General features: G+C 69.6%; 813 protein-coding genes, 20 tRNA genes, 3 rRNA genes, 1 other RNA gene, 33 pseudogenes and 2 riboswitches (1 of these 872 cut by a window edge). Of the genes and pseudogenes, 444 read left to right on the top strand and 426 right to left on the bottom strand.

Annotation, left to right across the window (positions count from 1 at the left end):
- Positions 1 to 82 precede the first annotated feature (82 nt).
- Positions 83 to 988: a D-alanyl-D-alanine carboxypeptidase family protein gene (locus tag ACYUED_RS22405; protein ID WP_491294041.1), complete on the top strand. Its 906-nt coding sequence runs from the start codon at positions 83 to 85 to the stop codon at positions 986 to 988.
- 132 nt (positions 989 to 1,120) lie between these two features.
- On the opposite strand, the gene ACYUED_RS22400 is transcribed toward ACYUED_RS22405, so the two are convergent.
- Genes ACYUED_RS22400 through pdhA (ACYUED_RS22390) form a run of 3 tightly spaced genes read right to left on the bottom strand, consistent with a single transcriptional unit; the run spans position 1,121 to position 4,716 of the window.
- A complete protein-coding gene (locus ACYUED_RS22400) occupies positions 1,121 to 2,524 on the bottom strand; it encodes a dihydrolipoamide acetyltransferase family protein (RefSeq protein WP_491294038.1) in 1,404 nt (467 codons plus the stop codon).
- Positions 2,525 to 2,534: 10 nt separating this feature from the next.
- Positions 2,535 to 3,527, bottom strand: coding sequence for an alpha-ketoacid dehydrogenase subunit beta (locus ACYUED_RS22395; RefSeq protein ID WP_491294034.1), 993 nt, complete (start codon positions 3,525 to 3,527; stop codon positions 2,535 to 2,537).
- 1 nt (position 3,528) lies between these two features.
- The gene (pdhA, locus tag ACYUED_RS22390; protein WP_491294033.1) at positions 3,529 to 4,716 is read right to left on the bottom strand and encodes a pyruvate dehydrogenase (acetyl-transferring) E1 component subunit alpha; all 1,188 of its coding nucleotides are present in this window, start codon (positions 4,714 to 4,716) and stop codon (positions 3,529 to 3,531) included.
- A gap of 615 nt (positions 4,717 to 5,331) precedes the next feature.
- Here pdhA (ACYUED_RS22390) and ACYUED_RS22385 point away from each other — a divergent pair.
- On the top strand, positions 5,332 to 6,333 hold the full coding sequence (locus ACYUED_RS22385; protein ID WP_491294369.1) for a phosphotransferase: 1,002 nt from the start codon (positions 5,332 to 5,334) through the stop codon (positions 6,331 to 6,333).
- Positions 6,334 to 6,414: 81 nt separating this feature from the next.
- On the opposite strand, the gene ACYUED_RS22380 is transcribed toward ACYUED_RS22385, so the two are convergent.
- Positions 6,415 to 7,989, bottom strand: a complete 1,575-nt coding sequence (locus ACYUED_RS22380) for a protein kinase domain-containing protein (RefSeq protein WP_491294031.1) — start codon at positions 7,987 to 7,989, stop codon at positions 6,415 to 6,417.
- Positions 7,990 to 8,323: 334 nt separating this feature from the next.
- Here ACYUED_RS22380 and ACYUED_RS22375 point away from each other — a divergent pair, with 334 nt between their 5' ends.
- Entirely contained in the window at positions 8,324 to 9,949 is a 1,626-nt protein-coding gene (locus tag ACYUED_RS22375; RefSeq protein WP_491294029.1) for a protein kinase domain-containing protein, read from the top strand.
- Between the two features lie 97 nt (positions 9,950 to 10,046).
- On the opposite strand, the gene ACYUED_RS22370 is transcribed toward ACYUED_RS22375, so the two are convergent.
- Positions 10,047 to 10,586: a bacterial proteasome activator family protein gene (locus ACYUED_RS22370; protein WP_491294028.1), complete on the bottom strand. Its 540-nt coding sequence runs from the start codon at positions 10,584 to 10,586 to the stop codon at positions 10,047 to 10,049.
- A gap of 66 nt (positions 10,587 to 10,652) precedes the next feature.
- On the bottom strand, positions 10,653 to 11,204 hold the full coding sequence (locus ACYUED_RS22365; RefSeq protein ID WP_491294027.1) for a PadR family transcriptional regulator: 552 nt from the start codon (positions 11,202 to 11,204) through the stop codon (positions 10,653 to 10,655).
- A 312-nt stretch (positions 11,205 to 11,516) separates the two neighbouring features.
- Between ACYUED_RS22365 and ACYUED_RS22360 the strand changes: the two genes are divergently transcribed.
- Complete coding sequence (locus ACYUED_RS22360; protein ID WP_491294026.1) at positions 11,517 to 11,993, top strand: hypothetical protein; 477 nt, start codon at positions 11,517 to 11,519, stop codon at positions 11,991 to 11,993.
- Between the two features lie 242 nt (positions 11,994 to 12,235).
- Here the strand turns inward: ACYUED_RS22360 and ACYUED_RS22355 are convergent, their stop codons facing one another.
- The 7 genes from ACYUED_RS22355 to pdhA (ACYUED_RS22325) all read right to left on the bottom strand — a co-directional run bounded on the left by ACYUED_RS22355 (position 12,236) and on the right by pdhA (ACYUED_RS22325) (position 20,599).
- Positions 12,236 to 13,216, bottom strand: coding sequence for an NAD(P)H-quinone oxidoreductase (locus tag ACYUED_RS22355; protein WP_491294025.1), 981 nt, complete (start codon positions 13,214 to 13,216; stop codon positions 12,236 to 12,238).
- 71 nt (positions 13,217 to 13,287) lie between these two features.
- On the bottom strand, positions 13,288 to 14,385 hold the full coding sequence (locus ACYUED_RS22350; RefSeq protein WP_491294024.1) for a potassium channel family protein: 1,098 nt from the start codon (positions 14,383 to 14,385) through the stop codon (positions 13,288 to 13,290).
- On the bottom strand, positions 14,382 to 15,749 hold the full coding sequence (locus tag ACYUED_RS22345; protein WP_491294023.1) for a molybdopterin molybdotransferase MoeA: 1,368 nt from the start codon (positions 15,747 to 15,749) through the stop codon (positions 14,382 to 14,384). Before ACYUED_RS22345 ends, ACYUED_RS22350 begins: the two co-directional genes overlap by 4 nt.
- Positions 15,746 to 16,702 (bottom strand): NTP transferase domain-containing protein, encoded by a 957-nt coding sequence (locus ACYUED_RS22340; protein ID WP_491294022.1) that lies wholly within the window; start codon positions 16,700 to 16,702, stop codon positions 15,746 to 15,748. Before ACYUED_RS22340 ends, ACYUED_RS22345 begins: the two co-directional genes overlap by 4 nt.
- A 413-nt stretch (positions 16,703 to 17,115) precedes the next feature.
- The gene (locus tag ACYUED_RS22335) at positions 17,116 to 18,462 is read right to left on the bottom strand and encodes a dihydrolipoamide acetyltransferase family protein (RefSeq protein WP_491294021.1); all 1,347 of its coding nucleotides are present in this window, start codon (positions 18,460 to 18,462) and stop codon (positions 17,116 to 17,118) included.
- On the bottom strand, positions 18,462 to 19,466 hold the full coding sequence (locus tag ACYUED_RS22330) for an alpha-ketoacid dehydrogenase subunit beta (protein ID WP_491294020.1): 1,005 nt from the start codon (positions 19,464 to 19,466) through the stop codon (positions 18,462 to 18,464). The genes ACYUED_RS22335 and ACYUED_RS22330 overlap by 1 nt, the downstream gene beginning before the upstream one ends.
- Complete coding sequence (gene pdhA / locus ACYUED_RS22325) at positions 19,466 to 20,599, bottom strand: pyruvate dehydrogenase (acetyl-transferring) E1 component subunit alpha (protein ID WP_491294019.1); 1,134 nt, start codon at positions 20,597 to 20,599, stop codon at positions 19,466 to 19,468. Before pdhA (ACYUED_RS22325) ends, ACYUED_RS22330 begins: the two co-directional genes overlap by 1 nt.
- 174 nt (positions 20,600 to 20,773) lie before the next feature.
- Here pdhA (ACYUED_RS22325) and ACYUED_RS22320 point away from each other — a divergent pair, with 174 nt between their 5' ends.
- Positions 20,774 to 21,274 (top strand): Lrp/AsnC family transcriptional regulator, encoded by a 501-nt coding sequence (locus tag ACYUED_RS22320; protein WP_491294018.1) that lies wholly within the window; start codon positions 20,774 to 20,776, stop codon positions 21,272 to 21,274.
- A 15-nt stretch (positions 21,275 to 21,289) separates the two neighbouring features.
- Here the strand turns inward: ACYUED_RS22320 and ACYUED_RS22315 are convergent, their stop codons facing one another.
- Both ACYUED_RS22315 and ACYUED_RS22310 read right to left on the bottom strand, forming a co-directional pair.
- On the bottom strand, positions 21,290 to 21,889 hold the full coding sequence (locus tag ACYUED_RS22315) for a TetR/AcrR family transcriptional regulator (protein WP_491294017.1): 600 nt from the start codon (positions 21,887 to 21,889) through the stop codon (positions 21,290 to 21,292).
- The gene (locus ACYUED_RS22310; protein WP_491294016.1) at positions 21,886 to 23,403 is read right to left on the bottom strand and encodes a 3-hydroxyacyl-CoA dehydrogenase; all 1,518 of its coding nucleotides are present in this window, start codon (positions 23,401 to 23,403) and stop codon (positions 21,886 to 21,888) included. The genes ACYUED_RS22315 and ACYUED_RS22310 overlap by 4 nt, the downstream gene beginning before the upstream one ends.
- Positions 23,404 to 23,563: 160 nt before the next feature.
- Between ACYUED_RS22310 and paaN the strand changes: the two genes are divergently transcribed.
- Entirely contained in the window at positions 23,564 to 25,270 is a 1,707-nt protein-coding gene (paaN, locus tag ACYUED_RS22305) for a phenylacetic acid degradation protein PaaN (RefSeq protein ID WP_491294015.1), read from the top strand.
- Here paaN and ACYUED_RS22300 read toward each other — a convergent pair.
- The 3 genes from ACYUED_RS22300 to ACYUED_RS22290 all read right to left on the bottom strand — a co-directional run bounded on the left by ACYUED_RS22300 (position 25,267) and on the right by ACYUED_RS22290 (position 28,211).
- Positions 25,267 to 26,031: a TrmH family RNA methyltransferase gene (locus ACYUED_RS22300; protein WP_491294014.1), complete on the bottom strand. Its 765-nt coding sequence runs from the start codon at positions 26,029 to 26,031 to the stop codon at positions 25,267 to 25,269. The genes paaN and ACYUED_RS22300 overlap by 4 nt on opposite strands.
- Positions 26,032 to 26,169: 138 nt before the next feature.
- A complete protein-coding gene (locus ACYUED_RS22295) occupies positions 26,170 to 27,414 on the bottom strand; it encodes an HTTM domain-containing protein (protein ID WP_491294013.1) in 1,245 nt (414 codons plus the stop codon).
- Positions 27,411 to 28,211 (bottom strand): DUF5819 family protein, encoded by an 801-nt coding sequence (locus ACYUED_RS22290; protein ID WP_491294012.1) that lies wholly within the window; start codon positions 28,209 to 28,211, stop codon positions 27,411 to 27,413. The genes ACYUED_RS22295 and ACYUED_RS22290 overlap by 4 nt, the downstream gene beginning before the upstream one ends.
- 591 nt (positions 28,212 to 28,802) lie before the next feature.
- Between ACYUED_RS22290 and paaA the strand changes: the two genes are divergently transcribed.
- The 6 genes from paaA (at position 28,803) to ACYUED_RS22260 (ending at position 33,794) form a co-directional block, all read left to right on the top strand.
- Positions 28,803 to 29,798 carry a 1,2-phenylacetyl-CoA epoxidase subunit PaaA gene (gene paaA / locus ACYUED_RS22285; protein ID WP_491294011.1) on the top strand — a complete coding sequence of 332 codons (996 nt, stop codon included), beginning with the start codon at positions 28,803 to 28,805 and terminating at the stop codon, positions 29,796 to 29,798.
- Positions 29,795 to 30,082, top strand: coding sequence for a 1,2-phenylacetyl-CoA epoxidase subunit PaaB (paaB, locus tag ACYUED_RS22280; protein ID WP_491294010.1), 288 nt, complete (start codon positions 29,795 to 29,797; stop codon positions 30,080 to 30,082). Before paaA ends, paaB begins: the two co-directional genes overlap by 4 nt.
- A 53-nt stretch (positions 30,083 to 30,135) precedes the next feature.
- Positions 30,136 to 30,858 (top strand): 1,2-phenylacetyl-CoA epoxidase subunit PaaC, encoded by a 723-nt coding sequence (gene paaC / locus ACYUED_RS22275; protein ID WP_491294368.1) that lies wholly within the window; start codon positions 30,136 to 30,138, stop codon positions 30,856 to 30,858.
- Entirely contained in the window at positions 30,852 to 31,379 is a 528-nt protein-coding gene (paaD, locus tag ACYUED_RS22270; protein WP_491294009.1) for a 1,2-phenylacetyl-CoA epoxidase subunit PaaD, read from the top strand. The genes paaC and paaD overlap by 7 nt, the downstream gene beginning before the upstream one ends.
- Positions 31,379 to 32,440, top strand: coding sequence for a 2Fe-2S iron-sulfur cluster-binding protein (locus ACYUED_RS22265; protein WP_491294008.1), 1,062 nt, complete (start codon positions 31,379 to 31,381; stop codon positions 32,438 to 32,440). Before paaD ends, ACYUED_RS22265 begins: the two co-directional genes overlap by 1 nt.
- 220 nt (positions 32,441 to 32,660) lie before the next feature.
- Positions 32,661 to 33,794 (top strand): acyl-CoA dehydrogenase family protein, encoded by a 1,134-nt coding sequence (locus ACYUED_RS22260; RefSeq protein ID WP_491294007.1) that lies wholly within the window; start codon positions 32,661 to 32,663, stop codon positions 33,792 to 33,794.
- A 103-nt stretch (positions 33,795 to 33,897) separates the two neighbouring features.
- Here the strand turns inward: ACYUED_RS22260 and ACYUED_RS22255 are convergent, their stop codons facing one another.
- The 5 genes from ACYUED_RS22255 to ACYUED_RS22235 all read right to left on the bottom strand — a co-directional run bounded on the left by ACYUED_RS22255 (position 33,898) and on the right by ACYUED_RS22235 (position 38,955).
- Complete coding sequence (locus ACYUED_RS22255; RefSeq protein WP_266520462.1) at positions 33,898 to 34,227, bottom strand: rhodanese-like domain-containing protein; 330 nt, start codon at positions 34,225 to 34,227, stop codon at positions 33,898 to 33,900.
- Between the two features lie 263 nt (positions 34,228 to 34,490).
- Positions 34,491 to 35,333, bottom strand: a complete 843-nt coding sequence (locus ACYUED_RS22250; RefSeq protein ID WP_491294006.1) for a J domain-containing protein — start codon at positions 35,331 to 35,333, stop codon at positions 34,491 to 34,493.
- Positions 35,334 to 35,630: 297 nt separating this feature from the next.
- Positions 35,631 to 36,110: a hypothetical protein gene (locus ACYUED_RS22245; RefSeq protein WP_491294005.1), complete on the bottom strand. Its 480-nt coding sequence runs from the start codon at positions 36,108 to 36,110 to the stop codon at positions 35,631 to 35,633.
- 39 nt (positions 36,111 to 36,149) lie between these two features.
- The gene (locus ACYUED_RS22240; RefSeq protein ID WP_491294366.1) at positions 36,150 to 37,580 is read right to left on the bottom strand and encodes a DUF2252 domain-containing protein; all 1,431 of its coding nucleotides are present in this window, start codon (positions 37,578 to 37,580) and stop codon (positions 36,150 to 36,152) included.
- 739 nt (positions 37,581 to 38,319) lie between these two features.
- The gene (locus ACYUED_RS22235) at positions 38,320 to 38,955 is read right to left on the bottom strand and encodes a LysE family translocator (RefSeq protein ID WP_491294004.1); all 636 of its coding nucleotides are present in this window, start codon (positions 38,953 to 38,955) and stop codon (positions 38,320 to 38,322) included.
- Between the two features lie 314 nt (positions 38,956 to 39,269).
- Here ACYUED_RS22235 and gntD point away from each other — a divergent pair, with 314 nt between their 5' ends.
- Positions 39,270 to 40,301, top strand: coding sequence for a guanitoxin biosynthesis L-enduracididine beta-hydroxylase GntD (gene gntD / locus ACYUED_RS22230; RefSeq protein WP_491294003.1), 1,032 nt, complete (start codon positions 39,270 to 39,272; stop codon positions 40,299 to 40,301).
- Between the two features lie 50 nt (positions 40,302 to 40,351).
- On the opposite strand, the gene ACYUED_RS22225 is transcribed toward gntD, so the two are convergent.
- A complete protein-coding gene (locus ACYUED_RS22225) occupies positions 40,352 to 41,380 on the bottom strand; it encodes a pyridoxal phosphate-dependent aminotransferase (protein ID WP_491294002.1) in 1,029 nt (342 codons plus the stop codon).
- 674 nt (positions 41,381 to 42,054) lie between these two features.
- Here ACYUED_RS22225 and ACYUED_RS22220 point away from each other — a divergent pair.
- The 9 genes from ACYUED_RS22220 (at position 42,055) to ACYUED_RS22180 (ending at position 51,985) form a co-directional block, all read left to right on the top strand.
- Positions 42,055 to 43,482, top strand: coding sequence for an amidase (locus ACYUED_RS22220; protein ID WP_491294001.1), 1,428 nt, complete (start codon positions 42,055 to 42,057; stop codon positions 43,480 to 43,482).
- A complete protein-coding gene (locus ACYUED_RS22215) occupies positions 43,472 to 44,983 on the top strand; it encodes a type I glutamate--ammonia ligase (protein ID WP_491294000.1) in 1,512 nt (503 codons plus the stop codon). Before ACYUED_RS22220 ends, ACYUED_RS22215 begins: the two co-directional genes overlap by 11 nt.
- Positions 44,983 to 46,176, top strand: coding sequence for a saccharopine dehydrogenase family protein (locus ACYUED_RS22210; RefSeq protein ID WP_491293999.1), 1,194 nt, complete (start codon positions 44,983 to 44,985; stop codon positions 46,174 to 46,176). The genes ACYUED_RS22215 and ACYUED_RS22210 overlap by 1 nt, the downstream gene beginning before the upstream one ends.
- Entirely contained in the window at positions 46,173 to 47,525 is a 1,353-nt protein-coding gene (locus ACYUED_RS22205) for a lysine N(6)-hydroxylase/L-ornithine N(5)-oxygenase family protein (RefSeq protein WP_491293998.1), read from the top strand. The genes ACYUED_RS22210 and ACYUED_RS22205 overlap by 4 nt, the downstream gene beginning before the upstream one ends.
- Positions 47,522 to 47,923 carry a cupin domain-containing protein gene (locus ACYUED_RS22200; RefSeq protein ID WP_491293997.1) on the top strand — a complete coding sequence of 134 codons (402 nt, stop codon included), beginning with the start codon at positions 47,522 to 47,524 and terminating at the stop codon, positions 47,921 to 47,923. The genes ACYUED_RS22205 and ACYUED_RS22200 overlap by 4 nt, the downstream gene beginning before the upstream one ends.
- Positions 47,916 to 49,544, top strand: a complete 1,629-nt coding sequence (locus ACYUED_RS22195) for a class I tRNA ligase family protein (protein ID WP_491293996.1) — start codon at positions 47,916 to 47,918, stop codon at positions 49,542 to 49,544. The genes ACYUED_RS22200 and ACYUED_RS22195 overlap by 8 nt, the downstream gene beginning before the upstream one ends.
- A gap of 91 nt (positions 49,545 to 49,635) precedes the next feature.
- The gene (locus ACYUED_RS22190) at positions 49,636 to 50,427 is read left to right on the top strand and encodes a hypothetical protein (protein WP_491293995.1); all 792 of its coding nucleotides are present in this window, start codon (positions 49,636 to 49,638) and stop codon (positions 50,425 to 50,427) included.
- Between the two features lie 5 nt (positions 50,428 to 50,432).
- Entirely contained in the window at positions 50,433 to 50,729 is a 297-nt protein-coding gene (locus ACYUED_RS22185; protein WP_491293994.1) for a PqqD family protein, read from the top strand.
- An 8-nt stretch (positions 50,730 to 50,737) separates the two neighbouring features.
- Positions 50,738 to 51,985, top strand: a complete 1,248-nt coding sequence (locus ACYUED_RS22180; RefSeq protein WP_491293993.1) for an MFS transporter — start codon at positions 50,738 to 50,740, stop codon at positions 51,983 to 51,985.
- 38 nt (positions 51,986 to 52,023) lie between these two features.
- Here ACYUED_RS22180 and purB read toward each other — a convergent pair whose 3' ends face one another.
- The 5 genes from purB to ACYUED_RS22155 all read right to left on the bottom strand — a co-directional run bounded on the left by purB (position 52,024) and on the right by ACYUED_RS22155 (position 58,150).
- Entirely contained in the window at positions 52,024 to 53,331 is a 1,308-nt protein-coding gene (gene purB, locus ACYUED_RS22175) for an adenylosuccinate lyase (protein ID WP_491293992.1), read from the bottom strand.
- Between the two features lie 16 nt (positions 53,332 to 53,347).
- Positions 53,348 to 55,186, bottom strand: coding sequence for an AfsR/SARP family transcriptional regulator (locus tag ACYUED_RS22170; RefSeq protein ID WP_491293991.1), 1,839 nt, complete (start codon positions 55,184 to 55,186; stop codon positions 53,348 to 53,350).
- A 43-nt stretch (positions 55,187 to 55,229) separates the two neighbouring features.
- Complete coding sequence (locus tag ACYUED_RS22165; RefSeq protein WP_491293990.1) at positions 55,230 to 55,697, bottom strand: NUDIX domain-containing protein; 468 nt, start codon at positions 55,695 to 55,697, stop codon at positions 55,230 to 55,232.
- A 450-nt stretch (positions 55,698 to 56,147) separates the two neighbouring features.
- On the bottom strand, positions 56,148 to 57,380 hold the full coding sequence (locus tag ACYUED_RS22160; RefSeq protein ID WP_491293989.1) for a GNAT family N-acetyltransferase: 1,233 nt from the start codon (positions 57,378 to 57,380) through the stop codon (positions 56,148 to 56,150).
- Positions 57,377 to 58,150: a methyltransferase gene (locus tag ACYUED_RS22155; RefSeq protein WP_491293988.1), complete on the bottom strand. Its 774-nt coding sequence runs from the start codon at positions 58,148 to 58,150 to the stop codon at positions 57,377 to 57,379. Before ACYUED_RS22155 ends, ACYUED_RS22160 begins: the two co-directional genes overlap by 4 nt.
- A 462-nt stretch (positions 58,151 to 58,612) precedes the next feature.
- On the opposite strand from ACYUED_RS22155, the gene ACYUED_RS22150 reads away from it, so the two are divergent.
- Positions 58,613 to 59,605, top strand: a complete 993-nt coding sequence (locus tag ACYUED_RS22150; RefSeq protein ID WP_491293987.1) for a nucleoside hydrolase — start codon at positions 58,613 to 58,615, stop codon at positions 59,603 to 59,605.
- A gap of 35 nt (positions 59,606 to 59,640) precedes the next feature.
- Here the strand turns inward: ACYUED_RS22150 and ACYUED_RS22145 are convergent, their stop codons facing one another.
- Complete coding sequence (locus ACYUED_RS22145; RefSeq protein WP_491293986.1) at positions 59,641 to 60,081, bottom strand: hypothetical protein; 441 nt, start codon at positions 60,079 to 60,081, stop codon at positions 59,641 to 59,643.
- A gap of 228 nt (positions 60,082 to 60,309) precedes the next feature.
- On the opposite strand from ACYUED_RS22145, the gene ACYUED_RS22140 reads away from it, so the two are divergent.
- From ACYUED_RS22140 to prs, 4 genes are all read left to right on the top strand, one after another.
- Complete coding sequence (locus ACYUED_RS22140) at positions 60,310 to 61,272, top strand: nucleoside-diphosphate kinase (RefSeq protein WP_491293985.1); 963 nt, start codon at positions 60,310 to 60,312, stop codon at positions 61,270 to 61,272.
- Positions 61,273 to 61,449: 177 nt separating this feature from the next.
- Complete coding sequence (locus tag ACYUED_RS22135; RefSeq protein ID WP_491293984.1) at positions 61,450 to 62,064, top strand: ribose-5-phosphate isomerase A; 615 nt, start codon at positions 61,450 to 61,452, stop codon at positions 62,062 to 62,064.
- Positions 62,013 to 62,735, top strand: a complete 723-nt coding sequence (locus tag ACYUED_RS22130) for an orotidine 5'-phosphate decarboxylase / HUMPS family protein (protein WP_491293983.1) — start codon at positions 62,013 to 62,015, stop codon at positions 62,733 to 62,735. The genes ACYUED_RS22135 and ACYUED_RS22130 overlap by 52 nt, the downstream gene beginning before the upstream one ends.
- Positions 62,732 to 63,676 carry a ribose-phosphate diphosphokinase gene (gene prs, locus ACYUED_RS22125; RefSeq protein ID WP_491293982.1) on the top strand — a complete coding sequence of 315 codons (945 nt, stop codon included), beginning with the start codon at positions 62,732 to 62,734 and terminating at the stop codon, positions 63,674 to 63,676. Before ACYUED_RS22130 ends, prs begins: the two co-directional genes overlap by 4 nt.
- Before the next feature lie 61 nt (positions 63,677 to 63,737).
- Here prs and ACYUED_RS22120 read toward each other — a convergent pair whose 3' ends face one another.
- From ACYUED_RS22120 to asnB, 3 genes are all read right to left on the bottom strand, one after another.
- Positions 63,738 to 64,358 (bottom strand): histidine phosphatase family protein, encoded by a 621-nt coding sequence (locus tag ACYUED_RS22120; RefSeq protein ID WP_491293981.1) that lies wholly within the window; start codon positions 64,356 to 64,358, stop codon positions 63,738 to 63,740.
- A 2-nt stretch (positions 64,359 to 64,360) separates the two neighbouring features.
- Positions 64,361 to 65,245, bottom strand: coding sequence for a metallophosphoesterase family protein (locus tag ACYUED_RS22115; protein ID WP_491293980.1), 885 nt, complete (start codon positions 65,243 to 65,245; stop codon positions 64,361 to 64,363).
- Positions 65,246 to 65,391: 146 nt separating this feature from the next.
- Positions 65,392 to 67,587 carry an asparagine synthase (glutamine-hydrolyzing) gene (gene asnB, locus ACYUED_RS22110; protein ID WP_491293979.1) on the bottom strand — a complete coding sequence of 732 codons (2,196 nt, stop codon included), beginning with the start codon at positions 67,585 to 67,587 and terminating at the stop codon, positions 65,392 to 65,394.
- A 423-nt stretch (positions 67,588 to 68,010) separates the two neighbouring features.
- Between asnB and ACYUED_RS22105 the strand changes: the two genes are divergently transcribed.
- The gene (locus tag ACYUED_RS22105; protein ID WP_491293978.1) at positions 68,011 to 68,439 is read left to right on the top strand and encodes a GNAT family N-acetyltransferase; all 429 of its coding nucleotides are present in this window, start codon (positions 68,011 to 68,013) and stop codon (positions 68,437 to 68,439) included.
- A gap of 255 nt (positions 68,440 to 68,694) precedes the next feature.
- On the opposite strand, the gene ACYUED_RS22100 is transcribed toward ACYUED_RS22105, so the two are convergent.
- Positions 68,695 to 69,090 carry a hypothetical protein gene (locus tag ACYUED_RS22100; RefSeq protein WP_491293977.1) on the bottom strand — a complete coding sequence of 132 codons (396 nt, stop codon included), beginning with the start codon at positions 69,088 to 69,090 and terminating at the stop codon, positions 68,695 to 68,697.
- A gap of 554 nt (positions 69,091 to 69,644) precedes the next feature.
- Positions 69,645 to 69,731 (bottom strand) — tRNA-Leu (locus ACYUED_RS22095).
- Positions 69,732 to 70,334: 603 nt separating this feature from the next.
- Between ACYUED_RS22095 and ACYUED_RS22090 the strand changes: the two genes are divergently transcribed.
- The 6 genes from ACYUED_RS22090 to pknB all read left to right on the top strand — a co-directional run bounded on the left by ACYUED_RS22090 (position 70,335) and on the right by pknB (position 79,005).
- Entirely contained in the window at positions 70,335 to 71,192 is an 858-nt protein-coding gene (locus ACYUED_RS22090; protein WP_491293976.1) for an FHA domain-containing protein, read from the top strand.
- Positions 71,193 to 71,202: 10 nt separating this feature from the next.
- On the top strand, positions 71,203 to 71,721 hold the full coding sequence (locus ACYUED_RS22085) for an FHA domain-containing protein FhaB/FipA (RefSeq protein ID WP_491293975.1): 519 nt from the start codon (positions 71,203 to 71,205) through the stop codon (positions 71,719 to 71,721).
- Between the two features lie 98 nt (positions 71,722 to 71,819).
- Complete coding sequence (locus tag ACYUED_RS22080) at positions 71,820 to 73,373, top strand: Stp1/IreP family PP2C-type Ser/Thr phosphatase (protein ID WP_491294365.1); 1,554 nt, start codon at positions 71,820 to 71,822, stop codon at positions 73,371 to 73,373.
- Between the two features lie 27 nt (positions 73,374 to 73,400).
- The gene (locus tag ACYUED_RS22075) at positions 73,401 to 74,864 is read left to right on the top strand and encodes an FtsW/RodA/SpoVE family cell cycle protein (RefSeq protein ID WP_491293974.1); all 1,464 of its coding nucleotides are present in this window, start codon (positions 73,401 to 73,403) and stop codon (positions 74,862 to 74,864) included.
- A gap of 489 nt (positions 74,865 to 75,353) precedes the next feature.
- Complete coding sequence (locus ACYUED_RS22070; RefSeq protein ID WP_491293973.1) at positions 75,354 to 76,829, top strand: peptidoglycan D,D-transpeptidase FtsI family protein; 1,476 nt, start codon at positions 75,354 to 75,356, stop codon at positions 76,827 to 76,829.
- A 169-nt stretch (positions 76,830 to 76,998) separates the two neighbouring features.
- Positions 76,999 to 79,005 (top strand): Stk1 family PASTA domain-containing Ser/Thr kinase, encoded by a 2,007-nt coding sequence (pknB, locus tag ACYUED_RS22065; protein WP_491293972.1) that lies wholly within the window; start codon positions 76,999 to 77,001, stop codon positions 79,003 to 79,005.
- Positions 79,006 to 79,097: 92 nt separating this feature from the next.
- Here pknB and ACYUED_RS22060 read toward each other — a convergent pair whose 3' ends face one another.
- The 6 genes from ACYUED_RS22060 to ACYUED_RS22035 are packed head-to-tail and all read right to left on the bottom strand — an operon-like array spanning position 79,098 to position 83,360.
- Positions 79,098 to 79,850 (bottom strand): class E sortase, encoded by a 753-nt coding sequence (locus ACYUED_RS22060; protein WP_491293971.1) that lies wholly within the window; start codon positions 79,848 to 79,850, stop codon positions 79,098 to 79,100.
- Between the two features lie 6 nt (positions 79,851 to 79,856).
- Positions 79,857 to 81,017, bottom strand: coding sequence for a class E sortase (locus ACYUED_RS22055; protein WP_491293970.1), 1,161 nt, complete (start codon positions 81,015 to 81,017; stop codon positions 79,857 to 79,859).
- Positions 81,014 to 81,652: an aminodeoxychorismate/anthranilate synthase component II gene (locus tag ACYUED_RS22050; protein WP_266517873.1), complete on the bottom strand. Its 639-nt coding sequence runs from the start codon at positions 81,650 to 81,652 to the stop codon at positions 81,014 to 81,016. Before ACYUED_RS22050 ends, ACYUED_RS22055 begins: the two co-directional genes overlap by 4 nt.
- Positions 81,649 to 81,810, bottom strand: coding sequence for a hypothetical protein (locus ACYUED_RS22045; protein WP_266517871.1), 162 nt, complete (start codon positions 81,808 to 81,810; stop codon positions 81,649 to 81,651). The genes ACYUED_RS22050 and ACYUED_RS22045 overlap by 4 nt, the downstream gene beginning before the upstream one ends.
- 53 nt (positions 81,811 to 81,863) lie before the next feature.
- On the bottom strand, positions 81,864 to 82,556 hold the full coding sequence (locus ACYUED_RS22040; RefSeq protein ID WP_491293969.1) for a class E sortase: 693 nt from the start codon (positions 82,554 to 82,556) through the stop codon (positions 81,864 to 81,866).
- 24 nt (positions 82,557 to 82,580) lie between these two features.
- A complete protein-coding gene (locus ACYUED_RS22035; RefSeq protein WP_491293968.1) occupies positions 82,581 to 83,360 on the bottom strand; it encodes a DUF881 domain-containing protein in 780 nt (259 codons plus the stop codon).
- A gap of 142 nt (positions 83,361 to 83,502) precedes the next feature.
- Here ACYUED_RS22035 and crgA point away from each other — a divergent pair, with 142 nt between their 5' ends.
- Entirely contained in the window at positions 83,503 to 83,757 is a 255-nt protein-coding gene (crgA, locus tag ACYUED_RS22030; protein ID WP_266682434.1) for a cell division protein CrgA, read from the top strand.
- Positions 83,758 to 84,038: 281 nt separating this feature from the next.
- Here the strand turns inward: crgA and ACYUED_RS22025 are convergent, their stop codons facing one another.
- A complete protein-coding gene (locus ACYUED_RS22025) occupies positions 84,039 to 84,947 on the bottom strand; it encodes a rhomboid family intramembrane serine protease (protein WP_491293967.1) in 909 nt (302 codons plus the stop codon).
- A 98-nt stretch (positions 84,948 to 85,045) separates the two neighbouring features.
- On the bottom strand, positions 85,046 to 85,579 hold the full coding sequence (locus ACYUED_RS22020; protein ID WP_491293966.1) for a peptidylprolyl isomerase: 534 nt from the start codon (positions 85,577 to 85,579) through the stop codon (positions 85,046 to 85,048).
- Positions 85,580 to 85,942: 363 nt separating this feature from the next.
- Between ACYUED_RS22020 and ACYUED_RS22015 the strand changes: the two genes are divergently transcribed.
- Entirely contained in the window at positions 85,943 to 86,644 is a 702-nt protein-coding gene (locus tag ACYUED_RS22015) for a DUF5324 family protein (RefSeq protein WP_491293965.1), read from the top strand.
- A gap of 324 nt (positions 86,645 to 86,968) precedes the next feature.
- The gene (locus ACYUED_RS22010) at positions 86,969 to 87,634 is read left to right on the top strand and encodes a ScbR family autoregulator-binding transcription factor (protein ID WP_491293964.1); all 666 of its coding nucleotides are present in this window, start codon (positions 86,969 to 86,971) and stop codon (positions 87,632 to 87,634) included.
- A 219-nt stretch (positions 87,635 to 87,853) separates the two neighbouring features.
- Here ACYUED_RS22010 and ACYUED_RS22005 read toward each other — a convergent pair.
- Positions 87,854 to 87,926: transfer RNA gene (locus ACYUED_RS22005), tRNA-Ala, on the bottom strand.
- A gap of 181 nt (positions 87,927 to 88,107) precedes the next feature.
- Here ACYUED_RS22005 and ACYUED_RS22000 point away from each other — a divergent pair.
- Positions 88,108 to 88,656, top strand: coding sequence for a helix-turn-helix domain-containing protein (locus ACYUED_RS22000; protein WP_266517853.1), 549 nt, complete (start codon positions 88,108 to 88,110; stop codon positions 88,654 to 88,656).
- Positions 88,657 to 88,828: 172 nt separating this feature from the next.
- Positions 88,829 to 90,361, top strand: a complete 1,533-nt coding sequence (locus ACYUED_RS21995) for a serine/threonine-protein kinase (RefSeq protein ID WP_491293963.1) — start codon at positions 88,829 to 88,831, stop codon at positions 90,359 to 90,361.
- A gap of 70 nt (positions 90,362 to 90,431) precedes the next feature.
- Here the strand turns inward: ACYUED_RS21995 and ACYUED_RS21990 are convergent, their stop codons facing one another.
- Together ACYUED_RS21990 and ACYUED_RS21985 are read right to left on the bottom strand one after the other, a co-directional pair.
- On the bottom strand, positions 90,432 to 91,784 hold the full coding sequence (locus ACYUED_RS21990; protein WP_491293962.1) for a hypothetical protein: 1,353 nt from the start codon (positions 91,782 to 91,784) through the stop codon (positions 90,432 to 90,434).
- A 135-nt stretch (positions 91,785 to 91,919) separates the two neighbouring features.
- Complete coding sequence (locus tag ACYUED_RS21985) at positions 91,920 to 92,048, bottom strand: DLW-39 family protein (RefSeq protein ID WP_003999697.1); 129 nt, start codon at positions 92,046 to 92,048, stop codon at positions 91,920 to 91,922.
- A 326-nt stretch (positions 92,049 to 92,374) separates the two neighbouring features.
- Here ACYUED_RS21985 and ACYUED_RS21980 point away from each other — a divergent pair, with 326 nt between their 5' ends.
- The gene (locus ACYUED_RS21980; RefSeq protein ID WP_491293961.1) at positions 92,375 to 92,725 is read left to right on the top strand and encodes a DUF6344 domain-containing protein; all 351 of its coding nucleotides are present in this window, start codon (positions 92,375 to 92,377) and stop codon (positions 92,723 to 92,725) included.
- Between the two features lie 367 nt (positions 92,726 to 93,092).
- On the opposite strand, the gene ACYUED_RS21975 is transcribed toward ACYUED_RS21980, so the two are convergent.
- The 9 genes from ACYUED_RS21975 to dnaA form a co-directional block, all read right to left on the bottom strand.
- Positions 93,093 to 93,169: transfer RNA gene (locus tag ACYUED_RS21975), tRNA-Ile, on the bottom strand.
- Between the two features lie 123 nt (positions 93,170 to 93,292).
- Complete coding sequence (locus ACYUED_RS21970; protein WP_491293960.1) at positions 93,293 to 94,057, bottom strand: DUF3566 domain-containing protein; 765 nt, start codon at positions 94,055 to 94,057, stop codon at positions 93,293 to 93,295.
- An 18-nt stretch (positions 94,058 to 94,075) separates the two neighbouring features.
- Positions 94,076 to 96,670 (bottom strand): DNA gyrase subunit A, encoded by a 2,595-nt coding sequence (gyrA, locus tag ACYUED_RS21965; RefSeq protein ID WP_491293959.1) that lies wholly within the window; start codon positions 96,668 to 96,670, stop codon positions 94,076 to 94,078.
- 42 nt (positions 96,671 to 96,712) lie between these two features.
- Complete coding sequence (gene gyrB / locus ACYUED_RS21960; protein WP_491293958.1) at positions 96,713 to 98,797, bottom strand: DNA topoisomerase (ATP-hydrolyzing) subunit B; 2,085 nt, start codon at positions 98,795 to 98,797, stop codon at positions 96,713 to 96,715.
- Positions 98,798 to 99,171: 374 nt separating this feature from the next.
- Entirely contained in the window at positions 99,172 to 99,723 is a 552-nt protein-coding gene (locus ACYUED_RS21955; protein WP_491293957.1) for a DciA family protein, read from the bottom strand.
- Positions 99,720 to 100,841, bottom strand: a complete 1,122-nt coding sequence (recF, locus tag ACYUED_RS21950; protein WP_491293956.1) for a DNA replication/repair protein RecF — start codon at positions 100,839 to 100,841, stop codon at positions 99,720 to 99,722. Before recF ends, ACYUED_RS21955 begins: the two co-directional genes overlap by 4 nt.
- A gap of 82 nt (positions 100,842 to 100,923) precedes the next feature.
- On the bottom strand, positions 100,924 to 101,799 hold the full coding sequence (gene gnd / locus ACYUED_RS21945) for a phosphogluconate dehydrogenase (NAD(+)-dependent, decarboxylating) (protein WP_491293955.1): 876 nt from the start codon (positions 101,797 to 101,799) through the stop codon (positions 100,924 to 100,926).
- 176 nt (positions 101,800 to 101,975) lie between these two features.
- A complete protein-coding gene (dnaN, locus tag ACYUED_RS21940; protein ID WP_491294363.1) occupies positions 101,976 to 103,106 on the bottom strand; it encodes a DNA polymerase III subunit beta in 1,131 nt (376 codons plus the stop codon).
- An 892-nt stretch (positions 103,107 to 103,998) separates the two neighbouring features.
- On the bottom strand, positions 103,999 to 105,951 hold the full coding sequence (gene dnaA / locus ACYUED_RS21935; protein WP_491293954.1) for a chromosomal replication initiator protein DnaA: 1,953 nt from the start codon (positions 105,949 to 105,951) through the stop codon (positions 103,999 to 104,001).
- Positions 105,952 to 106,335: 384 nt separating this feature from the next.
- Between dnaA and rpmH the strand changes: the two genes are divergently transcribed.
- The 9 genes from rpmH (at position 106,336) to ACYUED_RS21890 (ending at position 113,282) form a co-directional block, all read left to right on the top strand.
- Complete coding sequence (gene rpmH, locus ACYUED_RS21930; RefSeq protein WP_005482975.1) at positions 106,336 to 106,473, top strand: 50S ribosomal protein L34; 138 nt, start codon at positions 106,336 to 106,338, stop codon at positions 106,471 to 106,473.
- 21 nt (positions 106,474 to 106,494) lie between these two features.
- A complete protein-coding gene (gene rnpA, locus ACYUED_RS21925; RefSeq protein WP_266583108.1) occupies positions 106,495 to 106,866 on the top strand; it encodes a ribonuclease P protein component in 372 nt (123 codons plus the stop codon).
- Entirely contained in the window at positions 106,863 to 107,216 is a 354-nt protein-coding gene (gene yidD / locus ACYUED_RS21920) for a membrane protein insertion efficiency factor YidD (protein ID WP_266517796.1), read from the top strand. The genes rnpA and yidD overlap by 4 nt, the downstream gene beginning before the upstream one ends.
- Before the next feature lie 3 nt (positions 107,217 to 107,219).
- On the top strand, positions 107,220 to 108,500 hold the full coding sequence (gene yidC / locus ACYUED_RS21915; protein WP_491293953.1) for a membrane protein insertase YidC: 1,281 nt from the start codon (positions 107,220 to 107,222) through the stop codon (positions 108,498 to 108,500).
- Positions 108,501 to 108,515: 15 nt separating this feature from the next.
- On the top strand, positions 108,516 to 109,028 hold the full coding sequence (locus ACYUED_RS21910) for a Jag family protein (RefSeq protein WP_491293952.1): 513 nt from the start codon (positions 108,516 to 108,518) through the stop codon (positions 109,026 to 109,028).
- A gap of 118 nt (positions 109,029 to 109,146) precedes the next feature.
- On the top strand, positions 109,147 to 109,863 hold the full coding sequence (gene rsmG, locus ACYUED_RS21905; RefSeq protein ID WP_491293951.1) for a 16S rRNA (guanine(527)-N(7))-methyltransferase RsmG: 717 nt from the start codon (positions 109,147 to 109,149) through the stop codon (positions 109,861 to 109,863).
- A 301-nt stretch (positions 109,864 to 110,164) separates the two neighbouring features.
- Positions 110,165 to 111,238 (top strand): ParA family protein, encoded by a 1,074-nt coding sequence (locus tag ACYUED_RS21900; RefSeq protein WP_323178437.1) that lies wholly within the window; start codon positions 110,165 to 110,167, stop codon positions 111,236 to 111,238.
- Positions 111,235 to 112,335, top strand: a complete 1,101-nt coding sequence (locus ACYUED_RS21895; RefSeq protein WP_491293950.1) for a ParB/RepB/Spo0J family partition protein — start codon at positions 111,235 to 111,237, stop codon at positions 112,333 to 112,335. The genes ACYUED_RS21900 and ACYUED_RS21895 overlap by 4 nt, the downstream gene beginning before the upstream one ends.
- 329 nt (positions 112,336 to 112,664) lie before the next feature.
- A complete protein-coding gene (locus tag ACYUED_RS21890) occupies positions 112,665 to 113,282 on the top strand; it encodes a GNAT family N-acetyltransferase (RefSeq protein ID WP_266682418.1) in 618 nt (205 codons plus the stop codon).
- A 95-nt stretch (positions 113,283 to 113,377) separates the two neighbouring features.
- Here the strand turns inward: ACYUED_RS21890 and trxA are convergent, their stop codons facing one another.
- The 9 genes from trxA to ACYUED_RS21845 all read right to left on the bottom strand — a co-directional run bounded on the left by trxA (position 113,378) and on the right by ACYUED_RS21845 (position 124,606).
- Entirely contained in the window at positions 113,378 to 113,710 is a 333-nt protein-coding gene (gene trxA / locus ACYUED_RS21885; RefSeq protein WP_103545205.1) for a thioredoxin, read from the bottom strand.
- A 41-nt stretch (positions 113,711 to 113,751) separates the two neighbouring features.
- Complete coding sequence (gene trxB / locus ACYUED_RS21880; RefSeq protein ID WP_491293949.1) at positions 113,752 to 114,720, bottom strand: thioredoxin-disulfide reductase; 969 nt, start codon at positions 114,718 to 114,720, stop codon at positions 113,752 to 113,754.
- A 168-nt stretch (positions 114,721 to 114,888) separates the two neighbouring features.
- The gene (locus ACYUED_RS21875) at positions 114,889 to 115,815 is read right to left on the bottom strand and encodes an anti-sigma factor family protein (RefSeq protein ID WP_491293948.1); all 927 of its coding nucleotides are present in this window, start codon (positions 115,813 to 115,815) and stop codon (positions 114,889 to 114,891) included.
- A complete protein-coding gene (gene sigM, locus ACYUED_RS21870; RefSeq protein WP_491293947.1) occupies positions 115,812 to 116,534 on the bottom strand; it encodes an RNA polymerase sigma factor SigM in 723 nt (240 codons plus the stop codon). The genes ACYUED_RS21875 and sigM overlap by 4 nt, the downstream gene beginning before the upstream one ends.
- A gap of 68 nt (positions 116,535 to 116,602) precedes the next feature.
- Positions 116,603 to 116,935, bottom strand: coding sequence for a hypothetical protein (locus tag ACYUED_RS21865; protein WP_491293946.1), 333 nt, complete (start codon positions 116,933 to 116,935; stop codon positions 116,603 to 116,605).
- A gap of 598 nt (positions 116,936 to 117,533) precedes the next feature.
- A complete protein-coding gene (locus ACYUED_RS21860; protein ID WP_491293945.1) occupies positions 117,534 to 117,692 on the bottom strand; it encodes a hypothetical protein in 159 nt (52 codons plus the stop codon).
- Between the two features lie 342 nt (positions 117,693 to 118,034).
- The gene (locus tag ACYUED_RS21855; protein WP_491293944.1) at positions 118,035 to 119,756 is read right to left on the bottom strand and encodes a protein kinase family protein; all 1,722 of its coding nucleotides are present in this window, start codon (positions 119,754 to 119,756) and stop codon (positions 118,035 to 118,037) included.
- Positions 119,757 to 119,893: 137 nt separating this feature from the next.
- A complete protein-coding gene (murJ, locus tag ACYUED_RS21850; protein ID WP_491293943.1) occupies positions 119,894 to 122,167 on the bottom strand; it encodes a murein biosynthesis integral membrane protein MurJ in 2,274 nt (757 codons plus the stop codon).
- A 45-nt stretch (positions 122,168 to 122,212) separates the two neighbouring features.
- Positions 122,213 to 124,606 (bottom strand): DUF6049 family protein, encoded by a 2,394-nt coding sequence (locus ACYUED_RS21845; RefSeq protein ID WP_491293942.1) that lies wholly within the window; start codon positions 124,604 to 124,606, stop codon positions 122,213 to 122,215.
- 258 nt (positions 124,607 to 124,864) lie between these two features.
- Between ACYUED_RS21845 and ACYUED_RS21840 the strand changes: the two genes are divergently transcribed.
- Positions 124,865 to 126,307 carry a CCA tRNA nucleotidyltransferase gene (locus ACYUED_RS21840; RefSeq protein WP_491293941.1) on the top strand — a complete coding sequence of 481 codons (1,443 nt, stop codon included), beginning with the start codon at positions 124,865 to 124,867 and terminating at the stop codon, positions 126,305 to 126,307.
- 95 nt (positions 126,308 to 126,402) lie between these two features.
- Here the strand turns inward: ACYUED_RS21840 and ACYUED_RS21835 are convergent, their stop codons facing one another.
- The 4 genes from ACYUED_RS21835 to ACYUED_RS21820 form a co-directional block, all read right to left on the bottom strand.
- The gene (locus ACYUED_RS21835; protein ID WP_491293940.1) at positions 126,403 to 126,924 is read right to left on the bottom strand and encodes an LppU/SCO3897 family protein; all 522 of its coding nucleotides are present in this window, start codon (positions 126,922 to 126,924) and stop codon (positions 126,403 to 126,405) included.
- A 128-nt stretch (positions 126,925 to 127,052) separates the two neighbouring features.
- The gene (locus tag ACYUED_RS21830) at positions 127,053 to 128,315 is read right to left on the bottom strand and encodes an MFS transporter (RefSeq protein WP_491293939.1); all 1,263 of its coding nucleotides are present in this window, start codon (positions 128,313 to 128,315) and stop codon (positions 127,053 to 127,055) included.
- An 87-nt stretch (positions 128,316 to 128,402) separates the two neighbouring features.
- The gene (locus ACYUED_RS21825; protein ID WP_491293938.1) at positions 128,403 to 129,485 is read right to left on the bottom strand and encodes an inositol-3-phosphate synthase; all 1,083 of its coding nucleotides are present in this window, start codon (positions 129,483 to 129,485) and stop codon (positions 128,403 to 128,405) included.
- Between the two features lie 44 nt (positions 129,486 to 129,529).
- The gene (locus tag ACYUED_RS21820) at positions 129,530 to 130,213 is read right to left on the bottom strand and encodes a PadR family transcriptional regulator (protein ID WP_491293937.1); all 684 of its coding nucleotides are present in this window, start codon (positions 130,211 to 130,213) and stop codon (positions 129,530 to 129,532) included.
- Positions 130,214 to 130,566: 353 nt separating this feature from the next.
- Here ACYUED_RS21820 and ACYUED_RS21815 point away from each other — a divergent pair, with 353 nt between their 5' ends.
- Positions 130,567 to 133,224, top strand: a complete 2,658-nt coding sequence (locus tag ACYUED_RS21815; RefSeq protein WP_491293936.1) for a transglycosylase domain-containing protein — start codon at positions 130,567 to 130,569, stop codon at positions 133,222 to 133,224.
- A 131-nt stretch (positions 133,225 to 133,355) separates the two neighbouring features.
- The gene (locus ACYUED_RS21810) at positions 133,356 to 134,864 is read left to right on the top strand and encodes a glycosyltransferase family 87 protein (protein ID WP_491293935.1); all 1,509 of its coding nucleotides are present in this window, start codon (positions 133,356 to 133,358) and stop codon (positions 134,862 to 134,864) included.
- Positions 134,865 to 134,979: 115 nt separating this feature from the next.
- On the opposite strand, the gene ACYUED_RS21805 is transcribed toward ACYUED_RS21810, so the two are convergent.
- From ACYUED_RS21805 to ACYUED_RS21795, 3 genes are all read right to left on the bottom strand, one after another.
- Complete coding sequence (locus ACYUED_RS21805) at positions 134,980 to 136,011, bottom strand: alanine racemase (protein ID WP_491293934.1); 1,032 nt, start codon at positions 136,009 to 136,011, stop codon at positions 134,980 to 134,982.
- Between the two features lie 101 nt (positions 136,012 to 136,112).
- Positions 136,113 to 137,234, bottom strand: coding sequence for a peptidoglycan bridge formation glycyltransferase FemX (femX, locus tag ACYUED_RS21800; protein WP_266517741.1), 1,122 nt, complete (start codon positions 137,232 to 137,234; stop codon positions 136,113 to 136,115).
- A 179-nt stretch (positions 137,235 to 137,413) separates the two neighbouring features.
- Positions 137,414 to 137,728, bottom strand: coding sequence for a hypothetical protein (locus tag ACYUED_RS21795; RefSeq protein WP_491293933.1), 315 nt, complete (start codon positions 137,726 to 137,728; stop codon positions 137,414 to 137,416).
- 286 nt (positions 137,729 to 138,014) lie between these two features.
- Between ACYUED_RS21795 and rpsF the strand changes: the two genes are divergently transcribed.
- The 4 genes from rpsF to rplI all read left to right on the top strand — a co-directional run bounded on the left by rpsF (position 138,015) and on the right by rplI (position 139,726).
- Positions 138,015 to 138,305 (top strand): 30S ribosomal protein S6, encoded by a 291-nt coding sequence (gene rpsF, locus ACYUED_RS21790; RefSeq protein WP_073787253.1) that lies wholly within the window; start codon positions 138,015 to 138,017, stop codon positions 138,303 to 138,305.
- Between the two features lie 78 nt (positions 138,306 to 138,383).
- On the top strand, positions 138,384 to 138,980 hold the full coding sequence (locus tag ACYUED_RS21785; protein ID WP_491293932.1) for a single-stranded DNA-binding protein: 597 nt from the start codon (positions 138,384 to 138,386) through the stop codon (positions 138,978 to 138,980).
- Positions 138,981 to 139,024: 44 nt separating this feature from the next.
- Positions 139,025 to 139,261 (top strand): 30S ribosomal protein S18, encoded by a 237-nt coding sequence (rpsR, locus tag ACYUED_RS21780; protein WP_003949403.1) that lies wholly within the window; start codon positions 139,025 to 139,027, stop codon positions 139,259 to 139,261.
- Positions 139,262 to 139,279: 18 nt separating this feature from the next.
- A complete protein-coding gene (rplI, locus tag ACYUED_RS21775) occupies positions 139,280 to 139,726 on the top strand; it encodes a 50S ribosomal protein L9 (RefSeq protein ID WP_030938854.1) in 447 nt (148 codons plus the stop codon).
- A gap of 128 nt (positions 139,727 to 139,854) precedes the next feature.
- On the opposite strand, the gene ACYUED_RS21770 is transcribed toward rplI, so the two are convergent.
- The gene (locus ACYUED_RS21770) at positions 139,855 to 141,201 is read right to left on the bottom strand and encodes an MATE family efflux transporter (RefSeq protein ID WP_491293931.1); all 1,347 of its coding nucleotides are present in this window, start codon (positions 141,199 to 141,201) and stop codon (positions 139,855 to 139,857) included.
- 452 nt (positions 141,202 to 141,653) lie between these two features.
- Between ACYUED_RS21770 and dnaB the strand changes: the two genes are divergently transcribed.
- From dnaB to ACYUED_RS21755, 3 genes are all read left to right on the top strand, one after another.
- Positions 141,654 to 143,132: a replicative DNA helicase gene (gene dnaB, locus ACYUED_RS21765; protein WP_491293930.1), complete on the top strand. Its 1,479-nt coding sequence runs from the start codon at positions 141,654 to 141,656 to the stop codon at positions 143,130 to 143,132.
- A 321-nt stretch (positions 143,133 to 143,453) separates the two neighbouring features.
- The gene (locus tag ACYUED_RS21760; RefSeq protein WP_491293929.1) at positions 143,454 to 144,287 is read left to right on the top strand and encodes a PIG-L family deacetylase; all 834 of its coding nucleotides are present in this window, start codon (positions 143,454 to 143,456) and stop codon (positions 144,285 to 144,287) included.
- A gap of 202 nt (positions 144,288 to 144,489) precedes the next feature.
- The gene (locus ACYUED_RS21755) at positions 144,490 to 145,875 is read left to right on the top strand and encodes a serine hydrolase domain-containing protein (RefSeq protein ID WP_491293928.1); all 1,386 of its coding nucleotides are present in this window, start codon (positions 144,490 to 144,492) and stop codon (positions 145,873 to 145,875) included.
- Between the two features lie 59 nt (positions 145,876 to 145,934).
- Here the strand turns inward: ACYUED_RS21755 and ACYUED_RS21750 are convergent, their stop codons facing one another.
- On the bottom strand, positions 145,935 to 146,387 hold the full coding sequence (locus tag ACYUED_RS21750; RefSeq protein WP_491293927.1) for a GNAT family N-acetyltransferase: 453 nt from the start codon (positions 146,385 to 146,387) through the stop codon (positions 145,935 to 145,937).
- Positions 146,388 to 146,425: 38 nt separating this feature from the next.
- Positions 146,426 to 147,292, bottom strand: a complete 867-nt coding sequence (locus ACYUED_RS21745; protein ID WP_491293926.1) for a GNAT family N-acetyltransferase — start codon at positions 147,290 to 147,292, stop codon at positions 146,426 to 146,428.
- Positions 147,293 to 147,487: 195 nt separating this feature from the next.
- Here ACYUED_RS21745 and ACYUED_RS21740 point away from each other — a divergent pair.
- Together ACYUED_RS21740 and ACYUED_RS21735 are read left to right on the top strand one after the other, a co-directional pair.
- Positions 147,488 to 148,120: pseudogene (locus ACYUED_RS21740) on the top strand (HAD family hydrolase).
- Positions 148,121 to 148,406: 286 nt separating this feature from the next.
- Positions 148,407 to 149,858, top strand: a complete 1,452-nt coding sequence (locus ACYUED_RS21735) for a globin domain-containing protein (RefSeq protein WP_491293925.1) — start codon at positions 148,407 to 148,409, stop codon at positions 149,856 to 149,858.
- Between the two features lie 14 nt (positions 149,859 to 149,872).
- Here the strand turns inward: ACYUED_RS21735 and ACYUED_RS21730 are convergent, their stop codons facing one another.
- The 5 genes from ACYUED_RS21730 to ACYUED_RS21710 all read right to left on the bottom strand — a co-directional run bounded on the left by ACYUED_RS21730 (position 149,873) and on the right by ACYUED_RS21710 (position 153,607).
- On the bottom strand, positions 149,873 to 150,355 hold the full coding sequence (locus ACYUED_RS21730) for an NUDIX domain-containing protein (RefSeq protein WP_491293924.1): 483 nt from the start codon (positions 150,353 to 150,355) through the stop codon (positions 149,873 to 149,875).
- An 88-nt stretch (positions 150,356 to 150,443) separates the two neighbouring features.
- Positions 150,444 to 151,349, bottom strand: a complete 906-nt coding sequence (locus ACYUED_RS21725) for a LysR family transcriptional regulator (protein WP_491293923.1) — start codon at positions 151,347 to 151,349, stop codon at positions 150,444 to 150,446.
- Between the two features lie 233 nt (positions 151,350 to 151,582).
- Positions 151,583 to 152,734 carry a cystathionine gamma-lyase gene (locus tag ACYUED_RS21720; protein WP_491293922.1) on the bottom strand — a complete coding sequence of 384 codons (1,152 nt, stop codon included), beginning with the start codon at positions 152,732 to 152,734 and terminating at the stop codon, positions 151,583 to 151,585.
- Positions 152,731 to 153,222 (bottom strand): low molecular weight protein-tyrosine-phosphatase, encoded by a 492-nt coding sequence (locus tag ACYUED_RS21715; protein ID WP_491293921.1) that lies wholly within the window; start codon positions 153,220 to 153,222, stop codon positions 152,731 to 152,733. Before ACYUED_RS21715 ends, ACYUED_RS21720 begins: the two co-directional genes overlap by 4 nt.
- A 7-nt stretch (positions 153,223 to 153,229) precedes the next feature.
- Entirely contained in the window at positions 153,230 to 153,607 is a 378-nt protein-coding gene (locus ACYUED_RS21710) for a phage holin family protein (RefSeq protein WP_266517687.1), read from the bottom strand.
- A 59-nt stretch (positions 153,608 to 153,666) separates the two neighbouring features.
- Here ACYUED_RS21710 and ACYUED_RS21705 point away from each other — a divergent pair, with 59 nt between their 5' ends.
- The 4 genes from ACYUED_RS21705 to ACYUED_RS21690 all read left to right on the top strand — a co-directional run bounded on the left by ACYUED_RS21705 (position 153,667) and on the right by ACYUED_RS21690 (position 156,016).
- Positions 153,667 to 153,984: a cupin domain-containing protein gene (locus ACYUED_RS21705; RefSeq protein WP_099930040.1), complete on the top strand. Its 318-nt coding sequence runs from the start codon at positions 153,667 to 153,669 to the stop codon at positions 153,982 to 153,984.
- A gap of 148 nt (positions 153,985 to 154,132) precedes the next feature.
- Positions 154,133 to 154,345 carry a DUF5326 family protein gene (locus ACYUED_RS21700; protein ID WP_491293920.1) on the top strand — a complete coding sequence of 71 codons (213 nt, stop codon included), beginning with the start codon at positions 154,133 to 154,135 and terminating at the stop codon, positions 154,343 to 154,345.
- Between the two features lie 263 nt (positions 154,346 to 154,608).
- Positions 154,609 to 155,478: an IclR family transcriptional regulator gene (locus ACYUED_RS21695; RefSeq protein ID WP_491293919.1), complete on the top strand. Its 870-nt coding sequence runs from the start codon at positions 154,609 to 154,611 to the stop codon at positions 155,476 to 155,478.
- A gap of 100 nt (positions 155,479 to 155,578) precedes the next feature.
- Complete coding sequence (locus tag ACYUED_RS21690) at positions 155,579 to 156,016, top strand: SsgA family sporulation/cell division regulator (RefSeq protein ID WP_491293918.1); 438 nt, start codon at positions 155,579 to 155,581, stop codon at positions 156,014 to 156,016.
- A 149-nt stretch (positions 156,017 to 156,165) separates the two neighbouring features.
- Here ACYUED_RS21690 and ACYUED_RS21685 read toward each other — a convergent pair whose 3' ends face one another.
- Positions 156,166 to 157,677, bottom strand: coding sequence for a YibE/F family protein (locus tag ACYUED_RS21685; RefSeq protein ID WP_491293917.1), 1,512 nt, complete (start codon positions 157,675 to 157,677; stop codon positions 156,166 to 156,168).
- 253 nt (positions 157,678 to 157,930) lie between these two features.
- On the opposite strand from ACYUED_RS21685, the gene thiC reads away from it, so the two are divergent.
- Positions 157,931 to 159,733, top strand: a complete 1,803-nt coding sequence (thiC, locus tag ACYUED_RS21680; RefSeq protein ID WP_491293916.1) for a phosphomethylpyrimidine synthase ThiC — start codon at positions 157,931 to 157,933, stop codon at positions 159,731 to 159,733.
- A gap of 159 nt (positions 159,734 to 159,892) precedes the next feature.
- On the opposite strand, the gene ACYUED_RS21675 is transcribed toward thiC, so the two are convergent.
- The 3 genes from ACYUED_RS21675 to ACYUED_RS21665 form a co-directional block, all read right to left on the bottom strand.
- Positions 159,893 to 160,768: a hypothetical protein gene (locus ACYUED_RS21675; RefSeq protein ID WP_491293915.1), complete on the bottom strand. Its 876-nt coding sequence runs from the start codon at positions 160,766 to 160,768 to the stop codon at positions 159,893 to 159,895.
- Between the two features lie 192 nt (positions 160,769 to 160,960).
- Entirely contained in the window at positions 160,961 to 162,037 is a 1,077-nt protein-coding gene (locus ACYUED_RS21670; RefSeq protein WP_491293914.1) for a metallophosphoesterase, read from the bottom strand.
- A gap of 201 nt (positions 162,038 to 162,238) precedes the next feature.
- Positions 162,239 to 163,351, bottom strand: coding sequence for a LacI family DNA-binding transcriptional regulator (locus tag ACYUED_RS21665; protein ID WP_491293913.1), 1,113 nt, complete (start codon positions 163,349 to 163,351; stop codon positions 162,239 to 162,241).
- 401 nt (positions 163,352 to 163,752) lie between these two features.
- Here ACYUED_RS21665 and hisC point away from each other — a divergent pair, with 401 nt between their 5' ends.
- Positions 163,753 to 164,847, top strand: coding sequence for a histidinol-phosphate transaminase (hisC, locus tag ACYUED_RS21660; protein ID WP_491293912.1), 1,095 nt, complete (start codon positions 163,753 to 163,755; stop codon positions 164,845 to 164,847).
- Positions 164,848 to 164,863: 16 nt separating this feature from the next.
- Here hisC and ACYUED_RS21655 read toward each other — a convergent pair.
- Positions 164,864 to 165,272 (bottom strand): annotated as a pseudogene (locus ACYUED_RS21655) (cyclophilin-like fold protein); the annotation flags it as partial.
- 166 nt (positions 165,273 to 165,438) lie between these two features.
- Between ACYUED_RS21655 and ACYUED_RS21650 the strand changes: the two are divergent.
- The 4 genes from ACYUED_RS21650 to ACYUED_RS21635 all read left to right on the top strand — a co-directional run bounded on the left by ACYUED_RS21650 (position 165,439) and on the right by ACYUED_RS21635 (position 172,786).
- Positions 165,439 to 166,947, top strand: coding sequence for a cytochrome ubiquinol oxidase subunit I (locus ACYUED_RS21650; RefSeq protein WP_491293911.1), 1,509 nt, complete (start codon positions 165,439 to 165,441; stop codon positions 166,945 to 166,947).
- An 18-nt stretch (positions 166,948 to 166,965) separates the two neighbouring features.
- Complete coding sequence (gene cydB / locus ACYUED_RS21645) at positions 166,966 to 167,970, top strand: cytochrome d ubiquinol oxidase subunit II (protein WP_491293910.1); 1,005 nt, start codon at positions 166,966 to 166,968, stop codon at positions 167,968 to 167,970.
- Positions 167,971 to 168,029: 59 nt separating this feature from the next.
- Positions 168,030 to 171,533, top strand: coding sequence for a thiol reductant ABC exporter subunit CydD (gene cydD / locus ACYUED_RS21640; RefSeq protein ID WP_491293909.1), 3,504 nt, complete (start codon positions 168,030 to 168,032; stop codon positions 171,531 to 171,533).
- A gap of 188 nt (positions 171,534 to 171,721) precedes the next feature.
- Positions 171,722 to 172,786: a M23 family metallopeptidase gene (locus ACYUED_RS21635; protein ID WP_491293908.1), complete on the top strand. Its 1,065-nt coding sequence runs from the start codon at positions 171,722 to 171,724 to the stop codon at positions 172,784 to 172,786.
- A gap of 58 nt (positions 172,787 to 172,844) precedes the next feature.
- On the opposite strand, the gene ACYUED_RS21630 is transcribed toward ACYUED_RS21635, so the two are convergent.
- Both ACYUED_RS21630 and ACYUED_RS21625 read right to left on the bottom strand, forming a co-directional pair.
- Complete coding sequence (locus tag ACYUED_RS21630) at positions 172,845 to 173,732, bottom strand: Cof-type HAD-IIB family hydrolase (protein ID WP_491293907.1); 888 nt, start codon at positions 173,730 to 173,732, stop codon at positions 172,845 to 172,847.
- A gap of 88 nt (positions 173,733 to 173,820) precedes the next feature.
- Positions 173,821 to 174,723 (bottom strand): LLM class flavin-dependent oxidoreductase, encoded by a 903-nt coding sequence (locus ACYUED_RS21625; RefSeq protein ID WP_491293906.1) that lies wholly within the window; start codon positions 174,721 to 174,723, stop codon positions 173,821 to 173,823.
- A 1,526-nt stretch (positions 174,724 to 176,249) separates the two neighbouring features.
- Between ACYUED_RS21625 and ACYUED_RS21620 the strand changes: the two genes are divergently transcribed.
- The 8 genes from ACYUED_RS21620 (at position 176,250) to ACYUED_RS21585 (ending at position 185,357) form a co-directional block, all read left to right on the top strand.
- Positions 176,250 to 177,581: a cytochrome P450 gene (locus tag ACYUED_RS21620; protein WP_491293905.1), complete on the top strand. Its 1,332-nt coding sequence runs from the start codon at positions 176,250 to 176,252 to the stop codon at positions 177,579 to 177,581.
- Positions 177,578 to 178,783: a cytochrome P450 gene (locus ACYUED_RS21615; protein WP_491293904.1), complete on the top strand. Its 1,206-nt coding sequence runs from the start codon at positions 177,578 to 177,580 to the stop codon at positions 178,781 to 178,783. The genes ACYUED_RS21620 and ACYUED_RS21615 overlap by 4 nt, the downstream gene beginning before the upstream one ends.
- Positions 178,780 to 180,033 carry a cytochrome P450 gene (locus tag ACYUED_RS21610; protein ID WP_491293903.1) on the top strand — a complete coding sequence of 418 codons (1,254 nt, stop codon included), beginning with the start codon at positions 178,780 to 178,782 and terminating at the stop codon, positions 180,031 to 180,033. The genes ACYUED_RS21615 and ACYUED_RS21610 overlap by 4 nt, the downstream gene beginning before the upstream one ends.
- A 29-nt stretch (positions 180,034 to 180,062) precedes the next feature.
- Positions 180,063 to 180,269 (top strand): ferredoxin, encoded by a 207-nt coding sequence (locus ACYUED_RS21605; RefSeq protein ID WP_491293902.1) that lies wholly within the window; start codon positions 180,063 to 180,065, stop codon positions 180,267 to 180,269.
- 149 nt (positions 180,270 to 180,418) lie between these two features.
- The gene (locus ACYUED_RS21600) at positions 180,419 to 181,483 is read left to right on the top strand and encodes a polyprenyl synthetase family protein (RefSeq protein WP_491293901.1); all 1,065 of its coding nucleotides are present in this window, start codon (positions 180,419 to 180,421) and stop codon (positions 181,481 to 181,483) included.
- Between the two features lie 28 nt (positions 181,484 to 181,511).
- Positions 181,512 to 183,143, top strand: coding sequence for a prenyltransferase (locus ACYUED_RS21595; RefSeq protein ID WP_491293900.1), 1,632 nt, complete (start codon positions 181,512 to 181,514; stop codon positions 183,141 to 183,143).
- Between the two features lie 25 nt (positions 183,144 to 183,168).
- Positions 183,169 to 184,437 carry a cytochrome P450 gene (locus ACYUED_RS21590; protein WP_491293899.1) on the top strand — a complete coding sequence of 423 codons (1,269 nt, stop codon included), beginning with the start codon at positions 183,169 to 183,171 and terminating at the stop codon, positions 184,435 to 184,437.
- On the top strand, positions 184,428 to 185,357 hold the full coding sequence (locus ACYUED_RS21585; protein ID WP_491293898.1) for a UbiA family prenyltransferase: 930 nt from the start codon (positions 184,428 to 184,430) through the stop codon (positions 185,355 to 185,357). Before ACYUED_RS21590 ends, ACYUED_RS21585 begins: the two co-directional genes overlap by 10 nt.
- Before the next feature lie 115 nt (positions 185,358 to 185,472).
- On the opposite strand, the gene ACYUED_RS21580 is transcribed toward ACYUED_RS21585, so the two are convergent.
- The 3 genes from ACYUED_RS21580 to ACYUED_RS21570 form a co-directional block, all read right to left on the bottom strand.
- Positions 185,473 to 186,021: an RNA 2'-phosphotransferase gene (locus tag ACYUED_RS21580; RefSeq protein ID WP_491293897.1), complete on the bottom strand. Its 549-nt coding sequence runs from the start codon at positions 186,019 to 186,021 to the stop codon at positions 185,473 to 185,475.
- 121 nt (positions 186,022 to 186,142) lie between these two features.
- Entirely contained in the window at positions 186,143 to 187,075 is a 933-nt protein-coding gene (locus ACYUED_RS21575) for a MerR family transcriptional regulator (protein WP_491293896.1), read from the bottom strand.
- Positions 187,076 to 187,359: 284 nt separating this feature from the next.
- Positions 187,360 to 189,111 carry an SDR family oxidoreductase gene (locus ACYUED_RS21570; RefSeq protein ID WP_491294362.1) on the bottom strand — a complete coding sequence of 584 codons (1,752 nt, stop codon included), beginning with the start codon at positions 189,109 to 189,111 and terminating at the stop codon, positions 187,360 to 187,362.
- 313 nt (positions 189,112 to 189,424) lie between these two features.
- Here ACYUED_RS21570 and ACYUED_RS21565 point away from each other — a divergent pair, with 313 nt between their 5' ends.
- The 5 genes from ACYUED_RS21565 (at position 189,425) to ACYUED_RS21545 (ending at position 193,223) form a co-directional block, all read left to right on the top strand.
- The gene (locus ACYUED_RS21565; protein WP_491294360.1) at positions 189,425 to 190,399 is read left to right on the top strand and encodes an ABC transporter ATP-binding protein; all 975 of its coding nucleotides are present in this window, start codon (positions 189,425 to 189,427) and stop codon (positions 190,397 to 190,399) included.
- The gene (locus ACYUED_RS21560; RefSeq protein ID WP_491293895.1) at positions 190,389 to 191,306 is read left to right on the top strand and encodes an ABC transporter permease; all 918 of its coding nucleotides are present in this window, start codon (positions 190,389 to 190,391) and stop codon (positions 191,304 to 191,306) included. Before ACYUED_RS21565 ends, ACYUED_RS21560 begins: the two co-directional genes overlap by 11 nt.
- The gene (locus tag ACYUED_RS21555) at positions 191,303 to 192,214 is read left to right on the top strand and encodes an ABC transporter ATP-binding protein (RefSeq protein WP_266682369.1); all 912 of its coding nucleotides are present in this window, start codon (positions 191,303 to 191,305) and stop codon (positions 192,212 to 192,214) included. Before ACYUED_RS21560 ends, ACYUED_RS21555 begins: the two co-directional genes overlap by 4 nt.
- A 10-nt stretch (positions 192,215 to 192,224) precedes the next feature.
- On the top strand, positions 192,225 to 192,944 hold the full coding sequence (locus ACYUED_RS21550; RefSeq protein WP_491293894.1) for an ABC transporter permease subunit: 720 nt from the start codon (positions 192,225 to 192,227) through the stop codon (positions 192,942 to 192,944).
- A 78-nt stretch (positions 192,945 to 193,022) separates the two neighbouring features.
- Positions 193,023 to 193,223 carry an SGM_3592 family protein gene (locus ACYUED_RS21545; RefSeq protein ID WP_491293893.1) on the top strand — a complete coding sequence of 67 codons (201 nt, stop codon included), beginning with the start codon at positions 193,023 to 193,025 and terminating at the stop codon, positions 193,221 to 193,223.
- A gap of 561 nt (positions 193,224 to 193,784) precedes the next feature.
- Here the strand turns inward: ACYUED_RS21545 and ACYUED_RS21540 are convergent.
- From ACYUED_RS21540 to ACYUED_RS21500, 9 genes are all read right to left on the bottom strand, one after another.
- The gene (locus ACYUED_RS21540) at positions 193,785 to 194,603 is read right to left on the bottom strand and encodes an HAD family hydrolase (protein ID WP_491293892.1); all 819 of its coding nucleotides are present in this window, start codon (positions 194,601 to 194,603) and stop codon (positions 193,785 to 193,787) included.
- Positions 194,600 to 195,877: a serine--tRNA ligase gene (serS, locus tag ACYUED_RS21535; protein ID WP_491293891.1), complete on the bottom strand. Its 1,278-nt coding sequence runs from the start codon at positions 195,875 to 195,877 to the stop codon at positions 194,600 to 194,602. The genes ACYUED_RS21540 and serS overlap by 4 nt, the downstream gene beginning before the upstream one ends.
- Before the next feature lie 563 nt (positions 195,878 to 196,440).
- Positions 196,441 to 197,373, bottom strand: a complete 933-nt coding sequence (gene pheA, locus ACYUED_RS21530) for a prephenate dehydratase (RefSeq protein WP_491293890.1) — start codon at positions 197,371 to 197,373, stop codon at positions 196,441 to 196,443.
- 80 nt (positions 197,374 to 197,453) lie between these two features.
- A complete protein-coding gene (gene efeB / locus ACYUED_RS21525) occupies positions 197,454 to 198,752 on the bottom strand; it encodes an iron uptake transporter deferrochelatase/peroxidase subunit (protein WP_491293889.1) in 1,299 nt (432 codons plus the stop codon).
- A gap of 8 nt (positions 198,753 to 198,760) precedes the next feature.
- On the bottom strand, positions 198,761 to 200,812 hold the full coding sequence (locus ACYUED_RS21520) for a copper resistance CopC/CopD family protein (protein ID WP_491293888.1): 2,052 nt from the start codon (positions 200,810 to 200,812) through the stop codon (positions 198,761 to 198,763).
- 13 nt (positions 200,813 to 200,825) lie between these two features.
- A complete protein-coding gene (locus ACYUED_RS21515) occupies positions 200,826 to 201,281 on the bottom strand; it encodes a copper chaperone PCu(A)C (RefSeq protein WP_491293887.1) in 456 nt (151 codons plus the stop codon).
- Positions 201,278 to 201,931 carry an SCO family protein gene (locus ACYUED_RS21510; protein ID WP_491293886.1) on the bottom strand — a complete coding sequence of 218 codons (654 nt, stop codon included), beginning with the start codon at positions 201,929 to 201,931 and terminating at the stop codon, positions 201,278 to 201,280. The genes ACYUED_RS21515 and ACYUED_RS21510 overlap by 4 nt, the downstream gene beginning before the upstream one ends.
- 89 nt (positions 201,932 to 202,020) lie before the next feature.
- Entirely contained in the window at positions 202,021 to 202,776 is a 756-nt protein-coding gene (locus ACYUED_RS21505) for a YcnI family copper-binding membrane protein (RefSeq protein WP_491293885.1), read from the bottom strand.
- A 159-nt stretch (positions 202,777 to 202,935) separates the two neighbouring features.
- A complete protein-coding gene (locus tag ACYUED_RS21500) occupies positions 202,936 to 203,826 on the bottom strand; it encodes a hypothetical protein (RefSeq protein WP_491293884.1) in 891 nt (296 codons plus the stop codon).
- 223 nt (positions 203,827 to 204,049) lie between these two features.
- On the opposite strand from ACYUED_RS21500, the gene ACYUED_RS21495 reads away from it, so the two are divergent.
- Positions 204,050 to 204,496 carry an ATP-binding protein gene (locus ACYUED_RS21495; RefSeq protein ID WP_491293883.1) on the top strand — a complete coding sequence of 149 codons (447 nt, stop codon included), beginning with the start codon at positions 204,050 to 204,052 and terminating at the stop codon, positions 204,494 to 204,496.
- 441 nt (positions 204,497 to 204,937) lie between these two features.
- Here ACYUED_RS21495 and ACYUED_RS21490 read toward each other — a convergent pair whose 3' ends face one another.
- From ACYUED_RS21490 to ACYUED_RS21475, 4 genes are all read right to left on the bottom strand, one after another.
- The gene (locus ACYUED_RS21490; RefSeq protein ID WP_491293882.1) at positions 204,938 to 206,176 is read right to left on the bottom strand and encodes an MFS transporter; all 1,239 of its coding nucleotides are present in this window, start codon (positions 206,174 to 206,176) and stop codon (positions 204,938 to 204,940) included.
- 68 nt (positions 206,177 to 206,244) lie between these two features.
- On the bottom strand, positions 206,245 to 207,612 hold the full coding sequence (gene pdxR, locus ACYUED_RS21485; RefSeq protein ID WP_491293881.1) for a MocR-like pyridoxine biosynthesis transcription factor PdxR: 1,368 nt from the start codon (positions 207,610 to 207,612) through the stop codon (positions 206,245 to 206,247).
- Positions 207,613 to 207,764: 152 nt separating this feature from the next.
- Positions 207,765 to 209,249, bottom strand: coding sequence for an aminopeptidase P family protein (locus ACYUED_RS21480; protein ID WP_491293880.1), 1,485 nt, complete (start codon positions 209,247 to 209,249; stop codon positions 207,765 to 207,767).
- Between the two features lie 97 nt (positions 209,250 to 209,346).
- Positions 209,347 to 210,858, bottom strand: a complete 1,512-nt coding sequence (locus ACYUED_RS21475) for a PP2C family protein-serine/threonine phosphatase (protein WP_491294359.1) — start codon at positions 210,856 to 210,858, stop codon at positions 209,347 to 209,349.
- 493 nt (positions 210,859 to 211,351) lie between these two features.
- Here ACYUED_RS21475 and ACYUED_RS21470 point away from each other — a divergent pair, with 493 nt between their 5' ends.
- Complete coding sequence (locus ACYUED_RS21470) at positions 211,352 to 212,017, top strand: bifunctional DNA primase/polymerase (RefSeq protein ID WP_266583180.1); 666 nt, start codon at positions 211,352 to 211,354, stop codon at positions 212,015 to 212,017.
- A gap of 56 nt (positions 212,018 to 212,073) precedes the next feature.
- Positions 212,074 to 212,670: a hypothetical protein gene (locus tag ACYUED_RS21465; protein WP_491293879.1), complete on the top strand. Its 597-nt coding sequence runs from the start codon at positions 212,074 to 212,076 to the stop codon at positions 212,668 to 212,670.
- Positions 212,671 to 212,913: 243 nt separating this feature from the next.
- Here ACYUED_RS21465 and ACYUED_RS21460 read toward each other — a convergent pair whose 3' ends face one another.
- The 3 genes from ACYUED_RS21460 to ACYUED_RS21450 form a co-directional block, all read right to left on the bottom strand.
- Positions 212,914 to 213,903 carry a DUF5926 family protein gene (locus ACYUED_RS21460; protein WP_491293878.1) on the bottom strand — a complete coding sequence of 330 codons (990 nt, stop codon included), beginning with the start codon at positions 213,901 to 213,903 and terminating at the stop codon, positions 212,914 to 212,916.
- 84 nt (positions 213,904 to 213,987) lie between these two features.
- On the bottom strand, positions 213,988 to 214,548 hold the full coding sequence (locus tag ACYUED_RS21455) for an ATP-binding protein (RefSeq protein ID WP_491293877.1): 561 nt from the start codon (positions 214,546 to 214,548) through the stop codon (positions 213,988 to 213,990).
- A 236-nt stretch (positions 214,549 to 214,784) separates the two neighbouring features.
- On the bottom strand, positions 214,785 to 215,612 hold the full coding sequence (locus ACYUED_RS21450) for a glycerophosphodiester phosphodiesterase (RefSeq protein ID WP_491293876.1): 828 nt from the start codon (positions 215,610 to 215,612) through the stop codon (positions 214,785 to 214,787).
- Between the two features lie 256 nt (positions 215,613 to 215,868).
- Between ACYUED_RS21450 and ACYUED_RS21445 the strand changes: the two genes are divergently transcribed.
- Together ACYUED_RS21445 and ACYUED_RS21440 are read left to right on the top strand one after the other, a co-directional pair.
- Entirely contained in the window at positions 215,869 to 217,350 is a 1,482-nt protein-coding gene (locus ACYUED_RS21445) for a S1C family serine protease (RefSeq protein ID WP_491293875.1), read from the top strand.
- A 112-nt stretch (positions 217,351 to 217,462) separates the two neighbouring features.
- Positions 217,463 to 217,549 (top strand) — tRNA-Ser (locus ACYUED_RS21440).
- 244 nt (positions 217,550 to 217,793) lie between these two features.
- Here the strand turns inward: ACYUED_RS21440 and ACYUED_RS21435 are convergent.
- From ACYUED_RS21435 to ACYUED_RS21425, 3 genes are all read right to left on the bottom strand, one after another.
- Positions 217,794 to 218,222 carry a DUF4267 domain-containing protein gene (locus tag ACYUED_RS21435; protein ID WP_491293874.1) on the bottom strand — a complete coding sequence of 143 codons (429 nt, stop codon included), beginning with the start codon at positions 218,220 to 218,222 and terminating at the stop codon, positions 217,794 to 217,796.
- A gap of 194 nt (positions 218,223 to 218,416) precedes the next feature.
- On the bottom strand, positions 218,417 to 218,803 hold the full coding sequence (locus ACYUED_RS21430) for a VOC family protein (protein ID WP_491293873.1): 387 nt from the start codon (positions 218,801 to 218,803) through the stop codon (positions 218,417 to 218,419).
- 138 nt (positions 218,804 to 218,941) lie between these two features.
- Entirely contained in the window at positions 218,942 to 219,292 is a 351-nt protein-coding gene (locus ACYUED_RS21425) for an antibiotic biosynthesis monooxygenase family protein (protein ID WP_491293872.1), read from the bottom strand.
- Between the two features lie 161 nt (positions 219,293 to 219,453).
- On the opposite strand from ACYUED_RS21425, the gene ACYUED_RS21420 reads away from it, so the two are divergent.
- Positions 219,454 to 220,035, top strand: a complete 582-nt coding sequence (locus ACYUED_RS21420; protein WP_491293871.1) for a TetR/AcrR family transcriptional regulator — start codon at positions 219,454 to 219,456, stop codon at positions 220,033 to 220,035.
- Positions 220,036 to 220,318: 283 nt separating this feature from the next.
- Here ACYUED_RS21420 and ACYUED_RS21415 read toward each other — a convergent pair whose 3' ends face one another.
- Entirely contained in the window at positions 220,319 to 220,777 is a 459-nt protein-coding gene (locus ACYUED_RS21415) for a hypothetical protein (protein ID WP_491293870.1), read from the bottom strand.
- Between the two features lie 176 nt (positions 220,778 to 220,953).
- Between ACYUED_RS21415 and ACYUED_RS21410 the strand changes: the two genes are divergently transcribed.
- The 3 genes from ACYUED_RS21410 to ACYUED_RS21400 all read left to right on the top strand — a co-directional run bounded on the left by ACYUED_RS21410 (position 220,954) and on the right by ACYUED_RS21400 (position 223,372).
- Positions 220,954 to 222,165, top strand: coding sequence for a sensor histidine kinase (locus ACYUED_RS21410; protein WP_491293869.1), 1,212 nt, complete (start codon positions 220,954 to 220,956; stop codon positions 222,163 to 222,165).
- The gene (locus ACYUED_RS21405; RefSeq protein WP_491293868.1) at positions 222,165 to 222,833 is read left to right on the top strand and encodes a LuxR C-terminal-related transcriptional regulator; all 669 of its coding nucleotides are present in this window, start codon (positions 222,165 to 222,167) and stop codon (positions 222,831 to 222,833) included. The genes ACYUED_RS21410 and ACYUED_RS21405 overlap by 1 nt, the downstream gene beginning before the upstream one ends.
- Positions 222,834 to 222,934: 101 nt before the next feature.
- Entirely contained in the window at positions 222,935 to 223,372 is a 438-nt protein-coding gene (locus ACYUED_RS21400) for a DUF6023 family protein (protein WP_491293867.1), read from the top strand.
- A 53-nt stretch (positions 223,373 to 223,425) separates the two neighbouring features.
- On the opposite strand, the gene ACYUED_RS21395 is transcribed toward ACYUED_RS21400, so the two are convergent.
- The gene (locus ACYUED_RS21395; protein ID WP_491293866.1) at positions 223,426 to 223,884 is read right to left on the bottom strand and encodes a hypothetical protein; all 459 of its coding nucleotides are present in this window, start codon (positions 223,882 to 223,884) and stop codon (positions 223,426 to 223,428) included.
- 45 nt (positions 223,885 to 223,929) lie between these two features.
- Positions 223,930 to 224,802, bottom strand: coding sequence for a bifunctional DNA primase/polymerase (locus ACYUED_RS21390; RefSeq protein WP_491293865.1), 873 nt, complete (start codon positions 224,800 to 224,802; stop codon positions 223,930 to 223,932).
- A 333-nt stretch (positions 224,803 to 225,135) separates the two neighbouring features.
- Here ACYUED_RS21390 and ACYUED_RS21385 point away from each other — a divergent pair, with 333 nt between their 5' ends.
- The 9 genes from ACYUED_RS21385 (at position 225,136) to ACYUED_RS21345 (ending at position 232,288) form a co-directional block, all read left to right on the top strand.
- Positions 225,136 to 225,447, top strand: a complete 312-nt coding sequence (locus tag ACYUED_RS21385) for a hypothetical protein (protein ID WP_266517507.1) — start codon at positions 225,136 to 225,138, stop codon at positions 225,445 to 225,447.
- 238 nt (positions 225,448 to 225,685) lie between these two features.
- Entirely contained in the window at positions 225,686 to 226,669 is a 984-nt protein-coding gene (locus ACYUED_RS21380) for a bifunctional MaoC family dehydratase N-terminal/OB-fold nucleic acid binding domain-containing protein (protein ID WP_491294357.1), read from the top strand.
- A gap of 8 nt (positions 226,670 to 226,677) precedes the next feature.
- On the top strand, positions 226,678 to 227,085 hold the full coding sequence (locus tag ACYUED_RS21375) for a MaoC family dehydratase (protein ID WP_491294355.1): 408 nt from the start codon (positions 226,678 to 226,680) through the stop codon (positions 227,083 to 227,085).
- Positions 227,082 to 228,248, top strand: a complete 1,167-nt coding sequence (locus ACYUED_RS21370; protein ID WP_491293864.1) for a lipid-transfer protein — start codon at positions 227,082 to 227,084, stop codon at positions 228,246 to 228,248. Before ACYUED_RS21375 ends, ACYUED_RS21370 begins: the two co-directional genes overlap by 4 nt.
- A gap of 159 nt (positions 228,249 to 228,407) precedes the next feature.
- Complete coding sequence (locus ACYUED_RS21365) at positions 228,408 to 228,965, top strand: SigE family RNA polymerase sigma factor (protein ID WP_491293863.1); 558 nt, start codon at positions 228,408 to 228,410, stop codon at positions 228,963 to 228,965.
- Positions 228,966 to 229,102: 137 nt separating this feature from the next.
- A complete protein-coding gene (locus ACYUED_RS21360) occupies positions 229,103 to 230,785 on the top strand; it encodes a long-chain fatty acid--CoA ligase (protein WP_491293862.1) in 1,683 nt (560 codons plus the stop codon).
- Between the two features lie 259 nt (positions 230,786 to 231,044).
- Positions 231,045 to 231,257 carry a hypothetical protein gene (locus ACYUED_RS21355; RefSeq protein WP_491293861.1) on the top strand — a complete coding sequence of 71 codons (213 nt, stop codon included), beginning with the start codon at positions 231,045 to 231,047 and terminating at the stop codon, positions 231,255 to 231,257.
- Positions 231,241 to 231,681 (top strand): DUF6879 family protein, encoded by a 441-nt coding sequence (locus ACYUED_RS21350; protein ID WP_491293860.1) that lies wholly within the window; start codon positions 231,241 to 231,243, stop codon positions 231,679 to 231,681. The genes ACYUED_RS21355 and ACYUED_RS21350 overlap by 17 nt, the downstream gene beginning before the upstream one ends.
- A 22-nt stretch (positions 231,682 to 231,703) precedes the next feature.
- Entirely contained in the window at positions 231,704 to 232,288 is a 585-nt protein-coding gene (locus ACYUED_RS21345) for a hypothetical protein (protein WP_491293859.1), read from the top strand.
- Between the two features lie 256 nt (positions 232,289 to 232,544).
- Here ACYUED_RS21345 and ACYUED_RS21340 read toward each other — a convergent pair whose 3' ends face one another.
- The 3 genes from ACYUED_RS21340 to ACYUED_RS21330 form a co-directional block, all read right to left on the bottom strand.
- Positions 232,545 to 232,982, bottom strand: coding sequence for a hypothetical protein (locus ACYUED_RS21340; RefSeq protein WP_491293858.1), 438 nt, complete (start codon positions 232,980 to 232,982; stop codon positions 232,545 to 232,547).
- A gap of 466 nt (positions 232,983 to 233,448) precedes the next feature.
- The gene (locus tag ACYUED_RS21335) at positions 233,449 to 234,879 is read right to left on the bottom strand and encodes a recombinase family protein (RefSeq protein WP_491293857.1); all 1,431 of its coding nucleotides are present in this window, start codon (positions 234,877 to 234,879) and stop codon (positions 233,449 to 233,451) included.
- A gap of 551 nt (positions 234,880 to 235,430) precedes the next feature.
- Positions 235,431 to 236,627, bottom strand: a complete 1,197-nt coding sequence (locus ACYUED_RS21330; RefSeq protein WP_491293856.1) for an MFS transporter — start codon at positions 236,625 to 236,627, stop codon at positions 235,431 to 235,433.
- 131 nt (positions 236,628 to 236,758) lie between these two features.
- Here ACYUED_RS21330 and ACYUED_RS21325 point away from each other — a divergent pair, with 131 nt between their 5' ends.
- Positions 236,759 to 237,337 carry a TetR/AcrR family transcriptional regulator gene (locus tag ACYUED_RS21325; RefSeq protein ID WP_491293855.1) on the top strand — a complete coding sequence of 193 codons (579 nt, stop codon included), beginning with the start codon at positions 236,759 to 236,761 and terminating at the stop codon, positions 237,335 to 237,337.
- 45 nt (positions 237,338 to 237,382) lie between these two features.
- Here the strand turns inward: ACYUED_RS21325 and ACYUED_RS21320 are convergent, their stop codons facing one another.
- On the bottom strand, positions 237,383 to 241,603 hold the full coding sequence (locus tag ACYUED_RS21320; RefSeq protein ID WP_491293854.1) for a hybrid sensor histidine kinase/response regulator: 4,221 nt from the start codon (positions 241,601 to 241,603) through the stop codon (positions 237,383 to 237,385).
- Between the two features lie 246 nt (positions 241,604 to 241,849).
- Complete coding sequence (locus ACYUED_RS21315; RefSeq protein ID WP_491293853.1) at positions 241,850 to 242,314, bottom strand: SSI family serine proteinase inhibitor; 465 nt, start codon at positions 242,312 to 242,314, stop codon at positions 241,850 to 241,852.
- A gap of 190 nt (positions 242,315 to 242,504) precedes the next feature.
- Here ACYUED_RS21315 and ACYUED_RS21310 point away from each other — a divergent pair.
- From ACYUED_RS21310 to ACYUED_RS21295, 4 genes and pseudogenes are all read left to right on the top strand, one after another.
- A tRNA-Ser gene (locus ACYUED_RS21310) sits at positions 242,505 to 242,595 on the top strand.
- Between the two features lie 189 nt (positions 242,596 to 242,784).
- Positions 242,785 to 242,857, top strand: a tRNA-Arg gene (locus tag ACYUED_RS21305).
- Between the two features lie 18 nt (positions 242,858 to 242,875).
- Positions 242,876 to 243,716: pseudogene (locus ACYUED_RS21300) on the top strand (NsdA family TPR-like regulatory protein); the annotation flags it as partial.
- Between the two features lie 618 nt (positions 243,717 to 244,334).
- Positions 244,335 to 245,348, top strand: a complete 1,014-nt coding sequence (locus tag ACYUED_RS21295) for a ribosome-inactivating family protein (RefSeq protein ID WP_491293852.1) — start codon at positions 244,335 to 244,337, stop codon at positions 245,346 to 245,348.
- Between the two features lie 340 nt (positions 245,349 to 245,688).
- Here ACYUED_RS21295 and ACYUED_RS21290 read toward each other — a convergent pair whose 3' ends face one another.
- The 10 genes from ACYUED_RS21290 to ACYUED_RS21245 all read right to left on the bottom strand — a co-directional run bounded on the left by ACYUED_RS21290 (position 245,689) and on the right by ACYUED_RS21245 (position 253,062).
- The gene (locus ACYUED_RS21290) at positions 245,689 to 246,063 is read right to left on the bottom strand and encodes a winged helix-turn-helix domain-containing protein (RefSeq protein WP_491293851.1); all 375 of its coding nucleotides are present in this window, start codon (positions 246,061 to 246,063) and stop codon (positions 245,689 to 245,691) included.
- Positions 246,060 to 246,890, bottom strand: coding sequence for a hypothetical protein (locus tag ACYUED_RS21285; protein ID WP_491293850.1), 831 nt, complete (start codon positions 246,888 to 246,890; stop codon positions 246,060 to 246,062). Before ACYUED_RS21285 ends, ACYUED_RS21290 begins: the two co-directional genes overlap by 4 nt.
- A 747-nt stretch (positions 246,891 to 247,637) precedes the next feature.
- Positions 247,638 to 249,146 (bottom strand): DUF4246 domain-containing protein, encoded by a 1,509-nt coding sequence (locus tag ACYUED_RS21280; RefSeq protein WP_491293849.1) that lies wholly within the window; start codon positions 249,144 to 249,146, stop codon positions 247,638 to 247,640.
- A 146-nt stretch (positions 249,147 to 249,292) separates the two neighbouring features.
- Positions 249,293 to 249,517 carry a hypothetical protein gene (locus ACYUED_RS21275; RefSeq protein WP_491293848.1) on the bottom strand — a complete coding sequence of 75 codons (225 nt, stop codon included), beginning with the start codon at positions 249,515 to 249,517 and terminating at the stop codon, positions 249,293 to 249,295.
- Positions 249,518 to 249,614: 97 nt separating this feature from the next.
- Positions 249,615 to 249,833: a DUF8825 domain-containing protein gene (locus ACYUED_RS21270; RefSeq protein WP_491293847.1), complete on the bottom strand. Its 219-nt coding sequence runs from the start codon at positions 249,831 to 249,833 to the stop codon at positions 249,615 to 249,617.
- Between the two features lie 25 nt (positions 249,834 to 249,858).
- Positions 249,859 to 250,851, bottom strand: a complete 993-nt coding sequence (locus tag ACYUED_RS21265; RefSeq protein WP_491293846.1) for a threonine ammonia-lyase — start codon at positions 250,849 to 250,851, stop codon at positions 249,859 to 249,861.
- A gap of 410 nt (positions 250,852 to 251,261) precedes the next feature.
- Positions 251,262 to 251,513: a hypothetical protein gene (locus tag ACYUED_RS21260; protein ID WP_266517416.1), complete on the bottom strand. Its 252-nt coding sequence runs from the start codon at positions 251,511 to 251,513 to the stop codon at positions 251,262 to 251,264.
- A 159-nt stretch (positions 251,514 to 251,672) separates the two neighbouring features.
- Positions 251,673 to 252,194, bottom strand: coding sequence for a hypothetical protein (locus ACYUED_RS21255; protein ID WP_491293845.1), 522 nt, complete (start codon positions 252,192 to 252,194; stop codon positions 251,673 to 251,675).
- A 240-nt stretch (positions 252,195 to 252,434) separates the two neighbouring features.
- Positions 252,435 to 252,653, bottom strand: coding sequence for a hypothetical protein (locus ACYUED_RS21250; RefSeq protein ID WP_491293844.1), 219 nt, complete (start codon positions 252,651 to 252,653; stop codon positions 252,435 to 252,437).
- Positions 252,654 to 252,834: 181 nt separating this feature from the next.
- Positions 252,835 to 253,062 carry a hypothetical protein gene (locus ACYUED_RS21245; RefSeq protein ID WP_491293843.1) on the bottom strand — a complete coding sequence of 76 codons (228 nt, stop codon included), beginning with the start codon at positions 253,060 to 253,062 and terminating at the stop codon, positions 252,835 to 252,837.
- Positions 253,063 to 253,480: 418 nt separating this feature from the next.
- Between ACYUED_RS21245 and ACYUED_RS21240 the strand changes: the two genes are divergently transcribed.
- The 10 genes from ACYUED_RS21240 (at position 253,481) to ACYUED_RS21195 (ending at position 265,789) form a co-directional block, all read left to right on the top strand.
- The gene (locus tag ACYUED_RS21240) at positions 253,481 to 254,074 is read left to right on the top strand and encodes an RNA polymerase sigma factor (RefSeq protein ID WP_491293842.1); all 594 of its coding nucleotides are present in this window, start codon (positions 253,481 to 253,483) and stop codon (positions 254,072 to 254,074) included.
- Positions 254,071 to 254,679: a hypothetical protein gene (locus ACYUED_RS21235; RefSeq protein ID WP_491293841.1), complete on the top strand. Its 609-nt coding sequence runs from the start codon at positions 254,071 to 254,073 to the stop codon at positions 254,677 to 254,679. The genes ACYUED_RS21240 and ACYUED_RS21235 overlap by 4 nt, the downstream gene beginning before the upstream one ends.
- Positions 254,680 to 255,004: 325 nt before the next feature.
- Complete coding sequence (locus ACYUED_RS21230) at positions 255,005 to 255,880, top strand: DUF2797 domain-containing protein (protein ID WP_491293840.1); 876 nt, start codon at positions 255,005 to 255,007, stop codon at positions 255,878 to 255,880.
- A 39-nt stretch (positions 255,881 to 255,919) separates the two neighbouring features.
- Entirely contained in the window at positions 255,920 to 256,795 is an 876-nt protein-coding gene (locus ACYUED_RS21225; protein ID WP_491293839.1) for an amidohydrolase family protein, read from the top strand.
- A 375-nt stretch (positions 256,796 to 257,170) separates the two neighbouring features.
- The gene (locus ACYUED_RS21220) at positions 257,171 to 257,911 is read left to right on the top strand and encodes a response regulator transcription factor (protein WP_491293838.1); all 741 of its coding nucleotides are present in this window, start codon (positions 257,171 to 257,173) and stop codon (positions 257,909 to 257,911) included.
- A complete protein-coding gene (locus ACYUED_RS21215) occupies positions 257,908 to 259,590 on the top strand; it encodes a sensor histidine kinase (RefSeq protein ID WP_491293837.1) in 1,683 nt (560 codons plus the stop codon). The genes ACYUED_RS21220 and ACYUED_RS21215 overlap by 4 nt, the downstream gene beginning before the upstream one ends.
- Before the next feature lie 14 nt (positions 259,591 to 259,604).
- Positions 259,605 to 261,149: a bifunctional glycosyltransferase family 2/GtrA family protein gene (locus tag ACYUED_RS21210; protein ID WP_491293836.1), complete on the top strand. Its 1,545-nt coding sequence runs from the start codon at positions 259,605 to 259,607 to the stop codon at positions 261,147 to 261,149.
- The gene (locus ACYUED_RS21205) at positions 261,146 to 263,386 is read left to right on the top strand and encodes an ArnT family glycosyltransferase (protein ID WP_491293835.1); all 2,241 of its coding nucleotides are present in this window, start codon (positions 261,146 to 261,148) and stop codon (positions 263,384 to 263,386) included. Before ACYUED_RS21210 ends, ACYUED_RS21205 begins: the two co-directional genes overlap by 4 nt.
- A gap of 56 nt (positions 263,387 to 263,442) precedes the next feature.
- Positions 263,443 to 264,969, top strand: a complete 1,527-nt coding sequence (locus tag ACYUED_RS21200; protein WP_491293834.1) for an MFS transporter — start codon at positions 263,443 to 263,445, stop codon at positions 264,967 to 264,969.
- 64 nt (positions 264,970 to 265,033) lie between these two features.
- Positions 265,034 to 265,789, top strand: coding sequence for a TetR/AcrR family transcriptional regulator (locus tag ACYUED_RS21195; protein ID WP_491293833.1), 756 nt, complete (start codon positions 265,034 to 265,036; stop codon positions 265,787 to 265,789).
- A gap of 132 nt (positions 265,790 to 265,921) precedes the next feature.
- Here the strand turns inward: ACYUED_RS21195 and ACYUED_RS21190 are convergent, their stop codons facing one another.
- The 4 genes from ACYUED_RS21190 to ACYUED_RS21175 form a co-directional block, all read right to left on the bottom strand.
- The gene (locus ACYUED_RS21190; protein ID WP_491293832.1) at positions 265,922 to 266,392 is read right to left on the bottom strand and encodes a PPOX class F420-dependent oxidoreductase; all 471 of its coding nucleotides are present in this window, start codon (positions 266,390 to 266,392) and stop codon (positions 265,922 to 265,924) included.
- A 49-nt stretch (positions 266,393 to 266,441) separates the two neighbouring features.
- A complete protein-coding gene (locus ACYUED_RS21185) occupies positions 266,442 to 267,263 on the bottom strand; it encodes a YceI family protein (protein WP_491293831.1) in 822 nt (273 codons plus the stop codon).
- A gap of 107 nt (positions 267,264 to 267,370) precedes the next feature.
- Entirely contained in the window at positions 267,371 to 269,836 is a 2,466-nt protein-coding gene (locus tag ACYUED_RS21180; RefSeq protein WP_491294352.1) for an MFS transporter, read from the bottom strand.
- Between the two features lie 85 nt (positions 269,837 to 269,921).
- Positions 269,922 to 270,422: a MarR family winged helix-turn-helix transcriptional regulator gene (locus ACYUED_RS21175; RefSeq protein ID WP_491293830.1), complete on the bottom strand. Its 501-nt coding sequence runs from the start codon at positions 270,420 to 270,422 to the stop codon at positions 269,922 to 269,924.
- 206 nt (positions 270,423 to 270,628) lie between these two features.
- Here ACYUED_RS21175 and ACYUED_RS21170 point away from each other — a divergent pair, with 206 nt between their 5' ends.
- Positions 270,629 to 270,829 (top strand): hypothetical protein, encoded by a 201-nt coding sequence (locus tag ACYUED_RS21170; RefSeq protein WP_491293829.1) that lies wholly within the window; start codon positions 270,629 to 270,631, stop codon positions 270,827 to 270,829.
- A 17-nt stretch (positions 270,830 to 270,846) separates the two neighbouring features.
- Here ACYUED_RS21170 and ACYUED_RS21165 read toward each other — a convergent pair whose 3' ends face one another.
- From ACYUED_RS21165 to ACYUED_RS21125, 9 genes are all read right to left on the bottom strand, one after another.
- A complete protein-coding gene (locus tag ACYUED_RS21165) occupies positions 270,847 to 271,605 on the bottom strand; it encodes a hypothetical protein (protein WP_491293828.1) in 759 nt (252 codons plus the stop codon).
- 54 nt (positions 271,606 to 271,659) lie between these two features.
- Positions 271,660 to 272,550, bottom strand: a complete 891-nt coding sequence (locus tag ACYUED_RS21160; protein WP_491293827.1) for an RNA polymerase sigma factor SigF — start codon at positions 272,548 to 272,550, stop codon at positions 271,660 to 271,662.
- Positions 272,551 to 272,852: 302 nt separating this feature from the next.
- Complete coding sequence (locus ACYUED_RS21155) at positions 272,853 to 273,692, bottom strand: RNA polymerase sigma factor SigF (RefSeq protein ID WP_266517373.1); 840 nt, start codon at positions 273,690 to 273,692, stop codon at positions 272,853 to 272,855.
- Between the two features lie 169 nt (positions 273,693 to 273,861).
- Positions 273,862 to 274,155: a Dabb family protein gene (locus ACYUED_RS21150; RefSeq protein WP_491293826.1), complete on the bottom strand. Its 294-nt coding sequence runs from the start codon at positions 274,153 to 274,155 to the stop codon at positions 273,862 to 273,864.
- A gap of 13 nt (positions 274,156 to 274,168) precedes the next feature.
- Positions 274,169 to 274,345: a hypothetical protein gene (locus tag ACYUED_RS21145; protein WP_266517368.1), complete on the bottom strand. Its 177-nt coding sequence runs from the start codon at positions 274,343 to 274,345 to the stop codon at positions 274,169 to 274,171.
- Between the two features lie 157 nt (positions 274,346 to 274,502).
- Positions 274,503 to 274,587 (bottom strand) — tRNA-Ser (locus ACYUED_RS21140).
- A gap of 61 nt (positions 274,588 to 274,648) precedes the next feature.
- Positions 274,649 to 275,074, bottom strand: a complete 426-nt coding sequence (gene tadA, locus ACYUED_RS21135) for a tRNA adenosine(34) deaminase TadA (protein WP_491293825.1) — start codon at positions 275,072 to 275,074, stop codon at positions 274,649 to 274,651.
- A gap of 59 nt (positions 275,075 to 275,133) precedes the next feature.
- Positions 275,134 to 275,682, bottom strand: coding sequence for a tRNA adenosine deaminase-associated protein (locus tag ACYUED_RS21130; protein WP_491294351.1), 549 nt, complete (start codon positions 275,680 to 275,682; stop codon positions 275,134 to 275,136).
- Positions 275,683 to 275,914: 232 nt separating this feature from the next.
- Positions 275,915 to 276,109, bottom strand: coding sequence for a hypothetical protein (locus ACYUED_RS21125; RefSeq protein WP_491293824.1), 195 nt, complete (start codon positions 276,107 to 276,109; stop codon positions 275,915 to 275,917).
- A gap of 96 nt (positions 276,110 to 276,205) precedes the next feature.
- Between ACYUED_RS21125 and upp the strand changes: the two genes are divergently transcribed.
- The gene (upp, locus tag ACYUED_RS21120) at positions 276,206 to 276,841 is read left to right on the top strand and encodes a uracil phosphoribosyltransferase (protein ID WP_491293823.1); all 636 of its coding nucleotides are present in this window, start codon (positions 276,206 to 276,208) and stop codon (positions 276,839 to 276,841) included.
- Positions 276,842 to 276,943: 102 nt separating this feature from the next.
- On the opposite strand, the gene ACYUED_RS21115 is transcribed toward upp, so the two are convergent.
- Both ACYUED_RS21115 and ACYUED_RS21110 read right to left on the bottom strand, forming a co-directional pair.
- Positions 276,944 to 277,585, bottom strand: a complete 642-nt coding sequence (locus ACYUED_RS21115; RefSeq protein WP_491293822.1) for a LytR C-terminal domain-containing protein — start codon at positions 277,583 to 277,585, stop codon at positions 276,944 to 276,946.
- A gap of 112 nt (positions 277,586 to 277,697) precedes the next feature.
- Positions 277,698 to 277,994, bottom strand: coding sequence for a type II toxin-antitoxin system VapB family antitoxin (locus tag ACYUED_RS21110; RefSeq protein WP_003999914.1), 297 nt, complete (start codon positions 277,992 to 277,994; stop codon positions 277,698 to 277,700).
- Positions 277,995 to 278,098: 104 nt separating this feature from the next.
- Between ACYUED_RS21110 and ACYUED_RS21105 the strand changes: the two are divergent.
- Positions 278,099 to 278,470, top strand: a pseudogene (locus ACYUED_RS21105) (helicase HerA-like domain-containing protein); the annotation flags it as partial.
- A 34-nt stretch (positions 278,471 to 278,504) separates the two neighbouring features.
- On the opposite strand, the gene ACYUED_RS21100 reads toward ACYUED_RS21105, so the two are convergent.
- From ACYUED_RS21100 to ACYUED_RS21080, 5 genes are read right to left on the bottom strand one after another with little or no spacing between them, the layout of a single operon-like run.
- Positions 278,505 to 278,627 carry a hypothetical protein gene (locus tag ACYUED_RS21100; RefSeq protein WP_491293821.1) on the bottom strand — a complete coding sequence of 41 codons (123 nt, stop codon included), beginning with the start codon at positions 278,625 to 278,627 and terminating at the stop codon, positions 278,505 to 278,507.
- A gap of 51 nt (positions 278,628 to 278,678) precedes the next feature.
- On the bottom strand, positions 278,679 to 278,999 hold the full coding sequence (locus ACYUED_RS21095; RefSeq protein WP_491293820.1) for a hypothetical protein: 321 nt from the start codon (positions 278,997 to 278,999) through the stop codon (positions 278,679 to 278,681).
- Positions 279,000 to 279,031: 32 nt separating this feature from the next.
- The gene (locus ACYUED_RS21090; RefSeq protein WP_491293819.1) at positions 279,032 to 279,214 is read right to left on the bottom strand and encodes a hypothetical protein; all 183 of its coding nucleotides are present in this window, start codon (positions 279,212 to 279,214) and stop codon (positions 279,032 to 279,034) included.
- 60 nt (positions 279,215 to 279,274) lie between these two features.
- A complete protein-coding gene (locus ACYUED_RS21085; RefSeq protein WP_491293818.1) occupies positions 279,275 to 279,868 on the bottom strand; it encodes an HhH-GPD-type base excision DNA repair protein in 594 nt (197 codons plus the stop codon).
- A gap of 25 nt (positions 279,869 to 279,893) precedes the next feature.
- Positions 279,894 to 281,384, bottom strand: coding sequence for a hypothetical protein (locus ACYUED_RS21080; RefSeq protein WP_491293817.1), 1,491 nt, complete (start codon positions 281,382 to 281,384; stop codon positions 279,894 to 279,896).
- Positions 281,385 to 281,501: 117 nt separating this feature from the next.
- On the opposite strand from ACYUED_RS21080, the pseudogene ACYUED_RS21075 reads away from it, so the two are divergent.
- From ACYUED_RS21075 to ACYUED_RS21030, 10 genes and pseudogenes are all read left to right on the top strand, one after another.
- Positions 281,502 to 281,720 (top strand): annotated as a pseudogene (locus ACYUED_RS21075) (penicillin acylase family protein); the annotation flags it as partial.
- A gap of 74 nt (positions 281,721 to 281,794) precedes the next feature.
- A pseudogene (locus tag ACYUED_RS21070) lies at positions 281,795 to 282,095 on the top strand (GNAT family N-acetyltransferase); the annotation flags it as partial.
- Positions 282,092 to 282,565 carry a cupin domain-containing protein gene (locus ACYUED_RS21065; protein WP_491293816.1) on the top strand — a complete coding sequence of 158 codons (474 nt, stop codon included), beginning with the start codon at positions 282,092 to 282,094 and terminating at the stop codon, positions 282,563 to 282,565. The pseudogene ACYUED_RS21070 and the gene ACYUED_RS21065, both read left to right, overlap by 4 nt.
- Entirely contained in the window at positions 282,562 to 283,323 is a 762-nt protein-coding gene (locus ACYUED_RS21060; protein ID WP_491293815.1) for an SDR family NAD(P)-dependent oxidoreductase, read from the top strand. Before ACYUED_RS21065 ends, ACYUED_RS21060 begins: the two co-directional genes overlap by 4 nt.
- A gap of 156 nt (positions 283,324 to 283,479) precedes the next feature.
- The gene (locus ACYUED_RS21055; protein ID WP_491294349.1) at positions 283,480 to 285,222 is read left to right on the top strand and encodes a copper resistance CopC/CopD family protein; all 1,743 of its coding nucleotides are present in this window, start codon (positions 283,480 to 283,482) and stop codon (positions 285,220 to 285,222) included.
- A gap of 239 nt (positions 285,223 to 285,461) precedes the next feature.
- The gene (locus ACYUED_RS21050) at positions 285,462 to 286,775 is read left to right on the top strand and encodes an ABC transporter substrate-binding protein (protein WP_491293814.1); all 1,314 of its coding nucleotides are present in this window, start codon (positions 285,462 to 285,464) and stop codon (positions 286,773 to 286,775) included.
- Positions 286,772 to 287,752 (top strand): carbohydrate ABC transporter permease, encoded by a 981-nt coding sequence (locus ACYUED_RS21045; RefSeq protein ID WP_491293813.1) that lies wholly within the window; start codon positions 286,772 to 286,774, stop codon positions 287,750 to 287,752. Before ACYUED_RS21050 ends, ACYUED_RS21045 begins: the two co-directional genes overlap by 4 nt.
- Positions 287,749 to 288,639: a carbohydrate ABC transporter permease gene (locus ACYUED_RS21040; protein WP_491293812.1), complete on the top strand. Its 891-nt coding sequence runs from the start codon at positions 287,749 to 287,751 to the stop codon at positions 288,637 to 288,639. Before ACYUED_RS21045 ends, ACYUED_RS21040 begins: the two co-directional genes overlap by 4 nt.
- A gap of 26 nt (positions 288,640 to 288,665) precedes the next feature.
- Positions 288,666 to 289,979 (top strand): glycoside hydrolase family 36 protein, encoded by a 1,314-nt coding sequence (locus tag ACYUED_RS21035; RefSeq protein ID WP_491293811.1) that lies wholly within the window; start codon positions 288,666 to 288,668, stop codon positions 289,977 to 289,979.
- A complete protein-coding gene (locus tag ACYUED_RS21030) occupies positions 289,976 to 291,988 on the top strand; it encodes a beta-galactosidase (protein WP_491293810.1) in 2,013 nt (670 codons plus the stop codon). The genes ACYUED_RS21035 and ACYUED_RS21030 overlap by 4 nt, the downstream gene beginning before the upstream one ends.
- 36 nt (positions 291,989 to 292,024) lie before the next feature.
- Here the strand turns inward: ACYUED_RS21030 and ACYUED_RS21025 are convergent, their stop codons facing one another.
- Positions 292,025 to 292,450, bottom strand: a complete 426-nt coding sequence (locus tag ACYUED_RS21025) for a VOC family protein (protein WP_491293809.1) — start codon at positions 292,448 to 292,450, stop codon at positions 292,025 to 292,027.
- 174 nt (positions 292,451 to 292,624) lie between these two features.
- Here ACYUED_RS21025 and ACYUED_RS21020 point away from each other — a divergent pair, with 174 nt between their 5' ends.
- Entirely contained in the window at positions 292,625 to 293,935 is a 1,311-nt protein-coding gene (locus ACYUED_RS21020) for a phospholipase D-like domain-containing protein (protein WP_491293808.1), read from the top strand.
- 27 nt (positions 293,936 to 293,962) lie between these two features.
- Here ACYUED_RS21020 and ACYUED_RS21015 read toward each other — a convergent pair.
- Positions 293,963 to 294,532, bottom strand: a pseudogene (locus tag ACYUED_RS21015) (WYL domain-containing protein); the annotation flags it as partial.
- A gap of 162 nt (positions 294,533 to 294,694) precedes the next feature.
- Between ACYUED_RS21015 and ACYUED_RS21010 the strand changes: the two are divergent.
- Together ACYUED_RS21010 and ACYUED_RS21005 are read left to right on the top strand one after the other, a co-directional pair.
- The gene (locus tag ACYUED_RS21010) at positions 294,695 to 296,608 is read left to right on the top strand and encodes a glycoside hydrolase family 15 protein (protein WP_491293807.1); all 1,914 of its coding nucleotides are present in this window, start codon (positions 294,695 to 294,697) and stop codon (positions 296,606 to 296,608) included.
- Positions 296,601 to 298,025, top strand: a complete 1,425-nt coding sequence (locus ACYUED_RS21005) for an MFS transporter (protein WP_491293806.1) — start codon at positions 296,601 to 296,603, stop codon at positions 298,023 to 298,025. The genes ACYUED_RS21010 and ACYUED_RS21005 overlap by 8 nt, the downstream gene beginning before the upstream one ends.
- Positions 298,026 to 298,623: 598 nt before the next feature.
- Here the strand turns inward: ACYUED_RS21005 and ACYUED_RS21000 are convergent.
- From ACYUED_RS21000 to ACYUED_RS20980, 5 genes are all read right to left on the bottom strand, one after another.
- Positions 298,624 to 299,286, bottom strand: a complete 663-nt coding sequence (locus ACYUED_RS21000) for a hypothetical protein (protein ID WP_491293805.1) — start codon at positions 299,284 to 299,286, stop codon at positions 298,624 to 298,626.
- Positions 299,283 to 299,765 (bottom strand): hypothetical protein, encoded by a 483-nt coding sequence (locus ACYUED_RS20995; RefSeq protein ID WP_491293804.1) that lies wholly within the window; start codon positions 299,763 to 299,765, stop codon positions 299,283 to 299,285. Before ACYUED_RS20995 ends, ACYUED_RS21000 begins: the two co-directional genes overlap by 4 nt.
- Before the next feature lie 340 nt (positions 299,766 to 300,105).
- Entirely contained in the window at positions 300,106 to 301,002 is an 897-nt protein-coding gene (locus tag ACYUED_RS20990; protein ID WP_491293803.1) for a hypothetical protein, read from the bottom strand.
- Between the two features lie 235 nt (positions 301,003 to 301,237).
- Positions 301,238 to 301,468 carry a DUF397 domain-containing protein gene (locus tag ACYUED_RS20985; RefSeq protein ID WP_416222749.1) on the bottom strand — a complete coding sequence of 77 codons (231 nt, stop codon included), beginning with the start codon at positions 301,466 to 301,468 and terminating at the stop codon, positions 301,238 to 301,240.
- Positions 301,465 to 302,346, bottom strand: a complete 882-nt coding sequence (locus ACYUED_RS20980) for a helix-turn-helix domain-containing protein (protein WP_491293802.1) — start codon at positions 302,344 to 302,346, stop codon at positions 301,465 to 301,467. The genes ACYUED_RS20985 and ACYUED_RS20980 overlap by 4 nt, the downstream gene beginning before the upstream one ends.
- Positions 302,347 to 302,569: 223 nt before the next feature.
- Here ACYUED_RS20980 and ACYUED_RS20975 point away from each other — a divergent pair, with 223 nt between their 5' ends.
- Complete coding sequence (locus ACYUED_RS20975; protein WP_491293801.1) at positions 302,570 to 303,910, top strand: tetratricopeptide repeat protein; 1,341 nt, start codon at positions 302,570 to 302,572, stop codon at positions 303,908 to 303,910.
- A 55-nt stretch (positions 303,911 to 303,965) separates the two neighbouring features.
- Positions 303,966 to 304,670 carry a 2'-5' RNA ligase family protein gene (locus ACYUED_RS20970; RefSeq protein ID WP_491293800.1) on the top strand — a complete coding sequence of 235 codons (705 nt, stop codon included), beginning with the start codon at positions 303,966 to 303,968 and terminating at the stop codon, positions 304,668 to 304,670.
- On the opposite strand, the gene ACYUED_RS20965 is transcribed toward ACYUED_RS20970, so the two are convergent.
- Positions 304,566 to 305,111: an ATP-binding protein gene (locus ACYUED_RS20965; RefSeq protein WP_491293799.1), complete on the bottom strand. Its 546-nt coding sequence runs from the start codon at positions 305,109 to 305,111 to the stop codon at positions 304,566 to 304,568. The genes ACYUED_RS20970 and ACYUED_RS20965 overlap by 105 nt on opposite strands.
- A gap of 212 nt (positions 305,112 to 305,323) precedes the next feature.
- On the opposite strand from ACYUED_RS20965, the gene ACYUED_RS20960 reads away from it, so the two are divergent.
- From ACYUED_RS20960 to fxlM, 6 genes are all read left to right on the top strand, one after another.
- Complete coding sequence (locus ACYUED_RS20960) at positions 305,324 to 305,731, top strand: hypothetical protein (protein WP_491293798.1); 408 nt, start codon at positions 305,324 to 305,326, stop codon at positions 305,729 to 305,731.
- Positions 305,728 to 305,907 carry a hypothetical protein gene (locus ACYUED_RS20955; RefSeq protein WP_334457557.1) on the top strand — a complete coding sequence of 60 codons (180 nt, stop codon included), beginning with the start codon at positions 305,728 to 305,730 and terminating at the stop codon, positions 305,905 to 305,907. Before ACYUED_RS20960 ends, ACYUED_RS20955 begins: the two co-directional genes overlap by 4 nt.
- A 185-nt stretch (positions 305,908 to 306,092) precedes the next feature.
- Complete coding sequence (gene fxlA / locus ACYUED_RS20950) at positions 306,093 to 306,296, top strand: FxLD family lanthipeptide (RefSeq protein WP_218514031.1); 204 nt, start codon at positions 306,093 to 306,095, stop codon at positions 306,294 to 306,296.
- A 78-nt stretch (positions 306,297 to 306,374) separates the two neighbouring features.
- On the top strand, positions 306,375 to 309,422 hold the full coding sequence (locus tag ACYUED_RS20945; protein ID WP_491293797.1) for a lantibiotic dehydratase: 3,048 nt from the start codon (positions 306,375 to 306,377) through the stop codon (positions 309,420 to 309,422).
- On the top strand, positions 309,422 to 310,597 hold the full coding sequence (locus ACYUED_RS20940) for a lanthionine synthetase C family protein (protein WP_491293796.1): 1,176 nt from the start codon (positions 309,422 to 309,424) through the stop codon (positions 310,595 to 310,597). Before ACYUED_RS20945 ends, ACYUED_RS20940 begins: the two co-directional genes overlap by 1 nt.
- 86 nt (positions 310,598 to 310,683) lie before the next feature.
- Positions 310,684 to 311,907 (top strand): methyltransferase, FxLD system, encoded by a 1,224-nt coding sequence (gene fxlM / locus ACYUED_RS20935; protein WP_491293795.1) that lies wholly within the window; start codon positions 310,684 to 310,686, stop codon positions 311,905 to 311,907.
- Positions 311,908 to 312,373: 466 nt separating this feature from the next.
- Here the strand turns inward: fxlM and haaN are convergent, their stop codons facing one another.
- The 4 genes from haaN to haaT all read right to left on the bottom strand — a co-directional run bounded on the left by haaN (position 312,374) and on the right by haaT (position 317,219).
- Positions 312,374 to 312,853: a cyclophane-containing RiPP N-acetyltransferase HaaN gene (haaN, locus tag ACYUED_RS20930; RefSeq protein ID WP_319299619.1), complete on the bottom strand. Its 480-nt coding sequence runs from the start codon at positions 312,851 to 312,853 to the stop codon at positions 312,374 to 312,376.
- A gap of 92 nt (positions 312,854 to 312,945) precedes the next feature.
- Positions 312,946 to 314,106, bottom strand: a complete 1,161-nt coding sequence (locus tag ACYUED_RS20925) for an FxsB family cyclophane-forming radical SAM/SPASM peptide maturase (protein ID WP_491293794.1) — start codon at positions 314,104 to 314,106, stop codon at positions 312,946 to 312,948.
- Positions 314,107 to 314,119: 13 nt separating this feature from the next.
- A complete protein-coding gene (gene haaA, locus ACYUED_RS20920) occupies positions 314,120 to 314,323 on the bottom strand; it encodes a HaaA family cyclophane-containing RiPP peptide (protein WP_491293793.1) in 204 nt (67 codons plus the stop codon).
- Positions 314,324 to 314,462: 139 nt separating this feature from the next.
- A complete protein-coding gene (haaT, locus tag ACYUED_RS20915) occupies positions 314,463 to 317,219 on the bottom strand; it encodes a cyclophane-containing RiPP biosynthesis TPR protein HaaT (protein WP_491293792.1) in 2,757 nt (918 codons plus the stop codon).
- Between the two features lie 408 nt (positions 317,220 to 317,627).
- On the opposite strand from haaT, the gene ACYUED_RS20910 reads away from it, so the two are divergent.
- The 4 genes from ACYUED_RS20910 to ACYUED_RS20895 all read left to right on the top strand — a co-directional run bounded on the left by ACYUED_RS20910 (position 317,628) and on the right by ACYUED_RS20895 (position 323,979).
- The gene (locus ACYUED_RS20910; protein WP_491293791.1) at positions 317,628 to 318,377 is read left to right on the top strand and encodes an SPDY domain-containing protein; all 750 of its coding nucleotides are present in this window, start codon (positions 317,628 to 317,630) and stop codon (positions 318,375 to 318,377) included.
- 899 nt (positions 318,378 to 319,276) lie between these two features.
- Positions 319,277 to 321,205 (top strand): ATP-dependent nuclease, encoded by a 1,929-nt coding sequence (locus tag ACYUED_RS20905; protein WP_491293790.1) that lies wholly within the window; start codon positions 319,277 to 319,279, stop codon positions 321,203 to 321,205.
- A 108-nt stretch (positions 321,206 to 321,313) separates the two neighbouring features.
- On the top strand, positions 321,314 to 322,816 hold the full coding sequence (locus ACYUED_RS20900) for a serine/threonine-protein kinase (protein WP_491293789.1): 1,503 nt from the start codon (positions 321,314 to 321,316) through the stop codon (positions 322,814 to 322,816).
- Positions 322,817 to 322,894: 78 nt separating this feature from the next.
- A protein-coding gene (locus ACYUED_RS20895) for an IS630 family transposase (protein ID WP_491293788.1) occupies positions 322,895 to 323,979 on the top strand; the annotation gives its coding sequence in 2 pieces (ribosomal slippage) (positions 322,895 to 323,405 and positions 323,405 to 323,979; 1,086 coding nt in all).
- A gap of 167 nt (positions 323,980 to 324,146) precedes the next feature.
- Here ACYUED_RS20895 and ACYUED_RS20890 read toward each other — a convergent pair.
- The 5 genes from ACYUED_RS20890 to ACYUED_RS20870 form a co-directional block, all read right to left on the bottom strand.
- A complete protein-coding gene (locus ACYUED_RS20890) occupies positions 324,147 to 325,871 on the bottom strand; it encodes a relaxase/mobilization nuclease domain-containing protein (protein ID WP_491293787.1) in 1,725 nt (574 codons plus the stop codon).
- On the bottom strand, positions 325,868 to 326,497 hold the full coding sequence (locus ACYUED_RS20885; protein ID WP_491293786.1) for a plasmid mobilization protein: 630 nt from the start codon (positions 326,495 to 326,497) through the stop codon (positions 325,868 to 325,870). Before ACYUED_RS20885 ends, ACYUED_RS20890 begins: the two co-directional genes overlap by 4 nt.
- Before the next feature lie 125 nt (positions 326,498 to 326,622).
- Complete coding sequence (locus tag ACYUED_RS20880) at positions 326,623 to 327,612, bottom strand: DUF2637 domain-containing protein (protein ID WP_491293785.1); 990 nt, start codon at positions 327,610 to 327,612, stop codon at positions 326,623 to 326,625.
- Positions 327,609 to 327,734, bottom strand: a complete 126-nt coding sequence (locus tag ACYUED_RS20875) for a hypothetical protein (RefSeq protein WP_491293784.1) — start codon at positions 327,732 to 327,734, stop codon at positions 327,609 to 327,611. The genes ACYUED_RS20880 and ACYUED_RS20875 overlap by 4 nt, the downstream gene beginning before the upstream one ends.
- A 263-nt stretch (positions 327,735 to 327,997) precedes the next feature.
- The gene (locus ACYUED_RS20870; RefSeq protein WP_228126320.1) at positions 327,998 to 329,503 is read right to left on the bottom strand and encodes a DnaB-like helicase N-terminal domain-containing protein; all 1,506 of its coding nucleotides are present in this window, start codon (positions 329,501 to 329,503) and stop codon (positions 327,998 to 328,000) included.
- Between the two features lie 300 nt (positions 329,504 to 329,803).
- On the opposite strand from ACYUED_RS20870, the gene ACYUED_RS20865 reads away from it, so the two are divergent.
- The 3 genes from ACYUED_RS20865 (at position 329,804) to ACYUED_RS20855 (ending at position 332,611) form a co-directional block, all read left to right on the top strand.
- The gene (locus tag ACYUED_RS20865) at positions 329,804 to 330,367 is read left to right on the top strand and encodes a helix-turn-helix domain-containing protein (protein WP_491293783.1); all 564 of its coding nucleotides are present in this window, start codon (positions 329,804 to 329,806) and stop codon (positions 330,365 to 330,367) included.
- A gap of 154 nt (positions 330,368 to 330,521) precedes the next feature.
- Positions 330,522 to 330,821 carry a helix-turn-helix domain-containing protein gene (locus ACYUED_RS20860; RefSeq protein WP_153179044.1) on the top strand — a complete coding sequence of 100 codons (300 nt, stop codon included), beginning with the start codon at positions 330,522 to 330,524 and terminating at the stop codon, positions 330,819 to 330,821.
- Between the two features lie 11 nt (positions 330,822 to 330,832).
- The gene (locus ACYUED_RS20855) at positions 330,833 to 332,611 is read left to right on the top strand and encodes a tyrosine-type recombinase/integrase (RefSeq protein WP_491293782.1); all 1,779 of its coding nucleotides are present in this window, start codon (positions 330,833 to 330,835) and stop codon (positions 332,609 to 332,611) included.
- A 205-nt stretch (positions 332,612 to 332,816) separates the two neighbouring features.
- On the opposite strand, the gene ACYUED_RS20850 is transcribed toward ACYUED_RS20855, so the two are convergent.
- The 6 genes from ACYUED_RS20850 to ACYUED_RS20825 all read right to left on the bottom strand — a co-directional run bounded on the left by ACYUED_RS20850 (position 332,817) and on the right by ACYUED_RS20825 (position 340,451).
- Complete coding sequence (locus tag ACYUED_RS20850; protein ID WP_491293781.1) at positions 332,817 to 335,963, bottom strand: type I restriction endonuclease subunit R; 3,147 nt, start codon at positions 335,961 to 335,963, stop codon at positions 332,817 to 332,819.
- Position 335,964: 1 nt separating this feature from the next.
- Positions 335,965 to 336,222, bottom strand: coding sequence for a hypothetical protein (locus ACYUED_RS20845; RefSeq protein WP_491293780.1), 258 nt, complete (start codon positions 336,220 to 336,222; stop codon positions 335,965 to 335,967).
- Positions 336,219 to 338,903 carry an N-6 DNA methylase gene (locus ACYUED_RS20840; protein ID WP_491293779.1) on the bottom strand — a complete coding sequence of 895 codons (2,685 nt, stop codon included), beginning with the start codon at positions 338,901 to 338,903 and terminating at the stop codon, positions 336,219 to 336,221. Before ACYUED_RS20840 ends, ACYUED_RS20845 begins: the two co-directional genes overlap by 4 nt.
- A gap of 194 nt (positions 338,904 to 339,097) precedes the next feature.
- Complete coding sequence (locus ACYUED_RS20835; protein ID WP_491293778.1) at positions 339,098 to 339,715, bottom strand: hypothetical protein; 618 nt, start codon at positions 339,713 to 339,715, stop codon at positions 339,098 to 339,100.
- Positions 339,712 to 340,149: a hypothetical protein gene (locus ACYUED_RS20830; RefSeq protein WP_491293777.1), complete on the bottom strand. Its 438-nt coding sequence runs from the start codon at positions 340,147 to 340,149 to the stop codon at positions 339,712 to 339,714. Before ACYUED_RS20830 ends, ACYUED_RS20835 begins: the two co-directional genes overlap by 4 nt.
- Positions 340,146 to 340,451, bottom strand: coding sequence for a hypothetical protein (locus ACYUED_RS20825; protein WP_491293776.1), 306 nt, complete (start codon positions 340,449 to 340,451; stop codon positions 340,146 to 340,148). Before ACYUED_RS20825 ends, ACYUED_RS20830 begins: the two co-directional genes overlap by 4 nt.
- Before the next feature lie 746 nt (positions 340,452 to 341,197).
- Between ACYUED_RS20825 and ACYUED_RS20820 the strand changes: the two genes are divergently transcribed.
- From ACYUED_RS20820 to ACYUED_RS20810, 3 genes are read left to right on the top strand one after another with little or no spacing between them, the layout of a single operon-like run.
- On the top strand, positions 341,198 to 341,452 hold the full coding sequence (locus ACYUED_RS20820; RefSeq protein ID WP_491293775.1) for a hypothetical protein: 255 nt from the start codon (positions 341,198 to 341,200) through the stop codon (positions 341,450 to 341,452).
- A gap of 30 nt (positions 341,453 to 341,482) precedes the next feature.
- Positions 341,483 to 341,920 (top strand): hypothetical protein, encoded by a 438-nt coding sequence (locus ACYUED_RS20815; RefSeq protein ID WP_491293774.1) that lies wholly within the window; start codon positions 341,483 to 341,485, stop codon positions 341,918 to 341,920.
- A 40-nt stretch (positions 341,921 to 341,960) separates the two neighbouring features.
- Entirely contained in the window at positions 341,961 to 343,172 is a 1,212-nt protein-coding gene (locus ACYUED_RS20810) for a hypothetical protein (protein ID WP_491293773.1), read from the top strand.
- A 102-nt stretch (positions 343,173 to 343,274) separates the two neighbouring features.
- On the opposite strand, the gene ACYUED_RS20805 is transcribed toward ACYUED_RS20810, so the two are convergent.
- Positions 343,275 to 343,628, bottom strand: a complete 354-nt coding sequence (locus ACYUED_RS20805) for a signal peptidase I (protein WP_491293772.1) — start codon at positions 343,626 to 343,628, stop codon at positions 343,275 to 343,277.
- An 869-nt stretch (positions 343,629 to 344,497) separates the two neighbouring features.
- Here ACYUED_RS20805 and ACYUED_RS20800 point away from each other — a divergent pair.
- From ACYUED_RS20800 to hemC, 9 genes and pseudogenes are all read left to right on the top strand, one after another.
- Positions 344,498 to 345,592: pseudogene (locus ACYUED_RS20800) on the top strand (tyrosine-type recombinase/integrase); the annotation flags it as partial.
- 424 nt (positions 345,593 to 346,016) lie between these two features.
- Positions 346,017 to 346,430 (top strand): hypothetical protein, encoded by a 414-nt coding sequence (locus tag ACYUED_RS20795; RefSeq protein ID WP_491293771.1) that lies wholly within the window; start codon positions 346,017 to 346,019, stop codon positions 346,428 to 346,430.
- On the top strand, positions 346,417 to 347,052 hold the full coding sequence (locus tag ACYUED_RS20790) for a hypothetical protein (RefSeq protein ID WP_491293770.1): 636 nt from the start codon (positions 346,417 to 346,419) through the stop codon (positions 347,050 to 347,052). Before ACYUED_RS20795 ends, ACYUED_RS20790 begins: the two co-directional genes overlap by 14 nt.
- Before the next feature lie 285 nt (positions 347,053 to 347,337).
- Positions 347,338 to 348,144, top strand: a complete 807-nt coding sequence (locus tag ACYUED_RS20785; protein WP_491293769.1) for a hypothetical protein — start codon at positions 347,338 to 347,340, stop codon at positions 348,142 to 348,144.
- A gap of 7 nt (positions 348,145 to 348,151) precedes the next feature.
- The gene (locus tag ACYUED_RS20780) at positions 348,152 to 349,315 is read left to right on the top strand and encodes an XRE family transcriptional regulator (RefSeq protein WP_491293768.1); all 1,164 of its coding nucleotides are present in this window, start codon (positions 348,152 to 348,154) and stop codon (positions 349,313 to 349,315) included.
- 382 nt (positions 349,316 to 349,697) lie between these two features.
- Positions 349,698 to 351,563, top strand: a complete 1,866-nt coding sequence (locus tag ACYUED_RS20775) for an ATP-dependent nuclease (protein ID WP_491293767.1) — start codon at positions 349,698 to 349,700, stop codon at positions 351,561 to 351,563.
- Positions 351,564 to 351,705: 142 nt separating this feature from the next.
- Positions 351,706 to 352,290, top strand: coding sequence for a competence protein CoiA family protein (locus tag ACYUED_RS20770; protein ID WP_491293766.1), 585 nt, complete (start codon positions 351,706 to 351,708; stop codon positions 352,288 to 352,290).
- A gap of 24 nt (positions 352,291 to 352,314) precedes the next feature.
- Positions 352,315 to 352,968 carry a hypothetical protein gene (locus ACYUED_RS20765; RefSeq protein ID WP_491293765.1) on the top strand — a complete coding sequence of 218 codons (654 nt, stop codon included), beginning with the start codon at positions 352,315 to 352,317 and terminating at the stop codon, positions 352,966 to 352,968.
- Between the two features lie 195 nt (positions 352,969 to 353,163).
- Positions 353,164 to 354,105 (top strand): hydroxymethylbilane synthase, encoded by a 942-nt coding sequence (gene hemC / locus ACYUED_RS20760; protein WP_491293764.1) that lies wholly within the window; start codon positions 353,164 to 353,166, stop codon positions 354,103 to 354,105.
- Here the strand turns inward: hemC and ACYUED_RS20755 are convergent.
- The 3 genes from ACYUED_RS20755 to ACYUED_RS20745 form a co-directional block, all read right to left on the bottom strand.
- Positions 354,095 to 355,066, bottom strand: a complete 972-nt coding sequence (locus tag ACYUED_RS20755) for a hypothetical protein (RefSeq protein WP_491293763.1) — start codon at positions 355,064 to 355,066, stop codon at positions 354,095 to 354,097. The two genes, hemC and ACYUED_RS20755, sit on opposite strands and share 11 nt — an antisense overlap.
- 408 nt (positions 355,067 to 355,474) lie before the next feature.
- A complete protein-coding gene (locus tag ACYUED_RS20750) occupies positions 355,475 to 355,774 on the bottom strand; it encodes a hypothetical protein (protein WP_491293762.1) in 300 nt (99 codons plus the stop codon).
- Positions 355,765 to 356,490, bottom strand: a complete 726-nt coding sequence (locus ACYUED_RS20745; protein ID WP_491293761.1) for an ATP-binding protein — start codon at positions 356,488 to 356,490, stop codon at positions 355,765 to 355,767. Before ACYUED_RS20745 ends, ACYUED_RS20750 begins: the two co-directional genes overlap by 10 nt.
- Before the next feature lie 363 nt (positions 356,491 to 356,853).
- Here ACYUED_RS20745 and ACYUED_RS20740 point away from each other — a divergent pair, with 363 nt between their 5' ends.
- The 6 genes from ACYUED_RS20740 (at position 356,854) to ACYUED_RS20715 (ending at position 359,680) form a co-directional block, all read left to right on the top strand.
- Complete coding sequence (locus tag ACYUED_RS20740; protein WP_491293760.1) at positions 356,854 to 357,261, top strand: hypothetical protein; 408 nt, start codon at positions 356,854 to 356,856, stop codon at positions 357,259 to 357,261.
- On the top strand, positions 357,233 to 357,757 hold the full coding sequence (locus ACYUED_RS20735) for a DUF6879 family protein (RefSeq protein ID WP_491293759.1): 525 nt from the start codon (positions 357,233 to 357,235) through the stop codon (positions 357,755 to 357,757). The genes ACYUED_RS20740 and ACYUED_RS20735 overlap by 29 nt, the downstream gene beginning before the upstream one ends.
- Before the next feature lie 7 nt (positions 357,758 to 357,764).
- Positions 357,765 to 358,619: a helix-turn-helix domain-containing protein gene (locus ACYUED_RS20730; RefSeq protein ID WP_491293758.1), complete on the top strand. Its 855-nt coding sequence runs from the start codon at positions 357,765 to 357,767 to the stop codon at positions 358,617 to 358,619.
- A gap of 9 nt (positions 358,620 to 358,628) precedes the next feature.
- Positions 358,629 to 358,811, top strand: a complete 183-nt coding sequence (locus ACYUED_RS20725) for a DUF397 domain-containing protein (protein WP_491293757.1) — start codon at positions 358,629 to 358,631, stop codon at positions 358,809 to 358,811.
- 229 nt (positions 358,812 to 359,040) lie between these two features.
- Entirely contained in the window at positions 359,041 to 359,469 is a 429-nt protein-coding gene (locus tag ACYUED_RS20720) for a pyridoxamine 5'-phosphate oxidase family protein (RefSeq protein ID WP_491293756.1), read from the top strand.
- Between the two features lie 4 nt (positions 359,470 to 359,473).
- Entirely contained in the window at positions 359,474 to 359,680 is a 207-nt protein-coding gene (locus tag ACYUED_RS20715; RefSeq protein WP_491293755.1) for a hypothetical protein, read from the top strand.
- A gap of 187 nt (positions 359,681 to 359,867) precedes the next feature.
- Here ACYUED_RS20715 and ACYUED_RS20710 read toward each other — a convergent pair whose 3' ends face one another.
- The 4 genes from ACYUED_RS20710 to ACYUED_RS20695 form a co-directional block, all read right to left on the bottom strand.
- On the bottom strand, positions 359,868 to 361,580 hold the full coding sequence (locus tag ACYUED_RS20710) for a relaxase/mobilization nuclease domain-containing protein (RefSeq protein ID WP_491293754.1): 1,713 nt from the start codon (positions 361,578 to 361,580) through the stop codon (positions 359,868 to 359,870).
- Entirely contained in the window at positions 361,577 to 361,918 is a 342-nt protein-coding gene (locus ACYUED_RS20705; protein ID WP_491294348.1) for a plasmid mobilization relaxosome protein MobC, read from the bottom strand. The genes ACYUED_RS20710 and ACYUED_RS20705 overlap by 4 nt, the downstream gene beginning before the upstream one ends.
- A 311-nt stretch (positions 361,919 to 362,229) precedes the next feature.
- Positions 362,230 to 363,519: a hypothetical protein gene (locus tag ACYUED_RS20700; RefSeq protein ID WP_491294346.1), complete on the bottom strand. Its 1,290-nt coding sequence runs from the start codon at positions 363,517 to 363,519 to the stop codon at positions 362,230 to 362,232.
- A 296-nt stretch (positions 363,520 to 363,815) separates the two neighbouring features.
- A complete protein-coding gene (locus ACYUED_RS20695; protein WP_491293753.1) occupies positions 363,816 to 365,321 on the bottom strand; it encodes a DnaB-like helicase N-terminal domain-containing protein in 1,506 nt (501 codons plus the stop codon).
- Between the two features lie 262 nt (positions 365,322 to 365,583).
- On the opposite strand from ACYUED_RS20695, the gene ACYUED_RS20690 reads away from it, so the two are divergent.
- The 3 genes from ACYUED_RS20690 to ACYUED_RS20680 all read left to right on the top strand — a co-directional run bounded on the left by ACYUED_RS20690 (position 365,584) and on the right by ACYUED_RS20680 (position 368,407).
- A complete protein-coding gene (locus ACYUED_RS20690; protein WP_491293752.1) occupies positions 365,584 to 366,195 on the top strand; it encodes a helix-turn-helix domain-containing protein in 612 nt (203 codons plus the stop codon).
- A 158-nt stretch (positions 366,196 to 366,353) separates the two neighbouring features.
- On the top strand, positions 366,354 to 366,653 hold the full coding sequence (locus ACYUED_RS20685) for a helix-turn-helix domain-containing protein (RefSeq protein ID WP_491293751.1): 300 nt from the start codon (positions 366,354 to 366,356) through the stop codon (positions 366,651 to 366,653).
- 11 nt (positions 366,654 to 366,664) lie between these two features.
- The gene (locus ACYUED_RS20680; protein WP_491293750.1) at positions 366,665 to 368,407 is read left to right on the top strand and encodes a tyrosine-type recombinase/integrase; all 1,743 of its coding nucleotides are present in this window, start codon (positions 366,665 to 366,667) and stop codon (positions 368,405 to 368,407) included.
- A gap of 50 nt (positions 368,408 to 368,457) precedes the next feature.
- Here ACYUED_RS20680 and ACYUED_RS20675 read toward each other — a convergent pair.
- Positions 368,458 to 369,684 (bottom strand): annotated as a pseudogene (locus tag ACYUED_RS20675) (MFS transporter).
- Positions 369,685 to 369,724: 40 nt separating this feature from the next.
- Positions 369,725 to 369,872 (bottom strand): annotated as a pseudogene (locus tag ACYUED_RS20670) (HAD family hydrolase); the annotation flags it as partial.
- 437 nt (positions 369,873 to 370,309) lie between these two features.
- On the opposite strand from ACYUED_RS20670, the gene ACYUED_RS20665 reads away from it, so the two are divergent.
- The 3 genes from ACYUED_RS20665 (at position 370,310) to ACYUED_RS20655 (ending at position 373,139) form a co-directional block, all read left to right on the top strand.
- Entirely contained in the window at positions 370,310 to 371,266 is a 957-nt protein-coding gene (locus ACYUED_RS20665; protein WP_491293749.1) for an STAS domain-containing protein, read from the top strand.
- 134 nt (positions 371,267 to 371,400) lie between these two features.
- Positions 371,401 to 371,871 carry a DUF5994 family protein gene (locus ACYUED_RS20660; protein WP_491293748.1) on the top strand — a complete coding sequence of 157 codons (471 nt, stop codon included), beginning with the start codon at positions 371,401 to 371,403 and terminating at the stop codon, positions 371,869 to 371,871.
- Between the two features lie 74 nt (positions 371,872 to 371,945).
- Positions 371,946 to 373,139: a PP2C family protein-serine/threonine phosphatase gene (locus tag ACYUED_RS20655; protein ID WP_491293747.1), complete on the top strand. Its 1,194-nt coding sequence runs from the start codon at positions 371,946 to 371,948 to the stop codon at positions 373,137 to 373,139.
- A gap of 203 nt (positions 373,140 to 373,342) precedes the next feature.
- Here ACYUED_RS20655 and ACYUED_RS20650 read toward each other — a convergent pair.
- A pseudogene (locus ACYUED_RS20650) lies at positions 373,343 to 373,540 on the bottom strand (DUF5994 family protein); the annotation flags it as partial.
- A 576-nt stretch (positions 373,541 to 374,116) separates the two neighbouring features.
- On the opposite strand from ACYUED_RS20650, the gene ACYUED_RS20645 reads away from it, so the two are divergent.
- Complete coding sequence (locus ACYUED_RS20645; RefSeq protein WP_491293746.1) at positions 374,117 to 374,701, top strand: hypothetical protein; 585 nt, start codon at positions 374,117 to 374,119, stop codon at positions 374,699 to 374,701.
- Complete coding sequence (locus ACYUED_RS20640) at positions 374,698 to 375,096, top strand: DUF5994 family protein (RefSeq protein WP_491293745.1); 399 nt, start codon at positions 374,698 to 374,700, stop codon at positions 375,094 to 375,096. The genes ACYUED_RS20645 and ACYUED_RS20640 overlap by 4 nt, the downstream gene beginning before the upstream one ends.
- Before the next feature lie 136 nt (positions 375,097 to 375,232).
- On the opposite strand, the gene ACYUED_RS20635 is transcribed toward ACYUED_RS20640, so the two are convergent.
- Positions 375,233 to 375,769, bottom strand: coding sequence for a DUF5994 family protein (locus tag ACYUED_RS20635; protein WP_491293744.1), 537 nt, complete (start codon positions 375,767 to 375,769; stop codon positions 375,233 to 375,235).
- A 156-nt stretch (positions 375,770 to 375,925) separates the two neighbouring features.
- Positions 375,926 to 376,177: a hypothetical protein gene (locus tag ACYUED_RS20630; RefSeq protein WP_491293743.1), complete on the bottom strand. Its 252-nt coding sequence runs from the start codon at positions 376,175 to 376,177 to the stop codon at positions 375,926 to 375,928.
- A gap of 163 nt (positions 376,178 to 376,340) precedes the next feature.
- On the opposite strand from ACYUED_RS20630, the gene ACYUED_RS20625 reads away from it, so the two are divergent.
- Positions 376,341 to 376,826, top strand: a complete 486-nt coding sequence (locus ACYUED_RS20625) for a DUF5994 family protein (protein ID WP_491294345.1) — start codon at positions 376,341 to 376,343, stop codon at positions 376,824 to 376,826.
- A gap of 6 nt (positions 376,827 to 376,832) precedes the next feature.
- Here the strand turns inward: ACYUED_RS20625 and ACYUED_RS20620 are convergent, their stop codons facing one another.
- From ACYUED_RS20620 to ACYUED_RS20610, 3 genes are all read right to left on the bottom strand, one after another.
- Entirely contained in the window at positions 376,833 to 377,600 is a 768-nt protein-coding gene (locus tag ACYUED_RS20620; protein ID WP_491293742.1) for an ANTAR domain-containing protein, read from the bottom strand.
- On the bottom strand, positions 377,597 to 378,349 hold the full coding sequence (locus ACYUED_RS20615; protein WP_491293741.1) for a GAF and ANTAR domain-containing protein: 753 nt from the start codon (positions 378,347 to 378,349) through the stop codon (positions 377,597 to 377,599). The genes ACYUED_RS20620 and ACYUED_RS20615 overlap by 4 nt, the downstream gene beginning before the upstream one ends.
- Before the next feature lie 64 nt (positions 378,350 to 378,413).
- A complete protein-coding gene (locus ACYUED_RS20610) occupies positions 378,414 to 378,782 on the bottom strand; it encodes an STAS domain-containing protein (protein WP_491293740.1) in 369 nt (122 codons plus the stop codon).
- Positions 378,783 to 379,733: 951 nt separating this feature from the next.
- Here ACYUED_RS20610 and ACYUED_RS20605 point away from each other — a divergent pair.
- The gene (locus ACYUED_RS20605) at positions 379,734 to 380,024 is read left to right on the top strand and encodes an STAS domain-containing protein (protein ID WP_491293739.1); all 291 of its coding nucleotides are present in this window, start codon (positions 379,734 to 379,736) and stop codon (positions 380,022 to 380,024) included.
- Between the two features lie 822 nt (positions 380,025 to 380,846).
- Positions 380,847 to 381,260, top strand: coding sequence for an arsenate reductase ArsC (locus ACYUED_RS20600; protein WP_491293738.1), 414 nt, complete (start codon positions 380,847 to 380,849; stop codon positions 381,258 to 381,260).
- A gap of 142 nt (positions 381,261 to 381,402) precedes the next feature.
- Here ACYUED_RS20600 and ACYUED_RS20595 read toward each other — a convergent pair.
- Positions 381,403 to 381,487: transfer RNA gene (locus ACYUED_RS20595), tRNA-Ser, on the bottom strand.
- 73 nt (positions 381,488 to 381,560) lie between these two features.
- Between ACYUED_RS20595 and ffs the strand changes: the two genes are divergently transcribed.
- From ffs to ACYUED_RS20580, 3 genes are all read left to right on the top strand, one after another.
- Positions 381,561 to 381,657: signal recognition particle sRNA small type (ffs, locus tag ACYUED_RS20590), an RNA gene on the top strand.
- Positions 381,658 to 381,710: 53 nt separating this feature from the next.
- On the top strand, positions 381,711 to 382,286 hold the full coding sequence (locus tag ACYUED_RS20585; protein ID WP_491293737.1) for a hypothetical protein: 576 nt from the start codon (positions 381,711 to 381,713) through the stop codon (positions 382,284 to 382,286).
- Positions 382,287 to 382,506: 220 nt separating this feature from the next.
- Complete coding sequence (locus ACYUED_RS20580; RefSeq protein WP_491293736.1) at positions 382,507 to 382,884, top strand: hypothetical protein; 378 nt, start codon at positions 382,507 to 382,509, stop codon at positions 382,882 to 382,884.
- Here the strand turns inward: ACYUED_RS20580 and ACYUED_RS20575 are convergent.
- Positions 382,803 to 383,300, bottom strand: a pseudogene (locus ACYUED_RS20575) (histidine phosphatase family protein); the annotation flags it as partial. The gene ACYUED_RS20580 and the pseudogene ACYUED_RS20575 overlap by 82 nt on opposite strands.
- Before the next feature lie 264 nt (positions 383,301 to 383,564).
- Here ACYUED_RS20575 and ACYUED_RS20570 point away from each other — a divergent pair.
- The 5 genes from ACYUED_RS20570 to ACYUED_RS20550 all read left to right on the top strand — a co-directional run bounded on the left by ACYUED_RS20570 (position 383,565) and on the right by ACYUED_RS20550 (position 392,544).
- A complete protein-coding gene (locus ACYUED_RS20570) occupies positions 383,565 to 385,838 on the top strand; it encodes a DNA polymerase III subunit gamma and tau (RefSeq protein WP_491293735.1) in 2,274 nt (757 codons plus the stop codon).
- A gap of 345 nt (positions 385,839 to 386,183) precedes the next feature.
- Complete coding sequence (gene purD, locus ACYUED_RS20565) at positions 386,184 to 387,434, top strand: phosphoribosylamine--glycine ligase (RefSeq protein ID WP_491293734.1); 1,251 nt, start codon at positions 386,184 to 386,186, stop codon at positions 387,432 to 387,434.
- 428 nt (positions 387,435 to 387,862) lie between these two features.
- Positions 387,863 to 389,803 carry a M48 family metalloprotease gene (locus ACYUED_RS20560; protein ID WP_491294343.1) on the top strand — a complete coding sequence of 647 codons (1,941 nt, stop codon included), beginning with the start codon at positions 387,863 to 387,865 and terminating at the stop codon, positions 389,801 to 389,803.
- A 177-nt stretch (positions 389,804 to 389,980) separates the two neighbouring features.
- Positions 389,981 to 391,483: a N,N-dimethylformamidase beta subunit family domain-containing protein gene (locus ACYUED_RS20555; protein WP_491293733.1), complete on the top strand. Its 1,503-nt coding sequence runs from the start codon at positions 389,981 to 389,983 to the stop codon at positions 391,481 to 391,483.
- Between the two features lie 161 nt (positions 391,484 to 391,644).
- A complete protein-coding gene (locus ACYUED_RS20550) occupies positions 391,645 to 392,544 on the top strand; it encodes a phosphoribosylaminoimidazolesuccinocarboxamide synthase (protein WP_491293732.1) in 900 nt (299 codons plus the stop codon).
- A 68-nt stretch (positions 392,545 to 392,612) separates the two neighbouring features.
- Here ACYUED_RS20550 and ACYUED_RS20545 read toward each other — a convergent pair.
- The 8 genes from ACYUED_RS20545 to ACYUED_RS20510 form a co-directional block, all read right to left on the bottom strand.
- Positions 392,613 to 392,685 (bottom strand) — tRNA-Gly (locus ACYUED_RS20545).
- A gap of 23 nt (positions 392,686 to 392,708) precedes the next feature.
- Positions 392,709 to 393,323 (bottom strand): response regulator, encoded by a 615-nt coding sequence (locus ACYUED_RS20540; protein WP_491293731.1) that lies wholly within the window; start codon positions 393,321 to 393,323, stop codon positions 392,709 to 392,711.
- Positions 393,320 to 394,534: a sensor histidine kinase gene (locus tag ACYUED_RS20535; RefSeq protein ID WP_491293730.1), complete on the bottom strand. Its 1,215-nt coding sequence runs from the start codon at positions 394,532 to 394,534 to the stop codon at positions 393,320 to 393,322. Before ACYUED_RS20535 ends, ACYUED_RS20540 begins: the two co-directional genes overlap by 4 nt.
- A 20-nt stretch (positions 394,535 to 394,554) precedes the next feature.
- Positions 394,555 to 395,340, bottom strand: coding sequence for an ABC transporter permease (locus ACYUED_RS20530; protein ID WP_491293729.1), 786 nt, complete (start codon positions 395,338 to 395,340; stop codon positions 394,555 to 394,557).
- Complete coding sequence (locus tag ACYUED_RS20525; protein WP_491293728.1) at positions 395,337 to 396,311, bottom strand: ABC transporter ATP-binding protein; 975 nt, start codon at positions 396,309 to 396,311, stop codon at positions 395,337 to 395,339. The genes ACYUED_RS20530 and ACYUED_RS20525 overlap by 4 nt, the downstream gene beginning before the upstream one ends.
- Positions 396,312 to 396,438: 127 nt before the next feature.
- Positions 396,439 to 396,511: transfer RNA gene (locus ACYUED_RS20520), tRNA-Gly, on the bottom strand.
- Positions 396,512 to 396,592: 81 nt separating this feature from the next.
- A tRNA-Gly gene (locus ACYUED_RS20515) sits at positions 396,593 to 396,664 on the bottom strand.
- Between the two features lie 124 nt (positions 396,665 to 396,788).
- A complete protein-coding gene (locus ACYUED_RS20510; protein WP_099929933.1) occupies positions 396,789 to 397,106 on the bottom strand; it encodes a histone-like nucleoid-structuring protein Lsr2 in 318 nt (105 codons plus the stop codon).
- A gap of 377 nt (positions 397,107 to 397,483) precedes the next feature.
- Here ACYUED_RS20510 and purS point away from each other — a divergent pair, with 377 nt between their 5' ends.
- From purS to purM, 7 genes are all read left to right on the top strand, one after another.
- Positions 397,484 to 397,747: a phosphoribosylformylglycinamidine synthase subunit PurS gene (purS, locus tag ACYUED_RS20505; RefSeq protein ID WP_015659417.1), complete on the top strand. Its 264-nt coding sequence runs from the start codon at positions 397,484 to 397,486 to the stop codon at positions 397,745 to 397,747.
- Positions 397,744 to 398,448, top strand: coding sequence for a phosphoribosylformylglycinamidine synthase subunit PurQ (gene purQ / locus ACYUED_RS20500; RefSeq protein ID WP_491293727.1), 705 nt, complete (start codon positions 397,744 to 397,746; stop codon positions 398,446 to 398,448). The genes purS and purQ overlap by 4 nt, the downstream gene beginning before the upstream one ends.
- Positions 398,445 to 400,703: a phosphoribosylformylglycinamidine synthase subunit PurL gene (gene purL, locus ACYUED_RS20495; RefSeq protein ID WP_491293726.1), complete on the top strand. Its 2,259-nt coding sequence runs from the start codon at positions 398,445 to 398,447 to the stop codon at positions 400,701 to 400,703. The genes purQ and purL overlap by 4 nt, the downstream gene beginning before the upstream one ends.
- Before the next feature lie 149 nt (positions 400,704 to 400,852).
- On the top strand, positions 400,853 to 401,650 hold the full coding sequence (locus ACYUED_RS20490; RefSeq protein WP_491293725.1) for a maleylpyruvate isomerase family mycothiol-dependent enzyme: 798 nt from the start codon (positions 400,853 to 400,855) through the stop codon (positions 401,648 to 401,650).
- A 50-nt stretch (positions 401,651 to 401,700) separates the two neighbouring features.
- Positions 401,701 to 402,504 (top strand): META domain-containing protein, encoded by an 804-nt coding sequence (locus ACYUED_RS20485; protein ID WP_491293724.1) that lies wholly within the window; start codon positions 401,701 to 401,703, stop codon positions 402,502 to 402,504.
- A 61-nt stretch (positions 402,505 to 402,565) separates the two neighbouring features.
- Positions 402,566 to 404,095, top strand: a complete 1,530-nt coding sequence (purF, locus tag ACYUED_RS20480) for an amidophosphoribosyltransferase (protein WP_491293723.1) — start codon at positions 402,566 to 402,568, stop codon at positions 404,093 to 404,095.
- Between the two features lie 42 nt (positions 404,096 to 404,137).
- Positions 404,138 to 405,205, top strand: a complete 1,068-nt coding sequence (gene purM, locus ACYUED_RS20475; RefSeq protein ID WP_491293722.1) for a phosphoribosylformylglycinamidine cyclo-ligase — start codon at positions 404,138 to 404,140, stop codon at positions 405,203 to 405,205.
- Positions 405,206 to 405,310: 105 nt separating this feature from the next.
- On the opposite strand, the gene ACYUED_RS20470 is transcribed toward purM, so the two are convergent.
- Together ACYUED_RS20470 and ACYUED_RS20465 are read right to left on the bottom strand one after the other, a co-directional pair.
- Entirely contained in the window at positions 405,311 to 405,571 is a 261-nt protein-coding gene (locus ACYUED_RS20470; protein WP_491293721.1) for a DUF3073 domain-containing protein, read from the bottom strand.
- A 290-nt stretch (positions 405,572 to 405,861) separates the two neighbouring features.
- Positions 405,862 to 406,965, bottom strand: coding sequence for a Leu/Phe/Val dehydrogenase (locus ACYUED_RS20465; protein WP_491293720.1), 1,104 nt, complete (start codon positions 406,963 to 406,965; stop codon positions 405,862 to 405,864).
- A 223-nt stretch (positions 406,966 to 407,188) separates the two neighbouring features.
- Here ACYUED_RS20465 and ACYUED_RS20460 point away from each other — a divergent pair, with 223 nt between their 5' ends.
- Both ACYUED_RS20460 and bldC read left to right on the top strand, forming a co-directional pair.
- Positions 407,189 to 408,031: a DUF8083 family protein gene (locus ACYUED_RS20460; RefSeq protein WP_491293719.1), complete on the top strand. Its 843-nt coding sequence runs from the start codon at positions 407,189 to 407,191 to the stop codon at positions 408,029 to 408,031.
- Positions 408,032 to 408,547: 516 nt separating this feature from the next.
- On the top strand, positions 408,548 to 408,754 hold the full coding sequence (gene bldC / locus ACYUED_RS20455) for a developmental transcriptional regulator BldC (RefSeq protein ID WP_003949541.1): 207 nt from the start codon (positions 408,548 to 408,550) through the stop codon (positions 408,752 to 408,754).
- Positions 408,755 to 409,235: 481 nt separating this feature from the next.
- On the opposite strand, the gene ACYUED_RS20450 is transcribed toward bldC, so the two are convergent.
- From ACYUED_RS20450 to ACYUED_RS20410, 9 genes are all read right to left on the bottom strand, one after another.
- Entirely contained in the window at positions 409,236 to 409,424 is a 189-nt protein-coding gene (locus ACYUED_RS20450) for a DUF6274 family protein (protein ID WP_491293718.1), read from the bottom strand.
- 712 nt (positions 409,425 to 410,136) lie between these two features.
- Positions 410,137 to 410,211: transfer RNA gene (locus ACYUED_RS20445), tRNA-Asp, on the bottom strand.
- Between the two features lie 94 nt (positions 410,212 to 410,305).
- On the bottom strand, positions 410,306 to 414,286 hold the full coding sequence (hrpA, locus tag ACYUED_RS20440) for an ATP-dependent RNA helicase HrpA (protein ID WP_491293717.1): 3,981 nt from the start codon (positions 414,284 to 414,286) through the stop codon (positions 410,306 to 410,308).
- A 179-nt stretch (positions 414,287 to 414,465) separates the two neighbouring features.
- Complete coding sequence (locus ACYUED_RS20435; RefSeq protein ID WP_491293716.1) at positions 414,466 to 416,088, bottom strand: hypothetical protein; 1,623 nt, start codon at positions 416,086 to 416,088, stop codon at positions 414,466 to 414,468.
- A gap of 169 nt (positions 416,089 to 416,257) precedes the next feature.
- Positions 416,258 to 416,331, bottom strand: a tRNA-Phe gene (locus ACYUED_RS20430).
- Positions 416,332 to 416,355: 24 nt separating this feature from the next.
- Positions 416,356 to 416,430 (bottom strand) — tRNA-Asp (locus ACYUED_RS20425).
- 38 nt (positions 416,431 to 416,468) lie between these two features.
- Positions 416,469 to 416,541: transfer RNA gene (locus ACYUED_RS20420), tRNA-Glu, on the bottom strand.
- 80 nt (positions 416,542 to 416,621) lie between these two features.
- Positions 416,622 to 418,223, bottom strand: a complete 1,602-nt coding sequence (locus tag ACYUED_RS20415) for a metallophosphoesterase family protein (RefSeq protein ID WP_491293715.1) — start codon at positions 418,221 to 418,223, stop codon at positions 416,622 to 416,624.
- A 103-nt stretch (positions 418,224 to 418,326) separates the two neighbouring features.
- On the bottom strand, positions 418,327 to 418,677 hold the full coding sequence (locus ACYUED_RS20410) for a metallopeptidase family protein (protein ID WP_491293714.1): 351 nt from the start codon (positions 418,675 to 418,677) through the stop codon (positions 418,327 to 418,329).
- 217 nt (positions 418,678 to 418,894) lie between these two features.
- Between ACYUED_RS20410 and ACYUED_RS20405 the strand changes: the two genes are divergently transcribed.
- The 9 genes from ACYUED_RS20405 (at position 418,895) to ACYUED_RS20365 (ending at position 427,124) form a co-directional block, all read left to right on the top strand.
- The gene (locus ACYUED_RS20405; RefSeq protein ID WP_491293713.1) at positions 418,895 to 419,407 is read left to right on the top strand and encodes a hypothetical protein; all 513 of its coding nucleotides are present in this window, start codon (positions 418,895 to 418,897) and stop codon (positions 419,405 to 419,407) included.
- Between the two features lie 267 nt (positions 419,408 to 419,674).
- Positions 419,675 to 421,789: a DEAD/DEAH box helicase gene (locus tag ACYUED_RS20400; RefSeq protein ID WP_491293712.1), complete on the top strand. Its 2,115-nt coding sequence runs from the start codon at positions 419,675 to 419,677 to the stop codon at positions 421,787 to 421,789.
- Between the two features lie 137 nt (positions 421,790 to 421,926).
- Positions 421,927 to 423,483: an amino acid permease gene (locus ACYUED_RS20395; RefSeq protein WP_491293711.1), complete on the top strand. Its 1,557-nt coding sequence runs from the start codon at positions 421,927 to 421,929 to the stop codon at positions 423,481 to 423,483.
- Positions 423,484 to 423,582: 99 nt separating this feature from the next.
- Positions 423,583 to 423,655 (top strand) — tRNA-Lys (locus ACYUED_RS20390).
- 858 nt (positions 423,656 to 424,513) lie between these two features.
- Positions 424,514 to 424,687, top strand: coding sequence for a hypothetical protein (locus tag ACYUED_RS20385; RefSeq protein ID WP_491293710.1), 174 nt, complete (start codon positions 424,514 to 424,516; stop codon positions 424,685 to 424,687).
- 40 nt (positions 424,688 to 424,727) lie between these two features.
- Positions 424,728 to 425,165, top strand: a complete 438-nt coding sequence (locus ACYUED_RS20380; RefSeq protein ID WP_491293709.1) for a hypothetical protein — start codon at positions 424,728 to 424,730, stop codon at positions 425,163 to 425,165.
- Positions 425,166 to 425,283: 118 nt separating this feature from the next.
- Positions 425,284 to 425,700 carry a hypothetical protein gene (locus ACYUED_RS20375; protein WP_491293708.1) on the top strand — a complete coding sequence of 139 codons (417 nt, stop codon included), beginning with the start codon at positions 425,284 to 425,286 and terminating at the stop codon, positions 425,698 to 425,700.
- Between the two features lie 356 nt (positions 425,701 to 426,056).
- Entirely contained in the window at positions 426,057 to 426,485 is a 429-nt protein-coding gene (locus ACYUED_RS20370; RefSeq protein WP_491293707.1) for a hypothetical protein, read from the top strand.
- Positions 426,486 to 426,521: 36 nt separating this feature from the next.
- Complete coding sequence (locus ACYUED_RS20365) at positions 426,522 to 427,124, top strand: NADPH-dependent FMN reductase (protein WP_491293706.1); 603 nt, start codon at positions 426,522 to 426,524, stop codon at positions 427,122 to 427,124.
- 405 nt (positions 427,125 to 427,529) lie between these two features.
- On the opposite strand, the gene ACYUED_RS20360 is transcribed toward ACYUED_RS20365, so the two are convergent.
- The gene (locus ACYUED_RS20360; RefSeq protein WP_491293705.1) at positions 427,530 to 428,171 is read right to left on the bottom strand and encodes a GTP cyclohydrolase II; all 642 of its coding nucleotides are present in this window, start codon (positions 428,169 to 428,171) and stop codon (positions 427,530 to 427,532) included.
- 165 nt (positions 428,172 to 428,336) lie between these two features.
- Positions 428,337 to 428,852: a MarR family winged helix-turn-helix transcriptional regulator gene (locus tag ACYUED_RS20355; RefSeq protein ID WP_491293704.1), complete on the bottom strand. Its 516-nt coding sequence runs from the start codon at positions 428,850 to 428,852 to the stop codon at positions 428,337 to 428,339.
- Positions 428,853 to 428,957: 105 nt separating this feature from the next.
- Here ACYUED_RS20355 and ACYUED_RS20350 point away from each other — a divergent pair, with 105 nt between their 5' ends.
- The 4 genes from ACYUED_RS20350 (at position 428,958) to ACYUED_RS20335 (ending at position 432,914) form a co-directional block, all read left to right on the top strand.
- The gene (locus ACYUED_RS20350; protein ID WP_491293703.1) at positions 428,958 to 430,091 is read left to right on the top strand and encodes a dihydrofolate reductase family protein; all 1,134 of its coding nucleotides are present in this window, start codon (positions 428,958 to 428,960) and stop codon (positions 430,089 to 430,091) included.
- A 61-nt stretch (positions 430,092 to 430,152) separates the two neighbouring features.
- A tRNA-Met gene (locus ACYUED_RS20345) sits at positions 430,153 to 430,226 on the top strand.
- A gap of 337 nt (positions 430,227 to 430,563) precedes the next feature.
- Positions 430,564 to 430,721, top strand: a riboswitch (cyclic di-AMP (ydaO/yuaA leader).
- Positions 430,722 to 430,731: 10 nt separating this feature from the next.
- Positions 430,732 to 431,757 carry a M23 family metallopeptidase gene (locus ACYUED_RS20340; RefSeq protein ID WP_491293702.1) on the top strand — a complete coding sequence of 342 codons (1,026 nt, stop codon included), beginning with the start codon at positions 430,732 to 430,734 and terminating at the stop codon, positions 431,755 to 431,757.
- 215 nt (positions 431,758 to 431,972) lie between these two features.
- A complete protein-coding gene (locus tag ACYUED_RS20335) occupies positions 431,973 to 432,914 on the top strand; it encodes an aldo/keto reductase (protein ID WP_491293701.1) in 942 nt (313 codons plus the stop codon).
- 45 nt (positions 432,915 to 432,959) lie between these two features.
- Here ACYUED_RS20335 and ACYUED_RS20330 read toward each other — a convergent pair whose 3' ends face one another.
- The 4 genes from ACYUED_RS20330 to ACYUED_RS20315 all read right to left on the bottom strand — a co-directional run bounded on the left by ACYUED_RS20330 (position 432,960) and on the right by ACYUED_RS20315 (position 438,133).
- Entirely contained in the window at positions 432,960 to 434,279 is a 1,320-nt protein-coding gene (locus ACYUED_RS20330; RefSeq protein ID WP_491293700.1) for a PrsW family intramembrane metalloprotease, read from the bottom strand.
- A 71-nt stretch (positions 434,280 to 434,350) separates the two neighbouring features.
- Positions 434,351 to 435,250 (bottom strand): tRNA (guanosine(46)-N7)-methyltransferase TrmB, encoded by a 900-nt coding sequence (gene trmB, locus ACYUED_RS20325; protein WP_491293699.1) that lies wholly within the window; start codon positions 435,248 to 435,250, stop codon positions 434,351 to 434,353.
- 65 nt (positions 435,251 to 435,315) lie between these two features.
- The gene (gene lhgO, locus ACYUED_RS20320; RefSeq protein ID WP_491293698.1) at positions 435,316 to 436,536 is read right to left on the bottom strand and encodes an L-2-hydroxyglutarate oxidase; all 1,221 of its coding nucleotides are present in this window, start codon (positions 436,534 to 436,536) and stop codon (positions 435,316 to 435,318) included.
- Positions 436,537 to 436,708: 172 nt separating this feature from the next.
- On the bottom strand, positions 436,709 to 438,133 hold the full coding sequence (locus tag ACYUED_RS20315) for an NsdA family TPR-like regulatory protein (RefSeq protein WP_491293697.1): 1,425 nt from the start codon (positions 438,131 to 438,133) through the stop codon (positions 436,709 to 436,711).
- A gap of 683 nt (positions 438,134 to 438,816) precedes the next feature.
- Between ACYUED_RS20315 and ACYUED_RS20310 the strand changes: the two genes are divergently transcribed.
- Positions 438,817 to 440,901: an asparagine synthase-related protein gene (locus ACYUED_RS20310; RefSeq protein ID WP_491293696.1), complete on the top strand. Its 2,085-nt coding sequence runs from the start codon at positions 438,817 to 438,819 to the stop codon at positions 440,899 to 440,901.
- 220 nt (positions 440,902 to 441,121) lie between these two features.
- On the opposite strand, the gene ACYUED_RS20305 is transcribed toward ACYUED_RS20310, so the two are convergent.
- Together ACYUED_RS20305 and ACYUED_RS20300 are read right to left on the bottom strand one after the other, a co-directional pair.
- The gene (locus tag ACYUED_RS20305) at positions 441,122 to 443,101 is read right to left on the bottom strand and encodes a sigma-70 family RNA polymerase sigma factor (RefSeq protein WP_491293695.1); all 1,980 of its coding nucleotides are present in this window, start codon (positions 443,099 to 443,101) and stop codon (positions 441,122 to 441,124) included.
- Between the two features lie 327 nt (positions 443,102 to 443,428).
- Positions 443,429 to 444,196 (bottom strand): TetR/AcrR family transcriptional regulator, encoded by a 768-nt coding sequence (locus ACYUED_RS20300; protein WP_491293694.1) that lies wholly within the window; start codon positions 444,194 to 444,196, stop codon positions 443,429 to 443,431.
- 385 nt (positions 444,197 to 444,581) lie between these two features.
- Here ACYUED_RS20300 and ACYUED_RS20295 point away from each other — a divergent pair, with 385 nt between their 5' ends.
- On the top strand, positions 444,582 to 445,949 hold the full coding sequence (locus tag ACYUED_RS20295) for an NAD(P)/FAD-dependent oxidoreductase (RefSeq protein WP_491294342.1): 1,368 nt from the start codon (positions 444,582 to 444,584) through the stop codon (positions 445,947 to 445,949).
- A gap of 224 nt (positions 445,950 to 446,173) precedes the next feature.
- On the top strand, positions 446,174 to 447,820 hold the full coding sequence (locus ACYUED_RS20290) for an ATP-binding SpoIIE family protein phosphatase (RefSeq protein WP_491293693.1): 1,647 nt from the start codon (positions 446,174 to 446,176) through the stop codon (positions 447,818 to 447,820).
- A gap of 6 nt (positions 447,821 to 447,826) precedes the next feature.
- Here ACYUED_RS20290 and ACYUED_RS20285 read toward each other — a convergent pair whose 3' ends face one another.
- Positions 447,827 to 449,089 (bottom strand): MFS transporter, encoded by a 1,263-nt coding sequence (locus ACYUED_RS20285; RefSeq protein ID WP_491294340.1) that lies wholly within the window; start codon positions 449,087 to 449,089, stop codon positions 447,827 to 447,829.
- Positions 449,090 to 449,241: 152 nt separating this feature from the next.
- Here ACYUED_RS20285 and ACYUED_RS20280 point away from each other — a divergent pair, with 152 nt between their 5' ends.
- The 5 genes from ACYUED_RS20280 (at position 449,242) to ACYUED_RS20260 (ending at position 456,230) form a co-directional block, all read left to right on the top strand.
- Positions 449,242 to 449,790 carry a MarR family winged helix-turn-helix transcriptional regulator gene (locus ACYUED_RS20280; protein ID WP_491293692.1) on the top strand — a complete coding sequence of 183 codons (549 nt, stop codon included), beginning with the start codon at positions 449,242 to 449,244 and terminating at the stop codon, positions 449,788 to 449,790.
- 644 nt (positions 449,791 to 450,434) lie between these two features.
- Positions 450,435 to 451,960 (top strand): 16S ribosomal RNA (locus ACYUED_RS20275).
- A gap of 316 nt (positions 451,961 to 452,276) precedes the next feature.
- Positions 452,277 to 455,394: ribosomal RNA gene (locus tag ACYUED_RS20270) — 23S ribosomal RNA — on the top strand.
- A 91-nt stretch (positions 455,395 to 455,485) separates the two neighbouring features.
- Positions 455,486 to 455,602, top strand: a 5S ribosomal RNA gene (rrf, locus tag ACYUED_RS20265).
- Together the 16S, 23S and 5S rRNA genes form the textbook arrangement of a ribosomal RNA operon.
- Positions 455,603 to 455,672: 70 nt before the next feature.
- The gene (locus tag ACYUED_RS20260) at positions 455,673 to 456,230 is read left to right on the top strand and encodes a GNAT family N-acetyltransferase (protein WP_491293691.1); all 558 of its coding nucleotides are present in this window, start codon (positions 455,673 to 455,675) and stop codon (positions 456,228 to 456,230) included.
- Positions 456,231 to 456,234: 4 nt separating this feature from the next.
- Here the strand turns inward: ACYUED_RS20260 and ACYUED_RS20255 are convergent, their stop codons facing one another.
- From ACYUED_RS20255 to ACYUED_RS20225, 7 genes are all read right to left on the bottom strand, one after another.
- The gene (locus tag ACYUED_RS20255) at positions 456,235 to 457,740 is read right to left on the bottom strand and encodes a type IV secretory system conjugative DNA transfer family protein (RefSeq protein ID WP_491294339.1); all 1,506 of its coding nucleotides are present in this window, start codon (positions 457,738 to 457,740) and stop codon (positions 456,235 to 456,237) included.
- 16 nt (positions 457,741 to 457,756) lie between these two features.
- A complete protein-coding gene (locus ACYUED_RS20250; protein WP_491293690.1) occupies positions 457,757 to 459,184 on the bottom strand; it encodes an ATP-binding protein in 1,428 nt (475 codons plus the stop codon).
- Positions 459,185 to 459,197: 13 nt separating this feature from the next.
- Complete coding sequence (locus ACYUED_RS20245) at positions 459,198 to 460,757, bottom strand: SCO6880 family protein (RefSeq protein WP_491293689.1); 1,560 nt, start codon at positions 460,755 to 460,757, stop codon at positions 459,198 to 459,200.
- The gene (locus ACYUED_RS20240) at positions 460,754 to 462,085 is read right to left on the bottom strand and encodes a hypothetical protein (RefSeq protein ID WP_491293688.1); all 1,332 of its coding nucleotides are present in this window, start codon (positions 462,083 to 462,085) and stop codon (positions 460,754 to 460,756) included. The genes ACYUED_RS20245 and ACYUED_RS20240 overlap by 4 nt, the downstream gene beginning before the upstream one ends.
- The gene (locus tag ACYUED_RS20235) at positions 462,075 to 462,908 is read right to left on the bottom strand and encodes a DUF8175 domain-containg protein (RefSeq protein ID WP_491293687.1); all 834 of its coding nucleotides are present in this window, start codon (positions 462,906 to 462,908) and stop codon (positions 462,075 to 462,077) included. Before ACYUED_RS20235 ends, ACYUED_RS20240 begins: the two co-directional genes overlap by 11 nt.
- A 185-nt stretch (positions 462,909 to 463,093) precedes the next feature.
- Positions 463,094 to 463,402 (bottom strand): DUF8827 family protein, encoded by a 309-nt coding sequence (locus ACYUED_RS20230; RefSeq protein ID WP_016436843.1) that lies wholly within the window; start codon positions 463,400 to 463,402, stop codon positions 463,094 to 463,096.
- 518 nt (positions 463,403 to 463,920) lie between these two features.
- Positions 463,921 to 465,294, bottom strand: coding sequence for a S53 family peptidase (locus tag ACYUED_RS20225; RefSeq protein ID WP_491293686.1), 1,374 nt, complete (start codon positions 465,292 to 465,294; stop codon positions 463,921 to 463,923).
- A 353-nt stretch (positions 465,295 to 465,647) separates the two neighbouring features.
- Here ACYUED_RS20225 and ACYUED_RS20220 point away from each other — a divergent pair, with 353 nt between their 5' ends.
- Complete coding sequence (locus tag ACYUED_RS20220) at positions 465,648 to 466,163, top strand: putative immunity protein (protein ID WP_491293685.1); 516 nt, start codon at positions 465,648 to 465,650, stop codon at positions 466,161 to 466,163.
- A 15-nt stretch (positions 466,164 to 466,178) separates the two neighbouring features.
- Here the strand turns inward: ACYUED_RS20220 and ACYUED_RS20215 are convergent, their stop codons facing one another.
- Together ACYUED_RS20215 and ACYUED_RS20210 are read right to left on the bottom strand one after the other, a co-directional pair.
- A complete protein-coding gene (locus tag ACYUED_RS20215) occupies positions 466,179 to 466,538 on the bottom strand; it encodes a DUF397 domain-containing protein (protein WP_491293684.1) in 360 nt (119 codons plus the stop codon).
- Between the two features lie 10 nt (positions 466,539 to 466,548).
- A complete protein-coding gene (locus ACYUED_RS20210; protein WP_491294338.1) occupies positions 466,549 to 467,343 on the bottom strand; it encodes a helix-turn-helix domain-containing protein in 795 nt (264 codons plus the stop codon).
- 230 nt (positions 467,344 to 467,573) lie between these two features.
- On the opposite strand from ACYUED_RS20210, the gene ACYUED_RS20205 reads away from it, so the two are divergent.
- The 3 genes from ACYUED_RS20205 to ACYUED_RS20195 all read left to right on the top strand — a co-directional run bounded on the left by ACYUED_RS20205 (position 467,574) and on the right by ACYUED_RS20195 (position 469,369).
- Positions 467,574 to 468,017 carry an ATP-binding protein gene (locus tag ACYUED_RS20205; RefSeq protein WP_491293683.1) on the top strand — a complete coding sequence of 148 codons (444 nt, stop codon included), beginning with the start codon at positions 467,574 to 467,576 and terminating at the stop codon, positions 468,015 to 468,017.
- A gap of 222 nt (positions 468,018 to 468,239) precedes the next feature.
- Positions 468,240 to 468,545, top strand: coding sequence for a hypothetical protein (locus ACYUED_RS20200; protein WP_491293682.1), 306 nt, complete (start codon positions 468,240 to 468,242; stop codon positions 468,543 to 468,545).
- Between the two features lie 44 nt (positions 468,546 to 468,589).
- Positions 468,590 to 469,369 (top strand): trypsin-like serine peptidase, encoded by a 780-nt coding sequence (locus tag ACYUED_RS20195; RefSeq protein ID WP_491293681.1) that lies wholly within the window; start codon positions 468,590 to 468,592, stop codon positions 469,367 to 469,369.
- 16 nt (positions 469,370 to 469,385) lie between these two features.
- On the opposite strand, the gene ACYUED_RS20190 is transcribed toward ACYUED_RS20195, so the two are convergent.
- A complete protein-coding gene (locus ACYUED_RS20190; RefSeq protein WP_491293680.1) occupies positions 469,386 to 470,072 on the bottom strand; it encodes a hypothetical protein in 687 nt (228 codons plus the stop codon).
- Between the two features lie 92 nt (positions 470,073 to 470,164).
- Between ACYUED_RS20190 and ACYUED_RS20185 the strand changes: the two genes are divergently transcribed.
- Both ACYUED_RS20185 and ACYUED_RS20180 read left to right on the top strand, forming a co-directional pair.
- Positions 470,165 to 471,172, top strand: coding sequence for a C40 family peptidase (locus ACYUED_RS20185; RefSeq protein ID WP_491293679.1), 1,008 nt, complete (start codon positions 470,165 to 470,167; stop codon positions 471,170 to 471,172).
- A gap of 220 nt (positions 471,173 to 471,392) precedes the next feature.
- Positions 471,393 to 472,100 (top strand): phosphatase PAP2 family protein, encoded by a 708-nt coding sequence (locus ACYUED_RS20180; RefSeq protein WP_491293678.1) that lies wholly within the window; start codon positions 471,393 to 471,395, stop codon positions 472,098 to 472,100.
- A 246-nt stretch (positions 472,101 to 472,346) separates the two neighbouring features.
- Here ACYUED_RS20180 and ACYUED_RS20175 read toward each other — a convergent pair whose 3' ends face one another.
- Positions 472,347 to 473,897, bottom strand: coding sequence for an FAD-binding oxidoreductase (locus ACYUED_RS20175; protein ID WP_491293677.1), 1,551 nt, complete (start codon positions 473,895 to 473,897; stop codon positions 472,347 to 472,349).
- Positions 473,898 to 474,216: 319 nt separating this feature from the next.
- Between ACYUED_RS20175 and pstS the strand changes: the two genes are divergently transcribed.
- The 4 genes from pstS to pstB all read left to right on the top strand — a co-directional run bounded on the left by pstS (position 474,217) and on the right by pstB (position 478,370).
- On the top strand, positions 474,217 to 475,344 hold the full coding sequence (pstS, locus tag ACYUED_RS20170; protein ID WP_491293676.1) for a phosphate ABC transporter substrate-binding protein PstS: 1,128 nt from the start codon (positions 474,217 to 474,219) through the stop codon (positions 475,342 to 475,344).
- Positions 475,345 to 475,481: 137 nt separating this feature from the next.
- Positions 475,482 to 476,486, top strand: coding sequence for a phosphate ABC transporter permease subunit PstC (gene pstC, locus ACYUED_RS20165; protein WP_491293675.1), 1,005 nt, complete (start codon positions 475,482 to 475,484; stop codon positions 476,484 to 476,486).
- Positions 476,483 to 477,544, top strand: coding sequence for a phosphate ABC transporter permease PstA (pstA, locus tag ACYUED_RS20160; RefSeq protein WP_491293674.1), 1,062 nt, complete (start codon positions 476,483 to 476,485; stop codon positions 477,542 to 477,544). Before pstC ends, pstA begins: the two co-directional genes overlap by 4 nt.
- A gap of 49 nt (positions 477,545 to 477,593) precedes the next feature.
- A complete protein-coding gene (pstB, locus tag ACYUED_RS20155) occupies positions 477,594 to 478,370 on the top strand; it encodes a phosphate ABC transporter ATP-binding protein PstB (protein ID WP_491293673.1) in 777 nt (258 codons plus the stop codon).
- 545 nt (positions 478,371 to 478,915) lie between these two features.
- Here pstB and ACYUED_RS20150 read toward each other — a convergent pair.
- Complete coding sequence (locus ACYUED_RS20150; protein WP_491293672.1) at positions 478,916 to 479,914, bottom strand: inorganic phosphate transporter; 999 nt, start codon at positions 479,912 to 479,914, stop codon at positions 478,916 to 478,918.
- Between the two features lie 7 nt (positions 479,915 to 479,921).
- The gene (locus ACYUED_RS20145) at positions 479,922 to 480,542 is read right to left on the bottom strand and encodes a DUF47 domain-containing protein (protein ID WP_491293671.1); all 621 of its coding nucleotides are present in this window, start codon (positions 480,540 to 480,542) and stop codon (positions 479,922 to 479,924) included.
- Between the two features lie 224 nt (positions 480,543 to 480,766).
- Here ACYUED_RS20145 and ACYUED_RS20140 point away from each other — a divergent pair, with 224 nt between their 5' ends.
- Positions 480,767 to 481,123, top strand: a complete 357-nt coding sequence (locus ACYUED_RS20140; protein WP_491293670.1) for a metal-sensitive transcriptional regulator — start codon at positions 480,767 to 480,769, stop codon at positions 481,121 to 481,123.
- Positions 481,124 to 481,160: 37 nt separating this feature from the next.
- Here the strand turns inward: ACYUED_RS20140 and ACYUED_RS20135 are convergent, their stop codons facing one another.
- From ACYUED_RS20135 to ACYUED_RS20095, 9 genes are all read right to left on the bottom strand, one after another.
- Complete coding sequence (locus tag ACYUED_RS20135; protein ID WP_491293669.1) at positions 481,161 to 481,334, bottom strand: hypothetical protein; 174 nt, start codon at positions 481,332 to 481,334, stop codon at positions 481,161 to 481,163.
- A 110-nt stretch (positions 481,335 to 481,444) separates the two neighbouring features.
- A complete protein-coding gene (locus ACYUED_RS20130; RefSeq protein WP_491293668.1) occupies positions 481,445 to 482,275 on the bottom strand; it encodes an SCO4651 family lipoprotein in 831 nt (276 codons plus the stop codon).
- A gap of 304 nt (positions 482,276 to 482,579) precedes the next feature.
- The gene (locus ACYUED_RS20125; RefSeq protein WP_491293667.1) at positions 482,580 to 483,020 is read right to left on the bottom strand and encodes an NUDIX hydrolase; all 441 of its coding nucleotides are present in this window, start codon (positions 483,018 to 483,020) and stop codon (positions 482,580 to 482,582) included.
- A gap of 52 nt (positions 483,021 to 483,072) precedes the next feature.
- A complete protein-coding gene (locus ACYUED_RS20120; protein ID WP_491293666.1) occupies positions 483,073 to 484,191 on the bottom strand; it encodes a CHAD domain-containing protein in 1,119 nt (372 codons plus the stop codon).
- Positions 484,172 to 486,406, bottom strand: coding sequence for an RNA degradosome polyphosphate kinase (locus ACYUED_RS20115; RefSeq protein WP_491293665.1), 2,235 nt, complete (start codon positions 486,404 to 486,406; stop codon positions 484,172 to 484,174). The genes ACYUED_RS20120 and ACYUED_RS20115 overlap by 20 nt, the downstream gene beginning before the upstream one ends.
- 329 nt (positions 486,407 to 486,735) lie before the next feature.
- Positions 486,736 to 487,518 carry an ABC-2 membrane transporter-related protein gene (locus tag ACYUED_RS20110; RefSeq protein WP_491293664.1) on the bottom strand — a complete coding sequence of 261 codons (783 nt, stop codon included), beginning with the start codon at positions 487,516 to 487,518 and terminating at the stop codon, positions 486,736 to 486,738.
- Positions 487,515 to 488,483 (bottom strand): ABC-2 membrane transporter-related protein, encoded by a 969-nt coding sequence (locus tag ACYUED_RS20105; protein WP_491293663.1) that lies wholly within the window; start codon positions 488,481 to 488,483, stop codon positions 487,515 to 487,517. Before ACYUED_RS20105 ends, ACYUED_RS20110 begins: the two co-directional genes overlap by 4 nt.
- Positions 488,480 to 489,400, bottom strand: a complete 921-nt coding sequence (locus ACYUED_RS20100) for an ABC transporter ATP-binding protein (protein ID WP_491293662.1) — start codon at positions 489,398 to 489,400, stop codon at positions 488,480 to 488,482. The genes ACYUED_RS20105 and ACYUED_RS20100 overlap by 4 nt, the downstream gene beginning before the upstream one ends.
- Positions 489,397 to 489,810, bottom strand: a complete 414-nt coding sequence (locus ACYUED_RS20095) for a GntR family transcriptional regulator (RefSeq protein WP_491293661.1) — start codon at positions 489,808 to 489,810, stop codon at positions 489,397 to 489,399. Before ACYUED_RS20095 ends, ACYUED_RS20100 begins: the two co-directional genes overlap by 4 nt.
- Before the next feature lie 111 nt (positions 489,811 to 489,921).
- On the opposite strand from ACYUED_RS20095, the gene ACYUED_RS20090 reads away from it, so the two are divergent.
- From ACYUED_RS20090 to ACYUED_RS20070, 5 genes are all read left to right on the top strand, one after another.
- Positions 489,922 to 490,464, top strand: coding sequence for an RNA polymerase sigma factor (locus ACYUED_RS20090; RefSeq protein WP_491293660.1), 543 nt, complete (start codon positions 489,922 to 489,924; stop codon positions 490,462 to 490,464).
- A gap of 238 nt (positions 490,465 to 490,702) precedes the next feature.
- A complete protein-coding gene (locus tag ACYUED_RS20085; protein ID WP_491293659.1) occupies positions 490,703 to 491,530 on the top strand; it encodes a cupin domain-containing protein in 828 nt (275 codons plus the stop codon).
- Entirely contained in the window at positions 491,527 to 492,399 is an 873-nt protein-coding gene (locus ACYUED_RS20080; protein WP_491293658.1) for an ABC transporter ATP-binding protein, read from the top strand. The genes ACYUED_RS20085 and ACYUED_RS20080 overlap by 4 nt, the downstream gene beginning before the upstream one ends.
- Positions 492,396 to 493,919 carry an ABC transporter permease gene (locus ACYUED_RS20075; protein ID WP_491293657.1) on the top strand — a complete coding sequence of 508 codons (1,524 nt, stop codon included), beginning with the start codon at positions 492,396 to 492,398 and terminating at the stop codon, positions 493,917 to 493,919. The genes ACYUED_RS20080 and ACYUED_RS20075 overlap by 4 nt, the downstream gene beginning before the upstream one ends.
- Before the next feature lie 267 nt (positions 493,920 to 494,186).
- Entirely contained in the window at positions 494,187 to 494,801 is a 615-nt protein-coding gene (locus ACYUED_RS20070) for an ABC transporter (RefSeq protein ID WP_491294337.1), read from the top strand.
- A 267-nt stretch (positions 494,802 to 495,068) separates the two neighbouring features.
- Here ACYUED_RS20070 and mshD read toward each other — a convergent pair whose 3' ends face one another.
- The gene (mshD, locus tag ACYUED_RS20065) at positions 495,069 to 495,995 is read right to left on the bottom strand and encodes a mycothiol synthase (RefSeq protein ID WP_491293656.1); all 927 of its coding nucleotides are present in this window, start codon (positions 495,993 to 495,995) and stop codon (positions 495,069 to 495,071) included.
- 157 nt (positions 495,996 to 496,152) lie between these two features.
- Here mshD and ACYUED_RS20060 point away from each other — a divergent pair, with 157 nt between their 5' ends.
- Both ACYUED_RS20060 and ACYUED_RS20055 read left to right on the top strand, forming a co-directional pair.
- A complete protein-coding gene (locus ACYUED_RS20060) occupies positions 496,153 to 497,955 on the top strand; it encodes a bifunctional metallophosphatase/5'-nucleotidase (protein WP_491293655.1) in 1,803 nt (600 codons plus the stop codon).
- 57 nt (positions 497,956 to 498,012) lie between these two features.
- Complete coding sequence (locus tag ACYUED_RS20055; RefSeq protein ID WP_491293654.1) at positions 498,013 to 499,308, top strand: LmeA family phospholipid-binding protein; 1,296 nt, start codon at positions 498,013 to 498,015, stop codon at positions 499,306 to 499,308.
- Positions 499,309 to 499,436: 128 nt separating this feature from the next.
- Here ACYUED_RS20055 and ACYUED_RS20050 read toward each other — a convergent pair whose 3' ends face one another.
- Together ACYUED_RS20050 and ACYUED_RS20045 are read right to left on the bottom strand one after the other, a co-directional pair.
- Positions 499,437 to 499,748, bottom strand: a complete 312-nt coding sequence (locus ACYUED_RS20050) for a hypothetical protein (RefSeq protein ID WP_491293653.1) — start codon at positions 499,746 to 499,748, stop codon at positions 499,437 to 499,439.
- A complete protein-coding gene (locus tag ACYUED_RS20045) occupies positions 499,745 to 500,080 on the bottom strand; it encodes a hypothetical protein (protein ID WP_491293652.1) in 336 nt (111 codons plus the stop codon). The genes ACYUED_RS20050 and ACYUED_RS20045 overlap by 4 nt, the downstream gene beginning before the upstream one ends.
- A gap of 225 nt (positions 500,081 to 500,305) precedes the next feature.
- Between ACYUED_RS20045 and ACYUED_RS20040 the strand changes: the two genes are divergently transcribed.
- Both ACYUED_RS20040 and ACYUED_RS20035 read left to right on the top strand, forming a co-directional pair.
- Entirely contained in the window at positions 500,306 to 501,088 is a 783-nt protein-coding gene (locus ACYUED_RS20040) for a helix-turn-helix domain-containing protein (protein ID WP_405673825.1), read from the top strand.
- The gene (locus ACYUED_RS20035; protein ID WP_491293651.1) at positions 501,085 to 501,306 is read left to right on the top strand and encodes a DUF397 domain-containing protein; all 222 of its coding nucleotides are present in this window, start codon (positions 501,085 to 501,087) and stop codon (positions 501,304 to 501,306) included. The genes ACYUED_RS20040 and ACYUED_RS20035 overlap by 4 nt, the downstream gene beginning before the upstream one ends.
- Here ACYUED_RS20035 and ACYUED_RS20030 read toward each other — a convergent pair.
- The 6 genes from ACYUED_RS20030 to ACYUED_RS20005 form a co-directional block, all read right to left on the bottom strand.
- On the bottom strand, positions 501,303 to 502,757 hold the full coding sequence (locus tag ACYUED_RS20030) for a HAMP domain-containing sensor histidine kinase (protein ID WP_491293650.1): 1,455 nt from the start codon (positions 502,755 to 502,757) through the stop codon (positions 501,303 to 501,305). The genes ACYUED_RS20035 and ACYUED_RS20030 overlap by 4 nt on opposite strands.
- On the bottom strand, positions 502,754 to 503,491 hold the full coding sequence (locus ACYUED_RS20025; protein WP_491293649.1) for a response regulator transcription factor: 738 nt from the start codon (positions 503,489 to 503,491) through the stop codon (positions 502,754 to 502,756). Before ACYUED_RS20025 ends, ACYUED_RS20030 begins: the two co-directional genes overlap by 4 nt.
- Before the next feature lie 154 nt (positions 503,492 to 503,645).
- On the bottom strand, positions 503,646 to 503,903 hold the full coding sequence (locus ACYUED_RS20020; RefSeq protein WP_491293648.1) for a hypothetical protein: 258 nt from the start codon (positions 503,901 to 503,903) through the stop codon (positions 503,646 to 503,648).
- 41 nt (positions 503,904 to 503,944) lie between these two features.
- Complete coding sequence (locus ACYUED_RS20015) at positions 503,945 to 505,132, bottom strand: S1C family serine protease (protein ID WP_491293647.1); 1,188 nt, start codon at positions 505,130 to 505,132, stop codon at positions 503,945 to 503,947.
- Positions 505,133 to 505,284: 152 nt separating this feature from the next.
- On the bottom strand, positions 505,285 to 506,307 hold the full coding sequence (locus ACYUED_RS20010; RefSeq protein WP_491293646.1) for a LacI family DNA-binding transcriptional regulator: 1,023 nt from the start codon (positions 506,305 to 506,307) through the stop codon (positions 505,285 to 505,287).
- 95 nt (positions 506,308 to 506,402) lie between these two features.
- Complete coding sequence (locus ACYUED_RS20005) at positions 506,403 to 507,182, bottom strand: winged helix-turn-helix transcriptional regulator (protein ID WP_491293645.1); 780 nt, start codon at positions 507,180 to 507,182, stop codon at positions 506,403 to 506,405.
- Between the two features lie 172 nt (positions 507,183 to 507,354).
- Between ACYUED_RS20005 and ACYUED_RS20000 the strand changes: the two genes are divergently transcribed.
- From ACYUED_RS20000 to ACYUED_RS19970, 7 genes are all read left to right on the top strand, one after another.
- Positions 507,355 to 508,218, top strand: coding sequence for an alpha/beta hydrolase (locus ACYUED_RS20000; protein ID WP_491293644.1), 864 nt, complete (start codon positions 507,355 to 507,357; stop codon positions 508,216 to 508,218).
- A gap of 55 nt (positions 508,219 to 508,273) precedes the next feature.
- A complete protein-coding gene (locus ACYUED_RS19995) occupies positions 508,274 to 508,528 on the top strand; it encodes a MoaD/ThiS family protein (protein ID WP_266516953.1) in 255 nt (84 codons plus the stop codon).
- Between the two features lie 2 nt (positions 508,529 to 508,530).
- Positions 508,531 to 509,796, top strand: coding sequence for a hypothetical protein (locus tag ACYUED_RS19990; protein ID WP_491293643.1), 1,266 nt, complete (start codon positions 508,531 to 508,533; stop codon positions 509,794 to 509,796).
- 138 nt (positions 509,797 to 509,934) lie between these two features.
- Positions 509,935 to 510,684: an LmeA family phospholipid-binding protein gene (locus ACYUED_RS19985; RefSeq protein WP_491293642.1), complete on the top strand. Its 750-nt coding sequence runs from the start codon at positions 509,935 to 509,937 to the stop codon at positions 510,682 to 510,684.
- Positions 510,685 to 511,082: 398 nt separating this feature from the next.
- Positions 511,083 to 511,922, top strand: a complete 840-nt coding sequence (locus ACYUED_RS19980) for a sulfurtransferase (RefSeq protein WP_491293641.1) — start codon at positions 511,083 to 511,085, stop codon at positions 511,920 to 511,922.
- A gap of 86 nt (positions 511,923 to 512,008) precedes the next feature.
- Positions 512,009 to 512,296 carry a DUF1416 domain-containing protein gene (locus ACYUED_RS19975; RefSeq protein ID WP_031121416.1) on the top strand — a complete coding sequence of 96 codons (288 nt, stop codon included), beginning with the start codon at positions 512,009 to 512,011 and terminating at the stop codon, positions 512,294 to 512,296.
- 73 nt (positions 512,297 to 512,369) lie between these two features.
- Entirely contained in the window at positions 512,370 to 512,630 is a 261-nt protein-coding gene (locus ACYUED_RS19970; protein WP_491293640.1) for a DUF3099 domain-containing protein, read from the top strand.
- On the opposite strand, the gene ACYUED_RS19965 is transcribed toward ACYUED_RS19970, so the two are convergent.
- Entirely contained in the window at positions 512,624 to 512,986 is a 363-nt protein-coding gene (locus tag ACYUED_RS19965; RefSeq protein ID WP_266516933.1) for a DsrE family protein, read from the bottom strand. The genes ACYUED_RS19970 and ACYUED_RS19965 overlap by 7 nt on opposite strands.
- Positions 512,987 to 513,229: 243 nt before the next feature.
- On the opposite strand from ACYUED_RS19965, the gene ACYUED_RS19960 reads away from it, so the two are divergent.
- From ACYUED_RS19960 to ygfZ, 3 genes are read left to right on the top strand one after another with little or no spacing between them, the layout of a single operon-like run.
- Positions 513,230 to 513,805, top strand: a complete 576-nt coding sequence (locus ACYUED_RS19960) for a heme-binding beta-barrel domain-containing protein (protein WP_491293639.1) — start codon at positions 513,230 to 513,232, stop codon at positions 513,803 to 513,805.
- A gap of 16 nt (positions 513,806 to 513,821) precedes the next feature.
- On the top strand, positions 513,822 to 514,283 hold the full coding sequence (locus tag ACYUED_RS19955) for a Fur family transcriptional regulator (protein WP_491293638.1): 462 nt from the start codon (positions 513,822 to 513,824) through the stop codon (positions 514,281 to 514,283).
- A 10-nt stretch (positions 514,284 to 514,293) separates the two neighbouring features.
- Positions 514,294 to 515,259 carry a CAF17-like 4Fe-4S cluster assembly/insertion protein YgfZ gene (gene ygfZ, locus ACYUED_RS19950; protein ID WP_491293637.1) on the top strand — a complete coding sequence of 322 codons (966 nt, stop codon included), beginning with the start codon at positions 514,294 to 514,296 and terminating at the stop codon, positions 515,257 to 515,259.
- Positions 515,260 to 515,277: 18 nt separating this feature from the next.
- On the opposite strand, the gene dtd is transcribed toward ygfZ, so the two are convergent.
- Positions 515,278 to 515,757, bottom strand: a complete 480-nt coding sequence (gene dtd, locus ACYUED_RS19945; RefSeq protein ID WP_491293636.1) for a D-aminoacyl-tRNA deacylase — start codon at positions 515,755 to 515,757, stop codon at positions 515,278 to 515,280.
- Positions 515,758 to 515,916: 159 nt separating this feature from the next.
- Between dtd and ACYUED_RS19940 the strand changes: the two genes are divergently transcribed.
- The 3 genes from ACYUED_RS19940 (at position 515,917) to ACYUED_RS19930 (ending at position 518,920) form a co-directional block, all read left to right on the top strand.
- Entirely contained in the window at positions 515,917 to 516,519 is a 603-nt protein-coding gene (locus tag ACYUED_RS19940; protein WP_491293635.1) for an RsiG family protein, read from the top strand.
- Positions 516,520 to 516,541: 22 nt separating this feature from the next.
- On the top strand, positions 516,542 to 517,495 hold the full coding sequence (locus ACYUED_RS19935; RefSeq protein ID WP_491293634.1) for an asparaginase: 954 nt from the start codon (positions 516,542 to 516,544) through the stop codon (positions 517,493 to 517,495).
- Between the two features lie 171 nt (positions 517,496 to 517,666).
- Entirely contained in the window at positions 517,667 to 518,920 is a 1,254-nt protein-coding gene (locus ACYUED_RS19930) for a GNAT family N-acetyltransferase (protein ID WP_491293633.1), read from the top strand.
- Between the two features lie 210 nt (positions 518,921 to 519,130).
- On the opposite strand, the gene ACYUED_RS19925 is transcribed toward ACYUED_RS19930, so the two are convergent.
- Positions 519,131 to 519,316: a hypothetical protein gene (locus tag ACYUED_RS19925; protein ID WP_491293632.1), complete on the bottom strand. Its 186-nt coding sequence runs from the start codon at positions 519,314 to 519,316 to the stop codon at positions 519,131 to 519,133.
- A 172-nt stretch (positions 519,317 to 519,488) separates the two neighbouring features.
- Here ACYUED_RS19925 and ACYUED_RS19920 point away from each other — a divergent pair, with 172 nt between their 5' ends.
- Positions 519,489 to 520,412 carry a GntR family transcriptional regulator gene (locus ACYUED_RS19920; RefSeq protein ID WP_491293631.1) on the top strand — a complete coding sequence of 308 codons (924 nt, stop codon included), beginning with the start codon at positions 519,489 to 519,491 and terminating at the stop codon, positions 520,410 to 520,412.
- A 45-nt stretch (positions 520,413 to 520,457) separates the two neighbouring features.
- Here ACYUED_RS19920 and ACYUED_RS19915 read toward each other — a convergent pair whose 3' ends face one another.
- A complete protein-coding gene (locus tag ACYUED_RS19915; RefSeq protein ID WP_491293630.1) occupies positions 520,458 to 520,646 on the bottom strand; it encodes a hypothetical protein in 189 nt (62 codons plus the stop codon).
- 208 nt (positions 520,647 to 520,854) lie between these two features.
- Between ACYUED_RS19915 and ACYUED_RS19910 the strand changes: the two genes are divergently transcribed.
- The 6 genes from ACYUED_RS19910 to ACYUED_RS19885 all read left to right on the top strand — a co-directional run bounded on the left by ACYUED_RS19910 (position 520,855) and on the right by ACYUED_RS19885 (position 527,482).
- Positions 520,855 to 521,736, top strand: a complete 882-nt coding sequence (locus ACYUED_RS19910) for a GntR family transcriptional regulator (RefSeq protein ID WP_491293629.1) — start codon at positions 520,855 to 520,857, stop codon at positions 521,734 to 521,736.
- Entirely contained in the window at positions 521,685 to 522,479 is a 795-nt protein-coding gene (locus ACYUED_RS19905; protein WP_491293628.1) for an HAD family hydrolase, read from the top strand. The genes ACYUED_RS19910 and ACYUED_RS19905 overlap by 52 nt, the downstream gene beginning before the upstream one ends.
- A gap of 320 nt (positions 522,480 to 522,799) precedes the next feature.
- Positions 522,800 to 523,666, top strand: coding sequence for a GntR family transcriptional regulator (locus tag ACYUED_RS19900; RefSeq protein WP_491293627.1), 867 nt, complete (start codon positions 522,800 to 522,802; stop codon positions 523,664 to 523,666).
- Positions 523,667 to 524,005: 339 nt separating this feature from the next.
- Complete coding sequence (locus tag ACYUED_RS19895) at positions 524,006 to 526,117, top strand: phosphotransferase family protein (RefSeq protein ID WP_491293626.1); 2,112 nt, start codon at positions 524,006 to 524,008, stop codon at positions 526,115 to 526,117.
- A gap of 191 nt (positions 526,118 to 526,308) precedes the next feature.
- Positions 526,309 to 526,932, top strand: coding sequence for an RraA family protein (locus tag ACYUED_RS19890; RefSeq protein ID WP_491293625.1), 624 nt, complete (start codon positions 526,309 to 526,311; stop codon positions 526,930 to 526,932).
- A gap of 49 nt (positions 526,933 to 526,981) precedes the next feature.
- Positions 526,982 to 527,482 carry an HAD domain-containing protein gene (locus ACYUED_RS19885; protein WP_491293624.1) on the top strand — a complete coding sequence of 167 codons (501 nt, stop codon included), beginning with the start codon at positions 526,982 to 526,984 and terminating at the stop codon, positions 527,480 to 527,482.
- Here ACYUED_RS19885 and ACYUED_RS19880 read toward each other — a convergent pair.
- Positions 527,415 to 528,785: an MFS transporter gene (locus tag ACYUED_RS19880; protein ID WP_491293623.1), complete on the bottom strand. Its 1,371-nt coding sequence runs from the start codon at positions 528,783 to 528,785 to the stop codon at positions 527,415 to 527,417. The two genes, ACYUED_RS19885 and ACYUED_RS19880, sit on opposite strands and share 68 nt — an antisense overlap.
- Positions 528,786 to 528,833: 48 nt before the next feature.
- Here ACYUED_RS19880 and ACYUED_RS19875 point away from each other — a divergent pair, with 48 nt between their 5' ends.
- Positions 528,834 to 529,454: an aldehyde dehydrogenase family protein gene (locus ACYUED_RS19875; protein WP_491293622.1), complete on the top strand. Its 621-nt coding sequence runs from the start codon at positions 528,834 to 528,836 to the stop codon at positions 529,452 to 529,454.
- Between the two features lie 219 nt (positions 529,455 to 529,673).
- On the opposite strand, the gene ACYUED_RS19870 is transcribed toward ACYUED_RS19875, so the two are convergent.
- Positions 529,674 to 530,948 carry an ArgE/DapE family deacylase gene (locus ACYUED_RS19870; RefSeq protein ID WP_491293620.1) on the bottom strand — a complete coding sequence of 425 codons (1,275 nt, stop codon included), beginning with the start codon at positions 530,946 to 530,948 and terminating at the stop codon, positions 529,674 to 529,676.
- 169 nt (positions 530,949 to 531,117) lie between these two features.
- On the opposite strand from ACYUED_RS19870, the gene ACYUED_RS19865 reads away from it, so the two are divergent.
- Positions 531,118 to 531,555, top strand: a complete 438-nt coding sequence (locus ACYUED_RS19865; protein WP_491293619.1) for an Lrp/AsnC family transcriptional regulator — start codon at positions 531,118 to 531,120, stop codon at positions 531,553 to 531,555.
- A gap of 436 nt (positions 531,556 to 531,991) precedes the next feature.
- Here the strand turns inward: ACYUED_RS19865 and ACYUED_RS19860 are convergent, their stop codons facing one another.
- From ACYUED_RS19860 to ACYUED_RS19845, 4 genes and pseudogenes are all read right to left on the bottom strand, one after another.
- Positions 531,992 to 532,897, bottom strand: coding sequence for an NADP-dependent oxidoreductase (locus tag ACYUED_RS19860; RefSeq protein ID WP_491293618.1), 906 nt, complete (start codon positions 532,895 to 532,897; stop codon positions 531,992 to 531,994).
- Positions 532,898 to 533,231: 334 nt separating this feature from the next.
- A complete protein-coding gene (locus ACYUED_RS19855; RefSeq protein ID WP_491293617.1) occupies positions 533,232 to 533,681 on the bottom strand; it encodes a nitroreductase family deazaflavin-dependent oxidoreductase in 450 nt (149 codons plus the stop codon).
- Positions 533,671 to 534,054 (bottom strand): annotated as a pseudogene (locus ACYUED_RS19850) (hypothetical protein); the annotation flags it as partial. The pseudogene ACYUED_RS19850 and the gene ACYUED_RS19855, both read right to left, overlap by 11 nt.
- A 250-nt stretch (positions 534,055 to 534,304) precedes the next feature.
- Positions 534,305 to 535,234 carry an NADP-dependent oxidoreductase gene (locus ACYUED_RS19845; protein ID WP_491293616.1) on the bottom strand — a complete coding sequence of 310 codons (930 nt, stop codon included), beginning with the start codon at positions 535,232 to 535,234 and terminating at the stop codon, positions 534,305 to 534,307.
- A gap of 50 nt (positions 535,235 to 535,284) precedes the next feature.
- Here ACYUED_RS19845 and ACYUED_RS19840 point away from each other — a divergent pair, with 50 nt between their 5' ends.
- Complete coding sequence (locus ACYUED_RS19840; RefSeq protein ID WP_491293615.1) at positions 535,285 to 535,914, top strand: TetR/AcrR family transcriptional regulator; 630 nt, start codon at positions 535,285 to 535,287, stop codon at positions 535,912 to 535,914.
- A 30-nt stretch (positions 535,915 to 535,944) separates the two neighbouring features.
- On the opposite strand, the gene ACYUED_RS19835 is transcribed toward ACYUED_RS19840, so the two are convergent.
- Entirely contained in the window at positions 535,945 to 536,265 is a 321-nt protein-coding gene (locus ACYUED_RS19835) for a hypothetical protein (protein WP_491294867.1), read from the bottom strand.
- Positions 536,266 to 536,342: 77 nt separating this feature from the next.
- Positions 536,343 to 537,095, bottom strand: a pseudogene (locus tag ACYUED_RS19830) (TnsA-like heteromeric transposase endonuclease subunit); the annotation flags it as partial.
- 78 nt (positions 537,096 to 537,173) lie between these two features.
- Between ACYUED_RS19830 and ACYUED_RS19825 the strand changes: the two are divergent.
- From ACYUED_RS19825 to ACYUED_RS19815, 3 genes are all read left to right on the top strand, one after another.
- Positions 537,174 to 537,881, top strand: coding sequence for a helix-turn-helix domain-containing protein (locus ACYUED_RS19825; RefSeq protein WP_491293614.1), 708 nt, complete (start codon positions 537,174 to 537,176; stop codon positions 537,879 to 537,881).
- A gap of 85 nt (positions 537,882 to 537,966) precedes the next feature.
- A complete protein-coding gene (locus tag ACYUED_RS19820) occupies positions 537,967 to 538,641 on the top strand; it encodes a hypothetical protein (protein WP_491293613.1) in 675 nt (224 codons plus the stop codon).
- Between the two features lie 131 nt (positions 538,642 to 538,772).
- Entirely contained in the window at positions 538,773 to 539,105 is a 333-nt protein-coding gene (locus ACYUED_RS19815; protein WP_491293612.1) for a DUF2516 family protein, read from the top strand.
- A 106-nt stretch (positions 539,106 to 539,211) separates the two neighbouring features.
- Here ACYUED_RS19815 and ACYUED_RS19810 read toward each other — a convergent pair whose 3' ends face one another.
- The 3 genes from ACYUED_RS19810 to ACYUED_RS19800 all read right to left on the bottom strand — a co-directional run bounded on the left by ACYUED_RS19810 (position 539,212) and on the right by ACYUED_RS19800 (position 542,869).
- Entirely contained in the window at positions 539,212 to 540,531 is a 1,320-nt protein-coding gene (locus tag ACYUED_RS19810) for a PP2C family protein-serine/threonine phosphatase (protein ID WP_491293611.1), read from the bottom strand.
- A 278-nt stretch (positions 540,532 to 540,809) separates the two neighbouring features.
- Positions 540,810 to 541,877 carry a C40 family peptidase gene (locus tag ACYUED_RS19805; RefSeq protein WP_491293610.1) on the bottom strand — a complete coding sequence of 356 codons (1,068 nt, stop codon included), beginning with the start codon at positions 541,875 to 541,877 and terminating at the stop codon, positions 540,810 to 540,812.
- A 197-nt stretch (positions 541,878 to 542,074) separates the two neighbouring features.
- Positions 542,075 to 542,869 carry a class I SAM-dependent methyltransferase gene (locus ACYUED_RS19800; protein ID WP_491293609.1) on the bottom strand — a complete coding sequence of 265 codons (795 nt, stop codon included), beginning with the start codon at positions 542,867 to 542,869 and terminating at the stop codon, positions 542,075 to 542,077.
- Between the two features lie 449 nt (positions 542,870 to 543,318).
- On the opposite strand from ACYUED_RS19800, the gene mshA reads away from it, so the two are divergent.
- Both mshA and ACYUED_RS19790 read left to right on the top strand, forming a co-directional pair.
- Positions 543,319 to 544,656 (top strand): D-inositol-3-phosphate glycosyltransferase, encoded by a 1,338-nt coding sequence (gene mshA / locus ACYUED_RS19795; protein WP_491293608.1) that lies wholly within the window; start codon positions 543,319 to 543,321, stop codon positions 544,654 to 544,656.
- Positions 544,649 to 545,149: a type III secretion system chaperone family protein gene (locus tag ACYUED_RS19790; protein ID WP_491293607.1), complete on the top strand. Its 501-nt coding sequence runs from the start codon at positions 544,649 to 544,651 to the stop codon at positions 545,147 to 545,149. The genes mshA and ACYUED_RS19790 overlap by 8 nt, the downstream gene beginning before the upstream one ends.
- A 276-nt stretch (positions 545,150 to 545,425) precedes the next feature.
- Here ACYUED_RS19790 and ACYUED_RS19785 read toward each other — a convergent pair whose 3' ends face one another.
- The gene (locus ACYUED_RS19785; protein WP_491293606.1) at positions 545,426 to 546,223 is read right to left on the bottom strand and encodes a helix-turn-helix transcriptional regulator; all 798 of its coding nucleotides are present in this window, start codon (positions 546,221 to 546,223) and stop codon (positions 545,426 to 545,428) included.
- A gap of 49 nt (positions 546,224 to 546,272) precedes the next feature.
- On the opposite strand from ACYUED_RS19785, the gene ACYUED_RS19780 reads away from it, so the two are divergent.
- A complete protein-coding gene (locus ACYUED_RS19780) occupies positions 546,273 to 546,698 on the top strand; it encodes a DUF2000 family protein (RefSeq protein ID WP_491293605.1) in 426 nt (141 codons plus the stop codon).
- 34 nt (positions 546,699 to 546,732) lie between these two features.
- Here ACYUED_RS19780 and ACYUED_RS19775 read toward each other — a convergent pair whose 3' ends face one another.
- From ACYUED_RS19775 to ACYUED_RS19765, 3 genes are all read right to left on the bottom strand, one after another.
- Positions 546,733 to 547,326, bottom strand: a complete 594-nt coding sequence (locus tag ACYUED_RS19775; protein WP_491293604.1) for a Uma2 family endonuclease — start codon at positions 547,324 to 547,326, stop codon at positions 546,733 to 546,735.
- A 52-nt stretch (positions 547,327 to 547,378) separates the two neighbouring features.
- Entirely contained in the window at positions 547,379 to 548,251 is an 873-nt protein-coding gene (locus tag ACYUED_RS19770; RefSeq protein WP_491293603.1) for a helix-turn-helix domain-containing protein, read from the bottom strand.
- 219 nt (positions 548,252 to 548,470) lie between these two features.
- Positions 548,471 to 548,971, bottom strand: a complete 501-nt coding sequence (locus ACYUED_RS19765; RefSeq protein ID WP_491293601.1) for an ATP-binding protein — start codon at positions 548,969 to 548,971, stop codon at positions 548,471 to 548,473.
- 154 nt (positions 548,972 to 549,125) lie between these two features.
- Here ACYUED_RS19765 and ACYUED_RS19760 point away from each other — a divergent pair, with 154 nt between their 5' ends.
- A complete protein-coding gene (locus ACYUED_RS19760) occupies positions 549,126 to 550,001 on the top strand; it encodes a helix-turn-helix domain-containing protein (RefSeq protein WP_491293600.1) in 876 nt (291 codons plus the stop codon).
- Positions 549,998 to 550,276 (top strand): DUF397 domain-containing protein, encoded by a 279-nt coding sequence (locus tag ACYUED_RS19755; protein WP_491293598.1) that lies wholly within the window; start codon positions 549,998 to 550,000, stop codon positions 550,274 to 550,276. Before ACYUED_RS19760 ends, ACYUED_RS19755 begins: the two co-directional genes overlap by 4 nt.
- A 28-nt stretch (positions 550,277 to 550,304) precedes the next feature.
- Here the strand turns inward: ACYUED_RS19755 and ACYUED_RS19750 are convergent, their stop codons facing one another.
- Positions 550,305 to 551,558 (bottom strand): MDR family MFS transporter, encoded by a 1,254-nt coding sequence (locus tag ACYUED_RS19750; protein WP_491293597.1) that lies wholly within the window; start codon positions 551,556 to 551,558, stop codon positions 550,305 to 550,307.
- Between the two features lie 201 nt (positions 551,559 to 551,759).
- On the opposite strand from ACYUED_RS19750, the gene ACYUED_RS19745 reads away from it, so the two are divergent.
- Positions 551,760 to 552,521: a phosphoglyceromutase gene (locus tag ACYUED_RS19745; RefSeq protein ID WP_491293596.1), complete on the top strand. Its 762-nt coding sequence runs from the start codon at positions 551,760 to 551,762 to the stop codon at positions 552,519 to 552,521.
- 359 nt (positions 552,522 to 552,880) lie between these two features.
- Here the strand turns inward: ACYUED_RS19745 and ACYUED_RS19740 are convergent, their stop codons facing one another.
- A complete protein-coding gene (locus ACYUED_RS19740) occupies positions 552,881 to 553,264 on the bottom strand; it encodes a tautomerase family protein (RefSeq protein WP_491293595.1) in 384 nt (127 codons plus the stop codon).
- Positions 553,265 to 553,311: 47 nt separating this feature from the next.
- Positions 553,312 to 553,629 carry a cupin domain-containing protein gene (locus tag ACYUED_RS19735; protein WP_491293594.1) on the bottom strand — a complete coding sequence of 106 codons (318 nt, stop codon included), beginning with the start codon at positions 553,627 to 553,629 and terminating at the stop codon, positions 553,312 to 553,314.
- A gap of 646 nt (positions 553,630 to 554,275) precedes the next feature.
- Between ACYUED_RS19735 and ACYUED_RS19730 the strand changes: the two genes are divergently transcribed.
- Complete coding sequence (locus ACYUED_RS19730; RefSeq protein WP_491293593.1) at positions 554,276 to 555,505, top strand: LPXTG cell wall anchor domain-containing protein; 1,230 nt, start codon at positions 554,276 to 554,278, stop codon at positions 555,503 to 555,505.
- A 145-nt stretch (positions 555,506 to 555,650) separates the two neighbouring features.
- Here ACYUED_RS19730 and ACYUED_RS19725 read toward each other — a convergent pair whose 3' ends face one another.
- From ACYUED_RS19725 to phoU, 3 genes are all read right to left on the bottom strand, one after another.
- Positions 555,651 to 556,391 carry an SDR family oxidoreductase gene (locus ACYUED_RS19725; RefSeq protein ID WP_491293592.1) on the bottom strand — a complete coding sequence of 247 codons (741 nt, stop codon included), beginning with the start codon at positions 556,389 to 556,391 and terminating at the stop codon, positions 555,651 to 555,653.
- A 486-nt stretch (positions 556,392 to 556,877) separates the two neighbouring features.
- On the bottom strand, positions 556,878 to 557,030 hold the full coding sequence (locus ACYUED_RS19720) for a hypothetical protein (RefSeq protein WP_491293591.1): 153 nt from the start codon (positions 557,028 to 557,030) through the stop codon (positions 556,878 to 556,880).
- Between the two features lie 133 nt (positions 557,031 to 557,163).
- Positions 557,164 to 557,865: a phosphate signaling complex protein PhoU gene (gene phoU, locus ACYUED_RS19715; protein ID WP_491293590.1), complete on the bottom strand. Its 702-nt coding sequence runs from the start codon at positions 557,863 to 557,865 to the stop codon at positions 557,164 to 557,166.
- A gap of 245 nt (positions 557,866 to 558,110) precedes the next feature.
- Between phoU and phoR the strand changes: the two genes are divergently transcribed.
- The gene (gene phoR, locus ACYUED_RS19710) at positions 558,111 to 559,376 is read left to right on the top strand and encodes a two-component system sensor histidine kinase PhoR (protein ID WP_491293589.1); all 1,266 of its coding nucleotides are present in this window, start codon (positions 558,111 to 558,113) and stop codon (positions 559,374 to 559,376) included.
- 5 nt (positions 559,377 to 559,381) lie between these two features.
- A complete protein-coding gene (phoP, locus tag ACYUED_RS19705; RefSeq protein ID WP_004000192.1) occupies positions 559,382 to 560,053 on the top strand; it encodes a two-component system response regulator PhoP in 672 nt (223 codons plus the stop codon).
- 151 nt (positions 560,054 to 560,204) lie between these two features.
- Here the strand turns inward: phoP and ACYUED_RS19700 are convergent, their stop codons facing one another.
- Positions 560,205 to 560,876 (bottom strand): copper chaperone PCu(A)C domain-containing protein, encoded by a 672-nt coding sequence (locus ACYUED_RS19700; RefSeq protein ID WP_491293588.1) that lies wholly within the window; start codon positions 560,874 to 560,876, stop codon positions 560,205 to 560,207.
- A gap of 590 nt (positions 560,877 to 561,466) precedes the next feature.
- On the opposite strand from ACYUED_RS19700, the gene ACYUED_RS19695 reads away from it, so the two are divergent.
- From ACYUED_RS19695 to ACYUED_RS19670, 6 genes are all read left to right on the top strand, one after another.
- Complete coding sequence (locus ACYUED_RS19695; RefSeq protein WP_003953493.1) at positions 561,467 to 561,949, top strand: CarD family transcriptional regulator; 483 nt, start codon at positions 561,467 to 561,469, stop codon at positions 561,947 to 561,949.
- 290 nt (positions 561,950 to 562,239) lie between these two features.
- The gene (gene ispD, locus ACYUED_RS19690; protein WP_491293586.1) at positions 562,240 to 563,004 is read left to right on the top strand and encodes a 2-C-methyl-D-erythritol 4-phosphate cytidylyltransferase; all 765 of its coding nucleotides are present in this window, start codon (positions 562,240 to 562,242) and stop codon (positions 563,002 to 563,004) included.
- The gene (gene ispF / locus ACYUED_RS19685) at positions 562,994 to 563,491 is read left to right on the top strand and encodes a 2-C-methyl-D-erythritol 2,4-cyclodiphosphate synthase (RefSeq protein WP_491293585.1); all 498 of its coding nucleotides are present in this window, start codon (positions 562,994 to 562,996) and stop codon (positions 563,489 to 563,491) included. Before ispD ends, ispF begins: the two co-directional genes overlap by 11 nt.
- Before the next feature lie 76 nt (positions 563,492 to 563,567).
- Positions 563,568 to 564,965 (top strand): cysteine--tRNA ligase, encoded by a 1,398-nt coding sequence (cysS, locus tag ACYUED_RS19680; protein WP_491293584.1) that lies wholly within the window; start codon positions 563,568 to 563,570, stop codon positions 564,963 to 564,965.
- A 108-nt stretch (positions 564,966 to 565,073) separates the two neighbouring features.
- A complete protein-coding gene (rlmB, locus tag ACYUED_RS19675) occupies positions 565,074 to 566,015 on the top strand; it encodes a 23S rRNA (guanosine(2251)-2'-O)-methyltransferase RlmB (RefSeq protein WP_491293583.1) in 942 nt (313 codons plus the stop codon).
- A gap of 117 nt (positions 566,016 to 566,132) precedes the next feature.
- Positions 566,133 to 567,776 carry a DoxX family membrane protein gene (locus tag ACYUED_RS19670; RefSeq protein WP_491293582.1) on the top strand — a complete coding sequence of 548 codons (1,644 nt, stop codon included), beginning with the start codon at positions 566,133 to 566,135 and terminating at the stop codon, positions 567,774 to 567,776.
- A gap of 317 nt (positions 567,777 to 568,093) precedes the next feature.
- Here the strand turns inward: ACYUED_RS19670 and ACYUED_RS19665 are convergent, their stop codons facing one another.
- The 3 genes from ACYUED_RS19665 to ACYUED_RS19655 form a co-directional block, all read right to left on the bottom strand.
- A complete protein-coding gene (locus tag ACYUED_RS19665; RefSeq protein WP_491293581.1) occupies positions 568,094 to 568,825 on the bottom strand; it encodes a nucleotidyltransferase family protein in 732 nt (243 codons plus the stop codon).
- A 103-nt stretch (positions 568,826 to 568,928) separates the two neighbouring features.
- Positions 568,929 to 569,375 (bottom strand): hypothetical protein, encoded by a 447-nt coding sequence (locus tag ACYUED_RS19660; protein WP_491293580.1) that lies wholly within the window; start codon positions 569,373 to 569,375, stop codon positions 568,929 to 568,931.
- A 235-nt stretch (positions 569,376 to 569,610) separates the two neighbouring features.
- Positions 569,611 to 570,750 carry an ABC transporter ATP-binding protein gene (locus ACYUED_RS19655; RefSeq protein ID WP_491293579.1) on the bottom strand — a complete coding sequence of 380 codons (1,140 nt, stop codon included), beginning with the start codon at positions 570,748 to 570,750 and terminating at the stop codon, positions 569,611 to 569,613.
- A 213-nt stretch (positions 570,751 to 570,963) separates the two neighbouring features.
- On the opposite strand from ACYUED_RS19655, the gene ACYUED_RS19650 reads away from it, so the two are divergent.
- Positions 570,964 to 571,037: transfer RNA gene (locus ACYUED_RS19650), tRNA-Thr, on the top strand.
- 57 nt (positions 571,038 to 571,094) lie between these two features.
- Here the strand turns inward: ACYUED_RS19650 and ACYUED_RS19645 are convergent.
- Positions 571,095 to 572,519: a condensation domain-containing protein gene (locus ACYUED_RS19645; RefSeq protein ID WP_491293578.1), complete on the bottom strand. Its 1,425-nt coding sequence runs from the start codon at positions 572,517 to 572,519 to the stop codon at positions 571,095 to 571,097.
- Between the two features lie 348 nt (positions 572,520 to 572,867).
- Between ACYUED_RS19645 and ACYUED_RS19640 the strand changes: the two genes are divergently transcribed.
- The 4 genes from ACYUED_RS19640 to ACYUED_RS19625 all read left to right on the top strand — a co-directional run bounded on the left by ACYUED_RS19640 (position 572,868) and on the right by ACYUED_RS19625 (position 574,995).
- Complete coding sequence (locus tag ACYUED_RS19640) at positions 572,868 to 573,125, top strand: hypothetical protein (protein WP_266516811.1); 258 nt, start codon at positions 572,868 to 572,870, stop codon at positions 573,123 to 573,125.
- Between the two features lie 203 nt (positions 573,126 to 573,328).
- Entirely contained in the window at positions 573,329 to 573,703 is a 375-nt protein-coding gene (locus ACYUED_RS19635) for a hypothetical protein (RefSeq protein WP_491293577.1), read from the top strand.
- A gap of 333 nt (positions 573,704 to 574,036) precedes the next feature.
- A complete protein-coding gene (locus tag ACYUED_RS19630; protein WP_491293576.1) occupies positions 574,037 to 574,387 on the top strand; it encodes a hypothetical protein in 351 nt (116 codons plus the stop codon).
- Positions 574,388 to 574,629: 242 nt separating this feature from the next.
- Positions 574,630 to 574,995: a hypothetical protein gene (locus ACYUED_RS19625; protein ID WP_491293575.1), complete on the top strand. Its 366-nt coding sequence runs from the start codon at positions 574,630 to 574,632 to the stop codon at positions 574,993 to 574,995.
- A gap of 128 nt (positions 574,996 to 575,123) precedes the next feature.
- Here ACYUED_RS19625 and ACYUED_RS19620 read toward each other — a convergent pair whose 3' ends face one another.
- A complete protein-coding gene (locus ACYUED_RS19620) occupies positions 575,124 to 575,441 on the bottom strand; it encodes a hypothetical protein (RefSeq protein ID WP_266682025.1) in 318 nt (105 codons plus the stop codon).
- 221 nt (positions 575,442 to 575,662) lie between these two features.
- Entirely contained in the window at positions 575,663 to 576,130 is a 468-nt protein-coding gene (locus tag ACYUED_RS19615) for a hypothetical protein (RefSeq protein WP_491293574.1), read from the bottom strand.
- Between the two features lie 426 nt (positions 576,131 to 576,556).
- Between ACYUED_RS19615 and ACYUED_RS19610 the strand changes: the two genes are divergently transcribed.
- Positions 576,557 to 577,297, top strand: a complete 741-nt coding sequence (locus ACYUED_RS19610; protein WP_491293573.1) for a hypothetical protein — start codon at positions 576,557 to 576,559, stop codon at positions 577,295 to 577,297.
- A gap of 74 nt (positions 577,298 to 577,371) precedes the next feature.
- Positions 577,372 to 577,656 carry a hypothetical protein gene (locus ACYUED_RS19605; RefSeq protein ID WP_491293572.1) on the top strand — a complete coding sequence of 95 codons (285 nt, stop codon included), beginning with the start codon at positions 577,372 to 577,374 and terminating at the stop codon, positions 577,654 to 577,656.
- Positions 577,657 to 577,795: 139 nt separating this feature from the next.
- Here ACYUED_RS19605 and ACYUED_RS19600 read toward each other — a convergent pair whose 3' ends face one another.
- Positions 577,796 to 578,278, bottom strand: coding sequence for a GNAT family N-acetyltransferase (locus ACYUED_RS19600; RefSeq protein WP_491293571.1), 483 nt, complete (start codon positions 578,276 to 578,278; stop codon positions 577,796 to 577,798).
- 230 nt (positions 578,279 to 578,508) lie between these two features.
- Positions 578,509 to 579,432, bottom strand: a complete 924-nt coding sequence (locus ACYUED_RS19595) for an aminoglycoside phosphotransferase family protein (RefSeq protein ID WP_491293570.1) — start codon at positions 579,430 to 579,432, stop codon at positions 578,509 to 578,511.
- Between ACYUED_RS19595 and ACYUED_RS19590 the strand changes: the two genes are divergently transcribed.
- On the top strand, positions 579,431 to 580,087 hold the full coding sequence (locus tag ACYUED_RS19590; RefSeq protein WP_491293569.1) for a rhomboid-like protein: 657 nt from the start codon (positions 579,431 to 579,433) through the stop codon (positions 580,085 to 580,087). The two genes, ACYUED_RS19595 and ACYUED_RS19590, sit on opposite strands and share 2 nt — an antisense overlap.
- 10 nt (positions 580,088 to 580,097) lie before the next feature.
- A pseudogene (locus ACYUED_RS19585) lies at positions 580,098 to 580,335 on the top strand (FAD-dependent oxidoreductase); the annotation flags it as partial.
- Positions 580,336 to 580,537: 202 nt separating this feature from the next.
- Here the strand turns inward: ACYUED_RS19585 and ACYUED_RS19580 are convergent.
- From ACYUED_RS19580 to ACYUED_RS19570, 3 genes are all read right to left on the bottom strand, one after another.
- Positions 580,538 to 581,971 (bottom strand): MFS transporter, encoded by a 1,434-nt coding sequence (locus tag ACYUED_RS19580; protein ID WP_491294335.1) that lies wholly within the window; start codon positions 581,969 to 581,971, stop codon positions 580,538 to 580,540.
- Positions 581,972 to 582,195: 224 nt separating this feature from the next.
- Complete coding sequence (locus tag ACYUED_RS19575) at positions 582,196 to 583,176, bottom strand: zinc-binding dehydrogenase (RefSeq protein ID WP_491294333.1); 981 nt, start codon at positions 583,174 to 583,176, stop codon at positions 582,196 to 582,198.
- A 107-nt stretch (positions 583,177 to 583,283) separates the two neighbouring features.
- On the bottom strand, positions 583,284 to 584,456 hold the full coding sequence (locus ACYUED_RS19570) for an FAD-dependent oxidoreductase (RefSeq protein WP_491293568.1): 1,173 nt from the start codon (positions 584,454 to 584,456) through the stop codon (positions 583,284 to 583,286).
- Positions 584,457 to 584,709: 253 nt separating this feature from the next.
- On the opposite strand from ACYUED_RS19570, the gene ACYUED_RS19565 reads away from it, so the two are divergent.
- Positions 584,710 to 585,354: a pentapeptide repeat-containing protein gene (locus ACYUED_RS19565; protein ID WP_491294331.1), complete on the top strand. Its 645-nt coding sequence runs from the start codon at positions 584,710 to 584,712 to the stop codon at positions 585,352 to 585,354.
- A gap of 180 nt (positions 585,355 to 585,534) precedes the next feature.
- Here ACYUED_RS19565 and ACYUED_RS19560 read toward each other — a convergent pair whose 3' ends face one another.
- Entirely contained in the window at positions 585,535 to 586,035 is a 501-nt protein-coding gene (locus ACYUED_RS19560) for a hypothetical protein (protein ID WP_266516771.1), read from the bottom strand.
- A gap of 7 nt (positions 586,036 to 586,042) precedes the next feature.
- Between ACYUED_RS19560 and ACYUED_RS19555 the strand changes: the two genes are divergently transcribed.
- Positions 586,043 to 587,467: a M1 family metallopeptidase gene (locus tag ACYUED_RS19555; RefSeq protein ID WP_491294330.1), complete on the top strand. Its 1,425-nt coding sequence runs from the start codon at positions 586,043 to 586,045 to the stop codon at positions 587,465 to 587,467.
- 76 nt (positions 587,468 to 587,543) lie between these two features.
- Here ACYUED_RS19555 and ACYUED_RS19550 read toward each other — a convergent pair whose 3' ends face one another.
- Positions 587,544 to 588,071 carry a GNAT family N-acetyltransferase gene (locus ACYUED_RS19550; RefSeq protein WP_491293567.1) on the bottom strand — a complete coding sequence of 176 codons (528 nt, stop codon included), beginning with the start codon at positions 588,069 to 588,071 and terminating at the stop codon, positions 587,544 to 587,546.
- Between the two features lie 131 nt (positions 588,072 to 588,202).
- Entirely contained in the window at positions 588,203 to 588,778 is a 576-nt protein-coding gene (locus ACYUED_RS19545) for a TerD family protein (protein ID WP_266516766.1), read from the bottom strand.
- A gap of 168 nt (positions 588,779 to 588,946) precedes the next feature.
- On the opposite strand from ACYUED_RS19545, the gene arfB reads away from it, so the two are divergent.
- Both arfB and ACYUED_RS19535 read left to right on the top strand, forming a co-directional pair.
- Positions 588,947 to 589,384: an alternative ribosome rescue aminoacyl-tRNA hydrolase ArfB gene (gene arfB / locus ACYUED_RS19540; protein WP_491293566.1), complete on the top strand. Its 438-nt coding sequence runs from the start codon at positions 588,947 to 588,949 to the stop codon at positions 589,382 to 589,384.
- Between the two features lie 216 nt (positions 589,385 to 589,600).
- Entirely contained in the window at positions 589,601 to 590,521 is a 921-nt protein-coding gene (locus ACYUED_RS19535; RefSeq protein WP_491293565.1) for a sigma-70 family RNA polymerase sigma factor, read from the top strand.
- A 7-nt stretch (positions 590,522 to 590,528) separates the two neighbouring features.
- Here the strand turns inward: ACYUED_RS19535 and ACYUED_RS19530 are convergent, their stop codons facing one another.
- Together ACYUED_RS19530 and ACYUED_RS19525 are read right to left on the bottom strand one after the other, a co-directional pair.
- Positions 590,529 to 590,999, bottom strand: coding sequence for a GNAT family N-acetyltransferase (locus ACYUED_RS19530; protein WP_491293564.1), 471 nt, complete (start codon positions 590,997 to 590,999; stop codon positions 590,529 to 590,531).
- 49 nt (positions 591,000 to 591,048) lie between these two features.
- Positions 591,049 to 591,633: a flavin reductase family protein gene (locus ACYUED_RS19525; RefSeq protein ID WP_491293563.1), complete on the bottom strand. Its 585-nt coding sequence runs from the start codon at positions 591,631 to 591,633 to the stop codon at positions 591,049 to 591,051.
- 362 nt (positions 591,634 to 591,995) lie between these two features.
- Between ACYUED_RS19525 and cdgB the strand changes: the two genes are divergently transcribed.
- Positions 591,996 to 593,654, top strand: a complete 1,659-nt coding sequence (gene cdgB / locus ACYUED_RS19520; protein WP_491293562.1) for a diguanylate cyclase CdgB — start codon at positions 591,996 to 591,998, stop codon at positions 593,652 to 593,654.
- A gap of 127 nt (positions 593,655 to 593,781) precedes the next feature.
- Positions 593,782 to 594,723: a carbohydrate-binding protein gene (locus ACYUED_RS19515; protein WP_491293561.1), complete on the top strand. Its 942-nt coding sequence runs from the start codon at positions 593,782 to 593,784 to the stop codon at positions 594,721 to 594,723.
- Here the strand turns inward: ACYUED_RS19515 and ACYUED_RS19510 are convergent.
- The 3 genes from ACYUED_RS19510 to ACYUED_RS19500 form a co-directional block, all read right to left on the bottom strand.
- On the bottom strand, positions 594,713 to 595,663 hold the full coding sequence (locus tag ACYUED_RS19510; RefSeq protein ID WP_491293560.1) for a 1-phosphofructokinase family hexose kinase: 951 nt from the start codon (positions 595,661 to 595,663) through the stop codon (positions 594,713 to 594,715). The two genes, ACYUED_RS19515 and ACYUED_RS19510, sit on opposite strands and share 11 nt — an antisense overlap.
- A gap of 127 nt (positions 595,664 to 595,790) precedes the next feature.
- The gene (nagA, locus tag ACYUED_RS19505) at positions 595,791 to 596,918 is read right to left on the bottom strand and encodes an N-acetylglucosamine-6-phosphate deacetylase (RefSeq protein WP_491294328.1); all 1,128 of its coding nucleotides are present in this window, start codon (positions 596,916 to 596,918) and stop codon (positions 595,791 to 595,793) included.
- A gap of 80 nt (positions 596,919 to 596,998) precedes the next feature.
- On the bottom strand, positions 596,999 to 597,955 hold the full coding sequence (locus ACYUED_RS19500; RefSeq protein ID WP_491293559.1) for an ROK family protein: 957 nt from the start codon (positions 597,953 to 597,955) through the stop codon (positions 596,999 to 597,001).
- Positions 597,956 to 598,066: 111 nt separating this feature from the next.
- On the opposite strand from ACYUED_RS19500, the gene ACYUED_RS19495 reads away from it, so the two are divergent.
- The 3 genes from ACYUED_RS19495 to otsB all read left to right on the top strand — a co-directional run bounded on the left by ACYUED_RS19495 (position 598,067) and on the right by otsB (position 600,573).
- The gene (locus tag ACYUED_RS19495; protein ID WP_491293558.1) at positions 598,067 to 599,332 is read left to right on the top strand and encodes an extracellular solute-binding protein; all 1,266 of its coding nucleotides are present in this window, start codon (positions 598,067 to 598,069) and stop codon (positions 599,330 to 599,332) included.
- Between the two features lie 77 nt (positions 599,333 to 599,409).
- On the top strand, positions 599,410 to 599,643 hold the full coding sequence (locus ACYUED_RS19490; RefSeq protein WP_491293557.1) for a DUF3263 domain-containing protein: 234 nt from the start codon (positions 599,410 to 599,412) through the stop codon (positions 599,641 to 599,643).
- A 60-nt stretch (positions 599,644 to 599,703) separates the two neighbouring features.
- Entirely contained in the window at positions 599,704 to 600,573 is an 870-nt protein-coding gene (otsB, locus tag ACYUED_RS19485) for a trehalose-phosphatase (RefSeq protein WP_491293556.1), read from the top strand.
- Here the strand turns inward: otsB and ACYUED_RS19480 are convergent.
- The gene (locus tag ACYUED_RS19480; protein ID WP_491293555.1) at positions 600,561 to 601,967 is read right to left on the bottom strand and encodes an alpha,alpha-trehalose-phosphate synthase (UDP-forming); all 1,407 of its coding nucleotides are present in this window, start codon (positions 601,965 to 601,967) and stop codon (positions 600,561 to 600,563) included. The two genes, otsB and ACYUED_RS19480, sit on opposite strands and share 13 nt — an antisense overlap.
- A 99-nt stretch (positions 601,968 to 602,066) precedes the next feature.
- The gene (locus ACYUED_RS19475) at positions 602,067 to 603,011 is read right to left on the bottom strand and encodes a glucosyl-3-phosphoglycerate synthase (RefSeq protein ID WP_491293554.1); all 945 of its coding nucleotides are present in this window, start codon (positions 603,009 to 603,011) and stop codon (positions 602,067 to 602,069) included.
- Positions 603,012 to 603,182: 171 nt separating this feature from the next.
- Positions 603,183 to 603,338, top strand: a riboswitch (SAM riboswitch).
- 18 nt (positions 603,339 to 603,356) lie between these two features.
- Between ACYUED_RS19475 and thrC the strand changes: the two genes are divergently transcribed.
- From thrC to ACYUED_RS19445, 6 genes are all read left to right on the top strand, one after another.
- Positions 603,357 to 604,640: a threonine synthase gene (gene thrC, locus ACYUED_RS19470; protein ID WP_491293553.1), complete on the top strand. Its 1,284-nt coding sequence runs from the start codon at positions 603,357 to 603,359 to the stop codon at positions 604,638 to 604,640.
- 110 nt (positions 604,641 to 604,750) lie between these two features.
- Entirely contained in the window at positions 604,751 to 605,026 is a 276-nt protein-coding gene (locus ACYUED_RS19465; RefSeq protein ID WP_491293552.1) for a MoaD/ThiS family protein, read from the top strand.
- A 453-nt stretch (positions 605,027 to 605,479) separates the two neighbouring features.
- Entirely contained in the window at positions 605,480 to 605,686 is a 207-nt protein-coding gene (locus tag ACYUED_RS19460) for a cold-shock protein (RefSeq protein ID WP_016436693.1), read from the top strand.
- Positions 605,687 to 606,010: 324 nt separating this feature from the next.
- Positions 606,011 to 607,633, top strand: a complete 1,623-nt coding sequence (groL, locus tag ACYUED_RS19455) for a chaperonin GroEL (RefSeq protein ID WP_399348762.1) — start codon at positions 606,011 to 606,013, stop codon at positions 607,631 to 607,633.
- Between the two features lie 205 nt (positions 607,634 to 607,838).
- Complete coding sequence (locus tag ACYUED_RS19450) at positions 607,839 to 608,954, top strand: NADH:flavin oxidoreductase (protein WP_491293551.1); 1,116 nt, start codon at positions 607,839 to 607,841, stop codon at positions 608,952 to 608,954.
- A 246-nt stretch (positions 608,955 to 609,200) separates the two neighbouring features.
- Entirely contained in the window at positions 609,201 to 610,727 is a 1,527-nt protein-coding gene (locus ACYUED_RS19445; RefSeq protein WP_491293550.1) for a carboxylesterase/lipase family protein, read from the top strand.
- A gap of 6 nt (positions 610,728 to 610,733) precedes the next feature.
- Here the strand turns inward: ACYUED_RS19445 and ACYUED_RS19440 are convergent, their stop codons facing one another.
- The 3 genes from ACYUED_RS19440 to ACYUED_RS19430 all read right to left on the bottom strand — a co-directional run bounded on the left by ACYUED_RS19440 (position 610,734) and on the right by ACYUED_RS19430 (position 613,017).
- Positions 610,734 to 611,303, bottom strand: a complete 570-nt coding sequence (locus tag ACYUED_RS19440) for a hypothetical protein (RefSeq protein WP_491293549.1) — start codon at positions 611,301 to 611,303, stop codon at positions 610,734 to 610,736.
- 20 nt (positions 611,304 to 611,323) lie between these two features.
- Complete coding sequence (locus ACYUED_RS19435; protein WP_491293548.1) at positions 611,324 to 611,581, bottom strand: Uma2 family endonuclease; 258 nt, start codon at positions 611,579 to 611,581, stop codon at positions 611,324 to 611,326.
- 371 nt (positions 611,582 to 611,952) lie between these two features.
- Positions 611,953 to 613,017, bottom strand: coding sequence for a sugar ABC transporter substrate-binding protein (locus tag ACYUED_RS19430; protein WP_491293546.1), 1,065 nt, complete (start codon positions 613,015 to 613,017; stop codon positions 611,953 to 611,955).
- Positions 613,018 to 613,660: 643 nt separating this feature from the next.
- Between ACYUED_RS19430 and ACYUED_RS19425 the strand changes: the two genes are divergently transcribed.
- Positions 613,661 to 614,164, top strand: coding sequence for a DUF1269 domain-containing protein (locus ACYUED_RS19425; protein ID WP_491293545.1), 504 nt, complete (start codon positions 613,661 to 613,663; stop codon positions 614,162 to 614,164).
- Here ACYUED_RS19425 and ACYUED_RS19420 read toward each other — a convergent pair.
- The 3 genes and pseudogenes from ACYUED_RS19420 to ACYUED_RS19410 all read right to left on the bottom strand — a co-directional run bounded on the left by ACYUED_RS19420 (position 614,161) and on the right by ACYUED_RS19410 (position 615,173).
- Positions 614,161 to 614,423 (bottom strand): annotated as a pseudogene (locus tag ACYUED_RS19420) (DUF397 domain-containing protein). The gene ACYUED_RS19425 and the pseudogene ACYUED_RS19420 sit on opposite strands and share 4 nt — an antisense overlap.
- Positions 614,407 to 614,665: pseudogene (locus tag ACYUED_RS19415) on the bottom strand (Scr1 family TA system antitoxin-like transcriptional regulator); the annotation flags it as partial. The pseudogenes ACYUED_RS19415 and ACYUED_RS19420, both read right to left, overlap by 17 nt.
- Positions 614,666 to 614,756: 91 nt before the next feature.
- Positions 614,757 to 615,173, bottom strand: coding sequence for a DUF3592 domain-containing protein (locus ACYUED_RS19410; protein ID WP_491293544.1), 417 nt, complete (start codon positions 615,171 to 615,173; stop codon positions 614,757 to 614,759).
- An 85-nt stretch (positions 615,174 to 615,258) separates the two neighbouring features.
- Between ACYUED_RS19410 and ACYUED_RS19405 the strand changes: the two genes are divergently transcribed.
- Positions 615,259 to 615,921 (top strand): class I SAM-dependent methyltransferase, encoded by a 663-nt coding sequence (locus ACYUED_RS19405; protein ID WP_491293543.1) that lies wholly within the window; start codon positions 615,259 to 615,261, stop codon positions 615,919 to 615,921.
- 5 nt (positions 615,922 to 615,926) lie between these two features.
- On the opposite strand, the gene murQ is transcribed toward ACYUED_RS19405, so the two are convergent.
- A complete protein-coding gene (gene murQ / locus ACYUED_RS19400) occupies positions 615,927 to 616,862 on the bottom strand; it encodes an N-acetylmuramic acid 6-phosphate etherase (RefSeq protein ID WP_491293542.1) in 936 nt (311 codons plus the stop codon).
- Positions 616,863 to 616,932: 70 nt separating this feature from the next.
- Entirely contained in the window at positions 616,933 to 617,868 is a 936-nt protein-coding gene (locus ACYUED_RS19395) for a MurR/RpiR family transcriptional regulator (RefSeq protein WP_491293541.1), read from the bottom strand.
- A 54-nt stretch (positions 617,869 to 617,922) separates the two neighbouring features.
- Between ACYUED_RS19395 and ACYUED_RS19390 the strand changes: the two genes are divergently transcribed.
- A complete protein-coding gene (locus ACYUED_RS19390) occupies positions 617,923 to 618,303 on the top strand; it encodes a DUF8819 family protein (RefSeq protein ID WP_491293540.1) in 381 nt (126 codons plus the stop codon).
- Positions 618,300 to 618,578: a DUF4031 domain-containing protein gene (locus ACYUED_RS19385; RefSeq protein ID WP_491293539.1), complete on the top strand. Its 279-nt coding sequence runs from the start codon at positions 618,300 to 618,302 to the stop codon at positions 618,576 to 618,578. The genes ACYUED_RS19390 and ACYUED_RS19385 overlap by 4 nt, the downstream gene beginning before the upstream one ends.
- Here the strand turns inward: ACYUED_RS19385 and ACYUED_RS19380 are convergent.
- Positions 618,560 to 619,618, bottom strand: coding sequence for a GNAT family N-acetyltransferase (locus ACYUED_RS19380; RefSeq protein WP_491294327.1), 1,059 nt, complete (start codon positions 619,616 to 619,618; stop codon positions 618,560 to 618,562). The two genes, ACYUED_RS19385 and ACYUED_RS19380, sit on opposite strands and share 19 nt — an antisense overlap.
- A 19-nt stretch (positions 619,619 to 619,637) precedes the next feature.
- The gene (locus ACYUED_RS19375) at positions 619,638 to 620,300 is read right to left on the bottom strand and encodes an HD domain-containing protein (protein WP_491293538.1); all 663 of its coding nucleotides are present in this window, start codon (positions 620,298 to 620,300) and stop codon (positions 619,638 to 619,640) included.
- A gap of 46 nt (positions 620,301 to 620,346) precedes the next feature.
- Here ACYUED_RS19375 and ACYUED_RS19370 point away from each other — a divergent pair, with 46 nt between their 5' ends.
- Both ACYUED_RS19370 and ACYUED_RS19365 read left to right on the top strand, forming a co-directional pair.
- On the top strand, positions 620,347 to 621,024 hold the full coding sequence (locus tag ACYUED_RS19370; protein WP_491293537.1) for a maleylpyruvate isomerase family mycothiol-dependent enzyme: 678 nt from the start codon (positions 620,347 to 620,349) through the stop codon (positions 621,022 to 621,024).
- A gap of 95 nt (positions 621,025 to 621,119) precedes the next feature.
- Positions 621,120 to 621,821, top strand: a complete 702-nt coding sequence (locus ACYUED_RS19365) for a copper homeostasis protein CutC (RefSeq protein ID WP_491293536.1) — start codon at positions 621,120 to 621,122, stop codon at positions 621,819 to 621,821.
- A gap of 273 nt (positions 621,822 to 622,094) precedes the next feature.
- Here ACYUED_RS19365 and ACYUED_RS19360 read toward each other — a convergent pair whose 3' ends face one another.
- Complete coding sequence (locus ACYUED_RS19360; protein ID WP_491293535.1) at positions 622,095 to 624,215, bottom strand: HelD family protein; 2,121 nt, start codon at positions 624,213 to 624,215, stop codon at positions 622,095 to 622,097.
- Between the two features lie 323 nt (positions 624,216 to 624,538).
- Between ACYUED_RS19360 and ACYUED_RS19355 the strand changes: the two genes are divergently transcribed.
- Positions 624,539 to 624,724: a hypothetical protein gene (locus tag ACYUED_RS19355; RefSeq protein ID WP_491293534.1), complete on the top strand. Its 186-nt coding sequence runs from the start codon at positions 624,539 to 624,541 to the stop codon at positions 624,722 to 624,724.
- A 32-nt stretch (positions 624,725 to 624,756) separates the two neighbouring features.
- Here the strand turns inward: ACYUED_RS19355 and ACYUED_RS19350 are convergent, their stop codons facing one another.
- Complete coding sequence (locus ACYUED_RS19350; RefSeq protein WP_491293533.1) at positions 624,757 to 626,400, bottom strand: DNA repair helicase XPB; 1,644 nt, start codon at positions 626,398 to 626,400, stop codon at positions 624,757 to 624,759.
- A 27-nt stretch (positions 626,401 to 626,427) separates the two neighbouring features.
- Between ACYUED_RS19350 and ACYUED_RS19345 the strand changes: the two genes are divergently transcribed.
- Positions 626,428 to 628,068: a recombinase family protein gene (locus tag ACYUED_RS19345; RefSeq protein WP_491293532.1), complete on the top strand. Its 1,641-nt coding sequence runs from the start codon at positions 626,428 to 626,430 to the stop codon at positions 628,066 to 628,068.
- 332 nt (positions 628,069 to 628,400) lie between these two features.
- Here the strand turns inward: ACYUED_RS19345 and ACYUED_RS19340 are convergent.
- Both ACYUED_RS19340 and ACYUED_RS19335 read right to left on the bottom strand, forming a co-directional pair.
- Positions 628,401 to 628,909, bottom strand: a pseudogene (locus tag ACYUED_RS19340) (replication initiator); the annotation flags it as partial.
- A gap of 246 nt (positions 628,910 to 629,155) precedes the next feature.
- Complete coding sequence (locus tag ACYUED_RS19335) at positions 629,156 to 631,639, bottom strand: SpoIIE family protein phosphatase (protein ID WP_491293531.1); 2,484 nt, start codon at positions 631,637 to 631,639, stop codon at positions 629,156 to 629,158.
- Positions 631,640 to 631,879: 240 nt separating this feature from the next.
- Between ACYUED_RS19335 and ACYUED_RS19330 the strand changes: the two are divergent.
- Positions 631,880 to 632,142, top strand: a pseudogene (locus ACYUED_RS19330) (IS5/IS1182 family transposase); the annotation flags it as partial.
- A 216-nt stretch (positions 632,143 to 632,358) separates the two neighbouring features.
- Here the strand turns inward: ACYUED_RS19330 and ACYUED_RS19325 are convergent.
- Positions 632,359 to 633,255, bottom strand: a complete 897-nt coding sequence (locus tag ACYUED_RS19325) for a UTP--glucose-1-phosphate uridylyltransferase (protein WP_491293530.1) — start codon at positions 633,253 to 633,255, stop codon at positions 632,359 to 632,361.
- Between the two features lie 153 nt (positions 633,256 to 633,408).
- Positions 633,409 to 635,937 (bottom strand): helicase-associated domain-containing protein, encoded by a 2,529-nt coding sequence (locus ACYUED_RS19320; RefSeq protein WP_491293529.1) that lies wholly within the window; start codon positions 635,935 to 635,937, stop codon positions 633,409 to 633,411.
- Between the two features lie 406 nt (positions 635,938 to 636,343).
- On the opposite strand from ACYUED_RS19320, the gene ACYUED_RS19315 reads away from it, so the two are divergent.
- Both ACYUED_RS19315 and ACYUED_RS19310 read left to right on the top strand, forming a co-directional pair.
- Positions 636,344 to 637,339 (top strand): hypothetical protein, encoded by a 996-nt coding sequence (locus tag ACYUED_RS19315; RefSeq protein WP_491293528.1) that lies wholly within the window; start codon positions 636,344 to 636,346, stop codon positions 637,337 to 637,339.
- A 63-nt stretch (positions 637,340 to 637,402) separates the two neighbouring features.
- On the top strand, positions 637,403 to 638,068 hold the full coding sequence (locus tag ACYUED_RS19310) for an HAD family hydrolase (RefSeq protein ID WP_491293527.1): 666 nt from the start codon (positions 637,403 to 637,405) through the stop codon (positions 638,066 to 638,068).
- Here the strand turns inward: ACYUED_RS19310 and ACYUED_RS19305 are convergent.
- Complete coding sequence (locus tag ACYUED_RS19305; protein ID WP_491293526.1) at positions 638,047 to 638,295, bottom strand: hypothetical protein; 249 nt, start codon at positions 638,293 to 638,295, stop codon at positions 638,047 to 638,049. The two genes, ACYUED_RS19310 and ACYUED_RS19305, sit on opposite strands and share 22 nt — an antisense overlap.
- A gap of 156 nt (positions 638,296 to 638,451) precedes the next feature.
- Here ACYUED_RS19305 and ACYUED_RS19300 point away from each other — a divergent pair, with 156 nt between their 5' ends.
- Complete coding sequence (locus tag ACYUED_RS19300; protein WP_323178404.1) at positions 638,452 to 638,835, top strand: cold-shock protein; 384 nt, start codon at positions 638,452 to 638,454, stop codon at positions 638,833 to 638,835.
- A gap of 27 nt (positions 638,836 to 638,862) precedes the next feature.
- On the opposite strand, the gene ACYUED_RS19295 is transcribed toward ACYUED_RS19300, so the two are convergent.
- The 4 genes from ACYUED_RS19295 to ACYUED_RS19280 form a co-directional block, all read right to left on the bottom strand.
- Entirely contained in the window at positions 638,863 to 639,714 is an 852-nt protein-coding gene (locus tag ACYUED_RS19295) for a 1,4-dihydroxy-6-naphtoate synthase (RefSeq protein ID WP_491293525.1), read from the bottom strand.
- Positions 639,704 to 640,381 (bottom strand): futalosine hydrolase, encoded by a 678-nt coding sequence (locus tag ACYUED_RS19290; protein WP_491293524.1) that lies wholly within the window; start codon positions 640,379 to 640,381, stop codon positions 639,704 to 639,706. Before ACYUED_RS19290 ends, ACYUED_RS19295 begins: the two co-directional genes overlap by 11 nt.
- Positions 640,382 to 640,410: 29 nt before the next feature.
- Positions 640,411 to 640,923, bottom strand: coding sequence for a DUF2771 domain-containing protein (locus ACYUED_RS19285; protein ID WP_491293523.1), 513 nt, complete (start codon positions 640,921 to 640,923; stop codon positions 640,411 to 640,413).
- A 61-nt stretch (positions 640,924 to 640,984) separates the two neighbouring features.
- A complete protein-coding gene (locus ACYUED_RS19280) occupies positions 640,985 to 642,409 on the bottom strand; it encodes an MFS transporter (protein ID WP_491293522.1) in 1,425 nt (474 codons plus the stop codon).
- A 333-nt stretch (positions 642,410 to 642,742) separates the two neighbouring features.
- On the opposite strand from ACYUED_RS19280, the gene ACYUED_RS19275 reads away from it, so the two are divergent.
- The 5 genes from ACYUED_RS19275 to ACYUED_RS19255 all read left to right on the top strand — a co-directional run bounded on the left by ACYUED_RS19275 (position 642,743) and on the right by ACYUED_RS19255 (position 650,239).
- Positions 642,743 to 643,669, top strand: coding sequence for a DUF3027 domain-containing protein (locus tag ACYUED_RS19275; protein WP_491293521.1), 927 nt, complete (start codon positions 642,743 to 642,745; stop codon positions 643,667 to 643,669).
- A gap of 270 nt (positions 643,670 to 643,939) precedes the next feature.
- Positions 643,940 to 647,155, top strand: a complete 3,216-nt coding sequence (locus tag ACYUED_RS19270; protein ID WP_491293520.1) for a sacsin N-terminal ATP-binding-like domain-containing protein — start codon at positions 643,940 to 643,942, stop codon at positions 647,153 to 647,155.
- 204 nt (positions 647,156 to 647,359) lie between these two features.
- Positions 647,360 to 648,139 carry a DUF5707 domain-containing protein gene (locus tag ACYUED_RS19265; RefSeq protein WP_491293519.1) on the top strand — a complete coding sequence of 260 codons (780 nt, stop codon included), beginning with the start codon at positions 647,360 to 647,362 and terminating at the stop codon, positions 648,137 to 648,139.
- A 57-nt stretch (positions 648,140 to 648,196) separates the two neighbouring features.
- Complete coding sequence (locus tag ACYUED_RS19260) at positions 648,197 to 649,117, top strand: hypothetical protein (RefSeq protein WP_491293518.1); 921 nt, start codon at positions 648,197 to 648,199, stop codon at positions 649,115 to 649,117.
- 249 nt (positions 649,118 to 649,366) lie between these two features.
- Positions 649,367 to 650,239, top strand: coding sequence for a hypothetical protein (locus ACYUED_RS19255; protein ID WP_491293517.1), 873 nt, complete (start codon positions 649,367 to 649,369; stop codon positions 650,237 to 650,239).
- A 95-nt stretch (positions 650,240 to 650,334) separates the two neighbouring features.
- Here ACYUED_RS19255 and ACYUED_RS19250 read toward each other — a convergent pair whose 3' ends face one another.
- Positions 650,335 to 652,728, bottom strand: coding sequence for an HAD-IC family P-type ATPase (locus ACYUED_RS19250; RefSeq protein WP_491293516.1), 2,394 nt, complete (start codon positions 652,726 to 652,728; stop codon positions 650,335 to 650,337).
- A gap of 110 nt (positions 652,729 to 652,838) precedes the next feature.
- Positions 652,839 to 653,129: a DUF2530 domain-containing protein gene (locus tag ACYUED_RS19245; RefSeq protein ID WP_491293515.1), complete on the bottom strand. Its 291-nt coding sequence runs from the start codon at positions 653,127 to 653,129 to the stop codon at positions 652,839 to 652,841.
- A gap of 112 nt (positions 653,130 to 653,241) precedes the next feature.
- On the opposite strand from ACYUED_RS19245, the gene ACYUED_RS19240 reads away from it, so the two are divergent.
- Positions 653,242 to 654,693 carry an NCS2 family permease gene (locus ACYUED_RS19240; RefSeq protein WP_491293514.1) on the top strand — a complete coding sequence of 484 codons (1,452 nt, stop codon included), beginning with the start codon at positions 653,242 to 653,244 and terminating at the stop codon, positions 654,691 to 654,693.
- 42 nt (positions 654,694 to 654,735) lie between these two features.
- Here the strand turns inward: ACYUED_RS19240 and ACYUED_RS19235 are convergent, their stop codons facing one another.
- Entirely contained in the window at positions 654,736 to 654,918 is a 183-nt protein-coding gene (locus ACYUED_RS19235; RefSeq protein ID WP_491293513.1) for a ribbon-helix-helix protein, CopG family, read from the bottom strand.
- 152 nt (positions 654,919 to 655,070) lie between these two features.
- On the opposite strand from ACYUED_RS19235, the gene ACYUED_RS19230 reads away from it, so the two are divergent.
- Both ACYUED_RS19230 and ACYUED_RS19225 read left to right on the top strand, forming a co-directional pair.
- The gene (locus ACYUED_RS19230) at positions 655,071 to 655,508 is read left to right on the top strand and encodes a MarR family winged helix-turn-helix transcriptional regulator (protein WP_266583590.1); all 438 of its coding nucleotides are present in this window, start codon (positions 655,071 to 655,073) and stop codon (positions 655,506 to 655,508) included.
- 103 nt (positions 655,509 to 655,611) lie between these two features.
- Positions 655,612 to 656,886: an MFS transporter gene (locus tag ACYUED_RS19225; protein ID WP_491293512.1), complete on the top strand. Its 1,275-nt coding sequence runs from the start codon at positions 655,612 to 655,614 to the stop codon at positions 656,884 to 656,886.
- 28 nt (positions 656,887 to 656,914) lie between these two features.
- Here the strand turns inward: ACYUED_RS19225 and ACYUED_RS19220 are convergent, their stop codons facing one another.
- Entirely contained in the window at positions 656,915 to 657,433 is a 519-nt protein-coding gene (locus ACYUED_RS19220; protein WP_491293511.1) for a GNAT family N-acetyltransferase, read from the bottom strand.
- A gap of 26 nt (positions 657,434 to 657,459) precedes the next feature.
- Between ACYUED_RS19220 and thpR the strand changes: the two genes are divergently transcribed.
- A complete protein-coding gene (thpR, locus tag ACYUED_RS19215) occupies positions 657,460 to 658,032 on the top strand; it encodes an RNA 2',3'-cyclic phosphodiesterase (RefSeq protein WP_491293510.1) in 573 nt (190 codons plus the stop codon).
- A 202-nt stretch (positions 658,033 to 658,234) separates the two neighbouring features.
- Here thpR and ACYUED_RS19210 read toward each other — a convergent pair whose 3' ends face one another.
- From ACYUED_RS19210 to ACYUED_RS19200, 3 genes and pseudogenes are all read right to left on the bottom strand, one after another.
- Entirely contained in the window at positions 658,235 to 659,227 is a 993-nt protein-coding gene (locus tag ACYUED_RS19210; protein ID WP_491293509.1) for an aldo/keto reductase, read from the bottom strand.
- Between the two features lie 30 nt (positions 659,228 to 659,257).
- Positions 659,258 to 659,452: a DUF397 domain-containing protein gene (locus ACYUED_RS19205; RefSeq protein ID WP_491293508.1), complete on the bottom strand. Its 195-nt coding sequence runs from the start codon at positions 659,450 to 659,452 to the stop codon at positions 659,258 to 659,260.
- A pseudogene (locus ACYUED_RS19200) lies at positions 659,449 to 660,258 on the bottom strand (helix-turn-helix domain-containing protein). Before ACYUED_RS19200 ends, ACYUED_RS19205 begins: the two are co-directional and overlap by 4 nt.
- 83 nt (positions 660,259 to 660,341) lie before the next feature.
- On the opposite strand from ACYUED_RS19200, the gene ACYUED_RS19195 reads away from it, so the two are divergent.
- Complete coding sequence (locus tag ACYUED_RS19195; RefSeq protein WP_491293507.1) at positions 660,342 to 660,779, top strand: hypothetical protein; 438 nt, start codon at positions 660,342 to 660,344, stop codon at positions 660,777 to 660,779.
- Between the two features lie 309 nt (positions 660,780 to 661,088).
- Here the strand turns inward: ACYUED_RS19195 and ACYUED_RS19190 are convergent, their stop codons facing one another.
- The gene (locus tag ACYUED_RS19190; protein ID WP_491293506.1) at positions 661,089 to 661,664 is read right to left on the bottom strand and encodes a CGNR zinc finger domain-containing protein; all 576 of its coding nucleotides are present in this window, start codon (positions 661,662 to 661,664) and stop codon (positions 661,089 to 661,091) included.
- A 104-nt stretch (positions 661,665 to 661,768) separates the two neighbouring features.
- Here ACYUED_RS19190 and ACYUED_RS19185 point away from each other — a divergent pair, with 104 nt between their 5' ends.
- Together ACYUED_RS19185 and ACYUED_RS19180 are read left to right on the top strand one after the other, a co-directional pair.
- Positions 661,769 to 662,941: an epoxide hydrolase family protein gene (locus ACYUED_RS19185; RefSeq protein WP_491293505.1), complete on the top strand. Its 1,173-nt coding sequence runs from the start codon at positions 661,769 to 661,771 to the stop codon at positions 662,939 to 662,941.
- Between the two features lie 104 nt (positions 662,942 to 663,045).
- Positions 663,046 to 663,855, top strand: coding sequence for a class I SAM-dependent methyltransferase (locus ACYUED_RS19180; protein ID WP_491293504.1), 810 nt, complete (start codon positions 663,046 to 663,048; stop codon positions 663,853 to 663,855).
- Between the two features lie 180 nt (positions 663,856 to 664,035).
- On the opposite strand, the gene ACYUED_RS19175 is transcribed toward ACYUED_RS19180, so the two are convergent.
- Positions 664,036 to 664,398, bottom strand: a complete 363-nt coding sequence (locus ACYUED_RS19175; protein WP_491293503.1) for a hypothetical protein — start codon at positions 664,396 to 664,398, stop codon at positions 664,036 to 664,038.
- 312 nt (positions 664,399 to 664,710) lie between these two features.
- Positions 664,711 to 665,364 carry a maltokinase N-terminal cap-like domain-containing protein gene (locus ACYUED_RS19170; protein ID WP_491293502.1) on the bottom strand — a complete coding sequence of 218 codons (654 nt, stop codon included), beginning with the start codon at positions 665,362 to 665,364 and terminating at the stop codon, positions 664,711 to 664,713.
- 152 nt (positions 665,365 to 665,516) lie between these two features.
- Here ACYUED_RS19170 and ACYUED_RS19165 point away from each other — a divergent pair, with 152 nt between their 5' ends.
- Positions 665,517 to 667,157: an amidase gene (locus ACYUED_RS19165; RefSeq protein WP_491293501.1), complete on the top strand. Its 1,641-nt coding sequence runs from the start codon at positions 665,517 to 665,519 to the stop codon at positions 667,155 to 667,157.
- Between the two features lie 10 nt (positions 667,158 to 667,167).
- Here ACYUED_RS19165 and ACYUED_RS19160 read toward each other — a convergent pair whose 3' ends face one another.
- The gene (locus tag ACYUED_RS19160; RefSeq protein ID WP_491293500.1) at positions 667,168 to 667,761 is read right to left on the bottom strand and encodes a Uma2 family endonuclease; all 594 of its coding nucleotides are present in this window, start codon (positions 667,759 to 667,761) and stop codon (positions 667,168 to 667,170) included.
- Positions 667,762 to 667,850: 89 nt separating this feature from the next.
- Here ACYUED_RS19160 and ACYUED_RS19155 point away from each other — a divergent pair, with 89 nt between their 5' ends.
- A complete protein-coding gene (locus ACYUED_RS19155; protein ID WP_491293499.1) occupies positions 667,851 to 668,603 on the top strand; it encodes an aminoglycoside adenylyltransferase family protein in 753 nt (250 codons plus the stop codon).
- Here the strand turns inward: ACYUED_RS19155 and ACYUED_RS19150 are convergent.
- Positions 668,591 to 669,265 carry an SGNH/GDSL hydrolase family protein gene (locus ACYUED_RS19150; RefSeq protein WP_491293497.1) on the bottom strand — a complete coding sequence of 225 codons (675 nt, stop codon included), beginning with the start codon at positions 669,263 to 669,265 and terminating at the stop codon, positions 668,591 to 668,593. The two genes, ACYUED_RS19155 and ACYUED_RS19150, sit on opposite strands and share 13 nt — an antisense overlap.
- A gap of 118 nt (positions 669,266 to 669,383) precedes the next feature.
- On the opposite strand from ACYUED_RS19150, the gene ACYUED_RS19145 reads away from it, so the two are divergent.
- Positions 669,384 to 670,391, top strand: coding sequence for a WD40 repeat domain-containing protein (locus ACYUED_RS19145; RefSeq protein ID WP_491293496.1), 1,008 nt, complete (start codon positions 669,384 to 669,386; stop codon positions 670,389 to 670,391).
- Between the two features lie 231 nt (positions 670,392 to 670,622).
- Positions 670,623 to 672,137 (top strand): cellulase family glycosylhydrolase, encoded by a 1,515-nt coding sequence (locus ACYUED_RS19140; RefSeq protein WP_491293495.1) that lies wholly within the window; start codon positions 670,623 to 670,625, stop codon positions 672,135 to 672,137.
- A 71-nt stretch (positions 672,138 to 672,208) separates the two neighbouring features.
- Here the strand turns inward: ACYUED_RS19140 and ACYUED_RS19135 are convergent, their stop codons facing one another.
- Positions 672,209 to 672,691: a hypothetical protein gene (locus ACYUED_RS19135; protein WP_491293494.1), complete on the bottom strand. Its 483-nt coding sequence runs from the start codon at positions 672,689 to 672,691 to the stop codon at positions 672,209 to 672,211.
- A 92-nt stretch (positions 672,692 to 672,783) separates the two neighbouring features.
- On the bottom strand, positions 672,784 to 673,902 hold the full coding sequence (gene serC, locus ACYUED_RS19130; protein WP_491293493.1) for a phosphoserine transaminase: 1,119 nt from the start codon (positions 673,900 to 673,902) through the stop codon (positions 672,784 to 672,786).
- Between the two features lie 246 nt (positions 673,903 to 674,148).
- Here serC and ACYUED_RS19125 point away from each other — a divergent pair, with 246 nt between their 5' ends.
- A complete protein-coding gene (locus ACYUED_RS19125; RefSeq protein WP_491293492.1) occupies positions 674,149 to 677,079 on the top strand; it encodes an FAD-binding and (Fe-S)-binding domain-containing protein in 2,931 nt (976 codons plus the stop codon).
- A gap of 171 nt (positions 677,080 to 677,250) precedes the next feature.
- Positions 677,251 to 678,216: an EamA family transporter gene (locus tag ACYUED_RS19120; protein WP_491294326.1), complete on the top strand. Its 966-nt coding sequence runs from the start codon at positions 677,251 to 677,253 to the stop codon at positions 678,214 to 678,216.
- Positions 678,217 to 678,222: 6 nt separating this feature from the next.
- On the opposite strand, the gene ACYUED_RS19115 is transcribed toward ACYUED_RS19120, so the two are convergent.
- Positions 678,223 to 678,963 carry a class I SAM-dependent DNA methyltransferase gene (locus ACYUED_RS19115; protein WP_491293491.1) on the bottom strand — a complete coding sequence of 247 codons (741 nt, stop codon included), beginning with the start codon at positions 678,961 to 678,963 and terminating at the stop codon, positions 678,223 to 678,225.
- A 163-nt stretch (positions 678,964 to 679,126) separates the two neighbouring features.
- Between ACYUED_RS19115 and ACYUED_RS19110 the strand changes: the two genes are divergently transcribed.
- The 8 genes from ACYUED_RS19110 (at position 679,127) to ACYUED_RS19075 (ending at position 689,217) form a co-directional block, all read left to right on the top strand.
- Positions 679,127 to 679,921 carry a TIGR03084 family metal-binding protein gene (locus ACYUED_RS19110; protein ID WP_491293490.1) on the top strand — a complete coding sequence of 265 codons (795 nt, stop codon included), beginning with the start codon at positions 679,127 to 679,129 and terminating at the stop codon, positions 679,919 to 679,921.
- Entirely contained in the window at positions 679,918 to 681,612 is a 1,695-nt protein-coding gene (locus ACYUED_RS19105) for an acyclic terpene utilization AtuA family protein (protein WP_491293489.1), read from the top strand. Before ACYUED_RS19110 ends, ACYUED_RS19105 begins: the two co-directional genes overlap by 4 nt.
- On the top strand, positions 681,609 to 683,207 hold the full coding sequence (locus tag ACYUED_RS19100) for an acyl-CoA carboxylase subunit beta (RefSeq protein WP_491293488.1): 1,599 nt from the start codon (positions 681,609 to 681,611) through the stop codon (positions 683,205 to 683,207). The genes ACYUED_RS19105 and ACYUED_RS19100 overlap by 4 nt, the downstream gene beginning before the upstream one ends.
- 11 nt (positions 683,208 to 683,218) lie before the next feature.
- Positions 683,219 to 685,063: an acetyl/propionyl/methylcrotonyl-CoA carboxylase subunit alpha gene (locus ACYUED_RS19095; RefSeq protein ID WP_491293487.1), complete on the top strand. Its 1,845-nt coding sequence runs from the start codon at positions 683,219 to 683,221 to the stop codon at positions 685,061 to 685,063.
- Between the two features lie 76 nt (positions 685,064 to 685,139).
- The gene (locus ACYUED_RS19090; protein ID WP_491293486.1) at positions 685,140 to 686,276 is read left to right on the top strand and encodes an acyl-CoA dehydrogenase family protein; all 1,137 of its coding nucleotides are present in this window, start codon (positions 685,140 to 685,142) and stop codon (positions 686,274 to 686,276) included.
- A gap of 24 nt (positions 686,277 to 686,300) precedes the next feature.
- Positions 686,301 to 687,878: a 4-coumarate--CoA ligase family protein gene (locus ACYUED_RS19085; RefSeq protein ID WP_491293485.1), complete on the top strand. Its 1,578-nt coding sequence runs from the start codon at positions 686,301 to 686,303 to the stop codon at positions 687,876 to 687,878.
- Positions 687,875 to 688,609, top strand: a complete 735-nt coding sequence (locus ACYUED_RS19080) for an enoyl-CoA hydratase family protein (RefSeq protein WP_491293484.1) — start codon at positions 687,875 to 687,877, stop codon at positions 688,607 to 688,609. The genes ACYUED_RS19085 and ACYUED_RS19080 overlap by 4 nt, the downstream gene beginning before the upstream one ends.
- Complete coding sequence (locus ACYUED_RS19075) at positions 688,597 to 689,217, top strand: TetR/AcrR family transcriptional regulator (protein WP_491293483.1); 621 nt, start codon at positions 688,597 to 688,599, stop codon at positions 689,215 to 689,217. Before ACYUED_RS19080 ends, ACYUED_RS19075 begins: the two co-directional genes overlap by 13 nt.
- 466 nt (positions 689,218 to 689,683) lie before the next feature.
- Here ACYUED_RS19075 and ACYUED_RS19070 read toward each other — a convergent pair whose 3' ends face one another.
- Positions 689,684 to 690,784, bottom strand: a complete 1,101-nt coding sequence (locus ACYUED_RS19070) for a citrate synthase 2 (RefSeq protein ID WP_491293482.1) — start codon at positions 690,782 to 690,784, stop codon at positions 689,684 to 689,686.
- Positions 690,785 to 691,054: 270 nt separating this feature from the next.
- On the opposite strand from ACYUED_RS19070, the gene pdxH reads away from it, so the two are divergent.
- The 3 genes from pdxH (at position 691,055) to ACYUED_RS19055 (ending at position 694,446) form a co-directional block, all read left to right on the top strand.
- Positions 691,055 to 691,723, top strand: coding sequence for a pyridoxamine 5'-phosphate oxidase (pdxH, locus tag ACYUED_RS19065; RefSeq protein WP_491293481.1), 669 nt, complete (start codon positions 691,055 to 691,057; stop codon positions 691,721 to 691,723).
- Between the two features lie 341 nt (positions 691,724 to 692,064).
- Positions 692,065 to 692,898: a GNAT family N-acetyltransferase gene (locus ACYUED_RS19060; protein WP_491293480.1), complete on the top strand. Its 834-nt coding sequence runs from the start codon at positions 692,065 to 692,067 to the stop codon at positions 692,896 to 692,898.
- 141 nt (positions 692,899 to 693,039) lie between these two features.
- Positions 693,040 to 694,446, top strand: coding sequence for a PAS domain-containing protein (locus ACYUED_RS19055; RefSeq protein ID WP_491293479.1), 1,407 nt, complete (start codon positions 693,040 to 693,042; stop codon positions 694,444 to 694,446).
- A 25-nt stretch (positions 694,447 to 694,471) separates the two neighbouring features.
- Here ACYUED_RS19055 and ACYUED_RS19050 read toward each other — a convergent pair whose 3' ends face one another.
- Positions 694,472 to 695,227, bottom strand: a complete 756-nt coding sequence (locus ACYUED_RS19050) for an SIS domain-containing protein (protein WP_491293478.1) — start codon at positions 695,225 to 695,227, stop codon at positions 694,472 to 694,474.
- Positions 695,228 to 695,452: 225 nt separating this feature from the next.
- Between ACYUED_RS19050 and ACYUED_RS19045 the strand changes: the two genes are divergently transcribed.
- Together ACYUED_RS19045 and ACYUED_RS19040 are read left to right on the top strand one after the other, a co-directional pair.
- A complete protein-coding gene (locus tag ACYUED_RS19045) occupies positions 695,453 to 696,145 on the top strand; it encodes an iron-dependent transcriptional repressor DtxR (protein ID WP_266681788.1) in 693 nt (230 codons plus the stop codon).
- A gap of 585 nt (positions 696,146 to 696,730) precedes the next feature.
- Positions 696,731 to 697,621, top strand: a complete 891-nt coding sequence (locus ACYUED_RS19040; RefSeq protein WP_491293477.1) for an alpha/beta fold hydrolase — start codon at positions 696,731 to 696,733, stop codon at positions 697,619 to 697,621.
- 154 nt (positions 697,622 to 697,775) lie between these two features.
- Here ACYUED_RS19040 and ACYUED_RS19035 read toward each other — a convergent pair whose 3' ends face one another.
- From ACYUED_RS19035 to ACYUED_RS19025, 3 genes are read right to left on the bottom strand one after another with little or no spacing between them, the layout of a single operon-like run.
- Entirely contained in the window at positions 697,776 to 699,371 is a 1,596-nt protein-coding gene (locus tag ACYUED_RS19035; RefSeq protein ID WP_491293476.1) for a transporter, read from the bottom strand.
- The gene (locus tag ACYUED_RS19030; RefSeq protein ID WP_266516518.1) at positions 699,368 to 700,159 is read right to left on the bottom strand and encodes an ABC transporter ATP-binding protein; all 792 of its coding nucleotides are present in this window, start codon (positions 700,157 to 700,159) and stop codon (positions 699,368 to 699,370) included. The genes ACYUED_RS19035 and ACYUED_RS19030 overlap by 4 nt, the downstream gene beginning before the upstream one ends.
- Before the next feature lie 38 nt (positions 700,160 to 700,197).
- A complete protein-coding gene (locus tag ACYUED_RS19025; protein WP_491293475.1) occupies positions 700,198 to 700,851 on the bottom strand; it encodes a bifunctional DNA primase/polymerase in 654 nt (217 codons plus the stop codon).
- A 265-nt stretch (positions 700,852 to 701,116) separates the two neighbouring features.
- On the opposite strand from ACYUED_RS19025, the gene ACYUED_RS19020 reads away from it, so the two are divergent.
- Both ACYUED_RS19020 and ACYUED_RS19015 read left to right on the top strand, forming a co-directional pair.
- The gene (locus ACYUED_RS19020) at positions 701,117 to 702,502 is read left to right on the top strand and encodes an NsdA family TPR-like regulatory protein (RefSeq protein ID WP_491293474.1); all 1,386 of its coding nucleotides are present in this window, start codon (positions 701,117 to 701,119) and stop codon (positions 702,500 to 702,502) included.
- Between the two features lie 214 nt (positions 702,503 to 702,716).
- Complete coding sequence (locus ACYUED_RS19015; RefSeq protein WP_491293473.1) at positions 702,717 to 704,519, top strand: hypothetical protein; 1,803 nt, start codon at positions 702,717 to 702,719, stop codon at positions 704,517 to 704,519.
- An 18-nt stretch (positions 704,520 to 704,537) separates the two neighbouring features.
- On the opposite strand, the gene ACYUED_RS19010 is transcribed toward ACYUED_RS19015, so the two are convergent.
- Positions 704,538 to 705,848 (bottom strand): ABC transporter substrate-binding protein, encoded by a 1,311-nt coding sequence (locus ACYUED_RS19010; RefSeq protein ID WP_491293472.1) that lies wholly within the window; start codon positions 705,846 to 705,848, stop codon positions 704,538 to 704,540.
- Between the two features lie 117 nt (positions 705,849 to 705,965).
- Between ACYUED_RS19010 and ACYUED_RS19005 the strand changes: the two genes are divergently transcribed.
- Together ACYUED_RS19005 and purU are read left to right on the top strand one after the other, a co-directional pair.
- Complete coding sequence (locus ACYUED_RS19005) at positions 705,966 to 706,466, top strand: SCO4402 family protein (RefSeq protein WP_266516508.1); 501 nt, start codon at positions 705,966 to 705,968, stop codon at positions 706,464 to 706,466.
- A 46-nt stretch (positions 706,467 to 706,512) separates the two neighbouring features.
- Positions 706,513 to 707,397 carry a formyltetrahydrofolate deformylase gene (purU, locus tag ACYUED_RS19000; RefSeq protein WP_491293471.1) on the top strand — a complete coding sequence of 295 codons (885 nt, stop codon included), beginning with the start codon at positions 706,513 to 706,515 and terminating at the stop codon, positions 707,395 to 707,397.
- Positions 707,398 to 707,583: 186 nt separating this feature from the next.
- Here the strand turns inward: purU and ACYUED_RS18995 are convergent, their stop codons facing one another.
- Together ACYUED_RS18995 and ACYUED_RS18990 are read right to left on the bottom strand one after the other, a co-directional pair.
- Complete coding sequence (locus ACYUED_RS18995; RefSeq protein WP_491294325.1) at positions 707,584 to 708,792, bottom strand: zf-HC2 domain-containing protein; 1,209 nt, start codon at positions 708,790 to 708,792, stop codon at positions 707,584 to 707,586.
- 233 nt (positions 708,793 to 709,025) lie between these two features.
- On the bottom strand, positions 709,026 to 709,607 hold the full coding sequence (locus ACYUED_RS18990) for a sigma-70 family RNA polymerase sigma factor (protein WP_491293470.1): 582 nt from the start codon (positions 709,605 to 709,607) through the stop codon (positions 709,026 to 709,028).
- A gap of 309 nt (positions 709,608 to 709,916) precedes the next feature.
- On the opposite strand from ACYUED_RS18990, the gene ACYUED_RS18985 reads away from it, so the two are divergent.
- Together ACYUED_RS18985 and ACYUED_RS18980 are read left to right on the top strand one after the other, a co-directional pair.
- Entirely contained in the window at positions 709,917 to 710,297 is a 381-nt protein-coding gene (locus ACYUED_RS18985) for an STAS domain-containing protein (RefSeq protein WP_491293469.1), read from the top strand.
- A gap of 214 nt (positions 710,298 to 710,511) precedes the next feature.
- A complete protein-coding gene (locus tag ACYUED_RS18980) occupies positions 710,512 to 711,024 on the top strand; it encodes an EF-hand domain-containing protein (RefSeq protein ID WP_491293468.1) in 513 nt (170 codons plus the stop codon).
- A 9-nt stretch (positions 711,025 to 711,033) separates the two neighbouring features.
- Here ACYUED_RS18980 and ACYUED_RS18975 read toward each other — a convergent pair whose 3' ends face one another.
- Entirely contained in the window at positions 711,034 to 712,569 is a 1,536-nt protein-coding gene (locus ACYUED_RS18975; RefSeq protein WP_491293467.1) for a class I adenylate-forming enzyme family protein, read from the bottom strand.
- Positions 712,570 to 712,754: 185 nt separating this feature from the next.
- Between ACYUED_RS18975 and ACYUED_RS18970 the strand changes: the two genes are divergently transcribed.
- The 4 genes from ACYUED_RS18970 (at position 712,755) to ACYUED_RS18955 (ending at position 716,971) form a co-directional block, all read left to right on the top strand.
- Entirely contained in the window at positions 712,755 to 713,948 is a 1,194-nt protein-coding gene (locus ACYUED_RS18970; RefSeq protein WP_491293466.1) for an amidohydrolase family protein, read from the top strand.
- Between the two features lie 8 nt (positions 713,949 to 713,956).
- Positions 713,957 to 715,090 carry an acyl-CoA dehydrogenase family protein gene (locus ACYUED_RS18965; protein WP_491293465.1) on the top strand — a complete coding sequence of 378 codons (1,134 nt, stop codon included), beginning with the start codon at positions 713,957 to 713,959 and terminating at the stop codon, positions 715,088 to 715,090.
- A 2-nt stretch (positions 715,091 to 715,092) separates the two neighbouring features.
- The gene (locus ACYUED_RS18960) at positions 715,093 to 716,022 is read left to right on the top strand and encodes an acyl-CoA dehydrogenase family protein (protein ID WP_491293464.1); all 930 of its coding nucleotides are present in this window, start codon (positions 715,093 to 715,095) and stop codon (positions 716,020 to 716,022) included.
- A 487-nt stretch (positions 716,023 to 716,509) separates the two neighbouring features.
- On the top strand, positions 716,510 to 716,971 hold the full coding sequence (locus ACYUED_RS18955; RefSeq protein ID WP_491294323.1) for an ATP-binding protein: 462 nt from the start codon (positions 716,510 to 716,512) through the stop codon (positions 716,969 to 716,971).
- Between the two features lie 406 nt (positions 716,972 to 717,377).
- On the opposite strand, the gene ACYUED_RS18950 is transcribed toward ACYUED_RS18955, so the two are convergent.
- Positions 717,378 to 718,337 carry a cyclase family protein gene (locus tag ACYUED_RS18950; RefSeq protein WP_491293463.1) on the bottom strand — a complete coding sequence of 320 codons (960 nt, stop codon included), beginning with the start codon at positions 718,335 to 718,337 and terminating at the stop codon, positions 717,378 to 717,380.
- 84 nt (positions 718,338 to 718,421) lie between these two features.
- Between ACYUED_RS18950 and ACYUED_RS18945 the strand changes: the two genes are divergently transcribed.
- The 3 genes from ACYUED_RS18945 (at position 718,422) to ACYUED_RS18935 (ending at position 721,642) form a co-directional block, all read left to right on the top strand.
- Positions 718,422 to 719,336: an SDR family NAD(P)-dependent oxidoreductase gene (locus tag ACYUED_RS18945; protein WP_491293462.1), complete on the top strand. Its 915-nt coding sequence runs from the start codon at positions 718,422 to 718,424 to the stop codon at positions 719,334 to 719,336.
- Between the two features lie 108 nt (positions 719,337 to 719,444).
- Positions 719,445 to 720,593, top strand: coding sequence for an acyl-CoA dehydrogenase family protein (locus tag ACYUED_RS18940; RefSeq protein ID WP_491293461.1), 1,149 nt, complete (start codon positions 719,445 to 719,447; stop codon positions 720,591 to 720,593).
- Positions 720,593 to 721,642: a Zn-dependent alcohol dehydrogenase gene (locus ACYUED_RS18935; RefSeq protein WP_491293460.1), complete on the top strand. Its 1,050-nt coding sequence runs from the start codon at positions 720,593 to 720,595 to the stop codon at positions 721,640 to 721,642. The genes ACYUED_RS18940 and ACYUED_RS18935 overlap by 1 nt, the downstream gene beginning before the upstream one ends.
- On the opposite strand, the gene ACYUED_RS18930 is transcribed toward ACYUED_RS18935, so the two are convergent.
- Entirely contained in the window at positions 721,564 to 722,529 is a 966-nt protein-coding gene (locus ACYUED_RS18930) for a GlxA family transcriptional regulator (RefSeq protein ID WP_491293459.1), read from the bottom strand. The genes ACYUED_RS18935 and ACYUED_RS18930 overlap by 79 nt on opposite strands.
- Between ACYUED_RS18930 and ACYUED_RS18925 the strand changes: the two are divergent.
- A pseudogene (locus ACYUED_RS18925) lies at positions 722,522 to 722,815 on the top strand (MFS transporter); the annotation flags it as partial. The gene ACYUED_RS18930 and the pseudogene ACYUED_RS18925 overlap by 8 nt on opposite strands.
- 132 nt (positions 722,816 to 722,947) lie before the next feature.
- On the opposite strand, the gene ACYUED_RS18920 reads toward ACYUED_RS18925, so the two are convergent.
- The 7 genes from ACYUED_RS18920 to ACYUED_RS18890 form a co-directional block, all read right to left on the bottom strand.
- Entirely contained in the window at positions 722,948 to 723,361 is a 414-nt protein-coding gene (locus ACYUED_RS18920; protein WP_491293458.1) for a VOC family protein, read from the bottom strand.
- Entirely contained in the window at positions 723,358 to 723,942 is a 585-nt protein-coding gene (locus tag ACYUED_RS18915; protein WP_491293457.1) for a dihydrofolate reductase family protein, read from the bottom strand. The genes ACYUED_RS18920 and ACYUED_RS18915 overlap by 4 nt, the downstream gene beginning before the upstream one ends.
- Before the next feature lie 118 nt (positions 723,943 to 724,060).
- Positions 724,061 to 724,573, bottom strand: coding sequence for a DinB family protein (locus ACYUED_RS18910; RefSeq protein ID WP_491293456.1), 513 nt, complete (start codon positions 724,571 to 724,573; stop codon positions 724,061 to 724,063).
- Positions 724,574 to 724,701: 128 nt separating this feature from the next.
- Positions 724,702 to 725,106, bottom strand: coding sequence for a transposase (locus ACYUED_RS18905; RefSeq protein WP_491293455.1), 405 nt, complete (start codon positions 725,104 to 725,106; stop codon positions 724,702 to 724,704).
- Entirely contained in the window at positions 725,091 to 725,594 is a 504-nt protein-coding gene (locus ACYUED_RS18900) for a hypothetical protein (RefSeq protein WP_491293454.1), read from the bottom strand. The genes ACYUED_RS18905 and ACYUED_RS18900 overlap by 16 nt, the downstream gene beginning before the upstream one ends.
- Positions 725,595 to 725,934: 340 nt before the next feature.
- On the bottom strand, positions 725,935 to 726,192 hold the full coding sequence (locus ACYUED_RS18895; protein ID WP_491293453.1) for a hypothetical protein: 258 nt from the start codon (positions 726,190 to 726,192) through the stop codon (positions 725,935 to 725,937).
- Positions 726,189 to 726,482, bottom strand: coding sequence for a hypothetical protein (locus tag ACYUED_RS18890; RefSeq protein WP_491293452.1), 294 nt, complete (start codon positions 726,480 to 726,482; stop codon positions 726,189 to 726,191). The genes ACYUED_RS18895 and ACYUED_RS18890 overlap by 4 nt, the downstream gene beginning before the upstream one ends.
- 156 nt (positions 726,483 to 726,638) lie before the next feature.
- On the opposite strand from ACYUED_RS18890, the gene ACYUED_RS18885 reads away from it, so the two are divergent.
- Positions 726,639 to 726,920: a GntR family transcriptional regulator gene (locus ACYUED_RS18885; RefSeq protein ID WP_491293451.1), complete on the top strand. Its 282-nt coding sequence runs from the start codon at positions 726,639 to 726,641 to the stop codon at positions 726,918 to 726,920.
- A gap of 14 nt (positions 726,921 to 726,934) precedes the next feature.
- Here ACYUED_RS18885 and ACYUED_RS18880 read toward each other — a convergent pair whose 3' ends face one another.
- From ACYUED_RS18880 to ACYUED_RS18870, 3 genes are read right to left on the bottom strand one after another with little or no spacing between them, the layout of a single operon-like run.
- Entirely contained in the window at positions 726,935 to 727,546 is a 612-nt protein-coding gene (locus tag ACYUED_RS18880) for a flavin reductase family protein (RefSeq protein WP_491293450.1), read from the bottom strand.
- Positions 727,547 to 727,586: 40 nt separating this feature from the next.
- Positions 727,587 to 728,402, bottom strand: a complete 816-nt coding sequence (locus ACYUED_RS18875) for an enoyl-CoA hydratase/isomerase family protein (RefSeq protein WP_491293449.1) — start codon at positions 728,400 to 728,402, stop codon at positions 727,587 to 727,589.
- The gene (locus tag ACYUED_RS18870) at positions 728,402 to 730,627 is read right to left on the bottom strand and encodes an acetate--CoA ligase family protein (protein ID WP_491293448.1); all 2,226 of its coding nucleotides are present in this window, start codon (positions 730,625 to 730,627) and stop codon (positions 728,402 to 728,404) included. The genes ACYUED_RS18875 and ACYUED_RS18870 overlap by 1 nt, the downstream gene beginning before the upstream one ends.
- A gap of 202 nt (positions 730,628 to 730,829) precedes the next feature.
- On the opposite strand from ACYUED_RS18870, the gene ACYUED_RS18865 reads away from it, so the two are divergent.
- Positions 730,830 to 731,270 carry a hypothetical protein gene (locus tag ACYUED_RS18865; protein ID WP_491293447.1) on the top strand — a complete coding sequence of 147 codons (441 nt, stop codon included), beginning with the start codon at positions 730,830 to 730,832 and terminating at the stop codon, positions 731,268 to 731,270.
- Positions 731,267 to 731,542, top strand: a complete 276-nt coding sequence (locus ACYUED_RS18860) for a hypothetical protein (RefSeq protein WP_491293446.1) — start codon at positions 731,267 to 731,269, stop codon at positions 731,540 to 731,542. The genes ACYUED_RS18865 and ACYUED_RS18860 overlap by 4 nt, the downstream gene beginning before the upstream one ends.
- A gap of 117 nt (positions 731,543 to 731,659) precedes the next feature.
- Here ACYUED_RS18860 and ACYUED_RS18855 read toward each other — a convergent pair whose 3' ends face one another.
- Positions 731,660 to 733,171 (bottom strand): flavin monoamine oxidase family protein, encoded by a 1,512-nt coding sequence (locus ACYUED_RS18855; RefSeq protein WP_491293445.1) that lies wholly within the window; start codon positions 733,169 to 733,171, stop codon positions 731,660 to 731,662.
- 148 nt (positions 733,172 to 733,319) lie between these two features.
- Positions 733,320 to 734,522, bottom strand: a complete 1,203-nt coding sequence (locus tag ACYUED_RS18850; RefSeq protein ID WP_491293444.1) for a flavin-containing monooxygenase — start codon at positions 734,520 to 734,522, stop codon at positions 733,320 to 733,322.
- 244 nt (positions 734,523 to 734,766) lie between these two features.
- On the opposite strand from ACYUED_RS18850, the gene ACYUED_RS18845 reads away from it, so the two are divergent.
- Positions 734,767 to 735,219: a DoxX family protein gene (locus ACYUED_RS18845; protein WP_491293443.1), complete on the top strand. Its 453-nt coding sequence runs from the start codon at positions 734,767 to 734,769 to the stop codon at positions 735,217 to 735,219.
- Positions 735,216 to 735,626, top strand: a complete 411-nt coding sequence (locus ACYUED_RS18840) for a Zn-ribbon domain-containing OB-fold protein (RefSeq protein WP_491293442.1) — start codon at positions 735,216 to 735,218, stop codon at positions 735,624 to 735,626. Before ACYUED_RS18845 ends, ACYUED_RS18840 begins: the two co-directional genes overlap by 4 nt.
- A 277-nt stretch (positions 735,627 to 735,903) precedes the next feature.
- Here ACYUED_RS18840 and ACYUED_RS18835 read toward each other — a convergent pair whose 3' ends face one another.
- Together ACYUED_RS18835 and ACYUED_RS18830 are read right to left on the bottom strand one after the other, a co-directional pair.
- Entirely contained in the window at positions 735,904 to 736,254 is a 351-nt protein-coding gene (locus tag ACYUED_RS18835; protein WP_491293441.1) for a LuxR C-terminal-related transcriptional regulator, read from the bottom strand.
- 215 nt (positions 736,255 to 736,469) lie between these two features.
- Positions 736,470 to 737,654, bottom strand: a complete 1,185-nt coding sequence (locus tag ACYUED_RS18830; RefSeq protein ID WP_491293440.1) for a hypothetical protein — start codon at positions 737,652 to 737,654, stop codon at positions 736,470 to 736,472.
- 177 nt (positions 737,655 to 737,831) lie between these two features.
- Between ACYUED_RS18830 and ACYUED_RS18825 the strand changes: the two genes are divergently transcribed.
- Positions 737,832 to 738,083: a hypothetical protein gene (locus ACYUED_RS18825; protein ID WP_491293439.1), complete on the top strand. Its 252-nt coding sequence runs from the start codon at positions 737,832 to 737,834 to the stop codon at positions 738,081 to 738,083.
- 406 nt (positions 738,084 to 738,489) lie between these two features.
- Positions 738,490 to 739,347, top strand: a complete 858-nt coding sequence (locus tag ACYUED_RS18820) for a GNAT family N-acetyltransferase (RefSeq protein ID WP_491293438.1) — start codon at positions 738,490 to 738,492, stop codon at positions 739,345 to 739,347.
- Between the two features lie 4 nt (positions 739,348 to 739,351).
- On the opposite strand, the gene ACYUED_RS18815 is transcribed toward ACYUED_RS18820, so the two are convergent.
- The 3 genes from ACYUED_RS18815 to ACYUED_RS18805 all read right to left on the bottom strand — a co-directional run bounded on the left by ACYUED_RS18815 (position 739,352) and on the right by ACYUED_RS18805 (position 744,832).
- Positions 739,352 to 740,017, bottom strand: coding sequence for a pyridoxine/pyridoxamine 5'-phosphate oxidase (locus ACYUED_RS18815; RefSeq protein ID WP_491293437.1), 666 nt, complete (start codon positions 740,015 to 740,017; stop codon positions 739,352 to 739,354).
- A gap of 184 nt (positions 740,018 to 740,201) precedes the next feature.
- Positions 740,202 to 743,099: a glycosyl hydrolase family 95 catalytic domain-containing protein gene (locus ACYUED_RS18810; protein WP_491293436.1), complete on the bottom strand. Its 2,898-nt coding sequence runs from the start codon at positions 743,097 to 743,099 to the stop codon at positions 740,202 to 740,204.
- A gap of 563 nt (positions 743,100 to 743,662) precedes the next feature.
- Positions 743,663 to 744,832 (bottom strand): thiolase C-terminal domain-containing protein, encoded by a 1,170-nt coding sequence (locus ACYUED_RS18805; RefSeq protein WP_491293435.1) that lies wholly within the window; start codon positions 744,830 to 744,832, stop codon positions 743,663 to 743,665.
- A gap of 104 nt (positions 744,833 to 744,936) precedes the next feature.
- On the opposite strand from ACYUED_RS18805, the gene ACYUED_RS18800 reads away from it, so the two are divergent.
- From ACYUED_RS18800 to ACYUED_RS18790, 3 genes and pseudogenes are all read left to right on the top strand, one after another.
- A complete protein-coding gene (locus ACYUED_RS18800) occupies positions 744,937 to 746,121 on the top strand; it encodes an acyl-CoA dehydrogenase family protein (protein ID WP_491293434.1) in 1,185 nt (394 codons plus the stop codon).
- 321 nt (positions 746,122 to 746,442) lie between these two features.
- Positions 746,443 to 746,961, top strand: a pseudogene (locus ACYUED_RS18795) (transposase family protein); the annotation flags it as partial.
- Positions 746,962 to 746,976: 15 nt separating this feature from the next.
- Positions 746,977 to 747,390, top strand: coding sequence for a nitroreductase family deazaflavin-dependent oxidoreductase (locus ACYUED_RS18790; protein ID WP_491293433.1), 414 nt, complete (start codon positions 746,977 to 746,979; stop codon positions 747,388 to 747,390).
- A gap of 6 nt (positions 747,391 to 747,396) precedes the next feature.
- Here the strand turns inward: ACYUED_RS18790 and ACYUED_RS18785 are convergent, their stop codons facing one another.
- The gene (locus tag ACYUED_RS18785) at positions 747,397 to 747,666 is read right to left on the bottom strand and encodes a hypothetical protein (protein WP_491293432.1); all 270 of its coding nucleotides are present in this window, start codon (positions 747,664 to 747,666) and stop codon (positions 747,397 to 747,399) included.
- A gap of 67 nt (positions 747,667 to 747,733) precedes the next feature.
- The gene (locus ACYUED_RS18780; RefSeq protein WP_491293431.1) at positions 747,734 to 748,354 is read right to left on the bottom strand and encodes a LysE family translocator; all 621 of its coding nucleotides are present in this window, start codon (positions 748,352 to 748,354) and stop codon (positions 747,734 to 747,736) included.
- A gap of 82 nt (positions 748,355 to 748,436) precedes the next feature.
- Between ACYUED_RS18780 and ACYUED_RS18775 the strand changes: the two genes are divergently transcribed.
- Positions 748,437 to 748,904: an Lrp/AsnC family transcriptional regulator gene (locus ACYUED_RS18775; protein WP_491293430.1), complete on the top strand. Its 468-nt coding sequence runs from the start codon at positions 748,437 to 748,439 to the stop codon at positions 748,902 to 748,904.
- A gap of 69 nt (positions 748,905 to 748,973) precedes the next feature.
- Here the strand turns inward: ACYUED_RS18775 and ACYUED_RS18770 are convergent, their stop codons facing one another.
- Positions 748,974 to 749,609, bottom strand: a complete 636-nt coding sequence (locus ACYUED_RS18770; protein ID WP_491294322.1) for a TetR family transcriptional regulator — start codon at positions 749,607 to 749,609, stop codon at positions 748,974 to 748,976.
- Between the two features lie 135 nt (positions 749,610 to 749,744).
- Here ACYUED_RS18770 and kbpA point away from each other — a divergent pair, with 135 nt between their 5' ends.
- The 3 genes from kbpA to ACYUED_RS18755 all read left to right on the top strand — a co-directional run bounded on the left by kbpA (position 749,745) and on the right by ACYUED_RS18755 (position 753,722).
- Positions 749,745 to 750,494: an AfsK-binding protein KbpA gene (gene kbpA, locus ACYUED_RS18765; protein WP_491293429.1), complete on the top strand. Its 750-nt coding sequence runs from the start codon at positions 749,745 to 749,747 to the stop codon at positions 750,492 to 750,494.
- 169 nt (positions 750,495 to 750,663) lie between these two features.
- The gene (gene afsK, locus ACYUED_RS18760) at positions 750,664 to 753,012 is read left to right on the top strand and encodes a protein serine/threonine kinase AfsK (protein ID WP_491293428.1); all 2,349 of its coding nucleotides are present in this window, start codon (positions 750,664 to 750,666) and stop codon (positions 753,010 to 753,012) included.
- A 140-nt stretch (positions 753,013 to 753,152) separates the two neighbouring features.
- On the top strand, positions 753,153 to 753,722 hold the full coding sequence (locus ACYUED_RS18755; protein ID WP_491293427.1) for a hypothetical protein: 570 nt from the start codon (positions 753,153 to 753,155) through the stop codon (positions 753,720 to 753,722).
- Between the two features lie 6 nt (positions 753,723 to 753,728).
- On the opposite strand, the gene ACYUED_RS18750 is transcribed toward ACYUED_RS18755, so the two are convergent.
- From ACYUED_RS18750 to ACYUED_RS18740, 3 genes are read right to left on the bottom strand one after another with little or no spacing between them, the layout of a single operon-like run.
- Positions 753,729 to 754,502 (bottom strand): enoyl-CoA hydratase/isomerase family protein, encoded by a 774-nt coding sequence (locus ACYUED_RS18750; RefSeq protein WP_491293426.1) that lies wholly within the window; start codon positions 754,500 to 754,502, stop codon positions 753,729 to 753,731.
- Positions 754,499 to 754,915, bottom strand: a complete 417-nt coding sequence (locus tag ACYUED_RS18745; RefSeq protein WP_491293425.1) for a Zn-ribbon domain-containing OB-fold protein — start codon at positions 754,913 to 754,915, stop codon at positions 754,499 to 754,501. The genes ACYUED_RS18750 and ACYUED_RS18745 overlap by 4 nt, the downstream gene beginning before the upstream one ends.
- 7 nt (positions 754,916 to 754,922) lie before the next feature.
- Positions 754,923 to 756,077, bottom strand: coding sequence for a lipid-transfer protein (locus ACYUED_RS18740; RefSeq protein ID WP_491293424.1), 1,155 nt, complete (start codon positions 756,075 to 756,077; stop codon positions 754,923 to 754,925).
- A gap of 130 nt (positions 756,078 to 756,207) precedes the next feature.
- Between ACYUED_RS18740 and ACYUED_RS18735 the strand changes: the two genes are divergently transcribed.
- A complete protein-coding gene (locus tag ACYUED_RS18735; protein WP_491294321.1) occupies positions 756,208 to 757,776 on the top strand; it encodes a FadD3 family acyl-CoA ligase in 1,569 nt (522 codons plus the stop codon).
- Between the two features lie 68 nt (positions 757,777 to 757,844).
- Here ACYUED_RS18735 and ACYUED_RS18730 read toward each other — a convergent pair whose 3' ends face one another.
- Positions 757,845 to 758,030, bottom strand: a complete 186-nt coding sequence (locus ACYUED_RS18730; RefSeq protein WP_491293423.1) for a hypothetical protein — start codon at positions 758,028 to 758,030, stop codon at positions 757,845 to 757,847.
- A gap of 216 nt (positions 758,031 to 758,246) precedes the next feature.
- Complete coding sequence (gene afsR / locus ACYUED_RS18725) at positions 758,247 to 761,201, bottom strand: SARP-family global regulator AfsR (RefSeq protein ID WP_491293422.1); 2,955 nt, start codon at positions 761,199 to 761,201, stop codon at positions 758,247 to 758,249.
- A 220-nt stretch (positions 761,202 to 761,421) separates the two neighbouring features.
- Here afsR and ACYUED_RS18720 point away from each other — a divergent pair, with 220 nt between their 5' ends.
- The 3 genes and pseudogenes from ACYUED_RS18720 to galE all read left to right on the top strand — a co-directional run.
- Complete coding sequence (locus tag ACYUED_RS18720) at positions 761,422 to 762,663, top strand: amidohydrolase family protein (protein WP_491293421.1); 1,242 nt, start codon at positions 761,422 to 761,424, stop codon at positions 762,661 to 762,663.
- A gap of 97 nt (positions 762,664 to 762,760) precedes the next feature.
- Positions 762,761 to 763,585: pseudogene (locus ACYUED_RS18715) on the top strand (transferase); the annotation flags it as partial.
- A gap of 59 nt (positions 763,586 to 763,644) precedes the next feature.
- Positions 763,645 to 764,619: pseudogene (gene galE / locus ACYUED_RS18710) on the top strand (UDP-glucose 4-epimerase GalE); the annotation flags it as partial.
- Positions 764,620 to 764,627: 8 nt separating this feature from the next.
- Here the strand turns inward: galE and ACYUED_RS18705 are convergent.
- Positions 764,628 to 765,716 carry a glycosyltransferase gene (locus ACYUED_RS18705; RefSeq protein ID WP_491294319.1) on the bottom strand — a complete coding sequence of 363 codons (1,089 nt, stop codon included), beginning with the start codon at positions 765,714 to 765,716 and terminating at the stop codon, positions 764,628 to 764,630.
- A 29-nt stretch (positions 765,717 to 765,745) separates the two neighbouring features.
- Positions 765,746 to 768,574: a bifunctional glycosyltransferase/CDP-glycerol:glycerophosphate glycerophosphotransferase gene (locus tag ACYUED_RS18700; RefSeq protein WP_491293420.1), complete on the bottom strand. Its 2,829-nt coding sequence runs from the start codon at positions 768,572 to 768,574 to the stop codon at positions 765,746 to 765,748.
- Between the two features lie 254 nt (positions 768,575 to 768,828).
- Here ACYUED_RS18700 and ACYUED_RS18695 point away from each other — a divergent pair, with 254 nt between their 5' ends.
- The 5 genes from ACYUED_RS18695 to ACYUED_RS18675 all read left to right on the top strand — a co-directional run bounded on the left by ACYUED_RS18695 (position 768,829) and on the right by ACYUED_RS18675 (position 775,292).
- Positions 768,829 to 769,797, top strand: a complete 969-nt coding sequence (locus ACYUED_RS18695) for a TIGR03619 family F420-dependent LLM class oxidoreductase (RefSeq protein WP_491293419.1) — start codon at positions 768,829 to 768,831, stop codon at positions 769,795 to 769,797.
- Between the two features lie 180 nt (positions 769,798 to 769,977).
- Entirely contained in the window at positions 769,978 to 770,748 is a 771-nt protein-coding gene (locus tag ACYUED_RS18690; RefSeq protein WP_491293418.1) for an SDR family NAD(P)-dependent oxidoreductase, read from the top strand.
- A gap of 120 nt (positions 770,749 to 770,868) precedes the next feature.
- Positions 770,869 to 771,987, top strand: a complete 1,119-nt coding sequence (locus ACYUED_RS18685; RefSeq protein WP_491293417.1) for an LLM class flavin-dependent oxidoreductase — start codon at positions 770,869 to 770,871, stop codon at positions 771,985 to 771,987.
- Between the two features lie 13 nt (positions 771,988 to 772,000).
- Positions 772,001 to 773,839, top strand: coding sequence for an N-acyl-D-amino-acid deacylase family protein (locus tag ACYUED_RS18680; RefSeq protein ID WP_491293415.1), 1,839 nt, complete (start codon positions 772,001 to 772,003; stop codon positions 773,837 to 773,839).
- A 1-nt stretch (position 773,840) separates the two neighbouring features.
- Entirely contained in the window at positions 773,841 to 775,292 is a 1,452-nt protein-coding gene (locus ACYUED_RS18675) for an aldehyde dehydrogenase family protein (protein WP_491294318.1), read from the top strand.
- Between the two features lie 232 nt (positions 775,293 to 775,524).
- Here ACYUED_RS18675 and ACYUED_RS18670 read toward each other — a convergent pair whose 3' ends face one another.
- Positions 775,525 to 775,920: a nitroreductase/quinone reductase family protein gene (locus ACYUED_RS18670; RefSeq protein ID WP_491293414.1), complete on the bottom strand. Its 396-nt coding sequence runs from the start codon at positions 775,918 to 775,920 to the stop codon at positions 775,525 to 775,527.
- Between the two features lie 686 nt (positions 775,921 to 776,606).
- Here ACYUED_RS18670 and ACYUED_RS18665 point away from each other — a divergent pair.
- Positions 776,607 to 776,963, top strand: a complete 357-nt coding sequence (locus tag ACYUED_RS18665) for a hypothetical protein (protein WP_491293413.1) — start codon at positions 776,607 to 776,609, stop codon at positions 776,961 to 776,963.
- Positions 776,964 to 777,214: 251 nt separating this feature from the next.
- On the opposite strand, the gene ACYUED_RS18660 is transcribed toward ACYUED_RS18665, so the two are convergent.
- Positions 777,215 to 778,150: a helix-turn-helix domain-containing protein gene (locus tag ACYUED_RS18660; protein WP_491293412.1), complete on the bottom strand. Its 936-nt coding sequence runs from the start codon at positions 778,148 to 778,150 to the stop codon at positions 777,215 to 777,217.
- A 130-nt stretch (positions 778,151 to 778,280) separates the two neighbouring features.
- On the opposite strand from ACYUED_RS18660, the gene ACYUED_RS18655 reads away from it, so the two are divergent.
- A complete protein-coding gene (locus tag ACYUED_RS18655; protein WP_491293411.1) occupies positions 778,281 to 779,324 on the top strand; it encodes a saccharopine dehydrogenase family protein in 1,044 nt (347 codons plus the stop codon).
- A 52-nt stretch (positions 779,325 to 779,376) separates the two neighbouring features.
- Here ACYUED_RS18655 and ACYUED_RS18650 read toward each other — a convergent pair whose 3' ends face one another.
- The gene (locus ACYUED_RS18650) at positions 779,377 to 780,930 is read right to left on the bottom strand and encodes a CehA/McbA family metallohydrolase (protein ID WP_491293410.1); all 1,554 of its coding nucleotides are present in this window, start codon (positions 780,928 to 780,930) and stop codon (positions 779,377 to 779,379) included.
- Between the two features lie 156 nt (positions 780,931 to 781,086).
- Here ACYUED_RS18650 and ACYUED_RS18645 point away from each other — a divergent pair, with 156 nt between their 5' ends.
- The 3 genes from ACYUED_RS18645 (at position 781,087) to ACYUED_RS18635 (ending at position 785,334) form a co-directional block, all read left to right on the top strand.
- Positions 781,087 to 781,935, top strand: coding sequence for an LLM class F420-dependent oxidoreductase (locus tag ACYUED_RS18645; protein WP_491293409.1), 849 nt, complete (start codon positions 781,087 to 781,089; stop codon positions 781,933 to 781,935).
- A 174-nt stretch (positions 781,936 to 782,109) separates the two neighbouring features.
- On the top strand, positions 782,110 to 784,695 hold the full coding sequence (locus ACYUED_RS18640) for a bifunctional FO biosynthesis protein CofGH (protein WP_491293408.1): 2,586 nt from the start codon (positions 782,110 to 782,112) through the stop codon (positions 784,693 to 784,695).
- A 75-nt stretch (positions 784,696 to 784,770) separates the two neighbouring features.
- Positions 784,771 to 785,334, top strand: coding sequence for a hypothetical protein (locus ACYUED_RS18635; protein ID WP_491293407.1), 564 nt, complete (start codon positions 784,771 to 784,773; stop codon positions 785,332 to 785,334).
- Between the two features lie 22 nt (positions 785,335 to 785,356).
- Here ACYUED_RS18635 and ACYUED_RS18630 read toward each other — a convergent pair whose 3' ends face one another.
- The 5 genes from ACYUED_RS18630 to ACYUED_RS18610 all read right to left on the bottom strand — a co-directional run bounded on the left by ACYUED_RS18630 (position 785,357) and on the right by ACYUED_RS18610 (position 791,844).
- Positions 785,357 to 786,145, bottom strand: a complete 789-nt coding sequence (locus ACYUED_RS18630; RefSeq protein WP_491293406.1) for a pentapeptide repeat-containing protein — start codon at positions 786,143 to 786,145, stop codon at positions 785,357 to 785,359.
- Between the two features lie 325 nt (positions 786,146 to 786,470).
- Positions 786,471 to 786,983 (bottom strand): DUF2165 domain-containing protein, encoded by a 513-nt coding sequence (locus tag ACYUED_RS18625; protein ID WP_491293405.1) that lies wholly within the window; start codon positions 786,981 to 786,983, stop codon positions 786,471 to 786,473.
- Between the two features lie 71 nt (positions 786,984 to 787,054).
- Positions 787,055 to 787,507 (bottom strand): DUF4913 domain-containing protein, encoded by a 453-nt coding sequence (locus ACYUED_RS18620; protein ID WP_491293404.1) that lies wholly within the window; start codon positions 787,505 to 787,507, stop codon positions 787,055 to 787,057.
- Positions 787,508 to 787,511: 4 nt separating this feature from the next.
- Positions 787,512 to 791,510, bottom strand: a complete 3,999-nt coding sequence (locus ACYUED_RS18615; protein ID WP_491293403.1) for a tetratricopeptide repeat protein — start codon at positions 791,508 to 791,510, stop codon at positions 787,512 to 787,514.
- A gap of 25 nt (positions 791,511 to 791,535) precedes the next feature.
- Positions 791,536 to 791,844 (bottom strand): trypco2 family protein, encoded by a 309-nt coding sequence (locus ACYUED_RS18610; protein WP_491293402.1) that lies wholly within the window; start codon positions 791,842 to 791,844, stop codon positions 791,536 to 791,538.
- 152 nt (positions 791,845 to 791,996) lie between these two features.
- Between ACYUED_RS18610 and ACYUED_RS18605 the strand changes: the two genes are divergently transcribed.
- Positions 791,997 to 794,396: a tetratricopeptide repeat protein gene (locus tag ACYUED_RS18605; RefSeq protein WP_491293401.1), complete on the top strand. Its 2,400-nt coding sequence runs from the start codon at positions 791,997 to 791,999 to the stop codon at positions 794,394 to 794,396.
- Positions 794,397 to 794,569: 173 nt separating this feature from the next.
- Complete coding sequence (locus ACYUED_RS18600; RefSeq protein ID WP_491293400.1) at positions 794,570 to 795,688, top strand: ADP-ribosylglycohydrolase family protein; 1,119 nt, start codon at positions 794,570 to 794,572, stop codon at positions 795,686 to 795,688.
- Between the two features lie 235 nt (positions 795,689 to 795,923).
- Here ACYUED_RS18600 and ACYUED_RS18595 read toward each other — a convergent pair whose 3' ends face one another.
- The 3 genes from ACYUED_RS18595 to ACYUED_RS18585 form a co-directional block, all read right to left on the bottom strand.
- The gene (locus ACYUED_RS18595; protein ID WP_491293399.1) at positions 795,924 to 796,514 is read right to left on the bottom strand and encodes a DinB family protein; all 591 of its coding nucleotides are present in this window, start codon (positions 796,512 to 796,514) and stop codon (positions 795,924 to 795,926) included.
- A gap of 100 nt (positions 796,515 to 796,614) precedes the next feature.
- A complete protein-coding gene (locus ACYUED_RS18590) occupies positions 796,615 to 798,189 on the bottom strand; it encodes a sodium:solute symporter family protein (RefSeq protein WP_491293398.1) in 1,575 nt (524 codons plus the stop codon).
- Between the two features lie 227 nt (positions 798,190 to 798,416).
- Positions 798,417 to 799,202 (bottom strand): SDR family oxidoreductase, encoded by a 786-nt coding sequence (locus ACYUED_RS18585; RefSeq protein ID WP_491293397.1) that lies wholly within the window; start codon positions 799,200 to 799,202, stop codon positions 798,417 to 798,419.
- Between the two features lie 85 nt (positions 799,203 to 799,287).
- Between ACYUED_RS18585 and ACYUED_RS18580 the strand changes: the two genes are divergently transcribed.
- Entirely contained in the window at positions 799,288 to 800,127 is an 840-nt protein-coding gene (locus ACYUED_RS18580) for a hypothetical protein (RefSeq protein WP_491293396.1), read from the top strand.
- Between the two features lie 176 nt (positions 800,128 to 800,303).
- Here ACYUED_RS18580 and ACYUED_RS18575 read toward each other — a convergent pair whose 3' ends face one another.
- The 3 genes from ACYUED_RS18575 to ACYUED_RS18565 form a co-directional block, all read right to left on the bottom strand.
- Positions 800,304 to 800,495 (bottom strand): DUF397 domain-containing protein, encoded by a 192-nt coding sequence (locus tag ACYUED_RS18575; protein WP_266516300.1) that lies wholly within the window; start codon positions 800,493 to 800,495, stop codon positions 800,304 to 800,306.
- A 214-nt stretch (positions 800,496 to 800,709) separates the two neighbouring features.
- Positions 800,710 to 801,567: a helix-turn-helix domain-containing protein gene (locus tag ACYUED_RS18570; protein ID WP_266516297.1), complete on the bottom strand. Its 858-nt coding sequence runs from the start codon at positions 801,565 to 801,567 to the stop codon at positions 800,710 to 800,712.
- A 418-nt stretch (positions 801,568 to 801,985) separates the two neighbouring features.
- Positions 801,986 to 802,747: a GOLPH3/VPS74 family protein gene (locus tag ACYUED_RS18565; RefSeq protein ID WP_491293395.1), complete on the bottom strand. Its 762-nt coding sequence runs from the start codon at positions 802,745 to 802,747 to the stop codon at positions 801,986 to 801,988.
- A gap of 232 nt (positions 802,748 to 802,979) precedes the next feature.
- On the opposite strand from ACYUED_RS18565, the gene ACYUED_RS18560 reads away from it, so the two are divergent.
- Positions 802,980 to 805,526: a D-alanyl-D-alanine carboxypeptidase gene (locus ACYUED_RS18560; protein WP_491293394.1), complete on the top strand. Its 2,547-nt coding sequence runs from the start codon at positions 802,980 to 802,982 to the stop codon at positions 805,524 to 805,526.
- A gap of 215 nt (positions 805,527 to 805,741) precedes the next feature.
- On the top strand, positions 805,742 to 807,592 hold the full coding sequence (locus ACYUED_RS18555; protein ID WP_491293393.1) for a DUF8823 domain-containing protein: 1,851 nt from the start codon (positions 805,742 to 805,744) through the stop codon (positions 807,590 to 807,592).
- 4 nt (positions 807,593 to 807,596) lie between these two features.
- Here the strand turns inward: ACYUED_RS18555 and ACYUED_RS18550 are convergent, their stop codons facing one another.
- From ACYUED_RS18550 to ACYUED_RS18540, 3 genes are all read right to left on the bottom strand, one after another.
- Positions 807,597 to 808,463 (bottom strand): MerR family transcriptional regulator, encoded by an 867-nt coding sequence (locus ACYUED_RS18550; RefSeq protein WP_491293392.1) that lies wholly within the window; start codon positions 808,461 to 808,463, stop codon positions 807,597 to 807,599.
- Positions 808,464 to 808,530: 67 nt separating this feature from the next.
- Positions 808,531 to 809,040 (bottom strand): glutathione peroxidase, encoded by a 510-nt coding sequence (locus tag ACYUED_RS18545; RefSeq protein ID WP_491293391.1) that lies wholly within the window; start codon positions 809,038 to 809,040, stop codon positions 808,531 to 808,533.
- A 9-nt stretch (positions 809,041 to 809,049) separates the two neighbouring features.
- On the bottom strand, positions 809,050 to 810,036 hold the full coding sequence (locus ACYUED_RS18540) for an ArsR/SmtB family transcription factor (protein WP_491293390.1): 987 nt from the start codon (positions 810,034 to 810,036) through the stop codon (positions 809,050 to 809,052).
- Between the two features lie 78 nt (positions 810,037 to 810,114).
- Here ACYUED_RS18540 and ACYUED_RS18535 point away from each other — a divergent pair, with 78 nt between their 5' ends.
- Both ACYUED_RS18535 and ACYUED_RS18530 read left to right on the top strand, forming a co-directional pair.
- Entirely contained in the window at positions 810,115 to 811,332 is a 1,218-nt protein-coding gene (locus ACYUED_RS18535; RefSeq protein ID WP_491293389.1) for an MFS transporter, read from the top strand.
- Positions 811,333 to 811,535: 203 nt separating this feature from the next.
- A complete protein-coding gene (locus ACYUED_RS18530) occupies positions 811,536 to 814,727 on the top strand; it encodes an amidohydrolase family protein (RefSeq protein ID WP_491293388.1) in 3,192 nt (1,063 codons plus the stop codon).
- Between the two features lie 68 nt (positions 814,728 to 814,795).
- Here ACYUED_RS18530 and ACYUED_RS18525 read toward each other — a convergent pair whose 3' ends face one another.
- From ACYUED_RS18525 to ACYUED_RS18515, 3 genes are read right to left on the bottom strand one after another with little or no spacing between them, the layout of a single operon-like run.
- Positions 814,796 to 815,020 (bottom strand): cold-shock protein, encoded by a 225-nt coding sequence (locus ACYUED_RS18525; protein ID WP_491293387.1) that lies wholly within the window; start codon positions 815,018 to 815,020, stop codon positions 814,796 to 814,798.
- Positions 815,021 to 815,040: 20 nt separating this feature from the next.
- Positions 815,041 to 815,853 (bottom strand): type 1 periplasmic-binding domain-containing protein, encoded by an 813-nt coding sequence (locus ACYUED_RS18520; RefSeq protein WP_491293386.1) that lies wholly within the window; start codon positions 815,851 to 815,853, stop codon positions 815,041 to 815,043.
- A 4-nt stretch (positions 815,854 to 815,857) separates the two neighbouring features.
- On the bottom strand, positions 815,858 to 815,989 hold the full coding sequence (locus tag ACYUED_RS18515) for a hypothetical protein (RefSeq protein WP_491293385.1): 132 nt from the start codon (positions 815,987 to 815,989) through the stop codon (positions 815,858 to 815,860).
- Positions 815,990 to 816,360: 371 nt separating this feature from the next.
- On the opposite strand from ACYUED_RS18515, the gene ACYUED_RS18510 reads away from it, so the two are divergent.
- Entirely contained in the window at positions 816,361 to 817,353 is a 993-nt protein-coding gene (locus ACYUED_RS18510; RefSeq protein WP_491293384.1) for a helix-turn-helix transcriptional regulator, read from the top strand.
- Here ACYUED_RS18510 and ACYUED_RS18505 read toward each other — a convergent pair.
- The 3 genes from ACYUED_RS18505 to ACYUED_RS18495 form a co-directional block, all read right to left on the bottom strand.
- The gene (locus tag ACYUED_RS18505; protein WP_491293383.1) at positions 817,288 to 818,316 is read right to left on the bottom strand and encodes a DMT family transporter; all 1,029 of its coding nucleotides are present in this window, start codon (positions 818,314 to 818,316) and stop codon (positions 817,288 to 817,290) included. The two genes, ACYUED_RS18510 and ACYUED_RS18505, sit on opposite strands and share 66 nt — an antisense overlap.
- Before the next feature lie 62 nt (positions 818,317 to 818,378).
- Positions 818,379 to 819,110, bottom strand: a complete 732-nt coding sequence (locus ACYUED_RS18500; RefSeq protein WP_491293382.1) for a 2OG-Fe dioxygenase family protein — start codon at positions 819,108 to 819,110, stop codon at positions 818,379 to 818,381.
- Between the two features lie 81 nt (positions 819,111 to 819,191).
- Complete coding sequence (locus tag ACYUED_RS18495; protein ID WP_491293381.1) at positions 819,192 to 820,439, bottom strand: argininosuccinate synthase-related protein; 1,248 nt, start codon at positions 820,437 to 820,439, stop codon at positions 819,192 to 819,194.
- Between the two features lie 297 nt (positions 820,440 to 820,736).
- Here ACYUED_RS18495 and ACYUED_RS18490 point away from each other — a divergent pair, with 297 nt between their 5' ends.
- Entirely contained in the window at positions 820,737 to 821,510 is a 774-nt protein-coding gene (locus ACYUED_RS18490; protein WP_491293380.1) for an alpha/beta hydrolase, read from the top strand.
- Positions 821,511 to 821,630: 120 nt separating this feature from the next.
- Here the strand turns inward: ACYUED_RS18490 and ACYUED_RS18485 are convergent, their stop codons facing one another.
- Positions 821,631 to 822,047, bottom strand: coding sequence for a hypothetical protein (locus tag ACYUED_RS18485; protein WP_491293379.1), 417 nt, complete (start codon positions 822,045 to 822,047; stop codon positions 821,631 to 821,633).
- Between the two features lie 640 nt (positions 822,048 to 822,687).
- On the opposite strand from ACYUED_RS18485, the gene ACYUED_RS18480 reads away from it, so the two are divergent.
- A complete protein-coding gene (locus ACYUED_RS18480; protein WP_491293378.1) occupies positions 822,688 to 823,056 on the top strand; it encodes an amphi-Trp domain-containing protein in 369 nt (122 codons plus the stop codon).
- Positions 823,057 to 823,414: 358 nt separating this feature from the next.
- Positions 823,415 to 824,761, top strand: a complete 1,347-nt coding sequence (locus tag ACYUED_RS18475) for a chloride channel protein (RefSeq protein ID WP_491293377.1) — start codon at positions 823,415 to 823,417, stop codon at positions 824,759 to 824,761.
- Between the two features lie 266 nt (positions 824,762 to 825,027).
- On the opposite strand, the gene ACYUED_RS18470 is transcribed toward ACYUED_RS18475, so the two are convergent.
- From ACYUED_RS18470 to ACYUED_RS18460, 3 genes are all read right to left on the bottom strand, one after another.
- Positions 825,028 to 825,447, bottom strand: a complete 420-nt coding sequence (locus ACYUED_RS18470) for an SHOCT domain-containing protein (protein WP_491293376.1) — start codon at positions 825,445 to 825,447, stop codon at positions 825,028 to 825,030.
- Positions 825,448 to 825,560: 113 nt separating this feature from the next.
- A complete protein-coding gene (locus ACYUED_RS18465; protein WP_491293375.1) occupies positions 825,561 to 825,908 on the bottom strand; it encodes a carboxymuconolactone decarboxylase family protein in 348 nt (115 codons plus the stop codon).
- A 45-nt stretch (positions 825,909 to 825,953) separates the two neighbouring features.
- On the bottom strand, positions 825,954 to 826,244 hold the full coding sequence (locus tag ACYUED_RS18460) for a hypothetical protein (protein ID WP_491293374.1): 291 nt from the start codon (positions 826,242 to 826,244) through the stop codon (positions 825,954 to 825,956).
- Positions 826,245 to 826,483: 239 nt separating this feature from the next.
- On the opposite strand from ACYUED_RS18460, the gene ACYUED_RS18455 reads away from it, so the two are divergent.
- Both ACYUED_RS18455 and ACYUED_RS18450 read left to right on the top strand, forming a co-directional pair.
- Positions 826,484 to 826,945 (top strand): DUF6325 family protein, encoded by a 462-nt coding sequence (locus ACYUED_RS18455; RefSeq protein ID WP_491293373.1) that lies wholly within the window; start codon positions 826,484 to 826,486, stop codon positions 826,943 to 826,945.
- A gap of 34 nt (positions 826,946 to 826,979) precedes the next feature.
- Entirely contained in the window at positions 826,980 to 827,243 is a 264-nt protein-coding gene (locus ACYUED_RS18450) for an SHOCT domain-containing protein (RefSeq protein WP_491293372.1), read from the top strand.
- Here ACYUED_RS18450 and ACYUED_RS18445 read toward each other — a convergent pair.
- The 4 genes from ACYUED_RS18445 to ACYUED_RS18430 form a co-directional block, all read right to left on the bottom strand.
- Entirely contained in the window at positions 827,225 to 827,566 is a 342-nt protein-coding gene (locus ACYUED_RS18445) for a class I SAM-dependent methyltransferase (RefSeq protein ID WP_491293371.1), read from the bottom strand. The genes ACYUED_RS18450 and ACYUED_RS18445 overlap by 19 nt on opposite strands.
- Before the next feature lie 45 nt (positions 827,567 to 827,611).
- A complete protein-coding gene (locus ACYUED_RS18440; RefSeq protein ID WP_491293370.1) occupies positions 827,612 to 829,918 on the bottom strand; it encodes an ABC transporter permease in 2,307 nt (768 codons plus the stop codon).
- Positions 829,919 to 829,983: 65 nt separating this feature from the next.
- A complete protein-coding gene (locus ACYUED_RS18435; protein WP_491293369.1) occupies positions 829,984 to 830,679 on the bottom strand; it encodes an ABC transporter ATP-binding protein in 696 nt (231 codons plus the stop codon).
- Entirely contained in the window at positions 830,676 to 831,200 is a 525-nt protein-coding gene (locus ACYUED_RS18430; RefSeq protein ID WP_491293368.1) for a PadR family transcriptional regulator, read from the bottom strand. Before ACYUED_RS18430 ends, ACYUED_RS18435 begins: the two co-directional genes overlap by 4 nt.
- A gap of 316 nt (positions 831,201 to 831,516) precedes the next feature.
- Between ACYUED_RS18430 and ACYUED_RS18425 the strand changes: the two are divergent.
- Positions 831,517 to 831,606, top strand: a pseudogene (locus ACYUED_RS18425) (PadR family transcriptional regulator); the annotation flags it as partial.
- Between the two features lie 200 nt (positions 831,607 to 831,806).
- Here ACYUED_RS18425 and ACYUED_RS18420 read toward each other — a convergent pair.
- The 3 genes from ACYUED_RS18420 to ACYUED_RS18410 form a co-directional block, all read right to left on the bottom strand.
- Positions 831,807 to 832,289, bottom strand: a complete 483-nt coding sequence (locus ACYUED_RS18420) for a PIN domain-containing protein (RefSeq protein WP_491293367.1) — start codon at positions 832,287 to 832,289, stop codon at positions 831,807 to 831,809.
- Positions 832,290 to 832,514: 225 nt separating this feature from the next.
- Positions 832,515 to 832,934 carry a roadblock/LC7 domain-containing protein gene (locus ACYUED_RS18415; protein WP_491293366.1) on the bottom strand — a complete coding sequence of 140 codons (420 nt, stop codon included), beginning with the start codon at positions 832,932 to 832,934 and terminating at the stop codon, positions 832,515 to 832,517.
- Complete coding sequence (locus ACYUED_RS18410) at positions 832,931 to 835,072, bottom strand: sensor histidine kinase (RefSeq protein WP_491293365.1); 2,142 nt, start codon at positions 835,070 to 835,072, stop codon at positions 832,931 to 832,933. Before ACYUED_RS18410 ends, ACYUED_RS18415 begins: the two co-directional genes overlap by 4 nt.
- A gap of 277 nt (positions 835,073 to 835,349) precedes the next feature.
- On the opposite strand from ACYUED_RS18410, the pseudogene ACYUED_RS18405 reads away from it, so the two are divergent.
- The 3 genes and pseudogenes from ACYUED_RS18405 to ACYUED_RS18395 form a co-directional block, all read left to right on the top strand.
- Positions 835,350 to 835,593: pseudogene (locus ACYUED_RS18405) on the top strand (SpoIIE family protein phosphatase); the annotation flags it as partial.
- Between the two features lie 690 nt (positions 835,594 to 836,283).
- Entirely contained in the window at positions 836,284 to 837,369 is a 1,086-nt protein-coding gene (chvE, locus tag ACYUED_RS18400) for a multiple monosaccharide ABC transporter substrate-binding protein (protein ID WP_491293364.1), read from the top strand.
- An 87-nt stretch (positions 837,370 to 837,456) separates the two neighbouring features.
- Positions 837,457 to 837,606: pseudogene (locus tag ACYUED_RS18395) on the top strand (hypothetical protein); the annotation flags it as partial.
- Positions 837,607 to 837,719: 113 nt separating this feature from the next.
- On the opposite strand, the pseudogene ACYUED_RS18390 reads toward ACYUED_RS18395, so the two are convergent.
- Both ACYUED_RS18390 and ACYUED_RS18385 read right to left on the bottom strand, forming a co-directional pair.
- Positions 837,720 to 838,019: pseudogene (locus ACYUED_RS18390) on the bottom strand (TetR family transcriptional regulator C-terminal domain-containing protein); the annotation flags it as partial.
- Positions 838,020 to 838,060: 41 nt separating this feature from the next.
- Positions 838,061 to 839,176, bottom strand: coding sequence for an FUSC family protein (locus ACYUED_RS18385; protein WP_491293363.1), 1,116 nt, complete (start codon positions 839,174 to 839,176; stop codon positions 838,061 to 838,063).
- A gap of 165 nt (positions 839,177 to 839,341) precedes the next feature.
- Here ACYUED_RS18385 and ACYUED_RS18380 point away from each other — a divergent pair.
- From ACYUED_RS18380 to ACYUED_RS18370, 3 genes and pseudogenes are all read left to right on the top strand, one after another.
- Positions 839,342 to 839,632, top strand: a pseudogene (locus ACYUED_RS18380) (hypothetical protein); the annotation flags it as partial.
- A 545-nt stretch (positions 839,633 to 840,177) separates the two neighbouring features.
- Positions 840,178 to 841,014, top strand: a complete 837-nt coding sequence (locus ACYUED_RS18375) for a zinc-binding dehydrogenase (protein WP_491293362.1) — start codon at positions 840,178 to 840,180, stop codon at positions 841,012 to 841,014.
- Positions 841,015 to 841,071: 57 nt separating this feature from the next.
- Complete coding sequence (locus ACYUED_RS18370) at positions 841,072 to 842,946, top strand: glycoside hydrolase family 15 protein (RefSeq protein ID WP_491293361.1); 1,875 nt, start codon at positions 841,072 to 841,074, stop codon at positions 842,944 to 842,946.
- Between the two features lie 770 nt (positions 842,947 to 843,716).
- Here ACYUED_RS18370 and ACYUED_RS18365 read toward each other — a convergent pair.
- From ACYUED_RS18365 to ACYUED_RS18355, 3 genes are all read right to left on the bottom strand, one after another.
- Positions 843,717 to 843,926: a hypothetical protein gene (locus ACYUED_RS18365; RefSeq protein ID WP_491293360.1), complete on the bottom strand. Its 210-nt coding sequence runs from the start codon at positions 843,924 to 843,926 to the stop codon at positions 843,717 to 843,719.
- Between the two features lie 29 nt (positions 843,927 to 843,955).
- Positions 843,956 to 844,948 carry a hypothetical protein gene (locus ACYUED_RS18360; protein WP_491293359.1) on the bottom strand — a complete coding sequence of 331 codons (993 nt, stop codon included), beginning with the start codon at positions 844,946 to 844,948 and terminating at the stop codon, positions 843,956 to 843,958.
- A gap of 517 nt (positions 844,949 to 845,465) precedes the next feature.
- On the bottom strand, positions 845,466 to 846,008 hold the full coding sequence (locus ACYUED_RS18355; protein WP_491293358.1) for a DUF4231 domain-containing protein: 543 nt from the start codon (positions 846,006 to 846,008) through the stop codon (positions 845,466 to 845,468).
- A 254-nt stretch (positions 846,009 to 846,262) separates the two neighbouring features.
- On the opposite strand from ACYUED_RS18355, the gene ACYUED_RS18350 reads away from it, so the two are divergent.
- The 4 genes and pseudogenes from ACYUED_RS18350 to ACYUED_RS18335 all read left to right on the top strand — a co-directional run bounded on the left by ACYUED_RS18350 (position 846,263) and on the right by ACYUED_RS18335 (position 848,521).
- Positions 846,263 to 846,691 (top strand): hypothetical protein, encoded by a 429-nt coding sequence (locus ACYUED_RS18350; RefSeq protein WP_491293357.1) that lies wholly within the window; start codon positions 846,263 to 846,265, stop codon positions 846,689 to 846,691.
- A 20-nt stretch (positions 846,692 to 846,711) separates the two neighbouring features.
- Positions 846,712 to 847,170, top strand: coding sequence for a hypothetical protein (locus ACYUED_RS18345; RefSeq protein ID WP_491293356.1), 459 nt, complete (start codon positions 846,712 to 846,714; stop codon positions 847,168 to 847,170).
- Between the two features lie 160 nt (positions 847,171 to 847,330).
- Positions 847,331 to 847,981 (top strand): annotated as a pseudogene (locus ACYUED_RS18340) (IS256 family transposase); the annotation flags it as partial.
- Between the two features lie 21 nt (positions 847,982 to 848,002).
- A complete protein-coding gene (locus tag ACYUED_RS18335; protein ID WP_491293355.1) occupies positions 848,003 to 848,521 on the top strand; it encodes an NUDIX domain-containing protein in 519 nt (172 codons plus the stop codon).
- Between the two features lie 108 nt (positions 848,522 to 848,629).
- On the opposite strand, the gene ACYUED_RS18330 is transcribed toward ACYUED_RS18335, so the two are convergent.
- A complete protein-coding gene (locus ACYUED_RS18330) occupies positions 848,630 to 848,836 on the bottom strand; it encodes an Imm32 family immunity protein (RefSeq protein ID WP_491293354.1) in 207 nt (68 codons plus the stop codon).
- A gap of 288 nt (positions 848,837 to 849,124) precedes the next feature.
- Between ACYUED_RS18330 and ACYUED_RS18325 the strand changes: the two genes are divergently transcribed.
- Together ACYUED_RS18325 and ACYUED_RS18320 are read left to right on the top strand one after the other, a co-directional pair.
- Complete coding sequence (locus ACYUED_RS18325) at positions 849,125 to 849,586, top strand: hypothetical protein (protein WP_491293353.1); 462 nt, start codon at positions 849,125 to 849,127, stop codon at positions 849,584 to 849,586.
- 1,479 nt (positions 849,587 to 851,065) lie between these two features.
- Positions 851,066 to 853,495 (top strand): SpoIIE family protein phosphatase, encoded by a 2,430-nt coding sequence (locus tag ACYUED_RS18320; RefSeq protein ID WP_491293352.1) that lies wholly within the window; start codon positions 851,066 to 851,068, stop codon positions 853,493 to 853,495.
- Between the two features lie 484 nt (positions 853,496 to 853,979).
- Here ACYUED_RS18320 and ACYUED_RS18315 read toward each other — a convergent pair.
- The 3 genes from ACYUED_RS18315 to ACYUED_RS18305 form a co-directional block, all read right to left on the bottom strand.
- Positions 853,980 to 854,054 (bottom strand) — tRNA-OTHER (locus ACYUED_RS18315).
- A 279-nt stretch (positions 854,055 to 854,333) separates the two neighbouring features.
- Positions 854,334 to 856,349, bottom strand: coding sequence for a glycosyl hydrolase (locus ACYUED_RS18310; protein WP_491293351.1), 2,016 nt, complete (start codon positions 856,347 to 856,349; stop codon positions 854,334 to 854,336).
- Positions 856,350 to 856,878: 529 nt separating this feature from the next.
- The gene (locus tag ACYUED_RS18305) at positions 856,879 to 857,001 is read right to left on the bottom strand and encodes a hypothetical protein (RefSeq protein ID WP_491293350.1); all 123 of its coding nucleotides are present in this window, start codon (positions 856,999 to 857,001) and stop codon (positions 856,879 to 856,881) included.
- A gap of 997 nt (positions 857,002 to 857,998) precedes the next feature.
- Here ACYUED_RS18305 and ACYUED_RS18300 point away from each other — a divergent pair.
- From ACYUED_RS18300 to ACYUED_RS18290, 3 genes are all read left to right on the top strand, one after another.
- Positions 857,999 to 859,417: an ATP-binding protein gene (locus tag ACYUED_RS18300; RefSeq protein ID WP_491293349.1), complete on the top strand. Its 1,419-nt coding sequence runs from the start codon at positions 857,999 to 858,001 to the stop codon at positions 859,415 to 859,417.
- 185 nt (positions 859,418 to 859,602) lie between these two features.
- The gene (locus tag ACYUED_RS18295; RefSeq protein ID WP_491293348.1) at positions 859,603 to 859,800 is read left to right on the top strand and encodes a hypothetical protein; all 198 of its coding nucleotides are present in this window, start codon (positions 859,603 to 859,605) and stop codon (positions 859,798 to 859,800) included.
- Positions 859,801 to 859,851: 51 nt separating this feature from the next.
- Positions 859,852 to 860,040, top strand: a complete 189-nt coding sequence (locus tag ACYUED_RS18290; protein ID WP_491293347.1) for a hypothetical protein — start codon at positions 859,852 to 859,854, stop codon at positions 860,038 to 860,040.
- Between the two features lie 304 nt (positions 860,041 to 860,344).
- On the opposite strand, the gene ACYUED_RS18285 is transcribed toward ACYUED_RS18290, so the two are convergent.
- From ACYUED_RS18285 to ACYUED_RS18270, 4 genes are all read right to left on the bottom strand, one after another.
- Positions 860,345 to 860,575 (bottom strand): tautomerase family protein, encoded by a 231-nt coding sequence (locus ACYUED_RS18285; protein WP_491293346.1) that lies wholly within the window; start codon positions 860,573 to 860,575, stop codon positions 860,345 to 860,347.
- A gap of 29 nt (positions 860,576 to 860,604) precedes the next feature.
- Complete coding sequence (locus ACYUED_RS18280) at positions 860,605 to 860,754, bottom strand: short-chain dehydrogenase/reductase (RefSeq protein ID WP_491293345.1); 150 nt, start codon at positions 860,752 to 860,754, stop codon at positions 860,605 to 860,607.
- 127 nt (positions 860,755 to 860,881) lie between these two features.
- Positions 860,882 to 861,364 carry an SDR family NAD(P)-dependent oxidoreductase gene (locus ACYUED_RS18275; protein WP_491293344.1) on the bottom strand — a complete coding sequence of 161 codons (483 nt, stop codon included), beginning with the start codon at positions 861,362 to 861,364 and terminating at the stop codon, positions 860,882 to 860,884.
- Positions 861,365 to 861,553: 189 nt separating this feature from the next.
- Positions 861,554 to 862,336, bottom strand: a complete 783-nt coding sequence (locus tag ACYUED_RS18270) for an SDR family oxidoreductase (protein WP_491293343.1) — start codon at positions 862,334 to 862,336, stop codon at positions 861,554 to 861,556.
- A gap of 158 nt (positions 862,337 to 862,494) precedes the next feature.
- Between ACYUED_RS18270 and ACYUED_RS18265 the strand changes: the two genes are divergently transcribed.
- Complete coding sequence (locus ACYUED_RS18265) at positions 862,495 to 863,400, top strand: MmyB family transcriptional regulator (protein WP_491293342.1); 906 nt, start codon at positions 862,495 to 862,497, stop codon at positions 863,398 to 863,400.
- Between the two features lie 336 nt (positions 863,401 to 863,736).
- On the opposite strand, the gene ACYUED_RS18260 is transcribed toward ACYUED_RS18265, so the two are convergent.
- Together ACYUED_RS18260 and ACYUED_RS18255 are read right to left on the bottom strand one after the other, a co-directional pair.
- Entirely contained in the window at positions 863,737 to 864,219 is a 483-nt protein-coding gene (locus ACYUED_RS18260; RefSeq protein WP_491293341.1) for a hypothetical protein, read from the bottom strand.
- A 113-nt stretch (positions 864,220 to 864,332) separates the two neighbouring features.
- A tRNA-Arg gene (locus tag ACYUED_RS18255) sits at positions 864,333 to 864,405 on the bottom strand.
- 918 nt (positions 864,406 to 865,323) lie between these two features.
- Here ACYUED_RS18255 and ACYUED_RS18250 point away from each other — a divergent pair.
- Positions 865,324 to 865,587: pseudogene (locus ACYUED_RS18250) on the top strand (GNAT family N-acetyltransferase); the annotation flags it as partial.
- Between the two features lie 254 nt (positions 865,588 to 865,841).
- On the opposite strand, the gene ACYUED_RS18245 reads toward ACYUED_RS18250, so the two are convergent.
- Entirely contained in the window at positions 865,842 to 866,786 is a 945-nt protein-coding gene (locus ACYUED_RS18245; RefSeq protein ID WP_491293340.1) for an NmrA/HSCARG family protein, read from the bottom strand.
- Positions 866,787 to 866,975: 189 nt separating this feature from the next.
- Here ACYUED_RS18245 and ACYUED_RS18240 point away from each other — a divergent pair, with 189 nt between their 5' ends.
- The 5 genes from ACYUED_RS18240 to ACYUED_RS18220 are packed head-to-tail and all read left to right on the top strand — an operon-like array spanning position 866,976 to position 869,999.
- On the top strand, positions 866,976 to 867,347 hold the full coding sequence (locus ACYUED_RS18240; protein ID WP_491293339.1) for a DoxX family protein: 372 nt from the start codon (positions 866,976 to 866,978) through the stop codon (positions 867,345 to 867,347).
- A 35-nt stretch (positions 867,348 to 867,382) separates the two neighbouring features.
- Positions 867,383 to 868,396 carry a CE1758 family FMN-dependent luciferase-like monooxygenase gene (locus tag ACYUED_RS18235; RefSeq protein ID WP_491293338.1) on the top strand — a complete coding sequence of 338 codons (1,014 nt, stop codon included), beginning with the start codon at positions 867,383 to 867,385 and terminating at the stop codon, positions 868,394 to 868,396.
- A gap of 49 nt (positions 868,397 to 868,445) precedes the next feature.
- Positions 868,446 to 869,105: an NADPH-dependent FMN reductase gene (gene ssuE / locus ACYUED_RS18230; RefSeq protein WP_491293337.1), complete on the top strand. Its 660-nt coding sequence runs from the start codon at positions 868,446 to 868,448 to the stop codon at positions 869,103 to 869,105.
- 4 nt (positions 869,106 to 869,109) lie between these two features.
- The gene (locus tag ACYUED_RS18225) at positions 869,110 to 869,595 is read left to right on the top strand and encodes a MarR family winged helix-turn-helix transcriptional regulator (protein WP_491293336.1); all 486 of its coding nucleotides are present in this window, start codon (positions 869,110 to 869,112) and stop codon (positions 869,593 to 869,595) included.
- Positions 869,481 to 869,999, top strand: a complete 519-nt coding sequence (locus ACYUED_RS18220; protein ID WP_491294316.1) for a peptide deformylase — start codon at positions 869,481 to 869,483, stop codon at positions 869,997 to 869,999. Before ACYUED_RS18225 ends, ACYUED_RS18220 begins: the two co-directional genes overlap by 115 nt.
- A gap of 504 nt (positions 870,000 to 870,503) precedes the next feature.
- Here ACYUED_RS18220 and ACYUED_RS18215 read toward each other — a convergent pair.
- Positions 870,504 to 872,729 carry an MMPL family transporter gene (locus tag ACYUED_RS18215; RefSeq protein WP_491293335.1) on the bottom strand — a complete coding sequence of 742 codons (2,226 nt, stop codon included), beginning with the start codon at positions 872,727 to 872,729 and terminating at the stop codon, positions 870,504 to 870,506.
- Between the two features lie 106 nt (positions 872,730 to 872,835).
- Between ACYUED_RS18215 and ACYUED_RS18210 the strand changes: the two genes are divergently transcribed.
- The 6 genes from ACYUED_RS18210 (at position 872,836) to ACYUED_RS18185 (ending at position 877,678) form a co-directional block, all read left to right on the top strand.
- Positions 872,836 to 873,426 (top strand): TetR/AcrR family transcriptional regulator, encoded by a 591-nt coding sequence (locus tag ACYUED_RS18210; protein ID WP_491293334.1) that lies wholly within the window; start codon positions 872,836 to 872,838, stop codon positions 873,424 to 873,426.
- A gap of 29 nt (positions 873,427 to 873,455) precedes the next feature.
- Complete coding sequence (locus tag ACYUED_RS18205) at positions 873,456 to 873,707, top strand: transposase (protein ID WP_491294314.1); 252 nt, start codon at positions 873,456 to 873,458, stop codon at positions 873,705 to 873,707.
- Between the two features lie 165 nt (positions 873,708 to 873,872).
- On the top strand, positions 873,873 to 874,481 hold the full coding sequence (locus ACYUED_RS18200; protein ID WP_491293333.1) for a hypothetical protein: 609 nt from the start codon (positions 873,873 to 873,875) through the stop codon (positions 874,479 to 874,481).
- Positions 874,482 to 874,494: 13 nt separating this feature from the next.
- A complete protein-coding gene (locus ACYUED_RS18195; protein ID WP_491293332.1) occupies positions 874,495 to 875,835 on the top strand; it encodes a Dyp-type peroxidase in 1,341 nt (446 codons plus the stop codon).
- A gap of 25 nt (positions 875,836 to 875,860) precedes the next feature.
- Positions 875,861 to 876,949 carry a catalase family protein gene (locus ACYUED_RS18190; RefSeq protein WP_491293331.1) on the top strand — a complete coding sequence of 363 codons (1,089 nt, stop codon included), beginning with the start codon at positions 875,861 to 875,863 and terminating at the stop codon, positions 876,947 to 876,949.
- Between the two features lie 102 nt (positions 876,950 to 877,051).
- The gene (locus ACYUED_RS18185) at positions 877,052 to 877,678 is read left to right on the top strand and encodes a TetR family transcriptional regulator (RefSeq protein WP_491293330.1); all 627 of its coding nucleotides are present in this window, start codon (positions 877,052 to 877,054) and stop codon (positions 877,676 to 877,678) included.
- Positions 877,679 to 877,827: 149 nt separating this feature from the next.
- On the opposite strand, the gene ACYUED_RS18180 is transcribed toward ACYUED_RS18185, so the two are convergent.
- Both ACYUED_RS18180 and ACYUED_RS18175 read right to left on the bottom strand, forming a co-directional pair.
- Positions 877,828 to 878,244, bottom strand: coding sequence for a hypothetical protein (locus tag ACYUED_RS18180; protein WP_491293328.1), 417 nt, complete (start codon positions 878,242 to 878,244; stop codon positions 877,828 to 877,830).
- Between the two features lie 379 nt (positions 878,245 to 878,623).
- On the bottom strand, positions 878,624 to 880,237 hold the full coding sequence (locus tag ACYUED_RS18175) for an MFS transporter (protein ID WP_491293327.1): 1,614 nt from the start codon (positions 880,235 to 880,237) through the stop codon (positions 878,624 to 878,626).
- 189 nt (positions 880,238 to 880,426) lie between these two features.
- Here ACYUED_RS18175 and ACYUED_RS18170 point away from each other — a divergent pair, with 189 nt between their 5' ends.
- Together ACYUED_RS18170 and ACYUED_RS18165 are read left to right on the top strand one after the other, a co-directional pair.
- Positions 880,427 to 881,065, top strand: a complete 639-nt coding sequence (locus ACYUED_RS18170; protein WP_491293326.1) for a TetR/AcrR family transcriptional regulator — start codon at positions 880,427 to 880,429, stop codon at positions 881,063 to 881,065.
- A gap of 35 nt (positions 881,066 to 881,100) precedes the next feature.
- Positions 881,101 to 881,871, top strand: a complete 771-nt coding sequence (locus tag ACYUED_RS18165; protein WP_491293325.1) for an LmeA family phospholipid-binding protein — start codon at positions 881,101 to 881,103, stop codon at positions 881,869 to 881,871.
- A 14-nt stretch (positions 881,872 to 881,885) separates the two neighbouring features.
- Here the strand turns inward: ACYUED_RS18165 and ACYUED_RS18160 are convergent, their stop codons facing one another.
- Complete coding sequence (locus ACYUED_RS18160; protein ID WP_491293324.1) at positions 881,886 to 882,521, bottom strand: TetR/AcrR family transcriptional regulator; 636 nt, start codon at positions 882,519 to 882,521, stop codon at positions 881,886 to 881,888.
- A 134-nt stretch (positions 882,522 to 882,655) separates the two neighbouring features.
- Here ACYUED_RS18160 and ACYUED_RS18155 point away from each other — a divergent pair, with 134 nt between their 5' ends.
- From ACYUED_RS18155 to ACYUED_RS18140, 4 genes are read left to right on the top strand one after another with little or no spacing between them, the layout of a single operon-like run.
- Entirely contained in the window at positions 882,656 to 883,798 is a 1,143-nt protein-coding gene (locus tag ACYUED_RS18155) for a VOC family protein (protein WP_491293322.1), read from the top strand.
- A 26-nt stretch (positions 883,799 to 883,824) separates the two neighbouring features.
- On the top strand, positions 883,825 to 884,763 hold the full coding sequence (locus ACYUED_RS18150) for a fumarylacetoacetate hydrolase family protein (protein ID WP_491293321.1): 939 nt from the start codon (positions 883,825 to 883,827) through the stop codon (positions 884,761 to 884,763).
- A 19-nt stretch (positions 884,764 to 884,782) separates the two neighbouring features.
- Positions 884,783 to 886,363, top strand: a complete 1,581-nt coding sequence (gene mhpA, locus ACYUED_RS18145) for a bifunctional 3-(3-hydroxy-phenyl)propionate/3-hydroxycinnamic acid hydroxylase MhpA (protein WP_491293320.1) — start codon at positions 884,783 to 884,785, stop codon at positions 886,361 to 886,363.
- Positions 886,360 to 888,327: an acetoacetate--CoA ligase gene (locus ACYUED_RS18140; RefSeq protein WP_491293319.1), complete on the top strand. Its 1,968-nt coding sequence runs from the start codon at positions 886,360 to 886,362 to the stop codon at positions 888,325 to 888,327. The genes mhpA and ACYUED_RS18140 overlap by 4 nt, the downstream gene beginning before the upstream one ends.
- Here the strand turns inward: ACYUED_RS18140 and ACYUED_RS18135 are convergent.
- A complete protein-coding gene (locus ACYUED_RS18135) occupies positions 888,269 to 888,703 on the bottom strand; it encodes a FadR/GntR family transcriptional regulator (protein ID WP_491293318.1) in 435 nt (144 codons plus the stop codon). The two genes, ACYUED_RS18140 and ACYUED_RS18135, sit on opposite strands and share 59 nt — an antisense overlap.
- A gap of 128 nt (positions 888,704 to 888,831) precedes the next feature.
- Here ACYUED_RS18135 and ACYUED_RS18130 point away from each other — a divergent pair, with 128 nt between their 5' ends.
- The 8 genes and pseudogenes from ACYUED_RS18130 to ACYUED_RS18095 all read left to right on the top strand — a co-directional run bounded on the left by ACYUED_RS18130 (position 888,832) and on the right by ACYUED_RS18095 (position 895,202).
- Positions 888,832 to 890,196, top strand: coding sequence for an ABC transporter substrate-binding protein (locus ACYUED_RS18130; protein WP_491293317.1), 1,365 nt, complete (start codon positions 888,832 to 888,834; stop codon positions 890,194 to 890,196).
- Entirely contained in the window at positions 890,193 to 891,107 is a 915-nt protein-coding gene (locus tag ACYUED_RS18125) for a carbohydrate ABC transporter permease (RefSeq protein WP_491293316.1), read from the top strand. The genes ACYUED_RS18130 and ACYUED_RS18125 overlap by 4 nt, the downstream gene beginning before the upstream one ends.
- 55 nt (positions 891,108 to 891,162) lie before the next feature.
- A complete protein-coding gene (locus tag ACYUED_RS18120) occupies positions 891,163 to 892,071 on the top strand; it encodes a carbohydrate ABC transporter permease (protein ID WP_491293315.1) in 909 nt (302 codons plus the stop codon).
- 65 nt (positions 892,072 to 892,136) lie between these two features.
- A pseudogene (locus ACYUED_RS18115) lies at positions 892,137 to 892,699 on the top strand (amidohydrolase family protein).
- 115 nt (positions 892,700 to 892,814) lie between these two features.
- Complete coding sequence (locus tag ACYUED_RS18110) at positions 892,815 to 893,858, top strand: zinc-dependent alcohol dehydrogenase (protein ID WP_491293314.1); 1,044 nt, start codon at positions 892,815 to 892,817, stop codon at positions 893,856 to 893,858.
- The gene (locus ACYUED_RS18105) at positions 893,855 to 894,616 is read left to right on the top strand and encodes an SDR family NAD(P)-dependent oxidoreductase (RefSeq protein WP_491293313.1); all 762 of its coding nucleotides are present in this window, start codon (positions 893,855 to 893,857) and stop codon (positions 894,614 to 894,616) included. Before ACYUED_RS18110 ends, ACYUED_RS18105 begins: the two co-directional genes overlap by 4 nt.
- A pseudogene (locus ACYUED_RS18100) lies at positions 894,601 to 894,708 on the top strand (hypothetical protein); the annotation flags it as partial. The gene ACYUED_RS18105 and the pseudogene ACYUED_RS18100, both read left to right, overlap by 16 nt.
- Positions 894,709 to 894,731: 23 nt before the next feature.
- A complete protein-coding gene (locus tag ACYUED_RS18095; protein ID WP_491294865.1) occupies positions 894,732 to 895,202 on the top strand; it encodes a hypothetical protein in 471 nt (156 codons plus the stop codon).
- Between the two features lie 338 nt (positions 895,203 to 895,540).
- On the opposite strand, the gene ACYUED_RS18090 is transcribed toward ACYUED_RS18095, so the two are convergent.
- From ACYUED_RS18090 to ACYUED_RS18075, 4 genes are all read right to left on the bottom strand, one after another.
- Positions 895,541 to 897,592 carry a family 43 glycosylhydrolase gene (locus ACYUED_RS18090; protein WP_491293312.1) on the bottom strand — a complete coding sequence of 684 codons (2,052 nt, stop codon included), beginning with the start codon at positions 897,590 to 897,592 and terminating at the stop codon, positions 895,541 to 895,543.
- Positions 897,593 to 897,613: 21 nt separating this feature from the next.
- Complete coding sequence (locus tag ACYUED_RS18085) at positions 897,614 to 900,724, bottom strand: RICIN domain-containing protein (RefSeq protein ID WP_491293311.1); 3,111 nt, start codon at positions 900,722 to 900,724, stop codon at positions 897,614 to 897,616.
- Between the two features lie 342 nt (positions 900,725 to 901,066).
- Positions 901,067 to 904,225 (bottom strand): DUF1349 domain-containing protein, encoded by a 3,159-nt coding sequence (locus ACYUED_RS18080; protein WP_491293310.1) that lies wholly within the window; start codon positions 904,223 to 904,225, stop codon positions 901,067 to 901,069.
- A gap of 223 nt (positions 904,226 to 904,448) precedes the next feature.
- Positions 904,449 to 905,213, bottom strand: a complete 765-nt coding sequence (locus ACYUED_RS18075; RefSeq protein WP_491293309.1) for a FadR/GntR family transcriptional regulator — start codon at positions 905,211 to 905,213, stop codon at positions 904,449 to 904,451.
- Between the two features lie 128 nt (positions 905,214 to 905,341).
- Here ACYUED_RS18075 and ACYUED_RS18070 point away from each other — a divergent pair, with 128 nt between their 5' ends.
- From ACYUED_RS18070 to ACYUED_RS18060, 3 genes are all read left to right on the top strand, one after another.
- Complete coding sequence (locus ACYUED_RS18070) at positions 905,342 to 906,457, top strand: enolase C-terminal domain-like protein (RefSeq protein ID WP_491293308.1); 1,116 nt, start codon at positions 905,342 to 905,344, stop codon at positions 906,455 to 906,457.
- 462 nt (positions 906,458 to 906,919) lie between these two features.
- A complete protein-coding gene (locus ACYUED_RS18065; RefSeq protein WP_491293307.1) occupies positions 906,920 to 907,771 on the top strand; it encodes a fumarylacetoacetate hydrolase family protein in 852 nt (283 codons plus the stop codon).
- Between the two features lie 29 nt (positions 907,772 to 907,800).
- Positions 907,801 to 907,983 carry the start of an SDR family NAD(P)-dependent oxidoreductase gene (locus tag ACYUED_RS18060; protein ID WP_491293306.1) on the top strand. 576 nt of this gene lie beyond the right edge of the window, so only the first 183 of its 759 coding nucleotides appear in the window; it begins with the start codon at positions 907,801 to 907,803; its stop codon lies off the right edge, out of view.

Below are 907,983 nucleotides of genomic sequence, written 5' to 3'. Positions count from 1 at the left end.
TGTCACACACCTGCGGCCCTATTTTCTCCCCCTCCAACTCGGCCGCATATCAGGGGCATTCGACGTAATCGGGGTATTTCAGTTGATTACTGCCATCACCGGCACCAAGGGCAGCCGCCGCCGAGCCGCCGCGGTCACCGTCACCGCAGGAGCCGTGCTCGCGACCGGCGCCCTCGCGGCAGCGCCCGCGCAGGCCGTCGCGACGCCCTCGATCGTGGCCAAGGGCGGCTACGTGATGAACAATTCCAACGCCAAGACGCTGTACACGAAGGCCGCGGACACCAAGCGCTCCACCGGCTCGACCACCAAGATCATGACGGCGAAGGTCGTGCTCGCGTCGTCGAACCTGAACCTCGACGCCAAGGTCACGATCCAGAAGGCGTACAGCGACTACGTCGTCGCCAACAACGCCTCTCAGGCCCACCTGATCGTCGGCGACAAGGTGACGGTCCGTCAGCTGCTGTACGGGCTGATGCTCCCGTCGGGCTGTGACGCCGCCTATGCCCTCGCCGACAAGTTCGGCTCGGGCTCGACGCGCGCCGCGCGCGTGAAGTCGTTCATCGGCAAGATGAACACCGCCGCGAGGAACCTGCACCTGACGAACACCAAGTTCGACTCGTTCGACGGCATAGGGAATGGTTCCAACTACTCGACCCCGCGCGACCTGACGAAGATCGCCAGCAGCGCCATGAAGAACTCCACGTTCCGTACGGTCGTGAAGACGAAGTCCTACACGGCGAGGACCATCACCAAGACGGGCAGCACCCGCACGATGGCCGCCTGGACCAACACGAACGGCCTGCTGAGCAGCTACAGCGGCACGATCGGCGTGAAGACGGGCTCCGGCCCCGAGGCCAAGTACTGCCTCGTCTTCGCCGCCACCCGGGGCGGCAAGACGGTCATCGGCACCGTCCTCGCCTCCACCTCCATCGCCCAGCGCGAGTCGGACGCGAAGAAGCTCCTGAGCTACGGATTCTCCACGATCTGAGTCGGGCCCGGCAGTCATGCCGGGCCGAAGGGCCCCGTCGCTGTCGGCGACGGGGCCCTTCGGCGATCTGCCCCCGGCTGCATCCAGCCGGACCTGGCTTGCCAAGCTGACCAAGCGGTGCCGGGCCGGCCGTCAGGCCCAGGTGATGAGCCTCTTCGGCTGCTCCAGGATCGCCGCCACGTCCGCCAGGACCTTCGAGCCCAACTCGCCGTCCACCAGCCGGTGATCGAAGCTCAGCGCCAGGGTCGTCACCTGGCGCGGCTTCACCTTGCCCTTGTGGACCCACGGCTGGAGCTTGATCGAGCCGACCGCGAGGATCGCGGACTCGCCGGGGTTGAGGATCGGCGTGCCCGTGTCGATGCCGAAGACGCCGACGTTGGTGATGGTCACCGTGCCGGCCTGCATCGCCGCCGGGGACGTCTTGCCCTCGCGGGCCGTGGACACCAATTCGCCCAGGGACTCGGCCAGTTGCGGGAGGGTCTTGGCGTGCGCGTCCTTGATGTTCGGGACGATCAGGCCGCGCGGTGTGGCCGCCGCGATGCCCAGGTTGACGTAGTGCTTGAGCACGATCTCCTGGGCCGTCTCGTCCCAGGACGCGTTGATGTCCGGGTTGCGCCTGATGGCGGCCAGGAGGGCCTTGGCGATCAGCAGCAGCGGGTTCACGCGCAGTCCCGCGAACTCCTTGTCCTGCTTGAGCTCCTCGACCAGCTTCATCGTGCGGGTCACGTCCACCGTCACGAACTCCGTGACGTGCGGCGCCGTGAACGCCGAGCCGATCATCGCCTGTGCGGTCGCCTTGCGGACCCCCTTGATGGGGATACGGGTCTCACGGGCCCCGTCGTACGCCGGCACGGGCGCCGGGGGCACGGAGACCGCCGGGGCCGTCACCGGCTCCGGGGCCGGCGGTGCCACCGCCGCATGCACGTCCTCGCGCGTGATGACGCCGTCGGGGCCCGACGGGGTGACCGTGGTCAGGTCGACGCCCAGGTCCTTCGCCAGCTTGCGCACCGGCGGCTTGGCGAGGGGGCGGGGAGTGTCGGCGGCGACCGGCGCATGGCCGTTCAGCTCCGTCCGGAGCGCCGTCGAGGCCCGGGCGACCGCGACCTCCGGGCCCTTGCGCGGGCGGCGCTTGGTGGAGGACGTGGCGACCCCGTAGCCGACGAGCACCGGCTGGCGGCCCGAGCCCACGGACTTCTTCTCCTCGGCGGGCGCGGCGGCCGCGGGAGCCACGGCGGGCGCCTCCACGGCGGCCTCGGTCCCGGCGGCCGCGGTTCCGCCCGACACGTCCACCGCGATGATCGACGTGCCCACGTCCACCGTGGTGCCCTCGGGGAAGTGCAGGTCGCGGACCACCCCGTCGTACGGGATGGGCAGTTCCACCGCCGCCTTCGCGGTCTCGACCTCGCACACCACCTGGCCGTCGGTGACCGTGTCGCCGGGCTTGACGTACCACTTGAGGATCTCGGCCTCGGTGAGGCCCTCGCCCACGTCCGGCATCTTGAACTCGCGTACGGACGCTTCCGTCATCGTCGTCACGACCCTCTCCTCAGTACGCCAGGGCGCGGTCGACGGCGTCGAGCACCCGGTCCAGGCCCGGCAGGTACTCCTCCTCCAGGCGGGCCGGCGGGTACGGGGCGTGGTAGCCGCCGACCCTGAGGACCGGTGCCTCCAGGTGGTAGAAGCAGCGCTCCGTGATGCGGGCGGCGATCTCCGCGCCCGAGCCGAGGAACACCGGCGCCTCGTGGACCACGACCAGGCGGCGCGTCTTCTCCACCGACGTCTGGATCGAGTCGAAGTCCAGCGGGGAGACCGAGCGCAGGTCCAGCACCTCCAGGGACTTGCCCTCCTCGGCGGCCGCGTCGGCCACCTCCTGGCAGAGCTTCACCATCGGGCCGTACGCGACGAGGGTCAGGTCGGTGCCCTCACGGACGACCTGCGCCCTGTGCAGCGGACCGGGGATGGCCTCGGTGTTGACCTCGGCCTTGTCCCAGTAGCGTCGCTTCGGTTCGAAGAAGATCACCGGGTCGTCGCTCTGGATGGCCTGCTGCATCATCCAGTACGCGTCCGACGCGTTGGAGGGGCTGACCACCTTCAGGCCCGCCACGTGCGCGAAGAGCGCCTCGGGGGACTCGGAGTGGTGCTCCACCGCGCCGATGCCGCCGCCGTAGGGGATGCGGACGACGACCGGGAGCTTGACCTTGCCCAGCGAGCGGGCGTGCATCTTCGCGAGCTGCGTGACGATCTGGTCGTACGCCGGGAAGACGAAGCCGTCGAACTGGATCTCCACGACCGGGCGGTAGCCACGCAGGGCCAGGCCGATGGCGGTGCCCACGATGCCCGACTCGGCCAGCGGGGTGTCGATCACCCTGCTCTCGCCGAAGTCCTTCTGCAGGCCGTCCGTCACCCGGAAGACGCCGCCGAGCTTGCCGACGTCCTCGCCCATGATCAGGACCTTGGGGTCGGCATCCAGGGCGCGGCGCAGCGACTCGTTGATCGCCTTGGCGAGAGCCATGTTTTTGAACGTCACAGCCTCGGCCATCTCAGTGACCCCCCTCGTCTGCGAACGACGCCTGGTAGGCGGCGAACTGGGCTCGCTCCTCGTCGACGAGCGCATGCCCGTCCGCGTACACGTTCTCGAAGATGGCGAAGCGGTCCGGGTCCGGCATGGCGCGGACCGCCTCACGCACTCGTTTGCCCAACGCCTCGCTCTCGGCCTCGAGTTCCGCGAAGAATCCCTCGTCCGCGTGGTTTGAAGCCTCCAGGTACCGGCGAAGCCGCAGAATCGGGTCCTTCGCCTCCCAGGACTCGCGCTCCTCGTCGGCGCGGTACTTCGTCGGGTCGTCGGAGGTCGTGTGGGCGCCCATGCGATAGGTGTACGCCTCGACGAGCGTCGGCCCCTCGCCGTTGCGGGCGCGCTCCAGGGCCCACTTCGTCACCGCGAGACAGGCCAGCACGTCGTTGCCGTCCACCCGGACGCCCGGGAAGCCGTAGCCCTGCGCGCGCTGGTAGAGCGGCACGCGGGTCTGCTTCTCGGTCGGCTCGGAGATCGCCCACTGGTTGTTCTGGCAGAAGAACACCACCGGGGCGTTGTAGACCGCGGAGAAGGTGAAGGACTCGGCGACGTCACCCTGGCTGCTCGCGCCGTCGCCGAAGTAGGCGATCACGGCGCTGTCCGCGCCGTCCTTGGCGACGCCCATCGCGTAGCCCGTGGCGTGCAGCGTCTGGGAGCCGATGACGATCGTGTACAGGTGGAAGTTGTTGCCGTTGGGGTCCCAGCCGCCGTTGTTCACGCCGCGGAACATCCCGAGCAGGTTGGCCGGGTCGACCCCGCGGCACCAGGCGACGCCGTGCTCGCGGTAGGTCGGGAAGACGTAGTCGTCCTCGCGGGTGGCCCGGCCGGAGCCGATCTGGGCGGCCTCCTGGCCGAGCAGCGAGGCCCACAGGCCCAGCTCGCCCTGGCGCTGCAGGGAGGTGGCCTCGGCGTCGAAGCGTCGGGTGAGCACCATGTCGCGGTAGAGGCCGCGGAGCTCGTCGGGGGTGATGTCGGCGACGTACTTGTCGTACGCGGCGTTCTCTGGGTTCTTGAGCCGCTCGCCCTCTGGCGTCAGCAGCTGTACGAGCTCGGGGTCGGTGCCCGGCGCGTTTTTTGCGGTCGTGCGCTTGCCGGCCGTGCTCTTGGTTCCGGCGCTGCGTCGCGGTTTGCGCGCGGCAGTGCTCTCCACGGTCACGTGTGCTCCTCCGTCGGTCCGGCTACCCCGGGTTCGCCGGGTGCCAGTGCGGCTCACCTGCGGCCCTGCGGGCGCACAGGGTGGGTGCGGCCCGGTCGGGAACAGGCGTGACAGGTGCCCCGGCGAGCGCCCGCAAATAGCACGTTACCCAGTGCTCCACATTTCTGTGAAACCCCTCCTGACCTGCGATTTTGCTTGGATTTCCAAGTAAATCGCGAAAGTCCGGAACATCTCCTGGTCACAGCCTTGCAGGGGGCCGGAACAACGGCACGTTATCCCGGTGACCCAGGTCACCGGAAGAGCTTCTCTCAAGCGGGACTCGCACCCGTGTGTGAGACCGCGTACGTGCGCGAAGCGTGACATGTCCGGGTATTCCTGGTGGACGACCACGAGGTGTCCGGCGTGGCGTCCACGGCCTGCCGCCAGGCGAGGGCGGCATCGAGGCGGTGGCGGGAACAGTACGGCGAGGACGGTGCGCCCGACCGTCGACGGCCTGGAAAGCCACTTCGAGCACATGCCGTGACCGAATGCGACTGCCTGTGACAACGCCCAGCTCACAGGCCCGGCTCGTGCTCTAGCATCTGGCGCGTGTCGCGCTCCTCCGTACCACCCCAGGTGCCTCACGCGCCCCCTCTGGGCGCTCTGCTGCGCCAGTATTCCGCAGGCTGTGCCGTCGCCTGCGAGCCCGTGGACCAGGGCCTGCTCAACCGGGGCTTCCGCCTGTGCACCACGCGCGGCCGCTACTTCCTCAAGCACCACTTCGACCCCGAGACCGCCGACCCGGCCGCGATCGCCCGCCAGCACCGGGCCACCCAGCGCCTGGCCGACCTGGGCGTCCCGGTGGCCCCGCCGCTGGCCGGCCGGGACGGGCGTACGGTCGCCGTCGTCGGCGGGCACGCCTACGCGCTGCACCCGTGGATCGACGGACGCCACCGGCACGGCGGGCAGCTCAGCACCGGGCAGTGCGCGCGGCTCGGGGCACTGCTGGGGGTAGTGCACGCGAGCCTGGAGCGCGTGATGCCGGTGCACGCGCGCGCGTGCACGGAGCCCGACGCGGCCGACCCCGCCGACACGTTCACGCTCATCGACGATCTGCTCGGCCGCGTACGCCGCCACCGCCCTGCCGACTCCTTCGACGACCTCGCCCGCCACCGCCTCCTGGAACGGCGCGCACTCCTGGAGCAGCACGCCGACAGGCGCCCCACACGCGGGAGTTCGGTCGGCTGGGTGCACGGGGACTTCCACCCGTTCAACCTGCTCTACCGGGGAGACGCGCCCGCCGCCATCGTCGACTGGGACCGGCTGGGGCTCAGGCCCCGAGCGGAGGAGGCCGTACGCGCCGCCGCGATCTTCTTCGTACGCCCGGTGGGCACCCTCGACCTGCCGAAGGTGCGGGCGTACGCACGCGCGTACCGGCGCACGGCCGGCGCCACGCCCGCCGAGCTGACGGCGGCGGTGCACCGGGTGTGGTGGGAGCGCCTCAACGACTTCTGGATGCTGCGCTGGCACTACGAACGCGGCGACACCCGCGCCGACCCCCAGTTCCCGGCGGCCTCCGCACTGGCGGTGTGGTGGACGCGTGCGTACGACACGGTGTGCGAGGCGTTCGTGGAGTGAGGCGGGTGGTCCTGCGCGGACAGCAGCGCGCGTGGGACCTGTTGCGGTCCCACGCGCGCGTGGAGGTGATTCAGCTCCGGGTCAGCCGAGGCCGCTGACGCCGGTCGTGCCGCCGGCGTCCCCGCCGCCGCCCGAGGGGTCCGGGCTGGCCGGGTCATCGGTCTGCGACGGTGTCGGTTTGTCCGACGGCTCCGGGGACGTCGCCGGCTTCGACGGCTCGTTGCTCGGCTCGCTGCTCGGGGTCGACGACGGCGTGTACGACGGGGTGTACGAGGGCGTGTAGTCCCCGGACCCGGAGCTCGAGTTGCTGTCGTCCGAGGACGTATCCGTCGAGTCGTCGCTCGTCTCTTCGCTCGGGGACGCGGAGGACGTGTCCTGCTTGGTGCTCTGCGACGTGGTCGGCGAGTGGGTGGTGCCCTTGCCGCCGCCGCTTCCGCCGGTTTTGTGCATCGCCAGGGCGACGCCCGCCGCGATGGCGATCACCGCGAGGACGGCGAGGATCCACAGCTTGCCGCGGCCCCCTCCTCTGTTGCCGTGTCCCTCGAAGCCGCCGTCGTCCCCGCCGCCGTAGCCGGCAGGGAGGATCGGCTGCGGGATCTGCGTCGTACCGGAGGAGTCACCGGGGTGCGGCATCACCTGGGTGCCGGCGAAGCCCGCCGCCGGGGTGTACCGGCCGTCGTGCATGGTGACCGGGCCGGTGTTCCAGGTGCCGGTGTGGCCGCCCTGGTCGTACAGCATCTGCAGCCCGTACTGGATGAGCCCGCGCATCTCCTCGGCGGTCTGGAAGCGGTCGTCGGGCTCCTTGGCCAGCGAGCGCATGACAAGGCCGTCGAGTTCCGGCGGGGACACTCCGTCCGAGGTCTGGGACGGCGGCACCGGCGTGTCCTGGACGTGCTGGTAGACCACCGACAGCGGGGTCTCGCCGGTGAACGGGGGTCTGAGCGCGAGGAGTTCGTAGAGCAGGCAGCCCGTCGCGTACAGGTCGGAGCGGTGGTCGACGGCCTTGCCGAGCGCCTGCTCCGGGGAGAGGTACTGCGGCGTGCCCATGACCATGCCGGTCTGCGTCATCGTCGACTGGGCGCCGTGCAGGGCACGCGCGATACCGAAGTCCATCACCTTCACCGCGCCGGTGTGCGTGATGATCACGTTCGCCGGCTTGATGTCGCGGTGCACGATGCCGTGCTGGTGCGAGTAGGCGAGCGCCTCCAGAACACCGGAGACGATGATCAGGGCCTGCTCGGGACCCGGTGCCTCGGCATTGATGAGGAGGTCGCGGATGGTCCGCCCCTCGACGATCTCCATCACGATGTACGGCACGCTCTGGCCGCCCACGTAGTCCTCGCCGGAGTCGTACACGGCGACGATCGCGTGGTGGTTGAGGCCGGCCACCGACTGGGCCTCGCGCGTGAAGCGGGCCTTGGAGACCGGGTCCTCGGCAAGGTCGGCGCGCAGCAGCTTGACCGCGACGGTGCGCCCGAGGCGCACGTCCTCGGCGGCGAACACCTCGGCCATGCCGCCCCGGCCGAGTCTGCGGGTCAGCCGGTACCGGCCGTCCCCGACAAGCCCGCCGTTACCCCACATCTCCGGCGCATCCGACATTCCGCCGCCAGTCGCCTCGGGGTCGGACGGGCCCTGAGCGCGCTGCTGCTGCTCCATCAGTCCTCGCCGTCGTTTCTGCCCGCGGTGCGCGCGGTGTTGTTACGGTCTCCGTCGGCCACGCTACAGCCTCGGCGCAAGCCGCCGGACCGAGAAGGGGGCCGGAACCGGCACAGGACGGACCGGCCATCAAAGCGTCATTCCATCGTGTCGTGCAAGTTCTGTGTACCGCTGGTACATCCTCTGTAACGCTCGCGCGACGCTTCTATCGCGTACGGTCACGGATCGGGCACCGAGCTTGACGTGTCAGTGCCCTCGGGCAGACTTGGCCCGGAATAGCACTTTGGATCAACGACAGTCAATGGCGCCTGAAGGCCCACGGGGGAAGCGGAACATGAGCCAGGACGGCGCACAGGGCCGGTACGCGGGGCGGGCCTTGGCCGGGGGCCGCTATCAGCTGCGCGACTTGCTCGGCGAGGGCGGCATGGCCTCGGTGCATCTCGCCTACGACTCCGTGCTCGACCGTCAGGTCGCGGTCAAGACGCTCCACACCGAACTGGGGCGGGAACAGGCCTTCCGCGAGCGCTTCCGCCGCGAGGCCCAGGCCGTGGCGAAGCTCACGCACACCAACATCGTCTCGGTCTTCGACACCGGCGAGGACTCGCTCGACGGCATGACGACCCCGTACATCGTCATGGAGTACGTCGAGGGGCGCCCGCTGGGCTCGGTGCTCGACGAGGACGTACGGCAGTTCGGCGCGATGCCCGCCGACAGGGCGCTGAAGATCACCGCGGACGTGCTCGCGGCGCTGGAGATCAGCCACGAGATGGGCCTGGTCCACCGGGACATCAAGCCGGGCAACGTGATGATGACCAAGCGCGGCGTCGTCAAGGTGATGGACTTCGGCATCGCGCGCGCCATGCAGTCCGGCGTGACGTCGATGACACAGACCGGCATGGTCGTGGGCACCCCGCAGTACCTGTCCCCGGAGCAGGCGCTGGGCCGGGGCGTGGACGCCCGGTCCGACCTCTACTCGGTCGGCATCATGCTGTTCCAACTGGTCACCGGGCGGCTGCCGTTCGAGGCGGACTCGCCGCTGGCGATCGCGTACGCGCATGTGCAGGAGGAGCCGGTCGCGCCCTCCTCCATCAACCGGGCGCTGCCACCCGCGGTGGACGCGCTGGTCGCCCGCGCGCTGAAGAAGAACCCGAACGAGCGTTTCCCCAGCTCGGAGTCCATGCGCGACGAGTGCCTGCGCGTGGCCGCCTCCTTCCGGGCCGCCCCGCCGAGCATCGTGCCGGGTGCGCCCTCCCAGAGCGGCGCCGGCGTCGGCTCCGCGGTGTTCCCGCCGGTCGACCAGTCGGCCCCGGTGCCGACCGGCCCCGTCCAGACGCCGTACCAGCCGACTCCGCCCCCGAACCCGTACGGCACTCCGGCACCCACGCCGTCTCCGGCCTACGGCTACCCGCAGCAGGGCGGCTACCAGACGCCGTCGCCGTACGCGCAGCCGTCGACCCCGCCGCCGTACAACATCACGCCGCAGCCGGCGGGCGCCCCCGCGGGCGGCGGCCGGAACAACAAGCCGGTGATCGTCGGCTCGATCGTCGTCTCGCTCATCGCCGTCGGCGGCCTGATCGCGGCCCTGATGCTGAACGGCGGCGGCTCGGGCGGCGAGGGCAAGGGCGGCGGCGGCAGCGCGAGCGCGTCGCCGACGAAGGCGGCGGGCTACCGCGGGCCGGACACGTCGAAGAAGATCGACGTGAGCGACTGCAAGGAGCCGCAGGAGTCGTACAACGACCCCAACAAGATCAAGCTGCCCGACTTCCGGTTCAAGTACATCCAGTCGGTCAAGGAGTGCCTCCAGGCCGCGGGCTGGCATCTGAAGGTCAACGACGTCGCCGAGAACACCTACGGCCAGGGCGCGGTCCTCAACCAGTTCCCGGCGGCCGATTCCGACGTCGACCCGAAGAACATGCCGCAGATCCAGCTCGACGTGTCGACGGGCAACCCGCCCTCCTGACCGGGCCGTTCCAGGCATGTGAAGGGCCCGGCAGCTTCGGCTGCCGGGCCCTTTCGTCCATGTGTCCGTCGTGTTCGGGTCATACGGTCCTACGGTCCTACAGGTACGGTCCGCCCGAGCGGCCGGCCGTGGGGCCGTCCTCGCCCATCTCGTGGCCGACGCCCGGCGGAAGCGCGCGCCGCATCTGCTCCAACTGGGCCCGCGCGGCCATCTGCTGGGCGAACAGCGTGGTCTGGATCCCGTGGAAGAGGCCTTCCAGCCAGCCCACCAACTGGGCCTGCGCGATGCGCAGTTCGGCGTCGCTGGGGATGCCCTCGTTCGTGAAGGGCAGGGAGAGCCGCTCCAGCTCCTCCACCAGCTCCGGTGCCAGCCCGTCCTCCAGCTCCTTCACCGAACTGCGGTGGATCTCCTTGAGCCGCGCCCGGCTCGCCTCGTCCAGGGGAGCCGCGCGCACTTCCTCCAGGAGCTGTTTGATCATGCTGCCGATCCGCATCACCTTGGCCGGCTGCTCGACCTGCTCCGTCACCGGGACCTCGCGGGAGTCCTCGCCTGTGCCGCCGCCAATCGCCATACCGTCCTGGCCCACGACCAGGATCTGGGGATTCTCCGGCGACCTGTCGTTCCTCGGCATCTCCATGCCGCCATTCTCTCGCACCCGTGCATCTCATCACCGTGGTGCCCCCTGTGGAGGGTGATCCACCGTTTACGGTGCGGAAGTTTCCTTCCCGCGCCGCAGCAGCCGGGCCTCGCAGTGCTCCAGCCAGCGGATCTCGGCCTCCGTGTGACAGACGAGCTGCTCCAGGACCAGCAGCCGCGCCATCTCGTCCGGATGCTCCGGCGCCCGCACCAGCGCCTGCGCCCGCTGACGCACGTACTCGTGCAGCGCGTCCGTCACGTGCCGGCGCTGCGCCTCGACGACCTTGCGCACGTCGACGCCGGGTGCGCCGACCGCCAGCACCAGTTTGATCGCCAGCTCGTCCCGCGGCGGACCGCCGGCCCGCTCCACGGGACGCGCGAACCAGGCACCCAGCTCGGCCCGGCCCGCCGGTGTCAGGGCGTACAGGACCCGGCCCGCCTCGTCCTCGCCGTCCTGGACGACCAGCCCGTCGCGCTCCAGGCGGCCGAGGGTTGTGTAGACCTGCCCGATGTTCAGCGGCCAGGTGCCGGCCGTGCGCGCCTCGAACTCGGTGCGCAGCCGTGAGCCGTAGCGGGGGCCGTGTTCGAGGAGCGCCAGCAGTCCGTGACGTATCGACATACCCGGATTGTGCAGCGGGTTCGGATTTTTGGCGGAATCAGAAATGCCGGAAGTGCGGGGCGATGTGACGCTTGGGTCGTGACTCCATGGCTGCGTGCTTTGCAGGGGGCCGGACTGGTGGTGGGGGTGGGGGCGGGCGTCCTCGTGTGTCCGTTCGGGGGTGGATCCTCGTACGGGGCTGTCGCGTCGTACGGGAGCGGTTCGGCATACAGGGCTGTCGCGTCGTACGAAATCGGCTCGACGTACGGGAGCGGTTCGTCTCACGGCAGCGGTTCGTCTCACACGTCCCGCTCGTCGCACGAGAACGGTTCGATGTACGGAGCCGTATCGACGGCGCACGGCTCCTGGCGCACGCCCGCTGCCGGGCCCTCGGGCTCGGAGTCCCCGTCCGCCTCTCCGGCCGGGTCCTCCAAGCCTTCGCGCGCCGGGAGTGTGGCGGGTGAGGGGCGGGAGCGGCCCGGGCGGCGGGAGACGACGCCGGCGGACGAGCCCACGGGCCGTCCCTCCCAGGAGGCCGACGACGAGGGCGACGAGGCCGGGGACGCCGGGTATCCCGACGGCGAGCAGGACACGGGGGACGAGGCGGGCGGGGACGCCACCGCGTCGCCGCCCGCGGAAGCCGGCCTGGTGCCGTCCGGGGCATCGCAGCGTCCCGTGCAGCACGCCGCCTCGCAGGCCGAGGGGCCCGCCGAACCCGTACTGCGGATACTGCCGCTGGGCAGCGGACTGGTCCTGATCGGGCTCGGCCTGGGACTCGCCTTCATCGGCCTGCGGCTGCGACGGTCCTAGCCAGGCCCTGTCGTCAGACTCCCGTCGTCCGGCCTCAGGCCGGGCCTTGCGGCGTCAGATGCGTGCTCTGGGTGTCCCCCGGCCGGAGACTGCGGGAGCGCCGGGCGTAGGCCCTCGTACGGGCTGTACTTGGGTCTGCGCCCGGTGCGGCGAGAGTGGGTGCATGGCGTCGCGAGGCAGACGGGAATTCGACGACAGGGCCTGGGGAACGCGGCGACACTCCGGCGGCACCCCTGCGGAACTCAGGGCACGACCAGGAGCACCTTGCCCACGTGTCCGCTCTCCTCCACGACCCGGTGAGCCGCGGCCGCGTCACTCATCGGGAGTTCCCGGTCGACGACCGGGCGGACGTGACCGCCCTCAAGCAGGGGCCACACATGCTCGCGTACGGCCGCCACGATCGCGGCCTTCTCGCCGAGCGGGCGGGCGCGCAGCGAGGTCGCGCTGACCGCGGCCCGCTTGCTCAGGAGCGCGCCGAGGTTCAGCTCGCCCTTGATGCCGCCCTGCAGGCCGATGACCGCGAGGCGGCCGTTGACGGCGAGGGTCTGCACGTTTCGGTCGAGGTACTTGGCGCCCATGTTGTCGAGGATGACGTCGGCACCCGCACCGTCCGTGGCTTCCCTGACCTCCGCGACGAAGTCCTGCTCCCGGTAGTTGATCAGGATGTCGGCGCCGAGTTCAGCGCAGCGCTCCAGCTTCTCCTTGGTGCCGGCGGTGACCGCGACCTTGGCGCCGACGGCCTTGGCCAGCTGGATCGCCATGGTGCCGATGCCGCTGGAACCGCCGTGCACGAGCAGCGTCTCGCCGGGGCGCAGATGGGCGACCATGAAGACGTTCGACCAGACCGTGCAGACCACCTCGGGCAGCGCGGCGGCCACCTTGAGGTCGACGCCCTGGGGGACGGGCAGCAGCTGGCCGGCCGGGATCGCGGCCTTCTCGGCATAGCCGCCGCCCGCGAGCAGCGCGCACACCTCGTCGCCGACGGACCAGCCGGAGACGCCGGGGCCGATCTCGACGATCCGGCCGGAGCACTCGAGGCCGGGGTAGGGGGACGCGCCGGGTGGCGGGTCGTAGAAGCCCTGACGCTGCATGATGTCGGCGCGGTTGACGGCGCCGGCCACCACCTCGACCAGCACCTCGCCCTCGCCGGCCACCGGATCCGGGACCTCGTCCCACACCAGCACCTCGGGCCCACCAGGTTCGGGAATCGTGATCGCATGCATGGGCAGGACGCTACTCCTCGTCGCCGCTCCCCCCGCGGCGGCGGGCGGTGCGGCTCCACCACCCCAGCTGGTCAGTCCCGCCGCAACGGCCGGACGTCGGGCGCCACCTGCGCGCCCGGTGTCGCCCGTACGATCGTGATCAGACGGTCCGTCAACTGCAGTGTGCCGAGGGACGGATCGTCGTATCCGAGCACCCGGTGCCCGCGTACGACGCTCACCACCAGGTCCTCCGTCTCCCGCGGCTTCTTTCCCACCTCGGCCTTTATGACCGGTCGTTCGACCATGTCGAGCCCGCTGCCCTGCTGGATGAGGTCCTCCATCACCATGCCGGCCGCGGGGCTGAGCACGGACAGGCCGAGCAGACGGCCTGCCGCGCTGGCGCTGGTGATGACCGCGTCGGCGCCGGACTGCTGGAGCAGCGGCGCGTTCTCCTCCTCGCGCACCGCGGCCACGATCTTCGCCCCGCGGTTGAGCTGCCGGGCCGTCAGCGTGACCAGCACGGCCGTGTCGTCGCGCTGGGTGGCGATGATGATCTGCCGCGCCCGGTGCACCTCGGCCCGTCTGAGCACATCGCTGCGCGTCGCGTCCCCGAGGACGCCGGCGTAGCCCTCGGCCGTCGCGGCTTCGATCACCTTGGAGCTGGGGTCGACCACGACGACCTGCTCCTTCTTCAGCCCCGTCGCACAGACGGTCTGGATCGCCGAGCGCCCCTTCGTCCCGAAGCCGACTACGACGGTGTGATCGCGCAAGGCGGACCTCCAGCGGTTCAGTCGCCATTCCTCACGGGTGCGTTCGGTGAGGACCTCGAGCGTGGTCCCGACCAGGATGATCAGGAAGAGCACGCGCAGCGGCGTGATGACGAAGATGTTGGTGAGCCGGGCGGCATCGCTGACCGGGGTGATGTCGCCGTAGCCGGTGGTGGAGAGGGTGACGGTCGCGTAGTAGAAGGCGTCGAGCAGGTCGACCGCTCCGTCGGAGTTGTCGTTGTAGCCCTCGTGGTCGACGTAGACGATGAAGGCGGTCGCGACCAGCACCAGCAGCGCGAGCAGTACGCGTTTGGTCACCTGGCGGATCGGGCGATCCACCACATTTTTCGGGAGTTCCACCCTGTGGGTCACGAGATGTTCGTCCGCCTGGCGGGCGATCACGTCATGGCCCGGAAGTTTCACGTGAAACACACCCCGATTCCGGCGGAGGCCCAGGGCAGATCGAGGAGTTCGAGCTCCTGACCGGGGCGGGCGCCGCCCGGTGGTACGACGGCGAGGGCGTCGGCCGCCGCGATGCCGCGCAGCATGGCCGGTCCGTTGTAGTGCAGCGGCACGGCGCTGTCGCCGCGGAGCACCACGGGGATGAGCCGGGTGTCGTACGGATGCCCGTGTGCGGCGTCCTGGAGCGGCAGGGTGTACGGCTCCGGGGCGGGGCGTGCGGCAAGGGTGCGCAGCAGGGGTTCGGCGAGGGTGAGCAGGCCGGAGACGGCGGCGAGGGGGTTGCCGGGCAGGCCGACCAGGTGCTGGTTCTCCTTGGTGCGGGCCAGCAGCATGGGATGGCCGGGGCGTACCTTGACGCCGTCCACGAGAAGCTCGGCGCCGATACGGCGCAGCGTGGGGTGGACGTGGTCGACGGGGCCGGAGGCGGTGCCGCCGGTGGTGACGATCAGGTCGGCGTCGGAGCCGGTGACGGCCTTGCGTAGGGCCTTCGCGTCGTCGCCGAGCCGTCGCACGGAGGTGACCTCGGCGCCCAGCGCCCGCAGCCAGGGCGGCAGCATGGGGCCGAGGGCGTCCCTGATGAGGCCGTCGTGCGGCCGACCCTCGGTGAGCAGCTCGTCGCCCAGGACGAACACATGGACGCGGGGGCGGGGGACGGCCGTGAGGGTGTCGTAGCCGGCGGCCGCGGCGAGGCCGAGTACGGCCGGGGTCACCAGGGCGCCGACGGGCAGGAGTTGGTCGCCGGAGCGGCACTCCTGGCCGCGGGGGCGGATGTCCTGCCCGTGCTGAATATCTCGGGAGGCGTGCAGGCGCCCCTTTTCATCGATGCGGCCGTGTTCGGTGCGGAGCACGGCGGTCGTGTCCTGGGGAATGCGGGCGCCCGTGGCGATGCGGACGGCCTCGCCGTCGGTGAGGGCCTCCGGCTCGGCGTGTCCGGCCAGGAGGCCCTCGTCCCGTACGTCCCAGGGGCCGGGTCCCGCGACCGCCCAGCCGTCCATCGCCGAGGTGTCGAAGGAGGGCAGGTCGGTCAGGGCCGTGAGCGGGGCGGCGAGGGTGAGGCCGAGGGAGGCGCCGAGCGGGACCGAGACCAGGGCGCGTCGGGTGCCGGAACGGCCGGCGCGTGCGGCGATCGCCCGTGCCTCGGGCCAGCGGGTGGCCCGGTGGTGGGCGTCGGACGTGTGCGGCGCGGCGTGGTGTGCGCCGTGCGAGGCGGGCGCGGGGACGCCGTCGCCGGGGGCGCGGCTGTCAGGGTCGTTCACCAGGGCGAGCACCTCCTCGACGTCGAGGTCCTCGGCGTCCTCGCCGGTCGGGGCGGGGCGGGCGGTCATCCGGCGTCCGGGCGGGTATCGGGGCCGGCGCCGGGCGCTGCGTCAGGCCCTGCGCCCCCGGCCTTGTCGGCCTCGTCTGCCTCGTCTGCCCAGCGCAGGGCGAGGGCCGCGGCCTTGCGGGCGGCTTCGGCGACGGCTTCGGGGCCTCCTCCGGCCTGCGCGGCCGCGTAGCCGACGAGGAAGGTGGTCAGCGGTGCCGCGGGCCTGGCCACCGAGTGCGCGGCGTCGCGGGCGAGGTCGAGCAGGACGCCGGTGTCGACGTCGAGGTCGATCCCCAGCTCGTCCTTGGCTGTGGAAATCCATTCATCCAACACGTGCCCATGCTCCCTGATACGTGCCCTGGCGGCGGCGATGTCGTCCCAGGTGTCGCAGTCGAAGGACGCGACGGGGTCCGGGACACGGGTGAGGTCGAGGGCGGCGGTCAGCCGGCGCAGCGGTAGTCCGGTGAGCTCGCCGTGCTCGCTGGCGAGCGCGGCCAGTCCGCGACGCAGCGGGTGCGTGCGGTAGGCCGCCACGAGGGGCTGGTCACGGCCGTCGGCGTCGGTGAGCAGGACACCGTCGCTCTGGCTCGAGCCGAGTGCGGTCAGCAGCCGCCGTACCGTGGCCGCCCCGAGGAAGGGCAGGTCGGCGGAGAGGACGACGAGTTGTTCGGCCGTGGTGTGGTGCAGCCCGGCGCCGAGCGCTGCAAGGGGTCCCCCGCCGGGCGGGTCCTCACGGGCCCACAGCACGGGCCGCGCGGTGGGCCGGGACTCGGCGACGACGACGGTCCTGCGGGCGTCGGCGCAGGCGGCCAGCACCCGGTCCAGCAGCGCCCGGCCGCCGACGCGCACACCGGGCTTGTCGGCACCGCCGAGCCGCCGGGCGGCGCCCCCGGCGAGCACAAGCGCGTCGTACGCCGGAGCGGCGCCACGGTCGCCGGAGGGCTCGTACCCGGAGGGCTCGTACGAGGTCATCCCCCGAGTATGCGTGCCGTGGCGATCACAAGGAATGTGCGGGTGTCTCCGGGGGCACGGGGCCCCCGGGAGCACGGCGTGCCCAGGGGTGCCCAGGGGCACGGTCCCGGCTCACGCAGTCACCGGCGCCACCGGGCCACCGGGCCACCGGCGCCACCGGGCCACCGGGCCACCGGGCCACCGGGCCACCGGGCCACCGGGCCACCGGGCCACCGGGCCACCGGGCCACCGGGCCACCGGGCCACCGGGCCACCGGGCCACCGGGCCACCGGGCCACCGGGCCACCGGGCCACCGGGCCACCGAGGGAACGTGCGGGTGTCCCCGGGGACACGGGTCACAGGGTGACGCGGTCACGCGGTGCGCGGTGCGCGGTGCGCGGTCACAGGTGCGCACGCTCACGCAGCGCGCACGCTCACAGAGTGCGCAGCAGGACCGCCGGCTGTTCGACGCAGTCCGCCACGTACCGCAGGAAGCCGCCCGCCGTGCCGCCGTCGCACACCCGGTGGTCGAAGGTGAGCGAGAGCTGGACGACCTGTCGCACCGCGAGCTCGCCCTCGTGCACCCAGGGCTTGGGGACGATGCGTCCGACACCGAGCATGGCGGCCTCGGGGTGGTTGATGATCGGCGTGGAGCCGTCGACGCCGAACACTCCGTAGTTGTTCAACGTGAAGGTCCCGCCGGTGAGTTCCCCGGGCGTCAGCCTTCCCGCGTGGGCCGCCTCGGTCAGCCGGGCGAACTCCGCGGTCAGCGCCTCGGCGTCCCGCGCATGCGCGTCCCGTACGACCGGGACGACAAGACCGCGCTCGGTCTGCGCGGCGAATCCGAGGTGCACGTGGTCGAACTGGACGACCTCCCTCGCCTCCATGTCGACGGCGGAGTTGAGCTCGGGGAAGCGCGCGAGAGCAGCCGTGCAGATCCTTGCCAGCAGGGCGAGCAGGGAGATCCGGGTAACCCCGGCCGGCGCGTTCATCGCGGTCCGCGCGCGCATGAGTTCGGTCGCGTCGGCGTCCACCCAGCAGGTCGCGTCCGGTATCTCGCGGCGGCTGCGGGAGAGCTTGTCGGCGACGGCGCCTCGGACGCCCTTGAGCGGGACGCGGATTTCCGTGCCGTGGGCTGCGGGCGGGGTCGAGGTCGGCGCGGGCCTCACGCGCGCGTCGAGGTCGGCCGGCTGCTCCGCCGTCAGCTCGGTCCGCCCCTGGGCCTCGGCGGCACGCAGGGCGTACTCCACGTCCGCCCGCAGGATCAGTCCGTCGGGGCCGGAGCCCGTCATCTCCTTCAGGTCCAGGCCGTTCTGCCGGGCGAGCCTGCGTACCAGCGGCGAGATCACGGGAACGGGTCCCTCCGCCGCCACGGGGGCACCGACCTGTCCGTTCGCCTCCCCGGACGCAGCGGGCGCAGCCTGTCCCGGCCGCACCCTCCGCCGCCGCGCGGGCGCCTCCGACGTGCCGTATCCCACCAGTACGTTGCCCGAGCCCTCCATCTCGCGGCCGGTGGCAGGTGCGCCGACCGCCACCGTGATCAACGGGGCCCCGACAGGCAGCTCCGCGCCCTCCTCGCCGAAGCGGGCGGTGACCACACCGCCGTAGGGGCAGGGCACCTCGACCATCGCCTTGGCCGTCTCGACCTCGACGACCGGCTGGTCGATCGTGACGAGGTCTCCGACCTCGACGAGCCAACGGACGATTTCCGCTTCGGTGAGCCCCTCCCCGAGGTCGGGGAGCCTGAACTCCAGGCTGTGCATGTCAGAAGCGTGTGCCATCAGCCCTCGGCCTCCCATTGCAGGCGCCCCACGGCGTCCAGGATCCGGTCCACGCCGGGCAGGTGGTGTCGCTCCAGCATCGGCGGCGGATAGGGGATGTCGAACCCGGCCACGCGCAGCACCGGCGCTTCCAGGTGGTGGAAGCAGCGCTCGGTGACACGGGCCGCGATCTCCCCGCCCGGGCCGCCGAACCCGCCCGACTCGTGCACGACGACCGCGCGCCCGGTCCGTCGTACCGAAGCGCCGACCGTCTCGTCGTCGAACGGCACCAGGGAGCGCAGGTCGACGACTTCGAGGTCCCAGCCCTCGGCCTGTGCGGCCTCGGCGGCTTGGAGGCAGACGGGCACCGACGGTCCGTACGTGATGAGCGTGGCGCTCCGGCCCGAGCGCCGCACCACCGCGCGGCCTATCGGTTCAACGTCCGTCGGGTGCTCGGGGTTCCAGGAGTCCTTCGACCAGTACAGGCGCTTGGGTTCGAGGAAGACGACCGGGTCGTCGGAGGCGATGGCGGCGCGCAGCAGGCCGTAGGCGTCGGCGACCGTGGCGGGCATGACGACATGGAGCCCGGGAGTCGCCATGTAGTACGCCTCGGAGGAGTCGCTGTGGTGCTCGACGCCGCCGATGCCACCGCCGTAGGGGACGCGGATGGTGAGGGGGAGCGGCATCGCGCCGCGCGTGCGGTTGCGCATGCGGGACACGTGCGAGATCAGTTGCTCGAACGCCGGGTAGGCGAACGCGTCGAACTGCATCTCGACGACGGGCCGCAGTCCGTACATCGCCATGCCCACGGCCGTCCCGAGGATGCCCGCCTCGGCCAGCGGCGTGTCCGTGCAGCGGTCCTCGCCGAACTCCTTGGCGAGCCCGTCGGTGACCCGGAAGACACCGCCCAGGGTGCCGACGTCCTCGCCCATGACGTGCACGGTGGGATCGGCGGCCATGGCGTCGCGCAGCGCGCGCGTGAGGGCCTGCGCCATGGTGGCCGGCTTGAGGGCGACGGTGGTCATCAGTGCCCGCCTTCCTGCTCCGCGTGCAGCTCGGCCTGCAACTGGGCCTGCTGCTCACGCAGTTGGCCGGTGGGCTCGGCATAGACGTGGGCGAACAGGTCCATGGGGTCGAGCACCGGGTCCTGGTTCATGCGTTCACGCAGGTCGGCGGCCATGGTCTCGGCGGCGTCGCGGGCGGCCTGCATGCCGTCCTCGTCGATCAGACCACGTTCGGTCAGCTCGCGCTCAAGGAGCGCGATCGGGTCGTGCGCACGCCAGGTCTCGACCTCGGTGTCGCCGCGGTAGCGGGTCGCGTCGTCGGCGTTGGTGTGGGCGTCGATGCGGTACGTGATCGCCTCGACCAGCGTGGGCCCGCCGCCCTCGCGCGCGTGCCGCACGGCGTCGCTGAGGACCTCGTGTACGGCGGCCGCGTCGTTGCCGTCGACCAGGCGGCCGGGCATGCCGTAGCCGACGGCCTTGTGGGCCAGCGACGGGGCCGCGGTCTGCTTGGCCAGCGGGACGGAGATCGCGAAGCCGTTGTTCTGGACCAGGAAGACGACCGGGGCCTGCCAGACGGCGGCGAAGTTCAGCGCCTCGTGGAAGTCGCCCTCGCTGGTGCCGCCGTCGCCGACCATGGCGAGCGCGACCACGTCGTCGCCCTTGAGGCGGGCGGCGTGCGCGAGGCCGACGGCGTGCGGGAGCTGGGTGGCCAGGGGGGTGCACAGGGGGGCCACGCGGTGCTCGCGCGGGTCGTAGCCGGTGTGCCAGTCGCCGCGCAGGAGGGTGAGCGCCTGGACGGGGTCCAGGCCGCGTGCGACGGCGGCGAGCGTGTCGCGGTAGCTCGGGAAGAGCCAGTCGCGCTCCTGAAGGGCCAGCGCGGCGGCGACCTCGCAGGCCTCCTGGCCGGTGGTGGAGGGGTAGACGGCGAGGCGGCCCTGCTTGGTGAGGGCGGTCGCCTGCGCGTTGTACCTGCGGCCGCGTACCAGCTCGGCGTACAGGCGGCGCAGCAGCGCCGGGTCGGCCTTCGCCGCGGCCTCGGTGCCGAGGACGCGGTAGGGCTCCGCGTCGGGCAGCAGCGGCGCGGGGTCCGTGCGCGGCTGCCAGGCGGGCGGCGGGGACGGCCTATACGCGCCCCGCTGCTCCATGACCGTCATGACGGCACCTCCTCGTGGGAGCGGCTTCAGGCGCGTCACGGGTGTGATGCGCCTCACCTACCGATTGTTCGGTCGTCGGCACATTTTGGCTACAGGCACCTTCAGGCTGTGGACAAACGGTTCTCCACAACCTCAAATGAACGCAGTACGTCCATGGTAGGGAAGCGGGGGGACATGGCACCTGAACAAATGGCCGAAGGGGCGGAGGGCGGCGGCCAGCCGCCGATGCCCCGTCCCCTCGACGCGATCGATCTGGACATCCTGCAGATGCTCCAGGCGGACGGCCGCGCGTCGATACGGTCGGTCGCGGAACGGGTGCACGTCTCGCGCGCCAACGCCTACGCGCGTATCAACCGCCTCATCGAGGACGGCGTCATCCGCGGCTTCGGCGCCCGCGTCAACCACGAGCGCGCAGGTCAGGGCACCTCGGCGTACATCACGCTGAAGATCGTCCAGAACTCCTGGCGCACGGTGCGCGAGCAGCTCAGACAGCTGCCGGGTGCCTCCCACATCGCTCTCGTGGGCGGTGACTTCGACGTGCTGCTGCTGGTGCACACCTCGGACAACAGGGCGCTGCGTGAAGTGGTGCTCACCAAGCTGCAGGCGATGCCGGAAGTGCTCAGTACGCGCACGCTGCTGGTGTTCGAGGAGGAGGACCTGGAGCCGCAGGGCTGAGCCTGCGAGGGCCTGTCAGGTCTCCCTGGTCTCCTTGCGGAGACCTCCGAAGACCAACTGCACGACCGCGTCGGCGACTTCGCGCTCGCTCGTGCCGCGTCCGTCCGGCCGGTACCACTCGACGATCGAGTTGATCATCCCGAAGACGAGCCGCGTGGCGAGCCGCACCTCGACGTCCTCGCGCACGTCCCCGTCGGCGGACGCCGCCTTCAGCAGCTCGGCCACCTGGTGGTCGAAGTCCCGGCGCCGGTCCAGGGCCCACCGCTCGGTGGCCGTGTTGCCGCGCACGCGCAGCAGCAGCGTCACGTACGGCAGGTCGCCGATCAGCACCTCGACCATGCGCCGGACGACGTACTCGAAGCGCTCGTCGGCGCGTCCCACGCGCGCGTGCTCCTCGTCGAGGATCCCGAAGAGTCCGTCGAGCGCCCGGCTGACGGCACGGCGCAGCAACTCCTCCTTGCCGGCCACATGGTGGTAGATCGACGACTTGGAGATGCCGGCCGCCTTGGAGAGGTGCTCCATGGAGGTGCCGTCGTAGCCGCGCTCGTTGAAGACCTGGACGGCGACGGACAGCAGCGTCTCCGGGGTGTACGTGTCGCGCTTGGCGGTGGTCATGACGTGCTGCCCTCCCGCTTGTCGGTGGCGTACGCATGGCGGTACAGCGCCAGGGACGGCGCATAACGCCCGGAGGGGTCGCGCAGGTGCAGGTCGTCGAGGAGGGCGTACGCCCAGTTGCGGCCCAGCTTGCGGCTCCACTCGAAGGGTCCGAGCGGGTAGTTGACGCCCAGGCGCATCGCGGTGTCGATGTCCTCCTTGGTGGCCACGCCCTTGGCGACGGCGTCGTGCGCCAGGTCGATGATCCGGGCGACCGTGCGGGCGACGATCATGCCGGGTACGTCGCCGATGACGCTGACGTCCTTGCCGAGCGCCTGGAAGAGGCCGGTGGCCTCCGCGAGGGTCTTCGGCGCGGTGTCCTGGGAGGCGGACAGGGCGATGCGGGTGGCCCTGCGGTAGTCGAGGGCGAGGTCGAAGTAGACGACGTCGCGGAACTCCACGGAGGTCTGGCCGTCGGCGAGCGCCAGCTGGCCGCCGCCCGGCAGGACCAGCCGGGTGCCGTGGTCCTCGTCCTCCTCGCGTACGGCGATGCCCGCCTCGCGGATCAGCCCGAGCAGCTCGGACGCGGGGCCCAGGTCGCCCTCGACGACGACGTACGCGGGCGGCTGTGCGGGCTCCGCGGTGTGCGGCTCGGCGCTGTCGGCGTCGTCGCCGTAGTCGTACCAGCCGTGACCGCTCTTGCGGCCGAGCCGGCCCGACTCGACCAGACGCCGCTGGGCGAGCGACGGCGTGAAGCGCACGTCCTGGAAGAAGGACTGCCACACGGAGTGCGTGACCGACTCGTTGACGTCCTGCCCGATGAGGTCGGTCAGCTCGAAGGCGCCCATCCTGAAGCCGCCGGACTCGCGCAGCACCGCGTCGATGGTGGCGGGTTCCGCGCCCTGGGCCTCGTAGACCGCGAAGGCCTCGGCGTAGAAGGGCCGGGCGATGCGGTTGACGATCAACCCGGGGGTGTCGGCGCAGGCGACGGGTGTCTTGCCCCACGCGCGTGCCATCTCGTACGCGCGCGTGGCCGACGAGACGTCGGTGGCGAACCCGGAGACGACCTCGACGAGGGGCAGCAGCGGCGCGGGGTTGAAGAAGTGCAGGCCGAGGAAGCGGCCGGGGTTGCGCAGCGCGCCGCCGATGGCGGTGACGGACAGGGACGAGGTGTTCGTGGCGAGCAGACAGTCCTCGCCGACGATGCCCTCCAGTTCGCGCAGCAGCTCCTGCTTGGCGTCCAGCCGCTCCAGGACCGCCTCGACGACCAGGGAGCAGTCGGCGAGTTCGGAGAGGCTCTGGGCGGGCAGCAGACGGTCGCGTGCCGCGTCCCGGTCGGCGGCCGCGAGCCGGTCCTTCTCGACGAGCCGGTCGAGGCGGGCGCCGATGGCCTCGGCGGCTTCCCGGGCGCGCCCGGAAGCGGCGTCGTACAGCCGTACGCGATGGCCTGCGACCAGCGCGACCTGGGCGATGCCCTGGCCCATGGTGCCGGTGCCGACGACGGCCACGGGGCTGCTGAGGTCGAGTGCTGTCATGTGCGCGATCCTCCCGCACGGCGTTTTCCACAGATGCGGCGGACCCCCTTGTCCCGACCGATCGTTCGGTTACTCTAACTCTGACCGGCTGTTCCTGCCCATGTTTCTGCCCAGGTCATGAGCTCGACGAAGAGTTCACAAGACGAGGAGTTGACCCAGCATGGCCGCCGAACTGACCACGCACGAGCTGATCTCCCAGCACCGGCCCACCCTCGACCAGGCGCTGGAAGCGATCCGCACGCGCGCGTACTGGTCCCCGCACCCCGAACACCCCAAGGCCTACGGCGAGAGCGGCAGCCTGGACATGGCGGCGGGCAAGGGCGCCTTCGACGCCCTCCTGGGCACCCGCCTCGACCTCGGCCAGCCCGGCACGGACGACTGGGTGGGCGGCGAGGTCTCGCCGTACGGCATCGAGCTGGGCGTGACGTACCCGCACGCCGACGTGGACGAACTGCTGCCCGCCATGAAGGCCGGACAGCGCGCGTGGCGGGACGCGGGCGCGGAGATGCGCGCGGTGGTGTGCCTGGAGATCCTCAAGCGGATCAGCGACCGGACGCACGAGTTCGCGCACGCGGTCATGCACACCAGCGGCCAGGCGTTCATGATGGCGTTCCAGGCGGGCGGCCCGCACGCGCAGGACCGCGGCCTGGAGGCGGTGGCGTACGCGTACGTGGAGCAGGTCCGCACACCCGACACGGCGGAGTGGACCAAGCCGCAGGGCAAGCGCGACCCGCTCGCGCTGACCAAGCAGTTCACGTCGGTCCCGCGCGGGATCGCGCTGGTCATCGGCTGCAACACCTTCCCGACGTGGAACGGCTATCCGGGACTGTTCGCCTCCCTGGCCACCGGCAACGCGGTCCTGGTCAAGCCCCACCCGCGCGCGGTGCTGCCGCTCGCGCTCACCGTGCAGGTGGCCCGTCAGGTGCTCGCCGAGGCGGGCTTCGACCCGAACCTGGTGGCCCTGGCCGCCGAGCGTCCCGGTGAGGGCATCGCCAAGACGCTGGCCACCCGCCCGGAGATCCGGATCATCGACTACACGGGCTCGACGTCCTTCGGGGACTGGCTGGAGGCCAACGCCCGCCAGGCGCAGGTCTACACGGAGAAGGCCGGCGTGAACACGGTCCTCGTGGACTCCACGTCGAACTACAAGGGCATGCTCTCCAACCTGGCGTTCTCGCTGTCGCTGTACAGCGGCCAGATGTGCACCACCCCGCAGAACCTGCTGATTCCGCGTGACGGCATCCGCACCGACGAGGGGCCGCGGACCTTTGACGAGGTGGTCGCCGACCTCGCCCGCTCGGTGGACGGTCTGCTCGGCGACGACGCGCGCGCGAACGCCCTGCTCGGCGCGATCGTCAACCCGGACGTGAAGGCCCGCCTGGAGGCGGCGGCCGGACTCGGCGAAGTCGCCCTGGCCTCACGCGAGATCAGCAACCCGGAGTTCCCCGACGCGGTCGTGCGCACCCCGGTGATCGTGAAGCTGGACGGTGCGCGGAAATACTGGGAGGGCGCGGACGACGAGGCCGCGTTCATGAGCGAGTGCTTCGGTCCCGTCTCGTTCGCCGTCGCGGTCGACTCGGCGGCCGACGCGGCGGAGCTGCTGCGGCGCACCATCCGCGAGAAGGGCGCGATGACGGTCGGGGCGTACACGACCGACGAGGAGGTCGAGCAGGCGGTCCAGGAGGTATGCCTGGAAGAGGCCGCCCAGCTGTCGCTGAACCTCACGGGCGGGGTGTATGTGAACCAGACGGCCGCCTTCTCCGACTTCCACGGCTCGGGCGGCAACCCGGCGGCCAACGCGGCGCTCACGGACGGTGCGTTCGTGGCCAGCCGTTTCCGTGTGGTGGAGGTCCGCCGGGAGGCCTAGAGGGCGCTCGCGCCCCCGGTGGCACTCCAGTGGTACAGCGCCATGGCCACACTCGTCGCCAGGTTGTAGCTGGAGACCTGGGGACGCATCGGGAGGGACAGCAAGTGGTCGGTACGTGCGCGTAGTTCGGCGGACAGGCCGCTGCGCTCGGAGCCGAAGGCGAGGACGGCGTCGTCCGGGAGCTTGACCCCCCGGATGTCGTCGCCCTCCGGGTCCAGGGCGTACAGCGGGCCCGTCGGCAGCTCGTCGACGGCCAGCCGTTCCACGGCGGTCGCGAAGTGCAGTCCAGCCCCGCCTCGCACGACCGTGGGGTGCCAGGGGTCGAGCGTGCCGGTGGTAACCACCCCGGTCGCGCCGAACCCGGCGGCCAGCCGGATCACGGCACCCGCGTTGCCGAGGTTGCGCGGGTTGTCGAGGACCACGACGGGTGCGGTGCGGGGGGTGTGCGCCAGCCTGTCGAGGTTGGCCGCGCGAGACGGTCGTACGGCCAGGGCCGCCACGGCGGTGGGGTGCGGGCGCGGGACCAGGCTCCGATACGCCGGCTCCGGCACCTCGGTGAGGAGTTCGGCCAACCTGTCCCGTACGTCGGGGGCCAGTTCGTCGGCGAGGGCGAGCGCCGCCCGCCGGTCGGTGGTGACCGCCACCGGCAACTCGGCTCCGAAACGCACGGCGTGCTTGAGGGCGTGGAAGCCGTCGAGCAGCACGCAGGTGCCGGCGAGCCGGCGCCAGTCGCTCATAGGGCCGGCAGTGGGGTCGGTCATGGCGTGCAGCCTACGTGCGCGTGCGCACGGCACCCCGCCTGCTCCGCCCTCATGCCAGGCAGATCACGCCGGCGAGATCACGTGCGCGAACGCTGCCCGCTCACGCCCTGGATCCCGCTCGCGTTGGACGCTGCCCGCTCACGCCCTGGAGCCCGCTCGTGTGGGCTCGGGGTTTTCCGGGGCCCGCGGGCCCGGCAGCGTCACACGGCCGTCGCGGTCGAAGACGCGCTCACACGCGCGTGCCGCCCAGCCGCCCAGCCGGCGCAACAGCGACGTCGGCAGGAAGACCGCGTCCGCCGCGATCATGGCGAGCGAGAAGAACGGCAGGCCGAGGACCACGGCGATCACGGCGTGTTCCGTCATCATCGCGGCCAGCAGGACGTTCTTGACCCGCCGGTTGAACAGGGTGAACGGGAAGGCGACCTGCACGATCACGGTCCCGTACGTCACGAGCATCACCATCGTGCCGCTGGAGGACAGCAGATCGGCGAGCCCGGGCCAGGGCGTGAAGTAGTCCAGGTGGAGGGGGTAGTAGACCGCGGTGCCGTCCTGCCAGCGCGTGCCCTGGATCTTGTACCAGCCGGCTGTCGCGTAGATCAGACAGGCCTCTGCAATGATCACGAAGAGGGCGCCGTTGTGCACGATGTTGGCTATGACGTCCAGCAGGATCCGGGGCTCGCCGCTCCTCGCCCGGCGCCTCACGGCCCACTCCAGGGCGGAGGCGAGCCACACGACCCACAGGATCACCGGCACGGTCGGGTCGACGCCGTCGAACCGGCCACCGGCGGTCACCGCGACCAGCGCGAACCCGAGCAGGCCCCACAGCGCGGGGCCGACCCGGTCCGAGACGTACTGCTCACTGACGTACGGGGCCGAGACGTACTCTCCACGCGCGCGTGCCTCACGCGCGCGCCGTGCCCGACGCGCGTCCAGCGACCAGACCTGGCCGCAACGCGTGAACACGAGGTAGACGGACATCAGGTGCAGGACGTTGTCGCCGCCGTCCCCCATGAAGACGCTGCGGTTCTGCAGCGAGAGGACACCGATCATGAACAGAACGGACATGGTGCGGGTGCGCCAGCCGAGCAGCAGCAGCAGGCTCGACAAGGCGGCGAGCACGTAGACGACCTCGAACCAGCCCCGGGTGTCCGACCACATCAGAGCCGTGAAGGCATTGTTGGACGAGACCAGCTGCTGGGCGAGGTCCCAGCTCCACGGGCTTCCGGGGCCGTACAACTCGTCGCGGTGGGGGATCTCGCGCAGCAGGAACAGCAGCCAGGTCGCGCTGAAACCTATGCGGACCACGGCGGTCTGATACGGGCCGAGCGCCGCCCCGGTGATGCGCGCGATGGCGGAGGAGACCGCCAGGGCGTAGCGGTTCACTCGGCGCCTCCGTCGGTGTCGGCGGCCGTGACGGGCCACCAGGGCAGCACACGGTCCATGGGCTTGTCCGAGATCTTCTCCGTGCTCCACTTCGGCGGCGGCACGTTGGTGGTACGGGAACGCACCTGTATCTGCTCGATGACGCCACCCTTGCCGGACGCGTCGTCGCGGTCCAGGCGCAGCATCACGATGCGCCGCAGGTAGCTCTCGGAGAGGGTGCCGCGCAGGCCCGTCGAGCGGTTGGTGCTGTCGTGCGTGGCGACGAAGAAGTCCCAGGCCCGGCGCAGTTCGTTCTGCTGGGTGTGGCTGGGCAGCAGATTGCCGTCGATGGCCCGGCCGTCCTCGGCGGACAGGTCGTACCAGCCGGTGGTCCGCAACTCGCCGTTCTTCGCCTGCACCTCGGCGCGGACCTGGAGCGCGATGTTCTGCTGCAGCGGGTTCGGCGCGAAGAGCTTCCAGTTCTGCTCGAACTCCGGGTAGATCCAGTCGTCGATCGCCTTGCCGTGTGCCTTGGTCAGCGTGTTCGCCGGCGCGACATGCAGAAAGACCATGCCGACGTGCACACAGACGACGACGGCGACGACCGCGAGCGCCAGCGCGGCGCCGATCTGGTAGCGCGGGGAGAGAGCGGCCACACCGGTACGCGGCGCGGAGTACGGGCCGGGGGCAGAGGTTGAGGCGGATGCGGGGGCGACGGGGGCACCTGCGGAGGTCCAGGCCCCAAGATCGGTTCCGCCCGTGTCCGAACCGGCGATCCGCTTCGAACCGGCGATCCGCTTCGGTCCGCCATCGGGCACGGGTGAACCGTCAAGGTCAGATCGATTGTCGGGTTCGGGTAGACCGGCGGGCTCGTGTGGACCCTCCGACTCGCGTGAGACGTCAGGCTCGGATGCGCGGGAGCGCTCGTACGGGCCGTCCGCTTCCGAAGATCCGGCAGGCTCGTACGGGCCGTCCCCTCCCGAAAATCCGGCAGGCTCGTACGGACCATCCGCCTCGGGCGCTTCGTCCGGATCCGCCGCACCGCCGGGCCCGTCCGGCCCGCGCCGGGCGTCCGAGTCTGTGCCGTACGCGTCCATTCCGCCCCGTCTCCCGATCCCGGTCGTTCTTCCGGCCCCCCGGCCGCCCGCCCGCAGGGGCGCCGTACCGCCTGTGCGCAGCGCGCCACCGCACTCGCACGGGCACCGTACTCAGGCCTGCCCGCGTGGCACAGCCCCTGCCGGGCCGACCGATCACGGCGTACGCGAGGTCCCCCCTTTGTCCACAGGGCACGCACGCAGGTTATCCACAGCGGTTGACACCTTACGGCGCCCGTCCCACCATGGAAGCGCACGAACCGAACGATCGGTCGGGAGCATGCTCCGGACAGAGCCCAGGTCGAGGGGGACCTCATGGCGACAGCAGCCGCGCACCAGACGTACGGCGCCGAGGAAGACACCGCCGCCACCGGTGCGTACGAGCGCGCCTTCGACGCCGCCGTGGCCGCCGACGAGCGCATCGAGCCGCGTGACTGGATGCCCGACGCCTATCGCGCGACGCTGGTCCGGCAGATGGCACAGCACGCCCACTCCGAGATCATCGGCATGCAGCCGGAGGCCAACTGGATCACCCGCGCGCCCAGCCTGCGCCGCAAGGCCATCCTGATGGCCAAGGTCCAGGACGAGGCGGGACACGGCCTGTATCTGTACAGCGCCGCGGAGACCCTCGGCACCAGCCGCGAAGAGCTGCTCGACAAGCTCCACTCGGGTCGGCAGAAGTACTCCTCGATCTTCAACTACCCGACGCTGACCTGGGCGGACGTCGGCGCTATCGGCTGGCTGGTGGACGGCGCCGCGATCACCAACCAGGTCCCGCTGTGCCGCTGCTCCTACGGCCCGTACGCACGCGCGATGGTCCGCGTCTGCAAGGAGGAGTCCTTCCACCAGCGCCAGGGGTACGAGCTGCTGCTCGCCCTCAGCCGCGGCACCCCGGAACAGCACGAGATGGCGCAGGACGCGGTGAACCGCTGGTGGTGGCCGTCCCTGATGATGTTCGGCCCGCCCGACGACGAGTCGGCACACTCCGAGCAGTCGATGACGTGGAAGATCAAGCGGCATTCGAACGACGAGCTGCGCCGGCGCTTCGTCGACATCTGCGTCCCCCAGGCCGAGTCCCTCGGCCTCACCCTCCCCGACCCCGACCTCAGGTGGAACGAGGAGCGGGGACATCACGACTTCGGCGCGATCGACTGGACGGAGTTCCGGGAGGTCCTCAAGGGCAACGGCCCGTGCAACGAACAGCGGATCACCCAGCGCAGGCGCGCCCACGACGAGGGCGCCTGGGTACGGGAGTCGGCCGCGGCCTACGCGGCCAAGCACACCGGCGAGACAGGAGCGACGCGAGCATGACGAACACCGACTGGCCCCTGTGGGAGGTGTTCGTGCGCTCACGCCGCGGCCTCTCCCACACCCACGCCGGCAGCCTGCACGCCCCGGACGCGGAGTTCGCCCTGCGCAACGCCCGTGACCTGTACACCCGCCGAGGCGAGGGCATCTCGATCTGGGTCGTCCCCTCGTCCGCGATCACCGCGTCGTCACCGGACGAGAAGGACCCGTTCTTCGAGCCGGCCGCCGACAAGCCGTACCGGCACCCGACGTTCTACGATATCCCGGAGGGGGTGAAGCACCTGTGACTCCCCCTGAGACCACCCCTGGGACAACCACAGCAACCACAGCAACCACGGCCATCAAGGCGCCCACGACTCCCCCGACGGCCGCCCTCGCCCTCGGCGACGACGCCCTGGTGCTCTCGCACCGCCTCGGAGAGTGGGCGGGGCACGCCCCCGTCCTGGAGGAGGAGGTCGCCCTCGCCAACATCGCGCTGGACCTGCTGGGCCAGGCCCGCCTGCTGCTCTCGATGGTGGGCGACGAGGACGAGCTGGCGTATCTGAGGGAGGAGCGCGCCTTCCGCAACCTCCAGCTGGTGGAACAGCCGAACGGCGACTTCGCCCACACCATCGCCCGCCAACTCTATTTCTCCACCTACCAGCACCTCTTGTACGCGGAACTGGCCACCGGCCACGGCCCCTTCGCCGGCCTGGCCGCGAAGGCCGTCAAGGAGGTCGCCTACCACCGCGACCATGCCGAGCAGTGGACCCTGCGGCTCGGCGACGGCACGGAGGTCGGCCACGAGCGCATGCAGCGCGCGTGCACGGCCATGTGGCGGTTCACCGGCGAGATGTTCCAGCCGGTGGACGGCCTGGAGGTCGACCGGGCCGGGATGGAGGCGGTCTGGCTGGAGTCCGTCCGGGCCGTGCTGAACCGGGCCACCCTGGCGGTCCCCGAGGGACCGCGGACGGGGGCGTGGACGGCCGGCGCGGGACGCCAGGGCCTGCACACCGAGCCCTTCGGCCGGATGCTCGCCGAGATGCAGCATCTGCACCGCAGCCACCCGGGGGCGTCATGGTGACGACCACCGCACTGGAGGCGGAACTCCTCGCGGCCGCGGGTGCGGTGCCCGACCCCGAACTGCCCGTGCTCAGCCTGCAGGAGCTCGGCGTCCTGCGCGCGGTGCATGTGCGCGGCGCGGACGCGGTCGAGGTCGAGCTGACCCCGACGTACACCGGCTGCCCGGCCATCGAGGCGATGGCCCTGGACATAGAGCGGGTGCTGCACGCGCACGGCATGCGCGACGTCACCGTCCGCACGGTGCTGCAGCCCGCCTGGTCGACCGACGACATCACGGACGAAGGGCGGCGCAAGCTGCGGGAGTTCGGGATAGCGCCCCCGCGCGTGCGGGCGGAGTCGGGGCCGGTCCCCCTCGACCTCGGTCCGACGCGCACGGCTGTCGCCGCACCGGACCCCGTGCGCTGCCCGCACTGCGGCAGCGCCGACACCGAGCTGCTCAGCCGCTTCTCCTCCACCGCCTGCAAGGCACTGCGGCGCTGTCTTGACTGCCGTGAACCCTTCGACCACTTCAAGGAGTTGTGATGGCCCGCTTCCACGCGCTCCCGGTGGCGGCGGTCGACCGGCTCACCGACGACTCCGTGGCCCTCACCCTCACCGTGCCGCCTCACCTGCGCGAGGAGTACCGGCACGCCGCGGGCCAGCACCTCGCCCTGCGCCGCCGAACCGACGGAACGGAGATACGGCGCACGTACTCGATCTGCTCCCCGGCCCCGTCCCTCGACGGCGAAGGCCCCCACACGCTGCGGGTCGGGGTGCGGCTGGTCGAGGGCGGAGCGTTCTCGACCTACGCACTCAAGGAGATCAACGTCGGCGACGAGCTGGAGGTGATGACCCCGGCCGGCCGCTTCACCCTCGACCCGGCACCCGGCCTGTACGCGGCGATCGTGGGCGGCAGTGGCATCACCCCGGTGCTGTCGATCGTCTCGACGCTGCTCGCGCGTGAGCCGGAGGCCCGGTTCTGTCTGATACGCAGCGACCGGACGGCCGCCTCGACGATGTTTCTGGACGAGGTCGCCGACCTGAAGGACCGCCATCCGCAGCGGCTGCAGCTGGTGACGGTGCTGTCCCGGGAGGAACAGCAGGCGGGCCTGCCGTCCGGGCGACTCGACCAGGAGCGGCTGACCGGGCTGCTCCCGGCGCTGCTGCCGGTGGGACAGGTGACGGGGTGGTTCTTGTGCGGACCGTTCGGGCTGGTGCAAGGCGCTGAGCGGGCCCTGCGCGGACTCGGTGTGGCCCGCACACGCATCCACGAGGAGATCTTCCACGTGGATGCCGCCGCCCCCACCGCGGCCGTGACCGCCCCCGCGCACAGCATGGTGACCGCCCGGCTCGACGGCCGCGGCGGGACCTGGCCCGTGCAGGACGGTGAGTCCCTGCTGGAGACGGTCCTGCGCAACCGGCCCGACGCGCCCTATGCCTGCAAGGGCGGAGTGTGCGGGACATGCCGGGCCTTCCTGGTCAACGGTGAGGTGCGCATGGACCGCAACTTCGCGCTGGAGCCGGAGGAGACGGATGCCGGGTATGTGCTGGCGTGCCAGTCGCATCCGGTGACGGAGAAGGTGGACCTGGACTTCGACCGCTGACGGCATCGGGCCGGACGGCACGACGGCGGGCCGGCCCGCGGCCTGGCGCGGCCCGCGGCAGGCCGGGCGGCATCGGGCTGTCGTGCCGCCCCAGGCTGTGCCGCAAGGCCAGACCCGCCGGCGCCGCTCCGGTCGGGCTCGGCCGCACCGTTCCCTTCTTCTAGAACCTGTTCTATCTTGACGGTCCGTCAGATCAGCGGACCCGCCGGAGGGACAGGACGTGGACTTCACCTTCACCGAGGAGCAGCAGGCGGCGGCCGAGGCGGCACGGGGGGTGTTCGCCGGGGTCGTGCCGGACGCGGTCCCCAGTCCCTCGCTGGTACCGGGCGCCGTCGCCGAGGACTTCGACCGCGTGCTGTGGACCAGACTCGCCGAGGCGGACCTGCTGAGCCTGCTGCTGGACACGGAGTACGGCGGGGCGGGCCTGGACGCCATCGCGCTCTGCCTGGTGCTGCGGGAGTCGGCCAAGGTACTGGCGCGCGTACCGCTGCTGGAGACCAGCGCCGCCGCGGCCGCCGTACAGGCCTACGGCGGCGAGGAGTTGAGGTCGTCGCTGCTCGCCCGGGCCGGGCGGGGCGAGGTGGTGCTGACCGTCGCCGCGAACGGCCTCACCGGCCACGATCCGGCCGAGCTCGCCGTGACCGCGCAGCAGGACGGCGATACGTGGATCCTGGACGGGGTGCAGACGGCGGTGCCGTGGGCGCACACAGCCGACTTCGTCGTCGTACCGGCCCACACGTCCGCCGGCCGGACCGTCCTCGCCGTGGTCCCCCGAGTCCACCAGGGCGTCGGTATCGGTGAGCAGGTCTCCACCACCGGCGAGCGGCTCGGCGAACTGCGCCTGGATTCCGCACGGATGGCGACCCGTGACGTCATCGACGCCGACGGCGCCTGGGAATGGCTGCGCGAGCTGCTGACCTGCGGGACATGTGCGCTGGCCCTCGGCCTGGGCGAGCGGGTGCTCGGGATGACCAGTGAATACACCGGCAAGCGGGAGCAGTTCGGCTTCCCCGTCGCGACCTTCCAGGCCGTTGCCGTGCAGGCCGCCGACCGTTATATCGACCTGCGCGCGATGGAGGTGACACTGTGGCAGGCCGCGTGGCGGATCGCCTCGGCGGCGTCCGGCGTGCTGCCCGTCTCCGGTGACGTCGCCGTCGCCAAGATCTGGGCCTCGGAGGGCGTACGGCGGGTCGTGCAGACCGCACAGCACCTGCACGGAGGGTTCGGGGCGGACGTCGAGTACCCCCTGCACCGGTACCACGCCTGGGCCAAGCACCTGGAGCTGCAGCTCGGCCCGGCGGCGGCGCACGAGGAGGCCCTGGGCGACCTGCTGGCAGCGCACCCGCTCGGCTGAGCCCTGCCGTCCTGCTGAGCCCTGCCGTCCTGCTGAGCCATGCCACTGCTGAGCCATGCCGCCCTGCTGAGCCCTGCCACTCGGCTGAGCCGGCCCTCGCGGGCTACAGGACGAACCCGGGCTGCCCCTCGTCCGTCACGACGGGGCGGCCCGCGGCCGCCCACACCTGCATGCCGCCGTCGACGTTCACGGCGTCGATGCCCTGCTGGACGAGGTACATCGTGACCTGCGCCGAGCGACCGCCGGAGCGGCAGATCACGTTGACGCGGCCGTCCTGCGGCGCGGCCTCGGTCAGCTCGCCGTAGCGCGCCACGAAATCGCTGATGGGGATGTGCAGTGCCCCTTGGGCATGACCCGCCTGCCACTCGTCGTCCTCGCGGACGTCCAGCAGGAAGTCGCCGTCCTTGAGGTCTCCGACCTCGACCGTGGGCACACCAGCTCCGAAATGCATGCCTGAGACGCTACCCGACACGGGCGACCACGGAACGGGCGGCCAGAGCGCGCGGGACGACCGGGCCCACAAGCACACTGATCCGGCGACAGCCCCGCACCGCAACGACAGCCCGCACCGAAAGACAACCGCCTCACGGCCGCCACAGGCCACCGCGCAGGATCGGCGCACATGGGCCGCACGCCCGCGTCACACGCCCCAAGTCGCACGCCCCCAAGGACCGCACCCGCGGCCGCCACCGCGGCTCAGCCCAGTAGCTCGGCCAGCTCCGCCTCACGCTGGGAGACATCGGCCAGGAGCTTTTCGGCGATCTCCTCCAGAAGCCGGTCGGGATCGTCCGGTGCCAGCCGCAGCATCGCACCGATCGCGCTCTCCTCCAGGTCCTTGGCTACCAGCGAGAGCAGCTCCTTGCGCTGGGCCAGCCATTCGAGGCGGGCGTAGAGCTCCTCGCTGTGGCTCGGACCGCGCTCCTGCGGTGCCGGCCCCTTGGCCCACTCCTCGGCAAGCTCCCGCAGCAGCGCCTCGTCGCCGCGGGCATAGGCGGCGTTGACCCGGGTGATGAACTCCTCGCGCCGCGCCCGCTCAGTGTCCTCCTGTGCCAGGTCGGGGTGCGCCTTGCGGGCCAGTTCGCGGTAGAGCTTGCGGGCCTCGTCACTGGGGCGCACCCGCTGCGGAGGCCGCACGGGCTGGTCCGTGAGCATCGCCACGGCTTCCGGGAAGAGGCCCTCCCCGTCCATCCAGCCGTGGAACAGCTCCTCGACTCCGGGCATCGGCATCACCCGGGCCCGGGCCTCATCCGCCTTGCGCAGGTCCTCGGGGTCGCCGGTGCGGGCGGCCCGGGCCTCGGCGATCTCCGCGTCCAGCTCGTCGAGGCGGGCGTACATCGGGCCGAGCTTCTGGTGGTGCAGCCGGGAGAAGTTCTCGACCTCGACGCGGAAGGTCTCCACCGCGATCTCGTACTCGATCAGCGCCTGCTCGGCGGCCCGCACGGCCCGCTCCAGCCGCTCCTCGGGACGCGGCGCACCGTTTTCGGGCGTCGCCTGCGCCTCACCGGCGACACCACCCTGCTCAGCTTCCGGGCTCGTCACCCGCCCAGCGTAGGCCACGACGGGGGCGCCCACTCCGGCGCACCGACACCGCCGCCCCCGCGACCCGCCCGCCCGGCACCTCACCCGCCGTGCTCAGCACTCCTTCTGGCTCGGAACTCAGCCATGCTCAGCACTCCGCATGGCCCGGCACCCCGCCATCGACCGCCTCGACGAGTCCGGGCGGTCATGCCCGGGCGGTCATGCCCAGACGGTCATGCGTAGGCGGCCTTGCCCAGACGGGTACCAGGGACCGCACGAGCCCTCGGTGGCCCCATTCCGTCCCTCAGGCCCCCGACGTCACCGCCCCTCGCCCCGAGCCTCAGCACACTCCGCGTCCACCCACTCCACCGCCAGGTCCCGGCAGGCCACCAGCAGGGTCCCGGGTCGGCACGCGATCTCGTGGGTGCAGCCGTCCTCGTGCGGCAGCACCTCGTCGAGGATCACATCGCCCAGCCCGCTCACGTCGCACACGTCCAGGACGTCCACCTGGAAGCGCGAGACCCCTTCGTACCGCACGAGGAGGTCCTGGTCGTGCTTGAAGCAGTTGTGACCGAAGCGGATCTCGATCTCGTCGTCGCCCATCCGGCGCACGCCCTGCGGTCTGAGATCCTTCACACAGCGCTTGCCGTGGAAGTCGTAGTGCCCCGAATCCGTGGCGAACGCCCGTGCCCCCGGCGGTAGTTGCGGGGCAAGCGCCGGCAGCCGGGCCAGATAGGGCCGCGGGTCGATGATCCCTGTCACATCACCGTCCCGCCCGTCGAGGTCGACGTACTTCACCCCGCGCTCCTCACCGGCCGTCTCCTGCGAGCACGCCCCTCACACCCCCGTCTCGGCCGCGATCCGCCCGGCCCGCACCGCGGACACCAGATCGGCGTGGTCGGCCTCCGTGCGGTCGGCGTAGGCGACGGCGAAGTCGGCGATCGCCTCGTCCAGTTCCTCGTTCTTGCCGCAGTACCCGGCGACCAGACGCGGGTCGGCGCTGTGGGAGTGTGCCCGGGCCAGAAGTGCGCCGGTCATGCGGCCGTAGTCGTCTATCTGGTCCGCGGCCAGCGCCGCGGGGTCGACACTGCCCTTGCGGTTGCGGAACTGCCGTACCTGGAACGGCCGTCCGTCCACCGACGTCCAGCCCAGCAGGATGTCGCTGACGACCTGCATGCGCTTCTGCCCGAGAACCACCCGGCGGCCCTCGTGCGCCACCTCCGGCGCCTCGAAGCCCGCGGTCACCAGGTGCGGCACGAGCACCGAGGGGCGCGCCTCCTTCACCTGGAGGACGAGCGGCTGCCCCCGGTGGTCCAGGAGCAGCACGACGTACGACCGCGTGCCCACGCTGCCCGTACCGACGACCCGGAAGGCGACGTCGTGCACCGCATGGCGGGCCAGCAGCGGGAGCCGGTCCTCGGAGAGCGTCGTCACGTACTCCTCAAGGGCCGCCGCCACCGCCACGGCTTCCTCGTCCGCCACCCGCCGCAGCACCGGCAGCGCCTCGACGAAGCGGCGCCCGCCGTCCTCGAGCTGCTCCGTCGACCTCGCCGCGAAGCGTCCGCTCGTGTTGGCCCGCGCCTTCTCGGAGACCCGCTCCAGCGTGCCGACCAGGTCGTGGGCGTCGGTGTGGGAGACGAGCTCCTCGTCCGCGATGGCGTTCCACGCGTCCAGCACCGGCAGCTTGGCGAGCAGCCGCATGGTGCGGCGGTAGGCGCCGGTCGCGTCGTACGCCGCCTTGCGGCACTGGTCCTCGTCGGCGCCCGCCTCCCGGCCGGCGAGCACGAGCGAGGCGGCCAGCCGCTTGAGGTCCCACTCCCAGGGGCCGTGGAGCGTCTCGTCGAAGTCGTTCAGATCGATGACCAGGTCGCCGCGCGCATCGCCGTACAGACCGAAGTTGGCGGCATGTGCGTCTCCGCAGATCTGCGCGCGGATCCTGGTCATCGGCGTGCGCGCGAGGTCGTACGCCATCAGGCCTGCCGAGCCGCGCAGGAAGGCGAAGGGTGTGGCCGCCATCCGGCCCGCCCGTATCGGGGTGAGCTCGGGAATCCGGCCGCGGTGGGATTCCTCGACCGCGACGGCCGCGTGCGGACGGGAGCCGTCGAGGTCGAGCGCGGAGTGCGCACTGCGCGGCACCCGCTTGCGCAGCGCCCTGCCCTCGTCCTTGGGCGATCCCTCGACGGGCCATACGGCGAAACCCGGCACCCACGGAAGCCGCGGCACAGCCGACTCCGCCGCCACCGCTGCCTCTTCTCCGACTCCGGTCACCACGACCGCCTCCCCCGCATGTGCACGAACATCAACTCGTGCCGACCGTACAGCCGGTGGCCGAAGCGCGTCAGACCCTGTGGACAACTCCGCACCTGTGGAAAACTCCGGCGCGGGGCCGGGAAGGTGAGCCATGTGATGGTCCTCACCAGGCAATACGCCTCACACCGCCCCGGACAACGCGAAAGTGCGCTGGTCAGGTTCTGCGACCCCAGCGATGGAGATCGTTTCCCACACTGTGCCGCCGATTTTCCCGCTGCCCGGGCCAGAGGGTTCGTCAGGGATGACGGCGGATGCGCGAGGAGATGAGGATGTTCAGCCGCAGGCCGGTTTGTTCGGCGTCATGAACGAACACTCTGACTGTCCTTGTGGACCTGCCTGTACCGCTCCACGAGATCGTGTGCATCCTTCTCCCTCCCTGCTGGGGGCAGGGTCCAAGGGCCTCGCAGCTCCGATCCTTGGTTCTTCGGTCCGAGCGATGAAGCTGGTCGACCGATGTGCCAAGAGGACCAGTTGCTGGAAGCACCTGACGCACTCGAGACCGAGACGCTGCGTCACCTCCGTGGGACTTCGGAACCGCGGGCGACCCGCTCGTTCCAAGCAGCGGAGGCGGTACTGCCGCGTGCCGACGGCGGCATGAAGGTGCCCATCGTCTGCATGAGCGGAGCAGGTCCTGTAGAGAGGCAGCTGAGCGGGAATCCGGTGGGCGGGCTCCGCCCGCTCCATCCCCGACGGCGTGTCAGCTCGACGTGGCGGTCGCGATGAGGGCGACGCCGAGTCCGGTCATGAAGACCCCCCCTACCCCACTCACGGTCTCCAGTCGGCGCGGTGAGGTGGCGAACCAAGCACGAGCACTGCTGGCCAGAATGCTCCACAGCGAATCGCATACGATCGCGATGATCGCGAAGATCATTCCAAAGACGAGCATCTGGATCGGCGCATGACCTCTTCCCTGGTCAACGAACTGGGGCAGTGCCGAGGTGAAGAAGATCACGTTCTTAGGATTCGTGACGCCGACGACGAACCCGTCGCGCGCCGCACGCCAAGCTCCTCCTGGGGCGTCGCCACCTCCCAACTCGACCTGCACACGTCGACGCCGGAAGGCCTGAACACCGAGGTAAATCAGGTAGGCCGCACCGGCAAGCTTCACGACGGTGAAGAGAGTCGCTGACCTCTCCAGAAGAGTGCCGATTCCCAGAGCCACTGCGGCAGCCTGAACGAACGTACCGAAATCATTACCCAGGACGCCGGCCAGAGCGGTCCTGCGCCCATGCGCAAGGGCCCTGCCTATGACGAACAGGACACTCGGTCCCGGCACAGGGATGATCAGCAGGGCTGCCGCCGCAAAGGCCAGAATGTGGCCGGTGGAGATCATGAAACGACTCTAGACGAGGCACATTGCAATACAGGAGCAAGTTTCAGCCATTCCGACATGAACCCCCTTCAGGAAACCCTCCGCACATAACTCGAACATTGGAACGGACTCAATAATGACTCAATAATCCGACACACTATGGTAAATTGCGTGAAACGTACACCTACCAGTCATGGAATACCGCTGACGAGAAAAGGAGATTGACTGATGACATCGGTTCTGCTTAACGTTGAACTGCATGATCGAGTGCGCCATGAGCACAGCACCATCGACCAGGAGAAACCACACAGGACCGCACAGCAAGGAAGAGGGTTATGTACACGGTAGATTTGACGACCGCAGAAGTAAGCCAGGTCAAGGAACTTGTCGATGAAATCGCAAAAAAGTTCCACACAGTGGAGGACGCGGAATTCTTAGCCACGTCCGCACTGTACGCGCACCGTATGCCCGAGGGGCTTCGGGCCGGCCTCAACGCCTTCCGACTCAGGGAACCCTCGAGTATCTGCCGAATATCCGGCTACGAGATCGACGACTCCGCGATCGGGCAGACACCGGCTCACTGGAGCCACGTGGAAACTCCGTCCCCAGCCCTGCGGGAGGAGATCTTCTTCATGCTGTGCGGATATCTCCTGGGCGAGCCCATCGGATGGGCCACACAGCAGGCTGGGCGCATCCTGCACAACGTCGTGCCGATCAAGGGACGGGAGACCGACCAGGTCGGCTGGGGGAGCACGGTCGAGCTCAAGTGGCACACCGAAGACGCCTTCCATCCCTACCGCACCGACTACGTCGCGCTGATGTGCATGCGGAATCCGGACTCGACCGGCACGACGTACGCGTCGAGCGAGAGCCTCTCCCTGCCCGACGATTGCGTCGACCTCCTCTTCAGCCCGCGGTTCATCCTGAGGCCGGACGACTCGCATCTCGAGGAGCTGGCCCCTGACGTCCTCGAACGGACCGGAGCGACAACCGAACTGGTGGAGAGGTCCCGTACGTGGCTCCAAAGCATGATCGACAACCCGGAGCCGGTTGCCGTCCTCTACGGCGACCGTCGGCAGCCGTACATGCGTCTCGATCCGTACTACATGGACGCGGTGAGCGGAGACCTCGAAGCCCGTTCGGCCCTCGACGAACTGCTCAAGGCCATCGACGGGTCCCTGCAACAGGTCACCCTTGAGGCCGGCGACATCTGCTTCATCGACAACTTCCGCGCGGTGCACGGCCGTAACCCCTTCAAGCCACGCTACGACGGCACGGATCGCTGGCTGAAGCGCCTGAACATCACCCGCGACCTGAGGAAGTCCAGGTCGGGCCGGGTGGCGTCGGACGCGCGCGTCATCTTCTGAGCCTTCCGAGGACTCCCACGGTCCCTCAGGGTCCCCGAGGAGACCCACCTTCACGACTGGTCGTGGCCGAGCCCCGTCGCCGGGTCGGCCGCGGCCAGGGCGTCCTCCAGACGCCGGGCAAGCTGGAGGATCTCGTTCGGGCGGCCGACGGAGATGCGCACATGCCCGGGCAGACCCATGTCAGTCGTGTCCCTGACGAGGACGCGCTGCGCCGACAGGTGACACATGATCCGCTCACTCGGGTCCGGCAACCGGGTCAGCACGAAGTTCGTCTGGGACGGCTGAGACATCAGCCCCAGGCGCTCCAGGCAGCTCTGCAGAAGCCGCCTCGACGTGGCGTTGTTGACCCGGCTCCGGCGGAGGAATTCCCCGTCCTCCAGAGCCGCTGCGGCGGCCGACTGAGCAATCTGGCCGACCCTGAGGGGTACGGCACGGCGCATGACGCTCACCTTCCCCACGGCCTCCACGTCGCCAACGAGGTATCCGACGCCGAGCGATGCCAGACCATATGCCTTGGAGAATGTGCGCAGGACACAGACATTACTGCCATCGGTCGCCCAGGGCAGTGCGGAACAAAAACTCTCGTCGGCGAATTCGGCATACGACTCGTCGAAAACGAGGAGAGTTCCGAAGGACTGAGCGGCAGCACAGAGATTCGCCACGTCCAATCTGTCCAGCACGGATCCGGTGGGGTCATGAGGATTGGAGAGGAAGCAGAGGCTCACCCCCGAGCGCATCCGTTCAGTGATTTCTTTCACCGGAACACGAAAACGATCCAGGGGCAGGATCTTGTACGGTTGTCCCGCTGCCTCCAGTGCCTTCGCATAGGTAGGGGATCCGATGGAATTCACTAGAGCGGCTCGCCTGGTATCCCGGAGGGCCAGGGTCAACAACAGGACGAGTTCTTCGGTCTCGTTTCCAACCGCCACCCGGTCCTCTGAGACCTCGAACCGGCGCGCGATCGCCTCGACCAGGCTGCCACGTTCGTCATCCGGATATCGATGACTGTAACGAAGTTGCTCCGTGGCCGCAGAAATTGCCTTGAGGCTCGCGCCCCAGGGATTTTCTCCCAGGTGCACCCGTAAGTGTGCTGACGGGTGCGCTCCGGCACGGTCCAGATCGTGATTCCTCGCCCCACGCGGCAACATGATTCCCTCAGTCCCTCCACCCGTTGCGCGCCCACTCACAGGGAAACGCCCTTAGAAGTGACCGCTCCATGGACAATACATCGATCCCGGCAGGTCGAGGGTGATCGTTTCAGACGACGTTTGCGTTCGAAACCGCGAACGCCACCACAATCGCGATACGGACGCGAGCACCGCGCTCAGCTCGGGTTTCGATCCGGTGTCCGAGGTGTCACGCGCGCCTCACCGCCCAGGACCATCCCGTCAAATTCGAATCAATCGGTCGTCGGTGGGTCGCTGTCATCCGCCATCGAGGTGGCCGAAGAGTGCCCCTGTGACGAGACCTCGCCCAGCGTCCGAAACCCCGGCAAGAGACGCGGTGAGGCCTGTGGTCCAGAGCGCCGCGGCCCCTTACGGAAGCTTCACAGCAGGGAAATGCTGGACCAACTGTCCCCGTACTCCTTAGAGTTCTCAGCCGTGACATGGCCGAACGTGTGTAGCAACGAGGCTCGCACACGCACCGACTCCGGTGAAGGAGATGAAGAAGCCGCGGCTGCCGTCAGCCGGATCGCCTGACCACTCTGGACCGACGAACCCACAGACACCGTTCGTTCCGCGACCGAGGAGCCATGCACATTCACAGCATCACAAGCTTCGGCAGCTTACGCACGGCGCTGGCCTCGGGTGAGACGACGGTGGAGGAAGCGACCGAGTCGTCGCTGTCCGCGCTTGACGCCGCCGAGGAACTGCATGCAGTGCGTCACACGCGGCTGGACGAGGTCAGGAGGGAAGCCGCAGAAGCCGACCTCGTCCTCGCCCGGGAAGGCGAACACGCCTGGGTCACACGCCCGTTACTCGGACTGACGTTGACGGTGAAGGAGCTGACCGCCGTCGCCGGCCTGCCCCACAGCCGGGGCAGGGAAGCACCGGCCGAGGTCGCGCGACAAGACGCACCGGCCGTGCACAGGCTGCGTGCGGCCGGTGCCCTGATCCTGGGCTCGACCACGTCCCCGCAGGGCGGATGGTGCGGAGCAGGCCTGAACGGCAGCCGCCCGCCCACGGCCAACCCCTGGAACACCACGCTCACTGCGGGTGGGTCAAGTGGCGGTGCCGCGGCCGCCGTTGCCGTCGGATTCGGCCTCGCGGCCATCGGCACGGACGGCGCGGGCTCCGTGCGCATCCCCGCGTCGTTCTGTGGAGTGGTGGGTTACAAACCAACCTTCGGTGTCGTCCCCTACGTGCCGGTCAGCCCCGAGGGACTCTCACACCTCGGCACGCTGACGACCACGGTCGACGACGCCGCGGCCCTGGTGCGGGCCATGGCCGGCCCCGACCCGGCCGACCCGGCCAGCAAGGCACTGCCCGGGCAGGCGGCGCCATACGCCGCGTTGGCCGATGCGCCGCTGCGCATAGCCTGGACGCCCTCTCTGGGGATCGCCTCGCCGGATCCGGCCGTACTCGATGCCTGCCAGGCGGCGGTCGACAGGCTCGCGGACTCCGGCCACCTCGTCGAAGAGGTCGACCCACCCGCAGCCGATGGCTACCCCGCCCTCGCCACCATCCTGGCGGCGGAGGAGGCGCGGACGGCCGACCCCGGCGACGACGGCCGATTACACCCCGTCCACCGCGAGGTGATCCGGTGGGGGCGCAGCCTGACCGCCGTCGACCTCGCCACCGCCATCGCGGAACGCACCCGTCTTCGCGTGGCCTATGACCGACTGCTGGAGGCGTTCGACGTTCTTGTCACACCGACGGTGCCGGTACTTCCCTTCGACGCCGGCCTGCCCGCCCCAGCGGACTGTCTGGAACAGGGTGCGCCGCGCTGGCTCGCCTGGACGCCCAACACCTACACCTTCAATCTGTCCCGACAACCGGCCATGACGGTGCCCGTGGGCCGGACGGCCACCGGACTGCCGATCGGCCTGCAGGTCGTGGCGGCACGGCACAGGGACCACGCCGCCCTCCGCATCGCATCCGAGGCGCACGGCGCAGCCGTGGCCGCATCTGCGGCTCTTCCCCCACCGGCATTCGAGGTTGGAGCAAGCATTGGCCATTGAAAGCTCCCGCATCACGTCCACGGGACGTCCCGGCTTCGTCGGACACCACGCCGAGTGGAACGACGTACAGTCGGCAGAGGCGGAACGACTGCTGGCGCGCCCGCTCGACTTCGACTTCGTCCGGGTCGGGTTCACTGATCCGCACGGGCTGCCGCGCACCAAGACCCTGACACCCCAGGCGTTCCGCAGCGCACTCCTGAACGGCCTGGACATGAGCCCCGGCCCGCTGGTCTTCGACAGCGGCCATGCGCTGCCCAACGACATCTTCACCGTCGGCGCCGGACTGGATGTCCAGGAGCTCACCGGCGCGGGGGACTTCATCGTCGTACCCGACCCGGTGACTCTGCGGGTGGACGAGGCTGACGGGTTGCGCACGGCGGTAGTCCTGGGCGACGAGTACACCAGGGCCGGCCAGCCGCATCCGCTCTCCTCCCGCGGAGTGCTCAAGCGCTTGCTGAAGCGCGCCGAGGCCAAGGGGTTGTCCCCTGTCGTCGGGCTCGAACTCGAGTGGTACCTGCTCCGCCTGGCCGATCCACTGGACCGCGGGGGCGTCGGCGGCTTCGGCATCCAGGGCCGCGCCCCGGCGGTCGAGACCGTCAACGGCGGCTATCAGTTCAACTCCGACCTGCTCATCGCGGATCTGCTCCCGCTGCTGGCACCTCTGGGCCGACGGCTGGCGGACAGCCTGCGCCTGCCTCTGCGCACGATGGAGCACGAGTCGGGCCCCGGACAGATCGAGTTCACCTTCGACCCCCTGAGCGCACTGGAGGCCGCCGACGGGGTCGTTCTGACCCGGTCGCTGCTCAAGCGGGACTGTCTGCGCAGGGGCCATCTGGCCTCGTTCATGGCCGTCCCCGGTTTCGCCGGAGCCGACCCCAGTGGCTGGCACCTCCACCAGTCGCTGGCCGATGCGGAGGGCAACAACGTGTTCGTGTCCGACTCCCCGCGACAGGTGCTCTCCGACCTGGGGCTGGCCTATGTCACCGGACTCATCGAGTGCGGAGCCGAGACGGCCGCCCTGGCGGTTCCGACGGTCAACGGCTACCGCAGACTCGATCCGGTCAACTCACTCTCGCCGGACCGCCTGGTGTGGAGCCACGAGAACCGCGGAGCCATGGTCAGGGTCCTCGGCGGTCCGCAGGACGCGGGATCGCACGTGGAGAACCGTATCGGCGAGCCCGCCGCGAACCCCTATCTCTACATTGCCTCCCAGATAGCGGCGGGCCTCGCCGGCATCGAGCGCGGCGGCATCGCGGCCCCTGCGGAGCACCCGCACGCCGCCACCGCGGCCGCGGTCCCGGCGGATCTCGGCGAGGCACTGGCAGCCATGCGAGAGAGCGCGCTGGTGCTGGAGGTCCTGGGAGAGCCCTTCATGAAGAACCTCCTGGCCCTGAAGACCAGTGAGTGGGAGCGTTACCACAAGTGGGTCGAAGACGCTCCGGACCGGGACGTCGCCGGTGTCTCGCAGTGGGAGAACGACGAATACCTGATGGCCTTCTGATGACCTCTCTGTCACCGGACAACTCGGGGAACGCCTTCACGGAGGGGGGACCCGCTCTACATCTGATGATCGTCGGGCTCGGCATGATGGGACGCGCCGCCGCCGCCGTGGCCGTGCGGGAACTGCCGCTGGCCCGTCTCCACCTGGTGGACATCGACCGTGACCGGGCCCGCGCCGTGGGCCGGGAACTGGCGGGGCTCAAAGTGCCTGTGACAACAGGCACTTCGTGGAGCGAGGCTGCCGACGGCATGGACGTCGCGCTGCTGGCGCTGCACTGGCCGCAGACGGAACGGTTTCTGACCGAGACCCGGCGGGCCGGTCTCGCCGTGGTGAGCATCACCCGGCCACCGGTCGGACCAACGCCGTACGTCCCGGAAGTGGTGCGCGAGCGCGCGGGACCAGCCCTGTTCCCGGTCGGGCTGGAGCCCGGGCTGACAGAGATCATGCTCAGCCACATGGTGCGGGAGTTCGACCGGGTGCACCACGTCGAGACGCTCTGCGGCGGTCTCACAACCGAGGCCCCGCATGGATTTCCTTACCGGCTGCTGTTCGGTGGCACGGTCCTTCCCTTCGCGCGGCGCCCCGCTTTCGCGTTGGTCGCGGGGCACCGACGGACACTCGAACGTTTCTCCGAGGTCCAGCCCGCGTCTCTGCCCGGTCTGCCCTCCCTGGAGTCGTACCACGACGGGATGGTGCCTTGGCTCCACGAGGTTCCGGGCCTGGAAGGGGTCGACGTCGAGCAACGTTCGGTGCGCTGGCCGGGCTTCGTCTCCGCGGTCTCGCTCCTCCGCTCCGGCGGACTGCTCGACGAGGACGACATCGAGGTGGCGGGTACGAGGCTCACCCCCCGCCGCATCACCGACGAAGTCCTCGGACGTCGGCTGCAGCGTCGGCCTCACGAACGTGAGGTCACCCATCTTCAGCTGACCGCACGCGGCGCCGTCGACGGGAGGGAGGTGATCCGCCGCGTCAATGTGTGGTGCCGCGACGACGAGACACCGCTGGACTCGGGCATGGCCTGCCTCACCGCGGTACCGGCCGTGGTCGCGGCCGGCCTGGTGACGGGTCTGGGAGGAGGCTGGTCCCGCCCGGAGGAAGCCTTCGACGCCTCCGCGACGACGGCCCTTCTCGCCGCTCTGAAGCGGCACGGCGCACACATCCGGGATCGAATCAACAAGGGCGAGCCGATATGACACGGGGGGACAACCTGATCACGTACCGGCTGATCGGCATCGGCGCGGGGCCGGCGAATCTGAGCCTGGCCGCGCTGCTCGACACATCGGAGAACTCCTCCGACGACATCTTCTTCGAGGCCAAGGAGAGCTTTCAGTGGCATTCCGGCATGATGCTCCCGGACGCCGAGATGCAGGTGCACTTCCTCAAGGACCTCGTCACACCCGTCGACCCCACCAACCCTCACTCGGTACTGGCCTACGCCGTCAGCCGCGGTGAGCTGTACCGGTTGCTGAACACCCGGCGGCAACGGGTGTCACGGCGGGAGTTCGAGGCGTACTGCTCCTGGGTCGCCGGGCGGCTGCCCAGCGTCCGGTTCGGCAGCGAGGTCCTCGACGTGCGCTGGGACGGCGCCTTCGTGGTGACCACGACCGACAGTACGTACCGCGCTCAGCACCTCAGCGTCGGAACGGGAGTCGTGCCGAAGGTACCGCCGTGCGCGGAGGGCCGCGACCTGCCCGGCGTCATCCATTCGGCCGACTTTCTCCACCACCCACTGCCCGGTGATGCGCAGACCGTCGTGGTCGTGGGCGGCGGGCAGAGCGGAGCCGAGGTCGTCGCCCACCTCCAGGAAATCCTGCCCTCCGGTGTGGTGGTCGAATGGATCACCCGCCGCCGTAACTTCCTGCCGCTGGACGAAAGCCCGTTCGTGGAGGACATTTTCACGCCGGAGGCCAGTGAGGAGTTCTTTCGCCGGCCGGCCGCCGTGCGCATGCAACTGCTGGCCGACCAGCAGCTCGCCAGCGACGGGGTCTCGGACTACCTGTTGGAGCGTATCTACCGGCGCATGTACGACGTCCGCAACGGCTATCGCGAGGGAGCGAGGGTGCGGACAAGCGTCGCGACGGAACTCGTCGGCCTGGACGTCGGTGCCCCGCATGGCGTCGTGGCGGCCGTCCGCGACCTGCTCAGCGGCGAACGGCGCACCCTGCGCGCGGACTTGGTGGTGCTGGCCACCGGATACGAACAGGCCCTGCCCAAGGCCGCGAGCGCACTCCATCCGTTGATCTCCTGGGGCGACAGCCGTCCGAACCTGCGCCCCGACTTCTCGATCGAGTGGGACGGCCCGGCGTCGAGCAAGATCTTCGTCCAGAACGGAGCCCGACACGCGCGCGGCGTGGCAGATCCCAACCTCAGCCTGCTCGCTTGGCGTTCCGCCACGATCGCGGTGTCGGTCGCTCCGGATCTCGGCAAGCGGCTGCTGGAGCAGCACCTCCCTCCCGACCTCAATCCGGGCACCCTGCATGCCGCACACGACAGCGAAGAACCACAGAACGAGGCACGAAGTGCCCGAAGGAGCGTCGAATGAGCCTGGCCCAGGAGCCGGACATGACGAGTGTGCTCCCCGTCGAGCAGCTCAAGGTCACGCCGAGTGGACCGGTGGAAGGTTTTCGTTTCCCGGAGATCGGCGGCCGTCCGTCAGCGCCGTTCAAGGCATCCCGATGGCGCCTCGACCCCGGTGAGTGGAGCAATTGGGACCGGCACGAGGTGCTCGAGATCTGGATGGTGGCCACCGGCACCGGATCCGTCTGGCGGGAGGAACAGGAGACCGCCGTCGGTCCCGGTGACGTCGTCCTCATGCCCAGCCGGGTCAGGCACCGGCTGCACAACACCGGCACGGTTCCCGTAACGCTGTTCAGCGTCTGGTGGCCCTTCGCCGCACAGGTCGGCGTGACGACCGGTACGGAGGTGACCAACGGTGCTTGAGTCCGTGGGTAGGGCGCTGGACCGGATCCGGGCAGAGGCGCCCGTGCGAAGGTCGTACTTCTTCTTCGCCGGCTATCTGACGCCCAACGGCGAATTGCATCTGGGCCACCTCGGCGGACCCTATCTCCGCTCCGACGCGGCAGCCCGCTGCCTGGGCCTGTACGGGGCCGACGTTGTCTGTGCGACCGGCTCGGACGCTTTCGAGAGCAGCGTGGCCTACGCGGCCGCGACTGCCGGCGCCCCGGAAACGGCCGGTGCGATAGCCACGCACTTCACCGACCGCGCCGCGCGCGCCCTGCGCGGTATGCGGATCCGGCAGGACGACTTCGTCAACCCCTGCCAGGAGCCGGTACGAGGAGACGTCGCGGCCTCCTGCCACGAGCTGGCCTCCACGCTGAGCGACTCCGGTCGGCTCCTCGTGCGGGAGGAGCAGTTGTTGCTCGGAACCCCGCCGGCGCCGGCGGCGGCGACCGGTGCCTTTCTCTCCGGTGCCTGCCCTTTCTGCGAGGTGGCGCAGTCGGGCAACGTCTGCGAACAATGCGGGCGGTGGATGCACCCGGAACGAATGACCTCGGCCTGGACGCCCGGCGGTACTTCCGGCCCTGCCACCAAGGGGGGCATCGAGTCGGTCTTCGTCCGCACGGCCGCCGCGCTGAATGCCGAGGCCATGCGCGATGTGCTGGAACCCGAGTTTCTCTACCTGGTACGCGACTATGCCGAGGTCTTCGGCGACACCCTCAGGCTCAGCTACCCGTCGTACTGGGGGATCCCCTGGAGCACTCCGCTCACCCGCGCTCCGCACCACCAATCGGTCTTCTCCAGCTATGTGCTCGGCAAATACGGCTCCACCCGCGTCCTTGGCGCCCGGCAGCGCGAGCGAACCGGCTCCGACCCGTTCAGTGCCGGCAGCGGAGTGACCACCGTCGCCGTGGGCGGCCTGGACAGCGCCTTCGGCTGGATCTCCCTGCAGGCCTTGGTGGACGACGCGGTGGACTTCGACCCGTTCGACCACATCGTCGTCAACCGTTTCATGCTGCTGCGCGGTGAGAAGTTCTCCACCTCACGCAAACATGTCATCCGGGTCAACGACGCGCTTGAGCGCGGGCTGTCCCCAGACGCTCTCCGGCTCATGCTCGCCCGTGTCTCACCCAGCCACGACGAATCCGACCTCGTGCCTGAGAAGGCGGCGGTCCAGTCGGCCGAGGACTGCGCCCTGCTCATCGATGCGCTGCGGTGCTCTCAGCCCGGCGACGAGGAACCCGAAGTGGAGCCACGGCTTCTGGACGCAGCCATAACGTGGCTCATGCGCCAGCGCGCGGCGTTCACCCTCCCGGCCGTGGACCTGCCGGCGGCCGCCGAGACCTTGCTGGGGTGGGCGTCACTCCTCCGCGACGGCGCCGCCCAGGGCCACCCGCGGTTCGCTCGGCAAATCATGGCACTGCTCGCCCTGCCACTCATGCCCGACTGGGCCTCCGCCGTGTGGAACACCGCGGCGCACGGCCCCCTTCCCGGTCGGCAGGACGGGCCGGACGGCGAGGGACAACCGGTGGATCCCTTCGTACTGCCGCCTGTCACCGCCGCCGATCTCGACGCCCTCGCCGAGCAGGGCCGCACCGCGTGACCCGCGCACCGTACGAACTCGACCGAATCCCGCCGGTCCGGCTCCGTCCGGACCCCTGTCAGCCCCTCATCACTGCCTGGAGGATTCCTGCATGAGCGGTCAGAAACTCGATCTTTCCGTCGTCGTTCCCGAATTGCGCTCCCGAGACCTGCTGCCTCCGGACACGGCGGGAGTGTTCGCCAGCGGCTCCATGGTTCGCGGCTGGGGGAACGAGACGAGCGACGTGGACGTGCACGTCATCACCGGATCGCTCCGCGAGTCCTCGGTCGCGGAGACCGGCCACGTCTCCCTCGAGCCGAACATCCTGACGTATGAGCGCACCTTCGTGGGCGGCCGCAGGTGGGACATTGAGTACTGGATGACGAGCCAGGTCGACCAACTGCTCGCCAAGGTCACCTGGGAGGCCTACGACAGCCCCGACTCGCCCTGGTCCAAGCTGAGCAGGACAGAGCTCGGCATGCTGGAGCGGTTGCCCTACGCGGTCGCTGCCGACGATGGCGCCTGGCTGTCTGCGGTGCACCAGCGCCTGCTGGACTCGGCACATCGAGTCATCCTCGTCGGCATCTCACTACGGGAGTCGGACGGCCTGGTCGAGGATGCGGCAGGACAGCTCGCGGCAGGCGACGTTCACAGCGCCGTCATCGCGGCCCGTCTCGCCTTCAACCATGTGGTCGACGCCCTCCAGGCTCACGAGGGCCAATTCGGCAGCCTGTGGCCCAAGTGGCGTGCCCGGCGCATGACGTTGATCCACTCCAAGACGCTGTCCTTCGAGACCTACTGGAAGACGGAGACCATGACGACATTCGATCCCGCACACCCCGGAGTCTGGGTGGAGGAGACCATCGAGCTGTGCCGGAAGATCTCGGCCGAGCTGGAGGTATGACACCCATGGCCGACGAGACCAGCGGTTCCCGGGTTCCCCGCATCCCTCTCAACGTCCGCCTGCGCAAGCACCGCGGCCAGCACCTCGCCATCGGCTATGAGCACGCCTTGGAGCTGTCGCCCACGGCCGTGTTCATCTGGGGACAGATCGACGGCACCACAGACGTCGACGGTATCGCCCGGGCCGTCAGCACGGAGTACGCGATCGACACGGAGACCGCCGCGGAGGACGTACGAGCTCTCCTCGACGAGCTGGCCGGCCACCAACTCGTCGTGTGGGACACCTCCGGGCCCGCACGGTGACGGAAGCGGTGCCGAACTCACAGCCCCTCGCCGAGCCGTCCCGGGGCGAGCGGATGCGACTGCTGGCAGCGCTCATGGCCCGGTTCTTCGGATCTGGCTTCTGGGCGCCGCTGCAGGTGCTGTTCTTCGTTCGGATCGCCGACATCCCCACGTTCACGGTGTCCGTGGGTCTCACCGTCGCCACCGTCGTCGGACTCGTCGCCGGGCCCTACATCGGCGGGCTCGCCGACCGCCACGGCACCCGCAACGTGGGCGCCGCCGTGTTCGCGTTCGCGGCCTGCGCCTCGGCCACTTTGGTCTTCGTGGACTCCGTGCCCACCTTCCTGCTCGCCATCACCCTGATCTCGATCGGGCGGGGCGGCCAGGCCGCCGTCTCGGGGGCCCTGGTGGCCACCGTCGCGGGAGACTCCAAGCTCGACTTCCGGGCGCGCGTGTACTCCATGCAGAACCTGGTGATGACGGTCGGCCCGGTCTTCGGCGGCCTCGTCCTCCAGGCCGACCAGCGCCGCTGGTACATGGCGGCCATCGCCGTCGAGGTCGCCGCTTGTCTCCTCGCGTGCGTCCTCGTGGCGAGCCTTCCGGCGCGCCCGTCCGCCGTCGCGAGCTCCTCGGAATCGCCGTCAAGCGCGCTGCGCGACCGTCCCTACATGGTCGTCAGTGGGCTGGCCGGAGTCCTGGTGCTGTTCGACGCGGTGCAGACGGTACTGCTGCCCCTGTGGATCACCGAACGCACTGCCGCGCCCCGGTGGTTCGTCTCCGCTGTGTGGATCACCAGCAGCTTGATCGTCGTAGCCTTCCAGCGCCGGGTATCGGCGGGCACCGAGAAGGTGGCGGCGGGAGCACGCATGATGCGCCGTACGGCGCCGTTGGCCGTGGTCGCGCTGGTGCTGTTCTACTCCGCCGCACACGCGGGCGAAGCGGGCACCGTGGCCCTCCTCCTGTGCGGATTGGGCTTCCTCACCTGGTCCGAGATGTGCTTCGCAGCCGGCGAGTACTCCCTGTCGTACGGGCTCGCCCGCGACGAGCGGCACGGCCAGTACCAGGGGGCGTTCGCGGTGGGAGTAGGCCTCGGGTCCGCAGCCGCACCGCCCGTCGTCACCGGCTTGTGCCTCGGGCTCGGGCCGGCGGGCTGGGCCCTGCTCGGCGCCCTGCTGCTGGGGGCGGGCGCCCTGGTCCCGACAGCCACGCGGCACGCGTCCGCCGCGCTCGCGACGCCACGCCCTGCCAGGGACGGTAGCAGGAGCGTCACAGGCTGAGGGCCGGGGCGGTCGCCGAGGCCGCCCCGGCCCCACGATCAGGAACCCGCCCGGGAGTCGTGCTCCCGCAGCCGCTCCTCCAGACGATCCCGTACCACGTCCTCGTCCTGCAGGAACATCTTGGGATCCAGCGCACTGGGGTCGAGGGCAATGCCGTCCGCCTTGAGTTCATCGGCGAACAGCGTCCCCTGTCGCAGACTGCGCAGCGACGCGTCCTGCACCGAACGGTACGCACGCTCGCGCTCGACACCATCGCGTGTCAGCCGCAGATAGGCCTGCGCGCTGAAGATGCGGCCACGCGTGGCACCCAGGTTCTCGGCCATCCGGTCCGCGTTCACCACCAGGCCTTCCACCAGCTCCTTCGCCGCCGTCACCTGGTAGTAGGCAAGATTGCACGAGTCGGGCAGGACCACCCGCTCCACCGAGGAGTGCGCAAGATCGCGTTCGTGCCACAGCGCCACGTCCTCCAGCGCCGCGCCCACGTTGGCTCGCAGCAGCCGGGCCAGTCCGCACAGCCGCTCACTGCTGGTGGGGTTGCGCTTGTGGGGCATCGCGCTGGACCCCTGGTAGGCGGAGGTGCGAGGCTCCTCGACCTCGGCGACCTCGGTGCGCTGCAACAGCCGCAGCTCAAGTGCCAACTGCTCGACACTCGCACCGAGCACCGCGAGGCCCGCAACCAGTTCGGCGTGCCGGTCCCGGCAGACGACCTGGGTGGGAGCGGGCTCGGGCGTCAGTCCCAGCCGTCCGAGGACGTCGGCCTCAACGGCCGGCGAGGTGGTGGCGTAGGTGCCGACCGCTCCCGAGAGCGTACCGACGGCCACCGAGGCGCGCACCGCCGCGAGACGGGTCAGGGAACGGTCCATGGCGAAAGCGAGGGCGGCCAGCTTGTGGCCGAATCTGATCGGCTCGGCGTGGATGCCGTGGGTTCGCCCGACACAGATGGTGTCCCAGTACTGCAGCGCCCGCCGGGCCAGCACTTGGTACAGCCCGCCGACCGCGTCCAGGATGAGGTCGACCGCGTCCCGCATGGCCAGCCCGAGGCCGGTGTCCACCAGGTCATAACTCGTCAGGCCGTGGTGCACCCAGCGTGCGCTCTCCTCGGGCATCGCCTGCGTCCAGGCGGCCAGGAAGGAGAGGACCTCGTGGTCACGCGTGCGTTCGGCCTCACGTACGGCTGCGATGTCCGGCGCGGGGGTGGCGGCGATCGTCTCGGCCGCCTCCGCAGGAATGATCCCGTGCTCGGCCTGGACCCGCGCCACCAATGACTCGATCGCGACCCAGCGTCCGAGCGTCGCCTCCTCGGCCCAGATCCGAGCCATCTCCGGACGTACATATCGGTCGATCACGTACTTCCTCCTTGGTTCATGGGCGCATCAGCGGACGGGCCCCTCTCGATTCGCCCCAAGGGAGCGCGGCGGTCGGCTGCCCGGCCGGACGGAAGGGACTGGACTGCCACGCGCGCAGGGCCCGTCGTACGGCGGCGTCGCGCAGGGTCTGGTCGTCGGTGTAGTCACTGACCTCCCGTGCGAACGACCGACCCAACGGACTCATCTGGTATCGCAGTTCGCCACCGCGCCTGTCCGCTCGCACCAGCCCGGCCCGGACCAGTTCGGCCAGCGCGGCTTTTGCCTGCGCGACCGGGATGTCCAGGGCCGCCGAGGCCACGGTGTCATGGAAGGAGTGCGCGTCGAGCCACCCCAGCAGCCGAAAGGCACGACGCGCGGAGTCGCGCAGGCGATCGTAGGCTCCGTGCAGGTGTCCTCGTACGCCGACGGACCGCGAGGCCAGTAAGTCGAGCCGCCGCCGGGGGTCCTGCAGCCGCGTGCTGACCTCCTCCCACGTCAGGTCCGGTTCGTCGGCCATCCGTTCGGCCAGCGCGTGTACGGCCGCGGGCAAGCCCTCCAGGACGACGTCGAGCGCCCGTGCCGTGGACCGGGACAGGCCGGCCGGCGGCAGCACGCGAGCCTGCGCCAGCACGGCGAGGGCACGGCCGGGCGTATAGGGAGGCAGTTCAACGACCTCCAGCGACCCGGTGGGCAGAGGGAGGGTCGTGCAGACCACCAGCCCGCTCCCCGACGGCACCGGTAACAGCCACGCGTATTGCTCCGTGTGGGTCACGTCGTCCAGCACAAGCAGCGTCGCCGAGCGCGTCCACACATCCCTGAACACATCAGGATCGGCGCCGCGAGTCCCGGCACCCCAGACCCCCGACACCTGCTCGGCTAGTGCCCGCGCCTGGTCGGGGCCCCCGGCCCCGGGCCGGACCGGCACGACCACGGGCGGCGGCCCGGCGGCGTCGGTCCGGCGGACCTCGTCCATCACGGCACGCGCGGTCCGGCTCTTGCCGGATCCGGGTGGTCCGACGACGGCGACAGCCGCCCCCTCGGCGCGCCGGCGTGCGAGCAAGTCGGTGATCCGGGCCTGGGGAGCGCCTGGGCCGTCGGAGGCCTCGGCGGCAGACCGCGGTGCGGGAGGCGAAGCCAGGGCGTTCTTCTGGGCCCGGCGCAGCGCCGGGCCCGGTTCGATGCCGAGATCGTCCAGGAGTAAGCGCCGGGCCCGCCCGTAGCACTCCAGCGCCTCCGCCCGGCGTCCCGAGGCGGTCAGGGCATCGACGAGCAACGCCCACAGCGACTCCTGGTGGGGATGGCTGACCGAGGCCTCCCTCAGTGGCCCTACCGCCGCGGCCGGATCGACCCGTATCTGTTCGCGTGCCCAGTGCTCCAGAGTCAGCAGGCGCAGATCGCGCAGCACATTGGCGTGCGTCTGGTGGAGCGGCTCGGCAGGGGTGTCCTGAAGGGGTTCACCGCGAAAAAGCTCGCGCGCCAACACGAACCGCCGCAGGCGCTCGCCCGGTTCGTCCGAGCGACAGCCGGCCTCAAGGTGCTCCCGGGCGAGCCGGACGTCCACCTCGAAGCGGTCGGCGTTCAGTACGTATCCGCCGGCCTGCGTCAGAATCGAGTCGGCGCCGAGCAGGCGCCGCAACCGCGCGATGTAGCCATGCAGCGTCTTGCGCCCGGATCTCGGCAGATCCCCGGGCCACAGAGTGTCGAGCAATGCGTCCGCGGTGACCCCCTGCCCGCCGGCCAAGGCGAGCGCGGCGAGCACGATGCGCTGGTGCGCCTGGGGCACCGGTACCAGATCGCCGTCCTCGTCTCTTACCCGGAAGACACCGAGCAGTTCGATCCGTGCGCGTGCCGCCAAACGGTTCCCTCTCCTCTCGGCACCCCTGAACGACCGCCTGGGCTCACCGATGGGACGGCTCCGCCGCCGGGAGAGGGCGGCGTATCAGGATGCCGTGCCCACCATCGGGAACCAGACCCAGTGCGACCCTCAGTCGGTCCGTCATCCTGGGCGTGACCATGGTGAGGGCCGTTTCGGGCGTGTGGTAGGCGACCTCTGTGATCTCGCCGTCGACGAAGTTGAAGTCCTGCGGGGAACGTGCGTCCAGCTCCACGAAGAAGGTCAGCATCAGGACCTCGGCGCCTTCCCAGTCTGACGCCCCGTAGTCCACCGATCGCAGCTGACCCACGCGGCAGTCGACGCCCAACTCCTCACGGATCTCCCGGCACAGGCCGCCGACCGGGTCCTCACCGGCCTCCAGAATTCCCCCGGGAAGGTCCCAGCGGTCCTTGTAACTGGGGTTCACCAGCAGGATGCGGCCCTCTCCGTCGAAGGAGATACCACCCACCGAAACCTTTTTGCGGTTCGTCACCCTCACGCTCCCCATGTCGGCCTCATCCGGTGGTGTGCCAGTCGGTCGGCGCCCCCACATCGACGCAAGGTTCCCGTGCGACACCTGCGGCCCGTGACGCCCGACCAGTATCATGCGTCGATCAGCCATCGGCAAGATCATGCTTGCGGTCAAGTCACGTCCCCGTACGGCTCGTTGGGCCAGCATGGGTGATCCGCGCGCCGACCGGGAGCGGGGGAGGCCAATGGGCGGGTACGGGGGTGTCCGGAACTTACTGCGGCCGGGGGCCGGCGGGACATTGGTCGCGCCGGTGGCGGCGGACTCGGTCGGCCAGGGACTTCTGATCGCCGCCACGCCCTTTTGCCGCAGGGCTCGGCGCGCCGTATGCGGTGGCCTGGGCCGAGCGGACCCCGCCGCGGCACACCGCTCCCGCGCTTACGCCCGGGAAGGAGCCGATCGGCTGAGGAGCGCTCAGCAAGCAGCCGACGGCTGTCCGTCGAGGAGGGTCTCCCAGCCCTGGCGCCTCGCCACCGCACGCACCGTCGGCGTGACGACCCGCTCGTCGACCGTACGGAACTCGCCCAACATCCGCTCCTGCCGTTCCCCGACGAGGCGCGTCTCTTCTTCGGACCAGTCGGGCGCGATCACCAGCGCCCATCGGGCGTGCAACCGGCCACCCCTGATGATCTTCGCGTCAAAGGAGTCAGGACCGAGGTCGATCCGCTCGTAACCGTGTTCCGCCGCCCACCGGATCGCCGCATAGTACGTGAGGTTGAAGTAGATCGACGCCCTGCGGCCGTACTCCTCGGCCACACCGTGCCCCCGCGCGAACATGGTGGTGCCGCTGAGGAAGAACTGGGTGAAGCCGACCATCTGCCCCTTGCGGAAGGCGGCCATGACCACGCAGTCCTTCAACCGCTCCGCCTGGTCGCGGAGTTTCTCGATCTCCGCCTGAAGCGTCATGTCGTGGCCGTAACGCAGCGACACCTGGTGGGCCAGAGCGCCCATCTCCTCAAGACGGGCGCCCATGGGCAGGATCCGCAGTTCGCACCCCTCGCTCTCGAATCGGCGCATCTCGTGCCGGAACTGCTTCCAACGGCTCTTGCCCACTACGTCCCGGTAGCCGTCGAGTCCGCCGGACGGCACAACGAGATCGACCGAGCCGTCCATGAGAACCACCTGGTCACCGGGGATGAGGTCATCCAGTACCAGGGCCAGACTGGCGTCGGTGACGTACAGCATGGCGCCCGGCTCGCCCCGGTCCGCGCACCGCCGGCGGAAGGCATCCAGCAGGGTGCGTGCGGCGCGGGCACGCCGAGCCGGGTCCGTCAGTGCACCGGTGAGGAACTCGCTGGTGTATCCCAGCCGGGTACCGGCCACGCACACGGACGGACGGTCGCCGTCGACCCCGGCGTCCGAGTCCTCTGCCCGGTGCAGCCCCAGGACCGCATCGGGGTCGTAGTAGAACGGACGGGTGCCTTCGAAGGTGTAGGTGGGGAGCGCCGAGACGGGACGATCGCCCTCGAACAACACCAGATGTCCAGGCGTGCCGTCCTGCATGAGGTCGGCGTGGTGGATCCAGTCCGGACCGGAGTAGAGCGAGTGTCCCGCGGACAGCGTCGCCCAGTGTGCCGCACCGGCCAACAAAGCGGGCCCTACCTCCTTGACCTGCCACGGCTCCGCATCAGCCGGCTCACGGGTCATGATCCCTCCTCGGTCACTGGATCGATGCTCGCTGGATCGGCGAACCGGACCGTGGTCGCACCCGCGGCACGGCCGAAGTGCAGGAAAGCAGTCCTTGCCGCGATGACGCCGCGACGCTCGTACCCACTTACGATGTCCGTCACGCACACGGCGAAGTCGCCTTCGCTCCCGGCTGCCTCGTCGGCCAGTGTCTGGACCAGGCTCGACTCGGCGTTCACGGCCCATTCATCGCCGAGCCGGACGACCAGCTCGCGCCCCGTTCTCCGCGCGAACTCCCGCACGCCTTCGGGGAGTACGGCGCGCTCGGCGGTCATCGGCACCAGGGCGGTCAAGCACGCGGTGCCGTCGGGCGCCAGCCACTCCGACAGCCGACGCAGGATGGCCCGGCCCACAGCGAAGCCGTCGGGACCATTGGCCGCCCCCGGTAGGAAGGGCAGGTTGGCGATCACCTGGTCGTAGACGGCGCCCTCCGGCAGGGGCGCGTACAGGTCGCCGGACCACAGACTCACCCGGTCATCACATCCGTTCAGGATGACGTTGGCCTCGGCGACCGCGACCGCCGCCTTGTTGATCTCCACCGCGTGCGCCGTAGCCCCCCGGAGGGCGGCCGCAAGCGCCTGCAGGCCCGTACCGGAGCAGAGATCCAGGACCAACGAGCCGGACCGGACGTCGAGTTGTCTGGCGAGCTCGACCGAGTCCGCACCGAAATACAGATCGGTCTCGAACGGAGACGGCGGCGCGGCGAAGAGCCACACACCCTGGGGCCGCATGAGGACCGTGCCGACCAATTGGGCTGTTTCACCTGAGCGGTCGAGAATGCCGGCCGTTTGGAGGACCGGGAAGAAATCCCGCAGCGACTGCGGCAACGCAGCCGTCCTGACGGGGCGTCCGAGCAAGAGGAACTCGTACAGGGGACGCGCAGTCGCAGGAAGGGAGTCCAGCGCCGCCGCCCGGTCGGCAGGCCGAGGGCGGTCAGCGGGAAACCGGGCCAGGAACTCGGAGATGCCGAACGCTTCCAGGTCTGGGACCAGCTGAACTGGTGAGGTTGCTTCAATATGAACCCGCGAAGACAACCTGCCGCGCATACACCACCTGTTCCCTACGGCCTTCAACGATCGTTGCAGTCTTCATGCACAGACGTGGCCTTGTCGAGGATCTCTCCAGTGAACGCCCCTATTTTCCCCGTAAGTTGATGGTAGACGCCGCGTTTCTGCCACACCCTGAGGACACAAATGACAACGCTCACAGTGGTCATCGACGCCGATCCGGGAACCGACGACGCCATCGGCATCCTGGTGGCCCTGGGGAGCCCAGGCCTGCGCCTGCGTGCTGTCACCACGGTTGGCGGCAACGCCTCCGTGGACGTCACCACCGACAACGCGCTGCGCCTGCTGTCGGCCGTGGAGAGCCCGGTGCCCGTGTTCGCCGGCTCCGCATCCCCCATCGGATCACGCGAGCGCTTCGGCCACGGGTCCCTCGCCCGCCCCCACCGCCCCGGCCGCGACCGCATGGGGTTCGGCCTGCCCGCAACGGATCTCCGGGCCGAGGACATGCCAGCAGTGGAGTTCCTCGTGCAGACCTTCACCGGGGAAGAGGCCCGCGACACGGTACTGGTGGCCACCGGTCCCCTCACCAACGTCGCATCGGCACTCCTGCGCGCCCCCGAGATGGCACGTTCGCTGCGCCGACTGGTCGTCATGGGAGGGTCCCGGGACGGGGGAAACGTCACCCCGTCCGCCGATTTCAATTTCTGGGCCGACCCGGAAGCCGCGCGCATCGTCCTGAAAGCGGGAATCCCGAGCGTCGTCCTCTTCCCCCTGGATGCCACCCGCCGGGCACCGCTCACGGAGGCCGACTGCGCGGCCATCGAGCACACCGGGGAGGCCGGTGCCCTGGCCGCCAACATCATCCGCAGCCGTATGCCTGCTGCTCTTTCCGACGCTTGCGACGCACCGCCGAGGACCGTGACCGTCCACGACGCCCTGTGCACCGCCCACTTGGTCGCACCGGTGGTTCAGGCGTCCGAGCGATGCGCAGTGGACGTCGACACGACCAACAGCAGCCGACGCGGCACGACGGACATCACCCGGGTCGGCGTCACCCCGTCCGCGGGAACATCCTCCCCGGGCATCGAGGTCGTACGGCACGCACGGTCGGAGGTGCTGGCCCGCACGATCACCGAGGCGACGCGACGGCTGTCGTCCCGTGGGGCTCAGGTGCTGTGAGCCACCCCTCGCGGGGCCAGGGCCGGGCCGCCCACTCAGGCCCAGGAGTGCCGATCGGCCCAGTTCGCGCAGGCCAGCACCGGCACCCCGGTAGCGTCCTCCAGCCGCTTGCGCGCCTGGCTCTCGCAGTCGTTGGCGCCGTCGAAGATGGTGATGACGCTCTCGACCATGATGTCCCTGGCCTGCAGGTGCTTGATGACCGTGGCGACCGAACGGCCCGAATGCATGGAGTTGTCAAGCACGACCACGGACTCGCCGGGACCCGCCTGAAGGTCCGGCGAGTCGAAGTCGAAGGCCCGCTTCACCACGGTGACGGAACGCAGCCGACCCGCGGGCGCCGTGGCCGCCGCCGCTATCCCCATGCCCACTCCGCCGGTCGCCACCACCACCAGGTGGACGGGGCGGTTGGCCGGTATCCGAGCCCACATCCCCTGCCCCAACCGCTTGATGACGGATGTGTCGAGCGTCAACGGCATGAACCAGTCACGTTCGCCACCATGGCCGGTCGGAGATTGACAGAACTCGCACGGGTTCGCGTCGGATGTCGCCAACAGTCCACTCCTCTAGGGCACTTGATCGAAAGCCCCACAGTAGCCGAGACTCCCAGAGCGGCCTTCTCGGATCTCGGACCCCTCGGCGCGTTCTCCAGGTGAACTACCGCTGACGCTCCGTAGGATGTCGCCCGTCCAACAGGAGTTGAGCAGATGAGCCCACCGGCGCATCATCCAGCCATAACAACACTGACCCGGAACCCGCTGAAGTCCTCCCTCTACAGCCAGGAGCCGTACTTCCGGGAATCCTTATGCGACCTCGACCACCTGCTGGGCAACAGCACTCTGACGACTGTGCTGCGGCACGGGCTGGTAGTGGTGAAGCCGGACGGCCACGCTCTGGGTACGACGAGCAGCGTCCTCGACTTCTACGCACGGCACGGTTTCAAACCCGTCGACGCCCGTCCGGTCACCTTCACCCGGAGCGTCTGGCGATCGCTGTGGGTGTACCAGATGACCCAGGCTTCGGTCGACCGTCTACTGGTCAACGACCTCGTCATCGACGGGGAAGGGATCGCGTTGGTGCTCCGCGACACCACGGACGCCTCTTTGCCGGCCGCCGTGCGATTGAGCGAGCTCAAGGGGCCGGCGCGGATGGAAAAACAGAGCGAGGACTGCCTGCGTCGGGCTGTGGGCCAGCCGAACCGGATCTTCAGTCTCGTTCACTCGGCCGACGAGCCGGCGGATCTGGTCCGCGAGTTGGGGATTCTGTTCGGTCAGGGCGAGCGACGCGCGATCGCCACCGCGATGGGCTCAGGCAGGCTCTCCGAGAACGGGGCCCGGCTGCTGGAGGCGGTGCGGCGCTCCGACGAGCGACCGCGCAGGACATTCGACCAGGACGCGTCACGCAAGCAGGTCGTCGCCGCGATCAGCCGGCGATTGGCCGAAAGCGAGCTCTCCACCGCATCTCGGGAGGCGCTTGTAAGTGCCATCGACGACCTGGAGTCGGGTCGCGTGCTGCGGGTGTCGGCGTTCTTCGCAGCTCTTCTGGATGCCGCTGTCGCAGCAGATTCCTGGGACTTGGCGGTCGCTGTGAGCGATGTCATTGAGGACGACGTTCCCGGGGCTTCAAAGGTTATTGACAACTTCGGCGCCGCCGCCTGGGACCAGGCCTGAGAAGCCGGGTGAAACCACTTTTGATCTCGAAAACGCTTGCAGAGCAGATGCCCCACCCGGTTCACTTCCCTTCCGGCGATTGTCAGCGATAAAATCGCACAACTCTGCATCTAGACAGGCGACTTGGGGGCTGATTTTATGTCAGGAACACCTAGCCGAGGGCAGAGCGGGAAAGCGGTGGCAGCGGCTGTCGCGACCGCGATGATTCCACCCGGTACACGCCTGGCCCTGGGCACGGGTTCCACCGTCGAAGCAGCACTTCCAGCGCTCGCCGAAATTCCTGGTCTCGTGGCGACGCCGACCTCGGAAGTCATCGCCGACCGGGCCAGGGACGCGGGTATCGAACTCGTCCCCGTCCAGGGCTCGTACGACTTCTACCTCGATGGGGCCGACCAGGTGGCGCCGACTGGTGATGTCGTCAAGGGCTCCTGGGGCGCCCACGTCCGGGAGAAGACGCTGGCGGAACTATCCGCTCGACGCATTCTGATCTGTGACGATTCCAAGCTGGTGGACAAGCTCGTCGGACCGGTACCCATCGCCGTCGTGCCGTACTTCGGCGGGCTGTACGCCCCCGATTCAGCGAGCGTCAAGACGGACGACAACGGACTGACGATCGTTGCGATGAGTCCCGGTGAGGTGATCGACGCGCCGGGAGCATGGAACGAGGAAATCTGCCGTAAGCCAGGCGTAGTCATGACCGGAATTTTTCCGGTCGGATTCGTCGAACAAATCATCGTCGGGTGCAAGGACGGCTCTCACCGCGTTATCATGACCAAATCCAACGGGGCGTGATGGTTCACATACAGTACGCGATTGACGTCGTCACCAGGGAACAGGCCCTTTCATCTGCCGCCTTGGCGACGAAATCTGGAATTCGTTCCCTCGAAGCCGGGCACGTGCTCGTGAAGGCAGTCGGCATCGGAATCGTCACCGAGTTACGGGAAAGATATCCCGACGCCGAGATCATCGCCGACATGAAGACCATGGACATGGGCCGCGAAGAAGTCGCGGTGGCCGCCGAAGCCGGTGCGGACCTCGTCATCGTCTGCGGGGCGGCCAGCGACGGAGTCCTGCTCTCGGCGCAGAAGGAAGCCCGCTCACGCGGTGTCGACCTCCTCGTCAGCCTCATGGGCGTGAAAAACCGACTCTCACGGGCCCGCGCCGTCAACGATCTCGGGCTGCACCGGATCATCGCGCATCGCGGCATCGACGACGACTTTCTGTGGACCGACCAGGAACCCCGGGAACAGCTCTCTCAACTTGCCGCGCTGCCAGGCATCAGCCTGACCCTCGCCGGCGGCATCAACGCCCGTACCCTGCGGGAGTTCCAGGACGTGCCCGTCGAGCGCCTGATCGTCGGCCGCGGCATCACCGAGGCGCCCGATCCACGTTCCGAGATCCGAGACCTCCTCGATGTGGTCCCGCAGCAGCCCTCCCCCGCCGGAACGGGAGTCGGCGAATGACCACTGCGGACGACCACTCCCTCTTCGTGGTGCCCGGCACGGGGGACGAGGGTCAGACCTTCGCGGCGGCGCTGAGCACCCGGCTCGGCTTGCCTGTCACCGGCCACGGACGGACCGTTTTCGCGTCGGGCGAGATGATCGTGCAGTTGCCGGAGAAGGTCGCGCAGACGGCGGTCGTCGTACTCGCCCCCTCCTCCCGCCCCTCCGACGCGGTCCTGGAACTGGTGCTGCTGGCTGATGCGCTGCAACGGCACGGTGTGCGCTCGCTCACCTGCGTACTGCAGTACGTCCCCTACAGCCGCAGCAACCGGCTCAACCGCCCGGGGCTGCCGCTCGGTTCCAAGGTTGTCATCTCCCTGCTGGAGAACTCTCCGATCGACAGGTTCATCGTCTTCGACCTGCATGCGCGAGAAACTCTCGGCTACTTCTCCAAGCCGGTGACCTGGATGCCGACACTGCGGCTGATGAGCGACGCGATTCCGGTCCACGCGCCGGAAGTCGTCGTCAGCCCCGACCGCGGCCGGTACGACGACTGCATGGAGTTGTCCGCGATGCGTTCCTGCACACTGGACATGCTCATCAAGGTGCGGCGCGACGACAGCGGCTCCAGCGAACTGGTAGCTGGTGCCCGCACAGACCTCGCGGGGCGGTCGGTCCTGCTGTTCGACGACGAGATCTGGTCGGGCATAACCGCGGCGCATGCGGTGGAATCGCTCTTCGCCGCAGGCGCCGCACGCATCGACTACCTGACGGTGTACGACTTCACCACACCCGGCGTCCGCAAGAACATGCTGGAGAACCTGGGCGTCACCAGCTTCACCACCACCAATCTGGCTCAGCACGGCACGGACGAGTTCGATGGCCGCTACCGCGTGCTCGACGCGGCGGATCTGGTGGTCGACGCCTGGCCACGCATCGTCGGCGGCGCGGCGGGCCGCTGAGCCCTCCCATCCGGCCGCGGGTCGAGGGATTCCGCAGCCGGATGGGAGGACCGTTGCCGCTTCACTGCACGGGATTGACCCAGATCTCGTGCACGGTCAACCGCCCCTCCTCGGGAACCTTGCACTTGACGTAACTGGCCTGGAAGATCTTGAAGGCGCGCGGATGGCTCTCGTCGATGCCCAGCGCGGCGTAAAGCAGCGCCTTCAGCGTCCCGGCGTGCGAGACCAGGCCGACGGACTCACCCGCCGACACCGATGCGGCAGCCGTGTGCCAGGCTCGGGTCATGCGCTCCTGGACCTCCCGGATCGGCTCCACGCCCTCGAGCCCCGGAGGGAAGTAGCCAGTGGGGTCCTGGTTGTCGAGCCCGAGTTCGGAGCGCGCGCGAAGGAGAGTCGGCCGGTCCATGCCGTCGAACGGGCCGAAGTCCCGCTCGATCAGATCCTCGTCCACGGCCGGCGCCGCACAGCCGATGGTGTCGGCGAGTATGCCCACCGTCTGTACGGCCCGGCGCAGTGGCGAAGTCCGCAGCATGCGCACACCCTGGCCCTTGAGTCGCTCCCCGAGGCAGACCGCCTGCCGCAGCCCGATGTCGTTGAGTTCGTGGGCTCCCCGTCGGCCGATCAGCAGATTCTGCTGGTTGGCGTGTGACCGGGCGTGACGTATGAAATAGACGAATTTCATGGTCAGTTCTCCGGTCCCAGTCGCTCGATGACGGAGCTCAACTGACGCTCGTCGAGCTCGTACACAGTTGTGCCCGCCTGTGGGTCGCGCGCGTGGAGGGTGTGGAACAGCGGCGAGGCGGGGGTTCCCAGTTGGACCAGCGTGGCCGAGGCACCCCGGACGGCACGCTCGGTACCGACGGGGGCAGTGAGGTCGATGCGGCTGACGATCCCCGGAGTGACCCACACCGCCGTCGACTCCAGGTATCCGAAGATCTGCAAGTGGAAATGCCCGCAGAGGATGAGCTGGACGTCGCTGCCCCGCACGGCGTCCGCCAGCGCCTCCGGGTTGCGCAGCCCGAGGGCATGCTGCACCTCCACATCGAGCGTGATCGGCGGATGGTGGAAGACCAGAACAGTGCCGCGAGGTGCGGGAGTCTTCAGTACTTCGCGCAGCCAGGTCAGTTGTGCGTCGCTGATCCAGCCATAGCCCTTGCCGGGAACCAGTGAGTCCAGCGTGACGAAGCGGTATCCGTCGACCAGACTCAGCGCGGCTCGCTCACCCATCGCCGTGTCGACTGCGGCATCGGCACGGTCATTCCCCAGGGAATCCAAGTGCCCGCTGCCGAGGACTTTCGCAAAGGCGCCCCGCTCGTCGTGATTTCCGGTGCTGTAGAGCACGGGAACATTCCGGGCCGACGCATAGGCCCCGATGAGATCACGGGCGCTGGTGTAGGCCTCCTGCGATCCGTCGTCGGCGATGTCACCGCTGACCACCACAACGTCGATGTGCGGTGCCGTGGCCAGATCAGCCATCATGCGGCGCAGTGACTGGGTGGCATTTACGCCGTGTTTGTTGGGGCCGTCGAAGCGATCGAGATGAGTATCCGAAAGATGCAGAATCCGCATACCCAGACGTTACCGGAAATCACGCCGGCGAACCACGCCCCGTTCCCTTCAAGGGAATTCAGTTCCGCCGCATCAAGGCTGGCCCGGCCCGAATTCAACTCACGCCTGTGGGCGACACGAAAATTCCCGCCGCCCACCTGGCGGGGTCAGGGCGCCGTGGGAGCGAGGGCCGGCTCGGCGACCCGCACCAACAGCCCCATGAGAAGGGACTGATCGACCAGTTCGGTCACCGACTCCAGCTCGCAGCCGACCCGGACACAGACGGAACCGAGGTCGGTGGCGCCGTCAAGGCCCCGGAGCACCGACAGCCACGCGGCGTCGGTGTCGTGGTCGATGACGAACCGCAACTCGCCGCTGACCGCGACGAAGCTCTGCCCGTCGGCACCGTCCAGCAGCAGGACATCGTCGCCGAGCCTCAGCACCAGGGCGGAGTCGACCGTGGGCCGACCGAACACCAGCTCGCGCTGCTCCTCGCGGCTGCGCTCGCCGCTCACTTCGACGGGCAGCGCCGCCTCCGACGGCCGAGTGGGCGGGAGAGACAGCGTCATCTCGTCGAGCAGCCCGAGGTTGACCAGCCGCAGCAACAGCTCCAGATGCGTGTCGCTACTGCCCTCGATGATCTCGTTCAGACAGCTGCGCAGATGGTCGGCGTTCAGGAACTGCGCCGCGCGCGGTGAGGAGAGTGCCTGCTCCAGCAGTTCACCTGAGTCGGCATTGAGCATCTGGGCGAAGGTGAGATGGGTGTAACGCACCCCTTCACCCTCGTAGAACGCGATCTTGGGGCGCTGGGTGACGTCCAGCGGAAGCAGGTCCGTGAACGCCCTGCGGATGATCTGCTTGTCCCAGAACAGTTCCTGCCGGTACTTGCGCGGGACGGAAGCGAGCAGTTCGACGATGCGGTGGTCCAGGTAAGGCACCCGTGCCTCGACCGCGTTGCCCGAGGCCGTACGGTCCTCGACCCAGAAGTTGTACTGCTGCCAGTCTCGTACTTTCCACTGCACGAAGTCGTCGTAGACGTCGCCCAGGGAGCCCGGAAACGCCAGCCGCACCGCCTCGTCGCTGACCAGCGGCCGGCCGCTCTGCCACCACACGTCCATGGCCGGCGCATTGGCGGCGAGCGCACGTCGACGGGACAGGTCGGTGAGGTTGCGGATGAAGTCGTGCCAGTCGCCGCCGCCGGCGAGCATACGGGAGTAGCCGCCGCTCAGTTCGTCGGCGCCGGACCCAAGCAGGACCGCCTTCATATCGGGACGGCTGGCCCGCACAAAGCGGTAGACCTCGCTCTTGAAGTGCTGCTCCGGACCGCACAGCGGCGACTCCATCAGCCACAGCAGACGGCGCCAGATGTCCGGAGACGGATGATCGCCGACCTCGAAGGCCAACTCGTGGTGGGTGAGTCCCAGCGCCTTGGCCGTGGCACGGGCGTAGTCGGCGTCGCTGTTGAGCAGCGTGCTCGCACTGAGAGCGCTGAAACTGTGCTCGATGGTGTCCCGCCCCAGCGCGGCGATGCCGGCCGAGTCGACGCCGCCGCTGAGCATGAGGCCGACCTCGGCGTCGGCCACGAGGCATTCCTGCACCGACTCCGCGAGCAAAGTCCGGAAGCGCTCGATGACTTCGCCGGACGTCACATCGTCGTGCGAGACGGGTCCGGGCATGGACCAATACCGCTTGGTGCGGGTACTGCCGTCCCGCAGGCCATAGGAGACGACGGTGCCCGGCTCGATCTGCTCGATGCCGACGAACCAGTCACGCGGCGGACCGCCCGGAATGATCGGTGCCGCGTTCAGCCCCTGGTCGGCCAGGGCCCCTGCCCAGTCCAGCTCTCTGGGGCACAGCGGATGCTGGAAGAGCGCTTTGACCTCAGAGCCGAAGATCAGGGTGTCGCCCGAACGGTGGACAAAGAGCGGCTTGAGGCCGATACGGTCACGTGCGAGCACGATGCGCTGCTCGCGCAGGTCGATGACAGCGATGCCGAACATTCCTCGCACACGGTCGAGAAACTCCAGACCGTCCCGTTCGTAGAGGTGCAACAGCACCTCGCAGTCGGAACGGCTACGGAAGAGACCCTCACCCAACTCACGCCGCAATTCACGGTGATTGTAAATCTCACCGTTGGCAGACAAGGCCACCAAGCCGTCGCGGGAGACAAACGGCTGCCTTCCGCCAGCAGGGTCGACCAGGGAAAGCCGGGTGAACGACATGGCCGCCTGGCCGAGTTCGATGAACTGCATGTCGTCCGGGCCACGCGGTCGAAGAGCTTGCGCCATCGCCTCCAGTACAGGACGTGTGGTCGCATCGAGATCAGAGCCGTTGAGGTGGGCAAAGCCCGCTATGCCGCACATGATCAAGCACCCTACATGCGAACTGCCGTCTGAAACAGGGTTGTTGGAGCAGTACGGAACCTGTCTGAAAAGGGCCTCTACGACGGCTCTGAAGGGCCTTGCGGACATACGCGAGAGGCGCCACACCGAAGTGCAGCGCCTCTCTTCAGCGCATCGTTCAGCGGACGACCGCGACGATGTCGGGCTGCGAAACCGGCTTTGCGGTCGGCTTGGTGTAGGCCTTCATGGGAAAACACCCCTTTCCGTTGGAGTCGGGTAACTCAGCGATCTGAGAATGACACGGGACGGTGGTCTGGCGGTGGTTCGGGGAAAGCCGCTGTTCCCAAGGGCTGTTGACGAATGCCCACGCAGTCCTCAACACTGAGTCGCCGATCGGCCGGGGAACGCCCTGGCGCCGTCTTCATCGACCGCAGGGGAGCATCCGTGGCCAGCGACGCCTTGCGCAAGGTGACCTTCTCGATCGCAAAACCGGCCGACCTCGACACCGATGCGGTGATGCGGGTCTACGAGACCTCGGGGCTCGCTGAGCGGCGACCACTCGCGGAGCCGGGACGTCTTCGGCACATGCTCGACGGGTCCAACCTCATCGCGGTCGCATACCACTCCGATGTGCTGATCGGCATCGCCCGCTCGCTCAGCGATTTCAGTTACGCCACCTATCTGTCGGACATCGCGGTCGACTCCGCCTACCAGCGGCAGGGAATCGGGCGGGAGCTCATCCGGCTGACCAGCGAGACGGCCCCGCAGGCGAAGATCATCCTGCTGTCCGCTCCTGCTGCGGTGGAGTACTACCCGCACATCGGGTTCACTCAGCACCAGTCCGCCTGGACCCTGCCTGCCCGACAGAACTGAGCTGTCAGCGGCCATCCCCCCGTTGCTCTGTGGCATCGCAGGGAACGGACCAGCCTCCTGGTCGATGTCGCCTTGCCTCCGGGGCGATCATCGCGAGGCTCAGCACGGGTCACTCCTGCCGGAGGCGGCCGACACAGCGTCCAACACCGGCTCCAAGGCGCAACGGCATCCGGCATGCTCCCGTTCACCACCTTGGCGCCGCCCGGGGAATGCCACCCCCTGCTGCAGTGCGCGGCAAGGCAGAGCACCCCTGCCTCAGGGCATCCCCGGGCCGGATCGTGCGGGCCGCAGGGGTGTGGGGCGAGCCGCGGTGTCGCCACCTGACCCTTCGAAGGGTGTCTTCGTCGGATCTGAGGGGGCACTGGACGCCGTGAGGGCGGTGCCGGGCGGCACGTGTCCTGCCAAGCCGGCGTCGTGAGCCAGGCGCAGCTCTGGGCGCGGTGCTGCCGAGGTCCTTCCTTCGCCCGGGACGCTGATGGGGACGAGTCCGAAGACGTAGTCGTTCAGGTCGTCAGGGTGGATTCCCATCTGGGCCGCGATATCCACGGCGGTCATTCCCTCGGCGCGCAAGGCGCCGAAGACCTTGGCCAGAAGCTGGCTGCTCTCCCGGACCGGCAGGGAGCCCGGTTCGCCGCTGCGGTATCCCGTCAACGTCCCGCCCAGTCCTGCTCTGGCAGCCCCTGCAGCACGGACGCGAACACCGGCAGCGCATCTACTTCCGCCTTCGCAACTCCGTCGAAGGCGTCAACGGCTTCGGCAAGGACCCGCTCTACGAACACTTCGAGTCCGGCGGCACCCGCCGCATCCGTGGCATCGCCGCCCAGACCTCCTGCTCGCCTTCCACCTCGGCCACGCCAACCGCCGGAAGCTCACCGCCTGGGCCGACGCCATCGCCCTCAATGGCGACCGTCCCCAACGCCGCAAGACGAGGCCCCTGGGCGACTGGACCCCGAAGGGCTATCTCACCAAACGGACAACCGAACCGAGACTGAACCGGATCAGTGAGGTAAGCCACACCCTGAAACCCAGCTGAAGATCCACAACCCCACAATGCGAAGCCCGGCGGCCCATCAGCCGCCGGGCGGTCACGCATGTAAGAACCATCACACCGCAGCCCACTTGCCCGGGCATGCAGAAACAGGCTGATCGTTTTCACAATCAGCCTGTTTCGTCAGTGCTACCGGGACACTTTCATCGGTGTCCCCTGGTGCGCGAGGGGGGAGTTGAACCCCCACGCCCTTGCGGGCACTGGAACCTGAATCCAGCGCGTCTGCCTATTCCGCCACCCGCGCATTTGGGTGTGTCCTCCGGCTCCGGACCCTTTGGGCTGGCGCCTTCCGACACGCAAAACATTAGCATGCTGGCCGGGGTGGGTTCACATCGCTTATGCCTGGGCAGCCGCTCACCAGCACGGACGTGACATCCGGCCGAGGCCGGCCGTCCGACGGGCGTCCGGCCGAGGTCCCCCACGGCCCCCTTCACGACTCGCCCCCGAACCGGACCCACCTCACGACTCGCCCCAGGACCCGCCCCATGCCCGACCGACCCGGGAAGCCCCTCGCTGCGTATCAACACGTGCCGGTTCACGTATCAACCTCGTACCGGTCCTGCCCGTCTCCCCAGGAGCCGGGCAGGGTCCACAGCCAGGTGCGGGACACTGGTCTGCGGCCACCTCTACGATCCTTGACAGAAGGAGTGCGCGGGAGGAGTTCGAAGGAGAGCTTCGGAGGGAACCTCCGGAGGGAACTTCGTCGAGCGTCGACACCCGTCGACGAGGCCGACAGGGGGAACCAGCCGATTCACCCGCGCGTGGATACGATCAGTAAGCAGTACCAGGTAACGCAGGGCCCGCCAGGCGGGACACAGGACGGCAGCGAGATCGGAGGAGGTGCCTCATGGGAGTCATGAAGAAGTTCGAGCAGCGTCTCGAAGGTCTGGTCAACGGCACCTTCGCCAAGGTGTTCAAGTCCGAGGTCCAGCCCGTGGAGATCGCCGGAGCGCTCCAGCGCGAGTGCGACAACAACGCGACCATCTGGAACCGCGACCGGACCGTCGTACCCAACGACTTCATCGTGGAGCTGAGCACGCCGGACTTCGAGCGGCTCAGCCCCTACTCCGGCCAGCTCGGCGACGAGCTCGCCGGCATGGTGCGCGACTACGCCAAGCAGCAGCGCTACACGTTCATGGGGCCCATCAAGGTCCACCTGGAGAAGGCGGACGACCTCGACACCGGCCTGTACCGGGTTCGCAGCCGTACGCTCGCCTCCTCCTCCTCCAGCCAGCAGGCTGCCGGACCGGCAGCTCCGGGGGCTCCCGGAGCGGGTCGCCCCGGCGGGGGTTACGGCTACCCGCCGGCCGCCGCCCCGGCGGGCGCCCCGCCCATGCCGACCGCGCCTCCGCCCGGCGGGCGCCCCGGTGCCGCGCCGTTCGGCCAGCGGCCCGCGGCGGCTCCCGCCCCGGCGGCCGGCGGCCGTACGCGCCACTGGGTCGAGATCAACGGCGCCCGCCATCAGATCTCCCGCTCGACGCTGGTGCTGGGCCGCAGCACCGAAGCAGACGTGCGGATCGACGACCCCGGCGTCTCGCGTCGGCACTGTGAGATCCGGACCGGAACGCCCTCGACGATCCAGGATCTCGGGTCCACCAACGGCATCGTGGTGGACGGGCAGCACACCACCCGCGCTACGCTCCGCGACGGCTCGCGGATCGTCGTGGGCAGTACCACCATCATTTACCGGCAAGCCGAAGGGTGAAGCGGGGGCAATGTCAGAGCTGACCCTCACGGTCATGCGGCTGGGTTTCCTGGCCGTACTGTGGCTGTTCGTGATCGTGGCCGTGCAGGTCATCCGCAGCGATCTGTTCGGTACGCGTGTCACGCAGCGCGGGTCGAGGCGCGAGGCCGCCCGGCCGCAGCAGGCGGCCCGGCAGCAGGCCGCGCCCCCGCAGCAGCGGCAGCAGGCCGCCGGTGGCGGCCGGCAGCGCCGTAACGCCCCCAGCAAACTGGTCGTCTCCGAGGGCACCCTCGCCGGCACGACCGTCGCGCTGCAGGGCCAGACCATCACCCTGGGCCGGGCGCACGACAGCACGATCGTGCTGGACGACGACTACGCCTCCAGCCGCCATGCCAGGATCTACCCGGACCGCGACGGCCAGTGGATCGTCGAAGACCTGGGCTCGACCAACGGCACCTACCTCGACCGGAGCCGGCTGACGACGCCCACGCCGATTCCGCTGGGCGCGCCGATCCGCATCGGCAAGACAGTCATCGAGCTGCGGAAGTAGTACTACGTCATGAAAGAGCGCGAGCGGAGCGAGCACGCAGCGGCGGCCCCCACCAAGGGCACCGGCGCGCTCCCGACCGGAGGGTGGGCACCGTGCGGATGTACCCGGAGCCGACGGGCGAGGTGCGCATGAGTCTGTCACTGCGTTTCGCCGCCGGATCGCACAAAGGCATGATCCGGGAGGGCAACGAGGACTCCGGATACGCCGGTCCACGACTGCTCGCGATCGCCGACGGCATGGGCGGCGCCGCCGCCGGCGAGGTCGCCTCCTCCGAGGCCATCTCCACGATCGTCGCGCTCGACGACGACGTGCCGGGCTCCGACATCCTCACCTCCCTCGGCACCGCCGTGCAGCGCGCCAACGACCAGCTGCGCGCCATGGTCGAGGAGGACCCGCAGCTGGAGGGCATGGGCACCACGCTCACCGCCCTGCTGTGGACCGGGCAGCGTCTCGGCCTCGTCCACGTCGGCGACTCGCGCGCGTACCTGCTCCGCGACGGCGTCCTCACCCAGATCACCCAGGACCACACCTGGGTGCAGCGTCTGGTCGACGAGGGCCGGATCACCGAAGAGGAAGCCACCACCCACCCCCAACGCTCCCTGCTGATGCGGGCGTTGGGCAGCGGCGAACACGTCGAGCCCGACCTCTCCATCCGTGAGGTCCGCGCCGGCGACCGCTACTTGATCTGCTCCGACGGCCTGTCCGGCGTCGTCTCCCACCAGACCCTCGAGGACACCCTCGCCAGCTACCAGGGCCCGCAGGAGACCGTCCAGAACCTGATCGAGCTCGCACTGCGCGGCGGCGGCCCCGACAACATCACGGTCATCATCGCCGACGTCCTCGACCTCGACACCGGGGACACCCTCGCCGGGCAGCTCTCCGACACCCCGGTCGTGGTCGGCGCGGTCGCCGAGAACCAGAACCACCTGCACGACAACGGCATCATGCAGACGCCCGCGGGACGCGCCTCCGGCCTCGGCCGCCAGGTGCCCGGGCAGGGCGGCGGCGAGTTCGGCCCGCCCGGCTCCGGCGACACCACCGGCTACGTCCCGACGGGCGGCTTCGGCGACTACGGCGACGACGACTTCGTCAAGCCCCGCAGGGGCAGCAAGTGGGCGAAGAGATCCTTCTACGTCGTCCTCGCGCTGGCCGTCGTCGGCGGCGGCCTCTACGGCGGCTGGCGCTGGACGCAGACGCAGTACTACGTCGGCACCAGGAGCGAGCACGTCGCGCTGTACCGGGGCATCAGCCAGGACCTGGCCTGGGTGTCGCTGTCGAAGGTGGAGAGGGATCACCCCGAGATCGAACTCAAGTACCTGCCGCCGTACCAGCAGAAGCAGGTCAGGAGCACGATCGCCGAGGGCGGCCTGACCGACGCCCAGTCGAAGATCAACGAGCTTGCCGTGCAGGCCTCCGCGTGCAAGAAGGAGTCCGAGCGTCAGGCGGCCGAGAGCAAGAAGAACTCGAAGACCGGCGCGGGCGAGGCGGGCGGCACCACGGGAACCACCAAGACCTCCCTCACGTCCAAGGCAACACCGAGCCCCTCGACCTCACCGACCCCGTCCACATCAGCGACCGCTCCCACCCCCAGCCCCGGCCCCAGCCTCTCGGAGGATGAGCAGAAGGTCGTCTCGCTGTGCGGTAAGCAGTAGGCAAGCCGTGAGAGGCCCTGTCATACGATGAGCAGTACTACCAACACACCGACGCACCACACGTCCACGATCGGCGCGATCGGCGCACCGAGCCGGCGCAACACCGAGCTCGCGCTCCTGGTGTTCGCCGTGGTCATCCCTGTGTTCGCCTACGCCAACGTGGGCCTGGCCATCGACGACAAGGTGCCGACCGGCCTGCTGAGCTACGGCCTGGGGCTCGGCCTGCTCGCCGGCGTCGCCCATCTCGTCGTACGGAAGTTCGCGCCGTACGCGGACCCGCTGCTGCTGCCGCTGGCCACGCTGCTGAACGGACTCGGCCTCGTCGCCATCTGGCGCCTGGACCAGTCCAAGCTGCTGCAGTCCATCCATGTGTCAGGCGGCAAGGCGACCAACCAGCTGCTGTACACCGCGATGGCCATCGCGCTGTTCGCCATCGTGCTGATCTTCCTCAAGGACCACCGTGTCCTGCAGCGCTACACCTACATCTCCATGGTGGGCGCACTGGTCCTGCTGCTCCTGCCGCTGGTGCCGGGCCTGGGCCTCAACGTCTACGGTGCCAAGATCTGGATCCACGTCGGCAGCTTCTCCATCCAGCCCGGTGAGTTCGCGAAGATCGTGCTGGCGGTCTTCTTCGCGGGTTACCTCATGGTCAAGCGCGACGCACTGGCCCTCGCCAGCCGCCGCTTCATGGGTCTGTACCTGCCGCGCGGCCGCGACCTCGGCCCGATCATCGTCGTCTGGCTCATCTCGATCCTCATCCTGGTCTTCGAGACGGACCTCGGTACGTCGCTGCTGTTCTTCGGAATGTTCATCATCATGCTGTACGTCGCGACCGAGAGGACCAGCTGGATCGTCTTCGGCCTGCTGATGTCCGCGGCCGGCGCGGTCGGCGTGGCGTCCTTCGAGTCACACGTCCAGCAGCGCGTCCAGGCCTGGCTCGACCCGATGCGCGAGTACACCCTGAGCCGCACTCCGGGCGTCACCGGCCTCCACTCCGAGCAGGCCATGCAGGCCCTGTGGGCCTTCGGCTCCGGCGGCACACTCGGCACCGGCTGGGGCCAGGGCCACTCCGAACTCATCCGGTTCGCCGCCAACTCCGACTTCATCCTCGCCACCTTCGGTGAGGAACTGGGCCTGGCCGGCATCATGGCGATCCTGCTGATCTACGGCCTGATCGTGGAGCGCGGCGTGCGCACCGCCCTCGCCGCCCGCGACCCGTTCGGCAAGCTGCTGGCCGTCGGCCTGTCCGGCGCCTTCGCCCTCCAGGTCTTCGTCGTCGCCGGCGGCGTCATGGGTCTGATCCCGCTGACCGGTATGACGATGCCGTTCATGGCGTACGGCGGTTCCTCCGTCATCGCCAACTGGGCGCTCATCGGCGTACTGATCCGCATCAGCGACACCGCCCGCCGCCCGGCGCCCACCCCTGCCGGCAACCCCGACGCCGAAATGACCCAGGTGGTCCGCCCCGGCAGCGCCGGCCCCGTGGAGTGATGCTGATCACTTCTGATCACCCCCGAAACCCAAAGGGGCCGAGCACGGACCTGGCCATCGTCGACCGCGGCTACCTGGGGTCGCGACGGCGCCGTCGTGAAGTGCTGGGTCAAGGGCGAGGGCGTCTTCGGCAGCAACATCTGGTGGTACGTGAAGAACGTCAACTCCAGCAAGAACGTCCGGGGCTACACCTCCGACCACTACTTCCCGTGGCCAGCGGCAACCCGCCGAAGCGCTGACCAGCACGTCGGCTCCTTCCTGACGGACGGCTTCCGGTGCTGGCACCCGCCGGGACCGGAAGCCGTCCGCGGTTTCCGGAACCCGTCGCTCCTCCGATACGTCTCTCCACCAGTCGTCATCCACAGCCCCGCCCGGGGGACACAGCCTCTGCCCCTAGAATGTGGGCGGCCAAGATGAGCACCTCCAGCACCATCGACACCGAGAGACTGAAGCGGCAGGCGCACCTGTTAGCTTGTGGAAAGGCCGGATGTGAACAAGCCATTGCGCCGAATCGCGATCTTCTGCGGAGTTCTCGTCCTGGCGCTGTTGATCCGCGACAACTGGCTTCAGTACGCCCAAGCCGACAAGCTGCGCACCGACCCTGCCAACCGCCGCGTCGCCATCGAGCGCTATGAGAGCCCGCGGGGCGACCTCATCGTCGACGGCGACCCCATAACCGGCTCGGTCGAGAACAAGCACGGCGACTTCAAGTACAAGCGCACCTACAAGAACGGGCCCATGTGGGCCCCGGTGACCGGATACTCCTCCCAGGCCTTCGACGGCAGCTTCCTCGAGAAGATCGAGGACGGCATCCTCTCCGGCACTGACGACCGGCTCTTCTTCCGCAACACCCTCGACATGATCACGGGCAAGCAGAAGCAGGGCGGCAACGTCGTCACCACGCTCAACGCCGCCGCGCAGAAGGCCGCCTACAACGGCCTCAAGGCCCAGGGCGGCAAGGGCGCCGTCGCCGCGCTCGACCCGTCCACCGGCAAGATCCTGGCGCTGGCGTCCTACCCCTCGTACGACCCCTCCGTCTTCGCCGGCAACTCCGACGACGACGGGAAGGCGTGGAAGGGCCTGCAGAAGAAGTACAACCCCAAGGACCCGATGCTGAACCGGGCGCTGCGCGAGACCTACCCGCCGGGCTCGACCTTCAAGGTGGTCACCGCCGCGGCCGCGCTGCAGAACGGGCTGTACACCTCTGCCGACGAGAAGACCAACTCGCCGCTGCCCTACATCATGAAGGGCACCACGACCGAGCTGAAGAACGAGGGGAGTATCCCCTGCAAGGACGCGACCATGCGGATCGCGCTGCGGTACTCCTGCAACACCGTCTTCGGCAAGATCGGCTCCGACCTCGGAAACGACAAGATGCTGGACGAGGCGAAGAAGTTCGGCTTCGACTCGGAGCAGTTCACTCCGGTCCGCTCCAACGCCTCGGTCTTCTCCGACAACATGAACCCGTCGCAGACGGCCCTGTCCTCGATCGGCCAGTTCAACACCGCCGCGACCCCCCTGCAGATGGCGATGGTCGCCTCCGCGGTCGCCAACGACGGCAAGCTGATGAAGCCGTACATGGTCGACAAGCTGCAGGCGCCGAACCTGGACACCCTCCAGCAGACCGACCCGCAGGAGCTGAGCCAGCCCCTGTCGTCGAAGAACGCGCAGGTCCTGCAGTCGATGATGGAGACGGTCGTCAAGGAGGGCACCGGCACCAAGGCGCAGATCGACGGCGCCACCGTGGGCGGCAAGACCGGTACCGCCCAGCACGGCGTGGCCAACAGCGAGAACCCCTACGCCTGGTTCATCTCCTACGCCAAGCTCCCTGACGGCAGCGCCCCGGTCGCCGTGGCCGTGGTCATCGAGGACGACAACGCCAACCGTGACGACATCTCCGGCGGCGGTCTCGCGGCCCCGATCGCGAAGAGCGTGATGGAGGCGGTCATCAACTCCAAGAAGTGACCCCGCTCACGTCCCCTTCACATCGGTGCACGTTGCGATACCGGTCCTGTATCGGGTGACGGGCTTGGCCAGGTCACACAAAGCTATCCGGGTACGGTAGGCCCGGACGGCAGCCTCCGACCGCACATTCGTGACGGCCGGGACCGACGGAGAGGGCTGGTAGGTAGCTATGGAAGAGCCGCGTCGCCTCGGCGGCCGGTACGAACTGGGCCAGGTGCTCGGTCGTGGTGGCATGGCGGAGGTATACCTCGCGCATGACACCCGCCTCGGGCGCCAGGTGGCGGTGAAGACGCTGCGTGCGGACCTCGCACGCGACCCTTCCTTCCAGGCCCGGTTCCGCCGGGAGGCCCAGTCGGCCGCCTCGCTCAACCATCCCGCGATCGTCGCGGTCTACGACACGGGCGAGGACTACATCGACGGGGTCTCGATCCCGTACATCGTGATGGAGTACGTCGACGGTTCCACGCTCCGCGAGCTGCTGCACTCCGGCCGCAAGCTGCTGCCGGAGCGCACGCTGGAGATGACCATCGGGATCCTCCAGGCACTGGAGTACTCGCACCGCAACGGCATCGTCCACCGCGACATCAAGCCGGCCAACGTCATGCTGACGCGCAACGGCCAGGTCAAGGTCATGGACTTCGGCATCGCCCGCGCCATGGGCGACTCCGGTATGACGATGACGCAGACGTCCGCGGTCATCGGCACCGCCCAGTACCTCTCCCCGGAGCAGGCCAAGGGCGAGCAGGTGGACAACCGTTCCGACCTCTACTCGACCGGCTGCCTGCTGTACGAGCTGCTGACGGTCCGGCCGCCCTTCGTGGGCGACTCCCCGGTCGCGGTCGCCTACCAGCACGTGCGGGAAGAGCCGCAGGCTCCGTCCGTCTTCGACCCGGAGATCACGCCGGAGATGGACGCCATCGTCCTGAAGGCACTGGTCAAGGACCCCAACTACCGCTACCAGTCCGCCGACGAGATGCGCATCGACATCGAGGCCTGCCTCGACGGTCAGCCGGTCGCGGCCACGGCAGCGATGGGTTCGGTCGGCTACGGCGGCTACCCGGACGACCAGCCGACCACGGCCCTGCGCTCCACGGACGCCGGTGCCACGTCGATGCTGCCCCCGATGAACCCGGACGAGGGCGGCTACGGCTACGACGACCGCCCCGGCCGCCGCCGCCAGAAGAAGTCCAACACCTCGACGATCCTCCTGGTCGTGGCGGGCATTCTGGTGCTGGTGGGCGCGATCCTGATCGGGAAGTGGGCGTTCGGGGGCGGGGGCGTCGGGAACGACACCGTGAAGGTGCCGAACCTGGTCAGTCTCAGCCGGTCCGACGCGGAGAAGCAGCTCACCAACAGCGACCTCAAGGTGGGCTCGGTCAAGCAGCAGCCCTGTGAGTCCCAGACCAAGGGCAGCGTCTGCTCCCAGGACCCTGCCCCCAAGACCGACGTCAAGAAGAACTCCACGGTCAACCTGGTGGTGTCCACCGGTGCGCCGAAGGTGCAGGTGCCCAGCGTGATCGGCCTGAGCCTCGACGACGCCAAGGCGAAGCTCGAGGGCGACGAGTACCAGTTCAACGTCGAGACGAAGACGCGCGAGTCCACGGAGCCTGCGAACCAGGTCCTCGACCAGGACCCGATCGGTGGCAAGAACAGGGAGAAGGGCTCCACCATCACCCTCACCATCGCCAAGGCCCCGCAGACGGTCGCCGTGCCCGACATCTCCGGCAAGAGCTGTGACGACGCCAAGAACCAGCTGCAGTCCGTCGGCCTGAACGGCAACTGCGTCAACACGCCCACCACCGACGACAACCAGGTCGACAAGGTCATCTCGACCGCGCCGGCGATCGGCACCCAGGTCAAGAAGAACACCGCGGTGCAGATCAACATCGGTCAGAAGCAGAACGCCCAGACGCAGGTCCCGAACATCCAGGGGCAGGCCCTCAAGGACGTCAAGCAGGCGCTTCAGCAGGCAGGCCTCCAGGTCGGCAACATCAACGGCTCGCAGGACGACAACGCCATCGTGCTCCAATCGGACCCGAGCCAGGGCAGCACGGTCGACCAGGGCAGCACGGTGAACCTGACCACCGTGGGCGGCGGCGGCAACAACGGCGGAAACAACGGCGGCACCAACTTCTTCGGCGGCGTCACCGGAACAGCGGCCCGCACGGAGAACTGAGCGGTCTTCCTACGCCAGAGCCCCGGCACCCTGATCAGGGTGCCGGGGCTCTGGCGTAGGAGTTCTGGCGTAGGAACTCTGACGTAGGAGCGCTAACGCAGTTCCTTCGGCGGCGTCCGCTTGCTGTCGACCTTGTCGACGCGGACCAGCTCGCCCCACACCACGTACCGGTATCGGGAGGTGTACACCGGCGTGCACGTGGTCAGCGTGATGTAGTGGCCGGCCTTCTTCCTGCCGGACTCCTTCGGGACCTGTGACAGGACCTTCACGTTGTACTTCGAGGTTTCGTCGAGGATGTCGTACACCTTGTAGACGTACCACTTGTCCTTCGTCTCGAAGACGATCGGGTCGCCCTTCCTCAGCTTGTCGATGTTGTGGAACTTCGCGCCGTGGCCGTCCCGGTGGGCGGCCAGCGTGAAGTTGCCCTTCTTGCCGGTCGTCGGGAGCATCGCCTTGATCGGGTCCGTGTAGTAGCCGGCCACACCGTCGTTGAGGACGTTCGTCGAGGTGCCCTTCTCGACCAGGACCTGGCCGTTCTTCATGGCGGGGACGTGCAGGAAGCCGATGCCGTTCCCGGTGTTCAGCGCGCCCGGTCCGGTGTCCTGGTGGGCCCAGGTGTCGCGGACCTTGTCGCCCTGTTTGTCGGCCTCACGGTCGGCGACGACGTTCGTCCACCACAGGGAGTAGACGACGAACAGGCCGAGCACCAGGCCCGCCGTGATGAGGAGTTCGCCGAAGACACTCACCGCCATCGCGATACGGCCGGGCCTCCGGCGCCGCGCCGCGGGCGGCCCCGATGTGTCCTCGTGCCCCTGAGTGTCGTCGGTGGTCGCTGCCACTTTCATTCGCCCCTACTCGACGAGCGCATCCGGCTTGCCCTTGCTGCGCGGCCGTTCCTCAACCATCTTGCCCCAGACGATCAACCGGTACTTACTGGTGAACTCCGGAGTACAGGTTGTCAGCGTGATGTACCGGCCCGGCTTCGTGAAACCCGACTGCGGCGGCACGGGACCGATCACGCTGGTGTTGCTCGGCGACGTCACCGGCAGCGTCGACGTCATCTTGTACACGTAGTACTTGTCCTGCGTCTCGACGACGACCTCGTCGCCCTTCTTGAGCTTGTTGATGTACCGGAAGGGCTCGCCGTGCGTGTTCCGGTGCCCGGCGAGCGCGAAGTTGCCGGTCTTCGCGCCGGGCATCGCCGTCTTCAGCTTGCCCCCGCTGTAGTGGCCGACCATGCCCTTGTCGAGCACCTTCTTGTTGCTGACGCCCTCGGCGATCGGCACGACCACGTCCAGCTCGGGGATGTGGAGGATGGCGAAGCCCTGGCCGGGTTCGAAGGTGCCCGGAGCGCGCTTGCCGCTGGCCCAGTCGTTCTGGAGGGTGCTGGTCTCCTGGTCCGCGGCCGCATGTGCCCTGACGTTCGTCCACCACAGCTGGTAGGTGACGAACAACAGCATCAGTACGCCGGTGGTGATGAAGACCTCACCGATCGCGCGGCTCGCGACGACGGCCGGGCTCGCCTTGCGCGCGCGTGCCCGCCGACGGGCCTCCACGCGCGACAGCGGCGCCTGGGGAGCATCGGCGGACGCCTCCTCGGCACCCTCGTCCGAGGGATCCGACGTCGCACGAGTCCCCCCATGGCGCCCGTGACGGCGCTTGGCGGCCTTTCTGCGGGCCGCTCGGCCACCCGGAGTGGTTCCTGTGGCAGCAGCGGCAGTTGAGGCGCCAGAGGGCGTTATGGAGCCGCCCGGCGGCGGATCCGGTATCCGCAGCGCCACCGTCTCGTCGTCGATCGGCGGCAGGAACTGCTCCGGCTCGGCAGGCGGTACGTACGGCTCATCGGCGGGGAATGCGTACGGCTGCTCCTGCGCCGCGTACGCCCCGTGCTGCCCCGCCGGACCGGCGCCCCACTCCTCGAACGCACCGGACGCCTCGAACGCACCGGACGCCTCGTACGGCTCATGCCCGTACGAGGCGCCGGACTCGCGCTCGGGGCGCAGTGCGGTCACGCCGTGGCCCTGCCCACCACCGGGGCGAGCCCCGTCGACCTCGCCACGGCACCCTGGTCGCCGCACTCCACCAGCCAGTTGGCCAGCATCCGGTGGCCGTGCTCGGTCAGCACCGACTCGGGGTGGAACTGCACGCCCTCGACCGGGAGTTCGCGGTGCCGCAGCCCCATGATGATCCCGTCGTGCGTGCGGGCGGTCACCTCCAGCTCGGCCGGCACCGTCGCCGGCTCCGCGGCCAGCGAGTGGTAGCGCGTCGCGGTGAACGGCGAGGGCAGCCCGGCGAAGACGCCCCTGCCCCCGTGCTCGACGAGCGAGGTCTTGCCGTGCAGCAACTCGGGCGCACGATCCACCACACCGCCGTACGCCACCTGCATCGACTGCATGCCGAGGCAGACGCCGAAGACCGGCACCGAGGTCGCGGCGCAGTGCCGCACCATCTCGATGCAGACGCCCGCCTCCTGAGGCGTACCCGGGCCCGGTGAGAGCAGCACACCGTCGAAGCCGTCCTGGGCGTGCGACGTCGACACCTCGTCGTTGCGCAGCACCTCGCACTCGGCACCCAGCTGGTACAGGTACTGGACGAGGTTGAAGACAAAGCTGTCGTAGTTGTCGACGACGAGAATTCGTGCGCTCACTGGTTGTCCACCGTCACATCGTTGAAGGGCAGCAGCGGCTCGGCCCACGGGAAGACGTACTGGAAGAGGACATAGACCACCAGCAGGGCGAGCGCGAGCGAGATCAGCGCCTTCACCCACACGTTCCCCGGCAGATGCCGCCAGATCCAGCCGTACATGCCGTCCCTTCCGTTCCACCACGGCACCGGACTCACGCCGTACCCGCACCAGACTAACGGCGCAGCGCCGCTGGTTTCCCGGCCTCCACAGGCTGTGTGGAATCCAGGTGCGCCCACACGATCAGCCGGTGGCTGTGCCCCCACTCCGGATCGCACGTGGTCAGCGTCAGATAGCGGCCCTCCTGCGTATACCCCGACTTACGTGGCACAGGGTCGATCACCTCAACGTCCGTCGGTACGGTTTTGTAGGGCCCTTTGTCGATCCGATACGTGAACCAGGTGGTCCCGTCGGTCAGCACCACCGCATCGCCGGGCCCCAGCGCGGGGAAGTCCACGAACGGATCACCGTAGGTGCGCCGGTGCCCGGCGACCGCGAAGTTGCCCTCCTGGCCCAGCTGGGCGGTGTTCGCGTAGTGACCGAGCCCCTTCTTCAGCGTGCTCACGGCGGTGTTCTCCAGCACGGGCTTGTTCCACGTGAAACCAAGCCGCGGAATGTACATGATCGCGAAGGGGCTGCCCGCGACGTACGGCGCCGGCTTCGGGGGACTGGCCGGTGCACCGGGAGCGGCCGTCGCCGTGGGATGTGCCGTCTGCTTCGCCCACTGGCCCTGGAGGACATCGATCTGGTGGTTCATCGCGCCGTCCGCCCGCACACCGGTCCAAAAGAGTACGTAGACGACGAAGAGAACAATCAACGTGCCCACGGTGATGCAGAGTTCGCTGACGGTCCTGACGACGAAGCGCACCGGCAGCTCCCGAAACGGCTCAGTTCACTCCACGGGCTGGGCGTAGTGCAGATCCACTGTGCCCGAGTAGCCGGGCAGAGTCACCGTCCCGTCCTGGGTGACTTTCCAGCCGAGGCCGTACACATTCACGTAGACCATGTAGTTCTGGATCGCCTTCGAGGCCGAGAGCGCCCGGTTCAGCCTGTCGGGGTCACCGACCGCCGTGATCTTGTACGGCGGTGAGTAGACGCGTCCCTGGAGGATCAGGGTGTTGCCCACGCAGCGCACGGCGCTGGTGGAGATCAGCCGCTGGTCCATCACCTTGATGCCCTTGGCGCCGCCCTGCCACAGGGCGTTCACCACCGCCTGCAGGTCCTGCTGGTGAATGACCAGGTAGTCGGGCTGCGGCTCGGGATAGCCGGGAAGCTTGGCGGTGGCGTCCGGCGGGGCGTCGTTGAGCATGACCGTCATAGCCTCGCCCTTCAGCTTCTGCGTGCCGGCGTTCTTCTCCAGGCCGGCGAGCTTCTTGTCCTCTGCCGCGGTGCTGCCGTCGTCGCGCTCGGCGAAGGACTCGACCTGGTCACGGAGCGAGCCGTTGGACTCGTCCAGTTCGCCGTTCTTGCGGCTGCGCTCCTGGATGAGGTCGGAAAGCTTCAGCAAGGACGTGTCCGTCCGGATATTGGTGCCCTTGGCCGTGTTGAAACTGGTGAAGAAAATAAGCCCCGCGAGGGCGAAGACGGCCACCGTGAGCACCCGCACGGGCCGGAAACCCCGTCTGCGGTCAGGGCTGGATCCGGCCTGGGGGGAGGCGGCAGAATTGCTCAACGTACCCTTATCTCCTTCGGCGCCGCGGAAGCACTACGCTAACGGACGCCCGGGGGAGCGCTAAGAGTCCCCTTGTACGCTGCTCCGGAGCCAGCCACAGTTCCCTGCGCGGCCACGCAGCGCATCGACAGGAGAGACCCTCGTGCCGAAGTCACGTATCCGCAAGAAGGCCGACTACACGCCGCCGCCGGCGAAGCAGGCGACCAGCATCAAGCTGAACAGCCGCGCCTGGGTCGCACCAGTGATGCTGGCCATGTTCCTCATCGGGCTGGCCTGGATCGTCGTCTTCTATGTCACGGACGGCTCACTGCCCATCGACCAGTTGGACAACTGGAACATCGTGGTGGGCTTCGGCTTCATCGCCGCTGGATTCGGTGTGTCCACCCAGTGGAAGTAAGCCCTGCGTAAGGGCGACACCTCGGTGAACATAGCTCTGCCCAGGGCTATCCGCTGAGTTATCCACAGCCCGGAGGAATATCCACAAGGCCCCTGGGGATAAAGAACGACGATCTGTGGATAACCAGTCGGGCGTTGACGCCGGTACGACCATCCCAACACTCTTCGCAAGCCTGTTCGCCCCCTGCCTGACCTGCGGAAACACTGGTCAGCGACAGGGGGCACAGCTGTTCCCGCACCTCATGCACAAGATTCGCCACCCGCTGTGGACAACTGGGTACGTCAGGTGAGCTGAGCCGTCCTGACCAGGGCCAGGACCACGACAACCACCAGGACGAGCGCGCAGGTGCCGTACTGCACCAGGGCGCGGTGTTTCCGCGGGGCGTGCACCATCCCGTAGCCCGTGATCAGGCCGGCGACGAGGCCGCCGATGTGGGCCTGCCAGGAGATGTTGTTCATGCCGAACGTGAAGATCAGGTTGATCACCAGCAGCGCGATGATCGGCCGCAGGTCGTAGTTGAGCCGGCGCATGAGGACCGCGGTGGCCCCGAACAAGCCGAAGATCGCGCCGGAGGCACCGAGCGTGGCCGTGGTCGGTGAGGCCAGCAGATAGGCCAGGGTGCTGCCGGCCAGGCCTGAGACGAAGTAGAGCGAGAGGTAGCGGGCACGGCCCAGGGCCGCTTCGAGGGGACCGCCGAGCCACCACAGGCTGAGCATGTTGAAGCCGATGTGCCAGATCTCCTGATGCGTGAACATCGAGGTCACCAGGCGGTACCACTCGCCCTCGGCGACGCCCTGGGTGGCGTTGAACGGGGCAGGGGGCCATTCGCCGATGAGGACGAGGTGGTCCAGCAGCGAACTGCGCACGTGCACGGCGATGAAGACCGCGATGTTGATCCCGATGAGGATCTTGGTGAGCAGGCGTGGGTCGGCGGTGACGCTGCCGCCCGCGAGGGTGCGCGGGCGGGAGGCGGCCGGCGGGTGTCCGGTGCCGGAGTCGCCGCGGGCGCATTCGGGGCACTGGAAGCCGACCGAGGCGTTGACCATGCACTCGGGGCAGATCGGGCGATCGCAGCGGGTGCAGCGGATGCCGGTCTCGCGGTCGGGGTGGCGATAGCAGCCGGGCACGCTCTGGGCATGCGGGGGTCCCTGGTCCTCCGGGCCCTGTGGGCTGCCTGGCGCCTGGTCCATGAGTTCCCCTAGGTCGTCGTACGAGGGCCGCGCGCAAAAGCACCGCCCCGCTCATCTTTACGGATGGGCGGGGCGTTTGGTTCCTGCCGTGCGGACAGTCAGCCCTGGCGGGTCTCGACGACGACCGACTCGATGACGACGTCCTTGAGCGGGCGGTCGGTGCGCGGGTTGGTCCGGGCCGCGGCGATGGCGTCGATCACCTTCTGGCTCGCGGCGTCGGTGACCTCACCGAAGATCGTGTGCTTGCGGTTCAACCATGTCGTGGGGGACACGGTGATGAAGAACTGCGAGCCGTTGGTACCCGGACCCGCGTTGGCCATGGCCAGCAGGTAGGGCTTGTTGAAGGAGAGGTCGGGGTGGAACTCGTCCTCGAACTGGTAGCCGGGGCCGCCGGTGCCGTTGCCCAGCGGGTCCCCGCCCTGGATCATGAATCCGCTGATCACCCGGTGGAAGACCGTGCCGTCGTAGAGCTTGTCCGTGGACTTGTGACCCGTCTCGGGGTTGACCCACTCACGCTCGCCCGTAGCGAGCTCGACAAAGTTTCGGACCGTCTTGGGCGCGTGGTTCGGCAGAAGCCGGACATCGATGTCGCCGCTGTTGGTCTTCAGGGTGGCGTAAAGCTGCTCAGCCACGATGTGCCTTCCGTTGTCTTCCTGTGGTTCCCGATCCTTGCACGGTCCGCGCGGCCCGTCCCCTGGCGCCTGTCTATGAGGGCGTATACGGGGAAGTCGTTCGCAGAAAACCCGGCGAGTACGTCCGGGCCGGGGGCGCTCGGCGGCGATCCGTGGCATTGTCGACGACAAGCGCCTGTTGCCCCGTATTCATCCTCTATTGGACTCGATCGACACTTGATCAGATCTTGATCGGAGATGGTTCGGAGTCGGTATGCATGACCCGGATGCCCGCCCTCACATGCCCCGGGGTCTGTTGACAGGCATGATCCGTAAAAGGGTGGAAAGTCGAAATACCGTACGCCACCGAGGAGGAGGAAACCCGTGACCCGCATCGACAGCGTGCGCGCCGCGACCGGTTCGGCGAAGGACAGCGTGCTGCACGCCGCGGAAGTGGTGGCGCCCTACGCCGACACGGCCAAGGACAGGGCCTCGCACTACGCACACGAGGCACGCGTACGGCTCGCGCCGAAGGTGTCGCAGGCCGCCGATCAGGCCCGCGTCCAGTACGACGCGCATGTCATGCCGCGCCTGGAGCAGGCCCGTACGCATGTGCCGCCGAAGGTCGACCAGGCCGCCCATGAGGCCGCTATCCGTACCCGGCAGGCCGCCCGGCAGGCCGCCGACTATTCCCGGCCGAAGCTGGAGCAGGCCGTGGCCGCGACCGGGCCCGTCAGGGACGAGGCCACCGCGCGCGGTGTCGCCGCGCTGGCCGCACTGCGCGGTCAGGTCTCGCCGAAGGAGATCCAGAAACTGGTGCGCAAGCACGAGCGGCGAGCGAGGGCCGGCCGTGCCGCGAAGGTGCTGCTGGTGGTCGGCGCGCTCGCCGGCGGTGCCTTCGCCGCCTGGAAGTGGTGGGACAAGCAGGCCAACCCGGACTGGCTGGTCGAGCCGCCCGCCGCGACGGAGGTTCCGGAGTCGAACCGGCTGACGTCTGTGGACGGCAGCGGCCGGTCGGTGCTCGACCCCGAGGTGCAGGCCAAGCAGGCCGAGGAAGAGGCCGCGCAGCGCGACGACGGCCGGTGATGTCCTGCGCGCCTAACTGCACGGTGGGGCGGGAGACTTGAGAGTCTCCCGCCCCACCGCTGTGTTTCACGTGAAACACGACAGCCGCCGCTTGCCGCACAAGCAGACCTGTTGTCTCGCGTATCAGCGGGGCTGAAAACAGACTGATCGGTTTCTTTTACTCCGAAAAACTGTGGCACGCGCCATATGGCTCACATCACCCCAGGTGGGGGCTCGGGCTGGGAGAGGCAGTAATCCCCCTCGCTCGCCGCGGGGAGGCTTTACGGAAACAGACCGGGTGGTTCGCTAGAGTTGGCAGAGAAAGCACGCGTCGGAGGGGAAGAAATGGCCAAGCAGGCTCGCGCGCTGCAGACCCGGCGCTCGATCGTGGAAGCCGCGGCGAGTGTGTTCGCCGAGTACGGCTACGAACGCGCGGCCACCTCGGAGATCCTGCGCCGTGCGAACGTCACCAAGGGCGCGATGTACTTCCACTTCCCCTCCAAGGAGTCGCTCGCCCAGGCGATCATGGACGAGCAGACCGGCTTGGTGAGTGTGGAACCCCGGCTCTCCCCCCTGCAGTCGATCATCGACATCACGCACCAGTTCGCCCATGGGCTGCGCCACGACGCCCTCGCGAGAGCGGGGACACGACTGTCCATAGAGGGCGTCTTCTTCAACGGCACGCATCCGTGGGGCGATTGGTTCGACCTCACCACCGGGCTGCTGGCCGAGGGGCAGAAGCAGGGCGAGGTGCTCCCCCAGGTCGTGCCCAGGGAGACGGCCGAGTTCATCGTCGCCACCTTCACCGGCGTCCAGTTGGTGTCCGAGGCCATCAACCGACGGACCGACCTGCACGGGCGCGTGGCCGTGATGTGGCGTCACATCCTGCCGTCCATCGCCCATCCGGCCACCATCGTCCGCCTACGCCCGGAGGGCGTCACCGACCCGGCGACCACGACCACCCGGGACGACGCCCGAACCGAGGCCGAGGTGGGCGCCGGAGCCGGCTGAGGACCCCCATCCACCACTCGCCAAAACCACCCCGGCTCGGGCACTCAGCGGGCGGACAGGGCAGTGCAGTGCAGGCAGGCAGTACCTGCGGACGCTGCAGGCGGACACTGTGGATCACACCCTCTGGCATCGCTGTCCGGTCCGCGACCGGTGCGCTGTCGCGGGCCGCAAAAAGCCCCTCCCACCCGTGTTTCCACAGGTGGGAGGGGCTTTTCGATGTGGAGCCTAGGGGAGTCGAACCCCTGACATCTGCCATGCAAAGACAGCGCTCTACCAACTGAGCTAAGGCCCCGAAAGCGGAGCATCCCCCGGATAAACCGCGTTCCGGTGGGCGCCGCAGACCAGAGTACCGGGTCACCCCCGGGATCTCGCAAAAAGATTGGGGGTCCCCGTGAACGACCACTCTCCGTAAGATGCTCGGCGTGGTTCGCTACAGCGAACCACAGTACTTGGGGAAGCGATGGGGAGACGCAATGGACGCCGCACAGCAGGAAGCCACCGCAAGAGCGCGGGAACTGCAGCGGAACTGGTACGGGGAGCCGCTGGGGGCGCTCTTCCGTAAGCTCATAGAAGATCTCGGCCTCAATCAGGCCCGCCTTGCGGGGGTGCTGGGCCTGTCCGCTCCGATGCTGTCACAGCTCATGAGCGGCCAGCGGGCGAAGATCGGCAACCCGGCCGTCGTACAGCGGGTGCAGCTGCTGCAGGACCTGGCGGGGCAGGTCGCGGACGGCAGTGTGAGCGCGGCCGAGGCCACGGAGCGCATGGAAGAGATCAAAAAGTCGCAGGGGGGATCGGTGCTCAGCAACACCACGACCACAACCAGCAGTTCGGGAGCTCCCACGGTCAAGCGGGTGGTCCGCGAGATCCAGTCACTGCTGCGCTCGGTCGCCGCCGCGGGCGACATAATCGACGCCGCGGACAGCCTCGCCCCCAGCCACCCGGAGCTGGCAGAGTTCCTTCGGGTGTACGGCGCCGGCCGCACCTCCGACGCTGTCACGCACTACCAGTCCCACCAGAGCTGAACCCGCTGTCCGGTCGCCGAAGGGGGTTCGGCAGCCGGGGCGACGGCCTAGGGGGGCCGCTGGGGTTCGTATCACTCATCACACTCGTCGAGGAACGGCACGAGGGGGAGTCGTCACACCCGTCGAGGGGCAAGCAAGGGGGTAGCCGAAGGGGGAGGTGCGACGCACAGCCATGGGTGAGGTCTTCGCCGGCCGGTACGAACTGGTCGACCCGATCGGACGCGGAGGAGTCGGCGCCGTCTGGCGTGCCTGGGACCACCGCCGCCGCCGCTATGTGGCAGCCAAGGTCCTGCAGCAGCGCGACGCGCACTCTCTGTTGCGGTTCGTCCGCGAACAGGCCCTACGTATCGATCACCCCCATGTGCTCGCGCCCGCCAGCTGGGCCGCCGACGACGACAAGGTCCTGTTCACCATGGACCTCGTCGCCGGCGGTTCGCTGGCCCATCTCGTCGGGGACTACGGCCCCCTGCCGCCGGCCTTCGTCTGCACCCTGCTCGACCAGCTCCTGTCGGGGCTGTCGGCGGTGCACGGCGAAGGCGTCGTGCACCGTGACGTCAAGCCCGCCAATGTGCTCCTGGAGGCCACCGGCACGGGCCGGCCTCGACTGCGGCTGTCGGACTTCGGCATCGCCATGCGGCTGGGCGAGCCTCGGCTGACGGAGACCAACCTCGTGGTGGGGACGCCGGGTTATCTCGCACCCGAGCAGATGCTGGGCGCGGAACCGGACTTCCCCGCGGACCTGTTCGCCGTAGGACTGGTCGCGCTGTATCTGCTGGAGGGCGCCAAGCCGGACGCCAAGGCGCTCGTGCAGTACTTCGCGGCGCATGGGACGCCGAGCGCGCCCAAGGGCATCCCAGAGCCTCTGTGGCAGGTCGTGGCGACGCTGCTGCAACCGGACCCGCAAGCGCGGTTCCGCACGGCCACGGGTGCGCGGAAGGCGCTCGCCTCCGCCATGGAGCTGCTGCCGGAGCCCGGCCCCGACGACGAACTGATCGAGGTCTTCGACCAACTCGGGCCCCTCCCCTCGGGGTTCGCGCCCACCGGCCCCCTCAAGCCCGCACCGGGGGTGGGGGCGAGGGGCGAGGCGGACACTTCCGGAACCGGTGCAAGTGGGGCTCAATCGTCGTCCGTTGAGCCGGAGGCGTCCTCGCGGCTGTCCTCGTCGGGTGCGACCCCCCTGCCGTCCACGGGTGTCACACCACCGCCCGACCCCCGTCAGGACACCGGTCCCCAACCGGAACCATCCCTCCCCACACAGCCGCCCAGCATGTCGGACACCGGCAGCTTCCACCTGCCGCCGCCGCAGGCCACCGGCTCCTCCGCCCGAACTCACGCTCCACACAAACCGACGCCCCACGCACAGGAGCAGCCCCACCAAGACGACGGCCGGCAACAGCCCGCCTACGTCTCCCCCCACGACCCCACGCATGCGCTGCCCTCCCCCCGAACGCCCGCGCCACTGCACCCCGGCCAGGCCCTGCCCCCGGCGCCGCACCAACGCGCTGATGCCTCTACTGCTACGTACACCGCCCAGGCCCCTCAGGTTCCGCCTTCCGCGCACGGAATCCCGCGGGAGACCACGCGCCGCAACCACCGCGCCCGCCCCGCACGCCGTCCCGGTCCACCCGCGAAGGTGGCGATCCCGCTCCTGCTTCTCGCGCTGGCCTGCTACGCCGTGGGGTTCTGGGCGCTGACCCGCGTCTGAACCGTCCACCGGGCACCGGCCGGCGAGACGAACCGCCCCAACGAGCCCCTGCTCCGCGAGACGAAGGAACTCACCCGACCCCCCGTGCCCTCCGCCGGGCCGTGACCGTCCACAGTCCGAGTACGACGAGCACCAGCGTGCCCGCCCCGATCCCACCCGCGGCAACCGCCTTCATCGCGGCGTCGCCGCCTGCGGAACCTCCCTCCGCTGCCGCCTCCCGGTCCTGGGCGGTGACCTCGAAGACGTTCGGCGGCACGGGCTGCCCCGCGTACCCGGGACCGTCCTGCGCCGCCCCCTCGACCCGCACACGCAGCGTCAGCCCGAACGGCCCGTCGCCGAAGTCCTCGGCCACCCCTGCGGCGAGGTGCACCACGAGGTAGTAGGAGCCGGCGAACTGCATCACGTTCACGGGGGCTGTGGCGGCGTAACGATTGGCGTATTCGACAGGCGGCAGCGGCGCGAGAGAGGCGGACTTCTGCTTGCCGTCATAGCCGACGCTCGCCTCTGCGACGTCGGCGCGCACAGGGTTGTAGAGCGACATGGCGAGGGCGTCGATCGCGTAGCCCTGGCCGTCGCCGTCGGTGCTGCCCAGTTCGGCGGTGGCGGACAGTTGTCGGCCCCAGTCGACCGGGACCTTGTAGAAGAGCGTCTGCCCGGGCGAGATGTCGGCGCGCCAGACGCCCTGCCCCACGGCGGTCGCCCTGCTGAAGCCCGCGCCGCCCTGGCTGCGCTCGGCCTGGCCCTGGACCGGAGTGGGCGAGGCGGAGTTCCACGCCTTGGGCGAGCTGGTCGAACCGGCCTTCTTCAGAGCCGGTTCGGTCGCGGTGGTGAGCTCCAGGTCCCAGGCGCCGGACGAGGAGTCGGCCGTACCGACGCGCTCGACGACGACGTAGTACATGCCGGCGCCCTGGCAGACGGGACTGGCCGGGGAGGTCGTGCGGGCGCCCCACGCCGTGATGGGGTGCGGGCTCCTGGCTGCGCCGAAGCTCGCGCTCTCGTAGGAGCAGGAGTGGCTGTCGGTGTCCTCGACCGACACCCTGATGCCGTCGGTGACGGAGAGCGTGGCGCCCGGGCGCGGGACGGCGGTGGCGGAGACGTACGCGTTCGATGCGGCGTCGAGTTCAAGGCTGTAGTAGACCTTCGCGCCCTTGGGAAGGGAGCTCCGGTACGTCGTGCCGCCCTCGATGCGCTGGGCGTCCGCGGTACCGGCCGCCCCGGCGACGGACCGGGCACCCTCCGCGAAGGCGTAGGCGGAGGCAGCGGAGGGGCCGTCGGAGCTCGCGGCCGACGCCGCGGCGTCGGCCGGCCAGGACGCGGGCACCGCCGCCGTGCACAGCACCGCTGCCACGGCCGCCACGCGCACGCGTGCAGACGGACGACCGCGCCATGCCCTCGCACGCCACCACGCCGTACGCCGCCCCATCACGCGCCACCCCTCGTCGTCGCCCGGACCGCTGGCCGTGGCCCATCCTGCCCCGCGACGTCGCGCCTCATCCGCGCAACACAAAACCCCGACCGCTAGGACGGCCGGGGTCTGTTCAGATTCCGCTGTCGATACTCACGAACCCGTGGGCACGGAGTCAGTCGCCTCCGTCCACAGATCCTGCTCGGCGCGATCCGCCTGGATCTGGCGGTACACGAGGAGCCCGCCGATGGCGGCCAGTGCGACCAGGAGAAGCTTCTTCACCGCGCGACCTCGTCTTTCCTTGACGTAGGGGACCTCTGGCGCCCGACTATACACACCGACCGATACCGATCGGTGACCTGCGTGGGCCCCCAACTCCCCTCCGCTGAACCGCAGTAGAACCGGAGGTCACCACTCCGATCTGAGGGTGATCACACCCTCACTGAGGGTGATTTTGGCCCTGATTCTTATTATTTCCTGCCCTTTGGGCTCATGGAGTGGTGTTCATCCGAACTTCGACGCGCCACGGGCTCAGGTCCACCACTTCGCGGCCGCCATACACATCATGAGGAAAGTACGCAAATCGCCCGACCCGAAAGTGAGGGGCCATGGCCCAGAACCAGGTCATGAAGCTGTGGACCGCCATCGTCACCGCATTCCTCGCGCTGTGCACGACGCTCGGACTCATCACGACGACCGCCGCCGCGGCCGTACCGCAGACCGAGGCGAACGGCAACAGCACGACACACGTGACGACGCCGCCGGTGTCCCGCTGGTCCTGGTCCTACGCCAGAGCCCTGCCCCCCACGATGAAGCAGCGCATCCGCGCCGAGGCCCACGGAAAGTCCCCCAGCTGCCGCCACCGTCCGCTCGCGGACGCCGACGACTGTGCGGACACGGACCTGGAGACGGACACGTACCTCTCGGCCGCCGAGCCGGCCATCCCCCTCCAGCGCTGAGGCACCGCCCCGCACCCCAGACGTAACGGCGAACTTGCGTACACAATCCGCCCACGCGGAAGACCCCCAACCGCAACTGGTTGGGGGTCTTCATTTGTTTGAGTCCGTCCCTGGAGTCCGTCCCTGGAGTCCGTCCCCGAGGTCAGTCCCCGAGGTCAGTCTCTGGAGTCCGTCCCCGGGGTCAGTCTCCGGAAAGCAGCCTCTGGCGTCCGCTGGTGGTGACCGACGGTGGCGTTCACTGGTGGCGGCGGCCGCAGCCGATCTCCGCCGTAGGCGCCGTAGCGGCTGCCGACCGTGCATACCGGCCATGGATGCCGTCCGTGAACGTTAAAGACCCCCAACCACGACTGGTTGGGGGTCTTCGTGCTGGTGGGGCTAACAGGATTTGAACCTGTGGCCTCATCCTTATCAGGGATGCGCTCTAACCAACTGAGCTATAGCCCCGCCGCGCTCTGCGGGATGTGTCCCGCGCGCTGACTCCTGAAGATTAGCGCACGACGTGGGCAGTCCCAAAATCGGTTCTCGCGGGGCCCTCCGCGGAGGTTTGGAACGGCGGTCGCGGAGAAGTCACTCGTCCTCGGCGAGCGTCAGCTCGATGCCGCCGACGAAGCCCGCGGAGAGGTTGTAGATGAAGGCGCCGAGAGTCGCGAGAGCCGTCGCGAGGACCACGTCGATGACCGCGATGATCGACGTGAACATCAGGACGTGCGGGAGCGACAGGAAGGACTGCAGGTCGAAGCCGTTCGACTCGTTCGAGCCGGTCGCCTCGGAGATCGTGCCGCCGACCGTCGAGAAGACGCCCATCGCGTCCATCACCATCCACAGCACGGCGGACGCGACGATCGTGCAGATGCCCAGCGCGATGGAGAGCAGGAAGCTCACCTTCATCACCGACCACGGATCGGCCTTCGCCACGCGCAGGCGTGCCTTGCGGATGCGGGGCGTGGTGCGCGCGCCGGTGCGCGGCCTGCGGACCGCACCGGTGGGAGCCGGCGCGCCCTGGGCGACCGCCTGGTTCTGGTAGGCCTGCGGCGGGTGGTACGGCCCTGCGGGCTGCTGCGGCTGCCGTTCCCCCGGCAGCGGGGAGGCCGACTGCTGCGGTGCCGGCTGGGCGGCCGGAGCCTGCTGGGGCTGCGGGCCTCGGGTGTCCGTCACAGTTCCCCCCTGGGTTCCACGCGTGTCGGGCGAGGGTGAGTCGGCCGCACCTGCGTCGATCGCGCGCAGCTGGGTCGTGTGCGGATCTGTCGCATGCGCGGCGGAGCCACGGCCGCCGCCGTCCGATTCCGTACCCGTGGGGGTACCGGCCGATCCGGCGCCCGTGGCTCCGCTCACGATGACTCACTCCTCGTGCTACTCGGCCGAGGGCGCCTCACCCTCGTCCGTGCCGGTGGTCGCGGCAGCCTCGGCGGTCTCGTCCACGGCCACGTCGCCGTCGACTTCCTCCGCCTCACGCCCCGCCTCGGCGTTACGAGCGATACCGACGACGGCATCGCGCTTGCCCAGGTTGATCAGTTGGACGCCCATGGTGTCACGGCCCGTCTCCCTGACCTCGTTGACTCGCGTACGAATCACACCGCCCGACAGCGAGATGGCGAGGATTTCGTCGGTCTCCTCGACCACCAGCGCGCCGACCAGCGAACCGCGGTCCTCCACGATCTTGGCGGCCTTGATACCGAGGCCGCCGCGACCCTGGACGCGGTACTCGTCGACAGCGGTCCGCTTCGCGTACCCGCCGTCTGTGGCAGTGAACACGAACGTACCGGGTCGAACAACATTCATCGACAGAAGTTCATCGCCCTCGCGGAAACTCATACCCTTGACACCCGAGGTGGCCCGGCCCATGGGCCGCAGGCTCTCGTCCGTGGCGGTGAACCTGATCGACTGTGCCTTCTTGCTGATCAGAAGCAGATCGTCATCGGCCGAAACCAGCTCGGCTCCGATCAGTTCGTCGTCGGAACCGTCGTCCGTCTCCCGCAGGTTGATCGCGATGACGCCACCGGCACGCGGCGAATCGTAATCCTTCAGAGGCGTCTTCTTGACCAGGCCGCCCTTGGTGGCGAGGACCAGGTACGGCGTGGCCTGGTAGTCGCGGATCGCGAGGATCTCGGCGATCGCCTCGTCCGGCTGGAAGGCGAGAAGGTTCGCGACGTGCTGGCCGCGCGCCTCACGGCCGGCATCCGGAAGCTCGTACGCCTTCGCGCGGTAGACGCGGCCCTTGTTGGTGAAGAACAGCAGCCAGTGGTGCGTGGTCGACACGAAGAAGTGGTCGACGATGTCGTCCTGCTTCAGCTTCGTGCCGCGTACGCCCTTGCCGCCCCGCTTCTGCGAGCGGTAGTCCTCCGTCTTGGTGCGCTTGATGTAGCCGCCGCGCGTGATGGTGACGACGATGTCCTCTTCGGCGATCAGGTCCTCCATGGACATGTCGCCGTCGAAGGGCACCAGCATCGTCTTGCGGTCGTCGCCGTACTTCTCGACGATCGCGGCGAGTTCCTCGCTGACGATGCCGCGCTGGCGGACCGGGGAGGCGAGGATCTCGTTGTACTCGTTGATCTTCGCCTGGAGTTCGTCGTGCTCCTGGACGATCTTCTGGCGCTCCAGGGCGGCCAGGCGGCGCAGCTGCATCTCGAGGATGGCGTTCGCCTGGATCTCGTCGATCTCCAGGAGGTCCATCAGGCCGCCGCGCGCGATCTCGACGGTGTCGCTGCGCCGGATCAGCGCGATGACCTCGTCGATGGCGTCCAGGGCCTTCAGCAGACCGCGCAGGATGTGCGCCCGCTCCTCGGCCTTGCGCAGCCGGAACTTCGTCCGGCGGACGATGACCTCGATCTGGTGCGTCACCCAGTGGCGGATGAACGCGTCCAGGGAGAGCGTGCGCGGGACACCGTCGACGAGCGCCAGCATGTTGGCACCGAAGTTCGTCTGCAGGTCCGTGTGCTTGTAGAGGTTGTTCAGCACGACCTTGGCGACCGCGTCACGCTTGAGCACGATCACGAGTCGCTGGCCGGTGCGCGAGGACGTCTCGTCGCGGACGTCCGCGATGCCGCCGACCTTGCCGTCCTTCACCAGGTCGGCGATCTTCTGCGCGAGGTTGTCGGGGTTGACCTGGTAGGGCAGCTCCGTGACCACCAGGCACTGGCGGTTCTGGATCTCCTCGACCTCGACGACCGCCCGCATGGTGATCGAGCCGCGGCCGGTGCGGTACGCCTCCTCGATGCCCTTGCGGCCCACCACCAGCGCGCCGGTCGGGAAGTCGGGGCCCTTGATGCGCTCGATCAGCGCGTCCAGGAGCTCCTCGTGCGAGGCCTCCGGGTTCTCCAGGCACCACTGGGCGCCGGCCGCGACCTCGCGCAGGTTGTGCGACGGGATGTTGGTCGCCATGCCGACCGCGATACCGGCCGAGCCGTTGATCAGCAGGTTCGGGAAGCGCGCGGGCAGGACGGTCGGCTCCTGGGAGCGGCCGTCGTAGTTGTCCATGAAGTCGACGGTTTCCTCGTCGATGTCACGGACCATCTCCATCGACAGCGGCGCCATCTTGCACTCTGTGTAGCGCATGGCGGCGGCCGGGTCGTTGCCCGGGGAGCCGAAGTTGCCGTTGGAGTCCACCAGCGGCATCCGCATCGACCACGGCTGCGCGAGGCGGACCAGCGCGTCGTAGATCGAGGAGTCGCCGTGCGGGTGGTAGCTGCCCATGACGTCGCCGACGACACGGGCGCACTTGTAGAAACCGCGCTCGGGGCGGTAGCCGCCGTCGTACATGGCGTACAGGACGCGGCGGTGGACGGGCTTGAGGCCGTCGCGGACGTCGGGCAGCGCACGGGACACGATGACGGACATCGCGTAGTCCAGGTACGAGCGCTGCATCTCCGTCTCGAGCCCGACGGGCTCGATACGCATCACGACGTCGCCGCCCTCTTCAGGGGTGACGGGAGTGTTCTCGTCGGCCATTGCTGGTGAAGATCCTTTCTGGTGCGGTCAGCTGAGACCGACTCAGATGTCGAGGAACCGGACGTCCTTGGCGTTGCGCTGGATGAACTGGCGGCGGGCCTCGACGTCCTCGCCCATCAGGACCGAGAACAGGTCGTCGGCCTGGGCGGCGTCGTCGAGGGTGACCTGGCCGAGGACGCGGTGCTCCTGGTCCATGGTCGTGATGCGCAGTTCCTCGGCGTTCATCTCGCCGAGCCCCTTGAAGCGCTGGATCGAGTCCTCCTTGATGCGCTTGCCGCGCTGGCGGCCCATCTCGACCAGTGCGTCGCGCTCGCGGTCGGAGTACGCGTACTCGACCTCGTCCCGGCCCCACTTGATCTTGTACAGCGGGGGACGCGACAGGAAGACGTGGCCGGCCTCGACCAGCGGCCGCATGAAGCGGAACAGGAAGGTCAGCAGCAGGGTGTTGATGTGCTGGCCGTCGACGTCGGCGTCCGCCATCAGGATGATCTTGTGATAGCGCAGCTTCTCGATGCCGAAGTCCTCGTGGACTCCGGTGCCGAAGGCCGAGATCAGCGCCTGGATCTCCTGGTTCTGCAGGATCTTGTCGATCCGCGCCTTCTCGACGTTGAGGATCTTTCCTCGGATCGGGAGGATCGCCTGGTACTGCGGGTTGCGGCCGGACTTGGCCGAACCGCCGGCGGAGTCGCCCTCGACGATGAAGATCTCGCACTTGGTGGGGTCGTTCGACTGGCAGTCGGAGAGCTTGCCCGGCAGGGAAGCCGACTCCAGCAGGCCCTTACGACGCGTCAGGTCGCGGGCCTTGCGGGCGGCCACGCGCGCGGTGGCCGCCTGGATGCCCTTGCGGATGATGTCCGCGGCCTCGTTCGGGTTGCGGTCCAGCCAGTCGTTGAGGTGCTCGTAGACCGCCTTCTGGACGAAGGTCTTCGCCTCCGTGTTGCCCAGCTTGGTCTTCGTCTGGCCCTCGAACTGCGGCTCGCTCAGCTTCACCGAGATGATCGCGGTCAGACCCTCGCGGATGTCGTCGCCCGTGAGGTTGTCGTCCTTCTCACGCAGCAGCTTCTTGTCGCGCGCGTACTTGTTGATGAGGTTCGTGAGCGCCGCGCGGAAGCCCTCTTCGTGCGTGCCGCCCTCGTGCGTGTGGATGATGTTGGCGAAGGAGTACACGCCCTCGCTGTAGCCGCTGTTCCACTGCATGGCGACTTCGAGGGAGAGGCTCTTCTCCTTGTCCTCCGCCTCGAGGTCGATCACCGTCGGGTGCACCGCCTCTCCCTTGCGGGAGTTGAGGTACTTCACGAAGTCGACGATGCCGCCCTCGTAGTGGTACGTGACGGTCTTGACCTCGTCCTTCTCGTCCGCACCCGCCTCGTCCGCCCCGGCGGTGGCCTTCGCGGACTCGCGCTCGTCAGTGAGTTTGATCGTCAAACCCTTGTTGAGGAACGCCATCTCCTGGAAGCGCCGCGAGAGCGTCTCGAAGGAGTACTCGGTGGTCTCGAAGATGTCGGGGTCGGCCCAGAAGGTGACCGACGTGCCGGTCTCCTCGATGGCCTCGTGCTTGACGAGCGGCGCCGTGGGGACGCCCATCTTGTAGTCCTGCGTCCAGCGGTGACCGTCGGTCCTGACCTCGACGGCGACCTTCGCGGACAGCGCGTTCACGACCGAGACGCCCACGCCGTGCAGACCACCGGAGACCGCGTAGCCGCCGCCGCCGAACTTGCCGCCCGCGTGCAGCACGGTCAGCACGACCTCGAGTGCCGGCTTGCCCTCGGAGGCGACGATGCCGACCGGGATGCCACGGCCGTTGTCGACGACGCGTACGCCGCCGTCGGCGAGGATCGTGACGTCGATGGTGTCCGCGTGACCGGCCAGCGCCTCGTCGACCGAGTTGTCGACGACCTCGTACACAAGGTGGTGCAGTCCGCGCTCGCCGGTCGAGCCGATGTACATACCGGGTCGCTTGCGGACCGCGTCCAGGCCCTCGAGGACGGTGATGGCGCTGGCGTCGTACGAGGCGGTGACCTCGCCGTTCGACGAGGTCACCACGCTGTTCTCGCCGGCGTCGGTGGACGGGATGTTCTCGTTGGGGTTGCCGGAATCGGCCACGAAGCGCCCTTTCTGGCACAGCACGAGCCAGGCTCGTCGGCGGGTTGCCGGAGCGGCTGCGGCATGTTGCGTTGGTAAGCCTTGTTCAGCGTTGCTCAGCTTTTCCCGGACGGTCCCCATGAGTGGGGCGGGATTAGCTTCCAGTCTACCGGTAGCGCCGACAGTGATGGGGGTTTGCCGGTACCTGAGTCCGCATGTGGCGCCCTCAACTGGCATCTGCCGGGTCCCCATATACGGAACGGGGCTCCAAGAGGCTCACAGCGGCACTCAGCGCTTCCAGCTGTCAACCCATGGCTACTTGGGAGTCAGGTAGCGATTCGCCACCGCATGCGGTGGTACGACAAAGCGGCCGCCGGCGCTGCGACGAGACCGCCGACGGCCTGCGGATGTGAGGTCTGTCACCCGTATGTGTCGCCGGGGCCCTTGCTTCCGGGGGCGCGCAGGGGACCGTAGCGGCGGGCGGGGCCGCTGGGGCCGTTCACCTTGATCATCTTCACCGCGCCGTGCCCGAGATCCTCGTTGAGCCGGGCGACGAGCGTCGGGGCGAGCAGGCGCAGATTCGTCGCCCAGGCCGTGGAGTCACAGCGCACGACGAGCACCCGCTCGTCCTCGTCGTACGTGTCCGGCACACAGTGTTTGGCCACGTCCTCGCCGACGATCTGCTGCCAGCGGCCCATCACCCCGCCCACCGCCGCCGGGGTCTCCCAACCGCGCTCGGTGATGAGCCGGTTGATCGCAGCACCGAGCGCCATCGGGTCGCGCCCGTCGGCGCGCGCGCCGGAGCGCAGGCCGCCGCGCCGCGCCTGCTTCTTCTGCTGCGCCGCGTCCCCACGCGCGCGTGCCTGTTCCTTCGCCGCCCTGAGCGCCACGCGCGCGAGGTCGACACCGGACGGCTCGGGGGTCTTCTCGTTCTTCTCGTTCTCCCCGGAGGCGGGTTCCTGGTTCGTCATGCGCGCTCCACCGTCCCGTCCGACACGGAGTACCGCGTCCCGGTCAGCACGTGCGGCACGTCGTCGTCGACGGCAGCGGTCACCAGCACCTGCTCACCGGGCGCGACCAGTTCAGCGAGCCGCTCGCGGCGGCGGGTGTCGAGCTCGGCGAAGACGTCGTCGAGGACGAGCACCGGCTCGTTGCCCTCGGCCCGCAGCAGGTCGTAGGAGGCGAGGCGCAGCGCCAGCGCATACGACCAGGACTCACCGTGGGACGCGTACCCCTTGGCGGGCAGCTGACCGAGTTTGAGAAGCAGATCGTCCCGATGGGGCCCTACGAGGGTGACGCCCCGCTCGATCTCCTGCTTGCGCGCTTCGGCGAGGGCAGCCATCAGCTGCTCGCAGAGGTCCTCGCGCGTGTGGGCCTCACCGGGGGCGGACGGCTTGTAGTCGAGGGCGATCGGCCCGCCGCCCGGCGCCAGTTGCTCGTACGCCTTGTCGGCCAGTGGCTGGATCGTGGCAATCAGGTCGAGCCGCTGAGCCAGCAACTCGGCACCCACGCGCGCGAGATGCTGGTCCCAGACGTCGAGCGTGGACAGGTCCATGGACCGGCCGCCGTGGCGGCGGGCCAGCGCGGCCGACTTGAGAAGCGTGTTGCGCTGCTTCAGGACCCGCTCGTAGTCGGAGCGCACCCCGGCCATGCGCGGCGAGCGGGCGGTGATCAGCTCGTCGAGAAAACGACGCCGCTCGCCCGGGTCGCCCTTGACCAGGGAGAGATCCTCGGGCGCGAACAGGACAGTCCGTACGATGCCCAGCACGTCACGGGGTCTGACCTGCGAGGACCTGTTGATGCGGGCCCGGTTGGACTTGCCGGGGTTCAGCTCCAGCTCGACCAGCTGCTGCCTCTCGCCCTGCTTGACCTGCGCCCGGATGACCGCGCGGTCGGCGCCCATGCGGACCAGCGGGGCATCGGAGGCGACCCGGTGGCTGCCGAGGGTGGCGAGATAGCCGACGGCCTCGACCAGGTTGGTCTTGCCCTGCCCGTTGGGTCCCACGAAGGCGGTGACGCCCGGGTCGAGTGGGACCTCGACCCGGGCGTACGAGCGGAAGTCGGCCAGCGACAGATGCGTGACGTGCATAGTCGTTCGCCGACCTCCCCCAGCGTTGTGGATCCGTGGCCGAACGGCCTGTGGATCTGTGGATTTCTTCTCGTCCTGTGGATTACTTCGTCTCTACGGCGTGGCCGCCGAACTGATTGCGCAGTGCCGCGATCATCTTCATCTGCGGCGAGTCGTCCTGGCGCGACGCGAACCGCGCGAAGAGCGAGGCCGTGATCGCGGGCAGCGGTACGGCGTTGTCGATGGCGGCTTCCACAGTCCAGCGTCCCTCGCCGGAGTCCTGTGCAAAACCCTTCAGCTTGTCGAGGTGCTCGTCCTCGGCGAGTGCGTTCACCGCGAGGTCCAGCAGCCAGGAGCGGATGACGGTGCCCTCCTGCCAGGACCGGAAGACCTCGCGCACATCCGTGACCGAGTCGACCTTCTCCAGCAGTTCCCAGCCCTCGGCGTAGGCCTGCATCATCGCGTACTCGATGCCGTTGTGGACCATCTTCGCGAAGTGGCCCGCGCCGACCTTGCCGGCGTGCACGGCGCCGAACTTCCCCTCGGGCTTGAGGGCGTCGAAGACCGGCTGCACCTTGGCTACGTTCTCCGCGTCGCCGCCGTACATCAGCGCGTAGCCGTTCTCCAGACCCCAGACGCCGCCGGAGACGCCGCAGTCGACGAAGCCTATGCCCTTGGCCGCCAGCTCCTCGGCATGCTTCTCGTCGTCCGTCCAGCGCGAGTTGCCGCCGTCCACGACGATGTCGCCCGGCTCCAGCAGCTCGGCCAGTTCGTCGACGGTCGACTGGGTGGGGGCACCGGCCGGGACCATCACCCAGACCACGCGCGGGCCGCTGAGCTTGCCCACAAGCTCAGACAGGCTGTGGACATCGGCGAGGTCCGGGTTGCGGTCGTATCCGACGACGGTGTGGCCGGCGCGGCGGATCCGCTCGCGCATGTTGCCGCCCATCTTGCCGAGGCCGACGAGACCGAGCTCCATCAGTTGTTCCTTAGGTTGCTGTGTGGCGTGTGAGGCACGTTCGTACCTACGTCCGAGCCTAGACCCGGGCGCTCACGCACACCTGTGGGCATACGCGCTCAAACGTACGGCCCCACCTGCGGGTTTTCCCCAGGCATGGAAGTCCTCTCCACAGCCTGGGGACAGGTCCCCGCGCCTCAGCCGCTCAGCCGCACCGGCATGATCAGGTACTTGTAGGCCTCGTCCGCCTCTGCGTCCAGCGCCGGCTTGCCGCTCAGCAGAGCGGGCTTGGTGGACGTCGTGAAGGAGAGCTGGGCCACCGGGGAGTCGATGGCGCTCAGGCCGTCCAGCAGGAAGGTCGGATTGAAGGCGATCGAGACGTCGTCGCCCTCCAGCTGGGCGTCGACCCTTTCCACAGCCTGTGCGTCGTCGCTGGAACCGGCCTCCAGGATCAGCACACCCTGCTCGAAGCTGAGCCGCACCGGGGTGTTGCGCTCGGCGACCAGGGCCACACGCTTGACGGCCTCCACGAAGGGGGCGGTCTCGATCACGGCGACGGAGTTGAACTCCGTCGGGAACAGCGAGCGGTACTTCGGCAGGTCGCCTTCGAGCAGACGCGTGGTCGTACGGCGGCCCGCGCCCTCGAAACCGATCAGACCCTCGCCCGTGCCCGAGCCGGACAGCGCCAGGATGACGCTGTCGCCGCTCGTGAGGGCCTTGGCGGTGTCCAGGAGCGTCTTGGCGGGCACCAGGGCGACCGCGGACGCCTCGGGGTTCTCCGGCTTCCACAGGAACTCGCGGACCGCGAAGCGGTAGCGGTCGGTGGACGCCAGGGTGACGGTGTCGCCCTCGATCTCGATGCGCACACCGGTCAGCACGGGCAGCGTGTCGTCGCGGCCGGCGGCGATGGCGACCTGCGCGGCGGCCGAGGCGAAGACCTCACCGGGAACGGTGCCGGTCGCGGTCGGCATCTGCGGCAGCGCCGGGTACTCCTCCACAGGCAGCGTGTGGAGTGTGAACCGCGAGGAGCCGCAGACCACGGTCGCCCGTACACCGTCTGTGGAAATCTCCACCGGGCGGTTGGGAAGAGCGCGGCAGATGTCGGCGAGCAGGCGGCCGGAGACGAGGACCGTGCCCTCCTCCTCGACCTCCGCCTCCACCGACACGCGTGCGGAGACCTCGTAGTCGAAGCTGGAGAGGCTCAGCGCGCCGTCCTCGGCCTTCAGCAGGAGGCCGGCGAGGACAGGCGCCGGCGGCCGGGCCGGGAGGCTGCGTGCCGCCCAGGCCACTGCCTCCGCGAGTACGTCGCGTTCCACCCGGATCTTCACTGTTGCCGCCTCCTGCTGTTGCCGGCGCTTCTCGGCCTGCCTGGCTTCGTCGTCTGTCTCGGTGTCGTCGGTCCCTGGGGAGGGAAGGACCACCGGGGACCAGTCTGACGCACGGCACTGACAGTAGGTGCCTCTCGGGGTCAAGTCGTGACGAGGGGCAGTCGGGAGCCGGACAGCGAGTTGTGCACAGGACCCCCTTCGAAACGAACTTCTCGCTCTCTCTAGTTGGGAGTAGTAGTAGGGGCTGTGGAAACCGTGGATAACCCTGTTTTCCCAGCTCAGAGGCGAGATTTTGTCCACTGGCCCTGTGGGCGGAGGCGGTGGACAACTCCGGGGTTCTGTGGAGAACGGAAAGTTCTGCACACCCCGTGCACAGCCTGAGGCGAGTTCTCCCCAGGGCCGTCCCCAGCTTTACCCACGTTTCCCACAGGGCAACCCGGCACCTTCGTGTGACGGCTTTCACTCGACACGGTGATCAGGCGCGTCGCGTTGCCGAACAGTGGACAGCGATGTGGAGAAACCCGTGATCGCTGGGGACAACCGGGTCCTGCCTGTGGGTTGTCGGTGGACAACTTCGTGCACAGCTTGTGGATCACTGGTCTGTCCACAGTCTGTGGAGATCCTTCGTCCACCAATCCACAACCACTTGACCTGCCTTGATGGTTCTTCAGCAGTTCTCCTGTGGATCGAGATCTGGACAACTCCGCAGTCCCCAGCGTGTGGACGGAAGAAAGTCTCCCAATCTGTGGAGAGTGGCCGTAACCCGACCGCTAATCGAACAGCCGGCGTCCGGACGTACGGCAGCGGCAGGCCGCGATGTGGCCCGTGAAACGACGGAGGGCGCCCTGGGGAGTCGTCCCGGGGCGCCCTCTGCGGCGTATGTCGGCGGCTGTCAGCCGTTCTTGATGCGGTTCGTCAGCTCGGTCACCTGGTTGTAGATGGAGCGCCGCTCCGCCATCAGATTGCGGATCTTGCGGTCCGCGTGCATCACCGTGGTGTGGTCGCGGCCGCCGAACAGCGCGCCGATCTTCGGCAGCGAGAGGTCCGTGAGCTCGCGGCACAGGTACATGGCGATCTGGCGGGCCGTGACGAGCGCGCGGCCGCGCGAGGTGCCGCACAGGTCCTCGACGGTGAGGCCGAAGTAGTCGGCGGTCGCGCTCATGATGGCGGTCGAGGTGATCTCGGGGGCCGAGTCCTCGCCGCCGGGGATCAGGTCCTTGAGGACGATCTCCGTGAGGCCGAGGTCCACCGGCTGCCGGTTGAGCGACGCGAACGCCGTCACCCGGATCAGCGCCCCCTCCAGCTCGCGGATGTTGCGCGAGATGCGGGAGGCGATGAACTCCAGGACCTCCGGCGGGGCGTTGAGCTGCTCCTGCACCGCCTTCTTACGGAGGATGGCGATACGCGTCTCCAGTTCGGGTGGCTGGACGTCGGTGATCAGACCCCACTCGAAACGGTTCCGCAGCCGGTCCTCCAGCGTGACCAGCTGCTTCGGCGGCCGGTCGCTGGAGAGCACGATCTGCTTGTTCGCGTTGTGCAGCGTGTTGAAGGTGTGGAAGAACTCCTCCTGCGTCGACTCCTTGTCCGCGAGGAACTGGATGTCGTCGACGAGCAGGATGTCCATCTCGCGGTAGCGCTTGCGGAAGCTGTCGCCCTTGCCGTCGCGGATCGAGTTGATGAACTCGTTGGTGAACTCCTCCGAGCTCACATACCGCACGCGCGTGCCGGGGTAGAGACTGCGCGCGTAGTGCCCGATCGCGTGCAGCAGGTGCGTCTTGCCGAGCCCCGATTCCCCATAGATGAACAGGGGGTTGTACGCCTTCGCCGGTGCCTCCGCGACGGCGACCGCGGCGGCGTGCGCGAAGCGGTTGGAGGCGCCGATGACGAACGTGTCGAAGAGGTACTTCGGGTTCAGGCGTGCCGTCGGTTCACCGGGCCCGGTCGCCGGCGCGGGCTTCGCGGCCAGCGGGCCGGGGGCACCGCTGGAGGCGGGCAGCGCGGAGCCGACCGGACCGCCGCGGTGGACGTGCCCGGAACGGGACGACTGCTTGGGCAGCTCCCGGCGGGCGTCGCGCTGGTCGTAGTCGGGGCGCTGCTGGTCGTAGTCCGGACGTGGCTGGTCGTAGTCGGGGCGCTGCTGGTCGTAGTCGGGTCGCTGTGCCTCGTAGGACGGGCGCTCCATCGACTGCGGACGGTAATCCTGGGAGGGCGGGGCGTACGAGTCCTGTGCCGAGGACCCGTATGAGTCCTGCTGTGGCGACGCGTAGGGGTCCCGCTCGGGGAAGCCGAGGCGCTGCTGCTGCCAGCTGTACTCGTCCTGCGACCGGTACTCGTCCTGCGGCGGGCGCGGCCAGGCGCCGGGCTCGGGGCGCTGGTACTCCGAGGGGTAGGCCGGGCGGGGAGTGGGGAGCTGGTCGCCGGGTGCACCCGGAAGCTGCTCGCCGCGGCCCGGGCGGCGGTCCTCCGCGCGGTGGCGGCCGTAGCCGTCGTACTGCCCGGAGGGGAGCTCGGGCTCCTCGTAGCGGGACTGGGGGCGGATCGGCGGCGCAGGCGGGGCGGGGGGCTCGCCCGCCGAGTCGTCGACGGTGATCGCGATACGGATCGGGCGGCCGCACTCGCGGCTCAGCGTCTCGCTGACGATCGGAGCGAGGCGGCCCTCGAGCACGCCCTTCGCGAATTCGTTCGGTACGGCGAGCAGGGCGGTGTCAGCGACCAGCGCGAGCGGCTGGCAGCGCCGGATCCAGTGCTCGTCCTTGGTCTCCACACCCTGTCCCCGGCCCTCGCCGAGAAGTTGCTCCAGTACTCGTGGCCACACTGCGGCAAGATCGGCAGGTACGTCAGCCACAGGGCACGCTCTCTCACGGGGTCCCACGAACGTGTGGTTGTGGGACGGGTCGGGATTCAAAGGGGGTCGAGCCAAAACAAGGGGTCAAGGGAACGAACCGGGGTTCAGCCACGGTAGTCAGGGCGACGGGTGCGGTTCAAGTTGTTGTCCCCAGGCTGTGGATAGTGTCTCTCAGTGACCGCTGGTTTGACCGGATGGCGTAGCCCCGCGTACCGTAACCAGGTCGAGTTGTCGATGGCTGCTGCCGCCTGCCTCCGATGGGCACAGATCGCGTCAGGTGATCGGGAAGCGGTGCACTCGGGCGTTAACGCGAGCTACTCGTGGGCGCACGGTGACAGCTAAGACGGCACCCCGCCACTACCGATTGATTTCTGGAGCCCCCGAGTGAGCAAGCGCACCTTCCAGCCGAACAACCGTCGTCGCGCCAAGACCCACGGCTTCCGCCTGCGGATGCGTACCCGTGCCGGTCGCGCGATTCTGGCGAACCGCCGCAGCAAGGGTCGCGCCAGCCTGTCCGCCTGATCCCGGTCAGGTCATGCCGTCGTGCTGCCCACCGAGAACCGGCTGAGGCGGCGCGAGGACTTCGCGACCGCAGTACGACGAGGGCGCCGGGCCGGACGTCCGTCCCTCGTCGTCCATCTTCGTAGCGGTGCCACGGACCCGCACGCGCCTGGGGAGAGCGCTCCCCCGACGCGTGCGGGTTTCGTCGTGAGCAAAGCAGTGGGCGGTGCGGTGATACGCAACAAGGTCAAGCGCAGACTGCGCCACCTGATGCGGGACCGAGTCGCCCTGTTGCCCCCCGGTAGCCTGGTAGTCGTACGAGCGCTACCCGGTGCGGGTGACGCCGACCATGCACAACTGGCCCAAGACCTGGATGCCGCCATCGAGCGGTTGCTGGGAGGGGGCGCACGATGAAGTACCCGCTGCTGGCTCTGATCAAGCTGTACCAGTGGACCATCAGTCCGCTGCTCGGGCCGGTGTGCAAGTACTACCCGTCGTGCTCCCACTATGGGTACACGGCCATCGACCGGCACGGTGCGATCAAAGGCACGGCGCTCACCGCCTGGCGCATCCTGCGGTGCAATCCGTGGTCGCTCGGCGGTGTGGACCATGTTCCACCGCGCAAGCGCCCGCGGTGGCACGAAATGCTGCGCGACGCGTGGCGCGCACGCAGGGGCGGGCCCTCCGCCGCCGAAACGGCCACCGAGGAGAACCTTCCTTCGAGCCCGGCCGCAGAGACTCCGTCCCATGCCCAAGGAGCATGATTAGTGGACACGATTGCCAGCCTCTTCAGCTTCATCACGACACCCGTTTCATGGGTCATCGTCCAGTTCCACTCGATGTACGGGAAGATCTTCGGTCCCGACACGGGCTGGGCCTGGGGCCTGTCCATCGTGTCCCTGGTGATCCTCATCCGTATCTGCCTGATCCCGCTCTTCGTGAAGCAGATCAAGTCGACCCGGGCGATGCAGACGCTGCAGCCCGAGATGAAGAAGATCCAGGAGCGCTACAAGAACGACAAGCAGCGCCAGTCCGAAGAGATGATGAAGCTGTACAAGGAGACGGGCACCAACCCGCTCTCCTCGTGCCTTCCCATCCTGGCGCAGTCGCCGTTCTTCTTCGCCCTCTATCACGTGCTCAACGGCATCGCGACGGGCAAGACGATCGGTGTCATCGACGATTCGCTGCTCGCCAGCGCTCGTAAGGCACACATCTTCGGTGCCCCCCTGGCCGCGAAGTTCACGGACAGCGCCGACAAGGTCGCCCAGCTCGGTGCCACGCTGACCGACGTCCGTGTCGTCACCGCGATCATGATCGTCCTGATGTCGGCGTCGCAGTTCTACACGCAGCGCCAGCTGATGACGAAGAACGTCGACACGACGGTGAAGACGCCGTTCATGCAGCAGCAGAAGATGCTGATGTACGTCTTCCCGGTCATGTTCGCCGTCTTCGGCATCAACTTCCCGGTCGGTGTCCTCGTCTACTGGCTGACCACCAACGTGTGGACCATGGGCCAGCAGATGTATGTGATCCACAACAACCCGACCCCGGGTTCCAAGGCGCAGGCCGCCTATCTGGAGCGTCTGACCAAGCACGTCACGCAGCACGGCAAGGCCCGCAAGCGCAGTGAGCGCACCATCATCAAGGCGATCGTCACCAAGGGCCGTGACCGCAACGAGTTCGAGCGCAAGTTCATCAACTCGCTGAACAAGGCCGGTCTCGCCGCCCAGACCGACGGCACCGTGATGCAGAGCGAGAGCGCTGCCGCAGCCCAGACCGAGGACGGTGTGCCGACGAACGGCACCGCCGCCGCTCCCAAGCGCCAGCAGCCCAAGCGGCAGACCAAGGCCCAGCGGCAGTCCGGCCCCAAGGTCGCCGGCGAAGCCGAGCCCAAGACGTCATTGAGCAAGTCCGACGAGCCGGAGGATGCCCAGCCCTCCGCCGCTGCGAAGCAGCCCGAGCCGAAGACCGGCAGTGGCACCCGCAGCAAGGCTCAGTCCGGGCAGCGCAAGGGCCCGCAGCGCCCCAAGTCCCCGTCCAAGAAGTAAGAAGGAGCCCATCCCGTGACGGAAGGCACCACCTCCGCCGCTGTCGAGGGTGCAGACACCCTGACCCGCCTGGAGCAGGAGGGCGAGATCGCAGCGGACTACCTTGAGGGTTTGCTGGACATCGCCGATCTCGACGGCGACATCGACATGGACGTCGAGGCCGACCGCGCCGCTGTCTCGATCATCAGCGACGCGGGCGGCCGAGGCCTGCAGAAGCTGGTCGGCCGTGACGGTGAGGTGCTTGAGGCGCTCCAGGAACTCACGCGCCTGGCCGTGCACCGTGAGACCGGGGACCGCAGCCGGCTGATGCTGGACATCGGCGGCTACCGCGCCAAGAAGCGCGCCGAGCTCTCCGAGCTGGGTGCGAAGGCGGCCGCCGAGGTCAGGAACACCGGCGAGCCGGTGAAGATGAAGCCGATGACCCCGTTCGAGCGCAAGGTCGTGCACGACGCGGTCAAGGCCGCGGGCCTGCGCAGCGAGTCCGAGGGCGAGGAGCCGCAGCGCTTCGTCGTCGTACTCCCGGCCTGATCGGTCCGTTACGTTCCTCCGGCCCCGTCTGTAGCGCAGGCGGGGCCGAACTTTGTCAGCCTGATAGTTCTGTTGGTCGGCGCCCGGTGCGCTGATGCGGTACGGAAGGACGGTCCCCGTGACGGAGGCAGCGGAGCTCCCCCCTGCGCCCGAGCAGGCGCGTGAGGTGTTCGGCGATCGCTTCGCGGACGCGGTCCGCTATGCGGAGCTGCTCGCTGAGGCGGGTGTGCAGCGCGGTCTCATCGGCCCACGCGAAGTGCCTCGCCTCTGGGAGCGGCACCTGCTCAACTGCGCGGTGCTCTCCGAGGTCGTGCCCGAGGGGGTGACGGTGTGCGACGTCGGCTCGGGTGCTGGCTTGCCAGGCATTCCTCTGGCGCTGGTCCGTGGGGACCTCAAGATCACACTGCTGGAGCCTCTGCTGCGGCGTACGAACTTCCTCACCGAGGTCGTCGAGCTGCTGGGCCTGGACCATGTGACCGTGGTCCGGGGCCGTGCCGAGGAGGTCATGGGCAAGGTACCGCCCGTCCATGTCGTGACGGCACGGGCCGTGGCCCCGCTGGACCGACTGGCCACGTGGGGCATCCCACTGCTGAGGCCGTACGGCGAGATGCTCGCACTCAAGGGGGACGCCGCTGAGGAGGAGCTCAAGAGCGCGTCCACGGCGCTGAGCAAGCTCGGTGCCGTGGAGACCTCGATCCTGCATGTGGGTGAGGGCGTGGTGGATCCTCTGTCCACTGTTGTGCGGGTCGAGGTCGGCGAGAGCCCCGGCGGTGTGCGCTTCGCGGCGAAGAAGGCCAAGGCCGCTCGTACGGAGCGAGTGCGGCGGCGTCGCTGATCCGCCCTGACGACGAGACGTACTCCACACAAGCTGCCAAACCTACGCACGCCGGAGTGTCGCGGCAGTTCGGCCACTACTGCTGTGCATCGTGTTTCACGTGAAACGTCGCTCACTGCTGCACGGCATCATCAGCCGCGGCCGGGCCGCGGCCGAACCCCGCGACCGTAAGCCTCTCGGCTCGCTCGGAGAGGCACCCGTACCCAACAGTGCCAGGTCCCCCGTGGGGGGCACAGAGTTGTCCACAGAGGTGGATTTCTCCACAGAAGAACAGGCCTCACTGGTTCACGACCCCGAAGGCATGGGAGGCTCTGTTCATTGCGAGCCTGAAGTCGAGGAGAGTGAATCCTTGCGGTCCGACGCCAACATCGCGGGACCGATGACCGATCCGGTCCCCGGTCCCCGTACCGAGTCGATGGGGGCGGATGTTTCACGTGAAACACCGCCTCCGATGGACGACACTCCGATCGGTCGTGCTGCCCAACTGGCCGTGGAAGCTCTGGGCCGCGCCGGCGAGGGCCTGCCACGGCCTGAGCAGACGCGCGTCATGGTCGTCGCCAACCAGAAGGGCGGCGTCGGCAAGACGACGACGACCGTCAACCTTGCCGCCTCCCTGGCCCTGCACGGCGCCCGCGTCCTGGTGATCGACCTCGACCCACAGGGCAATGCATCCACCGCTCTGGGAATCGACCATCACGCCGAAGTCCCGTCCATCTACGACGTTCTGGTCGAGAGCAGGCCTCTCGCGGAAGTCGTCCAGCCAGTCCCCGATGTCGAGGGCCTCTTCTGCGCCCCTGCCACGATCGATCTCGCCGGTGCGGAGATCGAGCTGGTGTCCCTGGTGGCGCGGGAGAGCCGGCTGGAGCGAGCCATCCAGGCCTATGAGCAGCCGCTGGATTACATTCTGATCGACTGCCCCCCTTCGCTGGGCCTGCTGACGGTCAACGCGTTGGTGGCCGGCGCGGAGGTCCTCATCCCGATCCAGTGCGAGTACTACGCGCTGGAGGGACTGGGACAGCTGCTGCGGAACGTCGACCTGGTGCGGGGACACCTCAACCCCACGCTGCACGTCTCGACGATCCTCCTCACCATGTACGACGGCCGGACGCGTCTCGCGTCCCAGGTCGCGGACGAGGTACGCAGCCACTTCGGCGACGAGGTGCTGCGAACGAGCATTCCCCGGTCGGTCCGAATTTCCGAGGCGCCGAGCTATGGCCAGACGGTGCTGACCTACGATCCGGGTTCGAGCGGTGCGCTGTCTTATCTTGAGGCGGCACGAGAAATCGCACTGAAGGGTGTCGGCGTGACCTACGAAGCGCCGCATGCCCACATCGGTGCCCAGAGCGACCCGAGCATGGTGGAGGGGCTTCAGTGAGCGAGCGACGGAGGGGGTTGGGCCGTGGTCTCGGCGCACTGATCCCGGCTGCACCCACGGAGAAGACGCCGGCCCCGGCCGCGATGGGGGGCGCGGGTTCTGCGTCGCCGTCGGCGGTCCCGGTGCTGACGACCGACCGCGGGATTGCCGCGGCGAAGGTGGCCACGCTGCCGCCTGTTTCACATGAAACCGACGAGCCGACGCTGAACGGTTCTCTGGAGGTTCCTGCGCCTCCTGTGGGCGCCTACTTCGCGGAGCTCCCCCTCGACTCCATCACGCCGAACTCGCGTCAGCCGCGTGAGGTGTTCGACGAGGACGCGCTGCAGGAACTCGTCACCTCCATCAAGGAGGTCGGTCTCCTCCAACCGGTCGTCGTACGGCAGTCGGGCCCCGCCCGGTATGAACTCATCATGGGTGAGCGTCGCTGGCGGGCCTGCCGTGAAGCCGGCCTTGAGGCGATCCCGGCGATCGTGAGGGCCACGGAGGACGAGAAGCTCCTCCTGGACGCGCTCCTGGAGAACCTGCACCGGGCGCAGCTGAACCCTCTGGAAGAGGCGGCCGCGTACGACCAGCTTCTGAAGGACTTCAACTGCACGCACGACCAGCTGGCCGACCGCATCGGACGCTCTCGCCCGCAGGTTTCAAACACCCTGCGGCTGCTGAAGCTGTCGCCGGCGGTTCAGCGTCGGGTGGCCGCAGGGGTCCTCTCCGCCGGTCATGCGAGGGCACTGCTCTCCGTCGAGGACTCGGAGGAGCAGGACAGGCTGGCCCACCGGATCGTGGCCGAGGGACTGTCCGTGCGGGCCGTCGAGGAGATCGTGACCCTCATGGGCTCGCGTCCGCAGACGACCCAGCGCGCAAAGGGTCCACGGGCAGGCGCCCTCGTCTCTCCGGCGCTGAGTGACCTCGCGGGCCGTCTCTCGGACCGGTTCGAGACGAGGGTGAAGGTCGATCTGGGGCAGAAGAAGGGCAAGATCACCGTCGAGTTCGCGTCCATGGAGGACCTCGAGCGGATCCTCAGCAGCCTCGCTCCCGGCGAGGGGCCGGTCCTGCAGAAGAGCCTTCTGGACGACGACTCCGAGGACGACGAGGCCTAGAGAGCCGATGGCTGACCGGACGGTTTCGCCCGGTGGGCCGACCGAGCGGGCCGTGTCCGGTGTGTACCGGAACACGGCCTGCTCTTTGCTTTCAGGCAGTATCGATGCAATCGCTTCGTGGATACGATGCGTTCGGGTATGGCGCATCCACCTGGCAGTACCTCTGAGAGGGAGGCAGCGGCCATGCGAACGATGAGCCGCACCGGACTGGTGAGGGCAGCCCTGGGGCTGGGCGCGGTCGGCGGCTTCGTCGGCAGCCTCCTCAGGGAACGGAGTGCTCTGACAGCCGCCCGTGACGCAGCGGGCGAAGGAAGCGAGGAACAGCCTTCATGGGGCGTCGGCTCGTACCGCTCACGCTGGACAACCTTCAGGACCTTCCCAAGCGCTGTCGCGCGTGTGTCTTCTGGGAGTTGGACCCCGTCAGCGGCGAAGCCGCGGTAAAAGCGGGCACGCCCGCGCTGGAGAAGGAAGCGTGGATCTCGGCGGTCCTGCTGGACTGGGGATCCTGCGGTCGGGTTGTCTACGTCGACGATGTGCCGGTGGGCTTCGTGCTCTACGCCCCTCCGGCTTATGTTCCCCGCGCGACGGCGTTCCCCACGAGTCCGATCTCGCCGGACGCGGTCCAGCTGATCACTGCGTTCATCATGCCCGGATATCAGGGGCAGGGGCTCGGGCGTGTCATGGTCCAGACGGTCGCCAAGGACCTGCTGCGACGGGGCTTCAAGGCGATCGAGGCGTTTGGGGACGCGCGCTGGAAAGAACCCGCGTGTGTCCTGCCGGCCGATCATCTCCTGGCCGTGGGATTCAAGACGGTCCGCCCGCACCCGACTTACCCTCGCCTGAGGCTGGAGCTGCGGACGACGCTTTCCTGGAAGGAAGACGTGGAGATGGCGCTCGACCGGCTGCTGGGGGCTGTGCAGAAGGAGCCGGTGTTGCGTCCGCTGTGACAGACGTCCGGACAAGCGGATGGGCCAACCCTTTGAGGGTTGGCCCATCCGTGTTTCACGTGAAACATGTGCCGTCGGCTCGACGGCTTCGCCGACTACTCGGCGATGAAGTCCTCGAGGTCGCGGACGATCGCAGCCTTCGGCTTCGCACCGACGATGGTCTTGGCGACCTCGCCGCCCTGGTAGACATTCAGCGTCGGGATGGACATGACGCCGTACTTGGCGGCCGTACCCGGGTTTTCGTCGATGTTGAGCTTGACGACCTCGATCTTGTCGCCGTACTCGGAGGCGATTGCTTCGAGGGACGGAGCGATCTGGCGGCACGGACCGCACCAGGCGGCCCAGAAGTCCACCAGGACGGGCTTGTCGCTCTTGAGGACGTCCTGCTCGAAGGAGTCGTCGGTCACGTTCTTCAGGGTGCCGGCCACGGCGGGCTCCTTAACTGGTTGGTGCGTGGGGCGGATGGGGGTCAGACAGAGGTCTTCTCGGGCTCCGCCTGCTCCTCGTCCGCGAGGGCGGCGAGGTAGCGCTCGGCGTCGAGAGCAGAGGAGCAGCCGGTGCCGGCCGCAGTGATCGCCTGGCGGTAGGTGTGGTCGACGACGTCGCCGGCGGCAAATACACCGGTCAGGTTGGTGTGGGTCGAGGGGGAGGCGACCTTGAGGTAGCCCTCCTCGTCCAGGTCGAGCTGGCCCTTGAAGAGTTCGGTGCGCGGGTCGTGGCCGATCGCGATGAACAGCCCGGTGACGGCCAGGTCCGAGAGCTCGCCGGTCTTGAGGTTGCGCAGCTTCAGACCTGAGAGCTTGGGGTCGCCCTGGATCTCGGCGACCTCGCTGTCCCACACGAACTTGATCTTCGGGTCGGCAAAGGCACGCTCCTGCATCGCCTTGGAGGCGCGCAGCGTGTCCCGGCGGTGGACGATCGTCACGGACTTGGCGAAGCGGGAGAGGAAGGTGGCCTCTTCCATCGCGGTGTCGCCGCCGCCGATCACGGCGATGTCCTGCTCCTTGAAGAAGAAGCCGTCACACGTGGCGCACCAGGAGACGCCGCGCCCGGAGAGCGCGTCCTCGTTCGGCAGACCGAGCTTGCGGTGCTGGGAGCCGGTGGTGACGATGACGGCCTTCGCCTTGTGTACGGTGCCGGCGGTGTCGGTGACGGTCTTGATCTCACCGGTCAGGTCGACGGAGACGACATCGTCCGGGACGAGCTCGGCGCCGAAGCGCTCGGCCTGGGCACGCATGTTGTCCATGAGCTCGGGGCCCATGATGCCGTCCTGGAAGCCCGGGAAGTTCTCCACGTCGGTGGTGTTCATGAGCGCGCCACCGGCGGTGACGGCGCCCTCGAACACCAGCGGCTTCAGCGACGCGCGCGCGGTGTAGAGCGCCGCCGTGTAGCCGGCGGGCCCGGAGCCGATGATGATCACGTTACGGACGTCGCTCACGGCTTGGTTCCTCGTCTCTGGACTGCGTCGTCGGACCGGTGGGAGCCCTCTGAGAACTCTCACCCCACCCAACGGATCCTAAGGGGCGCGCATTCCCGCTGTGTCCGGGCACACGGAGACGCGACACCGTACGGGATTCCACGCAGAACGAAAGCGAAGCGTGTGCGTTCAAGGGCGGCTGTACAAGTGCTTCAGGAGAACCTTCGCCTTGGCGGACGACGGATGACTCACGCAGGTCGAATCCACGATGTACGCGGTCACCCTGGAGCTCGCGGAAGCATCAGACATGACCACGAGCAGCACATCCTTGCCCTCGTAGGTCCCTTGCTTCATGGCGAGGGCCGGGTCGGTGCGTCCCATTCCCTTACGAACACAGTCAGGGACCGTGGGCTCCTTGAAGATCTTGGGCTGGTTGGAGCCGCCCTCCACGCCGAGGCTGTGGGGAGCATGGGTGCCGTTGCCCGAGCCCTTGCTCTTGAGGAGACCGGCGACCTGATTCTCCAGCTTGGCCTCTGAGAAGGTGTCCGTGCCGGCGGACTCCCGTCCCTGGGCCTGAGAAGTGGGTGACTTCCCGTCGTTCAGCGATGATAGGAGGACGGAACCCAAGCCCAGGGCGGCGACCGTGAAGACGGTGCCCAGGATGGCGACCCTGCGGCGTCCGCCTCGCTTACGTTCCCTGCGGCCCGGTCCGGTGGTAGAGGCCCGGGCATGTCCTGCGGGCCGGTTCGGCGTTGCCGATGTTTCACGTGAAACATCCGGGCTGTCGTTGCCGTCGTCGGTGTCGTTCACGGAACGGGATGAGCTGACGAGTGTCGGGGTGTCCGTGGCAGCGAGTGCGGTCGCGTTCAGCAGTGCCTCAGCGGCGAGCGCGGCATCGATCCGGCCGGCGACATCGGCGGGCATGCGTGTCGGGCCCGGCATCGAGCCGAGCAGCCCTCGGATCTCCTCCAGCGACGTGTGGACGTCCGCGCAGAGTTCGCACTCGTCCAGGTGCCGTCGTATGTCGGCAGTCCGGGACGCTGGAAGCAGTCCTTCGGTGAGGTCGGAGATTTCGGCGACGTCCGGGTGTCCGGCCATGTCCGTCGTGGATGTCACGCTCGCCCACCTCCGCCCTTCACTGCAGCTGAATCGCTCGGCCCGGTATCGCATGAACCGTCGGTCGGCGGTCCCGCTGCCGGTGGGACGGATGTCCCATGCGTCCGGTTCCGCCTCTCACTCCGTTCCTTTCCGCCACCGGAGTTTTCCGGCCGTAGATGGGTGAGCAGCGGCAGGAGTCTGGCTCTGCCACGGGCGCAGCGGCTCTTCACCGTGCCAGTCGGGACGTCGAGGAGGCGCGCGGCTTCGGCGACGGGGTATCCCTGCATGTCGACGAGGACGAGGGCGGCGCGCTGGTCGGGCGGGAGGGTACCGAGGGCCTCCAGCAGCTGACGGTGCAGGTCATTGCGCTCCGCAGGAGCCGATGCCTCCTCGTGCGGCTCCAGCAGCTGCTCCAGCCGCTCGGTGTCGTCGACCGGCGAGGTCTTGCGCGAGGCGGCCTTGCGTGCGCGGTCCAGGCAGGCGTTCACCGTGATCCGGTGCAGCCACGTCGTAACGGCCGACTGCCCTCGGAAGGTGTGGGCGGCCCTATAGGCCGACACAAGGGCGTCCTGAACGGCGTCAGCGGCCTCCTCGCGGTCTCCCAGCGTCCGCAGGGCCACCGCCCACAGGCGATCACGATGACGCCGCACAAGCTCACCGAAGGCGTCCGGGTCGCCGGCGACATGACGGGCGAGGAGATCATGGTCGCTGACGGAATCCCTCGCGGTCTCGTCCAACTGTTGCCCTCCCTCCCGCCGTTGCTATCCGAGGGTAGTGCCTGCGGCAAAGCACCGTCCTCACATCGTCAGGAGGATGATCCAGAGAGTTTCTGGATCATTGAAAGGGTGGTGTCGCGTTGCTTCCGGATCCCGCCCAGCTCCTGATGGTGCGGGGCAATCAGAGACTTCTGAGCCCTCGACTCCTCAGATCGCCAGATCTTCACCAGGTGGGAGGTCTCCTTGCAGGCCACGTCCGCCGTGGCTACGTCTTTTTCGGCCTTCGGCACGGAAGGTGTGGCAAGCCGCCGGTCATTGCTGGCCGAGAAAGGCTGTGGCGCGTACGTGTAGCCCTTTCCGCGCATGCAGGCCGACCAGGACTTGATGGCACTTGCCACTGGCTTCGTCTCCAGGGACGCCACGAAGGACTCTTTGTCCAGAGACTGGACCTCTGACGGATCGCCCGGTGTGGCTGTCGGGGAGCAGCCCAGTGCTTTCCAGCGCTTGACCTCTGCATCCGCCCACGGGCACTACTTTCCCCGACTTACTCTTCCCGCCCTTCCCGACCTCGCCGGGTCCGGTGCTGCCACCGGTGAGCGTGAACTCTTCGTCCGAAGTAAGAGCCCGCTTGTTGACGGGCAACGTGATGCCGGCCTTCGGCGTCCGACACCCGAGCTGCTCGGCCGGTCGACCGTCTGTGATCCCGTAGCGTCGTTCATTGTGCCTGGTCACGCCTGGTGCGGGTGGTGCTGTAAGAATTGAAGCCGCGTGCCCATAGTGCTTCATGCACGGCAGAGCGCGAGTGCGGAGGAGCGCGAGATGTCGTAGACCTCGAACTCGTTGAACATATACGCGTCCAAAGGCAGGTTGACGCTCTCTGCAGCTGGGACGTCTCCCTTTCGGGGGGACGAGCTGTGCTTTGCGCTGCTTGCGGAGCAGCCGACGGCGGCGACAAGAGCTATCGATGCGTAGATGAATGCCGCGGGGGCCCTCCGGTTCCGGAAGCCCCCGCAGGGAGTGTCAGGAACAGCCGGTCTCGTTGAAGGTGCTGGACACGTTGTTGTTCTTGAGAGTGCTGTTCAGGTTCGCCCAGGCCCAGGGGCTCACTTCCTGGCGAGGGCCCTGCCCGTTCGAGTTGTAGTACACGAAGAGCCAGTTGCTGTGCTGCCACTTCTGCACCGAGGCAGCGTTGTTCTTGAGGGTCAGACCGGCGCCGGCGCCGGGACCGATGGACGAGAAGTTGGCGTGGTTGTAGCCCCAGCAGTCGTCCCGGTCGACCTTGGCGCCCTTCAGGTTCGAGTTGTAGGAGAAGCAGCCGCCCTTGTCGATCTGGCAGGTTCCGTCACCGCTGGCGATGGCGGGGGAGCCAGGGTGATGAGAGCCGCAGCGGAAAGCCCAACTGCGGCCAAACCCTGTATCTTCTTCAATTTTTGTTCCTTCTGCGAAACGCTGTCCGTGTCTTCACGATGTGGATACGCGAGGCACGTTGCCGAAGGACTTGTTCAAGATCACAGCGATAATTTATGACCCGAAGATCCCGATTTCCGAAATACCGCCCCGGAATGTTCCGGAGCCGCCGTCCGATGGAAGCCGGGTGATGTGTACGAGGATGAATCGTGTCTTGACCGGCTCTTTGAGCTGTTGAGCCACGGTGTTTCCGACCGTTTCCAGCTTTGTGAGGCGATCGGGGTAGTCGGCCAGGGCCGATGCCCCCGTCCCGTCTTCACCTGCAGCAAGGACTTCGACGGTCTGACCGCTTCGATAGAAATCGATGTCGAGCCTGGTCACTGTGCGGACTGAGCCGAGATCGACGATGATGCCGCTGCCGTCCTTGCGCGGCGGCAGATTGCCGAAATTCGGGTACTCCTGGTACTGCGGAGTGACCCAGGACGTACCGGACTTGCCGTCCACGGCGAGGGGGACTTCGTCCTCCTTGATGCCGGAACCGCTGGGCGCGAACTCCGATGCGGACGCGATCTTGAGGGCTGTTCCGGGGGCAGCACTCTTCTTGCCGTTCTTGTCGCCGCCATCCGTCGTCTGCGTCTTGTTCGTGTCGTCCGACTTGTTGCTGCTGTCCATGAGGGCGTCCGCGAGCTGCCAACTGCCCAGGCCCAGGGCGGCGATGAGGAGGGCCGAGACGGCCCACTTCAGGGCCTTGCCTGTGCGGCTCTGTAGTGGTGCCGGAGGAACCGGCACCGGCTGGGTGGCGCCTCGGTGGGGTGCCGGGCGGCCGTACGTGCCCTGTTGGTACGTGGTGCGCTGGTACTCCGGGGGCGCGGTGAATGAAGGCTCCGGCGGGCGGATGCGGGGCATCTCGCCGACCGCCTTCACCAGTTCCTCGGGCGTCGTGCACGGCGACTCGTGACGGGAGGCAGTCGCCCCGTCGTTGGCGAGTGCGCGCATGGAGAGCTCGGACAGACCGCGGTGGACGCCGGCCCGCACCTGGTCGGGCGCGATCAGGCCGACGTCCTTGGGCAGCCCCGACAGGCCGTACGCGTCGTTCTCGTACGGCCAGCGCTGAGTGAGCCCGGCGTACAGGAGCGCGCCGACGGACTCCGTGTCGGTGCGCTGCGGGGTGTCCGAACTGATGCCGCGCAGCGCGGCGTTGACGGCGAGGCCGCGGATACGCCATTGGCCGCTGGAGGAGCGCAGCACGGCGTTGGGGTTCAGGCGCAGGTGGGCCAGACCCTCGCGGTGCGCGGCAGCCATCGCGGAGGCGATCTGACTGACCATCTGGTAGGCGTCGTGCGGCTCCAGCGGGCCGGAGGCGAGCAGAGTGGTCAGCTCGACGGCGTCGGGCAGCCACTCGTGCACGACGTAGACCAGGTCGTTCTCCTCGACGGCGTCGAGTACCTGGACGAATCGGGGATCACCGAGCAGCGCCGACGAACGTGCCGCGGCCAGCACCGAACGTGCCCGCGAATGGTCCGCGGGCAGGAGGTGGACGCCGACGGCGCGGCGAAGCTTCTCGTCCACGGCTCGCCAGCTGCTGAATCCGTCCAGACGGGTGACGCATTCTTCGAGCCGGTACCGTCTGGCCAGTTTGTGGCCGCTGTGCAGCTCGGGTGCTGAGGCCTTCTCGGGACCTTCGGTCCCGCCACTCCCCTGTGCCTCGTCGATCTCCGTGTCCCGCTCCCGGTTCTGGGCCACCCCGTCGGCCGTGGACTGGTCCGCCTCCGCGGTCAGCGGCTTGTCGCCGCTGTTGTCTGCCACGTCGACGGCAGCCGTGCTCCGTTCCGCCACCGTCGTTCCTGCCTCCCCATTCAATGCGCGCCGACCGACATCCGTGCGCGCCGTCCGACGCCAAACCAATTGTGCCCACAGTCCGCCGCTATGCACGACACACGGTGGCGGACGATGGTTGTGCGCGTACCCCCGCGTCAGCGCCCCAGACGTCCGCGGACCATGCCGACCAGTGAGTTCAGCTCCTCGATGCGCATCTTGCGGGCGGCTACGAAGAAGATCCCGAGCAGAACGACTCCGCCGGCCAGGACGGCCGCGAGGGATCCGACGACGCCCTGGCCGAGCGTGTGGCCGATCTCGTAGCAGGCCGCGCCGCTGAGCAGTGCCGCCGGCACCGAGGCGATGCCGAGCCGTGCGTAAGTGCGCAGGACGCGGGCGCCGTCCAGGTCGCCGCCCAGCCGCTTGCGCAGCCGGTTCCAGGCCACTCCGACGCCGATCGCGTAGGCGAGACCGTACGAGGCGGCCATGCCTGCCACGGCCCAGCGGGGCGGCAGCACGACGTAACACAGCACCGAGGCGCCTGCGTTGACGGCGGCCACGATGACCGTGTTGTAGAAGGGCGTGCGGGTGTCCTCGTAGGCGTAGAACGCGCGCAGGACCACGTACTGCACGGAGTACGGGATCAGGCCGAGGGCGAAGGCCATCAGCATGAAGCCCATGTTCGTGGCCTCGCTGATGCCCGAGGAGCCGAAGATCAGCGTGCACATCGGGATGCCGAGAGCCAGGAAGCCGAAGGCGATCGGCACGATGGCGACGGCCGTGGTGCGCAGGCCCTGGGAGATGTCGTCGCGGACGGCGCCGCCGTCGCCCTCGGCCGCCGAGCGCGAGATACGCGGCAGCAGGGCGGCCATCAGGGAGACGGTGATGATGGCCTGAGGAAGGCCCCAGATCAACTGGGCGTTGGCGTAGGCGGCGAAGCCGGTGCCGTCGACGGGCGATGCCTTGCCGGCCGACGTGGACAACTGCGAGACGACGATCGCGCCGGCCTGGTTGGCGAGCACGAACAGAACCGTCCACTTGGCGAGCGTCACGGCCTTGCCGAGGCCGTGGCCCCGCCAGTCGAAGCGCAGTCGCAGCCGGAACCCGGTCTCGCGCAGGTACGGGATCATCGCCAGGGCCTGGACGACAAGGCCGAGCAGCACGCCGATGCCGAGGAGCCGCTGGCCCTCCGGCGGGATGTTCGTGACCTTCATGCCGGAGTCCGCTGCGGTGCCGTACACCCAGATGAACATGCCGAGCGTCACGATGATGACGATGTTGTTCAGGACCGGGGTCCACATCATCGCGCCGAACTTGCCGCGGGCGTTGAGGATCTGTCCCATCACCACGTGGACGCCCATGAAGAAGATCGAGGGCAGGAAGTAGCGGACGAAGGTGACGCCGACCTCGTTGGCCGCCGGGTCGCGGGCAACCGAGTCGGACAGCAGGCGGATCAGGAGCGGGGCGCCGAGGACCGCGAGCACCGTGAGGCCGCCCAGCGCCACCATGACCAGGGTCAGCAGCCGGTTGGCGAAGGCCTCGCCGCCGTCCTCGTCCTCCTTCATCGCGCGCACCAGCTGGGGTACGAAGACGGAGTTGAGACCGCCGCCGACGGTGAGGATGTAGATCATCGTCGGCAGCTGGTAGGCGACCTGGAAGGTGTCGCCGAGCAGGCCGACGCCCAGTGCCGAGACGATCAGTGCGGAGCGCATGAAACCCGTGAGGCGGGAGACCATCGTGCCCGCGGCCATGACAGCACTGGACTTGAGCAGGCCCGTGGCCCGCCCGCCCTTCTTCACCGGGGCGTGCGAGGACGTCGGGGCAGCGGCGGGCACGGCGCCGAGGTTGAGGGTCTCGTCCGCCGTGGGCGCGGGAGCCGACGGAGCCTGCTGCTGCGGCGCCGGTGGCGGCCCGCCCGGGGCGGCTGCCGGGCCGGGCACCGACGGGGGATCGGACGCCAGGTGTCCGCCCTGTTGCTGGTCCCGGAAGAGGTGCGCGAAGGCGTCCGGCTCGTGGCGCTCCTCGCCGGCCTGGGTGACCAGGTCGTCGACGCCCACGTACTGGGTCGTACGAGGGTCGTCACCGTAGGGCAGGTACTGGTTGGGGCCGCCCGGCTCCGGCGCCGGGGTCTGTGCCCACACGCGCGGGTCGGGGGCGTACGGAGACTGGGGCGGCCGACCGTACAAGGGCTGCTGCGGCTGGTAGGTGCCAGGGGGCGGCGGGGGGTGCGACGCCCGGTCGTAGAGGGCCTCCGCGACCGGATCCTGGGCGGAGAGGTCCTGCGCCCGGTAGGGGTCCTGGTCGTAGGCGTCCTGGAGGTACATGTCGGCGGGGGCCTGCGGCTGCACCTGGCCGTGCTCGGGCGGCGGGCCCTCGGGGGGGCCCGAGCTGCCCGCGGCCTGGCCGCGGTCACCGTCGTACGGCGCGTTCATGGTTTACCCCACCTCATCGTCCCGGGCCCACCGGCCACGACATCCTCAACGGTCCACTCTCTCACCCGTGCCGGACGGGTCGGCGCTTTCCGGTGCGGTGTCCGGTGTCGGGTCACTCGGCTGCTCAGGGTCGTCTGCCCGGGCGTCAGTGCCGGACTCCTCCTTGAGACGGTCTGCAGGGCCCTCGGGGTTCTTGGGCCCGTCTTCGGGCTCGCCACCCGTCTCGCCGGGACCGTCCTCCTCGGCCTCACGTGCGGCCGCCCGCTTGCGCTGTGTGTACATCCGGAAGCCGGCGAGGACGAGCAGGAGGAAGCCGCCGCCGATGACCAGCATCACGGTGGCCGTGAACTCGGTGACCTTGACGTCGAAGGTGACGGCATCGCCGTACTCCTGGCCGTCCTGCGTGTACAGCTGGGCGACCACCGTGGCCTGGCCGTTGGCCTTGGCCGACGTGGTGAACTTCACCGTCTGACTGTGCCCGCCGGAGACCGTGACGCGCTGCTCCTGGTAGGCGTCGCCGCCGATCTGGAGGCGGGTGGGGCTCGTCGAGGTGAGACGCAGCGTTAGGTGCTCGACGCCCTGTACCAGGTTGTTCTGCACCGTCACAGGGATCGTGGCACTACGTCCGGAGAGCTTGGTGTCGGACTTGTCGATCAGCTTGACCTGGCTGGTCAGCTCGGTGAGGTGGTTCTCCACGTTGATGCGGAAGCTCTCCGCATCGGCCGGGCGGTCCCGCCACGACGTGGACATCCCGCGGTTGATGGCCCGTCCGAAGGGGGTCACCACCCGGGACTCGTCAGAGAGGATCACCTGGAAGTTGTCGAGCTTGTCCTGGGTGGTCGCGATCGCATCGAAGGCCGAGCGCGGCAGCTCCTGCTTGCGCAGCGAGGAGGGGTACGCGGACGTGGACGGCACCGTGGTGGTGGCACTGGGGTCGGGCTTGGCCTTGGCAGTCGAGGCGAGGTCCTGGCTCTCGGACCAGTTGCTGCCCTGGAGGGCCGTGAGCGCCGCGGCCATCGCCTGGGCCTGGCGCGTCGTGGGCATCCGCTGCGGGGCGACGACAATGCTGCGCTGTTTGTTCGTCTGCTTGTCGAGCGTCAGGCTCTGGGCGAGGAACTGCTGAACGGCCAGCGTGCCGGCGGAGGCCTTCGTCAGATCCCCCTGGAAGACCGTCGACAGGCGGGCGTCCGCGACGACCGCGGTGGTGCCGCCGCCGATCGGGCGGGCCGCGGAGGGGGTGTAGGGCAGGCCGGCGGTCTCCTGGAGGCTGTCGCTGCGCGCGATCACCTTGTCGGCGCCGGCGGAGGTGGCGACCTTGATGATGGACGGGTCGACGGCGCCTTCCACGGGCCAGGCGAAGTCGGTGTTCGGCTTCACGTGAAGGATCGGCTCCACGGTGTTGGCGACGACGTCGGTGGCGTCTTTGAGGTGGCTCAGAGATCCGCTGACGCTCGTGCCGTTGTGGGCGAGGGAGGCCAGGTCAGGGTCGGCGAAGGGCAGGGCCACGATCTCCTTGTCGGCCACAGCCTGCTGCAGCTCGCCGAGCCACTGCTTGGCGACAGCCTGGTGTGTGCCCGCTGTGGTACTGCCGTTGTCGGTCCGGACGCGATAGCTGCGGGTCATCGCGTCGACGGAGGCCAGCAGGTCCGGGTCGATCACCCAGGTGACGTCGAGGTCCTTGCCCAGGGACAGCATCTCGTCGAGGCGGCCGCCGGGGGCGATCTCCTTGGCGAGGTCGTCGTTGAGGAAGACCGGCGTCTGCTGTTCGTTCGATCCCGTCTCCGCCGTCATGTGGACGGTGGAGACCAGTGGCCAAAGGAACGTCGTCTTCGTCTTCGTGTCGGCCTCGTCGGGCTGCCACGGCAGGAAGGTCCGCTCGATGCCCAGGAGCTTGTCCCACGGCTGTGCGGACGTCTGGCCGGACAGCGAGACGGCGAACTGGTAGACCCCGTCGCCGCCGAGGTCCAGCTTGTCGACCGGCACCGTGATGCTGAAGGGCTCGGCGACCCCCGGAGTGAGCTTGGAGAACTTCTCGACGTACTTGCCGCCGACCTCCGTGCCCGTCGAGCCCTGGACGCTGTCACTGCGCTGTGCGGTGTCCTGGACGTCAGAGCGCGTGTTCAGCTTGGGACCCACGCTCAATCCCACGTGGGCACCGGTGACCGTCTGCTTGCCGTTGTTGGTCACCGTGCCCGACACCGTCAGCGTGTCCCCGTCCGTGGGCATGTCGGGGCTGAGCGAGTCGAGGGCGACGGAGACCGAGCCTGTGTCGGAAGCGTCCTGCGACGAGGACTGGCCGATCGCGTCCGCGGAAGCGGCGGAGGGCAGCTGGAGGAGGCCGGCCAGCAGAGGCGCCCCGGCGAGCAGTGCTCCCGTGCGCCGCAGCCAGCGGCGGGCAGGTGAGGGATGCGTCCCCTGGAAGTCTGCCGCCTCGGCCACGCGCTCGCCCGTCCCTCGTCGTCGTCAGTGGTCGTCGGAATGTGCGTCCACGCATGGTAACGATGCGCGCTGAAGGGAAGTGCCGCGGACCGCTCCACAAGATCGGGAGACAGGGTCGATCTGTCCTGTATGTGCGTGAATAAAGAGGAGCGCCACCGTACGCCTCAAGAGCAGGCCTTGTGCCTGTATCGAGGGAGGTGTCCGTGCACGTTTAATGGAGGCGCTCGCGGTCGCCCGGGCCACGTACCCTCTTCTGTTGTGCCGAACGTCAACGAAGCCAACCTCAGCGCCCTGAGTCAGGAGCCGCACCGCGTGCCGAGCGAACCCCTGCGGGTCGCCCCTGTCGCCGACGACCTCGCCCGCCGTTTCCAGGAGGCGGGATTCTCGCTCGCCCTCGTCGGCGGCTCGGTCCGGGACGCGCTGCTCGGCCGGCTCGGCAACGACCTCGACTTCACGACCGACGCACGCCCCGAGGACGTCCTCAAGATCGTCCGGCCCTGGGCGGACGCCTTGTGGGAGGTCGGTATCGCCTTCGGCACCGTGGGCGCCCAGAAGGACGGCTACCAGATCGAGGTGACGACCTACCGGTCGGAGGCCTACGACCGAACCTCGCGAAAGCCCGAGGTGTCGTACGGCGACTCCATCGAGGAGGACCTCGTCCGGCGTGACTTCACCGTCAATGCGATGGCCGTGGCGCTCCCGGAGAAGAAGTTCATCGATCCGCACGGTGGGCGGGACGACCTTGTTGCGCGGGTTCTGCGTACCCCGGGTACTCCCGAAGCGTCCTTCTCCGACGATCCACTGCGCATGATGCGGGCCGCACGCTTCGCAGCACAGCTCGACTTCGAGGTGGCTCCCGACGTCGTGACGGCCATGACGGAGATGGCGGAACGCATCGAGATCGTCTCGGCCGAGCGGGTACGGGAAGAACTCAACAAGCTCGTTCTCTCCGGGAACCCACGCAAGGGTCTGACGCTACTCGTCGACAGTGGGCTTGCTGAGCATGTGCTGCCCGAACTGCCGGCCCTGCGGCTGGAGCGCGACGAGCACCACCGGCACAAGGACGTCTACGAACACTCACTGATCGTTCTGGAGCAGGCGATCGAGCTCGAGAAGGACGGCCCCGACCTGACCCTCCGCCTGGCCGCGCTGCTGCACGACATCGGCAAGCCGCGCACGCGCCGTTTCGAGCAGGACGGCCGGGTCTCGTTCCACCATCACGAGGTGGTCGGCGCGAAGATGACCAAGAAGCGTATGACGGCGCTCAAGTACTCCAACGAACTGGTGAAGGACGTCTCACGTCTGGTCGAACTCCACCTGCGCTTCCATGGCTACGGCACCGGGGAGTGGACGGACTCGGCGGTCCGCCGCTACGTCCGTGACGCGGGCCCGCTTCTCGACCGCCTGCACAAGCTGACCCGCTCGGACTGCACGACGCGAAACAAGCGAAAAGCGGCGGCTCTGTCGCGTGCGTACGACGGTCTGGAAGAGCGTATTGCTCAACTCCAGGAGCAGGAGGAGCTGGACGCGATCCGCCCGGATCTGGACGGCAACCAGATCATGGAGATCCTGGGTATCGGTCCCGGCCCGGTCATCGGCAACGCGTACAAGCAGATGCTGGAACTGCGACTGGAGAACGGCCCGATGGAGCATGAGGCCGCGGTGGCCGCTCTCAAGGAGTGGTGGGCCGAGCAGGGCTGAGCTGTGAAACGGGGTCATGTTTCACGTGAAACATGACCCCGGACGCGGTGAGGGGCGGTGTTTCACGTGAAACACCGCCCCTCAGTTCATCGGTCCTACTTGGTGTAGTCCTTCAGGCAGAGCAGGAAGTCGCTGCTGTCGCCGCTCTCCGTGTAGGTGTACTTGAAGTCCTTGGCCGCGGCCTCGCACTTGGTCGAGGTCTCGATTTCAGTGGTGTAAGAGCCCTTGATCTTGGCCAGCACCACAAACTGCGCCTTCGCAGAACCGCAGTCGACGACCTCGAGGTCCGGGTCGGTGGCACTGGTGCTACCGCGGTGCATGCAGTCACCGACCTTCGCGGTGTTGGCATCGTCGCGGCTCGCTATGTAACCGCCGATGGCAACACAGGCCACCACAGCGACGATGACGATGTTTTTGATCGTCTTGAAGCTCGGTTTACGGCTGGGCTGCGGCGGAACCGGGGCGTACGGCGCCGCACCCTGCTGGGGGAACCCGGGCTGACCCGGCTGCTGCGGGTAGGCATCCTGGGGCGGGTACGGTGCCTGGCCCTGGGGCTGGCCGTAGGGCTGCTGGCCCTGCGCGAACGGATTCTGGCCCTGGGGCGGCGGAGTAGTCACTTGGGGATCCCCCTAGAAGCAGGCATGGCGATATGACGCACATAAGAGGTGAGTAAGACGCACGTAAGCTACCGGGCCCCAGTGACATCTCTGTAGCCCCGGGGGACTCTGTGCCGTTGATGTGACACTTACTGGCGTTCAAAGCGGGCCATAGCCGCAGCAACTCCCCCGTAGATAACGGCGACTGTGACCACCAGCGGCACGGAACGGCCATCCGGCGGCAGCATCAACGCGGCCACCGCGGCGGCGCCGACGAAGGCGATGTTGAAGAGAACGTCGTAGATGGAGAAGATCCGGCCGCGGAAGCCGTCGTCCACCGAGGACTGCAGGATTGTGTCCGTCGCGATCTTCGCGCCCTGGGTGGTCAGACCGAGGACGAAGGTGGCGGCCAGCATCGGGGCGGTGGCGAAGGGGAGACCGAGGGCGGGCTCCAGGACGGCGGCCGCCGCGGCGCAGACGACTATCCAGCGGCCTGGCCCCAGCCGGCCCGCGGCCCAGGGCGTCATCACGGCCGCGGCGAAGAAGCCTGCGGCCGACGTCCCCAATGCCAGCCCCAGCAGGCGCAGTCCGTCGTCCGCGTTCGAGGAGAAGGCGTACCTGCACAGCATCAGCAGCATGACGAGCAGGGCGCCGTAGCAGAACCGCATCAGGGTCATCGTGAGGAGCGCCCAGGCGGCCTCTCGGCGTGGAGGTGCGGCGAGGTGGCGAACAGCTGCCGTGAGGTCGCGGGCGGTGCCGGAGAGCGTCGCTGCCAGCTTGGGGCGCACCAACTCGGGCTCCGGCCCCAGTTGTTCGGGCGGAAGGCTGAGCGACGCGAGTCCCGCGCACAGGTACAGGACGGCGCCGAGCAGCACCACGGCGGCGTCGGAGTCGGACACGACCAGCCGTACGACAAAGGCGAGGCCGCCGCCGGAGGTCGCGGCGAGCGTGCCGGCGGTCGGGGAGAGGGAGTTGGCCATCACGAGTCGCTCGACGTCGACCACGCGCGGGAGTGCGGCGGACAGTCCCGCGAGGACGAAGCGGTTGACCGCAGTGACGGACAACGCGGAGGCGTAGAAGAGCCAGCCCGGGACGTGACCGAGGATCAGGACGGCCGTCGCCGAGGCCATCACAGCCCGCAGCAGGTTGCCGTAGAGGAAGACCTGGCGTCGGCGCCAGCGGTCCAGGAGGACTCCGGCGAAGGGCCCCACCAGCGAGTACGGAAGCAGCAGGACCGCCATCGCGGAGGCGATCGCGGCGGGCGAGGTCTGTTTCTCCGGCGAGAAGACTACGTAGGCGGCGAGCGCGACCTGGTAGACGCCGTCGGCGCCCTGGGAGAGCAGGCGTACGGCGAGCAGGCGCCGGAAGTTCGCGAAGCGCAGAAGGGTGCGCAGGTCACGGACGACGGCCATGGGGCACAGCCTCACATACGGGGAGGGTCCCCAGGTCATGCGACCCGGGGACCCTCTACGCCCTGGCAGGAGCAGTTGTGTCAGCGCTTAGCGCTCGACCTCACCCTTGATGAACTTCTCGACGTTCTCGAAGGCCTCGTCGTCGAAGTACTGCACCGGCGGGGACTTCATGAAGTACGAGGAGGCGGAGAGGATCGGGCCGCCGATGCCGCGGTCCTTGGCGATCTTCGCGGCGCGCACGGCGTCGATGATGACACCCGCGGAGTTCGGGGAGTCCCAGACCTCAAGCTTGTACTCGAGGTTCAGCGGGACGTCACCGAAGGCACGGCCCTCGAGGCGGACGTAGGCCCACTTGCGGTCGTCGAGCCAGGCGACGTAGTCGGACGGGCCGATATGGACGTTCTTCTCGCCCAGCTCGCGGTCGCGGATCTGCGAGGTGACGGCCTGTGTCTTCGAGATCTTCTTCGACTCGAGGCGGTCACGCTCGAGCATGTTCTTGAAGTCCATGTTGCCGCCGACGTTCAGCTGCATGGTGCGCTCAAGACGGACACCGCGGTCCTCGAACAGCTTTGCCATCACACGGTGCGTGATGGTCGCGCCGACCTGCGACTTGATGTCGTCGCCGACGATCGGGACGCCCGCCTCGGTGAACTTGTCCGCCCACTCCTTGGTACCGGCGATGAAGACCGGAAGAGCGTTGACGAATGCGACCTTGGCGTCGATGGCGCACTGGGCGTAGAACTTCGCCGCGTCCTCGGAACCGACGGGCAGATAGCAGACGAGGACATCGACCTGCTTGTCCTTGAGGATCTGGACGACGTCGACCGGGGCCTCGGCGGACTCCTCGATCGTCTCGCGGTAGTACTTGCCCAGCCCGTCCAGCGTGTGGCCACGCTGGACCTGGACGCCCTTGTTCGGGACGTCGCAGATCTTGATGGTGTTGTTCTCGGAGGCGCCGATCGCGTCCGCGAGGTCGAGGCCGACCTTCTTGGCGTCGACGTCGAACGCCGCGACGAACTCGACGTCGCCGACGTGGTAGTCACCGAACTGCACGTGCATCAGGCCGGGGACCTTCGACGCCGGGTCGGCGTCCTTGTAGTACTCGACGCCCTGCACCAGCGACGCTGCGCAGTTGCCCACGCCGACGATGGCTACGCGAACCGAACCCATTCCGGTTGCTCCCTGTGTGTACGAGTGAGGCCCTGACTGGGCTCTCACGTGACGGTGTCGCCGGGCGTATCCGTCCCGGGGGTGTCCCCGGGACGGGGCAGGCCGCCCGTCGCTCCAGATGTGTTGTTCTGCTGAGCGGTCCCCCCGGAGGTGGGACCCTTCAGGTCCCGTCCGGCCCGCTCGCTTTCGATGAGCTCGTTCAGCCAGCGCACTTCGCGCTCCACGGACTCCATTCCGTGGCGCTGGAGCTCAAGCGTGTAGTCGTCGAGGCGCTCCCGGGTGCGCGCCAGGGAGGCGCTCATCTTCTCCAGACGCTCCTCCAGCCGGCTGCGGCGACCCTCGAGCACGCGCATGCGTACATCGCGCGACGTCTGCCCGAAGAAGGCGAACCGGGCGGCGAAGTGCTCGTCCTCGTACGCGTCGGGGCCCGTCTGCGAGAGCAGTTCCTCGAAGTGCTCCTTACCGTCCGCCGTCAACCGGTAGACGATCTTTGCGCGACGCCCTGTGAGTGGTGCGGCGAGCGCATCATCGGGGGCGTGCGCCGACTCCTCGATCAACCAGCCGTTGGCGACCAGCGTCTTGAGGCAGGGATAGAGCGTCCCGTAACTGAACGCGCGGAACACGCCCAGTGACGTATTGAGTCGCTTGCGCAGCTCGTAGCCGTGCATCGGGGACTCGCGGAGCAGGCCGAGTACAGCGAACTCAAGGATCCCGGAACGCCGGCTCATCCGCTCGCCTCCTCGCCTTTATCTCGCTCCGATGTATCGACTCGATACATCACGACGATAGAACGGCCTTCCGGATGGGACAAGTGGGGAGACGGTGAACGGGATCACATCACTTATTCATCCGAGGCAAGTTGCCCGATTTGGGGTGAACTTCGGGACTCGGAGGGTTTTGACGGTGCGTAGTCTGTGCGCCATGCACACCACCGGGAACCGAGTGACGCACGGGGGCGTCAGGGTCCTGGGTGCCGTACGGATGAATGAGGGATCGACCACATCCGTACTTCGGGGGGACCGGAAACCAGCCGCCGTTTCCAGGCGCGCAAGGGTGCGCCTGCCCGAGGAGTAGTCGTTCGATGAGCGAGCACCGTCGCAAACCGCCGCAGCCGCAGGAAGGCGGACGTGCCGCGGCCCGACGCGGCCAGTCCGGCCCGTCCTCCGGCCGCCGTGCGGCACCGCGGGGCGCCACCGGGTCCCCAGCCGACTACGGACTGGGCCAGGGGTCGATTGACGAGGAGCGGTCGCACGGCGGCCGCGCCGAAGCCCGCCGCGCGGCACAGAGAAGTGGAGGCGGCCGCCGCAGAGCGGCCGAGCCTGGCCGCGGGGGTCGCCGCGGCGCGCCGGCACCCGGGCGAGGACGGGCAGCCGGTCCCACCAGCAAGCGGTTCATCGACTATCCGCGTGCGGGCAAGTACGGCGCCGCTCGCTGGCTGCCGTCGTGGAGACTGGTGACGGGACTCTTCATCGGCTTCTTCGGCAGCATGGTGGCTGTCGCGGGCATCGCCTACGCGATGGTCGGTGTTCCGAACCTCGCGAACACGGCGAAGGCCCAGAACAACGTCTTCTACTGGTCCGACAACACCGAGATGGTCGCTACGGGTGGTGAGACGAACCGTCAGATCGTCAACCTCTCGCAGATCCCCAAGAACATGCAGTACGCCGTCATCTCGCAGGAGAACAAGACCTTCGAGACCGACAGCGGCATCGACCCCAAGGGCATCGCCCGCGCCGTCTTCAACATGGCCAGGGGCGGCAATACGCAGGGCGGATCGACGATCACCCAGCAGTACGTGAAGAACGCGATGCTGGACGATCAGTCGCAGACCGTCTCACGGAAGGCCAAGGAGATCCTCGTCTCGATCAAGGTGGGTGCCACCAAATCGAAGGACGAGATCATGGCCGGCTATCTGAACTCGGCCTACTACGGACGCGGCGCCTACGGCATCCAGGCGGCCGCGCGTGCGTATTTCAACGAGAGCGCCGTCGACCTGGACGCGGGGCAGTGTGCGTTCCTGGCGGCGATGCTCAAGGGCGCCACGTACTACGACCCGGCGGGTGCGACCTCGCTCGACAGTTCGGCCACTCCCGAGGCCAACAGCAAGCGGGCCCTGAGGCAGATGCAGAACACCCTGGACAAGATGGTCGAATACGGCAAACTGAGCAAAACGGAACGGGAGAAGTTCACCACGCTTCCCGCATGGCAGAACCCCCGCTCGAACAATGCGCTGAGCGGGCAGGTCGGCTACCTCGTCGACCTCGCCAAGGCGTACCTGGTCAACAACACGAACATCTCCGCCAACGACTTGCAGCGCGGCGGCTACTCGATCTACACGACCTTCGACAAGAAGAAGGTCAAGGAGCTCGAGGCCTCCGTCACGAACGTCCGGAAGACCAACATCAAGCCCAAACAACGTCCGAAGACGGACACGCACGTCCAGTTCGGTGGGGCCTCCGTGGACCCGAGAACCGGTGCCATCAAGGCCATCTACGGCGGTGAGGATGCGACCAAGCACTTCACGAACAACGCCGACGTGACCGGCGCCCAGGTCGGTTCGACGTTCAAGCCGTTCGTCCTCGCGGCGGCGATGAAGTGGGGCGTGCGAGACGAGAGCCTCGGCCCGGAGCAGGCGCAGGACGAGCGGACTCAGGTGTCGCCGAAGAGCCTGTACAGCGGCAAGAACAAGCTCAAGATCAAGGACTACGACAAGACGGTCTGGAAGAACGAGAAGGGCGAGGAGTGGCTGCAGACCAACGACGGCAACGAGTCGTACGGCAGTCCGCCCAAGTATCAGATCGATCTGCGTGAGGCGATGCGGGAGTCGGTGAACTCCGCCTATGTGCAACTCGGCATGGACGTCGGGCTGGACAAGGTGAAGGAAGCGGCCATGGACGCCGGGCTCAAGAAGGACAGCCTGGCCGGTACCAACTACCCGTCCTTCTCCATCGGTATCTCCGATCCGAGCGCGATCCGGATGGCGGGTGCGTACGCAACCTTCGCATCCAGCGGTGAACGGCGTGATCCCTTCTCCGTCTCAAGGGTCACGAGCAGGGACGGCACGGTCTTCACTCACCAGGACAAGCCCGAGGAAGCCTTCACCCCCAAGGTCGCCGACAACGTCACCGACGTGCTGAAGACCGTGGTCGAGAAGGGTACGGGTACCAACGCCCGACTGCCCGGACGTGATGTGGCCGGCAAGACCGGTACCACCGACGGCAACAAGTCGGCCTGGTTCGTGGGCTACACCCCGCAGTTGTCCACATCGATCACGATGTTCCGGTACGACGACGACGAGACCAAGAAGAACCGCACCTTCCTGGAGATGTACGGGACCGGTGGCCAGGAGAAGATCCATGGTGCCTCGTTCCCGTCCGAGATCTGGCACGACTACATGGAAGAGGCGTTGAAGGGGCAGAAGGCGCTGCCGTTCCCCACCCCGGAGCCCATCGGTGAGATCCTCAACGACGTGCCGAGCCCCACGCCCACCCCGACGGCCAGTGACACCCAGGAAGCCAGCCCGAGCCCGAGCCCCACGCCCAGTGAGACGCTGACGAGCCCGTCGCCCTCGGCGAGTGCGTCCTGCCGGTTCAGCTGGCAGTGCAACGGCACGGGTGGCACGGACACCGGCGGGACGGACGGGGGCGTGACGCCCACGCCAACGGCCACGGACACGTCAGGGACCGGTAACAGCAGAGGCAATGGCAACGGTGGCCTCTTCGGAGGGTCGACCGGCTAGCTACCAGAAAGCCCGGGAAGGGTGTTTCACGTGAAACATGTCGATGTTTCACGTGAAACGGGGGCCGCCGCGCCTGAGTGGTTGTGGCGGCCCCCGACGTATTCCTAGACACGTACGGCAGGATGTGCGGCATGCCCAGCGCAGAATCGACGCAAGCGAGCGTGCACGAGTCGGACCCGGTACGGCCGACCAAGGAGGACGAGGTCGCCGCGTCCGGCAGTGAGCTGATCGGCGGTCCCCTCGGGCGGCGTGCCCTGCTTGGGACGTCCTGGTGGACTCCCGTCAGGGTCATCGTGCTCGTGGCGATCGGCATGTTCGCTCTCGGACTGATCCAGAAGGCGCCCTGCTACAACGGCTCCTGGTTCTTCGGCGCCAGCTCGCAGTACACGAAGGCGTGCTACTCGGACATCCCGCACCTCTACCAGGGGCGCGGATTCGCCGACGGTCTCGTGCCGTACTTCGACAAGCTCTCCGGTGACATGCCGTACCTCGAATACCCGGTCCTGACCGGTGTGTTCATGGAGGTGGCCTCCTGGCTCACGCCGGGCAGCGGCAGCATCCAGGACCAGGAACAGTGGTACTGGATGGTCAACGCCGGGATGCTGATGGTGTGCGCGGCCGTCATCGCCGTCTGCGTGACCCGCACGCACGCCCGGCGCCCGTGGGACGGACTGCTGGTCGCCCTGGCGCCCGCCTTCGCGCTGACCGCGACCATCAACTGGGACCTGCTGGCGGTCGCTCTGACGGCCGCGGCGATGCTGATGTGGTCCCGGGGGCGCTCCGTCGCCTTCGGGGTCCTCCTGGGGCTTGCTACGGCCGCCAAGCTCTATCCCGTCTTCCTGCTCGGCCCGCTGCTCCTGCTGTGCTGGCGTGCGGGCAAATGGCGGGACTTCGGCAAGGCTCTGGGAGGCACGGTCGTCGCCTGGCTCGCCGTGAACCTGCCGGTGATGTTCTTCGCCTGGGACGGCTGGTCGCAGTTCTACAAATTCAGCCACGACCGGGGCGTGGACTTCGGGTCCTTCTGGCTGATCATGGCCCAGAACTCGACCAACCCGCTCAGCACCGACACCGTCAATAACCTGGCCACGGCGCTGGTGGTGCTGTGTTGTGTGGGCATTGCCGTGCTCACGATGACCGCTCCGCGCCGGCCGCGTTTCGCCCAGCTCGCCTTCCTGATCGTCGCGGCGTTCATCCTCACCAACAAGGTCTACTCGCCGCAGTACGTGCTCTGGCTGGTGCCGCTCGCTGTGCTGGCCCGGCCAAAGTGGCGGGACTTCCTGATCTGGCAGGCGTGCGAGATCGCGTACTTTCTGGGCATCTGGCTTTACCTGGCGTACACGACCAGCGGAGAGGCTCACAAGGGTCTGCCGCAGGACGGCTACCACTGGGCCATCGCCGTACATCTGCTGGGGACGCTGTACCTGTGTGTGATCGTCGTGCGCGACATCCTCATGCCGGAGCGGGACCCGGTGCGGCGGGCCGGCGACGACGACCCGTCAGGGGGTGTGCTGGACGGCGCGGAGGACGTGTTCGCCCTTGGCGCGGCATCCCATCCGCCGCGGCACGCGGCCCACTTCGACGGACCGCAGGTGGAGTGGGGCAGTCCTGGAACGACTTCTTCCACGGAGGGTTCGCTCTGAGCGAACAGTTCACAGGCGGCGGTGGGCGACCCACGAACTCAACGTCGACTCGCGCCGTGCGAAAGGCCGTACACGGAGACTCCGTGTACGGCCTTTTCGGTTGCTGCCGCGTCGATCAGCGGTCGACGAGGCGGTCGAACTGCGTGGTGGTGTGCCGCAGATGAGCCACCAACTCCTCACCGACCTTCGGCTCGGGTGCGTCCGTCGGCACGAACAGGATGGAAACCTGCATGTGCGGCGGTTCGGCGAACCATCGCTGCTTGCCACCCCAGACGAACGGAGAAAGGTTCCGGTTCACCGTGGCGAGGCCGGCCCGGGCAACGCCCTTGGCGCGCGGCATGACGCCGTGCAGCGCCTTCGGGGCCTCCAGGCCCACCCCGTGTGACGTACCGCCCGCCACGACGACCAGGTAGCCGTCGGAGGCCGCCTTCTGCTGGCGGTAGCCGAACCGGTCCCCCTTGGCCACACGGGTGACGTCCAGGACCGCACCGCGGTAGTCCGTGGCCTCGTGGTCGCCCAGCCACAGGCGGGTGCCGATGCGGGCGCGGAAGCGCGTCTGCGGGAACTGCTGCTGCAGCCGGTGGAGTTCATCGGCCTTGAGATGGCTGACGAACATCGTGTGCAGCGGCAGACGAGCCGCGCGCAGGTGGTCCATCCAGCCGATGACCTCTTCGACGGCGTCCGAGCCATCCGTGCGGTCCAGCGGCAGGTGGATGGCGAAGCCCTCGAGGCGCACGTTCTCTATGGCGGAGTGCAGCTGCGACAGGTCCTGCGCGCTGATGCCGTGCCGCTTCATCGAGGACATCACCTCGATGACCACACGGGCGCCCACCAGGCCGTACACGCCGTCCACCGAGGACACCGAGCGGATCACACGGTCGGGCAGCGGTACGGGCTCCTCGCCGCGCCGGTACGGCGTCAGTACCAGCAGGTCACCGCCGAAGTAGTCCTTGATGCGCGCAGCCTCGTATGTGGTGCCGACGGCGAGGATGTCGGAACCCATCCGGGTGGCCTCCTCCGCCAGCCGCTCGTGTCCGAAGCCGTAGCCGTTGCCCTTGCAGACCGGGACGAGCCCCGGGAACTGCTCCTGCACGTGCTTGTGGTGCGCCCGCCAGCGCGCGGTGTCGACGTAGAGGGTGAGCGCCATGGCCGGACCTGGAACCTTTCTCGTGGCTGCGGTGTATCAGAGGTATGAAAGCGAACGAAGCTGTCGGACTTATCGAAGCAAACAGCCGGGGCCGATGGGGCTCAGCGGCGCGACATGTAGATGTCGAGCGCCTTGTGGAGCAGCTTGTTCAACGGGAAGTCCCACTCGCCGAGGTACTCGGCCGCCTGACCGCCGGTGCCCACCTTGAACTGGATCAGGCCGAAGAGGTGGTCCGTCTCGTCCAGCGAGTCGGAGATGCCCCGCAGGTCATACGCCGTCGCGCCGAGCGCGTAGGCGTCACGCAGCATCCGCCACTGCATCGCGTTCGAGGGCCGGACCTCACGACCGATGTTGTCGGAGGCGCCGTAGGAGTACCAGACGTGACCGCCGACGATCAGCATGGTCGCCGCCGACAGGTTCACGCCGTTGTGCCGTGCGAAGTACAGCCGCATCCGGTTGGGGTCCTCGGTGTTGAGGGCCGTCCACATGCGTTGGAAGTACGACAGCGGGCGAGGCCGGAAGTGGTCGCGCACAGCGGTGATCTCGTACAACCGCTGCCACTCGTCGAGGTCCTGGTAGCCGCCCTGGACGACCTCGACGCCCGCCTTCTCGGCCTTCTTGATGTTGCGTCGCCACAGCTGGTTGAAGTTCTTGTGGACCTCTTCCAGGGAGCGGTTGGCGAGCGGCACCTGGAAGACATAGCGGGGCTGCACGTCGCCGAAGCCGGCCCCGCCGTCCTCGCCCTGCTGCCAGCCCATGCGGCGCAGCTTGTCGGCGACCTCGAAGGCGCGCGGTTCGATGAAGTCGGCCTCGATGTCGCGCAGCCGCTTCACGTCCGGGTTCTGGATGCCCTGCTTGATGGAGCCCGCCTCCCAACGCCGGATGATCACCGGCGGGCCCATCTTCACGGAGAACGCGCCCTGTTGCTTGAGGTGGGCGAGCATCGGTTCCAGCCACTCGGTCAGATTCGGCGCGAACCAGTTGATGACCGGACCCTCGGGCAGATAGGCCAGGTAGCGCTTGATCTTGGGCAGCTGACGGTAGAGGACGAGGCCCGCGCCGACCATTTCGCCGGTGCGCTCGTCGAACCAGCCGAGGCTCTCGGAGCGCCACTCCGCCTTGACGTCGGCCCAGGCCGGAACCTGCATGTGGCTCGCCGAGGGCAGGCTCTGGATGTACGCCAGATGCTGCTCACGGCTGATCGTCCTCAGGGTCAGGCTCATTCGGGGCGCTCCTCGGGCTGGTGTGTCCCCATGGGTACAGGGGCTCCGGCTCTCGCGCCGAAGCCTACTGCGCCTCGCGAGCGCCCCGACTGGGCAAACGGAACCTGCGCCCCGGCTTGTGGCGCGCCGAGGCGTTCCGCGGTGCTTTGTGTGCAGTTAAGCGGACAGTGTCCCTGGCGTCAGTTGATGACCCCGCCGAAGAGACCCCCATGCGCCATTCCGAGGAAGAAGCCGACTGCCGAAGCGCCGAGACCCAGGATGAGCCCGAAGCGTTCGCGGGTCGTCTCCGAGATCCACTGGCCGTACGCGCCGGTGAGGATCCCTGCCAGGCCGGCCCAGGAGCTGAGCAGGTGCAGGCTGTGGAAGAAGCCCGTCACGAACGCCACCACTCCGAGCACCAGGGTCACCGCGAGCAGCGTGTCCTGGAGGGGGTGGGGTTTTCCGTCCGTGGCGAAAAGGCCTCCGGCGGTGTTGGGTCGCAATGCCTGTGCCATGGGGCACCTCCTGCGGAAGACGGCGCATCGTAGCGCCATGCACACCCGATGTGTACAGACTGACGGTCCCCGCGGTCGGATTTCAACCGGAAGCACGTGTGCAGGTACTCTGTACCCTCTGCACCGGTGTCTGCCCAGGCAATGCCAGGGAACCGCCCAGGCCAGACGAGGGATGTCGCTCGCCGACCCCCGATTGTCAGTGGCGGCCGATACCGTTGCGTACGCATCACAACCCTCCTGCCACGGAACGACCGTGGCCGTTGAGTCCAAAGGAGGTGGGTTCCACATGCGTCACTACGAGGTGATGGTCATCCTCGACCCCGATCTGGAGGAGCGCGCTGTCTCCCCCCTGATCGAGAACTTCCTGTCCGTCGTCCGTGAGGGCAACGGCAAGGTCGAGAAGGTCGACACCTGGGGCCGTCGTCGTCTCTCGTACGAGATCAAGAAGAAGCCCGAGGGCATCTACTCGGTCATCGATCTGCAGGCTGAGCCCGCGATCGTCAAGGAGCTCGACCGCCAGATGAACCTGAACGAGTCGGTCCTCCGGACCAAGGTCCTCCGTCCCGAGACCCACTGAGCCCTCCAGCTCAGCTCGTCTCGGGATTTCGAGTAGCAGCACAAGCAGCCAGCAGCAAACCCGCCGAGAGGTTCCCCCATGGCAGGCGAGACCGTCATCACGGTCGTCGGCAATCTTGTCGATGACCCCGAGCTGCGCTTCACCCCCTCCGGTGCGGCGGTCGCGAAGTTCCGTGTCGCGTCCACTCCCCGCACCTTCGACCGCCAGACGAACGAGTGGAAGGACGGCGAAAGCCTCTTTCTGACCTGCTCGGTCTGGCGTCAGGCGGCGGAGAACGTCGCGGAGTCGCTCCAGCGAGGCATGCGCGTCATCGTGCAGGGCCGGCTGAAGCAGCGGTCCTACGAGGACCGTGAGGGCGTCAAGCGCACGGTCTACGAACTGGACGTCGAGGAAGTCGGCGCCAGCCTGCGCAACGCCACGGCCAAGGTCACCAAGACCGCCGGCCGCGGTGGGCAGCAGGGCCAGGGCGGTTACAGCGGCGGTGGCGGCCAGGGTGGCGGTGGCTGGGGCGGTGGCTCCGGCGGCGGCCAGCAAGGCGGCGGTGCTCCCGCCGACGACCCGTGGGCGACCGGCACTCCTGCCAGTGGCAACCAGGGCGGCGGCGGTGGCGGTGGCTGGGGTGGAAACTCCGGCGGCAGCGCTGGCGGCGGCTACTCGGACGAGCCTCCCTTCTAGGGCGGGTTCGTACCCAAACTTCTTGATCACACAGGAGAAACACCATGGCGAAGCCGCCTGTGCGCAAGCCTAAGAAGAAGGTCTGCGCTTTCTGCAAGGACAAGGTCACGTACGTGGACTACAAGGACACGAACATGCTGCGGAAGTTCATTTCCGACCGCGGCAAGATCCGTGCCCGCCGCGTGACCGGCAACTGCACGCAGCACCAGCGTGACGTCGCCACGGCTGTCAAGAACAGCCGTGAGATGGCGCTGCTGCCCTACACCTCCACCGCGCGATAAGGGAAGGGTGACCGAAACATGAAGATCATCCTCACCCACGAGGTCTCCGGCCTCGGTGCCGCGGGCGACGTCGTTGACGTCAAGGACGGTTACGCTCGCAACTACCTGATCCCGCGGAAGTTCGCTATCCGCTGGACCAAGGGTGGCGAGAAGGACGTCGAGCAGATCCGTCGTGCTCGCAAGATTCACGAGATCCAGACCATCGAGCAGGCCAACCAGGTGAAGGCCCAGCTCGAGGGCGTCAAGGTCCGTCTGGCTGTCCGCTCCGGCGACGCCGGTCGGCTCTTCGGTTCCGTCACCCCGGCCGACATCGCTTCGGCGATCAAGGCTTCCGGTGGCCCCGAGGTCGACAAGCGCCGCATCGAGCTGGGTGCGCCGATCAAGACCCTGGGCGCCCACGAGACGTCTGTGCGTCTGCACCCCGAGGTTGCCGCCAAGGTCAACATCGAGGTCGTCGCGGCCTGATCGCTGCGCTCGGCTGGACTGCTGAGAGAAGGGGCGGCACCCGTCGCGGGTGGCGCCCCTTCTTCGCGTTCCGGTTCAGTACGGCACCGCGCATGTTTCACGTGAATCGCCGGTTTCACGTGAAACAGTCAGCGGGTGGCGCCTGTGACGATCCAGCGGCCCGAACGGGTCCGCAGCCAAAGGGTCAGCATGCGCATCGCCATCATCAGCGTCATTGCTCCCCAGAGCGCTGTGAGGCCGCCGCCCAGCGTCGGGACGAGCAACGCCAGTGGGGCGAAGGCAGCCAGGGTGACCACCATGGCCCAGGCCAGATACGGGCCGTCGCCCGCGCCCATCAGCACGCCGTCCAGGACGAAGACAATGCCGCAGATCGGCTGGGAGAGAGCCACCACGAGAAGAGCGGGCAGGGCGGCGTCCTTCACCACGGTGTCGTTGGTGAACAGAGGCAGGAACACCGGCCGGGCGATCATCACCAGTACGCCGAGTACGCCTCCGACCGCGATCCCCCACTGCACCATGCGGCGGCAGGCGTGACGGGCACCCTCGGGGTCATCTGCGCCTAGGTAGCGTCCGATGATGGCCTGACCGGCGATGGCGATGGCGTCAAGGGCGAAGGCGAGCAAACTCCACAGGGACAGCACGATCTGGTGTGCCGCGATATCGGCGTCGCCAAGACGGGCGGCGACGGCCGTGGCAATCATCAGGATCGCCCGGAGCGAGAGTGTGCGGACCAGCAGGGGGACGCCGGCTTGTGCCGAGGCCTGTATCCCCGCCGCGTCGGGACGCAGTGAGGCTCCGTGTCTGCGGGCTCCGCGGACGACCACGATGAGATAGACCGCTGCCATGCCGCACTGTGCGATGACGGTGCCCCAGGCGGAACCGGCGATGCCGAGATCGGCGCCGTACACGAGGCCGGCGTTGAGGGCGGCGTTGGTGACAAAGCCTGCGACGGCGACATAGAGGGGCGTCTTAGTGTCCTGAAGGCCACGCAGGACACCGGTCGAGGCGAGCACGACGAGCATGGCCGGAATGCCGAGGGCCGAGATACGCAGGTATGTCGTCGCGTAGGGTGCTGCGGTCTCCGAGGCACCGAAGAGTTCCACCACGGTCGGCGCCGTGGGGAGCACGGCGGCGATGACGGCAGCACCGAGCAGGAGTGCCAGCCAGATGCCGTCCATTCCCTGGCGGATGGCGGCCTTGAGGTCGCCCGCCCCGACACGTCGGGCGACGGCTGCCGTAGTGGCGTAGGCGAGGAAGACGAAGATGCTGACTGCTGTCATGAGGAGGGCTGAGGCGACGCCGAGTCCGGCGAGTTGCGCCGTGCCGAGGTGCCCCACGATTGCGCTGTCGGCCATGACGAAGAGGGGCTCGGCGACGAGTGCACCGAAGGCCGGGACAGCCAGTGCGACGATCTCTTGGTCGTGCTGTCGCCGGGTGGCCCTGGAGGTCACGGGAGCCTGTGTCATGAGCACCAATCTAATCGTCCACAGGTAAGAGATGCAAAGCTTTTGCGACCCTTACCTCCTGACTCTCCGTGTGCTCGTTCGTGCGTCGTTCGAGGCGATCTTGGCCCGACTGGGAAAGTTTTTCTTCTGCACAGCCGGTGGATGGGAAAAGTGCAGGTCAGAGCAGGTTGCGTCGGAAAGGCTTGAGCTTGTTCACAGGGCTGTCCACCGCATCGTGCACAGGTTTTGCGGAGTTCTCCACAGCATCCGGGCCGTCGTCCACATGGCCTGTGGATAACCAGATTGGCTGACGGTGCCCGCAGGCCTACCGTGGTCCGGCGCCCACTCCGTTCGTCGGCAGGGATTCCAGCTCAAAGCCGACGCGCAGTAACCGGAGTTGGGCCTCTCATTTGTCAGTGCCGTGCCGTAGAAAAGAGAGCACGGCTAGGTCCGCTCGTCGGCGGACGGGAGGAGGTGGCTCGGTGAGCATTTCCGAGCCCTTGGACGACCCCTGGGCCGACAGCGGTCCAAGTGATCGTCTGCCTGCCGCCCGCCGCCGCGGCGAAGGGGGTCGCGGCCGAGACGAACAGCATGACCGAGGCCGGGAAAGCGGCGAATGGGACGGTGGGGGCACATCCTTCGAGCGTGTGCCGCCCCAGGACCTGGATGCCGAACAGTCTGTTCTCGGCGGCATGCTGCTGTCCAAGGACGCCATCGCCGACGTCGTGGAGATCCTCAAGGGCCACGACTTCTACAAGCCCGCACACGAGACGATCTTCCAGGCGATCCTCGACGTCTACGCCAAGGGCGAGCCGGCCGACCCCATCACGATCGCCGCCGAGCTCACCAAGCGCGGAGAGATCAACAAGGTCGGCGGTGCGTCCTATCTGCACACCCTCGTCCAGACCGTGCCGACGGCGGCCAACGCCGAGTACTACGCGGAGATCGTGCACGAGCGCGCGGTCCTGCGCCGGCTGGTCGAGGCAGGCACCCGTATCACCCAGATGGGATACGCGGCCGACGACGACGTCGACGAGATCGTCAACCGCGCCCAGGCGGAGATCTACGCGGTCACCGAGCAGCGCACCAGCGAGGACTACCTGCCGCTCGGCGACATCATGGAGGGCGCGCTCGACGAGATCGAGGCGATCGGCTCCCGTTCCGGGGAGATGACCGGTGTGCCCACAGGGTTCACCGACTTCGACTCGCTCACCAACGGCTTGCATCCGGGCCAGATGATCGTCATCGCCGCGCGTCCCGCCATGGGTAAGTCCACCCTCGCACTGGACTTCGCCCGGGCCGCATCGATCAAGCACAACCTGCCGAGTGTCATCTTCTCCCTCGAAATGGGGCGCAACGAGATCGCGATGCGTCTGTTGTCCGCGGAGGCTCGAGTCGCCCTGCACCACATGCGTTCCGGCACGATGACCGACGAGGACTGGACGCGTCTTGCCCGCCGGATGCCGGATGTGTCGGCCGCACCGCTGTTCATCGACGACTCCCCGAACCTGTCGATGATGGAGATCCGCGCCAAGTGCCGACGTCTCAAGCAGCGCAACGACATCAGACTGGTCGTCATCGACTATCTCCAGCTGATGCAGTCCGGCGGCTCCAAGCGTGCCGAGAACCGCCAGCAGGAGGTCTCGGACATGTCCCGTAACCTCAAGCTCCTCGCCAAGGAGCTGGAACTCCCGGTCATCGCGCTGTCCCAGCTGAACCGTGGTCCCGAGCAGCGCACCGACAAGAAGCCGATGGTCTCCGACCTGCGTGAGTCCGGCTCCATCGAGCAGGACGCCGACATGGTCATCCTGCTGCACCGTGAGGACGCGTACGAGAAGGAGTCGCCGCGCGCGGGCGAGGCGGATCTGATCGTGGCCAAGCACCGTAACGGCCCGACCGCGACGATCACGGTCGCCTTCCAGGGCCACTACTCGCGCTTCGTGGACATGGCGCAGACCTGAGCTGCTTCAGGGTGCGGTCTGAAATTTCGTGTCCGAATCTCACGGCTGGTGCCGGACGGAAGTCGGATCCGACGTGGCGCTGAGACGTGCAGGTCGCGCCCGTACCTCGTTCGCGTCGAAACGCCGAGGCCTGGAAGACCGAGCGGCCGCGCCGGGAACAGCCGGTCCGGTCGACGCGGTTGCATCGACCGAGGGGACCGGCGCCGCACGGCGGGGAACACGGAGACCACAAGGTCGTCGCCACCAGAATCCGGGCCCCAGGATCGAAGTACGCCCGCCGTGCACTCGGACCAAGACGTATTTCTGCAGGAGGACTGTTCCATGACTGACCGGCCCTTGACGCTCATGGCAGTACACGCCCACCCCGACGATGAAGCCACCGGAACCGGAGGGGTCCTCGCGCGGTACGCGGCGGAGGGCATCCACACGGTCCTCGTGACGTGTACCGACGGCGGTTGCGGTGACGGACCGGGAGGCGTCAAGCCAGGTGATCCCGGGCACGATCCGGCGGCGGTCGCCTTGATGCGCCGCCAAGAACTTGAGGCGAGCTGTGACGTTCTGAAGATCAGCGACCTGGAGATGTTGGACTATGCCGACTCCGGGATGATGGGCTGGCCGAACAACGACGCCCCCGGATCCTTCTGGCAGACCCCCGTGCAGGAAGGCGCGGCCCGGCTCGCGGAACTCATGCGGCACTACCGACCTGATGTGGTCGTCACTTACGACGAGAACGGCTTCTACGGCCACCCCGACCACATCCAGGCCCACCGCATCACTATGGCGGCGCTGGAGATGACCGCGCTGACACCGAAGGTGTACTGGACCACGATGCCCCGCTCGGGGATGCAGCGGTTCGGTGAGATCATGCGCGAGTTTCATCCGGACATGCCGGAGCCGGATCCCGCCGAGGCCGCCGCGATGGCCGAGATCGGCCTCCCCGACGATGAGATCACCACGTGGGTGGACACCACCGCGTTCAGCGGTCAGAAGTTCGACGCGTTGGCCGCGCATGCCAGCCAGGGCGAGAACATTTTTTTCCTCAAGATGGGCAAGGAGAGGTTCGGCGAGCTGATGGGCGTGGAGGCCTTCGTGCGCGTCCAGGACGCCACCGGCGCGGACCTACCCGAGAACGATCTCTTCGCAGGCCTGCGCTGATCTGACCGTCCGCCCGGCCGGTCAGCGCATCGCCGGCACGATCGGGCGGGTCACACACCCGGCGGCTTGTCCACGCGAGTTCCGCTCCGGCAGCCGCGCCCCAGGTCACGAGCCCGGCGGTCTGCTCCGATCAAGACAGACCGCCCAGGGACCCGCCGAATTTGACTCGACGGTCGAGGGTCCTGCGGGATGGACTGGGGCCATGACGACACCTCAGGAAGAGCTGCTCCCCGGAACGCGCCGGGCACTGCTGCACAGGATCGCTGTGGCCCAGTCCGAAGGGCGTGCGCCTTCGGTCGTCGCGGCGGTCGTGAGAGGCGGGCGGGCCGTGTGGCACGGTGCGCGCACCTCGGTGGACGGGCACGGTCCGGACGAGAACGTGCAGTACCGCATCGGCTCCATCACCAAGACCTTCACCGCTGTTCTCGTGCTTCGGCTGCGCGACGAGGGCGCACTCGACCTCGGTGATCCGTTGGAGAAGCACGTGCCCGGAACCGGCGCGGGGGAGGCGACCATCGCCGACCTCCTCGCCCACACGAGCGGATTGGCGGCGGAGTCGCCTGCCCCGTGGTGGGAACGTACTCCGGGGTCCCTGCGCCCCGAACTCGCCGATGTCCTGGGCGAGCAGGCCCTTCTGCATCCGGTCGGCCGCCGCTTCCACTACTCCAACCCCGGCTACACCGTGCTCGGCACGCTCGTCGAGAAGCTGCGTGGAGCGCCGTGGGAGGAAGTACTTCGGCGTGAAGTGCTCGAACCTCTGGGCCTCGACCGTACGAGCGCTCACCCACAGGCACCCCATGCGGGTGGCTGGGCCGTGCACCCCTGGGCAGATGTCCTGCTGCCCGAACCCGCCGAAGACCTCGGTCGGATGGCCTCTGCCGGTCAGCTCTGGTCCACGGCAGCTGACCTGGCGCGATTCGCCGTCTTCCTGGCACAGGGCGACGACCGGGTGCTGAGCGCCGAGACCGTGAGAAAGATGCGTACGCCCGCTGCACCCGCCGAAGCCGCGGACGTCGTGGACGGAGCCACGTACGGACTGGGGCTGCAGATCCAGCAGCGGGCCGGCCGGCTGCTCGTGGGGCACTCCGGATCACTGCCGGGCTTTCTGGCGAACCTCACCATCAGCGTCCAGGACGACGTCGCGGCGGTGGTGCTGGCCAACTGCACCTCCGGTCCTCTGCTGGGCACCGTCGGGGCGGATCTCGTACGGATCGTCGCCGAGGCCGAGCCGCGCATTCCCGATCCATGGCGGCCACTGGCTCAAGCCGCGCCGCGCGTACTGGAGTTGACCGGACCCTGGTACTGGGGAACGCAGGCGTTCGCCCTGCGGCTCGCGGCCGACGGAGGTGTCTCGATGGAGCCGCTGTCCGGCAGTGGCCGCCGCTCGCGCTTCAGGGCAAACAGTGACGGGACCTGGACCGGACTGGAGGGCTACTACGCCGGAGAGCTCCTGAAGGCCGTACGGCGGCCGGACGGGACGGTGAGCCACCTGGACCTCGGGTCGTTCGTGTTCACGCGTCAGCCGTACGACGAGGAGGCCTCGGTGCCGGGTGGGGTGGATCCGGACGGCTGGCGGGGGATCGGCTAGTCACCCTTGCCCATACGGGGTCGTGTTTCACGTGAAACATGACGCTTCACTGCGCGGCCTCACAGCTGGATCTTGAACCCGACGTGTGAGGCCGTGAAGCCGAGCCGCTCGTAGAAGCGGTGGGCGTCGGTGCGCGTATTGTCGGAAGTCAGCTGGGCCAACTGGCAGCCCTGGCGCCGGGATTCGTCGACCGCCCACTGGATGAGCCGTGTGCCCAGACCGCCGCCTCGTTCATCGGTGCGGATCCGGACACCTTCGATGATCGACCTGGTGGCACCGCGGCGCGATAGGCCGGGAATGATCGTGAGCTGCAGCGTGCCGACGACACGTTCCTGCCGAACCGCGACGACCAGATGCTGGTTCGGGTCGGACGTGAGGCGCTCCACGGCGGACAGGTACGGGGTCAGATCGTCCGGTGACTCGCGCTGGGCGCCCAAGGGGTCGTCGGCGAGCAGGGCGACGATCGCGGCCACGTCGTCCGCCGTGGCGGGCCTTATTTCAAGATCTCCCATGCCTGCACTCTACGTACGGTCACCCTCAAGGGCAGGGCTCAGCCCGCCGCCACGGTCAGCGGAGCGAATCGCCTGGTCCAGTCGCCGGGCAGCTCCGGGATCCCGTACGTCATGACCGCGTTGAACGCGATGGACGCCAGCCCCCGCTCCTTTGCCCATGCCAGCAACTCATCGTGGCGTACGTCGATGTCGGTGCGCAGGGGGCGGTCGGTGTGGGTGGCGAGCGAGGCGATGAGCGCCTTCGCCGTCTCCGTATCCCGGGCAATCAGGGGACCCACCACCTGGGTTTCCATGTTGGGCCAGGTGGCCGCGTAGCCGATGAGCCGACCCTTCTCCTCCGCCACGTGCAGTCGGTCGGCGAAGGCGGGCAGCCGCGTGACGATGGGCGTGCGGTCGGCACCGAACACTTCCTCGTCGAGCCGGAGGATCGAGGTGAGGTCCTCGGCGGTGGCCGTGCGTGTGACGACCTTCGGCTCGGAGTCGCTGGGCGTGAAGTGCCCGCGCAGCATCTCCGCCCGGCCGGTGACCTTGAAGCCGAGTTCCTCGTAGAGCGGGCGACCGTACGGTGTGGCGTGCAGCGTGAGCGGGGTGGTGCCCATCAGCGAGACGACGTGTTGCATCAGCCGGCGTCCGATGCCCTGACGGGCGTGCCGTTCGGCTACCAGCACCATCCCGATGGCTCCGAGAGCAGGACGGCCATGCGGCCCGAACTCGGTGACGACACAGGCGCTGACGAGGCCGCCGTCGGGGTCGTCGATCCCGTATCCCTTCCCTGCCGTGAGGAGGAAGCCCCACTTGTGCTCCTCGCGTGGCCACCCCCGGTCCTCGGACAAGTCGGCGCAGGCGGTGAGATCGCGAAGCGTCAGACGGCGGATGGGAAGAGGGGCATGGGGAGGAGTCGACACGCAGGTCAGGCTGTCCGACGGGTGCCCTCGCCGTCCACCTCTTTCTCGTGAGAGACAAGGGCTTTTGGCCATGTCGTGGGCAAGTGCACAGCGGGCGGACAGCAGTGGGGTGTTTCACGTGAAACACGGGCGAACGCTGGCCATCCGGTCGTCTTGCGGGCGGAGTTCGCCGCCTCCGCACTAGCCTCGTGCCCCATGGCGAGACTTCATCTCTTCGATCTGGACGGCACGCTGCTGCAGGGCACTTCGGCGCCTGTGGAGATCTCACGGCAACTGGGCCTGGAAGCCGAGACCGTGGCGCTCGATCAGGCGATTTCGGCGGGGCTCATAGGGCCGCCGGAGTACGCGGCGCAGGTATATGCGCTCTGGGCGGAACTCACCGAAGCACATGTGTCGGCGGCCTTCGAAACTGCCCCGTGACTCGAGCGCATCCGCGAGGTCTGGGCGGAGATCCGGCAGGTGGGCGACTACTGCGCTGTCGTATCGCTCTCGCCTTCTTTCTTCGTGGAGCGGCTTACCGGCTGGGGCGCGCATGCGGCTTTCGGGTCCCGTTTACCCGCGGTGCCGTTCACTGAGCCCGTGGACCCGACCGGAGTTCTCAGCGCCGCGGCCAAGGTCGAGATTGCCGGCCGGCTGTGCAGGGAGTTCGGCGTCGAACTGGCCGACTGCATTGCCTATGGCGACTCGCTGTCGGACAAAGATCTGTTCGGTGCTGTTCCGATCTCCGTCGCGGTCAATGCGGACAGCCACCTCGCCGGTCTCGCGACACACTCGTACCTCGGCGGGGATCTGTGGGAAGCCTATGAATTGGTGCGCCACGTCAGGTGAATAGGCGTAGACATCCTGTGCGGACCGGGGCTGGGCGATGCAGCGTAACGGGACGGAGAGATCGAAGACCCGCATTTGCGGTTATACGGCTGAAGTGCCCATGCACGATGGGATTCTGTAGTGAAGAGCACCGCGGCCAATGTCACACTCTCGCCCTACTTGTCCGTACGCAAGTGAATCCAGGTTGAATGTGGCCGCATTGGCCGCGGTATGGAACGGGGAGAGCAAGACGTCTGCGGGGGGAAAGGCACCTTCCGACCGAGGAAGTGCGCAGACCGACCGAAAGATGTTCGAGGCGAGGCACACCATGGACGCTCCGACCACCGCGTCGGCCGACAACGGCACTTCCGGCGGCGGTGGCGACGGTTGGTTCACGTCGTCCACGCAGCCGGCGATGCCCTTGGAAGAGGAGCGTGAGGTGACCGAGGGCGGCACCACGACGGACACCGACGGCGAGAACAGCGCGCAGGAAGCACCACGGGTCGAACTCGGCGCGCAGTCTCCAGCAGTGGAGCCCACCGCCGTCGTGAGCTTCCCCGCCGACCGGCGCGTGCCCATCCAGCACTCCACCTTGCCGGCAACGCAGGCACGGCGACCGCACGTCCGGGCCCGGGTCGAGAGTGCGTCACCGGACGGCCTTCTCATCCGTCGCAGCGTGGCCGAGGTGGCGCCGATCGCCGACAAGGTCACCTCGTACTTCTACGCGATGCTCTTCGTCCGCCATCCGGACCTGCGGTCACTGTTCCCCGCCGCGATGGACACCCAGAGGGACCGACTGTTCAGAGCTTTGCTCACGGCGGCCGAGCACATCGACAACAGCGAGGCCCTCGTCACCTATCTGCAGAACCTCGGACGCGGTCACCGCAAGTACGGCACCAGGGCCGAGCACTATCCGGCTGTCGGCGAATGCCTCGTCGGCGCGCTGAGCAAGTACACCGCCGGAATCTGGGACGCGGAGATGGAGGCGGTCTGGGTCCGGACGTACACGACGATCTCGCAGATCATGATCGACGCAGCGGCCGCTGATGAACTGCGCGCCCCTGCCTGGTGGTTCGCCGAGATCGTCGCGCACGACCGCAGAACCCCGGATGTAGCGGTCGTCACGGTGCGTCCCGATCAGCCCTACCCCTTCCTGGCGGGGCAGTACACGAGTCTGGAGACGCCGTGGTGGCCGCGGATCTGGCGGCACTACTCGTTCGCCTCGGCACCCCGGTCCGACGGTCTGCTGACGTTCCATGTGAAGGCCGTCCCCGCGGGCTGGGTCTCGAACGCGCTGGTGCACCGTGCTCGCCCAGGTGACATCATCCGCCTGGGGCCGCCGACTGGTTCGATGACCGTCGACCACACCACCGACAGCGGGCTGCTGTGCCTGGGCGGTGGCACCGGAATAGCGCCGATCAAGGCACTGATCGGGGACGTGGCAGAGCACGGTGAGCGGCGGCCGGTCGAGGTGTTCTACGGTGCCCGTACCGACCACGACCTGTACGACATCGACACCATGCTCAGACTCCAGCAGTCACATCCCTGGCTCTCGGTGCGCGCGGTCATCGACCAGCGGGCGCATCTCCACCTTCCGGATGCCATACGTGAGTACGGGCCGTGGAACGCGTTCGACGCCTATCTCTCGGGCCCGCTGGGCATGATCCGCAGCGGTGTGGATGCCCTGAGACACGTGGGCATCCCGCCCGAACGTATACGGCACGACGCGGTGGAAGAACGCGTCGTCGCCGGACCCTGACCCGGCGGCGGCCCTCACCCCAGGTCCGGAGCGTGCATGGCGCGCACGCCCTCGATGTTCCCGTCAAGGTAGTGCCGCAAGGACAGGGGCACGAGATGCACGGAGGCGATACCGACGCGGGTGAACGGCACTCGTACGATCTCGTACTCGCCGGCGGGCTCGTCCACCTCGGGGCCATGTCGCAGCGACGGGTCGATGGACTCCAGGCGGCAGACGAAGAAGTGCTGCACCTTCACGCCGGTCGCGCCGCCGCCCTCTCCGATGTGCTCCACGGTGTCCACGAAGCAGGGCACCACATCGGTGATCTTGGCGCCGAGTTCCTCGTACACCTCGCGGTGCAGGGCGTCGACGACGGTCGTATCCGCGGGCTCGACCCCGCCACCGGGAGTAACCCAGTAGGGATCGACACCTGGCTTGGTGCGCTTGATCAGGATCAGGTTGTCGCCGTCGAGCAGAACAGCACGAGCGGTGCGCTTGACCACGGGTCGGACCGTCATGGGGGAAATGTGGCCCGGTTGGTTCCACGTGAAACATCGCGGGACGTCACCGGCCGACATCTCCCCGTGACCGCTGGAAAAGCCCTGGTCAGCACCAGTCGGCTGCCGCTCGCAGCAGCCATTCGTGAGCCCGTGCGATGTGCGGCATCGCAAGTGTGCCGGTGCGCACCACGAGGAAGTACGTCCGCAGAGGGGGCACCGCGGGATTGTGCAGGGCGACGACGTCTCCGCTTTCCAGGGCTTCCCCGCACAGATAGCGGGGCAGTACCGCGAGCCCCGCGCCCGCGACGGCGCAGGCGAGGACCGCGCGAAGATCGGGAACGATGACTGTGCCGGGGGCGCCGGGGCGGGAGTCGAAGACCGAGGCCCAGTAGCGGGAGACCAAGGGCAGGGACTCGTGCACCTCGATCACCGGCACGTCCTCCAGGGCGGGTGCTCCCTTGCGGTGCGGCTTCCCATGGCCGATCTGTTCGGCCCGGTGCGGGGCGGCCACCAGGACGTGCTCTTCGTCGCACAGCGGAGTCGCCATGAGCAGAGCACCGCGCGGACGGGCCGTACTGATGGCCAGATCGTGATGCCCGGCTGACAGCCCCTCCAGAGCTTCCTCGGCATTCCCGAACGAGGCGCGCAGTGCGTAGCCCTGGCCGTCCTCGCCGGTCAGCTCGGTGAGGGCCGGCAGTGCCCGTTCGGCGGTGAACTCGGGGGGACCGGCGAGATGCAGCGTGCGCAAGGAGGACTCGTCGTCCAGGCCGGTCTCGGCGATCTCCACCAGGGCGTCGAGATGCGGAGCGGCCTTGTGAGCGAGCTCGTCCCCGATGCTCGTCGGGGTCACACCGCGGGCCTGTCGCAGGAACAGGGGGCGGCCCAGCTGTCGCTCCAGCGTGCGGATCTGCGAGGTCACGGCCGGCTGCGACAGGCCGAGTAGTGCGGCGGCGCGGGTGAAGGAGCCGGCCCGGTGCACCGTCACAAAAGTGCGCAGCAAGGCCAGATCCATGGCAAGCCCACCCCTTCCCTGCCCATCTCCCGGGCAGGGCCCAACTATAAATAAGTCGATAGGTCGCTGTCGCTACTGTGATTGGACACTGACACAGAGTCAACTAGCCTTGTTCGCGCGGTTCTTCGCGCGCGGAACCGAGGACGGTCCGAGCCACGAGGGGGGAGGCTCGGACCGTCCGTTGTGCGTACCGGGTCACCGGTAGGGCGTCCGTGAAGCAGGCCTCGCGACGGTCATTCCGCCGACTCGTCCAGCGCGCGGAGCACGTCCGTCACCAGGTCCTCGGGGTCCTCGGCGCCGACCGAGAAGCGAATGAATCCCTCCGGCACGGCGTCCCCGCCCCAGCGCCCGCGCCGTTCGGCCGTGGACCGCACACCGCCGAAGCTCGTCGCGTCGTCGACGAGCCGCAGGACATCGAGGAAACGGTCGGCACGCGTGCGCGTGGGCAGCGTGAAGGAGACCACGCATCCGTAGCGACGCATCTGCTGCGAGGCGATCTTGTGCGAGGGATCGTCGGGCAGCCCCGGGTAGCGCAACCCGGTCACCTCGGGCCGCTCCCGTAGCGCTTCGGCGACGGTGAGAGCCGTCGCGCACTGCCGGTCGACGCGCAGCTGGAGCGTGGCGATCGAACGGTGCGCGAGCCAGGCCTCCATGGGCCCGGGGATCGCACCGACGATCTTGCGCCAGCGGCGTACGGCGGCCATGGCCTCGGCGTCGCGGCCGACCACGTAGCCGAGCAGCACGTCGCCGTGCCCGGTGAGCTGCTTGGTGCCGCTGGCCACGGAGAAGTCGGCGCCGAGCTCCAGCGGGCGCTGCCCGAGGGGCGTCGCAAGGGTGTTGTCGACGGCGACGAGCGCGCCACGCGCGTGTGCCGCCTCGGCGAGGCGTCGGACGTCGCACACCTCGAGACCGGGGTTCGAGGGCGTCTCGAGCCACAGCAGCCGTGCGCCGTCGAGGACTTCGAGCTGGGCGTCCCCGCCGGTCGGCGCCGTGCGCACCTCGATGCCGTACGCCTCCAGCTGCGCACGCACCAGGGGCAGCGCCTGGTAGCCGTCGGCGGGCAGCACGACCGTGTCGCCGGTGCGGAGATGGGAGAACAGCACGGACGAGACGGCGGCCATGCCGGAGGCGAACGTGAGGGTCTCCACGTCGTCCCGCCCCGGCGCCTCCAGCTCGCCGACGGCGCGCTCCAGCAGCGTCCAGGTGGGGTTCTCGTCGCGGCCGTAGGTGTACGGGCCGCCGACGTCGCCCGGCAGGTGGAAGTGGGCCGCGAACACCGGTCCGGGCAGGGTCGGTTCGTTCTTGACCGCCTCGGGCAGGCCGGCCCGTACCGCGCGTGTGCCGTCCCCGTCGCCCGGCGGCCTGCCCGTAGCGGAATCACTCATGCCGCCCGTCCCTCCACTTGCTCGCGTACCGCGGCGAGGAGTCCCTCGCTCGCCCTCTCCACCATCTCAAGGCACTCCTCGAATCCGTCCAGGCCCCCGTAGTACGGGTCCGGTACGTCGAGGTCGTCGCCCGCCGCGGGGTCGTAGGAGCGGAGCAACCGCACCTTGGCCGCGTCCTCCTGGGTGGGCGCGAGATGGCGCAGGGCCCTGAGGTGGCCGGCGTCGAGGGCGATGACGAGGTCGAGGCGGGAGAACCAGGACGGCCTGAACTGACGCGCCGAGTGACCGCTGTCGTAGCCGCTCTGCTCCAGGACGGAGACGGTGCGCGGGTCGGCGCCGTCGCCCTCGTGCCAGCCGCCCGTGCCGGCGCTGTCGACCTCGACGAGGCCGCCGAGCCCGGCCTCCGCGATGCGGGCGCGGAAGACGGACTCGGCCATCGGGGAGCGGCAGATGTTGCCGGTGCACACGAAGCAGACGCGGTAGCTCATCGCGTGCTCAGTCCTCGTCGGGCAGGACGACGTGCAGCGCCCAGGACACGATGGAGATGATCAGACCGCCGAGTATCGCGGTCCAGAAGCCCTCGACGTGGAAGCTCAGGTCGAACTTGTCGGCCAGCCACGAGGTGAGCAACAGCATCAACGCGTTGACGACCAGGGTGAACAACCCCAGGGTCAGGATGAGCAGCGGAAGGCTCAGAAGCTTCACGAGCGGCTTGACCAGGAAGTTCACCAGGCCGAAGATCAGCGCTACCACGATCAGGGTGCCGGCCTTCTTGCCCGTGCTGTCACCGGTCAGGGTGATCTTGTCGAGCAGCCATACGGCGACCGCCAGGGCACCCGCGTTGGCGATCGTCTTGACTACGAAATTCTTCATGTGTCTGATCGTGGCAGACGAGATCGGTCACGAGCAGTGGGACGAGGACGGCAATAGCGATGAAGGCATTCCGGCTGGACGAACTGGAGGCGGAACGGGCCGCCAACGAGGGCGCCTACCTGCAGTTTCTACGAGAACGGCACATGTCCGTCGGTCTGTACGCGCTCAACGCCGGAGAACATGATCCACAGAAGCCACACAACCAGGACGAGGTTTACTTCGTTGTGAGCGGCCGCGCCTCGATCACCGTCGGCCTGGAGACCACCGAGGTCGCGCGCGGCAGTGTGGTGTACGTGCCCGCCGGAGTCGCCCACAAGTTCCACCACATCAGCGAGGACCTGCGGGTGCTCGTGGTGTTCTCTCCGCCGGAAAGCTGACCTGCCCTCTCGGGGTTCCCTAGGGGAACAGTCAGGGGAGGACAAGGGGTGCGAGGCCCCCGCTGAGGCCCCCGCCGGCCCTAGCATCGAGTGCAGGACATCAAAGGGCCCCTGCACAGCAGCCGGGCGGAGAGTTAAGGACGAGGCAATGGGTGAGATTTTCGGCGGACTGCCGTGGTGGGTTAAGTGGATCGCGGTGCCGGTCATCGCCCTGGTCGTCTTCGGCGGGCTGATAGCCAGCGTCGTCGGCTTCTTCATCCTCGTGCTGTTCAAGGTTCTGGTCTTCGTCGCACTGGTCGGCGGACTGATTTACGTCGTACGGAAGTTCACGTCGAGCTCGTCCTCACGTAGCGACTGGTGAGGGCCCTGGGACACCGGTGATCGGTAACAGGAATCACCGGTTCCCTCGCGCGAGGGAAGTTTTCCGGACCGGTCGCCTCAAGGCGGCAGCGGGCGAATAGAGTCCGGAATTCGACGCGGGGACGACCCCGCGAGCGGCGTACACCCCCACCCGTGTTCCCCAGCACGGGCTGCCCCCTCGCGCTTCGGGAGTGACCCTTGGCCACGGTAGACACCGCACTCACTGATCCCCACGCAGTGCCCGCTACAACTCCGGGACGCCGCATGAGGCCTCCCGAACAGCCGGGGCCCTCGACGCAGGAGCGCGCGGCGGCACCACCCGCACCGTCGCGCCTGACCGCACCTCCGGCGCAGCCGCCCCCGGCGAACCCTCCCGCGCCGTCGCAGTCCGCGACACTCATCGGATCCGTCCAGCGCGCGATGCGTCTGCTGGAATGCGTCGCCGAGCACGCGCACGGAGCCCCTGCCAAACAGCTGGCCCGCGAGACGGGCCTGGCGCTTCCGACGGCCTATCACCTGCTGCGCACCCTGGTCCACGAGGGCTATCTCTGCCGCGACAAGGGTCTGTTCTTCCTCGGCGAGGCTGCTGTGCGACTGGGCGGCAGTGGAGCCCAGCAGAAACGTCGCAGCACGATCGTCGACGCACTGGCCGGCTGGCGGGACGCGATCGGTGTGCCCGTGTACTACGCCGTGTACCGGGACGGCGAGATCGAGGTCAGGTGCGTTTCCGACACCCCGGCCAATCCCGCGGCCGAGGAGTGGGCCGACTTCCGCGAGACGGCGCACGCGCACGCGATCGGTCAGTGTCTGCTCTCCCAGCTGGACGAAGACGCCCGCCGTGACCACCTTGACCGCTACCCCGTGCAGTCCCTCACCCCGTACACCGTGCGGGACAGCCACACCCTGCTCCGGCGGCTCGAGCGAACGCGGCGGATGGGACCGGTGACGGAGCGGCAGGAGTACGCGCTGGGGACGGTCTGCGCGGCGATTCCGATCACCGTGGGAACGACGGCGGCGACGCTGGCCATCTCCCTGCCTTCTCATCAGGCCGACCGGTTGGTGTCCGCGGCCCAGCAACTGCAGTGCGAAATCGGGCGACTGCTGGGGTCACTCGCAATCTCTATCAGTATCTGAAAACTCACTCCTTGTGATCTGCTGTGTACGTTCAGCAAGATGCCACCAATGTCAGGGGATCATTTCCCAGCCGGGTCGGCTTCACACGACGGGGTAGGCGATGCGCGAGTCCGTACAGGCAGAGGTCATGATGAGCTTTCTCGTGTCCGAGGAGCTCTCCTTCCGTATCCCGGTGGAGCTGCGCTACGAGACGAGCGATCCCTATGCCGTACGGCTGACCTTCCATTTGCCCGGGGACGCGCCGGTGACCTGGGCGTTCGGACGTGAGCTGCTCATCGACGGGGTGAACCGCCCGAGCGGTGAGGGGGACGTGCGCGTCTCCCCCGTCGAACCCGACTCGCTGACAGAGGTCCTGATCCGTCTTCAGGTCGGCCGCGACCAGGCGCTGTTCCGCTCGTCGACGGCACCGCTCATCGCCTTCCTCGACCGCACCGACAAGCTGGTGCCCCTCGGCCAGGAGGGTTCTCTCGAGGACTTCGACGCCCACCTCGACGACGCGCTGGACCGCATCCTGGCGGAAGAGCAGAGCGCGGGCTGAAGCGGAGACGGGGGGACGCGGCCGCAACCGGCCGGAACGCGTCTGCGGTGGACGTGGAGGGCGCAGTAACGCCTCTCTCCGGGCCGGCCGGCCCAACGGTCTCAGACCTTCCGTTGGTTGCACGCCCGCCCGCCGGGCCTCCGCCCCTCTCAGTGCTTGCGGCGCCGGCCCCGTCCCGTGCGTGCCAGAGCAGGTGCTCCTGCGCCGGCCGTCGCACTCGCCGACTGCGGACCCGGACGGTCGGCCGCGACCACCAGAGCCGCGAGCAGTGTCGTGACCGGCACAGAGGCGACCAGGCCGATCGAGCCCACCAGCGTGCGCACGATCTCCTCTGCCACCAACTCGCTGTTGGCGACCGTCCCCACACTGCTCTGCGCGATGGAGAAGAGCAGCAGCAACGGCAGCGCGGCGCCCGCGTAGGCAAGGACGAGGGTGTTGACGACGGACGCGATGTGGTCTCGGCCGATGCGGATGCCCGCCCGGTACAGCCCCCGCCAGCCCATCGACGGATTTGCCTCGTGCAGCTCCCACACCGCCGACGTCTGGGTGACCGTCACGTCGTCGAGGACGCCGAGCGAGCCGATGATGACGCCCGCCAGCAGCAGACCGCTCATGTCGATCGAGGGGTACAGGCCGTGGATCAGACCGGTGTTGTCGTCCGTGTTGCCGGTCAGCGCGGCCCAGCTGATGAACCCTGAGCCGAGCAGGCCGATCAGTACGAGCGACAGCAGGGTCCCCAGCACCGCCACGGACGTACGAGCCGACAGACCGTGGCACATGTAGAGGGCGATCAGCATGATGGCGCTCGACCCGATCACCGCCACGAGCAGCGGGTTCGAGCCCTGCAGAACCGCGGGCAGGATGAAGAACGTCAGCACCATGAAGCTGACGGCCAGCGCGACCAGCGCCATGAGGCCGCGCAACCGGCCGACCACCACGACGGCGAACGCGAAAATGCCGGCGAGCAACGCCATGGGGAACCTGCGGTTGACGTCGGCGACCGAGTACTGCAGATCCTTGGGCGCCGAGGGCTCGTAGGCGGCCACCACCTTCTCGGCCTCGTGCAGCTGCCGCGACTGGTCCGGCTGCACGATCTCGGTGAACGTACGGCCCTTGTCCTTGCCGGTGTCGACGCGGATCGTCGCCTTCTTGCAGGTGCCGTTCGCCTCCTGCTGGGCGGAGGAACCCTCGGCGGTGGAGGTGTCGCCGGTCGGGCTCTCGCCCGAGGCGTTCACCGACTTGCAGCTCACGCTCACGACCTTGGTGACCGTCGCCTGCTGGGTCTGTCGGTCGAAGCCCACACCGGTGCGCGCATGCGGCGGGGCTCCGCCGGGCCACAGCACCACCAGGCCGACCACCACGGCCGCGCTGAACGGGATGAGGATCGCCGCGATGACCTTGCGCAGATGCTTGGAGACGGGAGCCGCGGGACCGTGGCTGTGCGAGTGCCCGTGCCCGCCACCTGGACCAGGGGCGTGCCCGCCACCGGAACCAGGGGCCTGCTCGTGCCCCGCACCGGTTCCGGGCCCGAGCCCGAGCCCCTCGGCGGGTCGAGGTGCGTGGTGGTGCCCGGCACCCGAGCCATGGCCGTTGCCGTTTCCGGAGCCGGGCCCATGGGGCGGCTCCGGAGGCGGGTACGGGGGCCGATGCGTCGTGGTCACCGCCAGATCATCGCAAGAACGACAGGGGCCCTCTGTTCAGCGCGCCCGAATTGACGCTAGCGTGGAGGCACCTTTGCACACGCGGGAGCTCGGAGCACCGGGCTGAGAGGGCGCTGACCTCCGTCCCAGCGATGTTTCACGTGGAACGTCACCGAAGTCGAGTGATGTTCCCCACGAAACGTCGACAGACGGAAGCCGCTGCGTCGACCGCCGAACCTGTTACCGGGTAATGCCGGCGTAGGGAGTAGGTCTCATGACCAACAAGGACACACGCACGCCTGCCTCCAGCCAGGACGAACAGCCCATTCAGGGCGAACTGTCCCCGGAGGCCGGGAAGTCCATCGGCTGGCACAAGGCGTACATCGAGGGCTCCCGCCCCGATCTGCGGGTGCCGGTCCGTCAGGTGCGCCTCACCAACGGGCAGTCGGTCACGCTGTACGACACCTCGGGCCCGTACACCGATCCGCTCACGGACACCGATGTCCGCAGGGGGCTCGCCCCGCTGCGCGAGAACTGGATCATCGCCCGCGGCGACACCGAGGAGTACACCGGCCGTCCCGCCCGCCCCGAGGACGACGGGGTCAAGCACACCTCTCCCCGAGGCGGTCTGCGCAACCTCGACGCGGTCTTCCCGGGGAGGCCCCGTCAGCCCCGCCGCGGCCGCGACGGCAAAGCGGTCACCCAGCTCGCGTATGCGCGGCGGGGTGAGATCACGCCTGAGATGGAATTCGTGGCCGTCCGGGAGAACGTCTCCCCCGAGGTGGTTCGCGAGGAGATCGCGGCGGGCCGCGCCGTGCTGCCGGCCAACATCAACCACCCCGAGATCGAGCCGATGATCATCGGCAAGCGGTTCCTGGTGAAGGTCAACGCCAACATCGGCAACTCCGCGGTGACCTCCTCCATCGAGGAGGAGGTCGAGAAGATGACCTGGGCGACCCGCTGGGGCGCCGACACGGTCATGGACCTGTCCACCGGTCGCAACATCCACACCACACGTGAATGGGTACTGCGCAACTCCCCCGTGCCCATCGGCACGGTGCCGCTCTATCAGGCCCTGGAGAAGGTGGACGGCCGAGCCGAGGAGCTCACCTGGGAGATCTACAAGGACACCGTCGTCGAGCAGGCCGAGCAGGGCGTGGACTACATGACGGTCCACGCGGGCGTCCGCCTGCCGTTCGTCCCGCTCACCGCGAACCGCAAGACCGGCATCGTCTCGCGCGGCGGCTCGATCATGGCCGCGTGGTGCCTCGCGCACCACAAGGAGTCGTTCCTGTACGAGAACTTCGAGGAACTCTGCGAGATCCTCGCCGCCTACGACATCACGTACTCGCTGGGTGACGGCCTGCGGCCGGGTTCGATCGCGGACGCCAACGACGAGGCCCAGTTCGCCGAGTTGCGCACGCTCGGGGAACTCAACACGATCGCCAAGCGTTTCAACGTACAGACCATGATCGAGGGCCCGGGGCACGTCCCGATGCACAAGATCAAGGAGAACATCGACCTTCAGCAGGAGATCTGCGATGAAGCTCCGTTCTATACGCTCGGCCCGCTGACGACGGACGTCGCGCCCGCGTACGACCACATCACCTCAGGCATCGGTGCCGCGATGATCGCCTGGTGGGGCACGGCCATGCTCTGCTACGTCACGCCCAAGGAACACCTGGGACTGCCCAACCGTGACGACGTCAAGACGGGCGTCATCACCTACAAGATCGCCGCCCACGCAGCCGACCTCGCCAAGGGGCACCCCGGTGCGCAGGACTGGGACGACGCGCTGTCCGACGCCCGCTTCGAGTTCCGGTGGGAGGACCAGTTCAACCTCGCCCTGGACCCGGACACGGCACGGGAGTTCCACGACGAGACCCTCCCGGCGGAGCCGGCCAAGACGGCCCACTTCTGCTCGATGTGCGGGCCGAAGTTCTGCTCGATGAAGATCTCCCAGGACATCCGCCGTGAGCACGGCGGAAGTCGGTCGGAGATCGAGGAGGGCATGGCCGAGAAGTCGAAGGAGTTCGCGGCCGCGGGCAACAGGGTGTATCTGCCGATCGCGGATTGACGCACGGCGGAGCGAGTCGCGCCGCCGACGTGGAAGACGGTCCCGCTCTGCGGCGTGAGATGCCGTGGGGCGGAGCCGTCGAGGCGCTTCAACATGCGGCTTGCGCTCCCCCGGCGGATCCTGTCGGGTCCCTTTGGTGCGGAGGGCGCAAGCCGACGGTTACTCCGGCTGGTGTTCCGGGCCTCCGAAGTCCGGGCTGGAGTAGTCCGGGCTGCTGAAGCTCGGGCGTGAGCCGGGGTCCGAGCCGTCGTCCGGGCTGCTGAAGCCCGGGCGGCCGTAGCCGAGATGCGGCATACGGCTGGTCGGCGTCGACGGTGTCGTGGTGTGCAGTACCGCGGCCGTGCCGGGGTCGGCCAGGGCTTCCCGGAGGAACGGCATGATGCCGCGCTCCAGGAGCGCCATGTGCCAGGCTTCCCTGGCCCTGGCCACTTCCTCGCTGACTTCGCCGTACAGGCCGGTCTCGAGCGAGGGCCGGTTGCGCAGCGCGGTGAGCAGCAGCCCGACGGCGGCGACCAGGATCGCGGCCGCGGTCATGGCGCCGAACACCCAACCCGCGGTGATCATGGTCTTGCCAAACACCTGTTTGGAGTCGAGTGACTTGATGATGTAGCCGACGAGCAGGAAGATCACCGCGGCTGTTCCGGCGAGGACGGGGGTGAGGACAGCGGCGACGGCGACGGCGCCCGCGCCGGCCGGCTCGGCGGCCTCGCCGAGGGTGGTGGCGAGCCCCATCGCGCCGCCCACGCCCGGCTCTCCTGAGGAGCCGGACTCGCGGGTGGGCGAAGGGGTGGACGGCGCCGGCCGGCGCAGTTCCTCGCGAACCTTCACGTAGTGCTGGTACTCGGTCGCCGCTGCCACCGTGATGATCGCGGTGGCGTTGAGCGCCATGGTGCGCAGCTGTTCGGGGTTGAGCCGCTGTCCGACAGCGGCCAGTTCCGGGCGGTTTGGGGCGGAGCGCAGCGCCTCATCGAGGACCCGCTCGTACTCCTGGCGGTCCTCGCTCAGCAGGTGCTGCGGAACGCTGTTCATGTGCATCCCCCGATGCTCCGTAGGGCTTGGGGCTCGCATGCCAACGAGCCGTCGGGCAGAAACGGAGGGGAGCCTGCTACGGATAAGCCGATGGTAGAGCGGCGACGGCACGCGGTGACAGGGGGTTACAGAAATTGGCCCCTGGCCTGCGTTGTTTATCGCGATTCCTCCATGCACGGGCGCCTGCCCTGTGAACGTTCAGATATCCAGGGGAAGTTGTTGGACCAGCAGCTTTCCGGCCATGGTCACTCCGCCGTCCATCGCGATGGCCAGGCCCTCGGCGTAGACGTGCGGCCCCTCGACCACGGGCCCCGCGCTGTCCTCGCCGTCCTCGGAGCCGACCTCGCCCAGCAGGTAGGGAATGGGGCTGTGACCGTGAACAATCCGCGTGCCGCCGTACGTATCCAGCAGGGAGCGTACGGCGTCCGCACCGCCCTCGTCGCGGAAGGAGAACCGCTTGGTGAGCTTGCGGAACAGGTCCCAGCACTCGTCGGCGTCGTTGCGCGTGAGCGTTTCGCGGACGGTGTCGTTGACCGCCTCGATCGAGTCGCCGTAGTCGAGATAGGCGGTGGTGTCGGAGTGGACGAGTAGATAGCCGTCCTCCTCCTCGACCGCGTCGAGGCGGGCCATCCACTGCAGGTGGTGGTCCTGGAGGCGGTCCATGTCGGTCTTCTGGCCGCCGTTGAGCAGCCAGGCCGCCTGGAAGGTGGCGGTGCCCGCTCCGGAGTTGACGGGGGTGTCGCCGAACCGCTTGGCGCCCAGCAGCAGCAGCTCGTGGTTGCCCATGAGTGCCTTGCAGTAGCCGCCGGCGGCGGCCGCCTCCGCGGACAGGCGCATCACGAGGTCGATGACGCCGATGCCGTCCGGGCCGCGGTCGGTGAAGTCGCCGAGGAACCACAGCCGGGAGGTGCCCGCGCACCAGTTGGCCGCGGCGTCGATGAGGCCCTGCTCCTGGAGGGCGGCCACCAGCTCGTCGAGATAGCCGTGCACGTCGCCGACGACGTACAGCGGACCCGCGCCGTCCGTCTGGTCCGGGTCCGCAAGGGACGCGGGGTCGACGCTCACCTGAAGCGTGTCACCGCGGTTGATGACCGGCAGGTCGCGCTCGGTCGGCGTGTACCCCTCCGGGTAGGTCTCCTCGTGGGACGCGGCGACATCACCGGGGTGAGTGCTGTGGCCGTACGGACCGGTCTCGTGGACATACGCCGGTACCCGGAAGTCGCGCAACGTCGCCGTTCGCTCCACCTCGGGTCCCTGACCGGCCCCCTGAGTCATCAGACCCCTCCACCATCGCGCCGCATCTGCACCGCATCGGACTGCCTGGTCGCAGCGGCCCGCGGTGTCGTGGGCCCATCATAGGAATGCCGATCGCGCCATGTGATGACCCAGGGGTGGTGAATCGGAGTAAGAGTCCAGTTCACCGCGGCTTTCGCCCCGATTGGGCAGGGCTTCGACCGCATGCTGACGGCCGCTGTCCTACTCTTCCTCGGGCGACCGTGGCGCGCTGACCGTCGTGCGCGGTGGACGTCGCTGGGACGAGGTGCGCACGATCAGCTCCGTCGGTATCACCTGCTCGACCGGTTGGTCCGATTCGACCCCCTCGATCGCGTCGATGAGGAGTTGCACCACGGCCGTGCCGATACGGCGCGGCTTCAGCGAGAGCGTGGTGATCGGCGGCTCGGTGCTGGCGTACACGGTGGATTCGCTGCAGCAGACCAGTAGCAGGTCGTCCGGCACGCGCAGACCGTAGCGGCGGGCGGCGGCCAGCAGGTCGGTGCCGTTCGGGTCGAACAGGCCGTAGACGGCGTCGGGCCGGTCGGGGCGGGCGAGCAGTCGGTCGGCGGCCACCGCGCCCGCGCACGGGTCGTGCGCCGGGTAGGCCTCGTACACCGGGTCCTGGCCAACGCGCTCGCACCAGTGCAGGTACGCCGTGGTCGACAGATGGGTGTACGTGTCGGTCGTCGTGCCCGTCAGCAGGCCGATGCGGCGGGCGCCGGCGTCGGCCAGGTGGTCGAGGATGCCGAGCACGGCGGCCTCGTGGTCGTTGTCGACCCACGCGGTGACCGGCAGCGTGCCGGCCGGGCGGCCGTCGGAGACGACCGGCAGACCCTGCCGGACCAGTTCGCTGACGACGGGGTCCTGGTCGGAGGGGTCGATGACGACCGTGCCGTCGAGCGCCACGTTCGACCACACGTCGTGGCGCGAGGTCGCGGGCAGGATGACCAGGGCGTAGCCGCGGGCGAGCGCGGCCGAGGTGGCGGCGCGCGCCATCTCGGCGAAGTACGCGAATTCGGTGAAGGTGAAAGGTTCATCCCCGTACGTCGTCACGGTCAGGCCGATGAGGCCGGACTTGCCGGTACGGAGGGTTCGGGCCGCTGCCGACGGGCGATAGCCCAGTCGGTCGGCGACTTCGCGGACATGGCGTCGGGTGGCGTCCGGGAGTCGGCCCTTCCCGTTGAGAGCGTCGGAGACGGTCGTGATGGAGACTCCGGCGGCGGCGGCCACGTCTCTGATGCCCGCCCGGCCCGGCCGGCTGCCTCGGCGTGAGGTTTCCGCGCGGCTCACCTGGTGCTTCCCTGCTGCTGTCATGGCGAGCCGATAGTAGGGCTCATACGGTGGGGTAGGGCGGACGCATATGCACGCGTTGACAGGCACGTTTCTGCAAGGTCATATACCGTCAACTACCTTTGAAACAAAGCCAGTTGAACGATCCAATGGACCTACGTGACTTGTCGGCACGCATGGGCCTGCCAAGTCCCCGATGTTTCGAAGAGGTCTCAACTCACCTTCACGAGTGATGCGCGCCACCGCGCGAGCCACCGGCGCATAGATATATGTGATCACGCCCCCTCGATTCGTCTGCCTGCGGGTGGTGATGCCCCTGATGCGGGTGTGACGGATGGGGTCTGCCCTCAGCTGTACGCAGCGGCGCCGAATCCTCATAAGGTGAGCAGTATTGGAAGCCGGTGGTGGTCATGAGGAGGACTGCGGTGAGCGAGACGAGCCCCAAGCTGCGCGCCGAGCTGGAGGGTATCCCCACCTACAAGCCGGGCAAGCCCGCCGCGGCCGGCGGTCCGGTGGCCTACAAGCTGTCCTCCAACGAGAACCCCTATCCTCCGCTGCCTGGCGTGATGGAGACCGTGACGGCCGCGGCCTCGTCCTTCAATCGCTACCCGGACATGGCCTGCACGGGCCTGATGAACGAGCTGTCGGACCGCTTCGGCGTCCCGCTCACCCATCTGGCCACCGGCACCGGTTCGGTCGGCGTCGCCCAGCAGTTGATCCAGGCCACCAGCGGCCCGGGTGACGAGGTCATCTACGCCTGGCGGTCCTTCGAGGCGTATCCGATCATCACGCAGGTCAGCGGCGCGACCTCGGTGCAGGTGCCGCTGACGCCGGGCGATGTGCACGACCTGGACGCGATGGCGGATGCGATCACCGACCGGACCCGTCTCGTCTTCGTCTGCAACCCCAACAATCCGACCGGCACGGTCGTGCGGCGGGCGGAACTGGAGCGGTTCCTCGACCGGGTGCCGAGCGATGTGCTCGTGGTGCTGGACGAGGCGTACCGCGAGTTCATCCGTGCCGCCGAAGGTGAAGGGGGTGCGGTGCCGGACGGCGTGGAGCTGTACCGCCAGCGGCCGAACGTGTGCGTGCTGCGCACGTTTTCGAAGGCGTACGGCCTCGCGGGTCTGCGGGTCGGTTTCGCGATCGCCCATGAGCCGGTGGCGGCGGCCCTGCGCAAGACGGCGGTGCCGTTCGGTGTGAGTCAGCTCGCGCAGGAGGCGGCCATCGCCTCGCTCCGGGCCGAGGACGAACTGCTCGGCCGGGTCGGCTCGCTGGTCTGCGAGCGCAACCGCGTGGTCGACGCGCTGCGCGCGCAGGGCTGGACCGTGCCCGAGACCCAGGCCAACTTCGTGTGGCTGCGGCTGGGGGAGAGCACGGTCGCGTTCGCGGCGGCGTGCGAGCAGCACGGCGTGGTGGTCCGGCCGTTCCCGGGCGAGGGTGTGCGGGTGACGGTCGGGGAGACCGAGGCGAACGACATCTTCCTGAAGGTGGCGGAAGGGTTCCGTAAGGAGCTCTGAACCAGAGCTCTTCGGCTACGAGTTCCACATGTACCGGGTCGCTCTCCCGGACCGTGGCGAGGAGTCGCAGGTCGCCGTCGATGCGGCCCAGGACGTTGGACGGGCTCGCGAGGCGACACTCGGCGCCTTGCGAGATCGGTGTCGGGCCGTAGGGGAGTGCGAGGGCGTCCCCTCGGTCCAGAAGGCGACCGTGCCCGGGGGTCCACGACCCGTTGGGCGGCTGTTTCACGTGGAACAGAGACGCCCGTGTCGAAGTAGACCTCCTCGCCCCAGGTACGGGCAGTGGAGGCGAGGGGCAGTGCCTTGGCCAGGGCCTGGGTGGCCGGGGTGTCGTCGAGTGTCGCTGTGAGGTGGCCGGCGGGCCATGAGATCCGTATCTGCGCGGCAGGAAATTCAACAAGATGTTGAAGTCGCCGCCAAGGGATTGACGTGACGGAGCAGACAGGCCCCCCGTGCGCAGGTCGAAAGGTCGTGCGTCATAATTGCTTGTGAATGTGAACGCGTTCACAAGCTGTCCCGTTGCTCCCGCGATGCGTGTGACAAAGGGGGCAAACTGCCGCTATACCGTGGCGACCTAAGGAGACTGACGACGTGAACCTGGCTCTGGCGCCGGAGACATTGGCGCGCTGGCAGTTCGGCATCACCACCGTCTACCACTTCCTCTTCGTGCCCCTGACGATCTCGCTCGCCGCCCTCACGGCCGGCCTGCAGACGGCCTGGGTGCGCACGGAGAAGGAGAAGTACCTCAGGGCGACGAAGTTCTGGGGCAAGCTCTTCCTGATCAACATCGCGATGGGTGTGGTCACCGGCATCGTGCAGGAGTTCCAGTTCGGCATGAACTGGTCCGACTACTCGCGCTTCGTCGGTGACGTCTTCGGTGCCCCGCTGGCCTTCGAGGCTCTGATCGCGTTCTTCTTCGAGTCGACCTTCATCGGGCTGTGGATCTTCGGCTGGGACAAGCTGCCCAAGAGGATCCACCTGGCCTGTATCTGGATGGTCTCGATCGGCACGATCCTGTCGGCGTACTTCATCCTCGCCGCCAACTCATGGATGCAGCACCCCGTCGGCTACCGGATCAACAAGGCCAAGGGGCGTGCCGAACTCACCGACTTCTGGCATGTGCTGACCCAGAACACCGCGCTCGCCCAGGCGTTCCACACGCTCGCGGCCTCCTTCCTGACGGGTGGCGCGTTCATGGTCGGCATCGCCGCCTTTCACCTGTTCCGCAAGAAGCACATCAACGTGATGAAGACCTCGCTGCGACTGGGTCTGGTCACCGTCGCCATCGCCGGCCTGCTCACCGCGATCAGCGGCGACACGCTCGGCAAGGTCATGTTCAAGCAGCAGCCGATGAAGATGGCCGCCGCCGAGGCGCTGTGGGACGGCCAGCACTCCGCGCCGTTCTCGGTCTTCGCCTACGGCGACGTGAGCAAGGGCCACAACTCGGTCGAGCTGTCCGTCCCCGGAATACTGTCCTTCCTCGCCGACGACAACATCCACTCGTACGTCCCGGGCATCAACGACACCAACAAGGCGGAGCAGGAGAAGTACGGTCCCGGTGACTACCGGCCCATCATCCCCGTCACCTTCTGGGCGTTCCGCTGGATGATCGGGTTCGGCATGGCGTCCTTCGGCATCGGCCTGGCCGGACTCTGGCTGACCCGCAAGAAGTTCATGCTGCCGCAGCATCTGCGGGTGGGCGAGGACGAGGTGCCGCATCTCGTCCTCTTCAGGAACAAGGCGCTCGGCCCCAAGCTCAGCAGGCTGTACTGGCTCGTGGCGATCTGGACGCTCGGCTTCCCGCTGATCGCCAACTCCTGGGGCTGGATCTTCACCGAGATGGGCCGTCAGCCGTGGGTCGTCTACGGCGTCCTGCAGACCCGGCACGCGGTCTCCCCCAGCGTCTCCCAGGCCGAGGTCCTCACCTCGATGATCGTCTTCACCACGCTCTACGCCATCCTCGCCGTGGTCGAGGTCAAGCTGCTGGTGAAGTACGTGAAGGCGGGCCCGCCCGAGCTGACCGAGGCCGACCTCAACCCGCCCACGAAGATCGGCGGCGACACCCGTGACGCCGACAAGCCGATGGCCTTCTCGTACTAGGCCGAGGGAGAGCGAGTCATGGAACTTCACGACGTCTGGTTCGTGCTCATCGCCGTCCTGTGGACCGGCTACTTCTTCCTGGAGGGATTCGACTTCGGGGTCGGCGTCCTCACCAAGCTGCTGGCCCGGAACCGGCCAGAGAAGCGGGTGCTGATCAACACCATCGGCCCCGTCTGGGACGGTAACGAGGTGTGGTTGCTCTCGGCGGGCGGAGCGACCTTCGCCGCCTTCCCCGAGTGGTACGCCACGCTCTTCTCCGGCTTCTATCTGGCTCTGCTGATCATCCTGGTCTGCCTGATCGTGCGGGGTGTCGCCTTCGAGTACCGGGCGAAGCGGCCCGAGGAGAACTGGCAGCGCAACTGGGAGACCGCGATCTTCTGGACCTCCCTGATCCCGGCGTTCCTGTGGGGCGTGGCCTTCGGCAACATCGTGCGGGGCGTGAAGATCGACAAGAACTTCGAGTACGTGGGCACCTTCTGGGATCTCCTCAATCCGTACGCGCTGCTCGGCGGCCTGGTGACGCTGACGCTGTTCACCTTCCACGGGGCCGTGTTCACGGCGCTCAAGACGGTCGGGGAGATCAGGGAGCGGGCACGGAAGCTCGCCCTGGGGGTGGGTCTGACCGCGGCCGTGTTCGCGCTGATCTTCCTGGTGTGGACGCAGGTCGACAGTGGCGACGGCAAGAGCCTGGTCGCGCTCGTCGTGGCCGTTGCCGCCCTGGTCGCCGCCCTGGTGGCGAATCAGGCCGGGCGTGAGGGCTGGTCGTTCGCGCTGTCCGGGATCACGATCGTGGCCGCTGTGGCCATGCTCTTCCTGTCACTCTTCCCGAACGTCATGCCGTCGTCGCTCAATGAGGACTGGAGCCTGACGGTCACCAACGCCTCCTCGAGCCCGTACACCTTGAAGATCATGACCTGGTGTGCGGTGATCGCCACGCCGATCGTCCTGCTCTACCAGGGGTGGACCTACTGGGTGTTCCGCAAGCGGATCGGTACGCAGCACATCGCAGACGCAGTGCACTGAGTCCGATCTGGGGCATGTTTCACGTGAAACATGCCCCTTGAGAAGAGGGTGTGTTTCACGTGAAACCGATCGACCCGCGTCTGCTCCACTACGCCCGTGCCACCCGCCTCTTCCTGGTGGCGGTCGTCGGCCTGGGTGCCCTGGGCGCGGGGCTGGTCATCGCCCAGGCGATGCTCATCGCCGAGGTGGTGGTGGGGTCGTTCCAGCACCGGATGCCGGTCGCCGAACTCGGCACTCCCCTGCTGCTGTTGGCCGCTGTCGCCTGCGGCCGTGCGCTGGTCTCGTGGCTCACGGAGCTCGCCGCGCACCGGGCGAGCGCGGCGGTGAAGTCGGAGCTGCGGGGACGGCTGCTGGAACGAGCCGGTGCGCTGGGGCCCGGGTGGCTGAGCGGGCAGCGGACCGGTTCGCTCGTCGCGCTCGCCACACGGGGTGTCGACGCCCTCGACGACTATTTCTCACGCTACCTGCCGCAGCTGGGGCTCGCGGTGGTCGTGCCCGTGGCGGTGCTGGCCCGGATCGTCACCGAGGACTGGGTCTCGGCGGCGATCATCGTGGGAACCCTGCCCCTCATCCCGGTCTTCATGGTCCTGATCGGATGGGCCACACAGTCCCGGATGGACCGTCAGTGGCGGTTGCTCTCCCAGCTGTCCGGACACTTCCTGGACGTCGTCGCGGGCCTGCCGACCCTGAAGGTGTTCGGGCGGGCCAAGGCGCAGGCCGAGTCGATCAAGCGGATCACCGGTGAGTACCGGCAGGCCACCATGCGGACGCTGCGGGTCGCCTTCATCTCGTCGTTCGCGCTGGAGCTGCTCTCCACGCTCTCGGTCGCACTGGTCGCCGTGACGATCGGCATGCGGCTCGTGCACGGTGAGATGGATCTGTACATCGGTCTGGTCATCCTCGTCCTCGCGCCCGAGGCCTACCTGCCCCTGCGTCAGGTCGGCGCGCAGTACCACGCGGCGGCGGAAGGGCTCGCGGCGGCCGAGGAGATCTTCGCCGTCCTGGAGACCCCCGTGCCGGCGTCGGGCACGGGGTCCGTGCCGGCGGGTGGCGTCGCCTTCGAGGGGGTGACGGTCCGGTACCCCGGGCGATCCGGGGACGCCGTGTCGGAGGTGTCCTTCGCCGTCGAGCCCGGGGAGACGGTCGCGCTCGTCGGGCCGAGCGGCATCGGCAAGTCCACCCTGCTGAATGTGCTGTTGGGCTTTGTCCGACCGTCCGAGGGGCGGGTGCGGGTCGGCGGAGTCGATCTCTGTGACGTCGATCTGGAGCGGTGGCGGTCGCGGATCGCCTGGGTGCCGCAGCGGCCGCACCTCTTTGCCGGGAGCGTCGCCGAGAACGTACGGCTGGCGCGTTCCGATGCCGATGACGTCGCTGTGCGGCGGGCGTTGCGGGAGGCGGGAGCGCTGGAGTTCGTGGACGCCCTGCCCGACGGTGCGGACACGCTGCTCGGCGAGGACGGTGCCGGGCTGTCGGCCGGGCAGCGGCAACGGCTCGCCCTGGCGCGGGCGTTCCTCGCGGACCGTCCGGTGCTGTTGCTCGACGAGCCGACGGCCGCGCTGGACGGGGCCACCGAGGCCGAGGTCGTGGAGGCGGTACGGCGGCTGGCGGTGGGGCGGACGGTACTGCTGGTGGTGCACCGGCCGGCGCTGCTCGCCGTCGCGGACCGCGTTGTGCGGTGGGCGGGGCGGACGGTCCCTGCCTCCGTGGAACGCCGGACGCCTGAGGGGCGCCCGGCGGCCCAGGCGACGTACGAAAGCCCCACGCCGCACGAGCCCGCAAGCGCCGCATCTGCCGACAGCCGAGGCGGCGTGCTGGCCCGCGTCCGTGCCATGTCCGGCCCCCGGCGCGGTCGTCTCGCTCTCGCCCTGCTGCTCGGGAGCCTCGCGCTCGGCAGTGCCGTCGGGCTCATGTCCACCTCCGGATGGCTCATCTCGCGGGCCTCGCAGCAGCCGCCCGTGCTCTATCTGATGGTGGCTGTCACGGCGACGAGGGCGTTCGGTATCGGGCGGGCGGTCTTCCGGTATGCCGAGCGGCTCGTGTCGCACGACGCCGTGCTGCGGATGCTGGCCGACACCAGGGTCGCCGTCTACCGGCGGCTGGAGCGGCTGGCGCCCGCCGGGCTGCGCCGCACCCGCCGCGGCGACCTGCTGTCGCGGCTCGTCGTGGACGTGGACGCCCTGCAGGACTACTGGCTGCGCTGGTTGCTGCCCGCCGGCTCCGCGGCGATCGTGTCCGCCGCGTCCGTAGGCTTCACGGCGTGGCTGCTGCCCGAGGCCGGTCTCGCGCTGGCCGTCGGGCTGGTGGCGGCCGGAGTCGGGGTGCCGCTGGTCACCGGTGCCGTGGCCCGCCGCGCCGAACGCAGGCTGGCCCCCGCACGAGGGGTGCTCGCGACGCGCGTGACCGATCTGCTCACCGGCACCGCGGAGTTGACCGTCGCCGGCGCTCTGCCCGCTCGTACCGCCGAGGCACGGCGCGCCGACGGCACGCTCACCCGGATCGCCTCGCGCGCCGCCACCGCCACCGCGCTCGGAGACGGACTCACCGCTCTGCTCTCCGGTCTGACGGTCGCCGCCACCGCCCTCGTGGGCGCCCAGGCGGTCGCCGACGGGCGGCTGGGCGGCGTGACGATGGCCGTCGTCGTCCTCACCCCACTGGCCGCCTTCGAGGCGGTTCTCGGGCTGCCGCTCGCCGTGCAGCACCGGCAACGGGTGCGCAGGAGTGCGGAGCGCGTGTACGAGGTGCTGGACGCGCCCGAGCCGGTACGGGAGCCGGAGCGGGCGCGACAGGCGCCCGGCGCCCCCTTCCCGATGGTTCTCAGGGGCCTGAGTGCCCGGCACGCCGGCCAGCGACGGGAGGCGCTCTACGGTCTCGATCTGACCCTCGACCAGGGGCGCCGGATCGCCGTGGTCGGACCGTCGGGCTCCGGCAAGACGACGCTGGCGCAGGTGCTCCTGCGCTTCCTGGACGCGGACGCCGGCTCGTACACGCTGGCCGGCGTGGACGCGTACGCGCTCGACGGCGACGACGTACGACGGCTCGTCGGGCTGTGTGCCCAGGATGCGCATCTCTTCGACAGCTCGGTGCGCGAGAACCTGCTGCTGGCGAGGAAGAACGCCACCGAGGACGATCTGCGCGACGCACTGAAGCGCGCCCGGCTGCTGGACTGGGCCGACAGTCTGCCCGACGGGCTCGACACGCTGGTCGGCGAGCACGGCGCCCGGCTGTCGGGCGGGCAGCGGCAGCGGCTCGCGCTGGCACGCGCGCTGCTCGCCGACTTCCCCGTCCTCGTCCTCGACGAGCCCGCCGAACACCTCGACCTGCCGACGGCCGACGCGCTCACCGCCGATCTACTGGCAGCCACGGTGGGCCGGACGACGCTGCTCATCACTCACCGGCTGGCCGGCCTGGAAGCGGTGGACGAGGTCGTCGTCCTGGACGAGGGACGCGTGGTGCAGCGCGGGACGTACGCCGAACTGGCCGCCGTACCCGGGCCGTTCAGGGGGATGGCGGAGCGGGAGGCGGAGGCGGAGCTGCTGGTGGGGGCGGGACGGCCCCCGGGGTAGTAGCTGCGTCCGCCACCGATGCCGACCCTCTGGGCCGTCGTCGGCGACGCGACTGACAGGTGCCGTACTGAACTCCGCAGGCACTGTCCACCCGACTCGTCCGTACTGAGCCATACGGGGGTGCTGCTTCCCCCAGGCGTACGAGTTGGAGATGACCGGAACCGGAGGAGCGGGCCACGATCGCCGGCATGCGCTCATCCCGCCGTCGTCAGCTGCTCGTTCCGGCGTTGCTGTGCGCACTGGTCATGCTGGGGGCCAGGCCCGCCGGGGCGGCGGATGCGGACGACGGCGACGGCAGCGGTTCCGGCTCAGGGGTCGGCGCCGGCGTCGCGAGGCTCTACGAGGACGCGGCGCTGGCGACGCAGCGGTACGAGGCGGGGCGGCGCGAGGCCGAGGTGCAGCGGACGCGGGCCGAGCGGGCCGAGGCACTGCTGGACCGTGAGCGGCGGGAGATCACCGCCCTGCACGAGGACCTCGGCCGGATGGCGCGCGCCCAGTACCGCACCGGTGGCGGTCTGCCCGTGGCGGCGCGGCTGATCCTCGCGGACGACCCGGACGAGTTGCTGCGCGGTCAGCACGTCCTGGCCCAGGCCGGTCAGGCCCTCGCGGGTTCCGTCGGCAGGAGCCGGCGGGCCGAGGCGCGGCTGACCGCGGACGAGGCGAAGGCCACGGTGGCATGGAAGGCGCTGGAGAAGCAGAACAGCGAACTCGCCGCGGTGAAGGACACCATCGAGCGGAAACTCGACGAGGCGCGTGGGCAGTTGCAGGGACAGGCGGACGCCGCGGCCGCGGCCGGCAGTTGCCGCGGTCCGGTGCGACTCGAGCAGCCGAAGACGGACGTCACGCAGGCGTGGGTCGCACCGGTTCAGACATACACACTGTCCGCGGGCTTCGGCAGCGGCGGCGACCGGTGGGTGAACCGGCACACCGGGCAGGACTTCGCGGTGCCGATCGGAACGCCGGTGCGGGCGGCCGGTGCCGGACGGGTGGTGAGTGTCTCGTGCGGGGGCCCGTTCGGCATCGAGATCGTGATCCGGCACGCGGGCGGCTACTACACGCAGTACGCCCATCTCGCCGCCGTCGCTGTCGGCCAGGGCGAGCGGGTGGACACCGGGCAGAGGATCGGCCAGTCGGGCACCACCGGCAACTCCACGGGCCCGCATCTGCACTTCGAGGTGCGGGTCACGCCTCAGATGGGCTCCGCGGTGGACCCCGTGCCGTGGCTGGCGGCGCGAGGCGTCCCCCTCGGATGACGACGCCAGCGGGGCATCCCGGTGCCGTGACGGCGGGCCGGTACGACGGAAGCGAGCCCTACGGCCGTGCGGCCAGCATCCGCTCGATCACGACCGCCACACCGTCGTCGTTGTTGGCGACCGTGCGGCCCGAGGCCGCGGCGATGACGTCCGGGTGGGCGTTGCCCATCGCGTACGACTGGCCGGCCCAGGTGAGCATCTCGACATCGTTCGGCATGTCCCCGAAGGCGACGACCTCCTCGTGCGAGATACCGCGCTCGGCGCAGCACAGGGCGAGCGTGCTGGCCTTGGAGACGCCGGGGCCGCTGATCTCCAGCAGGGCGCTGGGGCTGGACCGGGTGACGTTGGCACGCTCACCGAGTGCGAGTCGGGCGGTGGTGAGGAAGCCGTCCGGGTCGAGGGAGGGGTGGTAGGCGAGGATCTTGAGCACCGGCTCCGTGGCACCGGGGCCGTCCGGCGCGAGCAGGTCCTCGGCGGGCGCGAGGTTGTCCGGGATCTCCATGTGCAGCTTCGGGTAGTGCGGCTCCTGGTGGAAGCCGTACGTCTGCTCCACCGCGTACACCGTGCCCGGTGCCGCGTCGCGGAGCAGCCGTACGGCTTCCAGTGCGTTGTCCCGGGCGAGCTCCCGCACCTTCACGAAGCGGTGGGCGCCGGGGCCGCCGTGCAGGTCGACCACGGCCGCGCCGTTGCCGCAGATCGCCAGGCCGTGGCCGTGGACGTGGTCGCTGACGACGTCCATCCAGCGGGCGGGGCGGCCGGTGACGAAGAAGACCTCGATGCCCGCCTCCTCGGCGGCGGCGAGGGCGGCGACCGTGCGCGGGGAGACCGACTGGTCGTCCCGCAGGAGGGTGCCGTCGAGATCGGTGGCTATGAGTCGTGGCGGAACGGCGGCGGCCGGGGTCTCGGGCTGTCGAGTCGCTGAGGTCACCCGTTCATTCTCCCGCATATGCCTGCACGCCTGTGCGGGAGTCCGCACAGGCGAGGCGTTGTCGCCCTCGTCAGGGCCGCCCTCGTCGGCGGCGCCCCCCGTCCGCTCAGCCGAGCTGGGCCGGGGCCTCCAGGGCGATCTGCTCGAAGACCTTCTCGTCGGCGGCGAAGTCGGAGTCGGCGACGGGCCAGTGGAGGACGATCTCGGTGAAGCCCAGTTCCCGGTGCCGTCCCGCGAAGTCCACGAAGGCGTCGAGCGACTCCAGCGGCCGGGCGCGGTCCGGGGTGAAGCCGGTGAGCAGCATCTTGTCGAGCTCGGACACGTCGCGGCCGATCTCGGCACAGGCGTCGGCCAGCTTCTCGGCCTGGCCGCGAATGGCTTGAACCGACTGTTCAGGAGTGCCGTTCTCGTACAGCTTCGGGTCGCCGGTGGTCACCCACGCCTGTCCGTGCCGTGCCGCGAGACGCAGGCCGCGCGGGCCCGTCGCGGCCACCGCGAAGGGCAGTCGGGGGCGCTGCACACAGCCGGGGATGTTGCGTGCCTCGTGGGCCGAGTAGAAGTCGCCCCGGTAGGAGACGCCTTCCTTGCCGTCGTCGGTCAGCAGCCGGTCGAGGAGCTGGACGAACTCGGCGAACCGGTCGGCGCGCTCCCGCGGGGTCCAGGGCTCCTGCCCCAGCACGGTCGCGTCGAAGCCGTTGCCGCCCGCGCCGATGCCGAGGGTGAAGCGGCCCGCGGAGAGGTCGTCGAGGGAGATCAGCTCCTTGGCGTAGGGCACCGGGTGGCGGAAGTTCGGCGAGGTGACGAGGGTGCCCAATCGAATCCTCTGCGTAGCCATCGCCGCTGCGGTCAACGTGGGCACCGCCCCGAACCAGGGCCCGTCCCGGAAGGTGCGCCAGGACAGGTGGTCGTAGGTGTAGGCCGCGTGAAAGCCGAGCTCTTCGGCGCGCTGCCAGTGCTGGTGTCCCTCGCTCCAGCGATGGATGGGGAGGATTACCGTGCTCAGTCGCATCCCGTGAGCGTACGCTTCCGTGACTGCGGGCAGCGGGGGTACCAGCACCGCAGGTCGGGGCCGCCTCGGTGCCGCGTTGTGCGTGTGCGTTCCGGGGCGGTTGACTTCAGCTCGGGAGTATCCGATGACGGTCGACGTCGTGTTCACGGTCTGCTGCCAGAACGAGGTGAGCGCGGCAACGGGGTCAGGGCCGGCCGGCGCCGACCGCCACTCGCCTTCGTCTCCCGGAGTGCCAGCGGGCGTCGGGACCCAGGCGCAGCTGGATCCCGTGGTCGGGTGAGGGCGAGGCAGTTGTGCAGGACCCGACGGGCGGGGGCGTCGGTCATCGCCGACGGGTCTGGCCTGTAGCTCATGCATGGAGCTGAGGCGGTGACCTGACCGGCATCGCTGGAACCATCGAACGCAGCATGGACCCAACGGCCGGCTCGAAGGATTCCGCCGCCTGCGCTCTCATCTGCTGCCGCCGACCAGGTGAGGTGACGCGTGAGTACGAAAGTGCGCCTCGGCCGAAAGTGAATTCATCGCAATGAGGCTGCGATAGGGCCGCATCAGCGCCGGAACTGCGCCGACCGCCCCTGTCCGAGGCTGCCCAACAGCCGTCAGGTACGGATGATATGCATCCATATAAAGAATTGCGGCAGGATGTATTGGGTGAACTGTTGATAGATTTTCAGTTAATTTTAATTCGGCTGCGCATGAGTGATCGTCGGCGCGGGGTAGCCCCACGGCATGCCAGCGCCAAAGGTTCTACATCAGCCGCGCGGTCCGGAGCGTCCGGTCCGGTACTCGCCGTGTCCGACTCGCCTGACGGGTGCTCAACAGGCGTTACCCAGCTGTGCGAAGGGTTGGGTGAGAGCGGTCCATTCGCCAACGGCGATGTTGTGGCGACGCTCGGGACAGCCGACCGCGGTTTCGATTCATCCCCTTTGTCCGTCCCTGTCACCCTCGACGTCACCGGTACGAGGGCCTGCGTCCGTCGCGCACACAACGAGCCGCACAGCCGCCCCGGTGTCCTCTCCTGGACCGCTCTGCGGGTCTCCGACTCGTCGCCCCGGTGAAACGGTTCATCGCCCACGGCGTACGACCCCTGTCCGTGGCCTCGCTGTGTCCGGGGTAAGCACCCCGAGGCGCCGCGCCCGACAGTGGGACCGGACCGGGGCGCGGCCGAACCTGCTCGGAGCATCCCGGCGCGTGCTGTCGGCATGACCGACGCGGCTGCCGCGCGGAGCGTGGGGCCGGAGTCCGGGCGGTGGCCCGGGGGCTGTTGAGGATGTCAGCCGCAACGCCCGCGCTCTGAACCGACGACGGTTTCGGGCTGTCCGCCGAGGCTTGAGAAGGCCCTGCCGGAAACGGCCGCATTCTCATGCTTCGCAAGCGGAGTTCCGCCAGGTCGGTTCGGGCGGAATCGGAGGCATTACCAAGACCCCGTTTGTGTGCCGGGCATGCCTGGTCTTCCTCACCCAATCGTTGGACGGCCGCAGGGTCCCGGCCGGAACGACCGACCGAAAGCGGATCAGATGAGTTTCATGTCCGACGAGGCGTCGCCTGGCCGGCAACGGGAGCAGACCGTCACGGGTTGCCCGGCAGGCGGCGGCACGGAGCACACCGGCCCCGAGGCCCCCGTGACCATGACACCTCCCGCGTTACCGTTCCGGCGGACCGGGGATCCGCTGGATCCGCCACCGGAACTGGAGCGCTGGCAACGGGAGGAACCGGTACGCCGGGTGATGGCGGGCGGGACGCCGGCCTGGCTGGTGACCCGGTACGCCGACGTGCGCGGCCTGCTGGGCGACGCCCGGCTCAGCTGCGACCCGGCGCGGGCGGGATACCCGGCGTTCCGGCCCGATCAGCCACCGCCGGCCCGGGGCTACCTGCCGTCGATGGACCCGCCGGAGCACACCGAGCTACGGCAGATCGTCATGCGCAGCTCACTGGTGACCCACGTGGAGCGGCTGCGGCCGGCCATCGAGCGGCACACGCACGAACTCCTGGACGACCTGGCCCTGCTTCCGCGGCCGGTCGACCTGGTGGAACGGTTCGCTCTGGCACTGCCCGTCCGGGTGATCTGCGAGTTGTTCGGTGTCCCGTTCGGCGAGCGGGAGGTCTTCGAGCAGTGCGCCGCCGTGATCGCGCGCCGTTCCACGTCAGGGGCTCAGGTGGCCCGTGCGTACGGCTCGCTCACCGAGTACCTCGGTCGGCTCGTCGAGGCCAAGGAACGCGAGCCTGCCGACGACCTGCTCAGCGAACTCGTCGTCCGGCACGTACGGACCGGCCGGATCACGAGGGAGCAGGTGGTCGGTCTCGGGCTGCCGCTCCTCACCGGTGGTCATGCGACCACCGCCAACCAGATCGCGCTGAGCGTGGCGGCACTGCTTCGTCACCCGGACCAGTCGGCCGTGCTGCTGGCCGGTCCGGAATCGGCGTCCCGGGGCGTGGACGAACTGCTGCGCCACCTGACCGTGGTCCACTTCGGCCTGCGCCGGGTGGCGACCGAGGAGATCACCGTCGGGGAGACGGTGATCCGGGCCGGTGACGGGGTGGTGCTGGCGCTCCAGTCCGCCAACCGGGACCCGGACGTCTTCCCGGATCCGGAACGGCTCGACCTTGCGCGCGGCGTCCGCGGCCATGTGGCGTTCGGCTACGGCGCCCACCGATGCCCGGGGCAGGCGCTGGCCCGCGCCGAGTTGGAGATCGCGCTGCCGGCGCTGCTCCGACGGCTGCCGGGGCTGCGGTCGGCCGTCCCGTTCGACCAGGTCGCCTTCGACGAGGACAGCCTGCTGCACGGCGTACGGGAACTCCCTGTCGACTGGGGACCGCACACCTCGCGCGGTGCCCCTCATGAGAGGAACGGACGATGACAGAAACGTATCCGCTGGATGGCGGTGAGCTTCCGCACGACAAGTTCGCCCGGCGTAGAGCCGCGGATCCGCTGGGCGAGGTCAAGGTGCCCAGCGGCGATCTGGTGCGGCTCGCGGTCCGCTACGACGACGTACGGACGGTGCTGTCCGATCCGCGTTTCAGCACCGACCCCCGGCTGCCGGGCGCACCCCGGTTTCGCAGGAGTTCGTCGGACTCCGCGGACGCGATCTTCCACAAGGACCCACCCGAGCTGAACCGCCTGCGGCGGCTGGTCTCCGGGGTGCTCAACCCGCGGCGGCTGGAGCTGTGGCGGCCCGAGGTCCAGGCGGTCGCCGACCGGCTGCTGGCCGGAATGCTCTCCGGACCGGAGCCGGCCGACCTGTCGGAGGCGTATGCCTTCCCGCTGCCGCTGTACGTCATATGCGACCTGCTCGGCGTGCCCACCGAGGACATCGATCGCTTCCGCCATTGGTCGGACGCCTTCATCTCCACCACGTCGATCAGCGCCGAGGAACGCGACGCGCGGATGCGGGAGTTCGGCGACTACCTGGCCGAGCTCATCGCCGCCCGGCGACGTACCTCGGACCGCGGTGCACTGCTCGGCGCGCTGATCGAAGCCAGGGACGCCGACGGCCGACTCTCCGAGGGCGAACTCGTCACCCTGGTCAAGACACTGATCATCGCCGGCCACGAGTCGGTGGCGACCACCATTGGCCGCGGTGCCTTCGCCTTGCTGCGCCGCCCGGAGCGGTATGCGGCGCTGTGCCGGGAACCGGAACTGCTGGAAGGAGCCGTGGAGGAGATCCTTCGATACGAGTTCGTCGGCAGCAACAGTCTGATCCGCACCGCCCGCGAAGACGTGGAGCTGCCCTCCGGGACGATTCCCCGGGGCACCGGGGTGATCACCGCGCTCGCCTCCGCCAACCGCGACGAGAAGCGATTCACCTGCCCGACCGCATTCGACATCCGCCGTACCGAGAACCCTCATCTCGCCTTTGGCACAGGACCGCACTTCTGCCTGGGCGCCGGCCTCGCCCGGCTCGAACTCCAGGTCGCCTTCGGGGCGTTGACGCGGGCCGTCCCGCAGCTGCGGCTGGCGGTACCGCCGGGGGAGATCACCTTCGTCACCGGACTCCAGATGCGCCGGGTCGAGCGGCTGCCGGTCGCCTGGCAGCATACGAAAGAGAGCACACCCTCGTGACAACGACAGCAACACAGTCCGCCGAACTCGACGTACTCGCCCGTTTGAGGGATCCCGAGACGCTCCACAACCCTTACCCGCTCTATGCGTGGCTGCGCGAGCACGCCCCCGTGCACCGCAATCCCACCGGCGGTGTGTACCTGGTGAGTCGTAACGAGGCGGCCAGGACCGCTTACCAGTCACCTGACCTGCGCAGCATCGAGGTCGAGGAACTGGCCGTGAAACACCCTCGCTGGGAGCGCTCCCGCGCGCTGCGCATCCTGTCGCAGGTCATCACGAGCACCAACCCGCCCGAGCACACCCGGCTCAGGCGCGCGGTCTCCCGCCATTTCACGCTCCGCCAGGCCCAGCGCCTCGAAGCGGCGGCCGAACGCCACTGCGATCGGCTGCTGACGCCGCTCGCGGCCCGGCTGCGCGACGGTGAGACCGCTGATCTGCACCACGAGTTGACCCAACCGCTGGGCATGAACATGGCCAGCGACATCATCGGCATCCCCGAGGCCGATCGGGAGGCGCTGACCACGTTGATCCTCCAAGTCCTCGCCTCGATCCACCCCGCGTCCAGCGACGAGGTGCTGGACGCGGGGGACCGGGCGAGTGCGCAGGTGGAGGAGTACTTCTCCGGGCTTGCCGCGGAGCGACGCGAGCGGCCGGCCGAGGATCTGGTCTCCGCGCTCCTCGCCGAGGTGCGCGAGGGCGACGAAAAGCCCGAAGAGGGACTGAACCACACCGAGTTCATGCTGCTGCTGTGGGGGCTGTGGGCCGGCAGCTTCGAGACCACGGTCGCCGCCATGGACTTCGGCGCGCTCGCCCTGCTGGACCACCCCGAGCAGGGGCACTGGCTCGACGCAGGCCCTGCCGAGGTCAAGGCGTTCATCGCCGAAACGCTTCGGTACAACCCGCCTGTCCTGGTGGACGCCATCCCCCGGATCGCCTGCCGGGACATGGAACTCTGCGGGGTCGTCATCCCGGAGGGCGCCGACGTGCGGCCCTTGCACGGGGCCGCGAACCGCGATCCGGAGGCGTTCTGCGAGCCGGACCGTTTCGACCCCTCTCGCAACACCTCCCGCATGGTCACCTTCGGCCATGGCATCCACCATTGCCTCGGCGCCAACCTGGCCCGGATGGAGTGCGGCGTCGCACTCGCCCGGATCCGTCGCGCCCTGCCTGGCCTTTCGCTCCCCGAGCAGCCGAGGTTGCGCACCGGTCTGAGCCTGCGGACCTTTGAGCGATTTCCCGTCGCACTGTGATCGTTCCGTTCCAAAGGGAGGTTTCCGTCATGCACGTTCGTGCCGACCAGAGCATCTGCGCCACCTCCGGGCAGTGCGCCGAGAGCGTTCCGGAGGTCTTCGCCGAGCGGGAGGAGGACGGAGTGGTCGTCGTTCACACTCCCCACCCGGACCGCCTCCTGTGGCAGGACGTCCGTGACGCCGCCCGGCGCTGCCCGGTGGCCGCGATCGCCCTCACCGAGCCCGGCGAGGACTGAGATCACAGCGGGGCCGGCACCGGCCGGCCCGCCCCGCCCCGCACTGATCCCTTCCGCCTGCCTTCTCACCCCTACATGTGAGGTGGTCTGCCTTCGAGCGAGGACCGGAATCCAGGTACAGAGAATCTGAACCAAAGGGAAACGTCTGCATGTCCGTTGTTCACACGCCGAAAGGCGCCACGAGGATCCTCCCGAAGCACCCTCAGGGCACGATCCCCACCGGGAACACCGGTGAACTGCGCAACCTGATGCTCTCGGAACTCAAAACCGTCGTGGGCCGGCTCCCGGCCTCCATCCAGTGCCTCGCGGAATACCAGTTCGGCTGGAAGGACGAGGAAGGACGACTCGTCCAGGGCTCCCCGGGGAAACTGATCCGCCCCACGCTCACCCTCATGTGCGCCCGGGCAGCGGGCGGCCGGGCCGAAGCGGCGGTACCCGCGGCCGTCGCGGTGGAACTGGTGCACAACTTCTCGCTGCTCCACGACGACGTGATGGACGGCGACGCCACCCGCCGGCACCGCCGTACAGTCTGGTCGGCGTTCGGCACCGCGGAAGCCGTCCTGCTTGCCGACGCCTTCCTCGCCCTGGCCTTCCAGACCGTCACCGTCCTGGACCGGGCCAGCGCCCTCGTACTGAGCGAGGCCCTGGTGGAGATGGTCGAGGGCCAGGCCATGGACCTGGCCTTCGAGAAGGACAACACCGCCTGCCTCCCGGACGGTCTGGCCATGGCAACCGGCAAGACCGGGGCCCTGCTGCGCTGTGCCTGCCTGCTCGGCGCGCTCAGCGCGGGAGCGGGAGAGGCCAGGGCCGCCGCCTTCGGGGAGTTCGGCGAGCACATCGGACTCGGCTTCCAGCTCACCGACGACATCCTCGGCATCTGGGGAGACCCGAAGGCCACCGGAAAGCCCGTCCACTCGGATCTGCTGTCCCGCAAGAAGTCCCTGCCCGTGCTGGCCGCCCTCGCCTCCGGCAGCCCCGCCGCCGAAAGGTTCGGCCGCCTCTACGACCGGGATCCCGCAATCCCCTTCGGCTCGCAGGAGTGCGCCGAACTCGCCGCCCTGATCGAGGAGTCCGGGGGCCGCGCCTGGGCCGAGCGCCGCAGTCGCCAGGCGTACACCGACGCCGGAGCGGCGCTGGAGCGCGCGCGGCCCGAACCCGGGGCCGCGGCGGAACTGCTGACACTTGCCGATGCCCTCATCAGCCGCGAGTACTGAACACCCGAGCACGCGAGAAAGCGGAACCATGCACGCAGAGAGCAAGAAGGATCCGGCCCTTGCCCCCTCGCTCGCCGAGTGGCACCGGAGAGCGGCCCGGACCGCTGCCGAACTGATCTCCGAGGTCACCGCAAACCCTTGGGGGACCATGTCGCCCTCGGTGTACGAGACCGCCCGGCTGGTTCGCACGGCGCCCTGGCTCGACGGCCACAGCGCCCGATGCGATTTCCTGCTGCGTACCCAGCGGCCGGACGGATGGTGGGGCCACCCTGACGGGTACGACCTGGTGCCCACCCTCAGCGCCGTCGAGGCGTTACTGCACGAACTCGACCGGGGCGGCGCCGGCCCGTCGCCGTCCTCGTCATCCGCCCGGCTCACCCGCGCCGCACTCAAGGGCCTGTGGGCGCTGGCAGACCGGCTCGGCGCCGACGACCAGGTCCCGGTGCCCGACACCATAGGGGCCGAACTGATCATCCCCTGGCTCGTCGACGCGCTCAACGACCGGCTGGCCGGGTCCGGCGGACGTCTGGGCGCTATCGCGCTGGACCTTCCCCACGGCGTCGACCGGACGTCGCCGGCCAAGCTGCGCGCGGCGGTGGCCGCGGGCCGACCGATGCCGGAGAAGCTCTGGCACACCCTTGAGGCGTTGGGCGACCAGGCCGCCGACGCGCCCGGCGTCCGCATCGTCGCCTCGGCCGTGGGATCCTCGCCCGCCGCGACCGCGGCCTGGCTCGCCGGCCGGACCTCGCGGAAGGCACCCGCCGAGCTGCTGGCGAGCACCCAGGCCCGCTGGGGCGGCCCGGTCCCGGGAGTGATTTCCATCGGGGTGTTCGAACGGGCCTGGGTGCTCGGCTGGCTGCTCGACGCCGGCGTGCCGATCACGGTCCCCACGGAGTTGCTCGCTCACCTGGAGAACAGCCTCGGCGCCGCGGGCGCGCCCGCCGGTCCCGGGCTGCCGGCGGACTCCGACGACACCGCCGCCGTCCTGCACGCGCTCGCGCTCGCCGGCCGCCCCGCCGCCGTCGACTCGCTGTGGGCCTACGAGGCCGAGGGCTATTTTCTCTGCTTCCCCGGCGAGCGCACCCCTTCTACCAGCACCAACGCCCATGTTCTGGAGGCACTGCTGGCCGCCGCGCCGGCCGGCGAGCCCGCGGCGGAACGGGCCCGCCGCCTGGCTGCGGCCCGCAGGATCGAGGACTGGCTGCTGAGCCGGCAGTACGAGGCCGGATCCTGGGACGACAAGTGGCACGCCTCCTCGTACTACGCCACGATGTGCTGCGCCACCGCCCTGGCCCGCGGCCACCACCCGGACACCGTACGTGCCCTCGCCCGCGCCGCCGGATGGGTCCTTGACACCCAGCGCACGGACGGCTCCTGGGGGCGCTGGGAGGGGACCGTGGAGGAGACCTCCTACGCCGTCCAGACCCTCCTGCGGGCTCACTCCGGCGGCCTGCCACCGAGGGTGGCCCAAGCCGTTGCCGAGGGCTGCCTCCATCTCCTGGCCCACCAAGAGGAGGCCGACTTCCCTCCGCTGTGGCACGACAAGGACCTCTACACGCCGGTCACGGTGGTCAAGGCGGCCCGCACCGCCGCCCTCCACACGGCCGCGGCCCGCTTGGCGCAGGCCGGGAGGCTGGACGTATGCGCCCTCGTACAGTGATGCCGAGCGGACGGACGACACGCCGATGACCATCAACAAACTGCTCTTCGGCCTACGGGGCCTGTCCTTCCTCGACGCGGTCGACGCCCGGCCGGAGCGGTCCGTGGAACTCAAAGGGGGCGCTGCTCCCCATGTGCTGCTGTGGGGAGCCGACGATCTCGCGGAGGTCTTCCGCTCCGAACGGGACATGCGCCTGGAGGAGAGCGACACCCTGCGGCCACTGGTGGGCGGCGCCTCCCTGCTGTTCGCCAACGGGACCCGGCACGCCGCCTACCGGCAGGTGGTCGGGTCGGCCCTGCGCGGCAGACGGCTGGACGCCCACCGCCCGGCGATCCTCGACATCGTGGAGCGGGCGGCGGACGAACTCGCCCGGAAGGAGTCGTTCGCGGTGCCCGAGTGGGCCCGCCGGGTGACCCTGCGGATCATCGGCCGGATCCTGCTCGGCGATGAGGAGAACGACGTGCTCAACCGCGTCAGCGGCCTGGTGGAGCAGGTCCTCGGCACCCCCGCCCGCACCCTGCGTTACCGCTATCTGCGGCTGCCCCCCGTCCTGCCGTCGCCGTGGCGTGCCTTCCTGCGTGACCGGGACGCGCTGCGCGCGGAACTACGGGCGTGGCAGCCGCGCCCGCCGGGCTCCGGCTGCCCGGTGCTGGCGGCCGAACTCGCCTCGGGCACGGAGCCGCTCGGCCGCCTGCCCGAGGACGAACTCGTCGACCAGCTGATGTCCTTGATCTTCGCAGGGCATGAGACGACTGCCTCGGCGATCGCCTGGACGCTGTACTGGCTCGCATCCGACGACCATGTGCGTGCCGACGTCAAGGCGGAACTCCTCGCCGACTCCGGCGACGGCTCCTCGGCTGCCGCATTCCCGCTGCTCGACGCGGTCTGCCGGGAATCCCTGCGTATCACACCGCCCGCCACGATCGCCGGCCACAGGGTGCTCACCACCGACCGGCAACTCAGCGGCCGCCCGCTGGCCAGGGGTACCAAGCTCACCCCCTGCATCCACCTGGCTCACCGACAGCCCGACGTCTACCCGCAGCCGGAACGCTTCTCCCCCGACCGGTTCCTCGGCCGCAAATGGTCCTCGCAGCAGTACCTGCCGTTCGGCGGCGGCACCCGGCGCTGCCTGGGCGCGGACCTGGCGATGCTGGAAATGCGGATGGTCGTCGCCGCGGTACTGCGCCGGGTCGAACTGGGACGACCCGACCCTCGTGCGGGCACCCCGCAGCGGCGCGGCCCCGCCATGGGTCCGGCCGCCACGCTCACCCTGGCGGTCCGTCCGTGTCCCTGACGACCCCGCTCAGGGGCCGGCGCGCGCGGGACCTGTACCGGGTCCACCGTCTGGAGTTCCCGTTCCCCGTCGCCTACGTCTGCCACGCACTGTGGGGCGCCTGTTACGCGGCGTCCGCGCCGGGGCAACTGCTGGGCGCCCCGGTGCTGCTGGCCGTCGCCGCGAACCTGCTTCCGCTGATCGCCCAGAACGTTCTCAACGCCGCCATGGACATCCCTGTCGACGCCCTCAGCTCCGGCAAGTCGGATGTCGCCCGGGCCGCTCTGCGACTGGGCCGGGACCGACTGATCGTGATCGCCTCCGCCGAGATGGCCGTCGCCCTGTTCCTGGCCTGCGGCGTCGCGATCCACCTCGGCCGCCCGCTGGTCGCGGTGGGAGTGGCGGGCGGGATCCTGCTGGAGTACCTGTACAACCTGGAACCGGTCCGCCTGAAGAAACGCGGCCTGGCCAACCCCGTCAGCCTGGGCGCCCACTTCTCCCTCCTGCCGTGCCTGTCCACCTTCAACGCCGTCCGCCCCGACTTCCCGGGCTTCCTGTGGCCGCTCTTCCTCGGCCTGTGGCTGCTGCTCATCGGCCGCACCCTGTGGTGGTCCCTGCCCGATGTCGCCGCCGACCGCGCCGCGGGTCTCGCGCCGCCCGCCGTCCGCTACGGCTCCCTGCGCGCTCTCCTCGCGGCCAGTGCCGCCACCGCCGTCGCCCTCGTCCTCATCGGCTGGGGCCTGGCGTGGTCCCTCGGTCTCCTGGCCGCGCTGCTCGGCACCGCCGGATGCGGGATCTTCCTGATCAGTAAGCTGCGCCTGTCCAGGACCGCCCTCGACAGGCTCGACGAAAGCCACATGCGTCGGCGCACCCTCACCTTCGTGGTCGGCGCCGACGCGCTCCTGGTGCTGCTCCCGCTGGTCGTGGCCGTCCCGGGGTAGCGCCGCCGGAATTCGGGTCGCGCCACTGACTACGGGCGAAACGGTCGCCGTGCGCGGTCGTACGGCCACGTGCTGGTGCGAGCCGGGTGGTGAGCGCTGCCGAGGCTGCCGGGTGTCAGTGCTGCTGCGGGAAGCGCAGGTACCGGGGCGGCACGGCCTTGGTGAGCCACACCCCGTTCTCGCTGACGTGGAAGACGTGTCCGTCGCGGTGCATGGCGGCCGCGTCCACCGAGAGCACGACGGGCCGGCCGCGGCGGGCTCCGACACGGGTCGCCGTCTCGCGGTCGGGTGAGAGATGCACGTCGTGCCGGTTCATGGGGCGCAGCCCCTCGGCGCGGATCGCGTCCAGGGTGCGGGCGACGGTGCCGTGGTAGAGGTACGGCGGAGGGGTGGCCGGGAGCAGTCCGAGGTCGATCTCGACGCTGTGGCCCTGGCTGGCGCGGATCCGGGAGCCCTCGACGGCGAAGCGCTTCTTGCCGTTCGCGGCGACCACGTGGTCCAGCTCTTCGCGGGTGAAGCGGAAGCCGTGGGCGGCGGCCGCGGTGATCAGCACGTCGATCTCGACCCAGCCGGCCTCGTCGAGTGTGAGCCCGAGCCGCTCGGGCTGGTGGCGCAGGTGCTTGGAGAGGTACTTCGACACCTTTACGGTGCGTCTTTCGTCCATCCGCTCAGCATGACGGGGAGACGTGGGTCACGCAGATTATTTTTTCGCGGAGGTTTGATCCACAACCAACTGTAGTTATCCACAGGCTATTTGGCGGTTCTGTGGACAACTCCCCGACACGTCAGTCCCGTTCGTCAAGATCGCCTGGGGGCCCTCCCCTTGACGTGAGCGCGTCCAACGCCCTTGCCCGCACCTCCCGTTCAGCTGCCAGTCCCACAAACTCCGCCGCCCGTTCCGGACCAACCAGCTTCTCCACCGCCCGCATCGTCTCCTCGGGCAACGGCACGGAGCGTGACATCGGAGTGCTCGGCGTGCTCTCGCGGGTGCCGAGTCGCTGACGCAGCTGCCGCACCGCCAACATCCGCATCGCGCGGGCGAGTTCCGCGTCCACCGTCTGCTGCGCGAGCGGCCGCAGTCGTCGTACCAGTGAGGCCGCTTCGGCCGCGTCCGCGTCGGTCGGACGGTGTGGTCCGTCGAGGTACCGGGCGAAGACGTGCTCGGTGGTGAACTCCAGGAAACGGGCCGCGATGTGCTCGACCTGTCCTCTCAACTCCCGTAGATGGCCCGCGACCGCGGACAGGGGGACGCCCGCCGCTGACAACTCGACGGCAACGGCGAGCTCTTGGGGGCTCGGCACGAGGAAGGAGCCCTCGTCGCCGGGGACGGGTTCGAGCACGCCCAGCTCGACGGCGTCGGCGACCGCCGCCTCGTCGGGGGAGCCGCCGAACCGCTCGACCAGCTCGGCGCGGGAGACCAGTACCGCCTGCTCGTCGGTCCACCGGCCGTCGACCTCGGCGACCAGCCCGAGCACCCCGCCCAGACCGCGGCCCGCGTCCCAGGCCTCCAGGAGTTCCTTGATGGAGGCCAGGGTGTAGCCGCGGTCCAGGAGGCCGGCGATCTGGCGCAGCCGGGCGAGATGCGCGTCCGAGTAGAGGTTGGCGCGGCCGCGGCGCTCGGGGCGGGGGAGGAGGCCGCGGTCCTGGTAGGCGCGGATGGTGCGGACCGTGGCGCCGCTGACGTGCGCCAGGTCATCGATCCGGTACGTCGTCTCCATGCTTGGTGCCTCCGTCCGCCGTCCGCCGTCGTGCCGTCCGCCGTCCGCCGTCCGTGCGACGCGCCCCGGCGCTGCAGGCCGTGCCAGCCGTCCCGCTCTGCCCAAACGACTGGCCACGGCCGGTTCAGATGACTGTCACGGTGCTGCTGGGCGACCGCCGCCCGGCCGCGGGCACTTTCTCCAGATGCTCCAGACACTCCGCATACTCCGCTGCCCGGCTCGGCGGGCAACAGGCCCTTGCCCACGGTGGTCGAGCACGTGCGCGTGCCGGGCGGACCGTGCGCTCACAGTGGTGGTTCCAGACGGGCGATCGCCCGCAGCACGCGCGGGGCGAACCGCGACATCAGGTGGGCACCCCGGGCTTCGGGAGTGACCGGCACGACGGCCTCGTTGCGGACGACCGCTTTCAGGATCGCGTCGGCGACCTTCTCCGGCGGGTAGTTCCTGAGGCCGTACAGGCGCGCCGACTTCTTCTGCCGCCGCTTCTCCTCGGCGGCGTCCACGCCGGCGAAGCGCGCGGTGGAGGTGATGTTGGTGTTGACGAAGCCGGGGCAGATCGCGCTGACGCCGATGCCCTGGCCCGCCAGTTCCGCGCGCAGGCACTCGCTGAGCATCAGGACGGCCGCCTTGGAGGTGCTGTAGGCGGGCAGTGCCCTGGAGGGCTGGTACGCCGCCGCGGACGCGGTGTTGACGATATGCCCGCCCTGTCCGCGCTCGGCCATCTGCCCGCCGAACAGCCGGCAGCCGTGGATCACGCCCCACAGGTTGACGTCGAGGACCTTCTTCCAGTCCTGAGGGGTGGTGTCGAAGAAGGAGCCGCCCAGGCCGATCCCGGCGTTGTTCACCAGGACGTCCACCACGCCGTATTCGGTGGCGACTTTCTCGGCGAGTTCCTCCATGGCCTGTTCGTCGGAGACGTCGGTCGTCTCGGCCCAGGCCTTGGGGGCGCCTAGCAGTCGGGACAGCTCGGCGGTGCGGGCGGCGGCTTCGGCGTCCCGGTCGACGGCCACCACGCGGGCGCCGGCCTCCGCGAAGGCGAACGCCGTGGCCCGGCCGATGCCGCTGCCGGCGCCGGTGACCAGGACGAGCTGCCCGCCGAACCGGTCGGCGTACTTGCCGGTCGCCTTCACCTGGCTCTTTCCGCCCTCGGTGGTTGTCACGAACTCGGTGATCCAGGCGGCCAGTTGGTCGGGCCGGGTGCGGGGTATCCAGTGCTTGGCCGGGAGGGTGCGGCGGGTCAACTGCGGGACCCACTGCTCCAGTTCGTCGTAGAGCTTCTCCGACAGGAAGGCGTCCGCGAGAGGCGTGATGAGCTGCACGGGCGCGTGTGCGTACGCGTCCGGGCGGGGCCTGCGCAGCCTGGCCCGGACGTTGTCGCGGTACAGCCAGGCGCCGTGCGCCGCGTCCTGGGGCAGGGAGGAGGTCGGGTAGCCGCCGCCGGGCACCTTCTCGAAGCGCTCCAGGATGGCGGGCCAGCGCTTGCCGAGGGGGCCGCGCCAGGCCAGCTCGGGCAGCACGGGTGTGTGCAGCAGGTACACGTACCAGGACTTGGCGCCCTGGCCGAGGAGCTGGCCGATCCGGCGCGGGGTGGGCCGCCTGAGGCGGCCGTTGATCCAGTGGCCGAAGTGGTCCAGGGACGGTCCGGACATCGAGGTGAAGGAGGCGATGCGCCCCTCGGTGCGCTTGACGGTGACGAACTCCCAGGACTGCACCGAGCCCCAGTCGTGCCCCACGACGTGCACCGGCCCGCCCGGGCTGACCGCGTCGATCACGGCCAGGAAGTCGTCCGTCAGCTTCTCCAGGGTGAAGCCGCCGCGCAGCGGCTGCGGCGGGGTCGACCGGCCGTGGCCCCGCACGTCGTACAGCACGACGTGGAAGCGCTCGGCCAGACGGGCGGCCACCTCCGACCAGACCTCCTTGCTGTCCGGGTAGCCGTGCACGAGGACCACCGTGGGCTGCCCGGTGTCCCCCAGCTCGGCCACGCACAGCTCGACGCCGCCGGTCGGCACGCGGCGCTCGCGCGCGCCCTTCAGCATCGCCTCGGAAAAGAGCGTCACTTGTCCTCCGCCCAGCGCCGCACGTGCGCAGATCGTCGTCCAGCCAGAAGGCGCTCGCCACCGCCCCACCCTCGTCCACACCGACTGCGGTACGTGCCCGTAACGTGACACCGGCGAATGTGACAGTTGTTAGAGGCTGCGTCAATAGGCCGGGTCCGGGCTGTGGATAACTCTGCGTAGCCCTCAGGTAGGGGAATCCCCTACGGACCCGTACGCCTGGAGTCGGACGTCAAGACAGCTCTGCGGTCTGACGACCGGCGTGGTACGCGTCACTATCGTCTTAGCCGTGACTGTGATCGCGACCGAAAGCCTGAGCATGCGGTTCCCCCGGGTGACCGCGCTTGACCGGCTCTCCGTCGACGTCGGGCCCGGTGTGACCGGGCTCGTCGGAGCGAACGGAGCCGGCAAGTCCACTCTGATCAAGATCCTTCTGGGTCTGAACCCCGCCTCCGAGGGCCGCGCCGAAGTGCTCGGGCTCGACGTCGCGACCAAGGGCGCCGACATCCGTGAGCGGGTCGGCTACATGCCGGAGCACGACTGTCTGCCGCCGGACGTGTCGGCGACCGAGTTCGTCGTCCATATGGCGCGTATGTCCGGCCTGCCGCCCACGGCCGCGCGCGAGCGCACCGCGGACACGCTGCGCCATGTCGGTCTGTACGAGGAGCGCTACCGCCCCATCGGCGGCTACTCGACCGGTATGAAGCAGCGCGTGAAGCTCGCGCAGGCCCTCGTCCACGACCCGCAGCTGGTCTTCCTGGACGAGCCGACCAACGGCCTCGACCCGGTCGGCCGCGACGACATGCTCGGCCTGATCCGCCGTATCCACACCGACTTCGGCATCTCGGTCCTGGTCACCTCGCACCTGCTGGGCGAGCTGGAGCGGACCTGCGACCACGTCGTCGTCATCGACGGCGGCAAGCTCCTGCGCTCCAGCTCCACCACGGACTTCACACAGACCACGACCACTCTGGCGATCGAGGTCACCGACACCGACGAGCACCCGGACGGCACACGCGCGGTGCGCGAGGTGCTGCAGGCGCGCGGGGTGGAGGTCCTCGACGGCAGCAACGGCCTGCCGGGGGCCGGGCACATCCTGCTGCTGACCGCGCAGGGCGAGCAGACGTACGACCTCGTGCGCGACGTCGTCGCCGATCTCGGCCTCGGCCTGGTGCGCATGGAGCAGCGCAGGCACCACATCTCCGAGGTCTTCCACGCGGACACCGAGGAGCAGGACGTGACGAAGGAGGCGGCCGTCCATGGCAGTTGAGCAGCCCATGCGGACACCGGCCGCGGCGTCGGGTGACCAGACCCGCATCCACAACATCGGCTACCGCAACTACGACGGCCCCCGCCTCGGCCGTTCCTACGCCACCCGCTCGCTGTACTCGCAGTCCCTGCGCGGCGCCTACGGCCTGGGCCGCTCGGTCAAGTCCAAGGTGCTGCCGATGCTGCTGTTCGTGGTGATGTGCGTGCCCGCGGCCATCATGGTCGCCGTCGCGGTCGCCACGAAGGCCAAGGACCTGCCCGTCGACTACACGCGCTACGCGATCATCATGCAGGCCGTCATCAGCCTGTACGTCGCCTCGCAGGCGCCCCAGTCCGTCTCCCGCGACCTGCGCTTCAAGACCGTGCCGCTGTACTTCTCGCGGCCGATCGAGACCGCCGACTACGTGCGCGCCAAGTACGCGGCGCTGGCCTCGGCGCTGTTCGTCCTGACCGCGGCCCCGCTGCTCGTGCTCTATGTCGGCGCGCTGCTGGCGAAGCTCGACTTCGCCGACCAGACCAAGGGGTTCGCTCAGGGACTCGTCTCCGTGGCACTGCTCTCGCTGCTCTTCGCCGGCATCGGCCTGGTCATCGCCTCGGTGACCCCGAGGCGCGGCTTCGGCATCGCCGCCGTGATCGCCGTGATGACCATCTCCTACGGCGCCGTCTCCACACTCCAGGCCATCGCCGAAGCGCAGAACAGCACGGGGGCCATTCCCTGGATCGGCCTCTTCTCGCCCGTGACCCTCGTCGACGGTGTCCAGACCGCCTTCCTCGGCGCGGCCTCGGCGTTCCCCGGCGAGATCGGCCCGACGAACGGCGAGGGCGTGGTCTACGTCCTGGTCGTCCTGGGTCTCATCGCCGCCTGCTACGGCCTCCTGATGCGCCGCTACCGGAAGGTGGGCCTGTGACCACGCTCAACATCGACCACGTCTCCCGCTGGTTCGGCAACGTGGTCGCCGTCAACGACGTCACCATGACGATCGGCCCCGGCGTCACCGGCCTGCTCGGTCCGAACGGCGCAGGAAAGTCCACCCTCATCAACATGATGGCCGGCTTCCTCGCCCCCTCCACCGGCACGGTCACCCTCGACGGCCAGCAGGTGTGGCGCAACGAGACCGTCTACAGGCACATCGGCATCGTCCCCGAGCGCGAGGCGATGTACGACTTCCTCACCGGGCGCGAATTCGTCGTCGCCAACGCCGAGTTGCACGGTCTGAACGCCAAGGCGGCCCAGAAGGCGCTCGCCACGGTCGAGATGGAGTACGCGCAGGACCGGAAGATCTCCACGTACTCCAAGGGCATGCGCCAGCGCGTGAAGATGGCGTCCGCCCTCGTCCACGACCCCTCGCTGCTCCTGCTCGACGAACCCTTCAACGGCATGGACCCGCGCCAGCGCATGCAGCTCATGGACCTGCTGCGGCGCATGGGCGACGAGGGCCGCACGGTGCTGTTCTCGTCCCACATCCTCGAAGAGGTCGAGCAACTCGCCTGGCACATCGAGGTCGTCGTGGCCGGACGGCACGCGGCCAGCGGCGACTTCCGCAAGATCCGCCGTCTGATGACCGACCGCCCGCACCGCTACCTGGTGCGCTCCAGCGACGACCGCGCGCTCGCGGCAGCGCTGATCGCCGATCCGTCGACGTCCGGCATCGAAGTCGACCTCGCGGAGGGCGCGTTGCGCATCCAGGCCGTCGACTTCGGACGCTTCACGGCCCTGTTGCCCAGGGTCGCCCGCGACCACGGCATCCGGCTGCTCGCGGTCTCGCCGTCCGACGAGTCGCTCGAGTCCGTCTTCTCGTATCTCGTCGCGGCGTAGGAGGCCGAAGATGTACGACCCCACAGTCGCCCGACTCACCTATCGTGCCCTGCTCGGCCGTCGCCGGGCCCTCATCCTGGGCGCGCTGCCCCTGCTGCTGATCGCGATCTCCGTCGTCGTACGGGCTCTTGCCGGCGCCGACGACCAGACGGCCTCGGACCTGCTGGGCGGGCTCGCGCTCGCCACGATGGTGCCGATCATCGGTGTCATCGCCGGCACCGGCGCGATCGGTCCGGAGATCGACGACGGCTCGGTGGTGTACCTGCTGTCCAAGCCGCTGAAGCGGCCGACGATCATCTTCACCAAGCTGATCGTGGCGATCGCCGTGACCATGGTGTTCTCCGCGCTGCCGACCCTCATCGCCGGCTTCATCCTCAACGGCAACGGCCAGCAGATCGCCGTCGCCTACACGGTGGCCGCGCTGGTCTCCTCCATCGCGTACGCGGCGCTGTTCCTGCTGCTGGGCACGGTGTCCCGGCACGCGGTGGTCTTCGGGCTCGTCTACGCGCTGGTCTGGGAAGCCCTGTTCGGGTCCCTGGTGCCCGGTGCGCGCACGCTGAGCGTCCAGCAGTGGTCGCTGGCCGTCGCCCACAAGGTGGCCGGTGGGGACCTGGTCACCTCCGACGTCGGACTGACGACGGCGACGGTGTTCCTGGTCGCGGTGACGGTCCTGGCCACCTGGTACGCCGGACAGAAGCTGCGCACGCTGACGCTCGCCGGGGAGGAGTGACAGGTCCTGATCTTGACGGAGGTTTCACCTCTGTCCGGGCACACTGGGCGAAATTGGATACGGCCGGGAGGGACGGAGATGGCGGACGACTGGGACGACCTGGTGCTGGACGAGGAGTTCGTACAGGGCGCCGAGACGTCCGAGCCGTCCGCCCGTGCCCGCATGCTGGCCGCGCGCTGGCGCGAGGAGGAGCCCGAGCCGCAGCCCTGGCGCTCGGACGAGCCGCCCGCCGGTTGGTTCTTCAGCAAGGGGCGGCGCCGGCGGTGGCGACGCCGCTGACCTCGCACTAATTCGGTGGCGCCCAACTCGTCGTACCGGCACAGTGGTTGTGTCCCCGCCGCCGGACGACGATCCGGCGCCACGTTCAGGGAGAGGAGCGGGACGGTGTCCATGCACGACAGTTCGTCCAGCTCCCGACAGGGCAGCCCGCGGCGGGTTCCGGTGTAGTTACCCCACCGTCGACCCCGTATCGCACAGGGAGTTGCCCGGGGCGGCCGCTTCGAGCACGCGACGCGCGCTGCGCTTGCGTGGGCCGCCTTCCCCGTCGCCCCCATCGCAGGGGGCATCCTCCGCTGGGGCGGACGGGTCGGTTGCGCAGCCCGGCACCACGAGGTGCCGCCGCGCCCACCCGCGCCGCCCCAGCGGCACGTCTGCCCGCATGTATGCGATCAGACGGGCCGTTTTCTGCCCGCACCTGTGCGAGCGGACGGACGGGCCACGTTCGCCCCGCGCCTGTGCAAGCGGACGGACAGGCCATGTTCTTCCTGCACCTGGGCGAGCACTTGGTCCGCCGTCGTCCCGCGCCTGTGCGAGCACGTGGTGAACACTCTTTGTCCGCGCCTATGCGAGCAGGCGGTCCAGTACGACGGCGATGCCGTCCTCCTCGTTCGACGACGTCACCTCGTCCGCCACTGCCTTCAGTTCCTCGTGGGCGTTGGCCATCGCCACGCCCCGTGCCGCCCAGGCGAACATCGGGATGTCGTTCGGCATGTCGCCGAAGGCGATCGCGTCCGCCGCCCTGATGCCCAGGCGGCGGGCCGCCAGCGAGAGGCCCGTCGCCTTGGACAGACCCAGCGGCAGCAGTTCGACGATGCCCTCGCCCGCCATCGCCACCGTGACGAAGCCGCCCGCCGCCTGGCGGGCCGCCTCGGCGAGGGCGTCGTCGGACAGCTCCGGGTGCTGTATGTAGATCTTGTTCAGCGGGGCGGTCCACAGGTCGGACGCGTCCGTGAAGGGGGTCGACGCAAGGCTGCCGGTGACCGCGTAACCCGGCCCCACCAGCACATCGCCGTCCAGACCGTCACGGCTGGCCGCCAGGTACAGCGGGCCGACCTCCGCCTCGATCTTGGCCAGGGCCACGCCCGCCAGCTGCCGGTCAAGGGTGACCGACGTCAGCAGGCGGTGCGAGCCGGCGTCGTACACCTGGGCGCCCTGGCCGCAGACCGCGAGGCCCTCGTAGCCGAGGTCGTCGAGGATGTGCCGGGTCCAGGGGACCGCGCGGCCGGTGACGACGATGTGCGCGGCGCCCGCCGCGGTGGCCGCCGCGAGCGTGTCACGGGTGCGCTGTGAGACCGACTCGTCGGAGCGCAGGAGCGTGCCGTCGAGGTCGGTCGCGATCAGCCGGTACGGGAAGCCCTTGACGGGAGACGCGTCGCTCACCTGTCGATCGGCTCCAGGACCTCCCGGCCGCCCAGGAACGGGCGCAGCACCTTCGGCACGTACACCGAGCCGTCGGCCTGCTGGTGGTTCTCCAGGATCGCCACGATCGTGCGCGGTACGGCGCACAGCGTGCCGTTGAGCGTCGCCAGGGGCTGCACCTTCTTGCCGTCGCGCATGCGGACGGACAGCCGGCGTGCCTGGAAGCCGTCGCAGTTGGAGGCCGAGGTCAGCTCGCGGTACTTGCCCTGCGTGGGGATCCACGCCTCGCAGTCGTACTTGCGGGACGCCGAGGCGCCCAGGTCGCCGGAGGCGACGTCGATGACCTGGAAGGGCAGTTCCAGGCCGGTGAGCCACTGCTTCTCCCACTCCAGGAGCCGCCGGTGCTCGTTCTCCGCGTCCTCGGGGGCGACGTACGAGAACATCTCGACCTTGTCGAACTGGTGCACGCGGAAGATGCCCCGGGTGTCCTTGCCGTACGTCCCGGCCTCGCGGCGGAAGCACGGCGAGAAGCCGGCGTAGCGCAGCGGCAGCTTCTCCGCGTCGAGGATCTCGTCCATGTGGTACGCGGCGAGCGGGACCTCGGAGGTGCCGACCAGGTAGTAGTCGTCCTTCTCCAGGTGGTAGACGTTCTCCGCGGCCTGGCCGAGGAAACCGGTGCCCTCCATCGCGCGCGGGCGGACCAGCGCGGGGGTGAGCATCGGGACGAAGCCCGCATCGGTGGCCTGCGCGATCGCGGCGTTGACGAGCGCCAGCTCCAGGAGGGCGCCGACGCCCGTCAGGTAGTAGAAGCGGGAGCCCGACACCTTGGCGCCGCGCTCGACGTCGATGGCGCCCAGCGCCTCGCCGAGCTCCAGGTGGTCCTTGGGCTCGAAGCCCTCGGCGGCGAAGTCACGGATGGTGCCGTGCGTCTCCAGGACGACGAAGTCCTCCTCGCCGCCGACCGGGACGTCCGGGTGGATGAGGTTGCCGAGTTGGAGCAGAAGCCGCTTGGTCTCCTCGTCCGCCTCGTGCTGCTCCGCGTCGGCGGCCTTGACGTCGGCGGCGAGCCGGCCCGTCTGCTTCAGCAGCTCCGCCTTCTCGTCGCCGGAGGCCTTGGGGATGAGCTTGCCGAGCGTCTTCTGCTCGGAACGCAGCTCGTCGAAGCGGACGCCGGACGACCTGCGCCGCTCGTCGGCAGACAGGAGAGCGTCGACGAGCGCGACGTCCTCTCCACGGGCACGCTGGGACGCGCGCACACGGTCGGGGTCCTCACGGAGCAGGCGAAGGTCAATCACGCGGTCAAGGCTACCGGTGCGGGCATACGGCCCACGACTCACCATTCCCAACGGTTGGCAATTGTGTCTTACGTTCCGTTATGAGCGAATTGCGCACAGTGTCAACAAAAGGTGTCTCACTCCCTGGAACAGGGCAGGTGGTCGGCGTCTGGTTGACTCGGCTCCCTTGCAGGGAACGGGACTTGGCGCTCGGTTGTCCACAGCGATCCACAACCCCCAAGAGTTATCCACAGGGTGTGCGGACGGTCTGTGGATTTCGGAATTGATCACTCCGAAACCGCTCCGTCACGCCCTGGATTCCCGGTGTAGACCCTGCTTTACCACCACTTTCGAGGGGAAAGGGGTCGCTCCAAAGGATTGCCTAAAGGAAACGGGTGGACGAACGGTGACATGCGGGCCGGTGGACGCGGGAGGCACCCACAGGCCGATTTGTCGACCGAGTGATCCATGAGTGTCGACTTGTCCCCAGGTCGAGAAGCCAGCCTGTGGATAACTTCTGTGGACAACGAAAATCTGCAGGTAGGACTGGCCGGTCGTGCCCCTGGGCAGACTGGACGGTTGAGCTAGAAACGGCCGTCCTGGCAACGTGCCACCCAGTCCGAGGCCGCGACGAACTCCTCATCGGACGTTCCCCGCCACAGTGCGCGTACGTCCTCGACGCCGATGTCCGCACGCGGGTACGAACCCAGGAACCGCACTTCCAGGCAGATCCGCTTGAGCCCCATCAGGGTCTCGGCCACCCGGCGGTCGGAGATATGGCCCTCCGCGTCGATGCAGAAGCAGTAGTTGCCGATGCCGGCGCCGGTGGGCCGCGACTGCAGCAGCATCAGGTTGATGCCGCGGGTGGCGAACTCGTCGAGGAGGTCGCGCAGGCCGCCGGGGTGGTCGTCGCGCTGCCACAGCACGACGGACGTCTTGTCCGCGCCGGTCGGTGCCGCGGGCCGGGCGGGCCGGCCGACCAGTACGAATCGTGTCTGCGCGTTCTCGGCGTCGTGGATCCCGGTCTCCAGCGCCTCCAGGCCGTACAGGGCGGCGGCGAACTCCCCGGCGAAGGCCGCGTCGTACTGGCCTTCCTGGACCAGCCGGGCGGCGTCCGCGTTCGAGGCGGCCGACTCCCAGTGGGCGTCCGGGAGGTTGCTCCTGAGCCAGTTGCGCACCTGCGGCTGGGCGGCCGGGTGCGCGGAGACCGTCTTGACGTCGGAGAGCTTGGTGCCCGGCCTGACCAGCAGCGCGAAGGTGATCGACAGCAGCACCTCGCGGTAGATCATCAGCGGGGCGCCGGCGACCAGCTCGTCCAGGGTGGTGGTGATGCCGCCCTCGACGGAGTTCTCGATCGGCACGAACGCGGCCTCGGCCTCACCGGCGCGGACCGCGTCGAGCGCGGACTGGACGGACACGTACGGGACCAGTTCCCGGGTGGCCGTCTCGGGAAGGGTGCGCAGGGCGGCTTCGGTGAAGGTGCCCTCGGGACCGAGATACGCGTAGCTCGCTGGCATGACCTCACCCTAATGGGCCTTACGAAAGCGCGGCTCACCCGTCCCACCAGGTCCCCGCCCGTGGGCTCCCGCCCCGGCCCTCACCCCTCCAGCAGCCGCTGCCCCACGTACTCGCCCTGCGCCGCCCCGCCCGGCACGGCGAACAGACCGCTCGCCTCGTGGCGGATGTACCTCGACAGGGCGTCGCCCCGATCGAGCTTGCGCTGGAGGGGGACAAAGCCCTGCAGCGGGTCGGCCTGCCAGCAGACGAAGAGCAGGCCCGCGTCGGGCGCCCCGTCCGCGGCGAAGCCGTCGTGGTACGAGAACGGGCGCCGCAGGATGGCCGCCCCGCCGTTCCGGTCGGGGCGCGTGATGCGGGCGTGGGCGTTCACCGGGACGACGTACTCACCCTTGGAGTCGGCCTTGTCGAGGTCCATCGGGGTCGTCTCGGTGCCGCCCGACAAGGGCGCCCCATCGGCCTTCCGGCGTCCGATCACGTTCTCCTGGGCCGTGAGCGAGAGCTTCTCCCAGTCGTCGAGGAGCATGCGGATGCGGCGGACGACGGCGTAGGAGCCGTTCGCCATCCAGGCCGGGTCGCTCGCTCCCGAGGACGGAACGAAGATCCGCTTGTCGAAGTCGGACTCGGTCGGCTTCGGGTTGCGCGTGCCGTCCAGCTGGCCCATGAGGTTGCGGGCCGTCATGGGGTGCGCGGTGGCGCCCGGGGTGCGGTTGAAGCCGTTCATCTGCCAGCGGATGCGGGCCGCACTGCCCGCGTCCTTCTGGATCGCGCGCAGGGCGTGGAAGGCGACCAGGGCGTCGTCGGCGCCGATCTGCACCCACAGATCGCCGTTGCTGCGGGCCTTGTCGAGGTGGTCGGAGGAGAAGTCGGGCAGCGGGTCGAGGGAGAGCGGGCGCTGCTTCTCCAGACCGGTGCGGGAGAAGAAGCTGTGGCCGAAGCCGAAGGTGAGGGCGAGCGAGGACGGGCCGGCGTCGCGGGCCACGTCCGTGTCGTCGTGCGCCGCCGCCTCGCCGCTCATCAGGCGCTCGGCCGTCACCGACCAGCGGCGCAGCAGTGCGGCCGCCTCCTTGCGGCCCGCGCCGGCCGCCAGGTCGAAGGCGACGAGATGGCCGCGGGCCTGGAGACCTTCGGTGATGCCGGGCTGATGTTTCCCGTGAAACATCGCCCGGTCGGAGCCGAGTGAGCTGAGCGGGGTGGCCCCGGCGGGGGCGGCGGCATACCCCACGGCGCCGCCGGCCGCGCCGAGCACGAGCCCGGTGGCGCCGGCGGTGCCGAGCAGTTTCCGTCGCGAGATGCCGTCTTGAGGGGACGCGTTCCCGGCAGCGGCCTCGGTCGGCGGTGCCTTGGGAGTGCGTGTCTCCGGAATGGACTGTTCAGCCATGGTGCGGTTCAGCCGATCTGCGCGTTCTTGGAGACGGTCGCCTGGTCGATGTCGGAGGTGCGCACGGTCACGGCGATCTTCCAGTCGCCGGCCATGGGGATCTGCACTCCGCTCGCCGACCAGTGTCCCGTGGCCACATGGTCGGGGTTGACGGGCAGTGGCCCGATCTTCTTCGCGTCGAGCGTGAAGGCGACCTTCACCTCGGGGATGTCGAAGGCCCGCCCGTTGGGCCGGGTGACGTAGACGTGCATCTCGTTGCCGCCCACGCGCGCGGGGTCGAAGTCGACCGACACGACGCCCTTGCCGTCGGTGCCACCCGTGTCGAAGGGCATGGTCAGCGTCAGCGCGCCGGAGGACGAGTCGGACGTGGAAGAGGACGAGGACGAGGACGACGAGGACGACGACGTGCCCGCCTTGGCCTCCTGCTCGGTGCGGCCCGGCTCGGTCTGCGTCAGCACGGTGGTGACGGCGAGCAGGACCACGGCGACACCTGCCTCGGCGAGCACGGAGCGCCGCAGCCCGAAGCGGCTGGGATCCGCGTCGCGCTGCCGCTTCTGCCGAGCCGTGTCCACGGCGGCCTGCTGGCGCGCGAGTTGGACGGCGCGCTCGCGGTCGGCGGGGTCTTCGGAGTCACCGGAGCCACCAGAGCCGCGGGCCTCGCCGGGCGTCGTCGCCGTCGCTGTCGCCGTCTTCACCGAGCCGGCCCCTGCCCGGGCTGCCGCCGGCTCCTTCTCACCCGGGGCGTCGCCCTCGGCCGCAACCTCAGCGCCCGTCTCCTCCGCGCCCGTCTCCTCCGCGCCCGAGTCCTTCCCTCGGCGCGGCGTCAGGACGGCCGTGTCCGCCAGCCGTGCCGTCCATCGCCGGGAGATCGACGCGATGCCCACCAGCAGCACCACGAGACCGATCTTGACGAGGAGCAGCTGTCCGTACGTGGTGTCGGTGAAGGCCGACCAGGAGCCGAGCTGGCGCCAGGACTGGTAGACGCCGGTCGCGACCAGGGCGACCACGCTGGAGAAGGCGACGTGCGAGAAGCGGCGTACGGCCGGGGAGTCGACCGGGATGTCCGACCGGTACAGCGCCACGAGGAGCGCGCTCAGCCCGCCCAGCCAGGCCGCGACCGCCAGCAGGTGGACGACGTCGACCGGCATCGCGATACCGGGCTGGAGACCGGTCGAGGCGTGCTCGGCCATCGCCCAGCTCGCCGCGAGACCGGCGGACACCACGAATCCGCCGATCGCGAGCCCGAAGGTCAGATCCCGCTTCTCCTCGTCCTCACGCTTGTCGTAGGCGCCGAAGAGCACGGCGATGAACAGCGCCGCCGCGGCGAGCAGCAGCAGCCGGGAGACCAGCGCCGCGCCCGACTTGGTCTGCAGCACCTGCCCGAGCAGGCTCAGGTCGAAGATGTCGCCGACCTTGCCGGAGCTGGTGTAGGAGCCGCGCAGAAGCAGCAGCAGGAGAGTGGCCGAGGTGAGCGCGAGCCAGCCGGAGACCACGAACCGCTGCAGGGACCGTACGCCGGAACCGCGCTGCCAGCAGGCGAGGACGAAGGCGGCGCCGCCGACCATGACGATGAAGCCGGCGTAGGACACGTACCGTCCGAAGCCGTACAGCCAGCCGACGACCCCGCCGCCCACCGTCTGGTCGGTGACCGAGACGCTGGTCAGGGAGGGGGCGCCGATGGAGAACGTGAAGGCGCCGGCGACGGGGTGGCTGTCCGCCGAGACGACCTGCCAGGCCACCGTGTAGGTGCCGTCGGGCAGGCCGCTGTGCAGCCGCACGGCGTACGAGGTGCCGCTCACGTTGGACGGCTTGCCGGAGTCGACGCGCTTGCCCTTGGGGTCGAGTACGCGCAGCGACTCGTCGGACGTGGCGACCTTCTCGGAGAAGGCGAGCGTGACCTGGTCGGGTGCCTTGTCGACCACCACCCCCTGCGCGGGGTCGCTGCCGGTCAGCGCGGCGTGCGCGGAAGCCGGTCCGGCACCGGCGAGGAGCACGCCGACGACGGCCAGGAACAGCAGCACCAGGGTCCGCATACGGCGGGGGGTGATGGTCTGCGTCATGGTGGTCCCTCCCTCAGTGTCCGGTCGCGGGGTTGTACGTGGCGGACTTCACCGGTATCTCAGCCTTGATCGGGCCGGCCTTGGCGAAGTGGAGTTCGACGGTCACCTTCTGGCCCTGCTTCGGCTTCCGCTTCAGGTTCTCGAACATCAGATGGTTGCCGCCGCTCTTGAACACGAGTTGACCGTGTGCGGGGACATCCAGGGACGTGACCTCCTCCATGGACTGCCCGACCGTCCGGTGGATGGTGACACTGCCCGCGGCGTCGCTGGTGACCGAGGTCAGGTCGTCCGCGGCGCCGCCCTTGTTGGCGATGGTGAGGAAGCCCGCGGCCATGTCGGAGACGGGCTGGGGCATGTAGGAGGAGCTGACGGACAGTTCGGCCTTCGCGTCGTCGGAGCCGCCGCAGCCCGTCAGGGTCAGAGCCAGTGCGCCCACCATGACCGCGGCGGGCACGGCCAGGTGCCTCACGGGTTCGCTCCCTTGACGATCTTGGGGAGGTCCTTCGTGTAGTCGCCGACGGTGGCGTCCTCGCCGTAGAGCACGTAACCGCCGTCGGTCTTCGGCGAGAACGCGATGACCTGGGTGCCGTGCACCGAGACCGTCTTGCCGGTCTTCTTGTCCTTGTGGGTCGGCTCGATGGAGATGCCGAGGGTACGGGCGCCGGCCTGGATGGTGGCGAAGTCGCCGGTCAGGCCGATGAACTGGGGGTCGATGCCCTTGAGCCACTTGCCGAGCTCGGACGAGGTGTCCCGCGCGGGGTCGGTGGTGACGAACACGACCCGCAGCTTGTCCCGCTCGGCCTTGGGCAACTGCTTCTTGGCGACGGCGAGGTTGTTCATCGTCAGCGGGCAGACGTCGGGGCAGTGGGTGTAGCCGAAGTAGATCAGCGTCGGCCGGCCTGCGGTCTCCTTGCGGAGGTCGTACTTCTCGCCCTTGGTGTCGGTGAGGACGAGGTCCGGCTTCTCGAAGGGCTTGTCGAGGATGGTCGCGGCCTTCTGCGAGGTGTCCTCGGAGACCACGGCGACAGGTGACTTGCTGTCGTCGCCGCTGCCGCATGCGGAGAGGGTCAGAGTGGCGGCGGCCAGCAGCGCGGCCGTGGCGAACGTCTTCTTGCGCATAGAAAAATGTCCCAGATGTGAGAGTTCCGGTGTGCACCGGGGGCGGGCACAGGCTTGCGCCCCCGGTGCAGCACGCGGACGAACAGGCCTCAGGCGTCGCTGCGCCGACGGCCGGCGAGCACGCCGTACGCCACGCCCAGCGCGCCGACGACGATGCCCACGACGGCCAGCACGCGCGCGGTGGTGTCACTGCTGCCGGCGGAGGCGGAGGTGTCGGCGGCCGTGTTCTCGGCGTCCTTGGAGCCGGCGCCCTTGGCGTCGGCGGAGGCGTCCTCGGCGGTCGACGAACCGTGCGCGTGCCCGTCCTCGGAGGCGGCGGACAGGGCGAGCACGGGGGCCGGGTTCTCGGGCTCCTCCGCGCCGTCCTTCTGCACCTCGATCCAGCGCACGACCTCGTTGTCGGAGTACGTCTGCAGCGCCTTGAAGACGAGTTCGTCGGCGTCCGTGGGCAACGTGCCCACGGAGATGGGGAACTTCTGGAAGTAGCCGGGCTCGACGCCCTTGCCCTGCGCGGTCCAGGTGATCTTCGAGACGGCCTCGTCGATCTTCTTGCCGTGCATCTCGATCGGCTTGGCCAGCTTGGACTTGGTGACCTGGATCTTCCAACCGTCCATCGGCTGCGGCATGGCGGAGGCCAGCGGGTGGTCGGTCGGGAAGTTGACCTCGAGCTTGGTCGTCGAGGCGTCGTCGCGCTCGTTGGGGACCTTGAAGTCGATGACCGCGTAACCGCCCTTGGCGGCGGTGCCCTCGGGCTGCACGCTGACGTGCGCGAACGCGGGCGCGGACAGGACGACGACGGCAGAGGCGGCGACGGCGCCGGTGACGGCGAGACGGGAAGCCTTCATGAACGGGTGCACTCCACTTCGAGTGAGGTTCCTGGTGCTGAGAGAGGTACGCGTGCGTGGCGGTGACCTGTCGGTCGGCGACGGGCACGCGCGTGTGCCGCACGACGGCGGCCCTCTCCCGTGGATCCGAAGTGGATACGGAGCGGTGGTCGCGTCGCGTCAGGCGGCGAGGTCGAGACCGAGCGCGGCGGCCGGCGGCCCGCGCCTGATCACCGTGTGCTGGAGTGCGGTGGTACGGGGCTTCGGCGGCGCGAGCAGAGCGGTGCGCGGCGGGCGCGGGCCCTCTTCGGGCGCGGCCGGGAGGCCGGCCCGCAGGGCGCGCACCAGCGCGAGCGCCGCGCGCAGGGATCGTACGAGCGCCCCGTCGGTGACCGATTGCGCCGACAGCGCGGACAGTTCCGCGAGCCGCAGCAGGGCCAGGTCGCCGCGGCGCAGCAGCCAGCCGGCGGCGATCGCCGCGAGAACGTGGCTGAGCAGCATCGGCAGGGACGGCAGCAGCGAGGACATGGAACCGTCGGTGGACAGGGCGTCCGCCGGGTGGTGCACGGAGCTCATGTCCATGTTGTCCGGCGAGAGCCGCGCGTCGGCGAGGATCCTGCGGGCCTGGGCGGGGCTGATCGCCGCCGCCGTGGTCCCGCACACGAACCGCGCCGCCCGCTCCACGAGCGAGGCGTCGGCCATCGAGGACATCGACCGCATGGAAGACATTGAAGACATTGACGATATCGCCGACATCGGTGACATCGGCGAACCTGCGCCCGGAGCCGCGGCCGTGTGCTGCCCCAGTCCGAACAGCGTGTGCAGCACGGTCTGTCCGGCCGCGAGCAGCGCCGCCGTGCCGGGCAGCGAGCGGGTGCGTCCCGCGAGGGGTGCCGCGACCAGGAATGCCCCCAGGAATCCCGCACCCAGCGTCCACAGCGGGACCGTGGCGCAGGAGGCGAGGGTGTGACCGGCCGCGGCCAGCACGACGCAGACCGCGGCGAACACCGCGGCCCGCAGTATCCGGAGATCGTTTCCGGAGCGCGCCCTGCGCTGGTGGGGGGCAGTCATGGCGGGCTCATCATCGCACTGGCCTTTTGGGTGCCATACGGCAGGTCCGCAAGGTTCCGTACGAACCGGAAGGTCACTCTCTGGTAGGGCCCGCCCCCACATACACCGATTCTGTTTAGGACGCATCGCCCATATGGGCGGCATCACGTCAACTCCGTGCTTACACCGGGGTACACGCGGCAATAAGAAACGGTATGTCGAGCCGCGGCCTGGAGGCTGGAGTATGAGCATCTGGTGGTCACTCCACTTGCGCCGCGAAGCTGCGAGCGTTCCGCTCGCCCGGCGGCTGCTGCTCGGCACGATGGAGACGGCGGGTGTCGACCCCGACATCTCCTACGACCTCTCCGTCGCCCTCAGTGAGGCCTGCGCGAACGCCGTCGAGCACGGCGGGGGCACCGTGCACGGCGAGTCCTCCGAGGCGTACCGGGTCACGGCCTACCTCGACGGCGAGAAGTGCCGTATCGAAGTCGCCGACTCCGGCCCCGGCTTCGCCGCCTCCCCGGCCCCCCGCCGCGCCCGCACCGACGTCGAACACGGCCGCGGCCTCTACCTGATCAGCGAACTCGCCGACCACGTCCACATCGGCAACAAGCCGGGGCGCGGGGGCACGATCGTGAGCTTCGACAAGATCCTCAAGTGGCGTGAGGACGCACCGTTGATGGCGGTGTAGGGCCGTCGGGCTGCCGCTCCGTCCGTTGCCGGTCCCCGCGCCCGGGCGACCCCCTCACGGTCGAGGCCGCCGTCAAGGACGTGGACGGGACCCGCGACGTGCGCGCGACCTGCCGAACCGAACGGGGCAGGACCGCGTCGCTGCGGCTGCGGTACGGGACGGCGGGACAGTGGCGCGCGGCAGCCGCACCGTCGGACAACTCGCCCCTCCCGAAGGCGCGGTACGGCCCGGCCGCCCTCAAGAAGCTGATCCCGTACCGCTACCCGGCCCTGCGCTCACCGGGCCCACGGCCGCCGCACATGCCTGACCGGTCCGACGGCGAACGGGGTGGTACGGCGAACGGGGTGGGCGGCACCTCGCCGCCCACCCCGTGTGTCAGCTTCCTCAGCCTGCACAGCGACTTCCTGGCCGGGCCCGACGTCCCCGAAGGCCCCGCACGCTTCACCCCCGGTCACACCCGACCAGCTCCGGCTGCCGCGCGCCCCCGGCCGCCCGCCCTGCGGCCCTGCGGGTCGCCGGCCCCATCGCGTACGACGCCGCCACGGTCAGCGCGCCGAGCAGCAGCCATCCCGGGGTTCCCCACCCCACCAGGAGCGAGGTCAGCACGAGCGGACCGAGTGTCCGGGCCACCGTCACGCCGGTCCCGAAGAAGCCCTGGTACTCGCCCACCCGGCCGGCCGGTGCCAGATCGAACGACAGTTGCCAGGAACCGGCGGACTGCCCCATCTCGGCGGCCACCTGGAGCACGGCGCCCACGACCAGAGCCCCCACGGCCACCCACGGCGAGGCCCCCGCCGACAGCGCGAACACCGCGCACGCCCCGAGCATGACCCAGCCGGAGCGCCGCACCGCGCGCGTGGCGGACGCGAGGCCGATGACGCCCCGCGCCGTCCGCACCTGGAACAGCATCACCGCCCCGGTGTTGAGCACGAACAGCGCGGACACCAGCCAGGTCGGCGCCGTCGTCCGCTCGGCGATCCACAGCGGCAGCCCCAGGCTGAGCAGCGGCATGCGCAGCAGCAGAACGGTGTTGAGGAGCGTGATCACGGTGTACGGCCGGTCGCGCAGCACACCTGGCGTGTCCCGCTTGCGCACGCCGACGGGCGCCACCGCCGGCAGCCGCAGCAACATCGCGGCGCACACCAGGAAGCTCGCCGCGTCCAGGGCGAACACCGCGAGATACGCGGCCCGCGTCCCCGCCTGCAACGCCAGTCCGCCCAGCCCCGCCCCCACCGCGAGCCCCGCGTTGAGCGTCGACTGCAGGTGCGCGAGCAGCCCCGTCCGCTCCCCGGCCGCCACCAGCCCCGCCAGCAGCGCCTGCCGGGCCGCCGCCAGACCCGACTGCGCCGTCGCGTACGCACCGGCGGCGAGGACGAACGGCACGAACCCCCGCACCACCAGGAACGAGGCGACAGCCACCCCGGTTCCCAGCGCCAGCAGTACGGCCGTCCCGCGTGGCCCGCGCCGGTCGGCGACCCGCCCGAGTGGCACCCCCGCGAGCGAGCCCACCGCCCAGGCGACGGTCAGCCCGAGCCCCACGCGCGCGGGCGCCAGGCCGACGACACGGGTGAAGTAGAGCGCCGAGGTCACGTAGTAGGCGCCGTCACCGATGGAGTTGGTCAACTGGGCCAGCGCCAGGAGACGCTGCGGACCGGCGGGCGGTACGAGACGAGATGTCATACCCAGGACACTAGAAGCGCAATGGGCCGCTATACAGTCCCAATCATCACCCCTGTGACTGGCCCAATTCAGCCGCCGTCCAGCACCTGGCCCAGTACCTCCAAGGCCTCCGGATACACCCGCTCCCGAGGTGTCCCGTACCCCACGACCAGCCCCTGGGGCCGCCCCTGGCCCGGCGTGTGCCAGTGATCGCCCAGCCGGCCCAGCGCGAGCCCCTCCGCCTCGGCCCGCTTCAGCACGTCCTCCTCGTCGTCGACCTCCACGAGCGCGTGCAGCCCGGCCGCGATCCCGCGCACGCCGTGCCGCCCGCCGAGCCGGCCCAGGAGCTGGTCCCTGCGTCTGCGGTATCTGAGCCGGCACGCGCGCACGTGACGGTCGTAGGCATGACTGTCGATGAGTTCGGCGAGCGCCAACTGGCCGATCGACTCGGTGTGGTGGTCGCTGTGCAGCTTGGCTTCGGCGACCGCGTCGACCAGGTGCGGCGGCAGCACCATCCAGCCCAGCCGCAGCGCGGGCCCGAGCGTCTTGGAGGCCGTGCCGAGGTAGACGACCTGCCCGGGCGCCATCCCCTGCAACGCGCCCACCGGCTGCCGGTCGTAGCGGAACTCCCCGTCGTAGTCGTCCTCGACGATCAGCCCGCCACGCGCGCGTGCCCAGTCCGTGAGCGCCCGCCGCCGCTCGGGGCGCAGTGTCACACCGGTCGGGTACTGGTGGGCCGGCGTCACGACCACGGCCCCGGCGTCCCCCAGCTCCTGCGCGCACACCCCCCGCTCGTCGACCCGCACCGGCGCCACGATTCCCCCGTTGTGCCGCACCACCTCCCGGTGGAAGGGCAGCCCAGGGTCCTCCATGGCGACCGTGCCGCCCTCCAGCACGCGTGTGAGCAGCGCGAGCCCCTGCACGTACCCGGAGGTGATCACGATCCGCTCGGGCGGCGCGATGACGCCCCGGGCCCGCCCCAGATACCCCGACAACGCCGTCCGCAACTCGATACGGCCCCGCGGATCCCCGTAGTCGTACGCCAGCAACGGCGCCGACGCGATGGCCCGCCGCAGCGCCCGCAACCAGGCCGCCGCCGGAAACGCCCCGCCGTCCGGGCTCCCGGGCCGCAGATCGAAACGCGGGGTACGCGCGCGTGCGGCCGCCTCCGGCGCGTCGGCGTCCAGGGAGGGCAGCGAGGCGACCTGCGTACCGGATCCCTGCCGGGCCGTCAGATACCCCTCGGCGACCAACTGGTCGTAGGCGGCCTTGGCGGTCCCCCGGGAGACCCCGAGCTCCGCCGCCAGCCGCCGGGTGGCGGGCAACCGGCTCCCGGGCGCCAGCCGCCCGTCCCGCACGGCGTCTCTCAGGGCGCGTTCGAGCCCGACCCGCCGCCCGTCGCCGGCGTCGGGTTCCAGATGCAGATCGACACCGACGCCGGACCAGAAGTCGTTCACGTATAACCCCCGTGAGCTGAAGCGCCCCTTTCCGGGGCGCGGGACTGCACCGATGTGCGGCTCCGCCGCGTGGGCGCGGCCAGCCCCCACCTACCCGCAGACCGCATACAAATGGCCGGGCACCCACTTCGTACCCGGCCATCGACCAACCCTCAGCCCTTGAGCGAAGCCATCCAAGCCTCGACCTCGTCGGACCGCCGGGGCAGACCCGCCGACAGATTCCGGTTCCCGTCCTCCGTCACGAGGATGTCGTCCTCGATCCGCACGCCGACTCCCCGGTACTCCTCCGGCACCGTCAGGTCATCGGCCTGGAAGTACAGCCCCGGCTCGACCGTCAGCACCATTCCGGGCTCCAGCGTCCCGTCGACGTACGACTCCACGCGCGCGGCAGCGCAGTCGTGCACGTCCATCCCGAGCATGTGCCCGGTCCCGTGCAGCGTCCACCGACGCTGCAGCCCGAGCTCCAGCACCCGCTCCACCGGTCCCTCGACCAGGCCCCACTCGACGAGCCGCTCGGTGAGCACACGCTGCGCGGCGTCGTGGAAGTCCCGGTACTTGCCGCCCGGCCGCACCGCCGCGATCCCGGCCTCCTGGGCGTCGTACACGGCGTCGTAGATCTGCTTCTGGATCTCGGAGAAGCGTCCGTTGACCGGCAGTGTGCGGGTGACGTCCGCGGTGTAGTACGTGTGCGTCTCCACGCCGGCGTCCAGGAGCAGCAGGTCGCCCGAGCGCACCGGCCCGTCGTTGCGCACCCAGTGCAGCGTGCAGGCGTGCGGACCGGCTGCGGCGATCGTGCCGTAGCCGACGTCGTTGCCCTCCACGCGCGCGCGAAGGAAGAACGTGCCCTCGATGTACCGCTCGGAGGTCGCCTCCGCCTTGTCGAGGACCTTCACGACGTCCTCGAAGCCGCGCACGGTCGAGTCGACCGCCTTCTGCAGCTCGCCGACCTCGAACTCGTCCTTGACCAGCCGCGCCTCCGACAGGAAGACCCGCAGCTCCTCGTCCCGCTCGGCGGTGACCTTGTCGGTCAGGGCCGACTCGATCCCTGCGTCGTACCCGCGCACGACCCGCACCGGGCCGGTGGCCTCGCGCAGCGCGTCCGCCAGCTCGCGCACGTCGGAGGCGGGGATGCCGTACAGCTTCTCCGCCTCGGTGAGCGAGTGCCGGCGTCCGACCCACAGCTCGCCCTGGCCGGAGAGCCAGAACTCGCCGTTCTCCCGGTCGGAGCGCGGCAGGAGGTAGATCGTCTCCCGGTGGCCGTCGGCCGTGGGCTCCAGCACGAGGACGCCGTCCTCGGTCTGATTTCCGCTGAGGTACGCGTACTCCACCGACGCCCGGAAGGCGTACTCCGTGTCGTTCGAGCGGGTCTTGAGGTTGCCCGCGGGGATCACCAGACGCTCGCCCGGGAACCGCGCCGACAGCGCCGAGCGTCGCGCGGCGGTCTCGGCGACCTGGGCGATCGGCTCCAGGTCGTGCAGCTCCGTGTCGGCCCAGCCGGACTTCATGCTGTCGGCCAGCTCGTCGGACACACCCGGGTACAGACCGTTCTTGCGCTGCCTGATCGGCTCTTCGCTCTCTTCCGGGCCCGCTGCCGCAGCAGCACCATCAGGCTCGGTCGGGGTGAGCTCCTCCGCCACGGTCATCCTCCTTGATACGGCACTGGACCCCCTCCATCGTACGGTCGTACGGAAGGGGGCCCAGGGCAGGAAGACCTGTTACGGACGTCACCGGCGGCTACTCGAAGCGAGCCGCCAGCAGCACCACGTCCTCTGTGGTGTCCGCCGAGTCCAGCCCGTCCGGCAGCACCGTCCGCAACACGTGGTCGGCGATCGCGTCGGGGTCGTTCCGCAGCGCCCTGGGCACACCGGCCGCCGCCGCGTGCAGCCGGGCGAAGGCGCGGTCGGTGGGGTCGCCGGTGCGGTGCAGCAGCCCGTCGGTGTAGAGCAGCACCGTCTCGCCGGCTTCCGCCTGAAACTCCATGCTCGGCGCCTCCCAGCAGGCGAGCATGCCGAGCGGCGCGGACACGGACGTCTCCACGAACTCGGTGCGCCGCTCGCCGACCAGCAGCGGCGGGCAGTGCCCGGCACCGGCCAGCGTGATCTTGCGCAGGGAGGGTTCGCAGTAGGCGAACAGGGCGGTGGCGGAGCGGGCTGGCTCGGTCAGCCGCAGCAGCAGTTCGAGGTCGGACAGGACCGCGACCGGGTCCTCGCCCTCCATCACGGCGTACGCGCGCAGGGACGCCCGCAGCCGTCCCATCGCGGCGACCGCGCTCGGCCCGGAGCCGGTCACGGAGCCGACCGCGAGTCCCAGCGCGGCGTCCGGCAGCGGCAGCGCGTCGAACCAGTCGCCGCCGCCGCGCGGGCCGGTGCGGTGGCGGGCGGCGAGCTGGACGCCGGCCACGCGGGGGAGCCGGGACGGCAGCAGCTCCTCGGTCATCGTCTTCATGCACGCACGCGTGCGCTCCACCTCCACCAGCCGGGCCAGGTGCTCGCCGGCGTAACGGGCGTAGAGCCCCACGAGGTGGCGCTGGCGCTCGACCGGCTCGGCGGGCTCGTCGTAGAGCCACACCGCGGCGCCGACCCGGCCCGCACTCTCGCCGGCCAGCGGAAGGGCGTAGCACGCGGCATAGCCGAGACGGGCGGCCACCTCGCGGTGCCGCGGGTCCAGTCCGTCCTCGGCGAAGAGATCCGGCTGGGCGATCTCACCGTCCCCGCCCGGCAGTCCGTCGAGGATGCGGCCGTACGACATCGCACTGCGCGGCACGGTCTCGATGTGCCCGAGGTCCGCGCGGGCGAGGCCGAGGCCGATGGTCGTGTCCGGTCCGAGCCCGTCGCCCGGCTCCAGCACGAGGAGGCCGCGCCGGGCGCCCACGAGGGCGGCTCCGGCGCGCAGCAGTTCCGTCAGGGCGTCCGTGAGTGTGTCCGTGCGGGCCAGGCGTTCGGTGAGTTCATGGAGGGTCGTCAGGTCCGAGACCCAGCCCGCGAGACGGTCGGTGAGCAGCGCCCCTGGTGCATGCGGTGGGGAGACCGGGGAGGTACCTGAGGCGGCGGGCGCGGGCGCGACAGTGTGTGCGGGCGAGGGAACCGTTGAATCGATTCCAGCCACTTTCGAAGGGTGAGGGGCGTTCATGGCGTCCGGCTTTCCGACCGGTGCGTATTGCTCAAAAGCATCGCAAACCCCCATGTCATTCTGCGCCGCTAGCAGTGTCTCCACATGTACACGCACTCGTGAGGGGATGTCCAGCATTGTCCTGCCGGGATTCCTGGTGTCCACGGGCAGACTGTGGTTCCCTTGCCTAAAAGCAAATTTGGCTTAAAACTGACTCGGGTAACGGGGTATTGCGGTCGACTGGCGTTGCTCCACAGAGCGTCACACCGGTCGTGATGGGTACGTACTCGGAGAAGGCCAGGGGTGGTTGACCGCCACCCGGAACCTGGTGACCGACCCGGGCGTCTTAGCCACCGACGACCGAGCCCCATCCTCCCGTGGCGGAGGCGAAGAGAAAAATGCGGGACGGCAAAACGCCAGACTTCGCCACCCCCACGCCACGCCCATGCTTTTGATGGATGCAGCATGGACGAGGCTGCCGCGGATGCAGTCAACGTTCGGCCCATAGGGGTTCCCCTTGCCTCATGCAGGGGTGTGATGCGCCAACAGGTACGCACAGTGAAGTGATCGACACATGGTGTGATGTGACCCACGGTGTTGCCAGCGGTGCAACGGAAAGGAACGAGCGCTCATGCGCGAGATCCTCGGAAGGCGACGCAGGCTCCTGTCCCAGCGCAGCGACGGAAGGCCTGAGTTGATCAGCGCGGCCCTGACCTTCGCGACGGAATGGCAGTGGCCCGTACTCCCGGGTGTGGCGGCGGACCCGCAGGGACGATCCCGCTGCGCCTGCCCCGACGCGGACTGCACGGTGCCCGGTGCGCATCCCTTCGACCCCGGCCTCCTCGCGGCCACCGCCGACGCCCGCATGGTGCGCTGGTGGTGGACCAACCGGCCCACCGCGCCGATCATCCTGGCCACCGGTGGCAACGCCCCCTGTGCCGTGAGCCTGCCGGCCCTCGCCGCCGCGCACGCCCTCACCGCGCTCGACCGCATGGGCATGCGCCTGGGCCCGGTCGTCGCCTCGCCGAGCCGCTGGTCGATCCTCGTGAAGCCGTACACCATGGAGCAGTTGGGCGAACTGCTCTTCGCCAAGGACTTCGTCCCCGGTTCCCTGCGCTTCCACGGCGAGGGCGGTTACATCACCCTGCCCCCGTCCGAGACCGGCGAGGGCGAGATCCGCTGGGAGCGCGCACCACTGCCCGGCTCCGCCTCCCCCTGGGTCCCCGATGTCGAGGCCGTGGTGGACGCCGCGGTCGAGGCCCTCACTCGTACGGGTGTGAGCGCGCCCGAGTTGTAGGGGTGTCGGGCGCGCGCGGGACGGCGGGCCCCTGAGCGGTAGTTATCTTCCGCAGTATGAACCTCCGTCTGCTCGCCCTTGCGGGCGTCGTGGCGTGCGCCGTAGCGCTGCCGCTGGCCGTGGCGTCCGCGGGACCGGTGGGCGACGAGGGCCGCACCGTCGTACGTGCCCCGGCGCGCGAATCCGTGCGGTCCTCCCCGCGTCAAGAGGACGCCAAGGCGCTCTCCCCCGCTCCCACCGAATCTCCCCTGCTGCTCGGCCTCGGCCTGGCCACCGCCGTCCGCTGCGGCCCCGAACTCAGCTCCCCCGAAGGCATCGAGGCGCAGACCTGTGTGCTCACACAGGGCCAGGACACCTGGGCGCGCAGTTACTACCGCAACGCGACGGGGGAGATCCTGGACTCCTCGCTGAGTCTCATGAAGCCCGACGGCCGCACGCTGCAGTTGCACTGCCCGGTGGGCTCCGAGGACGAGCCGGGGATGTGCGAGACACCTCGGGAACGCACCGAGGGCGAGCCGGCCGCCTACACGGCGGTCGCGGAGTTCGCGGCGAAGGCCGGGCGCGGGCCGCTGCTGCTGCGCGCCGGGAGCGACTCCGAGAACGGCACCGAGAGCGGCTCCGGAGGCAACTCCGGGACATCTGAGATCAGTTGACGTACGGCGGCATTCCGTAAAGGAACCGCGGACATGAAAAGGCCCGGTTGCTGGCGACGGGGGATGCACCAGCAACCGGGCTACTCGAACGGTAACAAGAGATCGGCGGTTCGCAAATTCGATCCGGGCTTTCCAGTCACGTATGTGCCTGCGCCGAACGGGAGTTGTGAGCGGAGTCACCGATTCCGATGGGTCGGTTTCGGCTGACCGGCCGGTCAGCCGAAACCGATCACGTCACGGTCCTCAACTGAGCGTGACCTGCCGGTTGGTGAGACCGCCGCGTGCGCGACGCTCGTCGACGGTCAGCGGCGCGTCCGAGGCGAGAGCGCTCGCGAAGCGCTCGGCGAACTCGGCCGCCGGCTTCTCGATGTCGCTCGCGGTGATCCCGCTCGGCAGGTCCCAGACCGGCACCGTGAGCCCGTGAGCGCGGAAGGAACCCACGAGGCGAGTGCCTTCGCCGAGGTTCGACCGGCCCGCCGCGTGCAGCCGCGCGAGGGCGTCCAGAAGCTGCTCCTCCGGGTGCGGCATGACCCAGCGCAGGTGGTTCTTGTCCGGCGTCTCGCACCAGTACGCGGCGTCCACACCCGTGAGCTTCTCGGTCGGGATGGCCGCGGCGTTGGCCCGCTCCAGGGAGGCGGTCACCTCCGGCGTGGCGTTCTCCGAGTCCGGAACCCAGAACTCGAAGCCGCTGTGCACAACTGGCTCGAACACGCCTTCGGGGTCGAGCAGATCCTGCAGCCGCGGACCGTCGGCCGGTGCGCGACGGCCCTCGACCGGCGTGCCCGGCTCGGCGGCCAGTGCGCGCTGAAGGGTGTCGGCGAGGTCGCGGCTGATGTCACCGGACGCCGTGTCGTTCTGCAGGCCCAGCAGCACCGAGCCGTCGTCGCGGCGCAGGGCCGGCCAGGCCATGGGCAGCACGGTCGCCAGCGTCACCGACGGGACGCCCTCGGGCAGGCCGCCCTTCAGCGGCAGTTCGACCGTGGCGGCCGGCACCAGTTCGCGCAGCGCCACCCAGTCGCACTCGCCGGCGAGCCCCTCGAAGGGACGGTGCACCAGCTCGGTCACGGCGTGCGCGGCGGCCCGTCCGTGACAGGCCTTGTAGCGGCGGCCACTGCCACACGGGCAGGGCTCGCGTGCGCCGACGACCGGAACGTGTCCATCAGCGCCTGCGGCGCGGGCTCCGTCAGTGCTCTGCGGGCGCTTGGCCTTCGTCTGAGGGCGCTTCTTGGCCATCGTGGGTGTCTCCCGGGTACGGCTCGTCTGGTACGGCGGGAGCCTAGCCGTTCACACCACGGCCCAGGGGAACCTGTGGACCGTTCAGTCGAGGTCGTCGAATGCGTCCGCGAACTCCCGGCCCGGCATCGGCGGAATCCTCGACACCGACGAGGAGGTGACGCGCGTGGGAAAGCGGTCGCGGCGAAGCCCCGCGTCCGGGTCGTGGATGACGTCGTGGACGACGACCCACACCGTGACCTCGCCGCGGGCGTCGTCTCGTACGCCCCAGTCGTCGGCGAGTGCCGTAATGATGTTCAGGCCGCGGCCGCCGTGCGCAGTGACCGAGGGGGTGGCCGGAGCAGGGCGGGTGGGTCCGCCGCCGTCCGTCACCTCCACCGTGAGTCGCCCGCCCAGGTCCACACGCCAGGCCGCCCGGACGTCGCCGTCCCCGGCGAGGGCGTCTCCCAGCGGGCGGCCGTGCTTGCACGCGTTGCTCAAGAGTTCGGAAAGAATCAGTACGGCGTCGTCGATCACCGCGTCCGGCAGACCGCCCGTGCGCAACTGCTCGCGCATACGGTGTCTCGCCTTGCCCACGCCCGCCGGGCCATGGGGTACGGCCATGCTCGACGACGCGGGCACCTCCTGTGCCACCACCAACGCCACCCCCGAGACCTCCTTTGCCCCACGCCACGGTGTGGATGCCCCATTGGCCTGTACCGGAAACCGGCCAATCCACGTTCAGTGACGCATTCGAAACGATCGAACACGGAGCGAACGCGCCGGAGCACTCCCTGTAGCCGAGTGGCTGGATTCCGACTGTGGACGAGTCTGGAGAATGGTGCCGAAGGGGTGGATGGGTCAAGGGTTCTTCACAGGTCTTTACCAGTGAAGAACATCGGTCACCGGCCGAGCTGGCGCAGGACAGCGCGCGGGCGGTTGGTGATGATGGCGTCGATGCCCAGGTCGAGGCAGAGATCGACGTCCTCGGGCTCGTTCACGGTCCACACATGCACCTGGTGGCCGACGCGTTTCAGCCGTTCGATATACGCAGGGTGATTGCGCACGGTCCGGATCGAGGGGCCCGCGATTCGGACACCCGCCGGCAGCCGTCCGTCGCGCAGCCGGGGCGAGACGAACTGCAGCAGGTAGACCGTCGGCAGCGTCGGCGAGGCGGCACGCACGCGATGCAGCGACCGCGCCGAGAAGCTCATCACACGTACGGGCGAGTCGGCGGCGGAGGCCGGGGCGTCCAGCCCGAACCGTTTCAGCAGCACCAGCAGCCGCTCCTCCACCTGACCCGCCCACCGGGTCGGGTGCTTGGTCTCGATCGCCAGCTCCACCCGCCGCCCAGCGTCCGCGACCAGCTCCAGCAGCCGCTCCAGGGTCAGTACGGAGGTGTCCTCGGGGTCCTCGGGGAGGAACTCCCAGTCGGGCTCCTCGTCGCGGGTGCGCCACAGCTCCCGTGTCTTGCGCGAGCCGAAGTCAAGGGTGGCGAGATCGGCGAGCTCCAGCGCGGAGACCGCACCCCGGCCGTTGGACGTACGGTTGACGCGACGGTCGTGGACACAGACGAGATGACCGTCCGCCGTCAGGCGTACATCGCACTCGAGGGCGTCAGCACCGTCCTCGATCGCCTTCTTGTACGCGGCCAGAGTGTGCTCGGGGGCCTCTTCGGAGGCTCCGCGGTGGGCGACGACTTGAATCCGGTGCTGCCGTGCGTGGGTCACCGCGTCATGGTGCCACCGGAGCGGGGTAGTCGTGCGATCGGGGGAGCATAGATTGCGTCCCTTTTGCCTGTCATGACCTATATAAGGAATGGCCCCGAACGCACAGGCACGGCTTATGGTGCCCTGACGGCTCATGGGAAAAGCTGACGGCATACAAAAGAACATGCACAGCTGCATCGCGCCGGATCGTCGACCAACGTGACGAGCGTGACCGAGTGCGACCGAGAACAACAGCCGTGGATCGAGGAGACAAGCTGTGAGCACCGAGAACGAGGGCACCGCGGTACCCCCGGCCCCGTCCGCGCCTCCCGTGCCGGTGGACGCTCCCACTCCCTCGGCACCCGACGCCCCCGCGGGAAGCGCCCCGACGGCCCCGCTCCCGCCGGTGCCGCAGAGCGCCCCCGGCGCGCAGGAGCAGGAACTGGTGCACGCCGGCCACGCCCCTGCCTACGCGTCGTCGGGCGCGCAAGGACCCCAGGGAGCCGGAGGGACCCAGGGCTCGGCCCCGGACGCCTCCTGGCCGCCCCCGGCGCCCGCCACTCCTTCCTACTCCGACGCGGGCTCCGGCGGCTCGGGCGCCGGCTGGGGCTCCTCGTACCAGCAGCAGCCCTCCCCGAAGTCCGGCCGAGGGGGCCTCGTCGCCGCGATCCTGGTGGCCGCACTGGTCGCCGGCGGCCTGGGCGGCGGCCTCGGCTACACGCTGGCGAAGAACAACGACGACAACACCGGCTCCACGACGGTCGCCGCCTCCGACAGCGGCACCTCCGTCAAGCGCGACCCGGGCACGGTCGCGGGCGTGGCCGCCAAGGCCGTGCCCAGCACGGTCACCATCGAGGCCGAGTCCAACAGCGGCGAGGGCGGCACCGGCACCGGCTTCGTCTTCGACACCCAGGGCCACATCGTCACCAACAACCACGTCGTCGCGGAAGCGGTCGACGGCGGCAAGCTCACGGCGACCTTCCCGAGCGGGAAGAAGTACGACGCCGAGGTCGTCGGCCACGCGCAGGGCTACGACGTGGCGGTCATCAAGCTGAAGAACGCCCCGTCGGACCTCAAGCCCCTGGCCCTGGGCAACTCCGACCAGGTGGCCGTGGGCGATTCCACGATCGCCATCGGCGCCCCCTTCGGGCTGTCCAACACCGTCACCACCGGCATCATCAGCGCGAAGAACCGCCCGGTGGCCTCCAGCGACGGCACCGGCAGCAACGCCTCGTACATGAGCGCCCTGCAGACGGACGCCTCGATAAACCCCGGCAACTCCGGCGGCCCGCTGCTCGACGCGTCGGGCAACGTCATCGGCATCAACTCCGCGATCCAGTCCAGCAGCAGCGGCGGCCTCAGCGGCACCAGCCAGTCCGGCTCGATCGGCCTGGGCTTCGCCATCCCGATCAACCAGGCCAAGTACGTCGCCCAGCAGCTGATCAAGACCGGCAAGCCGGTCTACGCGAAGATCGGCGCGTCCGTCTCCCTGGAGGCCTCCTCGGGCGGCGCGAAGATCACCGAACAGGGTTCCGGCGGTTCCGCCGCGGTCGAGTCCGGCGGCCCCGCCGCCGCGGCCGGCCTCAAGCCCGGCGACGTGATCACCAAGCTCGACGACCACGTGATCGACTCCGGTCCCACCCTGATCGGCGAGATCTGGACCCACCAGCCCGGCGACAAGGTCACGATCACCTACGAACGAGACGGCAAGACCCACACGGTCCCGCTCACCCTGGGCTCCCGCACGGGCGACAGCTGACCCCACCGACGCACGCGCGCGTACCTCCCCGGTCGAGCACCGTCTGACCCACGCGCGCGCGTGCCAACCCGTTACTCTTGTCCCCGCGCCGCTGATCCACAGGGCGGCGCGGGGAGGCGTGCCCGAGCGGCCTAAGGGAACGGTCTTGAAAACCGTCGTGGCAGCGATGTCACCGTGGGTTCAAATCCCACCGCCTCCGCGCAGGTCGTAGACGTTGCAGGTCAGAAGGGGTGCCTCTCGGTGAGGGGTACCCCTTCTGCGTTCATGCTGTCTCGCCCTTTCTCGCCCGTATCCCACCTCCGACCAGTGCGTATGGTCCATCTGTGGCCCAGAGTCGGGGCTGTCCTTGACTGAGCCGGTGGCAGGCCGCCTCGGTGTACACGAAGAAGACCGTCCGCCCGGCCCTTCTCTGTGGTCGGGCACGCCTTCGGGGCGTGCAGCTGTCAGACGGGCTGCGTGGCGGGCGTTGGGGCGGTGGCCTTGTGAGTCTTGTTCGTCTCGCGGAGGACGAGCAGGCCGGTGATCGCGATCAGTGCCGAGGTCAGGCCGTGGATGCCGAACGCGGCGGCGTTGGAGCCGTGGTGGGCCAAAACGTTGATCATGTCGCCGAACGGGGCGACGGCCTCCATCAGCAGGGCCCAGCCCAGGGCGCGGCGGTGGCCCGTCATCAGCAGGATGCCGAGGACCAGGCCCATCGCACATTCGCGGGTGCCTTTCATGATGAGGAAGCCGTCGCCGTTGCCGGCGGGCCATTCCGGCAGGCCAACGCCATGGGTGGACGCTTCCGGGGCCAGGATGAAGGACAGCCCGAGATAGAGGACGAACAAGGCGCAGGCGGTAGCCAGGACGGTGTTGACGTTCTTCAGCGACATGGTGGTTCTCCTTCGATGGTCGGGCTGGAAGTGGGACCGCGGTCAGCAGCGGGTGTGACGGGGGCGGTCGATGAACTGCCAGACGGCGCGACCCGCTGTGGGTGGGGCGGACAAGATCGTGCGCCTCGGGGCGTCTTTGACCGTGCTGCCTGTCGGCACCAGCGAAGCTGTGATCCGCTTGGTCGCCATCGGCCTCACGCCCCGGTACCGCCCGGGGTGAGGATCTCCATGAGATGGCCGTCGGGGTCGCGGAAGTAGGTTCCCCTGCGACCCTCTGTGCGCTTGCCGCGATAGATTTGCCCTGTCTCTTGGCACGCGGGATCGCCGTAGTGGGGGATTCCGCGGCGCTGGATGCGGGCGAGGGCGGCGCCGAACTCCCGCTCGCTGACCATGAACGCGTAGTGGTGCGGCTCGAAGTCGTCGAGCTGCTCGTAGTCCAGGCTGACTTGGTTGGCGAGCGTGACCGGCGTGAAGTGCGCCGCTGGCGGATCGACACTCAGGCCGAGGATGTCGGCCAGGAACTGCGCCGAGGCGTGCGGGTCACGGGCGGGGACGATGGTGTGATTCAGTTCCACGGGCATAGTGACTCCTCGTCAGGGTGCGCTGCGCGTGGGGGGTTGATCGGGGCCATTGGCGGTTCGCGGCGTGGCGGAGAGGCGTGATCGCCCAGGAGAGGGCGGGGCTTCACCCGCTGCCCTCTCCTGGCCGCGGCCGCCGTGTCATACGTCGATCTGTTCGAAGATGTGCGGGTACGACACGATGTCGTCGGGGAAGTCGGCGGCCATGCGCTGGAACTCCGGGCTGCCGAGCGCGGTGGCGAGGGCCTCGGTCGATTCCCAGACCGCGACGTTCATCAGTAGCTGACTGCCCGCCGTCCCCTGGTGCATCTGCAAGGAGACGAACCCCGGCTGCGCCTTCATGAACTCGGCCTGTCGTCGGAAGAGGGCCAGGAACGCCTCGGACCTTTCCTTCGGTACGACGAAGGTGTTGGCCAGGACGATGGGCCCAGTCTTCTCCTGGAACTGCGCGAACATCGGCGTGTGCGGGTCGAGGCTCTGGAGTTTGGCCATTTCGGTAGGTCCTCTCGCTATCGGTTGTCCGCTCAGGGGCGCCGTGATCTAGCCAGCACTTCTTGCCAACGCTCGTTGGCAACGAGTGTTGGCAACGGCTGTTGGCAAACGTAGGGGTGTGACCCTGGACTGTCAACAGCCGTTGGCCTACATTCGTAGGCATGACCGGCACCACGGAGAACCAACAGGCCGTACGGCGTTCCGACGCAACCCGCGCCGCGATCCTCACCGCGGCCCGCGAGCGGTTCGCGTCGGACGGCTATGAGAAGGCGACCATCCGGGCCATCGCGCGCGACGCGAAGATCGACCCGTCGATGGTGATGCGCTACTACGACAGCAAGGCGGGCCTGTTCGCAGCTGCCGTCGCGATCGACCCCGGACTGCCCGACCTGCCCGTCGAACCGCGCGAGGCGATCGGGCGCACGCTGGTGAACCACTTCCTCACCCTGTGGGAGGAGAACGGGGAGCTCACCGCACTGATGCGGGTCGGAGCCACCGATCCGGCCGCCGCCGATCGCATGGGGGGTGTGCTGCGTGAGCAGTTGATCCCGTTGGCCCGCCAGGTGGGTCCCGACCCGGAGCAGGCGCAGACACGGGCGGCACTGTGCGCCTCGACCGTGCTGGGACTCGCGCTGACGCGCTACGTCCTGCGGTTCCCGGCGAGCGTGGCGCTCGGCCGCGAGGAGATCGTGGACTGGCTCGGCCCCACAATCCAGCGGTATCTCACCGCACCCACACCCTGAAGAACGTGTCGCGGCTTGCGGAACCTGGCGCCGAGCAGCAGGCCGACGGGCACGTAGCCGGAGACCCCCACGGTGCCCCCGCAGATCGCCAGGCCATCATGCGCAGTTGACGGAATCCGCCAGGCTCGGTGAGACGGGGGAGCGATTTCGGAGTCGGGGGTTGGCAGGCTCGCTCCGGCGGCTTCAAGTCCGTCGGCGTCCCAGGGACGCGACAGAACGTAGATGTGCTGGCCAGGAGGGGCGCCCCGGAACCGGGGCCCCCTCCTGCATGGGCTGGTCCGTCTCACCTTGGGTGCGCTCCGTCCCGTGGCCGGTCGGTGCGTGCGGCGAGTACGGCGCACAGGGCCGCGAGGGGGAGTTCGGCGACCGCGGCCATGGCGATCGCCGTTGCCAGTTCCGGGCCGGGAGCGGCGGTGGCGAGGTCGATGCAGGCGTCGGCGAGGAGAAGCACCGCCGCGGCGGCCGCGGGGGCGCGATGACTGGCGTCGACGCGTAGCAGGCGGCTGCCGGCGGCGAGCAGCGCGACGGCCTCCATCGCGTCGAGCGCGACCCACGCGGCGGCCTCGCCGGGTGGCAGGGTGCCGGCGAGATAGCCGAGCCAGGGCAGCAGGACGAGGCCCGCGCCGATCAGTACGCGGCTGTGCCGTCGGCGGGCACGGCTCAGCCGCCCGGAACCGAGAGCGGCCCCGGTGGAAAGGTAACTGCCGTTTGGCACAGCTGAGTTGAGGGCGAAGAGGGTCACGACGGAACTCGCTTCCGGTGTCACGAACCCGGCTTTCGGGCTCGTGATCCACCCTCAGATCTGCGGCGGCCGGAGTCAGTAACACCCTTTTCCGTCTTGGGGTGGCACTGGCTTCACCCCCGATACGGAAAGCAGTGGCATGTCGGGCCACTGAGCGCGGCACCTACGGTTGGGACATGACAATCCCGCCCCGGCTGCGGCGCGCGCTCACCCGTCTGACCCGCGACACGTCCTTCCTCGCACTGGGAGCGCCGCTGCACCTCTTCATGGGCTTCGCGCTGTTCATGATGTTCGGTCTCGTGTGGGAGATCATCGCGGGCCGGGACAGCACCGCACCGGTGATCCTGGGGTGCGCACTGGTGCTGACGGGGCTCTCGGTGCCGGCGCTCACCGCGGCCCAACGTCGGCGTTTCCGGCGGCTGCTCGGGATCGACATCGCGAGCCCGGGGTGGCGGCGGCCGTGGCGCCAGTTCGGCTACCACTGCCTGGCCGGGGCGCTGTTCGGCGCGCTCGAAGCCCTCACGGTGGGGCTGCTGGTGGCCGGAGCGAGCGCGGCGCTCGTCCCGGTGTGGATCTACGCCCTGCCCGCAAAGTGGCGGACCGAGCATGTCGGCTACGCCACGCAGACGGCGTACCTGTCCGTCGCGGGGCTGGTCGTCCTGGCCGTCGTCCCGGGACTGGCCGCCGCCGTCGTACGCCTGGAGAGTCAGGCGGTGCCCTCCCTGCTCGGCCGCAGCAGGGAGGAGGACCTGGCGCAGCGGGTCGAGGACCTCACCGAGAGCCGGGCCGGCGCGGTGCATGCCGCGGATGCGGAACGGCGCCGTATCGAACGGGATCTGCACGACGGTGCGCAGCAGCGACTGGTGTCACTGGCGCTGAACCTGGGCCTGGCCAAGGCGACCCTGACGGATCTGCCGCCGGAGGCGCGGGAGGTGATCGACGCGGCGCACCGGGAGGCCAAGGAGGCGATCGAGGAGCTGAGCAGCCTGGTGCGCGGGCTGCATCCGGCCGTCCTGGACGAACTCGGGCTGGACGCGGCGCTGTCGGGTCTCGCGGCTCGCGCTCCGCTGCCCGTGAGGCTGAGGGTGGATCTGCCGCAACGACTGACGCCCGCGGTCGAGGCCGTCGCGTATTTCGTGGTCTCCGAGGCGCTGACGAATGTCGCCAAGCACGCACAGGAGGCGCTCCGGGCGGATGTGACGGTGGCTCTGCTGGGCGAGATACTTCGGGTCGTGATCGCCGACGACGGTCTGGGTGGGGCCGACGCCGCCAAGGGGAGTGGCCTCACCGGGCTCGCCCAGCGCGTGCGGTCGGTGGACGGCACCTTCCGGATGAGCAGCCCTGTGGGGGGACCGACCGTGATGAGTGTGGAGCTGCCGTGCCCCTGATGAGACGTGCCGTGATCGCCGAGGACTCCGTGCTGCTGCGGATCGGGCTGGTCAAGGTGGTGGAGATGGCCGGCTTCGAGGTGGCGGCCGAGGTGGGCGACGCACAGGCGCTGCTGACCGCGGTAGAGGAGCACCGGCCCGAACTGGCGGTGGTGGACGTCCGGATGCCGCCCGCCTTCACGGACGAGGGTGTGCGTGCCGCGCTGTCGATCCGGCAGACCCGGCCGTCGACCGCCGTACTGCTGCTCTCCCAGTACGTCGAGGAGCGCTACGCCGCCGACCTGCTCGCCACCAACACCAGCGGAGTGGGCTATCTCCTCAAGCAACGGGTCGCGGACGTCGAGGAGTTCATCGAGGCGCTGCGACGGGTGGCCGACGGCGGTACCGCGCTGGACCCGCAGGTCGTCGCGCAGCTCCTGGTACGGCGGCAGAGCGACCCGTTGGACCGGCTGACGGCCCGCGAACGCGAGGTGCTCGCCCTGATGGCCGAGGGCCGCTCCAACGCGGGCATCGCCGCCCAACTCGTGGTCAGCGAGAGCGCGGTGGCCAAACACATCAACAACATCCTCGCCAAACTCGACCTGCCCAGGGCCGATGCCGACCACCGACGGGTTCTGGCGGTGCTGCACTTCCTGGGAGTGGGCGCCTGGCAGAGCGGTGCCTCGTGAGAAGGTCGGCAACCGGGTTGTCGAAAGGATCAAGCGTTGACCAGGACCATGGGGACGAGCGCGCTCGTCGGCGCCGTGCTGGCGGTGTTCGTCCTCGCCGCGTGTTCGTCGGGGAGGACACTCAGGCCGATCCCACGCCCTCGGCGCAGCAGGACAAGAACGGGGAAACAGACCCGGAGAAGGACCGTGAGAAGGACCTGACCGCGCAGGCCGTGGCGGCGCTCGGCGCTCCGGCCGCCGCGGACGCGTCGTTCGTGGCCTCCGGTGTGGAGCGTGTGGGGGACGGCGTGCACACCGTCCCCGGCCTGTCCCCGGGCGCGGCCTACCGGCTGACCGTGGTGTGTGCCGGCTCCGGAGCCGCCGACGTCGAGTTCACGTCGATGACCACGGTTCGGGAGCACATGACCCCGAAGAAGCCGGTCACCTGCGACGGGACGCCTGTCCGGGACCGCTTCACGGGGAAGAGGTCGCTGCGCGTCGACGTCAGCGGCCGCCCGGGGGCCACGGGAATGATCGCCTGGCGCATCGACAAGGTGTGAACCGACGGCCCCGCTGAAGCTCGTGGTCCCGCGCTGAAGCTCGTAGTCCCCCGCTACAGCTCGTAGTCCCGCGCCAGCCCCTCCCAGTCGACCTCCCGCAGCGAGGCCGCCGCGTCGCACTCGGACGGCACCCGCATCGTCGGCTGGAACCAGATGACCGTCAGCGCCGAGAAGGAGTCGACCGGGTCGTGCGAGGGGTCCAGTGCCGTGGAGCGGAACGACCCCACGCAGGCGACGGGCGGCAGGATCTCGACCGGGCCGAAGGCGCCCGCGTACTGGTCCGGGTACTCACGCGGGGGCGGGACGAGGTGGATGGGGCTGGTGGGGAAGGTGTGTTCGGTGGTGTGCAGCAGGCTCTTGATCACCATGTCGTTGACCGGCTTGCAGGGGTAGCCCGCGGGCATTCCTCCGTACGTCGACGACAGCCGCAGCTCGGCGAGGTCGACGGGGCGGCCGGAGGCGAGGACCACGCGGGTCAGCGACATGGTCCGCGCTCTCGGGCGGTCGTGCATGGGGCTCCTCTTGGTTCTTGCGCTGCCACGGTCGTCCCGTGGGTCTCACGGCCGGTGCCCCGTCATCCGGGCCGCCGAGGCGATCGTCGCCCGCGCCTCGCGTTCGGTCAGACCGGTGTTGAGGGCCGCCTCGACGAGGGGGTCGACGAGGGCCGGGCCGATGCCGTCCTCGTAGGCGCGGCAGGCCGCCCAGAACAGGCGGGTGTTGCGTTGCCCCTCGTGCGCGGCGAGAACGAACTGGACGAGGCCCTGGCCGTGGTCGCCGGCCGAGGGCGGGGTGGGGTGCTGGGCGCGGGGCGGCGGGAGCAGCAGGCGCAGCAGAGCGGGCGGGCAGGCCGCGGGGGCGAGGTGGGCGGTGCCGGGAGCCGTGCCGTAGACGCCGTGGTCGGTGCGGGAGCCGGGGCCGACGAGGTAGCCGCCGGCGCCGCGGATGTCGATGCCGGGGGCGAGGCGGCCGGCGGAGTTGGGGACGACGACGTCCGGCGGGCCGCTCAGCCAGAGGTGGCGGCCGCCGCTCGGGGTGAGGACGACCACCGTGTCGGGGATCGTGAACAGGTGTCGTAAGGCCAGTTCGCGCAGGGCGGCCGAGGAGTCCGTGCCCGATTTCGTGTCGAGGTCGACGCCGATGAGGTGGTGGGGCGGCAGGCCGCAGGCGATGCCGTAGCCCGTTGCCCAGGGGGCCGCGGCGAACTGTTCGCGGATGCGCGCCGGATGGGTCGAGGCGTCGTACACACCGTGTCCGAGGCGGCCGCACTCGCCGTGACAGGGCTGGGGCCGGGGGTCGGGATCGTCGTGGTGGGGGGAGCGCAGGGCCGGGAGTTTCGTCCGGGACAGGGGGATGACGGCCAGTCCGCGCTCGGCGGCTGACAGGGCGTGTGCGAGGGCCAGCGTCGTGGCCTGCCGGTCGGTGGTGGCCATGCCTCTATGTTCGTACGTACGTTCGAAAAAAGGAAGGGGGGCCGGGTGCGACGCGCCGGGCCGGAGAGGTTGGCCGGAATTGTGCCGGAACGCTTCATCCCTTGCGGCGCTTGATGTTGAGACATCCCTTCTGTCACGACTCGGGGCTTAGAAGTGGCGATAGGGGTTTATCGACTTGTCGTAGCACTTGAGGTGGAATAGCGGCTTCCGGGATGGTTCGCCGGGGATTCGGTGGGCAACTCTGATCCTGCGACGTCGAGCACAACCGCCGAGGTGGTCGGCCAACCGCCTTGGAACAAGCCGTAGTTCACGTTGGTGTTCTGGAGGAACAACATGGCAAGCATCCGTACTGCCCGCGTCATCGCCGCCGTCTCCGCCCTTCCGCTGGCAGCCGCTCTGTTCACCGGCGTCGCGGCGGCGGACAACGGCGCCATCGCGGACAACGGATCGAACGCGGGTGTCGCGAGTGTCGTCGGCAGCGGTGTCGGTCACGACAACAACGGCAACTCGTCCACCACGCAGCAGAACGCGGTCGGCAACGGCGCCTCGAACCAGAGCAACACCGCCCAGGTGAAGGGCTCCGCGTTCACGGCCATCAACCAGGGGAACAAGAACGTGGCCATCAACTTCAGCGAGCTGTGGTGACCCGACGCCCCTGACCGAGGGGAGTCGGGGGAGCGCAAGGGGTGCAAGGGGTGCAAGGCGTCTGTGCGGCGGTACTTCGGTGCCGCCGCACAGGCGTTTTCGCGTTCGGGCCGGCCTTGACAGGCCACCGTATCTGACGGACAGTCAGAAAAATCTGACGGAGATCGTGGGAACCCGCTCGGCGGCAGCGGTGTACCAGAAGTGTCAGTGGGATGCGGGAGACGACGAGGGGGCGACGGTGCGCGAGGGCGAGGGCGGGAGCGAAAGGTCCGCGGTGGGCGAGGACGAGCTGGGGGTGCGGCTGAAGGCCTACGAGGGGCGGGCCGCCGCGGTCGCCGGCGCGGGCAAGGACCCCGTCAACATGCCGATGATCCGGCACTGGTGCGAGGCGATGGGAGACACCAACCCGGCCTACGCCGGCCCCGACGCCATGGCCCCGCCCACCATGCTCCAGGCATGGACCATGGGTGGACTCTCGGGCCACGAGGGACGCACGGGGGACTACGACGAACTGCTCGGCCTGCTCGACGAGGCGGGCTGTACCTCGGTCGTCGCCACCGACTGCGAGCAGGAGTACGTGCGATCACTGCGCCCCGGTGACGAGATCACCTTCGACACGGTGATCGAGTCGGTGTCACAGCGCAAGACGACGAAGCTGGGCACGGGCTACTTCGTGACCACGCGCACGGACATCAGGGCGAAAGGCGCCACGGACGCCCCCACCACCTCTGCCTTCGGCGGCCCCCTCGTCGGCACCCACCGCTTCCGCATCCTCAAGTACGCCCCCGCCCGCCGTGACCACGAGCCCCCTCCTCCTCCGCTCCGCCCCCGCCCCGTCGTCAACCGCGACAACGCCGGTTTCTGGGAAGGAGTCCAGCACCACCGACTGCTCATACAGCGCTGCACCGACTGCGCGACCCTCCGCTTCCCCTGGCTGCCGGGGTGCAACGGCTGCGGAGGCCCGGACTGGGACACGGTGGAAGCGAGCGGCGAGGGGACGGTCTACTCGTACGTCGTCATGCACCACCCCCCCTTCCCGGCCTTCTCCCCTCCCTACGCGGTCGCACTGATCGAACTGGCGGAAGGCGTGCGGATGATCAGCAACGTGGTGGGGGCGCCCTGCGACAAGGTGCGCATCGGCATGCCGGTGCGGCTCGAATTCCAGTCGTACGACGAGGAGTTGGTGCTCCCCGTCTTCCGCACCCTGGAGGACGCGGCATGAGCCACGCCATGCGGCCGGGAGAAGCACTGCCCGCGCTGGAGATCCCGATCACCCGCACCCTGATCGTCGCCGGCGCCATAGCCTCCCGCGACTACCAGGACGTGCACCATGACGCCGAGCTGGCCCGGCAGAAGGGCTCCCCGGACATCTTCATGAACATCCTGACGACGAACGGCCTGGTCGGCCGCTACATCACCGACCACTTCGGCCCGGCTGCGGTCCTCCGCAAGGTGGCCATACGTCTGGGAGCGCCCAACTACCCCGGGGACACGATGGTGTTGACGGGCACGGTCGAGAAAGTCGTCGAGGAGGCCGACGGGGACACCGCGACGGTCCGGGTGGTCGGCGCGAACGGCATCGGCAGCCATGTCACCGGCACGGTGACGGTCACCGTCCCTTCAGGGGGTGCCGGATGAGTGTCCGCACCCGGGACGAGCTCGGCGGGCGGGCTGCGATCGTCGGCATCGGGGCCACGGAGTTCTCCAAGGACTCGGGGCGCAGCGAGCTGAGGCTGGCCGCCGAGGCGGTGCGGGCCGCGCTGGACGACGCGGGGCTGACGCCCGGCGAGGTGGACGGGATGGTCACGTTCACGATGGACACCAGCCCGGAGATCACCGTGGCGCAGGCCTGCGGGATCGGCGAGCTGTCCTTCTTCTCCCGGATCCACTACGGCGGTGGCGCGGCCTGCGCGACCGTCCAGCAGGCGGCTCTCGCGGTGGCGGCGGGCGTGGCGGAGGTGGTCGTCTGCTACCGGGCCTTCAACGAGAGATCGGGCCGCCGCTTCGGCTCCGGGGTGCAGCACCGGGAGCCGTCGGCGGAGGGCGCGGCGCTCGGCTGGTCCCTGCCGTTCGGGCTGCTGACCCCGGCCTCGTGGGTGGCGATGGCGGCCCAGCGCTATCTGCACACCTACGGGCTGACCCCGGAGGCGTTCGGGCACGTGGCGGTGGTCGACCGGACGTACGCGGCGACGAACCCGGCGGCGTACTTCCACGGCCGCCCGATCACCCTCGCCGACCATGCGGCCTCGCGCTGGATCGTCGAGCCGCTCAGACTCCTGGACTGCTGCCAGGAGACCGACGGCGGCCAGGCGATCGTCGTCACGTCGGTCGAGCGGGCCCGCGATCTGCCCCACCCGCCCGCCGTCATAGCGGCGGCCGCCCAGGGCGCGGGCCGCGGGCAGGAGCAGATGACCAGTTTCTACCGGGATGACCTGGCCGGCCTGCCGGAGATGGGTGTGGTCGCCCGCCAGCTGTGGCGGACTTCCGGGCTGGCGCCGGCCGACATGGACGTGGCGATCCTGTACGACCACTTCACACCCTTCGTGCTGATGCAACTGGAGGAGTTCGGGTTCTGCGGGGCAGGGGAGGCCGCGGACTTCGTGGCATGTGGGGCGTTGCCGATCAACACACACGGAGGGCAGCTCGGGGAGGCGTACCTCCATGGGATGAACGGGGTGGCGGAGGGGGTGCGGCAGCTGCGCGGCTCGGCCGTGAACCTCATACCGGGGGCGGGACGGGTGCTGGTCACGGCGGGGACCGGGGTGCCGACATCGGGCCTGGTCCTGACCGTGGACGGCTGAGACACCCGGGTGTCCCTCAGGGGTCGTCCCGCAGTACCCCCGACCCGCTCGTCCACCTTCAGGAGGTGGAGCCACCTCCACCCCTACAACCTGAGGCGGACTCGGCTTCGGGACCTGCGGCCGATGAGCCGGAGGCACCCTCGCTCATAGCGTGGAGCCATGACCACACCCGTCTGCACCAGCGCTTCGAACGCCGCCACGCCGGCGACGCAGACTCTCCCGTACCCGTCGTTCGCGTCGTACGTGAGGGCCCGGCAGCCGGTGCTGCTGCGTACCGCCCGGTCGCTCACCGCGAACCCGAGCGACGCGGAGGACCTGCTACAGACCGCGCTCACCAAGACATATGTCGCCTGGGAGCGCATCGAGGACCACCGCGCACTCGACGGCTATGTGCGCCGGGCACTGCTGAACACGCGTACCTCGCAGTGGCGCAAGCGCAGGGTCGACGAGTTCGGGTGCGAGGAGCTGCCCGAGCCGGAGCCCCTGCGGGGCACGGACGACCCGGCCGAGCAGCAGGCGCTGCGCGACGCGATGTGGCGGGCGATCATGAAACTGCCCGCCCGGCAGCGGGCGATGGTCGTCCTCAGGTACTACGAGGACCTCAGCGAGGTGCAGACGGCCGAGGTGCTCGGCGTGTCGGTGGGCACGGTGAAGTCGGCGGTCTCGCGTGCGCTGGGCAAGCTGCGCGAGGATTCTGAGCTGGGGCTTGTGCGGTAATGCGCCGACCTGGTGGCTGTTGAGGGCCGACCTGGTGGCTATTGGGAGCCGACGTGATGCGATCGATCATCGGCACCTAGTGACATACCGCGCGGTATGTGCGCAGAATCAGCGCAGATCTCACCGCCGCGTAGGCAATGTCGCCCCGGGAGGACACCGTGCTGAGCACGATGCAGGACGTACCGCTGACCGTAACCCGCATCCTCGTCCACGGGGTGCTGGTACACGGACGGTCCCAGATCACCACCTGGACCGGTGAGGACGAGCCGCAGCGGCGCAGTTTCGCGGAGGCGGGCACCCGCGCGGTGCAGCTCGCAGGCGCCCTGCGCGACGAGCTCGGCGTCCGGGGCGACGACCGGGTCGCGACGCTGATGTGGAACAACGCCGAGCATGTCGAGGCGTACTTCGCGATCCCCTCCATGGGTGCGGTGCTGCACACGCTCAACCTCCGGCTGCCTCCCGAACAGCTGGTGTGGATCGTCAACCACGCGGCCGACAAGATCGTCATCGTCAACGGCTCGCTGCTCCCGCTGCTCGCCCCGTTGCTGCCACAGCTGCCGACGATCGAGCACATCGTCGTCTCCGGCCCCGGCGACCGCTCCCTCCTCGACGGCGCCCGCCCGCAGGTGCACGAGTATGAGGAGCTGATCGCCGGCAGGCCGACCACGTACGACTGGCCGGAGCTGGACGAGCGCCAGGCCGCCGCCATGTGCTACACCTCCGGCACCACGGGCGACCCCAAGGGCGTCGTCTACAGCCACCGTTCGATCTACCTGCACTCCATGCAGGTCAACATGGCCCAGTCGATGGGCCTGACCGACCAGGACACCTCCCTCGTCGTGGTCCCGCAGTTCCACGTGAACGCCTGGGGCCTGCCGCACGCCACCTTCATGACCGGCGTCAACATGCTGATGCCGGACCGCTTCCTGCAGCCGGCGCCGCTCGCCGAGATGATCGAGTCCGAGCGCCCGACCCACGCCGCCGCCGTCCCCACCATCTGGCAGGGCCTGCTCGCCGAGCTGACCGCCAAGCCGCGCGACGTCTCCTCCCTCACCCAGGTCACCATCGGCGGTTCGGCCTGCCCGCCCTCCCTCATGGAGGCGTTCGACAAGCTGGGCATGCGGGTCTGTCACGCCTGGGGCATGACGGAGACCTCCCCGCTCGGCACGATCGCCCGCCCGCCGGCCCACGCGGTCGGCACCGAGGAGGAGTTGGCGTACCGCCTGACCCAGGGCCGTTTCCCGGCCGGTGTCGAGGCCCGCCTCACCGGCCCCGGCGGGGAGCGCCTCCCCTGGGACGGCGAGTCGGCCGGCGAGCTGGAGGTCCGCGGCAACTGGATCGCGGGCGCGTACTACAACGGCCCCGACGCCGAACCCCTGCGCCCGGCCGACAAGTTCAGCGAGGACGGCTGGCTGAAGACGGGCGACGTCGGCACGATCTCCGACGAGGGTTTCCTCACCCTCACCGACCGCGCCAAGGACGTCATCAAGTCCGGCGGCGAGTGGATCTCCTCCGTCGACCTCGAGAACGCCCTGATGTCCCACCCCGAGGTCGCCGAGGCCGCCGTCGTCGCCGTCCCGGACGAGAAGTGGGGCGAACGCCCGCTCGCCACAGTCGTGTTGACCGAGGGCTCCACCGCCGACTTCGAGTCCCTGCGCGCCTTCCTCGCGAGCGATGTCTGCAAGATCGCCAGGTGGCAGCTCCCCGAGCGCTGGACGATCATCGAGGCGGTGCCGAAGACGAGCGTGGGCAAGTTCGACAAGAAGAAGATTCGCGAAGCACATAGGTTGGGGAAGCTCGACGTGACCACGCTGAACTGACCCGCCGTACCACCACAGAGAGCCCCTGGCGCACCGCCGGGGGCTCTGCTGCTGCCTCGCACCCACGGGCCAGGCTCGGCCCGCACGGGCCCGCGTAGGGCCACCCCAGTGGGCGGCGCGGCAGAGGTCCGCACCCGCCCGTCAGAACCGGTTTATGCAAGGACGCGCATAGTCGCGTGAACGCATAGACGCCCGACATGCCCCCTCGTACCGTCATAGGCGACGGCCCAACCGGGGCCACGAATCAGGGGGATTCGCTATGGCACGCGAGGAACTGACCCGGCTCACCGGCAACGGAAACGGCAACGGCGAGTGCGGTGAGGACGACTGCCCGAACGTCTACCGCACGGAGCGAGGAACCTTCGTCGTACAGGGCGACCTGTCCGACGCCTTCACGCCGCCCACGGGGGAAGGATTGGTCGAGATCCCGGAATCGGTTCTCAGGGAGGCCGTTCGTGCTCTTGGATGGTGACGAGTGGCGGGCGATGTTCCGAGGGATCCAGTCGGAAGCCTGGCGACTGGAGACACTGCCTCAATACCTCGTACCCCAGGAGTCCCAGGAGATCGAAGCATTCCGCGCGGGCAAGCGCGTTGACCCGCACTCCTACTCGTCTCCGTATACGGAAGACTTGAAGCGGCTACGAGGCGAGGGAAAGCGAAAGGGACGGGTTCACATTCTGACCCAACCCCTTTCCGAGTTCGTATTCCCACAAGTTCAGGCGAACCCCCGCGCGTGCAAGCGAAGGGAAGGCGGCGGGTACAGGGATGGCTCCCAAAAATCTTTGAGATCCCCCTTCCCGGTGCTCTCTGGCCAGCCCGGCCGATTAGGCGACCGTGGCGAGCTCTCTGCCTCGACGGGAAGCGAGTATGGCGGCAGCCGGCCGAAAACCCCTTGACGATGCCAGTACCGTTGATCACATGGGATGGTCGCTGGGGTACTTGAAGCCGCGTGAACCTCGATTGCTAGATGCGCTTTTCCTTTCGGCTGGCCGGGCGCTGCACCTGGCCAATTCCTTCGAGTCCAAGTGTCAGTACGTCTTGCGCACGGCGCATCTTGCCGAGGCCACGCAAGCCGATCCGGTCCTGTGTTTGCAAGAGGTGATCGCTAGCCTGCCTCCGGACAAGATGCTCGGGGGCACATTGCGAGACCTAGCGAACACGTCTCTCGGCTCGCGAACCTCCGACTTCGACGCCCTCGATGGGGCGAGGAAAGCCCGCAACTTCATTGCGCATGAAGGAGCCTCGGTAGGCTCCATATCTGCCGTGAGCCAAGGCGATATCTTGGAGCATGCAGTGCGGCTGCGCGCTGCTGTAGCCGATCTAGCCTTGGGCGACAACGTCGTGTCGCAATGGTGCTTCCACCTCGATGAGCCGAATGACTCTCTTCCGAGGATGCTGATAGATGCTTACCCAGCCATGGTTGATGGTTGGGTCTTTAGCCACTTCGGCGGCCTACTCGACGCCGAGGGCGACTCGCGCTCAGACGTCGTTGAAGCTGAGTGATTCTTTCTCGCAGATAGAAGCATCCTCCACGGGGTGCCTCTAGGTTGCTATGAAGCCTGGCCTCCGTTCCTCGGCCAGGGCGAGAAGCGAACGCTAGTGAGCTTCTATAGAGCAGCGCCCTCAGAGGGGCGCTGCTTCTCTCTAGGGCCATAAGTTCTCCTGGCCTTGATCGGCCAGGACATAGATGCGCAGCGGAGCGAAGCAACTAACGGCCCCCGAGGGGGCCTTGCTAAGGCCATAAGTCGTCTGGGGCCCTTCAGGCCGCCTCGGTGAACCAATCCTCGTCATCGATCCAGCCCAGGCATTCCGAAGAACGATCACCCGCCAGGAGGCGGAAAGTCGTCTTCGCTCCACGCTTGCTCCCGACTGTCTCAACTTCAAGCCATCCCACATCGATCAGGGCCTTCGCTCCGCGCTCGGTGTAGCGGCGAAGGTGCCCGGCCCGGTCGCGTACGCCGACAGCATCGGCAAGCGAGCGCCACGGAATAGTCACCGTGGAATCGTCACCGCACAGTCGGGCTATCTGTCGAGCCACGGCCTGGCCGCTACGTGGCACGCATTGAATCGTGGCGCAATACCACAGGGCGGCTTGCCCGGTCGGGGGGATCGTTTCGGCCGCGAGAGCGAAGCCGCGCTTCCGGAGCTTCACCCTGCGCACCTCGATAGCGTCCGCGTACTGGTCGAGAAAAGTCATTGGTCAATTCCCCTTTCGGATCGGTGCAGGCATAGAAAAAGCCCCGACTTTGGCCGGGGCTCATCGTGGGTGGTGTGTTGTCAGTCGTCCGTGTTCTTGTGCGGCGCTCGGCCATGTCTGCAGCCGAACCCCTGGCGGTTGCAAATAGAGGCGTTTAAACGCTTTGGGGCGCAGGCCGTTTAAACGGGCACCTTTGACTTCGCCAGGGGGTAGAAGTGCAAGGTGTCTCCACCGGAAGTACTCGACGAACGGAGACACCCAGCATTGAGCCGCTATATGCCTGCTGAAGAGCGCAGCCCTGAAATGAAGGCTTGGATAGAGCGCCAGCTAGCTTCTGTGCCTGCGAGGGATGAGAGTTGGACGAGAGAGCTATACCGGACCTACGGCCGAAGACTGGCCCCGAAGCAGTGAAGAATACGAAAGGCCCCTGCCAGGTCGGCAGGGGCCTTTCTGCTTCATGGGGCCGCTAGGCGGTCCATACGACGTCCAGTAGATCCGGGTTGAACTTGCGGGCCCCTCGGCCCGCAGGCTGCACCACAATCGCCTTTACGTGCTTCATGACCACGGCACGCTGTCGCTCGATGGGAAGGCGTTCGAACTCGTCCGGAAGGTCTACCGTCGCCGCCGAGGCCTTCATTTGCTCGACAGTGTGGCGGTTTCGTTCGTAGCCCAGTTCATCCCGTTCCCGCTCCAACGGCTCCAGCATTGCAATGGCCGTAGCGGCAGAAATCTTCTTCCCGTTCATCGCGGAAATGAGTGCACCGATCTCCTGCTCAACCTCAGCCAGGCGAGCCGCGCCAGGCCATTCGACAGGCTCGGACGCGGGCGCGTTCAATCTCGCCTCGGCATCGTGAATGAGATTGATGATGTGCTGGTCTAGTGGCTCACCCGCCCTGGAGACCTTTCCGCAGCCACCATCTTTCGCAGCCGGGCAACGGTAGGCGAAACGGCTTCCCTTGCTTCCCTCTTTCCAAGAAGAGCGCATGTTCGCAATCATGCGCGTGCCACACTCGGCGCAACGGAGGATGCCGCTAAGAAGGTACTTGTGATTGTTGCTCAGGTTGTTTGCCCTGTACCGCGAATTGACGCCCTCAAGGACGGCCGCAATAGCGTTAAGTCTTTCCGGGGTGCAGATCGGCTCCCACATGCCCATGACAGGCTTGCCGTCCGGCCCAAGGTGCTTTTGACCCTTCACGGCGCGAAACCCGGCCAAGCGCGGGTTGGTGAGAATGCCCTTCAAGGCGACGCGCGTTATCGGCTTGCCAGTGTTTCGTGAAGTGCGGATGCCCTTCCCCTGCCACTCGGCAGTGATCGTGGAAAGCCGAGTCCCCGCCAACAGAGCGTCATGCGCTTTGGTGATCAGTTCCGCCTGTACCGGCTCGATGGTGATCCGGTCGGCCTTCCAGCCGAAGGGCGGGAAGCCACCGCCGTTCTTCCCAGCGTCCGCAAGCTCACGATGCTTACGGGCAACACGCCTACCAGTGTCGGCGCTGGCCTTGTTGGCGAAGGCCACCATGACTCGCGCCATCGTGCGCCCGTCCGACGTCGACAGGTCAATGTCATTGGTGATCGCGCAGAAGACCAGTTCCGGCCGCTCCTCGAAAATGTCAATGAGCCGTTCAAGGTCGCGCGGCTGGCGGGCCAGCCGGTCAAGGTCATAAGCGATCACGCCGTCTATGACCCCCGACTGGAGATCAGTCAGCAGCCGCTCAAACTCAGGGCGAACTACGTTGCGCTTGAAGGCACTTACGTCGTTGTCGACGTAGTCGCGTGCTACTTCCCACCCAGGGCGCACCCCAGCGACCTGTCGGTAGTCGCGGCGCTGGCGCTCTACACCCAGCTCCTCGCCGTCCTTGTCGAGACTGATCCGGGCGTACCCCCCGAGCCTCACAACCACAGTGACCCCTCCCCGCCCTTACGGGCCCGTGCATGTGGCAGGCTGCGCGCCTGACCTGCACTGATCGTGGATCATGAGAGTAGCGCAGAACCTATGTGTTCGGTGAAGGTTCTTGAAGAAGGTGCTGCGCAGGCGTTACGCCGAGGGAGACCTGGACGTCACCAAGCTCTGACCCACGGTTGCGAGGCGTTGCAACGGCTGTCCGGGCGCCGTCTCGTACGGCGGTCCGGCCATCGTTTCGTGCGGCGGTCGGGGCCTCGTCTCGTACGGAGGTCTGCCCATCGTTTCGTACGGCAGTCCGGGCCTCATTTCGTACGGCGGTCCGGGCGCCGTCGTCCGACGGCTCTCATCGCCGCACGACGGCTACCGCCCCCACGACCTTCACCGCCGCACGATGACCACTGCCCGCACTACGGCTCTCACCGTCGCATGACGGCTACCGCGCGCACTGCGACCTTCACCGCCGCACGACGGCTACCGCCCGCACTATGACTCTCACCGCCGCACGACGGCTACCGCCCGCACTACGACAACCGCCCGCACCACGACCCTCACCGCCGTCCGACAGTCGTCGCCCACCCCAGAGCCAGCCACAGCCCCGCCACCGCGCACACTCCGCCCCAGCCCCAGTGGCTGAAGGCGAGGCCCGCGAGGGCGGAGGCGGAGGCGCCGCCGGCGAAGCCCGCGACGACGTAGGCGCTGTTGGCGGTGGCCGGGGTCGAGGTGGTGGTGAGGGCGAGGGTCTGGTTGGCGACGTGGGACGCGACGAGCGCCGCGTGGATGGCGATCGCGGCGACGAACAGGGCCGCGAGGAGCTGCCCGCCCAGCCAGAACAGCGGCACGGACACGCCGGCGAGCAGATACGCGGACCGTACGACCTTGGCGGCGCCGAAGCGGTCGACCAGGCCCCCGGCCAGGGGTGCCACCGCGCTCGCCGCCAGTCCGAAGAGGCCGAACAGGCCGGCGGCGGCGGTGGACAGGCCGTAGGACCCGCCGGTCAGCAGCAGCGCGAGTGAGGTCCACAGGGCGCTCCAGGCGCCGTACATCCCCGCCTGGCGCACGCAGGCGCGCCACAGGTCGGGGGAGTTGCGGACGACGGACGGCAGGGCCGCGAGGCCCGAGAAGAGCGGGCCCTGGCGGCGACGCGCCTCCGCCGGGAGAACGCGCGCGGTCGCGAGGCCCAGCACGGCCGTCAGCACGGCCGCGCCCACGAAGACCACCCGCCAGCCGAAGGCCTGGCCGACCAGTCCGCCCAGCACCCGGGCCGCCACGATGCCGGTGAACAGGCCGGAGATGACGGCGGCGACATGGCGGGCGCGCCGGTCGGCGGGAGCGCGGGCGGCGACCAGCGGGACGAGCAGCTGGGGAACGACGGTCGCCGCCGAGGCGACCAGGACGGCGGCCGCGAGCGCGGTGGTCCCGGCGGCCGTGGCGCCCACGACCAGGGCCGCGGCGGTCACCAGGGAGAGGACGGCGACCAGGCGGCGCCGGTTCACGCTGTCGCCGAGCGGGGCGAAGAAGAGCAGGCCGGCCGCGTAGCCGAACTGGGCGACCGAGGCGATCCAGGCGACCGCCGAGGGGGTCGAGCCGAAGTCGTGGGCGATGAGGGGGAGCAGCGGCGCCGCGAGGTAGATGTTGGCCGCGGTGACGGCCGTGCACAGGGCGATGAGAGGGAGGAGAAGGCGGGGCGCGCCTCCCGGCTCCCGGGTGGAGGCCAGGGCCGGTCGGGCTGCGGTGGCGGATGGCATGAGCGGACGGACTCCTTCGAGTCGACTTCAACAACCAACTGGTTGGTTGGAAGGAGAACAGTTTGCGCGGCCTGCGGATTCCCTGTCAACCAAATAGTTGGTTACCGGAGCCGGAGGGGTACCCTGCCCCCATGGCAGTCAGAGACCCCGAGGCCACCAAGGCCCGGATCTTCGAGGCGGCGGTCGCCGAGTTCGCCCGCCACGGCATCGCGGGCGCCCGCATCGACCGCATCGCCTCCGCGGCCAAGGCCAACAAACAGTTGATCTACGCCTACTTCGGCAACAAGGCGGAGCTGTTCACACAGGTCCTGGGCAACCGCATGGTCGATCTCGCCGTCTCGGTCCCGGTCGACCCGGACGACATCGAGGGCTGGATCGACCGTCTGCTGGACTACCACGCCGCCCACCCCGAACTGCTGCGCCTGCTGTTCTGGGAGGGCATGGAGTACGGCACCACCGAACTCCCCGACGAGGCCGAGCGCCAGGAGCACTACGCCCGTAAGGTCGCGGCCGTCCAGGACGGCCAGGACCGCGGCGTCATCACCGATGCGATGCCCGCCCGCGACCTGTTGTTCCTGCTGGTCGCGATCGCCAACTGGGCCACCGTCGTCCCGCAGATGCGACGCGTCCTGGTGGGCGCCGACGACACCGACCAGGACCGCCTGCGCGCCTCGATCAAGGAGGCGGCACGCAGGCTCGTCGCGAAGTGAGCCACGCGGACTCCTGGTTGGCCACTCGCTCCCTCGGCCAGTCGGTCAGTTGGTCCCGATCCGCGACAGCAGGTCCACGATCCGGCTCTGCACCTCGCCGCTCGTGGAGCGCTCCGCGAGGAACAGCACCGTCTCGCCGGAGGCCAGCCGCGGCAGGTCGGCCTGGTCTACGGCGGCGGTGTAGACGACGAGCGGGGTGCGGTTGAGCTGCCCGTTCGCGCGCAGCCAGTCGATGATCCCGGCCTGACGCCGGTGCACCTGCAGCAGGTCCATCACGACCAGGTTCGGCCTGAACTGCCCCGCCAGAGTCACCGCGTCCGCATCACTCGCGGCCCGCGCCACCTGCATCCCGCGCCGCTCCAGCGTCGCGGTCAGTGCCAGCGCGATCTCCGCGTGCTCCTCGATCAGCAGCACCCGCGGCGGGTGCTGCTCACTGTCCCGCGGCGCAAGAGCCTTCAGGAGTACGGCCGGATCGGCACCGTACGCCGCCTCGCGTGTCGCCTGTCCGAGCCCCGCGGTCACCATCACCGGCACCTCGGCGGCGACGGCGGCCTGCCGCAGGGACTGCAGCGCGGTACGGGTGATCGGCCCGGTCAGCGGGTCCACGAACAGCGCGGCCGGGAACGCCGCGATCTGCGCGTCGACCTCCTCGCGCGAGTGCACGATCACGGGCCGGTAGCCACGGTCGCTCAGCGCCTGCTGGGTCGTCACGTCCGGCGCGGGCCACACCAGCAGTCGCCGCGGGTTGTCCAGCGGCTCCGGCGGCAGCTCGTCGTCCATCGGTTGCGGCCGCGGAGGGTCCGCCACCTCGACGGCCCCGCCCGGCCCGTCCAGCGGTTCGGGCCCCTCGGCCGCGTTCTCGTCCGGCGCGCCTATGGCGTACGACCGCCCGGTGCCCTCCGTCATCTGCGCGAGCCGGGACTGCCCGGCCAACGACGGCTGCGGCTGGTGCTGCGCGGGCGCCTGTTCGGCCGACGGATGCGGACGGGCTGCCTGCTCCGGGGCCGCGGCGGCGGGGTCGGTACGCGTACCGAGCTTGCGACGCCGGCCGGACCCACTCGGGTTGTGCGGTGCGGGCGTGGCCGACGGCTGCTGCACCTGCGCCGCCTGCCGCGTGAACGGCACGCCCTGCCCCAAGGTCCGGACACTGATCGCCCGGCCCTGGGTGGAGTTCGGGTCGACGGGGGCGGCGGGAGCGACCGGTGCGGCGGCCGCTGCCGCTGCTTCGGCAGGGAGAGGCTGAGCGGGACGTGCCTGCGCCGGTACCTGTCCGTGTCCCTGGTCTTGCCCCGGGGGCTGTGCCGCGGGGGCTTCCGGGGGGAGAGGGGCGCCGGAGGCGGCCGGGGCGGGCTGCGGGGCCTGCGGCGGTACGGGAGCCGGGGCGGCGCTCGGCGCCTGCGGCGCCTGGGCGGCCTGCGCGGGGACGGGCTGACCGGGCGTCACCTGAGCGGGAACGGGCGCGGCCTGCTGAACCGGCGCCCCCTGTCCGACGCTCTGCCCACCGGCCTCCGGCACACCGGGCTGCACACCCGGCTGTGCGACGGCACGACGACGACGGCCCGTCGGCGCGCTCGTGGGGTGGGGCTGGGGCGGGGTGTGGTCGCCGGACTGGTCGTGCGGCACGGCGTCGTGGCGTCCGTTGTCGGCCAGGACATCGTCTGACCCCTCCTGGACACCCTGGCCGGGAAGCTGCGGGCGCGCCGGCTCCTGCGGCCGGCCCGGGACCTGCGGCTGAACAGGCACTGCCGATTCAACCGGAACCGGAACCGGGACTGGCACCTGACCCTGCCCCTGAGCCTGCCCCGGAACCAGGGCCTGACCCGGAATCTGCGCCTGCACGGGATCCTGCACCAACCCGGCAGCCTGTGCCTGTGCCTGTGCCTGTGCCTGTGCCTGTGCCTGGACGGGTACGGGAGCGGGCACCTGTGCCGTCCCCTGCGTACCCTCCGACGCCCGGTCCGCCTCCGCCGGCGGCAGGGCGAACACGGAACGGGGGGCCGCCTCCTGCGCGGCGGCGCGCTCGTTCGCGGCGGCCAGAGCGCGGCGGCGACGCCCGGGCGGTTCGGCGTTCTCGCCGGGCGCGGACTGGTCGGCAGGCGCGGGGGTTGCAGCCGCGGGCAGCGCCGCCGGCAGGGCGTGCTGTTCACCGCCGTGTCGCGCACGTCGGCCGCCGGGCGCGGGCACGCCCTGCGGGGGCACGGTCCCGCCCAGGCCCGTACCGACGGCCGCGGTCCCCGCGCCATGCTCGCCGGCCATGACGACGGCACCCTCGGCAGCGCTGTCACCGGCACCGCCACCGGCACCCTCGGCCGACCGCCCACGCCGCCGCCCCGTACCGCCGGAAACCTCCAGGGCGCCGGTGGCCGAGGCCGCCGCGGCCGCCGACTCCTCGACCGCGCGCCTGCGACGCCGCCCGGTGGGCACACCGGTCTCCGCGTCGCCGGCGTCAGCCGGGTCACCGGGCTCCCCCGGAGCCTCGCTCTCCAGGAACGCGTCGACGGACGACCGCCGAGCGCGCCGTCGCCCGCCGGCCGAGGCCTGCTCGGACAGGGCGTCCTCGTCGGCACCCGAACCCTCGACCGGGCCGTCGGCCACGACGGCCCCGGCCCCGCCCCCGATGGGCACCTCCAGCACATACGCGCTGCCGCTCATCCCGGGCACGTCATGCGTCTGCAGCACGCCACCATGGGCGCGCACGATCCCGCGCACGATCGGCTCGTGCACCGGGTCTCCCCCGGCGTACGGCCCGCGCACCTCGATCCGTACGACCTCACCGCGCTGCGCCGCCGCGACCACGACCGTGTTGTCCATGTAACCGCCCGCCGACACGGGCGCGTTGCCGGTCGCGTCGACGCCGGCGACGTCCGCGACCAGGTGGGCGAGCGCACTCGCGAGGCGCTGCGGGTCGACCTCGGCCTCGATGGGCGGCGCGTGCACGGCGAACTGCACCCGGCCGGGCCCGATCAGCTCGACGGCCCCGTCGACACCGGCGGCGACGACGGCGTCGAGCATGACCTTCGTACGGTGGATCTGCTCGCTCCCGGTGTCCAGCAGCTGATAGCCGAGGACGTTGTCGATGAGCGTGGTGATCCGGGAGTAACCGGCCGACAGATGGTGCAGCACCTGATTGGCCTCGGGCCACAGCTGCCCGGCGTCGTCGGAGGCGAGGGCGGCCAGCTCGCGCCGCAACTCGTCCAGTGGCCCGCGCAACGACCGCCCCAGCAGCGTCAGCAGCTGCTCGTGCCGCCCGGCGAGCGCCTCGTAACGGTCCTTCTCCCGCTCACCGAGCGCGGCATACCGGTCCTCACCGGCTGCCAGCTCCTCCTCGTGCTGCTCCTGCAGCTCCTCGAGCTCGGCGATGTGCTTCTGGCGCAGGGCGGTCAGCTCGGAGGCGTGCTCCTCGTCGAGCCGCTCCAGCTCCTCGGCGTGCCGCTTGTCGTCGGCGGCCTTCTGCTCGGCGAGCGTGTCGTACGGCCGCCGGTCGGCGAAGGTCATCACGGCACCGACGAGCTGGTCGCCGTCGCGCACGGGCGCTGTGGTCAGGTCGACGGAGACCTTGTTCCCGCCCTTGGCGAACAGCACCTGCCCGCGCACCCGGTGCTTGCGCCCGGAGCGCAGGGTGTCGGCGAGCGGCGACTCGGCGTACGGGAACGGCGTTCCGTCGGGCCGCGAGTGCAGCACGAGGTCGTGCAGCTCCTTGCCACCGAGATCACTCGCCCGATATCCCAGTATCTGAGCGGCAGCCGGATTGACCAGCACAATCCGCCCATCCGTATCGGTCCCGACCACACCCTCGGACGCGGCCCGCAGGATCATCTCGGTCTGCCGCTGCGAACGCGCCAGCTCGGCCTCGGTGTCCACGGTCCCGGTCAGGTCCCGTACGACGAGCATCAGCAGCTCGTCGCCGCTGTAGCCGTAACCGTCGTAGGCCTGCTGGCCGTTCTCGAGATTGGCGCTGGTGACCTCGACGGGGAACTCGACTCCGTCGGTCCGCCGCGCGATCATCCGTGTCGGCTTGGTCCGCCCCGCCGGGTCCATGTGATCGGGCCGCCGCATGGACCCGGGGATGAGCTTGGAGTCGAACTGCGGCAGCAGGTCGAGCAGTCCCCGTCCGACGAGTGCGGTCCCGGGCGTTTCAAAGGCCTCTAGCGCGATGGTGTTCGCGTTGACGACGGTCCCATTGGCGTTGACCAGCACCAACGCATCGGGAAGCGCGTCCAGTATGGCTGCGAGGCGAGCAGCGCCTCGGGATGGCCTGCTGCTCACGAGACGCTTCCTCCCTGTTACCGCACCTTGCCGACCGCTCGGGCCATCTTGCCAACCTGCCCGCGACGTGTCACGCGAGGGAGTCTAAGCGCAGTGGTTCCGCTCGCGACGCCGGATGAGAGGGAGGTCGCACGACGAAGTGACGCAGAACATGTGACCGCATCCCCTGGCCTGCGCATGCCTGCGCGAGACCTTCGCCGGACTTTTACGGAGTCCGCCCTACGGCCGCCTCCACCGCCACCGCTTCTACGCCAGACCGTGCGGCCGCAGATCGGGCAGCAACGGCACGAGCCGGTCCCAACGGCCGATCTCACACCCGTCGCTGCGGTCGTACGACGCGTCGACGGGCCGCCCGGCCCAGGTCCCGGTGACATGCGCGGTGGCGGGCCCGCCGTACTGCATGGTGCAGACGCTGTCGTCGGGCACGGGCGCGAAGGTGTCCCTGCCCCACACGGTCCGGTGATCGAGGGCGTCGCACGCAGCGCTGATGTCGGGGTGGGTGCCGCTTCCGGGATGGCAGGAGAGCACATACGTCCCGTCCGTACCGTCGCCCGCGTGCCGGACCGTGACGGTGAGGCGGTCGCCGCCCCGGTCCTCGTCCTGTACGGGCGGCGGCGCGAGGGCGAGGCGGCCGGCGTCGGCGTGGGCGGCGGCGGGCACGACGGAGGCGGCGGCGGTGGCGGCGACCACCAGGAACCGGGCGAGCAACATGTGCTGCCTAACGCCCCACCCGCCATGACGTTGCGCGCACCGCCTCACCGGCGACGGCGGCCCGGCGCGGCCGGGAAGGACTTTGCCCTGCGGCCCGCCTGCCTAGTACCGTAGGAGTCGATTGGTGACAGCACGCTCGACTGTGTCATCATCTGCACGCACCACTCGCGCTCGCGCGGGCGGCTGTGCGGGAGGCGTCGCCTAGTCCGGTCTATGGCGCCGCACTGCTAATGCGGTTTGGGACTTCAATCCCATCGAGGGTTCAAATCCCTCCGCCTCCGCGCATGATCACCGAAGCCCCGGTCCACCCGACCGGGGCTTCGTCGTTCCCGAGGCCGCTCATACAGGTGTTTTCCCAGCTCACAAGCGGTGCACCAAACGGATTTCACATGGCGGCGGCAGTCATGTAATGTTCTTCCTGTCGCCGCGAGCGGGCCGAAAGGACCAGGACCGGCAAGAAAACAAAACAAGCACTCGTAGCTTAACGGATAGAGCATCTGACTACGGATCAGAAGGTTGCAGGTTCGAATCCTGCCGAGTGCACAGCACGTCAGAGGCCCTGTGGAGCAATCCACAGGGCCTCTGGCTTATGCCTTGACGGCAGTGTTTGACGGCAACCGCATTCGGGGGCCGATCAGACGGCTACAAGGACACCGGCCGCGCCGTCGTCATCGTCCGGACCGTTGCCGTCACCCCTCAACGCATCGCCGACGCGATCGAAGGCAGATCGCTGGGAGTCGAGCCGCACGAAGGTGTAGAGGTCCATCGTCACTCGGATCGAGCTGTGCCGAGGACTTCCATGATCATGCGAACCTCGTGGTCACCGAGCGAGAGGCTCCCCAGGAGCCGGAGCCTGAGCCGCAGACTCCCGCCGCTCTACCCGGCCCTGATGTGGACAGCATCCTGGCCATGGCCACGCGAACGAGCCTGAACGCGGCCACACTTGAAGCCTTCCGCTCCTCCATCGAGGACTACTGGCGACGGGACGATCAGCACGGAGGCGAGGCACTGCGACCGGCCATCGTCGGACAACTCCGCCATGTCGTAGGTCTCTTGAAGGAGAACCGACCGCCGTCCATCCAGAACGGCCTGTACGGAATCGCGGCCGAGCTGGCACGCCTCACCGGCTGGACCCACTTCGACGCCCGCCAGTACAACCAGGCCCGTGCGTACTTCACCGAGGCCCTGCAACTGGCCAAGGAAAATCGACGACCGCCAGTTCATGGCCAACGTCCTTGCCTGCACGAGCCTGCAGGGCACGTACCAGGACAAGCCCGCTGACTCGCTGGCCTTCGTGACTGCTGCCCAGGACCAGGCCCGCTCGGCTGTCGACACCACCCCACGGGTCCTGTCCATGCTGTCGATGCGCGAAGCCTTCGCTCACGCCACTCTCGGCAACAGATTCACCCACTTGTTCGTGTAGATCTGACGCGCACCGTGGGTCTTCCACTCCGTACCTGCGGCCCCTCTCGATCGGTCTCCTGGATCTCAGACCGACGAGGCAACGAACACACAGGTTGAGATCTTTCAACGTCAGTCTGACGAGATGGCTCACGGTATCGCGTCGAGCACTGTGCATGTCGTGGTCCGAGCCACCACCGCCCCTTCCAAAGCAAAAGGGCAGCGTCTCAGTCGGCTACAGAGCGCGCGGCCAGACCTCCACTTCGGCCGCACGGAGTTCACGCGCTCCCGCGCGACTCACGGCCGGCGAACGCGAACGATCTTCAAGGCCGCTCGACATGTGGGCCTCGCGGGGCCCGCAAATCATCCCGAGTGTTCTGCGCGGGCCCCGTAAATCAACCCGAGTGATCCGTGCGGGCCCCGTAAATCAACCCGACTGTGCCTCGCGGAATTGATTTTCCTGTCGAAGGGGGGCGCCTATCAACTCTCGGGTCGCCAGCGTAGGGCGTGCCGTCGACCAGTCCCGTGCAAACGGTCCCGGCACCCGAGGTCTGGAACCGCCGCCCCCCGATGTAGTGGAGCGCGCAGTCACAGGCACACGGACGAGAAAGGAAACGCAATGTCATTTCGTCTTCTCCGGCGCCTGGGCGCGTCACTGGCCGTACCCGCAATCGTCGTGGGCGCCGTCGCCGCGAACGGGCTGCCGGCCGCCCACTCGGCGCAGAGATCGGCCGGCGCAACAGCGGTCACAAGCCATCTCGATCCCGCCCACACGGAACTGGCCGCCAACTCGGACACCTGGCACCAGTTGGTCTGGGACCTCGACACGGGCAACCAGGGGTACCAGACGCTGATCGGCCAGGTGCGGGAACTGGTCACCGCCTCCGGCGGCCACCGGGAGAACGTGGCCACCGTCAGCGGCCGGAACGCCGCGGTCGACGTCACCGCTCCGCAGGCCAACAACGCCTACCTCGACCTCCAGGTCCAGGGCGGCGGCCAGTCCATCCACCTGATCATCCGGCTCAGCGACCTGTACGTCATCGGCTACCACTACTACGCGCCCGATCAGGGCAACGTCTACGTTCCCCTCGCCCCGAACAGCCCGGGCACGGGCGACGACGCCCTGCCGCAGGCGATTCTCCAGCCCGGCGTCAACGGCTACAAGACGTACGACTACATGATGGGCCACGAGAACTACAACGATCTCGCGGGCATGGCCGGCACCAACCTGGCCGACCTCCAGATCAGCCCGGCAAGCCTGCAGGGGTCCCTGTACGCCCTGCGTGACTACGGCGTTGTCCAGGGCCGGAACCAGGGCGTTCTCGCCCGCGGTCTGCTCCAGTTCATCGTCACTGTCAGTGAGGGCATCCGCAGCAGGCGGCTCGCGGGGAGCATGACAGGCATGCTCCAGAGCCACAGCACCATGACCCTCGGTGAGCCCAACCTGGAACTGATGCGCAAGTGGTCCGACATCAGCAACGTCCTGACCGGCGCTTCGACGTCTTCGTCGCCGCCCCCGGTCACCACCACGTACTGGGGCACGATCGACACCCCCGCCGCGGCGGCGGCGTTCCTGCTGGTGGCACTCTTCAACAAGGCGTTCGGCAGCCCGCCCCACGACGAGCTCGGCTGACGACACCGGTGCGTCCGGGGAGCCGTACGAGCACCCCGGACGCACCGGCCGTCAAGGGCTCCCTACGCGGGTCGTCCCAGGACACGAGCATGACGGCAACCCTGACGGCAACGACGGCACACAGAGACGGTTGATCACCGCCGTCAACGACCAGTTCAGGAGAAGGCGGACCACCCTCCCAAGAGGCTGCCCGATCCTACGGATCAGAAGGTTGCAGGTTCGAATCCTGCCGAGTGCACAGCACATCAGAGGCCCTGTGGAGCAATCCACAGGGCCTCTGGTTTCTGCTTTGGTGGCAGTGTTTTCGCCGGGCGGAGACATTCATCCGCGCCCGCGGTGATCACTTGTCGGGTGTGGCGGGCACGGGACGGGGAGTTTCGAGGCGTAGCACGAGTGCGCGTAGGGCGTGGAGTTCGGCGTCCAGGGCCTGCACGCCTTCGCGGGTGAGACTGATCCACGTTCGGGGGCGTCGGCCCGCGTAGCCCTTCTCCACTGTGATCATTCCGGACTCCTCCAGCACCTTCAGGTGCCGGGAGAGATTTCCGTCGGTGACGGCCAGTTGCTTTTTCAGGAAGCTGAACTCGACCCGGTCGGCTTCGCGGGCAACGGTGAGGACGCCGAGCCGCACCCGCTGATGGACGGTGTCATCCAGCGCCTGGGTCGGATGCAGTCCCTCTTCGTTGTCCCGAGCGGCGGTCGAGCGTTCGACGCTCATGACATGACCGTACCCGCACGTGCGAAGCCGGGCTCGCCCCGGCGGCGGACGACCGCCCACTCGCACAGTCCGGCGAGGAGCAGGATGGCGGCGAGCAGAAAGGCCTTGGCCTGCGGTCCGTCGGCCCAGCCTGGGTGGGCGGGGTGCTGCCACGGCAGCCATCCGCTGCCCCAGGAGGCTCCAAGGTACCCAGTGAGCAGCAGGGCGTGAGCGGTGCCGGCCGATGCGGCGATCCAACTGCGTTCGACCACGCCGAGGGCGAGGAGTCCGATGCCGACCAGGTACCACGGGGAGGCATAGCTGTTCTCCAGCAGCACGGCCTCCCACGGCTGGTCCCTGCCGAACAGAAGCGCGACCAGGGCTGTCGTGATCAATGTCGTGGCTGTGGCGGTCACGCGCACCCACATGCCGCGTCGGGGGACGATGCCCCGGGCCTCGCCCCGCAGGCGGTACCAGCGGGCGAAGGCGAACCATGCGAGGGGAAGGAGCGCGAACCACACGCCCCAGGCCGCGAAGCGCAGTACGGCGCCGTCGAACTCGCCCTTCAGGCAAGGGGTTCCTGGTTCGTGGACGACGCACAGGCCGGTCAGCTCGGCGTAGGCGAAAGCTGGATAGGACCCGATGTTGCGCCCGTGGGCTCCGAAGTTGAAGGCGTACCGGGCGATCGGGGCAGCCGCCAGTGCAAGGAGCCCGAAGCCAAGGAGAGGAGTCCATGAGCCACTCGTCTGCGTGCGGGCTCTGATTCGTAGGCCTTCTGTCGCAGCCAACACGGCGGCCGCGGCCGCCCTCGGTTCCGATTCCGCGCTGCTCTGTGTGGATGGTGCCATGTGCCCCCCTTGTGGTCGGTGCGTTGGCTGCGCTCGTGAGCGGACCGTCGGACGGTCACTCGTCGGAGACTTAACTTTGCATCACAAAGTACATGGCGATCAAGAGTGAGCCGTGTACGGGCGGTACCAGGGGGTCCTCCCACGTCCAGATCGTGCGGGGAGGCACAGGGAGGCACAGGGAGCCACGAGGAGGCACGGGGAACCACGGGGAACAGCGGGGGCTAGCCACGGGCACGCCCCCGGCTGGAGTGCCGCTCCCTCACAGGTCAGCGCAGCAACCCCCGCCAGAAGACCCCAGCTTGCGAAGCTCAGCGTCTGACGGAAGCTGTGGGAACTCTGCCGTTGAGCCGGTCTGCGGAAATGTCGGCGCTCCCGGAGGCCGGGAGCACCAGCCTCAAGCCCATAAGCGAGGACAGCCAGCGCATAGCAAAACTTCCGAGTCCACCTTGTGCCGGCGGTCCGGCTCTGGGGAATCCGACGTGGCGAACTTGGCACGCTGTCGCGCGTCAAGTCCAGCGACGAGCCACCGCATGAGAAACAGGTGTCTTTACGTGAGCCTCAGGCGTCGCAAGCAGGGAGGCCCGTGGGTACAGCACACTCGCCATGACTGCTCGCCTTGACTGCTCGCCTTGACTGCTCGCCTTGGCGACTGCTCCGGCGGGCCAGATGGTTCGCCCCGCCGCGTCGGCGTCGTCGTCCAGGCCGTCCTCGCCCTCCTGACCTGCATGGGTTCAGGACGGGAGAGGCTCAGTGTTCGCAGAGGGAGAATTCCCGTTCGTAGAGTTGTTCGTTGTGTTCGTCGACGAAGAACTTGCGTTCCTGCATGAGTTGTTCGCGGAAGTTCTTGGCCTGTTCAAATGTCATGGTCGAGGTGTCGGACCATGGTTGTTGTGGTGGTACGTCGGATGTGGAGACGATCTTTTCTGACGGGTCGACCAGGAAGAACGCGAGTATTTTGCGATATCCCGGGCGGGTGGGGTCCGTGAGGCGGAATGCGTCGACGCGGTGTTGCAGGATGTTCGGGAACGCCAGGCAGCGGCCCGCTGGGGTCGAGGTCGATCCCAGCATCTGGTTCAATGCGTCTTCGTCCTCCAGGCCGTAGACCTCACGCAGGCCGTCGTCGTCGTTCTGTTCGTAGTGCGGGTCGTCGAGTGCCGTCCGGAAACCCAGCCGGCTCTCGGTGATGTTCTCGCTGTCCCAGTAGTAAATTCCGGTCGAGACAATCCGCTCGTTCATCATCCCCTCGACATGCCAGGAACCGCCGGGGTACTCGGGCTTGTCCGGGGTGAGATGAATGGTGGCGAGCTTGACGATGACCTGGAGACGGCGGCCGCGCAGGTCGACTCGGGCGGATTCATCGGGCAACTCGGGCGGGGTGAAGGCCGGGGCGTCCGGGATGGCGGGACGGCGGTTTTCCCGCCAGTTGTCGTAAGCCTCGTCCCATGCGCTCAGGGCATCCGTGTAGGCCCCGTGATCACTGTAGGAGGATTTGTTCGGATACTCCGGCTCCGAGTCGTACCACTCGAAAGGATCGACCTTGATCCGCAGGGGCCGCGGGTGGCGCAGATCGGTGAGTACGTTCTCCAGTAGCGGGCGCAGGCGGGCGAACAAGTCCGGCAGGACGGAGGCCAGTTCGCGATGAGTCTCGGGATGGACGTTGTTGACGTACGAACGGAAGGTGGCATCGCCGTCGTCACTGATGTCGACGTCCGTGGGCAGCCACTGGAATTTCTCGGAGAACTCGTACTTCGAGTAACGGTCCGTCGGGTTCTGCCAAGCCCGCTCGGGCGCCCCGCTCACCTCTCTCACCAGGCAGAACAGTGAGGGATGAACCAGATCCAGTACCTGGCCGTCGGATCCGGGATGCCAGTCCCGTTCTGCCTCGGGGACCTCTTCGAGAACCCGAACCGCCTCGCGCAGCCGGGATCTGAGCTTGTCGTCGACCAGTGTGTCCGACTGCCACACGCCGTCGACGGCGGACACCTCGACGCCGGTTCGTCCGTCCCGCAGCGCGGCGTAATGCAGGAGTTCGGCAAGCACGTAACGAACCTGCGCTTCGGTGAGGCCCTGGGCGACCGCTTCCTGCGTCCATCTGGCGACGATGTCGGCATCGTTCATCTTGTCGAACCACCCCGGCTTCGCCCGAATATGGGCGCTGCACTGCATCATCTGAAGTTCCCTCAGCGTTCGGGGTGTCGCGAACGATATGGAACGGGAAGCACGAAACGGCAGCGGGAAAGCAGGCAGGCCGGTCAAGTCCCTTGGTCCTCCGAGTCGGTGTGCGGTGGCGGGAAGGATACGTCAGCAGACTGACACCGCTCTCCTCGCGTGCACGGCAGATCGGCAGCCCTGGATCGCTCCGGGGCCGCCGGCATTTCCGGGTGTGCTCGGGTGAGGGGGCGTCAGCTGGGTGTTTCCGGGCCCCAGTGGTCCGGGCCCACACCGCGCCAGTCGATCCACTGTGCGTCCGCGACCTCGGCAGGGTCGATCTCCAGGCCGGCTCGGCGGAGGAATTCCGCCAGGTCGACCACGTTGTGGGCCAGGCCGAGGATCTCGCCGTCCACGCGCACGCGTCGGCCGCCCGTGGGGGACGGCGGATGGACGATGACGCGAATCGGTCCGGACATGTCTTCAGGATCATCCGGGATGTACGGTCCCGCATTCCGGCCCGTCATCCGAGGGCCTTCGGCGTCCGGGTGGCGGAACGTGGCGCGTTGAGGTCGCTCAAGGCATGTCCCGGTTCGGGCGTCCCAGGTCACGCAGCTCGCACCATGCCGCGGGGCCAGGCCTTCGCTGCTGCCAGTAGGGGTGGAAGTACAGGTGAGCCGACAGCCGGTGCAGGCGTCGGCGCAGCTCGGTGCGGCCGGGCCGCTCGGCGAGCTGCCGGTAGGTGGCGCTCCACTCCTGCTGCGCCCGGGTGAGGTCGGCGGGAAACGGTCGCATGGCCGGATTCAATCATGTGTTCGATTTATTCGTCCATCGAAGGTCGCCGAAGGTCTTCGGGGCCGACCCAGCGCCTGTAGGCGTCCACGTCGACGTTGCCGCCGCACACGATGGTGGCCACGTGGCGGCCGGCGAAGCGGTCACGGTCTTCGAGGATTGCCGCGATACCGAGCGCGGCGGACGGTTCGACGACGAGGCCGGCGTGGGTGAACAGCATCCGCATACCCGCGATGATCGACTCCTCCCGGACCAGGACGGCGTCGTCGGCGACCAGGAGGAGGTCGTCCAGGACGGCCGGGATGGGACGCCGCCCGGCGACGCCGTCAGCGATGGTGTCGGTCGAGTCGGTGGTGACGACGTGCCGTCGGCGCCACGAGTGTGTCATCGCCGGCGAGCCCAGCGGCTGGACGCAGATCACCTCGACGTCGGGCGCGCAGGCCTTCACCACATGTCCCACACCGGTGGCCAGCGCCCCGCCGCCGAGAGCGATCAGGACGGTGTCGAACGTCGGCCCGGTGTCGACCAGTTCCAGGCCGATGGTCGCCGCGCCCTCGCAGGTCTCGATGTCCAGGCTGTCTTCGACCAGCCGGATGCCGTCGTGCCGTGCGATGGCCGCCGCCCGGTCGCGGGCCATCTCGTGGTCCCCGTCGACCAGTTCCAGCCTGGCGCCCAGTGCGCGGATGCGGTCCAGCTTGGCCGTGGTCGCGAAGCGGGAGGCGACGACGGTGACGTCGAGCCCCCGGCCGCGACCGGACCAGGCGAGGGCTTGGCCGAGGTTGCCCGCGCTGGCACACACCGCCGCCCGCGATCCCTTCTCGGCGAGCAGGCTCGCGACCAGCTCCGTGCCGCGGCCCTTGAAGCTGCGGACCGGGTTCGCCGTTTCGAGCTTGATGCTGACCGCGCATCCGAGGCCGGGCTCCAGCGCCTCACAGCGGTACAGCGGAGTGTCGAGGAAAATCGGGTCGATCACCCGGTGAGCCGCCCGGATCCGAGCAGTGTCGAGGCGCGTCTCCTGCATGGCGCAGCAGCGTAGCGCCGCCAGCGCTGTTCCACCCGGGTGACGCCAGCGAGCGATGCTCGCCGCCGACGGGTCCTGTCCGCCCCAGCCGAAGAGTCGGGAGTCGGTGAGGCGGGAGTCGGGAGTCGGAAGGCCGACGGGAACGCGTCCGGTGAGGTGGGCGGGAACGCGCCCGGTGCCGTCGACAGGAACGAGTCCGGTGGAGCACACACGGCAAGAGGCCCCGGAGTGATCCGGGGCCTCTTGTGCTGCGGGTGGGGCGGAGGAGCGGCGCCGACGGCTAACTACGCATCCACTTCGAGGAATTGGTCGGCGACGGAAAGACCACGCGTCAAGACGGGGCACGGCGCCGGGCCGGTTGCCCGGACACCGAGACCCATTTATGAGCTACGTGATGCGATTCCTGCTGCTCACCAACCGCCTTCGCAGTGTGAACCGACTGGCGCCACCTGCGCACCCGGGTTGCCTTCGCCGTTGAGCGCGTTGCCCAACAGGCCGTTGAGGACACCGACCTGGCCGAGGATGTCGATGTTCATGTCGTGGGACTTGCACCCGCCGCCATGCGAGCCATCCATGCCCTGGGCCGAAGCGGTGCCCGTGCCTATGAGGCTGAAGATACCGAGGATGGCGGCTGCCGCAGCAGCCTTGGGAAGCTTGCGCATTTCTCCTCCTTGGTTGAGTCGAGCGCGCACGAAAGATCCACTTTGCGCTCATTTCGGAGGCTAATCCGATATCTCCCGCACCGCTCCCCGGGTCTGCCATCCGTGGCTCCGGCTCAACCGGTTGGCCTCGTCCTCGCCGAGGCCGGCGCCGACGTCCCGTCAGGCGTACGTCCAACGCCAGGCGTTCGAGCTGTACGTGCATCTGATCGTCGCGCCGCTCGCGGTGGTCGTGGCGGAGCCGTGGTCGCTGTTCCGGCAGAACTGTCCCGCCGTATAGCAGTTGCCCGCGTTGGAGACGATCGAGCAAGTGCCGGTACCGGTGCCGGCACCAGTGCTGTCCTGACTGCTGCTGCTGCTGCCGCCGGCCGTCCTGGCCGTCGCGGCGGCCGTCCTGGTGACGGTGATCGTGGGGCGGGGCTTCGCCTTGGCCTTGAGGGTCTCGGTGACGGTCGGGCCGGGCTCGGGCGTGGCCGTCACGGTCGCGGTGATGGTCGCCGCGGGCCTGACCTTGGCTTCGACGGGCTGTTGTCCGCCGTTTCCACCGCTCCCGGCGGTCGCGATGATCGCGCCGGCGACGAAGAGGCCTGCGCCGCCGAACCACACGCGGGGGCGCTTGCGCAGGGGGCGGGTGCCGGGCGGGCGGGGCGTCGGCGGTACGGGCGTGGTGTACGGGTTGGTCATCTCGTCCCCCCATGGTGTTTCAGGTGAAATGACCGTAGGGGTGGGGAGCATGGGGTGTGGAGGTTGTGTGAGAGAAGTGATCCTCTTGTGACTTCGAGGAGGTGCAGGTGTCTTCGAGGTGCGGGTGTCTTCGAGGCGCGGACGGTCAAAGGCCCCGGGGGATCTTCCCGGGGCCTCTTGTGTCTGGGCTGCAGCGGTGGTTCACGTCGGCCGGGGCGGGGCCCGACCGGGCGTACGAGTTCAAGCCACCGCCTCGGCCAGACGGTGGAACGCCTGCGTGGTGCGCGGGTGGGCGATCTCGTCCAGGACGTGCCGCCACTCGGGGTCGGAAGGGTTCGGGTGGGCCAGGTCCCAGGCGGTGAGGAGAGGGGCGAGTTCGCTCTCGTGAGGGGCCTTTGGAGGGGTGCCCGCGTGGGTGCTCGGGCTGGTGCCCGGCTGGGAGGGGCGCTGCGGCTTCATGGGGTTTCCCTTCGGGGAGCGGTTCAGTGTGTGGGATCCGTTGGGTTCTACGATGCCGCCGCCTCCTCGGCGCCGCCATGAAGCGACCCACCCGGTCGAGGGTGCAGCCGGCTGTACCCGGCGGAGGCTGTCCCCCTGGACCCCCTTGGGCAGGCCCCCTGGAGGGTGCCTGTTCCCCGGGTCACGGCGTCGGCGGCAGGGCGTAGGACGGCGTCGCCGCCGACGCGAACCAGCCGGTGCGCGGGCGCTTCGAAATCGCACCGGCCCGGTGGCCCCGGCCGCCCGTCGCGAAGACGAACACGCGCAGGACCAGGAAGCGGCCCGTGCCGGCGAGGACGGCCGCTCCAACGTAGACGAGTTGGGCGGTCAGGATCGAGGGGAACGACTGCACCGCGTGGAGGAGGAACATGGCGGCGCAGGTCACGACCTAGGCGGCTGCGGCGGATCCGGCCGACTGCCAGTGCTCGCGACGGCCGGGCCGGCGTCCCGTGCCGAAGGTGAACCCGGGCGTGCAGCTCGGTGCACAGGATGGTGGAGGCGACGGTTATCACCGCGTTGGCCGCCGCCCACGGCATCAGCATTGCTCTCCAGCGGGACCGCGCCGTTGGTGAGCAGACCGACCAGGGCTTCGGCGAAGTGTCGTGATGTCCTCTTGGTGAGCGTGTGGGCCCGAGCAGAGCGAGCGGTCGGTGGGTGTCGCGTGCGTTATGCCGCAGCGCGGCGACGGCGATGTCTGTCTTGGCGGAAGCTGTAAGAGATCCGGCCCTGCCGCACATCTCCCGGTTGACGGCCCTACGGCTGTCGACGGCCGGGACCATGGAGGTGCTGTGACACGACGACGAACAACCGCCGATGAGTATGGGGACCCCGACGGACACAGGGCACTGGAAGCCCTCTACACGTCTTATGCCGACCGGGTCCGGGGGTATCTCCTGCATCGCACGGACCGGGAGACAGCACAGGACATCCTGTCGGAGACCTTCGTGTTGGCCTGGCGCAAGTCCGAGTCCGTGCCCGACGACGCCCTGCCGTGGCTGCTCGCCTCAGCACGGCGGCTGCTCGCCAACCGGGTGAGATCCGACCAGCGTCACAGGGCACTCACCGAGCGCATGGCGGCGATGGCCGACCGGGCGGGGGCGGAGGAGATCGGTGACGCGATAGGGACGCGTACCGAGGTGGCCGCCGCGCTGTCGGCGCTGTCGGAGCAGGACCGGGAGACGTTGCTGCTGAGCGCCTGGTACGGCCTGACGGCCAGACAGGCGGCGGTGGTCATGGGCTGCACGACCACCGCCTTCGCCGTGCGTCTGCACCGGGCACGCAAACGCTTCAGGGTGGCGCTGACCCGCGCGGACCAAGCAGAGCCCGTCGACCTTGCTCACCCCCACCCCCATCCCCGCTTCGCCCAGCAGGAGTCAGCATGAAGCAGACCGCCACCAAGCAGAGCCAGGCTCCCGACCTCGTCGCCATCCGCGCACTGTGCCCCGACGCCGATGGCACCGATGGCTGGGCGAAGTCCGCCGACGGCCAGGCCGTACTGCGGGAGATCCTGCGGCGCACCGAACAGCCGCCCGCCACGGAAGACTCCAGGAAGCGCCGGCGCCTGGTCCTCGTCGGCGCGGCCACGGCTGCACTCCTCGCAGGTGCCACGGCCACGGCCGTGGCTACCCTCGGGCCATGGGACGAGGACGGGCGCAACGTCATGTGCGCCCGCACCCTGTCGGCCGAGGCGGACCTGAGCCAGCTGCCGTTGAAGACCAAGTTCGATCCGCTGGACGCCGCGCGTTCCTGCGCGGCAGCCTGGCAGCGGATGTGGGGCGAGTCCGCGGCCGGCACGGGACCGGACACCCCCAGGCCGACCCGGTTCGTGGCCTGCTACATGCCGAACGCGCAGCCCGACCACGGCGAGTCCTCGGACACCGACGGCCAGGGCGCCCTCGGCGCCCCGGTGATCTTTCCGGCGGACGGCCATCCCACGGACAAGGCGGCCTGCGCGGCCATCGGATCCAGGCCTGTTGTGGGCGGTTGAGGGGCGCCGACGTCGGTGACCCGCGGTAGGACACGTTCCCGGGTCACCGCTGACCTGGCAGATCATCACGAACCAGGCGCTCTGCGACTACGCCGAAGCCCTGGCACACCGACACCGCCGCCGGTGGAGCGCGGCGTACGGCGCAGGGTTGTACGGCGCCGTGGTCCCGGTCGGCGGCGCGGAGCCGGAGCCGGCCGCGGCCGGTGAATCCGCCCGGTGAATCCGGTCGCCGACGTCGCTCACGTCCTCGGCGCCGACATCGCTGACCTCGGTGAACCGCACGGCCATACCCCGTTGTCAGTGGCGCCCTCTACTCTCGGGAGCGATGGCACAGGCATGGAAGTGCTCGGGGCTGCGGTGGGCGGCGGGTGGTCCCGTGCTGGCGTGGGACGGTGGGCGGCGCACTGCGCTGACCTGGGGGAAACGCGTGGCCTTCGGGGTCGCGGACGGGGGTGTGCGGACGTGTGTGGGAGCGCGGGGACATGCGTGTCCGGTCCGGGCGGTCGTGCCGGGGCGGACCACGGGGGCGCGGTGCGAGGAGTGTGCGCGGCTGGACCGGGCGCACTCCGTGGCCGCCGACACGATCGCGGACGACCCGCGGCCGTACCACGTATATCTGGCGTGGTTCGGTCCCGGCCTGGTCAAGGTCGGGATCACGGCCGAGGAGCGGGGCTCGGCGCGGCTGCTTGAGCAGGGCGCCGTGTGCTTCGGCTGGCTGGGCCTGGGACCGCTGATGGCGGCCCGGCGCACCGAGGAGATGCTGCGCGCCGCGCTCCGGGTGCCTGACCGGATTCCGTACGCGGAGAAGCGGGCGGTGCGGTCCCGGTTGCCGGTGTCGGAGGCGGAGCGGGCGGCCGAGATCGAGGCGCTGCATGCGCGGGCCGTGGAGCTGGCCGAGTGGCCGGAGTCGCTGGCGCGGGAGACGTGCGAAGTCGTGGACCACGTCGGGGCATTCGGGCTGGCAGGGCTGCCGAGTGCGGCCGGAGCGGTGAGCGAGCTGGTCGCGGGCGGCTCGGTCGGGGGCGAGCTGCTGGCGGCCGCCGGGCCGGACCTGCATCTCGCGACGGGGCGCGGGGTGGTCGTGCTGGACACCCGGCTGATGGCAGGGTGGGAGATCGTCCCGGCCGGGGGCGAGGACAAAGTGACGCTTCCGGTACGGGAGTTCGGCCAGACTGCAGGAGTGCAGGACGGTCTGTTCTGAGGGAGTGGATCCTCCTTGGATCCCGGTTCGAGAGGGCGCATGACGGAGACAGCGGAGGTCCGGGGGTTCTGGGAGCGGCTCGGGGTGCCGGGGCTCGTCGATGTGCACACGCACTTCATGCCGGAGCGCGTGCTGCGCAAGGTCTGGGGCTACTTCGACTCGCTCGGCTCGCTGACCGGTGGCGTCGAATGGCCGATCACCTACCGCAAGGAGGAGGACGAACGGGTCGCGCTGATCCGGGAGTTCGGCGTGCGTCGCTTCACCGCCATGCTCTACCCGCACAAGCCCGGCATGGCCCAGTGGCTCAACGGCTGGGCGGTCGACTTCGCCCGTCGCACACCCGACTGCCTGCACACCTCGACCCTCTTCCCGGAGCCGGGCGTCGAGGCCTATGTCCGGGAGGCGATCGAGGCGGGCGCGCGGGTGTTCAAGGCGCATGTGCAGGTGGGGGCGTACGACCCGGCGAGCGAACTCCTCGACTCCGCATGGGGATTGCTCGCCGAGGCCGGGACACCGGTCGTCGTCCACTGCGGTTCCGGGCCCGCGCCCGGCAAGCACACCGGGCCCGAGCCGATCGCGCGCGTACTGGCCCGGCATCCGCAACTCCGGCTGGTCGTCGCCCACATGGGGATGCCCGAGTACGAGGACTTCCTGGACCTCGCCGAGCGGTACGGGGAGGTGCGGCTGGACACGACGATGGCGTTCACCGACTTCGGCGAGCGTTTCGCGCCGTTCCCGCGGCGGGCGCTGCCCCGGCTGGCCGACCTCGGTGACCGGATCCTGCTGGGCAGCGACTTTCCCAACATCCCGTATCCGTACGTCCATCAGTTGCACGCCCTGGAGCGGCTGGGCCTCGGGGAGGAGTGGCTGCGGGCCGTCTGCCATGACAACGGCGCGCGGCTGTTCGGGCTGTGAGACCAGGGGGACGCCTCACCCGGGCACCCCGGGCACCCGGGCTCCCCGGCACCCCGGGCACCCAGGCTCCCCACCGGCAGCGCTTACGCCCTGATCACCGCACCGCACCCGCCCCCACCGCACCCGCCCCCACCGCACCTCGCCCCGCACCCGCCCCCACCGCACCTCGCCCCGCACCCGCCCCCACCGCACCTCGCCCCCCCCGCTCCGCTCCGCACGATGACGGCCCGACCTGCGCACGATGACGCCCGACCCGCGCGGATGCGCCCGGACGAGCGCTTCCCAGGGGTTCCCTGAGAGGCTCCTGTGCGTTTCTCAGGGAAATCACAGGCTGTGGAAAGCGTGCTCTCAGAGGATCCCGACAGTGTTTCCACCATGACCACGACCTCGCCCCAGGGGCGCACCGAACTGCTGAGGCCGGACGGGTGCCCCGTCCGAGTGCTTGTGGTGGACGACGAGGTGTCGATCACTGAGCTGCTGTCCATGGCCCTTCGCTATGAGGGCTGGCAGATCCGCAGTGCGGGGGATGGCACGGGTGCCATCCAGACCGCACGCGAGTTCCGGCCCGACGCCGTTGTCCTGGACATGATGCTGCCCGACATGGACGGCCTCTCGGTACTGGGGCGCATGCGCCGTGAGCTCCCGGACGTCCCCGTCCTCTTCCTCACCGCCAAGGACGCGGTCGAGGACCGGATCGCGGGCCTGACCGCCGGTGGCGACGACTATGTCACCAAGCCGTTCAGCCTCGAAGAGGTCGTCGCCCGGCTGCGCGGGCTGATCCGCCGGTCCGGTGCCGCCGACCGGCGCTCCGACTCCGTGCTCGTCGTCGGTGACCTCACCCTCGACGAGGACAGCCACGAGGTGTCGCGGGCCGGCGAGGGCATCCACCTCACCGCCACCGAGTTCGAGCTGCTGCGCTTCCTGATGCGCAACCCGCGGCGCGTGCTCAGCAAGGCGCAGATCCTCGACCGTGTGTGGTCGTACGACTTCGGTGGGCAGGCCAATGTGGTCGAGCTCTACATCTCCTATCTGCGCCGGAAGATCGACGCCGGCCGTGAGCCGATGATCCACACCCGGCGCGGCGCCGGTTACCTGATCAAGCCTGCCGCGTCATGAGCGGACGGCGACGCCCGCGTACGCAGAAGCGACGAGCAGGACAGCCGCGCACTCTGCGGGCGCGGCTCGTCGTCGCTTCCGTGGTGCTGATCGCCACCGTGTGTGCGGTGATCGGGACGGTGACGACGTTGGCGTTGCGGTCTCATCTGTACGGCCAGCTGAACGAACAGCTGAATCAGGTCTCCGGGCGGGCGGCAGGCTTTGGCGGACCGCTCGGCGGCGCCCTCGACGGCAAGAGCTCGGCTCCCGGCAGCAGGAACTCGGCCCCTGACAGAGGGAACGCGGCCTCCGGCAGCAGGAACTCGGCCGGGAAGGACAACGCGCAGGCCCTCGACCTGACGGAGTTCGTCACACACGGCCCGCCGGAGCGCACCGTCATAGCCAAGGTCCACAAAGGGCACATCACCGACGCCAAGTACGGCGAGAGATCGGACGAGAGCACCGACCTCAGCGGGATGGTCCCCAACTCCCTCAGCGAGGCGGCCCGTACCTCGCTCAACACCGTCCTCCAGGACGGCAGGATCCACACCGTGGAGATCAGTGGACTGGGCAAGTACGTCGCCAAGTACGTCACCGGTGAGAACGGCAGCTACTACGTCGCCGTCCCCACCAAGGTCCCCGACAGCACCATCGACACCCTCATCCTGGTGGAGGTAAGCGTCACCGTCGCCGGCCTGGGCGCGGCCGTGATCGCCGGCTACGTCCTCGTGGGCGTAGCCACCCGCCCCCTCCGCCGTGTCGCCGCCACCGCGACCCGTGTCTCCGAACTCCCCCTCCACACCGGCGAGGTGAACCTCTCCGAACGCGTCCCCGAGTCCGAGACCGATCCGCACACCGAGGTCGGGCAGGTCGGGGCCGCGCTCAACCGGATGCTGGACCATGTCCACGGCGCGCTGCACTCACGTCAGCAGAGCGAGACGCGGGTACGGCAGTTCGTGGCCGACGCCAGTCATGAGCTGAGGACACCGCTGGCGTCCATCCGCGGGTACGCCGAGCTGACCAGACGCGGCAGAGAGCAGGTCGGCCCGGACACGCGCCACGCCCTCGGCCGTATCGAGTCCGAGGCGGGCCGGATGACGTTGCTTGTCGAAGACCTCCTCCTCCTGGCCCGGTTGGACGCCGGACGGCCGTTGCAGTTCGAGCAGACCGACCTCATCCCGCTGGTCGTCGACACGATCAGCGACTCCCGCGCGGCCGGCATGGACCACAACTGGCGGCTCGACCTGCCCGACGAACCGGCCCTCGTGTCCGCGGACGCGGCCCGGATCCAGCAGGTGCTGGTCAATCTGCTGGGCAACGCACGCAAGCACACCGCCCCCGGCACGACCATCACCGCACGCATCCAGCGGCGCGGCCCCTGGATGTGCGTGGACGTCGAGGACAACGGACAGGGAATTCCACCGGAGTTGCTCCCGCACGTCTTCGAGCGGTTCGCGCGCGGAGACTCCTCGCGTTCCCGTGCCTCCGGCTCGACAGGCCTCGGGCTTGCGATCGTGCAGGCCGTCGCGACCGCGCACGGCGGTGCCGTGACGGTGGACAGCGTTCCGGGGCGCACCGTGTTCACCGTGCATGTGCCGGCGTCTGCCCCGGCCCTGCCCCGCCCGGCGCCCGAAACGCATCGGCAATCGCACTCACAGGCAGACCACAGCGCCAACACACGGGTGCAACAGGGCACTTGACCAGAGTCGGTGCCATGCGAACCGACTCTTCTCCCGGCTCTCTGCCGGCGCGGAAGCACCTCCCGGCCGGCGACGCCGGTACGCCTGTCCTGGACGTGGTGATCCCCGTCCACAACGAGGAGAAGGACCTCCAGCCGTGTGTGCTGAGACTGCATGACCACCTCAAGCGCACGTTCCCGTACGCCTTCCGCATCACGATCGCGGACAACGCGTCGACCGACACCACCCCGCTGGTGGCGGCACGGCTGGAGGAGGAGATCCCCGAGGTCTCCCACTTCCGACTGGAGCAGAAGGGCCGGGGCCGGGCCCTGCGGACGGTGTGGTCCGCTTCCCAGGCGCCGATCCTCGCCTACATGGACGTGGACCTCTCCACCGACCTCAACGCGCTGCTGCCGCTGGTGGCGCCGCTGATCTCGGGTCACTCGGACCTGGCGATCGGCTCCCGGCTGGCCCGCTCCTCCCGCGTCGTACGCGGTCCCAAGCGGGAGTTCATCAGCCGGGCCTACAACCTCATCCTGCGCGGCTCGCTGCAGGCCCGCTTCTCCGACGCGCAGTGCGGCTTCAAGGCGATACGGCGTGACGTCGCACTGGTGCTGCTGCCGATGGTCGAGGACACCGGCTGGTTCTTCGACACCGAGATGCTGGTCATCGCCGAGCGCGCGGGGCTCCGTATCCACGAAGTGCCCGTCGACTGGGTCGACGACCCGGACTCCACCGTCCACATCGTGAAGACGGCGACCGAGGACCTCAAGGGTGTGTGGCGCGTGGGCAAGGCCCTGGCCACCGGGTCGCTGCCGCTGGACCGGATCACCCGGCCGTTCGGGGACGACCCGCGCGACCGCGAGATCCAGGACGTACCGAAGGGGCTGGCCCGCCAGCTCGTCGGGTTCTGTGTCGTCGGCGGACTGTCGACCCTGTTCTATCTCGTCCTCTACAGCCTCTTCCGGCAGCTCGGCGGCTCGCAGGTCGCCAACGCGCTGGCCCTGCTGGTCTCCGCTGTCGCCAATACGGCGGCCAACCGGCGCCTCACCTTCGGGGTACGCGGCAACGGCGGCGCCGTCCGGCACCAGGCGCAGGGCCTGGTCGTGTTCGGCATCGGCCTCGCCCTGACCAGCGGCTCGCTCGCCGCCCTGAACGCGGCGACGTCCGACCCCGGGCACTCCACCGAGCTGGCGGTCCTCGTCGCCGCCAACCTCGCGGCGACGGTGCTGCGCTTTCTGCTCTTCCGCGCGTGGGTCTTCCCCGACCGGCACGACGGCGGGCAGTCCACCGTCGTGGCCTCGCACAACCCGTCCTCGCCGACGTACGCCATGGCCGCGAACCCGCAGCACCAGCAGTACCCGCAGCAGACGTACGGGTCGCAGCCCCCGCCTCTGCAGCCTCCGCTTCCGCAGCCTCCGCTTCCGCAGCGCCCGGCGGCCACGCAGTCGACCGTGCAGCAGAGCTACCGGACGAACCCGTTCCGCGCCGGCGAAGTCGCGGACCGCAGCTGGGAGGACGCCACCGTGCATCTGCAGCCGGTGCGCCCGACCGACAACGATCCGAGGGACTCCCGATGACCACCCACTACGACCAGTCGCCCCATCCGGAGGGGGACCGGGGCCCCTCGTCCTGGGGGCCGGCATCCGTGACCACGGCGGTACCGGAGCCGGTGGCCCCGACGGCTCCCCAGGCGGGTGAGCCCCAGCAGCCCTTCGTGCGCAGACTGTGGCGCGGGCGCCCCGAGGACCCCCGCTGGGCGCGCCCCGCGTTCTGGGGCCTGCTCCTGGCGACCGCCCTGCTCTACCTCCACAACCTGAGCGCCTCCGGCTACTCCAACTCCTTCTACTCGGCGGCCGTCCAGGCGGGCAGCAGATCCTGGAAGGCGATGTTCTTCGGGTCGCTGGACGCGGCCAACGCGATCACCGTCGACAAGCCCTCGGCGTTCCTGTGGCCGATGGAGATCTCGGTCCGCCTCTTCGGTCTGAACTCGTGGGCGATCCTCACCCCCGAGGTCCTCATGGGCGTCGGCACGGTCGCGGTCGTCCACGCCTCCGTACGACGCCGGTTCAGCCCCGCGGCCGGCCTGATCGCGGGCGCCGTGCTCGCGCTCACCCCCGTCGCCGCGCTGATGTTCCGGTTCAACAACCCGGACGCGATGCTGGCGCTGCTCATGTCGGTCGCCTGCTGCCTCGTGGTCCGCGCCATCGAGGACGGCCGTACGAAGTGGCTGGTGTGGGCCGGCGTGGCGATCGGTTTCGCCTTCCTCGGCAAGACCCTGCAGGCCTTTCTGATCCTCCCGTCGCTGGCCGTCGCGTACGCGGTGTGCGCCCCGGTGTCGCTGAAGAAGCGGTTCGGGCAGTTGGCGGCGGCGACGGTCGCGCTGGTCGTCGCGGGCGGCTGGTGGGTCGCGATCGTCGAGCTGTGGCCCGCGTCCTCCCGCCCGTACATCGGCGGCTCGCAGAACAACTCCTTCCTGGAGCTGACCTTCGGCTACAACGGCCTCGGCCGCCTGAGCGGTGACGAGACCGGCAGCGTCGGTGGCGGTGGCGGTGGCACGGGCACCGGCATGTGGGGCGAGACCGGCTGGAACCGGATGTTCGACTCCGAGATCGGCGGCCAGATCTCGTGGCTGCTGCCGGCCGCGCTGGTCCTGCTCGTCGGCGGCCTGGTGGCCACCCTCCCTCACTCTCGGCTTCGGTCGAGCGGGGGGACCCCCGTGCTCGGGCGGACATCGGTGACCCGCGGTTCGTTCCTGGTCTGGGGCGGCTCGCTGCTGATCACCGCGATCGTCTTCAGCTACATGGCCGGCATCTTCCACCAGTACTACACGGTCGCTCTCGCCCCCTACATCGCCGCCGTGGTCGGCATGGGCGCGGGCATCCTGTGGGAGAAGCGGCGCGAGATGTGGGCGTCGATCACCCTCGCGGGCGCGGTCGTCGCGGCCTCCGCCTGGGGTTACGTCCTGCTCAACCGCACCTCCTCCTACCTGCCCTGGCTGAAGTGGCTGGTCCTGGTCGGCGGTCTGGCGGGTGCGCTCGGCCTGGTCTTCGCGGGCCGCATCACCCGGCAGCTGGCCCTCGGCGCGGCAGCCCTGAGCATCGTGGCGGCGCTGGCCGGTCCCACGGCGTACACACTGAGCACGGTCGACTCCGCGCACACCGGCTCCATCCCGACCGCCGGTCCGGCGGGCGCGAGCAAGATGGGCGGGCCGGGTGGCGGCGGCCGGGGCGGCTTCGGTGGCGGCAACGGCGGCATGCCGGGCCAGAACCGGCACAACGGCAACGGCAACGGCAACACCCAGGGACAGGGACAGGGCCAGAACCAGGGCCGGAACCAGCAGGGCAACGGCTTCCCCGGCGGCGGTATGCCGGGCCGGAACGGCAACAGCCAGAGCCGGCAGAAGGGCAACGGCATGGGCGGCGGCGGTGGCGTGGGCGGCCTGCTGAACGGTGCGAGCGTCTCCTCCCAGGCCAAGAAGCTGCTGGAGACGGACTCGTCCGAGTACACCTGGGTCGCGGCGGCCATCGGCGCGCAGAACGCGGCGAGCTACCAGCTCACCACCGGCGACCCGGTGATGGCGATCGGCGGCTTCAACGGCACCGACCCGTCCCCCACGCCGGCCCAGTTCAGGAAGTACGTGGCGGACGGCAGGATCCACTACTTCATCTCGTCCGGCAGCGGCGGCGGTATGGGCGGCAACGGCAGCAGCAACGGCACGTCCTCGCAGATCACCTCGTGGGTCGAGAAGAACTTCAAGAAGGTGACGGTCGGTTCGTCCACCTTCTACGACCTGACGCAGAAGGCGAGCAACTGAGCGACTGAACAGCTGGCGAGAAACTTGTTGTACACCGTATAGCTGGCAGCTATACGGTGTACAACATGTCTACGTCATCCACGTCATCCACGTCATCCACGCCGTCTACTACGTCCCGGGGCCACCCCCAGCGCTGGCTGATCCTCGGTGTCATCTGTCTGGCGCAGCTCACCGTGCTGCTCGACAACACCGTCCTGAACGTGGCGATCCCCTCCCTCACCAGGGAGCTGGGCGCGGCCACGTCCGACATTCAGTGGATGATCAACGCGTACTCCCTCGTCCAGTCCGGCCTGCTGCTCACTGCGGGCAGCGCGGCCGACCGCTACGGCCGTAAGAAGATGCTGGTGGCGGGGCTGGCCCTGTTCGGCACCGGCTCCCTGGTGGCGGGACTGGCCGGATCCACGGGCCAACTGATCGCCGCACGCGCCGGCATGGGCGTCGGCGGCGCGCTGCTGATGACGACCACGCTCGCGGTGGCGATGCAGATCTTCACGCCCGAGGAGCAGCCGAAGGCGATCGGCATCTGGGCCGCCGTCAACTCCCTCGGCTTCGCGGTCGGCCCGCTGCTCGGCGGCTTCATGCTGAACCACTTCTGGTGGGGCGCGATCTTCCTGATCAACCTGCCGGTGGCGGCGCTGGGCCTGGTGGCGGTCGCCGCGCTGGTCCCCGAGTCGAAAAACCCTCGGGGTGACCGCCCCGACCTGCTCGGGGCACTGCTGTCCACGATCGGCATGAGCTCGCTGGTCTTCGCGATCATCTCGGGCCCGTCGCACGGCTGGACGTCGGGGCGGGTGCTGCTGAGCGCGGCGGTGACGCTGGTCGTGCTCTCCCTGTTCGCCTACTGGGAGAGCAGGATCCCGTACCCCATGCTCGACCTGCACTTCTTCAGCAACCGCCGGTTCACGGGCGCCGTCGCCGGCGCGGTGCTCATCGCCTTCGGCATGGGCGGCTCGCTGTTCCTGCTCACCCAGCACCTGCAGTTCGTCCTCGGCTACGGCCCCCTGGAGGCGGGCCTGCGCACCGCGCCGCTCGCGCTCACCATCGTCGCCCTCAACTTCACCGGCCTGTCGGCGAGGTGGACGGCGAAGCTCGGCACGCCCGTCGCGATCGGCCTGGGCATGGTGCTGATGTCGGCGGGCCTGGTCGCCATCGCCACGCTGGCCGACCAGGGCTATCCGGGAACCCTGCTCGGCCTGCTGCTCATCGGCGCCGGCGGCGCGGTCGCGAGCCCCGCCATGGCGCACGCGATCATGAGCGCGATTCCGGTGGAGAAGGCGGGAAGCGGGGCCGGGGTCAACGGGACGGTGGCCGAGTTCGGCAACGGTCTTGGGGTGGCCGTGCTCGGGGCGGTGCTCAACTCCCGGTTCGCGGCGGGGATTTCCGTCGGGGCGACCTCGTTGCCCGAAGCCCTTGCGGCCGCGGGGTCGGCGCGGGAAAAGGGACGTATCAGCGACGCCTTCTCCGCCGGGCTGGGGACCAGCCTGTTGGTGGGGGCGCTGGCCGTGCTGCTCGGCGGGTTGTTGGCGGCTGCGTTGTTGCGCAGGGCGGAGCGGGCAGACTCGGAGATGGCGGTCGCCCGGTAGCTGATGGCAGGGAAGCTGCCACCTAGCATCTTGATCAATGACCGAAGTCGAGGAAGGTGCGCCAATGGTGAGGGCAGCCGAGCGTGCGGCGCGGACCAGCGTGTGGCTGGAGGGCAAGGTCCGCCGGGGCGGTCGTGGCGGTCAGCCGTCGGGTCTCGACCGCGACCGGATCACCGAGGTGACCGTCCGCCTCCTGGACGCGGAGGGGCTCGCCAAGTTCTCCATGCGCCGGCTGGCCGCCGAGCTGAAGGTCACCGCGATGTCCGTCTACTGGTACGTCGACACCAAGGACGATCTCCTGGAGCTCGCCCTGGACGCGGCCTTCGGGGAACTGACCCTGCCGGATCCGGACGGCGACGAGGACTGGCGGGACCAGCTGCGCGCCCTGGCCCGCGAGTACCGCACCCTCCTGGTCCGCCACCCCTGGCTGTCCCCGCTGGCCGGTACCTTCCTCAACATCGGCCCGAACTCGCTGGCCTTCTCCCTCGTCGTCCAGCGGATCGTCCGCAACACGGGCCTGCCTGTGCACGGTCTGTCGGGTGCCCTCTCGGCCGTCTTCCAGTTCGTGTACGGCTACGGCACCATCGAGGGCCACTTCATCGCCCGGTGCGCGGCAGCGGGCATGAGCCAGGACGAGTACTTCCAGCACGCCATGAGCGCGGTGACCCGGGCACCCGAGGCCGCCGCGGTCATCCACGCGTCCGCCGACGTCATGGAGGCCCGCGGCGGTGACACGGTGCAGGAGATGCGGGAGCGGGACTTCTCCTTCGCCCTGGACCTGCTGGTGGCGGGTATCGAGGCGATGGTGGCCCGGAGCTGATCACTGCGCGGGGGCCGGCCTCGCCGGAAGCCGCCGCCGGCCACGGGCCCCCACGTCTGCGGCGTGACCCTGATGACCGCTGCGCTGCACTCGGTCCGTCGAGGGCCGCTGGGTGACCAGGTGACCAGGTGTCTAGTTGTCGGAGGCCGGCCGTGCCGGGAACCCGCCGGTGGCCACCGGGCCCCACTTCTGCGGGGTGACCCTGATGATCGACTTCCCCTGCTTCACCATCGCCTCCCGGTACTCGTCCCAGTCCGGGTGTTCACCGGAGATGTTCCGGAAGTACTCCACGAGCGGCTCGACGGACTCGGGCGAGTCGATGACCTCGGCGGTCCCGTCGATCTGGACCCACGGCCCGTTCCAGTCGTCACTGAGCACGACGAGGCTCACCCGCTCGTCCCGCTTGGCGTTACGCGTCTTCGCACGCTCGGGGTACGTCGAGACGACGATCCGCCCCGCATCGTCGACCCCGCAGGTCAGCGGCGAGGCCTGAGCGCTCCCGTCGGTCCTGCGCGTCAGCAGGATCGCGCGGTGCCGCGGTCGTACGAAGTCCAGCAGCTCGTCGAGGGAGACGCGGGTGTTGGTCGCGATGTTCGGTGCCATGGCGCCAGCCTAGGGCCAGGGCCGCCCCACGCACGTGACCCTGCTGGGCCTACGCCTGCGGCAGCGACTCGCCCTGCACCGCCTGGATGTCCAGTTCCACCTTCAGTGTCGTACCGATGGCGGCGATCCCCGCCTGCACGACCTGGTTGTAGTTCATGGCGAAGTCCTCGCGCCGCAGTTCGGTGGTGGCGCGGAAGGCCGCCCGGGTTCCGCCCCAGGGGTCGGCGCCGGTCCCCAGGTACGCCAGGTCCAGGTCCACCGGCCGCACGACCCCGTGCAGGGTCAGCTCCCCGTGCACCGTCCAGCGGTCGCTCCCCGCCGCCGTGAGGCCCGTGGACCGGTAGGTGATCTCCGGGTACTTCTCGACGTCCAGGAAGTCCGGCGAGCGCAGATGGCCGTCGCGCATGCCGTTGCCCGTGTCGATGGACGTCGCCCGGATCACCGCCTCCACTCGCGACTTCTCCACCTCGTCCGGGGCGATCTCGACGCGCCCGGTGAAGTCCGTGAACCGTCCGTGCACGCTGGAGATCCCCAGGTGCTGGGCGAGGGCGCCCACCGAGGAGTGCGCGGGGTCGATCGTCCACGGCCCGGGCGGCGGCAGCTCGGTGCCGCCCTTACGGGCCAGCGTCACCGCCCCGACCTCGGCCCGCCCGCTCGCGGTGACCAGCGCGGTGGAGGCGACGGGCGCGTATCCGACGGCCGTGACGATGACGGTGTACGGCCCCGGGGCGAGCTCGGTGGCGTCGCGTACGGCGCCCTCGGTGTCCGCCTCGGCACGCAGCACCTGCGTGCCCGTCATGTCGGTCACCGTGACGACCGCGTGCGACACGGCCCATCCGTCCCTGGTGCGGATCCTCGCGGTCAGTCCCATCCCGTTCTCTCCCTGCAGTGCAACCGGTCTCGAAGAAACCGGCCCGTGGCACCGGGCGCGCACCTCCGCTCGGAGCGCGCGCCGTCCGCCACGGGCCGGGGTGTGAACTACTCGCCGGGGTGGGCGAGTTCGATGTCGTGGTCGTCGACCCCGCGACCGTTCACGGTCAGGGCCGTCGCCACCGGCGGGTAGCCCGTCGCGATGACCGTGTACTCACCGCCGTTCAGGTCGGTGAAGGCGTACGCCCCGTCCGTGCCGGTCGTGGCCGTGCCGACCACGTTGCCCGCCGCGTCCACCAGCGTCACGCGGGCGTCGGCCAGGGGACCGTGCGGGGCGCGTATGACGCCCTGGAGCTGGGCGCCCGAGTCGAGGTCGACCTCGATCCGGGTGACGCCGGTGCCGCCCACCTCGACGGGCAGGGCGCGCGGCCGGTACCCGGCGGCGTTCACCGCGACGGTCACGGCACCCGGCACCAGCTCGGCCAGGGAGAACTCGCCCTGCTCACCGGTGACGGCGGTGGCCAGCAGGTCCCCGCGCACATCGGTCACGACGACCATCGCGTCCTTGACGGGCAGGGTGGTCTCGGCGGACCGCACCACACCGCTCAGCCCGCTGGTGCCGCTGAGCAGGATGTCGTACGACACCGGCTCACCGTTCACCACGACCGTGGACGCCTGCGGCTGGAAGCCGTCGGCGGAGGCGATCAGGACGTACGAGCCCGTGCCCGGCGCGTCCACGGCGTAGGAGCCGTCGGCCTGGGCGACCGACCGGCCCAGCTGCCGTCCCGCCAGTGAGATCAGCGTGACGGCGGCCTGCGGCACGGGTGCGCTCTCGGCCCCGCGGACGAAGCCGCGCACCGGGGTGCCCCCGGCCCCGGCCGACTCCTCGGACCGGGCGATGGTGGCCACGGCGGCGAGCCGCTGGGTGCCGTCGGCGGCGGTCTCGGTGTCGGACACGGCCCAGCTCGGGACGTGCTCGGCGGCGGCAGCCGGCGCCGGGACGCCGGCGACGGCCGACTCGGTCTGCGGCTCGGCCGGGGTCTGGTCCGCGGCAGCGGCCTGCGCCAGGGCGCCCTTCGTCTTCAGCGGAACCTCCTTGATGAACAGGGTGACCAGGAGCGCGACGGCCGCGAGGCAGCCGGCGATCAGGAAGACGTCGGCGATGCCGTGACCGTAGGCGCTCTCCATGAGGGTGCGTATCGGAGCCGGGAGCTTGCCCAGGTCCGGGATGCTGTCGGTGGAGGAGCCGGAACCGGCCAGCGCCGCCCGGTACTTGGGGTCGAGGGCGGCGATGCCGTCCGTGACGTAGTGCGTGATCCGGTGGGCCATCACCGCGCCGAGCGCGGACACGCCGACCGCACCGCCGAGGGAGCGGAAGAAGGTGACCGTGGAGCTGGCCGCGCCGAGGTCGCTCGGGTCGACCTGGTTCTGCGTGCACAGCACCAGGTTCTGCATCATCATGCCGATGCCGAGACCCAGCAGGGCCATGAAGCCGGCCATCTTCCAGTAGTCCGTGTCGTACCGGATGGTGCCGAGCAGACCCAGGCCGGCCGTCACCAGCACGCCACCACTGACCAGCCATGCCTTCCAGCGGCCGGTGCGGGTGATGAACTGCCCGGAGACGGTGGAGGAGACGAACAGCCCGCCGATCATCGGGATGGTCATCACACCCGACATCGTCGGGGACTTGTCGCGGGCCAGCTGGAAGTACTGGCTGAAGAAGACCGTGCCGGTGAACATCGCGACACCGACGAACAGCGAGGCCAGCGACGCGAGGGTGATGGTGCGGTTGCGGAACAGCCGCAGCGGGATGATCGGCTCGCTCGCCTTGGACTCCACGAGCACGAAGACCAGGCCGAGCAGGATCGAGCCGCCGACCATCGCGTACGTCTGCCAGGACACCCAGTCGTACTTGTCACCGGCGAAGGTGACCCAGACCAGCAGCAGCGAGACCGCCGCGGCGACGAAGAACGCGCCGGCCCAGTCGACCTTCACGTCCCGCTTCACGACGGGCAGGTGCAGGGTCTTCTGCAGCACGATCAGGGCGAGGACGGCGAAGGGGACGCCGACGTAGAAGCACCAGCGCCAGCCGAGCCACGAGGTGTCGGTGATGACACCGCCGAGCAGCGGGCCGCCGACGGTGGCGACGGCGAAGGTCGCGCCGAGGTAGCCGGAGTAACGGCCGCGCTCACGCGGGGAGATCATCGCCGCCATGACGATCTGGGCGAGGGCGGACAGACCGCCGACGCCGATGCCCTGGACGACACGGCAGGCGATCAGCATGCCGGCGTTCTGCGAGAGACCCGCGGCGGCGGACCCGAGGACGTAGATGACCAGGGCTATCTGGACGAGCGCCTTCTTGCTGTACAGGTCGGCGAGCTTGCCCCACAGGGGGGTGGTCGCGGTCATCGACAGCAGGGCGGCGGTCACGACCCAGGTGTAGGCGGACTGGCCGCCGCCGAGGTCGCTGATGATGTGCGGCAGGGCGTTGGTGACGATCGTGGAGGACAGGATCGCCACGAACATGCCGAGCAGCAGACCGGAGATGGCCTCCATGATCTGCCGGTGCGTCATCGGGGCGTCCTCGGCGGAGCCTCCCCCGTGCTTGGCATGAGCCCGCACACCGGCTGGTGTGGTCGTTGCCATGGGCTTCCTTCTCTTAGGTGCTTGCGGGTGTACGGGTGGTCGGTTCGAGTTCGAGTGCGGGCGGCGGGAGCCGGGGCGGCAGGGCGCGGCTGTCGTCGAAGCTGGCGCGCAGGCGGGCCATGAGCCGGGTGAGCTGGGAGACTTCGTCGTCGCTCCAGTCGCTCAGCCGGTCGGCGAGCAGCTGTGTGGTCCGCTCGGACAGCGCCTCCAGTCGGGCCAGGCCCGTGGGGGTGAGGTGCAGGATCCGGGACCGCTTGTCCGCCGGGTCGGCGGAGCGGTCGATCCAGCCGCGCTCGGCGAGGTGCGCGACATGGCGGCTGGTGACCGACATGTCCACCGCGAGCAGCTCCGCGAGCCTGCTCATGCGCATGTCGCCGTGGCGGCCCAGCAGCGTCAGTACGGCAGCGCTGCCGCTCGGGCAGTCGGACGGCAGGATCCGTCCGAGCTCCCGTTTCACGGCACCGAAGGCGCTGAACTGACGTACCAGCTCCTCGTACTGCGCCTGCTCGGCCATCACACCTCCCGCATTCGTTGCTTGGGGCAACCATAGAAGTTGTTGGTTGCTGCAGGCAAACAAAATGGCCTGGGTGGAGGATAAAAACTTGGCAAAGGCAAGTATTGCGAACGTAAATACGCAGGTGAGGGCCGCTGCCCTTGCCCTGCCACCGTGAGCAGCCCCCCACTTGGGCCACAACCACTGATTCGCTAGGGTCTCGGGCTATGGCTAACCCCCAGGGCCCCCAGGGCAACCACGACCCCGCAGGCAGCACCCAGATGTTCCGTGCGTTCGTCGACGAGGGCCCGCAGGGCCGCCGTCAGCAGCAGGCGCCCGCCCCGGCCGGCCCCCGTATCGGCCTGATCGTCGGCATCGTCGCCGCGGTCGCGGTCGTGGCGGCCGTCGCCTGGCTCGCGCTGATGTAACGGCGAACCGCTACTCGCTACTTCCACTGGACGGCGACGTCCCGCGTCTCGATGTGCATGCCGAGCGGCACACGCCAGGCGTCGACGCACACCGTCCAGGTCTTCTTCTTCCGCGCCCCGGCACCGACCGGCGCCGGAAGCTTCACGGCCGACTCGACCGTCCCCCAGTCGATGCCGAGCGCGCCGATGACGTGCGTCCCGAAGGTCACCGAACCGGAACGGGCCGCGGTTCCCCCGGAGTTGGTGAAGGCGAGGCTCACGTCCTCGCACCACCGCTGGTCCGTGGGCTTGCGCACCGGTTCGCCCCAGCTCAGGTCCGCGGGGCCGGCGGGCGCCGAGGAACTTGGCGTCGGGGCCGGGGCCGCGGGCGGTGAACCCGAGGCCGTACGAGGGGACGTGGCGCCGCCTGCCGTAGGGGCCGCGGTCGAGGCGCCCGGGCTGTCACCCGCGTCGCCCGGGTCCTCCCGGCCGTTCCCCGTACCGCCACTCGCCGTACCGCCGTTCCCCGCGGTGGAGTTGCCCGAGCCGGCACCCCCGCTCTCCTCGTTCCGGTCCCCGTCGAGCGGCACCAGCGTCACCCTGCCCGTCGGCTTCACCGCCGTACCGGAAGCCTGAGGTGTACCGCCCGCCGCACCCACCGCGACATATCCGCCGCCCGCGCCACCGCCACCGCACGCGGCGAGCGCGGCGCCCAGGCAGACGACGGCCGCCGACGCGCCGATCAGGGCGCCTCGACGGCCATGTGTCCATGTCGGCCGAGGAGTTCCACGAAGCATCGCGCCATGGTGGCTGACGCTCCGTCAAATAGGAACCCCCGGGCGGAGCTTCGCTCAGTCGGAGATGAGCCCCTCGCGCAGCGTCGCCAGCGTGCGGGTCAGCAGGCGGGAGACGTGCATCTGCGAGATGCCGACCTCCTCGCCGATCTGCGACTGGGTCATGTTGGCGAAGAAGCGGAGCATGATGATCTGCCGCTCGCGGGGCGGGAGTTTGGCCAGCAGGGGCTTGAGGGACTCGCGGTACTCGACGCCCTCCAGCGCGGTGTCCTCGTAGCCGAGGCGGTCGGCGAGGGAGCCCTCGCCGCCGTCGTCCTCGGGGGCCGGGGAGTCGAGGGAGGAGGCCGTGTACGCGTTGCCGACCGCGAGGCCGTCGACCACGTCCTCCTCGGAGACGCCGAGCACGGCGGCGAGTTCGGGGACGGTCGGAGAGCGGTCGAGCTTCTGCGACAGCTCGTCGCTGGCCTTGGTGAGGGCCAGGCGCAGCTCCTGCAGTCGGCGCGGGACGCGCACCGACCACGAGGTGTCGCGGAAGAAGCGCTTGATCTCGCCGACGACCGTCGGCATCGCGAACGTCGGGAACTCCACGCCCCGCTCGCAGTCGAAGCGGTCGATCGCCTTGATCAGGCCGATCGTGCCGACCTGGACGATGTCCTCCATCGGCTCGTTGCGGGAGCGGAAGCGCGCCGCCGCGTACCGCACGAGCGGGAGGTTGAGTTCGATGAGGGTGTCCCGGACGTAGGCGCGCTCGGGGCTGTTCTCGTCGAGTGCGGCGAGCCGCAGGAACAGGGAGCGGGACAGGGTGCGGGTGTCGATGCTCTCCGTGCTCGGGAGGGCCGGGGCCTCGCGAGCCTCCAGCACTGGAGCCTGGTCAAGCACGGCGTCGGCGGGCGCGGAATCGCTCTTCGTGAGCGTGAGCACCTTCGAGCTGCCCTGTTCTGCGGACATGCCACCCCCTCTGGGTCGCGGGACGGTCTGGCGAGCCTCCCCTGGTGAGGAGTTCAGCCTTCACCTGAATACCGGAGCCGAAGCCACGGCAAACGCGCTGCCGGAAGAATGTCACATGTCGGCAACACGCTGTAGTGACATGTCGACATGCAAGACGTGAATAGGCCCTGGAAAGAGGGGGTCTGGGCCTTTTTCGGCGCAGAACTGTCGGGAACATCCCTGGTGAGCGATTCGCTCGTGCCGGTTACAGGTCGATCCTGTTTGCGAACTGCGGTGTTCCGGAGTGTGCGCCTGTGCGCCTCTTATGCCTCGATCCGATTGGCGGATCGCAGCCGCTGGAAGCTACGCGCGAGTAGCCGCGAGACATGCATCTGGGAGACGCCGAGTTCCGCGCTGATTTGCGACTGGGTGAGGTTGCTGTAGTAGCGCAGGAGAAGGATTCTCTGTTCGCGTTCCGGGAGTTGGACGAGGAGATGCCGGACGAGATCCCGGTGCTCGACGCCGTCCAGCGCCGGGTCCTCGTAACCGAGCCGGTCGAGGAGGCCGGGCAGTCCGTCGCCCTCCTGGGCGGCCTCCAGGGAGGTCGCGTGGTACGAGCGGCCGGCCTCGATGCAGGAGAGCACCTCCTCCTCGGTGATGCGCAGCCGTTCGGCGATCTCCGGGGTCGTCGGGGTGCGCCCGAAGGAGGTCGTCAGGTCCTCGGTCGCGCTGTTGACCTGCACCCACAGCTCGTGCAGCCGGCGCGGGACATGGACCGTGCGGACGTTGTCGCGGAAGTACCGCTTGATCTCGCCCACGACGGTCGGCATCGCGAAGGTCGGGAACTGCACGCCCCGGTCCGGGTCGAAGCGGTCGATCGCGTTGATGAGGCCGATGGTGCCGACCTGGATCACGTCCTCCATCGGCTCGTTGCGGGAGCGGAAGCGGGCTGCCGCGTAGCGCACGAGCGGGAGGTTGGCCTCGATCAGCGCCCCACGCACCCGGATGTGCTCAGGCGTCCCCGGCAGGAGCTCCTTGAGCTCACCGAAGAGCACCTGGGTGAGGGCCCGGGTGTCGGCGCCGCGGCTGCGGGCCGGAGGCGTCTCCGGCGCGGCCGGAGCGGTTTCCAGGGGCGGTGCTTGAGGCGCAGTACTGGCCGGCACGGTCAACTCCGCCTCGCAATCGCTCAACTCATCCGTCAAAAGTGGTCATAGCATCACAAGAGATGTGCACTGTGTGCAAGCACCGCATAACGTCGTGTTGAGGGCAAGTTGGGGCATAAGACGCAAAAGAGCCCCACGCCACTCCGGCGCGGGGCCCCAAAGGGCCGACTCAGTACTCGTAGTCGGCGATCACCCAGGTGGAGAACTCCTTCCACAGCGTGACGCCCGCCTGGTGCTCCGAGTGCTCCACGTAGCGCCGCAGCGCGGACGCGTCCTCGAAGCCGGAGTTGATGGCGAAGTCGTACGCGATGGGGCGGTCGCTGAGGTTCCAGCCGAGCTCCCAGAAGCGGATCTCGGGGATCTTCCCCTCCAGGGACCGGAAGGCCTCGACACCCTCCACGACGCGCGGGTCGTCGCGCTCGACGTCCTTGTCGAGCTTGAAGAGGACGAGATGCCGGATCATGGTGCGCTCCTAGCTAGTGGGCCCCGTCGGCGAGCCAGGTGAAGAAGTCACCGATGGCCTTCGCGGCGTCCGAAATGCCCTCGAACCCTATCTGGACGTAGTCGGCCGCCTTGGCCGGGTCCGTGATGATCACGTACAGCGCGAAGACCACGAGCGCATAGACGGCGATCTTCTTCGCATTCACCGCCATCGCGGCCTCCCCTGGGACTGTTGTGCCTCGTGGGCCCCCTGTTGACGGCGGCGAGTGTAACCTTCACGGCTCTTTTTGGGATCAACGGCCCGCTGTGCGAACGGGATTCGCACAGAATGCACAAAGGGCCCCGTCTGTCGACAGGGCCCTTTTCAAGCGGTAGCGGAGGGATTTGAACCCTCGGTGACTTGCGCCACACTCGCTTTCGAGGCGAGCTCCTTCGGCCGCTCGGACACGCTACCGAGGGAGACCTTACAGCACGCCGGGCAGTGGTTTGAAATCGGTATTCGGCGGGGTGGAGGGTCAGCGGGAGCGGAAGAAGTCGCTCAGAAGACGGGCGCACTCCTCGGCGAGTACGCCCTCGACGACTTCGGGCCGGTGGTTGAGACGCCGGTCGCGTACGACGTCCCAGAGGGAGCCGGCCGCGCCCGCCTTCTCGTCGCGGGCACCGTAGACGACGCGGTCCACGCGGGACTGCACGATCGCGCCCGCGCACATCGTGCACGGTTCGAGGGTGACGACGAGCGTGCAGTCCGACAGCCGCCACTGCCCGAGCGCGGCGGCGGCCCGGCGGATCGCGAGGACCTCCGCGTGCGCCGTCGGATCGCCGCTGGCCTCACGTTCGTTGTGCCCGGCCGCGAGCACGGTCGTCCCGTCCGGTGCCAGCACCACGGCGCCGACGGGGACGTCCCCGCCGGCCCGCCCGGCCTCGCCCAGGGCGAGCCGCATCGCGGCCCGCCAGCGGTCGCGTACCGGGTCCGGGGTGCCTCCCGCGCTCGCTGCAGCGGTCAGCGGACGGTCTCCAGGACCTCCGAGGCGCCCAGCGCCTCGGCGATCGTGTTCAAGGCGTCCCCGTCCAGCGAGCGCAGCTCCTTCGAGCTGACACCGAGGTCGTCGAGGATCTCGGGGTCGCCGACGGGGCTGTGCGGCACGGACTCTGCGGAGGTGTCTCCGTCTCCGTCGTCGTCATCGTCGTCGTCGGCTCTGTCGTCGGGTTCACCGTCCTCCGTGCCGTCGAGGTCGAGGGAGTCCAGGTCGGAGTCGTCGTCGCCGGGCTCCCTTCCGAGCAGTTCATCGGTGAGCAGGATCTCTCCGTACGAGCTGCGGGCGGCGGCGGCGGCGTCCGAGACGTAGATGCGAGGGTCTTCCTCGCCGTCGATGCGGACGACGCCGAACCACCCGTCTTCCTGCTCGATCAGGACGAGCACCGTGTCGTCCTCGGGCGAGGCTTCCCGGGCGAGATCGGCCAGATCCGACAGGGTCTCCACGACATCGAGCTCTGTGTCGCTCGCTTCCCACCCGTCTTCGGTGCGCGCGAGCAGTGCGGCGAAGTACACCGTGACTCTCCCACTGGTCATAGGCGTGCCGGTTGGAGGTCCCCCCGGCGGAGGTCGTGGGCGGGGAGAGCTGTGCTCCGAGCCCCACCCACTCGGAATCGTGGCAGAAACAAGGCGTTCAGGGGACGTCTTCGGCACCCTGTGTCCGCCCGTTTTGATCGACCACGAGCGGGATCGTACGCGGCGATCCCAACGGACACGCACCGGGTGGCCCCTCGGGCGGGTCCCGGAGCTACCACCGGAACGTGCGCATACGCATGGCGTGGCGCAGGCGGGCGGTCTTGGCGCGGCGGGGCTGGACACGGTCGCGCAGCTCGCGTGCCTCGGCGAGATCACGCAGGAACTGGGCCCGGCGACGCCGGCGCTCGGCGTCGGTCCCGTCCGACGGCGAGTCCTCGCGGATGTCGCGCTCTGGCAGGTCAGGCATAGGCACACCACCCCCCGGTCCGTCCCTCCCACTTTCCCCCTGATGGGCGGTTTGATGCCAGCGTGAGGGTTGCGCGGGCGCGGTTACTGTTAGGGCATGCGTCTCCACGTCGTCGACCACCCCCTGGTCGCCCACAAGCTCACCACGCTGCGCGACCAGCGCACCGACTCCGCGACCTTCCGCCGTCTCGCCGACGAGCTGGTCACCCTGCTCGCCTACGAGGCCACGCGCGACGTGCGCACCGAACAGGTCGACATCAACACGCCGGTCGCCTCGACCACCGGCGTCAAGCTCTCCTACCCGCGCCCCCTGGTGGTGCCGATCCTGCGGGCCGGCCTCGGCATGCTGGACGGCATGGTCCGGCTGCTGCCGACCGCCGAGGTGGGCTTCCTGGGCATGGTCCGCAACGAGGAGACGCTGGAGGCGTCCACGTACGCCTCCCGCATGCCCGAGGACCTCTCCGGGCGCCAGGTGTACGTCCTCGACCCGATGCTGGCCACCGGCGGCACGCTGGTCGCGGCGATCCGGGAGCTGATCAAGCGGGGCGCGGACGATGTGACCGCCGTGGTGCTGCTGGCCGCCCCGGAGGGCGTCGAGCTGATGGAGCGCGAGCTGGCGGGTACGCCGGTGACGGTGGTGACGGCCGCGGTTGATGAGCGGCTCAATGAGCACGGGTACATCGTGCCGGGGCTGGGGGACGCCGGGGACCGCCTTTACGGCGCGGCCGAGTAGAGGCCCGTTTCAGCGCCCTTTCGCCCCAGGGGTGCGGATGTGTCGCGCCTGACGGTCCGCGGTGGCTGATCGCGCGGTTCCCCGCGCCCGTCAGGGCGTTGCTCAGCAGCTCTTCTTCTTCGAGGCGGGCGTCGGCTTCGGGTCGGCCAGTGCGGTCAGTGCCCTGTCGGCGTCCGCCTTGGCCGTGAGGTTCTTGAAGCCGTCGCCGATGATCAGGTCGACGTCGGCGCCCTTGCGGGCCGCGTCCGTGCGGCGCTCGGCGGTGCTGAGCTGGGTGGCGAGCACGGGCAGCGAGCTGTTCAGGGAGGACGAGGGGCCGAGCAGCATCCCGGTGCCCTTCACCTTCTTGTCGAACTCCTTGGGCGCGTTGCCCACGTCGCCGATCTTGAAGCCGCGTTTCCTGAGTTCGTCCGCCGTGTTCTTGGCCAGACCGCCACGGGTGGTGGCGTTGTAGACGTTGACCGTGATCTGGCCCGGCTCGGGGGCGGCCCCCTGGACGCTCGCCGACGGGCTCGCCTTGGACGAGCAGTCCGCCTTGGGACCCGCCGCCGAGGCCTTCTCGCCGCCGCCGGTGAAGACGTCGATGAGCTGCAGGGTGCCCCAGCCGACCAGGCCGAGCGCGGCGACCGAGGCCACGAGGACGAGCACGAGCCTGCCACGCGGTCGGCGACTGCGCATCCGGGGGTATTTGTCCCCCGTGATCCGGTACTTCCCGCCCATGCCCGGGGGAGTCAGCATGCTCATGAGCGCAGCGTAGTGCGCCTGAGCGGCAATGCCTACTAGATGATCATCGGGCGCCGCACAGGTGAACCCAAAAGGGTCAAGCCTTTACCGACAGGCCTGTGAGGGGCGTGCGTCAGTCCAGTTCGAGCACGCGCGCGTGCAGGACCTGACGCTGCTGCAGTGCCGCCCGCACCGCGCGGTGGAGGCCGTCCTCGAGATACAGATCGCCCTGCCATTTGACGACGTGTGCGAACAGGTCGCCGTAGAAGGTCGAGTCCTCGGCCAGGAGGGTCTCCAGGTCGAGCTGTCCCTTGGTGGTGACGAGCTGATCGAGGCGGACCGGGCGCGGCGCGACGTCCGCCCACTGCCGGGTGCTTTCCCGGCCGTGGTCGGGGTACGGCCGGCCGTTTCCGATGCGCTTGAAGATCACACGGAAAGCCTACCGGGCAAGACCTTCCGGGCGCAGCCATGGAGACGGAGTGCGACGCTGGAAAAGGTGGAAAAAAGCGGGGCAAAGGGGCACAGAGGCCCGAGATGAGTGACGGCGAGACCGTGTCGTCGGCCACCGCTCGTGAGGTACGCGGAAGTGCTCCCGCCCTCTCCCGGGAGGCCCTGGAGATCGCCTCCGGCTACGCCTTCGGGGGGCCCGCGCCCGACCTGGGCGCCCTGCTGTGGGACGGAAAGTGCCTGTAGGACGCGCAGATCCGCACCCCGTCGGCCATGCCCGACCGGCACGGCCCGGTCGCGGGCGCCACCGGCACCCGCACCGGCAAGACCAAGATGCTCCAGCCGATCGCCGAGCACCTGTCGGCGCAGGGCGTGCCGGTCTTTCTGGCCGACATCAAGGGCGACCTGTCCGGGATCTCGGCGCCGGGGCAGCCGAACGACAGGGTGCGGGGAACGGCCCGGCGGGGGCGGTGGTCCCGCCCCCGCCGGGGGATCAGCGGTCCCGTTCTTCCTGGGTCTGCTTCGGCTCCGGCTTGTTCGTCGTCGGTTTCGGTGCGCGGCGTGCGGCCTCGGCGCGCAGCAGGGCGCGCAGGACCGCGTACGGGTCGGTGGGCATGGCTGTGTTCCTTGCGTCGTACTGAGTGACCTTGCCGGGGAGCGGGGTCTGTCAGCAGCGCAGGACCACGGTGCGCAGGGCCGGGAGGGCGTGCGGCGGCCGGGGCGGGGCCTGGCGGGGGCCGCCCGCCGGGGTGGCCGGTGCCGGTGCCGGGATCGGTTGAGGTGCGGGGCGCGGGACCGCGACGGTACGGCGGATTGTTTCGGCAGGCGGCCGCAGGGCCGCGTCCAGGGCGTCGTACCCGACGGTCTCCGCGGCCGCGACCGGCGTCGCGTGCACCTCGGCGTGGGCGCCCGGCACCAGCAGGGCGAGCAGCAGGACGAGCGTCCGCAGCCAGGCGCGGCCGCGGGGGAGGTGTCGTGCGGTGCTCACGGGAGGTCCTCTGCCCATGGCACACCAGGTGTTCAGCATGTCGGGGCCGAGATCCGCCCGTACGGGTTACACCTGCGCGGCACCTGCTCCGCCCGGTCCCGGAGGCGGAGCGCCGTGATGATCTCCGCGACGCCGACCGCGACCGGCCAGATGCCGCCGGCCAGGGTGAGGACGGCGACCGACTCCGGGCCCCAGGTGTCCGGAGGGTCTGTCATCGCTCCATGCTCGGACCGGCGGCGGACCCCCCCGCCCCCTGGGAGCCGGTCGGCCGACGCCTAGGAACCCGTGGCCTTCGCGGCCTTGGCCGCCGCCTTCATCTCCTGCTTGTGCGCCCGGACCTTGGTCAGCGACTCGGGCCCGGTGATGTCGGCGACGGAGCGGAAGGACTTCGCCTCGCCGTACGGGCCGGCCGCCTCCCGCCAGCCGGTGGGCCGCACGCTCAGCTGCTTGCCGAGCAGCGCCAGGAAGATCTGTGCCTTCTGCTTGCCGAATCCGGGCAGGTCCTGCAGCCGCGCCAGCAGCTCCCGGCCGTCGTCGACGCCCTTCCAGACCAGCTCGGCGTTCCCGTCGTAGTGCTCGACGAGGTACTGGCACAGCTGCTGGATGCGCTTGGCCATGGAGCCGGGGTAGCGGTGGACGGCCGGCTTGCCGGACAGCAGTGCGGCGAAGGCCTCGGGGTCCAGTACGGCGATCTCGTGCGCGTCCAGGTCGTCGGCGCCGAGCCGGTCCGCGATCGTGCGCGGACCCTTGAACGCCCACTCCATCGGGACCTGCTGGTCCAGCAGCATCCCGACGAGCGCGGCGAGCGGGGAGCGCCCGAGGAGCCCGTCGGCCTCGGGGTCCTGGGCGAGGTGAAGGGTGACGTCCATGACCCCGATCATGCCTCGGTGCGTCTCAGAGCTCCACGTGAGCGCTGGGCAGGGCGGCGCCGAAGTAGCCCTTGACGCCGAGGACGGTGATGCCGGAGGCCTTGCCGCACACGTTGGCCGAGCCGCTGAGGACGGGTCCGGAGGCCGAGCCGCGGGCGATCCACAGGCAGCCGTCGCTGTTCTCGGTGGGGGAGCCGACGATCGTCTCCGGCTTCCCGTCCTTGTCGAGGTCGGCGAGGTGGACGGCGGCGCCGAACTGGTCGCCGGTCTCGACGGCCCCGGGGATGCCCGCCGTGTCCTGGGTGTATCCGGCGGCCTTGACGGTGGTCAGACCGGAGGCGGAGCCGCGCAGGAGTACGGCGGTGCCGGCTGCCTTGTGCGAGCCGACCGCCTCGCCGGGGGAGCCGACCAGGACGTCGGCGTACCCGTCGGCGTTCACGTCGCCGACGCTGATCGACTGGCCGAACATGTCGCCGTTCTCCGCGGTGCCGGGCACGCCCGCCGTGTCCTGGTGGTAGACCTTGGGCTTCTGGTCCGCGGTGATGCCCTGTGCGCTGCCGTAGAGGACCTGGATCTCGCCGCCGCGGTGGGCCCAGCCGGCCGGGCCGCCGGACATGGAGTCGTCGGTCGAGATCCCGGTGACGAGGTCGCCGTAGCCGTCGCCGTTGATGTCGCCGATGACGCCGGTGTGGCCGTCGGCGTAGGGCAGGTCGGTGGGCCGGTTGTCGATACCGCCGTCGGCGGGGGGCGGGCCGGTGTCGAGGTCCACGGGTCCGCGGAGGTCGCCGTCCGTCGGCCCGGCCAGCCAGAACCGCTCCGCCCTGCCGTCGCCGTTCACGTCACCCATCACCACGCCCCGGACGTCGCCCAGGCGCCACTCCCGGTAGTCGGAGGCGGCCTGGCCGGTGCGCCTGAACGGGCCGGTGTAGGAGGCTCCGTCGCAGCGGGAGCCGACGCTGAGCTCGGGGGCCCCGTCGCCGTTCATGTCGCCGGTGGCCAGGGACAGGCCGAAGCCGCAGGAGATCCTGCCGTCGCCGTAACCGGCGGGCGGGGAGATGCTCGTGCCGCCCTTCAGCCCGCTCGGGCCGCCCCACAGCACGGTCACGGAGCCCCGGCCGGCCGCGCTGCCGACGCCCTCGCCGGGCGTGCCGACGATCAGGTCCGCGTAGCCGTCCCGGTCCAGGTCGGCGCTGGTGACCGTCGTGCCGAAGCCGTCGTACGCCTCGGGGGCGCCGGGAATCCCGGACGTCGCCTGGGTGATGACGGTCCGCCGGGTCGCGCTCACCGACGACTTCGACCCGTACAGCACGACGACCGAACCGGCCGCCTCCACGCTCCCGTTGGCCGCCTCCGGGGCGCCGACCGCCAGGTCCCGGTACCCGTCACCGTTGAAGTCGTCCTGGACGGCCGCGGTGTTGGCGCCCTCGTAGGGGGCGGCGGCGGAGGACGTCAGCGGGGTGAGCGGAACGGCGGCGACAGCGGTGAGCACGGCGCTCACGATGACTGCTCTGCGCAACGGGACTCCTTGACTGCTGCAACGGATGCCCCACCTGACACACCAGGTGTGCGAAAGGTTGTACGAGCGCGGTTATGAGCGGGCCGCGTCTCCCGGCCGCCGCCGTGCGTCGGCGTCCTGCACGGGGACGTCTTCGCCCGCCGCGCCCGCCTCGACGACACGGCCCGGCCCTGTTTCGCGGCCCTGGAGCGGCGGGACGCCCGGACGGCGGACTGGGTGCGCGCGTACGTCGGCGGGCTCGACGAGGGCCCGGAAGGCGGCCCCACGGCCCCGGAGTTCGCCGCCGTCGGTCTCGTCCCGGGCCGTTGGGAGCCCTGGACCCCGCTCGGCGTCCGGCTCGCCACGCCCATCCTGTTCGCCGGTTTCCCCGCCAAGTTGAAGGACGGCGAACCGGCCGCGCTGCTGCACACGGCGGCATCGGCCTCCATGTGCTGCTCGCGCCCGCGGGGGAGGACGGTGCGCGGCCCGGCTGGTCGGCTTCCTTCTTCCTTCACCGTCGTCACCGCGTACGTGCTGCGGGGCCTGGACCGGCGCCGGACCGTCGTCGATCCCGACGTGCGCAACGAGAAGGCGATCGCCCGCCTCCTGCGGCAGGGCTTCGAGGCCGGTCCGGAGGTCGTGCTCCCCGAGACCGACATCCCGGACGCGAACCTGCCCGAGAACAAGGCCCAACCGGCCTTTCTGCGCCGGGAGGTAGCCTTCCCCGAATGACTCCTGAGGATCTCGTCGCCCACTACGGTCTGGAACCGATCCCGCGGGAGGGCGGCCTGTTCCGCCGTACCTGGGAGGGCCCCGAGCGGGCCGACGGCCGGCCGGAGGGCTCCGCGATCGTCGCCCTGCTGACCGTGGAGGACTACTCCGCCCTGCACCGCCTGCCCACCGACGAGATCTGGCACTTCTACCTGGGCGACCCGCTGGAACTCCTGCTCCTCGCCCCGGACGGCACGTCCAGGACGGTGGTGCTCGGGCCCGACGTGCTGGGCGGCCAGCAGCCGCAGACGACCGTGCCGGCCGGCACCTGGATGGGCGGGCGGGTCGCCGAGGGCGGGGCGTGGACGTTCTTCGGCTGCACGATGGCGCCCGGGTTCACCTACGAGGGCTACGAGCACGGGGACGCGGAGCACCTCACGGCGCGGTATCCGGCCGAGGCCGACCGGATTGCGCGACTGTGCCGTCCATGAGGTTGCTCGAAGGACAGGCCGCCCTCGTCACGGGCGCGGGCGGCGGCATCGGCCGGGGCATCGCGCTGCGGCTGGCCGAGGAGGGCGCGGCGGTCGCCCTGCACTGCCGTACGGCGGTGGAGACGGCGCGGGGAGTGGCCGCACGCATCGAGGAACTGGGCCGGCGGGCCGTCGTGGTGCGGGGAGACCTCACCGACGAGGACGCGTGCCGGCGGGTGGTGCACGAGGCGGCCGAGTGGGGCGGCGGGCTCACCGCGCTGGTCAACAACGCCGGTGTGCAGCCGACCCGGGAGCTGCCCGGGATGACGGCGGCCCAGTGGCGGGAGGTCGTGGACGCCAACCTGTTCAGTGTCTTCGCCTGCACACAGGCGGCCGCGGAGGTCATGCGGGAGCGGGGCGCCGGTGGATCCGTGACCCACATCGCCTCGATCGAGGCGCGGCAGCCGGCACCGCTGCACGCCCACTACAGCTCCGCCAAGGCGGCCGTCGTGATGCACGCCCGGTCGGCGGCCCTGGAGTACGGGCCCCACGGCATCCGCGTCAACACCGTCTCGCCCGGCCTGATCGACCGGGAGGGACTGGGTCGCGCCTGGCCGGAGGGGGTACGGCGGTGGCGGGAGGCGGCGCCCCTGGGGCGGCTCGGGCGGCCGGAGGACGTGGGGGACGCGTGCGTGTTCCTGGCCTCGCGGCTCGCTTCCTGGGTGACGGGACACGACCTGGTGGTGGACGGAGGCGTGCTGGCCGGGCCGTCGTGGTGACGGCCGGTGAGCGCACGGCCGCTCGCGTCCGTACCTATCCGGAAGGCGGAGAGTCGGACGACGGAGACATGCGTGGGGTGTGAGGGTGCGCACGGCGGACGGCGAGCGCGTGGCGAGTTCCGCGGGGTCGGCGGACGCCGCGGAGTTCAAGGGCTGGTGCTGCTCGGCGCCGTGCTGGTCCTGCTCGTCCTCGGCGGCGCGGGCCCCGCGTCGGCCCACGCGGCCCTCAGGTCCACCGACCCCCGGGACGGCACCGTCCTCAAGTCGGCCCCCCGCCACATCACCCTGACCTTCACCGAGTCCGTCGGCCTGCTCGACGACTCCTTCCGCGTCCTGGACCCCGACAACCAGCGCGTGCGCACCGGCGAGGCGCAGCACGCGCCGGGCAGCTCCGACACCGCGCGGGTGACGCTGCCGGGGAAGCTCGCCCAGGGCACGTACGTCGTGGCCTGGCGGGTGGTGTCGGCGGACAGCCACCCGGTGGGCGGGGCGTTCACCTTCTCGGTCGGCAAAGCCTCCGCGACCGTCGCCACGGCCGACACCGGCCCCGTCGAGGACCCGGCGACCGCCAGCCTGTACAACATCGCCCGCTACCTGGCCTACCTGGCGGTGGCTCTGGTCGTCGGCACGGCGGCCTTCGTGGCCCTGTGCCGCCCGACGGACCGCGGCCCGCTCCGCAGGCCCCTGGTGGCGGGCTGGTGGACCCTGCTGGGGGCCACCCTGGCGCTGCTGGTGCTGCGCGCCCCGTACGAGACCGGCACGGGCCCGGCGACCGCCTTCGACGCCTCGGCCTTCACCCGCACCCTGACGGGCCGCCCGGGCCTCGCCCTGCTGGCCCGGCTCGCCCTGCTGCCGATCGCCGCCGTGTTCGCCCCGCGACTGCGCAAACGCGAGGCCTGGCCGCGCCCGCTGCTGGCCGGTGGTGCCGTCTTCGCCGTGGCTCTCGCCCTCACCTGGGCCGCCGCCGAGCACGCCTCCGCGGGCATCCAGGTGCCGGTGGCGATGGCGTCCACGGTGCTGCACCTGCTGGCGATGGCCGTCTGGCTGGGCGGTCTCACGGCCCTGCTGATCCTGCTCCACCGCTCCGAGGTCCCCGCGGCCGCCGTGGCCCGCTTCTCCCGCCTCGCCTTCGCGTCCGTGACCGTCCTGGCCGTCACCGGCGTCTACCAGTCCTGGCGGGGCCTGGGTTCGTGGGACGCGCTCACCGGGATCACGTACGGGCGTCTGCTGATCGCCAAGCTGGCCGCGGTGGTGCTGCTGCTGGTGGCCGCCGGGCTCTCGCGGCGGTGGACGGCGCGGCTGGTCGCTTCCGAGGCGGAGACGGTCGTACGGGAACGGGTGCCCGAACGGGTCGGCGGGCCGTCGGCGGCCGCGCCGGAGGAGCCGGCCCTCCCCGTGGCCGCGGGTCCGAGCCGCCGGGGCCTGCGCCGGTCCGTCCTGGCCGAGGTCGCCGTCGGCGTCGTGGTGCTGGTGATCACGACGGTCCTCGGCGGCACCCTGCCGGGCCGCGCGGCGGCCGAGGCGGGGCAGGCGTCCGTGACGGCCGGCGGGCTGCCCGCCGCGTCGGTCACCACGGTCCCCTTCGACGTCGGCACCCCGGGTGCGCACGGCACGGTGCAGATCACCCTCGACGCGGGCCGGGTCGGCGACAACACCGTGCAGGCGGTGGTCTTCGGCCCCGACGGGGGCATCGTCTCCGTCCCCGAGCTCCGGCTCTCCTTCACCCTCCCGGCCCAGAAGATCGGACCGCTCGACGCCAAGCTGACCGACCAGGGCGGCTACTGGGGGACGAACTCGGTCACGCTGCCCATAGCGGGAAATTGGCTCATGAAGGTCACGGTCCGAACGTCCGAGATCGACCAGGTCAGCGGGACGAAGCCGGTCCGGATCGTCGGCTAGCGCCACGAGCGGAACCGACATTCCTTCCCTTTTCGGGCCACCCCGTTCGGCCCCCGGGACGAAAACGATCAGAACATGTCGGTCACGTTTCCACAAAGGTGCCTTGCGGCTCTTGACGCATGACCGGACAAACGGCTGATATAAGCGCCACGATGTTCGGTCGAGTTGATTTATGGTCGGTTTCGACTTTTTTCGACGTGGCGTAGTTGTGGCCGAACCCCTGCCTCCAGGAGCCGTACATGGACGTCTCACCCTCGGGTCTCTCTCTCCCCTCCCCCAGCCGCCGCGGTCTGCTGCGCGGTGTGGGTGGCGCCGCCCTGCTCGCGGGGGCCGGCATACCCCTGCTGAGCGCCTGCGGCAGCAGTGGGACCTCGTCGGACCCCAAGACCGTCAGTCTCGGCTCCAACTCCTCGGACGCGGTGCCGAAGAAGGCGTTCGCCGAGATCTACGCCGCCTTCACGAAGAAGTCCGGCATCAAGGTCAACGTGAACACCAAGGACCACAACACCTTCCAGGAGCAGATCAACTCCTACCTCCAGGCCACGCCGGACGACGTGTTCACCTGGTTCGCGGGCTACCGCATGCAGTTCTTCGCGGCGAAGAAGCTGGCGACCCCGATCGACGACGTGTGGCAGAAGATCGGGGGCAACTTCCCCGACGCGATGAAGCAGCTGTCCAAGGGTGAGGACGGCAAGTACTACTTCGTGCCGCTGTACACGTACCCGTGGGCGCTGTTCTACCGCAAGAGCGTCTTCAAGCAGCACGGCTACCAGGTGCCCACCACCTGGGACCAGCTGGTGGCGCTGTGCAAGCAGATGAAGAAGGACGGCCTGGTCCCGATCGCGTTCGGCGACAAGGACGCCTGGCCGGCGATGGGCACCTTCGACCAGATCAACTTCCGGCTCAACGGCTACGACTTCCACAAGTCGCTGATGGCGGGCAAGGAGGCGTGGACGGACCCGAAGGTCAAGGCGGTCTTCGACCACTGGGCCGAGCTGCTGCCCTATCACCAGGACGGCTTCATGGGCCGCACCTGGCAGGACGCCGCGCAGACCCTGGTGTCGAAAAAGGCCGGCATGTACGTCCTCGGTTCCTTCGTGGCCCAGCAGTTCACCAACAAGGCCGACCTCGACGACCTCGACTTCTTCGCCTTCCCGGAGATCAACTCCCAGTTCGGGCAGGACACCGTCGAGGCACCCACCGACGGCTTCATGGTCTCCAAGGCGCCCAAGAACCACGACGGTGTCACCAAGCTGATGGAGTACCTGGGCACTCCGGAGGCCGAGCAGATCTACCTCAAGGCCGACTCCAGCGTGGTGGCCGCCTCCAGCAAGGCCGACACCTCGTCGTACACCCCGCTGCAGAAGAAGGCGTACGACATGATCAGCAACGCCAAGAGCCTGACCCAGTTCATGGACCGTGACTCGCGGCCGGACTTCACCTCGACGGTGATGCAGCCCGGACTGCAGAAGTTCCTCCAGAACCCCAAGGGCGTCGACAGCCTGCTGTCCTCGATCGAGCGCCAGAAGAAGACGATCTTCGCGTCCTCATGAGCTCCGAGACCTCCACGAAGACCCCGGAGGCGGCCGCCGTGCCGCCTCCGGGGCCCGCGCCTGTCCACAAGCGGGTCCAGCAGGGCCACAAGCGCCTGCTGACCCGCCGTGACCGCATCACGCTCGGCTTCATGGCCGGCGTGCCCACCCTCCTGCACGTGGCCCTGGTCTGGGTCACCGCCGTCGCCTCCATCGTGCTGGCCTTCACCACCTGGGACGGCATCGGCTTCGACTCCATCAAGTGGGTCGGGCTGGACAACTTCAAGCAGTTGTTCACCGACAACCCGCAGTTCTGGCCGGCCGTCGAGCACAACATCATCTGGTTCGTCGTGCTCATCCTGGTCCCGACGCCGTTCGGCCTGTTCCTGGCTGTGCAGCTGGACAAGCGGATCCGCTTCAGCCGCGTCTACCAGACCGCGTTCTTCCTGCCGGTCGTGGTGTCGCTGGCGGTGACCGGGTTCGTCTGGCAGCTGGTCTACAACCCGGACACGGGCCTGATCAACAGCCTCATCGGGGCCAACAAGCCGGGCCACTACATCGACTGGATCGGCGACCCGCACCTCAACCTGTGGGCCGTGCTGATCGCCGCGTCCTGGCGGCACGCCGGCTACATGATGATCCTCTACCTGGCCGGCCTCAAGGGCGTCGACCCGTCCCTGCGCGAGGCCTCCTCGCTGGACGGCGCCAACGAGTGGCAGACGTTCAAGAACGTCATCTTCCCCACCCTGCGGCCCACCAACACCGTCGTGCTGGTCGTCACCATCATCGAGGCGCTGCGCGCCTTCGACCTGGTCTTCGTCTTCAACAAGGGCGCCCAGGGCACCGAGTTGCTGTCGATCCTGATCACCAACAACATCATCGGCGAGTCCAGCCGCATCGGTTACGGCTCGGCGATCGCCGTCGTCCTGCTGGTCATCTCCCTCGCGGTCATCATCCCGTACCTGATCGCGACCTTCCGGAAGGAGCGGCGCGCATGAGCACCAACGCCGCGGCGCTCGGCAAGCAGCGCACCCCCCTCCGCCCGGCCCGCGTCCTGCTGCACGTGTTCCTCGTCGTCACCTCGCTGGCCTGGCTCGCCCCGCTGCTGTGGGCGGTGTTCGCGGCGCTGCGCCCGTACTCGGAGACCAGCACCAAGGGCTACGTCTCCTGGCCGGACAAGCTCAGCCTGGACAACTTCAAGAACGCGTTCGAGCAGTCGGACATGATGCACTACTTCGTCAACACGCTGATCATCGCGGTCCCGGCCGTGCTCATCACGCTGCTGCTGTCGTCGATGGTCGCGTTCTACGTGAGCCGTTTCGACTTCCGGCTCAACATCTTCCTGCTGCTGGTCTTCACGGCCGGCAACCTGCTGCCGCAGCAGGTCATCATCACGCCGCTGTACCGGATGTACCTGCTCATCGACCTGCCCGGCATCACGGTGAGCGGCAAGCTGTACGACTCCGCGCTCGGCCTGGTCCTCATCCACGTGGCGTTCCAGTCCGGCTTCTGCGCCTTCGTGCTGAGCAACTACATGCGGATGCTGCCGCACGAGCTGACCGAGGCCGCCCTGGTCGACGGCGCGTCGGTGTGGCGGATGTACTGGCAGATCGTGCTGCCGCTGTGCAAGCCGGCGATGGCGGCCCTGGGGACGTTGCTGTCCATCTGGATCTACAACGACTTCTTCTGGGCGATCGTGCTGATCTCCACCGGTGAGAACATGCCGATCACCTCCGCCCTGAACAACCTCTCCGGTCAGTACTTCACCGACCCCAACCTGGTCGCCGCCGGCGCCCTGCTCACCGCGATCCCGACACTGATCGTGTACTTCGTGCTGCAACGGCAGTTCGTCAGCGGCCTGACCCTCGGCGCCAACAAGGGCTGAGGCCCTCCCTCCGAAAGAGAACGACAGTGCCCCACCCCTTCACGCCCGTCGCCTCCGTGCCCGTGGACGTGCGCACCGCCCGCGTCCACGAGGAGGGCTGGCAGTCCTGGAGCCCCAGCGGCGCCTACCTCCTCGGTGACAAGCCGTACCGCCCGACCAACGACAACTGGGCGACGGTCTGTTACCGCCCGGGCGTCACCGTCCCCGAAGGCACGTTCCAGGGCGAGGGGCTGCTGGCGCTCGACCCGGGCGACGGCTCACCGGTCCGCCTGTGGGCCGCCGTCGATCCCGCCAGTGAGGTCCCGTCCGTCCGGCTGACCGTCGAGGACGGCCGGGCGGAGGTCAGCGCCGACGGTTCGGTGAAGGAGTGGACCGGCACGGACATCCAGTCCCTGCTGGCGAGTTGGGCCGAGAGCCTCGACGTCGCGCCCCCGCGCCCGGCACCCACCGTCTGGTGCTCCTGGTACGAGTACTTCACGAACGTCACCGAGGACGACGTCCACGAGAACCTCCGTGCGATGGACACCCTCGACCTGCCCATCGACGTGGTCCAGATCGACGACGGCTACCAGAAGGCCCTCGGCGACTGGCTCACCCTCTCCGGCCGCTTCCGCTCCCGCGAGGGCATCGCGGACGCCATCCGCGCCCGCGGTCGCAGGGCCGGCATCTGGACGGCCCCCTTCCTCGTCGACCCGGCGAGCGACCTGGCCACCGAGCACCCCGACTGGCTGGTCCACGACCCCGACGGCGGCTTCACCCACGCCGGCCGCAACTGGGGCCACGACCTGCGCGTCCTGGACACCACGCACCCCGAGGCGGCGGCGTGTCTGACCGAGGTCTTCCGCACCCTCCGCACCGAGGGCTACGACTACTTCAAGGTCGACTTCCTGTACGCGGGCGCGCTGGAAGGCGTACGGCACAAGGCAGTCGACGCCCTCACCGCGTACCGCGAGGGCATCGAGCTGATCCGCGAGGCGATCGGCCCGGACGCGTACCTGCTGGGCTGCGGCGCCCCGATCCTGCCCTCGATCGGCCTGTTCGACGCGATGCGGGTGAGCCCCGACACGGCCCCGCACCGCCGTCCCGAGGCCGACGACCACAGCCAACCCGGCCAGGATCCGGCCGAGTTCACCGGCGTCGGCCGCCAGTGGCAGCACGGCCGCCTCTGGGTCAACGACCCCGACTGCCTGATGGCCCGCCCGGCCGTGGAGACCCGCGAGCGCTGGGCGGCACACGTCGAGGCGACCGGCGGCCTGATGGCGTCCAGCGACCGCCTGCTGTCGCTGGACGAGTGGGGCGTGCGGACCACCCGCCGCCTGCTCTCGGGAGCGGGCCGATGACCCGCTCCCTGAACGTGCCGGGCATCGCCTACGGAGGCGACTACAACCCCGAGCAGTGGCCCGAGGCGGTCTGGGCCGAGGACATGCGCCTCATGGCCGAGGCCGGGGTCACCATGGTCAGCGTCAACATCTTCGCCTGGGCGCTGCTGGAACCCTCCGAGGGCACGTACGACTTCTCGCGCCTCGACCGCATCCTCGACCTGCTGCACGCCCACGGCATCGCCGCCGACCTGGCGACCCCGACGGCGGCCCCGCCGGCCTGGTTCTTCGTGAAGCACCCGGAAGCGCTGCCGGTGGACGAGGACGGCCGCCGGCTGTCGTACGGCAGCCGCCAGACGTTCTGCCCGAGCAGCCCCGCCTACCGGGAGGCGGCGCTGCGGATCGTCGGCGAACTGGCCAGGCGCTACGCCGATCACCCCGCGGTCGTGATGTGGCACATCCACAACGAGTACGGCTGCCACAACGCGGAGTGCTACTGCGACACCAGCGCGAAGGCCTTCCGCGGCTGGCTCCAGGACAGGTACACGAGCCTGGAAGCCCTCAACCACGCCTGGGGCACCACCTTCTGGAGCCAGTGGTACTACGACTGGGACCAGATCCTGCCCCCGCGCGCGACGGGCGCGGTCCCCAACCCCACCCACCGGCTCGACTGGCGCCGCTTCTGCAGCGACGAACTGCTGTCCCTGTACGAGGCGGAACGCGACGTCCTGCGCGAGTCGGACCCGGCGGGCAAGGACATCCCGGCCACCACCAACTTCATGGTGATGCACAACTTCGACGCCCTCGACTACTGGCGTTGGGCCCCGCAGCTGGACATCGTCTCCAACGACCACTACCTCCGGTCCACCGACCCCGAGTCGCAGATCGACATCGCGCTCAGCGGCGACCTGGTGCGCTCCCTGGCGGGCGGCCCCTGGCTGCTGATGGAACACTCCACCGGCGCGGTCAACTGGCAGCCGGTCAACCGAGCCAAGACGGCGGGGGAGCTGCGCCGCAACGCCCTCGGCCATGTGGCGCGCGGCGCCGACGGCATCGCCTACTTCCAGTGGCGGGCGGCGAAGGCGGGCGCCGAGCAGTGGCACTCGGCGATGCTCCCGCACGCCGGCACCGACAGCCAGATCTGGCGGGACGTGGTCCGACTGGGCGCGGATCTGCGGGCGTTGGCCGAGGTACGCGGCAGCACGACACCGGCCGAGGTGGCGGTGGTCTGGGACTGGGACGCCCGGTGGGCCCTGGAGCTGCCCTCGCAGCCGAGCGGCGAGCTGCGCTACCTGGACCTGGTCATGGCCTGGTACGAGCCCCTGTGGCGGGCAGGCGTCGCGGTGGACTTCGTACGCCCGGACGCGGACCTGTCGCCCTACCGCCTGGTCCTGGCCCCCACCCTCTACCTGACCGACGACGAGGGCGCGGCCAACCTCACGGCCTTCGCCGAACGCGGCGGCACCCTTGCGGTCGGCTTCCACAGCGGAATGGTCGACGCGAACTGCCATGTACGGCTGGGCGGTTACCCGGGCGCCTTCCGGGAGGCCCTGGGCGTGCGGACCGACGAGCTCTTCCCGCTGCTGCCCGGGGAGTCGCTGCGGCTGAGCGAGGGCGGTACGGCGGCCCTGTGGTCGGAGCGGGTGCGCCTGGAGGGCGCGGAGGCGGTCACCTCGTACGCGGAAGGTCCGCTCACCGGTGTGCCCGCGGTGACGCGCAACTCGCACGGCACGGGCACCACTTGGTACCTGGCCACGCAGCCGGACCCGGACACCCTCGCCGGACTCCTCGACCGGATCCGCGGCGAGGCGGGAGTCGCGGCCGCGCGCACCGCTCCCGAGGGAGTGGAGGTCGCGGTACGGCGGGGCACGGAGGCCGACTACCTCTTCCTGATCAACCACGGCGGACGGGACGCGGAGGTCACCGTGGCGCCGGAGGCGGTCGAACTCCTCACCCGGAAGCCGCTCGCCGGATCGGTGAAGGTCCCGGCGGGCGAGGTCGCGGTGGTACGAGAGCCGCGCGGCGAGTGAAGCAGGTCCTGCCGGGCGTGCGGCCGGCCGGGCCGGTCAGTGGACCGGCTCGCCGACGCCCAGCAGGTTTCCCTCGCTGTCCCTGAACCAGGCACCGCGCTCACCCCGGGCGCCCTTGCTCGGGTAGTTCCCCTCGACCTCGGCGATGCCGTCCCGGGTGCGGAGCCCGGGGGCGTCGACGTCCTCGAACACCACGCCGCGCTGCTTGAGCTGCGCCACCAGCGTCTCCAGGTCGTCGACCGTCCACCCCATCTGCGTGAAGGCGCCGGACGAGGCTCCCGTCGACTCGAACAGGACGAACTCCGTGTCCCCGCAGCGGTACAGCAGCCCGCCGGGCCGTTCGTCCACGGGTTGCAGACCCAGCTTCTCGGAGTAGAAGCGCCGCGCCCGCTCCAGGTCCTGCGCCGGAAGCCGGGTCGCCACCCGCCCCCGGGCCAGAATGTCGCTGTCGCTTTCGCTCATGCCTCCACTGTGCACCCATGACACCGTGCCCCACGGCGTCACCCATAAGGTGCACCGGATAACCCGATTTGCGTAACACAGGGTGACTTTTCGGCTCTTCTGGGCACAGTGCTCTCACCGCTTCCGCGACCTGCCTCCGCAGGCTCGCTCCACGCACCAGGGAAAGCGCTGACGATGACCAGTTCGAGTTCGACTCCGGGCCCCCGTGCGGTCCGGTGTCTCCGTACCCTGCCGTCCGTCGCGGCCGCCGTCCTGTCCTTGGTGGCGGCGCTCCTTCTCGGCAGCGCGGCACCGGCGGCCGCCGCACCGGTGAAGCCGGTGATCAACGGACCCGTGTTCAACGATCCGCTGGGCACACCGGCGCAGCAGAAGGCGATCTTCACCCAGCTCGTCCAGCTGATCGACGCCACGCCCGCCGGGGCGCAGATCCGCGGCTCGATGTACGAGTTCAACGACCAGGAGGTCGCGAGCGCCCTGCTCGCCGCCAACGCGCGCGGCGTCGACGTCAGACTCGTCGTCGACGATTCGAGCTATGTGGGAGGAAACGGCGCCGAATACGCCAACCCGTCCTTCCAGGCTCTCAGGGCCGGGCTCGGCACCAATGACGCCGCCCGCTCCTGGATCGCCGTCTGCGACGACAAGTTCGAGGACGCCGACGGCGTGGACGACGTCAGCCGCGGCTGCCTGGCCGTCGCCCCTCCCGGACCGGCGTACGCCCACAACAAGTTCTTCGTCTTCTCGAAGATCGGCCCCTTCGACGACGGCACCAGCTACTCGAAGGTCGTCTTCCAGACCTCCTCGAACCTCGGCGACTGGTACAAGGTCGAGTCCTTCAACGACTCCGTCACCTTCGCCGACAGCGCGGTGTACAACGGCTACGTCACGTACCACGAGATGCTCCGTCAGGGACGCTCGCTCGCCCGCGGCAACAACCACGCCTACTTCTCCACACCCTCCGGCTCGACCTACCGGGCCTTCTTCTTCCCGCGCGGTGACACGTCGTACTACAACCCGGCCACCGACACGATCGTCGGCGCGCTGAACCAGCTCAGCTGCGCCTACACCGGCGCGGACGGCAAACGGCACCAGACCGACGTCCGCATCGTGGCCCACAGCTTCTTCGGCTCACGCGTCCAGGTCGCCGAGAAACTGGCCCAACTGAAGGCCCAGGGCTGCTGGATCGACATCCTCTACGCCGAGACCGACTCCACGATCACCACCCGCCTGGACGCCGCCGGCATCCAGCACCGCAAGTGCCTGATCCCCAACGGCCCCGGCATCGACGTCCGCCCGCACAACAAGGAAATGCTGATCGACGGTGCCTACGACGGCGACATCACACCGCGCGTCTACACCGGCAGCGCCAACCTGACCGGCTCGTCCCTGCGCTCGGCCGACGAAACGGTCCTACGGATCACCAGCGCGTCCTACCACGCGAAATACCTGAGCACGTTCTACAAGATCAGGGCGGCTTGCGGAGGCTGAGGCCCCGGGACGGTGCTGCATGGAGTCCTACGCAGGCATCACGCCATGGATGCGGGAGAGGGTGAAGACCCGTTCCGCTTCACGCAGGTGGCACCAGGCGCCGAGGTAGGGCGGGTCGAGTTCCAGGTCGCTGAGGGTGCGTACGGTCCGACGGCCCGAGGTGGCGACGTACTCGACCGTGATGGCCGCACCGGTGTCGATGGCATGGGCGACCTGGCGGACATCGCTGTACGACAGGTGCTTCGCGTATCCGGCGACGATCTCCTCGGTGTCCGTCCCGAAAGGCACGCCGCTGCCGAACGGGTCGGGTTCCGGTGGGGTCGCCGGGGCCTTGAGCAGCCGGTCGGCCGGAACGTCCATCCCGGTGCCGGTGGGCGTGTCCGACAGGTCCGGCATGTCCGAGGCTCGGGTCGTGGTGATCCTGGGACTTCGCCGCCCGACGTTCCTGCGCGGGGGCGGGACGGCAGCGGCGGCCCTCTGCGGCGGGTGCCTTTCGACGCGGACCGTTCCCCCGGCGGTCTCGGCGACCGGGGCGTAGCCCGCGGCACGGAGCGTCGCGAGAGTCGTCGCGGGTGGGCTGCCACTGACCAGGACCGTGGCATCAGCCCCACCGATGCGCGGCACTTCGGCAGGCAGACGGGTTTCACCCGTGGTGGGTGAAGCGTCGGTCGTGGCGCGGGCGAACGCTTGGTGTGGGCAGGTCGCCGACGTGTTCCTGGCCGAGCTGCCGCAGTGCGTCGGACCGAGCAGGGAGATCTTGTGAACCGGTACCCGCCCATCGCGGAACACGGCATCGTCGGCGATCTCCAGACCGCCGCCTTGGTCTCGTCCGGCGGCACCCTCGACTGGTGGTGCACGCCCCGCTTCGACTCGCCCAGCGTCTTCGCCTCGCTCCTGGACAGCGAACGCGGCGGGCACTGTCGTCTCGCCGCGGAGTACCCGGACGGCAACGGCATGACCGTACGGCAGCTGTACCTGTCCGACACGGCCGTCCTGATCACACGCTTCATGGCACCTGACGGAGTCGGCGAGGTTGCCGACTTCATGGTGCCGATCGACTCCTCGGACCCCACGGACACGCACCGCGTAGTGAGGGTCGCCCGGGTCGTCCGGGGCAGTGTGCCCTTCGCCCTCACCTGCCGGCCGCGCTTCGACTACGGCCGCGCCCCGCACACGCTCTCGCGGACCGGTGATCACTCCGCGCTCTTCCGCGGACCCGGAACAGACCTGCATCTTCAGTCCACCGCCGGTGTCACGCTCCTCGCCGACGGCAACGACATCACCGCCCGCTTCACCCTGTCCGCCGGCCAGGCAGCTGCCGTGGCGCTGACCAGCACGGCGAGCGGCGACCCCGCCCCGCCTCACCCCTCCCTGGCACGGGTCTCCGACGCACTCGAGACGTGCCGGACGTTCTGGCTGTCATGGCTGCGTTCCTGCACCTACCGTGGCCGCTGGCAGGACATCGTCAATCGCTCGGCGATCACGCTCAAGCTGCTCACGTACGCCCCCACCGGAGCACCCATCGCCGCAGCCACCATGGGGCTGCCCGAGCAGATCGGCGGTGAGCGCAACTGGGACTACCGCTACACGTGGGTCCGTGACGCGTCCCTGTCCGTCAGAGCATTGATCGATCTGGGCTTCGAGGAGGAGGCGCACGCCTTCCGCCGCTGGCTGCGCGAGCGCATCGAGGCCGGCGGCGGCACCTCGGCGGACCCCCTACAGATCATGTACCGCGTCGACGGCGATCCCCACCTGACGGAGGAGACCCTCGACCACCTGGAGGGTTACCTGGGATCCCGTCCGGTGCGGGCGGGCAACGCGGCGGCCGATCAGCTCCAACTCGACATCTACGGCGAGGCGTCGGACGCCCTGATCGTCGGCGGTGATATCGGCGCGATCCGTGGCTGGAAGGCGCTGAGCGGCGTCCTGGACTGGCTCGTTGACCACTGGGACCAGCCCGACGAAGGCATCTGGGAGACCAGGGGCGGCCGTCAGAATTTCACCTACAGCCGCCTGATGACATGGGTGGCGTTCGACCGTGGAGTCCGGGCGGCCACCCGGTTCTCCCGTCCCGCCGACATCGCCCGCTGGACCGGCGCGCGGGACGCGGTCTTCCAACAGATCGTCGGACACGGCTGGCACGACAAGCGGCAGGCGTTCGTGCAGCACTACGACACCGATGTCCTGGACGCCTCGCTTCTGCTCATGCCAAGGGTCGGCTTCGTCTCACCGCACGATCCGGACTGGCTCAGCACCCTCGACGCCATGGACGAGGAACTGGTCAGCGACAGCCTCGTCTACCGCTACAACCCGAACGCGTCCCCCGACGGTCTGCGCGGCTCCGAAGGCACCTTCAACCTGTGCAGCTTCTTCTACGTCGAGGCACTCGCGCGCAGCGGCAGGCTCAACCAGGCCCGCCACGCCTTCGACAAGATGCTCACCTATGCCAACCACGTCGGCCTCTTCGCCGAGGAGATCGGCCCCTCAGGCGAGCAACTGGGGAACTTCCCTCAGGCGTTCACCCATCTCGCCCTCGTCACCGCGGCGATGGCGCTCGACGAGGAGCTGGAGAAGGCACAGACCGGCCCGCGCCACGACAATCACGGGCATCCGGCGACTCACGGCCTCACGGTGCCCGACGAGGACGCCGGCAGGGGCGATGCAGGTGGATGAGACGGCGAGGCCCGCGCGCCCCACGGGACATGGACGCGCGCTCGCGGCCCTCGCCCTCGCCCAGTTCATCTGCAGCTTCGCTGGCTCCAACATGAACGTGATGATCAACGACATCAGCGAGGACCTGGACACCACCGTCCAAGGCGTCCAGGTGGCGATCACGGTCTTCCTGCTGGTGATGGCAGCGCTGATGATCCCCGGCGGCAAGCTGACCGACCGCTACGGCCGCAAGCGCTGCTTCCTGACCGGCCTCGTCGTCTACGCCATCGGCGCCCTGCTGAGCGCGGCCGCCCCGGGACTCGGCGTGCTGATCCTCGGCAACTCGATCCTCGAAGGGGTAGGCACCGCGCTGCTCATCCCACCCGTCTACATCCTCACCACTCTCCTCTACCCGGACGTCACTTCCCGTGCCCGTGCGTTCGGGGTCGTGATGGCACTGGGCGGCATCGGAGCCGCCGCGGGGCCACTGATAGGCGGACTCATCACCACCGCCATCAGCTGGCGCGCGGCCTTCGTGTTCCAGGCCCTGGTGATCGCGGTGATCGTCATCCTCAGCCGACGCATCGACGACCCGCTGCCCCCCGATCCGACCCGCTCCTTCGACACCGCCGGCGCGGCCCTCTCCGCCATCGGTCTCGTCCTCGTCGTCATGGGCATCCTGGCGGCCGACAACAACGTCTGGCTCATGATCGTGCTGCTGGTCCTCGGCGCACTCGTGCTCTGGTGGTTCTTCCGCTCCGCCCGCGCCAAAGAAGCATCCGGCCGGGAACCGCTGCTGTCGCTGCGCCTGTTCGACAACCGCGTCTCCAACCTCGGACTCGTCACCCAGAACATCCAATGGCTACTGCTCATGGGCACGTCGTTCACGGTGGCGGCCTACCTACAAGTCGTGCGCGGCTACGACGCCGTCCAGACAGGGGTCGTCTTCACGGCGGCCACCCTGGGCCTGCTGGCCACATCCCTGGCGGCCGAGCGCCTGGCCCGCCGACACCCTCAGCGAACGCTCATCATGACGGGCTTCACCCTCTCCATCGCCGGAGTGGTCGTCCTGATCACCCTGGCCGGAAGCTTCGCCACCGCGTGGGCCTTCGTCCCCGGCCTCCTGCTCATCGGCCTCGGCCTGGGCGTCATGCTGACCCCTTCCGTCAACGTCGTCCAGTCCAGCTTCCCCGAGGAACAGCAGGGAGAGATCTCGGGGTTGTCCCGAAGCGTGTCGAACCTCGGCTCGTCCTTCGGCACAGCCATCGCCGGCACCATCCTCGTCGCCGGTCTCAGCAAGGGCGCCTACGCCACCGCAATGATCAGCCTGGCCGCCCTCGGCCTCGGTGGCCTGGCTGCGGCAGCACTGCTGCCCCGAGAAACGGGGACCGGAAACCCGCGCGCCTCTCGGAGCGAAACCCTCAGAGGCACCGAGTAGCCCCGTTGTGACCCGAGCCACCGAGAGTCAGCCACGGCGGTCGGTGGGCCGAACGGCCACTTGTCACGGGTGCCTCCAGCAACCCCGCACCGTCCTCAGCCACGCCTATTTGATTCGCTCACGAACCCCGACCCGCCTGTCCAACCCGCCCCCGATCCACCCGCCCAACCGGCCATCGACACCGCTCGTGCGTCCCACCGTGCGGCCCGGATGCGCGCCCGCTACATGCACGTGACGGGGACCATGCTCCGCAAAGTCGCGCAGCAAGTCGGCGACGCCCTATGGGAGCTCCCGGAAACGGGCTGAGACGGACAACGACGAAGGGCCCCACCGCGAACGGTGGGGCCCTTCGACATCGTGCCCGGTGAGGCACTGGCGGAGGATACGAGATTCGAACTCGTGAGGGGTTGCCCCCAACACGCTTTCCAAATGTTCGTCTGGGGGTCCGGGGAAGGTCGGGAGCGTCCTGACCTGGAGCGGACTGGGTCTTGGACAGGGCGCTGAACCGAGCCGGACGTGGGTGAATGAGACCAGAACTGAGACCACGGAGCACGGCGCTCTGGCTGGTCAGCGTGTGCTTCGGGACGTGCCTCTTGGGTCAGCGCTTGTTCTTCCAGTTGCGGATGGCCTGGTCAAGCTGTGAGCGCAGCCGGTTAGCTGCATCGGTGCCCGGTAGCAGCTCGGGGTACGACTCGCTTGGGCGGCCAGCGATCAGGGCTCCCAGATTGGTGGAACTCTGCGAAGGGAAGACGAGCGAGCACTTCTTCGCACCCATTTCCTGGGCCAGCCCGAGGAACCCCCTGCCGATACCAAGGGGAGGCGAGGAACTGTAGTGCTTCGCTTCGATCGCCGCGACGAGCTTGGCGCTCCGTGGGTGCACCCCAGCCTGTCGGCTCCGCTCGGCTTCGTGGTGATCGATGACGGCGACGTCGCATTCGTGTGCGACCTTCGAGGTGGCGGCAACGACGTACACGCCCAGGTGGATCTCCAGCTGCTTCTGAGTGCCGGGGAAGCTGACCAGGATGTAAGTGAAGGTGCCCGACCATAGGTTTCCCGGGGACCTACGAAAGCGCAGTGCAGTGGCTGGAGTCGTGCCGTCCTGCGTGAGCATTGTGGTCCCGCCGGCCGCGCTCGCGGCTTCGAGGCACAGTGCCAGAAGCGACGCCTCGTAGAGGTCGGATTCGTCTGCGCTGTTGCGGTACACGGGCTGCAGGACACCGATCGCCTTCTCGATGGCCTGGATCAGGCTTCCCCTGCTCATCGGATGGCCTCCGCGTGCGTGTCGATCCCGTCGGACAACAACGCCCTTACCAGTTCGAGCGCGACACGCGCCTGCGCTGTTTCCTGCTCAAGGTCGATGTAGGAGGGCGTTTCCAGGTCCGAATCGCCGAACTCGATGGTCCGATGCATCTCGTGAGCCACAGCTGTGTCTAGTGAGGCTTTGCGTGACGCGTACATGGTCTCAGCGAGCGTCAGGAGGGCGCCACGGATGAGTTCGATGCTCTCGTCGCCCGTGTACGGGATCACCGCTACGTCGGACTCTCCGAGGCGTTGAAGTTTCGTCTCCGCCAGCCGGCTGGCACGTGCTTCGTACTGGCTCTGCTGCTCCTGCTTGAGCTCTTCCTCCGGGACAGCCCGCCCCTGTCGGACTTCCTGGTCCAGCTGGCTCGCCAGATCCCCCAGCTCGGCCTCTTTGAGCCGCTCCATGATGTATACGTACTGATCGCTGTCGAACGACACGTGGCCCCTCCCTAGATGCCCTTCCGGGACTTTACTCAGGGGCACCGACAGATGACGGCGAGTTGATCGACATCAACCGGTCTGGGCCCGGCGCCTCCGGCCGTAAGGCTTCCCTGTGCCCTCGCGTGGGCTCACTGCTGTTGCTGCTCCGACGATGCTGCTGGGTTCGAACTGGTGCCGTGCTCCGGGTCGTGATGCTCACCTGATCTCCTGCTGCTCGGTACCGAGCAGCAGGAGGCCGTGGCGCGGCTGTGGAAGCGGCAGCAAACGGAGACGGGCTGGCGCTGACTCGTGGGGCTGCCACCCCACCGAGAAGCGAAGACGGCGCGGGCAGCGCACATCAGAACGGCGCACGCGGAGCGAAGAAATCCCAGCGCTTGTCCAGGAGATCCCGTAGTAGGAGGGCAGCACCCCACAATTCCTGCGACGCGCCATCGTCCTTGTAAAGATCCCAGAATCTCCGGTGGCGGATCTTTCCCGCCTCTTCATCGTGGAAAGGCTTGTCGATGGCGGTGAAGACGACACCGATCCGCGACGTCTGCCTCAGTGCCTCGTAGAGCGCCTCGTGATATTCGTCCGCGCGACCGGGGCGCACCCAGGCTGTAGGGACGTGGATGAACAACCACCCGACTTGGCCCCGCGGCAGTTGCTTAACCGCGCCCTTGACCGTATTACGGACCGTGGCCTCCGAGAAGGGCGTGTCGTCCTGCTTGTACTTCACCTCGACAGGAACGTCACCGATGTACGCCAAGTTGAGGAGGATGTCGAAGTCCTGGCCCTTGACTCCCGACTCCGTCACTCTGGCGATGCCGGCTGGCATGCGCATGAGGGTCTGGAGGACGTCTGCTTCGAAGATCGCCGACGCGATGTCGTTCGTCTTGGTATAGGAGAGGAAGTCGGCGAACCACGGTTCGCCCTGAAACTCGAACACCCTCCTAGCAAGTTCCTGGCGCTGCCGGGCCTGCTGCACCCAAGGGCCGAGCTCCTCCCGGTTGTCGGCGAGGGGGAACTTCTCCTTCACCCAGGCGGCGCCGAAGATGGATTCGAGAAAGGTGGTCGCCGCGGCCTCGGCCACGGCAGCCTCGTAACGATTCGCTGCGACCTCTGGATGTTCGAAGAGGGCCTGCATGCCCTCATGTATCCGGTCGTTGTAGACCGCCCACGCAGTTGCTTTGTTGGGAAAGCCTTGGGCCCGGTTCTCCTCCATCCAAGCTGCGAAGGTCGGTATTTCGATCATTCCCGGACTATAAGGGCGCGGGGGACACCGTCGCCAAGATTTTCACTCAAGGGCCGGTGCGGGGCACGGCACGAGACTCGCCGTGTCGTCCGCTGGTGGCGTTGCACCCTCAGCCATCAGCTACACGAAGGACCCGGCTTCCGACAGGGCCACGCCCGTCGTGAGACCGGGACACCCGCGCCCACCACGACGGGTGTCACCGCTCCCTCCTCACGCGCCAGCTCGCTTTTCGGCATCAACGGTCAATGATCGACCCGTTAGCGATCCCGCTGACCAGCGCGCGCATCGCCGCCTTCGAGATGAGTAACGGCCCACGGCTGATGTCCTTGGAGTCGCGCACTGCGGCGCGGTCGCCCAGTGCAGCAACTTCCACGCAGTCGTTCGCACCCCCGCTGTACGAGCTCTTCCGCCACCGCGCGTGCGCGAGATCGACGTCGTGCGGGGCGGCCATGCTGGGCGTGCTCACTCTTCGAGCTCCTTGCTGATGCGTGCGATGCGGGTGCGGGTCTCCGACAGATCGAGGGCGGCGTCCCTCAACTGGTCGAAGATCTCCGTGTAGTTGTCGACGTCCTCCGGGGATTCGAGATACACGGAGTTCTTGGGGTTCTCCAGCCACACCAGGTTCGGCGTGGGGGCGGGGAAGGTCAGGATGACGAACGGGCCGTACAGGCCGGGATGCGCTCCGAGCGAGAACGGCAGCAGCTGCACGGTGACGTTCGGCTGCTCGCTCGCCTCCGCCAGTTTCCGCAGCTGGTCGTGCATGACTTCTGTGGAGCCGACCGTCCTGCGCAGCACGGCTTCGTCGAGGATCGCCCAGAGTCTGGCGGGGGTCTCACCGCCCAAGCGGCTGTTCTGCCGCTCCATGCGGACCCTGACCAGGGACTCGACCTGCGGCGGGGACAGGTCCTTCCTCATCTGGGAGATCACGGCACGCGCGTAGTCCTCGGTCTGGAGCAGCCCTGGCACGAGCATCGGCTGGTAGCTGGCGAGGTGTGTCGCGCCGGCCTCCAGCGCGAGATACCCGTCGTAGCGGGTCGGGGTGAGCACTGTCGAGTACTTCCGCCACCAGGGCTTCTGCTGCTCCTTGTCCGCTCGCACGAGGTCGAGCACGTCGGCGCGCCCGTCCTCGTCTTTGACGCCGTACAGGTCCAGCAGTGCCCGGACGAGGACCGGCGTCGTACCGCGTTCGCCGTTCTCGATCCGGCTCAGCGACCCCTGGTTGACCTCCAGTTGGTCGGCAACCTCGGTGAGGGTGAGCCCGGTCGCGTCACGTAGTTCCTTCAACCGTGCCGCGAGCTGTCGCCGGTACACCGACTGCGGGACCAGGCTTCTCTTCAAGGCCATGGTGGAAGTCTCTCCGTACCGGTGACGCCTCTACAACCCATACGGGTCAACTTCACCAGACATATTGCCTAGTTGGTGGTTGCGTCGGCATGCTGTCAGGAGTCGCGGTCGCGCGTTCGTATGGGCGTACACCGCAGCCGACCGATGGGCGAGCATGACCACGACCTCGCTACCGGCACGCGCCTCCGCGTCGGTCCTGCACGTCGCACCAGGAGGGTGGGCCATGCCCCGGACAACGCTGCTCCGGCAGCTGCTCCAGCAACGGCACCTGACGACGCACGAGGCTTTCGCCGCCCAGTACGAGCGGGCCGCCGCCCGGTTGGCAGAGCTCGACCGAGACCCCCGCCTGGCATCCCTCCAGGTCTCTCCACGCCAGTTCGACCGCTGGTACGGCGGGGAGTTGCTGACTCTGCCCCGTCCTGACGCCTGCCGAGTTCTGGAGCACATGCTGGGCAGACCCGTGTCCGAGCTGTTCTCCACGGCGTGCGACGGCGACTCCGCGCACGAGCGCGACGAGGAGTCGAGCACAGGCCAGCAGGCGACGGGTGCACCTCCGCCACGCGAGGACGACGAGAACCCACTGGACATCGTCACCCGGACCCGGCAGCTCACGGCCAGCAACGCCGACGACGCGACGCTCGCCTTCCTCGACTCCTCGCTGGAGGGCATCGCCAGCCGGTACGAAGAGGACGGGCCGTACGTTCTCCGTCCCCAGGCCCGCCAGGTGCGGCAGCTTGCCCACACCCTCCTCGACGGCCGCCAGCCCCCACGCACGCGCCGAGAGCTCTTCCGCATCGCCGCCCGTGCCTCCGGCCTGCTCGGCTACATGGCGGTGAACACGGGCGACTTCGCGCTCTCGGAGGCGTACTGCGCCGAGGCTCGGGATCTCAGCCGTGAGATCGGCGACCTGGACACCGACCTCTGGGCGTGCGGCACGCTCTCCTTCAGCCTTTACTACGCCGGCCGGTACGACGAGGCGGACGCCTGCGCGGCCACGGCCGTCGAGCGAGCCCCGCGCCACGCCCAGTGCATCCGCCTTCTCGCCAACGGCCGGGCCCGGGCCCTCGGCAAGACCGGCGACCGGCGTGCCGTCGAGCAAGCCATCGGACAGGCACTCCGCCTCTCCGACCTCCACGAGGTGCCCGTCGGGCTGACCTCCTGTATCTCCTTCGAGCCGTACGGACGGGCCCGCACGCTGGCCAACGCCGTCACGTCACACGTGGCGCTGCGCAACACGGCTCAGGTACTGCGCGACGCCGAGCACATCGATGATCTGGTGGAGCACTCGACGTCCTCCTGGAGCCGTTCGCTCATACGCCTCGACGTCGCCACCGCGCTGCTGCAACAGCGCACGCCCGACATCGACCACGCGATGGCGCTGGGCCGTGAGGCCCTGCGGCTGTGCGGAGGCACACCGATCAGCTCCGTCTACCAACGCTCCCGTGACCTGCATGAGCAGGCCGGGCCGTGGCGTGATCACTCGGCGGTACGCGATTATGGCGATGAGTTCCGGACCTGGAGCTCGCAGCCAGCGGCCCTGGCCATGGCGTCATCCGCGTCGTAGGCGCCGTGGGTGTCGTCGTACTCCGGGGCAGTGTGAAGCCGAAGGAGTACGTCGGGTGCCCCTGCTCAGCGCCGATCCCGCCGCGTTCCCCACCGAGCCTCCCGCCGACACGCACGATCCGGCGGTCACCGCGGCCCACGACTGGGCGGCGTTCAGCGCACTCGACGAGATGACCGACCACTGGGCACGCCCCGGCTGGTCGGACGGCAGCCGTGCGTACTACTGGATGCTGACCTTCCCGGATGATCAGCGGCTCGCCGCTCTCGCCGGGCAGTGCCAGGAGGAGCTGGCGCCCCTCGGCCTCGACCCGGTGCCGACGGACGGACTGCACATCACCCTCGCCCGAGTCGGAACGCCCGGCGTCGTCACCCCCCGCCAGTTGGACAGCCTGGCGCAGGACGCCGAGGCGCTGCTGCCCTCCGCGTTCTCCGTACGCGCCATGCCGCTGGCCGGCTCCCGAGGCGCCATCCGCCTGTCCCTCGGCCCCTGGGAACCCCTGCTCCGGCTGCACCACGCGCTGGCCAAGGCGGGGGGCAGCGTCGGTCTGGCCCCGAAGAAGCCGACGGCGGCTTTCCGGCCGCACCTGAGCCTCGCGTACAACAACCGTCGACGCCCCGCCGCGCCCGTTGTGGAGACGGTCTCAGGGCTTCGCGCTCTACCGGCTGTCGAACTCTCCGTGTCCGCCGTCCAGTTGGTGGAACTCCGCCGTGAGGGGCGGACGTACCGCTGGGATGTGCGGAGGAACGTCACGCTCGGGTAGCCCGCTGGCGCCCAAGGCGAGAACCACGACCACTTCCTTGCCGATCGCGGTCGGCCGGACGGACCACGCGGAGGCCAACTCCCCGACGAGCAGCAGTCCGAGACCACTGCCCGTCAACTCATCCACCGACTCCTCCGCAGAGCGTGCCCGGACCCTGGAGACATCCCGTCCCGCGTCATGGACTCGTAGTACCGCCACGTCCCGGTAGACCTCCACACCCATGCAGTCCGGTCCGCCGGCTGTGTGCCTGAGCGCGTTGCCCACGAGCTCCGAGGCGATCAGAACGGCGTCGTCGACCCGCTCCGGCGCGGCACGCCCCTCGAGGAACTCTCGTAGGTGTCTGCGCGCGAGGCCCGAAGGCTCGGGGCAATCGGCCAGCTTCACCCAATGACGCCGTACTGGCGTCCGCCTGCAGAGGCGCTCTTCGTCCACCGCGTCCATCGCCGCTTCTCGTTTCCGCTTGGCACTGGACCGATCAGCCTCGCTATGCCTGAGCCGCGACGGTACGCCGCGGCTCCGCCTCCTCGCGCGCCGCCGGACGGCGGACAAACGGCGTGCTGACGGCGTACCGCCGCCGACTGCCCCCGACGAGGCTCTTCGTCGAGGCGCCGGACCCTTGGCGTCTCGGCTCACCTGGCTGGAGGTAACGCGGAATGAGCGGCAGTGCGAGGCAGACCGCACCACACGAGGTGCCCCCGGGCACGCGCCTGGTGTTGTACGCCTGTCTGCCCGCGTTACTCGGTGAGGCCGCCGACCACAGCGTGGCCAGCGCACGGCGGTACGTCGCCGATGCCGGCTGGGAGGCGGTCGAGACGTACGTCGACCGGGCGGCACCGTTCGAAAGCCGCGCCCTGTGCGAGGGCTGGCACAACGCTCTGGCCGCGGTCGAGCAGGGGAAGGCGGCCGGGATCGTCACCCCTCTGCTCGTGATGCTGGGGCATCTGGAGGAGGACAAGTCGAACCTCGCTGCCTGGCAGGCTCGGACCGGAGCGCTGATTACGACCCCGTGGGCGGTCGTCGATGCCGCAGGCGCCACGGTCGCACGGCGGTCGGCGGCGTGATGGCCCGGATACGGCAACGGCCGCTCCTGCGGCTGCTCAGCCAGGTCGGATGGGTGCTGCGGCATCCGGCTACGTACGTCGGTCGGTTCGGCTTCGGCACCTTCCAGGTGCTGTTCCTGCCCGTCCTGGTGACCGGCACAACCTTGACCACGCTCTACGCGGGCCAGTCCCGGTAGCTCCGGCCCGTGTCCTCGACCCCCCTCTCCGGATGCTCCGAATCCATGTCCCCCACGGAATCAGATCAACCGGAGAGGGGCCGCACCCAAGGTGCGAACCCAGAGACCCGGCCCTGCGGCAATCCATACGCAGGCCGGGCGGCACGACGAACCGTTCGGAACCTTCCGACAGAAGAGGAAGTGCGATGACCGCAACCATGCTCAGCCCGATCATGACGGCCACCATCGGGGCGTCCGCTGCGACGGCCGCCCCCGAGGCGCCCGCCGACCCGTTCGACGTCGACCTGACCATCGTCACGGAGATCGGCGCCGACCTGCTCCCCAAGGCGTGCGGCACCGGTGACGGGTGCGCGGCCTCCTGCGCCTCGTCCTGCGCCAGCGCCGTCTGACGACGGCCCGTGCACGGGGTCGGGGGCGCTGCCGCTCCCGACCCCGCCCGTTCAAGCACTGATGGCGGAGGCACTGGCATGAGAAGCGACGATGGAAAGCTCTACCAGCACACGGGCGCGGCGCTGCTCCGAGCCGCCGCGATGCCACTGACGAGTCTGCCGGGGTGGTGGCCCGATCCGTCCGACACGGACGCATGCGGCAGGTGGCTGAAGCAGGTGTGGGCCGATGCGCGGTTCGCCGACGCCGTACGGCAGGCAAGCGGCGATCTCGCCTCTCGGGTCGACGCGATCTGCGCTGGGCAGCCGACACGCTCCAAGCAGCTCCGGCGCGCCGCCATGGCCACCGTCCGCTACTTGTTGCGCGCCACCGGGCGGCCGACCCCGTTCGGCCTCTTCGCGGGAGTCACCGCGGCCAGCGTGGGCTCGACCTCGCACGTGAGGTGGGGCGGCGCACACCGGGCCGTGGCGCGGGTGGATACCGAGTGGCTGGACGACGTCATCGTCCGCTTGGAGACGTGCCCGGCCCTGCTGGAGCGCCTGGATGTCGTCCTGAACAACCTGGCGGCGCGCCGCGGCGGACGCCTGCATGTCCCACACGGCGGACCGATGGGCGCCACCGTTCGGCGCACCAGCGCGGTACGCGTGATCGAGGGCCTGGCACGTCGGCCGGTCCGCTTCGCCGCCCTCTCCGAGCAGTTGGCCGCCACCTTCCCTCGAACCGAGCCGCAGAACATCCGCACACTGCTCGGCGCGCTGGTGCGCGAGAAATTTCTGATCACCAGTTTGCGCGCGCCGATGACCAATACCAATCCGCTGTCCCACCTGATTGACCGGCTGCACGGCGCGGGCACGGTGCCGCAGGTCGCGCAGGTTCTGCACGAGCTGGAAGCGGTGCAACGCGCCGTACACGAGCACAACCGGCGCCCGGCGAGCGCGCAAGGGCCGGCTCGGGAGGAACTCACGGGTCGACTGCGTGGGCTCTCCGCCGCGGGCCGAAGCCCCTTGGCCGTCGACCTGAGGCTGGACGCCGAGGTACGGATCCCCGAGAGCGTCGCGCAGGAGATGGAGAGGGCCGCCGATGCTCTACTGCGGCTTACGCGCCGACCGGCGGGCCAAGGCGTGTGGAAGGAGTACCAGGTCGCGTTCTGGGAGCGGTACGGCACCGGCACGCTCGTGCCGGTGAAGGAGGTCGTCGACCCGGCGTCCGGGCTCGGCTATCCAGCCGAGTACCCCGGCAGCCGCATGACCGCACCGCCCCCGACAGTCTCCGAGCGGGACGAGCGGCTGCTGGCCCTGGCCTGGCAGGCACTGGCTGACGGCAGCAGGGAGATCGTCCTCACCGACGACCTGATCGACCGCCTGGCCGGCGATGCGCCGACCGGGCAGGAGGCACCGCCCCACGTGGAGATGTGCGCGCGCCTGCACGCCGACAGCCTGTCCGCCCTGGAGGACGGGGACTTCACGCTCACGGTTACACCGGCCCGAGCCGCGGGCACGCTCACCTCCCGGTTCACTCCGGTCGCCACCGGCACGGGACTCGACGAGGTCTACCGCCAAGTTCCCACGGGCGTCGAGAACGCGCTGACCGCGCAGCTCTCCTTCCCGCCGCTGTACCCGCACACGGAGAACGTCGCCCGCATCCCCGCTTATCTTCCACACGTGATCCCGTTGGGCGAGCACCGCAGCCCGGATGACACCGCGCCGACGTTCATCGACGTCGACGACCTCGCGGTCACGGCCACGCACACCCGGCTGTACCTGGTCAGCATCTCCCGCCGTCGCTTGGTGGACCCGCAGGTCTTCCACGCCATGGCCCTGGACAAGCAACCCCCGCCCCTGGCCAGGTTCCTGGCGCACCTGACCCGCTCCTTCGGCCCTGCCTGGACCAACTTCGACTGGGGGCCGCACGGCGCGCGGCTGCCGTTCCAGCCGCGCGTCCGCTACGGGCGCGTGATCCTCTCTCCCAGCCGCTGGAACCTGACCGCCGACGACCTTCCAAGCCGCGGCGCGGACATGCGGGAGTGGACCGACGCCCTCGGCCGGTGGCGGAAGCGGTGGCACTGCCACGGTGCCGTCGAGCTGCGGGAGGACGACCGGACACGGCGGCTCCAACTCGACGTGCCCGCACACGCCACCGTCCTGCGCGCCCACCTGCACCGGGAAGGCCACGCCGTGCTTACGGAGGCGCCGGCCGAGGAGACCTACGGCTGGATCGGCGGCCACGTCCACGAGATCGCCCTGCCGATGACCAGCACCCGCCGGCCGATACCCGACCCGCTCTCCGGCTTCCTCCCCGTGCTCACCAACAGCACCCTCGGGCCCGTACCGGGGGCGGTGCAGGCACCCTGGCTGAACGCCAAGATCTACAGCCACCCCGAACACTTCGAGGAGCTGATCGGCACCCACCTCGCGCGGCTCGTGCCCCAACTCCCAGGTACACCCGAGTGGTGGTTCGTCCGCTACCGCACCCCACACGACCTCGACCACCTGCGTCTGCGCATCCGCACGCGCAGCCCGGGACAGTACGCCGCCTGCACCGAGCTCGTCGCCGGATGGGCCGCCGGGCTGCGCCGCGAGGGGCTCAGCAGCAGGCTCGTGTTCGACACCTACACCCCGGAGATCGGCCGCTACGGCCCAGGCGCCGCTCTGCGCTGTGCCGAGGCGGTGTTCACGGCCGACTCGGCCTACGCCCTCGCCGCCCTGCAGGTCCCCGGAGCCGCCGGCGTAGACGGACGCGCGCTGGCCGCGGTCGGCATGGTGGACATCGTCTGTGGCTTGCTCGGCCCCGACGAGGGCATGAGGTGGCTGGCGAACCGCCCCGCACCTCCGGCTCGCGTCGAGCGAGGGGTCAGCGACCAGGCCACCGAACTCGTTCGCCGCACTACGCCTCGTGCCCGGGGCTGGGGCGAAGAGCTCGCCCAAGCGTGGCACCGTCGCGCCGTGGCCCTGGCGCTGTATCGCGAGGGCCTCGCCGAGAGCATGGACCTCGACTCCGTCCTGGAATCCTTGCTGCACATGCACCACAACCGCCTGCGGGGTCTGGACCGGGAGGACGAGAGGATCTGCCGCCGCCTTGCCCGTCAGTCCGCCGTCGCATGGGCCGCCTGGCCGGGGGAGAGCCGCTGATGAACTACGACGCGCCGCCCACACCCACCGGGCCCGGCTGGGGGCAGTCGCTGTACTCCGGCGCGGCGGGAGTCGCCCTGTTGCACGCCGTCAGGGCCTACACCGGTGAAGACGACAGGGACGCGCTCCGGCCGTGGGCCGCCGCCATGCTCGAGGGCCCTATCCAGGCCGCCCCCGAAGCATGCGGTCTGTACGAGGGCGCCCCGGCCGTCGCGTACGTCCTCAGCTTCACGCACACGAACACCGCCACTCGCGCCCTGGCGACCCTGGACACGCACCTCGCCGACGTCACACGCCATCGACTCCAGCGGGCACACGCCCGCATCGATCACGGCGCGTTGCCCACCCTGAACGAGTACGACCTCATCAGCGGACTGACCGGGCTGGGCGTGTACCACCTGCACCGCGGCCACAAGACGGAGCTTCAGGACGTCCTCGCCTACCTGGTGCGGCTGACGGAACCGATCACCATCGAAGCGCAACGTCTGCCCGGCTGGTGGACGGGAGACAGCCCCGATCTGCGACCGACGCCGCGATGGCCCGGCGGACACGGCAACTTCGGCCTCGCCCACGGCATCACCGGACCGCTGGCGCTGCTGGCCACGGCCCTGCGACACGGCCACACGGTGCCCGGACAGACACAAGCCATCACCCGGATCTGCGACTGGCTCGACCGGTGGCGCAACGGCACCGACTCGCGCGCCTGGTGGCCGGACCTGATCACCCGAGCCGAACACCGACGCGGTGAGCTCCAGCGTCCAGGACCGAGACGCCCATCCTGGTGCTACGGCACCCCCGGCATCGCCCGCGCCCAGCAACTCGCCGGTCTCGCCCTCGGCGACCGTGACCGGCAACGGCAAGCAGAGCAGGCCCTGGCCGGATGTCTGGCCGACGACCAGCAGCTCGCCCAGCTCACCGACGCCTCCCTCTGCCACGGTTGGGCGGGGCTCATCCAGACCGTCTCCCGTGCCGCCGCCGACGCCCTCGACGACGAACTCGCGTCGAATTTACGCCGCCTGAACGTCCGGCTCAACAAGCACCTGGACCACCACGGACTGCCGGACGGCGCGGGCCTGATGGACGGCACGGCAGGTATCCACCTGGTCCGTCTCACCGACCCCGTCAACACGGTGATCACCGCCCCCTGGGACCGCTGCCTGCTCCTGACAGGGTGACGCCGCGAACCGCATCCGCACACCAGAACACATGAGAACGATCTGCCCCTGCCGTACGCACAGCTGGCACCTTCCGAAAGGACGCGATGAACACCACCACTGGCGCCTCCCCCGAGGACCTGCGCAACCGCCTGGTCGACGCCATCCTGAAAGAGGACCTCTCCGGCCTCCGCGACACACGCGTCGAAACCGCCATGCGGACCGTACCCCGCCACGCCTTCCTCCCCGACGCACCCATCGAGGAGGCGTACGCCAACAAGAGCGTGACGATCAAGGAGAACCCTGATGAGGACGCACTCCCGCTGAGCTGCGCCTCCCAGCCCGACGTCGTGCACTTCATGCTGGTCCAGCTCGCCGTCCGCGAAGGCGACAACGTCTTCGAGATCGGGGCCGGCACCGGCTACAACGCCGCCCTGCTCAAGCACCTCACCGGGAAGTCCGGACAGGTCACCACATGCGACATCGCCCCCGACGTGACCGCCTACGCCCGCCGGACGCTGGACGCCAACGGATGCGAAGACGTTCGCATGGTCACGAGGGACGGCGCCCTCGGCGCCCAGGAGTTCAGCCCTTACGACCGAATGATCGCCACGGTCGGCATGTGGGACCTCCCCGGTGCCTGGTGGGACCAGCTCACCGTCGGCGGACGCCTCGTGGTCCCACTGCGGTGGCGCGGGCTCTCCAGGGCCGTGGCCTTCCAACGGGGGGAGGGGCGGATGCTGTCCGACTCCGTCAAGATGTGCGGCTTCCTCCCGGTGATCGGCCAGGACGGAGAGCGGAACGATTACATCGACGACGACCGGCTCGTCAGGCTCTACTGGGACGAGGACCAGTCCATCGCCCCGGAACTCCTTCGCGACGCGCTCACCCGACCGAAGTCGGTCGCTTGGACCGATGTGACGGTCGGCCCCGTCGAGTCGTTCGACGGCGTCTGGCTACGGCTGAGCGCCACGGAGCGAGTGACCTGCCGCATCACCGCGAAGCCCGCAGCAATGGAGGCCGGTCTCCACCGGCCCGCCTCACCTGCCCTGAGCCCCGCCCTCGTCGAGGGGGACTCCATCGCGTACCTCACCCTGGAGCGGACCGCCGAAGACCCCGAGACAGAACCCCGGTTCCGGCTGGGAGCCGTCGGCTATGGCCCGGCCGGCGCCGGTCTCGCCGAGCGGATCTGCGCGCAGATCCGCGCCTGGGGCCCGGCCCGGGTCGCCGAACCTGTAGTCACGGCCTACCCCGCGGACACACCGGACAGTGACCTCACCGACGGAGCCGTGATCGACCGGCCCTCCGTGCGGCTCGTCATCAGCTACTGATCCTGACGCAGGCGGGCGCGGCCGCGACGGATAAGGCCGCGCCCACCGAAGCGAGAACAGAGCAATGTCGCAGCACGGTGGTCAGCCCTGCGCGAGGTTCGCCTCACAGTCGGTGCACCGCCGCACGGCCCGTCGCCTCGGGTTGCCCGCGGTGGCGGTCGCGGGAGAAGCACTGCTCAACCGCTCCCAGAGCCCAGGTGGAGGATTCGGGATCCACCCCCACCGCGGGGGTCGTACGTCGTCCTCGGTCATGTGGTCGCACCAGCCGGGCCTGTGCGCGCACTGCGTCGGGGAGACCAGGATCGTGTCATCCGGGTGAGTACGCCACTCCCTCTTCACGAACGTGCCTACGGAACGCGTGGGCGCCGACGCCGACGAGCCCGGCGGACACTCGCATCCGAGCCCGATGACGATCTTGCCGCCGCACTCGTCGCAGCGCTCCACTTCCACTGGACTCGTACCACCCTCACGCCGTGCCGGAATCGACCCGGTAGACGATCTTCCCGTCGAACTCGGCGAACCCGAGTGACTTGTAGAAGGCCCGTGCCCCCGGGTTGTCGCTATCAGTCATCCATTCCACGCGGCTGCACCCGGGGCGCGCTGCGGCGATGGCACGGAGTTCGTCCATGAGGCGGGCACCGATGCCCTGCCGTCGGAGCGTGTTGCGGACGTACAGCTCCTTGAGGAACAGAGAGTGTGAGGAGCCGGCGGCCGGCCAGAGGAATGAGTAGGCGGCGAGTCCGACGATGTCCCCGGTCTCGTCCTCGACGAGCAGCGCGGAGGCCAGCGGCGGCGAGCCGAACAGCGCCTCTTCGACCTGGGTTCGGCGTTCCTCCAGTGGCTGGATGTCGGTGTCGGTCGCACCGTAGAACCGCTCGATCTCCTCGATCAGCTCGGCCATGGCCGGGACGTCCCGCTTCTCCGCAGGGCGGATCGTCACGCTCATCGGCGCCTCCTGTCGTTCCTCGGTAGCTTCGGTCACTGCTGCACTCATTCGCTCCAACGCGTGATCCCCTCCTGGCGGTACGGCATACGCGTCTACGGCGACGAGGCGGCCTGCGCATACGGGTCCCAGCCGTGCTGCCGCAGGGAGCCCTGGACGTGTCGGATGAGGTACTCCAGGTCCGCGCAGTAGACAGACGGGTTCCGGTAGCCCTGGGCTTCGCTGAAGCGGTGCGGGAGGTAGCCACCGCCGCACACGTCCACGAGCGGGCAGGAGCGGCACTGTTCGGCGAGCGCGTCCTTGCCGTGCTGCCGGTGCAACATTTTCGGATGCGACAGAGCTTCGTCGAAAGAGTGGCGGAGGACGTCGAGCCCGAGCCAGGAGGCGCCCTCCTCGACCGACCGTAGGGTGTCCACTGCTTCGATGGAGCCGTCGGACTCGATCACGACGCTCGTCGGCGGGGCCAGGCCGAGCGTCTCCACCGAGCCGCGAACGCCAGAGCTGAGGGCCACGATGTCCTCCAGCATCCGGACGCTGTGCCTGTACTCAGGCCGCGCGAGCCAGGCGTCGTACACCCTGCTCATCCACAGTCCGTACTCGGGCACGCTCGGGTCGGAGCGGTGCGGCGGGTCGTCGTGGGTCGCGTGCGGCAGGCCGAAGTCGATCACGGGCGGTTCGAACGCCGCCAGGTAGTCGTGGACCTCCACGGGGTCGTTGGCCAGGTCCACAACGGCGAGCAGCCCCGCGAACAGGTGTGGCCGCGACTGCAGGAGTTCGATGCCGCGCACGGCGGAGGCGGCGCTCGACCGCCCGGCGTGGGTCAGCCGGTGCCGGTCATTCGCAGGTGGCGGTCCGTCGAGGCTGACGCCGACCGCAACCTCGTACCGTTCGAAGAGGTCCAGCCAGGCACCGGACAGAAGAGTCCCGTTGGTCTGGAGCTCGAAGAGGACCCGGGTCCCGGCCGGCGCGGCGTCCCGGACGGCCTCCAGCAGACCGGCCATGTGCCCGATGCCGACGAGAAGCGGCTCCCCGCCGTGCAGTACGACGTGGATGGTTCGAAGGCGGTGTGCGGAGGCGTGTTCACCGATCCGCCGGGCCGCAGCCCGGGCCACAGCGAGGTCCATTCGGGCGGGCAGGCGCCGCGCCGCCTGGTCCTTGGAGTTGAAGACGAAGCAGTAGTCGCAGTCGATGTTGCAGCGGTTGGCGACCTTGAGGATGAACGTCTGGAAAGGAGCGGGGCCTTCGGGTTCTGTCATCGAGCGGATGTGCTTACAGCGGCCAGGGCCAGATGAGCGAGGCCGCGTGGGCACCGTCACCGGCCCGGCTCGTCGCGCCCTCCTCGGCCTCCAGTCGCTGCCGAACGCGGGCGGCCACGCGGTCCAAGACGGCGCTGCCGGCCACCATCGGCTCCGCGGATGCCGGGCCGACGGGCGTGATGGTGCCTGGCTCGGTGACGGACGTGGGTGACGGCATTCAACGCTCCTCGTGAGGTACGTGCCGGAGGCGGCACGGTGCGACGGGGCTGAAGCGACAGATCAGCCGGAAACGTAGCATCCTCAACCACCCTCCTGGGACAGGAAATTCGGCCACCTGGTCGGCGTCAGCCGGACCGCTACACCAGCAACCGTTCGATGTCGTCCACGGACGCGCTCACTCCTAACCGCCGGTACACGGTCACGGCGGCTCGCAGCGAGTCCACGCCGTGACCAGGCCCGTCAATCGTCCAGTCGCAGCGGCCGATGCCCTCCAGCGCCCGCGCCTCCTCCAGCGGGCAGCGGATGTCCCGCGCGAGCATGAGCGCCTGATCGAAGTGCCGACGGGCGGCCGGCGGTTCATCGGAGGTGAACAGCAGCGTCCCCCAGTGGTTCAGTACCTCTGCCTCGCCGCACCGGTCGCCCAGGTCCCGCAGAATCTCCAAACCGCGTTGGAACGCCTCGATCGCACCGTCTCGCTCACCGACGATGCCGCGTGCCACGCCCAGCTCGCTCAGCGAGGCGGCCTCACCCCCGCGGCTGCCGAGCTCGCGGTAGGCGTCCAGGGCCTCCTCCAGAAGCCGGATCGCCTGTGTCGCATCCCCGGTCACCCGCTCCACGACGCCAAGGTGGCGGACGCTGGTCGCGCGACCGAACCGTTCACCGAGCTCGGTGAAGTGCGTCATGGCCTGGTTGTGTGCCGTCCGCGCTCCCTCGATGTCCCCGGTCAGCCGTCGGACGACGCCCAATTCGTTCAGCGCGTAAGCCTGGTGCACCCGGTCATCCAGCTCCAGGTAGATGTCGAACGCTTCCTGGTGATGCCGCGCGGCCAGGTCGTACGCGCCCATGAGGCAGTGCGCGACACCCAGGTCCCGCAGGGAGTTCGCCTCCCCGTATCGGTCACCGAGTTCTCGGTAGATCGCCAGGGCCTCGCTCTGCGCCTCTACCGCCGCGTCGAACCGGCTCATCTGCCGGTGTGTCATGCCGAGATCCGCGAGCGCGTTCGCCTGTCCGAGCCGGTCCCCCAGCTCACGGTAGAGGGCGAGGGCCTCGGTCTGGGCGCGGGCCGCGTCCTCGTTGTCCGCGGTCAGGTACCAGACGATGCCGAGCTGGTTGAGCGCGTCCGCCTTGCCGCGCCGGTCGTCGACCGCGTCGTACGCCGTCACGGCGTCGTTCAGGGCCTCGATCGCCTGTGGGTAGGAAGCCGTGAAGCGGCGTACGACACCCAGCTCGGCGAGGGCATCACCCTGCGCCCGCTGGTCGCCGGTGTGGCGGGCGGCCTCGGCGGCGGTCCGATGGAGCCCGACAGCCTGGTCCCAGGGGCCAGCCTGGCGCAGGAAGGGCGCCATGGCCGCGGCGAGCCGGACCACGAGGTCGTACAGGGCGAGGCCATTCGCCCGCCGGACGCAGGCCAGGACGTTGGCCCGCTCGGTCTCCAGCCAGCTCAGGGCATCCGCCCGCGACTCCAGGACCGGTGTCTCCACCCACGAGGCGTCGTCCGGCACCGGTGGCACTGCGGCTCCGCTGCGCACGATGTGCCCGTTCGCGACGGCGAGAGCGGCCAGGTAGTAGGTGCACACACGCTGGACGGCCTGTACGTGGTCCATGCCCTCTCCCTCGGCGGTGAGACCGCGAGCGTAGGCGCGCAAGAGATCGTGCAGCCGGTAGCGACTCCCTGGTTGCTCGTCGATCAGGTGGTCGTCGTAGAGCGCCTCAAGATGCCGACGGGCCATCACGACCGAGACCTCACCAAGAGCCGCACCGACGTGCAGGTCGAGATCGGTGCCGGGGAAGAACCCGATCTGTCGGAAGAAGCGCTGCCGCTCCGGCGCGAGATCCCGGTAGGAGAGATCGAACGTCGCGGCGACGGCTCGTTCCCCGGCGTGCAGCTCCCCCAACCGGTCCCGTGCCGCCACCAGCCGCCCGCGCAGGTCCTCGGCGCTCCACGACGGATGGTGCCGCAGCCTCGCCGCGAGAAGCGACACGCCCAGCGGCAGGCACCCGCACAGCCGCACCAACTCGTCCACCACATCCCGACCGAGAGCGTCGGACGGCCGCCCACTGAGTCGCACGAAGAGGTCGAGCGCGTGATCCGGCGGCAGTGCTTCCACCGACATAACCACCTCCTCGTTCGCCACCAGCCGCTTGCGGCTGGTCACCAACACCAGGCATCCGCTCCCACCGGGGAGCAGCGGCTCCAGCTGCCGGTAGCTGGCCGCGTTGTCGAGAATCAGCAGCGCCTTCTTGTCCGCGAGCCTGCTCCGCCACATGGCCGCCCGGGCCTCCGTGACCGCTCCGACGTCGTCACCGACGGGAATCTGCTGCGTCGGCACGCCGGCGGCCGTGAGAAGTGAGGCGAGCGCCTCGCCGGCCTGCACCGGAGTGCGCCCGGGCGTGTGCCCGTTGAGGTTCACGAAGAGTTGTCCGTCGGGGAAGCGCTCAGAAAGCAGGTGGCCGGCGTGCACGGCGAAGGCGGTCTTCCCGACGCCTGGCATGCCGTCGATCACATGAACGGGCAGCCCCTGACCACGCTCCTGTGAGGCCCGCACTGAGCCCACCAGCCGCTCCAGTTCCGCGGCACGGTCGGTGAACGCGGCTGTGTCGCGCGGCAGCGAACGCAGCACCTGGGCGGCCCCTGGTGGCCCCGCTCCATCCTCCGGTCGCCCTGGCGGGGTGGGAGGCTGCGTCTCGGAGAGCCCGGCGAGCAGGGCCGTCAGCCCCGCCATCGTCACGCCCAACACGACGAACGAGAACCAGGCGTGCTCCTGTAACCACCCCAGCCAGCCCGGCCACCGCGACTCATCGGACACGGCGTTCGTGACGAGCCCGACCAGCATGGTGGTCACAGCGCCGCCTCCGGCGACGACGGCGATCGCGATCCCGCGCCGGAGTCTCATACGGAGGCCCCAGCAGCAGCCAGGGGAGCGGTCGATTTCACCCTGGTGCCGCTGACGAGACACCACGCACTGCCAACCGACCTGGTCACGAAGGCAACCCCCGAGTAGAACGCCCCAACTTCCCTAACGGAACAGTCCTACTAGACCTTGGTCAAGGGCGCCTCTGAGCCACGGAGTGCGCCAAGAAAGCCCCTGGCGATCACACGCCGGAGCTGCGTGGGCGCGGCTCGCTACTTTGGGTAAGCCTGTCCATCTATCCACTAGTTCGCCGCAGGCAGACGGGAAAGATCCCGAAACGACTGGTGCGCAGCTGTGCAGCTATGTCAACCTGCGACACCTTGCCGGAGGGCCTGGTCAACGAGGTGATGCCAGTGATTCTGGACGGGCCAGTGTTCCACTCCACGAGCCATGGAGGCGCCCCTGCTCCCGCACCACTCCAGCGACCGCTCCCGACCAAACTTGCCGGACCCGGTGTACTGGGTCACCCCGCGTCATCTGGCCGGTGACGACGGTGTGCTCGCCGAGCGGATCGACGACACCCTGTCCGATCTCGGCTGGCGCATGTGGCCCACCTCCCGTCACACCTTTCTGTACGTAAGCCCGGACGGGCTGCGTGGCGCTGAGTGGATCCTCGCGGCCTATCCGTTCGAGCTGGGCGGTCTGCCCGTTGCCTGGCAACTGAGCGCTCGCCAGCATGCCTCTTCCGCGATGCCGGAGTGGAACGCGTACTTCACCGCCGACGTCCCGTATGAGGCACTCGCCGATCTCCTCGTGGCGATCGACGCCCACGAGGCACAGGGCGCCGACTTCACCGGGCCGGAGACGGTCCTCAGCGCGCTCAGTGCTCGGGGATGGATCCGCGACGTGGACCGCCCCCGCAGCACCGCCACGGACCCCGGGTTCTCCTCCAGCCTCTCTCTGGAGATGATGCCGCCGCTTATCCAGGACTGTGACCCGCGTCCTGACCTGGTGGGCTGGCAGGCATGGGCGGAACCCGTTCTCGGCGCCCCGTATCTGTGGTGCGCCAGTTTCAGCGCCAGCGTCCCCCATGGCCTGGTCGCAGCCTTCGCCTCTTCGCTCGCCTCACCGGTCCCGGTGCCCCGCCGCACCGTGCCCGAGAGCGCCGAGGGCCGGCTCACCATCGTCCGCCGCAGCTGACGAACCCTGCCCCAGAGGAGCCGCCGTTGTGCGGCTCGTCGCCAACCCCCAAGTGGCAGAGCAGGTCAGCCGTATGAGGCGTGTTCCCTGCGCCCGCCAGACGACAGAGAAGGAGAGAGCCTTGTTTTTTCGACGCGCTCACGAGGACCGCACATTTCCGTGAAGCCCAGCGCGCAGGCTACGCGCTGCTACAGATGCACACCGAGCCGCCCGTGCCCAACCACGTCGGCGGCCCGGCAGCGCCGGTACCTCGCACCGGAGGCGACCGTGACCGACTTCTTGCCGCCGGACTTGCGTGTGCCGTCGCGCCAGGAGGCGGCCGGGCTGATGATGCGCTGGCAAGCAGCCGCTCGTCATCGACGGCGAGGTCCGCGCGTGCCCTGAGTGCGGCGCGTACCGCGACTGGATCGTCTTCTGCCTGCGCGACGACTCGGGGTGGCTGCGCTGCCGAGCCGGCCACGAGACCAAGGAGCTGCGCCTGGATGCGGCTTGGTGCAACCGCCACTCCGGTCCGGTCGATCGGTTCCACCCGACCCTCGAAGAGGGCCTGCGCTACCTCGGCCACTGGGTCCACCTCCCCGACCGATCCGGCTCCAGCTGGTCGAGCGGCTGGACAACTTCCGTGTCCTGCCCACGCAGCCGCGCCCACCAGCGAGGTGAGAGCATCGGGCGACAATTCGTACGGCAATGTCAGTGCCGGGCGTTACTCTCAGATCCAGCTCAAAAGAGGACCCCGGCAGCGTCGAGGTCGACGGGCACCGGGGTCACTCCTGATTGGCATCTGGAACATACCTCGAACGCAACGCCGAAGGCACCCCGTGCCATGTCGTTGTGATCATCGCCTCTCGGCACGGCACTCCGGGTCTCCTCGCAGAAATCGAGGAAGGACCCCAAGACAAGTGCAACTGATCCAAGCCCGCATCACCGACTACAGGTCCGTCGAGGACTCCGACATATTTGATGTCGAGAAGGACGTCACCTGTCTCGTCGGGAAGAACGAGTCGGGCAAGACGACCCTCCTGCAAGCGCTCTTCCGACTCAACCCCGTGGAGCCCGCCGACTTCGACGAGGTGGTCGACTTCCCTGCCCGCAAGACCCGGGACCGCAAGCAGCTCCCGGCCGGGAAGAAGATCCCGGTCGTCCGGGCGACGTTCCGCTTCGACGACACCGAGATGAAGGCGATCGAGGCGGAATTCGGCCCGAAGGCCATGACGAGCCCTGAGTTCGACGTCGTCATCGGCTATCGGGACGACACCAAGACCTTCACGATCCCCTACGACGAGGCCGAGGTCGTCAAGCATCTGCGCTCCGCCCTGGACCTCCCGGCCGGGGCCGCCAAGGCCATCGGCGGCGCGAAGACGATCACGGACCTTCTCGACGCGCTCAGCGCGCTGGACGAGCCTCCGTCCGACGCGACCGCACTGGCCGAGCGCATCCGGGGCTGGCGCGAGTGCAAGCTCGGATTGCACTTGATCGATGCGTACGCCAAACCGTTCATGCCGAAGTTCGTCTACTTCGCGGACTACGACACGATGCCGGGCAAGGTCGCGCTGAACGATCTGATCGCGCGACGCGCGGCGGGGCAGCTCACGCGCGGCGAGCGCGCTCTGCTGAGCCTCCTGGACATGGCCGGGGTCTCGCCGGAGGAGTTCAGGGACTCTGACCAGCACGAACGTCTTCTCCGGGAGCTGGAGAACTCCGGCAACGTCATCTCGGACGAGGTCTTCGACTACTGGTCCCAAAACACCGAGCTGGAAGTCCAGCTGAAGATCCTCACCCCCGAAACCGGGGCCCATCCGCCCTTCCACGACGGGCCGATCCTCCAGGTCCGTGTCTTCAACCGCCGCCACCGCGCCTCGGTTCCGTTCGACGACCGCTCCCGCGGCTTCGTCTGGTTCTTCTCGTTCCTCGCCTACTTCAACGAGCTGGAGGCGGCGGGCACCACGAACCTGATCCTCCTCCTGGACGAGCCCGGTCTCTCCCTTCACGGCCGAGCCCAGGAGGATCTGCTCCGGCTGATCGACGAGCGACTGGCCCCGAAGCACCAGGTCCTTTACACCACCCACTCCCCGTTCATGGTCGACCCCGACAACCTCCAGAGGGTCCGGACGGTCGTCGATATGGAGCGCGGCGGGGCGAAGGTCTCCTCGGAGATCTTCAAGGCCGACGAGGACACCGCCTTCCCGCTCCTGGCGGCGATGGGCATCGAGATGACGCAGACGCTGTTCGTGGGCGAGCACATCTTGCTCCTCGAAGGCCCGAGCGATCTGATCTACCTGGACGTCCTCACGGATGTCGCCGAAGCGAACGGCTCCACCGGACTCGACCCCCGCTGGGTGAAGACTCCCATCGGCGGCTCCGGAAAGCTGTCCACCTTCGTGACCCTCCTCGGCGCGAACAAGCTGAACGTGGCCGTCCTCATCGACTCCAGCACCAAGGATGTCGGCGCCGTCCAACGACTTCGCGACAACGACCAGCTCGCCAAGAACGGGCTCGTCGAGATCAGCGAGTTCACCGGCACTGGCGACGCCGATGTCGAGGACTTGTTCGACCGAGACTTCTACCTCGGCCTCGTCAACCGCGCCTACGACTCGCAGCTCACCACTCCGATCACCATCGCGGAACTGAACGCGAAGGACCCCCGCGTCATCAGGCAGATCGAGGCTGTGTTCAAGAAGCGGAAAATTGCTGCGCGGTTCAACCACTACAAGCCCGCAGCAGTCCTCCTCCGCGAACAGGCCGAGCTCGGCCCGGACGTCGACTCCGCCACGATCGCCCGGGCCGACCAACTGTTCACCCGGCTCAACTCCCTTCTCCCCAGGCGTTGAACGGACCAAGCCGGACCCCGGGTAGCAGTTATAGTTGACCTCTCCTCAACGAATAAGGGTAGTCGGATGCGCTTGGGTGGGGTCGCCGAGGTTGCAGCAGCTCTCGGGGTGAGTACGCAGAGGCTGGCTCTTCTGCGGCAGCGGGAAAGCTTTCCCGCTGCCGCGGCCGAGATCGCCCAGGGCCCCATCTGGGACCTGGACGTCATCGAGGCATGGGCCTCCTCCGGTTCGAGACGCAGCCGACCGGGGCGACCGTCAGCCGTTGAGGCCCGTCGGCTGATCGGCGATCGCTTCGAGATCGAGGAACCCCCGATCGGTTGGGGCGGATTCGCGGACGTCTACCGCGCGTTGGACCGGCGGACCGATCAGACCGTCGCCGTCAAGATTCAGCGAGATGTCCACGACCTGGGCGGTGACGCCGTTCGCCGCTTTCAGCGTGAGCTGCGGATCCTCAGGGAGCTGTCTCACCCCAACGTGATCCCCGTTATTGCCCACGGGAACATGTCGGAGCAGAACGACATCTGGTACGCCATGCCCCTCGCACAGGGCAGTCTCCAGAACTACATCGCGGAGTTCGTGGGCGATGAGATGCAGATCGCCGACGTGATGAGCCAGATCTGCGCCGGCCTCACCTATGTGCACGACGCGGGGATCCTTCACCGCGACCTCAAGCCGGCCAACGTCCTCTGGACGGCTGAGGGCCAGTGGGCGATCAGTGACTTCGGACTTGCCCGTGAGCAGGAAGGCGTGACGACTACGCTCACATTGACGGGGGAGGGGTTTGGCACCCCGTTCTACTGGGCGCCCGAGCAGCGGAACGCGGCCAAGACCGTCGACGCTCGCGCTGACGTCTTCTCACTGGGCAAGATCATGCATCACCTGCTCGCCGGGCAACCCCCCTTTGAATACGACGAAATCCCGGAAAGCCCTCTTCGGCCGGTGATCCAACGCGCGACGGCGAAGTACTCGCAGCGATACGAGTCCCCTCACGCGCTCCTGGAAGCGATCCACGCCGCTCTCTCCACGAGCCCGGAGTGGCAGACAGCAGAGACGATCGCCAAACTCCTGGCTCCTCGCCTTGCGTCAGACTTCCCCGACCTATCCGCGATCGACGAATTCCTGGGCTGGGCGCAGCAGGCCCACGCCGAGGACTACGGTGAAGTGGCTTCGGTCCTGGTCAACACGTCGTCCGCGACCATGTCCGTGGCCTGGGAGCGCAACAGCGTCGGCTTCACGATCATCTACGAAAATTTCTGCGGCTACATCGAGGACGCGAGCTTCAACTTCGGCTACTGCGACGTGCTGGCCAACACCTGCCACCGGGCCGTCACCGAAACCTCAGACTTGCAGATCCTTAGACACACCGTCCGGGCGCTCCCGAGCCTGGGATGGCATCACGGTCGCTGGCATGTCCGCGACGTCCTCACGGGCCTCCTGCAGGGCATCAAATCCCCGGATCGCGCATTGGTGGCATTGGAAGCACTGCAGGAGGCCGCGGCACAGGCAGGCCCGGTTGAGTGGTCGTTCGAAGAGTTCACGATCCGATCGCTGCACCCTGTTTTGCGGACTGGCATCCGCAAGATCGTTGAGTCAAACCAGGTCGAGGAATGACGTCGCCGCTCTACTGACCTTTGATGCGTGATGTCGCCGGGGGCTGACGATGCGTGATCGTCGCGGTATGCCGGTTGTGTGAGATATCCGCAGGGTGGTGGGCTGACGCCCGAACGGCAGTCGTTTCGCGAGCGCATCCGGATGGAGGCCGCCGAGCGATTCGCGGCCGGTGCCTCCAACGTCGAGGTCGCCAAGGACTTACGGGTGAGTGTGCGCTCGGTGCAGCGCTGGCGCCGGGCCTGGAACGACGCTGGCGCGCAGGGGCTGCGGTCCGCCGGACCGGTCTCACGGCCCAGGCTGAGTGAGGCACTGTTCGCCGTGCTCGAGCAGGAGTTGGCCAAGGGGCCGGTCGCACACGGCTGGCCGGACCAGACGTGGACGCTGGCGCGGATCAAGACGCTGATCGGGCGCCGGTTCCACAAGAGCATGACCCTGTCCGCCATCGCGCAGATGCTGCACCGGCACGGGTTCAGCCACCAGGTCCCGGCCCGCCGTGCGCTGGAGCGTGACGAGGAGGCCGTCACGGGCTGGGTGAAGGAGACCTGGCGCCAGGTGGAAGCACCGTGGCGGCGCTCGGAGCCTGGCTGTGCTTCGAAGACGAGGCCGGGTTCTCGATGACGCCGCCCACCTCACGGACCTGGGCCAGGCGCGGACACACACCCGTCATCCGGGTGCGGGGACGCTCCCAGCGCCGCATCTCCATCGCCGCTCTCGCCTGCTACAAGCAGGGCGAACGTTCACGCCTGATCTACCGGCCCAGACGACACGTCGATCACAAGCGGGGCGGCAGACGCAGCTTCACCTGGACCGACTACCGCGACCTGCTGATCGACGCCCACCAACAACTGGGCGCGCCCATCGTGCTCGTGTGGGACAACCTCAACGTCCACAAGGACCGCCGAATGCGGCAGTTCATCGACACCCATGGCTGGATCAGCTGCTACTTCCTGCCGGCCTACGCACCCGACCTCAACCCCGTCGAAGGCATCTGGTCACTACTTCGACGCAGCAGCCAGGCCAACACTGCCTTCACCGACCCCGACCACCTCATGAGCACGCTTCGACACGGTCTCCGCCAGATCCAGTACCGCAGCAACCTCATCGACGGATGCCTCGCCGAAACCGGCCTCACCCTGACGACATCACGACCACAGAGTCAGTAACCAGGGCGCGCGAGCTGATCAACACGCCGAACTTGACAGGGAAAGCACCTCTGAACGGGGGCTGTACAGATGTGTGACGGGCCCGACCGGGGGAACCGGTCGGGCCCGTCGTACATCGCGCAATCGGTGGCATCAGTGGCGCGGTCGGCTACGGACCTTCGCCAGGATCAGCGGCGCGGTGCACGTGATGCCGGAGGTGCTGCGAGGTGCGGTGCCACGGCCTGGCGGTCCGTGAGGCGGCTGGCCCGGGCAAATTCCGGAGCCGGGGCGTAGGCGGGAAGGTCGGCCATGCGGCGCAGGCGCCAGACCAGGACGTCGCTGATGGAGTCGGCGGTGCCCAGTTCCCTGCGAGCGGCGGCCTCGGCGAGGAGAGCCTGCGGGTTGTGGCCTGCCTGTGTGGCGTCGGCGAGGGTGGCCGCCAGGGCGTCCCAGCCGGGCTCGGCCAGCACGGTCTCGGCGAGCCCTGGCAGGGCGGCGCGCACCGTGGTGGCGTGGTGGTGGCGCAGGGATGGAGCGATATGGCGGCCACGTTCGCGCAGCACCATGAGGGGTTCGGCGGCTGCCTGCTGGTAGGCGGCCCGCAGGTGGCCTTCGGCTCGGCGGGCGGCCTCGGCCTGCTGGGCGTGCTGTCGCTGGGCGTGCCAGTGGGCGGCGGCGATGGCGAGGAAGATTAGCGTGTCCAGGACCATCGCGGTGCCGGCCCCGTCCTCGCCCCGGCCGAATGCGGGCCCGCTGTACACCAGGTCGCGGGCTGCCCGGCGCAGGTCCTGCGCGTGGCGGAACTCGGCTCGGGTGTGGGAGCGGGAGGCCCGCTCGAACTCCCAGGCTGCCTGCCGCAGTTCGCCGCGGGTGTGGAGGGCTGAAGTCTTGGCGAGGGCATCGAGGACCTCACCGGCGGCGGCGATCTGGGCGGCAGCCGCGCCGTCGTCGGTGCTGTGGTCGAGGACGAGTACTGCCGCCCAGGCCGCGTGGGCGGTGGTGCGCCGAGCCGCGGCGGGTGCCGAGGACGCGGTAGAGCGTTCCGGCCGCTCGCTGTCGGCGATCCCCGGTGGGGTGGAGTCGGTGGTGAAGCGTGCCTGGATGCGGGGCAGGGACAGGTCAGGGGCGAGCGTAGAGCCAGCGTAGTAGATCGGCTCCTTGTCCCCGTTGCGGTCACCGGGCAAGGCGACCGTGTAGCCCTTCAGGTCGCCGGAGGGCAGCACTTTGGTGCGTACGAGGAGCCCGGCGTCCTTGAGGCGATTGAGGAACTCGTCGGTGGAGGTGGCACCGGCGACCGCGCGGCGCACGGTCTCGCGCAGTTCCTCGCGCGCAGCGCGGTCCCAGCCCAGGCGATCGGCTTTGTGCCGCTCGGCGCTGGTGGTGCGCTTCGCCGCAGTGCCGTCGCCGGGGGTGACGCGGTGGAGGTCGTAGTCGGCTTCGATGAGGCGGGCTTCGGCCTGGGCGCGTTTGCCGGAGCGGTGGTGGTCGGGGCGGCGGCCGTCTTCGCGGACGAGGGTGGCGATGATGTGGATGTGGTCGTCGGCGTGGCGGACGGCAGCCCAGCGGCAGCCGGCGCCGTCGCCGGGGTCGATGCCGGTGGCCGCGACAATGCGGCGGGCGATCTCGGCCCACTGGTCGTCGGTCAGGATCGGGTCGTTGGGGGCGGAGCGCACCGAGCAGTGCCACACGTGCTGCTCGGGTCGCTGGTCTTGGTCGAGCAGGTGGAGGGGCTGGTCGAGGAGGTGAGCGAGGTCCTTCTTCGTGGCCGCGGGGTCGCGCCCGGGGTCGGGGGCCATGTGGTCGAAGGAGGCGACCAGGTGGGGGTCGACGTGCTCCTCGTGCGTGCCCTTGCCGTAGAGGTAGTGGAGCAGACCGAGGGTGCTGCTGCCCTGCCGGTGGATGCTGGGGATCAAGCCGCCTCACCCTCCTGCTCCTGGCGGTTGGCCACCCGGTCGACGGCCTTCTTCGCCGCGTGGGCCGCGCGGTGGATGTCGGCGAGCACCTCCTTGAGGTAGGGCACATCGCCACCGGAGTTGAGCGCCTTGGCCACCTGGTTGAGGTTGCTGCCCGCCCAGCCGAGCTGCCGGCGCATGGCGAACAACTCCGTGAGTACATCGCGTTCGGTGGCGATGGTGACGGCGGTGCGGGACTGGTCGCGGGCGGCGGCAAGAGCGGAGTGCGCGAGGAAGCCGGCCACACTCATGCCGACGGCATCGGCGCCGGCCTGGATGATGGCGTGCTCGTGATCGCTGAGGCGGACGCTCTGAGCGGGACGCTGCTTCTTCTCGCGTAGACGCGCCTTTCCTTTGATCTTGGTCCGGCGTGTACGGCCAGCCTTTCCTGGCTGCGATCCGCCCTCGGTCGCAGCCTCCCCGTCCGGCGCCCCCTGGCGCCGGACGGACCCCGCCACCCCTGGGGCGGGGTCGGGTTCGGGCGCTCCCCCTGCGGGGGAGTGTCCGAACCTCCAACTTGCTGTGCTGTTCAGGTCGGTGGCCATCTCCTGGTGGGGGGTCGGGAGTTCGTGGTTCGGGTCGTGCATGGATCGGTACTCCGTGGGGTGTTGGTGCCGGGTGCTTCGCTGTGTGCGGCCCTCATGTCCCGCGCTTGTCTGCGCGGGACATGAGGCGAGCCGGAAGGGTGGGGCGATCGGTGCGTTTGCGGCGGTCAGGCGGTGCTGATGGGGGCTGCGGCGAGGTCCCTGTGCCGCTGGGAGGCGGCTTCGTCGTGTCCGTCGACTGGCTCGGCCTCGAAGCCGTCGTACGCGATGGGCTCGGCCTTGCCGGCGCGCTCGGCCTGCAGCTGGTCGCGTAGGGCGCGGGCGCGTTTCTGGCCGATCCGTAGTGCGCTGCGCAGACGCTCGGCGGTCAGCCGGTCGTCGCTCCAGTCGGCGGTCAGGAGTCGGGCCTCGTCGAGGATTTCGGCGTCGGTGCGGGCGCGCGTGCGGTCGGCGGTCGATTTGGCGGTGGCGGGGACCCGACCCGTCGGCCGGCGCGGGGCGGCTCCGGTCGACTTCCCCGCGGCGGCTGATCGGGGCGGTCGGGTGGCGGGGGCCGCCTCGTCGGCCTCGGTCGGCCTCGTCACAGGGGCCTCGGCGACCTTCACGGGGGTCGACTCGGTTGGCTGCTCGGGGGCCGATTGGGCCTGGTCAGACCTCGACCGTGGGGCCTGCTCGTCAGCTACCTGACTAACCGACTCGGCAGAGGCCACTGCGGCGGAGTCGGCCGACTCGGGGTTGTGGTGCAGCACCTTCGCCACGAGGTCCGACCCGAAGTAGATCGACCCGACCGGGAGCGAGGTCGCCAGCAGCACGAGGGCCCAGTTCGCAGGGTCCCAGTCGGCTAGTCGGCCCCACCGGATCGACGTGGTGTGCAGGGCCGGAATGAGGCCGTGCACGTAGTTCAGCAGGAGGCTGGCGATCGTGTAGGTCGCCAGGACCCGCAGTGCGAACTTGCGGTCGGTACCGGTGAGCACGAGCGTGGCGACCAGCGCGAGGGCCATCAGCCCGTCGATGACGATCGGGTAGAGCAGGGCGGCGGTGGAGTCGGCGCCGATGGCGCGGGCCACGTCGGACAGCGCGTTCCAGGAGACCCGGAAGGCCATGAGGACGACGGCCACCAGGCCGATGACGAGGGTGATGCGTCCATTTCGGTTCACGCGACGCCCCCCAGGGGGTGCGTGCGCTCGGCGGCCGGGGTGAGCGGGAGCAGGGCGATGCCGGCGCGGCTGCTGCGGCTGCCGCGCATGGCGGCCGGGGCTATCGGGGCAGGGGAGGGCAAGACAGGCACTCCAGGGGTGGCGCGGTGGGGCTTGTGGTGAGGGAGTGAGGGGGCGTTCACGGAGGGGGCGTTCACGCGGGCCCCCTTCTAAAGGGGGCCCCGCGCGTGATCGCTTGCGTGCGTGTACGCCGTGAACGCTCGCGTGATCGCTTGACCTGCGGTTTCGCGATGAGCGTGAGCGCTGTGAGCGGTTCACGGCCCGGTGTTCGCGCGAGGGCCGCGTGTACGGTCGCGTGATCGCTTCACGCGGGCCGAGAGGGGGTTCAGCCGACGGCGGTGAGGTGGCGTGCGGAGGCGTAGTAGCGGGTCTGCTGTCCGCCTCCGGCTCCTCCGGCGACGCCGTCGGCCCTGGTGGCCAGGCCGCTGTCGACCAGGCGAGCCAGGTGGCGTCGTGCCTTCTCCACGTCGGCGCGGTCGGGGTCGCCCCCGCCGATCAGGACGGCTGCCAGCTCCCGGGCGGTCAGACCGCCCGGGGCGTTGCGGAGCAGGACGGCGGGGTCCTTGGTGGGGTCGACCGTGGTGGTGCCGCGCACGTGGTCGTGGGTGACGTCGAGCGGGCCGATCTCCCCGGTGGGGGTCTTGAGGTGGTGCAGGGTGACGGCGGGGTCGCCGGCCTTGCCGGTGACGAACAGGACGCTGCCTGCGCCGGAGACGTACCAGGTCGAGCCGTAGACCTGGTCCAGACTGGGGCGCTGGCCGCGTGGGGCGTCGGCGGTGGCCTTGCGCTGGTGGTGCAGCTCCATGATCTCCACGCCACCTCGCAGGGCGCGATTGCGGGCGTTGTGGAAGGCGACCGCGAGGCTGTCGTCGACCATCGTGCTCACGGCGTCCTTGAGGCTGTCGATCACGATGGTGTCGGCCCGGTGGGCGGCGGCGAGGTCGGCGAGGAGGTCGGGCTCCTTGTCCAGGCTGGCGGGCAGCGGGCCCTGCCAGACGACCAGCCCCTCGCGCAGGATCTTCTCGTCGGCTTCGAAGACCCGGCGGGCCATGGCCTTGGCGATCTGTTTCGGGCGGTCCATGGCCAGGTACAGCACCCGCCTGCTGGGCGCGACCGGCATCTCCAGGACCGTCTCCGTGAGGCCCAGGCGGGCGAAGACCACCTGGTGGGCCAGGGTGGTCTTGCCGACCCCAGGAGCGCCGACGATCATCAGGCTCTCACCCGGTGCCCAGACCGTCTTCTCGCGCGTTCCCCACAGGGGCTCGGCGTCTGCGCCGGTCTCCGTGACGAAGGTCCACCCGTCGGTGGCGAAGCGGGACAGGCGGCCTTGGCCCGAGGCGAGGGCGCGCTCGCGCTCGGCGCGCACCTCCGCTTCGATCTCGCTGCGGATCGCGTCGGGATCGGCGCCCGGCTCCTGGGCGCGCTGGACAGTCCGCACGGCAGAGGTGAGCAGGCGGCGCAGGTCCGCCTTCTCGCGGATGATCTCCGCGTGGTGCTCCGCGCTGCCGGTGTCGTAGAGGGCGCCGGCGAGCTGGTGCAGGTAGCTGGCGCCACCGACCCGCTGCAGGTCCCCCTGCTGCTGGAGCAGCTCGGTCAGGACGATCGGATCGGTCGGCCTGCCCTCGCGGTGCAGCGCGAGCAGCGCACGCCAGACCGTCTCGTGCGCGGGCCGATAGAAGGCGTCCTCGCCCAGGATCGGCCGGACCGTGTCGATGACGTCGCTGTCGTGCATACAGGCGCCGAGGACCGCGCATTCGGCGTCCAGGTTGAAAGGAGCCTGCGCGGACTCGTCCGGATACAGCGTGGGGGCGTATCCGGAGCGGGATGGCATCTCTTGCATGTGACCCGTACTCTGGGTCAATAGGACTCCTCTCCCGGCAGGCCACATGGAGCGCCAACTCCGGCCACCGGTCCAGATCGTCATGGTTGGGCGGTTGTGAGGGTTTCCGCTTCGCCCCCGGTGTTCCAGCACCGGGGGTTTCTGCTTGTCCAGCCGCGTTCACAGCCGGACGCCACAAGTCTACCCCAGGCATTCGGGAAACATCTACTTGCATTCGTCTCCGGAATGGTGTTAGCTAGTTCACTCTGGGCCACGGCTGTACGGCCCGCTCCGCACGACGAGGAGGTGAAGATGGCCAACGGCAAGGGCGACGAGGACCCGCGTGCCGCGAACGCGAGGCCGCCGGTCGAGGACAACATCGCCGAGCGCGTGAAGCTGGAGCGCGAGGCACGCGGCTGGAGCTCGGTCACCCTGGCCGAGAAGATGGCCGAGGCTGGCCACCCCATCGGCCAGTCCGCGATCTGGCGCATCGAGAGCGGCAAGCCGCGCCGCCGCGTCAACACCGACGAGGCGCTCGGCTTCTGCAAGGTCTTCGACATGACCCTCGATGAACTGGCCAGCCCGCCAGGGCAGATGGCCAACCCCATCATCCGTCGGCTCGTTGGCGAGTACGTCGAGCTGTGGAAGGAATGGCGTTCCCTTGGCAAGTCGATGGACGCCATCCAGGACCAGCTCCGGGAGTACACCAAGGCCAACCCGGACCAGGACGTCATGGTCCGCAATCTGCTGGTCCACGAACTGGACGTGGCCTCCAACGGCGACTTCGTCCGTCACCAGGGCGTCCGCGGCCGACTGATCCGCTGGCTCGGCGACTACTTCCCGGCGGCCAAAGACCCCAACACGGCTGACGAATAGCCACTTGCCGCTGGGGCCTCGATGCTGCGAACACCGAGCGCCCTCATAGGCGGCACATCCTCACGCGCGCCTGCGCAACCGCCCAACCACCCACCACCACTGACCGGTCCTTGCGGAGTTGGCGCTCCGTACGTGACCGGGGTGAGGAGCCCTCTTGCCCGAGTTCCCCCTGCCCGTCACCCAGATCGCCCAGCTGCTCGGCATCCCCGAGGGAGCCCTGCGTGCCCTGATGACCGAGAGAGGTGACGAACCAGGCGACCCCACCCTCGTCGGACTCACCGTCGAAGAGGCCGCCCGCCGGCTCGGCATCGGACGGACGAAAATGTACGAGTACGTCTCCTCCGGGGAGATGCGTTCCGTCAAGATCGGCAGCCTGCGCCGCATACCCGCCGAGGCACTCGGCGAATTCCTAGCCCGCCGCTTTCGGGCCTCGGACTTCGACGCTGCGGCCTGAGGCGGGCGCGCATGGTAAAGCCCAAGAAGCCCAGCACGTCCCGCCAGCCCAACGGAGCCTCGTCCATCTACCTCGGTAAGGACGGACGCTGGCACGGCCGCGTCACCGTCGGCGTCAAGGACGACGGCACCCCTGACCGCCGGCACGTCAGCCGCAAAACGCGTGCCGAGGTCACCAAGGTCGTGCGCGAGCTGGAGAAACAGCGCGACTCCACCGGTGTTGCCAAGGCTGGCCAGACCTGGACCGTCCAAACGTGGCTGACCCACTGGGTCGAGAACATTGCCGCGCCCAGCGTCGGCGAGAACACCATCGACGGCTACCGGGTGGCCGTCTACCACCACCTCATCCCCGGCCTGGGCGCCCACCGCCTGGAGAAGCTGGAGCCGGAACACTTGGAGCGCTTCTACCAGAAGATGCAGGCGAGTGGCAGCGCCGCCGGCACCGCCCACCAGGCACACCGCACTGTCCGTACGGCACTCAACGAGGCCGTACGCCGCCGCCATCTCACCACCAACCCGGCCTCCATCGCCAAGGCCCCCAAGCTCGAAGAGGAGGAGGTCGAGCCGTACACGGTCGAGGAGGTGCAGCACCTCCTGCTGGAAGCTAGTAAGCACCGCAACACCGCTCGCTGGGTCATCGCCCTCGCCCTGGGCCTGCGCCAGGGCGAGGTCCTCGGGTTGCAATGGGAGGACGTCGATTTCGAGAACGGTGTGATCCTCGTTCGCCGAGGGCGCCTGCGGCCCCGCTACAAGCATGGCTGCGGCGACAAGTGCGGCCGCAAGCCCGGCTACTGCCCGCAGAAGATCAACATCCGGCGCGAGACTAAGGACACCAAGACCCGCGCCGGCAAGCGCCCGATCGGCATGCCCGAGGAGCTGCTCAAGCTGCTGCGGCGACACAAGGAGGAACAGGGCCGCGAGCGGACGCTCGCCCGCGACCTGTGGGTGGAGAAGGGGTACGTGTTCACCTCGCCGACCGGCGAGCCGCTCAACCCCAACACCGACTTCCACAGGTGGAAGGACCTGTTGAAGGCGGCGAACGTCCGCGACGGGCGCCTCCACGATGCCCGCCACACCGCCGCCACGGTGCTGCTCATCCTCGGCGTCCCCGAAGCGGTCGTCGACAGGATCATGGGTTGGGAACCCGGCAAATCCGCTCGGATGCGCCGCCGCTACCAGCACCTCACCGGCCAGGTGCTCCAGCAGACGGCAGCCAAGGTCGGCGGCCTGCTGTGGGGCACGGGCCCTCGCCCGACCCAACCGATACCCGGAGGTTCGGTGCCTGGCCCGAGCCAGAGTGCTGCGGCGGAGGAGTCGGCGGTGTACATCGCCCACCTTGGCAACCGTCGTATCCCGTTCATGCACCGCGAGCATGCCGAGGCCGTGGCCTCACAGTGGGGCACCGACCACCCCGACCACTCTGCGGAGGTCGAGGAATGGGACCGGCGAAAGTGGGAGCAGGAGGACCCCAGCCGCATGCGGGCCATCCGTGACCGGATGCCCGACCGCCGGCTCGTCCACCACGCTCACGCCTTGTTCCTGCCCAGCGGCGAACGGCTCTACGTTGGCCGCGACGAGCAATGGTCAACGCCAGCCTGGGAGTTCGAAAGTGATCTCTACACGGACCTACCGGTGCGCTGGCACACCACCCGCCGGCCTGGCCAGGAGGTCGAGGCCCAGGTGCGGGGGGCCGACAAGGCGGCTGTGGAGCACGCCTTCCCGGAGGCATGCGCCCAGGCTGTGGACCGTGCCAAGAACCCGGGGAAGTACGGCGATATCGACGAGTGGTAGCACCTTCGTCGCGCCCTCGCTGCGGTGAGAAGTGCTGGGCTTGGTGTGGGAGGCTTCGCCACCTCCCACACCAAGCCCAACCACAGGGCGCATTCCCTGGACCGCGGCTCGGGCGATCGTTGGGCGGGCCAGCCGCGTCGTCGCCAAGCTCTGGCGCTGGTCGGCGGAGCACTGCCCTGCCTGGGACTACGAGACCGGCACCGCGTCACCGCTGGATCGACTCTGTGGCCTCACTGGCCTCCTCCGCTTGATCGACAACAACGGCGTAGAACCACTTGGCGATTTCGGCGACGAGTTGCGTTCGACCTGGCGTACTGGTGAAGAAGTAATCGCTCATCTTGTTGTGTGCGCCCTGGTTGTCCGCGACTGCACCCGTGACTGCGTCGTCGAAGTCTGGGGACTCGGCGAACTGCGTCGGGCTATTGACCTTGGCCTGCTGGACCAGGTCCGCGTCGTCCAGGAGGGAGCCCAGCAGGGCCTCGAGGAAGGAAACCTTCTGGGAGGGGGTGAAGTCTTCGTTGCCGAATAGGTCGTTGAGCCGTTCCAGGACAGTCTGGAACGCGACCAGCTTCGGGTCCTTCTTGCCTGCCGACCCCGCGGCCGTCATGCCCTTGAGCGCAATGTCCTCTCCGCCTAGGACGATGTCGGTCTTACCCTTGTCTATGTGCTTGACGTTCTGCAACACGACGTCGGACAGGTCAATTGGGGCGGTGAAGTTGTCGGGCTGGATCCTGCGGGCTAGCAGCCGCAAGTAGATGCTGTGTTTCTCCAGGTCCGCATCGCCGTAGTCGACGATCTGGCTCATGAAGTCGTACAGGCGCACGAACGTGCCGACGTCCTTGCGGAACATGTCGAGCTCTTCCAGCACGGCCTTGTCTCCCTGGCCGCCGTTCGCAGCAAGGGCGGTGGTGTACCGGTTCTGGAACCGCTGCTTTCCGGGATTCACCGCGGCCGTCAGGGCGTTGTTGCCCTTGTTCTTCACGAACGCTTCGGCGCACTGGTCGATCTCGGCCAGCGTGTATATCCCGAAGGTGTCCAGCTTGGCGGAGAGGTCGTGCACCAGGTTCGGGTCGGTGCACTGCTCCAGATGCGCGTCGGTGTAGTACGGCTCGAACGCCTGCTGGATCTTGCCCGGGTCGTTCACGAAGTCCACGACCTGCGTCATCGCTGAGGTCTTCTGAACGCCCGACGGGGTTACGTAGGTGCGGTTGAGGCGCGAGAGTGTCTGTACCGCCGTCACGCCCGACAGCAGTCTGTCGACGTACATGGCGCACAGCAGCGGCTGGTCGAAGCCGGTCTGGAACTTGTTGGCGACGATCATGACCTTGTACTCGTCGCCCTTGAACGCGGTCCGCAAGTCGTGTATCCGCGGGTTCATTGAGGCTTCCGTGAAGTCCTCCGGCCCCGACTCGGTGTCCTCGACCTTCCCGGAGAACGCCACCAGGGTGCCGTAGCCCAGGCCCTTCTTGGCTATGTACTGGTCGATGGCCAGTTTGAAGCGCACGGCGCCCTTGCGGGAGTCGGCTACGACCATTGCCTTGGCGTGTCCGTCCAGCAGATGCGCGACGTTGGAGCGGTAGTGCTCGACGACGATCGCGGCCTTCTGCGCGATGGTCTGCGGGTTGAGCTTCACCCACCGCATGACCTGCTTGGTCGCCTCGCTTTGGTCGACCTCCGCGTCGCCAGCGGCAGCGTTCTGACCGACCTGGAACGCCAGCTTGAAAGAGTGGTAGCCCTGGAGGACATCCAGGATGAAGCCCTCCTCGATGGCCTGCCTCATCGAGTACACGTGGAACGCCTGTGGAGGCACGTCCTTGCCATCAGGTACCCGGCCGAACAACTCCAACGTCTTGTTCTTGGGCGTGGCGGTGAACGCGAAGTAGGAGATGTTTTCGCTGGTCGCCCGCTCGGAGGCTTCGGCCGCCAGGATCGACTCGACGTCGATCTCGCCGCCTTCCTCGATCTCCTTCAACTCTTCGGAGGTCAATATGGCCTTGAGCTTGGCGGCGACTTGACCGGACTGGGAGGAGTGCGCCTCGTCGGCGATGACGGCGAACTTCTTGCCTTTCAGGCCCTTGGACTGCCGGATCTCGGCCATCGCGAACGGGAAGGTCTGGATCGTGACGACGATGATCAGCTTGCCGTCGGCAAGAGCCTTGGCCAGCATCCCCGACTTGGAGGAGCCCGCGCGGGCAGCCTCCCTTCGGTCGATGGCCATGACGATGCCCTGGTCGTTGTCGATCTGCTTGATCGCGTCCTGCAACTGCCCGTCCAACACGGTGCGGTCGGTGACCACGATGACCGAGTCGAAGACCTTTGTGTTGTCCACCTGAAGGCGGGCCAGGCGGTGGGCCAGCCACGAGATCGAGTCGGTCTTGCCCGAGCCCGCCGAGTGCTGGACCAGGTACCGGTGGCCGGCACCCTCCTCGATGACCGCGCCGGTCACCTGGGTGACGGCCTCCCACTGGTGGAAGCGCGGAAAGCGCAGAGTCGCCGACCGTGTCGTCTTGCCAGAGATCGGATCGGTGTGCCGGTCGTGCTTGATGTACATGAACCGGCCGAAGATGTTCAGCCACGCATCCCGCTGCAGCACCCGCTCCCACAGATAGGACGACGGCGACCCATGCGGGTTGAGTGGGTTGCCGGCCCCACCGTCCTCGGTACCTCGGTTGAACGGTAGGAAGAACGTTTTGTCACCGACGAGCTTCGTGGTCATCCAGACCTCGTCATTGGACACCGCGAAGTGCACAAGCGCGCCACGCCCTGAAGTGAACAGCGGCTGAACGTGCTTGGTGCCCGGGTCCTTCGGCTGCCGACTGGTCCTGTACTGCCGCTTGGCGTCCTCGACCGTCTGCGTGAAGTCAGTCTTGAGCTCGGCTGTGGCAACAGGCAAGCCGTTGATGAAGAACACAAGGTCCACGTTGCGCTGGTCAGCCGTGGAGAAATAGACCTGTCGCATCACGCGCAGGCGGACCTTTTCGTAGTCCACCACCGTCTTGGCATTCAAGGTGGACTCGGGCTTGAACTGGCACATATGGAGCTTGGCCGAAAGGTGCTTGAAGCCATGGCGCAGCACGTTGAGCGTGCCGCCACCGTTCTCCATATCGATGGCCAGTAACTTCACCAGCCGGTCCAGCAGTTGCTCACGCTGCTTGGCCTCGTCCGAGGCATCCGGCTTGACGACTTTGGCCAGCTCGGCGGGCTGCGTTTCCTGCAGCCAGTCAAAGAAGTCCGCCGGGAACAGGGCGCGCTCCCGGTCGTAGCCGACGTCATTCTCCGAGTAGAACCAGCCGTGCACGGCCAGGTACTCGCACAGCTCCTTCTCGAACTCGACCTCGTTGTGCTGGGCCATCTCAGGCGAGCCTCGCGTAGCCGGTTGAGTCGTCCAAAGTAATGTCGCCGTTGCCGTATACAATGGCCTCGGTCAACATGTCGAAGTCGGCGTTGTTCCCATCAAGCGTCATGACCAGCGCAACCCTGGCAGCGGACAGGTCGGTAAGTTCCTTGGCCTGCCATTTGTCGAGAACGCTCTGAACAGGGACCTGCGACAGCGGGGCCTCTCCGTGAATTTGACCGCTGTTCCCTGGCGTCAGAATTACCTGTCGAATCATGCAGTCCCACCCCGCATATCGATCTGGCCAGTCACTGCAGCAGCGATCAGAGCGATCCGCCGGTCCTGGGACAGCCGAATCAGCTCCTCGGATTCCCTGTTCAAGCTGTCGATCTGCGCAATGTGCTTCTCAATGTGTGCCACGATCTCCCGCTGCTCCGAGAGGGGAGGGACTGGGATTCGAATCGCAGCGGCCACCGGCTGGTAGATGGTCTTGTGGGTCGACCCGATCATCAGCGCGTTAAACTCCTGCCGCATCGCGCGGAACACCCAGACTAGGTACTCGGGCATCAGCTCTGGACCACAGATCCAGTTCCAGTAATCCTGGCTAGTGGCCATTGGTTGAGCCATGATTCCTGCAAAACCGACTGAGGCCGTACGCGAGAGAATTACAGTCCCGGTCGGCAAGAGCTCGGCAGACGAGTTCGCCAGGCCGGTTTCGCTGATACGTCCCTCGGTCTCCTCTACATAAATCTGTTTGCCGGAGCGCAACTGCCAGACATCGGCGAGCGTGATCCAAGGGATTGTGCAGTTCTCCCAGTATTCAGGATTGCTTCGGCTCGGGGTGTGACCTGTCTTCATCTGGGCGAACCGCCGGATATTCGCCACTCGCCAGTGCGACGGAACTTTGCTTGTCCAGGAGAGAGTGCTGTCCTTCATCTCAACAGACTCGTCCAGCCCCCCTGTGAGAGTTCGCTCGACGAGGGCGGTGCGGCGAGCCTGCACATCCTGCAGCAGGTCCATGATCTTGGCGACTTGCGCCTCTAGGTCGTGGTCGATTCCCGCCAGTGGGCGCGGGAGGTTGTAGGTGTAGAAATACCGGGTGAAAGGGATCTCATAACCGACCTTGGTTTTCTTTGAGTCGATCCAAGCGTCCGGCAGGTAGGGCGCTACCTCTGCCTCGAAATACGCCATGAGCGTCTCGGGTCGACCAGCATCTCCAAGCGAGTTATCGCCATAAGTGAATGGCACGTTCTCCGTAACGGACTTCTTAGGGTCCGGTACCGGGCTACCCTTGGCGTCCGTAACAATCGCGCCTGCCTCGTCGGGCTCCCCGAGGGCGGTGGCCAAATTGCGGTACTGCGCTGCACTCATTCGCAGGTCAGTGGCATCGAACTCCTGACGGACGGCCGCGATGAACTCGTCCCGGCTCAAGTAAATCCGCTCTCCCATTCGAGCCAACACATCCAGAAATGGAGTCGGGTCGGTGCCCTTGGCGAAAGCCTTGGCCAGCGCCTTATCGTCTAGATCAGAGGCGCGGTGTGCGGAGAAGTTGTGGCGAAGAGGGCGCTCAACGGTGATAGTCCAGTAACCGAAGTCGGAGTTCTTCAGGATCTTGGAGTTCTCGGTTTCAGTAAAGGCGTCGTACAGCTTTACGACCTGCTCGCGCGTGGCCGGGTTGATCTCCTTCCGCTTGGAACCGAGGCTCTTGTCCATTTTGGACCCCATGCTGGAGGCGTCGATCAGCTGGACCTTGCCTCGCCGCTCGGCTTGCTTGGAGTTATTCAGGATCCAGATGTACGTGGAAATCCCGGTGTTGAAGAACATGTCAGTGGGCAGCGCGACGATCGTGTCCAGCAGGTCGTTCTCCAATAGCCATCGACGGATCTCTGACGACCCAGATTCCGCAGCGCCGCTGAACAGCGGGGAACTGTTGAGAACGATGCCCGCGCGCCCACCACCTTCGTGAGCAGGGCGCATCTTGTGTGCCAGGTGGGTAAGGAAGAGCATCTGGCCGTCAGAGATGGGCGGCAAGCCAGGGGAGAAGCGGCCATCGGAACCACCCTCGCGGTGTTCCTTTTCGACCGCGTCCTTGGACGCCTTCCAGTCCACGCCGTAGGGCGGGTTGGACATACAGAAGTCGAAGGTCTTGTCGAAGAACTTGTCGTCGGCCAGGGTGTCTCCGAGCCGGATGGTGCCGACGTCCTGCCCCTTGCCGATCATGTCAGACTTGCAGATGGCGTAGGACAGGTCGTTGATCTCCTGCCCATACAGGCGCAGGCGTGCCTGCTTGTTGCGCTCCAGTAGGCGCTCTTCGGCCACTGAGAGCATGCCCCCCGTGCCGGCGGTGGGGTCGTAGATCGTACGGATGGTGCCGGGCTCCAGCAGGGCCTCGTTTTCCTCCGCGAACAGCAGGTCGACCATGAGACGAATGGCGTCGCGTGGTGTGTAGTGCTCGCCGGCCTCCTCGTTGGAGGCTTCCGCGAACTTGTAGATCAGGTGCTCGTACAGGTCACCCATCGCCGCGTTCGGGACGGTGTCCGGGTGCAGATCGACCTCTGCGAACCTCGCGACGATGAGGTACAGCCGGTTCTTCTCTTCGAGTCTGTTGATCTCGGCCTCAAAGCCGAAGCGCTCGAAGACGTCGATGTTGCCGGAGAAGTGTGAGATGTAGTCGATCAGGTTGGCGCGCAGGCCCTCGGGGTCCTCAAGCAGTCGGGCGAAGTCGTACTGCGAGGTGTTGTAGAAGGTCAGGCCGGTCTTGCGCTTGACCTGGACGTCCAAGGCGCCACCGTCGAACTTCTCGGACAGGGCGCGGACATCGTCGCGGGTGGGCTCGAGCAGGCAGTCCAGGCGTCGCAGGATCGTGAATGGGAGGATGATGCCGCCGTACTGGTGCGGCCTGTAGACGCCTCGCAATTGATCAGCGATCGACCAGACGAAGTTACCCAGGATGCTCAACTCAGCCCTGCTCTCTCACTACCGGTGGTGTGGGCCAAGCATGGCAGAGGTCACGGAAAGGGTCGGTCGGATTGCCACCCCCGTTGTTGAGGGAAGCCCGGCCGCCTCGTCGGTGCGCTCGGCTGTACGAGCCGCATGGCCTTACGGCCCGGAACCGGCGGTGAAACCCGGTTCCGGGCCGTCTACATGGAAGCTCAGGCCGCAGTGGCCGGGGCGGCGCCCGACGTCCGTTCGGCGCGGACTTGGTGGAGCAGCTGCAGCACTTCGTCCCAGACGCCGACCGGATCGTCGGTCTCCAGAACCAGCACGGCAATCACGTCGAGGGCGTGGTCGATCTTCCCGCCGGATTCCTTCTTCGCTTGCTCGATCCGCTTCAGGTTGCGCGCCACCTTCGGTCGGGCAGCGGCGAAGGCGGGGGGCAGCCTGCCGAGGGCGTCGTTCAGGTCCCAGCCCTCGGGGATGAAGTACGTCGCCTGCGTCGGGTCCTGGCTGAGCACCCTCACCGCGGGTTCCGTGCCCCGAGGCCCACTGGCGATCTCTACGTCTAGGAGCAGCTTCGAGGCAGCGCGATACAAGGCCGTCAGGTCCGGGTCGTGGCCCTCGAGGATCACCTCGGAGACGGTGATGCCCTCCGAGGAGAGGAGGGCGCGGGCGAGTACGACTGCCGTGCCGAGGGAGGCTCGCTCAGGGTCATAGATGGCGATGAAGCGGTCCCCGTCACGGCGCAGCAAACCGGCCTTTGCTTGCCGCGCATCCCCCTGGCGCACGTGGAGCGGCGCAGTGAAGAACCGCTCACGGGTGAGGATCGTCATGCCGAAATCTCCGCTCGTTTCCAGTTCCGCCCAAGGGCGTCCCGGTGGTTGCCGCTGTGGCCATGCTGCTGGGTGCACGGCAGGCGGTCGGACCAGGTGTCGTCGGTGTCCGGCTGGCCATCCATCCGATCGCCGGTCAGTGGGTCGCGGCCGGGGCGTCGCTCCAGACACTCGGACCCGACAAGGCCGGTGAGGGCGGTGCGCAGCGGGCTGGGGGCGACGCTGGTGCGCCGGCTGACGATCTCCGCCATGTGCTTGGGGATGAGTTCCAGGACCACCTGGAGCGCGGCCTGCGGGTCGTCAGCCTGTCGGCAGGCGTCGGCAAGCCCCTTGGCCGTCTTCGCGATGACCAACTCCCCGATCGGGGTGATCTGACCGTTGTCGGCGACGAGGGTGTCCGGAGGAAGCGTGTCGAGGTCGATATCGGTGGTCACGCGATCGCCTCGTTCTCGGCCTCATCCGATGCGCGTTCGTCCACGGGACCGATCACGAACTCCTGGAGAATCAGGTAAGCGAGCTTGAGATCCGAGCCGCCATCGCGCTCGAGGAGCTTGTGTAAGCCGATCCCGGCTTCGACCAACAGGGTTGTGACGCCGCAGTACGAATCGTGCATGGCGCGGAGTTGCTGCCAGGAGACTGGGGTGGGTCCGGAGGCGAGAGCTGTGGGAGCGGTGGCGATGCACCGTCCGTCTGGGGGCGGCGTCACCGTTGATGCCTTGGGGATTGCGGCGGTCATGATCGTTCTCCTCCTTGGGGAGCACGGGTGGACGGCCTCGCTGGGAACCGTTGGCTGCCAGCAAGTGGGGCCTGCCTTGCTTTCCTAGCCGCCACGTCGGCGGTCGGGCCAGGCGGCCCTCCCCGTTCGAGAGACATGCAGCCTGAAGCTGCTACCCAGCAGTACGATCCGTGTTTTTGGTGGCCGCCCGGGCGGTGGTGGCCAGCCTCCGTCTGAAGGGCACTTGGGGCCTGCAGAGGTAGGCGATCGATGTGTGCGATGAGGCCACACCATGTGCGGAGCGGGCCTACTCGACCGCTATGGCTGCCGGGGGAGCTGCGGGAGGAAATTCGGGGCGGCGCCCAGCACGGGGACGCGAGAGGCGCCGGCGGATGCACGCCGTCCGCTCAGGTCCGCGCCGATCCGATCACTTCAACTGAGACCAAAACTGAGACCAAGCATGTCGAAGGGCCCCACCGCGAACGGTGGGGCCCTTCGACATCGTGCCCGGTGAGGCACTGGCGGAGGATACGAGATTCGAACTCGTGAGGGGTTGCCCCCAACACGCTTTCCAACTGTCCGCGTGGCTGTACAGGGTCCTCCGTGGGCGTTCGCGTGGCAGGTCAGGCGGGGTAGGCGTACGTCGGTGGACGGTGGCGACCGTCAGCACACTGGACGAAGACCAGGACAACGAGACGTGCCAGTGCCCACCTGCGAGGACGCAGGCGGGCACGGTGTTTTCCTGCGGACGAACTCGGAGGAGTCGTATGGGACGTCATCGCTGCGCGGCCGCCGCCGAAATCCCCCTTGGTACCGAAGCCGCCCTCCGCCTGTCCGACTTCACCCGCATCCCGCACGCACGGCCCCGCCTGCCCCCGCACAAGGCCGTCCCCGCATGGATCCATCCGGCGCCGGACCTGCCCCGGGCCATGATCTGCACCTCGCCGGCGCTCCAGTCGAGCGCGGGCATGTGCGATCAGGCGGAGCGACGCCTGCGTTTGCAGGAACCGCAGAATGGGTGAAGTGTGACTTTATAGCACAAAGAGCGATTCATGCAGAATCTGAGGCTTTTCGGCTTGCCAGCCGCCGAGGCCGAATTTGTTGACCGTGCAACGAGCGCACCTCGAGACGGCATCTGGAATCGTCATGGCCAAAACCGCCCGGCGACCTGCCTTTCACGCCATTTGCGCCTCCTGCTTGGCTGCAGCACTAACTCTGCCAGCCGGCATTACGAGCGCAACAGCGGCTCCGTCGCCACCAACGCCGACACCCAGCTCCACGCCCCCACCGAGCACGCAGCCCGCATCGCCAGCACCGAGCTCCACGCCCCCACCGAGCACGCAGCCCACATCGCCAGCACCGAGCACATCGTCGTCAGCACCCTCGTCGCAGCCAAGCGCACCGCCGTCGCGGCCGAGTTCCGCGTCGTCGGCTTCGCAACCGCCGAGTTCACAGCCGGAATCGAAGAAGGCGGAAGAAGCGAAGGTTGACAAGAAGACAGAGCAACTGAACAAACAGCTCGATGCCCAGGTGAAGCAGCAAGAAGTCCCCAAGGAGCTAGAGGGATCAGTAGATCAGTTCACCGCCGCTCTTGCGATGGCCCAGGATGCAAAGGTGCCACTAGACGAGCGGACAACGCTTACGGGCGTTATCGGAAACGTGTCCTCCGCTCTCGAAGTGATCCACGACCCCAAGACGCCGGAGCATGAACGTAAGGCCCTTACGCGGATCCTCAAGCAGGTAGGGGCGGCGCTGGATGCCGTCCACAAGCCGGAAAGTGCCAAGCAGGGACAGATAGCAGAGGTTGTGGGGCAGGTGTCGTCCTCGCTGAAGGTGATCTACGACCACAACACGCCGCAGCGCGAGCGGGACAAGCTCACGGCAATCCTGACAGATGTCGGCGTGGCACTGAAGAAGGTCTGCGATCACAAGACACCAAAGAAGCAGCGCAATGACCTCACCGGCATCCTTACCAATGTCGGAGTCGCCCTGGGAACGGTCCACGACCACAAGACGCCGCAGCGCGAGCGGGACAAGCTCACGGCAATCCTGACGGATGTCGGCGTGGCACTGAAGAAGGTCTGCGATCACAAGACACCAAAGAAGCAGGGCAATGACCTCACCGGCATCCTTACCAATGTCGGAGTCGCCCTGGGAACGGTCCACGACCACAAGACACCGCAGCGCCAGCGGGACAAGCTCACGGCAATCCTGACGGATGTCGGCGTGGCACTGAAGAAGGTCTGCGATCACAAGACATCAAAGAAGCAGCAGACCAAGGCGCGCAGGAACCTCGACATGGGGAACTCGCACCTGAAGAAGCAACAGAGAAGCGCAGTATCCGCGCAGGACCTTCCGGACGTTCCGCTCGGTAAAGCAGTTGCAGTCTGCGGCCAAGCGTTTATCAAATCCGGACGGGATGTCGTACGGGACGCGGCTATAAAGGAAACCGGTCTCAAAGGCCTCAAAGAAGTATTGACGGTCTCGGAGCGGGCAAAAGATACCGTCGAGCTCGCGATCCAATTCAACGGCGGAGATTACGCGAATATACCCTTCGACGCCGCCCGCCTGATCACAAACATTTCTGCAGAAGTCCCCGGAAGTAGGCTATTTGGCACAATTGGCACTCCAGCGCTCTACTGCTTGCAAGCCGCTTGGTACCTTGACCAGCAAGCAGGCATACGAGCTGGGACGTGGCTCCGGCTTGCGCTCCAGGAAAAGAACCAGGAGCAAAAGGCGTGATCGAGTAACCCGCTCTCTCGCCTCATCCGGGGAACGCATGATCGCCCACAGCGAGTAAGTCCCAGCCCGTCTCGTCGTCGATCAGCCAAATGAGATGACGTCTTAGACGACCGACGGCCAGCGCACCGTGACAACGACAGAGTCTTCTTCTGCCTGCCACGAATGATCTATCCCAGGCCCCCACACCACATAGTCGCCTTGCTTCTCCAAGGTGACGCTACCGACGCTGAGGTCGAGTCGGAACTTGCCGCTCACGAGCAGGAGCATGGCAGTCCGCTGATCATCAGCTACCCAGTCTGGCCGCTGCTGGCCGGCAGGGTGGATACCCCACTTCACTTCCAGCGCCCCCGTCTGGCGCACCGCGCTCTCGGCGGGGTTGACGAAGTGCCCCAGAAGCCAACCTCGGTGCTGATCGGCATCGGCGTTCGCGTTGCCCGTGTACCAGTTGTCAGCCATGATCTACGACTCCAGTTCGATGGAAGGCATCCGAACACGCTGGCCGCCGATCGTGGCAAGCCGTCGGCAGCCGTCGGCATCCTTGGGTGAACGCGAAGAAGCCTTCATTACTCCAGCGCGGGTCGAGCGCCAACGACTCCAGTCGTACAGTATCGAGGCTGGAGTAGCGATGGAGTCCACTTGACTCCCAGTTGGCTCTAACCTGACCGCCGTACTTGACCCACCACTCTTCGTCATCGATGACGATTAGGCTGGCGAACTCATAGTTCCGCTCACGAGATTGATCCCCACCGCCGTGGACTCCATCCGCCAGGCATCGCTGTCTTGTCGCTCCATGAGCCAACGCATTGGGTCGGAAAGGAGACTTGGATGCATCGGATCAGCGTGGAGCTGATCGCTGACGGTAGAGTCCACGTCGGTCCGCCCAAAGAGTTCCTCTTCCATCTCCCGCTCAAGCGTTGCGGAAAAGCGAGCGTCCTCGCCGTAATCAGACATCGGCCCGTGGAATGCTTTGGGGATTACTGCCAGGCGACGGTTTGCGTTTAGTACACTGCCGGACCGCTCTTGAATCAAGAGGAGGTAGTCAGGTTCATGGCCGCGTCCACGGGGTCGTGCAATCGTAGTTAGGGCCGGCGCTCCCCCTGCACAAACTCGTCCTGCGAAATCCAAGACCGTTTGCACATCGGGCAGAGGCTCGTCTCGTATGGGCATGACTAGTGGCCGGTCGGTTCCTTGAGCGGCGATTGTTTGCCTGCTCCTGGCCGGCTACTCGCGCCTTGTACGGACGCCACTGGCCGAACCCTGCCCGGTAGTAGCGTCGTGCAGCCTCAGCAGCCTGCTCCCGAGTCACCTGTGCAATTCGATGAGCCGACGCGGGTTCGGCGCAACAGCCGGGCAAGGCGTGGACGGTTGAGAAGTGGCTTCAGCACTGGGTGGAGAACATCGCCAAGCCGATCGTCAGCGAGAACACGTACGACGGCTACGAAGTCGCCGTTCGCGTGCACCTCGTGCCCGGTGTCGGCAAGCACCGCCTTGACCGCTTGCAGCCCGAACACCTGGAGAGCCTGTATCGCCGCATGCAGGCGAACGGAGAGCGCAAGGCCGGTACGGCTCACCAGGCCCACCGCACCGCCCGAACCGTACTGAGGGAGGCGGTACGGCGCGGCTACGCGGCGAAGAATGCCGCCGCACTGGCGAAGCCGCCACGGATGGAACAGGACGAATCCGAGGTTGAGCCCTACTCCGTGGAAGAGGTTCAGTGCCTGTTGCTCGAAGCCAACAAGCGCCGGAACAGCGCCCGTTGGATGCTGGCACTGGCGCTCGGATTGCGGCAGGGTGAGACGCTCGGACTGCGCTGGTCTGACGTCGACTTGGACAACGAGTATCTGAAGCTGCGCCGGAACCGTCTACGACCCCGGTACGAGCACGGGTGTCCGGAAGCCTCACCGTGCGGCCGGAAGGCGGGGTACTGCCCGGCCAAGGTGCAGGTGCGGCGTGAGACCAAGAACACCAAGTCGCGCGCGGGTCGCCGCGCTGTGCCCCTACCGGGTCCGTTGGTCGCCATGCTCCGTGCGCACCGCGAGACGCAAGAGCGGGAGCGTAAGGCGGCCGGCGACCTGTGGACGGAGTCGGACTATGTGTTCACAAAGCCGCTCGGTGGCCCACTGAGCCCGAACACGGACTATCACGACTGGAAGCGGCTGCTGGAAGACGCAGGGGTCCGGAACGCCCGGCTGCACGACGCCCGGCACACGGCCGCCACCGTGCTCATGCTGCTCGGAGTCCCGGCCCGCGTCATTGATCAGATCATGGGGTGGGAGCCGGGCACCTCCGCAAGCATGCGGGCCCGGTACCTCCACGTGCCGGACGCCATGCTCAAGGACGTGGCCCGGAAGATCGCCGAAGCCATCTGGGGACCCCCGGAGACACCCGCTGTGGACAAAAACCAGGACAACGAGAGCTGAGGACAACGTCGAAGGGCCCCACCTTGCGGTGGGGCCCTTCGACGTATTGCCCGGTGAGAGCAATGGCGGAGGATACGAGATTCGAACTCGTGAGGGGTTGCCCCCAACACGCTTTCCAAGTCTTCGTCCGGGGGTTCGGTGGGGGACGGGGGCGTTCTGACCTGGGGCGGAACGGGTGGTGGTGGCGGTCTTGGACGGCTCCGGACGAGGGTGAATGAGACCAGAACTGAGACCAAGGTGCCCGGTGTTCGGCCTGGTCAGGCGCCGCGTTCGAGTCCCCGCGACGTGCCGATCAGGAGCTGGTGTCGCCGGGCCGGCTGCGTGGCCTCTCGGAGCCTGTGTATGCGGATTGTCCCCTCGGAGTGTCAGTGGTGCCCGGTAGGTTGCTGCGGCACGCCACCACGAACGGGGAGACATCTCGATCATGTACGACGCCGAATTAATGGCCGTGGCCACCGGTGCGGCCGGCACGCTCGTCGCGGCCATAGCCACGTCGGGCGCTGAGAAGATGCGCCTGAAAGTCGCGCACTTCTTCCGCAGGGCCACTCCGGATCAACAGAGAGCGGCTGCCCAAGCAGTGGATGACACCGCCGCACAGCTCGCCTCGCCCTCTTCAGAGGCTCAGGCGCTGGCAGCGACCGCCTGGGCGCAGCTCATCGCCCAATACCTTGCCGAGCACCGCGAGGCTATGAGCGAGGTGGACGAACTCGTGGTGCCCACCCCGCCGGCCTCGAAGATCTGGAACCAGCACAACACGGGCTCTGGAACGTTCATCGGTGGTGACGTCCACGGTGGGATGACGTTCAACTACGGCGGGGCGTCAGATGGCGGACGTTGAGCACCGGGAGCAGCACAACCATGGCTCCGGCACGTTTGTGGGCGGCGACGTCCACGGTGGCCTCTGGCAGGTCTTTCTCCCGCCCTACGGGAAGAAGAGGTCCGGCATACCGGCGCCGACGAAGCGCCGGCCCGAGCCGGACGGCGAGGAGGAGGATGACTACGAGGACCGTCTGGCGTCCCTACTCGGGGCTGCATGGATTGCCGCTTCGGCGGGTCTGGCCGTCGTCTATGCGGTGATGGGCTGGCCTTGGACCGACCATGGGCCGACTCCGGGCATCGGTGCACGCATCGGCGGAGGGCTCGTCGCCTTCTACGCCTGCCTGGCCGCGGCGGCCGCCTTCTTCGCCCGTCTCGCTCAGGTCTTCGAGGTCTGGTCGGAACAATGTGCCATCACGGCTACGCAAAGCCGAGGTCGGCTAGTTGCCAGGCCCCCTGCGTCCATGTCCAGGGCTACGGCTGGCTTGACGGCAGCGGCAGCTGTCGCAGCCGAACTGCTTGCGTCTTTGTACGGCTGGTCCTCTTACGGGGGCGAAGTATCGCAACGCGCGCATCTGGCCCGTCTCAACGCAGCTGCCAATGCGAAGTCGGCTCACGCCGCGACGAAAAGGCGCAAGGCATAGTCACGGGGTGGCGGTGCTCACCTTTAGCGGCTGGCAGAACTGCTCCGCAACAGCGCCCGATGGGTCGTAGCCCCGACCTCGGCCTCCGTCAAGGGGAGTTGCTCGGGTTCCAGGGAGGACGTCGCCCTGGCCGCGGGCTACATCTGCCTTTGTGCCGACTCTCGTAGGCGTAGCGAGCGGCAGCCTGACGTGCGGGTGTCCTCAACCTCTTGAGACGCGAATCGGTAGAGAGCCCATCTGCTTGATTTTCACGCAGAATCAGGGGCTTCCTGGTATTGTCCTCGCGTGGAAATCACTCTGCAGCAAGCAGTGAGTGATCTCCAGCGGGTGCTGGAGATCATCCGGAGCGTCGCGCGCGAGGTGTACGCGACCAACGCCGACCGTCATGACCCCTCGCACGGGGACGACAACGGCACCTTTGCTCAGCTGGTCTGGCGGAACATCGCCAACCTCTCCTTCAAGAAGCTCAACGAAGCAGGGATTCCGGTCCGAAGAGTCGCCGGCGGGGCCATCGAGGTCACCTCCGGATGTTGGGTCGTGAGGATCTACAAGTTCCCGCTGACAGCCCCTGACAAGGTGCGGGACAAGCTCGAACAGCTCAGTTGGGACGGCAGCGCCGCTCGACTGCGAGGCGCCGTGCTGAACAGTGCGCCGAAGGATCAGTTGGCGTTCGACCAGGACCCGGACTGGGCCGAGAGCTTCGCTGAGGCCGTTCGGCAGGGGCATGTTCGGATCATGCACACGGGTGACCCGGAGACGGGAAACTGCGTCATCGAAGTTGGCCTCCCCCGGGACAACCGAGAAGGCGGTTCGCCCTGGCTTGATGGCACCGTCGAGATCCACAATGATCTCCAGCTGAGCCTCCCGGCTCCGCGGTCGACGGAGGACGTGCTCGTTGACCTGGGTGGGCTACCCCCAGAGGGAGTCTCGGATCGAGATGGCCAGCTGCCGTCTGAAACGGATTCCGACGAGGATCGACCTGCTGCTGGGAAGGAACCGAAGGCGCCCGACCACACCGACCTCGAAGAGAACGATCTGCCGCTTCGCCGGCGCACCGAAGAGACGCGCGACGAGCGCGAGAAGACAGACTGAGAAATCCATGCCGACACCGCCGCGAGGATCGAGAGGCGCTGAGCTCGCCTCCCGCTCCTTCGAACCCGAAGCTCTGACCACGGCCCGACAGCTTCGAGGGCTGCGCAAGAACGAGCTTGCCCGGAAGGTGGATCTCACGCCGGCGGCGGTCAGTCAGTATGAGCTGGGCCAGAGTCGGCCTTCGGCCACGGTCGTTGCGCAGCTGGCCATGGCCTTGGGGGTGCCCGCCACATTCTTTGCTACGGGGCACCCGCATCCAATGGTGCCCAGTGCTGCCCACTTCCGAAGTCTCAGGGCGACCACGCAGCTGCAGCGGGATCAGGCGGTTGCGTTCGGCAAGATCGTCTGGCGGCTGGTTACGACCGTCGAGCACTACGTGGAGCTTCCGCCTGCGGCGCTGCCGCGACTGGCCCTGCCAGCCGAGCCGAGCAGGGCGGACATCGCGGCCGTGGCCCGTGATGCGCGTGATGCCATGGGGGTGCCCAGCGGTCCGATCCCCCATGTGACCCGCCTGCTAGAAGCCCATGGCGCCGTCGTCCTGGAGCTACCGGCTATGTCCAAACGGGTGGACGCCTTCTCGCACTGGTACGGGAGCAGGCCGTTGGTCTTCCGGAACCCTGCCAAAAACGACAAGGCTCGGTCGCGATTCGATGCGGCTCACGAGGCTGGGCACTTGGTCATGCACCTTGACGCTGAGCCCGGCAGCCGCATTGTCGAGAACCAGGCGCATGACTTCGCCGCCGAGTTTTTGATGCCGAGCGCTGAGATCCTTGCCGAGTTGCCGCAGAGGCTTGACTGGGAGGCGCTCTACGTGCTGAAGCGACGGTGGGGGACTTCCCTCAAGGCTCTCGTCTACCGTGCCCATGCTCTCGGCGTCTTCCGGGACACGACGTACAAGCGCGCCATGATGATGCTCTCTCAGCACGGCGATCCGGAGCCTTGCGACCTCGGACCTCGTGAAGCGCCTCTGCTTCTGGAAAAGGCGGTCCGCCTCTGTGAGGAGACGGGCGTTTCATTCGATGATCTTGTCTCCCGCTCGGGCCTGCCGTTCGAGCTTGCGAACGAGGTCTACGCGACCGCGACAATGACGAGGCCGCGCCTTGCGCTGGATCCATCCGAGGAGAGCGAGAAGTCAGTCACCCCTGAAGTGCTGACGCTATTCCCCAGCTGATGGTGATCCTTCCATCGGGAGAAGATCTCACCCGTCACACACGAGGCTCGCGTTCTACAGCGCAATGATGTGCCCGGCAGCCAGGCTGGCCCACGCCGGGGCCTTGGTACTCAGCCGTGTTTCGACGTTGCGCTACTGCTGTTGATCCCGCCGACGGTCCACCCCCGGTGCGTGCCGGTTTCGGTCTCGCGCCCAACGAGGCGTCCCAGATGCGAATGCTGCCCGCACGTCTGTACGGGCGCCTGCCCCGATACGGGTCGTGTAGTAGATGTCTCGTGTATCCAATTATGAAAAGAAACTGACCACACATCACATCTGGCGCTAGCGTCACAGATGTCCCTGTGGGCCTAGCAGCCCCGTACCTTTGCATCCCAGGACGCTCGTGAAGATCAAGCGCGTATGTATCGAGAACTTCTGCTGCCTGCGCACGCTGGATGTCTCCTTCGATGCCATCACCTCCCTCATCGGCCCCACAGGCGTTGGTAAGTCCACCGTGCTGCGCGCCCTTGATTGGTTCTTCAACGGAGACAAGGGCGGAGGGCTCGGGGAAGAGGACGTTCACTCGGCGGCGGAGGGCAAGCGGATCCGTGTGGAAGTGGAGTTCGACGGGCTGACGGCTTCCGACCGCGCTGCGTTGGGCTACTACGCGCCCGACGGGGTTGAGACGGTACGGATCTGGCGTACCTGGGAGGACGGAGACGATCGGATCACTGGGAAGGCCCTGGCCTACCCGCCGTTCGACGAGATCAGGCGGCATGAGGGGAAACGGGAGAAGCAAAACGCGTACAAGGCTCTGCGGGAGAGCGACGCCGGACTTGACCTGCCCGCCACAAAGAGTTGGGACGATGCAGACGCCGCGATGCGCGTCTGGGAGTCGAAGAACCGCGATCGGCTCGCTGAAACGGACGTCGAGGGCACACAGTTCTTCGGGTTCGCTGGCCAGGGGCTGCTTGCCAAGCTGATCGACTTCGTGTTCATCTCCGCCGACCTGCGCGCATACGAGGAGGCGGACGACAGCAAGGCCACGGCGGTGGGTCGGATCCTTGAGCACGCGGTGGACCGATCCGAGGCCGACGCTCGGTTCACATCGATCGAGGACGCCGCGCAGACGGCTCGCGAGAAGGTGCACGAGGAGGTGTACGGGCCGATGCTGAAGAGGCTGTCGGGTTCGCTGTCCGACGAAGTCGCCAAATTCAGCACGGGGCGGCACATCGTCGTGAAGCCTGTGGCACAGACACCGAAGCCAGCCAAGACGACTTTTGCGGTCAGCATCAGGGACGGCGCGGCCATGACCTCGGTGCGTCGCCAGGGGCACGGCTTCCAGCGAGCCTTGATCATCGCCGCGTTGAAGTACCTTGCGGAAACTCGTCGGCCTGAGGACGGGACCCGGTCGCTGTGTCTGGCGATCGAAGAGCCGGAGCTTTTTCAGCATCCCGCGCAGACAAGGGTCTTCGCCCAGGTTCTGCGCGGCCTCGTCTCTTCGGCAGCGGACCGAACTCAGGTGATGTATGCGACTCACAGCCCGGTGTTCATCGACCCGCGCAACTACAAGCAGATCCGTCGGCTGGTCAGGGTGGGCAGCGGGCAACACCCCGACGTCACCGTGCGACAGCTCTCCGAACAGGATTTGATTCAGTCTCTCATCGGCCGAGTGTCGGATAAGTCCATCCGGCGTCATGCCACTACGCGTTACGTCAAGGACCTGGCGGAGGGGCTTTTCGTCGCGGCTGCTGTGCTCGTCGAAGGAGAGGCGGACGAGGCGGTCATCCTCGGGTTCGCCGAGCAGCATGGCCTCAGCTTTGGCGCGAACGGCATTAGCGTGATCAACGTGGAAGGCAAGGACAATCTCATCCTCGCTCACGCCATCCTGAGTGGGTTCGGTGTCAAGTGCTACGTCGTCTTCGATGGCGACGCGGGGCCCAAGGCGTTGGCCGGAAAGGCTGAGGCAGTCCGCGCGGCGGGCGAGAAGAACATGAACATCCTTGGCTATCTCGGCGCTTCGGCGAACGCGCGGCCAGCCACCGCATGCGAGGCGACTCATACAGTGTTCGAGGATGACCTGGAGACGTATCTCGCTGAGCACTGGCCGGCGTGGACTGAGCGTCGCAAGGAGTTGGCGAAGCAGGGCGATGGTTACGTGGCCGACTGCAAGCACGCTCCGACGTACGCCGAGGCCGCTCGTACTGCCAGCGGGGAGCCGAAGCTCCTGTACTCGCTTCTGGAGAACGTGATGGCGCTGGCCAGTTAGCCGTCTTATGTCAGACGGTGCTCTCCTTCCACGGGCTCACCTTCTGTGCAGGCGGCCTCTCTGCTGAAAGAGGTCGCGTGCACTCCTGCTCGCGCCATAGGCGGTCTTTTCGAGTGCGGGAGGTGCTCCTTATGGTGTTGAGATGGCAAATGGGGTGTGGCACACCGGATATGACATTGAGATCAATCTGTCCCTGCCCGACCTCGGTCACGAGGATCGCCCGGATCTGCTCCGAGAGATCACTGCGAGCGTCGCCGACCGCGACCCGGAGCTGCTCGAATGTCTCGCACACCACCACGGGCGTGAGTGCCTGTCCGAGTCCGGCGGAAAGTCTCCATGGATGTTCATCCGGCGAGGCCGTGTTGGAGGCCGTCGGCCGCTCGTGGCATCACACCTGCCGATCACGCACAAGGCGACTCCGGCAGAGAGCGCACAGCACAAGGCCACCAAGGAACGGATCGTAGATACGGCCTCGCGCTCCGGTCTGGACGCAGATGCCGAAGTCTCCACGGCGAACCGGCGAACGGTCTCAGATGCCCTCGTCACGGGCCCCGGTGGCATCCGCATCGGCTGGGAGATCCAGTACCACCACATCAGCCCCAGCAGCGTCCATCGCCGGTCCGTCAACGCCGTACAGCATGAGATAACGCCTCTGTGGGTGGCGAAGGACCGTACGGCCTCGCTGATCGACCGGGCGCCATGGGCCCGCGTGGACGACATGCCGTGAAAGGAGATCGCCGACGGCAAGGAGATGCTGATCCGCGGTGGATACCGCTACCTCCAGGTCTGGAAGTGCGTGCCCAGCAGCGACCGCCACTGCCCCCTGTCCGATGGAGCCGGCCATTGCGATGGGATCCATACCGAATGGTTCCTCCCGGCCCTCTGCGTGCCGGAGAAGAAGCCGATCCATATCGAGGATCTCGTCCTCACCAGCGCGACCGGGGAGAGCGTCCCCGTCTACGTGCCCAATCGGGGCAACGGCCGGGCCGGACGGCACATGTGGGTGCCGGCGGACGACTGCGAGTTATGGCGGGAGCTTGTCGGAGAGAAGGAGCCGCTTTCCGTCGCCCCGGTGCAGGAGGACGAAGATCGGATCACCTTCGCCGAGCAGGAGATCGACCGGACATGTCGCGCCGGCGAAGAGGGGTGGTTCGTCAGCGATGCCCGGCCCATCCGTGATCTGGGACAGCCCACCGGTGGCTACACCCTGCCGCGGATGCCGCTGCAGAAGTCCGTGAACCCGTCGCTGATCACGTCTGTCGAGCGGGCTGCCGCCTCGGCTGCGCTGGGATGTCCGCCCTGGGAGCTGGGGCTATGCGCAGGCTGCGGTCAGCTGATGCGTCGGCACGGACGCCATGCGGCGATGTACTGCGCGGTGTGTCGTGGCGAACTCAACGGCCGATAACCGGGGAGCCTTGGCGCCGTCTCGCGTGGAATTGGGCGATGGTGGATAAGCCCAAGCTCGGCAAGATTTCTTCGAGGGTGAAAGTGCCAGGCCAGGTCGCTTGGCCGCGCTTTTCCGACGCGTGGTCGGGAAAAGCACAAGTGGGTGAGCACTACGATGACTTGACAGCCTATCGTCTGTCAGGAGTTGATCGCCGTGAAGACGTACCTGGTCGGTTCGCGCGCCAGTAATCTGGCCAAGGCGCAGGTACGCGAATACCTTGCCCCGCTTCGGGAGCGATTTCCGGACGTCGTGTTCACGCATCGGGTAATTCTCGAAGGCGGCGACAAGGACAGGAAATCCCGGGTTTTCGATGTTTCAGAGACCAGTGGTGGAAGCGCCTGGAGCTCTGCGCAAGAGGCGGCGCTGAGCAGGGGAGAAGTGGATTTTGTCATCCATTCCCTGAAGGATCTGCCGACTGCGAACCCGCTCGGTCTGACTTTGCTGCCGCCGCCGGGTCGTGAGGATGTGCGGGATGCCTTGTGCGGCTCGACGCTGTCCGGTCTGCGTAAGGGTGCGCGGGTAGGAACTGGTGCGCCTCGGCGAATTGCTCAGCTTCTGGCTGTCCGTCCGGATCTTGAAGTCGTACCAATTCGTGGGAATGTGCCGCCTCGCCTGAAGAAGATTGAGACGATGGGTCTGGATGCTGTCGTCTTGGCGGCTGCAGGGCTTAGGCGTCTGGGCCTCGATGACGCTATTGGCGAGCTGCTGCCCTCGGAACAATTTCCGCCCTCGCCTGGACAGGGCGCTCTCGGAATTCAGGTCCGAGAAGACAGCCATGAACTGCAAGAGATCCTCTCCAGCGTGGGAGACACGGCCGTCGACGCCCACGTGCGGGCGGAGCGGGCTCTGCTCGCCGAGCTGCACGGCGGGTGCAGTGTGCCCGTGGGCGCTTACGCGGAGACCGGTCCGGACGGCTCCTTGTCGCTCTTCGCCCAGGTCACCTCGCTGGACGGTGCTCGGCGCGTCGAGGGCACCCTCTCCGGCTCGATGAGCGAGCCGGAGAAGCTTGGTGAGGCCCTGGCCGCCGAGCTGATCGACCAGGGCGCGCGTTCCATCCTGGACGCGATTCGGAGTGAATCCGCCGTCAGTCGTTGAGGTGGCGGGCGATGTCCACGGCTGCGTACGTGATGCTGGCCTCCGCGCCGGCCCGCTTGAGCATGGTGAAGAGTTCCACCAGCCGACGTACCTCCCGCTTGCCGGTCGCGGTGTCCACGTGGGACAGGGTCGTGTACTCGCCCGAGACCGAGAACGGGAAGAGCGGCGCCAATGTGCGCTTCTTCAGCTCGGCGAGGACATCGGCGCTGAACATCGCGGGTTCGAGCAGCAGCATGTCCGCGCCGTCGCCGACGAGCTGGAGAGCAGTGTCGATGAACTGCTCGGGCTTGCCGGGGTTGATCTGGAACTCGCGATCGGAGCCCGCCTGCGGGGTGGCGCCCATGGTGAGCCGGAAGCCGTCGTAGAGGCTGCTCCAGAAGATGACGTGCGGCATGATCGACACGCTCTCGTGCCCTGCCGCGTTCAGCGCCTCGCGGGCGCTCTTGGTGGCCCCGACGACCATGGAGGCGGGGCCCACGATGTCGGCTCCCGCTGCCGCGTGGGCGACGGCCTGCCGGGAGGTGACGTCGGTGGTGGCGGCGATGTCCGGGCGCCCGTGCCGGTCGGAGACGTAGCAGAAGCCGGTTTCGGTGTACGAGCAGAGACAGGTCTCCGTCATGACGGCGATCTCGGGTTCTGCGTCCTTCGCCGCCCGCACCGCGCGGGCCATGAGGGCGTCCGGTACGACCGAGAACTCGCCGGCGGCGTCGCGCTGGGTGGATTCGGCGAAGACTTTGATGGACCGGATGTCGAGCTGACGGGCTTCGCGCATCGCTGCGGGAATCTGGCCGACCGTGAGGGTCGGCATGGGCCGGTCCGCCTCCTCCTCGGTGACCAGTAACACCATGGACAGGTCGGCCGGGGTCAGAGCGGGGCCTTCCAGGAAGCGGCGAACGGCCGGTCGGCTGCGGAGCGGGCTGGTGGCTCCGTGGGTCCGGGCGGGCGGCGCGGTGACGCTCATCTGTCCCTCGCTTTCGTCGGGTGGAGCAATGGGCCCGCCGGCAGGCACGGGGAGATATGCGGATTGGTGCCTGCCGACGGGGGTGTGTGGGGCGAGCTGCTCGGAACTACGTCTCTGGCCTCGGCGCGTCATTTCCGCGAGCTCGGCCGCGGCGTCCTCCGCGACGTCCGTGCCGACCTGACGGGCGGCTGGGGGAAGTCCTTCGTCCTTGGCTAGGCCGATCCCAGCTCCTACCGCGCCAATGAGGTCGAACAGCTCGTCGTCCTGGTCCTGGGTCGCCAAGGCGCCTCTCTTCTCAGCGGGTGGTGATCCCGTCCCTGCCGCGACCTGTCCTTCTGAGGCCAGGGAACCTCCAGTTCGAACGGCAGGGACGGGGGCTGAAGGCCCGCCCAGGGCACGGCTGTCCTCCTACGCGACACGGGCGGGCGGTCTGTTGAGCGGCGCGCTGGTCGGCCACGGGACGGTGCAGTGAGGCTGCGTGGGCGCGTGGCTTGGGGTGTTGTGCCGGCGAGCGGCCCGTTCGCTCATCGTGTAGTGGAGCTGTTCGAGCCTGAAGACGCACCGCTGGCAGGCCGTAAGCGGGAAGGCTCTGCCGGCCACCGAGATTTCGCCGATCTCTGTCACGGGAACGCCGCTCTGCTCGCACCGGAAGCAGCTCCCGTCCTGCCAGTCGAAGCGGCCCCACAGCTCGCGAGGCTTCAGTCCCATTCCGGCTCCTCCTCGGTGAGGTGGGGCAGAGGGCTGCCGCCGACAACGGGTACGAAGCGCACCGGACGGGCGTGCCAGACGAACGTGTACGGCCCGGCCGAGAGCGGGAGCGTGAACTCCTCGCCGTTCTTGAGTGCCTCGGTGGGCTCGCGCCATCCGTCGGACAGCCAGTCCCAGACGTGGCCGACCAGTGACGCGTCGATGGCCGATGCGATGAGGCGCATCTGGATGCGGGCCCAGCGGATCGCTCGGTCCGGCGTGGGCATGGCCGCGAGCGCGAGTTGCGTGCCGTCCCCCTGGCGCCACTGGCACCAGAACCCCGACCTGGGTACCACCGGCTCCGACACCGCGATCGTGCACCACGTGAGGGTGCCGTCCTCGCTGCTGCCCCAGTTCTCGGCAAGGGCTTCGACGATCAGCATGCCGCGACCGCTCTCCTCGTCGGCGGTCGGTCTCTTCACCTGAGGCTGGCCTGGAGTTCCGTCAGCCACCTCGACACGGACCTCGCCCCGCCAGTACGAGACGGAGAAGCTGACGTCCTCCGTCTCGCCGTACCGGACGGCGTTGGTGACCAGCTCGCTGACGAGCAGGTTGGCCGTGTCGACGCAGGACCCGAGCCCCCACAGCCTGAGGTGAGCGGCACTGATGCGGCGCAGTTGCCGTACTCGTTCCGCTGTGCGGGTGCACGAGATGACGAAGCGAGCGGGCTGATCCATATCTCTCCCCGCACCGCGTACTTGCGGAACCCCTCCGTGCGGCGGAACAGCTCTGGCTATGCCGCCGGAAGCGCTGCGCAATCTCCCGCCCGTCGTCTCGGGAACGGTTGCACTCTGTACGGCAAGGGCCATTGCTGTCCTCCGCATTTCACGGGAAGGAAGGTTGCTCTCGACGCCGCACCGAGGCGCGTTCCGCCGACTTCCCTTGGTTGCTCGGGTTTTGCAATGACCGTAGGACGGTCGTCTCTCAACTCCCAAGAAGATTGCGCGAGTTTGCAGCAGGTCGATTGACGAGTCTGAATGCCTCGCACACCATCGATGTGTCGCGCAAACCAGCGCAAGGCAGCGGACGGGAGAGCAGCCGTGAAGCTACGGTTCCTTGGTAAGAACTCCACCCCCGGAGACAGCCCCACCCTGTACGCCAGTGACCAGGACAGCTACGTCATCCAAGGCTGGAAGGTGTTCGCGAACGACTTGCTCATGCAACTCGACGTACCCGAAGGCCAGACGGTGATCGAGGTACCGCCGGAGCTGTTCGAGCACCTGACGAAGGACGGGCACACGACCGGCGAGATCAGGACCTTCACCGCCCCGATCATGCTCGTCACGGAACAGGACACCTGCATCCTGCAAGGCCCGGAGATGACCGATTCCGAAGCGCTGAGCCAGATGCGGATGCCCGACTATGAGACCTGCATCGAGGTCCCCAAGTCCTCGATCACGGCCCTACTGGAGGAGAACAGTGGACCTGATCACCCCAGCCCAGCGTGACGAGCTGTTCAACAGCTTCGAACGTGACGCCTTCCACCTGGAGCTGAGGGACGACTACGGGTCTCCCATCGAGGACACGCCCTACGCGCGCTGGCAGCGCGGTGAGCCTGACGACTACGCGTGGCTCGACCTGTGGATGACGCTCATGAAGCGCGTCTCCGGCGAAGGGAAGACCGTCAGGCGTGTCAGGGTCATCACGGAGCCGCACTCCCAGTACGTCGGCTGGGAGCACTCGTTGACCCACCTCAACCTGGACGCCGGCGAGGACATCCGATGGCTTCCGCGGCACCAGCTGCCGGAGGGCATCACGTTCCCGCTCGACGGCAACGACTGGTGGCTGTACGACGACCGTCTCCTCGCCGTCGGCCACTTCGACCCGGAGGGCCGAGTGCTGGGGTCGGAAATCCTCAAGGACCCGGACACCGTGGCCGAGTGCGTCCGCGTGCGTGACCTGCTCTGGGCCGCCGCCATCCCACACACCGAGTACAAGCCCTGACCCATCAGTGAATAACCAAGCTCAAGAAGCACGCGAGGCGCTGGGTGCCCGGCTGCGCGGATTCCGGAAGGACGCGGGATACGCGAGCGGCCGGGCATTCGCCGTGGCCACGGGGTGGGCCGAATCCAAGGTCTCCCGGCTGGAGAACGGGAAGCAGAACCCCAGCGAAGACGACATCCGCGTCTGGTGCGTCACGACCAACCGGCAAGAGCACCTTGATGACTTGATAGCCACGGTGCGGCACATCGACGAGCTGTGGCTGGAGTGGCGCCGACAGCTTCAGACCGGAGCTGAGCGGAGGCAACGCAAGGCCCTGCCGGTCTACGCCAAGACCAAGGTCTTCCGTATCTGGCATCCGACGCTCGTGTGGGGAACGCTCCAGACGGCGGACTACGCGGCCGAGACGTTCCGACAGGTCGTCGACTACTACGAGATCCCCGACGACGCGGAAGCCGCCACCGCCAAGCGGCTCGAACGGCAGCAGTACCTCTACCAGGGCAACCGGATCTTCAACGTGGTGCTCGGCGAGCAGGCGCTCTACACCAACTTCGGAGGCCCGGAGGTGTTGAAGGGGCAACTCGACCGCCTGCTGGCGGTGATGCGGCTGCCCCGGCTGAGCCTGGGCATCATCCCCCGTTCCGCGCCCGTGGGCATCTGGCCCGGCAACTCCTTCTCGATGTTCGACGACAAGCTCGTCCTCGTCGAGACCTACTCGGCGGAGTTCTCCGTCACCCAGCCCCGCGAAATCGAGCTGTACACCAAGGCGTTCGCCCTCTTGAAGCAGTCAGCGGTCTATGGAGCCGCCGTCCGAGACCTCATCCTCACCGCGATCCACCACTTCGATCAGATGCCGAGCGACTAGGAGAACAACATGCAGCGCGTGGCCCCGAACTGGCGTACCAGCTCCTACACCGGGACAGAGAACTGCGTTGAAGTGGCCGACAGCGACCCGCGGCACGTGATGGTGCGGGATACGAAGGCGCGCGGTCGGGGGATCTTGGCCGTTCGGCGAAACAGCTGGGTCGCATTCGTCGGGTACGCGAAGCAGGCGTAGCGCTGGGCATACTCCTCCATTTCGCAGGTCTGTCCTTCGACAGCGATGCCAGAAGGGGATCGGTCAGGGGTTTGGAGGCTCGCCCGATGCGCAGGTCCGAGCATGATCCCCTGTGCATCGGCTGGGTTGGAATCGTCGGGCCGGAATGAGGGCCCAACGGCCCTAGCCGCCATCAGCACGGCAGAGAGACCGTCGAGTATCCGGCAACGTGCCACCCTGGGAGGTGTCCGTGAAGAGCGAGTCCCGTGTCCTCTCCACGGCGCGAATGATCGAGCTGGGCCGCGAGGAGTCCCTGGCCCTGCTGGGCAGTGTTCCCATGGGCCGCATCGGTTTCACCCAGCAGGCGCTGCCGGTGATCCGCCCAGTCAACCATCTGGTCGACGGCGATGGCGTCGTCATCCGCACCCATGGTGAAACGGCGCTACTGAGCAACACCGCCGTCGACCAGGTGGTGGTCTACGAGGCAGACCAGATTGACCTGCACACTCGCACCGGCTGGAGCGTCATGGTCACCGGCCTTGCCTCCCGGATCACCACCCCGGCAGAGGTGGCCCACTATCGGCAACTCCTTGCCCCCTGGGTTGGCATGGACATGGGTCGTGTCGTCCGTATCTCCGCCGACCTCGTTACCGGCTACCGCCTCGACCAGAGGCGATGAGCATATGGACCCAGACCACACCCGTCAGGCCCTGATGCGGCAGAAGGCCGAGCAGATGTGTGAGGCGGCGCGCGCAGCCGCCGTCCGTGCGTCGACCATGGGCACGGCTGCGGCAGCCGCCCGCCTGGCCGCGCGGCAGATGCGCAGCAGCAATCAGCGCATGCTCGCCGCCGCCCGCATCGGATTGCAGAAGATCAAAAACGCTTCATAGCGCCTCGCGGCGCGATCCAATCATCGGCGCGGACGTCGACGATCACGGGCGAGGCATCCCCGCGCGGTGCACGGAGCCGACGCTCACGCGATCCGTCGTGCTGGTGCCCAGGCTGCCCACTGACCGCCCATACGCACCGGTGCCCCTCTGCCTGTCCTGGCAGAGGGGCACCGGCGTATGCGCGGCGTCACAGCGTCTTGCGGGGCCGGTCGTCTCGGCTCGGGGCAGGCGAGGCGGTGCGCCCAATGCCCTTGGCCGCAGCGGTGGTGTGGTCGGGCGTCGCGGTGGCGTCGGCGGGCAGGTCGGCCATGCGCCGCAGCCGCCACCCCAGCACGTCACTGATCGAGTCGGCCGAGCCCAGCTCCCGCCGTCCGGCGGCCTCCGCCAGTAGCACGGCCGGGTCGTGGCCGGCGCTCGCTGTATCGGCGAGGGTGGCCGCCAGGGCGGGCCAGCCCGGCTCTGCCAGGATCTGCTCGGCCAGCTCCGGCACAGCCGTCCGAAGACAGGCAGCCTGCTGCTGGCGCAGGGGCTGGGACAGGCGCCGGCCCCGCTGGTACAAGGTGCCCAGCGGGATGTCGGCGGCGGCCCGGTAGGCGGAGCGTAGGTGCTCGGCGGCCTGGCGGGCGGCGGCTGCCTGCTGGGCATGGTTCTTCTTCGCATGCCAGTGGGCGGCGGCGGTGACGAGGAAGAACAGCATGTCGATCGCCATCGCGGTGGTGGCGCCGTCTTCCCCACGGCCGAGCGCCGGCCCGCTGTGGACAAGGTCGCGGGCGGCCTGGCGCAGGGCCCGGTCGTGTCCTCGCTCGGCTTTGATGTGGGAGCGGGTGGCCCGCTCGAACACGAAGGCTGCCTCGCGCAGTTCTGCGCGGGTGTGGGCGGCGGAGGTCTTGGCGAGCGCGTCCAGAACCTCCCCGGCTGCCGCGATGAGCGCAGCCACCCGGGCGTCCTCACCGTGATCGATGATCAGCACCGCCTGCCAAGCGGCCGTGGCCGTCCGGCGCCGCGCTGTCGCGGGGCCACTCGGGGATTCGACGGAGGGCGCGTCCGCGCCCCGACTCGGGGTGCCGGCGGCGAAGCGTTTGCGGATGCGGGGCAGGGACAGGTCGGGCGAGAGGGTGGAGCCCGAGTAGAACACCGGCTCGTTGTCTCCGTTGCGGTTGTCCGGGAGGGCGACCTTGTAGCCGAGCAGGTCGCCGGAGGGCGCAACGCGCTTGCGGATCAGCAGGCCGGCGGAGGTCAGCCGGTCGAAGAACTCCTCCTCGCTCATCGCTCCGGCCACTGCTCGCCGTACGGTCTCGCGCAGTTCCTCGCGTGCTGCCTGCTCCCGGCCTTCTCGCTTGGCCTTGTGGCGTTCGGCGCTGGTGGGTGGCTTGGCGGCGGTGCCGTCCCCGGGCGGCACGCGCCGCAGGTTGTAGTCGACTTCGATGCGGCGACATTCTGCCTGCGCGCGGCGGGCTTCGTTGTGCAGGCGGGGCCGGCGGGCGTCATCGCGGACGAGGGTGGCGATGATGTGGATGTGGTCGTCGGCGTGCCGGACGGCTGCCCACCGGCAGGCTTGCTCGTCGCCGTCGGGGGCGATGCCGGTGGCGGCGACCATGCGGCGGGCGATGGCCGCCCAGTCCTCGTCGGACAGGATCGGGTCCTCCGGGGCGGCCCGTACGGACAGGTGCCATACGTGCTTCTCGGGTCGCTTGCCGGCGGGCAGGGCGTTGACGGGCTGGTCGAGTAGGCGCTGGAGCTGTTCGTGGGTGGCCTTCGGGTCGCGACCGGGGTCGGGGGTGAGTGGGTCGAAGGCAGCGACGAGGTGCGGGTCGATGTGCTCCTCGGCGGTGCCCGGGCCGTAGAGGTAGTTGATGAGCCCGATCGTCTCGCTGCCGCGATCGTGGATGCTGGGGATCATTCAGCGGTACCGCCGTCGCGGTGAGCGAGCAGGGCATCGGCGGCGTCCTCCATGCGGCGGGCCGCGTTACGCACGGCGTCGGCCGCCGCGTCCAGGTGGGGTGCGTCGGCACCGGAGTTGAGGGCCTTGGCGACCTGGTTGAACAGGCCGTGGATGCGGCCCAGGTGGCGGCGGGCGGCGAACACCTCGTGGATGACCTCTCGTTCGGTGGCGATCTCGGCGGCGGTGCGGTTCAGGTCGCGGGCGGCTTTGTCGACGGCGTACGCGAGGAAGGCGGCATTGGACATCTGGCAGTGGGCGGCGGCGTCGGTGAATCGCTTGAACTCGGCGTCGTTCATGCGGCAGCTGGGCTGGTGCAGGCGCTTGCGCGACTTCGGCTGACGGGTGCGCTGACGTCTCTTCGAGAGGGACTCGGTCTGCCGTTCCCTTCCCTGCTGCGGTCCGCCCTCGGTCGCAGCCTGACCGCCCGGTGCCCCCTGGCGCCGGGCTGTTCCCGCCACCTCTGGGGCGGGAATCCCGGGAGCATTGCTCCCGGTACAACTTGCTGTCGGTGAGGTGGGGTTGGTGATCTCCTCTTGCGTGTCGTGCAGTTCATGGTGTGAGTCGTGCATCGAGCGGTCTTCCTTGGGGTTTGAGGGCGGGGGCGGTCTCAGTGCGGGTGGCTGGCGGGCCCGGTTCCCACCTCGGCCTTGACGCGGCGGACGACTTCTCCGGCGATGTCGCTGCCGACGCTGTAACCGTCCGCGCGCACGGCCTCCTCCAGCAGGTCCCGGGAGAGACGTCCGGTCTCGCGGTGGAGGCGCTGGGCGTACTTGGTCAGGAGGTCCGGTGTCGCCCGCGGTTTGTGGCCAGGGCGATTCGACTTCGCCCGTGCGGCCTTGCCCGGGTCGACGGCCAGCGGTTCCTCGCCCGGTTTCGCTTCCGGGCCGACCGTGGTGCGGGCGGGCTGTAGCGGGCGCTCTTTGGGTCGAGGGCGGGCTGCCCGGTCGGGGTCGTCATCGCCCGCCGCCTTGGAGGGCGGGCCGCCCGGAACATCTGCCCGCGTCGCTGCTGCGGCTCGCGGGCGGGCAGTCGCGGAGCTGCCCGTCGGGCGCACGTTCTGGCCGGGCCAACGGGCTGGCAGGGAGACGGAGGCCAGGGCAAGGGCCTGTTGGCGGGTGGCGAGCTTGCGCAGCAGCAGTTGGTCCTGGCGCTCGTCACGGTCGACGTCAGCCTGATCCAGGGCCTGGTGCAGGCGGCGGGTGAGGCGCCGGCCTCGTCCCTTGGCGCGTTTCTCGGGCTTCACGGCCTCTGCCCGGAGGATCAGGGTGACGGCCCGGTCGAGGGCACGCTCGCGGATGATCCGGGCGGCGTCCGCGTCCCGGTCGGCGATTCCCAGGCGGGCCAGCAGCCGTTCACGTGCCTGCCGGGCGAGGACGGCGGCGAAGCTGCGGGAGTCGGCGTGCGGGCTGCGGTTACGCAGTTCGATGCCCATGGCCAGGTGCCACAGCATGGCCGCCAGGACCGGGCCGACGAAGGCCCGCACGGTTCCGCCGACCAGCCCGGACTCGGCGTAGGCGGGCACGATCTGCACGCCGGTGATCACCCAGGTGAGGGTGCCGGGCACGCCGGGCGCCTGCTTCGGGCCGTTGAGGTTCTGCCGGGCCATCAGTGCGGTGGCGAACAGGGCGAGTTCAGCGGCGGCGAACATCGCGGCGCGCTCGATGGCACTGCCCATGTCGAGGTAGTCGGCGGCGAACCGCCAGCTGGTGTCCGCGCTGTAGGCGGTGCAGCCGATCGCGGCGACGGCGGCGACCGGGATGGCGGCGGTGCCACCTCCCTGCCCGGAACCGGGATTCCGGGCGCGTCGGCGCTGCAGCCATCCAGCGAGCAGCGCGACGACGAGGAGCAGGACTGCGCCGGCCGCAGACGGGGTGGCCCAGTGAGGCAGGAGCGACATGGTGCCGCCGTCGGCGCTTATGTGTGCGGTGTTGCCGAAGGTCATGCAGACGGTCTCCAGAGGGAGGAAGGCAAGGGAGTGAGGGGCGTTCACGGAGGGGGCGTTCACGCGGGCCCCCTTCTAAAGGGGGCCCCGCGCGTGATCGCTTGGGCGCGTGTACGGCGTGAACGCTCGCGTGATCGCTTGACCTGCGGTTTTTCGGTGAGCGTGCGCGCTGTGAGCGGTTCACGGCAGGGTGTTGGCGTGAGGGCCGCGTGTACGGTCGCGTGATCGCTTTCCGCAGGGCCGGCGAGGGGTCAGCCGACGGCGGTGAGGTGGCGTGCGGAGGCGTAGTAGCGGGTCTGCTGCCCGCCCCCGGCTCCTCCGGCGATCCCGTCGGCCTTGGTGGCCAGGCCGCTGTCGACGAGGCGGCTCAGGTGGCGTCGTGCCTTCTCCACGTCGGCGCGGTCGGGATCGCCCCCGCCGATCAGGGTGGCCGCGAGCTCCCGGGCGGTCAGCCCGCCCGGGGCGTTGCGGAGCAGGACGGCGGGGTCCTTGGTGGGGTCGAGCGTGGTGGTGCCGCGCACGTGGTCGTGCGTGACGTCCAGCGGGCCGACCTCACCGGTGGGGGTCTTGAGGTGGTGCAGGGTGACGGCGGGGTCGCCGGCCTTTCCGGTGACGAACAGAACGCTGCCTGCGCCGGAGACGTACCAGGTCGAGCCGTAGACCTGGTCCAGGCTCGGGCGCTGGCCGCGCGGGGCGTCGGCGGTGGCCTTGCGTTGGTGATGCAGCTCCAGGATCTCCACGCCGCCTCGCAGGGCGCGGTTGCGTGCGTTGTGGAAGGAGACCGCGAGGCCGTCGTCGACCATCGTGCTGACCGCGTCCTTGAGACTGTCGATCACGATCGTGTCGGCCCGGTGGGCGGCGGCGAGATCGGCGAGGAGGTCGGGCTCCTTGTCCAGGTTGGCAGGCAGGGGCCCCTGCCAGACGACGAGCCGGTCACGCAGGATCTTCTCGTCGGTGTCGAAAACCCGGCGGCGCATGGCCTTGGCGATCTGCGTGGGGCGGTCCATGGCCAGGTAGAGCACCCGCCTGCTGGGGGCGACCGGCATCTCCAGGACCGTCTCCGACAGCCCCAGGCGGGCGAAGACCACCTGATGGGCCAGGGTGGTCTTGCCGACCCCAGGAGCACCGACGATCATCAGGCTCTCACCTGATGCCCAGACGGTCTTCTCGCGCGTTCCCCACAGGGGTTCGGTGTCGGCGCCGGTCTCCGTGACGAAGGTCCACCCGTCGGTGGCGAATCGATTCAGACGGCCTTCGCCCGAGGCGAGTGCGCGCTCGCGTTCGGCCCGCATCTCCGCTTCGACCTCGCTGCGGATCGCCTCGGGGTCGGCGCCCGGCTCCTGCGCGCGCTGGACGGTGCGTATCGCCGAGGCGAGCAGGCGGCGGAGGTTGGCCTTCTCACGGATGATCTCCGCGTGATGCTCCGCGCCTCCGGTGCCGTAGAGGGCGCCGGCGAGCTGGTGCAGGTAGACGGCGCCACCGACCCGCTGCAGGTCCCCTTGCTGCTGGAGCAGCTCGGTCAGGACGATCGGGTCGGTCGGCCTGCCCTCGCGGTGCAGCGCGAGCAGCGCACGCCAGACCGTCTCGTGCGCGGGCCGATAGAAGGCGTCCTCGCCCAGGATCGGCCGGACCGTGTCGATGACGTCGCTGTCGTGCATGCAGGCGCCGAGGACCGCGCATTCGGCGTCCAGGTTGAAAGGAGCCTGCGCGGACTCGTCCGGATACAGCGTGGGGGCGTATCCGGAGCGGGATGGCATCTCTTGCATGTGACCCGTACTCTGGGTCAATAGGACTCCTCTCCCGGCAGGCCACATGGAGCGCCAACTCCGGCCACCGGTCCAGATCGTCATGGTTGGGCGGTTGTGAGGGTTTCCGCTTCGCCCCCGGTGTTCCAGCACCGGGGGTTTCTGCTTGTCCAGCCGCGTTCACAGCCGGACGCCATAAGTCTACCGCAGGCATTCGGGAAACATCTACTTGCATTCGACTTCCAAATGATGTTAACTAGTTCACCCTGGGCCAGTGCCGTCCGGCAAGGCCCGCACGACGAGAGGAGAGGAGGTGGAGATGGCCCCCGGCAAGGGAGACGACGCAGTCGGTGCGAGCTCGCGGCCTCCGGTCGAGGACAACATCGCCGAGCGCGTGAAGCTGGAGCGCGAGGCGCGCGGCTGGAGTTCGGTCACCCTGGCCGAGAAGATGGCCGAGGTCGGCCACCCCATCGGACAGTCCGCGATCTGGCGCATCGAGAGTGGCAAGCCCCGCCGCCGCGTCAACACCGATGAGGCGCTCGGCTTCTGCAAGGTCTTCGACATGACCCTCGACGAACTCGCCAGTCCGCCAGGGAAGATGGCCAACCCGATCATCCGTCGGCTGGTCGGTGAGTACGTCGAGCTGTGGAAGGAATGGCGTTCCCTCGGCAAGTCCATGGACGCGATCCAGGACCAGCTCCGGGAGTACACCAAGGCCAACCCGGACCAGGACACTATGGTCCGCAACCTGCTCGCCCACGAGCTGGACGCGGCCTCCAACGGCGACTTCCACCGCCACAAGGGAGCCCGCTCCCGGTTGATCCGCTGGCTCGGCGACGCCTTCAGCCCCTCGGCCTCCGACACTGCCGTCGACGCCGACGAGTAACCCACCCGCAGCCAGGCCCTCGGTGCTGGAACACCCAGGGCCCGTCCACCACTGCGGCCCCTTCGCGCCTCCGCGCAACCGCCCAACCACCACCCACACCACCACGACCGGTCCGACCGGAGTTGGCGCTCCGTACGTGACCGGGGTGAGGAGCCCTCTTGCCCGAGTTCCCCCTGCCCGTGACCCAGATCGCCCAGCTGCTCGGCATCCCCGAGGGCGCCCTGCGCGCCTTGATGCCCGAGCACGACGACGTACCTGGCGATCCGACCCTCGTCGGACTCACCGTCGAGGAGGCCGCGCGCCGACTCGGCATCGGCCGTACGAAGATGTACGAGTACGTCTCGTCCGGCGAGATCCGTTCCGTCAAGATCGGCAGCCTGCGCCGCATACCCGCCGAGGCGGTCGGAGAATTCCTAGCCCGCCGCTACCGGACCACGGACTTCGGCGCCGCGGCCTGAGCGGGGCACACATGGCACAGCCGAAGAAGCCCCGCACCTCCCGCCAGCCCAACGGCGCCTCCACCATCTACCTCGGCAAGGACGGCCGTTGGCACGGGCGCGTCACCGTCGGCGTCAAGGACGACGGCAGCCCGGATCGCCGTCACGTCGGTCGTAAGACCCGTGCCGAGGTCACCAAGGTCGTGCGCGAGCTGGAACGCCAGCGTGATGCCGGTGGCGTCCGCAAGGCCGGCCAGCACTGGACGGTGCAGACCTGGCTCACGCACTGGGTGGAGAACATCGCCGCGCCGAGCGTCGGCGAGTACACGATCGACGGCTACCGCGTCGCCGTCTACCGCCACCTCATCCCCGGTCTGGGTGCCCATCGCCTGGAGAAGCTGGAGCCCGAGCACATCGAGCGGCTCTACAAGAAGATGCAGGAGTCCGGCAGCGCCGCCGGCACCGCGCACCAGGCCCATCGCACCCTCAACACCTCCCTCAACGAGGCAGTGAGGCGACGGCACATCACCCTCAACCCCGTCTCGATCGCCAAGGCTCCGAAGCTGGAGGAAGAGGAGGTCGAGCCGTACACGGTCGAGGAAGTCCAGCGCCTCCTGCTGGAAGCCGAGAAGCACCGCAACACCGCCCGGTGGGTCATCGCCCTCGCACTCGGCCTGCGCCAGGGCGAGGTCCTCGGCCTGAAATGGGAGGACGTCCACTTCGATGCCGGTGTGATCCGCGTACGGCAGAGCCGCCTGCGGCCCCGCTACAAGCACGGTTGCGGAAACCGCTGCGGTCGTAAGCCCGGTTACTGCCCGCAGAAGATCAACACCCGCAAGGAGACCAAGGGGACGAAGTCCAAGGCGGGTAAGCGCCCGATCGGTGTCCCCGAGGAACTCCTGAAGCTGCTCCGGCTGCACAAGGAGGAGCAGGACCGCGAGCGGGTCCTAGCCCGTGACCTGTGGGTGGAGAAGGGGTACGTGTTCACCTCGCCGGTCGGTGAGCCCCTCAACCCCAACACCGACTACCACCGGTGGAAGGACCTCCTGAAGGCTGCCGGTGTCCGTGACGGCCGCCTCCACGACGCCCGCCACACCGCCGCGACCGTGCTCCTCATCCTCGGCGTCCCCGACGCCGTGGTCGACCGCATCATGGGCTGGGAGCCCGGCAACTCCGCGCGGATGCGCCGCCGTTACCAGCACCTGACCGGTCGGGTCCTGAGGGACACGGCGGCGAAGATCGGCGGACTGCTGTGGCCTGCCGCCACGGATGGCGGCGACGCCAGGGTGTCCGAGGGAGTAGTGGTGCACGTCGCCCGGCTCGGCGCGTACCTCCTCCCGTTCAACGATCGCGGGCAAGCCGCATTCCTGGTGGAACGCTGGCGCGCCGAACGGCCAGGTCAGACGGCCGAAGTGGAGGAGTGGGACCGGCAGAAGTGGGAGCGGGAGGGGCCCGGTGGCCCGGGCGCTGTCCGCGACCGCCTTCCCGACCGCCGCGTCGTCCATCACGCCCACGCCGCCTTCCTGCCGGGTGGAGAGCGGGAGCCGACCGTTCGTCCGGATCCGTGGTCGGTGGACGTCTGGGAGTTCGAGACGGACCTCTACAACGACCAGGTGGTGCGGTGGAGCACCCTTCGCCGAGTGGGAGGTGAGATCGACGTCCGGGTGAGCGGTACGGACGAAGGGGCCGTGGCGGCGGCCTTCGCGGCGGCTTGTGTGCAGGCCGCTGATCGCGCCAAGGATCCGGGCAAGTACGCCGACAGCGACGAGCGGTAGCCGAGATGCGAACGGTGGGCTGTACCGGCAACGGTGCAGCCCACCGGCCGTTACGGGCTCGTAGCGACCTTTCGGGAGCGTTGCCGTTCGAGGCGTGGTGTCCCTCCGGCCGCGAAGAGGGCTGCGGCGGTGGAGGCAAGGGCGAGTACGACGAACAGGCCGGGATGACCACCAGCGGTCCGGCCAGCGCCGCTCCCGCGGACGGCGCCAGAGCGGACGCGATGGTGGCTGGGGCAGCCAACAGCCCGGAGAGGCGCCCGTAGTGGGCGGTTCCCCATCGGTCGGTGACCGCGGTGGCCTGAAGGAGGGTCAGGTTGCCGCGCACCATGTCTGCCGCGACCGCGATGCCCACCAGGAGAGGAAAAGGACCGGACACCATCGCGAACGCGGCGGTCGTGGCCCCTCCGAAGCTGATGAGGGCAACGGTGCGGGTGGTGACGCCCGTGCGGCTAGCGAGGGTCGAATACAGAGTGCGGCCGAGCGTCTGTCCCGCGCCGCCCAGCCCGAGGGCCCAGGCGGCGGCCGTGGCGCCGGCGCCACGCGCGATCAGCAGGGGCGGCGTACATGGCGAAGCTGTTCAGCGTGAGCGCGGCGCCGAGCATCAGGAACGGCCGACTCTGGGCTACGGACCCGCTATTGGTGTCCCGTGGGGAGGCAGGCGCGGCGGCCGGTGGCCATGGTCCTCGTAGCGCGAGGGCATGGGCAGGGACGGTCACGAGGGCCAGGAACACGGCGAGTACGGCGTAGGTGGTGCGCCAGCCGAGGTGCTCGGCGAGTACGGCGGTCAGGGGTGCGAAGGCAGTGGAGGCCAGTCCGCCGGCGAGGGTGACCACGGTGAGCGCATGGACGCGTTGGTCGCCCCACCAGCGGGTGAGCGCGGCGAAGGCGGGCTGGTAGAACGTGGCGGCCATGGCCAGGCCGGCCAACAGCCAACCAGCAGCGAAGGCGGCGAGATTGGGGGCGCTGGCGATGGCCAGCACGGCGATGACACCGAGGACGGAGCCGGTGGTCATCACGGCGCGTGGGCCTCGGCGGTCCAGGACGCGGCCGACGGGTATCCCGGTGAGGGCGGAGACGAGCAGGGCGCCGGAGAAGGCCGCGGTGGTCGCGGTCGTCGACCAGCCGGTGGCGACGGTGATCTCGGGATTGAGGACGGGGAGGGCGTAGTAGACGATCCCCCAGCTGGTGATCTGAGTTGCGCACATTGTTTCGGCAACCGTGCAGTGTCTCTTTGATGACCGCGCCTCCCGCTGACCAGTAGTTGTGAGGGAGTTCAAGGGGTGTCTCTCTGCTTAACATCCCTCGCATGGAACAGGCGAGGGTGGCCAGGGCTTCACGTACGTCGGGGGTAGAGATCCGATTCGTCGAGCGTCTCGCCCCGTCCGGCGGCCTCGCGAGCCCTCCACTCGGCGGCTACGTCGATGTCCGGGCGTACGAGGCGGAGTGCGTCGAGGTTGTGGCGTCCTGCTACGCAGCGCCTGAGTCGGCTTCGGTCGGCTCGGGCGCTGCTTCGTTTTCAGGCCCGTGCGTGAGCGGATGTGCCCTCGGCCTGCGGAACGTGCTTGGGCCCGGCGGCGGTGGATACCCCGTAGGTATGGGGTCAAGCAGAGTGCCCCACGAGTGGGCCGTCTGCCGCGGATGTCTCCATGGGCCCGTTCGGCAGGCGGTGTGCTCGGCTCGGATGAGTCTGTCCGGCGCCACATTCCCGGTTGCCGGCGACGTACGGTGAAAGTACCGAGGGCATCACGCACTCCGACTCTCCTGTCGGGTCGTCCTCGGCGAGAGACGAAAACCCGGGCCGCCCGAGCGGACGGTGCGGAGACGGGTCGGCATCATGGCCACCGCGATCACAGCAACTCCGCGACCCTCCCTGGTTATCGCGTTTCCCTGCCGAGGGGCGGCGTGACGGTCGTGCAGCGGCTGGACATCCACCGGCGTGACCGGGGAGAGCGGGCCCTCGTCACGCTCGCCGGCGCGATCGGACCCGCCACGGCTCCCCTGTTGCGGGCCGCGCTGGAGCAGTGCCTGCGCGACGGCGTGACCGGCATCGACGTCGATCTCGCCACCGTCTGCTTCTGTGACTCCCAGGGCCTGGACGTCTTCCTGACGGCGTCGCGACACGCGGACCGGGCGCATGCTTTCGTGCGGCTGCACCATCCGTGCGCGCAGATCACCCGACTTCTCGCCGTCACCGGCTCCGCCTCCCTGCTCAGTGAGGTGCCGGGTGCGTCTGCGTCGGCCGACGAGCAGCTGGGCGGCGGCGGCCTGGTCAGTGCACCTGTAGTGAAGGACGGGATCCGTCTCCGCCGCCTGACCCGCTGGCAGTCGGAGGACCTGAGGGAGGACATCGCCGACCTGGCTGTGGAATCCGTCGCGGGCTTGTCAGCGAGCGCGGACCGGGAGCGGGGCGACTTTTTGGGGCGGCTTGCCATCAGCGCCCGACGGCCCGGATTTGCGTTGCTGGTCGCCGAAACGACGGTACTGGTGGGGTGTGCCTTCGGATTCCCGGTGGGTTCCGGTGCCCGCTCGGAGCGGGGGTTGCAGGAGAGCGTCCAGCGGCTCACCGGCTGTGCCCGGTTCCTGCTCCTCACCCAGGTCGTTGCGCATCATCACGCCCAGCGCCGAGACATCGGTCGCCGTCTGCAACAGCGTCTGCTGGCCGACCGGCACACCGCGCTCGGAGTCGCCCTGATCCGTCCGGCAGACCAGGCCGGCCAGGCCGCCTTCGAGTCCTGGGGCTGGCGAAATTGCGGAGAGATGGTGGGGATGCCCGGTCTGGGCGCACCCTGCGTGCTGGTCCTCTTCCCGGAGAACGCGCCTGTACCGGCGCCTCCGGCCTTGGGCCCGGGCCGGGCGTAGCCTGGGAGACACCGAGAGCATGTCGGGCGCACGATGTGGCGGCGCCTTTCCCGGCGAGTGACGAACGAGGGCAGCGCCTTCACTGCCCGGGACGGGATCGCACGATGGACTCCCTCACACCGCCCGCCGAAGGTATGCCAACGGATGACGAGCACACGTACCGGATGCCGCTGGCGCGGTTGAGCCTCACCCCGGAGTCCAGCCACGGCCCGCTCGACGGAGCATGGTGGCCGCGCTGTGACGTCCTGGAGCTGGAGTTGCCCGCCCTCGTGGGCTCGTTGGACCCCGGCCACGGTACGGTCACCCGCGTCATGGTGGGGACTGCCGCGTGGCCCGACGCCCCGGGAACGGTGTCCTCGCCCGACCACGTGATCGAGGTCGTCCTGAGCGACGCCGCCGACGAAGCGCATGCCATCACCCTGGAGTGCGGCACCGTGGGGCGCTGGGAGCTGCTGGTCATCCCGCCCGACGAGCCGACGGGAACGGCCGGTCGGCTGCTGACGGCCGCCGCCGATCCCTGGAACACGCAGTCGGCTCAGCGCATCCTCGCCCGTGTCGAGGACGGCCTCGGCCAGGAGAGCGGCAGGCAGCGGAACGGCCCATGATGGACTGATGGGACCGGCAGCTCTTTCGTCGGCCACCGCCGCCCGTATCCGCGTGGATCACGTCGGGTGAGCGGATGACGGCCGAACCACGCGCGGACCGCTCCGAGAGCTTCGGGGAAGCGCTCCTCGGGACGGTTCTCGATCGCGCACACGAGCTTCCGCCCCACCTCGTCGGCCCACTGGTCGCCGACATGATGGAGCGGCTGGGGGGCCGCCGTCCGCAGATCCTGCTGCAGGACTACGGCCAGCTGCTGCTCGTACCCCTGCCCGGTGAGGGCCTCGCGGGCGGGGACCCCCAGGTGATCGACGATTCCGCCGCGGGCCGCTGCTTTCTCGGTGCGCTGCCCGTCGAGCTGCCCGAGGGCGACGGCGTACGCGTCCACCTGCCGCTGCTCGACGGCGGCGACCAGGTGGGCGTCATGGCCGTGACGCTGGACCGGGTCGACGACGACGACCGTCGCATGCTGCGCCGGCTCTCCGCTCTGGTGGCCGACCTGCTGGTGACCAAGCACGGATATTCCGACCTGTTCTTCCGTACCCGACGCCGTGAACCGATGAGCGTGGCCGCCGAGATCCAGTGGGCGCTGCTGCCGCCCCTGGCCATGATCATGCCGCGCGTCGCCCTGGCCGGAGTCCTGGAGCCCGCGTACGACGTGGCGGGGGACAGCTTCGACTACGCGCTCAACGGCGACGTCCTCCACCTGGCCATGATCGACGCGATGGGGCACGGCCTCGGCGCGGCCACGATGGCCACCGTGGCCATCGGCGCGTACCGCTACGCCCGCCGCCTGAGCACCGGCCTGACGGAGATCTACACCTTCATGGACGACGCCGTGGCGAAGCAGTTCGGCGCCGACCACTTCGTCACCGCGCAGATGATGCGGCTGGACACGACGACGGGCCACCTACAGTGGGTCAACGCCGGACACCCCGCACCGATACTCGTCCGCGACCACCGTGTCACGCGCCGACTGGTCGGCCCGACGACTCTCCCCGTGGGCCTTGGCGGTGCGGAGCCGGAGGTAAGTGCGCTGGGGTTGGAACGGGGAGACCGCGTCCTGTGCTTCACCGACGGGCTGATCGAGGAGCACGCGGCGGGCGAGGAGCAGTTCGGGGAGGAGCAGTTGATCGACTGGGTGAACAGGCTGGAGAGAACCGGCCGCGGGGTCCGGGCGGTGGCGCGTGCCCTGTCGCACACACTCAAGCGGGCGCGGGGCGGCCAGACCACGGACGATGCGACGCTGCTCCTGTTGGAGTGGCGCGGCTGACCGGACCGCAGGGTCTGTCCCGGTGCGGGGCGACTCATCAGCCCGACGCTGTCTGTCCGCCTCTCGTATCGATGAGGATCTGCTCCGCAGAGCTGACATTGCCGGCCAGGACGGCCTGGGCCATCGCCGAGTGAGCGGCTGACGCTCCGCGTCGGGAGCCCCTCCCAGGCCGTGGCGTCCAGCCCGACCCGGCTCAGGGGGCCGAGGTGCTCCATGAGCGCGTCCAGCAGTGCCGGCAACTCCGCACCGATGTCATGGGACCTCGGCCACCACGCCCCGTCGAGAACCGCTTCGCGCGATGCCGTCGTCTCCAGCCGGAGCAGTGCACACCCCGGCCGTACCGTCTGACGGATGCCGCTCGGCAGATGCCGGGGACCAGGGGATATGTCGGAGTCGGTCATGAGGACCACCCGTTCGGGATCCGGCAGCGAACACGGGCGCGCCTCGCCTCTGATGCCTCTGACCACGCTACTCCCCATCACCCCGAGCACCGGCGTCGCCGGGCTCCTGTACAGCGAGGGGAAGCCGCATGAGGAGCCGGCCAGGAGCCGGGCGATCTTGTTCCGCTCGTCCGACGGGAACAGCGGTGCCGGGTCGCCGGCGCGGCGTCCTGTTGTGCCGCGGGCCCGGTCCGTGGGCTGTTGGGCGCGTGTCTGGTCGTACATCATCAAGTGCCGCTTTCCTGTGCGGCGTGCCGGATGTCCGGAGCGGCATGGCCCTGAGCCGTGCCGCGGGTCCACGTCTGGCGTCGACCCGTGTCAACGTGATGCCGCTGCCGAACGGACGCTGTTGTTACACGGGCGGGAGTACGGTGGAGAGGACGAGGGCTTCTCGTATGCCGGAACTCGGACCGGCCGGACCGTCGCCTCGTGTTCGGTTCCATCGGACCACATTTCCTTCCGCAGCACGCCACCCGTCCTCACAGGGCAGCCCGTGAGCCCGGCCGCGCCATCCGCATCCAGGCCGAGGAGTCACGTATGCCGCTCAGGCCGACCACGTCCACGACGGTCACAGCGTCGGATCCCGTCCCTCCGTCCCAGGGCTACGACGGCAAGTCCCCCTTCCCGCCGGACGGCCCGGCGCCCGCGCGCGACGGTGAGCGGCTGTACGTGACGGTGACGGCAGTGATCGTCGTCCTGCCGTTCGTGGCGCTCGGCCTTCTCGGATGGCTGCTGTGGGGGAGTCTTGTCCATCCCGCGGACATCGTCCTCGCGCTCGTCCTCCATGTGGTCACGGGTCTCGGCGTCACGGTCGGCTTCCACCGCGGTCTCACTCACGGCGGCTACCGGGCCGTCCGCCCCGTGCGGATAGCGCTCGCGGTGGCCGGTTCGATGAGTTTCCAGGGCGACCTCATCGGCTGGGTCGCCCCCCACCGCCGCCACCACGCCTTCACCGATCGGCCCGGCGACCCGCACTCCCCGTACCGCTACGGCACGCACCTGCGCGGCCAGTTGCGAGGGCTGCTGCACGCACACGTCGGCCGAGTCCGGCCCGCGTCGATGCCCGCCGCGCCTGACATCAACCACTCGTCCGTGCACGGCAGTTGGCAGGAGCCCTCATGACCACCGCACTGCAACCCCCGCTTCCCTCGCATCCCGTTCTTCGTCTGCGCCTGGCACCGCGCGGCGGCATGCCCCGGCCGATCGACGGAGCGTGGTGGCCCCGTTCGTACGACCTGCTGGCCGAACTCCCACGGCTGCTCGCCGGGTTGCCGCGCGCGTGGGGCCACATCACCAGCGTCACGGTCAACGGGGCGACCTGGTCCGCGGTGCCCGGCCGGATGCTCGTCTCCAACCAGGTCGTACGGCTGCACCGGACCCTCACGGCATCCGCCGCGCACACCATCGTCCTGCTCGCGCCCGGTCAGGGGCGCTGGGACCTGCTGGTCGTGCCGCCGGATACGACCGAGGAGGCCGCGGAACCGCTCATGGCGGCAGCGGCGGACGGTCAGGAGTGACGCGACCCGTCATGTGCCACCGGGTCGAGCCGGGTGGTACGTGACGGGTGCTGCGCCTCGAACCGTCGGACCAGGCGTGTCGCGGCAACGGCCAGGATCAGCAGGGTACTCACGGCCAGGGCTGTGACCACGGCGGTCACATCCCCACGGAGCTCTGCTGAATCCAGCCGTACGACAAGGCGTCGCCGGCCCCGGCTTCCGGGCTTCCGTGGCCGGTCCGTTCCGCCTTCATGAGCTCGGTGGCGGTCATTGGCGAGCCTGTGTCCGCAGTCGCGGCGGCCATCAGCCGGGCGGCCGAGGGGGCGCCGGTCTCCGGCGGGACGACCAGGAGGTCCCGGCGGCCCGCGGTGCGGGACAGCAGCAGGATCGCGTGCGGATCCAGTTCCGCGGTGAACCAACCGACCCTCACGACATGGCCGTTGACGAGGATCCTGGGCGGGAGGATCGGCCAGTGGCGGGGGTTGACCGCGATACGGGTGATCCGCCCCCACAGCGGGTCCAGCACGTCCGCCAGGGCGGAGAGTTCGCTCGGCAGGTCACGTGAACGAGGCCACCAGGCGCCGTCCAACCGGGCGGGCCCGCCGGAAGGACTCTCGGATCTCAGCGCGAGGCGCGCGGCCGGGGGCCTGAAGGGAACGGCCCGTAGCGGGGGACGGGAGGTGGTCGCGGACATCACGCAAACCTGTCTCCGGACCCCTGTGCGCGCACAGCCGCCCGGTGTCGTCGCTCGCCGGGAACGACACCGGCATCGGGGCCGGTGCGCGAAGTGCTCCCGATGACTTCACGCTACTCCCCGGAAGGCACGGGCGGACCGTTCCCCGGTCCCGGCTCACGTCCGCCCGCGGCCGTCCTCCGTGGACCGGCTGGTCTCCAGCCACGACCGTGCGGGTTCTGCCACGCGGGTGGTGTCCACGGTGAGGTCGAGGAGGGTTCCTCCGTCGGTGGCCGCGGGATAGCTGCGCTGCTCGGTGGCGGCGAAGCAACGGCGCAGAGCCTCCGCGACCCGTCGGGCGGCCTCGGGCGAGGCGGCGACGATGCGGACCTCGGCGTGCCCGTCCGAGGGTGCTTCCGTGGACTGCATGGCGACCTCGGAGTTCGGTGTCCCGGTAGGGGACGGCCTGGATCTTTCACTCTACTCCGGCGTGTCCCACAGCCCGCGCGGTCTTCCCGGTCGTCGTCGGCACGAGGAGTACCGTGAAATGAGCTCACTCGGTTTCCTCGTCCCCGGCAGGCAGGCGAGTGCCATGTCCGACTCCGGCTCCCCGCGTGTGACCAGGCTCCTGCCGGACGCCGTCCACCAGGCCGTGCGGCCCGGGACGGCCGTCGTACGGCTGGAGACGACACACGACCGGCAGGGCGTGCTCGACGGGGCATGGTGGCCGCGTTCCCGCGACATCGCGGCCGAGCTTCCCAACCTGATCACCGCACTCACCGAGCACCTCGGGCCCGTCACCCGCGTCGGCCTGGACGCCGACGCCTGGGAAGGGTTGCCGACGCGGATGACCATCGACGACCGTGTCGTCCGCATCGACCCCTCTCCGGTCGGCGACGACACCGTCCTCATCACCCGGGGCGAGCAGGACCTCTTCTCCCTCCTCGTGGTTCCGCCGCACGCGACGCCCGACGCCGCGCGTGCCGCCATGGCCGAGGCCGTCCGAGCCGGCAGCGCGACGCAGGCCGAACAGATCCTCGTCGACACCGGCACCGAGCGGGCACGGCAGGGAATGTGACGTCGGTCAGCCGGAGCGGTCCTCGGGCCGGGCCGTCGCGGGCGCCGGGATGGCGTCGGTGTCGAAGGCGCCCGAGATGATCCGTGTGGCCAGGTCCGACAGGCGCATACGGCGGGAGCGGGCAAACGACCGGAACACCTCGAAGGCGTCGTCGACGGAGGTGTTCCAGCGCTCTGCCAGCACGCCCTTGGCCTGCTCGATGAGGACGCGGCTGGTCAGCGCGGTTTCCAGTTGACTGTTCACAACGTGCGACTGTTCCAGCGTCCGCTGCTGCAGGATCGCGATCGTGGCCACGTCGGCGAGGGCCCGGGCGAGCGCGATGTCGTCGTCGCCGAGGTGGTGCGGCGTGGTCTGGAAGAGGTTGAGGGCGCCGACGATCCGGTTGCGCAGGCGCAGGGGGACCGCATGTGTGGTCACGTATCCCGTCTCACGGGCCCGTGGCGCGAAGCGCGGCCAGCAGGCGGTGACCTCCGGCCGCGTCAGGTCGATGTTCGTTCGGGCGGTGCCGGTGCGGTAGCACTCGACGCACGGGCCCTGGTCGTGCTGGAGCGCGAAGAGTTCCAGCAGGCGGGTGTGCTCGTCGGAGGCGGCGATGATCTGCAGTTCACCGTGTGCGTCGGCGAGCAGGATCCCGGCCGCCGACACGTCGAGCAGTTCGACGCAGCGCGCGGACAGCCGCTGCAGCAGGTCTATGACGTCGAAGTCCTCGACGAGGGAGTCCGCCACCTCCACGAAGATCTCGGACACACGCCGTTCGCGGGCCATGCCGATCATCCCTTTCCATCGTCGGGCGTGTACGGCCCGCTCACATCGTCGTGGAAGTAGTCGTCGAAGCGCAGCCTGCGGGCGACCACATCCGCTGCGAGCTCGCCGAGAGGGCGCTCACTGCCGTACGCGCGGGCACGCAGGCGCAGCAACGCCTCCTCCATGGATACGCCCAGCTGGACGCTGATCATTCCCGTGGCCTGGTGCACGACCGCGCGGCGCAGCCCCGAGGGCCGCTCCAGGAACAGGCCGAGCCCGAGAACGTCCTTGCTCCGGCCTCCGCGCTGGTCCTCGTTGAGAAGAGCACCGGTCAGTGCGGCGGTCAAGGCGGTGGCATCCGTGTACTGCTGCTCGCTCATACGCCGGTTCCCGTCGCACAGCACGGTCAGTACGCCGATCCGGATGCCCCCGATGACCAGCGGGAAGCAGCACACCCCGTGCACGCCCAACTCGTGCGCGGCCGGCAGCAGCGCGGGCCAGCGCTCGGCGCGTACCCGGTCCAGGTCCGGCTCCACGACGGGCGACCCGGTGCGGACCGCATCCGGACCGGGCCCTTCGCCCAGCGTGAACTGCAGCTCCTCGAACCGCCCGCTCAGCTCGGGGTGGCACCACAGCGGCTCGGCCATCCGGCCTTCGTCCAGCAGCAGCGACAGCACGATGCCCGCGGCACCCAGCGCCTGAGTCCACGCCTGCGCCGCGTTGCCGGCCTCGTCCAGACGCAGCGACCGCAGGAGATCGGCCATGCCGTCGCTGATCACCGGTCACCGCTCCGGGTCGGCCGCGGCACTTCGGGACGGGGAGCCGCGCGGCTTCCGCCGTACATCAGGCGGGTCGGTTCGTCGCCGTACAGCCCGCGGGTATGTCCTGCCAGGCGTCCTGGGCACTGGCGTATCGCGGGAAACGCTCCAGCAGACCCGCGGCCCGGAACACCAGGTTCGGTCCCCGCCGGGTATGGACGATGCGAACCCATCCGCCCCGCCCGCGGCAGTCGCGCCACGCCGCGCACAACGGGTCCAGGATGCTGCCGTCCATGAACGTCACGCCGTTCAGATCGACGATCAGGAACAGCCGGCCGGTGCCGTGGCGGGCGTCCTCCAGGTCACGCGCGAAAGCCGGCGCCGTCGTCAGGTCCAGTTCGCCGCCGGCCCGGACCATGCGGCACTCGTCGAACAGGTCAGGGTACGGGCCCATATGTGCCCATCTCCTCTGCCACCGGGGTGGCTTTCGCCTTGCGCAGGGCCTCTGTTGCGCGGGTGGGACTTCACGGAGAGGGCCGGGGTCACGGGCGGCCGTACGGCCAACCTACTGCCGGGAGTGAGGAAGCGGGCCCCTTCGCCAGTTATTGACTGATTGTCAAAGGCATCCTCCGGCGTCGCCCAAGTCCAGCCGTGTTGCGAGGGGTTCCAGTGATCACCGCGGCGGAGCCGTCGGCGGCCGGGCCATGGATCAAGTGGCGCCCGCCATTGGCCCACGCGGTGATGGCCTGGGACCGTGTGCCTTGGCCCTACGGTCCGTTCCGGCTGCTTGGGAGTACGCTGAAATTACCGGGGATATTTCGCGCACCGGCTTCCACGCCCGTGTCGTTTTCGGCGATCGAATATGCCGGGTCGGTTGCGGTCGGCCTGGGGCAGGGTCCGCGCTCGTGTTGACTGCGACGATCTCCTCCTCGCCGGAACTCCCCTCTCTGGGCCCTGCTCGAGCAGGGCCCGCGCAGACTGCTGCCGCTCGCGTACCGCATGGGCCGCTGGAACCTCCTGGCGGTCCCGCCGCAGACCGCCTGTCTCGGCCGTGTGGCTGATGGCCGCCGCGAGCGACCCACTGGGCACGTCGACCGCGAGCCGGCTGATGGAGGGGGCGGCGCGCGTGTGGACGGTGTCCGAGAGACCGGCCAGGCCGTGGATGCGGTCCGGGACTCCTGTCCACGGACGATGGGTCGCGCGGGTGAGCGGTCACGTGAGGTCTTGCTGGGCGGACATCTCATCTCCCGCTGCGATATGACTTTTCGTCCGTCGTCCGGCGGTCCGGGGCGTGGGACGACGGAGGCACTTCTCACCGCGAGGACATGTGATCCGGATGGATGTCGGGCCGCGCGATGGTCAACGGTTGCTCCTTCGACGGGAACCCGCCCGCCGGTGCTTCTTCATGACGCTGCATGTGTCCGGCGAGCTTGATTCCGCCAGCATCCCCGCACTGTGCGACCTGGTCTCCGTCGTGCTGGCCGAGGGCAGCAGACATGTGACGCTGGTGCTGTGCGGGGTGACCCGCTGCGACAACGCCAGCTTCTACGTCCTGCTCGGCGTGCGACGGGCTCTCCACCACGCCGGGGGCAGCCTCAGCCTGAGGGGGTCCAGCACCAATGTCCGGCTCGCCTTCGAGCGTAGCCCGCTGCGGCAGGTGTTTCCGCTCCACGACGAGGACAACCCCGCGGCTTAGGAGGACGGAGAGGAGGACGACGCCCGGTCACTGGTGGCCTGGGCCGGCCCAGCGAGGGGCCTTCGGGCAGGCGCTTCTGCGTGAGCGATGCGTGAGCGGACGGAGCCGCACAGGCCATCACGGAGAAGGCCGGGTCACGAGCCATATCGGCTCTGACCTGGTGGTTCCGGACACCGAAGAAGAGTCCGGAACCACCCGGCAAGATCACGCCAGGACTGCTCGCCGCTCGCCGGTTTCGCCCGGTGACCCACTGGTGTCCCGTGGCATTGAGGCTCTGCTGCGCGCACAGAACCCGGACGGCGGCTTTCCGTTCATCGCGGGCTGGGAGCCTTCGGGACGACCGTGGCCGGGCTGGGGCTGGCCACGGCCGGTGCGGAACGCGACGTGGTCGTGTCGATGGGTGAGTTCCTGGCGGAGCATCAGAATCCCGATGGCGGCTGGGGTCACGCGCCACGGGTGTGGTCACCGACCGGTCCCGGCACACCGCTCCCGTGACATCCGTCACTAGCAGGACGCCAGAAGAGGAACACGATGGCTCGTCATGGCGCGACACAAAGTTGGGGCCCAGTCTCCGTGTAAAGCGACATGACCTGCGTGGGACACGGCCTCGGCCGACACAACCGTCGGCGCGGGCAGAGCAGCACGAGGCCGCGACCGGTCCCCCGTACCCGTCGTGGCCTCACCTGTGCGAGCGTCGCTCATCGGGTCACGTCAGCAACCACCGGACGTGCTCGGGGCGCCTGGTGACTGATACCACTGGCCGCTGATGTGTGCGTGCCCTCTTCTGTCGCCGTGCAGGCGCGAGATCAAGAGAGACCACTGATGTCCGACAAGCCCTCCGTGCTCTTCGTCTGTGTCCACAACGCGGGCCGCTCCCAGATGGCCGCCGCGTGGCTGACCCACCTGGCCGGGGGCCGTGTCGAGGTCCGCTCCGCTGGCTCCAACCCGGGCGCCAACGTCAACCCGGCCGCCGTCGAGGCCATGGCCGAGGTCGGCATCGACATCTCCGCCGAAGTCCCGAAGATGCTCACCGTGGACGCGGTCAAGGAGTCCGACGTCTGCATCACCATGGGCTGCGGCGACGCCTGCCCCGTCTTCCCCGGCAAGCGGTACCTCGACTGGACCCTCGACGACCCGGCTGGCAAGACTGCTGCCGACGTCCGCCCCATCCGCGACGAAATCGAGCGCCGTGTCCGCGGGCTCCTCGACGAACTTGGCGTACCGGTCCAGCACTGACCGCAGCGGTGAACCAGATCACTGTTCACCGTCGTCCGCCTCGGTCCCATCACGACAACTGAGACCAAAACTGAGACCACGGCACGACGAAGGCCCCGACCGAAATCCGGTCGGGGCCTTCGTTTGCCCTGATGGGCGGAGGCGGAGGATACGAGATTCGAACTCGTGAGGGGTTGCCCCCAACACGCTTTCCAAGCGTGCGCCCTAGGCCTCTAGGCGAATCCTCCGCCGGGAACATTACATGACGTGGGAGGGTGCTAGCGAACTCGTTCGGGCGCCCGGCGATCAGGTAGGCTGGGGTTCAGCCCCTCACGCGGCGCTATCTGACTGAACTCCCCCAGGGCCGGAAGGCAGCAAGGGTAGGTCGGCTCTGGCGGGTGCGTGAGGGGTCTTCTGTTGCGTGGACGCCCCCGCTGCCGCCGTCACCCCCGTCGGCGACAGATCCCGCCGGTGCGCGCGCAGGAAGACCCGCTCGTCGATGTAGACCGCGATGAAGAAGACCAGCGCGACGCCGAGGCCGATGACCGACGGGTGATGCCCGGTGCTCGGGGCCAGGATGGCGGTCATGGCGAGCCAGAGGAAGACGTTGGGTGTGTTCTGGGTGATGAACATGTCACGGCCGAGGGCGGTGCCGTGGGGGCGCATGCGGAGGAACAGCGCCGTCAGTCCCCGGAGGATCGTCAGAGCCGCCGCGGTGATGGCCATCCCCAGCAGCAGGTGACCGGCGAGCGATGCCGTGAGCCCCGTCGGCGGGGTCAGCGCGAACGTGGCCAGGCCGGCGAGCGGGATCAGGGCCAGGCCGCCCAGCCAGTTCCAGTTCGTGCTGAGGGCGCCCGCGCGGATCGGATCGTGCCGACGCAGGACCTGGGCGCCGGCGCCGGGCAGGACGAGGGCGGCGAGCAGTACGGCCACGTACGTGAGCAGTGCCGGTTCGAGGGTGGTGAGCGTGTGTGCCTGAGTCGCCCCGCCCGGCAGCATCACCGGCAGTGCCAGGCCCGTCAGCAGCAGGGCCGGCAGGGCCAGTGAGGCGGCCACCGTGTGACGTACGGCGAAGAAGTAGTCGCCTCCCCAAAGGAGGGAGAGGGTGGGGGCCAGCAGGGCGGGCGGCAGCAGGAGGAAGAGTCCGGCCAGTTCCAGGGGGACCGAACGGGCCGTCCAGAGGAGGGCCAGGCCCAGCGCCAGGCGGGGGAGGAGCAGGGGCCATGCCGTGTGGAGGCTGGCCATCGGGCGGCGGAGTGTGTGCGGATTGACCCGCAGCATCGCGAAGAACGAGCCGACCGAGAGCAGCGCCGTCAGGGCGGTGGTGAACGCCCAGGACGGTACCCGTATCCCGAGCGCGAGCTGCGCGGCCACCCCCGCCGCGGCCGCGCCCGCGACCATCAGCGGGAGGCGGATCTCTACGATCTCGCCGAGGTCGTTCAGCAGGCCCGCCGCCGCGGGGGCCGCGACCGACCGGCGCAGATCGTCCTCGGAGAGCGGACGGGCGTTGGGGATCTTGAAGTCGCGGTACGCGTCGGGGGCGGCGCCCGCGACGACCAGCGCGAACATCTCCACGATGTACTTGTGGGCGACGACGAGGACCGTCCGGCCCGCACGGGAGGCGGGCAGCAGTACGTCGTTGTAGTACGCGGCCACGCGTGCGTGCATCTCCGTCCAGGTCTCGCCGCCGGGCGGCCGGCCGGTCGGGGAGTGGAACGCCTCCGTGTACCCGGCGAATCCGATGCTCTTCTTCACCAGGCTCTTGTTGCGACCGCTGTGGATCCCGAAGTCGCGCTCTATGAGTGCCTCGTCGACCGTCACCCGGTCCGGCGGCTCGGGCAGCCGCTCGATGATCGTCCGGGCGGTCTCCTGGGCGCGGCGCAGCGTGGACATGTGCACTTCGTCGATCCGCACACCTCCTGCGGCGAGGGCGGCGACCCGGTCCGCCGCCTGGTCGGCCTGGCCCAGGCCGAGCGCGGTGAGCGGGGCGTCCAGCCGTCCGGCGAAACGGTTCTGCTCGTTGGCCTGGGACTCTCCGTGGCGGATGAAGTAGAGGGGCATGATCTCCTCGTGTGGGGGGTGAGGGGATGAGGGGAGTGCGGGAGGGTGCGTGGGGGTGCGGGCGAGGTGTGAGGGGTGTGACGGCAGACAGGGTTGTTCTGGGTCCGAAGTTGTACGCGTTCTACTTAACTTTTCAACTTAACTGCGGGCGGCCCGTTTCCATGAAGTGGCTGTAAAAGCCCGGAGACGGCCCAGAGACGGCCGATAACAGCTGTTGAAACCGCGCGGTCCCCGTTGTCAGTGGGCGCCTATAACCTCGTATGCGTGTCGTCTCTCGCGCTGTACCGCCGCTATCGCCCGGAGTCGTTCGCCGAGGTCATCGGACAGGAGCATGTGACCGACCCGCTGCAGCAGGCGCTGCGCAACAACCGGGTCAATCACGCGTACCTGTTCAGCGGCCCGCGCGGATGCGGGAAGACGACGAGCGCACGCATCCTGGCCCGTTGCCTGAACTGCGAGCAGGGCCCCACGCCGACGCCGTGCGGCGCGTGCCAGTCGTGCCAGGACCTGGCGCGCAACGGCCCGGGATCCATCGACGTCATCGAGATCGACGCCGCGTCGCACGGTGGTGTGGACGACGCCCGTGAGCTGCGTGAGAAGGCCTTCTTCGGGCCCGCCGCCAGTCGCTACAAGATCTACATCATCGACGAGGCCCACATGGTCACGTCGGCCGGTTTCAACGCGCTGCTGAAGGTCGTCGAGGAGCCGCCGGAGCACCTCAAGTTCATCTTCGCGACCACCGAGCCCGAGAAGGTCATCGGGACGATCCGGTCGCGTACGCACCACTACCCCTTCCGGCTCGTGCCTCCGGGGACGCTGCGCGAGTACCTCGCCGAGGTGTGCGGACGCGAGAACATGACGGTCGAGGAGGGTGTGCTGCCGCTGGTCGTGCGCGCGGGCGCGGGTTCCGTGCGTGACTCCATGTCCGTCATGGACCAGCTGCTCTCCGGAGCGCGGGAGGAGGGTGTGACGTATGCCATGGCCACCTCCCTCCTCGGCTACACGGACGGCTCGCTTCTGGACTCCGTCGTCGAGGCGTTCGCCACGGGTGACGGCGCCGCCGCCTTCGAGGTCGTCGACCGCATCATCGAAGGCGGCAACGACCCGCGCCGCTTCGTCGCCGACCTGCTGGAGCGGCTGCGCGACCTCGTCATCCTCGCCGCGGTGCCGGATGCCGCGGAGAAGGGGCTGATCGACGCCCCGGCCGACGTCGTGGAGCGCATGCAGGCCCAGGCGGGCACCTTCGGTGCCGCCGAGCTCAGCCGCGCCGCCGATCTCGTCAACGAGGGCCTGACCGAGATGCGCGGCGCCCACGCGCCCCGCCTCCAGCTCGAGCTGATCTGCGCCCGCGTACTCCTGCCCGCGGCCTACGGCGACGAGCGCGCCGTGATGGCCCGCCTCGACCGCCTGGAGCGGGGCGTGAACTTCTCCGCGGGCGCCACCATGCCCGCGACGGGGTACGTACCCGGGCCCGACATACACGGCGGAGCGACCCCCAGCCTGAGCCCCAGCCCGGCCGCCGCCGATCAGGTCGCGCCAGTCGCGCCAGTCGCGCCGGGAGGCGGGCCCGCCGCGGCCCGAGCGGCGGTACGGACATCGGGCGCGCCGTCCGCCGGAATCGGCACCCCCCCGCCGACCCCCGAGGCAGCCGCACCCCCGGCTCCCCCCGAGCCCGCCGCTCCGGTGGCCTCCCAGCCCCCGTCCCAGCCTCAGCCTCAGCCTCAGTCCCAACCCACGGCGCCTACGTCGGCTGCCGCCCCCGGCGCCTGGCCCGCCGCCGCTCCAGCCGGCGGAGGCAGACGCCCCGGCGGCTGGCCCACGGCGGCGCCCACGGGCACCGGCCGCCCCCCTGCCGCCCCCGCCGCATCCAGCGCCCCGACACCGGCACAGGCACCGGCACCCACGCCCAGTCCCCAGCCGGCAGCGCCCGCGCCCGCCGCCGCGTCCTACGCGCCCCCGAGCGGCGGCCTGGACCCGCGGATGCTCTGGCCGAACATCCTGGAGGCGGTCAAGAACCGCCGCCGCTTCACCTGGATCCTGCTCAGCCAGAACGCCCAGGTGGCGGGCTTCGACGGAACGACCCTCCAGCTGGGCTTCGTCAACGCAGGAGCCCGCGACAACTTCGCGAGCAGCGGCAGCGAGGACGTACTGCGGCAGGCGCTGACCGAGCAGTTCAGCGTGCAGTGGAAGATCGAGGCGATCGTCGACCCGTCCGGCGGCTCCGCCCCGCCCCCCGCCAACGGCGGCCACGGCGGAGGCGGCACACCGGGCGGCTACGGCACCGGCACGGCCTCGCAGCGCCCCGCGTCCCCACCGGCCCCCTCCGCACCCGCCCCCCCGTCAGCACCGGCCACCCCCGCCCCCAGTGCCGCTCCCGGGCCCCAGCCGGCGGCCCCGGAACCCCCACCCCCGGTCGCCCCCGAGGACGACACCCCCGAGGACGACGACCCCGACCTCAACGAATCGGCCCTCTCCGGCCACGACCTGATCGTGCGCGAACTGGGAGCGACGGTGTTGGAGGAGTTCTCGAACGAGTAGCCGGGGCTGAGTAGCCGGCGCTGAGCATCCGGTGTCGAGTGGCGGGCAGAGGCAGACGCAGAGGCAGACGCAGAGGCAGACGCAGAGCAGGGCGGGCGGAGACACGCCCGTCCGGCGTGCCCGCCCGGCCTTTTGGGCCGAGGCCCCTCAATCAAGTGCCGACGCCTGGATCGCGGGGCGCAGCCCCGCGGGGGCCCCACATCAACGCGGGCCCGGATTCAGCAGGGCCGGATCAGCGGCGCCGGATCAGCAGGGCCGGATTCGGAGGAACGTACAGCGTGCCGCCCTCCCCGCCCTCGGCAACCCGCACAAACCTCCAAGCCCCGCGCCGGTTAGGCTGACCCCGTGAAGGTCCTCGTCATTGGTAGCGGCGCCCGCGAACACGCCCTGTGCCGTTCCCTGTCCCTCGATCCCGGCGTCACCGCCCTGCACTGCGCCCCCGGCAACGCCGGCATCGCCGAGGTCGCCGAGCTGCACCAGGTCGACGCGCTGGACGGCAAGGCCGTGTCCGCGCTGGCCACGGAGCTCGGCGCCGATCTCGTCATCGTGGGCCCTGAGGCGCCCCTCGTCGCCGGGGTCGCCGACGCCGTGCGCGAGGCGGGCATCCCGGTGTTCGGCCCCGCCAAGGAGGCCGCGCAGATCGAGGGTTCCAAGGCCTTCGCGAAGGACGTCATGGCGGGCGCGGGGGTCCCCACCGCACGCTCGTACGTCTGCACGACCCCGGACGAGGTCGACGAGGCGCTCGACGCCTTCGGCGCTCCGTACGTCGTCAAGGACGACGGCCTCGCCGCGGGCAAGGGCGTCGTCGTCACCGGCGACATCGAGGCGGCGAAGGCGCACGCCAACTCCTGCGAGCGCGTCGTCATCGAGGAGTTCCTCGACGGCCCCGAGGTCTCGCTCTTCGCCATCACGGACGGCGAGACCGTCGTACCGCTCCAGCCGGCCCAGGACTTCAAGCGCGCGCTCGACGGCGACGAGGGCCCGAACACCGGCGGCATGGGCGCGTACTCGCCGCTGCCGTGGGCCGACCCGAAGCTGGTCGAAGAGGTTCTGGAGACCGTCCTCCAGCCGACCGTCGACGAGATGCGCCGACGCGGCACCCCCTTCTCCGGCCTGCTCTACGCCGGCCTCGCGATCACCTCGCGCGGTGTGCGGGTCATCGAGTTCAACGCCCGTTTCGGCGACCCCGAGACCCAGGTCGTCCTGGCCCGCCTGAAGACCCCGCTGGCCGGTGTCCTGCTCGCCGCCGCGAACGGCACGCTGGCCGACGTGGAGCCCCTGCGCTGGAGCGAGGACGCCGCGGTCACCGTGGTCGTCGCCTCGCACAACTACCCCGGCACTCCCCGCACCGGCGATCCGATCACCGGCCTCGACGAGGTGGCCGCCAAGGACGCCCCGCATGCCTACGTCCTGCACGCCGGGACCCAGCACGACGGCGACTCGGTCGTCAGCGCAGGCGGCCGCGTCCTGTCCGTCACGGCGATCGGCAAGGACCTCACCAAGGCCCGCGAACGCGCGTACAGGGCCGTCGCCCGCCTCCACCTCGACGGCTCCCAGCACCGCACGGACATCGCCGCGAAGGCGGCGGGCGCCTGACGGTCGCCACCGCCGCCACTGTCACCGTCATTGCCGCCGTCGCCATCGACCCGGCCCCGCCCGGATGAACCGCACAGGTCCCGGATCCGTCTTCGGATTCGGGACCTGTTGTCGTACCCGGCCTCCTGGCCCCAGCTCCCCTCCTGGCTTCAGCTCCCCTCTTGGATCCAGGTCAAAAACCGGGGCCTGATCTTCGCTGTACGTCATCCACCTCTGACCAAAGCCATTCCATCGAGTGACCACTCCCCCAACCGGCTGACGGGGGCGGAGGCCCCAACTAGGGTGCGGCACAAGCGGTCCGGCAGTTGGCCCACCGGCATTGCGATGTCAGTGGCGGGTGCCACAGTGGGGGAGTGAGCAACACCAGGACAGGCAGACAGCCAGGACAGCAGGGGAGGGGGTGAGGTCCGGTCGTGACCGGTACGGGTATGGGTGTGGAAGTGGGCGCGCAGGCAGCGCGTTCGAGGGCCCTTGCGGTGCTGCGCATCCGCAGCAGGGCGTTGGCCGTGGCTCTGCTCCCCGCGGCCGTCGCCGTGGTGTTGATGGCCGGCGGTTCCACCGGCCATCTCGTGGGGTCGTTCTGGCACGCGGTCCGCTGGGCCGTGACCCCGGTCGCCGTCCTCGTCCTGCTCGCCGCAGGCGCCATCACCCTGGTCGTCGCCCGAGCCCGCCCCGCCGTGAGCCCGACGGTCCCGATCGCCGAGGAGTCCGCCCCGGACCTGTACCGAATGGTGCGCGACCTCGCCGACCGCCTCGACGTCCCCGCCCCCTCCGCGATAGCGCTCACCCCGGACTGCGACAGCTGGCTGGAGGACCGCACCCACCCGGCCCACGGCCCGCCCCCGCCTTCCGACCGGGACGAGATAGCGGGTGTGCGAGGCGCCCACCGGCGCACCGCCGCCGCACCGGTCCTCGTCATCGGCTCCCCCTTCCTGTGGTGGATGCGCGTCGGCGAACTACGCGCGGTTCTCGCCCCGGTCATCGCCGGTACGGGGCCCTCGGCACACCCGGACATAGCCGCGGCCCGCCGCTTCGTGCGTGGCCTGGACGCCGCGGTGGCCGTCGCCTCGACGCCCGCCCGCTGCCCTCTGACCCGTTCGATGTGCGCGGGCATCGGCTGGGTGGCCCGGCTGCTGCTGCGCAACTGTCGGGAGCATGCGACCCAGATGGAGCGAGGGGTCGCGGCAGCGGCCTCCGAGCGTGCACAGGCTGTGGACTACGGCCTCAGGATCGTCGCCCAGGAACAGGTCGGCCTGGCATACGCCGGCTGGGACCGCCTCCTGACCCGCGTCGCACTGCCCGCCTGGCGGATGGGCCGGTGGCCCTCCCGGCTGGACGCGGGCGTCGTGGCGGCGCTCACCGAACTCTCCCGCCGCGACCGCCTGGCCGAGGGCTTCGCCTCCCGCCTGGGTGAGCGCCCCGCCTGCGACCTGCTCGAAGAGCCCGGGACGGTGGACGAGGCGGTCTCGCTCCTCGCCGCCCGCCTCTTCCACGGTGGCCCCGCGGAGCCCGGCCCGGACTGGTCCCCGGTGCATTGGGGGGAATACCCGGACGAGGTGGTGGACCGCAAATGGCGCACGGACGCGGCCCGCCTCCACAAGGTCCTGGACACCCTGGGCATACACCGCACCCCGGGCCCCACCACCCCCACCCCGGAGGGGCCGACCCTCTCCCGAATCCTCGACCACCTCGCGACTCCCCCGCACCCGGCGGCCTGGCCCACCCCGGAGCCCACAGCCTCTCAGCGGCCCTCGCCCGCCCCCGCTGCCTCGACCGCTCCCGCAGCCGTCGACGCCGAGCCCCTCCCACAGGAACCACCCGCACCCGACGAAGAAGCCGGTCCGGATCCCACTCTCGACGCCGACCTCCCTCCCGACGGTGACGCCGACGCCGACCTCGATGTCGACCCCGACCCCGATGTCGACCCCGACCTTGACTCCGAGCCCGAAAACGAACGCACAGCCGGCCTCGCCGCGGGCCTCACCGCCGAACTGGCCCGCGAGGAAGCCACAGCAGCCGCCACGGCCACCACCACGGCGAAGGCCGCCGCCGCTGCGGGGGCCACCCCCGACACCCCCCTCTGGGACGACGGCACGCTCCCCCTCTTCCCGCTCCAACCTCCCCGCACAGCACGCGAGTTGCTGACCGACCACGTCACCGCGATGGTCTGCTGCGCCGCCATGGACACCGCAGGCGCAACCCCCGGCCTCGACTGGCTGGACGGCCCGTCCCTCCTCATCAACGGCGAACGGGCCACAGATCTGACCCCCCGGGTCCTCAGCCTCGTGGAAGACGGCGACCCGGCCCCCCTCCGGACCTGGCTGCTCGAAACCGGCATACGCCCCGAGAAGCCCGTCCGGCTGGTCTGACGCGAGCGGAACCCCGCATTCCACTTTCGGCCAATTCGCAACGAATAGTGACCACATGAGTGCGCAATGTGATGTGCTGGGACCGATCGGGCACATGGCAAGGGCTTGCGGCACACGCCGAGCGCCGGCACAGGCAGGCAGCACGCGACCACGGGGGATCGAGGGAGGGGAGCGACCATGGGATCGGAGCGGATCCGCCGCTGGGAGTCCGGAGCGCTGGCGCACGCCGTGACCGACCCCTTCGGCCAGGGCCCCGTCCCCTGGCTCCGCGGCAGCGAGACCTACTTCGACGACACCGGCCAGGTCGTCCCCTGGTATGTGGACGCACCCCAGCAGTCGCCCGCGGGCGACCCCACGGACACCCCCCGCATCCCGGCCCCGCGTTCCGCCGGGGACCCCCGCTCCGCCGACGACGTCCGCCGTCAGATCAAGGGCTTCATCTCCACCGGCGCGGTAGCCCCCGGCGAGCCCGTCGACTTCCACGTCACGGTCGACCCGCCCCAGGAATTCAGCGTCGACATCTACCGCATCGGCCACTACGGCGGTGACGGCGCAGCCAAGATCACCACCAGCCCCCGTCTCTCCGGCATCGTCCAGCCCCCGCCGCTCGCCGCGGACCGTGCGGTCTCGTGCCATCACTGGTGGCTGTCCTGGCGGCTGCAGATCCCGTCGTACTGGAGCATCGGAGCGTATGTCGCCGTCCTCACCACGGCCGACGGCTACCGCTCCCACATCCCCTTCACGGTCCGCGACAACCATCCGGCGGATCTGCTCCTGCTTCTGCCCGACGTGACCTGGCAGGCCTACAACCTCTACCCGGAGGACGGCCGCACGGGCGCGAGCCTCTACCACGCCTGGGACGAGCAGGGCCGCCTGCTGGGCGAGTCCGACGCGGCGACCACGGTCTCCTTCGACCGGCCGTACGCCGGCGCCGGCCTCCCCCTCCACGTCGGCCACGCCTACGACTTCATCCGCTGGGCCGAGCGCTACGGCTACGACATCGCCTACGCCGACGCCCGCGACCTGCACGCAGGCCGTGTCGACCCCACCCGCTACCGCGGCCTGGTCTTCCCGGGGCACGACGAGTACTGGTCGTCCAACATGCGCCGTACCGTCGAACTCGCCCGCGAGCAGGGCACGTCCCTCGTCTTCCTCTCCGCCAACACCATGTACTGGCAGGTGGAGTTGGGCCCGTCCCCCTCCGGCGTCCCGGACCGCCTCCTCACCTGCCGCAAGCGCAGGGGACCGGGCAAACCGGTGCTGTGGCGCGAAGTCGACCGCCCCGAGCAGCAGTTGGTCGGCATCCAGTACGCGGGCCGGGTCCCCGAACCCCGCCCCCTGATCGTCCGAAACGCCGATCACTGGCTGTGGGAGGCGACCGGCGCGCACGACGGCGACGAGATCGAGGGCATGGTCGCGGGCGAGGCCGACCGCTACTTCCCGCGCACCCCGCTGCCCGAGCACGAGGACCGCATCCTGCTCGCCCACTCCCCGTACACCGACGCCGAGGGCGTCCTCCGCCACCAGGAGACGTCCCTGTACCGGGCCCCCTCCGGCGCCCTGGTCTTCGCGTCCGGGACGTTCGCCTGGACCCCGTCCCTGGACCGTCCGGGCCATGTCGACGCACGCGTCCAGCGCGCCACGGCAAACCTGCTGGACCGCATCTGTAAACGTGACTGAGCTCACGTATGCCCGCGTCACCGCCTCTGTCGAGCCCACCCCACTCCCAGGGCGACCCCCGGCATACGGGAGAATCGAGCCATTGGCCCGCCCGCCCGTCCCTGCCACCACCCTGCTCGACCCCTGCGGGCGCCCCTTTCGTTCAACCACGGGGAGGAACCGTGTCCGGATTCGTAGAAAAGCCCGAGCCGATTCAGGTTCCGGGCCTGGTGCACCTGCACACCGGCAAGGTGCGCGAGCTGTACCAGAACGAGGCCGGTGACCTCGTGATGGTCGCCAGTGACCGCCTGTCCGCGTACGACTGGGTGCTGCCGACTGAGATCCCCGACAAGGGCCGGGTCCTCACGCAGCTGTCCCTGTGGTGGTTCGACCAGCTCGCCGACCTGGTCCCCCACCACGTCCTGAGCACCGAGCTGCCCCCGGGCGCCCCCGCCGACTGGGCGGGCCGCACCACCGTCTGCAAGTCGCTCCAGATGGTCCCGGTCGAGTGCGTGGCCCGCGGCTACCTCACCGGCTCCGGCCTGCTGGAGTACAACGAGTCCCGCACCGTCTGCGGCCTCGCCCTCCCCGAGGGCCTGTCCGACGGCAGCGAACTCCCGGCGCCGATCTTCACCCCGGCCACCAAGGCCGCGGTCGGCGAGCACGACGAGAACGTCTCCTACGAGGAGGTCGCCCGCCAGGTCGGCGCGGACACCGCCGCCCAGCTCCGCCAGGCGACCCTCGCCGTCTACTCCCGCGCCCGCGACATCGCCCGCGACCGCGGGATCATCCTCGCGGACACGAAGTTCGAGTTCGGCTTCGAGGGCGAGAAGCTGGTCATCGCGGACGAGGTGCTCACCCCGGACTCCTCCCGCTTCTGGCCGGCGGACGAGTGGGAGCCGGGGCACGCGCAGCCGTCGTACGACAAGCAGTTCGTGCGCGACTGGCTGACCTCGCCGGCCTCCGGCTGGGACAGGAAGAGCGAGCAGCCCCCGCCGCCGCTGCCGCAGGAGGTCGTGGACGCGACCCGCGCGAAGTACGTCGAGGCGTACGAGCGGCTGACGGGCATGAGCTGGGCGTAAGCCGAGAGCCCCCGGGAAACCGGGGGCAACGCGAAAGCCCCCGGCCGGAGCCGGGGGCTTTCATCGGGAGCGGACGACGAGGTTCGAACTCGCGACCTCAACCTTGGCAAGGTTGCGCTCTACCAACTGAGCTACGTCCGCACTGCGCCGTGGCGCGAGAGCAACTATACCCAACCCCGCTCCCGTGCGAGCCGCACCGCCGTGTGCCGGTTCTCCGCCCCGAGCTTCGAGGCCGCCGACGACAGGTAGTTGCGAACGGTCCCCTGCGACAGCGCGGCCCGTTCGGCGATCTCCGCCACGGGCGCGCCGTCGGCGGCGAGTTCCAGCACCTCGGCCTCCCGCACGGTCAGCGGGGAGTCGCCGGAGGCGATCGCGTCGGCGGCCAACTCGGGATCGACGTAACGGTTTCCGGCATGCACCGTACGGATGATCTCCGCGAGTCGCTGCGCGCTCACCGTCTTCGGGACGAACCCGCGCACACCCGCCGCAAGCGCCCGCTTCAGATGCCCGGGCCGTCCGTGACTGGTGACGATCAGTACCTGGCAGCCGGGCAGTTCGGCCCGCAGGGATGTGGCGACCCTCACACCGTCGGCGCCCGGCATCTGGAGATCGAGCACGGCGACATCCGGTTCGTGCGCCCGGGCCATCGCCAGCGCCTCGGGTCCGGACGCCGCCTCGGCCACGACCACGAGATCGTCCTCCAGCCCGAGCAGCGCGGCGAGCGCGCCCCGGATGAGGTGCTCGTCGTCGGCGAGCAGCAGTCGTACGGCAGCGGTCATGCGGGGATCTCGCTCACGGTCAGCGGCACCTCGGCCACGACCCGGAACACGTCTTCGCCGGCCGGCCCCGCCTCCAGGGTGCCGCCCACCGCCGACAACCGCTCCCGCAGTCCGGCCAGTCCGGAGCCGCCCTTCGTCGTGGGCGGGCCGGCCCCGTCGTTCTCCACCGTCAGCACCACGCGTTTCTCCGTCACCAGCAGAGCCACCCCACACCGTCCGGCGTCCCCGTGCCGCAGCACGTTCGTCGTCGCCTCGCGGACCACCCAGCCGAGCGCCGACTGCACCTCACCGGGCAGCCCGGCCGTCTCCCCCGTCACCTCGCAGTCGATCCCGGCGGCGGTCAACACGCCCTGTGCACCGGCCAGTTCGACCCCGAGATCGGCCTCCCGATATCCCCGTACGACATCCCGTACCTCCCGCTGCGACTCCTGCGCGATCCGCTGCACCTCGATCATCTGGTCCACGGCCTCGGGCCGCCCGCGGCGCGCCAGCTGGACGGCGAGCTCGCTCTTGAGCGCGACGACGGCGAGGTTGCGCCCCATCACATCGTGCAGATCCCGCCCGAACCGCAGCCGCTCCTCGGCGACGGCGAGCCGGGCGCGGGTCTCGCGGGCCTCGTCGAGTTCGTAGACGGCGTTCAGCAGCCAGACCGAGAAGATCGCGGTGAAGGCCAGGAACCCGGCGCCGAGGAGCACGCCCAGCATGGTGAGCACGGCGGCGGGGCCGGGGGTGCCCAGCGGGAACGAGACGGCTCCCGCGCCGATCGAGAAGCCGCACACGATCGCGCACACCCGCCGCCGGTCACGCACGCCGAGCGAGATGACACCGACCGCGACGACCAGAACGACCCCGAACGCACCGCCCGCCGTGGCGTCGACGCCGTCGCCCTTCGGTCCGTGCTGCGCGATCCGCACCGCTGTCACGGCGATCACGGCGGTCAGGACGCCGAGCGTCCACAGCAGCCGCACGGGCTGTGGGCGGCGCCCGCGGGTCCAGTCCAGTGCCCGGGACACCGTCGCCATGCACGCCACGGCGTGCACCGCCACCAGGCCCAGCAGCGCTCCGCCGAGCCCGGTCCCCAGTGTGCCGACGGCCGGCAGCCCGATCGCCAGGATCTCGGTCACGCCGAAGAAGTGGAACGACCACCGCGTGTAGGTCTCGACCTTCGCCGGCGTGCTCTTGCGCCGCCACCAGCCGCGTGTCCGCCGCATCCCCCCGAGCCCTCCGTCCGTCAACGCCGCGGTTCCCACCGGAACCACCGCCGTACAGCAAACACCGCGAGCACTGTCCAGGCCAGGGCGGTCGCCAGGGCGCCCAGCGCCTCGTACGCGCTCAGCCGCCCGGTCCATCCGCCGCCGACCAGCCGTACGGCGCCAGAGAGCGGAAGGAGTTCGCAGACGGAGGCGAGCCGATCCGGCAGGATCCCGGCGGGGATCGCGATGCCCGAGCCCATCATCGACACGAGCACCAGCGGCAGCGCCGTGAACTGGGCGCTCTCCACGGTCCTGGTGAAGGTGGCGGTGAGCGCGGCGAGCGCGGCGCACAGCGTCAGGCCCGACAGGATGCCCAGCACGGTGAGATACGGCGCCCGGGGCGCCCCGGCGTCGATGAGCAGCACACAGCCGGCGGCCAGCACCAGGGACTGGGCGAGGCCGACGCAGACGGCGGGCAGAGCGGTGCCGACGAGGATCTCGTGGTCGCCGAGTTCCCCGGTCCGCAGCCGCTTCAGGACGAGCTCCTCGCGGCGGGCGACGAAGGCGCTCACCAGGGCCGTGTACACGGAGAACAGGAAGGAGAAGCCGATCGCGGCGGTCAGCATCACCGTGCCGATGTTGAGTCCCTGGCCCTTGAGGTCCATCTGGTCGACCGCGGGCCTCACGCTGAAGGGCACCGCGAGCGGCACGAGCAGCGCCGTGGCCACCGCGCTCCGGTTGCGGGCGAGCAGGGTGAGCTCGGCCCGGGCGAGGGCGCGCAGCCGGCGCACGGCCGGGGCGTGGGTGAGAGCAAGGGCGCTCATGCCGCCACCTCCCTCCCCTGCTCTCGGCTTTGCTCGACCGGGGGGACCCCCGTCCGGGCGATCCCCAAGAACGCCTCCTCCAGCGAGGCGGACCGCACATCGAGCGCCCGCAGCTCCACCCGGGCCCGCTCGGCCCACACCAACAGCCCGGTGGTGGCCCGCTGCAACTCATGTGTCCGCAGCCGTACGAGATCGCCGGCCACCTCGTGCCCGCACACCCCCATCTCACCGAGCGGCGGCAGGTCCCCGAGGAAGTAGCCGTCGGGCAGCCGGAAGGAGATCCGAGAGGGCTGTGCGGTTGTCACCTCGCCCGGCGTCCCGGTCGACGCGATGCGCCCCTCGTGCAGGATCGCCAGCCGGTCGGCGAGTGCCTCCGCCTCCTCCAGGTAGTGCGTCGTCAGCAGCACGGTCGTCCCCGCGTCGCGCAGCGCCCGCACCAACTCCCAGGTGTCCCGGCGCCCTTCGGCGTCCAGCCCGGTCGTGGGCTCGTCCAGGAACAGCACCTCGGGCTCGCCGAGCAGCGCGAGCGCCAGGTCCAGGCGCCGCCGCTCACCCCCGGACAGTTGCTTCACCCGCACCCCGGCCCGCCGTCCGAGCCCGACCAGTTCCAGCACCTCCGCCTCGGGCCGCGCCCCGCTCACACACCCGGCCCACATCCGCGCGGTCTCGGCGACGGTCAGCTCGGACGGAAACCCGCCCTCCTGCAGCATGACTCCGGTACGAGGCCGTACGGCGCCCCGCTCCTCGTAGGGATCGTGCCCGAGCACCCGCACCCGCCCCCCGGCCGGCCGTGCGAGCCCCTCCAGCAACTCGACCGTGGATGTCTTGCCCGCGCCGTTGGTGCCGAGCAGCGCGAAGATCTCGCCGGGAGCCACGGAAAAGGTGATTCCGCGTACGGCCTCGAACCCGCCCCCGTACACACGCCGCAGGTCAGCGACCTCGATCACGTGCTCGTGTTCGTTGGTGTCCATGGCTTCAGCGTCCCGCCGACCGGGATCCGGCAGCAGTGCGCGATGTCATCGCTCCGTATGACAAATGTCAGAAGGGAGTCGGCACATGAAAAAGACCCCGATCCAGAGGATCGGGGTCTTACTCCTGAGCGGACGACGAGGCTCGAACTCGCGACCTCAACCTTGGCAAGGTTGCGCTCTACCAACTGAGCTACGTCCGCATTGCCTCCGACCGGCTCCCACCGATCGGCGCGAGCACCAGCCTACCTGATCCACCACAGTGGTCCGGACCGGCGGTGCAGAGCGGGTGACAGGAATTGCACACTGCGCCTTCCCCCTGGAAGGGGGATGTTCTACTACTGAACTACACCCGCATGTACTCCGTGAGCTGGGCCTTCCGGCCTCGCCCCGCGGCGTGCTCCAGACTCTAGCCGACCCTGAGGGGTGCAGCGCAAGTTGGTTCCTCCGAGGGGCGAGTGACCGGTCGTCGGCCGGCGGCTACTGCGCCGCGCTGAACGCCTCGTAAACCTTCTTCGGGATCCGGCCGCGGGCCGGGACGTCCATCTTGTTGGCCTGGGCCCAGGCGCGGACGGCCGCCGGGTCGGGGGCGACCTCTGTCTGCCGGTAGGTCCTGCCGGACTTCGACCGCTTGCGGCCGGCCTCCACGTACGGCGCGAGCGCCTTACGCAGTTTCTTGGCATTGGCTTGGTTCAGGTCGATCTCGTACGACTTGCCGTCGAGTCCGAAGGCGATCGTTTCCGCCGCTTCCGAGCCGTCGATGTCGTCAAAGAGAGTGACTACGACCTTCTGCGCCACGAATATCGGTCCCTTCGTGCGACACCTCAATCGACGGAGACGTGGATGACGTGCCACGACGTCGCGGAGATGCCGACTGTCCGCCAGTTAATGGGCAAAGTATCGGCTAATGACAATTCATTTGTACAGTGCCCGGCATTGCAATGTGAAGCCCGACTAAATCTGCCCGCGTGTCTCGCGCGCAATACCTCCAGGGCATCGATCCGGGATCTTTCCCTGAACTTTTCGTGAAGGCACCCGTCCGATACACGATCGTGACGGCCGTCATGTACTTTCCTACAACTCTACTCGCGTAGAAATTTTGTACGGGTAGTCTGAAGGCACCTGTCGGAGACACCCGCAGGAACCTGCTCAGCACCACACCACCGGGAGTGCCAGTGGCACGCGTCGTAGTCGACGTCATGCTCAAGCCGGAGATCCTCGACCCCCAGGGCCAGGCGGTGCAGCGCGCACTGCCGCGTCTGGGTTTCGAAGGCATCTCCGACGTACGTCAGGGAAAGCGTTTCGAACTGGAAGTTGACGGACCGGTCGACGAGGCCGCTCTCGCCCGCATCCACGATCTTGCGGAATCCTTCCTCGCCAACACCGTGATCGAGGACTTCACCGTCAAGGTCGAGGAAGTCGCGGAGGCCGCGAAGTGACCGCTCGTATTGGCGTCGTCACTTTCCCCGGAAGTCTCGACGACCGGGACACGCAGCGTGCGATCCGTCTCGCGGGCGCCGAGCCGGTCGCCCTCTGGCACAAGGACAAGAACCTCCACCAGGTCGACGCGGTCGTCCTCCCCGGCGGTTTCTCCTACGGCGACTATCTGCGGGCCGGCGCCATCTCCCGCTTCTCGCCGGTGATGGAGACGGTCATCGAGCAGGCGAAGGCAGGCCTTCCGGTCCTCGGTATCTGCAACGGCTTCCAGGTCCTCACCGAGGCCCACCTGCTTCCCGGCGGGATGCTCGGCAACGACCACCTCCACTTCATCTGCCGCGACCAGAAGCTGCGGGTGGAGAACGCCTCCACGTCCTGGACCAGCGACTACAGCGAGGGCCAGGAGATCTTCATCCCGCTGAAGAACATGGACGGCCGGTACGTCGCCGACCAGTACACGCTGGACAAACTGGAGGCGGAGGGCCACGTCGCCTTCCGGTACGTCGCCCGCGACGGAGTCGCTGATGAACGCGGCAACCCGAACGGGTCGCTCAACGACATCGCCGGCATCACCAACGAGGCCGGCAACGTCGTAGGCCTCATGCCGCACCCGGAGCACGCCGTCGAGCCGCTCATCGGGTCGGGCCGCACCGACGGCCTCCCCTTCTTCACCTCGATCCTCAAGAAGCTGGTCAACGTATGAGCCGGACGCCTCTGGACACGGTCGAGCACGCGGCCGCGACCCCCGACGTCGAGCTGCCCTGGGCCGAACTCGGCCTGAAGAAGGACGAGTACGAGCGGGTCGTGGAGATCCTCGGCCGCCGGCCCACCGGTGCCGAGCTGGCCATGTACTCCGTCATGTGGTCCGAGCACTGCTCGTACAAGTCGTCCAAGGTGCACCTGCGCCAGTTCGGCGAGAAGGCCCCGCAGAGCGACGCGCTCCTCGTCGGTATCGGCGAGAACGCCGGTGTCGTCGACGTCGGCCAGGGCTACGCGGTCACCTTCAAGGTCGAGTCGCACAACCACCCGTCGTACGTCGAGCCCTACCAGGGTGCGGCGACCGGTGTCGGCGGCATCGTCCGCGACATCATCGCCATGGGCGCCCGCCCGGTCGCGGTCGTGGACCCGCTGCGGTTCGGTGCGGCCGACCACCCCGACACCAAGCGCGTCCTGCCCGGTGTCGTCGCCGGCATCGGCGGCTACGGCAACTGCCTGGGCCTGCCGAACATCGGCGGCGAGGTCGTCTTCGACGCCTGCTACCAGGGAAACCCGCTGGTCAACGCCGGCGCGATCGGCGTGATGCGGCACGAGGACATCCACCTCGCGAAGGCATCCGGCGCGGGCAACAAAGTCATCCTGTACGGGGCTCGTACGGGCGGTGACGGCATCGGCGGCGCGTCCATCCTGGCGTCCGAGACCTTCGACGACGCCAAGCCGTCGAAGCGCCCCGCCGTCCAGGTCGGCGACCCCTTCCAGGAGAAGCTGCTCATCGAGTGCACCCTGGAGGCCTTCCGGGAGAAGCTGGTCGTCGGCATCCAGGACCTCGGCGCGGCCGGTCTCTCCTGCGCCACCTCCGAGCTGGCCTCGAACGGCTCCGGTGGCATGCGCGTGACGCTGGACGACGTACCCCTGCGCGACTCGACCCTCTCGCCCGAGGAAATCCTCATGAGCGAGTCGCAGGAACGCATGTGCGCGGTCGTGGAGCCGGAGAAGGTCGACCGGTTCCTGGAGATCTGCGACAAGTGGGATGTCATCGCGACCGTCATCGGTGAGGTGACGGACGGCGACCGCCTGGAGATCTACTGGCACGGCGGCAAGATCGTCGACGTCGACCCGCGCACGGTCGCGCACGACGGCCCGGTCTACGAGCGCCCGTACGCCCGCCCGTCCTGGCAGGACGCCCTCCAGGCCGACGACGCGGGCAAGCTCGCGCGGCCCGCGAGTCCGGCGGAGCTGAAGGACCAGGTCCTGAAGCTGGTGGCCTCTCCCAACCAGGCCTCCAAGAAGTGGATCACCTCGCAGTACGACCACTTCGTGCAGGGCAACACCGTCCTCGCCCAGCCCGAGGACTCCGGCATGATCCGCATCGACGAGGAGACCGGCCTCGGCGTCGCCATCGCGACCGACGGCAACGGCCGCTACGCGAAGTTGGACCCCTACGCGGGCGCGCAGCTGGCGCTCTCGGAGGCGTACCGCAACGTCGCCACCACCGGCGCCAAACCGCTCGCCGTCTCCGACTGCCTGAACTTCGGTTCGCCCGAGGACCCGGCCGTGATGTGGCAGTTCGCGGAGGCCATCCGTGGACTCGCCGACGCCTGCCAGCAGCTCGGCACCCCGGTGACCGGCGGCAACGTCTCGCTCTACAACCAGACGGGCGAGGTCGCCATCCACCCGACCCCCGTGGTCGCGGTCCTGGGCGTCATCGACGACGTCGCGCGCCGCACGCCGGTCGCCTTCCAGGAGGAGGGGCAGCTGCTCTACCTCCTCGGCGACACCCGCGAGGAGTTCGGCGGCTCGGCCTGGTCGCAGGTCGTGCACGACCACCTGGGCGGTCTGCCGCCGAAGGTCGACCTGGAGCGCGAGCGCCTGCTCGCCGAGATCCTGATCTCCGCCTCCCGCGACGGCATGATCGACTCCGCGCACGACCTGTCCGACGGCGGTCTGATCCAGGCGGTCGTGGAGTCGGCGCTGCTCGGAGGCAAGGGCGCGCGTCTGGTCGTACCGGACGGGCTCGACGCCTTCACCCTCCTCTTCTCCGAGTCGGCGGGGCGTGCGGTCGTCGCCGTGCCGCGCTCCGAGGAGGTCCGCTTCAACGACATGTGCGGTGCACGGGGCCTGCCCGTCACCCGCATCGGTGTCGTCGACGGCGAGACGGTCGAGCTCCAGGGCGAGTTCGAGCTGTCCCTGGAGGAGCTGCGCACGGCGCACGAGGAGACCATCCCGGCACTGCTCAAGTAAGCAGCCGTACGACCAAGCAGTCGTACGACGGTGAGGGCCCCGTCGGTTCACAGCCGGCGGGGCCTTCGCTGTGTCCTCCTGCGGTCACTGGTTCCTTCGTCGGCTCCCGTAGTGACCGGCGGGGCGCGGACAGGCCCTAGGCTCCCCGCATGTCTCCGGCCAAGAAGCGCGCCCGTGCCTACGACCCGGCCAAGACCCGGGCGGCGATCCTCACCCAGTTCACGCACGTACGGGAGGCCGTGGCCTCCCTGACCCCCGAGCAGCTGGCCCGATCCACCCGGCTCGGCGAGTGGACGGTCCGGGACCTGGCCGCGCATCTGGCCATGGCCGTGGAGAGCGTCAGCCGGGGCCTTGACCGCGAGGAGCCGCCCAAGCCGGAGCTCACGCTCACCGAGTGGCCGTTCGCCACCGCCCCCCGCGCCGGCGCCATCGCCGACCGCACCCGGGACTTCGCCGAGGCCCATCCCGACCTCGACGCCCTCTTCGCCCGCACCGGCGAGCGATTCACCGCCTCCCTCGCCACCGCCCCCGAGCCTCGCGTCCTGGCCGCCCGCACCGGCGCGATGACGCTCGCCGACTACCTGGTCACCCGCACCGTCGAACTGATCGTCCACACCGACGACCTGAACGCCGCGGTGCCGGGTCTCGACGTGCCGTACGACCGTCAGGCCCTCGCCGCCTGCACCCGGCTCCTCGCCGACGCGCTGGCCGCGAAGGCCCCCGGCGGCTCGACGGAGGTGCGGATCCCGCCGTACGCCGTGGTGCAGTGCGTCGAGGGCCCCCGGCACACCCGCGGCACCCCTGCGAACGTCGTCGAGACGGACCCGCTGACCTGGATCCGGCTCGCGACCGGGCGAGTGACCTGGCCGGAGGCGGTCGAGAACGCCCAGGTCAGCGCCAGTGGCGAGCGGGCGGACCTGAGCGGGCTGCTGCCGCTGATGGGGTGAGCCGTTCCCGCGGCGCGGAACCGGCCCCGCGTCCCTCCCGTCCCATCGGCATGGACAACATGCGACTCACCCTCGCCGTCCTGACCGTTCTTCCGCTCGGCATGGCGTGCGGAAGCGAAACGGGCAGCGTCTCCGAGACACGCACCGCCTCCGTGGCGTCCGGGATGTCGGGCGTCCACTGGCAGGTCGACAGCGTCACCACGGACGGCACCACCCGGCACGCTCCCGCCGACGCCGCCATCCGGATCACCGGCGACGGAACAGCCGAGGGCAGCTACGGCTGCAACCACTTCAGCGCCAAGGCCGACTTCACGGACCACCGCGTCGAGCTGACCGACGCCCGCCAGACCCTGATGGCCTGCGAGCCGCGGCGGATGACCTTCGAGCGGGCCCTCGCCCGCACCCTCACCGACCGCTCGCTCACGGTCGAGGCCAAGGGCGACGCGCTGACCCTCACCACCCACGACGGCGACCGCATCCGCCTCACCAAGGAGAAGGACGCGCCTCTGTTCGGGACGAAGTGGACCATCACGGCACTGGGTGCCGACGGCTCCGCGACGAGCCTGCCGCAGAAGCAGAAGGCGTCCGCGTACCTCACGTTCGAGGAGAAGCCCGGCAAGGTCACCGGCAAGCTGGGCTGCAATCACATGACCGCGAAGGCCACGGTGCGCGACGGACATATCACCCTGGGCGCCCCGACCACCACCCGAATGATGTGCGACACCTCACTCATGCAGACGGAGAAGAGCCTCCTGCGCCTCTTCAGGCACACGGTGAGCTACGAGTTGGATCATCGGAACCTCACGCTGACCAGCAAAAACGGAGAAAGCGCCGAAGCGGTCGCCGGACGGTGATCCAAGAGCGGCAGCTGTCCCCAATTCGGACCAGTGGTCGATCTCGCCTACACTCGGTGCCGTGCCACGTGGTGACGGTCGACTCAATCATGATCTGCTCCCCGACGAGAAGGGCCCCCAGGACGCTTGCGGCGTCTTCGGTGTCTGGGCTCCGGGCGAAGAGGTCGCCAAGCTCACTTACTTCGGGCTCTACGCCCTCCAGCATCGGGGCCAGGAATCCGCGGGAATCGCGGTCAGCAACGGCTCCCAGATCCTCGTCTTCAAGGACATGGGCCTCGTGTCCCAGGTCTTCGACGAGACCTCGCTCGGTTCGCTCACCGGTCACATCGCGGTCGGTCACGCCCGCTACTCGACCACCGGCGCCTCCGTGTGGGAGAACGCCCAGCCGACGTTCCGTGCCACCGCGCACGGCTCCATCGCGCTCGGCCACAACGGCAACCTGGTCAACACGGCGCAGCTCGCCGAGATGGTCGCCGACCTGCCCAAGCAGGAGGGCGGCCGCACCCCGCGGGTCGCGGCCACCAACGACACCGACCTGCTCACCGCGCTGCTCGCGGCCCAGGTCGACGCCGACGGCAAGCCGCTGACCATCGAGGAGGCCGCACACACGGTCCTTCCGCAGGTCAGGGGCGCCTTCTCGCTCGTCTTCATGGACGAGCACACCCTGTACGCCGCCCGCGACCCGCAGGGCGTCCGCCCGCTGGTCCTCGGCCGCCTGGAGCGCGGCTGGGTCGTCGCCTCCGAGTCCGCCGCCCTCGACATCTGCGGCGCCAGCTACGTCCGCGAGATCGAGCCGGGCGAGTTCGTGGCCATCGACGAGAACGGCCTGCGCACCTCTCGATTCGCGGATGCGAAGCCCAAGGGCTGTGTCTTCGAGTACGTGTACCTGGCCCGCCCCGACACCGACATCGCCGGCCGGAACGTCTACCTCTCCCGCGTGGAGATGGGCCGCAAGCTCGCCAAGGAAGCCCCGGTCGACGCCGACCTCGTCATAGCGACCCCGGAGTCCGGCACCCCGGCCGCCATCGGCTACGCGGAGGCGTCCGGCATCCCCTTCGGCGCGGGCCTGGTCAAGAACGCCTATGTCGGCCGTACGTTCATCCAGCCCTCACAGACCATTCGCCAGCTCGGCATCCGCCTGAAGCTGAACCCGCTGAAGGAAGTCATCAAGGGCAGGCGACTGGTCGTCGTCGACGACTCGATCGTGCGCGGCAACACCCAGCGCGCCCTGGTCCGCATGCTCCGCGAGGCGGGCGCGGCGGAGGTCCACATCCGGATCTCCTCGCCCCCCGTGAAGTGGCCCTGCTTCTTCGGCATCGACTTCGCCACCCGCGCCGAGCTCATCGCCAACGGCATGACGATCGACGAGATCGGCACCTCGCTCGGCGCCGACTCCCTGGCGTACATCTCCATCGACGGCATGATCGAGGCGACCACCATCGCCAAGCCGAACCTGTGCCGCGCCTGCTTCGACGGCGAGTACCCGATGGAGCTCCCGGACCCCGAGCTGCTCGGCAAGCAGCTTCTGGAGACCGAGCTGGCCGCCGGTCCGGCAGCCACGGCGGCGGCCGACGCGATCCGTCGCCCGTAAAGCCCGTCATACCTGCAGTACGACACGAAAGTTCTCACCGTCATGTCTGAGACAACTGGTGCCAGCTACGCAGCCGCGGGCGTCGACATCGAAGCGGGCGACCGCGCCGTAGAGCTGATGAAGGAGTGGGTGAAGAAGACGCAGCGCCCCGAGGTCCTCGGCGGCCTCGGCGGATTCGCCGGCCTCTTCGACGCCTCCGCCCTCAAGCGCTACGAGCGCCCGCTGCTCGCCTCCGCCACGGACGGCGTCGGCACGAAGGTCGACATCGCGCGCCGGCTGGGTGTGTACGACACCATCGGCCACGACCTGGTCGCCATGGTCATGGACGACATCGTGGTGTGCGGCGCCGAGCCGCTGTTCATGACCGACTACATCTGCGTCGGCAAGGTCCACCCCGAGCGGGTCGCCGCGATCGTCAAGGGCATCGCGGAGGGCTGTGTGCTGGCCGGCTGCGCCCTCGTGGGCGGCGAGACGGCCGAACACCCCGGGCTGCTCGGCCCGGACGACTTCGACGTCGCAGGCGCCGGTACGGGCGTCGTGGAGGCCGACCGGCTGCTGGGCCCCGATCGCATCCGTACGGGTGACGCGGTGATCGCCATGGCGGCCTCCGGGCTTCACTCGAACGGGTACTCACTCGTCCGGCACGTCCTGCTGAACCAGGCGGGACTGTCGCTCGACGCACGGATCGAGGAGTTCGGCCGCACCCTCGGCGAGGAGCTGCTGGAGCCGACGAAGATCTACTCGCTGGACTGCCTGGCTCTGACCCGCACGACGGACGTGCACGCCTTCTCGCACGTGACGGGTGGCGGCCTGGCCGCGAACCTGGCGCGTGTGATCCCCGACGGCCTGCACGCGATCGTCGACCGCTCCACCTGGACCCCGGGCCCCGTGTTCGACCTCGTCGGCAGGACCGGCTCGGTCGAGCGCCTGGAGCTGGAGAAGACCCTCAACATGGGCGTCGGCATGATCGCCATCGTCCCCGAGGAGTCGGCTGACGTGGCCCTGGCGACGCTGGCCGACCGCGGGGTCGAGGCCTGGGTGGCCGGAGAGATCACGGACCGCGGCGACCACGAGACGGGCGCGGCACTCGTCGGCGACTACAGCGCCTGACGGATCCGACGGCGGACACGGATCCGCCGACGGACGCGACGGCAGCACAAAACCCGGTCCGGTGGTGTGGACCACCCCGGACCGGGTCAAGCACTACTGAATGCGTCAAGCGCCGCGACGATGTTGCGACGCGGGACCGGACTCCTCGTCCTCGTCCTCATCGTCGTCGTTATAGAGATCCGCGTACTGGGCGTACGGGTCGTCTTCCTCGTCGTCGTCGTCCTCGAACGGCTCGCCATTCGGCGGCTGGCTCGAAGTCGATGCGCCCAGCTCATTGGCCAGACGCGACAGGTCAGTCCCGCCGCTGCTGTACTTCAGCTGGCGGGCGACCTTCGTCTGCTTGGCCTTTGCCCGGCCGCGCCCCATGGCTCGACCCCCTCGGATACGGGGCCCGGCGGCCCCAGAGTCTTGACACGCGTTCATGATCTGGAACGGGCCCTCCGCAGAGAGACCGGTCCGTAGGGCTTCCACGGTACCTGAGCCCGCGCCCATACGGTACGTCGCCCGCAGGACGGGCCCGAGTCCAGGACCCTCGGGGCGCGCCGTCCCCGCTGGTCAACCGCGATTTTAACCACTTCTCGGCAGGCGACCCGCCGACGAACGTGAGAGTTCTCTCTAAGTGTGCGCCGACGGGTACCGGCCAAACCTCCTGAAGGTCAGAGACTGCGCCCCGTGGCCGCCTCGTGCATCCGCTGCTCGGCGATCCGGTCGGCCGCCGCGGCCGGCGGAATCCCATCCGTCTTCGCACGAGCGAATATGGCGAGCGTGGTGTCGAAGATCTTCGCGGCCTTCGCCCTGCACCGGTCGAAGTCGAAGCCGTGCAGCTCGTCGGCGACCTGGATGACACCGCCGGCGTTCACCACGTAGTCCGGCGCGTAGAGGATCCCGCGGTCGGCGAGGTCCTTCTCGACGCCCGGGTGGGCGAGCTGGTTGTTGGCGGCCCCGCAGACGATCCTCGCGGTCAGTGCGGGCACGGTGTCGTCGTTCAGGGCCCCGCCGAGCGCGCAGGGGGCGTAGATGTCGAGGCCCTCGGCGCGGATCAGGGTCGCGGTGTCGGCGACCGCGCGTACGCCCGTCGGGTGTGCCGCGAGGATCCGTCCGACGGCCTCCTCGCGCACATCCGTGACGAGGACCTCGGCGCCCTCGCTCCGCAGGTGCTCGACCAGGTGGTGACCGACCTTGCCGACGCCCGCGATGCCGACCTTGCGGCCGCGCAGCGACGGGTCGCCCCACAGGTGCTGTGCGCTGGCCCGCATGCCCTGGTAGACGCCGAAGGCGGTGAGGACGGAGGAGTCGCCCGCGCCGCCGTTCTCGGGCGAGCGGCCCGTGGTCCAGCGGCACTCGCGGGCCACGACGTCCATGTCGGCGACGTAGGTGCCGACGTCGCACGCGGTGACGTACCGCCCGCCGAGGGAGGCCACGAACCGGCCGTAGGCCAGCAGCAGCTCCTCGGTCTTGTCCCGCTCCGGGTCGCCGATGATCACGGCCTTGCCGCCGCCGTGGTCGAGACCGGCCATGGCGTTCTTGTACGACATCCCGCGCGCCAGGTTCAGCGCGTCGGCGACGGCCTCGGCCTCGCTCGCGTACGGGTAGAAGCGCGTACCGCCGAGGGCGGGGCCCAGAGCGGTGTTGTGGAGGGCGATCACGGCCTTGAGGCCGCTGGCGCGGTCCTGGCAGAGCACGACCTGCTCATGTCCGCCCTGGTCCGAATGGAACAGGGTGTGCAGTACATCAGCAGGTGCGCCGGTTACGTCGGTCACGGTGGTGACTCCTGAAGTAAGTAGCGGCGGTTGGAGGCCAGCTCCCGTGTGGGTGGCGGGGGCTGTGGGGACGAGATTAGAGCCTGGGAGCCCCGCCATCCGCGCAGTGCTCAGGATCACCTACCACGGGATGGCGTCCGTGCGACGATTTGCATAGATTTCCCGCCCGTTTGTGAGCGGGTTCCGCAGGTTTTCCCGGTGATGGGCGGGGGAGGGAGCAGGCGTGCCCAAGGTGTCCTCGGTGATCGTCCCGTACGCGACGTATCTGCGCGTGTACGAACCACTGGCCGCCTTCCCCGAACCGGAGCGCAGCCACTGGGCGCGTTACGCCCGGCGCGCGGACCGCCCCTCGTACCAGGACGAACTCAGGCGCTCGCTGGCCGACTTGGTGCCCACCCCGCCCATCCCGGTGCCGGTGCACGAGAGCAGCGACGCCTTCGTGCTGGAGGTCGACGGGGTGGTGTGCGTGTGTCCCTGGCGGACCCGGCTGCGGGGGTGGCAGGCCCTTCAGGAGCTGCCGGAGGAGCTGCCGAAGCCGGTCCTGGACGCCGTACTGCCGGAGGTCGTACGACGCCAGGCGACCCAGGACTACGAGCGCTGGCTGGTCCGCAACCCGGACGCCCGCCCCTGGATCCGCACGGCGGCCTGGCAGGTGCCGCTGCACTGGTTCGTGCTGGTGTCGGACGAGGAGCGGCGCTTCGACAAGGGCTCCGGTGAGGTCCCCCCGGTGCTGCGCTACCAGACGCCGATGGTGCAGGCGCGGCGGCGCGTGGCGCGGGCGCTGCGGGCGCTGAAGGACGGCATCGACGAGGGGCCGCTGATCGACGGTCTGGTGGATGTGGGGCGCTGGCTGGAGGAGTTCCATCCGCGCTCGCTGGTGGAGTTGGACTACGGCGGCCTGGTGCACACCCTGCCGGCCGGCGAGCTGGAGGACGACCACTCGGCGGCGGACGTGGCCGAGGGCATCGAGGCGCTGCGGCACGGCGACGGGGCGGCCGCGGGGGAGGCGTACGCGCGGCTTGTGGAGCGCTGGCGGTCGGTCAGGGACCGGCGCTCGGCGAACTGACGTTTGACGTGACGCCCGTTTTGGGGTTTTGTCCTCGCACCGAGGTGCCTGAGGTGACTGAGGTTTCCCCGACTTGGGACGTAGGTCACGATCCGGGCGATCGCCTCAAGCAATGCTCAACCCCGGCCAAGCGTGATGGACCGCACTTACGCGGCTCTTGCGCCTCTTGCCCCTCCTCATGCCAAAATAGGACAAGGAGTCCGGGGAGGGCTCCCTCTGTATTGCACGCTTTGGGGGGTCTCGTGGCTCCTGAGTGTCCTGTGACTGATCGTCACAGGGGCGTGACTGTCCGTTATGGCAAGGTTCATCGGCTTCCGTGGCTGATGAACACCTGGAGGGGCAATTCCATCGGTTTGGCCGACGAGGCTGGACAGATGGTGTAGTTGTAGTGCCGAGGACAAGCCGTTCGTCCTATAACCGACTCGACTCGCGTCCGCCATTTCGGGCAACGCGGGTCAAGGTGCAGAATTTAGAGGAAAGAACCGAGAACGATCGGTTCTCCCGAGGAGGCCGCTCATGACCGCTCGCACCCCTGATGCCGAGCCGCTGCTGACCCCGGCTGAGGTCGCCACGATGTTCCGCGTCGACCCCAAGACGGTCACGCGGTGGGCGAAGGCCGGCAAGCTTACTTCGATCCGTACGCTCGGCGGGCACCGCCGCTACCGCGAGGCGGAGGTCCGTGCGCTGCTCGCGGGCATCCCCCAGCAGCGCAGCGAGGCCTGAACAACTGCATAACAGGGCAAATCGGCAGGTCCCCCAACGTGCCGTGGCGCCCGAACCCTAGCTCCAAGCGACGCGGGGTCTGCCCCAACAGGCTCCACGCCCACGCTCTTCAGAGCTTTTCAAGCAAGTAACAGGGTGCGTCGTCGATCGCGCTGGACTCCGCCGGGTCCAGCGCGATCTTTTTTGTGTGCATCGCATGCCTGGCCGGCGACCCCGTGAGTGGCCCTGTCGGAGTCTGGGGAGGGCTGTCGGATCTCCTGGGGGGCCTCTGTGCGGTGTGCCCGCGAGGAGCCTCACTGAGGGTGCAATTGCACATATAAAATTGACCAGTTGTAGGTGGGGTGTAAGTACCGCGGTTTCAGAAACTCATGCGGTGACACCCGTCACATGCCAGGGTCCTTGTTGCGCTTGGTGCACGTGCGCTAGTGGAGGTACGCGCTCCAGGCGCCCACGGTGAGCCGGGTGTTGGGAGCCCTAGGGGTCATGCGCCGGCGGGACTTTCGTCCTCCACGGCGTCGTCCGGTGCGTCGGCGCCCTTCGGTGAGTCCATCGCCAGCCGCAGCAGGTGGTGGCAGATCGGGCAGTGGCGGGTCAGGTGGCCGTACGACGAAGCGGCCGACAGATGCGCACGGAGCAAGGCCCGTGTCTCGTGCCTGACCGATGCCGCCATTCGCCACCTCCGTGGGCCGCACGGGGAACGGGCCCTGCCTTCTGGGTACCGACGGAAAGTGACGGCGTCAAGACGGCGTGGTGGTCCGCGGGACGCGTGTGCCTGCCGCGCCGCCCCTTTTTACCGCCGCACGCTGAGTTGGCCGTCTCCTGGGGCTGTCGCCGTCCCTGGGGCCGTGCGTCGGCTTGAACGGCTTCGTCCTCAGGCGCCGGACGGGCGGGGAGATGCGCGGTGCTCTGCCGCCGCACGCTGAGTTGGCCGTCTCCTGGGGCTGTCGCCGCCCCTGGAGCCGTGCGTCGGCCTGAACGGCCTCGTCCTCAAGCGCCGGACGGGCTGGGAGAAGCGGACCGGCCCCGAAAGATGAAGAGGTGGCATGCGGAAGGCCCATGGCATGTGAAAGGCCCGCGGTCCCTTGCCGGGATGCGGGCCTTCGTCCTTCTACTGCGGTCCTGACGGGATTTGCTGTACCCGATGGCGGCTTCGCCGCGGGCGCGGCCTCCGCTGGGGCACGGCGGGTGCTGTGGCATGTGAAAGGCCCGCGGTCCCTTGCCGGGATGCGGGCCTTCGTCCTTCTACTGCGGTCCTGACGGGATTTGCTGTACCCGATGGCGGCTTCGCCGCGGGCGCGGCCTCCGCTGGGGCACGGCGGGTGCTGTGGCATGTGAAAGGCCCGCGGTCCCTTGCCGGGATGCGGGCCTTCGTCCTTCTACTGCGGTCCTGACGGGATTTGAACCCGCGGCCTCCACCTTGACAGGGTGGCGAGCACTCCAAACTGCTCCACAGGACCAGGTTTCGCAGTGCGATTCGTGCGTTGCGCTGCGAGAAGAGACTGTACAGGAGGGTGCGCCCGCTGGTCGAACTCACCCCGTGTGCGCGGGTGGTTACGGGGCGGCCGCATCGATCGCCTTCACGATCCGCTTGTCGGAGACGGGGTAGGCCGTGCCCAGGGCGTGGGCGAAATAGCTGACCCGGAGCTCCTCGATCATCCAGCGGATGTCCAGCACCGAGGACGGGACGGGGTGGCCCTGGGGCATCTGCTCCAGCAGCCACGCGTACTCGTCCTGCATCTCGTGGACCTTCTCCATGCGCGTCGTGTCCCGCTGCACGCCCGTCGGCATCTGCTGCAGCCGGCGATCCGCGGCCACCAGATAGCGCATCAGGTCGGCGAGGCGACGTAGCCCCGCCTCCGTCACGAAACCCGGCTTCACCAGGGCGTCCAGCTGCTTGCGTACGTCCGCGAGGTTCGGCAGCAGCGCAGGGCTCCGTACGGCCTTCAGACGGCGTTCACACGCTTGCCAGGCCGCCAGGACCTGCTGTACCTGGCCCACCGTGCGGATCGTCGTGTCCACGATCTCGGCGCGCACCTTGTCGAACAGCTTCCGATACGACTCCTCGTCCCACGCCGGGCCGCCGAAGTCCCCGATCAGCTTGTCCGCCGCCGCCATCGCGCAGTCGTCGAACAGAGCCTGGATCGAGCCGTGCGGGTTCGCGGACAGGGCGAGCTTCTGGGCGTTCGTCAGCTTCTCGGACGCGAACTTCGCGGGGTTGACGGGGATGTTGCGCAGGATCAGCCTGCGCGTGCCCTTCCCCATCGCCTCCGCCTGCTCCGCCTCCGTGTCGAACAGGCGCACGGAGACCGTGTCACCGTCGTCCACCAGGGCCGGATACGCCTTCACCGGCTGGCCGGCGCGGCGCGTCTCGAAGACTCGGGTGAGGGAGCCGATCGTCCAGTCGGTGATGCCCTTGCGCTCCAGGGACTCCCCGCCCTGCCGCTCGGCCGTGGCGGCGGCCGCCTGGGACAGTGCCTGGCGCGCCTTCGGCTTCAGCCGGAGCTTCAGCGCCTCAAGGTCCTTGTCCTCGGCGAGATTGCGACGCCGCTCGTCCACGATGCGGAAGGTGATGCGCAGATGGTCCGGGACCTTCGACCAGTCGAAGTCGGACGCCTCGAAGGGCACGCCGACCATGCGCTTCAGTTCGCGTGCCATGGTCGTGGTCAGTGGCTCCTGGAGGGGCTGTGTCCGCTCGCGCCCCTCCGGGGACGACGCCGTGTCCAGGAAGCGCTTCGCGAAGTTCGGTGCCGGCACGTAGTTGCGGCGGATCGGCTTGGGGAGGGAGCGGATCAGCTCGGTGACCAGCTCCTCCCGAAGGCCCGGGATCTGCCAGTCGAAGCCCTCGTCCGAGGCCTGGTTGAGGACCTGGAGCGGAACGTGCACGGTCACGCCGTCGGCGTCCGCGCCCGGCTCGAACTGGTACGTCACCCGGAACTTCAGCGGCCCCTGCCGCCACGAGTCCGGATAGTCGGTCTTCGTGACCGCCTCCGCGGACTCCCGGATGAGCATCTCCCGCTCGAAGTCCAGGAACTCCGGCTGCTCGTGCCGCTTCCGCTTCCACCAGGAGTCGAAGTGGGCGCCGGACACCACGTGTTCGGGCACCCGGGCGTCGTAGAAGTCGAAGAGCGTGTCGTCGTCGACGACGATGTCCCGGCGCCGGGCGCGATGCTCCAGCTCCTCGACCTCGCTGAGGAGTCTGCGGTTGTCGGCGAAGAACTTGTGGTGCGTGCGCCAGTCGCCCTCGACGAGCGCGTTGCGGATGAACAGTTCGCGGGACGTCTCCGCGTCGATACGGCCGTAGTTCACCTTGCGCTGGGCGATGATCGGGACGCCGTACAGCGTGACCTTCTCGTATGCCATCACGGCCGCCTGGTCCTTCTCCCAGTGCGGTTCGCTGTACGTGCGCTTGAGGAGGTGCTCGGCCAGGGGCTCGACCCATTCGGGCTCGATCCTGGCGTTGACGCGCGCCCAGAGGCGGGAGGTCTCCACCAGCTCCGCCGACATCACGAACCGCGGCGGCTTCTTGAAGAGCGCCGAGCCCGGGAAGACCGCGAACTTGGCGTTCCGCGCGCCCAGGTACTCGTTCTTCGCGCCCTCTTTCACGTCCTTCATGCCGATGTGCGAGAGCAGTCCGGCGAGGAGGGAGACGTGGATGCGGTCGCCGGGGGCATCGTCCTCGTTGAGGTGGATGCCCATCTGCTTGGCGACCGTGCGGAGTTGGGTGTAGATGTCCTGCCATTCGCGGATGCGCAGGAAGTTGAGGTACTCCTGCTTGCACATGCGGCGGAAGGACGAGGAACCCCGCTCCTTCTGCTGCTCGCGCACATACCGCCACAGGTTCAGATACGCCAGGAAGTCGCTGGTCTCGTCCTTGAAGCGGGCGTGCTGCTGGTCCGCCTGCGCCTGCTTGTCGGCGGGGCGCTCGCGCGGGTCCTGGATGGAGAGCGCGGCGGCTATCACCATGACCTCGCGCACGCAGCCGTTCTTGTCGGCCTCCAGGACCATCCGGGCCAGCCGGGGGTCGACCGGCAGCTGGGCGAGCTTGCGCCCGCTCGGCGTGAGCCGCTTGCGTACGTCCTTCTCCGCCGGGTCCAACGCGCCCAGTTCCTGGAGCAGTTGCACACCGTCGCGGATGTTGCGGTGGTCCGGCGGGTCGATGAAGGGGAACTTCTCGATGTCGCCGAGGCCGGCCGCGGTCATCTGCAGGATGACGGAGGCCAGGTTCGTACGGAGGATCTCCGCGTCGGTGAACTCCGGGCGGGCGACGAAGTCGTCCTCGGAGTAGAGGCGGATGCAGATGCCGTCGGACGTACGGCCGCAGCGGCCCTTGCGCTGGTTGGCGCTGGCCTGGGAGACCGCCTCGATCGGCAGCCGCTGGACCTTCGTACGGTGGCTGTAGCGGGAGATACGGGCGAAGCCCGGGTCGATGACGTACTTGATGCCCGGGACGGTCAGGGACGTCTCGGCGACGTTCGTGGCCAGAACGATCCTGCGGCCCGTGTGCTGCTGGAAGACACGGTGCTGCTCGGCGTGGGAGAGGCGTGCGTACAGGGGCAGCACCTCCGTGAACCGGTAGTTCTTCTTGACCAGCGCGTCCGCCGTGTCCCGGATCTCCCGCTCGCCCGAGAGGAAGACGAGGATGTCGCCCTTGCCCTCTCCCTGGAGCTCCTCGACTGCGTCGCAGATCGCGGTGATCTGGTCGCGGTCGGAGTCGTCCGAGTCCTCTTCGAGGAGGGGGCGGTAACGCACCTCGACCGGATACGTCCGCCCGCTGACCTCGACGATCGGCGCGTCGCCGAAGTGCCGGGAGAACCGCTCCGGATCGATGGTCGCGGAGGTGATGACGACCTTGAGATCGGGCCGCTTCGGCAGCAGCTGGGCGAGGTACCCGAGCAGGAAGTCGATGTTCAGGGACCGCTCGTGGGCCTCGTCGATGATGATCGTGTCGTAGGCGCGCAGCTCGCCGTCGGTCTGGATCTCGGCGAGCAGGATGCCGTCCGTCATCAGCTTGACGAAGGTGGCGTCCGGGTTCACCTGGTCGGTGAACCGCACCTTCCAGCCGACGGCCTCGCCCAGAGGCGTGTCCAGCTCCTCGGCGATCCGCTCGGCGACGGTACGGGCGGCGATACGACGGGGCTGGGTGTGCCCGATCATGCCGTTCACCCCGCGCCCGAGTTCGAGACAGATCTTCGGGATCTGGGTCGTCTTGCCGGACCCGGTCTCACCGGCGACGATGACGACCTGGTGATCACGGATGGCGTCGGCGATCTCGCTCTTCTTCTGGCTGACGGGCAGCTGTTCGGGGTACGAGACGGCGGGCACCCGGCCGCGCCGCTCGCCCATCCGCTGCTCGGCCTTCGCGACCTCCGTCTCGATCTCGGCGAGAACGGCGGCCTGGGCCTGCGGCTTACGGATCCTGCGCGCGCCTTCGAGCCTGCGCCCGAGCCGGTGCGCATCGCGCAGGGACAGCTCGGTCAGGCGGGCGGCGAGGGTGCCGAGGGCCGGGGTGGCGGGGGCAGGGTGCGTAGACATACGTCATCCAGGATCTCATCCCCGGGAAATCCCTGGCTAACGATTTGTGCCCGGTGCCTCCCGGGGTCGGTGGCTTCACGTTCCGCTGCCCCGGCCTCCGCCGGCCGGCCGGCACGTAGCGCCGGGCGGGCGCGGTGCCAAGCCGGTCGGCGGATCCGTACGGGTGTCCTGTACGGCGGTCACCGCACGTCGACGAAGTCCTCCCGGCCCTCACCCACGAAGTGCTTGCTGTCGGGGTACAGGAAGACGGGCACCCAGGTGCCGTCCTGCTTGGCCGTGAAGCCCTTGCTGAAGGAGCCGTTCGTCGTCGTGGTGACCGTGGCCATCAGGTACCAGGTCGACGCCCCCTTGGGCCGGAAGAGGATCTGCACCTTCCTGCCGCCGTAGGCGTTCCAGCTGGTGGCGCCGACCTTGTGCTCCTGGAGCACACCCTTGACGGTGATCGTCCTGCCCTTGTACACGGGCTCGGGGGACGCGTTGGCGTCGTTGACCCGGGTGAGGGCGCGGTTGCGGCGCAGGCTGTTGCTGACGGTGCCCTTGATGTCCGCGGTGGTGGAGCCGGCGTAGCTCAGGCGCCAGTAGCCGTCGGTGTAGCCCGGCAGCCGCTGCGAGAAGTCATCACCGAAGACGACCTTCAGGGTCTTCTGGGTGGTCCAGCCCGTCTTGCCGTCGGCCGAGTACTGGATGGCGACGTTGGCCGAGTCGCGGCCGTCGCGGCCGGTCACGTCGAGGGTGCCGTTGACCGTCACCTCGGCGTACTTGTCCAGCGACGCCGTGAACGAGCTGAACTTCGTCGTCGCGGTGACCGCGACGGTGACGTCGGCGGTCGTGTGCAGGATGTAGGGGTTGAACGGTCGCGTCGGGATGGAGATCTCGTAGACGGTCTTGGCGCCGTACGGGGTCTTGTCGAAGGAGAAGCGGCCGTTCGCGTCGCTCGTCGTGTCGACGGGGCTGCAGGTGCTGCAGTCCTTGTAGTCGATCTCCACCGGGGTGCCGGCCAGCGGCTTCCACTCGCCGTCGTACTGGTACTGGAGCGTGCCGGCGACAGTGATCTTGTCGCCGGCGGTGACGTGGAAGGCGCTCTGGTCGAGGACGAACCGGGTCGGCGCGGCCTGCGGCGAGACCTGGACGACGTCAGCGCCGACGTGGCCGAGGTCGCCGGCGTATTCGGCGGAGGCCCAGCCGCCCGTCGTCTCGGCCGAGGCGGAGAAATGGCCGGCGTCGTCGGTGACGGTGGGCACGTCCTTGCCGCCGTTGTCGAACTCGGCGTCCACGGTGGTGCCGGCCAGCGGCACCGCCTCGTGGGTGCGCGGGTCGCGGAGGACCAGGTCGCCGGCGGCGGTGGCCGTCCTGTGCTCGATGTCCGGCTCGGTGGGCGTGACGGTGAAGTCGCTGAAGACGGGCTGCTGCGCGTAGTTCAGCGTGCCCGCGTCCTTCTGGACGGTGGTCTCGCCGGAGCTGTCCGTGACCTCGATGTCGACCGTGTACTTGCCGAGGTCGTCCAGCCGCAGGGGCTGGGAGGCCCAGACGCCGTCCCACGAGTAGATGTCGTACTTCTTCGTGAAGTCGGTGACGGTGGCCACCGGCGCGTCCGTGTCGCTGCTGCCGACCGGGCGGAGCGTCGCGATGATCTTGTCGATCCCGCCGCTGTAGTTGAGGCGTACGTCGAGCACGGACCAGTCGCCGGCGTCGCTGTACGCCTCCTTGACGGTAGGCCCCGCGGCATGGGCCGTACCCGGTATCGCGAGTGTGCCGACCAGGACGGCACCGGCCGTCACCAGCCCTCTGGCGATCTGTCTCAAGAACCCCCCTCGGGCTCTGTACGAGCAAGGGAGATCCCGTGAATGAGAATCCCTTGCCGGATTATGCAGGAGGGGGTTTCGGCACTCTGCCCAGGGCCTGGGGGGGCGGCATGCGAACGCCCCCTCCGGATGATCCCGGAGGGGGCGTATGCCCTGGTGAGGGCGGTTGTGGCTGGGGCCGGGGTCGAACCGGCGACCTATCGCTTTTCAGGCGATCGCTCGTACCAACTGAGCTACCCAGCCACGAGGTTTCCGAGGAAACCTCAGCGGTCCTGACGGGATTTGAACCCGCGGCCTCCACCTTGACAGGGTGGCGAGCACTCCAAACTGCTCCACAGGACCAAGCTGTTGCGTACGACAGTGTCGCACACGGTCTTACGTGCCCCCAACGGGATTCGAACCCGTGCTACCGCCTTGAAAGGGCGGCGTCCTAGGCCGCTAGACGATGAGGGCTATCGGCCCGCCTGGGCGCTTCTCAGCGCGTCGGGGACGTGAGAAGCATATGGGATGCCGGGAGGTATCGCCAAAACGGTTTACCGGGCCGAGGCGGGAGGTGTGGACGGGGAAGGTGTGGACGGGGCGGGGGAGGTCGGGGTGGACGGGGTAGGGGTGGCTCCTGGTTGGTTTTCCTTCGGGAGGTGGCGGGTGACCTCTGCCGTCGTCTCGCCCAGGCCGCCCAGCTTGATCGCGTCCCAGGCCTGGAGCCGGCGGGAGTCCCGGTCGAAGTAGAGGATCGAGGCCTCGATCGGGGCCGGGTACTTGTGCTCCAGTGCGCGCAGGCCGCTGCCGCCCGTCGAGCCCTCCATGCGCAGACGGGTGCCGTACTTCAGGATCTCGTCGCCCTCGTGGTGCAGGTGGCCGCAGAGGACCAGGGGCACCTCGCCGTCGACCTCGCGGGCCGCCGACGGTTCGTGGACCATGGCCACGTCGACCGGGGTGCCGGCGCTCTTCTGGTCGCGCAGGGCCGAGGCGAGGCGGTCGCCCGCGAGCTCCTCCGACGCGTCCGCTCCCAGTTCGTTCGAGCGGTCGGGGGTGAACTGTGGGTCGCCGATACCCGCGAAGCGCAGGCCCGCGACCGTCTCCGCCCGGCCGTCGTCCAGGACGTGCACGTTCTTCATGCGGGAGAGGTAGTGCTGGGTGGCCGCGGAGTCGTGGTTGCCGCGCACCCAGAGATAGGGCGCGCCCAGGTCCGCGACCGGGTCGAGGAAGCCGTTCTCCGCGGTCGTGCCGTGGTCCATCGTGTCGCCGGTGTCGACGATCACGTTCACCTTGTACTGGTCCACGAGCGACGCGATGATCTTCCAGCTCGCGGGGTTGAGGTGGATGTCCGAGACGTGCAGGACGCGGACCGTGGAGGGGTCCGGCTGGTAGGCGGGGAGGGTGGACGTGACGTCGTAGAGCTTCGTCACGTTGGTCACCAGGCGTGCCAACTCCTTCTGGTAGACGTCGAACTCGGTGACGATGCTGCGTGCGTTGCCGACCACGGAGGGTGCGGAGGACAGCAGGCCCGAGTACTTCGGTTCGAGGACGGACTCGGGGTTCCAGGTGGCGTACGCCGATGCTCCGGAGGCGGCGAGGAGGGCGAGGGCCGTGCCGCCGGCGGCCAGGGCCCGGCGGGGGCGGCGGTAGACGGCGAGGCCGAGGGCCGTCGCGCCGGAGACGACGGCGACGCAGGAGCGCACCGCCAGGTCGAGGGTGCCGTGCTCGACGTCGTGGGCGACCTCGTCCTGGAGTCCCGAGAGGCGTTCGGGGTGGTCGACCAGGGCCTGGGCGCGGACGGGGTCCAGCTGGTCGACATTGACGTCCAGGCGGAACGGTGCGTGGTGGCTGTTCAGCTCCAGGGCGCCCAGCGGCGAGATGTTGATCTTCGTGCCGCCGGTCACGGAGGGGCGCAGGGTCATCGTCGTGTTCATGGGACCGACCGGGACCCGCACGTTGCCGACGACCAGCAGTCCCAGCCAGGCGCCGAGCAGGACGACGGCGGCCAGGCCGAGGGCGCGGGTCCAGGGGTGCGGCTGGCGGACCAGTTCGAGCGCCGGGAGCGGACGGCGGGTGCGGTAGTGCCGGGCGAGGGTGCCTGGAGCCCTTCGTATCCGGTTCAGGACGGTCACGGCGACGGCGGGGACGCGGGCCATTGGTCCCGTATGCCCAAGTGCGGGCGTGGATATGCGGGTGGGCTCGTGACTCTCGTACGGACGTGCCGTACCTGTGGAGAGTTCGGCCGGGTGGGTGGGGAGATCAGCCCCAGCCGAGCTCGTGAAGCCGTTTGTCGTCGATCCCGAAGTGATGGGCGATCTCGTGGATCACGGTCACGGCGACCTCGTGCACCACGTCTTCGGTCGTCTCGCAGTAGCGCAGCGTGGGGCCCTTGTAGATCGAGATGCGGTCGGGCAGCACGCCTGCGTACCACTCGCCGCGGTCCGTGAGCGGGGTGCCCTCGTACAGGCCCAGCAGCTCGGGGTCGTCGGCTGGAGGCTCGTCCTCGACGAACACGGCGACGTTGTCCATGACCCTGGCGAGCTCCGGCGGGATCCTGTCCAGCGCCTGGCTCACGAGTTCCTCGAAAGATTCGCGTGTCATCTCCAGCACACAGCCATTGTCAGGGACGAAGCGTCTGTGGCGGAGGCACGGACGGCCCCTGTCTGTCGCCGGGCGCGGCGCAGCCGCTCACCGGCCGGCCTGCGGGCGAACGCCGGCAGTCGGGCCGTCCGGCCCATGGCTGCGACGTCACCCACTCGCGTGTCCTCTTGCGGGCGGCGGGAGTTGGGCATGTTGACTCCTTCCCTCGCCTCGGAGGTGGCTTTCCGTGCGCCCCTTGTACGTACCCGTCCGTCTGGCCGCCACGGTCATGGCCGTCGCCGCTGCCGCCGGCTGCATGAGCGTGGGCGAGGACGGCGGGGGAGGGAGCGCGAAGCCGTCGCATTCGGCGGGGCAGCGGGGTGGTGAGGCGCCCGACGGGGGATCGGCGGTGTCCGGGCGGGGCGGTGGGGGCGGTGTCGCCGCCGACGGCAAGCACGGGGACGGCAAACGGGAGAAGGAGGCGGGCGGGGAGTCGGCGTCGCCCTCGGCCTCGCCGTCCGCGGGGGCCTCCCAGTCCGCTCCGGCGTCCGGCAGGCCGGCGAAGCCGGGGGTTCCCGCGCCGACCAGGGCGTCGCCGACCCCGTCCCATACGTCCGAGCCGCAGCCGACGCCGAGCGAGCAGCCGACGTCCGCCTCGCCGGAGCCGACGGTCGCCGAGCCGTCGTCGTCGGCGCACGAGGAGACGGCGCCGCAGCTGGCGGAGCGGGAGCCGGCGCCGACCGCGGGGTCACCGGCGTAGAAGGGTCCGGGCGCGCAGGGGAGTTGGGGCGGGGAGAGGCCCGGCGCCGTCGGGTGTGACGTACGTCTATGAGACCTGGTTTGCCTTCGGGGGTGGTGGGTGCGTATGGTGGTAGATCGTTTGATCCCATTGCCCGGCGCCAACGCAGAGCGCGCCGTGTGGCGCGTTCTCTCCCTTGCCGTGGCTGACCGCATAGAGGCGGTCGTATTGCGAAACACGGAGTTGACGGGCGCGTGCCGACGAGACTCCGGAAGGTTTCGCTTACGCATGTCCATTTCCAGTACTGATCACGTCGTCGTGCCCGAGAACGAGGGCACTGAGGGTGCGGCGGACGCTCCCGAGACCACCGAGGCCACCTTCGCGGACCTCGGTCTCCCCGAGGGCGTGGTGCGCAAGCTCGCCCAGAACGGCGTGACCACCCCCTTCCCGATCCAGGCCGCGACCATCCCGGACGCCCTGGCCGGCAAGGACATCCTCGGCCGTGGCCGCACCGGCTCCGGCAAGACCCTCTCCTTCGGCCTGCCGACGATGGCCCGCCTCGCCGGCGGCCGCACCGAGAAGCACAAGCCGCGCGCCGTCATCCTCACCCCGACCCGTGAGCTCGCGATGCAGGTCGCGGACGCCCTCCAGCCGTACGGCGACGTCCTCGGCCTCAAGATGAAGGTCGTCTGCGGCGGAACCTCGATGGGCAACCAGATCTACGCCCTGGAGCGCGGCGTCGACATCCTCGTCGCCACCCCGGGCCGGCTGCGCGACATCATCAACCGCGGCGCCTGCTCCCTGGAGAACGTCGAGGTCGCCGTCCTCGACGAGGCCGACCAGATGTCCGACCTGGGCTTCCTGCCCGAGGTCACCGAGCTGCTCGACCAGATCCCGGCCGGCGGCCAGCGGATGCTGTTCTCGGCCACGATGGAGAACGAGATCTCCACGCTGGTCAAGCGTTACCTGAGCAACCCGGTCACGCACGAGGTCGACAGCGCCCAGGGCAACGTCACGACCATGTCGCACCACATTCTGATCGTGAAGCCCAAGGACAAGGCGCCGGTCACCGCCGCGATCGCCTCCCGCAAGGGCCGCACGATCATCTTCGTCCGCACGCAGCTGGGCGCGGACCGCATCGCCGAGCAGCTGCGCGACTCCGGTGTGAAGGCCGACGCGCTGCACGGCGGCATGACCCAGGGCGCGCGCACCCGCACGCTGGCCGACTTCAAGGACGGCTACGTCAACGCGCTCGTCGCGACCGACGTCGCCGCCCGCGGTATCCACGTCGACGGCATCGACCTGGTCCTGAACGTGGACCCGGCCGGCGACCACAAGGACTACCTGCACCGCGCCGGCCGCACGGCCCGTGCCGGTCGTACGGGAACGGTCGTCTCCCTCTCCCTGCCGCACCAGCGCCGCCAGATCTTCCGCCTGATGGAGGACGCGGGCGTCGACGCCGGGCGTCACATCATCAACTCCGGTACGGCCTTCGAGCCCGAGGTCGCCGACATCACCGGCGCCCGTTCGATGACCGAGGTCCAGTCCGAGTCCGCGGCCAACGCGGCGCAGCAGGCCGAGCGTGAGGTCTCCCAGCTCACCAAGGAGCTGGAGCGGGCGCAGCGCCGCGCGACCGAGCTGCGCGAGGAGGCCGACCGTTTGGTCGCCCGCGCCGCCCGTGAGCGGGGCGACGACCCGGAGGCCGCGGTCGCCGAGGCCGCCGCCGTCGTGGAGGCCGCGGCCGAGCAGGCCGCCGCCGAGGCGCCGGCACGTGAGGTGTCCTCCTCCTACGAGCGCCCGCGTCAGCAGCGTGACGAGCGGGGCAACTACGAGCGCCGTGACCGTCGTGACGACCGTCCGTCGGGTGGCTTCCGCCGCGACGACCGCGGGGGCAACGACCGTGGTGGCCGTTCCTTCGACCGTCGTGACGAGCGTCCGTCCGGTGGCTTCCGCCGCGACGACCGCGGGGGCAACGACCGTGGTGGCCGTTCCTTCGACCGCCGTGACGACCGTCCGTCGGGTGGCTTCCGTCGGGACAACGACCGCCGGGACAACGACCGTGGCGGCTTCCGCCGCGACGACCGTCCGTCCGGCGGCTTCAACAACGACCGTCGTGACGGCGACCGTGGTGGCCGTTCCTTCGACCGCCGTGACGACCGCCCCTCGGGTGGCTTCCGTCGGGACAACGACCGCCGGGACAACGACCGTGGCGGCTTCCGCCGCGACGACCGTCCCGCCACCGGTCACCGGGGCAGCGACCGCCCGTTCAACCGTGACCGCCAGGGCGACCGCCCCGGCTTCCGCGCCGGCGGCCACGACCGCCCGGGTCACCGCGGCACGGGTACCGGCACCGGTTCCTTCGGCCGCCGCGACGACAAGCCGCGCTGGAAGCGCAACGGCTGACGTCGAGTGAAGTGAGCAAGGGCCCGTACGACTTCGGTCGTACGGGCCCTTCGCCGTTCCGTGGTGACGACAACTTTTGGCCAAAGCACCTACCGTGTGGCGCATGTCACGCCCTTGCCGAGGGAATCGCTGGGGGCATGACAGATGACGCCATAGCGAGTGGGCAGTCGGGCCTATCCGACGAAGAACGGCTCGCCCAGCTCGGCTATACGCAGGTCCTGGCCCGCCGCATGTCGGCGTTCTCCAACTACGCGGTCTCCTTCACGATCATCTCGGTCCTGTCGGGATGTCTGACGCTGTATCTGTTCGGCATGAACACCGGTGGCCCGGCGGTGATCACCTGGGGCTGGGTGGCCGTAGGTCTGATGACCCTCTTCGTCGGCCTGTCCATGGCCGAGATCTGTTCGGCGTACCCGACGTCGGCGGGCCTGTACTTCTGGGCGTACCGGCTCGCGCCACCGCGTTCGGCCGCGGCCTGGGCATGGTTCACCGGCTGGTTCAACGTGCTGGGCCAGGTGGCGGTGACCGCGGGCATCGACTTCGGGGCGGCGTCCTTCCTGGGCGCGTACCTGAACCTGCAGCTCGGCTTCGAGGTGACTCCCGGCCGCACGATCCTGCTCTTCGCGGCGATCCTTCTCCTGCACGGCCTGCTGAACACGTTCGGGGTGCGGATCGTCGCCCTGCTCAACAGCGTGAGCGTGTGGTGGCACGTGCTGGGCGTGGGGGTGATCGTCGGCGCGCTGGCCTTCGTACCGGACCACCACCAGTCGGCGTCCTTCGTGTTCACGAAGTTCGTGAACAACACGGGCTGGGGCAGCGGGGTGTACGTCGTGCTCCTGGGCCTGCTCATGGCGCAGTACACCTTCACCGGCTACGACGCCTCCGCGCACATGACGGAGGAGACGCACGACGCCTCCACGGCCGGTCCGAAGGGCATCGTCCGGTCCATCTGGACGTCGTGGATAGCCGGTTTCGTGCTGCTGCTCGGCTTCACCTTCGCGATCCAGTCGTACGACAAGGAGCTCGCCTCCCCGACCGGCGCGCCGCCGGCGCAGATCCTGCTGGACGCGCTCGGCGCGACCGCGGGCAAGCTGCTGCTGTTGGTGGTGATCGGGGCGCAGCTGTTCTGCGGAATGGCGTCGGTGACCGCCAACAGCCGCATGATCTACGCCTTTTCGCGCGACGGCGCACTGCCGTTCTCGCACGTGTGGCACACCGTGAGCCCGCGGACGCGGACGCCGGTGGCGGCGGTGTGGCTGGCGGCGGCCGCGGCGCTGGTGCTGGGTCTGCCGTACCTGATCAACTACACCGCCTATGCGGCCGTGACGTCCGTCGCCGTGATCGGCCTCTACATCGCGTACGTCATCCCGACGCTGCTGCGGCTCGTGAAGGGTGAGGCGTTCGAGCGCGGGCCGTGGCACCTGGGCCGTTGGTCACGGCCGATCGGCATCGTCTCGGTGACGTGGGTGGGCGTCATCACGGTCCTCTTCATGCTGCCCCAGGTCTCACCGGTCACCTGGGAGAGCTTCAACTACGCCCCGGTCGCCGTCCTGGCCGTGCTGGGCTTCGCGGCGGTGTGGTGGCTGGCGTCGGCCCGGCACTGGTTCCTCAACCCGGACCACCGACGCACGCCGGCCCACGGGGCGTCCCCGGCGGTGGCCTCCGGAGGCGCCCCCGACAAGACCGATTCCTGACACTCCGGCAGGAACTTCCCCCGCGGCGCGGCCGCGTCCTCGATACCCGATCGGAGACGCGGCCGTGTCCGGCTATGCTCGGGGGAGCAACATCGCCAAGGGCCCTTAGCTCAATTGGCAGAGCAGTGGACTTTTAATCCATTGGTTGTGGGTTCGAGTCCCACAGGGCCTACGGGTTGCGGGGGAGGGAAACGCCCTCTGACCTGCTACGCAGCGCCTGAGTCGACTTCGGTCGGGTCGGGCGCTGCTTCGTTTTCAAGCCATTGCGTGAGCGATGCGTGAGCGGATGCGAGACCCGGCGCCGGCGGCTCGATGTGGTCGTAGCGGCACCGGGCCACGACTGTCGGCGGAGAGAAGACGCTCAAGGCCCTGGCGGCGGAGGCCCCGGCGAACGCACCTGCTTCATGTCGTCTTCAAGCAGCGTCCAGACCTCAATCAGGTCCTCCGGCTCCCAGTCCTGACGCACCCGTACTCCTCCACCCCGCCCGAGATCACTCGTTCAGCCCGACGAGGCGCCCAGCGAGGGGAACGACAACCACAGCGGTCACACAGCGCTACATGTCGGTTCGCCGTAGCTATACGAGAACAGGGCCTCCTTGATCCGTTCGGTCAGCTCGACGTCGAGGCGCTGCCGTGCTCCGTCGACAGCTCCGGCTCCGTCCGGCTGGTGTACGGATACCGCTCGGGGTTCCCGCTGAACAGCAAGGACAGCGGGGCGGGCGGCGGGCGGCAGCGGGCTGCAGCGGTCGGCGCGGGGTTCGCCTGAAGGGCTGCGATATGTGACGGCACGTCAGTCGGCGCGGGCCGGAGTCCGCGTGGCGGCGCCGGGCAGGCGGCGGCTCCACCACGCACCGCTTCGGCCGCGGCGGGGACGCTTCTGTCACAGCCGTACGTCAATTGTTCGGCGGCCACGCTGTGATGCGGTCGCCGAACCGTTGCCGGACCACCGAGACACACGGCCGGTCTTCTTGGGCTCGGCCGGGGCGCACCCGCCCCGGCCGGAATCCGACACCATCCCAAGGAGGCCACGATGTCCTCGACCGAGGCCTTGGGGACCCCGCGCGAGAAGCGCTCCCTGTCGTCCCGGCTGCGGGCCCACGCCCGCAAGGCCGTGATCCCGGCCATGCTGCTCAGCATCACCGTCGGCGGACTCGGCCTGTCCACCACCGCGCACGCCGCCGATGCCCCCCCAGTGCCCCCCTAACAACGGGGCGGGCACCTGCCCAGGGCCCGACGAGGGCAAGGTGCCGGTCTCGGGCGACGCAGATCACCCCGGAAGGCTGACTCAGGGAAAGGCGCAGGACAGGACCCTGAAGCTCTGGCAGGGCCTCCACTTTCCGGACTGGCACAACGTCGGCGACCGTGACGACGCCTTTCAGGTCAACGGTTGGACCTACCAGTTCGGTGCCCAGCACAGTGAGTGGGTCGAGACGGGCGGTCGGTACTGGGACAACGGCGGCTCTCTCCGGGACCGGATGAACGGGGGCGGTGCGGGCCCGTCGTCGCGGAACTACGCGGGAACGTTCCAGGAGTACGTCGCGCACTCCTTCGACCACGACCCCCGCGGGGAGGGCGAGAGGACGGGCAAGGACCGGTTCGTGCGTGCGATCAGCACCGGTGACACGTGGATCACATGGGGCCACTACAAGAGCTTCACCTACCTCGGCACGTACTGGTGGTAGGCCACAGGGCCGGCAGGAACCCCCGGTACCTCGGCCGCTGGTAGTCCTCAGGCGCGCCCGCCCGGCAGACCCCGGCGGGCGCGCCTGCGCTCCCACCCCCCAGGCCCGGAAGAACGACATGAAGACCACCGCGCACTGCATCCGCCCCCTGCGCGACTACAGCAACTGGTTCTACTGGGGCCGGCAGTTCTGCGTGAGCGGGGCGACGACCTACAACCACTGCGGCCATCCGGTCTCGTACTCCACCTACGGGTCCTGCTACATATGGCACGGCGCCACGTACTGCGTCGACCCGGCTGACCAGTTCCTCATAGACCGAGGCGGCAACAACGGCTGCAGGTGCGGGCTGTTCACGGCGCCAGGTGACTCGGGTGCGCCCGTCTTTGAACCAGGGTACAGAGGAGACGACGCGATAATCGGGGGCATGCACCGCGGCGCCGTCTGGAACTACCACGGCGAGGATCGCATGTTGAACGTCAAGGTGAATTCGATCCTCAACAGCGCGAATGCCGACATCGTGAAGGGCGACTCCTGAGGCGTCGAGAAGGCCTCGGAGCACGGCCAGGCATCATCGCCCACGCCCCGTCGGCCCTTCGTTCCGGCCGTCGGCCCGGTGACCCTGTCCGGCAGTCCTCCTGACGTGGCACATCAGCCTCGCCGGCTCCGTGCTTCGTGACCGGCGGTGTGGACGCCGCAGGTCCGGGTACCGCCCATCGAGGGCGGCACCCGGGCTCGCACTCGCCTCCACGAGCGACGCCGTGCCCTGCCGACCCCTAGCGCCCCGCAGCCGACGCGACCGCCCTCCCCCACCCACCGGCCCCCTCACCGGGCCGCGTTGACATCTCGGACCGCCGACCACAGGCGCCACCCACAAAACCGGAGTTCGCGACCATGAACCACTCAGACAACCGGACCACCGCCCTGTCGGCCGCCCCCATGGACCACGGTTCCGACCGCAGCGGCCATATCGGCATCAGAATCGGCGGATGGCTGGCCTCCAGCACGCCCTACATGGCCCCCCTCGCCGCGGTCGGTGGTCTGCTGACCGTCCTCGCCTTCGCCATCAATGGCCCTGGCATCACCGCGACGATGTCCACCGTCCTGAACGACGGCTCCTGGACCCAGCCCGACACCTGGGCCGCCCTGCTGCTGCAGACCGGTGCCACCGCGCTGGGTATCTTCGCACCGGTCGTCGCCGGGTATGTCGCCTACGGCATGGCCGGCGTGAGTGCCCGAAGCGCGGTGAGCCGGAACGCGCTCCAGGATGACGGCCGTTGCGACGTGGCCGGGCCCGTCGAGGGGCTGGCCCCCGGCCCGTGAGACGGGTCTTCGCGCCCTGAGCAGTAGGTTGAGTGGATGTCCACGTCGCCGTTGATTCTTTTGCTGTCGGGGAGCATGCGGGTCGGCTCCACCAACGAGGCCGTGTTGCGCGCCGCGCAGGCCGTGGCGCCGTCGCTGCCGGTGGAGGCCGTCCTGTACGACGGTCTGGCGGGCCTTCCGCACTTCAATCCCGATGACGACGCCGACCCGCTGCCGGCTCCCGTGGTCGCGCTGCGGGCGTTGATCGAGAGGGCGGCCGGGATCCTGGTCTGCGCTCCGGAGTACGCGGGGACCCTGCCGGGGTCGTTCAAGAACCTGCTCGACTGGACGGTCGGCGGCACCGAGATCTGCGACAAGCCGGTCGCCTGGGTGAACGCGGCCGCGCCCGGGCGGGGGCAGGGCGCCGAGGCCACGCTGCGGACGGTGCTCGGCTACACCGGTGCCGACATCGTGGAGCCGGCCTGTGTGCGGATTTCGGTCGGCCGGGAGGCGATCGGCGCGGACGGGACCGTCACCGATCCCGGCGCCCGCCGCCAACTCGCCGAGGTGCTCGGGCTGTTGGCGGGCCGGGCCCGTGGGACGGTTGGGGCGGACGGGGCGGACGGGGCGAATGGGTCGGACAGGGCGGGCGCGGCGTGACTTCTGCCGTACGGTCAGGTGAGGGCCGTCAGGGGGAGGAGCCCACCGTCAGCACCTGACCTGCACCGAAGGTGCAGTCGGCCACACCGCGGCGCGGGCCCCGGTTCACCTGAAGGTTGTCCCGCAACGGCTCGACGGCACGCTCACAGCTTCCCGGCGCACTCGGACCGATGAGTTTCTCGGCGACCTCAGGTCATCACCAAGGCAGTACGCAAGACCTATCCGAGAGCATGACGGGTCGGCTGGATGGCGCTGGCTTACCGGTGCCCGTGGCTGAATATGCCGTGCGCTCCTGGCGGCCCGTGGTGAAGCACATTTCGTCTGACCCCACACTTCAACACCGCACAGCGGCTCGCAGACATCACCGCGGCCCAGATCAACCCACACGCTTGTCAGCCGTCGCCGTCAGCCGGCGTTGAGCTCCGTCAGTTCGCCCAGCGGCAGCGTGTGCTGGGTCTGGAGGACCTTCGCGCGCAGGTAGCGGACGTTGTGGGCGGTGGTGAAGACGCCCGTGGGGACGCGCTCGTGCACGTCGATGCCCAGGTCGCGGAGCTGACCGGCCTTGTCGGGGTTGTTGGACAGCAGGTCGAGGGTGTCGATGCCGAGGGCTTGGAGCATCTGCGCGGCCGCCGTGTAGTCGCGGTCGTCCTCGGGCAGGCCGAGGGCCGCGTTCGCCTCGTACGTGTCCAGGCCCTGGTCCTGCAGCGCGTACGCGTCCAGCTTGTTGTAGAGGCCGATGCCACGGCCCTCCTGGCGCAGGTAGAGCAGCACGCCGCCGCGGGCCGCGATCCGCTCGACCGCCTCGCGCAGCTGCGGGCCGCAGTCGCAGCGGGCCGAGCCGAAGACGTCGCCGGTCAGGCACTCGGAGTGCAGCCGGACCAGAGGCGTTGTACCGGGGGCCGGGTCGCCGAGCACGACGGCCACGTGTTCCTGTCCGTCGGTCAGGCCGTGGAAGGTGACCAGTTCGGCGTCGACGCTGTAGCCGTCCTGGAAGCGTAGCGGTACCCGGACGCGGGAGCGCGGGCTGGCGGCGGGGAAGTCGGGCATGCGGGTTCTCCCGGGTCCGGTGGACGTCTGCTTGAGCAGTCCTGCTGGTCGGTCCTGCGTTGTCAGGCCTGCTTCGGCAGCGCTGCTTCAGATTTGAAGCAGATCTACGATCCCGGACACTACCCCATGCTTTAAATTTGAAGCAACCCGTTTACGGGGACTGCGTCACGAACAGGGCGGCGACGACCGCCGCCGCCACGGCACCTCGTCGGGCGTGGGCCGGCTTCCCCCCTCGTCGAGGGCCCGCGCGATCCCCGAGAAGATCTCCTCCACCTGCTCCACCTGTTCCTCGGTGAGATGCTCGAACAGCGAGGCGCGCACGGTCTCGACATGGCCGGGCGCCGTGCGTTCCAGTACCGCCATGCCCTCGTCGGTGAGCGCGGCGATGCTCCCCCGCTTGTCCCACTTGCAGTTCTCGCGCCGGATCAGACCGTCCTTCTCCAGCCGGGACACGGCGTACGTCAGCCGGCTTCGGGTGATCTTCGTCCGCTCGGCGAGATCGGTCATCCGCAGCCGCCGCTCGGGCACCTCGGAGAGATTGGCCAGGATGGAGTAATACAGGTGCGGCATGCCGGCGTCCTGCTGGAGCTGCCGGTCGATCGCGTCCTCCAGGAGGTGCGCCGCGGCGATGTACGCGCGCCAGGCGCGCTGCTCCTTGGAGGTGAGCCAGCGAGTCGTCATGCCCCCAGTGTAGGTTTGTTTCAAACTTGAACCAAGCCCCGCCCGTCCGAGCCCGGTCCGACCGTCCGAGCCCGCCCCGCCCGCCGCCGAGAGTGAGCGCGTCCGATGCCGTACCCCTACGTCCTGCTGTCCGCCGCCGTCTCCCTCGACGGCTACCTCGACGACACCGGCCCCGAACGCCTCCTGCTCTCCTCCCCGGCCGACTTCGACCGCGTGGACGAGGTGCGGGCGTCCGTCGACGCGATCCTCGTCGGCGCCGGCACGATCCGCGCCGACAACCCGCGGCTGCTGGTCAACTCGCCCGAGCGCCGGGCCGCCCGGGTCGCGGCGGGGAGGCCGGAGTACCCCCTCAAGGTCACCGTCAGCGGCTCCGGCGACCTGGACCCGGACGCGAAGTTCTGGCACACGGGCGGCGAAAAGCTCGTCTTCACGACCGACAAGGGCGCCGAGCGGGCCCGCTCACTCGGCCTCGCCGCCGACGTCGCTCCGCTCGGCCCCGACCTCGACTGGCGGCGGCTGCTGGAGCATCTGCACGACGTGCGCGGCGTACGGCGCCTGATGGTCGAGGGCGGCGGCACGATCCACACCCAGCTCCTCCAGCAGGGCCTCGCCGACGAACTCCAGCTCGTGCTCGCCCCCCTCTTCGTGGGCGACCCGGACGCGCCCCGCCTCTTCGGCCCCGGCGCCTACCAGGGCGGCCGCCTGCGCCTGACGGAGGCCCGGCGGATCGAGGACGTCGTCCTCATGCGCTACGAGCCCACGGCCCCCGGCACCGGCGCGCTCCCCGCCGCCGCCGACCGCCGCTGGCTGGCCCTCGCCTGCGAGCTGGCGGCGCAGTGCCCGCCCTCCCGCACGGCCTTCAGCGTGGGTGCGGTGATCGTCGCCGCCGACGGTACGGAGCTCGCCCGCGGTCACTCGCGCGAGGGCGGCGACCCGGCCGTGCACGCCGAGGAGGCGGCCCTGGCCAAGCTCGACCCGGCGGATCCGAGGCTCGCGGCGGCGACGGTGTACAGCAGCCTGGAGCCCTGCGCCCACCGCGCCTCCCGGCCCAGGCCGTGCGCACGACTGATCCTCGACGCGGGGGTACGGCGGGTGGTCACGGCGTGGCGGGAGCCGGACACGTTCGTCACGGAGGCGGACGGCAGCGGGCTGCTGGCATCGCGGGGCGTCGACGTCGTCGTACTGCCGGAGTACGAGGAGCAGGCCAAGGCGCCGAACCGGCATCTGCCGGGGTCGTGACCCGCGGTGGTGACCGTGGTCCTGAGCACCCCACGGATGGCGTATGCTGGTTACACAACGACGCGGGGTGGAGCAGCTCGGTAGCTCGCTGGGCTCATAACCCAGAGGTCGCAGGTTCAAATCCTGTCCCCGCTACTCAAGGCTCAGGGCCGGAATCCAGTAACTGGATTCCGGCCCTGAGTGTTTTCCCGCTCCCTTTCCCTCCGCGCTTCTCCGCGCCCCTCCTTGTCTCTCCTGCCGTGATGTGACCGGGTGTGATCGAGCGAGCGCCCTCCGCATAACAACTGACACACCGTCAGTGCCTGTGTGAATCCTGAGGCTTGGCCAACTCGCCCGTTTTTGGCCGCTCATGTGCCCTACGTCCAGGCCAAGAAGCATTAATGATCAAGCAGAACAGCTGGCAACGGCACCCCGGGTCTATTAACGTTCGATAACGCAGCGCGGTCGTCCCAGCCGTCACAAGAGACGGCTCCGTGCGCACGCGCCGAATCCCGCAAGGGAACCGGGGAACCACCACCCTGGGGTGAATCGCGCTGAAGCCGCCGTGAACCCACGGCAGGTATACGCGCGTAGGAGACCTTCCTGCTCCGAACCCGTCAGCTAACCCGGTAGGCGAGAAGGAAGGAAGGAGCACGCCTACGTGGCGTCCAACCCGCCTGCCCCGGCAGCGCCGTTCGTGCCGAGCACCGAGCCATTCGGCTTCGCCGGCCCCCGCACCGACGAGGGCCCGTGGGAGGAGTGGAACCCCACCGAGGACTCCCTCCGCCCGATACGCGGCCGGCACCGTGTCTCCAAGCAGCGCGGCGGGGGACTCGCCCGCAGCTCCACGGTTCTCGGCGTCGGTGTCATAGCCGCCGTCGGCGCGGGCGGTATGGCCAGCGCCAACACCGGCAAGCCCCCGGTGTCCATCTCCTTGCCCGACCTGCCCTCCGTGGGCGGCGTGTTCGGCGGCTCCTCGGACGCCTCCAAGGGCTCCGCCACCGCCCTCAGTGACGTCGGTGTCAGCTCCGACGACACCACGCAGGGCGCCGCGGACGCCGGTGAGGCGCTGCGCAACCGCATCATGGCCCAGGCCGAGAGCCAGCAGGTCCAGGTCGACGGCAAGGCCCAGTCGGTCACCGAGGCCCTCTTCGCCAAGCAGGTCGACGACGCCGCCGCCCAGGCGGAGAAGACGGCCGCGGCCAAGGCTCAGGCCGCGAAGGAGAAGGCCGAGGCGGAGGCCAAGAAGAAGGCCGAGGCCGCCAAACTCGCCGAACTGGCCAAGCAGTTCAAGCTGCCGGTCGTGTCGTACACGATCACCGGCACCTTCGGACAGGCCGGCTCCATGTGGTCCTCCGGCTACCACACGGGTCTCGACTTCGCCGCCCCCACGGGCACGCTCATCAGGGCCGTCCACAGCGGCACCGTCACGGAGGCCGGCTGGGCGGGCTCGTACGGCTACCGCACGATCATCACGCTCGACGACGGAACGGAACTCTGGTTCTGCCACCAGTCGTCGATCAGCGTGAGCGTCGGCCAGAAGGTCGCCACGGGCGATGTGATCGGGCGTGTCGGGGCCACCGGCAACGTGACCGGCCCGCACCTGCACCTTGAGGTCCACCTGAACGGCCAGGCCACGGGCATCGACCCGATGACGTGGCTGCGCAGCAAGGGCCTCACCCCCTGACCTCCGCTTCTTCCTGACCTCGGCTTCTCCCCGCTCTTCCTGTTCTCTCTGTCCTTCCTGTTGTTTCTGATCCCGGCGGTTCTGACGGCATCCCCGCGACGTCAGGACCGCCGGTTTCCGCTGCCCAGCTACCGGAATGGCTGACTCCGCTTGTTTACGGGGATTTTGCGGCCGTAGCGGAAGATCGCCCTCCGAGGCGGGTGTTGACGCACTACATGACTTCTCTTCGCAAGCTCGGCTCCTCCGGCCTGGAGGTCTTTCCCCTCTCCCTCGGCGGCAACGTCTTCGGCTGGACCGCCGACGAGGCCGCGTCCTTCGCCGTGCTCGACGCCTACGCGGCCGCGGGCGGCAACTTCGTCGACACCGCCGACTCCTACTCGGCGTGGGTCGACGGCAACGAGGGCGGCGAGTCCGAGACGATCATCGGCAGGTGGGTCAGGGCGCGCGGTAACCGCGACGACGTCGTCATCGCGACCAAGGTCAGCCAGCACCCCGCGTTCCCGGGCCTGACGGCCACCAACATCAAGGCCGCCGCGGACGCCTCCCTGAGCCGCCTCGGCACCGACCACATCGATCTGTACTACACGCACTTCGACAAGCCGGAGGTGCCGGTCGAGGAGATCATCGGCGCGCTCGACGAGCTGGTGACGGCGGGCAAGGTGCGGCACATCGCAGCCTCCAACATCTCCCCCGAGCGGCTCCGTGCGTCCCTGGAGTTCTCCGACCGTGAGGGCCTGGCCAAGTACGTGGCCGTCCAGCCCCACTACAACCTGGTCTCGCGCGTCACGTACGAGGGCGAGCTCCAGGACCTCGCCGCGCGGTACGGACTGGCCGCCGTCCCGTACTTCGCCCTTGCCTCGGGCTTCCTCACCGGCAAGTACCGGCCAGGTACGACGGTCGAGAGCGCCCGCGCGGGCGCCGGCAAGCACCTGGACACCGAGCGCGGCCGCAGGGTCCTGGCGGCCCTCGACGAGATCGCCGACGCTCACGGGGCCCCGGTGGCGACGGTCGCCCTGGCCTGGCTCGCGGCCCGGCCGACGGTCATCGCGCCGATCGCGTCCGCGCGCACGGTGGAGCAGCTGCCGGCCCTGCTGGGGGTGGGGGAGCTGACGCTCACCGAGGCCGAGGTCGCGCGTCTGACCGAGGCGTCGGCCTGATCCCCTGAGAGCCACGGGCCCTACCGGTCCTACCGGCAGTACGTCCTACGTGCGGTACGGGTTGTACGCGGGATTCGGCATCGCCGGGTACCCGTACACCCCGTACATCGCCCAGGGCGCCGCCGCCACCGGCACCGGAGGCGCTGTCGCCCGCGCCGCGTAGTCCAGGGCCGGGCGGGCCACCTCACGCCGCAGCCACAGCTGGTGCAGCAACTCCTGCTCCCTGACGACGAAGTCGGCGCCGGCGCGGCCACGGCGCCCCCGGTGCCGCAGGAACGCCAGGGAGGTCGCGTATGCCTCGTACTGCGCGACCGTGCGGGCCGCGGGCCTGCCGAGGTGGTGGGCGGCGTAGTCGCGGGCCAGCCGTCGCGCCCGCATCGAGCCGAGGGCGTACGGCTCGGCGGGGGTGAGCCAGCCCGCGACGGCGTAGGCGGGCAGTTCCTCGCGCACGGTGCGCAGTTCGCGCTGGCGCGTCCAGATGACCAGCCAGGTCAGCAGGCCGAACGTGGGGACCATGAAGGCGGCGTAGACGGCGAAGAACCCGTACTCGCCGAACGTCGACGAGCCGTTCCAGATCGCGTGCATGCTCATCGCGAGCAGCAGGCCGGAGAGCGGGACGAGGACGCGCCGCAGGTGCTGGCGCTCCGCCGAGAGCGCGGCGACGCCGAAGCCGATGCCGGTGAGGACGGTGAAGAGCGGGTGCGCGAACGGGGACATGACGATCCGCACGAAGAACGTCGCCGCGGTGACGGAGGCGATGCCGCGGTCGCCGGTGAGCTGGTCGGTACCGAAGGCGGTGCCCAGGTAGAGGATGTTCTCGGTGAACGCGAAGCCGGTGGCGGTGACGCCGGCTATGACGACGCCGTCGACGATCCCGGTGAAGTCCCGTCTGCGGAAGAGGAAGACGAGGAGGACCGCGGCGGCCTTCGCCGACTCCTCGACGATGGGCGCTATGACGGTCGCGCCGAGGGTGTCCGCGCTGGACGGATCTGCGGTCGCCGTCGCTATCCACTTCGTGGCGAAGCTGTTGGCGACGATCGCTATCAGCGCCGCCGCACAGGCCCCCCAGGCGAAGGCGAACAGCAGGTTGCGCCAGGGGCCCGGGGCGACGCGGTCGAGCCAGCGGAAGGCGGCTATGAGGAGGGGGACGGGCAGGACGGCCAGCCCGAGTCCCACCAGGAACCCTTCGGTGCCGGTCTGTTCACGCACCAGGGCCAGGATGACCAGCCCGGAGAGCGCGAGCAGGGTGCTGAGGGCGCCGTACCGCACCCATCCGCGCTGCCACCAGTGCGCATGCCTGAGCGCACCGCCGGGGGGGCCACCGGGGTGCGGCGGATGCGTCGGGTACGGGGGATTGGTGGCCACGGCATTGACCCTAACGAGGGAGGGCGCCGCCCGCGACGGTACGTCGGTTCGCCCGCGGGGCCGAGGGGGCTTCAGGCGCCGGTGGGGGGCTGGTGATGATGTTGGACGCGACGGAAGAGCAGGTCGTTCACGACATGTCCCTTCTCCAGACCCTGGCCCTCGAAACGGGTCAGCGGCCGGAAGTCGGGACGCGGCGCGAAACCGCCGTCGGGCCGCGTGTTCTCGAACCCCGGGTGCGCGGTCAGCACGTCGAGCATCTGTTCGGCGTACGGCTCCCAGTCGGTCGCGCAGTGCACGATGCCGCCGGGTCTGATCCGGGCCGCGGCGAGGTCGAGGAACTCCGGCTGGATGAGCCGTCGCTTGTGATGCCGCTTCTTGGGCCAGGGGTCGGGGAAGTAGACGCGCAGCCCGTCCAGTGAGTCCGGGGTGAGCATCTCGCGCAGCAGGATGATCGCGTCCCCGTTGGCCACGCGGACGTTGGACAGCCCGTGATCGTCGGCGAGGTTGAGCAGATGTCCCTGCCCCGGGGTGTGCACGTCCACGGCGAGGACGTTGGTGGCCGGATCCGCGGCGGCCATCTGCGCCGTGGCCTCGCCCATCCCGAACCCGATCTCGAGCACGACGCGGTCGGTGTTCCCGAACAGCTCGGTGAGATCGATCGACCGCTGTCCGTCGATGTCCAGCCCCCACTTGGGCCACAGCCGCTGCAGCGCGTCCGCCTGTCCCGCGGTCACCCGGCTGCGGCGCGGCTGGAAGCTGCGGATCCGCCGCTCGAAGTGCGAGCCGGCCGGATCGGCCTTCGGCCCGTCGGGGAACCGCGGCTCGCCCTTGGCCCGGGTGTGCCGGACCGAGACACCGGGCGTGTGCGGCGTGTGCTCGCCGGGCGCGGGCGCGAGGGAGGGCGCGGAGGCAGGGGCCGGCGCGGGCGCGGCGGGCTGTGGGGATTCGGGAGTATGGAGGGAGTCAGACACAGTGCGACCGATTTTACGGGGACGGTGAGACGGCCGGGCCGTCCGGTGGCCGCCGAGCGGGCAGGTCAGGGCGGGCCGAGCACGGCCAGCGCCCTTCTCGCCACCTCCCGGCCGATCGGCAGCGACGCCGTCGCCGCAGGTGAGGGTGCGTTCAGCACATGGACGGCCCGCGGTCCCTCCTTGATCAGGAAGTCGTCCACCAGGGACCCGTCCCGCAGTACCGCCTGCGCCCGGACCCCCGCGGCCGTCGGCACCAGGTCGTCCTCCGTCACCGCCGGCAACAGCCTTCGCACCGCCGTCGTGAACGCTCCCTTGGACACCGACCGGCGCAGCTCCCCCGCCCCGTACCGCCAGTGCCGCCGGGCCATCCGCCAGGCGCCGGGCCAGGCCAGCGTCCCGGCCACCTCCCGCGGCCGTACGACATCCCATCCGTACCCCTCCCGGGCCAGCGCCGGCACCGCGTTGGGACCGATGTGCACGTCCTCGTCGATCCCGCGCGTGAGATGCACGCCGAGGAACGGGAACGCCGGATCCGGCACCGGATACACCAGTCCCCGCACCAGCTCGGGCCGCGCCAGCGAGTAGTACTCCCCGCGGAACGGCACGATCCGCATCTCGGGGTCGTCGCCCGTCAGCCGCGCCACCTCGTCGCAGTACAGCCCGGCACAGTTCACCAGCACGCGCGCGCGGACGACGTCGCCGGCCGTCGTCCGGACGGCGACCCCGAGCTCCGGGCGCCGGTCCACCTGCTCGACCCGCGCCCCGTACCGGATCTCCGCCCCCGACGCCTCCGCCAGCTGCCGGGCAACCCCCACGAAGTCGCACACGCCGGTCGTCCCGACGTGTATGGCCGCGAGCCCGTACACCTCGGGCTCGTACTCCGCGATCTGGGCGGCGCCCAGCTCCCGCACCGGAATCCCGTTCTCCCGCCCGCGCTGCACCAGGGCGTGCAGGCGTGGCAGCTCCTGTCGCTCCGTCGCGACGATCAGCTTGCCGGTGACGGCGTGCGCGATGCCGTACTCGGCGCAGAACTTGACCATCTCGGCGGCGCCCCGCACCGCGTACCGGGCCTTCAGGGACCCGGGCCGGTAGTAGATCCCGCTGTGGATGACGCCGCTGTTGCGCCCCGTCTGGTGCCGGGCCGGACCCGGTTCCTTCTCCAGCACGGTCACGCGCGTGCCGGGCGCGGCACGCGTGATCGCGTACGCGGTGGACAGCCCGACGATCCCACCACCGATCACGAGCACATCGCAGTCATAAGCGATCCCCGGCCGCACCTGCACCACCTCCCACTACCGATAGTGCACTGCGCCACTGACACCGGCTTCAAACGCAGGAGGAGTGGGGTCGTCCTGCACCTGTCCTTGCACAGCTTGTACAGGTACCCGGTACCTGTACAAGCTGTACCTGGTATCTGCCACCGGTATCCGCCATCGGTACCTGTCACCGGTCCCCGGCTCAGGCGGGGGCCATCAGCAGCGGGCGGGCCCGCTCCCGCAGCTCCACCACGCGCGGCTCGTCTCCGTACGGCTCCAAACGGTGCAGCAGGTCCTTGACGTACTCGGTCGTGCGGGCCGACGAGATGCGCCCGGCGACCTCCACCGCCCGCACGCCCTGCTCGCAGGCGGCATCGAGGTTGCCCGACTCGAGCTCCGCGACCGCCGACACCACCAGCCGCAGCCCGTGCGACCGTACGAACTCCTCCGTCGGTTTCGACAGCGCCTGCTCCGTGAAGCGGCGCACCTGGCGCGGCGCCTTCAGGTCGCGGTAGCACTCCGCGGCGTCCGCGGCGAAGCGGTCGTAGGAGTAGAAGCCGAGCCAGGACGGGTCGTTGTCGCCCTCCCGGGAGCGCTCCAGCCAGCCCTCGGCGGCCTTGAGGGCCGCCCCGGCCGCCTGCCCGTCACTCGCACGCGCGTGTGCCCGTGCCTCGACGAGCCGGAAGAAGCTCATGGTGCGCGCGGTCGCCAGGCCCCGGTTGCGTTCCAGTGCGGCCTGCGCGAGGTCGACGCCCTCGTCGCCGAAGCCGCGGTAGGTCGCCTGCAGCGACATGGAGGCCAGCACATAGCCCCCCAGGGGCACGTCGGCGGCTGCCCGCGCGAGTCGCAGCGCCTGGATGTAGTACCGCTGCGCTGCCTCCTGCTGCCCCGTGTCGAAGGCCATCCAGCCGGCGAGGCGCGTCAGTTCGGCGCTGGCCCCGAACAGTGCGCGGCCGACCTCGTCCGAGTACGCGCCGAGCAGCAGCGGTGCCGCCTCCACCCGTAAGCACTCGGGAACCATCGACGAACGCCAGTCACCGCCGCCGTACTTGGAGTCCCAGCGCCTGGCGTCCTCGGCGGCCTCCCGCAGCTTCTGCACATCACTGTGGCCGACTTTGAGCGGTGCGCCCGAGTCCTCGGCGGAGTTCGCCTCGCGCGCCACCGAACTGTCGGCCGGTGTTATCAGCCATCGTGAGGCGGGCGTTGCGTATGCGCTTACTGCGAACGATCCGGCCAGCGACTGCCAGATGCCACCGGAGCCGGCCCGGCGCCCGGCGAGGTCGAGACGGTAGAGCTCCGTCGCCGACTTCACCGCCTGGCCGACGTCCCTGGGGAAGGCGAGGCCCACTTCGGGTGCGGGATCCGCGTCCGCCAGGCCGATCTCGTGGAGCGGCACCGGACGGCCGAGCTTCTGGCCTATGGCGGCGGCGATGAGATGTGGCGCGGCACCCTGCGGCACCATGCCCTTCGACACCCAGCGCGCCACCGACGTCTTGTCGTAGCGAAGAGTCAACCCGCGTTGGGCGCCAAGATCGTTGACGCGACGCGCGAGTCCTGCGTTGCTGATTCCCGCGAGGGCGAGAACGGTGCCGAGTTTTTCGTTCGGCCCGCGTTGCTCCCTGGACATGCGCCACCCCTCGACACAGACGGCTGCCGCGCTGGCATAACCACGCGGCATTCGTAAACCCAGCGTAGTTCGCCGCATCCCAAGCGTTAAGGGGCATAGTTCCGGATGGCGGGATTGTGGTCCGTACTGAAGTACGGGTCCGATACGCGCAGTTGCGCCGTGCTCCCGTTGTGTGGCCGTGCGCCCGTCCGTGCGCTCTTCTCCGGCCATCGGGGGAGCGCTTCCATGGATACTGCGTGGGTCGGCCCGCTGTACTGGATCCAGTGGGCTGGGGGACACCGCCGCCTACATCCCCGCGGGCGGCGGATGGGCCCGGGGGGCGAACTCCGTCTCCCGGGCTGCGCGCGCGTGATGCGGCCCGCAGAGCTTGCACGGAGCGTATGCACGCCCGACCTCCCGTCCCCGATTTGGCTGAAAACAGCCCCTCGGCCCGCCGGTCAATTACCGCTCCCACCATGGAACTTGAGGGCGCGAAGGACGTTTTCGGGGAGCGTTTCGGGGGCGCATTCGCGTCGCAGGCGCCTTGCCGGGTACGGGTGTTCGCTCTCCCGGACGGGTGAGCGCCACGGCGCGTTCCAGGGGTCGTAAGCGGCTCCACCCTCCCTCCAGCGTGCGCCCTTCATGGCAGCATGGGGAACCAGTTCGTACCGTGCACTGGTTGTCCACAGCCTGTGGAGGCGTCGATGCGGTGGTTGGTGGGATGGAGCAGCACCGCCGCGGTGACTCCCGGGACGGGGTCCGCGGGGGCCACCGGAGGCGACGGCGAGACCGTCCACCCGGTGGGTTCCCAACTCCTGTGGGGTGACCCCGATCCGCTCTGGGCGGTTGGCGACTGGCGCCCCGACGAGGTGCGGGTGGTGAACGCCGACGCGCAGACCCGGATAGCGGTCCTGGGCACGTGCGGGGCGTCCGACGAGGAGCTGCGGGTCGGACTGTTCGCCGCGCGCGGAGGCGCACTTCGCCACCTCACGGCCTGGCCGGGCAGCTACACCGCGGTCGTCAAGGTCGGCCGCAGGGTCACCGTCTGCGGCGACCTCGCGGGCGCCCGCCCGGTCTTCTACACCCCCTGGGCGGGCGGCACGGCCTACGCGACGGCGGCCCTCCCCCTCGCCGACCTCATCGAGGCCAATCTCGACTTCGGCCACCTCGCCGCGCTGCTCGCCGCCCCCGACGTACCGGCCGCGCTGCACGACTCCACGCCCTACGACGGCGTACGGCGCATCCCGCCGGGTCACACCCTGATCCTGCGCGCCGGAGCGCGCGAGATCGCCGGCTACGACCCGGTCGCCTCCCTCGCGGTGGCGGCGCCCTCGGCCGACCCGGACAGTGCGGTCGACGCGGTGCGCGACGCACTGGTGGAGGCGGTACGCGCGCGTTTGTCCGCGCCCAGGCACGTCCCGGGGACCGACATGGACCCCGGCCCGGTGCCCGGCATGGGACCGGCCGAGCGCCGCGCCGCGCGCGGGATGCCGGTCGCGGGCATCGGCGCGGACCTCTCCGGCGGGCCGGCCTCGGGCACGCTCGCCCTGCTCGCCGCAGGGCTGCCCGGTATGCCGGGCACGGTCCTCGGCCACGGCACGGGCGCGGGCGAACGCCTGCTGGCGCTCACCTTCAACGACCTGGCGGTCGGCGGCCGGGAGGCCGAACTGGAACGGGCGGGATCGCTCGCCGCCAACCCGCGCCTGCACCACGTGGTGGTGACCGGCGGCGAGGAGGCCCTCCCGTACGCCGAACTGGACGGCCCGCTGACCGACGAACCGGGCCCGTCCCTGGTGATCGCCGCCCGCCACCGCGCCCGCCTCGCCTCGGGCAGCGCGGACCACTTCACGGGCTACGGCGCCCGCCAGGTCCTGGACGCCCATCCGGCCCGCCTGGCCGACCTCCTGATGGACCGCAAACGCCGCCACCTGGTCCGCCCCGTCGCTGCACTCACGAAGGCCGACGGCTCGGTGATGGTCCCCGCGCGCGTGTACGGCGCGGCCAGGAAGCTGGCGCGGACGCCGTACAGGGAGGGCCTCGAACTGCTCGCCGAGCGCCTCCTGCAGCGCCGTTTCGACGAGCCCGGGGGCGCTGTCGGTGCCTCCCTGGCCGCCCTCACCTGGGCCAGACCCGGCCCTGCGGCACGCTGGCTCACCGGCGAGGCCCTCGCTGAAGTATCGGTTCGCCTGCAAGCGTCGACGAGCCGCTCGGGCGTGGGCCCGGGCCAGCGTCCCGGCGACTACCGCGCGCGTGCGGCCCTGGCCCGCCATGCCGCGGACCTCCGCATCCTGGAACAGGCGGCCGAGGTCCGCTCCCAGCGCCTGCACGCCCCCTTCCTCGACAACCAGGTCGTACGGGCCTGCCGAGTCCTCCCCGAGGCCCTGCGCGTCCAGCCGGGCGCGCGTGCCGCCATCCTGCGCACCGTCCTGGAGGGCGCGGGCGTGAGCGACCTCCCACCGGGCTGGGGCACCCCCTCCCACGCCTCGGCAGCCGTGGCGGCCCGCACCGGTCTCCGCGTCGCCGCAGACTCCCTGATGGCCCTGTTCGGGACGCCGCTGCTGGCGGAGGCGGGCCTGGTGGAGGCACGCGTCGTCCGCAAGGCCCTGCGCGCCGCCGCCGAAGGCGAACCCCTCCCCCTCGACGGCCTCGCGGACCTGGTCTCCCTGGAACTCTGGCTACGCCGCCTCCTGGCCCGCCGAGGCACCTGCTGGACGGGCACCCCGGCCCGCCAGAGGGCGGTACCGGGGGGGATCACACCAAAGAGGGGGGCGTTGGCCTCGGGCGGGTGAGGAGTCCGAAGGGTGAGGAACTCCAGGTCGAATCCCAGCCCGTCCAGCCCGTCCAGCCCGTCCAGAGGGTGAGGAACCTCAGGCCGCGTCTCAGCCCGTCCGGGTCTCGTCCGGCCGTTCGCCACCTTCGTCCTGGACAACTCGCGGGATGTCCGCGCGGACATGGACGTCTCCGTCGTCAACTCCCGCCGAGCACCTCCCGTAGGCCGACCGCGGTCCGCTAGGAGCAGGTGAACCTCGACTCGGCCCAGTCCGCGAGCGTCACGGAGTCGAAGTCGGTGCGCGGCTCGACGACGAGCCGTACGCTCTTGCGCCCCGCCAGGTTCACATGGACCGGCACCGCCGGGTCGCCGCCCTGGATCGTCGCGGACTTCCACAGCCGGACGCCGTCGGCGTAGACGGAGAAGGAGACCTTGCCCAGCCCCAGGGTCAGATCGTCGATGCCGACCATGGCGTCGTAGGCGGAGCAGGTGCGGTTGAGGTCGACGGTCGCGGAGGACCGGCCGTGCACGGTCACGCCGTGGGTGTAGGACCTGCCGGCGACCGACAGGCCGTACCGCTGCCACACCCAGCTGCTCCCGCCGAGCCGCATCTCGGGCCGCGTGCCGTCGCCCGTGACGTCGTAGGCCAGCTCGCTCCACTGGTAGACGACCGGCGCGGGCGGGGGAGGGGGAGGCGGGGCCGGTGTGGGGGTGGGCTTCGGGGTCGGCCTCGGCGTGGAGGTCGGGGTCGGAGTCGGTGTGGGCCTCGGCCGGGGTGTGGGGGTCGGGGCCGGCGTCGCCGTGGCGGCCACCACGGGCACGATCACCGGCCGCTTCGGCTCGGGATGCTCCTTCGCAGGCGTCGGCTTCGGCGTCGGCTTCGGCTTCGGTGACTCCGGGCGGACGGCCGGTGTCGAGGCGGGGGCCTTGGCGTCAGGTTTCCCGGCCGGGCTGTCGCTCCCCGACAGCGCGAGAGCCACCGCCACGCCCGCCGCGACGACGACACCGGCGGCGATACCGGCCTTCGCGGGCGCCCCCAGCCCCTCGGAGACCGCCGCACCGCCGGCACCCGCCCCGCCGGACGAGCTGCCGCTCGCGGCCGCGGCCGCCCCCGCGGCGCCCGCGGCACCGGCTCCGGTGCCGCCGGCGATGAGAGCGGCCACCTTGGCGTACCCGGCGGCGCCGAACCAGCCGATGACCGCGACCGGCACCACGCCGGGGATGCCGTTGGCGACTTCCTTGATCTGGCCCGCGGCCAGCCGGCACTTGACGCACTCCTCCAGGTGCTTGCGCAGCCCCCGTTCGGCACGTGTGCGCAGTCCGCCGCGGGCGTAGGCGCCGAGCCGGTCGGCGAAGCGTGCGCACTCCTCGTCGCCGGCGAGCGTGGCGCTGACGTGGGCCTGGAGATAGGCCTGCTTGAGGCCCTCGCGGGCGCGACTGGCCAGCACCCGCGTGCCGTTGGCGTCCAGCCCGAAGAGCGTGGCGACCTCGCTCGGCGACTCGTCCTCGACCTCGGTGTGCCACAGCACGGCCTGCCAGCGCTCCGGCAGCGACAGGAAGGCCCGCATGGCCATGGACTGCTCGGCCTCGTGCATCGCGCGCACATCGGCCCCGAGGTCCAGACCCGCTGCGAAGGAGCCGAGGGACGCGGTGTCGTCGGTCGTTTCGGAGGATCGCGCGGCCTGCGCGGCGAACACCGCGAAGTCGTCGACCAGTTGTTCCCGTTTGGCGGACTTCGTCCAGCTCGCGGCGACGCGCCGGACGGTGGTGAGCAGATAGGCGCGTACGGACTGCTCGGGGCCGTGGCCGCCGCGTACCGCCTGGAGCATCCGGGCGAAGACCTCGGCCGTGAGGTCGTCCGCGGTGTGGGCGTCGCGGCAGCAGGTGCGGGCGTACCGGCGCACCGCGTCGGCGTGGCGCCGGAACAGCTCCTCGTAGGCGGTGTCGTCGCCCGAGCGCATCCGCCCGATCAGCTCGGCGTCGGACGGCGGCAGATCCCGGGGCGGCGGCAGGACGCCGTCCTCCCGGCGATCGCGCTGGGCCGGGACAGTGCCCTCGACGGGCTCGACCGGTTCGCCGCCCTGCTGCGGGACGACGGTCTCCGCGCGGCCGCCGCTCCGCGGGACGCCGGCCCGTCCTCCCTGACTCGGCACCTGCGGCGGACCGCCGGCCTCCGCGTCGCCGTCACCCGGCGACTCGTCCCGCCCGTCAAAGCTCATCGCGGAAAGCCCCCGCTGCCTGCCCAACCAGTCCCGAACACCGGGTCAGAGTGCCATATTGGCTTTTGTTCAGGACCCCACAGTGCGGACCATCCACTCGTCCGTGGGGACTTGTCGTGCCGTAGTACTAGCCATCGCCCCTTCGGGGAAAGCTCAATTACCGCTCGTCACACGGAAGTTGGGCGGCATGCCGGAAATGCACCGCACATTCCCGGCGTCCGATGCATTTCCGGCGTCGGCGCCTCCCGGCTCACGCCGGGCGCGCGCCGCGCACGGCCCACGCCCCACCACGGTCACCGAACCGATCCGCCCGCAGGCACGGACCACTCAGGCCGGCCGCGAGCGCAACCCCTCCAGCAGGATGTCCAGCAGCCGTGCCGAGGCCGCCGCCTGCTGTGCCGCGTCCGGAAGCGAGGGTGCCGCCGTCGCGATGACGAGCAGTACGTCCGACACCGACACGTCGGGCCGCAGCTGACCGGCCGCGCGCGCCCGCTCCACGAGCCGGCCCACGACCTCCAGCAGCGCCGCCGCGCCCGTGTCGTCGTCCGCCGAGATCCTCGGGACTCCGTCGGCGACCAGATGCAGCTCCCCGGAACCCGGCTGCGTCCGCTGCTGCGGCACCCGGGCCTCGTCGAAGACAGTGCCGTCGGCCTGCTCGTCGGAGACCGAGACGCGCAGCACCTGCGGCGGCAGCAGCCGCCCGGCGCCCGAGGCCACCGACGTCCGCAGGAAGCGCGAGAGCGCCGACCACGGCTCGTCCTCCTGGCCGAGGGCCGAGCGGGCCTGGTCGGTCAGCCGGGAGGTCTCCTCCTCGGCTATTCGCCGCACCAGGACGTCCTTGCTCGGGAACCGCCGGTACACGGTGCCGACACCTACCCGCGCTCGCCGCGCCACGTCCTCCATCGGCGCGCCGTACCCCAGCTCGCCGAAGACCTCCCGCGCCGCGCGCAGGACGTGCTCCAGATTGCGCTGTGCGTCCACGCGCAGCGGAGTCGTACGTGAGGTGTCCCCGCGTCCGTTGCTCGTCGCCGCGCTCACGATGCCGCCCGATGTCAGTGCAGACGCGGACGACCAATGAGAATCCTGAACATGCATAAGCGTTCCCCCGGTAATGACGTCTCCCCCCGGAGACTCTCCCCGCCATTCATTGGTTGCCAGGGCGTGGGAACAGGCCCGGTTCACCGGCCCGTCTGTCGCGGACACGATGAGCGATGGCGCATCCCCCTACACCCCGTCGACACACGAACATAGTTGAGCGAGGGTCAATTCAGAAGGGGCAGGTTCCGCACGGAGCGCCCCCCGATCGGAGTACGGGTCGCTTACGTCCCGATTACACCCCCCAAGGTCACCGGGCCCACACCTGCTGACCTGCAATCCTTCCGAGCACTCGGGCAATTCGGCCAACCCTGGGCGTCCTGGGCACGCCGTCACACAAATTGTCGGGGCTGTGGACAAACTCCAGCGCTGGGTGCGTCATGGGGTGGTGAAGGAACGTGCGCGCATTCTCGTTGTCGGCGGCGGCTACGTCGGGATGTACACGGCCCTGCGCCTGCAGAGGACGCTGAAACAGGAACTCAGGCGGGGCCAGGTCGAGATCACAGTCGTCACTCCCGACTCGTACATGACCTATCAGCCGTTCCTTCCCGAAGCGGCGGCCGGCGCCATTTCGCCCCGCCATGTCGTCGTACCGCTGCGCCGCGTCCTGGATCAGTGCCATGTCGTCATCGGCGAGGTCCGGTCGATCGACCACGCCAGGCGCACCGCCGTCCTCACCACCCTCGCCACCGAGGACGAGGGCGCGGGCCCGGAGCAGCTGACGTACGACGAACTCGTCCTGGCCCCCGGCTCGATCTCGCGCACCCTCCCGATCCCCGGTCTCGCCGACCACGGCATCGGTTTCAAGTCGGTCGAGGAGGCCATCGGCCTGCGCAACCACGTCATCGAGCAGATGGACATCGCCTCCTCCACCCGCGACCCCGCGATCCGCGACGCGGCGCTCACCTTCGTCTTCGTCGGGGGCGGATTCGCCGGTGTCGAGGCGCTCGGCGAACTCGAGGACATGGCCCGCTACGCCACCCGCTACTACCACAACGTCCGGCCCGAGGACATGAAGTGGATCCTCGTGGAGGCCTCGGACCGCATCCTGCCCGAGGTCGGCGAGGAGATGGGCCGCTACACGGTCACCGAACTGCGCCGCCGCAACATCGACGTACGCCTGCAGACCCGCCTCGACTCCTGCGTGGACCGGGTCGCCGTCCTCAGCGACGGCGCCCGCTTCCCGACCCGGACGGTCGTCTGGACGGCCGGCGTGAAACCCAGCCCGCTCCTCGCCGCCACCGACCTCCCGCTCACCGGACGAGGCCGGCTGAAGTGCACTCCCCAGCTGACGATCGACGGCGCCACGCACGCGTGGGCCGCAGGAGACGCGTCAGCCGTCCCCGACGTCACCGCCGACGAACCCGGCACGGAGACCGCCCCGAACGCCCAGCACGCCGTCCGTCAGGCCAAGCTCCTCGCCGACAACATCGCCCACGCCCTGCGCGACGAGCCCCTGGAGACGTACTCCCACAAGTACGTCGGCTCGGTCGCCTCCCTCGGCCTCCACAAGGGCGTCGCCCACGTCTACGGGCGCAAGCTGAAGGGCTACCCTGCCTGGTTCATGCACCGCGTCTACCACCTCAGCAGGGTGCCCACCTTCAACCGCAAGGCCCGTGTCCTGGCCGAATGGACGCTGTCGGGGCTCTTCAAGCGGGAGATCGTCTCACTCGGTTCGCTCGAACATCCCCGAGCGGAGTTCGAACTCGCGGCCGGTGGAAAGCCTCCTACCGACCCGAAGGGGTCGTCCTGACCGGACCGAGGAACTCCACCGACCGGGTAGGCGTCTGACGGATGTCGCCCCGGTAGGCCACACTGCCTAACTGATCCCCGCCCCCAGGGCGAGCAGAAGCTCGCTCTTCGAACCCAAGAGGCTCTCCCCATCGTGCTGCATCCCGGGGGCATCACGCCCCAGCCTTCCGGCCGGGTCCGGAGTCGGCCGAAGACGCCGAAGACGACGACACGAGGCAAGGATTCGTGAACTTCACGCGCTGGAGCGCCCGGCTCCCCGGAACGCAGCGCCGCGCCGCAGCGCGGACCGATCACACGGCCGCCCCCGACCGGCCGGCCGAGACCGCGAGCTCCGTCCCCGCGGCCCGCGCCGAACAGCTCACCGACGAGCCCGCACCCGTACCCGCCGTCGACGCGCTCCCCGTCCGCGAGGTCCTCGACCGGGTCCCGGCTCTCGTGGCCCTGGTCCACGGCCCGGACCACCGCGTCGCCTACGTCAACGACGCCTATGTGAGCGCCTTCGGCCTGCGCCCGCTCGGCGAACCCACCCGCGAGGCCCTTCCGGAACTCGACGAACTGGGCCTGCTCCCGCTCCTCGACCAGGTCCTGCGCAGCCGCAAGCCCCGCACCCTCAAGTCCCGCAAGGCCTCCGACGGCCGCTCCTACACGTTCACCTGCACCCCGGTCACCGAGGGCGACCACGCGGGCGTGCTCGTCTTCGCGACGGACGTCACCGACCACGCCGAAGCCGCCGAACGCCTCCGCGCCAGCGAGCGCCAGCAGCGCGAAACGGCGGTCACGCTCCAGCGTTCGCTGCTCCCTCAGGAGCTGGAGGAGCCGGACGACCTGCGCATCGCGGCCACCTACCAGCCCGGTGGCACGGAAGCGGCGGTCGGCGGCGACTGGTACGACGTCATCACCCTCGGCGGCGGCCGCACGGCCCTGGTCATCGGCGACGTCATGGGCCGGGGCGTCCGGGCCGCCGCCGTCATGGGCCAGCTCCGCACGGCGGTCCGCGCGTACGCCCGCCTCGACCTCCCCCCGCACGAGGTCCTCCAGCTCCTCGACGGCCTGGCCATCGAGATCGACGCCAACCAGATCGCCACGTGCGTGTACGCCATCCACGACCCGAACGAGGGCCGCCTCGTGTACGCCTCCGCCGGCCACCTCCCGATCCTCGTCCGGGACGAGAGCGGAGCGGTCGAGCGCGCCGACGAACCGACCGGCCCGCCGCTCGGCACGGGCGGCTGGATGCACACATCGGGCTCGATCCCCCTGAGCCCCGGCTCCACGGCGGTGCTCTACACGGACGGCCTGGTGGAACGCAGGAACGAGGACCTCGACGAGGGCATCGCATCCCTGGCCCGAGCCCTGTCCGGCGCGACCGGCACGCCCCAGGTCGTCTGCGACCGCCTGGTCCGCTCGGCGGGCGTCACGGCGGACCACGACGACGACGTCGCCGTCCTCGTCCTCCAGCACCCGGCCCGCACCGGCCCGGACAGCGACCTGTTCCGCAACGCGGCCCTGGAACTCCTCGGCGGCATCGAAGCGGCGCCACGCGCGCGTGCGTTCGCCTCCGGCGTGCTGACGAGCTGGCGGTTCCCGGCAGAGCTGCACGACCTCGGCGTCCTCGCCGCCAGCGAACTGGTCGCCAACTCCCTCCAGCACGGCACCCCGCCCATGCGCCTGCGCCTGCGCCGCACCGACCGCCGCCTGATCATCGAGGTCACCGACGGCGACGACCACCTCCCCCGCCGCCGCCGCGCGGAACCGGCCGACGAATCCGGCAGAGGCATCGCGATCGTGGCGACGATCGCCTCGAACTGGGGCTCCCGCCGCACACCGGGCGGCGGAAAGGCGGTCTGGTGCGAGTTCGTCCTGCCGAAGACCTGACCGGCCCTACGCCTCCGCGACCACGGTCTCCGCGGACGCCCCACCCCGCGCAACAACCCGGCTCCTGCCCAGCCACGGCCGATCCTGTACGGCGGTGAGCTGCCGACCCAGCCGTACCGCGAGGTAGGTGATCCCCAGCGAGAACAGCAGGAACGTCACGATGTACGGCGCCTGCAGCGAGGCCCCCATCGGCCCGCCGACCGCCGGCCCGACGGCCAGCGCGAGCTGCTTCACCAGGGCGAAGGCGGAGTTGTACTGCCCGGCCATCCCACTCGGCGCGAGATCGGCGACCAGCGGAGCCACGGTCGGCGACAGCATCGCCTCACCAAGCCCGAACAGGGCGTACGTCGACACGAACGCGGCCGTCGCCATCTCCTGGCTGCCGTGCCCGAGCCCGGCGTAGCCCGCCACGACCCACGCGAGGGACCAGATCAGCCCCACGGCCGCGATCACACGGGACCGCCGGCGCCGCTCGACGAACTTCAGCACGGCGAACTGCGCGACGACGATCATCAGGGTGTTGGCGGCCAGCGCCGTACCCAGCGCGGACGTCGAGATCCCGGCGGCCTCGACCCCGTACGCGCTCAGCCCCGACTCGAACTGCCCGTAGCAGGCGAAGAACAGCACGAAGCCCAGCACACACAGCTGCACCATGGCCCGATTGCCGAGCAGCTGCTTCCAGCCGCCCTTGGCCGACTGCGCCGGAGCGTCCTCGATGCGCGGCGAGTGCGGCATCCGCGCGGTGGCCATCAGGACCGCGAGCAGCACGAACACCGCAGCCTCGATCGAGAACAACAGGACGAACGAGTCGACGCGCGTAGAGTCGACGAGATGGCCGCCGATCAGGCCACCGACACCGAGCCCCAGGTTCTGCAGGAAGAACTGCGTCGCAAAGGCACGCGAGCGCGTATCGGCCGTGGAGCAGTCCACGATCATCGTCGCCAGCGCCGGCTGCATCACGGCCTGCCCGGCCCCGAGGGCCGCCGCCGACAGCAGCACGGTCGTCGCGCTGCTCGCCAGCCCCAGGCTCAGCGCTCCCAGTGCGGCGGTGGCCAGAGCGGCGAGCAGGACCGGTAGCGGGCCGCGCCGGACGATGGCCCGCCCGGCGAACGGCAGCACGATCAGCGCGGCCACGGCGAAGACGGCGAGGACGAGCCCCGCCGTCATGGCCCCCAGCCCTCGCACCTGCGCCACATAGACGTACAGGTACGGGACGGTGAAGCCGAGCCCGAACGCGCTGAGTGCGTTACCCACGTGGATCCGGCGCATCGCTGCGCCCATCGCCCTGGTCACGTTCACCTCTCTCAGATAGTTGGAGTACCTCAGTACTTAGTACCGAAGACTTCAAAGCTAAAGTTCGAAGGTGAACAGTACATCCAGAAGAACTTCAATGCCAACGAGCCCCGTGCGATACTGCGCACATGGCCCAGACCCCCGGCGTCGCGGAGCCGACCCTCGAAGAGCAGATCGCCGCGTACCAGCGCGAGTTCCGGGACCTCGACCCCCAGGTCGAGAAGATCGTCTCGGCTCTCTCCCGGCTGAACCGCCGTATGAACGTCGCCTACGGCCGCCAGACCGCCGCCCTCGGCATCAGCAACGCGGAGTGGGAGGTCCTCAAGGCCCTCGTCCTCTCCGGAGCCCCCTACCGTCTGGGCCCGAGCGACCTCGCCAAGCGCCTCGGGCTGACGCCGGCCGCGATGACCCACCGGATCGACCGCATGGTCGCCGAGGGCCTGGCGACCCGGGAGCGCGACGAGTCCAACCGCGTCCGTGTGATCGTGGAGCTGACCGCGGAGGGCCGCGAGAAGTGGCTCGAGGCCATGCGCCACGCCACGGTCTTCGAGGAGGACCTCCTCCAGGACCTGTCCCCGGAGGAGCGCACCGCCCTCGGCGAGGTACTCACCCGCCTCCTGCGCAGGGTGGAGCACGCCCAGCCGGACGCGGGCGGACGTCTCACCGACCTGGACTGAGGCGAAGAGAAAAGATCTTGACAGGGGGCAGTTGACAGCCCTCTGGGGGACGCGTAAAGTTCTTCGGGTTGCCACGGGGCCGTAACGGTTCTGCGACAGCACCTCCGCCGCACGAGCGGCACCTCAAACCATCAGCACAACCTCCCAACGGGATTGCTTTCGGCATGCCGAAATTCAATTCACTTTGGGGCGGGCAGCCCGATTAGGAACTGCCCAAGGAATCCGCTAAGGTTTGAGACGTCGGAACGGCCCAACGGCCGCGAGGACAAGCCCGCTGACTGGGAGTCAGGCCCGAAAGGATCTGATAGAGTCGGAACCGCCGGAAAGGGAAACGCGAAAGCGGAAACCTGGAAAGCACCGAGGAAATCGGATCGGGAAACGGTCTGATAGAGTCGGAAACGCAAGACCGAAGGGAAGCGCCCGGAGGAAAGCCCGAGAGGGTGAGTACAAAGGAAGCGTCCGTTCCTTGAGAACTCAACAGCGTGCCAAAAATCAACGCCAGATATGTTGATACCCCGTCCGCCGGAATCTTCCGGTGGTCGAGGTTCCTTTGAAGTAAAACACAGCGAGGACGCTGTGAACGGCTGGGCTTATTCCGCCCGGCTGTTCCGCTCTCGTGGTGTCATCCCGATTACGGGACAACATTCACGGAGAGTTTGATCCTGGCTCAGGACGAACGCTGGCGGCGTGCTTAACACATGCAAGTCGAACGATGAAGCCCTTCGGGGTGGATTAGTGGCGAACGGGTGAGTAACACGTGGGCAATCTGCCCTTCACTCTGGGACAAGCCCTGGAAACGGGGTCTAATACCGGATATCACTGTCACTCGCATGGGTGGTGGTTGAAAGCTCCGGCGGTGAAGGATGAGCCCGCGGCCTATCAGCTTGTTGGTGAGGTAATGGCTCACCAAGGCGACGACGGGTAGCCGGCCTGAGAGGGCGACCGGCCACACTGGGACTGAGACACGGCCCAGACTCCTACGGGAGGCAGCAGTGGGGAATATTGCACAATGGGCGAAAGCCTGATGCAGCGACGCCGCGTGAGGGATGACGGCCTTCGGGTTGTAAACCTCTTTCAGCAGGGAAGAAGCGAAAGTGACGGTACCTGCAGAAGAAGCGCCGGCTAACTACGTGCCAGCAGCCGCGGTAATACGTAGGGCGCAAGCGTTGTCCGGAATTATTGGGCGTAAAGAGCTCGTAGGCGGCTTGTCACGTCGGGTGTGAAAGCCCGGGGCTTAACCCCGGGTCTGCATTCGATACGGGCTAGCTAGAGTGTGGTAGGGGAGATCGGAATTCCTGGTGTAGCGGTGAAATGCGCAGATATCAGGAGGAACACCGGTGGCGAAGGCGGATCTCTGGGCCATTACTGACGCTGAGGAGCGAAAGCGTGGGGAGCGAACAGGATTAGATACCCTGGTAGTCCACGCCGTAAACGGTGGGAACTAGGTGTTGGCGACATTCCACGTCGTCGGTGCCGCAGCTAACGCATTAAGTTCCCCGCCTGGGGAGTACGGCCGCAAGGCTAAAACTCAAAGGAATTGACGGGGGCCCGCACAAGCAGCGGAGCATGTGGCTTAATTCGACGCAACGCGAAGAACCTTACCAAGGCTTGACATACGCCGGAAAGCATCAGAGATGGTGCCCCCCTTGTGGTCGGTGTACAGGTGGTGCATGGCTGTCGTCAGCTCGTGTCGTGAGATGTTGGGTTAAGTCCCGCAACGAGCGCAACCCTTGTCCTGTGTTGCCAGCATGCCCTTCGGGGTGATGGGGACTCACAGGAGACCGCCGGGGTCAACTCGGAGGAAGGTGGGGACGACGTCAAGTCATCATGCCCCTTATGTCTTGGGCTGCACACGTGCTACAATGGCCGGTACAATGAGCTGCGATACCGTGAGGTGGAGCGAATCTCAAAAAGCCGGTCTCAGTTCGGATTGGGGTCTGCAACTCGACCCCATGAAGTCGGAGTTGCTAGTAATCGCAGATCAGCATTGCTGCGGTGAATACGTTCCCGGGCCTTGTACACACCGCCCGTCACGTCACGAAAGTCGGTAACACCCGAAGCCGGTGGCCCAACCCCTTGTGGGAGGGAGCTGTCGAAGGTGGGACTGGCGATTGGGACGAAGTCGTAACAAGGTAGCCGTACCGGAAGGTGCGGCTGGATCACCTCCTTTCTAAGGAGCATCTAGACCGCCAGGCGTGCCTGGTGGTCCAGGGCCATTACGTCGGCACACGTTCGACGGTGGTTGCTCATGGGTGGAACGTTGATTATTCGGTCCGGTTCACGGGTCGGAGGCTGCCGGTACTGCTCGCAAGAGTGTGGAAAGCATGATCTTCGGACGAGATCTGGGTCGGGCACGCTGTTGGGTGTCTGAGGGTGCGAGCGTTGCTTGCCCTTCTGATGCCGGCCCCAGTGAACTCGCCGAGTGTGGCGGGGTGATGGGTGGCTGGTCGTTGTTTGAGAACTGCACAGTGGACGCGAGCATCTGTGGCCAAGTTTTTAAGGGCGCACGGTGGATGCCTTGGCACCAGGAACCGATGAAGGACGTGGGAGGCCACGATAGGCCCCGGGGAGTCGTCAACCAGGCTTTGATCCGGGGGTGTCCGAATGGGGAAACCCGGCAGTCGTCATGGGCTGTCACCCTTGCCTGAACACATAGGGCAAGTGGAGGGAACGCGGGGAAGTGAAACATCTCAGTACCCGCAGGAAGAGAAAACAACCGTGATTCCGGGAGTAGTGGCGAGCGAAACCGGATGAGGCCAAACCGTATGCGTGTGAGACCCGGCAGGGGTTGCGTATACGGGGTTGTGGGATCTCTCTTTTACGGTCTGCCGGCCGTGAGACGAGTCAGAAACCGTTGATGTAGGCGAAGGACATGCGAAAGGTCCGGCGTAGAGGGTAAGACCCCCGTAGTCGAAACATCAGCGGCTCGTTTGAGAGACACCCAAGTAGCACGGGGCCCGAGAAATCCCGTGTGAATCTGGCGGGACCACCCGCTAAGCCTAAATATTCCCTGGTGACCGATAGCGGATAGTACCGTGAGGGAATGGTGAAAAGTACCGCGGGAGCGGAGTGAAATAGTACCTGAAACCGTGTGCCTACAAGCCGTGGGAGCGTCGGAATGTGCTTGCACATTCTCGTGACTGCGTGCCTTTTGAAGAATGAGCCTGCGAGTTTGCGGTGTGTTGCGAGGTTAACCCGAGTGGGGAAGCCGTAGCGAAAGCGAGTCCGAATAGGGCGTTTTAGTAGCGCGCTCAAGACCCGAAGCGGAGTGATCTAGCCATGGGCAGGTTGAAGCGGAGGTAAGACTTCGTGGAGGACCGAACCCACCAGGGTTGAAAACCTGGGGGATGACCTGTGGTTAGGGGTGAAAGGCCAATCAAACTCCGTGATAGCTGGTTCTCCCCGAAATGCATTTAGGTGCAGCGTCGTGTGTTTCTTGCCGGAGGTAGAGCACTGGATAGGCGATGGGCCCTACCGGGTTACTGACCTTAGCCAAACTCCGAATGCCGGTAAGTGAGAGCGCGGCAGTGAGACTGTGGGGGATAAGCTCCATGGTCGAGAGGGAAACAGCCCAGAGCATCGACTAAGGCCCCTAAGCGTACGCTAAGTGGGAAAGGATGTGGAGTCGCACAGACAACCAGGAGGTTGGCTTAGAAGCAGCCACCCTTGAAAGAGTGCGTAATAGCTCACTGGTCTAGTGATTCCGCGCCGACAATGTAGCGGGGCTCAAGCGTACCGCCGAAGTCGTGTCATTGCAGCATGAGGGCCAACGCCCGCTGTGATGGGTAGGGGAGCGTCGTGTGCCGGGTGAAGCCGCGCCGGAAGGCAGTGGTGGACGGTTCACGAGTGAGAATGCAGGCATGAGTAGCGATACACACGTGAGAAACGTGTGCGCCGATTGACTAAGGGTTCCTGGGTCAAGCTGATCTGCCCAGGGTAAGTCGGGACCTAAGGCGAGGCCGACAGGCGTAGTCGATGGATAACCGGTTGATATTCCGGTACCCGCTGTGAAGCGTCAAACATTGAATCAGGCGATGCTAAGTCCGTGAAGCCGTTCCGGACCCTTCGGGGAATGGAAAGTGGTGGAGCCGACGGACCAGACTTGTAGTAGGTGAGTGATGGGGTGACGCAGGAAGGTAGTCCAGCCCGGGCGGTGGTTGTCCCGGGGTAAGGGTGTAGCCCGTCATCCAGGTAAATCCGGATGGCATGTGGGTGAGACCTGATGCCGAGCCGATTGTGGTGAAGTGGATGATCCTATGCTGTCGAGAAAAGCCTCTAGCGAGTTTCATGGCGGCCCGTACCCTAAACCGACTCAGGTGGTCAGGTAGAGAATACCGAGGCGTTCGGGTGAACTATGGTTAAGGAACTCGGCAAAATGCCCCCGTAACTTCGGGAGAAGGGGGGCCATCACTGGTGATGACATTTTCTGTCTGAGCTGGGGGTGGCCGCAGAGACCAGCGAGAAGCGACTGTTTACTAAAAACACAGGTCCGTGCGAAGCCGTAAGGCGATGTATACGGACTGACGCCTGCCCGGTGCTGGAACGTTAAGGGGACCGGTTAGTGCGCTTTCGGGCGTGCGAAGCTGAGAACTTAAGCGCCAGTAAACGGCGGTGGTAACTATAACCATCCTAAGGTAGCGAAATTCCTTGTCGGGTAAGTTCCGACCTGCACGAATGGCGTAACGACTTCTCGACTGTCTCAACCATAGGCCCGGTGAAATTGCACTACGAGTAAAGATGCTCGTTTCGCGCAGCAGGACGGAAAGACCCCGGGACCTTTACTACAGTTTGATATTGGTGTTCGGTTCGGCTTGTGTAGGATAGCTGGGAGACTGTGAACTCTGGACGCCAGTTCAGGGGGAGTCGTCGTTGAAATACCAGTCTGGTCGTGCTGGATGTCTAACCTGGGTCCGTGATCCGGATCAGGGACAGTGTCTGATGGGTAGTTTAACTGGGGCGGTTGCCTCCTAAAGAGTAACGGAGGCGCCCAAAGGTTCCCTCAGCCTGGTTGGCAATCAGGTGTTGAGTGTAAGTGCACAAGGGAGCTTGACTGTGAGACCGACGGGTCGAGCAGGGACGAAAGTCGGGACTAGTGATCCGGCGGTGGCTTGTGGAAGCGCCGTCGCTCAACGGATAAAAGGTACCCCGGGGATAACAGGCTGATCTTCCCCAAGAGTCCATATCGACGGGATGGTTTGGCACCTCGATGTCGGCTCGTCGCATCCTGGGGCTGGAGTCGGTCCCAAGGGTTGGGCTGTTCGCCCATTAAAGCGGTACGCGAGCTGGGTTTAGAACGTCGTGAGACAGTTCGGTCCCTATCCGCTGCGCGCGCAGGAATATTGAGAAGGGCTGTCCCTAGTACGAGAGGACCGGGACGGACGAACCTCTGGTGTGCCAGTTGTTCTGCCAAGGGCATGGCTGGTTGGCTACGTTCGGGAGGGATAACCGCTGAAAGCATCTAAGCGGGAAGCCTGCTTCGAGATGAGTATTCCCACCCACTTGATGGGGTAAGGCTCCCAGTAGACGACTGGGTTGATAGGCCGGATCTGGAAGCCCAGTAATGGGTGGAGGTGACCGGTACTAATAGGCCGAGGGCTTGTCCTCAGTTGCTCGCGTCCACTGTGTTGGTTCTGAAACCACGAACAGCCCCGTTGTCGGGCCACGACAACGGTGCGGCTGAACAGTTTCATAGTGTTTCGGTGGTTATAGCGTGAGGGAAACGCCCGGTTACATTCCGAACCCGGAAGCTAAGCCTTACAGCGCCGATGGTACTGCAGGGGGGACCCTGTGGGAGAGTAGGACGCCGCCGAACAAATTGTGAGAAAACCCCCGGCCGGGGATACCGGTCCGGGGGTTTTCTGCGTTCAGATACCGTATCCGACATGAACTACAAGATCCGTCCCGTACGTGCCGACGAGTGGGTTGAGGCGAAGGCGCTGCGGCTTGTCGCATTGCAGGATCCGGCCGCGCATCTCGCCTTCCTGGAGACCTACGAGGAGGCGCTGGCTCACCCGGATTCCTTCTGGCGGGAACGTACGGCCGGCGGTGCCGAGGGTGCCTTGGGTGCGCAGCAGTTTATTGCCGAGGGGCCGGACGGTGAGTGGGTGGGGACACTGACCGTGCTGATCGAGGAGCCCGGGGCGACGGACTGGGCCGGCTTTCCGATCGAGCGGAGGCAGGGGCATGTCGTCGGGGTGTTCATACGGCCCGAGCTCCGGGGGATCGGTCTGACCGAGGTGCTCTTCGACGCCGGACTGGAGTGGGCGTGGGCGCGTGGCGTCGAGCGGGTGCGGTTGATCGTGCACGAGGAGAACGGGCGGGCTCAGGCCTTCTACCGCAGGGCGGGGTTCCTGCCCAGCGGGCGGACCGTGCCGCTGGCGACGAGCGCCGGTGGGCAGGAGCTGGAGCTGGAGTTCGTGCTGGAGCGCGACGCAAGCTGAGGCGCTACACCGGCAGTTCGTCGTGCGGCCAGCGGGCGCGGCCCTGTTCCCGGGAGCGGAGCAGGGCCAGCGTAGGCAGCCCCCGCTCCGTTCCGTTGGCCAGTAGCTCCGGGAGCTGGGGAAGTGGAGCCACGGCTGCGACGTCGTCGAGGACGAGCGTCAGTGGTGGGTCGAGGCGACCGGAGGATGACCGTTCGGCCATGTGCCGGCCGCGCTCGACCACGCTTGAGACGAGGGCCGTCAGAAGGGGCATCGCGCCTGGGTCGGTTCTGGGGTCCTCGATGGATTCACCCACCACATAAAGCGTGCCCCCTTCATGGACGAAGGAATCCAAGGCGAGGGCATCTGTTCGGTTGGGAGTGCAGGCCTCGCGGATGTTGACCGTGAAGAGGGCGGAGAGGGCTCGGCTGGTCAACTCCTGGGCCATGTCCCGGCGTTCGGGATGCGCGGTGAGCGCGGCCTCGAGTTCGCCCGCGGAGCCGGGAGCCGCCTTGGGATTCGTACGGAGGATGCGGACCGCGTCCTGGACCTGGGAGCCCTGGGACCAGCGGTGGACGTGGCGGGTGGTGCGGCCGTCGACGGCGGCGGCGTGCAGATAGCTGCGCAGGAGCGTTTCGGCTGTCGCTGACAGGGCCTGGTCGAGCTTGGCCGTCGGGCGGACCGGGGCGAGGAGCGCGGTGGCTCTGGCTGTTGCCGTCTGCTTGTCCTCGCAGCCGCTGGTGGGGGACCAGTGGAGGCGGGCAGGGGTGTCGCAGAGGTGGGCGGGGTCGTAGAGGAGGACGGGGCCCAGTTTTGATCGGGCGTCCTTTGTGTCCGTCCAGACCGCCGGGTTCGAGGTGATGACGAGGGCCGGGCCTTCCGCGTCGCGTACGGCCTGGGTTGCGGTGGCCTGGCGGCTCTCGCGTGGGGCCACCAGGATCTTTTCCTGTCCCCCCACCATGACCGGTTCGCCGGCGAACGGCGAGGTGGCGGGCTCGGGTGCGGGTGCCGCTTCCTGGCGGAGGTGAGTCGGTTCCGGTTGGGGTGGTGACGGCGGTGCTGCTCTTGGGGTCGGGACCTCGTGGTGGCCCGGAATCGGCTCGGGTGCGGGGCTCGTCGCGCGCGTGGGCGCCTCGAACGCGACGGCCTCTGCGGCTCGGCGCTTCTGGCGGACCGCTCGCCAGCGTACGAACGTTCCCATCGAGAACACGGTCAGGACGAACAGCACCATCAACTGGCCGATGAACAGGCCCCAGAACAGCCCGTATCCGGAGAGCTGGGCCTGGGGCGTCTCGGGCCAGGCGCCGGGGATGTCGTGCGGTTCGCCGATGAGGTGGCGCATGGCGAGAGGTGTGCGCGTGAAGGTGACGCCGTCCGGCCAGCTGTCCCTGGCGAACCAGCCCGCGAGACCCGTGGCCGACCACACGAGCAGGGTCATGCCGAGCAGGAAGGCGAGTATGCCGATCAGGAGCCCGTCCGGGATGCCGCCCCGGCCCTCCCTGCCTTCCCGCCTGTGGTCGTCCGGTCTCACCACGTCCAGCCTCCCGCTACGCCACCGTCGACTCGGACGGTCCCTCGAAGTCGCTCAGGTGCTGTTCCACGAAGGCGGCCGCGCGCTCCTCCGCCTCCAACTCGGCGGCGCGCATGGCGTCGAGGGTCAGGTCGCGCTCGGCGGACGACTCCGTCATGGCGCGGTCGGTGAAGACGAGTGGGCGTTCCGTCTCGGTGATGAGGTGTTTGACGACCTGGACGTTGCCGTTGACGTCCCACACCGCGATGCCGGGGGTGAGCGTGGGGATGATCTCCACGGCCCAGCGCGGCAGGCCCAGGACGCGTCCCGTGGCCCGCGCCTCGTCCGTCTTCTGGGCGTAGATCGTCCGCGTCGACGCCATCTTCAGGATCGCCGAGGCCTCCTTCGCCGCCGCCCCGTCGACCACGTCGGACAGGTGGTGGACCACCGCCACGAAGGACAGACCGAGCCGTCGGCCGAACTTCAGCAGCCGCTGGAACAGCTGCGCCACGAAGGGGCTGCTGATGATGTGCCAGGCCTCCTCGACCAGGAAGATGCGCTTCTTCCGGTCGGGGCGGATCCAGGTGTGTTCCAGCCATACGCCGACGATCGCCATCAGGATCGGCATGGCGATGGAGTTGCGGTCGATGTGGGACAAATCGAACACGATGAGGGGTGCGTCGAGGTCGATGCCGACCGTCGTCGGGCCGTCGAACATGCCGCGCAGGTCTCCGTCGACCAGGCGGTCCAGGACCAGCGCCACGTCCAGGCCCCACGCCCGCACGTCGTCTATGGCGACGTTCATCGCCTCGGCCGACTCCGGTTCGGGGTGCCGTAGCTGCTCGACGATGTCCGTGAGGACCGGCTGGCGTTCGACGATGGTCTCGTTGACGTAGGCGTGCGCGACCTTCAGGGCGAAGCCCGAGCGTTCGTCGAGGCCGTGGCCCATCGCCACCTCGATGATGGTGCGCAGGAGGGCCAGCTGGCCGGTGGTCGTGATCGCCGGGTCGAGGGGGTTGAGGCGGATTCCCATGTCCAGGGCGGCCATCGGGTCCAGGCGGATGGGGGTTATCCCCAGCTCCTGCGCGATCAGGTTCCATTCGCCGACGCCGTCCTCGCCCTGGGCGTCGAGGACGACGACCTGGCGGTCGCGGAAGCGCAGCTGGCGTAGGACGTACGTCTTCTCCAGGGCCGACTTGCCGTTGCCGGACTCGCCGAGGACCAGCCAGTGGGGGGCGGGCAGTTGCTGGCCGTAGAGCTGGAAGGGGTCGTAGATGTAGCCCTTGCCGGAGTAGACCTCGCGGCCGATGATGACGCCCGAGTCGCCGAGGCCGGGGGCGGCGGTCGGGAGGTAGACCGCCTGGGCCTGGCCCGTGGACGTGCGCACCGGCAGTCGGGTCGTCTCGACCTTTCCGAAGAGGAAGCCCGTGAAGGCGTCGGTGAGGACGGACATCGGATCCCGCATCAGAACTCAGCCCCTACCTTCGGATGCCGGTGGCGAACGGAAGCGTGTTCACGAAGGCGCGATGGTGCTCTCTGTCGCACCACTCCAGCTTCAGGTACGACTTTCCGGCCGACGCCCGGATGGTCCGCTTGTCGCGGGCCAGGGCTTCGGGATTGCGAGAGGAGACGGTGATGTAGCCGACGAGGTTCACGCCCGCGGCGCCGCTCGCGAGGTCCTCACCGCGCTGGTCCAGGCGGTTGTGGGCGGCGACGTCACGGGGGTCCACGGTGCGGTTCATCTTGGCGGCGCGGGAGGCCTCGGCCTCGTCGTTGGTCTTCTCGGTCAGCATGCGTTCGATGGCTACCTCGGTGGGTTCGAGATCCATCGTCACGGCGACCGTTCGGATGACGTCCGGGGTGTGGACCAGGAGCGGGGCCAGGAAGTTGACGCCCACCGGGGTCATCGGCCATTCCTTCACCCAGGCCGTGGCGTGGCACCAGGGAGCGCGGGTGCTGGATTCCCGGGTCTTGGCCTGGAGGAACGTGGGCTGCATGGCGTCGAGTTCGGCCGGCCAGGCGTTGCGCTTCGTCATCGCCTGGATGTGGTCGATCGGGTGGTCGGGGTCGTACATGGAGTGGATGAGGGAGGCGAGGCGGCCCTGGCCGAGGGGCTGCCGTACGCGGATGTCCGCCTCCTGGAGGCGGGAGCAGATGTCGGTGAGCTCGCGGGCCATGACGACCGCGAGACCCGCGTCCCGGTCCACCTTGCGGCCGCTCTGGGGGCGGGCCGCGCGTGCCATCGCCTGTGCCTCGGCCGCGAGGTCGCGGGTGAAGTGCATACAGGCGACGAGGTAGGCGCGGTGCTGTTCGCTGCTGGTCGACACCATCGACTGCAGTTGGTCGTACGAGCCCTGCAGCCATGCCGGTGCCTTCTCGTCGCCGCGTACGGAGACGTCCTTGGCGTGGGCGTCCGGGTCGGCGGGGAGGGTGCGGGCGAGCATCTGCAGGCGGGTGACGAAGCCGTCGCCGTTGGCCACGTGCTTGAGGAGGGTGCCGAAGCGGTCGACGAGGGCTTCCTGGTCCTCGGAGTCGCGCAGGCCGACGCCCGGCCCCTCGATCTCGATCGCGGCGGTCACCGTCCGCCGGTCGGCGTGGAGCAGGACGGCGATCTCGTCGGGCCCGAAGGGGGCGGCCAGCCAGGTGATGCGGCCGATCCCCGGCGGCGGCCCGATCTCGACCTCCCGCCCGTCGAGGTAGGTGCCGGCCTCGATGACGTTGCTGCGGTAGAGCGTGCCCTGCTTCAGGGTGCGCTTGTAACTGCGGTTGATCTCGAACCACTTGTAGAACGTGCGGTGCTTGTACGGCACGTAGACGACCGCCAGCGCGAGCAGCGGGAAGCCCATCAGCAGCACGATGCGCAGGGAGAGGACGGGGACCAGGAGCCCGCACATCATGCCGAGGAACGCGCCGCCGACGATGAGCGCGATCTCGCCGGACTCGCGGTTGCGGCCGACGATCGCGTTCGGCCGGGCGCGGCCGATGAGATACGTACGGCGGGGCGTGACCGGATGGGACAGGTGGGACTCGGTCGTCAACGCCCTTCACCTCCCGTGCTGCTGCTGTTGCGGTTGTTGCCGGCGTGCGGGGTGTTCACCGGGCTCGACGAACGGGGTGCGGGTGCGGCGGAGGGGACGGATCCGCCGGCACCGCCGTTCGAGGAACGGGTGCTGTGGGCGGCGACGCCGCCGCTGACCGGGTTGGACGGGCGGGGGCCGCCGCCGGAGGACGACTGGCCGCCGCCTCCGTTGTCGTTGGCGCGGGCGCTGTGGGTCTTGATGCCCTGCGCGACCATGGTCGCCGGGGAGCTGATGACCGCGGCGGCCTTGCCCTCGGCGCCCTGCATGATGCGGTTGTTGCGGCCGTTCGCGATCTCGTCGCCGAAGCCCGGGACGAAGCGGTAGATCATCGCGCTGGCGAAGATGGCGAGCAGGATGATCGCGAGTCCGGAGACGACCGCGGAGAAGGAGTTCGGGCCGTTGTCGGAGGAGAGGGCGCCCGCGAGGCCGAGCACGATCACGATGACCGGCTTCACCAGGATCACGGCGATCATGATGCCCGCCCAGCGGCGGACGTGGCCCCACAGGTTCTTGTCGACCAGGCCGGCGTAGACGACGGTGCCGAGGAGGGCGCCGACGTAGAGGAGCGCGGCGCGGATGACCAGCTCCAGCCAGAGGACGCCCGCGGCGAGGATGCTGACCAGGGACACGACGATCAGCATGATGGGGCCGCCGCCGATGTTCTCGCCCTTGTCGAGGGCGCCGGAGAACGTGCCGAAGAAGGTGTCCGTCTGGTTGCCGGTGGTCTTCGCGAGGACGTCGGTCACGCCGTCGGTCGCCGATACGACGGTGTAGAGGATCAGGGGCGTGAACGCGGACGCCAGGACCGTCAGCCAGAGGAACCCGATCGCCTCCGAGATGGCCGTCGTGAGGGGGACACCTCGGACGGCCCGCTTGGCCACGGCGAGCAGCCACAGCAGGAGGGTCAGGATCGTGGAGGCCGCGAAGACCACGGCGTACTGCTGCAGGAACTTGCTGTTGGTGAAGTCGACGTTCGCGGTCTCTTTGACGGCGTCACTGAGCTTGCCGATGGTCCAGGAGGCGGCGTCGGCGCAGCCCTTGGCCAGGGAGGAGAGGGGGTCGAGGGTGCCGGTGGGGTCGATGGACGGGCCGGTGCCGCTGCCTTTTGCGCCGCTGCCGCGTTCGCAGTAGTCCTTGGCGGGGCCGCGGATGAGGTCGCAGGGGTCGTTGCTCGTCGTCGGGTTGGGCGTGGGTGCGGCGAAGGCGCGGGTGGCCAACAGCACGGTGGTGGCTTGGACAGTGGCGACAGCGGCCGAGACCTTGAGGAAGCGGTGGTTAGCGCGCATAGGTGAAGCCTCCGTACTCCTCGACAGCCTTCGTCATGTCGTCGGCGGTGGAAGCCTTCTGGTCGCGCCCGACCGGCACGGGTCCGTCCTTCTGCTGGAAGTCGGTGACCTTCCAGTCGTTGTCGATCCACTTCAGCTGGTACGTCGTGGTGTACCAGCTCTCGGACACCGGGTTGGTCGAGGCCTCACCGGAGAGGCCGAAGAGCGATGTGTACCAAACCTCGACGGTGGCGGCGCTCTCGCTGAATGACGTGGCCTTGGTGCCCACCGGAACGACACGGGAGACGAATGTCTGGCCGTTCGGCGCCCTGCCGTCCTTGTCGAGGCCGATGTTGCTCAGGAACTTCTCGCTGGAGTAGGCGCTGTCGAGGTCTGCCTGCCGCGCGGTGGCGACATCGGGGGCGTATACGGTGTTGACGATGTCGTGCCGACTGGCGGCGTTGAACATGTCGGCCGAGCCCAGCGCGATCGAGTAGTTCGCAGCCGCGCTCTGTGCCCCCTGCTGGTCGTGCGCATACCCGGTCGAGATCCCGCCCGCCTTGGACTGCACCGGCTTCGTGCCGCTTGCTGCCGTTGTGGAGGCTTTCGGCCTGTCTCCGGCTCCGTCGGCCGAAGAGGAATCGTCTCCTCCGCGGTTCGCGAAGGCGATCGCTGCGATCAGCAGGACCACCACGCCGACCACCGTGATCAGGCTCCGGGACGACGACCGGCCGCCGCGCCGTGCGCCCCCGTACACGTCGCCGCCCGACTCGGGCAGTCGTGTTCGGGTCTGGCCCGTGCCGCCGTAACCGCCGGAGGCCTCGTGCTCGTCTCCGAGACTCATGCCGTGTACGCCCTCTCCAGCTCGTAGACATACGACGGTAGCCGTGCTGGTTCCCGCGCGGGCGCGGTGTGGTGACTCGACATCAGGGAAACGCAACCTCAGCCGGTGGGCACGACGGGCGGGTGGGTGGTGGGGGGCCGGGCGTGCCCGGAGCGGACGGGAGGACGCCTGCCGCAAACAGCCTGCTAGACAGCCATGCCGTACACGATGGTGAAGAGCGTGCCCAGGGAACCGATGATGAAGACTCCCGTAAGGCCGGCGATGATCAGGCCCTTGCCCTGTTCGGCGCTGAAGGTGTCGCGGAGCGCTGTCGCGCCGATGCGCTGCTTCGCTGCGCCCCAGACGGCGAGGCCGAGACAGAGCAGGATGGCGACCGCCATCACGACCTCGATCATCACCTTCGCCTCGTTGCCCAGGCTGCCGAAGGGGCCCCAGTCCGGAGCGATCCCGCCGATGATGGTGTTGATGTCTCCCTTGTCGGCCGCAAAGAGCATGTAAGTCACCGCCCCTGGTGGGTAGTTCTGCAGTCCCCCTGCGGGGGTGCAGAGGTCAGCTCATTCTCGCCGACAATGCTGCCGTCGTATGTCGACTTGGCGCCATTGCTTGGCAGGTTTCGTACGAATAGCACTTAGGTCACTCTGTGTATCACGGCATGTTACGCCGGGCAATGAGGCCTGAGCGGAACCCGTGGTGGGGTTCCGTCGTTGACCCCACTCATGACCTGGGCCGTTTCTGACGGGCTGGTCGAGGGAGCGGTCGTGCCGCTGTTCTCCGGGTGAAGGGTATCCCGGCACGGTGAATGGGCCGCAGCTGGTCGCCGGGGCCCGTTCGGTGACGGAGGGTCAGTCGGTCGGCCCATGGTGACCGGGGACGAAGACGTGGGGAAACGGGCCGCGGCCGGCTGCCGTGACCCGTTTCCCTTTCCGTGCCGCCGAGGAGACCCCACGTTCTCCTCACTTCGGGCGGCTCCCCGTGACCCGACGGGGAGGTCGTGCGGTGTGGTGCCGTGTGCTCAGCCGGTGAAGGCGCCGAGGCCCTCGGGGGTGCCCCAGCCGGTCGGGCCGTCGTAGCCCGACTTCGCGGTGCAGAAGTAGCTGGTGGAGCAGGAGCCGTTGCTGCCGCTGGTCACGTCGTTGAGGGCGGAGGTGCCGGCCGCGTTGTACGGGTACTGGGACGGGTAGTCGCCGCTGCCCGGGGTGCCCGCGAGGGCGTAGACCGACGCGATGAGCGGGGACGAGGCGCTGGTGCCGCCGTAGGTGTTCCAGCCGGTGCCGTCGGAGCCGTAGGAGTCGTAGACGGAGACGCCGGTGGCGGGGTCGGCGACGGCGGAGACGTCGGCGATCATGCGCTTGGTGCAGCCGGTGTCGGTCTGCCAGGTCGGCTTGGCGTCGACGGAGGAGCAGCCGGAGCCGGTGCCCTCGGTGCTGCTGGTGTTCCAGACGCTCTCGGTCCAGCCGCGGCTGTTGGAAGACGTCTTGAGGGCGGTGCCGCCGACCGCGGTGACGTACTTCGACGCGGCCGGGTATTCGGCGCCGTAGCCGCTGTCGCCGGCGCTGGCGGTGATGGCGACGCCCGGGTGGTTGTAGTACGAGGTGTCGTACGTGGTGTCGGAGGAGGACTCGGCGCCGCCGTAGCTGTTGGAGACGAACCCGGCGCCCAGCTTGACGGCCTCGTTCACCGCCGTGCCCAGGTTGGCGTCGCTCGCGGACTTCGCCTCCACGAGGAGGATGTTGCAGTTCGGGCAGGTCGCGCTGACCACGTCGAGGTCGAGGGAGATCTCACCGGCCCAGCCGCTGTCGGCGGAGGGGAGGGAGGTCGTCGAGCCGGTCTGGCTGACCTTCTTGAAGCAGCCGCCTGCGGTGGTGCAGGCCGGGAGGCCGTACTGGTCGCGGTAGGTCGCCAGGTCGGCTGCGGCGTTGGGGTCGTCGAAGGCGTCGACGACGGCGACGGTGTTGCCGGAGCCGTTCGAGGCGGCCGCGTCCGTCAGGCCGTAGGCGGACTGGATGTCCGAGGGGCCGTAGCCGGTCGGGGTGTCGGAGGCGGCGTTCGGCTTGACGGTCTTGGGTGTGCTGCCCTTGAGCGCGGCCTGCTTCTCCATGAAGGCGGTGGTGCCGCCGGTGACGCGGAGCGCGTTGCAGGCGGCGTAGCCCTTCTTCGGGGTCGCGGCGCATGCCTTCGTGTACTGCACGTGGGCCTTGGCGACCTGGGCGGCGATCGCCTTGGTGCTCACCTTGTGGGTGGCGGGGATCGCGTCGGTGGTGGCGGCGTTCGCGTGAACGGCGGTGCCGAATCCGGCGAGGGCGAGGGCCGCGGTGGCGGCGACTGCCGAGCCGATGCGGCGCCATCTGCCGGATATGTGGGGGGAGTTGGGGGTGGTCGTACGCAACGTACAGCCTCCTGGGCGTGGTGGGCAGAGGCCTGCGGTGGGGGGACTGCCGGAGGTGTCCGGCAGGGGCGGCGACCCGCGTAGACCATCGCTTGTTGAGTACGCGACAAACAAGACCGTTTCGGAATTCTGACTTCCGTATTACTGAAGGGGGTTGGGGCTTACCGATCAATGACGGGGCTGTGGAGGGGGGATGGGGGTGGCTTGACTTCGCCCACAGGCACGGGACAGGAAATGGACAGGGAGTGGGCAGGCGGTGGACAGGGTTACGCGCGTCACTCGCTCGCCTGTTGGTGCTCTGCCGTGCGCCGCCGTGCTTGCCGTAGAAGTGCCCGGCCATCACTCTGGGTGTCGTGATCCTTCCGAAGGTCCGGGACCCTCGCTTCGTGACGATCCGCCGCGGTGGGACTCTCACTGACGCGGATCACCGTCTCCTCGCTCTGTGGGCTGCCTCGTGTGCCGAGCACGTTCTCGGCCTCTTCGAGTCGGCCCGGCCCGGGGACCCGCGGCCGCGTCAGGCGATCGAGCACGCGCGGGCATGGGTGCGCGGCGAGGTCCGGATGATGCAGGCTCGCGCGGCGGGCGGCCATGCGATGGGGGCGGCCAGAGATCTGCGGGGGGCGGCACGCCATGCCGCGTACGCCGCCGGCCAGGCCGGGGCCGTCGCCCACGTCGCCGCTCACGAACTCGGCGCGGCCGCCTACGCGATCAAGGCGGCACGTGCGGCGGCACCGGGAGACGGGAGTGAGGCCGCGGGGCGACTGGAGTGTCAGTGGCAGCGCGATCAGCTCCCGGAGGCGATCCGAGAGCTCGTGCTTGATGACCAGCGGCTGCGCAACGACATCTGCTGGTCGGTGTTCGACTGCTGACTGTTGAAGCGGGCTTCAGCCGGCCTCTGCGAAGTGGTCGAACTCGCCCGCCCGTACGCCGAGTACGAAGGCGTTCCACTTGGCGCGGTCGGTGGTCACGGCGGTGTGCGGGGCGGCGGTGCTGTGGATGCGGACGGTGTCCTCGTCGCCGTAGGTGACCTGGAGCAGGGGGTGTATCGGGGGGTGCGTCGGGGGGTGCGGGTCGCGCGGTTCGTTTTTGAGCGCGGCGAGGAGGGTGTCGAAGGCGGCGGGGGTGGCCGTGAGTATGACGCCGGTCGGGTCGCCGGATTCGGTTATGTGGATGGTTTCGGGGGCGGCGGCGACGTGGACGCAGGACGCGCCTTCGGAGCAGTACGACGACTTCTGCCAGTTCATTCGGGGTGCCTCACAACTCTCGCATCAGGTTGGCGATGAGGGATCGGGTCTCATCCGGGCTCAGTGACACGGCGTCGATCCGGTCGAACAGCGTGCGGTACTTGTGCAACTGTGCTTCGGCGCCGAGGAACGCGAGGCCATGGGCCTGGTCGAGGTAGACGGTGTCCAGTTGGGGTACCGGACCGTGCGCATAGTGGATCGATTGCCCGGATCCCGGGTAGGCGCCGGCCTCGAAGGTGATGGCGCGCAGGGTGATGTGGTCGCGCTCGCTCATGTCGAGCAGGTGCTTCAGCTGCTGCCGGGTGGCCGTGGGTCCGCCGACCTTCATGCGCAGGGCGGCCTCGTGGACGATCGCCTCGTACGGGGTCGGGTCTTCCTCGCGGAAGAGGACCGCCTGTCGCTTGATGCGGAACGAGAGGCGGTGCTCGATGTCAGGCGGGGAGAGTTCGGTGACTGCCTGGCGGAAGATCTCGAGAGCGTACTCGCGCGTCTGGAGGAGGCCGGGGATACGGGCCGTGGTGGCGTCCCGCAACGACTGCGCGTGATGCTCCAGTTCGGCGAGGTCGGGGAGTGAGTCGGGCAGGAGCTCCCGGTACTGCTCCCACCAGCCGCGCGTGCGCTCGGAAGTCATCACGCTGAGCGCTTCGATGAGGGCCTTGTCGGAGCAGTCGTAGTGGCAGGCGATGGTGCGTACCCGCTCGGGGCTCACGCCGACGCGACCGGCCTCCATGTTGCTGACCTGTGCCTGCTTGATGCCCAGGAGTTGACCGGCCTCGGTGGAACTCAAGCCTGCACGCTCGCGCAGTTTCCGCAGCTCCGCACCGAAACGCAGTTGGCGACCCGTTGGGTTCCTCACGGGCTTGCCGCCTCCTTGTTGTCACTCACACGGATGACAGTGAAGAAGATTCCTGGATATTGGTTAATACCTTCACTGTGCGCCGCTACCTTACAACTGGGCCCAGAAGAACACCGCCCGACGGGGCGGCGCCGTCACTGGGTCACAGCCCAACTCCCCACAGTGATCGGAGACTTCCGATGGCCACCGTATCCCCGTCCTGGGCCTACACCCTCCAACTCCCGCACGACCCACGCGCCCCCGGCGTCGCCCGTGCCACCCTCCGTACCGTCCTCGCCGCCCACGGGCTCACCGAACTCGCGCCCACCGCCGAGCTGTTGGCCGCCGAGCTCCTGGCCAACGCCCATCGGCACACCCGTGGGCCCTACGCCCTCCGTGTCCTGCCGATGGAAACCGGGCGGCTCCGGGTGGCCGTATGGGACACCGACCCGAGGGTCCCGTCCGGGTTCGCGGACGGCGGTCCGCCGCCCGCGCTGCCGCCGCAGGACGCCGAGGGCGGACGTGGGCTGCACCTCGTGCGGGAGTGTGCGGACGCGGTCGGGGTTTCCGTGCTGCGGGAACTCGGCGCCTCGAAGGGCGGGAAGCTGCTGTGGGCCGAGTGTCAGTGGGGTGACCTATGGTGACGGTGTGTGCTCGTGGCGTGATGGAGGGGTGATGTGGTGAGGGCAGAACAGCAGGTCAGGAGGGTCGGCCGCGGATGCGAGGAGCGCGACGCGGAGGCGAGGGAGTCGACCGCACAGTACGGTGGATTCGACGTCGAGCGGGATGGTGGATCTCCCAACGCCCCCGCTCACGCAGCCGATGAGGCCGATGCCGATGAGGCCGAGGGACGGAGGTGGCGAGCCATGTCCGTGTCACCGAGTGGCCAGTCCGTACGGCGTCCCCGTCCCGGGAATCTGCGCGAGGCCGCCGAGACGATCGAGGCCGCGACGGGTCTGCGGGTGCAGATCAGGGGAGGAAGGCTCGTGACGTCCCCGACTTCGCGTGGCAAGCACGCGGGCGTGGTGAAGCGGCTGCGACGGCGGCTTGAGAGCGCCGTCCCGCCCGAAGGGCCGGACCTGGAGATCGTCACCGACGACCTTCCGGTGTACGGCGCCTCTCCCCGCGACCCTCGGCGAAAGAAGGGGCCATTCACGGAGAGATCTCAGTGAACGGCAGACCCTTTTCTCACCTTCATGGGACACAGTGGTGCCCGATGAAGCGCACCTCACGCATCAGCCGCCGCACAGCGACGCCCGTGTACGCCGCCGTCGTGCTGCTCGTGCCTGCCCTCACCTCCGCCTCCCTGGCGTCTGCCGACGACGGTCCCGGACCGTTCGGAGTGACCGCTGTCGCGGCTGTGAGCGCGCAGAGCGCGAGAGTCGGGGCGCTCTTCGGGGCCGAGCGAAGATCCTCCCTCGCGGGCGGACACTTCTGCACCGCCTCCGTCGTGCACAGCCCGAACCGCAATCTCGTCGTCACCGCGGCCCACTGCCTGGACGACATCGGCGACGGGGACGTCGTGTTCGTGCCCGGGTACCGCGACGGAAAGGCGCCGCACGGGGTGTGGACGGTCCGCAGGGCCTTCCTGCCCCATGGGTGGGCCAAGGGGCAGCACGAGGACAGTGACGTCGCCTTCGCCGTCCTCGGTGACAAGGGCGGCAAGGGCGTCGAGGACGTCGTCGGCGGGAACCGGTTCGTGGCCGGTGTGGCGACCGGGGCCACCGCCGTCACCGTCACCGGGTATCCCAGCTCCGGCGAGGTGCCCGTCAGCTGCACCAACAAACCGACCACGCACAGCCGTACGCAGCAGCGGATCGAGTGTCCCGGCCTCACGGGAGGCACCAGCGGCAGTCCCTGGGTCAACGGGGACCAGCAGGTCGTCGGGATCCTGGGCGGACACGAGCAGGGCGGGCTCACGCCCGACATCTCGTACAGCGTCGTGCTCGGCGCCGAGGCGGCGGAGCTGTACCGGGACGCCGCCGGCGATCCCTGATCCGGCCGGGCGCCGACTAACTCGACGCGTTGACGATGAACAGGGCGATCCAGAAGGCCAGCAGCAGGACCGGTACGTAGGCGAGCGGGCGTCGGTGGATCGGCTTGCCCGGGTCCATGACGACGCCCGTGGGGGACGGCGACGGCTGCGGCAGCCTCGCGAGACGGAAGTGGACCACCAGGTTCCACAGCAGGGTCGCCCAGCCGAAGAAGACCAGGGAGACCGGGCTCCACCAGCCGCCGGCGAGGGTCTTGGTGGTCATGTCCCGGTGGATCGCGACCCCGCAGGAGCGGCACAGCGGGCCCTCCATCTTGGAGAAGCGCATCGCGAGGACCATGCCCGTGTGCTGGCGGACGGTGATGTTTCCGGCCGGGCCGGCGCCGCAGACACGGCAGACGGGACCGGGCGCGGGGGCGTATCCCCGGGTGTGGCCCTGCGGGGCGGGGGCGTATCCCTGGGGCGCGGCGGCCTGGCCGGCACCCGGCTGCTGTGCGTACGGCTGCTGTCCGTAGGCCTGTTGCGGGTACGCCTGCTGCGGGTGGGCCTGTTGTCCGTACGGCCCCTGCGCGTGGCCCTGCTGCTGTCCGTACGCCGCGTTCGGGGCGCCATATGGCGCGGACGGGGTCCCATTTGGCGCGTAACCGTCTTGCCGGGCGTAGGGGTTGCCCGGGGCCGGGTTCTGGGGCGGGTAAGGCGTCGCCACGTGCGGGTTCTCCTTCTGTGCGCTCACCCCGGAACGCCGGACGCGCCCCTACACTGACGTGGGCGAACGGACTCCCGGGCGGCGAGGGGCGGTTGACGGTGCGTAAGGCATGGATCGTAGCGACCGTCGGCGTCGGCTCGGCCATGGCCTTCGTGATGCTGCTCGTCGTGGGCGTGTACATCGTCGCGGGGAACATCGTCAACGGAGTGGGCGGGGGTACGAAGGCGCTCGCCAAGGGGGCCGTGCCCGCCGCGTACTCGACCATCGTGCAGAGGTGGGGCAACCTCTGCCCCGCCCTCAATCCCGCGCTGCTCGCCGCCCAGCTCTACCAGGAGAGCGGGTTCAACCCGAACGCGAGGAGCGCGGCGGCCGCCGAGGGGATAGCGCAGTTCATCCCGGGGACCTGGGCCACGCACGGCGTCGACGGCAACGGCGACGGCAAGCGGGACGTCTGGAATCCGGAGGATGCCATTCCGTCCGCCGCGTCCTACGACTGCCAGCTCGCCTCGTACGTGAAGGACGTACCCGGGAATCTGACTGAAAACATGCTGGCCTCGTACAACGCGGGGTCCTACGCGGTGATCAAGTACCGGGGCGTGCCGCCGTACGAGGAGACCCGGAACTACGTCAAGACGATCACGACGCTGGAGGAGAGCTTCGCGGCGCCCGTCACCCGGGTCGATCCGTCCAAGCAGGCCGCCGGCGCCATCTACTACGCGCAGAAGAAGCTCGGCACGCCCTATCTGTGGGGCGGGGAGGGGACCAGCGCCGACAACGGGCGTTTTGACTGCTCGGGGCTGACGAAGGCCGCGTTCGAGAGTGTCGGTGTCACGCTGCCGCGGGTCGCCAACGACCAGTACAACGCGGGACCGCACCCGAAGCGGGAGGAACTCCTGCCCGGAGACCTCGTGTTCTTCTCGAAGGACCCGACCAGCTCCCGGGCCATCCACCACGTGGGCATCTACGTGGGCGGCGGATACATGATCGACGCCCCGAGGACGGGTGCCGTGATCCGGTTCGACCCGATCGACGGCACAGACTACTTCGGGGCCACGAGGGTCACCGAAGATGGCGCGAAAGCGCTCCCCACGACGGTGTGAACCGAGCGTGAACCCACCCCCTGAGCTGCAGTAATGAGTATCTCTTCGATAACGTCTGCGTGATCATTCGGTGGAGTGTGGAACGTATTAACCGGGACCGTGCGTTCCTGTTCCCGTAGTCATCTGAGCAGTTGTCTACAACGTGATCCACAGCCACGGGGGTGGTGAGCGGGCGTGCGCGAGCGCGCCCGGCAGCAGACGACGAAGGGGCCGCAGGACCATGGCTGGACTCGCCGAATCCGGGTCGAACCCCGACGTCGACCTGCTCTACGACATCAATGGCCTGGCCAAGGAAGCGCCGCACTGGTTCGACCGGGTCATGGAGTTCGTCGGGGAGTACGGGCTGCTGGTGGCCATGGTGCTGCTCGTGGTGTGGTGCTGGTGGTCCGTGCGGCGACGGGGCGCCGAGGACGCCGCGTCCTCCGTGGCCGCGCTGGTGTGGGCGCCGCTGGCCGCCGCGCTCGCGGTGCTGGTGAACGTGCCGATACGAGGCTTCGTGGAGCGGCCCCGGCCCTTCCGCACCCACCAGGGGCTCGACGTCCTGGTCTCCGGGAAGACCGACTTCTCGTTCGTGAGCGACCACGCGACGATCACCATGGCCATGGCGGTCGGGTTGTTCGTCGCCAACCGGAAGTTCGGGCTCGCCGGCATCGGGCTGGCCCTGCTCGAAGGGTTCTGCCGGGTCTACATGGGCGTGCACTACCCGACGGACGTGGTCGGCGGCTTCGCACTCGGCACGGCGGTCGCGCTGCTGCTGTCGCCTTTCGCCATGGCCCTGCTGACGCCCGTGCTGACCGCCGTCGAGCGGTCGTCCTGGGGTGGGTGGCTGGTGCGGTCCCGCTCGCGCTCGGCCCTGGGGCGGGGCGCCGTGATCCCGGGTGCCAGGTCCGAGGCGACGGGGTCGGAGGAGCGGGACCTCGCCGCCTGAGCGGTTCGCCGGGTTCTGCCGGTTTCCGCCTGGCGGGGGCAGGGGCGGTCGGTTGGCTGCGGGTTCGTCGTGGTTGGTCGCGCCCACGCGGCGGAGCCGCACAGTGATGACAGCCCCGCGCCCCTGAAGGTGCGCGGTTCCCCGCGCCTCTGAAGACGGGCGGTTTCCCGTGCCCCGGAAGACGGGCAGTGCCCCGTGCCCCGTGAAGGTGCGCGGTTCCCCGCGCCCCTTATGGCCCGGCTCGGGCTACAGCGCCTGCGGGTACGTGAAGAAGCGGTTCGGGTCGTACTGCTTCTTCACGGCCGTCAGGCGCGTCGCCGCCTCCCCGAAGTAGGCCTTGCGCCAGTTCGTCAGCGTCGGGTCCGTGTAGTTCTGGTACGCGGCGCCGGAGGCGTACGGCTGCATCGCGTTGTGGGTCGACGTCAGCCAGGACCGGGCGGAGGTGCCCGTGCTGCTGGAGCCCCAGGACGCTATGTACTGGGCCAGCATGCGGGAGCGGCGGTGGACGAAGGCCGTCGCCGTGGGGGAGACGCGGTTGACCGCGCCGCCGAGGGCCGTCAGGGCGATGCTGCCGGAGCCGCCCGGGACCGAGCTGATGCGGGTGAGCAGCGTCTGGATGCCGGCCGCGGAGATCGAGCGGTCGAAGAAGTCCGAGCGGGCCGCGTAGGTCTCCCGGCCCAGGGCGCCCTGCGGGTTGCGGTTCGGGGTGGTGCCGGGCAGGTGGCACTGGGGTTCGGTGGCGAAGGACCCGCAGCCCGCGTACGCCTCCATCGCGCCCTCGTACGTGTGCCGCTTCAGGGTGGCGCTGCGGGCCGGTGAGCCGACCTTCGAGACCAGGAAGTCGATCGCGTTCTGCAGTTCCCCGTACGTGCCGATCGAGAACGCCGCGACCGAGACGCTGGGCGAGCCGCCGTTCTCCAGGTGGCAGGAGGACCAGATCTCGTCGGGCTGGTCGGGACCCCACTCCTGCCACGCCTTCACCACGGCGGCGGCCTTCGACCAGGGCCAGGTCACGTAAGCGGACACCGCCTGCGGCGCCGGGTGCGTCTTGAACTGCAGCTCGGTCACGACGCCGAAGTTGCCGTTGCCCGCGCCGCGCAGGGCCCAGAACAGGTCCTTGTTCTCGCTCGCGTTGGCGGTCAGCTCCTTGCCGTCCGCCGTGATCAGCGTGGCCTGGGTGAGGCTGTCGCAGGTGAGGCCGTACGCCCGGGAGACCACGCCGTGGCCGCCGCCCAGGACCAGGCCGGAGACGCCGACCGAGGGGCAGGAGCCCGCGGGGATCGTCACGCCCTTCGCGGTCAGCCCGCGGTAGACGTCGATCAGCTTGGAGCCGGCGCCGACGACCGCCTGACCACCGCTCACCCGGATCTGCTTCAGCTTCGAGACGTCGACGATCAGCTTGCCGTTGCCCGAGGACCAACCCGCGTAGGAGTGGCCGCCGTTGCGGATCGCGACCTGGATGCGGTGGGCGCGGGCGTACGCCAGGGTCGTCCGGATGTCGTCGGCATGGGCGACGTAGGCCACCGCCGCGGGTTTCAGCCCGTCGAAGCGGGTGTTGTACAGCTGGTGGGCCGTGGCCCACTTCGCCTCACCCGGCCGGACCAGGGTGCCGTCGAGGTCGTGGGAGAGCGCCGTCCAGTTCGCCGGGGCGGCCGCTGCTGCGGTGGCCCGCAGTGATGTCCTGGAGGAAGATGAGGAGGCACTGGCGTCCGCGTCGGCGGATCCGCCCTTGCACGCGGTCGTGGCGACCGCGGCGATCGCGGCCGCGCCGCCTCCTATGAACGTACGACGTTCCATGTTGCGCCTCCCGATGGCTCTCGGGGAACGAGACGGCTCACCGACCCCTCGGGTTCCGAGGGAATTGTCACCCCTGTGTCACCGTGAGGCCGGAACCCTCATGTGCTCTCCCCGTGAGCATTCCGTGACCTAACCACACCGACTGCAGGGGTTCACCTCTCGTTCATTTACGGCCGTAGGTGCCTTCACCTGATCTGCCTACTTTCGGCCTTACCTGATGCGGGTCGCGCCTCTGCGGGCGTGACCCCTCGTCAATCCGGACTTCTACTCCGCACGCCGCCGTATTCAGGACGGCGGCTCCTGGAAGGAACTCTTTCAAGTGAAGCTTCAGCGCATGAATCGGCGGGCCATCGCCCTCGGTGCCATCGCCGCCTCGGGCGCCCTGGTCCTCACGGCGTGCGGCTCGGACGACACCAGCGGCAGCAACGGCGGCAGCAGCGCGCCCGCCACGGGCGCGGCCAGCTCGATCAAGTGCGACAGCGCCAAGGGCCAGCTGCTCTCGGACGGTTCGTCGGCACAGAAGAACGCGATCGACGCCTGGGTGGCGCAGTTCTCCAAGGCCTGCGGTGTGCAGATCAACTACAAGGCCGGCGGCTCCGGCGCGGGTGTCACCTCCTTCACCCAGGGCCAGCTCGCCTTCGCCGGTTCCGACTCGGCGCTGAAGCCCGAAGAGGTCACCGCCTCCAAGAAGGTCTGCTCCGGCGGCCAGGGCATCGACCTTCCGATGGTCGGCGGCCCGATCGCGGTCGGCTACAACCTCTCCGGCGTGGACAACCTGGTCCTGGACGCCAAGACCCTTGCGCAGATCTTCGACAGCAAGATCACCAAGTGGAACGACCCGGCGATCAAGAAGCTGAACCCCAGCGCGAAGCTTCCCGACCTCAAGATCCAGGCGTTCCACCGCTCGGACGAGTCCGGCACCACGGACAACTTCACCAAGTACCTGAAGGCCGCCTCCCCGAGCGACTGGACGTACTCGGGCGGTAAGGCCTGGCAGGCCAAGGGCGGCCAGTCCGCTGCGCAGTCCTCCGGTGTGGCCGCCCAGGTCAAGCAGACCAACGGCGCCATCGGTTACTTCGAGCTCTCCTACGTCGCCGACGGCGTGAAGGCCGTCAGCATCAACACGGGTGCCAGCGCGCCGGTCGCCCCGAGCAGCGACGCCGCCTCCAAGGCCATCGCCGACGCGAAGGTCGTGGGCACGGGCAAGGACCTGTCGCTCCAGCTGAACTACGCGACCAAGGCCGACGGCGCCTACCCGATCACCCTGGTCACGTACGAGATCGCGTGTGACAAGGGCAACAAGGCCGACACCCTCCCGGCGACCAAGGCGTTCCTGCGCTACATCGCCTCCGAGGACGGCCAGGGTGTCCTGGCCAACCTGAAGTACGCCCCCATCCCCGCCGACATCATCTCCAAGGTCCGTACCACCATCGAGGGCCTTAGCTGATCTGAGCGTGCGGTCCGGTCCCGGGCCTGCCCCGGGACCGGACCGCACCGTCCGGTGCACCGCCGCCATGAGCCGTATGTCGTGTACGGCTTCGCAGAACCGCACCCCGCGTGAGGTTCCGCAGACCGGAGAACCCGATGGACACTTCCACACAGATAACCGACGCTCCTCCCCCCAGCCCGCAGCCCTCCGCCGAAGAAAAGCGTGCGGCGCGCGGCGCCACCCGACCCGGTGACCGGATCTTCCTCGGTCTCTCCCGTGGGTCGGGCATCTTCCTGTTGGTGGTCATGGCCGCGATCGCGGTCTTCCTCACCTACCGTGCCTCCCTCGCCATCAGCAAGGACCACGGCAACTTCCTCACCACCTTCGAGTGGAACACCAGCCTCAACCCGCCGAGCTTCGGCATCGCCGTCCTGGCCTACGGCACGGTGATCTCCTCGATCATCGCCATGGTCATCGCGGTCCCGATCGCCGTGGCCATCGCGCTGTTCCTCACGCACTACGCCCCGCGCAGGCTGCGCGGTCCCATCGCGTACGTGATCGACCTGCTCGCCGCCGTGCCGTCCATCGTGTACGGCCTGTGGGGCGCGCTGATCCTCGTACCGCACATGAACGGCCTCTTCGGCTGGCTCAACGACTACTTCGGCTGGACCGGCATCTTCTCGTGGGAAGAGGGCGCCCCGCGCTCGATGCTCACCGTCGGCATCCTGCTCGCGATCATGATCCTGCCGATCATCACCAACGTGAGCCGCGAGGTCTTCCGCCAGGTCCCGCAGATGCACGAGGAGGCGGCCCTGGCCCTCGGCGCCACGCGCTGGGAGGTCATTCGCATGGCCGTCATCCCCTTCGGCCGCTCGGGCGTGATCTCCGCCTCGATGCTGGGCCTGGGGCGCGCGCTCGGCGAGACGATGGCCGTTGCCACCGTGCTCTCCCCCGACTTCCTGATCCACGCCAGCCTGCTCAACCCGGGCGGCGGCACCTTCGCCCAGAACATCGCCAGCAAGTTCGGCGAGGCGGACGAGTTCGGCCGTGACGCGCTGATCGCCTCCGGTCTGGTCCTGTTCGTCATCACCCTGCTGGTCAACGGCGCGGCTCGCATGATCATCGCCCGCCGCAAGGAGTACTCGGGGGCCAACGCATGAGCAACGCCGCCATCACCGAAGAACGGCCCAACAGCCTGCGCGGCGCCTCGCTGCCGAAGTGGTCGCCGTGGGCGATCGCCGCCGGCTCCCTGGCCGTGTCCGTCGGCATCGGCCTCGGCGCCGGGCTCGACAGCAAGGTCCAGTGGGGCTTGATCGCCGGCCTCCTCTTCCTCGTCGCCACGTACGGCATCGCCGCGGGCGTCGAGGGCCGCCGCCAGGCCAAGGACCGCATCGCGACCGCTCTGGTCTGGGTCGCCTTCCTGCTCGCCGTCGTGCCGCTGGTCTCCCTGGTGTGGACGACCGTCTCGCGCGGTGTGAAGGTCCTCGACATCTACTTCCTGACCCACTCGATGGGTGTGGTCGCCGACTCCCAGCCGGGCGGTGGCATCTACCACGCCATCATCGGCAGCCTGGAGCAGGTCGGTCTCGCCACGGTGATCGCCGCGCCGATCGGTGTGCTCACCGCGGTCTACCTCGTGGAGTACGGCCGCGGCGGTCTCTCCCGGGCCATCACCTTCTTCGTCGACGTGATGACCGGCGTCCCGTCGATCGTCGCGGGTCTGTTCATCCTCAGCATCATGCTGATCTTCAAGATGGAGCCCTTCGGCTTCGCCGGTTCGCTGGCCCTGGCCATCCTGATGATGCCGGTGGTCGTGCGCTCCACGGAGGAGATGCTCAAGCTCGTCCCGAACGAGCTGCGTGAGGCGTCCCTCGCGCTCGGCGTCCCGAAGTGGCGCACCATCCTGAAGGTGGTCCTGCCGACCTCCATCGGCGGCATCACGACCGGCGTCATGCTGGCCATCGCCCGTATCGCCGGTGAGACCGCGCCGGTGCTGCTGCTGGTGTTCGGCAACCGGTTCATCAACAACAACCCGTTCGAGGGTGCGCAGCAGTCGCTGCCGCTGTACATCTATCAGCAGTACTCGCAGAGCGCAGGCGCGAACGCGGCGTACGACCGAGCCTGGGCGGCGTCGCTCACGCTGATCGCCTTCGTGATGATCCTCAACCTCGCGGCCCGCGGCATCGCCCGCTGGAAGGCCCCGAAGTCCGGTCGCTGACGCGGCCATACAGCGACCAGATTCCCCCTCGAAAGAAGCAGTGATTTCCATGGCCAAGCGAATTGACGTCAGCGGCCTCAGCGCCTACTACGGCTCCTTCCGGGCCATCGAGGACATCTCGATGACCGTCGAGCCCCGCACCGTCACGGCCTTCATCGGCCCGTCCGGCTGCGGCAAGTCCACCTTCCTGCGCACCCTCAACCGGATGCACGAGGTGACGTCGGGCGGCCGGGTCGAGGGCAAGGTCATGCTCGACGACGAGAACCTGTACGGCGCCGGGGTCGACCCGGTGGCCGTGCGGCGTGAGGTCGGCATGGTCTTCCAGCGTCCCAACCCGTTCCCCACGATGTCCGTCTTCGACAACGTGGCGGCCGGTCTGCGCCTCAACGGCTCGTACAAGAAGAGCGAGCTCAGCGACATCGTGGAGAAGTCGCTCAAGGGCGCGAACCTCTGGAACGAGGTCAAGGACCGCCTCAACAAGCCCGGCTCGGGTCTGTCCGGTGGTCAGCAGCAGCGTCTGTGCATCGCCCGCGCGATCGCGGTCGAGCCGAAGGTGCTGCTCATGGACGAGCCCTGCTCCGCCCTCGACCCGATCTCCACCCTCGCCATCGAGGACCTGATCGGTGAGCTGAAGGAGCGCTTCACGATCGTCATCGTGACGCACAACATGCAGCAGGCGGCGCGTGTCTCGGACCGTACGGCCTTCTTCAACCTCGCGGCGGTCGGCCAGCCCGGCAAGCTGATCGAGATCGATGACACGGAGCGGATCTTCTCCAACCCGTCGGTCCAGGCGACCGAGGACTACATTTCCGGCCGCTTCGGTTAGGCCGTGACCGGACCCCCCGCGGTGCTGCATGGCGGTGCCACCGTGGGGACGGTGAAGGGCCCGCCCCTGTTCTGGGGGCGGGCCCGTCGTCATTGTGTGGGGGTGCGGGGGGTGTGTTTTGTGCGGGTGAATGGGGGTGCGCGTCCCTGGGGGCTCCGCCCCCAGACCCCCCGATCGGCCTTCGGCCTCGTCCTCAAACGCCGGACGGGCTGAGAGGCGCCGACCGGCGTCGCAGAAGCTCCGGTGGGATCAGAAAAATCCCTGCGGGGGCAGGGAAGCCTGCTGGCCGGGACGCCCGTCAGGGAGCGGAACCCGCTGGGGAACGGGGGGCCCGCGAGGGAATGGCGAGCCTGCTGGGCCAGGGCGCCCGCCAGTCCAGGAGAGCCTGCGAGGGCCAGGGCGCCTGCGGGGGAGCGGAAGCCTGAGGCCAGGGAAGCCTGCCGACCGGGACGCCCGTCAGGGAGCGGAACCCGCTGGGGAACGGGGAGCCCGCCAGAGAACGGAAACCCGCGCGGCAGCGCAAGCCCGCGCGGCCGGGAAACGTCCTACAGGAACGCGAGGTCCACGACGCCGAATGCTCCCGCTGCTACCAGCGCCGCAGCAGGCATCGTGATGAACCAGCCCATGACGATGTTCTTGGCGACGCCCCAGCGCACGGCGTTCACGCGCTTCGTGGCGCCGACGCCCATGATCGCCGAGGTGATGACGTGGGTCGTGGAGACCGGGGCCTTGAAGAGGTAGGCGGTGGTGAACATGATCGCCGCACCGGTGGTCTCCGCGGCGAAGCCCTGCGGCGGGTCGAGTTCGATGATCTTCCGGCCCAGCGTGCGCATGATGCGCCAGCCGCCCGCGTACGTGCCCAGCGACAGCATCACGGCGCAGACGATCTTCACCCAGACCGGAATCGGGTCGCCGTACGTCTCGTGGCCGGAAATCACCAGGGCCATCACCACGACACCCATGGTCTTCTGGGCGTCCTGGAGGCCGTGGCCCAGTGCCATGCCGGCCGCGGACACCGTCTGCGCTATCCGGAAGCCCCGCTTGGCCTTGTGCGGGTTGGACCGGCGGAAGATCCACATGATCGCCGCCATCACCAGATAGCCGACGAGCAGGCCGACGACCGGGGAGACGAACATCGGGATGACGACCTTGTCCAGGACGCCGCTCCAGTACACGGTCGTGCTGCCCGCGAGCGCCGCGCCCACCATGCCGCCGAACAAGGCGTGCGAGGAGGAGGACGGCAGGCCGAAGTACCAGGTGATCAGGTTCCAGGTGATGGCGCCCACGAGTGCGGCGAAGAGGATGGCCATCCCCTTCGAGCCCGACGGCGTCGCGATCAGGCCCTCACTGACGGTCTTGGCGACCCCGGAGCCGAGGAAGGCTCCGGCGAGGTTCATCACGGCCGCCATCGCCAGCGCGGCCCGGGGCGTGAGCGCCCGGGTGGAGACGGACGTGGCGATCGCGTTCGCCGAGTCGTGGAAGCCGTTGGTGTAAGTGAAGAAGAGCGCGACCGCGATGGTCACGACCAGAGCGAAGGTGTCCATGAAGGAGTCAGGACTCCTTGACGGCGATGGTCTCCACCGTGTTCGCCACGTGCTCGAAAGCGTCGGCGGCCTCTTCCAGCACGTCCACGATCTGCTTGAGCTTGAGCACCTCGATCGCTTCGTACTTGCCGTTGAAGAGATGCGCGAGGAGCTTGCGGTGGATCTGGTCGGCCTGGTTCTCCAGACGGTTGACCTCGATCCAGTACTCGGTCAGGTTGTCCATGGTGCGCAGGTTCGGCATGGCCTCGGCGGTCAGCTCGGCCGCCCGCGAGAGCACCTCGATCTGCTGCTCGACGCCCTTGGGGAGTTCCTCGACGTTGTAGAGGACGACCAGGTCGACGGCCTCCTCCATGAAGTCCATGATGTCGTCGAGGGACGACGCGAGGTTGTAGATGTCCTCGCGGTCGAAGGGCGTGATGAACGAGGAGTTCAGCTGGTGGAAGATCGCGTGCGTGGCGTCGTCACCCGCGTGTTCCGCTGCCCTCATACGCTCTGCGATCTCGGCCCGGCCGGCGGTGTCCGCCCCGAGCAGTTCCATCAGGAGCTTCGAGCCCGTGACGATGTTGTCCGCGGATGCGGCGAACATGTCATAGAAGCTCGTCTCCCTGGGGGTCAGACGAAAGCGCACGTGGGGTCCTCGGGATGCATCGGTTTCGGTCAGGCTGATGCTAGGCGCATCATCCAGCCACTGCTAATGGGCCGTCCTCCAGTGTCGCCCATCGTGCAGAGCGATCGGCACGGGGGCTGTACGGGGGTCAGGTGCAGGCGTTGGCCAAGGGCCCTATACCCAGCAAAGTTCGATACCATATACCCACCTGGGGTATATGTCCGCACGTCTTGCGGGAGGACGCGATGACGACCACCGAGGCCGGCGCGACGGCGCCCTCCGACAACAGCACGCAGAGCACGAACGGCACGAACGGCACGACGTACGGGTATCACAAGCAGAAGGACGAGCATCTCAAGCGCCTGCGCCGCATCGAGGGGCAGATCCGCGGTCTGCAGCGGATGGTCGACGAGGACGTCTACTGCATCGACATACTCACCCAGGTGTCCGCCTCCACCAAGGCCCTGCAGTCCTTCGCGCTGCAGCTCCTGGAGGAACACCTGCGCCACTGCGTCGCCGATGCCGCGGTCAAGGGCGGCGACGAGGTCGAGGCGAAGGTCGAGGAGGCGACGAAGGCGATCGGGCGGCTGCTGCGCACCTGACGCCCGCCGGGCGAAGGCCTGGCAGAGACGCCTCCGGCTAGTCGCCGGAGGCGTCGCGCTCCTCGGTCACTTTCAGCACCTCGTCGATGCTCTCAAGGCTGAGCCGGTCCTCGGCGGCCGAGGCCGCGATGATCAGCTCTCCGCACAGCTCGATCTCGGCGAGGGCCACGTGGTCCTGAACTGCCGTACCGCCGACCGGAGCCACGTGCATCACCTCTTCTCTGCCGTTACCGACTTCCTAGAGTAGGGAGCGGCCTACACACCGCGCATGGCACGGACGGGCTAGTTCTTGACGCCCCCGGCGTCACCCACCACGCGGCCCTACTGCTCGGCGATCTTCCCTGCGTAGATGTCCTTCGACGCCGGCAACCGTACGTCGACGCGGACCCCGAAGTCGTACAGCAGCGTCGTCGAGGCGACCGCGACGGTGTCCTTGCGGTGGCCGTTGACGAAGCTGAAGCGGTGCCGGATCTTGCGGATGCGGCCCTGGTCGTCGAGGTAGACGTCGAACGGGACCTCGGCCGTGGCGAACCCTTTCGCCGCCGTGGCCAGGGACTCTCGGACGCCTTCCGATGCGCCCTTCGCGGCGCTCGCCAGGTCGGCGGTGCCGCGGTAGTGCCGCACCGCGACCCCGGCGAGTCGGGTCCGGCCGACGTACGTCGCCGTGCGCGTGCCGAGCAGCAACTCGGCCGCGGTGTACGGGTCGGTGACGCCGCCGGTCACCAGGTTGCCGTCGGAGAGGTCGGTCGTGTCGACCCGTACCCACTTGTCGGCGGGCACGCCCGCACCCCGGTTCTTCATGAACAGGGCGCCGGGCGCGAGGAGTTCGGTGATCGGCCGGTGCTCGGCGGTGCCGGCCGGGGTCTGCGGGAGCTGCACCTTCAGCCGGCCGAGCCGGCGGCGGTAGTCGTAGTCGCCCTCGCCGCGGATGGTGACGCGGGTGCCGCCGGTGGCCATCTCCATCGACGTGGTGGCCCTCGACGTGCCGGATTCCACCAGGGTGTTCGCGGCGCGGTGCAGGATCTCGACGGGGTCCGCGGCGCGGGAGTCCACTGCGGCGGAGCGGGTGCCGGAGCAGCCGCCGGTCCCCACGCAGACACAGACCATGAGTCCTGCCGTGACGACCGTGCCTCTGTGCTGCCGCTCCGCCATCGCCTGCTACCCCCAGCCGGTACGTCCGTCACGGGCCCCCTGTCGTTCCGCTTAACGACGGCCGGAGGGGGCCGTCACGCGTAGAGGGAGCCCGCTGCCGACGGCAGGCGATGGCTGCAGGTGAGGGATGCACCAGTGAGGGCTGGGTAACGTTGTCTGTGTGGCGCAGCAAGAACATCGTACGACGACGGTCGAACAGGGCCGGTTCTGTATGGCACGGTGCAGCTGCGGGTGGCGTGGCCCGGCTCGCAGAGCCCGCAGCCTGGCCCGGGCCGACGCCGAGGGCCATCTGGACGGTTACTGATCAGAGGGTTCTGTCCGGTCCGGCATGACGCAGGACGGTCAGCAGTTCGTCCACGAGGGTGCGGTCCCGGTACTGGGTCAGACGGCTGCGGGCCGCGGCGGGGGAGAGCCACAGGACGCGGTCCACTTCCGTGTTGGGAGCGAAGCTTCCCGAGACCGCCTCGGCCGCCCAGTAACGGACCTGTTTGGGGCGGCCGTTCGCGAAGTAGCGCACCGTGGACAGCTCGGCGCCCGGGTCCGCGGTGTAGCCCGACTCCTCGGCCACCTCGCGCAGCGCGCCGGTCAGATGGTCCTCGCCGCGCTTGAGCTTGCCCTTGGGCCAGGACCAGTCGTCGTACTTCGGCCGGTGGACGAGGCAGATCTCCAGATCGCCGTCGACCGGGGAGCTGCGCCACAGGACGCAGCCCGCGGCCTGGATGAGGGTGTCGTCGGCGTGGGTCACGGGTGGTTCACCGTCTCCTTCGACAGGGGTTGCGGGCGCCGGGGTCACCGGCTCAGGGCGTGCTCACCGCCTGCTTCTGCCAGCACTGCTGGAAGGCGAAGCGGGCCGCCTCCACCTCGTGCCGCTGATCTGCGTGAAGTACCCCGAGCGAGTACGCCGTCGCCGGGGCGATCCGAGGGGTGCGGGCCGCCGAGGCCGCGGCGGCCGCCGCCTCCGAGGCGTCGCGGTGCCGGTCGAGGGCCTGGCCCGCGGTCAGCAGGCGGACGTCGATCGGGCCGTCCGTGCCGTGGAGGGTCTCGCGGGCGTAGCGGTCCAGGCGCAGGAGCAGGCGGACCTGGTGCCAGGGGGTGTCCTGGGGGTGCGGGGCCGGATCCGGGGAGAGGCCGTGGATCAGCGCCTCCGCGTTGTAGGGGCTGCCCGCGGTGACGAGGGGGAGCGTGGTCACGGCGTCCGACAGGCGGTCCTCGGCCGCGGCGGCCAGGACGCACAGGTCGGTGGTGGCGGCGCCGGGGGTGAGGGGGACTTCGCTGGCCAGGACGGCGACCTTGTCCGCGACGGCGTGGAAGCGGCTCGACCCCAACGCCTGGAGGGCGGTGCTGTGGGCTCGGGTCCGGGCGAGGGTGAGCTGGCGTTCGAGCAGGGCTCCGGCTTTGGCCGCGCCGACGGTCAGGTTGCCCCGGTCGGTGGTGGCCGCGGCCGTGGCGGGTCCGCCGGTGGCCGGTCGGCCGGCGGTCGAAGAAGGTGCCGCGGTCGCCGACTGCGCAGGGAGCACCGCTGCTCCGGACAGCCTGTGCAGCGCCAGCAGCAGCCGCTCCAGCCGGGCCGCGTACGCGTGCTCCATCGACAACGTCCCTGACAGCCAGGCCAGTTCGGGTCGCAGTCCCTCGGACCAGTCGGTCTCCAGCAGCGGGCGGAAGGTGTGCAGGCTGCCGCTGATGCGGCGGACCGAGCGGCGCAGGGCGCGCGCCGCGTCGACGGGATTCTCCGCGCCGTTGCCTGCCGCGGGGCCGGTCTCCCGGTGGAGCCGCAGGGCGCGGAGGAACTCCGTGGCCTGGGCCCGCAGGTAGCCCGCGAGGGCTTCGCCTGTGGGGGGACCTCCCACTCGGGTGGAGCCGAGAGCGGGGGCGGGCCCGGCCGTGGGGTCCGTCGGGTCAAGGTGTTGCTGTGCCACGCCGGCGCCTCCGGGCGTCTATGAGCATCTCCTGGACGTTGCGCAGGGGCGCGCCGTCCGCGTCGGTGGCGTGCCGGATCCACTCGCCGTCCGGGCCGAGATGCCAGGAGGAGGTGGTGTCGGACATACCGGTCTCCAACAGCCGGTTCAGGGCTGCGCGGTGGGCCGGGTCGGTAACCCTGACCAGGGCCTCGATACGGCGGTCGAGGTTGCGGTGCATCATGTCGGCGCTGCCGATCCACACCTCGGGTTCGCCGCCGTTGCCGAAGGCGAAGACACGGGAGTGTTCGAGGAAGCGGCCGAGGATCGAGCGGACCCGGATGTTCTCCGACAGGCCCGCGACGCCCGGGCGGATCGCGCAGATGCCGCGCACCCAGACGTCGACCGGCACGCCGGCCTGGGACGCGCGGTAGAGCGCGTCGATGAGCGCCTCGTCGACCATCGAGTTGACCTTGATGCGGATGAAGGCCGGACGCCCCGCACGGTGGTGCTGGGCCTCCTTGTTGATCCGCGAGATCAGGCCGTCACGAAGGGACTTGGGGGCGACCAGGAGGCGGCGGTAGGTCTCCCGGCGGGAGTAGCCCGACAGGCGGTTGAAGAGGTCCGAGAGGTCGGCGCCCACCTGCGGGTCGGCCGTCAGCAGGCCCAGGTCCTCGTAGAGGCGGGCCGTCTTGGGGTGGTAGTTGCCGGTGCCGACGTGGCTGTACCGCCGTAGCGTGTCGCCCTCCTGACGGACCACCAGGGACAGCTTGCAGTGCGTCTTGAGGCCGACCAGGCCGTAGACGACGTGGCAGCCGGCCTCCTCCAGCTTGCGCGCCCACTTGATGTTGGCGTGCTCGTCGAAGCGGGCCTTGATCTCGACCAGGACGAGGACCTGCTTGCCGGCCTCGGCGGCGTCGATGAGCGCGTCGACTATGGGGGAGTCGCCGGAGGTCCGGTACAGGGTCTGCTTGATGGCCAGCACGTCGTCGTCATCGGCCGCCTGCTGCAGGAAGGCCTGCACCGACGTCGAGAAGGAGTCGTACGGGTGGTGCAGCAGCACGTCCCGGGTGCGCAGGGCCGCGAAGATGTCGGGCGAGGACGCCGACTCGACCTCGGCCAGGTCACGGTGGACGCCGGCGATGAACTTCTTGTACTTGAGCTCGGGCCGGTCCAGGGAGGCGATGCGGAACAGGCCCGTGAGGTCGAGCGGACCCGGCAGCGGGTAGACCTCGGCCTCGCTGATCTTCAGCTCGCGCACCAGCAGGTCGAGGACCTCGCGGTCGATGGACTCCTCGACCTCCAGGCGCACCGGCGGCCCGAAGCGGCGCCGCATGAGCTCCCGCTCCAGGGCCTGGAGGAGGTTCTCGGCGTCGTCCTCCTCGACCTCCAGGTCCTCGTTGCGGGTGAGGCGGAAGGCGTGGTGCTCCAGGACCTCCATGCCCGGGAACAGCTCCTCCAGATGGGCGGCGATGACGTCCTCGATGGGGACGTAGCGGCCGGGGGAGCTCTCCAGGAAGCGGGACAGCAGCGGCGGGACCTTGACCCGGGCGAAGTGCTTGTGGCCGGTGACGGGGTTGCGCACGACGACCGCGAGGTTCAGCGAGAGACCCGAGATGTACGGGAAGGGGTGCGCGGGGTCGACGGCGAGGGGGGTCAGGACGGGGAAGATCTGGTGCCGGAAGAGGGTGAAGAGGCGCGCCTGTTCCTTCTCCGTCAGCTCCGCCCAGCGGACCAGGTGGATGCCGTCCTCCGCGAGCGCGGGGGCGACGTCCTCGTGGTAGCAGGCGGCGTGCCGGGCCATGAGCTCGCGCGAGCGGGCCCAGATCATCTCCAGCACCTCGCGGGGCTGGAGGCCGGAGGCGGAACGGGTGGCCACGCCGGTGGCGATACGGCGCTTCAGTCCGGCGACCCGGACCATGAAGAACTCGTCCAGGTTGCTGGCGAAGATCGCGAGGAAGTTGGCCCGTTCGAGCAGCGGGGTGTTCGGGTCCTCGGCGAGTTCGAGGACCCGTTCGTTGAACGCGAGCCAGCTGCGTTCCCGGTCGAGGAACCGTCCCTGCGGCAGTTGGGGCCCGTCGTACGGTGATTCCTCGTAGGCGTCGAGGTCCGCATCGATGTCGGGTTCCAGGTCGGATACCACGGCCGACACGGTGTGCGGGCGGTGCGCGGCTATGGAGCCCACGGAGGGCTGCGCGTGCTGGACCTGTGCCTGGGCGGTTTCTGGCTGGCTCATGAACCCATTCTTCCGCGTTCCGAGCGATACGGGCGCGTCGGAAAGCGCGGGCGGGAGCGCCTGCACGGAGCGGAGAGCGTCCCCGTTCCCCGCAGGCCCCTCGGGGGGTGGCGAAGGCTTCGGCACGGAGGGCGTCATTGGCCGAGCCTCGCAAGCCTGTCTGAACCGTTGGTTACGGCGACATGGCGTGTGGGATATCGGGGGGCGGCTCCCGGGCGTCTACGTGGGCGGGGCGGACGTAGGCCCCGGCTGGAACGCGTCTTCGGAGAACATCCGGAGGATACGTACGCCCTTCCCGCTCGTGGAAGGACGTACGCGGATCTGTTGCGTCACACCGTGCGGCGGCGCAGCACGACGAAGGCGGCGGTGGTCGCGAGGGCGGCGACGGTGAGGAGGATGCCGCTCTCCATGAGGGTCATGGGCCAGAAGCGGGGCCGGGGCCGGCGGACCTCGCGCTGGATCTCCAGGTACTGGTTCAGCACGATCATCACGGCGACCGAGATCGCCAGTGCGGCCAGCGCGCGACGCAGCAGCAGGGCGGTGAGCGTGCCGACCGCGAGGGCGCACAGGGTGTACGCGACCAGGGTCGGGCCGCGGGCCGCGAAGACGTCAGCGAAGGTCCAGTCGTCGCCCATCAGGTCCCGGTGCGCGGCCCAGGCCCAGCGGAACACGACGACCAACAGCGTGTCGCCGATGACGAGTGCCAGCGCGGGCACGGCGAGCTTGGTGGCGAGCCAGCGGGCGGGGCTCACGCCCTGGGTCCAGGCGAGGTGGGCGGTGCCGGACTCCAGCTCACGGCCGATCAGCGCGCCGCCCGCCCAGGCGGCGACGGCCCAGAAGCTGTAGTAGGCGAAGGTGCTGGTCATGCCCAGGGGGCCGGTGTAGTCCCCGAGTGCGGACGAGAAGGTGCACGAATCCTCCGTGGGACTGCAGGCGGCGATGCGAGCGTGTACGGAGTTCGCCGTGACCTCGGTCAGCCACACCAGGTGGCCGACCGCGGCCAGGATGAAGACGGTCCACACGGCCAGGGCCGTGCGGTGCACGCGCAGCACGGTGCGGGCCAGGCCCCTGGTGCCCGGGGAGCCCGTAACGGCGGACCCGAGGGCGGTCATACGAGGTTGCTCCTCTTGCGCAGGAGGAGGAAGGCGGCGGCGAGTGCGAGCGCGGTCAGGCCCAGCAGGACACCGGTCTCCAGGAGTTGGCGGGGCCAGTAGTCGGACGACGGCAGGTACTCGCGGCCGAAGCGCACGACGTCGTGCTGGGCCAGGCAGCGTGTGTTGTCGTAGCAGTCCGGGTCCGGGATCACGGCGCCCTTGGAGTTCACGGCCCAGCTGCGGGAGTGGAGCTCCGGCTGCTGGTAGCGGCCCTGGAAGGGCCAGGAGTTGGCGCGGAAGGCGTTGACCAGGAAGTACCCGACGCCGGCCAGGGCGAGGGCGGGCAGCGTGCGGCGTACGGCCAGGCCGACCAGGGCGCCGAGGGCGAGCCCCAGAAGTGGCGCGGCGACGGTGGCGGGGCCGACGGAGAAGTAGAAGGCGCGCGGGCCGATGCCGGCGATCAGGAGATTGCCGTGCGCGTTCCACAGCAGGCGGTAGAGCACGACCAGCAGGCTCATGCCGGCGGTGACGGCCAGCGCGGGCATGGCGAGCTTGGTGGCGAGCCAGCGAGCGGGGGAGGGGGACTGCCCCCAGACGAGCTGTGCGGTGCCGAACTCCAGCTCGCGGGCGGTCAGTGGGCCCGCCGCGAACAGCGCGACGCCGAAGGAGGCGAGGCTGATCAGGGTGCCCGGGTCGTAGAACAGGTTGGTGTAGGCGCCCGCGGTGAAGCCGAGGAGCATGCCCTGGTCGTAGGCGGCGTCGAGCACCCCGCCGTAGCCGAGGGCGTCGAGCTTGGCCTGGGTGGCGTTCGCGCCGGGCCCGTACAGCCAGAGCAGGAACGCGGCGGTGCAGGCGACGAAGCCGAGCCAGACGAACAGCGCCGTGCGGTGCAGCCGCAGGACCGTCCAGACCAGGCCGCGCGGGCGCAGGGCGCCGCGGCGGGGTGCGGCGGAGACGGGGGCGGGGGCGGTGGTCGTGGTCATGCCCGCACCTCCACGGGGGCCGCGGTGGTGCCCGGGGTGAGCAGGGCCGGGGCGTCGGGGGAGCGGAGATGGGCGAGCAGGAGTTCCTCCAGGGACGGTTCCTCGGTCTCCCAGGTGCCGTCGACCGGGCCGTCGCGTCGGATCAGCGCGGTCAGGCCGCGGCCGGCGGCACGGGACTCCACGACCGTGTGCGGGGCGAGGTCGGCGGGCGTACCGCGGCCGGTCACCAGGGTGTGCGCGGTGAGCAGGTCGTCGATGCCGCCGCCGAGCCGTATCCGGCCGCCGCCCAGGAGCAGCAGGTGGTCGCAGGCGTCGGCGAGTTCGCTGACGATGTGCGAGGACATCAGGACGGTGGTGCCGCGTTCGGCGGCGTCCGCCATCAGCGTGCCCATCAGCTCGTGCCGGGCGAGCGGGTCGAGGTCGGCCATCGGCTCGTCGAGCAGCATCAGATCGGGCCGCTTGCCGAGCGCGAGGGCGAGTGCGACGCGGGTGCGCTGGCCGCCGGAGAGGCCGCGGATCTTCTGTGCGGGGTCGAGCGAGCCCTCCTCGACGATGCGGGACGCGTACGCCGCGTCCCAGCGGGACGGGTTGAGCTCGGCGCCCATGCGCAGGGTGTCGGCGATGGTGAGCTGCGGGTACAGCGGCTTGTTCTGGGCGAGGAAGGCCACGCGGTCACGGAACTCGCCGGGCGCCCGGCCGAACACGGTGAGGGTGCCGGCGGTGGGCCGCAGCAGCCCGGCGGCCATGGCCAGCAGGGTCGACTTCCCGGCGCCGTTCGGGCCGACGAGTGCGCTGATCCGGCCGGCGGGCAGGCGGAAGGAGCAGTCGTCGAGGGCCGCGGGGGCTCTCCTGCCGTACCGCTTGCCCAGCCCGGACGCCTCCAGGGCGACGGCCGGGATGGTGCTCGTGGAACTCACTGGTCCCCCTCATGCTCACGGAAGAGCTCGTCGGTTTTCGGGAAGCGCTGGTCGAGGACGGATGAGAACAGGGCGTCGACGTCCTCGCGGTCGAGTCCGCCCGCCCTGGCGCGCTGCGCCCATGCGTCGAGTTCGGCCCTCAGCGGCGAGTCGGCCGGCTGGGCGCCGAGCGTCCTGCGCACGAAGGTGCCCAGGCCGCGACGGGCCTCGACCAGGCCCTCGCGTTCCAGCTCGCGGTAGGCCTTCAGGACCGTGTTGGGGTTGATGGCGGTGGCCTCGACGACCTCGCGCGCGGTGGGCAGCCGGTCTCCCGGCTCCAGCAGGCCCAGTCGGAGGGCCTGCTTGGTCTGCTGGACGATCTGGACGTAGGTGGCGACGCCGGAGCGCCGGTCGATGCGGTACTCGACCACCCGTACAACCACCCTTTCACTAATTGAGTAGTGAAAGGGTGGTGCAAGCCGCGCGGCAAAGTCAAGTGCGATCGTGTGAACCGATCCGCCGGGGCCGTCCGATGAGGAGACGTGAGCGAAACGAGAAGCGACGGGGATCTGCTGCGCGCCGTCGCGGCGGACGGGGACCGGCGCGCCTTCGAGGAGCTGTACCGGCGGTACGCGCCCTGGCTGACCGCCCGGCTGCGCGGCCGCTGCGCCGACGCGGGGGTCGTCGACGACGTCGTACAGGAGACGTTCCTCGCGATCTGGCGGGGCAAGGCCCACTACCGCGAGGAAGGGGACGTCGCGGGGTGGCTGTGGCGGATCGGCTCGCGGCGGCTCATCGACGCGCTGCGGGGCGACGGGGCGCGCGGCCGGCTGCGGCAGGCGCTGACGCGGCTGCGGCACCGTGACGAGGCGTCCGCCGAAGAGCGCGTCCTCGCGGGAGTGGAGCACGGGGACCTCGCGGGCGCCCTCGTCCGCCTGTCCCCCGAACTCCGCGCGGTGCTGCAGGCCACGGTCATCGACGGGCTGACCACCCGCGAGGCGGCCGTCCTGCTCGGCATACCACCGGGGACGGTCAAAACACGGGCGATGCGGGCCCGTAAGCAACTGCGGGAGGCACTGGCATGAGCGACGGACAGGTACGCGATCGGGTGCACGGGACCGCGCGTCGGCGCGGGCCCGGCGGCGGTGGGAGCCGCACGGTGGCCGATCGAGGTTGCGGGTCCGTGGCCGGCCGCGGAGTCGGCCATGGGGATGGTCGCGGAGACGGCCACCGAGATGGTGATGGGGGTGGCCGTGTGGGCGGCCGTGTGGGTGGTCGGGGTCCGTGGAGGCGTCGGCGGGAGCCGGTGCGGGAGGTGGCGGTATGACCTGGCATGTTGCCGAGGAGGATCTACGGGCTTACGCCCAGGGCGAGTTGGCGCCGCCCCTGCTCTGGTCCGCCGACACCCACCTGGCCGCCTGTGCGCGGTGCCGGGCCGTCCTCACCGAGGTCGGTGACCCGGTCGGGCTCGACGCCGGCTGGGAGCGGCTGGACGCGGAACTCGACGCGCCCCGGCCGCGGTTGTTCGAGTCGCTGCTGCTGCGGCTGGGCGTCGCCGACCACACCGCACGGCTGCTCGCGGCCACGCCCGTGCTGCGCCGCTCCTGGCTGGGCGCGGTCGCCGCCGTGCTCGTGATGAGCGTCGCGGCGGCCCACACGACCCGGGCGGCCACCGCGCCCACACTCTTCCTCGCCCTCGCGCCGCTGCTGCCCCTCGCCGGGGTCGCGCTGTCGTACGGACCCGCGCTGGACCCGACGTACGAGATGGCGGTGGTCGCACCGGTGCACGGGTTCAGACTGCTGATGATCCGGACCGTCGCCGTGCTCGTCGCGGGGCTCGGCCTGGGCGGCCTGGCGACCCTCGCCCTGCCCGGCTACGGGCTGCGCGCCCTGGCCTGGCTGCTGCCCGCGCTCGCCCTCACCGCGACCTCACTGGCGCTCACCGCCCGACTGGGCCCGGTGCTCGCGCCGTCGCTGGTCGGCGGGGCCTGGGTCGCGCTGCTGCTGGCGGCCCGCGCCCAGGGCGCCGGCACGCTCGTGCCGTTCACCGCGGCCGGCCAGGGGGTGGCGGCGCTGGTGGCCGCGCTCGCCGGCGGGCTGCTCTTCCTCGTACGTGACCGTTTCGACCGTTTCCAGGGAAGTGCCGTATGACACCCACCGTCTCCGCCTCCGGGCTCAGCCTCCGCTACGGCGGGACTCGCGCCCTCGACGACGTGTCGCTGCGGCTGACGCAGGGCGTCACCGGGCTGCTCGGGCCCAACGGGGCAGGAAAGACCACCCTGTTGAGGGTGCTGGCGACCGCCGTGCCCGCAGACCGGGGCGCCTTCACCGCGCTCGGGCACGACCCGGCGACGGCGGCCGGCCGGCAGGAGGTGCGGCGCCGGCTCGGCTATCTGCCGCAGACGCCCGGCTTCCACCCGGACTTCACCGCCTTCGAGTTCGTCGACTACGTGGCGATCCTCAAGGAGCTGACGGACCGCGCCGCCCGCCACCGGGAGGTGCGCCGTGTGCTGGACCAGGTCGACCTGGCCGACGTACGGGCCAAGCGCATCAAGAAGCTGTCCGGCGGTATGCGGCAGCGGATCGCCCTGGCCGCCGCCCTCGTCGGCGACCCGGGGTTCCTCGTCCTCGACGAGCCGACCGTCGGCCTCGACCCCGAACAGCGCATGCGCTTCCGGGAGTTGATCGCCCAGGCGGGAGAGGGCCGCACGGTCCTCCTGTCCACCCACCAGACCGAGGACGTGGCGATGCTCTGCCACCGCGTCCTGGTGATGGCGGGCGGCCGCATCCGCTTCGACGGCACCCCGGCCGAACTGACCGCGCGCGCGGCCGGACACGTGTGGAGCAGCACGGAACGCGACCCCGGCGCGAAGGCCGGCTGGCGCACGGGCACAGGCTCCTTCCGCAATGTCGGCAGCCCGCCCGACGGCGCCGACCTGCTCGAACCCACCCTGGAGGACGGCTACTTGCTCACCCTGGACGACGCCGGCACGGATGCGGGCGCGGAGGTGGCGGCATGACCACGATGATGGAGGAAACCCCCGTCGCGCTGCGGACCGAGGGGCCCCGCAGATCCTGGTCGGCCGTCGTCGCCCTGGCCCTCTTCGAGGCACGCAGGCTCCTGCTGCGGATCCCGATGCTGCTCGCCTTCGCGCTGTACGTCGCCTGGATCGTGTGGCGCACCCCGAAGCAGGGGAACGGCCACCCCGCACTCCAGGACGCCGACCGGGCCACCCAGACCGGCCCGCTGCTCATCGCCCTCGTGGTGCTGCTGTGCGTCAACCAGGCGGTGCTGCGTTCCAAGCGGCACGACACGGAACGCCACTTCACGGTGCTGGTGCTGGAGCCGTGGCGGCGGACGACGGCCCATGTGCTCTCCGTCGTGGCGCCCGCCCTGCTCGTCGGGGCGGGCGTGCTGGCCCAGTTCGGCTGGTCGGCGTTCAAGCCCGATGCCGTGGGCAGCGGATCACCGGCCGAACTCCTCGTCGGCCCGCTGACGGTCCTGCTCTTCGGGGCGGTCGGGGTGCTGCTCGCCCGTCTCCTGACCTCGGTCTTCGCGGCGCCACTGCTGATCGTGCTGTTCTTCTTCCTGTTCGTGGCCGGAACGTTCCCCGCCGCGGACGGCGAGCGCGGCCTGCGCTGGCTGGCTCCGATGATCGGCGAGAACAGCTCCGTCGCGCTGCCCTCGGACCTGATGGGCCGGCCCGCGGCCTGGCACGCGCTGTACCTGCTGGCCCTGGCACTCACGGTGGCGCTCGTGGCCGTCCTGGCGGGCGGCAGCCGCAGCTGGGCCCTCAGGGGAGCCGTCGCCGCGGCGCTGGCGCTGGCGGTCACGGCCGGTGCGGTCCAGACCGCGGCCCTGCCGACCGCCACGATCGCGGCCCGGGAGGCGGCCACCCACACCCCGGAAAAGGTGCAGCCCTGCGTGCGGCGGAACGGGTCGACGTACTGCGCCTTCCCCGAGTGGATGCCGCGGACAGCCATCTGGGCCGATGTGGTGGACCACGTCCGGTCCCTGGCCGGCGGCACCGCGCACCGGCAGCCGCTTCTCGTACGGCAGCGCATCGACGCCACCTACGGCCTCACCGGCGACTCGGCGATCCTCCCGTCCACCACCCCGCACCAGGTCACCGTCGGCACCCGCTGGGGCGGCCCCCGCGTCCCGGAGTTCTCGGCGGCCGTCTCCTCGGTGCTGGTCGCGGGCGACGAGAAGGCGACGAGCGGGATGTGCGACGGCCGGATGGTGACCGTCATGTGGCTCGCCCTGAGCTGGATGCCCGACCCGATGCAGTCGCTGCGCGACGTCCGGCTCGACGACAGCGTGACGGGCTCGGCGATCGTCCTCTCGCCGACCGACCCGATGGAGATGACGGCGGGCCAGACGGACGTCGTACGAGAACTCCTGGGCAAGCCCCGCGACACCGTGGCCACCCGCATGAAGGCCCACTGGACGGAACTGACGGCCCCGAAGGTGACCAGCGCGCGAGCGGCACAACTGCTGGGCGTGGCCGCACCGAAGACGGCGGACAGGTGCGGGTGACGAGGGGCTTGGCGCTTCCCGTGCCGCGGATGCTGCCGTGTTGGTCTGCGGGTTGGGCGGATGCGCTCCTGGGCGCGATGGTGCGGAGGGAGGCGGGTCGATGCGGGTGACGAGGGGGTTGGGGCTTCCCGTGCCGCGGATGCTGCCGTGTTGGTCTGCGGGTTGGGCGGATGCGCTCCTGGGCGCGATGGTGCGGAGGGAGGCGGGTCGATGCGGGTGACGAGGGGGTTGGCGTTCCCCGTCCTGCGGACGCTGCCGTGGCGGGCGGTGGCGGCGGGCGGCGGGCTCGGCCTGGTGATCGCCGGGGTGCAGCGGTTCGCGGGCGGTGAGCCCGACGCGCGGGCCGCCCTCCTCCTGCTGCGCTCCGCGATCCTCGCGTACGCGCTGGGGCTGGCGTTCCTGCTGGACGACCCGGCCCGGCACACCACCGCCACGGTGCCGGTCCGCCGCCCCCTGCGCACCGCCCTGCGCCTGGGCTACGCCGTCGCGCTCACCGCGCTGTGGTGGACGGCACTGCTCCTCCTCGTCCCCTCGGAGGTGCGCCCCCCGGTCGGCGACATCACCCTGGAGGCAGCCACGGCCTGCGTACTGGCGCTTGCCGTCGGCGCGCTGGCACCACGCCTGACGGACGAGCCCCGGCCGGGCCCCTCGGTGGCGGCGACCGTGCTGTTCACAGCCGTGGTTGCGCCCCTGCTGTCGCCCGACCGGTGGGCCCTGTTCGTGTCCGTGCAGGACGAGCGCTGGGGCGCGGCGCACGTCCGCTGGGCATGGCTGCTGGTGGGGGCAGTGGCGGCGCTGACCCTGTGCATGCCCGAGCCGCTACGAGGACGGGCGCTGCCTTTTCGGCGCGGGCCGGCATCATCCGGCCCGTCCGGCATCTGAGGGCGGGCTTCACCTCTTCGCCGCAGGCCGGCACCCACCAGCCCGTCCGGCGTTTGAGGACGAGGCCGCAGGCCGACGGGGGTCTGGGGGCGCAGCCCCCAGGGACGCGCACTCCCACACCGCCGCAGGCCGACGCGGGTCTGGGGGCGCAGCCCCCAGGGGCGCGCCATCCCACACCGCCGCAGGCCGACGGGGGTCCGGGGGCGCAGCCCCCAGGGACGCGCACCCCCACACACCCGCACAACACACCGCCGACCCGCCGGAGGCTCACGTCTCCGTGCGGTACATCAGGTCCGTCTCGTACGTCACGAACCCCAGCCGCTCGTACACGGCAACCGCCGCCTTGTTGTCGGCATCGACATACAGCATCACCGCAGGCAGCCCCTGCGCCTCCAGATGCCGCAGCCCGATCGTGGTCAGCGCCTTGCCCAGCCCCCCGCCCTGCACACCCGGCCGCACCCCGAGGACGTACACCTCACCCAGCTGCTCGGCCGCATGCACCTTCGTCCAGTGGAAGCCGACGAGTTCGTCCCCGCGGAAGGCGAGGAAGAAGCCGGCCGGGTCGAACCAGGGCTCGCCCCTGCGGTCGTCGAGGTCGCGCTGGGTGAGGGAGCCCTGCTCGGGGTGGTGGGCGAAGGCGGCGGCGTTCACGGCGAGCCAGGCGGCGTCGTCGGCGTCGGGGACGAACGTACGGACCGTGACGCCGGCCGGGAGAACCGGCTCGGGCAGGTTCAGGTCCGTCAACGACCGCCGCATCTGGCGCAGTTCGCGAAAGAGCGTGAGCCCCAGGACCTGCGCGAGATGCCGCGCCGCCGAGTGCCCGCCGTGCGCCCACACCCGCAGCCGCTTGCCGGAGGCGGCGAGCAGCGCCGAGCCCAGCGCCCGCCCGTGCCCGTGCCCGCGGTACGAGGGGTGGACGACCAGCTCGGCGGCCGGTGCCTCGACCAGGTCGGTGTCCTCCAGCTGTGCGTAGCCGACGAGTTCGTCCTCGACGCTGAGCAGCAGATGGGACACCCCCTCGCGCTCTCCGCCGCGCAGCTGCAGCCTCCCCTGTTCGGACACCGCCTGCCGGCCGTCCTCCCGGGCGGCGTCGGCGAGCAGTGAGAGCACGGCCTCGGTCTGCTCCGCGGAGAGCGCGGAGTAGGTCTCGATGGAGCGGGTCCGGCCGGGCCGGGCGGTGTCGTCGCTGGTCATGCGTACGAGGGTAAGGGGACCGCCCCGCAAAGTGGGGGTCAAGGGAGGGGTAAAGGAAAACCAGGATGTCATCACGAATCCCTTTTCACGCTACGCGCGTTGACCCTAGGCTGCGCCGGACGGGGACCACTTCCTCAGCCGACCCACAGGGGGGCGCATGCCAGCCACTTCCCAGCCGAACCAGCGCCGCAGACGGACGTACCGTCTCGTGGCCGCAGCCGCCGGACTCGCCACCGCCGGAGCACTCGCCGCCGCGCTTCCGGCCAACGCGCACGAGTCGAAGGGCGGCGGCCACCACCGCCCGAGCCGCTACCAGGACGTACAGCTGCTCTCCTTCAACGACCTGCACGGCAACCTGGAGCCGCCGTCGGGTTCGTCGGGCCGCGTGAGCGAACTGCAGGCCGACGGCACGACGAAGAGCATCGACGCGGGCGGTGTCGAGTACCTCGCGACCCATCTGCGCGAGGCCCGCAAGGGCAAGGCGTACTCCGTCACCGCGGCCGGCGGCGACATGGTCGGAGCCTCGCCGCTGATCTCGGGCCTCTTCCACGACGAGCCCACCATCGAGGCGCTGAACAAGCTCGACCTGGACGTCACGAGCGTCGGCAACCACGAGTTCGACGAGGGCGCGAAGGAACTGGCCCGGCTGCAGAACGGCGGCTGCCACCCCAAGGACGGCTGCTACACGGACAAGAAGTTCAGGGGCGCCGACTTCCCGTACCTGGCCGCCAACGTCCTCGACGAGAAGACGAACAAGCCGATCCTCAAGCCCTACTGGGTGTGGAAGAAGAAGGACGTCAGGATCGGCTTCATCGGCGTGACGCTGGAGGACACCCCGGGTGTCGTCTCCGCCGACGGGGTCAAGGGCCTGAAGTTCAAGGACGAGGTCGAGACGATCAACAAGTACGCCAAGGTGCTGCAGAAGCAGGGCGTGAAGTCGATCGTGGCGCTCATCCACGAGGGCGGCTTCCCGGCCTCGGGGTCGTACAACTACGACTGCGACTCCGCGGGCGCGGGCAGCGGCATCTCCGGCCCGATCGTCGACATCGCCAAGAACATCACGCCGTCGGTGGACGCCCTGGTCACCGGTCACACCCACAGCGCGTACGTGTGCACGATCCCCGACCCGGCGGGCAGGCCCCGCATGGTCACCTCGGCCGCGTCCTTCGGCCGCCTCTACACGGACACCACGCTCACGTACGACCGCCTCACCGGTGACATCGCCCGTACGTCGGTGAAGTCGGCGAACCATGTGGTCACCCGGACCGTCGCCAAGGCGCCGGACATGACGCGGCTGATCGACAAGTGGAACACCCTCGCGGCCCCCATCGGCAACCGTGCGATCGGCTACATCTCCGCCGACGTCCCGAACACCGGCACCGAGTCCCCCATGGGCGACCTGATCGCCGACGCGCAGCTCGCGTACGGCAAGGAGCTGGACCCGGAGACCGACCTCGCGCTGATGAACCCGGGCGGTGTGCGGGCCGGACTGACCTACGCGGCCAAGGGCGCTGAGGGCGACGGCGTGGTCACCTACGCCGAGGGCTTCACGGTCCAGCCGTTCTCCAACACCGTGAATCTGCAGAACTTCACCGGCGCCCAGATCATCCAGGTGCTCAAGGAGCAGGTGAGCGGTACGAACGCTGCGGCGCCGAAGATCCTGCAGCCGTCGTCGGGGCTGACGTACACGCTGGACCTGACGAAGAGCGGCGCGGACCGCGTGGTGACGGACTCCGTCAAGCTCAACGGCGCCGCCATCGACCCGGCCGCCACCTACCGCGTCGCCACCAACAGCTTCCTCGCGGGCGGCGGCGACGGCTTCACGACGCTGGGGCAGGGCACGAACGACCTGGTCGGTACCGATGACCTCGCGGCGCTGCAGCAGTACCTGACGGCCAACTCGTCGGCGACGAACCCGATCGCGCCGCCGGCCGCCGACCGGATCACGATCGTGAGCTAGATCGCAAACCCCGGGTTCGGTTGCGGGTGGGGGGCGTTCGCATGGTCGGATGGATCGATGCGTGCCCCCCACCACGACCTATCGACGCATCGCCATCCAAACCCCTACGAAGAACTGGGCGCCCTGGACGACGGCCCGCTGGAGGAGTTCCTCCACGAGGACGCCGACGAGGGCGCGGCCGCACGGGCCCCGGACGTACAGGCCTGGGGACCACCGGCAACGGACGTACAGGCGCCGGTCGTACCGGAAGAGGCCCAGGCCGATGATGCTGCCTGGGCTCCTCCCAACCACCGCCGAAGCGGCCGCCGCCGGAGGCGCGGCCGTTTCGCCGGCCTGCCGCTCGCGCTGAAGGCCGTGGCGGGAATCGTCGTCCTCGCCGCCTTCCTCAGCCTCGCCGACCGCTGGGCGCTGCTGTACGCCGAGCGCCGCGTGGCGGACTCCCTCAAGGACCGGATGCGGCTGAGCGCGGCGCCCGAAGTGGAGATCAGCGGCTTCCCCTTCCTCACTCAACTCGCCGACGGCCGACTGAAGTCGGTGAAGGTGACCGTGCCGGACGTCGCGGCCGACCGGGTCTCCCTGGCCAAGGTGACGGCGACCGCGCACGACGTACGCCTCGACGCCCCCGACGGTCCGACCTCCGTACGGGGCGCGGCAGTTCCCCGCCTCGACGGCGACGTACTGCTCTCCTTCGACGACCTGAACCGCGAACTCGGCGCCTCCCAGGTCACGTTCACCGGACACGGCCGCGACCGGGTGCTCGCCCGCGGCACGCTTCCGGTGGCCGGACATGACCTCCGCCTGCGGGCGGACGCCCGTATCAGCCGGGACGGCGACCGATCCATCGCCACGCGGATCGGCGGAATGCGGCTGGACATCGGAGACCTGGCGACCTACCGGCCCGGCACCGGAGCCTCCGAGGGCCTGCACCTGACCCGCAGCTCCGCCGCGCGCCTGGCGCACGAGACGAACAAGGCGAAGGCGCTGTTCTCGGTTCCGTCGGTGGTGCGGCGGCTCGGCGTGCCCGACTCCGCGGTGCGCGAGGCTCTGCGCTCCGACGCCGAACTGGCGCGGGTGACCGGCACACCGCGCTTCCTCCACCGGGCGATGCGGCTCAACCTGATCGATCTGGCCCTGGAGCACCCCGCCCTGCTCAAGCGCCTCGGCTTCGACCCGGCCCTGCTGGACGCCCTGCCCCGGCTCACCCGCCCCGTCCTCGCCGACCGGCTGTCCCTGGGCTTCAGCCTGCCCTCGCCGCACCGCGGTGAACTGCGGCTTCGGGACGTACGGGTGGAGAAGGACGGGATCAGGGTGCGGATCCAGGGCTGGGGTCTGGCGGTCGGCAAGTCCCGCTGACGCCGGACGAAACCCGTGCCGGGCCGCCTTCACGGCTGCTGTGCTTCCACTGACGCCGGACATCGGAAGTCGATGGCGGGGCGGGAGCACCACACAGGTGGTGATCCCGCCCCGCCATCACCGTGACGTCACCCGCCGTAGCGGTGGACCCGCCGGCCTCGACTGGCCGCGATCCGAAGGACGTCCTCCAGGGACTCGGCCGCCCTGGTGAGTGCGAAGCGCACCGCTCGTTCACCCGCCGTCGGATCGGAGAGCACGGCCCTGGATCCCGTGAGGACCTGTTCCCCGGAGTCCAGTTGAGCTGCTTCCACGTCGTCGGCCAGCAGGGACAGCCTGCTGTCGTCCCCGTCGGTGCTGAGGTAACAGGGTTTGCCTTCGGGGGTGGTCCAGGGAAGCAGCCGCAACTGCTCAAGCGTGGGGATCTCCTCGGCCGCGCTCATGCGGACACCGCCACTCCGTGAATGCGCCGAGGGCCTACGTCGATGCCGTGCACGGCGAGCCAGAGGGCCTGACGGCGCCTGCGCCGGAGGCGGCGTTCGCGGCGCTCGTCGTGGGTGAGGAGGTAGGGGCGTACGAGGTGGGTGTCCTGCTCGAAGGGGCCTACGTCGGCGGGGTGGTCGAGTCGTGCAGGGGTGGCCGCGGCTGGAGCGAACGGCCGCTCCCCGCCGAGTGGTTGGGATGGCCCGGATCGGTGCCGGCCGTGGGCGGGTAGCAGTGCGTGCACGATTGCGAGCAGTAGCGACTCGCAGAATCCCGCGATACGTTCCCTCATGTCGGCACTCCTTCGAAGCGTCGGCCACGCCCCCGGGCCGAGCAGCATCGGTCGCGGGGGTTTTGGCATGGCAGCGGTCTGACGAGCGGTGATTACCGTTCGTGTCTCGATCGTCACAGGTGCGGCGTACGCTGCGGAAGAGGTTCGGTGTTGTCTGGCGCGCAGGCAACGGTGAGGGGTGACGTGGGCGGAAAGGTTGACGCGGAGCCGGTTTCCGGACGGGCGATGCTGGGGCAGACGCTGAAGGTCCTGCGGGAGAAGACCGGGAAGTCGCTGGGGCAGTTGGCCGACGAGACCGGGTACGAGAAGAGCTATCTGAGTCGGCTGGAGTCGGGGGAGCGGCTGTCCAAGGTCACGGTCATGGAGGACCTGGACGGCTACTACGGCACCGGTGACCTGCTGTTAAGCCACTGGAAGGCGGCGCGGCTGGACGCGTTCAAGGACCAGTACAAGGAGTACATGGCGCTGGAGGCGACGGCGCGGATCATGTGGGTATTCGCACCAGGAATTCCAGGGCTTCTCCAGACCGAGGAGTTCGCTCGGGGGGTGTTGTCTGGGGCTCAGACAACGGCTGACGGTGACGAGGCCGTTGAGGAGCAGGTGGCGGCACGGCTCGGGCGGCAGTACCTCCTGAGGCAGAAGCCTGAGCCAGAAGCCCGGATCGTCATGGACGAGTTCGCACTCCGACGTCCTGCAGCCCGGGGGAAAACCTGGCGTGACCAGCTGTTTCACCTTGAGGCCGCTGCACAGTGGCCCAACCTGATGCTCCAAGTACTGCCGTTCTCGGCGGGAGCGCACCACCATATGAACGGGTCGCTGACGCTGCTCTGGCAGCGGGACGGAAGTGCCGTTGCCTACAAGGAAGGCAACGGTTGCAGTCGGCTGATCGAAGATCCGGACGAAGTCCTGCGGCAACGACTGTCCTACGATCGGCTCCGCGACCTGGCGTTGTCCCCGTCGGACTCGCTTGCGTTCATCAGAGACGTACTGGAGGAGCACGGATCATGACGCGTACCCCCGATCTCAGCATCGCCGTGTGGCGTAAGTCGAGTTACAGCGAGGGGGGAGCCAATGACTGCGTCGAGGTCGCCGACGGCCACCCCGGCTTGGTCCCCGTCCGCGACAGCAAGGTTCCGGCGTCCAAGGCGCTGCTCTTCTCGGCCGCGTCCTGGTCCGTGTTCGTGGACGGGGTCAAGGGCGAGGGGGCGGGGAGCCGGATCGGCTAAGGCATCTCCGGCGGAGCCGTGGGCGCCCCGGGCAGCCGTACCGTCGCGGCCGTGCCGCCGCCCTCCGCCCGCTCCAGCGTGATCTCACCGCCCGCCTGCTCCACCGTGCGGGCCACGATCGACAGACCGAGCCCCGATCCCGGCAGGGCGCGCGCACTCGGCGAGCGCCAGAAGCGGTCGAAGACGTAGGGGAGTTCGTCGGCGGGGATGCCGGGGCCGTGGTCCCTCACGGTCAGGATGCCGCTGCCGAGCTCGACCTCGATCGTGCCGCCCTCCGGGCTGAACTTCACCGCGTTGTCGAGGATGTTGACGATCGCCCGCTCCAACGCGGACGGCTCCGCCCGTACGTACCAGGGCTGGAGGTCGGCATTGATCGTGAGCTCCGGTCCGCGGAGCCGTGCGCGGCGCAGCGCGGCCTCGACGGTGTCCTCCAGCGAGACGACCTGCACCCGCTCGCCCCGCTGCCCCTCCGACCGCGACAGCTCCTGCAAGTCGCCGATCAGGGCGGCCAGTTCGGTCATCTGCGCCTTCACCGACGCGAGGAGTGCCTTGCGGTCGGCCGGGGGGATCGGGCGGCCGGTCTCCTCGCTGCGGGTGAGGAGCTCGATGTTGGTACGGAGAGAGGTGAGGGGGGTACGGAGTTCGTGGCCGGCGTCGGCGATGAGCTGCTGCTGCAGATCGTGGGAGCTGGCGAGGGAGGAGGTCATCGAGTTGAAGGAGCGGGACAGGCGGGCGATCTCGTCCTCGGCGTCGTCCTCCACCGGGATGCGGATGCTCAAGTCCTCGGTACGGGCGACGTGTTCGACGGCCTCGGTGAGCTTGTCGACGGGGCGCAGGCCGGCGCGGGCGACGGCGAGCCCGGCGGCTCCGGCGCCGAGGACTCCGACGCCGGAGACGAGGAGGAGGATGAGGGCGAGGTCGTTGAGGGTGTTCTGGGTGTCCTTGAGGGAGATCGCAGCCATGATCGCCACGTCCGGGTAGGCCTCGGGATTGGGCCCGGGGCCCACCGGAATGGCGATGGTCACCACTCGGACGTCGTTCCCCTTGGCGTCCGTGCTGTTGTGGAAGGTGCGCATGCGGGTGGTGGGGTTCGCGGCCGCCGCCTTGTCCGCCGCCGTGACCTTCACGACGCCCTCGGACTCGTTGAGCACGCACGCCCTGCCGTCCGACGTCACCAGTTGCAGGTAGACGAAGGAGGGGCGTTGGTTACCGCCCGAATCATCGGTCGACTCGGTGCAGCCGGCGAGGACGGCGGGCACGTCGGCGGGGTTGAGGATCCTGCCGTTGATGCTTGAGAGCCGGTCGTCGACCTCGTCGTACAACTTCCCCTGCACGATGAACCAACAGGTCACCGAAACCGCCGCCACCCCGAACGCCACAGCCGCGGCGACGAGCATCGCCAGCCGCGAGCGAATCGGCAGTGTCTGGAAGCGGCGTAGAACCTTCTTCACTCCGCGCCGCCCTGCCGCAGGACGTACCCCACGCCCCGTACCGTGTGCACGAGCCGAGGCTCGCCCCCCGCCTCCGTCTTGCGGCGCAGGTACATGACGTACACGTCCAGGGAGTTGGAGCTCGGCTCGAAGTCGAAGCCCCAGACCGCCTTCAGGATCTGCTCACGCGTGAGGACCTGGCGCGGGTGGGCCATGAACATCTCCAGGAGCGTGAACTCCGTGCGGGTCAGCTCCACCAGCCGCCCACCCCGCGTCACCTCCCGTGTCGCCAGATCCATCCGCAGGTCGCCGAAGCTCAGCGCCTCGTCCTCGTGGATCGCCCCGGCGGCCGCTGCCGCCGCATACGAGCTGCGCCGCAGCAGCGCACGGACGCGGGCGAACAGTTCGTCCAGCTCGAAGGGCTTGACGAGGTAGTCGTCGGCCCCCGCGTCCAGCCCCGTCACCCGGTCGCCGACCGTGTCCCGTGCCGTCAGCATCAGGATCGGCGTCGTCGTCCCGGCCCCCCGCATACGGCGCGCGGCGGTCAGGCCGTCCATGCGTGGCATCTGGATGTCGAGGACGACCAGGTCTGGCTGGTACGCGGTCGTCTTCTCCAGGGCGTCCGCGCCGTCCACGGCGACCTCGGTGTCGTATCCCTCGAAGGCGAGGCTGCGCTGGAGTGCTTCGCGCACGGCCGGCTCATCGTCGACGATCAGGATGCGCTGCGGGTCACGGTCGCCATCGGCGGGGCTCATGGGCTTCGGATTCCTCGGGTGCGGTGGGGCGGCAAGGGACTGAAGGTACGTGAACCTGCTTGAAGATGCCGGAACGTGCTGGAACGTGCTGAATGCCTTCAGCCTCGCATGTTTCCCTGCGGGCGCGTACGGAGAGAAGGGCGGCCGGGCGCGGTCAGCCGTGCATCGCCGCGATCCGGTTCAGCGGCACCTTGCGGCGGTGCGGACGGGCCGCGGTGGTGCGCAGGCCCATCATCTGGGCGGGGGCGGTCGCCACCAGCTCCGGCGCGCGCGTCACCGGTGTCACCGGCGCGTGCAGTGCGTACGCCACGTCCAGGGCCAGGGCGAGCCCGGCAGGATCGATGCCGGCGACCGTGTGGGAAGCCTGCTTGATCATGGCGTTCTCCATGACGTACTCCATGACGTTCTCCATGACGCACTCCCTGCTGGTGAGGTGATGACAGCCGGCCGGGTTCAGTTGTCGCTGCCGCCGGCCCGCAGCGTGGCCAGGTCGGACTTGACGGTGTTGATCGGGATGGCGAAGCCGAGGCCGACGCTGCCGGCGTCCGACGAGCCCGAGGACGACTGTGAACTCGCCGAGTACATCGCGGAGTTGATGCCGATGATGTTGCCCGCGGCGTCGATCAGAGCGCCGCCGGAGTTGCCCGGGTTGAGGGACGCGTCGGTCTGGATCGCCTTGTACGTCGTCGTCGACGAACCCGTGTCGCCGTTGAACTGCTGGCCGCCGAAGGAGAACGGCCACCGGCCGTCGCCGCCGCCCTGGCCCTGGTCCTGGGACTGGCCCTCGTCGGTCGGGACGGTCACGTCCCGGTTGAGGGCGGAGACGATGCCGCTGGTGACGGTGCCGCTCAGGCCCTCGGGGGAGCCGATCGCCACGACGGTGTCGCCGACCTGGACGCCGGAGGAGTTGCCGAGGGTGGCCGCCTTGAGGCCGGAGGCGTTCTCCAGCTTGATCAGGGCGAGGTCCTTCTTGCTGTCGGTGCCGACGACCTTGGCGGTGTAGGTCGTGCCGGCGCTGGTCGTCACCTTGATCGACGTGGCGCCGGAGACGACGTGGTTGTTGGTGACGATCTCGCCGCCGCTGGTGATGATCACGCCGGAGCCGGTCGACGAACCGTTGCTCAGCGTGGCGCTGACCTCGACCACGCTCGGGCTGACGGCCGCGGCGATGGTGGCGACGTCACCCTTCTTGCCGGAGGGCACCACATGGGTGCTGGTGCTGCTGGTGGCGACGGTGTCGTTGCCGGTCAGCTCCTGGAAGGCGTACGCGGTGCCGCCGCCGATGGCCGCGGCGACGATCGCCACGGCGGCCAGCAGGGGGAGGGGGCCCCGGGTGCGCTTCTTCGGCGCCGGAGCAGCCGCGGGAGGGACGGGAGCGGCGTTGAGGAAGGCCGTACCGCCGCCGCCGTTGCCGTCACCGCCGTAGCCGTAGCCGTCGTGCCCGCCGTAGCCGCCGTAGCCGGAACCCTCGGCCGCGACCGGCTGCACCTGCGGCGCGGGCCGCACCGGCGGCTGCGCCGGCGGCGGCGGCCACTCGGGGTTCACGGGGGAGGAGGCGTGCTGCTGCTGGGGGTACGGGTGCTGTTGCTCGCCCTGGTAGGGGTTCTCGTACTCGCCGCTGCGGCGGATGCTCTCGGTCATGACAATGAGCTTCCCGCTCGACCATGAGAGTTGGCTGAGTGCCCGCTGAGAAGCCCGGCAGAACCTTGTTTGCCCGATATAAAGAGCCTTCTCGCAGCTGGGCGAGGCCGTTCAGGCAACCTTCATGTGCAGGCACCCATATGCAGGCACCGTCACGGGCAGCCGCACGACCTGCGCGTGACCAGCCGCGAGGGAAACTGCTTGAGCCGCTCCCGCCGGGACCCCGCCACCCGCAGCCCCTCGTCGAGCACCAGGTCCACGGCGGCCCTGGCCATCGCGGAGCGGTCCGAGGCGACCGTGGTCAGGGGCGGGTCGGCCAGCGCCGCCTCCTTGATGTCGTCGAAGCCGGCGACCGCCAGCTCGCCCGGCACGTCGAGCCGCAGCTCGCGCGCGGCACGCAGCACGCCGATCGCCTGGTCGTCGGTGGAGCAGAAGATCGCGGGCGGGCGCCGGGGCCCGGAGAGGATCTCCAGGGCCACCTTGTACGCGTCGTAGCGGTTGTACGGGGCCTCGAAGAGCCGGTCCTCGGTCGGGATCCCGGCCTCCTCCATCGCACGCCGCCAACCCTGGACGTGGTCGGAGACGGGGTCGCCGACGACCGGGGTCTCGGCGGTGCCGCCCATACAGGCGACGTACTCGTAGCCGTGGTCGATCAGATGGCCGACGGCCTGCCGGGCGCCGTCCAGGTCGTCGATGACGACGGCGACGTCGTCTATGGCCTCGGGCCGCTCGTGCAGCAGGACCACCCGCGCGTCCCAGGCCTCGATCTCGGCGGCCGCGTTGTCGTTGAGCGCGTGGCTGACCAGGATGAGCCCGGACACCCGCATGCCGAGGAACGCCCGCAGATAGTGGACCTCGCGCTCGCCCACGTAGTCGGAGTTCCCGACCAGCACCATCTTTCCGCGCTCGGAGGCGGCCTGTTCGACCGCGTGCGCCATCTCCCCGAAGAAGGGCTGGCGCGCGTCCGGCACGATCAGGCCTATGAGGTCGGTGCGCCGGGACGCCATCGCCTGGGCGACCCGGTCCGGCCGGTACCCCAGTTCCTTGATGGCGGCGAGGACACGCTCGCGCGTGGCCGGGGCGACCGGCCGGGGTCCGTTGTTGATGACGTAACTGACGACGGCGGTCGAAGTCCCCGCCAGCCGCGCCACATCATCCCGAGTCACCTTGGCCACGCGCGGATTCTACGCGGATAAACCGGCTCTGGGCAGGGCGAGAAGGAGCTGGGCCCGGAGAGCCTGTGTGGAAGCGATGCCCCCAGCGGCACTCCTTATGCCTCCGCCCGCACCTCGACCTCGTCCAGGGCGCTCGCTCCGTCCGCATCGTCCTGCTTTGCCCGGTCTGCCTTGGCCTTGGCCTCCTCGGCGGCCCGGTCGACCTTCTCCGGAGTAACGAATCGATAACCGACGTTCCGGACGGTGCCGATCAGCGACTCGTGCTCGGGTCCGAGCTTGGCGCGCAGCCGTCGTACGTGGACGTCGACCGTGCGGGTGCCGCCGAAGTAGTCGTAGCCCCAGACCTCCTGCAGCAGCTGGGCGCGGGTGAAGACGCGGCCCGGGTGCTGTGCGAGGTACTTGAGGAGCTCGAACTCCTTGAAGGTGAGGTCGAGGACCCGGCCCTTGAGTTTGGCGGAGTACGTGGCCTCGTCGACCGACAGGTCGCCGTTGCGGATCTCCATGGGGGAGTCGTCGTTGACGATCTGCTGCCGGCCCATGGCCAGCCGCAGCCGCGCCTCGACCTCCGCCGGACCGGCGGTGTCGAGCAGCACGTCGTCGATGCCCCAGTCGGCGGTGACGGCCGCGAGGCCGCCCTCGGTGACGACCAGGACGAGCGGACAGCCGGGGCCCGTGGAGCGCAGCAGCTGGCACAGGCTGCGGACCTGGGGCAGATCACGGCGGCCGTCGACGAGGATGACGTCGGCGCCCGGGGTGTCGACCAGGGCGGGGCCCTCCGCCGGGGCCACTCGCACGTTGTGCAGGAGCAGGCCGAGGGCGGGGAGCACCTCCGTCGACGGCTGAAGGGCATTGGTCAGGAGCAGCAGAGAACTCATACGTCTGGTTCCTCCTCGGTCCCTGCGAGGACGTTTGGTGGTGCGGTACCGCTCTGCGATCCCGGGCGCCCCGTACACCTGCGGTTTCCCGCGTCGTATACAACGCTTCCGAAAGCACAAAAGGACCCGGGGGCGTCGCTGCCCGAGTCCTCTGCCCAGCAGAATAGCCCACATGAGCATCACTCCGGCAGGTCATGTGGCGCGTTCCATCGTTCGTCCGAACTCCGAGACGTTCAATCGCACCCCTTTGCGGACGTTTCTGCACACTGACGACGGGGTGTCGATCGATTCCGTATACGACCCGCCGGCCGCCGTATACGACGCCGCGGCGCCATCCTCCGTTGATCTGGTGTTCGTCATGGCCCACGGCTTCACGGGCGACGCGGACAAGCCGCACGTGCGCCGGGTGGTGGAGGCGTTCGCGCAGTACGGGGCGGTGGTCTCCTTCTCCTTTAGGGGCCACGGGGCGTCCGGCGGACGGTCCACGGTGGGCGACCGGGAGGTGCTCGATCTGGCGGCCGCGGTGACCTGGGCGCGGGAGCTCGGCCACGCGCGCGTGGCGACCGTCGGCTTCTCCATGGGCGGCTCGGTGGTGCTGCGGCACGCGGCTTTGTACCGGCCGGGGCGCGAGGGGCGCACGGAAGCGTCCACCGACGCGGTGGTCTCGGTGAGTGCACCGGCCCGCTGGTACTACCGGGGCACCGCCCCTATGCGGAAGCTGCACTGGCTGGTAACCCGCCCCGAGGGCCGGCTGGTGGGCCGCTACGGGTTCGGTACGAGGATCCACCACCGGGAGTGGGACCCGGTCCCGCTCTCCCCGGCGGAGGCGGCGGCGAGGATCGCGCCCACTCCGCTCCTGATCGTGCACGGCGACCGAGACGGCTACTTCCCGCTCGACCACCCCCGCATGCTGGCCGCGGCCGCCGGTGACCACGGCGATCTCTGGGTGGAGGGCGGCATGGGCCACGCCGAACACGCGGTCACCGACGGGCTGCTGGCGCGCATCGGGGACTGGGCCGTCTCACAGGCGGGCTAGCCTGACGGTGTACACCGCCGATCGACTGCTCATCGACCATTGATTGAGGAACCGGATGCCAAAGGTCACGGTGCGCTACTGGGCCGCCGCGAAGGCCGCAGCCGGCGTCGCCGAGGAGCCGTACGACGCGGCCACCCTCGCCGAGGCGCTCGACGCCGTGCGTGAGCGACACCCCGGTGAACTGTCGCGCGTACTGCAGCGATGCTCGTTCCTCATCGACGGTGACCCCGTGGGCACCCGCGGACATGAGACGGTACGGCTGGCCGACGGCGGCACGGTCGAGGTGCTCCCGCCGTTCGCAGGAGGGTGACGATGACCGATCAGCCGTACGACCCGTACCAGCAGCCGCAGCCGCACGCCCAGCAACAGCCGCAGCAGGTGTATCAGGCTCAGGGATACGAGGGTCAGGGATACCAGGCTCAGGGATACCAGGGTCAGGGATACCAGGGTCAGGGATACCAGGGTCAGGGATACCAGGGTCAGGGATACGAGGGTCAGGGATACGAGGGTTACGACGACCCGTATGCCGCCCAGCAGTACACCCAGCAGTGGCAGGGGCAGACCTGGGAGCCGCAGCCGCAGGCACCGGTGTCGGGCGCGGAGACGGCCTACATGCCGCAGCAGACACCCCAGCAGGCAGCACCCCAGCAGGCACCGCAACAGGGGTACCCGCAGGCTCCGCAGTGGCAGCAACCGCAGGCACCGACCCCCGCGCCTGCACCCTCCCCGGCCCCCGCACCAGCCCCCGCACCGGCCCCTTCCGCCGGGGAATCACCGGGCGCCGCCTACGGCCCCGCCACACTCGCCGGCAACGCCCGCATCACGGACGCCCAGCGCGCCCGCCTGGAGGGCCGCTCCCCGGTCATAGAGCCGGGCATGCAGCCGGCCGGGCTCACGGCTTTGCTGGGGCTGCTCCTGTCCGGCGCGGCCGCTGTCGGCTCGTACGCCCTTCTCGTCCCGCTCGTCGTCCTTCAGGCGGTCACCGCGGCGGGCTGGTTCCGGCTGAACGGCATGTGGCCGGCCCGGCAGGGCATCGCGCTGGCGTTCCTGGGCGCGCTGTCCGCGGACGCCGTGCTGATGGTGGCGGGCCGGTCGAACGGCCCGGCGGCGATCCTGGGCACCCTCGGCGTCTGGGTCCTGCTCTCCCTGGTCCTCCAACTGCGCTCGCACGCGGACCCGGACGAGCGGATGTACGGCCTGATGGCGGGCGTCGCCTCGGCCGCGCTGTCCATCGTCGCTGGCGGCTATCTCGCGGCCTCCGCGCACGCCGTCTCGGTCGGCGCCGCGGCGGTCGCGGTGGCTGTCCTGGCCCGCGCGCTCCCGCTGCCCACGCCCGCGTCGGTGGTCGTCTCGCTCCTCGCCGCGGCGGGTGCGGGCATCGCCGTCGGCGGGATGACGGGGTTCGGGGCGAAGGGCGCGCTGCTGGGCGCGGGCGCGGCGGGCTGCGCCCTCATCGGCCACCGGGTGGCGAGCTACGACTACCCGTCGAGGTTCGTGCACTTCACGGCGGGTGTCGCCCTGCCCCTGACGGCCGCGGCGCCGGTCGTGTACGTGCTGGGGCGGGCGCTGGGCCAGTAGCCGTCCGCGGTCGCCCGCTCCTGTCACAGATGATCGACAATTCCCCGGCCCGTGCCGCCGCAGGGTTAGTCTCGCGCTGGGCGGCCACCCGGTCGTCGGGAACGTTGTCATCGTCCGGCCAGGTGGGGGAAACGCCGTATGCGCGCGCTGCGAATACTTCTGATCGTCGTCGTGATCCTGGGCGGCCTGTTCGTGGTCGCCGACCGGGTGGCGGTCTACTTCGCCGAGGACGAGGCGGCGTCCAGGCTGAAGACCACCGAGAACCTCGCCTCCACCCCCGACGTGTCCATCAAGGGCTTCCCCTTCCTCACCCAGGCCGCCTCCGGTGAACTGGACGACGTCGAGGTCGGCATCAAGGACTACGAGGCGAACACGGGCACGGGCACGGGCGGCAGCAGCGCCGGGCCGAAGACGATCCGTATCGACGACCTGAAGGCCGATATGAAGGGCGTCACGTTCTCCGGCGACTACAGCTCCGCCACCGCGTCCACCGCGACAGGCACCGCGACCATCGCCTACGACGAACTGCTCAAGGCGGCCAAGTCCCAGCCGACGGACATCTTCAGGGGGGTCACCGCCCAGGTCGTCGGTCTCTCCGACGGTGGCAACGGCAAGATCAAGGTCGACGTCAAGGTCTCGGCGGCCGGCGCCTCGCAGACGTATCCGGTGCTCAGCACGGTGGCCGTCGACGGCGACACCGTGAAGGTGCACGCCGACAACCTGCCCAAGCTGGTCATCGAGCTCGCCGACTCCCGCATCCGGTCGATCACCGACTTCCAGCAGACCATCGACCAGCTCCCCGGCGGTGTGAAGCTGGACAGCGTGCAGGCGGCGAAGGACGGTGTGGACATCACGGTGAAGGGTTCGAACGTCAGGCTGGCCGGGTAGGACGCCGCTCGGCGGACTCCGTTCGTCCGAAGGGCGAGACGGTTCGTCCGCACACAGGTGTGATGGCGCGTACGCAGGCCCGCGAGCCGTGCGAACACGGCCCGGGCCCCCTTCTGGTCTCACATCCCGGACGATCGCATCTCATCATGCGACACGGCGGTGACACGCCCCGCTGTCCGTCCCTACGATCGAGTCCATGAAGCTACAGGCGGATTTCACGAAGCGGCGGGCAGTAGACCTGTGCCGCGTCGCCGCCATGCTCTGTCGCACCTTCTGAGCGGAAGCGTCTGCTTCCGCATTCCCCGCCGCCCTGTCCAGGGCATCCCTGCGCGCCGCCGCCTGCGCGCACACCCTCACACCCGCACGCCCCGCCGCAACTGCCCCGGAGGAGAAAGCGCATGAGCCGCAGCGACGTCCTGGTCGACGCCGACTGGGTCCAGGACAACCTGGACAACGCCGACATCGCGATCGTGGAAGTGGACGAAGACACGTCCGCCTACGAGAAGAACCACATCAAGAACGCGATCCGCATCGACTGGACCAAGGATCTGCAGGACCCGGTCCGCCGCGACTTCATCGACCAGGAGGGCTTCGAGAAGCTCCTGTCGGAGAAGGGCATCGCCAACGACACGCTGGTGGTCCTCTACGGCGGCAACAACAACTGGTTCGCGTCCTACGCCTACTGGTACTTCAAGCTGTACGGCCACGAGAACGTCAAGCTGCTCGACGGCGGCCGCAAGAAGTGGGAGCTGGACGCCCGCGAGCTGGTCGAGGACGTCCCGGTGCGCCCGGCGACCTCCTACACCGCCAAGCCGCAGAACAAGGCCATCCGCGCCTTCCGTGACGACGTGGTGGCGGCCATCGGTTCGCAGAACCTGGTCGACGTGCGCTCGCCCGACGAGTTCTCCGGCAAGCTGCTGGCCCCCGCGCACCTGCCGCAGGAGCAGTCGCAGCGTCCCGGTCACGTCCCGTCCGCGCGCAACATCCCGTGGTCGAAGAACGCCAACGACGACGGCACCTTCAAGTCGGACGACGACCTCAAGGAGATCTACGCCCAGGAGAGCGTCGACCTGGCCAAGGACACCATCGCGTACTGCCGTATCGGTGAGCGCTCGGCCCTGACCTGGTTCGTCCTGCACGAGCTGCTCGAGGTCGAGAACGTCAAGAACTACGACGGCTCCTGGACCGAGTACGGCAGCCTCGTCGGCGTTCCGATCGAGCTCGGCGCCAACAAGTAGCACCAGCAGTAAGTCAACGCAGCAAGCGAGCAGACCGCAAATCCCGACCGGCCTTCCTCCGGTCAGACCTCTCTTGGAGAAAAGACATGTGCGGAGCGAAGGCCGGCGGCCCGGACGCCTCGACGATCAAGCCCGGTGAGACCACGATCCAGGGTCAGGTGACGAAGGACGGCGAGCCCGTGGTCGGCTACGTCCGCCTGCTGGACTCGACCGGCGAGTTCACCGCGGAGGTCCCGACCTCCGCCACCGGACAGTTCCGCTTCTACGCCGCCGAGGGCACCTGGACCGTTCGCGCCCTCGTCCCCGGCGCCACCGCCGACCGCACGGTCGTCGCCCAGAAGGGCGGCCTCGCGGAGGTCGCGATCGCGGTCTGAGGTCACCAGCACGAACGAAGGGTCGTACCTGTGTGGTGCGGCCCTTCGGCGTGTCCGGACCTACTCTGGAGCCATGCTGGCACGCCGCCGTCGCGTCTATTTCGCCATGATGGGCATCTGCGTCACGCTGTTCGTCCTGGCCTGGGGAGTCGTGCGCATCTGGTCGGTCCCCGCGGCCGTCGCCATGTGCGTCGTGGCGATGGTCATCCCGCCGGTCGCCGCCATGGTCGCCAACCGGCGGGGCCCCGACGACCGCTGGTGGGACGACCCCTCCGGCGACCCGAAGTCCGACGAGTGGTGGGACGAACTGGACGGCAAGAAACGCCGTCAGTAGACGAGCGCCTGCGTCTCGTCGCCCAGCGCCTCCTGGACGAAGACCTGCGCGCCCGCGATGCGTACGCCCTCGATGACGTCCTTCTCCGTGATGTCCCGCCGGGCCGCGCACTGCGTGCACAGGGTGAGCCGGCCCGCCGTGAGGACCGAGTCGAGCAGATCGGGCAGCGGAGCCGCGTGCGGCAGGTCGAACTCGGCGGCGCGACCCGGCAGCGCGAACCACGCGGACTCGCCGGTCAGCCACAGGGAGACGTCGACGCCGCTGGCCACGGCCACCGCCGCCACCGTGAACGCCTGCGAGCACCGCTCGGGCGCATCGGCCCCCGCCGTCACCTTGATCACGAGCTTCTTCGCCATGACCGAAGCGTAGTCAACGCCGAGGGCGTACCTCGCAAGGAGAGCCCGGCCCCGGCCGCGTAAGCTGGGGCCCGGCCTTCTGTGTACCGCCCACCTCGCTCATCAAGGAGCACCCCGTGCTTGAGGCATTCTTCGAAGCCCTGCTGGTTCTGGTCTGCGTCGGCGTCCTCGCCTTCGCCGGGCTGACCGTGAAGAAGCTGTACCAAGGCCAGCGCTGACCCCCATCAAGGAACTGCCGACCCCATGATCGAGATCCCGTCCGACCTCCACAAGGACCTCGTCCCCCTCGCCTTCCTGCTCGGCACCTGGGCGGGCGCGGGCGTCCACGACTTCCCGGGCGCCGAGAAGTGCAACTTCGGGCAGGAGGTCACCTTCACCCACGACGGCCGGGACTTCCTGGAGTACCACTCCCACACCTGGGTCCTGGACAACGACGGGAACAAGGTCCGGCCCCTGGAGACCGAGTCCGGCTTCTGGCGGATCGACGCGCACCGCAAGGTCGAGGTGACGATGACCCGCGACGACGGCGTCATCGAGATCTGGTACGGCGAACTCGCCCACCAGAAGCCGCAGATCGACCTGGTCACGGACGCGGTGGCCCGCACGGCGGCCTCCCGGCCCTACAGCGCCGGCAAGCGCCTGTACGGCTACGTCAAGAGCGACCTCATGTGGGTCGGCGAGAAGCAGACCCCCGAGGTCGAGCTGCGCCCCTACATGTCGGCCCACCTGAAGAAGGTCGTCACCCCGGACGACGTCGAGCGCTGGGCCAAGGCCCTCCCCGACGACATGCCCGACGACGGCATCGCCTTCTTCAAGTAGTTCTAGACTCGGCGGTGTGGTGAGCACCGACTGGAAGAGCGACCTCAGGCAGCGCGGCTACCGGCTGACGCCGCAGCGTCAGCTTGTCCTCGAAGCCGTGGACACCCTTGAGCACGCGACCCCCGACGACATCCTCACGGAAGTGAAGAAGACGGCGTCGGGGGTCAACATCTCCACCGTGTACCGGACCCTGGAGCTCCTGGAGGAGCTGGAGCTGGTCAGCCACGCCCACCTCGGGCACGGAGCGCCGACGTACCACCTCGCGGACCGGCACCACCACATCCACCTGGTCTGCCGTGACTGCACGAACGTGATCGAGGCGGACATGTCGGTGGCCGCCGAGTTCACCGCCAAGCTCCGCCGCGAGTTCGGCTTCGACACGGACATGAAGCACTTCGCGATCTTCGGCCGCTGCAAGGACTGCGCGGCGACGGCGGCTCCGCACAGCTCTCTGAAGAGTTCAACTACCGAGTCGTAGGCTTGTGCCCATGAAGAGCCCTCTCCTGTCCCTGCCCGGCGCCGTCCCCGCCGAGGGCGTGGACGAAGGCGTCGCCGCCCACTACGGCGAACTGTTCCGCGAACAGCGCGCCCTCGCCGACGGCACCGGCTTCGTCGACCTCTCCCAGCGGGGCGTCATCACCGTGACCGGCGACGACCGGCTGAGCTGGCTGCATCTGCTGCTCACCCAGCACGTCAGCGACCTCCCGGCCGGCCAGGCAACCGAGGCGCTGATCCTCTCCGCCCACGGCCACATCGAGCACGCGCTCTACCTGGTCGACGACGGCGAGACGGTCTGGGCCCACATCGAGCCCGGCACGCAGGACGCGCTCCTCGCCTACCTGGAGTCGATGAAGTTCTTCTACCGGGTCGAAGTCACCGACCGCACGGCCGAGTTCGCGGTGGTGCACCTGCCGGCCGGTTCGATCGCCGAGGTGCCGGAGGGTGTCGCCGTACGCGAGACGCCGTACGGCCGCGACCTCTTCCTGCCGCGCGCGGACCTGGAGGCGTACGCGGAGAAGTCCGGCCCGCCGGCGGGGATCCTCGCGTACGAGGCGCTGCGCGTCGAACACCACCGCCCGCGCCTCGGCTTCGAGACCGACCACCGCACCATCCCGCACGAGCTGGGCTGGATCGGCACCGCGGTGCACCTGCAGAAGGGCTGCTACCGGGGCCAGGAGACGGTGGCGCGGGTGCAGAACCTCGGCAAGCCGCCCCGCCGTCTGGTGTTCCTGCATCTGGACGGCAGCGAGGTGTACCTGCCCAGCCCCGGCACGGAGATCCGCCTCGCCGACGAGGACCCCGACGGCCGCAAGATCGGCTTCATCACGACGTCCGTACGCCACCACGAGCTGGGTCCGGTCGCCCTGGCCCTGGTGAAGCGGAACGTGCCGGTGGAGGCGCGGCTGATGGCGGGGGACACGGCTGCCGCGCAGGAAGCCGTCGTGGAACCGTAGATCGCCCCTGGATCAACCCTAGATCTCCAGGAAGACGGTGAACGGGCCGTCGTTCGTCAGGGACACCCGCATCTGCGCGCCGAAACGGCCCGTCTGCACCGTTGCGCCGAGCGCCCGCAGCTGGGCGACGACCTCCTCGACGAGGGGCTCGGCGATATCACCCGGGGCGGCGGCGTTCCAGGTGGGCCGGCGGCCCTTGCGGGCGTCCCCGTAGAGCGTGAACTGGCTGATCACGAGCAGCGGGGCGTCGATGTCACTGCAGGACTTCTCGTCGTGCAGCATGCGGATCGACCAGAGTTTGCGGGCGAGCTGGGCCGCCTTCTCCTTGGTGTCCTCGTGTGTCACGCCGACGAGGACGCACAGCCCCTCGCCGATGATCTCCCCGACGGTCTCGTCCGCCCGTCTCCCGCCACCACCCTCAACCGCGGAGCTTCGGTCCGCCCCTTGGTTTTCGACCATGACGCTCGCGCCGTCCACCCTCTGCACCACTGCTCGCATAGGACCATCATGCCGGGCCGCCCGGAGGGTACTGCACCGGCATTCTTTTTTCTTCCTTAACCCCCCCATCTGGGGCTGATCGGGGGCACTCGGTCACATAGCGGCCACTTGGGGTGGCACGATGCTTTCACGCGCCGGGCGAGGGGACGGTAGAGGAACATGAGCACATCGAGTATCGGGCAGCCGCCTGGGGCTGCCCCGCTGATCCGAACAGGAGAGCGGATGGCCCTGCGGCCGCCCGTTCAACGCACCGACAGCCCGAGCACGCATTGCGATCCACCCGAGCACGACCTTTCCGTGCTGAGCCTCGCCGAGCTGCGCACCCTGCGCCGTGACGCCCACCGAGACGAGGCCGACCTCAGCTATGTACGGCGGCTGCTGCAGGGGCGTATCGACATCCTGCGGGCGGAGTTGGCGCGGCGTTCACCGACGGGCGCGGGCTCGGTGGTCGAGCGGCTGTCCGAGATCCTCACGGACGCCCCGGCCCGCCACCGCTCCTCCGCCCGCCACGTCACCCTGGGCACCCCGCACAACGAGGAGTACCGGCGACTGGCCGCCGACATGCTCGCCGAGGTCGAACTCTCCGACCTTCAGGCGCGCACCGACCTGGAGCTGAACAGGGCGATGGGCCGGCTCGTCCGCTACGAGCAGCGGGTCTCCCTGAGGCGGCAGCGGCTGCAGCGGACCGCGGACGACAGCAGCGGTGAGATGGCGCGCCGGTACCGTGAGGGGGAAGCGCAGGTCGACGACCTGCTGATGTGACGCCTCCGAAGGGTCGCCGCCGATGTCCGTGCCCGTCGCACCGCCGGTCCTCTGCGAGGTCGTACGTTCGGGATTCGTCGAGGGCCGGCATCGGGGCAGCCTGGTGGTGATGGGCGCGGACGGGTCGGTGGAGCTGGCCCTCGGGGACGTGACCTCCCCGGTCTTCCCGCGCTCTTCCCACAAGCCGATGCAGGCGGCGGGCGTCCTGCGGGCGGGCCTCGACCTGTCGGGCGAGCGCCTCGCCCTCGCCGCCGCGAGCCACTCGGGGGAGCCCTTCCACCGGGACCTGGTCCTGAGGATGCTGGACGAACACGGCCTGAGCGAGGCGCAGTTGCAGTGCCCGCCGGACCTGCCGCTGGACGCGGAGGAGCGGGAGACGTACCTGGCCTCCGGCGGAGCGCGCTCCCCAGTGGCGATGAACTGCTCGGGCAAGCACACGGCGATGCTCGCGGCCTCGGCGCTCCGTGGCTGGCCTGAGGCCAGCTACCTGGACCCGGCCCATCCCCTCCAGCGACTCATCCACAGGGTTGTGGAGGAAGTGTCGGGCGAGCGGGTCGCGGCGGTCGGCACGGACGGCTGCGGGGCCCCGGTGCCGGCGATCAGCCTGACGGGCCTGGCCCGCGCCTACCGCTCCTTCGTCCTGGCCGCCCCGGACACGCCGGAGCGCCGCGTCGCCGACGCGATGCGCGCCCACCCCGAGTACGTCGCCGGCACCCACCGCCACGACACCTGGCTCATGCGCGGGGTGCCCGGCGCGCTGTCCAAGGTCGGCGCGGAGGCAGTGCAGGCGGTGGCCTTCCCGGACGGCCGGGCGCTCGCCTTCAAGGTGGAGGACGGAGCGGTGCGGGCGCTGGGCCCGGTGCTGGGGCGGGTGCTGGGGTTGATGGGCGTCGAGGGGGCGGTGGTGCAGCGGGTCGGGAAGGCCGCCGTGCTCGGGGGTGGGCGGGAAGTGGGGGAGATCCGGGCGGTGTTCTAGTGCGGCCGGTCGTGCATCCCGCAGACCGTCCGGCGTACGAGGACGAGGCCGGCTGTCGGGCCTGACAGGGGTCTCAGGGAGCCGAGCCCTTGACGGGTCCAGGGACCGAGCCCATGGCGGGGGCGGCAGAAATCCCGCGACACCTCACCGCCGTCCACCTACCGTGATCCCATGACCCGCGCGCACTCCGACATAGACGTCCGCCCGATCACCGAGGCAGAACTCCCCGAGTGGCTCCGCGCTGTGAACACAGGCTTCCTGCGTGAACCCACCGTCACCGAGACCGATCTCGAAGCCCGCCGCACCCAGTTCGAACAGGGCCGCTGGCTGGGCGCCTTCGACGGAGCCCGCTGCGTGGCGACGTTCCGCTCCTTCGCGCAGGAGGTCACCGCGGTCGGCGGAAGCCTCGTGGCCGCCGACGCCGTCTCCGGGGTCACCGTCACCGCCACCCACCGCCGCAGGGGCCTGCTCACCCGCATGATGGGCCAGGACCTCGCGAGCGCCAAGGAGCGCGGCGACGCCGTGGCCACCCTGATCGCCGCCGAGTACCCGATCTACGGCCGCTACGGATTCGGCCCCGCCACCTCGGCCGCCGAGTGGACCGTCGACGTCCCGCGCACCGGTCTCGACCCCCGCTGGTCCGGCCCGGACGGCGGCGGCCGTGTGGACCTCGTGGACGCCGAGGACGTACGCAAACTCGGTCCCGAACTGCACGACCGCGTCCGCCGCGCGACCCCCGGCGTCGTCAGCCGCGGCGACTGGTGGTGGCAGCTCAACACGGGCGGCATACGGCTCGACCCGAAATGGACCGAGCCGTTCTTCGCCGTGTACCGCGCGGCGGACGGCGAGGTCGAGGGACTGGCCATGTACGAGGTCGACGACAAGTGGGCCGAGGGCAAGCCGCTGAACACGGCGACCGTGCGGCACCTGATGGCGGCGACCCCGGCCGCGGAGCGCGCCCTGTGGACCTACCTCTGCTCCATCGACTGGGTCACCCGGGTCAAGAGCGGCCAGCGGGCCCCGGACGACCTGCTTCCCCTCTTCCTGCCGGACCCGAGGGCCGCCGCCATCACCGCGTCCGCGGACTGGCTGTGGGTACGGATCCTGGATGTCGTACGGGCGCTGGAGTCGCGGACGTACGAAGGGGCGGGCTCCCTGGTGCTGGAGGTCGCCGACCGGGCCGGCCTGGCGGGCGGCCGCTTCCGCCTTGAGGCGTCGGCGCAGGGCGCGTCCTGCACACCGACCACCGAGAGCGCCGAACTCACCCTGGAAGTAGGGGAGTTGGCGAGGTTGTGGCTGAGCGACGAGTCGGTGGTGCGGCTCGCGGCGCTGGGCCGGGCGCGGGAAGAACGAGCGGGCGCCGCCCGAGTGGCCGACGCCCTGCTGCGTACGTCCAGGCGACCGTGGTGCCCGGACATGTTCTGAGCCTCCTTCCTTCCGACGACGACTGACGACTCATCCGTAGCTGTGCTCTTCAGTTGTGACGGTGCTGTTCAGTTGTGGCTGTGCTGTTGGAGCTGTTCAGTTGTCGGTGTTCGGTTGTGGCTGTGCTGGTACAGACTGGACGGACTCCCGGCTCCCCTCCGGAAGGGAGCCCGGCCAGCCGGATCCTGGGACGGCGAACCCCGGTAGGGCTCAGCCGGACTGGGCGAGCAGCATCACGAGGATGACCGCGCCGATGCCGCTGATCGTGGTGTTCCTGGCCTTGATTCCGACGGACAGCGCCACGAAGGCGATGATGCCCATCGGCCCGTACCTCCACTGGATGAGCTGCTCGAATCCGATGGCGAGGGCGGCGACGACGAGGGCGATGAGCGGCATGACGGTCCCTCCTTCGGGACGGGGAGGCGGACCCCTGGTTGCGGCCAACCCTCCTGAAGTTTGACCATGTTGCAGAAGTTGGTCACCAACTTCACTGTACTTATCTCCGTTTGGAAGCGGCTTATAACCACCTTTCCTGGAACTGCCCAAAGATGGCGGGAAGTTGTAGTGTTTGGTTGTGGACCCGAAACACGCCGCCGTCAATGGGCGGAAGAGGTCACGGCAGCCACAGACGTCCCAGACGTCCCATCGAGACGTGGCCGACGAGTTGCGCGCCCGCATCACGTCGGGCGAGCTGCGACCGGGTCAGCGCATGCCCACGCAGGCCAGGTTGGCCGACGAGTTCGGCGTGGAGCGCGGCGCCGTACGCCAAGCGCTGCGGATCCTGCAGTCGGAGCACCTGCTGACCAATGTTTCCAAGGGAAGCCCGGCCACCGTCGCCGCCGACCTGGGGCTGAGCAAGGCCCTGACCGGCCCCGGAGCGCCACCGCTGCCGACCATGGTGTCCCTCGCCCCGCGCATATCGGACGCCTTCGCGGCCCCGCACGTCGAGATCGACGCCCTCTGCCTGACCTCGGTCTCCCTGACCCTCGCCATGGGCGAACCGCTGCGCCGGATCCACGCGGGACAGCTGAAACCAGCCAAGGTGGACGTCCGGGTCCTGCTGCCCAGTCGCGACATCGAACTGGCTTTCCCCACGCCGGTGGACCCGTCCGCCGACGGCCGGCTGCAGCACCGCTGGCTGCTCCATCGCAACGCCCAGGGCCAGGTCCTGCGGCACAACCTGCTGGCCCTGCGCACCACGCACGGCATCGACGTGAACGTCACCTTCCGCGCTCTGCCCTTCACTCCGCCCGTGAAGCTGTACCTGCTCAACGGCACGGAGGCGCTCTTCGCGTACTACACGCTCACGCGACGCGAGGAGGAGGTCGACCACGAGCAACTGGAGATGTACGACGCCGAGGGCACGCAGTCGATGCTGTTCGCCTTCGCCCAGGGCGCCGGCCTGCGCGACACCACCTTCGTCGAGCAGTCTCACCTGTGGTTCAACGCACTGTGGGAGACGATCAGTTCGGAGCTGATGCTCACGAGCTGACGTCTCCCACAGTGCGAACGGCCAGGCCGCGGCCTGCTTCTTCGCTCATAGAGCGGGCCCCGCGACCAGCAGGGCGAGCACGACGGCCCCGATGGAGCTGACGGCCGGGTTCCTGGCCTTGATGCCTATGGTGAGCAGCAGCAGGCCGATGATGCCGGTGGCGCCGTACTTCCAGCTGACGACCTGTTCGAAGCCGACGACGAATATGGCGGAGAGGAGGGCGAGAGCAGGCACGGTGGTTCCCCCTTCAGGCTTCGCGGGCGGGACGGTGCGGTGGGGGGTGTTGCGTGGGAACTCGAATCGAGGCGGGTGGAGAGGGGAAGCAAAACTTCCGCCAACTCGATTGAGTTGGCAACCAACTTCTCTTAAGTTGTCCCCACTTGGTACCTACTCATAAACAAGTTTCAAACAACTCCCCGTAGATGGATCCGAGTTGTAGCGTTTGGTCGTGACCCAGGAGAACGTGGCAGTGAACGGCAGCAGAAGGCTCACGCCGCAGGAGATCGCCGACATCCTGCGGGAACGGATCAACAGCGGTGACCTCAAGGCCGGAGACCGCCTGCCCACCCAGGCCGAGCTGGCAGACGAGTTCGGGGTGGAACGCGGCACCGTCCGTCAGGCCCTGCGCGCCCTCCAGGAAGACGGGTTGCTCAGCAACGTCAGCAAGGGGAGCCCGCCACGGATCGCGGAGCCGCCGGCGCTCGCCATGGGGGAGCCGCAGCCGACGATGGTGGGGCTGGCGCCACGGCTGACGGAGGCGTTCTCCGCATCGCACGTGCGCGTGGACGTCGTATGCCACACGGCGGAGACCCTGATGCTGGCCCTCGGCGAACCGGTGCGTCAGATCCATGAGGGCAACCTGAGCCCCGAGTCGATCGACGTCCGCATCCTGGTGCCGTCCAGGGAGATCAACCTCGCCTTCCCGGTCCTCGTCGAGGGCCGTGGCGACGACGACCCGGTGCACCAGCGGTGGCTGGCGATGCGCAACGCACAGCTCCACGTCCTGCGGCACAACCTCCTCGCCCTGCGCTCCACACACGGCCTGGACGTCCATGTCACCTTCCGCGCCCTGCCCCTCACCCCGCCGATCAAGCTGTACGTGCTCAACCGGGAGGAAGTCCTGCTCGGGTACTACGTCCTCACCGAACGCGAGGAGGAGTACGAGAGCCAGACCCTGGAGATGTACGACGCCCTCGGCTCCGCCTCCGTCCTCTTCTCCTTCGCCAAGCAGGCCGGCCAGCGCGACGCCGCGTTCGTGGAGGAATCCCAGAAGTGGTTCGACGCCCTCTGGGAAACCATTACGACGGACCTGACACTCTCCTAGTGACTAGTGATACGACGCAGACCGAACCGGTGGCAGAAGACACGGAGCACGACACCGAGAAGATCCGGGAACTGATCAGGCGTACCGATGTGGTCCTCTGGGACTTCGACGGCCCGATCTGCCGCCTGTTCGCCGGGCACTCGGCGGAGCGCGTGGCGACCGAACTGGTGGAGTGGCTCGAAGGCCGAGGCCTGCACGGCCTGCTGACAGAGCCGGAACGACAGTCCCTGGACCCTCACGTGGTCCTGCGCGCCGTCGATCGCCGTCACCCGGGCAGTGACCTGGTCGCGGAACTGGAGGAACGTCTCACCCAGGAGGAACTGCGGGCGGCGTCCTCGGCCATGCCCACCGCGTACGCCGACCCGCTGATACGGACCTGGACGGCGATCGGCTCCCGGCTGGCCATCACGACCAACAACTCCCCGCGCGTGGTGCGCAAATACCTGATGAGCCGGGACCTGGTCCCCTGCTTCGCCCCCCACATCTACGGCCGTACCCACGACCTGCACCACCTCAAGCCGCACCCCCACTGCCTCAACCGCGCCCTGAGCGCGATGGGCGCCGCCCCTTCGGCCTCCTTGATGATCGGCGACGCCCCCTCGGACCTCGAGGCCGCACTCCAGGCCGGCGTTCCGTTCCTCGGCTACGCGCGTAACGGACAGAAAGCCAAGCTTTTGAAGGAAGCCGGAGCGGACGCGGTCGTCGGTTCTCTGGAGCCGCTGCTGAAGATGGTTCGGGGCTAGAGCGGGCCCCGCGCCCCTCGGCCTTCCTCGCCTCGGAGCGGGCGCGCCGCATGGCCGCCACCGAGGTCAGCAACCCCAGTACGCCGCCTACCAGTTGAACCAGATTGTCGACCTGCACAGCGCCTCCCACAGCCTGGAGGACCACGGCTGCCACCCCCTGTCGCATTCGGCGAACCAGGCAACTGGACTATGCCCTTGACTGGTTGACGGTTGTTATCAGGCATGCCCGCCCAACTTGATCCGTTAACCGGCAAGTTGGCTGGACTGCTTGCCTGACTGAAACTGGTTTGCCGCCTGGCCGACGGCGGTAGGTAGGCGGTGTGACGGCCAAGCGGAGTGGTGACGGCAAGGCGTTCCGGCAGGTGTCCGACGAGTTGCGGACCCGGATGACCGACGGGACGTATCCGCTCGGTGCCCTGCTGCCCTCGCAGCGAGAGCTCGCGAGGGAGTTCGGGGTCTCCCGGGACACCGTCCAGCGCGTGATGCAGGAACTGGGCAACGAAGGCTGGATCGAGAACCGGCAGGGGACGAACGCGCGCGTCATCAAGAGCCAGCGCATCCAGTCCACCAAGGCCAGGGCCACCCGTTCGCGCCAGCCCATGACGCTGGGTCCGCTGATCAGCGAGGCCTTCGAAAGGCCCGAAGTCACCCTGGATGTCTACACGTTGACCTCGGAGTCCCTCGACGCGCACATCCGGCTGCAGGCGGAACGGATCCGGGCCAAGGCCATCGCGCCCCAACGGATCGCCCTGCGGATGCTCCTGCCGTCGGAGTCCCTGATCCTGCCGTATCCAAGGATCAAGGACGACAAGGACGATCCGCGATTGCGGGACCGCCTCCACCACATCACTCGGCGGCACGTCGATTCGTTGCGGGACGTGCTGCGCGACCTGCAGGCGGAAAGGCTGGTGTCCTCGGTCGACCTGGACATCCGGCACACACCACTGACCCCGACGTTCAAGCTCTACGTGTTCAACGGTGCCGAGGTCCTGCATGGTCTCTACGAGGTCATCGAGCGCCCGGTGGTCCTGGACAGCGGGGACGAGGTCACGGCGCTCGACGTGCTGGGGCTCGGTGCCACCCTGACCCACCATGCGAAGGACGCCGACCCTGGCTCCGAGGGCTCGGTCTTCGTGGACAGCATGCGGGACTGGTTCGAGTCGGTCTGGGAGCGGCTCTCCGAGTAGGTGTGCGGGTGGGGTGCACGATGCCGGCGGTACTCAAGGAGAGCCCAGTGGAGTGCTGTAGCATGCCCGCACCGACTGAGCAATCGCTCCCTTTCGTCCGTATGGCCATGTCGAACAGATAAATCTCGGACGACCTCATGCAGACTCTGGGCAAAAGGGTGGAACGCCACCCGTTGTGGTCACGCACACCCCATTCTGGTGTGCGCAGGATCCAGCGCGCGCTTACGGTTTGCCCTACCTTCACCCATTTCGCACCCGGAGCGGCCAGTGGGCGCACCTCCTCTTCCCCGCCCCTTCCGCGGGGAACGCGCCACACTCGATGACGCCTATCAGGCGTTCATGAGTCACGCTGCGACGCTGGGGCAGGCGACCAGCGGGCACCACAACAAGAACTACATGCTGCCGCTCACAGAGTGGATGGCGCGCCTCTTGGGCCGTGACGTGGGTACGCCGGTGACGGTGCGGGTCCGGCGCACGGACGCCCTGCCGGTGGTCATCAGGACCTGGAACAACGAGGCGGAGATTCTCCAGGCGATCAAGGGGATCCTCCCCCATGTTCCGGAGTGCCTCGTCAAGCGGGACCACTTCGCGATCCACAGCTACGTCGAGGGTGTGCCTCTCTCCAGTATCTGCGGGAACGGCAAACCGGTAGACGCTCTGCTGGTCAAGGCACTGGCCGGACTTTTCGCGCAGATGACTCAGGTGCGCAGGGAGGCGCTGCCGGCGTTGCCGACGGCCTGGCCCCAGAACAAGGACAGTCAGGGGTTCCTGCGCGTTCTGGCGCACCAGGCGGACCGGCAGATCCGTCGGCCCAACTGGCTCGTCTTCGGGGGCCTGTTCGCCGCGCTGGGCATGTCCGAAGATGCCCTGACCCGCTTCGCGGAGCGGGTGCCCGCCATGAAACGGCGGCCGTACAGCCTGCTCCACGCGGACCTCCACCGCGACAACCTCATCGTGTCGTACGGCGGAGATCCGCCCCTCATCTGCGTCGACTGGGAGCTGGCGACCTACGGGGACCCCCTGCACGAGCTCGCGACGCACCTGGTGCGCATGCACTATCCGGATCACCAGTGGGACGAGGTGGTCGGGGCGTGGGCCCACGCCATGGAGACGACCCGCCCGGCGGCCGTCAGTGGCCTGGACAAGGACCTGCACCACTACGTCGAATTCGAGCGGGCGCAGTCCGTCTACCCGGACGTGATGCGGGCGGCGAAGTCACTGGAGGGCTCGGCCGACCAGAAGACCCTGGACGACGCGACCGCCGCAGTGCGCCGTGCCCTGCAGGTCGCGGCCAAGCCGCTCAGGCTGCGGACCGTGCCCAACCTGGAAGAGATCGAGCGGATCCTGTTCCGCTGGCGGGCCTCACGGGACGACAGGATCCGTGGCCTGAGGCAGGACCCGTACGGCGTCCACTGGAGATCGGACAGGCGCCTTCCGGAACACAGCGACTTCCCGCGCGAAGCGGTCGGCCGGGCTCTGATCGCGGAGGGTGCCGCACCTGCCAACCGGGTGTTCAAGGGGACGGCCCACCTCAACACGGTGGTCTGGGTCGCGGACATCGACTTCCCGGTCGTGGTGCGGCGCAAGGTGGCGCAGCTGTGCCGACGTGAGCGCAGTTTCCTCAGCGAGCACGCCGTGCTGCGCGCCATCGAGCAGTCGTGTGTCGAGGTGGCCGCTCCGCGTGTCCTGGCCCTGGGCAAGGGCTATCGCAAGGAACCCTTCGCGATCCACACGTACGTCGGAAACCGCGACATCGACGAGCCGCCGAGCCATCCGGTGCACGGCCTGCTCCCGCACGAGGCGGACCGGCTGGTCGACCAGCTCCGCGCCATGACACAGGTCGACTACAAGCAGGTGGACCCGGCGGCCGGAGAGGGTGGTTTCTACCGTTGGCTTCGCGAGCAACTGGTGTCGCTCGTAAGGGAGTTGCCGAAGGAATCGCAGCAGTTGGCCCGGCTTCTCGGGCTGCCAGGTGCGGACCGGCTGGCGGAGATCCTGTCCCACCGCGAGGTGAGTCACCGGGCGCCCGCACTGCTGCACGGCGATCTGAACCCGTGGAACCTCGTGCGCCGCGACGACGACCTTGCGCTGACCATCATCGACTGGGAGATGGCGATCGTCGGTGATCCCCTCTACGACCTGGTCCGGCACATGCATCTCACGCCCACCCGTCCGGAGATCCGGGACCGGATGTTCCGGCGCTGGGAGTTGGGGCTGCCGGACAAGTACACGGTCGACTGGCGCAAGGACTGGCGCGCTTACCGCTGGATCGAGATCGTGCGCTCCGCGTACATCGACCTCGACCGTCTGATGACCGGCGACGCCCTGGACGCTCCCAACGTCCGCCGGGCCGTGGACTCGTACGCCATGACCCTGGCGGCGGCCACCGCCTCACTCGGCCTGCCCACCCGCATCACGGCGAACCCCTATCTTGCCCGCGCCCTGGCCTAGGGGGAACATGATTCCACCGAAAGCCGGTGCGACCACGGGAATATGACGTTCCGTCGGTTGTCGGGGGGCCAAGGGGGGCGGCATGCCGGGGCGGACGGGTGGATCGACCGATGACGGAGGTCCACTGAGCGGAACGGTCCACTGAGCAGGCGTCACGTACCGGTCCGGGTGGGAGCGATAGCGTCCGACGTATGACTGACGCCACCGACTTCAGCGCCGTCCCCACGACCACACTCGCCGACCTTCTCGGCCACGGGCAGGTCATGGACATCGGAATCCGCCCGCTGTGGGGGCCGGCCGGGCGGGTGGCCGGGCCGGCCTTCCCCGTCAGCTGCGCGCCCGGCGACAACCTCATGCTGCATGCCGCCATCCATCGCGCCGAGCCCGGATCGGTCGTCGTCGTCGAGTCCGGAGACCTGGACTGGGCGCTCGCGGGCGGAAACGTCTGCGCCGTCGCCCAGCGACGGGGCATCGCGGGCTTCGTCCTCGACGGGCTGGTCCGCGACCTCGCCGAGGTACGGGCGATGGAGTTCCCGGTGTTCGCCCGGGGTGTCATCCCGATCCCGGGCGCCAAGTCGGTCGTACGGCCGCTGGGCGCGCCGGTGACGTGCGGTGGCGTACGGGTCGAGGCCGGGGACGTCGTCGTGGCCGACGAGGAGGGCGTCGTCGCCGTACCCGCCGCCCGGCTGGACGAGGTGCTCACGGCGGCCCGGGGCAGGCTCGAGAAGGAGGCCGGCGAGTCCCTGGACGCGTGGGAGGCGGCGCACCGGGCGCGTATCGACAAGATCCTGGCGGAGCAGGGATTCGAGGGCTGATCCGCTTTCTTCATTGCTCCCCTGACGCCGGTCGCCGATCCTGTTCCTGATGCTTCTCTTCCTCGACATCGACGGAACACTGATCCCGTTCGGGTCGGAGCGCCCGTACCCGTCGTACCGGGCGCGCTTCGCCGTGCCGCGCGAGGCCGTCGACCATCCGCTGCTCAACCGCATCGATCCCGCACTCGGCGCACGGCTCACGGCCCTGGACTGCGAGTTGGTGTGGGCGACGACCTGGATGGAGGACGCGAACATCTGCCTCGCGGCCTGGCTGGGCCTGCCCCCGCTGCCGCTGGTCGACTGGCCCGACGAGGAGGAGCCGCCGGCGCCGCTGCACTGGAAGACCCGGCCCCTGGTGGCCTGGGCGGACGGCCGGCCCTTCGTCTGGCTCGACGACGAGATCACCGCCGCCGACGGCGACTGGGTCGCCGCCCATCATCCGGCACCCGCCCTGCTGCACCGGGTCGACCACCGGCACGCACTCACCGACGCGGATTTCGCCGTAGTGGAGGAGTGGCTGCGGGGGAGTCGGCTGGGTGGGGCGCGGTGAGCCCGGTGGCGGGTGTCCGGTCTCGCTCAAGGTGAGGCAGAGTGCGTGCCCGACCTGGGTGCCTCATCCCGGTCGGCGGGTTGTCCACGCATGCAGCCGGCTCGGGTGCCGTCGGGCGGAAGAAGCGCGCCGTGGCCACCAGGGCCACGGCGAGGGCAGCGGGTATCGCGTAGGCGATGCGGAAGTGGCCCGTAGCCCCCAGACCCCCGCTCGCGCCGGCTCCGACGAGCACGCCGACGTAGTTGAAGACGTTGAGCCGGGCCAGCACCGTCTCGGGGGCACCGGGTCGCAGCCGGCCGGCCGCGGTGACGCACAACGGGATCAGGGCGGCGACTCCGAGGCCCGCGCAGCATGCCGCGACGACCGCGTACGGCCAGCTCGGGGCCACCGCCAGACCGGCCAGGGCGACGGCCGCGAGCAGGGCCGCGGCGCGGACCACCGCCACCGGCCCGACCCGGCGCACCATGAGGTCGGCGCCCGCCCGGCCGGTCACCGTGCCCGCTTGGTAGGCCGCGTACGCGAGCGGCGCGGCGGCCAGGGACGCGGCGAGCGTCTGGTGAAGGTAGGCCGTCGACCAGGCCGAGACCGTGGAGTCGACGACGTAGGCGACGAGCAGAACGACACCGAAGGGGACGAGCCGCGCCCACACCCGCCGCCCCGGGATCTCGTCGTCCGGCGCCGGTCGGCCACTGGACGAGGAGGGCACGGGCGCGAGGGCGTGGGGCCGGACGGTCAGCGCCAGGAGGGCCACGAGTACGGCGTGCGCGGTCAGGACGTACTGGACAGGCCAGCCCAGCCTGGAGACGCCCGCCGTCAGCAGCGCGGCTGCCACGCCCGCGGCGCTCCATGCGGCGTAGAAGGAGGAGAGGATGCTGCGCCCGTAGTGGCGTTCGACGGTGGCCGCGCGGGTGTTGACGGACACGTCGATGGCGCCCAGCGCCAGCCCGAAGAGGACATAGGCCGCCGAGGCGGTGGCCCGGCCGGGTGCCCACGCCACGGACAGCAGGGCCGCGGCCGCGGTCAGCACCGCCGCGCGCATGACGGGGACGGGACTCGAGCGGCGTACGGCGGCCAGACCCGCGAAGCTGCCGGCGCCCGCAGCCAGGGTCAGGGCGATCGTGAGGGCGGTCATCGCCAGGTACGACAGCCCCAGACGGCTCTCCACGGCGGGCACGGTGGTGGACACGGCGGCCACCGCCACGCCCTGGGCGGCGAACACGGTGGCCGTGACCCGACGGGCTCCCGCGAGCGAGCCGCTGCTCGCGGACCGGGGCGGAGCCGTCGCTCCGACGGATGCGGTCATGGGGGACCCTCTTCCTGTCACGGACCGTGGACGGGCCGGCGTGCGCGCATGGGAGCAACCGTAGAAATCCGAACCGACCCGCCGGAGGACACCGACGGCCACACGGGGGACCCTGGCGGCCAGCAGCGGACGGCCCTGGGGCCGGTTGCCGATGAATTCGGGGTCAAGAGCCCACGGCGGCTGACCCGAGGGGCCGACGGTTCGGGTGGCCGGGAGCCGATGGCTCGGGTGGCCGGAAGTCGACAGCCCAGGAGCCAGGAGCGAAAGGCCTACCAGGCGCGCCGCGTCTTCGACGGCGGGGTGTGGGCGGCTCGGCCGCCCCGGGAGCGGGCCGCGGTCCTGTTGCGCCTCGCCGAACTGATGGAGCGCGACGCCGAGATCCTGGCCCGCCTGGACTGCGAGGACGCGGGCAAACCCATCACGGAGTGCCGTACCGGCGATGTGCCGGGCGCGATCGAGTCGATCCGCGCGGAGCGGTCCACCGACGCCTTCGCGCAGTGCGCCGGGCTGTCCGCCACTGGCACGGCATGGCACCGTTGCAGCTGCGCGAGAGCTTCTCTTCGGAGACGGCGGGAACAACGCCGAGTCTGGGGCGCGGGGAACTACGCGACCAGCCGTGACCGGACCCGTAGCCGCCCCCACACCTCCACTTCGCCGACCGCCCGGTAGCCCCACCCGACGCTTGCGCAGGCCGCCCGCGTGGCCTCGAACTTCACTGCCGACCGTGCGTCGATCCGCTCCAGCGGTCGGCAGTCCACCACCAGCCCCCGCCCGTCCTCGAACCGCGCGACGTACTCCGGGGCATGCGAGACCCGCTTGCCCCGCTCGTTCTCCCAGAACAGCCGGCTGCGACAGCAGCCCGGTGCACGGGGGTGAGGCTGGGGGCTCCTACTTGGTGCCGACCGTGCGCAGTGTGGCGAGCACCAGTGCCCGGGTGACGGTGACGATGTCGCTCAGGCGGACCTGTTCCTGTGGACCGTGTGCGAGGCGTACGTCGCCGGGGCCGTACTGCAGCGTGGGGATGCCCGCCCCGGAGTACAGTCGCAGGTCGCTGCCGTAGGGGGCGCCTCGCTCGGAAGGTCGCGGGCCGCCGGTGACGTCGGCGTGCGCGTCGGCGACCTGGGCCGCGAGCGGATGCCCGGCCGGCAGCCGTCCGCTGGCGAACTGCCCGCCGGGCCACGTCACCGTGGCGGGGTGGGAGCGCAGCCAGGGGTCGGCCGCGCAGGCTTCGGCCACGCACGCCTCCAGTTCGGTGCGTGCCTGGGCCGGATCCTCGCCCAGCCGGACGCCCAGTCTTCCCTCGGCCACCAGCAGGTCGGGCACGCTGCTGGCCCAGTCGCCGGAATGAACGGTACCGACGGACAGCGGGTAGGGGATGGGGTATTCGGACATGAGCGGGTCGGCGCCGACGTTGCGGCGGGCTTCCAGATGGGCGAGCGCGCGGTGGATGGGCAGGTAGGCGTCGATGGCGCTCACTCCCACGTATCTGGTGCTGCCGTGGGTGGCCCGGCCGGGTACTTGGATGCGAAAGGTCAGGGCGCCGGCGTTCGCGGTCATGACCGCGCCGCTGGTCGGTTCGGTGATGATGCAGGCGTCGCCGGTGTGGCCGCGTTGGAGGGTGCCGAACGCCCCGAGCCCGCCGTCCTCTTCGCTGACGACGAAGTGCGCTGACACCTGGCCGCGCAACCTTGCGCCCGCTTCCCGTATCGCGGCCAGGGCGGCGAGTATCGCCACCACACCCGCCTTCATGTCGCACGCTCCTCGTGCGTGCACCACGTCCCCGGTAACCCGGGGGCGGAAGGGGTCGCCCTCCCAACGCGCCAGGTCTCCGGAAGGGACGACGTCGACGTGCCCCTGGAGGATCAGGGTCGGCCCGTCGCCGTGGGGCACCGTGCCTCCTACCAGGCCCCACGCCTCGGTGCGCGGGGCCTCGCTGCCGGGAAAACGGGGATGGTCACGTAGCGCGGGCAGGTTCATGGACCACAGGTCGACATCGTGGTCCATCCGCTCCAGATGCCGGGCAAGGACGTGCTGAACCTCGGACTCCGCGGCGCTCCCCGTCACGCTCGGAAAAGCGAGAAGTTCCAGCAGCAACCGGGCGATGGCCGCCTCGTCCACCGCGGCCAGTGCCGAGGCTTCCACATCGCTCAGGCTTGCTGTCATCTCCACACTGCTCCCACCGCGTGACATCAGGACAAGCCGGAGACTATGTTCGGCGGACAACGCAAGCAATCGCCATTTGCTGCTGCCTACTGTCTCTTTCTTGCAATGTCAGGGGGCCTGTGGCCATTTCTTGCGCTGGGCCGCAGGTTCTGACGTCTGGAGTGAGGCCATGGACGCCATCGATCAAGCGATCATCCGGTATGTGCTGCACGACGCACGGGCCACGTACGCCCAGATCGGCAAGGCGTGCGGGCTGTCCGCGCCCGCCGCCAAGCGGCGTCTCGACCGCTTGGTGGCCACGGGCGCGATCCGCGGTTTCACCGCTCTCGTCGATCCTCAGGCGTTGGCCTGGCATACCGAGGCTTTCGTCGAGGTCTACTGCACCGGCAATCCCACCCCCGCCGAACTGCGCCAAGCCCTGGAGGCCATCCCCGAGGTCGTCGAAGCCTGCACCGTCTCGGGGGCCGCCGACGCAGTCGTCCACATGCTCGCCAGAGACATCCCCCACCTGGAACAGGCCATCCAACGCGTGCGCGCCACCGCTCCTGTGGAACGGACCGAGAGCGCCATCGTGCTCTCCCGGCTGTTGAACCGGCCTCGCGTGTGATCGACACCGTGGGACCACCGCGAGTGCCGAGGCCGGCGTCCGCCGGCCTCGGGCCGACGCAGCAGACCGGTGGTCGCCTCGGTGGCTATAGGCAGGCAGCTCAGCCTCCCCGTATGTCCTGTCTCAGCTAAGTCCGGGCGCCTGGGGCCCTCCACCTGGGGTGCCCGGAGAACTCTGAGACGTCCGGACCTGAGACCGTCTTAGTTTGCTCCGGGTACCTGTCTACCGTGGCGGCATCCGCAACTTGCTGGGGTCCGGTGCTGATCGCTCCTGCTCCGTGGGCGGGACAGGTCCGACGCTCGCACAACGGTCTCGACTTCGATGCGTAAGCAGCGTCGTACCTCACGTAGGGACGTCCAGGGGCCAGTGCAGATGGCTCGGGGCGCCTCCGACTGTCCGGCCGGCGGGCCCCGAGCGGTGGGGCAGGCTCAGCTGCTCACACGCTGACCACGATCTTTCCCCGCGTGTGTCCGCGCTCGGCGTATGCGTGCGCTTCCGCGATCTGTTCGAGCGGGTACGTCCGCTCGATGCGCGGGGTGTAGCGGCCCTTTCGGCCGAGTTCGCCCGCTTCGGCGAGGAGCGTGGAGTCGTTCAGCACGTTGGGCAGGTGCACGCCCAGGCGATGCGCGTTGGCGTGGTCGGCGATCGTCGACACGCGGGCGGGGTCGCCCACGATCGCGACGAGATCGGCCAGGGAACCGGAAGCCGCGGTGTCGAGCGCGGCGTCGACTCCGCCCGGAGCCAGGGTGGCGAGGCGCTGCGCGAGGCCGGTGCCGTAGGTGGTGGGAACGGCTCCGAGCGAGGCGAGGAACGCGTGGTTGCGCTCACTGGCCGTCCCGATCACGGAGGCGCCCTGAGCCACCGCTATCTCGACAGCGGCACTGCCCACGCCTCCGGCGGCGCCCTCGATGAGAAGAGTGCGGCCCCGCAGGGGACCGAGCGCCTTCAACCCGCCCATCGCGGTCACGGATGCCAGAGCGGCGCCGGCGGCCTGCTCGTCGGTCCACGTGGCGGGCGCGTGGGCCCAGGCCGAGAGCACCGCCAACTCCGCCGTCGCGCCGGTGAGGCCGCCCAGCCCGAAGACACGGTCACCGATGCTCACCCCCTGCACGCCCTCACCCATCTGGTCAACGACACCGACGGCCTCACGCCCAGGAATCGCGGGCAGGTCGACGGGGAGCATTTTGCGCCCGGCACCGGAACGCAACTTCCAGTCGACGGGATTGACGCCGGCCGCTGCGACACGGATACGGATCTCGCCGGGCCCGGGACGGGGCTCCGGCACCTGCTCGACCACGAGGGTCTCCACACCGCCGTACTCGTGATAGCGGACTGCGCGCATGAGGTTCTGCCTTTCCAGCGGCCGGAAAGGGCCGTTCGTGAGATCAGTAGGTGAAGCGGAGAGCGGACTCGAATCCGTCGCGGCCTACGGTTCGGGCAAAGGTTCCGAGGGACGGTGACGGCAGTCCCGAGACCGGAGGCGATCGGGATCTTCGTCGACCTCGGTCTTCCGGTCGCAGGGTTCGTCGATGTTCTGCTTCTGCCGACGGTCGCAGAACGCTGGCCAGACCAAGGAACCGAGGCCGAATTCGAGGTCTGGTGGGCCGATCAGCGGGTGCTCGGAGGGGAGGAGTCCATTCCTCCGGGCGCCGGATTGTTTCTCCGTCCGGTGCGGATCAGTTTCCGGCGGGCGGTTCGAGGACGAACACGGGGATCTCGCGGTCGGTCTTCTTCTGGAACTCGGCGTAGTCGGGAGCCGCGGCGACCGCCCGCTCCCACCACAGGGCCTTCTCCCCGCCCGTCACCTCACGGGCGACCATGTCCCGGCGCACCGGTCCGTCCTGAAGGTCGACGCGCGGATCGGCGAGGATGTTGAAGTACCAGGCCGGATGCTTGGGCGCGCCGCCCAGCGAGGCGACCACCGCGTACAGACCGTCGTGCTCCACCCGCATGAGGGGAGTCCTGCGGAGCTTGCCGCTCCGGGCGCCCCGGGTGGTGAGCAGGACAACCGGCCTGCCGGTGTCGAGGAAGGTCGTTCCCTCGGTGCCGCCGGACTTCTCGTACAACTCAACCTGATCACGCACGAATTGGGTCGGACTGGCTTCGTACTCGCCCTCAAGAGGCATGGAATTCGTCCCATCGTCTCGTCGCGTATGACTGCTGCTGCCGCATCAAAACGTTCGCCCTGTTCACGACCGCGCGGAGGCGTTCGTCGGCGGCGTGCTTGTTGCGCCAGATGATGTAGCGGCGGATCATGCTTCCCTGTTCTTTGTGGCTGGCGTGATCGGTGCCGTCGAGAGCGAAGTAGCGCATGGCGGTGAACTGGGCGTCGATCCGATTGAGCCAGGAGCTGTCGGTCGGTGTGTAGGCGATCTCGACGTTGTTCGCCGCTGCCCACGTCCCGACCCGCTGGCACCGCTTCGTCGTCAGGTGTGGTGAGTAGTTGTCACAGGCGATCGCGATGCGCACGTTCGCCGGGTGCAGCGAGCGTGCCCTGCGCGGATAAGCACCATCTGAGCCCGCCGCCAGGTCACCACCGAGCCGGTGCCTCTGCGGATGATCCGCAGCGGGCGCCTGCCCTCGTCGTCATCAATATCCCGGACCCGCACACGTTCAGCCACGTGATCATTCTGGCCATCCGATCTTTCCCGGCGCAGGTAGTGGCAGAACTCCAGGAACTTGGACCTGTTCTTGGTCCACAGCAACCGGGCGACACAGCACGCCAGAGCGGACGTAGCGTGATGCGGCACTAGACAGTAAGCACGATCTTTCCCCTGGCGTGGCGGGTTTCGCTCAGCTGGTGCGCCGCGGCCGCATCCTCAAGGGAGAAGGCGGCCGCAACCGGCACGGTGAAGCGGCCCTGCTGCGCGAGGGCGGCGGCTGCGGCGAGTCCTTCGACCGCCTGCCGGTCAGCTCCGGGGCCCACTGAGCCGGACATGTGAACTCCGTATTTCGCGGCGTTCAGGTCGGCGATGGTCACCACACGGTCCGGGCTTGCTGTGAGGTCCACCAGATCGGGTAGCGAGCCGGACCCGGCGCAGTCCAGGACGGCGTCGACTCCCTCCGGTGCCAGGAGGTTGACCCGCTCGCCCAAACCAGGGCCGTAGGTGGTCGGTATCGCCCCCAGTCCCGCAACGAACTCGTGGTTGCGTGCGCTGGCCGTACCGATGACGGTCGCGCCCCGGGCCGCCGCGAGTTGGATGGCGACCGTGCCGACCCCGCCGGCAGCGCCCTCGATCAGCAGGGTCGTGCCGGTGCCGACCTTCAGCCGGTCGAGAACGCGCGTGGCCGTCTCGACATTCGCGGCCGCGCCGCCGGCCTGCTCCCAGCTCAGCGCGTCCGGCTTCGGCGACCAGGCAGTCAGAACGGCGTACTCGGCGTTCGCGCCGCCGAATACGGCGCGATCGACGATGCCGAAGACCGCGTCGCCCGGCCGAACCCCGGTGACCCCTGGACCGACCTCGTCGACCACGCCTGCGGCGTCCATGCCGAGCACGTGAGGCAGGGGCAGCGGCATCATGTCGCGGAGCCGGCCTGCGCGCAGGGAGCAGTCGGACGGGGTGACACCCGAAGCCCGTACGGTCACCCGGATGCGGCCCCGTCCAGCGTGCGGTTCCGGCACGTCAACAACGTCAAGGACGCTTGCGGGACCGTACTCGGAGAAAGTCAGTGCTCTCATGGCGTCGGAGGCTATCGGAACACCCCGTCCGTTTAGCTAAAGTGAGAGGGATGACGAACCGTTTGCCTCACTCCTTGCGCTCTGACGCCCGGGACAACCGCGCGCGCATCCTCTCGGTGGCAGGCACGATTTTCGCTGAGCAGGGGCTGGATGTGCCGATGCGCGAAATCGCGCGGCGTGCCGAGGTCGGCCCCGCCACCCTCTACCGGCACTTTCCGACCAAGGAAGCCCTGGTCACCGAGGTCTTCACCGAGCAGATGGCGGACTGCACCGCCATCATCGACAGAGGGCTGGCCGATCCGGACCCATGGCGCGGCTTCTGCCGGGTAATCGAGAACATGTGTGAAATGCAGGCACGAGACCGAGGCTTCACCACGGCATTCGTCTCGGCCTTCCCCGAACCGATCGACTTCGCCGCGGATCGGGAGCGGGCACTGGGCAAGGCCGCCGAACTTGCCGGCCGGGCCAAGGCGGCGGGCAAGCTGCGCCCGGACTTCGTCCTGGACGACCTGGTCATGGTGCTCATGGCCAACGGCGGTATCCGGACCCCCTCGCCGGCCACCGCAGAGGCCGCCTCGCGGCGCTTCGCCGCGCTGCTGATCAAGGGCATGCAGGCCGAGCCGGCCATCCCGCCGTTGCCGCCGGCGGTCCGGCTGCCACTGACGACTGTGGCCTACTAGGACCAGCCAGCGGGCTCCCGGGAAGAGCGCCTACGCGCGGTCGTGAACAGGGCAAATGTTGCCGAGTTCGTCGTCCGCGCCCTCACCGGTGTCGTCTCTGCCGGACTCGGACGGGTCCGGGGGCGTCCAGGGCCGGTCGGGCGCACTGGTGGTGCGGGTGCGGGCGGCGATCTTGCGATCCCTGCGACTGCCCCGCTTTGGCTCCGCCGGCATGGCCGCGGACTCTTGTGGTCCGTCGCTGGCCCGATCCAGCAGCGCGAGGGCGGCCTGGGCGATCTCCTCCTCGCTGACAGGATCGGTGCCGCGCCGGGCCAGAATGCGGCGGGCATGGTCCCAGGCCAGCTCGCCCATGGGCGTCGGGGCGGTGCGTTCTGATCACCCACCCTCCGAGCCCCGTCCAGTAGACCGGTGCCATCAGCGAATACCGCCACCAGACGATCGGCGACATCAGGGTGGTGTACCCGCGGATGCCGGTAGCCGGCCAGCCACCGCACGTTCGCCATCAGCACCGCATCCGGCGTCCCCACCCGGGCGAAGTCCCAGCCCACCGACCGGCACGCCGCCGCGGTCACCGCGAACTTCACCGCGTCCTGCGGCTCGATCCGCTCATCAGGGCGCACGTCCACCACCAGGGCCGTGCCGTCGGTCCGGCGGACGAAGAAGTCCGGCGTGTGCCGCACCCGCTTCCCTCCCGGCTCCGCCCAGGACAGCCGGAACGGCTGTGAGGACATGCCTGTCACCAGCGGGTCGAAGTCGAGCAGCATCAGGCGATCGCGCTCCAGCCACGACTCGTAGCCCACATGAGCGCCGCATGTCGCCGACCAGTACCAGCCGCACCAGTTGCCCTGACCCCGAAACGCCGGGAACCGCCGCTCGGGCCGTACCGACTCGAACCGGACCGACCACAGACGCCCCAGCGGCCCCCGCTCACGGACGCCACCCGCGTTGACGTACTCCAGCTCGACGTCCTCCGCCGACACCTCACACGCATCCACCGGGCCTCCGGTACGACGCCGACCAGCCACAACGACCGTAGGCACAGCCACAGCGGCGTACCCGGAGAAGACCGAGACACCCCACCAAATGCCCGGAGATGACTGAGACGTCAACGCAGATGCCCGGCGATCTCCGAGACTGCCCGGACATCGCAGGGACAGGACACCTGTCGTGCTCAGCCTCATGCACCCGACCGAGTGGCGTGGCGCACTTTTGCAAGCGGGTGCTTGCAATAGTTAGCGAGGGTGGTGCAAGGTGGAGGCATGGCATCGCTCAACGTCGGCAATCTTGGCGAATATCTGCGCGAGCAGCGGCGCACCGCGCAGCTGTCGCTCAGGCAGCTCGCTGATGCCGCCGGGGTGTCGAATCCGTATCTGAGCCAGATCGAGCGCGGGCTGCGCAAGCCCAGCGCGGAGGTCCTGCAGCAGGTCGCCAAGGCGCTGCGGATCTCCGCCGAGACGCTGTACGTGCGCGCCGGCATCCTCGACGCCGAGCGGGACCGGGACGAGGTGGAGACGCGCGCCGTCATCCTCGCCGATCCCACGCTGAACGAGCGGCAGAAGCAGGTGCTGCTCCAGATCTACGAGTCCTTCCGCAAGGAGAACGGGTTCGGGATCGGCACGGCGGACGAGGCGACGGGCCTGGCCCCGGAGGCCGGCGAGGTGGTCCTGACCGCCGAGCCCAGCCCGGGTACGGCTCAGACCGGTACGACGGCTGCGACTCGGGCCGCCACGACCGAGGCCCAGGACGCCAACGGCGTCAACGGCGTCAATGACACCGATGACGTCGACGGCGACGACACCGCCATACGCCGCGCCCGCAAGGGTGCCGGTGAGCAGACCGGCGAGCGCCGAACCAGCAGGACCCGCACGGCCGGTGGACGCAAGTCCGCCGCGCGCCGCACCCGCACGTCCGACGGCAGCGACGCCGCACCGCACGACCCGAACGACCCGCAGCAGACGGCCGGCTGACCAGGAGCAGTACGTGCACTCGGCCGACCGACCGACCGCGGGAACCAAAACCCTCAGCTGACAGCAACCCGGGAGGACCATCACCATGGCCATCACCGACGACCTCCGCAAGACCCTCAGCGACCCGACGCCGCTCTACTTCGCCGCCGGCACCGCCGACCTGGCCCTTCAGCAGGCCAAGAAGGTGCCCGGCATCGTGGAGCAGCTGCGCGCCGAGGCCCCGGCCCGTTTCGAGGCCGTCCGCAGCACCGACCCGAAGGCCGTCCAGGAGAAGGCCCAGGCTCGTGCGAAGGAGGCGCAGGCCCGTGCCAAGGTGGCCCAGGCCCGCGTCAAGGAGACCCAGGAGTCCCTCCAGACCAAGGTCACCGAGTTCCTCGCGACCATCGACGGTGACATCAAGAAGCTCGGCTCCACGATCGACGCCGACCTGAAGAAGTTCGGCGAGTCGGCCCAGGACTTCGCGCTGCGCGGTGTCGGCGTGGCCGCCGAGTACGCCGTCAAGGCCCGCGAGACCTACGAGAAGGTCGCCGAGCACGGCGAGCAGGCCGTGAAGACCTGGCGCGGCGAGGCCGCCGAGGAGATCGAGGAGCTCGCCGTCGCCGTCGAGCCCAAGGCCGAGCCCGTCGAGGTCAAGGAGGAGGCCAAGCCCGCCGAGGCCAAGGCCGAGCCCGCTCAGGTGAAGAAGCCCGCCGCCGTCAAGAAGGCGCCGGCTCCTCGCAAGACCACCACCGCCAAGAAGACGACGCCGCCCGCGAAGTAACACGGACGGGTGATCGGTAACGGGTCGGGCACTACTACGGTGCCGGGCCCGTTCTCCGTGTAGCCGACTTGTTGTAACGGGTACGGTGACCGCGTAGGAACAAGCCGAGTCGGGTGGTGGACGTAGTGCTGATGCAGGGATTCGCAGGGTTCATGTGGCTGCTGAGCATGGCCCTGATCCTTTTCAGTGGCTTCGCGCTGATCGACGCCGCCACGCGTCGTGAGGACGCCTACCGCGCGGCCGACAAGAAGACCAAGCCCTTCTGGCTGATCATCCTCGGGCTCGCCTTCGTGGTGAACCTGATCTTCAACATCCTGTCGTTCCTGCCGGTCCTCGGCCTCGTCGCCACCATCGTCTACATGGTCGACGTGCGCCCGGCCCTACGAGGCCTCCCGGGTGGCGGCAGAAGCCGCCGGGGATCGAGCAGCGACGGTCCTTACGGCCCGTACAACGGCGGACGCTGATCCCTGCGGGGCCCAAAAGACCCGGAGGCGCCTGACGGCCCCGGCCCCGAAGGCGCGAGCCCCCGCTCAGCCCGCTCAGCCCGCTCAGCCCCCTCAGACTCCCCGCTCAGCCCGCCCGCTCAGGCCCGCGGTCCAGCAGCAACACCGCAACGTCATCCGTCAGCTCGCCCCCATTGAGCTCACGCACCTCGTTCACAGCGGCCCGCAGCAGCTCCTCGCCCCGCAGGCCGGCGGCCAGCTGCCGCCGCACCATCTCCACCATGCCGTCCTGACCGAGCCGCTCCAGCCCCTCACCGATCCGGCCCTCGATCAGCCCGTCGGTGTAGAGCATCAGGCTCCACTCACGGCCCAGCTCCACCTGCATCCGCGGCCAGCGGGCGCCCGGCAGCAGCCCGAGGGCGGGCCCGTTGTTGTCGTACGGCAGCAGCTGGGCCGTCCGGCCCGGGCGGGCGATCAGCGGGGACGGGTGCCCGGCCAGGCACAGCCCGGCGCGGCGGCCGTCCGGGGAGATGTCCACCGTGCACAGGGTCGCGAAGATCTCCTCGTCGGACCGTTCGTGCTCCAGTACCTGCTGCAGGGTGCCCAGCAGCTCGTCGCCGCACAGGCCCGCCAGTGTCAGCGCGCGCCAGGCGATCCGCAGCTCCACGCCGAGCGCCGCCTCGTCCGGGCCGTGCCCGCAGACGTCACCGATCATGGCGTGCACGGTGCCGTCGGGGGTGCGGACGACGTCGTAGAAGTCACCGCCCAGCAGCGCCCGGGACCGCCCCGGCCGATACCGCGCGGCGAACCGCAGCGACGACCCCTCCAGCAGCGGCGTGGGCAGCAGCCCCCGCTCCAGGCGGCGGTTCTCCTGCGCGCGCACCCGTCCCTCGGCGAGCCGTCGCTCGGCCGTGTCGGAACGTTTCCTCTCGACGGCGTAGCGGATCGCCCGGCTCAGCAGCCGGCCGTCCAGTTCATCCCGGAAAAGGTAGTCCTGGGCGCCGACGCGTACCGCTTCGGCCCCGCGCTCGGCGTCACCGGACGCGGTGAGAGCGAGGACGGCGTGCCGGGGCGCGAGCTCCAGCACATGCCTCAGCACGGCGAGTTCCTCGTCGCCACCGCCGCGCCCCGGGGCCGGCAGCGCGAGGTCCAGCAGGATGCAGTGGACGTCGTCGGTCAGCAGCCGCGCGGCCTCGGTGAGGTTGCGGGCCGTGCGGACGCGGATCGGCCGACCGGCCGAGTCCTGCAGTTCGGGTATGACCGTGGCGCCGCCGGGATCGTCCTCGATCAGCAGCAGCGTCAGGTTGGTGGTGGTGGCGGCGTGGTGGTCGACCGTGGCTTCCTTGTGCGGGGTCGGGGCCGGTGAGGTGCCGCCTCGTTGCGCGGCTTGCGCCTGACCACTCTCCACGGCCGGGATCGCTCTCTGCCGCGGTATGGGTACGGGCATCGTCTTGAGTTCCTTCCCTCCCCCCGAGGGCACGGTGGGTCGAGAGATCTCGATCCACCGACGGGGACCATAGCGGGTGGCGGTGCCGTAAAGGAATGGCGTGAGACACGCTGCTTGGAGAGGCGCCAGCGTCATATGCCGCGATCCATACCGCAGTTGGACAGGAGGGGCCTGAGGCAAGAATGACGAACGTCACGTCCGCCGTGCGTTTACCGGGGAGTTCCACGTGCCGTGGGTCACGTGTCGGCCTCTCACACATCCGCCCGAACCACCCGTTTCTACGCGTCCGGTCGCACCACTCCGAGGATCGGCATCGATCCCGCGCCCGTGATCGTCACCGTTCGTCCGGGGCGCGGGGCGTGCACGATCGCGCCGTCGCCGAGGTACATCCCGACATGGCTGGCGTCGTCGAAATAGATGATCAGGTCGCCGGGCCGCATGTCCTTGATGTCGATGTGCTTCAACTGCCTCCACTGCTCCTGCGAGGTGCGTGGAATGGCGTGGCCCGCGTTGGCCCAGGCCTGTGAGGTCAGCCCCGAGCAGTCGTACGTGCCCGGGCCCTCGGCGCCCCATTCGTACGACTTGCCGATCTGGGCCGTGGCGAAGCTGACCGCCTTCTTGCCCTGTGCGGACGCCTTGCCGCTGATTTCATCCAGGATCCCGGAGTCGAGCCAGGTGGTCTGCGCCTTGAGGGCGGCCTCCTGCTCCAGCTTGGCGAGCCGCTCCTTCTCCACCTTCTTCAGCCGGCTCTCAAGCTTCTCGGCGGCCGCGATCCGCTTGTTGATCTTCTTGCGGGCGGCGTCCTTCGTCTTGCGGTTCGCCTCCAGCTTCTTCCACTGGGCGGAGGCGTCCGCGGCGTACTGCTCCAAGTCCTGCTGGGTGCGGGTCATTTCAGCGATCAGACCCTTGGTCGCGCGCTGCCCCTGCAGCACCCGCCCCGCCCCGTCGAGGAACTCCTGCGGATCATTGCTGAGCAGCAGCTGCGCCTCGTCCGGCAGTCCGCCGTTCCGGTACTGGGCGGCGGCCGCGGAACCGGCCCGCTTCTTCAACTCCGCCAGCTTCTTCTGGCCCGTGACGATCTTCTCCGCGAGGTCGACGATCGCGGCGGACTGCTGCTGGGCCTTCTCCTCGGCCGCGTTGTACGAGTCCGTGGCGACCGCCGCGTCGTGGTAAAGCTTGTCGAGCTTCTCGCGGACGGCCTCAAGGCCCGTGTCGGGCAGGAGAGTCGACGAAGCGGAAGGTGTCGGGTCGGGGCCGGCGAACGCCGTGCCCGGTGCGGCCAGCACCGTGACCGCGCAGACCACTGCCACGGCCGCCGCGACCAGTCCGCGCTTGCCCGTGCCCATACGGCTTCCCCCAAACCAAAGCTGATTCACCGTCAGTAACTTACGGAACCCGAGGATCGTGCCACGCCACCCCACAAAACGACAGAGGCAGTCAGACTCCCCCCCATACCCATCCCCTGTCCCCGCATGACGATCTCCAGCCTGTGTGACGAACAAGTCACGGAGATCGTTCCCCGCACTTCACACAGCACCCGCACTCAGCTCCGGGGCGCCAACGCCTCCCAGGCCACCGTCACTTCACCCTGCCGCCACCGTCCGGCCCCGTCGGTCACCGGCCAGTCGGCCGTCAGATCCCGCACCGCACGGATCCAGCGCTGACGGGCGCCGTAGGAGGCGTAGGGCGCGGCGGCGGACCAGGCGCGGTCGAAGTCGCGCAGAAAGGCGTGCACCGGTTCGCCGGGAACGTTGCGGTGGATCAGCGCCTTGGGGAGACGCTCGGCGAGGTCGGAGGGCCGTTCCAGGGAGCCGAGCCGGGTGGCGAACGTAACCGTCCGCGGCCCCTCGGGCCCGAGCGCGACCCACACATGCCGGCGCCCGATCTCGTCACAGGTCCCCTCGACGAGCAGCCCACCGGGCGCAAGGCGCGCACACAGCCGCTCCCACACACCGGGGACCTCGGCCTCCTCGTACTGCCGCAGCACATTGGCGGCCCGAACCAGCACCGGCCGCCCGGCAACAGGAATCTCGAACCCACCGTGCAGGAAGACAAGACCGTCCCGCTCATACGGCTTGGCGGCCGCGACCCGCACCGGTTCGATCTCCACCCCGACCACCCGCACCCCCGGCGCAACGCCACGCAGCCGCCCCAGCAACTCCACGGCCGTCCAGGGCGCCGCCCCGTACCCCAGATCGACGGCGACGGGATCGACGGCCCTGCGCAACTCGGCCCCCTGGACGGCGGCGATCCACCGATCCATACGTCGTAGCCGATTGGGATTGGTGGTCCCGCGCGTGACTGTCCCCACGGGGCGGTGCGAGGCGCGGGCTGTCATGCATACGAGACTAGGCGGCCGCACGGGCGCAACGGCGGGCAGGGGACGTGCCGGGGCGTGCCCGCCCGAGCGGCGGGCGTCCATCACCGGCCCCCAGGAAACGGCAACCGCCCGACCGAGGACGGGCACCCCCGGCGCGTCCCCGACCCCCAAACAAACCCCGATGCGCAACGCGCACCCCCAGGGACCGTCACAGGCCGCCGCAGGCACCCCTCCCGCAGGCCCGGACCGATACGCGACGCGTACCCCCCCACACACACCCACAAGCGGCCGCAGGCGTCCCACCCGACACTCCACGCATCCAGGCCTCGAACGGTTGAGCGACACCCGGTAATGCCTCGGCAAAATTCACCCCGCCCGGAATGGGAACCTGCCTCTCCGATGTTGCACCCCCGTGGAGGGCGCCCCACACCCTCCCCCAGGCATGCCCGCACAAGGAGGAACGCCACGTGAGCCAGTACGTCAGCAGGCTCGGGCGTCGCTCCCAACCGGCGCCCCCGCGACTGCGACTCCACCGCCGCCCCCGGCGCGTCGCGATGCTCTCCGTGCACACCTCGCCGCTGCACCAGCCCGGCACGGGCGACGCGGGCGGCATGAACGTCTACATCGTGGAACTCGCCCAACGCCTCGCCGCGATCAACATCGAGGTGGAGATCTTCACCCGCGCCACCACGGCGTCCCTCCCCCCGACCGTCGAACTCGCCCCCGGCGTCCTGGTCCGCCACGTGGACGCGGGCCCCTACGAGGGCCTCGCCAAGGAGGAACTCCCGGCGCAGATGTGCGCCTTCACGCACGGCGTGATGCAGGCCTGGGCCGGCCACCGCCCCGGCTACTACGACCTCGTCCACTCGCACTACTGGCTCTCCGGCCACGTCGGCTGGCTGGCAGCCCAGCGCTGGGGCGCCCCCCTGGTGCACGCCATGCACACCATGGCCAAGGTCAAGAACGCCAACCTGGCCGTCGGCGACACCCCCGAGCCCGCCGCCCGGGTCATCGGTGAGACCCAGATCGTCGCCGCGGCCGACCGCCTCATCGCGAACACCGCGGAGGAGGCCGACGAACTCGTACGGCACTACTCCGCCGACCCCGGCAAGGTCGCCGTCGTCCACCCCGGCGTCAACCTCGACCGCTTCCGCCCCGCGGACGGCCGCGCGGCAGCCCGCGCCCGCCTGGACCTCCCGCAGGACGCGCTCGTCCCGCTCTTCGCGGGCCGCATCCAGCCCCTGAAGGCCCCGGACATCCTCCTGCGCGCGATCGCCGTCCTCCTCGACGAGCGCCCCGACCTGCGCTCCCGCATCGTCGTCCCGGTCGTCGGCGGCCCCAGCGGCAGCGGCCTCGCCAAGCCCGAGGGCCTGCAGAAGCTCGCCGCCCGCCTGGGCATCGCGGACGTGGTCCGTTTCCGCCCGCCCGTCGGCCAGGACCAGCTCGCGGACTGGTTCCGTGCCGCCTCGGTGCTCGTCATGCCGTCCTACAGCGAGTCGTTCGGCCTGGTCGCCATCGAGGCACAGGCAGCCGGTACACCCGTGCTCGCGGCGGCGGTGGGCGGACTCCCGGTGGCGGTGCGCGACGGACACACCGGCTTCCTCGTACGAGGCCACAATCCCGCCGACTACGCGCGCGTGCTGAGCGATTTCGCTGACGAGCCGACGCTCGCGTCCCGGATGGGAGAGGCCGCCGCGCGGCACGCGCAGTCCTTCGGCTGGGACACCGCGGCCGCCGCGACGGCGGACGTCTATACGGCCGCGATGCAGTCGTACCGGCGTCGCGTACGCTCCCACCATGGCTGATGCAGAAAAGGCGGCCCAGGTCATCGAGAGCGTCCTGAAGGACGCCGAGCTCGAATGGGAGAGCCCCGCTCCCGGCAACTACGTCGTGCAGCTCCCCGGCACCCGCAAGCTGAAGACGACCCTCTCCCTCCTCGTCGGCCGCCACTCCCTCTCGCTCAACGCCTTCGTCATCCGCCACCCCGACGAGAACGAGCCCGGGGTCCACCGCTGGCTCCTGGAGCGCAACCTCAAGCTGTACGGCGTGAGTTACGCCGTCGACCGGCTCGGCGACGTCTATCTCACCGGACGGCTTCCGCTGTCCGTGGTCACCCCCGACGAGGTCGACCGCCTCCTCGGCCAGGTCCTGGAGGCGGCGGACGGCAGCTTCAACACCCTCCTGGAACTCGGTTTCGCGTCCGCGATCCGCAAGGAGTACGGGTGGCGGGTGGCACGCGGCGAGTCGACGCGAAACCTGGACGCGTTCACGCATCTGACTCAACGCCCGGCTGACTGACCCGACGCCTGCACGATCCCTTCCGTGCCCAAGGGATCCGTCGCATGCTCACGCCCGACGCAGATCCGAACGTCGTTCACTCCATGAAGGGCCGCATGGAAGGACGTACGGACAGGGGCAACGCGCACCACGGCATGGCCGGACCCAGTCCCCTGACCGGTGCACAGCCGTGACGGCCGCCGCCGCAACCAGGACAGCACCCGCCCTCGCCGCTCCCTCACCCGACGGCCAAGTCCCCACCCTCTGGCGGGAGTTCACGCGCACCCACTTCGGTGCTCAGCCGCGCACCGTCTTTGAATACCGTCCGGGCGTGACGCCCACCAACTTCCGGAAATGGCGCGTCAGATGGGACTGGTCGAAGAACCCCGTCGTCGTCGCCACCTCTCCCGGCGGCCGTCCGTCGAGGAGGAGCCGGCGGGCACGGTCGACGCGGCGGGAGTTCAGGTACTGGTGCGGCGCGATGCCGTACGCGGTGCTGAACGCCCGTACCAGATGGGCGGGATGGGCGTGCACGAGCCCGGCGGCCCGCTCCAGGCTGAGCCCGTCGACGACGTGCTCGTCGAGAAGTTCGCGCAGACGGCGGGCCAGGGCGGGGTCCGGCCTGGGGGGAGTGGCGACCGCCGGGCGCAGATGGTCGCGCAGCCGCTCCCCGATGAAGGTCAGCCTGCTCTCGGCCTCCAACTCGTCCCCGGCGTGCGTGAGAGCGGTGTGCAACTGCCCGACGCGCAGCCGCAGCACAGGATCACGGAGATCAGGCTGATCGACGGCGGCCCCGATCAGCTCGTCGGAGATGTGGGTGCCGTCGAGATAGAGGACGCGCTTGCGGAAGCCGTGCGGGGTGGCGGGGGAGCCGTTGTGCGGAACGTGCGGCGGGAGCAGGGACACCGTGTCGTGCGGGGTGCCGTGCTCATGCCGGTCGAGGTCGTACCGCACGGCCCCGTCGTCCACGATGAGCAGCGTCCACGCCTCATGGACGTGCATCGGGTAGGCGTACTCGGTGAAGTGCGCGTGGAAGACCTCGACGACACCGGGGATACGCGGGCGCCAGGCGGACACTTCCGGCTGCGGGGCCATGCAAAAAACGTACAAGACGAGGTCGTACGAGGGTCGGCAGTCTCAGTGCATGAGCACTGAACCGATGCGCTTCGACACCAAGATCGCCGTCCTGCTGCGGGAGGACCTGGAGCCCTGGCAGCGCCTGAACGTGACAGCGTTCCTGGTCAGCGGCCTGGGTTCGACGGTCCCCGAGGTGATCGGCGCCCCGTACGAGGACGCGGACGGCGTCCCCTACCTGCCGATGTTCCGCCAGCCGGTACTGGTCTTCGAGGGCACGAAGGAGATCCTCACGGCGGCACACACCAAGGCCCTGTCCCGGTCCCTGCCCCGCTCGGTCTTCACCTCCGACCTGTTCACCACGGGCAACGACGACGACAACCGGGCGGCGGTACGGGCCGTGGGGACGCGCGAGCTGGACCTGGTGGGGCTGGCGGTGTACGGCCCGAGGAACGCGGTGGACAAGGTGATCAAGGGGGCGCGGATGCATCCCTGACGGGGCCTTGGTCCGTACGGGCCGAGGACGGTCATCAGTCCTTGTAGACCGGCAGCCCGTCGGTCGGGATCGTCCAGTCGCCGACGGTGACGTCCTCGCCGTAGACGAAGTCCTTGCGCGTGGCATAGCGGGGCCCGTCGGGGGTGGCGTGGATGTCCGTGAGGACGGTGCCCGTGCCGGTACGGGGGTCGAAGATCGCGTAGACGGGGATGCCCATCAGCGGGTAGTCACGCAACTTGGTGACCCAGTCGTTGTCCGGGTTGGAACGGGAGATGACTTCTACGGCGGCGACGAGCGACCGGGGGTCGAAGGAGCCCTCTCCCTCCATCTCCGCCTCGGCGATCACCATCACATCGGGGCGGCGCATGATGCCCTCTGGTTCGTCCTCCACATCGGGCTCACCTGTGTGCGCCACGATCTCGTCCGGCATCACCTTTTCCAGGCGCTTCCGGACGCGCAGCACGGTGAGTTCGTGCGGCTTCATGGGCGACAGCATGTCGAGGACGATCCCTTCCTTGGTGATCTCGAACTTGCCGGGGAGGTTGTCGTCCGCGGACTGCACGAAGTCCCGCATCGTCCGGTACAGGTGGGAGACGCCCTGCCGCGCGTTCTCCGGGGCGATGGTCATGGCGCTCGCTCCTCGTCGTCTGTGCCCAGGGGCAAGGATCGTCACGTTCATGCTAGGCGGCCTCCAGGAGATCGTGTCGGCAGTCGCGACAGCGGCCGGGTTCGGGGGAGCGGAATGCGCGTTCGCAGCCGCCGCAGGTCTGGAGCGGGTGCGGGACGGCTGGTGGCGATGCGGGCGGGCGGAAGGGCGGCGGAGGCGGAAGCTGGGCTGCGAGGCGGTGGGCCAGGAAGGCGGCCGGGCGGCGTAGTGGCTCGGGTGGCAGGTCCGCGGTCAGCGCGTGGCGTAAGGCTGTGGGGTTGACGTCGCGTTCCAGCCAGGCGGCGACACCCGGGGCGAGGTGGGCCGTGTCGCCGGTGGAGAGGAGCAGGCGGGGGTCGTGGCGGCGGAGGTCGGCGAGGACGTCGATGGCCTGCCGGAGGAGAGCGGGGGCGGGGCAGGCCGGCTGCGGGACGGCGGGGAGGACCTTCTCGCGCGGCGGTGTCTGCTTCCTCGGCGAGGCCGGGCGGGGCTGCCGTACGGGGTCGTGGCCGGCGGGGCCACGACCGGGCTGGTTGCAGGAGATCGTGCGGGTGACGATGCGGCCGCCGGGGACGCGCTCACGAACGCGGCGCAGATAGCCGTTGGCCTCCAGCTCGCGCAGGGCGGCGGCGATACGGGTGGTGCCCTCGGGGAAGCGGGCGGCCAGGGTCTTGATGTCGACGCGAGCGCCCTTCGGCAGCGACTGGATGTGGCAGGCCAGGCCGATGGCGAGGAGCGAGAGTTCCGCGTGCTGGGTGAGGTGGTTGCCGATCACCGTGAAGCGGGTGGTGTGGCGGGCGTTGTCGTGGGTGAGGCCGCCGCCGGACGGGGAGTCCCGGTGGGGGTGGTTTTTGCCCGGGATACGGGACTGGGCGCGCGCGGGCGCGCTAGTGTTTTCGGTGTCCATCGGGAAGCTCTCTTCTTCCTCGGTGGTCAGGCCCTCGCATTGGGATGCCAGTCCCGGCGGGGGCCGTCGCATGTCTGCTGTCTGCTGTCTGCGGTTGTGCTGTGTCGCGCTGAGCGTAGGGCAGGCAACCAGCCCGAAATCCAGCTGAGTTGGCGATGTTCACTCGCGAGGGTGAGTGCGCGCTGCGGGCGGGAGGGGTGGGGCTTGGTTGGGGTTCTTTCACCGTGGAGTTCCTTGGAAAAGGCCGCCCGTCGCACCGCAGCACGGGCGGCCGGGTTCCGGTGCCCGTGCTGGTTTCGACAGGGCGACTTCGGCCCAGACGGTCTTGCGCGGATACGGCCCCGGTGCGGCGCCCCAACGGTCGGCCAGCGCGTCGACGAGCACGAGCCCCCGGCCGGACTCGGCATCGGTGGAGGGGAGTTGGGCGCACGGCAGCCGGTCACCGCGCGTGTCGGTGACCTCGATACGAAGGGTGCCGCCGACGACGTAGAGAGTGAGCCGGAAGTCGCGCCCGGGCACGCGGCCGTGGGTTGCCGCGTTTGCCGCCAGCTCGGCCACGATGTGCACCGCCGGGTCCAACGGGAGCCCCCAGGAGCGGAGTTGCTCCGTGGCGAGGAGGCGGGCGAGGCGGGCTCCGCGGGGCGTCGGGGAGAGGAGGACGCTGAAGTTGCGGATGGGGGTGCCGAGTTGGGCCGTGGGGGCGGCGGTTTCTTGATTCACATCACTCAGCGTGGCGGCGCCTGCCTACTGTGAACAGTGACGACGCGGTTGCGTAGAGCGACTGTCCAAGGCTTGTCCAGGCGTGTCCAAGCTGTCGGGACGGTGCACACGGGTAAGGGCGTCGCGGCACGGTCGTACGACGGAGGGGTGCGGGATGTCGGTGGGCGGCGAGGCGGTACGGCTCAGGACCGAGGCGGACGAGCCGGGTTGGGAGGTGGACCTGGACGACGAGTGGGGCGTGGCCGTCATCGCCACCGTGGGGCGGCAGTTGAGGCTGCGGCGGGAGGCGGTGGGGATGCGGGTACCCGAGTTCGGGAAGGCGGTCGGGTACGGCGATGACCTGGTGTACAAGATCGAGGCGGGGAAGCGGATTCCGCGCCAGCAGTATTTGGACACGGCGGACGAGGTGTTGGGGGCGGGCGGGCTCGTTTCCGCCACGTGGGAGGACGTGAAGAAGGTCCGGTACCCGAAGAAGGTTCGGGTGCTGGGGGAGATGGAGGCCAAGGCAGTCGAGATCGGCTTGTACGAGTGCAACATCATCCCTGGGTTGTTGCAGACGCCGGAGCACGCGCGGGCCTTGATCGGGGCAGCGCAGCCGCCGTACTCGCCGGACGATGTGGAGCGGATGGTGGCCGCTCGTCTGGCCCGGCAGTCTGTCTTCGAACGTGACCCAGCTCCATCCATCCACTTCGTCCAGGAAGAGGCACCGTTGCGCCGACAGGTTGGGGGCACAATGGTGTGGCGGCAGCAGCTCGAACGTCTGCTGGAGGTAGGGCGGTTGCACAACGTCACGCTTCAGGTCATGCCAACGAACAGCGATGCCCACCCGGGACTGGACGGCAGGATCGAGTTGCTGAAGTTCCCGGATGGTACGGCGGTGGCGCGTTCCGACGGTGCTTTCAACGGGAGGCCGATCACTGATCCGAAGCAGCTTCGCATCCTTGAGCTGCGATATGGCACCATCCGGGCGCAGGCTCTCCCTCCGCGGGAGTCGCTGGCCTTCATCGAGAATCTGCTGGGAGAAACATGATCCGCAAGGCCTTCGCCGGGGACACCTCCGAACTGACCTGGTTCAAGAGCAGTTACAGCGGCGGCACCGATGGCGAGTCCTGCGTGGAAGTGGCGCTGGCATGGTCTAAGAGCAGCTACAGCAGCGGCACCGATGGCAACTCCTGCGTCGAGGTGGCCACCACCCCCGGCACAATCCACGTCCGCGACTCCAAGCACACCGCAGGCGCAGGCCCCCAGCTCGCCCTGGCCCCCCAGACCTGGGCCGACTTCGTGACGTACGCCTCCGAAGCCTGACCCAGCCCTCGCGGCAGGTACTGCACCCTCACCCCGCCGCGACCTCCGCCCCGGCGGCGGCCGGAACCGTAGCCATCGGCTCCGCCGCCGGAAGTCGCCGCATAAGGGCGCCGTACCCAACGGCGGCAACCGTGCCGACGACCGCGCACAACCCCCACAGCCACTCCGCGCCGAACCGGTCGATGACAAGGCCGGACATCAGCGGAGCGACAAGCGCGGCGAGGGACCAGGACAGGGTGTACACACCCTGGTAGCGCCCGCGCCCGTGCATGGGCGACAGCTGGACCACCAGCCCCGTTTGCGTGGGCGCGTTGACCATCTCGCCCAGTGTCCACACGCAGACGGTGAGTGCGAAGAGGCCGACCGATCCGGCGAAGGCGGTGAGCCCGAAGCCGTACCCGGCGAGCAGGGACGAGACGACGAGCAGGCGCCGGGGATCCCGGGTCTCGATGAACCGCGTGACGGGGATCTGCAGCGCCACGATGAGGACGCCGTTGACGGCGATGGCCATGCCGTAGTCGGCGGGAGTGAACCCGGCCTCGCCCATGGCGACCGGCAGCCCGACCGAGCCCTGCTGGAAGACGAGGGCGACGAGGAAGGACAGGCCGACGACGGCCATGTAGCGCTTGTCGCGTACGACGGTGCCGAGCCCGACCTCGTCCTTGGCTCCCTTCAGGCCGGGGACGGCGGGCCGGGACTCGGGGAGCTTCAGGAACACGACGACCGCACACGCCGCCGTCATACCGGCCTCGATGAGAAACCCGGCGAGATAGCTGAACTCGGCGATGAATCCGGCGGCCATGGAGGAGACGGCGAAGCCGAGGTTGATGGCCCAGTAGTTCAGGGAGAACGCCCGCACCCGGTCCTCGGGCCGCACGATGTCGGCCATCATCGCCTGCACGGCGGGCCGGGAGGCGTTGGACGCCATGCCCACGAGGAACGCGACCGCGGCGATGGCGACGGGGTCGCGCATGAAGCCGAGGAGGGCGACGGAGGCGGCGGTGGACGACTGGGCGATCAGGAGCGTGGGCCGCCTGCCGAGCCGGTCGGTCATCACACCGGCACCCAGCGAGGAGACGACCGAGCCGAGCCCGAGCAGGGAGGCGACGAGACCGGCGTAGGAGGCGGAGTACCCGCGGTCGATGGTCAGGTACAGAGCCATGAAGGTGGCGACGAAAGCCCCGAGCCGGTTGACGAGGGTGCTGGTCCACAGCCACCAGAACGCGCGGGGGAGCCCCGAGACGGTTTCCCGAGTGGCACGTCTCAGGCTGGCGAGTGACATCGGGATCCCCCACGAAGATGAAGCACACGTAAGCGGCACACGTACGCGGCACACGTATGCGGCTCATGTAAGCGGCGCCTTAGGCATGCACAACTTACATAGCGTCCGTCTCCCCGGGCCACTCAATTAACGGATCTCGTCAACTGTCCGGCTGATGGGCGCCCCTCCTGGGGGGTGAATGCGTGGATTACGCTCTGTCCCATGGCCGACGCACCGTACAAGCTGATCCTCCTCCGCCACGGCGAGAGCGAATGGAACGCGAAGAACCTGTTCACCGGCTGGGTGGACGTCAACCTGAACGAGAAGGGCGAGAAGGAGGCGGTCCGCGGCGGTGAGCTGCTGAAGGACGCCGGCCTGCTCCCTGACGTGGTCCACACGTCCCTCCAGAAGCGCGCGATCCGCACGGCACAGCTCTCGCTGGAGTCCGCGGACCGCCACTGGATCCCGGTCCACCGCTCCTGGCGCCTGAACGAGCGCCACTACGGCGCCCTCCAGGGCAAGGACAAGGCGCAGACCCTCGCGGAGTTCGGCGAGGAGCAGTTCATGCTGTGGCGCCGCTCGTACGACACCCCGCCGCCGGCGCTCGAGGACGGCACGGAGTTCTCCCAGTCGGACGACCCGCGCTACGCGACGATCCCCCCGGAGCTCCGCCCCCGTACGGAGTGCCTGAAGGACGTCGTCGTCCGCATGCTCCCGTACTGGTACGACGGCATCGTCCCCGACCTCCTGACGGGCCGCACGGTCCTGGTCGCGGCCCACGGCAACAGCCTCCGCGCCCTGGTCAAGCACCTGGACGGCGTCTCGGACGCCGACATCGCCGGCCTGAACATCCCGACGGGCATCCCGCTCTACTACGAGCTGGACGCCGACTTCAACCCGGTCACCCCGGGCGGCAAGTACCTCGACCCTGAGGCAGCCGCAGCGGCGATCGAGGCGGTCAAGAACCAGGGCAAGAAGAAGTAACCCGGAACGGTCAAGGCCCCTGCCTGCGGGTTCTCCGCTGGCAGGGGCCTTCGTTTGCGCTGGCCGCGCACGAGGCGGGCGGGAACGTGGAGGATGCGGTAACGCAGGGTCTTCGGGGTGGCTTTGGCCAGTTCGCCGTCCAGGGCGAGGAGCTGGAACCAGCATGCTCCTCCGTCACATCCACCAGCATGACCACTCAACGACAGCACCGATCAACCGTCACAAGATCTGCCGCTGTAGTACTCGCCGCCGTCGGCGTCGTCCTCCAGGCGGGCGAGCAGCACGCCGTCGGCCTGGACGAATGTCACGGACCAGACGTGGTTGAGCGCCTTGGGCGCCCCCCGAGACCTGCAGAATAGTCACATCACGAAGGTGGCCACGCCCTTGCCCAACGACCAGTTCTCCTTCGGCGTCTCCACCAGATTGATGAAGACATTTTCGGGAGCAATGCCAGGATCGTCCTTCAGGAGCTCGACCATCCGGGCATAGAGGGTCTGCTTCTGCTCGATCGTGCGGCCGGCACCGAGGTATATCTGGACGACGACGATCTCGTCGGTGCGGTGGATATCGAGGAACGTCGGGTGGTAAACGAGTCCGGTGGCCGAGTGATCGGTGATGATCTGGAACTTGTCGGCCTCCGGTACGTGGATGGTCTCCACCATGGCCCGGTGCACCGAGCAGCCCACAGCTCGAAGGTATTCAGCAGATCTTCCGGAACGCAGTGCAATTTTTACCAGCGGCATGGCGAGTCCTTGTCTGTCAGAAATGCTGCTCTGGGCGTGACTGGAATTTATGCCTGGTTCTTGCTGGCAGTGGAGGCCGGCCCAGATTCGCGGAGCTCCACCTCGACAAACCGGAAGTCGTACTCGTTTGTGTTGATGAGATTGTGCGCGACACCGGCAGAACGAGCGTATGAAGCTCCGGCGAGCATCTCAACTTCGCGCTCGCCTCCCGACGGCTCCTGCACTCGTACGACGCCGGTTACCAAGGGAACCACCACGTAGTCGTGGTCATGCACGTGGTAACCCGTTTCCGCGCCCGGAGCGAATCGCCACTCCGTGACGATGACCCGATCCGTTTCGATTTGGCGATTTGGCGATGCTTCCATTGCGCTCTATCTCCCGCGGCTGCAAACAAATCCGTTGTCTCGCACAAGCTATAGCTCCCCGGCTATATTGCCGCGCGTCATTGCGGCCAACTTGCATGGTGGGACTGCCGGTTTGGATAATTGTGGTTGGCCTCGATCCTTAAGCATGGCCGGCTGGTTGACCTTGTCGGTGGTTCGCGGCTGACTGTCGTCGGCTGAGGCTCAGACGGGGCGCAGCGAGGGTGTCGGCCGTCAGTCGAGTGCGGCAGGGCTGGGCCGCCCTGGGCCGTCCCTGGGCCGTCCGAGGTCGCTCGACAGTGGCCAATGACGACCAACGACGACCACCAGGCGCACGAGCCCACCGCCCCTGACCAGCAAAGACCCAGCTCATCAAGATCCCCGGCAAGACCCAGGGCAAGAAGAGGTAGCCTTCGTGATCATGCCTCCGACCTGCGCTTACGGCGCAGGGCGGGGGCGTTTTCATGACAGGAGCGGCGCAGGAAACCGGCGTGGGCGGCAGGAACGGCGCGGCCAAGTCGGGAACGCCTAGTCGTCAACACGGCCACAACCCTCGGCGCACCTCGGGTGTCCAGTACATGACCGGGTGGCCAACATTCCGGTCGCTGTACTTCCTGTTCCGACGAGGAGATCCACCGTGCGCCAGCACATGAGCTCGCACCTCCGCCCCTCGGCCGCCGTCGTGGCCGCTGCCGCGATCGCCGCCGCCGTGCCGGCCGTCGTGGCTCCCGCGGCGTATGCCGAGGAGGCCGGGGCCGACCTGGTGATCTCGGAGCTGCCGAGTTCCTCGCCGAAGCCCGGTGGGGTGTACGACAAGAACGTCGTCATCACCAACAAGGGCACTGCGGCAGCCGACGGCGTCAGCTTCCGGATCCGGCTGACAAGGGGTCTCGACTTTCCCGAACCCGTCGAGGGCTGCGCCTACTCGACCATCGAGAACCAGGTCAGGCAGGCCCTGTGCCGGCTCGACAAGGTCGTCGAACCCGGCACTTCCATCGAGACTCCCGTACGGTTCAAGGCCTTGCCGCAGGCGCTGATGGAAGCCGTCGAGTACGGCACCGGAAAGACCGGCGAGACCCCGGGCGAGGGGTTCGGCGACAGCTACAAGCGTCTGACCCTGACCGCCGACAGCACGGCCGACCTCGTCGCCGTCGGTGACGACACCGAGGCCCTCGCCGGCGGCGGTCAGTCGATCAACGTGAGTCTGCGCAACGACGGCCCCGGCTGGATCCAGAACCAGGAGAGCGACGACCTGACGGCGCTCATGGTGAACATCCCGGCAGGCACCGTCGCCACCGAAGTGCCCAAGGAGTGCCTGCCGTTCGGGATCGACGGGCCCGCCGGATCCGCGGGGGAGCCGGGCAGGTCCCGGTATGTCTGCCGGCCCGCCGACGCCACCTTCGATGTCGGTGAGACGGCCACCTTCACCTTCATGCTGAAGATCAAGAAGGGCACCAAGACCACCACCAGCGAGGTGAAGGCGACCTCGGTCTACGACATCCACCCTGCCTTCGACAAGAACCCCGCCAACGACAAGGCGCAGATCCACATCGCCATCCCCACCGACAACGAAGACGGCCCCAGCACCTCGGGCGGCTCCGGCACCGGCGGCTCCGGGGACGGCGGCTCCGGCACGGGCGGCAACGACCCGCAGGGGCAGGCCGCCGGCGGTACCGGCACCTCGGGCTCCTCGACCAGCGGTGCGTCGACGAGCGGCTCCACAAACGGGTCCGCCGACAGCTCCGCGACCGGCAACCTGGCGAGCACCGGCTCTGAGAGCACCCCGCTGATCGCCGGCGTCGCAGCCGCCGCTGCGACGCTCGGTGGCTTTCTGGTCCTCGCCGTACGGCGTCGCCGCGTGGGTGCGAAGACCTCCTGACCGCCCCTTCCCGTCCCGTCCGTCCCTGGCGGATCGCGTCCCGGTCATCCCCCAGTCGATGCCCGGGACGCGCCTTTCACGGCACGCCGGCCGCCGCCGCCCGCCTCGTCCTGGAGACACCGCGGCCGTGATCATGCCTCCCACCTCATGAGACGAACTGCTGGCCGCCGTCGATGTCGTATGTCGCGCCGGTCAACGCCGTGTTGACCATGAGGTGGACGGCCAGCGCCGCGACGTCCGCGGGTCCGACGACGCGGCCGATCGGCAGCGTCGCGCGCAGCTCGGCGCGGCGCTCCTCGATCCGGTCGCCCAGCAGCGAGGCCGAGAGCGGAGTGTCGACGAAGCCGGCCGCGATGAGGTTGACGCGTACCGGTGCGAGTTCGAGTGCGAGGGCCGCGGTGAACGGAGGCAGCGCATGGGTGGCGGCGGAGGCAACGCCGAGACCTCGGCCGACGCGCCGTGCTCCGGTGCCGCCCATGAACACCAGGCTGCCTCCGGGCCTCACCCGGCCGACGGCGTTGCGGGCGACCTCCAGCTCCAGCACCGCGTGATCGCTGATCGCGTCCCGTACCTGTGCGGCGCTCATGTCGAGCAGCGGCCCGTAGCTCGGGCCGCCGGCCGTCACCATCACGTGGTCGATCGGGGCCGGCAGATCCTGGAAGAACCCCGCCAAGGCCGCGGGGTCGGTTGCGTCGAACGCGGCGGTGCGCTCCGTGCCCAGCTCTTTGGCCGCGTGCTCAAGCCGGCCGGGATGGCGGCCGACAAGGACGAGTCCAGCACCCTCGGTCCGGGCACGCCTGGCGGTCTCCAGCCCGATGCCGGCGCTACCGCCGATGACAACGACGGTCTGGCCGAGCAGTTCGGGCTTGCGCGCTGGAATTGTCACTGCAGACTCCTCCGCTACATCCCGCCATCGGGTGGTACATCCCGCCGTAGGGTGGCCGGGTGGGCGCCGTCGGCCTGTCCCTGTCAGCGGCCGGGCAGGCGGGTCTTGATCTCCTGAAGCAACCAGCCGTTGCCGTCCGGGTCACTGAACGACACGAAGGAACCGTAATCCGCGTGCTCGGGAGCCGGTCCGTCCACGCCTCCCCGGGTCCCGGCGTGGCAGAAAAGACGCCCGTGATGTCGTGGAACACCTCGGCCGACAACGCGCCCCACACCATGAGAACCGCCCCCACCGGCGCCCGCAAGCCAGCTCGGGCGGACGGCCGCCGACGAGGAGACTTCAACTCCCTGAGCGCCCTGGGCGGCGCCCCGTGCGGGGCGGGCTTCTCGCGACGAAGGGCTCCGGTGTGTTCACCGGAGCCCTTCACGCTTCACCGCACTACCGGGTCGTACGAGATCGCCGTACGGCACCGGCGTCCTACGGCAGTCAACCGCACTGGCAGGGGTTACCCGACTGGCACCCGCAGCCGCAGCCCGAGCCGCAGCCGCACGCGCCGAAGAGCGGGAGGCTCTTGATGTCGGCGGGTTGGTCCGTCTCGCGCTCCTGCGTCGGGTCGGGCGTGGTGGGGGCTTCGGCCATGGGTCCTCCTGGAGGCCTAGAGGCAGGCTGGTGCCTGTGCCCATTGCATGCCCGTTTCCCTGGGCGCATCAACGGCGCACAGTGGCGCCCGCACGCCCTGCCCGTCGGGCCCGCGCCCCCGCCGCCCGCCGGGCTACGCTCCTTCGCCCCCCGCCACCGGCTGGATCTCCGGCTGAATGTCGGGCTGCAGCTCGTCCGCGTGCTCACCGGTCACCAGGAACACCACGCGCTTGGCGACCGCCACCGCGTGGTCGGCGTACCGCTCGTAGTAGCGGCCGAGGAGGGTGACGTCCACCGCCGTCTCGATGCCGTGCTGCCAGCGGTCGTCCAGCAGGTGCTGGAAGAGGGTGCGGTGCAGCAGGTCCATCTCGTCGTCGTCCTGCTCCAGCTGCATCGCCAGGTCGACGTCCTTGGTGATGATGACCTCGGCCGCCTTCGCCATCAGGCGCTGCGCGAGCTGGCCCATCTCCAGGATCGTCGCGTGCAGGTCGTGCGGGATCGCCTTCTCCGGGAAGCGGAGGCGGGCGAGCTTCGCGACGTGCTGCGCCAGGTCACCCGAACGCTCCAGGTCGGCCGACATACGGAGCGAGGTGACGACTATACGGAGATCCGTGGCCACCGGCTGCTGGCGGGCCAGCAGGGCGATCGCCCGGGCCTCCAGGTCGTGCTGGAGGTCGTCGACCTTCTGGTCGCCCTCGATGACGGTCTCGGCCAGCTTGAGGTCGGAGTCGAGGATGGCGGTCGTGGCGCGCCCGATCGCCGACCCGACCAGCCGGGCCATCTCGACCAGACTGTCGCCGATCGAGTCCAGTTCCTCGTGGTACGCGTCCCGCATCAGGGGTCCCTCTCTTACGTGTTCTTCGGGGCTGCCGGGCAGGGGCCCGCGCGTCCGTCGGCCGACACCGGCCGTCCAAAACCGACGCTCCGCACCCCACGCTCCCACGATCCGGCCGGAACGCGTCGGTTTCCGTCACCCCAAATGAACCATCACTGGCTCCTAGGTGAACTCTGGGCGACGAGTGTTCGAGGTCGCACCTCGACGGCTGTGGGGATGTCGTATCGCATGCCTAACCTGGATGCATGAACGTGAACGCGGCGGTCGCCGCAGCAGCAGCGATCGCCGGGGCGCTCACCGGTGTCATCGCCGTGCTGGCGTTCCGCTGGAGCGAGCGGGAGCAGAAGCGCCCCACCCGCACCTCTCTCCACACCGACCCGGTGCTTCCGCCGGGCGTGGACACCGTCCTCTCCGTGCTCCGTTCCTCGGCCGTCGTCCTCGACGAGGCCGACGCGGTGGTCAAGGCCAGCTCGGCGGCGTACGCCCTCGGCCTGGTCCGCGGCGGCCGGCTCTCCGTGGAGCCGATGCTGAAGATGGCCAGGGACACACGGCGGGACGGGGAGATACGACAGGTCGAGCTGGATCTGCCGCGGCGGGGGACAGGGCGGGGCGACGCACTCGCCGTCTCCGCGCGCGTCGCCCCGCTCGGTTCCCGGCTGGTGCTCCTGCTGGTGGAGGACCTCACCGAGGCCCGCCGCATCGAAGCGGTACGGCGCGACTTCGTCGCGAACGTGAGCCACGAGCTGAAGACACCCGTCGGCGCGCTCTCCCTCCTGTCCGAGGCCGTCATGGACGCCTCGGACGACCCGGAGGCGGTCGAGCGCTTCGCCGGCCGTATGCAGATCGAGGCCACGCGGCTCACCAACCTGGTGCAGGAACTGATCGACCTCTCCCGGGTCCAGAACGACGATCCTCTCGAGGACGCCGAACCGGTCCGCGTGGACGAACTGGTCGCCGAGGCCATCGACCGCTGCCGGCACCAGGCCGGCACCAAACAGATCACCATGGCCGCAGGCGGCACCGCCGACCTGCACGTCTGGGGGAACAGGGGCCAGTTGGCCGCCGCCCTCGGAAACCTTGTCGAGAACGCCGTGAACTACAGCCCGGCACGCACGCGCGTGGGCATAGCCGCCCGCCGCGTGACCGCGCCCGGCGGGGACCACATCGAGGTCGCCGTCACCGACCAGGGCATCGGCATCTCCGAGAAGGACAGGGAGCGCGTGTTCGAGCGCTTCTATCGGGTCGACCCCGCTCGCTCCCGTGCCACCGGCGGCACGGGCCTGGGCCTCGCGATCGTCAAACACGTGGCCGCCTCGCACGGCGGGGAGGTCACGGTGTGGAGCTCCGAGGGTCAGGGCTCCACGTTCACCCTGAGGTTGCCGGAGGCGGGGGCTGCCCGCGACCGCGCGCACGAACACCCCGACCTGGACGATCTCGACGACGAGGCCGGCCAAAGCACCCCCCAGTCATCCCCGTACGAACCGCTTCCCGCCCCGGAGGTCCTTCCGTGACCCGTGTGCTCGTCGTCGAGGACGAGGAGTCCTTCTCCGACGCCCTGTCCTACATGCTCCGCAAAGAGGGCTTCGAGGTCGCCGTGGCGACCACCGGGCCCGACGGACTCGACGAGTTCGAGCGCAACGGCGCCGACCTCGTCCTCCTCGACCTGATGCTGCCGGGCCTGCCGGGCACGGAGGTGTGCCGCCAGCTGCGCGGCCGCTCCAACGTCCCGGTGATCATGGTCACCGCCAAGGACAGCGAGATCGACAAGGTCGTCGGCCTGGAAATAGGAGCCGATGACTATGTCACCAAGCCGTTCTCCTCGCGCGAGCTGGTCGCCCGTATCCGTGCCGTCCTGCGCCGCCGCGGGGAGCCCGAGGAGGTCACCCCGGCCGCTCTGGAGGCCGGTCCGGTCCGCATGGACGTGGACCGCCATGTGGTCACCGTCTCCGGCTCCAAGGTCGACCTCCCCCTCAAGGAGTTCGACCTGCTGGAGATGCTGCTGCGCAACGCAGGCCGGGTGCTGACCCGTATGCAGCTCATCGACCGGGTCTGGGGCGCCGACTACGTCGGCGACACCAAGACCCTCGACGTCCACGTCAAGCGCCTGCGCGCCAAGATCGAGCCGGACCCGGGTGCGCCCAGGTACCTGGTCACGGTCCGAGGACTCGGCTACAAGTTCGAGCCGTAGACCGTCCACCAGGCCTTACGAGCAGCCGTAGGCCGCCTGCCGGTCGTACAGCCTCACCGGCCTCACCGGCCTCACCGGCCTTGCGGCGAAGGGCGGGACCTCCTGGAGAGGTCCCGCCCTTCGTCGCAAGGCGACTGCGTACGGCGACTGCTCAGTGGCCGGCGGCCGGCTTCGACGCCGACACGCTCGCGGAGGCCGCGTCGGTCGGGGTGGTCGAGGTGTTCGGGGTGTTCCCGGAAGCCGCGCCGCTCGGCGTCGCCGACGTGCTGTTGCTCGGCTTCGGGCTCGTGGCCGGGACACCCGTCGGGATGTCGCTCGGGCCCCACTTCTTGAAGTAGCTGTCGGACGGGACCACGAAGGCGCGCAGGCTCACCGCGCCGGTCTCGCTGAAGGTGAAGGTGATGTGCTGCGCGTTGCCGTCCTGGAGGGCCTCACGGCTGCTGGGCAGGGAGGCGGAGGCGTTGCCCTTGCCGCCGATCACGAGCGAGCCGTGGGCCGGGACGCTCAGCGGCCCGTTGCCCTTGGCGGGCTTCAGCTCGGCGGTCTTGCCCGTGCCGGGCAGCGTGATCGCGTCCAGCGTCTGGGCGCTGTCACCGTTGTTGAAGAGGGTCGCGGCGATCGCGGCGGGCCCCGTCGACTGCAGGTCGGGCTGGGTGATGATGATGACGTTCTGGACCTTGAGGTTCCCGACCTTGGTCGCCGCGTTGTCCGGCTTGACCTCCAGCGTCTGGGCGTCGCTCCCGGCACCGCACCCGGCGAGCGAGGCGATCGAGAACGCGATGGCGGAGGCGGCGAGGGCCCCGCGTCGAAGGCTGCTGCTCACGGCGGCGGCAACTCCTTGACTTGAGCGTGGCGACTCACGAAAGCCGCCCTAAGTGTCTGTCAGCGGCCTCAGGTTACCGAGCCGTCCCCGAGTCACCGCACCCGACCCTCCCTTGAGCCCCCCGCATCGCTCGGCAGGGGTAGCCGGGACACCCGTCCGCCATTCACATAAGCCCCTCCGGCATACCCCGTCCGGCGGTGCGCAAAATTTCCGTGAAGGAATACGCGAGTGCCCAGGAATTGATCACTGCGGGGAACAACGGACCACGTGGACGGGTGTCCGTGATCAATTCCGGAATCGACACGGAAGCGAGTCCCGGCATCGAACGGAGTAGCGGAAGTCGCACACTTGGAACCAGACATATGCGGATGTTCGACCCCTTGGAGGGGCCTCCGGATGTGTGTAACGTACGCGTTTCTCCTCGCCTGAAGAGCCGCTCCGACCTGCGAATACCTTCTTCCGCTCGGGCCGCGCAGCACGTTCCTGTTGCAGTTGTCAAGCCCCGAGATATGCCCTGACCTGCGAAAACGCCATTCAGAACCCGCAGTTTCCGTGTTACTCTGGATAGCCACGGAAGGGGTACCTGTCACATGACGTTCAAGGTTGGCGACACCGTGGTCTATCCCCATCACGGGGCCGCGCTGATCGAGGCTATCGAAACTCGCCAGATCAAAGGCGTGGACAAGACCTACTTGGTGCTGAAGGTCGCCCAGGGTGACCTGACGGTACGTGTGCCAGCGGACAATGCGGAGTTCGTCGGCGTACGTGATGTGGTCGGTCAGGACGGGCTGGACCGGGTCTTCGAGGTACTGCGCGCGCCGTACGCCGAGGAGCCCACGAACTGGTCGCGTCGATACAAGGCAAACCTGGAGAAGCTCGCCTCCGGTGATGTCATCAAGGTTGCGGAAGTAGTGCGTGACCTGTGGCGTCGTGAGCGTGAGCGCGGACTGTCCGCGGGTGAGAAGCGGATGCTCGCCAAGGCCCGCCAGATCCTGGTGAGCGAACTCGCCCTCGCGGAGAACACGAACGAGGACAAGGCCGAGGCCCTGCTCGACGAGGTTCTCGCGTCCTGAACCTGACGCAGGCGTAAGCCCGCTTCAGCACTCAGCACATCGAAATGCCGCGGTGCCCGATGACGTATTTTTGTCGCCGGGCGCTGCGGCATGTTCGTACTCGGGCATGTTCGTCCTCGAACGCCGTGCGTACAACTACGTGCGGGGAGGTTGGGACCACCCCTGTGTGGCGTGCCGGGCCCGGGCTGCTGGCTCGACCGGTGTCACGGAAGGGTCCGGTCAAGGCGTCGCGCCCGGCACTTCCCAGGCCATACCCACGCAGGGCCAGCACACAAACCTGACAGGAACCGATGTCTGACGATTCGCGCCCTACGCCCGTCGGAGACCGCACGAAGGCCCGTACGGCCGCCGTGATCCCGGCCGCCGGCCGGGGCGTACGCCTCGGTCCGGGCGCTCCCAAGGCGCTCCGCGCGCTGGGTGGAACCCCCATGCTCATCCACGCGGTGCGCGCCATGGCCGCATCCCGCGCGGTCTCCCTGGTCGTCGTGGTGGCACCGCCCGAGGGCGCCCCCGAGGTCAAGTCGCTCCTCGACGCGCACGCACTGCCCGAGCGGACCGACTTCCTGGTGGTGCCGGGCGGCGAATCCCGCCAGGAGTCCGTGAAGCTCGGCCTCGACGCGCTGCCGCCCGACTACGACATCGTGCTGGTGCACGACGCCGCACGGCCGCTGGTGCCGGTGGACACGGTGGACGCGGTGATCGAGGCGGTACGTGAGGGCGCGCCGGCCGTCGTGCCCGCGCTGCCCCTCGCCGACACCGTCAAGGAGGTCGAGCCGGCGTCGGTGCCGGGTGAGCCGGAGCCCGTGGTGGCCACCCCGGTGCGCGCCCGCCTGCGTGCCGTGCAGACCCCGCAGGGCTTCGACCGGGTCACGCTGATCCGCGCCCACGAAGAGGTCACCGACGACGTCACCGACGACGCCGGCATGGTCGAGAGGCTCGGGAAGACGGTTCTCCTCGTGCCCGGCCACGAGGAGGCCTTCAAGGTCACGCGCCCGCTGGACCTGGTCCTCGCCGAGGCGGTCCTGGCCCGCAGGAGGCTGAACGATGGCTTCTGAGCCGCTTCCGCCGTTGCCCCAGGTCGGCATCGGCACCGACATCCACGCCTTCGAGGAGGGCCGCGAGCTGTGGTGCGCGGGCCTGAAGTGGGACGGCGAGGGGCCGGGGCTGGCCGGTCACTCCGACGCGGACGTCGTCGCGCACGCCGCGTGCAACGCACTGTTCTCCGCCGCGGGGCTCGGTGACCTCGGGCAGCACTTCGGCACCGGGCGCCCCGAATGGTCCGGCGCGTCCGGCAGCACGCTGCTGACGGAGGCCGCCCGGATCGTCCGCGAGGCCGGCTTCCGCATCGGCAACATCGCCGTACAGGTCGTGGGCCCGCGCCCGAAGATCGGCAAGCGCCGCGACGAGGCCCAGAGACTCCTGTCGGAGGCGGCCGGGGCCCCGGTGTCGGTATCGGGGGCGACCACGGACGGCCTGGGCTTTCCGGGCCGCGACGAGGGCCTGATGGCAGTGGCGACCGCATTGGTCGTACGAGCGGGATAAGTGGCCCGACCGGACGGGGGCGCGACAAACAAGGGACTGCTCCACGCACCCCCTTCTGCCCACTACCCTAGGTGTCGTGACTATTCGCCTGTACGACACCAACGCCCGGCAGATCCGTGACTTCGTCCCGCTCGCAGCGGGCTGTGTCTCGATCTACCTCTGTGGTGCCACCGTGCAGGCCGCACCTCACATCGGGCACATCCGCTCGGGCCTCAACTTCGACATCATGCGCCGCTGGTTCGACTACCGCGGCTACGACGTGACCTTCATCAGGAACGTCACGGACATCGATGACAAGATCATCGCGAAGGCGGCCGAGCAGGGCCGCCCGTGGTGGTCGATCGGGTACGAGAACGAGCGCGCGTTCAACGACGGTTACACCGCGCTCGGCTGCCTCCCGCCGACGTACGAGCCGCGGGCCACCGGCCATGTGACCGAGATGGTCGAGATGATGCAGGGCCTCATCGAGCGCGGTCACGCGTACGAGGCGGAGGGGAACGTCTACTTCGACGTGCGCTCCTTCCCCGGCTACCTGGAGCTGTCCCGGCAGGAGCTCGACAACCTCCAGCAACCCGCGAGCGTCGGTGAGACCGGCAAGCGCGACCCGCGTGACTTCGCCATGTGGAAGACCGCCAAGCCCGGCGAGCCGACCTGGGCGACCCCGTGGGGTCGCGGGCGTCCCGGCTGGCACCTGGAGTGCTCGGCGATGGCGCACAAATACCTCGGCACCGCCTTCGACATCCACGGCGGCGGCCTCGACCTGATCTTCCCGCACCACGAGAACGAGATCGCCCAGGCGAAGGCCTACGGCGACGAGTTCGCCCGGTACTGGGTGCACAACGCCTGGGTGACCATGGCCGGCGACAAGATGTCCAAGTCGCTCGGCAACAGCGTCCTGGTCTCCGAGATGGTCAAGCAGTGGCGCCCCATCGTGCTGCGCTACTACCTCGGGACGCCGCACTACCGCTCGATGATCGAGTACAGCGAGGACTCGCTGCGCGAGGCCGAGTCGGCGTTCGCGCGGATCGAGGGCTTCGTGCAGCGGGTGGTGGAGAAGGCCGGCGCCGTCGAGCCGTCCGCCGAGGTGCCGCCCGCTTTCGCCGAGGCGATGGACGACGACCTGGGCGTGCCCCAGGCCCTCGCGATCGTGCACACGACGGTCCGGCAGGGGAACTCGGCCCTCGCCGCCGACGACAAGGAAGCCGCTGTGGCCCGCCTCGCCGAGGTGCGTGCCATGCTCGGCGTCCTCGGGCTCGACCCCCTCGACCCGCACTGGGCCGGCGAGGCCGACCGCGGCGAGGACCTGCACGGCGTCGTCGACAGCCTCGTACGTCTGGTCCTCGATCAGCGCGAGGCCGCCCGCGGCCGCAAGGACTGGGCCACCGCGGACGCCATCCGCGACCAGCTCAACCAGTCGGGCCTCGACATCGAGGACGGCCCGCAGGGCCCGCGTTGGAGCCTCGGCCCGCGCTGAGCCCAGCAGCTGATCAGAAGATCGATTGTGCCGTCCGGGTCTCCGGGCGGCACACTTCATAGACGTACGAACACACGCTTCACTCCTTACAGAGCAGACAGGTAGGTCATGGCAGCCAACAACCGCCGCATGTCCGGCAAGAAGGGCGCGCAGGTCGGCAGTGGCGGCCAGCGGCGCAAGGGCCTGGAAGGCAAGGGCCCCACCCCGCCCGCCGAGATGCGCAAGAAGCACAAGGCGAACCGCATCGCGAACGCCAAGGCGAAGCAGGCCGCACGCCGCCCCGCCCCCCGCGGCCGCGGCGGCAAGTCGTCCTCCGAACTGGTCGTCGGCCGCAACCCGGTCGTCGAGGCACTCCGCGAAGGAGTCCCCGCCTCGACCCTCTACGTCCAGCAGTTCATCGACAACGACGAGCGGGTCCGCGAGGCGCTGCAGCTCGCCGCCGAGCGCGGCGGCATCAACCTCATGGAAGCGCCGCGCCCCGAGCTCGACCGCATGACCAACGGCCTCAACCACCAGGGCCTCGTCCTCCAGGTCCCGCCGTACGAGTACGCCCACCCCGAGGACCTCGCGAGCGCCGCCTACGACGGGGGTGAGGACCCGCTGATCGTCGCCCTGGACGGCGTGACCGACCCGCGCAACCTCGGTGCCGTCGTCCGGTCCGTCTCCGCCTTCGGCGGCCACGGCGTCCTCGTACCGGAGCGGCGCGCGGCCGGCATGACCGCCGGTGCCTGGAAGACGTCCGCCGGCGCTGCCGCCCGCACGCCGGTCGCCCGCGCCACCAACCTGACGCGCGCCCTGGAGGCGTACAAGAAGCAGGGCATCGCGATCGTCGGCCTCGCCGCTGACGGAGAGGCCGAGGTGGGCGAGCTGGCGGCCCTGGCGGGCCCGGTCGTCATCGTCGTCGGCAGTGAGGGCAAGGGCCTGTCCCGACTCGTCGGCGAGACCTGCGACTTCCGGGTCCGGATCCCGATGCCGGGCGGGACGGAGTCGCTGAACGCGGGCGTGGCGGCGGGGGTTGTGCTGTACGAGGCGGCGCGTCGGCGCGGCTGAACGCGCGTCCGCATCTTCACTCGTACGGGGCAATCTGGCCGTCCAGGACAAGCTTGACGCGATCCGGACACATCCGGCGAGTCAAGGCAGTGTCCTAACCGCACGTCACTCGGTTAGATGAGCGTGGACACCAGAACACCCCGCACACCCACGGGGGACGGCCCGTCGGGATTCGATGACGCTCCCGCGCTGAGCATGGTGAAGGTGCCGAGCGATCCAGCGCAGGTCATCGTCAATCATGCGAGCTTCCGCGTGATGCTGGGCGCCTCGACGCGCACCCAGTCGCCGCGGATCGCACGGCATTTGAGCGCCACCCAGGACGGCGCCCGGGTACCCGTCGGCGCAGCCGCGGGCAGAGCGGGGGCGGCCCCTGGCGCCCGGCGCCGGCCCGTCGTCTGGAGCGGCAGGTCCGCCCCCGACGACACGGGCGCGCACCGCCTGCTCCAGGCCGTACGGGGCGGCAGCGTCCGGCACGGCGAGGAATCCTCCGCCGACGCCGGAGCCACCCAGGTCATCCCCCGCGTCGAGGCCGGCGACTACGACAAGGTCTACGACGCGCTGGAGCAGACCGTCGAGACCCCGATCGTCGGCGCCCAGCGCAGCTATCACGACGACTCCGGCGGCACCCGCCTGCTCCCGCACATGCGCACCGCCGGCGGCGCGTACGAGCAGGAACAGGCCTACGGCGCCGAGGAGTTCGAGGACTTCGACGAGTCGGAGGAGGCGGACGGCGACGACACCGGCCGGTCGGCCAAGCGCCACGGCGACGACCCGGCGCGGCACGCGTACTACCCCGGCCGCCGGATGAACCTCGGCGTCGTCCTGCTCCCCCTGCGCATCTTCCTCGGCTTCATCTCCATCTACGCCGGCATGGGCAAGCTGTGCGACCCCGTCTACTTCGACGGCGGCAAGCGCGGCTCCATGGTCAAGTGGCTCAACACCCTGCATCCGTGGGAAGTCGCCGAGCCTCTGCGGCAGTTCGCGCTTCAGCACCCCGTCGGCTCCGGACTCGTCATCGCCTTCGCGCAGGTCGTCGTGGGCGTGCTCACGGTGCTGGGCTGCTGGCAGCGGGTCGCCGCCGTCTTCGGCGCGCTGCTCTCCGCTGCGCTCATCGTCACGGTCAGCTGGAAGACCGTTCCCGCCTACGACGCCCCCGACATCATCTACCTCGCCGCCTGGTCCCCGCTGATCATCGCCGGTGCCCCCGTCTACTCCGTCGACGGCCGCCTCGCGGGCGGCGCCTGGCGGCGCCTCGGTCCCGGCTCCGACATCTGGGAGCTGCGTCGCTACGTTCTGCGCCGCGGCGCTCTCGTCACGGCGGTCGTGACCGGCATCACGCTGCTCGTCGGCTCGCTGCTCGGCGGTGCGGTCCGCGACGCCGACCGCGTGATCGTCCCGGGGCCAGGCGAGGCCCCGCGCAACGAACTGCCGGGCTCCCCGCTCCCGCAGAAGCCGAACAAGCGGCACAGCCAGTCGCCGTCGGCCTCGAACGCACCCACCCAGGGCGCCACCGCCGGTTCCACGCCGTCCGGCGCGGCGACGACGCCGGGCGCCACCGCGACCGGCGGTGCGCCCAGCCAGACTCAGGGCACGGCGGGCCAGACCCCGCCCCAGCAGTCCTCCCCGACCGGCGGTGCCCCCAGCACCAGCGCCGGCCCCACCTCGGGCGGCGCCACAGGCGGCACCGGCTCAACCGGCGGCACCGGCTCCGGAGGCTCATCCTCCGGCGACTCGGGCCTGGTGGGCGGCCTCTTGGGCTAGCCAAACCACTGAACGAAAGGCGCCCCACACCACAAAGGTGCGGGGCCCTTTCGGCGTCCGGCGCTGCTACGCCCCGTCAGGGGCGCGGGGAACTGCGCGACCAGCCCCCACCGACCGGGCAGTCAAATAACCGCCCGCCCCCCGAGCGCTCAGCGGGCCTGTCGGGCTAGCGGAACCCGATACGAAGGCGCCCCACACCACAAAGGTGCGGGGCCTCTTCGGCGTCCGGCGCTGCTACGCCCCGTCAGGGGCGCGGGGAACTGCGCGACCAGCCCCCACCGACCCGGCAGCCAAATATCCGCCCGCAGCCCGAGCCCTCACCGCCCCAGAGCGGCCAGCTCCTTCGCCGCTTCGGTCAGGTCCTTCGCCGTGTCGATGGCACGCCAGTAGGAGCCCTGAGGGAGCGGGAAACCGGCAAGGCGCCGCTCACGGGCAAGATGCGGGAAGGTCGTACGCTCGTGATCGCCGCGCTCGGGGAGCAGGCCGGCGAACTCGGGGGAGAAGACGTACACGCCCGCGTTGATCTCGAACGTCGACGGCGGTGCCTCTATGAAGTCCGTGATGTGCCCGAAGCCGTCCGTCTGCACCGCGCCCCAGGGGATGCGCGGGCGGGCCAGGGCCAGCGTCGCCACCGCGTCGCGCTCCGCGTGGAAGTCCGCCATGTCGCGCAGCGAGAAGCGGGTCCAGATGTCGCCGTTGGTGGCATACCAGGGCCGGTCCGGGTGCGGGAGATGCGCGGCGGCGTACTTCAACCCGCCACCACGCCCGAGCGGTTCCGTCTCCACGACCGTGGTCACCTTCACCGGCAGGTCGGACGACTTCAGCCAGTCCTGCAGGACCTCGGCGAGATGGCCGCAGCTGACCACCACGTCCGTGACGCCCTCGTCGGCCAGCCAGGCAAGCTGATGGCCGATGATCGGAGTCCCCGTACCGGGGATCTCGACCATCGGCTTGGGCCGGTCGTCGGTGTAGGGACGCAGCCGGGAGCCCTGGCCACCGGCCAGGACGACGGCTTGAACGGGGCGGGAAGCGGCGTTCGGATCGGTCATGACCGAACTGTACGGCGCTGCCCGCCCACGGCCGGAGCCGGCAACCGTTCCTTAATCAGCCGTTACCCTCCTCCGAACCATCGGCGATGGAGGAGGGGCCGGTTCAGATGTGCGCGGTCGCGACGCCCGAGGCGAACGATGTGTCGCAGACCGGGCGGGCGTAGGACTGGGCGCGCGTCGGGCCGTATACGCGGACGGCGGCGCGGCCCACGGCGCGGGCGATGGACGCGCAGTGCCTGGCGAGCGACGGGCGTTGGTTCACCGCCTGCTGGAGGTGCGTGAGCACCACGCCCGGGTCGTTCTCCTGGAGCTCGGCCAGGAGCTTGTCGCGCAGCACGTCCTGCGGGGCGCGGTGGAGCGCCTTGGCGTCCGAGGTGATGTCAGAGGCGGTCAGGACCGAGTTCGAGGGGTTCCCCGTCCAGTTCACTCGGGTGACCGCGAGGGTCCCGGAAAGCACCAGGACGACGGGCAGGACAAGGGCGAGCGAGCGGCCGATCCGGCGGGCGGGGCCCCGGCCACGTCGCGTCTGTTGGTTAGTGGAGTGCTTCACCCGAGTGAGAGTAGCGCCCGGTGATGATTTGGCGACATTTAGTCACCGGTTCGGGGGATGAAGAGGTTCCTCGGATGGGGTACGAGGTTGACGTACGCTGCTCGAAATGACCGGTGTGTCGGGGTATTTGTCGACATGAAAAGGGGCCCCGCAGTGGTTTACGGGGCCCTCTTCGTCAACCTGGGTGAATTACCCGGGATGGGCGTTTCGGGAGTTGCCGGTCGGCCAAGTGGCCTCAGTCGGTGAGGCGCTCGCCCGTGGAGGTCGAGAACACGTGGGTCTCGCCCGGACGCGGCACGACGTGCAGCGTGGCGCCCTTCTCCGGCACCCGGCGGCCCTCGACACGGACGACCAGGTCCTTCGTCTCACCGCCGACCTCGGCGGTGCCGTAGACGTAGCCGTCGGCGCCGAGCTCCTCGACGACGTTGACGGAGACCGCGAGACCGGCCGGCTTGTCCTCGGTGTCCTTCGTCAGGGACGCGGCGACACCGCCGCCGTTCTCCTCGACGATGTCGAAGTGCTCGGGGCGGACACCCACGGTGACCGTGCGGTCACCCCTGTCGGAGGCGGCCTTCAGGGCGTCACGGTTGACCGGGACGACGCTGTTGCCGAACTTCACGCCGCCGTCGGTGATCGGCACCTCGACCAGGTTCATGGCCGGGGAGCCGATGAAGCCGGCGACGAAGAGGTTGGCCGGGCGGTCGTACATGTTGCGCGGGGAGTCGACCTGCTGGAGCAGACCGTCCTTGAGCACGGCCACACGGTCGCCCATCGTCATGGCCTCGACCTGGTCGTGGGTGACGTAGACGGTGGTGATGCCGAGACGGCGCTGCAGCGACGCGATCTGCGTACGGGTGGACACGCGGAGCTTGGCGTCCAGGTTGGACAGCGGCTCGTCCATGAGGAAGACCTGCGGCTCACGCACGATGGCGCGACCCATGGCGACACGCTGGCGCTGACCACCGGAGAGCGCCTTCGGCTTGCGGTCCAGGTAGTCGCTCAGGTCGAGGATCTTCGCGGCCTCTTCCACCTTCGTGCGGATCTCCGCCTTGTTGACGCCGGCGATCTTGAGCGCGAAGCCCATGTTGTCGGCGACGGTCATGTGCGGGTACAGCGCGTAGTTCTGGAACACCATGGCGATGTCCCGGTCCTTCGGCGGCAGGTGCGTGACGTCGCGGTCACCGATGCGGATGGCGCCGGCGTTCACGTCCTCGAGCCCCGCGAGCATGCGGAGCGAGGTGGACTTGCCGCAGCCGGACGGACCGACGAGGACGAGGAACTCGCCGTCCCCGACCTCGATCTCCAGACCATCGACGGCGGGCTTCTCGGTGCCCGGGTAGATCCGGGTCGCCTTGTCGAACGAAACAGTGGCCATGGTGAAGGGCCCCCTTCTACCGGCAGGAACGTGCCGGACGATCCGTTGTAGGAAGGTGGTGTAGTCCACGAGAGTGAACTGGCTCAGGACGGTACCGGGCGTTTGCCTGATCTGTCAGTACCTTCGGGCCTGTGAACTTCGCGGAAATTTTCGACGGGGGGCGCCTGGGACCTGGGTACACTGCACGGGCACGCACGTGACGCACGTGCGCAGGCCTCCTTAGCTCAGCTGGCCAGAGCGCCGCTCTTGTAAAGCGAAGGTCGTCGGTTCGAATCCGACAGGGGGCTCGTCGAACAGCAGGCCCCGCCCGCGTTGCCGCCGGCGGGGCCTGCTGTGTTTGTCGGTCACCCCGCAAGACCGTGTGCGGCGAGTTCCGTGGCGCGTTGCTCGCGGGCCACGGTGAGGATGACGTCCCGCAGCCGCTCGACGTAGAGCTGCATGTTCTTGTACGCGATGTCGGTGTCGGGGTAGCGGCAGGTGAACCACAGGCCCTCGTGGAGCCGGTTCAGCCAGACGCAGACCTGGTCGCCGTACGACACCCTGACGAGCCCGTAGGCCGAGAGCTCGTCCCAGCGCTCCGCCCCGGCGATCCCGCGTGCGTCCACGAACGAGACGATCGAGTACAGGTCGGGCGAGGTCGGCCGGAAGTCCGCGCCGAGCAGGCGCAGTACCCGGGCCAGCGGCATGCGTGCCAGCGACCGGTTGGCCTGCAGTTCGGCGCGCACGACCTTCAGTGCGGCGGTGAAGTCGGGCGCCTGGTCGATGGCGACCTCGACGGGTGCGCCGCCGACGTACCAGCCCACGGAGTCGGACCACTTGGACTTCACTCGGGTGTGGAAGGGAACGACGGCCCGGTAGACGGGCTGTCCGCCGATCTCGTGGACGATGAGGCTGGTGGCGGCCAGGACGCCGACGAGGCTGCCGCCGAAGGGGCGGCAGTACGACTCGAACGCGGCGGCGGCGTCCGCGTCGACGAGCATCTCGCGCATCAGCTTCTGCGTGGGCAGCGGGCCACCGGGCTCAAGGCCCAGCTCGACGGGGAAGTTGGGCAGTTTGCCGTTGCACCGCTGGATGAACTCCCGCCAGCGGGCGACGATCGCGTGGGTGCCGTCGATCCGGTCGGCGTCCGCCCGCTCGATCTCGCAGAAGTCGACGTAGCTGCCGACCGGCGGCTCCTCCACGGGGCGGCCCTCGACTGCTGCCGCGTAGAGCTCGTGGATCTCGGCCGGGATGCGTTGGATGGAGTAGGCGTCGACGTTGCTGTGGTCGAAGCCAATGTACACACTGGTGCTGTCGTCCCTGATGACCGCCGCGTAGAGGAAGTTGGGCCAGCTCAGCGCATTCGCGGCGTTGTCGAAGCGGTCCTGGAGGTGCTGGACCAGCGCGTCCGCGTCGGGGAAGTCGCCGGCTTCCTCGCGCTGCAGCGACACCGCCTCGGGGGCGAGGGTGAAGCGGTGCATCTCGTCGCCCGCCCAGCGGAATCCGCTGCGCAGCGTCTCGTGCCGCAGGGTCCAGCCACGCAGTGCGATCTCCAGCGCGTCGAGGTCGACGGCGCCCGGGATGTCGAAGGCGGTACCGAGCCAGGTCGGCACGAACAGACCGTCCTCCCGCACGGATCGGGCGGTCCTGATGTGCCCTTCCTGGACGTACGCCGGCGGGCGCGGGTCGGCCGGAAGGTCCGCGGCGGCCGCGACCGTCGCCGGACTGAGCGCCCACTCGACAAGCCGTCCGGGCCGGACCTCGCAACGCTGGATGTCGGTCATTCGCACGGGCGTCTCCGTTCGCAGTTGGAGCCCGGATCGGGCGGACCCGATCAAGGGAATGCCGCGACCGCGAAAGGAGATACCCGGAACATGATGTGTTCCCACTTTTGAGTGGATTGAGTGATCGGCGGATGTGAGCCAATCGGTCTGCCGGACATCTGATGGCGCCGATTCAGGCTTTTCAGCATACGAACAGGCCGCGCCTGAAAGCGCGGTGAGTCTTCATGCCCTCATGTCCCCGCTTGGACACGGGATTTCCGGGAGTGCGGAATACCGTGTTGTGACTGATAGTGTTTGTGCAGTCACAGTAGGCAATCCGCCTCGACATCCAGGCAATGAAGGACCGAGGGTTCCATGCGCAAGCTTCAACAGGCCATGATCGCAGCGGCAGTGGCGGCCGGCGGGCTGTCCGCCATCGGTGCCGGTGCGGGTACCGCCTACGCCCACGACCACGGCCACGACAGTGTGCCGAAGGTGGCCGAGCACTACCGCCCCTACCAGGAGTGCAGCCCGCAGACGGTCGCCGAGGGCGACCTGCCGATCGGCGTACTGGGTCTCTCCGAGACCTTCGACACCACCTGCGGCCAGTTCAACAACGCCTTCACTGGCTGAAGTCGGCGGCCAGGTCCTGCGCGACGCCTTCCGCGGGCCCCTCGGGGGTCACCCCCCGAAGGGGCCCGTTGGCGTGTGGCGGCGCGGAGCGAGAGGCCGCTCGTCTGACCTGCATGCGCTCACGACGGCTCTGAGATTCGGCGCATCGACCAGGTCAGCCCCTTCACTTTCCGACATTCCCAGGGAACAAAGGAAACGGATCCATGTTCAGTAGGAAGAAGATCGCGGCCGTCTCGGGGCTTCTCTGTGGCCTCGCGGTGACTGGTGTCGGCGTCACCCAGGCCTACGCTGCGGCGGACCCGGGCGCCTGCTCCGTCAGCCTCTCCGGCGACGTCACCTGCGTCCAGCGGGTCACCGGCGAAATGCCCGAAGGTGGAGGCTTCACCATCCGCAAGGCGTCGACCTGTACGCCGGTGAAGCCCATGCAGCTGCCCGTCATCCCCCTTCTGAACAACGGGTCCACGCGGATCGGTCCCGAGGTGACCTGCAACCCCGGCGCGGCCCCGGTGCCCGACCAGGCCGACCAGGCCGACAAGGGCGAAGGCGGACTCGACCTGCCTGGCGGCCTGCTGAGCTGATCATCGAGGGGCGGATTTTCCGACGCCTTCCTCAACTTCCAAGCGGCGGACGGCCGGACCGGGGCGACCTGGACCGGCCGTCCGCTGTTTTGGTGTGCGCGCGTGTGCGACGCGTCGGCGGGCGAATGGGTGACTGCCTTTCGGGGCCCGTGACTTGGCCTGGGGGAAGCGTCGTTTCCAGAGGGAAAACGGTGGCGGACGAAAGGTGCCTCGCCATAGGCCGACACGGCGCATAGAAGGGCGGAATGTCCCAAATGGCTACGCTACGTGTGTATATGCTCACATTAAGTAGTCAAGCAAGGGCGTCATGCCCAGCTAGGGAAGGGTCTAACTATGCGCAAGTTCCAGCGGGTCGCGGTCGTAGTCGCAGCGGTCGCGGGGCTGTCCGCTCTCGGCGCCGGCGTCAGCAGCGCCGGCGGCTACGACGGTGGGGTCACCGCGGTGGCGTCGTCGCAGGCCAACGCCATTGCCACGTCGGGCGCCCCGTACGGCACGCAGGCCGCGCCGCAGGCGGCCCCGTCCTTCGCGCCGACGAACGGTCTCAACTACGCGCCGGAGGCGGGCTACGCGGCCCCGCAGTCGGGCTACGCGGCCCCGCAGTCGGGCTACGCGGCCCCGCAGACGGGCTACGCCGCGCCGCAGGCCGGTTACGGCCAGTACGCCGCCCCGTACGGCACCAAGTAAAAGAAGCGCCGAGGGTCCGGTGCGCAGGTTTCATCGGGCCCCCCAGCGATACCTCTCACAAAGCAATGGCAGCCCGGACGCGCGGCACAACCATCACGGTGCGCGTCCGGGCTGCGCCAATGCCGTCGCCGGATGCGCTTGAAGACGCGTCAGGCGCCGGTTCCGCATTTCACCCCAAGGCTCGGGCGCACGCCGATCGACGGCATCGGCGCCCGGGCCTCCACTGCAAGGGAGCACCACGCATGGTCGGTCGGCAGAAGATCGCAACCGTCACGGGCCTCATCGGAAGTCTCGCCTTGATCTACGTCGGCGGTGCCGCGCAGGCACACGCCGACGGGTCCCCGGGCGATTGCAAGACCACGGCCGTGGGTGAAACCACCTGCGTTCACAAGACCGGGACCGTCCACAAGGGCAAGGACGGCACGTACGTCGTCAAGCAGGCGCAGAACTGCTCGACCATCTACCGGCCGCGCGTGGTGCTGCCCGAGGACAGCATGCTGGACACGGGGTCCACGAACGTCGGTCCGGTCGTGGAATGCTCCAACACGGCGCCGCTGCCCAAGGGTTTCAAGCGGCCTCACATCACTCGCCCTCATATCGAGTTCTGAGGCGCGACCGGGTGCGAACGGCGAATGCCGGATCGGGGATGGATCCCGATCCGGCATTCTGGCGTTCCTGGCACATCAAAGCCTCGGTGCCCCGGCCTGTGGCCGGGGCACCGAGGAAGGTTTGTGACTTACTTGCCGACGCTGTTGTTGCAGCCCATGCTCGAGCCCAGCGAGGTCGACTGCGCGCCCGCGTTGCCTTCGCCGTTCAGCAGGTTGCCGCCCAGGCCGTTGAGGATGCCGACCTGACCGAGGACGTCGACGTTGGCGTCGTGCGACCTGCAGGTGCTGCTCTGCAGGACGCTGAAGGCAGAGGAGCCGCCACGACTGCCACCTTCGCCCGAGCCCGAACCCCAGCCGCCCTGGTCGGCGTGGGCGGCGCCGGCGCTCAGAAGTCCGACGCTGCCGAGTGCAGCGACCAGGACGGCAGCCTTGCGAAGCTTGTGCATGTCATCTCCGGTGGAGTGAAGTGGATGCGATCTGTGTCAGATCGACTTCGTACAGTCACGGAGATTAATAGGAAATATGGGCAAATCGACCACCGACGCGCCGTGTCGTGTGATCTTGTCGTAGAAGCACCCTGAAGCCGTATCGCCTTCGGGCGGACCCTTCGGGAGCTCCCTCGAAGGGCCCGGTGCCGGGTGTGGGTATATGCGCTGGTCCCGCGGTTCTAGTGGGCCTTGGCGAGGGCGTTCGCCTGGCTGTTGGACTGCCCGCAGTTGACGCCCTTGGTCTCGGCGGCGGCGAGCACGGCGACCGGGAGATTCGCGTTCAGCAGGTTCTGCGGGCTGCACTCCTGGTATGGACGGAAGAGGTTGTTCTGCTCCACCGCGCCGGACTGCGCCGCGGCGGGCTGCGGGGTCAGCTGCGGGCTGAGCTTCGGGCTCACCTGCGGGTTGACCTGCGGGCTGACATCGGCACCGCGTTGCGGGAGCGCCTGCTGCGGGGCGGGCGAGCCGTAGGTGTGGGCGGTGGCCTGCGAGCCGGTCCAGGACGCGGCCTGGACTCCCTGCTGTGGAGCGGGCGGCGGAGCGGCGTTGTACGCGGCGGGGGCGTCGGCGAAGCTTGGGACGACGCCGATGGCCGACAGACCGCCGGCCGCTGCTGCTACGAGCGCGACGTGCTGGAACTTGCGCATGAAACCCTCGGCCCTTCATTGACGTGCATGGAACGTACTGAAATGCGGCGATGCATCATTGCTCTGGCCCAGTGGGGAACGACATAAGTGCGGGCCCAGTCACGGGAGTCGGGGCGCGGTCACCCATTTGCCAGCGGGGTGAATCGTCGACCGGCGGGCTGTTTATCCGATCGATGCCAAACGGGTGACGAGCTTTTGTATGCCGTGACCGGGACCGATGAAATGTCGTTGCCAGCTGGGAGAGAACAGCGGACGTGAACCGGTGAGAGGGACGATGGGATCCGCTGTCGCCTCCGGCGTGAAGTCCACAAGACAGCCCAGGATTAACCCTGTTGGTGCGCAGTAGGAACATCACACTGAGCGCACGCACGACTGCACTGAATACAACGGATTTCCCTGTACAGGTATTGAAGGGCCGAGGGTTCCATGCGAAAGCTTCACAAGGCCGCGCTCGTCGTAGCGGCGGCCGGCGGTCTGTCCGCCATCGGTGCCGGCGTCAGCCACGCCGACTCTTACGGCGGGTATCCCGGTGCTGCTCCGGTGCCCGCTCCCTACTACCCGGCACCTCAGGCCGCAGCTCCGGCGCCTGCTCCCCAGTACTACCAGCCCGCCCCGGCGCCCCAGTACCAGGCGCCCCCTCCGCAGTACTACCAGCCGGCCCCGGCTCCTCAGTACTACCCGGCGCCCCAGCAGCAGGCCACGGCCGCGACCACCGCGGCGGGCACCGCGCAGTCCGGTCCGCAGCCGTACGCCCAGCCGATGATGCAGGCCGCTCCGGCGCCCGCGCCGCAGATCGGTCAGGCCTCCGCCTTCGCCTCGTCCGGTGGTGCCGCGCAGGCCGGTGCGCCGTCGTACACCCCGCAGCAGGCCGCTCCGCAGCAGGCCGCTCCTCAGCAGCAGCCGGCGCAGGTCGTGCCGCAGGTCGCCCCGCAGACGGCGCCGCAGGTCACTCCGCAGGTCGCCCCCCAGGTTGCCGTGCCGCAGGTCTTCAACCCGGAGCCCCCGCCGCGTGTCGCCCCGCAGGTCAACCCGCAGGTGAACCCCGAGGTGAACCCGCTCATCAACCCGCTGATCTCGCCGGCCAGTGCGCCGCAGGTGCCCGGGCTCGGCCTGGGACAGGTCGCGGCGCCGCCCGTCGGTCAGCTGGGCCTGCCGCGACTCGGCTGACGGCCCGTCGCCGGTTGGCCTCCGTCCCAACTCGATCTGCTGCAGATCACTTTCGCTCGATCAATGGAGAAGAAATGCGCAAGCTTCAGAAGGCCGCCATCGTGGGCGCCGCCGTCCTCGGCAGCATCGGATCCTTCGGCGCCGGGCCCGCCTTCGCGCACGGCGAGCCGGGGGCTCACGACGGCTTCGAGATCTCGCAGGGCATCGAGTGCCGTTCGCACGACATGAACATCGACGTTCTCGGCAGCGTCGGCGCCCTCAACGGCGTGCTGGGCAACGCGCTGAACGGCGAAGGCAACCCGGGCGCGCAGGACCACCACCTCGGTTCGGACATGGGCTGCAACAGCAAGGCCCTCTGAGCGGCCGCATCACCCTTCTCCGCGAGACCCTCGCCGCCCTCCCACAGGGGTGGCTCAAAGCCCAGGCCAGGAGCAATCCGGCCTGGGCTTTCGGATGGCCGGGCGGGCGCGGGTGTCGAGGCCCCGGGGTGACGGGAAGTCAGTTGCCCTGTCCGGCAAGCTCGGTGAGGGGGCCGTCCGTCAGCCGGTACACCGTCCACTCGTTCTGCGGGCGGGCGCCGAGGGAGTCGTAGAAGGCGATGGTCGGGGTGTTCCAGTTCAGGACGGCCCATTCGAGGCGTTCGTAGCCGCGCTCCACGCAGATGCGGGCCAGTTCGGTGAGGAGGGCCTTGCCGTGGCCGGTGCCTCGGGCGGTGGGGCGGACGTAGAGGTCTTCGAGGTAGATGCCGTGGACGCCGCGCCAGGTGGAGAAGTTCAGGAACCAGAGCGCGAAGCCGACCGGGTCGCCGGTGGTGTCGTCGGCCGCGATGTGGGCGTAGGCGGCGGGGTGCTCGCCGAAGAGGGCCTCGTGGAGCTGGGCCTCGGTGGCCTTCGCCTCGTGCGGGACCTTCTCGTAGTCGGCCAGTTCGCGGATCAGGGCGTGGATGACGGGGATGTCGGCCGGGGTCGCGGTGCGGATCATAGGGGCGAGGCTAGTGCCCCGGCAGGCGACGTTTGTCCGTGAAGGCCGGCGTCCCGTGCGTGCTCTGGGGGTCCCTGGCCGGAGGCTGGGGGAGTGCCGGGTGCGGGCGCTCGGGCTGGACGTACTGGGGCCTGTGCCCGGTGCGGCGAGTGGGGGCGCCGCCTACGCCCTTGAGGCAGTGGGGGAGCGTGCCGGGCGTCGCGATGGGGCGGACGTTGCCCGTCGGGGCACTAGCTCGGGTAATCGCGCAGGCGTCGTGCGATTTCCAGTTGGCGGGGCTCTGCCGGGCGGCCGTCCTCGACGTCCCAGAGGGTGTTCTGCAGGAGGCGGCCCAGGGTCCAGGCACGCGCGCGGGCGCGGTCCAGGCCGAGCACGTCGGTCATGGCGTCGAAGCGCCAGCGGATCTCGGCGGCGTCGAAGTTGTTGTGGAGCGCCGGCCAGAGCTCGAAGCCCGGGTCGCCGGCCAGGGGTTTGGGGTCGATGGCGAGCCAGGGGGCGCGGTCGGACGCGAGGACGTTCTCGTCGTGCAGGTCCCAGTGCAGGAGGCGGTCGCCGGGTTCGTCCACGACCTCCCGTACGGCGGCCGCGCCGTCCGCGACCAGGCGGCGGGTGTCGGGGTCCGGGATGCGCTCCAGCGCCCACGGGGTGCGTTCCAGCATGGCCAGGGCGATGTCGCCGAGGCGGCGCATGTCCTTCGGGGCCGGGGTGGCGGTGAGGTGGGCGAGCAGGCGGGCGATGACCAGGACGGCCTCGCGGGAGCCGGGGAGCGCGGAGAGCATGCGGGTGTGGTCGAGGCGTTCCAGGAGCATGGTGTGGGTCGTCTTGTCGTGGTCGAGGAGACGGACCGCGCCGTCACCGTCCCACAGGCGCAGGGCGACGGGCTCGCCCTCGCTCTCCTCGTCCAGCAGCTGCAGCTTGAGCACGGCCGGGGTCTCGTCCGCGCGGACGACGGGCAGGACGAGGGCGGTGACTCCGTGCATGGGGCGCCCGTCCGGTCGCAGCTCCCAGCGGTGGAGGAACTCCTCCGCCAGGTCCGGCAGCCCCGCGATGAAGGCCCGTCCCGCCTCGCCGTTGTACTCCGCCTGTGCCGCCGCCAGTTCGCTCGGGATGTCGATCACCCGACCGACGATACTGGCGTGCGTGAATCGCTTCATGCGCATTGACCGGGGGCTCGGAGAGAAGGTGTGGGCCTACGTCCGCAGTGCCCCCGGCACGTATGCCTGGCTGGCCATCCTGTTCGTGACCACCGTCGCGCTGCACCACATGTCACCGGAGTTCGAGCAGGAGTTCCTGCGGCAGCGGTCCACCAACATCCACGAGCTGTCGAACGACCCGACGCGGGTGCTGGTGCAGAGTGCGATGTGGATCGACGGCGGTCACTGGTTCCCGTACGTCTTCCTCTACACGGTGTTCCATGCGCAGGCCGAGCGCTGGCTGGGGACGCTGCGCTGGCTCATGGTGTGTGTGGCCGCGCACGTGCTGGCGACACTGATCAGCGAGGGGGCGCTGCTGAAGGCGGTCCGGGACGGGATGGTGCCGCACTCGGCGGTCAACTCCCTCGACATCGGGGTGAGTTACGCGCTCGCCGGAGTGGTGGCGGTGCTGACGTACCGGATCGCGGCGCCCTGGCGGTATCTGTATCTGGCGGGAGTGCTGGCCGTGTACGGGGTTCCGTTCGTGTCCTCGCCGACCTTCACCGACTTCGGGCACCTCCTCTCCGTGCTGATCGGGCTCGCGTGCTATCCGCTGGTCAGAGGGCGTGGAAAAGCATGGAATCCGAAGGAGACAGTGGCCGCGCTGAGGGGATAGCTTTCCGGCCCTGAGCAGCTCGGCGAGCAGTGTCGTGAACGGCGGGATCTCCTTCTGGTACGCGTACGACGGCCTCCCCGCGGTGCGGGAGCCCGCTCGGCGGTGACGCGTCCGCGGACGTCGTGATCGTCGGGGGCGGGTACACCGGGTTGTGGACCGCGTACTACCTGAAGAAGGCGGCCCCCTTCCTCCGCGTCACCGTCCTGGAGCAGAAGTTCTGCAGATACGGGGCCTCGGGGCGCAACGGCGACCGGCGGGATCGGGGCGGCCGCAGCGCGGAGTCGTCGCGGCTGGCGCGGATCGCCGACCGGGTGGGATCGGCGGTGAGCAAGGCGAGCAGTGCGGTCGCCGGGTGAGTGGTTGCCGGGCGACCGGGTGACCGCGTGAGTTGAGGGGAGGGGTCCGCGGTCCGTGGGGCCCCTCCCCGGTCCGGTGCCACCGGCTCGGGTCCTACGCCACCGGCTCCGGTACGGGCGCTTGCGCCGGAGCGCCGTGCCGGGGGGCCTTCGTCGTCACCATCAGGCCGGCGACCAGGCCGGCCAGGAGCATGATGCCGGCGGCCCACCAGATGGCGACCGTGTAGCCGTGGACGACGCCTTCCTTGGCGATCAGGGCCTGCTGCGCGGGCTGGTGGAGATGGGCGGCGATGTAGGTCGCGCTGCTGGTGGTGGCGATGGTGTTCAGCAGGGCCGTACCGATCGAACCGCCCACCTGCTGCGCGGTGTTGACGGTCGCCGAGGTCACACCCGAGTCCTGCGGCGCGACGCCCGCCGTCGCGGTGGCGAAGACCGGCATGAAGGTCAGCCCCATGCCGAGACCCATCAGGAGCAGGGCGGGCAGGATCTCGGTGGCGTAGGACGAGTCGACCGTCATCTGCGTGAGGATCACCATGCCGCCCGACGCGAGGATCATGCCGGGGACCATCAGCAGGCGCGGCGGGACGTGGCTCATCAGCCGGGCGGATATCTGGGTGGAGCCGATGATGATCGCTGCGGTGAGGGGCAGGAAGGCCAGGCCGGTCTTCAGGGGCGAGTAGCCGAGGATGACCTGCAGGTAGTAGGTCATGAACAGGAACAGCCCGAACATGCCGATGACGGCGAGGCCCATGGTCAGGAAGCAGCCGGCGCGGTTGCGGTCCTTGACGATGTGGAGGGGGAGCAGGGGCGTCCGTGCCCGCGACTGCCACCACACGAAGGCCACCAGGAGTGCGACGCCTGCCGCCAGCAACCCCAGCACCAGCGGGTCGGTCCAGCCGCGCGGCTCGGCCTCGCTGAAGCCGTACACGATCGCGACCAGGCCGCCGCAGCCCAGCAGCGCACCCGGTACGTCGAGGCGGGCGCCCGCGTGGCCGGGGCGGTCGTGCAGCAGGGCGAAGGCGCCGAAGACGGCGACGATCGCTATGGGGACGTTGACGTAGAGGCACCAGCGCCAGTTCAGGTACTCGGTGAGCAGACCGCCGACGATGAAACCGATCGCCGAGCCGCTGCCCGCGAGGGCGCCGTAGATGCCGAACGCCTTTCCGCGCTCCTTCGGGTCGGTGAAGGTCGTGGTGAGCAGCGACAGCGCCGACGGGGCCAGGAGGGCGGCGAAGGCGCCCTGCAGCGCGCGGGCGCCGAAGAGCATGGCGGAGCCGGTGGCGGCGCCGCCGAGCGCGGAGGCGGCGGCGAAGCCGATCAGCCCGATGATGAACGTCCGCTTGCGGCCCACCAGGTCGGCGATGCGGCCGCCGAGCAGGAGGAGGCCGCCGAAGGCCAGCGTGTAGGCGGTGATCACCCATTGCCGGTTGCCGTCGGACATCCCGAGGTCGCGCTGTGCGGAGGGGAGCGCGATGTTCACGATGGTCGCGTCGAGCACGACCATGAGCTGCGCGAGCGCGATGATCACCAGGCCCCACCAGCGGCGGGGATCGGCGTCCAGGGGTTCACCTGTCGGGGTGACGCGCACCCGGCCAGAAGACCACGGATCGGGGAGTGTCGCATCCTCGGGAGCATCCGTGGGCGCGGACGCGGGCGCGGACGCGGATGCTCCCGAGGATGCCTTGCGGCTGGTCAGGTGCCTCGTCATGCGGCTGGTCATGTGACGTGGCGTGCGACTCGTCATGTGCCTGGTCATGGCTCCAGTACCACCTTTCCGGTCGTTCCGCGGCTTTCCAGTGCCCGGTGTGCGGCCGCCGCCTCGGCGAGTGGGAAGCGCTGCACCGCGGGGGTCAGCCGACCCGCGGCGGCCTCGGCGAGGGCGCGCAGTTCGAGGGTGTGCAGGGGGCTGGGGCCGCCGGCCTTCTGCATCATCACGGGCCCCAGGACGCGCTCGGATACGCCGTCGACGAGGTAGGGCCCGCCGCCGCGGATGCCCTCGGCCGACCAGCCGAAGACGAGGTGCCTGCCGCCAGGCCCGAGCAGGGCGACGGTCTCTCGGGCGACCTCGCCGCCCACGCCGTCGAAGACCAGCGTGGCGGCGCGTCCGCCCAGACAGGCGCGGACCTTGTCCGGCCAGCCCGGGGCGCTGTAGTCGACGGCGACGTCGGCGCCGCCCGCCTGCACCCGCGCGACCTTTTCCGGGCCGCCGGCAAGACCGACGACGACGGCGCCGGCGTTCTTCGCGTACTGCACGATCAGGGTGCCGATGCCACCCGCGGCCGCCGGGATCACGACCACGTCGTCCGGGCCCGGCTGGGCGAACTGCAGGATCCCCATCGCCGTACGCCCGGTCCCGATCATGGCGACGGCCCCGGCCCCATCCAGGTTCTCCGGTATCTCGTGCACCCGGTCGACATCGGTGACGGCGAGTTCCGCATAGCCGCCCGGCGCGAAGCCGAGGTGGGCGACGACGCTCTTGCCGAGCCACAGCGCGGCGACGCCCTCGCCCAGGGACTCCACGACACCGGCGACCTCACGGCCCGGGACGGTGGGCAGGCGGGTCGGCTCGGGCAGCGGGCCCTGCTCGCCCTCGCGCAGAGCGGTGTCGAGCAGGTGAACTCCGGCCGCTTCCACGGCGATACGGACCTGGCCGGGGCCGGGCGTGGGGTCGGCCACCTCCTCGTAGCGGAGGTTCTCGGCCGGACCGAAGGCGTGCAGACGGATGGCGTGCATCGTGATCCCCCAGCTGTTGGTTGCGGGGCCCACACCTTCGTGCCCCTTCGTGCGGAGTACATCTCTGCGTGCGGAGCCCACCTCTGTAGGGGAGCCACTCTTCAACCTCAAGCTTGCTTGAGGTCAAGGGTCCGGCGGCCGAGCGCCAGGGACACCGCGGCGAGGGCGCTGTTGAAGGAGACCTCCGAGAGGACCCCGGGGGCCGCGACCTGGTCGCCGGCGAGGAAGACGCCGTCGCCGCGGTCGATGGCCGGGCGGTCGCGCCAGCTGGTGCCGGGCAGGTCGACGGCGCCGGTACGGCCGTTCGTGACGGCCTCGCGCCGCCAGGTGACGCGTCCGCGCCAGCCCTCGAAGGCGAGGTCCAGGAGCTCCTCGGCGCGCGCGATGCCGTCGGCCTTCGACTCGTGCGGGGCGATCGGGATCTGGCCCTGGATGAGCTGCTCGCCGGCCGGGGCGAGGGTGCGGTCCTGCGCGGTGAACCGCTCCAGCCAGCCGGGGGAGTCGAGGTCGGACACGGCGAAGGCGTCGCCGCGGCGGGTCCGTACCGCGAGATCGACGAGAGCCGTGCGGCCGCCGGTCCAGGTCAGGGTGTCGTCGCGCAGGAGCCGCCGGGCGGCGTCGAGGGAGGTGGCGACGATGACGGGGCCGCCGGTCGCCGGAAGGGCGTCGAGGGTGTCGACGCGGGACAGGGTCTCCATCCGTACCCCGAGATTCCACGCCCGGGCGGCCATGCGGTCGATGACGTTCGCCCAGCCGCCGCGCGGGTAGTGCGCCTCGGGCGGAAGCTTGGTGGCGCGGCGCAGCCGCTCCTGCACGAACGCGGCGGACAGGGCGCCGGGGTCGTGGTGGAAGAGGGCGACGGCCGAGTAGTGGGCGGCGGCCCGGGCGGCCTCCTCACCCGCGACGCCGGTGGCCCAGCTCATGAAGTCGGTGTCGACGGGCGCCTGTTGGAGCCCGTGGCGCAGCAGCTTCAGCATCGCGAAGGGCGGGGTGCGGCGCAGCACGCCGTGGTGGCGCAGCCGCAGCCGGGCCGCCTCCAGGGGCGGGATCGGGGCGAGCGGCCCGATCAGGTCGCGCTGCTTCAGCCAGGTCCAGTGCGGGCCGCCGCTGTAGAGGGCGTGCGGTCCGTCGTTCGTCCGGTACGGGCCCTCGGCGGTCCGTGCTCGCCCGCCGAGGGTGTGATGGGCTTCGAACACGGTCACTCTGGCGCCCGCCTCGGCAGCGGTGACGGCCGCGGTCAGTCCGGCGAAACCGCCGCCGATGACGGTGATGCGGTGCATGGGTGGGATCTCCCTCGGGTTGGAGTCGCCTTCGCGTTCATGCGCTGTGTTCAGTTCATGCGCTGTGTTCATACGACGTCGCTGGGGCCCCGGAATGTGACATGGGTCTGCGTTTTGGCTGGTCAGGGGGATTGTCAGAGGTGGGGTGCACGATGGGGGTGTGGCGAGCAGAGCGGTGGGTGGCGTTGGTGCGGCGAGCGGTTCGAGCGGGAGGGGCGGTTCCGATCGTGTGGGTGGTTCCAGGCGTACGGCGGTGAAGGGGGCCCGGCGTCCGGAGGTGCGGTTGCCTGCGCTGGAGCCGTTCGGGGGCGGGGAGTTGGAGCCGGACGGGGACTACGACGGGCTGGAGTTCCGGGACGCGGATTTCGCCGGGCAGGACGGTGGCGGCGCCCGGTTCATGGACTGCGCGCTGACGGGGTGCGCGCTGGACGAGGCGCGGCTGCACCGTGCCCGGATCCTCGACTCGGTACTGACGGGGGCCCGAGGGGTCGGTACGGATCTCGCCGAGTGCACCCTGCGCGATGTCGAGCTGGTCGACGCCCGTCTCGGCGGCGTGCAGCTGCACGGTGCCGTCCTGGAGCGCGTGGTGTTCCGCGGCGGCAAGATCGACTATCTGAACCTGCGCGCGGCCCGGCTCAAGGACGTCGTCTTCGAGAACATCGTGCTGGTCGAGCCGGACTTCTCAGGCGCTGTCCTGGAGCGCGTGGAGTTCGTGGGCTGCGTCCTGAAGGAGGCGGACCTCACGGGCGTGGTCCTGAAGGACGTGGACCTGAGAGGGGCGGCGGAGCTGGGCATCGCGAGAGGCGCGGAGCGGCTGGCGGGGGCGGTGATCAGTGCGGCCCAACTGATGGACCTGGCGCCGGTGTTGGCGGTGGAGATGGGGATCCGGGTGGAGTGATCCGGGGGCGAGCCGGGCCTCTGGGGGCCTGTCTCCGGCCCGTCCGGCGTTCGAGGACGGGGCCGTTCAGGCCGACAGGGGCCCGGGGGCGCAGCCCTCAGCAGACGGCCACTGAAGCTCACGGGACTGGAAGCTGACGGGACTGAAGCTGACGGGCCTGGAACTCACGGGACCGGAAGCTCACGGCACCCGCGGAAAGCGGGCCTGGAGGGTCCAGATCGCCGGGTTCTCCCCGAGGTCGTCGTGCAGATCGACCAGGTCGGCGAGCAGGTCGTGCAGAAAGTCCCGCGCCTCGCGGCGCAGATCGGCGTGGGAGAAGCTGAGCGGCGGCTCCTCGGCCGGCATCCAGTCCGCCTCGACGTCCACCCAGCCGAAGCGGCGCTCGAAGAGCATCCGGTCGGTCGACTCGGTGAAGTCCAGCTCCGCGTGCTGGGGGCGAGCGGCCCGCGACCCCGCCGGATCCCGGTCCAGCCGTTCCACGATGTCGCACAGCGCCCAGGCGAAGTCGAGCACCGGCACCCATCCCCAGGCTGTGGACAGTTCCCGGTCGGCCTTGGTGTCGGCGAGATAGACGTCACCGCAGAACAGGTCGTGGCGCAGGGCGTGGACGTCCGCGCGGCGGTAGTCCGTCTGCGGCGGGTCCGGGAAGCGGTTGGAGAGGGCGTAGCCGATGTCGAGCACGTACGAGATGGTGTCACGCCACCTTAGGATCACTGGCGTGTCCCGATCAGCACCGGTTGTCCCGGCCGTCATACTCGCCCTCGCCCTGACCGCGTGCGACGGGGGCGTGCACGGCACCCCGGGGGGCTCCGGGGTGCACGATCCGTACTTTCCGAAGGCGGGCAACGGCGGATACGACGTCAGCCACTACGACCTGAAGCTCGCCTACGATCCCGCCCACGGACACCGCCTCACCGGTACCGCCACCATCACCGCCCGCGCCACCCGGGATCTCTCCGCGTTCGACCTCGACTTCAAGGGGCTGGACGTCGACGAGGTCACCGTCGAGGGCAGGCGTGCCCGCTGGAACCGCGCCGGCCAGGAGCTCACCGTCCGCCCGCGCCGCGATCTGGACGACAACGAGACCTTCAGCGTCACCGTCCGCTACTCCGGCACCCCGCAGACGATCACCGACCCCGACGGCTCCCACGAGGGCTGGCTGCGCACCGACGACGGCGCGCTGGCGCTCGGCGAACCCACCGGCTCCATGGCGTGGTTCCCCGGCAACGACCACCCCTCCGACAAGGCGTCGTACGACATCGCCGTCACCGTGCCGAAGGGCCTGCAGGCCGTCTCCAACGGGGAGTTGACGGGAGAGACGAGCGACGGGAACCGTACGACGTTCACCTGGCACTCCGCCGAGCCCATGGCGAGTTACGTCGCCACCGTCGCCATCGGCCACTACGACATCAGCCGGTCCACCATCGGCAAGGACCACCTGCCCGTGTACGTGGCCGTCGACCCGGCCCAGGCGAAGGCGAGCCGGAAGGTGCTCGCGAAGATCCCCGAGATCATCGCGTGGGAGGAGTACAACTTCGGGCCGTACCCCTTCTCCTCCACCGGCGCGATCGTCGACCGCGGACAGGACGCCGAGTACGCCCTGGAGACCCAGAACAGGCCCGTCTTCCCCGGCGCCCCCGACACCGGGACCCTCGTCCACGAACTCTCGCACCAGTGGTACGGCGACTCCGTCACGCCGAAGACCTGGCGGGACATGTGGCTCAACGAGGGCTTCGCGACCTACGCGGAGTGGCTGTGGGAGGAGGACCACGGCGGCGACACCGCCCAGCAGAGGTTCGACAAGCTGTACGACCACGGCGAGGACGACCACGAGGACCTGTGGGCCTTCCCGCCGGCGAAACCGAGCAGCGCCGCGCACATCTCCGACGATCCCGTCTACCAGCGCGGCGCGATGGTCCTCCACAGGATCCGGCAGACCGTCGGCGACGACACCTTCTACGACATCATCCAGGGCTGGGCCGCCACCTACCGCCACCGGAACGCCGACACCGACGACTTCACGGCGTACGTCGAGAAGAAGGCGCCGGGCAAGGACTTCGACGAGATCTGGAAGGACTGGCTGTACGGGGACGGCAAGCCGAAGCACCGGTGACACGGGCGCCGACGGATCACACCCGGCGGCCGGGGTCGTCCACTCCCCGTGGGTCACTGCACCGTCGCGGGGAGGCTCACCCGGCCGGGGTGGGCAACTCCTTGCGCAACACCGCGCACGGACGCCCCAGTCGGAGGTCCGTACGGCGGCCGATCACCCGGTACCCGAGCGCCGCCCAGAAGGCGAGCCCCTTCGGATTGTTGTCGAGTACGGCGAGACCTACGGCGTCCCGGCCGGCCAGGCGGAACCTGTCCTCGACCAGGGTGGCCAGCCGGCGCCCGTGACCTCGCCCGTGCTCGCCCGCGTCCACCATCAGCAGCCCGATCCACGGGTCCGGGTCGGCCGGATCGGGGTGGTCGGCGAGCGTGATCGCGATCCCCACCAGCCGGCCGGCGGCGCGCGCGAGCAGCACCTCGACGCCCGGATGCGCCAACTCGTCGGCCAGCGCGACCGCCACCTGCTCCGGGCGGATGTCGTCCGGGTCCGGGAAGTCACCGCTGAGGGCCTGGAACTCGCGGTTGGAGGCGTAGAGCGCGGTGAGTTCGGTGAGGAGCGGGGCCGGGATGTCGTGGTCGGGGGTGAGGGGGAGGGCGGTGAGGATCACGTCGGGCAACCTATCGCCCGGACGCACCTGTCCCCTGGGAACGCCGGAGCCCCCGGCCGGACGACCGGGGGCTCCGCACCGCGTGGCCGACCGTCGGACGGTCACGCGTCACACGTACACGCGGACATGCGTCAGACGTTCACGCCGAAGTCCTGGGCGATGCCCACCAGGCCCGAGGCGTAGCCCTGGCCGACCGCGCGGAACTTCCACTCCGCGCCGTTGCGGTACAGCTCGCCGAAGACCATGGCCGTCTCCGTCGCCGCGTCCTCGGAGAGGTCGTAGCGCGCGATCTCGGCGCCGCCGGCCTGGTTGAGGATGCGGATGTAGGCGTTGCGGACCTGGCCGAAGTTCTGCGAGCGGTTCTCGGCGTCGTAGATCGAGACCGGGAAGACGATCTTGTCGATGTCGGCCGGGAGGCCGGCGAGGTTGACCTGGATCGCCTCGTCGTCGCCCTCGCCCTCGCCGGTGCGGTTGTCACCGGTGTGGACGATCGTGTTGTCCGGGGTCTGCTTGTTGTTGAAGAAGACGAAGTGGCCGTCCGAGAAGACCTTGCCCTGAGTGTTGACCGCGATCGCGGAGGCGTCGAGGTCGAAGTCCGTGCCGGTGGTGGTGCGGACGTCCCAGCCGAGGCCCACGGTGACGGCGGTCAGGCCCGGAGCCTCCTTGGTGAGCGAGACGTTGCCACCCTTGGACAGGCTTACAGCCATGGTTTGGGAGTCCCTTCCCTCGTTGCGTACGGGCTTCGTACTGGAGACGAAGCTACCGGTACCTCTATGAACGCCAAGAGTGGTACCAGAGGTTCCCCGTCCGCCCGCGTCTCTTTACTTTCTTTACCTGAGATATTCGGATGACGTGGACCGGACAGCCGAGCGACCATGGACGGCATGTCCGGTCCCTATCCCATCCGCGGCTCCGTCTCCCTCCCCGAGGCCGAGCTCCTGTGGCGTTTCTCGAGGTCGTCGGGGCCTGGCGGGCAGCACGTCAACACCAGTGACTCGCAGGTGGAGCTGCGCTTCGACCTGGCGAAGACCGAGGCGCTGCCCGAGGTGTGGAAGACGCGGGCGCTGGAGCGGCTGGCCGGCCGGCTCGTCGACGGCGTCGTCACCGTCCGTTCCTCCGAGCACCGCTCCCAGTGGCGCAACCGCGAGACCGCCGCGGTGCGGCTCGCCGCCCTCCTCGCCGAGGCCACCGCACCGCCGCCCAAGCCGCGCAGGCCGACCCGGATTCCCCGGGGGATCAATGAGCGACGGCTGCGGGAGAAGAAGCAGCGCTCGGACACGAAGCGGGGGCGGCAGGGCCGGGACTGGGGCTGAGACCGGCCGCGTCGAGAAAGCGACGCCGGCTTCGCTGTCGTAGAACATCTGCCGTGGAACGCCAGTCGTAGAACGTGTGCCGTGGAACGTCAGTCGTAGAACGCCAGTCGTGGAACGTGTGCCTGGAACGTCAGTCGTGGAACGTCCTTTGTCACATCCTCGGCGGCCCGTCCGTCAAGTCATCGACAAGGGATCGGCGTGCGAGGAGCTGTGGCGATGAACGAGAACGGAATTCCCGCCGGGGACGGCCCCCGGAAAGCGGCTGAGGCGGCTGGGGCGGCGGAGAGCGAATTTCTCGCGCGGCGATTCGAATCACACCGAAGTCATCTGCGGGCCGTCGCCTACCGCATGCTCGGCTCGTCCGCCGAGGCCGACGACGCGGTGCAGGAGGCCTGGTTCCGGCTCAGCCGTTCCGACACCCGGGAGGTGGACAACCTCGCGGGCTGGCTGACGACGGTGGTCGGCCGGGTCTGCTTGGACATGCTGCGCTCCCGCAAGTCGCGCGCGGAGGAGCCGCTTGAGCCGCTGGAACCGTCGGGTGTCACCGCGCGCGTGCCGGACGACGCCGCCCCCGATCCCGAACAGGACGCGCTGCTCGCGGACTCCGTGGGCGTCGCCCTGCTGGTCGTGCTCGAGACGCTCTCGCCCGCGGAGCGGCTGGCGTTCGTGCTGCACGACCTGTTCGCGGTGTCGTACGAGGAGGTCGGGGACATCGTGGGGCGCAGTCCGGTGGCGGCGCGGCAGCTGGCCAGCCGGGCGCGGCGCCGGGTGCAGGGCGCCGACGCCCCTGATGCGGATCGGGTGCGGCAGCGTGAGGTGGTGGACGCGTTCCTGTCGGCCGCGCGGGAGGGCGACTTCGCGGCGCTGGTCGAGCTGCTCGACCCGGACGTCGTCGCGCGCACCGACGTCGGCGTGACCACGGGCGCGCAGGCCGTGGCGAGGGGCGCGTCGAGCTTCGCGCACTTCGCGTATGTGGCGCGGCCCGCTCTGGTGGGCGGTGCCACGGGTCTCGCGGTGTTCCTGGAGGGGCGCCTGGACCGTGCGCTGAGCTTCACGTTCGTCCGGGAGCGGATCGCCGTCATCGAGATCGTGACGGATCCCGAGCGGGTGGCCCGGCTCGATGTGAGCCTGGTCTAGAGGGGCCCTAGAGGTCCAGTACGCCGACCGTCTCGCCGCCGCTCAGCTCGCCGGTGTCCCGGAAGCCGAGCTTCAGATAGAACTCCTCCGGACCGTTCGGCTCGGGGTGCCAGGTGACGTACAGCTGCTTGCCGCCCCGGCGGCGGATCTCGGCCGCCACGGACTCGACGGCGAAACGGCCGTATCCGCGGCCCTGTTCACCGGCGGCGATGTTCAGCCGCCACAGACCGGAGCGGTGAAGGGTGCCGTCCAGTTTCCAGTCGATGTCGAAGAACGCCATCAGGAAGCCGACCGGGCGGCCGCCGTCGACGATCAGACGCGGCCAGGCGACCCCGGCGGGATGAACGTATGCCTCCGCGAGGGACTTCAGCACCGGGGAGACGGCGAACTCCTGCTCCGGCCTGACCCGAATTCCGGTCGCGGCGTCGAAGTTCCGCGGCGTGATCTCTTCGAGTCGGGGTGCCGGCGTCGTCGTCATGCGCGCACCTTAGAGACTCGGCACGCGCGTGTGCCACGGAATGACCAGGTCAGCCCAACTGCCGGTATCGGCCGCGGAAATACGTCAGCGGGCCGCCGTCCGCGCTGGGCACCCCGGCCGTCAGCACCCGGCCGATCACCAGCGTGTGGTCCCCGGCCCGCACCCGCTGTTCCGTCTCGCATTCCAGGGTGGCCAGGGCGCCGCCCACCAGGGGCGCGCCGGACGCCTTGCCGCGGGCGTACGGGATGTCCTCGAACAGCAGCCGGTCGCTGATGCGGCCCTTCATGGCGAAGCGGCCGGCGATGTGGCGCTGGCTCTCGGAGAGGACCGAGACCGCCCACCGGGGCTGCTCGTCGAGCAGGTCGTCCATGCGGGAGCCCTCGCGCAGGCTGACCAGGACCAACGGCGGGTCCAGGGAGACCGACATGAAGGAGGTGGCCGTCATGCCGACGTCCTCGCCGTCCGGCGCGGACGGGTCGTCCGGGTCGAGGGCGGGCTCCTGTGCGGTCACCAGGACCACGCCCGCGGCCAGCCGGGACATGGCGGCGCGGAACTCGTCGTTGCTCACCCCCTCAGCATGCCCGGAGGTGCGCGGAGCAGTGATCGGGAACGGGGCAGCAGGAGTGTTCGGCACGCCGGAGACGCTAATGTCCGCCCCGCGCGGACCGCATCGGGCCCGGGGCGGAGACCGGACCTAGGACCACCGACGGAGTTCGCCGACGCATCTTTCCCGGTCCTTCCCGGTATCCCGACGTGGCTTCGTCCGGCATCTCCCACAAACCCACAAAGTTTACTTTCAGTAAACGCACAGGAAGAACGCAGAAACACCACTCAATTGTTCATCTTTAGCTGTGACTTGAGTCACAAGGGCCACTAATTGTTGACCCTGTGTACCGAGTGGGCAGCGCGCTGTGATTCAGTGGCTGGGAAGCTGCCAGAACGATACGCCGATGAGAACCCTTGATTCGCTGCGAGGTACTCGGGGGGAGGGCGAGCATGGAGACCGAGTCAGAGCCCTACGTCCGTCTAGCAACCCTGCGACAACTGCACGAGGTCATGGCCGACATGAACACGGCCCGCAGCCTGGCGGACACGCTGCAGACCGTCGCGGACGGCGTGGTCAAGGGCCTCGGCTATGAGCTGGCGTGCGTCAACCTCGTCCGCCCCGACGGCGACCTCGTGGTCGCCGCCTTCTCCGGGAACGCGGCCGCGGAGGCACTCATCACCGGCCGGGCCGGCTCGCGCGAGTCCTGGGACCGTCGGCTGTCCATGGGCGAGCACTGGGGCGACCTGGTCTTCATACCGCACACCGAGGGCTGGATCCTCGACGACGACGACGTCCCGCAGTGGTACACCGACGGGCCCGCGCCCCGCTTCGAGGACGAGTGGCACCCCTCCGACCGGCTCTTCGCCCCCATGTACACGCCCGCCGCGCCGGGCGGCTCCTGCGGTGAGCTGATCGGCGTCCTGTCCGTGGACCGGCCGCGCAACGGCCGGCGGCCGGGCGCGTGGGGTCGCGAAGCGCTCCAGATGTACGCGTTCCAGGCCGCGATCGCGATCAGTAACGCGCGTCTACGAGCCAATATGCAGCGCGCACTGGTCAGGCTCGAAAGGGAGCAACAGGCCCTGCGCGCCAGTGAGGAAAGCTTCCGGCAGGCCTTCGAGTACGCCCCCTCCGGCATGGCCATCGCCGAGATGGGCGGCGACCAGCACGGCCGGATCCTGCGGACGAACGACGCCCTGTGCCGCCTGCTGGGCCGCCCCGCCTCCGCGATGCGCCGCTACGCGTTCTCGGACCTCGTCCACCCCGAGGACGTCGGCACACTGCTGCGGACCTCCGCCGAGGGCGGGCGCGCGGAACTGCGCCTGGGCCGCCGCGACGGGACGTACGTGTGGGTGTCGCTGCGCAACAGCGTCGTCGCGGACGCCGCCGACGGCCCCCGGTTCCTGCTGACCCACGTCGAGGACATAGAGGACCGCAAGCGCCGCGAGCTGCAGCTGGCCCACCGCGCCTCCCACGACTCCCTCACCGGCCTGCCGAACTCGGCCGAGCTGCGCTCCCGCCTCTCCTCCCGGCTCTGTCAGCGCACCAGCCACCCGGGCGCCCTGGAGTCCCTGGACGCGGCCTACGGCCACCCCGCCTTCGACGCGAACGGCCACGGCTTCGACTTCCGGCCTGGCGGTGCCGTCGAGGTCTTCGACGGCTACGACCACCATGTGCACAGCGCCGCGCCCGCGGCCGACCACGACGACGGCACCAAGGGGCTCGCGGTCCTCTTCTGTGACCTCGACGGCTTCAAGTCGATCAACGACCGGTTCGGGCACAACGCGGGTGACGCGGTTCTCATCGAGGTCGCCCGGCGGCTGTCGCGGCAGGTGCGCGACGGTGACACGGTGGCGCGGCTCGGCGGTGACGAGTTCGTGGTGCTGGCCGACGGGCTCGGCAAGGCCGACGCCCAGGACCTCGCCGTACGCCTGCGCAACGAGATCATCCAGCCCATCCGGGTCGACGGCCGCGCCATGCGCGTGGGCGCCAGCTTCGGTATCGGGTGGGCTCACTGCGGCATGACCGCGGACGAAGTGTTGAAGTCCGCCGACGAGCGGATGTACGTAGAGAAACGATCTCGTCCCAAACAGCACAGACGCGCGGGTTGATTTCCAGGTCAGCGAGCCGGGCGGGTGCCGATGCGATCCGAGTCACCCGTTTGGGCCATCGTGAGCGGGTAGGCTCGCCCTTCTGACCCCAGGTATCGCACCGACCCGCACCGAGGAGTACCAAGGGATGACGTCCGGCAACAACGGCGCCAGTACGCCCGAGGACGACGACCCGTTCGGCTACCTCTACGCCGACGGGCAGGCCAATGGAGCCCAGCCGCCGTCCGGTGGCGGCGGCTACGGCTACCCGGGCTCCGTCAACCGCGTGCGCGCCGTCGGCCAGCGACAGTACGGCCAGCCGGCCCAGGCCCAGCAGACGGCTCCTTACGGGCAGGCCCCGCAGCAGCAAGGCGCGTACGGGCAGCCGAACGCGCACTATTCGGCGCCGGAGACGCTTCCCGGCGGCGCACCCACCACCCAGCAGCCGATGCCCGGCGGTGGCGGCGGCCGACGCGGCCCCAACACCAAGGGCCTGCTGATCGGCGCGGTCGCGGTGGTCGCCGCGGTCGTGATCGGTATCGGCGTGGCGATGATGAACGGCAACTCGGACGACAAGGCCAGCGGTGACGTCTCGCCCAGCCCGTCCACCTCGCAGAGCTCCAAGCCCAGCGGGACGGCGAGCGCCGGCGCGGCGGCGGACCTGCCCAAGACGGACGCGAAGGAACTTCAGCTGGGCGGCGGGGCGACCGTGGCGTCGGACGTCGAGGGAGCCCAGGCCGACGGCGGCTCGTATGTCGCCAACCTCAACAAGGTCGGCGCCTCGGTCACCTGGACCGTCGACGACATTCCCGAGGCCGGCGCCTACACGCTCTTCGCGCACTACAGCGTCCCCGGCCAGGACCAGTCGATGACGCTCCTCGTGAACGGCAAGCCCTTCGGCAACAAGTACAACCTGGGCAACTTCGCGCGTGCCGCGGACGGTGACTTCACCAAGGGCTGGACGAAGACCTACGCCTGGCCCACGCTCAAGAAGGGCTCGAACACCTTCACCCTGACCTGCCAGGACGGCGACAAGTGCAACGTCCTGCTGGACCAGCTGTATGTGAAGAAGGGCCAGGTCAAGAACTAGGGGACGCCCCCTGGGCCGCACTGACCCGCCCGCTGACCGCCACCCGCCCCACCAGTTCCTCGTAGGCCGTGGGGTCGAACTCCCCTGCCACCGGCGCCCGTACGGTCGCCGCCGACAGGGCCACCGCGCGGGACAGGCGGTCCGGCCAGGGCAGGTTGTCGACCAGGCCCGAGAGCAGGCCCGCCACCGCCGAGTCGCCCGCGCCGGTCGGATTTCCGTGGAGCGGGGTGGGTGGGGTGGCGTGCCAGCGGCCCTCGGCGGTCACCGCCAGGAGGCCGTTCGTGCCGAGGGAGGCGACGACGGCGTGGGCGCCTCGGCGGCGGGCGTCCTGCGCCCCGCGCAACGGCTCGTGGGAGCCGGTGAGTTCGGCCAGTTCGTCGGCGTTCGGTTTGATCAGGTCCGGGCGGGCCGCGACACCTCGGCGCAGTGGCTCCCCGCTGGTGTCCAGGAGTACGGGCACCCCGGCCGACCGCGCCGTCCGTACCAGCCCGGCGTACGCGCCCACCGGAACCCCCGGTGGCAGGCTGCCGCACAGGGCCACCGCGGACACCGACGCGAGCAGATCCTCGTAGGCCTCCTGGAAGGCCGTCCACTCGGCGGGGCTGATCGTCGGGCCGGGTTCGTTGAGCTGCGTGGTGTCGCCGGTCCGTTCGTCGGCCACGGCGATCGTGCGCCGGCTGGCTCCGGTGACCGGGACGAGGGCGTCCACCAGCCCGGGTACGGCGGTGAGTTGCTCCTGCACGGCGCGCCCGGTGGCGCCGCCCGTGAAGCCGGTGACCGTCACCTCGTGTCCCAGTGCCGCGAGCACGCGGGCCACGTTCAGGCCCTTGCCGCCGGGCCGTTCCGTGACCTCGGTGACCCGGTGGGAGGTGTGCGGCTTGAGCGCCGGTAGGCGATACGTGATGTCGAGGGCGGTGTTCAGCGTGACCGTGAGAATCACCCGGACCGACCTCCCCGAAGAATGCAGAACGCCCTGACCGTCGAGCCGTTCAGCGGGGTGATCGTCCGAACGGACGGCGGTCCGCCCAGTCTCCCAGGACAACCGCCGCCCTCAACAGCCGGACAGATCACCCCAGTTGGGGATCGATCACCCATTCACCGCGGCGCATCACGCCCTTGAGGTCGAATTGATGGTCAAGGATCACCAGGTCGGCGTCCTTGCCGGGCTCCAGGGACCCCACGGTGTCGTACATACCGAGCAGCTTGGCCGGGTTGGCCGAGATCGCCGTCACCACGTCCTCGACCGGCAGCCCGTCCACGGTCACCGCCCGCTTGAACGCGCGGTCCAGGGTCAGCGTCGAGCCCGCGATCGAGCCGCCCTCCATCAGCCGTGCCACACCCTCGCTGACCTCGACCTCCAGCGGGCCGAGGAGATAGCGGCCGTCGCCGACGCCGGCCGCGTCCATCGCGTCGGTGATGAGCGCCACCCGCTCCGCGCCCGCGTGATGGAACGCCAGCCGGAGGGAGGCGGGGTGGAGGTGGGTGCCGTCGTTGATCAGCTCTACGGTGACGCGGTCGTCCTCCAGGAGGGCGGTGATCGGGCCGGGCGCACGGTGACCGATCTGTGGCATCGCGTTGAAGAGGTGGGTCGCGACGGTGGCGCCCGCGTCGATCGCCGCGACCGTCTGCTCGTACGTCGCGTCCGTGTGCCCGACCGCCGCGATGACGCCGTGCTCGGCCAGCAGCCGTACGGACTCGATGCCGCCCGGCAGTTCGGTGGCGAGGGTGAGCATCTTCGCCTTGCCGCGCGCCGCGTCGATCAGCTTGCGCACCTCCGCCGGGTCCGGGTCGCGCAGCAGATCCTCGGAGTGCGCGCCCTTGCGGCACGGCGAGATGAACGGGCCCTCGAAGTGAATGCCCGCGATCTCCCCCTGCTCGGCCAGCTCCGACAGCAGCCCGGCCTGTTTGACCAGGAAGTCCACGTCGTCGGTGACGGTCGAGGCGACGACGGTGGTCGTGCCGTGCAGGCGGTGCGTGTGGAGAGCCTTGAGGACCTCGTCGACCGGTCCGCAGAAGGAGGCTCCGCCACCGCCGTGGTTGTGGATGTCGATGAAGCCGGGCACGACCCAGTGGCCCGTCACGTCGATGACCCGGGCGTTCTCCGGGGCGCTTCCGGCGATGCGGGTGCCGTCGACGACCAGTCGGGCGTTCTCGGCGGTTCCGGTGGGGAGAACCACGTTGGCGCCGGAGAGCACCAGGGGAGTTCCGGCCGTTGCGGGGTGCGGGTGCGTCGTGGCTGGTCGCGGAGTTCCCCGCGCCCCTGGGTCAGCTGCCATCAGGGGGTTACCTCCGTAAGGTCAGTGGTGGCTAGGAGATCCCAGGCCAGCAGCCCGGCGCCCAGGCAGCCCGCCGTGTCCCCCAGCGCCGCGGGGACGATCGACGGCAGCTTCTGGAAAGTGATCCGCCGCTGGACGCCGTCCCGCAGCGGTGCGAACAAGGTTTCCCCCGCCTCCGCGAGCCCGCCACCGATGATCAGGGTGCGCGGGTCCAGCAGGGTGAGGGCGGTGACCAGGCCGTCGGCCAGGGCGTCCACCGCGTTCTGCCAGACCCGGACGGCGTTCGGGTCGCCGGACGCGACGGCCTTGGCGCAGTCGGCGGCGTCCGCGTCGGGGGCCCCCGAAGCCGTCGCCCAGGCCTCGCTGACGGCCGCCGCGGAGGCGTACCGCTCCAGGCAGCCGACCTGACCGCACGGACAGGGGGCGCCGCCGGGCCGTACGACGATGTGGCCGATCTCTCCCGCGAAGCCGTGCGCGCCCGCCTCGACCCGGCCCGCGATGCCGATCGCCCCCGCGATTCCGGTGCCGAGGGGGACGAAGAGGAAGCGGTCGGCGCCTTTGCCCGCACCGATCCGGCCCTCGGCCAGCCCACCGGTGCGCACGTCGTGGCCGAGGGCCACGGGGATACCCAGTTTCGCGGCGAGCAGGTCGCGCAGGGGTACGTCGCGCCAGCCGAGGTTGGCCGCGTAGGCGGCGATGCCCCGGTCGGCGTCGACGATGCCGGGTACGGCGACACCGGCGGCGGACGCGGGCTCGCCGAACCGCTCGGCGCCCAGGGCGCTGAGCTCGGCGGCGAAGTCGAGGATGCCCTCGACGACCGCGTCCGGCCCGCGCTCCCTCCCGGTCGCCCGGCGCGCCTGATGCAGCAGCACGGGGGGTCCGGGGGCGGTGTCGGCGGCGACCAGCGCCGCCTTCATCCCGGTGCCGCCCACATCGAGGGCGATGACATGTCTCACGGGGGACAGTGTGACCCCACGACCCGCAAGAGGTCTAGTCCACTTACGTGGTGTAGACCTATTGTGTCCTTTTGATGGAACGGCGAGACAGCAGGGTTGAGGTCACAAGCAGTGCAGCGGCGTAGGACAGGAACGATCGCGGCGGTGTCCGCACTGGGCATGACGGCGGTCCTCGGCGGCTGCGGCCTCACCGGCGGTCCGGGTGACGTCACCCTGAAACTGATCGCCGCGGACTACGGCGACTCCGCCGCCAACAGCTCCCAGAAGTACTGGGACAGGCTGGTGAAGGAGTACGAGAGCAAGCACTCCGGCGTGAAGGTCGAGGTCAGCGTCTACTCCTGGAACGACGTCGACCGCAAGGTCAAGGAGCTGGTCGACGCCGGCAAGGCGCCCGACATGGCGCAGATCGGCGCGTACGCCGACTACGCCGACAAGGGCCTGCTCTACACGGCCGACGACCTGCTCTCCATCACCACCCAGGCCGACCTCGCCTCCGAGCTGGCCACCGCGGGCCAGGTCAAGGGCGTGCAGTACGGGATGCCGTTCGCCGCCTCCACGCGCCTGCTCTTCTACAACAAGACCCTCTTCCGGAAGGCCGGCCTCACCCCGCCGAAGACCTGGAAGCAGCTGGCCGCCGACGCCGCGGCGCTGAAGGCCGAGGGCGTGAAGTACCCGTACGCGCTGCCGCTCGGCCCGGAGGAGGCGCAGGCCGAGACGATGCAGTGGCTGCTGAGCGGCGGCGGTGGCTACACCGACGCCGTCGGCACGTACGGCATCGACTCCGCGCCGAACGTCGACACCTTCACCTGGCTCAAGGACGACCTGGTCGACAAGGGTCTGACCGGTCCCGTCGCGCCCGGCAGGCTGAACCGCGCCGCCGCCTTCGCCGCCTTCGCGAAGGGGGACGTCGGCATGCTCAACGGCCACCCCTCGCTGATGCAGATCGCCGCGAAGCAGGGTGTGAAGTTCGGCATGGTGCCGATGCCCGGCGTGGACGGCCGGCACAAGACCGCGATGGGCGTCGCCGACTGGATGATGGCGTTCAAGAAGAACGGCCACGCGGAACAGGTCGGCACGTTCCTGGACTTCGTCTACAGCGAGAAGAACGTGCTCGACTTCTCCCGCGAGTACGACCTGCTGCCGGCCACCGCGTCCGCCTCCGAGGTCATGAGCACGGACAAACAGGACGCCGACCTCAAGCCGTTCCTTGACCAGCTGCCGCTGTCCGAGCTCTACCCGGTCGGCAACACCTCCTGGGCCGACGTCGCCGCGGCGGTCAAGAAGAACATAGGCCGGGCGGTCGCCCCCGGAGGCAACCCGGCCGCCACCCTCGCACAGCTCCAGGCGACGGCCTCCACGGCGGAGAACGTGGACTAGCGGACCAGTAGCGGATCAAACGCCGACGCCGGCGCCGCGCAGGCGCGTTGTCAGTGGCGGGGACTACCGTGCGGGGCATGGACCAGGAGCAGTTGGGCGACCGCGAGCAGGCCATCCTCGCCCTCGAACGCCGGGGCTTTCCGGGCCCCGGCGCCAAGGAGCGCGCGATACGCGAGCAGCTGGGCCTGGCCCCCGTCCGCTACTACCAGCTGCTGAACGCCCTGCTGGACGACGAGCGGGCGCTCGCCCACGACCCGGTGACGGTGAACAGGCTGCGCAGGGTGCGGGAGACACGCCGAGCGGAACGCTGACCCCTGCCGCGCTCTCGCGAGCCATGGATGAGCCCGGCCGCCCGCGGTTAGGGTCACCGTATGGGCACCCATACGGATACGGACTCGACGCACTCCACGGACCCTCTGCCGACGCCCGCCACGCAGGCGGGCCGCGACGGACTGGCCGCGATTCTCGCGCACCCGGGGAAGACGGTGGTCGGCCTCGACTTCGACGGCACCCTCGCCCCGATCGTGCCGGACCCCGAGCAGGCCCGCGCCCACCCCGAGGCGGTGCCCGCGCTCGCCGCCCTCGCCCCGAAGGTCGCCTCCGTGGCGGTGGTCACCGGCCGTCCGGCCGGCGTCGCCGTACGGCACGGCGGGTTCGCGGGCGTGGCGGGCCTGGAACACCTGGTCGTCCTCGGCCACTACGGCGCCGAACGCTGGGACGCGGTGAGCGGCAAGGTCAGCGCGCCCGCCCCGCACCCCGGCGTCGCCGCCGTCCGCGCCGAACTCCCCGGGTTCCTGGACCGTATCGGCGCGTGGGAGGGCACCTGGGTCGAGGAGAAGGGCCGCGCCGTCGCGGTCCACACCCGCCGCGCCGCCGACCCCCAGGCCGCCTTCGAGGCCCTGCGCGCACCCCTCACCGACCTCGCCGGCCGCCACGGCCTGATCGTGGAGCCCGGCCGCCTGGTCCTGGAACTGCGCCCGCCGGGGATGGACAAGGGCGTGGCCCTGCTGGAGTACGTCCGCGAGATCGGCGCGTCGGCGGTCCTCTACGGCGGCGACGACCTCGGCGACCTCCCGGCCTTCGCGGCCGTCGACGAACTCCGCTCCGACGGCATCCCCGGCCTGCTGGTGTGCAGCGGCAGCGACGAGGTGACGGAGCTGCGGGAGCGGGCGGACGTGGTGGTCGACGGTCCCCAGGGCGTCGTACGGCTGCTGCGGGGACTGGCGGCTCAGCTCGGCTGATCGCGCAGGGCGTTCAGCTGCTCCAGGAACCACTGCGCGGGCGGCAGCGCCGTGGCCGCGGCCACCAGCCTCTTCGTGCGCTCGGCCCGCTCTCCCACCGGCGTGGTCAGCGCGGCGTGCAGGGCGTCCGCCGTGCCGATCACGTCGTACGGGTTCACCGTCAGCGCGTCCTCGGCCAGCTCCTCGTGGGCCCCCGCCTCCCGTGACAGCACCAGCGTGCAGCCCTCGTCCGAGACGACCGGCACCTCCTTGGCGACCAGGTTCATGCCGTCGCGGACGGGGTTGACGAGGGCCACGTCCGCCAGCCGGTACGCGGCCAGGGAGCGCGCGAAGTCGTCCTCGACGTGCAGCACCACCGGGGTCCAACCGGGCGTGCCGTAGCGGGAGTTGATCTCGTCCGCCAGGCGCTGTACTTCGGCCGTGTAGTCCCGGTAGACCGCCAGGTCCTGGCGCGAGGGGTACGCGAAGGCGACATGCACCACCCGCTCGCGCCACTCGGGACGGTCGTCGAGGAGATGCCGGTAGGCCAGCAGCCCGCGCACGATGTTCTTCGACAGTTCGGTGCGGTCGACCCGCACGATCGCCTTGCGGCCCGCACCGATCTGCGCCCGCAGCGCGGCCACCCGCTCGTCGACGTCCGCCTCGTGCGACCGCTGCCGCAGGAAGTCGGCGTCCGCGCCCAGCCCGTGCACCCCGATCCGGGTACCGCCGAGCCCGCCCACCGGCTCCGTGCACGCCGTGAAGGCCTCCGCCCAGCGCCGGGTCAGGAAACCCAGCCGGTCGGCGCCCAGCATGCCGCGCAGAAGCTGCTCGGCGATGTCGTCCGGCAGCATCCGGAAGTAGTCCACCGGAGCCCACGGCGTGTGCGAGAAGTGTCCGATCCTGAGGTCAGGCCGCAGCCGGCGCAGCATCCCCGGCACCAGACACAGGTGATAGTCCTGCACGAGGACCGCGGCCCCCTCGGCCGACTCCTCGGCCAGTGCCTCGGCGAAGGCCCGGTTGTAGGTCTCGTACGACGCCCACTGCCGCCGGAACTCCGCGTCGAAGACCGGCTCCAGCGGTGTCTGGTACAGCATGTGGTGGACGAACCAGAGGACCGAGTTCGCGATGCCGTTGTACGCGTCGGCGTGCACGTCGGCCGGGACGGCGAGCATCCGCACGCCGGCCTCGCCCTCCCCGCGCCGTACCGCCTCCCGGTCGCCGTCGCTCAGCGCCGAGCACACCCACAGGGCGCCCGCGTCCGGCCCGATCGCGGACAGACCGGAGACCAGCCCGCCGCCGCCGCGCTTGGCGAGCAGCGAGCCGTCCTCCCGCACTTCGTACGAGACCGGGCCGCGATTGGACGCGACCAGCACCTGATGCACCTGATGAGCAGCGCCCTGCGTGGAAGCCATAGACCTCAACCTAGCCCGGCCCGGAAACGCTCAAACGTTTGGTAGCGGTTCGGGGCGGACCGTATACGCACCGTGACGCGCATCCGTCGGGCGACTCCGTCAGGCGACCTTGCGTGACGCGTACTCGGCGATCTCCAGCATCGGCGGCCGCTCCTCCGTGTCCACGGAGTAGGTGCGCGGCTCGAAACCGTCCTCGCTCCGCTCGAACTGGGTCAACGACGGCCGGATCAGGTGACCGCGGGCCAGTCTCAGCTGCGCCGTGCGGTAGATCGTGGCGGACATCCTGCCGAGCGCCTGCCCGTCCTGGTGCCGGTGCTTGCGCACACCGACGTCCACCTGGGCGAGCGCGTCGAGGCCCACCAGATGCAGGGCGTCGATCAGCATGCCCAGCTCGACGCCGTACCCGACGGGGAAGGGAAGCTGTTCCAGCAGGCTGCGGCGGGCCGCGTACTCGCCGCCGAGCGGCTGCACGAAGCCGGCCAGCTGCGGCCAGTGCATGTTCAGCAGCGGGCGCGCCATGAGTTCGGTGACCCGGCCGCCCTGGCCCGCCGCGCCTCCCAGGGGGCGGTCGTACATGCCCTTGACCAGGTCGATCCCGGGGTCGGTGAGCAGCGGGCCGACGATCCCGTAGACGAAGTCGGAGGAGAACTCCTTCAGGTCGGCGTCGATGAAGCAGACGATGTCCCCGCTCGTGACGAGCAGCGAACGCCACAGCACCTCGCCCTTGCCGGGGACGGCCGGGAGGCGGGGCAGGACGTCGTCTCGGTGGACGACCCTGGCCCCGGCCGCCGCGGCGACCTCGGAGGTGCGGTCGGTGGACCCGGAGTCGACGACCACGATCTCGTCGACGAGCGGGACCTGCTGCATGAGGTCGTGACGGATGACCGCGACGATGTCGCCGACGGTCTCCTCCTCGTTGAGCGCGGGCAGCACGACACTGACCGACTGGCCCGTGCGCTGTTTAGCGGCGAGAATCTGGTGCAGCGGGCGATCGGTGAGGGACCAGGAGCGGGTGCTCAGCCAGCGCTCGACTTCTTCCAGCACGTAGGCGGCTCCTTTGCGTTCTCTCGGCGAGCGTGGATTCTGTGTGATCCATCTCGCGCATCGGACGGCTATCTCAACTGTCCTGGCCTTCGGTTACAGTCTTGAACAACGCTGATGACCATCGCATGTCGGGGGTCGTCCCCGCGTTCAACGAGTTCAACAACTACATACCGCTCATCCAGAGGGGCAGAGGGATACGGCCCGATGAAGCCCCGGCAACCCTCCAGTCGGTTCTCGTAGATCGATATTGATCATTCCGCGAGGCTCCCGGCTAGGGAAGGTGCCAAATCCGTCTCACGACGAGATGCGTCGTGAGGAAGATGAGGAGAAAGGGCCTCGCCTCACATGGCTGCGCAGACTGTTGCAAGCACCACGAACACCGTCGATCTGGGTCCCGCCGCGGCTCTCTCGTGCCGGGAGTGCGGTCACCGGGTACCCCTCGGTCCGGTCTTCGCCTGCGAGGAGTGTTTCGGCCCGCTCGAGATCGCGTACGACTTCTCGGCCTACGACACCGAGGAGCTCCGCAAGCAGATCGAGGCGGGTCCCGCGAACATCTGGCGCTATGCGCCGCTGCTGCCCGTCCCCGCGGACGTGGCGGACAAGCCGAACATCAACCCCGGCTGGACCAAGCTCGTCAAGGCCGACAACCTGGCGCGTGAGCTGGGCGTCGACGCCGGCAAGCTCTTCGTGAAGGACGACTCCGGCAACCCGACGCACTCCTTCAAGGACCGCGTCGTCGCCCAGGCCATCGAGGCCGCGCGCGCCTTCGGCTTCACCACTCTCTCCTGCTCCTCCACCGGCAACCTCGCCGGTGCGGTGGGTGCCGCCGCCGCCCGCGCCGGCTTCCGCTCCTGCGTCTTCATCCCGCACGACCTGGAGCAGGGCAAGGTCGTCATGGCCGCGGTCTACGGCGGCGAGCTCGTCGGCATCGAGGGCAACTACGACGACGTGAACCGCTTCTGCTCCGAGCTGATCGGCGACCCGGCCGGCGAGGGCTGGGGCTTCGTCAACGTCAACCTGCGGCCGTACTACGCCGAGGGCTCCAAGACCCTCGCGTACGAGATCTGCGAGCAGCTCGGCTGGCAGCTCCCGGACCAACTGGTCGTCCCGATCGCCTCCGGCTCCCAGCTCACGAAGATCGACAAGGGCCTGCAGGAACTGATCAAGCTCGGGCTCGTCGCGGACAAGCCGTACAAGATCTTCGGTGCGCAGGCCGAGGGCTGCTCGCCGGTGTCGGTCGCCTACAAGGCGGGCCACGACGTCGTGCGGCCGCAGAAGCCGAACACCATCGCCAAGTCGCTGGCGATCGGCAACCCGGCGGACGGTCCTTATGTCCTCGACATCGCCCGTCGCACCGGCGGTGCGGTGGAGGACGTGAACGACGAGCAGGTCGTCGACGCGATTCGGCTGCTCGCCCAGACCGAGGGCATCTTCGCGGAGACCGCCGGCGGGGTGACGGTCGGCGTGACGAAGAAGCTGATCGAGAACGGTCTGCTGGACCCGACCCTGACGACGGTCGTCCTGAACACCGGTGACGGTCTCAAGACGTTGGACGCGGTGGCCGGCACGGGGCTGACCGCGACGATTCGTCCCAACCTGGAGTCGTTCCGCGACGCTGGGCTCGTGTAGCTGTTCTTGTCTGCGGGCCGCTGGGGGCTGGTCGCGCCCGCGTGGCGGTAGCCGCACATCGAACACAGCCCCGCGCCCCCGAGGGCGCGTACCTGACCGGAGGTTTGAACATGAGCGTTTCCGTCCGCATCCCCACCATCCTGCGCACCTACACCGGGGGCCAGGCCGAGGTCGCCGCTGAAGGGGCCAACCTCGGCGAGGTCATCGCCGACCTGGAGAAGAAGCACACGGGTATCGCCGCGCGCGTTCTCGACGACCAGGGCAAGCTGCGTCGCTTCGTCAATGTGTACGTGAATGACGACGACGTCCGCTTCGAGCAGGGGCTGGAGACGGTGACGCCGGACGGTGCGGGCGTCTCGATCATCCCGGCCGTTGCCGGAGGCTGACCCGGAACAGGTCGAACGACCCGATTATTACCGTCGGCAATGTCGGTTACCGAGAGTTCATCGAATTGCCCCCTCCGCGAGAGAAACGGAGGGGGCAATTCTGCATGGTTGAGCACGGTACAGTTGGGGAACCCGCTTGGCTCCGTATGCCGGATGCATATGAGTTCTCTCTTTCCAGGCAACTAGAAGCAGCCAAAGTGTGCAGGTTTTTTGCGCCTTATGCTCCTTTTGTGGGGCCCGACTTGCCCTGAATTCGGGCGAATTCTCAGTAAATTCCCGACCGGTCGTGCCCGGATTTCTCGTCCGATTGACCTGTTGCAGACGGCAGTTGGACAGATACATTCGGCCGCGGTCGACGCGTTCCGGCGCACGCCCCCAACCGTGGGGGGTGAGGTCTGACCCGGATCCGCGAAGTGCGGATCTGTGCAAGGGCCAGTAATAGGGGAGTTAGGCATGGCTCAGGGCACCGTCAAGTGGTTCAACGCGGAGAAGGGGTACGGCTTCATCGCGGTCGACGGTGGTGCGGATGTTTTCGTCCACTACAGTGCGATTCAGATGGACGGCTACCGCACCCTGGAAGAGGGTCAGCGGGTCGATTTCGAGATCTCGCAAGGCCAGAAGGGGCCGCAGGCGGACATGGTCCGGCTCGCGGCCGGCTGAAGCACGCGCCGGGTTACTGCAGCGACGTTCTTCTTTCTTGATCGAAGGGCCCGCGCCTCAGGGTGCGGGCCCTTCGGCATGCCCGGAGGATCCGGGCCGGGCCCACGCGGTCACGCGCCCGATCCCCGGGAGGCGCTTGCACTCGCAGGGGGCGAGTGCTAATCATTGCGTTAGCACTCTGAAGGTGAGAGTGACAACGAAGGACCGGGTCGGTGAGGCCCGCAGGCCGGGTGGGGCAAGGAACCACAAGGCCGGCGAGCCGTCCGTCGCGGGCGCGGGCGCGGTCCGAAGGAATCACCCCCAGTCCTGGAGGGACCACTTCACATGGCCAAGATCATCGCGTTCGACGAGGAGGCGCGGCGCGGCCTCGAGCGCGGCATGAACCAGCTCGCGGACGCCGTGAAGGTGACGCTCGGCCCCAAGGGCCGCAACGTCGTCCTCGAGAAGAAGTGGGGCGCCCCCACGATCACCAACGATGGTGTCTCCATCGCCAAGGAGATCGAGCTCGAGGACCCGTACGAGAAGATCGGCGCCGAGCTGGTCAAGGAAGTCGCCAAGAAGACGGACGACGTCGCCGGTGACGGTACGACCACCGCGACCGTTCTCGCCCAGGCCCTCGTCAAGGAAGGCCTGCGCAACGTAGCCGCCGGCGCCAACCCGATGGCCCTCAAGCGCGGTATCGAGAAGGCCGTCGAGGCCGTCTCCGGTGCCCTCCTTGAGCAGGCCAAGGACGTGGAGACCAAGGAGCAGATCGCTTCGACGGCCTCCATCTCCGCCGCCGACACCCAGATCGGCGAGCTCATCGCCGAGGCGATGGACAAGGTCGGCAAGGAAGGCGTCATCACCGTCGAGGAGTCCCAGACCTTCGGTCTGGAGCTGGAGCTCACCGAGGGTATGCGCTTCGACAAGGGCTACATCTCGGCGTACTTCGCCACCGACATGGAGCGGATGGAGGCGTCGCTCGACGACCCGTACATCCTGATCGCCAACTCCAAGATCGGCTCCGTCAAGGACCTGCTCCCGCTCCTGGAGAAGGTCATGCAGTCGGGCAAGCCGCTGCTGATCATCGCCGAGGACGTCGAGGGCGAGGCCCTGTCGACCCTGGTCGTCAACAAGATCCGCGGCACCTTCAAGTCCGTCGCCGTCAAGGCCCCGGGCTTCGGTGACCGCCGCAAGGCGATGCTGAACGACATCGCCATCCTCACCGGCGGCGAGGTCATCTCCGAGGAGGTCGGTCTCAAGCTCGAGAACACCTCTCTCGACCTGCTGGGCCGCGCCCGCAAGGTGGTCATCACCAAGGACGAGACCACCATCGTCGACGGCGCCGGTTCCACCGACCAGGTGCAGGGCCGGGTCAACCAGATCCGTGCCGAGATCGAGAACAGCGACTCGGACTACGACCGCGAGAAGCTGCAGGAGCGCCTGGCGAAGCTCGCCGGCGGTGTCGCGGTCATCAAGGCCGGTGCCGCCACCGAGGTGGAGCTCAAGGAGCGCAAGCACCGCATCGAGGACGCCGTCCGCAACGCGAAGGCCGCCGTCGAGGAGGGCATCGTCGCCGGTGGTGGCGTCGCGCTCATCCAGGCGTCCAGCGTCTTCGAGAAGCTGGACCTCGAGGGTGACGAGGCGACCGGCGCCAACGCCGTGCGCATCGCGCTTGAGGCCCCGCTGAAGCAGATCGCCGTCAACGCCGGCCTCGAAGGCGGTGTCGTGGTGGAGAAGGTGCGCAACCTGACCCCGGGCCACGGCCTGAACGCCGCGACCGGCGAGTACGTCGACCTGGTCAAGGAAGGCATCATCGACCCGGCGAAGGTCACGCGCTCTGCCCTGCAGAACGCCGCCTCCATCGCGGCGCTCTTCCTCACCACCGAGGCCGTCATCGCCGACAAGCCGGAGAAGGCCGCCGCGCCTGCCGGTGGCGGCATGCCGGGCGGTGACATGGACTTCTGATCCTCCCGAGGATCACGAGTTCATCGCCGTACGCATCTGCCGTACGCATCTGTACGACACCGAGGGCGGCACTCCCTGTTCCGACAGGGGGTGCCGCCCTCGGGCGTGTCCGGGGTCACAGGGCGGCCGGAAATGCGGTGACGCAGGGGGCGGTTGACTCCTGGGAAGAGTCGATGCGCATGCACATACTGAGGAGTATCCCCACGTGACCGCCACCACCTCACGCGCCGCCGAGATCCTCTCCCGGCCCACCACGATCAACGGCCTGACCGTCCCGAACCGCATTGTCATGGCGCCGATGACGCGCATGTTCTCCCCGGGTGGCATCCCCGGCGAGGACGTGGCGTCGTACTACTCCCGCCGTGCCGCCGCAGGTGTCGGCCTGATCGTCACCGAGGGCACGTACGTCGGCCACGACTCGGCCGGGCAGAGCGACAGCGTGCCGCGCTTCCACGGCGAGGACCAGCTCGCGGGCTGGCAGAAGGTCGCCGAGGCGGTGCACGCGGCGGGCGGCACGATCGTCCCGCAGCTGTGGCACATCGGCACGGTCCGCAACCAGGGCGAGGCCCCCTACCCGGACGCCCCCTCGCACGGCCCCTCCGGTCTGCGCGTCACCGGCGTCGAGGACGCGACCCCCATGACCCAGGCCGACATCGACGCCGTCATCGGCGCGTTCGTCGAGTCCGCGGTCGCCGCCGAGCGCATCGGCTTCGACGGTGTCGAACTGCACGGCGCGCACGGCTACCTCCTCGACCAGTTCCTGTGGGCCGGCACCAACCGCCGTACGGACGCCTACGGCGGCGACCCCGTGGCCCGTACGAAGTTCGCGGCGGAGATCGTGGCGGCCGTACGGGAGGCTGTCTCGCCCGAGTTCCCGGTGCTGTTCCGCTACTCGCAGTGGAAGCAGGAGGCGTACGGCGCCCGTCTCGCCGAGACGCCGGAGGAGCTGGAGGCCATCCTCGCGCCGCTGGCCGCGGCCGGTGTCGATGCCTTCCATGCCTCTACGCGGCGGTACTGGCTGCCCGAGTTCGACGGCTCCGACCTCAATCTCGCGGGCTGGACGAAGAAGCTGACGGGCAGGCCGACCATCACCGTCGGGTCGGTCGGGCTCGACGGGGACTTCATCCGGGGGTTTGCCGGTGAGGGGTCGCCGATCCGGGGGATCGATGACCTTCTGGACCGGCTGGAGCGGGATGAGTACGACCTTGTCGCCGTCGGGCGGGCGCTGCTGCAGGACCCTGAGTGGGCGGCGAAGGTGCTGGCGGGGCGGAGCGATGAGCTGAAGCCGTATGAGGCGAGTGCGCTGAAGACGCTGAGCTGAGTTTTCCGGCGCGGGTGGGTGGGGGTGCGCGGACCTGGGGGCTGCGCCCCCGGACCCCCATCGGCCTTCGGCCTCGTCCTCGAACGCCGGACGGGCTGAGAATACCGACATGCCCCTGTCCGCCTACCTGGAGCATGTGGCGCCCGGCGGCCTGACACTTTGGTTGCCGAGGTCAACTACGGATAGCGTTCTGAGGCAGCTGGTTTCCAGTGGCCCGCCCCGCGGTGACCCCCCAACTTGGAGTTGATGATGACGACCTCTGTCGTGCGTACCCTCGCCGGAGCGGTGCGTGGGCGCCGTGAGGACGGACTGACGGTGTTCCGCGGCATTCCGTTCGCCGAACCGCCCGTCGGGGCGGCCAGGTTCGGGGCGCCGCGTCCGGTGCGGGCCTGGGAGGGGACCCGGGACGCGTACGACTTCGGGCCGCCGCCCCCGCAGGAGTCCGGCATCCAGGGACGTAGTGGGGAGCTGCTGAACACCCCCGAGGGGGACGACTGGCTGACCGTCAATGTGTGGACCCCGGAGGCGGATTCGGCCGGCCTTCGGCCGGTGATGGTGTGGATCTACGGCGGGGCCTACAAGCTCGGGCATTCCGGCAGCCCCGGTTACGACGCCCAACGCATCGCGCGCGACGGCGACTTGGTCGTCGTGACGCTCAACTACCGGGTGGGGATCGAGGGTTTCGCGCTCATCGAGGGTGCGCCCGCCAATCGGGGGCTGCTCGATCAGGTGGCTGCGTTGGAGTGGGTGCGGGAGAACATTGCCGAGTTCGGCGGGGATCCCGGGCAGGTGACCGTCTTCGGCGAGTCGGCGGGGGCCGGGTCGGTGGCCTCGCTGCTGGCCATGCCGAGCGCGCGGGGGCTCTTCCGGCGGGCGATCGCGCAGAGTGTGCCGGGGACCTACTTCTCCGGCGAGCTGGCCCGTGACATCGCGTCCGCCATCGCGGAGGAGGCGGGGCTGCGCCCGACGGCGACCGATCTCGCGACCGTCGATCCCCGCCAACTGACCTCGGTGGGCGAGGCGTTGGGCGCGAAGGTGATGTCGTATGCGGATCGGTGGGGGCAGGTGGCTTCCCCGGTCACGTTCTTCTCCCCGGTGGTCGACGGCGAGGTGCTGCCGTGCACTCCCTGGCAGGCGCTGAAGGCGGGCGCGGGGAAGGACGTCGACCTTCTCGTCGGACACAACCGGGACGAGTTCCGGCTGTTCCTCGCCATCGGCGGGATGCTGGGCGAGATCGGGGAGGAGCAGGCGGGCTGGGCGCTGCGGACGTTCGGGCCGGGGCCGGACGGGGAGCGGGCGTATCGCGCGGCCTTCCCGGAGGCCACGCCGGGTGAGCTGTTCGAGCGCGTGCAGACGGACTGGTGGTTCAACATGCCTTCCCTGCACCTGGCCGAGGCGCAGGTCGCGGGCGGCGGTCGCGCCCACTTCTACGAGCTGACCTGGGCGGCCCCCGGCGGCGGGGGCGGCCTCGGGGCGTGCCACGGCCTGGACATTCCGCTGCTGTTCGGCACGTTCGAGGCGGACCTGGGGCAGCTGCTGTTCGCGGGTACGGGGGCCACCGCGGAGGGGGAGGCGCTGTCGTCCCGTTTCCGGGAGTCGTGGACGGCGTTCGCACGGACGGGGGATCCGGGGTGGCCGGCGTTCGGGACGGAGGGGCGCCTGGTCCAGGTGCTGGATGCGGAGCCGAAGGCGCAGGTCGGGCCGTATCCGGAGGAGACGTCGCGGAAGTTGTGGGAGGGGCACGAGTTCGGCGAGCTGCCCTTGCTCAAGTAGGTGGGGCTACAGGTTCCCCAACGGCTCGATGTCGACCTTCACCGGCGTGCCCCAGACGCGCAGCACCTCGTAGTCGGTGAACTCGTGCACCAGGCGGTACGCCATCGCGGGGCGGGGCCCGCGGCGTTGGGCGGCCAGATACAGCTCGGCCTCGCGCCGGTCCCGCCTCGGCGTCCCGCACAGCTGCCACGCCTGCCCGTTCCACGCCTCCGCCAGCCAGCGCTGCTGGGGCTGGGGGCGGTCGGCGCTGACGCCGTAGCGGGAGGGGGCGGTCTCGGTGGTGTGCGGGGGCACCGGGCCGCCGTTGTACTCGGCGCGGCGGGCGGCCCGGCGCCGTGTCTCGCAGAGCAGGCAGAGGTCGTGGGCGTTCTCGTCGACGGGCCCGTTCGGGTGCTCGGGGCAGCGGGTGGTGGGCGCGGCCCCGGTGACGCTGTCGTCCAGCAGGGCCAGCGCACGACGCAGGTCGGCCTTGACCTCGTGGAGCTTGCCGTCGGGGGTGTCGCCGGTGAGGGCCTCGCCGTGCTCGCCGAGGAGGCGGAGGGCGCGGCCTAGCGCGGTCAGCTGGGCGTGGTTCATGGGGCGGCCCTCCGGGGTGGTCAGTCGGCGTAGTCCTTGAGCTCTTCCGTGTCGAGTGTGATGTTCACGGGGGAGGGGAGCTCAACGGGGGTTCCCCAAGGGTAGGAGGTGGTTTGCTGGTAACGGCTGTCCTTGGGCTCGCTGCAGACGACGACTGTGTCGTCGTCGCGGTCGATGAGCAGGTAGACGGGGATGTCGACTGCTGCATGGCCAACGGGCTTGTCGATGCGGTCTCGCTGATTGGTGTCGCGGTCGTGGGAGGTGATCTCTACGGCCATGAGGGCGCCGTCGGGCGGGGATCAGTTGCCGTGTCCCTTGAGGTGGCCCCTGGGCGTGAGAAACCCGTGCGTGATGGCGCGGCCCTTGCGGTATTCCTCGGTCTTGACACCTCGTTCAGGCACGAGGTTCAGCTCGGGGCGCTTTGCTGCATGCACTGACGGCCAGTGACGCCGGGTGGTGGACCGGGGTCGGCAGGCCTGAGGTCAGGGCGTGGGCCGCGGCCTCGTCCGTGGCCCCTCGGGCGAACCAGTCCGTCACCAGGGGAGCGAGTGTCGCGCAGTCGGCTTCGGAGAGCGACAGCGACCCAGTGGTCCGGCGGGCCGTGGACCGGGCGGGCGTCGGTCGGGCGCAGGCCTGCGTACGCGAGCCGTCAGCCGATGCCGTTGCCCCACAGTGACGTGTCGGTGCTCTTGAGGCTGGGGACGCCGCCGTACGTGCCGCCGTCGGCGGTGACCAGCGGGGCGGCCAGCTGGTCCTCCAGAACTCCGTCGCGGACCCCTACGATGGTGCTCTTGTGGTCGGTCCTGCCGGGGGTGAACGTCTTCCCGTCGATCGCGGCCTTCAGGTAGTACAGGGCGTACTTGGCGTAAAGGTCGACCGGCTGGGACACGGTGGCGTCGATGTTGCCGTCGGCGATGTTCCTGAGTTCGCCGGGCGTGCCGTCGTTGGAGACGACGAACACGTGTTTGCTGTCCTTCGGGCCGGCCAGAAGCCCCTGCTGTTCGAGCACGTGGAGCGTGCTGGGCAGGGCGAAGCTGGCCTGCATGTAGACACCCTTGATGTCCGGGTGGGAGGTCAGGTCGTTCTCGAGCTTCTGCGCGGCGACGGTGTCCTCCCAGTTGGTGGCCTCGCCGAACACCTTGATGTCCGGGTAGTTCTTCTTCATGCAGTCGTTGAATCCCTCGGTGCGGTCACGGCCGTTGATCGACGCGAGGTCGCCCTGGAGCATCACGACCTTGCCCTTGCCGCCGAGCTTGGTGCCGAGGTACTGGCAGGCCTTCTCGCCGTAGGCACGGTTGTCGGCGCGGACCACCATGTAGACCTTGCCGACGTCGGGGCGGGTGTCGATGCTGACGACAGGAATTTTCGCCGCCGCCATCTGCGTCAGGGTCGGCGCTATGGAGAGAGTGCTCTGCGGGGCCATCGCGATGCCCTTGACGCCCTGAAGGATGAGTGTCTGCGCGTTGGTCATGAGCTGGGCGACGTCATTCCGCGAGTTTGTGGTCTTCAGGGAGAGGCCCAGCTGCCTGGCGTACTCCGGCGTGTACGCGATGTACGTTTTCCAGAAATCGGTGTCGGAGCGCGGATAGTCGACGCCCACCAGCGGCTTGCCGCTCGACGTGTCGGCGGTGTCGGAACCACCGCTGCAGGCACTGAGCAGCGCCAGTACGGAGAGGGCGCAAGCGGTGGAGCCGAGGCCGGATCTGAGCTTCATCGATATGTCCTCGTGCCGGGCACCGACGTAGTGGCCGTCGCCGGCAGATACGTCTCATCACATCGCGTCGAGTTCGCGATCCAATCTGCGCAGGTGCGGAAAGGGAAAACAATTACCCGACCCGCAACTCATTAATACTTTATCCAGGATACGCTGAGATATTTTCATCACGGCGAGTTACCTGTCCTTGCATGCCGTGTCGGCATGGAGTCGCATCGATCCGGTTCCTCCTGCGCGAGAACCGGTCTGGCAGCAGATCACATGAGGTTCAGCGCGTGAACCCGAGGATGCCGCGTACCTGCCCGCGCCGGCCGGCTGCCGCTCGGCAGCCGGCACCGGACGGCGAGGAAAGGGCGACCCGGCCGCTGCCGCGCGAGGCCTCGGGCAGAGCCCCGTTCCCGGTACGGCCGGCCACCACCGCGCCCCACAGTGCCGTCGTCCCGTTCTGACAACGGGCGGTACACGGAGGCGGGGCGTGCCGGTCGACTTCTGCCGGCAACTCGACTTTGTCACTTGACTAAGACGGTCGACAAACTCCATGATGGTGCCACCGCAAGGCGCTGTGGATCGAAGGCCAGGAGCACTCGCAAGGTCGTCGGTCCACGTCCCGTCCCACGTCTCGCCCCACTCCGGAGGACCCCCGATGACCGACATGATCGCCGTCGCGTACCCCAGTGAGAGCACCGCCGAGCAGGCGCTCTTGGAACTGCGCGCCCTGCACACCGAACACACCGTGCACGTCGCCGACGCGGTGCTGCTCATCCGTGACCACAACGGTGAGGTGAAGATCCCCGGCAAGCCCCATCCCGCCGCCTCCGGCGCCCTGGGCGGTGCGCTGTGGGGAGGTCTGATCGGGCTGCTGCTCCTGCAACCGCTGCTCGGCGCCGCCATCGGCGCGGCCGCCGGCGGAGCGGTCGGGGCGACGGCCGAGGACGACGAACGGACCCAGTTCGTCAAGAGCCTCGGCGAGCGCCTGGCACCCGGACACGCCGCGGTGATCGCGGTGATCCACGACGCCACCGCGGACAAGGCGCTGCCGCGTATCGCCCGCTTCGGCGGCGAGGTCCTGCACACCTCACTCAGCCAGGAGGACGAGGAGGAGATCCGCTCCGCCCTGCACGCCCACCAGGCGGCGACGGTCGGTTAGCGGGCCCGCACGTGCTCGACGAACGCGGTCCATGCCTCGGCCCGGAACACGAGCTTCGGGCCGAGGGGGTCTTGGAGTCGCGGACGGGGACGAGGGTGGGATGGCCGTCGGCCACTTCCAGGCAGTTGTCGCCGCCGCCTCCGCTGTACGTCGACTTGCGCCAGCGGGCCACCTGCAGGCAGTCGCCGCTGCTGCTGCCGCTGTAGCCGGACTTGTGCCAGGTGGCCGTGCTCAGGTCGTAGTCAGGGGTGTTCCTCATGGGTGTAGTCCCTGGGCCAACGCTTCGATCAGAGCCAGGGCTTCTCCCGCGAGAGCGCGGAGGCCACGAGGAGATCGAACCTGAACCTCTGTTGGGCGACCGTGGCCGGATCGTCCTCCAGCCGTCCGGTGCCGACCCCCTCGAAGTACACCAGCCGGAGGGGCGTCCTCGAACTCCATCAGCTTTATGGCGACCTCCATCGCGGCATGTGCTCCCGCGCTGAGCGGCAGTACCTCCACGATGGGCGGCGCCGCCGGACGAGGTGTTGCGGGCTCGGGTGCGCAGCCGGAACCGGGAGGCGCGTCTTTTGTGAGGGCCGCGCACCGCCACCCGTCAGGTGAGGGTGAACCAGGCGACGAGCAGGGCGGCCGCCAGGCCCACGGCGCCCAGAACGCAGAAGACGACAACCAGGGCGCCGCTGTCGTGGCCGTCGATGAGCATCCGCTTCGGGTTGTCGGGATCGTAGAAGACGGTCACCGCCGCACCCGCGCGGAGGTCACCGACCGAGTTGCTCGCGACCGAGGACACGGTCTCCACCGTCCGGCCGTCACCGGTCACCCACCGGACCACCGGCTGGTACATCGTGCGGTTCGAATCGAAGTCGCGGTGGGTCTTGAACCCGACGACCGTCGCGCGGGTCTGCGTCCCCTCCTCCCGCAGTCTGCGTGACCGGCGCCCCACGACGACGCCGACCGTCATGAACACCGTCCCGAGCAGCAGCGGAACGCCCGCCCCGATCAACCCGCCCATGACCCTGTGTCTCCTCGTCACCCGGAACCCGTCGCCGCACGCTACTTCAGCGCTGAACGGGGCCGCACTCTGGTCAACTGCCCCCATGAAGATCCTCACACCCCGCGCACTCCAAGCCCTCGAACGCTTCAACTCCGCGCACCCCTGGGACCACAACGCCCACTACCACCCATGGCTGCTACGGCAGTTGCCCCGCCGCTTCGACCGTGCCCTCGACGTCGGCTGCGGGACCGGTGACCTGGTGCGGCTGCTCGCCGGGCGGGCGAAGGAGGTGTACGGGGTCGACTCGGATCCGGAGATCGTGGGCAGGGCAGGGGAGTTGACCGGTGGCAATCGGCACGCCCACGTCGCCTTCTCCGTCGCCGACGCGCCGGACGGGCTGCCCCCGGGGCCGTACGACGTCATCACCTGCGTCGCCGTGCTCCACCACCTCCCGCTCACCGAGACCCTCACCCGCTTCCGGCGCGAACTGGCCCCCGGCGGCACGCTGGTGGTAGTCGGACTCGCCCGGGAGGAGGGCTTCGCCGACCGCTTCCTGAGTCTTGTCTCCGTTCCTCTCAACCTCGCGAACGGCTGGGTCAAGAACAGGGGGAGGGCGGCTCCCCGGCCCGCCTCCATGACCGCCAGAACCCGTGCCGCGGACGTCGGTTTCGCCGAGATCGGTCGTGAGGCCCGCCGGATCCTGCCCGGTGCCCGGCTGCGGCGGCGGCTGTTCTGGCGGTACACGCTTGTCTGGTCGGCGAGGTGAGCCGGTCAGAGGGTCGTCGCCGCCAGTGCGGCCCGCAGGTGTCCGTCCGAGTCGTCCAGGAGGCGGGCCGCCGTCGGGCCGTCGACGCCGGCCAGGATGGTCAGGATCGCGTTCTTCACCTCTCCGTCGGTGGCCGACAGCGCCCGCTCGATCTGCTCGTCGCCGGCGCCGGTGGCGAGGGCGACGATACGGCGGGAGCGGGCCCGCAGCTTCTCGTTCGAGGCGCGTACGTCGACCATCAGGTTCCCGTACGTCTTGCCCAGACGGATCATCGTGATCGTGGAGAGCATGTTGAGGACGAGCTTCTGGGCCGTGCCCGCCTTGAGGCGGGTGGAACCGGTGAGCAGTTCGGGCCCGACGACGATCTCGATGCCGTGGTCGGCGGCCGCGGCGAGCGCGCTGTCGGCGTTGCAGGCGAGGCCGATGGTCAACGCGCCCAGCTCGCGGGCGTGTTCCACGGCGGCGATGGCGTACGGGGTGCGGCCGGAGGCGGAGACGCCGACCACGGTGTCGGCGGCGATGAGGCGCAGAGCGTCGAGGTCGGTCCGGGCGAGCTCGGCGGAGTCCTCGGCGCCCTCGACGGACGTGACCATGGCGGCCGGGCCGCCCGCGATCAGGCCGACGACCTGCTCGGGGTCGGTGTTGAAGGTCGGCGGACACTCGGAGGCGTCCAGCACACCGAGACGGCCGGCCGTGCCCGCACCCGCGTAGATCAGCCGCCCGCCCCTCGCCATGCGCTTCGCCACGGCGTCGATGGCGGCGGCGATCTCGGGGAGGCGTTCGGCGACGGCCGCCGGGACGGTGGCGTCCTCGCCGTTCATGAGCCGGGCGATGTCGAGGGTGGCGAGTCGGTCGATGTCGGCGAGATCGGGACGGAAGGCCTCGGTGGTGAGTGATTCCAACTCGGCGCGGAGATCACGAGGGTTGGAGGTGGAGGTCATGGGGCGCGGCTCTTTCGAAGTACGGAACGGTGAGGGTTTGCTACCGACGTACGAAACGGCGAGGGTTCGCTTACCGGCGATGCCGATGCGCCAGCGCCTCGTACGACGCGGCCAGGGCCGGCGCCGCCGTCTCGTACGTCCGTTGCGCCACCCCCACGAACAGGCAGTCCACGACGAGGAGTTGGCTGGTCCTGGACGACATGGCGGCCGGCCGCAACTCGCTCTCCCGGGCGGTGGACGTCGTCAGCACATGGTCGGCGTACTGAGTGACCGCACCGTCCGGCCGTCCGGTGATCGCCACCGTCGTCGCCCCGCGCTCGAACGCGACCCGCAACGGCTCGATGACGTCCCCGGTCGACCCGGAGTGCGTGATCGCGATGGCGACATCGCCGCCGCGCAACTGCACCGCGTTCGTCACGGCGAGGTGCGGATCACTGTGCGCCTGGGCTATCAGCCCGATCCGCAGCAGTTTCTGCACGAGGTCCTGCGCGACGAGCCCGGACGCCCCGACGCCGTACACGTCGATCCGCCGCGCCCCTGCCGCCGCGCTCACCGCGGCCCCCAGCTGCACCGTGTCGAGCCCGGCCGCCGTGTCCGCGAGGGTCTGCTGCTCGTCGAAGGCGAGTTTCGCGACGACGTCGGCGATGGGGTCGTCCACCGCTATGTCGGTGGTGATGGCGGGCGCGCGCCCGGACTGCTGCTGCGCGGCCAGCCCGGCGAGGGCGAGGCGCAGATCGCGGTATCCGGGGTAGCCGAGCAGCCGGGCCGTCCTGACGACGGTGGCCTCGCTGGTGCCGGTGAGCTCGGCGAGACCGGTGACCGTGAGGGCCGCGCAGCCGGCCGGATCGCTCGCGACGGCCTCGGCGACGCGCTGCATGGAGCGGGTCATGGAAGGGCTGAGCGTGCGCACCTTGGCGGCGAGGGCGGCGGGGGCGGGGGGCGCGGCCGAGGGGCGACCGGGGCCGCCGCCGGGCTTGGCGAAAATTTCCTTCACGTTCTGGGTCACGTATGAAAGATATTTTCGGCTCGGGGTCGGGTCAAGAGTGCGCACAATGGGGGCATGCATCCCATCAGCCCCCTGGAGCAGGCGTTGCACGCGGCACGCGCCCTCGTGCTCGCCGACCTGGCCGCGAGCGAGGTCGCCGCGGCGGACGTCGTTTCCATGGTCGAGGAGTCCGTCGTGCAGCGCCGCTGGTGGGTCGAGCAGTGGCCGCAGGGCGTGGAGTACGTCGCCGGGCTGGTCGCCCAGGACGTCCAGGACGCCCTGCTGGAGGCGCACGGCCGCTGGCCCCTGTGCCCGGTCTGCGGCGGCGGCGACCCGCACGCGCTGGAGGTCGAGCCGGAGCTGGGTCCCGACCCGCACTGGGTGTGTCACAAGGCGGGCGTGAAGGTCGCGGCCGTGGGGGCGCTGGGGCCGGCCATGGGCGGGACGGCGCCGTGACGGTGTACATCGACCCACCCACCTGGCCGGGTCATGGCCGGATGTGGTCCCACCTGGTCAGCGACCTCTCCTACGAGGAACTGCACACGTTCGCCGACGAACTGGGCGTACCCCGGCGCGCCTTCGAGCGCGACCACTACGACATCCCGTCGCACCGGTACGCGGACGCGGTGCACGCCGGTGCCGTGGAGGTCAGCAGCCGCGAGGTGGTGCGGCTGCTGACGGGGGCGGGGCTGCGGCGGCCGAAGGGGCGGGCTCAGCGCCCCAGTTCGTAGGCCGGCCCGTCCTCGTCCTCGCTCACCTTGCGGAAGCCCGCGCGGGTGACCACGGCCTGGGAGGGGAGGTTGTCGCGTTCGATCGTCGCGAAGAGCGTGCGTACGTCGTCCCGGGCCAGCGCCCAGTCCGCGAGGGTGCGCAGTGCCTCGGTCGCGTAGCCGTGGCCGCGGGCGCCCTCGACGAGGTCGTAGCCGATCTCGGCCCGGCCCTCCTCGTCCGGGATGCCGTGGAAGCCCATGCCGCCGATCGCCCGGCCGTCCTCTCGCCGTACCAGGGCGAACACGCCGAACTCCGGGCGGTGCACGCCCCCTTCGTACGCCTTGATCAGGAAGCCGGCGGCCTCCCGGGTGCCGTCGAAGGGGCCGCCCTCGATCCACTCGAAGCCGCCGTCGCCGCCCGCGGTCAGGTCGCGTGCGGCCGCGGGCGTGACGCCCTGAAGGGTGAGGCGGTCGGCGGGGACGACGAGGTTGTTGTTCCAGCGCCACTCGGTGACCGGGGCGCGGCCCGGGAGTTCGCCGCGGCCGGTGGCCCACAGGAACGTGCGCCAGTGGTCGGGGCCCGGCTGCACGTGCGGGAAAATGTGGGTGAGGACGAACTCCGGCAGTGCGGCGGGCGGTTCGTACGGCAGGCCCAGACCCTCGGCGATGTCGTGCGTGTGGGCGAGGATCTCGGCGATGCCCATCGCGGCGAAGCCCTCACGGTTCCCGCTGCGGAAGGGGTACGGGTGGAAGGCGCGGGCCTCGCGCGGCGTCGCGCGCACGGTGGCGGTGAACAGGGCGCCGGTCGCCTCGATCACCTGCAGCAGGCCCGTGTTGTCGGTGCCCTCGTCGAGGGTGATCTCGAAGGGGACGTAGTCGTCCTGGGCGCGTGCCGCCAGGTTCGCGGCGTACCCGATCAGGTCCTCGGCGATGTGGAACGCCGTCGTGGCGCAACTCCACTCCAGCCGGCCCGCCTTCACGTCCGCCCAGTCCCGGTCCACTGCCGTGCGCAGCGCTGCCAAGCAGCCCGCCACGGCCTCCTCCAGCCTGTCCCCGCCCATTGGTCGCATGGGCCGCAGACTATGTGGCCGGGTCCGCCGGAAGCGACAGCATTTCCAGCTCGGAGCCGATGTTGTAGCGCGCCGTGGCCTCCCACTCGGCCTCTCCGTACGGCGTCCTGAACAGCCTTGGCAGATCGAGGAGTTGGCGCAGGACCGCGGCGCGTCCCTCGCGGAAGGCGGCACCGGGCACGAAGTGGTACTCCTCGCGCACGGCGGCCGTGTAGGCGGCGTACGCGGAGGGGGGCGAAGCCAGGATCGCGAGGTCGGCGTCGCAGAGGACCTGGCCGTCACGGTCGTCGACGGCGGGGGCGTGGGTGACGGTGAGCCGGACCAGACGGGCGACCTGAGCCGTCCTGGCCTCGGACACCCCCGCCTCCGGGAGGGCGCGCTCGGCGAGACGGGCCGAGCGCTCCTCGTTCTCGGACCGTTCGGGAAGGTAGACGGCGTCGTGGAACCAGGCCGCCAGGCGTACGGCGTCGGGGTCGGCCGCGTACTTCTCCAGCACGTCGATGTGGTCCAGGACCGCCGTGAGGTGGGCGAGCGTGTGGTAGTGCCGCTGCGGTTCCTGCCAGCGGACCAGGAGGTTGTCGGCGTACGGGGCCGGGTCGGGGCCGGCGCCGGGCGGCCGGGCTCCTTCCAGGGCGCGGTTCCAGCGAGTGCGCAGGGCGTCGAGATCGGCCATGCACGCATTCTCCCGTGTCTCGCGCCGGACCCCTAGCGTGATCCCCATGACGACTGCAGACCTGCACGACGTACGCGACCCCGAACTGCCCGGACGACTCCTGACCACGGAACGCGACGCGCTCGTACCGCTGCTGCGGACCCGCCCCGACGCCGACTTCGCGACGTTGACCGGCTCCTGTCCCGGCTGGAGTGTCCGGGACGTGCTCGCGCACTGCTCGTCCGCGCTGACGCGGGTCGTGGAGAGCCGGTTCGAGAAGGGAGTCTTCTCGCCCGAGTCGAACGACCGCGACATCGCCGAGCGCGCCCAGTGGACGAACGCGCAGGTCGTCGACGAGCTGGAGCGCGGCATGACCGAGGCCGGGCCGGTGATCGCGAAGGCGGGCGGGGTGCTGGACATGGTGGCGCTAGGGGAGTGGGTGCACGCGGGTGACGTACGGGATGTCTGGGGCGAGCCGGGGGCCTACGGGGGCGCCGGGCTCCCGGACGCGCTCGCCCTCCTCGCGCGGATCACCCGGGAAAAGGGCCGCGTACCGCTGCACGCCGACCTCGACGACGTGGACGAGCCGCTGCTGCTGGGCGAGATCAGCGGGGAGCGGACGCCGGCACGTTTCATCGGGGACGCCGCCACGCTCGTACGGCTCTGCTCGGGGCGTCCCGTGCCGAAAACCGCGGCGTACGAGCTCGCCGGGGCGGATGTCGGGGAGCTGAACATCTTCGGGTGACGGGGGGCGACCTCGCGGCCCTCCGCCCTCCCGTCGTACCCTGAGATTGGACTAGACCTGTAGCCGCTCCAGGGAACACCGACGGAAGGGGTCCTATGAGCACGCGTGCAGTCCTGGAGGTGATCGCCCTCGGTGCCGAGGACGCGGTCGCCGCCCAGGCCGGAGGCGCGGACCGCCTAGAGCTGGTCACCGACATGGCGGCCGACGGGCTGACCCCGCCGGTCGAGACCTTCGCCGGGATCCGGGCCGTCGTCGACATCGACCTGCGCGTGATGCTGCGGCTGACGGACGGATTCGCCGCCGGAGACGCCGAGGATGTCGCTCGGCTGGTCCGGGCCGCCCGGGAGATGCGGGCCGCGGGGGCCGAGGAGTTCGTGCTCGGGTTCCTCGACACCGACGGCCGCGTCGACCTGGACGCCGTGGAGCGGATCGTGGGGGAGCTGGACGGCTGCCGCTGGACCTTCCACCGCGCCATCGACCGGGCCGCGGACCGCGGCGCCCTGCGCAAGCAGCTGGACGGACTGCCCGGCCTGGACGCCTACCTCACGGCCGGCTCGCCCACGGGCGTCGACGACGGCCTCCCCACCCTGCTCACCGAGGCGGCCCGGAGCGGAGACCCCGGCTACGAGCCGCGGATCATGGTCGGCGGCGGCCTGCGGCTGGAACACGTACCCCGGCTGAAGGCCGCCGGCATCGACGCCTTCCACATCGGCGGGGCGGCCCGGCCGGGGGGCTGGGACGGACCGGTCGCGGCGGAGGCGGTGCGGGAGTGGCGTCGCGTACTGGACGAACGCTGAACATGCCCAGCTGAGGGCGCCGGACGGTGACGCTTTGCGGCTCCGCCGCGCCGTGCGCCCGGTGGCCGGGTGCCGGGTCTTGGGATCTGTATCTGGTGCCCTGCGGCTTGCGACCGACGATCCGCGGCCCGTGGCCGGTCTCCTGGCTCGCGCCCGGTGCCCGGTGGCTGGCACCGCGGCCCGCGCCGGGCGTCCGGCACCCAGCACAGCAAGGTGCCGGCCCGGCACCCGGCGCGCCCCGCACGCGGCACAGCGAGGTGCCCCCTCAGCCGATCAGGCGAGTTGAAGCGGCAGCGCGGCCGCGTGCGTCACGATCAGTCCGGAGACCGCTCGGGTCAGCGCCACGTACAGGCGCCGCAGTCCCGTGCGTTCGTCAGGCTCTCCGTCGACCACGGCCTGTGGCTCGTCGAGGACCACGTAGTCGTACTCCAGGCCCTTGGCGAGCGACGCCGGGACCAGGGTGAGGCGGGTGTCCTGGGTGGTCTCCTCGCCCGGGGCCAGGTAGGTGATGCCGGCCGCCGTCAGCGCCGCCGCCAGGGAAGGAACGCGGGCGTCGGCCACGATCAGCCCCGTCGAGCCCTCGTTGCGCAGCAACTCCTCGCACGCGGCGACGACTTCGGCGGTGCCGGTGATCGGGCGGAGGTCGAAGAAGCCCGGGTTCTCACGGACCGAGGCGACCGGGGTCAGGCCGGGCGCGATGTGCGGGAGCAGCCGGGAGGCGTACGTGATGACGTCCGTCGGGACGCGGAAACCGGCCGTCAGCTCCTCGATGACACCGTCCGACTTGCCGAGGTGGGCGAGGGCCTCGTCCCAACTCCTCGTCGCCCAGGGCGTGGTGCCCTGCGCCAGGTCACCGAGGACCGTCGCCGAACCGGTGGTGCAGCGGCGGCCGACCGCCCGGTACTGCATGGGGGAGAGGTCCTGAGCCTCGTCCAGGACCACATGGCCGAGGGAGTGCGTACGCTGCACCAGGTCCGTCGTCTCGTCGATCAACACCGCGTCCGCGGACGACCACTTGGCGGCCTTGACGCTGCGCACGGGCTTCGCCCAGAGGATCGTCTTCTGTTCGTCCTCGCTCAACAACCCCTCCGCGTGTACGGCGAGGAAATCCGCGTCCGTCAGCAGCCGCAGCACCAGTTTCGCCGGGTCGACCGGCGGCCAGACCGCCTTGACCGCCGCCTTGACCGCGCTGTTGCGGGCCACCGCGTCCTGCACCCGGTCGTCCGGTGCCTCGCCCGACCGCTCCATCTGCACCAGCACGGCATGCGCGATGCGCTGCGGAAGCGCCTCGCGGGCGGCGCCGTAGCGGATACCGCGGTCGAGCAACTCGCGGACGATGTCAGCGAGTTCGTGGGCGGCTACCCGCCAGCGACGTGAACCGCGCACCACCACGACCGGCTCGGCCGGCAGGGTGACGTGCGACTGGACGGCCCGCCGCAGCACCTCCGCCATCCTCGCGTCGCCCTTGATGATCGCGGCCGGCGCCTCGTCGGCGCCCCTGACCTCGACATGCGCCACGAGGTCGTCCACGGTGGCCTGCTTGACCGCCAACTCGCCCAGAGCGGGCAGGACTTGCTCGATGTAGTGCAGGAAGGACCGGTTCGGGCCGATGACGAGCGTGCCGGTGCGGGCGAGCCGCTCGCGATGGGCGTAGAGGAGATAGGCGACACGGTGCAGGCCGACGGCGGTCTTTCCGGTTCCGGGCCCCCCTTGCACGCACACCGTGCCGCCCAGCCCGCTGCGCACGATCTCGTCCTGCTCGGGCTGGATCGTCGCGACGATGTCCCGCATCGGGCCGACGCGCGGGCGCTCGATCTCCCGCTGGAGCAGCTTGCTCGTGCGGGCCACCTCCGCCGGGTCGGAGAGATGCTCGTCCTCGTACGCCGTGAGGTCGCCGCCCGTGTACCCGAAGCGGCGGCGCAGCGCGATGTCCAGCGGGTCCTTCTTGGACGCCCGGTAGAACGGCTGTGAGACCGGTGCCCGCCAGTCGATGACCATCGGATCGCCGTCGTGGTCGTGCACGTGCCGGCGCCCGATGTAGAAGCGCTCGCCGTCCGCGCCCTCCGCCCGGTCGGCGCCCGGGGAGTGCAGGTAGTCGAGGCGGCCGAAGAACAGCGGGGTGTCGCTGAGGTCGGCCAGCGCCTTGATGCGCTCGTCGATCTGGCGGGCCAGGACCTCGGCGTTGACCCAGTTCGCGGTGACGTCGCGGATGTCGAGCGACTCGACGTCCTCACGCATGGCGCGCAGGGCGGCGCGCGAGTCGGCGAGGTGGGAGCGTTCGCGGGAGAGCGGGTCGAGGGGGTCGGCGGACGGCTTGGCATCGTCGAACGGCTTGGCGTCAGCGAACGGCTTGGGGTCGTCGAGTGGCTTGGAGTCGTCGACGGGCGTGGACACGGGGATGCCTCCGAAGGCCTGCGGTGCGGATGGCGCCGGTGGACGGCGCTGCATGGCGAAAAGCCGTCCGGTTTCCGGCCGGGCGGCGGCGCTCCGTGGAGGGAGGCGGGCAAGAGCGGAGATTCTAGGCCAGACGCCGAGACGGAAGCCAACCGTTTTTACGCCACCCAGGGGTCCCCCGGTCCCCCGATCCCCTGGTCCCTTAGGGGATGTCCCCGTCATACCCGGGAGGGACGGCTCTGCCCGAAGTCGTACGCGGCGGCGGCGAAGCTTCGGTCCGCAGGCCGATGCCCGCCTTATGTGCTAAGAGCCACCATGGATACATGAGCGCAGCAACCTTCACCCCAGCCCCTGGCCCGGGCCGGCCCGGCGGTGCCACAGCCGTCACGGGCAGCCACCCCCACCGACTCGGCGACGCCCTGCGCGCGATCAAGGTCTTCGCGGGCGCCGCCTTCCGCGTCGTCGTACTCGGCGAGTACGGCGAGGAAGCGGGCGTACGACGTAGGTGACCGCAGCCAAGCGGAGGGTCGAGGGCCGTGACCTACGCCCCCTCCGCCAGCAGCTCGTCCGCGTCCACGATCCGGTACGCGTACCCCTGCTCCGCCAGGAACCGCTGGCGGTGCGCGGCGAAGTCCTGGTCGAGGGTGTCGCGGGCGACGACCGAGTAGAAGTGCGCCTGGTGGCCGTCGGCCTTGGGGCGGAGCACCCGCCCGAGCCGCTGGGCCTCCTCCTGGCGTGAGCCGAAGGTGCCCGACACCTGGACGGCGACCGTCGCCTCCGGCAGGTCGATGGAGAAGTTCGCGACCTTGGAGACCACCAGCACGCTGATCTCGCCCTCGCGGAAGGCGCCGAAGAGCTTCTCGCGCTGGGCGTTGGACGTCTCACCCTTGATGACCGGCGCGTTCAAGTGCTCGCCCAGCTCGTCGAGTTGGTCGATGTACTGCCCGATGACGAGGATCTGCTGACCCGCGAACCGGCGCACGATCGCCTCCGTGACCTTGCGCTTCGTCTCGGTCGTGGCGCAGTAGCGGTACTTCTCCTCGGTCTCGGCGGTGGCGTAGGCCAGACGCTCGGAGTCCGTGAGGTTGACCCGGACCTCCACGCAGTCGGCGGGCGCGATGTAGCCCTGCGCCTCGATCTCCTTCCACGGCGCGTCGAACCGCTTGGGACCGATCAGGGAGAAGACGTCCGACTCACGTCCGTCCTCGCGCACGAGGGTCGCCGTCAGCCCGAGCCGCCGCCGCGCCTGCAGATCCGCCGTGAACTTGAAGACGGGCGCGGGCAGCAGATGCACCTCGTCGTAGACGATCAGACCCCAGTCGCGGGAGTCGAAGAGTTCCAGGTGCGGGTAGACGCCCTTCCGTCTCGTGGTCAGCACCTGGTAGGTGGCGATGGTGACCGGCCGGATCTCCTTGCGGGTCCCGCTGTACTCACCGATCTCCTCCTCGGTCAGCGAGGTCCGCTTCACCAGCTCGTGCTTCCACTGCCGCGCCGAGACGGTGTTCGTGACGAGGATCAGCGTCGTCGACTTCGCCTGGGCCATCGACCCGGCGCCGACGAGGGTCTTCCCGGCGCCGCACGGCAGCACCACGACCCCGCTCCCGCCGTGCCAGAAGTTCTCCACGGCCTGCTTCTGGTACGGGCGCAGCGCCCACCCGTCCTCGTTCAGCTCGATCGGGTGCGCCTCGCCGTCCACGTACCCCGCGAGGTCCTCGGCCGGCCAGCCCAGCTTCAGCAGCGTCTGCTTGATCTGCCCGCGCTCGGAGGGATGCACGGCGACCGTGTCCGGGTCGATCCGGGCGCCGACCAGCGGCGCGACCCGCTTCGAGCGCAGGATCTCCTCCAGCACCGGCCGGTCGGTGGTCGTGAGGACCAGCCCGTGCGTGGGGTGCTTGCTGAGGGTCAGCCGCCCGTACCGGTCCATCGTGTCGGCGACGTCGACGAGCAGCGCGTGCGGCACCGGGTAGCGGCTGTACTGCACGAGCGCGTCCACGACCTGCTCGGCGTCGTGCCCGGCCGCGCGCGCGTTCCACAGCCCCAGCGGCGTCACCCGGTAGGTGTGGATGTGCTCGGGTGCCCGCTCCAGCTCCGCGAACACCGCGATGGCCCGACGGCACTCGCCGGCCTGTTCGTGGTCGACCTCCAGGAGCAGGGTCTTGTCGGACTGGACGATTAGGCAGGACACACATACCTCCGGGGATAAGGTCCTCTCATGACAGAACCAACGCCTGTCACAGCACGGGCTATGCCCCGTGCCCGACGCCGGAAGGGCGTCCCGGCCAGCGCGCCGGGGATGCGCGCCGCTATCTATATTCGCCTATCGCGCGAAACCGACGAGACGACTTCGCCAGAACGCCAGCGCGCGGCCTGTGAGGCGTTGTGCGAGGCACGTGGCTGGGAGGTCGTGGCCGCCGAGGAAGACATCGACGTCTCGGGCTTCTCGCGTGGGCTCGACCGGCCGGGACTGCAACGCATCCTGACCAGGCTCGCCGAGCTGGACGTGATCGTGTTCTTCAAGATCGACCGGCTTGCGCGCTCGACGGTCGACTTCGCGGAGATCATGCGACTCGCCGAGCACCAGAGCGTCGCGCTCGCGTCGGCGACGGAGCCGCTCGACCTCACGTCGTCCATGGGCGGAGCCATGGCGAAGGTGATCGCGGTCTTCGCGGAGCTGGAGTCCGACACCATCGGCATGCGGGTGTCCAGCGCGCACGAGCATCTGCGCCGCGAGGGCCGCTACACCGGCGGTCGGGTCCCGTACGGGTACATGGTCGTCCCCAACCCCAACGGGGCGGGCAAGGTCCTCGCGGTCAACGAGGACGAGGCCAAGACGATCAAGCGGATCGTGGAGCGAGTCCTGGCCAAGGACTCACTCATGCAGATCATCAACGACCTCAACACGGAGGGCGTTCCGTCGCCCGGCCACTCCTCACGCCAGACGACGGGCAAGCGCAGCGACTCCAAGCAGTGGTACACGACGACGCTGCGGAGTCTGCTGGGTAACCCCCAGTTGCTCGGCCAGGTCATCGAGGACGGAAAGCCGATCCTGCGGACGGACGGCCTGCCGCTGGTCAACCGGCCGCCGATCCTCGACACGGACACCTGGCAGGCGCTCCAGGACGAGTTGGCGCGCCGGGCCAATCCCGGTGAGAAGCGCCGGGAGGGGACGTCGCTGCTGCGCGGCATCATGCACTGCGGAGTCTGCGGCGAGCGCATGTACACCTTCAGCGGGCGCAACGGTCAGCTTCGGTACCGGTGCATCGGCCCCCTGAAATACCGCCAGCGGGCGGCGAAGGGGGAGGAGAAGCCGGGCGTGAAGTGCTACGGGCCGACCGTGGCGGGGGTGACCACGGAGGAGCACGTCACGGAGCAGTTCCTCGCGAAGCACGGGCACCTTTCCGTGATGCGGATGGTCCAGGAGGTGGGCGAGGACTTCCGCCCGCAGATCAGGCAGGCGGAGGAAGCGTTGGCCGACCTGCAAAAGGATCGCTATGACCGGGGCCTGTTCAGAGGTGATGACGGGGCGATCCGGTACGCGGAGCAGTACGCCAAGCTGGAAGAGCGACTGGCGACCCTGAAGGAGAGGCAGCGAACGGCGAAGCCGGGCGGCGTGAAGGCGGAGCCGACCGGAGAGACGCACGCCGAGCAGTGGAAGCGCTCGGACGTGGCCGGTAAGCGAGATCTGCTGTTGAACGCAGGCGGCTACGTGGAGGTGGCACCCGCGCGGCGTGGCGGCAAGAAGCTGGACACGTCGCGTCTGTCGGTGCACTTCGGCGAGGAGGGGCACATGCGGCGGGCGGCAGCGGCGAAGGAGACCGAACGGGAGACCGAGGCGGCTGACAGCCAGGGCTGACGCCCAAGGCACCGGACACACGCAGCGGCGCCCCCACCGGACGGACGAGGTGGGGGCGCCGCTTTTTTGTGTCAGGTCAGGCGGCGTGCTGGTCGGGATTGTGCCAAGGGCCGATGACCTTGATAGAGGGGCGGCAATACGACAGCGCCGCACCGTCGCGGGTTGTGAACTCGACTGTCTCTGCAACGAGTTCACAGAGGGCGTCCCCGTCTGTCTCGGACAGTGCCGTCCTCAGCGTGGGGACGGACTCTGTCAGGTCCCATGAGGGGGAACTGAGGCGGAAGCCGCCGAGGGCGTGTGCGTCGGCGAGGCGGAAAGAGAGGCGAGTACTGGGCTGGGGTTCGGGCGTCAGTGAGTTCGCCGTCGCCGAGGGCGGTGATGGGGTCGACCATGTACCGGCCGCCCCAGGCGATGACGCGTTCGCCGATGCCGTCGGAGGCGATGGTGAGCCGGGCGCGGTCGACGGCCAGGCCCACGGCGGCGCTCAGGGCGTCGAAGGTGGCCCAGGCCGGGGCGGGGTGGTGTGGCCGTCGGGCCCGTCGAAGCGGATCACGGCGTGGAAGTGGACCAGGCCGCGCTTCTGGTACTCGGCGACCTTGGCGAAGGAGACACGCAGAGCGGCGTTCAGCGCCTTCTGGGTCATGCCGAGGTGTTCGGCCAAGGCGCGGCGCAGGTAGGTGGTGAAGCGCGCCCACAGCCGACCGGCGTGCGCGTTCCAGAGCACAGCGCCCGTGTAGTCGTACGTGGCAGGGTTCAGCGGAGTGCCCAACGCCGGGTCATCCTGGGCGTGTTGGGCGCCGCAGCGGCAGGGGCGGGGCTTGCCCGCGTGGTCGGTCTTGCGGCAGACACCTGATGCGGACACGAAACCGGCCTACGAGAACGGTGCTGCCGGGAGATGATTCGGCGGCTGTCGCGCGCCGTTCGTACGCGGCACCCCCGCCGGGCCTTCCGCAGCACGACACCCCGGTGGTCCTACGGATCGGCGGCCTGCGGGAGTCGACGGCTTCATCCGGAGCAACAGGTCGGCCTGGCAGCGCACTCGGTGAGGCTGCCTTCGGCAGGGGCCATACGGTGGCACCCTGCACCGTCATTCGGTATCAAGCACGGTGAAGTCGGCCAAAGGGCTGACCGAGAGGGTCTGTTCCGCCCAGATGGTTTTGCCCTCGGTGGTCTGGCGGGTGCCCCAGGCGGCTGTGAGCTGGGCGACCAGGAGCAGGCCACGGCCGCCTTCGTCGTAGGCGTGGGCGCGGCGCATGTGGGGGGCGGTACCACTGGCGTCGGAGACTTCGCAAATGAGGTTTCGGTCGTGGTGGATCAGACGCAGTTGTACGGGGGGTTCTGCGTATCGGATGGCGTTGGTGACGAGTTCGCTGACGACCAGTGCGGTGACGAAGTCGGCGTCCTCCAGTCCCCAGGCCGACAGTTGGGCACTGGCGTCCTTTCGGGCCTGGGCGACGGCGGCCGGGTCGGCGGCTATTTCCCAGGTGGCGACCCTGTTGGTGTCCAGCACTTTGGTGCGGGCGAGGAGCAGGGCGATGTCGTCGGAGGGACGGGCGGGCAGCAGGGCGGCCAGTGTGGCGTCGCACAGGTCGTCCAGCCGGGCGGGCGTTTGGGCGAGGGTTTGGCACAACAGGGACAGGCTGGCGTCGATGTCCCGTTCGCGGGATTCGAGCAGCCCGTCGGTGTAGAGGGCGAGGAGGCTGCCCTCGGGCAGTTCGATGGTGGTCGCCTCGAAGGGGAGCCCGCCCAGTCCCAGCGGGGGGCCGACGGGGAGATCGAGCAGTTTCGCGGTGCCGTCGGGGGTGACCAAGGCGGGTGCCGGGTGCCCGGCCGAGGCGATCGTGCAGTGCCGGGACGTCGGGTCGTACACGGCGTACAGGCAGGTCGCGCCGACGTCTCCGGTGCTCTCGGCTCCGGGGCCCGGCGGCGGGGCGTCGTCCTGTTGGGCGGACAGGCGGGCGACGAGGTCGTCGAGGTGGGTGAGCAGTTCGTCGGGGGGCAGGTCGATGTCGGCGAGGGTGAGCACAGCGGTGCGGAGCCGCCCCATGGTGGCGGAGGCGTGGATGCCGTGGCCGACGACATCGCCGACGACGAGCGCGACCCTGGCGCCGGACAGCGGGATGACGTCGAACCAGTCCCCGCCGACCCCGGCTCGGGCACCGGCCGGCAGGTAGCGGGACGCGACCTCCACTGCGGCCTGCGCCGGCAGTGCCTGGGGCAGCAGGCTGCGCTGCAGGGTGACCGCGGTGGCGCGTTCGCGTGCGTAGCGCCGGGCGTTGTCGATGCAGACCGCCGCCCTGGCGGCCAGTTCCTCGGCCAGCACCAGGTCGTCCTCACGGAACGCCTCCGGATGTCGGTGGCGGGTGAAGACCACGACGCCCAGGTTTGTGCCGCGGGCGGTCAGGGGTACGGTCATCGCCGAGTGCATGCCGAAGTCGCGGACCGCGGCGGCCCGGCCCCGATCGTGGGCCGTCCATCCGGTGATCGCGGGGTCGGTCGCGTGGAACAGCAGAGCACGTCCCGACCTGAGACTCTCGAGCGGCGGGGAACCCTCCGGATAGCTGTCCACCTCGCCCGGGGCGACGACCGCCTCGGGGGTTCCCGGGTTCACCGACCGGTGGGCGGCGCGCCGCAGTGAGACCGGGCCGTCTGGCGTGCCCGGGGGCGGCTCCTGTGCGTCGTCGAGGGAAAGGAGCAGATCGACGCTGACGAAGTCGGCGAATTCGGGGATGGCCAGGTCCGCCAGTTCCTGAGCCGTCCGCGTCACGTCCAGTGTGCTGCCGATCCGCGTACTGGCCTCCGCGAGCAGCATGAGCCGCTTACGGGCCCAGTAGTGTTCAGTTATGTCGTGGTAGGCCATACCTAGGCCCTGAACACGGCCGTTCGCTTGCTTCAGTGGGGTGACGAAGTTCGCGTAGGCGTGCACGCGGCTCTCGCCAGGGGCCGGCACGTAGAGCACCGCGACCTGTGGCTCACCGGTCTCCAGCGCCCGCAGCATGACCCGCTCCAGCTTGTGCACCTCCGGATGGTCCATGCCCTCCGAAGGCCGCAGCCCGCGCATGTCGTCCTCGCTGAGGGCAAGGGAACGCCGCATGGCCTCGTTGCACCGGAGCAGGCGCAGCCCGGTGTCGAACACCCCCATGGCGCAACCCGTCGCGGCCTCCTCGTGGTGCTGGCTCACGAGAGCGTCGTCCTCGGGCTCAGGCCGCAGCCCCGTCAGTGCGGAGACCATGTACCACTCTCCGGGCCGCCCGCCGTCGGGCGCCCGTTTGTGCGCCAGGACCTTGACCTCCAAGCGGTGGCGGTCGCTGTGCCGGAGAGCGATCCTCCCGTTCCACCGGGGCAGCTGCGCGAGGGACCGCAGCTCCTCCTCATCGATCTCCTCGGCCAGCAGGCCGGCCGCTGGGCGTCCTACCATCTGCGTGGGCGAGTACCCGAGCAACTTCTCGGCCCCAGCGTTCCACGCTGTCACGATGCCGTGTTCGTCGATGGTGACCTGTGCGCTGAGCGCCTCGTCGAGGACGTTCTCGGACGACCCCGGCACCCGGTCGCTGGCCCTGCGTAGTGCCATTGGTGCTCATCTCCTACGGAGATCTTCACCGCCTTCAGCGTGTGGTGGCCAGACTCGCGCGCCCAGCCGACTGCGGCTGTATATGACCTCGTGACTCATACGCTGACCCCGATGGTACGCCGTCCATTTCCACCGACAACGCCCGACGTCGCAGAAGGTGCGGCGGCCAGGTCGATCAGGACGAGTGTCGCAAGCGCCTGACGATCGCGCATCCGGGCGGCTGACTCCCGTCCGGGTCCCGCGGGGTTTTCCCCGGTCGACCGGGGAAAACGGGGACTGAAGCGATCGGTGGTCTCAGACGCGGCCCGGGTCCCTCCGGGGATCATCTCCGCAGGCGCCGACCGGCACGGATCACCGCTGCTCGGCCCCACCCTCGAAGCAACGAAAGCCAGGTAGGAGCACTCCCGGAGCAAGTGAACGCCGTCCTCGACCGGGGCTACGACAGCGCCGGGACCCGTGCCTTGCCCGACGAGTTCGGCTTCACCGGCGAGATGGCCCGTAGGGAAAGCATCACTGACCACGCGGACCACTCCACAGCTCGGACGTATCCGCTAGCGTGTGCATCGCACCTGATCGTATGGACGATGAGTGGACCATTCACGCCGGGGGACCCTTTCCGAACGGCCTGGCGACCGGACGGCGCCGGCCAAACGTCCAGTCTGCCGTACCCCGCCTCCTTTCGGGGAGGCGAGCACGTCACACCGGGCAGCCGGCGATCTTCAGGACCCCTCGGTGAGTTCCGCCAGCCGGCGCAGGTGCGGACCGTACTCCGGGTCGGCCAGCGCGGCGGCGAACTGGGCGGTGAGGTAGGCCAGCGGGTTGCCGGTGTCGTACCAGCGGCCCTGGATGACCTGGCCGTACACCGCCTTGGTGGCGGCGTAGGCGTTGATCGCGTCGGTCAGGTAGATCTCGCCGGTCCGGTGCTCGTACCAGGCCTTGGTCTGCTTGCGCAGCTCCTCGACGATGCCCGGCGTGATGACGTAGCCGCCGATGGCCGCGTAGCCGGAGGGCGCGTCCTGCGGCTTCGGCTTCTCGACCAGGCCGGTGATGCGCAGAAGGCCGTCGCCGAGATCCTCCTTGACCCGGGGCACGCCGTAGCGCTGCGAGTCGGCCGGATCCATGGGGAGCAGCGCGAGGACGGGGCAGCTGGTCGCCTCGTAGGCCCGGATCAGCTGCTGGGCGCGCGGGACGTCGGCCACGAAGACGTCGTCCGGCCACAGGACGAGGATCGGCTCGTCGCCGACGTTGCGGGCGGCGTTCAGGACGGGCGTGCCGTTGCCGTAGGGGCCGTGCTGGTCGAGGTAGGTGATGTGGCCCTGCAGGGACAGCTCGCCGACCTCCTCCACCGCGTCCGCGTAAGCCTCCTTGCCGTCCGCCCGCAGCTGGGCGACGAGCGCCGGATTCGGCCGGAAATGGTCCTGGATCAGACCCTTGCCGCCGGAGACGACGATGGTGATGTCGGTGATGCCGGACGCCACCAGCTCCCGCACCGTGTGCTCGACGACGGGCTTGTCGCCGACGGGCAGCATCTCCTTCGGGATCGCCTTCGTCAGCGGCAGCAGGCGGGACCCCAGCCCTGCGGCGGGGATGACTGCGCGGCGGATCGTCGTGGCCATGACGCCCCTTTCGTCGAAAAGCCGGTCTCGGTTCCGGTCCCGTTCAGCAAACGCTGCCCGCGAGCCCGTGCCGGAAGCCCTGGGTGAACAGTTCCGGTCATGCCGGTGGAGCTGCGACGAAGCGCATGGAATTCCATCGTGCAGGCACTGGGCTCACGCCTCGTCGGCCAGTTCCGCCACTCCCGTCACCCGGTGCAGCGGATACGTCCGTACCTCGTCCGCCGTGTGGTCGTACGCCGTCACGAAGCCGCCCTCGACGCGGATCGGGGCGATGACGCGCTGGCTGGCGGTGCCCTCGGCGTTGACGTAGCCGATCCACAGGGCCCCGCCGGTCAGGACGGCGGCCTGCATCGTGGCGAGGGTCTCGGCGGAGCCGGTGCGCGGAAGGACGCCGCCCGGTGCGGCAGAGGGGCCCTGCTTGCGCGGGGTCGTGGAGGCCAGGTCGCCCGCCCGGATCGCACGGATCGCGGCCGTCAGGAGCGTCGCGTCGGGGGTCGGCGGGCCGTCCGGGACCGGCTCGGGCGCGGCGCGGGGCGGAGTGCGGTGGGCGTCGGCGCGGGTGATCAGGACATCGCCCTCCGCCGACTCGGCGGCCGGCGCGAAGCCCATCGCGCGCAGACCGTCGAGGAGGGTCGCGGGGTCGGCCTGGGTGGCGAGGACGGTCGGGGCGAGGCGGCGCAGACGCAGCCCGGCGGCGCGCTTGTCGGCGAGGATCTCGTTCAGCATCGCGTCGTCGTCGCAGCGCACATACGCCGAGGCGGCCCCGACCCGCAGATGCCCGTGCCTGCGGGCCACGTCGTCGATCAGATACGTCAGCGGCTGCGGGACCGGGGTGCGCGCGTGGGCGGTCAGGAAGGCATGCAGGTCGGAGGCGGCGTTCCCGGCGTCCAGGGCGCGCCGCACCGAGCCCGGCGTGAAGCGGTACACCGTCGCCCCGCCCTTCGACTCCACGTCCGCCAGCAGGCCCAGCATGTCGGCCAGCGGCCGCCGCAGCGGGCCGGGTGCGACCGCCGTCAGGTCCGCCTGGAGCAGGACGTGGTCCAGGGGTTCGGGCAGCATCGGGGCGAGGAGACGGGCGGCCGCGGTAGAGGCGGTGATCTGCTCGGCGGGGGAGAGGGGCTCCAGGGCGACCGGCACATGGTGGACGGGGAGCTTGTCGCCCGGTCCCCCGTCCGCGTGCGCGGGCGTGGCCGTGGGCTTCTTCGGCTCCGGCGCCCCGAGCAGCGCCCGCCCGTGCGCCGACAGCGCGCCCCGCCCCGTCACACCCAGCATCTCCGCCTCCGACAGCGCCCAGGTGGCGAGCCGTCCGCGCAGGTCGTCGTCCTGCTGGGGGCCACGCAGGGGCCGCTCCCAGCGCAGCCGGTCCAGCACCGAGGCGGCAGCGGGCGACGCCCCTTCCGGCAGCCCGGCCAGCAGCGTCAGCACCCGGTGCCGTACCTCCGGCGCGGCGCTGCGGTCGAGCCCCGGTCCGAGCGCCGACAACGTCCGGTCCTTGGCGTCCCGCCCCCCGACCACGCCCGCCGTCCGCGTCGCCGTCAGCCACGCGTGGGCCAGCCGCGCCCAGCGCTCGGCGGTCGGCTGCTCCAGCCACTCGTCGTGGGCCGGGGTCGCCGCGTACCGCTCGTCGGCCTCGCCGTCGGAGGCCAGCAGCCCGGCCGCGTAGGCGAGTTCGACCCAGAAGGCGGCGACCGGCTCGGACACGTCGAGGGCCACGGCGGTGCGCTTGAGGTCACGCACGCTGAGCCCACCGGCCCGCAGCACGGCCGGCCCGCCCTCGTCCCAGTCCTTCAGCAGCTCCTCGACCGTCGACAGCGCCGTGTACGCCTGGCCGGCCGCCGTCGCGTCCACAACCTGTGGACGGTGCGTGCCCGTCACCTCCAGCGCGGGCGGCCGCGGCTCGACGACCCGGTGCGCACGGCCGCCGCGCAGATGCAGGGCCACCTCACGCGGGAGTACGACCGTCCCGGGCGCCGTCGGCAGCAGCAGCCCGCGGTCAAGGAGCCAGCGCAGCCGGGCCGCCGGCTCCGCCGTGACCTGCCCGTACGGCGGCCCCCACACCAGCCGGTCCAGCACCTCCCGCGACTCCTCGGGCGCCCCGGCCAGCAGCGCCGCCATCCGGGAACGGTCGCCGAACAGGGCGGCGAGCGAGCCGACCGCGGAGACGGAATCGTGCGTCGAGGGCAGTCCGACCGCGGTGACGATCTCCTGGATCCGCCCCGGCGACATGCCCGCCGTCGCCTCCTGCACCGTCGGCCCGAGCCCCGTCGGCGAGGGGTGCTGCGGCGAGGGCGCGAGCAGCTCACGGGCCGTCCGCACCAGCCGCAGCCGGTCGTCGCCACCCCACGCCAGGGCCTGCTCGCGCAGGGTGCCGAGGGCGCGGGGGAGCGCGGTTGCGACCGCCGGATCGCCGTCGTCACCGACCAGCAGCCCGAGCAGCTCGTCATACCCGGCCGGGTCCGCCGCCACCGCCAGCGCCTGCGCCGTCTGCAGCGCGAAACGGTCCAGCCGCTCCAGCGCCCGCACGACCGACGCGCGCGTGCCGGCGCGGGTCGCCAGCTGGGTGAGGTCCGTGGGGACGGGGGTGATGAGATCGGGGCGGGCGCGCAGCAGTTCCGCCAGGGAGGCGTCGTCCCTGTTGCGCAGTGCCTCTGCGAGTGAACGCGGAGCGGCCGGGGTGCTCATCTGACTCACGGTAGCGGGTGCGTGTGGTGGTTGAGCCGGGTAGCTGCGGGTGGGTGGGGTTCGCGGCCCCCGGGGGCTTCGCCCCCGGACCCCCCGTCGGCCTTCGGCCTCGTCCTCAAACGCCGGACGGGCTGGAATGGCCGGCGGGCTCGTGCGTGTGCGCGGGGCGGGCTGGATTGGCCGGGGTGGGCTCGTGCGTGTGTGCGGGACGAGTTGGATTGGCCTGGGTGGGCTCGTGCGTGTGTGCGGGACGAGTTGGATTGGCCGGGGTGGGCTCGTGCGTGTGCGCGGGACGGGCTGGAATGGCCGAGGTGGGCCGGAATGGCTGAAGTGAGCTGGATGTCGTTGCCCTGCGCTACCGTCGTGGTCTGGGGGTATCCAACACACCCGCCCCGGAGGGGACTTCGTGGGGATCGAGAGCGACAAGGTCGTCTACGAGTATCTGAGCCGCGTCGGCGACGTGGCCCAGCAGCGGCAGCTGCCGTCGGCCGCGCGCATGCGCCTGGTGTCGGAGCTGCGGGGCGAGATCGACCGGCGCCGGGCGAAGACGACCGTCGACAGTCCCGCCGCCGTCCGCCGCATCCTCTCCCGGCTCGGCAGCCCCGACGAGGTCGTGGCGGCCGCGGGCGGCAGCGCCGCCGCCCCGCAAGGGACCCCCGCCCATGTGCCGGTGCAGCGGGACGACGAGCCGCAGGACGGCAGGCGGCTGCCGAAGAGCCTGCGCCGGGTCGTACCGCGCCCGCGCCCCGCCCAGCCCGAGAAGCCCGCCCCCGCCGACGCCTTCTTCGACGCCCCCTCGTCGCCGCACACGGCGAGTGCCCAGGAGCTCGGCGGCAGTGCGACCCAGCCCGACTGGTGGCGGGTGGAGAGCACACCGTTCGGTGAGAGCGTCCCCGGGTTCACCGGCGGCGTGGAGATCCCCGATCTGCTCAGGCCACCGCGGCCGAAGGAGCCGGAGAAACAAGCGGCACCGGTACCGGCCGCGGAGAAGGCCGTGGAAGCCGAGGAGGAGGTCGCGCCCGAGGCCCCCGCCGCCCGTCGTCGCCGCTTCGCCCTCCCCGCCGGCGGCTGGAGCAACCCGCTCCTCCTGATCGCCGCAGGACTGCTCGTCGTCGGCGCGATCCTCGGAAACTGGTTCGCCCTGCTGTTCGGCTGGCTCATCGCCTACGCCTCCCGCAGGCTGACCCAGAACGAGTCGAAGTGGGCCGTCATCGGCATGCCCGGCCTCGCGCTCGCCGCCGGACTCGTCTGGCTGTGGGGCAGGAACGACGGCCGCTGGGGCACCCCCATCGCCCAGGGCCACATGAACGACGCGATCGCCGGGACCTGGCCATGGGTGGTGCGCGGGGCGGCGGTGCTGTCGGCGCTGTACGTGGTGTGGCGGTCACAGCGCAGGACGTAGGCCGCGCGAGGAAGATGTAGGTCACACCGGCCCGCGGACTGCCCGACGCAGGGCCTGGGCACAATGGCCGATATGGCCTCCACGACTTCCTCCGCGACCTCCTCCCCGGCCGCCCCCGCCCTGACCGTCGGCTTCGACCTCGACATGACCCTCATCGACTCCCGTCCCGGCATCCGCGCCTGCTACCAGGCGCTGGCCGAGCGGACAGGCACCTACATCGACGCCGACCTGGCGGTGACGCGGCTCGGGCCGCCGCTCGCCGAGGAGTTGATCAACTGGTTCCCCGAGGACCGGGTGGCGGAGATGTCCGACCTGTACCGGTCGATGTACCCGACGTTCGCCATCGCCCCGACGCCCGCGATGCCCGGCGCCCCTGAGGCCATCGACGCCGTGCGGGCGGCGGGCGGGCGGGCGATCGTGGTGACCGCCAAGTACGAGCCGAACGCCAAGCTGCACCTGGAGTACCTGGGCATCCACCCCGACGAGGTCGTCGGCAACCTGTGGGCCGAGCAGAAGGCGGAGGCGCTGCGCGAGCACGGGGCCGGGATCTACGTCGGCGACCACATCGGGGACGTGCGCGGCGCACGCAAGGCCGACGCCCTGTCCGTCGCCGTGGCGACCGGGCCGTGCAGTGCCGAGGAGCTGAGCACGGCCGGAGCGGACGTCGTACTCGGGGACCTCACGGAGTTCCCCGGCTGGCTCGCGGACTACCGCCCGGCGCGCGCCTGACGGCGGCCCGCCGCAATCGACTGGAGCACGCCGGCTCCCGCCATCAGGAAGCCGGCACCCATGAGCATGCTCAGTCCGAACATGTAGGTCGGAAATGGCTTCGCGTGGAGGAACAGCGGAGCCACTGTGACGAGTGTGGCCAGCGCACCGAGGAAGAACACGATGGCACCGGCACGGATCAGTCGGTCACCGGGCTCGGCGGAATTCGTTTGGGTTTTGTCACGCACCGGACCAGGGTAGTTCCCTGCCCGAAGGAACAACCCGGCGACGTCTTGTCGCCGTTTCCCCTCATGTGCAGGTGGGGAGAGGGCCGGTAGGCTGGTTCGACGGCCGATGGACAGCAGTACCAGGGCGTACCTGGGGTGACCGAGGGAGCGTGTGCTTTGCCGACTGGCAAGGTCAAGTGGTTCAACAGTGAGAAGGGCTTCGGCTTTCTCTCCCGTGACGACGGCGGTGACGTCTTCGTCCATTCCTCGGTCCTCCCCGCCGGAGTCGAGACACTCAAGCCGGGCCAGCGAGTCGAGTTCGGCGTCGTCGCCGGCCAGCGTGGCGACCAGGCACTTTCGGTCACCGTCCTGGACCCGACCCCCTCGGTGGCGGCCGCCACCCGTAAGAAGCCGGACGAACTGGCCTCCATCGTCCAGGACTTGACGACCCTTCTGGAGAACATCACGCCGATGCTCGAGAAGGGCCGTTACCCCGACAAGGCCTCCGGCGCGAAGATCGCGGGTCTGCTGCGCGCGGTCGCCGATCAGCTGGACGTATAGCCGCGAAATACCGAAAACCCGTAACCCTTACGGAAATTCGAGCGCATCCGGGCCGAGGGGCGGCACCAGCCCCTCGGCCGCCGCACGGGTGAGCAGGCCCCGTACCGCCGCATAGCCGTCCTCGCCGAGGCCGGCGGTGAACTCGTTGACGTAGAGGCCGATGTGCTGGTCGGCGACGGACGGGTCCATCTCCTGGGCGTGTTCCATGACGTACGGGCGGGAGACCTCGGGGTCGTCCCAGGCGGCGCGTACGGAGGTGCGGATCGCGTCGGCCAGGCCCGTCAGGGTCTCGGCGCCCAGTGAGCGCTTCGCGATGATCGCGCCCAGCGGGATCGGCAGCCCGGTCGTGTGCTCCCAGTGCTCACCCATGTCCGCGAGCTTGTGCAGCCCGTAGTTCTGGTACGTGAAGCGCGCCTCGTGGATGACGAGCCCCGCGTCGACCTTTCCGTCCCGCACCGCGGGCATGATCTCGTGGAACGGCATGACGACGATCTCGCCCACCCCGCCGGGGACCGTGTCCGCCGCCCACAGACGGAACAGCAGGTACGCGGTCGACTTCTCGCTCGGCACGGCGACCGTACGGCCGGTGAGCGCCCCACCCGCCTCCCGGGTCAGCACCAGCGGACCGCAGCCCCGGCCCAGTGCACCCCCGCACGGCAGCAGCGCGTACTCGCCGAGGACGTACGGCAGCACGGCGTACGACACCTTCAGCACGTCGAACTCGCCGCGCTCGGCCATGCCGTTGGTGATGTCGATGTCCGCGAAGGTCACGTCGAGCGCGGGCGCGTCCGGCACGCGGCCGTGGGCGAGGGCGTCGAAGGCGAAGGTGTCGTTCGGGCAGGGCGAGTACGCGATCTGCAGTGGGCGCTCAGAGGTCATGCTGTTTCCAACTCTCCAGGACGGGCGCAAGCTTCCCGAAGCCCTCGGTCAGGGCCGCGAGGGCGTCGCCGATGCGCCAGGCGGCGCGGTCGCGCGGGCCGACCGGGTTGGAGACCGCGCGCAGCTCCATCACGGGCACACCGTGCGCTGCGGCCGCCTCGGCCACCCCGAAGCCCTCCATGGCCTCGGCGAGGGCGCGGGGGTGGCGGGCACGGAGCGCTGCGGCGCGTTCGGCGGTGCCGGTCACCGTGGAGACGGTGAGGACGACTCCGGGACGTGCGCCGGTGGCGGCCGCGAGCTCTCGTACGAGTGCTTCCGGCGGACGGTGGGTGACGGTCCCGAAGCCGAGCTCGGTGACCGGTACGAATCCCTCGGCCGTCTCGGCGCCCAGATCGGCCGCGGTGATCTCGTCGGCGACGACGAGGGAGCCCACGGGGGCCTCGGGACGGAAACCGCCGGCGATCCCGGCGGAGACGACGAGGTCGTACGGGCTGCCCCGCAGGGCAGCGGTCGTGAGGGCGGTCGCGGTGGAGGCGGCGGCGAGAGCGGGGCCCACACCGGCGGCGATCACGACCTGGCCGTCACCCGCGAACGCCTGGGCCACCGCGTCCCGTTCGGCGGGGACCGCGGTGGCCACGAGGACGCGTACGGAACGCGTCGGCGACATCGACGGCATGGACGACCTGGACTTCGGGGTCAGTCGTTCTTCTTGAGCTTGAAGGACCACAGGCCGGTGACCGCGCTGCCGCTCTTCTTGCCGTCGCCCGCCTTGATGGTGACCAGGGTGGAGTTGCCGGTGGCGCCGTACTGCTGGTTGAAGAAGACGCTGCCCGGGACGGTGCGGTAGGTCTTGGCGCTGTCCTCGGTCAGGGGCTGACCGTTCATCAGGATCGTCCACCGCTTGTCGGCGATGTCGGGGTCGACGCCGAAGCGGACGGTGTCGTCGGGGTCGACCTTGATGGACTTGATGTCCTTGTCCTTGAGGCACTTCGCGAGGTCCGCGGTCTGCAGCGACTTGCCCTCGCCGCCACAGGTGGCCTGCGCGCTGACGGAGGAGCGGCCGACCGTGATCGTGGAGACCGGCGTCGGCTTGTCGCACGCGGACAGGACGAGCAGTCCGGCGGAAACGGCGCCGGCGGCGGCGACGGTGCGGCGGCGTCGCACAGAGGCGCGGACATTTGCGGCTCCGCCGCGTGGCATCGAGGTCATGGGCGAAGGTTATCGGGCACCTGCGGCGCTCCCCCCACGTGGGGGGCGGCATGCCTGTGTGTTACGCCACGCGGGGCTTCGAGGCGCCCCCGTGATGGGCCGAGCCGATCAGCCCGCGGGCGGTGGTGACCCAGCCGAGGGCGATGACGGCGGCTGCCAGGCTCAGGCCCGCCGCCCCGTTGAGCGGCATCACGATGCCGATCGCGCCGCCCAGCACCCAGGCCATCTGCAGCATGGTCTCGGAGCGCGCGAACGCCGAGGGGCGCACCGTCTCGGGCACGTCCCGCTGGATCAGCGCGTCCAGGGACAGCTTGGCCAGCGCCTGCGAGAACCCGGCGAACGCGGCCAGACACGCCACCAGGAACGCCCCGAAGAAGATCGCGGCCGTGATCGCGGCGGCGAGCACGATCGGCAGGACCGCCACGATGATGATCTCCGGCGCCCGCTGTCTCAGCCACGCCCCGACCGCCGTACCGACGGCGTTGCCCGCGCCCGCCGCCACGGCCACTATGCCCAGCGACACGGCCGCGCTGGAGCCGGTGAGCGGGTGCTCGCGCAGCAGGAAGGCGAGGAAGAAGGTCAGGAACCCGGACAGCCAGCGCAGGGCCGCGTTGGCGCCGAGCGCGTGGGTCACCGCGAGGCCGACCGTGCGGAGGCCGGGCCGCTTCACCGGCTTGAGGTGCGGCCCGTGCAGATGGTCCGCGTCCGCCGCGAGCAGCGCCGTGTCCTCGCCCTTGGCCGAGTCGACCTTCGGCGGCAGGGTGAAGGACAGGAACATGCCCCAGATGTAGATCACGAAGGCGCCGTACAGCGGCCAGCGCGGGCCGATGGCATGCAGGCCCGCCCCGATGGGCGCCGCGACACCGGTGGCGAGGAGCCCGCCGAGCGTGACCCGGGAGTTGGCCTTCACGAGGGAGAACTTGGGTGGCAGCAGCCGGGGCACGACCGCGCTTCTGACCACCCCGTACGCCTTCGACGCGACCAGTACGCCCAGCGCGGCCGGATACAGCTCCAGGCTGCCCGTGGAGACGGCCCCGGCGATGATCAGCGCGAGCAGCGCCCGGGCGAGCATCGAGCCGGCCATCGCGGCACGGCGGCCGTGCGGGAGCCGGTCGAGGAGCGGCCCGACGACCGGGGCGAGCACCGTGAACGGCGCCATGGTGATCGCCAGGTAGAGCGCGACACGCCCCCGTGCCTCGTCGGTGGGGACGGAGAAGAAGACGGTGGAGGCGAGGGCGACGGTGATCATGACGTCCCCGGCGCCGTTCACCGCGTGCAGTTCGATCAGTTTGCCGAGGCCGGACTCGCCGGCGCCGTGCGCGTGGGTCGCCTTCCGGATCCCGCGGGCGGTTCCGGTGAACGGGAAGTGCAGGGCACGGCCGACCGCGCGGACGGACCCGCCGAACCGGCCCGAACCGCCACCACGACTGCTGCCCTTGACCCCACCGGCCCCGGTGGCTCCCTGGGGCGTCCTTGCGGCTGCCACTCCGTCATAGTGCCCCGAGAAAGCTGTGTGTAGTGGGGTTACCGCGCGTATGGGCGCGTACTTCCTGTGTATTTCCCCGGTACTTGCCAGGCCCGTGGAGGGAAACGTCCCGTCGGTGTAGGCCGAGCGGTCGCGAGAAGGTAGCGTGCGTAGCGCGTCGTGGCGAACGTTCTCGGCCGCGCGCCTCTCGGACATCCCGCAGAATGGATGCATGAGGTGCGCCCGAGTGCGATCGGGCGCGGACGTCGACGCGGTCCTTCGGTCCGCTCCGTCCGCTCCCATCGCCTTCAGGCCGGCGCACCCGAGTGACGGCGTAGGAGAGAAGCGATACCTGTGAGCGCAGCGACCACGCGAAGCCGCACCCCTGACCGCCTGTGCGCGGAGGCCGTCGACCTCGCCCGCGCCGCCGCCGAGGAGGCTGCCGCGCCCGGGGTGGTGGGCGAGCACCTGGGTCTGGAGTCCGAGGGCGACCGTGTTGTCACGCACTTCTTCGAGTGCAAGGAACTCGGGTACCGGGGCTGGCGCTGGGCCGTGACGGTCGCGCGCGCCTCCCGCGCCAAGTTCGTCACGCTGGACGAGGTCGTCCTGCTGCCCGGCTCGGACGCGCTGCTCGCTCCCGAGTGGGTGCCGTGGAGCGAGCGGCTGCGCCCCGGCGACATGGGCCCCGGCGACCTCCTGCCCACCGACGCCGAGGACCTGCGTCTGGAGCCCGGCTTCACCGGCGCGGAGGAGCCGCCGCCGAACTCGCCGCTCTCCGAGGAACTGGCGGAGCTGGCCGAGGCCGAGGACGCCGAGGTCACCGCGGGCACCCCCGCGAGCCTGCCCTTCGCCCCGTCGCGTGGCTCCATCGCTGCCGTCGCCGAGGAACTGGGCGTGCGCCGCGCCCGGGTCCTGTCCCGCTACGGGCTGCATGTCGCCGCGGACCGCTGGGACGAGGCGTACGGCTCCAAGACGCCGATGGCTCAGGCGGCCCCCGCGTCCTGTGCGAGCTGTGGCTTCCTCCAGCCGATCGGCGGCTCGCTGGGCCAGGCGTTCGGTGTCTGCGCCAACGAGTTCTCGCCGGCCGACGGCCGGGTGGTCTCTCTTTCGTACGGCTGCGGGGGGCACTCCGAGGCGGCGGTCATGCCCAGGCCGCCGCAGCCGGCACCTCCGGTGATCGACGAGACGCGGGTGGATCCGTTCCCGCTGCGGCCGGCGGCGGACTCGGGTTCCGTCCCGGTTGTCTCCGACGGGGAAACAGCGGATCTGGGGCACTCGTAAGTCTGTGGGTGCGTGGGGGTACGCGTCCCTGGGGGCTGCGCCCCCACACCCCCCATCGGCCTGCGGCCTCGTCCTCGAACGCCGGACGGGCTGAAAAGGGCTGAGCCGAATGTCAGCCGCCCCGGGACATCAGCCGCTCCGGGAAATTCAGCCGCTCCGGCGTTTGAGGAGCGGGGGTCCGGGGGCGGAGCCCCTGGGGACGGGACGGGTAGGGGCGGCGGGGGCGGTGAACATCTCGCGGTACCTTCGTGCTCACGCCGAAGTGGGCCGATGAGGAGAGTCAACGTGAGCAAGTTCGTGCGGCCGGCCCCCGAGGGAGCGGACCCGTTCGGCACCGCCCGTCTGCGCCGCGGAGTCCTGGACGCCTGGGCCACCAGCCCCGCCCGTTTCCGCGAGGACGCCAACGCCGAGGAGGACCTCGTCCTCGGCGGTTACCGGGACCGGCTCCTCGTAGAGCTCGCTCAGAACGCGGCGGACGCGGCTGCTCGCGCGGGAGTCCCAGGACGCCTGCGGCTCACCCTGCGCGACGGCGTTCTCGTCGCCGCCAACACCGGCGCCCCGCTGGACGCGGCCGGTGTCGAGTCGCTCGCCACCCTGCGCGCCTCCGCGAAGCGGGACACCCACGAAGGCGCCGTCGGCCGGTTCGGCGTCGGGTTCGCGGCCGTGATCGCCGTCACCGACGAGCCCGCGGTCGTAGGCCGGCACGGCGGTGTGCGCTGGTCGCTCGCCGAGGCCCGTGAGCTGGCCGCGGACACGGCGCGGTACAGCCCGGGGCTGGGGGACGAGATCCGGCGCCGGGACGGACACGTCCCGCTGCTGCGGCTGCCCTTCGCCGCCGAGGGGTCCGCCCCGGAGTCGTACGACACCGTCGTCATCCTCCCACTGCGCGACCCGGCCGCGGCCGACCTCGCCGAGCGGTTGCTGGAAGCCGTCGACGACGCCCTGCTCCTCGCCCTGCCGGGCCTGGAGGAGGTCGTGGTGGAGACCGACGGCGTCCGCACCCTGCGCCGCGGCACGGACGGCCCCTTCACCGTCCTGGAAGACACCCGCGGCGGCACCACCCGCTGGCGTACCGTCTGCGCGCAAGGCCCCCTCGCTGCGGACCTCCTCGCCGACCGTCCGGTGGAGGAGCGGCTGCGCCCCCACTGGTCCGTCACCTGGGCCGTGCCGGCCGACTCCGACGGCAGCCCGGCCCACCCCCGTACGAGCCCCGTCGTGCACGCCCCCACGCCCAGCGACGAGCCCCTCGGTGTCCCGGCCCTGCTCATCGGGTCCTTCCCCCTCGACACCACCCGACGGCGCGCGGCCCCGGGCCCGCTGACCGACTTCCTCGTCCAGCGCGCGGCCGACGCCTACGCCGAACTCCTCGCCGACTGGCTCCCGGTGACCGAGGGCATCATCGGTCTCGTCCCCGGCCCGTTGGGGAAGGGGGAGCTGGACGGCGCCCTGCGCGCGGCGATCCTGGAGCGGCTCCCGCGGACCTCCTTCCTGCCGCCGGCCGTCGCACCGGCCGAAGGCCAGGACGCCGCCGAACCCGGTGAGCCCGGCGAGCCCATCGACGGTCTCGCCGGCCCCGAACTGGCCGGCGGGCGGGATCGGGATCTCCATTTCGGCGGCTCCCTCCGTCCCCGTGACGCCGAGATCATCGAGGGCGCCGGTGCCGACACCGTGAAGGTGCTGGCCGAGGTGCTGCCCACCCTGCTGCCCGCCGGGCTCGAACGGCGGGCGGAGCTGCGGACGTTGGGCGTCGCCAGGGTGCCGCTCACCGACGCCGTCGACCGGCTCGCGGGGCTGGAGAAGGAGCCCGGCTGGTGGCGGAGGCTCTACGACAGCCTCGCCGGGGTCGATCCGGACCGGCTGTCCGGCCTTCCCGTGCCGCTCGCCGACGGACGTACGACCATCGGCCCGCGCCAGGTGCTGCTGCCCTCGCCGGATGCCACGCACACCGACCCGGAGGTGCTCGCCCGGCTCGGGCTGAAGGTCGCCCACCCGGAGGCCACGCACCCCCTGCTGGAGAAACTCGGCGCGCTTCCCGCGACGCCTCGCGCCGTCCTCACCACCCCGCAGGTCCGTGCCGCCGTCGCGGCCTCCCTCGACGACGACGGCGGGCTGGACTGGGAGCAGGACGCGCCGGACGCGGAGGAGCTGGCCGACACCGTCCTCGCGCTCGTGCGGGACGCGGCGCTGGATCCCGGGGACGAGCCCTGGCTCGGCGCGCTCGCGCTCCCGGACGAGGACGGGGAGCCGGCGCCCGCCGGTGAACTCGTCTTCCCCGGCAGCCCCTTCCATCAGGTCATCCGGGAAGGTGAACTCGCCACGGTCGACGCGGAGTTGGCCGACAGGTGGGGCGAGCAGCCGCTGGCCGCGTGCGGTGTGCTGGCCGACTTCGCCCTCGTGCGGGCCACGGACGTGGTGTTGGACCCCGACGAACTGGAGCCCAGGGAAGGCGACTTCGCCGAGCCCGACGACGCGGGTCTCCTCGACGCCGTGGACGTCTGGAGCGAGGACGTCCTCGACCGGTTCCCGGACACGCCCGTACCGCCGGTCGCCACCGAGCTGGTCGCCGTACGGGACCTGGACCTCGTGGACGACGACAAGTGGCCGCAGGCCCTGGCCCTGCTGGCCCGGCCGCCGTTGCGGGACGCGCTCACCCAGCCGATGCGGATCCTGCTGCACGACGGCACGCACGAGGTCGTACGGCCCTACACGGCCTGGTGGCTGCGCGGGCACCCGGTGCTCGACGGACGGCGGCCGGCCGGTCTGCTCGCCTCCGGCGGGGACCCGCTGCTGCGTGGGCTCTACGACGAGGCCGACGCGACCGGGTTCGACGACGAGCAGGTGCTGCGGTCGCTCGGGGTGCGCACCTCCGTGGCCGCCCTGCTCGACGAGCCGGGCGGCGCCGCCGAGCTGCTCGACCGGCTCGCCGACCCCGAGCGCGAGGTCACGGGCGCCCAACTGCATGCCCTCTACGGCGCGTTGGCCGACCTGGAACCCGAGCAGGTGACCCTGCCGGACGAGCTGCGTGCCGTGGTCGACGGCCGGGTCGAGGTCGTGGACGCCGCGGACGCCGTGGTCGTCGACTCGCCCGACCTGCTGCCCTTCACCGAGGGTGTCCCGCTGCTGCCGGTACGGCCGGCGCGGGCCGCCGAGCTGGCCGAGCTGTTCCAGGTGCGGCGGCTGAGCGAGTCCGTCACCGGTGAGGTCGACTCCGAGGGCGCCGAGCACGACGTACCGGACCCGGTACGGGTGCTGCTGGGCGCCCGTACCCCCGCGACGTACGTCGAGCACGAGGAACTCGTCGTCGACGGCGTGGAGTTGGACTGGCGTCTGACCGGCGACGGGGTGCTGCACGCGGCCACCCTGGAGGGCGTCGCCGCGGGGCTCGCCTGGGCCGCCGGGCAGTGGCCGCGGCGCTTCGAGGTGGCGGCCCTGCTGGAGGACCCGTCGCGGACGGAGGAGCTGGCGCGGGACCGGTGGTTCGACTGACCGCGGAGGCCTCAAGATCCTCTGGATCCTTCGACCGACCGCCGGAGGATCAAGATCTCAAAATTTCTCGCACAAATCTTTCACCAGTCGTATACCATTCACCCGCGTCACGAATCTGATCACCTGAGCCAACAGGCTCCATGATCACTTGGGCCCCGTACGCAACGATGGGCGACGGGGCCCCTTTCTCCACGTGGGGAACACATGCGCATGCGTGCCACCCTCGGCGTTGTGACCGGCGCCGTGGCCCTTACCGCTCTCGCCATTCCGGCCGCCCAGGCCGACGAAGTGCACGGCGACACCACGATCTCGAACGTCGTGGTGAACGGCGGCAAGCCGGTCGTCGTCTCGGCGACCGCGAAGAAGACGATCACGGTCACCTTCACCGTCAAGGACAACTCGGGCGTCAAGTCGGCCATGGCCATCCTGTGGCACGGCTCGGACTTCGACCACTCCGACAGCGGCGCCGTCGCCAACAGCAGCGACCACTACGCCAGCTGCTCCGCGGTGAGCGCGACCACGTCGAACTGCAAGGCGACGTTCGACTTCAAGCCGGGTTACAACACCATCAACGCGGTCGCCGGTACCTGGAAGGTCTGGGGCATCGCCTCCGGCAAGGACGCCGACTTCGTCCAGAAGGACAACGTCAAGACCTTCAAGGTCGAGCGCCTGTCGAAGCTGACGGCCAACGCCGCGCCGGAGCCGGTCAAGAAGGGCAAGACCCTCACGGTCACCGGCAAGCTGACCCGCGCCAACTGGGACAGCGCCACGTACTCGGGCTACGCGGGCCAGCCGGTGAAGCTGCAGTTCCGCAAGGCGGGCTCCAGCACGTACACCACGCTGAAGACCGTCACCACGGACTCCGCGGGCAACCTGAGGACGACGACCAAGGCGACGGCCGACGGCTACTTCCGCTACTCCTTCGCGGGCACCTCGACGACTCCGGCGGTCAGCGCCGGGGGCGACTACGTCGACGTGCGCTAGCCACGGCGAGCCCTCCCCGCCCACTCCCTTTCTCTTTCCGCCAATTTGAGGAAGTACATGCGTATTCGCGCCACCGTGGCCGCCGTGTCCGGTGCCCTGGTCCTCTCCGCCTTCGTCGCGCCGGCCGCTCTGGCCGCCGACGGTCCGAAGGCCCCCGCGGGTGTCGCCCCGGCCAACAAGGCCGCGCACTCCGCCTCCACCGGCAAGGCCGCGTTCAGCAGCACCGCCGACGCCGAGGGCACCCCGTACGCCCTGGACGCCTCCTTCTCGAACGTGAAGGTCAACAAGGGCAAGAGCATCCCCGTCGGCACCACCAACGTGGTGAAGGTGCCGGTGTCCTTCACCCTGAACCACGGCGAGGACGTCAACATCCACGCCGCCGACTTCGTCGCCGGAATCGAGCTGTACCGGGGTGCCACGTTCGAGGACGAGATCTGGTGGTTCGACAGCAACGTCGCCACCTGCAGCGACTCCTCCACGACCGCCGCCTCCTGCACCGCCACGGTCGAGATCGACCCGGCGGATCTGCTGAACGAGGACGCCGGTGCCTGGAAGGCCGCCGGCTTCGCCGTCGCCTTCAACGGCGAGGACCAGGAGAACCCGAACCTGGACAACGTCGGTGTCGCCGTCACGGACAAGGTCGCGGCCTTCAACCTGCAGCGCTACTCCAAGCTGACGGTCAACGCCGCGCCGGAGCCCGTGAAGAAGGGCAAGACCGTCACGGTCACCGGCAAGCTCTCCCGCGCCAACTGGGACGACAACAAGTACCACGGCTACACCAGCCAGCCGGTGAAGCTGCAGTTCCGCAAGAAGAGCTCCAGCACCTACACCACGCTGAAGACCATCAAGTCGAACTCGACGGGTGAGCTGAAGACGACGACGCCGGCGACCGTCGACGGCTACTTCCGCTACTCCTTCGCGGGCACCACGACGACCCCGGCCGTCAGCGCCGCGGGTGACTTCGTCGACGTGCAGTAGGCGCAGCAAGCAGCAAGCAGCAAGCAGCAAGCAGTAAGCAGCAAGCAGTAAGCAGCAAGCAGTAAGCAGCAGTGAGTTATGGCCGCTTCCGGAAGGGGACCCCGGGAGCGGCCGTTTCTCTGTAACTCGCAAGGTCTTTGCCATCCCCGAACAAAAATCCGCCTCAGCCGTACAACCCGCCACATCCGCCACGGATCTGATCCCGTGAGTCAACAGACTCCACGATCACTTTCTCCACTTGGGGAACACATGCGCATACGCGCCACCGTGGCTGCCGTCTCCGGCGCCCTGGCCCTTTCCGCCTTCATCGTGCCTGCCGCGCACGCCACCGGCTCCGCCCCGTCGTACCGCGCGGAGGCCGCGAAGGTACTCGCCGCGCACTCCGGCAAGACCGCGTTCAGCAGCGCCGACGCCGCCGCGGACCTGGGCGTCACCTTCTCCGGCCTGAAGATCGCGTCGGCGATCCGGGTCGGCGCCACCGGCCACTACTCCACCACGGTCAGCTACAAGCTGACCCACGGTGCGAACTACGACGTCACGTCGGACGACTTCGACAGCGGCCCGGTCATCTACCGCGGCTCGATCACCGACCCGAACACCAACCTGCTCGGCGGCCGGCTCCCCGCCACCTGCACGGTCACCTCGACCACCACCGCCGACTGCACCGGCAAGATCGACATCAGCCCGGAAGACGGTGACCTGCTCAACTCCGAGGCCGGCAAGTGGTCGGCCGGCGCGCTCGCGCTGCAGTACAGCACCAACGACTACTCCCTGCAGGGCGGCCTCGGCTCCACGCTCGTCCAGCGCGCCTCCAAGCTGACGGTCAACGCCGCGCCGGAGCCGGTCAAGAAGGGCAAGACCGTCACGGTCACCGGCAAGCTCTCCCGTGCCAACTGGGAGGACAACAAGTACCACGGCTACACCAGCCAGCCGGTGAAGCTGCAGTTCCGCAAAAAGAGCTCCAGCACCTACACCACGCTGAAGACGATCAGTTCGAACTCGACGGGCGACCTGAAGACGACGACGCCGGCGACGGTCGACGGCTACTTCCGCTACTCCTTCGCGGGCACCTCGACGACCCCGGCGGTCAACGCCACGGGCGACTACGTAGACGTACGCTGACGCCGCGCCCCGTCAGGGGCGCGGGGAACGGCGCGACCAGCCACAACCGGTCCGCAGCCGAAACTGAACATTGCGCCCCCGGCCAAGGCCAAGCGCTAAGCGGGAACGCGGCGGTCGACCCATTTCCAGAGCAGTTCCAGGGCGACCGCCGCCACCGCCGCGATGCCGACCGCAACCCACGGCATCGTCACGCCGACCAGTTTCAGCGCGAAGAAGTGCTGGAGCCACGGCACGATCAGGACGAACAGGAACGCCACACCCATCGAGGCCACCAGGGCGATCCGCCACCAGGTGTAGGGCCGGGCGACGATCGCCAGGATCCACATGGAGATCAGGAACAGCGTGAGGGTCGCCGCACTGGTCTCCGCGTCCAACGAGCCTTTGCCGACGTAGTAGTGACGGGCGATCAGATACGTCACGAAGGTCGCCGTCCCGGCCACCACCCCGCCCGGGACCGAGTACCGCATGACCCGTCGTACGAAGTGCGGCCGTGCGCGTTCCTTGTTGGGGGCCAGGGCGAGGAAGAAGGCCGGGATGCCGATGGTCAGGGTGGACAGCAGCGTCAGGTGGCGGGGCAGGAACGGGTATTCCACCTGCCAGCACGCCACCAGGACGGCCAGCAGCACCGAGTAGACCGTCTTGACCAGGAAGAGCGTGGCGACTCGCGTGATGTTGCCGATGACCCGGCGGCCCTCGGCGACCACCGAGGGCAGCGTGGCGAAGCTGTTGTTGAGCAGCACGATCTGCGCGACGGCGCGCGTGGCCTCCGAGCCCGAGCCCATGGACACGCCGATGTCGGCGTCCTTGAGGGCCAGTACGTCGTTCACGCCGTCGCCGGTCATCGCGACCGTGTGCCCGCGGGACTGCAGCGCGCCCACCATGTCCCGCTTCTGCTGCGGGGTGACCCGTCCGAACACCGTGCCCTCGTCGAGGGCCCGCGCCATGCCGTCCTGCTCGGCGGGCAGGCGACGGGCGTCGACGGTCGTTCCGCTGAGGCCCAGTTTTCCTGCCACCGCGCCCACCGACACGGCGTTGTCGCCGGAGATGACCTTGGCGCGGACGTCCTGGTCGGCGAAGTAGCGCAGGGTGTCGGCCGCGTCGGGCCGCAGCCGCTGTTCGAGTACGACGAGCGCGGTGGGCCGGGCGCCCCGCGCCGGCTTCGGGTCGTCGAGGTCATGGCGCGCGCGGGCGAGCAGCAGGACGCGCAGGCCCTGCTCGTTGAGCCGCTCGGTCTCCGCGAGCGCAGGGTCGTCGGCGCCCAGCAGCACGTCGGGCGCCCCCAGCAGCCACGTACCGGACTCGCCGTTGCCCTCGCTGAAGCGGGCGCCGCTGTACTTGCGGGCGGAGGAGAAGGGGAGGGACTCGGTGCAGCGCCAGTCCTCGACGTCCGGGTAGGCGTCGATGATCGCCTGGAGGGAGGCGTTCGGGCGCGGGTCGGACGCGCCGAGGGCGCCCAGCACCTTGCGCACGTATGTCTCGTCGGCGCCCTGCAGCGGCCTGACCTCGGTGACGTCCATGCCGCCCTCGGTGAGGGTGCCGGTCTTGTCGAGGCAGACGGTGTCGATGCGGGCGAGGCCCTCGATGGCGGGGAGTTCCTGCACGAGGCACTGTTTCCGGCCAAGTCGGATGACACCTATCGCGAAGGCGACCGAGGTGAGGAGCACCAGCCCCTCCGGGACCATGGGCACGATCCCGCCGACGGTCCGCGCGACCGAGTCCTTGAAGCCGTGCTGCTTGACGATCAGTTGGCTGATGACCAGGCCGATCGCGGTCGGGATCATCATCCACATCACGTACTTGAGGATGGTCGAGATGCCGGTACGCAGTTCGGAGTGGACGAGGGTGAAGCGGGAGGCCTCCTCGGCGAGCTGGGCGGCGTAGGCCTCGCGGCCCACCTTGGTGGCCTTGAAGGCGCCCCCGCCGGCGACGACGAAGCTGCCCGACATGATCTGGTCCCCGGGCTTCTTGACCACCGGGTCGGCCTCGCCGGTGAGCAGCGACTCGTCGATCTCCAGCCCGTCGGCCTCGACGCACACCCCGTCGACCACGGCCTTGTCCCCGGGCCCGATCTCCATCAGGTCGTCCAACACGATCTCCGACGTGCTCACTTCGGCGGCGGTGCCGTCGCGCCGTACCGTCGGCCGCGCCTCCCCGATCACGGCGAGCGAGTCCAGGGTCGTCTTCGCCCGCCACTCCTGGACGATGCCGATGCCCGTGTTGGCGAGGATCACGAAGCCGAAGAGGCTGTCCTGGATCGGCGCCACGAACAGCGTGATCAGCCAGAGCGCGCCGATGATCGCGTTGAACCGGGTGAACACGTTCGCCCGGACGATCTCGCCCATCGACCGGCTGCTGCGCACCGGAACGTCGTTGACCTGCCCGCGCGCCACCCGCTCGGCGACCTCGGCCGCGGTGAGGCCCGGCGCCGGCGTAGGGAAGGGGACGGGGTGCACAGGGTCGAGCTCGGCGCCGGCGTCGATGTGCGTCATGCATTCGACGGTACGTGCGGATTTGCGGCTTCACCCGCCGAGTGACCGGAAGATCCGACCTGGGGAGGAGCGAACTCGTGCGGTGGTAGGACGGCCGGTGGCGGTACGGCCTATTCGGCCGACTCGGACTCCGACGCCGGCTCCGACCCCGGTGCCTGTGCCGCCGCCTGCTTGATCGCCGCGTCCCGCTTCCTGACGAACCAGACGCCGTACAGCCCGAGCACGCCTCCGGCCAGGCAGGTCCACACCCACCAGGCGTGTCCGCGGTCGTCGAACCAGCCGTAGAAGGGGAGCTGCACCAGGAAGAGGACGAACCAGAGGATCGTGCCGCCGGTGATGGTGGCGACGACGGGGCCCTCAAGGGGCTCCGGTGCCTCGTGCTGGGGTGTCCACTTCGCCATGGGGGACAGCTTACGAGGCGATCAGGTCTACGCGCGGAGATAGCGCCGATCGGTTCATATATTCATACTGAAACCGTTTCCATCCGTCCACTTCTGCTCGTAGGAACATCCAATGTCCACCTCGGCCCCCGCCAAGGTCCCCGCCCCCGAACAGCCGGGGGACGCGCCCGCGTCCGGCGCACTCGACCGCTACTTCAAGATCTCCGAGCGCGGCAGCACCCTGCCGCGCGAGATCCGCGGCGGCTTCGCCACCTTCTTCGCGATGGCGTACATCATCGTGCTGAACCCGATCATCCTGGGCAGCGCGAAGGACATGTACGGGCACCATCTGGACAACGGGCAGCTGGTCACGGCGACGGCGTTGACGGCGGCGTTCACCACGCTGCTCATGGGTGTCGTCGGCAACGTGCCGATCGCGCTGGCCGCCGGCCTGGGCGTGAACTCGGTCGTCGCGCTCCAGCTGGCGCCGCGGATGTCCTGGCCGGACGCGATGGGCATGGTCGTCCTGGCGGGCTTCGTCGTGATGCTGCTGGTCGCCACCGGACTGCGCGAGCGCGTGATGAACGCCGTGCCCTACAGCCTGCGCAAGGCGATCTCCATCGGCATCGGTCTGTTCATCATGCTGATCGGGCTCGTCGACTCCGGCTTCGTCTCCCGTATCCCGGACGTCGCGCAGACCACCGTGCCGCTCCAGCTCGGCGGTGACGGACACCTCAACGGCTGGCCGGTCCTGGTCTTCATCCTGGGCGTGCTGCTCACCCTCGCGCTCATCGTCCGCAAGGTTCCCGGCGCGATCCTGATCTCGATCGTCACGATGACGGTCCTCGCGGTGGTCATCGACTCCGTCGCGAAGATCCCGACCTGGGGCCTGACGACGCCCAAGTGGCCCGGCAACCCCGTCGCCGGCCCGGACTTCGGCCTGATCGGGAAGGTCAGCCTGTTCGGTGGCTTCTCCCATGTCGGCGTGCTGACCGGCATCCTCTTGGTCTTCACGGTGCTGCTGTCGTGCTTCTTCGACGCGATGGGCACGATCATGGGTGTCAGCGACGAGGCCAAACTGACCGACGCCCAGGGCTATATGCCGGGCATCAACAAGGTCCTGTTCGTCGACGGTCTCGCGGTCGCGGCCGGCGGCGCCAGCTCCTCCTCGGCCACCACCGCGTTCGTGGAGTCCACGGCGGGCGTCGGAGAGGGGGCCCGTACGGGCTTCGCGAACGTCGTCACCGGCGGACTGTTCGCCATCGCGCTGTTCCTCACTCCGGTCGCCACGATGGTCCCGTCCCAGGCGGCCACCCCGGCCCTGCTCGCGGTGGGCTTCCTGATCCTGGCCGGCTCGGTCAAGGAGATCGACTGGGCCGACTACACCATCGCCATCCCGGCCTTCGTGACGATGGTGATGATGCCGTTCACCTACTCGATCACCAACGGCATCGGCATGGGCTTCATCACCTTCGTCGTGCTGCGTCTGGCCGCCGGGCGGGGCAGGGAGATCCCGGTCGCGATGTACGTCGTCTCGGCGGTCTTCGCCTTCTACTACCTGATGCCGGCCCTGGGTCTGACGTGATGCCCGGGCCTGACGTGATGCCCGGGTTCACGATGCGCGGGCTCACGTGACCCCGTAGAACTTCTCCGTCTCGTCGACGGCCGCCTGGAAGCGCTCGTCGAAGTCGTCTCGAATGAGCGTCCGGACCACGTAGTCCTGGACGCTCATTCCCCTTTTCGCGGCACGGTCCCGGAGCCGTTCGAGCAGCTCCCCGTCCATCCGCAGGCTGAGCACGCTGGTCCCCATGCACACGAGGGTCGCTGGCGGGCTTCGAGCGATGTTCACTTTCCGCACTGGACTCACTCGTACGGGTGAAGATCCGGTTTCAGTGGCCGGAGTCACGGGAATCCGTGCGCGCGCCAGCTTGTTTAGCCAGGGTAATGAGTTACGCTAAAGACATGTCGGACCTCACCCATGGCGACGATGCTGCCGCCGTGAACTCCCTTCGATCAGCTGTCATGCGGCTGTCGCGTCGGCTCAAGCACCAGCGGGTCGACGAGTCGCTCAGCCCCACCGAGATGTCGGTGCTGGGCACCCTGTCCAACTGCGGCAGTGCCACGCCGGGCGAGCTCGCCCGCAAGGAGCACGTGCAGCCGCCGTCGATGACCCGCATCGTCGCGCTGCTGGAGGCCAAGGGGCTGGTCCGGATGGAGCCGCACCCCGAGGACCGGCGCCAGAAGGTCGTCACCAAGACCGAGCAGGCCGAGGCGATGCTCAAGGAGAGCCGCGCCAAGCGCAACGCGTTCCTGGCCGATCTGGTGGAGGGCCTGGACGAGGACGAGTGGGCGAAACTGCGCGCCGCCGCCCCCGTGCTGGAGAAGCTCGCACACCTGTAAGCCGCACCCCCAGACAAGGAGGCGAACCCTTTTGAGTTCGGGATCCGGAGCAGACTCCGCCCCCGCACCAGCACCTACTACCCCTGTTACGCACAGATCCTCGATGTTCAGCTCCCTGCGTGTCAGGAACTACCGCCTTTTCTTCGCCGGCCAGGTCGTCTCCAACATCGGCACCTGGATGCAGCGCATCGCCCAGGACTGGCTGGTCCTCAGCCTCACCGGCTCCGCGACCGCCGTCGGTGTCACGACGGCACTGCAGTTCCTGCCGATGCTCCTCTTCGGCCTCTACGGCGGTGTCCTCGTAGACCGCCTGCCCAAGCGCCGCACACTGCTGTTCACCCAGTCCGCGATGGGCATCGCCGGCATCGCGCTCGCCGTCCTCACACTCTCCGGCCACGTCCAGGTCTGGCACGTCTACCTCGCCGCCTTCGCCGTCGGCCTCGCCACGGTCGTGGACAACCCGGCCCGGCAGTCCTTCGTCAGCGAGATGGTCGGCCCGGAGCAACTGCAGAACGCGGTCAGCCTGAACTCGGCGAACTTCCAGTCCGCCCGCCTGATCGGCCCGGCGGTCGCCGGCCTCATGATCACCGGCGTCGGTACCGGCTACGCCTTCCTCTTCAACGGCCTGTCCTTCGTCGCCCCCATGGTGGGCCTGCTGCTGATGCGTGCGCGTGAGCTGCATGTCGTCGAGCGGGCGCCGCGCGGGAAGGGCCAGCTGAGGGAGGGGCTCCAGTACGTCGCCGGGCGCCCCGAACTGATCTGGACCATCGCCCTGGTCGGGTTCATCGGCACCTTCGGCTTCAACTTCCCGGTCTACCTGTCCGCCTTCGCCGACGACGCCTTCCATGCCGGAGCCGGCTCCTACAGCCTCTTCAACACACTGATGGCGGTCGGCTCGCTGGCCGGTGCGCTGCTCGCGGCCCGCCGCGGTACGGCCAGGATGCGGGTGATGATCGCGGCGGCCGTGGCCTTCGGTGCCCTGGAGCTGGTGGCCGCGGCCGCCCCCTCGCTGTGGCTGTTCGCCCTGCTGATGGTCCCGATCGGCATGTTCGGCATGACGGTCAACGTCACCGCCAACACCAGCGTCCAGATGGCCACCGACCCGGCCATGCGCGGCCGCGTACTGGCCCTGTACATGATGGTGTTCATGGGCGGCACACCCATCGGCGCGCCCATCGCCGGATGGATCACGGATGCTTACGGCGTCCGGGCGGGCATGGCCGTCGGCGGTGCGATCGCCGCGGGTGCGGCGATCGTCATCGGCCTCGTCCTGGCCCGCGTCGGCGGCCTGCGTCTGTCGGTCGGCTGGAACCACGGCCACCCGCACGTCCGGTTCGTGCCGCGGGAGCGGCAGGAGGAGCTGGCCGCGGCGGCGTGAGAACGGTCACGGGCCCGGAGGCTGCGGACTACAGCCTCCGGGCCAGCACCTGTCCCGGCCACTCGTTCGAGGCGGTGTAGGTCTCGGTGCGCAGGAACCCGTTGTCCTCGTAGTAGCGGACGAGCCTGCCGTCGCCGCCGGCGTAGCAGTCGACCCGCAGCAGGAGAACGCCGGCGCGCCTGGTCTCCTCGGCGGCGTGCGCCAGCAGGGCGCTGCCCACGCCGTGGCCCTTGAACCGGCGGTCGGAGGCCAGCCAGTGGATGTAGCGCTCGGGTTCACCGGGCGGCGGCAGGTGGGACAGGTAGGCGCCGGGTGCGCCGGTGACGGTCAGGGTGGCCGCCGGCACGCCGTCCGCCTCGGCGATGTACGTGGTGCCCTCCTCCACGTACCGCACGACCGAGTCCACCGTCTTCCGGTGCTCCGACAGGGGCTTGGTCCCCCACTGGCCGGTGCGGCCCTCGGCCACCAGCCACTCCACACAGCTGTCGAGCATGCCGAGTATCGCCGGGACGTCGTCGGGTCGGCCTTCTCTGATGCTGATCTCCATGCGCCCATGGTGGCAGGGTGGTGCGCATGAGACTCTTCGCCGCCGTGCTTCCCCCGGACGACGTCGCCGCCGAACTCGCCGCGAAGGTAGCCGAGTTGAGGAGACTGCCCGGCGCGGAGGCGCTGCGCTGGACCGGGCGGCCGGGGTGGCATTTCACGCTCGCGTTCTACGGGGAGGTCGACGACGATGTCGTACCGGACCTGTCGGCCCGGCTGGAGCGGGCGGCCCGGCGTACCGATCCCTTCGCGCTGGCGGTGCGGGGCGGCGGGCAGTTCGGGCACGGGCGGGCGCTGTGGGCCGGCGCCGAGGGCGAGGTGCAGACGCTGCGGCTGCTCGCCGACCGGGCGGAGGCGGCGGCGCGGAAGGCGGGCCTGCCGATGGGGGAGCACCGGCGGTACAAGGCCCATCTGACGGTGGCCCGCAGCAGGGACGCGGTGGACGCACGGCCGTACCTGGAGGCCCTGGAGGGGTTCACGAGCCGTACCTGGACGGTGGGCGAGCTGGCACTGGTGCGCAGCAATCTGCCGAAGTCCGGGGTACCCGGGGAACAGCCCCGCTATGAGGCGGTCGCCCGGTGGGCGCTCGGCGGGGCCGGTTAGGCTCGACCACGTGGACCCGAAAACCCGGAACCGGATCATGGCCGGTGCGCTCGTTCTCATGCTCGTGGTGGTCATCGTCGCGGCGGCCGTCAGGTAGCGGGGGACGGAACCGCGGCCGTTCCTCGGCTGCGGACCGAGCGCGGCTGGTCGCGCCCGCGGGGCGGAGCCGCACGTCGGCTCCGCCCCGCGCACCTGAGGGGCGCTACCAGGCGAAGGCCTCCGGAGAGGGCCCCGGGCCCGGGAAGATCTCGTCGAGGCCGGACAGCAGTTCCTCGCCGAGCCCCAGCCCGACCGCGCGCACTGCCGACTCCAGCTGCTCGGCGGTGCGCGGGCCGACGATCGGGCCGGTCACGCCGGGCCGCGTGAGCAGCCAGGCCAGGGCGGCCTCGCCGGGCTCCACGCCGTGCTTCTCCAGCAGGTCCTCGTAGGCCTGGATCCGCGCGCGCTCGGTGGGGTTGGCGAGGGTGTCGGCGGCCCGGCCGCTCGCCCTGCGCCCGCCCTCGACCTCCTTCTTGATGACGCCGCCCAGCAGCCCGCCGTGCAGCGGCGACCAGGGGATGACCCCGAGCCCGTACTCCTGCGCGGCCGGAATGACCTCCATCTCGGCGCGGCGCTCGGCGAGGTTGTAGAGGCACTGCTCGCTGACGAGGCCGATGGTGCCGGCGCGCTTCGCCGCGATCTCGTTGGCCTGGGCGATCTTGTAGCCGGGGAAGTTGGAGGACCCGACGTAAAGGATCTTGCCCTGCTGGACCAGCACGTCGATCGCCTGCCAGATCTCCTCGAAGGGAGTGCTGCGGTCGATGTGGTGGAACTGGTAGACGTCGATGTAGTCGGTCTGCAGCCGCTTGAGGCTGGCGTCGACCGCGCGCCGGATGTTCAGCGCGGAGAGCTTGTCGTGGTTGGGCCAGGCGTCGCCGTCGGCGGCCATGTTGCCGTAGACCTTGGTGGCGAGGACGACCTTGTCGCGGTGGGCCGCGCTCTTGGCGAACCAGGTGCCGACGATCTCCTCGGTACGGCCCTTGTTCTCGCCCCAGCCGTACACGTTGGCGGTGTCGAAGTAGTTGATCCCCGCGTCCAGCGCCGCGTCCATGATCGCGTGGCTGTCCGCCTCGTTCGTCTGCGGTCCGAAGTTCATCGTGCCGAGGACCAGTCGGCTGACCTTGAGTCCCGTGCGTCCGAGCTGCGTGTACTCCATGACTCCCTAGCCAACGACTTGGAGTGCCCTCTAAGCAAGCGGGTTGCGGGAGAGCGACGCAAGGAACGCCGACCAGGTGGTGGGGGTCAGGTGGAGGGTGGGGGCTGTGGTCGGGGGGGTCTTGGAGTCGCGGATGTGGATGGTGGTGGGGGTGAGGGCGACTTCCAGGCACTCGCCCTCGCCGTCGCTGTAGCTGCTCTTGAACCAGCGGAAGTCCGTGCTCATAGCTCCCGTGCCACCTTCTCGATCAGCGTCGCGGATTCCTCGGGGGTGAGGGCCTGTGCTCGCAGAATGCCATATTTGCCGAACAGGTCTCCCACGTCGGGCTGTTCGCTTACGAAGTACCCGCCTCGATGGCCTTCGACATAGGCGAGCTGCTGTCGATCAGCGTTCTCCAGAAGGCTCATGCGGCCGGCGAGCCCGGCGTGGTGCTCCCGACCGTGGGGCATGACCTGGACCTCGACGTGACGGAGCTCGCCGATCGCGAGAACGTGGTGCAGCTGCTCCTTGAGCGTGGCTCAGCCGCCCAACGGCCGGGTGAGGACACTTTCTTCGAGTACGTAACTGAGGGTCGGTGCGGGCCTGCGGGTGAAGAGTTCTTGGCGCTTCAGTCGGGCATGCACCCGCTGTTCGATCTCCTCGTCGTCCAGGATCGGGCAGCGGTTGGACGTGAAGACAGCCCGCGCGTACCCCTCGGTCTGAAGCGAACCGGGGATCAAGTTGGTCTGGTACACGTGCAGAGCAGCGGCTTTCCGCTCCTCCGCCAAGTAGTCCTCGGTCCAGGGCCGTAGCCCGCTCTTCCCGAACTCCTTCTTGGCCAGCAGCATCAGTGCACCTTGTGCACCGAGCGACTCGTCCGCGACGTCTACCAGCTGGCCCTTGGGCGACCGCTCCCCTCTCTCCACCATTGCTACCTGCGACTTGGAGTAGCCGACTTGTTTGCCGAGGCCCTCCTGGGTCATCCCGGCCCGCTCGCGATAGAACCGCAACAGCGCACCGAACGACTCCGACCCACGATCACCGAAGTGCACAACCGCCTCCCCAAGTGCACAGCCGCGCACGGACGTTGCGTATGTCTGGTCACAGTATGTAAGCACCCTGTTGCATTAGCGGCATGAACGAGAGAATCGCCGCCCCCTGGATCCCCGTCTGGATCCCCGCCTCCGGTCACGCCCTTCGGCACGCCGGCATCCACTTCGACGCCATCCGTATCAAGGGCGAGCTGGGTGAACGTGTCGCCGCCGATCTGGTGTTGTGCACGGACTTCGACGCCGGGCCGATCGTCCGGGAGTTCACCGGTGAGCGGTACCTGTACTTCCTGTTGCCTCCGCAAACCGCGTCCGGTTTCCGATGGCCGCCAGGCGTAAGGGCGTTGACGCGCGGTGACGGCACGCAGGCGTACGTGGGCGTACCGGCGCTGAGTGGGCAGACCTGGCCGTTGGGATGGCGGTCGGTACCGTCGGAACGGGTGCTGTTCGTGGCGGGGGATTTGTTGGCGGAGGTGGTGGGGCGAGTCAGTCGGCCGTGCCCGCTGGTGCCACCCAGGCCGTAGGCTGCCGCGCCTCTCGACAGGTCGGTTGAGCTGTGCCTTGAGCGTCACCCTGCGTCTGCGCGGGTCGAGGTCTTTCGGACGGGCGGTGTGGGAACTTCCATCCTGGAATACCTCCATGCCTCCCCGCCAACACCTCCGACTGCGAAGAGTCGATGAACGTCGCCGATCAGTAAACGTAGACGTGCTGATTGAGGACGTTGATCGAAGGCGACGGAGGGCTCTTAGAGTGGTGCCGTTGGGCTGCACCCGTGCGCCCCTGCGACAGATGTATCGCAGGCGTGGGCCCACTTGAATGCACCGAGGTGACGATCACTTCGCTGATGCGGGGTTTTTGCGCTGGTTGGCATTGAAGCGCGCTTTCTTCTGACGATTCCCACACGTGTTCATGTCGCACCATTTGCGGGTGCGGCTCTGGCTGGTGTCGAAGAAGGCGGCTTGGCAGGTCGGTGATGCGCACAAGGCCAGTTTTCCGTCTCGTTCGCCCGCGATGATGCTGATCGCGTCGGCGGCGATCACGCTGAGGGCATCTTCCACGCAGGAAGCCGAGCTGAGCCGCCATCTCCGCTGACCCTCGGGCGTCAGGATGGCCGCGGCCCGACCCTGGGCGCTGCAGTCATTGATGACCTCGACAGCGGACGCAGGGAGAGCGTCCTGGATCGCGGCCGCTGTCGCGGCGGCGTGAATCGACTCCCTCAGTTCCCGAGCGAGGTCGAGCTGGGCAGGGGTGCAGGAGTCCACGGCGAGGCCGTTCACTGCCAGCCAGTCGATGAGTCGCTGCGGCGTGGGAATGCGCTCCACGGCTTCGCCATGACGCTCCGACAGAGTCCCCGTGAAGCTGGTCGCCAGCACGTTACCGAGGCGGAAGTCAGGAAATCCAGCACGCATGGAACCACCTTAGCTGGTTGCGGCGCGGCAAGGAGTACTGCTAGAACCGTCTTAGCCGGTTCGCGTCAGGTTCGTAGCCGGTTCCACGACGGCCAGGAGGTCTCATGTCCCGTCCGACCAGCGACGTGCAAGCATTTGAAGCCCACGCAACTGACGCCGACCTCGACGATCTGCGCGCGCGACTGGCCGCGGCGCGACTGCCGGAGGCCGAGACGGTCTCTCGCGCCGCGCCCGGCCCTCGCCGATGGGAGCAGGGCGTTCCTCTCGCCGACCTCGTCGATGTCGTGAACTACTGGCGCACCGGATACAACTGGCGGTCGTTCGAAGAGCGCCTCAACCGGATCGGCCAGTTCCGCACGACCATCGATGATCTGGGAATCCACTTCCTGCACCGCCGATCCGCGCGCGCAGATGCCACTCCTCTGATCTTGACGCACGGCTGGCCGGGCAGCATTGCCGAGTTCACCGGTGTAGTCGACGAGCTGGCAGATCCGAAGGACGCGGACGCGCCGGCGTTCCACGTCGTGGTCCCGTCGCTACCGGGCTTTGGTCACAGCGACAAGCCGGCCATCACCGGGTGGGGAACCGAAAAGATCGCGGCCGCATGGGTGGAACTGATGGGAAGGCTCGGCTACAGCAAGTTCGTAGCCCACGGCGGCGACTGGGGAGGCAATATCACCACGGTCCTCGGCGGCAGGTTCCCGGCACACGTTCTCGGCATCCACACAACGTTCGCGGAGGCGCCGCCCGGGCTGACGACGGACGGGCTGACGGCGGTCGAGCGCAAGTGGACCGAGGAGACCCGCGATTTCTGGCGCCACCGCGCGGCGTACGCGAAGCAGCAGGCGACCCGACCGCAGACCATCGGCTACTCGCTCGTCGACTCACCGGTCGGGCTTCTTGCCTGGATTCTTGACAAGTTCGCCGAGTGGTCAGACACCGAAGACAGCCCGTTCGAGAGGATTTCCCGAGACAGCGTTCTTGACGACGTCACTCTGTATTGGCTGACGCGGACGGGCGCATCGTCGGCCCGCATTTACTACGAAAGCCACAACTCGCTGGACCCCGAACTTCGGGTTGACGTTCCGTCGGCCATCAGCATGTATCCCCGCGACATCGAGAAGTGTCCGCGCCGCTGGGCGCAGGAGCGGTACCGGAAAATCGTCCGATGGGGGTCGCCTGAAATCGGGGGTCATTTCCCGTCGCTGGAGGTTCCCGAGTATTTCGTCAAAGATCTGCAGGAGGGCCTCGCGGCAGTGCTGGCCGCTGTTCGGTGAACGCGGCTCGGCGCCCCGGCACTCGATCAGCGCCTGATCCGGCTCAAGGTGTCGCCCGACGGCGACCCGCCAACACCCCGCGCGTCCTGAGGGAGTCCGGCGCCGTGGGAATTCCGTTGCCGGAACAGCAGCGTCTTTGGTCGAATGCCTCCATGACACATGACGGTCCGGCGGAGCATGTGGAGCAGAACCGACGCTTTTGGGATGACGAGGCGGCTGCGTGGCACGGGCCGCTCGCCCGTGATCATTGGGCGCAGGTGGAACCGTCCTGGGGATTGTGGGGGACCCCCGAGTCGCAGGCTTCCGTGTTTCCCGACGGCATCGACGGGATGCGCACCATTGAGTTGGGCTGCGGTACTGCCTACGTTTCCGCTTGGCTGGCCAGAGCGGGAGCCCACCCGGTCGGGATCGACCTCTCGGAGAAGCAGCTCGCCACTGCTCGCGCGATGCAGGCGGAGTTCGGTATCGACTTCCCCCTTGTCCTGGGCAATGCCGAGAAGGTGCCCTACGAGGACAACACGTTCGGCCTGGCGATCAGCGACTACGGTGCCTCGCTGTGGTGCGACCCCTATCAGTGGATCCCGGAGGCAGCCCGGCTTCTCGTTCCTGGAGGCCGGCTGGTGTTCTCGCGCTACTCACCGCTGTTCGCGCTGTGCGTACCATCCGAGGGACCGGCATCCACCACTCTGTCCCGCGGGCAATTCGGCCTGACGCGGCTGGACTGGGAGAATCGCGTGGAGTTCGTCCTGCCGCACGGTGAGATGCTCCGTCTGCTGCGGGCCTGCGACTTCGTCGTTGAGGATCTGATGGAGATTCAGGCACCCCAGCCTGCGCGGGACTACCCAGAAGTTTCCGCCGACTGGGCCCGGCAATGGCCCAGCGAGGAGATCTGGAAAGCTCGGCTGGCAGGCTGACAGCCCCGCAGGCACCGTGTATCGCCCTGCTCATCCGGTGGAGCACCTCGATGCTCCACCACAGGCCCTCAGGTGTTGCCAATACTCACAGGCATCGCCCCACGGCCAAACGAGGCGTCCTCGGCCCTGATGTCCGTTGTCAGTGAAGTCAGCCGAGTTTGTCAGCCAACCGAGCCGCCGCTACTCGGTCGAACGCCGCGCCTCCGGCAATTGGGCGTTGGCGCCACCGGACATGCCGTCTCCCATGAGCAGCGAGAAGACGAGAATGACGACGGAGCCGCCAAGGGTTACGCCGGCCCATCCTGCACGCTGAACCCGAGCGGAGCCGCATCCTGGTGCGGCTCTCCCGTTGTCGGCCAGGGCGTCGTCCCCCGAGGGCATCAGGACTGATCCGCAGGTGACTTCCTCGGTGCCGTCGGGATCGTAGGAGTCCAGGCCCCGGATGCTCGCCGACACCGGTATGAGCGCAAGAGCTATCGCTGCCAGCGCAGCGAGCAGGGCGATGGTTGCCCCGGCTTTTACGACAGCGGGCAGCGTGCCCACTGTTCCGGCTACTGCTGACGTCTCGTCACTAGCGCTGTTCACTGTCGCCCCCGTGGTACGTGTGTCCTTGACGGGAACGGTAGCGGGCGCTGTCGAAGGTCCGCAGTAGGGGTGGGCGCATGCCGCCCGTAGTCGCTTCTCGCCTGTCCCGTCGAGCCGGCTCCGACCCGGACGGGGGCCTGGACGACAGGCTCAAGTGGCCGACGAACGCGGCTGACTTCATGGGCAGCGGGCATGGGTCCTGAGCGACGAGTGGTGTCGGATCCCGTCGAGAAAACCAGGGGCGGCACTGTGGGTGTGGGGTGTTGTCCCTCAGCTCGCAGAACTGGCGTGCAGGGTGACGAACACAGCCCGGACGCGGGTGTCGTCCGCCGCCTGCCACGCGCCGGTGACATGGCCGAGCACTCCCTCCGGCGGGAGCGGTGCGGGGCGAAGGACGCGATGCAGGCGCAGCAACTTGCCGTGCGCCACGCGGAGTTCGGAGGCATCGGCGGTGTCCGTGGCCGTGGAGAGGGGGCTTTCGAGGGCGGGGGAGTCACCGGTGCAGGAGCGGGTGACCTCGTGGTCGGGGGTGTCGGTGAGGCTCTGGGCCTGCGCCTGGGCCCGGCCCCCGATCAGGGCCAGGAGCTGTGCGAGCAGCACCGGGTCGTGGCAGCCGTCGTAGGCCCAGCGCTTCCCCAGCACACCGTGCTCCATGGTGCCGACGAGGGCGTGCTCCGCACCGTCGAGCGGAGCCGCGCGGTAGGTGAGCGGCACCAGGTAGGCGACCGGGGCGGCGCCCGAGATGTCGGTGGCGACCATGAACTCGATGCCGACCTCGCCCTCCGGGTCGTCCAGCCGGAAGCCGCCTGCCTTGGTCAACTCCGGTGCGCCCGAGCCGCCTTGGTACCAGGTGCGGGTGGGCAGCCAGGTGCTGAGCAGTTCCAGCTTGGTCGGCTTGAGCGTGGTGTGGTGAATGAGCGCCATGTGAACGGATTCTGTCACCCGACTCGTGCCGGCGCCGGGCGATTTCGGGCTGTCCCCCGGTGCCGAGCGGGGGGTGCCGCCCGTGCGGAACAGGGGGTCAGCCGGGGCGAGTTACGCCGACGGCATCTATAGCGTCGACGTACATGAAAGCCATGAAAGCCATGAAAGGCATGGAGACGGAGGGCGAGGAGCGGGGGCGTGCCACCCGCCGGGGCGTGCTCGCGCTCGGCACCGCGGCGGCTGCCACGCCCTGGGTCGGAGCGGCCCCGGCCGAGGCCCAGGCCCGCAAGCATGCCGTCGCCCCCGGAGAACTCGACGAGCTCGGCATCTCGGAGCTGCGCAGACGCATGGACGGCGGACAGTTCGACGCCGTACGCCTCACCCGCTACTACCTGGACCGGATCGAGCGGATCGACCCGCTCCTGCACTCGGTGATCGAGGTCAACCCGGACGCCTTGCGCGAGGCCCGGGGGCTGGACTCCGAGCGGCGCCCGCGGGGGCCGCTGCACGGCATGCCCGTTCTGCTGAAGGACCTGGTGGAGACCGCGGACCGGATGCACACAACGGCCGGATCGCTCGCCCTGGAGGGCCTTCGGCCGGCCGCCGACGCCACGGTCGCCGCCCGGCTGCGCGCCGCGGGTGCGGTCATCCTCGGCAAGACCAACCTGAGCGAGTGGGCGGGCGGCATGTCGCTCACGCACCACGCCGGGTGGAGCGCGCGGGGCGGTCAGACCCGTAACCCGTACAAGCTGGACCGGTCGCCGAACGAGTCCAGCTCGGGAACCGGGGCCGCCGTCGCCGCCAACCTGTGCGTCGCCGGGATCGGTACCGAGACGAACGGCTCGATCATCGACCCGGCCTCGGCGAACTGTGTCGTCGGCCTCAAACCGACCGTCGGACTCGTCGGGCGCGGCGGCGTGATCCCCGGTGTGCCGAGCCAGGACAGCGTCGGCCCGCTGGCGCGCACGGTCCGCGACGCCGCGATCCTGCTCGGCACGCTCGTGGGAATCGACCGGCGTGATCCGGCGACCGGGGCGAGCCGTGGCCACTTCCACCGCGACTACACCCGCTTCCTCGACGCCGACGGGCTGCGCGGCGCACGTATCGGGGTGCCGCGCACCGTCTACTTCGGTTACAGCGATCACGCCGACACGATCGCGGAACGGGCGATCGACCTGCTCCGCAAGGCCGGTGCGACCGTCGTCGACCCGGCCGACATCCCGACCGCCGAACGGCTGGAGGACCTGCCCAGCTCGATGGTCGTCCAGGCCTACGAGTTCAAACAGGCGCTGAACGCCTATCTGGCCGCCGCCCCCGGTGATCATCCGCGGAGCCTCGCGGAGCTCATCGCCTTCAACCGCGCGCACGCCGACCGCGAGCTGCGCTACGTCCGCCAGGACGGGCTGGAGGCGGTGCGGCGGCTGGACTTCACCGAGCGTGAGTACCGCGAGGCGCTGGCCACCAACCACCGGCTGTCGCGCGCCGAGGGCATCGACGCGGTGCTGCGCCGGCACCGGCTGGACGCCCTGGTGATGCCGACCTCCGGCCCCCCGGCCAAGATCGACCTGATCCGCGGGGACAGCTACGGCGGCGGCTCCTCCACGCCCGCCGCACTCGCCGGCTACCCCGCGATCAGCGTCCCCGCGGGCTTCGCCTTCGGCCTGCCGGTCGGCCTGACCTTCATGGGCACGGCGTGGAGCGAGCCGACGCTGCTGCGGCTGGCGTACGCGTACGAGCGGGCGAGCGGGGTACGGCGACCGCCGACGTATCGGGCCGCCGACGTGGGGTTCTGAGGGGGCGGTGTCAGTCGCGGGGGAAGTCGTCGGTCTTGAGGGTGAGGTCGACGACGGTGCCGGTCAGGTCGATGTCGGTGCCGAATTCAACTCTCGTCCTTGTGGCGTAGTCACCGTCCTTGGGGTCGGTGTGGACGTAGCACCGCCCCTGGTAGGGATCGGCGATGACGTAGACGGGGACCTCGGCGATGGCGTACGCGGTCTTCTTCGGGCCGTAGTCGTTTGCGGCCGTGCCCTTGGAGATGACCTCGGCGACGAATTCGGCGTCCTCGTAGCGCCAGCGGCCTTCGTCGTCCTTCTCCGCGGAGTCGCGCAACTTGATCACGTCCGGGCAGAAGCCGTTCTCGTGGCCCGGGAAGTCCATGCGGACGTCCGAGAAGACCGTGACGTCCATCCCGAACCTGTCCTCGATGACTCGTACGATGCGGCGGATGATTTCCCAGTGGGTGTCCCGCTGCGGTGTCATGTGGACGTTGCCCCCGACGATCTCGGCCCTGAATCCTTCGGGGACGGGCATACGCTCAAGGCGCTCGAACCACTCGTCCAAGCGCTTGGTGTTGGCGTCGGCGTCGGCCATCTCGATCCTGTCTTCCAGGACGGTCATTGTGGCGCTCCTCCCCGGCTGCCCCATGGACGAGCACAGCCGCGCAGTACAACGATACGCACGGTGACCAAGTCACGCGAAGGGAAACCATGCCGGTTCACGACGCGGAACACCTCGCCGACCTCGCCCGAGCCGTCCTTGGCGAAGGCAACGTGCTCGGCATCCACCTCCACGGCTCAGCCGTCCTGGGAGGCCTGCGTCCGCACAGCGACCTCGATGTCCTGGTCGTCGTACGCCGGCACACGACTGAGGACGAACGCCGGGCACTCGTGGGCGAGTTGATGAAGGTGTCCGGCGGCCGCAACCGCCCTGTGGAGCTCATCGTCGTCGTACAGGACGAGGTCCGGCCCTGGCGCTACCCGCCCAACTGCGAGTTCCTCTACGGGGAATGGATCCGGGACGACTACGAGCGCGGGTTCGTCCCCGGGCCCGAGCCCATGCCCGATCTCGCCCCGCTGCTGACCATGACCCTGCTCGGGGACACCACCCTCTACGGACCCCGGCCCTCCGAACTCCTCGACCCCGTCCCGCCCGCCGACCTCCGTCGCGCCGTAGCCGAAGGCGTCCCGCACCTGATGGCGGACCTGGCCTCCGACACCCGCAACGTCCTGCTCACCCTCGCCCGCGTCTGGACCACTCTCGCCACGGGCGACATCCGTTCCAAGGACGCCGCCGCCGACTGGGCGCTCGAACGGCTGCCCGCCGAGTACCGGCCCCAGATGGCACGCGCGCGTGACGTCTACCTCGGGGAGGAGCAGGAGCACTGGGACGATCTGCTGCCCGGGGTCCGCCTCTGTGCCGACTTCCTCGTCCGGGCCATCGAGGAGGCTCAGGCCTCGTAGGGCCCGCCCACGTCCCACGCCTGGTGCATCGCGTCCGCGAACACCGCCGCGATCTTGTGCTCGCCGCTCGCGTTCGGGTGCGTGCCGTCGTACGTGTCGAGGCTGATGTCGTACGACGGTGGGGGTGAGGCCAGGAGGAGGGGCGAGCGGGGCTCGTCCAGGTCGGCGACCACCTTGCCCAGCAGTTCGTTGAAGAGGGTCACCTGGGCGCCGAAGGGGGCGTCGTCGGCTGCGCGGACGTTCGGGATCACCGGCAGCATGACCATGCGTACGCGGGGCCGGGCCGCCCGCGCCTCCTCGACGAACCGGCGCACGTTCTGCGCCGTCTGTTCCGCGTTGGTGTAGAAGCCCAGGTCGATCAGGCCCAGCGAGATGAGGAGGACGTCCGCGCGCGAGGAGCGCACCGCCTCGCCGATCAGCGGAACCATGTGCTGCCAGCCCTCGCCCCAGCCGGCCAGGTGGGCACGCGGGAAGTCGGGATCGGCGTACTCGTGCGACGTGGGCGCGTCCGCCGCCTTGTCGTGCAGCGTCTCGCGCGGGCCGACGAGGGCGAACGGGCCGTCGTACGTGTCGCGCAGATGCCGCCACATCCGGTAACGCCAGGTGTGTTCTCCCGCGCTTCCGATCGTCATGGAGTCGCCGACCGGCATGAACCTGAGCATCCGCTCATGATGGACGATCGGCGAGGGATCAAAGGGACGGGTGGGATGTGAGGCCTGCCACGCGCCCCTCCCTGCGCCCCGCCGTCGAACGGGGGGCGGGGATGGCAGGCTTGGGGTCATGCGCCGACCGTTCGCTGTCCTTGCCGGGGTCCTGCTCGTGGGCGCCTTCGCCCTGCCCGTCTCCACCGCCGCGCCTGCCTCCGCCTCCGACGGTGACGGCAAGGGTGACCAGGGGTTCACGATCAAGGACCCGCGCATCACCGAGTCCAGCGGACTCGCCGCCTCCCACCTCCACCCCGGCATCTACTGGACCCACAACGACAGTGACGACGGGCCGTACATCTACGCCGTCGACAGCGGCACGGGCAGGACGGTCGCCCGCATCACCCTCAGCGGCATCGGTGCGCCGCGTGACGTCGAGGCCATCTCCATCGGCCCCGACCACCAGATCTACGCCGGCGACATCGGCGACAACCTCGGCGGCAAGTGGCCGTACGTCTGGATCTACCAGCTGCCCGAGCCGAAGAAGCTGGTCGACCAGACGGTCCGGGCCAGGCAGTACATCGTCAAGTACGCGGACGGGGCCCGCAACGCCGAGTCGCTCGTCGTCGATCCGAAGACCGGGCGCCCGTACATCATCGACAAGAACGAGGACGGCGGGCACCTGTACGAGGGCCCGGCCAAGCTCTCCGCCTCCGGGACCAACATCTTCAGGCCCGTCGCCGCCGTCGACCTCTGGGCCACCGACGCCGCCATCTCCCCGAACGGCGAACAGCTCGCCGTCCGCGGCTACTTCGGCGGGATCTACTACGACTGGAACGGCGGGAAGATCAAGCGCAAGGGCCGGCTGGACGTGCCCCTGCAGGGTCAGGGCGAGTCCGTCAGCTACTCCGCCGACGGTTCGAAGCTCATGTACGGCAGTGAGGGCAACGACAGCCCCGTGCAGGCGGAGGACCCGCCGGGCGGCGGCAGTGGCTCCAAGTCGCCGTCGGAGAGAGGCGGTTCGGGTGCTTCGGGTGCTTCGGACGGCGGCGGCGCGGGCGGCACCCTCAAGGTGGGCGCCCTCGCCGTGGCGGTCGCGGCGGCGGTGGTGTTCGGGTTCCGGCGGCTGCTGCGTCGCAACTAGGGCCCGTAACTGGTTACGGCAACCAGCACGGCAACCAGTGTCCCGACGGGCGGCGTTCGCGGGCACTGGTCCGCAGCCGCCCCGCGTTCCAGAGGCTCAGCCTCGGATGTCCATTGTTCTTTGTATTGACGTGTTCATGCGGCACGGCTTCCATGGGAGGTGCCGGGTTGTGGGAGCGCTCCCACTCGTTCCGGGCCCGCGCCTCCCGATCTCCCGAGAGGAAGCAGCGACATGTTCCGCAGCCTGCGAAGAGCGCTGTGCGCCGTTGCCGCGGTGCTCCTGCTACCGCTGGCCGGTGCGCAGACGAGCCACGCGGCCGAGAACCCGGGCGCCGGTTACTGGCACACCAGCGGCCGTCAGATCCTCGACGCCGCCGGGCAGCCGGTCCGGATCGCCGGGATCAACTGGTTCGGGTTCGAGACCGCCAACCAGGTCGTCCACGGCCTGTGGTCCCGCGACTACAAGAGCATGATCGACCAGATGAGGTCGCTCGGCTACAACACCATCCGACTGCCCTACAGCGACGACATCTTCAAGGCCGGCGCCGTTCCCAACAGCATCGACTTCAGCAGCGGCAAGAACGCGGACCTGCAAGGGCTGAACTCCCTCCAGGTCATGGACAAACTCGTGGGTTACGCGGGCAGGGACGGCCTCAAGGTCATCCTCGACCGGCACCGTCCCGACTCGGGCGGCCAGTCGGCGCTCTGGTACACCTCCGCCGTCCCCGAGTCGACGTGGATCACCAACCTCAAGGCCCTGGCGGCCCGTTACCGCGGCCAGGACACGGTCATCGGCATCGACCTGCACAACGAACCCCACGATCCGGCCTGTTGGGGCTGCGGGGACACGGCGACCGACTGGCGGCTCGCGGCCCAGCGCGCCGGCAACGCGGTGCTCTCCGCCAACCCCGACCTGCTGATCTTCGTCGAGGGCGTGCAGACGTACGACGGCGTGTCGGGGTGGTGGGGCGGCAACCTGATGGGGGTGGCCCGGTATCCGGTGCAACTGGATCTCCCGAACCGGGTCGTGTACTCCGCCCACGACTACGCGACCAGCGTCGCTCAGCAGCCCTGGTTCAGCGACCCGGCGTTCCCCGGCAACATGCCGGGCGTCTGGGACAAGTACTGGGGCTACATCTTCAAGCAGAACATCGCGCCCGTGTGGGTGGGCGAGTTCGGTACGACGCTCGCCTCGACGACGGACCAGAAGTGGCTTACGGCGCTGGCGGGTTACCTGCGGCCGACGTCGACGTACGGGGCGGACAGCATCTCGTGGACCTTCTGGTCGTGGAACCCCAACTCCGGTGACACGGGCGGGATCCTGAAGGACGACTGGCAGACCGTGGACACGGTGAAGGACGGATACCTCGCGGGCATCAAGGCTCCGCTCTTTCCGAGTGGCGGGACGGGCGACGGGGGCGGCGGCGGAGGCGGCGGTGGGAGCACGGCCGCCTGCAGTGCCGCGTATTCCGTCAGCAGCGACTGGGGGAGCGGATTCAACGCCGAGGTGAAGGTGACCAACACCGGGACGAGCGCGATCAGTTCCTGGAAGGTGGCCTGGACCTGGAGCGGTTCCCAGCAAGTGACGAACATGTGGAACGCCTCGTACACGCAGACCGGATCCACGGTCACCGCCATGAACGCCGCTCACAACGGGAGTGTGCCGGCGGGGGGTTCGGCGAGCATCGGGTTCGGGGGCGCGCCCGGGGGCGGAGGTGTACCGAACGTGACGTGCACGGCGGCGTGAGCAGCGGGCGCCCGGCACTCTCGCCGGGCGCCCTCGTCGACGTATCAGATGCTCAGCCGCGTGTCGGACGCTCAGCCGCGGACCGGCATGATGCCGTGGATCCGGCGTGGTTTGGGGGCGTCGAGCATGCTGACGCCGTTGTAGCGGCGGCCCTGGAGGAAGAGCACGGGTGCGGCGACGAACGTGACGAAGATCGAGACGACGCTGACGGGGAACAGGACCGGCAGCGACTGGCCCTCGGGCAGGGTCTTGCCGCCCTCGTGGATGGCGTAACCGAACGCCAAGAAGAAGACGATCACGCTCAGGGCGGCCAGGACCAGCAGGATGGTGGCGGTCCGGCGGGTACGGGCCTCGGTGCGGACCTCGGCCAGGAGCGACGCGTCGCAGACGGGGCAGGTCAGTTCCACGGTCTGCTTGCCGGACTGCGGACGGCGTACCCGGAAGAGGTTGTCCTTCCAGGTGATGTGGCGGGTACGGGTGAGGATGCCCGTGACTTTGTCGCTGAGGATGTGGCGCACCGCGACCTGCACGGTGCCTGGTATCGGTCTGTTCATGCCACGGCCGTACCCATTGGTGAGGGCCCTGTCACCGACAGGGCCCTGCAACAAGCTGCGGAACTGCGAGGTTTGACGAGGAGGAGGTGGAGTTACAGCTTCTCGATCACGTAGTCGACGCACTTCGTCAGTGCGTCGATGTCCTCCGGGTCGATCGCCGGGAACATCGCGACGCGCAGCTGGTTGCGGCCGAGCTTGCGGTAGGGCTCGGTGTCGACGATGCCGTTGGCACGCAGGACCTTGGCGACGGCGGCCGCGTCGACCTCGTCGGTGAAGTCGATCGTGCCGATGACCTGGGAGCGCTTGGCCGGGTCGGCGACGAACGGGTTCGCGTACTTGACGTCCTCGGCCCAGCCGTAGAGCGTGCGCGAGGAGGTCGCCGTGCGGCGGACCGACCAGTCCAGTCCGCCCTGGCCGTTGATCCACTCCAGCTGCTCGTTCAGCAGGAAGAGGGTGGCGAGGGCCGGGGTGTTGTACGTCTGGTTCTTGCGGGAGTTGTCGATCGCCGTCGGCAGCGAGAAGAACTCGGGGACGTGGCGGCCGCTCGCGTGGACGCGCTCGGCACGCTCGATCGCGGCCGGCGAGAAGACGCCGATCCACAGGCCGCCGTCGGAGGCGAAGGATTTCTGCGGGGCGAAGTAGTAGACGTCGGTCTCGGCGATGTCGACCGGGAGGCCGCCGGCGCCGGAGGTGGCGTCGACCAGGACCAGCGCGCCCTCGTCGGCACCGGCCACGCGCTTGATCGGCATGGCGACACCGGTCGAGGTCTCGTTGTGCGTGAAGGCGTAGACGTCGACGCCCGCCTCGGCCGCCGGCTCCGGGTGGGTGCCGGGGTCGCTCGCGATCACGGTGGGCTCGGCCAGCCAGGGGGCCAGCTTGGCGGCCTTCGCGAACTTCGAGCTGAACTCGCCGAAGTTCAGGTGCTGCGACTTGTTCTCGATCAGCCCGTGCGTCGCGATGTCCCAGAACGCCGTCGAGCCGCCGTTGCCGAGGACGACCTCGTAGCCCTCGGGCAGGGAGAACAGCTCGGAGATGCCCTCGCGCACCGTGCCGACCAGGTTCTTGACCGGAGCCTGGCGGTGGGACGTGCCGAGGAGAGAGGTGCCGGTCGCGGCCAGCGCGTCCAGCGCTTCCGTCCGCACCTTGGAGGGGCCCGCGCCGAAACGTCCGTCGGCGGGCTTGATGTCAGCGGGAATCTGGATCTCAGCCACGCAGTGAGGTTAGCCGCTGGGGGAAACCTGGGTGAAACCTCGTCCGTCGGGTGAGACGCGTGTCTCGGTGGGCGTCCCTGGGGGCTGCCGCCCGCCGTCCCTGGGGGCTGCCTTCCTCGGGACGGGCGCTTCGGCCCGAAGGACCTCGTCCTCGAACGCCGGACGGGCCGCATTGCTCGGACCGACGGCTGAATTGCTCCGACCGGCGGCTGGAGGGTGCCGACCGTGGGCTGGTTTGCTGGCCCCATGTCGGATCTCGAGGCACGTTTGCGCGAGGTTGTCCGGGGTGACGTGCGGTTCGACCTCACTTCCCGGGCGTTGGTCACCATGGACGCGTCCAACTACCGGCGGGTCCCGCAGGGGGTCGTCGCGCCTCGGGACGCCGATGACGTGGCCGCCGTGCTGGCCGTGTGCCGGGAGCACGGCGTGCCCGTCGTCGCCCGTGGGGGCGGTACGTCCATCGCCGGGCAGGCCACCGGCACCGGCGTCGTGCTCGACTTCACCCGGCACATGAACCGCCTGGTGTCGATCGACCCTCAGGCGCGTACCGCCGTCGTCCAGCCCGGGCTCGTCCTCGACCGGCTGCAGGAGGCCGCCGCCCCGCACGGGCTCCGGTTCGGGCCCGACCCCTCCACGCACAGCCGGTGCACGCTCGGCGGGATGATCGGGAACAACTCGTGCGGCTCGCATTCGGTGGCCTGGGGGACCACGGCGGACAGCGTGCGGGAGCTGGAAGTGATCACCGCGCGCGGGGAGCGGCTCAGCCCCGGGCAGGGGTGGGCCGGGGCGCCGGAGGGCCTGCGGGGTCTGGTGGAGGGGGAGTTGGCGCGGCTGCGTACCGGGTTCCCTGAGCTGCCCCGCCGTATCTCCGGCTATGCGGTGGACGCGCTGCTGCCCGAGAGGGGCGCGGACGTCGCCCGTTCCTTCTGCGGTTCCGAGGGCACACTCGGCGTGCTGACCGAGGCGGTCCTGCGGCTCGTCGAGGCGCCACGCGCGCGTGCGCTGGCCGTGCTGGCGTACGCCGACGAGAGTGCCGCCGCCGAGGCCGCGGCCGGGCTGCTGCCGTACGAGCCGCTCACCGTGGAGGGGATGGCGGCGGACCTGGTGCCGCCCGCGTCCGCGGCGGGGCTGCCGCGGGGCGGGGCCTGGCTGTTCGTGGAGACGGGCGGCGAGTCGCAGGGGGCGGCACGCGCGCGTGCGGAGGCGATCGTGCGGGCCGCCGATGTCGTCGACTCCCTCGTGGTCACCGATCCGGGCGGGCAGCGGGCGTTGTGGCGGATCAGGGAGGACGCGAGCGGTACGGCGACGCGGATGCCGGACGGTAGCGAGGCCTGGCCGGGGTGGGAGGACTGCGCGGTGCCGCCCGCCAGGCTCGGCGGGTATCTGCGCGAATTCCGCGGACTGCTCACCGCACACGGACTGCGCGGCACCCCGTACGGGCACTTCGGGGACGGCTGCGTTCACGTCCGTATCGACTTCGACCTGCTGAGCGAGGCGGGGGTCGGCCGTTTCCGGCGGTTCTCGGAGGAGGTCGCCGAACTCGTCGTCGCACACGGCGGCTCGCTGTCCGGGGAGCACGGGGACGGGCAGGCGCGGGCCGAGCTGCTGCCGAAGATGTACGGCGCTCAGATGGTGGGCCTCTTCGAGCGGGTGAAGGGCGTCTGGGACCCGGACGACCTCCTCAACCCCGGCATGCTGGTCCGCCCGGCCCCGCTCGACGCGAACCTCCGCTTCTCCGTCCTGCCGCGCGAACCCGTCGACGTGGCCTTCGGATACCCGGCCGACGGCGGCGACTTCTCGGCCGCCGTGCGGCGGTGCGTGGGGGTCGCTAAGTGCCGTACGACGGCTGCCGCGGGCTCGTCCGTCATGTGCCCGTCCTTCCGGGCGACCGGCGAGGAGGAACACTCCACGCGCGGGCGTGCCCGGCTGCTGCACGAGATGCTCGCGGGCGAGCTGGTGACCGACGGCTGGAGGTCGACGGAGGTGCGGGACGCGCTGGACCTGTGCCTGTCCTGCAAGGGGTGCCGCTCGGACTGCCCGGTCGAGGTCGACATGGCCACGTACAAGGCGGAGTTCCTGCACCACCACTACGAGGGGCGCCGCCGCCCGGCCGCGCACTACAGCATGGGATGGCTGCCGAGGTGGCTGCGGCTGGTGGAGCGTACGCGCACGGCGTGGCTGGTCAACTCCCTCGCCTCTGTCGGACCGTTGGCGGCGCTCGCCAAGCGGCTCGGCGGGATCGCGCCCGAGCGGCGGATCCCGCGGGTGGCCGGGGAGACGTTCAGCCGGTGGTACGGGCGTCGGGCCAGGGCGCGGGCACGGCGGATGATCCGGGATGCGGGGCCGGAGTACGGCGAGGAGAGGTCCGGCCCGCACGTCTTCCTGTGGCCGGACACCTTCACCGAGCACCTCTCGCCGGAGGTGGGGAAGGCGGCCGTGCGGGTCCTGGAGGCGGCCGGACTGGCGCCGGTCCTCATCCCCAGGACAGCCGGGTATCTCACGGAGACGGAGGAGGACGGCAGCACGTCGTACGCCCTCCGGCACCTCACGGCCCGCCGGGAGCGCGTCTGCTGCGGACTGACCTATCTGTCGACGGGCCAACTGGACCGCGCCCGCGAGGTGTTGCGCCGCACGCTCGACCTGCTGGACCCGCTCCTCGTGGCTGATGCGGCGGGGGACGGCGGGCCGCGCCTCGTCGTCCTGGAACCGAGCTGCGCCGCCGCCCTCCGCACCGACCTGCCGGAACTCCTCTCCGACGACCCCCGTGCCGCCCGTCTCGCCGCGAGCGTCCTCACCTTCGCGGAGGCCCTGGAGCGGCTGGCCCCCGACTGGAGCCCGCCCCGCCTGGACCGCCCGGTCACCGGCCAGACCCACTGCCACCAGCACGCGGTCCTCGGCGACGACGCCGACCGCCGTCTGCGCGAAGCGGCGGGCCTCACCGGGGAGCCGGCGGGAGGGTGCTGCGGTCTCGCGGGCAACTTCGGCTTCGAGCAGGGCCATTACGAGGTCTCGGCGGCGTGCGCGGAGGACCAGCTGCTGCCGGCGGTGCGCGAAGCACCCGACGGGGCGGTGGTCCTGGCGGACGGCTTCTCCTGCCGGACGCAGCTGGAGCAACTGGGCGGGGTGCGGGGGCGGCATCTCGCGGAGGTCCTGGCGGAAGGGCTGGAGGGGGCTTGAGAGGGACGGGCTGAGGGGGAGCGCGGGGGGCGCGGGCCGGAGGCGGAGCCTGGCACGGGATCTGCGTCGTCCGAGCCCTGCGAGCCCTGTGAGTCCACCATGCGGGACAGCTGTAAAACGGGTTCACACGCCTGACTGAGTCCATTACCCTGGACCTGGTAGTGCAGCATGATGAACGAAACCCCGAGCCGAGTACCTGGACCGCCCGTGACCACCCCCAGTACGACCACCTCCTCGCCCTCAGCGGTGCAGGCCGCCGCCACGGCCCCGCACGGCCGCGGCTCCCTCGGGCCGGTCGGCCTGGTCCTGGCCGGCTGTGTCTCGGTGCAGTTCGGCGGCGCGCTGGCGGTGAGCCTGATGCCGCGGGCCGGCGCGCTCGGCGTGGTCACCCTGCGTCTGCTCGCGGCGGCCGTGGTGCTGCTGGTGGTCTGCCGCCCCCGGCTGCGCGGCCACTCCCGCTCCGACTGGCGCACGGTGATCGTCTTCGGCCTCACCATGGGCGCGATGAACGGCCTGTTCTACCAGGCGGTCGCCCGTATCCCGCTCGGCCTCGCGGTCACCCTCGAGGTCCTCGGCCCACTCGCCCTCTCCGTCCTCGCCTCCCGCCGCGCGGTCAACGCCGTGTGGGCCGGCCTGGCGCTCGTCGGCGTCTTCCTCCTCGGCGGCGGGGGCTTCGGCGACCTCGACCTGGTCGGAGTCGCCTTCGCGCTGGGGGCGGGCGCCATGTGGGCGACGTACATCATCTTCAGCGCGCGTACGGGCCGGCGGTTCCCCCAGGCCGACGGGCTGGCGCTGGCCATGGGCGTGGCCGCGCTGGTGATGCTCCCGCTCGGGATCGCCGAATCGGGGACCAGGCTCACCGACCCGACGACGATCGCCCTGGGGTCGGCGGTGGCGATCCTCTCCTCGGTCCTTCCCTACACCCTCGAACTGCTGGCGCTGCGCCGTCTCCCCGCCTCCACCTTCGCGATCATGATGAGCCTGGAACCGGCCATCGCCGCGACGGCCGGATTCCTGATCCTGGGCCAGTCCCTGTCGGCCGTGCAGGCCGCCGCGATCGCCCTGGTCGTCGCGGCGAGCATGGGTGCGGTGCGGACGCAGGTGGGGCGGGGGAGGACCGTGGCGCCGGAGGCCTGACGGGAGTCAGTCCGCGGCCTTCTCCCACACCGAGACGTGCTGGCGGCTCTCACTCGTGAACGGCTGCCGGGACCACCCGTCCCACCGGTCACGCAGCCTCAGCCCGGCGATCCGGGCCATCAGATCCAGCTCCGAGGGCCATACGTAGCGGAACGGCACGGTCAGATATGAGCCCTGCCCGTCCTCCACCCGCACATGGTGCGAGCTGACCGACTGGGTGGCGACGTCGTACAGGTCGAAGCCCAGCCGCCCCTCGCCCACCTGGAACGGCACCGCGTTCTGCCCGGGCGGAAGCCTGCGCAGGTCGGGGACCACCACCTCTATGACGAAGCAACCGCCGGGGTCGAGATGCGCGGCGACGTTGCGGAAGCAGTCGACCTGGGCGTCCTGCGTCGTCAGGTTCATGATCGTGTTGAAGACCAGGTACGCGACGGAGAAGCCGCCCGCCACCCTGGCCGTGGCGAAGTCCCCGATCGTCACGCCGATCGCGTCGCCGCCGGGCTTGGCCCGCAGTCGCTCCGCCATCGCCCGGGACAGTTCGATGCCGTGCACCTCGACGCCGCGCTCCGACAGCGGCAACGCGACGCGACCGGTGCCGACGCCCAGTTCCAGAGCCCTGCCGGAGCCTGCCAGCTCCGCCAGCAGGTCCACGGCCGGTCCCACGACGTCCGACGCGAACATGCCCCCCGCCGACTCGTCGTACCCCGCCGCGACGGATTCTCCGAAGTAACCGTCCTCATCGAGCATCGGCCGACCGTACTGCGGCACCGACGGGCGGCGCGCGGGAATTTCCGTCGGATCGGGCGGTCTGGCGGATCACGCGCGTCCATCGGATCAGGCGGATCAAGGTGCGGGAACAAATAATGCAAGCATGCTTGATTGTTTCTGAGGTCGCTGCCATGCTCGCCCCATGGCTGACCCGACGCCCGTGATCGACGATCTCTGTGCGGAGAGCGAGGAACTCGACCTCCTGGTGGCCGAGTTGAGCCCGGAGCAGTGGGCGCTCGCGACCCCGGCACCCGGCTGGACCGTGGCCCACCAGATCGCGCATCTCGCCTGGACCGATCACTCGTCCCTCCTGACCGTGACCGACCAGGGCGCCTTCGCGCGTGAGGTCGAGAAGGCGCTGGCCGCACCCGGGGACTTCGTCGACAACGGCGCCGAGGAGGGCGCTCGGAAGCCGCCCGCGCAGCTGCTCGCGGACTGGCGGGCCGGGCGTACGGCGCTGGCCGAGGCGCTGCGGGCCGCACCCGACGGCGCCCGCTTCCCCTGGTACGGCCCGCCCATGTCCACCGCCTCGATGGCCACCGCCCGCCTCATGGAGACCTGGGCCCACGGCCTGGACGTCGCGGATGCGCTGGGGGTGACACGCACCCCGACCGACCGGCTCCGGCACATCGTCCGCCTCGGCATCCGCACCCGCGACTTCGCCTTCGGCGTGCAGGGCCTGCCCGTGCCCTTCGAGGAGTTCCGCGTCGAACTGACCGCACCTTCCGGCGAGTTGTGGGTGTACGGCCCCGAGGACGCCGACGACCGTGTCACCGGCCCCGCCCTCGACTTCTGCCTCCTGGTCACCCAGCGCGCCCACCGCCTCGACCTCGCCCTGCGCACCGAGGGCCCCGACGCCGACCGCTGGCTCGACATCGCCCAGGCCTTCGCGGGGCCCTCCGGCGCCGGACGCAAGCCCGGGGGAGGCGTCGAATGACCCTGCGCATAGGCAACGCCTCCGGCTTCTACGGCGACCGTTTCGACGCCATGCGCGAGATGCTCACCGGCGGGGAACTGGACGTCCTCACCGGCGACTACCTCGCCGAGCTCACCATGCTGATCCTGGGCCGGGACCGCCTCAAGGACCCCTCCGGCGGATACGCCCGCACCTTCCTCCGCCAGCTGGAGGAGTGCCTGGGCCTCGCCCACGCGCGCGGCGTCCGCATCGTCACCAACGCGGGGGGCCTCAACCCGGCCGGACTCGCCACCGCCGTACGGCAGTTGGCCGACCGCCTCGGCATCCCCGTCCGGGTGGCCCACGTCGAGGGCGACGACCTCACCGCCGCCCACCCGGGCAGCCTCGCCGCCCACGCCTACCTCGGCGGGTTCGGCATCGCGGCCTGCCTCCGTGAGGGCGCGGACGTCGTCGTCACCGGGCGCGTGACGGATGCCGCGCTGGTCACCGGGCCCGCCGTCGCGCACTTCGGGTGGGGGCCCACGGAGTACGACCGGCTGGCGGGGGCCGTCGTCGCCGGGCATGTGCTGGAGTGCGGGGCACAGGCGACCGGCGGCAACTACGCGTTCTTCGACGATCGCGCGCGGGACGTGAGGCGGCCCGGCTTCCCCCTCGCCGAGATCCACGACGACGGCGGCTGCGTCATCACCAAACACCCCGGCACCGGCGGTTTCGTCGACGTCGGGACGGTGACCGCGCAGCTGTTGTACGAGACGGCGGGCGCCCGGTACGCGGGGCCGGACGTGACGGCCCGGCTGGACACCGTACGGCTCACCCAGGACGGCCCCGACCGCGTCCGCATCGAGGGCGTGCGCGGCGAGGCCCCGCCCCCCACCCTCAAGGTCGGCCTCAACCGCCTGGGCGGCTTCCGCAACGAGGTCGCCTTCGTCCTCACCGGCCTCCACATCGAGGCGAAGGCCGAGCTCGTGCGGGAGCAGATGGAGACCGCGTTCCGGGAGGCCACGTCACCGCCCGGCGAGGTCGGCTGGGACCTCGTCCGCACCGACCGGCCCGACGCGGCGACCGAGGAGACGGCGAGCGCGCTGCTCCGGCTCGTCGTACGGGACCCGGACGAGAGGATCGTCGGCCGGACGCTGAGCGGGGCCGCCGTGGAACTGGCGCTGGCCAGCTACCCCGGCTTCCATGTGCTGGCGCCACCTGGAAAGGGCGCGCCCTATGGGGTCTTCGATGATGTGTACGTCCCCCATGGCGCCGTCGACCATGTGGCGGTGCTCTATGACGGACGGCGGATCCCTGTGACCCCGGCCCAGGACACCCTCGTACTCGAAGAGCTTCCGGACCCCGCAGCGCCTGAACCGCCCGCCGTCGGGCCCACCCGGCGCGCCCCTCTCGGGCTCGTCGCCGGTGCGCGCAGCGGTGACAAGGGCGGGAACGCCAACGTGGGTGTGTGGGTGCGGACGTCCGCGGCTGACGCAGCCTGGCGATGGCTCGTGCACGAGCTGACGGCGGACCGGTTTCGCGAGCTGATCCCCGAGAGCCGCGCCCTGAACGTCACCCGGCACGTGCTGCCGAACCTCCGCGCCCTCAACTTCGTGGTCGAGGGCATCCTCGGCGAGGGCGTCGCCGCCCGGCACCGCTTCGACCCGCAGGCCAAGGCCCTCGGCGAGTGGCTGCGCTCCCGTCACCTGGACATCCCGGAGGAGCTGCTGTGACCGTCATCGACTCCAGCCTGGACACGGCGGGTTCCGACTACCGGGCGGCCCGCGACACCATGCTCGCCAAGCTCGCCGACCTGGACGCGGAGCACGCGAAGGCCTTGGCGGGCGGCGGCGAGAAGTACGTCGCGCGGCACCGGGGGCGCGGCAAGATGCTCGCCCGCGAGCGCATCGAGCTGCTTCTCGACCCGGACTCGCCCTTCCTGGAGCTGTCGCCGCTCGCCGCCTGGGGCAGCGAGTACACGGTGGGTGCCTCGCTCGTCACCGGCATCGGGGTCGTGTCGGGCGTCGAGTGCCTGATCACGGCCAACGACCCGACCGTGCGCGGGGGCGCCAGCAACCCCTGGTCACTGAAGAAGGCCCTGCGGGCCAACGACATCGCGCTCGCCAACCGGCTGCCCTGCATCAGCCTGGTGGAGTCCGGCGGCGCCGATCTGCCGTCCCAGAAGGAGATCTTCATCCCCGGAGGCGCCATCTTCCGGGACCTGACACGGTTGTCGGCGGCCGGTATCCCGACCGTCGCCGTCGTCTTCGGGAACTCGACGGCCGGCGGCGCGTACATCCCCGGCATGTCCGACCACGTGATCATGGTCAAGGAACGCGCGAAGGTGTTCCTCGGCGGTCCGCCCCTGGTGAAGATGGCCACCGGCGAGGAGAGCGACGACGAGTCGCTCGGCGGCGCCGAGATGCACGCGCGCGTGTCGGGTCTCGCGGACTACTTCGCCGTCGACGAGCCGGACGCCCTGCGGCAGGCGCGGCGGGTCGTCGCCCGCCTCAACCACCGCAAGGCGTACGGCGATCCGGGACCGGCGGCACCCCCCGAGTACGACGAGGACGAGCTGCTGGGCATCGTCCCGGGGGACCTCAGGACGCCCTTCGACCCGCGCGAGGTGATCGCGCGGATCGTCGACGCCTCCGACTTCGACGAGTTCAAGCCGCTGTACGGGACGAGCCTGACGACCGGCTGGGCCGCTCTGCACGGCTATCCCGTCGCAATCCTGGCCAACGCCCAGGGAGTCCTGTTCAGCGAGGAGTCCCAGAAGGCCGCCCAGTTCATCCAGTTGGCCAACCAGCGGGACATCCCCCTCCTCTTCCTCCACAACACCACCGGCTACATGGTCGGCAAGGAGTACGAGCAGGGCGGCATCATCAAGCACGGCGCGATGATGATCAACGCGGTGAGCAACAGCCGGGTCCCACACCTGTCCGTGCTGATGGGCGCCTCGTACGGAGCGGGTCACTACGGCATGTGCGGGCGGGCGTACGACCCGCGCTTCCTGTTCGCCTGGCCCAGCGCCAAGTCGGCCGTCATGGGCCCGCAGCAGCTCGCCGGCGTCCTCTCGATCGTCGCCCGGCAGTCGGCGGCCGCGAAGGGGCAGCCCTACGACGAGGACGCGGACGCCGCCCTGCGCGCCATGGTGGAGCAGCAGATCGAGTCCGAGTCGCTGCCGATGTTCCTGTCGGGGCGGCTGTACGACGACGGCGTCATCGACCCGCGCGACACCCGCACCGTCCTCGGCCTGTGCCTGTCGGCCGTCCACACGGCGCCGTACGAGGGCGCACGGGGCGGCTTCGGCGTCTTCCGGATGTGAGGGACCTACCAGTGATCACTTCAGTCCTCGTCGCCAACCGGGGCGAGATCGCCTGCCGGGTCTTCCGGACCTGCCGTGAGTGGGGCATCCGGACGGTCGCCGTGCACTCCGACGCCGACGAGAACGCGCTCCACGCGCGCGTGGCCGACGCGGCGGTACGGCTGCCGGGCGCGGCGCCCGCTGAGACGTATCTGCGCGGCGACCTGATCGTGAAGGCGGCCGTCGCGTCCGGCGCGGACGCCGTGCACCCCGGCTACGGCTTCCTCTCCGAGAACGCGGACTTCGCGCGTGCCGTCATCGACGCCGGACTGGTGTGGATCGGCCCGCCCCCGGAGGCGATCGAGGCGATGGCCTCCAAGACACGCGCCAAGAAGCTGATGGGCCTCGCGCCGCTGACCGCGGTGGCCGAGTCGGATCTTCCGGTGCTCGTGAAGGCGGCCGCGGGCGGCGGCGGACGCGGGATGCGCGTCGTGCGCCGCCTGGCGGACCTCGACGCCGCACTGGAGGGCGCACGGGCCGAGGCCGCGAGCGCCTTCGGGGACGGCGAGGTCTTCGTCGAGCCGTACGTCGAGGGCGGCCGGCACGTCGAGGTGCAGGTCCTGGCCGACACGCACGGCACGGTGTGGGCGCTGGGCACCCGGGACTGCTCCCTGCAGCGCCGGCACCAGAAGGTGATCGAGGAGGCACCCGCCCCGTCCCTGACGCCCGAACTGACCGGCTCCCTCCACGAGATGGCCGTACGGGCCACCCGGGCCGTCGACTACGTCGGCGCCGGCACCGTCGAGTTCCTCGTGTCCGGCGAGCGGGCCCACTTCCTGGAGATGAACACCCGCCTCCAGGTCGAACACCCCGTCACGGAAGCCGTGTTCGGCATCGACCTGGTGGCCCTGCAGATCCAGGTCGCCCAGGGGCACGCACTCGAAACGGAGCCTCCGCGCGCGCGTGGCCACGCCGTCGAGGCCCGCCTGTACGCCGAGGACCCGGCGACCGGGTGGACCCCGCAGACGGGCACCCTGCACCGCCTCGACGTCCCGGAGCACATCAGACTGGACACCGGCTACGCGTCCGGCGACCCGATCGGCGTCCACTACGACCCCATGCTCGCGAAGGCCGTCGCCCACGCCCCCACCCGCGCGGAAGCGATCCGCAAACTGGCGGGCGCCCTCGAAAGCGCGACGATCCACGGCCCCGTCACCAACCGTGACCTCCTGCTCCGCTCCCTGCGGCACGAGGAGTTCACCACGTCCCGCATGGACACGGGCTTCTACGACCGTCACCTCGCGGACCTGACGTCCCCGGCCCCCGACCCGCACGCCCCCCTGGCCGCCGCCCTCGCCGGCGCGCACACCCACGGCTCCCGCTTCGGCGGCTTCCGCAACCTCCCCTCCCAGCCGCAGACCCGGCGCTACGCGATGGCGGGCGAGGACCACGAGGCCCACTACCGGCACACGCGGGCGGGCTTGGAAGCGGACGGCGTACGGGTGGTGCACGCGGACGCCGCTCTCGTCGTACTCGAAGTGGACGGCGTACAGCGCAAGTTCGAGGTGGCACGGTACGGCGACCAGGTGTACGTGAACGCGACGGCGCTGACCGCTCTGCCACGTTTCCCGGACCCGACGGCCCAGCACGCCCCGGGGTCCCTCCTGGCACCGATGCCGGGAACGGTCGTCAAGGTGGCCGACGGGCTGGCCGTGGGAGCCGCCGTACAGGCCGGAGAGCCCCTCCTCTGGCTGGAGGCGATGAAGATGCAGCACAAGATCACAGCCCCGCTCACAGGCACGCTGACGGCCCTGCACGCCGTAACGGGACAACAGGTAGAGGTCGCAGCACTGCTTGCGGTCGTGGAGCCCACCTAGGGGCGCGGGGCCGTATCGATTTGCGGCTACGCGAGCGCGACCGGCCACCCACGACCCGCAGCCCGAAGGAGACCAGATGGCCCTCATCGAATCCGAAGAACACAAGGCCCTCCGATCCGCCGTCGCCGCCCTGGGCAACCGCCACGGCCGCGACTTCGACCGAGAAGCTCTCTGGTCCGAGGCGGCCAAGCTCGGCTACCTGGGCGTCAACCTCCCCGAGGAACACGGAGGCGGAGGCGGCGGCATCGCGGAACTCTCCATCGTCCTGGAAGAACTCGGCGCGGCGGGCAGCCCCCTGCTGATGATGATCGTCTCCCCCACCATCTGCGGCACAGTGATCGCCCGTTTCGGCACGGACGCCCAGAAGCAGAAGTGGCTCCCCGCCCTGGCGGACGGCACCCGCACCATGGCCTTCGGCATCACCGAACCCGACGCCGGCTCCAACAGCCACCGCATCACCACCACCGCCCGCCGCGACCCGGACACCGGCGACTGGTTGCTCACGGGCCGCAAGGTCTTCGTCTCCGGTGTGGACATAGCCGACGCGACCCTCATCGTCGGCCGCACCGCGGACGCCCGCACCGGCTCCCTCAAGCCCTGCCTGTTCATCGTCCCGCGCGACGCGGAGGGCTTCGCCCGCCGGCAGATCGACATGGAACTCCACGCCGCGGAGAAGCAGTTCGAGCTGACTTTGGACGACGTGCGCCTTCCCGCCGACGCGCTCGTCGGCGACGAGGACGCGGGCCTGCTGCAACTCTTCGCCGGCCTCAACCCGGAACGCATCATGACGGCCGCCTTCGCGATCGGCATGGGCCGCCACGCCCTCGCCCGCGCCGTCGAGTACGCCCGCGACCGCACCGTCTGGAAGACCCCCATCGGCGCCCACCAGGCCGTCGCACACCCCCTCGCCCAGGCACACATCGACCTCGAACTCGCCCGCCTGATGATGCAGAAGGCGGCGTACCTGTACGACGCCGGGGACGACGCCGGCGCGGGTGAGGCCGCCAACATGGCGAAGTACGCGGCGGGCGAGGCCTGTGTGAAGGCGGTCGACCAGGCCGTGCACACCCTCGGTGGAAACGGGCTCACCCGCGAATTCGGGCTCGCCCGGTTGATAACAGCCTCGCGCGTGGCTCGTATTGCTCCGGTGAGCCGGGAGATGATCCTCAACTACGTCTCCCACCAGACCCTGGGCCTGCCCAAGTCGTACTAGGCCGCCCGTCGCCTTGGAGGAACCGTGTTCCGCAGCGAGTACGCAGACGTCCCGCCCGTAGATCTCCCCATCCACGAGGCGGTCCTTGGCCGGGCCGCCGAGTTCGGTGACGCGCCCGCCCTGATCGACGGAACCGACGGCACCACCCTCACGTACGAGCAGCTCGACCGTTTCCACCGGCGCATCGCGGCCGCGCTCGCCGAGGCCGGCGTGCGCAAGGGCGACGTGCTCGCCCTGCACAGCCCGAACACCGTGGCCTTCCCGACCGCCTTCTACGCGGCCACGCGCGCGGGTGCCTCCGTCACCACCGTGCACCCGCTGGCCACGGCCGAGGAGTTCGGCAAGCAGCTGAAGGACTCGGCGGCCCGCTGGATCGTCACCGTGTCGCCGCTGCTGGAGACCGCGCGGCGGGCCGCCGCACTCGCGGGCGGCGTGGAGGAGATCTTCGTCTGCGACAGTGCGCCGGGGCACAGGTCGCTGATCGACATGCTGGCCTCCGCCGCCCCGGAGCCGGCGGTCGACATCGACCCGGTGACCGACGTGGCGGCGCTGCCGTACTCCTCCGGGACCACCGGTGTCCCCAAGGGCGTGATGCTCACGCACCGCCAGATCGCCACCAACCTCGCCCAGCTCGAACCCGTCATGCCGACCGGCCCCGGTGACCGTATCCTCGCCGTCCTGCCCTTCTTCCACATCTACGGCCTGACGGCGCTGATGAACGCGCCGCTGAGGCAGGGCGCCACGGTCGTCGTCCTGCCGCGCTTCGAGCTGGAGACCTTCCTCGCGGCCATCCAGAACCACCGCATCACCGGCCTGTTCGTGGCCCCGCCGATCGTCCTGGCCCTCGCCAAGCACCCGCTGGTCGCCCAGTACGACCTGTCGTCCCTGAAGTACATCGTCAGCGCCGCCGCCCCGCTGGACGCCGGCCTGGCCGCCGCCTGCTCCCGGCGGCTCGGCCTGCCACCCGTCGGGCAGGCCTACGGCATGACGGAACTGTCGCCCGGCACGCACGTCGTACCGCTCGACGCCATGGCCGACGCACCGCCCGGAACCGTCGGCAAGCTCATCGCCGGCACCGAGATGCGCGTCGTCTCCCTCGACGACCCCGGCAAGGACCTCGGCATCGGTGAGGGAGGCGAGATCCTCATCCGCGGCCCCCAGATCATGAAGGGCTACCTGGGCCGCCCCGACGCCACCGCCGCGATGATCGACGAGGACGGCTGGCTGCACACCGGAGACGTGGGCCACGTGGACGCCGACGGCTGGCTGTTCGTCGTCGACCGGGTGAAGGAACTCATCAAGTACAAGGGCTTCCAGGTCGCCCCCGCCGAACTGGAGGCCCTGCTGCTGACCCACCCGGGCATCGCCGACGCGGCCGTCATCGGCGTCTACAACGACGACAACAACGAGGTCCCGCACGCGTACGTGGTCCGCCAGCCGAACGCGACCGGCCTGTCCGAAGGAGAGGTCATGATGTACGTCGCCGAACGCGTCGCCCCCTACAAGCGCGTCCGCCAGGTCACCTTCATCGACGGCGTCCCCCGGGCCGCCTCCGGGAAGATCCTGCGCCGGGAACTGCGGGCACTCAGGGAGCGCACATGACGTCGATCGGACGCACACGCGCGCGTGGCGTCGAGACACTCAGCCTCGACGCCCCGGCCAACCGCAACGCGCTCTCGGCGGCGCTCGTCGGCGAAATGGCCGACGCGCTCACGGACTGCGCCAAGGACGCCGACGTACGCGCGATCGTCCTCACCCACACCGGCAACACCTTCTGCGCGGGCGCCGACCTGCGCGACCCCCCGCACCCGGACGCACTGGTGGGGCTGTTCCGGCAGATCGTCGGCCTGCGCAAACCCGTCGTCGCCCGGGTCACCGGGCACGTACGGGCGGGCGGCCTGGGCCTGCTGGCCGCCTGCGACATCACGGCCGCGTCCACCGAGGCGACCTTCGCGTTCACCGAGGTGCGGATCGGAGTGGCCCCCGCGGTCATCTCCCTCGCCCTCCTGCCCCGCACGGACCCGCGGGCCCTGGCCCGCTACTACCTCACCGGCGAGCGCTTCGACGCGACGGAGGCGGCCCGCATCGGCCTGCTGACGGTGGCGGGCGCGGACGTCGACACAGCCCTCGCCCCCGTCCTCGACGGTCTGCGCCGAGCCGCCCCCCAGGCCCTGGCCGAGACGAAACAGCTGCTCACAGCTAGGGTGCTGGAGACATTCGACCGTGACGCGGCCGACCTCACCGCGCTCTCCGCCCGGCTGTTCGCCTCCCCGCAGGCCCGCGACGGAATGACGGCCTTCCTGGAACGACGGGATCCCCCATGGGTGCTGTGACCGCAGACGGCAGCGTCGATCGCGTAGACCGTGTGCCCAAGCAGGACCGCAGCCGGGCCACCCGGCAGCGGCTCCTGGAGGCCGCCGTGGCCTGCCTCGCCGAGCACGGCTGGGCGGGCTCCACGGTGTCCGTCGTCGCCGAACGCGCGGGAGTCTCCCGCGGCGCCGCCCAGCACCACTTCCCGACCCGCGAGGACCTCTTCACGGCAGCGGTCGAGTACGTCGCCGAAGAGCGGTCCACGGCCCTGCGCGACCTGTTCCCGCGAGGCGCGGCGGGCGACCGGCGCGCCGTCGTGTCGGCCCTGGTCGACCTCTACACCGGCCCGCTCTTCCGAGCCGCCCTCCACCTCTGGGTCGCCGCCTCGAACGAGGAGCAGCTGCGCCCCCGGGTGACGGAACTGGAGGCGCGCGTCGGCCGCGAGACGCACCGGATAGCGGTGGACCTGCTGGGCGCCGACGAGTCCCGCCCGGGCGCGAGGGAGACCGTCCAGGGCCTCCTGGACATGGCCAGGGGCCTGGGCCTGGCCAACCTGCTGACCGACGACACCGGGCGCCGGGACCGGGTCGTGGCGCAGTGGGCGGCGCTGCTGGACCAGGCCCTGGGCTGATCACCGAGCCGGGAGCCGTGCACGGAAAACCCGTGGTCCTGGCGGCCGCGCGGTCTCACACGGAGCCGCAGCCCCACATGAGGCCACCGCACCCGGCCAGTGCCCGGCAGGCAACGTTCGCCCGTCGCGACGCCCGGCACGCTCCCCCACAGCCTCAGGGCGTGGGAGGTGCCCCCACGCGCCGCACCGGGCGCAGGCCCGAGTACGTCCCGTACGAGGGCCCGCACCCGGCAGGGGCGAGAGCACGCACCGGACGCCGCTCCTCAACCGGCAAACGGCGCCTGATGAGGCACCAGGGCTGTTGCGAAAGTGGCGTCTGCCGCGCGACGCCCGGCACGCACTCTCGCCGCACCGCCCGAAAGCCCGAGTACGCCCAGTACGAGGGCTTCCGGACGGCACGCCGAGAGCACGCACCGGACGCCGCGCGGCCGCCCTTCGGCCGACGACGCCACTTTCGCAACAGGCCCTAGTGGCCGATGCCCTCGTAGCCCTCGATCGCCTGCGGACCCCGCGTCCCGGGCCCGATGTAGCGCGCGGACGGCCGTACGAGCCGCCCGGTCCGCTTCTGCTCCAGAATGTGCGCGGACCACCCGGCCGTACGGGCACACGTGAACATCGACGTGAACATGTGCGCCGGGACCTCGGCGAAGTCGAGAACGATCGCTGCCCAGAACTCGACGTTGGTCGCCAGGACCCGGTCCGGGCGCCGGGCGTGCAGCTCCGCCAGCGCGGCCTTCTCCAGGGCCTCGGCCACCTCGAACCGCGGAGCGCCCAGCTCACGCGCGGTACGGCGCAGCACGCGCGCGCGTGGGTCCTCGGCTCGGTAGACGCGGTGCCCGAAGCCCATCAGGCGCTCGCCCCTGTCGAGGGCCTGCTTCACGTACGCCTCCGCGTCCCCCGTCCGCTCGATCTCCTCGATCATCCCGAGGACACGGGACGGAGCCCCGCCGTGCAGCGGCCCGGACATGGCTCCTACGGCGCCGGAGAGCGCCGCGGCCACGTCGGCGCCGGTGGAGGCGATGACGCGGGCCGTGAAGGTGGACGCGTTCATGCCGTGCTCGGCGGCCGACGTCCAGTAGGCGTCGACGGCCGCGACGTGCTTCGGGTCCGGTTCGCCCCGCCAGCGGCGCATGAACCGCTCGACGACGGACTGGGCCTTGTCGATCTCGCGCTGCGGAACCATGGGCCGCCCCTGGCCGCGGGCGGACTGGGCCACGTAGGAGAGGGCCATGACGGCGGCTCGGGCCAGGTCGGCCCGCGCCTGTTCGGCGTCGATGTCCAGCAGCGGTTTGAGGCCCCACACGGGAGCCAGCATGGCCAGCGCCGACTGGACGTCCACCCGGATGTCGCCGGAGTGCACGGGGATCGGGAAGGGCTCGGCGGGCGGCAGACCGGGGTTGAAGGCCCCGTCGACCAGCAGCCCCCACACGTTGCCGAACGAGACGTGGCCGACCAGGTCCTCGATGTCGACGCCCCGGTACCGCAGGGCGCCGCCCTCCTTGTCCGGTTCGGCGATCTCCGTCTCGAACGCGACCACTCCCTCGAGACCGGGTACGAAGTCGGACATCAGGCGGCTCCTCGTGATGTGTACGACAGATGTGCACGACAGATATGGCGGCTCGGCCGCTGGATCCCCGGTCGGTTCGTGCGACTCGCGGTCCTGGGTGGCCACCCTGGTGATGCCCCGTACGGCTGCTCACTCAACCGGAACGGCACCAGCACGATATCCCCGAGTGCCACTCTTGTGGAGACTTCGCGGCACTCAGTGCCACTCGCACTCTTCGATGATGACGGACAGCAGGCCGGACGGCACCCGCGCATACGGCAGGATGACCGCGTGACCGACCGAGACGCCGCCCCCCTGGACCCCGCCGCCATGCGCAAGCAGTACCGGGCCGAGGGCCTCGCCGAGTCCGATCTGGCCGCCACTCCGGTGGCGCAGTTCGCGCGCTGGTTCGAGCAGGCCGCGACGGAGGCCCACCTGTTCGAGCCGAACGCGATGGTCGTCTCCACGGCGAACGCCGAGGGCCGCCCCGGCTCCCGCACGGTGCTGCTCAAGCAGTTCGACGAGCAGGGCTTCGTCTTCTTCACCAACTACGACTCCCGCAAGGCCCGCGACCTGGCGGAGAACCCGTACGTCTCGCTTCTGTTCCCCTGGCACCCGATGGCCCGCCAGGTCATCGTCACGGGCCTCGCCCGCCGCACCGGCCGTGACGAGACGGCCGCCTACTTCCGCACCCGCCCGCACGGCTCCCAGCTCGGCGCCTGGGCCAGCGCCCAGTCGAGCGTGATCGCCACCCGCGCCGACGTCGATACCTCGTACGCCGAACTGGCCGCCCGCTATCCCGAGGGCGAGCAGGTCCCGGTCCCCCCGAACTGGGGCGGCTTCCGGGTGGCCCCGCAGGCGGTGGAGTTCTGGCAGGGGCGCGAGAACCGGCTGCACGACCGGTTGCGGTATGTGGCGGAGGCGGACGGGGGCTGGCGCGTGGAGCGGCTCAGTCCGTGAAGCGGGGCACGCAGATCACTCGGATCACGCGGATCACGCGGGTCTGAAAACGCAGGCGACCCGCGAGTCTGGTTCCTCCAGAGGAGGAGCCGGCCGGACGTACCGGCGACTCGCGGGTCGGGTGACTGCATTGGATTGGGCCGGCTGCGTGCAACTCACACACGCTGGCGTCCGGCGCCGAACCGAGTACGACGGCGGGCCACTAGCCCGCAGCCACCTCTTCCGTCCGGTATTCATACATCTGCCGAACCACCTCCTTTCCGAATTGGCAGCAGCCTAGGAAGCGGGCGACCACCGATCAACCGGTTTTTCGCGATACCGACCGGGCTAGCGTTCTGTGCATGACAGAACAGCAGGTGACGCGGCGGGCGGTTCTCGGTGGTTCCACCTTCGAGGAGCAGATCGGGTACGCCCGGGCGGTGGTGGACGGCGACTGGGTGCACGTGTCCGGGACGACGGGGTTCGACTACGGCACCATGACGATCCCCGACGGCGTCGTGGAGCAGGCGGAGCAGTGTCTGCGGAACATAGGGGCGGCGCTCGCGGAGGCGGGGTGCGGGTTCTCCGATGTCGTACGGGTGCGGTATCTGCTGCCGGCGCGGGAGGACTTCGAGCCGTGTTGGCCCGTGCTGCGCAAGGCGTTCGGGGAGGTGCGGCCGGCGGCGACGATGATGGTGTGCGGGCTCGCGGATCCTCGGATGCGGATCGAGATCGAGGTGTACGCGCGGCGCAGGGGGCTGCGGATCGAGGCCGTGCACGGAGAGGCCATGCTCAACGAGTGGCGGCATGTGCACAACGTGGTCGTGCCGCCCGCCGCGATGTCGCTCGACGCGGCGCGGGAACGGCTCGGGCGCTATCGGCTGGAGAACGCGTATCTCGGGGATGTTCTCGTCGGCTGTTCGACGGTGCGGCCGCCGGAGGGCGACCGGGGTGCGGCGACGGTGATCGCGCGCGTGCTGCCGGGCCACCGCGGGCGGGGATTCGGGACGGCGCTCTACGAGAAGGGGCTGGCGCACGCGCGTGTGCTGGGCGCCCGGGAGGTGGAGACATGCGTGCTGGCGGCCAACGAGGACGGGCTGCGGTTCGCCGAGAAGTGCGGATTCGCCGAGGTCGAGCGGTATGTGCTCGACGGCGAAAGCGATGAGTGGGTTGATCTTCGGCTGGCTCAGGGGTGATCGTGGAGGCGGAGGCGGCTTACAACGATTCCCTCAATCTTGTGGGAACTCGGTGTGTGCTGTGTCACGTTCAAGTTAGATGATTGCGAGTGAGCGAAACGACGCGCCGTAGGTGCGGACGCAGCTTGGCAGGGGGTCCAGGTGAGTGCTTCCCGGCGTAGTGGGACCACCGACGAGCTGGGGCCGGACGAGCCCGAGCGGGCGGGTCCCGTGGGTCCTGACGGCTCCGATCTGCTGGCCGCGCTGCTGGACGGGATGGACGCCGCGCTGTGTGCCTTCGACGCCGGCGGGGTGGTGACCCACTGGAACCGTGAGGCGGAGCGGATCCTGGGATGGACCGCGGCCGAGGCGGTGGGCCGGCACGGGTTCGCGGGGTGGGCCGTACGCAGTGCGGACGCCGAGGAGGTCGAGGGGCGGCTGATGTCCGCCATGGAGGCCCCCGGGCGGCAGGTGCACGAGTTCGCGCTGCTGACGAAGGACGGCGGGCGGGTGCTGGTGCGGACGCAGTCCGCCGCGGTACGCGGGCCCGACGGCAAGCCCGCGGGCGTGTACTGCGCCTTCAGTGAAGTGCACACGCAGATCGACCTGGAGCGGTCGATCGCGCTCAGCGAGGCGTTGTTCGAGGACGCGAGCTGGGGGGTCGTGCTCGTCGACGCCGATCTGCGTCCGGCCGTGGTGAACGCGCACGCGGCGCGTTCGCTCGGCATCGGGCGTACGTCGGCGCTGGGGCGGCCGCTGGGGGAGCTGCTCGCGCAGGGCGTGGAGGAACTGGAGAGCGCGCTCACGCATGTGCTCGCGGAGGGCGCCCCGCCCGCGCCGGCGGAGATCTGGGTGAGTGTGCGGACGCCGGAGGGCGATCAGCGGCGGTGCTGGCGCTGTGGCTTCGTACGGCTGGCCTCGCCCCTCGCGGAGGAGCCGGTGCCGCTGGGGGTCGCCTGGCTCTTCCAGGACGTGACGGACGGCAAGCAGGGCGAGCAGGAGGCGGCGCTGCTGCGCTTCAGGACCCAACAGCTGCACCGGGCGGCCCGGGCGGCCGCGGAGTGCGAGAACCCGGGGGAGGCGGCGACCGTCCATCTCGACTTCGCGCTCGCCGGGTTCGCCGATCACGCGCTGATCGACCGGGTGGCGGGCAGCCCGGCTGCGGAGGGGGCGACGGAGGGGCCGGTGCGGCTGGTACGGGTCGCCGCGACGCCCTCCGGGGCGCCGGGGCCGAGCCTGCTCACCGGGCGGGCGGGCTTGCCGGTGCGGTACGCGCAGGGGCATCCGGCGTTGCAGTGCGTGGAGCGGATCGGGTCGGTGCGGGCGAGTGTGGGGTCGGTGCCGGTCGAGCAGGCGCGGGAGTGGGCACGGGCTCGGCAGTGGCCCGGCGACGCGGTGCACGCGCTGTGCGCGGTGCTGCGCAGCCGGGGGCGGACGCTGGGGGTCGTGACGTTTCTGCGCGGGGGTGGGCGCAGCCAGTTCGAGCGGGCCGACGCGGCCTACGCGGAGGACGTGGCCGCGAGAATCGGGGCTGCGCTGGATCTGGCGCGGGTCGTGGGGCGCGAGTAGCGGATCAAGGCCTGATCGCGCCGGATCACTGCTGGTAGAAGATCCGGTCCCCGTACTCCGCCATCACGCGCCCGTTCCATTCGTGTCCGCCGTCGACGTTCCCCGACCTGAGCAGCGGCGGCTCGATGCCCCGCTCGGCCAGTGCGCCCGCCGCCGTGGCCATGACCGCCTGCAGGATCGCGCTGGTGACGACGGTCGAGGCCGGGGCGAAGGGGGCCGGGACGGTGTCGAGGGTGAGGGTCGCGTCGCCGACGGCGATCTTGGAGTCGAGGACGATGTCGCAGTGGTCGCGCAGACAGGTGCCGGAGACGTGCCGGGAACGGGTTTCGGTCGCGTACGCCACCGACGTCACCCCGATGACCCGCACTCCGCGCGCGCGGGCGGACATGGCCATCTCGACGGGGAGGGCGTTGCGGCCGGAGAGGGAGATGATGATCAGGACGTCCCCGTCACGCAGGGGCGAGCTGTCCAGGACGGCGCTCGCGAGGCCGTCCACGCGCTCCAGGGCGGAGCCCAGGGTGGCCGGCATGACGTCGACGCCGACGACGCCGGGCACGGCGAGCAGGTTCATGAGGGCGAGGCCGCCCGCGCGGTAGACGACGTCCTGTGCGGCGAGCGAGGAGTGTCCGGCGCCGAAGGCGAAGAGGCGGCCGCCGTTGACGACGGTGTCCGCGAGCAGTGTGCCGGCCGCCGTGATGGACTGCGCCTCCTCGTCCCGGACCCGTTGCAGGAGATCGATCGCGGCGTCGAAGAACTGGTCGGCCGGTTTGCCGTCGCTCATGCGGGTCCTTCCGGGGCGGCAGGAGTGTCCGTGTCGCGGATCACCGTGCGGTCTGGACCAGTGCCGTGTCAATACATGCCGTCAGCTGCTCCCGGTACCCCGCCGTAATCCCCTGGTTCAAACGGCGCGGCACGCTTGTCAGTGGTATGCGTCAGAATTGGATCCAGGGCCAGCGCACACGCCAGAAGCTGTCGTGCTTCCGGCAGATCTCACCAAGGGGCACGTATGTCCGGACTGATCGACACCACGGAGATGTATCTCCGCACCATCCTCGAGCTGGAGGAGGAAGGTGTGGTGCCCATGCGGGCCCGGATCGCCGAGCGGCTGGACCAGAGCGGGCCGACGGTCAGCCAGACGGTGGCGCGGATGGAGCGGGACGGCCTCGTGTCCGTCGCCAGCGACCGTCATCTGGAGCTCACGGACGAGGGCCGCCGGCTCGCCACGCGCGTGATGCGCAAGCACCGGCTCGCCGAGTGTCTGCTCGTCGACGTGATCGGCCTGGAGTGGGAGCAGGTGCACGCCGAGGCGTGTCGCTGGGAGCACGTGATGAGCGAGGCCGTGGAGCGGCGGGTGCTCGAGCTGCTGCGGCACCCGACCGAGTCGCCGTACGGCAACCCGATCCCGGGCCTGGAGGAGCTGGGCGAGAAGGACGGCGCGGACCCGTTCCTGGACGAGGGCATGGTGTCGCTGGCCGATCTCGACCCGGGCCTGGAGGGCAAGACGGTCGTGGTGCGCCGTATCGGCGAGCCGATCCAGACGGACGCGCAGCTGATGTACACGCTGCGCCGCGCGGGCGTGCAGCCCGGCTCGGTGGTGAGCGTGACGGAGTCGGCGGGCGGCGTGCTGGTGGGCAGCGGCGGTGAGGCTGCCGAGCTGGCGGCGGACGTGGCGTCCCACGTGTTCGTGGCCAAGCGCTGACTACCGCGGACGAGCTGTTTCCGGCCCTGCCCCGGGCCGCGCGGATGCCGTCAACTTCCGGTGTTCCAGGGGCATTTGAGGCGCCGCACGAGCTTCTGGCCGAACTCCTCGATGTCGAGATTCAGTGCGCGGAAATCGCAGCGCTCGGACGTTCCGCGTGCGAGGCTGTCGCGTGAGGCATATGACCTGAGGGGGCGGGAGGATGTGCCGCAGACGTGTGGAGGGCCCCGGCGCCATGCGGCGCCGGGGCCTGTCCTCCCCTGTGCTGACCCGGAGCCCCGAGCTCCCAGGGTCATCCCCTTCGGACCGTTTTCCCCGAGCGGTCCGCCTCCCGCTGAAGATCTCCCCTCAGCGGCGGCGATCATTCCTTGAGCGAGGTCACTCGTACGAGGGGTGTTGCCCGCAGAGACGGCTTTTTCGAATGGCCATTCGATAGTCTGGGTAACGGATCACGCGGGATCTGCGCTTCAGGAGGGGACGCGCACCAGCACAGACAGCTGCACGGCACGGCAGGACACGGTTCACAGGACCGGTCGGCTCAAGCGGAGCGAGCGGTCCGAGCGGAGCTAGGGGGGTGCCAGGACCATGGCGCGACGCATCGATGTGACCGGGGCGGGCGGCCTACGCCTTGCCGCCTGGGAGTTCGGCGACCCGCCCAAGACCGACCCGCCCAAGGCCGATCCGACGAACGGCGCGACCGGCGAGCCCGCACCCGGCGTGCTGTTACTGCACGGCCTGATGGGCCGCGCCTCGCACTGGGCTTCCACCGCCCGCTGGCTCTCCGAGCGGCACCGCGCCGTCGCGCTCGACCAGCGAGGCCACGGCCAGAGCGCCAAGCCGCCGCAGGGAGTGTTCACGCGTGAGGCCTACGTCGAGGACGCCGAGGCCGCTCTGCAGCAGCTCGGTCTCACCCCGGCCGTCCTCATCGGTCACGCCATGGGCGCGCTGACCGCCTGGCAGCTCGCGGCCAAGCGCCCCGATCTGGTCCGCGGGTTGATCATCTGCGACATGCGGGCGTCCGCACTGGGCGCGGCCTCGCAGCGGGAGTGGGAGGAGTGGTTTCGGGCCTGGCCCGCCCCCTTCGCCACCCTCGCCGACGTACGGAAGTGGTTCGGCGAGGACGATCCCTGGGTGGAGCGGCCGAATCCGTCACGCGGTGAGTTCTACGCCGAGGTGATGCACGAGTCCGCCGACGGCTGGCGGCCCGTGTTCGATCCCGGCCAGATGCTCAGGTCCCGCGAGACGTGGGTGTACGACGCGCACTGGGAGGAGCTGGCGCAGGTGCGGTGTCCCGCGCTGGTCGTGCGCGGGCTCGACGGTGAGCTGGGGCGCGCCGAGGCGCAGGAGATGGTCCGGGTGCTGCCTCTCGGGGAGTACGCGGAGGTTGCCGACGCCGGACATCTTGTGCACTACGACCAGCCAGAGGGATGGCGGGCGGCGATCGAGCCGTTCGTGGATGCGGTGCTCACTGCGTGAGGCTGGACGGGGGCGCCTAACAGGTTGGGGGTTTCTGTCGTTTTGCGGGGGCAGGTCGATGGTGGCTGGTCGCGCCACGCGGCGGAGCCGCATATCAGATACAGCCCCGCGCCCCTTTGGGGCGGCGTTGCAGGGCCGTTGGCCGAAGGTGCCGTCAGCCCTTGCTCACCGCCGTCAGGATTTCCGGCAGGCGGGCCGCTGTGCGGGGGGCCGCCAGGCGGAGGCCCGCCAGGGTGATGCCGGCGCCGTAGGCCGCGCCGGCCGGGAGGAGCAGCCAGCCCCACTCGTCGCCGTTCTGCGCCACGTTGACCCAGATCGCCGCCACGATGACGGGAGCGGACAGCAGGGCCGCCGAGACCATGCCGCCGAAGATCGAGATCCAGGCCAGACCGGTCTGCCCGGGAGCCACGTTCTTGTAGCCCTCCTGCGGGATGGAGTACGGGAACCGGGCGGACGTCCACGCACCGGTCGCCAGCATCGCGCCGAGCAGGGCGAAGGACAGCCCGAGCACCTCGGGCAGCCGGGGCCAGTCGCCGAGCATCGCGGTCGTCACGACGGTGACGAGGGTGGCGTACGGCAGGGTGATCAGCAGCAGGGCGAGGGCCCGCCCGCGCAGCTCGACGTAGGCGTCGCGCGGGGAGGAGATGGTCGTGGCGACCATCCAGAACGCGGACGTGTCCTGGCCGAACTGGTTGTACATCTGGATGCCGAGCATCCCGGCGGCGAAGCACGCGAAGTAGATCGAGCCGGTGCCCTGCAGCGCGTTGAACACCGGCACGATCAGGCCGATGGCGAGCGAGGTCACCCAGGCGGCCTTGGTCTTGGGGTCGCGCCAGATGTAGCGCAGGCTGCGCTCCATGACCGTACCGGTGCGGCCGGCGGGCAGCAGGCGGGTGAGGCCGCCGGAGGTCCGTCCGCGGGCGGCGGGTTCGGCGGCCTGGAGGGTGGAGCCGTCGGGCGAGGTCATCAGCCGGGTCAGATGACGCGACCACATGCCGAGCAACAGGCCCAACGCACCCAGAGTCAGGGCGAGTTGAAGGGCGGCGACACCGTACGACCCCTCGCTCACCGACTCCACCGCGCCGACCGCAGCCGCGGGCGGCACCCACTTCAGCACGTCGGCCACCGGGTCCAGCTGCGTGAGCCCGGACGAACCCAGGCGCTGCGCCCCGAAGTTGACCAGCTGCGCCCCGATCGCGATGACCAGACCGCTCAGCACCGCGAGGTCACGGCCCTTGCGGCTGGTCAGCAGCCGGATGTTGGCGGCGGCGACGGCGCGCGCGAGGGCCACGCACACCAGCAGCGCGAGGACGACCGCGACGACACCGACGGCGTACGCCGCACCGCCGTGCGCGACCGAGATCGCCGAACCGGCCAGCAGGAGCAGCGTGAACAGCGGTCCGATGCCCACCAGTGAGGCCGCGAGCAGCGCCCGCACCAGCGGCCGGGGCCGCAGCGGCAGCATCACAAGGCGCGTCGGGTCGAGCGTCTCGTCGCCGCCCGGGAAGAACAGCGGCATCACGGCCCAGCCCAGTGCCAGCACGGCCACCAGCAGCACGACCACGGACAGCGCATGGTCGTTCCCGTGCAGCGCGACCAGCCCGAGCAGCTGCAGCGCCCCGAAGAGCACGACCAGGACGGCCGACACGACGTAGGCGGCCCGCCGCCCGCCGGACTGCTTGAGTCCGTTGCGCAGCAGGGACAGCTTCAGGCGTACGACGACGGGTGTGACGTTCACGTGATCCGTCATCGCGCGCCGCCGCCCAGCCAGTCCAGGTTCGACCCCGTGTCGCGGCCGCCCGCGCCGACGAGTTCGAGGAACGCCTGCTGCAGTGAGGGCGAGTCCCCGCGCACCTCGGCGAGCGTGCCGTGGGCGCGGATGCGGCCGGCGGCCATCACGGCCACCCAGTCGCACAGCGACTCGACGAGTTCCATGACGTGGGAGGAGAAGACGACGGTCGCGCCCGAGGCGGTGTACCGCTCCAGCACGCCGCGAATCGTCTGGGCGGACACCGGGTCGACGCCCTCGAACGGCTCGTCGAGGAAGAGCACTTCGGGATTGTGGAGGAGCGCGGCGGCGAGCCCGATCTTCTTGCGCATGCCGGTCGAGTAGTCGACGACGAGTTTGTGCTGGGCGCCGGCCAGGTCGAGCACGTCGAGAAGCTGCGTGGCCCGCTTGTCGACCTCACCGCCGGGCAGTCCGCGCAACCGCCCGCTGTAGGCGAGCAGTTCGCGCCCCGACAACCGCTCGAACAGCCTGAGCCCCTCCGGCAGCACCCCGATCCGCGCCTTCACGGCCACCGGATCCCGCCACACGTCGTGCCCGACGACCTCGACGCTCCCCTGATCGGGCCGCAGCAACCCGGTGACCATGGAGAGGGTGGTGGTCTTCCCGGCCCCGTTCGGTCCCACGAGCCCGATGAACTTCCCCGCGGGCAACTCCAGATCGATCCCGGCAACAGCGACCTGCTGCCCGAACCGCTTCCACAGCCCACGGACCCGTACGGCGGCGGCCCCGGCCTCATTTCCCTCTGTCATGCGGGAAACCCTAGGGGGTTGCTCTCCGGAGGGAAGGATCAGCGGTCGCGTCCGCAGGCGTAGGCGAGCGGGGAGAGCAACTCCTCGACGTCGGGAAGCCACCGGTTGGCGTGGGTGGGACGGCAGGCCCACTGGACGGCACCCCGCGAGCCGTACCGGGTGGGCGGCGCGGCCACGAACGCCCCCTCGCCGAGTGCGACAAGATCGAGCGACGACAACGACCAGCCCAGCTTCCGCACCAGGTCCGGGATCTTGACCGCCGCACCGGGCAGCACGAAGAAGTGCATCCGGCGATCCGGCGTCAACGTCACAGGGCCGAGCGTCAACTCCATGCGCTCCATGCGCGCCAGGGCGAGGAACCCCGCGGTCTCCGGCACCTCGATCGCGTCGAACGTGCGCCCCGTCGGCAGCAGGATCGACGCCCTCGGCTGCTTCTGCCACATCCGGCGGGCGACGGTCGCACTGCCCGTGGCCTGCGACGCCCAGTCCTCCCGCGCCGGATGCGCACCGGGCGCGGCGCACCCGGCGTCGCCGCAGGAGCAGTGCTGCACCCCGTCGACGGCCTCCAGACAGGTGCCGGGGAAGACGTCCCAGTGGCGCTCCTCGGCGTAGCGTACGGCGGTCTCCTGCAGCGATTCCCCGCGCTGCTTCGGAATCTGAACGGCTTCGGGGCCGGCGATCGTCTCTTCCACGATGAACTCAACTCCCGCACCCACCTCGGGTTACGGGGGCAGCGCGCGCGGGGGAGGAGCATCGATTCCGCATCCGGGGCGCATGGATGCATGTGCGGGGGCGCGCAGGGGGAACCTCGTCGTGGGCTGGGTAGCCACCTCTGGGGTCGGCATCAGCCTTTACCCCTGCAATCCGCGCAACCCTCGCATTTTACGCGTCTCGGCGGGGCATTGATCTTCACGGCCGGATCTTTTCGCTTCAGGGGTTGGTCCCAGGGGGTACGCCATGGCCGCAAGGCCTCTCGTCGCACGACAGCCGAACGAACGGTTGCAGGCGCTCATCCAGGAGGCGGGGTGCTCGAACGCCGGGCTCGCCCGCCGGGTCAACATGTGCGGCGCCGAGCACGGTCTCGACCTGCGCTACGACAAGACGTCCGTGGCCCGTTGGCTGCGCGGACAGCAGCCGCGCGGGCGCGCCCCGGCGATCATCGCGGAGGCGCTGGGCCGCAAACTCGGCCGCACGGTCACGATCGACGAGATCGGTATGGCCAACGGCAAGAACCTCGCCTCGGGCGTCGGGCTCCAGTTCTCGCCGACCGTACTGGGCGCCATCGAGCAGGTCTGTGAGCTGTGGCGCAGTGATGTGGGGCGCCGGGACTTCCTGTCCGGCTCGTCCGTCGCCGCGTCCGCGCTCGTCGAGCCGAGCCGGGACTGGCTGATCTCCTCGCCCGACTCGCAGGTCTCGCGCTCGGCGGGCCCGCGGGTGGGGCAGTCCGACGTGGCGGCCGTGCGCGCGATGACGCAGGCGCTGGTGGATCTGGACCATCAGTACGGCAGCGGGCATGTGCGCCCGGTCGTCGTGCACTACCTCAACAGCGTGGTCTCGGGGCTGCTGGCGGGGTCGTACCGGGAGGCCGTGGGGCGTGATCTGTTCGCGGCGGTGGCCCGACTGACCGAACTCGCCGGGTACATGGCCATCGACACCGGTCAACCGGGCCTGGCCCAGCGGTACTACATCCAGGCGCTGCGGCTCGCGCAGGCGGCGGGCGACCGCGGCTACGGCGGATACGTACTGGCCGCCTCCATGAGCCATCTCGCGGCCCAGCTCGGAAACCCGCGTGAGATCGCGCAGTTGGCGCGGGCGGCACAGGAGGGGGCGCGTGGGCGCGTGACTCCGCGCGCGGAGGCGATGTTCCATGCGGCCGAGGCGCGCGGGCATGCGTTGATGGGCGACGCGCGGGCGGCCCAGACGGCGTCCGGGCGGGCGGTCTCGGCGCTGGAAGGGGCCGACTCCGCCTCCGGGGACGACCCGGCGTGGATCGCGCACTTCGACGAGGCCTACCTGGCCGACGAGTTGGCGCACTGCCACCGGGACCTCGGGCAGGCCGAGGCGGCGGCACGGTGCGCGCGGGAGGCGCTGGCCGTGCTTCCCGAGACGAAGGCGCGCAGGCGGGCCATCGGATATGTGCTGCTGGCCACGGCTCAGGTGCAGCAGCGCGAGGTCGAACAGGCCTGCAGCACCGGCCTGAAAGCCGTGGAACTCCTTGAGTCCCTCCGCTCCAACCGGGGTGCCGAGTACCTGGAGGACTTCCAGCAGCGGCTGGTGCCGTTCCAGGACGAGCCGGTGGTGCGGGAGTTCGCGGCGCGCATGGAGCTGCAGGTGGCGGCGTGAGGACGGACGCCCTCCGGTGGGTGAATCCTCGGGAAACGGCCGGTTTCCGCGCGGGATCCGGCAGGAAGGGTGACATGTACAGCGGTCTGTGGAGCCGTTTTGTTACTGCTGTCACAGGGAAGGGGTTTGTGCCCTGAGCTGCGTGGCACGCGGCTCGGGGGACCCGGTAGCGTGAGCCGACGATCCCGAAGGTCCCCCATTCGTAGGAGTCCCGGTGACGCAGAGTGGACAGGGCGAGGAGCCCTCGCCGCGCGAAGCGCGCGAAGGCATCGTGCTGCCCTCGGACGGCGGCGAGCCGCTGTTGCCGGGCATGCTGGCCGCACAACAGGGCCCGGTCGGCCCGCAGCCCGGTCAGCACGCCGGGCAGCAGGCCGGCCCGTACAACGGCCACCAGACCGACTCGTACAACGGTCAGCAGGCCGACTCGTACACCGGCCACCAGGCCGCCCCGTACAACGGTCAGACCACGTCGTACGACGGCCGGACCGCCGCGTACGACGGCCCGCAGGCCCCGGCCGCGGCTCCGACCGGGGGCCAGGCCTGGGGCACCCCGTGGGGCCCCGACCAGAACCAGATACCGGCCTCGCAGCCGGGCCAGGGCTGGCCCACGCCGCCCGACCAGTCCTGGGGCGCCCCCGACCGGCAGCAGCCGCAGACCCCCGACCAGTGGGGTGCGCCCGCGTCCGGCCCGTCCGGGGCGCAGCCCCCGGACAGCGCCCCGGCTCCGTCGTACGGCGGCCAGCCCGCGATAGCGCAGCCACCGGCGAACCCGTCCCTGCCGCCCGCCCACCCGTACGGCGCCACCGCCGGACAGGGCGGGCCGGCCGCGCCCCTGCCGCCCGCCGACCCCGGTGGCGGCTACGGCGCTCCCGCCGCTCCCGGTGCCTACGGCGGTCCCCTCCCGCCCGTCGCGGACGAGGGCGCCACCCAGTACATCCCTCCGGTGGCCGCAGCGGCGGACGAGGGGGCGACGCAGTACATTCCGCCCGTCGCGCCGGGCCCGCTGCCCCCCGAGGTGGGCGGAGGCGCATCGGTCTCCGAGGCCACGCAGTTCCTGGGCCGCGCACCGCAGGCCGGCGCCGGGCCGTTCCCGCCCCCGTCCGGGCCGGACGCCGAGGCCACGCAGTTCATCGCGCCCGTGCCCGGCCAGGCCGCCGGGGCGCCGTACGGCATGCCGCAGGGCGGGGACCGGCAGCCGCCCGCCGAGTTCGACAACCTGTTCCGCACCGGGCCGGGCAGCGAGAGCCCCGCCGCGGCCACGCAGCAGATGCCGCGCTTCGAACAGCAGCCCCCGCAGACCAACTACGCCCCGCCCCAGCCCGGTTACGCCCAGCCCCAGCCCGCGTACGCCCCGCCGGGCGACGACGGCCGGGGCGGCCGCGGCGGCCCGAAGAAGTCGCGGGTGCCGCTGATCGCCGCCGTCGGTGTCGGCATCGTGGTGCTCGGCGTCGGCGCGGGTGCGCTGCTCGGCGGCGGTGGGGGCCACGACGGCAAGGACAAGAACCAGAACGTCTCGGCCACGGCCCCGGCGACCGACGGTTCCGCCTCGCCCGCCGCCGATCCGGCGAAGCAGCAGGCCGTCGCCCTGGACAAGCTGCTGGCCGACAGCGGCGACAGCCGGGCCTCGGTGATCCGGGCGGTGGCCGATGTGAAGGGATGCAAGAACCAGACGCAGGCGGCCTCCGACCTGCGCGACGCGGCAAGGCAGCGCACCCAGCTGGTCACCCGGCTGTCCGGCCTGTCCGTCGACAGGCTCCCGAACCACGACGCGCTGACCGCCTCGCTCACCAAGGCGTGGCGGGCGTCCGCGGCGGCCGACAACCACTACGCGGCCTGGGCCGACCAGGTCGGCGGCAAGAAGGGCTGCAAGAAGGGCCAGGCCCGCCCGACCGGCCAGACCCAGGCGGGCAACCGCTCCAGCGGCACGGCCAGTGCGGAGAAGGTCAGGGCGGCCCAGCTGTGGAACGCCATCGCGAAGACGTACGGCCTGACCCAGCGCCAGCCGACCCAGCTCTGAGGGCCGCGGACGTGGACCTCAGTTCACGTCCGCTGTCTCCAGCGTCTTCGTCGCGTCCTCGAACCCCTTCCGCGTCGCCGCCACCAGCTGCCCCTGGCGCACCACCTGAAGCGTCACGTTGGCGTTGACCAGGCGGGAGAAGCCGATGGCGGCGAGCGGGCTCTCGGAGGACCACTGCAGCGTCGGTGTGAGGCCGCCGGTGCTGACCTTCAGCCCGTTGTCGAGGGACCTGCGCACGGTGCCGGAGGTGACGTCGCCGTCGCCCAGCGAGGCGACGACGTCCTTGAACACGGTGTAGGCGATCCAGGTCGTCTGCACCCCGGCATCCGCGGCGTCGATGCGGTTGTCGCCGAAGGCCTCCTCCTGGATCACCTTCTTCATGGCGTCCCAGCGCGGGTCGCTCGCCACGGGGTACCAGCCGGTGACGTACGACCCCTCGTACGGCCCCGACCGGCCGCCGGACTCGTTGATGACCGTCTGGTCGACGCTGTCGAGCGTGGCGGCGGTCTTCACGGCGGGGTAGCCCTCGCGGTCGCGCCGGAAGGAGTCCATGAAGGTGTCGGTGCGATCCCCGAGCGCGGGAATCACGCACCCCCTCTTCAGCCGTTTTCCGGTCGTGGCCGCCAGCGCCCGCTGCGACGGAACCGAGTACTCGGTGGTGTCGTCCGCCGCCCGCTGGTCGACGGCGGCCACGTGCCCGGCCGCCTTCAGGCCGGCGTCGAGCATGGCGGGCAGCTCGTCGCCCGTGATGCTGTCGGGCCGTATGAGCGCCACGGGGCCGCAGCTCCCGGCGAGTCCCTTGCCGAGGCCGGCCAGCAGGGCGGGCTGGCCGCCGTTGACGGGGTAGGACAGCGGGCTGGTGAACTCGGAGGTGGTGACGCCGTACCCGCCGATGTAGGGGATGCCGGCGCTCTCCAGGGTGGGGAGGTAGGAGTCGCCGTACTGGCTGTAGGAGCCGACGACCGCGACGACGTTGTGCTTGACGGCCGAGGTCGCGCACTTGGCGGCGGCCAGGCTGTCGTTGTGGTCGTCGCAGGTCAGGACCTTCAGCTTGCGGCCGTTGATGCCGCCGTGGGCGTTGATCCAGCGGGCGTAGGCCCTCGCGAAGGCGGGCATTCCGGGCTTGTTGGTCGCGCTGGTCTGCTCCGGGGCCCAGGTCATGACCGTGATCGAGTCGTCCCCGGAACTCTCCGCGGTACCGGGGACGACCCCGCAACCGGTGGCGAGTGACATACACGCGGCCAGAGCCCCCACCGACAAAGCGGTGGCTCTGAGTGGCCGGATACGTAGGGGGAGGGAGGTACTGCGGATGCGTCGCCTGCCGGTCATGTATGCACACGCTTCCCGCACATCGCCAACCTGGGGGTGACCCTCGGTTACTGATCAGTGACCTGGAGGTGAATTGCGGGGGTCGGTGAGGCGCCCGGTCCGAAGAACGTACGATCGGTGACCGTGCAAGGTTCGGAGAACTCTTCCCGTCGCGGCCGTCGCTCCTCCACCATGGGCGGCATGCCACAGAACGACATGCCGTGGTGGCGCTGGCGCAGCAATGTGCGCTCCGCGCTGCACATGCTCTCCGACCCGGCGTTCCAGCAGAACGTCTGGCTGGCGGGCCTCGACGGGTACGGGGACGTCACCGACGCCGTGTACCGCCTGGTCGAGGACACCTGGCTGGACAACTGGTCCGCCGAGAAGTACGTCGGCACGATCTTCCGGGACTCCCAGGAGGCGGCCCTCGTCGACACCGCCGTGCTGCGGGTGCTGCGGATCATGCACCAGGTCGGGCCCGACGCCCCGGTCTCCGCGTACGTCGAGAACCAGGCCTGGCCGGAGGCGGTCCGGGCGGCCCGGGACGCGCACGTGCGGTTGGCCGCGGCCGACGGGGAGGACCCGGACGTTCCGCCGCGCACCCTTGAGGTGCTGCGGATCATGACGCGTTCCGCGTAGCGGACTCCGGTCCGCACGTGGGCACGCTTATGGGACCCTGTCCTGCATGACCGACCAGTCCACCCGAGCCGCGGCGACCCTCGCCGATCAGTACGTCCTCACCCTCTCGTGCCCCGACAAGCAGGGCATCGTGCACGCCGTGTCGAGCTATCTCTTCATGACCGGCTGCAACATCGAGGACAGCCAGCAGTTCGGCGACCACGACACGGGTCTGTTCTTCATGCGCGTCCACTTCTCGGCGGAGGCGCCGGTCTCGGTGGACAAGCTGCGGGCGAGCTTCACCGCGATCGGCGACGCCTTCCACATGGACTGGCAGATCAACCGGGCCGAGGACCGGATGCGGATCGTGCTGCTGGTCAGCAAGTTCGGGCACTGCCTGAACGACCTGCTGTTCCGGGCGCGGATCGGTGCGCTGCCCGTGGAGATCGCGGCGGTGGTGTCCAACCACACGGACTTCGCCGAGCTCGTGGGGTCGTACGACATTCCCTTCCACCATGTTCCGGTGACGAAGGACACGAAGGCCGACGCGGAGGCGCGGCTGCTGGAGATCGTCCGCGAGAACGACGTCGAACTGGTCGTGCTGGCCCGCTACATGCAGGTCCTCTCCGACGACCTGTGCAAGCAGCTCAGCGGGCGGATCATCAACATCCACCACTCCTTCCTGCCGAGCTTCAAGGGCGCGAAGCCGTATCACCAGGCGCACGCCAGGGGCGTCAAGCTGATCGGCGCCACGGCCCACTACGTCACCGCGGACCTCGACGAGGGGCCGATCATCGAGCAGGAGGTCGAGCGGGTGGGGCACGACGTCACGCCGGACCAGCTGGTCGCGATCGGGCGGGACGTGGAGTGCCAGGCGCTGGCCCGGGCCGTGAAATGGCATGCGGAGCGGCGGATTCTGCTCAACGGGCGCCGGACGGTTGTGTTCGCCTAGGAGCCCGGGAGTTCGGGTTCGTCAGCGGCTGCGGGTTGTTCGTGGCTGGGCGCGCCCCCGCGGCAAAGCCGCATACGGAAACGGTCCCGCGCCCCTACGCGGCTTCACTGCAGGCCTTCAGGGGCGCGGGGAACTGCGCGAACACCCCTCACGCACCCGCAGCCGCCGACGACACCGAACCCACCCCTACATACGGCTCAAGCTCGCCGCGGCGAACAGCACATCCCTGATCGCCTCCCGGTCACCGACCTGCCCCGCCGCCGCCTCCTGTGGCGATACATGACCCGCTGCGAGGCGGCAGAACTCCACGCCGTCCAGGGCGATATGGGCGACCTCGTGCTCGGCGGAGCCCACCGCGCCGGGGGAGTCGAGGGGGATCAGCCACTCGCCGCCGCCGGAGCCCTCGATCTCCAGGCGCAGGCTGCGGCCGGGTCCGCCGGCGGAGACGAGGTGGCGTCCCTGGGTGGGCGAGGCAAGGCCCGTCTGCCGCCGCTGCGCCAGCGTGGCGGGCAGGACCCGGGCCGCGAGGTCGATCATGCGGTGCAGATGACGGGCGGAGGGCGGTTCGTACGGGTAGTCGACCGCCTCGGCGATGTCCTCCGCGTGCACCCAGCACTCGAAGGCCCGGTCCAGCATCGCGTCGTGCAGCGGCAGCTCGAACTCGCCGTACGACACCGCCAGCCGCGCGGAGCCCGAGCTGCCGCCCGCGAAGGACACCGTGCGCACGAGGTCGTGGCTCTGGTCGCGCCAGGGCGCCCGGACGGAGCGGGTCGGCGGGAAGTGCGAGGTGCGCCAGTACGCCTCGGTGCGGGCCCCCGGGGTGGGGCCCTCGGCGGCGACGTCGCCCAGCGGGTCGTCCAGGCCGAGGGCGACCGCGACCAGCCCGTCGACCGTGAGCAGATGGGCGATGACCCCGGCGACCGTCGTACGGCGGCTCGTCGGGCCCTCGCCCTCGAACCAGCGCAGCCGCACGGGCGCGTGCCACTCGGCGTCCCCGATGTCCTGCAGCAGCGCGTCGAGGCGCGCCGTCTCGGCGTCGTACGGAGCCGCCCACTCAGGCACCGGGATGCGTGGCGGGCGCCGGTCGAGACAGCCGTCCAGGACCCGGGTGCGCAGGGCCGGGTCCAGGTCGAGGCTCTCCGGAGGGTGCAGCAGGCCGACCGCCTCGCGCAGCCGCAGGGCCTCGTCGGCGCAGCTGCCGCAGTCGCCCAGGTGCTCCTCGACGGCCGCCGTCTCGTCCGGCGAGCAGGCGGCCAGCGCCCACGCGCCGAGGAGGGACTTCAGCACGGGATGCTCCAGGACGAGCGGGGCGGGCTGCGGCGCCGGGTCCCCCAGGGCCGCCGGCGCGGGCAGCAGCCGGCCGCCGTCCTCGACGGAGGCGCGGGGCATGGGTATGCGCGGCGGCCGGTCGGAGTCCTGGCCGAGGCCGCCGCCGTTCGCGGGACCGTCCGGACCGTATCCCTCCTGCTGCCCGTCCTTGCCCCTGATCCCGTCGCCCCTGCTCTCCCAGTCGCCGTTCCTCTCGTCCTTGCCGTCCTTGCCGTCCTTGCCGTCCTGGCTGTCCCTGTCGTCCGTGCTGTCCCTGTCCTCGAATCCCTCGTGGCCGAAGCGGTCCGCGCTGCCGTCGTTCACGCCGCACCCCCGTAACGGGGAGGTGACCCGGGTGCGGCGGCGTCGTGGGCGGTGGACAGCAGCTGCAGGCCCAGGCGGAGCCGGCGGCGGGCCTCGTCCTCGGTGACGCCGAGGTCGACCGCGGTCTGGCGGTAGTCGCGGCGCTGGAAGTAGGCCAGCTCCAGGGCGGCCCGCAGCGGGACGGGCATGGACTGCACGATGTAGTCGGCGCGGGCGGCGACCGAGGCGCGGCGCACCCTTCGCTCCAGGTCCTCGGCGGAACCGCCCGAGCCCTGGGCCAGGGCGGCGGTCTCGGTGGCCCGCAGTCGCTGCACGGCGAGGCGGTGCGTCAGGGTGGCGACCCAGGACCGCAGGGGGCCCGTCCGGGGGTCGTACGCCTCGGGGTGCTCCCAGACGTGCGCGAAGACGTCGCGGGTGATGCCGTCGGCCGCGCGCTCGTCGCCGAGGACGCGGTGGGCGAGGCCGTGCACGAGGGAGGCGAACCGGTCGTACAGCTCGCCGAGGGCGGCCGCCTCACCGCGTGCGAGTCGCTGCTGCATCCTGCGGTCCCAGCGGGGCGGTGTGTCCTTCTTCGCCATCCGGCTCCCTCACCCCTGCCCGTGCCTCGGCCCAGTCTGCGTCCACCGTCTCCTCGAATGTAGTCGGCACGTCTGACAGCGCACGCCCCTTTGTCGCAATGGGCGCCCCCTGGCCGACCTCAGGTGATAGGGGACGGTCACCTACCCTGGTTCAGATTTGATCGAACAGGATCGAAGACGACTAAAACAAGCCTCTTCTGATCGGTTTCCGTTTTTGGCCCCGTGTTTCAGGGAACGGCCGCTGGGCAGCCGCGCTGCAAGGAAGCGAAGGTACGGCTTCCGGTTACGGGGTTCCGGCGAGCGAAGGGCATGGTGGTGACGTTCAAAGTGACCTGCGTCGATCAGGGCGAATGGGCCGTGCTCCGGGTGTCCGGCGAACTGGATCTCGTGACATCGCCGACGCTGCGGCAGCACGTGCATGACGCGGTGGCCGAGGGGCGGCACTCTCTCGTGCTGGACCTCGACGACGTGTTCTTCTGCGACTCCAGCGGCGTCGGAGTGCTCATAGCCTCCCGTCGGCTGATCCGCTCCTGCCAGGGCCGCCTGCGTCTGATCCTCCCGGCGCAGGGCGCGGTCGACGGCTCCCACGTCAACCGCGTCCTCGGCGCGCTGGGCGTCCGCCGCCTGTTCGACGTGTACGCCGACCTGGAGGACGCCGTCGCCGAAGAGGCCGACCCGCTCTCCGCCTAGAGGGACTGTCGCGAAAGCGGCGTGGCAGACGCCACTTTCGCAACAGGCCCCGGCCCGGTCTCCGCGTAGCGTCGCCGGGAGGCTTCTGCCACATCGTTGTCGCAAAATTCCCTCGGTCTTGGCACAAGCGCCGCTTTCCCGCGCTTGGAGGGCCCGGCGCGTCGTACGCTCCGTCCAGATAGACCCCGACGTGAGTAAGGCGGCTCGAAGAGACATGGTCAGCAGCGAGTACGAGCGCAGGATCGCCGCCCGGTTCGCCACCTTCGACCAGGACGGCAACGGCTATATCGACCGCGAGGACTTCAGCGGAGCGGCCAAGGCGCTGCTCGCCGAGTTCGGCACCGCGGCGTGCTCCGACAAGGGGCAGGCGCTGTACGCGGGTGCCGAGGCGTTCTGGCAGGGCATGGCCGGCATAGCGGACCGGGACGGCGACCAGCGCATCAACCGGGACGAGTTCGTGTACGGCGCGGTCAAGCGCCTGCGTGACAACCCCGACCGGTTCGCGGAGATCGCCCGCCCCTTCCTGCACGCGGCCCTCGACATCGCCGACACCGACGGCGACGGAGCGGCCACCGTCGAGGACATGGCGCGCGTACTGAGAATCCTGGGTGTGAGCGAGGACATCGCCCTCGCCTCCGCCGCCGCGCTCGACGCCGACGGCGACGGCAGGGTCGGCGAGGCGGAGGTCGTCCCGGCGTTCGCCCGCTACTTCACGGTCCCTGAATGAGCCTTGCCTTCACGGTCCCTGGATGAAGCTCTCGGTCACGGTCCCCGAATAGCGCTCGCGCAGCTTGTACTTGAGCACCTTCCGCAGCGTGTCGTTGCGCGGAAGGGCGTCCACCACCTCCAGCTGCTCCGGCAGCTTGTGCACGGACAGCCCTTCCGCACGCAGGTACGAGGTGACGGCGGCCAGCGTCAACCCGTCGGCCCCCGGCGGCTGTTCCACCACCGCGCAGACCCGCTCCCCGCGCTCCGCGTCCGGCAGGCCGATCACGGCGACGTCCCCGACGGCCGGGTGGGCGGCCAGCAGGTCCTCGATCTCCTTCGCCGAGATGTTCTCGCCCTTGCGGATGATCACGTCCTTGAGCCGGCCGGTGAGCACCAGATGCCCGCTCGCGGTCAGGTGTCCCAGGTCACCGGTCCGCAGGAACCCCTCCGCGTCGAAGGCCTCCGCGGTCTGCGCGGGATCCAGATACCCCGGACAGACGGCCTCCCCGCGCAGCCGTACCTCTCCGCCCACGACGCGTATCTCCATCCCCTCCGGCGGCCGTCCCTCCGTGGTCGCCAGGTTCTCCGTGGTGTCGTCCGGCGCACCCATGGTGATCATCGGCACCTCGGTCATGCCGTACCCGTGCGTGAGCTGCACGCCCATCTCCCGTACGACCGCGTGGTACACCTCCGGCGGCTTGGGCGCCCCGCCGCCCGCGAGCAGCCGTAGCGAGGGAATGACCTTCACCCCCGGCTGCCTGCGCTGCTCGGCGAGGAACATCGAGTAGAACGCCGTCGACCCGCCCGCCACCGTCACCCCGTGCCGGCGGTAGCCCTCCAGGGCGTCCGGCAGTGCGAACTGCTCGAACATCACCGCGGGGAAGCCGTACAGCAGCAGCATGACCGTGTAGTCCGGGCCGGCGATGTGCGCGTACGGGAAGGCCATCGAGCCCACGTCGTCCGCCGACAGGTGCAGCGCGTGCGCGAGGCACGAGCCGCCCGCGATCAGCGAACGGTCCGTGTGCAGGACGCCCTTGGGGTCGGAGGTGGTGCCCGAGGTCCAGTAGATCCAGCGCACGGAGGTGCCGTCGGAGGGCGGGGCGGGCAGCACGGCCGGGTCACCGTCGGGCAGGCCGGCAGCGTCGTACGCCTCGAAGATCCCCTTCGCCCCCAGCCGCCGCGCCATCCCGGTGTGGTCGAAGCCGCGCCACTCGCCGGGCACGGCGAAGTACTCGGCCTTCGACTCCCGCAGCGCGAAGGCGACTTCGCGGTCCCGGTAGAAGGGGATGACCGGCGTCTGTACGGCGCCCAGGCGGGCCAGCGCGAAGGACAGCAGGGCCGTCTCGATGCGGGTGGGCAGCTGCCAGGCGACGACGGTGCCGGGGCGCACGCCCATGTCGTACAGGCCGGCCGCCACGCGCTCGCCGCGCGCGCGCAGCTCGCCGAAGCTCAGGGAGCGGTCGTCCTGGAGGAGGACCGGGTGGTCCGGGGTGAGGTCGGCGCGGCGGGCGAGGAGTTCCCAGAGGGTGCGGGACGAGCTGAGCGCGTGGGCGGTGTCGTTCACGGCGGCCCCCTTGTGGAGCTGGCATGGAGCTGACATGGAGCTGAGACCGAGCTGACGGACAGTCAGATCGTGGGCAGAGCGTAGGGCTCGGCGCCTTGTCGGTCCAGGGGGGTGGGGCTAGCCTGCTAGGCGTATCGAGATCTGACGAACCATCAGAAACTGGTCGGTACCAGGTGGAGGGGACCATGACCGAACTGCCCCGCGTCATCAGCGTCGACGACCATGTGATCGAACCCGCGCACCTCTTCGAGACCTGGCTGCCCCAGAAGTACCGCGACCGCGGCCCACAGGCCCTCACCGCCGGGATCGGCGAACTCGCCTACGTCGCCGGCAAATACCGGATCACCATGGATCCGGAGGGCCAGCCGACCGACTGGTGGATCTACGAGGACCTGAAGTTCCCGTACAAGCGCAACATCGCCGCCGTCGGCTTCGACCGCGACGAGATGACCCTGGAGGGGATCACCAGGCAGGAGATGCGGCGCGGCTGCTGGGACCCCAGGGCGCGCCTGGAGGACATGGACCTCAACCACGTCGAGGCCAGTCTCTGCTTCCCCTCCTTCCCGCGCTTCTGCGGACAGACCTTCGCCGAGGCGCACGACAAGGAGGTCGCGCTGGCCTGTGTGCGCGCCTACAACGACTGGATGGTGGAGGAGTGGTGCGGGGACAGCGGGGGCCGGCTGATCCCGCTGTGTCTGATTCCCCTGTGGGACATCGACCTGGCGGTCGCCGAGATCCGGCGCAACGCCGCGCGCGGGGTGAAGGCGGTGACCTTCTCCGAGATCCCCACCCACCTCGGGCTGCCCTCCATCCACTCCGGCTACTGGGACCCGTTCTTCGCGGTCTGCCAGGAGACCGGGACGGTCGTCAACATGCACATCGGCAGCAGCTCGCAGATGCCGGCCGCCTCCCCGGACGCGCCGCCCGCCGTCCAGGCGTCGCTGAGCTTCAACAACGCCATGGCCTCGATGATGGACTACCTGTTCAGCGGGGTGCTGGTGAAGTTCCCGCGCCTCAAACTCGCCTACTCCGAAGGGCAGATGGGCTGGATCCCGTACGCCCTGGAACGCGCCGACGACGTCTGGGAGGAGCACCGGGCGTGGGGCGGGGTGCGGGACCTGGTCCCGGAGCCCCCGTCGACGTACTACTACCGGCAGATCTTCTGCTGCTTCTTCCGCGACAAGCACGGGGTCGCCTCGCTGGACGTGGTGGGCCGGGACAACGCCACCTTCGAGACCGACTATCCGCACGTCGACTCGACCTTCCCGCACACCAAGGAGGTCGCCCTCGACCATGTGAAGGGCCTCGACGACGAGACGGTCTACAAGCTGATGCGGGGCAACGCGATCCGCATGCTCGACCTGGACTTCGACAAGTAGCCCCGCCCATGGACCTCTCGTACACGCCCGAGGAGGAGGACTTCCGGGCGCGGCTCGGGGAGTGGCTCGGCGAGGTGCTGCCGACGCTCCCACCGAAGCCGTCCCCGGACGACTGGCCCGCGCGCCGGGCCTACGACCTCGGCTGGCAGCGGATGCTGTACGACGCCGGGTACGCCGACGTCCACTGGGACGCCTCCCCGACCACGCGGCTGATCTTCCTGGAGGAGACCGAGAAGGCCGGCGCACCCTACGTGGGTGCGGGCTTCGTCGGGCTGCTGCACGCCGGGCCGACCATCGCCGCCGAGGGAACGCCCGAGCAGCGGGCGCGCTGGCTGCCGCCGATCCTGCGCGGCGAGGAGGCCTGGTGCCAGGGCTTCAGCGAACCGGACGCCGGTTCCGACCTCGCGGCACTGCGCACGCGCGCGCGTAGGGACGGCGACGACTACGTGGTGAACGGGTCCAAGATCTGGACCTCGCACGCCGAAGTGGCCGACTGGTGCGAGCTGCTGGTCCGCACGGATCCCGACGCGCGAAAGCACCGCGGCATCACCTGGCTCGCCCTGCCGATGAACGCCCCGGGGATCACCGTACGGCCGCTGCGGACCCTCGCCGGGTCGGCCGAGTTCGCCGAGGTGTTCCTCGACGACGTGCGCGTGCCGGTGACGAACCGGGTCGGGGACGAGAACGACGGCTGGCGCGTGACGATGGTGACGCTGTCCTTCGAGCGCGGCACGGCCTTCGTGGGCGAGGTCGTGGCATGCCGGCGGGTGCTGGGCGAACTCGCCGCCGAGGCACGCAGGAACGGGCGCTGGGCCGACTCCGCGCTCCGGCGGCGGCTGGGCCGGCTGAACGCCGAGTTCCGGGCCCTGTGGCGGCTGACGCAGTGGAACGTGAGCGAGGCGGAGGCCTCCGGCGGTGTGCCGGGAGTGGGGGGCTCGGTCTTCAAGTTGAGTTATTCGCACGCCCGGCAGGAGCTGTACGACGCGGCGGCGGAGGTTCTTGGGCCGGACTCGCTGGATCTGGAGCGGCCGTGGATGCCCGATCGGCTGTCGGCGCTGTCGTACACGATCGCGGCGGGTACGTCGCAGATTCAGCGGAACATCGTGGGCGAGCGGGTTTTGGGACTGCCGAAGGGGAGGTGACCGTGCGGTTTCAACTGAACGAGACACAGCGGGAGTTGCGCGATGCCGTGCGAGCCGCGATCGGTCGTCGCGCGGCCGACGGTTCGGCGTGGCTGGTCGCGCCCACGCGGCGGAGCCGCACAGGTGACAGCCCCGCGCCCCTGAGCGGCGTTGCGGATCCCGGCGCCTTTCAGCCTCGCCTTGATCGTGGGCTGTGGCGGGTCCTCGGGGAGCTCGGGGTCTTCTCGCTGCGGTTGCCCGAGGCGGACGGTGGGGTCGGACTCGGGTTGCCGGAGGCCGTGTTGGTGTTCGAGGAAGCGGGGCGGGCGTCGGTGCCCGGGCCGCTGGTCGCCACCCATCTGGCGGCCGGGGAGGTTCCGGGGGCGGCCTCCGGCGAGACGGTGGTCGCGGCTGCCGACGGCAGGCTCGTGGAATGGCTCGCCGAGGCGGACGTCGTGCGGAAGGGGGCCGAGGGGGCCGTACCCGTGAAGTCCGTCGATCCGCTCACGCCCCTGCACCGGGTGCCCGCTCCGGCCCGCACCGATCCCGTCGCCGTCCTGCTGACCGCGGCCGAGCAGCTCGGCACGGCCGCGCGCGCGTGCGAACTGGCCGTGCAACACGCCCGGACCCGCGAGCAGTTCGGGCAGCCGATCGGAGCCTTCCAGGCCGTCAAGCACCTGTGCGCGCAGATGCTCGTGCGCACCGAGCTGGCCCGTGCGGCCGTCTACGCGGCCGCCGTCACCGCCGACCGGGCCGACATCGCCGCGGCCCGGCTGCTGGCCGACGAGGCCGCCGAGCGCGGCGCCCGCGACTGCCTCCAGGTGCACGGCGGCATGGGCTTCACCTGGGAATGCGAGGTGCATCTGCTTCTCAAGCGGGCATGGGTGCGGGCGCAACGTGGCGGTGGCACTACGGAGAGTGAGGAGCTGCTCGCGGCCGATCTGGTGACCTGAGGGGCGCCGGCCTGGGATGTCGCGGAAGCGGCCCTCGCGGATGTCGCGGATTGTGGCATACCGGAATTACAGAGCGTTGATACCGGGTTGTGTCCTATGCGTGACCCGTCACGTCCTGGAGTCGGCGTCCCGCTCCGGTACCTTCTGTGGGATGCGAGTGGTTCCGAGCGCGAGTCGTGCCGGTGTTGCCCTTGGGGTGATGCCGGAACCGGCCTGTTCGACTCCCCGCAACGAGCGTCGCACAGTATGCCGCACGGGTACTCCTTCACGCTGGAATATGCCCGAAGCGCTTGTTGGGGTGACTGTACGTCAACCATGCTGTCTCGTAAGGGATTCACGTTCCGTGACCCTGGCTCTGGGCTCTGCACGGGCTGTTGTCCTGGTCATGCAGAAAATGGCTACGATCGTGGCCCTCGTCGCGGCGCGCGCGTGGCGTGAGGTCATGTGTCCGCCGGTTCGGATGGTGTGAGCGGTGCAGGTGCTTCAGGTGCAGCTGGAAGTCCGGCCCGACCCCGCGGAGGTGGGGCGGGCCCGGAAGTGGGCGCGTTCCCGCCTCGCCGGGTCCGGGATAGAGGTCGACGAGCCGCTCGCCGAGACGCTGATCCTGCTCGTCTCCGAACTGGTCACCAACGCCGTGGTGCACACCGGCTGTCCTGCTGTCCTGAGGCTGTCCCTGCCGGGCGTGGCCGGCGAGTCGGCCACGGTCCGCCTTGAGGTGGCCGACACCAGCGACCGGGCTCCCGTGCCCCGGTGTGCCGACGGCGACGCGACCGGGGGCCGTGGCCTCGCCCTCGTTGACGGACTGGCCGACCGCTGGGGCTGGAGCCCCGAGGGCGCGGGCAAGCGCATCTGGTGCGAACTCGACCGCTGCGCACAGTCCCGTCAGGCCGCGGAGGCCTGCATGGGTGGCGCTCCGGCGTACGAAGGGCTCGCGTTCGAGGCGGTGTGACCGGCGCACAGGCGCCGAAGGTCCGTCAGCCGCGGTGTAGGGGTGCAGAAACCGCTGTCAGGCCGCGATCGGCGCGGAGTGATGCGCCGGGATGTGCTTCTGTGCGCGCCCACGGCAAATAGGGCTTAAGTAATAAATCCCCGTACGGGTGTTGACGCGTCGTGTCCGTTTGATCACGCTTGTGGTCAGCGATTCGCCGTGAGGGGACGACGGGGGCTTCGGTGACGGGAGCCCTCGACGAGTGCGAGTCGTGATTCGGCGTCGGCTCCCTCAGGGCCAAGAGGGGTCGATGGGGGCCTCCCCGCTCGACCGAGGTCGAGAGTGGGGGAGGGTGCGCCGGAGTCGGCCGGCGGCGTGTGTGGTGCCGTGCTCGGGGCGGGAGCACCGCGCCGCCGGCCGACGGCCTTCACAGGACGGCGACGGGGGCCACCGGAGTCCCCGTCGCGCCGACGAAGGGTTCGGGCATCGCCGACAGCAGGAATGCGTACCGGCCCAGTTGTCCACAGGCTGTGGACAACTCTTCGAGATTCCAGTTCTGGCCCTGCAGCATCCCCATCTCCACCAGGTCCAGCGCATGCACGGGTAGCCACAGGTCCTCGATCTCGGGCGGAAAGATCTCGAACGTGAGGGTGTCATTGGCGACGGCGGCGACATCGCGCGCGTGGAACCACTCCGGCGTACGGACCGACAGGCCGGGTGAAGGGTAGCCGTACGCGTCCCTGTCCCCGGCGAGGTAGACCTGGATCTGTCCGGTCCGTACGAGCACGATGTCGCCGGCACGCGCGCGCGTGCCGGCCATCTCCTCGGCGGCCTCCAGGTCTTCGGGTGTGACCGCGTGCCCGCCCTCCAGCCGGTCGACGCCACGCGCGCGTGCGACGTCCAGCAGTACCCCGCGCGAGACGACGTGCCGGGCCTTGTCGATGCCGCTGAACTCGGCACCGCCGTGCGGGGTGATGGTGGCCGCGGGGCGGCCGTTGTAGAGGCGGCCCGAGTGCGAGACGTGGGTCAGCGCGTCCCAGTGGGTGGCGGCCTGCAGCCCCATGGTCACGGCGTCGTCGCTGCACGCCACCGTCCCCGGGCCGAACAGCTCCTGGTTGATCTGCACCATCGCGTGCAGCGGATTGACCCGCCCCGGGATCATCCCGGTCTGCACGCCGTCCTGCTTGAGGGGCAGGGCGAGGGGGATGCGGCGGCCGGTGCGGACGGTCGCGGCGGCTTCCCGGACGACCTCGTCGGTGATCAGGTTGAGGGTGCCTATCTCGTCGTCGGTGCCCCAACGCCCCCAGTTGTTCACGCGTTTGGCGATGGCGTGGAACTCCGGATGGAGTGTGGGCCGTGGCGGCGGCCCTGGCATGGGTTGTGACATCGGTCCTCCCCGGGGCTTGTCTCCAGGTATCTGACGGGTCATACAATCTAACGGTCCGTCAGAAACCGCGGGAAGGGGCCGGGCGTGGGGAACTTCTTGGCAGGCAAGGTCGTCGCCGTGACGGGCGCCGGGCGGGGCATCGGCCGCGCGGTGGCGCTGGCCGCGGCGGCCGAGGGAGCGAAGGTCGTCGTCAACGACTACGGCGTGGCGATGGACGGGGCCTCCCCGACGAGCCAGGTCGCCGAGGCCGTCGTCAAGGAGATCGAGGCTGCGGGCGGTGAGGCGGTCGCGGTGGCCGACGACGTCTCCACGATGGCCGGCGGGCAGCGGGTGGTCGACGTGGCGGTCTCGTCGTACGGACGCCTCGACGGTGTGGTGTGCGTGGCCGGGATCCTGCGCGAGCGGATGCTGTTCAACATGTCCGAGGAGGAGTGGGACCCGGTCGTGGCCACGCATCTCAAGGGCACGTTCACGGTGTTCCGGGCGGCCGCGGCGGTGATGCGGGGGCAACGGGCGGGGACCCTGATCGGGTTCACCAGCGGCAATCATCAGGGGTCGGTCGCGCAGGCGAACTACAGCGCCGCGAAGGGCGGGATCATCTCGCTCGTTCGCAGTGCGGCCCTGGGGCTGAACAAGTACGGGGTGAGCGCCAACGCGGTCGCGCCCGTCGCCCGTACGCGGATGTCGGCGAACGTTCCCATGGAGCTGGCGGAGATCGGAGAGCCGGAGGACGTGGCCGCCCTGGTCGTGTACCTGCTGTCGGACCGGGCCAGGGAGCAGGCGATCACCGGGCAGGTCTACACGATCGCGGGACCGAAGATCGCGGTGTGGGCGCAGCCTCGGGAGCTGCGTGCCGCGTACGCCTCCGGCGGGTGGACGCCCGAGCGGATCGCGGAGTTCCTGCCGGGGACGGTGGGGGTGGATCCGATGCCGATGCTGTCGCGACTGGAGGCCATGGAGAAGGCGGCGCGGGACGGGGCTCGGCCGAACGCCCGATAACTCGGGGTGTGCGGGTTGTGTGGCGGGTGCGGGCCTGTCGTGGCTGGTCGCGCGGTTCCCCGCGCCCCTTGAGGGCAGTTGCTGTGACCGGCGCTGGGAGGAGACCCCGTGGACTTCGGATGTGCCGCGGAGGATGAGGAGTTTCGAGCCGAGGCTCGGGCGTGGCTCTTCGAGCACGCCGAGGCCGGACAGGATCGGCGCGTCTGGGAGCGCACCTTGGGTGAGGCCGGCTGGATCGGGCTTGGCTGGCCCGAAGGCGGTTACGGGAATCGGATCGCCACGCTCACCCAGCAGGTCGCCTGGGCCGAGGAGTACGCCCGGTCGGGCGCGCCCCCGCGCTCCGGCCACATCGGGGAGAACCTCCTCGCGCCCACCTTGCTGACCCATGGCACGGACGAACAGAAGGCCCGCTTCCTGCCTCCCGTCGCCGCCGGTGACGAGCTCTGGTGCCAGGGATACAGCGAACCCGGTGCCGGTTCGGATCTGGCCGGTGTGCGGACCGCTGCCGTGCGGGAGGGGGCGTACTACCGGATCACGGGCCAGAAGATCTGGACGTCGCTGGCGCACGAGGCGAACTGGTGCTTCGTGCTGGCCCGTACCGAGTCCGGCTCGCAGCGGCACCACGGGCTGACCTTTCTGCTCGTGCCCATGGACCAGCCGGGGAGCGTCGAGGTCCGGCCCATCCGGCAGATGACCGGCACGAGCGAGTTCAACGAGGTCTTCTTCGACGGGGCACGCGCGCGCGTGGAGCATGTCGTCGGCGGGGAGGGCGGCGGCTGGAAGGTCGCGATGAGTCTCCTCGGCTTCGAACGGGGGGTCTCCACGCTGGCCCAGCAGATCGGGTTCGCCGAGGAGCTGGGCCGGGTGGTGCGGGCGGCCGTGCGGTCCGGCGCCGTGCGGGATCCCGTCGTACGGGAGCGGCTCGTGCGGCAATGGGCGGAGTTGCGCGTCATGCGGTGGAACGCCCTTCGCACGCTGGGGAGTTCGGGGGGCGCCGGGGCGCCCAGTGTGGCCAAGTTGCTGTGGGGCGGCTGGCATCAGCGGCTCGGGGAGCTGGCCATGCAGGTGCGGGGGGCCGCGGCCGCGGTCGGTCCGGCCGACTGGTCACTCGCGTCGCCGTACGAACTCGACGCGACGCAGTACCTGTTCCTCTTCTCCCGGGCCGACACGATCTACGGCGGCTCGGACCAGATTCAGCGCACGATCATCGCCGAGCGCGTGCTCGGCCTGCCCAGGGATCCCAAGGGGGGCGTCTGATGCGCGGTGTGGTGTTCGACGGCAAGCGGGTCGAGGTGGTCGACGACCTGGAGGTCCGGGATCCGGGGCCGGGGGAGGTGCAGGTCGCGATCTCGGCGGCCGGGCTGTGCCACAGCGACCTGTCCGTGGTGGACGGGACCATACCGTTCCCCGTTCCCGTGGTGCTGGGGCATGAGGGGGCGGGGGTCGTGGAGGCCGTCGGTGCCGGCGTCACGCATGTCGTCCCCGGTGACCATGTCTCGCTGTCCACGCTCGCCAACTGCGGTGCGTGCGCGGAGTGCGACCGGGGGCGGCCCACGATGTGCCGGCAGGCGATCGGGCGTCCCGGGCAGCCGTTCGTCCAGGGCGGGCGGCCCGTCTTCCAGTTCGCCTCCAACTCGGCCTTCGCGGAACGGACCGTGGTGAAGGCCGTGCAGGCGATCCGGATTCCCAAGGACATTCCCCTGCCGTCCGCAGCGCTGATCGGGTGCGGGGTGCTGACGGGGGTGGGCGCCGTGCTCAACCGGGCCCGCGTGGACCGCGGGGACAGCGTGCTGGTCATCGGCACCGGCGGCATCGGGCTCAACGTCATCCAGGGCGCGCGGATCGCGGGTGCGCTGAGGATCGTCGCCGTCGACGCGAACCCGGCGAAGGAGGCCGTGGCCCGGCAGTTCGGGGCGACGCACTTCCTGACCTCGACGCAGCGGGTGAAGGAGATCCTGCCCACGGGCGCCGACCACGCCTTCGAGTGCGTCGGGCGGGTGGAGCTGATCCGGCAGGCGATCGATCTGCTGGACCGGCACGGACAGGCGGTCCTCCTCGGCGTTCCTCCGGCGACCGCGCAGGCGTCCTTCCTCGTCTCCTCGATGTACCTGGACAAGTCCATCCTGGGCTGCCGGTACGGCTCCTCGCGTCCGCAGCGGGACATCGCCGTCTACGCGGAGCTGTACCGGGCCGGCCGCCTGTTGCTGGACGAACTGGTCACCGAGACCTACCCGGTCGAGGACTTCGAGAAGGCGAGGGCGGACGCGGAGGCGGGACGGGTGGCACGCGCAGTGCTGACGTTCTGATCGGGGCGGGAGCCGCCTCCGGCACCCCTCGTGCCACCGTCCCGGAAGGTGCGCCGATAGCTGGTCGGAGTCACCCCGAGCGCCGTCTGAAGGTGCTGCCGCATCGACTGGGCCGTACCGAAGCCGGCGCCCCGGGCGACCTGGTCGACGGTGAGGTCGCTGGACTCCAGCAGGTGCCGGGCGCGCTCCACGCGCTGCTGGGTGAGCCACTGGCCGGGGCTGATGCCGACCTCCTCGCGGAAACGGCGGGTGAAGGTCCGCACCGACATGGACTCCTGCGCGGCCATGTCCCGCAGCTGGATCGGCTCGTGCAGACGGCCCAGGGCCCAGGCGCGGGCTCCCCGAGTGGTCGCCACCTGCGGTTCCGGCACCGGGCGGTGGATGTACTGCGCCTGGCCGCCGTCGCGGTGCGGCGGTACGACGGTGCGGCGGGCGATGTCGTTGGCGACGGCCGTGCCGTGGTCGCGGCGCACCATGTGCAGGCACAGGTCGAGGCCGGCCGCGACACCGGCCGAGGTCAGCACGTCGCCGTCGTCGATGAACAGGACGTTCGGATCGACGTCGATCTGCGGGAAGAGCCGCTGCAGCTGGTCGGTCTCCGCCCAGTGCGTGGTCGCGCGGCGGCCGTCGAGGTAGCCGGCGGCGGCCAGGACGAACACACCGGTGCAGATGGAGGCGAGCCGGGTGCCGGGGCGGATGTGCGCGAGGGCGGCGGCCAGTTCATCGGTGAGGACGCCCCGCTCGAAGACCGGGCCGAGTTCGTACGACGCCGGGACGATCACGGTGTCGGCGGTGGCCAGGGCCTCCGGGCCCCGCTCGACCTGGATGGCGAAGTCGGCGTCGGTCTGCACCGGGCCGGGCGGCCGGACCGAGCAGGTGACCTTCATCGTCTTCTACGGCCTCGACTGGGTCGCCACCGTCCCGCCCACCGTCGCCCTGTGCCGCGAGCAGTACGGCGACGACAGCGCGATCGTCTTCGGCTGGGTCCTCGCCTCCCACCAGGTCGGCGCCGCACTCGTGGCCTTCCTCGGGGGCGTCGCCCGCGACGTCTTCGGCTCGTACGACATGGTCTGGTACGCGTCCGGCGCGCTGTGCGCGGCGGCGGCGCTGATGGCGCTGGTGATCCGGCGGCTGCCGAGCGAGGGCGTGGGGAAGCTCGCGACAGTGGGCTAGTTGTATTGCCTTGTGACCCCACGGGTTCGCCGCGCCGACGGTGGGAGCGGATCTCCGACCCCTTCACCGCGGCGTGCTCCGAGCAGATCGGCCTTGCTGGGGAGCTTCGTCACTCCACTCACCGTGACCGCCTCAGGAGAAGTCTGCCGCGGTGATGCCGTCGGCATGTCCGGGCGGCCACTCCACCAGCTCGATCCGGTAACCGTCCGGGTCGGTGAGCCACGAAGTCTTCGGGCCGTGAGGGCCGCCCGGGTACTGGAGGGGTTCTGGCCTCAGGCCGGCTTCGGTCAGCGTCTCCAGGGTGGTGGCGAGCCGCTCCACCTGGATCGCGAGGTGGTCGAAACCGCTGCCCACGTCGACGCGTCCACCGGCGGGGCGGTGGACCAGTTCGAGCGAGGCCGCCGGTTCGCCAGGGAACTTGAGGATCACCAGGCGACTCCCGTCGCCGCCGTCGACCCTGCCCAACTCGACGTAGCCCAGGGCGGTGTAGAAACCGAGCGAGCGGTCCAGGTCGGTGACGCGGTAGGAGACGAAGAGCGTCTTCATGCGGCCACCTCGGGTCGGCGCACCCGATAGCGCAGGTGCGTGACGTCTCGATCGTCGAGCCGTCGGACGAGGTCGAGTTCGATGTGATCACCACCCAGGTGGTCGAACAGCCTTCGGCCGTCCCCGAGGAGGACCTGAACCAGGTGGATCTCCATCTCGTCCACCTGCCCGGCCCGCAGGAGTGCTTGGGCCGCCCCCGCCCCATGGACCATGACCGGTCGGTCCCCGGCCGCCGCGCGAGCCTGGCGGGCACAGGCCTCGACATCGGTGACGAAACGCGCGTGGCCGGGCGGTACGTCCCCGTCGTCCACGTGGTGGGTGAGGACGAAGATCGGCACGCCGTCGTGGTGGTCGCCCTGCCAGCGCCCGGCGAGTTCGAAGGTCCGACGGCCGGAGATCACCGCGCCGGTCGCCAGGGCTTCGCGGTAGACCTGGCCGCTCGGACCGTCGGACTCCCGATCATCGAGCCAGTTGAAAAGCCGCCCCCCGTCGCGTCCGAGCTCCTGCCCTGGCCGATCGTCCGGGCCGGCGATGTAGCCGTCGAGCGACATCGACATGTACAGCCGAATCGGATGGGTCATCCTGGCCTCCCTCTCTCCTCCATGACACCCGGATCCGCCGTTTCCTGATCCGCCGACGGCGGCCGGGAATGTCACAGGGAAGACTTCAGGCAACCGGCGAACTCATCGGCCTGACGTGTCATACACCAGTGGCGCCGTCGATGCGCTCCCGGAGCAGGTCGGCGTGGCCGTTGTGGCGGGCGTACTCCTCGATCATGTGGACGTGGATCCAGCGGAGGCTGACGTCCTGCTCCATGAAGCGGCCGGTGTCGGTCAGAGCGCGGTCGGCGCAGAGCTCGCGGGCGCGGGCGATCTCTGCGTGCCAGGTGCTGAGGGCGTCGTGCAGTGTGGCGCCCTTGGCCAGTTCGAAGCCGCCGTCGGGGGCGGACGGGTCGGCCTGTGGGTCGTAGATGCACGGGGCCTGTTCGCCGGCGAACACGCGGCGGAACCAGTTCCGCTCCACCTCCGCCATGTGCTGGACGAGGCCGGTCAAGGTGAAGCCGGACGGTGGCACGGACGCGACGGCGGCCTGCTCATCGTCCAGGCCCTCGCACTTCATGGCGAGGGTGGCGCGATGGAAGTCGAGCCAGTGAACGAGTGTGGTGCGCTCGTCGGCGTTCAGGGGCGGCAAAGGGCGTTCGATGGCGCTCATCGGTCGATTATCGCCAGCGGCCGAAAGGGCTGACAGGCAGGACTTCGTAGACGCTGTCCGTGCGGACTCTGCGGACTCTGCGGACTCTGCGGGGCCAGGGCTGGGCCAGGGCCTGCTCCAGGTCCGGATCACGTTGGTCGGAGGCTGCGGATCCAGATCACGGCACCGCGTAGGTGGAGTCCGGCAAGGTAGCTGGTGGCGGTCTTGTCGTAGCGGGTGGCCAGGCCCCGCCACTCCTTGATCCTGTTGATGCGGCCTACGACGGTGTTGCGGTCTTTGCAGAGGTCCGGATCGTGACCGACCGGGCGGCCGCGAGAACCCTTCTTCTTGCGGTGGGCGGGCCGGTCGGCCTTCTCCGGAATGACACCGCGGATGCGGCGTCGGCGCAGGTGGGCGCGGTTGGCGCGGGAGGAGTACGCCTCGTCCGCGGCGACGGCCGCGGGGCCGGGTGCGCGGGCGGCCGACCGGGCCGCGCACCTTGACGCCCTCCGGTACCGGGACGAAGCGGGGGAGTTGGTCAGGATTGCCGGCACAGGACGCCTTGGCCGTCGGACCAGCCGCCGTCGGTGCAGACGAACATGGCCGCATTCGCGGCGCGGACATGTATGGCCGTGAACCTTCCGTTGCTCGGGTTGGGACCGTTGTACGAGGCCGTGTAGCCGATGCCGGGGCCGGCCGTGCTTCCCTGGCAGGCGTTGTCGCTGAACGTGTCGATCTGGAACTGGTTGCCCTCGGACAGCTGGAACCCCGTGTCGATGTTGGCGCTGCGGTCGGCCGGGCGGCTGATGCAGTTCGAGGACGAGCCGGGGACAGTCACTCTGATGCTGTTGGCACCGTCGGGAAGGCTGACCGCTCCGCCCTGGACGATGAGCGGGATACTGCTTCCGTCGCGGTTGGACAGCGCGGCGAAGGCAGTGCCGCCCGACATGGCGACCATGCCGAGGCCCATTCCGGCCACGGCCAGCAGCCCCAGGGATCGGTTCAGGAGACGACGCCCGTTCGGGCGACTCGACGTGAGCACAGTGGCTCCTCTCGTTTCGGTGGCTGTGTTCCTGATCAGGATTTCCGCGGGGAACCATGAGGCGATAGAGGCAAATGACCTCAACTCCCGAACGGGGCGGAACCGGTGACATGTGCCTCTATGGGCCGGCGAAGCCGAGCGAACCCGACGGACGCGGAGACCTGCGCGGACTGCCGGGGCCGCTGCCCAGCCCTCGGCACCACGGGCATCCGCTGTCATGTGGCGGTTCCGCGCCAGATCACGCTGAAGGCAAGGGGATGCGCATGCCGTGGGTGCCGAGGGCGAGCCCCGGTCACCCACGGCACCGGCGTATGACCTACGGCGGGATGCTGCTACGCCGTCACTCCCTGTCTGCCGCCATCATGGCGACGCATTCGTCGAGCGCTGCGTGCAACGGCGATACGAGGGCGGCGAGTTCGGCGTCCGACGCCTTGCCCGCCTCCAGTACGGCACCGACGACCGCGGCCAGGGCGGCGGCGCCCTCCAGGGCGTGAGCGTCGGCCAGCGCATCGAGGAGACCGCCGCGGCGCGCGATCACGAACGCCTCCTTGCCGGTGGCCGGGTCGACGCCGAGGCTGCGGGGGCGGCACGCGCTCATACGGCGACCTCCCAGGGGAGGCGGTCCGGGCGCGAGGACGCCACCCGGCGCCGCTCCCACCGAAGATGACGCTCACGTTCGTCACGCTCGCGTTCCCATACGACGAGGTACGGCCGGACCAGGGGCTGGCCGTCGGCGGCGATGACGTCGACGGGGCGCGGCCTCGGCCGACGCGCGGGAACGGGCACAGGAACGGGCGGACGGGCGGTGAGCGATGGTGGCACGTCGGGGCGGTGCGCTCCGTGCGGAGGCAGGAAGAGGCTCAGGATCGCGGCCAGTAGGCTGCGCATAGGTCGACTCCTGTTCAGTCGGCTGAGCCCCGGCACGGAAGCTCTGACCCTTCCCGCCGGGGCGTTTTCATGCCCGCATGGTATCGCCTTGTATCGACTCGACGCGAGACGTATCCCAAAGAGCGTGCATCAGTCCACTTGCTTAGCGTCGACTTCATGAATCCTGACGCTGAGATCGATCACGGGGCGCCGCTGACTCCATACCGGCAACTTGCCGAGATTCTGCGTGCACAGATTCAACGCGGCGACTGGCGGCCGGGGCGGATGCTGCCGAGTGAAGCCCAGCTCGTGCAGCGGTACGGGATCGCGCGGACGACCGTGCGGCGGGCGCTGGGTCTGCTGGCCGACGAAGGCTGGGTGTACGCCGTACCTCAGCGGGGATGGTTCGTCTCCGACCCCTTGCCTCCCGCCCCCGAAACCCCCGCCCCCTCCGCCTGACCCGCCGTCGGGCCTCAGTCTCCGTCGAGCCGCCCGAACCGCCCCCGGTGAAAGACCAGCGGCCCGTCGGGGGACTCGCCCGTGCCCAGGGCGTCCACCCGGCCGACCACGATCAGGTGGTCGCCCCCGGTGTGTACGGCGTGGATCGTGCAGTCGAGCCAGGCGACGGCGCCGGTCAGGCGCGGGGAGCCGGAGACCGGCGCCCCGTCGTACGCCACGCCCGTGAACTTGTCCGCCCCGCTCACCGCGAAGGCCCGGCACAGGTCGCCCTGGTGCGCGCCCAGGATGTTGACGCAGAAGACGCCCGCGCGGGCGATGCGCGGCCAGGTCGTCGACGTACGGCCGACCATGAACGCGATCAGGGGTGGGTCGAGGGAGAGGGACGAGAAGGACTGGCAGGCGAAGCCGGCGGGACCGGCCTCGTCGGCGGCAGCGGGTGCGGTGACGACGGTGACGCCCGTCGCGAAGGCGCCGAGCACGCGCCGGAACTCGGTCTGGTCGATGGACGCGCGCTCGTCCTCGCCGACGCAGCGCAACTCCGGGCGTGGCAGCGCCTCCACGGGCGCCGGCGCCCCGGCCGACCTGAGGTAACGGACGGCGGCTGCGGCCGCCCCTGCGTGTCCCATCACCCTTCCATTGAAGCTGACGGTTCGTCAGATGGGAAGGTCAGCGGCCCTTGTACTGGGGGCTTCTGCGCTCCACGAAGCTGCGTACACCTTCCCGCGCGTCCGCCGTCGTCATGTTGATCTCCTGCGCGGCGGCTTCGGCCGCGAAGGCCGTCGCGCGGTCGGAGTCCAGGGAGGCGTTGACGAGCTGCTTGGTGAGGGCGAGGGCGCGGGTGGGGCCGTTGGCCAGGCGTTCCGCCCACTCGCGGGCCGTCTTGGCCAGGTCCTCGTCCGGGACGACCCGGTTGACCAGCCCGAGGCGTTCGGCGTCGGTGGCGGTGAGCGCGTCGCCGAAGAACATCAGCTCCTTGGTCCGGTGCGGGCCGATCAGGCGGGGGAGGAGGTAGGCGCCCCCGCCGTCCGGTACCAGCCCGCGCCGTACGAAGACCTCGATGAACTTGGCCGAATCCGCGGCCAGTACGAGGTCGCAGGCGAGCGCGAGATGGGCGCCGAGGCCGGCCGCCGTGCCGTTCACGGCGGCGATCACCGGCTTCTCGCAGTCGAGGACGGCGGCGGTCAGGCGCTGGGCGCCGAGGCGGAGCATGCGGGCGACATCCCCGGCGACCCGCTCACGGGACTCCGAACCGTCCCCTGAGCCGCCCCCCGAACCGCCCCGCAGATCGGCCCCCGCGCAGAAACCGCGCCCCGTCCCCGTGAGGACCACGGCCCGTACGCCGGGGTCGGCCGAGGCGTCCGACAGCAGCCCGATGACCCGTTCCCGCTGCTCGGGTGTGACGGCGTTGAGGACGTCGGGCCGGTTGAGAGTGATGTGCGAGACGTGGTCGCGGAGTTCGTGCAGTACCCAGGTCGGCTCCATCACCGGCACACCGCCAGCGCGTCCAGCGCCACCGCGCCCTGCCCCCTGGGCAGCACCATCAGCGGGTTGATGTCGAGCTCCGCGAGGTCGTCCCCGAGTTCCAGCGCCATGCGCTGCACCCGCAGGACGACTTCGACGAGCGCGTCGAGATCGGCCGCAGGGCGCCCTCGGACCCCGTCGAGCAGGGCCCGCCCGCGCAGGTCGCCGAGCATGTCCCGGGCCTGCTCCTCGCCGAAGGGCGGCACGCGTACGGCCACGTCGTGCAGCACCTCCACGAGCACCCCGCCGAGCCCGACGGTCACGGTCGGCCCGAACAGCTCGTCGTGTGTGACGCCGACGACCATCTCGACGCCCCGCTCGACCATCTGGCACACCAGGACACCGTCCAGGGCCACCCCCTCGTAACGGGCGATGTCGGTCAACTCCCGGTAGGCGTCCCGGACCTGACTCGCCGAGGTCAGCTCGATCTTGACCAGGCCCAGCTCCGTCTTGTGGGCGATCTGGCCGCCGGAGGCCTTCATCACCACCGGGTAGCCCACCAGGCCCGCCGCGCGTACGGCCGCTGCCGCGCTGGTCACCAACTGCTCGCGCGGGACGCGGATGCCGTATGCCCGCAGCAGCTGCTTCGCCGCGTGCTCGCTCAGCTGCCGGCCCGGCTGCATCAGGGCCTGCGCCTTGCGGAAGGAGGGCGAGGTGGCGCGCGGGGCCTCGTCGAAGGGGGAACGGTAGCCGCTGACGAAGCGGTGGTGGTCGAGGTAGGCGCGGACGGCGGTGATGCAGTTCGCGACCGTGCGGAAGGTGGCCACCCGGGAGGAGCCGAGCAGGACCTCGCGGTAGGCCGGCTCGGTGCCGACCGGGGAGCCCCAGACGACGCAGACCAGCTTGTCCGTCCGTTCGGCGGCGTCCACCAGGTCCTGGACGAGCCTGTCGCTGAGGGGAGGGAAGGGCCCGGTGATCGGGCAGATCAGCACGCCCACCGCGGGGTCGTCGAGGATCGCGTCGATGATCTTCCGGCCGCGGTGGTCGCCGACCGGATGCCCGCCGTTGTCCACGGGGTTGGCCACGCTCAGGTACTCGGGTATCCACTGGTGCAGTTCGGCCTGTTTGGACGCCGACAGCACCGGCAGGCCGAGTCCCGCCTCGGTCGCCAGGTCGGCGAAGTGCGCACCCGTGCCGCCCGAGATGGAGTAGACGACGACGCCCTCGGCGCGTGGCGGCCGGGCGCGGGCCAACAGGGCGGCGGTGTCCTGGAGTTCGTCGAGTCCGTCCACCCGGATCACCCCGAACTGCCGCATCGCCGCGTCCACCACCGTGTCCGCGCCGGTCAGCTTGCCCGTGTGCGAGGCGGCCGTACGGGCGCCGGTCTCGGTGCGGCCGACCTTGACGGCGACGACGGGGACCCGGCGCCGGGCGGCCCGGTCGGCGGCGAGCAGGAAGGACCGGCCGTCCTTCAGCCCCTCGACGTAGCAGGCGATGGCGCCGACCTCGGGACGCTCGGCGAAGTAGGAGATGAAGTCGGCGGTCTCCAGATCGGCCTCGTTGCCGGTGGGCGCCCAGTGGGAGAGGCGGATGCCCAGCTCCTGGAGGGAGAAGACGGGGCGGCCCTGGTGCCCGGACTGGGTGATGAGGGCGATGGCCGGTCCGTCGAGGTCGTCCCGGAAGCGCTCGAAGGCGTTGAGGTTGGTGTTGGGTCCGAGGAGGCGTATTCCGGAGCGGGCGACGGCGGCGGCGAGGCGCTCCTGCGCGGCCGCGCCCTCCGCTCCCGTCTCCGCGAACCCGGAGGCGAAGACGACCGCGAACTTCACCTTGGCCTCGGCGAGTTGCTCGACCACCGGAAGGGGATCGGCGAGCAGCAGTACGGCGAGGTCGACCTGCTCGGGCAGGTCGGCGACGGAGGGGGAGCAGGGTATGCCGAAGACGGACGGGCGGGTGGGATGGACGGGGTGGAGGCGTGCCCCCACGCGCTCGGCCCACGCGACCAGTTGGCGTGTGATGCCGGTGTTGGGCCGCCCCTCGGTGTCCGAGGCGCCGATCACGGCGACGGACTCGGGGTGGAAGAACCGGTCCAGATCGGGGACGTCGCAGTACAGCGGCCGGCCGCTGACGTCGAGGTCGTCGACGTCCGCGGGCCTGCCGTGGACGGCGGGGCCGGGTTGCTCGCCGCAGGCGATGACCCGGGCCCGGCGGGAGTCGGTGGTGAGGGTGCCGTGGGTTGATCCAAGCATCGGTCCGCCCGCTCCTGTGTGACAGCGAATACCTGACGCAATAACTGACGCACTGTCAGATTACTGAACTGACGCGGTGTCAGGAACTGGTGGGAACTTAAATCAACTGCCCCACTGGACTTACGTGCATACGATCAGCAACTCTGGTCACTGTTTTTACGGGCTCCAGGGGGGAGCTTGACCCAGGTGGGGGGATCACTCGATGAATCAGGGTTCTGCCGTGCTGCGCCGAAGCGGCTGGAGAAGGGGCGCGGCGATCATGGCCGTCGCCACCCTCGGCGCCGCCGGCCTCGGTCTGGCGGGGATGCCGTCGGCGATGGCAGCCGGCAGCGCGGCCTTCGCCGACGGTGAGGCGTGCACGCCCACGGCGGGCTTCGAGAGCTGCCGGCTCTTCGACTCGACCGCGACCGAGCAGGAGTTCACCGTCCCGTCCGGCGTGACCAAGCTGGACGTGCGGGCGTGGGGACAGGGCGGCGGCGGCAACTCCATGGTCAGCGGCGGCGCCGGGGCGTTCGCCGCGGGCATGGTGAAGGTGACCTCCGGCCAGACGCTGACCCTCAAGGTCGGCGGGGCGGTCCGCGGACACGAGTACGGTGACGCGTTCGGCGGCGCGGGCGGCGGCGGCTTCGCCGAGCCCCGGTGACCGCGAAGTCCGCCGGTGCCACGGCCGCCTTCACGGTCGAGGTCGTCGCGGCGGACGCCTCCGCCTCGCCCTCGCCGTCCGCGTCGTCCGGCTCTGACGGCACGGTGGTGACCGGCGAGAGCTCCGGCACCCCGACCGGCGGCGGCATCCTGGCCTCCACCGGTGCGGGCGGCACCGGCCTGCTGCCGGCCATCGCCGCGGCTCTCGCGGCCGCGGGTGTGGCGGCGGTCCGCTTCGCCCCGCGCCTGAAGGCCCGTCTGCCCCGCAACTGACGTACGGCAAAGGCACATGGAGAAGACAGGCCCGGGTCCGGCAGGGACCCGGGCCTTCGCCGTCCGCGGATGCGGTGCGTGGAGGGTGCGGTGTGTGGACGCGGTGCGCGGTGCCGGTTACAGGGCCGTCAGCACTTCCTTCGCGACCCGTTCCCCCGACCGCACGGCACCGTCCATGAAGCCGTTCCAGTACGTGGAGGTCTCGGTGCCCGCCCAGTGGATGCCGTCGGCCGGCTCGCGCAGGGCGGCGCCGTACTCGGTCAGGACGCCGGGTGGCGCGTAGGCGACCGGACCGCCGCGGGAGAAGCCCTCGTTGTCCCAGCGCTGCAGGACGAAGGAGGTGGGCGACTTCGCCTTGTCGCCGAAGTAGGTGGCGTAGTCCTTCAGGACGGCGGCCTTCACCTCGTCGACGCCCGAGGCGTCGTGGGCCCGCATCTCGTCGGCCTCGATGAAGCCCATCAGTGCGCCGTAGGAGGCGTCGGGCGGTGAGTTGTCGAAGGTCGAGCGGACCACACCGGAGTCGCTGACGACCTGGCCGTTGAGACCGTCCGCGCGCCAGAAGGGCGTGTCGTAGACGGCGATCGCCTTGCCGATCGAGCCCATCGGCAGCCGCTGGCCCAGCTGGTCGCGGGAGGCCGGGAGCAGCGGGTCGAAGACGATGCGTCCGGCCAGCGGCGGGGGTACGGCGACGACGACCTTCTTGGCGGTGACGGTGATGCCGTCGGCCGTGACCAGGTACTTGCCGCCGGACCGCGCGATCGAGCGCACCGGTGCGCTCAGCACCACCCGGTCGCCGAGCGTGGCGGCCAGCTTGATCGGCACCTGCTGGGAGCCGCCGACGAAGCGGGACTCCTGGGCGCCGTTCGCGGTGTCGGTGAGGCGTTCCAGGGTGCCGGGGTTGGACTCGTTGCCGGCGGCGGCGATGTAGAAGAGGACGAAGAGCAGGGAGAGTTCGCGGGGCTGCGCCGAGAAGATCGACGTACAGGCCACGTCCAGGAGGAACTTGGCGGACGGGATGACCGCGTGGGCGTTGAGCCAGCTCTCGAAGGTCTGCCTGTCCCACTCGGCGGCCTTCGCGGCCGTCCAGGGCGCGTCCACGGGGACCTGCTTGGCCATGTCGTCCAACGACGCCTGGACGATCGCCGCGTTGGCGAGCCCGGCCGCGTCGATCGGCGGGACCGAGCCGAGGATGCCGTCGGTGGCGTACGGGGTCTTCCTGCCGTCCTTGTAGAGGAGGTTCCTGCCGGTGTTGTAGGTCGTGAAGGTCGCCACGCCCAGCGAGTCCGCGAGGGCCTTGATGCGGTCCTGGGTGGGGCCGATGAACTCGCCGCCGCCCTCGCTGAATCCGCCGTTCGCCAGGGGCAGGTTGACCACCCGGCCGCCGACACGGTCGCGGGCCTCCAGGACGGCCACGGTCCTGCCGCCGGCCACCAGGTCGCGGGCCGCCGTCAGTCCGGCGAGTCCGCCGCCCACGACGGCGACGTCCACGTCCCGGGTGCTCGCCGCGGACGCCGGGACGGCGGCGGTGGTGGTGAGGGTGACGGCGCCCGCCGCCGCGGCGGCACCGCCGAGCAGGGACCGCCGGGAGAGGGCGCGGGGTTGGTGCTGTCTTTCGCGTGCCACGTGCATCCTCCGTGTGGAGAGTATGGAGAGTGTGGAGCCAGAAAGTGAGCAGTGTTCACATTCTGGCCCCGCGCGACGGCACGCTTCAACGCTCCTGTCACATCTGACGCACAAGTAACAAGAGTTCTGGTGAAGGGAGTTGAGGCCTTCTACGTCACCCGGGCAGACGGGACAGCGTTCCCGCGCCCTTCTTCACGACCACCCGCGCGATCTTCTCCGCGTCCATGGCGACCTCGCGCAGCGTGCCGCTGATGGGTGTGGTGAAGCCGGTGAAGTACAGGCCGGGCGCCTGCTCGAAGGTGCGGGCGCCGTGCGCCAGGGGTCTGCCCCGGCCGTCGAGCACGTCGAGGTGACCGACGAGGCCCTCCAGCGCGCGGACGTATCCCGTGGCCGCGACGACGGCCTCCGGCGAGACGCGGGTGCCGTCGGCGAGGACCACCTTGCCGTCCTCGAAGCCGTCGACGGCGGCCACGACCTCGACCCGCCCCGTGCGCACGGCGTCGATCAGACCGACGTCCTGCACCGGGATGGCGCCCTCCTGCACGCGGCTGTACAGGCCGGTGTCGGGGCGGGGCAGTCCCTGCGCGGAGAGGTCGGGCACGCTCAGCTTCGCCATCGGCCGCGCGAGCCGGTCGACGAGCCCGGTCGGCAGCCGCCGTACCAGCACGCCCGTGTACTGGGCGGCCCACCCCGCGGTGGAGCGGCGCACGATGTGCGGGGCCGTCCGCACCGACAGGCGCACCCGCGAGGCGCCGCCCTCCACCAGGTCCACCACGATCTCGGCGCCGGTGTTGCCGACGCCGACGACCAGGACGTCACGGCCGGCGAACGGCTCGGCGTTGCGGTAGTCGCCCGCGTGCGTGAACTCGCCGGTGTACGTGTCGAGTCCGGTCCACTTCGGGACGTACGGGGTGTGGTTGTAGCCGGTGGCGACGACCACGGCGGCCCCGGTCAGCTCGCGCCCCCCGGTGGCGTGCAGCAGCCAGCCGGTGCCGTCGGGGGAGCGCTCGACGTGGGAGACCTCGACGCCGGTGACGATCTCCAGTTCGTGCACCTCGGCGTACTTCTCCAGGTAGCGCACCACGTCGTCGCGGGCCACCCACCGCCCGAACCGGCGCGGCACGGGCAGCCCCGGAAGGGCCGACAGGCGCCGGGTGGTGTGCAGCCGGAGCCGGTCGTAGTGCCGCCGCCAGGCCGCGCCCACGCCGTCGGACTTCTCCAGGACGACGGCACGTATGCCCCGGGCCCGCAGCGCGTACGCGACGGAGAGTCCGGCCGGCCCGCCGCCCACGACATAGACGGGGCGGTCGGCGGCGGGTTGCGCCGGTACCTGGGAGGGCGCTGTGGAGTCGGCCATGTGCGCGAGCGTAATCACGCACCGGGTTGATGGGTCTCGGTCAAGACCGGAATTGGTTTCGGATTGATCACGGGTGTAGGAGTCGTGGGTGGGGCTTGTGATGTAGGCCACCTGGTTGTGGCGGTTCGGCGAGCGGACCCAGGGGGCGCCGGGGGTTCGTGGGCGGATCGCAGGAGGTTCGTGGGGGTGGGCGGGGCGGTTCGCAGGGTTCCCGGTTCCAGCGATCTGACGTACCGTCAGATTCATGGACTCGATCTGGCTCAGTGGCGCAGAGTGGCTGGCCGTGCTGCGCATAGGCCTCGGGCTGTGGTGGCTGGAGAGCTGGCGGCACAAGGACCGGAAGGCCTGGTTCGAGCGCGGCACCGGGATCAAGTGGGCGGCCGGCATCGCGGAGAAGCACCGCTGGAACGCCGTACGGTCCGGCTTCGAGGTCATGGTGGCGCCGCGCCCGCGGACGATGGCGTACGTGGTGGTGTACGCGGAGCTGGCGATCGGACTGGGGCTGGTCGCCGGGTTCCTGACCCCGATCGCGCTGGTCGGAGGACTCCTCCTGAACCTCCTCTACTTCACGCTCATGATCCACGAGGTGGCCGAGCAGGGGCAGAACTCGATGATGGCGCTGATGTCGGTGGTCGCGCTGTTCGGGATGTCGTGGCAGGCGTGGTCGCTGGACAGCGGACTCGGGCTCTTCGGATGAGCGGCCCCCGCTTCGACGTGCCGGAGGCCGACGCCTTCACCCGGACCTACTGGGACGCGGCGGCCGAGGGCCGGCTGCTGATCCGCCGCTGCGGGGCCTGCGGTCGGGCGCACCACTACCCGCGGGAGTTCTGCCCGCACTGCTGGAGCGAGGACGTGGAGTGGGAGCGGGCGAGCGGCCGGGCGGTGCTCTACACCTGGTCCGTCGTCCACCGCAACGACCTCCCGCCCTTCGGGGAGCGGACGCCTTACGTGGCCGCCGTGGTCGACCTCGCGGAGGGGCCGCGGATGATGACGGAGGTGGTGGGATGCGCGGCGGGGGAGTTGCGGGCGGGGGCGCAGCTGGAGGCTGAGTTCCGGGACGGGGTGGCGGTGTTCAGGCCACGCGGCCCGGGCCCGCGGGCTTGAACGGACCGATGGTCTCCGCCGACGAGCAGCGGACACATTCCCCCTTCCCCGATCTGTACGGACCGGTTATCCGCCTGCGCCTGTGGGACGACGCGGACTCCGCGGCCGACCTCCGCGGCAGACGTCGCGACCCGGTGTGCGGCGCCATCAGAGAGCCGCTCGGTGATCTTGCAGACGTCGAAGTCGCCGCTGGGCGGCTCGTCTTGTCCGGTGGTGGACACCGTCGCCCGGCCGTTCGGCGCCGGGTCCGCTCATGGGGCGAGCGGACCCGGCCACCTCAGGCGACAGCAGGCTCAAGCCACCGGTCCGGATTCCGGTCGCGGTGCCCGGAACCTGACAGATCGGTACACAGCGAGCTGTGGGCCAGGGCGGAGACGATCGCAGCCTGTGTCCGCGTCTGCTGTCCCAGCTTGGCGACGATGTTCGCGATGTGCGCCTTCACCGTGCGTTCTGCGATCCCCAGTTCCCTTGACAGCTCCCGATTGCCCAGGCCTGTGCCCAGCAGCAGGAGAACCTCTCTTTCGCGGCTGGTCAAGAACTTCAGCCGCCGGACGCCGGTTTCCGGATTGTGGCCGGTTCGCCGGTAGGAACAAGCGGTGTCTTCCGCGTCGGACCCTGTGGTGGTCATTCCGGTCCCTTTCTGGACGCCGCGATTCCCAGCAGACCCCCGTGGCCTGATCGCTGGGGCGACCACCGATCAACCTACCTGCCGGCTCATCTGGCGTTCATGCCGTTGTGACCGACACAACTTGGCTCATAAGGGCATGGCGAGCAGGGTGACGCCGAAGCCCCGCACCGGACGGGACGGGTGCGGGGCTTCCACTGCACGGCTCGCGCAGTCGGCTACTTGAACTTGCCGTAGTAGCCGGTGAGATCGGCCTCCGGGCAGGTCGCCGAGCCGACCAGGCAGAGCGCGTTCGCGTACGTGCGCCTGTAGACGTCCGTAACCTTGCCGCCGTTGTAGATGTATATGTAGTGGTTCGGCATCAGCCGGTGCTTGCCGGAGATGATCGACCAGTTCCCGCCGGTCGTCACGTGCATCGAAATGGCGCCGTCGATCGCCCCCTTGACGCCGCCCAGGCCGTTGCAGAAGGGGTTGGTGGCGTGCGTGACCAGCCGGACGTCGACGTAGTTGCCGCCCGACCCCATCTTCTTGGCCTTCATGTCCTTGTCGGAGGCGGTCTTGGTGGCGACCAGCCTGCCTGTCGCCTTGACGTAGACGTGGCTGGCCCCGATGGCCTTGTAGCCGTCGACCTTCTTCGACTTCCACGTGATCAGCGCGTTCAGGGCGGTTCGATACTTCGACGACTTCCAGTCGTAGCCGTGACCATCCCCGCCGAACTGGAAGTGGGACCCGTAGTCGCAGCCCGCCGTCGGTGCGTCAATCTTCTTCTGGGGGATGAACGTCTCCCACGTCACCGTGGTGGTTCTGGCGGCCGCTGCCGCCGTCGCCTGCTGCACTGCCTGCCGGCGCAGCGCGCTCAGCTGGTCCTCTCCCCTGCGAACCGTGGGGACGGACACCTGCATGCCCCATGCGCGGGCCTTCGGATCGCCGCCCTTGGGAAGGACGGGGGCGACCCGGTAGGCGTGTCGGCTGCCCGCCCGCAGCCCGGTGTCGCGGAAGGACGTGACTCCGGCGTCGAGCGACGCGATGTCCTTGCCGTCACGGCTGACAACGTAGCGGGCCTGCCGGTCGTAGCCCTGCCAGGAGATATTCACGGACGAGGTGCCGGTCGCGGTGGTGATGCCCTGGTCGATCATTGAGCGGTCGACCACCGCCGTACGGCTCGACGACGTCCGCAGCACGGCGAATCCCTGGCTGTCGAGCAGGCGTCCCGTTGCGCTGGAGGCGGAGAAGCCACTCATGTTCGTCAGTCCGTGCTCGCGCACCGAGGACAGGGAGAAGGGGGAGGCGTCCGGGCGAGGGTGGGGATCCGGTGAGGCAGAGGCCGGGAGCCCGGTCACCAGGAGTGCCAGCGGGGCCACAGCCAGCGATGTCAGCTTCAGAGCGCGGCCGTCCAACTTCACAGACTTCTCCCTCGTATTTCGCGTCTCATGCGGTCGGCGCAACATTAGGGAGAAAACACATCAGCGGATATTGTCCGATTGGGCACTGCCCCAAAGGGCACCCCCCTGACCGGGCCTGCCATGATGGGACTCATGGGCTACCGTTCCGCACAACAGACCCAGGACAAGGACAGCGATATGCCCACCGGACAAACCGACAGCCCCGCGTCGCTCTACGGTGGCGCGTCATCCGCTCTCGGCATCCTCGCCTGCGTCATCTCCCTGTTCGCCGGCTACATAGGAGCGGGAATCCCCGTCATCTTCGGCGCCCTGGCGGTCACGCTCGCCGTCATCGGTTTCGCCGCCGGGTCCCCTCGCCGCTCCTGCACCGTGGGCCTGTGCACCGGACTGTTCGGCTTCCTCCTGCCCGTCATCGTCGTGGCAGCCTGAGCAGCCGGCACTCGGGCCGTACGCCACAGGCTCGCCCGCCGCGCACGGCGGCCGGTAGCCGTACGAGCGGCCCAGCCCTGCAGGCATACCCGGCCGAGTCCGAACCGCGGGCAATTCTCGATGACTTGGCGCCCGTTGGAAAAGACCGACAGATCGCGGATGTCCGCAACGCGATCAGTGGTGGCGTTCCTCACAGTCCGGTGATTCCGGCCGGCAACGTGGGTTCGCTTCACTTCGGACCAACGTCCGGTGCTTAACACTCTGGGCGAATGGACGCGTTTGATGCACCACGCGTATACCGGGTGATTACCTCGCAGACTGCTACGCGAGCCCGGAGTTCTCCGTTCTTATCCGCTGGGCCCGTAATTCGGAGGCGTCGGACCCAGGGTGCGCGGGATCATGGGGCATGCAGCCCGACGACTGGCACTTCATCGACGACCTGGACGCCTTCCTCGCGCGCGCCGGCGACTTCCTCCGCTCGCGACCCGCCCTGCACACCGTCCCGCTGACGGTGACCGACGCGCTGCGCACGCGCGGAATAGGGGCCTACGGCCACGAGGCCCCCTGGTTCGGCGTGCTGGAGCGGGAGGGCGAGGTCCGCGCGGCCTACCTCCGCACCCCTCCCTACCGCCTGGCCGTCACGCCCCTCACTCCCGAGGAGGCGGACGCCCTCGCCGTCCATCTGACCGGCCTCGGCCGCCCCGTGCCGGGCGTCAACGGTGAGCGCGCCACGGCCGACGCCCTCGCCGAGGCCTGGCAGCGGCACAACGGCGCGACGGCCGAGCTGCACGAGCGCAACCGGCTGTACCGGCTCGGCACACCGGCGGAACCGGGGCCCGTGCCGGACGGCCGGGCGAGGATCGCCGGGGCGGCGGACCGGGACCAACTGGTGCGCTGGTACGGCGAGTTCATGGCAGCCGTGGGCCAGAGTCCGGACCGGGCCGAGAGCTGGGCCGACGCCCGTATCTCCTACGGTGGGATCACGTTCTGGGAGGACGCCGACGGCACCCCGCTCGCCATGGCCGGGTCCTTCCCGATGGTCGCCGGCCAGATCCGCGTCGCTCCCGTCTACACCCCGGCCCACCTGCGTGGACGCGGATACGCCGGGGCGGTCACGGCCGAGGTCGGCCGGGCCGCGGTGGCGGCGGGCGCGGACGAGGTCCTGCTGTTCACGGACCTCGCCAACCCGACCAGCAACGCCCTGTACCAGCGCATCGGATACCGCCCGGTGGCCGACTTCTCGGTCTACGACTTCACGGCGTGAGCGCTTACGGCCACAGCAGCTGCCTCGACCAACTTGCTTCTCCACGACGGTAGTTCAGCCGTACGTGCCGTCGCCGTTCGTCGCCCTGGAAGAACTCCACCGCGTCAGGGCGGAGGCGGTAGAGGGTCCAGGTCGGGACGGGTGCGTCCGGTTCCTGCCGGGCGCGTTCCCAGGCCGCCTGCGATGCCTGCGCCAACTCCGCCGCCGAGCCCAGGACTTCGCTCTGACGGCCGGTGAGCGCGGCGGCGAGGGCTCCGGTCGAGCGGGCGTGCAGGTCCCCCTGGGACTCCGTCGCCGGCGCGGCGGTGACCGGGCCGCGCACCCGGACCTGGCGGCCCAGCACCGGCCAGTAGAAGACGAGGGCCGCGTAGGGGCGGGCCGCCAGCTGCCCGCCCTTGCGGCTCGTCGCGTGCGTCGCGAAGGCCCAGCCGTCCGCGTCCGCGCCGTGCAGCATGACGATCCGTACGTCCGGGTGGCCGTCCGCGTCCGACGTGGCCAGGGACATGGTGTGCGGCTCCGGCTGCCCGGCCGCCACCGCCTCCGCGAACCACGTGGTGAAGAGGGGGAGTGGTTCGGCGGGGGCGGTCGCCGGGTCGAAGGGAGGCAGCTCCGTGACCTCCGGGTCCCACACGCGCAGCGACCTCAGTAGTTCATGAAGATCTGTTGCCATGCGTCGAGTATCACCTGCGGATCCGCCGGCGCTTCGTTGCGTTCCTTCGGGCGGATCGGGGTGGTGCCTGGGCGGTGTGTCGGGTGTGCGGTGGCAACGTCGGGCGCCGCCACCTGCCGGTAGGCGTGGATGACGGCCGGTGTCGTTCGGCACCGGCCGCCCCTCGGCCGATCTCCCGCTGCCGTCACACCCCCACGGGTTGCCATTCCTGGTTGGAGCCGCTGTTGGCGGGCCACTGGATGACCTTGGCGCCGTCGGCGGTGGAGCCGCTCTGGACGTCTGCGCACAGTCCGCTCTTGATGTTGACGAGGCGGTAGTAGCCGCTGGTGGCCGCCGGAACGAGCTTCCACCACTGGTTGGTGCCGTTGGCGTCCGAGTTCTGGTCCAGGGCTGTGCCGCTGCTGGTGGAGCTGCCCGGGACGTCGAGCACCTTGCCGCTGTTGACGTTGGACAGGCGATAGGAACCGTCGTAGTCGGGCAGGAGCTTCCACTGCTGGCTGGCGCCGGCGGACGACGTGGACTGGATGATCGCGCCGCCGTTGGCGGTCGAGCCGCCCGAGACGTCCATGGCCTTGCCGCTCCTGCGGTTGACCAGCTTGAAGGGGCCGGTCAGCAGGCCGATCGCGATCGTGGTGCTCGTTCCTGCGGTCAGCGACACGATGCGGGCGTGGTTGCCCAGGGCCGACTTGGCGACGGTGGCTCCGGTGCTGATGGATGTGATGCCGCGCCGGCAGATGAAGGTGATGTTCTGGTCGATGTCGGAGGTGAGCTTGACGGTGGCGGTACGGGCCGTCGTGTCCCAGGTCAGGGATTCGACGGTGATGCGGTTGCGGCCGCGGACGCCCTTGATGGAGCCCTTGTCCAGCTGGTCGGGGAGGGCGGGGAGGATCTCAAGGACACCGGGGCGGGTGTAGACGAGTGCTTCGCCGAGGATGGCGGGGATGGTGTTGGCGGCGTCGCAGTTGTAGATGTCCAGGTTGGGGTTGTGGGAGGTCATGAGACTCCGCCACACCATGTTCTTGCCGTAGATCTTCAGCAGGTTGCCGTGGACGCCGGGGCCGTCCTTCAGGCGGGCGCGGGCCAGCGCCCGGTGGAGGCTGCCGTGGGCGGAGTAGTTCTGGTCTCCTCGCTTGTCCAGGGCCGTGCGGGCGTACTTGACCAGGTCGGGCTTGTCCTCGGGGTTGATCTCGTGCAGCGGCCAGGCGCCGTAGAGGTGCTGGACGTGCCGGTGGTCGTAGCGGTCGGTCAGGCCCGGCCAGGACCACTCGGCGAGCGCCCCGTCGCTGTTGACGGTGTAGTCGGGCAGCTTGGCGAGCAGGGCGGTCCAGCGGGCCACGCCCTTGCCGCTGCCCTGTTCGAGACCGAGTTCGTTGGCGGCGTCGATCGCGGCCTGGAGGGCGTGCCGGCCGGCCATGATGTCGCCGGTGGCGTTGATGGAGAACGCCTGGCTGGTGCTGGTCGGGGTGTTCTCCATGGAGTAGGAGGGGACGAAGACGGCCTTGCCGCTGGAGTCGGTGCGGGTGAGGAAGTCCTCGTAGAACAGGGCCAGTTCCATCAGGGCCGGGCCGAGCTTGTTCTTCAGGAAGGCGCTGTCACCGGTGACCTGGTAGTACTCCAGAAGCGGGTAGAGCAGCCAGTCGGCGCCGCCGGTCCAGGCCTCGCCGGGGAAGCTGCCGCTGTTGAAGTGCAGCATGTGCCCGTACTCGCCGTCGGTGCGGGACGGGGCGAGGAAGCCGCGGGCGCCGTAGAGGTTGGTGGCGTTGTCGCGCCAGTGGGCGAGCTGGCCGAGGATGAGGTCGAAGTAGCCCTGCATGGCGTCGCCGAGGTCGAGGATGTTGCCGCCGGCGACCTGCAGGTTGATGTTGGCGTCGGTGGTGAAGTCGTCGGCCCAGGAGCCGTTCCAGGTGCCGGTCCAGATGCCGGTCAGTCGTGGTGGCAGGACACCGGAGGAGCTGATGAACAGGTAGCGCCCGGAGTCGTACATCCGCTCCAGCAGGGCGATGTCGACGGCGGACGCGTTGTTCTTCTGGCGGGTGAGGAGGTCGCTGGTGGGCAGTCGACGGTCGGTGGTGGAGACGTTCAGGTCGATGCTGGAACGGTCGTACATCGCCTGGTGCAGCGCGGCGTGGCGGCCGAGGAGAGTGGCGTAGTCGGCGGTCAGCCCGGCCAGGGCGCTCTGCAGGGGTCGTGCGTTCCAGCCGGTCGAGGTCTCGTACCGGCCGAGCTTGGTCAGCAGCAGCACCTTGGTGGCCTTGGCGACCACGAGGGTCTGCCCGCTGACCGTGACCGAGGCGTTGGATCCGGAGACGACCGCGCGGGTGACACCCTCGAAGCCGTAGGCGCCGCCGGAGGGATAGGTGCCGCGCAGGTTGAGATAGCCGTCGCCGCCGCTCACCGCGGCGGTGGTGGTGTAGGAGACGGTGGTCGGCGCACCGTCGAGCGCGGTGTTGACGCTGATGGTGGTGTCCACGGTGCGGCCGGTGGCGGGCAGCAGCTCGTGGACGATGACCTTGTCGGCGCGGGAGACGAAGACGTGGCGCTTCCAGGTGCCGTACTGGTCGGTCCAGGTGTGGGTGACTTCTCCGGTGCGGAAGTCGGTGATGCGGGCGAAGTCGTTGACGGTGGTCATGCCGGGTGTGCTCAGCTGCAACTCGTAGCCGGGGTGGAAGGTCTGCGTCCAGCGCAGGCTCCAGCCGTTGGCGAAGGTTGAGGAGGCTCCGGCGTAGTCGCCTGCCAGCGCCTTGTCCCGGGCGGCTTCGAGCTTGCCGGAGATCACCGGGGGCATGACGCTCCGGCTGCCGTTGGGCAGCACGAACCGGTGGTGATTGAAGATCATTTTTTCGAGGGTCGGCGCACCGTAGTAGACGGCCCCGTACTCGCCGTTGCCGCTCAGGAAACCGTCGGTCCAGGCGGAGGCCGCGGCGTTGTCCCAGATGCCCCGGGCGGGGAGGGTGACCTGGGGCGGTACGGCCGCGGCGGCCCGGTCGGCGAAGAAGAGACCGGGCAGGGCCGTGGCGCCGGTGGCCAGGGCGGCGGCCGTAATGAAGCGCCGGCGGTCGAAGGGGCGGTCAGGCAGCTCCATGGTGGCGAACTCCGTTGTCTGAATATGGGCGCGGCTCAAGCATGGGTCGTGGAAGTGAGGTGTCGAACGGGCACCCTGCGGGGCGACGGGGTGGCCCGGAGGCCTTGGTGGCCCGGGCGCTACTCGGCTACTCCTCACCGATACATTGGATGAATTAAGTACGGTGGGTGAGGGGTCTGTCTAGTGGTGGGGCTCCACTTATGACAATCAGCGACAGTTGCAGGCACAAAGCAACATTTGAACGTCCAGACATTGGATGTATTTCGGGGCTGCGTACCGAGGAAGAGAATCCTGCATCGCCGCCGGAAGCGTTGACGGCGGTAGCGCAACCGCCTATGTTGCCTACTCGAAAAGCGTCAACGTCCAACATTTGCGCACGCTGTCCACCAGGGGCGGGGGCAGGGGGCAGGGGGCAGGGGCGGCGCGTTGGCGAAGGGTCGAGGTCCTGACTGCCGTGATGACCGGAGCGGCGACGTTGGGGTGCCCCGCTGGTACGTGCAATCGCCCACCGGCGGATGCTCGCGGCGGGCCGGGCCGCCCGCCCCGCCGCGAGCCCGGGCTCCTCACCTGCCCAGTACCACCGTCCCCGAGGAGCAGAACCAGCCCCCGGTGCCGGACGCCACCCCCAGGCGCGGCAACTCCCCGTCGGAGCCGCGCACTTGCCGCGCCCCCGCCTCCCCCCGCAGTTGCCGTACCGCCTCGACCAGCAGGAACAGCCCCCGCATCCCGGGATGTTGAGCCGACAGCCCGCCTCCGTCCGTGTTCACCGGCAGCTCCCCGCCCTCGACCCTGAGCCGCCCCTTCTCCACGAACGCCCCGCCCTCCCCCTTGGCGCAGAACCCGAGATCCTCAAGGGTCACCAGCGTCATGTACGTGAAGGCGTCGTAGATCTGCGCGAAGTCCATCTCCTCGGGCCGCAGTCCCGCCCGCTCGAACGCCAGCCGTCCGCTCACCGCCGCCGGGGACACCGTGAAGTCGGCCCACTCGGACAACGCGGCGTGCGAGACGTGCTCCCCGGTGCCGAGCACCCAGACCGGAGCGGTACGGCAGTCCCGTACGTACTCCTCGGCCGCCAGCAGCACCGCCGCCCCGCCGTCGGAGCGGATGCAGCAGTGCAGCTTCGTGAACGGGTCCGCGATCATCGGGCCGGACAGCACCTCGTCCACCGTGACGGGGGTGCGGAACATCGCGTCCGGGTTCAGTGCGGCGTTCGCCCGTGCCTGCACCGCGACCTGCGCCAACTGCTCGATCGTCGTGCCGTGTTCGATCATGTGGCGGCGGGCCGCCATCGCGTACTTGGCGATGAGGGTGTGGCCGTAGGGGACCTCGAACTGGAGCGGGCCCCGGGCGCCGAAGGAGAGGTTTCCGGTGCGGCGGCCCGCCTTGATGTCGGCGCGGGCGGTGGAGCCGTAGACCAGCAGCACCGCGTTCGCGTGTCCGGCCGCGATCGCGTCCGCCGCGTGGGCCGCCATCACCTCCCAGGTGGAGCCGCCCACGGCTGTGGAGTCGACCCAGGTGGGGCGTAGGCCCAGGTACTCGGCCACCTCGACGGGCGCGAGAGTGCCGAGCCCGGCGGACGCGAAGCCGTCCACCACCTCCCGGCCGAGCCCCGAGTCCGCCAGGGCGCGGCGGGCCGCCTGGGCGTGCAGGGCGTACGGGGTCGCGTCGTCCACCCGGCCGCAGTCGGACAGGGACACACCGACCACCGCCACTTTCCGGCTCCCGGACGTCATGCGAGGCCTCCTGCCCCTGGGCATATCGCTTCGGTCCTCCTAATATGACGGGCCGTCAGATTCAGAGGAAGAGGCAAGAGTGAAAGGGAAGAAGGGGGAGAGTCATGGACGCCGGCTTCACCGCTGAGCAGGGCGAGATCCGCCGCACCCTGCGCGAACTGCTCCGCAAACGCTGCGGCCCCGAGGAGCTGCGCGCCGCCCTCGACACCCCCGCCGGACACGACCCGGCCCTGTGGACCGCCCTCGCCGACCAGCTCGGACTGCCCGGCCTGGCCCTCCCGGAGGCGTACGGTGGCGCCGGCTGCTCGGTGACCGAACTCGCCCTGGCCGCAGAGGAGACGGGCCGTGTGCTCGCCCCCTCGCCCTTCCTCGCCTCGGCTGCCCTCGCCGCACCGGTGATCCTCGCCCTCGGCACCGACGCCCAGCGCGCCGCTCTGCTGCCCCGTATCGCCGCGGGCGGCCTGACCGCCACCCTCGCGGTCCAGGGTGCCGCCCTCGCGACCGCTCTCGCCCTCACCGGCACGGGTGGCGGCGACTGGGCGGGCGGCGGCCGGGCGGGGGGCGTGCAGGCCCGCAGAGCGGGGGAGGGCTGGCGGCTGTTCGGGCAGGTCGACCAGGTGCTGGACGGGCACAGCGCGGAGCTGCTCGTGATCGCCGCCCACGCCGGCGGCTTCGCCCGCTCGCGCACCCTCCTGTTCCTCGTGACGGGGGAGGCGACCGGTCTCGTACGCGTACGGCAGACCGCGCTCGACGCGACCCGGCCGCAGGGGCGCGTCCAACTACGGGACGTGGAAGCGAGGTTGCTGGGGTCGGAGAGTTCTGACGTGCTCGGCGCGCTGGCCGACGTCGGCGACCGCGCGGCGGCCGTCCTCGCGGGCGAGGCCGTCGGGGCCGCCGACCACGCGCTGGAGGGGACCGTCGAATACGTCAAGCAGCGCGAGCAGTTCGGGCGGGCCGTCGGGTCCTTCCAGGCCGTGAAGCACCGGCTGGCCGACGTGTACGTCCAGGTGCAGGCGGCGCGTTCGGCCGCCTACTACGCGGCCTGGGCGGCGGCTCATGGCGAGCGGGCGGGCGGGCTCGCCCTCGCGCAGGCCCTGGAGGCGTTGCGTGCTGCCGCCGCCGAAGGGATCCAACTGCACGGCGGCATCGGGTTCACCTGGGAACACGAGGCCCATCTGTACTTCAAGCGCGCCGCCGGTGACGAGCTGCTGTTCGGCCCGGCGCACCGGCTGCGGGCGCACGCCGCCGACGCGGCACGACTCTTCGAGGGCAGGGAGGTGACGGTGTGATCGGCGTGCGGGTGGTGCAGAAGGTCTCGTCGACGCGGGTGCCAACTGCTGGCAGCGGAAGGTTGTTGAGTGTGCGTAACCATGAGGGAGTGGTGGCGTTATCAGCATATGAACCTGACGGAGTGGGCGCGGGCGCAGGGGGTGAACCCGCATACGGCATATCGCTGGTTTCATGAGGGCGCCTTGCCGGTGCCCGCGCGCCGGGTGGGGCCGCGCACGATCCTGGTGAACATCGAAGCGAACACCTCACCCTCGGTGACCGGTGGTGTAGGTCTGTATGCCCGCGTTTCCTCGCACGATCGGAAGCCGGACCTGGAGCGGCAGAACCTGGACTTCACCGCCGAGAAGACCCGCGAGAAGCACGGCCGCAAGAAGCGGTTCCGGCAGCTCATCTCCGGCATCCCGACAGGCAAGCTCAAGGCCCGTCTGGTGTCCATGGCCGCCGAGCACGGCCTGTCGATCGTCGCGGTCGACCCGGCGTACACGTCGATGTGGGGCGACCAGCATTGGCGTAAGCCCCTGGCCGGCAAGACTCGCAAGATGTCCCGGCACGACGCTGCGAGCGTCGCGATCGGGCGACGCGCCCTCGGGCACCCGATCCGGCGACGGACGGCACCGCCCCCGCAGCACCAGAGCGATGCTGTGGGGCATCGGACCGCCCAGGCCGGACCAGGCGCACGAGGGCATGAGGGAACCCGCCCACCCGTCACGGAGCGTGCACACGATGCACGCAGCCGGACGGGGACACAGCGAACGCGGGAGACCAGCGCATCCAACACCGTTCGGGATGCGCGCAGTTCCAGGAGCTGGCAGCAAATGTCACTCCTGGACACTGTTTAGGAACGGTTCAGCAAGGTGGCCCCGCATCTCCTTCCCACGCTCGACCGGGCCGTCCACCGGCTCACGCGCGGGAAGGTACTGCTCAGCGCGCAGATTCTGCCGGGCCTGATCCTCACGTCCACGGGGGCGCGCAGCGGACTGCCCCGCCGCACCCCGCTCGCCTGCATGCCCGAGGACGGCGGGCGCAGCTGGATCCTCATCGGCTCCAACTTCGGCCGCACCGACCACCCCGCCTGGACCCACAACCTCCTCGCCCACCCGGACGCCGAGGTCAGCTGGAAGGGCGCGGACATCCCCGTCCACGCCCTGCTGCTGGAGGGGGAGGAACGGGCGGCGGCCTGGAAGACGCTGGCCTTCTGGCCGCCGTATGCGACGTATCAGGCTCGGGTGGAGCGGGAGATACGGCTTTTCAGGATCGTACGGAGATAGCCGGTGTCAGTGGGACGACTGGTTCTGGGTGCAGGCCACGTCGTACTGGGAGACCGAGTGCACGTTCTTGGAATTCTGGGGCTGCTCGCCCGCGTAGTGGGTGCCGGCGTTGCCGTCGGGGTTGAAGGCCGAGCCGGGGGCGCTGGAGGAGTTTCCGGGAGGGTGGGGGGTGTCCTCGCAGGACGCGCCTGGCTGGGCGGCGAAGGCGATGCCCGCGCCTCCGGTGACCAGGGCGGCCGAGGCCATGGCGACGGCCGCGCGCTTCAGGAGGTTCATGATCGCCTCTCCTTTCGCGGAGTACGTGCCCATACGTACGTGAACCGGGCGCGGAGTGTTCAACGAGCTACAAGGTAGCCAGCCGCTGCACCAGCAAAAACGCCCCGATCCCCAGCATCGCCGCCCCCGACGTACGCGTCACCGCGCGGGCCGCGGACGGGCGGGCGCCCAGGACGGCCCGGGCGCCGAGGCCGACCGTGAGGTAGACGGCGGCGCAGCATGCCATGTGGAGCAGGCCGAGGGTGGCGGTCTGTACGGGGACGGGCAGGCCGCCGTGGGTGGTCAGGAACTGGGGGAGCAGGGAGAGGTAGAGCAGCAGGCCCTTGGGGTTGAGGCCGCTGATCGTCGCGCCCCGGAGGAAGACGCGGGCGCGGGAGGTGTCCGCCGGTTCGCCCCCCGCCCCCGGCGCTCCCGGGTTGCGCAGCACCCCCCACCCCAGCAGCACCAGATACGCCGCGCCCGCCACCGTCAGCGCGGTCAGCAGCCGCGGTTCGCCCGCCACCAGTACCGCGAGCCCGGCCACGGCCAGTGCCGTGTGCAGCGCGTACCCGGCGACCAGACCGCCCACCGCCCACCCGACGGAACGGCCGCGCAGGCCCGCCGAGATCGCATACGCCCAGTCGGCACCCGGCACGCACACCAGCAGGAGGTCGAGGGCGAGGAAGGAAAGCAGCAGTCCGGGGTCCATGTGAGCGAAATTAGGCGTGAAGGGCCCGAAAGTGTTCCCGAAGTTTGCCCATGATCGCTGACTCAGTGGAAAGATCTGCCTCATGGACGATGTGGACCGGAAAATCCTTGCCGAGCTTCAGCAGGACGGGCGGCTGACCGTGACCGAGCTGGCCGCGCGGGTGCGGCTCAGCGTCTCGCCCTGCCACCGGCGACTGCGGGAGCTGGAGCGGTCGGGAGCCATCAGCGGATACCGCGCCGTCGTCGCCCCCGCGGCCGTCGGGCTGACCTTCGAGGCGCTGGTCTTCGTCTCCATGCGGCAGGAGGACCGGGAGACGGTCGCCGAGTTCGAGAGGGCCCTCGGGGAGGTGGACGAGGTGCTGGAGGCGCAGCGGCTGTTCGGGGAGCCGGACTATCTGCTGCGGGTCGTCGCAGCCGACCTCGCGGCCTACCAACGGCTGTACGACGAGCGGCTCGCCAGCCTGCCGGGGGTGCAGAAGCTGACCTCGACGCTGGTGATGAAGCACGTGGTGAAGGACCGTCCGCTGCCCGCACAGCAGAGCAGGCGGTGATCCACGGGAGCGTGAACCACCGCCTGCCAGACAGGACTTGGGGACCTGGAAAGAGACGTGTGACGTGTGTTACCTCGTCGGCTTCCTGCCCGTCACGCCCAGGTGTACCAACAGCGCCAGATTCGGCTTGAGTTCAGCCTGTTTGACGCCCCAGGTCTGGAAGCCCTTCTGGTGCGAGGCGACGGCCGCGAGCATCGCGACCAGCGAACCGGCGACCGCCGCCGGGTTCACTTCCTTGTCGACCCTGCCCTTGGACTGCAGTTCGGCGACCGAATCCGCAAGGGAGTTGTTCACCGAGTTAAGGATCTTCATGCGGAGTTTGTAGAACCGCTTGTCGCCCTCGGCCGCACCGAGGTCGACGACGCGCAGGATCGCGTCGTTCTTGCGCCAGAACTCCAGGAAGCCGTCCACGAGTTCCTGCGCGGTCTGCCAGCCGGCCTTGCCGACCCACGACCGTCCTTCGAGCAACTCGGTCAACCCGGCGCCCTCGGCGGCCATTTGCTCGGCGATCTCCAGGACGGCGCCCTCCACGTCCGGGAAGTACTGGTAGAAGGTCGCGGGCGAAGTGCCCGCCTTCCGGGCGACATCGATGACTTTGACGTCCCGATAGGGGGAGGAGCTGAGCATCTCGCTGAGGCAGTCGAGCAGCTTCTGCCGGGTCGCCTGCCCACGCCGGCCGGCCACGCGGCCGTCGACGGTACGCACTTGTCCTGTCATGTCGTCAGCTTACCGAGGGGTGATCGGAGCGCGATTCGGCCGACTGCAAATGGGGTGCATGAGTGCACAGGGACGGGTGTGCCTGGTCCTGCGGGGTGCGTGAGACGCCGTTAGTTTGGCGGTATGGCCGAAAACAGGGCATCCGCGTACGGAGAGGGCGTCCCGTGCTGGGTGGACGCGCAGCTTCCCGACGTGGAGGCGGGCAAGCGGTTCTACGGAGAGCTCTTCGGGTGGAGCTTCGAAGACCGGCCGGAGTGGTCCGGCGGCACGGTGTGGGCGCTGCGCAGGGGGGAGCCGGTCGCCGCGCTGGCCCGTAAGACGGACGGCCGGCTGCCCACCGTGTGGACCGTGTACTTCGCGACGCCCGACGCCGAGGCGCTGGCCGACCGGGTCTGGGCCGCCGGCGGACAGGTCGTGACGGCACCCGTACCGGTCGCGGAGCTGGGCACGACGGCGCTGGTCACCGACTCCGAGGGGGCCGTGTTCGGTCTGTGGGAGCCGGGCGACCACACCGGCTTCGGCAGGCGGCACGAGCCCGGCACCTTCGCCTGGGCCGAGCTGTACGCCCGGGACACCGAGGCCGCCAACACCTTCTACAGCGAGCTCTTCCACGACGCCCTGTTCGGGCCGGACGCCAGGCCCGACTTCGGCCGGGCGCCCGTGGCGGAGGTCTTCCCGGCCGAGATGCCGCCCCACTTCGTCGTCCACTTCGGTGTGGAGGACTGCGAGGACGCGCTCGGGACGGTGAGCCGTCTCGGTGGTCGGATCCAGGCGCCACCATTCGAGACGTCCTACGGAAGGGTGGCCGTCGTCACCGACAATCAGGGGGCGTCGTTCGCCGTTTTGGAACGACGGAACCAGACCGAGCAGTGAGACCCGCCGTTTTGGGGTGAGACATCCCGAATGAGTCCCGGGTTCGCAACCAGTGCCCGGGACAGGAAGAATCGGGGTGCGCACCGCCATGGCGGTGCGCAGGTGAGACGCTGCACGGGGTCGCGCACAGATGTGACCGGCGCGGCCCGTACGGGGAGGTGGCAGGCAAGTGGTGGATCAGCTGACACAGCACGATCCGCGGCGAATCGGTCCGTTCGAGGTGCTGGGACGGCTCGGTGCCGGCGGCATGGGGCTGGTCTATCTCGCGCGCTCGGCGTCCGGCCGGCGCGTGGCGATCAAGACGGTCCGTACGGAGCTCGCCGAGGACCAGCTGTTCCGCGTCCGCTTCTCGCGCGAGGTCGAGGCCGCCCGGGCGGTCTCCGGCTTCTACACGGCGGCCGTGGTCGACGCCGACGCGCGGGCCGCCGTGCCGTGGCTGGCCACCGCGTACGTCCCCGCGCCCTCCCTCGAAGAGATAGTGAACGAGTGCGGGCCGATGCCGGCCCAGGCGGTGCGCTGGCTCGCGGCGGGTGTGGCCGAGGCGCTGCAGTCGATCCACGGCGCCGGTCTGGTGCACCGGGACCTGAAGCCGTCGAACGTCCTGGTCGTCGAGGACGGCCCCCGGGTCATCGACTTCGGTATCGCGTCCGGCGTATCGAACACACGTTTGACGATGACGAACGTGGCGGTGGGCACGCCCGCCTACATGTCGCCGGAGCAGGCGAAGGACTCCAGGAGCGTGACCGGAGCGAGTGATGTCTTCTCGCTCGGCTCGATGCTCGTCTTCGCCGCGACCGGACACCCGCCCTTCCACGGCGCCAACCCGGTCGAGACGGTCTTCATGCTGCTGCGGGAGGGCCCGGACCTGGAGGGCCTGCCGGACGAGCTGCGCCCGCTGATCGAGTCCCTCATGCAGATGGAGGCGACGGGCCGCCCCAACCCCGCCGACCTCCAGGCCCAGCTGGCCCCCCACCTCTTCGGCTCCGGCTCCGACGACAGCGGTACGGCGTCGGCGTGGCTGCCGGAGCGGGCGGTGAGCCTGATCGAGGGGCGGCGCAACGGCCGTCCGGCGGTGAAACCGGGACAGGGCTCGGGCCGCAGTGGCGGCGGCGCGCGACCGGCACCCCTGCCGCCCCCGCCCTCGCACGACCCCGTCGTACCGGCGTCCCCCGTGCCCGTCGGCGCCCCGGACACCGGCCCCGTCCGGCTCGCCGGAGCCCAGGTGCCCATCGGGCCCGGGCCGCGTGTCTCCGACGTCCGCGCCGCCGCCGTCAAGGCGCCCCCTCCGGAGGCCGCCCTGGCCGCCTCCTGGTCCAAACCGCGCCCCGGAGTCAACGGCGCCGACCCTGTCGTACCCGCACCGCTGCCCGTGGCCCCGGAAGCCGCGGCAGGCTGGCGCCCCTGGCGTTTCCGCATGTCGAACGACGTCTGGGGCACTCCCTCGGTGGCCGGCGACCTCGTCTACGTCACCTCCTTCGAGGTCCACGCCCTGGACGTGGCCACGGGCCGCCGGCGCTTCAAGACGCGGGACGTGGCCTGGTCGATGGCGGTCGCGGACGGCCGTATCCACGCCTCCGACGGGCCGTCGCTGTTCGCCCTGGACTGCCGCGAGGGCGCCGACCTGTGGCGGCTGTCCACGGACGCCTGGGTGTACTCGCTGAAGGCCGACCGGGGCACGGTCGTCACCGGCACGCGCGGCGGCGGCGTCCAGGCCCGCGAGGCCTCGACCGGCCAGAAACTGTGGGAGCTCACCGGGGCGCAGACCGACTTCGAGTCGCCCGAGTCCGGACCGGCCGTCCATGAGGGCACGGTGTACGTCTGGCAGGACGCCAGGCTGCGCGCCCTGGACGCCCGTACGGGCGACGAGCGCTGGTCCTACCCGATCGGCGACGCGGCCTCCTGCGGCGGCGTACCGGTGCGGATCACGCACGCGCCGGACGGCTATGTGTACGTCTGTGCCGGCACCCGGGTCCTGGCGATCGACGTGGCGAGCGGCCGGGTGAAGTGGCACTTCGAGGCGCCCGCCGTCTTCCTCTCCCAGCCCACCTTCGCGCCGGGCCCCGCGGTCACCGGCGGCGGCGTCTACCTGGCCGACTACCTCGGCACGGTCTACGCCCTGGACGCCACCGACGGCCGCGACCGCTGGCGCATCGCCACCGAGTCCCGGGCGTCCGTCGAGCCGGTCCTGGTGGCGGGCGGACATGTGCACGTGGGCAGCGGCAAGGGGCTGTACACCCTGGACGCGGTCACCGGCACGCCCAAGTGGCGCTTCCAGGCGGGCGGCGAGATCGTCGGCGCCCCGGTGGTGGCCGAGGACCGCATCCACTTCGGGTCGACGGACCACCTGCTGTACACGCTGAAGGCCGACGACGGACGGCTGCGCTGGAAGCTCGCGACCGGCGGCGAGATCACCGGTTCGCCGGTGGTCAAGGACGGCGTCGTGTACGCGTGCAGCAAGGACCGGTGCGTGTACGCGCTGGACGCGGAGAAGGGCACGGGCACGGCCCGCACCGCATAGCCGGTGGTGTTCGGTGACGGCCGTCGTACGGGTTCACGGAAGGGGCCGGGCGGCGGCCGTCCACGGCAGACGCTACGCCGGGTACGCGGCGGTCGCCAGGCAGTGGCATGGCCGTGACATGCAGTCGATAGGGTCATGGCATGCATCTACGGGGGCGCGGTCTCAAGTACACAGCGGTACTGGCGTTCGTGGTCCTCTCGCTGACGGGGTTCACCGGGCGCAGCCACGGACACCACGGCATCGGGAAGAGCCACGGCATCGGGAGCAGCCACGGCGGCGGAGGTGGCTGCAGCAGTTCGGCGCAGGACCACGACAGTTCGTCGTCGAGCAGCCACAGGTACTACAACGATGACGACGATGACGACGATGACGACTACGACTCCTCCAGCGGCTCGTCCGGTGGTTCCGGAAGTACCTCGTACACGGCCGCGTCGCTGCAGGACGCCACGGTGAAGCTGGTGCGCTGCGCGAGCGCGAACGCGCCGTACGCGACCGTCGAGGTCACCAACCCGAACGCGGAAGCCGCGACCTTCTCCGTCAGCGTCATCTTCAAGGACAAGCGGGACGACTACGTCGTCACCGGGTTCGCGGACGTCGACGTGCCCGCGAACGACACGGCGACGGCGAAGGTGCAGGTCGGCAGCGCGAGCATGGTCGCCTCGGTCGACCACTGCGACGTCGACGAGGCGGCGCGGGCCAGCAGCAGCTGACCGGCCTCACCGCACCCGGAACCCCCCGCCGCGCCGCCCGGCGAACAGCTCCGCCTGGCGGTGCGCGGGCAGGTTGCCGAGGGAGACGAGATGCGGCGCCTGGGCGAACCCGGCGGTGAGTGCGGACTCCTTGGCGGCCCACAGCGCCCGCACGGTCCCCTGCACGCCCTCGGCCGGATATCCGGCGATCACGGTGGCACAGGCGGTCGCCGCGGCCAACGCCCCGCCGGGCTCGGTGAGTTCGGAGACCAGCCCGATGTCGTACGCCCGCCGGGCCCCGATCCGCTCCGCCGTGCCCATCAGCATCATCCGCGCGACCTCCCCGTGCGGCATGCGGTGCGCCATGAGGACCGACTCGTAGGCGCTGACCATGCCGTAGGTGGTGTGCGGGTCGAAGAAGGTGGCGCCGGTGTCGGCGACGAGGAAGTCCGACTCCCCGAGGAGATAGAAGGCGCCCCCGCAGGCCATGCCCCGCACGGCGGCCACGACCGGCTTCCACAGGTCGTTCGCCTTGGGGCCCACGCGCAGGAGCGGATCGTCGGCCATGTAGGGCGAGCCGGGCTGCGGTACCTCCGCGTCCCGGTCGAGGCCGGTGCAGAACGCACGCTCGCCACTGCCGGTGAGGACGACGGCGCGCACGGAGTCGTCGAACCTCAACTCCCGCCAGGTCCGCCGCAGTTCGTCGCGCATCGGCAGGTCGATGGCGTTGAGCCGCTCGGGCCGGTCGAGGGTGACGACGGCGACACCGGTGGCCTTGTCGGCGTTCACGCGCACGGTCATGGCCGCTCCAGGACCCACTGGGGCAGGCCGTCGCCGTCGAAGACGACCTGCACCCTGGCGCCGATCCGGATGCGCTCGGGCGGGACCGAGTCGAGCCGCGCGCCGGCCTCGGCGACCAGGTTGCCGACCAGGCGGATGCGCGGGGCCTCGGTGAGCTCGACGACGACGACGTTGTACGGCGCCTGCTGTGCGTAGTCGGGCAGCAGGGGCGGGTGCGGGACGACGTAGGACCAGATGCGCCCGTGTCCGTCGACCGGCCGCCACTCGCTCTCGAAGGACTGGCAGTGGGGGCAGCAGGGCCGGGGCGGGAAGCGGGGTTCGGCGCAGGCGGCGCAGGCCTGGACGCGGAGTTCGCCCTGGCGCGCGTAGCCCCAGAAGGGGGCGCCGTCGGCGTCGGTGACGGGGGTCAGCATGGGTGGCTCAACTCCTGTTCGTCAGCAGCAGGGCGGACGTCGGGACTCCCTCACCTGCGGTGACCAGGCAGGTGGTGGCGTCCGGGACCTGGGCGGTGCTGGTGCCTCTGAGCTGCTTCACGCCTTCGTTGATGAGGTTGAACCCGTGGACGTAGGCCTCGCTGAGCCCGCCGCCGCCGGTGTTGAGGGGCAGCAGCCCGCCGATCTCCAGGGCCCCCTGCTCGGTGAACGCCCCGCCCTCTCCGCGGTCGCAGAAGCCGTAGCCCTCCAGGGAGAGCGGTACGAGCGCCGTGAACGCGTCGTAGATCTGGGCCACGTCCACGTCCTGGGGCGTGAAGTCCGCGTGTTTCCACAGGTGTCGGGCGGCCGTCCAGGCGGGTCCGGTGAGCGGGTCGTCGTTCCAGTAGTTGACCATGCCGTGGTGCTGGGCGGGCAGGCCCTGGGCCGCGGAGTGGACGTGGACGGGGGCCTGGCGGCAGTCGCGCGCGCGTTCACCGGACACCACCACGCACGCCAGCGCGCCGTCCGTCTCCAGGCAGTTGTCGAAGAGGCAGAGCGGCTCGCTGATCCAGCGGGAGGTCATGTACATCTCGCGGGTCAGGGGGCGGTCGTACATCACCGCGGCCGGATTCTGGTTCGCTCTGTTGCGGCAGGCGAGGGCGACGTTGAAGAGGTGGTCGCGGGTCACGCCGTACTCGTGCATGTAGCGGCGGGTGAGCATGGCGATCTCGTCGGCCGGGCGCAGCAGGCCGAAGGGGCGTGTCCACTGGGCGGGGGTGGGGAGTTGGACGGTGGTGTTCTTCCAGGGGCGGGGGCCGCTGCCGCGCTTGCGCGAGCGCCAGGCGACGCCGACCGTGGCCTGGCCCGCGGCGATGGCGGTGGCGAGATGGGCGACCGTGGCGCACGAACCGCCGCCGCCGTAGCCGGCCTTGCTGAAGAAGGTGAGGTCGCCGAAGCCGACGGCCTTCGCCAGCTCCACCTCGTCCGTCTCCTCCATCGTGTACGAGGCGAGGGCGTCGACCTCGCCGGGAGCGATGCCCGCGTCGTCGAGAGCGGCGAGGACGGCCCGGCAGGCGAGGGTCTTCTCGTCCTCGTCCAGCCGTCTGGCGAAAGGGGTTTGGCCGATCCCGACGATCGCGGTGGCGTCCTTGATTCCGGTCATGGTGGGGGACCTCCGCAAGATGCCAGGGCAGCTGACAGGTCGTCAGGCTACAGCTAATCTGACGGGTAGTCAGCAATGAGGTCTCCCCGGCTCGAACGTAGTGGAGAGGTGGGGAAGGTTGGGGGCCGTTGTGCGCGGTGACGTCGAGTGGGGCAGCATTCCGGAACTCGTCCGGTCCGCGGCCGAGCGGTACGCGGACGTCGAGGCGGTGGTGGAGGGCCGCACCCGGATCTCGTACGCCGAACTGGGCGCCCGCGTCGAACGGGCGGCGGCCGCCTGCATCGCGAGGGGCATCTCGCCGGGTGACCGGGTCGCGATCTGGGCCCCGAACTCGCTGGACTGGATCGTGGCGGCGCTGGGCGCGGTGTCGGCCGGGGCGGTGCTCGTGCCGGTCAACACGCGCTTCAAGGGCGCGGAAGCGGCGGACGTGCTGCGCAGGAGCGGGGCGCGGCTGCTGTTCGTGACGGGGACGTTCCTGGGGACCTCGTATGTGGCGTCGCTGCGGCGGGCGGTCGCGGAGGGGCCGGAACTGCCGTCGCTGGAGCAGGTGGTGGTGCTGTCGGACGACGCGCCCGCCGACTTCCGTACGTGGAAGGACTTCCTCGCGGGCGGGGACGGGGCGGGCCCGTCCGAGGTGCGGGCGCGGTCGGCGGCGGTGGACGGCTCCCAGCCGTCGGACATCGTCTTCACGTCCGGCACGACGGGCCGCCCCAAGGGCGCGGTGATCACCCACGCGCAGACGCTCAGGGCGTACGAGATCTGGAGTGATCTCGCGGGGCTGCGGCGCGGCGACCGCTATCTGATCGTGAACCCCTTCTTCCACACCTTCGGCTACAAGGCCGGAGTCCTGGCCTGTCTGATGCGCGGCGCGACGATGATCCCCCAGCCCGTGTTCAACATCGACACGGCCCTGGCCAACATCGCGGCGGAGCGGGTGTCGGTGCTGCCGGGACCGCCGACGCTCCACCAGTCCCTGCTGGACCACCCGTCCCGTGACGCCCATGACCTCTCGGCACTGCGGCTGGTGGTGACGGGCGCGGCGGTGGTGCCGCTCAGGCTGGTGGAGCGGTTGCGCGGGGAACTGGGCGTCGAGACGGTCCTGACGGCCTACGGCCTCTCGGAGGCCAGCGGCATCGTGACGATGTGCCGGCGCGGCGACGCCCCCACGGTGATCGCCTCGACGTCCGGGCGGGCGATACCGGGCACCGAGGTGCGGGTCGAGGCACCGCCCGGCGAGCCCGGCGAGGTCCTGGTGCGCGGCTTCAACGTCATGCGCGGCTACTACGAGGACGAGGCGGCCACGGCCGAGGTGCTGACGGCGGACGGCTGGCTGCGGACCGGGGACGTGGGCGTGCTGGACGAGACGGGCTGCCTCAGGATCACCGACCGCATCAAGGACATGTTCATCGTCGGCGGCTTCAACGCCTACCCGGCGGAGATAGAGCAACTGCTGGGCCTGCACCCGGATGTGGCGGACGTCGCGGTGATCGGCGTACCGGATCCGCGCCTCGGGGAGGTCGGGAAGGCCTGTGTGGTGCGGCGGACGGGCGCGGTCCTCACGGCGGACGACCTGATGGCGTGGGCACGGCGGGAGATGGCGAACTACAAGGTGCCCAGGCAGGTGGAGTTCCTGACGGAACTGCCCCGGAACGCGAGCGGGAAGGTGGTCAAGGGGGAACTGCGGGGGCGGGCGCGCTGAGTGCGGGCACGCCTCGGCCGCGGCGGCTCCCCTCCGCGCCGCCGCGGCCGGTCCCCGTGCGAGGAGGCTTACGCCTTGGTCGGCTTGAACGGCTCCGACGTGGCGTGCAGGTCCTTCGTCTCCAGGGGCTCGTCCGTGGCGTGCAGGTCGTCGGCCTTCACGGGCTTGTCCGTGGCGTGCAGGTCCTGGGTCGTCACCTTGCCGTCCGTCGTGGACGTGGCGTGCAGGTCCTCCGGCTTGAGCTCGTCGCTCATGGTCGTCAACTCCCCTTGGTGGATCACATGGATGGATCGGCGGGGCCCGCCCGGTCACTCCCCCGAGGACGACCGGACGGGCCCTGCTGGGCCGCTCGCCCCAGTAAGTGGGTATGGGGCCCGCCAGTGACCCGTCTGCCCCCCGACGCGACGGATCGACTGCCCAGAGCATGGCGGAAGGCGATAAACGAATGATGAACGCCTCCGCAGGGCCGGTCAGGCCGCGTGCACCGGTGTCAGCAGCGCCCGCACCTCCACGGCCTCGTCGGAGCCCAGGTCCTCGTAGATCGCCACGGCTTCCTGCCAGCAGACCTGCGCCCGGCCCGACTGCCCGATGCCGCTGAGGGCACGGCCCAGGACGGTCAGGACGTTGCCCCGCCGCCATTCCCCGCCGATGCCGCGCAGCACCGTCAGCGCCATCTCGGCGTTCGCCGCGGCCTGCGCGGGGCGCCGGGCGGCGAGATCGACCTCGGCAAGGCGGAACAGGCTCATGCCCTCCCACAGGCGCTGGCGGCTGTCCCGGAACACCTCCAGCGCCTCGTGCAGCCGGTCGGTCGCGGAGTCCAGCTCGCCGCTCTGGGTGAGCGCCAGACCGAGCGCGTACCGGGCGTTCGCACCCCGCATGGTGTTGCCCATCGCGTCGTAGACGCCGATGCCCTCCCGGGCGAGCGTGACCGCGCTGGTCGTCCGCCCGGTGGCCAGGTGGATGCGGGAGAGGTTGCACAGGGCGCTCGCCTCGCCGGGGCGGTCGCCCAGCGTGCGGAAGTGCTCGATGGCCTGGGAGAGGTGCTCCTCGCCGTCGGCGTGGCGGTTCTGGTAGAGCGCGAGGATCCCGCGCGCGTTGCTCGCCCAGCAGACCGGGAGAAGGTCCTGCGCCTCCTGTGCGAGGACGGTGGCGCGCTCGGCCTCCCGGTCCGCCTGCTCGAAACGGCCGATCACGAGATGGACGGTCACCAGTGTCATCAGGGCACGCGCCTCGGCCCGCGGATCGCCGAGCCGCCGGGCCGACTCCACCAGGGTCTGCGCGGTCGCCTCGTAGCCCCTGGAGTTGGCGCCCGACTCGGACAGGTCGTGCGCGGCCCACAGCAGGTCGATGGCGCGGGCGAGGGTCTCCGGCCGGTCCGCGGACCGGGTGACGCAGGCCAGGAGACAGATCGCCTCCGCGTACAGCCAGTCCTGTGCCGCGTGGCGGTCGGCGAAGACCAGTCCCGGACGCGCGGGCGGCGCCAGATGGTCCACCAGCCGGTCCCCCGGCCGCTCGATCGCGTACACCCCGGCCGCGGTGGCCAGGTAGAAGTCCAGCAACCGCGACATCGCCGCGTCGCGCTCGCTCGGCGGCCACTCGTCCCGCTCCGCGCACGCACGCGCGTAGAGCCGGACCAGGTCGTGGTAGCGGTAGCGGCCGGGAGCCGCCGACTCCAGCAGGGAGGTGTCGACGAGGGACTCCAGCAGGTCCTCCGCCCCGTCGGCCGGAAGGTCCAGCACCGCGGCGGCCGCCGCCACCGAGATGTCCGGGCCGTCCGCGAGCCCCAGGAGACGGAACGCGCGTGCCTGGGCCGGCTCCAGCGCGCCGTAGCCCAGCTCGAAGGTGGCCTTGACCGCCAGGTCGCCGGCCTGCAGTTCGTCCAGGCGGCGGCGTTCGTCCGCCAGCTTGGCGGCGAGGACGGAGACGGTCCAGGTGCGGCGGGCCGCCAGACGGGAGGCCGCGATGCGGATCGCCAGCGGGAGGAACCCGCACGCCGCCACGACGTCCAGAGCGGCCTTCCGCTCCGAGGCCACCCGCTCGGCGCCCACGATCTTGGTGAAGAGCGACAGGGCCTCGTCCGGGGACATCACGTCCAGGTCCACGAGGTGGGCGCCCGCCAGGTCGACCATCCGCACCCGTGACGTCACCAGGGCCGCGCAGCCCTCCGTGCCGGGGAGCAGGGGACGTATCTGGGCCGCGTCCCGGGCGTTGTCCAGCAGCACCAGCACCCGGCGGCCGTCCAGGACCGAGCGGTACAGCGCCGAGCGTTCCTCCAGGGAGTCCGGGATCGCCGAGTCCACGGTGCCGAGCGCGCGCAGGAAGGACCCGAGCACCGTCTCCGGTTCCGCCGAACTCGCTCCCGCGCCCTGCAGATCGACGTACAGCTGCCCGTCCGGGAAGGCGGCCCGCGCCTGGTGGGCGACGTGCACGGCGAGCGTGGTCTTGCCCACGCCCCCGATGCCCGCCACCGCCGACACCGCCATCACCCGGCCCTCCGCCGAGGCCAGCACCTCACCCAGCTCGGCCACGAAGGCCGAACGGCCGGTGAAGTCCGGGACCGTGGCCGGGAGCTGGGCCGGGCGGACGAGGGTGGAGGCCGGCTCGGCCTTCGGGGACGGGGCCTGCGCAAGACCCGGGTCGGCCTGCAGGATCCGCTGCTGCAGTTCCCGCAGTCCCGGCCGCGGATCCACGCCGAGCTCGTCCGCCAGCAGCTGCCGGGTGTCCGTGTACACGGCCAGCGCCTCCGCCTGGCGGCCGCTGCGGTACAGCGCCAGCATCAGCAGTTCGCGCAGCCGCTCGCGCAGGGGGTGCGCCGCCGTCAGGGCGGTCAGCTCCGACACCGCCTCGGCGTGGCAGCCCTGCTCCAGGTCCATGTCCAGCCGGGATTCGAGGAGTTGCAGCCGCCACTCCTCCAGACGGACCCGCTGGGTCTCCGCGTACGGGCCCGGCACACCGGCCAGCGCCTCGCCGTCCCACAGCGCCAGCGCGCGGCCCAGCACCTCCCGCGCATGGCGCAGGTCCCCGGCGCCCCGCGCTTTCTCCGCCTCGGCCGCCAGCTCCTGCGCCACCGCCAGGTCCAGCGCGCCCTCGGCGAGCCCGCGCACCGCGTACCCGCCGGACTCGCTCACCAGGACCCCGGGGTCCAGCACCTTCCGCAGCCGGGAGGCGTACGTGCGCAGTGCCGCCAGTGCCTGCGACGGCGGCTCCTCGCCCCACAGGGCGTCGATCAGCTCGCCCGCGGTCGCCGTGCGGCCCTCGCGCAGCAGCAGGGCGGCGAGCAGGGCGCGTTGCTGCGGGGAGCCGGTGCTGAGCCGCACCTCGCCGCGTCGGGCTCGTACCGGACCGAGCACGCCGAAGCTCAGCGCGACCGGCTCCGCAGAGGAGCCGGACCGCCTCTGCTCCGGCACTCGCGGTAGACCGTCCATCGCCGTCCCCCTAGACACAGTGAGCTACTCCGTCAGTTTGCCTTGTTCCCGGCGGATGCGTCAGCTGTGGAGAGCGCGCTCACCGACAGACGCGCGGGATATCACAAGGCCCTCACCTGGTCTTCGCACACTTCCGAACATTCCCGGGGCATTCCCGAGCGTCAAGAAGTCCGCAACCGCACAGCTGACGGACCGTCAGATCGGCGCTACCGTGGCCGCCATGGACACCCAACCCACCGCGCAGACCACGTTTCCGCTGATCATCTCCGTCGACGACCACACGGTGGAGCCCGCCGACGTCTGGCAGAGCCGCCTCCCGGAGAAGTACCGGGACGTCGGCCCGCGCACAGTCCGCGCACCGCTGAAGGAAATGTCCTTCCTGGGCGGGCGCTTCAGGCCGGTCATGGGCAAACCGGGCGACGACGGTCCACTCGGCGACTGGTGGGTCTACGAGGACCTGCACCGCCCCCTCACCCGACTGGACACGGCGGTCGGTTACAGCAGGGACGACATCAAGCTGGAGGTGATCACCTACGAGCAGATGCGGCCCGGCTCGTACGATGTCCCGCAGCGCCTCGCCGACATGGACGTCAACCACGTCCAGTCCGCCGTCTGCTTCCCGACCTTCCCCCGCTTCTGCGGCCAGACCTTCACCGAGGCCAAGGACCACGAGCTGGGCCTGCTCTGTGTGCAGGCCTACAACGACTGGATGGTGGAGGAGTGGTGCGGCCCGGCGGCCCAGGGCCGGCTCATACCCCTCACACTGATACCCCTGTGGGACGCGGAACTCGCCGCCGCCGAGGTGCGGCGCAACGCCGCCCGCGGTGTCCGGGCCGTCGCCTTCTCCGAGATACCCCCGCACCTCGGCCTGCCGTCCGTCCACACCGACGACTGGGACCCCTTCCTCGCGGCCTGCGACGAGACCGGCACGGTCGTCGCCATGCACATCGGCTCCAGCAGCCGGATGCCGTCGACGTCCAAGGACGCGCCGCCCGCGGTGGGTTCGACCATCACCTTCGCCAACTGCTGCTTCTCGATGGTGGACTGGCTGATGAGCGGCAAGTTCGAGCGCTTCCCGAACCTCAAGGTCATGTACGCCGAGGGCCAGATCGGCTGGATCCCCTACATCCTGGAGCGCGCCGACGTCGTCTGGGAGGAGAACCGCGGCTGGGGCGGCGTCGCCGACAAGGTCCACCGCCCGCCGTCCGAGCTGTTCGCCGAGCACGTCTACGGCTGCTTCTTCGACGACGCCTTCGGTCTGAAGAACCTCGACTCCATCGGCCTGGGCAACGTCCTGTACGAGACCGACTACCCCCACTCCGACTCCACCTGGCCCAAGTCCCGCGAGGTCGGCGAGGCGCAGATGGGCCACCTGGACCCGGAGGTGGTGGAGCGGATCGTGCGGCGCAACGCGATCGAGCTGCTGGGGCTGACGGACGACGGGCTGTGGGCCGGCCGGTGAGCAGGCCCAGAGAACGCTGAGCGGAGCGGCTGCCCCGGATCCACGTGGACCCCCGGACCGGGATCGGTCCGGGGACCGGCGCGCGGGCACCGGCAAGGCGCGGGCGACGCGGGCGCGCTTCCTCGAGAACTCGCTGCGGATGTACGCGCGCGAACTGCATCTGCGCGGCGCCGACTACCGGCGCGAGTGGTGGACCCTCACGCGCGCGTACCTGGACTCCTTCGACGAGGGCGACCTCGCCTCGGCGACCACGCCCGGCCGGATAGTCGCCCGGGTGGTCCTCGCCGCCGAGAAGCCGCGCGACCTGGTCCGGCTCAAGGAGGTCGCCGGCCGCCCGGCACGGCTGAACCCGCCGTACCCGCGCGCGGACGACGGTTCCCCGGTCTGGTCGGCGGATCTGCCCCAGGCGGAGTTGGAGCACCTCCTCGTCCGCCCGGCGCACGTGCTGCCCGCCGCCGTCGACGCCGAACTGCGGCCATGCGCGCGGGGGACGGTGCTCCGGCTGCGCCTGCACGAGCTGTACGGGCGGCTGGCGGATGCGGGACCGGAGGCCGTGGAGGCGGAGTTCACGGAGCGGGACGAAGGGCGGGTGGGATTCGCCGGTACGGCGCCCCTCACGGCCGACCCGGACTCCGACACCTGGTCGGCCGAGTTCCCCCTGGACCTGCATGCGCTGGGCGGCGGCACCTGGGACCTGCGGCTGCGGCTGCGCTTCAAGGACGGCACTCACCGGGTCAGCACCGCCCACGCGGTCGCGGGGACCGGACTGCTGCGCCGGAGCGCACTGCCGAGCCTGCGCCACGGTGTGCTGCTGGCGCAGCCGTACGCGACCCACTCGGGGGCGCTCGCGGTGCGGCTCGCGCCCGGCTTGAGCGGATTGACCGAGGTCATGCGTCGTCGCCTCAAACGCCTCTTTCGCTGATATGTGACTGATGCGTGACTGACTGCCTGTCGCGCACTCCTCCAAAGGGACGGTTGTACATGACCTGGCTGATCACCGGTGGCGCCGGCTACATCGGGGCGCACGTCGTGCGGGCGATGCTCGACGCGGGCGAACGAGCCGTCGTCTACGACGACTTCTCCACAGGGATCGCCGAACGGGTGCCCGAGGGTGTGCCGTTGGTCGTCGGCTCCACGCTGGACGGCGAGCGGCTCGGGCGCGTCATCCGGGACCAGAGCATCACCGGCGTCGTCCACCTCGCGGCGAAGAAGCAGGTCGGCGAGTCCGTCGAACTGCCGTTGCACTACTACCGGGAGAACGTCGAGGGCCTGCGCACCCTGCTGGCCGCGGTCACCGACGTCGGTGTCGCGTCGTTCGTCTTCTCCTCCTCGGCCGCCGTCTACGGTATGCCGTACGCCGCGCGAGACGACGCTCTCGTCACCGAGGAGACGCCGTGCGAGCCGATGAGCCCGTACGGCGAGACCAAGCTGGCCGGCGAGTGGCTGGTACGGGCCACGGGCCGGGCCACCGGGCTGTCGACGGCCTCGCTCCGCTACTTCAACGTGGCCGGAGCGGCAAGCCCCGCACTGGCCGACACCGGCGTCTTCAACCTCGTACCCATGGTCTTCGAGAAGCTCGCCGAGGGCGCCCCGCCGCGGATCTTCGGCGCCGACTATCCGACCCCCGACGGGACATGTGTGCGCGACTACATCCACGTCGTCGATCTGGCGGAGGCCCATGTGGCGGCCGCGCGGCGGCTGCGCAAGGCACCGGGCACCGACCTCACCCTCAACATCGGGCGCGGGGAGGGCGTCTCGGTGCGCGAGATGATCGACCGGATCAACGTGCTCACCGGCCACGCCCTGCCCGCCGTGGTCGTGGACCGGCGGCCGGGCGACCCCGCCCGGGTCGTCGCCTCGGCCGACCGCATCGCGGCGGAGCTGGGCTGGAAGGCGCGGTACGGGGTGGACGACATGATCTCGTCGGCATGGGCGGGCTGGACCCTGAACCACCCTGCGAAGCCCTACCTCGCCAGGAAGCCGAACAGCGCTTCCCATCTCCCAGCGATCTCGTCCGCCCCGTACCGGCGGATGTTCTCCCGCGCCGAGTCCCCCATCCGGTCCCGCAGCCCCGCGTCCGACATCAACAGGTCAAGCTTGCGGGCGAGTTCGCCCGTGTTGCCGGGGGTGGCGAGGAGGCCGTCCTCGCCGTCGCGGATGATCTCGCGGACGCCGGGGGCGCAGTCGAAGGCGGCGCAGGGGACGCCCATGGCCATGGCTTCCATGAGGGCGAGGGGGAAGCCCTCGCCTCGGGAGGACAGCGCGAACACCGAGCCGCCCCGCAACGCGCCCGGCACGTCGCTCGTGCGGCCCATCCATGTCACCGAGTCGTCGAGGCCCAGGGTGGTGCACTGCTTGCGCAGGATCGCCTCGTCCTCGCCGGAGCCGTAGATCTTCAGGACCCAGTCGGGGTGGCGGGGGGCCACCTCGGACCAGGTGTCGAGGAGCATGTCGACGCCCTTCTCGTCGCTGAGCCGGCCGATGCTGATGACGGCCTTCCCGGTGCGCGAAGAGGGCAGGTCCGGCAGCCAGGGCACGGCGTTCGGCAGATACGAGGCGTTGTTGAGGCCCGCGCCGATCCACAGGTCGGCGTCCTCGCGGGTGAGGACGAGCATGCGGTCGACGTCCCGGTAGTGCCTGAGGACCCGCTGGAAGCGCGAGGACCGTTTCGAGGTCTCGAAGGACTCATGGCTCATCCCGATGACGGTCAGACCGGCGGTGTCGGCGAGCTTCACCCACTCCATCGCCCACACCTGGGTCACGATGACGACCCCGCCGGGGCGCGCGGCCCGGAACAGGTTCGTCAGCACGGTGGCCCTCTCCCGCATGCCGGCGTCCCGTACCCGGCCGGGGCGCGGCGGCTGGCCGTCGTACAACCGGGTGGCGGGGTAGGGGAGTTCACCGACGTCGTGCGGGTCCTCGGGGGTGGTGATGCCGATGACGTGGACGCGGTGGCCGCGCTCGGTGAAGAGCCGGGCCATCTGATGGGACCAGCTGGTCACTCCGCCCAGCTCGTCCACGCTGTTGGAGACGAGGAAGACGTCCCGCCCCATCGTGCCGTCCTGCGCTACGCCGTCCTGCACTATGCCTTCCTCCACTCGGTGAAGAACTCCTCGACGATGCGCTGCGCGGCCGTGCCCTCGTCGTACTCGCCGAAGTCGCCCACGAACCGCTCCCGTGCCGCCGCGTACTTGACCCGCTGCTCCTCCAGCGAGGACGCCTCCAGTACGGAGTGCAGTTCGTCCTCGGTGCGGACGACCGGGCCCGGTGCCCGTTCCAGCAGGTCGAAGTAAGTGCCGCGGCCCTGGTGCACGTACTCCTCGTAGTCGTGGGGGAAGAAGAGCATCGGGCGGTCCAGCAGGGCGTAGTCGAACATCACCGACGAGTAGTCCGTGATCAGGGCGTCGGCGAGCGCGAGGAGCGGGGTCACGTCGTGGTGGTCCGACACGTCGATGACGCGGCCTCGTACGGACGGCGGGAGCACGACGTGGTTGAGATAGTGCGCGCGGACGAGGAGGACGTACCGGTCGCCGAACTCCTCCGCGAAGCGCTCCACGTCGAAGGGCAGCTCGAAACGGCGCTGTCCGTGGTGGCGGAAGGTGGGCGCGTACAGCAGCACCTTCTTCCCGGCCGGGATCCCCAACTCGTCGGCCGGCGCCGGGCGTTCGGTCGTCTCCCGGGCTCGTACGAGCTCGTCGTTGCGCGGGTAGCCCACCCGCAGCAACGTCTTCTCGCGCAGCCGGAAGGCCTTGGCGAGGGTACGGACGTCGTGCTCGGAGCGGATCAGGAAGTGGTCGAAACGGTCCAGGGCGAGCTGCTGTTCCGCCTGCTCGGCGCGGGACTTGAGCTTCCAGCCGGCTTCGTCGAAGCCCATCCGTTTCAGCGCGGAGCCGTGCCAGGTCTGGAGGTACGTCGTCCCGGGGCGCTTGGTCAGCTTCAGCGGGTAGCTCTGGTTGTCGATCCAGTACTCGGCGCGGGCCAGCGCCCTGAGGTAGGGCAGCGACCAGCGGCGCACCAGCGTGGCGTCGGCGGGGAAGCCCTGCGGCCTGCCCGTGTACGACCACACCGCCTCGAAGTCGAGCCCCTGGCGGCGCATCTCCTCGTAGATCGCCCGAGGACTGTCGCTGTACTGCCGGCCCAGGTGGCTCTCGAAGACCACCAGGCGCTTGTGCACCGGCATACGCAGGAAGACGTCGTGATAGAGGCGGAGCCTGGTCTCTCGGGAGGTGGCCCTCGCGCGCAGCGCCTTCGCCTTGCGGAAGCCGGCCTTGGCGAGGCGGCCGGGGGTGCCGTGCAGGCCCCGGGTGACGAGGTCGTTCGCCTTCTTGCCGGGGACGAGACGGAAGGCGAGGTGGCCACGGGCGGAGACCTGCGGCTCGACACGGTCGGCGACCAGCCGGGTGAGGCGGGGGCGCACCGGCACCTCGCCGGTCACCAGGCCGGGACGGGTGGCGGTGAGGCGCGTCGTCGTACGCTCGCCGTCGACGTCCAGGTGGAGGCGTACGTCCCAGACGGCGTCCACGATGCCGAGCGGGCGCAGGCCCTTCGACAGGTCCGCCGGGGTCTCCCAGGACACGTACGGGCCTTCGTGGCGGACCGTCGCCACCGGAAAGCGGAAGGTCTGGAAGCGCAGCCCCTGGCGGCGGGCGTAGAACTCCAACTCGGCGGTGATCCGGGCACCGGCCGCGATGACGCCGAGGGGGTTGGTGACAAGGCCCGCGAGCCGGACGACACCGCCCTGCTCCTCCTGCCGGTACTCCGTCAGTTCGTTGCGCGGGAACAGCTTCCCCACCGGCCGGGTGTGGTAGCCGAGGTCGGTGACGTCCAGGACCCGGCGTGCGAAGGGGTCCTCGTCGATGTGCTCGGCGCACCAGTAGACCCGTCCGTCGCGCTCGGAGAGCGGGGCGGAGACCTTGTCGCGGTTGGTGAGTGTGTCCACGGCGGGCAGCAGGTTGTCCCAGTCGCTCACGCGCAGCAGATAGGCGCAGACCCCATGGATCGGCTCGACCTCGTCGTACGCGGCCGGGTCGATCGATGCCAGGTAGGCGCGGGCGAGGGCGGCGAACTCCTGACGGTAGGCGGCGTCCCGGAAGGGAAGGTCGCGCAGGTGCAGCACCAGGTCGTGCTTGAGGAACTTGACGTCCTTGCGGAACTTCAGCTCCGGCATGTCCTTGTCGGCGAGCAGTCGGTCGATCCGGCGGTGCATCTCCATGCGCTGCGCGAAATTGGCGATCTCGGCGCGACGGTTGCTGATCGACTTGGCGCCGGCCTTCTCGACCACGTTCCAGTCGTAGACCCGGTTCGGTATGAGCGTGATGCGGCGGGCCGCCGTGTAGGCCCGGGCGGAGAAGAGCAGGTCCTCGTAGTGGATGCCGACGGGGAAGTCCAGGCCGCCATCGACCAGGAACTCCCGGCGGTAGCACTTGTTGGTCGACAGAGTGTCGTAGACGAGCAGGTCAGGCAGCTCGGAGATCGAGTCGAGGGTGCGGGTGCGGGCGTACAGCCAGGGGTACCACTCGACCTCCTTGCGGTGGCGGGAGTCGACGTGGACGCGGACGCAGAGGCCGGAGACGAGGTCGGCGCCGGTGGTCTCGGCCGCCTCCAGGAAGTTGCGGCAGGCGTTGCGCTCCAGGACGTCGTCGCTGTCGAGGAAGACGACGTACGCGCCGCGGGTCTTCAGGATGCCGTGGTTGCGGGGCGCGCCGCAGCCGCCGCTGTTCTCGGGGAGCCGGTACGCCCGTACGCGGTCGGGGTGCTCGGCGGCGAGACGGCGGGCCGCCTCGTACGAGCCGTCCGTGCTGTGGTCGTCGACGATCACGACCTCGACGCTCCGCAGCGTCTGTTCCAGCACCGAGCGCACGGCCGTGGGCAGCCTGGCCTCGTCGTTGTAGACGATCACGACGACGGACATGGCGGGACGCCGGCCCCTGTCCACATTCACCCCATTCGTTACTGCTTTCACCCTCTGGGGGTGATCACGCGCTTGAGAATCACTTGGGTAGATGTTCACGGGGGCGTGTGGGTTCCTTCGGCGGGCCCGAAGGTGCCAGGTGGAGACGGACAGTGAAAGACCCGTCACCGCCCCGGCCTTGTCTGACGGTGTGTCAGCTACGAGTATGTAATCCGCGTCACTCAACATGCCGGACCGCCAGTGAAGGGGGCGCCATGTCGGCCCTGCCGCCGGAAGAGCGACGACTTGTCTACGGCATTCAGCTGCCCGTCCAGTCGCAGAGCACGATCTACGCCGAACCCTGGGAGGCCGACGCCGGGCCCGAGGACCTGCTCGCCGTCGCCCGTGCCGCCGAACGCGCCGGCTTCGCCTACCTCGCGAGCTGCGACCACGTCGCCATCCCGCGCCGCCTCGCGTCCGCGATGAGCACGGTCTGGTACGACCCCGTCGCCACCCTCGCCTTCCTCGCCGCCGCGACCGAGCGCATCCAGCTGCTCAGCCACGTGGCTGTGGTGGGCCTGCGCCATCCCCTCGTCACCGCCAAGCAGTACGCCACCCTCGACCACCTCAGCGGCGGGCGGCTGATCCTCGGGGTCGGGGCCGGGCATGTGCGGGAGGAGTTCGCCGCGCTGGGCGTCGACTTCGAGCGGCGCGGCCCCGTGCTCGACGAATGCGTCGACGCCCTGCGCGCCGCCCTCGGCCCCGAGGAGTTCCCCGAACACCACGGTAAGCTCTACGACTTCGAGGGCCTGGGTCAGCGACCACGACCGGCCCGGCAGCGCGTCCCGCTCTGGGTCGGCGGGTCCTCACCCGCCGCCGTGCGCCGAGCCGCTCTCAAGGGCGACGGCTGGCTGCCGCAGGGGGATCCGCGTGACCGGCTTCCGGCACAGATCGCCCGGATACGGCGGCTGCGTGAAGAAGCCGCCCGCGGCGGAGCCGCTGATGGATGCAGTCAGGGGCCGTTCGTTGTCGGTGCCATCGCCGAGCCGCTGTACGTCGGCAAGCCGGGGTGGGACGTCGGGCGCCTGACCCTCACGGGCGCGCCCGAGGAACTGGCCGAGTCGCTGAGGGCCTACCGCGCCATGGGCGTGCACCAGATCCAGGTGCGTTTCCGGTGCCGGTGCCGAGCCGAACTCACTGACCAGATCGAGGCGTTCGGGGAGCGGGTGGCACCGCTGCTGTAGCGGGTCCGATACACGGTGCTCCTTGAAAGCTCGAACATGTCCACGTCGAGCGTCGTGTGTGCGGACGTACGGGCGATCCCAGATTCGCCTCGGCAACGCCCGGGACTCACTTCTGACGCAGCGTCAGATATGGCGCTACGATGCTGAGTTCACCGTGTTCACCGTGTGAAGGGGGCCGTAATGGGCAAGCTCGACGGACGGGTCGTCATCGTCACCGGGGCGGCGCGCGGACAGGGGGAGCAGGAGGCCCGCCTGTTCGGAGCGGAGGGGGCCGAGGTCGTGCTCGCCGACGTCCTCGACGACCAGGGCGAGGCACTCGCGAAGGAACTGGGCGCGCGCTACGTCCACCTGGACGTGGGCCGGGAGGACCAGTGGCGGTCCGCGGTGAGCGCCGTGAAGAACGCCTTCGGCCGGATAGACGGCCTGGTCAACAACGCCGGCATCCTGCGCTTCAACTCCCTCCTCGACACCCCCCTCGACGAGTTCATGCAGGTCGTGCAGGTCAACCAGGTCGGCTGCTTCCTCGGCATCAAGACCGTCGCGCCGGTGATGGAGGACGGCGGCACGATCGTCAACACCGCCTCCTACACGGCGGTGACGGGCATGGCGGCCGTCGGCACCTACGCCGCCACCAAGCACGCCATCCTCGGCCTCACCCGCGTCGCCGCCCTGGAGCTCGCGGACCGGCACATCCGGGTCAACGCCATGTGCCCCGGCGCCATCGACACCGCGATGTCCAACCCCGCCCGACTGGACCCGACCGCGGACGCGGCTCAGACGGGCCGGGCCCTGGACGAGCTGTACCGCAAGCTCGTGCCACTCGGGCGGATCGGGAAGCCGGAGGAGGTGGCGCGCCTGGCGCTTTTCCTGACCTCGGACGACTCCTCCTACATCACCGGACAGCCGTTCGTGATCGACGGGGGCTGGCTGGCGGGGGTCAGTGTTTTCTGACGGGCCATCCGCTATTGACCCTCCATGCCGGTGGTGCAACAGTCGTCGAAACTAACTGACGGTGCGTCAGAAACTGCTCACCGCGTCAGAAACCTTCAGAACCGGGGACGGTGAACCTCCTTGGAATTCGGGCTCTTTGTACAGGGATACGTGGGCAAGCGCGCCGAGACCGACCCGCTGGCCGAGCACAAGGCGCTGATGGAGGAGACCGAGTACGTCATCCAGGCGGACAGGTCGGGCTTCAAGTACGCCTGGGCCTCCGAGCACCACTTCCTGGAGGAGTACTCGCACCTCTCCGCCAACGATGTGTTCTTGGGATACCTGGCTCACGCCACGGAACGGATCCATCTCGGCTCGGGGATCTTCAATCCCCTCGCCCAGGTCAACCACCCGGTGAAGGTCGCCGAGAAGGTCGCCATGCTCGACCACCTCACCGGCAACCGCTTCGAGTTCGGCAGCGGACGCGGGGCCGGCTCGCACGAGATCCTCGGGTTCATACCGGGCGTGACGGACATGAACTACACCAAGGAGATCTGGGAAGAGACCATCGCCGAGTTCCCGAAGATGTGGATGCAGGACGCGTACGTCGGCTTCCAGGGCAAGCACTGGCAGCTGCCGCCGCGGAAGATCCTGCCGAAGCCGTACGGGAAGTCGCACCCGGCGATGTGGTACGCGGCCGGGTCGCCGCCGTCGTACGCCATGGCCGCCCGCAAGGGGCTCGGAGTGCTGGGATTCAGCATCCAGAAGGTCTCCGACATGGAGTGGGTGCTGGAGCAGTACAAGACGGCCGTCGTGAACGCCGAGCCGGTCGGAGAGTTCGTCAACGACAACGTGATGGTGACGACGACGGCGATCTGCGCGCCGACCCATGCCGAGGCGATCGACATCGCCGTGCACGGGGGGCTGCACTATCTCCCCTCGCTGGTGTTCCGGTACCACGACACGTTTCCCCGTCCCGAGGGGTTCCCGGTGTGGCCGGAGGCCTTGCCGGAGTACACGCCGGAGTTCGTGGAGCTGCTCATCGAGGAGGAGCTGCTGATCTGCGGTGACCCCGACGAGGTGTTCACGCAGTGCAAGCGCTGGGAGCAGGCCGGGGCCGATCAGTTGAGCTTCGGGCTGCCGGTGGGGGTGCCGAAGGAGGAGACGCTGCAGACGATCCGGTTGATCGGGGAGCACGTGATTCCGAAGATCGACACGGATCCCGTGCATCGGACTTCGCGGTTCCGCGCGGCCACGTAGTCGCCGTCGCGGGGTGCGGGTTGTCTGTGGCTGGTCGCGCCCACGCGGCGGAGCCGCACATCGACACAGTCCCGCGCCCCCAGGGAGGCATGCCGCACGCACCTCAAGGAGTTACCGCATGCTTGATCACGTCATCAAAGGCGCCACCGTCGTCGACGGGACCGGGGCACCCGCCCACACCGCCGACGTCGGCATCCGCGACGGGCGTATCGCCGTCATCGGTCTTGTCACCGAGGAGGCCCGGAGCAGTGAGGACGCCTCCGGGCTGGTCCTCGCCCCCGGCTTCGTCGATCCGCACACGCACTACGACGCCCAGTTGTTCTGGGATCCGTACGCCACGCCGTCCCTGAACCACGGGGTGACGACCGTTGCGGCCGGGAACTGTGGGTTCACGCTGGCCCCGTTGAATCCGGACCGCCCGGACGACGCCGACTACACGCGCCGCATGATGTCCAAGGTCGAGGGGATGTCGCTGGTCGCGCTGGAGGAGGGGGCGCCCTGGACCTGGAACGGCTTCGGGGAGTATCTGGACGCCCTGGAGGGGCGGATCGCCGTCAACGCGGGCTTCATGGTGGGGCATTGTGCGCTGCGGCGGTATGTGATGGGGCCGGACGCCGTCGGTGGGCAACCGACCGGCGAGCAACTGGACGCCATGCTCGGCCTGTTCCATGAGGCGATGGACGCCGGAGCCTGGGGCTTCTCCACCACCCAGTCGTCCACCCACTCCGACGGCGACGGACAGCCGGTCGCCTCCCGGCACGCGAAGCCGGCGGAACTGCTGGCGCTGTCGCGTGCCGTCGGTGAGCACGAGGGCACACAGATCGAGGCGATCGTGGCGGGCTGCCTGGACCAGTTCAGCGACGCCGAGATCGACCTGCTGGTGGAGATGAGCGCGGCCGCCGGACGCCCCCTGAACTGGAACGTCCTGACCATCGACGCCGCCGTCCCCGAGCGCGTACCCCGGCAGCTGCTGGCGAGCGAGCAGGCGCGCAAGGCGGGCGGGCGGGTCGTCGCGCTCACCATGCCGATCCTCACGCCGATGAACATGTCCCTGGGCACGTTCTGCGCGCTGAACCTGATACCGGGGTGGGGCCCGATCCTGGGGCTGCCGGTCCCGGAGCGGATCGCGCGGCTGCGGGACGCGGACGTGCGGGCCGAGATGCTGCGCCGCGCCCAGTCCAAGGAGGCGGGCGTCTTCCGGCGGCTCGCGAACTTCGGGCGGTACGTCATCGGCGACACCTACAGCGAGGCCAACCGCGGGCTGAGCGGGCGGGTGGTCGGGGACATCGCCGAGGAGCGCGGCCTGGAACCCTTCCAGTGCTTGGTCGAGATCTGCGCCGCCGACGACCTGCGTACGGTCCTGTGGCCGATGCCCACTGACAACGACCCGGCGTCCTGGGCGCTGCGTGCCGAGACCTGGCAGCACGAGGACGTCATGCTGGGCGGCTCCGACGCGGGCGCGCATCTGGACCGGATGTGCGGGGCGCCGTACACGACCCGGTTCCTCGGTGACTGTCTGCGCCGGCGGAAACTGGTCGGCCTGGAGCAGGCGGTGAAGATGCTGACCGACGATCCCGCGCGGCTGTTCGGGCTGCGCGAGCGGGGGCGGGTGGAGGAGGGCTTCCATGCGGACCTGGTGCTCTTCGACCCGGAACGGATCGACGCGGGTACGGCCACCCTGGTGCACGACCTGCCGGGTGACAGCCCGCGGCTCGACGCGAGGGCGATCGGGATACGGGCCGTGTGGGTCAACGGGGTCGAGGCGATCCGGGACGACGTGGTGAGCGGCGCCGTACCCGGGAAGGTGCTCAGGTCCGGGCGGGACACGAGGACGGTGAGCACCCGTGAGTGAAGTGACCGGCCCGCAGCGGCTGTTCGTCGGCGGTGCCTGGGTCGAGCCGGACGACGGGCGCTACGCCGTCGTCGACCCGGCGACCGAGCAGACCGTCGGGTGGGCTCCTCAGGCCTCGCGGGATCAGGTGCACGCGGCGTGTGCGGCGGCCCGCGAGGCCTTCGGGCCGTGGTCCAGGACCTCGCCCGAGGAACGGGCCGCGGTGCTCGGGCGGGCGGCGGACATCATCGCGAGCCGGTTCGCGCCGTACGCCGAACTCGCGCAGGCCGAGACCGGTGCCACGACGGGGACGGCGCGGGCGATGCAGGTCGGAGTGGGCGTGGCCCGGTTCCGGCGCTACGCGCGCGTGGAGCCCGCCGAGTGGGCGATCCCGCCACAGGTCAACGAGGCGGGCCCGATGGGGAGGGCGGGCGTGATGGGTGCGCTGGCCGTGCGGCAGCCGGTCGGGGTGGTCACCTGCGTCACGTCGTACAACAACCCGTGGGCGAACCCGGCCGGCAAGATCGCCCCCGCGCTCGCCATGGGCAACACGGTCGTGGTGAAGCCCGCCCCGCAGGACCCCCTGTCGGTCTACCGCATGGCGGAGGCGCTGGAGGCCGCGGGGGCGCCGCCGGGTGTGGTGAACGTCGTCTCCGGCCGCTCGGCCTCGGTCGGCGAGGCGGCCGTCGCGTCACCGGACGTCGACATGGTGAGCTTCACCGGCTCCACGGCGGTCGGGCAGCGCATCGCCGAGGCCTGCGGGCGGGACATGAAGCGCCAGCTGATGGAGCTGGGCGGGAAGGGGGCCGCGCTCGTCTTCGACGACGCGGATGTGGCCTCGGCGGTGGCGGGCATCGGCACCACCTTCTCCTTCTACAGCGGGCAGATCTGCACGGCACCGACGCGGGTCCTGGCGCAGCGCGGGGTCTACGACCGTCTCGTCGAGCAACTGGCCGCGTACGCACGTCGGTTGAAGGTGGGGGACCCGCGGGAGCCGGACACGGTGGTCGGGCCGGTGATCTCCGCGGCCCATCGCGAGCGGGTGGAGTCGTACGTCGAACTGGGCCGCAAGGAAGGCGCCGTGCTGGTCACGGGCGGTGAACGCCCGCCGCACGACCGCGGCTTCCACGTCGCCCCGACCCTCCTCGCCGACTGCACCAACGACATGCGCGTGGCCCGCGAGGAGATCTTCGGACCGGTGCTCGTGGTCATCCCCTTCGACGAGGAGGACGAGGGCATCGCCCTCGCCAACGACAGCGACTACGGCCTCATCGACTATGTCTGGTCGGGGGACGTGGCACGGGCCTTCCGGGTGGCCCGGCAGCTGCGGGCCGGCGGGGTCGGCATCAACACCGTCGGGCGCAACATGGAGGCGCCGTTCGGGGGGTTCAAGAAGAGCGGGGTGGGCCGCGACGTCGGTTCGTACGCCCTGCACGCGTACAGCGAGGTGCAGGCGATCGTGTGGCCGGGGTAGGCGCAGGCCGTCAGGGGATCGCCCGGACGGGCCCGCGCGGTGACCCGCGCTCGGCGACGGATGCGGGCAGCCGGTCACCGGCCCACCAGCTGTCGCGCCTCCAACTGCTGCATGACACCGGCGTCGGGTGACGACAGCCGCATACGCGAGGTCGCCGGTTCGATCCCCCGTCGGCGCAGCACCTCGCGCTCCCATTCCTCGCGCGGCGTGGGCCGACGGTCGGGCGGGACGTTCAGCCGTCCAGATCCACCCGTACCGTCAGCAGGTTCGTCCCCAGCAGCCGCACCGCCGTGCTGTTGCCACGGGGCAGGGTGCGCAGGCGGGCCACCGGGTCGTCGTCGGGCAGGAGATGGGCCGTGCCGGTGTGCCAGCGCCCGCGGATCCGTACCCGTACCCTCGGGTCGGCCTTGATGTTGCGGACGTACTGGGACAGCTCCCCGAACTCCGAGACCAGCCAGAAGGAGCCGCCGATCCGGCGCCCGCCCACCGGGGTGCGGCGGGGCAGTCCGGAGGTCCGGCCGGTGGTCTCCAGCAGGGTCTGCAGGGGCATCCGGCGCGTGAGCGGGTTGGCCAGGTGGCGCTGGAAGGCGGTGGTGGCGCGGTGGCGCAAGCCGGTGGGGCGAGGCATGGTCCCTGCGACTCCTTCGCATCTGAGGAGACCCGGGTTCGCTGCTGAGCACGTCCGAGTCTCGAACTGTTGCCGCAATGGTCTCCCACGCACGCGCGACGAAGGTGGGGGGCGGCGGATGCACGTCGGCAGAGGTGTCGCTGAGGGTTTTCCTCGCCGGTGGGTTCCTGCGAACAGATTCGATGAAGCGATCCTTCCGGCGACCGGCGACCGGCGACCGGCGACCGGCGACCGCGACCGGCAGCACGAGCAGCGCGAGCACGAAGGCCGGCGTGACGATGAGCACCGGCCCGAGCGCGAACGGGACGACGAGGACGCGCTCGGCCCAGCGGGCGGGGGCCGGCAGGCGTAAGCCGGTCCAGCGGGTGGGCAGGGGGAGAGTTCCTTTCCCGGCGGAGCGATCGCCGATCGATGCCTGAACTCCCCGGCTCCTGGATTTCCCTGACGGCCACAGCAACGGGGGAGTGGATCGCGCAGGTCGGCGATACCGGCGACCGGTCACACGTGAACGGTTCGTGCGCTGTTCCGGCGCGTGGCGGGTGAGCACGATGGTGCAGGAAACACCGCGGCGTGCGGTTCGGGACGGACCGCACGGCCGATGTCGCTGGTCGGAACCGATCAGGCGCTCGGCACATCACTCACAGATGGCACCGCTGTCCAATCCTCACTTCAGGGAGAACCAGTACATGCGCAAGCATCGCCTCCGCCACGGTCTCATCGGTCTGCTGGCCGCCACGGGTCTGGTCGGCGCCATCGCCGGCGCCGGCCCCGCGCAGGCGCGAGCCAAGGTCTACCTGACGACCTCCGTCACCCAGTGGACCCACTACCAGCCCAACCTGCACAGCCACGCGGGAACGCTCTACGCGGGGCGCAACTACTTCTACTGCTGGACTGCCGGGGACTGGTACCAGAACAGCGAGCACGTCTCCGGTGCCTGGCTCCGCACCGACGATGACACCGGGCACACCAACGTGTACGTCAACATGGTCAACCTGACCGACGCGGACTTCTGGCGCGCCCAAGACCTGCTGCCCCAGTGCTGAGTGGCGCCCGCCGGTCTTGCCGCGCAGGTCGACGCCCTTGACCATGCGCACCCCGGCCGGCCCCGCCGGCGATCTGTCATCGACCTGTCCGGTCAACGCGTCCGGCGCCCCGAGGAGATCGCGTTCAGCGCGCTCCCTCGGCTTCGCCGGTGGCAGGGGGCGGACGCAACGCCCCTGACGTACCCGGTCCTTGCTGTGGGGCCGTGCCTTGGCACGGTTCGCTTCGCGGCCGGGGCCCTGCAACTGCGCCTTCAGGGACGGAAGGTGCGGCGGTAGGTGTCGGGTGGGACGCCGACGCTGCGGTGGAAGTGGCGGCGCAGGGTGGTGGCGGTGCCCATGCCGGTGGCCGCGGCGATGGTGTCCACGGTGGCGTCGGTGGTCTCCAGCAGTTCCTGGGCGTGGCGAATGCGCTGGGTGTGGAGCCATTGCAGTGGCGTGGTGCCGGTGAGGTGCTTGAAGTGGCGGCCGAGGTGGCGTGAGCTCATACGGGCCTGGCGGGCCAGGTCCTCCACGGACAGCGGCTGGTCCAGCCGCTCCAGCGCCCAGGGGAACAGCTCGCCCAGGGGATGGTTGCCGGGGGCGGGGAGCGGGGTGGCGATGAACTGGGCCTGGCCGCCGTCGCGGTGGGGTGGGACGACCAGGCGTCGGGCGATCCTGTTGGCGTTGGCCGAGCCGTGGTCGAGGCGGACCAGGTGCAGGCACAGGTCCATGGCGGCGGCCTTGCCCGCGGAGGTGAGGACGTCGCCGTTGTCGACGTAGAGGACGTCCGGATCGACGGTGGCCGCCGGGTGGCGCCGGGCCAGTTCCCGCGTGTGGGCCCAGTGTGTGGTGGCGCGCCTGCCGTCGAGCAGTCCTGCCGCGCCCAGGACGAAGGCGCCCGTGCAGAGTGAGGCCACGCGGGCACCGGCCGCATGGGCCGCGCGCACCGCCTCGACCAGCTCGGCGGGCGGGTCGCGGTCGGTGTCGGCCCAGCCGGGGACGATCACTGTGTCCGCGTGCGCGAGGTGGTCGAGCCCGTGGTCGGGTTCCAGGCGGAAGCGGCCGACGTCCACCGGGCCGCTCCCGCAGAGGGAGAAGTCGTACCAGGGGTCCACGACGTGGGTCAGGTCGGCTCCGAAGACCTCGACGGCCACGGACAGTTCGTAGTGGAGCATGCCGTCGGTGACGGCCAGTGCGACAGCGGGCATGTCCGAAACTGTACGTGGCGTGTCGTTTCCGACGCTCGCGCGGGGTGCTGCCGGGGGACAGGCTGGGGGTGTCAGGCCCCGGCGGATGGACATCGCGGCGGGCGTTCGAGTGCATGGAGGGGGCGGTCTCATGGGGTCAGGTCAGCCGGTGACGGTGTTCGGCGCATACGGGCACACCGGGCGGTTCGTGGTCGCGGAGCTGGCCGCGCGGGGGTTCGTCCCGGTGCTGTCCGGGCGCAACGCGCAGACCTTGGCGGAGCTGGCTCAGGAGAACGGGCTGGAGGCCCGGGTGGCGTCGGTCGACGACCCGGACTCGCTGGACCGGGCCCTGGCGGGAACGGCGGCAGTCATCAACTGCGCCGGCCCCTTCGCCTCGACCGTCGGCCCCGTGATCGAGGCCGCGCTCCGCGCGAAGATCCCCTATCTGGACGTGGCCGCCGAACTGGAGGCCAACCTCGACACCTTCGCCCACTACAGCGAGCGGGCCCGGGACGCGGGAGCGGTGATCGTCCCGGCCATGGCCTTCTTCGGCGGCCTCGGCGACCTGCTGGCCACCGCGGCGATGGGCGACTGGACCGAGGCCGACGAGGCACACATCGCCTACGCGCTCAGCAACTGGCACCCCACCGCCGGTACCCGGCTCTCGGGGGCGGTCTCGCGCGAGCGACGCGGCGACCACCGCCTGCGCTACAGCGGCGGACAGTGGGAGCACCGCACCGACGCCGCGCCCACCCTGGAGTGGGCCTTCCCGGAACCGATGGGACCCCGGCCGGTGGTCGGGGAGTTCACGATGGCGGACGTCGTCACCGTCCCCCGGCACCTCTCCATCCCCGACGTGACCACCTACATGACCGTCGAGGCGGTCCGAGACGTCGCCGCCCCCCGCACGCCGGCCCCGGCGGCCGCCGACGAGAGCGGGCGCTCGGACCAGACCTTCCTCGTCGACGTCGTCGTCCGCTCCGGCGGAGCCGAACGCCGGGCCACGGCCGGCGGCCAGGACATCTACGCCGTCACCGCGCCCCTCGTCACCGAGGCCCTCGAACGCGTCCTGACCGGCCGCACCAAGACCCTCGGCGTCGTCTCCGCCGGCGAGATCTTCGACGCCCCCGACTTCCTGCACGCGCTCGATCCGCACATCACACTCGACCTGCACCCGCAGCGGCAGAACGCCTGACCCGAGCCGTCCATCCGGCCGACCGGCGCGCGCCCTCGGCTAAGCGAGCGCGTCACCCAACGCCGTACCCGACCTCACCGGCGCCCAGGAAGATCGGGTTCGTGAACGCCGCCATCACCCCCGGCAACGGTCCCACCGCCGTCTCGTGCCGCAACTCGGCCCGTGCGTAGGCCGCGTACGCCGGTGTCGTGTGCCATTCCGCCGTGCCGGAGCCTGTGACCGGCAGCGGGTCGCCGGTGAACAGCACGCCTTGGTCGGTGACGATGCGGATGGTGCAGCGCGGGGCGCCCGACGCCTCCACGCGGATGGTGACGGGGGTGTCGGGGCCGGCGTGCAGTCGCTCGCCGATGCCTGCGTGCTGCCCCTTGCCGCCGGTCGCCGTGAAGGACAGCGAGACGTTCTTCGACTCGGCGACGTAGGAGCGGCCCGCGCGGATGCCGTCCTGGATCGCCTCCCGGGTCAGGTCGTCGGCGAGGACGACCGTCTGGGGGAGTCCGACGACGTCGGGGTCCCGGTGCGCGTCGCTGTTGCCCATGGCCGGAAGCCACGTGCGCCCCTCGCGCACGGACGCGACCAGCAGGTTGTCCCACTCGGCCAGGGTCACCTCGTCGTCCGGCGTCCATGGGCCGTTCCACACCTCGACCGCGTCCGCCTCGCCGAACCCGAACTTCCAGCCGCAGCCGATGCAGGTGGCGTGCGGATGGGCGGGGACCACCAGGCCGCCCGCCCGGCGGATCCGGTGGGCGTACGTGCCGAAGCGGTTGTCGCGGGCCCGGTAGCGCCAGTCGACGAAGGTGCCGGGCTCGGTGCCGAGCGCGACGACGTGCCCGTTGCGCGTGGTGATCTCCTCGCCGAGAAGGACGAGGAGGTCGTCGCCCGCCTCGTCGGCCCAATGGGGGTGCGAGGTGTGCGTGTTGTGGTCCGAGGTGTTGATGAAGTCGAGGCCGGCCGCCCGCGCGAGGGCCGCGATCTCGGTCGGGGTGCGGCGCCCGTCGGAGTACCAGGAGTGGAGGTGGCCGTCGCCGCGGTACCAGGCCCGGCCCCGGCCGACCGCACGTGCGGGCGGGTACACCGGGCTCGGCGTCTCGCCGTGCTCCCCGTACGTCAGCGTGATCGTGAGCTCGTACGGCAGACCCTGCGGCGCGACCGTGTACGGGCCCAGCGCCACGTGCCAGGTGCCCTCCCGCACGGGCCCGGGCACATAGCCGGGTGTGGCGTCGTCAGCCCGGACGAAGAACTCCGAGCGCGCCCCGCCCGACCAGCCGCGGAAGCCCCGGCCGCCCAGGTCGGTGCCGCGCTCGTCGAAGAGGCCGATGTCGAGGGCGTTGCCCTGGGTGCCGGCGGGGACGGACGGCTTGTCGTAGGTGTAGGCGACCTTGATCTCCCGTACCCCGGACGGGACTTCGACGGGTACGTACACGAAGTCCGGCGACCCGGGGGGCAGGGTGCCGCGGATCGTCGCCGTCCTCCGGGTGCCCTGGTCACCGTGGTCACCCTGGTCCTGGCCGTCGGCCGCAGCGAAGCTCACGCTTCCCAACGTAAGTGCGGCGGCCGCGCCCGTCACGAGCAGAGCGCGTCGTCCGATGCCGTGCGCGTCCTCACACATACGGCCCACCTTCGGGTCCGGTCGTGAACTCCCGTGAACGGGAAGGGAATCGGCGCCACGGTATGTCATGTACACGGAGTTCGTGGCGCTTCCCGACCGTAATGGGGCCGACTGGTCGGTATGGACATCTCGATTCCAGGCCGGTACAGATGGGACATGCGCATCGCCGTGACGATCTTCCTCACCGACGAGACCATCGCCCCCGTCCGGCTCGCCCGCGAGCTGGAGCAGCGCGGTTTCGCCGGGCTGTATCTGCCCGAGCACACGCACATCCCGGTGGAGCGCGTGACGCCCTACCCGGCGGGCGGCGAGCTGCCGCCCGAGTACGGCCGCACCCTCGACCCCTTCGTCGCGCTCGGCCAGGCCGCCGCGGTCACCGAGGGCCTCGGCCTCGGCACCGGCATCACGCTGGTCGCCCAGCACGACCCGATCGCCCTCGCCAAGCAGATCGCGACCCTCGACCACCTCTCCGCAGGCCGCTTCACGCTCGGCCTCGGCTTCGGCTGGAACGTCGAGGAGGCCGCCGACCACGGAGTGGAGTGGCGTACGCGGCGCGATCTGGTCCGCGACCGGATGGCCCTGATGCGCGCGCTGTGGTCGGAGGAACCGACCGCCTATGAGGGGGAGTTCGGGAGCGTGCGGGCCTCGTCCGCGTACCCGAAGCCCGTACGGAAGCCGCGCGGCCCGGTCGTCGGCCCGCGCACCCTCGTCGGCGGGGCGGCCGGCCCCAGGCTCGTCTCCCACATCTGCGAGTACGCCGACGGCTGGATGCCGATCGGCGGGCGCGGGCTGTCGGAGTCCCTGCCGGTGCTCCGCGGGGCCTGGGCCGAGGCGGGCCGCGACCCGGAGGCGCTGCAGGTGGTGCCGTACGCGGTCTTCCCGACCCCGGGCAAGCTCGCGCACTACGCGGACCTGGGCATCGAGGAGGTCGTGGTGCAGCTGCCGCCGGCGGGGGAGGCGGAGGTGCTGAGGGTGCTGGACTCCCTGGGTTCCTTGGTTCCCTGAGATCCCTGAGTTCCTTGGGGCCCCTGGACTCCCGGACTCCCTGGATTCCCTGGACTCCCCGGATTCCCCTGTCGTCGGGCCTTCCGGGGCCAGTGACACCATGTAACGGGCGGGGGCCGGGGCGGATCGGGCGGCGCCTGTCTGACCTGATCACCTCGCTCGTATGCTCGAAGGATGACGACCTCCGCGACCTCCGGAACCGGCCCCACCGAGAACTCCATGCGTCGTGCCCTCAAACGTGCCCGGGACGGCGTGGCCCTCGACGTCACCGAGGCGGCCGTCCTCCTCCAGGCCCGCGGCGAGGCCCTCGACGAGCTCGCCGCGTCCGCCGGCCGGGTCCGTGACGCGGGCCTCGAAGCGGCCGGCCGCCCCGGCGTCATCACGTACTCGAAGAGCGTCTTCATCCCCCTCACCCGCCTGTGCCGGGACAAGTGCCACTACTGCACCTTCGTCACCGTCCCCGGCAAGCTGCGCCGCGCCGGGCACGGGATGTTCATGTCCCCGGACGAGGTCCTCGACATCGCCCGCAAGGGTGCCGCACTCGGCTGCAAGGAAGCCCTGATCACCCTCGGCGACAAGCCCGAGGACCGCTGGCCCGAGGCGCGCGAGTGGCTCGACGCGCACGGCTACGACGACACGATCGCCTACGTCCGGGCCGTCTCCGTCCGCATCCTGGAGGAGACGGGCCTGCTGCCCCACCTCAACCCGGGCGTCATGTCCTGGACGGACTTCCAGCGGCTCAAGCCCGTGGCCCCGTCCATGGGCATGATGCTGGAGACGACCGCCACCCGCCTGTGGTCCGAGCCCGGCGGCCCCCACCACGGGTCCCCCGACAAGGAACCGGCCGTGCGGTTGCGCGTCCTGGAGGACGCGGGCCGCTCCTCCGTGCCCTTCACGTCCGGGATCCTGATCGGCATCGGTGAGACGTACGAGGAGCGCGCCGAGTCCCTCTTCGCGCTGCGGAAGGTGTCCCGGGCCTACCACTCCATCCAGGAACTGATCATCCAGAACTTCCGCGCCAAGCCGGACACGGCGATGCGGGGCATGCCGGACGCCGAGTTGGACGAGCTGGTGGCGACGGTGGCGGTGGCCCGGCTCATCATGGGCCCGAGCGCCTGCCTCCAGGCCCCTCCCAACCTGGTGGACTCCGAGTACGAGCGGCTGATCGGCGCGGGCATCGACGACTGGGGCGGGGTGTCGCCCCTGACGATCGACCACGTGAACCCCGAGCGCCCCTGGCCGCAGATCGAGGAGCTGGCCGCGCGGTCGCAGGCCGCCGGCTTCTCGCTGCGCGAACGCCTCTGCGTGTACCCGGAGTTCGTGCAGCGCGGCGAGCCCTGGCTGGACCCGCGCCTGCGCCCGCACGTACGGGCGCTGGCCGACCCGGAGACGGGCCTGGCGCTCCCCGACGCGGTGGTCGAGGGCCACGCGTGGCAGGAACCGGAGGAGGCCTTCGTCTCCACCGGCCGTACGGACCTGCACGCCTCCATCGACACCGAGGGCCGTACGGCCGACCGCCGCGACGACTTCGACGAGGTGTACGGCGACTGGGCCGAGCTCCGGGAGGCGGCGGCACCCGGGATGGTGCCCCAGCGCATCGACACGGACGTGCGCGAGGCACTGCGCACCGCCGCCGACGACCCGACGCGGCTCACGGACGAGGAGGCCCTCGCCCTGCTGCACGCGGACGGCCCCGCGCTGGACGCCCTGACCCGGATCGCCGACGACGTACGGAAGTCGGCGGTCGGCGACGACGTGACGTACATCGTCACGCGGAACATCAACTTCACCAACGTCTGCTACACGGGCTGCCGCTTCTGTGCCTTCGCACAGCGCCGCACGGACGCGGACGCCTACACGCTGTCGCTGGAGCAGGTCGCGGACCGCGCCCAACAGGCGTGGGAGGTGGGCGCGGTGGAGGTCTGCATGCAGGGCGGCATCCATCCCGACCTGCCGGGGACGGCGTACTTCGACATCGCCCGGGCGGTGAAGGAGCGCGTCCCCGGGATGCACGTACACGCGTTCTCACCGATGGAGGTGGTCAACGGCGCGACGCGCACCGGCATGTCGATCCGGGAGTGGCTGAGCGCCGCGAAGGAAGCGGGCCTGGACACCATGCCCGGGACGGCGGCCGAGATCCTCGACGACGAGGTCCGCTGGATCCTGACCAAGGGCAAGCTGCCGGCGGCGACATGGATCGAGGTGATCACGACCGCGCACGAGCTGGGCATCCGGTCCTCGTCGACGATGATGTACGGCCACGTGGACCAGCCCAGGCACTGGCTGGGGCACCTGCGGACCCTGGCCCGGATCCAGCAGCAGACCGGCGGCTTCGCGGAGTTCGTGACCCTCCCCTTCATCCACACGAACGCGCCCGTGTACCTGGCGGGGATCGCGCGCCCCGGCCCGTCGACCCGCGACAACCGCGCGGTGACGGCGATGGCCCGGCTCCTCCTGCACCCGTACATCCCCAACATCCAGACCAGCTGGGTGAAGCTGGGCACGGAGGGCGCGGCGGAGATGCTCCGCTCCGGTGCGAACGACCTGGGCGGCACCCTCATGGAGGAGACCATCTCCCGCATGGCGGGCTCCTCCTACGGCTCGTACAAGTCGGTCAAGGACCTGATCGCGGTGGCCGAGGCGGCGGGACGTCCGGCGAAGCCGCGCACGACGCTGTACGGCGAGGTGTCCCAGGAGCGGCAACGGGCCGCGTCGGTGTCGGACGGGCATCTGCCGGAGCTGCTGCCGGTCCTGGACTGAGTACGATGATCCGACCCCCGTTGGACGGGGATTCCCACGACGGGGATTCCTCCGCGGGGATCCGTAGCTGAGGAGATGCGTGCCGTGCCAGCCCCGAAGGTCTGGGTGACCGGTCTCACGGTGGGAGCGATCGCCGCTGTGGTCGTCCTGGCCGTACAGGCCGACAAGGGGGCCAAGCCCCGTGCGGTCGCCGCCCGGCCGAGCGCGTCGGCGTCGGCGGGCGCGCATCCCAAGCCCACCAAGTCCAGGGCACCGGCCGCGGTGCCGGACGGCTCCGGCACCGGGCGGCGCATCGTCTACTCCCTCGGGCACAAGACGGTGTGGCTGGTCGACGCGAGCGACGCGCCGCGCCGCGCCTTCGCGGTGTGGCCGGGCACCGTCAGCCCCGACCCCGGCAGCTACACGGTCGGCACGCGCACCGAGGGCCCCATCACCGGCTCCGACGGCGTGAAGATCGAACACATCGTGTACTTCACGGTCAGGTCCGGCTCCAACATCGCCTTCTCCAACGCGGTCGACGGCACCTCACCGCCCCCCGCCTCCGGAACCCCGACGGGCGGTATCCGGATGCGGGCGGCGGACGGGTCGGCTGTGTGGATGTTCGGGACGGCCGGCACGAAGGTCGTGGTGGTCGGCTGACGCCGGTCACCCGGCCACCCGGTCACCGCGCCGCGTTCTGCGGGGCGGCCGGGCGCGAGGAGCCGGGGGTGGCGCTCGGTTGCGACGTCGGCAGGTCCGTCGGCAGGTCCGTCGGCAGGTCCCCGTCGACTCCGGCCAGCTTCGCCGCGGTCAGATCCGCTCCGCCCAGGTTCGCGTCGGTCAGGTCCGCCGTCCGCAGGTCCGCCTTGTGCAGTGAGGCGTTGCTGAGATCCGCGTTCACCAGCACCGCGGCTCTCAACCGGGCGGAGTCGAGGCGGGCGTTGGACAGGTCCGCGTCGGTCAGGACGGTGGCGTTGAGGTCGGCGCCACGAAGATTGGCGCCGGACAGCCTTGAGCCCTCCAGGTTGCTGTGGGAGAGGACCGCGCCGGCGAGGTTCGCCCCGCTCAGGTCGGCCCGCTTGAGGTCGATGTCGTCCAGCCGGACGCGTCCGAGGTCGATGACGCGGCCGCGGTCGTGGGCCGGATCGCGCTGGCCGAGCACGGAGAGCGCCGCCTGGATGTCGGGCGCCTTGTCCGGCGTGGTCGGTTTCTTGGACGCGTGGTCGCGGATGTACTCGGACAGGGCGTCGATCACCCAGGGCTGGTACCGCGGATAGTCCTCCATCACGCCCTGCAGTGAAAAGACCGCGCCTCTGCGGATGTTGGCGGAGGGGTCGTCCAGCCGCTCGATGGCCTTCTCGTACCGGTCCGCGCTCTGTCCCTGCTGGGAGATGGTCAGTTCCTGGGACACCTGCCACACGGAGACCCAGGTGAAGACCAGTGCTGCGACCGCCGCCAGCCCCGGGAGCATCGCCGCGACGAGACCCGCCCGCGGCCATGGGTCTCCCGCTCTGGTGGCAGCCGGCGAGGCGACGCCGGCGCCGTTGCGCTCCGGCGCCCTTTGGCGCTGTCCCGGCCGACGCGCTCCCAACGGAACTCCGGGACGCCGCCCGGCGGACCGGCCCGCTCTCGCCCGGCGGTCCGCGATTCTCCGAAGCTGTCTGCTGCGTGCCCCCGCGCGCGGTATGCCCCTGGTCATGCCTGCTATTTGAACGGACGGCGGCTCGCGGGAAGCCGATGTCCCTGCTGGGTTCACAGGACCCCCACGCGCGTGGGGGTCCTGTTCGTGGCGATGGTCAGGCGGTCTTGTCCGCGTCCCGGAACGGCAGGTGGTTGACGATCAGAACGAACCCGGTGAACACGATGACGCGCGTCGCCGCCTCCAGCCCGTTCCAGGTCTTCGACTGCCACATGGAGAACCACTCCCCGCCGATCGCGATGAACCCGGCGCCGAAGAGCAGCAGGAGCATCAGCAGGCCGTACGTGGAGACACTGCGGGCGCGGGCGTGGTCGCGGCGGAACCAGAGCCAGGTGCCGTAGGCGAGGACGAGGGCGGCCAGGGTCTCCCAGACGATGATGAGGACGTAAGCAGCGTTCTGCAGGCCCTTGTTGGTGATGGCTCTCCACATCAGGTCGTCGTCCTTGAACGTGGTGTCCATGGCCAGAACGTGTTGTACGAACGCCTGGTTGGTACCGAAGTCCGTGATGTTGCCGAAGGCCACGAGGGCTATGTAGAGGGCGACGCTCGCGGTGAGGAGGGCGGCGGTCAGCGAGAGGGCCCGGGTATGGGGGGATGTGTTGGTGGACATGACAGCCATCTTCTCGTGACGACCGGTCCTGCTCCGCCCATTGAGCCAGATTGCAGGGCGGCCCTGGCCGCTCAGTCGAGGGCGAACGTATCCCTGGACGGCGACTGCCTCTGGTCGAAGAAGAGCCCGTCCGGCGGCTCCGCGACCTGCACGGGCGCAGCCGTGCGGTGGCCGCCCACGCACTGGGCGAACGGCCCCGTGACCGGGTCCGTCAGGGCAGCCCAGTGCGGGTCCGCGTGGTGGAGCCACCAGTTCGAGATGCCCAGGGCGGGATCGAAGCGCAGCATCTCCCAGGCCCGCCACAAGGCGTCCAGCCGGGACAGCGCCTGAGCGTGCCGGTACCACTCCGTGCACCACACCCGTCCGGAGTCCGGACCGGGAGGGGTCAGCAGATGGACCAGCCGTTCGACGACGAACTCGTTGACGTTGCCGTAGAACAGCTCTCCCGAGCGGGCGGCCTCCTCCTCGTCGCGCCGGATGTCGTCGAGCGACTCGTCCTGACCCTCGTCGCGGGGTGACGTCATGGCGTCATGCTCCTTTTCGCAGTTGTGCGTCGACGGCCTCGTCGTGGCGGCCGACCCGGTCCAGAACGGTGGCGAGCACGCGGAGACTCCATGTCAGGTCGGCCTGGGCCTGGTGCGGATCCTGATCCACCAGGCCGCGGCAGATGCGGACGGCCCGCCGCGCCGGCTCCACGGCACGGACGGCCCGGCGCCAGTCGTGCCTGCCGCACAGGCTCAACGCCCGGGCCAGTCGTTGCAGGAGGAGCGCGATCCGGACCGGCGGGAGACCGGGGCGATCGGTCAGCGCCCGGCAGGCCTCCTCCGCCTGAAGGGCTGTCTGCCAGGCGGCGGAGTCCTGCCCCGTCATGGCCTGCCCCTCGGCCAGCCGCAACAGGGCGAAGCAGAGAGCCTGCTCGTGGCCGGCCGGGTCCGTGCCGAGCAGCCCGCGCCGAAGGCGCACCTCGTGTTCCGCGATGCGGACGGCCTCGTGGAAGCGGCTCGTCGACATCAGCGCACGGCCCAACTGCGCGCAGGTGTCGGCCAGATGGACCTCGTGCCCCGGGTCCTGGGCCGAGAGCTCCACCCGCAGCTCGTACGCCTCCCGCAGCACGGGAACCGCGCGGTCGGCCGTCACCCCCCAGGCGGCCGCCGCATAGCTGCTGCCGAGGTCGTGCAGGCAGAAGGCCAGCCCCTGACGCCCTTGTTCGTCCTCGCGGGACAGGCGGCGGTAGTGCGGCAGCGCCTGGCGCAGCAGGATGCGTACCGCGACCTGCCGGTCGTGCCTGCGGTACAGGTCGGAGCCGTCGTGGAGGGAGTGGGCGTACTCCTGTGTGTAGAGGCTGGGGGCGTACGCACTGAGGCGGCGCCGGATGTCGAGGGCCTGATTCAGGGCGGCCAGCGCCTCCGCCGGGCGGTCGAGCGCGTCGTAGGCGAGACCGAGTGAGAGAGCCGTTCCGGAGCGGTCCTTCAAGTTGCTTGCGCTGAGCGGCCGTCGGGCCGCCGCGTAGATGTCGAGAGCCTCTTCGAAGCGCTCCACCGCCGCCCGGTGGTCCCCCGAGTCCGTATGGAAGTAGGCGAGCGCGCTCACCGACTGGGCCAGGCCCGGCACCCCGGTCCCGTACGGATCGCGCGCCAGGTCCCGGCGATGGCTGATGGCCTCGTCCAGGGATTCCCGTGCCGCCGCGTCGTCCTCGGCCCCGTGCTGCTCCCAGGCGAGGTTGTGCAGCATCTGCGCCAGTGTGGAGCGGTGGACGGCGGGAAGATCCCGGGCCAGCGGGCGCAGCAGCCCGATCGCCTCCTGCACGAGCGCCATCGGCTCGCCGCGTGGCCGCGAGGCCGCGCTGGAGTCGACCGCCAGGCCCATCAGAGCACGCGCGAGGTCGGCGGTGTAGGCGTCCGGGTTCTCTCCCGCCAGCCGCCGAGCGGTCTCGGCCGCCTCCTCGCTCAGCGCCAACGCCTCCGCATGCCGCTGGAAGCGCCACAGACTCGTGCCCCGTGCCACCAGAGCGTCGGGGAGCAGCAGCGGATCCAGATCGGGGTGCCGGTCCGCCAGCTCGCGGGCACGCCGGACGGCCTCGTCCGTGTGGTCGTCGGACCTGGCGATCTGGTCGAAGGAGATCGCGCTCGGATCGAGCTGCCAGACCACCCGCGACTGGTTGACGAGTGCCCGCACCAGGCCGTGTTCGCGTTTCTCCCGCTCCTCGCCGTCCTCGCCGTCCTCGCCGTCCTCCGCCGCCAATGCGCGGAAGAGGGCGAGGGCCCGGTCCCCGGCCTGGTGTGCCTCCATCAGGCGCCCGGTCATGCTCAGGGCACGCGAGAGCACCAGCAGCGAGTCGGCCCACTCCGTGCGGGGCGTCGTGGCGCCGTCGTCCGCCGGTCGTTCGCGCATCGCCGCCGCGGCGCCGGCCGCCTCCCGCGCGTCCTCCCAGTCACCGACCGCCAGGTGCCGCTCGGCCAGGTTGTGCAGAGCCCACGCGCGCTCCCCGGGCTCCCGCGGACCGTCTCCCGTCGCGTGGCACAGACGGCTCAGTTCGCGGGCGACGTCGAGCGCGTACTCGCGCAGTACATGGGACTGTTCCGGCAGGGTGTCGGAGTGCGCGCGCAGCATCGCGGCGGTCAGCGGTACGTCGGCGGGCACGGACCGCAGTGCCTCGCGCAGCCGGTCGATGACGGTGCGCGCCCTGTCCGGGCGGCCCTCGTTGACGTGGGCCACGGCGGACCGGGCCAGCACGGTGAGGGTCTGCACCCGCTGGTGGTCCGGGGCGTGGGCGAACAGCCTCCCGAGCAGACCCGCGTCATGGATGACCTGGTCGGAGGCGTGGTACTCGGCGAGACGGTCCGGCTCCAACTGGCCCCAGTAACGGTCCTCGGACGGCGGGTACACCTCGCGCAGCCAGGCGGCGATGTTCGCCCTCAGCGACGGCGGTTCGTCGGGCAGCAGCCGTGCGAGGGTCTCGCGGGCCTCCCGCTCGTCCTGCACGGGACACAGCACGGCCGCCGCCACGGCGACGTCGAGCAGGCTCTTCTCCCTTCGCCCCATGCCCCACCCGTCCGCGCTCTCCAGCCAGTACTTCAGCTCGTGGCCCAGGAGTTCGGCCTCCAGCGGCTCCCCGTCCTGCCGGGTGAGCCGCACGCGGCTCAGCAGTGCGGCCAGTGCCGCCATCTGCGAGGTCAGCGCCGTCTCGGTCCTTGTGCCCCCCTGGGGGCGGGCCGCGGGGAGGGTGCCGGCGACGCCGGGCCAGTCGACGCCCGTCTCGCCGGTCACCTCCGCCAGGCGTCGGGAGAGGTCGCGGGCCGCCGTCCGGAACGACTGCTCACGGTCGGCGGCGGCGGGACTGAGCGCGTGCAGCCTGATCTCGCGCAGGGCGCCGGTCGCCCTGATCTGCCAGGAGCCGAGCGAACGGGCGAGCAGCAGCAGGCGTACCGTGTGCCCCGCCCGCTCCGTCTGCTCCCGCAGCTCCCTGACCAGCTCGGGCCGGGTCTCGGCGTAGTCGACGACCAACAGCTGAGGGCGCTGGACGGTGCGCAGCACCCGCAGGTCGAGGGGCTCGCGGACCACCTGGCCGGCCACCCAGCCGCGCTCCCGCATCCGCGCCGTCAGCTGCCGGGCCAGCCGGGTCTTGCCCTGCCCACCCGGGCCGGTGAGCACCCGGACGGAGGGAAGGCCGTCCCGATCCGTCACACACCACTGCACCAGCTCGGTGAGCGTGTCCTCGCGGCCGTGGAACGACACGACCTCGGCGTCGGCCCGCAGCAGCATGGTGGGGGAGGTCACCTCCCGTTTGGGAGGCGTCGGCTCCAACAGGCCGGTGAGCTCGGCCGGTTCGGCCGTCGGGTCGACGGAGGTCGCCTCGCGGACCACCGCGCGGAACTCGGCCGAGGCCAGCAGGTCCTCGCTGCGGGTGAACGCCAGCCGGGTGCCCTGGCTGGGCCGGAGGTCGTCCCGCACCACGCCGAGCAGCAGCTCCTCCCCGTAGGGGAAGACGGCCGCGCCCGACATCCCGGACCAGGAGGTGGTCCTCGCGGCCCTTTCGTCGTCGAGTCCCGTGGTGTCGACCGCCAGCGTGCCGGCGTCGTCGAGGATCTCGAAGGGGTTCGTGCCACCGTGCGGCCTGACCCAGCCGGTGGGCGCCTCCCAGCCCCGGCTGGTCAGCGTCTCCCCGTCCCGGACCGTCTCGGTCCGCTGCTGCCGCGGGAATCCCGCGAGGGAGACCCGCAGTTGGGTACCGCCCGTCACGAACCGCCCCCAGCGCTGCGGGCGTCGGCCGCGGGGACCGCGCAGCGGCTCGGGCGTCGGCCACTCCAGGTCGGCCGGGATCTCCAGCAGGGCGGCGTCCACGGTGTCGTCGTGCCTTCGCCACCGCACGACCGCAGGGACCGTCTCGTCCGACTCGGGAAGAACGATCTCCGCCCACCCGTGAAGCGGCGGCGCCACATGCGCGGCGGTCAGGACGAGCCGCGGCGCGATCAGATAGCCGGTGCCGAAACCCGCGCCGCGGACCTTGACGACCTGCTTCAGCTGCATCGGTCCGCCCCCGGAATCGGCCGGTTCACTCGACGTCGCTCACGGCCACGCGCCCGCTGCCGTCCTGCTCCGGGGTCAGCCGCAGGGTCACGCGCTGGGTGGACCGCGCCGAGCGCTCCCGGCGGGCGTCGGCCTCCACGACGCCGAACCGCAGCGCGCCGCCGCCGTTCTTCGCCCGCACCAGCTCGATCTCGAACTCCGCCGTGATCTCGCCCAGCACAAAGCGCAGCGGGGAACCCTGACCCCGGCGTTGCGCCTCCGACAGCTGGTTCCGCAGTACCTCAATGGCGTCGGCCAGGTCCAGCCAGTCCTCGTCGTGCCCACCCCGTGGCATGCTCACCCTCCGTCACCCCGTCATCGCGCGCATACATCTGCATCGTAGAGATTCCGGGTCGAGGATGGGTTGTCGGCGGCCAAAGGCAGTGAACATCTCTGCGAGACTTACACGGGACCGGCTACGGGGGCCCGGCTACGGGGGTGGGACCGATGAGGCCGACGCGGCCGTCGATGCAGGAGCTGATCCGGCAGCGCAGGCGGGCCGGATTCGTGGGACGGAGCGACGAACGGGCCGCGTTCCGCGCCAACTTCGACCTCCCGCCCGAGGACGAGCGGCATCGTTTCCTCTTCCATGTGCACGGCAACGCGGGCGTCGGAAAGACCTTCCTGGTAAGGGAGTTGGAGCAGATCGCGCGGGAGCGCGGGGCGCTGACGGCATACGTGGACGAGAGCGCCGGGAGCGTACCGGAGGCGATGGCGGCGATCAGCCGGCAACTCTCCGGTCAGGGAGCCAGGTTCAAGGAACTCGACCGCCTGCTGGCCGCGCACCGCGAGCGGCGGCACGAGGCGGAGGCGGCCCTGGCGGCCTTGGACCCCGAGCCCGAGGGGCCCTCCGCGGTGACCGCGACGGCGGTCCGCGTCGGACTGGCCGGACTGGGGCTGCTGCCCGGCGCCGGTCCCTTCGTCGGTGCCGTCGACGCCGGTCAACTCGCCCAGGGCACGGACCGGTTGCGGGCCGGCCTCAGCGCGCGCTTCCGCAACCAGGAGGACGTGCAGATCGTGCTGTCCCCCGAGCGCGTCCTGACCCCGGTGCTGCTGAACGAACTCGCGGAGGCGGCGGACACCGCACCGTGGCTCGTCCTCTTCCTCGACACGTACGAGCGCACCGGCCCGTTCCTCGACGGCTGGCTGCACGACCTGATGGCGACCGACCGGTACGGCACCCTGCCCGCCACCACCGTGGTGGTGACGGCCGGGCAGCGCCCCTTCGGCACGACCCGCTGGGGCGGCTTCGCGGACTTCATGACCGAGCTGCCGCTGGGGCCCTTCACGGAGGCGGAGGCGCGCGACCTGCTGGCCGGTGAGGGAGTCGTGGACGAGCCCGTGGTGGCGGAGGTGCTGCGGCTGACGGCCGGCCTCCCGGTGCTCGTGTCCACCCTCGCCCGGACCCGGCCCGCCGACCCCACAGGCGTGGGGGACCCGAGCGTCGACGCGGTGGAACGGTTCCTGAAGTGGGAGCGCGATCCCGTACGGCGTTCGGTCGCGCTGGCGTGCGCACTGCCGCGGCGGCTGGACGCGGACGTGTTCCGGGCCGTCGTCGACCCGGACGATCAACCGGACGATCAACTCGACGCACTGTACGGGTGGTTGAGAGGCCTGCCGTTCGTCGAGGAGCGCGGAGCGCGGGCGCAGTACCACGACGTCGTACGGACGCCGATGCTGCGGTTGCAGCGCAGCCGGTCGCCGCGCGGGTGGGCGGAGCGGCACGGGCGGCTCGCCGAGACGTTCGCGAGGTGGCGGGAGGAGGCCGAAGCGGGCCTGGAACCAGCCGAGTTCCGGCAGGAGGAGCGCTGGCGGGAGCTGCGCCTCGCCGAGTCGTACCACTTCTTGTGCGCGACGCCGCGGGCCGCACTGCCCACGGCCCTGGAGGACTTCGTCACCTCCTGCGACCACGGCGACGACACGGCCCGGCGCTGGGCGAGACTGCTGACCGAGGCGGGCGAGGACACGGACGCGGATGCCGTACGGGCGTGGGGCCGCGACCTGTCCGGGGCCCTCGCGGAGGGCGGGATCGCCGAGGCGCTGCGCCTGCTGCTGAGCCGTACCCGTACCGACGAGCCGTGGCGCGCGCGGGCCCACGCCGCGCGGGGTGAGGCCCTCTCGCGCGACGGCGAGAACGAGCGCGCGCTCCAGGAGTACGACCATGCCCTCGACCTCGATCCCGGCCTGGTGCGGGCCCTGCGCGCCAAGGCCGTCACGCTGAGCCGGGTCCGTGGTGATCACCAGGCGGCGCTCGGCCTCTACGACCGGGTGGTCGCCCTGGAGCCGGACAACCCCTGGAACATCATCCTGCGCGGTGAGTTCCAGCGCCTCCTGCGTCATTCCGAGGAGGCGCTCCGCGACCTGTCCGAGGGCATCCGGCTCGACCCCACCAGCGCATTCGCCCGTGCCTCGCGCGGCGCGACCCGCGAGCGCCTGGGCCAACTCGACGCGGCCCTCGCGGACTTCGACCGCGCCCTCGAACTCAAGCCGGACTACGCCTGGGCCCTCGGCCGCCGCGCCCGCGTCTGGCGCGGCCTCGGCGACCACACCCGCCAGCTCGCCGACCTCGACCACGCCCTCACCCTCTGGCCCGACTGGGGCTGGGGCCACTGCGAACGCGGCGACGCCCTGCGGGTGGCAGGCCGCGACGCGGAGGCCCTCGCCGCCTACGACCGAGCGCTCGCCGTAGACCCCGACTACGCGTCGGCCCACGCCAGCCGCGGCGCCTCCCTGCTCAACCTGGGACGCCACGAGGAGGCGCTGGCCTCCCTGGACCGAGCCCTGGAACTCAACCCGGACTACCCCTGGGCGCGCGAACAGCGCGAGGCGGTCCTCAGAGCCTCCTGAGCCCGACAAATTCGACAAACCCCACCTCCTTGGGATCGCCCGGGATCACTTGGGACCACTCAGGACCACTCCGAGCGCATATCGCATAACACTCCGCCCTCTGAACCCACCGTCCCCGTTCGATTACAGTGCTGAGCTGTCATGCGTCGGGCGGTGCCGTCGGGGAGGTCTTGGTGAGTGCCACAGCCGGGGCCATATGGGGCCGTGCCGAGCAGCAGGACTTCCGGAGCCGGGTGCGGGGGGCCCTGCTCGGGTCCGCCCTCGGGGACGCCCTGGGAGCGCCCGTCGACGGGCTGGATCTCGACGAGATCCGTGCGGCGTACGGCGCCGAGGGCGTCGTGGACCTCGCCCCCGCCTACGGCAGACGCGGCGCCGTCACACATCTCACACAGCTCACCCTGTTCACCGTGGACGGGCTGATACGGGCCCAGGTGCGGCGGGACACGGGCGCCTGGCATCCGCCGACCGATCTGCACCGGGCGTATCTGCGCTGGGCGGCCACCCAGCGCGACTGGGGGCCCGACGAGCGCCGCAAGGACGACGGGTGGCTGGCGCGCGAGGAGTGGCTGTACGCCCGCCGGGACCCGGCCCGCTCGCTGCTGCTCGGGTTCGGCGACGAGACCATGGGGACCCTGGACGCGCCCAAGAACCCGGGCGACGTCGGACCCGAGGCGACCGCCCGCTCGGCGCCCTTCGGGCTGCTGGTCGGCTGGGAGCCGCAGCTGGTGGTCCAGCTGGCCGTCGAGTGCGCGGCGCAGACCCATGGGCATCCGATGGCCTACCTCCCGGCGGGGGCGTACGCCGTGATCGTGCACGGTCTGGCCCGCGGCGAGAGCCTCGACGGCGCCGTGCAGCGGGCGCTCGCGCTGCTCGCCGCGCGGCCGGGGCACCAGTCCGTCTCGGACGCGCTGCAGCACGCGCTGGGCGCGGTACGGCAGGGGATGCCGACACCGTCCCGGGTCGCCGAGCTGGCGGGGGACGGTACGGCGGAGGGGGTGCTGGCCGCCGCCGTGTACTGCGCGCTGGTGGCCGAGGACGTCCGGCACGGGCTGTGCCTCGCCGTGAACCACGACGGCCCGTCCGGCGCGACGGGCGCCGTGACCGGCGGCCTCCTGGGCGCCCTGCACGGCGAGACCGCCCTCCCGCCGGCCTGGCTGGCCGAACTGGAGGGCCGCGCCACCCTCCTCGAACTGGCCGACGACTTCGCCATGGAGATGACCCAGGGCCCGGCGCTGCACGGTCCGGCCGGCTTCGCGCCGGGCTGGCTCGCGAGGTACCCGCGAGGCAGCTGACCGGCCGCCCTGCGCTTGCCGTCCGGCGCCCTGCGCCTGCCGTCCTGAGCCTGCCGTCCGGTGTCCTGCGCCTGCCGTCCTGAGCCTGCCGTCCGGTGTCCTGCGCCTGCCGTCCTGAGCCTGCCGTCCGGTGTCCTGCGCCCGCCGTCCGGCGTCCTGCGCCTGCCGTCCCGCGCCCCGCCGTCCGGCGTCCTGCGCCTGCCGTCCGGCGCCCCGCGCCTGCCGTCCCGCCGTCCTACGCCTTGCGGGCCGCTTCCTCGGCCACTTGCTCCAGCCGGCCCCGGTACTCCGCCCACCACGCCGCATCGTCCGACGGCAGGCTTGAGTTGTCCGCGCGCATGCCCACGGCCCCGTCCAGGGTCTCGCGGAGGATGTCGGCATGTCCGGCGTGCCGGTGGGTGTCGGCGATCACCCGTACCAGGGCGTGGTGCAGCGTGATCTCGTTGCTGTCCGGCCACCAGGGCACCGTGCCGACCGTGTCCAGGGGCAGCGCTTCGACGGTCGCCTCCGAGTGGGCCCATGCGCTGCGGTAGCCGTCGGCGATGTGCTCCCGCGATTCCTCGGCGGTGGCCCACATGTCGTTGTTGGGATCGGCGTTGTCGGCGGACCAGGGCTGCGGTCTGCCGGAGGGACGCCCGAACGTGTCGCCCAGGTAGCCCAGTTCGACGAAGGTCACATGCTTGACCAGGCCCAGGAGGTTGGTGCCGGTCGGCGTCAGCGGGCGGCGGACGTCGTACTCCGAAAGCCCTTCGAGTTTCCACAGGAGCGCGTCACGCGCGTCCTGCAGATAGCGCAGGAGGTCGGCCTTGGGATCGGATGCGGTCATACGGCGAGTCTGCCGCTCGGGCGATCTTCGGGCACGGCAATTGCCCGGCCCCTCCGTTGAAAGGGACCGGGCAATTGCCGTGCCGTGTCGCGTCGGTGGGTCAGTCCTTCACCGGTGTCCGGCCCACCGCGTCCTCCACGCCGCCCGCCGGAGCCGGTACGGCGACCGCCGCGCTGTCGTCGTCCGTGTTGATGCGGTCGATCACCGCGAGACGGTCCGGGGTGTCCTCCGGCTTCAGATAGCCGATGAGGACGTACAGGACCAGGGAGACGGCCAACGGGACCGAGACCTGGTATTCGAGCGGGACGCCGCCGTCGACACTCCAGTTGATCGGGTAGTTGACCAGCCAGAAGGCCAGCAGACCCATCGACCAGCTGGTGAGCGCCGCCGTCGGGCCGGAGCGGCGGAACCCGCGCAGCAGGCCCAGCATCATCGGGATCGCGATCGGGCCCATCAGGCCCGCGACCCACTTGATGACCACGGTGATGATGTCCTTGAAGGCGGGGGAGTTGACCTGGGTCGCCACCGCCATGGACAGGCCGAGGAAGACCACGGTCGTCACACGGGCCGCGATCAGGGCGGAGCGACTGCCCCACTCCCGGGCCCGCCGGGACAGCACCGGCGCCGCGTCCCGGGTGAACACCGCCGCGATCGCGTTGGCGTCGGAGGAGCACATGGCCATGGTGTGCGAGAAGAAGCCGACGATGACCAGGCCCAACAGGCCGTGCGGCAGCAGCTGTTCGGTCATCAGGCCGTACGAGTCGGAGCCGTCGGGCTTCGCGGCGTGGACCAGCAGCGGCGACATCCACATCGGGAAGAAGAGAACGACCGGCCACACCAGCCACAGCGCCGCCGACAGCCGCGCGGAGCGCTCGGCCTCGCGGGCGCTGCCCGTCGCCATGTAGCGCTGGGCCTGGTTGAGCATGCCGCCGTTGTACTCGAAGAGCTTGATGAAGAGGAAGGCCAGGAGGAAGACGGTTCCGTACGGTCCGACCAGCGCCTTGCCATGGCCGTGCAGGGCCGGCTCGTCCCAGGCGTCGAGGAATCCGATGCCCTTGTCGTTCAGCTTCAGTACGACGGCGACGAACATCGAGACGCCCGCAAGCAACTGGATGACGAACTGGCCCAGTTCGGTCAGAGCGTCCGCCCACAGGCCGCCGATGGTGCAGTAGACGGCGGTGATCGCGCCGGTGATGAGGATGCCCTGGTTGAGCGTGACGCCGGTGAAGACGGACAGCAGGGTCGCGATCGCCGCCCACTTCGCGGCCACGTCCACGATCTTCAGCAACATGCCGGACCAGACCAGGGCCTGTTGGGTCTTCAGGTCGTAACGGTTCTTCAGGTACTCCAGGGGCGAGGCCACATGGAGCTTGGAGCGCAGTCGGTTGATGCGCGGCGCGAAGAGCTTCGAGCCGATGGCGATGCCCAGCGCGATCGGGAAGGACCAGGTGACGAAGGACGTCACGCCGTAGGTGTAGGCGATGCCCGCGTAGCCCGTGAACATCACCGCGCTGTAGCCCGACATGTGGTGCGAGATGCCGGACAGCCACCACGGCATCTTCCCGCCGGCCGTGAAGAAGTCGCTGACGTCGTCCACGCGCTTGTGCGACCAGATGCCGATCGCCACCATCACGCCGAAGTAGCCGATGAGGACGGCCCAGTCGAGACTGTTCATGTGCCCCCTTCCAGGGTCCGCCTTGTGAACTCCGCTCAGTTGGCCGGCACTTCGCCTGAGCGGGGCAGGGGCGAGGGAAGCCGGGAGAGGCCGCGAAGTGCCCGCTCATCGTGGGTGCGATTGCGCGGACACGACAAGCGGACGTAAGGTCAAGAGGAAGTAAAGATGTTCGTCTTGCTGACCTTCGTTCACAGACATGAACAACAGGGCGTGTTCGAACCGACCCCTCAGCGCATCAGCTCCCCCGCGTTGACCAGCAGCGACTGCCCGGTGATCGCGCGGGCCCGGTCCGAGGCGAGGAACACGGCCGCGTCCGCCACGTCCGCGTCCGTCGCCAGGTCCGGCAGCGCCATGCGCGTGGTGAGCCGTTTCAGGACGTCGTGCTCCGGGACGCCTTCCGTGTGGGCCGTGAACTGCACGTAGGCCTGGACCGGAGGTCCCCACATCCAGCCCGGCAGAACGGTGTTGACGCGGATGCGGTGCGGTCCGAGTTCGCGCGCCAGGGAGTACATCGCGCTCGTCAGCGCGCCTTTCGAGGCCGCGTACGCCGCCTGATTCACCTGTGTGGGGGCCGCCACCGACGACTGCGTCCCGATGAACACCACCGAGCCCCCGCACGTCTTCAGCGCCGGCAGGCACGCCCGGGTCATCCGCAGCGACCCCAGCAGATTCACGTCGATCACCGACTGCCAGGTCGTGAAGTCCGCGTCCTCGATCCCGCCGAAGTAGCTGTCCCGGGCGGCCACATGGACGACCGCGTCGATCCGCCCGAACCGCTCCTGGGCGAGCGCCGCCAGCGCGTCGCACTGCGCCTCGTCCGTGATGTCGGTCGCCCGGTACGCCGTGTGCGCCCCGTCCGGATCGACGTCGGCGGCGCTCTTGGCGAGACGGGCCTCCGTGCGCGCCCCGAGCACCGCGTTCCCCCCGTCGCGCACCACGGCCGCCGCAACCTGGTGACCGAGCCCGGCGCCCACCCCCGACACCACGACCGTCCTGCCCGCGAGCAATGACATGAGCGACCTCCGACCTGCCTCTGGCGCATTGTCTGACGGGGCGTCAGAGTATGGGCGACCGGCGGCCGAAGGAAGGGGAGCGCCCATGTCCGAGGACACCCGAAGTGAGATGTACGCCGAGCTGGCGGCCGTGGGGCCGTACGGAGTTCGTCCGGGGCACGCCCTGATCACCATGGTGGAACCGCACCCCGGCCACGAGTACGCGTACAACCGCTGGTACGAGGACGACCACTACTACGCCGGCGCGATGGCCATGCCCTGGATGTACTCCGGGCGCCGCTGGGTGGCGACCCGGGACCTGCAACTCCTGCGCTACCCCGAGAAGTCGGCGGTTGCCCAGCCGGTCACCGCCGGCTGCTACATCTCCACGTACTGGATCGCGGACGGCCGCTACGACGACCACATGAGGTGGACCGTCGCGATCAACAAGCGCCTCAACCGCGACGCGCGGGTCTACCACGACCGTACGCACGTCTTCACGGCGTTCCAGGACCACGAGGCCACGGTCTACCGGGACGGCGCCGCGGGCCCCCGCGACTTCCACGCGCTCGACCACCCCTACGCGGGCCTGGTCGTCGAGGTGATCGACGCCGAATCGGCCGAGCAGCGCGAGGAGTTGCTCCGGTGGCTGCGCTCGCGGCACCTGTCCAAGCGGGTCGCGGGCTCACCGGCCGCGATGGTGACCGTCTTCCGGCCGACCCCGCTGCCCGGCGATCGCATGACGTACGTCAGGCAGGTCGAGGGCGTGGAGACGAGGCTGACCCTGCTGTGGTTCCTTCAGGCGGACCCGCGGGAGTGCTGGGAGGCGTACTTCACGGACCTGGACGCGCCGGTGCGGGAGGCGGGGCTGGGGAGGGTGGAGCTGGTGGCGCCGTTCGTCCCGACCGTGCCCGGGACGGACACGTACGTCGACCGACTGCGCTGACGGACTGCGCCGGCCGGTCGCGCCGACCGGCTGTGCTGACCGACTGTTCCGGGGCACAAGCCGAGCCCCCTCGGCAAGGACGGCGAAGCTGGACGAGAGGGCTCTTCCTGTGCTGCTTGTGCTGCTTGTGAAACTGTCGAAGGAGTATGCGGTTGAGGATCAGAAGATCCTCCCCCCTACGCCTTGATCGAGCCGACGAAGATGTTCCACGCAGCGGCCGGGAAGGCGAGTACGGGGCCCTCGTGGACCTTGGAGTCCCGGACGGCCATCGCCGCGCGGACGGGGGACTTGATCTCGACGCACGCGCCGTTGCCAGTGGAGTACGAGGACTTGGTCCACGTGTCCGTGGCGCCCTGACGAATTGCCATTTTTGCTCCGAAATACCAGTTGTGGAGTTGCTGTCACCGCACGACGGATTCGTCTCCGAACCCACAGCGCGGTTTGCGCCAACCCTTGGTGTGTGGTGGCGTGATCGACGCTACTCGCCAACCTCGACCTACGAAGCGACTATTCACTCGACTGGATGGCATATTCCAGGTGGGTCTTCCACTGGAACCCAGGGAAGGTGTACGGTGCGGCGCTTCAGCGCGCGTAGTCCTTCGCGATGTCCGCGATGAACTGCCGTGACTGGTCCGGGTTCAGGGCCTGCGCGCGCAGGTGCTCGTACATCACGCTGTATTTCTGCACGTCGTTGGCCTTCTCCAGATACAGGTCGCTCGTGACGCCCTCGATGTAGACCACGCTGGAGTCGGCCGCGTCCGGGAACTCCAGGATCGCGTACTGGCCGTTGAGACCCGGGTGGGCGCCCATCTCGAAGGGGATGACCTGCACGGTGACGTGCGGCAGTTGCGACTGCTCGACGAGATGCTCCAGCTGGTCGCGCATCAGCGAGCGGTTGCCCACCACCCGGCGCAGCGCCGCCTCGTCCATCACCGTCCACAGCCGGAGCGGGTTCTCCGGGGCGGTGATTCGTTCCTGCCGGCGCAGACGCACCTGGACGCGCTTCTCGACGTCGGCGGCGGCCGTCTCCGGCAGGGCGCCCGCGATCAGCGCCTCCGCGTACTGCCGGGTCTGGAGCAGGCCGGGCACGACCTGGGGGTCGTACACCCGCAGGCTCGCCGCGTCCGTCTCCAGCCCGATGTACACGCTGTAGGGAATGTCGCCGAAGGAGTGCCACCATCCCTGCTGGCGCGAGTCCTTGGCCATCTGCATCAGCGAGTCGACGATCCGGTGGTCCTCGACCTCGTACACCCCGCACAGGTCGCGGACGTCGCGCTGGCTGATGCTGCGCCGTCCGTTCTCCAGCCGGCTGATCTTCGACTGCGACACCAGCAGCCGCTCCGCCACTTCCTCGGCCGTCATGCCCTTGAGCTCACGGAGCCGACGCAGCTCCTGGCCCAACCGGCGTCGCCTGACGGTGGGATTGACATTGGACGCCACGGGACGTGCACCTCCGGCTGCGTGCCTGCGCTAGCTGTAATTTGCCACTTTGCGTATCTGCTGCTGAGCAGACTGCCACCAAGGTGCTTACTACCGCTGGGAAACAGGGGATATGCGCTGCACACACGCCAGTTCGCCTTTTTCGTCCTCCACATGCGGCCGCGCGGGGCAGCGGAACCGTTACGGCATCCGAACGAACGGATGTGGCGCAACGGCCCCGCCGCCCCGCGCGGACCAGCGGCTCCCGAACCGGTTCATGGGGACTGCCTTCTCAGGCTCGGTGCGGCGCTCGGCGGTGCGTGGTGCTGGGTGCTGCGGTGCGTGGTACTGCGGTGCGTGGTGCGGTCATGACGTGATGCTGTGATGGTGCGTGCGTGCGTGCTGCTGCGGTTCGTGCTGCTCGTGGTGGGACCGAGGCTCAGTGGGCCACGACGCGCGCCATCGAACCGCGGTGCGGTTGCATCGGAACGCCACGAGCCGGTTCCGGTGCGGACCTGCCCGGGCCTGCGGCCTGACGGCCGGCCGGAGCCGGTGCCGGGCTGCGGCGCGGCTGGGCCGCCACGCCGTTCTGGACGTCCATCACGGCGTGCGCCACGAGGCCGCCCATCGGGTCGTGCCTGATCAGATCCCGCAACCGGGAACGTGAGGAACGGCCCTCGTTGCCCGGGTACAGATGCTTGCCCAGGCCGACCGCGTGTGCCAGGGCGGCGAGCGCAGCGGTCCGCGGGTCCGGCGGTACGCCGGTGCGGATCGCGGAATCCAGTCGGGCCTTGATCTCCCGGCTGATTTCGGTGTCCGTCGCCTGGTAGCGAGTCGTTGGCAGCACTCCGCACATCTGACCCGCCACGGCATGCACCATGCCGCACCGCTCCAGATGCGAGAGGTAGGTCTGGCGCAGCCCGAGACGCGGCCCGCCAATCCAGTTCACCGCACGTACGGGAGCGCCACGCCTTCGCAGCAACTCCAACGCGCAGTCCAAAGTTGGATCTCCAGTCGGCCGTGGGGCTACCACGGCGATACGATCCCCGTCTGGGGCTATCCGTCCGGCCAGCGCCAGCTCCACTAGCTGTGCTCCGGCCAGACCGAGGTCGAGCGACTGCGGCTGCGCGGTGGTACCCGTGGTCGGGTCCAACGCCAGCAGCAGAAGCTCCTCCGGAATTGTTCTGCGGCTCCTGCCCATCCATGCCTCCCCGCGTGGATGAAAGACAGGGTGACCCCTCTCACATTGGTCTGTCGAGGGTGCGTGACCTGTTTGTGAGGGAACCGGTAGGTATGTCGTTCTCGTCTACCGCAGTGGTTAAGCCCGCACACAGGACACTGGTACATGGTTCGGACAGCGCGTGCGGGCGGTGTTTCGGGCGGTTTACGGTTCGGTAGACGCACGGAAAGCGTGCGGCACGGAGGAGGCATCGGTGGCGGGCGAGTCCCCCGACAGGTCGAAGCAGCGTGAGTCGTCGGTAGAACCGACGTCGGGGAGCACGGGCCCGGTTCCCGAAGCCCGCACCGAGGAACGCACTGCGCGTGATCCTCGCCTTGCCGTGGCCCGGGACGCCGAGGCGTCCGGCGGCTCGGCGTCCCGGGAGACCGGCGAGACGCGGGCGCGCGGAGGCGTGGACACGGCGACGCGGGTCTTCTCGGTGCGGGATGTGAAGACGGAGGCCGAGGCCGAGGCCGAGGGCGCCGGGGGCGCGGACGGCGGACCTTCGGACGACTCCGGCGATTCCGGCGATTCCGCGGATTCCGTGGATTCCGTGGATTCCGGGAAGGGTGCCGCGAGCAGCGGAGACGTTTCCGCTGACGACGCCTCGGCCGGCCCTGAAGAGACCGACGCGCCGGCCGACGACGCTGCCGCCGCCCCCGCGACGGACGGTGACGCGGGCGGTCCGCCCGGTGACGACCGGCTGCGCGCGGCTGTGGCGGCCTGGGTTCGCTCCGGCGACTCCCAGGACCCGGAGAGCGCGACGGGCCCGGAGACGGCCACTGAGGCAGCCGGAGCCGGTGATTCCGGGGACGCCGAGAACGCCGAGAACGCCGAGAACGCGGACAGCGCTTCGGCCGAGAGCGACCGGGCCGAGACCGGCTCCGACGCCGACACGGACCCTGGCGACGCGGACGAGCCCGAGGATGCGGTGCCGGACGAGTCCGAGGACGCTGTGAGGGACGAGGCCGAAGCCGAAGCCGAAGCCGAAGCGGACGAGACGTCCGTGACGGTCGCCGAGGACGAGGGCGACGCCCCCGAGGCCGCCGACTCCCCGGCCGACGCCGACGCCGAATCCGAAGGCGAAGCCGACGATGACGCCTCGGCCGAGTCCCAGGACGACCCCGAGGGGTCCGCCGGGGACGGCGCCGGCGCCAAGCACGTCGATCAGCCCACCGCCGTCTTCAAGCTCCCGGCCAAGGCGCCCCAGGTCGACCAGCCCACCACCATGCTCAAGCTCGGCGCCGCCGCCAAGGCCGCCGAGAAGGACAAGGTCGAGGACAGGGTCCAGGACCGGGACAAGGACCAGGCGAAGAGCCCCGCGAAGGCCCCGGGGAAGACCTCCGAGCCGTCCGACGTCGAGCGCACCAGCACATTCGTAGCGCTCAAGCCGCTCGACGAGCCGCCCACCAGGAAGCCCGCGGACGCCACGGCCCAGGTGCCGCAGGTCGGACCCGAGCGCACCGCCCAGCAGCCCCTGCCGCCGAAGCCGCCGCTGGATCTGCTGGCCGAGCTGACGAACACGCCGCCGCCGCCGGAGACCCCGGTCCGGACGATCGTCCGCAGGGTCAAGATCTGGACCCCGCTGGTGCTGCTCCTCGTGATCGTCTTTGCGATCGTGCAGGCCGCGCGCCCGCTGCCCACCCCCACCCTCGCGCTGACCGCCGACGACTCGTACAGCTTCGACGGCAGTAAGGCCGGCCTCCCGTGGCCGACCGACGGCCAGGGCTGGATGGACGTCAACGGCATCGGCACGATGGGGAACTTCGGCAAGCAGGCCGCTGTCCCGATCGGCTCCGTCGCCAAGGCCATGACCGCGTACATCGTTCTCAAGGACCACCCGCTGAAGCCGGGCCAGGAGGGCGAGAAGATCACGGTCGACGCGCTGGCGGAGAAGGAGGGCGGCTACGACAAGGCCAACGAGTCCACCCTCAACACCGTCAAGAACGGCGACGTCCTCACCGAGAAGGAGGCGCTGTCGGCCGTCATGATCCCGTCGGCCAACAACATCGCGCGCCTGCTGGCCCGTTGGGACGCGGGCTCCGAGGCGGCGTTCATCAAGAAGATGAACGACACCGCCAAGGAACTCGGCATGAAGAACACGACGTACACCGATGCGTCCGGTCTCAAGGAGAGCACCGTCTCCTCGGCCGAGGACCAGGTGAAGCTCGGCAACGAACTCGTGAAGATCCCGGCCCTGATGGACATCACCAAGCTGCCCAACTGGATCGACCCGTCCGGCAAGAAGTGGGACAACTACAACCGGCTCGTCCCGTACAACGGCGCCCTCGGCATCAAGACGGGTACCACCTCCAAGGCGGGCGGCAATCTCCTCTTCGCGGCCACCAAGGACGTCGGGGGCGAGACGGTCACCGTGGTCGGCGCGATCCTCGGCCAGCACACGGCGCCGATCATCGACACGGTCAACGCGGTCAGCAAGACGGCCATGCTCGCCGCGCAGGACGCTCTGACCTCGACGAAGATCCTCAAGAAGGGCGACGTCGTCGGATACGTGGACGACCAGCTCGGCGGCCACACCCCGATCGTGCTCACCAAGGACGTCACGGCGGTCGGCTGGGCCGGCCTCAAGGTGAAGCTGTCCTTCGCCGCCGACGACGTACCGCACACCGCGAAGGCCGGCACCCGGGTGGGCACGCTCACCGTGGGCGACGGCACCAGCGGTGCGGTCAAGGTGCCGGTCGCGCTGCAGAAGGATCTCGCCGAGCCTGACTTCGCCGCCAAGCTGAAGCGCCTCGGCTGACCCGTCGGGCCGCCCCCGTTCACCGGGGGCGGCCCCGCATCCCGTCGGTGGGCCCACCAGGGCGCTGCCCGGCGGGGTGCGTGCTAGCGTCACGAATCGGGGCAGGCCGTCGCTCGCGGGACGCGACCGGGAAATCCCCGGGGACGCAGCCGCGAACGGGCGGGCAACGGGACGCGTCAGAACAGAAGACGGGACACCACGGGGAGTGCCTTCAGGTGGCCACTGCGGAGCCGACACGCGCAGACGACGCCGATCCGGGCCCGGGAACCGGCCCGCGAATACGCGTGCCCGCACCGTGCGAGGACAGCGGTCGTACGACGCCGCACGTGAAGCCTGCGGTGACACACGCCGTCCTCGCCCTGCGTGAGCGGCTCCTGCGACACCCGGTGCTCTCGGTCACTGCCCTGTCCGGCGTACTGCACCTCGTCTGGTTCTTCACCTTCGCGAACGGCGGCGGCGACCTCGCGGCGCAGGACGCGTGGGCGGAGTTCGTCGGCCGGCACCCCGACTCGGCGTACAACCTCGCCTGGTACGGCGGCATGCACCCGGTGTCGTACAGCATGGTGTCGCCGTATCTGATGTCGGTGCTCGGCGTCCGTACGACGATGATGATCGCGGGGACGGTCTCGGCCGGTCTGCTGACGATGATCCTGATCCGCAGCCGGTCGGTGAAGAACCCGCTGTGGGCCTCGATGGCGGGCGTCTTCGCGTTCCTGTGCAACGCGGCCTCGGGCCGGGTGACCTTCGGTCTGGGCACGGTGTTCGCGCTGGGCGCGGTCGCCGTCGTCTTCTGCTGGCCGTACAGGTGGCGCTACAAACGGTGGGCGAAGGCACTGTGCGCGGCCCCGCTGGCCGCGCTGGCGACGATGTCGTCACCGGTCGCCGGTCTGTTCGTGGGGCTGGTCGCCGTCGCCCTGTTCCTGCAGAAACGCCGCCCCGGTGCCTGGGCCCTGGGGCTCAGCCCCGCCGCGGTGGTGGCCGTCTCGGCCTGGCTGTTCCCCTTCTCCGGCACCCAGCCGATGACGATCGGCTCGGTGATCCTGCCGTTCCTGAGCGCGGTCCTCGTCTTCGTGCTCGTCCCGAAGGACTGGACGACGGTCCGCCTGACGTCCGCGGTGTACGGCCTCTCGGTCCTCGCGGTCTGGCTGGTCAGCTCGCAGATCGGCTCCAACATCACGCGCCTGGCGATGCTGTTCGCCGGCGTGGCGCTGCTCGCCGCGCTCCCGTTCACGGTCCCGCGCTCGCGGAAGTGGTACGTCACCGTGATGGCGTGCGTCGGCTTCAACGGCTGGATCGGCTTCAAGGCGGTCGACGACGTCGTGCACACCACTCCGGCCGCCTCCTGGGCGCGCGAGCTCGCGCCCCTCGTCAACGAACTCCAGGACGTCGGCGCCGAGAAGGGCCGGGTCGAGGTCGTCCCTGCCGCCTCCCACCGCGAGGCCTCCGCCCTCGCCCCCTACGTCAACCTGGCCCGCGGCTGGAACCGCCAGGCCGACATGGAGCGCAACCCCCTCTTCTACGACGACACGCTCAACTCGGCGAACTACCACGAGTGGCTGCAGCGCTGGTCCGTCCACTTCGTCGTCCTGCCGAAGGGCAGGCCGGACGGCGACGGCGGGGAGCGCGAGCGGGAGCTCGTCCAGCGGGGCATGCCGTATCTGAAGCAGATGTGGGGCGACGCCAACTGGCAGCTGTTCAAGGTCACCGACCCCACCCCGCTCGCCGAGCCCAACGCCGTGGTCGAGCGTGCCGAGCAGGGTGAGATGACGATGCAGGTCAAGAAGGCCGGGCGGATCCTCATCCGCATCCCGTACTCGCCGTGGCTGAGCATCGTCGACGCCCACGGCAAGAAGCTCAAGTCGCCCCAGGAGACGCAGGCGTCCAAGCACCGGGCCGAGAACACGCCGAAGACGTACGACAACGTCAACGGCTGTCTCATGGAGACGGAGGAGGACGCCAACGGTGACCGGTGGACCATGCTGAACGCTCCGCACCCGGGGACGTACCGGCTCGCGGCGCCCTACACGCTGCCGCGGGGCACGCCCTGCCCGGACGAGCTGAAGTGACGCCTCACGTCACCGGGAACGCCACGTCGCACACCGCGTCCGTTGGCCCCGCCGCGTTCCAGTCGGCGAAGTAGACCTCCCGGCACGGTCCCGCCTGTCGGAGCCCCTGGGCCGCGATCCACTGCTCCACCGCCTCGAAGGCGGCTCCGATCTGCGGGGCGGCCACCTGGGCCTTGGTGATCCGGGTGTACGCCAGCCGCTGCGCCGGCTCGACCCGCACGGTGGTCCGCCAGGCCCTCCCGTGCCGCTCGGCCCACGTCTGCGCAGCCGCCCCGTCCGCGATCGGCACGCAGGACTCGGCGGGCCCGTCGCTCTCCATGGACACCTCGGAGTGGTAGACGACGAAGGGCGCTCCCACGGCACCTCCGCAGGCGCCGGCCGCCTCCTCGAGGCGATCCAGCGACGCCCCGATCCAGGCGGGCAGCTCGTCCTGCAGCGTGTGCCGGGACTGCGTGATCACCACCTGCTCGGGCACGTCCACCGTCTCGACCACGAACTTCCCGTACATCTCGGAGCTCCTCCCCGACAGCCGTCCACGGAGGTACACGGCGAGCGTCCGCTGCCCCGCGATGCGCGTCTCGACGTCCGACCAGTAGGCGGCGAGCAGGCCGGCCGCCGCCTCCCCGTCCGCCTCGACCACCCCGGCGATCCGGGCGAGCGGCATGTCGAGCTGCCGCAGCAGCGCCACCAGCCGGGCCCGCTCCACCTGGCCGGCGCGGTAGTAGCGGTAGCCGCTGGCCTCGTCGACGTGCGCCGGTGCCAGCAGGCCGAGGCGGTCGTACAGCCGTAGCGCCCTGGCCGAAAGCCGCGACCGGGCCGCGAACGCGCCGATGGTGAGCAGTTCGTCGTCCACCGCAGCATCCTCCGTCACCGGGCGGGTCCTTTCCGCCCGGTGACCAGGACGCTCGGCCCTGCCCCAGGGGCAAGGTCAACAGGCCCTAGGCGAGGGCGCCCTCGACCGCCGTCACGATCTCCGCCGCCTCCGGCTCGGTCTGCGGCGAGAAGCGGGCCAGGACCTTGCCGTCCCGCCCGATGAGGAACTTCTCGAAGTTCCAGCGGATGTCGCCGGTGTGGCCCTCGGCGTCGGCGAAGCCGACCAGGCGGTCGTACAGGGCGTGCCGGTCGTCGCCGTTCACCTCGATCTTCGCGGTCAGCGGGAAGGTCACGCCGTACGTCGCCGAGCAGAACTCGGCGATCTCCTCGGCGCTGCCCGGCTCCTGCCCCATGAACTGGTTGCAGGGCACGCCGAGGACGGTGAAGCCCTGCTCGGCGAAGCGCTCCTGGAGGCGCTCAAGGCCGGTGTACTGGGGGGTCAGCCCGCACTTGGAGGCCACGTTCACAATGAGGACGGCCTTGCCCGTGTACTGGGAGAGATCGGCGGAACCACCCTGGAGGGCGTCGATCTCCACGTCGAGGGGAGCGGCGCCGTTGCTGTCTGCAGTCGTCATGAGCGGATGCTAACTCCGGTACATGTCGTGCCGGTTCTGGGCCTCCGTCAGGACGTCGCCGGCCGCGGTCCGCGAGTACAGCACCGAACGACCGGAGCGCCTGCGCTCCACCAGCCCCGCGTCCAGCAGGACCTTCAGGTGGCGGCCCACCGAGCCGAGGCCCTGGCCGGTGACGGCGACGAGTTGGCTCGTGCTCAGGGGAGAGGTGAGGAGGGCGAGGACACCGGCGCGGGCGGGGCCCAGCAGGGCCGCGAGGCTCGCGGGGGCGGGGCGGGCCGTGTGGTCGGCGAGGGCGCCCTCGCAGGCGTAGATGATCGCGTACCGGTCCGGTTCCTCCCAGGACACCCAGCCCGCCTTGGGCGTCACGGGCACGAAGACCAGCTCGGCGCCGGAGATCTCGCGGGGCGGGTACTCGTGCGGGTTGACCTGGAGGCGGTTCTCGCCGAGCCAGCGGGTGCGGCCCGGCCGCAGCGCGTCCAGCACCGCCGCCCAGCCTCCCTGGCTGACCTGCGCGGTCCGGGCGACCACATCGGCCTCCAGGACGCGCCGCCGCCGGTCCCAGTACGGCCGTACGGTCTCGGCCCAGACGTAGGAGAGGAGGTCGGCGGCGCGGGACGGAAGGTCGTCGCGGTCCAGCTCGGGTGGGAACGGGCCGCGTTCGAGGGCGATCGTGATGTCGGCCCGTGCCTGGGAGGGGTCGGCGGACCGGACGCGCGCCACCCCCTCCTCGATGGTCTCGCCGTCCCTCGGGGTGGGCGAGAGGAAGTCGGCGATCCAGCCGCGGCCGAGGCCCGCGCGGACGAGGCGCGCGGTCACCGGGTCGGCGGCCAGGCGGGCCCGGTAGGCGGGCAGGTGGGACCGTAGCCAGGCCTGTTCACCGGGGTGGGCGGGCTCGCCCCGGTGCAGCAGCTGGAGGCAGGCGAAGGTCTCGGCGAGCGGGGAGAGGACGAAACGGCTGCGGGCGAGGGTGTCGGCGTTCATCTGCCACCAGCCCATGAGTCCTCCTTCGTCCGGATGTTTCGCGTGTGCGCGAAACAATAACGATCCCTCCCCGGCCCTTTCGAGACTTCCTGCATGCGCAGCTACCGAGACCTCTTCCGCACCCCGGAGTTCACCCCGTTCTTCCTGTCCGCCGCCGCTCACACCGCGGCCCAGACGATCGGCTCCCTGGCGCTCGGCACGCTCGTCTACCGGGCGACCGGCTCGCCGCTGCTGTCGGCGGTGAGCATGTTCGGGCCGCAGCTCGCGCAGGTACTCGGGGCCACGCTCCTGCTCTCGGGCGCCGACCGGCTGCCGCCGCGGTCGACGCTGACCGGCATCGGTCTCGCCTTCGCGGCCGGTACGGCGGTGCTGGCGCTGCCCGGACTGCCGATCGGCGCGGTCTTCGGCGTCGTACTCCTGCAGGGTCTGATCGCCTCGCTGGGCGGGGGAGTGCGCTGGGGGCTGCTGAACGAGATCCTCTCCAAGGACGGCTATCTGCTGGGGCGTTCGGTGTTCAACATGCTCTCCGGGCTCATGCAGATCGCCGGATTCGCCACCGGAGGCATCCTGCTGACGGTCCTGACTCCACGCGCCTGTCTGCTGCTGGCGGCGACGCTCTACGTCACGACGGCCCTCGCCACCCGCCTGGGCCTGACCGCCCGCCCGCCGCGTTCCTCGGGCCGCCCGTCCGTCACGGCGACCTGGCGCACCAACGGTCTGCTGTGGTCCTCGCGTCCCCGCCGCCTCACCTACCTGGGCCTGTGGATCCCCAACGGCCTTGTCGTCGGCTGCGAGTCCCTCTACGTCTCCTACGACCCCCACGCCGCCGGCGCGCTGTTCGCCTGCGGGGCGCTGGGCATGTTCGTCGGGGACGTGACCGTCGGCCGCCTCGTACCGCCCGCGCTGCGGCCCAGGCTGGCCACTGGGCTGCTCCTGCTGCTGGCCACGCCGTATCTGCTTTTCGCGCTGCGGCCGGGGTTGTACTGGGCAGCCGCGGCCGCGTGCGTCGCCTCCGTCGGGTTCGGCGCGAGCCTGGTCCAGCAGGAGCGCCTGATGGCCCTCACCCCGGACGAACTCAGCGGCCATGCCCTCGGGTTGCACTCGGCCGGAATGCTGACGGCACAGGGCGTGGCCGCGACCCTGGCGGGCTCGGTTGCCCAGCTCACCTCGCCCGCCACGGCGATGACGCTGATGGCGCTCGCGTCGGTGTGCGCGACGCTGGCGCTCGCTACGGCTGCTGTTCGACGGCGGTCGCCGGAGCCGGAGCCGGAGCCGGAGCCGGAGCCGGCACCGGCGCCGCAGGAGTCGTAGCGGCTGGGCGGAGACCGGCTGGCGGATGTGCTTCCACCAGGGCACGTTGACCGGCTGAGCGTTTCGGCATCGACGTCCGGCCGCGCGATGTGAACCGGGACGGGTACGCCGACGTCCTGGTCCCGTGCCATGCCGGCAGTGATCCATGGTTGGCCGGGGATGTCGTTGAACGAGGGACGGCCGGTGCGCCAGTGTGTACTGCCATGGACCGTGACCGGACCCCCACTTTCCGTCCGACCCGCCGTCAACTTCTCGCCGCCGCAGGCGCCGTGCCCCTGGTGGGCGCCGTCCCGGCAGCGGCACGAACCCGCACCGGCACCCCCTCCCTGACGTTCACCCGGGCCACCAACGGCTCGGCCACCCTCGCCCCGGGCGGCGACCGGCTGGTCGCCGAGGTGCAGGGCGTGCTCTGGAACCTGCCCCGCAGCGGCGGCACCGCACGGCCGCTGACCCCGCCGGACCTCGAACCGGGCCGGCCCACACACTCCCCGGACGGCGCCCACGTGGCGTTCTGCGCCTACCGGGGCAGCGGGTTCCACCTGTGGACAGTCCGCCCCGACGGCTCCGGCCTCACGCAGCGCACCGACGGCCCCTGGGACGACCGCGGCCCGGCCTGGTCGCCCGACGGCACCCGGCTCGCCTTCGCCTCCGAGCGCGGCGGCGACCCCGAAGGCCCGGTGAGCGCAAGCCCGTACCGCATCCACGTCCTCGACCTGCACACCGGCCGGATCACCCGGATCACGGGCCTGACCGGCCAGGACGGCCCCCTGCAGGACGGCCCCTGGGAGGACTTCGACCCCACCTGGTCACCGGACGGCACCCGCATCCTGTTCGTCCGCGCGAAGCCCGTCGCCACCCCGCTGGGCACCGGCCTGGACGCCCGTACGATCGCCGCCGTGCCCGCCGACGGCACCGGCCCGGTCGCCGTACGGCACACCGAGAGCGCGGGCACGCAGGTCATGACCCCCGCCATCGCCGCCGACGGCCGCCTGGCACATCTGCGCACCACCGCTCCACCGAACGCCTCCTGCACCCTGGCCGTCGACGGCCGGCCCGTCCCGGTGGCCGGCGACATCGCCCCGGTGCCCCCGCGCTGGACGCCGGCGGGAGAGCTGCTCCTCACGCTCGACGGCGCCTTCACCCTCGTACGCCCGGACAGCCCCGGGCAGCCGGAGACCCTGCCCTTCGAGGGCGTGCTCCCCGTGCGGCGGCCGCGGTACGAGACCAAGGAGTACGACCTCGGGGAGGCGGCCCACGCCCGCCCCGCGCGCGGCATCCACCTGCCCGCGCTGTCGCCCGACGGCCGGCAGATCGCGTTCGCCGCCCTCAACTCCCTGTGGCTCGCGGGCAGTTCGGGCGGTCCTCCGCCCAGGCGACTGCGCCGGGCGGCCCGCACCCGCTATCTCCTCGCGCCCACCTGGGCGCCCGACGGGCGGTCCCTCGTGCACGCCGACGACCGCGACGGACTCCTCGGCGTGTACCGCCACGATCTGGCCACCGGTGAGGAGACCGCGCTCGCGACCGGCGGCCGGGTCCACCCCGCGCTGTCCCCCGACGGACAGCGGCTGGCCTGTCTCGACCTGACCGGCAGACTGCTCGTCCGCGACCTGACGTCCGGCGAGGAACGCGTCCTGGCCGCACCCCTCGGCGGCGGCGGGCTGCCCGGCCGTCCGAGCTGGTCGCCCGACGGCCGCCACCTCGCCCTCTGCGACCGCAACCGCCTCAACTCCCGCTTCCGGGAGGGCTACAACCTCATCCGGGTCGTCGACACCGCCACCGGCTCCGACAGCCTGCACGCCGTCGCGCCCCACACGTCGATCGCCGACCGCTACGACTCCGGGCCCGTCTGGTCGCCGGACGGCCGCTGGATGGCGGTGATCGTCGAGTCGGCACTGTGCCTGCTGCCCGTCGACCCCGACGGCACCCCGCGCGGCGACCTGCGCACCCTCACCACCGAACCGGCCGACCACCCCTCCTGGTCCGGCGACTCCACCACCCTGCTGTACCTGTCCGGCGCCAGGCTGCGGCTCGTCGGCGTCGACGGCGGCCCGGCCCGCACCGTCCGCGTCCCCCTCGCCGCCCCCAGACCCGCACCCGCCGACCTGGTGGTGCACGCCGGGCGCCTGTGGGACGGCACGGGCGAGACGACCCGCGACGACGCCGACATCGTCGTACGCGGCGGACGCATCACGGCGGTCGAACCCCACCGCTCCGGGCGCACCGCCGCCCTCCGCCGGATCGACGCCTCGGACCGCACCGTCGTCCCCGGCCTGTGGGACACCCACACCCACCCCTGGCAGAGCACCTACGGCGGCCGCCAGACCACCGGCCAGCTCACCTACGGCATCACCACGGCCGTCTCCCTCGGCGGCTTCGCGTACGAACAGGCCCGCATCCGGGAGGCGGTGGCCACCGGAGAGCTCGCCGGGCCGCGGCTGCTGACCACCGGCGAACTCCTCGACGGCGCGCGCGTCGCCTACAGCATGGGCCGCGCCCACCGGACCCGGCAGGGGCTGCGCCGCTCACTGGAGCGGGGCGCCGCCCTGGACTGGGACTTCGTCAAGACGTACGTCCGGGCGCCCGGCTGGGTCATGGAGGAAGCCGCCCGGTTCGCCCACGAACGCCTCGGCGTACGCGCGGGCGGGCACCTCCTCTCCCCCGGCGTCCAGCTCGGCCAGGATCTGACGACCCATCTGCAGGCCACGCAGCGCGCCGAGTTCGGCCACGCCATCACGGCCGCGGGCCGCGCCTACGAGGACGTGCTGGAGATCTACACCGCGCACGCAGTGAACTTCTCGCTCATCGCCACGCCCTTCACCGCCTCGCCCCTCCTCGGCGCGGACCCCGCCCTCGCCGAGGATCCCAGGGTCACGGTGGTCATGCCCCCGTGGGACGCGGCCGCCGTGCGGCAGTCGGCCGGTACCCCGCCCACCGCGGCCCAACTCGCCACTCTTCGCACGGAGACCGACGTCTACCGCCGGATCCTGGCCGCCGGCGGACTGGTCGCCCTCGGCACGGACCAGCCGCTCGTCCCCGTCGGCCTGTCCCTCCACCTCGGCCTGCGCGCCCTGCACCGCGGTGGCCTCTCCGCGGCCCAGGCCCTGCGCACCGCGACCGTCCTGCCCGCCCGCCTCTTCGGCGTCGACCACGACCTCGGCACGGTCGAGGAAGGCAGGATCGCGGACCTGACGGTCATCGACGGCGACCCCTTCACGGACTTCGCCACCCTCGTGCGCACCGTCGCTGTCCTGCGCGGCGGAGTCCCGTACACCACCGAGGAGTTGGTCTCCGCCTTCGAGCCGTCGGCCGGGCACACGACCGCGGCCCGGGACGACTGGCTGGAGACGGGCCGACTGATGCGCAGGGACGGGTGTTGCGACGGGCACGGCATGTAGGACGGGCGCGGCATGCAGAGGGGCACGGCTTGCAGGACGGGCATGCAGGGGAGTGTGAGTCGTCGGGGTCAGGCGGGCCTGGGCACGATATTCAGCGCGACGTAGTGGTACCCGTCCTGCCTGAAGCCGGGGGCCTCCCACTCCAGGTCCACCTGCTGTCCGGCCGACAACGTCCGGAACCCGTCCATCCGGACGGCGGAGAAGTGGCCCCAGCACCCGCCGGGAGTCTCGGGGGAGTCGAGCACTCCCCACCCTTCCTCGTCATGCCACTCACGGACGGTCGCAGTCACCATGCAGGGAACCCTACGGGCGGTCAGAGCGAGTCCCTCACCGGGCACGTCCAGGACAGCCGGGAGACCAGCCAGCCGTCGTCCAGGGGTGCTCCCCCGCCGGCCAGCAGGGCTCCCGAGCGGGCCCGTACGGCGTCCGCCAGTGCCGTTCCGCGCAGAGCGGGAGCCCCGGAAAGGGCCCGCGCGAGGGCCGTGACGGCGGTCTGGACCCGGCGTACCGCGCACATCCGGGGATGGACGGCCCACACCTCACGGTCTGCTGCCGCGTGCCGCAGCCGGTCGAAGGAACTCAGCCCGCAGTCCGCCGGTGTGAGCACGGGACCCGCATCCCGTGCGAAGTGCGCGAACCGGTCCTGCGGCGCCAGCACCGCCAGCGCTCCACCGGGACCCGGCGTGAGCCCCGCGCTGCGGGCCTCCGCGGCGACCGCGCGCCCGAGCGCCGTCCAGCCGGGTTCCTCGTCCTGGGACACGGCGAGCGCCGTCACGCCCAGGGCCGTCGCGCCCTCAACGACCGTGCGGGCCAGCGCGTCCCCGTCCGGTGCCCAGCTCAGAGCGGGCGCCCCGGCCCGGACGAAAGGGAGCAGACAGACGAGCCCGGCGGCCTCGTACACCGGCAGGGCCCGGCGGGCGCCCTCCGTGTCGGTGTGGCCGACGACCGCCGCGTGTCCGGCGCCGGCGACCTCACGGGCGACGTCGGGTGTCTCGTCGTACACCTGCCACTCGGCGGCATCCGGGCGGACCGCTCTGATCTGTTCCAGTTGGTCGAGAAGGACCGCTCCCCAGGCCGTGCGCGGACCGGTCAGCGGTGCGACGACGGCGACGCTCGGCCTGGTCACCGGGTCAGCCCCAGATCAGCGAGTCGCCGCCCGCGGCGACGACACGGGCCTCGGCGCCGGCCGTCGCGGCGCCCTGCGCGTCACCGAGGACGCCGACGACGCCAAGGACGAGGGCCGTGGCGAGCATCGCGGACACGCCACGTATGAGATGGGAAGCAGCCGAAGCGGACGAAGCAGACATGAGGGCCCCCTGGAAGATCGTGGTTCTTGGGTGATACGTGGGTGGTGCATGGGTGGGGCGTGTGTGTTCAGCGGTGATCGCTGTGTGATCAGCATGTTCCGGCCGGGCCGTTCGCGGCTATGCCGACGGGAGTTCCGCAACCGGCCATGGCCAGGGGCGGACGGGGGGCGGCGGTCGGCGGGCGAGCGGGGCGGGACAAGGCGGGGGATCCTCCGGCTGTCCGTATCGCGGACCGCGGCTGTTCCGCTGGATGGACCGTTCCTAAGATCCACGAGGGAGCGCTTCAGGGGGACAGCGCTCGTGAATCAGTTGGGGGACGATTCCAGGTGGACGCACGCGCGCGGGCGCAGGAGCTCTATCGTCTCGCTCTCGACAACGCCGCGTGGCGCCCGGAGACGCTCACCGAGAGCCGCGGCTGGAGCGGGACGGAACTGGCCGACGCGCTCCGACTGCTCGGCCGGCTCGGCCTGTTCGTGCCGTCGTCGGACAACCGCAACGGCTGGACGGCGCTCGCCCCCGACACCGCACTGCGCAATCTGCTCCTCGACGAGGAGCAGCACACCCATACCCTGCTGACCGCAATACGGCAGACACGCTCCGCGCTCGCCCAGGTGGTCGCGGACTTCCAGCCGGTGCACGCCCGCGAACTGTCCTCCGTGCAGATGGAGGTGGTGACCGGCGAGGCCAACGTGTCGGCCGCCCTGGAGGACGCCTCGCAGCGGGTGGAGGAGGAGGTGCTCTCGCTGCACCCCGGACGGGCCCTGCCCGCCGGGATGGTCGAGGCCGGGCTCGAACGCGACCGGCTCGTGCTGGGCCGCGGCGTACGCATCCGTACGATCCATCTGGGCTCGGCGGCCGCCGTCCCGCACATGACGGCCTATCTGCGGCGGCTGAACGGCGCGGGCGCCCAGGTCCGCACCGCGCACACCCTGCCGCTGCGGCTGATCGTGGTGGACCGCTCGCTGGCGATCGTGCCCGCGTCCCAGACGGCGGACGGGGAGATCGCCGCCGTCGTGCTGCGCAGCGAGACCCTGGTCGGGGTGTTCCGGGGGGTCTTCGAGCACTGCTGGGCCAGTGCCACGGTGCTGACCGAGTCCGCCACCGCGAGCCCCGAGGGCGACTGGCACCCGACCGGCCGCCACCGTGAGCTGGTCCGGATGCTCGCGGGCGGACTCACCGACGAGGCGATGGCCCGCAAGCTCGGGATCTCCGAGCGCACGGTCCGCCGCCTGGTCTCCGAGCTGACCGAACGGCTAGGCGCGGCCAGCCGATTCCAGGCCGGGGTCTGCGCCGTCCGCCTCGGATGGCTCGACGACTGACGCCGGCCGCGACGCCGACCGGGATGCCGCCTGCGAATTCTCTTGCGCGTTCTGTTGTGCGTTCTGCTGCGGGGCGGCGGCGCGGCGGCCCCACGCCGTGCCCGCGAGCACGAGGAGCGCGCCCAGCAGCCCCGGCCATCCCGGCCGGTCTCCCGCGAGCGCGATTCCGACGACGGCGGCCCACACCGGCTCGGTGCCGAGCAGCAGACTGACCCGCGAGGGCGACGTACGGCGTACGGCCCACATCTGCACGAAGAACGCGAACAGCGTGCAGAACGCGGACAGGTAGAGCAGCCCGAGCCAGTCCCCGGCGTCGAAGTCCGCCGCGGCCGCCCACGGGGTGCTGCCGGTGCCGGGTGCCGTGGACAGCAGCGCGAACACCACGACCGCACTGCCCAGTTGGACCGTGGTCATCGACAGCGCGTCCGCACCCTGCACCGACCGCATGCGCGACATCGCCAGGACGTGCACGGTACGGGCCACGGCCGCGCCCAGCATCAGCAGATCTCCGAGGGACGGCGCGCTGAACCCGGCGCCCTGGGTGAGGAGCAGGACACCCAGCACCGAGAGCCCCGCGGCCGCGACGAACGGCCCGGAGGGCCGGATGCCGGTGAGCCGGCTCTCCGCGAGCGGCGTGAAGATCATGGTGAGGCTGATGATGAGCCCGGCGTTGGTCGCCGAGGTGTGCACGACGCCGTACGTCTCCAGGAGGAAGATCCCGGCCAGGATCAGCCCGAGGACGCCGGCGCCCCGTATCTGTGCCCGCTTGAGCGCCCGCAGCCTGCGCCACCCGGTGACGGCCAGGACCGGCAGCACCACGGCGAACCGCAGGACGAGCACGGCCAGGACGGTCCGCGTCGTGGTGACGTCCTTGGCGGCGAGATAACTGGAGCCCCACACCACCGCGACCAGCAGGACGGGCAGATCGGTCAGCCAGGCGCGGCGGGCCGCAGGGACGGGCATGGGGGACTCCTAGGTGACAGGGGCGGGCGGCAGGCGGTGCGGTGCGGGGGTGACGCGGCGGCTCAGCGCGCGGTGTACGCGATCACCAGGACGTCACGGTGGGCGGCGAGCTCGGGATCCACCGGCCGCACCGGGGTCACCGAGTGCAGCGTGCGGCGGTCGTCGCCCAGCAGCAGGTCACCGGGCTCGGACAGGGTAACCGTGAGGAGGTGTTCACCCTCGTCGGAACAGACGGCGCTCTCGCCGCCGGTGACGTTGCTGCGGCCGATCAGCAGCGAGGTGATGAAGGTGACGCCGTCGCGGTGCCGGCCCTCGGGCGCAGGCTGGCCCTGCTGGTCCGCGGAGGCACTGATGCGGTACGGGTGCAGCTTCACGTTCCACGACCCCGTGCCGTCGACGGCGCTGAAGATCCGGCCGAGTTCGACCAGCACGGAGCGCAGCAGCGGGTCGCCGGCGAAGGACTCGGTCAGCGGGTCGAAGACCCGCTCGATGCCGCCGTTGAGCGGGTTGATGTCCGACTCCTGACGGTACGGCTCGTGCGGGAGCAGGGTGAGTGCACCCGCGGCCGGGTCGAGCTCGAACTGGCCGTAGCGGCGGAAACGGTACGTGCCTCCGTCGGCCATGTACGTGTCGAGGGTGAGCTCGTCCCAGTGGCCGGCGAAGCGCGTCCAGTCGGCGGCGTCGACACCCGCGAGCGCCGAGAGCCGGGCCGAGGGCATCAGATGTCCGCCCGGACCGGCGAGGGCGGTGACGGCGTCGACGGCGACGGGGTGACGGGTGGCGGCAGTGGTCATGAAGGTCTCCGTGGCGAAGAGGAACGTAAGGAGAAAGGCGAAGAAGGGGAAGGGGTGGTCGAGGGAGTGACGGCCGGGGGATCACACGGCGGCGAGCTGTGCCGCGGGACGGCCCTCGTTGATGCGGGCCCCGCGGCGGTGCGCCTCGACGCGGTCGAACGGCGCCGACTCCGCGCTGATCGCCCGCTCCTCCCAGGCCTCCCGGTCGCGCAGGTACAGGGGCGCTCCGGCGGTGATGGAGCGCGTGTCGGCGCCGCCGGTGCGCAGTCGCCAGGTCACGGACCCGGTGGTGCGGGAGGCGCAGGCGTCGATGAACACCTGGGTGGCGAGCCGCAGTTCGCCGAACCAGCGGCCTTCGAGGGCTTCTCGCGTCCAGACCTGCTCCAGGTGCCGCTTCTCGCGGATGAGTTCGGCATCCAGGCAGGCGCTCTCGACGTGCCGGTAGCTGCTGAGCAGGAGCCAGGCGGCGGGCATCTCGCGGATTTCGAGGACCTTCTCGCCGTGGTCGAGGTGTTCCAGGCCGGAGTAGCGGCCGAGCCCGTACGCGCCGACCCTCCGGTTGAGCCGGTCGATCAGCACGGTCAGCGGCAGCGGCTGTCCGTCGAGGGCGACGGGCAGCCCGTGCTCGAAGGTGACGGTCAGGGTGTCGGTGTCGCCGGGGAGCGCGGTCGGCCGGCTCCAGGCGTACATCTCCTCGGGAACCTCGTGGAGTTCGGGATCGTCGAGGATGCCCGACTCGAACTCACGGCACCACAGGTTGGAGTCGCCGCTGACGATCCGCCCGGCGAGCAGATCGATCCCGGCGGCCCGCAGTTCGAGGAGCTTGTCCTCGCGAGTGACGGGGTCGAGGTCGTACGGGCTGCCGAACGCACCCTCGTAACCGAGCAGCGCCAGCGCCCCGTTGAGGCGGCGCAGGGTGTTCTGGGAGCGGTTGGCGGTGTGGAGCAGGGCCTGCGCGCCGAGCGCACGGGCCAGCTCGACCGCGCTGTGGGCGATCAGCGGACGGCTGAGCGTGGAGCTGACGGGGTGGATGCCGAGGTAGACGGCCTGGGCGGCGATCGCGGGAGCCACGTACCGGCCGGCGAACTCGGCACGCCGGTCGAGGATGTGGATCGTGGCGCCGAGGGCTTCGGCCACCTGGCGTTTGTACGTACTGGACTCGTCCTCGCCGATGTCGACGCTCACGGCGTGCACCTCGCGGATGCCCATCCGCCGCAGCCGCAGCAGCAGATACGAGCTGTCGAGCCCGCCGCTGAACAGGGTCACGACGGGGCGCCCCGGGTCCAGGGAGTCGAGCTGCGAGAAGGAACGTATGAGCGGGGAACGCATGGCCTCTCCAACCTCTGCACTGGTCACAGGTCAGGAGACTTCCGTGCCGACCGCCCCCCGACAATGGATTCCCGGCGTCCGCGCCCGGACATGGCCGGACCCGGAAACGCCCTGCCGGCTGCTGGGAGAGATGCCGCAACTCAGTTGACCGGTAGGGCCGGTCGGCCATCTGAGGCCCCTGATCGAATGTCCGAACACTGGCTTCAGCAGGAGGTATTTGTGTCCCTGCCCCGGCACACATATCAGGTGCTGCCCACCAGACGGATGCACGGGAGTGATGTGCCCTGGCCGCATGACGTGCATATCGCGCTCCCCCCGTCGTACGAGCACGGTGACCGCAGCTACCCCGTCCTCTGGGTGACGGACGCGTCCCTCAGCTTCCCGCTCACCGTCGGCCTGATGAACTGGCTCCACACCGTGCAGGAGGTCGCCGAGCTCATCGTGATCGGAGTCGGCGCTCCCGACGAGAGCGATCTCGCCGAGTTCGGCGCGCGTCGCACACACGACTTCTATCCGATGCCGAGATGGGTCAATGCAGGGCCCGGCGGCGCACGCATGGAAGCACTGTCCAGCGAAACGCCGACGGGCGGCGGCGCCGATGCACTGCTGTCGTTCCTGGTCGACGAGTTGCGCCCGCGGTTGGCGACCGAGTTCCGGTTCGACGACGATCACGGTCTCGTGGGATTCTCCGGCGGCGGACACTTCGTCGGCTTCGCCCTGCTCTCCCGGCCGGCGGCCTTCGCTCGCTATCTCGCCGGCAGCCCTGCCCTCAGCGGATGTGAGGATCTGCTGTTCACGCTGGAGGCCGACTACGCCACGACCCACGACGACCTGGCGGCGAAGGTGTTCTTCGGCGCGGGCGAGGCGGAGCTCACCGACCCCTACGTGGCCGCCGCCGACATCGTCGGGTCGATGACCCGCATGTCGCAGCTGCTGCGGTTGCGCGACTACCCGTCCCTGGAGCTCACCTCCCGCCTGTACCCCCGGCAGACCCACGGGTCGGCGTTGTCGTACGCGTTGAACGAGGGCCTGCGCACGCTGTACCCCGTCACCACCCCCGGCATCGGATGAGCAGATCCACAGCAGCAGCGACCGTCGACTTCCCTCTCTCCGCGTTCGCTGCCCTGGCCGGTGCTGCGTCCGGGTCGGAAGACCCCCGAGTCCGGGTCCCGGTGCCGGGACCCGGGTGGGTTACTTGCCGAGGACGAGGGTGTTGTCGCACCCCAGGTGTGAGCCGATGTTGGTGGTTTGCGGACCAGGTGAGACCTCGCCGTTGGACCAGTTGCCGTAGGCGGACTCGCCCTGTACGTCGGTGTTCTCGTCGGTCGCACTGCATGATGTGCTCTGGGTGATCACGACCGTCTTGCTCTCCGTGTCGCGGTGCTTGTACCCGTGACCTTTCCCGTGACCTTTCCCGTGGCCTTTCCCGTGGCCTTTCCCGTGCCCGTGACCTTTCCCGTGCCCGTGGCCCTTCCCGTCCCCGTGCCCGTGGCCCTTCCCGTCCCCGTACCCGTACCCGTCCCCGTGGGCGTAGGCGGCGCCTGCGCCGAGAAAGCCGACGGTGCTGAGGAGGACGGCTACGACAGCCGTCTTGCGAGTCTTGCGCATGTCTTCTCCGAGCCTTGAAGCGGACGCGCTACGCGATCCGCCACGTCATAAGATGCCGAGAGGTTAATAAGCAAATGTCGGATATCAGCCCGTCGGCACGCCGGATCATCTGATCAACGAGCACGGGCGTCGGCTCGGCGGCCGGCTCAACCTCCGTGTGCGGTCGGGGCATTACGGGACCGAACGCGGCCGTGGGCGCTCCGCGCCGAACCACCCGTGTGGCCGCGCCGCGAGCGCGAGACGGCGTGGGCCATTCGGCGCTGAAGCAGGGACGCTGACGAAACTCCCGGGTGGTGTCGGCGAGTTCGTCTCGCGACGGCGCGGCTCGACGACGTCACGAGCCGTGTACGACGGGGAGCGGTCTCCGGCAGCAGCGATCTCCGGCAGCAGCGGTCTCCGACGGTGCCGGCAGCCGCGAACTCGATTCGAAATCGGGTGTTCGCGGGGTTTCCCGCTCTGATGTGTGCTGAATCCGTTCTGACCGGAGGCGCTCGACAGCAGGGCTTCCAGGATCTGTCGGCGAGCGACGCCGGACCTCTTTGCCAGGAAGCTTCGGGCGCCCGGCCATGAGGATGTCCGATCTCGTACATGGCCGCAGAATGGGCTCTATCAACCCTTTCCTTCCAGATCGGAGACGTCCGTGAAGGACCTCAAGTTTGAACGGAAGCGCTCGCTGTCGCGCCTTGAGGCGGCTGACCAGCTCACGGCACTCGCAGCCGCACTGAGGGAAGGCGGGGATGTCGAACTGGAACTCAGCCCCGGAACGCTCAGCCTGCGGATCCCCGACGACCTTCGCAGCGAGATGGAGGTTGAGATCGGCAACGGGGAGATAGAGCTGGAGATCGAGTTCAAGTGGCCGACCGCCCCGACCCGGACAACGCCATCGCGGACGGCCGCAGACACGGAGAAGCCCAGAAAGGGGGAGGAGGCCTCCGCCGGGTCCGGTCGGAGCAGCACAGGTGCCGGCAGGAGTAAAAGCGCGAAGCGTTCCGCTTCGAAAACGCACTGACTTGTGTGCCGGTCAGCGGGTGGTGTTCGCACACGGGCCCGCTACAGGCTTCTCCAGGGTGGGCTGATCCGTGGTGGCCGTGGTCCCGCGGGTTGCGCGGATCCTTCTCGGCGCCGTCCGGATCGCAGAGGACGCCCGGTCGGTTCGGCTCCGGCGAGCCACCGGGCTCGGAAGATCGGGGCGGTCGGGGGGTGACGCGTAGGAGTTACCCGCGTGGGCGGCGTTGACATGCCTGCAGGGGAGGGGCGTGCCAGGCTCGGAGCAGCGCCTCTCGTATCAGGTGGCGGAGCGTTCCCGGTTCGCTGAAAGCGGCCGACGAGACCACGGACGAGGTCCGCATCGCGAGGAGGCAATACGCATGCCGGTCACCGAGACTGGATCCGAGGCCGCTTCACCCCAGGACCCGCTGATTCTCCTTCGGAGCCGCGAGTACCTGGTGCTTCTGGTGATGGCCGCGCTGATCGGTGTGCCGGTGTCCGCGGCGGCGTTCGGCTTCCTTGCCCTGGTCGGCGAGGTCCAGCCACTGATCTACACGGATCTGCCCAAGTCGCTGGGGTTCGACGGAACGCCACCGTGGTGGCCGCTGCCGCTGCTCGCCGTAGGGGGGCTGCTTGTTGGACTGACGGTCCAGTACCTGCCGGGGCACGGTGGCCATGAGCCGACAGCCGGGTTCAAGCCCGCCGGCCCGCCCACACCCATCGAGCTGCCCGGCATCTTCTTGGCCGCCCTGGCGACGCTCTGCTTCGCCGCTGTCCTCGGGCCCGAGTCCCCTCTCCTGACCCTCGGCGCCGGGCTCGCCGCCGGCGCCGTGCGAATGGTCAAACGGCACCCCCCGGAGCGGGCGACCTCGGTGTTGGGCGCGGCGGGCAGTTTCGCGGCCGTCAGTTCCCTGCTGGGATCACCCCTGCTCGGCGCGTTCCTCCTGATGGAAGCCTCGGGGTTGGGCGGGCAGATGATGGCACTGGTGTTGGTGCCCGGCCTGCTGGCCGCGGGCATCGGCGCGCTCATCTTCGTCGGACTGGGATCCTGGACCGGGCTGGGCACCTATTCGCTGGTACTGCACGACGTACCCACGGCCGTGCGCCCGAAGGTGGCGGAATTCGGCTGGGCTCTGGTCATCGGAGTGTCGGCCGCACTCCTGGGCCTGGGAATCCGATGGCTCGCCGTCCGGCTCAAGACGCTCGTCGAGAGGCGGCGAGTGGTGGCCACGGTGGGCATGGGCCTGGTCGTGGCGGGGCTGGCGATCGGCTATGCGGAGGGCACCGGCAAAGAAGCGACCGACGTGCTGTATTCGGGGCAGACGGCGCTGGATCCATTCCTCAGGCACAGCGCCGCGTATTCGGTGGGAGCGTTGTCGCTGCTGGTGTTGTGCAAGTCTCTGGCCTATTGCTCCTCGCTCAGCAGTTTCCGGGGAGGCCCGATCTTTCCCGCGATGTTCCTGGGAGCGGCGGGTGGCACCCTGCTCTCGCATCTGCCGGGGCTGTCCCTGGTCGCGGGGTTCGCGATGGGTATCGGAGCGATGAGCGCCGCGATGCTGAGGCTTCCGCTGGTCTCCGTCCTGCTTGCCACGCTGCTGATCGGGGCGCAGGGGCTCACCGTCATGCCGCTGGTGATCGTCGCGGTCGTGGTCTCGTACGTCGCGACGGCGAAGCTGACGCCTCTTCCCCCAAAGCCAGGGGAGCAATCGGGGCCACGTCGGCAGTAGCGGTCTTCACCGTGCCGGCGTTGCCCATCGCAGAGGAACCCGGGCGGCCCGGCGGTCCGGCGGCTGCGATGACCTGAGATCCGACCTGACATCTGACGTGCGATCCGACCTGCGCACTCGTCCGATGGCATGCTCTACGTTCGGTGCCCTGCCCCGTCGGGCTCGGACCGAATGGGCGCGGCGCGCATGAAGCAGCGCCAAGGGCACCGGGGGCGGTGGGCCGCTCCGGGCTTCCGTCCTCCTGTCGTGGCTTGCGTCGCGTGCGGTTACGAGTGGAGGACCTTTTCCTTGGCCTGGCGGAACTCCTCGTCGGAGATGTCGCCGCGGGCCCGGATCTCCGAGAGCTTGGCGAGTTGGTCCGCCTCGCTGGCCGGGCCGGTGGTGCCGACCGTGCTGCGGATGTAGCGGTCCGTCTCTTCCCTCTGGGCCCTGGCGTGCTCCTGTTCACGCCTGCCCATGTCCTTGCCCCGTGCGATGAGGTAGACGAAGACGCCCAGGAAGGGGAGGACGATCGTGAAGACCAGCCATCCCGTCTTGCCCCAGCCGCTCATGGAGTCGTCGCGGAAGATGTCGACGATGACGCGGAAGAGCAGGAAGATCCATATGACCCACAGGAAGATCCACATGATCGTCCAGAAGGCTCCGAGGACCGGGTAGTCGTAGGCCAGGTACACATTGCTGCCCATTGCTTCTCCTGTGTGGTGTCGTCCGTGCAGAGGTTCGCGGTTCGTGCGGGACGAGGGGTCTCAGGACCGTTGCCGAGTGCGGCCGGGGATCGCCGCCTCGGCCGGGCCGGTGGTCACTGCTCGTCCTCTGCGGGGGGTTCCAGCCCGAAGGCGTCGTCGATGGCGCGGGCGGCGGACACGACGCGGGCGCTGCCCACCACGGGGGCGATCGCCACGAGCGTTCCCTGGATCTTCTCCAGCGGCACGCCGGCTTCCGCGGCGGTGCCGATGTTGAGCAGGTACGAGGGAGCGGAGGCATCCATGGCCACCAGAGCCGCGATGCGTGCCAGCAGGTACGTCTCCTGGTCCAGTCCGGACCGCTCGAACGTGTCGAGCGTCATCTGGACGAGCGTCTCGAACACAGGTGCGTTGGCTTCGGCGAGGGCGGCGAAGCCGCTTGCCCCTGTCGGTTGATCAGCCATCTCGGACCCCTTCTCTGTTCCGGCGCTTTGGGGTGACTCACGTCTTCAGGAGAGCCCCGGTGCGCGCCGGACCGCATCACCCGACGCGGATGACCGGCCGGCCGTCGGCGGCCGGGTGTACGCGGCTGTGCCGGAGGGCGCGGCGAGCATTCCGAGAAGAGCCGGCACGAGGACGACGATGCCGAGGGCCGGCGCCACGGCCCTGACCAGCTGAGGGCGTGCCCCGTCCCGCCGCAGTGCCCGGGCGACGGCGACCACGGCCGGCGGTGCGGGGAGGAAGGTCGGTACCAGCGGCGGTACGGAGGTCGCCGTGCGGTGAGGACGCCGGTGACGCACCCCGGCCGCTCCGCGTAGCCGTCGCGGACTTTCCATCCGGGGCGCTACGGAGCCCGCGGCGGCCGTCGTCCATGGCGGCCTCGGCATGCGGGAACCGTGGGACCGACCAACGTGCGCCTCCACCAGTCGGGTGGTCCACTGGAACAAGGGCCGGATCCGGCCTCCCCATCCTCGTGGCCACAGCAGCCGAAGGTCCGGCTGAGGCCGGGTGCCGAGATTCCGCCCCAGGAGGAGTTGCCGTGAGAAACGAAAGCGACGCGTTCGACGACGTGGGCCCCATCGACTACCTGGTGGTCGAATACCCGGGCAAGAGCCCCACCGGCGAAGCCCTTCCGTACCTCGTCGACCTGGTCGACCGGGGCCTGATTCGCATCCTCGACATGGCCTTCGTCCGCAAGGCCCCCGACGGCTCCGTGACAGCGGTCGAGATGGCGGATCTCACCCGGGACGGGAACACGAATCTCGCGGTGTTCGAAGGCGCCACCTCCGGACTGCTCGGTCAGGCCGACATCGAAGAGGCAGGAAAGGCGATCGGCCCCGGCAGTACGGCAGCCATCGCGATGTACGAGAACCGCTGGGCCGCACCATTTGCCCAAGCCCTGAGGCGCGGCGGCGCCCGACTGGTGGCCGCCGGAAGGATCCCCGTCCAGGACGTCATCGCGGCACTCGACTCGGCGGAGGCCGCGGCGGCCGGCGCTTGAGCGTGAACAGCATGCAGATCACAGGAGGTTCGACATGCCAGGCCTCATTCGCGGCGTCGCCCGCACAGCTGTCGTAGCCGGTACCGCGACGGCCGTGTCGAATCGCGTGTCCCGGCGGCAGGCGGGCCGGTGGGCCCAGCAGGAGGCACAGCAGGCCCCGCCCGCGCAGGCTCCGGCCGCGTCACGATCGACAGAAGACAAGATCGCCATGCTCAAGGAGCTGGGCGAACTGAAAGAACAGGGCGTGCTGACGGAAACCGAGTTCGCGGACCAGAAGCGTCAGATTCTCAGCGGATGACCACCAGCCGTGGACGGAAACCCGCAGGTCCCCACTCCCGGCGCCCGCAGCACCCCGGTGACCCCTCCCATTCCGTTCCGCCGACTCCTTGTCACGCTCGATGCCCGCGAGGCGATGCCCTGTGCCGACGTCAAGGAACCTGAGGTGGTGCTGACGGCTGTCCGCCCGCCCGGACGCGTCAGCCGGCGCAACTCCGCCAGGGCTTCCCGGGTCCGTCCGACCTGGTCGAGAACGAAGTTCCCGCGTACGGCATCGCACTCGTCGTCGGCGAACGGCAGGCGTGACAGTGCACCGAGGCCCCCTCCGCCTGAACGCTCCGGCACTCTGGCCGGCGGTTCTGGCGGAGAGGGGCCTTCGGGGCGTATGGCTCACTCGGTGCGCAGGCCGTCCGGGCGCATCAGCCGCAGCAGCGGTGGCAGGCTGAGCACGGTCACCAGCAGGACGACGGCGGCGCCGACGCCGGTCATCGACAGGACGCTCGCCCAGTCCGCGCCCACCGGCTTGTGCGTCATCTTCAGCAGTACCGCACCCAGTGTCACGCCGACCGCCGTGGCCAGCGCCAGGCCGAGGCCGATCGGGATCGCCGTCTGCCACAGCACGGACAGGCACAGTGTGCGGCGCCGGGTGCCGAAGGCGATGAGCGACGACAGCAGTCTGCGGCTCTCGCGCAGCTGCTCCAGCTGCGAGACCAGCAGACTCGCGCCGATCAGCGCCAGTACGCAGGCGGCGCCGACGAACAGGAAGGTGCGGATGGAGGCGTAGGCGTCGTCGCTCTTGCTGGACACCAACATCGCCGGCTCGGTCGGCATGCCGAGACGGCGGGCCGTGTTCCGCGCGTACTCCGGCGCGGCCACCAGCCCCTGGTCGAGCGCGAGGTAGATCTCCCCGTCCAGACCATGTGCGCCGCCCGAGGGCAGGGCGCCCGGCGTCAGCAGCAGGCCGCCGCGCTTGTAGCCGGACGGGTCCGCGATCGACCGTGCCTGCTTCACACCCGCCGGCACGGTCCAGGGCGTGGGCCTGTGATGAGCAAGGGTGCCGTCGACCGCGTCGAACCACAGCTTTGTGCCGGCCCTGGAAAGGTCGGCCGCCCCCATCTCATCGCCCTCATCGGCGCCACCCCGTAGGGCGAAGGCGTCACCGTCCTTGCAGGAAGGGAAGGAAGCCACCTCGCGCAGCGACGCGCAGTCGGCGACGGTGACCGCGGCGGACGCGTCGGCTTCCGTGCGCCGGACACGGCCCTCGTCGTAGGCGTAGACCTTCGCAACGCCTCTGGTCGCCCTGAAGTCGGCCGCGGCCCGGGCGAGCGGGACCTCGTCCGGCAGGTCCGCGTACATCTGGGCCCGGGTGGGGTCGTTGGTGGTGTCCTTGATGTAGTGGCCCTGCACCCCGGAGAACAGCATCTGCAGGGCGATGGCGCCCGCCACCGCGACCGCGATGCCGTTCACCATGCGGGCGGCCGTGCCGCTGCTCAACTGAAGTCGGCGGATGGCCAGTTGCCAGGCGACCCCGCCGGAGCCGAGCCGGGCGACGACCCTCTCCACGACCCACGGCAGCAGCGCGGTCACCCCGACGAGCAGCAGGAGGACACCACCGGTGACCTGGTACTGGTTGAAGTCTCTGCTGTACCGGTCCTTGCCGATCATCGGGTAGAGCAGTCCGAGCCCGCCCACGGGCAGCAGTATCCGCCACCACAGCCGGCGCCGCGGGGGCTTCGCGGTGCGCACCACGCCGAGCGGCTCGATCACCACGCCTCGCAGCGCGAACAGCGTGACCAGCACGGCGGCCGCCGGGACCGCGACCGCGACCAGCAGGGCGAGCACCGGGGAGGGGATCAGATAGCTGGGGAACACGCTCACGTCGAACAGGTCCACGGATCCGGAGAGCTCCCGGACGAGCAGGAAGAAGACCGTGCCGAAGGCCAGGCCGGCCACGGAGCCGGCGAGGGCCTCTCCGGCGGCGATCCGCCGGGTCATCCGGCTGTCCGCGCCCACCAGCCGCAGGGCCGCGAGTCGCCGGTCGCGGCGCTCGCCGCCGAACCGCACGGCCGTGGCGATGAAGACGCCCACCGGCATCAGCAGCACCAGGAACACGACGAGGGAGAGCAGGACGAGGACGGGGTCCGTCTCCTCCGAGGCCTTGAGCCCAGCGCCGAATCGGTCGATGCGTTCGACCCCGCCCCTGCCCTGCCTGACCACGAGGTGGTCGGCGCCGCGGTAGAAGGCGAGTTCCTGGGCCCCGATCAGTCCGGGTTCGGCGATGGTGCCGACGATCCGCTCCGGCAGCCGTTCGCGCAGCAGTTTCCCGTCGCCGGACTCGAGCAGCCGCTTCAGTGCGGGAGAGACCACCATCTCGCCCACCTGGGGAAATTTCGAGACCCCTGGGGGCAGGGGCGCCCTGGGACCCTCGGGCTGCACCTCCCGCCCGCGCACCTCCTTGTCATGGAAGGCCGTCCCGGCCTCGCCGACCACCAGCGTGTCGTCCGCCTTCTTCAGCGGCTGCACCACGCTGTACGTGAGGTCGGTGCGCGCGTCCTCCCGGTGGTGCCGGACGGCCAGCGCGTTCGGCAGCGCGGTGGCGAGCAGCAGCAGTGCCACACCGAGCCCCACGCCGACGGCGGTGAGCAGCATCCGCGCCCACCCCTCCCGCCCGCCGGCGAAAGCGAATCTGACCCCCATGCCCAGGTCCCTGGACCTCCCCCACTCTCGACTTCGCTCGAGCGGGAGGTGCCCCCTGCGCACCTTCATATGGCGCGCTCCATGTCCCGGGACCTGCCGTCGCGTACGACGATCTCGCGGTCGGAGTATGCGGCGACCCGGGCCTCGTGCGTGACGAGGACGACGGCCGCGTTGGTGGAGCGGGCCGCCTCGGTGAACAGCCCCATCACGCGCTCGCCGTTGAGCGAGTCGAGCGCGCCGGTCGGCTCGTCGGCGAACAGCACCCGGGGGTTGGTGACCAGTGCCCGGGCCACGGCCACCCGCTGGCCCTGACCGCCGGAGACCTCGCCGGGCCGCTTCTTGCGCAGGTCGTCGACCTCCAGCTGCTCCATCCAGCCGAGCGCGGCCCGCTCGGCCTCCTTGCGGGGGGTGCCGTTCAGCCGCAGCGGCAGCGCCACGTTCTCCACACAGGTCAGCTCGGGCACCAGCTGACCGAACTGGAAGACGAAGCCGAACTCGGAGCGGCGCAGCGCGCTGCGCCGGGCGTCGTCCATGGTGGCCAGCTCACGCCCGTTGTATGTGATGGACCCGGAGTCGGGCGTCACGATCCCGGCGAGGCAGTGCAGCAGCGTCGACTTGCCGGACCCGGAGGGGCCCATCACGGCGACGACCTCGCCGGGGTGGATGGAGAAGTCGGCGCCGTCGAGCGCGGTGGTCGGCCCGTACGCCTTGCGCAGGTCCTGGGCGGCGAGCAGAGAACCAGGGGGAGGAACACGGGTCACGCGGTCACCGCCTCGGCGAGCTTGTCCAGACGCGCGGCGGTCAGCTCCAGCCAGCGCAGATCCGCTTCGAGGTGGAACAGGGCGTGGTCGCAGATCAGCTGGTCGGCCAGGTCGCCCTTGCGCTTGCGGTCGGTCAGGATCCGCATGCTGCGCAGATGCTCGGAGCGCTGCGTGTCGAGGAGGCCGGCCGCGTCCCGGTGCGTCAGCAGCGCGAGGACGACCTTGCTGTACAGCACCGACTGCAGGTATGGCTCGGGCTTCTCCGGCGTAGCCAGCCAGCGCTCCATGTCGGTGATCCCGGCTTCCGTAATGGCGTACCGCTTGCGCTCGGGCCCACCACCCGCCTCGACGCTGTCGACTTCGACGAGGCCGTTCTTCAGCAGCCGGGACATCGTCGCGTAGACCTGGCCGTAGTGCAGCGGCCGGTCATGACCGAACTTCTCGTCGAAGGCCCGCTTCAGGTCGTAACCGTGCCGTGGACCGGCCTCCAGGAGCCCCAGAAGGGTATTGCCGATGGACATGCCCAGCACTCTACATATCATGTATACGTGGCATGTATACGCCCAGTGTTGAGATCATGGCGCTGGGTACGCCTGTGCAGGTGGGGGCCTTTGTCGCGCTTCTGATACGAGGGCCCATCGCTTCGGGCCGGGGTCGAATCCGGTAGCGGACGCAGCGGCAAGCCGGGAAAACAGGCCTCCCCCAGCCCGCGAGAACCATGCGCCCCGTGCGGACTCAGCACTCAATGTATACATGCAGTTTATACACCTCGTGTACAGTGCTGCGCATGTCGATCAGCCACCCACTCCCAGGGCTCCAGGAGTCCGGGCCGCAACCGCGGTGGACATCCTCGACAACCAGCGCTCCGAGCACCTGCGCAGCATGCGGATCCTCACCGACCGTAAGCACAGGGGCGACCTCGCTGACCTGTCGGCCCGGCCGACCCGACGTTCGTACAGCCGAACCGGCCGATGCCCGCCATCGGCGACGGGGGCGACGGGGGCGAGGGGGCGTCGGAACGAAGGTGGCGAGCAGCGCGCCACCCGCAATCAGAGGGTGAATTGAGTGAAAAATCAGCCGCCACCCAAAATTGAAACCGGTCAGACGCCTCCCGCAAGTGAAACTCCTCAAGGGGAGTCGGAAGACGTCGAAATCCGCACGTTCGCCATCGGGGTCATCCTTTTCACGTCGACATGCGTGGCACTAATGGCTGAGCTGGTGCTCGCCCTCGTCGGTGCGAGCCTCAAGACGACGGCAATGGCCTCTGTGAGCGCATTCGGCGGCACCTTCGGTCTTGGGTACTTCATCGCCAAGAGGCTTGGATTTATTCGAACGAGCACGTGAGACTCGGCAAGCGCGGTGCGTCTATCGAAGACGAGAGTCCTCCCAAGGAGTCCGAGGCCGAGTAGGAGCCCTCCCTGAAGATCTTCGGGGAGGAGCCGGAATGCCGGGTGGCCGGTCAGGGGCCGGACCATGCGGAAGTGGTGGTCGGTGGTGAGCAGGGCGTCGGTGCGGTAGGGGGCGGCGAGGGCGACGTTCATGGCGTCGGTGAGGCCGATGCCCTGGCCGCCGTCGGCGTCCGCGTAGCCTTCGGCGACCGCGATCGCCACGCTCAGGTGAGTGGCTGACGGAGCCTGTCGGCGGAGGCTTTGCCCTCGATGCCGGTGACCTTTGACCGCCAGTCCACCACCCCGGTCGCCGGCGCGCTGCCGAACGCGTCACCGGCGGCCGTCCAGTCGCCGTAAGAGCCGGACTCGAAGTCCTGCGTGACGGTGTCGCCCGGCGGGGTGTACGTGGTGCCGGAGTCGTCGGAAGGGCCGACGAGCGCGCTGCGCCTATCGCGCGGCCACGGGCGCGGAGTGGAGTTCGCGGACCAGCTGCGGGGTGAGCAGTTCGCCCGCGCGGTCGGCGAGGACGGCCATTTCGTAGCCGACCAGGCCGACGTCGCAGCCCTCGGCGGCCAGGACACCGAGGCAGCTCCCGTCGCGGATGCGGCCGACCATGAGGAAACCCCCGAGCATTTCGATCATGACGAGCTTCATGCCGCGCAAGCCGTGTGTCGTCGCCGCGTTCTCGGCGAGGCTGGTGATGCCGGAAACGACGGCGGCGAGGTGGTCGGCGCGATCGCGGCCGAGGCCGTCCGAGGCGGCCATGAGCAGGCCGTCGGAGGAGACGGCGACGGCGTCGGTGACGCCGTCGGTGGTGCGTGTGAACTCCGAGATGAGCCAGCCGAAACTCTGGACGGCGGTGGTCACGATGACGCTCCTTGAGTGGTGCGGGCTTCGGCCCGGGCGACACCTGCTCGGAAGCCGTTGAGCAGGGAGGAGACGCCGGGTCGGGCGGGCGGGGGTGGCGCGGCGCTGTGCTGTTCGGGGGCGAGCAGACGCCCCGGGAGAGCGAGGAGGGCGGACAGGCCGCCGCCCGGGGTGTCGAAGAGGTGGACCTGGGTGCCTTCACCGAGGCGGTGGGCGAGCCGGCCGACGACGAGGTGGCCGAGGAACCGGGCGGGCGCGGCGAGGAGGGCCTCCTCCCCGGAGCCGGAGAAGCGGACACGGGCGCGTTCCTTGTCGGCTTCGGACATGCCGACGCCGTGGTCGACGACGGCGAAGCAGTACGTGTCGTCCTTGGTGTCGTACCAGCCGTGCACCTCGACCGGTTCGGTCGGTGGTGAGAAGGTCAGTCCGTTCTCGATGAGTTCGGCAAGGAGGTGGGCGACGTCGGCGACGGCGTGCCCGCGCACCCGCACCGGCTGAACGGCCGCGATCAGCACCCGCCGGTACTGCTCCACCTCGGCGACGGCGGACTGGACGACTTCCAGGCTGTCGGCCGGTGCCGCCGTGGCCCGTGGCGGATTCTGCCCGGCCAGGACCAGCAGGTTCTCGGCGTTGCGCCGCATACGGGTGGCGAGATGGTCGAGCTCGAAGAGCTCGGCGAGGGCGTCCGGGTCGAGTTCCTGCCGTTCCAGGCGGGTGATGAGAGCGAGCTGACGACGTACGAGGTTCTGGCTGCGGCGGCCGAGATTGGCGAGCGATTCGGTGGTGTTGCGGCGCAGGCCGGCCTGCTGGGCCGCCAGGTGGAGGGCGGTTCGTTCCACGTGACGCAGGGAGGACGCGACCTTGGCGATCTCGGCCGTGCCGCCCAGCGGACGCGCATCGGGGGTGTCCGGGGCAGCCTCTGCCAGGAGGAGTTCCACCTGGTCCGGTGGGGACTGCTGGATACGGGCGACGGCCTGGGGCAGCCGGTGCCGCGCCACGTCGTGGGCAGCCTCGGCGAGCGCACCGAGCGGGCGGGTGAGGGAGCGGGCGGCGAAGGCGGCGAGGCCGGCGACGAGGACGGCCACGAGCATTCCCGCGACGAGGTAGGCGGCCAGGGCCGTCTCGGCGTCGTCGCTGAGCCGGTCGGCCCGGTCCCGCACATCGTCACCGACCGACTGCTGGACGGCGTACAGATCGTCGACGAGTACGGTCATCGCCTTCCACCAGGTGCCGGCGTCGGCGCGCAGGGCAGAGCCGTCGGCAGCGTCCTCCGCCCGGTTCTCGTAGGCGGTGGCGCGCCTGGCGTCCTCGGTTTGGAAGGCGTGCTGCAGGGCCGCGCGTTGATGTGCGGTGGCGACCTGCCGGAAGCGGGTGAGGGCGGCGACGCGGGTGGCGCGCACCTCGGTGAAGGCGAGGTACTCGCGGCGATGGAAGGCGCCTTCGGCGAACACGCCGTTGAGGAGCCCGCGTTCCAGGGCGACGGATTCCTTGGCAGCGGCAAGTTCTCTCAACGCCGCGAGTCCGTCGCCCAGTCGACGGTCGGCGCGCGTCGCGGTCTCCGCCACCGGATCGACGGTGTTGAGGGCGTCGATGGCGGTGGTGTAGAAGGCGAGGGTCGCGGCCCTGTCGGCGGTTGTCCTGTCGGCGGCGGCGCGGATGCCGGCGAGGCGCCCCAAGTGCCGCCGGATGACGCCCTCGACGGTGCTGTCCCGGCGCATTACGCGCAGGGCTGTGTCAACGCGCTTGCGCGTCACGGTCAACGTCGGGCGGAACCCCTTCTCGCCTCCCAACAGGCCATTGGTCAGCCCGCGTTCGCGTTGCAACTGGTGCACCAGGCCTTGGACCCGCAGGCTGAGGCCCACCTGGGCACGGGTCGTGCGCGCGTCGCCGAGGGCCTCGGCGCGGCCGTCGACGGCGAGACCGGCCACCGCCAGCAGCAGACAGATCGGGACCGTGATGACTACCGCAGCCCGGCCTCTGATGCTGCGCCAGCCAGGTACTGACCGATGGCCGTGAGCGGTTCGGTCGCCGTCGCGGCGCACGGAACGGCTCTCGTCCGAGCCGCCCGTGTTCAGGTCGATCCTGCCGATGGTGCCCAGTCTGGCGAGCAGCGGCCGTACCGGCTTCCACACCCTCATACGTCACCAAGCTAGTCCGACCGCCGTGCCCGGCGGTTTCCGACCCGTTAGACCGTGTGGGAAGTTCAATTGCGTCTCTCTCACACCGCGGGCAAGGAGACTGTGACCTCGGACGGCCGGGAGACGCGCGGTCCAGCACGCCCATGCGTTGCGCGCCGCGGTTCGGGCGCGTCCCGTGTGAGATCGCGCGTCGTGGAGGCCCCGTCCGGAGATGAGGGCGCACCGGACTCCGGTGGCGCGGAGGTCCTTCACCGGCCCCTGGTGATGTCCCGGGTCGTTCGACGCCATCGCGCTGTCCGGGGGACGGGTCGGCGCCGGTGGTGGGCGACGTCGTGGGCCACGGAGTGCACGCCTCGGCCACGATGGGCCGCCTGCGTACCGCGGTACGGACCCTCGCCGACGCCGACTTCACGCCCGACGAACTGCTCACCCGGCTGGACGACCTGGTCATCCGCCTGGACCGGGAGGAAGGCCCGGACACGCGACGGCAGGCGGCGGGGGCTTCGGGAGAGGTCGGGGCTCCGCGGGCAAGACGATCTGGGCCGAGCAACCTCTGCCGGACTGACCGTCCCGGCGAGCGCGACAGGCGACAGGGATCGGGCGCCCGGCATGCCCTGCCCCCCCGCTCCCTGCCCCCCGCTCCCTGCCTCCCGGCGCGGCGGCTCACACCGCGACGATCTGCCACCTCCTCGTTGGAGCCGTCCTCTGTCGAGGCCGGAAAGAACTCCGCGGTGGTCCTCTTGATCCCGTAGTCGCACCTTCTGTAACCGTTCCAGTTCGCACTGTTGACACCGCAGTTGCTTCCCCTTAACGTCGCGCCAACATTCCGAACATGTGCCGGTATTTCGAACAATGAAAGGCGAGTGCCCTGTGCGTTGCCGGAATCAGCTCGGGCGGGACGCGGCACCGGCTCGAAACAACGTGCCGGCCGACCTGACCCCGACGACCTCGGCGGCCGCGGATCCACGAGGGCGCCGCGCTGATCCGTCACGACGCACGGCCCTGTCCGAAGTCCGGTCTGTCCAGAGCGCCCGGGGGTCTACCTGTGCGGCCCCCATCTGCGGGACCTGACCCTCGGCACCGCCTGAGAGCGGGTGCGGCGCGCCCCCTGCTGCCTGCCTGCCTGCCGCCCGGCCCGCTCCACTGCTTCCCCTCGACGTCTGATACGCCGTCATCCCCTCAACGACGAGAAGAACAAGGAACAGATCGCCATGCTCAATCGAAGAACCGTTCTCGCCGGATCCGCCTCCCTCGGCCTCACCCTCTCCGCCTGCGGCAACGACAGTGAGGGCGGCTCAGGGGCCAGGTCCAAGGGCGATACCGTCGGCATCGCCATGCCGACCCGGTCCTCCGAGCGCTGGCTCACCGACGGCAAGAGCATGGTCGAGGACCTCAAGGCCAGGGAGTACAAAGCCGAACTGGTCTACGGCGACAACGACCCGAAAGCCCAGGTCGCACAGATCGAGAAATTGGTCCGGCAGGGCGTCGACGCACTGATCATCGCGGCCATCGACAACAGGTCGCTGAACGGCGTGCTCCAGCAGGCCGCCGACGCGCACATTCCTGTGATCTCCTACGACCGGCTCATCCTCGGCACCAAGAACGTCGACTACTACGTTTCCTTCGACAACGAGATGGTCGGTCTGATCCAGGCCCACTACATCATCAAGAAGCTCGGCCTGGAGGACGGCAAAGGCCCGTTCAACATCGAGTTGTTCGCCGGCTCCCCCGACGACAACAACACCAAATTCTTCTTCAACGGTTCGATGACGAACCTGCAGCCGTTTCTGGACAGCAGGCAGTTGGTCGTCCGGTCCGGCGAGACCGCGCTCAACCAGATCACCACCCCGCGCTGGGACGGGCCCACCGCGCAGAAACGCATGAGCGGCATCCTCACCAAGTGGTACCGCAGTCAGAGGGTCGACGCGGTCCTGTCGCCGTACGACGGCATCTCGAGGGGCGTCCTGTCCGCGCTGAAGTCGCGCGGCTACGGCTCCGACGCCAAGCCCCTCCCGATCATCACTGGTCAGGACGCCGAACTGGCGTCGGTGAGGTCAATCATCGCCGGTCAGCAGTCGCAGACCGTCTACAAGGACGTCCGTCTGCTGGCCCAGGCCGCCACAACCATGGTCGACGACATACTCAACGGCAGGTCGCCGTGGGTGGACGACTCCATGAGTTACAAGAACGGCGTCAAGGCCGTGCCCGCCCTCCTGCTGCAGCCCACGAGCATCGACAAGACCAATTACGACACCCTTGTCACGGACGGCTACTTCACCGCCGACAAGCTCAAATAGCGACACGGCCCCGGCACGACAACGCCTGCACGACGCTCGGTATGACACTGACGCCCTCCTCCAAGCCGCGAGTCGCCGGGCTTCAGCGTGCCGAAGGTCGGCTGCGGCGGCTTCCGTGTCCTCGCCGAGCCGCTCGACCGTGCGGGCCGACGTGGTGCAGCCCCGCCTGGCGAGCGGACCGCCGGACGCCTCGCCACAGCCGAGGAGGTCGCCGACGCGGTCCTCTTCCTCGCCTCGTCTGAGTCCTCCTGGATCACAGGGGCCGTCCTCCCTGTCGACGGCGGATACACCGCCTTCCAGGCACTCCGCCGCGTGTCCCGATCGGCAGCGGGCCGCAGTGCCTTCACGTGCTGCCACGCCTGTTCGACGGTGAATGCGGTGTCGCCCGTCAGCAGGGCCACGCTCAGCCCGTCCATGAGGGCGACCACTCGCTGCGTGAGAGTTTCGACGTCGTCGGTCAGCTTGCCGAGGATCCGGGTGATCGCCGCGCGCCAGGCGGCGTGGAACTCGAGCCGAGCCTCGCGCAGGGCGGGCTCGTGCACCACCCGCGGCCACAGCTCGACCCAGAGCGGCCGGCGGGGGTCACCGGCGGCACGAGGAAAGGTGAGCATGCACAGACCGCGCAACCGTTCCTCGGCCGGCTCGTGCACGGCTGCGTCGACGTCGTCTGTTTGCTTCGGTCGGCTCGCTCTCAGTCACGTCGCTTGGCGAGCAAACCTGCGAGCAGCATGACGAGCAGTCCGATCCCCACGCCGCACAACGTCCACAGCATCCGGTAGCCCTCGGCGGCATAGTCGGAGGGCTGAGGAAGGTCCACCAGGATGAGCACTCCCGCGGCGATGGCGGCGCAGTAGAACGCGTAGTTCCAGAAGCGGATCGCCGCCCCGTGCATCAACAGGACGAGTGCGACCACTTCCAGTCCGCGTTCGACGGCGAACAGCCTGAGTCCGTGCTCGCTGGCGGGCAAGAGCAGCAGCAGCGCGGCTGCGGCGGCGCCGATCAGCGCTCCGGTGAGACGCTGCGCGCCCACGAGCACGGCCTGGTCCAGGCTCGGCTTCATCGCGACCATGGCTGCGATCGGCATCCAGTAGCCGTGCGACAGGTCCAGTCCGAACGCGAGCGCGGCGGTGCCGCCGATGGCCAGAGCACGGATCACCGCGAACATGACCAGTGGCCGGGTCAGGCTCTTCCGCGAGGTGTCGCCGGGGAGCTCGGCGACCGGCTGGGGCCGGTCCGCGCGCCCGCGGATCAGCCACCCGATGAACGTCACTGCGATCCACAGCGCCGCCCCTCCGGCCCAGGCGAGCACCTGAGCCCAGGTGTAACTGGTGATGCGGGCGTCGTGGTGGAAACTGAACGCGACCCCGAGGGTGACGATGAACCACAGGTTGAGAAGCATGGCGGTGACGAACCTGCGCACCCCGAACGCGGCCGCCAGGCCGGCCACCAGCGTGACCGCGACGGCCGCGAGCACCAGCCAGCCCCAGGCTTCTCCTCCAATGGCGAACCCCAACGCGGTCAGTCCTGCGCCGATCAGCGCGAAGACGGCCATACTCGACGCGCGGTGTGCGTAGCTGCCTCCCGGGTCGTCCAGCACGGCGAACAGGAGGCCGAACAAGGCGCTGAGAAGGTACTGCTCATGCCCGATCGCCCAGAAGACGATCAGCGGTACGAGGGCGACGTCCAGGAACATCACCGCTCGCGGCCAGTTGATCCCCGCGGGGTTGAGCTCGAACACCTTCGACAGCCAGCTCGTGACCCTCCCCCCGTGACCGGGTCGTTGAGGGTCGTCGATCGCAGTGCCCATGGCCGCCCTCGCTCTCCCAAGTCGCTGGGTATGCCGCTCCAGTCCCGCATTCTGCGATTCCATTGAGACTGCTGCACTGTGACCCGCAGTCCCTGATCAAAGACAGCGCGTCCGTCAGCCATACGGCGGCGTGAGCCAACGCCTCACGATCAACGCACGGCCAAAGCAGGAATCACGCAGGCCGTGCACTTCCACGATCTTCGGCACACCGGGAACACCCTCGCCGCCTCCGGGGCGAGCCTGCGTGAGCTGATGACGCGGATGGGCCGCAGCACACCCCGCGCCGCGCTGATCTATCAGCACATGGTCAACGGCCGTGACCGCGAGATCGCCGATCGGCTCGGATCGATGACCGCAAGGAACGCGGTGATGAGGGCTCCTGGCGGGCCTTGTGGCACGGGTGTGGCACGGCCGGGATCACGGCAAAGGGCCCGTTCACGAGGATCAAGCCTCTGAACCGGCCCTTCCTGCTGTGCCCCCGGCAGGATTCGAACCTGCGACACCCGCTTTAAGGGAGCTTCCCCTGGACGAGGCCCTGACCTGCGCAAATGTGACCGCTTGGCCTGGCTGGGCCAGGCAGACGCCCCTCCGTAGTTCTCACGTGTTCACGGGGTTTCCCGGCGTCATGTGTGCTGAATCCGTTCCGCGCAGTCCGCGAGACGGCCACCGCATCGGAACCCGACTCGGGGCGGATTCGTACTGCTCGAGCCGCTGGATCCGTCGGATGCGAGGGCAGTGCAGCCCACCTAGGCTGGAAATATGAAGCGCGTCGTCGTTGATCATTTCGGCGGTCCCGAGGTCTTGAGGGTCGTGGAGGACGACGATCCCCGACCGGGGCCTGGTGAGGTCTGCGTCAGAGTGCTGGCCGCAGGCGTGTCGTTCACCGATGCCCAGCTGCGCGCCGGCACCTATCTCGGAGTGCCGAAGCCGCCGTTCACGCCCGGGCCGAGCTCCTCGTCGGCATCGTCGAGGAGCTCGGCCCGGGCTGTTCGAGGCTGCGGGTGGGGGACCGCATCGGTGCGCTGACGGTGTGGGGCGCGGACGCGGAGCGCGTTTGCGTGCCGGAGGCGGAGGCGGTCGAAGTACCCGAGAACCTCGACCCGGCAGAGGTGCTGAACCTCGTCTTCACCTACATGACCGCCTACCAGCTCCTGCACCGCGTGGCGAGGGTGCGGAGGGGCGAGACGGTGCTGGTGCACGGTGCTGCCGGCAGAGTGGGCACCGCGGTCCTCGAGCTCGGAGCGGCCGCCGGACTCACCATGTACGGGACCGCGTCCGCCCGTGACCGCGCCGCGGTGGAACGACTCGGCGCGGTGGCGATCGACTACCGCAACGAGGACTTCCTGGAGCGGGTGCGCCAGCTCCCCGGGCGAGGGGTCGACGTCGTGCTCGACGGGCTCGGCGGTGCCTTGTCCCTGCGCTCCTTCCGCGCGCTGAGGCCAGGCGGACGGCTGGTCGTGTACGGCCACTACGCCACCCTCGAGCACGGGCACAAGAACTGGCGGGCGTGGGCAGAGTGGTACGCGTCGACCGGGGCCGTCGGTCTCTGGAGCCTGCTGCCGCGCCATCGGCGGGTGCTCGCCCCCCGGATCCAGAAACTGCACGGCCGCCACCGCCAGCTGGTCCCCGTGGCCGGCGGCCACCCAGCGCTTGCTGTGGGGGGAGGTCCCCGGGATCCGGACCAGTACCGGGCGGACTTCCGCGCGCTGCTCGAACTGCTCCGTGAGCACAAGATCCACCCGGTCGTGGCCGATCGCCTGCCGCTGTCCGAGGCCCGCCGAGCGCACGAGATGCTCGAGCGCTCGGCGGCGAAGGGAAAGCTCGTGCTCGTGCCATAAGCCGGAGGCCGAGGCCGAGGCTGAGGCTGAGGCCGAGGCTGAGGAGGACGCTCGCAGATGGTGCGCGACGGCCCTGCGGGCCGAGTGGAGGAGACCGTGTCCGGCGGAGCGCGGCAGGCGCCGAGCGCCCGCTACCTGCCCATCGCCGAGCACGGCCTGATCGGCGACATGCACACCGTCGCGCTCGTTGGCACCAACGGCACGATCGACTGGTACTGCTGCCCCCGCTTCGACTCGCCGAGCGTCTTCGGGGCGATTCTCGACGCCGACCGCGGGGGAGCGTTCCGTATCGCGCCCGACTGCGACGGCTGGACTTCCAAGCAGCTCTACCTCCCCGACACCACCATCCTCATCACGCGCTTCCTGATGCCCGGCGGGGTGGGGGAGGTGCAGGACTTCATGCCCCCGCCGCGTACCGGTGAGGCCGCGCACCGCCACCGCATGATCCGCCGGGTGCTGGCCGTGCGCGGACAGATGCGCTTCGTCGTCGACGTCGTCCCCCGCTTCGACTACGCGCGCGCCCGCCACGAGGTCGAACTCACCCCGTACGGCGCGCTCTTCCGCTCTCCCGAGCTGCAACTCAGCCTCTCGACGCGTCACCCGCTCCAGATCGTGGGCGACCGGGACATCCGAGGGCGTGTCGCCCTCCGGGCCGGCGAGACGGCCACCTTCGTACTCGACCGCGTCCAGCCCGGCGAGAGACAGGTGCCGTACGCCGATGCCGACGTCGCGGCCGAGTTCGACGCCACGGTGGCGTTCTGGCGGCGTTGGCTGCGCGGCTCGCGCTACAGCGGGCGCTGGCGCGAGACGGTGCACCGTTCCGCGCTCACGCTCAAGCTGCTCACGTACGCGCCCACCGGCGCGATCGTGGCCGCTCCCACCACCAGCCTGCCGGAGGAACTCGGCGGCGCACGAAACTGGGACTACCGCTACACGTGGATGCGCGACGCCGCCTTCTCGCTCTACGCGCTGCTCAGGCTGGGGTTCACGGAGGAGGCCGGCGCGTTCATGGAGTGGCTGGAGCAGCGCTTCCGCCACGCGGCCGACTGCGGCGAAGCGGGCCCCTTGCAGATCATGTACGGCATCGACGGGCGCGAGGAGCTGCCCGAGGAGGAACTCTCCCACCTGGAGGGCTACATGGGCTCGGCGCCGGTGCGGATCGGCAACCGGGCGGCCACCCAGCTGCAGCTCGACATCTACGGCGAGCTGATGGACTCCGTCTACCTGTGCAACAAGTACGGGCGGCCGCTCTACCACGACGGCTGGATGGAGCTCACCCGCAACCTCCAGTGGCTGATGGACCACTGGGACCAGCCCGACGAGGGGATCTGGGAGACGAGAGGCGGCCGGCGTGACTACACGTACTCCCGGTTGATGAGCTGGGTGGCGGTCGAGCGCGCGGTCCGCATCGCCCGCCAGCGCGGCCTGCCCGCCGACCTGCCTCACTGGACGGCCGTCCGGGACACCATCTACAGCCAGATCATGAAGCGCGGCTGGAACTCCGCCCGCCAGGCGTTCGTCCAGCACTACGACACCGACGTGCTCGACGCCTCCCTGCTGATCATGCCCTTGTGCAAGTTCGTCGCGCCCACCGACCCGCGCTGGATCTCCACGCTCGACGCCATCACCGCGGAGCTGGTCTCCGACAGCCTCGTCTACCGATACAACGCGGAAGCCTCACCCGACGGGCTCGTCGGCACGGAGGCGACCTTCTCGATGTGCTCCTTCTGGTGGGTGGAAGCGCTCGCCCGGGCCGGTCGACTCGACGAGGCGCGCCTGGCCTTCGAGAAGATGCTCACCTACGCGAACCACGTCGGGCTGTACTCGGAGGAGATCGGTCCAACAGGCGAGCAACTCGGCAACTTCCCCCAAGCTTTCACCCATCTGGCGCTGATCAGCGCCGCCTACAACCTCGACCGCCAGATCGGGTGAGCGCATCGGCTCAGCAAAGGCGTTCTTCCGGACGTCTCGGAGACCCCGGCTGACCAGCGTGCCCGTGAACGGTCAGTGAGGCGCTGATCTGTACATTCAGCGCCCCACACGAGAGTGCCCCCGGCAGGAATCGAACCTGCGACACCCGCTTCAGGAGCGAGGGTGGGCGATCACGGGCGTGACCTGGGCGGTCCGCACTCCGTTCCGGCACGAGAGTGGCACGGGGCACGGAGTCCGTCTGCCTTTGGCGAGCTGGATCGCCTCAGCGTCGCGACCACCGGTGCCACTGGCCCGTGAGTAGGCGGTTACACCCCCTTAAGTTGCTTCGGGACGAAGAGGTCTCACCCAAGGTCTCGCCACGCTTCCGCCGGCGCGGCTGGCTCTGGTCGACGGCATGGCAGCGTGGCTGAGGCCGGTGAGGGTGGGGCGAGGCACACGCGTGCGTGGCCGGTGGGCGCGCCCACCGTCGTGGCTGACTGTCGTCGGCTGAGGCTCAGACACCCCGGGGCTCCGCCGAGGGGCCTTCGAAGGCGAAGGGGCCGTGCGATGCGCGTGCCAGATCCCACGGGGAACCACGGGAAGCTGCCCGCGGTGCGGCCAGGACTCCAAGGTGACTCCGCCGCAGGTCGGCGCAGCAACCGCCGCCAAAGAACCCGAGCTTCCCAGGTTTGGGCAGGTCAACCTGTCACCCAAACCTGCAGCAGACCCCCATGCCACATCCCGGAGCTTGCTTGGGGTCGACGGTGGGACACCGTCGACCCCAAGGCGCCCTACACCTCGCCCTGTTCCGCCTGCTCGTCCGGTTCGACGGACTCGCTCTCGCGCATGCGTCGCTCGGAGAACTCGCGCATGCTCTCGCCGTCGGATGGTTCATTCGTGCGGGGCGGCCTCGGCCCTGACGCCCCGGCCTTCATTCTCTCGATCTGCTGACGCAGCCGGGCCGCACGAGCCCTTCTCTCCTTTTCGTCTGCTTCGCCCATGACAGTCCTCCCGTTCTCGGGATGGCGCACTACTCATTGTCCTCCTCGTCCCTCTCCCAGGAAGCCTCGACGATCTTGCCTACCATCAGGGCCTCGATCTGGTCCCGCCAGCCCTGTGCCCGCGAGGCGGTAGTCTTCTTGATCTGCGAGGTCAGTGTCCGGGCGTCGGCGAACTTGAGGGACTGCGGTCCGGCCTGGGCGATGCGGTGGGCCGTCTCGGTTTCGGCGTCGATGGCTGACCGGATACTGCCGCTTCGGTTCGTCATGCGCCCAAGTTTGTGGAAATCGGGCTTGGACGTGCCGAACCAACGCTGCTGCCACCAGAGATTGGTCGTGCGGTCGACCCAGCTGAGGTACCCACCCTCGCGGATCGAACGGGGCTCCTTGATGTTGCCACCGAAGCTGTACCGGACACCGTCGGCCGGCGCCGGATCGTAGAAGTGCGGTGTGATGAAGTCCGAGACGAGGAATCCGTTCACGGTGTACGCGAACTGCGGGTCCTCCGGGGGATCGCTCACCTCGACCAGAAATTCAACGACTCCCTGGTCCGGCTTGGGGGAATGGCCCGCCATGAGCCTGTTGCCGGACGGGTCGGCCAACATTTCGAGAACCTCGTGACTCGCCGTGAGCGACCAGCTGTCGCTGTACTGGACGAGGGCGAACGGTTGTCCGTGCTCATCGAGGTGGATTCCGTCGACACCGGCCGGCTGATTGATGTCGTCGGCCACGATGACCGGCCAGTACCCGACGGGGACGTCCTCCAATCGGTCGAACGCGTCCACGGTCGCGGAGACGTTCCAGAGTGGGCTGAAGTCCCGGGTGACCTGCTTCTGCAGCGCGGCCGTCACACGGCTGAGCTGCGCGGCGGTGATCTGCTTGGTTTCGGATACAAGAGCGACCTGGGCCAGCAACATCGAACTCGCCTCTTTCGTTTCAGTGTCGGTGCGGTGGTCCACTCGCGTGGGACAACGGTCCCGAAAGCGGGAGACCGGAAATTCCTGCTCGGCAAAGACGCCGCGCAAAGAAAACCGTATGTTTGATCTACGGACCGTGCCTGCTGATGCCGCTGTACGGGTGATACTCCAGCGCTCAACGTGGATGACACAGCCGGTCGTTCGGCGGACTCACCTGAACTGCGCAGCGGCGATGCCCGCCGTCGCGCGACGCGGGGCGCCGAACCCGTCCGCAGCCGAACGCCACCCATCACACCCGCACCTGGAAGCCGGCCCCGTTGGGACGGATGCTGCCGCGCTGACGTCGTTTGGTCTTCGTGGTCGCCGTGATCAAAAACCCATTTCATGGTTAATGCCATGGCTACGACGAACAGCGCGCCTACCTGTGAGAGGTAAACGCGCTGGTCAGACACTGTGCCCCCGGCAGGATTCGAACCTGCGACACCCGCTTTAGGCACGAGGTCGAGTGGCGGCCGGCGCGACCTGCGCGTTCCCTGTCTTTGGTGGCGTCACCCGACCGCGCCCGTGCGTGCCCTGGTTCCCCGTGATTCCCCGGCCGTTCTGGCACACGAGTGGCACGCCCGATCTACTGAAGTTCTCGCCGGGCATCTGGGATGCCGGGCGGTGTTTGAACGTCGGCGCTTACCTGGCCGCCCAAGGTCATCACGTTGAGGGTCGCAGAGTTCTCGTTCGCGATTGCGCTCTCTACGCGGGCGACCAAGGTCGTGAATGCTTCGCTCTCCGAGAGACCTGAGTAGGGCCCAACTTTCGTTTCAAAGTAGATGCGCTCATGCCCGAGGAGCTGTTCGGTTGACCTGTAGTTCTTCCACTGCTCGCGATAGCGGTACACGCTCTCCAAGGAGACGGAACCGACAACGATCAAGCTCAGCACCGTAGCGGTAAGTTTCGCGAATGACAGGTCAAGGTTGACTAACACAGGGACCAAGGCTCCCCCGACGACGGATATCGTCCTCATCCGGAGATGCATGGCCTTTGTCTTAACGGCCTTCTTGTCATACCACTTCTGGTACTGAGACAGCCTCCCCTCTATGTAGTCCTGCGTCGCGGCCACAGGCCGGGAGACAGTGGGGTGAGCTTCGAGTGACTGTTCGTCATCGGCACCTGACATGCGCGGAAGTACACCGGTGGTGGAACGGCGCAGTCAACTCGGCAGCTCAGTCCGGAGCACCAGTTTGGAAGATCGCGTATGCGGGCCGGGGCTGACCTGCCGAGACGCTGACCTGCGGGTTCTTGCGCCGCTCGCTGGTGTTCCCCGTTGTTCCCCGCTGGATGCTGCCAGACCGGGCACGCTGGGGGCACGAGCGCGTCTCGCATACCGACTGTGGTCTACGGCTCGCCCGAATCGGGGATGCACACCGTGCGGTGAGCCGGCACGACGGGATCGCCCGGCAGGGGATCGACTCCACGGACCCGTACGGCCACGATGTCGGTCGCGATGGGAGATCGGGACGGGAGCACAGATCCGGCCCGGACACTGGCCATCGCCCTCCCGGTCGGGGAGAGGACCGGAGCCAGGCACTCTGCCTCCTCGCCGATCTCGCCCCGGCCGTACCGGAGTTCCGCATCTCAGGATCCCCGTTCTCCGACCTCGCCGCCGTGGCCCGAGGCGAGCATCCACCCGCCTACCTCGGCCTCGGCCAGGACCCGGACCCGACCGCTCCGGGCCTCGCCGTGGTCCGGGCCTGCGGCGGCGCCGTATATGAGGGCCGAACCGCGGACGGCCCCCGCGTCGAGATGGGCGGAACCCCCGAACTGGTGGACGCCGTGGCGCACTTGGTGATAACCAGATGATCCGATCGAGGGGAGAGGTCATGCCGCGCAAACTGAGACAGGTACCGTCGACGCCGTACGCGCATCTGGTGTCGGACTCCGCCTATGGGTCATCCCGGATTCGGGTCACCGGAAACCATCCCATCGACCTCGAACGTCCCGCCACCGGCGCCCACCGAGCCACACTCTCCTGCGCCACCTGCGGCGACCCCGTCGCGATCACCGTCCTCAGCCTCACCGCCACCAAGCTCTGGCGCCTCGGCTGGCTCCTCGCCTCCGGCCTCAGCCTGGCCCTGGTCGTGACGTGCGTCCTGAGCATGATCGGTACCGGTCCGGACGGCGACGCAATGCCCCTCCTCACCCTCGGCTTCCTGGCCGGCATCCTGCTCTCCGTCTACGCCATACTGCACTGGTGGCACGAGGACGGGGTCCGAGGTCCCGGCCTCCCCTGGCGCAGCGGCCGCCACTACGTCCGCCACTTCTGGGCCGGCCCCCGCTGACCGCCGTGGAAGGACAACCCGTCGGCGAGCACCGATCCCCACACACGCGCCTGCGGCATCTGGCTTCGACACCACAATGATCACGAACCCCCGTGCCCTGCTGTCCGCCCCCACCGGCTGATCGCCAACCCTCCACGCAATCACGGAACTTGATGGAGCCCTGATCGCCATGGCCGACGGCTACCGCGATTCGTCCGAGCGTCCTGGGCGAACCTGCTGCGGGATGCTGCACGGCGCGGAATGCGCGCTCCCGTCCTCGCGGTGGGCGACGGCGCCCTCGGGTTCTGGAACGCGGTCAACGAGGTGGTCCCCTCAACTCGCCGCCAAAGGTGCTGGCTGCACAAGACCGCGAATGTGTTGGACAGCCTTCCGAAGTCGGCCCAGCCTGCGGCGAAGAAGGCTCTCCAGGACATCTGCAACGCCGAGGACCGCGAGCACGCTGCCCAGGCCATCACGGCGTTCACCAAGCAGTACGGTGCGAAGTTCCCCAAGGCCGTCAAGAAGATCACCGACGACAAGGACGAACTGCTGGCGTTCTACGACTTCCCCGCCGCACTGGATCCACCTGCGCACCACGAACCCCATCGAGTCCACCTTCGCGACCGTCCGCCTGCGGACCAAGGTCACCAAAGGCGCCGGCTCCCGTGCGGCAGCCCTCGCGATGGTGTTCAAGCTCGTCGAGTCCGCCCAGACCCGCTGGCGTGCCGTGAACGCACCCCACCTCGTCGCCCTGGTCCGCGCCGGAGCCCGCTTCGAACGAGGCCACCTCGTCGAACGCCCCGACGAGGATCCCGTCCCCACAGCCGCTTGAACCGATCGCTGGAAAGGAACCATGAACGACATTGCTGGGAATGGCGCCTACTTCACCGCATCCATCAACGGTCAGGAATGCCGCGTTGCGTGGTATCCACCTTCTGACCCGCCGCCAGGTACGCCACACGGCGCGGAGGCGGTGTGCGTCGCCGGCGATCGGATCGTCGTGGTCAGCGCAGATGGACAGCGGTGGGGCCTGCCCGGCGGCCGCCCCGAGCGGCATGAGCAGTGGGTCGACACGATGCGCCGCGAGGTCAGTGAGGAAGCCTGCGCCGAGGTGATGGACTACCGACTCCTCGGGTTCAGCCGGGGAGTCTGCGTGCGAGGGCCGGAGAAAGGGCTGGTGCTGGTCCGGTCGATGTGGCGAGCCGAGGTGCGTCTGGCCCCCTGGGAGCCACGATTCGAGATGGCCCACCGCCGTCTTCTGCCGGCGCAGGAGGCGTTCCAGTCCCTGTCCATCCCCGACGGCCTCGGCCCCTTCTATCGCCGGCTGTTCGCCGAAGCTGCCGTCTCCCGCCCCAGCATCCACGACCCCTGACCACCAGATCACTCAATGACGAACGCACAACGCACCGAACGCACCGAACGATCTTGATCCACAGATCTTGGCTATTCCTCCCGAGACGGCGTCGAGCTGGAGTGTGGCCTACAGCTTGTCATCGCGCTCGAGGATCAGGCTGATTGAGCCGTCTTCGAGGTTGATGCCGCTCTCAAGATGCTCGTGATAGCCGTCCCGGAGTTCGGGAGCAGCGAGACCGAGGAGTCGCTCGGCCAAGTCCCGCAGCCCGGCAGCGTTGGCCGACACAGTGATTTCGGTGGCTGAGCCGTACACCTTGATCCGGGGTTCATCCATGCGGTCACGCTACAACCGGGCTTCGCACTCTCACCTCAACCCACCACTCTCCCCAGCTCCCATCCGTCCGCCGTCGACCCACGCACCATGGAGCGGGCGTGGTTCATGGCGTCCAGGTGGAGCGCGCCACTGTACGAACGACCTGGACGCCATGGGCCGCGTCTGCTCGGCTCTGCCTGGGTCGACGGTGGACGGATGGGAGCTCCCCGCGCACGCCACTACGGACAGTGCCGAGCCCTATGGGCAGTTCTTCATGGCTCATGTCACTCGCCTTCCGGGCAGCTCCTCGTGACCCCGCTCATGGACGACCCCCTGGAGCTGCCCTCGCTGGCCTCCCAGGGGCCGGGCGCCTACCGACTGCGCGTCCACGCGCGAATCCGGGACAGCGCCGTCGACCAGACAACCGTGGACGAAGTCGCGGAGTCCTATCTGATCCAAAGCTGGCCGGCCGCACACCAGGACGCGCTCCTGGTGAAGGCGACAGACGCTTATGGAGCCGAGGTACGAGCCCGGCAGGCCGACGACACCATCGTCATCTTTCACACCTCCGGCCAGAACTGCACCGTGTATTGCTCAACGCCTTCCGGGATGCCGACCTTGGCCTGCTCCGCCACTTCATTGCGTCCGGTACACACGGCCCGCACCCCCCACGTCCCCGACTTCTCCGACAACTCGATCCTGTATGGCATGGGTCCTCCGGCCACTCCCCAGGCACGCAACATCCCCGAGGTGCACAGGATGCTGGCCTGAGCGGTGTCATCCCAATCACCGGGCGCAACCGGGGGCTGCTCGTCCCAGACCTCGACGGTGAGGCCGGCCGTGTGCGTGTGCCCGGCGCTGCCGAAGTCCAGGCGCCCGGGGTGGGCGGTGAGGAAGGCGTCACTCCGAAACCCACCGGGGAACCGGTACTTCCTGCCGCCTGACCAAGTTGGCCACGCTGACTCCTGACATGAGCGATGAGATCTTCGACCACGCTAGTTAGAAATCTTCTCTTGTCAGCTCCTGCAACGCCGGGGTGAGCCAGGCTCCGCGCGCCGGATGCCCCTCCATCCGCGACCGATGCCGCGCAGACGCTCTCTGTCTGAGTCTCCGGGGAACCACCAGGCAGGGCTTGATCAAGTTGCACAGGCTGACATCGCCGATCTACGCCCCTGAAGCAACGGCTCCGGAGGGCCCTTCGGTCTCAGGGAAAGCAGCCGGTCAGGGCTCCATGGGCCCTCGCGGTGGCGGGGCGTGTCCATGGATGGTCCACGGCACGTGAACCGCGTTTCAGGGGTTTGGGGGCAGGTAGCTGACGTGTGGCCAGTTGTCATCGTCTGTCACCACCGGTCTGCCTCGGACGGCCCAGCGACGACCCTGGAGGTTTCTCTTTACAGCAAAGATCGTAGGCCTTAGTTAACGAGCGTATTGAGGACGACAAACCCCAGATAGAGCGTCAGGAAAGTGAGGCAGATGTAAAAAAAGTGCGGTTTACCCTCTTTTTTCCTGTCGAGCGCAACGAGGAACACTAATAAGAGCACTACAAAGAGTATGTCTGCCACTTTGTACCCTTCCCGTTTCCCGCTTCTGCTCAGTACAGCGAGGTCCGGGGCGTCAGTGTTACAGAGTGTTGCCACGCCGCTACGATCGCGCGAGGCCGGCGGAGTCTCAAGGACTCCCCGTCAGCCGGCATCCAACCAGCGAGCCCACGACAAGTGAGGAACCGGCGCGGTGCACTCGTCACCAGGGGATCGGAACAGGCCGGCGGCACCACCCGACCCGTGGAGCGCGGCGGCGGCCGGCCCGGCGCTCTGCTGATCGCCGGCGGCGTGGGGATTACGCCGGTGCGGGTCGTGCCGGAGGGAGACGCCCGTCGGCCCGGCCGAGCGTTGCCGAGCCGCCGTCAGGCAACTGGCGCGCCGCTTCCGCGGGGTGCATGGCCACCGGTTGGGTCCGGGGCAGGTCCTTCCGCTGCCGTTGAGCGGCGGCTCGTTCCCCTCAGGGTTGCTGCGGTCGATCGCGGTGGCGATCTGGATGAAAGGGAGCAGCGGGTCCACCGGCCAGTCCGAGCCGCAGGCCGGCCAGGCCCCCGCCCTGGCCGGGCTGAAGCGCGTGTCCGCTGATCTCCGAGGCTGCCACACGCATGCGTGGTGTGGTCGGTTGAGCTGCGTGTGCCGAAGCGGGATGCTGGAGGCAGTGCTGGGGCGCAGCGCCGTGCTGGGCCGGCAGGTATGAGGTCGGGATACACCCATGGACAACGAGCCCGACACGAACATAGGAGCAGAGGGTGCAGCAGCACCCGAGGACTTCGCGGTGGTCATCGACGCCCGCGGAACCGTCTTGGCGTGGAGCGCCGGGGCCGAACAACTGCTCGGGTACGAGCCGGACGAAGTGCTGGGTCGGCCGGCCTCCGGCCTGCTCGCCGCGGAGCTGGCTGTCTCCGTGCAGCGCCGTATGGCTGCCGGAAAGCCGTGGGGAAGTGAGGTGGCGCTACGGCACCGGGGTGGAGGTCGGGTCGTTGCGCAGTTTCAGGGAATGCCGCTGGTGAACGTGGATGGCCAGACCCTCTGGCTCGTCACCGAGATGACGGTGACGCTCCTTTCCGCGCCGGCCGCCCCGGGAGCGGCGGAGCTGTGGGACTGGACGCTCGCGCAGCTCCCGCAGCCCGTGGCGATCTACGACCGCGAAGCGCGGTTTGTGGCGGCCAACGAGTTGATGATCCAGGCATTGGGCAAGCCCCAGGAGGAGATGAGAGGGCTCACCCTGTGGGAGATCGAGCCCCACCCGCCCTTTGACGAGATCGACCGTCTCCAGCGGCAGGTCCTGCGTACCGGGTCCATGCTCTTCCGCGAGTACGCCTCGCAGGCCCCCGGTGACACCCGCGCACGCGCCAGGTCGATGTTCCTCTCCCCGTTGAGGGATGGGAGCGGCGCAGTGCAGGGCGTGTCGGCGCTGGTGATCGACACCACCGAACAGTACTGGGCCCGGCGCCGCCTGGCGGTGCTCAACGAGGCCAGCCTGCGCATCGGCAGCAGCCTGAACGTGACCCGGACGGCCGAGGAACTGGCCGAGGTGGCGGTGGACGGGTTCGCCGACTTCGCCGCCGTCGACCTGCTGGAGTCCGTCCTCCGGGGCGACGAGCCGGAACCGGTACCGCCCCCCGGGCCGGTCGTCTTCCGCCGTGCCGCGCAGCGGTCGGTGCTCAGGGACTGCCCGGAGTCCGTGCTCACGCCGGGGGAGGCGGACGTCTGCCCCGAGGACTCGCTCCCGGTCCGGGCCCTGGTCACCGGTCGGGGCAGCCGGCACCAGGCGGGTGACCCCTCGCTGCGGGGGTGGAGAGCGGTTTCCCCGGCCCGGCCGAGGGCCCTGGGCCGATGCATGATCCATACGGTCATGATGGTGCCGCTGCGTGCCCGCGGGGTGGCCCTGGGCCTGGTGTACTTCCTGCGGCACCGGACGGCGGAAGCCTTCAGCGAGGAAGACCTGCTGCTCGCTGAGGAGATCGCCGCCCGGGCAGCGGTGAGCATCGACAACGCCCGCCGCTACACCCGCGAGCGCCGGACGGCACTCGCCCTCCAGCGCAATCTGCTGCCCGAGCGGCTGCCGGAGCTGGCGGCGGTGGACCTCGCCTACCGCTACTTTCCCGCCCGCTCGGCGGACGGGATCGGCGGAGACTGGTTCGACGTGATCGTGCTGTCCGGGGGACGGGTCGCGCTGGTGGTGGGTGACGTCGTGGGCCACGGCGTGCACGCCTCGGCCACGATGGGCCGCCTGCGCACCGCGGTACGGACGCTCGCCGACGCCGACTTTCCGCCCGACGAGCTGCTCACCCGGCTGGACGACCTGGTCATCCGCCTGGACCGGGAGGAAGGCCCGGACACGCGAGGGCAGGCGGAGGGGGCCTCGGGAGAGGTGGGTGCCACCTGCCTGTACGCCGTCTACGACCCCGTCGCCGGCCGATGCGACCTGGCACGGGCCGGGCACCCGCCGCCCGTCCTGGTGACCTCCGACGGCACCGTCCAAGTCCTGGACCTGCCCGCCGGTCCACCGCTCGGCCTGGGCGGACTGCCCTTCGAGGCCGCCCGGATCGACGTGAGCGAGGGCAGCCTGCTCGCCCTCTACACCGACGGCCTGATCGAGGCCCGCGGTCGCGATATCGACGTCGGACTGGAGCTGCTGACCGAAGCGCTTCGCCGCCCGGCCGCCGACCTGGACGAGGCCTGCGACGAAGTGCTGCGCAAGGTGATGCCCGAACCCCCTGCCGACGACGTCGTCCTGCTCCTGGCCCATACTGCCGGTCTCGGCGCGGATCAGGCGCACACCTGGCAGCTGCCCGTGGATCCCGCGGCCGTCGCCGGGGCCCGCCGGATGGCGGGCGAACAGCTGGACGCCTGGGGCCTGGCCGAGCTCGAGTTCGCCACCGAACTGATCGTGAGCGAGTTGGTCACCAACGCCATCCGTTACGGCAACGCCCCCATTCAGCTGCGGCTCATTCGCGCCGACGCGCTCATCTGCGAAGTCTCCGACGGCAGCAGCACCGCCCCGCACCTACGGCGGGCCCGCGCCTTCGACGAGGGCGGACGCGGACTGCTGCTCGTCGCCCAGGTCGCCGAGCGCTGGGGCAGCCGCCAGACCTCCGCCGGCAAGACGATCTGGGCCGAGCAACCTCTGTCGGATTGACCGTCCCGGCGAGCGCGACAGCCGACAGGGAAGCGGGGGGCCCGGAAAGCCCTGCCCGCCCCCCCGCTCCAGGAAGGCGCCTTCGCGTCACGGGGCAGTGGGCAATGGCTGGCCTATGCGCTGATCGCGGCCGGCTGGATCCTGGCCGCCACGGTCACGGCGGGAGTGTCCCGCGCGATCAGCGGTCAGTGACCGTTGTCCCGCCCAACCGAGCCTCGGCGCGCCCTCGCTTGCGCCAGTCCGCCAGTCCGCCAGTCCGCCAGTCCGCCTGACCTGTCGGCGAGAGCGCGAGAACACCGCTTCCGCCGCGGCGCCCGAGCCAGGCAAGGCGGAAGAGCTCGTGCTTGATGATGCTGATCCGTCGGGAGGAATTCGTGAGATCAACTCCCCGTCCGCTCACGCAAACGGCCCCGGACGAGCAGTCCGAGGCCGAGTAGGAACTCTCCCTGAGGGAGAAACTCCAGGTCAGAGCGGTAACGCGTTGTGCCCCCGGCAGGATTCGAACCTGCGACACCCGCTTTAGGAGTTTTCACTGGGCGGGGCTGTGACCTGCGGAGACGTCGACTGTGCGGCGCCTGGCCCGGGGAAACACTCCTCCGTAGTTCTCACGTGTTCGCGGGCTTTCCCGGCCTCATGTGTGCCGAATCCGTTCTGCGGAGGTGCCTCCTGGCAGGGCGTCCACGATTCGTTCCGCGGCCTCCAGCAACGGGATGCGGCCTACGCGGGACGTCCGGCGCGGCCCCCGCACGGGAGCGTGATCTCGGCGCCAGGGGACTCGGGCGGCGGTAACCCCGCGCCGGGTGTGTCATTCGGCAGGGGGTTACAGCGTGCCGGTGTGTCATTCGGCCCTGATGTCGTCCACGTACACGATGCCTTTGGTCGCCGCGCCGCTCCCATGGACGAGGTACAGATTGAACGCCGTCACCTTGGCGAGGTGAGCCGCATCGAGCACGGTTCCGGCGTGTGCGGTGTCCCAGGGAGCGGGCGTGAACTCGCTGAAAGGTGCCCTGACCTCCTGCCCGCTCGTGTCGGTCAGCGGAACCTGGTACCAGAAATCGACTCCGCCGGCGACGATCTGGAGCGCGCCGCCGTTTGCGGAACCGTCGCCCCGCAGCCACAGCGCGAGGGACGTGAAGTCGGACCAGTCCGCGTCGACCGGCTTGCCTGTGCCGGTGTACTCGGCGCCGGTGAAGTCGTACGCGTAGGCCAGTCCGTACGAGCCCGAGGACTTGTGGTCGGCCGACAGGGTGAGGGTGTGGGAGTTGACATGGGTATACGCCTCGCTCAGGGCGACATCGTCTCCGGCGTATCCCTCGAAGTCGTCGACCCAGCCGGCAGGCAGGGGTGCGACCGCGCCGAGGAGGACCACGGCCGAGTCGGTGAGCGTCCTGCAGTCCACCCGCGCGCTCACGGTGAGGGTCACCGAGCGGTTGTTCCGCAAGGCCGGGTCGAGCGACCAGTCGCCCGAGTAGAAGCCGTCGGCGTCGAGGCACAGCCGTCTGGCGCGTCCGCCGTTCACGGAATAGGTGACCCGGCTCGCCCTCGCGGGCGTGACACGCACCCGGACGGTGGTCTTGGAGGCCGCTACACGCTGCCGGTCCGTAGGGGTCACGAGGTGCATGAACGGGGCGTTCCTGACAGCGGTGGTGCGAGCGGAGTACACCCCCCGGAGATCGGCGGCGAACAGGGTGTAGGGGTCCTGGTGGTAGGCGACGAAGTCCGGCAGCAGGACGTGGCCCGGGTACGGGATATAAGCACGCTTGGTGCCTCCGAAGTTGGCCCAGGTGAGCATGTACGTCATCCGACGGGCCAGCGGGTCCGCCTTGACGGCCTGCAACAGCTGGGTGAACCACTGCCGGTTGCGGACCTCGGTGCCGCCTTCCCCGAACTCGGTGAAGGCCGGCACCTTGCCTCGCTCGTTCGCCAGCCGGACCACCATCGCCAGATCCTTCACCACACCGTCCAGCCAGGGCGTCGGTCCGGCGTTTTCGTCGTAGGAGTCGTAGCCGAGGATGTCGACGAAACGGTCGCCAGGGTAGGTCTTCAGGTAACCGGTCGGGTCGCCTCCGAAACTCGAGTTGGGCGAGTAGGCGTAGAGCAGGTTATGGACGCCCCCGGTGTCGCGCAGGTACTCGACGGTGTAGCGGAACAGCTCGATGAACTCGGCCGAGGTGGCGTGCCCGGCGCCCCACCAGAACCAGGCTCCGTTGTTCTCGTGGAAGGGGCGGAAGACGACCGGGATCGCGGTGCCGTCCGGCCGCCGTGCGCCCTTGACCGCCTTCGCGATGCGGTCGAGGAAGGCGTTGAAGTCCGCGTGTTTCGCGCCTCCGGGAAGGATCTGGCTGACCACTCGCCCCGTTGTGTCGTAGAAGTTCTCGCCGGTGACGAAGTTCGGCATGTGAGCGCTGAGGGTGTTGATCCCGCCGCGTGCGTCCCCCTGCCGGATGCACCGGCTGAGCGCGGCGATGTTCTCGGCTTCGGTCCCGCCCTCGACGCCGGGGCGTTCGTCGCCGTCGAGGATGAGGGTGTCCCAGCCGAAGACCGCGGGGTAGTCGCCCACCGCCGCCCTGGTGTCGGACGCCTTGCCGTCGGGGGTGGTGAAGGTGAAGCCATAGGTGAGGTCGTGCTGGTGACCGAACAGGATGCCTTTGCCCTGCTGCCGCTTCAGGTACGCGAACAGCGCGCGGGTGGCGGGGGTCGCCTTGTCGTCGACGATCCGGACCGGCGCCGGCGCGCCGGCGAGCGCAGTCGGGGAGGTCGCCGCGGCGGCCACCGATGTCCGGGCGCCGGCTGCCGCGGCGACCGTGGCACCGAGGAGGACGAACGCGCGACGGTTCAGGGGAGAGCTGGGCATGTGTGTCTCCGTTCGACGTGGCGATCTCTCGCCAAGGGGAGGTGCCCCCCCCGGGGGGCCGGGGTGCCCCGCCCCGAGGGGTGTCGTGGGCCGCCCCCGTCGGCGGCGCCAGGCGTCGTCAGGCACGGCGGCTGGGCGCCGTAGTCGTATGCCGGGCCGGGGGTTCTCAGGTAGCTGTGGACAGGCGGCTGCTCGGCCTGCTCAGTCGGCCGTCGAACAGTCGTCGCACTCCGGGGGACGAGCCGTCTTCCACTCGCAGGTCTGCGACCCAGAGCCGTGAACCCGGCCCGGACTGCTTCGTGGCGCCTCGCGCGGACCTGTTGCAGGTGCAGCGCTGGAGGAAGAGGAACAGGAAGACGACGAGCTTGGGCACGATGCGAGGACTGTCTCGGCCGTGAGGTCATCCCCGTGGGCTCCGAAGGGGATGACGAGTCGGAGAAAGGGGGTGGCCAGGGTCCCGGTGATCGGGTTGCCGCGGGGACCGGCCACGGCCTTCGTCCGAGGTTGCGGCCGGTCGTGGCTTCTCCGGTCAGAGTGCGTACTTCGCCGCGGGGCCGAGCTTGAGCAAGATCGTGGAGCCGTCCTTGGACTCCTTGACGATCTCGATCTTGATGTTGGCGCCAAGTCGTGGTCGTGCCTCGGCGTGGTCCATCGGATCGTGCCGGTCCGCGGTCGCCGTCGGTGCACCCTCGTGGCCTGCGCCACCGCGAAGGCCGAGAACGTGGCTGCCACCGCCGCAAGAGCGACACCGGGCGCCGCTGCCCTGAGCATCCAGGGTCTGTAGGTCACTTGTGGGGGGTCCTTCCCGTGACGCGGTCGGCTGCAGGTAGATGGGGTCCTGGTCAGGGACAGCCGCAACGCACGACACACGTGTGCTTCAAGTGGCGCTATTCGACTAGAGGTTGGGGAAAAAAGAAAGGCTAAGTGGCTCGCGAGACCCAGGCGCACCCTCTGTTCACCGCGATTGCTACGGAGCGGCAAGCGCACGATTGCCGCGCTCTGGTGGATGCCTGCGCCCTCGGTGCAGGGGGCATGCCGGGCTGTAGGAGAACTGGCGTCGGCTTTGCGCGCCAGTGACAGCGTGATCCGGACGAGCCTCGCGAGGCCAGTCGATCCCGGACGCATATCCCCCTGGAGAGATCCTCATGAGCGCGTGAGTCCGGGAGTTCGTCGTGCGGCTGCCGTACTGGCTGGATGCGTGAGCCCGGTGATCGGCGACACCACGCGGCGCTCTCCCACGTTGCCCGTGGAGTGGTGATCAGCGGCGCCGTGCTTGCGGCGGCTGCGGAGCCGGAACGGCGGCTGCGTGATGGACCGGAGCGTTGTGGCGCTGGGCTTCGCTGTCAGTCCATACTCCGCTGCGGGCTTGTGCTGCGCGGGCTTGTGCGCTGGGTGTCGGCCGTGCCCTGAAGCGTTGGATGCGTCAGGGAGCGCGCTCCTGTTGCACAGTCCGCTCACGCACCGCTCACGCACCCGGCGATCGTGGGGGCGTCCAATGGCGGACCATGCTGGGGCGCGGAAGGCTGATCTTCTCCCGTGGTGCACCGGGGGGAGTATGCGTCTCCGATCTATCGCCTGTAACTAACTGCAATGTTGCTAACTTCGATGTTAGTATCTGCGGCATTAGGTGAGGCTGGAGAGGTGGCGGCATGGCAGATTTCGTGGGCAGGCGGCACGAACTCGAGACGCTGGATCGCGAGCTGGGCAAGGTGACGGCCGGGGTCGGTGGGGAGCGGCCCGGGCGGTGCGTGATGCTTCGAGGGCGCCGCCGGGTGGGTAAGTCGCGATTGGTGGAGCGGTTCGCCGAGAGGTCCGGTGCGCCGTTCCTCTTCTATGCCGCCACAGGGGCGTCGCCGGGGGCGGACCTGGAGCGGCTCGGCCAGGATGCGCAGTCGTCCAGTCTTCCGCTGGCGAATCTGCTGTCCGCGGCCCGCCCGGCGAGTTGGGATGCGGCCTTCGACGTATTGGCGGCGGCACTGCCGCCCGACCGGGCGAGCGTGGTGGTCATGGACGAGGTGCCCTATTTGATGGATGCGGAGGGCGCCTTCGAGGGCATGCTTCAACGAGCCTGGGACCGATTGTTGGAGAAGAAGCCAGTTCTGCTGGTTCTCATCGGTTCCGATCTGTCGATGATGGAGGCGCTGAACAGCTATGGACGCCCGTTCCACCAGCGCGGACGGGAGATGGTGCTGGGTCCGCTCAACCCGGCGGAGGTGGGCGAGATGCTCGGCCTCGATCCTGCCTCGGCCTTCGATGCGGCCTTGATCACCGGTGGGCTGCCTCTGATCTGTGCGGAATGGATGCACGGCGCCGGAATGTGGGAGTTCCTGCAGGCGGCGCTCAGCGATCCGGTCTCGGCCTTGCTGGTGTCGGCAGAGCGCTCGCTTGCTGCAGAGTTCCCCCAGCAGGTCCAAGCCCGCACCGTCCTCTCGGCGATCGGCAGCGGTGAGCGGACGTTCTCCAATATTGCCCGCGCCGCTGGCGGGATCGGGGCGACCCCGCTGCAGCGGTCGCTGGGGATCCTTGCGGACAAGCGGGTGATCGCGGCGGAGCTTCCCGTGTCCACGCGGCCTTCGAAGGATCGTCGCTATCGGGTCGCGGATCCCTACCTCCGCTTCTGGCTGAAGCTCCTGGGGCCGGCGATGGAAGAGATCGAGCGGGGCCGGGGTGACCTGACACTGCAGCGCATCCGTGAAAACTGGACCAGTTGGCGTGGCAGGGCCATTGAACCTCTGGTGCGCGAGGCGCTGGCACGGCTGCTGCCTGACGCGAACCTCCCTGCCGCCCCCGCCATCGGCGGTTACTGGACCCGTACCAACGATGTGGAGATCGACGTCGTGGGAGCGGACCGCGCGCCGATCGCCAAGGAGCTGTTGTTCGTCGGCTCGGTGAAGTGGCTGGAGAACTCCCCGTTCGACCGGCACGATCTCGCGGCTCTGCACCGGCACCGCGCCGCGCTCACACCTGCTCCCGTGCCTGTGATTGCTGTCTCGCGCAGCGGGACCGACTGCACGGGGCTCGACGCTGCGTACGGCCCGGCGGAACTCCTCGCGGCGTGGTCCTCCTGAGCATGCCGGCACACGTGTGGGTGCCAGGTGTCCATGGCCTGTCGCCCCATTCGGATCGGCCGAGCCTCCGGCCCACCGCGCCGGTGACGTCCTTCCACTCACGCAAACGGCCCCGGACGAAGAGTCCGAGGCCGAGCAAGAGCCTTCCATGGGGGATAAACCCCAGGTCAGAGCGGTAACGCGTTGTGTCCCCGGCAGGATTCGAACCTGCGACACCCGCTTTAGGGGCCGTCGGGGAGATCACCGTCGACTGCGACACGCTCACCCTCACCGACCGTGACCAGTTGCTCGTCCTCTTCAGCGCGCCGTCGGGATCCCCCGGGGCCGACGCCCTGGCCCTGCTGAACGTCCTGGGAACACAGGCCAGTCACTACATGCCGTAGCGCCACAGCCAGCCACCGCGAACACCATCGCCGACTGCGCGGCATTCGGGAGTGTCCGAGCGGGCCTGGGCGAAGAAGCTGAGCGGCGAGGACCGGTGCGGCCTGACCGCGCTGTTCTGGTCCAACGTCAACCCGTACGGCACCTTCCGCCTGGACATCGAGTACGGGGACACGATGAAGAGCGTCGCTGCTCTCACCGACCCCGGTGGAACGAGGCCGTGTGGCGGGCGCTCGACCTGATGCGGGCCTACGTCGCCCGCGACGGCACCGCGAGCGACCGCATCCGCACCATGGCCTTCTCCAGCGTCGCCCTCCAGCTCGCCGCAGCCGTCCAGACTTCCTGACGCGGTGGGCAGTTGGTACAAGGGAACGAAATCCGGCGCAGCGGATGCTCGCCCGGAGAAACCATTGGTGTCCTGGCTCAGGCACCAGCCGCAAAAGTAGGTCGCGCAGCCCAGCCGGGCCCAGCCGAGGGCCGCCGGGTGCGATCGGCGGCGGCCCTCGGTTTCAAGGTGCTGTCTTGGCCGAATGACGGCCAGTGCGGTCAGGCGTCGCTGGTGTCGGTCGGTGTCGCCTCACCGAGCATGGCGAGGGTCAGCACGTTGCCGGAGATGCCCCAGCCGCCGTCGGCGACCTCTTCGACCAGCACCATGGTGTTGTTGCGGGCGCGCTCGCCGTAGATCTCGACGTACAGCTCGGTGGTGCGGGTGACGATCTCCGCCTTCTGCTTCGGGGTGAGGGTCTTCGCGGGGACCTTGAAGTTCGCGAAAGGCATGGCTGGTTGTTCCTTCTCTCAGTGGGACGTTACAGGGAGCTGCCTGCAGTGAGCAGGCTGTCCAGTCCGATGCGGCGGAAGAAGTCGGCGCGGACGCGGTGGGCGAGCGCGGAGACGACTTCGCTGCCGTCTCGGCTGGGGTCTGTGTGGGTGCGCAGCGGCTGAGTGCCATGCAGCATCGCGACCCGTCGCGCGACGGCTTCAGCGACCTCGGCCCCATCGGCGTTCGGCAGGAGGAGCGCCGCCAGACGCTTGCCCGGATCGTCCGTCAGGCGTCGGTGACGGTTGGCCGTAGGCTCGGCACAATCACGGTCCGCCGGGGCGCCGGCGTTGGTGAAGTGGTTGGTTCCGGCGGTGAACGCGCCGGCACCACGATCGCGGTGTCGATGCCGAGCGGGAGCACCTCGGCGGTGTGATGACGGCCAGGGCGTCCATCGCTGCCTTGGCGGCGAAGTACGGGGTGAGGAACGGCGGGTAGCCGCCGCGGGAGCTGCCAATCCACACCCGCAGCCCCGAGCCCTGCTCGCGTAGCTGCGGTAGGGCGGCGCGGTTGACGCGCTGCGTGCCTAGGACGTTCACGTCGTACAGGTCCGCGAGTTGCTCGGCGGTGAACGCCTCGGCGGCGCCCAGGACCATGTGTCCGGCGTTGTGTACGACCGCGTCCGGCTGGCCGCGCTCGGCGAGGATCCTGTCGACTGCGGCGTCGGCGGAGTCCTGGGAGGTGACGTCCAACTCGGCGGCGTGCACAGCGACCTGGTGGTCGGTGCCGTAGCGCGCCAGTTCGGCCACCGCGGTCGCGTTACGGGTCGCGGTTGGCGGATGCCCGCGTACACGGTGTGACCGGCGAGGGCCAGAGCACGCATGGACCGCGCCCCGATGCCGCTGAAGGCCCCGGTGACCACGATGACCTTCCCGGTGTCGTCGTTCCTCATGACGGGTCTTTCGTCTTTCGTTGATCGATGGGGAGCCGCGGGCGGTTCAGATGATTCCGCCGTTGGCGCGGACGACCTGTCCGTTGATCCAGTGGCCGGCCGGGGAGGCCAGGAACGCGACGACCTCGGCGATGTCGGCCGGGGTACCGAGTCGCTCCAGCGGGGGCTGGGCGGCCAGGCGGGCGATGGTCTCCTTGTCTTTGCCGTCCAGGAAGAGGTCGGTGGCCGTGGGGCCGGGTGCGACGGCGTTGGCGGTGACGTCCCGGCCCCGCAGCTCCCGGGCCAGGATCAGCGTCAGCGCCTCGACCGCACCCTTGCTGGCGGAGTACGCGCCGTAGTTCGGGAAGGCCAGCCCCACCACGGACGTGGAGAACGTCACGATCGCGCCGCCGGGGCGCACCCGACGGGCCGCCTGCTGGACGACGACGAACGTGCCGCGGATGTTGGTGCGGTGCAGGTCGTCCAGGACGGCCAGGTCCAGCTCGGCGATCGGCGCCAAGTGTGCCCGCCCGGCCGCGTGCACGACGACGTCGACACCGCCGAACTCCGCCTCGGCCGCGTCGAACAGAGCCTCGACGGCGTACTCGTCGGCGACGTCGGCGCGCACCGCAATCGCCCGGACACCATCGGTGACAGCCTCCTTCACGGCTGCTTCGGCCTCGTCCTGGTTGCCGGCATAGCCGACCGCGACCGCGTACCCGTCGGCGGCCAGCCGACCGACGGTCCGGCGGCCGATGCCGCGCGAGCCGCCGGTGACGATCGCGACACGGGGTGAGACGGAGGGCTGGGCCGGGGCAGCGAGCCTGTCGAGGGAAGTGGGGATAGGCATTACTGACTCCTGTGGTGAATGCGGGTCGGGCCGCGGTCTCGCCGTCGCCCTGCTGCGTCCTTAACGATCGGCCGGTCCCCCACCCCTAGCCAGGGCTGCGTTTACCCAGGGGATGCCACCCCCTGGATACGGCTCGTCGCGCGAGCGACCATGAAGGGGTGAACCTTCCAGAACTCGGCGCCTTCCTCAGGACACGCCGCGGCCGCATCCGCCCCGCCGAGGTCGGTCTCCCCCAAGGCCCGCGCCGGCGCGTCCCCGGGCTGCGCCGCGAGGAAGTCGCCCAGCTGGCAGGGCTGTCAGCCGACTACTACACCGAGTTGGAACGCGGCAGCGCAAAGAACGGCGTGCAGCCCTCGGCCCAGACCCTGGCCGCCCTCGCCCGAGCCCTGCGCCTGAACGGCGACGAGCGCGACCACCTGTTCCATCTGGCCGAACGGCCGATCCCCCCGTCGGCACACGGACCGTCGGCACATGTGCAGCCCGCGCTTCTCGGACTGTTGGACCGACTGTCCAACACCCCCGCGCGCGTCATCACCGACCTGCACGAAACCCTGGTGGAGAACGACCTGGCCCGTAACTTGCTCGGCAAGTCCCCGGCACACCGCGGCCCGACGGCAAGCTTCGTGTACCGCTGGTTCACCGATCCGCAGGCGCGCGAGAGGTACCCGCCCGAGGATCACCCGCACCACTCCCGGGTGTTCGTGGCCGACCTCCAGGCAGCGGCTGCCCACCGCGGCCGCGACGCGGAGGTCACCAAGATGGTCGCCGTACTGCGCCGCCGCAGCCAGGAGTTCGTAGCCCTCTGGGACACCCACGACGTCGCGGTGCGCCGCAAGGACCACAAGAAGATCGTCCACCCCACGCTCGGCATCATCGAACTCGACTGCTACAACCTGCTCAGTGAGGACGGACGCCAACGCCTGCTGTGGTTCACCGCGCCGCCCGGAAGCCGGGGAGCCGAGCAGCTGGAACTGCTGTCCGTCATAGGAACCCAGGACCTGAGCGTCACCGAGGGCACGGCACCCGAGGGGCTGTCCGCGACGGAATCAGGAAGGCAGCGCTGACCCGCGCTTCCAGGACGCCAGGGGCTCCCGATCAAGACGTGGCGGCCCTCTCCCAGCACAGGTGGTTTCCGGCCCGGGACTCACGACGACGCACGTCCGCTCACGCAAACGGCCCCGGACGAGGAGTCCGAGGCCGAGCAGAAGCCCTCCCTGGGGAAGAAACCCCAGGTCAGAGCGGTAACGCATGGTGCCCCCGGCAGGATTCGAACCTGCGACACCCGCTTTAAGGAGTTTTCCCTGGGCGGGGCTGTGACCTGCGTAAACGTAGTCTCCAGTGCGCCTGAGCTGGGAAATCACCCCTCCACGGTTTTTGCGAGTTCTCAGCCATTCCCGGCCTCATGTGTGCCGTATCCGTTCCGGCCGGCTACCTGGTTGGGGGCGGCACTTGCTGAGGAGGGCGACCAGGCGCGCGCCGAAGAACTGCGGCTGTCGCTCGGCGGCCAGGCATGACGCATGCCCCGCTCTCGTCCCAAGGTGTGAGAGGGCAGGGGGAAGCCCGTAGCCTGGGACCAGCAGCAGTACGCAGCCCGAAGCAGGCGGAGGGGATGCCGATGTCTCGGGCACCTCGCGCTCGTCGAGGACGAAGAGCGTCCCGCCGACGAGGTGGGTGGTCGTCTTCCAGCCGAGACACCGTTCCGCTTCCCTGGCGGCACGCCCGACGTCCTTGAGGTCGCCCATCTCCGCAAGATCGTCAGCGCCAAGGATCAGCTGCCCGTAGTACCCCTCGTACTCCGGCTTCAGCGCGGCCCGCATCAGCGACTCAAGACGGGCGACCAGCCTCTCGTGCCGACGCCGGGCCAGCTCGTCCTTCGCGGGCATCTCGCACAGCTCCCCACCTCTGCCCGCAGCCGCATGGGTGCCCTATGTGTGGTGCGAGCACGAAGGCCCTCCCGTCCGTCGGACGAAAGGGCCTCTGACCAGGCTTTTTACTGTGCCCCCGGCAGGATTCGAACCTGCGACACCCGCTTTAGGAGAGCGGTGCTCTATCCCCTGAGCTACGAAGGCGGGGGCTTGTAGAAAACCTTGCTGAAAATCCAGGCCGCAGATCTTCAACGAGGAGCACAAGCCCGCTGGTCAGACGTGATGCGACGTTCTCCACCAGGGATGCCTGAGAGACAACATGGCGTACCAACACCCGACCAAGGACAGGGTAGCGGATACGCGCCAGCGACGGTTCTCCGTATGAGGTCAGGCGAGTGGGGTCGCGAGCGAGCATGCCTCTGACCTGCTGCTTAAGCTGTTGTCGGTGGATGATTTTGGCCGGTTAGGTTGCCAGCGGGGAGGGCGGTTGGACCGTTCTGCTCCCTACGTCAGCTTGTGCGGAAACTTGGTGCCGCTGTTGGACGTCTGGCACGACAGGTCGCCTCATGCTTGGCGGTCAGGCACCGAGGAGCTGTGCCTTCCCCGCGGCGCGTGGTTGTGCAGCTCCGCGGCCTTGTCTGCGAGGCGGCACAGTGCCGAGTACGTCCTCCAGCAGTGTCAGGGTGCTGATGTCCGGCAGGACGACATGGCGAGACCGCGATACAACAACTCCGTGTCACCGGGAGGCAGTTGAAGCGGGCGGACTGCGAGTCATCGACTGGGGTGTTCCGAAGGGCGAGGGCGGCGTCCAGCGCTCACGGGACAGACCGTGATCGGACGAGTTCGGGGAAGGCATCTTCCCGCACGGTACTAAGAGGGTGTTGTCTTTCCGGACGTGATCGACGCGTTTCCGCTGGTCGGGGATAGGAGCGGTGGTTCCGTGGGAGTGGTGGCCCGTCGGGTCGCTCTTCCCCGGGAGGTCGCGGATGCCGTCAGTTGTCGGGCTGCTGGAACAGCACGAGGTCGCCGCTCGGCGTCGAGTCGACGGGCTGCGGGAGGAGGCCGACCCGGTCTTGCTTCCGCACTCATTGTGTCCCTCCCTGGTCGTGTCTCGTTGCACACAAGCCGAACAACGGCTACTCCTCCACCTACGCGGTTTCCGAGGTCATGGTGCGTCCCAGCTGGCGCAAGCAGGGCATCTCCGAACGGCTCCACGAAGCGCTCCTGAAAGAGCGCACAGAGGACCTCGCCGTGCTGCTGGTCGACGTGACCCACCCCAAGGTGCAGGCACTGTACGAGTCGTGGGGGTACGCCAAGGCCGGCGAGCAACAGCCGTTCGCCGACTCGCCGGTGTACGCGGTCATGGTCAAGGAACTTCGAGCCTGAGCATTTCCCCGTAAGTAACCCATTCCGGTCCCTATGGCTGACCGCATCCCACGGCGCCCACTCAGAGGGCGAGCTCCGGGGGGAAGGTGTCGGGCAGAAGGTGGGCGCGGCACCCCGGGGGAACTGCCTTGACCAGAGGCAGATAGGTGCCGCGCCCGGCGGGCGGGAACCCCGCGCGGAAGATGGACCACAGGCTGGCGAGACGAGGGCCTCGGGTGTTCCGCGCCTCACCGGCTGTGGTTCGCAGTTGGCCGTCAGGCGCCGGCGAGGGCGTCCTTGTGCGCGGCGACCCACTGTTCGAAGGTCTGCAGATCGGGGTTGAGGCTGCGCACGAGGTCGAGGTCGCGTGCGGCGACGAACTGCGGCACCTCGGCGTAGTACTGGAACATGTTGCCGTTCTCGGTGGCGCCGGGCCACGGCTGGGCGCGCAGCGCGTCGAAGGGCACGGGCACGTAAGTGACCTCCTCGCCGAGGGCCTTGCCGAGGACGGCCGCCATCTGCGCGCCGGTCAGGTGCTCGCCGGCGATGCTCACGGTCCGGCCGATGAGCTCCTGGCCGCGCTTGAGGATTCCGTAGGCGGTGCGGCCGATGTCCTCGACGGCGATGCCGGCCAACTGGCTCTCGCCCATCGCCAGGGGCAGGATCAGCCGCCCGTCCTGGTCCCGCTGGACCCTCATGAAGCTGACGAAGTTCTCCCAGTAGAACGTGGTCTGCAGGAAGGTGGTCGGCACTCCGGCGTCGGTGAAGAACTGGTTGGCCTCCGCCTTCGCGTCGAAGTGCGGCACCTTGTAGCTGTCGAGCAGTGTCGGCATGCGCTCGTCGCTGAGCGGGATGTGCTCGCGGGTGTCCTCCAGCGTGGACCAGATCACGTGGCTGAGGCCCGCGCTCTTCGCCGCGCCGACCATGGCGGCCGCGTCCGACTTCTCCTTCTGCGGGGACGCGTGCTCCCAGAAGTTGGTCATCAGGTATGCGCCGTATGCGCCTTCGAATGCCTTGGCGAGGCTTGTTTCGTCGCTGATGTCGGCCTCGACCACCTCGACGCCCTGTGCGGCGAGCTCTCGGGCCTTGTCCGAGGCGGCGTTACGGGTCAGGGCGCGCGCGACGAACCCGCCGTCCGGGTCGGCGAGGATCGCGCGCACGAGGCCGCCGCCCTGGGCGCCGGTCGCGCCGACCACCGCGATGATCTTCTGTTCGGTCACGGGTTTCTCCTGGAGTTCCGAGAACGATTTGGTTGATGTGTTACCCAACTTATCGCCGAAAGGTTAACGCATCAACCAATCTGCCAGGGGCGCGGTGGCGGCCCGGTGCGGCCCGGGGTGGTTGATGCGTTAACCAAGTGTCATGTACGGTTTGGTTAACACATCAACCACCCTCCCCGGGGAGTCGCCATGTTCATCGCCGCCGCCGTCCTCAGCGCCCTGCTCGCCCTCGCCGCCCTCGGGGCGGGTATCCCCAAGATCACCCTGAAGGGCAGCGTGCCCCAGCTGCTGCAGGAGCACCTGGGAGTCAGCGCCTCGCTGACCCGGCTGATCGGCGTGGCCGAGGCCGCCGCCGCCGTGGGCCTGATCGCGGGAATCTTCTGGCACCCACTGGGCATCGCCGCAGCGGTGGGCCTGGTGATCGTCTTCGCCGGAGCCGTGGTCTACCACGGCCGCGCGGGGGACTACGCCGACCCCAAGGCCCGCGGCGGAGCGATCGGCCCGATCATCCTCGGCCTGGTCGCACTCGCCGCGATAGCCACCAGCGCGCTCGCGATCTGACCCGGACCCCGGACAAAGGACAACGGACCGCCATCATGGAAATCGGCATCTTCGGGGTAGGCGACATCCACCCCGATCCGAACACCGGCCAGGCACCCACCGAGTTCGAGCGCATCCACGCGATCACCCGGATCGCCAAGCACGCCGAGGACGCCGGATTCGACGTCTACGCCATCGGCGAGCACCACAACCCGCCATTCATCTCCAGCGCGGACTCCACGCTGCTCGCGTATATCGCGGCGCGCACCGAGCGCATCACCCTGTCCACCTCGACCACGCTGATCACCACGAACGACCCGGTGAAGATCGCCGAGGACTTCGCCACCCTCCAGCACCTGGCGAACGGCCGGGTCGACCTCATGCTCGGACGTGGCAACACCGCCGAGGTCTACCCCTGGTTCGGCCAGGACATCCGCCAGGGCATCCCGCTGGCGGTGGAGAACTACGCCCTGCTGCGCCGGCTGTGGCGTGAGGAGAACGTGGACTGGAGCGGTCGCTTCCGCACTCCGCTCAGGAACTTCACCGCCATGCCCCGCCCTCTCAACGGCACCCCGCCGTTCGTGTGGCACGGCTCCATCCGCAGCCCGGAGATCGCCGAACAGGCCGCCACCTACGGCGACGGCTTCTTCGTCAACAACCTGTTCATGACGATGGAGTACTTCCAGCAGTACGTGAACCTCTACCGGGAACGCTACGCCCACCACGGCCACGGACGCCCGGAGGACGCCATCGTCGGAGCCGGAGGGGGCGTCTTCGTCCGTCCCAACTCCCAGGACGCCTGGACCGAATACGCCCCCTACTTCCACGGCCACCCCATCAACCAGGGCGTCGACCTGGAACACGCTGTGGCCAACACGGGCCTGACCGTGGGAAGCCCCCAGCAGGTCATCGACAAGGTGCTCCGCTTCCCCAAGTACTTCGGCCGCACCTCACGCATCCTGTTCGGCCTGGATTTCGCCGGCATTCCCGAGAAGACCGTCCGCGAGCAACTCGACCTTCTCGGCGAGCAGGTCCTGCCCGTACTGCGCCGCGAACTCGGCGACGCCTGACACGGAAAGCTCCCTTGCCGCCTTCCTCACCCGTCAGGAGAGTCACCCCATGTCCGCCGTTCTCGCTCTCAGCGGCAGCCCGGCCCCGACCTCACGAACCGCGAGCGCCGCGCAGGCCACCCTTGCCACGCTCGAAGCCCGCGGCCACACCGTGGACCACATCGCCGTACGCGAACTGCCCGCGGCCGAACTGCTCAACGGCGACACAGAGCACCCGCGGATAGCCGGCGCGCTGGAACGGATCGCGCAGGCCGACGGCCTGATCGTCGCCACGCCGATCTTCAAGGCCTCCTATTCCGGACTGCTCAAGTCCCTCCTGGACCTGCTCCCTCAGGACGCGCTGGCAGGAAAGGCCGTCCTCCCGCTGGCCACCGGCGGCACACTGGCGCACCTGCTCGCCGTCGACTACGCGCTACGCCCCGTGCTGTCGGTGCTCGGTGCACGGCACATCATCGAAGGGACGTTCCTCCTCGACTCGGCCTTCACCGACCGCGCAGCCGGCTCCGCCCGGAAGCACGTCCCCACTCCCGAGGCACACACCCGCCTGGCCGACGCCGCCGACCGGCTGGCCGACGCGCTCGGTTCCACACCCCCCACCTCGTCGGCGCCCCCCAAACGGCTCGTCATCGAACTCCCGCTGGAGCCACATCGAGCGGGACGGCCGGCACACGGCTCATGCGGTTCACGTGTCAACCATTCCGTATCATGAACTCATGAGTGACGGCGACTGGCTGAGCGAGCGCGAGCAAAACGCGTGGCGGGGGCTCATTGAGCTGGATACACAGCTCCGCGACCGGGTCGGACGGGAACTTCAGGCCGAGACCGGGCTGTCGGACGCGGACTACGCGGTTCTGGTGAGCCTCTCGGAGGCCGCGGACGGCCGAATGCGCGCGATCGAACTGAGGAAGGCGATCAACTGGGAGAAGAGCCGGCTCACCCAGCATCTGAACCGCATGGTCCGCCGGGGCCTGGTCACCCGGGAACCCTGCCTCACCGACAATCGCGGCATCCACGTCTCGCTGACACAGGCGGGCCGCGAGGCCATCGAGGCGGCCGCGCCTCGCCACGTGGGCCATGTGCGCCGCTGGTTCGTCGACGCGCTCACCCCCGACCAGCTCGACACCTTCGCGGATCTCACCAAAGTCATCCTGGCTCACATCGCGGCGCAGGATCGCACGGCGCAAGCAGGCTCGGACTGACCGCCCGGGCCGGGCCCCGACGGCGGGACCGCTGCGCCCGCCTGAAGATTCCTGTACTGGCGGACCTGGCCTACACCGGAGCCGGCCCGAGCACCGCCATCGCGCAGATCGGCATCGGATGTGCCGTCTCCGTCGTCCAGCCGCCCGGCGACGCCCCGGCCATCATTCTGGTCAACCCGCGGATCACTGACCGCTCCGACGAAGCGGACGAGCAGTACGAGGGCTGCCTGAGCTTCTTCGACGTCCGCGGTCTCGTTCCCTGCCCCCTGAAGATCACCGTCGAAGCCAGGGCGGGTGCAGGGGCGCCGCCAAGGCGTGGGGAGTCCGACTTCATGTCCTTGCTCGCTGTGCCCTCGCCGGCACATCCAGGGCACAGCACAACGGAAAACACCACGGACCAGTGAGAACTACCGAGCGTAGTTGCCTTCGTCATCTGGGATGGCCGGTTCCGGCGAACCGGCTCGCGGCCGCCTACCGGACCCGTCTCCGGCTCACTCGGAGGCGCGGGCAACCGACCTTGGCCCTCGCCGAAACGATCGGCGTCCTCGAACAGGCAGGAGAGGCACGCTTGCGCATCGGTCGCATTGACTCGGCGGACGAGGCGTGGACGTTCATGCTCTTTCTCGACGCTCAAGCAACAACGGTTTCGGCTTGCACGGCAGTTGGACGGCAGGAGAGCGAACGGCACGCGTAGTTCGAGCTATTCGGAGGACTCGGCGAGGGACAGCGTGATCCGGCCTCGCTGTGGATCAACGTCGAGAATCCGGACGGCGACGTCCTGACCTTCTGATTCAGGACAGCTCGATGAGGAAGAGGGGATTCGAGGTCCGCGGCGGCTGACCGTACAAGGGCCTAGCCAAGCGCACCCGCTGACGCGCCGTCATGCTGCGCGTCAGCGGGTGCTCGGTTCAGACGTGGTCGTACTGCCGGACCGGGGTGGTCGCCGGGGTGTTGGCGGCCGGTGTGGGAGCGGGCAGGCGGGTGCCTTCGATGTCGACGTCGGGCAGCACGCGGTCGAGCCAGCGGGGGAGCCACCAGGCGCGGTGTCCGAGCAGGGCCATGACGGCGGGGACGATGGTCAGACGGACGACGAAGGCGTCGAAGAGGACGCCGAAGGCGAGGGAGAAGGCGATCGACTTGATGACCGGGTCGTCGGTGAAGATGAAGCCGCCGAAGACGACCATCATGATCAGTGCGGCGGCGACGACCACGCGTCCGCTCCTGGCCACGCCGTGCGCGACGGCTTCGCGTGCGTCGCCGGTGTGCTCGAAGTGTTCGCGCATGCGGCTGACCAGGAAGACCTCGTAGTCCATGGCGAGGCCGAAGAGCACTCCGACGAGCAGGACGGGGAGGAAGGCCACCACCGGTGCCGCGGCGGCGACCCCGAAGGCGTCGGTGAGGTTGCCGTCCTGGAAGACCCAGACGGCGAAGCCGAGGCTGGCCGCGGTGGACAGCAGGAAGCCGAGGACGGCCTTGAGGGGGACCAGCAGTGACCGGAACGCGATGGTCAGCAGGACGACGGCCAGGACCGTGATGATGGCGATGAACAGGGGCAGCGCGTCGGCCAGTTTGGCGGAGACGTCGATGGCGGTGGCGGTGGTGCCGGTGACGTACATGACGCCGCCGGCCTGGGTGACGGCCTGCTTGTCCCTCTCGCGCATCCGGTGCACCAGGTCGGTGGTGGCCTGGTCGTCCGGTCCGGTTGTGGGGATGACGCTGAGGAGGGAGACCGTGCCGGCCTGGTTGGTCACCGGCGGGGCGACGGCGGCGACGCCGGCGTCGCGCCGCAGCGTGTCGGCCAGGTTGTCGAGGAGCGCGGTGCGCTGGGCGTCCCGGACGCGGGCGGTGTCGACGGCGACGGTGACGGTGGCGTTGTAGCCCGGCCCGAGTCCCTGGCCGAGCAGGTCGTAGCCGCGGTGCTGGGTGCTGGCGACGGGTTGGGTCTCGCTGCCGGGCAGGCCGAGACGCAGGTGACCGACCGGCAGCGCGACGGTTCCGAGAGCCGCCAGGCAGACGAGCAGGGCGGCGACGGGCCGGCGGGTGATCATGCGTGCCCAGGCCAGGCCCCACGCCCCGGCGGAGTCGGGGCGTGCGCTCCGGGAGCGGCGCTGCTTGGCCCGGGGGCGGAGCCGTTCACCGGCGAAGGCCAGCACGGCCGGCACCAGGGTGAGTGAGACCAGGACGGCGAGGAGCACGGTGAAGGCCGCGGCTAGGCCCATGACGGTCAGGAACGGGATGCCGGTGGCCGACAGGGCCGCCAGCGCGATGATCACCGTGAGGCCGGCGAACGCCACGGCGCTGCCCGCGGTGGCGGTGGCGCGACCGATCGAGTCCTGCACGTCGAGCTCGCCGTCACCCTGGCCGGCCAGCTGCTCGCGGTGGCGGGACACCAGGAACAGGGCGTAGTCGATGCCGACGGCCAGACCGATCATCAGCGCCAGGGTGGTCGCGGTCTCGGTCATCTGGACGAACCCGGCCACGAACTCGACGCCCAGAACGCCGATCGCCACTCCGACGAAGGCGGTGACCATGGGCAGCCCGGCCGCGACCAGCGACCCGAGGGCGAGGGCGAGCACGAGGAACGCGACGACGATCCCGATGATCTCGGCGGGGCCGCTCACCGAGACGGTCGGATCCATCGCCGAGCCGTCGTACTCGACCGTGAGGCCGGCGTCCCGGGCCGGTCCCATCGCCGAGGTCAGCGCATCGGTGGCGGACTTCGGCACCTCTCCCGCCGCCTTGGCGAACTGGACGTCGGCGAAACCGATCGTGCGGTCGGCGGACATCGTCTGGCCCGTCACCGGGTCGGACACGGAGAGCACCCCGGGCACCGAGGCGGCGTTGTGCAGGCTCGAGGCGATCGCGGCCTGCTCCTTCCCGCCGAGCAGCGTGGCACCGGGCGGTGCGGCGAACACCACGCGTGCGTCGGCGCCGGCAGCTTCCGGAAACTCCTTCTTCAGCAGGTCCGTGGCCCGCTGCGCCTCGATCCCCGGCACGCTGAACTGCGTGGAGAGGTTCCCGTGGAGGGTGATCCCGAGCCCGCCCACCACCGCGAGCAGCAGCAGCCAGCCCGCCACCACCCAGCGCCGGCGGCGCGCCGCCCACCGGCCGAGTGCGTACAACTTTCCAGCCATGACTGTTCCCTGTCGCCGATCCGTCGAGACGACTGCAGCCTAAGCTAAAATTTGCAGCGAACTGCAACATTGCGAGGGGCTGTAACTTTGCAGTAATCTTGGCGCCATGGTGAAGCAAGGTCTGAGGGAGCGCGGTAAGGCAAGGCGCAGCGAGGCGGTCATCCGTGCCGCCTTCGAGTTGTTCGCCGAGCAGGGCTACGACGCCACGACGGTCGCCGAGATCGCGGAACGGGCCGAGGTCTCGCCGCGCACGGTGGCCATGTACTTCCGTTCCAAGCAGGACATCGCCATGTCCAAGTTCAGCGAGGGCGCGGACCGGCTGGCCGAGGCGATGCGCAACCGGAGCCCCGACGAGCGTGCGGTGGACGTCCTCGGGCGGTGGCTGCTGGCGGAACACGAGTCGGGCGACGACGAGATGGTCGAACTGGAACGCCGCATGTTCGTCGCCAACCCCGAACTGGCAGCGCTGCGGACGGCACGGATGGACGCCGCCGTCCGCGAATCGACCAGAGTCGTCGCCGCGGACCTCGGCGTCGCCCCGGAGGCCGTCGGCCCCCGGATGGTGGCCATCGCGGCGACCGCCATCATCATCGAGCTCTTCACCGGCACCCAGGAGTCCGACCTCGAACAGGCCGCGGTGGTCGCCCTGCGCCTCATCGAGGCGGCCATCGAGTCCCTTCCCCGGGACGCCGGCTAGAGGAACCTGCTCGATCACACGCGCCTCGCATCCTCACTGAGGTACGACGAGTGCGCATCGCCCGCAAAGGCGTCGAGTCCAGCGAACGCTTGGGCCGCCGCAGGTGGGTGATCGAGCGGACGATCTCGTGGCTGTCCGGCTATCGCGGACTCAGTCCCCGCTACGAGCGCCTTCCACGCAACTACCTGGCCTTTCTCGGCCTCGCCGCAGCCCTGTGTTGCTGCAAGCGACTGGTCCGCCTCACTGCATGGGACACCGTCATAGTCCCGTGCGTCGTGTGACTACCTGCCAGTAGCGCATTGACAAGCCAGAGGAGTGAACTGATGATGTAATCAATCCTGCGGAGATGGTCAGAAACTGGGCTTGTCCCTCTTGTGTGCCATCCCGCGATGGCCTATTTGTGGCAATACGTGGAGTATTGCCGCCCACGCCCAAGGAGAGGCGCCATGAGCGAGACAGACCTGCACACCAAGTTCCAGCAGTTCCCCGATGCGGTCCGCGAGAAGGTGGACGCCGCACTCTCGGACGCCAAGATCGCCCTCAAGCTCAAGGCCGCCGAGATCCTCGCCGACAAGGAGGAGATGGCCGAACACGCCGTCACCACCGCCGGCCGGATCGGCGCCAAGAGCGGTGAGGTGTCCGAGCTGACGACGATCCTGCCGCTGAAGCCGAACGGCGCCGCGCGGCTGCGGAAGTTCTTCGGCCTGGTCGGCGGGAACCTGGCGGGCGCAGGTCAGGTCGGCACCCTGCACAACATGCGGTTCGTGTTCCTCGACAACGACACGAAGCTGCTGTTCGCAACCGCCTTCGACGGCGAGTGGGACCCCTACATCGACGACTTCGCGACGAAGATCCCCGAGTTCATGGACTACCTGTTCAGCAACGTCGAGGGCTGGCCCGGCATCACCTCGCCGGACGTGAAGGACTTCATCGTCAAGTACCAGATCCCGGCGGAGGCGTGGTTCGTCGCCCACCCGGGCCTCACCGTCGCTGAAGGCCACCGGCTCAAGCGGCAGGAGGCCGCCGTGCAGCGTTTCCTGTCGGACCTCAACTGAAGGCAGGCGCACCATGCCTTCCCCGCTGTTTCGGCGGCTGCGCCGCCCGCCCACCCTGGACCTCGACGACATCCAGGCGACCCTGCTGCGGGCCCGGCCCGAGCCCTACTTCGGCACCCACGCGATCCTGGAGATCACCGAACCGGCCGCGGGCAGGGAGCTGCTGCGCCGACTGGCGCCGAGGGTGACCTCGGCGGCGCGCTGGGACGAACCGCAGCCGTCCTGGCTGTCCCTCGCTCTCAGCTACCAGGGTCTGGTCGCACTGGGGCTGCCGGAGACCTCACTGGCCTCCTTCCCGGCCAACTTCCGTGCCGGGATGGCCGCCCGCGCCGAGCGGCTGCGGGACACCGGCGTGAACGCGCCGGACCGCTGGGAGTTCCCCTTCGGCACACCGCGGGTGCATGTCGCCGTCACGGTGTTTGCCGCGAGCGAGGACGACTGGCGGGCCGAAGTCGCCGCGTACGAAAAGGAACTGGGCGAGGTCCCTGGCGTACGGCTGCTGTCGCACCAGGACTTCGCGGCCGACGGGTTCAACGTCTTCGGCTACCGGGACGGCTTCAGCCAGCCGGTGGTCGAGGGCAGTGGCGCCGAACCCCTGCCCGGCGACGGACGGCCCATCAAGGCCGGGGAGTTCGTCCTCGGCTACCCGAGCGAGACCGGTGTGCCGTTGCCCGTACCGGCTCCGGACGTCCTGGGCCGCAACGGCACGTACGTCGTCTTCCGCAAGTACCACTCCCACGTCGCGGCCTTCAACAAGTGGCTGCACGACAACGCCTCCACCGAGGCCGAACGCGAACTGCTGGCCGCCAAGCTGGTCGGCCGCTGGCGCAGCGGCGCGCCTCTCGCCCTGACCCCAGAGCGCGACACCCCCGCGATCGGCGAGGACCCGAACCGGATCAACGACTTCGACTACTCCGCCGACCCGCGCGGGCTGCGCACCCCGCTCGGCTCCCACATCCGCCGGATGAACCCGCGCGACACCAAGCTGACGGTCCTCAGCGACGTCAACATCCGCCGCATCATCCGGCGCGGCACCTCCTACGGCACCCCGCTGCCCCCGGACCGCCTCAAGGACGACGGCACACCGCGCGGCCTGGACTTCATCGCGCTGGGCGCCCGGGCCATCGACAACGTCGAGTTCCTGCAGAGCGAGTGGGTCGGCTCCGGCAACTTCATGGGCCTGGGCAAGGAGAAGGACCCGATGATCTCGCTCCAGGACAAGGGCGCCTACTTCACCGTGCCCGGGACCCCGCCTCGCCGGGTGCAGAACATCCAGTCCTTCAACACCCTCCTCGGCGGCGAGTACTTCTTCATGCCGAGCCTGTCCGCCATCCGCTGGCTCAGCAGCAACTGACCCCCACCTCGCGCGGAGAACCCCCATGACCTCGTACGTCCGCTACAGCCCTGACCTCGAACAGCCCTTTCCGGACGAGGACGAACTCGTCCGCCAGGTCGTCGCGGCCATGGGCAAGGCCAACCAGCAGGTCGCCGACAAACACCGTCACGGCCTGCGCGACGCTCACGCCAAGAGCCACGGCGTCCTCTCCGGTGAGCTGCGCATCCAGCCCGACCTGCCCGCCCACCTCGCCCAGGGCCTCTTCGCTGAACCGGTCACCTACCCGGTGATCGTGCGCTTCTCCTCCGCCCCCGGCGACCTGCGCTCCGACCAGGTGCCCGTCCAGCGCGGCCTCGCGATGAAGGTGATCGGCGCCCCCGGGTCCCGTGCCCTGGACGACGGCTTCACCACCCAGGACTTCCTCCTCGTCAACCACCCCACCCTGCCCTTCGGCAACATCGCCCAATACGCCAAACTCCAGGACCTGTTGGAGAAACAGCCCGGCCAGAGCGACCAGCAGCTCCAGGTCACCGGCGCGGCCGCCCGGGTGGCCGCCAAGGCCCTCACCCGGGTCGGACGTCCGCTTCCGCCCGCCGTCGAGACCCTGGCCGCCGCCAACGACCACGTCCTCGGCGAGACCTTCCACTCCATGGCCGCGCTCCGCTACGGCGACCACGTGGCGAAGATGTCCGCCGCGCCCCGCTCGGCGAACGTGCAAGCCCTCACCGGCAGCCACGTCGACAAGAAGGCCGGCGAGTCGGCTCTGCGCGACCTCGTCGTCGACTTCTTCGCAGACAACAGCGCCGAGTACGACATCCGCGCCCAGCTGTGCACGGACATCGACCGGATGCCGGTGGAGGACGCCTCGGTCCTGTGGCCCGAGGAACTGTCACCGCACCAGACCGTGGCCGTGCTGCATCTGCCCGCCCAGGACGCCTACGGCGACGCCCGCCGCCGCTACGCCGACGACGTCCTTTCCTTCAGCCCCTGGCACGCCCTGGAGGCCCACCGCCCGCTGGGCTCGATCATGCGCTCCCGCCGCGCCGCGTACCCCGCCTCCAGCGACTTCCGGCACCGCTTCAACGGCATCGAGCCGCAGGAGCCGTCCGACATCAAGGAGCTGCCCGCCTGACCAGGTCCCGACCGACCCCGGATGCGGCCGCGGGTCGGTCGGGACTGGCGTGCCAGAATGGAGAAGTCCATTCTCCGTCCCGGTTTCTTCGAGGTTCCTGTCGTGTCCCAGCCCGTCGGCCGTGTGCCCCAGCGACGCAATGCACGGTCCAACCGGGCGCGCATCCTGGCCACCGCCCGCCAGGAGCTGGGGCGGAATCCCGACATCACCCTGGAGGAACTCGCCCGCGCCTCGGGTGTCGTACGGCGCACGCTGTTCGGGCACTTCCCCGGGCGGGCGGCGCTGCTGGACGCGCTGGCCGAGGAGGCCGCCGAGGCGCTTCAGGCCACCGCGGCGGTCGGCGCGGGGGTGACGGAGCCGGCCGACCGGGCGCTCGCCCACTTCTCGTTGGCGCTCTGGCCCGTGGGCGACCGGTACCGGATGCTTCTGGCGCTGGCCCGACGGGACCTCGGCATGGACCGTGTCGCCGGGATCCTGGAGCCCGCCCGGGTCAGGGTCACGGCCATCGTGGAGCAGGGACAACGGGACGGCGTCTTCCACACTCAGCTGCCGGCCCCGGTGCTGAGCGCCGGTCTGGAGGCGATGACGGTCGCCCTGCTGGAAGAGGTCAACACCGGGGCGCTGGAGGACGACGGCACCCGGGTGGCCGTCACCACGCTCATCGCGGCCGGTGTGCCGGAGAAGCGGGCGCAGATCGTAGTCGACGAGGTGGCCGCCACCGAGGGGTGAGATCGCCCCTGCAGTCCGACGTGACCCCGGTGCGAAGCGCCGGGGTCTTTCCATGTCCGTCCCCGCGCCAGCGTCGTGGCGATGCGGTACTGCCAAGCCAGCGCCGCCACGTCATATGGAGAGGTCCACTCCGCCGGCCGTGGTTGAGGTCATCCAGATACGCGTTGAACTCTCGTTCCCTGATCAGGTCTACGGGCACGGGCGACTACCACCGGCACGGCCGAACTGCCTGGACGTACCTCGGCTCGGAACTCCTCCAGGGCGTGTTCCGACGTCTCATCCGTGAGCTGCTGACGGGGCTCAGCGAGAGCGCCGTCGTCCTCTCGGTGGAGCGCACTGCGCAGCCACCATTCAGGGGCTAGACGCCGCCAGGCACGCGCTTCCACCGCCTCGGCCTGCACCATCGCGTCCCGGTTGAGGATCACCAGGGCCAACGGAACGCCGAACGAAGCGGTCGTCACGGACGAGAAGACATGGGTGAGGAACGCCTTGTCCGCCCAGAATCCCGCGTGATCGCGCCACCAGCCCAGGCCGAGCAATACCACGCCAACCATCCACAGCGCCACACCCGGCACTCAACCGCGCGGCGTCTCTTCCCAGATCCCCCTGCACCTGCCCCGCCCCTCCCCGAACGGCTTGATCGCCAGCTCCCCGACGCTGCACCGCCCGACTCGGCGTCAAGCCAGTGGTCCCAGACCAAGCCGCCCCCGAAGCCACCCCACAACGCCTGATCTTCGACAATCATCCTGGAACTGGGCCCGGTTGGGGTCACCTCGGAGGTCCGCTGAACGCCACCCCAGCCACGCGGGACGGACAGCAAAAAAAGGGGGACGGTGCCGGGTGTCCCCTGCCGGCACCGTCCCGGGGCCGTGCGCCGCTCAGGCACAGCCCGTCCTGGGGGTGGAGGAGGCCGGAATCGGGGTTCCGGCCTCCGGTGTACGGGGCTCAGGCGTATACGGTCTCGGTCTGTTCCTCGGTAGCCGGTGCCGCATCTTCAGCATGGGGCTTGGTGGTGTGCTTGCGGCCGGGCAGGACGGCGATGACGATCAGGGTTCCGGCGGCCATGATGATGCCGCCGATGAGGCTGGTGTGGGCGATGGCGTGGGCGAAGGACTCGTGGACCGCGCCGAGCAGGGTGTGGGCCTGCTGGGGGCCGCCCTGGGGGTTCTTGGCGACGTGTTCGGCGACCGCGATGCCGCCGCCGACGGAGTCCTTGGCGGTGTCCATGGCCGCGGCCGGGAGGTGGCCGCCGACCATGTCGGTGAGCTTGTCCTTGTAGGAGGTGGCGAGCAGCGAGCCGAGGATGGCGATGCCCAGCGAGGCGCCGAGTTCCAGGGCGGTGTCGTTGGCGCCGCCGCCGACGCCCAGTTCGCTCTCGGGGAAGGAGCCCATGATGGTGTCGGTGGCCGGGGCCAGGCTCAGTCCGATGGCGAAGCCGAGCAGCAGCAGGGGCGTGAGGAAGTCGGTGTAGGTCGAGCCCGTCTCGATCTGCGTGAGCAGGAAGACGCCTGCCGTGCCGATGACCATGCCGGTGCCGACCACGGTCTTCACGCCGAGCTTCGGGGCGAGCTTGCCGGTGACGGCGGCGCCGACGAAGACGGCTCCGGCCAGGGGCAGCAGGCGGATGCCGGTGTCCAGGGCGTTGTAGCCGAGGACGAACTGGAGGAACTGGGTGGAGTAGTAGATCGAGCCGAAGGTGCCGAAGAAGAAGAACAGCACCGCCATCATCGAGCCGCTGAAGGGACGCTCGGTGAACTTGCGCACGTTCAGCATCGGGTTGGGGTGCTTCAACTCCCAGGCGACGAAGGCCAGCAGGCCCACGCCGGCGACGACGGCCGCGGTGATCGGGCCGACGCCCCAGCCGAAGTGCGGGCCCTCGATGGTCGCGTAGACCAGGCAACCGACCGACATGATCGACAGCAGACCCCCGACGTAGTCGATCCGGCCCATGCCCTCCGCCTTGGACGCCGGGACCAGGAGCAGCGCGCCGACGACGCCGAGGACGGCGACGGGGACGTTCATCAGGAAGGTGGAGCCCCAGGCGTGGTTCTCCAGCAGCCAGCCGGCGGCCAGCGGACCGGCGGCGATGGCGAGGCCGGAGGTCGCGGACCAGGCGGTGATGGCCTTGGCGCGCTCGGCGCGCGGGAACATCGCGACCAGCAGCGACAGTGTGGCCGGCATGACCACGGCGGCACCGACACCCATGATCGCGCGGGCTGTGATGACCAGGTTCGTCTCGTCGACCAGGCCGCCCATCACCGCACCTCCGGCGAAGATCAGCAGGCCGAGGACGAGGGCGCCGCGGCGGCTGTACTTGTCGCCGATCGCGCCAAGCACGAGCATCAGGGCGGCGTAGGGGACGGTGTAGCCGTCAATGACCCACTGCAGGTCACTGCTGGACAGGTTCAGGTCCCGCGTCATGTCGGGGGCGGCCACGATCAGTGACGTGTTCGCCATGACCACGATCAGCAGGCTCAGGCACAGGACCAGCAGAGCCCACCAGCGCCGGTGGTAGGGCTCCGTCATCTTCTCGACGGGTGTGTTCGGAAAGAGCGGCATGGTCAAGGCTCCTCGGCAGGAGGGGAAGCGCAGGCTTCGGGGGTGCGGAATCGATGGGATCGGTGCACGCGGGGCCAAGAGGGGCCCGGCATCAGGGGCAGCTAATTGCCCATTGATGTGCAGACTAGTTTATTGCCCGCCGATGTGCAACTATCGAGTCGCCCTCCCCCCGTCAATCGGAGGTTCGACGTGATCCACGCACACTTGACAGCCGCCCCGGAACGCAGCCGAACCCTGCTCACACGGGCCCGCATCCTCGAAGCGGCCAGGCAGGAACTCGACCGTGACCCCGACAGCAGCCTCGGTGACATCGCCGAGGCGGCAGGGGTGGTGCGCCGTACGGTCTATGGCCACTTCAACGGCCGGGCCGCACTGATGGAGGGGCTGGTGGAGGAGGCCACGTGGGCCTTGCGGCAGGCGCTCGCGGTCCCGCGCGCGCCGGTGGCGGATGCCGTCCCGGAGTTGGCGCGCTTCGTCCTCGCGGTGTGGCCCGTCGGAGATCGCTACCGCATCCTGCTCCGCCTCGCTCCCCAGGACCTCGGGGCCGATCGGCTCGCCGAAGTCCTGGCCCCCGCGCGGGACATGGCGGAGGCGATCATCTCCCGGGGGCAGCGGCGCGGCGCCTTCCAGACCGGCGTCCCCCCGGTCGTCCTGACCCGGGCTCTGGAGGGGTACCTGCTAGGGCTGCTGGACTGCGTGAACAGCGAGGTCTGGAGCGATGACGGCACCGGCACCGCGACCGCCGCCCTGATCGCGATGGGCGTGGCCGGAGACAGCGCCGCGGCGTGCGTCCACGGGCTTGTCCGGCCCGAGGGCGACGCCGCGTAGGCGCACTTCCCAAGCACCACTCGAAGAGGAGAACCATGTATCAGTCCCACCGCGACGAGGAGCCCTACTACGGCGACGGCTCCGTGTACGTGAGCCCCCCGACCCGGACCGGGCGGCGCGTGATCATCGTCGCTGTGTCCCTGGTGGCCCTGCTGGTCGGCGGAGTCGCGGTCGACCGGATCGCCGCAGCTCGCGCGGAGAGCCGTACGGCCAAGGCGTTCCAGGACGGCATGGGAACCGCCGATCGGCCATCGGTGCACGTCAGGGGCTTTCCCGTACTGAACCAACTGGCTGCGGGCAGCCTGGACCATGTCGACCTGACCGCCCACGACATTCCGGCCGGCGCCACCACCCGGCCGCTCCCGGTGACGAAGCTGACGGTCGGCATGGACGGGCTGAAGACCTCGGGGAGCGCCGACGAGGCTCACGCGGACGGCGTCACAGCGACCGCGTTCCTGTCGTACGCGGATGTGTCGAGCGCGCTCGGCGTGCAGGTGTCACAGGGGGACGAGTCCGGCCGGGTCGACGCGACCGCGAGTCTGCCGCTCGTCGGCGACGTGACCGTGAGCGCGGCCGTCTCGGCGGCGAGCGGCAACCGCGTCGCCTTCACGGACGTACGCGCGGAGCAGGGTGAACTGCTCCCTCCGCTGACATCACTGCTCGACAAGGTCCTGGACGAGCCCATACCGCTGCAGAACGTGCCCGAAGGGCTCCGGCTGCGGTCGGTCACCACCAGCGAGGACGCAATCGACGCCCGCTTCACCGGCCGCTCGGTCACGTTCCGCCCGGACCCGTCGTCCGCGTGAGGCCTCGGCGCGAGTCAGTCGACGTCAGGCAAGGGGCGTCGGGCGACCTCGTGGGCGTCGTCCGCGGGCAGGCCCAGCATCCGCAGGACCATCTCGGCGAGGTTGACCGCGGCCTCGTCGCCGTCCACCTCGGGGCGGGCGAACCGCAGCTCCACCAGGGACAGCAAGGTGCCGCCCAGTGCGGACAGGGCGACCACGGGGTCGAGGGTCGTGAAGCGGCCTGAGGCGATGCCGACCTGCAGATCACGCAGAGCGCGTCGGGCCAGTCCGTTGCCCGAGTGGATGTGCCCCAGACCACGGCGGCGCAGGACCTGCATCAGCTCCGGGTGGGAGTCGGCCATGCGGGCACTCAGCCGGAAGCCGGCCGCCACCAGCTCCGCCGGATCGTCGATCCCCGTCAGACGCTCGTCGAAGGCCTGCCCGAACTCCTCGAAGGCGTCGATCACTGCCGTCTCGAACAACTCCGCCTTGGAGTCGAAGTGGTTGTAGAAGGAGCCGAAGCCCACGTCCGCGCGCTCGGCGATCGCCTGGATGCTCGCACTGGTGTCACCGCTCTCAGCGAGTATCTGCCGGGCTGCTCGCACCAGAGCCCTGCGGGTCTCCGCGCGACGTCGCTCGAACCGGTTGCTGGGCGGGGCTGACGTAGACATGCGCAGAGTCTAACGGTTGCAAGACGGCGATCGCAGTCCTGATGAATTCGTCATTTCCTGCCGCGAAAGCCTTGACGAAAGAACTGTCACAGTTGATGATTTCCTCATTACGGCAATGTTGCTCGGAGGGCACCATGTCTGGAACACGCGTCAACGGGGACGTCATCACGGCCCACCAGGACCTCCATAGCGAGCAGGGCGCCCTGCGCGGCGAACACCCCGGCCGCTCCCGGAATCCCGTGATCAAGGTGGCGGACCTGGCCTGGCTGGAGTTCGAGAAGCCCGACCTGGACCGGGCGGAGGTCTTCGCCCGCGACTTCGGCTTCGGCGTCGCCGCCCGCACCGCGAGCGAGCTGTGGCTGCGGGGCACCTTCGCGGGCTCGCCCTGCATGGTGATCCGGCGCGGTCGTACGTCCCGCTTCATCGGTCCGGCGTTTCGCGCCGCCGAGCGGGGCGATCTGGACCGGCTGGCCCGCGCCACCGGATCGTCCGTACGGGACTCCGACGTGCCTGGCGGCGGCAAGGTGGTCGACCTGCTCGACCCGTCCGGCTTCCCGGTCCGGGTCGCGCACTGCGGCGAACAGCTCCCCGCACTGCCGGAACAGCAGCCGCTGCTCCTCAACTTCGGCACGGATCACCGTCGTAGGAACACCACGCAGCGCCCGCCGCGCGAGCCGTCCCGCATCCAGCGCCTGGGCCACGTGGTGCTGGAGACCCGCGTTTTCGGCCAGGCTCTGGACTGGTATCTGGACACGCTCGGGATGATCGTGTCCGACTTCCTGTTCCTGGACGGGCAGCGCGGCCGGGGTCCGACGATGGCGTTCATCCGCTGCGACCTGGGTGGCGTGCCGGCCGACCACCACACCCTGGCCATGCACCTGGGGCCCGGCACCGGGTATGTCCACTCGGCCTACCAGGTCACCGACCTCGACTCCATCGCCGCCGGTGGCGAGTACCTCAAGGAGCGCGGATACAAGCGCAGTTGGGGCATCGGCCGCCACATCCAGGGCAGCCAGCTCTTCGACTACTGGCGCGATCCCGACCACTTCATGCTGGAGCACTTCGCCGACGGCGACCTGTTCTCCTGCGACGTCGAGCCCGGCTGGGCGCCCATGTCGACGAGCGGCCTCGCCCAGTGGGGCCCGCCGGCCACCCGCGACTTCCTCGGCACAAGCCCCTCACCGCAGCGGGTCCGCGATGTCATCGAGGCCCTGCGCGGCGACAACGAGATGGACCCCGCGCGACTCTTCGGCCTGCTCAAGGCCGCCAACTCCTGACCCGTCCCTCTGAAGAAGGCACTGACATGAGCACCAATGTCCTGCGCACGGCCGACGGCTGGTGGGTCGTCCAAGGAGACGGGGCCGTCCCCGTCGAGACCAAGGCCATGACCACCGCCGAGCTGCTGGCCGACCGGGACGCCGTCCGTGAGGCCGCTGCCTCCGGCGAGCCGGGCACTCCGGTCGCCGATCTGGTCGCGCTCTCGCCGGTCACCACGCCCTGCCGGGTGGTCGCCCAGATGGTCAACTACCGTAGCCACGCCCGCGATTCGGGTTTCAAGGGCGACATCCCGCCCGCCTTCTTCCGCAAGGCGTCCGGCTCGGTCAGCGGCCCCGGCGACGCCGTCGTCCGCCCCTCCCACGTGAAGTTCCTCGACTACGAGATCGAACTCGGGCTCGTGATGGGCGCGCCCCTGCCCGTCGGCACCGTGGTCGAGGAGCGGGACCTGCCGTCGTACGTCGCCGGACTGGTGATCACCAACGATGTCAGCGCCCGTGAGGTGCAGCTGACCAAGACGCAGTTCTACGAGAGCAAGTCGTACCCCACCTTCACGCCGACCGGTCCGTACCTGTCGTTGCTGGAGCCGGAGGACTTCGCCCATCTCCTGGACCTGCGGCTGAAGTTGAGTGTCAACGGCGAGCTGCGCCAGGACCGCACCCTGGCCGACATGATCGTCCGCCCGGCGCAGGCGCTGACCCTGCTGGCCCGCTTCCAGACCCTGGACGCCGGCGACCTGCTGCTCACCGGTACTCCCGGCGGCACGGCCCTGAAGGCGCCGCCGAAGGCCGTCGAGAAGATCGGCGCGCTGCTGCCTCCCGCCGTGAAGTGGAGGGCGTTCTTCAAGAGCCAGGCGAAGAACCCGCACTACCTGAGTCCGGGCGACGTGATCACGGCGACGATCGCGACCCCCGACGGTCGCATCGACCTCGGCGAGCAGCGCACGCCCGTCGCGGCCGCGAACTGATACCCGAGGTGAGCCGCACATGACCGTCGATGAAGCCGCACGTGTGCCCGTCGTGATCGTTGGGGCCGGGCCGGTGGGTGTGACCGCCGCCCTTCTCCTGGCCCGGCGCGGAGTCCGCAGTGTCGTCCTCGAACGCCACCGGGACGTCTACCCGCTTCCGCGCGCCGTCGCGGGCGACGACGAGATCCACCGGATCCTCCAAGCGGCGGGCGTCGGTGAGGAGTTCGCCGCGATCTCCCGGCCGGCGAAGGGGCTGCGGCTGCTGGACGCCCGGCACCGGGTGATGGCCGAGTTCCGGCGCACCGAGCACGGCCACCACGGCTATCCGCAGTCCAGCATGTTCGACCAGCCCGAACTGGAACGCGTGCTGCGCGACGCCCTGGCCCGGCGCCCGGAGTGCGAACTGCGCGGTGGCGTGGAGGTCACCGGCGTCGGCCCGGACTCCACCGGCCCCGTCCGTGTCACCTACCGCGACGACACCGGCGATCACGAGCTGTGGGCCGACGTGGTCCTCGGCTGCGACGGCGCGGGCAGCCTCACCCGCGAAGCCATCGGCGGCGCCTGGGAGGACCTGCGCTTCGAGGAACGGTGGAAGGTCATCGACGCCGAGACGACGGGCCCCGTCCGCTGCTGGGAAGGCGTCGACCAGATCTGCGACCCGGCCCGGCCGGCCACCTTCATGCGCGTGAGCGAGAACCGCTACCGCTGGGAGTTCCGGCTCGGGGAAGGACAAGAGACGGTCCGTGAGCTGGTCACCCCGTGGCTGCCGCCCTCGTACGACGGGGACTTCGAGGTGGTCCGCGAGACGCAGTACACCTTCCGGGCCCGCGTCGCCGACCGCTGGCGCAGCGGACGGGTCTTCCTGCTCGGCGACGCCGCCCATCTCACCCCGCCGTTCATCGGACAGGGCCTCTGCTCGGGGCTGCGGGACGCCTACAACCTCACCTGGAAACTCGCCCGCGTCCTCCAACAAGGCGGCCACGAACGGCTGCTGGACACCTACGAGAGCGAACGCAAGCCGCACGCACATCATGTGGTCCGCCTTGCGGTCGCCATGGGCTGGGCCATGACCGGCGGCCAGGACGGCGCCGCCGCGATCCGCCGCCGAGCCCTGGCCGCCGCCTGCCGCATACCCGGCCTGACCGAGCTGGCCGGCCGCGACCTCAGCCCACCCCTCACCGCCGGACCGCTCGTGCGGCGCAGTGTCCGCCGAAGGCTGGCGGGCACACACTGCCCCCAACCATGGGTGAGCGTCGCTGGACGGCCCACCCGGCTCGACGAGGCGCTCGGCGACTCCTTCGCCGTACTGACCGCCACCGAGCCCGGCCCTTCCCTGACCGCGGTTGCCCACAGTCTCGGCGTTCACGCCGTCCGGGTGACCGACCTCGGCGGCGACGGCACCCTCGCCGCCTGGCTGCGCGCCGGACACGCAGATGCGGTCCTGCTACGGCCCGACCGGGTCGTCATGGACATCGTCCCGGCAGGCGGCCGCGATTTCACCTCGACCGCCGCCTGGGCAGCCCTCCTGCACACCACACGAAGCCCTGTCCCTTCCGAACGGACGGCCCCGAAAAGCCTGTTGAGGAGTACGACGCGATGAGCACGCCCTTCTTCACACCCGATCCGGAGACGGCGGCCGCCAGCCGGATCGCGGACTTCGCCCGGCTCCAGGGCATGGACCCGGAGGACTACGCCGCCCTGCATCAGTGGTCGGTCACCGACCTGGAGGGTTTCTGGGGCGCGGTGTGGGAGTACTTCGACATCAACGCCGACACCCCCTACGAGCAGGTGCTGGCCGAGGAGCGGATGCCGGGCGCCCGCTGGTTCCCCGGCGCCACCCTCAATTACGCCCACCATGCCCTGCTTAACCTGGCCGACGACGACGTGGCGATCATTGCCCTCGACGAGACCGGTGCCGGATACGAGGTGACCGGCGCCCGGTTGCGTGCCCTGGTGGCGTCCGTGGCCGCCACCCTGCGCGACCTCGGCGTCGGCAAGGGCGACCGGGTCGTCGGCTATCTGCCCAACACCCCGCACGCCATCGTCGCGTTCCTCGCCGCTGCGAGCCTGGGCGCCGTGTGGTCGGTGTGCGGTCAGGACTACGCCGCCAAGGCCGCCGCCGACCGGTTCGCCCAGCTCGAACCCACCGTGCTGATCGCCGCCGACGGCTACCTGTTCAACGGCACCACCCACGACCGCCGCGAAGCCGTCCTCGAACTCGCCCACGCCCTCCCCACGTTGAAGGCGACCCTGCTGGTGGACCACATGGGCCTGCCCTGGCCGTCGCAGGCGTACCCGTCGCTGGTGGTCCCCTGGGAGGATGCCTCCACCCGTACCGAGGAACTCGCCTGTGTCCCGGTCCCGTTCGACCATCCGCTGTGGGTCGTGTTCTCCTCCGGCACCACCGGCCTGCCCAAGGGCATCGTCCACGGCCACGGCGGCGTGCTCCTGGAGCACCTGAAAACCCTGGGCCTGCACTCGGACTTGGGCCCCGGCGACCGCCTCCTCTGGTACACGACCACCCACTGGATGATGTGGAACCTCGTCGTCTCCAGCCTCCTGACCGGAGCCACGACCTGCACCTACGACGGCAGCCCCGCCCCCTTCGCCAAGCCCGACATCCTCTGGGAGCTGGCCGCCCGCCACCGCGTGACCGTCTTCGGCACCAGCCCCCAATACCTGCTGGGCATGGCCAAGTTCGGCATCGACCCGTCCGTCCACGACCTGTCGTCGATCCGGGTCGTCGGCTGCACCGGCTCGGCCCTGCCCGCCTCCGCCTACCCCTGGGTCCGCGAACACGTCGGCGACCACGTCCTGCTTGCCTCCATCAGCGGCGGCACCGACATCGTCTCCGGCTTCGCGGGCAGCGCCCCCAACACCCCGGTCTGGGCAGGCGAGTTGTCCGCCCCCCACCTGGGCGTGGCACTGGCTGCGTACGACAGCGAAGGGTTCCCGATCATCGACCAGGTCGGCGAACTGGTGGTGACTCGCCCGATGCCGTCGATGCCGCTGTCCTTCTGGAACGACCCCGACGGCAGCCGCTACCGGAACGCCTACTTCTCCTCCTACCCCGGCGTGTGGCGACACGGCGACTGGATCACGGTCACGGGACACGGCTCGGTGATCGTCCACGGCCGCTCCGACTCGACGCTGAACCGCAACGGTGTCCGCCTGGGCAGCGCCGACATCCACGACGTCGTCGAACGTCTCCCCGAGATCGCCGAGGCCCTGGTCATCGGTGCGGAGGAGCCGGACGGCGGCTACTGGATGCCGCTGTTCGTGGTCCCGGCGGCGGGGGTGACCCTGGACGACACCCTGCGCGAGAAGATCCGCGGCGCCGTTCGTACGGGCGCCTCACCGCGCCACGTCCCCGACGAAGTCCTCGAAGCGCCGGGTATCCCGCACACCCGCACCGGCAAGAAGCTGGAGGTCCCGATCAAGCGGCTGCTCCAGGGCGCCCCGGTCGAGCAGGTCGTCAACCCCGCCACCGTGGACAGCCCCGACCTCATCGACTACTACGCGCGTCTGGGCGCCGAGCGCCGCGAAGGCAGGGCCACCGCATGACAACCGTGCTCGCCATAGTCCTGTCCCTGGTCTTCCTCCCGCTGGGCTGGGTGACCGTGGTGCCGGAGCCCTGCCGGGCGCGGACCAGACCCTTGGCCTCCAGGGACTTGACGGCCTCACGGACGGTGATGCGGCTGACACCGAACGTCTCGCACAGTTCGGGTTCGACCGGCAGGGTCGAGCCCGCGGGAGGGCGCCCGAGACGATGGTGTCGGTGAGGGACTCCACGACGGCATGGGCCAGGCGGGCCGGGCGCTTGGGCCAGGGCTCGAGGGTCGGCGGTTCCTCGGCCGTGCCGCTGGCGTTCTTGACCATGGGCCCCCCTTGCTTTGCAGTGGGCGGTGGGCGACTCTACTCGCCAACACCTTGACGGCATTCGTATGACGACTTATGTTACACGAAATGCACCCCTCAGGATCCGACGTCCGCCCGGGACGGCCCGGCGTCGGCCCGCCCAAGCACCCCCGAACTGCTCGGGGCACCTGCGAACCAGTGGAGTCACTCATGACGGTCAACAAGCCTGCGTCCAGCTCGAAGAGAGTGATCAGCACGAAGCGTGCGGCGCTGCTGGCTGGTTGCGCGGCCACGGCGTTGCTGACCGTGACGGCCTGTGGTGGCGGCAGCGGCGCCGGTACGACGGCCAAGGACGGTTTCGCTCAGGCGGCGCAGAAGGACGGGGCGTTGACCGTCTGGGTGGACGCGACGCGTATGGAGGCCGCGAAGCTGTACCAGAAGCAGCACCCGGGCGTGAAGCTGAACATCGTCAGCTACGACGGTGACGCCAACGGCTCGAACTATCTCCAGACGAAGGTTCAGCTGTTCAACCGCACCGGCAAGGGCTGGCCGGACGTCGTGTTCAGCTCGCAGAACAACGAGGCGTCCTGGGCGGTCGACGCGGGCTTCGCGGCGCCGCTGAACAAGGGCCTGATCCCCACCGCGACCCTGACCGACTTCGCCGCCGGCGCCAACGACGTCTGCACGGTGGGCGGCACCCTCTACTGTCTGCGCAACGACCTCTCCCAGGCGGTGCTGTGGTACAACGCGCCGCTGCTGAAGAAGTTCGGCTACTCGGTGCCCACGACGTGGGAGGAGTACCAGAAGGTCGGCGAGAAGGTGGCCAAGGAGCACCCCGGCTACCTCGTGGGTGACGCCGGCGACTCCTTCACGCCCGAGATCTACCTGTGGGCGAGCAAGTGCGGCGCCAACCACATCACCGGCCCCAAGGCGGTGTCGGTGAACACCTCCAGCGAGGCCTGCACCAAGATGGCCACGCTCATGGACGTGCTGATCAAGAACAAGTCCATGTCCACCAGCGGGGTCTTCAGCACCGACTTCGGCAAGAACAAGGCCGACAAGGTCCTGCTCATGCCGGGTCCGGCCTGGTACGGCGGCGCGTTGTTCGAGGGCACCTTCAAGACGCCGGCCAAGCAGATCGCGGCCGCGCCCATCCCGCAGTGGCAGGGCGAGACCTCGCCGTCCACCGGCAACGTCGGCGGCGGCACCTGGCTGCTGTCCAAGCACTCCGCGCACGTCAAGGCCGCCACCGACTTCCTGAAGTGGGTCACCACCGACAACGCCTACCAGGGTGAGAAGGCGCCGGGCTTCCCCGCGTACGCGCCGGCGGCTGAGGCGTGGCTGAAGGGGCAGGACGCGGCCGGCTACTTCGACGGCGACCTCAGCGCCCTCAAGGAAGCGTCCTCCCAGGTCTGGAACGGCTGGGGCTCGGGCCAGTTCAGCCAGGAGGCGATCTGGGCGGCCACCGTCAAGCCCGGTCTGACGCAGGGCAAGAGCGTCGTCTCGATGCTGCCGGCCTGGCAGGACTCCGTCGTCAAGTACGCCAAGTCGAACGGATACAAGGTCTCCCAGTGACCCTCACCCACTCCCCGGCCCGCTCTGCCACCCGGCGCCGTCGCGGCGCCGGTCGGCAGAGCCGGGCCGGCATGGCCTTCGTCGCCGCCTACGTGGTCCTGCTGATCGCCTTCGGCGTCCTTCCCACCGCGTACGCCGTCTACTTCGCCTTCACCGACGCCGGGGGCAGGGTCACCGGCTTCGCCAACTTCGTGACCTCGGCACAGGACTTCCGCTTCCTGGACGCCGTGAGCCATGTCGCGGTCTACCTCGCCTTCTGGCTGCTGTCCCTGGTGGTGTTCGTGGTGGCCCTGGCCCTGCTGCTGCACCGCCTGGGCTCGGGTCCGGCGAGCAAGACGCTGCGTTTCCTCTACTACATACCCGGAGCGCTCGCCGGCGCCGCGAGCGTGCTGGTGTGGCTGTTCATGCTCGACCCGACGGTGAGCCCGGTCAGTTCACTCCTGGGCGGGCTGGGATTCCACACCTTCGGCGAGGTGATCGCGCCCGGCAACCTGCCCGTGCTGTTCACGATCATCGCGTTCTGGACCGGCGCGGGCGGCTGGATCGTCGTCATGTACGGCGCGCTCAACAACATCCCCACGGACGTGATGGAAGCCGCGCGCATCGATGGCGCGGGCGCCTGGCAGACCGCCTGGCAGGTGCAGATCCCGATGCTCCGCAAGTGGATCGTGTACATGGTGATCCTGGCGTTCGCGGGCGGCGCCCAGCTGTTCGTGGAGCCGCAGCTGCTGTCCCTGGCCAGTGTGGGCGTGGCCGGCCGCGACTACTCGCTCAACCAGCTCACCTACGACTTCGCCTTCCAGATGAACAACATCAACGGGGCCGCCGCGGTCTCGGTGGAGCTCCTGGTCGTCAGTGTGTCGGCCGCCGCCGTCTTCGTCGCACGGTCGGGGTTCTTCGATGCCGACTAAGTCCTCTGCCCTCCCGATCGCCGCCACGCCACGTACGAAAGGGGCATCACGCGTCATGAGCCACTGGCACCACCGGGCTCCGGAGCGGCGCCCTCGTCCCCAGCGGCGCGTGGCATCCCGGCTGCTGACCGGCACCGTACTGGCCGTGTTCGCGGTGTTCTTCGTACTGCCGGTGCTCTGGCTGGCCCTCGCGGCGACCAAGACCGACCAGCAACTCGTCCACGGCAACCCGCTGTCCTTCGGCTCCTTCCACGCGCTCAAGGCCAACTGGCACGCCCTCACCGCGTTCCAGGACAACGCCGTCCTGCAGTGGCTCGGCAACTCGACGTTGTACGCGCTGATCTCGCTGGTCATCACGCTCGCTGTCGCCGTGCCCGCGGGATACGCGCTGGCCATGACCGAGTTCCGCGGCCGGCATACCCTGCTGGTCGCGACCCTCGTCGTGATGCTCATGCCGACCGCCACCCTGGTGGTGCCGCTGTTCCTGGAGATCAACGCGGTGGGCCTGATCGGCACGATGTGGTCGATCATCCTGCCGTACTCGTTCTACCCGTTCGGCGTGTACCTGACGTACATCTACTTCACCACCGCCGTACCGAAGGACCTGCTGGCGGCGGCACGGATGGACGGCTGCTCGGAGGTCGGCGTCTTCTGGCACATCGCGCTGCCGCTGGCGACCCCGGTCATCGCACTCGTGGGCTTCTTCAGCTTCGTCGCCAACTGGACCAACTACTTCCTGCCGTACGTGATGCTCCCCGAGAGCAGCCAGATGCCCATCCAGGTGGGGGTCGCAACCCTGCTCAGCAGCGTGCCGTCGTTCAACCCGGCGGTCGGTGACCTGGCGGTCCAGCGCCCGCAGCTGGCTCTGGCGACGCTCGTGGCCATCACCCCGGTGCTGGTCGTCTTCCTGTTCGCCCAGCGCTTCCTGGTCAGCGGGATGCTCGCCGGCGCCACCAAGGAATAGCGGCCCGTCCCGGCCGTCCTCCCTGGCGCGCGCTGTCCCGCCGCCCACCCGAACGGAGATCCCCCATGCCCTACAGCTCCGCCGACCGTACTCCGGCACAGGACGATGTGGAACGCGGGTTGCGTGCGGTGCGGGATCGCGGGCTGCGCTACGACGTGCTGGTGCGCGACCATCAGCTGAATCAGGCGATCCGCCTAGCGGAACGCTTCCCCGACCTGCCCCAGGTCCTCAGCCACGTGGGCAAGCCGGACCTCGCCCGACAGGACATCGAGGGCTGGGAACGGGGGATCCGACGGCGGGCCGCACACCCGCAGGTGGTGTGCAAGGTGTCGGGGCTGATCACCGAGGCCGACCACGCCACTGGACCACCGCCGACATCCGCCCCGCCTGGGACGTACTGGTCTCCGCCTTCGGCCCCGACCGCCTGATGTTCGGCTCCGACTGGCCGGTCGCGAACCTCGCGGGCGGCTGGAACCGCTGGGCCGCCACCGTCGACGAACTGCTCGACGGCTGTTCCGCCACCGAGATCCACGCGGTCCTCGCCGGCACCGCGACCGCCTTCTACCGTCTCCCCTCCGTGTCAGAGGAAGCCGACGTCGCGGCGGACAGCGCCACGCACACCATCTGACCCTCACGCCCACCCCGGCGTGCGCACCCGTCGCGCACGCCGACGAACCCGCGCGGGACATGCATCCGCCTCTGCTGACCATCGGCGTCCGCGCTGAAGGGACCCTGACGACACAATGACACTCGCCGTCCGTTACACGTCCGCCCGCACCCTGGACACGGCTCCCGCACTCAGTGCGCCGCCCGGTCCCGGCGAGGTGGAGCTGGCCCCCGCCTATGTCGGCATCTGCGGCACCGATCTGCACATCTTCCACGGCGACATGGACGCCCGGGTCCGCACGCCCGCCGTCCTCGGTCACGAGATGTCCGGACGGGTGGTCCGGGTGGGCCCGGACGTCGAGGACTGGGCACCCGGCGACGCGGTCACCGTGATGCCACTGCGCTGGGACGACACCTGCCCGGCCTGCCGCTCCGGGCACCAACACGTCTGCCAGCACCTGGACTTCATCGGCATCGACTCGCCGGGCGCGATGCAGCAGCGCTGGACCGTACCCGCCTCGACACTCATCCGGCTGCCCGACACCCTCGCCCTGGACCGGGCCGCGCTCGTCGAGCCGACGGCGGTCGCCGTGCACGACGTGGGCCGGGCCGCGGTGCGCGAGGGTGAGAAGGTCGTCGTGGTCGGCGGCGGCCCAGTCGGCATCCTCATCGCGCTCGTCGCGCGCTCCGCGGGCGCCGAGGTCCGGGTGGTGGAGCTGAGCGCCCACCGGCGCCTGCTCGCCGAGGAGCTGGGCCTGACGGCGTGGAACCCGGCCGACGACGACGTGCCGGCGCTGGTCGGCGCGTGGACCTGGGACGCGGGCGCGGACGTCGCCTTCGAGGTCTCCGGCGCGCAAGGCGGCGTGGACACCGCTGTCGACGTGCTCGGCGTACGCGGCCGCCTCTGCCTCGTGGCCATCCACCCCCGCCCCCGCGAGGTCAACCTGCACCCCTTCTTCTGGCGCGAACTCACCCTCATCGGCGCCCGGTTGTACGACCGCTCCGACTTCGAGAAGGCGGTGACTCTGGTGGCCGACGGGACCATCCCGGCCGAGCGGCTGATCAGCAAGGTCGTGCCGCTCACGCAGGCACCCGCCGCCTTCGAGGCACTGGAGGGCGGCGGCGACGTGATGAAGATCCTCGTGGACTGCACCGACGACGCCCGGGGAGTGGCCGTATGACCGCCTTCGACCTTACCGGGAAGCTCGCCGTCGTCACCGGCGCCCGCCGCGGCATCGGCCGGGCCATGGCCCGCGCGCTCGCCGTGGCCGGGGCGGACGTCATCGGCGTCAGCGCCTCGCTGGAGGAGTCCGGCAGCGCGGTGGAGAAGGACGTCCTCGCCGCCGGCCGTACCTTCGAGGCCATCCGCACCGACTTCGCCGACCCCGAGGCGGTACGGGCCCTGGGCGCGGACCTCGCCGGGCGCGAGCGGCCGGTGGACATCCTGGTCAACAACGCGGGCACCATCCGCCGAGCTCCGGCCGCTGAACACACCGACACCGACTGGGAGTTGGTACTCCAGGTCAACCTCAACGCGCAGTTCGTGCTGACCCGGGCGGTCGGCGCGGCGATGGTCGCCCGCGGCCAGGGGAAGGTCATCTTCACGGCGTCGCTGCTCAGCTTCCAGGGCGGCATCACCGTCCCCGGCTACACCGCCGCCAAGCACGGCATCGCCGGTCTGACCAAGGCCCTGGCCAACGAATGGGCCCCACGCGGTGTCAACGTCAACGCCCTCGCGCCCGGCTACATCGCCACCGACAACACCCAGGCCCTGCAGGACGACCCGGTGCGCAGCAAGGCGATCCTGGACCGCATCCCGGCCGGTCGCTGGGGCGATGCCGACGACCTGGCGGGCGCCACCGTGTTCCTCGCCTCGGACGCCGCCGCCTACGTGCACGGCGTCGTCCTCCCCGTCGACGGCGGATGGCTCGGCCGATGAGCGGCGCGTCCCCGGCCTCCGTACTGGCCGGAGCCCGTCTCCTGCCCGTGCTGACCGTGCCGTCCACCGCGAGCGCCGGCCCGCTGGCCGACGCGCTCGCCGCGGGCGGGGCCCGGTGCGCGGAGGTCACCTTCCGCACCCCGGGCGCCGAACGACGGACGACCGCGAACGCTGCAGCGCCGCCAAGATCCCCGACGGGCGGGTCTTCGCCACCAAGCCAGAGCCGGCCAGGGCAACCGCCGGAGCTCCGGTTCAGGGCGAGACCAGCGGTCACGGCGTCGAGGTTGCGCAGGAGGTGGAGTGCGCTGGCGACCTCGCCGGCATTTCTGCGGCCGAGCCCCCTCACGCGTTCCCCGAACTCACCATCACCGTGGTCCCGTTGCGTGCGCTCGCCCACTTCGGCCTGCACAGTTCTGCGGGGTGCGCGGGCAACCGGATGCTCGCCACCATGGCCTGCGCCCTCACCTCGCCAGGCCGACGCACCGTCATCGACGACTCCCCGAGGCGATCGCCGCGTTCCTGCGGCCCCGGCCCGTACGGGAACTGCCCGGCGTGGGCGCGAAAGCAGCGACGCCTGTTCGGCTGACCGTTGTGCCGGCATATGCCGGAGGGGCTGTCACAGGGTGACGAGTTGCCGGTCCTGATCGGCGCCACCGGCGACCGGCCACTCGATGACCACGGCGCTTCGGTGGTCGAGGCGTTGCTGACATCCAGCAGTGCTCAGCGAGCGGATCGAGCCGAGGCCGACCTTGAGTCAGTGCCCGCTGCTGCCGTCGTTCAAAGTGAGAGTGGGGGCGGTACGGCGCGATCCCCTGAACCAGTCCAACCAGGCCTGGACGATCCAGTGACCGGGTGACGCCGGGCGGTACGCGGTGAGGCCGGAAAGCGATCGCTTTCCGGCCTCACCGCTTGCTGTCCGGGTCCCTATCCGGTGACGCGTTGGAAGGTCCATTGCTGGTTGGTGCTGCCCTTGTCGGTGTACTGGATCAGCGCGGCGCCGTCGGCCGTGCTGCCTCCGCTGACGTCGAGGACCTTGCCGCTGTTGCGGTTGACCACGACGAACGCGCCACCGGTCAGCGGGCGCAGTTGCCATTGCTGGCTGGTGCGGCCGTCGGCGGTCGTCTGTACGATCCGCGCGCCGTCCGCGGTCGAGGAGCCTGATACGTCGAGGACTTTGCCGCTGCGGACGCAGGTGATGGTGTGGTAGCCGTCCGCTGTGGACTGGAAGGTCCAGTGCTGGTTCGCTGCGCCGGTGTCGCGCCACTGGATCAGGCCGGCGCCGTCCGCGGTCGACCCACCGGAGACGTCGGCGACCTTGCCGCTGCGCACGCCGACGCATTTGTAGGCCCTGGTGGGGGCGATGGTGTACTGCACGGAGTCGAAGTCGACGTAGCCGGTGCCGCCCGGGTTGTAGGTGTACAGGCCTATCCGGTCGCCGCGGTATCCGCCCCAGGTGAGCTGGTAGGTGGCGCCGAAGGAGGTGAAGGTGGTCCCGTCGAGGCTGTAGGAGAACTGGCTGACGCCGTTCACGTCCCAGGTGGTGCGCAGCCATACGGCGTTCTGCGTGACCACGGGACCGTTGGTCAGGGTGCCGCCGGCGTTGGACTCGATCGTGGTGGTGGTCCCGGAGCGCCGGACGCTCAACCCGGCGTAGGTGGCCGCGTAGTGGCACAGCCCGGCGTGCTGCCCGTCGGCGAGGCCGGCCAGTTCGAGGCGGACGGTCACCGTCGCGCCGCCCGCCGTGCGCAGCACCCGTTGGGTGAGGGTGTTGCCCACCTTGGTCAGGTTGTCGGCCACCAGCGGTGCGAACGCCTTCAGCCGCAGGTAGCCGGGGCGTTCGGTCAGCGACCAGTGGTCCGCGCGCGGCTGGTAGTACCACTCCCACTGCGGCTTGATGCGGGTGTCGGTGAACAGGTCGCTGGTCACCACGGCGGGCAGCGCGTCGACCGGCAGACCGGGCGTGCCGCCGGCGGGGACCTGGCCCGTCCACACCATGTTGCCGATGCCGTCCGCGCCCACCTGGCCCAGGATCGGCCAGCCGTCCACCCAGGTCACCGGCAGCAGGGACAGCGGTCGTCCCTCCCAGTCGCCGTGGCCGTGGTGGGTGACGAAGTACCAGGTGCCGTCGGGGGCCTGCACCAGTCCGCCCTGGTTGGGTTCGCGGTCCACCGAGGCGTTGACGTGTTCGAGCTGTTTGGTCTCGTAGGGGCCGTAGAGGCTGGAGCTGCGGTTCATCATCAGCACCCGGCCCTCGGACTTCACCTCGCTGTACAGGTGGTAGTAGAGGCCGTTGATCTTGTACAGCTTGTTGGCCTCGCTGCCCGGCGACTGGTGGATCACCGTGGGCGAGCCGACCAGCGACTTCCCGTCCTCGGAGAGCTTGAACAGGTTGATCTTGTAGCTGTCCGCGTAGTGCGTGGTGACCAGGTAGCCCTGTCCGTCGTCGTCCCAGAACGGGCACGGGTCGTCCCAGCCGGAGGTCCGCCACACCGCCGTCAGCGGATCCCACGGCCCGGACGGCGAGGGGGCCGACGTCATGAAGAAGCCCTCGTCGGGGGTGTTGAAGTACACCCAGTAACGGCCCGCGTGGAAGCGGATGGCCCCGGCCCACACACCACGGCCGAAACGGTTCATCCGGTCCCAGTTCAGCAGTGGTCCGATGCTGGTGAGATCGTCGACCGCGCCGCCGAGAGTCCGCCAGTTGACCAGGTCCTTCGAGTGCAGCACGGCCACGCCGGGCGAGTACCCGAACGTGCTGGTGATGCCGTAGTAGTCGTTGCCGACCCGTATGCAGTCCCAGTCGCTGAAGTCGCCCGGGAGGACGGGGTTGGCGTAGGTGCCGTCGCCCTGGTCGCCCCACGTGCCCGCGGGAGGTACGGCTGCCGCCGCCTGGCCGGCCGGCAGCAGACCCGGCAGCAGGAGCCCTCCGGCGCCCACGACCGCGAGCCGGCCGAGCTGTCGTCTGGTGATGTCCACGATATCCGTCCTTGGGGGGAGTCAGTCCACGTTGACCGCTTGCCACAGCTGGCTTGCGGCGTTCGTGTCCGTCGTCTGTACGAGCTGGGCGCCTGCTGTCGTGGACGAGCCGGACACCGCGAGCAGCTTGCCGCTGTTCACATTCTTGATCTTGTAGTAGCCGTTTCCGGTGGCGACGAGGGTCCAGTGCTGGCTGGCGGCATTGTTGTCGGTCGCCTGGACGATGGACGCGCCGTCCGCGGTGGTGGCACCGCTGACGTCCATGAGCAGAGCGCTGTTCCGGCTGACGATCTCGTAGCTGCCGTCACCCACCGGGACGAAGCGCCAGTTCTGGTTCACGGCTCCGGTGTCGTTCCACTGGAGGATGTTGGCTCCGGCGGTCATCGACGCACCTGAGACATCGATCGCCTTGGCGCTGTTCTTGTTGAGCAACTTGTAGTTGGCGTTCGTGGAGGGGAACGCGATGGAGGCGAACGCGTCCAGCGCGCAGACGGTGTTGGACGAGGAAGCGTTCTTCGTGCCGGTGCACACGACCTTGATGGTGTGGGGGCCCGCGGCGAGGTCCGTCTTCTCGAACAGGGGCACCTGCTTCGTCACTGTCGAGGCGTAGGCGTCGATGCCCGCCTGGGCGAGGGTGCCGTCGAGGTAGACGTCGACCTTGCCCATGTTCGGCTGCTTCATGCTGAGGTACCGGACGCCGGAGCCGGTGAACGCGTACTCGGCGTAGTTGCCCGCGGTGCCCGTGTACTTCTCGGACCCGTTCAGGTCCTTCGTGTCGTTCCAGTTCGACCACGTGCCGGAGTAGGTCACGCCGGCCGCCTTGTCGTCGACGTGGTTCCAGCGCTGCCGCACAAGCGCCTTCGACGCGGCGGACGCGTTCCCCTGGGCGTCCACGACGTAGAGGCGGTAGTCGCCCGCCGTCTGCGGGACGCTGATGCTCGTCGAGGTGCCGCTCGCGCTGGTCTTGGTGGGACCGGCGGCGAACGTCGTCGTACCGGAGGGAGCCAGCCAGAGGGTCTTGGTCCCGTCTCCGGGGCTTCGCACCGGAATGGTCGTCACGCCCTTGCCGGTGAACGTGCTGGCGGGCAGCACGTAGTCCTGAAGCGCCAGATCGCTGGACGGGACGATGTCCTTGTAGGCGTCCTCCAGACCCGCGTTCACGGCGATGCTGTAGGCCTGCGACGGCCACACATCGTCCGCGTACGCGCGCACGTCCTGGATGGTGCTGTTCGGGACGCTCTTGTCCCAGATCTTGTTGACGGTGCCGTAGGTGTTGGTGATGTTCAGGTCGTGCTGGCGGCCCCACGTGCCGGAGTGGATGGTGGACGTCACGTCCTTGTCGACGGCGAGCACGTTGTCGTGGAAGTTGAGGTAGGCGGAGCCTTCATCGGGGTGGAGTCCGTACTTCTTGCCGGCCGGAACGCCCTGGATGTAGTTGTCGCTGATCTCGGTGCCCGGCTGGTTGCCCAGCGTGTAGATGGGAGCGGAGTCGTCGAGCACCTGCATCGTGTCGAGGATCTGGTTGTACTTGATGGTGTTGTTCTTCGCCGTGGTGGTCGGGTTCCCGGGATTGATGGAGTTCGTCGAGCCGTCGAAGTTCCACCACCCCCAGCCGAGCGTGATGCCCGCCCACGGGGACTTCTCGATCCGGTTGTGCTGCACGGAAAGGGAATCGGCGAAGTACGCCGACACCGGGCTGGACGCCTCGAACAACACCGCGCTGTCGTAGAGGTAGTTGTCCGTGATCGATATGTTCTTGCAGACTCCCTCGACGTTCACCGGGTACTTCTCGTGGTTGGTCGACGTGTAGTCCCCGATGTACACGTGCTGCGGGTGTCCCACGGTGATGGCGGACCCGGCGATGTCATTCGTGACGTTGCCGGTCAACTGTGTGTCCGTCACGTCGTTGGCCAGGGTGATCCCGTCGGCGCCGATGTGCTGGACCGTGTTGCGCTGCAGGACGATCCTGTCGGCGTTCTCGATCTGGATGATCCCCGGCGGCAGGTCGACGTTGCGGTAGGTGTACGCGTGGAAGTTCTTCCTCGCGTACACGGTCGAGATGGTGTTGCCCTGCTGGCTCTGCCGGAAGACGGAGCCCGCGACGTTGACCAGGTTCCAGTCGGAGTGCTCGACCGTGAGCCCGGAGAACGTGATGTTCCGCGCGTGGTCGGTCCTGGAGGTACCGGCGATCTTGAGGAGAGTGGACACGCTTTTCGGCGCGAAGACCTTCGCCGTGGTCATGTCCTCGGAGCTGGACTTGTAGTAGTACAGCGCGTGATTCGTCTTGTCGAAGTAGAATTCGCCCGGCTTGTCCAGGAACTCGTACGCGTTCATGAACGTATGACTGCCGCCGGCCTTGAACGGGCCGTACGCCGCTGCCTGGGCGATGGCCGCGCCCGGCTGCTGGAACAGGGCCACGCGGTTGGCACCGTCCGAGCTCGTGGTGATCTGACGGACCCCCACGATGGCCGTGGTCCAGGTCGTCGCCGACTTGATCTCGACGTCGTCCTGGTTGGCGGCGACGGCGGGCAGGTCCGAGAGGCTGTACTTGGATCCGTCGCACTGCGACCCCGACTCCCAGGCCCAGGGAGCCTGGCCGGCTGTGACGGTGTAGGTCCCGTAGCATCCGGCCGAGTTGATCGTCTTGGAGGCCATCTGGGCGCGCTTGCCGTTGACGTAGAGCGCGCGGAGCTTGTTGTCGCGGTTGAGCGTGGCTTTCCAGATGTTCCCGCTGTGCTGGGTCCAGCCGGTCACCTGAACGCCTCCGTCCAGGACCGGCTTCTCGTTCTGGTAGGCGGCGTAGACGACATGGTGGCCGTTCGTCCCGGAGTCGGCCGACGTGAAGTTGATGGTGCTGCTCACCGGGTAGTTGCCGCCCCGGAGATAGACGTTGATGTCCCCGGTCATGTTGTTGTTCACCGTGCGCACGACGTCTCGTGCGTGCTGCAGGGTCTTGAACGGCGCGGTGATCGTCCCGGCGTTGGCGTCGTCGCCGTTGGGGGCGACGTAGTAGGTCGCCTGGGTCGCGGCCGAGGCCGGGGTCGGCGTCGTAAGGGATGCCAGCAGCAGCGCGGAGAGAGCCGTCGCCAGCGCTGCTGACACGGTGCGGGTGGTGGAAGTGACGGGTTTCAACGTTTCCCCCTCCTGCTGGTGCGGACGGTAGGGAAGGCGTTCATGTGGCGGCTCCGGGGGTGTTGTCAGTGCGGTTGACGTGGATCTTCAGCGTCCGGCCCTTGAGCGTTCCGAGGGCACAGGAGCGTCGGTGAGCGGCACAACCTCGCGGATCGGGGGGTGACTTCGCAGCGACAGGAGCGGTGCGAGCTTCCGTCAGGGACGCGGCGTGGGAGCCTGCCCGGCACGGGCAGCCCTCGGAGGAACTGATCGCAGCGCGGCGGTGCCCCGCGTGATGGTGATGCGGCACCACCACGCGGGGCCGGTTGCGGGATCCGCCAACGGTCACTCAGATCCGCTTCGTCAGCTCACGGAGAACTGGCTGAACTTCGCGGTGCCGGGTGCTCCGCCGTGAGCCGTGAAGAACACCCCCGCGTCCTCGGTGCTGTGGGCACCGGTCAGCGTCGCGGTGCCCACCGTGGTCCAGGTGGTGCCGTTGGCGGAGTAGGAGCCGGTGACCGAGTCGCCGCTCCTGACCAGGCGGAGCCAGACCGGGGCGATGGCGGTGCTGCCGGTCTTGGTGGTGTTGGAGTCGAGGTAGCCGTCACTGTTGGAGTCCCACGACATCGTGACGCCCTGGCCCGGCGTGGCGGCGAGGACGAGGTATCCGGTGGAGGAGCCGGTGCCGGTGATGTCGTTGCGCAGCATCAGGCCGGCCTTGCCCCAGACATTGGTGTTGTCCTGGCTGTCGACATGGACGGTGACGGTCGACGACGTTCCCGCCGCGGCGGACTGGTAGGCCGCGGAGTAGTCGTCGTCGTGTAGCGCGCTCGTGGCCCATGTGTCGATGCCCGCGTTGGTCAGGGAGGTCACTCCCTGGCTCTGGCCCACCGCGGCCGGGATGGAGCCGTAGGCCTTGAAGGGCGAGGTGACGATCCGCAGGTTACTGAAGGCCGCGCTACCGACGGTGGTGCTGTGGGCGCTGTGGATGACACCGGCGTCCTGGGTGGCGGCCATGGACGGCAGGGTGACCGCCGAGCCGATCTGCGTGAAGCTGGATCCGTCGGTGGAGTAGAAGGCGGACACCTGGGTGGCCGTGCGGGTGAGACGCACCCACACCGGCGCCTTGACCGTCGAGGAGGTACACGACATCTGGTCCAGGTAGCCGTCCGCGGTGGAGTCCCACTGGAAGCACACGCCGTGGCTGGGGGTCGCCGTGGCGACCGCGTAGCCGGGCGAGGAGCCGTTGCCGGTGAGGCTGTTGCGCAGGACGACGCCCGCCTTGGCCCAGGCGTTGGTGTTGTCGATGTTGTCGACGCGCGCGGTCACCGAGGTGCCGGCGGCAGCGGAGTGCGCCAGGTAGGCGGTGCCGTAGGCGTCGTCGTGCTGTCCGCCCGCACCCCAGATGTCGGCTCCCGCGTCGGTGACGGTGAAGCGGCTGCCGCTCTGGCCGGTCAGGCCGGGAGTGGAGGAATAGCCGCTGTAGGGGGCCGTGACAGGGTCGGTGGTCAGGGGCCGGTACTGGGGCTGGATGCCCGCGTTGTCCATGACTGTGCGGGCGCCGGAGGGCCAGTTGCCGTCGGAGACGACCACCGTGCCGCTCACCACATCACCGCGGCCACCGTTGAAGACGTTGGTCGAGGACGTGGTCGACCAGTTGTCCTGGAGGGTGAGGGCACCGGTGTTGTTGGTGGAATTGCCGTTCTGGTTGGCCCACCGGCCCACGTTACGGAAGACGTTGTTGGTGTCCGTGAAGTTCCTGGACCCCTCGTCGTGGTAGAAGCCGTGGTAGTTGTTGTTGCTGTGGCAGTAGTTGCGTTCGAAGGTGCTGCCGGGCGACGCCGACAGGGTGTACATGCAGCCGCCGTCGTTCATCTGCTGCATGATGTCGTGGATGTAGTTGTCGGTGATGTGGTTGTTCGCGGCGGTGGTGGGGGTCGTGTAGACGGGCTGGTAGTCGTACAGGCCGCGGTTCACGTAGTCCTGGCTGCCGCCCGGGTCGTTGACGCCCCAGCCGTAACCGATGGTCAGCCCCGAGTAGGGCAGGTTGTACACCTCGTTGTGCGACACCGTGGCGCCGTTGACGTAGGTGGCCAGGATGGCCGACATGTCCCGGTAGTCGATCGCCACGTCGTGAATGACGTTGTTGCTCAGGGTGATGTTCTTGTTGGTCATCCGGCTGTCACTGGGGTGATGCGCGTCCGCCTGGAGCCCGCCGACGACGATGCCTCCGCCGGCGTCCTGGGTGAAGACGTTGCCGGTGGCGGTGACGGTGTCGGCACCGAGGCCGACACCGGTGGCGTGGGCGTTGGCGTCCTGGCCGATGCCGAGGCCCACCTGCCCGAGCTGGGTGAACCGGTTGCCGGTGAAGGTGATGTGGTCGGCGGCCGAGACCTGGACGGCGGCCGGCATCTGGTCCCAGTGGGGGCGGGTCGCCTCGAAGAGCGGGCAGCCGCTCTGGCAGGAGGTCAGCGCGTCGGAGGGACGGTCCCAGGTACCTTTGAGGTACGCGCCGGTCTGCTGGCTGGCGTAGCCGTCAGTGCTGGGGCCCAGCCAGCTGGTGCCCGAGAACTTCAGACCCGAGAACGCGATGTGGGTGGCGGGAGAGGCGTAGCTTCCCCCGACGTCGACGAGCGACTGCAGCTTCGGCACCTCGACGTCCGCGGTGCTCATGTTCTGCCCGGCGAGCGGCTTGTAGTACAGGGTGCCGGAGCTCGTGTCGAGGTACCACTCGCCGCCCGTGTCGAGGAGTTCGTAGGCGTTCTCGATGTAGAGCGGTGCGGACCGGAAGGGTTTGGTCAGGGTGTCGTAGCCGAAGGTGTTGTCGTCCCAGGACGGCTGGTTCATGGTGATGGTGCCGTTGCTGATGCCGGACACCGGGGCGTAGCGGTCGGTGAAGGATCCGATGCCGTGGATCTCGGTGCGGCTCGCGGCGGCCAGGCTGTTGAGGTAGTTCAGCGCGGTGTTGGTGAAGGTGTAGCCGGTGGTGGTCGCGGTCAGGTCGGCGCGGTTGATCGAGGAGCGGGCCCTGGTCGCCAGGACGCCGTCGACGTACAGCTGCCGGGTGTCGAACCCGGTCCCGACGTTGGCCTGCCAGATGTTCTTCGCCGAGTCGTGCAGCGTCCAGCCCGTGGCCTTCTGCGCGCCGGTGATGACCGGACGGGCGCCCAGCGCGGCCTTCCAGATCACCGAGTTACCGCCGGTGCCGGAGTCCGCCGCGGTGAAGGTGAGGGGGTTCGTCAGCCGGTACGTGCCGTCGGCGACCTCCACGACGATGTCGCCCGTCATGGAACTGTTCATGGCCCGGACGTTGGTCTTGGCCTGGGTGAGGGAGCACGGCTGGCTGGTCGAGCAGGCGGTGCCGGTGCCGTTGGGGGACACATGGAGTGTCGCGGCAGTGGCGGCGGACGCAGGCACGGCTTGCGCGACGACAGCTCCGGCAGAGGCGGCGAGGAGCGCGAGTGCGGCCAGACATGGTCTGAGCCGGTCACGCACTGCGGGGCGGAAGCGGGTTGGGCGCATCTGGGACCTTCCGATGGTGCACGAGGGCACGCGCCGGCGTCCTCCCCTCATGGGAATACAGCCCGGCGGTGTTTTCGGGGGTGATACGGCGACGTAACGTTAGTCGTCATACGTATGTCGTCAAGATGTGCGGCAGAAATGGATCCGCACCGCAAAAGGAACCCGCCCCCGGCCTGACGGCTCGGGGGCGGGTTCCGGCGCACGAACGGGGCGCGGGATGCGCTCAGTTGGTGAGATCCGGGTGCGGGGTACGGCGGCGGCTCCAGGCCGCTTCGATATGGGCCGTCATGGCCTGCGCCGCGCCCTGGGGGTCGCGGGCCAGCAGCCGCTCGGTGATCCGGCGGTGTTCGGCGTTCGCCTGCTCGCACGCGTGGCCGTCGGGAGTGCCGGTGTACAGGAACGTACTGCGGGCCTGGGTGTGGACGGTCCGGATGATGGAACGACCCAGCCCGTTCCGGGACGCCTGCATGATCCGGTCATGGAAGAGCACATCGGTCTCGACGAACCGGGCGGGAGTGGCGATCTCCTCGTCGAGACGGCCGAGCAGCCGTTCCACCTCCCGGAGATCGTCATCGGTGGCGAGTTCGGCGGCCTGGGCCGCCATCTGTGCTTCAAGGGCCGAACGCACGCCGACAAGCTGGTCCAGCACGACGAGTTCGTCGTCGTGCTGCACGGTGGCCGCCAGCACGACGGGATCCAGGAGATTCCACTCCTCGGACTGGGTGACCGTGGTGCCGGAACCCTGCCGGGCCCGAACCAGCCCCTTGGCCTCCAGCGACTTGACCGCCTCGCGGATCGTGATGCGGCTGACGCCGAACGTCTCGCACAGTTCGGGTTCGACCGGCAGGGTGGAGCCCGATGGAATGGCACCCGAGATAATGCTGTCGGTGAGGGACTCCACCACCGCATGGGCCAGCCGCGCCGGGCGCTTGGGCCAGGGTTTCAGGGCCGACGGATCCTCGACGCCGCTTCGACCGCTCTTCGCCATATGGCCCCCTCACCGGTGTGGACGATCGCTGAGTCTACCGCTCCGAGCGCCTTGACAGCATTCGTATGACGACTTACGTTACATGAAAATTTCGCAGCAGTAGCTGCCCACTGCAAGGGGTAACGACAGTGCGCATTGCCGACGTGGAGAGCTATCCGGTCCGGGTTCCCGGCGCCAGTCCGCCGTTCGTCTGGCGTGACGGGCTGCTGGGCAGCCCGCCGGACGGCGAGGCCGCGGTGCTGCGCATCTACACCGACGAAGGGGTCGAGGGCATCGCGATGGCCCCCCGCCGGGGCAGCGCCGTCATCCTGGCGGACCTGCTGGACCGCTTCCTGCGCAAGGAACTCGTGGGCCAGGACCCGCTGCAGCGGGAATGGCTGTGGCACCGCATGTGGGAGCTGGACCGCACCGAGGAGCTGCCCCTCTACCTGCTCGGCCTCGTCGACACCGCGCTGTGGGACCTGGCCGGCAGGCTGGCGGACCGGCCCACCTGGCAGATGCTGGGCGGTTTCCGCACCTCGATCCCCGCCTACGCCTCGACCGTCACCTACTCCTCGGTGGAGGAGTACCTGGACATCGCCGACCAGGCCCTGGAGCTCGGATACCCTGCCATCAAGCTCCACGCCTGGGGCGACGCACGCCGCGACGCCCGGCTGTCGGTGGCCCTGCGGGAACACGTGGGGGACGCGATCCCCCTGATGTTCGACGGGTCCGCCGGATTCGACCTCCCCGACGCGATCTACCTCGGACACGCCTTGTCCGACGCGGATTACCTCTGGTATGAGGAGCCGATGCGGGAGTTCAGCATCACCGCGTACAAACGCCTCTCCGACGCGGTGGCGGTGCCCCTGCTGGTGGCCGAGACCTCCGACGGGGCCCACATGAACTCGGCCGACTTCATCCAGGCCGGCGCCGCCACCTTCGGCGTCCGCGCCTCCACCCAACTGCGCGGCGGCTTCACCGGCGCCATGCGCACCGCCCACCTCGCCGACGCCTACCGGCTGCGCGCCGAGGTGCACGGTCCGGAAATCCCCAACCGACACCTGTGCATGGCCATCTCGAACACCACCTACTACGAGTCCCTGGTCATGGGTAATCCCATCAGCCGCGAGAGCGGCATCGACGCCCAAGGACTCGTCCACGCCCCCACCGGGCCCGGCGTGGCGCTGCCCGCCGGTCTGGACTACCCACCCGTCCTTCAGCAGTTTGTCGACAAGGAGACCTTGACGCCGCCGAAGGCCTGATCCGCCCAGTCCACCCCACTCTCACGATCGCCCCGTACCCGCCCCTCCACGCCTTCGGTACCTGATCCCTCCACACCTCTCCTCTCCGGTGCTTGAGCCGACAACCCGCGGATCTCCGCAGAACGCTGACATGAGGTCAGTCATGAACAGCGACGTTCCCGTCACCTCCCGCCGCCAGGTCAGACGCGTTGCCGGTGCGGCCCTGGGCGCCGTCTCTCCCCTCTCGCGCTCGCCGCCTGCGGCAGCGCGGACCCCGCAACCGCCGGGGCGTCCTCCTCCCCGGCGACCTTCAAGACGACTTCGAGGCCGACATGGCCGCGATCGGCACCGACGCGACCACCCAGGCCTGGTGGAAGCTCACCGACCCCCCTGCCAAGAGGCCTGGGCCGATACCGGCACCCCGCGCCGCTGGTCCGACCAGACCGAGATCTGGCATCTGCACCCATCGCAAGGAAACACCCAGTGAAACTTCTACGAGTCGGCGCGCCCGGCGAGGAGCGTCCCGCAGTCCGCACCGAGGACGGCCGGCTGCTGGACCTGTCCCCCGTGACCTCCGACATCGACGGCGCCTTTCTCGCCTCCGACGGTGTCGACCGGGCCCGGGCGGAGGTCGCGGCGGGAAGTCTGCCCGAGCTGAGCCCGGACGGTCTGCGGATCGGTGCCCCTCTCGCCCGCCCCGGCAAGATCGTCTGCGTCGGCCTGAACTACCGCGACCACGCCGCCGAGACCGGCCTTGCGATCCCCGAGCGCCCGGTGGTGTTCATGAAGGACCCCGGCACGGTGATCGGCCCGTACGACGAGGTGCTGATCCCCCGCGGCTCAGTGAAGACCGACTGGGAGGTCGAACTGGCGGTCGTCATCGGACGACGGGCCCGCTACCTCGACGGACCCGAGGTCGCGCGGGACGTGATCGCAGGGTACGCGATCAGCCATGACGTCTCGGAGCGGGAGTTCCAGCTGGAGTACTCCTCGCAGTGGGACCTGGGCAAGTCCTGCGAGACGTTCAACCCGCTCGGACCGTGGCTGGTGACCGCCGACGAGGTGGGCGACCCGCAGGACCTTGCTCTGCACCTGAGCGTCAACGGCGTGAAGCGGCAGGAGGGCCACACCAGCGACATGATCTTCTCGGTCGACCACATCGTGTCGTACCTGAGCCAGTACATGGTCCTGGAGCCGGGTGACGTGATCAACACCGGTACTCCGGCGGGCGTGGCCCTCGGCCTCCCGGGCACCCCCTATCTCCGCCCCGGCGACAGCGTCGAGCTCTCCGTCGACCGCCTCGGCGCCCAGCGCCAGACCTTCGGCCAAGCGTGAAAGGCACCCCTGTGAGCAGCTTGCGGAGCTTGAGCGGCCTGTCAGGGCTGAAGGCAGTCGTCACCGGCGGCGCGTCCGGCATCGGGCTGGCCACGTCCCGGATGCTGGCCGAGCACGGCGCCACGGTGGCCGTCCTCGACCTCGACCCCTCCGGCGTCCCCGAGCCGCTGATCGCCATCAAGGCCGACCTCGGCGACGACGCCTCGGTGCGC

The organism is Streptomyces sp. DF42 (assembly GCF_058267695.1).
Note: the sequence above shows the minus strand (reverse complement) of the source record. Positions and strands in the feature narration are given on the sequence as shown.

Coding starts and splice junctions, on each gene's coding strand:
- ACYUED_RS22395 (WP_491294034.1), bottom strand. CDS start 3,527: ATGGCCGAGGCTGTGACGTTCAAAAACATGGCTCTCGCCAAGGCGATC.
- ACYUED_RS22380 (WP_491294031.1), bottom strand. CDS start 7,989: ATGGAGCAGCAGCAGCGCGCTCAGGGCCCGTCCGACCCCGAGGCGACT.
- ACYUED_RS22375 (WP_491294029.1), top strand. CDS start 8,324: ATGAGCCAGGACGGCGCACAGGGCCGGTACGCGGGGCGGGCCTTGGCC.
- ACYUED_RS22370 (WP_491294028.1), bottom strand. CDS start 10,586: ATGGAGATGCCGAGGAACGACAGGTCGCCGGAGAATCCCCAGATCCTG.
- ACYUED_RS22365 (WP_491294027.1), bottom strand. CDS start 11,204: ATGTCGATACGTCACGGACTGCTGGCGCTCCTCGAACACGGCCCCCGC.
- ACYUED_RS22360 (WP_491294026.1), top strand. CDS start 11,517: ATGTACGGAGCCGTATCGACGGCGCACGGCTCCTGGCGCACGCCCGCT.
- ACYUED_RS22355 (WP_491294025.1), bottom strand. CDS start 13,216: ATGCATGCGATCACGATTCCCGAACCTGGTGGGCCCGAGGTGCTGGTG.
- ACYUED_RS22345 (WP_491294023.1), bottom strand. CDS start 15,749: ATGACCGCCCGCCCCGCCCCGACCGGCGAGGACGCCGAGGACCTCGAC.
- ACYUED_RS22340 (WP_491294022.1), bottom strand. CDS start 16,702: ATGACCTCGTACGAGCCCTCCGGGTACGAGCCCTCCGGCGACCGTGGC.
- ACYUED_RS22335 (WP_491294021.1), bottom strand. CDS start 18,462: ATGGCACACGCTTCTGACATGCACAGCCTGGAGTTCAGGCTCCCCGAC.
- ACYUED_RS22330 (WP_491294020.1), bottom strand. CDS start 19,466: ATGACCACCGTCGCCCTCAAGCCGGCCACCATGGCGCAGGCCCTCACG.
- pdhA (WP_491294019.1), bottom strand. CDS start 20,599: ATGACGGTCATGGAGCAGCGGGGCGCGTATAGGCCGTCCCCGCCGCCC.
- ACYUED_RS22320 (WP_491294018.1), top strand. CDS start 20,774: ATGGCACCTGAACAAATGGCCGAAGGGGCGGAGGGCGGCGGCCAGCCG.
- ACYUED_RS22315 (WP_491294017.1), bottom strand. CDS start 21,889: ATGACCACCGCCAAGCGCGACACGTACACCCCGGAGACGCTGCTGTCC.
- ACYUED_RS22310 (WP_491294016.1), bottom strand. CDS start 23,403: ATGACAGCACTCGACCTCAGCAGCCCCGTGGCCGTCGTCGGCACCGGC.
- paaN (WP_491294015.1), top strand. CDS start 23,564: ATGGCCGCCGAACTGACCACGCACGAGCTGATCTCCCAGCACCGGCCC.
- ACYUED_RS22300 (WP_491294014.1), bottom strand. CDS start 26,031: ATGACCGACCCCACTGCCGGCCCTATGAGCGACTGGCGCCGGCTCGCC.
- paaA (WP_491294011.1), top strand. CDS start 28,803: ATGGCGACAGCAGCCGCGCACCAGACGTACGGCGCCGAGGAAGACACC.
- paaB (WP_491294010.1), top strand. CDS start 29,795: ATGACGAACACCGACTGGCCCCTGTGGGAGGTGTTCGTGCGCTCACGC.
- paaD (WP_491294009.1), top strand. CDS start 30,852: ATGGTGACGACCACCGCACTGGAGGCGGAACTCCTCGCGGCCGCGGGT.
- ACYUED_RS22265 (WP_491294008.1), top strand. CDS start 31,379: ATGGCCCGCTTCCACGCGCTCCCGGTGGCGGCGGTCGACCGGCTCACC.
- ACYUED_RS22235 (WP_491294004.1), bottom strand. CDS start 38,955: ATGATCTCCACCGGCCACATTCTGGCCTTTGCGGCGGCAGCCCTGCTG.
- gntD (WP_491294003.1), top strand. CDS start 39,270: ATGTACACGGTAGATTTGACGACCGCAGAAGTAAGCCAGGTCAAGGAA.
- ACYUED_RS22220 (WP_491294001.1), top strand. CDS start 42,055: ATGCACATTCACAGCATCACAAGCTTCGGCAGCTTACGCACGGCGCTG.
- ACYUED_RS22210 (WP_491293999.1), top strand. CDS start 44,983: ATGACCTCTCTGTCACCGGACAACTCGGGGAACGCCTTCACGGAGGGG.
- ACYUED_RS22205 (WP_491293998.1), top strand. CDS start 46,173: ATGACACGGGGGGACAACCTGATCACGTACCGGCTGATCGGCATCGGC.
- ACYUED_RS22200 (WP_491293997.1), top strand. CDS start 47,522: ATGAGCCTGGCCCAGGAGCCGGACATGACGAGTGTGCTCCCCGTCGAG.
- ACYUED_RS22190 (WP_491293995.1), top strand. CDS start 49,636: ATGAGCGGTCAGAAACTCGATCTTTCCGTCGTCGTTCCCGAATTGCGC.
- ACYUED_RS22185 (WP_491293994.1), top strand. CDS start 50,433: ATGGCCGACGAGACCAGCGGTTCCCGGGTTCCCCGCATCCCTCTCAAC.
- ACYUED_RS22160 (WP_491293989.1), bottom strand. CDS start 57,380: ATGACCCGTGAGCCGGCTGATGCGGAGCCGTGGCAGGTCAAGGAGGTA.
- ACYUED_RS22155 (WP_491293988.1), bottom strand. CDS start 58,150: ATGCGGCCCCAGGGTGTGTGGCTCTTCGCCGCGCCGCCGTCTCCGTTC.
- ACYUED_RS22150 (WP_491293987.1), top strand. CDS start 58,613: ATGACAACGCTCACAGTGGTCATCGACGCCGATCCGGGAACCGACGAC.
- ACYUED_RS22145 (WP_491293986.1), bottom strand. CDS start 60,081: ATGCCGTTGACGCTCGACACATCCGTCATCAAGCGGTTGGGGCAGGGG.
- ACYUED_RS22140 (WP_491293985.1), top strand. CDS start 60,310: ATGAGCCCACCGGCGCATCATCCAGCCATAACAACACTGACCCGGAAC.
- prs (WP_491293982.1), top strand. CDS start 62,732: ATGACCACTGCGGACGACCACTCCCTCTTCGTGGTGCCCGGCACGGGG.
- ACYUED_RS22120 (WP_491293981.1), bottom strand. CDS start 64,358: ATGAAATTCGTCTATTTCATACGTCACGCCCGGTCACACGCCAACCAG.
- ACYUED_RS22115 (WP_491293980.1), bottom strand. CDS start 65,245: ATGCGGATTCTGCATCTTTCGGATACTCATCTCGATCGCTTCGACGGC.
- asnB (WP_491293979.1), bottom strand. CDS start 67,587: ATGTGCGGCATAGCGGGCTTTGCCCACCTCAACGGCTCTGATCTCGAT.
- ACYUED_RS22090 (WP_491293976.1), top strand. CDS start 70,335: ATGGGAGTCATGAAGAAGTTCGAGCAGCGTCTCGAAGGTCTGGTCAAC.
- ACYUED_RS22085 (WP_491293975.1), top strand. CDS start 71,203: ATGTCAGAGCTGACCCTCACGGTCATGCGGCTGGGTTTCCTGGCCGTA.
- ACYUED_RS22080 (WP_491294365.1), top strand. CDS start 71,820: ATGTACCCGGAGCCGACGGGCGAGGTGCGCATGAGTCTGTCACTGCGT.
- ACYUED_RS22075 (WP_491293974.1), top strand. CDS start 73,401: ATGAGCAGTACTACCAACACACCGACGCACCACACGTCCACGATCGGC.
- pknB (WP_491293972.1), top strand. CDS start 76,999: ATGGAAGAGCCGCGTCGCCTCGGCGGCCGGTACGAACTGGGCCAGGTG.
- ACYUED_RS22060 (WP_491293971.1), bottom strand. CDS start 79,850: ATGAAAGTGGCAGCGACCACCGACGACACTCAGGGGCACGAGGACACA.
- ACYUED_RS22045 (WP_266517871.1), bottom strand. CDS start 81,810: ATGTACGGCTGGATCTGGCGGCATCTGCCGGGGAACGTGTGGGTGAAG.
- ACYUED_RS22025 (WP_491293967.1), bottom strand. CDS start 84,947: ATGGACCAGGCGCCAGGCAGCCCACAGGGCCCGGAGGACCAGGGACCC.
- ACYUED_RS22010 (WP_491293964.1), top strand. CDS start 86,969: ATGGCCAAGCAGGCTCGCGCGCTGCAGACCCGGCGCTCGATCGTGGAA.
- ACYUED_RS22000 (WP_266517853.1), top strand. CDS start 88,108: ATGGACGCCGCACAGCAGGAAGCCACCGCAAGAGCGCGGGAACTGCAG.
- ACYUED_RS21995 (WP_491293963.1), top strand. CDS start 88,829: ATGGGTGAGGTCTTCGCCGGCCGGTACGAACTGGTCGACCCGATCGGA.
- ACYUED_RS21990 (WP_491293962.1), bottom strand. CDS start 91,784: ATGGGGCGGCGTACGGCGTGGTGGCGTGCGAGGGCATGGCGCGGTCGT.
- ACYUED_RS21980 (WP_491293961.1), top strand. CDS start 92,375: ATGGCCCAGAACCAGGTCATGAAGCTGTGGACCGCCATCGTCACCGCA.
- gyrA (WP_491293959.1), bottom strand. CDS start 96,670: ATGGCCGACGAGAACACTCCCGTCACCCCTGAAGAGGGCGGCGACGTC.
- ACYUED_RS21955 (WP_491293957.1), bottom strand. CDS start 99,723: ATGACGAACCAGGAACCCGCCTCCGGGGAGAACGAGAAGAACGAGAAG.
- recF (WP_491293956.1), bottom strand. CDS start 100,841: ATGCACGTCACGCATCTGTCGCTGGCCGACTTCCGCTCGTACGCCCGG.
- gnd (WP_491293955.1), bottom strand. CDS start 101,799: ATGGAGCTCGGTCTCGTCGGCCTCGGCAAGATGGGCGGCAACATGCGC.
- yidD (WP_266517796.1), top strand. CDS start 106,863: ATGAAGTACCCGCTGCTGGCTCTGATCAAGCTGTACCAGTGGACCATC.
- ACYUED_RS21900 (WP_323178437.1), top strand. CDS start 110,165: ATGGGAGGCTCTGTTCATTGCGAGCCTGAAGTCGAGGAGAGTGAATCC.
- ACYUED_RS21890 (WP_266682418.1), top strand. CDS start 112,665: ATGGGGCGTCGGCTCGTACCGCTCACGCTGGACAACCTTCAGGACCTT.
- murJ (WP_491293943.1), bottom strand. CDS start 122,167: ATGAACGCGCCGTACGACGGTGACCGCGGCCAGGCCGCGGGCAGCTCG.
- ACYUED_RS21830 (WP_491293939.1), bottom strand. CDS start 128,315: ATGGCCGTCGTCCGTGACCTGCGCACCCTTCTGCGCTTCGCGAACTTC.
- ACYUED_RS21825 (WP_491293938.1), bottom strand. CDS start 129,485: ATGGGTTCGGTTCGCGTAGCCATCGTCGGCGTGGGCAACTGCGCAGCG.
- ACYUED_RS21820 (WP_491293937.1), bottom strand. CDS start 130,213: ATGAGCCGGCGTTCCGGGATCCTTGAGTTCGCTGTACTCGGCCTGCTC.
- ACYUED_RS21815 (WP_491293936.1), top strand. CDS start 130,567: ATGAGCGAGCACCGTCGCAAACCGCCGCAGCCGCAGGAAGGCGGACGT.
- ACYUED_RS21810 (WP_491293935.1), top strand. CDS start 133,356: ATGCCCAGCGCAGAATCGACGCAAGCGAGCGTGCACGAGTCGGACCCG.
- ACYUED_RS21805 (WP_491293934.1), bottom strand. CDS start 136,011: ATGGCGCTCACCCTCTACGTCGACACCGCGCGCTGGCGGGCGCACCAC.
- femX (WP_266517741.1), bottom strand. CDS start 137,234: ATGAGCCTGACCCTGAGGACGATCAGCCGTGAGCAGCATCTGGCGTAC.
- ACYUED_RS21795 (WP_491293933.1), bottom strand. CDS start 137,728: ATGGCACAGGCATTGCGACCCAACACCGCCGGAGGCCTTTTCGCCACG.
- rpsF (WP_073787253.1), top strand. CDS start 138,015: ATGCGTCACTACGAGGTGATGGTCATCCTCGACCCCGATCTGGAGGAG.
- ACYUED_RS21785 (WP_491293932.1), top strand. CDS start 138,384: ATGGCAGGCGAGACCGTCATCACGGTCGTCGGCAATCTTGTCGATGAC.
- rpsR (WP_003949403.1), top strand. CDS start 139,025: ATGGCGAAGCCGCCTGTGCGCAAGCCTAAGAAGAAGGTCTGCGCTTTC.
- rplI (WP_030938854.1), top strand. CDS start 139,280: ATGAAGATCATCCTCACCCACGAGGTCTCCGGCCTCGGTGCCGCGGGC.
- ACYUED_RS21760 (WP_491293929.1), top strand. CDS start 143,454: ATGACTGACCGGCCCTTGACGCTCATGGCAGTACACGCCCACCCCGAC.
- ACYUED_RS21755 (WP_491293928.1), top strand. CDS start 144,490: ATGACGACACCTCAGGAAGAGCTGCTCCCCGGAACGCGCCGGGCACTG.
- ACYUED_RS21750 (WP_491293927.1), bottom strand. CDS start 146,387: ATGGGAGATCTTGAAATAAGGCCCGCCACGGCGGACGACGTGGCCGCG.
- ACYUED_RS21735 (WP_491293925.1), top strand. CDS start 148,407: ATGTTCGAGGCGAGGCACACCATGGACGCTCCGACCACCGCGTCGGCC.
- ACYUED_RS21730 (WP_491293924.1), bottom strand. CDS start 150,355: ATGACGGTCCGACCCGTGGTCAAGCGCACCGCTCGTGCTGTTCTGCTC.
- ACYUED_RS21725 (WP_491293923.1), bottom strand. CDS start 151,349: ATGGATCTGGCCTTGCTGCGCACTTTTGTGACGGTGCACCGGGCCGGC.
- ACYUED_RS21720 (WP_491293922.1), bottom strand. CDS start 152,734: ATGAGTGATTCCGCTACGGGCAGGCCGCCGGGCGACGGGGACGGCACA.
- ACYUED_RS21715 (WP_491293921.1), bottom strand. CDS start 153,222: ATGAGCTACCGCGTCTGCTTCGTGTGCACCGGCAACATCTGCCGCTCC.
- ACYUED_RS21710 (WP_266517687.1), bottom strand. CDS start 153,607: ATGAAGAATTTCGTAGTCAAGACGATCGCCAACGCGGGTGCCCTGGCG.
- ACYUED_RS21705 (WP_099930040.1), top strand. CDS start 153,667: ATGAAGGCATTCCGGCTGGACGAACTGGAGGCGGAACGGGCCGCCAAC.
- ACYUED_RS21700 (WP_491293920.1), top strand. CDS start 154,133: ATGGGTGAGATTTTCGGCGGACTGCCGTGGTGGGTTAAGTGGATCGCG.
- ACYUED_RS21695 (WP_491293919.1), top strand. CDS start 154,609: ATGAGGCCTCCCGAACAGCCGGGGCCCTCGACGCAGGAGCGCGCGGCG.
- ACYUED_RS21690 (WP_491293918.1), top strand. CDS start 155,579: ATGCGCGAGTCCGTACAGGCAGAGGTCATGATGAGCTTTCTCGTGTCC.
- thiC (WP_491293916.1), top strand. CDS start 157,931: ATGACCAACAAGGACACACGCACGCCTGCCTCCAGCCAGGACGAACAG.
- ACYUED_RS21675 (WP_491293915.1), bottom strand. CDS start 160,768: ATGCACATGAACAGCGTTCCGCAGCACCTGCTGAGCGAGGACCGCCAG.
- ACYUED_RS21670 (WP_491293914.1), bottom strand. CDS start 162,037: ATGACTCAGGGGGCCGGTCAGGGACCCGAGGTGGAGCGAACGGCGACG.
- ACYUED_RS21665 (WP_491293913.1), bottom strand. CDS start 163,351: ATGACAGCAGCAGGGAAGCACCAGGTGAGCCGCGCGGAAACCTCACGC.
- cydB (WP_491293910.1), top strand. CDS start 166,966: ATGGAACTTCACGACGTCTGGTTCGTGCTCATCGCCGTCCTGTGGACC.
- ACYUED_RS21635 (WP_491293908.1), top strand. CDS start 171,722: ATGCGCTCATCCCGCCGTCGTCAGCTGCTCGTTCCGGCGTTGCTGTGC.
- ACYUED_RS21630 (WP_491293907.1), bottom strand. CDS start 173,732: ATGCGGGAGAATGAACGGGTGACCTCAGCGACTCGACAGCCCGAGACC.
- ACYUED_RS21625 (WP_491293906.1), bottom strand. CDS start 174,723: ATGCGACTGAGCACGGTAATCCTCCCCATCCATCGCTGGAGCGAGGGA.
- ACYUED_RS21620 (WP_491293905.1), top strand. CDS start 176,250: ATGTCCGACGAGGCGTCGCCTGGCCGGCAACGGGAGCAGACCGTCACG.
- ACYUED_RS21615 (WP_491293904.1), top strand. CDS start 177,578: ATGACAGAAACGTATCCGCTGGATGGCGGTGAGCTTCCGCACGACAAG.
- ACYUED_RS21605 (WP_491293902.1), top strand. CDS start 180,063: ATGCACGTTCGTGCCGACCAGAGCATCTGCGCCACCTCCGGGCAGTGC.
- ACYUED_RS21600 (WP_491293901.1), top strand. CDS start 180,419: ATGTCCGTTGTTCACACGCCGAAAGGCGCCACGAGGATCCTCCCGAAG.
- ACYUED_RS21595 (WP_491293900.1), top strand. CDS start 181,512: ATGCACGCAGAGAGCAAGAAGGATCCGGCCCTTGCCCCCTCGCTCGCC.
- ACYUED_RS21590 (WP_491293899.1), top strand. CDS start 183,169: ATGACCATCAACAAACTGCTCTTCGGCCTACGGGGCCTGTCCTTCCTC.
- ACYUED_RS21580 (WP_491293897.1), bottom strand. CDS start 186,021: ATGGACGAAAGACGCACCGTAAAGGTGTCGAAGTACCTCTCCAAGCAC.
- ACYUED_RS21575 (WP_491293896.1), bottom strand. CDS start 187,075: ATGGAGACGACGTACCGGATCGATGACCTGGCGCACGTCAGCGGCGCC.
- ACYUED_RS21570 (WP_491294362.1), bottom strand. CDS start 189,111: ATGCTGAAGGGCGCGCGCGAGCGCCGCGTGCCGACCGGCGGCGTCGAG.
- ACYUED_RS21560 (WP_491293895.1), top strand. CDS start 190,389: ATGGCAGTTGAGCAGCCCATGCGGACACCGGCCGCGGCGTCGGGTGAC.
- ACYUED_RS21550 (WP_491293894.1), top strand. CDS start 192,225: ATGTACGACCCCACAGTCGCCCGACTCACCTATCGTGCCCTGCTCGGC.
- ACYUED_RS21545 (WP_491293893.1), top strand. CDS start 193,023: ATGGCGGACGACTGGGACGACCTGGTGCTGGACGAGGAGTTCGTACAG.
- pheA (WP_491293890.1), bottom strand. CDS start 197,373: ATGCCAGCGAGCTACGCGTATCTCGGTCCCGAGGGCACCTTCACCGAA.
- efeB (WP_491293889.1), bottom strand. CDS start 198,752: ATGGCTGAACAGTCCATTCCGGAGACACGCACTCCCAAGGCACCGCCG.
- ACYUED_RS21520 (WP_491293888.1), bottom strand. CDS start 200,812: ATGACGCAGACCATCACCCCCCGCCGTATGCGGACCCTGGTGCTGCTG.
- ACYUED_RS21510 (WP_491293886.1), bottom strand. CDS start 201,931: ATGCGCAAGAAGACGTTCGCCACGGCCGCGCTGCTGGCCGCCGCCACT.
- ACYUED_RS21505 (WP_491293885.1), bottom strand. CDS start 202,776: ATGAAGGCTTCCCGTCTCGCCGTCACCGGCGCCGTCGCCGCCTCTGCC.
- ACYUED_RS21500 (WP_491293884.1), bottom strand. CDS start 203,826: ATGACTGCCCCCCACCAGCGCAGGGCGCGCTCCGGAAACGATCTCCGG.
- ACYUED_RS21495 (WP_491293883.1), top strand. CDS start 204,050: ATGAGCATCTGGTGGTCACTCCACTTGCGCCGCGAAGCTGCGAGCGTT.
- ACYUED_RS21490 (WP_491293882.1), bottom strand. CDS start 206,176: ATGACATCTCGTCTCGTACCGCCCGCCGGTCCGCAGCGTCTCCTGGCG.
- ACYUED_RS21475 (WP_491294359.1), bottom strand. CDS start 210,858: ATGCTGGACATCCCCTCACGAGTGCGTGTACATGTGGAGACACTGCTA.
- ACYUED_RS21470 (WP_266583180.1), top strand. CDS start 211,352: ATGCGCGAGATCCTCGGAAGGCGACGCAGGCTCCTGTCCCAGCGCAGC.
- ACYUED_RS21465 (WP_491293879.1), top strand. CDS start 212,074: ATGAACCTCCGTCTGCTCGCCCTTGCGGGCGTCGTGGCGTGCGCCGTA.
- ACYUED_RS21460 (WP_491293878.1), bottom strand. CDS start 213,903: ATGGCCAAGAAGCGCCCTCAGACGAAGGCCAAGCGCCCGCAGAGCACT.
- ACYUED_RS21435 (WP_491293874.1), bottom strand. CDS start 218,222: ATGTCGCTGAAGAACGTCAACACCGTCCTGGCTACCGCCTGCGCCTTG.
- ACYUED_RS21430 (WP_491293873.1), bottom strand. CDS start 218,803: ATGCCCGTGGAACTGAATCACACCATCGTCCCCGCCCGTGACCCGCAC.
- ACYUED_RS21425 (WP_491293872.1), bottom strand. CDS start 219,292: ATGGCCAAACTCCAGAGCCTCGACCCGCACACGCCGATGTTCGCGCAG.
- ACYUED_RS21420 (WP_491293871.1), top strand. CDS start 219,454: ATGACCGGCACCACGGAGAACCAACAGGCCGTACGGCGTTCCGACGCA.
- ACYUED_RS21410 (WP_491293869.1), top strand. CDS start 220,954: ATGACAATCCCGCCCCGGCTGCGGCGCGCGCTCACCCGTCTGACCCGC.
- ACYUED_RS21405 (WP_491293868.1), top strand. CDS start 222,165: ATGAGACGTGCCGTGATCGCCGAGGACTCCGTGCTGCTGCGGATCGGG.
- ACYUED_RS21395 (WP_491293866.1), bottom strand. CDS start 223,884: ATGCACGACCGCCCGAGAGCGCGGACCATGTCGCTGACCCGCGTGGTC.
- ACYUED_RS21390 (WP_491293865.1), bottom strand. CDS start 224,802: ATGGCCACCACCGACCGGCAGGCCACGACGCTGGCCCTCGCACACGCC.
- ACYUED_RS21385 (WP_266517507.1), top strand. CDS start 225,136: ATGGCAAGCATCCGTACTGCCCGCGTCATCGCCGCCGTCTCCGCCCTT.
- ACYUED_RS21375 (WP_491294355.1), top strand. CDS start 226,678: ATGCGGCCGGGAGAAGCACTGCCCGCGCTGGAGATCCCGATCACCCGC.
- ACYUED_RS21370 (WP_491293864.1), top strand. CDS start 227,082: ATGAGTGTCCGCACCCGGGACGAGCTCGGCGGGCGGGCTGCGATCGTC.
- ACYUED_RS21365 (WP_491293863.1), top strand. CDS start 228,408: ATGACCACACCCGTCTGCACCAGCGCTTCGAACGCCGCCACGCCGGCG.
- ACYUED_RS21360 (WP_491293862.1), top strand. CDS start 229,103: ATGTCGCCCCGGGAGGACACCGTGCTGAGCACGATGCAGGACGTACCG.
- ACYUED_RS21355 (WP_491293861.1), top strand. CDS start 231,045: ATGGCACGCGAGGAACTGACCCGGCTCACCGGCAACGGAAACGGCAAC.
- ACYUED_RS21345 (WP_491293859.1), top strand. CDS start 231,704: ATGGGATGGTCGCTGGGGTACTTGAAGCCGCGTGAACCTCGATTGCTA.
- ACYUED_RS21340 (WP_491293858.1), bottom strand. CDS start 232,982: ATGACTTTTCTCGACCAGTACGCGGACGCTATCGAGGTGCGCAGGGTG.
- ACYUED_RS21330 (WP_491293856.1), bottom strand. CDS start 236,627: ATGCCATCCGCCACCGCAGCCCGACCGGCCCTGGCCTCCACCCGGGAG.
- ACYUED_RS21325 (WP_491293855.1), top strand. CDS start 236,759: ATGGCAGTCAGAGACCCCGAGGCCACCAAGGCCCGGATCTTCGAGGCG.
- ACYUED_RS21315 (WP_491293853.1), bottom strand. CDS start 242,314: ATGTTGCTCGCCCGGTTCCTGGTGGTCGCCGCCACCGCCGCCGCCTCC.
- ACYUED_RS21295 (WP_491293852.1), top strand. CDS start 244,335: ATGTCATTTCGTCTTCTCCGGCGCCTGGGCGCGTCACTGGCCGTACCC.
- ACYUED_RS21290 (WP_491293851.1), bottom strand. CDS start 246,063: ATGAGCGTCGAACGCTCGACCGCCGCTCGGGACAACGAAGAGGGACTG.
- ACYUED_RS21285 (WP_491293850.1), bottom strand. CDS start 246,890: ATGGCACCATCCACACAGAGCAGCGCGGAATCGGAACCGAGGGCGGCC.
- ACYUED_RS21275 (WP_491293848.1), bottom strand. CDS start 249,517: ATGTCCGGACCGATTCGCGTCATCGTCCATCCGCCGTCCCCCACGGGC.
- ACYUED_RS21270 (WP_491293847.1), bottom strand. CDS start 249,833: ATGCGACCGTTTCCCGCCGACCTCACCCGGGCGCAGCAGGAGTGGAGC.
- ACYUED_RS21265 (WP_491293846.1), bottom strand. CDS start 250,851: ATGCAGGAGACGCGCCTCGACACTGCTCGGATCCGGGCGGCTCACCGG.
- ACYUED_RS21260 (WP_266517416.1), bottom strand. CDS start 251,513: ATGCGCAAGCTTCCCAAGGCTGCTGCGGCAGCCGCCATCCTCGGTATC.
- ACYUED_RS21255 (WP_491293845.1), bottom strand. CDS start 252,194: ATGACCAACCCGTACACCACGCCCGTACCGCCGACGCCCCGCCCGCCC.
- ACYUED_RS21250 (WP_491293844.1), bottom strand. CDS start 252,653: ATGAAGCCGCAGCGCCCCTCCCAGCCGGGCACCAGCCCGAGCACCCAC.
- ACYUED_RS21245 (WP_491293843.1), bottom strand. CDS start 253,062: ATGTTCCTCCTCCACGCGGTGCAGTCGTTCCCCTCGATCCTGACCGCC.
- ACYUED_RS21235 (WP_491293841.1), top strand. CDS start 254,071: ATGAAGCAGACCGCCACCAAGCAGAGCCAGGCTCCCGACCTCGTCGCC.
- ACYUED_RS21230 (WP_491293840.1), top strand. CDS start 255,005: ATGGCACAGGCATGGAAGTGCTCGGGGCTGCGGTGGGCGGCGGGTGGT.
- ACYUED_RS21225 (WP_491293839.1), top strand. CDS start 255,920: ATGACGGAGACAGCGGAGGTCCGGGGGTTCTGGGAGCGGCTCGGGGTG.
- ACYUED_RS21220 (WP_491293838.1), top strand. CDS start 257,171: ATGACCACGACCTCGCCCCAGGGGCGCACCGAACTGCTGAGGCCGGAC.
- ACYUED_RS21215 (WP_491293837.1), top strand. CDS start 257,908: ATGAGCGGACGGCGACGCCCGCGTACGCAGAAGCGACGAGCAGGACAG.
- ACYUED_RS21210 (WP_491293836.1), top strand. CDS start 259,605: ATGCGAACCGACTCTTCTCCCGGCTCTCTGCCGGCGCGGAAGCACCTC.
- ACYUED_RS21205 (WP_491293835.1), top strand. CDS start 261,146: ATGACCACCCACTACGACCAGTCGCCCCATCCGGAGGGGGACCGGGGC.
- ACYUED_RS21195 (WP_491293833.1), top strand. CDS start 265,034: ATGGTGAGGGCAGCCGAGCGTGCGGCGCGGACCAGCGTGTGGCTGGAG.
- ACYUED_RS21190 (WP_491293832.1), bottom strand. CDS start 266,392: ATGGCACCGAACATCGCGACCAACACCCGCGTCTCCCTCGACGAGCTG.
- ACYUED_RS21185 (WP_491293831.1), bottom strand. CDS start 267,263: ATGGGACTGACCGCGAGGATCCGCACCAGGGACGGATGGGCCGTGTCG.
- ACYUED_RS21180 (WP_491294352.1), bottom strand. CDS start 269,836: ATGACGCACCGGCAGATCATGGAGGCCATCTCCGGTCTGCTGCTCGGC.
- ACYUED_RS21175 (WP_491293830.1), bottom strand. CDS start 270,422: ATGGCCGAGCAGGCGCAGTACGAGGAGCTGGTACGTCAGTTCAGCGCC.
- ACYUED_RS21170 (WP_491293829.1), top strand. CDS start 270,629: ATGGCTAACCCCCAGGGCCCCCAGGGCAACCACGACCCCGCAGGCAGC.
- ACYUED_RS21165 (WP_491293828.1), bottom strand. CDS start 271,605: ATGCTTCGTGGAACTCCTCGGCCGACATGGACACATGGCCGTCGAGGC.
- ACYUED_RS21160 (WP_491293827.1), bottom strand. CDS start 272,550: ATGTCCGCAGAACAGGGCAGCTCGAAGGTGCTCACGCTCACGAAGAGC.
- ACYUED_RS21150 (WP_491293826.1), bottom strand. CDS start 274,155: ATGATCCGGCATCTCGTCCTCTTCAAGCTCGACAAGGACGTCGAGCGC.
- ACYUED_RS21145 (WP_266517368.1), bottom strand. CDS start 274,345: ATGGCGGTGAATGCGAAGAAGATCGCCGTCTATGCGCTCGTGGTCTTC.
- tadA (WP_491293825.1), bottom strand. CDS start 275,074: ATGCGGCTCGCCCTGGGCGAGGCCGGGCGGGCCGGCGGGGACGTCCCC.
- ACYUED_RS21125 (WP_491293824.1), bottom strand. CDS start 276,109: ATGCCTGACCTGCCAGAGCGCGACATCCGCGAGGACTCGCCGTCGGAC.
- upp (WP_491293823.1), top strand. CDS start 276,206: ATGCGTCTCCACGTCGTCGACCACCCCCTGGTCGCCCACAAGCTCACC.
- ACYUED_RS21115 (WP_491293822.1), bottom strand. CDS start 277,585: ATGAGCATGCTGACTCCCCCGGGCATGGGCGGGAAGTACCGGATCACG.
- ACYUED_RS21100 (WP_491293821.1), bottom strand. CDS start 278,627: ATGCCCACCGACCCGTACGCGGTCCTGCGCGCCCTGCTGCGCGCCGAG.
- ACYUED_RS21090 (WP_491293819.1), bottom strand. CDS start 279,214: ATGACAGACCCTCCGGACACCTGGGGCCCGGAGTCGGTCGCCGTCCTC.
- ACYUED_RS21085 (WP_491293818.1), bottom strand. CDS start 279,868: ATGGACGTCACCCTTCACCTCGCCCAGGACCCCGAGGCCGACGGGCTC.
- ACYUED_RS21065 (WP_491293816.1), top strand. CDS start 282,092: ATGACTCCTGAGGATCTCGTCGCCCACTACGGTCTGGAACCGATCCCG.
- ACYUED_RS21060 (WP_491293815.1), top strand. CDS start 282,562: ATGAGGTTGCTCGAAGGACAGGCCGCCCTCGTCACGGGCGCGGGCGGC.
- ACYUED_RS21050 (WP_491293814.1), top strand. CDS start 285,462: ATGGACGTCTCACCCTCGGGTCTCTCTCTCCCCTCCCCCAGCCGCCGC.
- ACYUED_RS21045 (WP_491293813.1), top strand. CDS start 286,772: ATGAGCTCCGAGACCTCCACGAAGACCCCGGAGGCGGCCGCCGTGCCG.
- ACYUED_RS21040 (WP_491293812.1), top strand. CDS start 287,749: ATGAGCACCAACGCCGCGGCGCTCGGCAAGCAGCGCACCCCCCTCCGC.
- ACYUED_RS21030 (WP_491293810.1), top strand. CDS start 289,976: ATGACCCGCTCCCTGAACGTGCCGGGCATCGCCTACGGAGGCGACTAC.
- ACYUED_RS21025 (WP_491293809.1), bottom strand. CDS start 292,450: ATGAGCGAAAGCGACAGCGACATTCTGGCCCGGGGGCGGGTGGCGACC.
- ACYUED_RS21020 (WP_491293808.1), top strand. CDS start 292,625: ATGACCAGTTCGAGTTCGACTCCGGGCCCCCGTGCGGTCCGGTGTCTC.
- ACYUED_RS21000 (WP_491293805.1), bottom strand. CDS start 299,286: ATGAGCAGGGGAAGCCTGATCCAGGCCATCGAGAAGGCGATCGGTGTC.
- ACYUED_RS20990 (WP_491293803.1), bottom strand. CDS start 301,002: ATGATCGAAATACCGACCTTCGCAGCTTGGATGGAGGAGAACCGGGCC.
- ACYUED_RS20980 (WP_491293802.1), bottom strand. CDS start 302,346: ATGGCCTTGAAGAGAAGCCTGGTCCCGCAGTCGGTGTACCGGCGACAG.
- ACYUED_RS20975 (WP_491293801.1), top strand. CDS start 302,570: ATGCCCCGGACAACGCTGCTCCGGCAGCTGCTCCAGCAACGGCACCTG.
- ACYUED_RS20965 (WP_491293799.1), bottom strand. CDS start 305,111: ATGGACGCGGTGGACGAAGAGCGCCTCTGCAGGCGGACGCCAGTACGG.
- ACYUED_RS20960 (WP_491293798.1), top strand. CDS start 305,324: ATGAGCGGCAGTGCGAGGCAGACCGCACCACACGAGGTGCCCCCGGGC.
- fxlA (WP_218514031.1), top strand. CDS start 306,093: ATGACCGCAACCATGCTCAGCCCGATCATGACGGCCACCATCGGGGCG.
- ACYUED_RS20945 (WP_491293797.1), top strand. CDS start 306,375: ATGAGAAGCGACGATGGAAAGCTCTACCAGCACACGGGCGCGGCGCTG.
- ACYUED_RS20940 (WP_491293796.1), top strand. CDS start 309,422: ATGAACTACGACGCGCCGCCCACACCCACCGGGCCCGGCTGGGGGCAG.
- fxlM (WP_491293795.1), top strand. CDS start 310,684: ATGAACACCACCACTGGCGCCTCCCCCGAGGACCTGCGCAACCGCCTG.
- haaN (WP_319299619.1), bottom strand. CDS start 312,853: ATGAGCGTGACGATCCGCCCTGCGGAGAAGCGGGACGTCCCGGCCATG.
- ACYUED_RS20925 (WP_491293794.1), bottom strand. CDS start 314,106: ATGACAGAACCCGAAGGCCCCGCTCCTTTCCAGACGTTCATCCTCAAG.
- haaA (WP_491293793.1), bottom strand. CDS start 314,323: ATGCCGTCACCCACGTCCGTCACCGAGCCAGGCACCATCACGCCCGTC.
- haaT (WP_491293792.1), bottom strand. CDS start 317,219: ATGAGACTCCGGCGCGGGATCGCGATCGCCGTCGTCGCCGGAGGCGGC.
- ACYUED_RS20910 (WP_491293791.1), top strand. CDS start 317,628: ATGGAGGCGCCCCTGCTCCCGCACCACTCCAGCGACCGCTCCCGACCA.
- ACYUED_RS20885 (WP_491293786.1), bottom strand. CDS start 326,497: ATGCACGACCCGAACCACGAACTCCCGACCCCCCACCAGGAGATGGCC.
- ACYUED_RS20870 (WP_228126320.1), bottom strand. CDS start 329,503: ATGCCATCCCGCTCCGGATACGCCCCCACGCTGTATCCGGACGAGTCC.
- ACYUED_RS20865 (WP_491293783.1), top strand. CDS start 329,804: ATGGCCAACGGCAAGGGCGACGAGGACCCGCGTGCCGCGAACGCGAGG.
- ACYUED_RS20855 (WP_491293782.1), top strand. CDS start 330,833: ATGGTAAAGCCCAAGAAGCCCAGCACGTCCCGCCAGCCCAACGGAGCC.
- ACYUED_RS20850 (WP_491293781.1), bottom strand. CDS start 335,963: ATGGCCCAGCACAACGAGGTCGAGTTCGAGAAGGAGCTGTGCGAGTAC.
- ACYUED_RS20845 (WP_491293780.1), bottom strand. CDS start 336,222: ATGATTCGACAGGTAATTCTGACGCCAGGGAACAGCGGTCAAATTCAC.
- ACYUED_RS20835 (WP_491293778.1), bottom strand. CDS start 339,715: ATGACGATCCTCACCCGTGAGCGGTTCTTCACTGCGCCGCTCCACGTG.
- ACYUED_RS20825 (WP_491293776.1), bottom strand. CDS start 340,451: ATGACCGCCGCAATCCCCAAGGCATCAACGGTGACGCCGCCCCCAGAC.
- ACYUED_RS20820 (WP_491293775.1), top strand. CDS start 341,198: ATGGGACGTCATCGCTGCGCGGCCGCCGCCGAAATCCCCCTTGGTACC.
- ACYUED_RS20815 (WP_491293774.1), top strand. CDS start 341,483: ATGCAGAATCTGAGGCTTTTCGGCTTGCCAGCCGCCGAGGCCGAATTT.
- ACYUED_RS20805 (WP_491293772.1), bottom strand. CDS start 343,628: ATGGCTGACAACTGGTACACGGGCAACGCGAACGCCGATGCCGATCAG.
- ACYUED_RS20795 (WP_491293771.1), top strand. CDS start 346,017: ATGTACGACGCCGAATTAATGGCCGTGGCCACCGGTGCGGCCGGCACG.
- ACYUED_RS20790 (WP_491293770.1), top strand. CDS start 346,417: ATGGCGGACGTTGAGCACCGGGAGCAGCACAACCATGGCTCCGGCACG.
- ACYUED_RS20780 (WP_491293768.1), top strand. CDS start 348,152: ATGCCGACACCGCCGCGAGGATCGAGAGGCGCTGAGCTCGCCTCCCGC.
- ACYUED_RS20770 (WP_491293766.1), top strand. CDS start 351,706: ATGGCAAATGGGGTGTGGCACACCGGATATGACATTGAGATCAATCTG.
- ACYUED_RS20765 (WP_491293765.1), top strand. CDS start 352,315: ATGCTGATCCGCGGTGGATACCGCTACCTCCAGGTCTGGAAGTGCGTG.
- ACYUED_RS20755 (WP_491293763.1), bottom strand. CDS start 355,066: ATGAGCGTCACCGCGCCGCCCGCCCGGACCCACGGAGCCACCAGCCCG.
- ACYUED_RS20750 (WP_491293762.1), bottom strand. CDS start 355,774: ATGGGACTGAAGCCTCGCGAGCTGTGGGGCCGCTTCGACTGGCAGGAC.
- ACYUED_RS20745 (WP_491293761.1), bottom strand. CDS start 356,490: ATGGATCAGCCCGCTCGCTTCGTCATCTCGTGCACCCGCACAGCGGAA.
- ACYUED_RS20725 (WP_491293757.1), top strand. CDS start 358,629: ATGCAGCGCGTGGCCCCGAACTGGCGTACCAGCTCCTACACCGGGACA.
- ACYUED_RS20715 (WP_491293755.1), top strand. CDS start 359,474: ATGGACCCAGACCACACCCGTCAGGCCCTGATGCGGCAGAAGGCCGAG.
- ACYUED_RS20710 (WP_491293754.1), bottom strand. CDS start 361,580: ATGATCCCCAGCATCCACGATCGCGGCAGCGAGACGATCGGGCTCATC.
- ACYUED_RS20705 (WP_491294348.1), bottom strand. CDS start 361,918: ATGAACGACGCCGAGTTCAAGCGATTCACCGACGCCGCCGCCCACTGC.
- ACYUED_RS20700 (WP_491294346.1), bottom strand. CDS start 363,519: ATGTCGCTCCTGCCTCACTGGGCCACCCCGTCTGCGGCCGGCGCAGTC.
- ACYUED_RS20695 (WP_491293753.1), bottom strand. CDS start 365,321: ATGCCATCCCGCTCCGGATACGCCCCCACGCTGTATCCGGACGAGTCC.
- ACYUED_RS20680 (WP_491293750.1), top strand. CDS start 366,665: ATGGCACAGCCGAAGAAGCCCCGCACCTCCCGCCAGCCCAACGGCGCC.
- ACYUED_RS20660 (WP_491293748.1), top strand. CDS start 371,401: ATGCCAACGGATGACGAGCACACGTACCGGATGCCGCTGGCGCGGTTG.
- ACYUED_RS20655 (WP_491293747.1), top strand. CDS start 371,946: ATGACGGCCGAACCACGCGCGGACCGCTCCGAGAGCTTCGGGGAAGCG.
- ACYUED_RS20645 (WP_491293746.1), top strand. CDS start 374,117: ATGCCGCTCAGGCCGACCACGTCCACGACGGTCACAGCGTCGGATCCC.
- ACYUED_RS20640 (WP_491293745.1), top strand. CDS start 374,698: ATGACCACCGCACTGCAACCCCCGCTTCCCTCGCATCCCGTTCTTCGT.
- ACYUED_RS20635 (WP_491293744.1), bottom strand. CDS start 375,769: ATGTCCGCGACCACCTCCCGTCCCCCGCTACGGGCCGTTCCCTTCAGG.
- ACYUED_RS20630 (WP_491293743.1), bottom strand. CDS start 376,177: ATGCAGTCCACGGAAGCACCCTCGGACGGGCACGCCGAGGTCCGCATC.
- ACYUED_RS20625 (WP_491294345.1), top strand. CDS start 376,341: ATGTCCGACTCCGGCTCCCCGCGTGTGACCAGGCTCCTGCCGGACGCC.
- ACYUED_RS20620 (WP_491293742.1), bottom strand. CDS start 377,600: ATGATCGGCATGGCCCGCGAACGGCGTGTGTCCGAGATCTTCGTGGAG.
- ACYUED_RS20610 (WP_491293740.1), bottom strand. CDS start 378,782: ATGGGCCCGTACCCTGACCTGTTCGACGAGTGCCGCATGGTCCGGGCC.
- ACYUED_RS20605 (WP_491293739.1), top strand. CDS start 379,734: ATGACGCTGCATGTGTCCGGCGAGCTTGATTCCGCCAGCATCCCCGCA.
- ACYUED_RS20600 (WP_491293738.1), top strand. CDS start 380,847: ATGTCCGACAAGCCCTCCGTGCTCTTCGTCTGTGTCCACAACGCGGGC.
- ACYUED_RS20560 (WP_491294343.1), top strand. CDS start 387,863: ATGGGTGTGGAAGTGGGCGCGCAGGCAGCGCGTTCGAGGGCCCTTGCG.
- ACYUED_RS20555 (WP_491293733.1), top strand. CDS start 389,981: ATGGGATCGGAGCGGATCCGCCGCTGGGAGTCCGGAGCGCTGGCGCAC.
- ACYUED_RS20540 (WP_491293731.1), bottom strand. CDS start 393,323: ATGACCGCTGCCGTACGACTGCTGCTCGCCGACGACGAGCACCTCATC.
- ACYUED_RS20535 (WP_491293730.1), bottom strand. CDS start 394,534: ATGCGGCGGACACGCGGCTGGTGGCGGCGCAAGAGCACGCCGGCGAAG.
- ACYUED_RS20530 (WP_491293729.1), bottom strand. CDS start 395,340: ATGAGCGCCCTTGCTCTCACCCACGCCCCGGCCGTGCGCCGGCTGCGC.
- ACYUED_RS20525 (WP_491293728.1), bottom strand. CDS start 396,311: ATGGACACCAACGAACACGAGCACGTGATCGAGGTCGCTGACCTGCGG.
- purL (WP_491293726.1), top strand. CDS start 398,445: ATGAGCCGGACGCCTCTGGACACGGTCGAGCACGCGGCCGCGACCCCC.
- ACYUED_RS20490 (WP_491293725.1), top strand. CDS start 400,853: ATGTCTCCGGCCAAGAAGCGCGCCCGTGCCTACGACCCGGCCAAGACC.
- ACYUED_RS20485 (WP_491293724.1), top strand. CDS start 401,701: ATGGACAACATGCGACTCACCCTCGCCGTCCTGACCGTTCTTCCGCTC.
- purM (WP_491293722.1), top strand. CDS start 404,138: ATGTCTGAGACAACTGGTGCCAGCTACGCAGCCGCGGGCGTCGACATC.
- ACYUED_RS20470 (WP_491293721.1), bottom strand. CDS start 405,571: ATGGGGCGCGGCCGGGCAAAGGCCAAGCAGACGAAGGTCGCCCGCCAG.
- bldC (WP_003949541.1), top strand. CDS start 408,548: ATGACCGCTCGCACCCCTGATGCCGAGCCGCTGCTGACCCCGGCTGAG.
- ACYUED_RS20450 (WP_491293718.1), bottom strand. CDS start 409,424: ATGGCGGCATCGGTCAGGCACGAGACACGGGCCTTGCTCCGTGCGCAT.
- hrpA (WP_491293717.1), bottom strand. CDS start 414,286: ATGTCTACGCACCCTGCCCCCGCCACCCCGGCCCTCGGCACCCTCGCC.
- ACYUED_RS20415 (WP_491293715.1), bottom strand. CDS start 418,223: ATGGCCCGCGTCCCCGCCGTCGCCGTGACCGTCCTGAACCGGATACGA.
- ACYUED_RS20400 (WP_491293712.1), top strand. CDS start 419,675: ATGTCCATTTCCAGTACTGATCACGTCGTCGTGCCCGAGAACGAGGGC.
- ACYUED_RS20395 (WP_491293711.1), top strand. CDS start 421,927: ATGACAGATGACGCCATAGCGAGTGGGCAGTCGGGCCTATCCGACGAA.
- ACYUED_RS20385 (WP_491293710.1), top strand. CDS start 424,514: ATGTCCTCGACCGAGGCCTTGGGGACCCCGCGCGAGAAGCGCTCCCTG.
- ACYUED_RS20375 (WP_491293708.1), top strand. CDS start 425,284: ATGAAGACCACCGCGCACTGCATCCGCCCCCTGCGCGACTACAGCAAC.
- ACYUED_RS20370 (WP_491293707.1), top strand. CDS start 426,057: ATGAACCACTCAGACAACCGGACCACCGCCCTGTCGGCCGCCCCCATG.
- ACYUED_RS20365 (WP_491293706.1), top strand. CDS start 426,522: ATGTCCACGTCGCCGTTGATTCTTTTGCTGTCGGGGAGCATGCGGGTC.
- ACYUED_RS20360 (WP_491293705.1), bottom strand. CDS start 428,171: ATGCCCGACTTCCCCGCCGCCAGCCCGCGCTCCCGCGTCCGGGTACCG.
- ACYUED_RS20355 (WP_491293704.1), bottom strand. CDS start 428,852: ATGACGACTCGCTGGCTCACCTCCAAGGAGCAGCGCGCCTGGCGCGCG.
- ACYUED_RS20350 (WP_491293703.1), top strand. CDS start 428,958: ATGCCGTACCCCTACGTCCTGCTGTCCGCCGCCGTCTCCCTCGACGGC.
- ACYUED_RS20335 (WP_491293701.1), top strand. CDS start 431,973: ATGACTTCTCTTCGCAAGCTCGGCTCCTCCGGCCTGGAGGTCTTTCCC.
- ACYUED_RS20315 (WP_491293697.1), bottom strand. CDS start 438,133: ATGTCCAGGGAGCAACGCGGGCCGAACGAAAAACTCGGCACCGTTCTC.
- ACYUED_RS20310 (WP_491293696.1), top strand. CDS start 438,817: ATGCGGTGGTTGGTGGGATGGAGCAGCACCGCCGCGGTGACTCCCGGG.
- ACYUED_RS20305 (WP_491293695.1), bottom strand. CDS start 443,101: ATGAGCTTTGACGGGCGGGACGAGTCGCCGGGTGACGGCGACGCGGAG.
- ACYUED_RS20300 (WP_491293694.1), bottom strand. CDS start 444,196: ATGCATGTTCAGGATTCTCATTGGTCGTCCGCGTCTGCACTGACATCG.
- ACYUED_RS20285 (WP_491294340.1), bottom strand. CDS start 449,089: ATGCGCCGGATCCACGTGGGTAACGCACTCAGCGCGTTCGGGCTCGGC.
- ACYUED_RS20280 (WP_491293692.1), top strand. CDS start 449,242: ATGGCCCAGACCCCCGGCGTCGCGGAGCCGACCCTCGAAGAGCAGATC.
- ACYUED_RS20260 (WP_491293691.1), top strand. CDS start 455,673: ATGAACTACAAGATCCGTCCCGTACGTGCCGACGAGTGGGTTGAGGCG.
- ACYUED_RS20250 (WP_491293690.1), bottom strand. CDS start 459,184: ATGCGGGATCCGATGTCCGTCCTCACCGACGCCTTCACGGGCTTCCTC.
- ACYUED_RS20240 (WP_491293688.1), bottom strand. CDS start 462,085: ATGCGCGCTAACCACCGCTTCCTCAAGGTCTCGGCCGCTGTCGCCACT.
- ACYUED_RS20235 (WP_491293687.1), bottom strand. CDS start 462,908: ATGAGTCTCGGAGACGAGCACGAGGCCTCCGGCGGTTACGGCGGCACG.
- ACYUED_RS20230 (WP_016436843.1), bottom strand. CDS start 463,402: ATGCTCTTTGCGGCCGACAAGGGAGACATCAACACCATCATCGGCGGG.
- ACYUED_RS20215 (WP_491293684.1), bottom strand. CDS start 466,538: ATGAACTGGCAGAAGTCGTCGTACTGCTCCGAAGGCGCGTCCTGCGTC.
- ACYUED_RS20205 (WP_491293683.1), top strand. CDS start 467,574: ATGGCCACCGTATCCCCGTCCTGGGCCTACACCCTCCAACTCCCGCAC.
- ACYUED_RS20200 (WP_491293682.1), top strand. CDS start 468,240: ATGTCCGTGTCACCGAGTGGCCAGTCCGTACGGCGTCCCCGTCCCGGG.
- ACYUED_RS20195 (WP_491293681.1), top strand. CDS start 468,590: ATGAAGCGCACCTCACGCATCAGCCGCCGCACAGCGACGCCCGTGTAC.
- ACYUED_RS20180 (WP_491293678.1), top strand. CDS start 471,393: ATGGCTGGACTCGCCGAATCCGGGTCGAACCCCGACGTCGACCTGCTC.
- ACYUED_RS20175 (WP_491293677.1), bottom strand. CDS start 473,897: ATGGAACGTCGTACGTTCATAGGAGGCGGCGCGGCCGCGATCGCCGCG.
- pstC (WP_491293675.1), top strand. CDS start 475,482: ATGGACACTTCCACACAGATAACCGACGCTCCTCCCCCCAGCCCGCAG.
- pstA (WP_491293674.1), top strand. CDS start 476,483: ATGAGCAACGCCGCCATCACCGAAGAACGGCCCAACAGCCTGCGCGGC.
- pstB (WP_491293673.1), top strand. CDS start 477,594: ATGGCCAAGCGAATTGACGTCAGCGGCCTCAGCGCCTACTACGGCTCC.
- ACYUED_RS20150 (WP_491293672.1), bottom strand. CDS start 479,914: ATGGACACCTTCGCTCTGGTCGTGACCATCGCGGTCGCGCTCTTCTTC.
- ACYUED_RS20140 (WP_491293670.1), top strand. CDS start 480,767: ATGACGACCACCGAGGCCGGCGCGACGGCGCCCTCCGACAACAGCACG.
- ACYUED_RS20135 (WP_491293669.1), bottom strand. CDS start 481,334: ATGCACGTGGCTCCGGTCGGCGGTACGGCAGTTCAGGACCACGTGGCC.
- ACYUED_RS20130 (WP_491293668.1), bottom strand. CDS start 482,275: ATGGCGGAGCGGCAGCACAGAGGCACGGTCGTCACGGCAGGACTCATG.
- ACYUED_RS20115 (WP_491293665.1), bottom strand. CDS start 486,406: ATGAGCCAGCCAGAAACCGCCCAGGCACAGGTCCAGCACGCGCAGCCC.
- ACYUED_RS20110 (WP_491293664.1), bottom strand. CDS start 487,518: ATGACCGCCCTCGGGTCCGCCGTTACGGGCTCCCCGGGCACCAGGGGC.
- ACYUED_RS20105 (WP_491293663.1), bottom strand. CDS start 488,483: ATGACCACGACCACCGCCCCCGCCCCCGTCTCCGCCGCACCCCGCCGC.
- ACYUED_RS20085 (WP_491293659.1), top strand. CDS start 490,703: ATGACCTGGCATGTTGCCGAGGAGGATCTACGGGCTTACGCCCAGGGC.
- ACYUED_RS20080 (WP_491293658.1), top strand. CDS start 491,527: ATGACACCCACCGTCTCCGCCTCCGGGCTCAGCCTCCGCTACGGCGGG.
- ACYUED_RS20075 (WP_491293657.1), top strand. CDS start 492,396: ATGACCACGATGATGGAGGAAACCCCCGTCGCGCTGCGGACCGAGGGG.
- mshD (WP_491293656.1), bottom strand. CDS start 495,995: ATGACCAGCGACGACACCGCCCGGCCCGGCCGGACCCGCTCCATCGAG.
- ACYUED_RS20060 (WP_491293655.1), top strand. CDS start 496,153: ATGCCAGCCACTTCCCAGCCGAACCAGCGCCGCAGACGGACGTACCGT.
- ACYUED_RS20055 (WP_491293654.1), top strand. CDS start 498,013: ATGCGTGCCCCCCACCACGACCTATCGACGCATCGCCATCCAAACCCC.
- ACYUED_RS20050 (WP_491293653.1), bottom strand. CDS start 499,748: ATGAGCGCGGCCGAGGAGATCCCCACGCTTGAGCAGTTGCGGCTGCTT.
- ACYUED_RS20045 (WP_491293652.1), bottom strand. CDS start 500,080: ATGAGGGAACGTATCGCGGGATTCTGCGAGTCGCTACTGCTCGCAATC.
- ACYUED_RS20040 (WP_405673825.1), top strand. CDS start 500,306: ATGCTGGGGCAGACGCTGAAGGTCCTGCGGGAGAAGACCGGGAAGTCG.
- ACYUED_RS20035 (WP_491293651.1), top strand. CDS start 501,085: ATGACGCGTACCCCCGATCTCAGCATCGCCGTGTGGCGTAAGTCGAGT.
- ACYUED_RS20025 (WP_491293649.1), bottom strand. CDS start 503,491: ATGAGCCCCGCCGATGGCGACCGTGACCCGCAGCGCATCCTGATCGTC.
- ACYUED_RS20020 (WP_491293648.1), bottom strand. CDS start 503,903: ATGGAGAACGTCATGGAGTACGTCATGGAGAACGCCATGATCAAGCAG.
- ACYUED_RS20015 (WP_491293647.1), bottom strand. CDS start 505,132: ATGACCGAGAGCATCCGCCGCAGCGGCGAGTACGAGAACCCCTACCAG.
- ACYUED_RS20005 (WP_491293645.1), bottom strand. CDS start 507,182: ATGAGTTCTCTGCTGCTCCTGACCAATGCCCTTCAGCCGTCGACGGAG.
- ACYUED_RS20000 (WP_491293644.1), top strand. CDS start 507,355: ATGAGCATCACTCCGGCAGGTCATGTGGCGCGTTCCATCGTTCGTCCG.
- ACYUED_RS19995 (WP_266516953.1), top strand. CDS start 508,274: ATGCCAAAGGTCACGGTGCGCTACTGGGCCGCCGCGAAGGCCGCAGCC.
- ACYUED_RS19990 (WP_491293643.1), top strand. CDS start 508,531: ATGACCGATCAGCCGTACGACCCGTACCAGCAGCCGCAGCCGCACGCC.
- ACYUED_RS19985 (WP_491293642.1), top strand. CDS start 509,935: ATGCGCGCGCTGCGAATACTTCTGATCGTCGTCGTGATCCTGGGCGGC.
- ACYUED_RS19980 (WP_491293641.1), top strand. CDS start 511,083: ATGAGCCGCAGCGACGTCCTGGTCGACGCCGACTGGGTCCAGGACAAC.
- ACYUED_RS19975 (WP_031121416.1), top strand. CDS start 512,009: ATGTGCGGAGCGAAGGCCGGCGGCCCGGACGCCTCGACGATCAAGCCC.
- ACYUED_RS19970 (WP_491293640.1), top strand. CDS start 512,370: ATGCTGGCACGCCGCCGTCGCGTCTATTTCGCCATGATGGGCATCTGC.
- ACYUED_RS19965 (WP_266516933.1), bottom strand. CDS start 512,986: ATGGCGAAGAAGCTCGTGATCAAGGTGACGGCGGGGGCCGATGCGCCC.
- ACYUED_RS19960 (WP_491293639.1), top strand. CDS start 513,230: ATGATCGAGATCCCGTCCGACCTCCACAAGGACCTCGTCCCCCTCGCC.
- ygfZ (WP_491293637.1), top strand. CDS start 514,294: ATGAAGAGCCCTCTCCTGTCCCTGCCCGGCGCCGTCCCCGCCGAGGGC.
- dtd (WP_491293636.1), bottom strand. CDS start 515,757: ATGCGAGCAGTGGTGCAGAGGGTGGACGGCGCGAGCGTCATGGTCGAA.
- ACYUED_RS19940 (WP_491293635.1), top strand. CDS start 515,917: ATGAGCACATCGAGTATCGGGCAGCCGCCTGGGGCTGCCCCGCTGATC.
- ACYUED_RS19935 (WP_491293634.1), top strand. CDS start 516,542: ATGTCCGTGCCCGTCGCACCGCCGGTCCTCTGCGAGGTCGTACGTTCG.
- ACYUED_RS19930 (WP_491293633.1), top strand. CDS start 517,667: ATGACCCGCGCGCACTCCGACATAGACGTCCGCCCGATCACCGAGGCA.
- ACYUED_RS19925 (WP_491293632.1), bottom strand. CDS start 519,316: ATGCCGCTCATCGCCCTCGTCGTCGCCGCCCTCGCCATCGGATTCGAG.
- ACYUED_RS19895 (WP_491293626.1), top strand. CDS start 524,006: ATGAGTCACGCTGCGACGCTGGGGCAGGCGACCAGCGGGCACCACAAC.
- ACYUED_RS19890 (WP_491293625.1), top strand. CDS start 526,309: ATGACTGACGCCACCGACTTCAGCGCCGTCCCCACGACCACACTCGCC.
- ACYUED_RS19885 (WP_491293624.1), top strand. CDS start 526,982: ATGCTTCTCTTCCTCGACATCGACGGAACACTGATCCCGTTCGGGTCG.
- ACYUED_RS19880 (WP_491293623.1), bottom strand. CDS start 528,785: ATGACCGCATCCGTCGGAGCGACGGCTCCGCCCCGGTCCGCGAGCAGC.
- ACYUED_RS19875 (WP_491293622.1), top strand. CDS start 528,834: ATGGGAGCAACCGTAGAAATCCGAACCGACCCGCCGGAGGACACCGAC.
- ACYUED_RS19870 (WP_491293620.1), bottom strand. CDS start 530,948: ATGACAGCAAGCCTGAGCGATGTGGAAGCCTCGGCACTGGCCGCGGTG.
- ACYUED_RS19865 (WP_491293619.1), top strand. CDS start 531,118: ATGGACGCCATCGATCAAGCGATCATCCGGTATGTGCTGCACGACGCA.
- ACYUED_RS19860 (WP_491293618.1), bottom strand. CDS start 532,897: ATGCGCGCAGTCCGCTATCACGAGTACGGCGGTGTGGAGACCCTCGTG.
- ACYUED_RS19855 (WP_491293617.1), bottom strand. CDS start 533,681: ATGCCTCTTGAGGGCGAGTACGAAGCCAGTCCGACCCAATTCGTGCGT.
- ACYUED_RS19845 (WP_491293616.1), bottom strand. CDS start 535,234: ATGAGAGCACTGACTTTCTCCGAGTACGGTCCCGCAAGCGTCCTTGAC.
- ACYUED_RS19840 (WP_491293615.1), top strand. CDS start 535,285: ATGACGAACCGTTTGCCTCACTCCTTGCGCTCTGACGCCCGGGACAAC.
- ACYUED_RS19835 (WP_491294867.1), bottom strand. CDS start 536,265: ATGGGCGAGCTGGCCTGGGACCATGCCCGCCGCATTCTGGCCCGGCGC.
- ACYUED_RS19825 (WP_491293614.1), top strand. CDS start 537,174: ATGGCATCGCTCAACGTCGGCAATCTTGGCGAATATCTGCGCGAGCAG.
- ACYUED_RS19820 (WP_491293613.1), top strand. CDS start 537,967: ATGGCCATCACCGACGACCTCCGCAAGACCCTCAGCGACCCGACGCCG.
- ACYUED_RS19815 (WP_491293612.1), top strand. CDS start 538,773: ATGCAGGGATTCGCAGGGTTCATGTGGCTGCTGAGCATGGCCCTGATC.
- ACYUED_RS19810 (WP_491293611.1), bottom strand. CDS start 540,531: ATGCCCGTACCCATACCGCGGCAGAGAGCGATCCCGGCCGTGGAGAGT.
- ACYUED_RS19805 (WP_491293610.1), bottom strand. CDS start 541,877: ATGGGCACGGGCAAGCGCGGACTGGTCGCGGCGGCCGTGGCAGTGGTC.
- ACYUED_RS19800 (WP_491293609.1), bottom strand. CDS start 542,869: ATGACAGCCCGCGCCTCGCACCGCCCCGTGGGGACAGTCACGCGCGGG.
- ACYUED_RS19790 (WP_491293607.1), top strand. CDS start 544,649: ATGGCTGATGCAGAAAAGGCGGCCCAGGTCATCGAGAGCGTCCTGAAG.
- ACYUED_RS19785 (WP_491293606.1), bottom strand. CDS start 546,223: ATGGCCCCGCAGCCGGAAGTGTCCGCCTGGCGCCCGCGTATCCCCGGT.
- ACYUED_RS19780 (WP_491293605.1), top strand. CDS start 546,273: ATGAGCACTGAACCGATGCGCTTCGACACCAAGATCGCCGTCCTGCTG.
- ACYUED_RS19775 (WP_491293604.1), bottom strand. CDS start 547,326: ATGACCATCGCCCCGGAGAACGCGCGGCAGGGCGTCTCCCACCTGTAC.
- ACYUED_RS19770 (WP_491293603.1), bottom strand. CDS start 548,251: ATGGACACCGAAAACACTAGCGCGCCCGCGCGCGCCCAGTCCCGTATC.
- ACYUED_RS19760 (WP_491293600.1), top strand. CDS start 549,126: ATGTCGGTGGGCGGCGAGGCGGTACGGCTCAGGACCGAGGCGGACGAG.
- ACYUED_RS19755 (WP_491293598.1), top strand. CDS start 549,998: ATGATCCGCAAGGCCTTCGCCGGGGACACCTCCGAACTGACCTGGTTC.
- ACYUED_RS19750 (WP_491293597.1), bottom strand. CDS start 551,558: ATGTCACTCGCCAGCCTGAGACGTGCCACTCGGGAAACCGTCTCGGGG.
- ACYUED_RS19745 (WP_491293596.1), top strand. CDS start 551,760: ATGGCCGACGCACCGTACAAGCTGATCCTCCTCCGCCACGGCGAGAGC.
- ACYUED_RS19740 (WP_491293595.1), bottom strand. CDS start 553,264: ATGCCGCTGGTAAAAATTGCACTGCGTTCCGGAAGATCTGCTGAATAC.
- ACYUED_RS19735 (WP_491293594.1), bottom strand. CDS start 553,629: ATGGAAGCATCGCCAAATCGCCAAATCGAAACGGATCGGGTCATCGTC.
- ACYUED_RS19730 (WP_491293593.1), top strand. CDS start 554,276: ATGAGCTCGCACCTCCGCCCCTCGGCCGCCGTCGTGGCCGCTGCCGCG.
- ACYUED_RS19720 (WP_491293591.1), bottom strand. CDS start 557,030: ATGGCCGAAGCCCCCACCACGCCCGACCCGACGCAGGAGCGCGAGACG.
- phoU (WP_491293590.1), bottom strand. CDS start 557,865: ATGCGGGACGCGTACCACGAGGAACTGGACTCGATCGGCGACAGTCTG.
- phoR (WP_491293589.1), top strand. CDS start 558,111: ATGAACGTGAACGCGGCGGTCGCCGCAGCAGCAGCGATCGCCGGGGCG.
- ACYUED_RS19695 (WP_003953493.1), top strand. CDS start 561,467: ATGACGTTCAAGGTTGGCGACACCGTGGTCTATCCCCATCACGGGGCC.
- ispD (WP_491293586.1), top strand. CDS start 562,240: ATGTCTGACGATTCGCGCCCTACGCCCGTCGGAGACCGCACGAAGGCC.
- ispF (WP_491293585.1), top strand. CDS start 562,994: ATGGCTTCTGAGCCGCTTCCGCCGTTGCCCCAGGTCGGCATCGGCACC.
- rlmB (WP_491293583.1), top strand. CDS start 565,074: ATGGCAGCCAACAACCGCCGCATGTCCGGCAAGAAGGGCGCGCAGGTC.
- ACYUED_RS19670 (WP_491293582.1), top strand. CDS start 566,133: ATGAGCGTGGACACCAGAACACCCCGCACACCCACGGGGGACGGCCCG.
- ACYUED_RS19665 (WP_491293581.1), bottom strand. CDS start 568,825: ATGACCGATCCGAACGCCGCTTCCCGCCCCGTTCAAGCCGTCGTCCTG.
- ACYUED_RS19655 (WP_491293579.1), bottom strand. CDS start 570,750: ATGGCCACTGTTTCGTTCGACAAGGCGACCCGGATCTACCCGGGCACC.
- ACYUED_RS19640 (WP_266516811.1), top strand. CDS start 572,868: ATGCGCAAGCTTCAACAGGCCATGATCGCAGCGGCAGTGGCGGCCGGC.
- ACYUED_RS19635 (WP_491293577.1), top strand. CDS start 573,329: ATGTTCAGTAGGAAGAAGATCGCGGCCGTCTCGGGGCTTCTCTGTGGC.
- ACYUED_RS19630 (WP_491293576.1), top strand. CDS start 574,037: ATGCGCAAGTTCCAGCGGGTCGCGGTCGTAGTCGCAGCGGTCGCGGGG.
- ACYUED_RS19625 (WP_491293575.1), top strand. CDS start 574,630: ATGGTCGGTCGGCAGAAGATCGCAACCGTCACGGGCCTCATCGGAAGT.
- ACYUED_RS19620 (WP_266682025.1), bottom strand. CDS start 575,441: ATGCACAAGCTTCGCAAGGCTGCCGTCCTGGTCGCTGCACTCGGCAGC.
- ACYUED_RS19615 (WP_491293574.1), bottom strand. CDS start 576,130: ATGCGCAAGTTCCAGCACGTCGCGCTCGTAGCAGCAGCGGCCGGCGGT.
- ACYUED_RS19610 (WP_491293573.1), top strand. CDS start 576,557: ATGCGAAAGCTTCACAAGGCCGCGCTCGTCGTAGCGGCGGCCGGCGGT.
- ACYUED_RS19605 (WP_491293572.1), top strand. CDS start 577,372: ATGCGCAAGCTTCAGAAGGCCGCCATCGTGGGCGCCGCCGTCCTCGGC.
- ACYUED_RS19600 (WP_491293571.1), bottom strand. CDS start 578,278: ATGATCCGCACCGCGACCCCGGCCGACATCCCCGTCATCCACGCCCTG.
- ACYUED_RS19590 (WP_491293569.1), top strand. CDS start 579,431: ATGCGCATTGACCGGGGGCTCGGAGAGAAGGTGTGGGCCTACGTCCGC.
- ACYUED_RS19595 (WP_491293570.1), bottom strand. CDS start 579,432: ATGAAGCGATTCACGCACGCCAGTATCGTCGGTCGGGTGATCGACATC.
- ACYUED_RS19575 (WP_491294333.1), bottom strand. CDS start 583,176: ATGCACGCCATCCGTCTGCACGCCTTCGGTCCGGCCGAGAACCTCCGC.
- ACYUED_RS19570 (WP_491293568.1), bottom strand. CDS start 584,456: ATGCACCGCATCACCGTCATCGGCGGCGGTTTCGCCGGACTGACCGCG.
- ACYUED_RS19555 (WP_491294330.1), top strand. CDS start 586,043: ATGGTGTCACGCCACCTTAGGATCACTGGCGTGTCCCGATCAGCACCG.
- ACYUED_RS19545 (WP_266516766.1), bottom strand. CDS start 588,778: ATGGCTGTAAGCCTGTCCAAGGGTGGCAACGTCTCGCTCACCAAGGAG.
- arfB (WP_491293566.1), top strand. CDS start 588,947: ATGGACGGCATGTCCGGTCCCTATCCCATCCGCGGCTCCGTCTCCCTC.
- ACYUED_RS19535 (WP_491293565.1), top strand. CDS start 589,601: ATGAACGAGAACGGAATTCCCGCCGGGGACGGCCCCCGGAAAGCGGCT.
- ACYUED_RS19530 (WP_491293564.1), bottom strand. CDS start 590,999: ATGACGACGACGCCGGCACCCCGACTCGAAGAGATCACGCCGCGGAAC.
- cdgB (WP_491293562.1), top strand. CDS start 591,996: ATGGAGACCGAGTCAGAGCCCTACGTCCGTCTAGCAACCCTGCGACAA.
- ACYUED_RS19515 (WP_491293561.1), top strand. CDS start 593,782: ATGACGTCCGGCAACAACGGCGCCAGTACGCCCGAGGACGACGACCCG.
- ACYUED_RS19490 (WP_491293557.1), top strand. CDS start 599,410: ATGGACCAGGAGCAGTTGGGCGACCGCGAGCAGGCCATCCTCGCCCTC.
- otsB (WP_491293556.1), top strand. CDS start 599,704: ATGGGCACCCATACGGATACGGACTCGACGCACTCCACGGACCCTCTG.
- ACYUED_RS19480 (WP_491293555.1), bottom strand. CDS start 601,967: ATGGCTTCCACGCAGGGCGCTGCTCATCAGGTGCATCAGGTGCTGGTC.
- thrC (WP_491293553.1), top strand. CDS start 603,357: ATGGCTGCGCAGACTGTTGCAAGCACCACGAACACCGTCGATCTGGGT.
- ACYUED_RS19465 (WP_491293552.1), top strand. CDS start 604,751: ATGAGCGTTTCCGTCCGCATCCCCACCATCCTGCGCACCTACACCGGG.
- ACYUED_RS19460 (WP_016436693.1), top strand. CDS start 605,480: ATGGCTCAGGGCACCGTCAAGTGGTTCAACGCGGAGAAGGGGTACGGC.
- groL (WP_399348762.1), top strand. CDS start 606,011: ATGGCCAAGATCATCGCGTTCGACGAGGAGGCGCGGCGCGGCCTCGAG.
- ACYUED_RS19445 (WP_491293550.1), top strand. CDS start 609,201: ATGATGACGACCTCTGTCGTGCGTACCCTCGCCGGAGCGGTGCGTGGG.
- ACYUED_RS19440 (WP_491293549.1), bottom strand. CDS start 611,303: ATGAACCACGCCCAGCTGACCGCGCTAGGCCGCGCCCTCCGCCTCCTC.
- ACYUED_RS19435 (WP_491293548.1), bottom strand. CDS start 611,581: ATGGCCGTAGAGATCACCTCCCACGACCGCGACACCAATCAGCGAGAC.
- ACYUED_RS19430 (WP_491293546.1), bottom strand. CDS start 613,017: ATGAAGCTCAGATCCGGCCTCGGCTCCACCGCTTGCGCCCTCTCCGTA.
- ACYUED_RS19425 (WP_491293545.1), top strand. CDS start 613,661: ATGACCGACATGATCGCCGTCGCGTACCCCAGTGAGAGCACCGCCGAG.
- ACYUED_RS19410 (WP_491293544.1), bottom strand. CDS start 615,173: ATGGGCGGGTTGATCGGGGCGGGCGTTCCGCTGCTGCTCGGGACGGTG.
- ACYUED_RS19405 (WP_491293543.1), top strand. CDS start 615,259: ATGAAGATCCTCACACCCCGCGCACTCCAAGCCCTCGAACGCTTCAAC.
- murQ (WP_491293542.1), bottom strand. CDS start 616,862: ATGACCTCCACCTCCAACCCTCGTGATCTCCGCGCCGAGTTGGAATCA.
- ACYUED_RS19390 (WP_491293540.1), top strand. CDS start 617,923: ATGCATCCCATCAGCCCCCTGGAGCAGGCGTTGCACGCGGCACGCGCC.
- ACYUED_RS19380 (WP_491294327.1), bottom strand. CDS start 619,618: ATGGGCGGGGACAGGCTGGAGGAGGCCGTGGCGGGCTGCTTGGCAGCG.
- ACYUED_RS19375 (WP_491293538.1), bottom strand. CDS start 620,300: ATGGCCGATCTCGACGCCCTGCGCACTCGCTGGAACCGCGCCCTGGAA.
- ACYUED_RS19370 (WP_491293537.1), top strand. CDS start 620,347: ATGACGACTGCAGACCTGCACGACGTACGCGACCCCGAACTGCCCGGA.
- ACYUED_RS19365 (WP_491293536.1), top strand. CDS start 621,120: ATGAGCACGCGTGCAGTCCTGGAGGTGATCGCCCTCGGTGCCGAGGAC.
- ACYUED_RS19355 (WP_491293534.1), top strand. CDS start 624,539: ATGAGCGCAGCAACCTTCACCCCAGCCCCTGGCCCGGGCCGGCCCGGC.
- ACYUED_RS19345 (WP_491293532.1), top strand. CDS start 626,428: ATGACAGAACCAACGCCTGTCACAGCACGGGCTATGCCCCGTGCCCGA.
- ACYUED_RS19335 (WP_491293531.1), bottom strand. CDS start 631,639: ATGGCACTACGCAGGGCCAGCGACCGGGTGCCGGGGTCGTCCGAGAAC.
- ACYUED_RS19325 (WP_491293530.1), bottom strand. CDS start 633,255: ATGGCCACGACGATCCGCCGCGCAGTCATCCCCGCCGCAGGGCTGGGG.
- ACYUED_RS19320 (WP_491293529.1), bottom strand. CDS start 635,937: ATGAGCACCCCGGCCGCTCCGCGTTCACTCGCAGAGGCACTGCGCAAC.
- ACYUED_RS19310 (WP_491293527.1), top strand. CDS start 637,403: ATGGCCGATATGGCCTCCACGACTTCCTCCGCGACCTCCTCCCCGGCC.
- ACYUED_RS19295 (WP_491293525.1), bottom strand. CDS start 639,714: ATGACCTCTGAGCGCCCACTGCAGATCGCGTACTCGCCCTGCCCGAAC.
- ACYUED_RS19290 (WP_491293524.1), bottom strand. CDS start 640,381: ATGTCGCCGACGCGTTCCGTACGCGTCCTCGTGGCCACCGCGGTCCCC.
- ACYUED_RS19285 (WP_491293523.1), bottom strand. CDS start 640,923: ATGACCTCGATGCCACGCGGCGGAGCCGCAAATGTCCGCGCCTCTGTG.
- ACYUED_RS19270 (WP_491293520.1), top strand. CDS start 643,940: ATGAGGAGAGTCAACGTGAGCAAGTTCGTGCGGCCGGCCCCCGAGGGA.
- ACYUED_RS19265 (WP_491293519.1), top strand. CDS start 647,360: ATGCGCATGCGTGCCACCCTCGGCGTTGTGACCGGCGCCGTGGCCCTT.
- ACYUED_RS19260 (WP_491293518.1), top strand. CDS start 648,197: ATGCGTATTCGCGCCACCGTGGCCGCCGTGTCCGGTGCCCTGGTCCTC.
- ACYUED_RS19255 (WP_491293517.1), top strand. CDS start 649,367: ATGCGCATACGCGCCACCGTGGCTGCCGTCTCCGGCGCCCTGGCCCTT.
- ACYUED_RS19250 (WP_491293516.1), bottom strand. CDS start 652,728: ATGACGCACATCGACGCCGGCGCCGAGCTCGACCCTGTGCACCCCGTC.
- ACYUED_RS19245 (WP_491293515.1), bottom strand. CDS start 653,129: ATGGCGAAGTGGACACCCCAGCACGAGGCACCGGAGCCCCTTGAGGGC.
- ACYUED_RS19240 (WP_491293514.1), top strand. CDS start 653,242: ATGTCCACCTCGGCCCCCGCCAAGGTCCCCGCCCCCGAACAGCCGGGG.
- ACYUED_RS19235 (WP_491293513.1), bottom strand. CDS start 654,918: ATGGGGACCAGCGTGCTCAGCCTGCGGATGGACGGGGAGCTGCTCGAA.
- ACYUED_RS19230 (WP_266583590.1), top strand. CDS start 655,071: ATGTCGGACCTCACCCATGGCGACGATGCTGCCGCCGTGAACTCCCTT.
- ACYUED_RS19225 (WP_491293512.1), top strand. CDS start 655,612: ATGTTCAGCTCCCTGCGTGTCAGGAACTACCGCCTTTTCTTCGCCGGC.
- ACYUED_RS19220 (WP_491293511.1), bottom strand. CDS start 657,433: ATGGAGATCAGCATCAGAGAAGGCCGACCCGACGACGTCCCGGCGATA.
- thpR (WP_491293510.1), top strand. CDS start 657,460: ATGAGACTCTTCGCCGCCGTGCTTCCCCCGGACGACGTCGCCGCCGAA.
- ACYUED_RS19210 (WP_491293509.1), bottom strand. CDS start 659,227: ATGGAGTACACGCAGCTCGGACGCACGGGACTCAAGGTCAGCCGACTG.
- ACYUED_RS19205 (WP_491293508.1), bottom strand. CDS start 659,452: ATGAGCACGGACTTCCGCTGGTTCAAGAGCAGCTACAGCGACGGCGAG.
- ACYUED_RS19195 (WP_491293507.1), top strand. CDS start 660,342: ATGAACGAGAGAATCGCCGCCCCCTGGATCCCCGTCTGGATCCCCGCC.
- ACYUED_RS19190 (WP_491293506.1), bottom strand. CDS start 661,664: ATGCGTGCTGGATTTCCTGACTTCCGCCTCGGTAACGTGCTGGCGACC.
- ACYUED_RS19185 (WP_491293505.1), top strand. CDS start 661,769: ATGTCCCGTCCGACCAGCGACGTGCAAGCATTTGAAGCCCACGCAACT.
- ACYUED_RS19170 (WP_491293502.1), bottom strand. CDS start 665,364: ATGGCGCTCATTCACCACACCACGCTCAAGCCGACCAAGCTGGAACTG.
- ACYUED_RS19165 (WP_491293501.1), top strand. CDS start 665,517: ATGAAAGCCATGAAAGGCATGGAGACGGAGGGCGAGGAGCGGGGGCGT.
- ACYUED_RS19160 (WP_491293500.1), bottom strand. CDS start 667,761: ATGACCGTCCTGGAAGACAGGATCGAGATGGCCGACGCCGACGCCAAC.
- ACYUED_RS19155 (WP_491293499.1), top strand. CDS start 667,851: ATGCCGGTTCACGACGCGGAACACCTCGCCGACCTCGCCCGAGCCGTC.
- ACYUED_RS19150 (WP_491293497.1), bottom strand. CDS start 669,265: ATGCTCAGGTTCATGCCGGTCGGCGACTCCATGACGATCGGAAGCGCG.
- ACYUED_RS19145 (WP_491293496.1), top strand. CDS start 669,384: ATGCGCCGACCGTTCGCTGTCCTTGCCGGGGTCCTGCTCGTGGGCGCC.
- ACYUED_RS19140 (WP_491293495.1), top strand. CDS start 670,623: ATGTTCCGCAGCCTGCGAAGAGCGCTGTGCGCCGTTGCCGCGGTGCTC.
- ACYUED_RS19135 (WP_491293494.1), bottom strand. CDS start 672,691: ATGAACAGACCGATACCAGGCACCGTGCAGGTCGCGGTGCGCCACATC.
- ACYUED_RS19125 (WP_491293492.1), top strand. CDS start 674,149: ATGTCGGATCTCGAGGCACGTTTGCGCGAGGTTGTCCGGGGTGACGTG.
- ACYUED_RS19120 (WP_491294326.1), top strand. CDS start 677,251: ATGAACGAAACCCCGAGCCGAGTACCTGGACCGCCCGTGACCACCCCC.
- ACYUED_RS19115 (WP_491293491.1), bottom strand. CDS start 678,963: ATGCTCGATGAGGACGGTTACTTCGGAGAATCCGTCGCGGCGGGGTAC.
- ACYUED_RS19110 (WP_491293490.1), top strand. CDS start 679,127: ATGGCTGACCCGACGCCCGTGATCGACGATCTCTGTGCGGAGAGCGAG.
- ACYUED_RS19105 (WP_491293489.1), top strand. CDS start 679,918: ATGACCCTGCGCATAGGCAACGCCTCCGGCTTCTACGGCGACCGTTTC.
- ACYUED_RS19090 (WP_491293486.1), top strand. CDS start 685,140: ATGGCCCTCATCGAATCCGAAGAACACAAGGCCCTCCGATCCGCCGTC.
- ACYUED_RS19080 (WP_491293484.1), top strand. CDS start 687,875: ATGACGTCGATCGGACGCACACGCGCGCGTGGCGTCGAGACACTCAGC.
- ACYUED_RS19075 (WP_491293483.1), top strand. CDS start 688,597: ATGGGTGCTGTGACCGCAGACGGCAGCGTCGATCGCGTAGACCGTGTG.
- ACYUED_RS19070 (WP_491293482.1), bottom strand. CDS start 690,784: ATGTCCGACTTCGTACCCGGTCTCGAGGGAGTGGTCGCGTTCGAGACG.
- ACYUED_RS19060 (WP_491293480.1), top strand. CDS start 692,065: ATGACAGAACAGCAGGTGACGCGGCGGGCGGTTCTCGGTGGTTCCACC.
- ACYUED_RS19050 (WP_491293478.1), bottom strand. CDS start 695,227: ATGAGCGACGGCAAACCGGCCGACCAGTTCTTCGACGCCGCGATCGAT.
- ACYUED_RS19045 (WP_266681788.1), top strand. CDS start 695,453: ATGTCCGGACTGATCGACACCACGGAGATGTATCTCCGCACCATCCTC.
- ACYUED_RS19040 (WP_491293477.1), top strand. CDS start 696,731: ATGGCGCGACGCATCGATGTGACCGGGGCGGGCGGCCTACGCCTTGCC.
- ACYUED_RS19035 (WP_491293476.1), bottom strand. CDS start 699,371: ATGACGGATCACGTGAACGTCACACCCGTCGTCGTACGCCTGAAGCTG.
- ACYUED_RS19030 (WP_266516518.1), bottom strand. CDS start 700,159: ATGACAGAGGGAAATGAGGCCGGGGCCGCCGCCGTACGGGTCCGTGGG.
- ACYUED_RS19020 (WP_491293474.1), top strand. CDS start 701,117: ATGGCCGCAAGGCCTCTCGTCGCACGACAGCCGAACGAACGGTTGCAG.
- ACYUED_RS19010 (WP_491293472.1), bottom strand. CDS start 705,848: ATGACCGGCAGGCGACGCATCCGCAGTACCTCCCTCCCCCTACGTATC.
- purU (WP_491293471.1), top strand. CDS start 706,513: ATGACCGACCAGTCCACCCGAGCCGCGGCGACCCTCGCCGATCAGTAC.
- ACYUED_RS18990 (WP_491293470.1), bottom strand. CDS start 709,607: ATGGCGAAGAAGGACACACCGCCCCGCTGGGACCGCAGGATGCAGCAG.
- ACYUED_RS18985 (WP_491293469.1), top strand. CDS start 709,917: ATGGTGGTGACGTTCAAAGTGACCTGCGTCGATCAGGGCGAATGGGCC.
- ACYUED_RS18980 (WP_491293468.1), top strand. CDS start 710,512: ATGGTCAGCAGCGAGTACGAGCGCAGGATCGCCGCCCGGTTCGCCACC.
- ACYUED_RS18970 (WP_491293466.1), top strand. CDS start 712,755: ATGACCGAACTGCCCCGCGTCATCAGCGTCGACGACCATGTGATCGAA.
- ACYUED_RS18965 (WP_491293465.1), top strand. CDS start 713,957: ATGGACCTCTCGTACACGCCCGAGGAGGAGGACTTCCGGGCGCGGCTC.
- ACYUED_RS18950 (WP_491293463.1), bottom strand. CDS start 718,337: ATGTCACAACCCATGCCAGGGCCGCCGCCACGGCCCACACTCCATCCG.
- ACYUED_RS18935 (WP_491293460.1), top strand. CDS start 720,593: ATGCGCGGTGTGGTGTTCGACGGCAAGCGGGTCGAGGTGGTCGACGAC.
- ACYUED_RS18930 (WP_491293459.1), bottom strand. CDS start 722,529: ATGAAGGTCACCTGCTCGGTCCGGCCGCCCGGCCCGGTGCAGACCGAC.
- ACYUED_RS18920 (WP_491293458.1), bottom strand. CDS start 723,361: ATGAAGACGCTCTTCGTCTCCTACCGCGTCACCGACCTGGACCGCTCG.
- ACYUED_RS18915 (WP_491293457.1), bottom strand. CDS start 723,942: ATGACCCATCCGATTCGGCTGTACATGTCGATGTCGCTCGACGGCTAC.
- ACYUED_RS18910 (WP_491293456.1), bottom strand. CDS start 724,573: ATGAGCGCCATCGAACGCCCTTTGCCGCCCCTGAACGCCGACGAGCGC.
- ACYUED_RS18895 (WP_491293453.1), bottom strand. CDS start 726,192: ATGAGCGCGTGCCGCCCCCGCAGCCTCGGCGTCGACCCGGCCACCGGC.
- ACYUED_RS18890 (WP_491293452.1), bottom strand. CDS start 726,482: ATGCGCAGCCTACTGGCCGCGATCCTGAGCCTCTTCCTGCCTCCGCAC.
- ACYUED_RS18885 (WP_491293451.1), top strand. CDS start 726,639: ATGAATCCTGACGCTGAGATCGATCACGGGGCGCCGCTGACTCCATAC.
- ACYUED_RS18880 (WP_491293450.1), bottom strand. CDS start 727,546: ATGGGACACGCAGGGGCGGCCGCAGCCGCCGTCCGTTACCTCAGGTCG.
- ACYUED_RS18875 (WP_491293449.1), bottom strand. CDS start 728,402: ATGGAGCCGACCTGGGTACTGCACGAACTCCGCGACCACGTCTCGCAC.
- ACYUED_RS18870 (WP_491293448.1), bottom strand. CDS start 730,627: ATGCTTGGATCAACCCACGGCACCCTCACCACCGACTCCCGCCGGGCC.
- ACYUED_RS18865 (WP_491293447.1), top strand. CDS start 730,830: ATGAATCAGGGTTCTGCCGTGCTGCGCCGAAGCGGCTGGAGAAGGGGC.
- ACYUED_RS18855 (WP_491293445.1), bottom strand. CDS start 733,171: ATGCACGTGGCACGCGAAAGACAGCACCAACCCCGCGCCCTCTCCCGG.
- ACYUED_RS18850 (WP_491293444.1), bottom strand. CDS start 734,522: ATGGCCGACTCCACAGCGCCCTCCCAGGTACCGGCGCAACCCGCCGCC.
- ACYUED_RS18845 (WP_491293443.1), top strand. CDS start 734,767: ATGGACTCGATCTGGCTCAGTGGCGCAGAGTGGCTGGCCGTGCTGCGC.
- ACYUED_RS18840 (WP_491293442.1), top strand. CDS start 735,216: ATGAGCGGCCCCCGCTTCGACGTGCCGGAGGCCGACGCCTTCACCCGG.
- ACYUED_RS18835 (WP_491293441.1), bottom strand. CDS start 736,254: ATGACCACCACAGGGTCCGACGCGGAAGACACCGCTTGTTCCTACCGG.
- ACYUED_RS18825 (WP_491293439.1), top strand. CDS start 737,832: ATGCCCACCGGACAAACCGACAGCCCCGCGTCGCTCTACGGTGGCGCG.
- ACYUED_RS18820 (WP_491293438.1), top strand. CDS start 738,490: ATGCAGCCCGACGACTGGCACTTCATCGACGACCTGGACGCCTTCCTC.
- ACYUED_RS18815 (WP_491293437.1), bottom strand. CDS start 740,017: ATGGCAACAGATCTTCATGAACTACTGAGGTCGCTGCGCGTGTGGGAC.
- ACYUED_RS18810 (WP_491293436.1), bottom strand. CDS start 743,099: ATGGAGCTGCCTGACCGCCCCTTCGACCGCCGGCGCTTCATTACGGCC.
- ACYUED_RS18805 (WP_491293435.1), bottom strand. CDS start 744,832: ATGACGTCCGGGAGCCGGAAAGTGGCGGTGGTCGGTGTGTCCCTGTCC.
- ACYUED_RS18800 (WP_491293434.1), top strand. CDS start 744,937: ATGGACGCCGGCTTCACCGCTGAGCAGGGCGAGATCCGCCGCACCCTG.
- ACYUED_RS18785 (WP_491293432.1), bottom strand. CDS start 747,666: ATGAACCTCCTGAAGCGCGCGGCCGTCGCCATGGCCTCGGCCGCCCTG.
- ACYUED_RS18780 (WP_491293431.1), bottom strand. CDS start 748,354: ATGGACCCCGGACTGCTGCTTTCCTTCCTCGCCCTCGACCTCCTGCTG.
- ACYUED_RS18775 (WP_491293430.1), top strand. CDS start 748,437: ATGGACGATGTGGACCGGAAAATCCTTGCCGAGCTTCAGCAGGACGGG.
- kbpA (WP_491293429.1), top strand. CDS start 749,745: ATGGCCGAAAACAGGGCATCCGCGTACGGAGAGGGCGTCCCGTGCTGG.
- ACYUED_RS18755 (WP_491293427.1), top strand. CDS start 753,153: ATGCATCTACGGGGGCGCGGTCTCAAGTACACAGCGGTACTGGCGTTC.
- ACYUED_RS18750 (WP_491293426.1), bottom strand. CDS start 754,502: ATGACCGTGCGCGTGAACGCCGACAAGGCCACCGGTGTCGCCGTCGTC.
- ACYUED_RS18745 (WP_491293425.1), bottom strand. CDS start 754,915: ATGCTGACCCCCGTCACCGACGCCGACGGCGCCCCCTTCTGGGGCTAC.
- ACYUED_RS18740 (WP_491293424.1), bottom strand. CDS start 756,077: ATGACCGGAATCAAGGACGCCACCGCGATCGTCGGGATCGGCCAAACC.
- ACYUED_RS18730 (WP_491293423.1), bottom strand. CDS start 758,030: ATGAGCGACGAGCTCAAGCCGGAGGACCTGCACGCCACGTCCACGACG.
- afsR (WP_491293422.1), bottom strand. CDS start 761,201: ATGGACGGTCTACCGCGAGTGCCGGAGCAGAGGCGGTCCGGCTCCTCT.
- ACYUED_RS18720 (WP_491293421.1), top strand. CDS start 761,422: ATGGACACCCAACCCACCGCGCAGACCACGTTTCCGCTGATCATCTCC.
- ACYUED_RS18705 (WP_491294319.1), bottom strand. CDS start 765,716: ATGGGGCGGGACGTCTTCCTCGTCTCCAACAGCGTGGACGAGCTGGGC.
- ACYUED_RS18700 (WP_491293420.1), bottom strand. CDS start 768,574: ATGTCCGTCGTCGTGATCGTCTACAACGACGAGGCCAGGCTGCCCACG.
- ACYUED_RS18695 (WP_491293419.1), top strand. CDS start 768,829: ATGTCGGCCCTGCCGCCGGAAGAGCGACGACTTGTCTACGGCATTCAG.
- ACYUED_RS18690 (WP_491293418.1), top strand. CDS start 769,978: ATGGGCAAGCTCGACGGACGGGTCGTCATCGTCACCGGGGCGGCGCGC.
- ACYUED_RS18670 (WP_491293414.1), bottom strand. CDS start 775,920: ATGCCTCGCCCCACCGGCTTGCGCCACCGCGCCACCACCGCCTTCCAG.
- ACYUED_RS18665 (WP_491293413.1), top strand. CDS start 776,607: ATGCGCAAGCATCGCCTCCGCCACGGTCTCATCGGTCTGCTGGCCGCC.
- ACYUED_RS18660 (WP_491293412.1), bottom strand. CDS start 778,150: ATGCCCGCTGTCGCACTGGCCGTCACCGACGGCATGCTCCACTACGAA.
- ACYUED_RS18655 (WP_491293411.1), top strand. CDS start 778,281: ATGGGGTCAGGTCAGCCGGTGACGGTGTTCGGCGCATACGGGCACACC.
- ACYUED_RS18650 (WP_491293410.1), bottom strand. CDS start 780,930: ATGTGTGAGGACGCGCACGGCATCGGACGACGCGCTCTGCTCGTGACG.
- ACYUED_RS18645 (WP_491293409.1), top strand. CDS start 781,087: ATGCGCATCGCCGTGACGATCTTCCTCACCGACGAGACCATCGCCCCC.
- ACYUED_RS18640 (WP_491293408.1), top strand. CDS start 782,110: ATGACGACCTCCGCGACCTCCGGAACCGGCCCCACCGAGAACTCCATG.
- ACYUED_RS18635 (WP_491293407.1), top strand. CDS start 784,771: ATGCGTGCCGTGCCAGCCCCGAAGGTCTGGGTGACCGGTCTCACGGTG.
- ACYUED_RS18630 (WP_491293406.1), bottom strand. CDS start 786,145: ATGCTCCCGGGGCTGGCGGCGGTCGCAGCACTGGTCTTCACCTGGGTC.
- ACYUED_RS18625 (WP_491293405.1), bottom strand. CDS start 786,983: ATGTCCACCAACACATCCCCCCATACCCGGGCCCTCTCGCTGACCGCC.
- ACYUED_RS18620 (WP_491293404.1), bottom strand. CDS start 787,507: ATGACGTCACCCCGCGACGAGGGTCAGGACGAGTCGCTCGACGACATC.
- ACYUED_RS18615 (WP_491293403.1), bottom strand. CDS start 791,510: ATGCAGCTGAAGCAGGTCGTCAAGGTCCGCGGCGCGGGTTTCGGCACC.
- ACYUED_RS18610 (WP_491293402.1), bottom strand. CDS start 791,844: ATGCCACGGGGTGGGCACGACGAGGACTGGCTGGACCTGGCCGACGCC.
- ACYUED_RS18605 (WP_491293401.1), top strand. CDS start 791,997: ATGAGGCCGACGCGGCCGTCGATGCAGGAGCTGATCCGGCAGCGCAGG.
- ACYUED_RS18595 (WP_491293399.1), bottom strand. CDS start 796,514: ATGACCGCATCCGATCCCAAGGCCGACCTCCTGCGCTATCTGCAGGAC.
- ACYUED_RS18590 (WP_491293398.1), bottom strand. CDS start 798,189: ATGAACAGTCTCGACTGGGCCGTCCTCATCGGCTACTTCGGCGTGATG.
- ACYUED_RS18585 (WP_491293397.1), bottom strand. CDS start 799,202: ATGTCATTGCTCGCGGGCAGGACGGTCGTGGTGTCGGGGGTGGGCGCC.
- ACYUED_RS18580 (WP_491293396.1), top strand. CDS start 799,288: ATGTCCGAGGACACCCGAAGTGAGATGTACGCCGAGCTGGCGGCCGTG.
- ACYUED_RS18575 (WP_266516300.1), bottom strand. CDS start 800,495: ATGGCAATTCGTCAGGGCGCCACGGACACGTGGACCAAGTCCTCGTAC.
- ACYUED_RS18565 (WP_491293395.1), bottom strand. CDS start 802,747: ATGGGCAGGAGCCGCAGAACAATTCCGGAGGAGCTTCTGCTGCTGGCG.
- ACYUED_RS18545 (WP_491293391.1), bottom strand. CDS start 809,040: ATGACGACTGCAGACAGCAACGGCGCCGCTCCCCTCGACGTGGAGATC.
- ACYUED_RS18540 (WP_491293390.1), bottom strand. CDS start 810,036: ATGGGCTGGTGGCAGATGAACGCCGACACCCTCGCCCGCAGCCGTTTC.
- ACYUED_RS18535 (WP_491293389.1), top strand. CDS start 810,115: ATGCGCAGCTACCGAGACCTCTTCCGCACCCCGGAGTTCACCCCGTTC.
- ACYUED_RS18530 (WP_491293388.1), top strand. CDS start 811,536: ATGGACCGTGACCGGACCCCCACTTTCCGTCCGACCCGCCGTCAACTT.
- ACYUED_RS18525 (WP_491293387.1), bottom strand. CDS start 815,020: ATGGTGACTGCGACCGTCCGTGAGTGGCATGACGAGGAAGGGTGGGGA.
- ACYUED_RS18505 (WP_491293383.1), bottom strand. CDS start 818,316: ATGCCCGTCCCTGCGGCCCGCCGCGCCTGGCTGACCGATCTGCCCGTC.
- ACYUED_RS18500 (WP_491293382.1), bottom strand. CDS start 819,110: ATGACCACTGCCGCCACCCGTCACCCCGTCGCCGTCGACGCCGTCACC.
- ACYUED_RS18495 (WP_491293381.1), bottom strand. CDS start 820,439: ATGCGTTCCCCGCTCATACGTTCCTTCTCGCAGCTCGACTCCCTGGAC.
- ACYUED_RS18485 (WP_491293379.1), bottom strand. CDS start 822,047: ATGCGCAAGACTCGCAAGACGGCTGTCGTAGCCGTCCTCCTCAGCACC.
- ACYUED_RS18475 (WP_491293377.1), top strand. CDS start 823,415: ATGCCGGTCACCGAGACTGGATCCGAGGCCGCTTCACCCCAGGACCCG.
- ACYUED_RS18470 (WP_491293376.1), bottom strand. CDS start 825,447: ATGGGCAGCAATGTGTACCTGGCCTACGACTACCCGGTCCTCGGAGCC.
- ACYUED_RS18465 (WP_491293375.1), bottom strand. CDS start 825,908: ATGGCTGATCAACCGACAGGGGCAAGCGGCTTCGCCGCCCTCGCCGAA.
- ACYUED_RS18450 (WP_491293372.1), top strand. CDS start 826,980: ATGCCAGGCCTCATTCGCGGCGTCGCCCGCACAGCTGTCGTAGCCGGT.
- ACYUED_RS18440 (WP_491293370.1), bottom strand. CDS start 829,918: ATGGGGGTCAGATTCGCTTTCGCCGGCGGGCGGGAGGGGTGGGCGCGG.
- ACYUED_RS18430 (WP_491293368.1), bottom strand. CDS start 831,200: ATGTCCATCGGCAATACCCTTCTGGGGCTCCTGGAGGCCGGTCCACGG.
- ACYUED_RS18410 (WP_491293365.1), bottom strand. CDS start 835,072: ATGAGGGTGTGGAAGCCGGTACGGCCGCTGCTCGCCAGACTGGGCACC.
- chvE (WP_491293364.1), top strand. CDS start 836,284: ATGCTCAATCGAAGAACCGTTCTCGCCGGATCCGCCTCCCTCGGCCTC.
- ACYUED_RS18385 (WP_491293363.1), bottom strand. CDS start 839,176: ATGGGCACTGCGATCGACGACCCTCAACGACCCGGTCACGGGGGGAGG.
- ACYUED_RS18370 (WP_491293361.1), top strand. CDS start 841,072: ATGGTGCGCGACGGCCCTGCGGGCCGAGTGGAGGAGACCGTGTCCGGC.
- ACYUED_RS18365 (WP_491293360.1), bottom strand. CDS start 843,926: ATGGGCGAAGCAGACGAAAAGGAGAGAAGGGCTCGTGCGGCCCGGCTG.
- ACYUED_RS18355 (WP_491293358.1), bottom strand. CDS start 846,008: ATGTCAGGTGCCGATGACGAACAGTCACTCGAAGCTCACCCCACTGTC.
- ACYUED_RS18345 (WP_491293356.1), top strand. CDS start 846,712: ATGCCGCGCAAACTGAGACAGGTACCGTCGACGCCGTACGCGCATCTG.
- ACYUED_RS18335 (WP_491293355.1), top strand. CDS start 848,003: ATGAACGACATTGCTGGGAATGGCGCCTACTTCACCGCATCCATCAAC.
- ACYUED_RS18330 (WP_491293354.1), bottom strand. CDS start 848,836: ATGGATGAACCCCGGATCAAGGTGTACGGCTCAGCCACCGAAATCACT.
- ACYUED_RS18320 (WP_491293352.1), top strand. CDS start 851,066: ATGGACAACGAGCCCGACACGAACATAGGAGCAGAGGGTGCAGCAGCA.
- ACYUED_RS18310 (WP_491293351.1), bottom strand. CDS start 856,349: ATGCCCAGCTCTCCCCTGAACCGTCGCGCGTTCGTCCTCCTCGGTGCC.
- ACYUED_RS18305 (WP_491293350.1), bottom strand. CDS start 857,001: ATGGACCACGCCGAGGCACGACCACGACTTGGCGCCAACATCAAGATC.
- ACYUED_RS18300 (WP_491293349.1), top strand. CDS start 857,999: ATGGCAGATTTCGTGGGCAGGCGGCACGAACTCGAGACGCTGGATCGC.
- ACYUED_RS18285 (WP_491293346.1), bottom strand. CDS start 860,575: ATGCCTTTCGCGAACTTCAAGGTCCCCGCGAAGACCCTCACCCCGAAG.
- ACYUED_RS18280 (WP_491293345.1), bottom strand. CDS start 860,754: ATGCTGCATGGCACTCAGCCGCTGCGCACCCACACAGACCCCAGCCGA.
- ACYUED_RS18270 (WP_491293343.1), bottom strand. CDS start 862,336: ATGCCTATCCCCACTTCCCTCGACAGGCTCGCTGCCCCGGCCCAGCCC.
- ACYUED_RS18260 (WP_491293341.1), bottom strand. CDS start 864,219: ATGCCCGCGAAGGACGAGCTGGCCCGGCGTCGGCACGAGAGGCTGGTC.
- ACYUED_RS18240 (WP_491293339.1), top strand. CDS start 866,976: ATGTTCATCGCCGCCGCCGTCCTCAGCGCCCTGCTCGCCCTCGCCGCC.
- ACYUED_RS18235 (WP_491293338.1), top strand. CDS start 867,383: ATGGAAATCGGCATCTTCGGGGTAGGCGACATCCACCCCGATCCGAAC.
- ssuE (WP_491293337.1), top strand. CDS start 868,446: ATGTCCGCCGTTCTCGCTCTCAGCGGCAGCCCGGCCCCGACCTCACGA.
- ACYUED_RS18225 (WP_491293336.1), top strand. CDS start 869,110: ATGAGTGACGGCGACTGGCTGAGCGAGCGCGAGCAAAACGCGTGGCGG.
- ACYUED_RS18215 (WP_491293335.1), bottom strand. CDS start 872,729: ATGGCTGGAAAGTTGTACGCACTCGGCCGGTGGGCGGCGCGCCGCCGG.
- ACYUED_RS18210 (WP_491293334.1), top strand. CDS start 872,836: ATGGTGAAGCAAGGTCTGAGGGAGCGCGGTAAGGCAAGGCGCAGCGAG.
- ACYUED_RS18200 (WP_491293333.1), top strand. CDS start 873,873: ATGAGCGAGACAGACCTGCACACCAAGTTCCAGCAGTTCCCCGATGCG.
- ACYUED_RS18195 (WP_491293332.1), top strand. CDS start 874,495: ATGCCTTCCCCGCTGTTTCGGCGGCTGCGCCGCCCGCCCACCCTGGAC.
- ACYUED_RS18190 (WP_491293331.1), top strand. CDS start 875,861: ATGACCTCGTACGTCCGCTACAGCCCTGACCTCGAACAGCCCTTTCCG.
- ACYUED_RS18175 (WP_491293327.1), bottom strand. CDS start 880,237: ATGCCGCTCTTTCCGAACACACCCGTCGAGAAGATGACGGAGCCCTAC.
- ACYUED_RS18165 (WP_491293325.1), top strand. CDS start 881,101: ATGTATCAGTCCCACCGCGACGAGGAGCCCTACTACGGCGACGGCTCC.
- ACYUED_RS18160 (WP_491293324.1), bottom strand. CDS start 882,521: ATGTCTACGTCAGCCCCGCCCAGCAACCGGTTCGAGCGACGTCGCGCG.
- ACYUED_RS18155 (WP_491293322.1), top strand. CDS start 882,656: ATGTCTGGAACACGCGTCAACGGGGACGTCATCACGGCCCACCAGGAC.
- ACYUED_RS18150 (WP_491293321.1), top strand. CDS start 883,825: ATGAGCACCAATGTCCTGCGCACGGCCGACGGCTGGTGGGTCGTCCAA.
- mhpA (WP_491293320.1), top strand. CDS start 884,783: ATGACCGTCGATGAAGCCGCACGTGTGCCCGTCGTGATCGTTGGGGCC.
- ACYUED_RS18140 (WP_491293319.1), top strand. CDS start 886,360: ATGAGCACGCCCTTCTTCACACCCGATCCGGAGACGGCGGCCGCCAGC.
- ACYUED_RS18135 (WP_491293318.1), bottom strand. CDS start 888,703: ATGCCGTCAAGGTGTTGGCGAGTAGAGTCGCCCACCGCCCACTGCAAA.
- ACYUED_RS18130 (WP_491293317.1), top strand. CDS start 888,832: ATGACGGTCAACAAGCCTGCGTCCAGCTCGAAGAGAGTGATCAGCACG.
- ACYUED_RS18120 (WP_491293315.1), top strand. CDS start 891,163: ATGAGCCACTGGCACCACCGGGCTCCGGAGCGGCGCCCTCGTCCCCAG.
- ACYUED_RS18110 (WP_491293314.1), top strand. CDS start 892,815: ATGACACTCGCCGTCCGTTACACGTCCGCCCGCACCCTGGACACGGCT.
- ACYUED_RS18105 (WP_491293313.1), top strand. CDS start 893,855: ATGACCGCCTTCGACCTTACCGGGAAGCTCGCCGTCGTCACCGGCGCC.
- ACYUED_RS18080 (WP_491293310.1), bottom strand. CDS start 904,225: ATGCGCCCAACCCGCTTCCGCCCCGCAGTGCGTGACCGGCTCAGACCA.
- ACYUED_RS18075 (WP_491293309.1), bottom strand. CDS start 905,213: ATGGCGAAGAGCGGTCGAAGCGGCGTCGAGGATCCGTCGGCCCTGAAA.